The sequence below is a fragment of the Streptomyces krungchingensis genome, from assembly GCF_054729265.1.
The window spans coordinates 224903-1138065 of sequence record NZ_JBPUKY010000002.1 but is presented as its reverse complement, the minus strand read 5'-3'; the positions used below and the strand labels follow the sequence as shown (position 1 = coordinate 1138065).

The 913163-nt window shown below is 69.9% G+C and carries 804 protein-coding genes and 32 pseudogenes (1 of these 836 cut by a window edge); 424 read left to right on the top strand and 412 right to left on the bottom strand.

Annotated elements, in window-relative coordinates:
* The first annotated feature begins 11 nt into the window (after positions 1-11).
* Together ACSYGO_RS45835 and ACSYGO_RS45830 are read left to right on the top strand one after the other, a co-directional pair.
* Complete coding sequence (locus tag ACSYGO_RS45835; protein WP_460390398.1) at positions 12-227, top strand: hypothetical protein; 216 nt, start codon at positions 12-14, stop codon at positions 225-227.
* 692 nt (positions 228-919) lie between these two features.
* Positions 920-1201 (top strand): P-loop NTPase family protein, encoded by a 282-nt coding sequence (locus ACSYGO_RS45830; RefSeq protein WP_426678845.1) that lies wholly within the window; start codon positions 920-922, stop codon positions 1199-1201.
* Here the strand turns inward: ACSYGO_RS45830 and ACSYGO_RS45825 are convergent.
* From ACSYGO_RS45825 to ACSYGO_RS45755, 15 genes are all read right to left on the bottom strand, one after another.
* On the bottom strand, positions 1154-2206 hold the full coding sequence (locus ACSYGO_RS45825) for a phosphotriesterase family protein (RefSeq protein WP_432175597.1): 1053 nt from the start codon (positions 2204-2206) through the stop codon (positions 1154-1156). The genes ACSYGO_RS45830 and ACSYGO_RS45825 overlap by 48 nt on opposite strands.
* A 23-nt stretch (positions 2207-2229) precedes the next feature.
* Positions 2230-3006, bottom strand: a complete 777-nt coding sequence (locus tag ACSYGO_RS45820; protein ID WP_432175598.1) for an ABC transporter ATP-binding protein — start codon at positions 3004-3006, stop codon at positions 2230-2232.
* 10 nt (positions 3007-3016) lie between these two features.
* Positions 3017-3859: an ABC transporter permease gene (locus ACSYGO_RS45815; RefSeq protein WP_426678848.1), complete on the bottom strand. Its 843-nt coding sequence runs from the start codon at positions 3857-3859 to the stop codon at positions 3017-3019.
* Positions 3856-4881 carry an ABC transporter substrate-binding protein gene (locus ACSYGO_RS45810; protein ID WP_426678849.1) on the bottom strand — a complete coding sequence of 342 codons (1026 nt, stop codon included), beginning with the start codon at positions 4879-4881 and terminating at the stop codon, positions 3856-3858. Before ACSYGO_RS45810 ends, ACSYGO_RS45815 begins: the two co-directional genes overlap by 4 nt.
* Before the next feature lie 22 nt (positions 4882-4903).
* Entirely contained in the window at positions 4904-6109 is a 1206-nt protein-coding gene (locus ACSYGO_RS45805; protein WP_426678850.1) for an MFS transporter, read from the bottom strand.
* Positions 6110-6138: 29 nt separating this feature from the next.
* Complete coding sequence (locus ACSYGO_RS45800; protein WP_460390397.1) at positions 6139-7011, bottom strand: phosphoribosyltransferase; 873 nt, start codon at positions 7009-7011, stop codon at positions 6139-6141.
* Positions 7008-7346 (bottom strand): cupin domain-containing protein, encoded by a 339-nt coding sequence (locus ACSYGO_RS45795; RefSeq protein WP_426678852.1) that lies wholly within the window; start codon positions 7344-7346, stop codon positions 7008-7010. The genes ACSYGO_RS45800 and ACSYGO_RS45795 overlap by 4 nt, the downstream gene beginning before the upstream one ends.
* Entirely contained in the window at positions 7343-8587 is a 1245-nt protein-coding gene (locus ACSYGO_RS45790) for an aspartate aminotransferase family protein (protein WP_432175601.1), read from the bottom strand. The genes ACSYGO_RS45795 and ACSYGO_RS45790 overlap by 4 nt, the downstream gene beginning before the upstream one ends.
* A 12-nt stretch (positions 8588-8599) precedes the next feature.
* A complete protein-coding gene (hisD, locus tag ACSYGO_RS45785) occupies positions 8600-9901 on the bottom strand; it encodes a histidinol dehydrogenase (RefSeq protein WP_432187895.1) in 1302 nt (433 codons plus the stop codon).
* Positions 9898-11568 (bottom strand): thiamine pyrophosphate-binding protein, encoded by a 1671-nt coding sequence (locus ACSYGO_RS45780; RefSeq protein WP_460390396.1) that lies wholly within the window; start codon positions 11566-11568, stop codon positions 9898-9900. The genes hisD (ACSYGO_RS45785) and ACSYGO_RS45780 overlap by 4 nt, the downstream gene beginning before the upstream one ends.
* Complete coding sequence (locus ACSYGO_RS45775; protein ID WP_426678856.1) at positions 11565-12656, bottom strand: pyridoxal phosphate-dependent aminotransferase; 1092 nt, start codon at positions 12654-12656, stop codon at positions 11565-11567. Before ACSYGO_RS45775 ends, ACSYGO_RS45780 begins: the two co-directional genes overlap by 4 nt.
* Positions 12649-13950 (bottom strand): ATP-grasp domain-containing protein, encoded by a 1302-nt coding sequence (locus ACSYGO_RS45770; protein ID WP_432175604.1) that lies wholly within the window; start codon positions 13948-13950, stop codon positions 12649-12651. The genes ACSYGO_RS45775 and ACSYGO_RS45770 overlap by 8 nt, the downstream gene beginning before the upstream one ends.
* Positions 13947-15284 carry a histidinol dehydrogenase gene (gene hisD / locus ACSYGO_RS45765; protein ID WP_426678858.1) on the bottom strand — a complete coding sequence of 446 codons (1338 nt, stop codon included), beginning with the start codon at positions 15282-15284 and terminating at the stop codon, positions 13947-13949. The genes ACSYGO_RS45770 and hisD (ACSYGO_RS45765) overlap by 4 nt, the downstream gene beginning before the upstream one ends.
* A 513-nt stretch (positions 15285-15797) precedes the next feature.
* Positions 15798-16628, bottom strand: a complete 831-nt coding sequence (locus tag ACSYGO_RS45760; RefSeq protein ID WP_460390395.1) for an HAD family hydrolase — start codon at positions 16626-16628, stop codon at positions 15798-15800.
* The gene (locus ACSYGO_RS45755) at positions 16625-17794 is read right to left on the bottom strand and encodes a sulfotransferase family protein (protein WP_460390394.1); all 1170 of its coding nucleotides are present in this window, start codon (positions 17792-17794) and stop codon (positions 16625-16627) included. Before ACSYGO_RS45755 ends, ACSYGO_RS45760 begins: the two co-directional genes overlap by 4 nt.
* A gap of 466 nt (positions 17795-18260) precedes the next feature.
* Here ACSYGO_RS45755 and ACSYGO_RS45750 point away from each other — a divergent pair, with 466 nt between their 5' ends.
* A complete protein-coding gene (locus ACSYGO_RS45750; RefSeq protein ID WP_426678861.1) occupies positions 18261-18827 on the top strand; it encodes a TetR/AcrR family transcriptional regulator in 567 nt (188 codons plus the stop codon).
* Positions 18828-19446: 619 nt separating this feature from the next.
* Here ACSYGO_RS45750 and ACSYGO_RS45745 read toward each other — a convergent pair.
* Positions 19447-19845: an NPP1 family protein gene (locus tag ACSYGO_RS45745; RefSeq protein WP_460390393.1), complete on the bottom strand. Its 399-nt coding sequence runs from the start codon at positions 19843-19845 to the stop codon at positions 19447-19449.
* A gap of 425 nt (positions 19846-20270) precedes the next feature.
* Here ACSYGO_RS45745 and ACSYGO_RS45740 point away from each other — a divergent pair, with 425 nt between their 5' ends.
* The 14 genes from ACSYGO_RS45740 to ACSYGO_RS45675 all read left to right on the top strand — a co-directional run bounded on the left by ACSYGO_RS45740 (position 20271) and on the right by ACSYGO_RS45675 (position 34202).
* Positions 20271-20561 (top strand): hypothetical protein, encoded by a 291-nt coding sequence (locus ACSYGO_RS45740; protein WP_460390392.1) that lies wholly within the window; start codon positions 20271-20273, stop codon positions 20559-20561.
* A 289-nt stretch (positions 20562-20850) separates the two neighbouring features.
* Positions 20851-21879 carry a lytic transglycosylase domain-containing protein gene (locus ACSYGO_RS45735; protein WP_460390391.1) on the top strand — a complete coding sequence of 343 codons (1029 nt, stop codon included), beginning with the start codon at positions 20851-20853 and terminating at the stop codon, positions 21877-21879.
* 118 nt (positions 21880-21997) lie between these two features.
* Positions 21998-23056, top strand: a complete 1059-nt coding sequence (locus ACSYGO_RS45730; RefSeq protein WP_460390390.1) for an RNA polymerase sigma factor — start codon at positions 21998-22000, stop codon at positions 23054-23056.
* A gap of 107 nt (positions 23057-23163) precedes the next feature.
* On the top strand, positions 23164-24093 hold the full coding sequence (locus ACSYGO_RS45725; protein ID WP_460390389.1) for an ABC transporter ATP-binding protein: 930 nt from the start codon (positions 23164-23166) through the stop codon (positions 24091-24093).
* The gene (locus ACSYGO_RS45720; RefSeq protein ID WP_460390388.1) at positions 24090-24860 is read left to right on the top strand and encodes an MlaE family ABC transporter permease; all 771 of its coding nucleotides are present in this window, start codon (positions 24090-24092) and stop codon (positions 24858-24860) included. The genes ACSYGO_RS45725 and ACSYGO_RS45720 overlap by 4 nt, the downstream gene beginning before the upstream one ends.
* A 3-nt stretch (positions 24861-24863) precedes the next feature.
* Entirely contained in the window at positions 24864-25688 is an 825-nt protein-coding gene (locus ACSYGO_RS45715; RefSeq protein WP_426678869.1) for an MlaE family ABC transporter permease, read from the top strand.
* An 11-nt stretch (positions 25689-25699) separates the two neighbouring features.
* A complete protein-coding gene (locus tag ACSYGO_RS45710) occupies positions 25700-26956 on the top strand; it encodes an MCE family protein (RefSeq protein WP_460390387.1) in 1257 nt (418 codons plus the stop codon).
* Entirely contained in the window at positions 26953-27993 is a 1041-nt protein-coding gene (locus ACSYGO_RS45705; RefSeq protein ID WP_460390386.1) for an MCE family protein, read from the top strand. The genes ACSYGO_RS45710 and ACSYGO_RS45705 overlap by 4 nt, the downstream gene beginning before the upstream one ends.
* A gap of 233 nt (positions 27994-28226) precedes the next feature.
* A complete protein-coding gene (locus ACSYGO_RS45700) occupies positions 28227-29237 on the top strand; it encodes an MCE family protein (RefSeq protein WP_460390441.1) in 1011 nt (336 codons plus the stop codon).
* Entirely contained in the window at positions 29234-30343 is a 1110-nt protein-coding gene (locus ACSYGO_RS45695) for an MCE family protein (RefSeq protein WP_460390385.1), read from the top strand. The genes ACSYGO_RS45700 and ACSYGO_RS45695 overlap by 4 nt, the downstream gene beginning before the upstream one ends.
* Positions 30340-31614, top strand: coding sequence for an MCE family protein (locus ACSYGO_RS45690; protein ID WP_460390384.1), 1275 nt, complete (start codon positions 30340-30342; stop codon positions 31612-31614). Before ACSYGO_RS45695 ends, ACSYGO_RS45690 begins: the two co-directional genes overlap by 4 nt.
* Positions 31611-32924, top strand: a complete 1314-nt coding sequence (locus ACSYGO_RS45685) for an MCE family protein (RefSeq protein ID WP_460390383.1) — start codon at positions 31611-31613, stop codon at positions 32922-32924. Before ACSYGO_RS45690 ends, ACSYGO_RS45685 begins: the two co-directional genes overlap by 4 nt.
* A gap of 11 nt (positions 32925-32935) precedes the next feature.
* The gene (locus ACSYGO_RS45680) at positions 32936-33409 is read left to right on the top strand and encodes a hypothetical protein (RefSeq protein WP_460390382.1); all 474 of its coding nucleotides are present in this window, start codon (positions 32936-32938) and stop codon (positions 33407-33409) included.
* A gap of 34 nt (positions 33410-33443) precedes the next feature.
* Positions 33444-34202, top strand: a complete 759-nt coding sequence (locus ACSYGO_RS45675; protein WP_460390381.1) for a hypothetical protein — start codon at positions 33444-33446, stop codon at positions 34200-34202.
* A gap of 841 nt (positions 34203-35043) precedes the next feature.
* On the opposite strand, the gene ACSYGO_RS45670 is transcribed toward ACSYGO_RS45675, so the two are convergent.
* Together ACSYGO_RS45670 and ACSYGO_RS45665 are read right to left on the bottom strand one after the other, a co-directional pair.
* Positions 35044-35439, bottom strand: coding sequence for a hypothetical protein (locus ACSYGO_RS45670; protein ID WP_460390380.1), 396 nt, complete (start codon positions 35437-35439; stop codon positions 35044-35046).
* 313 nt (positions 35440-35752) lie between these two features.
* Positions 35753-37849, bottom strand: a complete 2097-nt coding sequence (locus ACSYGO_RS45665) for a HEAT repeat domain-containing protein (protein WP_460390379.1) — start codon at positions 37847-37849, stop codon at positions 35753-35755.
* 296 nt (positions 37850-38145) lie between these two features.
* Here ACSYGO_RS45665 and ACSYGO_RS45660 point away from each other — a divergent pair, with 296 nt between their 5' ends.
* On the top strand, positions 38146-38577 hold the full coding sequence (locus ACSYGO_RS45660; RefSeq protein ID WP_460390378.1) for a GNAT family N-acetyltransferase: 432 nt from the start codon (positions 38146-38148) through the stop codon (positions 38575-38577).
* Positions 38578-38729: 152 nt separating this feature from the next.
* Positions 38730-38885, top strand: a pseudogene (locus ACSYGO_RS45655) (glycosyltransferase family 2 protein); the annotation flags it as partial.
* Between the two features lie 320 nt (positions 38886-39205).
* Here the strand turns inward: ACSYGO_RS45655 and ACSYGO_RS45650 are convergent.
* The gene (locus ACSYGO_RS45650; RefSeq protein WP_460390377.1) at positions 39206-39706 is read right to left on the bottom strand and encodes a CAP domain-containing protein; all 501 of its coding nucleotides are present in this window, start codon (positions 39704-39706) and stop codon (positions 39206-39208) included.
* Between the two features lie 680 nt (positions 39707-40386).
* Between ACSYGO_RS45650 and ACSYGO_RS45645 the strand changes: the two genes are divergently transcribed.
* Positions 40387-40971, top strand: a complete 585-nt coding sequence (locus ACSYGO_RS45645) for a hypothetical protein (protein WP_460390376.1) — start codon at positions 40387-40389, stop codon at positions 40969-40971.
* Between the two features lie 269 nt (positions 40972-41240).
* Here ACSYGO_RS45645 and ACSYGO_RS45640 read toward each other — a convergent pair whose 3' ends face one another.
* Complete coding sequence (locus tag ACSYGO_RS45640) at positions 41241-41813, bottom strand: GNAT family N-acetyltransferase (protein WP_460390375.1); 573 nt, start codon at positions 41811-41813, stop codon at positions 41241-41243.
* Positions 41814-42304: 491 nt separating this feature from the next.
* Positions 42305-42787, bottom strand: coding sequence for a MarR family winged helix-turn-helix transcriptional regulator (locus ACSYGO_RS45635; protein ID WP_426679036.1), 483 nt, complete (start codon positions 42785-42787; stop codon positions 42305-42307).
* A 1011-nt stretch (positions 42788-43798) separates the two neighbouring features.
* Here ACSYGO_RS45635 and ACSYGO_RS45630 point away from each other — a divergent pair.
* Positions 43799-44221, top strand: coding sequence for a hypothetical protein (locus ACSYGO_RS45630; RefSeq protein ID WP_426678892.1), 423 nt, complete (start codon positions 43799-43801; stop codon positions 44219-44221).
* Between the two features lie 199 nt (positions 44222-44420).
* Here ACSYGO_RS45630 and ACSYGO_RS45625 read toward each other — a convergent pair whose 3' ends face one another.
* Both ACSYGO_RS45625 and ACSYGO_RS45620 read right to left on the bottom strand, forming a co-directional pair.
* On the bottom strand, positions 44421-44960 hold the full coding sequence (locus ACSYGO_RS45625; RefSeq protein ID WP_460390374.1) for a hypothetical protein: 540 nt from the start codon (positions 44958-44960) through the stop codon (positions 44421-44423).
* 1054 nt (positions 44961-46014) lie between these two features.
* Positions 46015-46782: an SDR family NAD(P)-dependent oxidoreductase gene (locus ACSYGO_RS45620; protein ID WP_460390373.1), complete on the bottom strand. Its 768-nt coding sequence runs from the start codon at positions 46780-46782 to the stop codon at positions 46015-46017.
* A gap of 131 nt (positions 46783-46913) precedes the next feature.
* Between ACSYGO_RS45620 and ACSYGO_RS45615 the strand changes: the two genes are divergently transcribed.
* Positions 46914-47585: a TetR family transcriptional regulator gene (locus ACSYGO_RS45615; protein WP_460390372.1), complete on the top strand. Its 672-nt coding sequence runs from the start codon at positions 46914-46916 to the stop codon at positions 47583-47585.
* A gap of 54 nt (positions 47586-47639) precedes the next feature.
* Here the strand turns inward: ACSYGO_RS45615 and ACSYGO_RS45610 are convergent, their stop codons facing one another.
* The 7 genes and pseudogenes from ACSYGO_RS45610 to ACSYGO_RS45580 form a co-directional block, all read right to left on the bottom strand.
* Complete coding sequence (locus ACSYGO_RS45610; protein WP_460390371.1) at positions 47640-47777, bottom strand: hypothetical protein; 138 nt, start codon at positions 47775-47777, stop codon at positions 47640-47642.
* Positions 47778-48065: 288 nt separating this feature from the next.
* Positions 48066-48860 carry an IS4 family transposase gene (locus ACSYGO_RS45605; RefSeq protein WP_460390370.1) on the bottom strand — a complete coding sequence of 265 codons (795 nt, stop codon included), beginning with the start codon at positions 48858-48860 and terminating at the stop codon, positions 48066-48068.
* 128 nt (positions 48861-48988) lie between these two features.
* Positions 48989-49165 (bottom strand): annotated as a pseudogene (locus tag ACSYGO_RS45600) (transposase domain-containing protein); the annotation flags it as partial.
* 368 nt (positions 49166-49533) lie between these two features.
* The gene (locus tag ACSYGO_RS45595) at positions 49534-49935 is read right to left on the bottom strand and encodes a tautomerase family protein (RefSeq protein ID WP_460390369.1); all 402 of its coding nucleotides are present in this window, start codon (positions 49933-49935) and stop codon (positions 49534-49536) included.
* 228 nt (positions 49936-50163) lie between these two features.
* Entirely contained in the window at positions 50164-50925 is a 762-nt protein-coding gene (locus tag ACSYGO_RS45590) for an SDR family oxidoreductase (RefSeq protein ID WP_460390368.1), read from the bottom strand.
* A 52-nt stretch (positions 50926-50977) separates the two neighbouring features.
* The gene (gene mdlC, locus ACSYGO_RS45585; RefSeq protein WP_460390367.1) at positions 50978-52597 is read right to left on the bottom strand and encodes a benzoylformate decarboxylase; all 1620 of its coding nucleotides are present in this window, start codon (positions 52595-52597) and stop codon (positions 50978-50980) included.
* A gap of 272 nt (positions 52598-52869) precedes the next feature.
* Complete coding sequence (locus tag ACSYGO_RS45580; RefSeq protein ID WP_426678901.1) at positions 52870-54030, bottom strand: alpha-hydroxy-acid oxidizing protein; 1161 nt, start codon at positions 54028-54030, stop codon at positions 52870-52872.
* A gap of 108 nt (positions 54031-54138) precedes the next feature.
* On the opposite strand from ACSYGO_RS45580, the gene ACSYGO_RS45575 reads away from it, so the two are divergent.
* A complete protein-coding gene (locus tag ACSYGO_RS45575; RefSeq protein ID WP_460390366.1) occupies positions 54139-55173 on the top strand; it encodes an Lrp/AsnC family transcriptional regulator in 1035 nt (344 codons plus the stop codon).
* Positions 55174-55749: 576 nt separating this feature from the next.
* Here ACSYGO_RS45575 and ACSYGO_RS45570 read toward each other — a convergent pair.
* A complete protein-coding gene (locus ACSYGO_RS45570; RefSeq protein ID WP_359504325.1) occupies positions 55750-56160 on the bottom strand; it encodes an organic hydroperoxide resistance protein in 411 nt (136 codons plus the stop codon).
* Positions 56161-56303: 143 nt separating this feature from the next.
* Between ACSYGO_RS45570 and ACSYGO_RS45565 the strand changes: the two genes are divergently transcribed.
* Positions 56304-57218, top strand: coding sequence for an AraC family transcriptional regulator (locus tag ACSYGO_RS45565; RefSeq protein WP_460390365.1), 915 nt, complete (start codon positions 56304-56306; stop codon positions 57216-57218).
* Positions 57219-57328: 110 nt separating this feature from the next.
* Here ACSYGO_RS45565 and ACSYGO_RS45560 read toward each other — a convergent pair whose 3' ends face one another.
* Entirely contained in the window at positions 57329-57550 is a 222-nt protein-coding gene (locus ACSYGO_RS45560) for a DUF7489 domain-containing protein (protein ID WP_460390364.1), read from the bottom strand.
* A 157-nt stretch (positions 57551-57707) separates the two neighbouring features.
* Here ACSYGO_RS45560 and ACSYGO_RS45555 point away from each other — a divergent pair, with 157 nt between their 5' ends.
* Positions 57708-58010 (top strand): ATP-binding protein, encoded by a 303-nt coding sequence (locus ACSYGO_RS45555; RefSeq protein ID WP_460390440.1) that lies wholly within the window; start codon positions 57708-57710, stop codon positions 58008-58010.
* Here ACSYGO_RS45555 and ACSYGO_RS45550 read toward each other — a convergent pair.
* From ACSYGO_RS45550 to ACSYGO_RS45540, 3 genes are all read right to left on the bottom strand, one after another.
* The gene (locus ACSYGO_RS45550; RefSeq protein WP_460390363.1) at positions 57988-58788 is read right to left on the bottom strand and encodes a phosphotransferase; all 801 of its coding nucleotides are present in this window, start codon (positions 58786-58788) and stop codon (positions 57988-57990) included. The two genes, ACSYGO_RS45555 and ACSYGO_RS45550, sit on opposite strands and share 23 nt — an antisense overlap.
* A 217-nt stretch (positions 58789-59005) precedes the next feature.
* Positions 59006-59158, bottom strand: coding sequence for a hypothetical protein (locus tag ACSYGO_RS45545; protein WP_460390362.1), 153 nt, complete (start codon positions 59156-59158; stop codon positions 59006-59008).
* A gap of 341 nt (positions 59159-59499) precedes the next feature.
* Complete coding sequence (locus ACSYGO_RS45540) at positions 59500-60297, bottom strand: LolA-like protein (protein ID WP_460390361.1); 798 nt, start codon at positions 60295-60297, stop codon at positions 59500-59502.
* 457 nt (positions 60298-60754) lie between these two features.
* Here ACSYGO_RS45540 and ACSYGO_RS45535 point away from each other — a divergent pair, with 457 nt between their 5' ends.
* Together ACSYGO_RS45535 and ACSYGO_RS45530 are read left to right on the top strand one after the other, a co-directional pair.
* Positions 60755-61093, top strand: a complete 339-nt coding sequence (locus tag ACSYGO_RS45535; RefSeq protein WP_432175630.1) for a helicase associated domain-containing protein — start codon at positions 60755-60757, stop codon at positions 61091-61093.
* A gap of 203 nt (positions 61094-61296) precedes the next feature.
* On the top strand, positions 61297-62010 hold the full coding sequence (locus ACSYGO_RS45530; RefSeq protein ID WP_460390359.1) for a hypothetical protein: 714 nt from the start codon (positions 61297-61299) through the stop codon (positions 62008-62010).
* Between the two features lie 322 nt (positions 62011-62332).
* Here the strand turns inward: ACSYGO_RS45530 and ACSYGO_RS45525 are convergent, their stop codons facing one another.
* Positions 62333-63031, bottom strand: coding sequence for a histidine phosphatase family protein (locus ACSYGO_RS45525; RefSeq protein ID WP_460390358.1), 699 nt, complete (start codon positions 63029-63031; stop codon positions 62333-62335).
* A 387-nt stretch (positions 63032-63418) separates the two neighbouring features.
* Between ACSYGO_RS45525 and ACSYGO_RS45520 the strand changes: the two genes are divergently transcribed.
* Both ACSYGO_RS45520 and ACSYGO_RS45515 read left to right on the top strand, forming a co-directional pair.
* A complete protein-coding gene (locus tag ACSYGO_RS45520; RefSeq protein ID WP_460390439.1) occupies positions 63419-63901 on the top strand; it encodes a MarR family winged helix-turn-helix transcriptional regulator in 483 nt (160 codons plus the stop codon).
* A gap of 396 nt (positions 63902-64297) precedes the next feature.
* Positions 64298-64792 carry a hypothetical protein gene (locus tag ACSYGO_RS45515; RefSeq protein ID WP_460390357.1) on the top strand — a complete coding sequence of 165 codons (495 nt, stop codon included), beginning with the start codon at positions 64298-64300 and terminating at the stop codon, positions 64790-64792.
* A gap of 610 nt (positions 64793-65402) precedes the next feature.
* Here ACSYGO_RS45515 and ACSYGO_RS45510 read toward each other — a convergent pair.
* Entirely contained in the window at positions 65403-65582 is a 180-nt protein-coding gene (locus tag ACSYGO_RS45510) for a hypothetical protein (protein ID WP_460390356.1), read from the bottom strand.
* A 433-nt stretch (positions 65583-66015) separates the two neighbouring features.
* Between ACSYGO_RS45510 and ACSYGO_RS45505 the strand changes: the two genes are divergently transcribed.
* Complete coding sequence (locus ACSYGO_RS45505) at positions 66016-67701, top strand: ribonuclease J (RefSeq protein ID WP_432175635.1); 1686 nt, start codon at positions 66016-66018, stop codon at positions 67699-67701.
* A gap of 213 nt (positions 67702-67914) precedes the next feature.
* Here the strand turns inward: ACSYGO_RS45505 and ACSYGO_RS45500 are convergent, their stop codons facing one another.
* Together ACSYGO_RS45500 and ACSYGO_RS45495 are read right to left on the bottom strand one after the other, a co-directional pair.
* Complete coding sequence (locus ACSYGO_RS45500) at positions 67915-68403, bottom strand: GNAT family N-acetyltransferase (RefSeq protein WP_426678914.1); 489 nt, start codon at positions 68401-68403, stop codon at positions 67915-67917.
* A 330-nt stretch (positions 68404-68733) separates the two neighbouring features.
* On the bottom strand, positions 68734-69303 hold the full coding sequence (locus ACSYGO_RS45495) for a TetR/AcrR family transcriptional regulator (RefSeq protein ID WP_460390355.1): 570 nt from the start codon (positions 69301-69303) through the stop codon (positions 68734-68736).
* Positions 69304-69471: 168 nt separating this feature from the next.
* Between ACSYGO_RS45495 and ACSYGO_RS45490 the strand changes: the two genes are divergently transcribed.
* Together ACSYGO_RS45490 and ACSYGO_RS45485 are read left to right on the top strand one after the other, a co-directional pair.
* Positions 69472-70500, top strand: a complete 1029-nt coding sequence (locus ACSYGO_RS45490; RefSeq protein ID WP_460390354.1) for an NAD-dependent epimerase/dehydratase family protein — start codon at positions 69472-69474, stop codon at positions 70498-70500.
* Between the two features lie 326 nt (positions 70501-70826).
* Positions 70827-71495, top strand: coding sequence for a Rossmann-fold NAD(P)-binding domain-containing protein (locus tag ACSYGO_RS45485; protein ID WP_460390353.1), 669 nt, complete (start codon positions 70827-70829; stop codon positions 71493-71495).
* A 397-nt stretch (positions 71496-71892) separates the two neighbouring features.
* On the opposite strand, the gene ACSYGO_RS45480 is transcribed toward ACSYGO_RS45485, so the two are convergent.
* A complete protein-coding gene (locus ACSYGO_RS45480; protein WP_460390352.1) occupies positions 71893-72819 on the bottom strand; it encodes a hypothetical protein in 927 nt (308 codons plus the stop codon).
* A 457-nt stretch (positions 72820-73276) separates the two neighbouring features.
* Here ACSYGO_RS45480 and ACSYGO_RS45475 point away from each other — a divergent pair, with 457 nt between their 5' ends.
* Positions 73277-73765 (top strand): hypothetical protein, encoded by a 489-nt coding sequence (locus tag ACSYGO_RS45475; protein WP_460390351.1) that lies wholly within the window; start codon positions 73277-73279, stop codon positions 73763-73765.
* A 339-nt stretch (positions 73766-74104) separates the two neighbouring features.
* On the opposite strand, the gene ACSYGO_RS45470 is transcribed toward ACSYGO_RS45475, so the two are convergent.
* Entirely contained in the window at positions 74105-75472 is a 1368-nt protein-coding gene (locus ACSYGO_RS45470; protein ID WP_460390437.1) for a cytochrome P450, read from the bottom strand.
* Positions 75473-76055: 583 nt separating this feature from the next.
* Positions 76056-79601, bottom strand: coding sequence for a tetratricopeptide repeat protein (locus tag ACSYGO_RS45465; protein WP_460390350.1), 3546 nt, complete (start codon positions 79599-79601; stop codon positions 76056-76058).
* A 126-nt stretch (positions 79602-79727) separates the two neighbouring features.
* Between ACSYGO_RS45465 and ACSYGO_RS45460 the strand changes: the two genes are divergently transcribed.
* A complete protein-coding gene (locus ACSYGO_RS45460; RefSeq protein WP_460390349.1) occupies positions 79728-79958 on the top strand; it encodes a hypothetical protein in 231 nt (76 codons plus the stop codon).
* Positions 79959-80329: 371 nt separating this feature from the next.
* On the opposite strand, the gene ACSYGO_RS45455 is transcribed toward ACSYGO_RS45460, so the two are convergent.
* Together ACSYGO_RS45455 and ACSYGO_RS45450 are read right to left on the bottom strand one after the other, a co-directional pair.
* Positions 80330-80761: a hypothetical protein gene (locus ACSYGO_RS45455; RefSeq protein WP_460390445.1), complete on the bottom strand. Its 432-nt coding sequence runs from the start codon at positions 80759-80761 to the stop codon at positions 80330-80332.
* 133 nt (positions 80762-80894) lie between these two features.
* Positions 80895-81125 (bottom strand): annotated as a pseudogene (locus ACSYGO_RS45450) (transposase family protein); the annotation flags it as partial.
* 46 nt (positions 81126-81171) lie between these two features.
* Between ACSYGO_RS45450 and ACSYGO_RS45445 the strand changes: the two are divergent.
* A complete protein-coding gene (locus tag ACSYGO_RS45445; RefSeq protein ID WP_460390348.1) occupies positions 81172-81639 on the top strand; it encodes a hypothetical protein in 468 nt (155 codons plus the stop codon).
* 235 nt (positions 81640-81874) lie between these two features.
* On the opposite strand, the gene ACSYGO_RS45440 is transcribed toward ACSYGO_RS45445, so the two are convergent.
* Entirely contained in the window at positions 81875-82348 is a 474-nt protein-coding gene (locus ACSYGO_RS45440; RefSeq protein ID WP_460390347.1) for a hypothetical protein, read from the bottom strand.
* 33 nt (positions 82349-82381) lie between these two features.
* Here ACSYGO_RS45440 and ACSYGO_RS45435 point away from each other — a divergent pair, with 33 nt between their 5' ends.
* On the top strand, positions 82382-82789 hold the full coding sequence (locus tag ACSYGO_RS45435) for a hypothetical protein (RefSeq protein WP_460390346.1): 408 nt from the start codon (positions 82382-82384) through the stop codon (positions 82787-82789).
* 343 nt (positions 82790-83132) lie between these two features.
* Here ACSYGO_RS45435 and ACSYGO_RS45430 read toward each other — a convergent pair whose 3' ends face one another.
* From ACSYGO_RS45430 to ACSYGO_RS45420, 3 genes and pseudogenes are all read right to left on the bottom strand, one after another.
* Complete coding sequence (locus ACSYGO_RS45430) at positions 83133-83801, bottom strand: hypothetical protein (RefSeq protein ID WP_426678925.1); 669 nt, start codon at positions 83799-83801, stop codon at positions 83133-83135.
* 72 nt (positions 83802-83873) lie between these two features.
* Positions 83874-84104 (bottom strand): annotated as a pseudogene (locus ACSYGO_RS45425) (transposase); the annotation flags it as partial.
* Positions 84105-84167: 63 nt separating this feature from the next.
* Positions 84168-84764, bottom strand: coding sequence for a DinB family protein (locus ACSYGO_RS45420; protein ID WP_460390345.1), 597 nt, complete (start codon positions 84762-84764; stop codon positions 84168-84170).
* Between the two features lie 339 nt (positions 84765-85103).
* Between ACSYGO_RS45420 and ACSYGO_RS45415 the strand changes: the two genes are divergently transcribed.
* The 7 genes and pseudogenes from ACSYGO_RS45415 to ACSYGO_RS45385 all read left to right on the top strand — a co-directional run.
* Positions 85104-86114, top strand: a complete 1011-nt coding sequence (locus tag ACSYGO_RS45415; protein WP_460390344.1) for a DUF6215 domain-containing protein — start codon at positions 85104-85106, stop codon at positions 86112-86114.
* Between the two features lie 629 nt (positions 86115-86743).
* Complete coding sequence (locus ACSYGO_RS45410) at positions 86744-88960, top strand: tetratricopeptide repeat protein (RefSeq protein ID WP_460390343.1); 2217 nt, start codon at positions 86744-86746, stop codon at positions 88958-88960.
* Positions 88961-89379: 419 nt separating this feature from the next.
* Entirely contained in the window at positions 89380-89928 is a 549-nt protein-coding gene (locus ACSYGO_RS45405) for a hypothetical protein (RefSeq protein WP_460390342.1), read from the top strand.
* 123 nt (positions 89929-90051) lie between these two features.
* Positions 90052-90360, top strand: a complete 309-nt coding sequence (locus tag ACSYGO_RS45400) for a transposase (RefSeq protein WP_426678930.1) — start codon at positions 90052-90054, stop codon at positions 90358-90360.
* A 212-nt stretch (positions 90361-90572) separates the two neighbouring features.
* Positions 90573-91031, top strand: a complete 459-nt coding sequence (locus tag ACSYGO_RS45395) for a DDE-type integrase/transposase/recombinase (protein WP_460390436.1) — start codon at positions 90573-90575, stop codon at positions 91029-91031.
* A pseudogene (locus ACSYGO_RS45390) lies at positions 91003-91161 on the top strand (IS30 family transposase); the annotation flags it as partial. The gene ACSYGO_RS45395 and the pseudogene ACSYGO_RS45390, both read left to right, overlap by 29 nt.
* A 7-nt stretch (positions 91162-91168) precedes the next feature.
* Positions 91169-91459, top strand: a pseudogene (locus tag ACSYGO_RS45385) (integrase core domain-containing protein); the annotation flags it as partial.
* 535 nt (positions 91460-91994) lie between these two features.
* Here the strand turns inward: ACSYGO_RS45385 and ACSYGO_RS45380 are convergent.
* Together ACSYGO_RS45380 and ACSYGO_RS45375 are read right to left on the bottom strand one after the other, a co-directional pair.
* A complete protein-coding gene (locus ACSYGO_RS45380; protein ID WP_426678931.1) occupies positions 91995-92672 on the bottom strand; it encodes an HhH-GDP family DNA glycosylase in 678 nt (225 codons plus the stop codon).
* Positions 92673-92957: 285 nt separating this feature from the next.
* Complete coding sequence (locus ACSYGO_RS45375) at positions 92958-93563, bottom strand: helix-turn-helix transcriptional regulator (RefSeq protein WP_460390341.1); 606 nt, start codon at positions 93561-93563, stop codon at positions 92958-92960.
* Between the two features lie 12 nt (positions 93564-93575).
* On the opposite strand from ACSYGO_RS45375, the pseudogene ACSYGO_RS45370 reads away from it, so the two are divergent.
* Positions 93576-94136: pseudogene (locus ACSYGO_RS45370) on the top strand (NrfD/PsrC family molybdoenzyme membrane anchor subunit); the annotation flags it as partial.
* A 253-nt stretch (positions 94137-94389) separates the two neighbouring features.
* Here ACSYGO_RS45370 and ACSYGO_RS45365 read toward each other — a convergent pair.
* Positions 94390-95232, bottom strand: coding sequence for a hypothetical protein (locus tag ACSYGO_RS45365; protein WP_460390340.1), 843 nt, complete (start codon positions 95230-95232; stop codon positions 94390-94392).
* A gap of 443 nt (positions 95233-95675) precedes the next feature.
* On the opposite strand from ACSYGO_RS45365, the gene ACSYGO_RS45360 reads away from it, so the two are divergent.
* Together ACSYGO_RS45360 and ACSYGO_RS45355 are read left to right on the top strand one after the other, a co-directional pair.
* On the top strand, positions 95676-96164 hold the full coding sequence (locus ACSYGO_RS45360; protein ID WP_460390339.1) for a hypothetical protein: 489 nt from the start codon (positions 95676-95678) through the stop codon (positions 96162-96164).
* Between the two features lie 251 nt (positions 96165-96415).
* On the top strand, positions 96416-98068 hold the full coding sequence (locus tag ACSYGO_RS45355) for a S8 family serine peptidase (protein ID WP_460390338.1): 1653 nt from the start codon (positions 96416-96418) through the stop codon (positions 98066-98068).
* A gap of 323 nt (positions 98069-98391) precedes the next feature.
* Here ACSYGO_RS45355 and ACSYGO_RS45350 read toward each other — a convergent pair whose 3' ends face one another.
* Both ACSYGO_RS45350 and ACSYGO_RS45345 read right to left on the bottom strand, forming a co-directional pair.
* A complete protein-coding gene (locus ACSYGO_RS45350; protein WP_460390337.1) occupies positions 98392-100092 on the bottom strand; it encodes an FG-GAP and VCBS repeat-containing protein in 1701 nt (566 codons plus the stop codon).
* 273 nt (positions 100093-100365) lie between these two features.
* Positions 100366-101565: a cysteine desulfurase-like protein gene (locus ACSYGO_RS45345; protein WP_426678937.1), complete on the bottom strand. Its 1200-nt coding sequence runs from the start codon at positions 101563-101565 to the stop codon at positions 100366-100368.
* Between the two features lie 108 nt (positions 101566-101673).
* On the opposite strand from ACSYGO_RS45345, the gene ACSYGO_RS45340 reads away from it, so the two are divergent.
* Positions 101674-102600, top strand: a complete 927-nt coding sequence (locus ACSYGO_RS45340) for a LysR family transcriptional regulator (RefSeq protein ID WP_460390335.1) — start codon at positions 101674-101676, stop codon at positions 102598-102600.
* Between the two features lie 550 nt (positions 102601-103150).
* On the opposite strand, the gene ACSYGO_RS45335 is transcribed toward ACSYGO_RS45340, so the two are convergent.
* The 10 genes and pseudogenes from ACSYGO_RS45335 to ACSYGO_RS45290 form a co-directional block, all read right to left on the bottom strand.
* Positions 103151-104020: an NAD-dependent epimerase/dehydratase family protein gene (locus tag ACSYGO_RS45335; protein ID WP_435221922.1), complete on the bottom strand. Its 870-nt coding sequence runs from the start codon at positions 104018-104020 to the stop codon at positions 103151-103153.
* 525 nt (positions 104021-104545) lie between these two features.
* Entirely contained in the window at positions 104546-104992 is a 447-nt protein-coding gene (locus ACSYGO_RS45330) for a luciferase domain-containing protein (RefSeq protein WP_426678941.1), read from the bottom strand.
* Positions 104993-105222: 230 nt separating this feature from the next.
* Positions 105223-109071 carry an amino acid adenylation domain-containing protein gene (locus ACSYGO_RS45325; protein ID WP_460390334.1) on the bottom strand — a complete coding sequence of 1283 codons (3849 nt, stop codon included), beginning with the start codon at positions 109069-109071 and terminating at the stop codon, positions 105223-105225.
* Between the two features lie 29 nt (positions 109072-109100).
* A complete protein-coding gene (locus tag ACSYGO_RS45320) occupies positions 109101-110027 on the bottom strand; it encodes an EamA family transporter (protein WP_432189815.1) in 927 nt (308 codons plus the stop codon).
* A 284-nt stretch (positions 110028-110311) separates the two neighbouring features.
* A complete protein-coding gene (locus ACSYGO_RS45315) occupies positions 110312-110845 on the bottom strand; it encodes a YybH family protein (protein ID WP_460390333.1) in 534 nt (177 codons plus the stop codon).
* 520 nt (positions 110846-111365) lie between these two features.
* Positions 111366-111971, bottom strand: a complete 606-nt coding sequence (locus ACSYGO_RS45310) for a hypothetical protein (protein WP_460390332.1) — start codon at positions 111969-111971, stop codon at positions 111366-111368.
* A gap of 26 nt (positions 111972-111997) precedes the next feature.
* Positions 111998-112228 (bottom strand): hypothetical protein, encoded by a 231-nt coding sequence (locus ACSYGO_RS45305; RefSeq protein ID WP_460390331.1) that lies wholly within the window; start codon positions 112226-112228, stop codon positions 111998-112000.
* Between the two features lie 860 nt (positions 112229-113088).
* Positions 113089-113418: a hypothetical protein gene (locus tag ACSYGO_RS45300; protein ID WP_460390330.1), complete on the bottom strand. Its 330-nt coding sequence runs from the start codon at positions 113416-113418 to the stop codon at positions 113089-113091.
* Between the two features lie 445 nt (positions 113419-113863).
* Positions 113864-114101 (bottom strand): annotated as a pseudogene (locus ACSYGO_RS45295) (helix-turn-helix domain-containing protein); the annotation flags it as partial.
* A 75-nt stretch (positions 114102-114176) separates the two neighbouring features.
* The gene (locus tag ACSYGO_RS45290; protein WP_460390329.1) at positions 114177-115070 is read right to left on the bottom strand and encodes a LysR family transcriptional regulator; all 894 of its coding nucleotides are present in this window, start codon (positions 115068-115070) and stop codon (positions 114177-114179) included.
* 378 nt (positions 115071-115448) lie between these two features.
* Here ACSYGO_RS45290 and ACSYGO_RS45285 point away from each other — a divergent pair, with 378 nt between their 5' ends.
* Both ACSYGO_RS45285 and ACSYGO_RS45280 read left to right on the top strand, forming a co-directional pair.
* A complete protein-coding gene (locus ACSYGO_RS45285; protein ID WP_460390328.1) occupies positions 115449-115955 on the top strand; it encodes a hypothetical protein in 507 nt (168 codons plus the stop codon).
* 233 nt (positions 115956-116188) lie between these two features.
* Positions 116189-116527 carry a hypothetical protein gene (locus ACSYGO_RS45280; RefSeq protein ID WP_460390327.1) on the top strand — a complete coding sequence of 113 codons (339 nt, stop codon included), beginning with the start codon at positions 116189-116191 and terminating at the stop codon, positions 116525-116527.
* Between the two features lie 119 nt (positions 116528-116646).
* On the opposite strand, the gene ACSYGO_RS45275 is transcribed toward ACSYGO_RS45280, so the two are convergent.
* The 4 genes from ACSYGO_RS45275 to ACSYGO_RS45260 form a co-directional block, all read right to left on the bottom strand.
* Positions 116647-117891, bottom strand: coding sequence for a vWA domain-containing protein (locus ACSYGO_RS45275; RefSeq protein ID WP_460390326.1), 1245 nt, complete (start codon positions 117889-117891; stop codon positions 116647-116649).
* Positions 117892-118034: 143 nt separating this feature from the next.
* On the bottom strand, positions 118035-119345 hold the full coding sequence (locus ACSYGO_RS45270; RefSeq protein WP_460390325.1) for an AAA family ATPase: 1311 nt from the start codon (positions 119343-119345) through the stop codon (positions 118035-118037).
* Positions 119346-119453: 108 nt separating this feature from the next.
* On the bottom strand, positions 119454-120974 hold the full coding sequence (locus tag ACSYGO_RS45265) for a hypothetical protein (RefSeq protein ID WP_460390324.1): 1521 nt from the start codon (positions 120972-120974) through the stop codon (positions 119454-119456).
* A gap of 351 nt (positions 120975-121325) precedes the next feature.
* Positions 121326-122177 (bottom strand): LysR family transcriptional regulator, encoded by an 852-nt coding sequence (locus tag ACSYGO_RS45260; protein WP_460390323.1) that lies wholly within the window; start codon positions 122175-122177, stop codon positions 121326-121328.
* 236 nt (positions 122178-122413) lie between these two features.
* On the opposite strand from ACSYGO_RS45260, the gene ACSYGO_RS45255 reads away from it, so the two are divergent.
* The 3 genes from ACSYGO_RS45255 (at position 122414) to ACSYGO_RS45245 (ending at position 125768) form a co-directional block, all read left to right on the top strand.
* On the top strand, positions 122414-123493 hold the full coding sequence (locus tag ACSYGO_RS45255; protein WP_460390322.1) for a Kelch repeat-containing protein: 1080 nt from the start codon (positions 122414-122416) through the stop codon (positions 123491-123493).
* A 443-nt stretch (positions 123494-123936) separates the two neighbouring features.
* Positions 123937-124476, top strand: coding sequence for an ArsR/SmtB family transcription factor (locus tag ACSYGO_RS45250; RefSeq protein WP_460390321.1), 540 nt, complete (start codon positions 123937-123939; stop codon positions 124474-124476).
* Positions 124473-125768 (top strand): MFS transporter, encoded by a 1296-nt coding sequence (locus tag ACSYGO_RS45245; protein ID WP_460390320.1) that lies wholly within the window; start codon positions 124473-124475, stop codon positions 125766-125768. The genes ACSYGO_RS45250 and ACSYGO_RS45245 overlap by 4 nt, the downstream gene beginning before the upstream one ends.
* A 653-nt stretch (positions 125769-126421) precedes the next feature.
* On the opposite strand, the gene ACSYGO_RS45240 is transcribed toward ACSYGO_RS45245, so the two are convergent.
* The 5 genes from ACSYGO_RS45240 to ACSYGO_RS45220 all read right to left on the bottom strand — a co-directional run bounded on the left by ACSYGO_RS45240 (position 126422) and on the right by ACSYGO_RS45220 (position 131779).
* Positions 126422-127315: a PhzF family phenazine biosynthesis isomerase gene (locus ACSYGO_RS45240; RefSeq protein WP_460390319.1), complete on the bottom strand. Its 894-nt coding sequence runs from the start codon at positions 127313-127315 to the stop codon at positions 126422-126424.
* Between the two features lie 453 nt (positions 127316-127768).
* A complete protein-coding gene (locus tag ACSYGO_RS45235; RefSeq protein WP_432173143.1) occupies positions 127769-128410 on the bottom strand; it encodes a response regulator in 642 nt (213 codons plus the stop codon).
* A complete protein-coding gene (locus ACSYGO_RS45230; RefSeq protein WP_460390318.1) occupies positions 128295-129953 on the bottom strand; it encodes a sensor histidine kinase in 1659 nt (552 codons plus the stop codon). The genes ACSYGO_RS45235 and ACSYGO_RS45230 overlap by 116 nt, the downstream gene beginning before the upstream one ends.
* Before the next feature lie 7 nt (positions 129954-129960).
* On the bottom strand, positions 129961-130296 hold the full coding sequence (locus ACSYGO_RS45225) for a response regulator (protein ID WP_426678959.1): 336 nt from the start codon (positions 130294-130296) through the stop codon (positions 129961-129963).
* A 100-nt stretch (positions 130297-130396) separates the two neighbouring features.
* On the bottom strand, positions 130397-131779 hold the full coding sequence (locus tag ACSYGO_RS45220) for a TRAP transporter substrate-binding protein (protein WP_460390317.1): 1383 nt from the start codon (positions 131777-131779) through the stop codon (positions 130397-130399).
* Between the two features lie 232 nt (positions 131780-132011).
* On the opposite strand from ACSYGO_RS45220, the gene ACSYGO_RS45215 reads away from it, so the two are divergent.
* Positions 132012-133739, top strand: coding sequence for a sensor histidine kinase (locus ACSYGO_RS45215; protein WP_460390316.1), 1728 nt, complete (start codon positions 132012-132014; stop codon positions 133737-133739).
* 307 nt (positions 133740-134046) lie between these two features.
* Here ACSYGO_RS45215 and ACSYGO_RS45210 read toward each other — a convergent pair whose 3' ends face one another.
* Positions 134047-134661: a TetR/AcrR family transcriptional regulator gene (locus tag ACSYGO_RS45210; RefSeq protein WP_426678963.1), complete on the bottom strand. Its 615-nt coding sequence runs from the start codon at positions 134659-134661 to the stop codon at positions 134047-134049.
* 45 nt (positions 134662-134706) lie between these two features.
* Here ACSYGO_RS45210 and ACSYGO_RS45205 point away from each other — a divergent pair, with 45 nt between their 5' ends.
* The gene (locus tag ACSYGO_RS45205; RefSeq protein WP_460390315.1) at positions 134707-136011 is read left to right on the top strand and encodes an MFS transporter; all 1305 of its coding nucleotides are present in this window, start codon (positions 134707-134709) and stop codon (positions 136009-136011) included.
* 326 nt (positions 136012-136337) lie between these two features.
* On the opposite strand, the gene ACSYGO_RS45200 is transcribed toward ACSYGO_RS45205, so the two are convergent.
* Complete coding sequence (locus ACSYGO_RS45200) at positions 136338-136811, bottom strand: macro domain-containing protein (protein ID WP_426678965.1); 474 nt, start codon at positions 136809-136811, stop codon at positions 136338-136340.
* Between the two features lie 406 nt (positions 136812-137217).
* Here ACSYGO_RS45200 and ACSYGO_RS45195 point away from each other — a divergent pair, with 406 nt between their 5' ends.
* Both ACSYGO_RS45195 and ACSYGO_RS45190 read left to right on the top strand, forming a co-directional pair.
* Positions 137218-137886: a hypothetical protein gene (locus ACSYGO_RS45195; protein ID WP_426678966.1), complete on the top strand. Its 669-nt coding sequence runs from the start codon at positions 137218-137220 to the stop codon at positions 137884-137886.
* 557 nt (positions 137887-138443) lie between these two features.
* Complete coding sequence (locus tag ACSYGO_RS45190; RefSeq protein WP_460390314.1) at positions 138444-139625, top strand: adenosylhomocysteinase; 1182 nt, start codon at positions 138444-138446, stop codon at positions 139623-139625.
* 294 nt (positions 139626-139919) lie between these two features.
* On the opposite strand, the gene ACSYGO_RS45185 is transcribed toward ACSYGO_RS45190, so the two are convergent.
* The gene (locus tag ACSYGO_RS45185; protein ID WP_432173082.1) at positions 139920-140543 is read right to left on the bottom strand and encodes a hypothetical protein; all 624 of its coding nucleotides are present in this window, start codon (positions 140541-140543) and stop codon (positions 139920-139922) included.
* 284 nt (positions 140544-140827) lie between these two features.
* Between ACSYGO_RS45185 and ACSYGO_RS45180 the strand changes: the two genes are divergently transcribed.
* The gene (locus ACSYGO_RS45180) at positions 140828-142039 is read left to right on the top strand and encodes an NAD(P)/FAD-dependent oxidoreductase (RefSeq protein ID WP_460390313.1); all 1212 of its coding nucleotides are present in this window, start codon (positions 140828-140830) and stop codon (positions 142037-142039) included.
* A gap of 29 nt (positions 142040-142068) precedes the next feature.
* Positions 142069-143025 (top strand): sigma-70 family RNA polymerase sigma factor, encoded by a 957-nt coding sequence (locus ACSYGO_RS45175; RefSeq protein WP_435229339.1) that lies wholly within the window; start codon positions 142069-142071, stop codon positions 143023-143025.
* 157 nt (positions 143026-143182) lie between these two features.
* Here ACSYGO_RS45175 and ACSYGO_RS45170 read toward each other — a convergent pair whose 3' ends face one another.
* The 3 genes from ACSYGO_RS45170 to ACSYGO_RS45160 all read right to left on the bottom strand — a co-directional run bounded on the left by ACSYGO_RS45170 (position 143183) and on the right by ACSYGO_RS45160 (position 145894).
* Complete coding sequence (locus tag ACSYGO_RS45170; RefSeq protein ID WP_460390435.1) at positions 143183-143686, bottom strand: hypothetical protein; 504 nt, start codon at positions 143684-143686, stop codon at positions 143183-143185.
* Between the two features lie 2 nt (positions 143687-143688).
* On the bottom strand, positions 143689-145005 hold the full coding sequence (locus ACSYGO_RS45165) for a molybdopterin-dependent oxidoreductase (protein ID WP_460390312.1): 1317 nt from the start codon (positions 145003-145005) through the stop codon (positions 143689-143691).
* 151 nt (positions 145006-145156) lie between these two features.
* On the bottom strand, positions 145157-145894 hold the full coding sequence (locus ACSYGO_RS45160; RefSeq protein WP_432188125.1) for a flavodoxin family protein: 738 nt from the start codon (positions 145892-145894) through the stop codon (positions 145157-145159).
* 177 nt (positions 145895-146071) lie between these two features.
* On the opposite strand from ACSYGO_RS45160, the gene ACSYGO_RS45155 reads away from it, so the two are divergent.
* A complete protein-coding gene (locus tag ACSYGO_RS45155; protein WP_426678974.1) occupies positions 146072-147763 on the top strand; it encodes an acetolactate synthase large subunit in 1692 nt (563 codons plus the stop codon).
* 172 nt (positions 147764-147935) lie between these two features.
* Here ACSYGO_RS45155 and ACSYGO_RS45150 read toward each other — a convergent pair whose 3' ends face one another.
* Both ACSYGO_RS45150 and ACSYGO_RS45145 read right to left on the bottom strand, forming a co-directional pair.
* Complete coding sequence (locus tag ACSYGO_RS45150; protein WP_435229349.1) at positions 147936-148412, bottom strand: SRPBCC family protein; 477 nt, start codon at positions 148410-148412, stop codon at positions 147936-147938.
* Positions 148409-148720, bottom strand: a complete 312-nt coding sequence (locus ACSYGO_RS45145) for an ArsR/SmtB family transcription factor (RefSeq protein WP_432173075.1) — start codon at positions 148718-148720, stop codon at positions 148409-148411. Before ACSYGO_RS45145 ends, ACSYGO_RS45150 begins: the two co-directional genes overlap by 4 nt.
* Positions 148721-148824: 104 nt before the next feature.
* Here ACSYGO_RS45145 and ACSYGO_RS45140 point away from each other — a divergent pair, with 104 nt between their 5' ends.
* The 3 genes from ACSYGO_RS45140 (at position 148825) to ACSYGO_RS45130 (ending at position 151631) form a co-directional block, all read left to right on the top strand.
* On the top strand, positions 148825-149241 hold the full coding sequence (locus ACSYGO_RS45140; RefSeq protein WP_460390311.1) for an SRPBCC family protein: 417 nt from the start codon (positions 148825-148827) through the stop codon (positions 149239-149241).
* Between the two features lie 9 nt (positions 149242-149250).
* A complete protein-coding gene (locus ACSYGO_RS45135) occupies positions 149251-149700 on the top strand; it encodes an SRPBCC family protein (RefSeq protein ID WP_426678978.1) in 450 nt (149 codons plus the stop codon).
* 836 nt (positions 149701-150536) lie between these two features.
* On the top strand, positions 150537-151631 hold the full coding sequence (locus ACSYGO_RS45130; RefSeq protein ID WP_460390310.1) for a PP2C family protein-serine/threonine phosphatase: 1095 nt from the start codon (positions 150537-150539) through the stop codon (positions 151629-151631).
* 276 nt (positions 151632-151907) lie between these two features.
* On the opposite strand, the gene ACSYGO_RS45125 is transcribed toward ACSYGO_RS45130, so the two are convergent.
* Together ACSYGO_RS45125 and ACSYGO_RS45120 are read right to left on the bottom strand one after the other, a co-directional pair.
* Positions 151908-152582, bottom strand: coding sequence for an NAD-dependent epimerase/dehydratase family protein (locus ACSYGO_RS45125; protein WP_460390309.1), 675 nt, complete (start codon positions 152580-152582; stop codon positions 151908-151910).
* A gap of 225 nt (positions 152583-152807) precedes the next feature.
* Entirely contained in the window at positions 152808-153641 is an 834-nt protein-coding gene (locus ACSYGO_RS45120) for an oxidoreductase (protein WP_432173069.1), read from the bottom strand.
* 198 nt (positions 153642-153839) lie between these two features.
* Here ACSYGO_RS45120 and ACSYGO_RS45115 point away from each other — a divergent pair, with 198 nt between their 5' ends.
* A complete protein-coding gene (locus ACSYGO_RS45115; protein WP_460390308.1) occupies positions 153840-154841 on the top strand; it encodes an AraC family transcriptional regulator in 1002 nt (333 codons plus the stop codon).
* Positions 154842-155045: 204 nt separating this feature from the next.
* On the opposite strand, the gene ACSYGO_RS45110 is transcribed toward ACSYGO_RS45115, so the two are convergent.
* On the bottom strand, positions 155046-156635 hold the full coding sequence (locus tag ACSYGO_RS45110; protein ID WP_460390307.1) for a hypothetical protein: 1590 nt from the start codon (positions 156633-156635) through the stop codon (positions 155046-155048).
* 475 nt (positions 156636-157110) lie between these two features.
* Positions 157111-157686, bottom strand: coding sequence for a hypothetical protein (locus ACSYGO_RS45105; protein WP_460390433.1), 576 nt, complete (start codon positions 157684-157686; stop codon positions 157111-157113).
* 424 nt (positions 157687-158110) lie between these two features.
* Between ACSYGO_RS45105 and ACSYGO_RS45100 the strand changes: the two genes are divergently transcribed.
* Complete coding sequence (locus ACSYGO_RS45100; protein ID WP_460390306.1) at positions 158111-159685, top strand: phosphodiester glycosidase family protein; 1575 nt, start codon at positions 158111-158113, stop codon at positions 159683-159685.
* Between the two features lie 204 nt (positions 159686-159889).
* Here the strand turns inward: ACSYGO_RS45100 and ACSYGO_RS45095 are convergent, their stop codons facing one another.
* Both ACSYGO_RS45095 and ACSYGO_RS45090 read right to left on the bottom strand, forming a co-directional pair.
* The gene (locus ACSYGO_RS45095) at positions 159890-160384 is read right to left on the bottom strand and encodes a DoxX family protein (RefSeq protein WP_460390305.1); all 495 of its coding nucleotides are present in this window, start codon (positions 160382-160384) and stop codon (positions 159890-159892) included.
* Positions 160385-160412: 28 nt separating this feature from the next.
* Positions 160413-160787 carry a VOC family protein gene (locus ACSYGO_RS45090; RefSeq protein ID WP_460390304.1) on the bottom strand — a complete coding sequence of 125 codons (375 nt, stop codon included), beginning with the start codon at positions 160785-160787 and terminating at the stop codon, positions 160413-160415.
* Positions 160788-160925: 138 nt separating this feature from the next.
* Here ACSYGO_RS45090 and ACSYGO_RS45085 point away from each other — a divergent pair, with 138 nt between their 5' ends.
* Positions 160926-161918: an Lrp/AsnC family transcriptional regulator gene (locus tag ACSYGO_RS45085; protein ID WP_460390303.1), complete on the top strand. Its 993-nt coding sequence runs from the start codon at positions 160926-160928 to the stop codon at positions 161916-161918.
* Between the two features lie 384 nt (positions 161919-162302).
* Here the strand turns inward: ACSYGO_RS45085 and ACSYGO_RS45080 are convergent, their stop codons facing one another.
* The 3 genes from ACSYGO_RS45080 to ACSYGO_RS45070 all read right to left on the bottom strand — a co-directional run bounded on the left by ACSYGO_RS45080 (position 162303) and on the right by ACSYGO_RS45070 (position 164988).
* Positions 162303-162536: a hypothetical protein gene (locus tag ACSYGO_RS45080; protein WP_460390302.1), complete on the bottom strand. Its 234-nt coding sequence runs from the start codon at positions 162534-162536 to the stop codon at positions 162303-162305.
* 505 nt (positions 162537-163041) lie between these two features.
* Positions 163042-164061: an aldo/keto reductase gene (locus ACSYGO_RS45075; RefSeq protein WP_460390301.1), complete on the bottom strand. Its 1020-nt coding sequence runs from the start codon at positions 164059-164061 to the stop codon at positions 163042-163044.
* A gap of 27 nt (positions 164062-164088) precedes the next feature.
* Positions 164089-164988, bottom strand: coding sequence for a helix-turn-helix transcriptional regulator (locus ACSYGO_RS45070; RefSeq protein WP_460390300.1), 900 nt, complete (start codon positions 164986-164988; stop codon positions 164089-164091).
* A gap of 304 nt (positions 164989-165292) precedes the next feature.
* On the opposite strand from ACSYGO_RS45070, the gene ACSYGO_RS45065 reads away from it, so the two are divergent.
* The 6 genes from ACSYGO_RS45065 to ACSYGO_RS45040 all read left to right on the top strand — a co-directional run bounded on the left by ACSYGO_RS45065 (position 165293) and on the right by ACSYGO_RS45040 (position 170483).
* Entirely contained in the window at positions 165293-165520 is a 228-nt protein-coding gene (locus ACSYGO_RS45065) for a hypothetical protein (RefSeq protein ID WP_460390299.1), read from the top strand.
* Positions 165517-166959 (top strand): MFS transporter, encoded by a 1443-nt coding sequence (locus ACSYGO_RS45060; RefSeq protein WP_460390298.1) that lies wholly within the window; start codon positions 165517-165519, stop codon positions 166957-166959. The genes ACSYGO_RS45065 and ACSYGO_RS45060 overlap by 4 nt, the downstream gene beginning before the upstream one ends.
* Positions 166959-167843, top strand: coding sequence for an aldo/keto reductase (locus ACSYGO_RS45055; RefSeq protein ID WP_460390297.1), 885 nt, complete (start codon positions 166959-166961; stop codon positions 167841-167843). The genes ACSYGO_RS45060 and ACSYGO_RS45055 overlap by 1 nt, the downstream gene beginning before the upstream one ends.
* 39 nt (positions 167844-167882) lie before the next feature.
* On the top strand, positions 167883-168950 hold the full coding sequence (locus ACSYGO_RS45050) for an NAD(P)-dependent alcohol dehydrogenase (RefSeq protein ID WP_460390296.1): 1068 nt from the start codon (positions 167883-167885) through the stop codon (positions 168948-168950).
* 136 nt (positions 168951-169086) lie between these two features.
* Complete coding sequence (locus ACSYGO_RS45045; RefSeq protein ID WP_460390295.1) at positions 169087-169458, top strand: DUF2255 family protein; 372 nt, start codon at positions 169087-169089, stop codon at positions 169456-169458.
* Positions 169459-169829: 371 nt separating this feature from the next.
* Positions 169830-170483, top strand: coding sequence for an LPXTG cell wall anchor domain-containing protein (locus tag ACSYGO_RS45040; protein ID WP_460390294.1), 654 nt, complete (start codon positions 169830-169832; stop codon positions 170481-170483).
* A gap of 182 nt (positions 170484-170665) precedes the next feature.
* Here ACSYGO_RS45040 and ACSYGO_RS45035 read toward each other — a convergent pair whose 3' ends face one another.
* Genes ACSYGO_RS45035 through ACSYGO_RS45025 form a run of 3 tightly spaced genes read right to left on the bottom strand, consistent with a single transcriptional unit; the run spans position 170666 to position 173498 of the window.
* Positions 170666-171205 (bottom strand): hypothetical protein, encoded by a 540-nt coding sequence (locus ACSYGO_RS45035; RefSeq protein WP_432173054.1) that lies wholly within the window; start codon positions 171203-171205, stop codon positions 170666-170668.
* Between the two features lie 11 nt (positions 171206-171216).
* A complete protein-coding gene (locus ACSYGO_RS45030; protein WP_460390293.1) occupies positions 171217-172812 on the bottom strand; it encodes an ATP-binding protein in 1596 nt (531 codons plus the stop codon).
* Positions 172809-173498 (bottom strand): response regulator, encoded by a 690-nt coding sequence (locus tag ACSYGO_RS45025; RefSeq protein ID WP_426678999.1) that lies wholly within the window; start codon positions 173496-173498, stop codon positions 172809-172811. Before ACSYGO_RS45025 ends, ACSYGO_RS45030 begins: the two co-directional genes overlap by 4 nt.
* 190 nt (positions 173499-173688) lie before the next feature.
* Between ACSYGO_RS45025 and ACSYGO_RS45020 the strand changes: the two genes are divergently transcribed.
* On the top strand, positions 173689-174579 hold the full coding sequence (locus tag ACSYGO_RS45020; protein ID WP_460390292.1) for a DUF3152 domain-containing protein: 891 nt from the start codon (positions 173689-173691) through the stop codon (positions 174577-174579).
* 196 nt (positions 174580-174775) lie between these two features.
* On the top strand, positions 174776-175360 hold the full coding sequence (locus ACSYGO_RS45015; protein ID WP_460390291.1) for a GNAT family N-acetyltransferase: 585 nt from the start codon (positions 174776-174778) through the stop codon (positions 175358-175360).
* Positions 175361-175496: 136 nt separating this feature from the next.
* Here ACSYGO_RS45015 and ACSYGO_RS45010 read toward each other — a convergent pair.
* A pseudogene (locus tag ACSYGO_RS45010) lies at positions 175497-176064 on the bottom strand (IS5 family transposase); the annotation flags it as partial.
* A 217-nt stretch (positions 176065-176281) separates the two neighbouring features.
* Here ACSYGO_RS45010 and ACSYGO_RS45005 point away from each other — a divergent pair.
* Both ACSYGO_RS45005 and ACSYGO_RS45000 read left to right on the top strand, forming a co-directional pair.
* Positions 176282-176881: a transglycosylase SLT domain-containing protein gene (locus ACSYGO_RS45005; protein ID WP_460390290.1), complete on the top strand. Its 600-nt coding sequence runs from the start codon at positions 176282-176284 to the stop codon at positions 176879-176881.
* 379 nt (positions 176882-177260) lie between these two features.
* Positions 177261-178445, top strand: coding sequence for a beta-ketoacyl-[acyl-carrier-protein] synthase family protein (locus ACSYGO_RS45000; RefSeq protein ID WP_460390289.1), 1185 nt, complete (start codon positions 177261-177263; stop codon positions 178443-178445).
* 49 nt (positions 178446-178494) lie between these two features.
* On the opposite strand, the gene ACSYGO_RS44995 is transcribed toward ACSYGO_RS45000, so the two are convergent.
* Complete coding sequence (locus ACSYGO_RS44995) at positions 178495-180672, bottom strand: SpoIIE family protein phosphatase (protein WP_460390288.1); 2178 nt, start codon at positions 180670-180672, stop codon at positions 178495-178497.
* A 700-nt stretch (positions 180673-181372) separates the two neighbouring features.
* Here ACSYGO_RS44995 and ACSYGO_RS44990 point away from each other — a divergent pair.
* From ACSYGO_RS44990 to ACSYGO_RS44965, 6 genes are all read left to right on the top strand, one after another.
* Positions 181373-182254, top strand: coding sequence for a calcium-binding protein (locus ACSYGO_RS44990; RefSeq protein WP_460390287.1), 882 nt, complete (start codon positions 181373-181375; stop codon positions 182252-182254).
* Between the two features lie 490 nt (positions 182255-182744).
* A complete protein-coding gene (locus tag ACSYGO_RS44985; RefSeq protein ID WP_460390286.1) occupies positions 182745-183728 on the top strand; it encodes a M48 family metalloprotease in 984 nt (327 codons plus the stop codon).
* A 40-nt stretch (positions 183729-183768) separates the two neighbouring features.
* Positions 183769-183906 (top strand): hypothetical protein, encoded by a 138-nt coding sequence (locus tag ACSYGO_RS44980; protein ID WP_460390285.1) that lies wholly within the window; start codon positions 183769-183771, stop codon positions 183904-183906.
* A gap of 129 nt (positions 183907-184035) precedes the next feature.
* Positions 184036-185034, top strand: coding sequence for an RNA polymerase subunit sigma-70 (locus ACSYGO_RS44975; RefSeq protein ID WP_460390283.1), 999 nt, complete (start codon positions 184036-184038; stop codon positions 185032-185034).
* 298 nt (positions 185035-185332) lie between these two features.
* Positions 185333-185788: a DUF6069 family protein gene (locus ACSYGO_RS44970; protein ID WP_460390282.1), complete on the top strand. Its 456-nt coding sequence runs from the start codon at positions 185333-185335 to the stop codon at positions 185786-185788.
* 312 nt (positions 185789-186100) lie between these two features.
* Complete coding sequence (locus ACSYGO_RS44965) at positions 186101-186655, top strand: hypothetical protein (RefSeq protein WP_460390281.1); 555 nt, start codon at positions 186101-186103, stop codon at positions 186653-186655.
* A 166-nt stretch (positions 186656-186821) separates the two neighbouring features.
* On the opposite strand, the pseudogene ACSYGO_RS44960 reads toward ACSYGO_RS44965, so the two are convergent.
* Positions 186822-187202 (bottom strand): annotated as a pseudogene (locus ACSYGO_RS44960) (SUKH-4 family immunity protein); the annotation flags it as partial.
* An 830-nt stretch (positions 187203-188032) separates the two neighbouring features.
* On the opposite strand from ACSYGO_RS44960, the gene ACSYGO_RS44955 reads away from it, so the two are divergent.
* Positions 188033-188191: a hypothetical protein gene (locus ACSYGO_RS44955; protein ID WP_435616292.1), complete on the top strand. Its 159-nt coding sequence runs from the start codon at positions 188033-188035 to the stop codon at positions 188189-188191.
* 454 nt (positions 188192-188645) lie between these two features.
* Here ACSYGO_RS44955 and ACSYGO_RS44950 read toward each other — a convergent pair whose 3' ends face one another.
* The gene (locus tag ACSYGO_RS44950) at positions 188646-189083 is read right to left on the bottom strand and encodes a hypothetical protein (RefSeq protein WP_426679010.1); all 438 of its coding nucleotides are present in this window, start codon (positions 189081-189083) and stop codon (positions 188646-188648) included.
* A 626-nt stretch (positions 189084-189709) separates the two neighbouring features.
* Entirely contained in the window at positions 189710-190384 is a 675-nt protein-coding gene (locus ACSYGO_RS44945; protein ID WP_460390280.1) for a hypothetical protein, read from the bottom strand.
* Positions 190385-190519: 135 nt separating this feature from the next.
* Between ACSYGO_RS44945 and ACSYGO_RS44940 the strand changes: the two genes are divergently transcribed.
* From ACSYGO_RS44940 to ACSYGO_RS44930, 3 genes are read left to right on the top strand one after another with little or no spacing between them, the layout of a single operon-like run.
* Positions 190520-190879 (top strand): response regulator, encoded by a 360-nt coding sequence (locus ACSYGO_RS44940; RefSeq protein WP_426679012.1) that lies wholly within the window; start codon positions 190520-190522, stop codon positions 190877-190879.
* A complete protein-coding gene (locus ACSYGO_RS44935) occupies positions 190876-192930 on the top strand; it encodes a sensor histidine kinase (RefSeq protein ID WP_460390279.1) in 2055 nt (684 codons plus the stop codon). The genes ACSYGO_RS44940 and ACSYGO_RS44935 overlap by 4 nt, the downstream gene beginning before the upstream one ends.
* Positions 192918-193565, top strand: coding sequence for a response regulator transcription factor (locus ACSYGO_RS44930; protein ID WP_432173037.1), 648 nt, complete (start codon positions 192918-192920; stop codon positions 193563-193565). Before ACSYGO_RS44935 ends, ACSYGO_RS44930 begins: the two co-directional genes overlap by 13 nt.
* Positions 193566-194018: 453 nt before the next feature.
* On the opposite strand, the gene ACSYGO_RS44925 is transcribed toward ACSYGO_RS44930, so the two are convergent.
* Complete coding sequence (locus ACSYGO_RS44925) at positions 194019-195260, bottom strand: choice-of-anchor Q domain-containing protein (protein WP_460390278.1); 1242 nt, start codon at positions 195258-195260, stop codon at positions 194019-194021.
* A gap of 86 nt (positions 195261-195346) precedes the next feature.
* On the opposite strand from ACSYGO_RS44925, the gene ACSYGO_RS44920 reads away from it, so the two are divergent.
* Positions 195347-196045: a TetR/AcrR family transcriptional regulator gene (locus tag ACSYGO_RS44920; protein WP_460390277.1), complete on the top strand. Its 699-nt coding sequence runs from the start codon at positions 195347-195349 to the stop codon at positions 196043-196045.
* A gap of 368 nt (positions 196046-196413) precedes the next feature.
* Here ACSYGO_RS44920 and ACSYGO_RS44915 read toward each other — a convergent pair whose 3' ends face one another.
* The 3 genes from ACSYGO_RS44915 to ACSYGO_RS44905 all read right to left on the bottom strand — a co-directional run bounded on the left by ACSYGO_RS44915 (position 196414) and on the right by ACSYGO_RS44905 (position 198505).
* Positions 196414-196860, bottom strand: coding sequence for a Fur family transcriptional regulator (locus ACSYGO_RS44915; protein WP_432173035.1), 447 nt, complete (start codon positions 196858-196860; stop codon positions 196414-196416).
* The gene (locus ACSYGO_RS44910; protein ID WP_460390276.1) at positions 196857-197321 is read right to left on the bottom strand and encodes an ATP-binding protein; all 465 of its coding nucleotides are present in this window, start codon (positions 197319-197321) and stop codon (positions 196857-196859) included. The genes ACSYGO_RS44915 and ACSYGO_RS44910 overlap by 4 nt, the downstream gene beginning before the upstream one ends.
* 710 nt (positions 197322-198031) lie before the next feature.
* On the bottom strand, positions 198032-198505 hold the full coding sequence (locus ACSYGO_RS44905) for a carboxymuconolactone decarboxylase family protein (RefSeq protein ID WP_426679019.1): 474 nt from the start codon (positions 198503-198505) through the stop codon (positions 198032-198034).
* Between the two features lie 553 nt (positions 198506-199058).
* Here ACSYGO_RS44905 and aceE point away from each other — a divergent pair.
* Entirely contained in the window at positions 199059-201746 is a 2688-nt protein-coding gene (aceE, locus tag ACSYGO_RS44900) for a pyruvate dehydrogenase (acetyl-transferring), homodimeric type (RefSeq protein ID WP_460390275.1), read from the top strand.
* Positions 201747-202205: 459 nt separating this feature from the next.
* Here the strand turns inward: aceE and ACSYGO_RS44895 are convergent, their stop codons facing one another.
* Entirely contained in the window at positions 202206-203417 is a 1212-nt protein-coding gene (locus tag ACSYGO_RS44895) for a serine hydrolase domain-containing protein (RefSeq protein WP_460390274.1), read from the bottom strand.
* 276 nt (positions 203418-203693) lie between these two features.
* Positions 203694-204491, bottom strand: a pseudogene (locus ACSYGO_RS44890) (PP2C family protein-serine/threonine phosphatase); the annotation flags it as partial.
* A gap of 491 nt (positions 204492-204982) precedes the next feature.
* Between ACSYGO_RS44890 and ACSYGO_RS44885 the strand changes: the two are divergent.
* Positions 204983-205582, top strand: a complete 600-nt coding sequence (locus ACSYGO_RS44885) for a YceI family protein (protein ID WP_432173031.1) — start codon at positions 204983-204985, stop codon at positions 205580-205582.
* Between the two features lie 89 nt (positions 205583-205671).
* On the top strand, positions 205672-205905 hold the full coding sequence (locus tag ACSYGO_RS44880; RefSeq protein ID WP_460390273.1) for a hypothetical protein: 234 nt from the start codon (positions 205672-205674) through the stop codon (positions 205903-205905).
* 216 nt (positions 205906-206121) lie between these two features.
* Here ACSYGO_RS44880 and ACSYGO_RS44875 read toward each other — a convergent pair whose 3' ends face one another.
* The gene (locus tag ACSYGO_RS44875) at positions 206122-207174 is read right to left on the bottom strand and encodes a right-handed parallel beta-helix repeat-containing protein (protein ID WP_460390272.1); all 1053 of its coding nucleotides are present in this window, start codon (positions 207172-207174) and stop codon (positions 206122-206124) included.
* A gap of 429 nt (positions 207175-207603) precedes the next feature.
* On the opposite strand from ACSYGO_RS44875, the gene ACSYGO_RS44870 reads away from it, so the two are divergent.
* From ACSYGO_RS44870 to ACSYGO_RS44855, 4 genes are all read left to right on the top strand, one after another.
* Positions 207604-208386, top strand: coding sequence for a gamma-glutamylcyclotransferase family protein (locus ACSYGO_RS44870; protein WP_460390271.1), 783 nt, complete (start codon positions 207604-207606; stop codon positions 208384-208386).
* A gap of 207 nt (positions 208387-208593) precedes the next feature.
* Positions 208594-209520 (top strand): sigma-70 family RNA polymerase sigma factor family protein, encoded by a 927-nt coding sequence (locus tag ACSYGO_RS44865; protein WP_426679026.1) that lies wholly within the window; start codon positions 208594-208596, stop codon positions 209518-209520.
* 321 nt (positions 209521-209841) lie between these two features.
* Positions 209842-210810 carry an RNA polymerase sigma-70 factor gene (locus ACSYGO_RS44860; protein WP_460390432.1) on the top strand — a complete coding sequence of 323 codons (969 nt, stop codon included), beginning with the start codon at positions 209842-209844 and terminating at the stop codon, positions 210808-210810.
* 175 nt (positions 210811-210985) lie between these two features.
* Positions 210986-211576 carry a hypothetical protein gene (locus ACSYGO_RS44855; RefSeq protein ID WP_460390270.1) on the top strand — a complete coding sequence of 197 codons (591 nt, stop codon included), beginning with the start codon at positions 210986-210988 and terminating at the stop codon, positions 211574-211576.
* Between the two features lie 290 nt (positions 211577-211866).
* On the opposite strand, the gene ACSYGO_RS44850 is transcribed toward ACSYGO_RS44855, so the two are convergent.
* Positions 211867-212211 (bottom strand): hypothetical protein, encoded by a 345-nt coding sequence (locus tag ACSYGO_RS44850; protein WP_460390269.1) that lies wholly within the window; start codon positions 212209-212211, stop codon positions 211867-211869.
* A 454-nt stretch (positions 212212-212665) separates the two neighbouring features.
* A pseudogene (locus tag ACSYGO_RS44845) lies at positions 212666-212800 on the bottom strand (transposase); the annotation flags it as partial.
* Positions 212801-213081: 281 nt separating this feature from the next.
* On the opposite strand from ACSYGO_RS44845, the gene ACSYGO_RS44840 reads away from it, so the two are divergent.
* On the top strand, positions 213082-213288 hold the full coding sequence (locus ACSYGO_RS44840) for a hypothetical protein (protein WP_460390268.1): 207 nt from the start codon (positions 213082-213084) through the stop codon (positions 213286-213288).
* 265 nt (positions 213289-213553) lie between these two features.
* Here ACSYGO_RS44840 and ACSYGO_RS44835 read toward each other — a convergent pair.
* Positions 213554-213769: pseudogene (locus ACSYGO_RS44835) on the bottom strand (helix-turn-helix domain-containing protein); the annotation flags it as partial.
* 267 nt (positions 213770-214036) lie between these two features.
* Here ACSYGO_RS44835 and ACSYGO_RS44830 point away from each other — a divergent pair.
* Complete coding sequence (locus ACSYGO_RS44830) at positions 214037-214621, top strand: hypothetical protein (RefSeq protein ID WP_426679030.1); 585 nt, start codon at positions 214037-214039, stop codon at positions 214619-214621.
* 92 nt (positions 214622-214713) lie between these two features.
* Here the strand turns inward: ACSYGO_RS44830 and ACSYGO_RS44825 are convergent.
* The 3 genes and pseudogenes from ACSYGO_RS44825 to ACSYGO_RS44815 form a co-directional block, all read right to left on the bottom strand.
* Positions 214714-214920: pseudogene (locus tag ACSYGO_RS44825) on the bottom strand (hypothetical protein); the annotation flags it as partial.
* A 126-nt stretch (positions 214921-215046) separates the two neighbouring features.
* On the bottom strand, positions 215047-216075 hold the full coding sequence (locus ACSYGO_RS44820) for a saccharopine dehydrogenase family protein (RefSeq protein WP_432173015.1): 1029 nt from the start codon (positions 216073-216075) through the stop codon (positions 215047-215049).
* Between the two features lie 164 nt (positions 216076-216239).
* On the bottom strand, positions 216240-216791 hold the full coding sequence (locus ACSYGO_RS44815; protein WP_460390267.1) for an SMI1/KNR4 family protein: 552 nt from the start codon (positions 216789-216791) through the stop codon (positions 216240-216242).
* A gap of 166 nt (positions 216792-216957) precedes the next feature.
* On the opposite strand from ACSYGO_RS44815, the gene ACSYGO_RS44810 reads away from it, so the two are divergent.
* Positions 216958-217410, top strand: coding sequence for a hypothetical protein (locus tag ACSYGO_RS44810; RefSeq protein WP_426679033.1), 453 nt, complete (start codon positions 216958-216960; stop codon positions 217408-217410).
* Here the strand turns inward: ACSYGO_RS44810 and tnpA are convergent.
* A pseudogene (gene tnpA / locus ACSYGO_RS44805) lies at positions 217370-217723 on the bottom strand (IS200/IS605 family transposase). The gene ACSYGO_RS44810 and the pseudogene tnpA overlap by 41 nt on opposite strands.
* 35 nt (positions 217724-217758) lie before the next feature.
* Here tnpA and ACSYGO_RS44800 point away from each other — a divergent pair.
* Complete coding sequence (locus ACSYGO_RS44800) at positions 217759-218973, top strand: RNA-guided endonuclease InsQ/TnpB family protein (protein WP_460390266.1); 1215 nt, start codon at positions 217759-217761, stop codon at positions 218971-218973.
* 470 nt (positions 218974-219443) lie between these two features.
* Here the strand turns inward: ACSYGO_RS44800 and ACSYGO_RS44795 are convergent, their stop codons facing one another.
* The 7 genes from ACSYGO_RS44795 to ACSYGO_RS44765 all read right to left on the bottom strand — a co-directional run bounded on the left by ACSYGO_RS44795 (position 219444) and on the right by ACSYGO_RS44765 (position 226344).
* Entirely contained in the window at positions 219444-220370 is a 927-nt protein-coding gene (locus tag ACSYGO_RS44795; RefSeq protein WP_460390265.1) for a YncE family protein, read from the bottom strand.
* A complete protein-coding gene (locus tag ACSYGO_RS44790; protein ID WP_460390264.1) occupies positions 220367-221356 on the bottom strand; it encodes a 3-hydroxyacyl-CoA dehydrogenase NAD-binding domain-containing protein in 990 nt (329 codons plus the stop codon). Before ACSYGO_RS44790 ends, ACSYGO_RS44795 begins: the two co-directional genes overlap by 4 nt.
* Positions 221357-221424: 68 nt before the next feature.
* Positions 221425-222207 carry a crotonase/enoyl-CoA hydratase family protein gene (locus ACSYGO_RS44785; RefSeq protein ID WP_460390263.1) on the bottom strand — a complete coding sequence of 261 codons (783 nt, stop codon included), beginning with the start codon at positions 222205-222207 and terminating at the stop codon, positions 221425-221427.
* Positions 222204-223436, bottom strand: a complete 1233-nt coding sequence (locus ACSYGO_RS44780; protein ID WP_460390262.1) for a CaiB/BaiF CoA transferase family protein — start codon at positions 223434-223436, stop codon at positions 222204-222206. Before ACSYGO_RS44780 ends, ACSYGO_RS44785 begins: the two co-directional genes overlap by 4 nt.
* A gap of 5 nt (positions 223437-223441) precedes the next feature.
* Positions 223442-224668 (bottom strand): acyl-CoA dehydrogenase family protein, encoded by a 1227-nt coding sequence (locus ACSYGO_RS44775; RefSeq protein WP_460390261.1) that lies wholly within the window; start codon positions 224666-224668, stop codon positions 223442-223444.
* A gap of 338 nt (positions 224669-225006) precedes the next feature.
* Positions 225007-225705: a GNAT family N-acetyltransferase gene (locus tag ACSYGO_RS44770; RefSeq protein ID WP_460390260.1), complete on the bottom strand. Its 699-nt coding sequence runs from the start codon at positions 225703-225705 to the stop codon at positions 225007-225009.
* Positions 225706-225975: 270 nt separating this feature from the next.
* Positions 225976-226344, bottom strand: a complete 369-nt coding sequence (locus ACSYGO_RS44765) for a VOC family protein (protein WP_426674855.1) — start codon at positions 226342-226344, stop codon at positions 225976-225978.
* Positions 226345-226878: 534 nt separating this feature from the next.
* Here ACSYGO_RS44765 and ACSYGO_RS44760 point away from each other — a divergent pair.
* Positions 226879-228525: an alkaline phosphatase D family protein gene (locus ACSYGO_RS44760; RefSeq protein WP_460390259.1), complete on the top strand. Its 1647-nt coding sequence runs from the start codon at positions 226879-226881 to the stop codon at positions 228523-228525.
* Positions 228526-228674: 149 nt separating this feature from the next.
* Here ACSYGO_RS44760 and ACSYGO_RS44755 read toward each other — a convergent pair whose 3' ends face one another.
* From ACSYGO_RS44755 to ACSYGO_RS44720, 8 genes are all read right to left on the bottom strand, one after another.
* Complete coding sequence (locus tag ACSYGO_RS44755) at positions 228675-230051, bottom strand: phosphomannomutase/phosphoglucomutase (RefSeq protein ID WP_460390258.1); 1377 nt, start codon at positions 230049-230051, stop codon at positions 228675-228677.
* Positions 230048-231694 (bottom strand): glycoside hydrolase family 13 protein, encoded by a 1647-nt coding sequence (locus ACSYGO_RS44750; protein WP_460390257.1) that lies wholly within the window; start codon positions 231692-231694, stop codon positions 230048-230050. The genes ACSYGO_RS44755 and ACSYGO_RS44750 overlap by 4 nt, the downstream gene beginning before the upstream one ends.
* Complete coding sequence (locus ACSYGO_RS44745; RefSeq protein ID WP_460390256.1) at positions 231691-232908, bottom strand: Gfo/Idh/MocA family protein; 1218 nt, start codon at positions 232906-232908, stop codon at positions 231691-231693. The genes ACSYGO_RS44750 and ACSYGO_RS44745 overlap by 4 nt, the downstream gene beginning before the upstream one ends.
* Complete coding sequence (locus ACSYGO_RS44740) at positions 232905-233921, bottom strand: glycoside hydrolase family 130 protein (RefSeq protein ID WP_426675380.1); 1017 nt, start codon at positions 233919-233921, stop codon at positions 232905-232907. The genes ACSYGO_RS44745 and ACSYGO_RS44740 overlap by 4 nt, the downstream gene beginning before the upstream one ends.
* Before the next feature lie 63 nt (positions 233922-233984).
* Complete coding sequence (locus ACSYGO_RS44735) at positions 233985-234878, bottom strand: carbohydrate ABC transporter permease (protein WP_460390255.1); 894 nt, start codon at positions 234876-234878, stop codon at positions 233985-233987.
* Position 234879: 1 nt separating this feature from the next.
* Positions 234880-235752, bottom strand: a complete 873-nt coding sequence (locus tag ACSYGO_RS44730) for a carbohydrate ABC transporter permease (protein ID WP_460390254.1) — start codon at positions 235750-235752, stop codon at positions 234880-234882.
* Between the two features lie 96 nt (positions 235753-235848).
* Positions 235849-237120 (bottom strand): extracellular solute-binding protein, encoded by a 1272-nt coding sequence (locus ACSYGO_RS44725; RefSeq protein ID WP_460390253.1) that lies wholly within the window; start codon positions 237118-237120, stop codon positions 235849-235851.
* Between the two features lie 100 nt (positions 237121-237220).
* A complete protein-coding gene (locus ACSYGO_RS44720; protein ID WP_435221194.1) occupies positions 237221-238249 on the bottom strand; it encodes a LacI family DNA-binding transcriptional regulator in 1029 nt (342 codons plus the stop codon).
* A gap of 591 nt (positions 238250-238840) precedes the next feature.
* On the opposite strand from ACSYGO_RS44720, the gene ACSYGO_RS44715 reads away from it, so the two are divergent.
* The gene (locus ACSYGO_RS44715) at positions 238841-239887 is read left to right on the top strand and encodes a LacI family DNA-binding transcriptional regulator (protein WP_460390252.1); all 1047 of its coding nucleotides are present in this window, start codon (positions 238841-238843) and stop codon (positions 239885-239887) included.
* Positions 239888-239975: 88 nt separating this feature from the next.
* Here ACSYGO_RS44715 and ACSYGO_RS44710 read toward each other — a convergent pair whose 3' ends face one another.
* The 5 genes from ACSYGO_RS44710 to ACSYGO_RS44690 form a co-directional block, all read right to left on the bottom strand.
* On the bottom strand, positions 239976-242216 hold the full coding sequence (locus ACSYGO_RS44710) for a glycosyl hydrolase family 65 protein (protein ID WP_460390251.1): 2241 nt from the start codon (positions 242214-242216) through the stop codon (positions 239976-239978).
* On the bottom strand, positions 242216-243100 hold the full coding sequence (locus ACSYGO_RS44705; RefSeq protein ID WP_460390250.1) for a carbohydrate ABC transporter permease: 885 nt from the start codon (positions 243098-243100) through the stop codon (positions 242216-242218). The genes ACSYGO_RS44710 and ACSYGO_RS44705 overlap by 1 nt, the downstream gene beginning before the upstream one ends.
* Positions 243097-244050, bottom strand: a complete 954-nt coding sequence (locus ACSYGO_RS44700) for a carbohydrate ABC transporter permease (protein WP_460390249.1) — start codon at positions 244048-244050, stop codon at positions 243097-243099. The genes ACSYGO_RS44705 and ACSYGO_RS44700 overlap by 4 nt, the downstream gene beginning before the upstream one ends.
* A 13-nt stretch (positions 244051-244063) precedes the next feature.
* A complete protein-coding gene (locus ACSYGO_RS44695; protein ID WP_460390248.1) occupies positions 244064-245443 on the bottom strand; it encodes an ABC transporter substrate-binding protein in 1380 nt (459 codons plus the stop codon).
* Between the two features lie 320 nt (positions 245444-245763).
* Positions 245764-247569 (bottom strand): SpoIIE family protein phosphatase, encoded by a 1806-nt coding sequence (locus ACSYGO_RS44690; RefSeq protein ID WP_460390247.1) that lies wholly within the window; start codon positions 247567-247569, stop codon positions 245764-245766.
* A 216-nt stretch (positions 247570-247785) separates the two neighbouring features.
* Here ACSYGO_RS44690 and ACSYGO_RS44685 point away from each other — a divergent pair, with 216 nt between their 5' ends.
* The 5 genes from ACSYGO_RS44685 to ACSYGO_RS44665 all read left to right on the top strand — a co-directional run bounded on the left by ACSYGO_RS44685 (position 247786) and on the right by ACSYGO_RS44665 (position 257378).
* Entirely contained in the window at positions 247786-252012 is a 4227-nt protein-coding gene (locus tag ACSYGO_RS44685) for a HAMP domain-containing protein (RefSeq protein ID WP_460390246.1), read from the top strand.
* The gene (locus ACSYGO_RS44680) at positions 252009-252725 is read left to right on the top strand and encodes a response regulator (RefSeq protein ID WP_432172991.1); all 717 of its coding nucleotides are present in this window, start codon (positions 252009-252011) and stop codon (positions 252723-252725) included. Before ACSYGO_RS44685 ends, ACSYGO_RS44680 begins: the two co-directional genes overlap by 4 nt.
* Positions 252726-253007: 282 nt before the next feature.
* A complete protein-coding gene (locus tag ACSYGO_RS44675; protein ID WP_460390245.1) occupies positions 253008-255485 on the top strand; it encodes a SpoIIE family protein phosphatase in 2478 nt (825 codons plus the stop codon).
* A 127-nt stretch (positions 255486-255612) separates the two neighbouring features.
* Complete coding sequence (locus tag ACSYGO_RS44670) at positions 255613-256368, top strand: SDR family NAD(P)-dependent oxidoreductase (RefSeq protein ID WP_460390244.1); 756 nt, start codon at positions 255613-255615, stop codon at positions 256366-256368.
* A gap of 140 nt (positions 256369-256508) precedes the next feature.
* Positions 256509-257378 carry an ABC transporter substrate-binding protein gene (locus ACSYGO_RS44665; protein ID WP_460390243.1) on the top strand — a complete coding sequence of 290 codons (870 nt, stop codon included), beginning with the start codon at positions 256509-256511 and terminating at the stop codon, positions 257376-257378.
* 67 nt (positions 257379-257445) lie between these two features.
* Here the strand turns inward: ACSYGO_RS44665 and ACSYGO_RS44660 are convergent, their stop codons facing one another.
* Positions 257446-258657: a glycoside hydrolase family 3 N-terminal domain-containing protein gene (locus tag ACSYGO_RS44660; RefSeq protein WP_460390242.1), complete on the bottom strand. Its 1212-nt coding sequence runs from the start codon at positions 258655-258657 to the stop codon at positions 257446-257448.
* Between the two features lie 395 nt (positions 258658-259052).
* On the opposite strand from ACSYGO_RS44660, the gene ACSYGO_RS44655 reads away from it, so the two are divergent.
* Positions 259053-259784 (top strand): dienelactone hydrolase family protein, encoded by a 732-nt coding sequence (locus tag ACSYGO_RS44655; protein WP_460390241.1) that lies wholly within the window; start codon positions 259053-259055, stop codon positions 259782-259784.
* Between the two features lie 148 nt (positions 259785-259932).
* Here ACSYGO_RS44655 and ACSYGO_RS44650 read toward each other — a convergent pair whose 3' ends face one another.
* Together ACSYGO_RS44650 and ACSYGO_RS44645 are read right to left on the bottom strand one after the other, a co-directional pair.
* Positions 259933-260280 (bottom strand): hypothetical protein, encoded by a 348-nt coding sequence (locus ACSYGO_RS44650; RefSeq protein WP_460390240.1) that lies wholly within the window; start codon positions 260278-260280, stop codon positions 259933-259935.
* A 132-nt stretch (positions 260281-260412) separates the two neighbouring features.
* Positions 260413-261060 carry a hypothetical protein gene (locus ACSYGO_RS44645; RefSeq protein ID WP_460390239.1) on the bottom strand — a complete coding sequence of 216 codons (648 nt, stop codon included), beginning with the start codon at positions 261058-261060 and terminating at the stop codon, positions 260413-260415.
* A gap of 358 nt (positions 261061-261418) precedes the next feature.
* Here ACSYGO_RS44645 and ACSYGO_RS44640 point away from each other — a divergent pair, with 358 nt between their 5' ends.
* A complete protein-coding gene (locus ACSYGO_RS44640; protein WP_460390238.1) occupies positions 261419-268426 on the top strand; it encodes a glycoside hydrolase domain-containing protein in 7008 nt (2335 codons plus the stop codon).
* A gap of 355 nt (positions 268427-268781) precedes the next feature.
* Here the strand turns inward: ACSYGO_RS44640 and ACSYGO_RS44635 are convergent, their stop codons facing one another.
* Together ACSYGO_RS44635 and ACSYGO_RS44630 are read right to left on the bottom strand one after the other, a co-directional pair.
* Positions 268782-269615, bottom strand: a complete 834-nt coding sequence (locus tag ACSYGO_RS44635) for a S1 RNA-binding domain-containing protein (RefSeq protein ID WP_460390237.1) — start codon at positions 269613-269615, stop codon at positions 268782-268784.
* Positions 269616-269720: 105 nt separating this feature from the next.
* Positions 269721-270305 carry a YrhB domain-containing protein gene (locus ACSYGO_RS44630; protein ID WP_460390236.1) on the bottom strand — a complete coding sequence of 195 codons (585 nt, stop codon included), beginning with the start codon at positions 270303-270305 and terminating at the stop codon, positions 269721-269723.
* Between the two features lie 281 nt (positions 270306-270586).
* Here ACSYGO_RS44630 and ACSYGO_RS44625 point away from each other — a divergent pair, with 281 nt between their 5' ends.
* Positions 270587-271216 (top strand): class I SAM-dependent methyltransferase, encoded by a 630-nt coding sequence (locus tag ACSYGO_RS44625; protein WP_435221166.1) that lies wholly within the window; start codon positions 270587-270589, stop codon positions 271214-271216.
* A 481-nt stretch (positions 271217-271697) separates the two neighbouring features.
* On the opposite strand, the gene ACSYGO_RS44620 is transcribed toward ACSYGO_RS44625, so the two are convergent.
* A complete protein-coding gene (locus ACSYGO_RS44620) occupies positions 271698-272030 on the bottom strand; it encodes a hypothetical protein (protein WP_426674883.1) in 333 nt (110 codons plus the stop codon).
* Positions 272031-272655: 625 nt separating this feature from the next.
* Between ACSYGO_RS44620 and ACSYGO_RS44615 the strand changes: the two genes are divergently transcribed.
* Positions 272656-272910, top strand: a complete 255-nt coding sequence (locus ACSYGO_RS44615; RefSeq protein WP_432172976.1) for a hypothetical protein — start codon at positions 272656-272658, stop codon at positions 272908-272910.
* Between the two features lie 69 nt (positions 272911-272979).
* Here the strand turns inward: ACSYGO_RS44615 and ACSYGO_RS44610 are convergent, their stop codons facing one another.
* Positions 272980-274578, bottom strand: coding sequence for a phytoene desaturase family protein (locus tag ACSYGO_RS44610; protein WP_460390235.1), 1599 nt, complete (start codon positions 274576-274578; stop codon positions 272980-272982).
* A gap of 158 nt (positions 274579-274736) precedes the next feature.
* On the opposite strand from ACSYGO_RS44610, the gene ACSYGO_RS44605 reads away from it, so the two are divergent.
* On the top strand, positions 274737-275309 hold the full coding sequence (locus tag ACSYGO_RS44605) for a MarR family winged helix-turn-helix transcriptional regulator (protein WP_426674886.1): 573 nt from the start codon (positions 274737-274739) through the stop codon (positions 275307-275309).
* Between the two features lie 49 nt (positions 275310-275358).
* Here ACSYGO_RS44605 and ACSYGO_RS44600 read toward each other — a convergent pair whose 3' ends face one another.
* Positions 275359-276060: a gamma-glutamyl-gamma-aminobutyrate hydrolase family protein gene (locus ACSYGO_RS44600; RefSeq protein ID WP_426674887.1), complete on the bottom strand. Its 702-nt coding sequence runs from the start codon at positions 276058-276060 to the stop codon at positions 275359-275361.
* Positions 276057-277547, bottom strand: a complete 1491-nt coding sequence (locus ACSYGO_RS44595; protein WP_460390234.1) for an aldehyde dehydrogenase — start codon at positions 277545-277547, stop codon at positions 276057-276059. The genes ACSYGO_RS44600 and ACSYGO_RS44595 overlap by 4 nt, the downstream gene beginning before the upstream one ends.
* A 113-nt stretch (positions 277548-277660) precedes the next feature.
* Between ACSYGO_RS44595 and ACSYGO_RS44590 the strand changes: the two genes are divergently transcribed.
* Positions 277661-278374, top strand: a complete 714-nt coding sequence (locus ACSYGO_RS44590; RefSeq protein WP_460390233.1) for a type 1 glutamine amidotransferase — start codon at positions 277661-277663, stop codon at positions 278372-278374.
* An 83-nt stretch (positions 278375-278457) separates the two neighbouring features.
* Here the strand turns inward: ACSYGO_RS44590 and ACSYGO_RS44585 are convergent, their stop codons facing one another.
* The 8 genes from ACSYGO_RS44585 to ACSYGO_RS44550 form a co-directional block, all read right to left on the bottom strand.
* Positions 278458-279936, bottom strand: a complete 1479-nt coding sequence (locus ACSYGO_RS44585) for an APC family permease (protein WP_460390232.1) — start codon at positions 279934-279936, stop codon at positions 278458-278460.
* A gap of 216 nt (positions 279937-280152) precedes the next feature.
* Positions 280153-280788 (bottom strand): TetR/AcrR family transcriptional regulator, encoded by a 636-nt coding sequence (locus tag ACSYGO_RS44580; protein ID WP_460390231.1) that lies wholly within the window; start codon positions 280786-280788, stop codon positions 280153-280155.
* Positions 280789-280868: 80 nt separating this feature from the next.
* A complete protein-coding gene (locus ACSYGO_RS44575) occupies positions 280869-281714 on the bottom strand; it encodes a fumarylacetoacetate hydrolase family protein (protein WP_460390230.1) in 846 nt (281 codons plus the stop codon).
* A gap of 10 nt (positions 281715-281724) precedes the next feature.
* Positions 281725-282666 carry a 3,4-dihydroxyphenylacetate 2,3-dioxygenase gene (locus ACSYGO_RS44570; RefSeq protein WP_435221149.1) on the bottom strand — a complete coding sequence of 314 codons (942 nt, stop codon included), beginning with the start codon at positions 282664-282666 and terminating at the stop codon, positions 281725-281727.
* A complete protein-coding gene (locus tag ACSYGO_RS44565) occupies positions 282659-284119 on the bottom strand; it encodes an aldehyde dehydrogenase (protein WP_460390229.1) in 1461 nt (486 codons plus the stop codon). The genes ACSYGO_RS44570 and ACSYGO_RS44565 overlap by 8 nt, the downstream gene beginning before the upstream one ends.
* A gap of 127 nt (positions 284120-284246) precedes the next feature.
* Positions 284247-285059: an acetoacetate decarboxylase family protein gene (locus ACSYGO_RS44560; protein ID WP_460390228.1), complete on the bottom strand. Its 813-nt coding sequence runs from the start codon at positions 285057-285059 to the stop codon at positions 284247-284249.
* A 13-nt stretch (positions 285060-285072) separates the two neighbouring features.
* The gene (locus ACSYGO_RS44555; RefSeq protein WP_460390227.1) at positions 285073-286293 is read right to left on the bottom strand and encodes an NAD(P)/FAD-dependent oxidoreductase; all 1221 of its coding nucleotides are present in this window, start codon (positions 286291-286293) and stop codon (positions 285073-285075) included.
* A 1-nt stretch (position 286294) separates the two neighbouring features.
* Positions 286295-286483 (bottom strand): ferredoxin, encoded by a 189-nt coding sequence (locus tag ACSYGO_RS44550; RefSeq protein WP_359498288.1) that lies wholly within the window; start codon positions 286481-286483, stop codon positions 286295-286297.
* Positions 286484-286796: 313 nt separating this feature from the next.
* Between ACSYGO_RS44550 and ACSYGO_RS44545 the strand changes: the two genes are divergently transcribed.
* Positions 286797-288152: a glutamine synthetase family protein gene (locus ACSYGO_RS44545; protein ID WP_426674897.1), complete on the top strand. Its 1356-nt coding sequence runs from the start codon at positions 286797-286799 to the stop codon at positions 288150-288152.
* A 56-nt stretch (positions 288153-288208) separates the two neighbouring features.
* Entirely contained in the window at positions 288209-289525 is a 1317-nt protein-coding gene (locus tag ACSYGO_RS44540) for a cytochrome P450 (RefSeq protein ID WP_460390226.1), read from the top strand.
* Between the two features lie 116 nt (positions 289526-289641).
* Here the strand turns inward: ACSYGO_RS44540 and ACSYGO_RS44535 are convergent, their stop codons facing one another.
* On the bottom strand, positions 289642-290475 hold the full coding sequence (locus tag ACSYGO_RS44535; protein WP_432172962.1) for a PIG-L family deacetylase: 834 nt from the start codon (positions 290473-290475) through the stop codon (positions 289642-289644).
* Between the two features lie 356 nt (positions 290476-290831).
* On the opposite strand from ACSYGO_RS44535, the gene ACSYGO_RS44530 reads away from it, so the two are divergent.
* Positions 290832-291398 (top strand): SMI1/KNR4 family protein, encoded by a 567-nt coding sequence (locus tag ACSYGO_RS44530; RefSeq protein WP_460390225.1) that lies wholly within the window; start codon positions 290832-290834, stop codon positions 291396-291398.
* A gap of 182 nt (positions 291399-291580) precedes the next feature.
* Here the strand turns inward: ACSYGO_RS44530 and ACSYGO_RS44525 are convergent, their stop codons facing one another.
* Together ACSYGO_RS44525 and chvE are read right to left on the bottom strand one after the other, a co-directional pair.
* Entirely contained in the window at positions 291581-292144 is a 564-nt protein-coding gene (locus ACSYGO_RS44525) for a dihydrofolate reductase family protein (RefSeq protein WP_460390224.1), read from the bottom strand.
* A gap of 348 nt (positions 292145-292492) precedes the next feature.
* Positions 292493-293581: a multiple monosaccharide ABC transporter substrate-binding protein gene (chvE, locus tag ACSYGO_RS44520; protein WP_426674902.1), complete on the bottom strand. Its 1089-nt coding sequence runs from the start codon at positions 293579-293581 to the stop codon at positions 292493-292495.
* A gap of 569 nt (positions 293582-294150) precedes the next feature.
* On the opposite strand from chvE, the gene ACSYGO_RS44515 reads away from it, so the two are divergent.
* Positions 294151-294429: a hypothetical protein gene (locus tag ACSYGO_RS44515; RefSeq protein WP_460390223.1), complete on the top strand. Its 279-nt coding sequence runs from the start codon at positions 294151-294153 to the stop codon at positions 294427-294429.
* Between the two features lie 60 nt (positions 294430-294489).
* On the opposite strand, the gene ACSYGO_RS44510 is transcribed toward ACSYGO_RS44515, so the two are convergent.
* Positions 294490-294762: a hypothetical protein gene (locus ACSYGO_RS44510; RefSeq protein WP_432172956.1), complete on the bottom strand. Its 273-nt coding sequence runs from the start codon at positions 294760-294762 to the stop codon at positions 294490-294492.
* A 384-nt stretch (positions 294763-295146) separates the two neighbouring features.
* On the opposite strand from ACSYGO_RS44510, the gene ACSYGO_RS44505 reads away from it, so the two are divergent.
* Complete coding sequence (locus ACSYGO_RS44505) at positions 295147-295578, top strand: DUF6193 family natural product biosynthesis protein (protein ID WP_460390222.1); 432 nt, start codon at positions 295147-295149, stop codon at positions 295576-295578.
* A gap of 59 nt (positions 295579-295637) precedes the next feature.
* Here the strand turns inward: ACSYGO_RS44505 and ACSYGO_RS44500 are convergent, their stop codons facing one another.
* The 4 genes from ACSYGO_RS44500 to ACSYGO_RS44485 all read right to left on the bottom strand — a co-directional run bounded on the left by ACSYGO_RS44500 (position 295638) and on the right by ACSYGO_RS44485 (position 299182).
* The gene (locus ACSYGO_RS44500; RefSeq protein WP_460390221.1) at positions 295638-296384 is read right to left on the bottom strand and encodes a phosphotransferase family protein; all 747 of its coding nucleotides are present in this window, start codon (positions 296382-296384) and stop codon (positions 295638-295640) included.
* A gap of 354 nt (positions 296385-296738) precedes the next feature.
* Complete coding sequence (locus ACSYGO_RS44495; protein WP_460390220.1) at positions 296739-297278, bottom strand: GNAT family N-acetyltransferase; 540 nt, start codon at positions 297276-297278, stop codon at positions 296739-296741.
* Positions 297279-297409: 131 nt separating this feature from the next.
* Positions 297410-298462, bottom strand: coding sequence for an amidohydrolase family protein (locus ACSYGO_RS44490; RefSeq protein ID WP_426674910.1), 1053 nt, complete (start codon positions 298460-298462; stop codon positions 297410-297412).
* An 87-nt stretch (positions 298463-298549) separates the two neighbouring features.
* The gene (locus ACSYGO_RS44485) at positions 298550-299182 is read right to left on the bottom strand and encodes a TetR/AcrR family transcriptional regulator (protein ID WP_460390219.1); all 633 of its coding nucleotides are present in this window, start codon (positions 299180-299182) and stop codon (positions 298550-298552) included.
* Positions 299183-299302: 120 nt separating this feature from the next.
* On the opposite strand from ACSYGO_RS44485, the gene ACSYGO_RS44480 reads away from it, so the two are divergent.
* The 6 genes from ACSYGO_RS44480 (at position 299303) to dmpG (ending at position 305703) form a co-directional block, all read left to right on the top strand.
* Complete coding sequence (locus tag ACSYGO_RS44480) at positions 299303-300907, top strand: bifunctional 3-(3-hydroxy-phenyl)propionate/3-hydroxycinnamic acid hydroxylase (protein WP_426674912.1); 1605 nt, start codon at positions 299303-299305, stop codon at positions 300905-300907.
* A 10-nt stretch (positions 300908-300917) separates the two neighbouring features.
* On the top strand, positions 300918-301790 hold the full coding sequence (locus ACSYGO_RS44475; protein WP_460390218.1) for an alpha/beta fold hydrolase: 873 nt from the start codon (positions 300918-300920) through the stop codon (positions 301788-301790).
* Positions 301787-302794 (top strand): VOC family protein, encoded by a 1008-nt coding sequence (locus ACSYGO_RS44470; RefSeq protein ID WP_426674914.1) that lies wholly within the window; start codon positions 301787-301789, stop codon positions 302792-302794. The genes ACSYGO_RS44475 and ACSYGO_RS44470 overlap by 4 nt, the downstream gene beginning before the upstream one ends.
* A 115-nt stretch (positions 302795-302909) precedes the next feature.
* Positions 302910-303746 carry a 2-keto-4-pentenoate hydratase gene (locus tag ACSYGO_RS44465; protein ID WP_426674915.1) on the top strand — a complete coding sequence of 279 codons (837 nt, stop codon included), beginning with the start codon at positions 302910-302912 and terminating at the stop codon, positions 303744-303746.
* A complete protein-coding gene (locus tag ACSYGO_RS44460; protein WP_426674916.1) occupies positions 303743-304690 on the top strand; it encodes an acetaldehyde dehydrogenase (acetylating) in 948 nt (315 codons plus the stop codon). The genes ACSYGO_RS44465 and ACSYGO_RS44460 overlap by 4 nt, the downstream gene beginning before the upstream one ends.
* Complete coding sequence (gene dmpG / locus ACSYGO_RS44455; protein ID WP_426674917.1) at positions 304687-305703, top strand: 4-hydroxy-2-oxovalerate aldolase; 1017 nt, start codon at positions 304687-304689, stop codon at positions 305701-305703. The genes ACSYGO_RS44460 and dmpG overlap by 4 nt, the downstream gene beginning before the upstream one ends.
* A gap of 149 nt (positions 305704-305852) precedes the next feature.
* Here dmpG and ACSYGO_RS44450 read toward each other — a convergent pair whose 3' ends face one another.
* Together ACSYGO_RS44450 and ACSYGO_RS44445 are read right to left on the bottom strand one after the other, a co-directional pair.
* Positions 305853-306629, bottom strand: coding sequence for a class I SAM-dependent methyltransferase (locus ACSYGO_RS44450; RefSeq protein WP_460390217.1), 777 nt, complete (start codon positions 306627-306629; stop codon positions 305853-305855).
* Between the two features lie 146 nt (positions 306630-306775).
* On the bottom strand, positions 306776-307180 hold the full coding sequence (locus tag ACSYGO_RS44445) for a hypothetical protein (protein WP_460390216.1): 405 nt from the start codon (positions 307178-307180) through the stop codon (positions 306776-306778).
* 248 nt (positions 307181-307428) lie between these two features.
* Here ACSYGO_RS44445 and coaD point away from each other — a divergent pair, with 248 nt between their 5' ends.
* From coaD to ACSYGO_RS44425, 4 genes and pseudogenes are all read left to right on the top strand, one after another.
* Complete coding sequence (gene coaD / locus ACSYGO_RS44440; RefSeq protein ID WP_460390215.1) at positions 307429-307905, top strand: pantetheine-phosphate adenylyltransferase; 477 nt, start codon at positions 307429-307431, stop codon at positions 307903-307905.
* A gap of 194 nt (positions 307906-308099) precedes the next feature.
* Positions 308100-308210 (top strand): annotated as a pseudogene (locus tag ACSYGO_RS44435) (DUF5959 family protein); the annotation flags it as partial.
* 331 nt (positions 308211-308541) lie between these two features.
* Positions 308542-309567, top strand: coding sequence for a nuclear transport factor 2 family protein (locus ACSYGO_RS44430; RefSeq protein WP_460390214.1), 1026 nt, complete (start codon positions 308542-308544; stop codon positions 309565-309567).
* A 254-nt stretch (positions 309568-309821) separates the two neighbouring features.
* The gene (locus ACSYGO_RS44425; RefSeq protein ID WP_460390213.1) at positions 309822-310787 is read left to right on the top strand and encodes a pirin family protein; all 966 of its coding nucleotides are present in this window, start codon (positions 309822-309824) and stop codon (positions 310785-310787) included.
* Positions 310788-310911: 124 nt separating this feature from the next.
* On the opposite strand, the gene ACSYGO_RS44420 is transcribed toward ACSYGO_RS44425, so the two are convergent.
* Together ACSYGO_RS44420 and tal are read right to left on the bottom strand one after the other, a co-directional pair.
* On the bottom strand, positions 310912-312801 hold the full coding sequence (locus ACSYGO_RS44420) for a BTAD domain-containing putative transcriptional regulator (RefSeq protein ID WP_460390212.1): 1890 nt from the start codon (positions 312799-312801) through the stop codon (positions 310912-310914).
* A gap of 146 nt (positions 312802-312947) precedes the next feature.
* The gene (gene tal / locus ACSYGO_RS44415) at positions 312948-314057 is read right to left on the bottom strand and encodes a transaldolase (RefSeq protein ID WP_460390211.1); all 1110 of its coding nucleotides are present in this window, start codon (positions 314055-314057) and stop codon (positions 312948-312950) included.
* Positions 314058-314652: 595 nt separating this feature from the next.
* On the opposite strand from tal, the gene ACSYGO_RS44410 reads away from it, so the two are divergent.
* From ACSYGO_RS44410 to ACSYGO_RS44385, 6 genes are all read left to right on the top strand, one after another.
* Entirely contained in the window at positions 314653-315909 is a 1257-nt protein-coding gene (locus tag ACSYGO_RS44410) for a YbfB/YjiJ family MFS transporter (protein WP_460390210.1), read from the top strand.
* A 30-nt stretch (positions 315910-315939) separates the two neighbouring features.
* Entirely contained in the window at positions 315940-316362 is a 423-nt protein-coding gene (locus ACSYGO_RS44405; RefSeq protein WP_460390209.1) for a universal stress protein, read from the top strand.
* Positions 316363-316490: 128 nt separating this feature from the next.
* Positions 316491-317153, top strand: coding sequence for a histidine phosphatase family protein (locus tag ACSYGO_RS44400; RefSeq protein WP_460390208.1), 663 nt, complete (start codon positions 316491-316493; stop codon positions 317151-317153).
* Between the two features lie 36 nt (positions 317154-317189).
* A complete protein-coding gene (locus ACSYGO_RS44395) occupies positions 317190-318182 on the top strand; it encodes an alpha/beta hydrolase (protein ID WP_426674928.1) in 993 nt (330 codons plus the stop codon).
* Positions 318182-319042 (top strand): patatin-like phospholipase family protein, encoded by an 861-nt coding sequence (locus ACSYGO_RS44390; RefSeq protein ID WP_460390206.1) that lies wholly within the window; start codon positions 318182-318184, stop codon positions 319040-319042. The genes ACSYGO_RS44395 and ACSYGO_RS44390 overlap by 1 nt, the downstream gene beginning before the upstream one ends.
* Before the next feature lie 73 nt (positions 319043-319115).
* Entirely contained in the window at positions 319116-319940 is an 825-nt protein-coding gene (locus tag ACSYGO_RS44385; RefSeq protein ID WP_432172669.1) for an MIP/aquaporin family protein, read from the top strand.
* 81 nt (positions 319941-320021) lie between these two features.
* Here ACSYGO_RS44385 and ACSYGO_RS44380 read toward each other — a convergent pair whose 3' ends face one another.
* Positions 320022-320579 (bottom strand): hypothetical protein, encoded by a 558-nt coding sequence (locus ACSYGO_RS44380; protein WP_460390205.1) that lies wholly within the window; start codon positions 320577-320579, stop codon positions 320022-320024.
* A 102-nt stretch (positions 320580-320681) separates the two neighbouring features.
* On the opposite strand from ACSYGO_RS44380, the gene ACSYGO_RS44375 reads away from it, so the two are divergent.
* On the top strand, positions 320682-321377 hold the full coding sequence (locus tag ACSYGO_RS44375) for a TetR/AcrR family transcriptional regulator (RefSeq protein ID WP_426674932.1): 696 nt from the start codon (positions 320682-320684) through the stop codon (positions 321375-321377).
* Positions 321378-321390: 13 nt separating this feature from the next.
* On the opposite strand, the pseudogene ACSYGO_RS44370 reads toward ACSYGO_RS44375, so the two are convergent.
* Positions 321391-322634 (bottom strand): annotated as a pseudogene (locus tag ACSYGO_RS44370) (RNA-guided endonuclease InsQ/TnpB family protein).
* A 27-nt stretch (positions 322635-322661) separates the two neighbouring features.
* On the opposite strand from ACSYGO_RS44370, the pseudogene ACSYGO_RS44365 reads away from it, so the two are divergent.
* Positions 322662-322972 (top strand): annotated as a pseudogene (locus ACSYGO_RS44365) (transposase).
* A 104-nt stretch (positions 322973-323076) separates the two neighbouring features.
* Here ACSYGO_RS44365 and ACSYGO_RS44360 read toward each other — a convergent pair.
* Positions 323077-323553 (bottom strand): hypothetical protein, encoded by a 477-nt coding sequence (locus ACSYGO_RS44360; protein WP_460390204.1) that lies wholly within the window; start codon positions 323551-323553, stop codon positions 323077-323079.
* A 289-nt stretch (positions 323554-323842) separates the two neighbouring features.
* Here ACSYGO_RS44360 and ACSYGO_RS44355 point away from each other — a divergent pair, with 289 nt between their 5' ends.
* On the top strand, positions 323843-324259 hold the full coding sequence (locus ACSYGO_RS44355; RefSeq protein WP_460390203.1) for an ATP-binding protein: 417 nt from the start codon (positions 323843-323845) through the stop codon (positions 324257-324259).
* 66 nt (positions 324260-324325) lie between these two features.
* Here the strand turns inward: ACSYGO_RS44355 and ACSYGO_RS44350 are convergent, their stop codons facing one another.
* Positions 324326-325447 carry a GlxA family transcriptional regulator gene (locus ACSYGO_RS44350; RefSeq protein WP_460390202.1) on the bottom strand — a complete coding sequence of 374 codons (1122 nt, stop codon included), beginning with the start codon at positions 325445-325447 and terminating at the stop codon, positions 324326-324328.
* Positions 325448-325926: 479 nt separating this feature from the next.
* On the opposite strand from ACSYGO_RS44350, the gene ACSYGO_RS44345 reads away from it, so the two are divergent.
* The 7 genes from ACSYGO_RS44345 to ACSYGO_RS44315 all read left to right on the top strand — a co-directional run bounded on the left by ACSYGO_RS44345 (position 325927) and on the right by ACSYGO_RS44315 (position 336071).
* Positions 325927-327159: a serine hydrolase domain-containing protein gene (locus ACSYGO_RS44345; protein ID WP_460390201.1), complete on the top strand. Its 1233-nt coding sequence runs from the start codon at positions 325927-325929 to the stop codon at positions 327157-327159.
* 331 nt (positions 327160-327490) lie between these two features.
* Entirely contained in the window at positions 327491-328723 is a 1233-nt protein-coding gene (locus ACSYGO_RS44340) for a serine hydrolase domain-containing protein (RefSeq protein WP_426674938.1), read from the top strand.
* A gap of 301 nt (positions 328724-329024) precedes the next feature.
* A complete protein-coding gene (locus ACSYGO_RS44335) occupies positions 329025-330623 on the top strand; it encodes an ABC transporter substrate-binding protein (protein ID WP_426674939.1) in 1599 nt (532 codons plus the stop codon).
* Positions 330624-330754: 131 nt separating this feature from the next.
* On the top strand, positions 330755-331681 hold the full coding sequence (locus ACSYGO_RS44330; RefSeq protein WP_426674940.1) for an ABC transporter permease: 927 nt from the start codon (positions 330755-330757) through the stop codon (positions 331679-331681).
* A 6-nt stretch (positions 331682-331687) separates the two neighbouring features.
* Positions 331688-333652: a dipeptide/oligopeptide/nickel ABC transporter permease/ATP-binding protein gene (locus ACSYGO_RS44325; protein ID WP_460390200.1), complete on the top strand. Its 1965-nt coding sequence runs from the start codon at positions 331688-331690 to the stop codon at positions 333650-333652.
* On the top strand, positions 333649-334689 hold the full coding sequence (locus ACSYGO_RS44320) for an ABC transporter ATP-binding protein (RefSeq protein ID WP_460390199.1): 1041 nt from the start codon (positions 333649-333651) through the stop codon (positions 334687-334689). The genes ACSYGO_RS44325 and ACSYGO_RS44320 overlap by 4 nt, the downstream gene beginning before the upstream one ends.
* Complete coding sequence (locus ACSYGO_RS44315) at positions 334686-336071, top strand: serine hydrolase domain-containing protein (RefSeq protein ID WP_460390198.1); 1386 nt, start codon at positions 334686-334688, stop codon at positions 336069-336071. Before ACSYGO_RS44320 ends, ACSYGO_RS44315 begins: the two co-directional genes overlap by 4 nt.
* 46 nt (positions 336072-336117) lie before the next feature.
* On the opposite strand, the gene ACSYGO_RS44310 is transcribed toward ACSYGO_RS44315, so the two are convergent.
* The gene (locus tag ACSYGO_RS44310; protein ID WP_460390197.1) at positions 336118-337242 is read right to left on the bottom strand and encodes a M20 family metallopeptidase; all 1125 of its coding nucleotides are present in this window, start codon (positions 337240-337242) and stop codon (positions 336118-336120) included.
* Entirely contained in the window at positions 337239-338837 is a 1599-nt protein-coding gene (locus tag ACSYGO_RS44305) for an N-acyl-D-amino-acid deacylase family protein (protein WP_460390196.1), read from the bottom strand. The genes ACSYGO_RS44310 and ACSYGO_RS44305 overlap by 4 nt, the downstream gene beginning before the upstream one ends.
* 161 nt (positions 338838-338998) lie before the next feature.
* Between ACSYGO_RS44305 and ACSYGO_RS44300 the strand changes: the two genes are divergently transcribed.
* Genes ACSYGO_RS44300 through menC form a run of 3 tightly spaced genes read left to right on the top strand, consistent with a single transcriptional unit; the run spans position 338999 to position 342704 of the window.
* Positions 338999-340654 (top strand): PucR family transcriptional regulator, encoded by a 1656-nt coding sequence (locus ACSYGO_RS44300; RefSeq protein ID WP_460390195.1) that lies wholly within the window; start codon positions 338999-339001, stop codon positions 340652-340654.
* Between the two features lie 47 nt (positions 340655-340701).
* Entirely contained in the window at positions 340702-341589 is an 888-nt protein-coding gene (locus tag ACSYGO_RS44295) for a GNAT family N-acetyltransferase (protein WP_460390194.1), read from the top strand.
* Positions 341586-342704, top strand: coding sequence for an o-succinylbenzoate synthase (menC, locus tag ACSYGO_RS44290; RefSeq protein ID WP_460390193.1), 1119 nt, complete (start codon positions 341586-341588; stop codon positions 342702-342704). The genes ACSYGO_RS44295 and menC overlap by 4 nt, the downstream gene beginning before the upstream one ends.
* Before the next feature lie 119 nt (positions 342705-342823).
* Here the strand turns inward: menC and ACSYGO_RS44285 are convergent, their stop codons facing one another.
* Positions 342824-343777 carry a serine hydrolase gene (locus ACSYGO_RS44285; protein WP_426674949.1) on the bottom strand — a complete coding sequence of 318 codons (954 nt, stop codon included), beginning with the start codon at positions 343775-343777 and terminating at the stop codon, positions 342824-342826.
* A gap of 24 nt (positions 343778-343801) precedes the next feature.
* Here ACSYGO_RS44285 and ACSYGO_RS44280 point away from each other — a divergent pair, with 24 nt between their 5' ends.
* The 4 genes from ACSYGO_RS44280 to ACSYGO_RS44265 all read left to right on the top strand — a co-directional run bounded on the left by ACSYGO_RS44280 (position 343802) and on the right by ACSYGO_RS44265 (position 347350).
* A complete protein-coding gene (locus tag ACSYGO_RS44280) occupies positions 343802-343984 on the top strand; it encodes a hypothetical protein (RefSeq protein WP_426674950.1) in 183 nt (60 codons plus the stop codon).
* A 419-nt stretch (positions 343985-344403) separates the two neighbouring features.
* The gene (locus ACSYGO_RS44275) at positions 344404-345192 is read left to right on the top strand and encodes an MIP/aquaporin family protein (RefSeq protein WP_460390192.1); all 789 of its coding nucleotides are present in this window, start codon (positions 344404-344406) and stop codon (positions 345190-345192) included.
* Between the two features lie 227 nt (positions 345193-345419).
* Positions 345420-346730 carry a YbfB/YjiJ family MFS transporter gene (locus ACSYGO_RS44270; protein WP_460390191.1) on the top strand — a complete coding sequence of 437 codons (1311 nt, stop codon included), beginning with the start codon at positions 345420-345422 and terminating at the stop codon, positions 346728-346730.
* 29 nt (positions 346731-346759) lie between these two features.
* Positions 346760-347350 (top strand): universal stress protein, encoded by a 591-nt coding sequence (locus ACSYGO_RS44265; RefSeq protein WP_426674953.1) that lies wholly within the window; start codon positions 346760-346762, stop codon positions 347348-347350.
* Positions 347351-347675: 325 nt separating this feature from the next.
* On the opposite strand, the gene ACSYGO_RS44260 is transcribed toward ACSYGO_RS44265, so the two are convergent.
* The 6 genes from ACSYGO_RS44260 to ACSYGO_RS44235 all read right to left on the bottom strand — a co-directional run bounded on the left by ACSYGO_RS44260 (position 347676) and on the right by ACSYGO_RS44235 (position 353166).
* Positions 347676-348314: an SMI1/KNR4 family protein gene (locus ACSYGO_RS44260; protein WP_460390190.1), complete on the bottom strand. Its 639-nt coding sequence runs from the start codon at positions 348312-348314 to the stop codon at positions 347676-347678.
* Between the two features lie 17 nt (positions 348315-348331).
* Complete coding sequence (locus ACSYGO_RS44255) at positions 348332-348805, bottom strand: STAS domain-containing protein (protein ID WP_426674955.1); 474 nt, start codon at positions 348803-348805, stop codon at positions 348332-348334.
* Positions 348806-348978: 173 nt separating this feature from the next.
* Positions 348979-349959, bottom strand: a complete 981-nt coding sequence (locus tag ACSYGO_RS44250; RefSeq protein ID WP_426674956.1) for a sensor histidine kinase — start codon at positions 349957-349959, stop codon at positions 348979-348981.
* A gap of 173 nt (positions 349960-350132) precedes the next feature.
* Positions 350133-351152 carry a GlxA family transcriptional regulator gene (locus ACSYGO_RS44245; RefSeq protein ID WP_426674957.1) on the bottom strand — a complete coding sequence of 340 codons (1020 nt, stop codon included), beginning with the start codon at positions 351150-351152 and terminating at the stop codon, positions 350133-350135.
* Positions 351153-351229: 77 nt separating this feature from the next.
* Entirely contained in the window at positions 351230-351901 is a 672-nt protein-coding gene (locus tag ACSYGO_RS44240) for a response regulator (protein WP_426674958.1), read from the bottom strand.
* Positions 351898-353166, bottom strand: a complete 1269-nt coding sequence (locus ACSYGO_RS44235) for a sensor histidine kinase (protein WP_426674959.1) — start codon at positions 353164-353166, stop codon at positions 351898-351900. The genes ACSYGO_RS44240 and ACSYGO_RS44235 overlap by 4 nt, the downstream gene beginning before the upstream one ends.
* A gap of 295 nt (positions 353167-353461) precedes the next feature.
* Here ACSYGO_RS44235 and ACSYGO_RS44230 point away from each other — a divergent pair, with 295 nt between their 5' ends.
* Positions 353462-354235, top strand: coding sequence for an ABC transporter ATP-binding protein (locus ACSYGO_RS44230; RefSeq protein ID WP_426674960.1), 774 nt, complete (start codon positions 353462-353464; stop codon positions 354233-354235).
* On the top strand, positions 354235-356808 hold the full coding sequence (locus ACSYGO_RS44225) for an FtsX-like permease family protein (RefSeq protein WP_426674961.1): 2574 nt from the start codon (positions 354235-354237) through the stop codon (positions 356806-356808). Before ACSYGO_RS44230 ends, ACSYGO_RS44225 begins: the two co-directional genes overlap by 1 nt.
* Before the next feature lie 542 nt (positions 356809-357350).
* On the opposite strand, the gene ACSYGO_RS44220 is transcribed toward ACSYGO_RS44225, so the two are convergent.
* Complete coding sequence (locus ACSYGO_RS44220; protein WP_460390187.1) at positions 357351-359606, bottom strand: MMPL family transporter; 2256 nt, start codon at positions 359604-359606, stop codon at positions 357351-357353.
* Between the two features lie 722 nt (positions 359607-360328).
* Here ACSYGO_RS44220 and ACSYGO_RS44215 point away from each other — a divergent pair.
* Positions 360329-360850 (top strand): hypothetical protein, encoded by a 522-nt coding sequence (locus ACSYGO_RS44215; RefSeq protein ID WP_460390186.1) that lies wholly within the window; start codon positions 360329-360331, stop codon positions 360848-360850.
* A gap of 234 nt (positions 360851-361084) precedes the next feature.
* Here the strand turns inward: ACSYGO_RS44215 and ACSYGO_RS44210 are convergent, their stop codons facing one another.
* A complete protein-coding gene (locus ACSYGO_RS44210; protein WP_426674964.1) occupies positions 361085-361444 on the bottom strand; it encodes a PH domain-containing protein in 360 nt (119 codons plus the stop codon).
* A gap of 472 nt (positions 361445-361916) precedes the next feature.
* Between ACSYGO_RS44210 and ACSYGO_RS44205 the strand changes: the two genes are divergently transcribed.
* Positions 361917-362501: a GNAT family N-acetyltransferase gene (locus ACSYGO_RS44205; protein ID WP_426674966.1), complete on the top strand. Its 585-nt coding sequence runs from the start codon at positions 361917-361919 to the stop codon at positions 362499-362501.
* Positions 362502-362597: 96 nt separating this feature from the next.
* Here ACSYGO_RS44205 and ACSYGO_RS44200 read toward each other — a convergent pair whose 3' ends face one another.
* Complete coding sequence (locus ACSYGO_RS44200) at positions 362598-363899, bottom strand: cytochrome P450 (protein ID WP_426674967.1); 1302 nt, start codon at positions 363897-363899, stop codon at positions 362598-362600.
* Between the two features lie 711 nt (positions 363900-364610).
* Between ACSYGO_RS44200 and ACSYGO_RS44195 the strand changes: the two genes are divergently transcribed.
* On the top strand, positions 364611-365777 hold the full coding sequence (locus ACSYGO_RS44195; RefSeq protein ID WP_460390185.1) for an alkaline phosphatase PhoX: 1167 nt from the start codon (positions 364611-364613) through the stop codon (positions 365775-365777).
* Positions 365778-365949: 172 nt separating this feature from the next.
* Here ACSYGO_RS44195 and ACSYGO_RS44190 read toward each other — a convergent pair whose 3' ends face one another.
* Entirely contained in the window at positions 365950-366588 is a 639-nt protein-coding gene (locus tag ACSYGO_RS44190) for an HD domain-containing protein (protein WP_432186497.1), read from the bottom strand.
* 106 nt (positions 366589-366694) lie between these two features.
* Here ACSYGO_RS44190 and ACSYGO_RS44185 point away from each other — a divergent pair, with 106 nt between their 5' ends.
* The gene (locus ACSYGO_RS44185) at positions 366695-367663 is read left to right on the top strand and encodes a GlxA family transcriptional regulator (protein ID WP_432186496.1); all 969 of its coding nucleotides are present in this window, start codon (positions 366695-366697) and stop codon (positions 367661-367663) included.
* A gap of 9 nt (positions 367664-367672) precedes the next feature.
* On the opposite strand, the gene ACSYGO_RS44180 is transcribed toward ACSYGO_RS44185, so the two are convergent.
* Both ACSYGO_RS44180 and ACSYGO_RS44175 read right to left on the bottom strand, forming a co-directional pair.
* Positions 367673-370267 (bottom strand): caspase, EACC1-associated type, encoded by a 2595-nt coding sequence (locus ACSYGO_RS44180; protein ID WP_426674971.1) that lies wholly within the window; start codon positions 370265-370267, stop codon positions 367673-367675.
* A 6-nt stretch (positions 370268-370273) separates the two neighbouring features.
* Entirely contained in the window at positions 370274-370654 is a 381-nt protein-coding gene (locus tag ACSYGO_RS44175; protein WP_426674972.1) for an effector-associated constant component EACC1, read from the bottom strand.
* A 188-nt stretch (positions 370655-370842) separates the two neighbouring features.
* On the opposite strand from ACSYGO_RS44175, the pseudogene ACSYGO_RS44170 reads away from it, so the two are divergent.
* Positions 370843-371126: pseudogene (locus ACSYGO_RS44170) on the top strand (S8 family serine peptidase); the annotation flags it as partial.
* 141 nt (positions 371127-371267) lie between these two features.
* On the opposite strand, the gene ACSYGO_RS44165 reads toward ACSYGO_RS44170, so the two are convergent.
* Positions 371268-372440: an epoxide hydrolase family protein gene (locus ACSYGO_RS44165; RefSeq protein WP_460390184.1), complete on the bottom strand. Its 1173-nt coding sequence runs from the start codon at positions 372438-372440 to the stop codon at positions 371268-371270.
* 103 nt (positions 372441-372543) lie between these two features.
* Here ACSYGO_RS44165 and ACSYGO_RS44160 point away from each other — a divergent pair, with 103 nt between their 5' ends.
* Positions 372544-373119: a CGNR zinc finger domain-containing protein gene (locus ACSYGO_RS44160; protein ID WP_460390183.1), complete on the top strand. Its 576-nt coding sequence runs from the start codon at positions 372544-372546 to the stop codon at positions 373117-373119.
* Positions 373120-373320: 201 nt separating this feature from the next.
* Entirely contained in the window at positions 373321-373929 is a 609-nt protein-coding gene (locus ACSYGO_RS44155; protein ID WP_460390431.1) for a flavin reductase family protein, read from the top strand.
* An 80-nt stretch (positions 373930-374009) separates the two neighbouring features.
* Here the strand turns inward: ACSYGO_RS44155 and ACSYGO_RS44150 are convergent, their stop codons facing one another.
* Together ACSYGO_RS44150 and ACSYGO_RS44145 are read right to left on the bottom strand one after the other, a co-directional pair.
* The gene (locus ACSYGO_RS44150; RefSeq protein WP_426674975.1) at positions 374010-374684 is read right to left on the bottom strand and encodes an ABC transporter ATP-binding protein; all 675 of its coding nucleotides are present in this window, start codon (positions 374682-374684) and stop codon (positions 374010-374012) included.
* Entirely contained in the window at positions 374681-375808 is a 1128-nt protein-coding gene (locus tag ACSYGO_RS44145) for an ABC transporter permease (protein WP_426675382.1), read from the bottom strand. Before ACSYGO_RS44145 ends, ACSYGO_RS44150 begins: the two co-directional genes overlap by 4 nt.
* A gap of 91 nt (positions 375809-375899) precedes the next feature.
* On the opposite strand from ACSYGO_RS44145, the gene ACSYGO_RS44140 reads away from it, so the two are divergent.
* Both ACSYGO_RS44140 and ACSYGO_RS44135 read left to right on the top strand, forming a co-directional pair.
* Positions 375900-376541 (top strand): TetR/AcrR family transcriptional regulator, encoded by a 642-nt coding sequence (locus ACSYGO_RS44140; protein WP_460390182.1) that lies wholly within the window; start codon positions 375900-375902, stop codon positions 376539-376541.
* A gap of 393 nt (positions 376542-376934) precedes the next feature.
* The gene (locus ACSYGO_RS44135) at positions 376935-377465 is read left to right on the top strand and encodes a hypothetical protein (RefSeq protein WP_460390181.1); all 531 of its coding nucleotides are present in this window, start codon (positions 376935-376937) and stop codon (positions 377463-377465) included.
* Between the two features lie 136 nt (positions 377466-377601).
* On the opposite strand, the gene ACSYGO_RS44130 is transcribed toward ACSYGO_RS44135, so the two are convergent.
* A complete protein-coding gene (locus ACSYGO_RS44130; RefSeq protein ID WP_460390180.1) occupies positions 377602-378183 on the bottom strand; it encodes a GNAT family N-acetyltransferase in 582 nt (193 codons plus the stop codon).
* 349 nt (positions 378184-378532) lie between these two features.
* On the opposite strand from ACSYGO_RS44130, the gene ACSYGO_RS44125 reads away from it, so the two are divergent.
* On the top strand, positions 378533-378940 hold the full coding sequence (locus tag ACSYGO_RS44125; RefSeq protein ID WP_460390179.1) for a DUF4259 domain-containing protein: 408 nt from the start codon (positions 378533-378535) through the stop codon (positions 378938-378940).
* Between the two features lie 51 nt (positions 378941-378991).
* Here the strand turns inward: ACSYGO_RS44125 and ACSYGO_RS44120 are convergent, their stop codons facing one another.
* Together ACSYGO_RS44120 and ACSYGO_RS44115 are read right to left on the bottom strand one after the other, a co-directional pair.
* On the bottom strand, positions 378992-379699 hold the full coding sequence (locus tag ACSYGO_RS44120; protein ID WP_460390430.1) for a response regulator: 708 nt from the start codon (positions 379697-379699) through the stop codon (positions 378992-378994).
* Positions 379684-381075, bottom strand: coding sequence for a sensor histidine kinase (locus ACSYGO_RS44115; RefSeq protein ID WP_460390178.1), 1392 nt, complete (start codon positions 381073-381075; stop codon positions 379684-379686). Before ACSYGO_RS44115 ends, ACSYGO_RS44120 begins: the two co-directional genes overlap by 16 nt.
* Before the next feature lie 221 nt (positions 381076-381296).
* Between ACSYGO_RS44115 and ACSYGO_RS44110 the strand changes: the two genes are divergently transcribed.
* The 3 genes from ACSYGO_RS44110 to ACSYGO_RS44100 all read left to right on the top strand — a co-directional run bounded on the left by ACSYGO_RS44110 (position 381297) and on the right by ACSYGO_RS44100 (position 385995).
* Positions 381297-381989: an ABC transporter ATP-binding protein gene (locus tag ACSYGO_RS44110; RefSeq protein WP_460390177.1), complete on the top strand. Its 693-nt coding sequence runs from the start codon at positions 381297-381299 to the stop codon at positions 381987-381989.
* Positions 381986-384409 (top strand): ABC transporter permease, encoded by a 2424-nt coding sequence (locus tag ACSYGO_RS44105; RefSeq protein ID WP_460390176.1) that lies wholly within the window; start codon positions 381986-381988, stop codon positions 384407-384409. The genes ACSYGO_RS44110 and ACSYGO_RS44105 overlap by 4 nt, the downstream gene beginning before the upstream one ends.
* A 482-nt stretch (positions 384410-384891) precedes the next feature.
* Positions 384892-385995 (top strand): glycoside hydrolase family 18 protein, encoded by a 1104-nt coding sequence (locus ACSYGO_RS44100; RefSeq protein WP_460390175.1) that lies wholly within the window; start codon positions 384892-384894, stop codon positions 385993-385995.
* Between the two features lie 186 nt (positions 385996-386181).
* Here the strand turns inward: ACSYGO_RS44100 and ACSYGO_RS44095 are convergent, their stop codons facing one another.
* Complete coding sequence (locus ACSYGO_RS44095; RefSeq protein ID WP_432172724.1) at positions 386182-386778, bottom strand: TetR/AcrR family transcriptional regulator; 597 nt, start codon at positions 386776-386778, stop codon at positions 386182-386184.
* A 52-nt stretch (positions 386779-386830) separates the two neighbouring features.
* On the opposite strand from ACSYGO_RS44095, the gene ACSYGO_RS44090 reads away from it, so the two are divergent.
* Entirely contained in the window at positions 386831-387808 is a 978-nt protein-coding gene (locus ACSYGO_RS44090) for a GNAT family N-acetyltransferase (protein WP_460390174.1), read from the top strand.
* A 74-nt stretch (positions 387809-387882) separates the two neighbouring features.
* Here the strand turns inward: ACSYGO_RS44090 and ACSYGO_RS44085 are convergent, their stop codons facing one another.
* Positions 387883-388302, bottom strand: coding sequence for a DUF2690 domain-containing protein (locus ACSYGO_RS44085; RefSeq protein ID WP_460390173.1), 420 nt, complete (start codon positions 388300-388302; stop codon positions 387883-387885).
* 470 nt (positions 388303-388772) lie between these two features.
* On the opposite strand from ACSYGO_RS44085, the gene ACSYGO_RS44080 reads away from it, so the two are divergent.
* Positions 388773-389870 carry an NAD(P)/FAD-dependent oxidoreductase gene (locus tag ACSYGO_RS44080; RefSeq protein WP_460390172.1) on the top strand — a complete coding sequence of 366 codons (1098 nt, stop codon included), beginning with the start codon at positions 388773-388775 and terminating at the stop codon, positions 389868-389870.
* Positions 389871-390029: 159 nt separating this feature from the next.
* Here the strand turns inward: ACSYGO_RS44080 and ACSYGO_RS44075 are convergent, their stop codons facing one another.
* Positions 390030-390581 (bottom strand): TetR/AcrR family transcriptional regulator, encoded by a 552-nt coding sequence (locus ACSYGO_RS44075; protein WP_432186481.1) that lies wholly within the window; start codon positions 390579-390581, stop codon positions 390030-390032.
* A gap of 119 nt (positions 390582-390700) precedes the next feature.
* On the opposite strand from ACSYGO_RS44075, the gene ACSYGO_RS44070 reads away from it, so the two are divergent.
* The 5 genes from ACSYGO_RS44070 (at position 390701) to ACSYGO_RS44050 (ending at position 395310) form a co-directional block, all read left to right on the top strand.
* The gene (locus ACSYGO_RS44070) at positions 390701-391750 is read left to right on the top strand and encodes an aldo/keto reductase (RefSeq protein WP_432172729.1); all 1050 of its coding nucleotides are present in this window, start codon (positions 390701-390703) and stop codon (positions 391748-391750) included.
* 145 nt (positions 391751-391895) lie between these two features.
* A complete protein-coding gene (locus tag ACSYGO_RS44065) occupies positions 391896-392480 on the top strand; it encodes a hypothetical protein (protein ID WP_460390170.1) in 585 nt (194 codons plus the stop codon).
* 409 nt (positions 392481-392889) lie between these two features.
* A complete protein-coding gene (locus ACSYGO_RS44060) occupies positions 392890-393519 on the top strand; it encodes an RNA polymerase sigma factor (protein WP_460390169.1) in 630 nt (209 codons plus the stop codon).
* A complete protein-coding gene (locus ACSYGO_RS44055) occupies positions 393519-394691 on the top strand; it encodes a CU044_5270 family protein (protein WP_460390168.1) in 1173 nt (390 codons plus the stop codon). The genes ACSYGO_RS44060 and ACSYGO_RS44055 overlap by 1 nt, the downstream gene beginning before the upstream one ends.
* 181 nt (positions 394692-394872) lie before the next feature.
* On the top strand, positions 394873-395310 hold the full coding sequence (locus ACSYGO_RS44050) for a hypothetical protein (protein WP_426674995.1): 438 nt from the start codon (positions 394873-394875) through the stop codon (positions 395308-395310).
* Positions 395311-395511: 201 nt separating this feature from the next.
* Here ACSYGO_RS44050 and ACSYGO_RS44045 read toward each other — a convergent pair whose 3' ends face one another.
* Entirely contained in the window at positions 395512-395934 is a 423-nt protein-coding gene (locus ACSYGO_RS44045) for a hypothetical protein (protein WP_426675384.1), read from the bottom strand.
* Positions 395935-396301: 367 nt separating this feature from the next.
* A complete protein-coding gene (locus ACSYGO_RS44040; protein WP_460390167.1) occupies positions 396302-397465 on the bottom strand; it encodes an NAD-dependent formate dehydrogenase in 1164 nt (387 codons plus the stop codon).
* 687 nt (positions 397466-398152) lie between these two features.
* Between ACSYGO_RS44040 and ACSYGO_RS44035 the strand changes: the two genes are divergently transcribed.
* From ACSYGO_RS44035 to ACSYGO_RS44020, 4 genes are all read left to right on the top strand, one after another.
* Positions 398153-398431, top strand: a complete 279-nt coding sequence (locus tag ACSYGO_RS44035) for an FmdB family zinc ribbon protein (protein WP_426674997.1) — start codon at positions 398153-398155, stop codon at positions 398429-398431.
* A gap of 191 nt (positions 398432-398622) precedes the next feature.
* Entirely contained in the window at positions 398623-399261 is a 639-nt protein-coding gene (locus ACSYGO_RS44030) for an AmiS/UreI family transporter (protein WP_426674998.1), read from the top strand.
* A 25-nt stretch (positions 399262-399286) separates the two neighbouring features.
* Entirely contained in the window at positions 399287-400534 is a 1248-nt protein-coding gene (fmdA, locus tag ACSYGO_RS44025; protein WP_435222091.1) for a formamidase, read from the top strand.
* A gap of 156 nt (positions 400535-400690) precedes the next feature.
* Entirely contained in the window at positions 400691-401389 is a 699-nt protein-coding gene (locus ACSYGO_RS44020; RefSeq protein WP_460390166.1) for a VOC family protein, read from the top strand.
* A gap of 9 nt (positions 401390-401398) precedes the next feature.
* Here the strand turns inward: ACSYGO_RS44020 and ACSYGO_RS44015 are convergent, their stop codons facing one another.
* From ACSYGO_RS44015 to ACSYGO_RS43995, 5 genes are all read right to left on the bottom strand, one after another.
* Positions 401399-402004 (bottom strand): alkaline shock response membrane anchor protein AmaP, encoded by a 606-nt coding sequence (locus ACSYGO_RS44015; RefSeq protein ID WP_460390165.1) that lies wholly within the window; start codon positions 402002-402004, stop codon positions 401399-401401.
* A gap of 19 nt (positions 402005-402023) precedes the next feature.
* A complete protein-coding gene (locus tag ACSYGO_RS44010; protein WP_460390164.1) occupies positions 402024-402659 on the bottom strand; it encodes a DUF6286 domain-containing protein in 636 nt (211 codons plus the stop codon).
* A 43-nt stretch (positions 402660-402702) separates the two neighbouring features.
* Complete coding sequence (locus ACSYGO_RS44005; protein WP_426675003.1) at positions 402703-402900, bottom strand: Asp23/Gls24 family envelope stress response protein; 198 nt, start codon at positions 402898-402900, stop codon at positions 402703-402705.
* Positions 402901-403109: 209 nt separating this feature from the next.
* Positions 403110-403301 carry a hypothetical protein gene (locus ACSYGO_RS44000; RefSeq protein WP_426675004.1) on the bottom strand — a complete coding sequence of 64 codons (192 nt, stop codon included), beginning with the start codon at positions 403299-403301 and terminating at the stop codon, positions 403110-403112.
* A 27-nt stretch (positions 403302-403328) separates the two neighbouring features.
* The gene (locus tag ACSYGO_RS43995; RefSeq protein ID WP_435222081.1) at positions 403329-403817 is read right to left on the bottom strand and encodes an Asp23/Gls24 family envelope stress response protein; all 489 of its coding nucleotides are present in this window, start codon (positions 403815-403817) and stop codon (positions 403329-403331) included.
* Positions 403818-403959: 142 nt separating this feature from the next.
* Between ACSYGO_RS43995 and ACSYGO_RS43990 the strand changes: the two genes are divergently transcribed.
* Complete coding sequence (locus ACSYGO_RS43990; RefSeq protein WP_426675006.1) at positions 403960-404601, top strand: RNA polymerase sigma factor; 642 nt, start codon at positions 403960-403962, stop codon at positions 404599-404601.
* Between the two features lie 215 nt (positions 404602-404816).
* Positions 404817-405257: a hypothetical protein gene (locus ACSYGO_RS43985; protein WP_426675007.1), complete on the top strand. Its 441-nt coding sequence runs from the start codon at positions 404817-404819 to the stop codon at positions 405255-405257.
* Here the strand turns inward: ACSYGO_RS43985 and ACSYGO_RS43980 are convergent.
* Positions 405241-406860, bottom strand: coding sequence for an amidohydrolase (locus ACSYGO_RS43980; protein ID WP_460390163.1), 1620 nt, complete (start codon positions 406858-406860; stop codon positions 405241-405243). The two genes, ACSYGO_RS43985 and ACSYGO_RS43980, sit on opposite strands and share 17 nt — an antisense overlap.
* Before the next feature lie 184 nt (positions 406861-407044).
* On the opposite strand from ACSYGO_RS43980, the gene ACSYGO_RS43975 reads away from it, so the two are divergent.
* The 6 genes from ACSYGO_RS43975 to ACSYGO_RS43950 all read left to right on the top strand — a co-directional run bounded on the left by ACSYGO_RS43975 (position 407045) and on the right by ACSYGO_RS43950 (position 412013).
* The gene (locus tag ACSYGO_RS43975) at positions 407045-408004 is read left to right on the top strand and encodes an Lrp/AsnC family transcriptional regulator (RefSeq protein ID WP_460390162.1); all 960 of its coding nucleotides are present in this window, start codon (positions 407045-407047) and stop codon (positions 408002-408004) included.
* 182 nt (positions 408005-408186) lie between these two features.
* Positions 408187-409290: a DNA alkylation repair protein gene (locus ACSYGO_RS43970; RefSeq protein WP_460390161.1), complete on the top strand. Its 1104-nt coding sequence runs from the start codon at positions 408187-408189 to the stop codon at positions 409288-409290.
* Between the two features lie 72 nt (positions 409291-409362).
* Positions 409363-409716, top strand: coding sequence for a hypothetical protein (locus tag ACSYGO_RS43965; RefSeq protein ID WP_426675011.1), 354 nt, complete (start codon positions 409363-409365; stop codon positions 409714-409716).
* Positions 409717-409822: 106 nt separating this feature from the next.
* A complete protein-coding gene (locus tag ACSYGO_RS43960) occupies positions 409823-410467 on the top strand; it encodes a dihydrofolate reductase family protein (RefSeq protein ID WP_460390160.1) in 645 nt (214 codons plus the stop codon).
* 299 nt (positions 410468-410766) lie between these two features.
* Positions 410767-411318, top strand: a complete 552-nt coding sequence (locus ACSYGO_RS43955; RefSeq protein WP_460390159.1) for an SMI1/KNR4 family protein — start codon at positions 410767-410769, stop codon at positions 411316-411318.
* A 140-nt stretch (positions 411319-411458) separates the two neighbouring features.
* Positions 411459-412013, top strand: a complete 555-nt coding sequence (locus ACSYGO_RS43950) for an NADPH-dependent FMN reductase (RefSeq protein WP_426675014.1) — start codon at positions 411459-411461, stop codon at positions 412011-412013.
* An 89-nt stretch (positions 412014-412102) separates the two neighbouring features.
* On the opposite strand, the gene ACSYGO_RS43945 is transcribed toward ACSYGO_RS43950, so the two are convergent.
* Together ACSYGO_RS43945 and ACSYGO_RS43940 are read right to left on the bottom strand one after the other, a co-directional pair.
* Complete coding sequence (locus ACSYGO_RS43945) at positions 412103-413275, bottom strand: FAD-dependent oxidoreductase (RefSeq protein WP_460390429.1); 1173 nt, start codon at positions 413273-413275, stop codon at positions 412103-412105.
* Positions 413276-413280: 5 nt separating this feature from the next.
* The gene (locus tag ACSYGO_RS43940) at positions 413281-414252 is read right to left on the bottom strand and encodes a Clp protease N-terminal domain-containing protein (RefSeq protein ID WP_460390158.1); all 972 of its coding nucleotides are present in this window, start codon (positions 414250-414252) and stop codon (positions 413281-413283) included.
* 68 nt (positions 414253-414320) lie between these two features.
* Between ACSYGO_RS43940 and ACSYGO_RS43935 the strand changes: the two genes are divergently transcribed.
* Complete coding sequence (locus tag ACSYGO_RS43935; protein WP_426675016.1) at positions 414321-414680, top strand: excisionase; 360 nt, start codon at positions 414321-414323, stop codon at positions 414678-414680.
* 626 nt (positions 414681-415306) lie between these two features.
* Positions 415307-415984, top strand: a complete 678-nt coding sequence (locus tag ACSYGO_RS43930; protein WP_460390157.1) for a DUF4232 domain-containing protein — start codon at positions 415307-415309, stop codon at positions 415982-415984.
* A 184-nt stretch (positions 415985-416168) separates the two neighbouring features.
* On the opposite strand, the gene ACSYGO_RS43925 is transcribed toward ACSYGO_RS43930, so the two are convergent.
* The 3 genes from ACSYGO_RS43925 to ACSYGO_RS43915 all read right to left on the bottom strand — a co-directional run bounded on the left by ACSYGO_RS43925 (position 416169) and on the right by ACSYGO_RS43915 (position 419497).
* A complete protein-coding gene (locus ACSYGO_RS43925) occupies positions 416169-417149 on the bottom strand; it encodes a threonine ammonia-lyase (protein WP_435222059.1) in 981 nt (326 codons plus the stop codon).
* A gap of 147 nt (positions 417150-417296) precedes the next feature.
* Positions 417297-418766 (bottom strand): sensor histidine kinase, encoded by a 1470-nt coding sequence (locus ACSYGO_RS43920; protein ID WP_460390156.1) that lies wholly within the window; start codon positions 418764-418766, stop codon positions 417297-417299.
* Positions 418763-419497, bottom strand: coding sequence for a response regulator transcription factor (locus ACSYGO_RS43915; protein WP_426675020.1), 735 nt, complete (start codon positions 419495-419497; stop codon positions 418763-418765). Before ACSYGO_RS43915 ends, ACSYGO_RS43920 begins: the two co-directional genes overlap by 4 nt.
* Before the next feature lie 128 nt (positions 419498-419625).
* On the opposite strand from ACSYGO_RS43915, the gene ACSYGO_RS43910 reads away from it, so the two are divergent.
* The 3 genes from ACSYGO_RS43910 (at position 419626) to ACSYGO_RS43900 (ending at position 422518) form a co-directional block, all read left to right on the top strand.
* Positions 419626-420996: a ferredoxin reductase family protein gene (locus tag ACSYGO_RS43910; RefSeq protein WP_460390155.1), complete on the top strand. Its 1371-nt coding sequence runs from the start codon at positions 419626-419628 to the stop codon at positions 420994-420996.
* An 8-nt stretch (positions 420997-421004) separates the two neighbouring features.
* Positions 421005-421457 (top strand): FMN-binding protein, encoded by a 453-nt coding sequence (locus ACSYGO_RS43905; protein ID WP_460390154.1) that lies wholly within the window; start codon positions 421005-421007, stop codon positions 421455-421457.
* A 77-nt stretch (positions 421458-421534) separates the two neighbouring features.
* Entirely contained in the window at positions 421535-422518 is a 984-nt protein-coding gene (locus ACSYGO_RS43900) for a tetratricopeptide repeat protein (protein WP_426675024.1), read from the top strand.
* Positions 422519-422628: 110 nt separating this feature from the next.
* Here the strand turns inward: ACSYGO_RS43900 and ACSYGO_RS43895 are convergent, their stop codons facing one another.
* Positions 422629-423057 carry a VOC family protein gene (locus ACSYGO_RS43895; RefSeq protein ID WP_460390153.1) on the bottom strand — a complete coding sequence of 143 codons (429 nt, stop codon included), beginning with the start codon at positions 423055-423057 and terminating at the stop codon, positions 422629-422631.
* 122 nt (positions 423058-423179) lie between these two features.
* On the opposite strand from ACSYGO_RS43895, the gene ACSYGO_RS43890 reads away from it, so the two are divergent.
* Positions 423180-424163 carry a phosphotransferase family protein gene (locus tag ACSYGO_RS43890; protein WP_460390152.1) on the top strand — a complete coding sequence of 328 codons (984 nt, stop codon included), beginning with the start codon at positions 423180-423182 and terminating at the stop codon, positions 424161-424163.
* 210 nt (positions 424164-424373) lie between these two features.
* On the top strand, positions 424374-424769 hold the full coding sequence (locus ACSYGO_RS43885) for a hypothetical protein (protein ID WP_460390151.1): 396 nt from the start codon (positions 424374-424376) through the stop codon (positions 424767-424769).
* 20 nt (positions 424770-424789) lie between these two features.
* Here the strand turns inward: ACSYGO_RS43885 and ACSYGO_RS43880 are convergent, their stop codons facing one another.
* Together ACSYGO_RS43880 and ACSYGO_RS43875 are read right to left on the bottom strand one after the other, a co-directional pair.
* On the bottom strand, positions 424790-425173 hold the full coding sequence (locus ACSYGO_RS43880; RefSeq protein WP_460390150.1) for a fic family toxin-antitoxin system, toxin component: 384 nt from the start codon (positions 425171-425173) through the stop codon (positions 424790-424792).
* Positions 425170-425454: a type II toxin -antitoxin system TacA 1-like antitoxin gene (locus tag ACSYGO_RS43875; RefSeq protein ID WP_028800134.1), complete on the bottom strand. Its 285-nt coding sequence runs from the start codon at positions 425452-425454 to the stop codon at positions 425170-425172. Before ACSYGO_RS43875 ends, ACSYGO_RS43880 begins: the two co-directional genes overlap by 4 nt.
* Before the next feature lie 664 nt (positions 425455-426118).
* On the opposite strand from ACSYGO_RS43875, the gene ACSYGO_RS43870 reads away from it, so the two are divergent.
* A complete protein-coding gene (locus ACSYGO_RS43870; protein WP_460390149.1) occupies positions 426119-428722 on the top strand; it encodes a carboxypeptidase regulatory-like domain-containing protein in 2604 nt (867 codons plus the stop codon).
* A gap of 145 nt (positions 428723-428867) precedes the next feature.
* Complete coding sequence (locus tag ACSYGO_RS43865) at positions 428868-429878, top strand: helix-turn-helix transcriptional regulator (protein WP_426675029.1); 1011 nt, start codon at positions 428868-428870, stop codon at positions 429876-429878.
* A gap of 339 nt (positions 429879-430217) precedes the next feature.
* Here ACSYGO_RS43865 and ACSYGO_RS43860 read toward each other — a convergent pair whose 3' ends face one another.
* On the bottom strand, positions 430218-431750 hold the full coding sequence (locus ACSYGO_RS43860; protein ID WP_460390148.1) for an SLAC1 family transporter: 1533 nt from the start codon (positions 431748-431750) through the stop codon (positions 430218-430220).
* Positions 431751-431936: 186 nt separating this feature from the next.
* Between ACSYGO_RS43860 and ACSYGO_RS43855 the strand changes: the two genes are divergently transcribed.
* The 4 genes from ACSYGO_RS43855 to ACSYGO_RS43840 all read left to right on the top strand — a co-directional run bounded on the left by ACSYGO_RS43855 (position 431937) and on the right by ACSYGO_RS43840 (position 435632).
* The gene (locus ACSYGO_RS43855; protein WP_426675031.1) at positions 431937-432353 is read left to right on the top strand and encodes an ester cyclase; all 417 of its coding nucleotides are present in this window, start codon (positions 431937-431939) and stop codon (positions 432351-432353) included.
* Positions 432354-432631: 278 nt separating this feature from the next.
* A complete protein-coding gene (locus ACSYGO_RS43850) occupies positions 432632-433192 on the top strand; it encodes a DUF3558 family protein (protein WP_426675032.1) in 561 nt (186 codons plus the stop codon).
* Positions 433193-433465: 273 nt separating this feature from the next.
* Positions 433466-434134: a hypothetical protein gene (locus ACSYGO_RS43845; protein WP_426675033.1), complete on the top strand. Its 669-nt coding sequence runs from the start codon at positions 433466-433468 to the stop codon at positions 434132-434134.
* A gap of 652 nt (positions 434135-434786) precedes the next feature.
* Positions 434787-435632: an alpha/beta fold hydrolase gene (locus ACSYGO_RS43840; protein ID WP_460390147.1), complete on the top strand. Its 846-nt coding sequence runs from the start codon at positions 434787-434789 to the stop codon at positions 435630-435632.
* 180 nt (positions 435633-435812) lie between these two features.
* Here the strand turns inward: ACSYGO_RS43840 and ACSYGO_RS43835 are convergent, their stop codons facing one another.
* From ACSYGO_RS43835 to ACSYGO_RS43815, 5 genes are all read right to left on the bottom strand, one after another.
* The gene (locus ACSYGO_RS43835) at positions 435813-436994 is read right to left on the bottom strand and encodes a hypothetical protein (protein WP_460390146.1); all 1182 of its coding nucleotides are present in this window, start codon (positions 436992-436994) and stop codon (positions 435813-435815) included.
* A 217-nt stretch (positions 436995-437211) separates the two neighbouring features.
* Positions 437212-437832: an Rv1733c family protein gene (locus ACSYGO_RS43830; protein ID WP_435222029.1), complete on the bottom strand. Its 621-nt coding sequence runs from the start codon at positions 437830-437832 to the stop codon at positions 437212-437214.
* Between the two features lie 232 nt (positions 437833-438064).
* Entirely contained in the window at positions 438065-438883 is an 819-nt protein-coding gene (locus ACSYGO_RS43825) for a rod shape-determining protein (protein WP_460390145.1), read from the bottom strand.
* Positions 438880-439254, bottom strand: coding sequence for a TraR/DksA family transcriptional regulator (locus ACSYGO_RS43820; protein WP_460390144.1), 375 nt, complete (start codon positions 439252-439254; stop codon positions 438880-438882). Before ACSYGO_RS43820 ends, ACSYGO_RS43825 begins: the two co-directional genes overlap by 4 nt.
* A gap of 46 nt (positions 439255-439300) precedes the next feature.
* Positions 439301-439612: a TraR/DksA family transcriptional regulator gene (locus ACSYGO_RS43815; RefSeq protein WP_426675039.1), complete on the bottom strand. Its 312-nt coding sequence runs from the start codon at positions 439610-439612 to the stop codon at positions 439301-439303.
* 354 nt (positions 439613-439966) lie between these two features.
* Between ACSYGO_RS43815 and ACSYGO_RS43810 the strand changes: the two genes are divergently transcribed.
* The 26 genes from ACSYGO_RS43810 (at position 439967) to ACSYGO_RS43685 (ending at position 473763) form a co-directional block, all read left to right on the top strand.
* Positions 439967-440968: a HAMP domain-containing sensor histidine kinase gene (locus tag ACSYGO_RS43810; protein WP_460390143.1), complete on the top strand. Its 1002-nt coding sequence runs from the start codon at positions 439967-439969 to the stop codon at positions 440966-440968.
* 2 nt (positions 440969-440970) lie between these two features.
* A complete protein-coding gene (locus ACSYGO_RS43805; RefSeq protein WP_460390142.1) occupies positions 440971-441654 on the top strand; it encodes a response regulator in 684 nt (227 codons plus the stop codon).
* A gap of 162 nt (positions 441655-441816) precedes the next feature.
* On the top strand, positions 441817-442224 hold the full coding sequence (locus ACSYGO_RS43800; protein WP_460390141.1) for a hypothetical protein: 408 nt from the start codon (positions 441817-441819) through the stop codon (positions 442222-442224).
* 74 nt (positions 442225-442298) lie between these two features.
* Positions 442299-444554, top strand: a complete 2256-nt coding sequence (gene secD, locus ACSYGO_RS43795) for a protein translocase subunit SecD (protein WP_460390140.1) — start codon at positions 442299-442301, stop codon at positions 444552-444554.
* A 242-nt stretch (positions 444555-444796) separates the two neighbouring features.
* On the top strand, positions 444797-445249 hold the full coding sequence (locus tag ACSYGO_RS43790; protein ID WP_426675043.1) for a VOC family protein: 453 nt from the start codon (positions 444797-444799) through the stop codon (positions 445247-445249).
* Positions 445250-446081: 832 nt separating this feature from the next.
* Positions 446082-447560 (top strand): sugar transferase, encoded by a 1479-nt coding sequence (locus ACSYGO_RS43785; RefSeq protein ID WP_426675044.1) that lies wholly within the window; start codon positions 446082-446084, stop codon positions 447558-447560.
* An 82-nt stretch (positions 447561-447642) separates the two neighbouring features.
* A complete protein-coding gene (locus ACSYGO_RS43780; protein ID WP_460390139.1) occupies positions 447643-448959 on the top strand; it encodes a nucleotide sugar dehydrogenase in 1317 nt (438 codons plus the stop codon).
* A complete protein-coding gene (locus ACSYGO_RS43775) occupies positions 448949-450214 on the top strand; it encodes a glycosyltransferase family 4 protein (protein WP_460390138.1) in 1266 nt (421 codons plus the stop codon). The genes ACSYGO_RS43780 and ACSYGO_RS43775 overlap by 11 nt, the downstream gene beginning before the upstream one ends.
* On the top strand, positions 450211-451611 hold the full coding sequence (locus ACSYGO_RS43770) for a Wzz/FepE/Etk N-terminal domain-containing protein (protein ID WP_426675047.1): 1401 nt from the start codon (positions 450211-450213) through the stop codon (positions 451609-451611). The genes ACSYGO_RS43775 and ACSYGO_RS43770 overlap by 4 nt, the downstream gene beginning before the upstream one ends.
* Positions 451608-453128, top strand: coding sequence for a Wzz/FepE/Etk N-terminal domain-containing protein (locus ACSYGO_RS43765; RefSeq protein WP_460390137.1), 1521 nt, complete (start codon positions 451608-451610; stop codon positions 453126-453128). The genes ACSYGO_RS43770 and ACSYGO_RS43765 overlap by 4 nt, the downstream gene beginning before the upstream one ends.
* A gap of 3 nt (positions 453129-453131) precedes the next feature.
* The gene (asnB, locus tag ACSYGO_RS43760; protein WP_426675049.1) at positions 453132-455060 is read left to right on the top strand and encodes an asparagine synthase (glutamine-hydrolyzing); all 1929 of its coding nucleotides are present in this window, start codon (positions 453132-453134) and stop codon (positions 455058-455060) included.
* A gap of 25 nt (positions 455061-455085) precedes the next feature.
* A complete protein-coding gene (locus ACSYGO_RS43755) occupies positions 455086-457269 on the top strand; it encodes a bi-domain-containing oxidoreductase (protein ID WP_432172779.1) in 2184 nt (727 codons plus the stop codon).
* Positions 457266-459224, top strand: coding sequence for a heparinase II/III family protein (locus ACSYGO_RS43750; protein ID WP_460390136.1), 1959 nt, complete (start codon positions 457266-457268; stop codon positions 459222-459224). The genes ACSYGO_RS43755 and ACSYGO_RS43750 overlap by 4 nt, the downstream gene beginning before the upstream one ends.
* Before the next feature lie 8 nt (positions 459225-459232).
* A complete protein-coding gene (locus tag ACSYGO_RS43745; RefSeq protein ID WP_460390135.1) occupies positions 459233-460753 on the top strand; it encodes a right-handed parallel beta-helix repeat-containing protein in 1521 nt (506 codons plus the stop codon).
* A gap of 1 nt (position 460754) precedes the next feature.
* Positions 460755-462059 carry an O-antigen ligase domain-containing protein gene (locus ACSYGO_RS43740; protein ID WP_460390134.1) on the top strand — a complete coding sequence of 435 codons (1305 nt, stop codon included), beginning with the start codon at positions 460755-460757 and terminating at the stop codon, positions 462057-462059.
* 2 nt (positions 462060-462061) lie between these two features.
* Entirely contained in the window at positions 462062-463303 is a 1242-nt protein-coding gene (locus ACSYGO_RS43735; protein ID WP_460390133.1) for a glycosyltransferase, read from the top strand.
* Entirely contained in the window at positions 463300-464535 is a 1236-nt protein-coding gene (locus ACSYGO_RS43730) for a class I SAM-dependent methyltransferase (RefSeq protein ID WP_432172784.1), read from the top strand. The genes ACSYGO_RS43735 and ACSYGO_RS43730 overlap by 4 nt, the downstream gene beginning before the upstream one ends.
* A complete protein-coding gene (locus tag ACSYGO_RS43725; protein WP_426675056.1) occupies positions 464532-465329 on the top strand; it encodes a glycosyltransferase family protein in 798 nt (265 codons plus the stop codon). The genes ACSYGO_RS43730 and ACSYGO_RS43725 overlap by 4 nt, the downstream gene beginning before the upstream one ends.
* The gene (locus ACSYGO_RS43720; protein WP_359497449.1) at positions 465326-465973 is read left to right on the top strand and encodes a PIG-L deacetylase family protein; all 648 of its coding nucleotides are present in this window, start codon (positions 465326-465328) and stop codon (positions 465971-465973) included. The genes ACSYGO_RS43725 and ACSYGO_RS43720 overlap by 4 nt, the downstream gene beginning before the upstream one ends.
* A gap of 3 nt (positions 465974-465976) precedes the next feature.
* Positions 465977-467002, top strand: coding sequence for an NAD-dependent epimerase/dehydratase family protein (locus tag ACSYGO_RS43715; RefSeq protein WP_460390132.1), 1026 nt, complete (start codon positions 465977-465979; stop codon positions 467000-467002).
* Positions 466990-468339 (top strand): DUF4910 domain-containing protein, encoded by a 1350-nt coding sequence (locus ACSYGO_RS43710; protein ID WP_460390131.1) that lies wholly within the window; start codon positions 466990-466992, stop codon positions 468337-468339. Before ACSYGO_RS43715 ends, ACSYGO_RS43710 begins: the two co-directional genes overlap by 13 nt.
* Positions 468340-468344: 5 nt before the next feature.
* Entirely contained in the window at positions 468345-469643 is a 1299-nt protein-coding gene (locus ACSYGO_RS43705) for an MATE family efflux transporter (protein ID WP_426675059.1), read from the top strand.
* Positions 469640-470587, top strand: coding sequence for a glycosyltransferase family 2 protein (locus tag ACSYGO_RS43700; RefSeq protein ID WP_426675060.1), 948 nt, complete (start codon positions 469640-469642; stop codon positions 470585-470587). The genes ACSYGO_RS43705 and ACSYGO_RS43700 overlap by 4 nt, the downstream gene beginning before the upstream one ends.
* Positions 470584-471882 carry a polysaccharide pyruvyl transferase family protein gene (locus tag ACSYGO_RS43695; RefSeq protein ID WP_460390130.1) on the top strand — a complete coding sequence of 433 codons (1299 nt, stop codon included), beginning with the start codon at positions 470584-470586 and terminating at the stop codon, positions 471880-471882. Before ACSYGO_RS43700 ends, ACSYGO_RS43695 begins: the two co-directional genes overlap by 4 nt.
* A complete protein-coding gene (locus tag ACSYGO_RS43690; protein WP_460390129.1) occupies positions 471879-472430 on the top strand; it encodes a dTDP-4-dehydrorhamnose 3,5-epimerase family protein in 552 nt (183 codons plus the stop codon). Before ACSYGO_RS43695 ends, ACSYGO_RS43690 begins: the two co-directional genes overlap by 4 nt.
* A gap of 7 nt (positions 472431-472437) precedes the next feature.
* Entirely contained in the window at positions 472438-473763 is a 1326-nt protein-coding gene (locus ACSYGO_RS43685; protein ID WP_432186432.1) for a glutamate-1-semialdehyde 2,1-aminomutase, read from the top strand.
* Between the two features lie 12 nt (positions 473764-473775).
* Here the strand turns inward: ACSYGO_RS43685 and ACSYGO_RS43680 are convergent, their stop codons facing one another.
* Positions 473776-474462: a phosphatase PAP2 family protein gene (locus ACSYGO_RS43680; RefSeq protein WP_435222001.1), complete on the bottom strand. Its 687-nt coding sequence runs from the start codon at positions 474460-474462 to the stop codon at positions 473776-473778.
* Between the two features lie 856 nt (positions 474463-475318).
* Here ACSYGO_RS43680 and ACSYGO_RS43675 point away from each other — a divergent pair.
* A complete protein-coding gene (locus ACSYGO_RS43675; RefSeq protein WP_432172791.1) occupies positions 475319-476476 on the top strand; it encodes a DUF3103 family protein in 1158 nt (385 codons plus the stop codon).
* Positions 476477-476659: 183 nt separating this feature from the next.
* On the opposite strand, the gene ACSYGO_RS43670 is transcribed toward ACSYGO_RS43675, so the two are convergent.
* A complete protein-coding gene (locus ACSYGO_RS43670) occupies positions 476660-477004 on the bottom strand; it encodes a hypothetical protein (protein WP_460390128.1) in 345 nt (114 codons plus the stop codon).
* A gap of 295 nt (positions 477005-477299) precedes the next feature.
* Here ACSYGO_RS43670 and ACSYGO_RS43665 point away from each other — a divergent pair, with 295 nt between their 5' ends.
* Both ACSYGO_RS43665 and ACSYGO_RS43660 read left to right on the top strand, forming a co-directional pair.
* A complete protein-coding gene (locus ACSYGO_RS43665) occupies positions 477300-478034 on the top strand; it encodes a hypothetical protein (RefSeq protein WP_460390127.1) in 735 nt (244 codons plus the stop codon).
* Positions 478035-478133: 99 nt separating this feature from the next.
* Positions 478134-479066, top strand: a complete 933-nt coding sequence (locus tag ACSYGO_RS43660) for a pyridoxamine 5'-phosphate oxidase family protein (protein ID WP_460390126.1) — start codon at positions 478134-478136, stop codon at positions 479064-479066.
* Between the two features lie 130 nt (positions 479067-479196).
* On the opposite strand, the gene ACSYGO_RS43655 is transcribed toward ACSYGO_RS43660, so the two are convergent.
* On the bottom strand, positions 479197-479445 hold the full coding sequence (locus tag ACSYGO_RS43655; protein ID WP_460390125.1) for a universal stress protein: 249 nt from the start codon (positions 479443-479445) through the stop codon (positions 479197-479199).
* Positions 479446-479576: 131 nt separating this feature from the next.
* On the opposite strand from ACSYGO_RS43655, the gene ACSYGO_RS43650 reads away from it, so the two are divergent.
* Complete coding sequence (locus tag ACSYGO_RS43650; RefSeq protein WP_460390124.1) at positions 479577-480578, top strand: Acg family FMN-binding oxidoreductase; 1002 nt, start codon at positions 479577-479579, stop codon at positions 480576-480578.
* Between the two features lie 112 nt (positions 480579-480690).
* Here the strand turns inward: ACSYGO_RS43650 and ACSYGO_RS43645 are convergent, their stop codons facing one another.
* The 3 genes from ACSYGO_RS43645 to ACSYGO_RS43635 all read right to left on the bottom strand — a co-directional run bounded on the left by ACSYGO_RS43645 (position 480691) and on the right by ACSYGO_RS43635 (position 490350).
* Positions 480691-480957, bottom strand: coding sequence for a hypothetical protein (locus ACSYGO_RS43645; protein ID WP_460390123.1), 267 nt, complete (start codon positions 480955-480957; stop codon positions 480691-480693).
* Between the two features lie 220 nt (positions 480958-481177).
* On the bottom strand, positions 481178-481705 hold the full coding sequence (locus ACSYGO_RS43640) for an SMI1/KNR4 family protein (RefSeq protein WP_460390122.1): 528 nt from the start codon (positions 481703-481705) through the stop codon (positions 481178-481180).
* Complete coding sequence (locus tag ACSYGO_RS43635; RefSeq protein ID WP_460390121.1) at positions 481702-490350, bottom strand: golvesin C-terminal-like domain-containing protein; 8649 nt, start codon at positions 490348-490350, stop codon at positions 481702-481704. Before ACSYGO_RS43635 ends, ACSYGO_RS43640 begins: the two co-directional genes overlap by 4 nt.
* Before the next feature lie 567 nt (positions 490351-490917).
* Here ACSYGO_RS43635 and ACSYGO_RS43630 point away from each other — a divergent pair.
* Both ACSYGO_RS43630 and ACSYGO_RS43625 read left to right on the top strand, forming a co-directional pair.
* On the top strand, positions 490918-491319 hold the full coding sequence (locus tag ACSYGO_RS43630; protein WP_460390120.1) for a hypothetical protein: 402 nt from the start codon (positions 490918-490920) through the stop codon (positions 491317-491319).
* Positions 491320-491644: 325 nt separating this feature from the next.
* Positions 491645-492130 (top strand): DUF1877 family protein, encoded by a 486-nt coding sequence (locus ACSYGO_RS43625; RefSeq protein ID WP_460390119.1) that lies wholly within the window; start codon positions 491645-491647, stop codon positions 492128-492130.
* A 105-nt stretch (positions 492131-492235) separates the two neighbouring features.
* Here the strand turns inward: ACSYGO_RS43625 and ACSYGO_RS43620 are convergent, their stop codons facing one another.
* A complete protein-coding gene (locus tag ACSYGO_RS43620; protein WP_460390118.1) occupies positions 492236-492847 on the bottom strand; it encodes a TOPRIM nucleotidyl transferase/hydrolase domain-containing protein in 612 nt (203 codons plus the stop codon).
* Positions 492848-493160: 313 nt separating this feature from the next.
* Between ACSYGO_RS43620 and ACSYGO_RS43615 the strand changes: the two genes are divergently transcribed.
* The gene (locus ACSYGO_RS43615; RefSeq protein ID WP_460390117.1) at positions 493161-493655 is read left to right on the top strand and encodes a pyridoxamine 5'-phosphate oxidase family protein; all 495 of its coding nucleotides are present in this window, start codon (positions 493161-493163) and stop codon (positions 493653-493655) included.
* 165 nt (positions 493656-493820) lie between these two features.
* Here ACSYGO_RS43615 and ACSYGO_RS43610 read toward each other — a convergent pair whose 3' ends face one another.
* The 3 genes from ACSYGO_RS43610 to ACSYGO_RS43600 all read right to left on the bottom strand — a co-directional run bounded on the left by ACSYGO_RS43610 (position 493821) and on the right by ACSYGO_RS43600 (position 496363).
* Positions 493821-494597 carry an ABC transporter permease gene (locus ACSYGO_RS43610; RefSeq protein ID WP_426675078.1) on the bottom strand — a complete coding sequence of 259 codons (777 nt, stop codon included), beginning with the start codon at positions 494595-494597 and terminating at the stop codon, positions 493821-493823.
* Positions 494594-495586 (bottom strand): ATP-binding cassette domain-containing protein, encoded by a 993-nt coding sequence (locus tag ACSYGO_RS43605; protein WP_460390116.1) that lies wholly within the window; start codon positions 495584-495586, stop codon positions 494594-494596. The genes ACSYGO_RS43610 and ACSYGO_RS43605 overlap by 4 nt, the downstream gene beginning before the upstream one ends.
* Positions 495587-495697: 111 nt before the next feature.
* Positions 495698-496363, bottom strand: coding sequence for a DUF4097 family beta strand repeat-containing protein (locus ACSYGO_RS43600; RefSeq protein WP_426675080.1), 666 nt, complete (start codon positions 496361-496363; stop codon positions 495698-495700).
* 248 nt (positions 496364-496611) lie between these two features.
* Between ACSYGO_RS43600 and ACSYGO_RS43595 the strand changes: the two genes are divergently transcribed.
* Together ACSYGO_RS43595 and ACSYGO_RS43590 are read left to right on the top strand one after the other, a co-directional pair.
* Complete coding sequence (locus ACSYGO_RS43595; RefSeq protein ID WP_426675081.1) at positions 496612-497361, top strand: GbsR/MarR family transcriptional regulator; 750 nt, start codon at positions 496612-496614, stop codon at positions 497359-497361.
* 360 nt (positions 497362-497721) lie between these two features.
* A complete protein-coding gene (locus ACSYGO_RS43590; RefSeq protein WP_460390115.1) occupies positions 497722-498834 on the top strand; it encodes an ABC transporter substrate-binding protein in 1113 nt (370 codons plus the stop codon).
* A gap of 99 nt (positions 498835-498933) precedes the next feature.
* On the opposite strand, the gene ACSYGO_RS43585 is transcribed toward ACSYGO_RS43590, so the two are convergent.
* Together ACSYGO_RS43585 and ACSYGO_RS43580 are read right to left on the bottom strand one after the other, a co-directional pair.
* Positions 498934-499743: a bestrophin-like domain gene (locus ACSYGO_RS43585; protein ID WP_426675083.1), complete on the bottom strand. Its 810-nt coding sequence runs from the start codon at positions 499741-499743 to the stop codon at positions 498934-498936.
* Positions 499744-500062: 319 nt separating this feature from the next.
* On the bottom strand, positions 500063-500881 hold the full coding sequence (locus ACSYGO_RS43580; protein WP_426675084.1) for a hypothetical protein: 819 nt from the start codon (positions 500879-500881) through the stop codon (positions 500063-500065).
* Between the two features lie 674 nt (positions 500882-501555).
* Here ACSYGO_RS43580 and ACSYGO_RS43575 point away from each other — a divergent pair.
* On the top strand, positions 501556-502395 hold the full coding sequence (locus ACSYGO_RS43575; protein WP_460390114.1) for an SCO2400 family protein: 840 nt from the start codon (positions 501556-501558) through the stop codon (positions 502393-502395).
* Positions 502396-502621: 226 nt separating this feature from the next.
* Here ACSYGO_RS43575 and ACSYGO_RS43570 read toward each other — a convergent pair whose 3' ends face one another.
* The 3 genes from ACSYGO_RS43570 to ACSYGO_RS43560 form a co-directional block, all read right to left on the bottom strand.
* Positions 502622-503641, bottom strand: a complete 1020-nt coding sequence (locus ACSYGO_RS43570; RefSeq protein ID WP_460390113.1) for a hypothetical protein — start codon at positions 503639-503641, stop codon at positions 502622-502624.
* Between the two features lie 270 nt (positions 503642-503911).
* Entirely contained in the window at positions 503912-505525 is a 1614-nt protein-coding gene (locus tag ACSYGO_RS43565) for a sodium/solute symporter (protein WP_426675087.1), read from the bottom strand.
* Positions 505522-505980 carry a DUF485 domain-containing protein gene (locus ACSYGO_RS43560; protein ID WP_426675088.1) on the bottom strand — a complete coding sequence of 153 codons (459 nt, stop codon included), beginning with the start codon at positions 505978-505980 and terminating at the stop codon, positions 505522-505524. Before ACSYGO_RS43560 ends, ACSYGO_RS43565 begins: the two co-directional genes overlap by 4 nt.
* A gap of 359 nt (positions 505981-506339) precedes the next feature.
* On the opposite strand from ACSYGO_RS43560, the gene ACSYGO_RS43555 reads away from it, so the two are divergent.
* Together ACSYGO_RS43555 and ACSYGO_RS43550 are read left to right on the top strand one after the other, a co-directional pair.
* Positions 506340-506570, top strand: a complete 231-nt coding sequence (locus ACSYGO_RS43555; protein WP_426675089.1) for a hypothetical protein — start codon at positions 506340-506342, stop codon at positions 506568-506570.
* A 212-nt stretch (positions 506571-506782) separates the two neighbouring features.
* The gene (locus ACSYGO_RS43550) at positions 506783-507151 is read left to right on the top strand and encodes a DUF488 domain-containing protein (RefSeq protein WP_426675090.1); all 369 of its coding nucleotides are present in this window, start codon (positions 506783-506785) and stop codon (positions 507149-507151) included.
* Between the two features lie 87 nt (positions 507152-507238).
* Here ACSYGO_RS43550 and ACSYGO_RS43545 read toward each other — a convergent pair whose 3' ends face one another.
* The 3 genes from ACSYGO_RS43545 to ACSYGO_RS43535 all read right to left on the bottom strand — a co-directional run bounded on the left by ACSYGO_RS43545 (position 507239) and on the right by ACSYGO_RS43535 (position 509801).
* A complete protein-coding gene (locus ACSYGO_RS43545; RefSeq protein ID WP_460390112.1) occupies positions 507239-508606 on the bottom strand; it encodes an outer membrane protein assembly factor BamB family protein in 1368 nt (455 codons plus the stop codon).
* Positions 508603-509154 (bottom strand): SigE family RNA polymerase sigma factor, encoded by a 552-nt coding sequence (locus tag ACSYGO_RS43540; protein ID WP_426675092.1) that lies wholly within the window; start codon positions 509152-509154, stop codon positions 508603-508605. The genes ACSYGO_RS43545 and ACSYGO_RS43540 overlap by 4 nt, the downstream gene beginning before the upstream one ends.
* Before the next feature lie 161 nt (positions 509155-509315).
* The gene (locus tag ACSYGO_RS43535) at positions 509316-509801 is read right to left on the bottom strand and encodes a hypothetical protein (protein ID WP_426675093.1); all 486 of its coding nucleotides are present in this window, start codon (positions 509799-509801) and stop codon (positions 509316-509318) included.
* Positions 509802-510170: 369 nt separating this feature from the next.
* Between ACSYGO_RS43535 and ACSYGO_RS43530 the strand changes: the two genes are divergently transcribed.
* The 3 genes from ACSYGO_RS43530 to ACSYGO_RS43520 all read left to right on the top strand — a co-directional run bounded on the left by ACSYGO_RS43530 (position 510171) and on the right by ACSYGO_RS43520 (position 512884).
* Positions 510171-511280 carry a DUF3500 domain-containing protein gene (locus ACSYGO_RS43530; protein WP_460390111.1) on the top strand — a complete coding sequence of 370 codons (1110 nt, stop codon included), beginning with the start codon at positions 510171-510173 and terminating at the stop codon, positions 511278-511280.
* Between the two features lie 172 nt (positions 511281-511452).
* Positions 511453-512289: a hypothetical protein gene (locus ACSYGO_RS43525; protein ID WP_460390110.1), complete on the top strand. Its 837-nt coding sequence runs from the start codon at positions 511453-511455 to the stop codon at positions 512287-512289.
* Between the two features lie 406 nt (positions 512290-512695).
* Positions 512696-512884 (top strand): hypothetical protein, encoded by a 189-nt coding sequence (locus tag ACSYGO_RS43520; RefSeq protein ID WP_426675096.1) that lies wholly within the window; start codon positions 512696-512698, stop codon positions 512882-512884.
* Between the two features lie 55 nt (positions 512885-512939).
* Here the strand turns inward: ACSYGO_RS43520 and ACSYGO_RS43515 are convergent, their stop codons facing one another.
* The gene (locus tag ACSYGO_RS43515; protein WP_460390109.1) at positions 512940-513845 is read right to left on the bottom strand and encodes an AraC family transcriptional regulator; all 906 of its coding nucleotides are present in this window, start codon (positions 513843-513845) and stop codon (positions 512940-512942) included.
* 185 nt (positions 513846-514030) lie between these two features.
* On the opposite strand from ACSYGO_RS43515, the gene ACSYGO_RS43510 reads away from it, so the two are divergent.
* The 6 genes from ACSYGO_RS43510 to ACSYGO_RS43485 all read left to right on the top strand — a co-directional run bounded on the left by ACSYGO_RS43510 (position 514031) and on the right by ACSYGO_RS43485 (position 520251).
* Positions 514031-515113, top strand: coding sequence for an aldo/keto reductase (locus tag ACSYGO_RS43510; protein WP_460390108.1), 1083 nt, complete (start codon positions 514031-514033; stop codon positions 515111-515113).
* Between the two features lie 204 nt (positions 515114-515317).
* On the top strand, positions 515318-516235 hold the full coding sequence (locus ACSYGO_RS43505) for an aminoglycoside phosphotransferase family protein (RefSeq protein ID WP_432172816.1): 918 nt from the start codon (positions 515318-515320) through the stop codon (positions 516233-516235).
* A gap of 112 nt (positions 516236-516347) precedes the next feature.
* Positions 516348-516866: a P-loop NTPase family protein gene (locus ACSYGO_RS43500; protein WP_460390107.1), complete on the top strand. Its 519-nt coding sequence runs from the start codon at positions 516348-516350 to the stop codon at positions 516864-516866.
* A gap of 133 nt (positions 516867-516999) precedes the next feature.
* A complete protein-coding gene (locus ACSYGO_RS43495; protein WP_460390428.1) occupies positions 517000-517566 on the top strand; it encodes a Chromate resistance protein ChrB in 567 nt (188 codons plus the stop codon).
* Between the two features lie 32 nt (positions 517567-517598).
* A complete protein-coding gene (locus ACSYGO_RS43490; protein ID WP_426675386.1) occupies positions 517599-518756 on the top strand; it encodes an MFS transporter in 1158 nt (385 codons plus the stop codon).
* Positions 518757-518946: 190 nt separating this feature from the next.
* Positions 518947-520251, top strand: coding sequence for an MFS transporter (locus ACSYGO_RS43485; RefSeq protein WP_460390105.1), 1305 nt, complete (start codon positions 518947-518949; stop codon positions 520249-520251).
* Between the two features lie 287 nt (positions 520252-520538).
* Here ACSYGO_RS43485 and ACSYGO_RS43480 read toward each other — a convergent pair whose 3' ends face one another.
* Positions 520539-522725, bottom strand: coding sequence for an FG-GAP repeat domain-containing protein (locus ACSYGO_RS43480; protein ID WP_435220885.1), 2187 nt, complete (start codon positions 522723-522725; stop codon positions 520539-520541).
* A gap of 462 nt (positions 522726-523187) precedes the next feature.
* Between ACSYGO_RS43480 and ACSYGO_RS43475 the strand changes: the two genes are divergently transcribed.
* A complete protein-coding gene (locus ACSYGO_RS43475) occupies positions 523188-523922 on the top strand; it encodes a hypothetical protein (RefSeq protein WP_460390104.1) in 735 nt (244 codons plus the stop codon).
* A gap of 406 nt (positions 523923-524328) precedes the next feature.
* Here ACSYGO_RS43475 and ACSYGO_RS43470 read toward each other — a convergent pair whose 3' ends face one another.
* Entirely contained in the window at positions 524329-524454 is a 126-nt protein-coding gene (locus tag ACSYGO_RS43470) for a hypothetical protein (protein WP_460390103.1), read from the bottom strand.
* A 132-nt stretch (positions 524455-524586) separates the two neighbouring features.
* Between ACSYGO_RS43470 and ACSYGO_RS43465 the strand changes: the two genes are divergently transcribed.
* The 3 genes from ACSYGO_RS43465 (at position 524587) to ACSYGO_RS43455 (ending at position 526781) form a co-directional block, all read left to right on the top strand.
* On the top strand, positions 524587-524997 hold the full coding sequence (locus ACSYGO_RS43465) for a DUF5959 family protein (RefSeq protein WP_432172823.1): 411 nt from the start codon (positions 524587-524589) through the stop codon (positions 524995-524997).
* Positions 524998-525276: 279 nt separating this feature from the next.
* On the top strand, positions 525277-525852 hold the full coding sequence (locus ACSYGO_RS43460) for a hypothetical protein (RefSeq protein WP_460390102.1): 576 nt from the start codon (positions 525277-525279) through the stop codon (positions 525850-525852).
* A gap of 134 nt (positions 525853-525986) precedes the next feature.
* On the top strand, positions 525987-526781 hold the full coding sequence (locus ACSYGO_RS43455) for a maleylpyruvate isomerase family mycothiol-dependent enzyme (protein ID WP_426675108.1): 795 nt from the start codon (positions 525987-525989) through the stop codon (positions 526779-526781).
* A gap of 38 nt (positions 526782-526819) precedes the next feature.
* Here the strand turns inward: ACSYGO_RS43455 and ACSYGO_RS43450 are convergent, their stop codons facing one another.
* The 6 genes from ACSYGO_RS43450 to ACSYGO_RS43425 form a co-directional block, all read right to left on the bottom strand.
* On the bottom strand, positions 526820-527992 hold the full coding sequence (locus tag ACSYGO_RS43450; RefSeq protein ID WP_460390101.1) for a CapA family protein: 1173 nt from the start codon (positions 527990-527992) through the stop codon (positions 526820-526822).
* A 248-nt stretch (positions 527993-528240) separates the two neighbouring features.
* Complete coding sequence (locus tag ACSYGO_RS43445) at positions 528241-529188, bottom strand: CU044_5270 family protein (protein WP_460390100.1); 948 nt, start codon at positions 529186-529188, stop codon at positions 528241-528243.
* A complete protein-coding gene (locus tag ACSYGO_RS43440) occupies positions 529185-529748 on the bottom strand; it encodes an RNA polymerase sigma factor (RefSeq protein WP_460390099.1) in 564 nt (187 codons plus the stop codon). The genes ACSYGO_RS43445 and ACSYGO_RS43440 overlap by 4 nt, the downstream gene beginning before the upstream one ends.
* Positions 529749-529982: 234 nt before the next feature.
* Complete coding sequence (locus ACSYGO_RS43435; protein ID WP_426675112.1) at positions 529983-530456, bottom strand: hypothetical protein; 474 nt, start codon at positions 530454-530456, stop codon at positions 529983-529985.
* A 168-nt stretch (positions 530457-530624) separates the two neighbouring features.
* On the bottom strand, positions 530625-531179 hold the full coding sequence (locus tag ACSYGO_RS43430) for a hypothetical protein (RefSeq protein ID WP_426675113.1): 555 nt from the start codon (positions 531177-531179) through the stop codon (positions 530625-530627).
* 221 nt (positions 531180-531400) lie between these two features.
* The gene (locus ACSYGO_RS43425; protein WP_460390098.1) at positions 531401-531991 is read right to left on the bottom strand and encodes a TIGR03086 family metal-binding protein; all 591 of its coding nucleotides are present in this window, start codon (positions 531989-531991) and stop codon (positions 531401-531403) included.
* 313 nt (positions 531992-532304) lie between these two features.
* Between ACSYGO_RS43425 and ACSYGO_RS43420 the strand changes: the two genes are divergently transcribed.
* The gene (locus ACSYGO_RS43420) at positions 532305-532610 is read left to right on the top strand and encodes a hypothetical protein (RefSeq protein ID WP_426675115.1); all 306 of its coding nucleotides are present in this window, start codon (positions 532305-532307) and stop codon (positions 532608-532610) included.
* A gap of 163 nt (positions 532611-532773) precedes the next feature.
* Here the strand turns inward: ACSYGO_RS43420 and ACSYGO_RS43415 are convergent, their stop codons facing one another.
* Both ACSYGO_RS43415 and ACSYGO_RS43410 read right to left on the bottom strand, forming a co-directional pair.
* The gene (locus ACSYGO_RS43415) at positions 532774-533538 is read right to left on the bottom strand and encodes a hypothetical protein (protein ID WP_460390097.1); all 765 of its coding nucleotides are present in this window, start codon (positions 533536-533538) and stop codon (positions 532774-532776) included.
* A 97-nt stretch (positions 533539-533635) separates the two neighbouring features.
* Complete coding sequence (locus ACSYGO_RS43410; protein WP_426675117.1) at positions 533636-534268, bottom strand: RNA polymerase sigma factor; 633 nt, start codon at positions 534266-534268, stop codon at positions 533636-533638.
* Between the two features lie 526 nt (positions 534269-534794).
* Between ACSYGO_RS43410 and ACSYGO_RS43405 the strand changes: the two genes are divergently transcribed.
* From ACSYGO_RS43405 to ACSYGO_RS43375, 7 genes are all read left to right on the top strand, one after another.
* Positions 534795-535289 carry a DUF1877 family protein gene (locus ACSYGO_RS43405; protein ID WP_426675118.1) on the top strand — a complete coding sequence of 165 codons (495 nt, stop codon included), beginning with the start codon at positions 534795-534797 and terminating at the stop codon, positions 535287-535289.
* Between the two features lie 1035 nt (positions 535290-536324).
* On the top strand, positions 536325-536798 hold the full coding sequence (locus tag ACSYGO_RS43400) for a VOC family protein (RefSeq protein WP_426675119.1): 474 nt from the start codon (positions 536325-536327) through the stop codon (positions 536796-536798).
* A gap of 269 nt (positions 536799-537067) precedes the next feature.
* Complete coding sequence (locus ACSYGO_RS43395; RefSeq protein ID WP_426675120.1) at positions 537068-538057, top strand: nitrilase-related carbon-nitrogen hydrolase; 990 nt, start codon at positions 537068-537070, stop codon at positions 538055-538057.
* 74 nt (positions 538058-538131) lie between these two features.
* Entirely contained in the window at positions 538132-538848 is a 717-nt protein-coding gene (locus tag ACSYGO_RS43390; RefSeq protein WP_460390096.1) for a hypothetical protein, read from the top strand.
* A 249-nt stretch (positions 538849-539097) separates the two neighbouring features.
* Positions 539098-539562 carry a DUF2199 domain-containing protein gene (locus tag ACSYGO_RS43385; RefSeq protein ID WP_460390427.1) on the top strand — a complete coding sequence of 155 codons (465 nt, stop codon included), beginning with the start codon at positions 539098-539100 and terminating at the stop codon, positions 539560-539562.
* Positions 539563-539838: 276 nt separating this feature from the next.
* A complete protein-coding gene (locus ACSYGO_RS43380) occupies positions 539839-540813 on the top strand; it encodes an aldo/keto reductase (RefSeq protein WP_432172832.1) in 975 nt (324 codons plus the stop codon).
* A 371-nt stretch (positions 540814-541184) separates the two neighbouring features.
* Positions 541185-541694, top strand: a complete 510-nt coding sequence (locus ACSYGO_RS43375; protein ID WP_460390426.1) for a DUF4265 domain-containing protein — start codon at positions 541185-541187, stop codon at positions 541692-541694.
* A 182-nt stretch (positions 541695-541876) separates the two neighbouring features.
* Here ACSYGO_RS43375 and ACSYGO_RS43370 read toward each other — a convergent pair whose 3' ends face one another.
* Positions 541877-542305, bottom strand: coding sequence for a hypothetical protein (locus tag ACSYGO_RS43370; protein ID WP_426675124.1), 429 nt, complete (start codon positions 542303-542305; stop codon positions 541877-541879).
* Positions 542306-542575: 270 nt separating this feature from the next.
* Here ACSYGO_RS43370 and ACSYGO_RS43365 point away from each other — a divergent pair, with 270 nt between their 5' ends.
* Complete coding sequence (locus ACSYGO_RS43365) at positions 542576-543697, top strand: CapA family protein (protein WP_426675125.1); 1122 nt, start codon at positions 542576-542578, stop codon at positions 543695-543697.
* A gap of 76 nt (positions 543698-543773) precedes the next feature.
* On the opposite strand, the gene ACSYGO_RS43360 is transcribed toward ACSYGO_RS43365, so the two are convergent.
* Positions 543774-544223, bottom strand: a complete 450-nt coding sequence (locus ACSYGO_RS43360) for an SHOCT domain-containing protein (protein ID WP_426675126.1) — start codon at positions 544221-544223, stop codon at positions 543774-543776.
* A gap of 380 nt (positions 544224-544603) precedes the next feature.
* Here ACSYGO_RS43360 and ACSYGO_RS43355 point away from each other — a divergent pair, with 380 nt between their 5' ends.
* The 3 genes and pseudogenes from ACSYGO_RS43355 (at position 544604) to ACSYGO_RS43345 (ending at position 546061) form a co-directional block, all read left to right on the top strand.
* Complete coding sequence (locus tag ACSYGO_RS43355) at positions 544604-545350, top strand: SAM-dependent methyltransferase (RefSeq protein ID WP_426675127.1); 747 nt, start codon at positions 544604-544606, stop codon at positions 545348-545350.
* A gap of 62 nt (positions 545351-545412) precedes the next feature.
* Positions 545413-545841, top strand: a pseudogene (locus ACSYGO_RS43350) (sigma-70 family RNA polymerase sigma factor family protein); the annotation flags it as partial.
* A 97-nt stretch (positions 545842-545938) separates the two neighbouring features.
* Complete coding sequence (locus ACSYGO_RS43345; RefSeq protein ID WP_460390095.1) at positions 545939-546061, top strand: hypothetical protein; 123 nt, start codon at positions 545939-545941, stop codon at positions 546059-546061.
* Positions 546062-546526: 465 nt separating this feature from the next.
* Here the strand turns inward: ACSYGO_RS43345 and ACSYGO_RS43340 are convergent, their stop codons facing one another.
* Positions 546527-547246, bottom strand: coding sequence for a TetR/AcrR family transcriptional regulator (locus tag ACSYGO_RS43340; RefSeq protein WP_460390094.1), 720 nt, complete (start codon positions 547244-547246; stop codon positions 546527-546529).
* Positions 547247-547388: 142 nt separating this feature from the next.
* On the opposite strand from ACSYGO_RS43340, the gene ACSYGO_RS43335 reads away from it, so the two are divergent.
* Entirely contained in the window at positions 547389-548519 is a 1131-nt protein-coding gene (locus tag ACSYGO_RS43335; protein WP_460390093.1) for an FAD-dependent oxidoreductase, read from the top strand.
* A gap of 33 nt (positions 548520-548552) precedes the next feature.
* Here the strand turns inward: ACSYGO_RS43335 and ACSYGO_RS43330 are convergent, their stop codons facing one another.
* From ACSYGO_RS43330 to ACSYGO_RS43320, 3 genes are all read right to left on the bottom strand, one after another.
* Positions 548553-549143, bottom strand: coding sequence for a GNAT family N-acetyltransferase (locus ACSYGO_RS43330; RefSeq protein WP_460390091.1), 591 nt, complete (start codon positions 549141-549143; stop codon positions 548553-548555).
* Positions 549144-549420: 277 nt separating this feature from the next.
* Positions 549421-550461 carry an NAD(P)-dependent alcohol dehydrogenase gene (locus ACSYGO_RS43325; protein ID WP_460390090.1) on the bottom strand — a complete coding sequence of 347 codons (1041 nt, stop codon included), beginning with the start codon at positions 550459-550461 and terminating at the stop codon, positions 549421-549423.
* Positions 550462-550743: 282 nt separating this feature from the next.
* Positions 550744-551220 carry a MarR family winged helix-turn-helix transcriptional regulator gene (locus ACSYGO_RS43320; RefSeq protein ID WP_426675132.1) on the bottom strand — a complete coding sequence of 159 codons (477 nt, stop codon included), beginning with the start codon at positions 551218-551220 and terminating at the stop codon, positions 550744-550746.
* Positions 551221-551281: 61 nt separating this feature from the next.
* Here ACSYGO_RS43320 and ACSYGO_RS43315 point away from each other — a divergent pair, with 61 nt between their 5' ends.
* Positions 551282-552124 carry an alpha/beta fold hydrolase gene (locus ACSYGO_RS43315; RefSeq protein ID WP_426675133.1) on the top strand — a complete coding sequence of 281 codons (843 nt, stop codon included), beginning with the start codon at positions 551282-551284 and terminating at the stop codon, positions 552122-552124.
* Between the two features lie 3 nt (positions 552125-552127).
* Here the strand turns inward: ACSYGO_RS43315 and ACSYGO_RS43310 are convergent, their stop codons facing one another.
* Both ACSYGO_RS43310 and ACSYGO_RS43305 read right to left on the bottom strand, forming a co-directional pair.
* Positions 552128-552640 (bottom strand): hypothetical protein, encoded by a 513-nt coding sequence (locus ACSYGO_RS43310; protein ID WP_432176511.1) that lies wholly within the window; start codon positions 552638-552640, stop codon positions 552128-552130.
* Between the two features lie 133 nt (positions 552641-552773).
* The gene (locus ACSYGO_RS43305) at positions 552774-553973 is read right to left on the bottom strand and encodes an erythromycin esterase family protein (protein ID WP_460390089.1); all 1200 of its coding nucleotides are present in this window, start codon (positions 553971-553973) and stop codon (positions 552774-552776) included.
* 58 nt (positions 553974-554031) lie between these two features.
* Between ACSYGO_RS43305 and ACSYGO_RS43300 the strand changes: the two genes are divergently transcribed.
* The gene (locus ACSYGO_RS43300; protein ID WP_460390088.1) at positions 554032-554796 is read left to right on the top strand and encodes a TioE family transcriptional regulator; all 765 of its coding nucleotides are present in this window, start codon (positions 554032-554034) and stop codon (positions 554794-554796) included.
* Between the two features lie 599 nt (positions 554797-555395).
* Here the strand turns inward: ACSYGO_RS43300 and ACSYGO_RS43295 are convergent.
* The 4 genes and pseudogenes from ACSYGO_RS43295 to ACSYGO_RS43280 form a co-directional block, all read right to left on the bottom strand.
* On the bottom strand, positions 555396-556403 hold the full coding sequence (locus ACSYGO_RS43295) for a DNA polymerase Y family protein (RefSeq protein ID WP_460390087.1): 1008 nt from the start codon (positions 556401-556403) through the stop codon (positions 555396-555398).
* 424 nt (positions 556404-556827) lie between these two features.
* A pseudogene (locus ACSYGO_RS43290) lies at positions 556828-556905 on the bottom strand (thiol reductase thioredoxin); the annotation flags it as partial.
* Positions 556905-557030 (bottom strand): annotated as a pseudogene (locus tag ACSYGO_RS43285) (thioredoxin-disulfide reductase); the annotation flags it as partial. The pseudogenes ACSYGO_RS43285 and ACSYGO_RS43290, both read right to left, overlap by 1 nt.
* Positions 557027-557440 carry an arsenate reductase ArsC gene (locus ACSYGO_RS43280; protein ID WP_426675138.1) on the bottom strand — a complete coding sequence of 138 codons (414 nt, stop codon included), beginning with the start codon at positions 557438-557440 and terminating at the stop codon, positions 557027-557029. The pseudogene ACSYGO_RS43285 and the gene ACSYGO_RS43280, both read right to left, overlap by 4 nt.
* A 102-nt stretch (positions 557441-557542) precedes the next feature.
* Between ACSYGO_RS43280 and ACSYGO_RS43275 the strand changes: the two genes are divergently transcribed.
* From ACSYGO_RS43275 to ACSYGO_RS43245, 7 genes and pseudogenes are all read left to right on the top strand, one after another.
* On the top strand, positions 557543-557857 hold the full coding sequence (locus tag ACSYGO_RS43275) for an ArsR/SmtB family transcription factor (RefSeq protein ID WP_426675139.1): 315 nt from the start codon (positions 557543-557545) through the stop codon (positions 557855-557857).
* A gap of 37 nt (positions 557858-557894) precedes the next feature.
* Positions 557895-558698 (top strand): aquaporin, encoded by an 804-nt coding sequence (locus ACSYGO_RS43270; protein WP_460390086.1) that lies wholly within the window; start codon positions 557895-557897, stop codon positions 558696-558698.
* Positions 558695-559753: an ArsO family NAD(P)H-dependent flavin-containing monooxygenase gene (locus tag ACSYGO_RS43265; RefSeq protein WP_460390085.1), complete on the top strand. Its 1059-nt coding sequence runs from the start codon at positions 558695-558697 to the stop codon at positions 559751-559753. The genes ACSYGO_RS43270 and ACSYGO_RS43265 overlap by 4 nt, the downstream gene beginning before the upstream one ends.
* Before the next feature lie 355 nt (positions 559754-560108).
* The gene (locus tag ACSYGO_RS43260; protein ID WP_432176504.1) at positions 560109-560444 is read left to right on the top strand and encodes a hypothetical protein; all 336 of its coding nucleotides are present in this window, start codon (positions 560109-560111) and stop codon (positions 560442-560444) included.
* The gene (locus ACSYGO_RS43255) at positions 560441-560887 is read left to right on the top strand and encodes a MerR family transcriptional regulator (protein WP_432186376.1); all 447 of its coding nucleotides are present in this window, start codon (positions 560441-560443) and stop codon (positions 560885-560887) included. The genes ACSYGO_RS43260 and ACSYGO_RS43255 overlap by 4 nt, the downstream gene beginning before the upstream one ends.
* Positions 560868-561182, top strand: coding sequence for a hypothetical protein (locus tag ACSYGO_RS43250; RefSeq protein ID WP_432176502.1), 315 nt, complete (start codon positions 560868-560870; stop codon positions 561180-561182). Before ACSYGO_RS43255 ends, ACSYGO_RS43250 begins: the two co-directional genes overlap by 20 nt.
* A gap of 11 nt (positions 561183-561193) precedes the next feature.
* Positions 561194-561376, top strand: a pseudogene (locus ACSYGO_RS43245) (YnfA family protein); the annotation flags it as partial.
* Here the strand turns inward: ACSYGO_RS43245 and ACSYGO_RS43240 are convergent.
* Both ACSYGO_RS43240 and ACSYGO_RS43235 read right to left on the bottom strand, forming a co-directional pair.
* On the bottom strand, positions 561369-561791 hold the full coding sequence (locus tag ACSYGO_RS43240) for a hypothetical protein (RefSeq protein ID WP_460390084.1): 423 nt from the start codon (positions 561789-561791) through the stop codon (positions 561369-561371). The pseudogene ACSYGO_RS43245 and the gene ACSYGO_RS43240 sit on opposite strands and share 8 nt — an antisense overlap.
* A 24-nt stretch (positions 561792-561815) precedes the next feature.
* Positions 561816-562181 (bottom strand): ArsR/SmtB family transcription factor, encoded by a 366-nt coding sequence (locus ACSYGO_RS43235; RefSeq protein ID WP_426675145.1) that lies wholly within the window; start codon positions 562179-562181, stop codon positions 561816-561818.
* A gap of 159 nt (positions 562182-562340) precedes the next feature.
* On the opposite strand from ACSYGO_RS43235, the gene ACSYGO_RS43230 reads away from it, so the two are divergent.
* The 3 genes and pseudogenes from ACSYGO_RS43230 to ACSYGO_RS43220 all read left to right on the top strand — a co-directional run.
* Positions 562341-563714, top strand: a complete 1374-nt coding sequence (locus ACSYGO_RS43230; RefSeq protein WP_460390425.1) for an NAD(P)-binding domain-containing protein — start codon at positions 562341-562343, stop codon at positions 563712-563714.
* A gap of 34 nt (positions 563715-563748) precedes the next feature.
* On the top strand, positions 563749-564210 hold the full coding sequence (locus ACSYGO_RS43225) for an ArsI/CadI family heavy metal resistance metalloenzyme (protein ID WP_432176498.1): 462 nt from the start codon (positions 563749-563751) through the stop codon (positions 564208-564210).
* A 2-nt stretch (positions 564211-564212) separates the two neighbouring features.
* Positions 564213-564661: pseudogene (locus ACSYGO_RS43220) on the top strand (MFS transporter); the annotation flags it as partial.
* Between the two features lie 13 nt (positions 564662-564674).
* Here ACSYGO_RS43220 and ACSYGO_RS43215 read toward each other — a convergent pair.
* Together ACSYGO_RS43215 and ACSYGO_RS43210 are read right to left on the bottom strand one after the other, a co-directional pair.
* A complete protein-coding gene (locus ACSYGO_RS43215) occupies positions 564675-566171 on the bottom strand; it encodes an IMP dehydrogenase (protein WP_460390082.1) in 1497 nt (498 codons plus the stop codon).
* A 321-nt stretch (positions 566172-566492) separates the two neighbouring features.
* Entirely contained in the window at positions 566493-567335 is an 843-nt protein-coding gene (locus ACSYGO_RS43210) for an endonuclease/exonuclease/phosphatase family protein (RefSeq protein ID WP_460390081.1), read from the bottom strand.
* 201 nt (positions 567336-567536) lie between these two features.
* Between ACSYGO_RS43210 and ACSYGO_RS43205 the strand changes: the two genes are divergently transcribed.
* Entirely contained in the window at positions 567537-568022 is a 486-nt protein-coding gene (locus ACSYGO_RS43205) for an SRPBCC family protein (RefSeq protein ID WP_460390080.1), read from the top strand.
* A 20-nt stretch (positions 568023-568042) separates the two neighbouring features.
* Here the strand turns inward: ACSYGO_RS43205 and ACSYGO_RS43200 are convergent, their stop codons facing one another.
* Complete coding sequence (locus ACSYGO_RS43200) at positions 568043-569293, bottom strand: MFS transporter (RefSeq protein ID WP_460390079.1); 1251 nt, start codon at positions 569291-569293, stop codon at positions 568043-568045.
* 160 nt (positions 569294-569453) lie between these two features.
* On the opposite strand from ACSYGO_RS43200, the gene ACSYGO_RS43195 reads away from it, so the two are divergent.
* The 3 genes from ACSYGO_RS43195 to ACSYGO_RS43185 all read left to right on the top strand — a co-directional run bounded on the left by ACSYGO_RS43195 (position 569454) and on the right by ACSYGO_RS43185 (position 572415).
* A complete protein-coding gene (locus ACSYGO_RS43195; RefSeq protein ID WP_460390078.1) occupies positions 569454-570389 on the top strand; it encodes a LysR family transcriptional regulator in 936 nt (311 codons plus the stop codon).
* Positions 570390-570606: 217 nt separating this feature from the next.
* A complete protein-coding gene (locus ACSYGO_RS43190; RefSeq protein WP_426675389.1) occupies positions 570607-571509 on the top strand; it encodes an EamA family transporter in 903 nt (300 codons plus the stop codon).
* Positions 571510-571668: 159 nt separating this feature from the next.
* A complete protein-coding gene (locus ACSYGO_RS43185) occupies positions 571669-572415 on the top strand; it encodes a hypothetical protein (protein WP_460390077.1) in 747 nt (248 codons plus the stop codon).
* A gap of 73 nt (positions 572416-572488) precedes the next feature.
* Here ACSYGO_RS43185 and ACSYGO_RS43180 read toward each other — a convergent pair whose 3' ends face one another.
* Complete coding sequence (locus tag ACSYGO_RS43180; protein ID WP_460390076.1) at positions 572489-572935, bottom strand: MarR family winged helix-turn-helix transcriptional regulator; 447 nt, start codon at positions 572933-572935, stop codon at positions 572489-572491.
* Positions 572936-573098: 163 nt separating this feature from the next.
* On the opposite strand from ACSYGO_RS43180, the gene ACSYGO_RS43175 reads away from it, so the two are divergent.
* Entirely contained in the window at positions 573099-573512 is a 414-nt protein-coding gene (locus ACSYGO_RS43175; RefSeq protein ID WP_460390075.1) for a DUF1398 family protein, read from the top strand.
* Positions 573513-573582: 70 nt separating this feature from the next.
* Here ACSYGO_RS43175 and ACSYGO_RS43170 read toward each other — a convergent pair whose 3' ends face one another.
* The gene (locus tag ACSYGO_RS43170) at positions 573583-574569 is read right to left on the bottom strand and encodes a sigma-70 family RNA polymerase sigma factor (RefSeq protein WP_460390074.1); all 987 of its coding nucleotides are present in this window, start codon (positions 574567-574569) and stop codon (positions 573583-573585) included.
* Between the two features lie 267 nt (positions 574570-574836).
* On the opposite strand from ACSYGO_RS43170, the gene ACSYGO_RS43165 reads away from it, so the two are divergent.
* Positions 574837-575277 (top strand): VOC family protein, encoded by a 441-nt coding sequence (locus tag ACSYGO_RS43165; RefSeq protein ID WP_460390073.1) that lies wholly within the window; start codon positions 574837-574839, stop codon positions 575275-575277.
* 217 nt (positions 575278-575494) lie between these two features.
* Complete coding sequence (locus ACSYGO_RS43160; protein WP_460390072.1) at positions 575495-575965, top strand: DUF6174 domain-containing protein; 471 nt, start codon at positions 575495-575497, stop codon at positions 575963-575965.
* 197 nt (positions 575966-576162) lie between these two features.
* Here the strand turns inward: ACSYGO_RS43160 and ACSYGO_RS43155 are convergent, their stop codons facing one another.
* Both ACSYGO_RS43155 and ACSYGO_RS43150 read right to left on the bottom strand, forming a co-directional pair.
* Positions 576163-577419, bottom strand: coding sequence for an LPXTG cell wall anchor domain-containing protein (locus tag ACSYGO_RS43155; protein WP_460390071.1), 1257 nt, complete (start codon positions 577417-577419; stop codon positions 576163-576165).
* A gap of 288 nt (positions 577420-577707) precedes the next feature.
* Positions 577708-578352, bottom strand: a complete 645-nt coding sequence (locus ACSYGO_RS43150) for a DsbA family oxidoreductase (RefSeq protein ID WP_426675160.1) — start codon at positions 578350-578352, stop codon at positions 577708-577710.
* Between the two features lie 310 nt (positions 578353-578662).
* Between ACSYGO_RS43150 and ACSYGO_RS43145 the strand changes: the two genes are divergently transcribed.
* The 3 genes from ACSYGO_RS43145 (at position 578663) to ACSYGO_RS43135 (ending at position 580884) form a co-directional block, all read left to right on the top strand.
* Entirely contained in the window at positions 578663-579976 is a 1314-nt protein-coding gene (locus ACSYGO_RS43145; RefSeq protein ID WP_460390070.1) for an MFS transporter, read from the top strand.
* Between the two features lie 28 nt (positions 579977-580004).
* The gene (locus ACSYGO_RS43140) at positions 580005-580637 is read left to right on the top strand and encodes a TetR/AcrR family transcriptional regulator (protein ID WP_426675162.1); all 633 of its coding nucleotides are present in this window, start codon (positions 580005-580007) and stop codon (positions 580635-580637) included.
* Between the two features lie 61 nt (positions 580638-580698).
* The gene (locus ACSYGO_RS43135) at positions 580699-580884 is read left to right on the top strand and encodes a hypothetical protein (RefSeq protein ID WP_460390069.1); all 186 of its coding nucleotides are present in this window, start codon (positions 580699-580701) and stop codon (positions 580882-580884) included.
* On the opposite strand, the gene ACSYGO_RS43130 is transcribed toward ACSYGO_RS43135, so the two are convergent.
* From ACSYGO_RS43130 to ACSYGO_RS43120, 3 genes are all read right to left on the bottom strand, one after another.
* On the bottom strand, positions 580874-582097 hold the full coding sequence (locus ACSYGO_RS43130) for a cytochrome P450 (protein WP_460390068.1): 1224 nt from the start codon (positions 582095-582097) through the stop codon (positions 580874-580876). The genes ACSYGO_RS43135 and ACSYGO_RS43130 overlap by 11 nt on opposite strands.
* A gap of 168 nt (positions 582098-582265) precedes the next feature.
* Positions 582266-583318: a DUF6745 domain-containing protein gene (locus tag ACSYGO_RS43125; protein ID WP_460390067.1), complete on the bottom strand. Its 1053-nt coding sequence runs from the start codon at positions 583316-583318 to the stop codon at positions 582266-582268.
* Between the two features lie 22 nt (positions 583319-583340).
* The gene (locus tag ACSYGO_RS43120) at positions 583341-583667 is read right to left on the bottom strand and encodes a hypothetical protein (protein WP_345654169.1); all 327 of its coding nucleotides are present in this window, start codon (positions 583665-583667) and stop codon (positions 583341-583343) included.
* Between the two features lie 170 nt (positions 583668-583837).
* On the opposite strand from ACSYGO_RS43120, the gene ACSYGO_RS43115 reads away from it, so the two are divergent.
* Genes ACSYGO_RS43115 through ACSYGO_RS43095 form a run of 5 tightly spaced genes read left to right on the top strand, consistent with a single transcriptional unit; the run spans position 583838 to position 588979 of the window.
* On the top strand, positions 583838-584797 hold the full coding sequence (locus tag ACSYGO_RS43115; RefSeq protein ID WP_460390066.1) for an STM4015 family protein: 960 nt from the start codon (positions 583838-583840) through the stop codon (positions 584795-584797).
* Positions 584798-584808: 11 nt separating this feature from the next.
* Positions 584809-585960, top strand: coding sequence for an STM4014 family protein (locus ACSYGO_RS43110; protein ID WP_460390065.1), 1152 nt, complete (start codon positions 584809-584811; stop codon positions 585958-585960).
* 7 nt (positions 585961-585967) lie between these two features.
* Positions 585968-586783, top strand: coding sequence for an STM4013/SEN3800 family hydrolase (locus ACSYGO_RS43105; protein ID WP_460390424.1), 816 nt, complete (start codon positions 585968-585970; stop codon positions 586781-586783).
* The gene (locus ACSYGO_RS43100; RefSeq protein ID WP_460390064.1) at positions 586780-588117 is read left to right on the top strand and encodes an STM4012 family radical SAM protein; all 1338 of its coding nucleotides are present in this window, start codon (positions 586780-586782) and stop codon (positions 588115-588117) included. The genes ACSYGO_RS43105 and ACSYGO_RS43100 overlap by 4 nt, the downstream gene beginning before the upstream one ends.
* Positions 588118-588127: 10 nt before the next feature.
* Positions 588128-588979 (top strand): STM4011 family radical SAM protein, encoded by an 852-nt coding sequence (locus tag ACSYGO_RS43095; protein ID WP_432176476.1) that lies wholly within the window; start codon positions 588128-588130, stop codon positions 588977-588979.
* 121 nt (positions 588980-589100) lie between these two features.
* Here the strand turns inward: ACSYGO_RS43095 and ACSYGO_RS43090 are convergent, their stop codons facing one another.
* From ACSYGO_RS43090 to ACSYGO_RS43075, 4 genes are all read right to left on the bottom strand, one after another.
* Positions 589101-589541: a DUF6896 domain-containing protein gene (locus ACSYGO_RS43090; protein ID WP_460390063.1), complete on the bottom strand. Its 441-nt coding sequence runs from the start codon at positions 589539-589541 to the stop codon at positions 589101-589103.
* Between the two features lie 71 nt (positions 589542-589612).
* Positions 589613-590533, bottom strand: coding sequence for a DUF5829 family protein (locus tag ACSYGO_RS43085; protein WP_460390423.1), 921 nt, complete (start codon positions 590531-590533; stop codon positions 589613-589615).
* Positions 590534-590731: 198 nt separating this feature from the next.
* Positions 590732-593152: a SpoIIE family protein phosphatase gene (locus tag ACSYGO_RS43080; protein WP_460390062.1), complete on the bottom strand. Its 2421-nt coding sequence runs from the start codon at positions 593150-593152 to the stop codon at positions 590732-590734.
* Between the two features lie 489 nt (positions 593153-593641).
* On the bottom strand, positions 593642-594091 hold the full coding sequence (locus ACSYGO_RS43075) for a hypothetical protein (protein WP_460390061.1): 450 nt from the start codon (positions 594089-594091) through the stop codon (positions 593642-593644).
* A 3320-nt stretch (positions 594092-597411) separates the two neighbouring features.
* Here ACSYGO_RS43075 and ACSYGO_RS43070 point away from each other — a divergent pair.
* A pseudogene (locus ACSYGO_RS43070) lies at positions 597412-598356 on the top strand (biotin/lipoyl-containing protein); the annotation flags it as partial.
* A 90-nt stretch (positions 598357-598446) separates the two neighbouring features.
* On the opposite strand, the gene ACSYGO_RS43065 reads toward ACSYGO_RS43070, so the two are convergent.
* The 5 genes from ACSYGO_RS43065 to ACSYGO_RS43045 all read right to left on the bottom strand — a co-directional run bounded on the left by ACSYGO_RS43065 (position 598447) and on the right by ACSYGO_RS43045 (position 603279).
* On the bottom strand, positions 598447-599004 hold the full coding sequence (locus tag ACSYGO_RS43065; protein WP_460390060.1) for a L,D-transpeptidase family protein: 558 nt from the start codon (positions 599002-599004) through the stop codon (positions 598447-598449).
* A gap of 581 nt (positions 599005-599585) precedes the next feature.
* Entirely contained in the window at positions 599586-600797 is a 1212-nt protein-coding gene (locus tag ACSYGO_RS43060) for a CU044_5270 family protein (RefSeq protein WP_460390059.1), read from the bottom strand.
* A complete protein-coding gene (locus ACSYGO_RS43055; RefSeq protein ID WP_426675175.1) occupies positions 600794-601342 on the bottom strand; it encodes an RNA polymerase sigma factor in 549 nt (182 codons plus the stop codon). Before ACSYGO_RS43055 ends, ACSYGO_RS43060 begins: the two co-directional genes overlap by 4 nt.
* A 392-nt stretch (positions 601343-601734) precedes the next feature.
* Positions 601735-602388, bottom strand: coding sequence for a mycothiol-dependent nitroreductase Rv2466c family protein (locus tag ACSYGO_RS43050; RefSeq protein ID WP_460390058.1), 654 nt, complete (start codon positions 602386-602388; stop codon positions 601735-601737).
* A 195-nt stretch (positions 602389-602583) separates the two neighbouring features.
* The gene (locus tag ACSYGO_RS43045; RefSeq protein WP_426675177.1) at positions 602584-603279 is read right to left on the bottom strand and encodes a type 1 glutamine amidotransferase domain-containing protein; all 696 of its coding nucleotides are present in this window, start codon (positions 603277-603279) and stop codon (positions 602584-602586) included.
* Positions 603280-603758: 479 nt separating this feature from the next.
* Here ACSYGO_RS43045 and ACSYGO_RS43040 point away from each other — a divergent pair, with 479 nt between their 5' ends.
* Together ACSYGO_RS43040 and ACSYGO_RS43035 are read left to right on the top strand one after the other, a co-directional pair.
* The gene (locus ACSYGO_RS43040) at positions 603759-604202 is read left to right on the top strand and encodes a VOC family protein (protein ID WP_426675391.1); all 444 of its coding nucleotides are present in this window, start codon (positions 603759-603761) and stop codon (positions 604200-604202) included.
* A gap of 99 nt (positions 604203-604301) precedes the next feature.
* Positions 604302-604502 (top strand): annotated as a pseudogene (locus ACSYGO_RS43035) (FAD-dependent oxidoreductase); the annotation flags it as partial.
* A 131-nt stretch (positions 604503-604633) separates the two neighbouring features.
* Here ACSYGO_RS43035 and ACSYGO_RS43030 read toward each other — a convergent pair.
* From ACSYGO_RS43030 to wrbA (ACSYGO_RS43020), 3 genes are all read right to left on the bottom strand, one after another.
* A complete protein-coding gene (locus ACSYGO_RS43030) occupies positions 604634-605476 on the bottom strand; it encodes a prephenate dehydratase (protein WP_460390057.1) in 843 nt (280 codons plus the stop codon).
* A 339-nt stretch (positions 605477-605815) separates the two neighbouring features.
* Positions 605816-606109, bottom strand: a complete 294-nt coding sequence (locus tag ACSYGO_RS43025) for a muconolactone Delta-isomerase family protein (protein ID WP_432175298.1) — start codon at positions 606107-606109, stop codon at positions 605816-605818.
* A gap of 175 nt (positions 606110-606284) precedes the next feature.
* Positions 606285-606899 (bottom strand): NAD(P)H:quinone oxidoreductase, encoded by a 615-nt coding sequence (gene wrbA / locus ACSYGO_RS43020; protein ID WP_460390056.1) that lies wholly within the window; start codon positions 606897-606899, stop codon positions 606285-606287.
* Positions 606900-607256: 357 nt separating this feature from the next.
* On the opposite strand from wrbA (ACSYGO_RS43020), the gene ACSYGO_RS43015 reads away from it, so the two are divergent.
* Entirely contained in the window at positions 607257-608273 is a 1017-nt protein-coding gene (locus ACSYGO_RS43015; RefSeq protein WP_432186350.1) for an alcohol dehydrogenase catalytic domain-containing protein, read from the top strand.
* Between the two features lie 60 nt (positions 608274-608333).
* On the opposite strand, the gene ACSYGO_RS43010 is transcribed toward ACSYGO_RS43015, so the two are convergent.
* Positions 608334-609365, bottom strand: coding sequence for an NAD(P)H-dependent flavin oxidoreductase (locus ACSYGO_RS43010; protein WP_460390055.1), 1032 nt, complete (start codon positions 609363-609365; stop codon positions 608334-608336).
* 195 nt (positions 609366-609560) lie between these two features.
* Between ACSYGO_RS43010 and ACSYGO_RS43005 the strand changes: the two genes are divergently transcribed.
* The 3 genes from ACSYGO_RS43005 (at position 609561) to ACSYGO_RS42995 (ending at position 613901) form a co-directional block, all read left to right on the top strand.
* On the top strand, positions 609561-610445 hold the full coding sequence (locus ACSYGO_RS43005; RefSeq protein WP_426675182.1) for a LysR family transcriptional regulator: 885 nt from the start codon (positions 609561-609563) through the stop codon (positions 610443-610445).
* 113 nt (positions 610446-610558) lie between these two features.
* Positions 610559-611365 carry an MBL fold metallo-hydrolase gene (locus tag ACSYGO_RS43000; protein WP_460390054.1) on the top strand — a complete coding sequence of 269 codons (807 nt, stop codon included), beginning with the start codon at positions 610559-610561 and terminating at the stop codon, positions 611363-611365.
* Between the two features lie 424 nt (positions 611366-611789).
* Positions 611790-613901 carry an AfsR/SARP family transcriptional regulator gene (locus ACSYGO_RS42995; RefSeq protein ID WP_460390053.1) on the top strand — a complete coding sequence of 704 codons (2112 nt, stop codon included), beginning with the start codon at positions 611790-611792 and terminating at the stop codon, positions 613899-613901.
* 95 nt (positions 613902-613996) lie between these two features.
* On the opposite strand, the gene ACSYGO_RS42990 is transcribed toward ACSYGO_RS42995, so the two are convergent.
* Complete coding sequence (locus ACSYGO_RS42990; RefSeq protein WP_432175220.1) at positions 613997-614518, bottom strand: sigma-70 family RNA polymerase sigma factor; 522 nt, start codon at positions 614516-614518, stop codon at positions 613997-613999.
* An 890-nt stretch (positions 614519-615408) separates the two neighbouring features.
* On the opposite strand from ACSYGO_RS42990, the gene tatA reads away from it, so the two are divergent.
* The 3 genes from tatA (at position 615409) to ACSYGO_RS42975 (ending at position 619647) form a co-directional block, all read left to right on the top strand.
* The gene (gene tatA, locus ACSYGO_RS42985) at positions 615409-615654 is read left to right on the top strand and encodes a Sec-independent protein translocase subunit TatA (RefSeq protein ID WP_432175221.1); all 246 of its coding nucleotides are present in this window, start codon (positions 615409-615411) and stop codon (positions 615652-615654) included.
* A 726-nt stretch (positions 615655-616380) separates the two neighbouring features.
* Positions 616381-618318 carry a multicopper oxidase family protein gene (locus tag ACSYGO_RS42980; protein WP_460390052.1) on the top strand — a complete coding sequence of 646 codons (1938 nt, stop codon included), beginning with the start codon at positions 616381-616383 and terminating at the stop codon, positions 618316-618318.
* Between the two features lie 648 nt (positions 618319-618966).
* Positions 618967-619647 (top strand): serine hydrolase, encoded by a 681-nt coding sequence (locus ACSYGO_RS42975; protein ID WP_460390051.1) that lies wholly within the window; start codon positions 618967-618969, stop codon positions 619645-619647.
* Between the two features lie 82 nt (positions 619648-619729).
* On the opposite strand, the gene ACSYGO_RS42970 is transcribed toward ACSYGO_RS42975, so the two are convergent.
* Positions 619730-620473: a TetR/AcrR family transcriptional regulator gene (locus ACSYGO_RS42970; RefSeq protein ID WP_460390050.1), complete on the bottom strand. Its 744-nt coding sequence runs from the start codon at positions 620471-620473 to the stop codon at positions 619730-619732.
* A 91-nt stretch (positions 620474-620564) separates the two neighbouring features.
* On the opposite strand from ACSYGO_RS42970, the gene ACSYGO_RS42965 reads away from it, so the two are divergent.
* Complete coding sequence (locus ACSYGO_RS42965) at positions 620565-622076, top strand: GMC family oxidoreductase (RefSeq protein ID WP_460390049.1); 1512 nt, start codon at positions 620565-620567, stop codon at positions 622074-622076.
* A gap of 133 nt (positions 622077-622209) precedes the next feature.
* Positions 622210-623487 (top strand): ATP-binding protein, encoded by a 1278-nt coding sequence (locus ACSYGO_RS42960; RefSeq protein WP_426675191.1) that lies wholly within the window; start codon positions 622210-622212, stop codon positions 623485-623487.
* Between the two features lie 3 nt (positions 623488-623490).
* Here ACSYGO_RS42960 and ACSYGO_RS42955 read toward each other — a convergent pair whose 3' ends face one another.
* Positions 623491-625005 carry a flavin-containing monooxygenase gene (locus ACSYGO_RS42955; RefSeq protein WP_460390048.1) on the bottom strand — a complete coding sequence of 505 codons (1515 nt, stop codon included), beginning with the start codon at positions 625003-625005 and terminating at the stop codon, positions 623491-623493.
* Between the two features lie 125 nt (positions 625006-625130).
* Here ACSYGO_RS42955 and ACSYGO_RS42950 point away from each other — a divergent pair, with 125 nt between their 5' ends.
* The gene (locus ACSYGO_RS42950) at positions 625131-626375 is read left to right on the top strand and encodes a PucR family transcriptional regulator (protein ID WP_460390047.1); all 1245 of its coding nucleotides are present in this window, start codon (positions 625131-625133) and stop codon (positions 626373-626375) included.
* Between the two features lie 447 nt (positions 626376-626822).
* Positions 626823-627341 (top strand): allene oxide cyclase barrel-like domain-containing protein, encoded by a 519-nt coding sequence (locus ACSYGO_RS42945; RefSeq protein WP_432175229.1) that lies wholly within the window; start codon positions 626823-626825, stop codon positions 627339-627341.
* Between the two features lie 360 nt (positions 627342-627701).
* On the opposite strand, the gene sigJ (ACSYGO_RS42940) is transcribed toward ACSYGO_RS42945, so the two are convergent.
* A complete protein-coding gene (sigJ, locus tag ACSYGO_RS42940; RefSeq protein WP_460390046.1) occupies positions 627702-628583 on the bottom strand; it encodes an RNA polymerase sigma factor SigJ in 882 nt (293 codons plus the stop codon).
* A gap of 653 nt (positions 628584-629236) precedes the next feature.
* Here sigJ (ACSYGO_RS42940) and ACSYGO_RS42935 point away from each other — a divergent pair.
* The 5 genes and pseudogenes from ACSYGO_RS42935 to ACSYGO_RS42915 form a co-directional block, all read left to right on the top strand.
* Positions 629237-630418, top strand: coding sequence for a metal-dependent hydrolase family protein (locus tag ACSYGO_RS42935; protein WP_426675196.1), 1182 nt, complete (start codon positions 629237-629239; stop codon positions 630416-630418).
* A gap of 198 nt (positions 630419-630616) precedes the next feature.
* The gene (locus ACSYGO_RS42930) at positions 630617-631321 is read left to right on the top strand and encodes a hemerythrin domain-containing protein (protein ID WP_460390045.1); all 705 of its coding nucleotides are present in this window, start codon (positions 630617-630619) and stop codon (positions 631319-631321) included.
* Positions 631318-632319, top strand: coding sequence for a pyridoxamine 5'-phosphate oxidase family protein (locus tag ACSYGO_RS42925; RefSeq protein WP_460390044.1), 1002 nt, complete (start codon positions 631318-631320; stop codon positions 632317-632319). The genes ACSYGO_RS42930 and ACSYGO_RS42925 overlap by 4 nt, the downstream gene beginning before the upstream one ends.
* Before the next feature lie 151 nt (positions 632320-632470).
* Complete coding sequence (locus tag ACSYGO_RS42920; protein ID WP_432186344.1) at positions 632471-632977, top strand: RrF2 family transcriptional regulator; 507 nt, start codon at positions 632471-632473, stop codon at positions 632975-632977.
* Between the two features lie 121 nt (positions 632978-633098).
* Positions 633099-633500 (top strand): annotated as a pseudogene (locus ACSYGO_RS42915) (alpha/beta fold hydrolase); the annotation flags it as partial.
* Here ACSYGO_RS42915 and ACSYGO_RS42910 read toward each other — a convergent pair.
* Entirely contained in the window at positions 633490-634980 is a 1491-nt protein-coding gene (locus tag ACSYGO_RS42910) for an esterase (RefSeq protein WP_460390043.1), read from the bottom strand. The pseudogene ACSYGO_RS42915 and the gene ACSYGO_RS42910 overlap by 11 nt on opposite strands.
* Positions 634981-635206: 226 nt before the next feature.
* On the opposite strand from ACSYGO_RS42910, the gene ACSYGO_RS42905 reads away from it, so the two are divergent.
* Both ACSYGO_RS42905 and ACSYGO_RS42900 read left to right on the top strand, forming a co-directional pair.
* Positions 635207-636349 carry a winged helix DNA-binding domain-containing protein gene (locus ACSYGO_RS42905; protein WP_460390042.1) on the top strand — a complete coding sequence of 381 codons (1143 nt, stop codon included), beginning with the start codon at positions 635207-635209 and terminating at the stop codon, positions 636347-636349.
* Between the two features lie 171 nt (positions 636350-636520).
* Positions 636521-637009: an excalibur calcium-binding domain-containing protein gene (locus ACSYGO_RS42900; protein WP_426675202.1), complete on the top strand. Its 489-nt coding sequence runs from the start codon at positions 636521-636523 to the stop codon at positions 637007-637009.
* A 177-nt stretch (positions 637010-637186) separates the two neighbouring features.
* Here the strand turns inward: ACSYGO_RS42900 and ACSYGO_RS42895 are convergent, their stop codons facing one another.
* The 3 genes from ACSYGO_RS42895 to ACSYGO_RS42885 all read right to left on the bottom strand — a co-directional run bounded on the left by ACSYGO_RS42895 (position 637187) and on the right by ACSYGO_RS42885 (position 639944).
* Positions 637187-637672, bottom strand: coding sequence for a lipocalin-like domain-containing protein (locus tag ACSYGO_RS42895; protein WP_432175238.1), 486 nt, complete (start codon positions 637670-637672; stop codon positions 637187-637189).
* 68 nt (positions 637673-637740) lie between these two features.
* Positions 637741-639318 carry an aldehyde dehydrogenase (NADP(+)) gene (locus tag ACSYGO_RS42890; protein WP_460390041.1) on the bottom strand — a complete coding sequence of 526 codons (1578 nt, stop codon included), beginning with the start codon at positions 639316-639318 and terminating at the stop codon, positions 637741-637743.
* Positions 639315-639944, bottom strand: coding sequence for a cysteine hydrolase family protein (locus ACSYGO_RS42885; RefSeq protein WP_432175240.1), 630 nt, complete (start codon positions 639942-639944; stop codon positions 639315-639317). The genes ACSYGO_RS42890 and ACSYGO_RS42885 overlap by 4 nt, the downstream gene beginning before the upstream one ends.
* Positions 639945-640084: 140 nt before the next feature.
* Between ACSYGO_RS42885 and ACSYGO_RS42880 the strand changes: the two genes are divergently transcribed.
* Positions 640085-640675, top strand: a complete 591-nt coding sequence (locus tag ACSYGO_RS42880; protein WP_426675206.1) for a TetR/AcrR family transcriptional regulator — start codon at positions 640085-640087, stop codon at positions 640673-640675.
* Between the two features lie 65 nt (positions 640676-640740).
* Here ACSYGO_RS42880 and secY read toward each other — a convergent pair whose 3' ends face one another.
* The gene (gene secY / locus ACSYGO_RS42875) at positions 640741-642051 is read right to left on the bottom strand and encodes a preprotein translocase subunit SecY (RefSeq protein ID WP_426675207.1); all 1311 of its coding nucleotides are present in this window, start codon (positions 642049-642051) and stop codon (positions 640741-640743) included.
* A gap of 373 nt (positions 642052-642424) precedes the next feature.
* Between secY and ACSYGO_RS42870 the strand changes: the two genes are divergently transcribed.
* Positions 642425-643558 (top strand): hypothetical protein, encoded by a 1134-nt coding sequence (locus ACSYGO_RS42870; RefSeq protein WP_460390040.1) that lies wholly within the window; start codon positions 642425-642427, stop codon positions 643556-643558.
* 53 nt (positions 643559-643611) lie between these two features.
* On the opposite strand, the gene ACSYGO_RS42865 is transcribed toward ACSYGO_RS42870, so the two are convergent.
* From ACSYGO_RS42865 to ACSYGO_RS42845, 5 genes are all read right to left on the bottom strand, one after another.
* A complete protein-coding gene (locus ACSYGO_RS42865) occupies positions 643612-644382 on the bottom strand; it encodes an SDR family NAD(P)-dependent oxidoreductase (protein WP_460390039.1) in 771 nt (256 codons plus the stop codon).
* Positions 644383-644717: 335 nt separating this feature from the next.
* Positions 644718-644906, bottom strand: coding sequence for a hypothetical protein (locus ACSYGO_RS42860; protein ID WP_460390038.1), 189 nt, complete (start codon positions 644904-644906; stop codon positions 644718-644720).
* A gap of 105 nt (positions 644907-645011) precedes the next feature.
* Positions 645012-647948, bottom strand: a complete 2937-nt coding sequence (locus tag ACSYGO_RS42855; RefSeq protein ID WP_460390037.1) for a hypothetical protein — start codon at positions 647946-647948, stop codon at positions 645012-645014.
* A gap of 2 nt (positions 647949-647950) precedes the next feature.
* On the bottom strand, positions 647951-649834 hold the full coding sequence (locus ACSYGO_RS42850) for an HSP90 family protein (RefSeq protein WP_460390036.1): 1884 nt from the start codon (positions 649832-649834) through the stop codon (positions 647951-647953).
* 157 nt (positions 649835-649991) lie between these two features.
* The gene (locus tag ACSYGO_RS42845) at positions 649992-650978 is read right to left on the bottom strand and encodes a hypothetical protein (RefSeq protein ID WP_460390035.1); all 987 of its coding nucleotides are present in this window, start codon (positions 650976-650978) and stop codon (positions 649992-649994) included.
* A gap of 168 nt (positions 650979-651146) precedes the next feature.
* Between ACSYGO_RS42845 and ACSYGO_RS42840 the strand changes: the two are divergent.
* Positions 651147-651389 (top strand): annotated as a pseudogene (locus tag ACSYGO_RS42840) (GNAT family N-acetyltransferase); the annotation flags it as partial.
* 172 nt (positions 651390-651561) lie between these two features.
* Here the strand turns inward: ACSYGO_RS42840 and ACSYGO_RS42835 are convergent.
* Positions 651562-652314 (bottom strand): SDR family oxidoreductase, encoded by a 753-nt coding sequence (locus ACSYGO_RS42835; protein ID WP_426675214.1) that lies wholly within the window; start codon positions 652312-652314, stop codon positions 651562-651564.
* A gap of 478 nt (positions 652315-652792) precedes the next feature.
* Here ACSYGO_RS42835 and ACSYGO_RS42830 point away from each other — a divergent pair, with 478 nt between their 5' ends.
* Positions 652793-653698, top strand: a complete 906-nt coding sequence (locus tag ACSYGO_RS42830; protein ID WP_460390034.1) for an NmrA family NAD(P)-binding protein — start codon at positions 652793-652795, stop codon at positions 653696-653698.
* Positions 653699-653745: 47 nt separating this feature from the next.
* Here the strand turns inward: ACSYGO_RS42830 and ACSYGO_RS42825 are convergent, their stop codons facing one another.
* The gene (locus tag ACSYGO_RS42825) at positions 653746-654831 is read right to left on the bottom strand and encodes a DUF5937 family protein (RefSeq protein WP_460390033.1); all 1086 of its coding nucleotides are present in this window, start codon (positions 654829-654831) and stop codon (positions 653746-653748) included.
* Positions 654832-654930: 99 nt separating this feature from the next.
* On the opposite strand from ACSYGO_RS42825, the gene ACSYGO_RS42820 reads away from it, so the two are divergent.
* Entirely contained in the window at positions 654931-656169 is a 1239-nt protein-coding gene (locus ACSYGO_RS42820) for an MFS transporter (protein WP_460390032.1), read from the top strand.
* Here the strand turns inward: ACSYGO_RS42820 and ACSYGO_RS42815 are convergent.
* The 3 genes from ACSYGO_RS42815 to ACSYGO_RS42805 all read right to left on the bottom strand — a co-directional run bounded on the left by ACSYGO_RS42815 (position 656149) and on the right by ACSYGO_RS42805 (position 658525).
* Positions 656149-656976, bottom strand: a complete 828-nt coding sequence (locus ACSYGO_RS42815) for a class II aldolase/adducin family protein (protein ID WP_426675218.1) — start codon at positions 656974-656976, stop codon at positions 656149-656151. The two genes, ACSYGO_RS42820 and ACSYGO_RS42815, sit on opposite strands and share 21 nt — an antisense overlap.
* 71 nt (positions 656977-657047) lie before the next feature.
* Positions 657048-657926 carry an alpha/beta fold hydrolase gene (locus ACSYGO_RS42810; protein WP_460390031.1) on the bottom strand — a complete coding sequence of 293 codons (879 nt, stop codon included), beginning with the start codon at positions 657924-657926 and terminating at the stop codon, positions 657048-657050.
* Positions 657923-658525 (bottom strand): TetR/AcrR family transcriptional regulator, encoded by a 603-nt coding sequence (locus tag ACSYGO_RS42805; protein ID WP_426675220.1) that lies wholly within the window; start codon positions 658523-658525, stop codon positions 657923-657925. Before ACSYGO_RS42805 ends, ACSYGO_RS42810 begins: the two co-directional genes overlap by 4 nt.
* A 307-nt stretch (positions 658526-658832) precedes the next feature.
* Between ACSYGO_RS42805 and ilvD the strand changes: the two genes are divergently transcribed.
* Complete coding sequence (gene ilvD, locus ACSYGO_RS42800) at positions 658833-660530, top strand: dihydroxy-acid dehydratase (protein WP_460390030.1); 1698 nt, start codon at positions 658833-658835, stop codon at positions 660528-660530.
* A gap of 43 nt (positions 660531-660573) precedes the next feature.
* On the opposite strand, the gene ACSYGO_RS42795 is transcribed toward ilvD, so the two are convergent.
* From ACSYGO_RS42795 to ACSYGO_RS42770, 6 genes are all read right to left on the bottom strand, one after another.
* On the bottom strand, positions 660574-660870 hold the full coding sequence (locus ACSYGO_RS42795) for a hypothetical protein (RefSeq protein WP_460390029.1): 297 nt from the start codon (positions 660868-660870) through the stop codon (positions 660574-660576).
* Positions 660871-660926: 56 nt separating this feature from the next.
* Entirely contained in the window at positions 660927-661589 is a 663-nt protein-coding gene (locus ACSYGO_RS42790) for a tetratricopeptide repeat protein (protein ID WP_460390028.1), read from the bottom strand.
* Between the two features lie 256 nt (positions 661590-661845).
* Complete coding sequence (locus ACSYGO_RS42785; RefSeq protein ID WP_435221039.1) at positions 661846-662394, bottom strand: DUF1062 domain-containing protein; 549 nt, start codon at positions 662392-662394, stop codon at positions 661846-661848.
* Between the two features lie 380 nt (positions 662395-662774).
* Complete coding sequence (locus tag ACSYGO_RS42780) at positions 662775-663134, bottom strand: hypothetical protein (RefSeq protein ID WP_460390027.1); 360 nt, start codon at positions 663132-663134, stop codon at positions 662775-662777.
* Between the two features lie 133 nt (positions 663135-663267).
* Entirely contained in the window at positions 663268-663459 is a 192-nt protein-coding gene (locus ACSYGO_RS42775; RefSeq protein ID WP_460390026.1) for a dehydrogenase, read from the bottom strand.
* A 29-nt stretch (positions 663460-663488) separates the two neighbouring features.
* Positions 663489-663950: a hypothetical protein gene (locus ACSYGO_RS42770; RefSeq protein ID WP_460390025.1), complete on the bottom strand. Its 462-nt coding sequence runs from the start codon at positions 663948-663950 to the stop codon at positions 663489-663491.
* A gap of 663 nt (positions 663951-664613) precedes the next feature.
* Between ACSYGO_RS42770 and ACSYGO_RS42765 the strand changes: the two genes are divergently transcribed.
* On the top strand, positions 664614-667424 hold the full coding sequence (locus tag ACSYGO_RS42765) for a Pls/PosA family non-ribosomal peptide synthetase (protein WP_460390024.1): 2811 nt from the start codon (positions 664614-664616) through the stop codon (positions 667422-667424).
* Positions 667425-667578: 154 nt separating this feature from the next.
* Here ACSYGO_RS42765 and ACSYGO_RS42760 read toward each other — a convergent pair whose 3' ends face one another.
* The gene (locus ACSYGO_RS42760) at positions 667579-668919 is read right to left on the bottom strand and encodes a DUF2254 domain-containing protein (protein ID WP_460390023.1); all 1341 of its coding nucleotides are present in this window, start codon (positions 668917-668919) and stop codon (positions 667579-667581) included.
* 443 nt (positions 668920-669362) lie between these two features.
* On the opposite strand from ACSYGO_RS42760, the gene ACSYGO_RS42755 reads away from it, so the two are divergent.
* Positions 669363-670727 carry an alkaline phosphatase gene (locus ACSYGO_RS42755; RefSeq protein WP_460390022.1) on the top strand — a complete coding sequence of 455 codons (1365 nt, stop codon included), beginning with the start codon at positions 669363-669365 and terminating at the stop codon, positions 670725-670727.
* Between the two features lie 171 nt (positions 670728-670898).
* A complete protein-coding gene (locus ACSYGO_RS42750; RefSeq protein WP_426675231.1) occupies positions 670899-671264 on the top strand; it encodes a peptidoglycan-binding domain-containing protein in 366 nt (121 codons plus the stop codon).
* 102 nt (positions 671265-671366) lie between these two features.
* On the opposite strand, the gene ACSYGO_RS42745 is transcribed toward ACSYGO_RS42750, so the two are convergent.
* On the bottom strand, positions 671367-672233 hold the full coding sequence (locus ACSYGO_RS42745; RefSeq protein ID WP_460390021.1) for a class I SAM-dependent methyltransferase: 867 nt from the start codon (positions 672231-672233) through the stop codon (positions 671367-671369).
* Between the two features lie 107 nt (positions 672234-672340).
* The gene (locus tag ACSYGO_RS42740) at positions 672341-672943 is read right to left on the bottom strand and encodes a helix-turn-helix domain-containing protein (RefSeq protein ID WP_432175262.1); all 603 of its coding nucleotides are present in this window, start codon (positions 672941-672943) and stop codon (positions 672341-672343) included.
* A 219-nt stretch (positions 672944-673162) separates the two neighbouring features.
* Here ACSYGO_RS42740 and ACSYGO_RS42735 point away from each other — a divergent pair, with 219 nt between their 5' ends.
* The gene (locus tag ACSYGO_RS42735; protein WP_460390020.1) at positions 673163-674767 is read left to right on the top strand and encodes an MFS transporter; all 1605 of its coding nucleotides are present in this window, start codon (positions 673163-673165) and stop codon (positions 674765-674767) included.
* Positions 674768-674825: 58 nt separating this feature from the next.
* On the opposite strand, the gene ACSYGO_RS42730 is transcribed toward ACSYGO_RS42735, so the two are convergent.
* Together ACSYGO_RS42730 and ACSYGO_RS42725 are read right to left on the bottom strand one after the other, a co-directional pair.
* Entirely contained in the window at positions 674826-675302 is a 477-nt protein-coding gene (locus ACSYGO_RS42730; protein ID WP_426675235.1) for a MarR family winged helix-turn-helix transcriptional regulator, read from the bottom strand.
* A gap of 136 nt (positions 675303-675438) precedes the next feature.
* Positions 675439-677757, bottom strand: a complete 2319-nt coding sequence (locus tag ACSYGO_RS42725; protein WP_460390019.1) for a SpoIIE family protein phosphatase — start codon at positions 677755-677757, stop codon at positions 675439-675441.
* A gap of 400 nt (positions 677758-678157) precedes the next feature.
* Between ACSYGO_RS42725 and ACSYGO_RS42720 the strand changes: the two genes are divergently transcribed.
* The 4 genes from ACSYGO_RS42720 (at position 678158) to ACSYGO_RS42705 (ending at position 683266) form a co-directional block, all read left to right on the top strand.
* Positions 678158-678631 carry a VOC family protein gene (locus ACSYGO_RS42720; protein WP_460390018.1) on the top strand — a complete coding sequence of 158 codons (474 nt, stop codon included), beginning with the start codon at positions 678158-678160 and terminating at the stop codon, positions 678629-678631.
* A gap of 60 nt (positions 678632-678691) precedes the next feature.
* Positions 678692-680122, top strand: a complete 1431-nt coding sequence (locus ACSYGO_RS42715; RefSeq protein WP_432175299.1) for a dihydrolipoyl dehydrogenase family protein — start codon at positions 678692-678694, stop codon at positions 680120-680122.
* A 220-nt stretch (positions 680123-680342) separates the two neighbouring features.
* Entirely contained in the window at positions 680343-681542 is a 1200-nt protein-coding gene (locus ACSYGO_RS42710) for an epoxide hydrolase family protein (RefSeq protein WP_460390017.1), read from the top strand.
* 284 nt (positions 681543-681826) lie between these two features.
* Entirely contained in the window at positions 681827-683266 is a 1440-nt protein-coding gene (locus ACSYGO_RS42705) for a dihydrolipoyl dehydrogenase family protein (protein WP_460390016.1), read from the top strand.
* 29 nt (positions 683267-683295) lie between these two features.
* Here ACSYGO_RS42705 and ACSYGO_RS42700 read toward each other — a convergent pair whose 3' ends face one another.
* Positions 683296-683784 carry a VOC family protein gene (locus ACSYGO_RS42700; RefSeq protein ID WP_460390015.1) on the bottom strand — a complete coding sequence of 163 codons (489 nt, stop codon included), beginning with the start codon at positions 683782-683784 and terminating at the stop codon, positions 683296-683298.
* Between the two features lie 388 nt (positions 683785-684172).
* On the opposite strand from ACSYGO_RS42700, the gene ACSYGO_RS42695 reads away from it, so the two are divergent.
* Positions 684173-685528 (top strand): mycothione reductase, encoded by a 1356-nt coding sequence (locus ACSYGO_RS42695; RefSeq protein ID WP_460390014.1) that lies wholly within the window; start codon positions 684173-684175, stop codon positions 685526-685528.
* A gap of 82 nt (positions 685529-685610) precedes the next feature.
* On the opposite strand, the gene ACSYGO_RS42690 is transcribed toward ACSYGO_RS42695, so the two are convergent.
* Complete coding sequence (locus ACSYGO_RS42690; RefSeq protein ID WP_432186323.1) at positions 685611-686195, bottom strand: hypothetical protein; 585 nt, start codon at positions 686193-686195, stop codon at positions 685611-685613.
* Positions 686196-686300: 105 nt separating this feature from the next.
* Here ACSYGO_RS42690 and ACSYGO_RS42685 point away from each other — a divergent pair, with 105 nt between their 5' ends.
* From ACSYGO_RS42685 to ACSYGO_RS42675, 3 genes are all read left to right on the top strand, one after another.
* Positions 686301-686768, top strand: a complete 468-nt coding sequence (locus ACSYGO_RS42685) for an SAM-dependent methyltransferase (RefSeq protein WP_460390013.1) — start codon at positions 686301-686303, stop codon at positions 686766-686768.
* A gap of 72 nt (positions 686769-686840) precedes the next feature.
* The gene (locus ACSYGO_RS42680; protein WP_460390012.1) at positions 686841-687614 is read left to right on the top strand and encodes a class I SAM-dependent methyltransferase; all 774 of its coding nucleotides are present in this window, start codon (positions 686841-686843) and stop codon (positions 687612-687614) included.
* 309 nt (positions 687615-687923) lie between these two features.
* Complete coding sequence (locus ACSYGO_RS42675; protein ID WP_435223184.1) at positions 687924-688928, top strand: helix-turn-helix domain-containing protein; 1005 nt, start codon at positions 687924-687926, stop codon at positions 688926-688928.
* Positions 688929-689054: 126 nt separating this feature from the next.
* Here the strand turns inward: ACSYGO_RS42675 and ACSYGO_RS42670 are convergent, their stop codons facing one another.
* Together ACSYGO_RS42670 and msrB are read right to left on the bottom strand one after the other, a co-directional pair.
* A complete protein-coding gene (locus ACSYGO_RS42670) occupies positions 689055-692726 on the bottom strand; it encodes a S8 family serine peptidase (protein ID WP_460390011.1) in 3672 nt (1223 codons plus the stop codon).
* A 322-nt stretch (positions 692727-693048) separates the two neighbouring features.
* Positions 693049-693456: a peptide-methionine (R)-S-oxide reductase MsrB gene (gene msrB / locus ACSYGO_RS42665; RefSeq protein ID WP_028799966.1), complete on the bottom strand. Its 408-nt coding sequence runs from the start codon at positions 693454-693456 to the stop codon at positions 693049-693051.
* Positions 693457-694070: 614 nt separating this feature from the next.
* Between msrB and ACSYGO_RS42660 the strand changes: the two genes are divergently transcribed.
* From ACSYGO_RS42660 to ACSYGO_RS42650, 3 genes are all read left to right on the top strand, one after another.
* Positions 694071-694568: a winged helix-turn-helix transcriptional regulator gene (locus ACSYGO_RS42660; protein WP_426675246.1), complete on the top strand. Its 498-nt coding sequence runs from the start codon at positions 694071-694073 to the stop codon at positions 694566-694568.
* Positions 694569-694831: 263 nt separating this feature from the next.
* Positions 694832-697633, top strand: a complete 2802-nt coding sequence (locus ACSYGO_RS42655) for a helix-turn-helix transcriptional regulator (RefSeq protein ID WP_460390010.1) — start codon at positions 694832-694834, stop codon at positions 697631-697633.
* 254 nt (positions 697634-697887) lie between these two features.
* Positions 697888-699093 (top strand): epoxide hydrolase family protein, encoded by a 1206-nt coding sequence (locus ACSYGO_RS42650; protein ID WP_426675248.1) that lies wholly within the window; start codon positions 697888-697890, stop codon positions 699091-699093.
* A gap of 269 nt (positions 699094-699362) precedes the next feature.
* Here ACSYGO_RS42650 and ACSYGO_RS42645 read toward each other — a convergent pair whose 3' ends face one another.
* The 4 genes from ACSYGO_RS42645 to ACSYGO_RS42630 form a co-directional block, all read right to left on the bottom strand.
* Positions 699363-701861 (bottom strand): SpoIIE family protein phosphatase, encoded by a 2499-nt coding sequence (locus ACSYGO_RS42645; protein ID WP_460390009.1) that lies wholly within the window; start codon positions 701859-701861, stop codon positions 699363-699365.
* Between the two features lie 237 nt (positions 701862-702098).
* Complete coding sequence (locus ACSYGO_RS42640; RefSeq protein ID WP_460390008.1) at positions 702099-702674, bottom strand: TetR/AcrR family transcriptional regulator; 576 nt, start codon at positions 702672-702674, stop codon at positions 702099-702101.
* A 127-nt stretch (positions 702675-702801) separates the two neighbouring features.
* Complete coding sequence (locus ACSYGO_RS42635) at positions 702802-705621, bottom strand: helix-turn-helix transcriptional regulator (RefSeq protein WP_426675251.1); 2820 nt, start codon at positions 705619-705621, stop codon at positions 702802-702804.
* A 267-nt stretch (positions 705622-705888) separates the two neighbouring features.
* Positions 705889-706500, bottom strand: coding sequence for an FMN-dependent NADH-azoreductase (locus ACSYGO_RS42630; protein WP_426675252.1), 612 nt, complete (start codon positions 706498-706500; stop codon positions 705889-705891).
* Between the two features lie 362 nt (positions 706501-706862).
* On the opposite strand from ACSYGO_RS42630, the gene ACSYGO_RS42625 reads away from it, so the two are divergent.
* Complete coding sequence (locus tag ACSYGO_RS42625; protein WP_460390007.1) at positions 706863-708077, top strand: ABC-2 transporter permease; 1215 nt, start codon at positions 706863-706865, stop codon at positions 708075-708077.
* A 36-nt stretch (positions 708078-708113) separates the two neighbouring features.
* Here the strand turns inward: ACSYGO_RS42625 and ACSYGO_RS42620 are convergent, their stop codons facing one another.
* Positions 708114-708779, bottom strand: a complete 666-nt coding sequence (locus ACSYGO_RS42620) for a nitroreductase (protein WP_460390422.1) — start codon at positions 708777-708779, stop codon at positions 708114-708116.
* A gap of 147 nt (positions 708780-708926) precedes the next feature.
* On the opposite strand from ACSYGO_RS42620, the gene ACSYGO_RS42615 reads away from it, so the two are divergent.
* Positions 708927-709577 carry an FMN-dependent NADH-azoreductase gene (locus ACSYGO_RS42615; RefSeq protein WP_426675254.1) on the top strand — a complete coding sequence of 217 codons (651 nt, stop codon included), beginning with the start codon at positions 708927-708929 and terminating at the stop codon, positions 709575-709577.
* Positions 709578-709797: 220 nt separating this feature from the next.
* On the opposite strand, the gene ACSYGO_RS42610 is transcribed toward ACSYGO_RS42615, so the two are convergent.
* The 4 genes from ACSYGO_RS42610 to ACSYGO_RS42595 form a co-directional block, all read right to left on the bottom strand.
* Positions 709798-710283 (bottom strand): MarR family winged helix-turn-helix transcriptional regulator, encoded by a 486-nt coding sequence (locus tag ACSYGO_RS42610; protein ID WP_426675255.1) that lies wholly within the window; start codon positions 710281-710283, stop codon positions 709798-709800.
* A 140-nt stretch (positions 710284-710423) separates the two neighbouring features.
* Positions 710424-712160 (bottom strand): PASTA domain-containing protein, encoded by a 1737-nt coding sequence (locus tag ACSYGO_RS42605; RefSeq protein ID WP_460390006.1) that lies wholly within the window; start codon positions 712158-712160, stop codon positions 710424-710426.
* Positions 712161-712459: 299 nt separating this feature from the next.
* A complete protein-coding gene (locus ACSYGO_RS42600; RefSeq protein WP_460390005.1) occupies positions 712460-712810 on the bottom strand; it encodes a hypothetical protein in 351 nt (116 codons plus the stop codon).
* Positions 712811-712894: 84 nt separating this feature from the next.
* The gene (locus tag ACSYGO_RS42595; protein ID WP_426675258.1) at positions 712895-713278 is read right to left on the bottom strand and encodes a WhiB family transcriptional regulator; all 384 of its coding nucleotides are present in this window, start codon (positions 713276-713278) and stop codon (positions 712895-712897) included.
* A 230-nt stretch (positions 713279-713508) separates the two neighbouring features.
* On the opposite strand from ACSYGO_RS42595, the gene ACSYGO_RS42590 reads away from it, so the two are divergent.
* The 10 genes from ACSYGO_RS42590 to ACSYGO_RS42545 all read left to right on the top strand — a co-directional run bounded on the left by ACSYGO_RS42590 (position 713509) and on the right by ACSYGO_RS42545 (position 724216).
* Positions 713509-714249, top strand: a complete 741-nt coding sequence (locus ACSYGO_RS42590; RefSeq protein ID WP_460390004.1) for a hypothetical protein — start codon at positions 713509-713511, stop codon at positions 714247-714249.
* A gap of 391 nt (positions 714250-714640) precedes the next feature.
* A complete protein-coding gene (locus ACSYGO_RS42585; protein ID WP_426675260.1) occupies positions 714641-715249 on the top strand; it encodes a helix-turn-helix domain-containing protein in 609 nt (202 codons plus the stop codon).
* Positions 715250-715352: 103 nt separating this feature from the next.
* Positions 715353-716654 (top strand): MFS transporter, encoded by a 1302-nt coding sequence (locus ACSYGO_RS42580; RefSeq protein ID WP_426675261.1) that lies wholly within the window; start codon positions 715353-715355, stop codon positions 716652-716654.
* 11 nt (positions 716655-716665) lie between these two features.
* The gene (locus ACSYGO_RS42575; protein WP_426675262.1) at positions 716666-718021 is read left to right on the top strand and encodes an FAD-dependent oxidoreductase; all 1356 of its coding nucleotides are present in this window, start codon (positions 716666-716668) and stop codon (positions 718019-718021) included.
* Positions 718018-719208: a CaiB/BaiF CoA transferase family protein gene (locus tag ACSYGO_RS42570; protein ID WP_426675263.1), complete on the top strand. Its 1191-nt coding sequence runs from the start codon at positions 718018-718020 to the stop codon at positions 719206-719208. Before ACSYGO_RS42575 ends, ACSYGO_RS42570 begins: the two co-directional genes overlap by 4 nt.
* Positions 719205-719990 (top strand): enoyl-CoA hydratase-related protein, encoded by a 786-nt coding sequence (locus ACSYGO_RS42565; RefSeq protein ID WP_432175290.1) that lies wholly within the window; start codon positions 719205-719207, stop codon positions 719988-719990. Before ACSYGO_RS42570 ends, ACSYGO_RS42565 begins: the two co-directional genes overlap by 4 nt.
* A 13-nt stretch (positions 719991-720003) precedes the next feature.
* Positions 720004-720897, top strand: a complete 894-nt coding sequence (locus ACSYGO_RS42560; protein ID WP_432175291.1) for a dihydrodipicolinate synthase family protein — start codon at positions 720004-720006, stop codon at positions 720895-720897.
* Entirely contained in the window at positions 720897-721670 is a 774-nt protein-coding gene (locus ACSYGO_RS42555) for an SDR family oxidoreductase (RefSeq protein WP_426675266.1), read from the top strand. The genes ACSYGO_RS42560 and ACSYGO_RS42555 overlap by 1 nt, the downstream gene beginning before the upstream one ends.
* Positions 721671-721701: 31 nt before the next feature.
* Positions 721702-723138, top strand: coding sequence for an aldehyde dehydrogenase family protein (locus ACSYGO_RS42550; protein WP_460390002.1), 1437 nt, complete (start codon positions 721702-721704; stop codon positions 723136-723138).
* Between the two features lie 436 nt (positions 723139-723574).
* Entirely contained in the window at positions 723575-724216 is a 642-nt protein-coding gene (locus ACSYGO_RS42545) for a hypothetical protein (RefSeq protein WP_460390001.1), read from the top strand.
* Between the two features lie 13 nt (positions 724217-724229).
* Here ACSYGO_RS42545 and ACSYGO_RS42540 read toward each other — a convergent pair whose 3' ends face one another.
* Both ACSYGO_RS42540 and ACSYGO_RS42535 read right to left on the bottom strand, forming a co-directional pair.
* Positions 724230-725426: an alanine--tRNA ligase-related protein gene (locus ACSYGO_RS42540; protein WP_460390000.1), complete on the bottom strand. Its 1197-nt coding sequence runs from the start codon at positions 725424-725426 to the stop codon at positions 724230-724232.
* Positions 725427-725754: 328 nt separating this feature from the next.
* Positions 725755-726330 carry a TetR/AcrR family transcriptional regulator gene (locus tag ACSYGO_RS42535; RefSeq protein ID WP_460389999.1) on the bottom strand — a complete coding sequence of 192 codons (576 nt, stop codon included), beginning with the start codon at positions 726328-726330 and terminating at the stop codon, positions 725755-725757.
* A gap of 76 nt (positions 726331-726406) precedes the next feature.
* Here ACSYGO_RS42535 and ACSYGO_RS42530 point away from each other — a divergent pair, with 76 nt between their 5' ends.
* Together ACSYGO_RS42530 and ACSYGO_RS42525 are read left to right on the top strand one after the other, a co-directional pair.
* The gene (locus ACSYGO_RS42530; RefSeq protein ID WP_460389998.1) at positions 726407-727369 is read left to right on the top strand and encodes an alpha/beta hydrolase; all 963 of its coding nucleotides are present in this window, start codon (positions 726407-726409) and stop codon (positions 727367-727369) included.
* A gap of 305 nt (positions 727370-727674) precedes the next feature.
* Complete coding sequence (locus ACSYGO_RS42525) at positions 727675-728319, top strand: DNA alkylation repair protein (RefSeq protein WP_460390421.1); 645 nt, start codon at positions 727675-727677, stop codon at positions 728317-728319.
* 148 nt (positions 728320-728467) lie between these two features.
* Here the strand turns inward: ACSYGO_RS42525 and ACSYGO_RS42520 are convergent, their stop codons facing one another.
* Positions 728468-728884, bottom strand: a complete 417-nt coding sequence (locus ACSYGO_RS42520; protein WP_435223141.1) for a hypothetical protein — start codon at positions 728882-728884, stop codon at positions 728468-728470.
* A 260-nt stretch (positions 728885-729144) separates the two neighbouring features.
* Here ACSYGO_RS42520 and ACSYGO_RS42515 point away from each other — a divergent pair, with 260 nt between their 5' ends.
* Together ACSYGO_RS42515 and ACSYGO_RS42510 are read left to right on the top strand one after the other, a co-directional pair.
* Complete coding sequence (locus tag ACSYGO_RS42515) at positions 729145-731337, top strand: PP2C family protein-serine/threonine phosphatase (RefSeq protein WP_460389997.1); 2193 nt, start codon at positions 729145-729147, stop codon at positions 731335-731337.
* 4 nt (positions 731338-731341) lie between these two features.
* Positions 731342-731704, top strand: coding sequence for a hypothetical protein (locus ACSYGO_RS42510; protein ID WP_435223139.1), 363 nt, complete (start codon positions 731342-731344; stop codon positions 731702-731704).
* A 156-nt stretch (positions 731705-731860) separates the two neighbouring features.
* Here the strand turns inward: ACSYGO_RS42510 and ACSYGO_RS42505 are convergent, their stop codons facing one another.
* Both ACSYGO_RS42505 and ACSYGO_RS42500 read right to left on the bottom strand, forming a co-directional pair.
* Positions 731861-732580: a DinB family protein gene (locus ACSYGO_RS42505; RefSeq protein ID WP_460389996.1), complete on the bottom strand. Its 720-nt coding sequence runs from the start codon at positions 732578-732580 to the stop codon at positions 731861-731863.
* Positions 732581-732808: 228 nt separating this feature from the next.
* The gene (locus tag ACSYGO_RS42500; RefSeq protein ID WP_426675276.1) at positions 732809-733768 is read right to left on the bottom strand and encodes an NAD(P)H-quinone oxidoreductase; all 960 of its coding nucleotides are present in this window, start codon (positions 733766-733768) and stop codon (positions 732809-732811) included.
* 358 nt (positions 733769-734126) lie between these two features.
* Here ACSYGO_RS42500 and ACSYGO_RS42495 point away from each other — a divergent pair, with 358 nt between their 5' ends.
* Positions 734127-734726, top strand: a complete 600-nt coding sequence (locus ACSYGO_RS42495) for a TetR/AcrR family transcriptional regulator (RefSeq protein WP_426675277.1) — start codon at positions 734127-734129, stop codon at positions 734724-734726.
* A 282-nt stretch (positions 734727-735008) separates the two neighbouring features.
* A complete protein-coding gene (locus ACSYGO_RS42490) occupies positions 735009-735656 on the top strand; it encodes a histidine phosphatase family protein (RefSeq protein WP_460389995.1) in 648 nt (215 codons plus the stop codon).
* A 46-nt stretch (positions 735657-735702) separates the two neighbouring features.
* Here the strand turns inward: ACSYGO_RS42490 and ACSYGO_RS42485 are convergent, their stop codons facing one another.
* On the bottom strand, positions 735703-736317 hold the full coding sequence (locus ACSYGO_RS42485; RefSeq protein WP_435223132.1) for a TetR/AcrR family transcriptional regulator: 615 nt from the start codon (positions 736315-736317) through the stop codon (positions 735703-735705).
* 95 nt (positions 736318-736412) lie between these two features.
* Between ACSYGO_RS42485 and ACSYGO_RS42480 the strand changes: the two genes are divergently transcribed.
* From ACSYGO_RS42480 to ACSYGO_RS42465, 4 genes are all read left to right on the top strand, one after another.
* The gene (locus tag ACSYGO_RS42480; RefSeq protein WP_432176760.1) at positions 736413-737675 is read left to right on the top strand and encodes an NADH:flavin oxidoreductase/NADH oxidase family protein; all 1263 of its coding nucleotides are present in this window, start codon (positions 736413-736415) and stop codon (positions 737673-737675) included.
* A 234-nt stretch (positions 737676-737909) separates the two neighbouring features.
* Positions 737910-738827: an acetoacetate decarboxylase family protein gene (locus ACSYGO_RS42475; protein WP_460389994.1), complete on the top strand. Its 918-nt coding sequence runs from the start codon at positions 737910-737912 to the stop codon at positions 738825-738827.
* Positions 738828-738838: 11 nt separating this feature from the next.
* Positions 738839-740437, top strand: a complete 1599-nt coding sequence (locus tag ACSYGO_RS42470; protein WP_460389993.1) for a succinic semialdehyde dehydrogenase — start codon at positions 738839-738841, stop codon at positions 740435-740437.
* A gap of 68 nt (positions 740438-740505) precedes the next feature.
* Positions 740506-741225, top strand: coding sequence for a type 1 glutamine amidotransferase domain-containing protein (locus tag ACSYGO_RS42465; RefSeq protein WP_460389992.1), 720 nt, complete (start codon positions 740506-740508; stop codon positions 741223-741225).
* Between the two features lie 142 nt (positions 741226-741367).
* Here the strand turns inward: ACSYGO_RS42465 and ACSYGO_RS42460 are convergent, their stop codons facing one another.
* The gene (locus tag ACSYGO_RS42460; protein ID WP_432176756.1) at positions 741368-741793 is read right to left on the bottom strand and encodes a DUF3592 domain-containing protein; all 426 of its coding nucleotides are present in this window, start codon (positions 741791-741793) and stop codon (positions 741368-741370) included.
* Positions 741794-742146: 353 nt separating this feature from the next.
* Between ACSYGO_RS42460 and ACSYGO_RS42455 the strand changes: the two genes are divergently transcribed.
* Both ACSYGO_RS42455 and ACSYGO_RS42450 read left to right on the top strand, forming a co-directional pair.
* A complete protein-coding gene (locus tag ACSYGO_RS42455) occupies positions 742147-742317 on the top strand; it encodes a hydrophobic protein (protein WP_432176755.1) in 171 nt (56 codons plus the stop codon).
* A gap of 222 nt (positions 742318-742539) precedes the next feature.
* Complete coding sequence (locus ACSYGO_RS42450) at positions 742540-742890, top strand: PRC-barrel domain-containing protein (RefSeq protein WP_426675285.1); 351 nt, start codon at positions 742540-742542, stop codon at positions 742888-742890.
* A gap of 102 nt (positions 742891-742992) precedes the next feature.
* Here the strand turns inward: ACSYGO_RS42450 and ACSYGO_RS42445 are convergent, their stop codons facing one another.
* Positions 742993-743799 carry a thioesterase family protein gene (locus ACSYGO_RS42445; RefSeq protein ID WP_460389991.1) on the bottom strand — a complete coding sequence of 269 codons (807 nt, stop codon included), beginning with the start codon at positions 743797-743799 and terminating at the stop codon, positions 742993-742995.
* Positions 743800-744120: 321 nt separating this feature from the next.
* Here ACSYGO_RS42445 and ACSYGO_RS42440 point away from each other — a divergent pair, with 321 nt between their 5' ends.
* The 3 genes from ACSYGO_RS42440 to ACSYGO_RS42430 all read left to right on the top strand — a co-directional run bounded on the left by ACSYGO_RS42440 (position 744121) and on the right by ACSYGO_RS42430 (position 746346).
* A complete protein-coding gene (locus ACSYGO_RS42440) occupies positions 744121-744558 on the top strand; it encodes an acyl-CoA thioesterase (RefSeq protein WP_426675287.1) in 438 nt (145 codons plus the stop codon).
* Positions 744559-744796: 238 nt separating this feature from the next.
* Positions 744797-745399: an LLM class flavin-dependent oxidoreductase gene (locus ACSYGO_RS42435; protein ID WP_426675288.1), complete on the top strand. Its 603-nt coding sequence runs from the start codon at positions 744797-744799 to the stop codon at positions 745397-745399.
* A 122-nt stretch (positions 745400-745521) separates the two neighbouring features.
* Positions 745522-746346 (top strand): DUF1684 domain-containing protein, encoded by an 825-nt coding sequence (locus ACSYGO_RS42430; protein ID WP_460389990.1) that lies wholly within the window; start codon positions 745522-745524, stop codon positions 746344-746346.
* 55 nt (positions 746347-746401) lie between these two features.
* Here ACSYGO_RS42430 and ACSYGO_RS42425 read toward each other — a convergent pair whose 3' ends face one another.
* The gene (locus tag ACSYGO_RS42425) at positions 746402-747211 is read right to left on the bottom strand and encodes a peptidoglycan DD-metalloendopeptidase family protein (RefSeq protein WP_426675290.1); all 810 of its coding nucleotides are present in this window, start codon (positions 747209-747211) and stop codon (positions 746402-746404) included.
* A gap of 445 nt (positions 747212-747656) precedes the next feature.
* On the opposite strand from ACSYGO_RS42425, the gene ACSYGO_RS42420 reads away from it, so the two are divergent.
* Both ACSYGO_RS42420 and ACSYGO_RS42415 read left to right on the top strand, forming a co-directional pair.
* A complete protein-coding gene (locus ACSYGO_RS42420; protein ID WP_460389989.1) occupies positions 747657-748244 on the top strand; it encodes a hypothetical protein in 588 nt (195 codons plus the stop codon).
* Positions 748238-749539, top strand: a complete 1302-nt coding sequence (locus tag ACSYGO_RS42415) for a hypothetical protein (protein ID WP_460389988.1) — start codon at positions 748238-748240, stop codon at positions 749537-749539. Before ACSYGO_RS42420 ends, ACSYGO_RS42415 begins: the two co-directional genes overlap by 7 nt.
* 24 nt (positions 749540-749563) lie before the next feature.
* Here the strand turns inward: ACSYGO_RS42415 and ACSYGO_RS42410 are convergent, their stop codons facing one another.
* The 9 genes from ACSYGO_RS42410 to ACSYGO_RS42370 form a co-directional block, all read right to left on the bottom strand.
* The gene (locus ACSYGO_RS42410) at positions 749564-750586 is read right to left on the bottom strand and encodes an ArsR/SmtB family transcription factor (RefSeq protein WP_435223119.1); all 1023 of its coding nucleotides are present in this window, start codon (positions 750584-750586) and stop codon (positions 749564-749566) included.
* 238 nt (positions 750587-750824) lie between these two features.
* Positions 750825-751175, bottom strand: a complete 351-nt coding sequence (locus tag ACSYGO_RS42405) for a hypothetical protein (protein WP_460389987.1) — start codon at positions 751173-751175, stop codon at positions 750825-750827.
* Between the two features lie 157 nt (positions 751176-751332).
* Entirely contained in the window at positions 751333-752028 is a 696-nt protein-coding gene (locus ACSYGO_RS42400) for a response regulator (RefSeq protein ID WP_426675295.1), read from the bottom strand.
* Positions 752000-753229, bottom strand: a complete 1230-nt coding sequence (locus ACSYGO_RS42395) for a sensor histidine kinase (protein ID WP_426675296.1) — start codon at positions 753227-753229, stop codon at positions 752000-752002. Before ACSYGO_RS42395 ends, ACSYGO_RS42400 begins: the two co-directional genes overlap by 29 nt.
* Positions 753230-753256: 27 nt before the next feature.
* Positions 753257-754525 (bottom strand): RNA polymerase sigma factor, encoded by a 1269-nt coding sequence (locus tag ACSYGO_RS42390; protein ID WP_460389986.1) that lies wholly within the window; start codon positions 754523-754525, stop codon positions 753257-753259.
* Positions 754522-754935, bottom strand: a complete 414-nt coding sequence (locus ACSYGO_RS42385; RefSeq protein WP_426675298.1) for a YciI family protein — start codon at positions 754933-754935, stop codon at positions 754522-754524. The genes ACSYGO_RS42390 and ACSYGO_RS42385 overlap by 4 nt, the downstream gene beginning before the upstream one ends.
* A gap of 102 nt (positions 754936-755037) precedes the next feature.
* Positions 755038-755334, bottom strand: coding sequence for a PadR family transcriptional regulator (locus tag ACSYGO_RS42380; protein WP_426675299.1), 297 nt, complete (start codon positions 755332-755334; stop codon positions 755038-755040).
* A 138-nt stretch (positions 755335-755472) separates the two neighbouring features.
* Positions 755473-756000 (bottom strand): GNAT family N-acetyltransferase, encoded by a 528-nt coding sequence (locus ACSYGO_RS42375; RefSeq protein ID WP_426675300.1) that lies wholly within the window; start codon positions 755998-756000, stop codon positions 755473-755475.
* Positions 756001-756131: 131 nt separating this feature from the next.
* Positions 756132-756617 carry a hypothetical protein gene (locus ACSYGO_RS42370; RefSeq protein WP_460389985.1) on the bottom strand — a complete coding sequence of 162 codons (486 nt, stop codon included), beginning with the start codon at positions 756615-756617 and terminating at the stop codon, positions 756132-756134.
* Positions 756618-756781: 164 nt separating this feature from the next.
* Between ACSYGO_RS42370 and ACSYGO_RS42365 the strand changes: the two genes are divergently transcribed.
* Positions 756782-757789 carry a CehA/McbA family metallohydrolase gene (locus ACSYGO_RS42365; RefSeq protein ID WP_460389984.1) on the top strand — a complete coding sequence of 336 codons (1008 nt, stop codon included), beginning with the start codon at positions 756782-756784 and terminating at the stop codon, positions 757787-757789.
* A 67-nt stretch (positions 757790-757856) separates the two neighbouring features.
* On the opposite strand, the gene ACSYGO_RS42360 is transcribed toward ACSYGO_RS42365, so the two are convergent.
* Positions 757857-759086 carry an MFS transporter gene (locus ACSYGO_RS42360; protein ID WP_435223106.1) on the bottom strand — a complete coding sequence of 410 codons (1230 nt, stop codon included), beginning with the start codon at positions 759084-759086 and terminating at the stop codon, positions 757857-757859.
* Positions 759087-759715: 629 nt separating this feature from the next.
* On the opposite strand from ACSYGO_RS42360, the gene ACSYGO_RS42355 reads away from it, so the two are divergent.
* Together ACSYGO_RS42355 and ACSYGO_RS42350 are read left to right on the top strand one after the other, a co-directional pair.
* Positions 759716-760321 (top strand): hypothetical protein, encoded by a 606-nt coding sequence (locus ACSYGO_RS42355; RefSeq protein WP_426675303.1) that lies wholly within the window; start codon positions 759716-759718, stop codon positions 760319-760321.
* 325 nt (positions 760322-760646) lie between these two features.
* A complete protein-coding gene (locus ACSYGO_RS42350; protein WP_460389983.1) occupies positions 760647-761513 on the top strand; it encodes an AraC family transcriptional regulator in 867 nt (288 codons plus the stop codon).
* 132 nt (positions 761514-761645) lie between these two features.
* Here ACSYGO_RS42350 and ACSYGO_RS42345 read toward each other — a convergent pair whose 3' ends face one another.
* Positions 761646-762485, bottom strand: a complete 840-nt coding sequence (locus tag ACSYGO_RS42345; protein ID WP_432176744.1) for an RNA polymerase sigma factor SigF — start codon at positions 762483-762485, stop codon at positions 761646-761648.
* A 210-nt stretch (positions 762486-762695) separates the two neighbouring features.
* Here ACSYGO_RS42345 and ACSYGO_RS42340 point away from each other — a divergent pair, with 210 nt between their 5' ends.
* A complete protein-coding gene (locus ACSYGO_RS42340) occupies positions 762696-762953 on the top strand; it encodes a hypothetical protein (RefSeq protein WP_426675306.1) in 258 nt (85 codons plus the stop codon).
* A gap of 104 nt (positions 762954-763057) precedes the next feature.
* Here ACSYGO_RS42340 and ACSYGO_RS42335 read toward each other — a convergent pair whose 3' ends face one another.
* Both ACSYGO_RS42335 and ACSYGO_RS42330 read right to left on the bottom strand, forming a co-directional pair.
* A complete protein-coding gene (locus ACSYGO_RS42335) occupies positions 763058-763957 on the bottom strand; it encodes a GNAT family N-acetyltransferase (protein ID WP_460389982.1) in 900 nt (299 codons plus the stop codon).
* A 240-nt stretch (positions 763958-764197) separates the two neighbouring features.
* A complete protein-coding gene (locus tag ACSYGO_RS42330) occupies positions 764198-764755 on the bottom strand; it encodes a 2'-5' RNA ligase family protein (protein WP_460389981.1) in 558 nt (185 codons plus the stop codon).
* An 874-nt stretch (positions 764756-765629) separates the two neighbouring features.
* On the opposite strand from ACSYGO_RS42330, the gene ACSYGO_RS42325 reads away from it, so the two are divergent.
* Together ACSYGO_RS42325 and ACSYGO_RS42320 are read left to right on the top strand one after the other, a co-directional pair.
* A complete protein-coding gene (locus ACSYGO_RS42325; RefSeq protein ID WP_460389980.1) occupies positions 765630-766394 on the top strand; it encodes an alpha/beta hydrolase in 765 nt (254 codons plus the stop codon).
* A gap of 158 nt (positions 766395-766552) precedes the next feature.
* Complete coding sequence (locus tag ACSYGO_RS42320; protein ID WP_426675310.1) at positions 766553-767209, top strand: DinB family protein; 657 nt, start codon at positions 766553-766555, stop codon at positions 767207-767209.
* A 79-nt stretch (positions 767210-767288) separates the two neighbouring features.
* Here the strand turns inward: ACSYGO_RS42320 and mgrA are convergent, their stop codons facing one another.
* On the bottom strand, positions 767289-768335 hold the full coding sequence (gene mgrA / locus ACSYGO_RS42315; RefSeq protein WP_460389979.1) for an L-glyceraldehyde 3-phosphate reductase: 1047 nt from the start codon (positions 768333-768335) through the stop codon (positions 767289-767291).
* A 322-nt stretch (positions 768336-768657) separates the two neighbouring features.
* Complete coding sequence (locus tag ACSYGO_RS42310) at positions 768658-768951, bottom strand: DUF1905 domain-containing protein (RefSeq protein WP_426675312.1); 294 nt, start codon at positions 768949-768951, stop codon at positions 768658-768660.
* 314 nt (positions 768952-769265) lie between these two features.
* Here ACSYGO_RS42310 and ACSYGO_RS42305 point away from each other — a divergent pair, with 314 nt between their 5' ends.
* Entirely contained in the window at positions 769266-769691 is a 426-nt protein-coding gene (locus tag ACSYGO_RS42305; RefSeq protein WP_432189546.1) for a pyridoxamine 5'-phosphate oxidase family protein, read from the top strand.
* 392 nt (positions 769692-770083) lie between these two features.
* Here the strand turns inward: ACSYGO_RS42305 and ACSYGO_RS42300 are convergent, their stop codons facing one another.
* Complete coding sequence (locus tag ACSYGO_RS42300) at positions 770084-770437, bottom strand: VOC family protein (RefSeq protein ID WP_426675314.1); 354 nt, start codon at positions 770435-770437, stop codon at positions 770084-770086.
* An 85-nt stretch (positions 770438-770522) separates the two neighbouring features.
* On the opposite strand from ACSYGO_RS42300, the gene ACSYGO_RS42295 reads away from it, so the two are divergent.
* The gene (locus ACSYGO_RS42295; protein ID WP_460387146.1) at positions 770523-771620 is read left to right on the top strand and encodes an IS630 family transposase; all 1098 of its coding nucleotides are present in this window, start codon (positions 770523-770525) and stop codon (positions 771618-771620) included.
* Here the strand turns inward: ACSYGO_RS42295 and ACSYGO_RS42290 are convergent.
* Positions 771617-773407: an RNA polymerase sigma factor gene (locus ACSYGO_RS42290; RefSeq protein WP_460389978.1), complete on the bottom strand. Its 1791-nt coding sequence runs from the start codon at positions 773405-773407 to the stop codon at positions 771617-771619. The genes ACSYGO_RS42295 and ACSYGO_RS42290 overlap by 4 nt on opposite strands.
* Positions 773408-773596: 189 nt before the next feature.
* Between ACSYGO_RS42290 and ACSYGO_RS42285 the strand changes: the two genes are divergently transcribed.
* A complete protein-coding gene (locus ACSYGO_RS42285; RefSeq protein ID WP_460389977.1) occupies positions 773597-774094 on the top strand; it encodes a hypothetical protein in 498 nt (165 codons plus the stop codon).
* Between the two features lie 202 nt (positions 774095-774296).
* Here ACSYGO_RS42285 and ACSYGO_RS42280 read toward each other — a convergent pair whose 3' ends face one another.
* The gene (locus tag ACSYGO_RS42280) at positions 774297-776978 is read right to left on the bottom strand and encodes a hypothetical protein (RefSeq protein ID WP_460389976.1); all 2682 of its coding nucleotides are present in this window, start codon (positions 776976-776978) and stop codon (positions 774297-774299) included.
* A 306-nt stretch (positions 776979-777284) separates the two neighbouring features.
* Between ACSYGO_RS42280 and ACSYGO_RS42275 the strand changes: the two genes are divergently transcribed.
* From ACSYGO_RS42275 to ACSYGO_RS42260, 4 genes are all read left to right on the top strand, one after another.
* Entirely contained in the window at positions 777285-777608 is a 324-nt protein-coding gene (locus tag ACSYGO_RS42275) for a CU044_2847 family protein (RefSeq protein WP_426675318.1), read from the top strand.
* Complete coding sequence (locus ACSYGO_RS42270) at positions 777605-781651, top strand: trypsin-like peptidase domain-containing protein (protein WP_460389975.1); 4047 nt, start codon at positions 777605-777607, stop codon at positions 781649-781651. Before ACSYGO_RS42275 ends, ACSYGO_RS42270 begins: the two co-directional genes overlap by 4 nt.
* A gap of 165 nt (positions 781652-781816) precedes the next feature.
* Positions 781817-783748, top strand: coding sequence for a heparinase II/III domain-containing protein (locus ACSYGO_RS42265; RefSeq protein ID WP_426675320.1), 1932 nt, complete (start codon positions 781817-781819; stop codon positions 783746-783748).
* 170 nt (positions 783749-783918) lie between these two features.
* Positions 783919-784098 carry a DUF6480 family protein gene (locus ACSYGO_RS42260; RefSeq protein WP_426675321.1) on the top strand — a complete coding sequence of 60 codons (180 nt, stop codon included), beginning with the start codon at positions 783919-783921 and terminating at the stop codon, positions 784096-784098.
* Positions 784099-784213: 115 nt separating this feature from the next.
* On the opposite strand, the gene ACSYGO_RS42255 is transcribed toward ACSYGO_RS42260, so the two are convergent.
* From ACSYGO_RS42255 to ACSYGO_RS42245, 3 genes and pseudogenes are all read right to left on the bottom strand, one after another.
* Complete coding sequence (locus ACSYGO_RS42255; RefSeq protein WP_460389974.1) at positions 784214-784561, bottom strand: hypothetical protein; 348 nt, start codon at positions 784559-784561, stop codon at positions 784214-784216.
* A complete protein-coding gene (locus ACSYGO_RS42250; RefSeq protein ID WP_460389973.1) occupies positions 784558-785172 on the bottom strand; it encodes an Asp23/Gls24 family envelope stress response protein in 615 nt (204 codons plus the stop codon). The genes ACSYGO_RS42255 and ACSYGO_RS42250 overlap by 4 nt, the downstream gene beginning before the upstream one ends.
* Positions 785169-785803, bottom strand: a pseudogene (locus ACSYGO_RS42245) (RNA polymerase sigma factor). The gene ACSYGO_RS42250 and the pseudogene ACSYGO_RS42245 overlap by 4 nt, the downstream one beginning before the upstream one ends.
* A gap of 180 nt (positions 785804-785983) precedes the next feature.
* Between ACSYGO_RS42245 and ACSYGO_RS42240 the strand changes: the two are divergent.
* The 5 genes from ACSYGO_RS42240 to ACSYGO_RS42220 all read left to right on the top strand — a co-directional run bounded on the left by ACSYGO_RS42240 (position 785984) and on the right by ACSYGO_RS42220 (position 789993).
* Positions 785984-787117 (top strand): DUF6286 domain-containing Asp23/Gls24 family envelope stress response protein, encoded by a 1134-nt coding sequence (locus ACSYGO_RS42240; RefSeq protein ID WP_460389972.1) that lies wholly within the window; start codon positions 785984-785986, stop codon positions 787115-787117.
* The gene (locus tag ACSYGO_RS42235; RefSeq protein WP_460389971.1) at positions 787117-787434 is read left to right on the top strand and encodes a hypothetical protein; all 318 of its coding nucleotides are present in this window, start codon (positions 787117-787119) and stop codon (positions 787432-787434) included. Before ACSYGO_RS42240 ends, ACSYGO_RS42235 begins: the two co-directional genes overlap by 1 nt.
* Positions 787424-788335 (top strand): YihY/virulence factor BrkB family protein, encoded by a 912-nt coding sequence (locus ACSYGO_RS42230; RefSeq protein WP_460389970.1) that lies wholly within the window; start codon positions 787424-787426, stop codon positions 788333-788335. The genes ACSYGO_RS42235 and ACSYGO_RS42230 overlap by 11 nt, the downstream gene beginning before the upstream one ends.
* A gap of 360 nt (positions 788336-788695) precedes the next feature.
* A complete protein-coding gene (locus ACSYGO_RS42225) occupies positions 788696-789193 on the top strand; it encodes a sortase (protein ID WP_426675327.1) in 498 nt (165 codons plus the stop codon).
* 107 nt (positions 789194-789300) lie between these two features.
* Positions 789301-789993: a class F sortase gene (locus tag ACSYGO_RS42220; RefSeq protein ID WP_426675328.1), complete on the top strand. Its 693-nt coding sequence runs from the start codon at positions 789301-789303 to the stop codon at positions 789991-789993.
* 84 nt (positions 789994-790077) lie between these two features.
* Here ACSYGO_RS42220 and ACSYGO_RS42215 read toward each other — a convergent pair whose 3' ends face one another.
* Both ACSYGO_RS42215 and ACSYGO_RS42210 read right to left on the bottom strand, forming a co-directional pair.
* Positions 790078-791001 carry an aminoglycoside phosphotransferase family protein gene (locus tag ACSYGO_RS42215; protein WP_460389969.1) on the bottom strand — a complete coding sequence of 308 codons (924 nt, stop codon included), beginning with the start codon at positions 790999-791001 and terminating at the stop codon, positions 790078-790080.
* Positions 791002-791314: 313 nt separating this feature from the next.
* The gene (locus ACSYGO_RS42210) at positions 791315-792796 is read right to left on the bottom strand and encodes an MFS transporter (protein ID WP_460389968.1); all 1482 of its coding nucleotides are present in this window, start codon (positions 792794-792796) and stop codon (positions 791315-791317) included.
* Between the two features lie 456 nt (positions 792797-793252).
* Here ACSYGO_RS42210 and ACSYGO_RS42205 point away from each other — a divergent pair, with 456 nt between their 5' ends.
* Positions 793253-794269 (top strand): GlxA family transcriptional regulator, encoded by a 1017-nt coding sequence (locus tag ACSYGO_RS42205; protein WP_460389967.1) that lies wholly within the window; start codon positions 793253-793255, stop codon positions 794267-794269.
* 198 nt (positions 794270-794467) lie between these two features.
* On the opposite strand, the gene ACSYGO_RS42200 is transcribed toward ACSYGO_RS42205, so the two are convergent.
* The 6 genes from ACSYGO_RS42200 to ACSYGO_RS42175 all read right to left on the bottom strand — a co-directional run bounded on the left by ACSYGO_RS42200 (position 794468) and on the right by ACSYGO_RS42175 (position 802117).
* Positions 794468-797194, bottom strand: coding sequence for a multifunctional oxoglutarate decarboxylase/oxoglutarate dehydrogenase thiamine pyrophosphate-binding subunit/dihydrolipoyllysine-residue succinyltransferase subunit (locus tag ACSYGO_RS42200; RefSeq protein WP_460389966.1), 2727 nt, complete (start codon positions 797192-797194; stop codon positions 794468-794470).
* Between the two features lie 397 nt (positions 797195-797591).
* Positions 797592-798671, bottom strand: coding sequence for a sensor histidine kinase (locus tag ACSYGO_RS42195; RefSeq protein ID WP_426675333.1), 1080 nt, complete (start codon positions 798669-798671; stop codon positions 797592-797594).
* A complete protein-coding gene (locus ACSYGO_RS42190) occupies positions 798664-799359 on the bottom strand; it encodes a response regulator transcription factor (RefSeq protein WP_426675334.1) in 696 nt (231 codons plus the stop codon). Before ACSYGO_RS42190 ends, ACSYGO_RS42195 begins: the two co-directional genes overlap by 8 nt.
* A 142-nt stretch (positions 799360-799501) precedes the next feature.
* Positions 799502-800212 carry a VanZ family protein gene (locus ACSYGO_RS42185; RefSeq protein ID WP_460389965.1) on the bottom strand — a complete coding sequence of 237 codons (711 nt, stop codon included), beginning with the start codon at positions 800210-800212 and terminating at the stop codon, positions 799502-799504.
* Between the two features lie 119 nt (positions 800213-800331).
* Entirely contained in the window at positions 800332-801423 is a 1092-nt protein-coding gene (locus ACSYGO_RS42180) for a TDT family transporter (RefSeq protein ID WP_460389964.1), read from the bottom strand.
* Positions 801424-801712: 289 nt separating this feature from the next.
* Positions 801713-802117, bottom strand: coding sequence for a hypothetical protein (locus tag ACSYGO_RS42175; RefSeq protein WP_460389963.1), 405 nt, complete (start codon positions 802115-802117; stop codon positions 801713-801715).
* Between the two features lie 231 nt (positions 802118-802348).
* Between ACSYGO_RS42175 and ACSYGO_RS42170 the strand changes: the two genes are divergently transcribed.
* Positions 802349-802792, top strand: a complete 444-nt coding sequence (locus tag ACSYGO_RS42170) for a universal stress protein (protein WP_460389962.1) — start codon at positions 802349-802351, stop codon at positions 802790-802792.
* A gap of 102 nt (positions 802793-802894) precedes the next feature.
* Here ACSYGO_RS42170 and ACSYGO_RS42165 read toward each other — a convergent pair whose 3' ends face one another.
* From ACSYGO_RS42165 to ACSYGO_RS42155, 3 genes are all read right to left on the bottom strand, one after another.
* Positions 802895-803185 (bottom strand): DUF3040 domain-containing protein, encoded by a 291-nt coding sequence (locus tag ACSYGO_RS42165; RefSeq protein WP_435226365.1) that lies wholly within the window; start codon positions 803183-803185, stop codon positions 802895-802897.
* 197 nt (positions 803186-803382) lie between these two features.
* The gene (locus ACSYGO_RS42160; RefSeq protein ID WP_460389961.1) at positions 803383-803994 is read right to left on the bottom strand and encodes a dihydrofolate reductase family protein; all 612 of its coding nucleotides are present in this window, start codon (positions 803992-803994) and stop codon (positions 803383-803385) included.
* 192 nt (positions 803995-804186) lie between these two features.
* Positions 804187-804885 carry an SDR family NAD(P)-dependent oxidoreductase gene (locus ACSYGO_RS42155; protein ID WP_435226369.1) on the bottom strand — a complete coding sequence of 233 codons (699 nt, stop codon included), beginning with the start codon at positions 804883-804885 and terminating at the stop codon, positions 804187-804189.
* 97 nt (positions 804886-804982) lie between these two features.
* Between ACSYGO_RS42155 and ACSYGO_RS42150 the strand changes: the two genes are divergently transcribed.
* Positions 804983-805855 carry a helix-turn-helix transcriptional regulator gene (locus tag ACSYGO_RS42150; protein WP_432189570.1) on the top strand — a complete coding sequence of 291 codons (873 nt, stop codon included), beginning with the start codon at positions 804983-804985 and terminating at the stop codon, positions 805853-805855.
* Positions 805856-806078: 223 nt separating this feature from the next.
* Here the strand turns inward: ACSYGO_RS42150 and ACSYGO_RS42145 are convergent, their stop codons facing one another.
* Entirely contained in the window at positions 806079-806264 is a 186-nt protein-coding gene (locus ACSYGO_RS42145; protein WP_426675342.1) for a hypothetical protein, read from the bottom strand.
* A gap of 232 nt (positions 806265-806496) precedes the next feature.
* On the opposite strand from ACSYGO_RS42145, the gene ACSYGO_RS42140 reads away from it, so the two are divergent.
* Entirely contained in the window at positions 806497-807648 is a 1152-nt protein-coding gene (locus ACSYGO_RS42140) for a glutathione-independent formaldehyde dehydrogenase (RefSeq protein WP_426675343.1), read from the top strand.
* A gap of 111 nt (positions 807649-807759) precedes the next feature.
* Here the strand turns inward: ACSYGO_RS42140 and ACSYGO_RS42135 are convergent, their stop codons facing one another.
* Entirely contained in the window at positions 807760-808353 is a 594-nt protein-coding gene (locus ACSYGO_RS42135; RefSeq protein ID WP_460389960.1) for a hypothetical protein, read from the bottom strand.
* A gap of 7 nt (positions 808354-808360) precedes the next feature.
* Positions 808361-809452, bottom strand: coding sequence for an IS630 family transposase (locus ACSYGO_RS42130; protein WP_460385335.1), 1092 nt, complete (start codon positions 809450-809452; stop codon positions 808361-808363).
* Positions 809453-809556: 104 nt separating this feature from the next.
* Here ACSYGO_RS42130 and ACSYGO_RS42125 point away from each other — a divergent pair.
* Positions 809557-810386 (top strand): annotated as a pseudogene (locus tag ACSYGO_RS42125) (IS5 family transposase).
* A 159-nt stretch (positions 810387-810545) separates the two neighbouring features.
* A complete protein-coding gene (locus tag ACSYGO_RS42120) occupies positions 810546-812003 on the top strand; it encodes an NF041680 family putative transposase (RefSeq protein ID WP_460389959.1) in 1458 nt (485 codons plus the stop codon).
* A gap of 211 nt (positions 812004-812214) precedes the next feature.
* Here the strand turns inward: ACSYGO_RS42120 and ACSYGO_RS42115 are convergent, their stop codons facing one another.
* Positions 812215-813171 carry an SDR family NAD(P)-dependent oxidoreductase gene (locus tag ACSYGO_RS42115; RefSeq protein ID WP_426675345.1) on the bottom strand — a complete coding sequence of 319 codons (957 nt, stop codon included), beginning with the start codon at positions 813169-813171 and terminating at the stop codon, positions 812215-812217.
* Between the two features lie 162 nt (positions 813172-813333).
* On the opposite strand from ACSYGO_RS42115, the gene ACSYGO_RS42110 reads away from it, so the two are divergent.
* Together ACSYGO_RS42110 and wrbA (ACSYGO_RS42105) are read left to right on the top strand one after the other, a co-directional pair.
* The gene (locus tag ACSYGO_RS42110) at positions 813334-813918 is read left to right on the top strand and encodes a TetR/AcrR family transcriptional regulator (protein WP_426675346.1); all 585 of its coding nucleotides are present in this window, start codon (positions 813334-813336) and stop codon (positions 813916-813918) included.
* Between the two features lie 181 nt (positions 813919-814099).
* Positions 814100-814708 (top strand): NAD(P)H:quinone oxidoreductase, encoded by a 609-nt coding sequence (gene wrbA / locus ACSYGO_RS42105; RefSeq protein WP_426675347.1) that lies wholly within the window; start codon positions 814100-814102, stop codon positions 814706-814708.
* 39 nt (positions 814709-814747) lie between these two features.
* Here the strand turns inward: wrbA (ACSYGO_RS42105) and ACSYGO_RS42100 are convergent, their stop codons facing one another.
* The gene (locus ACSYGO_RS42100; protein WP_426675348.1) at positions 814748-816037 is read right to left on the bottom strand and encodes a PAS domain S-box protein; all 1290 of its coding nucleotides are present in this window, start codon (positions 816035-816037) and stop codon (positions 814748-814750) included.
* Positions 816038-816397: 360 nt separating this feature from the next.
* Between ACSYGO_RS42100 and ACSYGO_RS42095 the strand changes: the two genes are divergently transcribed.
* From ACSYGO_RS42095 to ACSYGO_RS42085, 3 genes are read left to right on the top strand one after another with little or no spacing between them, the layout of a single operon-like run.
* A complete protein-coding gene (locus ACSYGO_RS42095) occupies positions 816398-817771 on the top strand; it encodes an ATP-grasp domain-containing protein (protein WP_426675349.1) in 1374 nt (457 codons plus the stop codon).
* Positions 817768-819780, top strand: coding sequence for a PEP/pyruvate-binding domain-containing protein (locus ACSYGO_RS42090; protein ID WP_460389958.1), 2013 nt, complete (start codon positions 817768-817770; stop codon positions 819778-819780). The genes ACSYGO_RS42095 and ACSYGO_RS42090 overlap by 4 nt, the downstream gene beginning before the upstream one ends.
* Before the next feature lie 8 nt (positions 819781-819788).
* Positions 819789-821126, top strand: coding sequence for an MFS transporter (locus tag ACSYGO_RS42085; protein ID WP_460389957.1), 1338 nt, complete (start codon positions 819789-819791; stop codon positions 821124-821126).
* A gap of 77 nt (positions 821127-821203) precedes the next feature.
* Here ACSYGO_RS42085 and ACSYGO_RS42080 read toward each other — a convergent pair whose 3' ends face one another.
* Positions 821204-821794, bottom strand: a complete 591-nt coding sequence (locus tag ACSYGO_RS42080; RefSeq protein WP_426675352.1) for a DUF4383 domain-containing protein — start codon at positions 821792-821794, stop codon at positions 821204-821206.
* Between the two features lie 82 nt (positions 821795-821876).
* Positions 821877-822374 carry a MarR family winged helix-turn-helix transcriptional regulator gene (locus ACSYGO_RS42075; RefSeq protein ID WP_426675353.1) on the bottom strand — a complete coding sequence of 166 codons (498 nt, stop codon included), beginning with the start codon at positions 822372-822374 and terminating at the stop codon, positions 821877-821879.
* A 73-nt stretch (positions 822375-822447) separates the two neighbouring features.
* Between ACSYGO_RS42075 and ACSYGO_RS42070 the strand changes: the two genes are divergently transcribed.
* Both ACSYGO_RS42070 and ACSYGO_RS42065 read left to right on the top strand, forming a co-directional pair.
* Positions 822448-824577: an MMPL family transporter gene (locus ACSYGO_RS42070; protein ID WP_460389956.1), complete on the top strand. Its 2130-nt coding sequence runs from the start codon at positions 822448-822450 to the stop codon at positions 824575-824577.
* 118 nt (positions 824578-824695) lie between these two features.
* A complete protein-coding gene (locus ACSYGO_RS42065) occupies positions 824696-826195 on the top strand; it encodes a cryptochrome/photolyase family protein (RefSeq protein WP_460389955.1) in 1500 nt (499 codons plus the stop codon).
* 110 nt (positions 826196-826305) lie between these two features.
* On the opposite strand, the gene ACSYGO_RS42060 is transcribed toward ACSYGO_RS42065, so the two are convergent.
* Entirely contained in the window at positions 826306-827097 is a 792-nt protein-coding gene (locus tag ACSYGO_RS42060; RefSeq protein WP_432176617.1) for an SDR family NAD(P)-dependent oxidoreductase, read from the bottom strand.
* Positions 827098-827373: 276 nt separating this feature from the next.
* On the opposite strand from ACSYGO_RS42060, the gene ACSYGO_RS42055 reads away from it, so the two are divergent.
* The 4 genes from ACSYGO_RS42055 to ACSYGO_RS42040 all read left to right on the top strand — a co-directional run bounded on the left by ACSYGO_RS42055 (position 827374) and on the right by ACSYGO_RS42040 (position 829560).
* The gene (locus tag ACSYGO_RS42055; RefSeq protein WP_426675357.1) at positions 827374-827976 is read left to right on the top strand and encodes a TetR/AcrR family transcriptional regulator; all 603 of its coding nucleotides are present in this window, start codon (positions 827374-827376) and stop codon (positions 827974-827976) included.
* An 82-nt stretch (positions 827977-828058) separates the two neighbouring features.
* Complete coding sequence (locus ACSYGO_RS42050; protein ID WP_426675358.1) at positions 828059-828505, top strand: hypothetical protein; 447 nt, start codon at positions 828059-828061, stop codon at positions 828503-828505.
* A gap of 51 nt (positions 828506-828556) precedes the next feature.
* Complete coding sequence (locus tag ACSYGO_RS42045) at positions 828557-829207, top strand: DUF7691 family protein (protein WP_426675359.1); 651 nt, start codon at positions 828557-828559, stop codon at positions 829205-829207.
* 128 nt (positions 829208-829335) lie between these two features.
* Entirely contained in the window at positions 829336-829560 is a 225-nt protein-coding gene (locus ACSYGO_RS42040; protein ID WP_426675360.1) for a twin-arginine translocase TatA/TatE family subunit, read from the top strand.
* 43 nt (positions 829561-829603) lie between these two features.
* Here the strand turns inward: ACSYGO_RS42040 and ACSYGO_RS42035 are convergent, their stop codons facing one another.
* From ACSYGO_RS42035 to ACSYGO_RS42025, 3 genes are all read right to left on the bottom strand, one after another.
* Positions 829604-830623, bottom strand: coding sequence for a hemolysin family protein (locus ACSYGO_RS42035; protein WP_435226396.1), 1020 nt, complete (start codon positions 830621-830623; stop codon positions 829604-829606).
* The gene (locus tag ACSYGO_RS42030; protein WP_460389954.1) at positions 830620-831963 is read right to left on the bottom strand and encodes a hemolysin family protein; all 1344 of its coding nucleotides are present in this window, start codon (positions 831961-831963) and stop codon (positions 830620-830622) included. The genes ACSYGO_RS42035 and ACSYGO_RS42030 overlap by 4 nt, the downstream gene beginning before the upstream one ends.
* A 276-nt stretch (positions 831964-832239) precedes the next feature.
* A complete protein-coding gene (locus ACSYGO_RS42025; RefSeq protein WP_028799890.1) occupies positions 832240-832815 on the bottom strand; it encodes a TerD family protein in 576 nt (191 codons plus the stop codon).
* 189 nt (positions 832816-833004) lie between these two features.
* On the opposite strand from ACSYGO_RS42025, the gene ACSYGO_RS42020 reads away from it, so the two are divergent.
* Together ACSYGO_RS42020 and ACSYGO_RS42015 are read left to right on the top strand one after the other, a co-directional pair.
* On the top strand, positions 833005-833439 hold the full coding sequence (locus ACSYGO_RS42020; protein ID WP_432176623.1) for a BlaI/MecI/CopY family transcriptional regulator: 435 nt from the start codon (positions 833005-833007) through the stop codon (positions 833437-833439).
* A 3-nt stretch (positions 833440-833442) separates the two neighbouring features.
* Positions 833443-834381: a M48 family metalloprotease gene (locus ACSYGO_RS42015; protein WP_460389953.1), complete on the top strand. Its 939-nt coding sequence runs from the start codon at positions 833443-833445 to the stop codon at positions 834379-834381.
* 74 nt (positions 834382-834455) lie between these two features.
* Here ACSYGO_RS42015 and ACSYGO_RS42010 read toward each other — a convergent pair.
* Both ACSYGO_RS42010 and ACSYGO_RS42005 read right to left on the bottom strand, forming a co-directional pair.
* Positions 834456-834674: pseudogene (locus ACSYGO_RS42010) on the bottom strand (TerB family tellurite resistance protein); the annotation flags it as partial.
* 151 nt (positions 834675-834825) lie between these two features.
* Positions 834826-835836, bottom strand: coding sequence for a sporulation protein (locus tag ACSYGO_RS42005; RefSeq protein WP_460389952.1), 1011 nt, complete (start codon positions 835834-835836; stop codon positions 834826-834828).
* 254 nt (positions 835837-836090) lie between these two features.
* On the opposite strand from ACSYGO_RS42005, the gene ACSYGO_RS42000 reads away from it, so the two are divergent.
* Positions 836091-836897, top strand: coding sequence for an SDR family oxidoreductase (locus ACSYGO_RS42000; protein ID WP_460389951.1), 807 nt, complete (start codon positions 836091-836093; stop codon positions 836895-836897).
* Between the two features lie 24 nt (positions 836898-836921).
* On the opposite strand, the gene ACSYGO_RS41995 is transcribed toward ACSYGO_RS42000, so the two are convergent.
* Positions 836922-837728, bottom strand: coding sequence for a sulfite exporter TauE/SafE family protein (locus ACSYGO_RS41995; RefSeq protein WP_460389949.1), 807 nt, complete (start codon positions 837726-837728; stop codon positions 836922-836924).
* Between the two features lie 101 nt (positions 837729-837829).
* On the opposite strand from ACSYGO_RS41995, the gene ACSYGO_RS41990 reads away from it, so the two are divergent.
* Complete coding sequence (locus tag ACSYGO_RS41990) at positions 837830-838615, top strand: AraC family transcriptional regulator (protein ID WP_426675368.1); 786 nt, start codon at positions 837830-837832, stop codon at positions 838613-838615.
* Between the two features lie 57 nt (positions 838616-838672).
* Here the strand turns inward: ACSYGO_RS41990 and ACSYGO_RS41985 are convergent, their stop codons facing one another.
* The 8 genes from ACSYGO_RS41985 to ACSYGO_RS41950 form a co-directional block, all read right to left on the bottom strand.
* The gene (locus ACSYGO_RS41985) at positions 838673-839356 is read right to left on the bottom strand and encodes a response regulator (RefSeq protein WP_426675369.1); all 684 of its coding nucleotides are present in this window, start codon (positions 839354-839356) and stop codon (positions 838673-838675) included.
* A 155-nt stretch (positions 839357-839511) separates the two neighbouring features.
* Entirely contained in the window at positions 839512-840219 is a 708-nt protein-coding gene (locus tag ACSYGO_RS41980; protein WP_460389947.1) for a potassium-transporting ATPase subunit C, read from the bottom strand.
* A gap of 5 nt (positions 840220-840224) precedes the next feature.
* Positions 840225-842324, bottom strand: a complete 2100-nt coding sequence (gene kdpB, locus ACSYGO_RS41975; RefSeq protein ID WP_460389946.1) for a potassium-transporting ATPase subunit KdpB — start codon at positions 842322-842324, stop codon at positions 840225-840227.
* 32 nt (positions 842325-842356) lie between these two features.
* Positions 842357-844018 (bottom strand): potassium-transporting ATPase subunit KdpA, encoded by a 1662-nt coding sequence (gene kdpA, locus ACSYGO_RS41970; RefSeq protein ID WP_460389945.1) that lies wholly within the window; start codon positions 844016-844018, stop codon positions 842357-842359.
* An 8-nt stretch (positions 844019-844026) separates the two neighbouring features.
* Entirely contained in the window at positions 844027-844116 is a 90-nt protein-coding gene (kdpF, locus tag ACSYGO_RS41965) for a K(+)-transporting ATPase subunit F (RefSeq protein ID WP_016434100.1), read from the bottom strand.
* A gap of 256 nt (positions 844117-844372) precedes the next feature.
* Positions 844373-846211 carry an APC family permease gene (locus tag ACSYGO_RS41960; RefSeq protein ID WP_432176631.1) on the bottom strand — a complete coding sequence of 613 codons (1839 nt, stop codon included), beginning with the start codon at positions 846209-846211 and terminating at the stop codon, positions 844373-844375.
* A 275-nt stretch (positions 846212-846486) separates the two neighbouring features.
* Complete coding sequence (locus ACSYGO_RS41955) at positions 846487-847317, bottom strand: DUF4118 domain-containing protein (RefSeq protein ID WP_460389944.1); 831 nt, start codon at positions 847315-847317, stop codon at positions 846487-846489.
* Positions 847317-849812, bottom strand: a complete 2496-nt coding sequence (locus ACSYGO_RS41950; protein ID WP_460389943.1) for a sensor histidine kinase — start codon at positions 849810-849812, stop codon at positions 847317-847319. The genes ACSYGO_RS41955 and ACSYGO_RS41950 overlap by 1 nt, the downstream gene beginning before the upstream one ends.
* A 234-nt stretch (positions 849813-850046) precedes the next feature.
* On the opposite strand from ACSYGO_RS41950, the gene ACSYGO_RS41945 reads away from it, so the two are divergent.
* Positions 850047-851621 carry a Na+/H+ antiporter gene (locus tag ACSYGO_RS41945; RefSeq protein ID WP_460389942.1) on the top strand — a complete coding sequence of 525 codons (1575 nt, stop codon included), beginning with the start codon at positions 850047-850049 and terminating at the stop codon, positions 851619-851621.
* 213 nt (positions 851622-851834) lie between these two features.
* Here ACSYGO_RS41945 and ACSYGO_RS41940 read toward each other — a convergent pair whose 3' ends face one another.
* Positions 851835-853247, bottom strand: coding sequence for a hypothetical protein (locus ACSYGO_RS41940; RefSeq protein WP_460389941.1), 1413 nt, complete (start codon positions 853245-853247; stop codon positions 851835-851837).
* Between the two features lie 681 nt (positions 853248-853928).
* On the opposite strand from ACSYGO_RS41940, the gene ACSYGO_RS41935 reads away from it, so the two are divergent.
* From ACSYGO_RS41935 to ACSYGO_RS41925, 3 genes and pseudogenes are all read left to right on the top strand, one after another.
* The gene (locus tag ACSYGO_RS41935) at positions 853929-854465 is read left to right on the top strand and encodes a hypothetical protein (protein WP_460390444.1); all 537 of its coding nucleotides are present in this window, start codon (positions 853929-853931) and stop codon (positions 854463-854465) included.
* A pseudogene (locus ACSYGO_RS41930) lies at positions 854372-855190 on the top strand (HAD-IC family P-type ATPase); the annotation flags it as partial. The gene ACSYGO_RS41935 and the pseudogene ACSYGO_RS41930, both read left to right, overlap by 94 nt.
* Positions 855191-855319: 129 nt before the next feature.
* On the top strand, positions 855320-855988 hold the full coding sequence (locus ACSYGO_RS41925) for a GNAT family N-acetyltransferase (RefSeq protein ID WP_460389940.1): 669 nt from the start codon (positions 855320-855322) through the stop codon (positions 855986-855988).
* Here the strand turns inward: ACSYGO_RS41925 and ACSYGO_RS41920 are convergent.
* From ACSYGO_RS41920 to ACSYGO_RS41910, 3 genes are all read right to left on the bottom strand, one after another.
* Positions 855915-856412 carry an iron chaperone gene (locus tag ACSYGO_RS41920; RefSeq protein WP_432176636.1) on the bottom strand — a complete coding sequence of 166 codons (498 nt, stop codon included), beginning with the start codon at positions 856410-856412 and terminating at the stop codon, positions 855915-855917. The two genes, ACSYGO_RS41925 and ACSYGO_RS41920, sit on opposite strands and share 74 nt — an antisense overlap.
* A gap of 213 nt (positions 856413-856625) precedes the next feature.
* Entirely contained in the window at positions 856626-857081 is a 456-nt protein-coding gene (locus ACSYGO_RS41915) for a carboxymuconolactone decarboxylase family protein (protein ID WP_435228941.1), read from the bottom strand.
* Positions 857082-857292: 211 nt separating this feature from the next.
* Positions 857293-857721 (bottom strand): ATP-binding protein, encoded by a 429-nt coding sequence (locus ACSYGO_RS41910; RefSeq protein WP_432189024.1) that lies wholly within the window; start codon positions 857719-857721, stop codon positions 857293-857295.
* A gap of 272 nt (positions 857722-857993) precedes the next feature.
* Here ACSYGO_RS41910 and ACSYGO_RS41905 point away from each other — a divergent pair, with 272 nt between their 5' ends.
* From ACSYGO_RS41905 to ACSYGO_RS41895, 3 genes are all read left to right on the top strand, one after another.
* The gene (locus ACSYGO_RS41905; protein ID WP_460389939.1) at positions 857994-858698 is read left to right on the top strand and encodes a GntR family transcriptional regulator; all 705 of its coding nucleotides are present in this window, start codon (positions 857994-857996) and stop codon (positions 858696-858698) included.
* A gap of 135 nt (positions 858699-858833) precedes the next feature.
* Positions 858834-860105 carry an amidohydrolase family protein gene (locus tag ACSYGO_RS41900; RefSeq protein WP_460389938.1) on the top strand — a complete coding sequence of 424 codons (1272 nt, stop codon included), beginning with the start codon at positions 858834-858836 and terminating at the stop codon, positions 860103-860105.
* Between the two features lie 50 nt (positions 860106-860155).
* Positions 860156-861445 carry an amidohydrolase gene (locus ACSYGO_RS41895; protein WP_460389937.1) on the top strand — a complete coding sequence of 430 codons (1290 nt, stop codon included), beginning with the start codon at positions 860156-860158 and terminating at the stop codon, positions 861443-861445.
* A gap of 153 nt (positions 861446-861598) precedes the next feature.
* Here ACSYGO_RS41895 and ACSYGO_RS41890 read toward each other — a convergent pair whose 3' ends face one another.
* The gene (locus ACSYGO_RS41890; protein ID WP_460389936.1) at positions 861599-865351 is read right to left on the bottom strand and encodes a S8 family serine peptidase; all 3753 of its coding nucleotides are present in this window, start codon (positions 865349-865351) and stop codon (positions 861599-861601) included.
* Between the two features lie 716 nt (positions 865352-866067).
* Here ACSYGO_RS41890 and ACSYGO_RS41885 point away from each other — a divergent pair.
* Entirely contained in the window at positions 866068-866526 is a 459-nt protein-coding gene (locus tag ACSYGO_RS41885; RefSeq protein ID WP_426676221.1) for a MarR family winged helix-turn-helix transcriptional regulator, read from the top strand.
* 277 nt (positions 866527-866803) lie between these two features.
* Here ACSYGO_RS41885 and ACSYGO_RS41880 read toward each other — a convergent pair whose 3' ends face one another.
* The 3 genes from ACSYGO_RS41880 to ACSYGO_RS41870 all read right to left on the bottom strand — a co-directional run bounded on the left by ACSYGO_RS41880 (position 866804) and on the right by ACSYGO_RS41870 (position 868837).
* Positions 866804-867439: a TetR/AcrR family transcriptional regulator gene (locus ACSYGO_RS41880; RefSeq protein WP_460389935.1), complete on the bottom strand. Its 636-nt coding sequence runs from the start codon at positions 867437-867439 to the stop codon at positions 866804-866806.
* A gap of 153 nt (positions 867440-867592) precedes the next feature.
* Positions 867593-867769, bottom strand: coding sequence for a hypothetical protein (locus ACSYGO_RS41875; protein WP_426676223.1), 177 nt, complete (start codon positions 867767-867769; stop codon positions 867593-867595).
* A 12-nt stretch (positions 867770-867781) separates the two neighbouring features.
* Positions 867782-868837, bottom strand: coding sequence for a hypothetical protein (locus ACSYGO_RS41870; RefSeq protein ID WP_426676224.1), 1056 nt, complete (start codon positions 868835-868837; stop codon positions 867782-867784).
* Between the two features lie 194 nt (positions 868838-869031).
* On the opposite strand from ACSYGO_RS41870, the gene ACSYGO_RS41865 reads away from it, so the two are divergent.
* Entirely contained in the window at positions 869032-869484 is a 453-nt protein-coding gene (locus ACSYGO_RS41865) for a MarR family winged helix-turn-helix transcriptional regulator (RefSeq protein WP_426676225.1), read from the top strand.
* Positions 869485-869779: 295 nt separating this feature from the next.
* Positions 869780-870352 carry a TetR/AcrR family transcriptional regulator gene (locus ACSYGO_RS41860; RefSeq protein WP_426676226.1) on the top strand — a complete coding sequence of 191 codons (573 nt, stop codon included), beginning with the start codon at positions 869780-869782 and terminating at the stop codon, positions 870350-870352.
* A gap of 87 nt (positions 870353-870439) precedes the next feature.
* Here the strand turns inward: ACSYGO_RS41860 and ACSYGO_RS41855 are convergent, their stop codons facing one another.
* Entirely contained in the window at positions 870440-871051 is a 612-nt protein-coding gene (locus ACSYGO_RS41855; RefSeq protein WP_426676227.1) for a TetR/AcrR family transcriptional regulator, read from the bottom strand.
* A 172-nt stretch (positions 871052-871223) separates the two neighbouring features.
* On the opposite strand from ACSYGO_RS41855, the gene ACSYGO_RS41850 reads away from it, so the two are divergent.
* Together ACSYGO_RS41850 and ACSYGO_RS41845 are read left to right on the top strand one after the other, a co-directional pair.
* Entirely contained in the window at positions 871224-871778 is a 555-nt protein-coding gene (locus ACSYGO_RS41850) for an ester cyclase (protein WP_460389934.1), read from the top strand.
* Positions 871779-871996: 218 nt separating this feature from the next.
* Positions 871997-872419, top strand: coding sequence for an organic hydroperoxide resistance protein (locus ACSYGO_RS41845; RefSeq protein ID WP_426676229.1), 423 nt, complete (start codon positions 871997-871999; stop codon positions 872417-872419).
* A 145-nt stretch (positions 872420-872564) separates the two neighbouring features.
* Here ACSYGO_RS41845 and ACSYGO_RS41840 read toward each other — a convergent pair whose 3' ends face one another.
* The 7 genes from ACSYGO_RS41840 to msrA form a co-directional block, all read right to left on the bottom strand.
* On the bottom strand, positions 872565-873308 hold the full coding sequence (locus ACSYGO_RS41840; protein WP_426676230.1) for a class I SAM-dependent methyltransferase: 744 nt from the start codon (positions 873306-873308) through the stop codon (positions 872565-872567).
* Between the two features lie 222 nt (positions 873309-873530).
* Positions 873531-874085: an NADPH-dependent FMN reductase gene (locus ACSYGO_RS41835; protein WP_460389933.1), complete on the bottom strand. Its 555-nt coding sequence runs from the start codon at positions 874083-874085 to the stop codon at positions 873531-873533.
* Positions 874086-874353: 268 nt separating this feature from the next.
* Positions 874354-874818, bottom strand: coding sequence for a MarR family winged helix-turn-helix transcriptional regulator (locus tag ACSYGO_RS41830; protein WP_426676232.1), 465 nt, complete (start codon positions 874816-874818; stop codon positions 874354-874356).
* Positions 874819-875096: 278 nt separating this feature from the next.
* The gene (locus ACSYGO_RS41825; RefSeq protein ID WP_426676233.1) at positions 875097-875759 is read right to left on the bottom strand and encodes a cytochrome b/b6 domain-containing protein; all 663 of its coding nucleotides are present in this window, start codon (positions 875757-875759) and stop codon (positions 875097-875099) included.
* On the bottom strand, positions 875704-876429 hold the full coding sequence (locus tag ACSYGO_RS41820; RefSeq protein WP_426676234.1) for a molybdopterin-dependent oxidoreductase: 726 nt from the start codon (positions 876427-876429) through the stop codon (positions 875704-875706). Before ACSYGO_RS41820 ends, ACSYGO_RS41825 begins: the two co-directional genes overlap by 56 nt.
* Before the next feature lie 388 nt (positions 876430-876817).
* A complete protein-coding gene (locus ACSYGO_RS41815) occupies positions 876818-877501 on the bottom strand; it encodes a helix-turn-helix transcriptional regulator (RefSeq protein WP_426676235.1) in 684 nt (227 codons plus the stop codon).
* A gap of 648 nt (positions 877502-878149) precedes the next feature.
* The gene (gene msrA / locus ACSYGO_RS41810) at positions 878150-878662 is read right to left on the bottom strand and encodes a peptide-methionine (S)-S-oxide reductase MsrA (protein ID WP_426676236.1); all 513 of its coding nucleotides are present in this window, start codon (positions 878660-878662) and stop codon (positions 878150-878152) included.
* Between the two features lie 528 nt (positions 878663-879190).
* Here msrA and ACSYGO_RS41805 point away from each other — a divergent pair.
* Both ACSYGO_RS41805 and ACSYGO_RS41800 read left to right on the top strand, forming a co-directional pair.
* Entirely contained in the window at positions 879191-880672 is a 1482-nt protein-coding gene (locus ACSYGO_RS41805) for a dihydrolipoyl dehydrogenase family protein (RefSeq protein ID WP_426676237.1), read from the top strand.
* Positions 880673-880758: 86 nt separating this feature from the next.
* Positions 880759-881328: an SUKH-4 family immunity protein gene (locus ACSYGO_RS41800; RefSeq protein WP_426676238.1), complete on the top strand. Its 570-nt coding sequence runs from the start codon at positions 880759-880761 to the stop codon at positions 881326-881328.
* Between the two features lie 50 nt (positions 881329-881378).
* Here ACSYGO_RS41800 and ACSYGO_RS41795 read toward each other — a convergent pair whose 3' ends face one another.
* Both ACSYGO_RS41795 and ACSYGO_RS41790 read right to left on the bottom strand, forming a co-directional pair.
* Positions 881379-882017, bottom strand: a complete 639-nt coding sequence (locus tag ACSYGO_RS41795) for a DUF1707 SHOCT-like domain-containing protein (protein ID WP_426676239.1) — start codon at positions 882015-882017, stop codon at positions 881379-881381.
* 122 nt (positions 882018-882139) lie between these two features.
* A complete protein-coding gene (locus ACSYGO_RS41790) occupies positions 882140-882667 on the bottom strand; it encodes a hypothetical protein (RefSeq protein WP_426676240.1) in 528 nt (175 codons plus the stop codon).
* A 612-nt stretch (positions 882668-883279) separates the two neighbouring features.
* On the opposite strand from ACSYGO_RS41790, the gene ACSYGO_RS41785 reads away from it, so the two are divergent.
* Both ACSYGO_RS41785 and ACSYGO_RS41780 read left to right on the top strand, forming a co-directional pair.
* On the top strand, positions 883280-883948 hold the full coding sequence (locus ACSYGO_RS41785) for a TetR/AcrR family transcriptional regulator (protein WP_426676241.1): 669 nt from the start codon (positions 883280-883282) through the stop codon (positions 883946-883948).
* A 53-nt stretch (positions 883949-884001) separates the two neighbouring features.
* A complete protein-coding gene (locus ACSYGO_RS41780; protein ID WP_426676242.1) occupies positions 884002-885504 on the top strand; it encodes an MFS transporter in 1503 nt (500 codons plus the stop codon).
* A gap of 136 nt (positions 885505-885640) precedes the next feature.
* On the opposite strand, the gene sigJ (ACSYGO_RS41775) is transcribed toward ACSYGO_RS41780, so the two are convergent.
* Both sigJ (ACSYGO_RS41775) and ACSYGO_RS41770 read right to left on the bottom strand, forming a co-directional pair.
* Entirely contained in the window at positions 885641-886609 is a 969-nt protein-coding gene (sigJ, locus tag ACSYGO_RS41775; RefSeq protein ID WP_426676243.1) for an RNA polymerase sigma factor SigJ, read from the bottom strand.
* Between the two features lie 173 nt (positions 886610-886782).
* Positions 886783-887784 carry a ketopantoate reductase family protein gene (locus tag ACSYGO_RS41770; RefSeq protein ID WP_426676244.1) on the bottom strand — a complete coding sequence of 334 codons (1002 nt, stop codon included), beginning with the start codon at positions 887782-887784 and terminating at the stop codon, positions 886783-886785.
* A gap of 99 nt (positions 887785-887883) precedes the next feature.
* On the opposite strand from ACSYGO_RS41770, the gene ACSYGO_RS41765 reads away from it, so the two are divergent.
* Positions 887884-888327 (top strand): cytidine deaminase, encoded by a 444-nt coding sequence (locus ACSYGO_RS41765; protein ID WP_426676245.1) that lies wholly within the window; start codon positions 887884-887886, stop codon positions 888325-888327.
* Between the two features lie 111 nt (positions 888328-888438).
* Here the strand turns inward: ACSYGO_RS41765 and ACSYGO_RS41760 are convergent, their stop codons facing one another.
* The 3 genes from ACSYGO_RS41760 to ACSYGO_RS41750 form a co-directional block, all read right to left on the bottom strand.
* The gene (locus ACSYGO_RS41760; protein ID WP_426676246.1) at positions 888439-889335 is read right to left on the bottom strand and encodes an RNA polymerase sigma-70 factor; all 897 of its coding nucleotides are present in this window, start codon (positions 889333-889335) and stop codon (positions 888439-888441) included.
* A 240-nt stretch (positions 889336-889575) separates the two neighbouring features.
* A complete protein-coding gene (locus ACSYGO_RS41755) occupies positions 889576-890766 on the bottom strand; it encodes an NAD(P)/FAD-dependent oxidoreductase (RefSeq protein WP_426676247.1) in 1191 nt (396 codons plus the stop codon).
* Between the two features lie 107 nt (positions 890767-890873).
* Entirely contained in the window at positions 890874-891260 is a 387-nt protein-coding gene (locus ACSYGO_RS41750) for a DoxX family protein (protein WP_426676248.1), read from the bottom strand.
* Between the two features lie 311 nt (positions 891261-891571).
* On the opposite strand from ACSYGO_RS41750, the gene ACSYGO_RS41745 reads away from it, so the two are divergent.
* Both ACSYGO_RS41745 and ACSYGO_RS41740 read left to right on the top strand, forming a co-directional pair.
* Positions 891572-892558, top strand: coding sequence for an asparaginase (locus tag ACSYGO_RS41745; RefSeq protein WP_426676249.1), 987 nt, complete (start codon positions 891572-891574; stop codon positions 892556-892558).
* Positions 892559-892654: 96 nt separating this feature from the next.
* On the top strand, positions 892655-893335 hold the full coding sequence (locus ACSYGO_RS41740; RefSeq protein ID WP_426676250.1) for a flavin reductase family protein: 681 nt from the start codon (positions 892655-892657) through the stop codon (positions 893333-893335).
* 95 nt (positions 893336-893430) lie between these two features.
* On the opposite strand, the gene ACSYGO_RS41735 is transcribed toward ACSYGO_RS41740, so the two are convergent.
* Positions 893431-894912: an MFS transporter gene (locus ACSYGO_RS41735; RefSeq protein ID WP_426676251.1), complete on the bottom strand. Its 1482-nt coding sequence runs from the start codon at positions 894910-894912 to the stop codon at positions 893431-893433.
* Positions 894913-895079: 167 nt separating this feature from the next.
* Here ACSYGO_RS41735 and ACSYGO_RS41730 point away from each other — a divergent pair, with 167 nt between their 5' ends.
* The 3 genes from ACSYGO_RS41730 (at position 895080) to ACSYGO_RS41720 (ending at position 898707) form a co-directional block, all read left to right on the top strand.
* Complete coding sequence (locus tag ACSYGO_RS41730; RefSeq protein ID WP_426676252.1) at positions 895080-896012, top strand: helix-turn-helix transcriptional regulator; 933 nt, start codon at positions 895080-895082, stop codon at positions 896010-896012.
* Between the two features lie 42 nt (positions 896013-896054).
* Complete coding sequence (locus ACSYGO_RS41725; RefSeq protein ID WP_460389932.1) at positions 896055-897611, top strand: hypothetical protein; 1557 nt, start codon at positions 896055-896057, stop codon at positions 897609-897611.
* Positions 897612-897924: 313 nt separating this feature from the next.
* Positions 897925-898707 carry an LmeA family phospholipid-binding protein gene (locus ACSYGO_RS41720; protein WP_460389931.1) on the top strand — a complete coding sequence of 261 codons (783 nt, stop codon included), beginning with the start codon at positions 897925-897927 and terminating at the stop codon, positions 898705-898707.
* 19 nt (positions 898708-898726) lie between these two features.
* On the opposite strand, the gene ACSYGO_RS41715 is transcribed toward ACSYGO_RS41720, so the two are convergent.
* A complete protein-coding gene (locus ACSYGO_RS41715) occupies positions 898727-900802 on the bottom strand; it encodes an ATP-binding SpoIIE family protein phosphatase (protein ID WP_460389930.1) in 2076 nt (691 codons plus the stop codon).
* A gap of 677 nt (positions 900803-901479) precedes the next feature.
* Between ACSYGO_RS41715 and ACSYGO_RS41710 the strand changes: the two genes are divergently transcribed.
* Positions 901480-901821, top strand: a complete 342-nt coding sequence (locus tag ACSYGO_RS41710; RefSeq protein WP_426676256.1) for a VOC family protein — start codon at positions 901480-901482, stop codon at positions 901819-901821.
* Positions 901822-901958: 137 nt separating this feature from the next.
* Entirely contained in the window at positions 901959-903353 is a 1395-nt protein-coding gene (locus ACSYGO_RS41705; protein ID WP_460389929.1) for a PhoX family protein, read from the top strand.
* Positions 903354-903453: 100 nt separating this feature from the next.
* Here ACSYGO_RS41705 and ACSYGO_RS41700 read toward each other — a convergent pair whose 3' ends face one another.
* Positions 903454-904191 (bottom strand): YoaK family protein, encoded by a 738-nt coding sequence (locus tag ACSYGO_RS41700; RefSeq protein WP_426676258.1) that lies wholly within the window; start codon positions 904189-904191, stop codon positions 903454-903456.
* A 191-nt stretch (positions 904192-904382) separates the two neighbouring features.
* Here ACSYGO_RS41700 and ACSYGO_RS41695 point away from each other — a divergent pair, with 191 nt between their 5' ends.
* The gene (locus tag ACSYGO_RS41695) at positions 904383-905060 is read left to right on the top strand and encodes an adenosylcobinamide amidohydrolase (protein ID WP_426676259.1); all 678 of its coding nucleotides are present in this window, start codon (positions 904383-904385) and stop codon (positions 905058-905060) included.
* Positions 905061-905142: 82 nt separating this feature from the next.
* Here ACSYGO_RS41695 and ACSYGO_RS41690 read toward each other — a convergent pair whose 3' ends face one another.
* On the bottom strand, positions 905143-906387 hold the full coding sequence (locus ACSYGO_RS41690) for an MFS transporter (RefSeq protein ID WP_426676260.1): 1245 nt from the start codon (positions 906385-906387) through the stop codon (positions 905143-905145).
* Between the two features lie 61 nt (positions 906388-906448).
* Between ACSYGO_RS41690 and ACSYGO_RS41685 the strand changes: the two genes are divergently transcribed.
* Positions 906449-906982 (top strand): MarR family winged helix-turn-helix transcriptional regulator, encoded by a 534-nt coding sequence (locus ACSYGO_RS41685; RefSeq protein ID WP_460389928.1) that lies wholly within the window; start codon positions 906449-906451, stop codon positions 906980-906982.
* A gap of 141 nt (positions 906983-907123) precedes the next feature.
* On the opposite strand, the gene ACSYGO_RS41680 is transcribed toward ACSYGO_RS41685, so the two are convergent.
* The 3 genes from ACSYGO_RS41680 to ACSYGO_RS41670 are packed head-to-tail and all read right to left on the bottom strand — an operon-like array spanning position 907124 to position 909996.
* Complete coding sequence (locus ACSYGO_RS41680) at positions 907124-907843, bottom strand: DUF6461 domain-containing protein (RefSeq protein ID WP_460389927.1); 720 nt, start codon at positions 907841-907843, stop codon at positions 907124-907126.
* 60 nt (positions 907844-907903) lie between these two features.
* A complete protein-coding gene (locus tag ACSYGO_RS41675; protein WP_460389926.1) occupies positions 907904-909178 on the bottom strand; it encodes an MFS transporter in 1275 nt (424 codons plus the stop codon).
* Positions 909179-909183: 5 nt separating this feature from the next.
* The gene (locus tag ACSYGO_RS41670) at positions 909184-909996 is read right to left on the bottom strand and encodes a GntR family transcriptional regulator (RefSeq protein WP_426676264.1); all 813 of its coding nucleotides are present in this window, start codon (positions 909994-909996) and stop codon (positions 909184-909186) included.
* Between the two features lie 369 nt (positions 909997-910365).
* Here ACSYGO_RS41670 and ACSYGO_RS41665 point away from each other — a divergent pair, with 369 nt between their 5' ends.
* On the top strand, positions 910366-911844 hold the full coding sequence (locus tag ACSYGO_RS41665; protein WP_426676265.1) for a glutamate-cysteine ligase family protein: 1479 nt from the start codon (positions 910366-910368) through the stop codon (positions 911842-911844).
* 104 nt (positions 911845-911948) lie between these two features.
* Positions 911949-913163, top strand: partial view of a TerD family protein gene (locus tag ACSYGO_RS41660; protein ID WP_460389925.1) — the 5' portion only. The gene runs 957 nt beyond the window's last position; 1215 of the gene's 2172 nt are visible here — the first part of the coding sequence; the start codon lies at positions 911949-911951; the stop codon falls past the right edge of the window.

The window sequence follows — 913163 nt, the reverse complement described above, 5'->3', positions numbered from 1 at the left end:
AGACAGCCACCATGACCGTTCTCCTCCTGCTGGCCCTGCTGATCGTGGCGGTCGTCGTCCGGCGAGCCATGGACAAGGCCAAGGACACCGACGTCACCGGCATCGTCCGGATCGCACTCGCCGCGATCGTCACACTGGTCCTCGCCTACGTGGCCATGAGCGTCGTACCGCCCGAGACTGTGCCTGACCTGCTCAACGCAGCCCTGCAGGCTCTGAAGACCGCCTGAGGGGCACAAGGCCGTTGCGCTGCCGCACCCAGGAGAGAGGGAAACCCGCGGTTGCGGTGGAGCTCCGGACGATACGTCGCAAGGGCCGGGGAGCAGTGCGACCGAGACACGCGCCACTCCTACGAGCACAGAGGACTGGGCTGATTGAACGGCATGGCCTGCGGATGGCAACAAACAGCACAGCTGCTGATCATCCCCACCAGAGCCGGTCATGTGTTGGCCGGCTCGTTGCTGAGACGTGAGGCGATCCATCCGGGCAGTGCCGCCACCGGTGCATCGTGTTCGCTGGTGGAGCACACGCCGCCAACGACAGAGCGCGGGCCGATGAGGTAGCCGCCGCTGCGCGCTGCCGGAGGCGTGGGTAGGGACGCCGACGACGGCGGGAGCAATCTCCAATTCGCGGTAGGCGACAGAGCCCGCGGTCCGGTTGATGCCGAACTATCTCGACGTCTTCGAGATCCTGGAGTCCGGTGCAGCCGGACTCCAGGATCCAACCGGCCCGAAGACGGCGGTCACCAAATCGATCTACTCCACAGCTCCAACACCCAGAGGGGTCCAGCCAAGGTGAGCCCAAAAGCCGCCACGGGATGATCTTGGTGAATCAGAGTGCAGCTCGACAGAGTCGTGCCAGCATTCCTGTACCCGCCCAGGGTTAGTTGATGCTGGTGTGTGCCTTCTTGTGGTGAACGCGGATGTTGGCGGGCCCACCACCAGCGCCCGGAGGCAGCGCCAAATCGTACCTGGCCCGCGAACTGGGGAAGATCCTCGACGCCCCGGTGACCCATCTGGACGCCGCCTTCGCCGAGTGGAACGCGCTGCCACTGGACGAGTTCGCCAAGCTTCAACGGAAGCTCGTTGCCAAGCCGGCCGAAGCCCTTCCGGTCGACTCCGCCGAACTCGCGGCAGTCCGACGTCAGCCGGAGAGTTCAGTGCACGTGGAGTTCGTCGCCGACCGGCCGGTCCAGCCCCAGTAACCGCATCGCGTTGCCCGCGAGCTGCTGCTGTATCACTTCCTGGCCGAGCCCCGCCTCACTCAGCCAGCCGGGCAGGTGGCGGGTCAGATGGCTGTACCCGACCCCTCCGTGGGCTGCCAATTGCGTGCGTGTGCACACATCGTGGGAGTGGGTCAGCCGATCGCCGTATCCGAGTTCCATGACCCGTAGGAGAGCCTGGACCCGCTCGGTGTCCTGGGGCATGCGGTCGGGTCCGTACTGGTCCTCGTCTCCCCAGATGTCGAAGGCGACGTAGCAGCCGCGTTCGAGGAGAGCGGCGAGCAGCGAGGTGTCCCCGGTGCCGCGCACGTCGAGGTGGCAGAGGCTGACCCGGGAAGGGTCGACGCCCTGCCGTTCCAGTGTGTCCAGCGCCGCAAGACCCTGCGGGTCCCACGGATGCAGATGGACGAAGATCGGTGCGCCGGTGCGCCGGTGCGCCTGGGCGGCGGCGATGAGCGCGGTGTTCTCGCGGGGTGTGATCGGACTGCCGGTTCCGATCTCGCCGATGACGCCGGCCGGAAAGTCGGGGTCGGTGAGGGCCTGGACCATGGCGTCCGCCAGGTGTTCGGCCGACGCGTCGTGCAGGGACGTCGGCCAGGAACCGTCGATGTAGGGGCCGCAGCCGGTGATGATGTCGACGCCGGCCCGCGCCGACACCTCGGCCAGCCGTTCGGGGTCTCGGCCGATGGTGTCCGGGGTGAGGTCGACGATCAAGGGCTGTGCGGACACCTCGGTGAGCAGGCCGAGTTCACGGACGGCGAGCTCCGTGTCGTCGAGGATGAGGTTGTCGGGGCAGGCGAACGGATTCTGGCGGATGAGCTCGACCGTGTCCGGCCCGACTCGCTGGTCCCTCAGCAGTTCGTGGCGCGGGTCGTCGGTGGCCAGCCAGCACCGCAGGTCGAGGAAGATGTGCTCGTGGGCGAGCACCGTGTCGTAGGACGCGGCCGGGCTCGTGCCGCGTACCGTGCGGGGACGCCAGGCGGGCATGATGCGCTTCTCCTCGCGGGCACTCAGGAGGCTCGGATGTCCGGGGCGGCATAGATCTCCTCGTAAGCCGCGTCGCAGGTTTCCTGGTAGCGCGCGTCGGAGGTGAGTTCGCGTCTGCGGGGACGGGGCAGGGCAACGGTGATGTCGCGCTGGACGCGTCCTGGGGTTCCGCCCATGACGAGTACCCGGTCCGAGAGGTAGACGGCCTCTTCGATGTCGTGTGTCACGAACAGTACGGTCAGGCGGTGCTCCTCCCACAGTCGGGTCAGTAGGTCCTGCATGACACGTCGGGTCAATGCATCGAGGGCGCCGAAGGGCTCGTCCATGAGGAGGACGTCGGGCCGGTAGGACAGGGCCCGGGCGATGGCGACGCGCTGCTGCATACCGCCGGAGAGCTGGTCGGGATACGCGTCGGCGCGAGCACCGAGGCCAACCTGGTCCAGCAGGGCCAGTGCCTCGGCCCGTCGCTCGCGGCGGGTCAGGGCCGGCTGGTCGCGGAGGGCGAACTCGACGTTCTGCGCGGCGGTCATCCAAGGGAAGAGGGTGTACTTCTGGAAGACCATGCCCCGATCCCGCCCCGGGCCCTGGACCCCTTTTCCGTCCAGGGTGACCGTTCCCGTGGTCGGCGGGACGAGGCCGGCGACGACGTTCAGCAACGTCGACTTGCCGCATCCGGAGGTGCCGACCAGGGAGACGAACTCGTTGCGGGCAATGCTGAGATCGAGCGGCGCCACCGCCGTGGTGTCGCCGTAGGCCACGGATATCTGACGCAGCTGAAGATGAGCGGTGCCGTCGGGCATGACTGGTCCTTTACTGGTTCAGCTCGGAAGGACGGAACAGCAGGATTCCCGCGCGCCGCAGAAGCTGGTCGGTAACGAGCCCGAGCAGACCGAGCACCAGGAGGTAGCCGATGATCGTTTCCGTGGACATGTAGCGCTGGGCGAGCGTGATGCGATAGCCAAGGCCCGAGGTCGCGGCGACGAGTTCGGCGACGACGAGCCAGGTCCACGCCCAGCCGAGGCTGACCCGCAGCGAGTCCCAGAGGCCGGGTGCGCCGGCGCGCAGCACGATGCGTCGCAGGATCTGCTGGCGAGAGAGCCCCAACGTGCGCCCCACGTCGATGAGTTCGCCCGGTACGCGGCGGACATTGTCCGTGAACAGCAGGACTTGCTGGAAGAAGGTTCCGATGAAAATGATCAGGAACTTCTGTCCGTCGTCCGTGCCCACCCACAGGACGGTCAGCGGCACGAAGGCCACGACGGGCATGTAGCGGATGAAGTCGACGACTGGTTCGACGAAGGCCGCCCACAGCGTGAAGCGGCCCATCAGTATGCCCAGGGGAAGCGCGAGAGCGGTGGCGAGCAGGAAACCGACCCCCACTCGATAGACCGACACGCCCAGGTCTTCCCAGAGTTCGCCGCTTGACGACAATGCCGACAGGCGTTCCAGTACGGCATCCGGGCCGGGGAGGAAGAGCCGGTCGACCCATCCCTGGGCTGTGACCAGCCACCACACGCCGAGCAGGATGAGGAAGGACACCACGGGAGCGCCCGCGGACACGGACGGGCGGGCCCGGCCCGCCCGCCGTGCGGCGGGCGGGCCGGACTTGCCGGGTGCGACGGTGGTGCGGTCCTGGTCCACGAGGTTGGTCATGACTGCTTCCCGCCCTGCAGGTACCGGTCATCGACCGCGGAGTCGGTGTCGACGTCGCCCTGCAACAGCCCCGCGTCCTTGGCCACCGTGGCGACCTCCGGGAGGGTGGAGGTGGCGTATTCGCCGCTCAGCTTCGTCTGGTTCTCCGCACGGCCGTAGTAATCAATGCCGTCGAACGCCGTCCTCAGGTCCTTCGGCTCGGCGCCGACGCCACGCGCCATGATGGTCCGGGACCCTTGCGGGTCCGACGTGTACGCGTCGATCGCGTCGTTCCACGTCTTGATGAGCGCGACGACCTGGCCCGGCTTCTCGGCAAGGACATCGGTGCGGACCACGAACACGTCCGAGATGAGTCCGGGGTTCTCGGCCGCCGAGTACACGGACCGGATGCCCGGCTTCTTCGCCTCAGCCGTGGAGATGTACGGCTCGTAGGTGACCGCTGCGTCGACACGTCCGGCGAGGAAGGCGCTGCCCGCGTCCGCGGCAGGCATGGGGACGCGTTTGATGTCGTCGATGTCCATACCGTTCTGGCGCAGTCCGTAGCGCAGCAGGATGTCGCTGGTGGTGCCCTCCTCGTAGGCGACCCGCTTGCCGCTGAGCGCCTTGATGCTCGACGTGCCGGCCTCGGTGAGTACGGCGTCGGCCTGCATGCTCACGTCCTCCAGCATCACGATCCTGATGTCGACGCCGGAGGCGATCAGATTGAGCGCGGTGTGCGAGGAGACGTTGGCGCCGTCTATCTTCCCGCTGGCCAGGGCGGCGTTGAGCTGGTCGTCGCCGGTGAAGTTGACCTGCTCGAATGCCGCGCGGTGCTGCTTGGCGTAGCCCTTCTCCTTGGCGATGTACCAAGGGGCGTAGCCGATCCACGGCTGCGTTCCCAGGCGGAAGGTCCCGGGCTCCGGGGTGGCGGGGATCGTCACCGGTCCGTCGGCGGCGTTGTCGCCGTCGCCGCCGCAACCGGTTGTCAGGACGAGCAGGACAGCGGCGATGAAGGTGCCGGCCCGGCGTGGGGTGAGGGGCATGGGGATGTCTCTCCAAAGAGGGTCAGGGGGCCACGGGTTGGCGCGCACCGCGGACCACCGAGGGGACGGCCGCACCGGCCAGGACCATCAGCACACCGAAGGCGAGCCAGCCGACGGCACCGAAACCGATGACGACCGTGGTGGCGGCTGCGGGGGTGAGTGCCGATCCCAGCTGGGAGGTCATGCTGAAGAAGCCCTGGTACTGGCCGTGCGCACCGTCGGGAGCCAGTTCGTACGACAGGGCCCAGGCGCCCGCGCTGTACAGGAGTTCGCCCAGTACGTGGACCGCGGTCCCGACGACGAGCAGGACCACCGCGACGCCCAGCGGCGCGTCCGCGGACCAGGCGAACAGCACACAGCAGGTCAGCAGGGCGAGGCCGGCCAGCCGCGAGGTGCGCGCCGCGCTGGCCGCGTCGGTGGCCCGTTTGCTGACCCGTACCTGGAACAGCACTACACCGAGCGTGTTGAGGACGAGCAGCACCGCATACAGCGAGGTGGGTGCCGTCGTGCGCTCACTGATCCAGAGCGGAAGGGCGACCGTGAGGAGCCCCACATTGAGGACGAGCGCGATATTGAGAAGGCCGACGGTGGCGTAGCGGCGGTCGGCGAAGACCGCCCACGGGGAGGACCGCGTATGGTCGCCGCCGGTGATCACGGGCAGCCGCAGCTGGACCAGGCCGCCGGCGGCGAACAGGATTCCGCAGCCGACGAGTCCGTGGGCCTGCAGGGACTGGTCGTGGTACGAGAGGAGGACACCGCCGACGAGCGCGCCGACGGCGATGCCCGCGTTCGTCACCGAGCGCAGATAGGCGCGGGCCTGGACGCGGTCGGCGCCCTCGGTGATCCCCGCGATCATGGCGCCGAACGCCGCACCGCCGGCGGACTCCGCCGAGGCGGCGAGCACGGCGACGGCGACGAAATACGCGAACCCGTCCGTGAACGCGAAGGCACAGGTGACCGCGCCTTGCAGAAGGAAGCAGTACGACGAGACCTCGCGCGGCCCGAGGACGTCGGCGAGGTGGCCCGCAGGCATGCTCACCGCCATGGCAGCCACCGCGGCGATGGTCAGGCCGATCCCCGCCAGGCGGACCGACATCCCCTCCGCGTGCGCGAAGTACAACACGCTCACCGTGTAGAAGACGCCGTGGCCCACCGCGCGTGTGAGCGTGGCGACGGCGAGTACGCGCATGGCGGCGGTGCGCGGCAGAACCTGAGCGGGAAATCGCACGATGCCCGTTCCTCTCGTACGACGTCTGGTCAGATCTGGGCGAGCAGGCCGAGGTCGGCCAGCAGGCCCCGGGTCCGCGTCCAGTGGGCCCTTGCCTCCTCCGCCCGGCTGCCGTGCAGGAAGGAGAGCCAGTCGCCGCCCGAGGCATACGAGGTGGAGGTGCCGTCCGCGAAGCGGACCGCGGTGTCCACCAAGAAGTCGCGGACGCAGAACAGGTCCGTGGCGTACGACATCGGATAGGTCTCCCCCGGGAGCAGGGTGCCGAAGTCGATGGCCCAGCCGTCCGCCTCGCGGCGCCGGCGCGTGAACTCGTTGCACACCAGCGTGACCACCGAACCGCTGGTCACGCCGGCCGCCTCAGCGACGGCGGTCAGCGTGCCGCCGGTCTGCACGCAGTCGTCGACGACGAGGACGCGCTCGCTGCTGCGCGGCACCGCGACGGTCAGGGGCGTGCCGTCCCTGTTCAGGACGTGGTGCTCGGAGAAGAAGGCGTCCGACGAGTCGGAAAGGATCTTGGCCGCGGGCACGTCGAGGCGTCCGGCGAACCGGTGGCCCTGTTCCTCGAGCTGGTCGGCGAAGCGCTTCCCGCCCGAGCCGATGACGACCGAGACGTCGTGTGCGGGCAGGGTAGGGGTCCGGGCCAGGAACTCGGCGAGCGCGTGCTCCCAGCTGATGAGCTCGACGGCGATGTGGTCGAGGTCGATGAGCCGGGCCACGGTCAGCACACAGCGGCGCACGGCTCCGACCGCCTCGGCGACCGCGTCCGCGCCGAGCTCCTGGGCTCGCGGCAGGACGGGGATCAGCCCGGTCAGGTCGTCGAGGAGGTAGACGTGGCGCAGCGGTGAGTCGCCCTGCGCGGTGGGGGCCGGCTGATGTTCCGTCATGGTGGTCGGGGCGCTCATGACTGCTCGGCTTCCTTCTCGTCCTCCAGGCGGAAGGCGGGCGAGTTCACGGCGAGCATGTGCACCACGGCGTCGCTGCGGTTGATGCTTCCGTGCGGCGTGTGCCGGGGGACGGGGATGACGTCGCCCTGGGTGACGGTGAACTTGTCGTCGCCCAGGTGCATCTCCAGTTCGCCCTTGAGGATGTAGAGGATCTCCTCACCGTCGTCGTGCACCACCGGCGTACGCACGGCTCCGGGCAGGATCTCCAGGAAGTCCATGGAGACCGTGCCGAGGTCGGCCAGGTTGCGCATCCACATGGTCTCGGTCAGCCAGACCTGCTGCTGCTCGCTCATGCGGCGGCACCCCGCAGACGGAGGGCGGCGTCCAGGGCCTTGGGGTAGGCGTCGGTCGTCCACTCCAGCGCCTCCTGGTCGTGGGCGGCGCTCACGAACCACTGCGACAGCCAGCTGGCGCGGGGGTTGGGCCGTAGATCGCCCTTGAAGATGTTGACGCCGCGGGCCTGGAGTTCCTGCACGAGGTACCCGTAGAGGATGGTGTCCGTGGCCAGCGCCTGGGCGTGGGTGCGGACCGGGGAGTCGGTGAAGAAGAACTGGAAGACGGAGGTGTCTCCCTGGCACACGGCGGGCACGCCCTTGCGCTCCAGTTCGGCCGCCATGAACTGCTGCAGCCGCGTGCCGTGTTCGGCGATCCGCTGGTACACCGGCTCGGTCTCCAGGACGTCGAGGACGGCGTGGGCGGCGGCGACAGAGATGGAGTTGGCGTCGTACGTGGCCGCCTGATAGGCGGTGCCGGTGGCCAGCGGCGCCATCGCCTCGGCAGTGCCGGCGCAGATGCCGATGGGGAAGCCGGCGCTGACGGCCTTGCTGTAGGTGACGAGGTCGGCGGTGACGCCGAAGCGCTCCTGGGCCCCACCCGGGGCGAGCCGGAATCCGGTGATGCACTCGTCGAAGATCAGCAGGGCACCGGCGCCGGTGGCCTGCTCGCGGAGGAAGGCGAGGAAGCCCTCGTCGGCCGGGACCGGGCCGGCGTGGCAGAGCATGGGTTCACACAGGATGGCCGCGAGCCGGTCACCGTGGCGGGCGATGACGTCCTGGACGGCCGTACGGTCGTTCCACTCGACGACGATCATCCGCTCGCCGGCGTCGTCCGGCAGGCCGCTGCCGTACTCCAGGTCGGGGACGAACCGGGAGATCTCCTCGGAGAACCAGCCGTGGTAGTGCCCCTCGAACTTCAGGACGAGTTGCCGACCGGTGGCGGCGCGGGCCGCGCGCAGCGCGCAGTGCACCGCTTCGCTTCCGCTGTTGACCAGGCGGATCGCGTCCTTGCCCGCGAGCTTGGTGATGCGCTCCGCCAGTCGGTACGCCTCGTGGGTGCGGTTGTCGCCCACGTTCACGGAACGGGCCGCCTGCTGCTGGACCGCGTCGACGACCTGGGGATGGCAGTGCCCGAGCAACTGGGAACAGTTGCCCAGGAGGTAGTCGGTCAGCTTGCCGGTGGCGGTGGTGAGCCAGGGGCCGGAGGCGGAGGTGATGTAGGTGTCGCTTTCGCTGAAGCGACCGGAGAGCAGATCCATGGAGAGGTTCCTTCAGTTGTCGGTCGGAACGGCGGCGGGGACGCGCAGGCGCTGGGAGTACGCGTGACGGGGGAACCCCTCGTAGGCCGCGAGTGGGTCGATGAGCTGAGAGAGGCGCTCTTGGGCGGGAGTGCCGATGCGGGAGATCACCAGGGTGCGGCGGAAGGTCTCTGCGGTGACGGCCGAGTGGGACCGTGCGGATCGCCCGGTGGGCAGGCAGCCGGGGGCGCCGGTCATGTAGGCGGCCGAGATGCCCGTGCGCTGGCCTACCTGGATCGCGGAGAACGCCGTGACGGACGGCAGGAGTTCCTCGGCCCGCTCGGCGGAGACGGCCAGCTGGATCTGTTCCCCGCCGAGGGTGTTGGCGGCGTGGACGGCGGCTGCCTCGTCCCGGCAGAGCACGGTAGTGCCGCACCGTTGCCAGATGGCCGTGGCCTCCGCGTCGGCCTCGATCTGCGTGGCAAACGCCTCGGCGACGTGCGGCTGCCAGGTGATGAGGACCAAGCGGGGGGCGTGCCCGTGCTCGGACTCGGTCAGCAGATCGGCCGCCAGCAGCCCTGGATCGGCCGTGTCGTCCGCGAGGACGGTGCAGTCGGTCGGGCCGAACTGCGGTCCCACGGCGATGCCGTGGAGCCCCGCGAGCTGCTGTGCCGCCACGACGTGCGGGCCCCCGGGCCCGACGATGAGCTCCGCGGCGGGCAGCGTGGGCACACCGAGCGCGATCGCGGCGAGCGTGGTGGGGCCGTTGGCGGCGATGAGGTGGTCGATCCCCGCGCTGCGGGCGATCCAGCAGGCGGCCGGGTCGGGCAGTCCGTCCCGCTCGGGCGGCAGCACGGCGGTGACGCGGTCCACCCCGGCCACCTTCGCCGCCATGGCGAGGCCCGCGAGGGTGGAGGGATAGCGTTCCTGTCCGCCCGGCACGTACAGGCACGTGCTGCTGACGGGACGGCGCTCGAGGCGGGTGGTGATCCCGTCGGCAACCGGTACCTCCGCAGCCGGCGCGAGGAACGCCTCATTGACCTGGCGGTGGGCGTCCATGCTGGCCCGCAGACTGGCGGCGAGTTCGGGAGCGACCTGTTCGGCGCGCTTGTCGACGATGTCGGCAGGGATGACGAGCGGCTCCTGGACGGTGACACCGTCGAAGCGTGCGGTGGCGTCGACGACCGCTGCCTCGCCCCGCTCGCGTACGTCGTCGTAGAGCTTCTGCAGGTCCTGGCGCACGGCCTCGGAGGCGAGTTCGGCGGCGGCGCCGAGGTCGGTCAGACGCTCGAGGAAATCCGGGTCGGTGTCCGTGAGGACGTCGAAAGCGGTCACGACTGGTAGGCCTCCGGGGCGGGACGAGGATCGATGAGGACGTCGAGGACGCTGGGCCCACCGGTGGCGCGGGCGACGCGCAGCGCGGCGTCGAGTTCGTCGGCGCTGCGGACCGTTTCGGCGTGCGCGCCCAGGGAGCGGGCCAGGAGCACATGGTCGGTGGGCGGCAGGTCGGCGGCGACGACCGGATGGCCTTCTCGTTCGAACCAGGCGCGTTGGGTGCCGAGGGTGCCGTTGTTGAAGATGACCCAGGTGATGTCGGCCTGTTCCGCGACGGCCGTGGAGATCTCCAGGGCGCCCATCATGAAGCCGCCGTCGCCGCACACGCAGATCACGCGTTCGCCTGGCTGCGCGTCGGCCCGGGCCAGCCACGCGCCGGCCGCTCCGGCGACGGCGTGGCCCATGGTGCCCAGCCCGCCGTTGATGATGAACCGGTTGTCGCCGCGGGTGCGCAGGTGGCGCTCGACCCAGTACGCGTTCTGGCCGATGTCGGCGACGACCGTGGTGCGCTGATCGAGATGGCGGTTGAGCGTCGCGCAGACGGTGACCGGGTGCAGGGCGCCGTCCGGACTCGCCTCGAACTCGTCGGGGAACCGCTCGCGCATGTCGGCGGCCCAGGCGAGGCCGCCGGCGGCGGCGTCCGCGGGGAGTGCGGCGAGCCGGCGTACGACATCCGCCGCGTCGCCCAGGATGCCCCGGCCGAAGTCGGCGTTGGCGTCGAGTTCGCGTCGGTCGTTATTGACCCGCACGACGCGGTCGCCGCGCAGGGTGTCGGGCCAGCCCGCGGTGGTGAGGTAGGTGAAGGCGACGCCGAGGGCGACGACCAGGTCCGCCTCGTGGTGGAAGGCCTCGTTCGCGGCGCGGGTGCCGAACACACCGACGGGACCCAGGATGCGCGGGTCGGTCTCGTCGAGCACCGACTTGGCGAGGAAGGTGCCGGCCACGGCCATGTCCCGGGACCGCGCCAGGGCCAGGGCATCGTCCAGGGCGCCGCTGCGTGCCACGCCGTTGCCGATCAGCAGCAGGGGCCGCTCGGCCCGTCGTACGGCCGCGTCGAGGGCCCGGAGGTCGTCGTCGGTGGCGCGTACGCATGCCGGGGCCGCCGAGGTCTCGGCCGGGGCGGGCACGCTCTGTTCGGGTACCAGGTCGAGCAGCAGGTCGCTGGGGATGTCGACGTGGACAGGCCCAGGGCGTCCTTCGGTCGCCAGGTGCAGGGCGGCGGTGAGGTCCGGGATCAGCTGCTCGACCGAGGTCGGCTGGAAGCTTCCCTTGGTGGTCGACGCGAACATCGCGCGGATGTCGGGCGTCCGGCCGATTCCGGTGCCCTCCTGGATGCCGTACCGGCCGAACTCGTGGGTCGCCGCCTGGGCGGTGAGGGCGATGACGGGAACGCTGTCCATGTAGGAGGCGGCGAGGCCGGTCAGCAGGTTGATGGCGCCGGGTCCTGAGGTCGCCAGACAGCAGCCGATTCCGCCGAGTCGGGCGTGCATGTCCGCCATGAACGCGGCGCCCTGCTCATGGCGGGTCAGGACGACGGGGATGCCGTGCTCGTTGGCCAACTCGTGGAACAGCGGGAGGATGCGCTGGCCGGGGATCCCGAACGCGCGTCGGATTCCTGCCTGGGCGAGGACGGAGGCGACAGCGGCCGCACCGGTCTGCTTGGTCACCGCACCCCCACAGGGGTGGTGAGCCGGCCGTGCACGTCCACGACGGCGGTGACGACCTGGGGCACCGTGTCGGGACGACACACACCGATGCGCACGTGCCGGTCGAAGCCGAGGGTCCGGCCGTCGCGCACCTGGATCCCGTGCTCCGACGCGAGCCGGGCCACGAACTCCTCGCGCTGCGGGCCGACTTCCGCCAGGACGAAGTTGGCCTGCGAGGGCACACAGGCGATGCCGTGCGTGGCCAGGCCCTCGGCCAGCAGGGTGCGGGAGCGCGTGGAGTCGCGCACGACGTGCCGCAGATGGTCCTGGTCCCGCAGAGCGGCCGTCGCCGCGGCGATGGCGACTCGGTTGACGTTGTAGGGCAGGACTGTGCGCAGCCGGGCCATGTTGTCGATGACGCGTGGGTTGCCGATCGCGTATCCGCAGCGCAGCCCTGCGAGGCCGTACGCCTTGGAGAAGGTGCGCAGCACCACGACGTTGTCGGTGTCCGGGACAAGGGCCAGCCCGGAGGCGAAGGCCTCGGGCGATGCGAACTCGCCGTATGCCTCGTCCAGGACCAGTACGCCGTTGCCCTCCACGGTGGCCTGGTGCAGGCGGCGTATCTCGTCGCTGTCCAGGGCGCGCCCGAGCGGGTTGTGCGGGTTGCAGACGATCGTGATGTCCGCGGTGCGGGCCTGGTCGGCCAGTGCGTCGAGGTCGGGTCCTGACTCGTCCAGCGGAACGAGCCGCGGCTTGAGGCCTGCGGTCTCGAAGGCGGCGGTGTAGCCGGCGAAGGTGCGCTCCGTGGTGACCCCGGTGCCGCCCGCGGCGCAGGTCGCCAGGACGGTGAGCAGAATCAGCTCGTCCGCGCCGTTGCCCACCAGGACCCAGTCGGCGGGAACCCCGTAGTGGTCGGCGATCGCACCGCGCAGCGGCTCGGTGTCGGAGTTCGGATAGTGGTTGATCCGCTCGACTTCGGCGCGGGCGGCGGCCAGGGCGTTGGGCGAGGCGCCGAACGGGCTCTCGCTCAGTGCCAGGCGCTCCACGCCCGCCGGATCGAGGGCGTGGGGGCCGGCTTTGAAGGGAACAAGACTCGGGAATTCACGCACGGGCTATGTGCTCCTGGGGGTTGGACGCGGGCAGGGGCGGCTCTTGTCGGGTGACGACCGCGCTGCTGAACCAGTCGCGCAGTTCCCGCAGTTGTGCGTCGAGTTCGTCGCCGGTGGGGGCGACGAGGACGGCGTCCGCCAGGCGGGCGGCGGTCCAGACGGTGGTGTCCGGGACCTTGTCGTCAGGGCCCACGAGGTAGCGGAAGTCCGTGACGCCCGGCTGTGCCAGCACCTCGTCCTCGGTGGGGCGGGACGTGAGCTTCCCGGGGTCTGCCGTCAGATAGGTCCAGGCGACCTCGTCCTCGCTCGCCGGACCCGGGGGCGTCACGTCGAGACCGGCGGCGATCTCGACACCGGCCCGGTAGAGGTCGACGCCGAACTTTCGCAGGACGGCCTCGTAGACCATGGCGCCGCCGAGCCGTGCTCCGCACTCGCCGAACACGAGTCGATCGGGCCCTTCCTGGTGGAAGGCCTCCAGGTGGAACACGCCCTCTTTCAGGCCCAGCACCTTTAGGCTGCGCTCGGCCAGATCGTGGCCCAGCTGGTAGGCCCACTTCTCGCGGTCGGGGTCCAGGCACCGGCTCCACAGCAGCGATCCGTGCCGGGTGTCGAGCGGGTTCACCCCGTACTCCGAGACGGCGAGGAACTGCAGTTCACCGCCCTGCACATAGCCGTCCAGGTGCCATTCCCGGCCGGCGACGAAGGTCTCGGCGATGAAGGTGCGGCGCCCGAGTACCTCCGGCGTCGCACGGTGGCCGCGCGCCTCGGTCTGCGCCCGCTCGACGTCGGCGACATCGCGGGTGAGTACGGTGATCGAGGTGCCCGCGCCCGCGATCGGCTTGAGCACGGTCGGGAAGCCGAACTCCGCCACCCGGGAGGGAACTTCGGGGTTGAGGATGTCCGGGATCTCGAGGTGGCCGGGAATGTCGAAGCCCGCCGCGGTCAGGTGGTCCTTTTGGAGCGCCTTGTCGCGGAAGCGGCACATGACCTCGGCGTCGGGCCCGCGGACGCCGAGGTGCTCGGCCACGAGCCCCGCGCAGGCCAGTGCCCACTCCTCCTGGGTGTGCACCGCGACGCACCCGGAGATGTCGAGTCGGGCCAGGGCCCGCAGCACGTGTTCGACACTGGCGAGTTGTTCCACCAGCATCGACTGGTCGGCTTCCGACGGGTCCACCAGGCCGCCATCCAGCTGGCCTGGCGGGTACAGCACGACGGTTCGCAGCCCGAGTTCACGGGCGATTCGGATGTAGGGAGCGCGCCATCCGAGAAGGAGGATGCTCGGCTTGGGGGTCACGATCCCTCCTGGCGGATCGTCACAGAAGCGGCGTGGGCGGGAAATCCCTCGTGTACGGCGAGAGCGGTCACAGTCGGCGCGAGTCGGGCGAACGCGGCGCGGTCCAGCGCTGCCACGGCGATGCGCTTGACGTAGGTCGCCGTGGTGACTCCGCTGGTGATGCGGGCGAATCCCGTCGTGGGCAGCGTGGCGGGGGTCCCGATCGCGAAGTTCGACGCGGCGAAGGTGGTCCACTGCCCGAGCAGGACGGTGCCGGCGTGCCGGACGAGCGGCAGCAGCGACTCGGGGTCCTGCACGGCCAGTTGGAGGTGCTCGGGCGCGTAGTCGTTGGCGATGTCCATGGCCTGGGACAGCGACGGCACCAGGACGATGCCCCCGTTGTCGTGGATGGCACTGCGCGTGTACTGGCGGCGCGGTTCGGGCAGCAGTGCCCCTTGCCGGGTCACTTCTTCGGCGGTCCGTGCCAGGACGGCCGCTTCCGTACCCAGGAGTACGGCGGAGGAATCCATGCCGTGCTCGGCCTCGTTGAGCAGATCGGCGGCCAGGAGCGCAGGGTCGGCCGTGCCGTCGCAGACGATCAGGGAGTCGCTGGGCCCGTAGCCGACCTCCACCAGGCAGCCGCTGCGCTGCACTTCACGCTGGGTGAGGGCGACGGCCGGACTGCCCGGGCCCACGATCTTGTCGACACGCGGGACAGTGTCGGTGCCGTACGCCAGCGCCGCGATGCCGGCAGGTCCGTTGACGCGGTAGACCTCGTCGATGCCGAGCTCCTGCGCGGCGACGAGGACCGCTGGGTCCACCTCGCCCGAGGTCCCGGCGATGGGTGGCACCGCGACGGCGATGCGCGGCACTCCCGCCACGACGGCGGGAGTGGCGATCTGCACCAGGACCGAGGGGAAGGAGCCCTTGCCGCAGGGGACGAAGAGTCCCACGCTGTCCAGCGGCCGGGCCGTGACGCCGAGCAGCGTCCCGTCCCCGCGCTCCTGCCAGGAGGCGTGCTCCAGTTCCCTCTCGCTAAAGGCTCTGACCTGGGCGATCGCGACGCGGATCGCCTCCGTCGTCGCCGGGTCCAGGGCGGCCTTGGCTGCCTCGAACTCGGCTGCGCTGATGCGGATCTGATCGGGCGACAGCTCGATGCGGTCGAACTGCTTCAACGCCTGCAGCAGAGCTGAGTCGCCCCGCGTACGGACATCCTCGATCAGCTGCTGGATACCGGCCAGCAAGCTGTCATCGGCGCCGGTATCGGCCGGGCGGGCAGGTCTGAACAGGCGCTCTCGCGCCTCGGTCGGGGCGGTGGCCCAGTCGAGGACGGGAACTGGTGGAAAGTCAGTCATCGAAGTCCCTTGATACGAACAAATGCCTTGAAAACGCGGAGCAGCATGACCATCACAGAGATGTCCGCCGCGTCTGTCGACAGATGAGTTCAGGCGCCATGAATCCCCCCGGAACGGCCACGTCGGACACTGACGGCACTCGCACTCGCCGCCTCATGGGGCCGCACGGGTGTGGGTGTGCGGCACGCAGGTGGGCGAGTTCTTCATCAGCTCGATCTTGCACGAGTGTTCATCAAACCAGATCGACTGTCAACGAGATTCCGGTGCAAGCGGAGCAGATCGACGAGGTCAGGGTCTCAGCTAGACCTCTGACCTGCGGGTTTATCGAAGTACTTTGAGGATGGAGTGGTCCATCCGGCGTGTTTGGGCATGGATGACGCCGCACGAAAGATTGAACATGTGCTCAAAATTCTGCTCCAGGATCAAGCAGGAGCGCCCTTCCCCCAGGCATGCGAAAGCACCCTTCCGCCGTGCGTGTCGCGCGGCGGAAGGGCCAGCGCTTCCCCAGGTGTCTCAGCCCGCGAGCAACCGCTCGAGCACGAGCGCGATCCCGTCCGCGTCATGTGACGCCGTGACCGCGTCCGCGACGGCCTTCAGCTCGCTGTGCGCGTTCTCCATGGCCACCCCGTATGCCGCCCACTCGAACATCGGGGTGTCGTTCGGCATGTCACCGAAGGCGATCGCTTCTGTGGCCCGCACCCCGAGCCGGTCCGCGGCCAACGCGAGCCCCGTCGCCTTGGTGAGGCCCAGCGGCAGCAGCTCCACGACCCCCTCGCCCGCCATCATCACCCCCACCAGGTCGCCGGCGACCCGCCGCGCCACCTCGGCGAGTTCGTCGTCGCCGAGCCGCACATGCTGGATGTAGACCTTGGTCAGCGGCGCCGCCCAGAAATCCGACGGCTCTTTCATGGCGACGTACGGCAGCGGGTGCGCCGTTTCCTCCCCCTCGCCGGGCTTGCGGTAGTCCGGCGCAGCGATCACCTCGCCGTCGAGCCCGTCCCGGCTCACGGCCAGGGCCAGGGGGCCGATCTCGGCCTCGATCTTCGACAGGGCCAGCTCGGCGACATCCCGGTCGAGCGTGACCGAGGTGATCAGCCTTTGTTCGCCCGCGTGGAAGACCTGCGCGCCCTGTCCGCACACCGCTATGCCCCGGTAGTCCAGATACTCGAGGATGGGCCGGGTCCACGGCACGGACCGCCCGGTGACCACGATGTGCGCCGCGCCCGCCTCCACGGCAGCGGCGAGGGCGGCGCGCGTACGGTCCGAGACGGTGTCGTCGGACTGCAGCAGCGTCCCGTCGAGATCGGTGGCGATCAGCCGATAAGGGAAGCCGCTGCGGCTCACCAGGCATGCCCGGCTGGATCCCCGGCCGCCACGTCCCGCAGATCCCGCACGATCGCCGCCTCGTCCGCGCAGAACCTGTCGAGTGAGTACCGGTGAACTCCGTACTTGTGCTGGTGGAATTCCTCGACGTACCCCCTGAGCCGATTCTCGATGTCGGCGGTGACGTCGAGTTTCAGGAACTCCAGGATCGAGCACGCAGTGGCGACCGGGTCGGCCGCAAGTGTGGTGTAGCTGATGTCCAGGGCTCGGCCGTCGAGCCGGTGCGCCTGCCGGAACTCCTGCTGGGCGACAAGCAACTGCTTGATCAGCGCGGCCAGTCGCGCGCCGTAGGTGTGAACCGACTGGTTCTCGTACGTCAGTTTGCGGACACTTTCGGTGAGACTGCAGAGCGAGCCGAGCACCTCGGCGGGATCCCGGTGGAGATAGATGAACCGCGCGTCGCCGTACACCTTGTTGATCGCGTCGAGATACAGCGCGTGGTAAGGGTCCTTGAGGACGAGGGTCCCCCCGGGACGTCGCCACAGGATGTGCTGGAGTTGCGACCGGTGGGACCGGAACGCCTGCTCCATGTCGGCGGACGCGAGCCACTGCGCGTACTCCGGCACGTCGAAACAGAACACGAAGAGGAAGCTGCGCAGCTCGTTCATGAGGAGCCAGGTGCACTCCTCCGGCCCCTCGGCGGCCTGCATATGAATGGAGCGGAAGCCCGGGGTCTTCTCATGCTGCACGTCCAGCCCTGCCCGGCACTTCCGGATGAGATCTTCCTCTTCCTCCCCCCTGGGAGTCGCCGGTGACTGGAGCTCCCAGAACAGGGGGGCGCGCAGGGCCGGGTGAAGGGCCAGCAGGTTGTGGAGCAGCGTGGTCCCGCTCCGGGGCAGTCCCAGAATGAAGATCGGTTCTTGGACGGCGGTCCGCTCGATGTCCGGGTGTATCCGGGCGTTCTCCGTGAGGTGCAGCCGATTTTCCAGGGCACCAAGAGGCATGCCGCGCGCGCACGTTCTGCCGTATGAGCTCAGGTCATCGACCGTCTTGTGCAGCGATTCGAGCAGGACTTCAAGCCCCTCCCCGAAGCCGGACTCACCGAAGTCGGACAGCCCGGTACTGTTGACCGCCTCCTCCATGAGCCGATCTTTGGTCAGCTGCCCCAGGATCCTTTCGTCACCCATGTTCCGCCTTCTCCCCCTTGTCCCCAGTCGCGCCGCGGCAACAAGCTGCCGCAGCACTGCATCCGGCAGAGCCCTCGACCTGACCGGGCGAATCGTCCCGCTCAAGATTTGATCTAGCGTTCATGAATTGCCAGTCGAGTGTCAAGGGTGATCCGCTGGCGGTGCGGGTACAGTGCACCAAAGTTGGCGCCAGATTAGGCCCTGACCTGGCGAGTCATGGCAACTTGAAGAGCCCGCGAGTCACTTCGGACACCCACCCCGGTCGTTCGTTGCATCGATCCGGGACTCCAAATTTGTTGAACATCTGTGCAGTATGGTGACTCATCGAAGAGCCTGATGTCAGGCAGGTGCCGGTATCCTGGCGCGGCGTCGATGCCTGGGGGTACGCCTGGTGACCCGTCGCTGTCGAGAGGAACCACTTATGTCACGTCGGGTTCGTTCAGAAGAACGCAAGAGGCAATTGGTCGTGGCGGCCGAGGAGTGCATCGCGGAGCTGGGGCTGTCCGCTCTCACCATCCGTGAAATCGCGGCCAGGGCCGGTATGTCGCCCGGCTCAGTGCTCTATCACTACCCGGAGACGGACGACCTGGTGTATGACGTGCACCGGGCGCTGGTCAACCGATACGTCGACCACCGCATGCAGGCCTTGTCGCGGGTGGTGGACCCGGCCCGGCGACTCATCCGGGCCTTCGAGTCGGGACTCCCTTCCGACCCCGACGATCAGATCTGCGGCATGCTGTACGAGTTGCACGGTCTCGCCGCGCGAAGCAAGCAGCACGCCGCGCTGATGACGTCGCTCTGGGACCGGGAGGTCATGCTCTACGAGAGCATCGTCGACAGCGGGCTGGCCGCCAAGGTGTTCCGTTCGGATCAGTCTGCGCGCGCTCTTGCGGAAGGCTTGTTGGCCATGGAAGACGGTCTTGGACTGCACATCGTCAGCCACAATGGCTCGGTTTCCGTGGCAGATGCGCTGAAGATGCTTGTCACCTCTGCCTCGGCGTGGCTGAAGATCGATCTCTCAAAGCATCTCTGATCTGACGGGTGGACCAGAGGCTCCGGAGGACCGGCGGCGAGGTCTATGACCGCGTCGACGTGGGAGTTTCCTGCCTGGAGAGCATGCGCCACCACTATCGACGCCGCGTTCTGGTGCGCCGAGGCTTCACAACCCGTTCCGCCACCGAATCCCCTGTCACCCGGGGCTCCACGCCACAGGACGACACTTCTCCCATCCAGAAACCTCATACAGGGAAGCCGACCGTCGCCCGAGCACGCTCGTGGGCCCGTGACAACAGCCACTCCGTTCCCGTCCGAGGACACCTCCGCGTCGACATCTGGATTGCCTGGCACGCGGCCCATCCGACCTGGTGGTCAGACCGAACGCCACAGAATCGGACACGGGGCCACCGCCGCAAGATGCGACCCCGGGTGATGGCGAAGATCGAGGAGTACGCCGCCAGCCGAGCCGATGTGATCCTGCTGGCCAACCGGCGCCAGACTCGCCGCTGGCTGCGGAAGGTGGCCGCCGAGCAACCCTGAACGGCCCACGCCCCAAAGCGGGGTGCGGCATGCCCGTGGCCGTGCACCGGGCTCCCCGTCCCGGCCGAGCACCGCAGCCGCGCCACTGCACCGGCTGCGGTCGTCCCACGTGCGGTTCATCTCGTCGCGGTCGAACGTCGGAACCCGCAGACTGTCGGCTTCCTCACCGTGTCCAGGTCGGACTGGTCAAGGCAATCCGCCGAACCGGACGTGTTGTTGTGGTCGAGGCCCTGGACGATGGTGCCGGCCGGCCCGATCGCCGGCACGTTGTAGCAGCTGTCCGTGTCGTAATCCAGGGCAGGCTGCCACTTCGCATCGTTGTCGGTGGCGTTCTGCGGCAGCGCCCGCGGCGGGTCGGGTTCGGCGGCACTCGCCTGCGAGGGCACGGCCAGCAGGCCGCACACGACCAGAACGATCGTGAGACCGGCGGCGATCAGACCGCTGAGCCGACGGCTGCCGCCTAGGGGAAAAAGTCGTAACCAGGAAATTCTCGGGACATGGGAACGGCCGGACATCCGGTGACGTCCCTTCTCGGAAGTGGATCGGGTCTCTTGGAGGTAATGGACCCGACCCATTTCTTCCAGTCGACCGACCACCCGTCAAGGCACCCCCTTCCGCCGGCTGTCTTCGAGGCCGAACACGCCGACGAGGTGGACCAGGAAGCCCAAGGTCCCGAGGGTGAACGACGCGCATCGACCACGAGACCGGCCAGCGGTAGCGGTTCTCCTCGAAGATCCTGGCCCCGTGGCGCCGCAAGTCTCGGTTGGTTCCCCAGACGGCGGTGCCCGGGGGCCTTCGAGGTGTCAGGCCGGCGCTTGGTGACGGCAGTTCTCGGCGTGGGCTGGCATCAGGCGGTTGCGTATCGTCGGGGCCGCCGAATGCGCGGAGGATGTTCTGCGCGCGGGCGGAGGCGGCAAGGGTGTTGCTCCTGCGCCAACGCATGCGTGCAGGGCTGCCTGAAGACGCGCGCGCCGAACTGCAGGCCCGGATCAGCCACGTCCTCGACGACGCCCGCTTCACCCGGGAAAGGCTGAGCGAAGGAATCCCGGTCGACGTGACAGGACACGTCCTCGCGGGCTCCGACTTCCCGGGAAACCTCGCCACACACCTCCGCGAGCACGGCATCCGCGACGCACCCATCACCCGCCGCCTGGAAGACGAAGCCCGGGCACTGATCCGATCCGCCGGCGGTGCCGTGGGAGGCGGCAGCGGATCATCATCAGCCCCCTGACCCTCATGGCGTGGGCGCCGGTGGCACGTCGCAGTGGGCACTGCCGGGACAAAGCGGGTGTCGCAGGTTCGAATCCTGCCGGGGGCACAGAACAAAGGGCCGGCTCAGGAGGAGTTTCCTCCAGGGCCGGCCCTTCGGCGTCCCAGGGGTCGTGACACGGGCGTGCTCCGCCCGACCGGTACCGATCTCCCGAAGAGGCGCCCGCCCGATCCCCGCGATTCCGTGCGACGGACCCGCCCTCCGGCCGCGTAGAGCAGACGACGGATTCACCCACGGAGGGGACTGCACAGTGATAGGGCGTGCACTCAAGGGGGCGGCGCTGAGGGGTGCCAGGGGTACGGCGGTCGCGGCGGCGGCGATGGCCGTGCTGACCGCGTCGCAGGCGCCGAGGGCGGTCTCGGCCGAGGCCGCGGAGGCCGCGCACAGGGCGGAACACGCCGAGCACGACCTCGGCGTGTCCGGCGGCACTCCGTACCGCACCGGTCTTCCCCCGCTGCGGACGCGGAAGAAGGGCTCGGCACGGGGAGTGACGGTCGGCGGCGCCCTGCCCGCGAGTGTGTTCGCCGCGTACCGGCGCGCCGAGGAGGAGCTGGCGCGCAGCGCGCCACGCTGCCGGCTGCGCTGGCAGTTGCTGGCCGCGATCGGCCAGGTGGAGTCCGGGCAGGCACGGAGCGGCCGAGTGACCCGGGACGGTACGACCGTGACGCCCATCCTCGGCCCGCGGCTGACCGGCGGCGCCTTCGCCGTCGTGGAGGACACCGACGGCGGCGCATACGACGGGGACGCGGCGTACGACCGCGCGATCGGCCCGATGCAGTTCATCCCGTCCACCTGGGCCCGCTGGGGAGCGGACGGCAACGGCGACGGACGCACGGACCCGAACAACGTCCACGACGCCGCGCTCGCCGCCGGCCGCTACCTGTGCGCGGGCGGCCGGGACCTGTCGAACCCCGCCGACCTGGACCGGGCGATCCTGGGCTACAACCACTCGGACGCCTATCTGCGCACCGTCAAGGCGTGGTACGCGTACTACCTGACCGGACACCGCGTGGTGCCGGACGCGTCCGGCGGATCCCGTTCGGACCGGCCGGAGCCGTCCCGCCCGAAGAGGCCGAAGCCCTCGTCGCCGAAGCCGTCGGACGATCGGAAGCCAGGCCCTGGTCCTTCGCGCACGTCGTCGACGCCGCCCACCTCACCCTCCACCGGCCCGTCCCCCAAGGCCGGCGTCCCGAAGGAGTCCGGCACGCCGCTGGTTCCCGTCCCCGGACCGACCCTCACGCTGTCCAGCGGCGGCGTACTGCCCGTGGCGGTCCGCTGACCACCGGCAACGGCTGGAACACGATGGGCGTCTCCCCCTCCACAACTGCCACTACCCGGCGGTAATGTCGCCACCCGCCGGAAGCACAGAACCGGCGGGTGAGTGCGAAGGGGCCCTCATGGCGACGGACATACCTGCGGACACAGCGGCCTCCGACGAGCGTTGGCAGCGCATGTGGAGCCATCGCGAGCAGTTGCTCAAGGTGGCCCGGCGGCGATCCATGAGCCAGGAGGACGCCGAGGACGCCGTGCACGAGGCGATACTGCGGGCCGCGGAGCGCCCGGACCTCGACGACGAGCGGCTCGGCGCCTGGCTGACGACGGTGACGATGCGCCTGTGCGTCGACCGGCACCGGCAGGTCAACCGCGAGGCCGAGGTGGGCAGCCGCCCCACACTCGTCGCGCCGGGCCCGGTCCCCGTCGAGGAGGCGGTGTGCGACCGGGCCGAGGCGAAGTGGCTGGCCGTGCGCAGCGGTGAGCTGCCCGCCCGGCAGGCGGAGGCGCTTCGGCTGAGGTCCGAGGATCTCGACGTGAGCCAGGTCGCGGTGCGGATGGGCCTCAGCTACCGGACCGTCGAGTCGCTGCTCGCCCGGGCCCGGCGGACGCTGCGCGCCTCGCTGGCCGGGACGCTCGGGCTGGTGCTGTTCCTGGTCGGGCGCGGGCGGCTGCGCGGGGGCGGCAATGCCCAGGCGGTCGTGGCCACCTCGACGGCGGTGACCCTGGCGGTGGCGGGATTCGTGCTGCCGTACGCGCTCGACGCGGGCGGAAACGGGACCGGTCCGACGCCGCGGCCGGCCGTGTCCAGCGACGCGCAGGTCCTGGGCAGCGAGGCCACGGGCCGGGGGCGCGCCCCCGGAACGCCCACCCCCTCGCCCCCGGCGCCCACGGCCTTGGGACAGACACCCTCGCCCACCGGCAGAACGTCCCTGCCGGTGCACGTGCCTTCCCTGCCGGTGCACGTGCCGTCCCTGCCGGACGTGCCCGCGTCCCCGCTCCCGGAGCTGTCGGCGCCGCAGATCCCACAGGTACCCGAGGTGCCGAAGGTGCCGGGCCTGACCACGAGGCCGGCCGCCTCGTCGGTCCCGTCGCTTCCCCCGGCCTCGGCCGTGCCGGCCGCTCCGCTCTCCGTCCCCGCCCCGAGGACGCTTTCGGGCACGCCGTCGCCGAAGCTGCCGTAGCCCCCGGACACGCGTCCGCAAAAAATCTTCGTCCGCCGCGACGGACGCCCCTCCCCTCCCCGTAGAGCAGATGTCGGAGCTGCTCCACAGGCGAAGGGTGTAACCGGATGGGTGTCGAGATCTGTGTGGAAGGGCTCACCAAGTCCTTCGGCCACCAGGTCATCTGGCAGGACGTCTCGCTGACGCTGCCCGCCGGGGAGGTCTCGGTGATGCTCGGCCCCTCGGGGACGGGCAAGTCGGTCTTCCTCAAGACGCTCGTGGGGCTGCTGAAGCCGGAGCGGGGCTCGGTGAAGGTCGCAGGCCAGGACATCACCCGCCTGCGCGAGCACGACCTGTACGAGGTCCGGAAGCTGTTCGGCGTGCTGTTCCAGGACGGCGCGCTGTTCGGCTCGATGAACCTCTACGACAACATCGCCTTCCCGCTGCGCGAGCACACCCGCAAGTCCGAGAGCGAGATCAAGCGGATCGTCCTCGAAAAGATGGACATGGTCGGGCTGATCGGCGCCGAGGGGAAACTGCCCGGCGAGATCTCCGGCGGTATGCGCAAGCGGGCCGGGCTCGCCCGGGCCCTGGTGCTCGACCCGGAGATCATCCTGTTCGACGAGCCGGACTCGGGCCTGGACCCGGTGCGCGTGGCCTACCTCAACCAGCTCATCGTCGACCTCAACGCACAGATCGACGCGACCTTCCTGATCGTCACCCACGACATCGCCTCGGCCCGCCAGGTCCCGGACAACATCGGGCTGCTGTTCCGGCGCGAGCTGGTGATGTTCGGGCCCCGCGAGGAACTGCTGGCCAGTGACGAGCCCGTCGTACGGCAGTTCCTGAACGGCCGGATGCAGGGGCCGATCGGCATGGCGGAGGAGAAGGACGCGGCCCAGGTCGAGCAGGAGTTGGCCCAGATCGACGAGGGCGGCCCGACCGACGCGCTGACTCCCCGCCTGCTCCCCGGCCCCGGCATCGCCCGCCCGCCGCGCTGGGAGGCGATCGCGAGACGCGAGTCAGAGCTGCACGGGACGGGGGTGACGAGCGCATGAGGCTCTCCCCTACGGGTGCGCTCCGGCACTCGGGCAACCTCTTCGCGATGGCTCTGGACGTCGTCCGGTCCCTGCCTCGACGACCTTTCCAGGCGAGGGAGTTCATCCAGCAGGCGTGGTTCGTCGCGAGCGTCACGATCCTGCCGACGGCTCTGGTCTCGATCCCCTTCGGGGCGGTCATCGCGCTGCAGATCGGCAGTCTGACCAGACAGTTGGGCGCGCAGTCCTTCTCCGGTGCCGCGTCCGTGCTCGCCGTGCTGCGGGAGGCCTCGCCGATCGTCACCGCGCTGCTGATCGCGGGCGCGGGTGGCACGGCGATCTGCGCCGACCTCGGGGCGCGCAAGATCCGGGACGAGATCGACGCGATGCAGGTGCTCGGCATCGACCCGATCCACCGGCTCGTCGTACCGCGGGTGCTGGCATCGATGGTCGTGGCCGTGCTGCTCAACGGCCTGGTCTCGGTGGTCGGTGTCGCGGGCGGCTACTTCTTCAACGTCGTCCTCCAGCACGGCACGCCCGGCGCCTACCTGGCGTCCTTCACCACCCTCGCCCAGCTGTCCGACCTGTGGGCGGCGGAGATCAAGGCGCTGGTGTTCGGAGCCATCGCGGCGATCGTCGCCTCGTACAAGGGGCTGACGGCGCGGGGCGGTCCGAAGGGCGTGGGCGATGCCGTCAACCAGTCCGTGGTGATCACCTTCATGTTGCTGTTCGTGACCAACTTCGTGATGACCGCCGTGTACTTCCAGATCGTCCCGCAGAGGGGGTAGCCGATGAGACCGCGAGACCTCCTCGATCGCCCCTTGCGCTCACTCGAAGAGCTGGGCTCCCAACTGTCCTTCTACGGACGCTCCTTGGCTTGGACGGGCCGCACCCTGCGCCGCTACAAGAAGGAGATCCTCCGGCTGCTCGCCGAGGTGAGCTTCGGACGCGGCGCGCTCGCCGTCGTCGGCGGCACGGTCGGCGTGATCGCGTTCCTGTCCTTCTTCACCGGCACCGAGGTCGGCCTCCAGGGCTACGCGGCCCTCAACCAGCTCGGCACCTCCAACTTCGTGGCGTTCCTGTCGGCGTACTTCAACACCCGGGAGATCGCCCCGCTGGTGGCCGGACTCGCCCTGTCCGCGACGGTCGGCGCCGGGTTCACCGCGCAGCTCGGTGCGATGCGGATCAGCGAGGAGACCGACGCGCTGGAGGTGATGGGCGTCCCGTCGCTGCCGTTCCTGGTGACGACGCGGATGATCGCCGGCTTCGTCGCGGTGATCCCGCTGTACGTGATCGGGCTGCTGTCCTCGTACCTGGCCGCCCGCACCATCACCACCGGCTACTACGGACAGTCGACCGGCACGTACGACCACTACTTCCACCAGTACCTGCCACCCGTCGACGTGTTCTGGTCCTTCGGCAAGGTGATCGTCTTCGCCCTGCTGATCATCCTGGTGCACTGCTACTACGGCTACCACGCGAGCGGCGGCCCGGCCGGTGTCGGCGTCGCGGTGGGCCGGGCGGTGCGGACCTCGATCGTCGCCATCAACGTCCTGGACTTCTTCCTCAGCCTCGCGATCTGGGGCGCCAACACGACCGTACGGATAGCGGGGTGAGGACGGTGCGCATGCACAGAACGAGACTCAGGCTGTACGGCATCGCGTTCCTCTCCGTGCTCGCGCTGCTGCTGTCGCTGGCCGTGGCCGTCTACAAGCAGGCGTTCACGCCGGTCGTGCGCATCACGCTGCAGGCCGACACCCTCGGCAACCAGCTCGATCCACGCGCCGACGTCAAGCTGCGCGGGCTGCTGGTCGGCGAGGTCCGGGAGGTGCACGCGGACGGGACGAAGGCCACGCTCGACATCGCGCTCAAGCCGCAGTACGTCGCGGACATCCCCTCGGACGTGCACGCGCGGCTGCTGCCCAAGACGCTGTTCGGCGAGAAGTACGTCGATCTCGTCGCTCCCGCCGGCGCGGCGCACGCGTCGGCTCGGCCCATCCGTGCGGGCGACGTCATCACCCAGGACCGCACGAAGGCCGGCATCGAGGTACAGCAGCTGATGAACGATCTGCTGCCGCTGCTGCGCACGGTCCGGCCGGGCGAACTCAACGCCACGCTCTCGGCGTTCGCCACCGCTCTGGAGGGCCGCGGCGACCGGATCGGCGACAACCTCGTCCGGGTCGAGGGCTATCTACGCCGCATCAACCCGCACATGCCCTCCCTCAAGAAGGACATCACGCGGTTCGCGGACGTCGCCGAGGTGTACGGCGACGCCGCGCCCGACCTGATGCGGATCCTGCGCAACACGGTCACCACCAGCCGAACCATCGTCGAGAAGAGGGACCGGTTGGCCTCGGCTCTGCGCGCGACCGCCTCCGTGGCGGGCACGGCGAACGACTTCCTGTCAGAGAACGGCGACCGGCTGATCACCCTGGGCCGGGTCTCCCGCCCCACGCTGGAGCTGTTCGCCCGCTACTCCCCGGAGTACCCGTGCCTGTTCCAGGGCCTCGTCCGGCAGGAGAAGGCCTCGGAAGACGCGTTCCGGGGCGGCGAGATGCGGATCACCCTGGAGGTCGTCCGGCCGCAGGGGGCGTACCGGCCCGGTGAGGAGCCGGTGTACGGCGAGCGGTCCGGCCCGAACTGCCGTGGCCTGCCGCATCCGCAGGTGCCCGGGCCGAAGCCCCACCTCGACGACGGCACGTCGGCCGGCGGTTCCGGCGGCGCACTCCCCGCAGGTGTCGACGTGTCCGGCACCCGGGCCGAGCAGCGGGCCGTCGGCTCGCTCGTGGCCCCCGTCATGGGCGTTCCCTCGGACCAGGTGCCGCCCGTGGCGACCCTGCTGTTCGGACCGCTCGCGCGCGGGACGGCGGTGAGTGTCGCATGAGCAGGTCAGGATCCCGGCAGATCGCCGCCCCGCTGGTCAAGTTCAGTCTCTTCGCGCTGGTCACGATCGCGGCGACGGCACTGCTCGCCGCCACCATCGTCAATGTCTCTTTCACCCCCAAGGACACCTATCACGCGGTGTTCACCGACGTCACCGGACTGGAGAGCGGCGACGACATCCGGGTGGCCGGAGTGCGGGTAGGGCAGGTCGAGGGCATCCGGATCAAGGACCGGACCCTGGCGGAGGTCACGTTCACCGTCAGCGCGGACCGGCCCCTGCTCGCCCGAACCCACGCGGTCGTCCGCTACCGCAACCTGGTCGGGCAGCGATACATCGCGCTCACCGAGGGCACGGGCGACGTCACCGCCCGGCTGCGGCCGGGCGGCACCATTCCGCTGTCCCGGACCCAGCCGGCGCTGGACCTCAACGCGCTGCTGAACGGCTTCAAGCCGCTGTTCGCCGCGCTCAGTCCGAGTGACGTCAACCAGCTCGCCACCGAGATCGTCCGGACCCTCCAGGGCGAGGGCGGCACGGTGAACAGCCTGCTCGCGCACACGGCCTCGCTCACCAGCACTCTCGCCGACCGCGACAAGCTGATCGGATCGGTGGTCGACAACCTCAACACCGTCCTGGAGACGCTCGACAAGCGCGGCTCCCGCTTCTCCGGGCTGCTCACGCAGCTGCGCCGGGTGGTCTCGGGGCTGTCCGCCGACCGCAGGCCCATCGGGGAGTCGCTGGTGAGCATCGGCGACCTCACGGACGTCACGTCGGGGCTGCTGAAGGACGCGCGTCCCCCGCTGAAGGACGACATCGCCGGGCTCGGCGATCTCACCGGAACGCTGAACAAGAACGAGAACACCGTGGAGGGCGTGCTGAAGCGGCTGCCGAACAAGCTCGAGAAGCTGACGGAGACCGCCTCGTACGGCTCGTGGTTCAACTTCTACCTCTGCGACTTCGACGGCCGGATCGTGCTGCCGAAGACCAAGCGGGTGATCACCCCGGAGCTGCACGTGGCACGGGCGAGGTGTGGTGGATGAGCGTGCGCATCAGGCGGCGCCCTGTCCGCCGTCCAGAGCCGCTGGTGAGGGTCCGGGTCCTGCCGCCCGAGCTGCCGAGACTTCCCAGGCTGCTGCCGAAGCGCAAGCCCCGACCCGAACCCCTCGTGAAGGTCCGGGTTCTGCCGCCCAAGCTGCCGAAACTCCCCAGGCTGCTGCCGAAGCGCAAACCCCGACCCGAACCCCTCGTGAAGGTCCGGGTTCTGCCGCCCAAGCTGCCCAGGATCCGGCTCGAGCGCCCGCGTCTGAAGCCCTTCCGCGAGCGCAACCCGGTCGTGGTCGGCGCCGTCGGCCTCACCGTCCTCGCGCTGCTCACCGTCGCCGCCTTCAACGCCGACCGTTTGCCGCTGATCGGCGGCGGCGACACCTACAGCGCGGCCTTCTCCGAGGCCGGCGGGCTCAAGCCCGGCGACGAGGTACGGATCGCCGGGGTCAAGGTCGGCAAGGTCGAGGGCGTCGACCTTGCCGGCGACCACGTCAAGGTGACCTTCAAAGTGAAGGGCCACCCGGCGTTCGGTACCGACACGGGTGCGTCGATCCGCGTCAAGACGATCCTCGGCGCGAAGTACCTGGCCCTGTACCCCAAGGGGCCCGGCCGGTTGAAGCCGGGAAGCGAGATCCCGCTCCGGCGGACCGTGTCGGCGTACGACGTCGTCCAGGCCTTCAGCGACCTGACGACCACCACCGAGGAGGTCGACACGGACCGGCTCGCGAAGGCACTGGACACGGTCTCCGTCACCTTCCAGGAATCCCCCGAGGAGGTGCGGGCGTCGATCAAGGGGCTGTCGCGGATCTCCCGGACCGTCGCCGCCCGTGACAAGGCGCTGCGCGGGCTCCTCGACCATGCCGACGGAGTCACCGAGGTGCTGGCCGGTCACACGAAGGACTTCTCGGCGCTGGTGAAGGACGGTGACGCCCTGTTCAAGGAGATCGGCAAGCGCCGCACGGCGATCCACAAGCTGCTCAAGAGCTCCGCACTGCTGGGCATCGAGCTGTCCGGCCTGGTCGACGACAACAGCAAGGAGATCGGGCCCGCACTGAAGAACCTCAACACCTTCCTGAAGATGCTCGAACGCAACCAGGCGAGCCTCGATCGCAGCGTCCGGCTCCTCGCCCCCTACGTACGGCTCTTCACCAACACCCTCGGCAACGGCCGCTGGTTCGACTCCTACGTCCAGAACCTGGTCGCCGCCCCGGTCACACCACGAACCGGAGGCACCCGATGACCCGCAGACTCCTGGGCCTGTTCACCGCGCTCGCGATCGTCGTCGGCCTCGCCGTCGTCCTGTGGCCGGGCCCCGGCCCCGTCCGCGTCACGGCGTACTTCCCGCGCACCGTCGGCATCTATCCCGGTTCCGACGTCCGCGTCCTCGGCGTCCGCATCGGCGAGGTCAGAAAGATCACGCCGGAGGGCGACCGGGTGCGGGTGGACCTGGAATACGACCAGGGCCGCAAGGTCCCCGCCGACGCACAGGCCGCCATCATCAACTCCTCGGTGGTCAGCGACCGTTACGTACAGCTGCTGCCGGTGTACCACAAGGGCGCGGTGCTGCGGGACGGAGACGTCATCCCCGAGTCCCGTACGGCCGTCCCCGTCGAGCTGGACCGGATCTTCGACAGCCTGCACACCACCTCCGAGGCGCTCGGCCCGAACGGTGCCGACAAGAAGGGCTCGCTGTCCCGGCTCCTCGGAGTGAGCGCGGACAACCTCCAGGGGCAGGGCGAGAACCTCAACCAGACGGTGGAGGACCTGTCCCAGGCGGTCACCACGCTGTCCGACGGGCGCGGCGACCTGTTCGAGACCGTGCGGAACCTTCAGGTGTTCACGGCCGCGCTGGCGGCGGACGACACCAGCGTGCGGTCGTTCAACACCGACCTCGCCGACGTCGCCGGGCAGCTCGCCGGGGAGCGCAAGGACCTCGCGGCCGCACTGAAGTACCTGGCCACCGCACTCGGCGACGTGTCCGGCTTCGTGAAGGGCAACAAGAAGGCGCTGACCTCGGACGTGAAGGGCCTGGCCAAGGTCACCAAGGTCCTCGTCACCCAACGGGACGCTCTGGAGGAGCTGTTGACCGTCGCCCCCTCGGGCCTGTCGAACCTGCAGAACGCCTACAACCCCGCCGCCGGCACCCTCGACACCCGCAACAACGCCCAAGCCCCGCAGGATCCGTCATCCCTTCTCTGCTCGATCCTGAAAACGACCGGCGACGACCACGACAACTGCGCCGGGCTCAAGAAGCTCTTCGACTCCCTGCCCAAGGTTCCGTCGGCCCCGGCGTCGGCGGGCACGGTCGACAAGACCCTCGGCGGAATTCTGGGGGCACCGGCATGAGCGTGCGGCACAAGGGGCGGGTGGCCGCCTGGACGGCGGTCGGCTCGCTGCTGCTGACCGGCTGCGAGTTCAACGGCTGGTACGACGTCCCGCTCCCCGGCGGCGCCGCCTCGGACGGTCACGCCTACCACGTCACCGCCGAGTTCCGGGACGTCCTGGACCTGGTGCCGCAGTCGGCGGTCAAGGTCAACAACGTCACCGTCGGCGCGGTCGAGAAGGTGGAACTGGACGGCTGGCACGCCCGCGTGCGGCTCAGGATCGCCGACTCGGTGAAGCTGCCCGGCAACGCGGTCGCCGATCTGAGGCAGACCAGCATGCTCGGCGAGAAGTACGTCGCCCTGTCCCGACCGGCCGGCACACGGCCCGTCGGACGGCTCCGCGACGGCGACCGCATCCCACTGTCCCGCAGCGGCCGCAACCCGGAGGTCGAGGAGGTGCTGTCGGCCCTGTCCGCGCTGCTCAACGGCGGCGGGGTGGCCCAACTGAAGACGATCACCGTCGAGTTGAACAAGGCCCTCGGCGGTCGCGAGGACCGGGTCAGGTCCCTGCTGAAGCAGCTCGACACCTTCCTCGGCGGCCTCGACGACCAGCGGGCGGAGATCGTGCGCGCGTTGAAGGGCGTCGACCGGCTCGCAAAGCGGCTGAAGAAGGAGAAGAAGACGATCGCCCTGGCCGTCGACACCATGCCGCCCGCTCTGAAGGCCGTCGCCGACCAGCGCAAGGACCTGACGAGGATGCTCACCGCTCTCTCCAGGCTCGGCAAGACCGGCACCAAGGTGGTGAACGCCTCCCACGACGACGCCGTCGCCAACCTGAAGAGACTCCGGCCCATCCTGCAGCAGCTGAACAAGGCCGGCGACGACCTGCCCAACTCCCTTGAACTCCTCACCACTTACCCGTTCCCGCGCAATGCTGCGGACGCCGTCAAGGGCGACTACGTCAACCTGAAGATCACCGCCGACCTCGACCTGGCGGAGCTCTACGCCGGCCTCGCCGGCAAGCCTGGCAAGGGCGGGAAGTCCCCGGCACCCGGGACACCGCGTCTTCCCGACGTCCCCACGCCCACCCCTCTCCCCTCCACCCCGACCCTGCCGGGCACCCCCGCCGTGCCTTCCGCGCCCGCCGTGCCCTCGACGCCCTCCGACGGCAGCACCCTGCTGTGCCCGCCGGTGTGCACCGCTGCTTACGGCACCGGACACGGCTCGCGTCGCCTCCCGCCGGGGGTCGATCCCGGCCTCGCCGAGCTGATGCTGAAGGGGATACTGCCGTGATCACACGTACGGTCAAGGCCCAGCTGCTCGCCTTCGCGACCGTCACCGCCCTCGGGGTGTCGTACGTCGGCGCTCGCTACACGGGCCTGGTGGACGACGTCCTGCACCGCGGTTACATCGTGCGCGCCGACTTCGCCGAGTCCGGGGGCGTCTTCCCCGGCGCCGAGGTCACCTACCGGGGGGTGCCGGTGGGCCGCGTGGGCGATCTGCAGCTGACCGGGTCCGGGGTCTCGGTGGCGCTGAAGATCGAGGACGGCGCCCCGAGGATCCCGGCCGACACGCTCGCGGTGGTCGCCGACCGTTCGGCGGTGGGCGAGCAGTACGTCGACCTCCAGCCACGGCGGTCGGGCGGGCCGTACCTCATGGACGGCAGCCCGATCCCGCGCAGCCGCACCCGGACCCCGCTGCCGGTCACCGACCTGGTCCTCAGCCTCGACCGGCTGGTCAACTCGGTCGGCAAGGACGATCTGCGGGTCACCGTCGACGAGCTGGGCAAGGCGTTCGCCGGCACCGGACCGAACCTGAGCCGGCTGGTCGACTCCGGCGACGCGCTGGTGGAGGCGGCATCCGAGTCGCTCCCCCAGACGGTCTCGCTGATCGAGGACTCGCGGAAGGTGCTCAAGACGCAGGCCGACCAGGGCTCGACCATCAAGTCGTTCTCCCGCGATCTTGCCGCGCTCACCGAACAGTTGAAGTCGAGCGACGGTGATCTGCGCCGACTGATCGGTACCACCGCGCCCGCCGCGCAGGAGATCGACTCCCTGCTGAAATCCACTCGGCCGCACGTGCCGGTCCTGCTGACCAACCTCATCAGCGGCGGCCAGATCACCGTGGCCCGGCTGCCCGGCGTCGAACAGGCCCTGGTCACGCTCCCGCTCACTGTCGCGGGCAGCTACACGGTCGTCCCCGGCGACGGCACCACCCACTTCGGGCTGACCGTGAACGCCGACGACCCTCCCGCGTGCACCCAGGGCTACGGCACCCAGCGGCGCGACCCCGCCGACACCGGCACGCGCCCTGCGAACACCGACGCCCACTGCACGGTGCCGCGCGGCAGCAAGACCTCAGTACGCGGAGCGCAGAACGCGCCCGGCGCGACGACCGGCCGGTACAGCGCCGACCAGGCCGCGTTCGTGGCCCCCTACGACCCGGAGACCGGCACCTCCCCCAAGCTCTCGACTGCGCTCGAGCAGGGAGGGACCCCCATCGGCCCGGGCGGAACGCCCGTCGAGATCGGCTCGACGGGCGGGGAACAGACCGTGTTCGGAAAGGAGTCGTGGCAATGGCTGCTCGTGGGACCGATGGTGTGAGAGGCGCACGCATGAGGCTGCTGTCGGCGGGGCTCGTCGCCGCGACCGTGCTGACGACCGTGCCGTGTGTCTGGCTGGGCCACAAGCTGTCCGACCAGCACGCGGCGGAACAGCGCCGTCAGGACATCCTGGCGGCGGCTCGCCAGTCGGCGCTGAGCTTCACCTCGCTCGACTACCGGCACTACGACCGGGACAGCGCCACCGTGCTGAAGGGCGCCACCGGCGAGTTCAAGAAGGAGTTCGCCGCACAGACCGCACAACTGACGAAGCTGGTTGCGCGGAACGAGTCGGTGTCCGAGGGACAGGTCCTGGAAGCGGGCGTCGTGCGGTCCGACGCACGCTCGGCCCGGGTCCTGGTCGTGGCCGACAGCAAGGTGACCAACACCGCCGCGCCCGAGGGCCAGGCGCGCACCTACCGGCTCCAGCTCGACCTCACGCGCGTGGCCGGCCGCTGGCTGACCTCCGACGTCGCGTTCGTGGGCTGACCCACCCGTGAGGCCATCGATGAGAAGAGACACCGTGGCGAACCCGACCTCCCGCACCCGCGGCACCGGCTCACCCGCCCGCCGCACCATGACCGCGGCCGCCCGCGCGGCAGCCAAGCGCGCCGGGCGGCCCGAGCGCCCCGAGCGCGGTGCCCGCCAGGAAGAGCAGCCTCCCTCGGGGCGCACCCTGCTCGTCGAGCCCCCGGCGAACGGCTGGGAGGACCCGCCGGAGCCCGAGTCACCCAAGTCGTTCGAGGAGGAGCCGGAGGACGACGCGCCCCCGCACGAGACCGGGCGGAAGGTGCTCACCGCGGTGCTGGGCGTCATCCTCGTGGCGGCCCTGGTCGCGACCGCCGTCGTCGGCTGGCAGTACCGGCAGGGGCGACAGGCGGAACAGGCCCGCGGCGAGGCCCTCGCGGCCGCGAGGAAGGCGGCGCCGGTCGTGCTGTCGTACGACTACCGGCACCTGGACCGGGACTTCTCCCGAGCCCGCGCCCTGCTGACCGGGCACTTCCGCGACCAGTACGGCAAGACCACGAAGGCAGTGGTCACGCCGACCGCGACGAAGTACCACGGCGTGGTGAAGGCGACCGTGGCCACACCCGCCGACGGCGGCACCCCGGCGGTCTCCGTCGTGTCGGCCACACCGGACCGGGCCGTCGTCCTGCTCTTCGTCAACCAGGTCACCCGGAGCACCCAGGCCCCGGAGCCCCGGCTGGACCTGAACCGGGTGCGTATGACGCTCACCCGCACCTCCGACGGCTGGAAGGTGAGCGGCGTCGACGCCCTCTGACCAGGCCTGCGAAGGGTCCCCCGAACAGAGGCCCTCCGTTGTCACCGAAGGCATTGGGCCGTTCGGAGGAGTTCGGGCAGCGAGACAGCCACGAATCTCCCTGACCGTCAGCTCCTGCTTTTCCTGCTCCCGGTGTGGGCCGCACCACCACCCTGACCACCACCGTCAGCAGCACGATCGGGCCGCTGCCGGCCCCGCGACACACAATTTAAATGCTCGCTGGGTTTCTCCATGTCGCCCCGGGCACCAGCCCCGGGCACCCGGGCGCCGCCGTCGACGCCCGCCGACCAGAAGGCGATCCGCCATGAACCTCAAGTCCCTGCTCCGGCCGATCCGCACCCAGGCCGCGTTGGCGGGCCAACGGGCGGAGGCGGCACGGGAGCCTACGCGGCCGTCAGCGCACAGCACTCGGCGTTGCTTCGCATGCACTACCTGCGTGACGGACTGGCCCGCATGGGCGCGGTCGTGGGCTCATCGACGCTGTGCACATCGAGGTCGGCCCACCGCTCTGAAGGCCACCGGTCAACTGCCGTCTGACCCTCGCGACGGCGCCGCCCCCTGCTTCACCATGGCAGTGGCCGGCCTCCCCAGCGACGAAGTCCGGGTCTGGAACGACATCAAGGCCGCCACGACCGAGGTCCTGCACCGCGACCGCAGCACGATCACCCACCATCGCACCGTGGACTGTGACCACCGCCCCGCCACGCCCTCCAGCACTCCGAACCCTTCGCACTGGCGCTGCGAGCCGCCAAGAACAGCCCCGACCCGCGCCACATCGTCAACCCGGGTGTCCCGCTCGACTGGCATGCCGGCGCCCGGAAAGCGAGCGCCGGACGCCTGATCAGGCGGAGGCGAAAGCCTCCTCGGGGACATCGTCGAGGACGAATCCGTTGTCGAGCCGGACGCGGACCGTGACGTGGAGCATCCGTCGCTGGTAGGCGACCCACTGCTCTTCCAAGGCCCCCACCTGCTCCTCCAGTTGCTTTCTGCTCGCCGGCGGCATCTGGTGGCCGAAGTCGCCCAGGAGCGACTTGAGGCGCAGGTACTCACGGACCTCGTGGCTCTGCTGCCGGTGATGCTCGTCCACACGCTCGACGGTGCCCTCGATGCCTGCTGCCAGGGCCACAGAGGCGGCGAAGGCACCCGTCTCCTGCTGGGGCTCACCGACTGGGGTCACCGACCCGGCCAACCGGAGATCCGCCGCCAGCCGCACCCGTTGGCCCACGTTCAGCGTCATCGATCCTTCGTCTTCCTCATCGGTCACCGGCGATCCGGTACACGTGGCGTCGCCAGGCGTACCGGACGGGACAGGATCATCCCACCCTCACCTCCGGCCCCGGAATCGGCCCCGGCACGATCGAAACCCTCACCGACCCCCGCCCGCACAACAACCGCACGACGGGCGAACAGACGCCTGAAGACGGTCTGCTGGACGGTGGCAAGAACGGCTCGGAGAGCGCCGATGCCGACGGTGAAACAACCTCTGTCTCGCCTCCGGTCGATCGACAATGCTCCTCACCCAGCCCATCTCGCACGCTGGGGGGTATTGGTCAGGTGAGGCGCGTCAGGATGGCGCGGCAGTTGTTCTGCAGTTCGTCATCGTTGGCGATGCTGTTGTAGCGGCCGCTGCGGCGGGGCAAGGTCAGCTCCCTCTGGATGCGGGGCAGGGCTGGTATGGCTGCCGGGCCCATACGGTTCAGGCACGCCAGGACGTGGTTGGAGGTGTACTCGTTCTTCTCCCAGGCCGCCAACAGTGCCGGCACGACGACACCGGCCTCGGCCTCACCTGCGATATCCCACAGGGCTGCCGCTACGTGGACGCGGGTCCACTCATAGCCGGCGTTCAGCATCTGCCGCAGACGTGGCACCACGGCCTCGGCGGGCCGGCCGATCCGGCCGAGGACATCGGCTGCTTCGTCATGATGATGGCTGTCGAGGAGGTCCTCAAGCAGTGGAACCGCGGTGGCCGGGTCGCGTTCGAGCTCCCACACAGCGGCCGCGGCAGCCGCACGCAGGTCCACGTCCTTTGCGCCGGTCAGCGGGCGAATCACCTCAAGGGCCGGTGCGGCCCGGGTACCGAACGAGGCGAGCGCCTGCAGGGCTGAGACGACAGTGCCCCATCGCTCGTGCCGAAGCGCGGTGCTGAGAGCGTCGGTGAGGTGGGGAACGGCGGCGGTTTCGCCGAGCGCGCCCAGGGCGGACATCAGCGCGTTGGTGCTCATGTCGGGCCACTGTCCCGAGTAGTCGGCCTCGGCGAGCCGTCTGTTCAGCCGGGGCACCAGGTCGGCTGCGGCCGGACGTAGATGCCTGGCCGCCTGTACGGCACGCCAGGCGTCGGTGCCGGTGTCCAGCGCCACCAGCAGGCTGGGCAGGGCCCGTACATCTCCGAGGCCGGCCAGCGCCATGACGGCTTCCTGGTGGGCGCGGCGCAGCAGGGGTTGCGGCGCCGCCCACATGTCGGGTCCCTGTGCGGTGACGTAAGCGGCCAGGGCTTCACGGGCCGGCTCGGAGACGGGCGAGAGGGATCCGAGGCTTTCGGCCGCAGCGGTGGAGGTGTACGGGTCCTCGGGGAGCAGACAGTGTGCGAGGAGGAGGACGAGGTCGGTGTGATCGCCCCTCCAGGAGGTGATCAGTTCCTGGGTCATACGGATCGCGTCGTAGCGGGTGGCCGTGTCCGGGCTGTTGAGCTGTTCGGTGAGCAGGGCCGTGCGTTCGGGCAGGCGTGCGTCCAGTACCCCGTGGAAGGCGCGCAGCAAGGACGTGGTGGGTGCGTGGACCCGGTTGTGTCGCTCGAGGTCGGCGAACGCCGCGGCCACCTGGGGCGGGACGGTCCCGACCGCCGTCGGCCCGGCATCGGCAGGGCAGACGCATGCTTCGGAGCCGCCCCGGTGCGCCGGGTCACCGGATTGCGGCGGCAGCGGTGGAGTGAGCTCGCGCAGCAGTCCGATCGCCGTGGTCACGGTTGCTTGGGCGATGTCCGCGGGGGCGCAGCGGGACCGGTGGACGAGGGCGGCGAGGCGGATGTCCGTGCTGCCTGCCGTCTCGTCGGCCAAGGTATCGAGCAACGCAGTGACGGCGGCTCGTGCGTCAGGCAGCCGCAGCGCCAGATCGGCCATCGTCTGAACGACCAACAGCCGCTCCGTGACCCCCTTCTCGCACGGCAGCCGGTCCTGCAGTATCCCGACCGCCTTGCCGGCGTCGTCCAGGAAGAGCCCGAGCCCCTGGATCCCCGCTCTGCGCACGCGCAGATCCGGATCCGAGGCGTAGGCGATGAAGGCGTCGCCGTGCTCGCGCATGAATGCGGCACTGTCCGCGCCGGCCGTCGACCCGGTCCCGTCCGGCGCGAAGTGGATGCCGTCGCTGCGGTCGAGGGCTTCGCGACCGATGCTGACCAGCAGTTCCACGATCGAGGCACGGTCCGGAGCCGTGGGGTCGTCGGCCATCTCGAACAGGAACGGCAGGCTGGCCGTCGTGCACGGATACACGTCCCCCTGATGGTGGGCCGCACCATAAAAGTCGTCGAAAGCCTTCTCCCGGGCCTCGGCGTCGGGCGAAGTCATCGCCCGCAGCCACAGGGGAACATCGCCGGCCGGGCCGTAGGCGTGGTTCATCGACGACCAGTCGATGCTCTGCAAGTCGTTGATCATGCGCGGCACTATGCCGCAGGGCACTGACATCGTGCCGTGCCTCGTCTGAGGTGCCCTTCGATGGCAGTGGGTCTCGCCTGCCCTGCGGGTCATCTGGAATGCGTGGCCGGCAGCACGCTTTAGCGCGAGCCGACCAATGGCCGGATACGGAACAATACGTCAAAGTTGCCTGTACGACTGGCCATGTGAAGCTACTGAGGACTGGCATGAGCACACACGATGGTGATCATTTCCCGCCCTCCGCCGCCCTGTTCGCTTCAGCTCACGGCCGTCCAGGACAAATGATCAGACGGGCCGTGGAAACCGATCTGCCGGACGTGCACCGGCTCGACCGAGAAGCGTTCACTGCCGACGCCTACCCCTACTTCGCCCTGCGCCAGTTCTTCGACGCGTGCGATGACCACATGCTGGTCGTCGACGACAACGGCACGCTCACTGGCTACATCATGGCCGCCGCCACGAAACGCGACGGCTCGTGCTGGCTACTGAGCCTGGGCGTCACACCGCACAAGCGCGGGCACGGTCTGGGACGGCTCCTCATGAGCGAATTGCTGCGCGCCCGCCGGGAAGAGGGCGTACGCAAGGCTCTGTCCGTGGTCGCTCCAGGCAACACCTCGGCCCTACATCTCTACAGATCCCTCGGCTTCACGATCGACCCCGACGAACTCCGCCCGGACTACTTCGGCCCGGGCGCTGACCGGCTCCCCATCAGCCTGCGCCTAGAGTGAGCCACCGCCCGTGTCAGGATCGCAGCTGGGGTGCATGAGTAATCCCCGTACGGGAGCGAGAGATCGACGCTGCCGACACCAAGGCAACGCCGGCAGCGTTCCTGGATGAGCTGACCGCTGCCGCGCAGCGCACCCGCACGGCATTCGACGGCACCTGGCGCTTCGACTTGGCGCGTGCCCTCATGGACCTCATCGCAGCTCTGGTCCCCGCGGGAGAGCGGCGGGACTCGCTGATGGTCCGGCCCTTCCTCATCACCCTGCTGCCCCAGTTCGGCCCCGTCTTCACGAAGGATGACGAGGAGATGCGAGGAACGGCTGCGCCTGCACCTCTCCCGCCTGGCCGGCCTGCCACGAGATCCTCACCGTTTCCGGTAGGCGAGAAGCCGCGCACTATAGTCCGGCTCGTCGTCGCCATCCGGCTCGTCGTCGCCGTCGGGCTCGTAATCCTCGGCCCGCGAGCGACGTGAAACGCCTGTTGCAGGAGCGCCTCCCGAACCGAGGTCTACCAGGCCGCGGTCAATGGAACCAACGAGACTCCTGTGCCGGTGGGTTGGAGACTTCGAACATCTCCCCCAACGGCACGGGAGCTTTGTGCGTTGCGATCCCTCACCTCGGGTTCCGGAACCGGTCAGGTGCCGAAGAGTTGGGTCCAGAGGTTGCCGGAGGCGCCGGCAAGTCCGGTCTGCTTCCACTTGCAGTTCAGGATGGCGGCCTTGTGAGGTGCGCTGCCCATCCAGCTGTCGAAGACCGCCTGCGAGGTGGAACCACCCTGGTGGATGTTCTCCTCGGTCGGTATGGACGGGCTGAAGCCGGCCTTTTCGACCCGCTGCGAGATGCTCGATCCGTCGGATCCGGTGTGCGAGAAGAAGTTGTTCTTGGCCATGTCCTCGCTGTGAGCCTGCGCGGCCGCGGTGAGCTGGCTGTTCATGCTCAGCGCCGAGCAACCGGCCTTCTCTCGTTCGGCGTTCTCCAGAGCCAGGATCTCGTTGGCGTTGGCCTGCAGCACGACGTTGGGCCCGGCAGGTGCGGCGGGGGCGGCGCTCGCGCCGGCTGCGGCGGGCAGCACGAGCAGGGGGATTGCGCACGCGGCAGCGCATGCACCGTGCAGTCGGTGAGTGAGGGCGCGCATAGCATTCCTTTCGTTCGTTCAACGTGTGCACCGGGAAACGCGGTGCGCGGTTGTCCGGCGCATACCTCGCGAAGGGTCGGTTCCGTCAGCGCCTCGGCCTCGGACAGCAAGCCGTGAGGTACGGACCGCCGCTGTTCTGGCAGTGGCGACGTTCGGCCGGTGGGGCAACGCTGCCGTCACGGTCGGTGGCTGGGACGCCGACGTGCCCGTTGAGGCACGCCCTCAGGCCCCTTCGGCCGCCCCGTTCGGCCAGCCCGGCAAGGAGGTGGCTCCAGGCCGATCACGGGAGCCTTCAGCGTCCGGCCCCGGTCGCTTTTGAGTCTGCCTGCCAGCCCATTTTAGCGCTGGGGGTATCGGATCTCCTGTCCAGGCAACCCACGGCAGGCGCTGCCCAGACGTACGCAGCGTGCTGAGCCGGGGTAGGCCGGCCGCAGCGAATCGGAGATCTGTCAGTCCTTCCGTTTCGTGCAGACCTTCTATGCAGCCGGCTCCTCGGGGTCGGAGGCGAACGGCGAGTACGTCTCCGCCGAGTTCCACGACACTGGGTCGCACTTCGGCATGCTGCGTGCGCGGCAGCCCGAAAGCATCGGGGCCTCAGAGCGTCTCGAGCTGGTGCCGCAGAGCGACGGCTGGTTCACGTTGCGGTACACGTTCAACGCTCAACGCTCAACGAGGGCGGTGTGACGAGCCAGTGCTGCGTCTCCGCTGAGATCGACAACACGGGTGGCGACGCGGGTCTGGTGAGGGCCCGTGTGTCCGCGTCCGAGATACCCGGTTCGTGGGAGCTGTTCAAGGTCAGGCAGATCGCGACCTCGGACACGCCGCCCGCTGCCTCGAGCACGCCCGCCCGCCGCGTCCACGCACTGACGTGGAATGTGTGCACCAACAACGACGCCTGCGCCATGTACTACACGTCGGTCGACCAGTTCACCGATGCGGTTGCACAGAAGGTCATCAACTCAGGCGCCGACATGGTCTACTTCGAGGAGTTCTGCGAGAAGCTGGCAAAGCCTCTGGAGCAGGAGATCGAAAGACGGCTCGACGGCGGGGCCGACACATGGGACGTGCGGTTCGCTCCGATCCAGTACGAGATCGGGAACACAGGGCAGTACGCGCAGAAGGCCCGTGCAAAGAACCGCGGCGCCTACGGAGTCGCCGTCGCCGTACCCGCCGAGAACGGCTGGTACCGGGCCGTCGAACTCGACTCCCCCAACGGCAAGGAGCGCAAACCGCACTCTGCGCCGCTGTGCCGTCCTGGGCAGTGATGGTCTGCACAGCCTACTTCAGCACCGGTGGTGCGAACTACGACGACCCGACGCGGGCCTATGAGGAACAGCAGGCGAAGACAGTGGCGGCGTCGGCCGGCGGGTATGCCGGATACCGGGGCGTCGTCGGCGGTGACCTGAACGCGACGCTCACGTCGGTAGTGAAGGACACAGCCAGGCAGGTACTGCAGCCCCTTTACGATTCCTACCGGGAGTGCGACGACCCGGCCAACCGCTCCACCCACGGGTTGATCAAGCTGGACTACATCTTAGCGAGCTGGAATTGGCGCAGTCGACGGCCGCCACTCTCGCCTGATCAACCCGAACACCCACGAGTCGGATACCTCGCCGTTCACGATGCAGTCTTCCCGTAGCGTCCCTTCACGCACGAATCCGATCTTCTCCAGGACCCGGGCAGATGCCACGTTGCGCGTATCGGTCTCAGCCTGGACGCGATTCAGGTCCAACGTGCCGAACGCCCACTGCAGCAATGCGTGCGCGGCCTCTGTCGCGTAGCCGTGGCCCCACGCCGCATCGTTGTAGCAGTAGCCCAGCGAGGCACTACGGAAGTCCGGATTCCACGAGTTCAGGGTGCACCAGCCGATGAACGCTCCGTCGCAGACACGATCCACGGCCAGCCGGGCCCCGGTGCCCTCCTTCTCCATCGCTCGGCAACGGGCGATGAACTGCTCGGCACGCTCGCGTTCGGTCCACGGTGAACTGTCCCAGTAGCGCAGCACATGGGCGTTGCTCTGCAGTGCGAAGAGGGGGTCCGCGTCAGCGTCGGTGAAGGGGCGCAGTCGCAGGCGAGCGGTGTGCAGTATCGGGGTGACCAACGTCATGCGCACCATCTTGCCTTCATGAGAGCGACCAGAGCACCGAATATCCGACCGGTCCAGTCCCCACGGCCAACGCACCACCGCCTACCGGCAGATCGTGCACAGCACGACTGCCCGACCAGCGCACCCGCGCCCCGGACATGAACAACACTCGCAGCCGCCTCGCCCGCCAAGGCTTCCTCACCCAAACCAGTTAAGGCCACTTGAAAACGGACTTAACGACCTCTCAGTATTCGCCAAGGCCCCGCAATGGCCCCACAGTTGATCGTGCCTGGGAACCTGCCATCGCCCGATTGCGGGAGCCGATGACACCGCACCCATCCCAACACACCACCAAGGACCGCGGAGGACCGTCGAGGGCCGCCTGGCCGCGCACCCGCCACCACAACGAAACTGCCGAGGATCCACGGAAGCGCAGAAGGGCAGAAGGGTGGCATGGCGAAGGGGCCACGGGAATACCCGTGGCCCCTGGCTGCCTGGTGGTGGCGGGTCGGTCAGGTGCAGAAGGAGTCGCTCCCCGGCGTCCTGACACTCTTGGAGGTCCTGACCCGGGCGAGGAGGCTGCGCAGGGTGGAGAGCTCGTCGGGGCTGAAGTCGGCGAAGAGTTCGTTCTCCACGGCGGTGATGGCGTCCTGGGCCCTGGCCAGGGCACGGCTGCCCTCGTCGGTGAGCGCCACGATGTGACGGCGCCGGTCGGCGGGATCGCGCCGGCGCTCGACGAGGTGGGTGTTCTCGAGGTCATTGAGGATCCCGCACAGGATGCTGGGGTCCACCTCCAGGACCTCGGCCATGCCCTTCTGGCTCATGTTGCCCGACTCGCCCAGCAGGACCAGCGTCGCGCCCTGGCGGGGCGTCAGCCCGCACAGCTTGAACGCGTGCTCCGTACGGGCATACGCGATAGCACCGTGCCGGGCAAGCAGAAAGCCCAGCCGACCAAGGGGCTCGGTCTCGACGATGCCGGTCAGATCCGCAGTCATTGTCACCCCACTCACCTTGCCTCGCAGCAAACCATCAGCCGAACAAAATCATCTATCAGCATCGATGATAGCAGGTACTCAACGGTGCGAGTCTGGCCCACGGCGAGGGACACAGCCGGGCAGGACCGGCACCGCGGCGAAGAACACGGCCAGCAGGACCGAGACCACGGCGGAGGACAGGGAGGCGTGACGGCGGCGCCGCCGCACCACCCCGGACTGCCCCGAACGGCCTCGTCTCCACCCGGCGACCGGAACCGGCCCACGAACCGCCAGCCCGGGCCGCTTCCCGCCAGGCCGTGACAACCTGAGCCCCCTCGGGCCCGCAGCCTTCCGCCACCGCGCCTCACGACCCCGAACCTCACGACCCCGACCACCGGCCGAGTGGGGCGGCCGGAGCGGACGCGAGCCGACAGCCTCCACAAAGACAGCAGGGGCTCAATGATGTAGGTCCGGTCCACAGCAAGGACACGACCGGCAGGCCCCGGGCCATAGCGACGGACAAGGGGGGCGTGACCGGCGATGCCGCCACGCAGTCCCGGACCACACCGCCCCGGACGGCCCGCTCCCTGACCGGCGACCGGAACCGGCCAGCAATCCGCCGCCCGGGCCGTTCGCCGCAAGGCTGGCCGCAGGGGCCTCGAGGCCCCCTCAGGCCCGCAGCCCTCCGCAACCGCCCCCTATGACCCCGACCGCCGGCAGGAAGGGGCGGCTGCGGCACTGCAGCGACGGGCGCGCTGCGCCCCTCCTCCACCGCGCTTCACGACCCCGACCGCCGGTGCGGGGCGGCCGGAGCGGACGCGAGCCGACAGCCTTCGCGGATCAGCGGCATCCCCGGGCAGCTTCGTTTCCGTGAGTCGACAGTCACACCCGCTCATTCATTGATGTCTCTCAACGATCTGATAGCGTCAACGCATGACGTTGCTCAGCCGTACCGGCCACGAGCCCCTCAGCCTGACGCGTCGATCGTTCACCGCCCGCGCAACAGAGCGGGCGAAGCAAGGAGACACCACCATGAAGAAGCTGACGACCCGCCTCGCCCTCGCCGCCGCCACCGTCACCATGACCGGCAGCGCCCTCCTCGCCGTCACCGGCACCGCCTCGGCAGCCACCCTGCCCGCGGACCAGCATGGCGCTCACCACACCGCCGTCGTCAGCGTGGCCCAGCACAGCAGCCTCTCCCGGATCAGCCAGGGATGGTCTCTCTCGGACGGACAGCGCCAGTGGCACGGCGAGCGGGACGCCTCGGGCTACACCTACTGGCGTACCGACGACCACGGCCCCCAGCTCCGCTACGACGGCCACCGCGTCTACCACCGCCACCACGGACAGTGGGTCGCCGTCGCCCAGGCCGACGAACGCGCCTACGCCTTCGACCGCTGGCACTTCGACCAGCTCTGGACCCTCTACGTCCTCGAAGACCCCTACGGCATCTGAGCCGGCTCGCTCCGCAGCGCACCCGAACAGACAAACCGAATCAGACAAACCGGTCAGAGAACATGATGAAGCAGTCGATCCGCACCCGCAGAGCCCTCCGCCGCCTCCGTCCGGTGACGGACTCCGGCCCCGGCCGCCACCGATGAGGGCCGTAGCACAGTGAACCGCACGCACGCCGCGCAGCGAACGACTAAGTTCGTCATACCTGGTGGCCACGGCCCCGTAGCGCCTGAGGATCTGTCAGGTCGCCAGTTAGATTGCCACCCCACATCACTCGGCGCCGTCCTACCAGTCGGTCAGGTCCACGAGGAGATCGCAGTGCGGGTCGTCCGGGGCTGGCCGATGGTACTGCTCCTCTCTCACGCGAGTGGGCAATGAGGCGATCAGAGCGGTGGGGCGTCTCGGCCAGACGGATGTCTACGCCGATGACGCCGGGGCGGTCGGGGCGCTGCACGTACAGGCGCAGCAGGCCCTCGCCGTGCATCAGAAAGCCGATCAAGAAGGGGTTCTCCTCGTCGCCGGGGTCGTACAGCGCGCGCAGGACGGTGAGCGCCCGGCCGTGTTCGGGCTCCGGCGCCGGGCTGATCTCTTCGGGGCGGAGGCGAACGAGCGTCATCCCCATGACCTCGTCGACATCGCTGCTGCTGTAGATCTGAGGACCAGTCAGGACGGTGCGGAGCAGGCCGGGGATGCAGTATGGGGCCACCGCGTCGTGGGGAATCTCGTACAGGAAGTCCATAGCGTGCTCGTCGCCCCCGGCGCGGACGGCGATCCGTACGACGCCAGGGGCCGGCAGGACACCGCGCAGACGGCAGTACTCGGCAACCGGTGCGTTCAGGTAGTACAGCGCAGACGGGTGACATCCGCCTGCTGCTCACGGTCTTCTGGATCAGTCACAGATGCATCCATGCGGGGCACTTGCTGTTCCGTTGGTTGTAGCAGAAGGCGTTGAGGACGCCGACCTTCCATCGCTCGCCGGCACCGTAGATCCTGTCCTTGGCGTTGCGGATGTCCTGGACGACGACGGTGAACTTGACCTGCCGCGGCCTGGGGACGCCCGTCTCGAATGCGACGCCGTCGCACTCCAGGCGCCCGTGGTGGTCGTCACGGTCGACGTTGCCGTGAACGGCTGCGGCAAGGGTAGAGCACGGCCCTCCGAGGCGGGACCGGCAGAGGCCGGCGGTAGTCCATTGACAAGATCGTCTGTCAGCGGGCGGCTTCCTGGCTCGTCAGCACCAGCAGTTTCCGCATCGGTCGCCCACTTTGGATTCGTGCGGACCTTGCCGAGGACGCGCCAGTTCCTCAGATGGGCGAAGCCGTGCTCGACCGGGGACCGACCGCGGCGAGTGCCTTGTGGTGCACTGCGGACACGGACTTGCTCATACGCCGCCGTGCGACCTCAGGTTCGGCAAGGCCCTGCGCATGGGCCATCGTGTACTGGTAGGCGTCGGCGCCGATCCGATCAGGAGCCGCAACGGAGTGTCCTCTCGGTCGGCGAGCTGCTGCCTGTGGGAGACCTTGGCCGGGTCGGAGGGCTCCGTGCCGGACGCGTTCCAGCGCATGGCGACGAAGCCGTCGCCGACCCGCTTCGAGCGGGAACAGGCGGGCCGGGCAGACCGCCGAACCGGGCCGGACGACCCCGCCGTTGCGACAGCCGATCGAGCTGGTGCCCGTGACCGAGGGGCTGTTGGTGCGGGTTCGCTGGTCGGGCCCGTCGCGGTGGGTGTCCACGACGGGCCTTGTCTTGTAACGCGGTTGGAGTGGTCGGCATGCGGGTGGCGCATGCGTGGGGGCTACTTCGCCTGGAAGCCACCGTCGATGTTGAGGACCGTGCCGGCGACGAAGGAGGACTCGTCGGACAGGAGCCAGTGGATGCCCGCGGCGATCTCCTGGGGCAGGCCCATGCGGCCGATCGGATGCATCGCGGTGATGGTGTCCTCGTCGTACTGACCGAGCGAGATGGCGTTAGCGATTATGTCGGTCTTGATCGCGCCGGGGGCGACCGCGTTCACGCGAACGCCCTGCGAGGAGTACTCCAGGCCCGCGGTCTTGGTCAGGCCGACGACCGCGTGCTTGGTGGCCGCGTACGGGCCGCTCCACGGGATGCCGTTGAGGCCGGCGATGGAAGCCAGGTTGACGATGGTGCCCCCATGGCCGTCGGCGAGCATCTCCTGGATCTCGCGCTGCAGGCACAGGAACAGGCCCATCACGTTCGTGGACAGCATCTGCTGGAACTTCACCGGGTCGGCGTCGGCGATCGCGGCGGTCTCGTGGGCCAGACCGGCGTTGTTGACCGCGTGGTCCAGGCGGCCGTAGTCGGCCAGGACCGAGTCGAACAGGGCCCTGATGCTCTCGGGCGAATCCATGTCCGCCACCACGAACGAGGCACTGCCGCCGTCCTTGGTCAGCTCCTCGACCGCCCGCGCACCCACGTCCGCACGCCGCCCGCTCAGGACGACATGCACGCCGTCCGCGACCAGCAGCCGCGCGGTCTCCTTACCGATACCCGTCGCACCGCCGGTGATGACTGCAACCTTCTTGTCACTCTTGTTGCTGCTCATGATGTGGATCTCCTCTAGGAATCGCTTACGCGTCCCGCCTCGGCCCCTTAACGGACCGACGGTCTCTTGAGAGAAAACGTAAGAGACCGTCGGTCTGATGTCAACAGACCGCCGGTCTGTAGAATGGGGTCATGACAACCTTTCAACGTGCTCGCAGCGATGAGCAGCGGGAGATCCGCCGCCAGGCGATCCTGGACACCACGGCCGCGATGCTCGACGAGATGCCGGTCGCCGAGGTCAGCCTCAACGAGCTGAGCCGACGCGTCGGCCTGGCCAAATCCAACGTGCTGCGCTACTTCGAATCGCGCGAGGCCATCCTGCTGGAGCTGCTGGACAGCGCGTGGAAACAGTGGACGGCCGAACTGCCCGACCGGCTCGCCGCCGGAATCGACCCCGACCACCCGGTGGGCCGGCGTGGCGACGCATTCGCGGCCGTGTTCACCCACTCCCTTGCCCAGCACCGGGTGCTGTGCGACCTGCTCAGCGCGCAGGCCGGTGTCCTGGAGCACAACGTGTCCGCGGAGGTCGCCGCCCGGTACAAGAAAGCGGCCATCGGCAATGTCGTCGCGCTGGCCGATCTGGCGCGCCAGTACCTGCCCGAACTGGGCGACGGGGCGGAACAGCTCAGCGCGCAGGTCTACATGGCGGCCGGCGCCGTCTGGACCCACGCCCGGCCCTCCCCCGGCATGCTCGCCGCCTACGACACGGACCCGTCCCTGGCCGCGCTACGCATGGACTTCACCTCCTCCCTGCAGGAGATGGTGGCGACCCTCATCGCCGGCACCCTCGCCCGTACGGCATAGGCGCCGGGAACCTCGGCCAGATCCGAGGCGGCAGTCCACCGACAAGAACATCGGTCAGCGGGCGACTTCCTCATCTGTCAGCACCAACAGAGCCCACACCAGCACGGTCACCCACCACAGACCCGCACGGACCTTGCCCAGGACCCTCCAGTTCTCCAGGCGGGCGAAGCCGTGCTCGACCGGGGCACACACTGCAGCCAACACCTTGCCGGACAGTTCCTGGCTGCAGGTCAGAGACCCGTTGCGGGCGGCCTAGGCGCAATGCCGTTGCTTTAGGGGCTTGTGGGTTGGGGTCTTGTGATGAGGACGGCTTGCGGGCCGGTGCGGGTCGGCTGGGGCCAGTCACGGTCTTCAGTTCGCTTGAGGTGGTAGTTGGACATCTTGCGTTTCACGACGCGGGCCTGGCTGCGGAGTCGTCTGACGGGCAGGAGCCGTTCCAGCAGGTCTCGCTCGAGCATCACCAGGACTCTGACCAGGAGCTCAGGGGGAAAAGCTGCCCGGCGTGACGGTCACACTGCGCCGGGCAGAGCGCAAGGTTTCAGTGAAGGAGATCCGGTCGGGGTCCAGGCCGCGAGTGGCTGCCGTTCTCAGCATGAGTTCGCGCAGAGCATGGTGGACCAGAAGATGCGCCCAGATCTGCTGCCGGATGCCCTCGGGTGTTTTGCTGCTGAGTACGACGCGTGCGCCTCGCTGATGGGTCTTGATCTCGGCGAAGACGGACTCGATCTCCCAGCGCTCGCGGTAGAGCGCCGCCAGTTGCCGGGCCGGATACCGTCGAGCGTCCAGCAGGGTGGTGACCAGGCGGTAGCCGTCAGATGCAGCCTCACCGACCCGGTCCTTGAGCTGGTAGGCCAGGACACGGACCACGACCGGCTCATTGCGGGCAGGACCGCTGCTCGCCCTCATCTGGGAGATCCATGACCCGTCACGGAACTGCTTGATCACCGGCAGAACGCGGTTGGCCGGCACCCGCCACAGCAGATCCGCACCGCTGGCGGTGAAGGCCTGCCACAGCGGGACTCCGAGGAACTCGCGGTCGGCCAGGACGAGATGGCCCGGGCCGGCCGAACGCGGCAGGCGGCCCACAAGTGTGACTTCGCCGGTGCGGCAGCCGGCCAGTTCCGCATCCAGCACCGCATGGCTGCCCACCTCCACCAAAGCGGCCATCCGCACCTGAGGAAACGCGCTCCTGCCCGACCCGCGGCCGCTGCCCGGACGCCCGAAGGCGGCCTCGTTGGCTTCCGTGTCCGCGACGTCCCAGCAGGTCCAGTCCACCGCCAGCAGCCGCAGCCCCGCCAGAACGCCCCGGGCGTCGCCTCGGTGGCCATCGGCTTGGCCGTCGTGGCGAACAGCACCCGCAAGGGCTCGGAGCCCAGCCGCTGCCGGGCCCGGAACAGCGAAGACTTCGCCGGCACGTGCCAGTCGCCCAGCAGCCCCTGGCCTCGCAGACCCTCCACCAGGTGACGCATCACTTCCAGACACGGAGCCGGAGAGAACAGCGCCAGCCCCAGCACGAAGTACACCACCAGCCGGGCGGGAAGCAGCCGTTTGCGCTGTTCAGCACACCCGCAAGCGGCCACCACCCGATCCACCAACCCTGGTGGATACACCCAGGTCAACAAGCCCAGACCCGATAAGTCAGACACACTCGCAGCCACCCGAACCACCCCCGGGACCCACCGCCAAGCAGACTACGCCCACGGCAAACGCAACGGCATTGCGCCTAGACCGCACCGGCGGTGTGTGACCATGTCCGGCGAGAACGTCATCAACAACCTTGGCCTTTCCAACTACCCAAGCGCGCTGCCGCCCTCTCCTCGGTCCGGCATAGGCCTGGCAAGGACGGCGGCCCGCAGGTCGGCAACTGCTGCCCCTTCGAGAGTGAGTCGCTGTCCGGCGGACTGGTGGATGGCCTCAGATATGGACAAGCACAAGACGCACACGCTTTTCAGCTCCCGGTCCGGCGCAACCACTCCTCTTCCTCACCTGGTTCGGGCAGCACGCGCCCACCCTCCACAGCGGACCGGGCAGGGCCGTCCTGCAGCACCACCATGGTCTGGCTCGCGTCCACGCCGGAGATCCGGGCGATCGCTGAGGACAGCTCCAAGGCCAGTCGCGTCGCTTCCTTCTGCGGATGGCCTCGCCGCACCCATCCAGTGAGGATCAGCGGCGTCGCCGGCTGCCCTCCCGCGAAGACACTGTCCGTCGGCAGCTCGGAGAAGACCACGTTGACGTAGGCCGGTGGCACGTGGTTGATGTCCACGTGAATCCGCGTGATCTCGGCTGCCAGCTGGGCCTTCACCTCACTGGTCAATGAACCCTGGGCCGCGGTACAGGTATAGACGGGCATGATGACTCCTCAACTGGGTGGGTGTCGCGGCTGACAGACGTCCGGGCCCTGAGCAAATAGTGATCGTTGACGTACCCCGCAGAAGATCCGTTTCGATCGGGTCAGCGCGCAAATTGTCGATCGTGCCCGGATCGGAAGGAACTCCTGGGATCTGCAACGCTGCGGAATGTGGCTCCAGACGCCCCTCGGTGTTCACACCGACGGTCGGAGAGTTCGCCGTGGCTTCCGTCAAAAACCTCTGCGTACGCCGCCGTCGATCGACAGCATCACCCCCGTGAGGTACGACGCGGCCGGCGACAGCAGGAAGGCGGCGCTGCGGCCGAACTCGTCCGGGGTTCCGTAACGGCGCAGGGGAACCCCGGCCGTGGCGCGCTCGCGGGCGGCGTCGGCGTCACCGTGCCGCGCGTCGAGTTCGCGTACCCGGTCGGTTTCGATGTGGGCGGGCACGAGGCCGACGACACGGATGCCTCTGGGGCCCAGCTCGTTCGCGAGGTTCTTTGCGTACCCGGCCAGGCCCGGCCGCAGGGCGTTGGAGATGGCGAGGCCAGGGATCGGCTCGTACACGGAGCTGGAGAGGACGAAGCCGATGACGCCTCCCTCACCCAGCTCCGCCGCGACGGCGCGGGACAGTCGCACCGCGCCGAGGAAGACCGACTCGAAGGCGGTGCGCCACTGGTCGTCGTCGATGGTGTCCGAGGTGCCTGCCGGGGGTCCGCCGACGCTGATGAGAACTCCGTCGAGCCGCTTGAAGGCATCGTGTGCCGCGGCGATCAGCCGATCCGGGGTGTCGGTGTCGGCGTTGTCGGCGACGACGCCGACTGCCTGCCCCGGGCCGCCGAGCTCCGCCTGTGCGGTGGCGACCGACTTCTCGTCGCGGCCGCTGACGACCACTCGCGCGCCGTCCGCCACCAGTTCGCGCGCGGCGGCCATGCCCAGCCCGCGGGTGCCGCCGGTGACTATGTAGACCCGGTCCTTCAGTCCGAAGTCCATGGTTGTTGTCCTCTCTCCGCTGTTCCTTCTTCGACCGTGCGATCCGCGCGGCCTACAACATCGCCTTCTGGGGCCGTGTGGCGACGACGATGACGGTGGTGGTGTCGGCGGTCAGGGCCGACTTGAACTCCCGCTCCAGGTCTTCGGTGGTCTCCACGTCGACCGCGCGGCATCCGAAGCCGCGGGCGACGGAGGCGATGTCGAGTCCGGGCAGCTCGAGCCCCGGCACGCCTGGGGTCTCCTCCAGCACGGCGAACGACTTGAGGATGGAGTACTCCTGGTTGCGCATGACGACGTACACGATCGGGAGGTCGTGCTGGGCTGCTGTGTAGATGGCCTGCACGGAGTACTGGAAGGAGCCGTCGCCGATCAGGCCGATCACTGGCCGTTCGACGCCCCTGTCCCGGTCGCCGAGGGCGACGCCCACGGCGGCAGGGGTGCCCCAGCCGATGCCTCCGCTGGCCGTGGCGAAGAACGATCCGCTGCGAGTGGTGGGGAGCCACTCGATCTGCTGCGCCATCGTGGAGGTCGACTCGTTGACGATGACCGCGTCGGACGGCCGGACCCGGCTCAGGGCGGCGTACACCTCTGGCGGGGTGAGCGGGGTGTTCGGCGCCTGCGGCAGCTCACGCGGGCGCGGCATCGGTTCCGGAGCCGTGCGCGCCGACCCCTCTGTGACCATGTCCAGGAGCAGCTCGATCGCTGTCGCGGGGTCGCCCAGGAGACTGTCACCCACGCGTGCCGCCGCGGCGACCGCCGGGTTGCCTGTGATCTGGAGGAGTTCGGTGCCGACGGGGAGGTAGTCGCCGGGCACGTAGGGGTAGTAGCGGAACACCTCGGCGCCGATCACGAGCACCAGGTCGTGTCCGGCCAGACGGTCGCTGATGGTCTTGACCGACATGCCGAGCGGGCCGACGAAGAGGGGGTGGTCCTCGGGGAAGGAGGCGCGGTCCAGAAGCGGAGCGCCGTAGACGGCCGCTTGTAGCTTCTCCGCCAGGGCCACGGCGGCGCTCCAGCCGCCGGCGCGGTCCACCTCCGGCCCGAAGACCAGCGCCGGACGACGGCTGGCCGAGATACGGTCGGCGAACGTGCGCAGTCGCGTGGTGTCGGGGGCGACGCGGTCGCTGACCGTCCGCACCTGGGTGAAGCCGGACAGGGGCCGCTTCCAATCGTCCATGGGAATCGACAGGTAGACAGGTCCTGTCGGCGGCTGCAGCGCCTCCGCATAGGCCCGCATGAAAGCTTCCGGGACGTCTTCGGCGCGGGCCGGCTCGTACGACCACTTCACCCACGGCTTCGGCAGTGTCGTGGCCTCCCGGTTGCCGAGGTACGGGTCGCCGATCACCAGTTCCCGGTGCTGCTGGCCTGAGGTGATGATCAGGGGTGTGTTGCCGTGGTAGGCGGCCACCAAGTTGCCCACCGCGTTGCCCATCCCGGCCGAGGAATGCAGGTTGACCAGTGCGGGCCGACCGGTCACCTGGGCGAAGGTGTCGGCCATCGCGATGACGGACGCTTCCTGCAGCGCCAGGACGTAGGTGAAGTCCTCGGGGAATTCCTGGAGGAAGGGCTGCTCGGTGGAGCCGGGATTGCCGAAGACTGTGGTCATCTGCAGGGTCCGCAGCAGGTCGTAGGTCACGCTGCGGACGGTGGACTGCTCAGTCATGGTTGCCATCGACTTTCTTGCTGGGGCTGGGCTTCCGGTTCAACGGGTCTGCCGGAGGGGTGCGCGCTTCTCCGTGAAGGGTCGAGTGCCGTCTTCGGTGTCGTGGGGATGCGGTGCGCCAGTCCGATCCTGCTGGACGAATAGGCACGTGTCGTGACATTTGGTCCGTTCGGTGATGCGCCTATCCGAGGGCTGGCCCGGTTGCCGAGGCGGGTGGACCATGGCCGGGTCATTCCGTGAGCGAGGACCGCCGCTGCGTCCCCCCGGCTGGACGGCGGCTGTCAGGTGAGACGGCGGAGGGCGTCCGGGGTGAGGTCGGCGAGGGTTGGGTAGCCGTCGACGGCCATGATCAGGTCTGCTTCGGCGAGCAGGGACCGCAGGACGTGTACGACCCCGGCCTCGCCACCGTAGGCGAGTCCGTAGGCGTAGGGGCGGCCGACGCCGACGGCGGTGGCGCCCAGGGCCATGGCCTTGATGATGTCGGCTCCCGTGCGGACACCGGAGTCGAACAGGACGGGCGTACCGTCGGCGGCCTGGACCACGCCGGGCAGGGCATCGAGCGCAGGGAGGCCGCCGTTGGCCTGGCGGCCGCCGTGGTTGGAGCAGTAGATGCCGTCCACGCCGCCGTCCTTGGCACGGCGGACGTCGTCGGGGTGGCAGATTCCCTTCAGGATCAGCGGCAGGTCGGTGATCGAGCGCAGCCAGGACAGGTCGTCCCAGGTCAGCGGGTTGCCGAAGATCCGCGCCCACTCGGCGACCGCAGCCGCCGGGTCGTCCTCCGGGCTGCGGGCGAGACGGGCCCGGAAGACGGGATCGCTGGTGTAGTTGGTCAGGCAGTGCCCGCGCAGCTGGGGGAAGTTGCTGACGGCGAGGTCGCGGGGGCGCCATCCGGTGATCCAGGTGTCCAGGGTGACCACGATGCCCCTGAACCCGGCCTTCTCGGCACGGTGGACCAGACTCTCTGCCAGCTCGCGGTCGGTGGGCGTGTAGAGCTGGAAGAAGCCCGGAGTGTCGCCGAACTCGGCGGCGACCTGCTCCAGCGGATCGACGGTCAGGGTGGAGGCGACCATCGGCACGCCGGTGAGGGCGGCGGCTCGGGCGGTGGCGAGATCGCCGTGGCCGTCCTGGGCGCACAGCCCGATCACGCCGACCGGGGACATGAACAGCGGCGAGGGCAGACGCATCCCGAACAGGTTGATGGACAGATCCCGGCTCGTGGCCCCCACCATCATCCGCGGGACGAGGCCCCAACGTTCGAACGCGCTGACATTGGCCCGCTGGGTGCGCTCGTCACCGGCTCCGGCCATGACGTAGGAGCGCACCGAGGCAGGCATCGCGGCCTGAGCCAGCGGTTCCAGCTCGTCGTAGGTCATCGGGAAGCGCGGCACCACCCCGCGCAACCCGTCCATGTAGATCTCGTCCTGATAATCGCCGTACGCCATGGTCCGGCCCTCCTTCACGCTCGCCAGGTGCGGGCCCTTGAAGTCCACAATGGGAGAGTGACGCGTGAAAGCCGCCAAACGCAGGAATCTGCCTGGCAGGGCAGGAGCATGCAGGATGATGCACCCGCGCTGCTGACCGAGGACGACCTGGCGCTGATCAATGCCCTGCAGTTGCAGCCGCGGGCCTCATGGACCGAACTCGGGCGCGCCCTGGAGGTCGACCCGGTTACCGCGTCCCGCCGCTTCGGCCGCCTGTCCGAGCAGGGCGCCGCCTGGGTGGGCTTCTCGCCCGGGCCACGCTTGTTCGAGCAGATCTGCGTTGCCTTCGTCGTGATCGACTGCGCTCCGGGAGCCACCGCCGAGGTCGCCCAGGCGCTGAGCGCCCACCCCCACATGCTCACGATCGAGCGTGCAGCCGCCGGTCACGACATCCTCGCCATCGTCGCCACCCGTGACCTGCCGGCCCTGTCCCGCTACACCCTGGACCTGCTCCCGCGCCTTCCCGGCATCACCGCTGTGGAGGCGCGGATCGTCACCCACATGTTCACCGAGGGAGGCCGGTGGCGTATCGCCGCCCTGGCCCCCGGCCAGCGGGCTCAGCTGACCGGCCCACCCGCGGCCCAGCCCCCTGCCGCCCCCGGCGAGATCACCCCCTTCGACCGGGCCCTCATCACCCGGCTCGCCCTCGACGGCCGCGCTCCTTACCAGAGCCTGGCAAGTGACCTCGGTGTCAGCCTCAACACCGCCAAACGCCGCACCGAACACCTCACTCGACGCGGCCTGCTGCGGTTCCGCTGCGATTTCGCCCGCCCGCTCGGCGGCTGGCCCGTCTCGGTCACCCTCTGGGCCAAGGTCCCACCCGCCGACCTCCCCGAGATCGGCCACGCCCTCATCCGCCTGCCCGAGACCCGCAACTGCGCCGCCGTCAGCGGCCCCCACAACCTCATCCTCCAGGCCAGCCTGCACTCCGTGAGCGACGTACTGCGCCTGGAAACCCAGCTGGCCTCCGCTCACCCGAGCCTCGACATCGTCGACCGCGTCATCACCCTGCGCCAGGACAAGCTGCTCGGACGCCTCCTGGACCCCCACGGCCGCTCCGTCGGCATCCTCGCGCCCGACCTCTGGGCGGAGCCGGAGATGTGACACACACGGTGCCCAAGGAGGCACAGCAGCACGGCGGACGAAGCAGGAAGGCGCGTGCCGTCGCGTCTTCGGCGGCCGGGAGATCGACAACGTGTGTATCGGGTCCATGTGCGGCATTGCGCCAGACTTCGGGAAGGCTTCCGGTGGTCCAGCGTCTTCACCCCACCGAGTCACTCGACGGCCGCACCTGGAGCACGGCGAAGTACGCGGTCATCGTGCCCTTGCTGCCGTGGCGCCAGGTGCCCTTCGCGGTAGGGGGCGGGCTCGGCAAGCACGAGAAGCTGAGCGACCAGCGCCGGGCAGAACTGAATGAGCTCGGCATGCGCTGGTATGCCTGTAGGGGGCCGGCGGGGATCGCTGCGCGGTGTTCTCCGTCCAACGCCCTGGAGGTGTCGGCGTACAGGCAAACGTGCACAGTCAGGTACGCCCGAGCGTGTACAGGGGTCTCGGTGCGAAATGAGCTGGTCTCAAAACCGACAGGCGTTGCCCCGTGCCGTGGGGCAACCGGGTAGGACAACGCCACCTGGATCGCGGACTCTTGCGGTTGCGGTCCAGGTGGCGTTCAGCGGGCGGCGGTTACTCGGCGAGCAGCTCGACCGGGATGTTGCCGCGCGTGGCGTTGGAGTACGGGCAAACCTGGTGGGTGGCCTCGATGAGCTCGCGACCGACCTCCCGGGGCAGGCTGTCAGGTAGCTTCGTACGCAGGCTGACTTCGAGCTGGAAGCCGCCCTGCCCGTTGGGGACGAGGCCGATCTCGGCGGTGACGGACATGCCCGAGACGTCGATCTTCTTCTTCTGCGCCACCAACTGCATGGAGGTGGCGAAGCATGCCGCATAGCCCGCCGCGAAGAGCTGCTCGGGGTTGGTGCCGTCGCCGGTGCCGCCCAACTCCTTCTGGAGGGCCAGCTCGACGTCCAACTTGCCGTCCGAACTGAAGGCGCGGCCGTCGCGGCCGGTCGCGGTCGCGGCGGCGGTGTACAGGCTCATGTCCTGCCCTTCTGGTAGACCGATCGGTCAATCTGTTTGGCGCACTCAGCGTATGGAGGTCAGGAGTCGCTCCCCCATGGCTCACCGTCTCCGTTTCATGTCCGATCGTCTTGTGTGCAGCGGCCTCGCGATACGATCTGGCGATGGACGTGCTCAGCGATGCGATCGGCGTCATGCGTACAGGGCGCCCGCATTCCACTGAAATCCGCAAGCACGCTCCGTGGGGAGTGCGGGCCGAGCCGTTCTCCGGGGCCGGCTTTCATGTGGTGCTGGAAGGGACATGCTGGCTGATCCCGCCCGTGGGCGCCGCGATCGCCCTGGGCGTGGGCGATGTGGTGTGCCTTCCGCACGGCTGCGGGCACGCGCTGGCCGACAGCCCGTCCACGCCCCTGACGGGCGCGCCCTCGGCCTCCCTGCGGGAGTTGGCGCCGAGCACCGACGCCGGCGAGGGAGCCACGACGGTCCTGCTGTGCGGCGCATACACGCTCGACCAGACCCGGCCACATCCCCTGTTCGAGGAACTGCCCGAGGTCATCCACCTTCCGGCACGTCTCGGCCACCGCACGCCGCTGCGTGCTGCCGTCAACCTGCTCGGCGACGAGATCGCCAACCGCGGCCACGGAAGCGAAGCGGTCGTGTCGGCCTTGCTGGACATCATGCTGCTGTACATCCTGCGGGCCTGGCTCGACGAGCAGACCGACGACGGCCCGGCCACCGGATGGGCCGCAACGCTGCGCGATCCGGCGATCACCGCAGCGCTGCGCCATATCCACCAGGAACCCGCCGGGCAGTGGACGGTCGAAGCGCTGGGCGCGAAAGCCGGACTGTCGCGCGCGGCCTTCTCCCGCCGGTTCACCTCGCTGGTCGGCACACCGCCCCTGGGCTATCTGACCTGGTGGCGGATGACCCTGGCGGCGCGACTGCTGCGCGACAGCGACAAGCCGGTACAGACCATCGCGCAGCGCACGGGATACGCCTCCGAATTCGCCTTCGCCAAAGCGTTCAAACGAGAGTACGGCTTGGCCCCCGGTCGGTACCGCCAGCAGTCACGGAGGTAGTCCGGTCAACACCTCGCCACGACGACGGCCTCCTGCTGGACGCCATCCTGAGAGCTGTGCCCGTGTCCCCGTACACCCTTGTGCACGTTGACCTTTACGCCGATAGAGGGTTACGCCTTGACTGGGCCGCTACCCGGCTCTTTTACGATGCGATCGCCGACCACGATCGACTTCCACAGCCCACGGTCGACGCGCACCTTCATGGACTGGCCGTCCGCACACCTCACCTTGACGAAGTGGTACATGTTCGCGCCGTCGAGCATGCCCCGCGACTTGTCCTCAACAATGCCTTCCCAGGCATCGTCTGGCCCTGGTTTGCGAGATGTGAACATGCCGCAAGCCTACGGACGTCGACCGGCCTGGTGCAGTGTCACGAGGCACACGTACTGCAGTACAGGTGTCACACAAGAAGCACGACAAATGTCCTGAGCAGCGCAACGACGGGCCGCACGGTGAACGCGCCGCAGGCGGCACGCAGGCCGGCACCGCATCGGATATGGCGACCTGGACAAGAAGGGGGCCAAACCGCTGTTCCAGATCGTCACCGAACGGGAGGAACGCAAGGCGACGGCGGTCGCTGTGAACTCCCCGTTCAACGAGTGGGACTCGATCTTCAAGGAGCCGCGGCCCCGCGCGGCCATCGCCGACCGGATCACCTTCCGTTGCACGCTGATCCAGACCGGCACCGGCTCCTGCCGGTTCCAGACCACCCAGGACGAACGCGGCACCAAAAGCACCCCAAGAGCTTGTCCTCGAACATCCGGTCCGGTCAGTGCAGCAGGGCAGCCGTGAACGTCTTGCGGTGGTCCACCAGCCAGGCCTGCATACGGTCCCAGCGGTCCCATCCACCACGCTCGGCCAGCGCCTGGAGATAGACGGGGTCGCCGTCGGCCACGCGGTGGGTGACGAAGGCCCGGCAGACCTCCGTGGCCTGCTCGATGACGCCGGGCAACTCGACGCGGTCCCCCGCCGAGAGGCCATAGCTGTCGGCAAGGATCCGCAGCCGTGCGGCCGCATCCAGCCCCGAAGGGTAGAAGGCAGCCGCGGATCCGGGATCGAGCATGGGCACCCAATAACGGGCCGTCATTGCGATGTCCCACAGGGGGCGGCCCGGAGCCGCCAGATCGAAATCGATCAGGGCAGCGGCACGGCCGTCGCGGAAGACGACGTTGTCCGGGCACACGTCGTTGTGACACAGCATCACTCCCCCCTCCGGATCCGCCAGGTCTCGGGGCCACTCGGCATCGGTGTCGACCGCGACAGCCGTGCCGCTCTCGTGCAGACGTCGCAGCAGGCTCCCCACCGATTCGAGGGCAGTCTTCGTCATCGCCCAGTCCGGAAACGGCGGCAGAGCCACATCTCCGGGAATGAAGGTCAGCTGCTCACGGCCATCCGCGGTAAGACCGACAGGGACCGGCGCCGCGTCGAAGCCGTGCTCCTTCAGCGCGAGGAGATAGGCATGCAGGGCGCGTGCGTTGCGCGGCGCCGGACGCTCAACCAACGCACCCCGGCGGAAGACCGCCCCCGCGTTCATCATCCCGCCGACCAGCGCCTCGTCGTCAGCCGTCATGAGCATCACGCTATCGCCAGATCGCCCCCGCGCGGCCCCAGCCGCGTGAGGGCACGTGCAGCAGGCGTCGACGGCGCGAGCGACATCGCCGCCGACGGTTTCGGCGCAACCAGCCGCCCGCGGGGTGAGGTGCGACGACGCACTCGGACTTCGCTGACTCCAGGGCTCCGTTGACGGCGGTGACGCAGAACTCGTAGTTCCAGGTGCCGGGGAAGAGCTACGCGATGCCACGGTGCGTGGTGTCGACGATGAACTCGTCGGCGGAGGACTGGCATCCGTCATTGATGTCGCGGACCCAGACGCGGTATCCGGCCGCCTTTGGGGAGCCCGACCAGGTGAGTTGCACCGTGGTGGGGTCGGTTGAGGTCACCTGGAGATCGCCGGGGGCGGGTACCCCGCCCGCCGTGGCCCAGCCCACTCCAGGAGCTCGCCGCCGAGGCCCGCGTCACGGCACGCAACGCCATCGACAAGCACGATCTGACCGAACTCACCACCAGGCGAGACACCCAGCACGCCGTCAGAGCAGCCGAAGGCCGCGTTGACCGCCTGGAGCGCGAACGTACACGAGCCACGGAACCGCGGGAGGTCGAGAGCGGCGAGCCGGCCCCGTCTGCCGCCCTCGCAGGTGCGCCCCCGGTCCCGGCGTTGAGCGCGGCTGGGGGCAGTGCTCCCGCGGCCGTCAGCGGGCGGGGGACGCCGCGATGTCTCACGTCAGCCTGCCATGAAGGCCAGGGCTCCCTTGGCCGGAGGAGCGATCGAGGTCGCAGACGGGGGTGTGGTGACTTCCACGGGTTCCCCGAAGTCGGACAGTTGAAGGCTGACGTGGGCGAAATGGTCGTCCATCTGGAAGTCAAGGCGGACCAGAGCGAGTCGCCCTTGCTTCACGTAGGCATCGACCGCTACCAGGGCGCCCTCGCGGTCCTGCCGGTATCCGCCGATCTCGCCACGGGTCTTCTCGGCTGTGCGCGAGATCAGAGCCTGGTATCCGAGCACGCCGCGGTAGCGGGTGGCGGCGCCCCCGAAGACGGGGTCCTTGCTGGACTTCGTGACCTCGGTGGTGGCTGCGATCTGGGCGAGCAGATGCTGGGGGTCGTTGAGCGGGGCGCGCAGGAGATGGTGGGACTCGGCTGTCGAGCGGTCGGTCACGAGCCATTGGTCTGTGCGGGTGCTGAGGTAGGCCTTGTCGCCTACGAATATCTGGTCGAGTTGTTCGCCTCCTGCCTGGACGAAAAGTCTCCCCCGGCCATGGGCGAGGTCGAAGGGGCCGTCAATGACGAGAACCGTTCGCTTTCCGTCGTCCTGGAGGACAAACGATTCGCTGATCGTCACGCTTGTACTGCGAGCAGCCTCAACGACAGAGCGGAACTCCTTGGCAGCGGCAGAGTCGGCGGCCGGCTTCGCGGAGGAGACGCTTCGGCGCTCGCTGCCGTCAGAGTCCGACGAGCAGCCGGCCGCGGTGAGGGCGGCGGCGAGGGTGACGGCTACGACAAGGGGGGTGGTGCGACGCATGGCTCCTCGGGCGTGGTCGGAGTTGGCGCCGGCGTGGGGGCAGCAGTTCAGGTCCAGGCTGGCACGGCGAGGGTGAGCGTACACGCGCACTCCGCGGGCGCGTTGGGATCTGGACGACGTCGCGCAGCGCCACGACCGCCGACGCGTGGGGACCGCCGCGCAGCCCCGATGGGCGCAGAACTTCTGGATACGCGCTTGGAACCCAGGACCTGCCGGCCCTCGCGGCCCGACTTTGGTCCGGGTTCGCACCGCGAAGAGTTCAGGGCCGTTGGAGCCCGGCGTGGGAGATCGGTTGGCAGCGTGCCTACCGGCCTCGCCCTCGCGCACGTGAAGGCCGGCGGCATCCTGCCCATGCAGACCGGCGAGGTGATCGTGCAGGGCAAGGACCTGGGAGCGCGGATCACCGCGCGGCGCGGGCTGGGATCGGCTGGTTGCGGCGCAGCAGTTCCTACTGGAGATGATCGGAGTCGAGCCCCCGGTCGAGGGCGAGTCGGTGGTGCCGGCGCGGCGCTCGCAGGATGAGCGGTGGGCCGTCATCCTCGCGGCCGCCCGCCAGTTCCACGCCCGCGAAAGCCATCTGATCGAGCCCCGCAAGCTCGTCGAACCGGTCGCGGGCGAGCCGGTCGAGCTCGGATCGTTCCTGGACAACGCCCACAGACGCGCCAGGAAGCTGAGCGACCAACGCCGGGCAGACCTGGATGAGTTGGGCATGCGGCGGGCTCTTCTGTTCCCAGGACGGGCTCGACGTAACGGAGGAGTGACGCTATTGCCGTCCGGCGCGCAGAAAGAATCATGAGCGTCATGGAAGTGATCCCCCGGGCTGGCGAGCGAGGTCTGGATCCCAGGTGTCCGGTTCCTGAGGATCGTTGTTCGCTGCTGCTGGCCGACGACCGCGGTCGGCCTGGCGGCGGCGCGACCGGGACGGTCTGCCGAGCGCAGGGACGTGGCTGAGTGTTCCGCGTTTCCCTGCGTTCCTGGTCGATCCTCGCCGTGCCTGTCGTGGGCCTGTTGGTGCTGACGTATTCCGCTGCAACGTCCGAGCCGCACGTCCGTGCGGAGTGGCAGGCGGCTGTCGAGCCTTTGCAGGATCGTCCGCTCCCGGGCGGCGGCACGGCCCAGCTCTCGAAGTGCGGGGTGGACGATCGGCCGCGGCCGGTACCGCGGGGCACGGGCGAGCGGAGTAAGGATCCGCAGCTGGTGCTCACGAGTTGGGACGCCTACGATCCGGGGCCGAAGTCGCCGGGCGGACCCCGCTTCACCGTGCACGCGGCCATCCGAACAAGCCACAGTCCCCTGTTCCTCGACGCACCGCTGGCCAAAGGCCGGGTCACGCTCGATCTCTACGGCCCGCACGGTGAGGGCGGCCGCGCCTCCGCCCGCGGACTCAGCGCGACTGTCGTGGACAGCAGCTACATGGGCAAGCCTGTCAAAAGCCCGGCGTCCGGCCGATTCCGCGTGGATCCGGGCAAGGAGTTGCTCCTGGACGTGGATCTCCCTGCCGGAGCTGTGTGTCCTGGCCGCAGCCTGCTCGACATCATCAAGTGCTCGCCTGAGGACACCAACGACTCCGCGGACTGCCCGGTGCTGACGCTCACCCTCGCCGACCCGGCGATCCGTGCGTACCGCGCCCAGACGACAGCCGACGGCGCCGCCGGCTCCCTCAGCGACCGGCTTGTCGCCGTTTCCCTGGAACCGGACACCTCCCAGGTGTGACCAACCCAAACGGGCGCCTCTTCCGGACTCCCATCAGCCCCTCACCATGCCCCTGGCAACGCAAAGCGCAGGTGATCTCGATCCGGCCGGGTCACCACCGGTGGCAGAAGACGCTACTGGTGACAAGGAGCGCGCCGATCCAGTGACAGCCACCGTGCCTCGTTGATACGAGATCAGCAGGTCGGGTGACCTGTTCAGCGACCTGTATCGCGCGTCGGTGCAGGCGGTGTGGTGAGTGGCTGTGGACGAAGCAGGAGCGCCCCTCGAATCGAGGGACGCCCCTGCTCCCGAACTTCGGCGGTCAGCCCAGTACGCGGAGGGCCTACCCGCAGCCGGCGAAGACCGTCCCTCGGAACGAATTTGACCGTTTCCCGCCGCCCGGGCGGGCCTCCGCACACCGATCACCATCGCCGCGTGCCGGCGTCGCTGAGGGCGTGAGGAACCGTCGCCGGCCCTCCTGGCCGGTGACGTGGCCGAGCCGGACGTCCCACTGGCCGCCTCGCCAGGTCAGAGAGACCGGGGACAGCGGCGGTACAGCCAGATGCCAGAAGGCTCGTGCCGGCAGGGCCAGAGCATGAACGAGCGCGGCCCGGACCACGGCCGCTTCCGTGACCGCCACCACATGGCCGGTCTCGGGCGCCTCGTGGTTCAGCCAGTGCGCTGTCCGGCGGCACAGCCGGCGCACCGACTCACCTCCGTGCGGCGCGGCATCCGGGTCGGTGAGCCAGGCACTGAACCCGTCGGGGTCGGCTGCGGCGACGTCATCGACGGTGCGACCGCACCACGTGCCCAGGTCGAGATCGCGCAGCGCAGGCTCGACCGCCGCCACCACACCGAAGGCATCCGCGGTCTGCGCACAGCGCACCGAAGGCGCCCGCACAGCCATCCCGTGCCGAGGAAGCACTGCTCCCCCGGCACCGGCCCCACGCACACCGCGCTCACCGAGCGGAGCGTCACCGAAGAGCCGGTCCACGGCGGCGTCACCGCCGGGCGCACTCACCAACGTCAGGCGGATCGTCATAAGACCAACCTCCTCCTGGCCCGGCGCAACGCCGTGACTCATGCGCTCCAGGATCAGCGAAAGCCCCCCGCCACAACATCCGCCAGGCGGCCGGAACACTCCCGCCGACCGGCCGGCCCGGCCCACCACCCGGCCGGACCCGGCACGAGCCACCCGTTGCGCCGCAACGCGTTACCCCGAGTAGCGACGGCCGATATCGCCGCGCACATCCGAACAGACCGCGGAAGGCCGCGGAGGGCCACCCGGCCCTGGCCCCGGCCCCGGCCCCGGCGAAGCGCGCCCCCGCCAGGGACCGACCTACACCATTGAGTCCCTGATACCATCTATGTCGATAGATGATTTTGTTGGGGTAATAGTTTGCTGAGAAGCAAGGTAAGTGGGGTGACAATGACTGCGGACCTGACCGGCACCGTCGAGGCCGAACCCCTCGAGCGGCTCGGCTTTCTGCTCGCCCGGCACGGCGCCATCGCCTACGCCCGCACGGAGCACGCCTTCAAGCTGTGCGGACTGACACCGCGCCAGGGCGCGACGCTGGTCCTGCTGGGCGAGTCGGGCCACATGAGCCAGAAGGGCATGGCCGAGGTCCTGGAGGTGGACCCCAGCATCCTGTGCGGGATCCTCAACGACCTCGAGAACACGCACCTCGTCGAGCGCCGGCGCGATCCCGCCGACCGGCGCCGTCACATCGTGGCGCTCACCGACGAGGGCAGCCGTGCCCTGGCCAGGGCCCAGGACGCCATCACCGCCGTGGAGAACGAACTCTTCGCCGACTTCACCCCCGACGAGCTCTCCACCCTGCGCAGCCTCCTCGCCCGGGTCAGGACCTCCAAGAGTGTCAGGACGCCGGGGAGCGACTCCTTCTGCACCTGACCGACCCGCCACCACCAGGCAGCCAGGGGCCACGGGCATACCCGTGGCCCCTTCGCCATGCCACCCCCTGCCACACATCCACGGCACCCCACGACAGCTTCGCTTCGGTGAGCCGACAGTTGCCGCGGATCCGCGACATCCCCGGCACCCACCGCACCCACCGCACCCACCGCAGCTTCGTTCGGCGAGCCGACAGTCTCCCGGATCCGCGGTACCCCGGGCGGCTTCGTTTCGGTGAGTCGACAGTCACACCCGCTCATTCATTGATGCCCATCAACGATCTGATAGCGTCAACGCATGACGTCGCTCGGCCGTACCGGCCACGAGCCCAACGGCCCAACACGTCGATCGTTCACCGCCCGCACCACACACCGGGCGAAGCAAGGAGACAGAACCATGAACAAGCTGACGACCCGCGTCGCCCTCGCCGCCGCCACCGTCACCATGACCGGCAGCGCCCTCCTCGCCGTCACCGGCACCGCCTCGGCAGCCACCCTGCCCGCCGCCCAGCACCACGCTCACCCCACCACCGCCGTCGTCACCGTCCCCGCCACGACACCCGCCCAGCCCGCCGCCCAGCACAGCGCTCACCCCGCCACCACCGTGGTCAACGTGACCCAGCACACCGGCCTCTCCCGCATCGGCCAGGGATGGTTCCTGTCCGACGGACAGCGTCAATGGCACGGCGAGCGGGACGCTTCGGGCTACTCCTACTGGCGCTCCGACGACAACGGCCACCAGCTCCGCTACGACGGCCACCGCGTCTACCACCGCCACCACGGACAGTGGGTCGCCGTCGCCCAGGCCGACGAACGCGCCTACGCCTTCGACCGCTGGCACTTCGACCAGCTCTGGACCGTCCGCGTCCTCGAAAACCCCTACGGCATCTGAGCAGGACCCGCTCCGAAGAACACCCGAACAGGAACCTTGATGAAGCAGCAGATCCGCGCCCTCAGGACCCTTCGCCGCCGTCGTCCGGTGACGGACCTCAGTGCCGGCCGGCATCGTGGGCAGCCAGCCGCCGAACGCCCCTCCGCCCTGGACGCACCCGCAAGCGGTCGCCACCGCCGCAGCCCGGCCCCCGCCCTCCCAGCGCACGCCTGACCGCCCTCGTATGAGCTGACCCCGCGAGGCCGAACACCCGACAAACCCCCGTCGCGTATCACGCACCCCCCAAGGGCATGCACCGCCGCCTCCACAGCGGGAGCCGCCCCGGCAGCGGTCATTCCGCCGCCCCCGCCCACAAACCACACCGCGGCGCCGCCGACCACGGCCGGCCTCCCGCAGCAGGCAGGCGTCATGACGCCACCGGCCCGCGCCGATGAGAGCCGTAAGCACCAGCGGCACCGCAGCGCCGAAGAGGCAGAGCGGCACATCGAAGCCGGCGCGCAGCAGGCCACAGTGGACGCAGGCGATAAAGGGCCACTTATCGAGGCGACGGCTGTCGACCGGCCACTCCACCGGCACAACGACAAGGTGGGCCGCCGGGCAACCGACTGCTCTACGGGACCGGCATGCCGAACAGCAGGACCGTCACCAGCACGGTCACCGGAATGACCAAGGCCACGGCCAGCCCGGCAACACAGCCCCAGACAGTCAGCCGAACACTGGTCCTCGCATCGTCATCGCTCTTCGGCACACCCACATCCAACAGTGACAAACACCAGCTCTCCACCCCCACGCGACTCCCCATGGAAAGCGCAGGCCACAGCCACTCCTTGACGACTGCGAACCGCACGGACGCCGCGCAGCGAACGGCACGCCTGCCATACCCGGCAGCCACCGCCCGATTACGCCCGAGGAACCGTCAAGGCAGGTTCGGCCTCGATACTTCGGCGCCGTGGGCGCATGCCCGGGCCGTCGGTTCGCCCTGTTCCTTCTGTGTGATCGCGGGCGGGGTGCTCAGCGCCCGCGCGACCCGCGAAGCCACCCCGGCACCTGCGGCGGTCGCTGTGGCTGCGGATGCGCTCCTTTCCGGGGGCCGGGGCAGCGGGCAGCGGAGACGGTTGCCGGCCTGAGCGCCAGTACGTCTCCGGCGTCGGGTCGCATCGAGCGCTCGTTGGATCACACAGGCAGTGGATCACTCTGTCCCGCTCTCCGGGTACCGTCAGGGTATGAGTCATCCGCACCCCGAGCTGAAGGCCGCACCGCCCCTTCCCGAAGGGGGGCTGCGGGTCATCGCCCTGGGCGGCCTCGGTGAGATCGGCCGCAACATGACCGTCTTCGAGCACGCGGGCAAGCTGCTCATCGTCGACTGCGGCGTACTGTTCCCCGAGGAGACCCAGCCCGGCGTGGACGTGATCCTGCCGGACTTCACCTCGATCCGGGACCGGCTGGACGACATCGTGGCCGTGGTACTCACCCACGGCCACGAGGACCACATCGGCGGCGTGCCGTACCTGCTGCGGGAGCGGTCCGACATTCCCGTCGTCGGCTCCAAGCTGACGCTGGCGTTCCTGGAGGCCAAGCTCAAGGAACACGGCATCCGGCCGCGCACGGTGCGGGTGCGGGAGGGTGACCGGCGTGGCTTCGGGCCCTTCGACTGCGAGTTCGTGGCGGTCAACCACTCCATCCCCGACAGCCTCGCCGTCGCGATCCGCACCCGGGCCGGGATGGTGCTGCACACCGGCGACTTCAAGATGGACCAGTTCCCTCTCGACGACCGCATCACCGATCTGCGCGCCTTCGCCCGCCTCGGCGAGGAGGGCGTGGACCTGTTCCTCACCGACTCCACGAACGCCGAAGTACCCGGCTTCACCACCTCCGAGCGAGAGCTGAACCCGGCGATCGAGCAGGTGATGCGCACCGCGCCGCGCCGGGTCATCGTCTCCAGCTTCGCCAGCCATGTGCACCGCATTCAGCAGGTCCTGGACGCCGCCCACCAGCACGGCCGCAAGGTCGCCTTCGTCGGCCGGTCGATGGTCCGCAACATGGGCATCGCCCGTGACCTGGGCTATCTGAAGGTCCCCTCCGGTCTGGTCGTGAGCACGAAGGAGCTGGAGAAGCTCCCGGACCACAAGATCACGCTGGTGTGCACCGGCTCGCAGGGCGAACCGATGGCCGCGCTGTCACGGATGGCCAACCGCGACCACGTGATCCGTATCGGCAAGGGCGACACCGTCCTACTCGCCAGCTCCCTCATCCCTGGCAACGAGAACGCCATCTACCGGGTGATCAACGGACTCACCCGGTGGGGCGCGCACGTGGTCCACAAGGGGAACTCCAAGGTGCACGTCTCCGGGCATGCCAGCGCCGGCGAACTCGTCTACTGCTACAACATCGTCAAACCCGTCAACGTCATGCCCGTGCACGGCGAATGGCGCCACCTGCGGGCCAACGCCGACCTCGCCATCCGTACCGGTGTCGACCCCGACCGGGTCGTCATCGCCGAGGACGGCGTCGTCGTCGACCTGGTCGACGGACGCGCGTCCATCACCGGCAAGGTCGCGGCCGGCAACGTCTACGTGGACGGCATGGAAGTCGGCGGCGCCACCGAAGCGTCCCTCAAGGACCGCCTCACCCTCGCCGCCGAAGGCGTGGTCACGGTGGTGGCGATCGTCGACGCGGACACCGGCGCCCTCGCCGAGGCCCCCGACTTCCTGGCGCGGGGCTTCGTCCACGACGACGCCACCTTCGAGCCGGTCATCCCCGTCATCGAGAAGACCCTCGCCACCGCAGCCGAGGAAGGCGTCGGGGACGCGCGCCAACTCGAACAACTCATCGCCCGCGCCGTGGCGAACTGGGCGTTCCGCACCTATCGCCGCAAGCCCCTCATCATCCCGGTCATCATCGACGCCTGAGCCATGGCCCGGCGGCACGGTCCCCGTTCCGGCCGCGGCCCCGCCCGCGACGGACTCCCCGGGCGGTGGCGCCGCGCGCCGCTTCCAGATCGTCGGCCTCGGGTGAGGGAGAGGCCGCCGACGCAGGCGATGCCCTCGCCGGGGCGGAGACGACGGCTCACATGGTGTGCGCCATGCAGGGGAAGCCGGTGCCCTGCGAACCGGCACACCGCGTCAGTCCGAAGGAATGCGAAACTCGAATTCGGGGCGGTCCCACGGGACCGCGGGCGGGTTCGCGAGGGCGGTCCCGATCCGTACGGCACCGACGCGGTGGTAGAAGTCCGCAGCGGGAAGGTGCGACACGACCATGACACGGTCGAGCCCGGCGGCACGGGCCTCGGATTGCATGTGCGCGACGAGCAGTCGTCCAATACCTCGTCCTTGCGCTTCGTCGGCGACGAACAGCAGGTCGAGCTCCGGTGGAGCGAGGACGAGCGAGTAGAACCCGAGGACCCGGCCTCCATGCTCGTCGGAGCCGACGGCTACGTAGGCGCGGTGGGCCTCGATGTAATCGGGACCGACCCGGTAGCCCGCGACTGCGGCTGCGTACTTGCCCTTGTAGGCGCCTGAGCCACGCACGAGCCGTGTGAGCCTTTTGGCATCCCGCGCGACGGCCCTCCGTATGGTGATCGGCTGACTGATCGGGGAAGTGAGTGAACTCATCCGGCGAGTATTTCGCACCGGGGGTGCCTTCGTTCGGAGGGGTCGGCTGCTCGGGCAGGCGTTCCTGCACCGCTCCCGGGAGCTCGTACCGAGTCGAGCAGCGGCCTGCCCATGTTCGGCAATGTCTTCGCAGGATCCACAGACAGCTCCCGGCCGACGGGGCGGGACGGACGGTCGTGCGGCAGCCGACCGATCGCTCTCGCTGGTCGAACCCGCCGCGATCGGCGGCTGCGCGACACATTGAGAGACCGCGCGTGACCGCCCTGTCGGGGGAAGCGGACGACAGGCCTGCCGGATTGCGGCTGGTGACGCTCCCCCGCCTCTGAGCGATCAAGGCGCGGGCTGACGCAGGCCGTCGATGATCAGGTCGAGAATCCGGGTCGCCTGCTTTTCGCCGCCGCGAGCCGGGTCGATGCGCCAGAGCACGCTCAGCTGGAGCAGGACATCCTCGGGGTCCAGGCCCGCCTTCAGGGAACCGTCGGCGGCGCCGGCTTCGAGCAGCAGGGCGAGGGAGCGCAGGAATGGCGCGTAGCTCTCGTCGTCCTGGCCATTGTTCGTTGCCGCGTGGATGATCTCGGCGAACTCGAACTTCAGCCGTCCGTAGTGCGCGATCTCCGTGAACCAGAGGCGCAGCGCGTCGACCGGAGGGTGGGCGTCGAGCAGGACCGGCGCGCGGTCGATGATCCGCTGCAGGTCGTTGCGGTACAGCTCCAGGATGAGCGCCTCGCGGGTCGGGAAGTGCCGGTACAGGGTGCCGATGCCGACGCCGGCCTGCTTGGCGATCCCGGTCAGTGAGGCCGTTCTGGACGCGGCGAGTGCTTCGCGGGCGACGGTCAGGATGCGCTCCCGGTTGCTGCGTGCGTCCTTCCGCGTCGGCTTCGCGGGCGATGCGGGTTCCACGGGTGTGCGACCTCTTCTTCTTGTCGATACGGGACCTGCGGCGGCTCTGGGACCGGTCGGCGGACGGGTCCGCAATTGCTAAACGGAGGCCCCTCCGTTACGTTGGGAGAGTTCCGGAGGGGACTCCGTTTCATTCTTCCACACCCCGCGCAACCCTGGAGGGCCATCATGTCCGAGCTTGTCCTGGTCACTGGCGGCACCGGCTACATCGGCGGCTGGTGCATCGCCGAACTGCTCCACCGCGGCTACCACGTGCGGACCACCGTGCGGTCCGTCGACCGCGAGAAGTCTGTCCTCGATGCCCTGTCCGGTGAGGTCGACCCCGCGGGCAGGCTGGACTTCGCGGTCGCCGATCTCACCTCCGACGACGGCTGGGATTGCGCCCTCAAGGGCGTCGACCGCGTTCTGCACGTCGCTTCTCCGCTCGGCGTCAACTCCGGCAAGGACCCGGACACCATGATCCGCGCGGCCCGCGACGGCACCCTGCGCGTCCTTCGTGCCGCGACGTCCGCCGGCGTCAAGCGGGTCGTCATGACCTCAGCGGCCAACGCCGCGAGCCCGTCCTCGTATGCCAGCGAGGGCATCACCGACGAGACGCTGTGGACCGACCCCGAGGACCCCACACTGATCTCCTACCGCCGCTCCAAGACCCTCGCCGAGCGCGCCGCCTGGGACTTCATGGCGGAGCAGGCCAGTGGCACCGAACTCACCACCGTGCTGCCCGGCGCGGTGTTCGGGCCGATCCTCACCAAGGACAACATCGGCTCCGTCGGCATCATCGCCCGCATGCTCTCCGGGAAGATGCCCGGCGTCCCCCGTATCGGCCTGGAGGTCGTCGACGTGCGGGATCTCGTCGACGTCCATCTGCGCGCGATGCAGTCGCCGGCCGCAGCGGGGCAGCGGTTCCTCGCCACGGGCGAGTTCATGTGGATGCGGGAGATGACCCAGATCCTGCGTGAGGACCTCGGGAACGTGGCCCGGCGCGTGTCGACCCGGCAGATCCCCGACACCGTCGTTCGTCTCCTCGCCCGATTCCGGGACCCCACGCTGCGAGAGATCACTCCCGCTCTGGGCCGCCGCAACCGGCACAGCACCGAAAAGGCGAGGACCCTGCTCGGCTGGCAGCCCCGCTCACCCCGCGAGACTGTCCTCGACTGCGCCGAGAGCCTTCTCGCCCACGGAGCTGTCACCGTGTGACCCCGGCCGGCCGGCGGAAACGCGGACCCCGGCCTCGTACGTCGGGGCGGGCCCGGCCCGGCCCGTTGCACCGTGGCGGTGCGCACCGAGGGCGACCCTGCGCAGGCGTGAGCGGCGCCGCGGGCCCCGGCGGTCGGGGTGAGCCCATGGTTCGAGCCATCGCCTCCGCCCGCGCCCCCGCAGGGCTCACCCCGGACACGGCGATCCGGTCCCCGGCACTCCACAGCGAACCGACATACGAAATCTGCGACTTGCAGTCCGTGAAGGACGTCTCGGACCGCAACTGCTCGGCGTCAACCTCACCAACGGACTTGGAAAAGCACCCAGTGAACGTTCTCCTTCTCGGCGCCACCGGCATGGTCGGCCACGGCATTCTCCACGCCTGCATCACCGACGTGTCCGTCCGCTCCGTCACCGTCGTCACCCGCCGCACGCCGGCCCTGACCCACCCCAAGGTGCGCGTACTCACTCATCAGGACTTCACCGATCTCACTCCGCTGCGCAGTGAACTCGCGGCGATCGACGCATGCCATTACGCGATCGGCACCTCTTCCACGGGCGTCACCGAAGCGGACTACACCCGCGTGACGCGCGACTACGCGCTCAGTGCGGCGCGCACTCTGGTGGAACTGGGCAATCGGCCCGCCTTCATCTACGTCTCCGGCCGCAGCGCCGACAGCAGTGAGAACGGCCCCGTGATGTGGGCCCGGGTCAAAGGATCGGCGGAGAACGCGCTCCGGGCGCTCCCGCTGCGCACACACATCCTGCGCCCGGGCTACATCCGGCCCCTCCACGGCGCCCGCCCCTGCTCCTCGGCAGCGCGGGCGTTCTACACGGCGACCGGCCCGCTCTACCCGGTGCTGCGCCGGATGTTTCCCGACTGGACCACGTCGACCGAGGCTGTCGGCCGCGCGGCCATCGCCCTCAGCCGACCCGGCATCCCCTACCCCAGCACTCTCACCAGCCGCGACATCAACAGGCTCGCCGGCATGTGACCCCCTCCCCCGCGCGTGCGCGGCCGCCGGACACTCCAGGAGATCTCGATGGATGAATGGCTGCGGAGCCTGCCCCCGACTCTCGTCTGTGTGAGTCTCGCTCTGACCATCGCGCTCCAGTACGTGTGCCTTCCTGCTCCCGGGGGCATCGCCATGACCACCGCCGCGCTCTTGACGGTCGACGGCCAGGTCCACCCCGCAGCCGCCGTCCTGGCGGCGGCAGCCGGCGCCGTCGCGGGCGGGGCGGCAGGTCACCGGATCGGCAACCGCGCGACACCGTCGCCTGCCGGGTCCCGCAGGTGCTCGGCCCGGGCGGTGCCGCCGTCAGTGTCGGGTGTGCGCCAGGGGCAGCTCGTGAGGTGCGGGGCGCCGCCATGTCGGCGGCGCCCCGCCGGGCTCAGCCGACGTGCAGGGTCAGGGCGGCGGTGTGGAGCTTGCCGCCGGTCTGGAACTGCAGGAACAGCCGCCAGTTGCCGGAGGTGGGCAGCTCGGCGTGGAAGGTCAGGGCCGGGCCGCCGTGGCCGCCGGTCACCTTGGTGGTCGGGTGGAGGTGGGCGAACGCTGCGTCGCCCTCGTGGAAGCCTGTCAGGTGGGCGTAGGTGTCCAGGTAGGGCTCGAGGTCGGTGACGGGCTTTCCTTCCTTGGCGACCGAGACGGTCATCGGGTGTGCCATGCCTGCCGTGGGCTCGCCCTTGACGGTGACGGTGTATCCGTCGACCTGCGTGACGGTGGCCGGTGCGGGCAGCGGGGTCTTCGCGAAGTCGCCGGGCACCGTGGCGGTGCGCGAGAGCACGAGGTCCTTGCCCTTGCCCGTGCCGGTGTTCGGGGTGAAGGACGCGAACATGCGCCAGGAGCCCGGAGCGAGGGAGGACAGGTTCGCGCTCCAGGTGCCGTCGGCGGCCATGGTCGGGTGGACATGCTGAAAACCGGTCAGGTCCGTGCGGATCGCGTAGAAGTGCATCCGCTTGGTCTGGTCGACACTGAAGTCGGTGACCGGCTTGCCGTCGGAGCCGGTCACCGTGAACCGATACGCGGCCTGGTTGCCGGACAGCGGCGCGGTGTCCTTCGGGGTGAGGCGGTAGCCGTCCTGGCTGTCGGACAGGCCGTTGCCGGACGCCATGTGGTCCATGCCAGGCATGTCGCTCATCGAAGGCGACGCGCTGGACGAGGACGCCGCGGAGGGCTTGCTGCCGTGGTCCATGCCCGGCATGGACGAAGTGTCGCCGGAGGAGCCGCAGGCGGCGAGGGGCAGCGCCAGAGCCGCTGCGACACCGATGGCGGCGAACGCGCGGCGGCGGGCGACGGGGCGGGAAGAGGAGATCATCGAAGGGGATCTTTCGGGGTGGGCGCACCACACCGGTGGCGCGCGGAGACGGGCAGGGCACGATGCCGGTACCGGCCGGTGGCCGGGCCTCGGCGCGTACCTGTCACGTCCGCGCGATGCACGCCTTGAGCAGGTGATCCCGTCCTCCATCCGGAGGCCCACGCAGACCGCCCCCGCCCGGTTCCCTGAGCCACGCGGGCGCCCACGGGGCCGCAACCGCGACGGCGGCAACCGTGAGAAGGCCGGGCGCCGACAAGGGAATCCGCTCATGGGCCAAGGTCGCCACGCACAGCGCACCGGGCGTCGCGGCGGTCTCGGCGGCCTGGAGGGCCGGGCCTGGATGATGCGTGCCGGGCGCGTGAGCCGTGGTCATCGGAGAGGCAGCGTGGCCGGCGGGCATCGGTGCCGGTGCGGGCATGGAGTCGTGGCAGCCCTCGGCGGCACTCGCCGGGGAGCCGTGCATGAGGAACAGACCGAACAGCACCGCGCACACGGCCAGCAGCCGGGCCATGCCCGGCCTGCCTGCATGTCCGCTGCCCACGTCCTGTCCCCTTCCTTCCTCACCGCCCGCGATCACTCATACCATCATACCGGGGTGGGGTATCAAGAGGCGGCAGCTCGCGAGCTCGCCGGGGGCGACGTCGTCGCGGACGTCCTTGGCCTGCGCGGCTTCGGTGTCGAGGTCACGCACGCGGGCGCTGATGAGGCCACGCACGAGCGCGTCCAGGTGCTGCTCGACGTGGGCGAGGCGCTCGCCCCGGTGTACCAGCGTTGCCAGCTCGGTGCGCTGGGACGCTCGTGGGCGATGTCTACGTATGCGCGGGGAACGGCTTCGGGTTGTTCGCACCCAGAGCTGCTTCTGGAACCGCTCCCCGCGGTACTGGATGCCGTGAAACTGACGCACCCCCCTGCCGGCGCAACGGATGGCTCACCGGCAGCCGCGTGAGAGGCCGGACGCACGCGAAGTCCCCGCGCCCGCGGCGCGGGGACTTCGTCGTCACTCCGGAGGATCGCAGGCACCAAGGCGCCTGCCCCCGATGTGGTCTACGAGTGCCTCTTCGACTTGGGCGCCCGGTTCGCGAAGGGCTTCCTCACCATCCTGCCGAAGGCGGGGCACCGTGCGACGGTGGGGGGGAAAGCGCGACGGGAACACGGGGATCCTTCAACTGCGCGGGGACACGATTGTCTTCCCGGTCCCGGAACCGGACATCCGTCCTCCTCAGCCCGTCGAGGCCGGAAATGATCTACGGCGTTCGTGCCCGTTCCTGGGCGTGTGGCCGGCTCGTCAGGGTGAACCGGCGGATGCCGTCTGCCGGTTGTCTTCGCGGCGGCGGGCGGTCATGTGCAGGGTGCTGGGCCGGACCGTGGCCCGGGCAACGGGTCGGATCTTCTGGCCGGGAGCCAGTTCGAGCCGCCACGCCCGTACGAGCGTGGCGATCGCCGTGGTGATCTCGGCCTGGGCGAACCGGTCGCCGATGCACTTGTGCTTACCTGCGCCGAAAGGCAGGAACGCTCCGTCAGGCAGGGCCGGTTGGCCGCCGTCCAGCCAGCGGTCCGGGTTGAACGCCAGCGGGTCCGGGAAGAGCGCCGGATCGCGGTGCAGGGCGTGCTGGCAGTAGGCGAGCTCCGTGCCGGCCGGGATCTCCCACTGGCCGATGCGGGTCTCCTGGAGGGTGCGGCGTGTGACCAGCCAGCCTGTGTGGTGCAGGCGGGTGGCCTCGGTGACGACCCGACCCAGGTAGGGCAGCTGCGTGAGGTCGTCAAAGGTGACCGGACGTTCGCCCAGGACCTCGTCGAGCTCGGTCTGGACGCGTTCGTCGATGTCGGGATGGCGGGCGAGCTCGTACAGCACCCAGGCCAGCACGGAGGCGGTGGTCTCGGTGCCGGCGACGGCGAGCGTGAGGATTTCGGAGCAGATCTGATGCGGTGTCAGCGGCTGCCCGGTCGCCTCGTCCTCGGCCTTGAGGAGCATGGAGAGCATGTCGCCGGTGTCGCGGCCTGAGGCCCGCAGCTGGTCGACCGCCTTGTTGATGGTGGCGCGTACGGCGTCCCGTGCTGCGGTGAAGCGCCGGTTGGCGGGCAGCGGGAGTTTCTCCGCCCAGTCCGGCAGCATGATGCGGGTGCCGACCCCGTTCATCACCACGGACAGGTCGTGGCGCAGCTGGTCGAAGGCCTGCGGTTCGATGGTGGAGGAGAACACGGTTGCGGCGAGCATGTCGAGGGAGAGCTTGACCATGGCCTCCCGCACGTCGAGGACCTGGCCGGGCGCCCAGCCCGCGATGGTGGTGGTGACTTGTTCGCGCATGAGGTCGACGTAGCGGGCGATCTCGGTGTGCCGGAAGGCGGGCTGCAACTGGCGCCGCTTGCGGACGTGTTCGGCGCCGGCAGCGGTAACGACGCTGTCGCCGAGGAGCTGGCCCATCTTCTCGAAGAAGCGGCCCTTGTCGAGTGTGGGGGCGACGTCGACCAGCATGGTGCGGATGAGGGCCGGATCGTTGATCACGACCGTGGGCTGCTGCGGCTGGAGCCGGATTTCGACGAGGGGCCCGTAGTTGCGCAGGGAAGCGATGAAAGCGAGGTTGTCGCGCATGAGCGGTATCGCGTGGCCGAGCAGCGGGAGGGATCCCGCTGCCTTGGGTATGGGGGGAGGCACTGCGGTAGTCACGGCGTTTGCTCTGTCCCTTCACAGTGATGGCGCCGTGATCGATTCCCATCTCCCTGACCAGGACAATCCCGCATTTCACGTGTTGATGATCACGCGGGAGGCGGGTTTGTCTTTGCTCGAGAGCCTTTGCAGGTACGGTAGTAGGCAAAAGAGAGCGCTGGCGTTGGCCGGAATCACCTCAGGGCGTAGCCGCCACCCCCCGCGGCTCGTTGTTGACGTGGCGCCGTCGAAGGCGCCGACACCCCAGACCCCGGAGACCGGCTGGAGGCACTGCATGCGCGGACCTTGCGTTCCAGACGGGCCGGCAGCCGGAAAGCCGGCTCCTCGGGACAGCCGCCGCCGTCAGCCCGCATGACAGCCACCTTCTGACGCCACGCACCCCGGAGATCGGCAGCAACACGACGGCTGGCCCGCCCGGTACGCCACTGCGGATCGGTCGCCGGCGCAGCCTTCCGCTCCCGTTCCTGATTCGTACTTGCAGGCGACTTCGGCACCGTGGCGTAGCCGACCGACGGGTCGCACAGGACGACGTGTTGCACGGCCGCTTGCGACCCTGCAGAGAGGGGAGCAGTCAAAGGCCGTGTGACGCCAGCGGACGCGGCGGGTGCAGGCGCTCGGGCAACAGGTCGAGGTGATGTCTGGCTTGCTCGGCGGCCGGGCTGTGGGGGAAGCGCTCGAGGATCTGCTGCCAGACGTCCCTGGCTCGGTCGAGGTCCTGGTGCCCGCGCCGGGACATCGACCGTGCCTCGAGGGCGGACGCGAGGTGGGCCCATTCTTGAGCGTTGCCGCCGGAATGCTCTACGGCGCTCTCCAGGAAACGGACGGCCTCACGGGGCCGGCCTTCGCGGTAGGCGACCCACCCGCGGGCGTCCTCGCACTTTGCAAGCCCGCCAGGGTCCAGGATGTGTGAAGCACTCTGCAGAGCACCGTCCGCCATCAGGCGTGCCTCATCGAGCTTGATGCCCTGCTCGGCGTAGAACATCGCAAGGCGTGCTGTGAGTGTGACCTGTACGACGCACAGCTCCTTCTCCTCGTCCTTGCCGCGCGACCTGGCCATTCGGGCGTAGCAGGCCTTCTGAGCCTCGAGCAGCTCCCGTTCCACCTCCGAGGGCTGTTCACATTGGGCCATGAGATGCGCGATGCGCTCGTGGTGCTGTGCTGCGTGTGGCTGTTCGGTGGTACCGCTGATGGCGCGCAGGGCGACGATGGCGTCGTCGGAACGGCCCAAAAGATCCAGCACGGTGGCGAGTTCCTCGTGCATCCGTGCGTCCAGATCCGTACTCAGCGAAGCCTCCCGTGTGGCTTTGCACAACTCCTCCCGGGCGTGTTCAAGAAGCCTTTCGCGCTGAGCGTTCTGCGAGGTGCCCGCCTGCTTGCGGTAGGTGACCGCCAGTTCGAGCCGGGCTCTGTCACGTTGCTCTCCGGCCGGCAGGAGCTCGACCAGCCTGACCAGCGTCTGCTCGGCGAGGTCGTACTGGGCCCGCTGGTCGCGATACAGACGGGCAAGTGTGAATCGTGGGTAGGCGTACAGGGGGGCCAGTTTCAGGGCGTCGCGGCAGTCACGTGCGGCATCGCCGATGCTGCCCTGACATGCGTACACCGCCGCCCGCCCTGCCATCGCACGCGCACGCGGAGACAGGTCCGGCTGTTCTGCGGACAGCTCCGCCAGCCGCTCCTGCCCCTGACGTCCGGTGCGGTAACGAGGGCGGACGGTCTTTGGTGATCTGTTGATGGCCCCGTCGTAGTGTCGGACAGCCCGTTGGTAGTTGTCCGAGGCCTCGTGCCGGTGCCCCGCATCGAGCTGGGAGTCGGCGAGAGCAGCGTAGGCGTCGGCCAGTTCCACGTACCACATCGGCGGCTTTTCCAGCTTCGACAGCGGCCTTCGCCTGACGGCCTTCTTGAGATGACGGACCGCCGCCTGCCACTGGCGCCGTTGTTCGTCGGAACGCTGGATCATCGACGCCAGCGATGCGTGGAGCAGGCCAATCTCCCGGTGAGCGAAGGAAACTTCCGGCCGGGACCCGCCGAGCTCGAGGCGCAACTTCTCGATTCTGACCAGTGACCTGCGCAAGCGTGTCTCGTCGGCTGTCTGCTGCGCCTCACGGGCGTCGGACCACGCTCGCGCCCAGCGCAGGGTAAAGCGATTCTCCCAGCCGGGGGTATCAGGGACACAGCCGTCCGTCGGTGGCCACTGCTCGTCGATGATCCGGCGGGCTTCCTCCCTGCCCGGTTCCAGCGCCAGGGCTTTGCCTGCGAGCGACCGGGCGGCACGTTCGTCGGGTATGACCAAAGCCAGCAGGAGCCAGGCCACGGCGTCGTCGGGGTCCCGGTGCACCGCCAGGGTGAACAGGTCGGTTGCCAGTTCCACGGTCTCGCTGTTGATCGCCGTGCCGGCTGCGAAGGCGCCGATGTCCTCGGCAGTGACGTGATGGTTCTGGGGGTCTCGTTGGAGGGCCTCCAGGTACGCGATCAGTGCGCCGCCCTCAACGCCGTGCTCCTCAAGCATGCGGCCCCTGAGTGCATGCAGTTCCGTGACATCAGGTGCCCAGCGGATCGCGTGGCAGATGCGGCTGTCCGCCGCTTCTACGAGACGTGACCGGACCGGGGCGTCGGTCATACATCGCGCCAGTTGGGACCAGCACTCCGACTCCAGGCTGACGACGTGGGCGATCCGCGCGGTGAGGGGCCGCACCGCAACCGTGTCCCCGTCACGGACCAGCCGTGTGGCCCGTTCGTCGACCAGCGCCTGTTCTGTGGTGCAGAAGCAGTCGAGTGCCTCCCCCACCTTGCCGATCGGGGACGGGCCATGTTCCGTGTACTGCTGCTGGTGCTCACCTTGCTTCAGCAGCGCCACGCCCAGCCAGTACGAGGCAAGCGCACCCTCCATGGGATGCGTGCGGGCAGGCTGCATGAGTGCGCTGCGAGCCTGCTGGACCGCCTGCTCCAGGAGGTCGGACCGCCGTTTCACATCGACGGCAGGATGGTCGGCCTGCTCGATGAAGGCCCTCGCCAATTGGATGCGCGCGGGAGCCATCGCCGGGTCAAGGGTGAGCGCCTTCTGCCACATGAGGGTCGGGCCGTCCCCCACTGCCCTCGACACCCGTAGACCGATGTCCTGACGGACGCGCCGCTGCTCGCGGTAGACCAGACCGAGGTTGTGGTACGCCGCGGAATATCCCGGACTGTGGGCAAGGGCCGCGCGGAAGTGGTCCTCGGCCTCATCGAGATACTGCAGAATGCCTTCTTGCTGAAAGCGCCGGTATCTGTCCAGGCCATCGACCAGCCGCTGGAAGCTTTCGACATCGGCACCCGACTCCGAGGCCCCGGGCCGTTCAAGTTCGATGCGGTGGGCCAACTCCCGAGCCAGGAGACCCTCGGCCTGGCCGGTTTGATCGTGGGTGCCCACCTCAGCTGACCACGTACGGCCACGCATCCCGGACTGGGTGGCGACGACCAGCCATACTCCGTCTGCCTGCACCAGCACCCCCTCCAGTGTTCCACTGAAGGCCCGCTCCAGCCATGTGAGCACGGTTCCGACCTGAAGTTTCAGGGGCCCCAGGGTGACCGTGCCGACCTCGGTCGGCTTGATGTCGCCTGACAGCCCGCTGGTCGCCACCCCCGACTTGAACGGCACCCGGGCTGACGACCGCCGCACCATCTCACCCCGCTGCGCGGCCGGGTTGAGCACGTCGGCGGACGTCATGAACGGCTCCTGCCGTACCAGTTCCGCGATCCGTTCGATCTCGCCGCCCAAGAGCTCGGTGAATCCCCCTGCGAGGCCGTCCGCCTTACCGGGGCTGTCTCCGCCGGCCAGGCATTTGAAGGGCAGGATCCGGACTGGCCGGGAGCCTCGCCGCGCAGCCACCAGCAGAATTGCAACGAGGCCAATGATGATCCAGACGGCATAGGGCATCCCCCGGAAGGGGGCGCCCCCTCGCATCACCGTCAGCACGATGAACCCCACGATGGCTACGGGGGTCCACCACAAGACGGGGTTGATGCTGCGCCACGCAGTCCACCAAAGTCTCAGGATCCGCCGCACTCGATGCGTGCCCTTCAAGGGCCTGGAGTCCGCGATGCGCTCCGTCTCCATCACGAGATGCTTGAGCGAGGGCATGGCCACGTGCCCCTCTTCCGGCGTCTGCTCTTCGCCTGCGCCCCTCCTCATTCCAGCCTGCGCCTGAAACTTTTGGGGAGCAATTCAGCGGGTGTCAGATATCTCCCGGTTTCGCTGGCATCTCGTATGACCAACATCAGCACCCGCGCACAGTCACATACAGATCCCCTCAGCGTCCTGGTGCAGCGAATCGACATCCTGCCGGACGGCTCAGGCCTCGCCAGCATCGGCTTCCTTGTACCCGACCTCGCCGGACCACACCAGCGCATCGGGACCGAAATTCTGATCGCTGAAGGCCCCAAGGTCGTTGAGCGGGCCGTCATCCGCGAACTGCTGCAACCCGAACATCCAGCCTGAAGCAATTGCGGATCAACCAAGATCACGATCTGCACCTGGAGTACTGGGCGGGCTTGAAGACCATCGTCACCGGCCGGCGGGCGTGGCCGTCGGCATGGCGTGAGGGGGCACGCCGGAGTGCCTCGGTTGGACGGTAGGGCGTGTCTGGCCGGTGCGGGTGTCGTTGACGGGGCAGCGCGCACAGCACCCCCCGGCAGTTGCGCGGTCTTGAGGGCCCGAGCCGCCTGCCCGGCTCGGGCCCTCACGGTTTCCGTCTGCGGAGGGGGTGGCCGGGTGGTCAGGCTGGTGGCCTGCGGTGTGGACGCGCGGAGCCACGACGGCAAGCAGCCGCTCCGTCGGCAGGCCTTGTCCTGCCCAGACCACGTGAGGAGCTACCACCGCGGCTGACTCTCCGCACTGTCGGTCGACAGGAGCCCCACCAGCGCCTCTACGGCGATCACCGCGTTCGACGTCGTGAATACGAGCACAGGATCCGGCTTCCGTAGCAGGAGTCCACTCCAGACCCGGAAGACAGGGCTGCCATCCGGCCCGCCCGTGTCGAAGGAGATACACCCCGCCAGCTCACTCACGTCATCCTGTCCGCCAGGCATCCAGAACGCAGGGCCGTCCACGAACCGGAGGAAGTTGTGACTGGTGAACGGATACCACTGACTCAGCGCGCTCGCCCGCGCGGCCAGCACCAACTCCTCTTCGACGGGAGGCACCCAGGAGTCAGTTCCTCGCGCCGACGCGTCAGCAGTCCGCGCGCATTCCTCCGTCCAGTCCCAAGCATCCGCCAGTGACCACGGGCTGTTCTCCCCCATACCTCGGAGTCTGGACCAACCAGTGGACCCGGGTAACCCCTTGGACCAGCTGTGCGGCGTCTGGGCCGTAGCAGCGCCCTGCGACGGGCAGTGGCGCACCGCTTGCGAAGCTGGAGCGCGAGCATCGGTTGCACACTCCGAACAGCGCGGCGAGTTGGCGCATGGTCAGATTCGCGGCCAGTACGCGGCGACCAGCAGAGTGCTCGGTCCTTCAGCGGCAGGCTCTCCGGCCGGCCCCTTCGGGCCGCGTCGCGCCCTCGCGCCGCAGCAGCGTCATCAGCTTGCCGAACTGCCGCATGCTGAGCCCAGTGAATGGGGCTTTCCAGATATCTCGGGGTGCTAATTGGTCACGTCGCACCCTCATGGCCCGTGGGTAGCCTGTCAGTCTGTTCGAACGGGATGGAGCCGCGGTGGATGTCGATGGACCGCATGCTGCGATCCAGCTCCCGGACGGGTCCTGGTGGGATTGGGACGTGGTCGCCTGGGGCGGCGGAGAGCTCAGGCTTGCCGCCGGCCATGACCTGGCCTACCACCACGGCCTGGAACTGGTCTTCGGCGATCCAGTCTTCGTCAACTGCCCGTCCGGCTTTCACGATCCCATCTTCCGGGCCCCATCGCCCGACGAGCTCCTGAGAATCGCTCGTCAGCTCGGCGGGAAGCCGCCCATAGTGGTCGCCTTCGAGGCCGACGCCGGCGGTCAGGAGCCGGTCTCGTGCCTCATCGCCGCAGAGCGGCTCGACGTCGTCCAGGAAACCGTCCTGCGGTACTGGCGCGAAGACGCAGGCCCCGATCAGCGCTTCGCTCCCTGGGTGCGGTCCCCCGGCCAGCAGACGGTCTCGGACCACGCCTTCGAACACAGTGAGCCCCCAGTTCCCTAGACCGGCAACGTTCTTTCCTGCCACGCCAAGTGACAGGGACTGGCCCCGCGCTGGAGGCCTACTTCCCGATCATCCATTCTTGCTCCGTCACATACACTTCGCCGACATCCGGGTGCCTCTTGCGGCGCCGCTCCGCCTGCCCGGCGTCGACCCTCGTCGACCTCCGCACTCGGCTGTGTCCCCTGGAGCGCGAGCTCGTCATGGCCATGCCCTTGGCCTTGGAGAGACCTGGCCGTCACGTGTCGTACTGGCCGTCACACGGAGCGGAAGACTCAAGGCCGTCGGGGTACAGCTCGGCCCAGTCATCTTCTCCTGCGCCCTCTGCGTGGCGTTCAGAGACCAAGCCGAAGAGCACGCCGTCAACGGTCAGTTGGAAGGGTCGGATCGCAATATCCCCATCCCTGAGCTGAGGAAGACTGTGGAGCAGCTGTGCCAGCCCAGCCTTCGCCCAAACCAACGCAGAGTCGTTCCCGTGTGGATGCCGCTGTTGCTCCGCCCATGTTCCAGCGCACCAAATGTTCGAGTGAATGTGCCGCGCCTGAGAGTCGAACTGATGGAGGACGGCATAGAGCCGCTTCTTGTCCTCCCACCCTTCCTCGAGGCTGAAGCCTTCTGGGAACGCGTAGGCGACCGAAGCAAGGAACTGGCCTTCTGCGTATCGGCCGATGGTCGCCGTCCGGTACTCAGGCGCAGCAACAGAGCACGTCATGGCGTCATGCCGGCCCGGCCGTAGGATCGCCGCATGCCTGTCGACGAACGCGTGACCCGGTCCTCATTTTCTGACCGTCTCCAGCGGATCTCTGCGCCCCGGCCGCTGTCCCTCCTTCCGGCCCGGATCTGGTCGGACGCACAATGGGAACGCATTCAGCGGGGCTACCGTTCCCGGGACATGGACGAGAAGTGGGACGTCTTCACCGAGGGCGACGTGGTCTTCTTGCACCGGAGCTGGACGGGCCATGGGTTCGTCGAAGCCACCTTTACTCCGATCGATGCCGGTGGCCGGCAGGTCGCCAAAGCCGTGGTGGAACGTGATCGGGACCGCTATCGCGGCAAGGACGACGACTACGACCCCCTCTGCTGGAACTGGTACTCAGTGCGATCGTACTCGCCGAGCCAGCGCAGGAACTCCGCTCCAAACTGGTGGAGTTGACCCGAAGGGCGGCGGGTACCACCGACGTTCCCGCCGGGATCGTGCAGCACAGCGCCCTGGGCCTGCGCTCGAGCTCGTAGTTTCCCGACCGCTGGTCATGTGGGCTGATCGCGGGACAGGCGCCGCACGACGGGATCGCGGTCGTCGGCAAGAATGCGGCCCGGACCAACCGACGTCGCCGTCGCCAACCGGTGACCCGGCTGCCGGTCTTCCCCGGGCGCCGCGCGGGCCAGCCGATCCGCCCCGACCGCTTTTCGCGCTCCTGGGCGAGGTCGGGGTCCCAGCGGCCGCCGCCCGCCGCGCCGCCATCCGACAACGCGCTATTGGGCAGACGGATCGGCTCTCAGTGGGCCTGCGGATAGCCGATTTCGGAGATGTCTTGGGCCAGCTCCGCCAGGGTGACCTCTGCGTTCAGCGACGACACGAGGTCCTGGTCCAATGGCCGCAAGGCATACAGGTCAGTCACCGCTTCCAGATCTACAGGGACCTCGTAATAGTCCTCGGCGAAGCGCTGGAACGCTTCGGGTGAGCGGTCGACCAGTAGTTGGAACAGACCCGTCGCCCCATCAGGGTCGGAATGGTTCGAGGGGAAGTCGATCGTCCCGTGGTGCCACTGATCGTCGGTCGCCTCCCGCCACAAGCAGGCCGTCACGACGGGCACGCCGTCCTCGTCGGTGAACGCCGGCTCCGCGGTGAAAGACTTGAAGACATCGGGAACGTCGTCGATCACCCCCGGCCAGGGCTCGCCATCGTGGCCGTACGGGGTCATCGGCGATTCGTGGCCGAAGCCACGGACAAAGACCCCGGCCGCGCAGAACACGATGGAGTACTCGTCTCCTGACCCGTTGCGCATCGAGGCCATCTCCTCGCCTTCGGCCCAAGCGGCGTTGAAGGAGTAGTACCGGCCTTCCCAGTCCGGGCTCAGGATCGCTTCCAGCATCGCCAGCGAGCGGCACAGGTCCCGAAGGTCAGCAATGGCGGGAAGCCGACGGGCTACGTCATAGACAGTCACGGGCTCATCCAACCGGATGCCTCCGACATCAGCCCCACCCCTGCCAGACGTCACGATCGGTCACTCATGACGCCGGAAGTCCCGCTGCCGCCGCCAGCACGTCATGCCTGAGCCGAAGCCGAGGTCTTGCGGCAGGTACTCCCGCTGGATCCCGGTGTGCAGCACGTAGCGAATTCCGCACGGCGCGGCACGGTCCGGCAGGGGCCTGCGCCCTGGGTACCGAAAGCGTCGCTCGCGCTCCGGCAGCAGAGGCTCAAGGCGGTCCCACAGTTCATCCGACACGATCCACGGCGACGTCCCCAATCCGATCCGAACGCTCAACTACCGGCCTGGACACGGCCTTCAGCGACGATCCATCTCATGGCGTCAGCTGCTGTGGGTCTTGATTGGTGCGGCCGATCTGGCGGCCGCCCGCTCGATCTTCGCGCAGTAGGCTGCACGGGCTTCCTCGTCGATCGGCTGCTCGTTTTCGGCGCGCACCCCGGTCCGGCCGTCGAGGCCCTCGCGCAGGATATCGGCGTGCCCGGCATGTCGGATGGACTCGCCGAGTACATGGACCATGACGGCGAACAGGTTCGTGTTGGGATAAGGCTCCGGCCACCACGGCACGTGGCCGGGGGCGTCGAGGGGAAGCTCGTTGATCGTCGCGTCCGAGTGTTCCCACGTGCGCCGGTAGAACCCGATGATCTGATCGCGGGTCTCGTCCTCATTCGCCCACAGATCGCTGCCGTCGGAGTCCTGCCACCGGCACAGCGGTTCCGGGGAAGGGCGGTCGAAGACCTCGCCGAAGTACCTGGCCTCGACGCTGGCCACGTGTTTGACCAGGCCGAGGATGTTGGTCCCGGTTGCTGTCAAAGGTCGGCGGGCGTCGTATTCGGACAAGCCGTCGAGTTTCCAGAGCAGCGCCTTGCGGTCCCGCCGCAGTCTCCCGTGCAGGGTGTCTTTCGCGAAGTCATCGATCATGCGGCATGAGCCTGCCATGGGCTGCTCGTGGTCTCAAGATCCCGTACGTGGTCCGCAACGACTGGCGGAGCCGAGGCCTGACCATGGCCGCCGCCCTGACCTGCTACAAGAAGCTCGCGAAACGTGCCACGTCAGACAACCTCGAGGTGTGCGAGCCCAAGGCAGTGGAGTTGTCCAGAACATCGGGCAGCTGTGGCTCATCCCTTGCACCCACTGTCGGCCCAATAGCCGACCTCGAGATCGTCACCATGGCGTCTCTTGCATCAACGGGCCCTGCTCGTGCCCGGAACTGTGGCTTCCATCACGGCGAATGCGATCTTGTCCTGGTGAGATCGCCGGGTGCTCGGTTTCCTCCTCCGTCTCCTGCCGTTCTGGCTCCGCGAGCCCCTGCTCATCGCGGTCGGGTCTGTTCTCGGCGTACGCATCATGTATCTCGCCGTTCGCGATCACGACCGGGTCGCGGCCGGTCTCGGCGTGGTGTTCCTCGTGTTCACCGCAATACGCGTCCACGCGGTGATCCGGGCCCTGCGCGCACGCCGGAACCCACGTCCGACAGCCTCCGAAGACGGGGCGGTAGTCGCCGCTGCCGCCCAGGCCCAGGTCGGGGCCCAGGCCGGAGCCGGGCCGCGTCCCGGCCCGGACCGTTCGGAGAAGGAGCACAACGCATGGGGCCAGGCCGTCGCGGCCGTGGCCGTGTTCGGGGCACTCGCGGCCACGCTGTGGGTAGCCCCACGCTTCATGCCGTCCAACGACAACGCCCCGCAGCCCGCCTCATGTTCGGGCGAGGCCCACGAGGAGCTTCCGAAGGCCTACAAGGACACGCCCCGGCCTGTAACCGGTGAAGAGCTGTGCAAGGCGCTCAACCGGCCAGACCTGGCCAAGCTCCTTGGAACGCCCGGAGAGGCCGCGACCACTGTTTCCAGCACCAACAACACCGCTCCTCTGACTGATGGGAAGGTCGCCCAACCGGAGGCCGAGATCACGTTCGACACATACACCGTGAACGTCTCGGCCACCTACAACGACCTGTCGACCGACCAGTACGTGAAGCTGATGAAGTTCGGGGACGAGAAGGACATCAAGACGCTTACGGTTCTCGGTCGGCCCGCGGTCCTCTCCTCGGATCACACCATGAAGCTCGAGATCAATCTCGGGAGTGGCGGATCCGGCGGGCCGGTCGAACAAGGCCCCCTGGCCAGGACGCTGTCCGTGGCCCTGGACCGTCATGACCGAGGCGGCTACTGCGACATCACCGTGTGGAGCACGTCTGGAGCCCTCCCGAACGACAGCGTTCTCCTCAACATCGCCGCTAAGGTTCTTCCGGGGATCCCCGAACGACCTGCCCGATGAGACGCCGAAAACATATCGGCGAAAACATCGACCCAGTCGCGCCGCCGACCAGCATGGAGCGCAGGTTCCAGTCCATGCGCGACGAGTTGTGCGGCCGATTCCCCGAGCACACACAGGGTGGGGTTCGTGCCCGCCGGGGTCATCGGCAAGACGGCGGGCCCGGGCGTGGCTCCGCCTCTGAGTCGGGCCGGGGCCCGCCGGGGCAGACGGTGGCAGGAAGCCCATAGCCGCGACAAATCACCCAGCCGGGAGGTCCGTGTTCGTCGTGCATCGCACGAGATCGGAAGGACAACAGCCAATAAGGCGTAGTTTTCCGATCAAGATCCGCCATTCTCGCTGCGGTGCCTTAGTCCCTCTACAGTTACTGTGTGGATCTGGTGACGGCACTCACCGTGGTTGGGACCCTCGCAGGTGTGATGAGTGTTGTGGTGGCTCTCGTCCAGGGCCGACAGTCACGCGATCCTGCGCTGGCAGGTGAGCCGGAACCTCCCCCAGCAATCACGGCGAGGCGCGACCCACCGTTGAGAGCGCCCGACGATTCCTCGCCATCAGCTTCGAACACGGCGCATGTCGCACAAGCTCTTCACCCTCCAACTGGACGACTAGGTCAGATCCGCGGTCGACATGACGTGCTGGAGTTGCTGGGGAGCCGACTGACCGCGCCGGACGGCCACTTCCAGGTGCTGGCCGGCATGGGAGGCGCAGGAAAGACAACGCTGGCCCTCGCATTGGCAGAGCGCGCAGAACGCCAAGGGCGCAGCGTGTGGTGGGTCTCTGCCACGGAAGAGCGGTCGCTGCTGGGCTCCCTCCTCGGGCTGGCTCTCAGCTTGGGTGCGTCGCCCGCGCATGTGGAGGAGGCCCGAGCCGGAGTTCGCAACGCGGCTGATGTTCTGTGGGAACGCCTGGAAACGGAGCGGGGCTGGCTGCTCGTCTTCGACAACGCCGACGACACTGACGTCCTGACGTTCGGTAATGCCTCTGCTCGGGACGGCAGCGGCTGGCTCCGCGCTACGCGGGCCGGCTTGATCGTTGTGACGAGCCGGGTCAGGAATCAGGAAGACTGGGGTCACCATGGTGTTCTGGTGCCAGTGCCCTGCCTGGACAGTGCGGTCGGTGCCCGTGTCCTTCAGGATCTCGCTCCGCACGCCGGAAGTCTGGGTGAGGCGCAGGCGCTTGCCGAACGTCTCGGCGGCTTACCGCTGGGCCTTCACCAAGCGGGAAGGTATCTGGGGTCACCCTTTGCATTGGATCGTACATTCACCTCATATATGGCAGCGCTTGACGATCGATTCCCTCTCCTCATGGGGCAGGCAACTGATCCCCGCTCGGGAGTGACGCAGACCTGGGAACTGTCCCTCGATTCCTTGGCGGCGCAGGACCGAGCCCATGCCCGACCGCTTCTGAGGACCCTGTCTTGCTTTGCCTCGTCCGTGGACATCGCTTCCCCTCTGCTGGACCTACAGGTACTCGGAGACGGTCTCGGCATGGCGGATATGTCAGTTCGGAACGGCCTGGAAGCGTTGCTGTCCGTGGGATTGCTCGAGTTGGGGGCAACACCCGACCTCGACGAAGTCGTCAGCGTCGCGGTGCACCCGTTGGTAGCGGCTGCCAGCCGCCAGCACCTGGACGTTCACGTCACAACAGCTGCCGCCCGTGCGCTGCGAGTTGCCACTGGCCGGCTGCGCTCGGACGCCCCCGAGGACTGGCCTGTCTGGCTACGGCTGTTGCCCCACGTTCGTTCCCTGCTGCGTCTTCCCCCGGCTGCACTGGACGACGGAGGCGTTGCTGCCATCGCGTGGGCCGTTGTCAGTAGTTGCTCAGCTTTGCGGTGGAGCGGGGCGTGGTCTGCACCAGAAGCGCTGACACGTGACGCCCTGTGCCAGGCGGAGTTTCTCGGTTCGCACCACGAGGCGGTCCTGTGTCTTCGATATCAGCAGGCCCTCGCCGCGCTGTATCAGGGACGCCTTGCCGAAGCGGAACCACAGCTGGACGACATCCTGACGACGCAACTGAGCACCTTGGGTCCGGATCACCCAGCCACGCTGGCTACACGTCATGAAACGGCACACCTGCTCGTAGAACAGGGGCGCCTGGCCGAGGCGGAGAGTGCCTGCCGCGATGTGCTGCGCGACCAGCTCAGAGTGCTGGGGGCTGAGCATCCGGAGACTCTGGCGACACGTCACTGGCTGCTGCGAGCCGTCGGCGAGCGAGGACGGTACGCAGAAGCCGAAGCGGGCTACCGCGACCTGCTACAGACGCGCAGCCGGTTGCTTGGTCCTGAGCATCCCTACACTCTGATGACCTATAACAACCTCGGCCTGCAGCTTGCCTATCAGAGGCGCTTCACAGAGGCAGAGCTCCTGTACACGGAACTGGTCGCAACCCGCCTGCGTGTCTTTGGCTCCCAGCACCCATACACCCTGCAAGCTCGCTCCAACCGTGCTTCAGTCCTGACAGAACTTGGCCGAGGACGGGAAGCAGAGGAGGAGCTGCGCAGCGTGCTGGAGACAGAACGCCGGGTGCTGGGGGCAGACCACGTCAACGCACTCGACGCTCGCTACGAACTTGCACGGGCGATGATCGCGCAGGGACGTCACCGGGAGGCAGAGGCAGAACTGCGGGCAGTTGTCGACGCCGAGAGCCGAGTGCTCGGGCCCGAACACCATCTCGTAGGAGACGCCCGCCTCGCACTGGGCAAGAACCTGGCCAGTCAGGGCCGGCGAGATGAGGCAATCGCAGAGCTGCGTGCTCTTGTGGACCTACAGACGCGCACCCTCGGTCCGGCAAATCCGAGAACGGTCGCAACACGTGAGTCTCTCAATGCCGCAGAAACAGGCGGCACGTGAGGTGCGCGGTCACACCTGGCTATGGCCTTGGGCTCTAATCTTGCGATCAGGCCCTCGCAGTCACGCTGTCGGAACTCGCTTGCGGAAAAGGTTCCGCCCCACCCGGACACGCCACAGGTCCGTCGGCCTATTGGCCGTTCTCTATCCGCTCGCGTGATCGGTAGCCCTCGAACAACACGCTCGTTCAGGTGAGTTGGTCGGTCCGGGGGCACGGAGGAAGAATCTCTTGGCAGCTCGCGGCTGTCGAGTCCAGCGAGAAGCAAGACCCCCCTCGTCGAAGTGTCGAGTGATCGTGGTGCCTCCACTCGCGGGGGCGGTGAACCAAAGGCTGACTTCGACCGGTCTGGTCGCGCTCCCTCTTCCCCGGCGCATCCCGAACGTGATCGGCCCGTGACCGACGGCTTCTATGATGGCAGCCCATGGGAATGCGTGTGCACAGACGCTGGGCCAGCACACTGGCGACGGCCGCGACCACAACACTGGCCGCATTCACGCTGGCCTCCTGCTCCCCGCCGGAGCGGGAACTCATCGGCATCCGCCCCACAGCGGAAAGCGGCGCCATCGCCTCGCTGCGGCCTTGCGGGGAAGACCGTGTGGCTTCCATTGAGGTACTGGGTTCGGTCATCCGCGACAACCCCGATGGCCCCGTGGAGGATCTCACGTCCTGGCGGGTGAGATCACCCCGGTCCGTCCAAGGCCCGGAGGAGATCCAGCTGTTTCACACGCCCGACGGCTGGATAGGCGACCCGACCCCGCTGGGTGACCAGCGGCTTGAAGTGACCCACGGCTACTCGGTCGACTTCATCGTGGCCTCTGGTGGCGTCGTCAGCTACCGCGGCGTTGTCTACTTCACCACAGCCGACCTGGCGCGACTGGAACGGGGCCAGGTCTGGGTTAGCGGCCGGCCCATGACTGTCGAGGAGTTCCAAAAGCACGCTGACCAGGAGTGCGACGACGGCTGGTTCTGAGATGACCAGCGCGCCCCTGCCTTCGATCCACTCGGTTGCCGTATCAAGGCAGATGGGTCTGCTGCACGATCGGGTGACATCTGAACTGGCTTGCCCTGTGGGGCGGGTGGGAAGGATGTCGCTGTGCCCAAGCCATATCCCGAGGAGTTCCGCGAGGACGTTGTGCGGGTCGCGAGGAACCGCGGCCCGGGTGTGACGGTCGAGCAGGTGGCCGCCGACTTCGGAGTCCACGCGATGACGCTGTGGAAATGGATGCGCCGCGCGGACATCGACGACGGGACCAGGCCCGGAACGACCAGCCAGGAGAGCGCGGAACTGCGGGAAGCGCGTCGGCGGATCAAGCTGCTGGAGCAGGAGAATGAGGTCCTGCGCCGGGCCGCGGCCTACCTGTCACAGGCACATCTGCCGGGAAAAGGATCTACCCGCTCGTGAAGGAGCTGGCCACGGGCGGAATCCCCGTCACGGTCACGTGCAGGGTCCTGAAGCTTGCCCGCCAGCCCTACTACCGTTGGCTGGAGCGGCCGGTGAGCGATGCCGAGTTCGAACAGGCCACACGCGCGAACGCGTTGTTCGACGCTCACCGCGAGGATCCGGAGTTCGGCTACCGGTTCCTGGCCGACGAAGCCCGCAGCGCGGGATCGGGCATGGCCGACCGGACCGCGTGGCGGATCTGCCGGGACAACCGCTGGTGGAGCGTGTTCGGCAAGAAGCGCGGCAGAACCAAGAAGGCCGGCCCGCCCGTGCACGACGACCTCGTCCGCCGTGACTTCACCGCGACCGGCCCGAACCGGCTGTGGCTCGCCGACATCACCGAACACGCCACCGGTGAAGGCAAGTTGTATCTCTGCGCGGTCAAGCACGTCTTCAGCAAGAGGATCGTCGGCTACTCGATTGACACGCGGATGAAGTCCCGTCTGGCCGTCGCAGCCCTGAACAACGCTGTTGCCCGACGCGGAGACGTCGACGGGTGCATCCTGCACAGCGATCGCGGATCGCAGGGCGGATTCAACTGGTCGTCGCAACACCTTGATCACGGAGGTGTGGGTTGGGACGACCGAGGAAGCCGATGCCGCAGGCACCGACCTGTCGCGCTGGTCCGCTGACGATCTCGAGGCCGTCGCTCACACGCTCAACAACCGGCCACGAAAGATCCTCGGGTGGCAGACACCCGCTGAAGTCTTCGAGGAACAACTACGCTCGCTTCAACACGCCGGTGTTGCATCGACCAGTTGAACTCGCCCAGTTCCGGTCCCGGAAGTTCGTCCGGGCGCTCGACCGGCACCGGATCACCGGTTCGATAGGGAGAGTCGGGACGGCAGGCGACAACGCCGCCATGGAGTCTTTCTTCAGTCTGCTGCAGAAGAACGTCCTCGACCGCCGATCGTGGGCCACCCGAGAGGAACTGCGGATCGCGATCGTGACCTGGATCGAGAGGACCTACCACCGGCGCCGCAGACAAGCCTCGCTCGGCCGGCTGACCCCCATCGAATTCGAGACCCTCATGACCACACCGGCCCTCCAGGTCGCGTGACCGAACCTGTCACCCAAACCTGCAGCAGACCCGAGTCCATGCTTCCACTCGAGTGGAGAGCCAGCAGGTCGCGAGACGGTCGCGTGCTGCTCGCGTCCGCGCATGGTTGGCATCGCCCTGAGTGGGGCGTGAAGGTCCGGCTCGTTCGTCTGCGCAAAGCCTTGCGCAGCTACTCTCGGCCGCTGGGTCGCTGCGGCGCTATTTTCGGGTTCGTCGTCGTCGGCCGCCAGCGCATCGGCATATTCACTGCGCAGCACGGTGTCGACCAAGATCGCCCGGCCTGGTCGACCGCCGCCCGATGGCGGTGGCTCGCTGGTACTGCGGGTCAATCCCGGCGGCGGATCACTCCGGCAGGGCGCCCCCTGCCTTCAAAAACACTCTGCCCCGGCCCGTCACCCCGTGTGTATGGCGCCTCGGTGAGCCCGGGAATTGCCCTGTCGCCAGACAGGGTACTGCCCGGCCTGTCCCGACTCCGCTGCCGAGGTGTCCGCAGCCTTCGCGGGTGCGGTCGATGGACGGCGCCATCGGCAGTTCGTCAGGCTCCGCTGGCGGCGGCGAGGACGTCGTCGGCCAGCGGCTTGTCGAGGGCCGCGTGAACCAGGCCGTCAGCCAACCGCGGCATTTCACGGCTAGTGACGAGGGTGCCCAGCTTCTCGGCCGAGGTCGGCAGTCCGAGCCGTCGAGCACCGTCCATGACCTTGCGGTCGACGTAGGGTGCGAACTCCGGCCACACGCCTTGCACAGCCCGTAGAAAGATGTCGGCCCCCGTAGGACCGATCCCGGGAATGTCCAACAGGGCCTCTTTCGGATCGGGTTCGTCGCGCAATCGGCGCAGGTCGCCGCCGTAGCGTTGCAGGAGTAGTTCGGCTCCATGGCCGAGCATGGTGGCGGTTCGCTCGTCGTGGCGTCGATAGCCGCCTTCTCCGAGTGCGCCGACTCGCTGTTGCCAGGATGCCCGCGCCATGGACCGGGCATCGCGCATTCCTGCGTCGAAGAGCGCATTGGCCGCTGCCACCGCGACGTCGGCTCTGATGCGGGCGCTGAGGAGTACGGCAAGCACGAGCGTCTGGTACAAGGGCGCCGGCGTGTTGCGCAGTCTGATGCCGGCCTGCGATGTATATGTGCGTTGCTGGCGGCCGAGCAGCGCGCGCACAACTGCTTTGTCTGTGGGACCGGCCGTCTTCCCGGACTTCCTGTCGGTCTTCGTAGTCATCGCCTGGTCACCCATTGAACGATTCAGTGATTCGCGCCGCTATATCCCCTCTACGCGTATTCAGGGCGAGTACCCCTACGCAGCTGGTCGACGCGTTCCCGGCTCGGCCGCGGAACGGAGCATCATGGGCGAAAACGGCACTCGAAGCGGGCCATCCGCGCATCGCTCTCTGCGACGCATTGTGGCCGATAACGGCTTGAGCGGGCTTCACGGACGGCCACCGCCGCCTCGGCCCGGCTCCGGCTGCAGCTCCCACTGCGCGCACGGCGCCCTTCGCCGGTCGACTCAGTCCCCGTGCAGCGTCTGGTGGGGAGCGCGCCGGTAGGCGTTCCGGTAGAGGGTGGCGAATCTGCCTGGATGGTGGAAGCCCCAGCGGTTGGCGATCTCGGTGACGGTGTCGCTTCCGCCAGGGTCGGCGGTCACCAGGTCGCGATGGGCTTGCACCAGCCGCACCCGACGGAGATGGGCGAGCGGGGTGGTGGCGAGGTGGCGTCTGAAGGCGTATTGCAGGGCGCGGGTGGTGACGTGGGCAGCCGCGGCGATCTCCGCGATGGTGATCGGCTGGTCGGCGTGGTTGTCCATGTAAGCGAGTGCCCGGCGCAGCATTGCCGGGTGGGCGTCCTGCCGGTCGGTTGCGGTGTCGTCGGTGAGCGCGGTATTGGGGTACGTGGCCAGAACGCTTGCTGCCAGGTGCTGGGTGGCCGTGGAGGTCAGCAGGGGCTGGTCGGCGATGGCCGGGTCCGCGAGGACGTGGTCACGCAGGTAGCGGATGGCGTGGGCCAGTTGTCGGGCGGCCGCGGGCGAGTGCGGGCGGTGCCCGGTCAGCCGGACCGGCCGGTAGAGCGGTCCGGTCGAGTCGGCCACCTGACTGAGCAGGGCGGGATCGAGCATCGTGATGTTGTAGCGGGCGTTGCAGATGCGTCCGGCGTAGGGCAGGTCGGGCGGACCGGGGCCGCCGCGCTGCTGGGCCCCGTGGTGGCGACGTACACCACGGGGCTGGCGGCCGACACCGCTGTGCCCGCCTGGCACGACGTCCATCGCGAACTGCCCTACCTCTTCGCCGCCTCGGCGACCGCCGCGGCGGCGGGCATGGCACTCGTGACCGGGCCGGCCCGGGAGAACGCCCCCGCGCGCTGCGCGGCCTGCCTTGCCGCGGTCGCGGATCTGGCCGTGTCGTCGGCCGCCGAACGGCGGCTGGGCATCGTCGCCGAGACGTGGAGACAGGGCCGGGCGGGCTACCTGCTCCGTGCCGCACGTGTCCTCACGGCCGGGAGCGCCCTCGCCGCCGTGCTCGGACGCCGCCACGAGGCCGCGGCGGTGGCCGGCCTCGCGCTGCTCGCCGGCTCGGTGTGCACCCGTCTCGGTGTGTTCGCCGCGGGCATCGCCTCCGCGCACGACCCCCGGTACACGGTGGTGCCCCAACGTGAACGGCGCAACGGACCAGGCGAGGCGCCCGACGCGTGAGCATCCACGGGCGCGGCGCACGTGACCACAAGAACGCGCGCGACAGTCAGCCCTGCCCCGAAATTCGGCGGGCCGTTCCTCCCGCGAGCCCCGTCCACGCCAGCCGCAGCTTGCAAACGCGGAGACTACGACGTGTCCCCTTGGAGACGTTCATGCCCCTCGCCGAACGGTCTCCGGGTGCCAAAGGTCCGCGCATTCAGGCAGATGCCCTACGCGTGGCGCAATTCCGGGCTGAACCAGTATGGAGAAGGCGTCACGGTGCATCGGGTCGGGACTCATAGCGCAGGCTGTGGAAACGACCGGTGTCCTCGCGCCCAGTAGGGTCGATACCGAGCACTCGTACCGCCGCGATCGCATACTGCTGTTCCCGCTCGTCCGCGAAGAGGCGTTGCGGATAAGTGCGGGAGGCGTCGACGGTGGTGCCCAGGCCGTGGGCGGCCAATGTCCGCACGATGGGGTCGTACGACACCGTCCGCAGCACAAACGCGCTGACCCACACCGGTCTCCGGGCACTGTCCAGCAGTGCCGCGAACGTTCGGGCAGTGACATAACTGCCTCCGCCTGTCAGTGTGATGAGGCCGACCTCGGAAAGCGCGCGCATCAGCCTGGGGCTGGGTGACGCCTGTTCCAGGTCGTCGCTGAAGGCGTCATCCAGGAGCCCCACCTCAACCGCATAGTGCCCCGCGGGTGCCGCGACATCCAGGCCGAACACCGGAACTGCGTCCGGTCGGCGCCGCTTGGCATAGAACTCCTTGTCGCGCGCGGCAAGTTCCGCCGACGACATCGCCTGACATGCAGGGGAGGTGTACCGCTCGTACAACTGCGCCAGCGTGACGTCGTGGTTGAGCAGCGCGGCATTGATCCCGTACGAGCAGCAGACGTCCAGCACTGCCGACTTGCGGGGGCGGCCGTCGTCGAAGGCGGCGCGTTCGGTTGCGACCTGCCGGAAGACCCGTTGGGCGTGGTGCGGGATCTCGTACTCCAACGGGGCCAGGCGCCCGAAGTACGCGCGAGGGTCCGGCCTGTCGTAGATGTCGTCGAACCGCGCCTTACCCTCCGCGGCGCCTTCGGTGCCGCCCGAGCACGACCTGCCCATGCCGTGCTCCTCCTCTCAGAACGCATCTGTACCTAGACCATGCCCCGCCACCTGCGCCCCGCGCTGCGTGCCACACAGGGAGGCGCACAGGTCCACCCGGTCGCCCGACATCGCTGATTGCAGAACAAGTCCGAGAGAGCGCATCGACGACTTCGGAGCTGCATGTGCGCGAGAGGCGGGCCGAGGACGGCACGAACGCCCGGAAGCACTGGAAACTCCGTTCAATGCCGAGACACATCCTGGACGGCGTCTACCGTCCGGGTGAGGCCACCACGCGAGATTGCTGCAGCTCAGGTGCCACACACCCTCTGGTTGAGATATGTCCCGAGAAGCGCTTTTCGTTCGAGGATGGTTTGCTGCGCATGGCGGCGGACCCGTTCTGACAGCGCACTTGGCTGAGCCGCCGTCTCACCCCTTCCCGTCACAGCTCAAGGAGGAGCTTGATGTCGGTCTACACCCCCCAGCAGTACGGTCAGCAGCTGCAGCAGCCGCACTGGCAGCAGTCCGGTCAGCAGCAGCCGCAGCCGTGGGCAGGCCAGCAGGGCTACGGACAGCAGCACTTCGGTCAGCCCGGCATCGGGCAGGGTCAGCAGCAGCTGCCGCTGCTGGTGACTGAGCTGTCGCTGCGCTGTGCGGCCGTGGCGGTCAACGCGATGGTCGAGCAGGTGCGCATGGACCCGCAGGTCATGATGGGCATCCAGGCGCCGGGCCAGATTCCTCCGCACGCCTGGAGCAGCGTGCTCACTGAGTGCGCCCGCCGCATCGCACCGGTCGTCCACAGCGCCCTGAACCAGATCACCCAGGGCCACTCCCCGTTCGGTCAGTACGGCCAGCAGTACGGCCAGCAGTACGGCCAGTTCCAGAACGGCCAGTCTCAGTACGGGCAGTCGCCGTACGGGCAGCACCTCGGTCAGATGCCGCTCGGCATGTGACCGGTTTCCCGGTCGGCCTGGGTGCTCGTCGCGGGCTGCCCCGGCCGGCCGGGCCGTCCGGGCGCGGCAATGGCGCGGTAGGTCCAACACAGGGTGATCGGTGAAGGCGGAACGTGATGAGTGAGCAGCAAGGCAGCGGCGGCACCGCGAAGGGACGCGGCGGCGCCAGGGGCGGCGGCAAGCCCGGTGCCGGACCGGAAGCCGGCAGGGCAAACAGACCGGGCGGGACGCAACATGGCGCAGAGCACGACATGGGGATGGCACACGCGGGGCACCCGGTTCGCGCCGGCTGGGGCCAGTACCTGGTGGCCCCCCGGTCGGCCTCCTGGCTGACCGCCGGCGTGCCACCCGTTGAGGCCTCGGCGCTGTTCACGCTGCTCGAGGAGGACCCGGAGGTGGAAGTGGTGGCGCAGGTGCACCCCACCCGCTCCCGCGGCCTGGAGGCGATGGCCGAGCCCCACCCCGTGTGCCCGCCGGTGGCCGTGGTGACGATGCCCCACGAGCGCGCCCGGGTGCTGGGCGCCAACCCTCAGGTGGTGGTCGAGGCCGACCAGCCGCTCGCCTACGCCCCGGCCCCCTCGGCTCGGCCGGCCGTCCCGGCTGTGGACCCGGCGATGGGGGTTACGCTCCAAGAGCCGTCGCGCGTCACGGTGTGGGTGACCTGTCGCGGTCAGGGCGTGCCGGACGCGCAGGTGTGGGCGACGGGCACCGGTTCGACGGCGTACGCGGTCACAGGTGCCGACGGCCGGGCGCAGCTCATGCTGCCAGCCGACATCCCAGCCACCGTCCGCTCCCTGTACGTACGCTCAGCGAGCGACCACTGGCCGGTGCACGTCGGCCGCCCGTTCCCCGACGAGGACGCTTTGTCCGGCACCGAGGTGGAGGTGGTGGTCCGCTCCCTGGCCGAGACCTTCGACGGCTTCCCGGACCAACCGCTCACCGGCTGGGGCTGGCACGCCATGCGCCTGCACGAGATCCCCCCGACCTACCGCGGCCACGGCGTCTCCGTGGCCCTGCTGGACTCGGGGGTGGACACCGCGCACCCGGACCTGAAAGACACCGTCCGCTCCGGCGCCGATTTCACCCCAGCCGCCGACAACGCAGGCTGGCGCACGGACGCCACCGGGCACGGCACCCGCTGCGCGGGCGTCATCGCCGCGGCCGACAACCGCACCGGGGTCACCGGAATCGCCGCGGACGCCACGGTGTACGCCCTCAAGCTGTTTCCCGGCGGCCGAGTCTCCGACCTGCTGCGCGCCATGGACTACTGCATCTCCCATGACATCGACGTGGCCCAGATCAACATCACCTATGACCAGCCCTCGCAGCTGGCAGCATGGAAGCTGATGGACGCACACGCGGCAGGCATCGCCGTCATCGCCCCAGCGGGCGACACCGCAGGTGCGCTGAGCCCGCTCGCCGCGCTGCCCACCGTGCTGGCCACGGGCGCGCTCTCGCACACCGGAACCTACCCGCCGGACAGCCCGGCGGCGTCCACCCAGCCTCCGTGGCCCGGTCCGTATCCGGCGCCCTTCACACCCACCGGGCCCGGCGTCGACCTCACCGCGCCCGGCACCGCGGTCGTCACAACAGCGCTCGGTGCCACCTACACGGTCGCTGAGGGTACCGCCGTCGCAGCGGCCCATCTCACCGGCCTTGCCGCGCTGTTGCTCGCACACCACGAGCATCTGCGTGCGACGCCGCACCCTCGCAGCGCTGCCCGCACCGAGCACCTGATGGACCTGCTCCGCGGTGCCAGCCGCCCGCTTCCCGTCACCGAGCCGCTCCGCGTCGGCGCCGGGTTGCCGGACGCCCCCACCGCGCTCGGTCTGAGCGCCTCGCCAGCAGCGATGTTCGACGCAGCAGCAGGCCCCATGACAACGGGCTACCCCTCCCCCAACTGAGCTGCGCTCCACACAGGGCCGTGGTCGGGTCCCGCCTCCGGAAGGCGCCCGGTCGCTGCCTCGGGACCATACGATCCGCACGCGCGCCGGCCAGCATCCCTCTGCTGGTCAGACCCGACGACGGCTTGGCGTGTAGGCGACGCGGTCGCGCCGTCGTCGGGTAGAGCTGAGAGCAACTCCCGCTCTTTAGGGCGGGGAGCGGAAGTCGATGATCCTCAACCCCTCAGCTCGCTCGGCGGCATTGCGGCCAGTTCAGAGACTTGATTCTCTAGAACTGGCCCTTTCGTAGGAACACGGCCGTGCCACGATGACGGATCACCCGGTCAGGAGTTGAAGTCCGCGCCCAGCGCGGAATTGAACTGTTTGGGGGCGCCCAGGGTGCTGGGCCCGATGACGAACGAGCCTTTCGGGGTCACCCCGCACGCCGTCGACGGAAACACCCAGACCGCGCCGCGAGCGCCGTGCGGGGTGCCATCCGGAGCGACCTCACCCCCAGCGAGCAGGTCGGCATGACCATCGCCGTCAGTGTCGAGGATCTTGGTCGCCGCCCCGAACGCGTCGGCGTCCTGAGCGACACCGGGCACACCCTTGGTGTCCTGGGTGAAAACCTGCGCGCCCTTTCCGGTCAGGCCGTGCGCGGTACCCCGCATCGTGAGGACACTGCCCGCACCGGATGCGCCGCCGACCTCCTTCTGAGGTATCCCGACGGACACGTCCGCATACCCGTCACCGTCGATGTCGCCCACGGAGACGCCGGATCCGAAGTACTCGGTCCCGCCCTCCTCGTCAGCTCCAGAATCCTCATGGGCGACGCCGGGTATCCCGGGACTGTCCTGGTTGAGCATCGTCATCTTCCAGACGTCGGGGCCGCTCTTGCCGCCCGGCACGAAGATGACCGCGCCACTCTTGAGATGCGGCAGACGGTGTTTCCTGGCGTACTCCTGCTCCTCCACCCCGCTGCCACCACTGTCAACGGACACGAACTCGAAGAAGGCGTTGGTGACGATGTCGGCGTAACCGTCACCGTTCACGTCCCCGAGAGCCACCGCGCTACCAGCATCCTGAGGACCGTGAATCCTGCCCAGGGCGACACCCGAGGTCAGGCCGTCATGGGTGCCCTTCCAGTAGAAGACGTCGCTTCGGCTCGTGCTCCCGCTCTCCGTCTCGCCCACTGACACCAGGTCGGCGATGCCGTCACCGTTCACGTCGCCGGTCGCCAGGTCCCTCATCCCAGCGTCGCGCGGACCCTTCACGTCGCGTACGCCACCGACTGGCGTACCGTCATGCCGGAACGGCCCGGACAGGATGCGCAGGTCGCCACCCCGAACTTCGGTTGCCACATCCGGCGCACCGTCGTCGTTGAAGTCCCCCGCCACAGTGAGCGAACCGACACCGTCGTGGGACGTGGCGCGGCTGGGCAGCGTGACCGAGCCGGACAGCCCGTGTCGGCCTCCCCAGATGACCGAGAGGGAACCCTGCCAGTAATAGCGGCGTAGATGTCCATCCTCGTAGCCGCCGCTGCCGTACGCCTCGTCGTGCCCGTTCTCGCGAGACCCGACGATCAGATCGGCGTACCCGTCCTGGTCGAGGTCCGCGGTGGTCACGGAACTGCCGTAGTAATCACCCAGTTCGCTGATCCCCGGCACCCCGGGCTTGTCCTGGTCGAAGATCTGCTTGGACGAGATCCGCAGACCGTGCGACGAGCCGTACACGACAGCCACATAGCCGGGCTTTCGATGGGCCTTCCTGCGACCGAGGTCGCCGTGCGGAACGGGAAAGGCGACATCGGAGTAGCCGTCGCCGTTGAAGTCGTCATGGAGCGGGCCACGGCGGTGCTTGCCGGCACCGGTTGAGGCATCCGGCGCGCCCTTCACACACCACCCGGCCGGAGACGCGCCGTACCCCTTGCCGTTGGCGCCGTGCCCGGTTTCACCGGGATCGGCACCCGTGCACGCCATCATGGACAGGCCGACCGCGAGGGTCAGCACCAGGCCACGGACGTGTGTGGTTCGGCGTGAGTTCATCGGCGTCCTCCATGTGCTGCGCATGCGTGCCCCGCAGCGCCCGTCACGTCTCCCGGTCAGCAGGCATCACCGGGTTGGCGGCCTTCTCAGAAGTACCGAACAGGGCGGGTCCACGGCCGCACAGATACGGTTCCTTTGTCCACCCTGCCAGACCAGCCGGCCGGGGAGCCCGTTGCCCGGCTGCACGTGATGATCTGTGGACGAAGACGTGGAGGTTCAGAGTCCGGCTCGTACACCGGTGGGCACCCACGAGCTGTGCCGGATCCGGCGAGTTCAGAGAAAGCCGGCGAGCCCGTCGAGGAAGCGGTCCACGTCGTCGCCGGTGTTGTAGGGGGCCAGGCCCGCGCGCAGGGCGGGGTCCTCGAGCTTGAGCGCGGTGAAGGGTTCGTAGGCGTAGAACGACCCGGCCGGTGCCACCACGCCGCGCGCCGCCAGATGTGCCTGGGCCTCGCAGGCGTCGCGGCCTTCGATGGACATCAAGACGGTCGGTGTGCGGTCGGGGGCCTTCGAGTGCAGGTCGATGGCGTCGCCCAGAGACTCCAGACCCTCCTGCAGTCGGGCGCGCAGCCTCAATTCGTGCTCGTGCAGGGACTCCAGGGAGCGGGTGAGGCGCTCCCTGCGCGAGGCTCCCGTGCCCGGGTCCAGCTCGGCGAGGAAGTCGACGGCGGCGGTGGCGCCCGCCAGGATCTCGTACGGCAGCGTGCCGAACTCGAAACGCTCCGGCACCGTGTCGGAGGACGGCACGAGCTTGTCCGGACGCAGGGTTTCGAGGAACTCGGGCGCCGCCGCGAGGACCCCGCAGTGCGGTCCGAGGAACTTGTACGGCGAGCAGACGAACACGTCGGCCCCGAGGGCGGGTACGTCCACGAGGTGGTGCGCGGCGTAGTGAACACCGTCCACGTACACCAGAGCGCCGACATCATGGGCGCGGTCGGCGATCCGGCGGACGGGCGGCTTGGTGCCCAGCACGTTGGAGGCCGCCGTGACCGCGACCAGCCGGGTCCGGGGAGTCAGGGCGTGCTCGTACGAGTCGAGGTCGAGCTCCGTGGTCGTCGGGTCGATCTCGATCCAGCGGACCATCACGCCGGCGCGCTCGGCGGCCTGGATCCAGGGGCGGACGTTGGCGTCGTGGTCGAGGCGACTGAGGACGATCTCGTCGCCCGCGTTCCAGGTCTTGGCCAGGTGGCGGGAGAAGTCGTAGGTGAGCTGAGTGGCGCTGCGTCCGTGGACGATGCCGTTCGAGGGCACGTTCAGCAGGTCGGCGTAGGCGGCGCGGAAGTCCGCGACGGCGTGCTCGGCGTTCAGCTCGGACGGGCTGCCGGTTCCCCGGTTGGACAGGGGGCCGGTCAGCGTCGCCGTGATGGCGTCGGCAACCGGGCGTGGGGTCTGCGTTCCGCCCGGACCGTCGAAGAAGGCGAGCCCGGTGGCGAGGGAGGGGAAGTGGGCTCGCAGGGCGGTGAGGTCGATGGCCATGGTCTCGGCTTTCTGTCGGACGGAGTGCCTGGCGTCGCGATGCCTCTACTCTGGCGTCGACGTCGCGACACGTAAAGCGATGGATCCCGAAGAGAAAGTTCATGAACCATGAAGTCTCAGCCGGATCTGAAGCTCCTGACCACCTTCCTCGCCGTCGTGCACCGGGGCTCGATGGCCGAGGCCGCGGCCGAGCTCGGCTACGTGCCCTCGGCGGTGTCCCAGCACATTGCCGCGCTCGAACGCGACATGGGCGTCGAACTGATCACCCGCCGCCCTGGCAGCCGACTGATCCTCACCGCGGCCGGCCGCTCCCTCGCCCAGGCGACCGAGACGCTCTTCGACGCGACGGCACGCTTCCAGGACGCCGCCCACGGCATCGCGAATCGCGAGATCGCCGAACTACGCGTCGGGACCTACCCGAGCGCAATGACCTACCTGCTCCCTCAGGTCCTGTCCACGCTCAGGGCTTGCCGCCCAGGTCCCCGGATCCGTCTCGTTGTCGTGGAGACGGACGAGGGCGTGCCGAGGGTGATGTCGGGGGACGTGGATCTGCTCGTCGCCTACCGTTACCTGCCCGAGGACCCGCCCGCTCCGTCCGACGCGTTGACGATCACCCTTTTGGGGCGCGAACCGCTGGTCCTGGTCACGGGTGCCGAGCCGGAGCGCCGAGGCCCAGTGGAGCTGTCCGAATGCCTGGAACGGGAATGGGTCTCGGGCCACGCTCACAACCCCGACCGGCGTCTGCTGCACCGCTGGGCCGGAGAGCTCGGGCTCGCGCCTCAAGTGACGCTGGAAACTGATGACTTGCACAGCATGCTTGCCATGATCCAGGCGGGCCTCGCGGTCGGCCTGATCCCAGCCACGCTCCTCGGAGCAGGTCACGACGCCGGAGTCGAGAGAGTGGTTCTGCCGCCCGGCGTCGCACCGCTTTACCGGGAGATCCTCGCCGTCAGCAGACCCGGTGCCCACTCCCCGCTCATCGATGAGCTGGTCACGCTCCTGGCCGGTGCCGTGGACGGACGTGATCCCAGGTGAGGGACCGCGCCTCCTTCATGCGTACGCCGCTGAGGAGTGACGGCACGAGGTAGGCGCACAGCCGCGGTGGCGTGCGGGTCGACGCAGCTTCGTGGCGATCTCGGGGACGGGCACCGGGACCACCGCGAGTATGGGCCCTGCTTCCAGGCCCGCCCGAGGGGAGACGACGACCACAACGGCCGCCACCCGTGAGGTGCACCCCAGATCGCCCCGGCGGCGGCCCTGTTGTCCCCGCGCCGCTCCACAGAAGTCCGATTCCGTCCGGCCGGAATGCCAGGGCCTCCTTGGAGGAAGCCGGTGGAGGCAATAGGTCCGTTCGTCCGCGACCCCCACTGCCGTACGTGGGGGTCGCGGACTTGCTGGAACAGCATCCGCGGCACGTCAGGTAGCCGGCGGCCGGAGCCAGCTGGAGCGTCGGCCTGACGACCGAACACCCTGAGACATCGCCGAGAGTGGAAGGCTCTGAGATCTCGCAGGGGTCAGACGGCAGGCCCGGAATTGCGATGGCCGTGTTCCCTTGCCGGCTCCTTGAGGCGTGTACGGCCCTTGCCTATCGGTAGGAGCCCTTGCTCAAGTCGGTGGCGGCGTCAGGTTGCTGCGGACGCCAGCCGAGCTGGTCCTGGGCCTTGCGGCCGTCGACGGACTGATCGAGGGCCAGGGCGTCGGCGAACGGCTCGCCGAGCTCGCCCCGGGCCTGGTCCAGGGGCCAGACCTGCACTTCCCCGTGCACACCGGCGGCCTCTGCGGCGGCGAGGGCCAGCTCCCGTACGGGGACGGCCGGTTGGCCGACGCCGTGCCAGATGCTTCCGGCGGGTGCGTCCGTTACCACCTTCCCGAACAGGTCGGCGAGGTCGTCGATGTGCACCATCGGCCACCGCACGTTCGGGTCCGCGACAACTCGTGGCGCGCCTTGCTTGCGCGCCCAGTCGACCATGAGTGCGGGGATGCCGCCGCCCCGCCCGTGGATGATGCCGGGGCGGAGCACGGTGGCCCGTACTCCGTGGTCGGCCGCGGCCAGGACGCGACGCTCGATCTCCGGTCGATATCCCACGATCGGGATCGGGTTGGTCGGGCTGCTCTCCTCGGCGGTCGCCTCCCCCGTTGCGCCCAGCACCCATACACCGCTGGTGTAGACGAAGGGCCGATCGGTGCCCCGCAGCGGCGCTGTCAGCGCGTCGATGGCGGCTGCGTCGACGGCGGCGTCTCCGGTCGGTGTGGCCGCGTTGATCACCGCGTCGATGTCGCGTGTCACCGCGGCGGTGAGTGAGTCGGGGTCGCGCAGGTCGCCGTGTCGCGCTGTGTAACGGCCCGGGTTCTCCGGTGTCCTGGTGAGCGCCACAACCTCATGCCCGGTGTCGGTCAGGTGCTCTGCCACCACCGAACCGAGGTAGCCCGTTGCTCCGATGAGCAGTATCCGCATGATGTTCCCTTTCTCGTTTGCTCGTTTCCGAAAGGCTCTGGCCGAGTTGGATACGTTCGCCAACAGCTGGCTCGGCGCCGGGATATGGCAGGTCGATGACGGCGCGTCAGGACCGTGTGACACTCATCCTGGTGGCGTGCTGGGCCGAGTTGCTTCATCTCGCCACGTGGCCGGTCGATGCCTTCGGCCGGATCACCGGAACCGAGTACGGTCCGCACTGGCCCGGTGGCGGTACGGGCATCAGGCCGGCGCCCGTCCCTGCCGGCGCATACGCAACCGCGCTCGACATACCACCCGATCACCACGCGCCCCCGTCGAGGCACGGAACCACAGCCAACGGCCCGATCTACGACTGAAGGCGTGGCCCGGACTGGCCGAAGAGTCGAAGTGCACTGAAAGCCCTCCTTCGTCGTCCCGCCCGACTGTAAGGGCGAGCCGCAGCCGGCACCCCCAGTGCAGGCCCAGCCGCACTGCACTCTTCAAGGTCGGCCCACCCGTGGCCGGCAGCAGTCGCGGCAGGCGGCACTACGGCAACTCGCCGACCGCGTAGGCGTAGGAGAGTTGAACCAGCTGCCAGATGACCTCGAGCTCGGCGCGGTCACGCGGGCCGTACACGAGGATGGTGTTCTGCTCAGGATGGCGCACGCCCCAGCCGAACTTCTCGATGTCGTCCTTGAGCGGTTCGGTCAGGGTCAGATGCAGACTGCCGTCGTGGTGGGGGTGGATGTGGCCCCACTCACGACCTGCCTGGAAAGCTTCCCGGGGTCCGGTGCCGATGCCCTCGGGGATGAAGAGCGACCGGGCGTGGGGAACTGAGACCAGCGTCGGCGCCATATAGACGAAGGGCAGCGCACGCATCCGCTCCCACAGTTCCTCCTGCAGCATCACGGGGGCGGTCTGCGAGCGCTGGCCGTGCGGGGCGGGGCCGACGACCTTGGGAGCAGGGCCGGAACGGGCGGGAAGATCGAGCAAGGCGACGCTCCTTGAGTGAGTGGGATGGATGGGTCCAAGAGGCCAGGCCCCCTGTCACGGGGCGGTGTCCTCCATCTGATCATTTCAGCGTGAAGTTCGTTGTGGAATCTGGCAGTTGGGTGGTGTGTCGGCGGGATCTACCGGCGGAACAGGTCGGCCGCAGTGGTGCGGCCGCCTGGCGGCGCCTTCGGGACCGGCCCGAAGGCGGTACCTCGTTCTGAAATGATCAGTCAGGCATGGAGACTGTCGCGAATGGCCGCCACCAGTTCGGCGATCCCTGCCTCGTGCAGCACGCTGTAGTGGTCGCCTTTCAGCGTCACCACGGCGGGCGCCTCGGCCGAGTAGCCCGAGCTCCCCTCGATGAAGGAGTAGTCGTCGCCGGTCGCCTTGAGGATGGTCACCGGCGCGTTCAGCCTCCGTTCGGACAGCTCGCGGAAGCTGTAGTCGAATTCGTAGGTCTCCCTCACGATGCGGGTGATCCGGCGGATCACCGGCTCGCCCAGGGTCGGCAGCAGCGCGTGCACGAAGGCTACGAAGGAGTCCTCGTCCCGGGTCACCTCCAGGCACCGCTCAAGCTCGGGGCCTGTGATGGTGCCGGCGAAGACGGAGAACAGGATGGTCACGTAGGCCGGGTTGCGGTAGGAGGACTCACGGCCGTACTCCTCACCGTCGGCCCGGCGGACCTTCGGGTTCCCCGGACAGATCAACAGCAGGTCCTCGACCTGCTCGCCCGCCTGCTCCAGCTGCCACGCCGACTCGAACGCCACCCGTGATCCGAAGGAGTAGCCCCACAGCAGGTACGGGCCCTTCGGCTGCACCTTCCGGATCTCCTCGACGTCGGCCGCCGCCATCTCCCGGATGGTCGGATACGGAACCTCGTGCTCGTTGATGCCATGCGCCTGCACGCCGTAGAAGGGCCGGCCGAGGTCCACCTCCTGGCCGAGCAGTCGGAGGTTCATCGGGTAGCCGCCCAGACCCGGCCAGGCGAACACGGGCCGTTCGGTCCCGCCGTTGTGCAGCAGGACAAGGCGCGAGGCACTCTCGTCTTCGCCGTCGCCATCGCTGTCGATCCGGGCGGCGAGATCGGCGAGCTTTGGAGCAGTGAACAGCACTTGGAGGGGCAGTTGGATGCCCTTCACCCTGTTGATCTCGTTGATGACGGCGACGGCGGTCAGCGAGTTGCCGCCGGAAGCGAAGAACTCGTCCTCCACCGACACCGTGTCGTACTTGAGCGCCTTGCCCCAGACACCGGCCAGCCACAGTTCGGTCTCCGTGCGGGGAGCGACGAACTCAGCGCCGGTGTTCGCTGTCTGCACCTGCTCGGAGGCGGCCAGCGCCTTGACGTCGACCTTGCCGTTGGCGGTCAGCGGAAGCGAGTCGAGCACCAGCACGCGGTTGGGGATCATGTAGTCGGGCAGGAGCTCCGCGAGTTCGTCGCGGACCATCTCCGCGGGGCCCTTCATGTGGACGGTGTCCTCGTACATGCCCTCGCTGCGGATCTGCTCGTCGCTGACCTTGCCGCCGAGGAAGAAGTACGACGGGCCGGTCTGGACCCCACGGGACTGGAGGATCTCGTCGAGACGCCGCGCCGCGGGCAGCGGGTTGCCGGTCTTCGAGCTGTAGCCCGAGGACATGAAGCCCAGCGCGAGGCCGTTGCGCTGCAGGTGGTGCAACTTCTTCCCGAGAACGATGTAGTGCAGCCACTCCTGCCCGGCCCGACTGACGGCACTGATTCCGAAGGCCGCGCGCTCGTAGACCTTCTGGTTGATGGCGATCACGTGCTTGCGCTGCACAAGGTCGGGTGAGAAGGGCTTCAGCTCGCCGTCGACGTAACGGTACTGACCGCCGGACAGGCCCTCGATGCGTCCCGGGTGCGCCTGAAGGTAGATCTCGACCGGGTCCTCCTGAAGTAGCCCGTCGTTCGAGCCGACTTCGAAGGTTCCCAGATAGTAGTCGTCGTCAGCGACGTCGAGCGCCTTCTTGACCGCGGGGTGGAACGACGAGGGGCGGATGCCGAGACCGTACTCGGGCAGGATCTCCTCGAAGACCCCCAGCATGTGGCCGGTCTCGAATTCCAGCACCTCCTGGATGTTGTTCTTGTAGACGGGCTCTATCGCCCGCTTCTTGCCGATGAAGTGGAGCTCCAGGTATTTGCCGGCGCCGGCCGTGGCCGGGCCGATGCGCACGAGGGTGTGGTCCAGCGGGTGGTAGTAATACATCCCGGCTTCCAGGCCGGCGACGCCGCCGGTCTCCAGATAGAGCTGCGTGGCGTAGAGGGCGCCGGGCGAGGCGTAGGAGTACTTGGGAAGAAGCCGCTCGCCGCTTTTGAAGGGGCCGAACCAGCGGAGGATCTTGCCGAGTTCAGCGGACGTGAGCTCATCGAGACCGCGCGAGTTGCCGCCCACCTGGCGCGGCGCCAGCAGTTCCAGCAGCTCGGCCCTCTCGACCTGTCCGCCGTCGTAGAAGCGGTAGGTCTTGCGGGCGAAGGTCTCGCGGCGCTGCCGCTCGGTCTCCTCGCGCCCGGGAAGCTCAAGTACGCTGCGCCCCTCCAGCTCGTCGGCGTCGCGCACACCGGCGTTGGACAGCTGAGCCTTCACCTGGAGCTTGCTGGCCTTGGACTGATGGTGGCCGCCGGCGTTGCCCTGATCCATCAGGGCGGCCTCTTTGGGATTGAGCTCGATGCAGGCCACCAGGTTCTGGAAGCCTGTCCGCGGATCGTCGGTGACGATGGCCGCCGCCCGCTTGACCCAGGTGTGCTCCTCGATCGCCAGGGAGATCTCGTCGAGCTCCACGCGGTATCCGCGGAGTTTGATCTGGTTGTCCACCCGGCCCGCGAACTGTATCGACCCGTCCTTGTTCCACTGCGCGAGGTCACCGGTGCGGTAGAGCCGTTCTGTCGGGATGAACGGCGAGGGGACGAACCGCTTCTGAGTCTCCTCCGCACGGTGCAGGTAGCCACGGGCCAGCTGGACGCCGCCGATGTAGAGCTCACCGGTCTCCTCGATGCCCACCGGTGCCCGGTTCTCGTCGAGTATGTAGCACTGGGTGTTGTCGACCGGCACACCTATCGGGATGGTGCCGGGACCGTCCTCGATGGCATCGGGATCGACCAGGTATGCGGTGGCGTTGATGGTGCACTCCGTCGGCCCGTACAGATTGACCAGCGATACGCGAGGCAGCTCGTCCGCGAGGGCGCGGGCGAGGTTGCGCGACAGTGCCTCGCCGCCGGAGAACACCCGTCGGAGCGAGGCGCAGAGGTGCAGGGAATCGGTGTCCAGCATCGCCTGTAGCAGCGTGGGCACGCACTGGAGCGTGGTGACCTCATGCCTGACGATCGTGCTGATCAGAGCCTGTGGATCACGGAAGATGCCGGGGGCACCCATCACGACGCGTCCACCGAGGGCCGGGGCGAGGATCTCCCACTGGGCTGCGTCGAAGCTCATCGGCGTCTTCTGCAGAATCGCGGTGTCGGCGCCCAGGTGGCCGCACTCCTCAAGCCAGCGCATCTGAGACATGACGCTGCGGTGCTCGATCATCACGCCTTTCGGCCGGCCCGTGCTGCCGGAGGTGTAGATGACGTAGGCGAGCGCATCCAGCGGTACCGGCTCCCGCTCCACGTCCGCGCAGCCGCCCTCCTCGCAGGTCTGCGAGTCGGCCAGGGTGATCACCCTGGTGCCCTGCGGGGCGAGTTCGGCAAGGTGGGAGACCAGATGGTCCTGAGTGACGACAACCCTGGTGCGGCTGTCCTCGAGCATGTATCGAAGCCGGTCGTCCGGATACTCCGGGGACAGCGGCAGATATGCGGCGCCTGCGAGCAGGACGCCCCAAGCCCCGATCATCAAGTCCAGTGAGGGCTCGACATATAGGCCGACGCAGTCGTCGATCCCGACTCCGTGCCTGTGCAAATAACAGGAGAGCCGGCCGGCTGCCTGGTCGAGCTCGCGATAGGTGAGTTCCTGGTCATCGAAGCTCACCGCGATTGCGTCAGGCTGCGTTTCGGCCTGCCGCTTGAACAGTTCCGGGAGGCACCTGCCCAGCCGGGGTTCTTGCCGGTGGGTCTTCAACGCAGTGGCGTTCAACGTCAGCTCCTTGGTGGCAGGTGAACCGTTCAGAGCGCTTTGGCGGCAGACGGTTCGGTAGTAGTTGGACTTTCGGTGGCCGGTGTCGGGGCGGCCCTCGGCGAGCGGAGCTGGGCCAGCATGACGGCGGTGATGACTGCGGCAGCGCCGGTCAACTGGAGTGCGGACAGGCTCTGATCGAGCACGATGTAGCCGAGGACGGTGGCGGACAGCGGGCTGCCGAAGCCCAGCATGGAGACGGCCAGTGCGGGCAGTCGGGCGATCCCGCGGAACCAGATGGCGTAGGCGAACAGTGCTCCGATGAGGCTGAGAAAGGCGAAACCGCCGATGTTGGTCCAGGTGAGGTGGTCGGGCAGGCCTTCGGCTGTCAGCGTGATGGGGGCCAGGACGAGTCCGCCGACGGTCAACTGCCAGCCGGTGAAGGTCAGTACGCCCACGCCTTCCGGGCGGCCCCAGTGTTTGGTGAGCACGACCCCTGTCGCCATGCTGATGGCGCCGGCCAGGCCGGCGAGGATGCCGATGGTGTCCATGCCCGCGGTGGGACGCAGGACCAGCAGCGCCACTCCCAGCATGCCGAGCGTGCAGAAGCCCACCTGGATGGTCCGGACGCGCTCCCTCAGCAGGGCCGCCCCCAGCAGCAGTACGATCATCGGCTGGGCTGCTATCACCAGTGCGGCGACGCCGCCGGGCAGGTGGTAGGCGGCGAGGAACAGCAGGTAGAAGAAGGCGCCGATGTTGAGCACGCCGAGGACGATGGCCCGCCACCACCACACGCCTCGCGGCAGAGACCGGCCGATCGCGAGGAGCACCAGTCCGGCGGGCAGTGCCCGAATGGTGGAGGCCAGCAGTGGCCGGTCCGCAGGCAGCCATTCCGTGGTGACCAGATAGGTGGAGCCCCAGATGGCCGGTGCGATTACGGTCAGGGCCGAGTCGGCGGCCAGTCGGCCGGCTTTCACCGCCGCATCCGTTCGTCGCCGTCCGGGACTGTGGTGGAGTCCGTGGAGATTGTGTTGAGCACGACGAATTCTCCGATTCAGGCGAAGGGAGGCGGACAAGGGATCACTGATCGTCGACGATGCTCGTTCGGTCCATCGCGTTCGATTCAGTCAATCGTTCTGTGAAATTCCTCGACCCCTACGGCAGGTCGCACTCGGGCCGCGCCCACGAAGTCGCCCGCGGTGAACTGAGCATGGTGAAGCATCGCTCGACCAGGCACGCGGCCGGGCGGGCCGGGCTCGGCTCAGAAGTGGCCCCAGCCGTTCGGCGGGGCGATCTTCCCATCGAGGATCTGGTTGTACTCGATGTTGCTGGAACAAAGCGTCGGGGTGGCGAACGTGAGGATGTTCGTCTCGATCAACGTGACCCACTGCATGGAGCCATCGGTCTCGGACGGGATCTGCATGGTCACCCAGATCTCGATGTCAGCCCGGTTTCCCGATATGAAGGGCCGGCCCTGAATGCCCGACATCCCGGCCTGAGAGGCCGTGACGCCCGTCCAGTATTCGTGTATCTCATCGCGACCACGAAACATCTGATCCGCCAGTCCCGGGACGGCCTGGTAGACGGCATCACGCGTGAAGAGCGAGGCGGCAAGGTCCGCGTCCTTGGTCTGCCATGCCTTCAGGTACCTGTCCATCCAGCGCGTCACGTCAGCCTCGCGGAGCTTGGAAGTCCCGGCCTGAGCCGGCGGCGCCGCGGCCACGGCGACCGCCGCGGGCAGGGTGGCGGCCAGTCCTACACGCAAAACCGAGCGTCGGTCGGGCATTGCAGGCATGTCGTGATACCTCCTGATGGATGATCAGCTCTCGGCGGCACGTCCGGGACGCCGCTCCGGTGGCCGCGTCAGATCTCGGCGCCGCCGGCGTCCGGGCTCGATAACTGCCCATTTCCAGAAGCTGATTCAGCGGATCGGGTACGTCGCGCCAGGCTAGGTCAGGGCCGTGCGGGCGTTGAAGACTGACATGAAACAGTACGAGCGGCGATTTTCCCGGACTAATTTCCGACCGCGACCGGCCTTCGTCGAGGCGACGCCAGAACGTGGAGCGAAACTGCCCGGCCGTCTACTCCCCCACCACTGCCTCACCGCCGGATTTGCCGTCCGCACCGACCCGACCGCGACCTGCGCCCGCGGCGGCTCGGCCACAGCGGATTCCAGGTGGTGCAGTCTCGACGGCATCGCAACCCGCGGCAAGCGTGACGGGTCGGTACGTCGACCTGCGACAAATCAGGGATGTCGGCGCGATTACCAATCAGCACCCCTGCTCAAGTTGCTTCGTGAGCAAGAGGTCGCGGGTTCAAATACCGCCACCCAACCCCGACTTACCCATGTCGTTGCCACATGCCCCATGCAGGCATGCCGCTCTGCCAAACTCTCGCACGGTGCCCATGGGATTGAGCAGGTGCTCGGCGGGATCACCCCCGAAGACGGCCCGGCCGTGCTCCGCCGCCACGAGCCGGAAGCCGAGCGTCCCCCAGCTGGGCGGCGGGTTCGTCCCACAGGTAGCGGAAGCACTCGAACGCCTCCCCGTTGAGCCATTGGCCTCGCCGACGAGGAAGGTACGGGGGCGCTCGGCCACGGCGGTCTGCAAAAGGCAGTCGAACTCGCTGGGGTGGCGCGGTGGCTCGCCAGCCATGTCGAGTGCGGTCAACCGCTCGTGGCACACTGCGCGGTCGGTGGGCCGGGCACGGAAGGTGATCGTGCGGACGTACTCGTGCGGTTCGCGTTCGTGCAGGCGGGCGTTGACGGCGAGGGGCCTGCCGACGCCTGCGCCGCCATCAATGCACATCATGGCCAGTGCGGTGACGGTGTCGGTGATGTTCTGCCGGGCGGTGAGCAGGGCGCGGGTGATGACCACGGATGCGTCGGGCAGATCGACGCAATGACAGCCGGCCGGGGTCACGGCGCGGCTCCGTCTTCGGCAGGATCTCAGGCCTGTGCCGGCAGGTCGTGGGAGCGGCTTCGGGCGGGTGGGGGCCGGCCGGGTGCGGTGCCGGTGGCAACGGCGGGCGGGATGAGGTCCGGCAGCGCCTGCTTCGAGGCGTCGGTGTGCTCGACGGCGGCCAGTTCACGCCCTGTTTGCGCAGAGGTGAAGGCTCCCAGCCGCTGGGGCGGCCCGGCCGCGGTGGCCGGGGCGAAGCGCAGCAGTTGGCAAGCCACCAGCGGATGGATCTGCGGCCTCGCCTGCCCGGCCGCAGCTGCACCGTTGCACGCAGCGGTTGGGGGCGCGGCACGGGCCGTTGGGGGACGCGCCTCTGAAGATCAGATATCCGCAACGCACTGACCTGAGAAAACGCGGACGCTGCATACACCCCGGGTGCATAGATCGTGGTCGCGGGCGGCGAGATGCGTGCACGTGGGTGAATAGATCGTTCCTTGAGAGGCGGCGACGCCCGAGGGAACGCGTCGGTCTGAGGGATCACGTCAAGGCGTGAGCCGCAAGAGGCCGAGGACTCGGGCCAACGGCCCTGAGACAGCACCGTTGTCGAGGTCAGCCCCGGTGCTGCCCTGGGTACCGCCCTGCGTGTTCCCGGAACCGGCACCCTGCGTGCCGCCCTGCGTGTTGCCGTTGCCGGCACCCTGCGTCCCGCCCTGAGTGTTGCCCGCGCCGTTCTGCGTGCCACCCTGCGTGTTACCCGTACCGATCTGAGTGCCGCCCTGCGTGTTACCCGTACCGATCTGAGTGCCGCCCTGGGAGTTGACGATCTGAATGTTGACGAGGGGAGGCTCGGGGTCATTGCGGGTTTCCGCGGATACTTGGCCGGCTGATACGCCTGCCAGTGCCGTCGCAGCGGCGAGAGTCAGGGTCGCGTAGATGCCGCACCGTCTCACAGCAGCCCTTTCTTACTGTAGGACAATGTCAGAAAACGTGGGGACCACGCTGTCGCACGAAGTGAGTCCCCCACTGCAGCGACACGGCGGTGTCACTCGGACAGGGCGCTGCCGAATTCACCTGGGCAGACATCGGCACCTCGCGGTGGTGCCGCGAGGTGCCGGCTTTCTCGGAGACGTTTGCGCGCTCAGCCGCCCTGGGTGCCGCCCTGTGTGTTGCCGGAGCCACCACCCTGCGTGCCGCCCTGGGTGTTTCCTGAGCCACCACCCTGCGTGCCGCCCTGCGTGTTCCCGGAGCCACCACCCTGCGTGCCGCCCTGCGTGTTCCCGGAACCGTCCTGCGTGCCGCCCTGTGTGCTGCCGGAACCGTCGTCCTGGGGGCTGTGCCCTGGTGCGAGGGAGATCGTGCCGTTCGGTAGAGGTGCCGCCGAGGCCGGGGTCCCCATGGTGACGAGTGCTCCCACCACGGCCGCCGATGCCATTGCCGTCGCAATCTGCTGCTTCTTGCGATTCCTCACAAGTTTTCCTCTCTCCCGCACGATACGTATCGATCATCTCGGAAAATAGGGGTCGGCGAGTGACCCCAGGGCAGGCAAGAGCCACCACTCGTGGTCGAGCGCGGCAATTGCAATGCTCCCCTCACGCCACGGTCGCGGCAACCCGAGTTGGGTTCGGAAAAGGGCTGTCACGGCGTCAAAAGGCCTCGGCCATTCCAGCCGCTCCCCCGATGAGCGCGCTCAGCAGCATCGCCACGTCTCGACGACGGCGATATCGTCCCGCGGCTCGCCTTTCCCCCAGTGAGGATGACCGTGCCCCCGCTGAGCTGTCAGTCCTCGGGGATTGAAGTTCTGGCGGTTGGGAGAGTCTGCCGAGGAGGGTGAGCAGTTCCTTGTGGTCCCTCGGAAGTCCCGCGCGCAGAGCGGCGTACTCGGCGCCTGGGCCGCTGGTGGCCATGAACTCGCATGATGACTCGATCGACGGCGGACTTCGAGATTCCGAACAACGGGCCGAGCTGCCGCATCGTCAAGTTCGTTCGCCAGTAAGCCGCGACCAGCAGAACCCGATCCTCCAGCGTCAGGCCCCAGGGCCTGCCTCGCCGATCCGCCTCCACTCCTTCGCGCCGCAGCTCGGTCACGAGTTGGACCAGGTTGCCCTTGATCCTGTCGTAGGCACCATCCCGGGCGACAGCCCTATGAGACACATGCGGGACAGCCCTTAGATCGGATGCCCTCTGAGCACGACTACAAATACCGGCCTGAACACTCCGAGGCGATGCTCATCCTCGCCAAATGAGGAACTCGTGCGCTATTGCGATCAGGGCACGTGCCGCCCGGCTGGGCGTGCGCTCGGACAGTATGGCCAGGGAGAACGGCCAGTCCAGGTCGGTGTCGTCGACGGTCAGCGTGGCGACGTCCTCCGCCTTGGCGAGGGCAGGCCGTGGCAAAAGCGCCACGCCGAGTCCGTGGCGGACGTAGGCCACGCCGGTGGGGACGTCGGTGATCTCGAGGGCGACGCAACGGGTCACGGAGGCGACGGCGAAGGCCTGATCCGCAACGGTCCGGATGCCATAGCTCACGGGGAAGTCGACGAAGTCCAGGCCAGCGAGTTCGGTGATCGGCACGGTGCGGCGTGTCGCGAGCGGATGGTCGGCAGGCACGACGAGGTCGAGCACCGAGGTGACGAGGTCGGTCAGCGTGATGCCCGTCGGGCGCGGTCCGGGCAGGGAGACGAAGGCGAGGTCGAGCCGCCGTTCGAGGAGGGCGTCGATCAGGCCCTGGGAGCCGGAGGCGGCGGCGCTGGTCTGTAGGAGCACACCGGGATGACGCCGGTGGAATTCACTGAGGAGCGCAGGAAAGTCGATCAGCCCCACCGTGGTCATCGTGCCCAGGCGCAGGGTGCCGCGCAGTCCTCCGCGCACCTCGGCCACCGCGTCCACGGCTTCCCGGGCAGCGTTGAGAGCAGCATGGGCGCGCGGGAGCAGGGCAGCACCGGCATCAGTGAGCACCACGCGCTTCGTGGTGCGTTCCAGCAGCGGCGCGCCGAGTTCTCGCTCGAGGTTCTTGATCGTGGTGGACACCGCGGACTGGACGACGTGCAGCCGTGCGGCGGCACGGGTGAAGTTCGCTTCCTCGGCGACGGCGACGAAGTGCTCGAGCTGGCGCAGTTCCACCCTCCCAGTATCCCTCGGAGACCCCCCCACTTATCTCTCAGTGAGATAAGTACAGTCTCTGACTTTCGTTGGACAGCGACCGTTTCGGTCAACGATTCTTTTCATCGGAGTACCTGCTCGAAGCAGGAATGCTTGCTTGCGGGCACATCGAAACAGAAGGACAAACGCGAGGTGACCGGCACAATCAAAAGGTGGTTGCGGTGGCGCCCTATATTCCCCGGCGGCATCTTCATATCTCTGATTCGAACGAGAATTTCATGTTCTGACGAGGCAATCCATAATCGGCCCAGGTGCGCCCCCTGGCGAATGCCACAACCTCCGTACGTCCCGAGCCCGGAAACACGCCAAACCAAATCCAGGAACGAGGAGACAACTGTCATGACCACACCGAACGAGTCCACCGGCAAGCTGAACAACCAGGCGTCGCACCTGGACTACTACCCAGAGTGGCTCGACAATCTCGCCGACAACGTCATCCTCCAGGGCAATTTCGCCAACGGTGAAGTGATCGGCAAGGAAAAGGTAGGGAAGCTGCTGAGCTTCGCTCGAAGCAACTACGCTTTCCAGGACTTCCGCTTCGTCGGCAAGCGCGGCGAGCTCTTCCTGGAGGACTACCGCTCCACCATCCGTGGCAGTGAGACCTACCGTCCGGGTGGAATCGAGATATACAACTTCGTCGTCGTGTACTTCAACGAGGCGGGTGAGACCAGTCAGTTGGTCATGAACCACCGGCCACAGTCAGCCGCCCTGCTTTTCTCGTCGTTGCTGGCAGAACACTTCGGCGACGAGTTCGGCTCGGACCTCTTCTACAAGGGCGATGTCAGCGATCGGCTGCTCGACCACGACCTGTCCCGCGGTCAGTGGCCCGCGTCGCAGCCCCAGTGAATGGCGACGGCCGGGCTGTCCGGGCAAGGACGGGCTGTAGCACCGGGGTGTTACAGCCCGTCGGCGAAGCCGACCACTCAAAGGGCGTAGGAGTCGGAGGCGACTCCCGATCCGCTCTGCCTTCATGAGGGCGCGGCGTGGCACCACCGCGGAACTGCTTCCTGGCCTACTCACGCTCGTCTGGGTAGCAGCACCCAGGCGGTACACACCGTCCGTCGCCTAGCCTTCGGACCATGAGTTCCGCACAGCAGATCGACCCGTTGGAAGAAGGGGCCCGCCCGCAGTTGACGGGCGCGTGGTCACTCGTGCTGGGCACCATTGCTGTCGCCGCGATCGGCTGTCCCCTGCTTCCGAAGTCCGTTCCGAGCCAACTCCGCTACCTCCCTGTCTACTTCATCCTGCCCCTGGGGATCTGGGCGGTCGTCTCAGGCGGTATCGCCCTGCGACGCATGCGCGGCGACGAGGGAGCCAGTCGTATCCGGGCTCGGGCGGGGATCACCCTTGGCACGGTGGCCATCGTGGCGGCGGTGGCTGTCATCGTCTGGGCGTGCTGGGCGCTGCGCGACATCTGAGAGTGGCGGTGCATGGGGTTCACGGTGGTGGGGACCCCCGCCCGGTGCCCGCATACGTCTTCGGGCGGACGGCCACGCGCCGCTCGTGACGGGCGGCGGTGCCGCGCCACGGTGCTGTCTCAGCCGATGGTGACGACACGCGCCCAGGGCGGCGGGCTGTCCGGGACGTAGTCGGGGTTCTCCTCGTCCACGGCACGCAAGGGGCGGGGGAAGAGACCGACGACGGTGTGGCAGGCCGGCTGCGCGGAGGGCCAGGGCGTCTGGCCGTCCGTGAGGGCGACGATCACGTCCGGGCGGGGCCGGGAGCGCAGCGCCCGCGCGAAACCGGAGCGCAGATCCGTTCCGCCGCCGCCGACCAGTGCGATGTTCTCCGCGCGGCAGAGCTGGACGGCGACCCCGGCCGCGGCGTCGCACGAGATCACCGAGACCAGGTCGCGCCGCCCGCCCACCGCCTGCGAGATCGCCGCCACCTCCAGCAGCGCGCTGCCCAGCTCGGCGTCGCTCACCGACCCGGAGGTGTCGATCACGACGGAGACCCGGGGCGGCGTACGGCGCAGGCTCGGGAGCACTACCCCGGGGACCCCGGCCGAGCGCCGGGACGGACGCCGGTAGCTGTGGTCCTCGCCCACCCCCGGCGCTCCCGCCGCCGAGCGGACCGCCGCCCCCAGCAACTGCCGCCACGGCTGCGGCGGATGGAACGCCTCGTCCGCCCACCGGCGCCACCCCTCGGGCGCGTCGCCCGGTCGGCCCTTGAGCCCCTCCGCGACCCGGAAACGGACCGCGTCCCGCTGCTGCCGGGTCAGCCCATGTGCCCCGTCGGGCCCCAGCTCCCACGGTCGGGCCTGCCCGTCGGCACCACTGCCGCAGTCCAGCCAGGCCAGTCCCGAGTCGAGCCCGGACATCGACGCCGTCCGCAGGTACTCCTCCATCAGCAGCCCGTCGGGCAGCCGCAGCAGCGACGGCAGCACCGCCCCGGCGGGCAGGGGCAGGCCGTCACCGTAGATGTCGTCGTTGATCTCGAAGTCGGCGGCGATGTTCCGTCGCAGCCTCTCCCATCTTTCGGCCCGGGCAACCTCCGTTTCGCTGCGCTCGCCCGGCCCGCGTTCCTCGTGCTCCCGGGCATACCGCTCGCCGCGTCCGTGGTGGTCCCGGAGCAGATGCGAGACCTCGTGCACCCAGACGCCCGCCAGTTCCTCCACCGGGGTGCGCGCCACGAAGCGCGGGGAGACGTAGCAGCGCCAGTGCGCGTCCACCGCCATCGTCGGTACCGACCGGTCCTCCACCACGTGCAGTGCGAAGAGCGCGCTGGCCAGGTAGGGGCGGACCTTCACCGCGTGCAGTCGGGCGGCCAGCAACTTATCCATGTCCAACGGGATTCCGGGCCGGTCGATCGGCTCGCCGGCGCCGGCCGGCGGTCCCGGCACGGTGGGCCGCACCGGGCGCGGCGGTGCGGGTGGGGACATCGGGCGCGGCAGGGGGCGCGGCGTCGTGCGCTTCGCGGCGCCCGTCATCGGGACGCCCCCGTCGTGTGCCCTGCGTCGGCCGCCGCTGCGGCCCGCACCACCGACCGGTCCGCCCGTCGGGCGAGACCGACCACTCCCGCCAGTCGCTCCACCGCCTCCGGCACCTCCCAGTCGTCGCGCCGCAGCGCGGCCAGCGCCGTCGCCGGGGCGACCAGCAGGTCCGGGGTGCCGGTCTCCAGCGCCCGGACCAGCACCGCCCAGCCCGCCTCCCACCGCTCCCGCTCCGGGCGCGCACCGACGGCGGCCACCACCGCTTCCAGCGTCGCCTGACGCAGGTCGCCGCGCACCGGCAGGTCTGCGGAGGCCGGATCGTCCAGCAGCGACTGCGGATCCGGCAGGTCCATCCGGTCCAGATGGGCGAGGAGTTCGAGTCCCGGCCCGTCCCCCACCGCGCCCCGCACCAGCAGTGCCAGCACCTCCCGGGAGACGGAAGCCGCCGTGCCGAAGGCCAGCAGGGTCAATGCGGCCTCCCAGCTCCGGGGCGAGGGCCAGGCACCGCCGCGCCGGGTCTCGGTGCTCGGCATCCGGTGGATCAGCGTCGGCCGGGCTTCGAGGAAGCCGCAGACGGCGCGCCGGGCGAAAGCCACCGCCTCCGGCAGCCGCTCCTGCACCAGCCGGGGCAGTTCCGCCCGGGGCCAGACCCCTCCCAGCCCGCGCACCACCACCTCCCGGTCGTGCACCCAGTACAGATGCACGAACCGGTTGGCCAGCGGCGGACTCAGCTCCCATCCGTCCGCCGCCGACGCGCGCGGATTGGCGGCGGCCACGATCCGTACGCCCGGCGGCAGTTGAAGAGCACCGACCTTGCGCTCCAGGACGACCCGCAGCAGTGCGGCCTGGACTGCGGGGGTGGCGGTGGAGAGTTCGTCCAGGAAGAGCAGCCCCCGCCCAGCGCGCACCAGGTCCACCGCCCACTGGGGCGGCGCCATCGGCACCCCCTGCACCGCAGGGTCGTCGCCCACGATGGGCAACCCGGAGAAGTCGGACGGTTCGTGGACGCTGGCGATCACGGTGGTCAGCGGCAGGTCGAGGGAGGTGGCGAGCTGTGTCAGGGCCGCGGTCTTGCCGATGCCCGGCTCGCCCCAGAGCAGCACGGGCAGGTCGGCCGCGACGGCGAGGGTGAGCGCTTCGAGCTGCTCGTCGGGGCGCGGCTCGGTCGTGGTCGTCCGCAGGAGGGTCAGGAGGTCGTCGGCGAGGGTGAGTTGGGTGCCGGTCGCGGATGTGTCGGCGGAGCTGGGTGCGGCCGCGCTGATGGCCGGGACCGTGGCGGGCAGAAGCGTACTGGAGGTCGTCATGGCATCACCTGGGTGCGATAAGGGGACGGGACGGCCCGTCCTGGATGGCGTGGGGTGTGCGGCGCGCAATGCGCGGCGCCGGAAAGTGACGTCGGTGGGGGCTGCCGGTCAGCGGTGCAGCCCGGTGCGGGGCCGGGCCCGGCTGCTGCGCTTGCGGCTCATGTCGTGTGGCGTACGACGGTTGAGCCGGGGACGGTGGTCCGCCTCCGAGTGCCCCGCACTCGAGGTCTTCCCGTCCCCGGCCGCACCGGCGGCGGGGTGTTCGGCGACCAGCCCCGAGCGGAAGAGTCCGTGGTCGATACGGCGGGTCGCGGCCGACTCCAGCTCCTGCCGGAGCGGTCCGTCGCGCAGGATCGCGCCGGGACCGAGCAATCTTTCGACCACGTCGAGCGCCCCGGTGACGTCACCGTGGGCGAGCCGCTCCCGGACCGCGGGGAGTTCCTCCGGGTTGCGGTGCACCGCGTCGATCGCCCGCAGGCACGGCAGCGCCGGCCCGCCGAGAGCCACCAGCAGTTCTTCCCTGCGCAGTTGGGTCGGCTCGTGATCGATCGCCGTCAGCACACCGTCCCGCAGCGCGATCCGGTGGATCTCGCCCCGGCATTCCACCCGGTGCGGATCGCCGGTTTGGGGAGCGGGGCCGGCCACCGGTGCCGTGCCGGAAGCTGCCACCGAGCCGGAGGCCTCCAGCGCCGCGGCGACGAGCGGATGCAGCCGCTCGGCCGGGACCAGCCCGGCCCGCAACAGCTCCAGGTCCGGAAGGACCCGGGCCGCCGCCTCCGGCAGCACCGGAAGCGCCGCGACCTCCTGCGGCGGCAGCGCTTCGCGCAGCGGCCGGAACGTCGGAGCATGGCTGTCGTCGGGGGCGACGAGTTCGAGCACCGTCCGGCTCCGCGCACCGAGGCGCACGGTGAACGCCCCGAGAGGGCGGCCCTCGGCCCGCAACAGCAACTCCGCCTCGGCGGCCCAACGTGCCACCGCCCAGGCGCCATCGTGGATGTCGGACCCGTCCACCCGACCTGGCAGGTCCGGCAGGACGCGCCGACTTGATGCGGGCGGTCGGGCGGTCGGCGGCACGGCCGGTACCCGGCCCGCACCACACCGCCGCGCCAGTTCGCCGCTCCGCCCGGAATCCCAGAGATGCCGGTGCAGGTCGAGCCGGAAACGCCGGTCGGGATGCGGGTGCGGATGATGCCCGTGGACACCGTCCCCGGGCCCCTCCCACAGGGCCAGGGACATCCGCTGTCCGGCGTCCGCCCAGGCCGGGGGTGTCCGCACCACCAGATGCAGCGGCGTGGTGCCGGAACTCGGGTAACAAGCCAGAGAGAGGGTCAGGCCGGGCCGGAGCCGCCCGTCGGGGGCGATCCGGGGCATGTGCCAGCGGAGCAGATCCGGGGCCAGGAGCCGCAGATCTCTACGCAGACGGGTGACCAGATCGGTGCCGTGGCGGTCGCGCACGGCGCGCAGATCGAGATCGACGTCGAGCCGGGCAGCGGCGCACGCCCCGGCCCAGTCGCCGACCGCACGCCGCGCGGTCGCAGTCTCGATCATGGACGGTGGCACGGCGTACTCACGCACGCGCTGCCACATCAACAAGCGGGCCGGAGCCTCGTTCGCGAAGTGATGTGCCATCAGCACTCACCTTGCGCGAACGATTCCCCCGTTCCGTAAGAGGAGAGATTCTTCATCGTCGGCATCGTAACCACCCCGACGACGATCTGTCAGGCCCATTCAGCCACGCATCGACCTTCACGGATGGCCAACACGTCCATTATTCGTGTCGCGGCGCGCCTTGCTCATGTTCGCCCCGGAGAGGGCGTCGCCATGCCCTTCGTCGAGACATGGTGCAGAGTTTGAGGATGCGCACCCGAGTCAGGGGCGCAATCCCACACATGCCCCCCTCCCCCACAACCAGGTGCACTCCGGGCTCCGTTGAACGCCTCGTCTGAACGTGCGCGCTGACGCCTCGCGTGCAGAGCCGCATCACTGGCGGAAGGCGGCGATGACGATGTCCACGAACGATCGGACGAGGGGGCTGGCGTCGCCTTTCGAGTGGGCCACGACCACCGGGCTCTGGGGCATGTCGAGCAGGGGAACCATGGCGAGCCCTGTGTCCGGTTCGTGATCCATCGGTGTCATCCCGACCGTGCCATTCCACAGCACGGCTTGCCTGCACTCGGTCACGGCCCGCACGAGCGGGCCTGAGCGTTGTCGTCCTCCGCTCCAGTAGGAGCGCCAATGGGTGTCGGTGGTGTCGGGAAAGCGGAACCAGCTTCGATCGTCGAGGTCCGCGAGCGTGAGGTGGGGGCGACCGGCCAGTGGGTCGTCGGCGCGCAGCAGGGCGGCCACGGGATCGCTGCGCAGTCGTGTGACGTGGAGTCCGGTTTCGTCGAACGGTCCGCGGGTGAGGGCGACGTCGACGCGTCCTGCGGCGAGCCCGCATGTGGGGTCGGTGAGGTCCGACTCCCGTACCCGGATTTCCACGTGAGGGTGGCGGCGACGGAACGCTTCCACGAGCCGGTGGTTGCCGGGGGCGATGCCATCGCCCAGCATGCCCACGGTCATGGTGACCGGCCCCGAGAGTGCGGCGATGCGTGCGCGGATGCGCTCGGCGGCCTCCAGCAGTGAGCGGGCATCGTCGACCAGGACGGCCCCGGCCGGAGTCAGTGTCACGCCGGCAGGGGTCCGGTCGAACAGCCTGGTCCCCAGGTCCGTTTCGAGGTTCTTGATGGCGCGGCTGAGCGGCGGCTGGCGCATGTGCAGGCGTGCTGCGGCACGGCCGAAATGCAGTTCCTCCGCGACGGCGAGGAAGTAGCGCAGCAGGCGCAGGTCCATTCCCCCACGATACCCGTTGGGTATCAGGGCTGCTGAAGAGGTCTTGGACAGGCGGTAGGGCCGGGCGGTGGAATCGAAGAGCCGCACGCCGGCTGTCCGCGCCCGTGTGCTGGACGGCGGATCCTCTTGTACCGCGTGCGGCAACGTCGATTGAGTCCTCGGCCGGCAGCCGAGCGGTGCGACGTCAAAAGGCGGGCGCCGCACTCGGCGCTTTCACGTACGAAGGATGTGTGGTCATGGAGTTCGACAAGCGGCGGCGCAGTGTCGTCAAATCCCTGGTGTCCGGCGGGGTTGCGGTGATGGGTGCATCCGCGATGCCGTGGTCGGCTGCCGCGCAGCCGCGGACACGGGCGGCACAGTCCACGCCCCGGGGGGTGTGGCGCGCGCGGGCTTCCCTCCCGGTCAAGCGGGCTGAGGTCGGGGTGGCCGCGCTCGGGGGGCGCATGTACGTCGTGGGCGGCACTGTGCAGCACGGCGACGCGGCCCCGGTGTGGGCGTCGACAGCGGTGCACAGCTACGACCCCCGACGGGATCAGTGGTCGAGCCGTGCCCCTTTGCCCAGGCCACTCACGCATGTCGCAGTGGCTGCGCTCGGCGGACGGCTGTACGCGTTCGGCGGGTTCACCGGCGCGGTGCACATGAACCCGCAGCCGGACGCCTATGTCTACGACCCGGGCGAGGACCGCTGGGACCGCCTGCCGGACATGCCGGTGGCGCTCGGATCGATCGGGGTGGCAGCCGTCGGCGGGCGGCTGCATCTGCTCGGAGGGCGGGACTCACATCGCATCGTCACCCCGGAGGGCTCGCCCGTCTCGCTGGGGTTCGGCACCGTGCGCACCCATCACGTCTTCGACCCCCGGCGCAACACCTACGTCGCAGCCCAGCCCTTGCCGGCCGATAGCCGGGATCATGCCGGCGTCGCGGTTCTCGGTGACCGCGTCCATGTCGTCGGCGGCCGCGTGGAGGACGTGGGCGACAACCTCACCCGCCACGACGTGTATGACATTCACCGTCGGCAGTGGACACAGGCTGCGCCCCTGCCCGTCGCCCGCTCTGCCGGAGCCGCGGTCGTCGTGAACGGAGGCATCGTGTACGCGGGCGGCGAATGCAGGCCTGGCAGCAGCACCGACACCTTTGACGACGTCACGGTCTACAACCCCCGCACCGACCGCTGGAGGGCGATCACGACACTGCCGGGCAATCGCCACGGGTTCGGCGCCGTCGAACTGGACGGCCGCGCCTATTTCGTCGCCGGTTCACCGAGCTGCGGAGGAGGAGCCAGTGCCGACACCCTCGAGCTGACTATGCGTTTGTGAGCTGATGCCACACCGGGCCCCCCGGCAAAGGCCTGATGAGGACCTGCCGAACAGGCAGTAGCTGCTACCACTTGAGCAGGGACAAGGGTGGCCGGCCTGGCGATGTCTTGCCGGACGCGGTACGACCTCTCCCTCACCGGGGTCGTGATTGGCGAGGCTTCGGGCAGACTGCGGTCCTCGGCCGCTGGAAAGAGATCACGTTCTCGAAGATTGCGGTCGTTGCTGCTGCCCTGGTTGCTCTGCCGCTCGCCACCACGCGACGAGTTGCGCGGCCGATTCCCCGAGCACACACAGGGTGGGGTTCGTGCCCGCCGGGGTCATCGCCGAGACCGGCGGGCCCGGGCGGTGGCCCAAACGAATCAACTCAGCAGTATCTGGGCTATCGATGGCGCAGGACTCAAAACCCCTTGCACAATGGTCAAGAATCGTTGACCATTGCTCGCATGCCTACCGACGATCTTCCCGAGACGTTCCACGTCACTACTGACGAGCAGCTGCGCGCCGTCTCCAACCTCACGCGTCACCGGATCATGGCCGTGCTCCGCTTCGAGCCGGCCACGATTACGCAGATCGCCGAGCGGGTTGGCCTGGCGAAGGGGAGTTCCAGCTATCACGTGCGGCTGCTGGAGCGGGCCGGCCTGGTGAAGGTGGTACGGACGCGGAAGGTGCGGGGGGTCACCGAGCGGTACTACGCGATGGCCGCGCGGGCGATCGTGCTGCCGGATCCGGGCGAGGGAGGGCCGGATGTGCTGATGCGCCATGCGGTGGCGGATCTGGAGGCGTCGCCGGCGGATGGCGCACGGCACGTTCGGATGGCTCATCTGCGGCTCACCGAGGAGCAGTTCGCAGAGCTGGGGGCGCGGTTGCAGGCTCTGGCGGACGAGTACCGGGAGCTGTCAGATCCGTCGCTGCCGGACGTGTCACTCGTCTTCGCACTGTTCCATCCGGCACCGCGCGAGCAGGCCGAGGGGGGCACCAAGTGACCTCAGACGTCAGGAAGTTGCCGACCGGATTCGGACGGTTGTGGACCGCGCAGACGATCTCCTCGCTCGGCGACGGGGTGACGCATGCCGCGCTTCCGCTGCTCGCGTTGACGTTGACGCGGGACCCGATGGCGCTCGCCGTCGTCACGGCCGCGGGGACGCTGCCGTGGCTGCTCTTCGGGGTGCTCGGCGGTGCGCTGGTGGACCGCTGGGACCGTCGGCACACGATGTGGGTCGCGGACACGGCACGTGCGGTGCTGCTCGCGATACCCGCGGCGGCGGCCATGCTCGACGTGCTGAGCATTCCGCTGCTTGCGGCCGTCGCCTTCCTGCTCGGCCTGGGCGGACTCTTCTTCGATACGGCCGCCACGGCCTATCTGCCGGATCTGCTCGGCCGCGACCCCGCACTCTTGGAGCGCGCCAACTCCCGCTTGCGTGGAGCCCAGACCGCCATGTCCGGCTTCGCGGGACCGCCTGCGGGCAGTGCCCTGCTCGCGCTCGGGCGGGCGGTTCCGCTGCTCGCCGACGCGGTGTCGTTCGCGCTCTCCGCACTGCTCGTACGTACGCTGCCCGCCATGCCCAGGCCCGTGCCGGAGGTCCGCGAGTCGCTGCTTCGGCAGGCGCGGGCCGGGGCCTCGTACGTCTTCCGGGACCGGGTGCTGCTCGGGCTGGCGCTTCGCCCGGCGGTCGGGAACGTCGCCTTCCTCGCTGTGGAGACCGTGCTCGCCCTCTTCGCGCACGACCGCCTCGGTATCGACACCTACGGTTTCGGCCTGCTCCTCACGGCGGAGGCCACCGGCGGTCTGCTCGGCGCCGGCATCGCCTCCTGCCTCGGCCGACGACTCGGCACCGGCGCCGCACTGACCTTCACGGCCACGGTCGAGGGCCTCGCCATCCTCGGGCTTGCCGCCGCCCCGAACCCGTACGTGGCCGGCCTGGCGCTCGCCGTCTGCGGCGCCGGCATGGGCGCCACCATGGTGCTCGCGCCCTCGCTCCGGCAAGCGATCGTCCCTGCCCACCTGATGGGCCGGGTCGCCTCCACCTCCCGCATGCTGGCCATGTGCGCCGCCCCCGTCGGGGCCTTCCTCGGCGGCTGGCTTGCCACCGCCTACGACATCCGCACCCCGCTCTACGCCGCCGCCGTCCTCCTCCTGGCGATGACGGCCGTCACCGCATCCATGACCAGCAACCGCCGGGTCGAAGCGGCGCTGCGTGCCGCCGCCCCGGCCGGCGGTCCACATCAATCGGCATCCAAGGATCTCGCCCAGGAAGGTGCACCCGACTTGTTGTGACGCCTGCCGCGAAGGCGTCACAACACGTCGGGTGCCATGCCCCCGCGGGGCGCGACGAGTGGCCAGGGCGGTCGGTTGTGCCGGCCGTCAGTCCTCGCCGTCCTCGGCGGCGTCCGGGTCCCGGAAGGGCGCAGCTCTGGCCGGCACCCCCGGCTTCGATGTTGAACAGGCAGCGGCCCAGGATGTTGATGGTGCCGGTCCTTGAGCGGGGCCAGACGGGTGACGTCATCGTCTTTGATGTCGTGGCCCTCGGCGCGAAGCCGGGCTACGGCGGCGTCCAGACAGTGGGTGTTTCACAGGACCACGGCGTTGAGGATCAGGCCGAGAGCCGCGAGCTGGTCCTATCCGAACCAGCCCAGCTCACTTGCCAGTTGTGACCTCCGCCAGTTTCCGCCACGGAAAGCACATGGTGGAGAAGTCGGAGGGCTTGCGCAGCCTTGGAGCACCGTGGTGGGGGCAGGCCGGGCGCCTACCCGAGCCCTGAGCCCAGACCACCGCTCGTCACGGTGAGCCGGCCGGCGTCCCGTAGCCGTCACCCCGACACCGTCGGGAGGCGAGCCTCGCCCCTTCGCCGTCCCGCAAGCGCACTCCGGTCGGTGTCCGTTCCTGCAGAACCGGCATTCGACGGTGTCTGTCCCTGTCCCCCGGCTCGCTCAGGCTTCTTCCTCCCCGGTGCTCTCGCCGGCACCCACGATCGCCACCGCGTGCCCGCTCACCCGCACGCGTGGGTCCGTGGTGGATGCCTCGACCCGGAGCAGGCTGGGCCGACCGAGATCCTCCCCCTGGTGGATGGTGAAGGCACCGGAGGGTGGGAGGGCGCCGAGGGCGCGCAGGTAGCCGCCGAAGGCGGCGGCCGCTGCGCCGGTGGCCGGATCCTCGACGACACCGCCGATCGGGAACGGGTCGCGGGCGTGGAAGAGCTCCTGGGTCTCACGCCAAACCAGCTGGAGCGTGGTCCAGCCGTGACGGTGCATCACCTCGGCCAGATCTTCGAAGTCGTAGTCGAGGGCCGCGAGACGCTCGCGGGTGGCCACGGCCAGCACCAGGTGCTCGTTTCCGGCGAAAGCAACGTGCGGCGGGAGTGCCGGGTCAAGGTCTTCCGGGGACCAGTGCAGGGCCGCAAGGGAGACTTTCACCTCCTCGTCGCTCGCCGGTCGGGAGCGCGTGGGGACGCTGGTGAGCGTCGCCGTCACGGAGCCTCCAGGCTGTGCAGAGGTGTCCAGGGTGATCTCACCCACCGGTGTGTCGAAGACGAGCGCGCCGGGGCCGATCCGCTCCGCCAGGGCCACCGCGGTGGCAACGGTTGCGTGGCCGCAGAAGGCGACCTCGGCGAGCGGGCTGAAGTAGCGCAGCCGGAACCGGCGCGCCGCATGGTCCCCAGCGGTGACGAACGCGGTCTCCGAGTAGCCGACTTCGGCGGCGGTCGCGAGCATGGCGGCATCGTCCAGTGCTGCCGCGTCGAGCACGACGCCGGCCGGGTTGCCACCGGCGGGGTCGGTGGTGAAGGCGGAGTAGCGCAGGATTTCGGGGCGCGTCTTCAGGCTCATGTCCCTACCGTGGCACTGCACAGACATCCATACAAACGATGGATACCAAGTGAATCCATCGATGCATTCGATGACGACCGCGATCGTGGGCAGCAACTGCGTTCCGCGCGGGAAATAGTGCGGCAGTCCCGTGGTGAGCGCGGCCGCTGTCGGGGCTGAAGCTCCTCGCGTGCACGGCCTGTTCCGACCGCGCCGCCGACCGTGGCCGGACGGCACGCGAAGCAATGACACCCGCGCCTGAAGGGCTGCGGTCAAGGCCGTGTCCTGCGTGGTCAGTTTGAGGAGTCGCTTGTGGCAGCAGAGCGCTGCGGCGAGTCCGAGAAGGGCTGGTAGTTGCGGGGACAGCGTTGATGACCGGGGGCTCAGCTCGTGGCGACCGACTGCCGCCGCGCCGGCACCGCGATGGCCCGGTGTCCTCGCCAACGCGTTGCCCGCACGGTGGCGGGACAGGGCTCAGCGTGCGGCCTGAAGGTACTTCAGGACGGCGAGCACACGTCGGTGGTCGTCCGGCGACTGATGCAGGTTCAGTTTCTGCAGGATCTGCCGGACATGGGCCTCCAGCGTCTTGGGACTCATGGACAGCGTTCCGGCGATGGCCACGTTCGAGCGCCCCTCGGCCATGAGTGCCAGGACCTCGAATTCCCTGGCGGTGAGGCCCGAGAGGGCGCCGGGATCGCGCGGCCGCCGCATGAGGGTGGTCACGATCGTGGGGTCGATGACGCACTCGCCCTCGACGACGCGGCGCAACGCGTCGACGAGGAGGGCGATGTCCGATACGCGTTCCTTCAGGAGATACCCCAGATGTTCGGGCGCGTCGCTGATCAGACGCATGGCGTAGTGCGTCTCGAGATACTGCGACAGGACGAGTACGCCCATGGTGGGGTCCAGGGATCGCAGTGTGCGGGCCGCGACCAGGCCCTCGTCCGTGTACGTCGGCGGCATCTTGATGTCCACGATCACGGCGTCGGGCTCCGCGGAGTCAAGCGCGCGCATCAGGGTGGTGGTGTTGTCGGCGGTCCCCACCACCTCGCAGCCGGCCTCCGCGAGCAGGCGTGCCAGGCCGTCGCGGATCAGCATCGAGTCGTCGGCGATCACGATCTTCATCGGATGTCCCCCGTTCGTGATCTTCATTCGATGCTGCTCCCTCGGCCGGGATCCTGGCTGTGAGCAGTGTCCCGCCCGCGGCTCCATCCCCGACAGTGATGCTGCCGCCCAAGGCCTCGACCCGGTCGGCGATCCCTCGCAGCCCCGAGCCGTTGCTGTCGGCGCCGCCTCGGCCGTCGTCGCTCACGCGCACCACGACGGTTCCCGCCTCAGCGACGACCTCCATGGTCGCCCTCGTGGCGGCCGCGTGCTTGGCGACGTTCGTCAGCGCCTCGGCGCACACGAAGTACGTGGCCGCTTCGATCGGAGGCGGCAGTCGGCCGACGTCGACCGACACCGAGACCGCCAGTCCCGCCCGGTCCGCGAGCAGTGGCAGTGCGGCGCCGAGGCCGCCGGCGGTGAGGCTGGGCGGCCTGACGCCCTGCGCGAACTGGGCGAGTTCGCGCTGGGCGGCGACCACCTCGGCCAGCACCTGCGGCAGCACGGCGCGGCCTTCCTCGTCCGTCTCCGCTTCAAGGGCGCGCAGATGTCGCAGTGCCTGGGCCAGATGGGTTTGCGCTCCTGTGGTCAATTCCGCTTCCAGCGCCCGCCGCTGGGCGTCCGCCGCCTCCACGATGCGGCGGCGCGCTGTGGCGAGCTCGGCCATGCGGGCTCGGACTTCCGCTCTCATTCGCGCGTTGGCGACGGTCAGGCGCAGCGCCGCGATGGCTCCGTGAAGCAGCTGCGGGTCGGACAGTACCGCGGGCTCGTGGATGAGTACCGCAATGGGCTCACCACCGTCCTCGACCACCGTCGTCACTCGCCCTGCGGCACCCTGGGCGATGTCGAGCGGCCGACCGGTTTCGTCGCAGTACGCCTGCCGGCCGGGCACCCGGTAGCCCAGGATCAGGCCGGGATCGCCCAACGCCCTTGCCAGTTGGCCTTGGAGCCCCTCGATGTCCGTGCGGCGGCCGAGCTGCGTGACCAGTTCGGCGACCGTGGCCTCGGTCCAGCGCCCGTACCGCAGATCCACCGTCAGCCAGATCACCACCAGGCAGACCGCAGTGTCGTAGACCAGCAGGACCGCGCGGTCCGCGCCCCACTCCAGCAGTACGTTGGCGCTGCCCAGGGCCAGAGCGGCGGCAAAGACCAGCGCTGCGGCCAGCGCGGAGCGCCCCGCCCTTCTGGCGGGGCCCGATGTCCGAGCGAAGACGTCGAGAGCGGCCGCGACAACGAGAGCCGACAGTCCCACGGTCAGCCAAGGCGCGGGGACGAAGCCCTCGTAGAGGGCCGCCCCGTAGCCGGCTAGGGCCACGCCCCTGGCGGGCCACCGGTGCAGCCGCCCGATCGGATAGGACAGATGCAGCTGGATCAGCGGGCCCCGGTGGAGGAAGACCAGGCCGGGAAACGCGCTGCCCAGAAACCAGCATGCCCCGGCCATCGCCATGAGCGGACCGACGCGGCTGCCTCGCCTGCCCGCCCAGGCCAGCGCACCCGCTCCGAGGAGCACCGCACCGACCGCGGTATCGGCCAGGAACAACATCCCGTCCGGCATGCCCTGTTCACCCCGCCAGCGCCAGCAGCGCGGTGCGCGACAGCTCGTCCTTGGGGAGGAATCCGCGGGCCGCACTGCGGTCGAGCCGCCCCGCATACACCGTGGCGTCGCGGCTGGACGTGAGGATGACCGCGGGCCGGTCCCGCCCACCCTCGGTCAGGCGCGCGCAGACGGCGAACCCGTCGATGTCGGGCAGCACGATGTCCAGCAGCACGATCTGGGGGTTCAGCCGCTCGGCCGCGGATACGGCCGACGCGCCGTCCGCGGCCTCCCCGACCACGTCGAAGCCTTCCGCCTCCAACAGTGCCCTGGCGAAGGCCCGGAAGCCTGCGTGATCGTCCACGATCAAAAGGGTCGGGGCGACCGTCTCATGGTGACCGTGCGGCGGACGGCGGCACATCAGGGCTGCCCCCGATGCGCCGCAGCGCCGCCGCGGGACCTGTTCAAGGGGTCACCGTCGTCCTGGCCCAAGGCTGCTTGGTGCCGCCGAAGGTCACGGCATACCCTCCGCAGTCCGTGCAGTCGCCGAAGTCGAAGGTGTCGAAGGTGAGCCGGTCGCCGCTGAGGCGGAAGGTGGCGTTGAACGTGAACAGTCCGTCGAGATGGATGCGGTCGCGGAACGCCTGGTAGGGCCACCGCTCGGTCTCGCCGTCCGGGTCGGTCTTGGTGAGGATGCCGTTGTCGAAGGACAGGGTCCACGTACCGTTCGGCGGACGTTCGGTCCAGGTCTCGTCCCCCGGCCAGTGCCGCCAGTCCGTGTCGGCCATCGTGCGCGTCCACGTCCCCTCGAGCGGGCCGGCCGTGGTGGACCTGCCGGAGCATGAGGCGGTGTCAGGGCCCACGCCGGTGGTCTCCTTGAGGTACTGGATCTGCTCGAGCCAGTCCGCCGTACGTGTGTTCTTGCGCAGCCCGGCATAGACCGGCTTCAGGGCCGCCTCCATGGCTTGGAGATCAGCGGTGGAGGCCGCGGGGAACTTCATCCCGAGCCTGCACAGGGTGGGCGCAGTCTCCCGGTCCTCGCTCCGGGAGACGTCGACGCCCTGCGTGAGCGTCTGCTCGATCGCTTCGGCGAGGACGGCCCGCTGCTGCCGGGAGAGTTTGTCGTGGGCGGTCTGGCCCATGACGACCACGAGGGCGCGCGGCCACAGGGCGACGTTGCCGGTGACGTACTTGGCATCGCGGTCATGATGCCGGCCGAGGACCGCGCCGAGTTGCATCTGAACGCCGCCGTAGGACGTGAGGTCGGTGCCAGCGGGCGCCGTGACGGCAGTCGCGCCCAGGGCCCGCAGGCTTGCGTCCATCAGGGCCGAATCCTGACTGACGATCTTCTCGCCCTTGAGTGCGTCCGGATTCACGAGGGGCGTGCGGGTACCCACCAGACGCGCCATGGGTCCAGGCAGGACACCGATGCCGACCACACCGGCCTTTCGAACTCCCCGGAGCATCTTCGCCGGAATGCCGGCTTCGAACACCTTCGCCTCCAGCTCGTAGCTGTCCACCAGCATGGGCGCCAGCAGTGCCTGGAAGTCCGTGATGCCGAGCCGGTCGAACGAGCGGGCGCCCACCCAGGCCATGTCGGCCTTGCCTTCGCGGATGTCGCCGAGTGTCGCGACGTCCGGCCGGGCCTCTCCTTCGCGCCACTCGTCCCGGAACTTGATCCTGATCGTCCCCTTGGACAGCCGCTCGACCCGCTTGGCCCAGGCCACCAACTGGGGCGGCTCCACGGCTCCGCCGGGGTTGGCGAGGGTGAGCACGGTGGCCTTGGCACCGGCGTGTCCCCCTGCCCGGTCCGTCGACGGGGCCGAGCACCCCGCCGCGATCAGCACTGCTCCCCCAACTGCCGCCGCAGCCAGCCACGTTCCTTGTTTCCGCCGTTTCACGGGGCACCTCCCATCGATGCCCCTGACGCTAGGGACGCCCCCAGGGCGGGACATCGGGGCTGTCCCTGCGAAAGGCCACCGCCAGAATCAGGGACAGCCCTCTGTCGAAACAAGGCCCGTCCCGGGACCATCGTGCCCACAGCGCAACGGAGCGAGTCGTCTGCCGGAGGCATGCCTGATGCCGATACGCCTGCTGCTGTTCGGGCTGGGGGCCGCTTTCAGCGTGGTCACCGTGGACATTGCGCGGGCGGAGCGGGGCTTCTCCACGGCCCTCACGACACCGCACGGCCTGACCGCCCTGCTGGGTGCCGGCTGGGCGCTGCTGATGTCTGCTCTGGCTCTCAACAGGCGGCTTTCCGACAGACGGACGGGAGTGCTGCTGTTTGTCGCGTCCTACGCCTGGTTTCTGTCGGAGTGGGACAACCCGGGCATGTCCTCGTCCGTCGTGTTCTCCCTCGGTCTCGTCCTCGACGCGGCATGCCCGGCAGCGGTGGCGCACGCGGTACTGGCCTACCCCGGCGGCCGCCTCGGGTCATGGCCCGCACGCACGCTCGCGGCGGCAGGCTACGCGATCGCCGTGGGCGTACAGGGTGTGGGCGCGGCCGCGTACTTCCGTCCTCAATCCCAAGGCTGCTCACCGTGCCCACGGAACTGGTGGGCCGTGGCCGACGTCCCGACTCGCGCACAGAGCATCGCGTCCTGGGGCGTGCAGGCGGGCACGGCCTGGCTCCTGGCGCTCATCGTCTTCCTCGTCTGCCGGCTGCTCACCTCCGGTGCGGCCGCACGCCGGTCCACCGGCCTGCCGACGCTGTGCGCCCTCGGCTACTTCACGGCCGTGGCCATCTTCTACCTCCACAGCCTCGACCGCGGCTTCCTCGGCTCCGACGGCCTTGACGGCCGACTGTGGCAGACGCAGGCCGGGGCACTGATCCTGCTGGCGGCCGGGTTGGCCGCGGAAGTGGTCCGCGCCCGGCTGAGGCACCGCGAGCTGACCCGAATGGTGATCAACCTCGGTGACACCGCCACGCCGAGCGGATTGCGCGACGCGATCGCCGAACGCCTCGCAGACCCGGACCTGCAGATCGCCTATCCGGTCGGGGCCGGCAACGATCACGTCGACGCGGCGGCCAACCCGGTCGCCCTGCCTCCGCCGCACGGCAGAACCGCCACCCCTCTGCACCGCGGCGACACCCACATCGCCACCCTGATTCACCGTCAAGGCCTGCTGGACGGCCCGGGTGCGACGGACGAGCTCATGTCCGGCACCCACATGACCCTGGAGCACGGCCGTCTCCACGCTGAATCTCTCGCCCAGCTCGCCGCCCTGCGCGCCTCGGGCGCCCGCATCGTCACCGCCGGCGACGAGGAAAGGCGCCGCCTGGAGCGCGACCTGCACGACGGCGCTCAGCAGCGCCTGGTGGGCCTGGCCCTGGGGCTGCGGCTGCTCCGCCTTCGATCGACGAAGGTGCCACGCCGGCTGGACCTGGCCGAGCAGGAGCTCGAACGGGCCATCGCCGAGCTCAGACGGCTGGCGCGGGGACTCCACCCCGTGTTGCTGAAGGAGGCCGGACTTGCCGTCGCCGTCGAAGCACTGGGCCAAACCCGAGACCTGCGCGTCGAGGCCGTCCCCCGCGTGCGCTTCCCCGATGTCCTGGAATCCACGGTGTACCTGATGGTGGCTCGGATGAGCGCGAACAGGCCAACAACGGTCCGCATCAGTGCCTGCGACGGGCAGCTGATCACACACTTGACGGTGGCAGGCGGAATGCCGGACCTCGCCGACGTGGCGGATCGGATCACCACGCTGGAAGGGGTGCTCACCTCTCGCACCGAACACGGTGAGACTTGGGTCACCGCCCAGCTTCCACTGCGCCGCCCGGGCCAAGTCGCCGTCTCCGGCCCCTGAGTTCAGTGCCGTGACTCCGTCGGTGATCTTGCCGGGGTAGTGTCGGCGGTCGTCGCCGGCTGGTGGCCGGACAGCCCGGGTGCGGGGCGGTGGGCGATGTCGAATCTTGCGGCGAGTCCATCGACCTGCGCAACAGGCGAAGGGCACTCCGCCCAGAACCGGGGGCGTCGACGTCCCAAGCTCACGCGCAATGTCGGCCTCGGCGAGACAGCGCACCCCGTACTCGCCCCGTGCGCTGATGAGTTGACCAGGATGTGCACGGGCAGCAGAGGACATCATGCGGAGGTCGTAGTTTCAGTGGCTGACCTCAACGCGAGCTGGTCGGTGGCGCGAAGAGGTATCGGTCCATCATGAGTGCTGCTTCGGCAAGGATTTCCGAGTCCCCCATGGGGTCATCGCGGAAGGCGAGATCAAGCAGGTTGCTTCCGACCTCGACAGCCAGTCGGCCCCGACGTCGCGACTCGTCAGTGTCCGGCAACGCGTACCCGCGGACGAGCGCCGCGTGCACCCGGTCGGCGATCTCCTCGTCGGACTGCTGGGTGTCGGCTCGCAGCGACGCGATGCGCGGCCCGTGGTACCAGATCCGGCGGTAGCCGGGCTCCTCGCGGAAGCGCTCGGCGTACGCGGCAACCAGCTTCTCCAGCAGGTCCTGCGAGCGTTCAGGCAGAGGCTCGGAGGTGACCCGCTCCGCGATCTGAACATCCAGCCGCAGCCAACTGCGCACCAGTGAGGCGACGATCGCTTCCTTGTCAGCGAAGTACCGGTACAGCACGCCGACCGAGACCCCCGCCTCGGCAGCAATCAACTTCGTTCCCAGATCGTCGTAGGAGGTCGTCTCCAACAGGGAAGCCGTCACCTCCAGGATGCGGGCGACCTTCTCCCGACTGCGTTGCTGCTGCGGTTTGTTCACCTGCTCAGCCATCGAACTCCTTGACATGGCCCCAAAATCCGAACCAGAGTCTAGTTCATGTTCTTACCCAGGGGCACCTCCCGATCGAAGCTCGGGCCGGACTTCCAGCGCATCTGGGCCTCGGTCACGGTCTCCAGCCTCGGCGACGGAATGCGCTTCGTCGCTCTGCCGCTCCTCGCGGCTCAGCTCACCTCCGACCCTCGCCAGGTCGCCTTCGTGTACGTGGCCGAGCAACTGCCCCTCCTGCTGTTCGGCCTCCTCTCGGGCGCCATCGCGGACCGCTTCGACCGTAGCCGTATCCTGTGGGCTGTCGATGCTGCCCGAACCGTGATCGTCGGGGCACTCGCCGTCGCGGTGGCGACGCACACGATGACAATCCTTGTACTGACCGGCACCGGATTCCTTCTCGGGCTCGGACAGACCCTCTACAACGGAGCCTGGTCAGGCATCGTGCCGTCGCTGGTCGCCTCCCCCGAGCTGACGCGCGCCAACGCCCGCCTGCAGTCCGGTTCTCTCATCACCGACACCCTCCTCGGCACCCCGCTGGGCGCGCTGCTCTTCGGCATCGCTGCCGCGCTTCCCTTCGCTGTTGACGCCGTCTCCTTCGCGATCGCTGCCGCATTGGCTCTGACACTGAACCGAGGTCTCCGGTCACACCCGCAGGCCGCACCGAACCCTTGGAGGACGTTGCTCGGTGACACGACTCAGGGGGTGCGCTGGCTCTGGCAGCAGCCATTGCTGCGTCGCCTCTGCCTGGCATCCGGGATCAGCAACCTCGTCGGCGGTGGCCTCATCGCCATTCTGGTGCTCTACGCCCGGCAGATCCTGGGCCTGACCAGTATCGGATTCGCCTTCTTGGTCGCTTCCTTCGCAATCGGAGGAGTAGCGGGGGCGATGGCGACCCCTCGGCTGTGCGCCCGATTCGGAACCTCGTGGGTCCTGCGGCTGACTGCCGCTGCCACTGCCGGGACCGCAGTCGCAGCCGGCGCGGCCTCCTCGGGCCTCATCGCCGGAGCGTGCATCGCCGCGTACGGAGCGGCGAACCTGACATGGAACGTGACAGCAGTGTCTGTCCGTCAGGCAATGGTGCCGACTCACTTACTGGGGCGCGTCGGCATGGCGTACCAGATGGTCATCGGCGCCGGCACCACGCTCGGCGCTGCTCTCGCGGGTCTCGAGGCCGACTCTTTCGGGCTTCGTGCCCCCTTCTACATCGGGAGCGCTCTGCTACTCGTCGCCAGCATGGTCAGTATGCGTTCCAACGGCACGTCCACGCCCCGCAAAGAGACAGCATTGACGGCCCATCGGCACCGACGACGCGCCGGAGATACACAAGCGACCGGACCGGAGAGCGACTCATGACCGTACAGCGAGAGGCGTCCACCCCTGCCGATCAGTAAATGACGGGGCCATACAGCGGGGAACACCGCCGGGTACGCACGGATGCGTACTCCCCCGCGAAGACAGCGATCAGATTCCACCGGCCGCCAGCCTCGGGGCTGCCCTTTCGTCTGCTGCTGCTTGGCCCTGATCTGAGACAGACGGTAGGACTCGACGCCGGTCTCGATGGGGTTGGGAGAGTGCTGTGGGAGGCGACCTTCAGCGCCGCGAAGGAGGGGGCGGACAGGATTCAGACGGCTCGACGGGCCTCGGCTCCGCCCCGCCTTCATGGCCGTCGGCCAGGATGCCTACCGGTCGTAGACGGTGACGTCGACGTCCTGCGCGCACAGCGTGGTGGTGATCAACGGCTCGATCCTTGCCCATGTACCGCCGGCCAACCCGCACCCGATCCGAGGCATGTGAACACTTGCGCCCAGCTCGACGGCATGGCCGGCCAGAGCGTCCAGGCAGCGCCTCACGGCGTCGTACCGTATCGGCGGGCCCCCGCTGCCTGTCCGTATCCCACGCTGACCGACCATGTTGGCCACCCATATGTCAGGCTTCACGCGCACCAGTTGGACGGCCCCGAGCCCAAAGTCGTTCCCACTGCGCCCCCGGTGCCAGGCCCGGTATGCGGCCTCCGGCTCGGGCCACCGTCGTGAAACGGCCAGCACGAAGCCCTTGCCCCAACCTCCGATGTCGTTGCACACGTGGGCGACCATCTTCGGCCCTTTGGCCTGCGGACTTGTTGCGTCCCCGGCGATGATCCTGAGCTGTTTCATGGGGCGAGATTAGAGCCACAGTAGGTCCCCCAAGGCGCAAATGCGCTACCCAGCGCAGCTGGTGTGCCGGTGATGTCGTCGAGTGGTGAGACAAGGCGGCGTTCCGCAGTGGCGAGTCGGGGCCGAGCAGTGGATCCACCGACCAAGGCAAGGACCGCTGCGGACGGCTGCGCTTCCGGCCTGGCGCAGGCCGGCACAAGCATCAGCACTCGCCATGAGGACGTAGGCCGTCACGGAAGTGCCGACAGGGCCTGGAAGATCCCCACCCCCTGCCAGGAGGTGGGACGGACCTGTTCGTTGAGATTCCCGACCCGTCCGTCGCCGTCACGCGCATCCCCGCTCGTGCGGTCCTGACCGGTACGGCACAATCGCGGTCAACTGGGAGCGCAACGGTGGGGGTGGAAACGTGGGGCGCTATGGCTCGCGAAGCCGACGTAAGGGCATACCGAACGAGCCGGCTCTCCTGGCTGCGGCTGCCGAGAACCCGGGGGGCAGCGTCGCCGAGATCGACCCGACGTATGTCGACGACCCGAACGGCTACGTACCTCCCGAGGCAATCCGCGGCGCGTGGTTGGTGGACAGCAGTGGCAAACTGACGGGTGAGTACCAGGAGAATCCCCGTCACGGGGTGCCACTGGACGACTTCAGCAAACTCACCGACCCTGATCACTGGCTCGGCTGGCTCGGCGACGATCCCGCGGCCGCCGTCCGGAAGGGCATCGAAGAGTCCTTGCGGGCCCAGGTGGCAGACGCAGTGGTCGAGTGGGTCAAGATCCTTGAAACGCCCCGATTTCTCACCGGTGGACGTCAACATTCTGAAAACGAACAGGTCATGTTGGTCACCCGCGCGGCACTCGCCGCGCCGTTTGCGTTGTCCGTGCGTACAACGCAGCACGGGCGTTCCATCCTCCTGGGGGTGTTCTCCTGGGCGGCGGTGAACCTCTCACCGTCCAAAGCCCGCAAGGACCGGCACTGGTTCGACCTGGGCGTCGGGCTGGACTGGGCCGGTGAACGGCTTCAACGGCGGATCTACGAGATTGACGGTGGCGACGCCACGGCCGCCGCCGAACGGTAAAGCGGCAACGCACTGCGTACCGGCGCTCAGAACGGATGCATGACGATCAGTGGCCTGAGCTGAGGGGGTTTCGCCGGCTGACGAGTCGGACGCGATGGACCTGCAGGAGATCACCAGGCAGGCCGGGCTGAACCGCACCATGGTCACGACGTACCTGTCTTGCCGTGGTTCCGGTCACGTCGACGAGGCGGGCCGTGAGCGGTCGGCCTCGGATGCGGGTGGTGGACGAGGCCACACCGCTGATCGACGCGATACTGCGGGCCGACACCCACCGCCATGGCCCCCGCCCAGGCGGCCATCCCGGTCTTGCCTCGCCGACATTATGCGTATAACTTCCGGGCAGGAGCAGTATGCGAGAAGCCCTGATCACACGGAGGAGGTTCCTGATGAGCGCATGCCAGGGGAGCCATCACCTGTGGATCTTCGGTGACCACTCCTTCCGCAGCGACTTCTACGGCTGACGAGCAGATCCACGTCCAAGGCACACGTGTGCCTTCGACTCCGGATCCATGGCACCTGACGTGCCATGTACGTCTCTTCAACCCAAGGAACTCGTCATGCCTGAGCTTTCCCCTGCCCGCTGCCCGATCCCGCACGACGGCATCCAGTGGGCCGCCCGCCACATGCCCATGCTGGCGCAGACCATGGAGACCCACGCGGCGGCATTCGCCGGCCGCCGGATCGGCATCTGCCTGCACATCGAACCCAAGACGGCGGTTCTCGTCGGCCACCTCGCCCAGGCGGGCGCCGAGATCACCCTCACCGGCTCCCCGGGCACCACCCAGGAAGACACGGCGGACGCGCTGCGCGACTACGGCATCGAGGTCGTCGGCCACCGCACCGACACCCTCGACCAGCACCGCAAGAACATCGCACAGGTCCTCGACGCGCGGCCCGATCTCATCCTCGACAACGGTGCCGACCTGATCGAAGGCGTCCTCGCCCGCGGCGCCCTGCCCGGGCTCGTAGGCGCCACGGAGGAGACCACCACCGGCGGCCTGCGCATCCGCTCCTGGGACAGGCAGCCGGACTTTCCTGTGATCGTCATCAACGACAGCCGCCTCAAGCTCATCGTCGAGAACGAGTTCGGCGTCGGCCAGAGCGTCGTCCAGGGCTTCATGAACGCCACCAACCTCATGATCCCCGGCGCCCACGCCACCGTCGTCGGCTATGGCCCCTGCGGACGCGGCGTCGCGGACACCCTGGCTCAACTCGGCGCCCGCGTCGCGGTTGCCGACACCGACCCCTACCGCGCCCTGGAAGCCGTGATGGCCGGTCACCAGGTCGGCGACCTCATGGACCTCCTCCCCCGCACCCAGCTCCTCTTCCTGGCCACCGGCCATCCGGGAGTCATCGGCGCCGCAGAGCTCGGCGCCTTGCGCCACGGCACGATCATCGCCGGTGTCGGACACATGCCCTGGGAACTGGACGCGAGCGCGCTCGCCGAGCACACGGCCGGAGTGCACAGCTCCGGCCCCAGTGGACAGGAACGCGCCGTGCACCGGCTGCACGACGGCCGCGAGATCGTGATCCTCGCGGACACGAAGATGATCAACCTGACCGCGGCCAAGGGCAATCCGATCCAGGCCATGGACCTCGGCCTCACCCTGCAGGCACGCAGCCTCGCCGCCATCGCCACCGGCCACGACCAACCACTCGCGACCGGGGCACAGGCCGTGCCCGCGTCCATCGACCGTCAAATCGCCGCCGACCTGGTCCACACACTGAGCCGCATCTGAGCACCGAACCCGGCTGACGGGCTCATGCGCCCGGTCGTCCCTGACGCATGAGCCCCCGCCGGACGAACTTGGACGCCAACGCTCACTCAGCCACAGCCGAACGCCCGCCCGGTCAGTATCCGTTGCACAGTCGTTCGATCTTCCGGTCGAGCCTTCCAGGCCGGCTTGGACAGCGTCACTGCCCCGGAGACGGACGCCGACGCGTTCGATTCCACCTTGCCGTCAGTTTCATTGACGGTGGCGGATAGCTGTCAAGATCGTTCCACGGAGCGGTCCGGGTGGTCGACTCCCCTTTCAGCTGCCGCTCAACGGAGACTCCCAGGTGGGATCGTGCCAGGATCTTCGCGTGAGGTGGGCAAGCAGGTGCTCCGCCGTGGTGGAGGCGGTGTGCTGCGGCGCGCCGACCGCGGTCAGGGCGGCGGCGAGCCTCGCCGGTGCCGCCTCGTCCAGGTCCAGGTCGGTGAGAAGGGGAAGGACGAGCAGGAGACGGGCGGCGGTGTCCTGGACGCCTTCGGCCATCGGGGACGGGTGGTCGGCGATGCGGACCAGTTCGTGCCACGTCAGCCCCATCCCCGCGAAATCTCCTTCCCAGCTGGCGATCTGCTGGGCGTAGGCCCTGCCTGGATGGGTGAGGAGGTAATCGGTGCCGTAGTCGCCGACCATGTTGCGGTAGATCACCACGACTCCGGGCCCCTCTTCGGCCGGCACCCGGAAGACCGGCCAGTGTTCGGGATCGAAGAGGACCTCGGACAAGGCATCGACATCGGCGCCGTCTTCGCCGAACCACTCCGGAACCGGACGCTCGGCACACGCCCCGTCACTGCACATCGCCAGCAGGTAGTTCGACCAGAAGCCCGGACGGGCCGGCAGCGATTCGCCCGCCACCAGCGGGCCGTCGTCGTATCCCTTGATCAGCACCCCCGGATCCTGTCACCAGCCACTGACACGGCCCGATCCGGGATCGGTGTGGGCGCCGCCCAGTTGCCGGGACTCAGATGGTGAGTGAGACCGGGTTCGGCGGCCAGGGGCTCGCAGGCGAGGACGAGGTCGCCGACGACCGGACGGTGGAAGCGTTCGACTCCTGTGCATCGTCGGGCGGCGTTCCTGCGGTCTGTGACCCGTGCCACATGTATTTCCTGTCAGGAATCGGGGCGCTGTTCCGCTCAAGTCACCGGGAGCAAGCGAACCGACAGGAGCGTCACATGAAGCACCGCATCGTCGTCCTCGGCGCCGGCTACGCCGGGTCCTACGTGGCCGGGACCCTGGCCCGCCGGCTGTCCCCGGCGGATACCGAGATCACCGTGGTCAACGCCGAGCCGGACTTCGTCCAGCGGCTGCGGCTGCACCAGCTCGCGGCCGGCCGGGAGATCGAGGCTCCGCAGCTCGCCGACGTCTTCGCGGGCACGGGGATACGGCTGTGCCTGGCCCGTGTCACCGCCGTGGACCCCGAGCGCCAGGTCGTCCACGTGGCCGACGGCGACGGCGAGCTCGGCTACGACACGCTTCTCTACGCACTCGGCAGCCACGGCGCCGACCACGGCGTCCCTGGCGTGGCCGAGCACGCCTTCGACGTCGCCGACCGGCCCTCCGCGCTTCGCCTGCGTGAGCATCTGGACGGCCTGAGCGGGCGGGGCGCAGGCGGACATGTGCGGGTCGTCGGAGACGGGCTGACCGGCATCGAGACCGCGACCGAGATCGCCGAAGCCCGGCCCGGCCTGTCGGTGACGCTGATCGCCCGCGGTGAGCTGGGCACCCGGCTGTCCGCCGGAGCCCGCCGCCATCTGCGCCAGGCCTGCGACCGGCTGGGCATGACCGTCCTGGAGCACACCAGCGTCGAAGCCGTCGAAGCGGCGCGGGTGCTGTGCGCCGACGGCACCGCCCTGGCGTCCGACGCGACCGTGTGGACGGCCGGGTTCGCGGTCGGCCCGATCGCCGCCATGAGCGGGCTCGAGGTCACCGAGAACGGCCGGATCGTCGTCGATCGCACCATGCGGTCGGTCTCGCACCCGAACGTCTACGCCGCCGGCGACAGCGTCTACGCCATCGGGGACAACGGCCGGCCGCTGCCGATGTCCTGCGCGTCGGCCGGCTACACCGGCATGCAGGCCACGACCGCGATCGTGGGATGTCTGACCGGCCGCGAGATCGTGAACACCAAGCTGGCCTACCTGGGCAATCACATCAGCCTCGGGCGGCGGGACGGGATCCTGCAGATGGTCGATGACGATGGGCAGGCAAAGCCGAAGTATGTGGGCGGTTGGAAGGCCGTGCGGATCAAGGCAGGCATCCTCAAGATGTCGCTGTGGGCCACCTCGCACCCGACGTTCGGCATGCCCAAGCGCAAGCGCCGCCTGGCCGCCGCGCCGGCCATGCCCGCCGTGCCGGATGCGTCCGCCGAGACGGCCGTCGCGTAGCCGAACAGCGTCCGTCTAAGGTGATCCGCGTGGACAGCACCGCCACTGATCGCTTCGACACCAGTCGGTTCGAGGCCAGCCGGAACCGGCTGGCCTCGCTGGCGTACCGGCTGCTTGGCTCCGCCGTCGAAGCCGAGGACGCCGTGCAGGACGCGTTCCTGCAGTGGCAGGCCGCCGACCGGCAGCGGATCAAAGTGCCGGAGGCATGGCTGACCAAGGTCGTCACCAATCTGTGCCTGGACCGGCTCCGCTCGGCACAGGCACGCCGCGAACGCGCCGTCGGCGCCTGGTTGCCCGAACCGCTCCTGGACGGCGACCCGATGCTCGGCCCGGCCGACACGTTCGAGCAGCGCGAATCCGTCTCCCTCGCCGTCCTGACTCTCATGGAACGCCTGTCACCCCTTGAGCGGGCCGTCTACGTCCTGCGCGAGGCGTTCTCCTACAGCCATGCCGAGATCGCCGAGATCCTCGACATGACCGAGTCCGCGAGCCAGCAGCACCTCCACCGGGCCCGGCACCGCGTCACCGGCACACGTCGCCGTAGCGGAGAAGGAGTCGACCCGGCATCCGCCCGCAGGATCGTCGAGGAATTCCTCGCCGCCGCCTCCTCGGGCCGCACCGAGCGGCTGGTGGCACTGCTCACCGACGACGCGACCGCGATCTCCGACGGCGCAGGCCTGACCGAGAAGCTGCTGCGGTTCGACACTGCGCAGCGCATCGCCGCCGTCGCCCGGGCCGGCTTCAAGCCCACACCTGCGAAACGGCGACTTGCCGGCGGCACGCCCGCCGTCCACTACGCGGTCGTCAACGGCGCTCCCGCCATGCTCTTCGTGCTCGGCGATCGGGTCACCGGTGCCGTGACGTTCGACATCGCTGGCGGCAAGATCGCAACCGTGCGCGGCATCGCCGCCCCTGCCCGTCTCGTCCGCCTCACCGAAGCCTGGCGGCAACACGGACCGGACACGCCACTCATCGCCCAGTGGTGACCCGACATGAGCTGCTGTGGGCTGCTTGTGCCGGCGGTGCGCGGGCATCCGGATCCAACCCCGTCGACCAGCCGCAGACGCACCGGTCCACGGCCGGGTCGCAGGTCCGGCGCATAGGGGTCCTGCTCGGTGCCGTACGGCTTGTCCTCGTCGACGGTCATGCTGTGGTGCCGTGACCTGTGGCGGGCAGGCCCTCGTCGCCGCGGTCGGCCCGCCGTGCGCGGCGAAGTCTGATCGCGAAGGCCACTGCGGAGGCGACGAAGAGCACGCCGGTGATCGCCAGCCATCGGCCGAGGTAGACGCTGTCGGAGAGCCCGGTGTCACCGGGGTAGGGGACGGCGAGCCGGAAGACGAGAGGGAACCAGACCAGCAGGAGCAGGCCGGACAGGAAGGCGGGGACGCGCAGGTAGTTGATCCACGCCACTGCTGGTCCGTCGGCGGTGCGATGACGCAGTACGGAGAGGGCAGACAGGTCGGCCAGCGAGTACAGGGGCAGCAGAATGAGGTCATGGAGGATGGCCGCGCCGACGAACCAGATCGCCACCTCCAGCGGCCTGACCGCGAAGAGGCGCACCATGGCATAGCCGGTGAGGGCGAACGAGGCGATCAGGACCAGCAGATGCAAAGGGCCTGAGCCGTACCAGCGGACGAATCGTGTCATGATCACGCCCTGAAGGTGAGTCGGTGGACCCACTTGGTGTTGTTCACGCCGGGGTTGGCCGGGACGATGACGCGGGCGGGGTAGCCGTGATCGAGCGAGAGGTCCGCGCCGTTGACGCGGAGGGCGAGCAACGCTCTGGAATCGCGGATCTGGTTGCCCCGTAGCACCACCTTGGTGAACGGGCCGTGCGGTTGGACGGATTCGACCAGGACGCTTCCGGCGTCGGTCATGCCGGCCAGGGCGGCGAGTTCGGCCAGCCGCACGCCGCTCCAGTTCTGGTCGTCGGTGGACCAGCCCTCCACGCAGGCGATCGGCAGCGCGGCGGCGTGGTGGGGCATCGTCAGAAGCTGCTCGCGTGTGAACACCTGCGGCGCTCCGCGTCCGTGCACCTCCAGCCGCCAGCTGGGGCCGACCATGGCGGGGGTGACGCCGACCTTCGCCGCCGTCTTGTTGATCTGGAAGCCGTTCGGGCCGCTGCCGGGGTCACGATTGTGTGGTGCGAGCAGCGCGGTGCCGCGCAGCCGGCCGCCGATGCTCTGTCCGGCGGTCACGGCGAGGAGGAGCAGCGATCCCGCGCCCACCGTGCCCAGCGCGCCGCGGCGGGTCATCGTCGGCCGAGCGGGGGCAGCTGCCACCAGGCCGTCGGGGTCCGGTGGTTCGGGCACGGTGTGGGCGAGGTCGGTGCGCAGCTCGGCGCTCAGACTGCGCGAGCGCAGGGCCCGTGTCATCAGGCCGAGTTTGAGGCACACGTGGACGACGAAGGCGGCGATGAACACCCAAGCGCCGTAGAAGTGCAGGCGATAGAAGGAGCCCGGGAAGACGTAGTAGAGCTGGATGTTGAGGATGCCGGTGACGAATTCGAAGATGACGCCGCCGACCAGCATCAGCAGGGACAGCCGCTCGAGTCCGTGAGCGACGGAGCGCACGGGCAGCCATGCGAAGAGCTTCGGGATGACCGACCACAGCTTGGCCAGCAGGACCGGGACGAGGATCACGCCCAACGTCACATGGACGCCTTGGATCAGCCGGTAGAGCCAGTACGGGTGCGTGGGCCAGCTGAAGAGGTAGAAGCCCAGGACGCCCTTGTCGGGAGTCTTGTCATTGAGGGGGCTCAGGCCGGGGTTGTAGGAGGCGTAGGACAGCAGTCCGGTGACGAACAGCAGCGGAATACAGATCAGGAGCACCAGTCCGAACACCGACGTCAGCCAGGGCCCGCGGATCGGACTGCGCCAGAATCCCGGCCGGAACGGCCCCGGGGGCGCGGGCACCTTGCTGACGCGCTGCGCCGCCGTACGGGTACGTGCGGCGGCCGACGTCACCGCGGCCGCCCCACCGGCCCGCACACGCCTCAGCTGCTCCCGTGCGCGCCTCAGCCGCTCTCGTGCGCGCCGCTCGTCCGGTCGCCGGCGCGCCGACCCACCGCGTGGGGCCGAGCCCGACGGCCGTCCGCCACTTGCCCTCGGCATCTCGCTACCGGTGCTCGGGGTTTTCGTAGTCGTGGCGGCAGCCGGCGTCCCAGGCGGTGCGCTGGTTGCCGTAGGCGGGGATGCCGCCGAGGTCCTTCAGCGCCCGTGCCAGGTGCAGCAGGTTCCAGGTCATGAAGGTGGTGTTGCGGTTGGTGAAGTCGTTCTCCGGGCCGCCCGAGCCGGGGTCGAGGTAGGAGGGGCCGGGACCGGCCTCGCCGATCCATCCGGCGTCGGCCTGGGGCGGGATGGTGTAGCCCAGGTGCTGGAGGCTGTAGAGGACGTTCATGGCGCAGTGTTTGACGCCGTCCTCGTTGCCGGTGATCAGGCAGCCGCCGACGCGGCCGTAGTAGGCGTACTGGCCGGCTTCGTTGAGCAGGCTGGAGCATGCGTAGAGGCGTTCGATCACCTGCTTCATCACGGAGCTGTTGTCGCCCAGCCAGATGGGGCCGGCCAGCACGAGGATGTCGGCTGCCAGGACCTGCTGGTAGAGGTCGGGCCAGGCGTCGGTCGCCCAGCCGTGCTCCCTCATGTCGGGCCACACGCCGGTGGCGATGTCGTGGTCCACCGCCCGTACGACGTCGACGTGCACTCCTTGTGCGTCCAGGATGGCGGTGCTGCTGTCGATCAGTCCCTCGGTGTTGCTCGTCTCCGGCGAGCGCTTCAGGGTGCAGTTGAACACTAGAGCACGTAGGTCGTCGTACCGGGCCGGCGGCGCGTCGGCAGCAGGCGACGAAGTAGTCACACGATCCTCCCGGAGCCCTGTCGCCGCACGGTGCGCGGCGACTCGTCCACTGCGCCCAGCCTGGAGGTCGACTGCGGCAGCCGCCACCACAACGCCTCCGAATGGCCCCGGCGTTCCGCGCCCCCGGTCGGCTGCCGACGAGTGGCCGGGACCGGTGGCCGTGCCTACGTTCGTCTCATGGGTACCGAGGGAGCGACCGAGTCGCAGGACATGGCAGCAGTCGAGGACGTCGCGCACCTCTTGGTGCGTTGTCTGCGGGCCGAGGGCGTGGAGTACGTTTTCGGGATCCCTGGTGAGGAGAACATCCGCTTCGTCGACGCGCTGAACGGCTCCGGGATCCGGTACATCCTGGTGCGGCACGAGCAGGCCGCCTCGTTCATGGCCGAGATCTACGGGCGGCTGACCGGGCGGGCGGGGGTGTGTTCGGCGACGCTGGGGCCCGGCGCGATCAATCTGTTGCTCGGTACCGCGGACGCCATGACCAACAGTGCGCCGATGGTGGCCCTGGCCGCACAGGGCTCCCTGCGCCGCCTCCACAAGGAGTCGCACCAGGTCATCGACCTGGTGTCGATGTTCGCCCCCGTCACTCAGTGGTCGGCCCGTATCGAGTGTCCGGACGCCGTGCCGGAGATGACGCGCAAGGCGTTCAAGACGGCGCAGAGCGAGCGACCCGGTGCCGTGTTCCTCGCGGTACCGGAGGACATCGAAGCGGAGCGGCCCGCCGAGCCGCTGGAGCCCTTGCAGATCGACGCGGTTCGGGCCGACGCGCCTTCGCCCTCCCAGATCGCACGGGCCGCCGAGGTGCTCGCGGCCGCCCGGCACCCCGTCGTGCTGGCGGGTCATGGTGCCGCGAGAGCGGGGGCTTCTGCCGCCCTGGTGCGGTTCGCCGAGCAGCTGAGCATCCCGGTCGCGACCACGTTCCACGGCAAGGGCGTCTTCCCCGACGACCACCCGAACGCCCTCGGCGCGGTCGGATTCATGCGCCACGACTACGGCAACTTCGGCTTCGACGCAGCCGACGCGCTGCTCTGCGTGGGCTACGAGATCCAGGAGTTCGACCCGGTCAAGATCAACCCGAACGGCGACAAGCGGATCGTGCACATCCACCGCTTCCCCGCCGAGGTGGACGCCCACTACCCGGCCACCGTGGGTGTCGTGGGCGACCCCTCACAGGCGCTGGACGCACTCGCGGCAGCACTGCCCGACGGACTCACCTACGACTCGGGAAGCAGCGAGAAGATCCGTGCGCTGCTCGACGAGGAGCTCCAGTACGGGCGCGACAGCGTCGCCTTCCCGCTGGTGCCCCAGCGGGTCGTGACCGACGTGCGTACCGCGTTGGACCGCCACGACATCGTGCTCGCCGATACCGGCGCCGGAAAGATGTGGATGTCCCGCCTCTATCCGACCTATGAACCGGACACCTGCCTGGTCTCGAACGGCCTGTCCACGATGGGGTTCGCGCTGCCGGGTGCTATCGCCGCGAAGCTGGCCCGGCCGGACCGGCGCGTCCTGGCGATGATGGGCGACGGCTCGTTCCTGATGAACTCCCAAGAACTGGAGACGGCCGTCCGTGAGCGCATCCCGCTGGTCGTCCTCGTCCTGGTCGACCAGGAATACGGCCTGATCACCTGGAAGATGGAACTAGAACTGGGCCGCCACAGCCACACCCGGTTCACCAACCCGGACCTGGTGGCCTATGCCGAGAGCTTCGGCGCGCGCGGCTACCGGGTCGAGGCTGCCGAGCAGCTTCTGCCGGTGCTGCGCCGCGCCCTCGACGACGACGGGGTCTCCGTGATCGCCTGCCCCGTCGACTACTCCGAGAACCTGCGTCTGACCGACAGACTGGGCGGTCTCCACGGCCCGTTCTGACCCCGGACCAGGGCCGGCCGACCTCCGGTGTCGCAGCCCGACCGCCAGCCGAGCCAGAGCCGGACGGATGGCGAGGATCGGGAGCGTAGCCGCGATGTCGGCCATGGGCCGGGTTCTGGGTGGCGACGTCGCGGTGTTCGGCTTCGCGCTGTCTCCGCCACCGTCTCCTGGATCAGTGCGCGGGCGGCTGCGGCTGCTCCATCCAGGCGTCCGGGCCGGGGTCGCCGCCCTCGGCGAGAACTGCCAGGCGGGTGACGTAGTGGCGCCAGCCCTCCTCGTGCGCCGCGCAGGCTTCCGGCGACGGAAGACCACTGTGGACCAGGCGGAGCAGGGTGCCGTCCGCGGTCGGTTCAAGGGTGATCTCCACCGTGGAGGAGCCGGGCGGGACGGGCATGGCGCCGCTCTCCCAGCCCCAGGTGAAGACGAGCCGCCTGGGCGGGTCCACGACGAGGAAGCGGCCGGAGGCGACGTTCTCCCCGCTGACGCGGGTTCGGTACGCGCCACCTGGTTCGAACGAGAACGTTCCGTCGGCGCCCATCCAGGACAGCCACTTCTCGCGGTCGGTGAAGAAGCCGAAGACGGTCTCGGGGCGGGCGGCGATGCGCCGTTCCAACGTGACGGTGTCCGTAGGGGACGCGGGGGTCGTCATGAGGGCCTCTCGTTCCGTTCGGCCTCTTCGGCGAGCCGGGCCAGAGTGTCGAGCTTCGTGCCCCACATGGTCTGGAGGTAGTCGGCGAGCGGTCCGAGCGCTTCCCGGTCGGCCCGGTAGAACCGCTTCGTCCCGTCCTTGCGCAGCGTAACGAGACCGGTGTCCCGCAGCACCTTGAGGTGCTGGGAGACAGCGCCGAAGGTGACCTCGAAGCGGGCGGCGATCTCACCCGCGGACAGCTCGTCCTCCCAGACCAGCCGCAGAATCTCGCGCCGCCTGGGTTCGGCGATCACCTGTACCGCGTCCATACCCCCGAATTTTAGTCCAGCCTGCAACTTGTCGTTCCGGCGTGTCTTATTTTAGTCTGCACTTAATTAACCGCACGGGGGCCCAGCACCACCAGGAGCACGCCATGACCTCGATCACCTACGACACCGACATCGCCACCGACCGGTCCACGGTCCTGGAAGCGCTCAACACCCACGACGGCCTGACCGGCTGGTGGACGAACGACGTCAACCGCAAGGAGGAAGTCCTGTACTTCAACTTCCCCGGCGTTCCCGAGCCCTTCCAGCTCCGCCGCGACCAGGCCGACGAGAACCGCGTCGTCTGGGTGAACGTCGGCACCTTCCCGCCCCACTGGGCCGGCACCACCATCACCTGGGACCTGACCGGCACTCCCGAGGGCACCCGGGTGGCGTTCGCCCACTCCGGCTTCCCGGAGGGCGAGCCGGAGATCCCGATGATCAGCGAAACCTGGGGCATCCTGATGACCCGGCTGAAGGACTACGCCGAGACCGGCAAGCCCAACCCCTTCTTCACCGTCTGAGAGCCCTCGATGAAGGTCGACGTCCTGACCGAAGCCGTGATCGCCGCCCCGTGCGAACGGGTCGCCGACTACGCGGCCGACCCCTCGCACGCGCCGGAGTGGTACGCCAACATCGCTTCCGTGGAATGGCGGACCCCGCCGCCGATGACGGTCGGCTCCAAGGTCGCGTTCATCGCCCGCTTCCTCGGCAGGCGTTTGGCCTACACGTACGAGATCACCGTGTACGAACCCCGACGGCGGCTGGTGATGCGGACGGCCGAGGGCCCCTTCCCCATGGAGACCACGTACACCTGGGAGCCGCACGGCGAGGCCGCGGACCACACCCGCATGACGCTGCGCAATCGTGGCGAACCCAGCGGATTCGCCTCCCTGGGCGCCACAGTGTTGGCGACCGCCATGCGCCGCGCGCAGCGCAAGGACCTCGCGGCCCTCAAGGCGCTGCTGGAGCAGCGAACGTGATCCCCGCCGGCGAGCGGGCGCCTCGAAGCCGGTGACTCAGGTCAATGGCGGCGGGTTCGGCGCACGACCGTCCGCTCCTCAGGTAGCCGTCGGCTCCCGCACCACGGGAGCGAGGACAGGCGCATGGGCGGCGTCGCCGGCCGAGCCCTCACGCTCCGGCAGCGAGCGAGGCCAGGATGTCGCCGCCGGCCAGGCTGCCATGGTGGGCCTGTGCCACCGCCTGGCCGACGGCAGTGCACATCTCGTCGCCTCTCGCGGGCTCGATGCGAAGGTCCCTGCCACGTCTTGACCGCACCTGCCGTGGCGGTGGCCGCGTGATGTGCCGCGGTCGCAGGGTACCCGTGGTGGACGAGGAGCCCATCCGGGTTCGCCGCTTGATCATGGAAGGGCGCCGCCCTATGCCTGATGGAGCCGACCGCGCGCCCAGCACCGTCCCCCACGCCGACCTGACGCGGGCTGCGGACTGCGAGGTGTGCAAGGGATGGGGAACGGTCGTCACCGACGACGGGCAACATGAGCTGTGCCCGGCCTGCCAGACCGGTGGGCGCTGAGCCGGTTCCGTCACGAATCCGCCCGCGCCCGCGCCCGGGAGCAGTGAGGGCATGACGTCGATGCCGGTCACACGGTGGGCCGGGGCCCAGCCGCGCGGCGGAGCCGGTTGGTGATCGCCAGTCCCCCATCCCAACCCTTCAAGCCGGGCGTGTGGCGTTCGGGTTACGACTACCGCGTTGTGGGCGAGCCGAAGAGCATTGCGGCAGGTCAGCCGGCGGGCGGTCTTAACCTGAGCTGAAAGGAAGACCGGTCGGCATTCGGAGCGATGCGTGGCGAGGGTGGGAGTGTGGCAGCGGCTGGGGAGGTGGAGGCGGCTGCTGCCGGCCGTTCTGCTGTTCGCGGCCGTCGTGATCGACTTCTTCACGCCACCCACTCTCAGCGCTGCGGCTCTCTACGCGGCGGCGATCCTGACGGCCGCTCCTTTGCTGTCCCTTCGCGGCACCATCGTCACCGGGGTGACCGCGTTCCTCCTCGACCTGGTGATGTTCGGGTACTTCGGCTACCACGGAAGTGCGACCGAGCTCAGCGAGCTGTCCATGGTCGCGACGGTTGCCGCGATCGCGGTCTTGCTCAATCGTCTTCTGTATCACCTGCAGACCCAGCTGCGGTCTGCGCGCGACATCGCCGTCGCCGTCCAGCGGGCCGTCCTACCGGATCCGCCGAAGGTGCTCGGTCCGCTGCGTTTCGCTGCGCGCTATGAGGCCGCTCAGAGCGACGCGCAGATCGGCGGGGACCTCTACACCGTGGTGGACACGCCGTTCGGCGTGCGCTGTGTGATCGGCGATGTGCGGGGCAAGGGGCTGGAAGCGGTCAGGGCGGTCGCGGCCGGCATCGGCACCTTTCGTGAGGCGGCCCTGCAGGAGCCCAGCCTGACCGGGCTGGTGGAACGGCTGGAGCGATCCGTCGCTGTGGAGGCCCAGCAGTCGGGGAACCTGACCGAGCTCGAAGGGTTCATCACGGGCGTGGTGGCGGAAGTCCCCCCGCATGGAGGCGAAGTCCGCCTGGTCAACCGCGGCCACCCGCCACCCGTGCTGTTCCTGGCAGACACCGTGCGATACGTCGAGCCCAGTGAGCCTGCATTGCCCCTGGGCATGGCCGCTCTGGCCACCAGCCCGGTGTGCGTCGATACGGTGACGTTCCCCGAAGGGGCCACCCTGCTCCTCTACACCGACGGACTCACGGAAGCTCGTGACGAGAACGGCGTCTTCTACGAACCTGTCGACAGGTTCGCCGCGTCTCGGTATGCCGGTCCGGATGCGCTCCTCGACGCCGTGCTGGCCGACGTTCACACGCACACCGGTGGCCGGAGAACCGACGACATGGCACTCCTGGCTATCACGCATACTCCCGACCACCGCGTTGACGTCGGCGTGAACTGATTCCCGTCCGGCACAGGCCTTGAGGACCCGGCCGGCGCAGGTGGCCACGGTCTTGTCCAGGGACCAGGTCCTGGCCGGTGCGGCCACTGACGACGACGCCGGGCAGCCGGCGGTCGATGGTCAGGAGCGCCCCCCATCAACCGGCTGCAGCGGACCGCTGTGCAGATGATGCAGGCCGAGGACGAGGAGAGGCCGGCAGGACAGGCCGCGGCCGTCGCAGCCGCGAGGGCGGGAGCCGACCTTCGGCGTAGAAGATCAGGGCGCGGGAACGGTGGGCTATCCCTTTGCGGTGGCGAGGTGGTTGATGTCGGGGTTGCGCAGGACGCTGGGAGCATTGCTGTCCGCCCCGGCTACCGCGAGCATGGCGCGGCCGACGGCGTCCGTGGTCGTGATGTGCCGGGGAAAGAGGCGCTTGAGCAGCGGGTGGATGACTGCGGTGGCCCGGTAGAGCCCGCGGTAGAGCGGGGTCCGGGAGACAGCGCCGTCGACCGGCTGGATGAAGCCGGGACGGAACATGTAGGCGGTCATGGGCAGTGCCTGCAGGTCGCTCTCGGTACGGCCCTTGACGCGGGCCCACATCTGACGGCTCCTTCCGGTGGGGTCGGTGCCCTCGCCGGAGACGTACACGAAGGTCAGGGTCGGGCTGACAGCGATCAGGGTGCGTGCGGCGGCCAGGGCGTAGTCGTAGGTGACGCGGGTGTACTCGGCCTCCGTGCGGCCGACGGCGGAGACGCCGAGGCAGTAGAAGCAGGCGTCCAGGCCGACGAGTTGGTCCTGGATCGCGGTGTAGTCGGTGAAGTCGGCGTGGACGATCTGTCGCAGCTTGGGGTGGGCCATGTCCAGGGGGCTTCGGACGACGGCGAGGACTTCGGTGACCGCGTCGTCCCGCAGGGAGGCGTGCAGGGCGCCGTGCCCGACCATTCCGGACGCTCCGAAGACGATGACTCGCACGAGTTCTCCTGGTGATGAGGGGTGTGCCCGGGGGCGCGTGTCGGTGGGAAGAGTGATCCTAGGTCGAGACGCGGCCATCGCCACGGTCCGGGCCACCCTGTGGGCCGCAGGGCCTGGCCGAGAGCGCGGCGAGGAAGCGGGACGCCCCTCTGGGCTCGTCCGCCATGGTCCGGAGGGGCGCCGGATCGCACACGCGGCCGCTCTTGGCGGCTCTTCCCCGGGGGATCAGCGGGGAAGGCCCATGGACCGGGACATCAGGGCGTCGAAGGCGCGGTCGGGGAGGAGGCGTCGTAGGCCGATGAGGGGGCGTGCGCCGAAGCCGGTGGCATAGCGGGGCTTGGGACGGCGGGCCGTGACGGCCTTGCCGATGGCGTCGGCGATGACGGTGGGCGGGGAGAGCCGCTTGGCCATGGTCTCGGAGCGCAGGGAGGCGGCGACGGCCTCGGCCTGGCCGGAGTAGGCACCCGCGGCGGACGACTTCTCCAGCTGGTCTGCGGCGATGGCGCCCCACTCGGTGGCGATGCCGCCGGGTTCGATGACGACGACGTCGATGCCGAAGGGCTTGACCTCGATGCGCAGGCAGTCGCTGAGGGCTTCGAGGGCGAACTTGGTGCCGTGGTACCAGCCGCCGAGCGGGGTGTAGATCTTCCCGCCCATCGAGGTGACGTTGACGACCGTCCCGCTGCGCTGGGCACGCATGTGAGGCAGGGTCATCTGGATCAGGCGGACGGCGCCGAAGACGTTGACGTCGAACTGGCGGCGGGCCTCGTCCTGCGAGACGTCCTCCAGGGCGCCGTACGAGCCGTAACCGGCGTTGTTGACCAGGACGTCGATGCGCCCGGTCTCGGAGATGACGCGGTCGACTCCGCTGCGCATGGAGTCGTCGTCGGTGACGTCCATCGCCAGCGGGCGCAGGCCGTGTTCGGCGAGTTGGTGCAGGCGGTCGGTGCGGCGGGCCGCTCCGTAGACGGTGTAGCCCAGGCTGATCAGCTTGAGGGCGGTCGCTTCGCCGATGCCGGAGGAGGCACCGGTCACGAGGGCGGTCTTGGTGGTGGTCATGGGAGTCCTCATCATGCTTCGTCGTGCCCACCGCTGCGGTGGTCCGTGGCTTCCACGCTAGGCGGACAACCCCGACGAAGAACTAGCGAATGACGCCTGTCTTCTTGCCGTTCACGCCACCGCGTTGTGGCGTCTTCTGCGTGTCCAATGGCGCATGCGGCATCCCCACCCCTGCATGCGGGGAACTACCCTGAAGGGATGGCATCAGAGCGGTTCACCCTGGACCCGGGTACCCGTGCGCTCCTGCACGACCTCGGGATCTCGCTCGCCCGTGTGCTGCGGCGGGCGCAGCTTCCGGCCGGCGTCTTCGCGCACGGTCCGGTCACGATGACGACCGAGGAGTACTACCGGTTCTGGGTCGCGCTGGACGCCGAGGCGGCAGATCCCGACCTGGCGGCGAGGATCGGGCGCACGCTGTCGGTCGAGGCGTTCAACCCGCCGATCTTCGCGGCACTGTGCAGTGCGAATCTGCGCACCGCGGCTGAGCGTATTGCCGAGTTCAAGCCGCTCATCGGCCCGGTGAACCTCGGCGTCACCGTCGACCACACCGGGCTGACGATCGCATTCCACTGGCCCGGGGGGCCTACGCCACCCCCGCTGCTGGTCGCCACCGAACTCGCGTTCTGGGCAGCACTGGCACGCATGGGCACGCGGCGCGAGGTGAACCCGACCCGCGTCGCCATGCGCCAGGCTCCGCAGCCTTCACCCGCGACGACCTCCTACTTCGGCACGCAGATCCGCGAGGGGAAGGCCGACGCCGTCACCTTCTCCGCCGAGGACGCCTCGCTGCCGTTCCTCACCGAGGACGAGTCCATGTGGAACTTCTTCGCACCAGAGCTGCGCCGCCGCCTGTCCGAACTCGAAGCGTCCGCCACCGCGGCCGATCGGGTGCGTGCCGCGCTCCACGAGTGCCTGCCCGCCGGTGAGAGTTCGATCAACGCCGTCGCCGGCCAGCTCATGCTCAGCCCCCGCACGCTCCAGCGACAACTTCAAGCAGAGGACACCAGCTACCAGGCCGTCCTCAGCGACACCAGGGAGAAGCTCGCCCGCCGCTACCTGGCAGACCGATCCCTCACCATCTCCCAGGTCGCCTACCTCCTCGCCTACGACGACACCAACTCCTTCTACCGGGCCTTCCGCCGCTGGACCGGACTCACTCCGGAAGCCGCACGCACCGGCGGCCGCCTCACCACTGCGTGAGCGCTGCACCGACGCTCGCCCCCCGGCGGCGGGGATCGCACACCGGTCACACTCCGGTCGGACCGGACCATGACCGTGCACCCGGTGGCTCGTCCGCCGCAGCCGGCCCGCCCCCTCACCCTTGGGTCGTCCGTCGAAGCCTCTTGAGGAGACCCATGCCGGCAGTCGGCACGTCGTAGTGGCGGGCGGTTTCTACCGACCCATTCAATCCGGGACCGAGCAGTCCAGGATCCGCCCGTCCACCGTCCCCACGACCAGCCGCCGTTGCTCCGCCCGGTACGCGGCGGACACCGGTGTGACCGGGTGGCCGTGCGCGCGCAGGGTGTGCCGGGATCGCACCTCACCCGTCGCCGTGTCCAGGGTCTCCACCTCACCGGTGACATACACGACGAACATCCTCCGCTCGTCCCCGTCGAGATCGGCGAGCGGCTTGTCGGTGCCGTACACCCAACGTGCCACTCCGTCCGGCAGCCGGCGGCTCACGACGTACGTGCCCTCCCGGGAGTCCGTATAGGTGGCGCCCCGTTCGTACGAACGGCCCGCGTGGACGAGGGTGTGTGTCAGCTCGACGGCGGGGCCGTACCAGGGCTGGAGTGCGGACGCCGGGTCCCAGCGCAAGGGGAAGAGGGCGCGCAGGGCGGCGGGGCCGTGGGCGCCTGGAGGATCGATCGCGTGGATCCACGGCGCGTCGTCGTCCGGGCCGGGGCCATCCACATACAGCAGACGTGTGCTGTGTTTGACGTGCAACGCCGGGGAGTTGGAGCGGCTGGGGGCGAGGTCGAGGCGTGCCGCCTCCTGGTGCGTGGGGGCGAGCAACTGCGCGGCGTGAGCGTCGCGGCCTTGCGGGCGCAGGGCGAGCCAGCCGTCGTCCGCGGCGCACAGTGCGGGGACCGACGGCACGTCCACGCAGTCCAGCACACCGCCGTCCGCCGTCGATATCCGCCGCACAGTGGTCGCGCGATCGACCAGTCGGCCCGTCGCCTCGTCGCGCCGGTAGCCCTGGTACGTCACCCACGCCGACTCCTCGTCCGAGGTCGCCGCGACCCGGACGCTCCCCTCCCCCTCCGGAGGAAGAACCCACCTCATCGCGCCCGACGGATCCCAGCATTCGAGGTCCGTGTGCCGCCCGGTGGCGAGCACCCGGCCGTCGGTCAGCACCGCCAGGTCCCGCACCTCCCCCCGCCGCCGCCAACGGCCATCCGTCAGCCGTGCGAGGGTGTCCTCCACACCCGGGTCGTAAAGGAGCCCGCTCTCGACCATCGGGTGGCGTGTGTCGTCGGGGTCGACCAGACCGGACGGAGCCGACAGCCAGTCGTCCACCGCGACGGCCAGCTCGAAGCCCTTGCGGAAGCCGCCGTCCTTGTCCTCCGGAGAGAGCAGCATCGCGAGCCTGCCGTCCTCCAGCCAGCGCAGGTGGCGCACTTGGCGGCTCTTGCTCAGCAGGTTCGTCACACGCCCGGTCTCCAGGTGCAGCAGGAGCAGCTGTCCCTGGAAGTCCCACGAGCCGTCGTAGCGGCCCGTGCCGACGGCGACGAGCGGCAGCTCTGGGTGCGGCTCGATGGCACATACGGAGTAGCGGGAGGCGACGACGTGGCGCGGACGAAGGGTCCCGGCCTCGTACACGCCGATCCGGTGGCCGAGCCAGTGGCCCGTACCGCGCCACATGACGTGCCCGAGGTCACCGGCCGCAATGACGCAGCCGTGACGTGTGTCGGCCACCGCCCACACGGGCCGGCCGATCTCGGCGAACGGCTGGTCCCCGAGTATCCGACAGACGGTCAACTCATCCGGCACGACAACCTCCCCCCAAGGTGGCGCACAGTCTGCCAGGCCCGGCGCTTTCCTGCGGTCTTCCGAGGGAATCGACTCATCCGCGTACGTGATCGGGAACGGATCCACGGGGCACGCGTGCCGAAGCGAGCCAGGGCGCGGACTCGCCTTGTCATCGACAGCCGACCACGGCCGCGTGCGGCTGCCCACCAATGGCTTGACGTCGCCGAGACCATGGTGCCGTTCTGCACGTTTCGGAGTACCCCACGGGCTCTCCGCACGGGCCTCGCATCGCGTTCGGCGTGCTACCGGCGATGTGCTTGTCGAGGTGCACCTGCCGATCGAAGGGACCGTTCCTGCCGCTACCGTTGCTGGAAGCCGTCGTGTTCGACCAGTGAGCCGTCCGGCCCTGTTGATCGCCCTGGCGAACCCGCCTCACTGGCGGCAGGCCGAGCTGTTCGGCTGCCGTGCTCCGGGTGGCTACCGGGTTCCGTAGGAGTCAGACCTGTACGAGGGCGTCGGGGTCGACGTCGCAGCGGTCCACCTCGGTGGCCAAGTCGTCGCCGCCGACCGGCACCTTTGCGGTCACCGTGCCCTTGGCGGGCACCTGGACCTCGTGGAAGAGAGCCTCTACCGTGCCGCCGTTGACGTCGAGGAAGGCGACGTGGACGTCGAACCGCATGGACTTGCTGTTGGGGTTGCTGACCTGGACGGTGGCGTACGGCGTTGTCGCGTCCGCGCACTTGATCAGGCGCACGGTTCCATTCTGCGGCGACTTCGTGTTGCCGGTCGCGGACGGCGACGGCGTGGAGCGGTGATGGGGCCGCCGCGTGTAGCCGCTGCCGCCCGACGAGGTGCCGTACACGTCGTCGTCATCGCTGTAGGTGGATCCGGAGCTCCCGCCCCCGGACGTCGACGAGTTCGACGAACTGTCGTGGTCCTGGGAGGAACTGCTGCATCCGCCCCCGCCGCTGCTGTGCCCCCGCGAGTGTCCGTGCCCCCGCCCGGTCGAGAACCCCGTCAGGGCCAGCACCACTATGCCCGAAACCGCCGCCAGCTTGATTCCCCGTTTCATCACGCCGGACACGTTACGCACCGCAGGGCGGGCGCCCCATACACGGCGTGGTTCTGTGGCAAGACCCCGACATCTGGACGACGTTGCCCAGAGAAGCGGCGTCGTGGTGCACCACGCCCTTGAGCCGATCCTCGCGCTCACGGAGGAGGAACCGGCAGGAGCGTAGGGGTATCTGCAGCGGAGCCCTGCTTGGTATCAAAGGCGTTGGCAACCCTGCCTGTTCAGGGCCGAGATCTCTGTCTGTTGTTTGCTGCCCTCTTTCCTGACCTTCACGTGCAGGAGCCACGGGCTTCGTAGCGGTTGTCTGGGATGGATCGCGCATACGGCCGCACGACAATGCCCCCACCGGCCATCATCGCGCCCCAGCTGTGAGGAAGTCATGGACCACAACGCCCTCGGCAGACCCGCCCGAGGTACCGCACGCATGCGCACAGGCATCGGCCTCGCTGCCGTACTCGCCGTCGCCGTCCCCTCCCTGATGCCGACCGCCGCCAAGGCCGAGCCCGGGATGCCCGCGTCGACCACGCAGTGGTCGACGGAGACACTCGCACCCGGCGTACAGGTACGTACCGGAACCATCCGGCACGCCGACGTCACGCACACCTGGACCGTCACCGTTCAGTCCCCGGGCATCAGCCGGCTGACCGGCGCCACGACGTGGTCCGACGTCAACACCAGGAGCTGGGCCGACACCACGGCGCAGAAGCTGCGCGACGCGGGTTTCCAGCCGCGTGTGGAGAGCGTCAGGTGGCCCGACTACTCCGACACCCCGCACGGAGTGATGGGGCTTCGGGTACGAGTCGGCTCCTTCTCCACCCAGGCCGCAGCCCAGTCCGCGGCGGCGGCGATCACCTCGGCAGGGTTCCACACCTCGGTCGCCTGGACCGGCTACGACATCCAGCAGCCCGCCGACCGGGAGAACGTGCATGTGGCGGTGATCGACCCACGCGTCTTCAACGGCACCGTCGAGGGTACGCACGACGGCAATGTCGCACAGCGGAAGACCACTTCGTCAGTCGCCGCCCGGCTCAATTCGCTGGTCGCCGTCAACGGCGGCTTCTTCGTGACTTCGGACGCCGACGGAGTCCAGGGCACCATGTCCGGCCTGGGCGCCTACGACGGCCAGTTGGAGTCGATGGCGGCCGGCTCGCGCGCCGCGCTGATCCTCGGTGACGGTGGCCGCCACATCCGTGTGGCTGATCTGACCACCACCGTCACCGCCCGGGCCGGAAACTCCACGTACCGGATCCAGGGCATCAACCGGGTGCCGGGACTGGTGCGCGACTGCGGTCGTCCCGGCGCCTCACCCAGTGACCTGCCCTGGCAGGACGTCACCTGCCGACTGACCGACGACCTGGTCCAGTTCACCACTGAGTTCGGTGCCGACCTGCCCACCGGGCCCGGTCTCCAGGCGGTGCTCGACGCATCCGGCCGGGTGGTCTCGGTCGGTGCGCGCGGCGGGCGGGTGCCGGCGGGCGGGCGCGTCCTGCAGGGCATCGGCGGTGCTGCCGACTGGCTGACCGCGAACGCCGCGCCCGGCAGTCGCATCCGTGTCGACGAGGTCATCCGCGACACCAGCGGTCGGCGCGTCGAACTCGACGGTGACGACTCCATCGTGAGTGCCGCCCCCACCCTCGTGCGGGACGGAGACATCGACATCGACGCTGCCGCCGAGGGAGTGGTCGACCCGCGGGACCTGTCCTTCGGATACGCCTGGGCCAACGTCCGCCAGCCGCGCACCATGGCGGGTGTGGACCGGAAGGGCCGGCTGATCCTGGCCACGGTCGACGGGCGCCAGACCGGTGGCAGCGAAGGCTTCACCCTCTACGAGGCGGCCGAGTTCATGCGCTCGCTCGGTGCCGTAGAGGCGTTGAACCTCGATGGCGGCGGCTCCACCACGATGGCCGTCCGCGGCACCCTCGGCAACAACCCCTCGGACGCGACCGGCGAACGCGCGGTCGGGGACACCGTGCAGGTGCTTCCGCCACACGCCGACTGACGACGGCCGCCGCCTGACTCCGTACCGCGCTCCGGGATCGACTGGGCGCGGTACGGCTGTCTCGCGTTGGCTCACCTTGATGAAGCCATCGGTCCGGTTTCGAGTTCCACGAGGACCTCCAGGGAGTTGAAGTGCTTCGAGTCGAGCGTTCGCCCAGAAGCCGTCCGAGGTCGTGGTGGGGGCGTCGCTCGTCCGTCGGTCCTTTCACACCCGCGATTCTGCAGGGGTGAGGTCGTTCTTCCAGGCATGGTCGGCGGGTCGCAAGGTGAGGACGAACACGGAGACGGTCGCGGTGACGAAGAGGACTTGCATGATGGTGCGGGGCACGAGCTCGTCCCACCAGGGCAGCGGCGTTCCGGAGAGGGCGAGCGCGACGTTCGCGGGGAACATGGCGATCAGCAGCAGGGTGAGCCCCGCCGCGGCGACGGTTGCGAGACGGCGGTGGTACATCGCCGCTGCGGCGCCCAGTTCGAGGATCCCGGTGACGGTGACGATGAGGTCCGGCAGCGGCAGCCACGTCGGGACCATGGCGATGAGCTCGGCTCGCATGCTGACGAAGTGCGCGATGCCGGTGAGTGTGAACATCGCGGCCACTCCGGCGCGGAGCGCTGTCTCGACACTTCTGGGATGCCGGATCCAGGACTTGTTCAGGACGATCACGCCGACGGTGACGCCGACGAGTGCGATGAGGGGTTCCACGCTGCTTCTTCCTCGGTGAGGTGTCGGCTCACAGCTGGGACTGTGAGCGGCGCATTTTCTGGGGATCGATCTCCTGGATCTGGACGACGACGCCGTCGGGGTCGGTGAGGCGGATGCTGCGGCCGAAGTCCTCGTCGCAGAGGGTGTGGTCGTAGCCGCGTGCGGCGAGTCGGGCGGACACATCTTCGAGGCGCTCATCGGTCGCGAAGCCGAGCTCGACCGTGCCGAGCGGCCGCCCCTTCGACACGGCGGCGTCGTGGATGCCGACCGCGCCGGCTGCGGCGTCGAGGTGCGCCCAGACCGGGACGCCGGCCTCGGGGCGATGGCTCAGGCCGAGTCCTTCGTAGAAGCGGCGGGACGCTTCCACGTCGGCGACGTATCGGATGGGCAGGACAGTCAGCATGAGCATCTCCTGGTGGCGTGTCCGTCCGGCGAAGCCGGATGAGCAGTGGACGGGTCGCGCACCAATCTGCTGCGCTCGCCGAGGAAACCCCATCAAGAACGCCACATGTGGTGGATGACGTCATTAGAGTCGCTGAATATGGCGGATCCAGTCAGTCTTGACGCGGACGACCGGCGGGTGCTGCACGCTCTGCAGCTCGACGGGCGGGCGTCGTTCGCGCGGATCGCGGCGGTGCTCGGCATGTCCGAGCGCGCGGTCGCGCGCCGCTACCACCGGCTGCGTTCCCGATTGGCGTTGCGCGTCATCGGCGTCACCCGCCCCAACCCGCTGGAGCAGGAGGAGTGGTTCCTGCGCATCACCGCGGCGAACGGTTCGGTCGACGCCGTCGCACGTGCGCTTGCCGACCGCGGCGACACCTCGTGGATCGCTTCGCTTGCCGGTGACGGAGGGCTCGGCTGCATCCTGCGGACATCCGCGGTGAAAGGCGACGGTGCCGGCGCTCTCGAGCTCTTCCGGCGCAGTGCCAGCATTGCGACGGTGACGGCCCAGCGGTTGCTCGCGCCGATCGCCGGGATCGGCGGGTGGCCCGGCCGTCTGGAGGCACTCTCCGCGAGCGAGCAGGAGGCAATGCGCCCGGATGTGCCCGAGCCAGGCGCAAGTGAGACGTCGTCCGGAGCCGCGCTGTCCGACGACGACGCGCAGCTCCTTCGCCTCCTCTCCGCCGACGGGCGCATGAGCATCGCCCGGCTTGCCCACGTGTCCGGCATCCCCGAGACGACCGTCCGCCGCCGCGTCACCGAGCTCACCGGTCGCGGCGTACTGATATTCGAGGTCGAAGTCGACCCGAAACTCTACGGACGACATCTCGACGTGATCTGCTGGATGGACGTACAACCCGCCGCGCTCGGCACCGTCGCGCGCGCCCTGAGCTCCCACGTCGAGGTCGCCTTCGCTTCGACTACCACGGGCACCACCGGCATCCTCGCGATCCTCGAGCTCGCCGACGTCGGCGACCTGCACCGATACCTCGCAGAAGGCATCGGCGCGCTCTCCGGCGTACACCGCGTCCATACGGAGATCATCGGGCGGTGGATCAAGCGGGCCGGGCCGCTCATCAGCCCGCGCGCCTGATCTCCTCGAGATTCACGGTGTGGTCACGCGCAGAGCGATTTCCTCCCCGACGTTCAGTCTCGCCGGGACCAGACCTCGGGCCCGCCGCCGTACCACTCGATGACCGACATCTCGGCCACATCAACCTCGTCAAAGCCTTCCCAGCCCTCACACTGCAGCAAGTGTGTCAGTCCGCTCAGACTGTGCACTGTGCCGAGGAGCACTTCGCCAACCCACACCTGGCGACCCTCGCCCCTCATGGGCGGGGAGACGATCACGGAAGGTTCTGTCGTACCCAGAGTCCGCCACCTGGCTTGCTCACGCTCAGCCAGCGTCTTTCTATGAGCCAGCTTCAGCGGATCCCTCTCCCGCCCTCCGCCTGGCTCCTTCATTACCCGGTCCCATTCACGAGCCGAGACGAGCCTGCAGCAGAGCTTTCCCTACCTCAGCACCCTTCTTGCTGTCGGCTTGGGCCTTGCGGAACAACTCTCCCAGTTCGGTGTCATCGTCACGGTCCGCATCCGCGATGAAAGTCTCCAGCCGCAGAGCGTTCTCGAGGCACGCCTCGACGTACCAGAGCAGGTTGTAGTCCTTGTCCTTCGTACCGGTAATGCCGCCGGTCTCCGTTGTACTCGTCATGTCCTATCACTCCCGCAGACCATGGCACTAAGGCCTACCTCAATCATTCCTCAATCATTCAGACGTCGCACGAGTGCCCATGCATGAGCCGGTCAACCGCATAAGGCCCCCGATCAGGGACGCGGTACGGCGGCCGCCACACTGCGCAGCCACCCTCGGAAGCTCGCCGTCCGGGCCAAGGCGTCGTCGACTTCTGAACTGGTCCGTCTGCCCTTCTTGGCCAGCCGCCCCCTCGAATCACAGACAGGGCCTGCGATCGCCGTGGCGCGGTCGGGGCCTCGATTGACCCGTCAACAACGTAGGAGCGTCTGAGGAGGGCCTGCGCCTTCTCGCCTCCAGGGCCGCGGACGCAGGGAGCCCTCGCCGGGCGGCCGCGCGAGAGAGGCTCCCTCCCCGCGGTGGCGTACCCGCAGCCCCGCAGGTGACGACGCCTCTTCCAGGGAGCCGGAGGTGGCAAGAAGGACGAGGTCATTCCTGAAGCGATCCGCTTCCGGACCCGATCGTGTCAGCGTCGCCGCTGGTCGGCCCGCAGTTCGAAGTCGCCGTAGCTGTTGTCGACGGGGTTGACCGTGACCCCAGGGGCGATGATCTCGTCGATGCGGTCGAGAACGTCGGCCGAAAGCGTGATGTCGGCGGCGGGCAGGAACGTCTCCAGCTGCTCCATGGTGCGCGGACCGATGATCGCCGAGGTGACGCCCGGGTGGTTGATGACGAAGGCGACGGCAAGCTCGATCAGAGTGAGGCCGGCCTTCTCCGCCAGGACGGCGAGCTGTTCGACGGCGTCGAGCTTGCGCTGGTTGGCGGGGGCGCTCATGTCGAAGCGGGCTTGGGGGCGCGCCGCGGAGGCGGGGCCCTCGGAGGCGTTCTTGCGGTAGCGGCCCGAGAGCCAGCCGCCGGAGAGCGGACTGTAGGTGAGCGTGCCCATGCCGTGCCGGCGCACGGTGGGGAGCACGTCCTCCTCGATGCCACGGACGAGGATCGAGTACGGCGGCTGCTCGGTCACGAACCGCTCCAGGTGCCGCTCCCGTGAGGTCCACTGAGCCTCGACGATCTGGGAGCCGGAGTAGGACGAGGAGCCGATGTAGCGGACCTTGCCGTGGCGCACGAGGTCGGTGAGGGCGCCGAGGGTCTCGGCCACGTCGGTGTCCGGGCTGGGACGGTGCACCTGGTAGAGGTCGATGTGGTCGGTGCCCAGGCGCCGCAGGGAGTTCTCGACCTCGCGGATGATCCAGCGCCGTGAGCCGCCTCGCTGGTTGGGGTCGTTCTGGTCCATCGGCATGAAGAACTTGGTGGCGAGGAAGACGTCGTCGCGGCGGTCCTTGAGCGCCTTGCCGACGATCTCTTCGGAGACGCCGGCGGAGTACACGTCAGCGGTGTCGATGAAGTTGATACCCGCGTCGAGGGCGCGGTGGATGATCCGCACCGAGTCTGCTTCGTCGTCGTTGCCCCAGGGGCCGAACATCATCGCGCCCAGGCACAGCGGGCTGACCTGGACGCCGGTGCGGCCGAGCGGTCGGTATTGCATGGAGTGGTTCTCCTCGATCGATGGTGGTCATTCGTTCCGGGAGGGCACGACGGTGCCGGTGCCCGCCCAGCTGGCGAGCAGGCCGAGTGCCTCCCGCTCCCGGGAATCCGGTTCGGGTGTGTAGAAGTTGAGGCGGAGGCCGGGGTCGGCCGGCAGATCCATCGCCTCGTAGGGCAGGGCGAGATCGCCGACCAGCGGGTGGTGCAGGCGCTTCACGCCGGAGCGGTGGAACTTCACGTCGTGGCGTGCCCACCGGCGGACGAAGTCACTGCTCCTCGTCGTCAGCTCTCCGATCAGATCGGTCAGCGCCTTGTCGTGCGGTGCCCGGCCCGTCTCGGTCCGCAGGAACGCCACCGCGTCGTCGGCGCCCTTCTCCCAGTCGACCCAGAAGTCCCTGCTCGCGGGGTCCAAGAACATGAAGCGAGCACTGTTGACCGGCCCGCGCTGGGCGAACAGGGGTGAGTCGAAGACGGGTGCGTACAGCGCGCGGCCCAGCCTGTTGGTGGCCAGGATGTCGAAGCGTGCGTTGCGGACGTACGCCGGTACGTCGGTCATGGAGTCGAGCAGCCGCACGATCGTGGGCCGCACCCGGGAGGCGGTCACCGTGGGCCGCTGACCCGAGGGAGTGGCCGCGCGGGCCAGGTCGTAGAGGTGGGTGCGCTCGGCCTCGTCGAGTTGCAGAGCGTGCGCGAGAGCTTCGAGGACCGAGTCGGAGGCTCCGCTGAGGTTTCCGCGTTCCAGCCGGACGTAGTAGTCCACGCTCATGCCCGCCAGCAGAGCGACCTCTTCGCGGCGCAGGCCCGCGACACGGCGCTTCCCGCCGAAGACCGGCAGCCCGGCCTGCTCCGGAGTGATCCGAGCGCGCCGGGTGCTCAGGAACTCGCGGACCTCGGCTGCCAGCATCTTCTTCTTGTCACTCTCAGTCATGGTCCGACCTCGGGAGCTTCGTGGGCGACGCGTCGGCGGGCGTGTCCTCGGACCGGTCGGCGTCGGACGTGGGGTGGGTCAAGGCTTCGGCGCGGGCGGCGAAGGGCACAGGGGTTCCTCTCGCTCGGGCGGTGTGGATCCGGCCCGCACCCTCACGGTAGGTGCGTCGGCGAACGCCTGCGAGGTACTGCCATTACCTGGAAAAGGAGTGACTCCCACCTGCGCGTCCGCCCGCGGTTGTCTGGAGAAGGCCAAGGACTGCGAGTCCTCGATGGGCCCGATGAAACCGACCTGAAGGAACAGCGTGCGCGTAGCACTCACGTACAAAGCCGGCGATGTCCGCGTCGGGCACGGCGTCGACCCGTATCTCAAGGAAGCGCAAGGCCCTGAAGGTGCTGGTGCGGCTGTGAGCAGGCAGCCTGTGATCAGCGTTATGGACGCCTCTGCGCGCATCGGCGGCGCGTCGTCCGCCACGAGGGCGATCACCGGAACCGACGGTGGGCCGCTGACGATGGGGCTGGTGACGCGATGACCACCACCGCACAGCGCGCGTCGGTACATGGGGCGGCGCGGCCCAGCGGGACGCCGGCCCACGCGACGCTGATCCTCGCGATCATCTGTGTCAGCTACTTCATGGTCATCCTCGACAACTCGATCGTCTTCACCGGGCTGCCGCAGATCCGCTCCGACATGGGATTCTCCGAGACCAGCCTGTCCTGGATCACCAACGCCTACGTCCTGGTCTTCGGCGGACTGCTGCTGCTGGGAGCCCGGGCCGGTGATCTGTTCGGACACCGCAGGGTGTTCCTGCTCTCCCTGGTCGTCTTCTCACTGACCTCGCTCCTGGTGGGCGCCGCGCAGACCCAGTGGTGGCTGATCGGCGCACGCGCGCTCCAGGGCATCGGGGCTGCGGTGCTGGCCCCGTCCGCGCTGTCCCTGCTGACGCGCAGCTTCGCCGAGGGCCGGGCCCGCAACCGGGCGATGGCCGCCTACAGCGCCGTCGCCGGTCTCGGCGCCGCGTTCGGCCTGGTCGTCGGGGGGCTGGTCGCCGATCTGATCTCGTGGCGGGCCGGGTTCTTCCTCAACGTGCCGGTCAGCGCCGTGATGGTGGTGCTGGCCCTGCGGTTCCTGCCCGAGACCGAACGTCGGCGAGGCCGCTTCGACATCGCCGGGGCGGTGTTGGCGACACTGGGTTCGACCGCACTGGTCCTCGGCATCGTGGACGCCGCCGACTTCGGCTGGACCGCTGTCTTGACCCTGGTTCCACTGGTGGCCGGCGTGGTGCTGCTCGGGTTGTTCGTCCGGGTGGAGCGGGGGGCCGCGCAGCCGATCGTGCCACTGCGGCTGTTCGCCGGCCGGGAGCGCTCCGGCGCCTACCTCGCCCGGATGCTCTACATGGGCGCGATGATGGGGTTCTTCTTCTTCACCGCGCAGTTCGTGCAGAGCGTCTACCACTGGACGCCACTGCAGGCCGGCCTCTCGTTCCTGCCGATGACGCTGGTCAACTTCGTCCTCGCCGTTCAGGTGCCCCGGCTGCTGGAACGGGTCGGCAGACCACTGGTACTGCTGACCGGGGTCGTCCTGACCACGCTGGGCATGGCGTGGCTCAGCCGCCTCGGCCTGCACACCCCCTACCTGACGGGCGTGGCCCTGCCCATGGTGCTCATCGGCGCCGGCCAAGGCCTGACGCTGGCCCCGCTGACCTCCAGCGGCGTCGACGGCGTCGCCCCCGCGGACGCGGGGGCCGGATCGGGCCTGGTCAACACCGTGCACCAGATCGGCAGCGCACTGAGCCTGAGCATCCTGACCGCCGTCGCCGCCTCCGTCTCCACCGGCCACGCGGCCGCAGACATCGCGGCCCGCTCGGGAACGGCCCTGACCGGCTCCGCCGTGCTGCTCGCGCTGGCGGTCGTGACCGTCGTCGCCCTCATCGTGCCCGCACGGGCCACTCACCTTGAAAGGTCCCTGTGATGCAGACCCTCACCCTCAACAACGGCGTCGAGATGCCCGCCCTGGGACTCGGCGTCTTCCAGACCCCGCCCGACGAGACCCGGACAGCCGTGAAGGCCGCGCTCGACCTCGGCTACCGGCACATCGACACCGCCGCCGCCTACGGCAACGAACGCGAGGTCGGCCAGGCCCTGCGCGACTCCGGAGTGCCGCGCGACGAGATCTTCATCGAGACGAAGATCTGGATCAGCGACTACGGGTACGACGAGACCCTGCACGGCTTCGACAAGAGCGCCGCCAAGCTCGGTGTCGACCGGATCGACCTGCTGATCCTGCACCAGGCCCTGCCGTCCGACTTCGACAAGACCCTCGCCGCCTACCGCGCCTTGGAAAAGCTCCTGGCCGACGGCAAGGTCCGCGCCATCGGCGTCAGCAACTTCATGGTCGACCACCTGACCACACTGCTCGACGCGGCCTCCGTCGTCCCGGCGGTCAACCAGCTGGAGATCCACCCCTACTTCCAGCAGCGCACCGTGCTCGACTTCGACGACCAGCACAACATCGTCAACCAGGCGTGGTCCCCCATCGGCGGGATCACCTTCTATCCGGGCTACGGCGAGGACCGAAAGAGCGTCCTCGAGGACCCGGCCGTCACTCGCATCGCCGAGGCGCACGGCAAGAGCCCCGCCCAGGTGCTGCTGCGCTGGGGACTCCAGCACGGCCGCTCGGTCATCCCCAAGTCCACCAAGCGCACCCGCATCGCCGAGAACATCGACGTCTTCGACTTCGAACTCACCCCAGACGAGCTCACCGCGCTGGACGCGCTGGAGACCGGCCGGCGCGGCGGCCCCGAACCCGAGCACGTCACCCTCGCCGCCTACGGCCGCGCCATCCCCGAAGCCTGACCCACCCGCTCGACCATCACCCTGCACAAAGGATTCACCGTGCCCACCACCGTCAAGGCGTTCGGCGCCCACGACGTGCGTCAGCCGCTCGGCCCCCTCACCGTCGAGCGTCGCGACGTCGGCCCCCACGACGTCAAGCTCGACATCCTGTACTGCGGCATCTGCCACTCCGACATGAACTTCGTCGGCGGCGAGTTCGGCCCGCTGCCCACCAGCCCACTCGTTCCCGGCCACGAGATCGTCGGACGGGTCACCGAGACCGGATCCGAGGTCACCCGCCACCAGGTCGGCGACCTCGTCGGCATCGGCTGCATGGTCAACTCCTGCCGCGCGTGCGAGAACTGCCGGGCCGGGCAGGAGCAGTACTGCCTCAACGGCCACACCCTGGTCTTCGGCAGCCCCGATCCGGCCGAGCCCGGCGCCCACACTCAAGGCGGCTACTCCGAGGCGATCGTCGCGCCCGAGGACTTCGTCGTCCGCGTTCCCGACAGCCTCGACCCGGCCGCCGCGGCGCCGCTGCTGTGCGCGGGCATCACCGTCTACGCGCCGCTCAAGCGCTACGGCGCCGCGCCGGGCACCAAAGTCGCAGTCGTCGGCCTCGGCGGCCTTGGCCACCTCGGCGTCAAGACGGCCAAGGCCATGGGCGCCGAGGTCACCGTCCTCTCACAGTCCGACCGCAAGCGCGGGGCCGCAGCCGCCCTCGGCGCCGACCACTACGCCGTCACCGGCGACGGGTCCACCTTCACCGACCTGGCCGACACCTTCGACATCATCCTCAACACCGTCAGCGCACCGGTGGCGCTGAAGGACTACCTGGGGATGCTGCGCCTGCACGGCACCATGGTCAGCGTCGGCGTGACCACACAGCCGATGCCCCTGGATGTCTTCCCCCTGTTGCAGAACGGCCGCGCCTACGCGGGCTCGCTGTTCGGCGGCATCGCCGAGACGCAGGAGATGCTCGACTTCGCCGCCGAGCACGGCGTGAGCGCCGACATCGAGCTGATCGGCGCCCAGGACATCAACACCGCCTACGAGCGGATCGTCGCCTCCGACGTCCGCTACCGGTTCGTCATCGACGGAGCGACCTTCGCCCAACTGAACGCTTGAGCAACCGTCCTGGGGGTGGTCTGCCCCAAAGCAGACCACCCCCAGGACGCCCGGCAGATGCGGCGAACACGGACGCCGACCCCGCACCCTCCTCCGATACCCACCCCGAGGCCCGTGACCAGCTGGAGGCACGACCATGACGCACTGGAACGACGCAGACCTGGCGAAGGTCGGCGCGGCGGAAGAGCTGGACCTGGAGTCCGAGCGCGCCGACGGCACCCTGCGCGACCCCGTGACCATGTGGGTCGTCCGCGCCGGCGACCACCTCTACGTCCGCTCGGTCAAGGGCACCGCCGGCCCCTGGTACCGGGGCACCCAGTCCCGCCACCAGGGCCGCATCGACGCCGGCGGCGTACGGCGGAACGTCACTTTTCACAAGGCCGATTCTGCAGAGCACGCGGCCGTTGACACCGCCTACAGGGAGAAGTACGGCCGGTACACGAGCATCGTCGAGCACGTACTGACCGACACCGCCCGCGAGTCCACCCTCCGCCTCGAATCTCGCTGACAGCGGCTCCTTCCCTCACATTCCCGGTCGGGGAAGGTCCGCTTGTGCGAGCCACTCTCATGTACGCCGCCCGGGACGGTGTCAGGGCGGACCCACAGGTGTGCTCGTCGATGAGCCACCCGCCCAGTAGGCATGGTCCTCGTCCAAGAGAGTCTGGCTGCGGGCGGCCTGGAACTCAGTGGTGCTGGCCGGGGGGGCAAATCGCGCTGCTCGCGACGGCCTTCGTGACGGTCCGAGGTTTCCGCCGACCTCCATCTCTGTGAAGGATCTGAGTGTTGCCTGTCCGTGATTGACCTGAAGTCAGTCCCGGCTGGAAGCTGAGCCGCCCCTCGGCACCTTCCCGTCCCTTCACGCAGATGGATTACTGCCTCATGCGAAACCTCACCCGCGTCGGCGCTCTGTCCGCCGTCGCCTCGGCCGCGGCCTTCTGTGTTCCGGCCACCGCCCACGCCACCGCTCCCGGTGACAACGGCACCGTCAAGATCCATGACGCCGGCACCGGCGAGGAACTGCGCAAGAACGAGCCGCACGTGTGCGAGTTCTACTTGGACGCGTTCGGCTTCGACAACGGCCAGCAGGTCGACTGGCACATCGAGGCCTGGGCCCCGACGGCCGCCGTCAAGGGCGAGACCGTGAAGTCCGGTGCGATCACGCTGGACGGCGAAGGTCACGGCCGTACGCAGGACATGACGCTGCCCGACGGGCACTACAAGCTGTTCTGGAACTTCGAGGGCGAGCACGGCTCGGCCAAGCACAAGGTGTTCTGGACGGACTGCGAGGACAAGGAGGAGGGCAGCGGCGCCTCGCCGTCGGCCTCGGCCTCGCCGGGCGACTCCACCACCGAGCCGGCCGCGAGCCCGTCCCCGTCCTCCGAGGTCGCCGCCTCGTCGTCGCCGTCTGCGCAGGGCAGCGAGGGCGACCTCGCCGAGACCGGTAGCGGCGCTCCGGTGGGCCTGCTGTCCGCGGCCGCAGCCGGGCTGCTGGCGGCGGGTGGCTACCTGGTGCTGCGCCGCCGTAAGGCCTGAGGGGCACTGTCTCCCTCCGACGAGCCGTGACCCCGCCGACCAGGCCGCTGCGCGCGGGCGTCCTCGACGAACAGGGTTGGCACGCCCTGGACGAGGCCGCCCGCGAGCCGGGGAGGGACACCGCGCGTGCACGCACGCTGCATTGAAGACGCTGCCGGAACCGGGGCCGTGCTCGGGCTCTTCTACGGCTGCCAAGGTTCGGGACACGAGTCGCCCGACTGTGTCCTCGACCATCCGTCCCCGAGCACATGGACGTTCGTGGATGCGAGGGCGCCGTCCCGATGCGCGCCCTTGGGCAGCGCGGCGAAAGATCCACTCACGTGGGCCACCGTGCACGCCAGCTGCAGCACGGCCGGATGACTGAGGGGAGCTACGTCATCGGGGAGCTTGATGGAAACGCCGTGGCCACTGCCGCCCGTAACGTCCGGTGCATTTGCCAGGCGAGGCAGCTGTGTGGTGGCGGTCACGGACTCGCCGTTCGTCGGTCCGTCGAACAGCTGGCCCAGCACGGTCCCGAGGTCTACGGGCTCGGCCATCTTGCGCGGATAGGCCTTGAGAGCACCGTCGTCCAGGAAATAGAGGGAAACGACGACCGGCACCGAGGGCTTCGACCCGGGGGACACGCCGCTCGCCGGTTCGCCGGCCTCGATGACGTCGGACGGGGGGACCCCGCACGCCGACAGCGTGAGCGCGGCCGCGAACCCGACCAACAGCCCCTTCACACGCGAACCCTTCACCAGGCACCTCCGACCGAGTCTTCGACGGCTGCGATGTCGCGGTGCAGAGGGAGTTCGATCGTGAACACTGCTCCGCCCCCGGGAAGGTTGGCGGCGCTGATGCGTCCGCCGTGCAGGTGCACGTTCTCGGCCGTGATGGCCAGGCCCAGTCCGCTGCTCTCGCTTCTGGTCCGTGTGGTGCTCGCCTTGTAGAAGCGCTCGAAGATGTGTGGCATGGCGTCCTCGGCGATGCCGGGTCCGTTGTCGGTCACCTCGATGACGGCCCACGCCGCATCCGGCCGCTCCTCTCTCACGTCCATGGCCAGCCGTACGGGCGGCGCGCCGTGCCGCAGCGCGTTGCCGACCAGGTTGGCCATCACCACGTCGAGACGGCGCGGGTCAACGGGCGCACGGAGCACGCCCGGTGGGGGCAGGCGGGTCTCCACTTGGCCCTGCCACCCCCGAGCGGCAAGGGTGCGCTGTGCGCATTCGGCCAGGTCGACGTCGTCGAGGCTGAGTTCGGCTGCCCCGGCGTCGAAGCGGGATATCTCCATCAGGTCGTTGACCAGGCCGCTCAGCCGATTGGTCCCCTCACTGATGAGCTGCAGTGCCTGGCCGGTGTCGCGGTTCAAGTCCGGCGCGTTCTCGTCCAGCACGTCGGTGACTGCGGACATCGCCGCCAGTGGTGTCCGCAGTTCGTGGGAGACGTCCGAGACGAAGCGGCGGGCCTGGGCTTCCAGGCGGCGCAACTCCGCGACCGAGTGCTCCAGGGCTGTCGCCATGTGGTTGAAGGATTGCGAGAGGTCGGCCAGTTCGTCGGAGCCGTTGACGGCCAGTCGGACGTCGAGGTGTCCCTCGGTCATCCGACGTGTTGCGCGGCGCAACGCCCGTACGGGGCGCAGTACGCCTCTTGCGGCCAGCAGTGCCAGTACGACGGCGAGGCCGAGTGCCACCAGGGTGGCGTGCTCGATGGCGCTGACCATCGCTTCGACATAGGCCTGTTCGGTGTTCTGCGGCACGACCAGGTACATCACGGTCCCTGAGAGCCTGGCCTGTGTGCCTTGGCCGTCGGTGTAGGTGATCGGCATTCCGACGACGAGGTAGGGGTGCCCGTCGGCGTTCACCCGCTGGAACACCGCGGCCCGTTTGGTGTCCACGGACCGGCGCAGTTCCGAGCTGATCTTGTCGAAGTCGGCGCTCGGCGCGGAGGCGCGGAGGCTGCCGTGCGTGGCCAGTACCTGTCGCCCGGGTGACTGGCTGGTGTGGAGGACCTGATTCACGGCTTTCTGCAGGTCGCTCTGGCTGGGTGTCGGGGGGACGCCGGCAACCACGGCGTCGACGCTGGTCCGGAACTGCCGGATGACCGAGTCCTGGCTCTGCTGCAGCACTCCCGTGCGCGCTTCCCGGAAGGCGACGGCTCCAGTGCTCAGGGCACTGGCTGCGGCGACCAGGACGAAGGCCACCACCAGGCGGGAGCGCAGGCCGCGCAGAGGCAGCGGGACTTTCGCGAGGACGGCCTTGTAGAGCCGCGTCAGCTTGGGGCGATCCCCGGCTGCGACCGCGTTGCGCTTGCGTACGAGCTTGCGTGCCCGTACGGATTCCTGGCGGCTCACGAGGGGCCGAAGCGGTAACCGAAGCCGCGCACGGTCTGGATGTATCGGGGATCTCCGCCCGGCTCGCCGAGCTTGCTGCGCAGTCGCTTCACGCAGGCGTCCACGAGCCGTATGTCTCCGTAGTAGCTGTGCTCCCAGACTGCTTCCAGCAGCTGCTGGCGACTGAACACCTGGCCGGGCGAGGCCGACAGGGTCAGCAGCAGTCGAAGCTCGGAGGGGGCGAGCGCGACGGGTCGGCCTCGGTGTGTCACCACGAGCCCGGCGCGGTCGATGGCCAGCTCACCGTGCGCTTCCGTCCTGGGGCGGACGGCGTCGGACACCGACGCGTCATGCCGGCGCAGCACGGCCCGTATGCGCGCGTCGAGCACCCGGGCCCGTACGGGCTTGACCACGTAGTCGTCCGCTCCGGCCTCCAGCCCCACGACGACATCGATGTCATCGCCCTTGGCGGTCACGATGATGATCGGGACCTGGTCGCGCTCCCTGATCCGCCGGCATACGTCGAGCCCGGACATGCCGGGCAGCATGAGGTCGAGTACGACGACGTCCGGGTGGGAGGGGTGAAGCTGCTCCAAACCCTCTTCACCCGTCTCTGCGGCGAAGACTTCATGCCCCTGGTGTCGCAGCCCCAGCTGGACGGCCGTACGGACATCAGGGTCGTCTTCGACAATAAGGACTCGCGGCACCTCGACAGTGTATGCAGATCCTGTGTGGTTGCTGACCTGCGAAGGAGCCCCTCCCGGGCGCTGTTACACAAGGGTCACATCGGCGTCTCGCCGGGCGGGCAACCCGCCGAACCGACCGAGCGCCGCTCGTTATCGTTCCGTGATTTTCCGAACTCATGACGATCATCTGACATGACCAGCTTGAGCTGCCATGCAATCGGCACGACACCAGGAACATCCATCGACCACTGACGGCGCCGTGGCCTCCCAGCGCGGCGTCGGTCACCGGTCCTCGCACCGCCGAGGCCGCCCGCGCCGCCACGGGCGCACGTATCTGGTCGGCGCACTGGTCGCCACGGGCCTGCTCGGCTCCGCCGCGTTCTTCCTGGACGGGCGAAGCGACGCGTCGAGCCGTGCGCCGCACCCACAGAGCGCGGCACCCGCCACTCCGACTCCCACTCCAAGCCCTCCCACCCACACCCCGACCCGGACCCCGACCCCCACCCCGACTCCTACGGAGATCGACGTCCCCTCAACGGGCTCCGGCACGTTCATCACCGCTCAGGCCCGCGGCGCGAGGGTCGGTCACGGTTCGCGTCCACTGCGGTACGTGGTGAAGGTCGAGACAGGCCTCGACATCTCACCGGCCCAATCCGCGGACGAGATCGCCGACATACTTGCCGCGCCCCGAGGCTGGACCCGCAACCCGGCCTACTCGTTCCAGTTGGTGAGCGCGGGACAGCCCCACGACCTCACGGTGACGATCGCGACTCCGGGAACCGCCGACGCGCTGTGCTGGGCGGGCATCCGACAGAACACCCAGGGCGAATACAACTGCGAGGTCCCCGGCGGAGTGGTGGTGAATCTCAAGCGCTGGGCCATGGGCTCGCCCACCTTCGACGGGCCGATCCATGATTACCGGGCGTTGATCATCAACCACGAGATGGGACATTTCCTCGGCCACGCGCACCGGACCTGCGCCGGCCCCGGTCAACTGGCCCCCGTGATGATGCAGCAGATCAAGGGCCTGCACGGATGCATCGCCAACGCCTGGCCCTACGACGAGGACGGTCACTTCGTCACCGGGCCGCGCGTGCAGTGAACCGGCGACGACCAGTCATGCCCTCGATGCCGGTGACGTCATCGCACGCGTGGCTTCGGTTCGGCTACGCGCTCCCCTCTTCACGGACTTGTAGGGTCTGTCCGGCCGATCACTTCTGCGAGGCTGTTGGATCGGACATTCCTCGCTCGTGCCGATGACCTTGACGTATGCGGTCACCCTCGGGTGATCATGACCTATGACCCGCGCTCTGTCGACGCCGCCCGTCATTCCCTCTGGCTCACTCGCCGACTCTCCTCAACCCGTGCTCCACGCGGCCCAAGACTTGCTGCTGCGTCCCTGGGAACAGGCCGACGCGCCAGTGTTCCTTTCCGCTTACCAGGACGATGAGATCCGGCGCTGGCACACGCGCCGACCCTCGAACGGGGGTCATGTCCAAGAATGGTTCGACGCCTATCGGCAGGATTGGCAACGCGAGAAGGGCGGCCACTGGGCGATCACCAGCAACGGCGGCGAGGTGCTCGGCCGGATCGCCCTGCGCGGACTGGACTTCGACGACGGAATCGCCAACGTCGCCTACTGGGTGCTTCCATCCGCGCGCGGCATCGGCGTGGCCTCCCATGCCCTCACGACGCTCAGTGTCTGGGCGTTGGACGAGATCCGCTTCAGCCGTCTGGAGCTGGACCACTCGACACGGAACCAAGCCTCGTGCGGGGTCGCCGCAAAATGCGGCTACGTCCTGGAAGGCACCAAGCGCAGCGCCGCCCTGCATGACGATGGCCGTCACGACATGCACCTGCACGCCCGTGTTGAGGGCCAGTGAGGCCGACCGATCATGTCGCAGCCAGATGCTGGCCTTGGTGGCGGCGTCGTGTGCGCCTGGGAGCTCACCCGCCAGGCTTCAGGGCCTGGCTGGAGGAAGCCGCGGGTCTTCTCTGCGATGGCTGCTTTGCTTCTCGCCGCTCTGCTCGCCGCATGTCGGGCCGCCTGCGCGGCCGGCCGACCACCCCCGCCACCGCCGGGATCTTGTCCAGCAACGGCAGCAACTGGGTGACGTCGTTGCGGTTTCCTCCGGGCAGCGACACCGCGAGCGGGATCCCTTGGCCGTCGGTGATGACGTGGTGCTTGCTGCCCGGGCGTGCGCGGTCGACCGGACTGGGTCCGCTTTTGGGCCCCGGCGGGCGGCCCGGACGTGGGAGGAATCGATCACCGCCCGGGACCAGTCCAGCTGGTTCTTCGACCGCAGCTTGTTCAGCAGCAATTGGTGCAGCTGGTCCCAGACGCCTGCCTCGTTCCAGGCTGCCAGGCGGCGCCAGCAGGTCATGCCCGAGCCGAAGCCGAGCTCCTGGGGGAGGTACTCCCACTGGATGGCGGTGTGCAGGACGAACAGGATGCGCACAGGGCCTGCCGGTCGGGCACTCGCGGCCGTCCTTGGACCTGCTTCGGAGGCGGTTCGGGCAGCAACGGCTCGATGAGCGACCACAGTTCGTCCGACACGATCCACGGCCGCGACTGACGCTTCCCCATGCCCCCATCAACGAGCGATCAAGCCGACAGTCACCTGATCAACCGCTTTTGTCAGAGCCAGTAAGCGGCCGCCAACCAGTCCAGCGGGCCCGCGGGGTGCACGGCGTGTGGCCAGGCCCTGGATTGAGGGCGGGCCGCGTGGGCACGTGCAGTACGAGATCGTGGACGGTTGGCCGTACAGGCGACGAGCGGTCGGCGGGAGAGCGGAGGGGTGGGGATGGTTGATCCATCGGCGGCGGTGCCGCGGCCGGAGTCTGATGCGCTGGACGATGGTGAGGCCCGGACGCCGCCGTTGCGGCCCGGTGGTTATGACCCGGCCCAGTACGCCGGGTGCGTGGTGCGCAGTGCGGAGGCGGCCGGTGTGTCGCCCCTGCTCGTGATGACGGTGTTGCACAACGAGGCGTACAAGCCGCACCACCCGCTGCTGGAGCGGTTGTGGCAGTGGTGGAAGCCCGGGGCGTCGTTCGGGGTGGCCAACATGCACCGTGCCACGTTCGAGCAGGTCCGGCGCAGGTACGGCCTGTCCCAGCGGTGGCACGATCTTCGTGACGACCCTGCTCTCGCCATCCATGCCGCGGCCCTTCATTTGAAGGACCTCGACCAAAATCTCCCCGAGCGGCACGTGCGCCGCCTCAGCCGCGATGAACTGCTGGCCCTGGGCTACAACGCGGGAGAACGCAACATGCTGGCGTTCGCCCGAGGCGTGCCGCCGGGACCCATGGCACGGTCGTACCTGCGCCGTTTTCGAACTCATCGGAGCCGAGCCACCGCGGCCCTGGCCAGGAGTGGTGGGCATCGCGACGCCGCAGAGGGATGAACACGGAGGCGCCGCATTGCAAGTGAGAGCTCTGTCTGCGACTTGAGGGTTTCGGTGCAGCATCTCTGCCTTCGTCGAATTCGCTCCTCTTGAGCGTTGGAAGTGCTTCCGGTGACCGTCCTGAGCAGCACTCCCCTGGCTTGCCTGCCGCTGCCGCGACTTCATGAGCCGTCTCCGCAGCCTTGGAAGTGGGCGGCATCGCGCTGACTGCCCCGGAACAGCCGCGCAGCCGGCCTTCATGAATTCCTCGTTCCGCTACGGCCCCTGTGCAGTCGGTGCGAAGTACAGTGCTAGTGCGGCGTCTTGACCCTGGTCTGCTGGATTTGGGCAGGTTTCGGCCGTTTCGCGCCGTCAAGTAGTGCGAAGAAAGGGGCGTGTTGTGGGCGCCTACCTGTGTCCTCCCGCCGTGATACACGGCGAACATGCCGTGGCGACCGACCAGATCCTTGCGGAGGTGCGCAGTCGGCACCCGCAAGCCCCGTGGCTGCCGCGGATCGACGGCATCGCCGCGAGTACGGGGATCTCCTCTCGCGGGTGGATGCTGCCGTTGCATACGGCTGTCGCCCCCAGCAGTGAGGGCGGCCTGCGAACTCCGGGCATCGGTCCGGCTCGTGAAGCACTGGCCCGTGGCGGGTTCAGCGACCGGCAGGTGGAGCGGGCGATCGCCGTCCTGGAGGCGATACCGGCGCGGCAGACGATCCAGGAGCGCACCGCGCCGGCCTGGGCGGCCGTGCAGACGTACGCGGAGCGCGCAGCCCGTGAGGCTCTCGGGATCGCCGGTCTGGACACCGCCGACGTCGACTGTCTGATCACCAGTCACTCCACCACCCCGGCCCTGCCGGGGCTGGACCTGTCCCTGCTCAACCGCCTTCCGCTGCGTGGCGACGTGCTGCTGCTGCCGGCCAGCCAATGGGCCTGCATCGCCGGGACCCGGTCGCTGGCGCTGGCGGCTGACCTGGTTGCCGTGGACCCCGACCGGGTGGTGTTGGTGGTGATTTCGGAGGCGCTGAGCACCACCTATCAGCCCGCCGACGACACGCTGGAATCCCTCATCGTCCGGTTGCTGTTCGCGGACACCGCCGTGGCCACGGTGGTCACGGGCCGCCCCAGGACGGAATCGATTCTGCTGCTGGACGCCACCTGGCACCACACCCTGCCCGGAACCTCGGACCTGCACCGGCTGGACACTCGGACCGACGGCACACACTTCGTGATGGACCGCCGTGGACCGCGCGCCGTGCAGGAGACGGTCACGGCGATGTGGGAGTGGCTGCGCCTGCGCCACCGGGACGACGAGCACCCCTGGCACCCCGAACTGCTGCTCGCCCACCCTGGTGGGACCCGGGTGATGGAGTACATGGAGGAGACGATGCCCGACGGGTGGCCGACGGGGCTTCTGGACTACAGCCGGGACAGCTACCGGACCGGCAACCGCGGCGGTGCGGCCGTGCTCGACATCCTGCGGCGCGCGTACGACGGCGGCCAGAAGTCAGGCAGTCGCACCGTGCTGTACGCGGCCGCGCCCGGGCTGACAGCCACGGCCGTGGAGGGCGAATGGCTCTGACGTCCCCCTCACGTGGTCGAAGCGCGCCACGCTCATCTCCGCAGGTGCGCTAACCGTCCAGTTCCGCCCAGACCGCCTTGCCGGTGTCGGTCCACCGCACTCCCCAGCGCGTGGTGACCTTGTGGACGACGTGCAGGCCGCGCCCGCTCTCGTCGAGTGCCCCGCTGCGGCGCAGCCGCGGTCGGCCGTTGCCGGTGTCGCCGACCTCGCATGTCAGGCGGCCGCCGGCGTACACCAGCCGCACCGAGATGGGCCCGGTGCCGAAGAGGACGGCGTTGGTGACCAGTTCGCTGATCACGAGCAGCGCGCTGTCCTGGGCGTGCTCACTGACATGCCATCGCCGCAGGAGAGAAAGGGCCAGCGTGCGGGCGCGTGCAGCGGTGTCGTCGCCGACGGGCAGCTGCCAGGTCGCGGTGTCCCGGCTGCGGCGGCCGGCCATCCGGGCGAGCAGCAGCGTCACGTCGTCGCGCACGCGCCCGTGCGGGGGCAGGTCGGCGACCATGCGACGCGCGGTCTGCTGCAGATCGTCCCAGGGATGCACCGCACGCACCATGTCGGTCAGACGATTGATGCCGTCGTCGATGGAGGCCTCCTGATGCTCCACCAGACCATCGGTGTAGAGGGCGAGAAGCGAGCCGGGCGGCGCGGTGAACTCCTGCACGTCGAACGGCTCCCGCACGGCGAACTCGGTTCCCAGACCCGGGTGAGGCTGCGTCGTGATCGTCACGGCGGACCCGTCGGGATGGACCAGGACCGGGGGCAGATGGCCCGCGTTGGACATCATGACCCGGTGGTCGATCGGATCGTAGACGACGATGCAGCACGTCGACCCCAGCGCGCTGTAGCCGGCCGCGAGGCCCGCGTCCGAGTCGTCCAGGAGCGTGACCGTCTCGTCCAGACGCTCCAGTACCTCCCCGGGGCCCAGTCCCGCCGACAGCAGTGCCCGGGCCTCCACGCTCAGCTGGCCCATGGCGGCCGTGGCCCCCAGCCCATGCCCTACGACGTCACCGATCACCAGGGCGGTCCGGTCGCACGGCAGCGGGAAGCTGTTCACCCAGTCACCGCCGACGCCCGCACTGTCAGGAGTGGTGGGCTGGTAGACGCTGGCGACCTCGATGGTGTCGCTGCCGGGCCGTGGTAGCAGCCGGCGCTGCAATGCCAGGACCTGGGCGTGCTCACGCTGATGCTGACGGGCCAGGTCCACGTGACGCGCGGTCTTGGCCACGAGTTCTTGCAGGTCGAGCAGTTCGCTGTCGCGGAAGAGGCGCTCCGGCCGCCGCCAGACTTCCGTCACTCCCAGCACGACGGGCCCCGCCATGCCTTCCGGCCCGTCCACGACCAGCGGTATGCACGCGACGCTCGCCGGTCGGTCACCCGGTACCAAGGCACGCGCCAACCGTGGATCGCTGAGTACCCGCTCGATCGCCTCGCGGTCGGGAATGACGATGGCCTGCGGCACGTCGTCGCGCGTGACGGCGCCGACCAGCAGACGGCTCGCTTCACGGGGAAGGTCGTCGCCGCGCGTCAGATATCCCTCCGGCCAGGCCCGGTCCGGCACCAGAGCCGCCCGCCTGAGCCGGATGCGTTCCTGCGCGTGCCCGGTGACGGCCTCGCCCGTCCACACGGCGAAGTCGAGGTCTACGGCGGCCACGTCCCCCCAGGCCAGCAGTGACTGGGCCAGGGACTGCGCGGTCTCGTCGATGTCCAGTGACGTCCCGATCGCGGTCGCGGAGGCGTAGAGGTGCAGTCGCTTGGCCATGGCGATCAGGGAGACCGTCAGACCTCCCCGCGGTGCCACGGCCGGCAGGATGCTCATCGAGACCACGAGCTCTGTCCCGTCGTCCCGCCGCAGGCGCTGGACCCGGGCGACGTGCGGCTCCTGTGTCTCGAGAACCTTCCGCAACCGCTGCGTGACCGTCGGTACGTCCCCGGGAGGCAACAGTTCGGCGAAATCGGCCTTCGGCGCGACGTGTACTCCCGCGAAAGGAGCGGCGTCCAAATTGCAGCTGGTGACTTTCAGGTCCCGGTCGAGGCTGACCGCCCCGAGGATCTGTTCCTGACCTCCGTTCTCCGGGCTCTCACCTGCGGGCCGACGGGCACCGGGGGCGCTCTGCATGGCGGCAGGACCCCTGGCCGCCGTGGATCCGGCCTCGCGGAGGTAGTCCGCCAGGGCACCGCTGACCATGTCGAACGGTGAAGCGGACGAAGCGGAGGGTGTGGAGTCCATGCAGGTCACTCAGCTCGCTGACTCCGGCACACGCCGGAGAGGCATTCCCGAGTCCGTGCGATAGGGCCCCGAGATCCTTTACCGCACACCTCCTGGATAGCACAAACGCCGTCCTCGCCGAAGGGGCGACGGAAAGGGGGGCACGTGCGGGCAGAGGCAAGGGAGCACGCAGTCACGGGCGCACACCCTGCGTCGCCGTATCCGCGGGCCGTGACAGCTCCACTGCACTCGGAGCAGTCGGCAGGCCGCGCTCCGACACAGCGGTGACGATGTCCAGGAGGCGGCACCTGGCCGGCTGCTCCAGCAGGCTGCCTGCCGACGACCGTGCACGGTTGTCCGGACAGGCACGGTTGCCCCGACAGGCACGGTTGTCCGGACAGGCACGGTTGCCCCGACAAGCACCTGGGAGATCTTGTACCTGGGTGGCGCGAGGACAGCGCCGGCTCCTTCTGCCTCGTGACGTCCGCGCCGCCGATGCCCGGTCACGCGTGAAGCAGTCTTTTCCCAGACCCATCTCCTGCTCGTCCATCGTCCGACTCCCGTGGCGAGTCACGGATTGTTTTCCCGCCCGACCGGGGGCAACGATCGGGCCGGTTCGGCAGTCGTAGGGAACGACACACATCAATCTCCTGTGCTCGCCACCAACTGCCTTTGCTTGCGGTGTGGTTGGCGGCAAGGCCCGTCATCCCCGGGAGGATTCATGAGCCGCTTCGCCGTACCGCCCAGCGACGGACAACGCGACGGGCACGACATCGCCCCGCCCAACACCGCCGCACGTGCCATACGGCGCAATCCCGTCGGTCGCGTCACAAGCCGCGGTGTCGTGGTGGGGGCCGTCGCCACTTTGCTGGCGGGGGTCGGCGCCTCGGCCGATGCCGCGTCCGGCACCGCGTCCGGCACCGTGCCCAGTGACCCCGTGGTCAGCGGCGCCACGGTCAACTCCGGACATGACGTCATCGTGGGTATCACACAGAACGTGCAGTTCCCGGTCACGGTCACCGGTGCGGACGACTCCGGTCTGTCCTTCGCCGATGTGGATCTGAAGGGGCCGCACGGCGGCTTCTACACCACCGATACGTTCTGCCAGACCGCGACCGCATGCACGACGGTGTTCACCGTCAACGCCCACCCGGCTCCGGGCAGCGACGACCCAGTGGACCTGGCCAACGCCAACGCGGGAACCTGGTCGGTCGACACCTTGGTCGACACCAACGACGGGGTTTCCGTTTTCGCCCGCGGCGTGGGGTCGTTCGGCCTCAAGCGTGCCGCGCGGCTCACCGTCAACGCCTCACCGGAACCGGTGGCGAAGGGCGCCCGTATCACCGTCACCGGCAAGCTCGTACGGGCCAACTGGGACACCTACCGGTATGCGGGATACACGGGCCAGGCCGTCAAACTGCAGTTCCGCCCGAAGGGCAGCAACACCTACACCACGGTGGCCACGGTGAACACCAACGGCACCGGCAACCTTCGCACCACGGTCAAGGCCGTCAAGGACGGCTACTGGCGGTGGAACTTCGCCGGCACCAACACCACCGGCCCGGCCAAGGCCACCGGCGACTACGTCGATGTGCGCCCCTGAGCCATCAAGCACCACCATGAACGACCGATGCGTCCCGGCCTTGGACGGGGCCGATTCCTGGGACCGCCGGATCGCCGGACTCCGGCAGTCCCAGGAGCGCCACTTACCGCTGCCTCTCCCAGCGTCAGGGCTTGGCAAAGGCCGGTGCCCAGGTGTTCCGGCGGGGGGTCGTACCGAACCATGATCGTCGTTCATGGACCATGATCAGGAGTCGGCATGCCCTCGATGCCGTCAGCGGCTGCCGGAACTGGACTCCCGCTTCAGCGTGTGGTGCCCCGCCTGCGACTGGAACGTCGACCCTCTGGCCGACAGCGGAGATTCGGGGCGTGCAGGAGCGCGCACGGAGGAGCGCCAAGAGCGGATATTGCGCCGGGTCTTGTCCCGGGGTACGCGAAAGGCTTGGTCCTGCCCGCCGTTGTGGGCGGCCTTTGTCCTCGCAACGGCGGTCAACCTGGTCACGGTCGCGTTGACGGTTGCGGGAGTGTGGCTCGTGGCGGCCGGAGCGAATTGGCTCCAGCGACTCGCGGGCGGTCTGGCGCTCGTCCTCGCACTGGTCCTGCGACCGCGTCCCGGAAAGATGCCGAAACACGCTGTGAACCGCAGCGCCGCACCCGTGCTCCACGCACTCGTCGACCGGGTCGCCGCCGTCACCGGAATCCGGCGGGTGGATGCGATCGCCGTGGACCAGGGCTACGGCTCCCGCTGCGTCCGGGTCGGGCTGCGTCGACGCCGCGTACTGGTACTCGGACTGCCTCTGTGGGAGGTCCTGACGGGCGATCAGCGCCTCGCCCTCCTCGGCCACGACCTGGGACGCAGCGCCGGGACCGGACTGAGCACGGCGTGGATCGAGACAGCGCTGGACGGGCTCTCCACCTGGGCCGACGTCGTGCGCTCCAGTCCCGAAGCCGACAAGGCACGTATGGAGGCACTGGACTCACACCTCTTCGACGCAGGGGCGACCGCAATGGGCCGCCAGAACAGTACTGCCAACATGGGGGCGGCACTCGCCGCGCCGCTCCAGGACGCACTGGCCCAGGGCGCCCTCCTGCTCCACCGACTGCTGAACCGGCTCAGCGAACAGTCCGGAGGGCTGACCGAATACCGGGCCGACGAAGCGGCCGCCCGTACCGCCTCCTCCGACTCGGCCGAGGAACTGCTCCGGGCCCTGCTCCTTCGAGAGACCGCCCTCGCCGCTCTCGCACGGACAGCTCGCGGCACCACCGACATATGGCCACAGCTACGCGACGCCGTGACATCGGTACCCGACATCGAACGAGAACGCCGCCTGCGCGTGTCCCGCCTCCGCGACAGCGGGACACCTCCCGTCCCTCTCCGCCTCCGCTACATCCGCGCACTGAACATCGAGCGGGCAGCGGTCGACGTGAGTGATGAGGAGACCCACGCCATCGAAGCGGAACTGGAGCCGACCCGCGCCCTCATCACCGCCGAACTGCGCAACGCAGCCAACTGCTGAAGCGTGCTGCAGAAGGCTGTGATCAGGGCATTTCCTTTGTATGGGTGCGGTGTTGAGGGCCGAGCGGGCGCTGCTGGTGGCCGAGTTGACCCTCCGCGACTTCCGGCAACGCGGCGACGGCCTCCACTACGCCGTCCAGACCGTCGCCCGCATGCACAACCTCGCTCTTGCCGCATGACCGCCCACGCCCAGACGCCCGCCTCACCCTGCGTGATCACAGCCTTCCGCAACACGCTCCAGTGATGAGTTTTCGCGCCCGCACCCGTCACACCTAGGACGGGACACGACGAGGCGGAAGGATGGCGCGATGAGTGCGGACACGCGGCTGGAGGAGCTGGGCGTGAGCGGGCTGGGCGAGGTCGACGAGCCGACGTTCTCGAGACTGGCGGAGCGGCATCGGCGGGAGCTGCACGTGCACTGCTACCGGATGCTCGGGTCGTTCGAGGACGCCGAGGACACCGTGCAGGAGACGTTCCTGCGTGCCTGGCGGCGGCGGGAGACCTTCGAGGGGCGGTCGACGTTCCGGGCCTGGCTGTACCGGATCGCCACCAACGCCTGCCTGGACCTGCTCGCCAGGTGCCGCCCGGAGCCTGCGACCGGCGGCGAGGTGCTGTGGCTGCAGCCCTACCCGGACCGGCTGCTCGACGAGCTGCCCGCCGGCAGCGCGGACGAGCCGGAGACCGTCGCCTTCGCGCGGGAGACGATCGAGCTGGCGTATCTGGTCGCAGTCCAGCACCTCGCGCCGCGCCCGCGGGCCGTGCTGATCCTGCGGGACGTGCTCGGCTGGCCGGCGAAGGAGGTCGCGGAGTTCCTCGGGGACTCCGTCAACTCCGTGAACAGCGCGCTGCAGCGGGCCCGCGCCGGCATGCGGGAGCACCTGCCCGCCGAGCGGCAGGACTGGAGCGGCGGCGCCCAGGACTCCGGGACGCGCGAGCTGGTACGTCGCTTCACCGACGCCAGCGTGGCCACGGACGTCGGCCGGCTCGCCGACATGCTCCGTGACGACGTCCGCTGCTCGATGCCGCCCACGCCGGGCCTGTCCCTGGGCCGCGACGCGGTGGTGACCGGGTGGGTCGAGGAAGGCTTCGAGGGCATGCAGGGACTGCGTGGCGTCCCCACGTCGGTGAACCGGCAGCCCGCCGTCGCCTTCTACCTCTGGAACGAGCGCGAGGGCGCCTACCTGCCGCTGACGATCGACGTCCTGCGCGTCACCGGCGGGGCGATCACCGAGATCGTCATCTTCCACGCCGACCAGTTCCCGCGGCTCGGGCTCCCGGAGCGCCTGCCGGCGGACGGCACGGAGTAGTGCCGGTGTGGAGGCTCGCACTGCGCGGTGGCGCTCGTGCCGCGGTGGTCGCGGCCCAATGGCGCGACGCGTTCGGCATCGTCACCCGCGGGCGAGTGCAACTGGAGCTGCGCGACGGCGAGCCCGGGCCAGTCCTCGGACGCGGCGCCGGGTTCTGGCTCCAGGGCACCGGCGTCCGCGCTCTGCGGAACCCCGGCCGTCGCACGGCGAGGGTGCACATCGTCACCCCCAAGGCCGGGACCGTGACATGCAAGTCAGCACACCCCGTAGGCCAGTTACCGAATGAAGGAGGAGCGACATGAACAGCATGAATGACAACGGGGTCGTCGCAGGCCCGGCATCGGGCCGGACCAGCCACGCCCACCGACTCCGCGGGCTCGTCGGCACCGGCTTCATTGCCACGCTCGCGGCGATGGTCGCCACCACCCTCGCCGCTGCGCTGGCCCAAGCCGTCGGTGTCGACTTCGAGGTCCCCGTTGGTGGCGAGACGATCCCCTTGCCCGGGTTCGCCGTGGTCACGGGCTTCTTCTCGGTCGTGGGCATCGTCATTGCCGCCGCGCTTCTTCGTTGGAGCGCTCGCCCCGCCGAGCGATTCGTCTGGACGGCGGTGTCGCTGACCGCGATCTCGCTGGCCCCGCCCCTCCTCTCCGGGGCAAACACCGCCACCACCACCGCCCTCCTCGGGCTGCACCTCGTCCCTGCGACGGTGATGATCCCGGCCCTGGCGCGGAGCCTCCGCGCGAGGGCCGATTGACGCTTCCGTAGGTCAGCCGCGCGTCGGCCGATTGGAAAGCTCCGTGCGGACTTGCCCTGCGGTGCCCGGCCGCTGGCTCGAAGACGTCGCACGACAGGAGTTGCCGCCCCGCGCGGGCTGTCCCAACCATGCCGTCGCCGTCACCATGTCAGCAGGGTGTTCCGATAGGGGGAGGCCATGCCAACGAGGAAGACTGTCGTCAACAGGCCCGGCCCGGGTGCCGGCCCGCAGGTCCGAGAACTGGACCGTGCCGCACTTGACCTATTGCGTGCGACTCGGCGGGCGGACCCTGACCTGCGCGAGGTAGTCCAGATGTTCCAGAAGGTAGGGCGCACGGTCGGCCTGCCTCAGCAGTTCGCCGTTCCTTCTTCCGGCCGGGCGCAGGAACTCATCCGCAGCTGTCGGGCTCTGGCGATCGATCTGCGTGCCAAGGCCTGGGACACGGTCGGTGTGGAGAGAATCTTCGCGCACAGCGGTGAACCGAACGGGGACAAGGTGCGGCAGACCTTCTCCGAGTCGGAACGTGCGCAGGCTGAGCGCGTGCTGGATTGCTACCGGGGCAGGACCTTCTTCGAAGCGGCTGTCTGGTGCCTGCTTCAGCTTGATCCCATCGACAAGTTCGTCCTTGGAGGCCTGGCGAGCGAACTCGGCCGTGCCGTTGCCGTACGTAACAGCGACAAGCTCAAAGAGCGGCTACGGGATGTCCAAAAGCACCTCGTCACTGTGGTTCCCGACGAGCTCGCCCCGGACCGTGAGGACCTGTCCGGCGAAGAGCTCAACCCACATCAAGCGGATCAGTTGCCCGACATCGACAGCGAGGGCAGGCTTCACCTGCGCGACCCGGAAGTGGGCGGAGGGCTGTTCTGAAAACCATGCCTGCCGCCCTGCCCGGTGCTTTCGCGGACACGGCCCGCGAGATCCCCTACACCATCCACATTGACCGTCTCGCCGAACAACACGGACGCCCCTCACCAGTGCACACAATCCTGTTCAGGTGAACTTCGGGTCCTGTTCGTCCCGCCGCAACCGCCACTACCTGCGGCGACGAGGAGACGTCCGTGTGGAGTTCCTGCACGGTCCCCTCGTCGGGGTCGAAGGCGTGCACCTTCCCGGATACGGGGTCGAGGGCGAGGTGCGCGTTCAGCAGCCAGCCGATGACGGGCCAGTCACCCATGCCGTCCACGGCGTCCTCGAAGTCTTCGATGTCAAGGACGTCCTGGACGAGGGGCAGCAGGCCGTCGTCCTCGTCGGGCTGACGCAGCAGGAGCGTCCCGGTGGGGACACCGACGCTCTGCAGGAGGCGGGCGCCCTCGGTGTCCGCGGCGGCAGGCGGGAAGGCGGTGGCGGGGATGGTCGCGAGCCGGTCCTCGCCGAAGATGTCGGCGAGTTCGCTGCGGGCGACGTCGAAAAGCACTGCCAGGGCTCCGGACTCCGCGGCGGCACGGGCGTCGTGGGACTCTTCGTGGACGGAAACGGTCACCACAACAGCGTTGCGGATCGAGTCGTGCTTCTGGCGACTCCGATTCCGCCCCGCGCGCTCTCCCGCACTCATGCAGGTTCCCACTTCCTCGTACGAGGCATCAAATGGATGGAGTTCCATATCTCCGACCGGCGAGCAGCACGACTCCCTGAGCGAACCCGCCCAAGGCCACCGGCGATTTCGTCGGTGTGCGCCCGCAGCCGTGCCGCCCGGGCGCGGCAAGCGCGGCGGGCCCCGAAGCTTCGGCCGCGTTCGTTGTCCATGTCCTGGGCGGCTCTGAAGCCGCGATCTTGGATCACCGGGTAGCACCATTCGTGCGGGGCGCGGTCGTCTGCGGGGCGATCATGAATGACCTTCTGGACGTGCCGTCGCTGCTTGTCATCACGAAGGCCGTTGCTGAGGTCAGTCAGGCTCGCGTCCTGACGTTGGCATCCGCGTTCGTTCACGACCTCCGGCGTGGCCCTCAAAACCACCTACGGCATTCCGTCAGGGGTTCCAAGTGAGCGTGCCCCTGATTCCGGCCGCTCTTGTGCTCGGCCCTTGGATCCCGGAAAGCCCCTCCACGGTCCTGTCAGGCCCTGGAGGGTACAGGCACGCCCTTCAGAACGAGGTCTTGTCCGTCAGGCGCAAAGAAGTCGTGCAGTGTGATCGTCAGATGCCGCGCCTGCGGGTTTCCGTCCCACACCACGTGCACAAGTTGCCTGTGCTGGTGCACCGGTGGGGTTCCGTTGTCACCGTTTTCGACGCGGTCCTCGAAAGGCACCGTGTCCAAGAGGGCGCCGGCGTCCCCGGCGCTGATCTGGTACTCCATGTGGGCGTGGTCGCCTGCGCTGCTGCGCTCGACGTCGGCGGTGATGGTCAAGGAAGGGCGCTTCTCGAACTGCCATGTGCTGGTGGTCCGCGTGACCGACTTCACCGTGTAGGTCCATCCGTATCCTGACACGCGCCACGGTGGCGGTCCCGAGGCGCGTACGGTGATCTGCTTCGGTGAGGTGTCCCCCGCGGGGTCCTCCCGGGCGGTCTGTGCGGGGTCCCCAGAGATGTGCCCTGAGACGGCCCCCGTGGCGCCGCCCAGGACGTTCTTCAAAGAGCCCATGCCGCCTGTCGCGGCCCAGATGACCGTGGCCATGACTATGCACAGTGTCACTGCCGTGAGCGCGATCGACCTGCCGGGCGGGGGAACGACGTCGTCTGACCGTCGGGACGGTGCCTTCGCGGGCGGCGTGACCCGGGACCGTTCGGGTGATGGTGGGGTGGGCGGTGCGGCGTATTCGTACCTGTGCTGGTGAAGCTGGCCGATGCTCAAGGCAGTGATGGCCGTGCCAGCGACGCTACCGGGCGGGCCGGCTGTGGGGCTTGGGGGTGCGCCGGGTGCGGTCAGCCCTGGTCCGTACCCGGCGTGCGAGGGTTTGGGGCGGGTCCGATCGTCACGTCCCCCATCGTCACCGCGGCCGCGGACCCGCCCTCGGCGCGGATGTGTACGTGGCCACCGACGGCCGGTCCGTCGCCCGACGCTGCCACCGCACGGTTGCCGAGAGCGGCAGCGGCCTGCAGGGCCCTCACCAGGTTCTCCAGGGCTGCGGCGAAGGCCGCGTCGTGCTCGGCGGCATCCCGCAAGGAGTCCGCCAAGCGCCGCCGGGTGTATGGCGAGGGCTCGCCCTGCCCCGCTGCGGCCTCCTCCTCTGCACGCAACAGTGCCGGGTCCTGTCCGAGCTTGGCACCGACCAGGTCGTGCAGCCGCTCCAACCCGACGTCCAGGCCCCGGTCGACCTCCGCGTCGGCCCGGTCCGCCACCCGCCGGGCCTTGCCTGCCAACCAGGCGATGACATATCCAGCCGCGATCTCCGCACCTGTCACCGCGACCACCCGCCCCGGCTGCCGACAGCATCCCGACGATGCACGCACACCCGCGCCGTTGCTCCCGATTGCGGCGCACAATGGATCCATTGCCGGGCTCCTGGACCGTCGCCGTGAGGCAGCGTCCGTCCGGTCGTCGCGGCCGCAAGCCCCGGCAGCTCAAGGCGGCGAGTCGTCACAGTCGGTAGGTCTCGGCCATGCAAGATCAGGGGCCACCGAAACCGTACCCCAGCATCACCGGCATGATCGTGGTCGCCCGCATCGAACAACACGGCACGCGGCCCGAGCGCAACAGGTGGGCAAACCGGCGGGCGACGGGTCGGGCTGGACGTCCATCGCGTGTGAGCGGCTGGCCGGTGAGCGGCCCGCGAAGTGCACACAGGGAACACCCCTTCTTTGAAGGTCATTCGGTCATGAACGGCGGTCGGAGCACGGGACCTCGGCACCTGGCCTCTCCCAGTGCCGTTTTGCGTTCCAGTCGGAGCTTCCTCTCAGGCAGCACCTCTGCAGCGCCGCCCGCGACGAATGAGCCGCGTCACGCCGGGCCGGCCGCCCCCTCCCCCGGCCGGCCCGGCGTGGTGCTGCTAGGCCGTGACGGTGGCGCGGCGCCCTCGCAGCAGTTGCTGCACCCCTACCGCGGCGGCCCACAGCGCGATGCCGATGGCGGTAGGGAAGAGCCCGTCGAGGCGGTCGGAGATCAGGATGGTTCCGGCGGCGAAGGCGTACCCCACCCCACCGACGACACCGGGAATTGCGACGACCACGTTGCCCAGGGACCGTGTGAGCGCTCCGGCCAGCGCGAGAGCCGCGATGGCAAGGCCGAACAAGGGAATGGCAATCGTGTCGACCACGACAAGGGTGTCGGTGAGCGGCGTGGCACCGCCATCAGCGAGGCGGTCGGTCTCGCCGGCGGCCAGCAGGTGCAACAGCAATGCCACCGAGGCCAGTGCCGCCCCCACCGCCGCGACCATGACCGCGTAACGCGCCGACGGTGCCCCTGCGGGCAGTCGGTGCCGTACGAGCGCGATCAGCGCGGCCGCGATGCATGCGGTGCCGGCCAGCATGAGTGCCTGCGACGGGTACCAGCCCCCGTCGTCGAACATGACCCGCAACCGTTCCTTGGCGCCGCCATCGGGCGCTTCGACCCTCGGGTGCATTCCGCCGCCGACGAGGAAGGCGGTGCCGCCGGCGAGCAGCAACCACCCGGTGATCGTCGCCTTGGCCCGGGCAACAGACGTGGGGGCTGGCGTAGTTGACATGGGACATCCTTCCGGCTGGACGAACGACTCCCGCAACCGTAGGAATTGCGGCGTGGACGTTCATCGAGGCCAGCCCTGGAGCTGATAAGGGTTAGCCCTCAGGCGGGGGCGGTGCGGATGTGCGAGCATTTGTGCATGCCCCGAAACGCCGTAATCGTGGACGACCACGCCGAGTTCAGGGCGCTGGCCGCCGAACTCGTGTCGGCGGCAGGGCTCGGGGTGGCGGCGTTGTGCCCGGACGGGCGAACCGCGCTCGAGGCCATCGCCGCTGTGCGTCCGCAGGTGGTGCTGTTGGACATCCAACTGCCGGATTTCAGTGGGTTGGACCTGATACCACGGATCATGAGCCTGAGTGAAGGCGTCTCCATCGTGTTGGTCTCCACACGCGACGCGGCGGACTACGGGCGGCGCGTGGCAGACAGCGGCGCCGCCGGGTTCATCCCCAAGGCGGAGTTGTCGGTGGTGACGCTCACCGAGGCCATCGGCAGACCATGACCGAGCCTCGTCGCCCCCGCATCGCGCCGTTGGGCCTCGGCCTGGTCTCCGGCGCTCTCGTTGCCGGCGGCTTCGCCTGCGGCGTCTTCGTGCCCAATCTCCACAACGGGCTGATCGCGGCGACGTTCACGGCTGTCGGAGTGTTCGTACTCGACCGGCGGCCGGGACATCGCGAGGGCTGGCTGTTCCTCTCGACCGGGGTCGCGCATGCGGTCATGTTCTTCTGCCGCCAGTACGCGGCCGGGTCCGCCGGCCCGGACGAGCCGAGCGCCGTGTGGCTCGGCTGGCTGGGCACCTGGCCGCTCGCATCGGTGCTGGCGCTGTTCGGGGTGACACTGCTCTGTTTTCCCCACGGTGCGCTGCCCTCGTCGCGGTGGCGGGTAGTGGTGGCAGCGATGGTGCCTGCGGCCGTCGTGCTGTCGCTGGCCTCGGCGTTGTGGCCGGTCGAGTACGGGGACAACGGGCTAGCCGTCGCGCACCCGTTTCGCCTCGCCGGGTATGAGACGGCACAACATGTGTGGAACGTACTGGGGCCCACGGCCTATCTGCTGTTCCAGCTGGTATGGGTGATCGGCGCCGTCGTGCGGCTCCGCCGCGCACGCGGCGACGAGGCCCGGCAGTTGCGCTGGGTCGCGTACGCCGTGGTCATGGGTGCGGTAGCCATGGGCGCGGGGCTTGTCGCGTTCCGTACCCCCGCGCTCGGGTTGCTGACGGTGCCGCTGGTGGCCGTCGCGGCCGCCGTCGCGATCGTCAAGTACCGGCTGTACGACATTGATCTGCTGATCAACAAGACAGTCGTGTACGGCGCGATGGCCGTCATCATCACATCGGTGTACGTGGCCGTCGTGGCGGGCATCGGACGGCTCATCGGCATCGGCGAGGCCCACGATCCATGGTTGCCGCTGGCGGCCACGGCTCTGGTCGCCGTCGTCTTCGAACGGGTGCGTCGTCGCGTCCAGACAGCCGCGGACCGGCTCGTGTACGGGCGCCGTCCCACGCCCTACGAGTCGCTGGCGCGGTTGTCCACCCACGTCAGCCGCGGCGGCCATGACTCCGATCTGTTCACCGGCCTCGCGTCGACCATAGCCGACGGCGTCGGTGCCGCAGAGGTCACTTTGTGGGTGGGCGCCGAGGCGGAACTCGTGACGGTGGCCACCTGGCCTCCGGCGGCCGTCCCCGCTACGTCCGTGGTCACCGCGCCGACCTCGCTCGCGGCGCTGGACGACGGCGGATGCACGCACGTGCGACCCATCGACAGCCGAGGCGCCGTGCGCGGCGCGGTGACGCTGACCAAGGCACGCGGCGAAGCACTGACCGTAGCCGAAGACCGGTTGCTGCAGGACCTGGTGGCACAGGCCGAACTCGTCCTCGACAACATAGGACTCGGCGAGGAACTGAGGCGCCGCCTGCACCAGATCGCGGCGCAGGCAGCCGAGCTGCAAGCGGCGGCACAACGTATCGTCGCGGCGCACGACGAGGGGCGCCGCCGTCTGGAACGCGACCTCCACGACGGCGCCCAGCAGCGCCTGGTCGTGCTCGCGCTCACCCTCCAAGCCATCGCCGCACAGACGCCACCCGACACGGCCCTCGCCCACGCGATCGAGGACGCCCGTCACCAGCTGACCCTCGCACTGGCGGAGCTGCGTGAACTCGCACGCGGCATCCACCCGGCCGTCCTCACCCGCGAAGGACTCGGCGCGGCCCTCGACGCCCTCGCCGAACGTTCACCGATCCCGGTCACCATCGACGTGCCCCTCGGCACGCGACTGCCGGGCGAGGTCGAGGCGACCGCCTACTTCATCGTCAGCGAGGCCCTGACCAACGCCACCAAACACTCGGGCGCCACGACCATCGCAGTCACCGGCCAGATCACCGACAGCAGACTGTGCGTGGAGGTGACCGACGACGGTCGGGGCGGCGCGAACGGACGGTGGGGCAGCGGACTGCAAGGCATCCGCGACCGCCTCGCCACGCTCAACGGCCGGCTGACGGTTCACAGCCCCGCCGACAACGGCACCCGACTCCGAGCGGAGATCCCATGCGCGTGGTAGTCGCTGACGATGCCGTCCTCTTCCGTGAGGGCGTGGCCCGCATCCTGGCTGAAGCCGGCTTCGACGTCACCGGCCAGGCCGGCGACGCCGCCGAACTGATGGCACTCGTACGACACGAACCACCCGCCGTCGCGGTCATCGACATCCGGATGCCCCCCGACCACCTGGACGAGGGAATGCAGGCCGCCATCCACCTCAGGCGCGCACACCCCGACGTCGGACTGCTGCTGCTTTCCCAGCACGTCGAAACGTCCTACGCCGTGCAACTGATGACCGAATTCGAATCCGGCGTCGGGTACCTGCTCAAAGACAGGGTGGCCGACCTGCAGACGTTCGCAAACGACGTGCGCCGGGTCGCCAACGGCGACTGCGTACTCGACCCCGAACTCGTCGCCCGCCTCCTCGGCCGCAAGCGCGTCCACGACCCGCTCACCGCACTCACCCAACGCGAGCGAGACGTCTTGGAACTCATGGCTCAGGGCCGCTCCAACCTCGCCCTGTCCGCAGAGCTGTTCTTGAGCCCCAAGACCGTCGAAGCCCATGTGCGGAGCATCTTCACCAAGCTCGACCTCCCCCAGGACGCGGCCGGCCACCGTCGCGTCCTCGCCGTCCTCGCATACCTCCGCGCTTGTTGAAAGGCTCGGTGTGTTCAAAGTCCGTTCGCTCCATCTGAGCGGCTTTTCGACGTTCCGCGGTACGAATGTCCCGCACGTTCTGCGCCTTTCAGTGGTCACGCAACGACTCAAGCAGGAAACTCGCGATAAAGCCGAGGACAAGCCTGATCAGGCGAAGCAGCGCGTCGACCATGCTGCCTGGCTGCCACGAAAAAGCCGTCGACGCCGCCTGCCGAAGCAGGATGCCTGTCCATGGGGATGCGGTGCCGGTGAGTCCGGACCGCGATCGGGGTATGGGCCGCGGCCTCTACCGCGTGCGAGGCGGACCGGTGCCGGACTCGCCGCCTTCTGGGGACACGACTTGCCGCGCGCTCGCCTCGCGGTAGGCGCTGCCTTTCATGACGGAGATGGGCTGCAAGCCTCAAAGGCACCGCGCGCAGAGCCTTTGAGGCTTGAGCAGGACGGAGGCGGGAGTCACTGCCGGTATTCGAAGGCTCCTATGTCACAGGCAGGCCCTTGCGGCCGACGGACGCCGCGCTGGTCAGCGGGCGGGCAGTCAGAGGCTGCATCCAGTGCGGGGCTGCCGGGGAGCAGTGCGACGGTGTCTGTGGGTCCGCCGTTCGCCCCCAAGGGTGCGAGGAGAGGATCGCGGCGAGGCAGGTCGCTCTGCGCCGTGAGATGGCAACTGTTGCCGCTGTCGAGGTTGTTGCCGCGGGACTCGATGGTGGCGAAGACGTTCTTGCAGTCGCTGCCGGCCCGGCCGACGCTGTTCTGGGCGACGATCGTGTTCCGCAACTCGAGGTGACCGAGTGGGAGGTTGATGGTGTCGGTGACCGACGAGGGCAGGCTGTCCAGGTAGGCGGGTGCAATATTGATCCCGCCGCCGCCGTCGGTGGCGGCGTTGCCGGTGATCGTGGAGCTGCGGATGTCCACCAGGCCGGTGCCGCGTATGTCGATGCCACCGCCGTATCCGGACAGGCTCCCCGGCCGGTCCCAGTCGTCGGTGACACGGTTGTCCGCGATCGTCGAATTGAGCACGGTGCCGGTGTCGTCGAAGCGGATGCCTCCGGCCTCACCTGCTGTGTTACGGCTTACGGTGCTGTCGACCAGTGTCAGGTGGGAGTCCGGGATGTTGAAGATGCCCCCTCCGTAGCCTGCCGTGTTCCCCGTTACCGTCACCCGGCGCAGCGTCATGTTCTTGCCGTTGGCGATGCCGCCTCCACCCGGGTCGGTGACCGGCACTTCCCGCTGCTTGGCCTCTCCTCCTGTGATGGTGAGGTCGGACAGCCAGGTGTCCGCCCCCATGCGGAAGACCCGGTCGATGTGGTCGGCGTCGATGACGGTGTCCCTCGCCCCCGCCCCTTGGACGGTGGTCGGCGCGGTGATGTTCAGGTCGCCCGTGGTCGGGTCGGCTGTGCGGCCGTTCAGCAGATCCGGATTGGGCGGGATCTCAAGCCGGTACCGCCCGGCGGGCAGCTGGATGGTACTGCCGGGCTGCGCGTTCGCGGCCATGACCGCCGCGCGCAGGGTGCAGGTTCCCTCGGCGGTGCGGCAGACGCCGTCGGACGCGTCCGCATCCACGGCGTCTGCCGTGGAGTCGACTTTGATGGTCGCGGGCACGGACGCGGCTTGTGCATGGGCTGGGGTGACGGCCAGGGGTCCTGCGAAGGCCGCCAGCGAGGCGGCCAGTGCCGAAAGTGCAGTCGGTTGTCTCATAGGGGTGCACTCCTACTTCCTGGTACAGGTGCCCGAGTAGTGAGAAACACTTGCGTCTATAACGTGTACCAGACTGTTTCTCACCTATGAGAGAGCCAATCCGGCCGCTGCTGCAGCCGAGCCTGACCGACCTTCCTCGCGGCCCGCACGGGCTCGCGAGGGAGCTTGTGACGGGCTCGCAGCGCCAGCGTCTGCTCTACGCGATGATCGTCGCGGTGGCCGACAAGGGCTACACCGCAGCAACGGTCGCTGACGTGACAGCGCGGGCGGGCGTGTCCCGCAAGACGTTCTACGAGCTGTTCACGGACAAGGAGGCATGCTTCATCGCCGCCGCGGACACGGGACGCGAGCTGATGATCAGACGACTTGAGGCGTCGTTCGCACGCTCATCGGCGCATTCACTCTCGCCCGTGGAGACGCTCCGCGCCTCGATCCGCGCCTTTCTCGGCCTGATCGCAGAAGAGCCCGACTTCGCCAAGGCATTCTTCCTGGAAACGGCGGCGGCCGGCGGTAAAGCTCGAGACCACCAGGACTCCTGCCGCTCATGGTTCGCCCGGACGATGCGCGCCTGGCATCGCAAGATTCCCGGTCACCGCCGTGTCCCACCCGAGACATACATGGCTGCGGCAGACGCCACGCACGAAGCTGTCTGCCGCTGTCTGCGCCAAGGCCGCATCGGCGACGTAACCGCCCTGGAGGAAGCAGTGCTCTACGTCTGTCTTGCCCTGATGGGCGTGGCCCAGGCTGCAGGAGCCGCCGAAGAGGCAGAAACGGGAGGAGGGTGAGCACCCCGTGCCTCCCCCAAGCCCGCTGAGACTCGCGTCCCAAGGCCGCTGAGGCTCGCGAGCGATCTGCGGCACGCACACGATCACTCGCACGCGCGCGCCGTGTGGCGGATCTCCATGAGGGTGAAGTCTGTGCCGCAGCAGGGGCGTTCGGCGCGCAAGGCGTCGCTCGTGAGGTGGTCCTCGACGCCGAGGGCGAACTGTTCGCCGATGCCCAGCAGCCCTGCACGGAGAGTTGGGCGCCCGGGAGGTTGCAGGACACATCGCGCTCGTCCGCTCCGCCGTCGTCGACCCGGATGGTGGTGCAGGTGTCGCCGGCCTGGTTGCCGTCCTGGCCGGAGAAGGCCCGATCCGATGCGCAGCCTGCGTCATGTTGGCGGCGCGGCCCGGCAGTCGGGGCACATGCCCCAGAAGGTCACCGCGGCCTCCTGGGTGTCGTAATCCTTTGGCAACCGCGGCTCCATGCACGGAGCCGCGCCCACTGAGCACTCCACATCACGGATGGCACCGCAGCTGCGGCACACGAAGTGATGGTGATTGTCGTGGCGTTCGGTCTCGTAGCGGGCCGGGTGACCGGGGAACTGTGTGCACCGGACGAGTCCGGCGTCCGTGAGGGCGCGCAGCACGTTGTAGGTGGCCTGCAGGGACAGGCGGCCCGTGATGCTCTGTACGCGCTCGCGCAGGGTTTCGGCGTCGAGGTGACTGCGCGACTCGGAGACGACCATCAGCATGGCCATGCGCGGGGCTGTCACTCGCATGCCTGCCGTGCGCAGTTGTTCGGCGGCCAGTGCCATGGGTTCGCCGGCGGTCGTCATGCCGCCATGCTCCTGCCGGCATTCAGGTCGCGCAGACCGATCTCGCCCGTCGTCGTCATTCCGTGGCCGTTGCCCGTGGCGCTGTCAGGTTTCTCCGTCGCTGCGGCGAGCTCGAACCATACGCCCTTGCCCACGAGCATGCGCTCCCATCCCCACCGCGCCGCCATCATCTCCACGAGTGCGAGGCCACGGCCGTTCTCGTCATCCAGGTCGGCGACGATCGGGCGCGGTGGCACGGGCGAGCCGTCGCTGACCAGGCAGCGCACCTCGGACGCCCACTCCAGGGTGAGGCTGAGAGGTCCGGCGGCATGACGCAGGGCGTTGCACACCAGCTCGCTCGTCAGCAGTTCGGCGGTGGGGACCAGTCGGGCAAGACCCCATTGAGGCAGCACCTCGCGTACCACTGTCCTGGCCAGGGCGCACGAGGTCGGCGACCACGGCAAGGGCCAGGGCCCGCCCATGATCGTGTCCTCACAGGCGGCAACCAGGGGTGCATTGCCTGCCGCAGTTCGAGCAGGTGCAGCGGAGCGCTGCGGGGCAGGGGGCACCTTGTCGGCGGTCGTTGTGATGGAGCGGGGATTCGTGCGGTCCATGGGGGCGTGCCTTCTGGGGACGGGTGGCGATCTCGTTTTCCACCATATGTCTCTTTTGGAGTCGGTCAAGTGTCTTGAGAAACCCAATTTTCGCTACGTATTCAAGTATCTAGTGATAGATCTATGTGAAAGGGTTCTTGTCGACTGAGATTGCCTAGGTTTAGTGGGCTCGCAGTGGTCTATTAAGCAGCAAAACAAAAGATGCAGGCAGAATTAGGCACTAGATCCTAAATAAGGGGCACCGCGTGAACGACACGTGATCGTGCAGCCAGGGCCGCGGGGCGCTCTCGCCCTGGAGGCAGAAGAATTCGTCCCGTGGCCGGGCGGTGCCCCTACGGGAACGGCCAAGCTGATGGGCCCGACGAACGCCCATGTGGAAGGCCGCCGCCACCCGCTCGATCGCGGTCGAGTATCCGCCCGGTGGCACCGGCATCGTCTCGGCCCGCCCCACGTGGCCGCTCCCCGCGCCACCGGCCGCACGGTTCTGTGCGGCCGGTGGCGTCGGAGTCCGTCCCCTGTCAGAGGTCGGGGCGACAGGAGCCGGACCGTGTGCATCCGGCCGAGCTGGACGTCCTGGTTCAGCCGAACATGCCGACCTTGTAGCTGCCGGCCGGCTGCTGGTTGATGATGTTGATGCGGTTGTAGGCGTTGATCACGGCGATCTGGGAGACCAGCGCGGCGAGTTGGTCCTCGTCGAAGTACTTGGCGACGTTCGCCCAGGCCTCATCGGTGACCCCACCGGCCGCGTCCGCGACGCGGGTACCCTGCTCGGTCAGCTCCAGCACGGCGCGCTCGGCCTCGGTGAAGACCGTCGCCTCCCGCCAGGCCGCGACCAGGTTGAGCCGGACCGAGGTCTCACCGGCGTGGGCGGCCTCCTTGGTGTGCATGTCGGTGCAGAAGCCGCAACCGTTGATCTGGCTGGCGCGGATCTCCACGAGATGCCGGATGGTGGCCGGCAGCGTCGAGTCCGACAGCGCCTTGCTGGCGGAGACGAGGTGCTTGAGCACCTTGGCCCCGAGGGAGTTGCCGTAGTAGTTGAGACGCGCATCCATAGGTTTCTCCCGTGAGAGTTGATGTGACGCAGTACTGACCGGACAGACCGGCGAGGTGTGACATCGCCGGGCTGTCCGGCTGGTCCGGGATGCCGAGGGCCGTATCGGGCAGGCCGTCCGGCGACGGGACAGGTTGGCTGCTCTGCCCCGACGGCCTGTCCTGCACCGCGCGCCGGACACTCGCATCGAAGAGGGCCGGTCCGGTCACCCCACGAGTGCGGGCGTCCTGTCCGGACGAACGCCCACATCGTCGGCGCCCGCTCGCCCGAGGGCAGGACGAGCGAGGCAGACCCGACGACCACATCCGCAGCGGAGTACCCGAGAAGCCGGGCGGCGCCGGCCCTGGGCACCGCGCGCGGCCCTCGCCCTCACCGCAGGTGTGACAGCGGTCTCCCGCGCAGACGTGTCACAACAGTGGCACGAGCCCTGTCGTAGGGAACGAGTGGCCGACTTCGCCCTCACCCATACCAAAGGGGACACCGGCCCGCCCTCCGCCCCATCCCCACCATCCCCGGCAGGCCCCATCCCCACCATCCCCGACAGGAAGACCGTCATGAGTGACCCGGTCCAGTCCGCAGAGGCCCCTGCGACGAGCGAGCTCGACCAGCTGCCCGACCGCGACGCCGAGGAGACCGCCGAATGGCAGGCCTCGCTCGACGCCGTCATGAAGAACGCAGGGCCGGAACGGACGGTGTTTCTGCTGCGACGCCTCCACGAGCACGCGGCCAGATCCGGACTGGTCCTGCCCCGGCTCCTCTCCTCGGACTACATCAACACGATCCCGGTGTCGGCGCAGCCGGCCTATCCCGGGGACCTCGCCATGGAGTCCCGGATCACCGCTCTGAACAGGTGGAATGCGGCAGCGATGGTGACCCGCGGATCGCACCTGGGTCTCGGCGGACATATCGCCACCTACGCTTCGGCGGCATGGCTCTATGAGATCGGGTTCCACCACTTCTTCCGCGGTAAGGACGAGGACGGCTCCGGCGATCAGCTGTTCGTCCAGGGCCATGCGTCGCCGGGCATCTACGCGCGCCTCTTTCTGGAAGGGCGCCTGCGCGAGGACCAGCTCGACGGTTTTCGGCGCGAGGCCGACGGCAACGGCCTTCCCTCCTATCCGCATCCCAGGCGGCTGCCGTGGTTGTGGGAGTTCCCGACCGTGTCGATGGGGCTCGGGCCGCTGGCCGCCATCTACCAGGCGAGGTTCAACCGCTATCTGCACGACCGGGGCATCAAGGACACATCACGGTCACGGGTTTGGGCCTTCCTCGGTGACGGGGAGATGGACGAGCCCGAATCGACGGCCGCGCTGACGCTCGCCGCTCGTGAGGGTCTGGACAACCTCACCTTCGTCATCAACTGCAACCTGCAGCGCCTGGACGGTCCGGTGCGGTCGAATTCCAAGATCGTCCAGGAACTCGAGGCCCGTTTCCGAGGAGCGGGCTGGCATGTGGTGAAGTCGCTGTGGGGCGAGGCCTGGGACTCCGTGCTGCAGCAGGACGTCTCCGGCGCCCTCGTCCATCGCCTCGGTGAGGTCCCCGACGCCCAGTTCCAGACGTACGCCGCGCGGGACGCGGCCTATGTACGCGAGCACTTCTTCACCGGTGACGCGCTCTCCGCCGTCGCCGCGGGGCTGAGCGACGCCCAGCTCACCGAGATGTTCACGAACTCGCGCGGGGGACACGAACCCCTGAAGGTCTACGCCGCCTACCGGGCCGCGGTCGAGCACCGGGGGGAGCCGACCGTGATCCTCGCCCAGACGGTGAAGGGACACACCCTGGGGCCGGACTTCGAGTCGCGCAACGCCAACCACCAGATGAAGAAGCTGACGACGGCGCAGTTCCGGCGTATGCGTGACGTGCTGGAGCTGCCCATCCCGGACAGCGCGCTGAGCGGGGACGTGGTGCCGTTCTGGCACCCTGGCGAGGATGCGCCGGAGGTGCGGTATCTGCGGGAGCGCCGCGCTGCTCTGGGAGGCTCCGTCCCGGTGCGCAGGGCCGTCGCCAAGCCCCTGCCACAGCCGCCGTCCCGGCCGTTCGAAGCCCTGCAGAAGGGCTCCGGCAAGCAGGAGATGGCCACCACCATGGCACTCGTCCGCCTGGTCAAGGATCTGATGCGCGACCCGGCGACGGGGCAGCGCTGGGTGCCCATCATCCCGGACGAGGCCCGTACGTTCGGCATGGAGTCCCTGTTCCCGACGGCCGGGATCTACTCGCACGACGGCCAGAACTACGCGCCCGTCGACGCGGATCAGCTCCTCTACTACCGGGAGGCCAAGACCGGCCAGCTCATCGACGAAGGCATCACCGAGGCCGGCTCCATGGCCGAGTTCACCGCAGCCGCGACCTCGTACGCCACACACGGTGAACCCATGATCCCCTTCTACATCTTCTACGCCATGTTCGGGTTCCAGCGCACCGGTGACCAGTTCTGGGCGCTGGCCGACCAGTTGGGGCGCGGCTTCGTCATCGGCGCGACGGCGGGCCGCACGACGATGACCGGCGAGGGGCTGCAGCACGCCGACGGGCATTCCCATCTGCTGTCGTCCACCAACCCGGCGGCGGTGAGCTACGACCCGGCCTTCGCGTACGAGATCGCGGTGATCGTCAGGGACGGGCTGAGGCGTATGTATGGCGAGGAGCCCGAGGACGTCTTCTACTACCTGACGGTCTACAACGAGCCGAAGTCCCAACCGCCCATGCCTGCGGGGCCGTCGGTCGAGGAGGGAATCCTGCGGGGCATCTACTGCTTCAAGCGGGCCGCCTCCCATGGTGCCGGGCCGGCCATCCAGCTGCTGGCGTCGGGAACGGCCATCCACTGGGCCTTGGAGGCCCAGGATCTCCTCGCGTCGCACTGGGGCGTGCACGCCGACGTGTGGTCGGTGACCTCATGGACGGAGCTGCGCCGCGACGCGCTGAGCGCTGACCGGGCGCGACTGCGGGGTGAGCGCCGCGATCCGTACGTGACGCGCGCGCTGTCGGGTGCGCGGGGCCCGGTCCTTGCCGTGAGCGACTGGATGCGGCAGGTGCCCGACCAGATCAGTCAGTGGGTCGAGCAGGACTACTCGTCCCTGGGGACGGACGGCTTCGGCCTGTCGGACACCCGGGACGCGGTGCGCCGCTACTTCCATGTGGACGCCGAGTCGATCGTGGTGGCGGCCCTGGACCGGCTGGCACGGACCGGGGCGATCGACGCGGAGACGGTCACGAAGGCTCGCGACCGCTACGGCTGGCGGGACTGATCCGCAGCCGCGTCGTCTTCGACATCCGGAGGGCCCTGCACCTGTGGCAGTGGCCCTCCTGCCCGCAGTGCCGCATCCTGGTCGATGACCTGGTCTTGGGTGTTCCGGCCGACGACGATCGCGCCGCATTGCTGCGCGCAGGGCCCGTACGGCGCCGCGCCCTGCGCGTCGACCTGCGCGTCGACGTCACACGGCTGCCGCGGCCCACCGATGTGGGGATTCGTAGGTCCCCCGCTGCGCAGGGGATCCCCCGTCAGCAACTGCAGGGCCCGTCCTCCGTGTCGACGACGGCGGAAGGCCGGAGCCCGCCGCTCACCATGGCCGCACAGCGGCGCGGAGCGTCTCAGGCGACGCGGGTACGACGGACACCGCGCCCCCGCTCACGGCCACAGGCCGGTGAGTGGGGGCGCGGCGGCGTGTGACGGGGATCCCGTCACGTGGGCCTCAGGGCGAGGCCGTTCAGTGGCGGGTCACTTGGGGAGCGATGTCCTCGGTGAATCCCTCGCCTGTGGTGGACGCGAACTTGGCGGCCTTGGCGGGGGCGGTGCCGCAGAACGCGGCCTCCAGCGTGCCGCCGAGGACGGTGTTGACGGTTCCGTTGTTGGAGGTGTTCGCCATCGACGTCATGCTGCGCTTGCCGTCAGCCGTGGTGAAGGCGTACGTGTAGTAGCCCTGGACGGTGCCCGTGTGGCCGTACACCGTCACGCCGCAGGAGAGCTTGCGGCCGCGCAGGCCGAGTCCGTAGGACTGGGTGCCGTCCGCGTTGACCGGAACCATGCTCATCATGTCCTGCAGCTGCGGCTTGGGCACGAGCCTGCCGGAGACGAGGGAGGAGAAGAACCGGTTCAGGTCGGCCGCGTTGGAGATGACCGCTCCGGCCGACTGCGCCCACGAGACGGTCTGCTCGGTGGAGTCCACCAGCGGCAGCGTGGTGTCGTCCTGGCGCAGGTAACCGCGTGCGTAGGAACCGGAGATGGTGGTCTGCGGGTGCACGTAGGCGGTGTGCTTCAGCTTCAGCGGCTCGAAGATGCGCTGCTGGTAGTGGGTGGCCATCGGCGAACCGGTGACGTGCTCGATGAGCTGGCCCAGCACCACGAAGTTGGTGTTGGAGTAGCTGTAGGCGGCCCCCGGCTCGTTGTTCACCTGGTGGGCCGTCGAACGGTCGATCAGCTCCTGGTAGGTGAACACCTTGTTCCGCACGGCCTCGAAGCCGGGAACGGTGGACGAGAACATCTCGTTGGTGTAGTCCCACAGACCACTGCGGTGGCTGAGCAGATGCCGCACGGTGATGCGGTCGTCCGGCAGCGGCTTCGGGAGATAGGTGTTCGCCGGCGCGTCGAGGTCGATGCGCCCTTCGGCGACCAGCTGCATGAGCACCACCGTGGTGAACGTCTTGCTGACGCTGCCGACCCGGAACCGGCGGTCGGCGTCCATCGCGGCGTGCGTGGCGGTGTCCGCCTGCCCCGACGTGATGCGATAGGTGGAGCTGCCCGCGTCGATACGGGTGAGGGCGCCGGGCGCGCCGCCGGCCATGGCCTGCTTCTGCACGGTGAGGACCGAGGCGACAGAAGGGGTGGGGAGGGACGAGGCTGCTGCGCTCGCCGGGGAAGCGGCCAGGGTGGCCAGGACGGCAGAGCCTGCGAGCACGACGCTCGCATTCTTGATGTGCATCGGAGTCTTTCTGGTCTGGAATCGGGCGGGGGGCGCCGTGGCCCGGTCCGATGGAGTCGACGACGGTCACTGGAGGAGAAACTGAGTGACCGTCATGCCGCGCCCCGGTATTCACACGGGGGCTGGCGATGGTGCGGCGCCACCGCCTGGGCGGCGCCGGATGCATCTTAATACTGTGACAGTGTTGCGCGAATCGGTGGTCATGTGCGCCGTCGATGCCCCGCTCGTTCGTCACACTGTCCTGGGGCGTCGGGGGCTCTTCGCACGGAGCGGAGGTCATCGCCGGCTCAGGCGGCGGTCGGGCACGGTTCCTGCGTTGCGCGTCGGCGTTGCTGTCAGCGGGTTCCACCCCAGATGGAGAACGGCCACGTCGTCTCCCAGGCCTCCGAAGGGAGCGGCCAGGGACGCGGCGGACGCGACCAGCGCGTCGATGAACTCCTGGGACGGCAGGTGCGCGTACTGCGTCGCCAGTCCCAGAAGGCCCTCCTCGCCGAGGCGTGCGGAGGCATCGGTCCTGCCCTCGAAGAGCCCGTCGGTGAACAGGACGATGCTGTCCAAGGGCGCGAGGTCGATCCAGGTCTCGGCCCAGTCGGTGCACCCGGGAAAGAGTCCGAGCGCGATCCCCGCCTGCGGTTCCACCCATCGGATGTCCTCGGAATGCCGTCGCAGGAGGAGGCCCGGGTGCCCCGCGCTCACCGCCCTGACGGACGTTCCTTCGGGAGGGAACACCAGCGACACGACCGTGGCATAGGTGTCGTCGTCGGCTCTCTCGTCGATCAGGATCCTTTCGAGGAGACCCAGTTGCTCCATCTGGGATGTGCCGCAGTGAACGGCCGTGCGCCAGGCCACCCGCAGGTGGACGGCGAGCGCCGCTTCGGCCGCTCCGTGCCCGGAAACGTCGCCGAGGATCACATGGACGGTCGAGTCCTCGGTCTGCACCACATCGAAGAAGTCGCCGCTCAGGAGTGCGTGGGACCGCCCCGGTTCGTAACGGGAAGCCACCGTGAAGTCGTCTCCGCGCAGCACCGGGGTGGGAAGGAGACTGCGCTCCAAGGAGACGCTTTCGCGTGCTACCCGCACGTCGGACTCCGTCTTCGCCGGCCTTCCGGCGCCGGACCAGCGGTCCGCACCGCCCCACTGCGTTCCGATTCTGCGCGGCCTGCGGTCAAGCGCACCCGACATACCCGCCCTCAATTCCTGTTCCGCCCTCCGTGGGCCGTACATCAGACAGCGGCGTCAGCGGATGTGTGACACAGGGTGGGGATCGGGTGCCCAGGGTCACATGTACGGCGTCCGCGCCCCCTGTCACAAACACCCGGGGCGTCCGGTCGTACTCAATGACCAACCAAGGCTTTCGGAGCAATCGTGTCTCTCAGCGAACGACAAATCTCCACCACGGTACTGGTGATCGGTACGGGGGCCTGCGGGCGGCGATCGAGCCGGCCGAGGCGGGCGTCCTGGCCGTCGGTGAGCGCCCCACCGCATCACCGCACAGGCGCCGCCTGCTACGCCCGGACGTCTCCGTCCCACCCCGACAGCCATCGCACAAAGGAAGCGGCCTCGCCATGCTCAGCAATCGCCACCGGAAGACCCGCTCCGGAACCAGCCCGTACGCGGCACTGGCCGGTGTGTACACCGTTGATCCGGTACACAGCAGGATCGGCTTCTCCGTCCGACACGCCATGATCACGAATGTGCGCGGGACGTTCGGCGCTTTCGAGGGACTCCTCCAGATCGACGGGGCGCGCCCCGCGCGGTCCAAGGCCTATCTGAGCGTCCAGACCGACAGCCTGGACACGGGCATGCGGGACCGGGACGCGCACCTCATGGGCCCCGACATCTTCGACTCCTCGACGTTTCCTCTGATGACCTTCCGGTCCACCGGACTCGTCCCCGTCGGTGACGACGGGTTCCGTATGTCCGGGGACCTCCGGATCAAGGATGTCGAGCTACCCGTCACCGTCGACCTCGCGTTCGGCGGGGCCGGCCGGGACCTCGACGGGAAGCGCCGGGTCGGGTTCGAGGGCACGGCCACCCTGCAGCGTTCCGACTGGGGGCTCACCTGGAACGCGGCGCTGGAGACAGGAGGCGTGCTCGTCGGAGACAAGGTGAGGCTGGACCTCGACATCTCGGCGGTGCAGGTGGGCCTGGCGACCGCTGCATGACGAGGGAACCCCCGCCGGCACATCGGACTCCCCCTGGGCGTCCGATGTAACCCCGGTGCTTTCAGGACTCTTCCGAGAGAGGACGTCTGATGACCATGGCATCCGAGAACCGGCCGGCCTTCACGGCCACGGTCGAGGCGCTGACCGCCAAGGCCACCGAGCTCGAGATCCGCGTCCACGAGCTTCACCGGGCGCTCGCCGATCTCAACATGCAGATGCAGGAGGTGTCCAACGCGCTGTGCCACGCCTCCCGTTCGGCGACGCCGTCCGACGACGCCATCGACGGCGAAGCCGACGACTTTCTCCCTGAAACGGCACCGTAATCAGAACGCGCCGCATGGGACGGGAGCGAACAGACGCTCGCCCCCTCTCCGGCTCGTGGGTGCCGTCGCGACTCAGCCGAACAGGTGGCAGGTTCCTCCGATCGGTCCCGCTGCGGCTCTTCCTCGTCACGCTCACCTCCGCGATGGCGGTGGCGCTCGTTCTGGACGTACGACGACCGTGGGGCCGAATCGATGCCGATGCCGATGCCGATGCCGTCAGGTCGTACAGCCGGGGACGCCGCCGGTGCAGTCGTCCGGGCGGTTGTCGCGCACCGCGGAGTCGTTCAGCGTCACCGTGCCGCCGCCGTTGGAGATGCCGCCGCCACTGTTCGCCGCCGTGTTGCGCTCCACTGTCGAGTCGTTCAGCTGCATCGTGCCCTGGTTGAAGATGCCGCCGCCGTCTGTGGCCGTGTTCTCGTCCACCGTGGACTGGTCGAGGGTCGTCGTGCCGGCGTTGTAGACGCCGCCGCCGCTGGCGTCAGCGGTGTTGTTGCGTACCGTGGACTTGTCGAGCCTCGCCGTGCCCTCGACGACGAAGATGCCGGCGGCGTAGGTGGCCGTGTTCTCGTCCACCGTGGAGTGGTTCAGCGCCAGCGTGCCCTTGCTGAAGATGCCGCCGCCGTTGGAAGCGGTGCCGTTGCCGGTTGTCGCGGTGTTGTTGTCCACCGTGGAGTTGTTCAGCGTCACCGTGCCGCCGTCGTTGTAGATGCCGCCGCCGCCGCTCACTGCCGTGCCGTCGAGGCCGCTTGCCGCGGTGTTGTTGCCCACCGTGGAGTCGTTGAGCGTCACCGTGCCGCCGTCGTTGTAGATGCCGCCGCCACCAGTGGTGCCGCTCGTCGCGGTGTTGAACCGAACCGTGCTGTGGTCCAACGTCACCGTGCTGTCGCCGGTGTTGGAGATGCCACCGCCCGCGACCGCGGTGCCGTCGGTGATGGTCAGGGAGGACAGCCGCACCCGGGCGGCGTCGGTCACTGTCACCGTGGAGCCGACGTGGTCGCCGTCGAGGACCGCGTGCCCCTGGCCGATCAGGGTCAGGTCGTGGGCGAGGGTGATGGGGCCGACGCAGGTCCCCTTCACCCGTAGCGTCGCCCCTGGCGCCGCACTGGTGATCGCGCGCTGCAGGGCTTGGGGGTCCTCCTTGCAGTTCACACCGGAGCCGTTCTTGTCGGCGGCCGCGGCGGGGCCCCCGAACGGGCCGAGCGCCCCCACGGTCGCCATGACCGCCGCCGCCCATCGCCGCCGGGCCGTCCCGACTGCTCGCATCCCCATCTGTGTCCTCCTGTTCGGCGCGCGGGCGCCCGGCGCTCGTCCTTGTGCAGGGAACCGGCCTGGATGCCCCGACTTCGGTGATGGTGCCCCTGGCGGGCGGGGGCCGCTCGCAGGCGGCCGTGGCGTCCGCCGAACAGCCGAAGCCAGCGACCGGCATGGCTCAGGAACGGTGCTCGGCGGACCCCGCGGGAGGTGCTGTCCGAGTGCCGACACGAGCTTCGTGACCACGAACCCGAAGGTGTTCAGTGCCGGCAACGCGCGTCGGAATCGACGTCGGTGAATGGTGCGGCCGATAGATTCCGACACACCTTGGATGCAGACACCCGCTCCACGTCGAGGGCGGCAGCGTCCTTGCCACAACGGGGCGGGGCGGCCTTGGCCTGGGATCCGAAAGAACACCTTTCCCTTTTGTGCAGCCTGGAGACACGAATGAACGTTGAGTTCGCCATCGAACGGCGCACAGCGATGCGCATGGGAGGGGCGGCGATGGCACTCGGGGCGGGCGGTTCGTTCGTGGCCGCCTGCAGGGGTACGGGCTCCTCGAAATCCCATCCGGCGGGAAAGCCTTTGCCGGCGCCCACGGGGAGCGACTTCATCTTCGGGTACGGTTCGCTGATCCAGCGAGCATCGCGAACATCGACCTGGGCCAAGGCGGTGGAAGCTGCACCGGTGGTGGTCCGGGGAATCAGCCGCGGCTGGTACGACAGGGTGGACACGGTCAGTTGGAGCCCTACGTACCTTGGGGCCGTCTCGAAGAAGGACGCCCGATGCAACGGCGTCATCTTCCCCGTCACCCCAGAGGAACTCAGGGACTACGCTCGGCGTGAATCCGGATACCGGCCCACACGGATCGCGTCACGTGACATCACCATGCTGGACGGCAGCACACGTCCGCCCGTCGGCACCGTATGGTATTTCGCCAACGTCACCCGACGTTATCCGAGCGAGCGATATCCCATCGTCCAGTCCTATGTGGACGTGTGCCTGGACGGCTGCCTGGAAAACGAGGATCGCTTTCCGGAAGCCCGAAAAGCCCAGTTCGCCAAAGAATTCATCAGAACCACGTCCGACTGGCGGGCGCCCTGGTACAACGACCGGATCTACCCCTGGCGACCTACGGTCCACGTCCCCCGGGCCGACACCATCGACACACTGATCCGTGACGAACTCGGCGGGGACCTCTTCGACCAGATCACCCTTCCCCGTAGGTGACCCGGTGTGGCGCACGGAGTGAGGACGGGTCGGCAAAGGTGTCACAACATCTGCGGCTGTCCGGTCTGTAGGGGTGAGCGCCCGAAGATGTGGCGCGACCATCTTGGCGACCAGGCGTCACGTCTGCTGAAGCCTTCCTGAACACCCTGGAGGGCGATCAGTGCGGCGGCTGCGTCAAGTGGTGCCGTGTGAGAGGGAGGATGCCGTATGGACCGTGCGGATGACGCGGTGCCGATCGTGGAGCTGCTCGACGAGCGGCGGCATCTGCTGGATGTGGCGCACGGGATGCTGGGCAGCAGCAGCGAGGCCGAGAGTGTGATCGACGAGACCTACCGGCGGTGGTACGAGCTGCCTCGCCCGGCGCGGGCACAGATTGCCGCGCCGCGTTCGTGGCTCGCACAGGTCGCCGGCGGCATCTGCCTGGCCAGGCTGTCCCTGCCCGGACCGGGGAAGAGCGGCACCCGGAACCATGGGGAGACGCGGGCGGGTGTAGAACGTCCCGACGGAAGGCGTCAGGAGTCGGCCGGCGAGGTTGTGCGTGGTGCGCTGTGCTCGCTGTCTCCGGCCGAGCGGGCGGCGTTCATCCTCAATGACGTCTTCGGCCGGGCGCCGGATCGGGCCGAGGGCGCCGGCATACAGTCGGAGCGCGCCTACCCGGCCGACCACGTACTGCGCAGCCTGGGAGCCCGACGCCCGCAGCGCACGGCACCGCACCAGCACGACACGGTGGCCCGTGTCTTCCGGCAGGCATGGCTGACGCAGGACGCGGCGCTCCTGACCTGCTTGCTGGCACCCGATGTGGCAGCGCTCTTCGACGGCGGCGGCAAGGTGCGGGCCCTGGTCACGCCCGTACACGGCAACCAGCAAGTCGCCCGCAGTCTGCTGTCACTGCTGCCCGGTTCCCCGCGCACCAGCCTGGACACCCGGTCCGTCAACGGACGGACCGGTCTCGTGGCGACCTGCGACCACCAGGTCGCCGCCGTCATCAGCCTCGACATCGCCGACCACCGCATCACCCACGTCTGGGCCACCCTCAACCCGGACAAACTCCGCCCCTGGAACCGGTCACGCACCCTTCCCGGCCTGCCGAAGGCAGGTGACGATGCCGCCGGGCACGAACAGAATGAGGCGTGAGACCATTGTTCACACGTTGGTGCACGGTGCGGCGAAAAGGTACGGGCAGTGCACGCGGCCGGACGATGAACATGGGATCGCACCCGCCACGACCTGCGGATACTGCTCCCGGGGGTAACCGCATGGAGATGGCGAAACCTGTCACATCACATGGACGGTTCCGGTCCAGAGATCAGATGCGATCGGAGCAGCCGTGACCACACGAGACCACAGCACCCGGGGCGGCCGGGCGACCGACGCCGTAGCGGGCCATCCCGCGGCGGCCGCATGACCACGCCGCTCCACCGCACCGACACCCCGAGGATGGGAGACAGCAGGACCATGCAACAGGAGACGCCCCGCTCGGAAAGCACGCTCGAAGAGGCCGTCTCCGTGTTCGTGGAGCTCCGTCCGCGTCTCTTCGGTATCGCATACCGTGTGCTGGGAAGCGCGGTCGAGGCAGAAGACGTGGTTCAGGAAGTGTGGCTGCGCTGGCAGAACACCGACCGTTCGACGGTGATCAGCCCTGTGGCGTTTCTGTCGAGTGCCACCACCCGGCTCGCCATCAACGTGGCTCAGTCCGCCCGTGTGCGCCGCGAGATCTACATCGGTCCATGGCTGCCCGAGCCCATCGACACGAGCACCGACCCCGAAGCGGGAGCCGAGCGGGCGGAGGCCCTCGAACTGGCGCTGCTTCTCCTGATGGAGACACTCAATCCCACCGAGCGCGCCGCGTACGTGCTCCGCGAGGCATTCGACTACGCCTACGCCGAGATAGCGGAGATCCTTCAACTCAGCCTGGTCAACGTGCGGAAGATCGTGAGCCGGGCCCGCCGGCATCTCTCGGCCGGCCGGCGAACCACCGTGGACACGGACGAACACCGCAGGCTTCTCGAAGCCTTCGTCGCGGCGGCGCAAACGGGAGATGTGGCCGCGCTCGAGGCCCTCCTCACGCCGGATGCCGTCAGTCTGTCCGACGGCAACGGCCTGCGAGGTGCCGCTCGCCTGCCCGTTCTCGGACGCTCCCGCGTGGCGAACCTGGCGACGGCCACCCAGCAGTTCTGGCGCGACACGGAGGTCCGCGCCGTGCAGGCCAATGGACGGCACGCCGTGGTGATCCACCGGGACGGCCGGCCCACGCTCTTCCTGACGATCGCGGCGTCGCACCAGGGCATTCACCAGCTGATGTGGGTGTTCAGCCCCAGCAAGATCGCCGCGTTCTTCAACTCGCCCTCGCGTTCCACGTCGGCACTCGGCACTCGGCCTCCACGTCGCCGCTCGGCACTCGGTGCTCTCAGGGACGCATCGTAGCCACGACGTGATCGCACCGACGGCACCGTGTTCCACGATGCTTGTTTGACCTGTGTTCCGGAGTGCACTCCTGCATATGATGGTTTGGGGGTACCCATCCCGGCGTTCCGGCCGAACAGCACCGCAAGGGGGTCGGCAGGGGCGTGACACGACGGGTCGAGGATGAGAGGAACACATGGTCTCCGGCACCCGCGCCGCGCACAACATTGAGATCACCGCTGAGAGTCTCCAGGAGGAACTGGCTCGCCTGGAGGTTCAGAAGCAGGCGCTGGAGAGGGAACTGGCCGCGGTCGTGGCGCACCTCGGCTCCGTCCAGCGGGCCCTCAGCGCGATCGAGGGCCTGATGCTCGCTGCGCCCGACTCGGTCCCCATGGGCGCTCCCCGTGCTGCGACTGCCGGCGTGGGACCGGCATCGGCGCTCGCGACGCCACAACCGGACCTGGCCTCCTCTGCGCCGCCCGATGACGCGCCGAAGAAAGCCGCACCGCGGATCCGGCAGCCCGAGAGCCGGCAGGACGCCAAGCGGCGTTCCGCCTCCGATGCCGCCGACGGACAGCGGAAGTACGGGGAGCTCACTGAGCAGATCCTCGAGTACTTCGGCACGGTCGGCCAGGCGGATGTGCGTGCGCGCGATGTGGCCGCGGCTCTCGGCCGCGATGTCGACAACGGGAGTATCAACGCGGTCCGGAGCACACTCGATCGCCTGGTCGGCACGTCGCGTATCCGCCGTACCGGCCGGGGGCTCTACGGCGCCACACGCTCCTAGCGTCCGGCGGACACTTCACCGACCGGCACGGAGACTCCCCACCGCCGCAACTCCTGCACCGCGAGCAATGTCCGGCCGCCGCCCGAGGTGCGGTGGCACCCGGGACGGGACATCTGCTCGGCTCCAGGCAGCAGGTGACAGCGCGCCCCGGAACTCTTCACGGGGGGACCGTGTGATGCCAGACCTGAAACGCTGTGTTCACCATCTCAAAATTTTGCTCCAGCCAGCACAGGCCCCTGCGTGCGGTGAACATGTTGTGTTTGCTGGTGACAGTGTTACGGCATGGAGGGTCAGCCGGCGGTGCCGACGAGCACCGCGATGCACAGGACGAAGATGACCGAGGTGATGAGGGTCGCGGCGCCGTACGCACCACGGCGTAGCCGCGCGTAGCGCTTGGCGTGGTGTTCTTCCACCGCAGTGATGTGGTCCGTGATGTGCTGCGTCATCTTCCGGCACATACAGATTTGCTCTTCCACGTACCACCACTCGATCTCGGCCTTCTGCGTCTCGCTCAGCCCGGCCACGCGTGCGGCGAACGCGGCAGCGCGGCAGTGGGCGGTACTGCGATGGGCTTCCCAGTACAGGAATCCTTCGATGTCGGTCAGGCCGCGTGCGGCCTCGTCGCTGGCGTCCACAGGGTCCTCACGGCGGGGAACGGGTCGTCGATGGGCGCAGCCGAAGCGCCCTCGCCGCGACAACACAGTGTGTACGGCCAAGGGCGTCCGCGCCATCATTCATGGATGGCGGAACTGCGTCGGTTCTGACCCCTCCCGGGGCAACCGGATCAATTCCGCAATTCAGCATATCCCGCTGGCGATTGCGGCAGCGGTCGGGGTCCCTGTGTGCGCTCGCCGGTCGTGTGACATGCAACTGCACATGTCACACGTTCACCTTAAGGGCTGGTTGGTGCCGGGTTCGGGATGACCTGGTGTGTTGTTGATTCGCTGAAAGACGGGGTGAGGGGGAAGGTGCTGGGTTCGCGGGTTTTGAGCTGGGGCTTCGTGTTCTGGCGGGGGATCGCGCGGGGTCGGTTGGGGCGGTGTTCGGGTCTAACGTGCCCTGACAAAGCCTCTGGACGTGGCGGCGGGTGATCAGGCAGACCGCGAGGCCGCGGAAGGCCTCGTGGATGTCGTCGCCTCGTTCCCAGCAGATCCGCAGGCGTCGGAAGCCGTGCAGCCAGGAGATCGTCCGCTCGACGCCCCAGCGGAAGGTGCCCGGGCCGGCGTCCAGCACTGGTCACTCACGCCGAGCCCACTCCTCGGCCGTCAACCCACCGCCATCGGCATACCTCACTTCCCGGCATGGCGCATCCCACGGGAGCCGTCACGACCCGACGTAACCCGCACCGTCAGAGATCTCCCAGGGCCTGTCTGACGGGTCGCGTTGCCGACCCCGCGCCCGACAAGCAATGTCACCCGAATGGCGCAACATGGCGTGCCACCCATATGGGTGAAGGTCAAGCTGGCTAATGCCCCAATTGAGGCAATCCGTGAAAGGGGAACCACATGCGCATTCGACGAATCCTCGCCGCCGTCATCACCACGGCAGCCCTCGCCGGACTCGGCCTCACAGGCGCCGCCACCGCCACCGCCAGCAGCGTCAGCAGCGTCACCCCGGGTGAGTGCACGGACGGCGGCGGAACGATCGATCGGTCGACGCCCGTGCTCCCGACCTGCAGGGGCGGTATGTACGACGGGCAGACAGTCGACTAAACCCCACTAGGGCCGTTTGCGATCGGCGCCCCGCAGCCACGCGCTGCGGGGCGCTCCCTCGCGAGCGCAGCCGGGAGAGTCGCAGGGACCGTGCCGACCCGTCGGGCACGCTGGGTCCGAGGCGGCCCGGAAGCACATGGCGGGTGGGAACTCCTCATCTCGGCTGCCAGCTCGCGGCTCGTCATGATGAGCGAAGGGGCGGATTGGCGCTCGCCTTCGAGGTCGCGCTTGCCCATGACGAACGCCTGTTCCGAGTCGCCCTCCCGCGCGCCCCGCCGGGACGTTTGGAGGCCAAAGCCTGCCGACCGCCCGAAGCCAACGCACGCCGCCGGCGGTTCGCCGACATCCGGGTCACCCTGAACCGCCGGGCCACCTCCCGGTCACTGACCCCCGCCGCGATCAGATCAGCGGCTTCGAACCGCACTTGCTCACGCCGAACCCGCTCCTCGGCCGTCAGCCCACCGCCATCGGCGTACCTCACTTCCCGCCATAGCGCATCCCACGGGAGCCGTCACGACCCGACGTCACCCGCACCGTCAGAGATCTCCAGACAGACCAAACGCCTGACAGCTCACTCGTTTGGCCCGCCCGCTGAGAACCCCCGACGAAACCGCCCCAGCTTCGTTCCGGGCGGCCGGGCGTCGCCAGCAGGTCATGCTTGAGCCGAAGCACGGAACAAGCCCGGGAGGCACGACTGCGCACTTGAATGCGGGCGACACCGGACAGGGCTCTGGCGCATGATCACCTCATGACGAATCCGGCTGCCTTCCGTGACCCGAGCAACTGGTCCGATGGCTACTACGAGCTGGCTATCCAGGTTGGATCAACCGATGATGCCCCGCTTCAGGCCGTCCTGAGTGCTCTGTGGTCTGCCGCAGACGTGCACGGGTGCTTCGGGCACAGTAACCGCGAACCGGAAGAGCAAGATCCCGTGCCGTGCACCGTTGGCTCCCTGGCCGAGTTCGGCCATCTTCACGGCCGGGTCCGTCTCCCGACGGGCCGAATGGTCGTGTGCGGTTGCGTGGCGATCCGCGGCGGTGACGAAAGCAGCGACTGGCTGGACTTCTACATTCCCGTGGGTGCACTGGACCACGCGGGTATCGCCTACTGGGACGGTCGGCCATTCTTCAGGTCCAACGAGCTGGACAGCTGGCTGGCTGCCATCGGGGCCGAGGCCTACAAGAGCGCCTCCTTCAGCCTGGGGGTTATCGGCTTTGAGGTCTCTGGTTGCGCCGACGCCTCGACACTGGCCGGAAAGTTGCCGCAGACACGAGATATCGGATACCTGCTTCCGCAGGGCGACGTACTGCACTATGGCGCCGCCAACACCTGAGCCTTGCTGTTCCGGGCGGGCATGAGGTTGCGGTAGCGGATGAGGGTACAAGCGATGCTCGTGAAGGCCAGAAGGTGATCCACCTGGCGGCCTCACCTGACAGTGCCGATCGCCTCGGCCGCGGCAGAAGCGTCGGCAGGCCTCGATCGCGAGGCCCTGCCGGGCAGGCCGGTGAGTGTCCGAGCGAGTGCCAGGGTGCTGAGGCCGAACATCAGAACTCCGAGAGGGACGTGCAGGGCCGCCATGTGTGCGATGCCCAGGACCACTTGTATCGAAGCGAGGGCGAGGAAGCCGATGGCGTAGAGAATGGAGGTTGCGGTACCGCCGACCAGGTCAAACCGTGACCACCATGCACACTGTCATCGCCAAGCCCCCCGGTGTGCGTGGTGTGTTCAGGGGCGGGACGGGACGGTGTCGGCTGCCCGCTAGGCCGGCAGTTGCACGCTGATGTGCGGGGCCAGTGCCTTGAGGAAGTCGACCGCGTCGAAGATCTCGCCCGCGGACGCGACTCCGACGGCTCGCGTCCGCCCGCTGAGGACTCGGTCGACGGCTTCGCCGACGAGCGGTGCGGTGACCGCGTAGATGTCCTGGCCGGTGGCTACGGCACGGCGTTCGATGCCGCCGGAGCGTACGACGGCATCGACGAGGAACGTCTGGTCGGACCGGCCGCCGGCGTCGACCGCAGTCGGTGCCGGGGTGTCGGGGTTCGACAGGTCACGGGCGGCTTCGGTCGTCATGTAGGTGCACACCTCGGCGATGTCGAGGTGGCTGGGCACGGTGATGACTTCGGCCATCGTGAACTCGCCGATGACCGGTCGCGTCCCCATCGGTTCGGGGAAGGGCCACTCCAGGCGGGGCTGGGCGTCGTCCCGGTACTCCAGCCGGCCTTGCGAGTAGCGCACGCGCCGGCCGTCGCGCCGTTCATGGGACACGGTGCCCGAGGCACGCGTCCCGGCGGTGGGGTGCCAACTGTTGAGCCCGAAGGCCACATGTGCCTCGTCGGCCGTGGTCCACTCCCCCATGGCGGCGGTGACGAGCAGGTCACCGAGGCCGCCGTAGAAGGCCATGGCGGGGACGATCACCGTCTGTGCGGCGCGTGCGCGGTCGGCGAAGTGCGCGAACGTGTCGCGGTTGGCCTCGACCTCGGCGGCGACATCGATGTACGGGATCGAGGCGCGCAGGGCCGCCTCGATCACCGGGCCGGCGGTCGAGGCGAAGGGGCCGGCGCAGTTGACGACGGCGGCAGTGCCCGCCAGCGCACGGTCGAGCGAGTCCGAATCATCGATGGATGCCGCTCGCGCCTCCAGCCCGGTCTCCGCGGCGTACTTCTCCAGCTTGACGGTGTCGCGGCCGGACAGGACCGGAACGAACCCGCGCTCGCGCAGCTCCGCCACGACGAACCGCCCGGTGTGCCCGTACGCACCGAACACCGCCACCTTCTGCACCGATCCCATGACCCGTCTCCTCGCTCCCGGCCGATCAACTGCACTCATCCTCGCCAGCCGGAAACCCGGGAACCAGTGTCTGGAACGACCTACGCCATACAATTCCGGACACGCCCACAAGCCCGATGAGAGGACACTGTCGTGTCCAGGGATGGGGAACAGCCGGCCTCCCGTCAGAGTGACCGGCCGTCGAGGGGGGCGTCGGAGCCGGCCTTGAACGTCGTGCCGAGGTCGTACTGCGCGATCCCGAAAGGTTGAAACTCGGCATCGGCGAGGACGCGGTAGAGGAACTCGGAGGTGGTCATGTCGTACCGGTGCCATGGGCCGCCGTCATGGGACCGTGCGAGAACGGGGTAATCGCCCGGCCGCTCGGCATCGATCAACCAGCAGTACTCGTCGGCCCATTCGGTGGAGCCCCACTCGACCAGCCCTTTGCCGCCCGGCCCGTAGGTCGTATAGGGATGGACGGCGGAGACGTCTCCGAACTTGCTGTCCTGCTCGACTGACAGGGCGACGCGCCACTGGGTCAGGAAGTCGAACGAGACGCCCTCGTCGCGCCCCAGGAAGTAGACGGAATCACTGAAGACGCCGCCGCTGAACGCCTCGTAGAGCTCCTTGTAGTCTGCCGGCAGAGGGACCCCCAGCTCTCCCTCGATCGCCGCCCACTCGACGGAGATCCCGAGCGGCTCCCACCCGGTCAGGTCGATCAGTCGCTGAACCCACATACGGCACACTTGTAGCACCGGTCTTCGTTCCGCTGTTCCTCACCCCCCTCGTGGCTCACACCAAGAGCGGCGCCGTTCTCGATTGCTGCCGCATGGCCGGCCAGTGCTGTGCTGGATGGTCGACCGTGTCTCGGCACTGGTGGCGCCGGGCCCGTAACCTGGTCGGATGCCCGATGACATCCTCGCTCTGTGGCCCCTGGCGTCCGCCTCCGAGACCGACTGGCTCGGCGAGCTCGCCCAGGACGACGGCCTCACTGGCTACGAGGCGCCCGGGCGGCCCGACGCCGCCTGGGTGCTCGGCGGCATGTATGAGCGCGGGGAAACCGCGGGGGATTCGGTCAACGACGCCCAGAGCCGGGACGAGCACCCCGGCCCGGGCTGGGAGCGGCTGCGCTGGACGGAACTGGCCGCCCGCATCGGCGATCCGGTCGTACCGCAGGGCCTGTACCCCTGCTTTCGCTGCTTCCCCTCAGCGAAAGAGGCGGCGATCCGGCCCCGCTCCATCCCTGATCTTGCGTGGGTATCCCCGGCTTCAGCCGGGGAGGGAAACGCATCTCAGGACTGCTCTGACCGGTCGTTCACAGCGGACGATTTTGCTGCTCGATGTACTGACGGATGACCGTGAGCGGTGCCTCGCCGCACGAGCCTGCGAAGGAGGAGCGGGACCAAAGCACTGAACCCATCCCGATCCGGTTGATGCGGCCGGTGTACTCGACCCGCAGGTAGCGGGAGCTGACGCCCTTGAGGCTGTTGATCAACTTCGACAGTGCGACCTTCGGCGGGTAGTGCACGAGCAGATGCACGTGGTCGGCCTCTCCGTTGAACTCCTTCACCTACACCTCGAACTTGTCGCAGACCTCCCGCATGATCTCCTCGCACCACTTCAGCATGTCGTCATCGAACACACCGCACCGGTACTTGGACCGTCGTATGGTCTTTGCAGTTGACCGGGAAGGGGGTGGGTCGGGTGATCCGTGCGTACAAGTTCCTCATGCGGCCCACCGCGGGCCAGCAAGCCGCGCTCGGCGAGATGCTGCGGGATCACTGCTCCCTGTACAACGCGGCCCTCCAGGAACGCCGTGACGCCTACCGGCACGTCAGCAAGACGACGGTCAGGTACGGGATGCAGTCCGCCCAGCTCAAGGACATCCGGGCGTTTGACGGTGAAGGTCAGGGGCGGTGGTCGTTCTCCTCGCAGCAGGCCACGCTTCGCCGTCTGGACAAGGCGTTCGCCGCGTTCTTCCGCCGGATCAAGTCCGGCGACACGCCGGGCTATCCGCGCTTTCGTGGGGTGAACTGGTTCGACACGGTGGACTTCCCCAAGGACGGCGACGGCTGCCGCTGGGACTCCACCCCGCACGACCCCACCACCCGCGTCCGGCTCCAAGGCGTCGGGCACGTCAAGGTCAACCAGCACCGGCCCGTGATCGGCAAGGTCAAGACCGTCTCGGTCAAGCGCGAGGGCCGCAAGTGGTTCGTCGTGCTGAGTGTCGAGCAGCCCCAGCCCGAGCCGATGCCCACGACGGGCTCGGTGGTTGGCATCGACATGGGGATCGCGTCGTTCTTCACCACCTCGGACGGTGAGCACGTCGCGAACCCGCGTCATGGCCGCACGGCCGCCGTCAAGCTGGAAGCCGCGCAGCAGGCCCTGGCCCGGTTCCCCCGGGTGGGCCGGGACAAGCGCACCGGCAACCACAAACGGGCTGTCCACAAGGTTGCCGACCTGCACCGCAAGGTCCGCCGCCAGCGTCTGGACCACGCGCACAAAAGGGCACTCGATCTGGTGCGGGAGTACGACTTCATTGCGCACGAAGACCTCAAGATCCGCAACATGATGAGGGTCCCCGCGCCGAAGCCGGATCCCGGACAGCCGGGCGGTTTCCTGCCCAACGGGGCCGGCGCGAAGGGCGGACTCAACCACTCGATCTCGGATGCCGGTTGGGGGGTGTTCTTGACGATCCTGCACGCCAAGGCTGAAGGCGCCGGACGGGAAGTGATCGCCTTGGACCCCCGCAACACCTCCCGGACCTGTCCCGAATGCGGGCACGTCAATGCGGAGAACCGGCCCACCCAGGAGAAGTTCCACTGCGTCGACTGCGGCCACCAAGGCCACGCCGACATAGTGGGCGCCCTGAACGTTCTGCGGGCCGGGCTGGTCCGTCGCGAAACCCAACCGGCATAGCGAGAAGCCCCCTCGATTATGAGGGGGAGGAGTCACTGAATGGCCCGCCGAGGGCAGCCTTGACAGGCCGACGTGGGACGAGCTGATCCGGTTCCTCACCGCGCACAGCCCCCAGGGAGCCGATACCGCCTGTCTGGCGTACTACAACCCGATCGTCACGCGGGACTTCGAAAGGGGACAGGTCCGCTCCGGCCGCCTGGGCGACGCCCAGTCCCTCTTCGACCACCCGGACATCCTGTACACCCCGTCCAACCTGTGGGCCGCGGACCGCTCCTGGGTCGTCTGCACCGACTACGACCTCTGGGGCACCAAGGTCTGTGGCCCCCGCCGGCTTGTCGAGGCGCTGCTCGCCGACCTCGAGATCGAAGCGATCCGCCTGCCCTGGACCAGCTGATGACGTGCCGGGTGTCGCGACACGCTGGATCCTTCCGGTCACGGCGCACCATAGGCCGACCTGAACTCACCGATTCTCAAGGGGAGTACGCGCTCCTTGCCCCTCTGGTTCCGGTCGGCAGTACGGCACGGGCGATGCCGGTGAGGTTGCCCTGCAGGACGAGGATCTCAATGCGGTTCGATCCGTCGAGGTCGGCCGCGTACACGTTCCCGGCCAGGTCGGTCACGTACATGCGGCCGCCGTCCGGATCGAGGGCGATACCGATGCCCTCCATCAGGTGGTCCAGGAGGATCTCGGCCGTTCGCCCCTCGTCCGAGGGGTCCATCGGCGCGCGGTTCACGGTGTTGCCTCGGGGCGGGTCCCCGCGATCGGTCCAGTACAGCATGCGTTCCGCGAGGTCGAGCTCCAGGTCGATCGGCTCCGGCAGTCCCTCGAACAGCACCTCGAGGTCGCCGCGTTCGGCCGCATTCTCCCCCGCGGGCAGGTCGATCCCGGCTCGTAGGATCCTCCCCAGCCCGGCGTCACTGGGGCCCTTCTGTGTCCAGTAGAGGTGTCCGCCGACAGGGTCGGCGGCGACTCCCACGCACCATTTGGTCTCGTCGCGGCGATCCTCCTCAGCGTCTCCCGTCTGCACGAGGGTCTCGACGTTCGAGCCGTCGAGGTCGCAGCGCATCACGCGCATGCCCTCGCGATCGCCCCAGTACAGCTTCCGGCCGGTGGTCTCGAAGTGGAGTTGCTTCGGCGTGTGTGTGACGCCGCTCGGGACGATGGTCGTGCGGTTGCCTCCGTCCAGGTCCACGCGTTCGATCGAGCCGTCGTTCTCCGGCGGGGAGCCCATGTTGGTCCAGTAGACGTGCCCGGCCACGACGTCGACGGCGACCCCGTCGGGGATCCTGCACCCGGTGACGACAAGCCGCTTGTCGGAGCCGTCGGGATGCACGGAGAACAGCCGGCCGCCGCTGCTGGCCTCGAGTACGAAGAGCGTTTCCTGACCCTGCGTCACGGTCCCTCCTTCTTATCGGGACCGGCTGCGGCACTCGACGGGCCGGACGGGTCGTGCTGGGCGCGCACGGCCAGCAGGGCCGAGAGCATCGCGTCGCGCCGAGCGGCCAGTTCGTCGACCGAGTGGCCGGCCGCCTCCTCCAGGACGCCGTCGACGATGCTCTCCTTCAGTTCGGGGGTGAACTCGGGGGTGCGCAGGTCCTGCCAGGACGCGGCCATGCGGGGCATGAGGGTGTCCATGAAGTGCTGGATGCCTCCCTCTCCCCCGCCGAGGTGCCACAGCAGATGGGGACCCATGACGCCCCATCGGAGACCCGGCCCCCAGGACACCGCGTCGTCGGAGTCCGCCACGTCGAGCACTCCTTCCTGGACCAGGTACACGACCTCGCGGTACAGCGCGGCCTGGATGCGGTTGGCGACGTGCCCGGGAAGCTCCTTCTTCAGGTGAATCGGCTTCTTGCCGATCGCCGCGTAGAACGACATGACGTCACGGATCGTCTGCGGCGCGGTCCTCGTCCCGCCGACCACCTCGACGAGCGGGACGATGTGCGGCGGGTTGAAGGGATGACCGATGACGGTGCGCTCGGGACGCCGGCACTCGGCCTGGATGACGCTCATCGTGATGCCCGACGAACTCGACGCGATGATCGCCTCCGGCGGCGTGGCGTCGTCGAGGTCGGCGAACAGCTTGACCTTGAGCTCCGGGCGCTCGGGTGCGTTCTCCTGGACGAAATCGGCGTCGGCGACGGCCTGGCGCATGTCCGTGGTGAAGCTCAATCGGTCGGGGGACGCTCCGGGTGCGAGCCCGATCGAGGCCGCCGCGTCCCAGGCCGCCGCCACGTACGACCGCAGGGCCGTCTCCGCGGTGGGGGCGGGGTCGGTCGCTGTGACGTCGAAGCCCCGGACGAGATAGTGCGTCGCCCATCCGGCACCGATCGTGCCGGTCCCGACGATCGCCACACGGTGGACGGGTGTGTGCGTATGCATGGCTGGTCACTGCTCCTGGACGTCGGACACGGACGGTGGGGCAGCGGAAGGTGGAGGCGTGTCCGGCGTCAGCGGCCGTGCCAGACGGGGCTGCGCTTCTCGGCGAACGCCCGTGCGCCTTCCCGCGCGTCCTCGCTGGAGAACAGCCCCCTCGTGATCTCGTCCTGGCGTGTGAAGGCGTCACTCTCGTTCAGGCCCTGCGTTTCCCGCAGGACTTCCTTGACGGCTGCCAGCGCCAGCGGTGCGTTCCGCGCGACGCGCTCCGCCAGTTGCCGGGCCCCGTCCAGCGCGGCGCCGGGTGGGGTCAGCTCGTTGACGAGCCCGTACTCCTTGCCTTCGGCGGCGGTCAGCGGCTCGCCCGTGAGCAGTACGCGCGCGGCGACGTGGTACGGAAGGCGGCGCGGGAGCCTGACCAGTCCGCCCGTTGCCGCCACGAGACCGCGCGTGACCTCGGGAAGCCCGAACCGGGCGTCCTCCGCGGCGACGATCAGATCGCAGGCGAGCACCATCTCGAATCCGCCGCCGAGCGCCCAGCCCTCGACCGCGGCGATCAACGGCTTGTGCACCGCCGTGCCGGTGAGCCCGCCGAATCCCCGGCCGGGGATCACCGGCAGCTCACCCTTGGCGAATGCCTTCAGGTCCATGCCGGCGCTGAACACCCCGCCCGCGCCCGTGAGTACGCCGACGGACAGCTCCGGGTCCCCGTCGAGCAGATCCACGGCCGCGGCGAGTTGTACCGCGACCTCGTGGTCGACGGCGTTCTTCTGGGCCGGGCGGTTGATGGTGATGGTCAGCACGCCGCTACGGCGCTCGTGGAGCACCATGTCGGACGCTGGGGACGCCGTGCTCATCGCGGTGTCTCCGCTTCCGTCGTGCCGGGGATCGCTCCCTTGGTGCGCAGCTCGGCGATCTCGGTGGGGCCGAATCCCAGCTCGGCGAGGATCTCGTCGTTGTGCTCGCCCAGGTCGGGTGCTCGCTTCGCGGGCGCCTTCGGCACCCCTCTGAGGTTGACCGGGCTGCTGATGGTTTCCTTCAGCCCGCTGACCCCTTCCAGCGGCACCACGATGTCGTTCGCGCGCAGCTGCGGGTCCTGCGCGGCCTCCTCCGGCGTCTGAATGAGGCTGTAGGTGACGCGTTCCCTGCCCAGGGCGTCCTTCCAGTGGGCGAAGGGCTGCGAGCGGAATTCGGAGTCGAGCAGCTCGCTCAGCGCGGCGGAGTTCTTGACGAAGCCCTCGACGCCCGCGAAACGGGGATCCTCGAGCAGTTCGGGGTGCCCGATGGCCCGCGTCAGTCCCGGCCAGTGCGAGGGTGAGGCGACCAGCATGAACCACTCGTCGTCCGCGGTCCGGTAGGGGTTGATCAGCGGGTTCGCGGGCGCGTTCCGGTCATGCAGCTGGAACGGTGTGCCGCCGGCGAGCGCGCCGGCGACGAGCGTTCCCGTGGCCCAGACGCCCATGGCGAGCAGCGACGTCCCGACGCTGGCCCCTTGCCCCGTCCGTTCGCGGCGGTAGAGGGCGGTCACGATCGCCGCGTAGATGGCGATCGCCGACATGTAGTCGCCGCTGCCCCAGACGGGCACCGTCGGTGGGGCTCCCGCGTCCCGGGTGGAGGCCAGCAGCCCGCTGCGCGACCAGGCGGCGGTCAGGTCGAAACCCGGCTGCCCGGCGTCGGGGCCGGTATCGCCGAAGCCGGTGATGTCGGCGTAGACGACCCTTGGATTCCAGCCCGCCACCTCGTCGTAGCCGAGGTGCAGCCTTTCGCGCGCGCCGTGCGGGAAGTTGGTGATCACCACGTCGGCCCACTGGACGAGACGTTTGAGGACCTCGGTGGCCGCCGGTGACTTCAGGTCGATCACCATGCCGCGCTTGTTGCGGTTGGCGAGGTGCCAGCTGTAGTTGGCCTGCGCCTGGGGGCTCGGCGGCACGGAGCTCAGCCTCCGTTGCGGGTCGCCCTGTCCCGGCGGTTCGATCTTGATGACGTCCGCTCCGAAGTCGGACAGCATGGTGGCCGCGGCCGGTGCGGCGATGAAGCTCGACACGTCCAGGACCTTCAGGCCGGTGAAGACGGATTCGGTGGTCATCGCCGTCACCTCACGAATGCGCTCAGGCCGTCGGTGACGGCGCGTCCGACGATGAGGGTCTGGATCTCCCGCGTGCCCTCGTACGAGTAGATGGCCTCGGCGTCGGCGACGAAGCGGCCGATGTTGTAGTCGAGGAGGATGCCGTTGCCGGCCAGCAGTTCGCGCGCCCATCCCACGGTCTCGCGCATTTGCGCCGTGCAGTAGGCCTTCGCCAGGGCGGACTGCTCGTCGCGGAACACCCCGGCGTCCTGCAACTGGGCCAGGCGCGTGACCATCCCGCACGATGCCGTGGCGTTGCCGAGCATTCTCACCAGCAGGTCCTGCACGAGCTGGAAGCTCCCGATCGGGCGCCCGAACTGTTCCCGCTCCATCGCGTACTGCAGGGCGATCTCGTAGGCGGCGAACATCATGCCCACCGCCTGCCACGCCACGCCGCTGCGGGTCTGGCGCAGGATCTTGGCGGTGTCCTTGAACGAGTTCGCGTTCTGCAGCCGGTTGGTCTCCGGTACACGGCAGCCGTCGAGCACGATGTCGGCGTTCTGCACGATCCGCAGCGCCATCTTCCGCTCGATCTTCGTGGCGGTGAACCCGGGTGTGTCCTTCTCGACGACGAAGCCCAGCACATGACGGGTCTCGGCATCGCGGGCCCAGATGACGACCAGGTCGGCGAAGGTCGCGTTGCCGATCCACCGCTTCGCGCCGTCGATGATCCATGCGTCGCCGTCGCGGCGCGCGGTCGTCGCCAGACCGCCGGCCACGTCGGAGCCGCCGTGCGGCTCGGTCAACCCGAAGGCGCCGATCTTCTCGAAGCGACTCATCGCCGGCAGCCATCGGCGCTTCTGCTCCTCCGAGCCGCAGGTGAGGATGGTGCCCATGGCCAAGCCCGTGTGCACGCCGAAGAACGTCGCCACCGACGCGTCGGCATGCGCGAGCTCCAACGCCAGGAGACCCGCGAAGAGGTTGCTCGGCCTGGATTCCTGCGAGTCAGGGTCGGCCCAGTTCAGGAGACCGAGTCCCCCGAAGCCCTCGACCAGCTGGAAGGGGAACTCGGCCCGGCCCCAGTAGTCGCCGATGATCGGGGCGACCTGCGTGCGGAGGAACTCACGGACGGACTCGATCTTCCCCCGCTCACTGTCCGACAGCAGCTCCTCGTAGGCGTAGAAGTCGGCAGGCATCAGCCCTTTGTCCAGGTAGGGACCGGACGGTGTCGGCAAAGCCGTGGTGCCGCTCATTGCAATCTCCCTCAAGCGGTGCGGGACGTGGCCCGGAGATCAGCGCCCGTCAGCGCTCTCGACGCTCGGCATTTCGGTTCTCGAGCGCGATTAAACGCGGCTGCAGGGGACGTCCCCCGGACCCGCACAGCCGAGGGGCGCTGTGTCGCCGCGGACCACCCGAGTGGCCCGTCGTCCCCGGCGCGGGAGAAGTGAGGCAGGACTGCGGAGACTGTCCGAGCGTCCTGTCGGTGGTGGCGCGCCGAAGCCACCGGCGGTGGCGACACGCCGGGGCGTCTTCCGCTCAGGTCCGAGCGACGGCTGATGGCGGAGGCAACGGCGGGGTGGCGGGCGGCTGGTCAGCCTGCCTTGTGGAGTTGGACCTGTTGCTCCGCGTCCATGAAACCGAGCGCCCGGTAGAGGCGGATGGCATCGTCGTCGGGGTCCGCGACGATGACGAGCTTGCGGATGTCTGCGGGGAGGCGCGCGTGCTGGGCCGCATGGCGGATGACGGCGGAAGCCAGACCTCGGCGACGGAAGTCAGGATGAGTCGCGACGTTCTGGAACCGCGCCAGTCCCGAGGCGTCGGCGAACAATCCGGCTCCGGCACACAGACGGTCCTCGACGAAGGCACCGGCCCAGCTTCCGTGACCGGCCTCGCACAGACTGCGGTAGCCGGCGACCTGTCGCTCGGCGAAGTGCCGACCATCGCTGTCCGACGGCAATCCGTAGCAGGCGAAGTGCAGTTCCAGTACCTGGCGCCACTCGTCGTCGCACGTCAGCAGACGGACGTCGGCTTGCGGGGCCGCACCGGATGACACGAGCCGGTCCGCTGTCAGTACCGTGTCGACTTCAGCGGTCACTCCGAGCGCCTGGTGCTCTGTCCTGTCTCCCACCGTGCCGGCGACGCCGTCCACGCCGAAAGCCCGGTACCTCGCCTCGGGGAACTCCGCCTCGAACGACGTCGACCATCGGGACGCGTCGCCTCGCTGAGGCGGAGACTCGAACAAAAGGAAGTTCCCCCAGTGAAAACCAGGGTTCGCCGGGGTGCGGACCACCAGATGTCTCCCGTGGTCGGTGACCACTGATCCACCCATCTCCAGCAACATCAGATCTGTGCGGAACCCGAGCGACGCAATCTTCACCCGGCTGAGCGTACAGCCGGTCTTCGCAAGGGAACTGGACTGGAGCGTCCTACGATCCGAGCACATCGTGCGACACCTCAAAGTGCGGGCCCAGAATCCGTGAACCCTCCTGGTCGAGGCCACTACCGGCAGAGGATCTCTACCGCAGGCAGCCCACGACCGGCACGAGCACCCGGGACAGCGTCACTGGGCCGGGATCGGCTGGGTGAGGTTCAGCGGGTTGCCGTCGGGGTCCTGGATGTGGGCGACACGCTGTCCCCACGGCATGTCGTTGGGGCCGCCGCGGACCGAGCCGCCCAGCGCCGTCACCCGGCCGAGCGTCTCATCGACGTCGTCGACGCCGATGCTGAGCAAGATCCGCGGTGCCTCCCCGGTCCCCGGTTTCGTCTTGGCCACCAGCCCGAGGTCGGTGTCGCCGATCCGCAGGCCGAGGTAGAAGGCCGGCCCTTCCTCCGGTACCCGGAAGATCTCCTCGGCGCCGAACAGTTTCGTGTAGAAGTCGAGCAGGACGTCCTGGTCGGCGGTCAGGATCACTGGCTGGATGGTGGACATGGCACTCCTGGCGAGATGAGAACGGTCGTGTCGCTGGGTAGACCGTTCGAGGACGGTGAACTCATCGGCAGGAACGCCCGATCTGGCTGCATCGTGACGACCTTCCTCTGGGGAAGCCGTCGGCCTTGCGGGCGTAGGCGAAGGTGAAGTCCTTGGCTCCGCGCCACTGCTCCCGGTGGCCGAGATGGACGTAGGTCTTCGAGTCCAGGACCAGGGTCAGTCGCTTGGGATGTCTGGTGCCGCCTCCAGGACGTACGCGGCCGTCTACATCCGAGGGTGCTTTGAACTGGCGCACCCATCTGCGTCCCGATGCTGAGCCCGCCCGGGGGTGGCGTCACGCCACCCTCGACTGCGCCTGACGGACATCGGACCGGCCGGCTTCGCCTGGCACCGCCTCCCCAACTGCTCAGCCCTGCGCCATACTTCGGCTGTCCCACGGCCAACCTGCGATCTCCTTGGGCAACTTCCCTCTCTTGGGGCACTGGGGCCGCCCACGCCTCGAGTCCACGGACTTCCCAGGGAGGGACTTCTTTCATGGCACCGAAGTCACAGCAGACACCGGCCGAAGGCCACGACGGTGAGATGCTCGCCGCTGCGCGGCATCTGAACCGCCGCCGTTTCCTCACCGTCACGGGCGCGGCCGCCGCACTCGCCTTCGCCACCAACCTGCCGGCTGCCGGTGCCGCTGCCGCCGCGGAGCTGGACGCCGGCAAGATCACCGAAAACCCCTTCACGATGGGCGTCGCCTCCGGCGACCCGCTGCCGTCCTCGGTCCTGCTCTGGACGCGACTGGCGCCCAGGCTGTTCGAGCCGGGCAACGGCCTGCCCGCCAAGAACGTGAAGGTGCGCTGGGAACTCGCGCACGATGACCGTTTCACCCGCATCGTGCGGCGCGGCACCGAGCTCGCCCACCCGGAGTTCAACCACGCCGTGCACGTCGAGGTGAAGGGGCTGGACGCGGACCGGGTGTACTTCTACCGTTTTCGCACCGGAGACTGGGTCAGCCCCGTCGGCCGTACCCGCACCGCGCCGGCGAACAACGCCAGGTCCAGCGAGATGCGCCTCGCGATCGTCTCCTGCCAGGCCTATCACGACGGCTACTTCACCCCGTACACGCACCTCGCGGGGGAGGACGTCGATGCCGTCTTCCACCTCGGCGACTACCTGTACGAGTACACCGTGACCGCCGTCGGCGGCAAGCGCGCCTACACGGACCGTCGTCTGCCCGCCCTGTTCAACCGCGAGACGGTCACGCTGGAGGACTACCGCCTGCGGTATGCCCTCTACAAGTCGGACCCCGACTTGATGGCCGCGCACGCCGCCCACCCGTTCGTCGTCACCTGGGACGACCACGAGACCGAGAACAACTACGCGGACGAGACCCCCGAGAACGACGTGCCGCCGGAGGAGTTCCTCGTCCGGCGGGCCGCCGCCTACCGCGCGTACTGGGAGAACCAGCCGCTGCGCCGGCCCCAGCGGCCCGACGGCCCGGACATGCGGCTCTACCGCCGCCTGCACTGGGGCCGCCTGGCCCAGTTCGACGTCCTCGACACGCGCCAGTACCGCACCGACCAGGCGTACGGCGACGGATGGAAGGCCCCGGGTCCCGAGTCCACCGCCGAGTCGATGACCCTGCCGGGTCTCCAGCAGGAGCGGTGGCTGATCGACGGCTGGAAGGCCTCCCGCGCGCAGTGGAACGTCGTGCCGCAGCAGGTGACCTTCTCCCGCCGCAACAACCCCGACGGCTCCGGCACGCTCAGCATGGACTCCTGGGACGGCTACCCGGCCTCCCGCGAGCGCATCCTGGCCGGGGCCGAGGCGGCGGGCGTGGAGAATCTCGTCGTGTTCACCGGTGACGTGCACGTGTCGTACGCGCTCGACATAAAGCGCGACGCCGGCGACCCCGATTCGCGCACCGTCGGCACCGAGTTCGTCACCACGTCGATCGCCAGCGGCGCCGACGGGGTGGCCCACCCCTCGAACCACGCCGCGTATCTCGCGCGCAACCCGCACATGAAGTACTACGACGGGCGCCGTGGTTATGTGAAGGTCACGCTCGACGCCGAGGCCGCGCGCGGCGACTACCGGTCCGTGGACTACGTCACCAAGCCGGACGCCCCGCTGGTCCAGGGCGCCTCTTTCGTCTCCGAGTCGGGCAACCCGGGTCTCACTCCGGCCTGACCCGCGCTCCAGGGCACGAAGCATCACCGGTCCCGGCCGTCGGCATCCCGGCGGCCGGGACCAGGCCCGCCGTACAGCGCGAGGCACGGAGCAGCAGACACATGTCCTCATCGCCCGGGCACGACGTGGCCCTGTCAGGCGTCGCCGTCTCAGCGGTGAACCAGTGTCAGGACCTCGTCCCGTACCCGGGTGAGTGTGTCCGTGTCCTCCGCCTCCACGTTGAGCCGGAGCATCGGTTCGGTGTTGGAGGGGCGCAGGTTGAACCACCAGTCGGCGGTGGAGATGGTCAGGCCGTCGAGCTCGTCGCTGGTCACTCCGGTGCGGGCGGTGAAGGCCTCGCGTACGGCCGCGATGGTGGACTTCTGGTCGTGGACGGTGCTGTTGATCTCCCCCGACGCCGCGTAGCGCTGGTAGCGGCGCACCAGGCGGGACAGGGGTTCCTGCTGCGTGCCGAGCGTGGCGATCACGTGCAGGGCGGCCAGCATGCCGGTGTCGGCGTTCCAGAAGTCGCGGAAGTAGTAGTGCGCCGAGTGCTCGCCGCCGAACACCGCGCCCGTGCGCGTCATCTCGGCCTTGATGAAGGAGTGGCCCACCCGTGTACGGACCGGTACTCCGCCGAGTTCGCGGACCACTTCGGGCACCGTCCGGGACGTGATCAGGTTGTGCAGGACGGTGCTTCCCGGGTGGGCGGCCAGCAGGCGGGCGGCGATCAGGGCGGTCACGGCGGAGGGGGCGACGGCCTCGCCGCGTTCGTCGACCACGAAGCAGCGGTCGGCGTCGCCGTCGAAGGCCAGGCCGAGGTCGGCATCGTTCTCGCGAACTGCGCGTTGCAGGTCGACGATGTTGGCCGGGTTCAGTGGGTTGGCCTCGTGGTTGGGGAAGGTCCCGTCGAGTTCGAAGTACAGGGGGACGATGTCCACCGGCACGTCGCGGAAGACGGCGGGCACGGTCAGGCCGCTCATGCCGTTGCCGGCGTCCACCACGATCTTGAGGGGGCGGACGGTGCGGACGTCGACGAGGCCCAGCAGGTGGGCCGCGTAGTCGGCGAGCATGTCGCGGCGGGTGACGGATCCGGTCGTGCGGCCCGGGGACGGGAGGGGCTCGCCGGCTGCCCAGGACTCCACGAGCGTACGGATGTCGCGCAGTCCCGTGTCCTGGCCGATCGGTGCCGCACCGGCCCGGCACATCTTGATGCCGTTGTAGCGGGCGGGGTTGTGGCTGGCGGTGAACATCGCGCCGGCCCGGTCGAGATGGCCGCTGGCGAAGTACAGCTCGTCCGTGGAGCACAGGCCGATCTCGATGACGTCGGCCCCCTGCCCGGCGGCACCCTGGGCGAAGGCTCGCGCCAGAGCGGGCGAGCTGGGGCGCATGTCGTGCCCGGTCACGATGGCGGTGGCGCCGGTCGTCTCGACGAAGGCGGCGCCGAACAGCCGGGCGAGGTCCTCGTCGAGCTGATCGGGGACGATGCCGCGGACGTCGTACGCCTTCACCAGTGAGGTCAGGTCGATGCCTGGTTCCTTGTTCACTGTTGGTGCTCCTTGTAGGTGATCCAGACCGCGGTGTCCTGGGGGACGGTACGGTCGTCGAGCGGTGCGCTGGACAGCAGTACCTGGGCGTGATCGTCCAGGGGGACGGGCCGCGGTCCGAAGTTGACCAGGCAGTGCAGTCCGGGCGCCCGTTGGAAGGCGAACCACTCGCCGTTCTCGGGGCCTTGGGTGCGCAGTGCGGTGTCGTGTGCGGGATGGGCGCGGCGCAGGCGCAGTGCTGCCCTGTACAGCGCGAGCATGGATTGTTCGTCCTCGTGCTGTGCCGCGACGGTGAGTTCCGCCCAGTCGGCGGGCTGGGGGAACCAGCAGTTCTCCGCTGCGGCGTCGCTGAAGTCGTACGGAGGGACGCTCCCCGCCCAGGGCAGCGGCACGCGGCAGCCGTCGCGTCCCCGTTGGAGGTGTTCGGAGCGTATCCACAGCGGGTCGCGGATCCGGTCGTCGGGGACGGGGGCCTGGGGCAGGCCCAGTTCCTCGCCCTGGTAGATGTACGCCGCGCCCGGCAAACCCAGCATCAGCAACGCCGCCGCACGGGCGCGTCGTCCGCCGAGCCGGCCGCCCCCGTAGCGGCTGACCGGACGGATGGCGTCGTGGCTGGAGAGCACCCAGGTGACGGGAGCGCCCACGGCCTGCATGGCGCGTGCGGACTGCTCGACGACCTCCCGCATCGTGGGTCCGTCCCAAGGGCATTCCAGGAAGGCGAAGTTGAACGTCTGCTGCATCTCTCCCGGGGCGACGTAGCGGGCCAGGCGTTCACGGTCGAAGATGCCGGCCTCGGCCACCATCACGCGCTCGGGCGGGGCCACCGCCCCGGCGGGGGCGGGGTGCCGGTCGAGCAGGGCGCGCCAGGCACGGAACAGGGGGTGCAGTTCGTCCTGGTCGTAGTAGGGCATCAGGTGGTTGCGGTGGACGTCCTGGTGCTGGCCGGGGCCGGCGTCGGGAAGGTCCTCGGCCTTGAACAGAGTGTGGGCGACGTCGACGCGGAAACCGTCGACACCGCGGTCGAGCCAGTGTCTGAGGATGCGCTCGAACTCGGCGACGACCTCGGTGTGGCGCCAGTCGAGGTCGGGCTGCTCCGGTGCGTGCAGGTGCAGGTACCACTGTCCGGGGCGGCCGTCCGCCTCGTCGATTCTGGTCCAGGCGGGGCCGCCGAACGCGGACTGCCAGTCGTTGGGGGCCAGTTCGCCCTTCTCGCCGCGGCCGTCCCGGAAGATGTAGCGCGTTCTGGCCGGGGCGCCGGGGCCGGAGGTGAGCGCGTCCTGGAACCAGGGATGCCGGTGGGAGGTGTGATTGGGGACGACGTCGACCAGGACCTTGATGCCCAGCGCGTGCGCCTTGGTCACCAGGGCGTCGAAGTCTGCGGGCGTCCCGAGGTCGGGCGCGACGCCGGTGTGGTCGCAGATGTCGTAGCCGCCGTCCGCCAGCGGCGAGGGGTAGAACGGGGTGATCCACACCGCATCGACGCCGAGGTCCGCCAGGTGGTCCAGGCGGGCGGTGGCTCCGGGAAGGTCGCCGGTGCCGTCGCCGTTGCCGTCGGCGAAGGCACGAGGGTGGATCTCGTAACAGACGGCCTCTCTCCACCACACAGGGCGGCCGTCGTCGTGGAGCAGGTCGGATGCCGTCATCCGGCGCCTCCGGCCGGGGCGGTGTCGACGAGGGCGACAATCCGGCCGCTCTGCGCGGACGTGGTGGCGGCCCGCGCCACGGCCACGGCCGTCAGTCCGGCGCGGGCGTCGGCCTGTGGTGTGCCGCCGTGTGCCGCGCAGTGCAGGAGGTCGGTCATGGCCGCCCGCACGCTCTCGGCGTACACGTGCGGTTTGCGGTCCTCGCCGCCCAGGTCGACGACGCAGTCGACCCGGTGCGGGACGCTGCGCGTGATCCCTCTGCCGCGGGCCGGGCGGGAGGAGCCGGCCTCGCGTGCGACGGTCACCGTGACGTGTTCCTCGCCGTGCGGGCGCAGGCCGGGAACCGCGAGGAGTTCGGCGGCCCGTGCGGGCAGCGCCTCCCAGCGGGCCGCGCCCGCCTCGTCGGTCCACGCGGTGAGTGTCGCGTACGTCGGTATCCAGCCGGTGAGCCGGGCTTCGGCGAAGCCGTAGTCCAGCCGCATCAGCTGCCGCTCGGCGCGGTGCGCGTGGGTGAAGGAGTGGGTGTGGGTGGCGACGGCGCCGCCGGGGTGGACGGCCGTGGCCACCACGATGTCCACCGGGCCGTCCTGGCGCCGCACCTCGGTGCCCTGTACTTGGAGCGGGCCGCTGCCCATCAGGGCGTTCGCGGCGTCGAAGAAGTGCACACCGTGCTCGACGTGGATGCCGCCGCTGTGCGCCGGGTCCCAGAACCAGTGGTCCGGGCCGAGGTCCTCGTCGGAGGCGTCGTTCTCGAAGGCGAACCGGCGCAGCGGGTCGAGCAGTTGTTCCTGCCCGAGCCGTTGGAGCAGCCGCAGAAGGGGGTTGTAGCGCAGCACATGGTCGACGACGAACACCCCTGGCGACCTACGGCTCACCGCCTCGACGCGCGCGGCGTCCTCGACGGTGAGCGCCATCGGCTTCTCGCAGAAGACGTGCTTGCCGGCCCGCAGGGCGGCCACCGCGCCGTCCGCGTGCGCGGCCGGCGGGGTGGCCAGGACGACCACGTCGACGTCGGGGAGGGCGGCGACATCCTCCACACGTGCGTGGGCGGTGGCGCCGTGGCGGGCGGCGAGTTCCTCGGCCCGGCCCCGGTCGGCGTCGGCGCACGCGATGACCCGAAGCGAGGGGATGTCGCGTATCGCCTCCAGCACGAACGAGCCGAAGGCGCCGCAGCCGACCAGCGCGACGCCGTGCCCCGCGGGGCCGGGGCTCACTGGGACCGGTCCAGGCGGGCCACGCCGATGTGCGCGTCGGCCATCCCGTAGAACACGTAACGCACGCCGTCGATCTCCTCGATCGCGGTGGGGAAGACCACGTTGGGGACGGTGCCGGAGCGCTCCTCCTCGGTCTCCGGGGCCATGAGCGGTTCTGCGGTGCGGGCGATGACACGGGCCGGGTCGGCGGGGTCGAGGATCATGGCGCCGGCCGCGTAGTTGACCGTCTGCACCTGGGCGAACGGGTCTTCGATCGTGCCGGAGACACCGTGGTGGATGAGCAGCCAGCCCTCGTCGACGCGGATGGGGGCCGGCCCGGCTCCGATCTTGAGGTCTTCCCAGGGGTGTTCCGACAGCGCGACCAGGCGGTGGTGGCGCGGGCGGGTCAGGGCGCTCAGGTCCTGCTTCACCTCGTCGACGGGCACGTAGGAGATCCAGATGCCGGGGCGCTCGTCGGTCACGCCGGCGGGCAGGTGCACACCCTCGCCCGGCCGGAACCAGCCGAGGTCCCACATCGGGCGGTGCAGCATGGCGTAGGAGAGCGCGCCGTCCGGGCCCGGCACGGGCTCGGGGAAGTGCACGACGTCCTTGTTGGGGAAGAGGTTGAGGTCGGTGTCCAGGTCGGGCTGGTAGGCGAACTGGATGGGGCCGAGGCGTTCCCAGTTGAGGAGGTCCTCGGAGACGGCGAGGGCGGGCTTGGGTCCGAGCGGGCCGTAGGCCACGTACGACATGACGTACCGGCCCAGATCCTCGATCCAGGTGGTGCGGGGGTCCTCGACACCGGCGTTGTTCTTGCCGCGCTCCCATCCGGCGTCGGGTGCGAGCACCACGCCGCGGCGCTCGACTCCGGTGGGGACACCGTCCTCGAGGGTGACTTCGGCGAGACCGACGCGGGAGACGTTGCCCTCGGAGACGAGTCGCGGCAGCAGGTGCAGCGTGCCGTCGGGGGTGCGGCCGGAGGCGGGGTTGAGCACGCCCTCGGCCTCGTTGGCCTCGCCGGGCAGCGGAGACATCACGACGCCGACGCGGGTGAGGGTGTAGGGAACAGAGGGGGTGGTGCTGTGGGACACGGAGGTTCAGCCCTTCGTTGCTGAGTCGATGTCGGTGGAGGTGAAGCGGCTCTGGAAAATCACGTACAGGGCGACGGCCGGTGCTGCGAGCACGCACGCGCCGGCGAGGATGGCGCCGAAGGGGTTGGCGGCGGCGGAGGCGACCGTGCTGATGTAGTTCGCCAGGGAGACCGCCAGGGGCTGCATGTCCTGCCGCTTGGTGACGAGGAACGGCCAGAGGAATTCATTCCAGGGCCCGGTGAAGCTGAGCAGGACGACCGACAGCAGGGCCGGCTTGCACAGCGGCAGCGCGATGCGGAACAGGATCTGCAGCTCGCCGGCGCCGTCGAGGCGGGCCGCCTCGAACAGGGCGGGCGGCAGTTGCAGGAAGAACTGCCGGAAGATGAAGACGGCACTCGTGTTGATCGCGAAAGGCAGGATCATGCCGAGGTAGGAGTCGGCGAGACCGTAGTCGCGGACGATCAGCACGTACAGCGGGATCAGCAGCAGTTGGAAGGGCACGACCTGGACCAGCAGCACCAGGGCGAAGGTCGAGCCGCGGCCGCGGAAGTGCAGCCGGGCCAGGGCGTAGCCCGCGAGCAGACCGAACACGGTGGTGCAGATGATGACCCCGCCGGTGAAGATGCCCGAGTTCACCAGGGAGCGTCCCAGCGAGATCGCCGAGTTGATCGCCGCGTAGTTGTGGAAGCTCAGGTTCGCCGGGTTCGGGAACGCGCCGGACGGGCTGGAGTCGGGCTCCTTCTGCAGGGAGCCGATGATCATGTAGTAGAAGGGGAAGAGGAAGGCGAAAGCGCCGATGAGCAGGGCGATCCGTGATCCGATCGACCGCGGGCGGGTTCGCGGGGTGTGCTGGGTGGGGCGTTGCTCGTCGAGGGGACGAGGCGCGCTGTCGGCGGTCATGTCAGTCCCTCTCCACGAGCCGTCGGTACACGAGCGAGATGGCGGTGACGAGGATGACCAGGATCACGCCGATGGCCGCCGCCTCGTCCGGGTGTCCCTGCTGCAGGCCCCGTTGGTACATCAGCAGCACGGGCGAGGTGGTCGCGCCGTCGGGTCCGCCGCCGCTGGTCAGCAGGTAGGGCTCGGTGAAAAGGTTGGCGCCGGTCACGGTGGCCAGGATCAGGACCAGGAGTGTGGCCGGGCGCACCGCCGGGACCGTGATGGAGCGGAAGGTGCGCAGGCGTCCGGCGCCGTCGATGGCCGCCGACTCGTAGAGCTCCTGGGGCACGTTCTGCAGCGCCGACAGGTACAGCACCACGAAGAAGCCCAGTTGTTTCCAGGCCACGAAGACGGCCACGAGCGGCATGGCGAGGTGTGAGTTCACCAGCCAGGACGGATGCGGCGCCAGCGATCCGAGTGCGTTGTTGACCAGGCCGTCGGAGTTGAACAGGAACATCCACACACCGACGACCGCGACACTGGCGGTGACGTAGGGGATGTAGTACGCCGTGCGGAAGAACGACCGGAAGGGCAGCTTCTTGTTCAGGGCGGTTGCCAGGACAAGGGCGGCGACCACGGTCAGTGGCACGTTGATGATTAGGAAGACGGCGATGTTGTAGAAGGAGCGCCAGACGGCGGGGTCGGTCAGCACCGTCGTGTAGTTGTCGAGTCCCACGAAGGGCCGGTCGACCTGGACGCCGGGGGCCGCGAAGAAGTAGTCGTGGAAGGACATCCACACGGCGAAGCCGAGGGGATACACGAAGATCGCGGCGAGATAGAGCACGTATGGGGAGACGAAGAGCATGCCGATGGGCTGGTGGCCGCCGAGCCGCAACCGCCAAGGCTGCCTGGGCCCCGGTTTCCTGCTCGCGGTCCCGGCGGCGTGCCGGGACCCGTGAGTGTCAGAGGCAGTGGAGGACATGGCGGGTGCTCACTGGCCTTCCGCGAGCTTGTCCACCTTGGCCGCGGCGCCCTTGAGCGCGGAGTCGAGGTCACCCTTGCCGAAGATGACGGCCTTGGTGTACGCGTCGCGGAACGTCTGCCACACCTCGACGGAGTTGGGGACGTTGGGTGCCTCGACGGTGTGCTCGGCCTGCTCGGCGAAGACCTCGTACTCCTTGTGCGAAGCGAAGTAGGACGGGTAGGCGGCCGCCAGGTCGGTACGCATCGGCATCTGGCCGGTCGCCTCGAGCAGCTTGCCGTCCTGCTCCTTGCCGGTGGCGAACTTCATGACGTCCCAGGCCGTCCCGCGGTTCTTGCAGGAGGTGTACATGCCGATGGACTTCTCGTCGCTGAAGGTGCCCTTGCCGGGGGTGCCCTCGGCGGTGGGCACCGGCACGGCACCCCAGTTGACCTTGTCGCCGTAGACGGAGACCGCCCACGGGCCCACGGTGGCCATGGCGGCCTTGCCGTCGGCGAAAGCGTCGCCGTTGTAGCTCTCCTTGGGCGCCAGGCCGTCGGCGTACATGGTCTTCCACATCTGGGCGGCCTTGATGCCGTCGGGCGAGGCGAACTGTGCCTTGCCGTCCTCGACCAGCTGCTTGCCGGTCTGCGCCGCGAACATCGGGTAGTAGTCGAACCAGGACTGGTAGAACTCCGACGTCGGAGCCGGCCAGATAGCGGCCTTGGCGGCCTTGCTGTCGACGAGCTTGTGCGACGTGGCGAGGAAGTCCTTGTAGCTGGACAGCTTGGGGTGCTTCGGGTCGAGCCCGGCCTTCTTGAACAGGTCCTTGTTGTAGAAGATCATCACCGGGTTGCTCTTCCACGGCATCTGGTAGTACTTGCCGTCCGGCGACGCGTACTGCGAGAGCCTGTCGCCGACCCGCTCCTGCAGGTACTTCTTGCCGTCGGGGAAGTCGTCGAGCGCCACGAGACCGCCCTGCTTCTGGAACCCGGGCACGGCGGCCGGGGCGGTGTTGAGGACCAGACACGGCGCGTTGCCGGCGGTGATCGCCGCTCCGATGACCTCCTCGGAGCTCTTGCCCGCGGGGATCTCCTGAGCGGTGACCTTCTCCTTGGGATGGGCGGCGTTCCAGTCCGCGACCATCTTCTTGCCCCACGCGACTTCCTGCGCGTTGTTGGAGTACCAGATCGTGATCGGACCGCGCGCGTCGTTGGAAGTGCTGGAGTCCGATCCCCCGCCGCCGCACGCGGAGAGGGCAAGGGCGGCCACGGGCAGCAGGGTGAGGAGGGCCTTCTTCATTGGAGGTTCCGTTTCTGGCTAAATGAATCTTGCGGTGCGGAACAGCCGGCGCCCGACCACCCCGTCCCGGGGGCAGAGCGAGTCCGGCCGTGCCGCTGGGTCATACGGCTTTGCGGTCCGGCACGGGTCCGGTCGAGCCGCGCACCACCAGGGCGGCCGGCTCCAGTTCCATGTCGGTGGTGGCGCCGGTCTCGATCAGCTCCACCAATGCCTGCGCGGACGCCCGGCCCCACGAGAACGGGTTCGCACGGCACGTGGTCAGCGGAGGACTGGTGTAGGAGGCCAGCGGTACATCGTCGAAGCCGACCACCGAGAGGTCTTCGGGCAGCCGCAGTCCGCTGTCCTGGGCGACCGCCATGCCGGCGGTGGCGGACAAGTCGTTGCCATACACGATGGCCGTCGGCGGGGTGGGCTGCTCGAGCAGCATGCGGGTGGCCCGTGCTCCGCCCTCGGCCGTGAAGCCCCCTGGCAGGAGCGGGCCCTCTCGCAGGCCTGCTTCGGCGAGTGCGTCCGCCCAGGCCTGGCGGCGGCGCCGGGCGTGCACGAACTCGTCGGGGCCGGCGACGTAGGCGATGTCCCGGTGCCCCAGGCCGACCAGATGCCGCACAGCGTCGCGCACGGCAGGGCGGTCGTCGAGGTTGATCGCCGGCAGGCCCGCGCCCGCTTCGACCGACCCGACCGCCACGGCCGGCAGGCCCAGCTCGGCCACGAGCGCCGGACGGGAGTCGTCGACGCGCAGGTCTGTGAGGAAGACACCGTCCACGCGCCGGTCGGACGAGAGCCTGTGATAGGTGTCGACTTCGCTTCCGGGACGACTCATCTGCAGCATCAGACCGTTGCCGGTCTCGGAGATGACTGCCTCGATGCCTGCCATGAAGGCCGGATAGAAGGGGTCCGTGCCGATGAGTTCGGGTTCGCGGGCGAGGACCAGGCCCACGGCGCGGGCTCGCCCGGTGGACAGTGCGCGTGCGCTTCGGCTCGGCGTCCATCCCAGTTCCCCGGCCGCGGAGCGGACACGCTCCTGCGTCTCCTGGGCCACGCCGGGACGATTGTTGAGGACGAAGGAAACGGTCGCGCGGGACACTCCGGCCAACTTCGCCACATCGGCGATGGTCGGACGACGGGACATGTGCGTACCGCTTTCTTCAGACGGGACTGTCACCACGCGCTCCCCGAACCCGACGGCCTGACACTCGTCGACCTCGACCGACGAGGTCTGCCTCAGGACCGCACGATGAGGCTGAGTCTCATCGGAGGAGAGCGGCGCACCGGCGTTTAAACCGGTTTGAATGGCTGCCCCGTAGCTTCAGTCCAAGAACCGCGAGAAGTCAATAGGTCGAGGGAAAGAATAGGGGATGCGTTATTTGTCGCTTTTGCCGTCGATGAGTTCTACTTCGTTCGGCCAGTGGACGGCGACATCGGCGCGAGCAGGGCCTGACCTTCACCGTTGTCCAGCGGTCGAACGTGCCGCGATCCCAGCCCATGGCTTTTGTCACACTTGAGGTGGCCCAGGATCGGATGGCTGCGGCCGCCGATGCTCGTCGGTCGTGGCGCCCCTCCCCCACTGTCCAGCCTCGACAGCCCGGGCTTGAACGATAAAATCGATCCGTCCGGCATGCGGGGCGCTGATCTCCGTTCATGCACATACGTAGGGGTCGAGCAGCGGGGGATGCACATGACGGCCGGTTCCCATGGCCCACGGCCGACTCCGGGACCGTCCGTGACCATCTCGGACGTCGCCGAGGCGGCCGGGGTGTCACGACAGACGGTGTCCAACGTGCTCAACGCGCCCGACCGGGTCCGCGCCGAGACGCGGGAGCGGGTCAATCGGGCCGTCTCCGACCTCGGTTACCACCCCAACCGGGCGGCACGCTCGCTCAGGGCCAGCTCGCCCCGCATGGTGGGGTGCAGGATCCTGCCGGTCCACGCGGAGACGGTGGCCTCCATCCAGGACCGCTTCCTTCACGCGCTCGCCGAGGCGGGCCAGGCGTGCGACCACCATGTGCTGCTGTTCACGGCGCCGAATGCCGATGAGGAGGTCGAGCGGTGCACGGCGCTCTGGCGCGCCGGGGCGGTGAGCGCCGTGGTGCTCTACGACGTCACTCCGCACGACCCGCGCCCACGGCAACTGGAGGCAGTCGGCGTCCCGTTCACCGCGTTCGGGCGTACGGCGACGTGTGCCGACGGCTACAGCTGGGCCGATGTCGACAACACGGCCGGCACGGCCTCCGCCGTCGATCACCTGGTCGCCGCCGGCCACCGGCGCATCGGATTCCTGGGCTGGCCCGAGGGCTCCAGTGTCGGCGACGCCCGGGCACACGGCTGGCTGGCGGCCATGGACCGGCACGGCCTGCTCGCCCAAAGCCATCGGCTCGACGTACGGGGCGACGACACCATGTCGAGCGGTACGCGGCTCATGGTGGAGCTCCTGGACCGGCCGGCGCGACCGACCGCTGTCGTCGCGGCGACCGACACCCTCGGAGTCGGCGCGCTGCACGCCGTGCGTCACCACGGCCTGCGCCCCGGCGAGGACGTCGCGGTGGTGGGATTCGACGACACCCCCGCCGCAGCGGCGATGGGCCTGTCGAGCGTCCGTCAGCCGATAGAGGAGGTCGGCCGGTTGATCATGGCGGAGCTGCTGCGGCTCATCGGCCGGAACGCGGACAAGGACGTCGACGGCGCTGCCGAGTCTCTGCACCGGCTGCTGGTTCCGGAGTTGGTCGTGCGCGCGAGTTCGGCGCCGCCGCGCGGCACACGCGGCGACTGACAGGGGGCCGCGCGCCTCCGCCTCCGCCTCCGCCTCTGCCTCTGCCTCTGCCTCTGCCTCTGCCTCTGCCTCTGCCTCTGCCCAACGGCTACCGGTCTGCCACAGGTGTGCGCGTAGCGAGCCTGACCTCTCCCCCGGCCGGGACGTGTCGGAGCCGTCCCGCGGCCTCCACCGGGAGCGCTTCGCCCATGTGCAGCCGCACCGTCGTAGCCTCGTGCCGGATGTCGATGTCGAAGACACGGCCCCGCCAGCGCAGCCGCCGCAGAGCGATGCCTTCCAGCGCGTCGGGCAGGATCGGTGCGAGGACGACCCGGTCCTCCCGCCAGCGCAGTCCCGAGTAACCGTGAAGGAACTCCTGCAGGAAGCCGCCGTGCCCGGTGAGGAAGGTGAAGGCTCCCCCGGTCCGGGTCTCGGCGAACTGCTCGAAGGGCGGACGGAGGAAGGGCTCGACACTGCGCCGGGTGTGCTCGAACGCCGCTTTGGCGTCGCCGAGTTCGGCGTAGACGATGGAGTGGACCGAGTCGGTCATCGACGGGCCGTCCTCGTGCGTACGGGGCACGTAGTACTCGAGGTCGGCCCGGGAGACCTCCGCCGGCTGCGGGTTCTCCCACGGGTAGGCGAGCATCACCACGTCCGCCTGTTTGATCTGTTGGCCCTCGTATCCGGTGAACTCCGGGTGGATGCCCAGGGCTTGATCGAACGGGACGACGATCCGGTCCGCGACGTCCGTCCAGCGCGCGTCGGCCGGCTGCCCCGACGTCTCTGCGGCCCGGGCGGCGAAGCGGAGTGCGGCCCGGGCAGCGACATTCGTGTAGACGGAGTCGTCGTGCGGCCCTTCCGCATACTCGTCCGGCGGAATCACCCCGTTGATGTGACAGCGGCCCTCGGCGTCGGCGGTGACCCGGCTCGTCCAGAAATCGGCGACCGCGCTCAGCACGGGCAGTCCCGACGTCCGCAGCCATCGCTCGTCGCCGGTGACCAGCCAGTGCTGCCAGAAGGCCAGCGCGACATCCGAGCTCACATGTTGTTCGAGACGGCCGCACGGCGCCCATACCGGTGTGTCCTCGTCGCCGGTGAGACCGCTCTCCCAGGGGAACCGGGCGCCCCTGTATCCGCCGTCGGCGGCGTAGGCGCGGGCCGCGTCGAGCCGCCGGACCCGGTAGTCCAGGACGCTCTCGGCGATCCGCGGGTGCTGGGCCAGGAGGCTCGGCAGGATCCAGGTTTCGGTGTCCCAGAAGACATGGCCGTTGTAACTGTCGCTGGACAGCCCGGCAGGTGAGAGCGACCACGGCGAGTCCTCGCGCACACTGGTCAGGAGGTAGAACTTCGAGGCCCTCACCTGGCGTTGCAGGCGGTCGTCGCCGCGGACGACGATGTCGCCCTGCCACTCCCGCGCCCAGGCCCGGCGGTTGTCGTCGGCGAGCCGGCCGTACCCCGCACGAGCGGCCTCGTCGGCGTGTGATCGGGCGGCGGCACACGGGTCGTCGGCGTCGTGCGAGGTCACGACGGACACGTATTTGGTGAAGCTGCAGGGGCGGCCCGGCAGCGCGCGCACCGTGACCGTCTGCGCCGCCGTCTCCTCCCCCGATGGACACGACGGCTCGGCACCGTCGGCGTGGAGCACGGAGACGACCGCGGCCACGATGCCGCTTCCCTCGGCCTCCGTGACGGTCCAGATCCGTCCCGCGTCCGATCCCTGCCGGGCAGGTGTCGTGCGGGAAGCCGCACGGTCGTCGAGGGTGTCGGTGACGACGAGTGTCCCCTCCCAGTGCGGGGTGAGCGTCACGGTCACGGCCGCGACGTAAGGCCGGGACCGGTCGGTGAGCACTTGATGGCGCACATCCGTGACGCGGCCCGCCGGCGAGGTCCAGCGGGCCTCCGTGGTGATCACTCCGGTACGCAGGTCGAGGGACTGCCGGTACCTCTCGATGCCGCGAGCGGCTCCGGCTTCCGGCCGTGCCACCGCTGCCCAGTCACCTCCGACAAGCTCCTCCGCCGTGGCGCGTACGGAGCTGAACGCGTCGTTGAACGAGCCGCTGCCGTCGCTCACATCGAGCGTCGTCCAGGCGGGCAGGGACGCTTTGCGGGACCATTCGCCGCCACGGCCGGTGTAGAAGCCGGCGACATGGAACTGGGTGCGCACGGGGGCCTCGGCGAAGCCGTTGCCGGACGCCGGCACCCGCGCGGCCAGCCGGCCGTTGCCGGTGAAGGCGGGGTGGTAGTCGGTCAGCGGATCGTCGGTGCTCAACACCCACTCGTCCGAGGTGGCGAACGCACCGCCGGCCGGGGCACCTGCCCGGGCCGGCTCTCCCGCCGTGTGGGCGTCCACTATTTCAGTCCTCCTGCCGTGAGACCGTCCACGATCCGCCGCTGGAAGAACAACACGGCGACGACGAGCGGCAGGGTCACCACGACGCCGGCCGCCATCTGTGTGCCGAACGGCTGGTCGTACCTGTACTGGCCGGTGAAGAGCGACACGATCACGTTGGCGGTCATCATGTGACGGTCATTCACCACGCTGACCGCGATGAGGAATTCGTTCCAGGCGCAGATGAAGACGAGGATCGCCGTGGTGAAGACGCCCGGTGCGGCGAGCGGGAGCACGACCTTGCGGAACGCCTGCGCGGGTGTGCACCCGTCGACCTGCGCGGCCTTCTCCAGCTCCGCGGGCATCTGGCGGAAGAACGCGGTGAGGTTCCAGACGGCCAGCGGCAGGGCGAAGCTCATGCTCGGGACGATCATCGCCTGATAGGTGTTGATCCAGCCGGCGTCCGTGAAGAGATCGAGCAGCGGCACCACCAGGATGATCGGCGGGAACATCGAGGCCGCGATGATCAGCGTCAGAATCAGTGTCTTGCCGCGGAACTGCAGCCGTGCCAGCGCGTATCCGGCGAAGATCGCGACGACCAGCGTGACGGCGGTGGTGACACCGGCCACGACCAGGCTGTTGACGAGGGCCCGGCCGAATCCGTTGCGCGCGTCGAAGGCCGCGGAGTAGTTGTCGAAGGAGACCGGTACGGGCAGCGGCGCGTTGGAGAACTGGTCGGCCGGTCTGCGCAGGCTGGAGACGACCATCCAGTAGAAGGGAGCCAGGCAGTAGGCCACGACCGTCGCGATACCGAGGCGGCGGGCCCAGGCCGTGCCGCGCCCGGAGCGCTTCGTGCCAGGCCGTACGGGCGCTGCCTGCCGAGGCCTGAAGATCGTCGTACTCATGTCTCGCTCCCGGTGCCCCGGCCGATCAGATCGGCTCCGAACAGCTTCACGAACGCGAGGGCGACCACGGCGACGTACAGGAACAGGACGGTCGCGTACGCGGCGGCGGTGCCGAAGCGCAGATTGGTCATCTCGTCGAAGGCGATCATCGAGAGCGTTTCGACCGAATCCTTTCGCGGCCCCACGAGGACGTACGGCAGGTCGAACATGCGCAGGACGTCCAGGAGGCGGAAGAGGACGGCGACCACGAGGGCCGGGCGGACCAGGGGCAGGGTGATCCGCCAGAAGACGCGCCACGCGGAGGCGCCGTCGACGCGGGCGGCCTCGTACAACTCGCCGGGGATGATCTGCAGTCCGGCGAGCACGAGCAGCCCGATGAACGGCGCGGTCTTCCAGGTGTCGGCGATGACCACGGAGAGCCAAGCCTGGAACCCGTCGCTGCTCCACAGCACTTGGGTGCCGAGGATCTCGTTGGCGACCCCTTGGCTGTTGAAGACCCACTTCCAGAGCATGCCGGAGATCGCGGTGGGGATGGCCCAGGGCACGAGGACCGCGGCGCGGACAAAGGCCCGGCCCCAGAAGGCCCGGTGCATCACCAGGGCCATGCAGACCCCGATCAGGACCTCGAGGGTGACCGAGGCCAGAGCGAACGACGTGGTGTTCCACCAGGGCCGCAGCAGCCGGTCGTCGGAGAAGACGGAGGTGTAGTTCCCGGCGCCGTAGGAAGTGGCGGTCACCTTGAAACCGGTGTGCGGGTCGATGGACTCGCTGGACACCTGGAAGGACAGCCGCAGGGCCGCCACCACGGGGTATCCGATGACCAGGACGAGGACCAGGAACGTCGGCGAGAGCAGGGCCACGGCCAGACCGGCCGTCCCGGCCCGGCGCGATGAGCGCACGGGCCGGGACGCCGCGGTCTTGCGCACCGGCGTCGGCGTCGTGACGGACACGTGGGCGGCCCGTCTACTTCGCAGCGATGGCGGCGGAGAGATTCTTCTGCATGTCGGCCAAGGCCTCGTCGACCGGCTTGGAGCCGCTCAGCGCGGCCGCCGCGCTCTCCTGGATGGCGGCCGTGGCATCGCCGTAGTGCACGACCACGGGCCGGGGCGTCGCCGTGTCCAGCGACTTCTTGAGTGTGGCCAGGTACGGGAACTGCTTGCGCAACGCCGGGTCGTCATAGAGGCCGGTGTAGGGCGGGGCCGCGGAGGTGACCTTGAGGTTGGTCCTGGCGTTGGCCTCATTGGAGAAGAATTTGATGAAGTCGAGAGCGGTCGCCTTGTTCTTGGCGAACTTGCTGATGGCCAGGTCGAGACCGCCGAGACTGGACTTGCCGGGGCCGTCGAGGCCGGGCAGCGCGGCGACGCCGAACTTCCCCGCCACCTTGCTCGACCCGTCCTTGGCATTCGCGAGAGACCACTGGTAGGGCCACTGCCGGTGGAAGAGGAGCTTGCCCGCCTGGAAGGCCCGGCGGCCGTCCTCCTCCTTGTAGGTGGAGGCCTGCTTGGGAATGGTGCCGTCCTTGAACCCGTCGGCGAGGAACTGCAGGCCCTTCTTCGCGGCCTCGGTGTCGACGGTGGCCTTGCCCTTGTCGTCGACGACGCTGCCGCCGGCGGAGGCCACGGCCTCGGAGAAGTTGACGGTCAGCCCCTCGTACTTGTCGAACTGCCCGGCGTAGCACTCGACGCCCTTGCCCTCCGGGAGCTTTTGCACCTTCACACAGTCCTGCTTCAACTCTGCCCAGGTGGTCGGCGGTTGGGCTCCGATCCGGTCGAGAAGGTCCTTGCGGTAGAAGAGCAGGCCCGCATTGGTGTTGAAGGGGACGGCGTACTGCTTGCCGAAGTACTCGCCGGTCTTCACGACGGCGGGGATCATCCTGTCGAGCGGGAACTCCTTGGCGGGGAGCTCGTCGATCCACTGGTTGGCCGCGAACTCGGCGACCCAGATCGGGTCGAGGTTGAGCACGCTGTAGGTGTCGGACTTGGTCTGAGCGTTCTGGATGAACTGCTGGCGCTGCTGATCGGCGCTCTCCGGCAGTTCGACGAGAGTGACCTTCTGATCGGGGTGCTGCTTGTTCCAGCGTTCGAGCTGGCCCTGCAACGTGCCCGTGGTGTCCTTACCGGTGGCCAAGGCGATCGGGCCGCGGTCCTGGGACTTCTCCGGCCCTCCGGAGTCCTTGTCGGAGGAGTCCGAGCCACCGCATCCGCTGAGCACCGAGGCGCACATCAGCGCCGCCACCACCGCGGCCGCCCGCCGCGCCGGCCTCGCGCCCGGGGGCTTCGGTCGGCCCAGTCCCGCGCCAACGGCTATCCGCGAAGACCCCACGGTGTCCTCCTCGTTGCTCACCGGCAGACGCGACGCTGCGTCGACCGGCTCATGGCAGCGGCCCTGCCAACGGCTGAATTTGATCGTTCAAGATGCCGTCGATGCGTCCTTCCGTCAACCCCTCCGGCAGCGACTGCACGCAATCTCTTCAGGCCGCCCTCACCAGGGAGTTGGGGTCGCAGCGGGTCGCGACGGGTGCCTCAGGGTGCAGAAATTTGAACGTTCATATCAGAGAGGCCCGGTGCGGGGCCGGCCGGAACCCTGGCGCAGTCCGGCCCCGCCCTCCGTCCATGCAGACCCGCACCGCATGCAGACTGCGCTGCAGAGACTCCCACGGCTGCTCAGCGAGCCGGTCGCTGCTCCCCGGTGCCGGCTTGTGCACCCGCCACGGGCAGCGCCTGCAGCACCAGGATCGAGAGATCGTCCTCGACAGGACTGGGACCGAAACAGTGCGCCGTCTGACGGATACGCTCGGCCACGGCTTTCGCGCCCAGGCCGGTGCACTCGCGGAGCACCGCGGACAGGCCGTCGCCGTCGTCCAGCTGCCGAAGACCCCTTCGGCGCTCGGTGACACCGTCGGTCACGCACAGTAGTGTCTCGCCCGGGGCGAGGCTGAAGGAGCGGGGCTGGAAATCAGCGCCGTTGTCGATGCCGAGCAGCATCTTGGGTTCCGCCGCGGCGACGACCGAGCCGTCGGTCAGGAGGCGCAGGGGCAACGGGTGTCCGGCACTGGCGATCGTGCAAAGGGGGCCTTCCGTGCCGGGGCCGAGCTGCAGTTCCCCGTACAGCATGCTGAAGAACCGTGGGCGGGCCTGTTCGCCGCCGCTCGCGACGGCTCCCGCGCTCTCCTCCACCATGGCCGTGTTCAGCCTCCGGAGCACCGACTCGACGCCGTGGCCCTCGCGTGCCAGCAGTCTGACCAGGTACCTCGCCAGACCGGTGACGGACATCGCCTCCGCGTCCTTGCCCTGCACGTCGCCGAGCAGGAAGCCCCAGCGGTCCGCGCCCATCGGGAACAGGTCGTAGAAGTCGCCACCGACCGTCTGACCCTCGCCGTGCGGCTCGTAGACGATCGCCGTCTCGACGCCCGGAATGCTGGCCAGGAATTTGGGCAGCTGATTGCGCTGGAGAGCACGGCTGATCGTCTTCTGCCGGGTGTAGCGGCGGGCGGTGATCAATGACTGCGCGATACGCCGCGCCACGTCCTGCACCACGTTCTCCAGGCTGGCGGTCATGCGGAGCTGCCCGGACCTGCCCAGGAGGAGAACGCCCTGGCAGGCGCCGTCCGCGACCAGGGGGAACGCCAGCGCTGAGCCCCGCGTACCCGCGTCGCCGGCGGTCTCCGGCCAGGGCCAGGGGGTGCTCGCCCTGCTGAGCACGGCGGGCGGCTGTTCTCTCTCCAGCTCGCGGCGCAGCGCGTCGATGCGCCACTCCTCGGCGTGCCAGACCTGGGACAGGCGCAGGCGGCCGCCCTCCACGGCCAGCCATACGCCGCACCAGTCGGCGAGCCGGGGCACCAGCAGCTGCCCTGCGAGCGCGGCGACCAGATCCTCGTCGAGCTGGCCCGCGAGAAGCTCACTCCCCTCGGCGAGGAAGGTGGGACCCGCCGGGTCGGGCCACTCGGCGATGCCCCCGTCACCGCCGCCGACCGATGCCGATGTGCCTGTCCCGGAGTCCTGCGGGACGCGCCTCGGCGACGCCGTGGGCCCGGGTGCCCCGCGCCGCTCCCGCCCCACGGCCTCCAGGCGGAACCACACCGACTTCTTGTCCTGGCCGTAGGTCACCCCCCATGACGTGGCCAGCGCGCCCACGATCCGCAGCCCGAGGCCCCGCCAGCCGGGCAGGTCCTCTTGGGCGCGCAGTGTCCGTGTGGGGTGGCGGTCGGCCACCTCGATGATCACGGCGACGGGGGCGTCCTCGCCGTCCGCCGGCACCGAGGAACCGGGCTCCTCGTGCGCGTCCGAACGGCTCCCGCCGCCCTCCATCGAGCAGACGACGTCGATGTCCGTACCGGCGTGCATGACGGCGTTGGTGGCCAGCTCGCTGACGAGCAGCTCGGCATCCCCTCTGACCTCGTCGAACTCCTGCGTGATCGCCTGGGACCCGGCCCCGACCACCGCGGCCTGCTCAGCGAGGGTCGTGTGCACGAACGCGCGCGCCTCGGAGGCCGCCCGCTCATTCGCCTGCAGCGTCGTCCGCGATACGCACCTGTCAGGTTGCGAGATCAGAACCGATCCAGAGGGCACAGTCGACCGTGGAGGCATGGCGATCATTCATGTCCTAAAGAGACCTTCATCACATATTTCCCTTACCGCCTATAGTGTGACGTATCTGCCCAGGTTGACGACAGGGGGTGGAGAACCATGGCGCTCGAACCGGTTTCGGCCGACGCGCGCATCACGGCCACGGACCCGCCCGAGGCCACGGAACTCGCTCCGTCCCCCACGCCCCCGGGCGAGGCATGGGTGCGCAGCAGCGACTTGCGTCCGGTGCTCACCGCTCTGCAATCACTGCGCGACGGCGACTTCACCGTCCGCGTCGACGGTGCGGAGGAGGGCGTCCTGGCGGAGGTGGCCGGCATCGTCAATCAGATCGCCGGGCGCAACGAGCATCTGGTCAGCGAACTGCAGCGGGTCCGCCGCGAGGTCGTACGGCACGGCAGGCTGGACGAGCGGCTCTCGGCGAGCCCTGGGCAGGGCTCGTGGGTGACAGGAGTGGACTCCGCGAACACCCTCCTCGAGGCCCTGGTGGCTCCGGTGTCGAACGCCACCCGCGTACTGGACGCGGTGGCGGTCGGGGAGCTGACGCAGCGCGTCGACCTGCACGACGGCAGCCGCGAGCTCCGGGGCGATCTACGGCGTCTGGCACGCTGTGTGAACCGCACGGTCGACCAGCTCTCCCTGTTCACCGGCGAGGTGACGCGGGTGGCGCGCGAGGTCGGCACCGAGGGCCGGCTGGGCGGCCGCGCCCATGTACGGGGCCTTTCCGGCGACTGGCGCCGGGTGATCGAGGCAGTCAACACGATGGCGTCCCGGCTCACGTCGCAGGTCCGGGACATCGCCGTCGTCACGACAGCGGTGGCACGCGGCGACCTCACCCAGCATGTGACGGTGGAGGCCACCGGTGAGGTGCTTGAACTGAAGCTCACCGTCAACACGATGGTCGACCAGCTGCGGGCGTTCGCCGACGAGGTCACCCGCGTGGCCCGCGAGGTCGGCACCGAAGGACAACTGGGCGGCCAGGCACACGTCGGGGACGTCTCCGGGGTCTGGCGGGACCTCACCGACAACGTCAACTTCATGGCCTCCAACCTCACCTCCCAGGTCCGCAACATCGCCCAGGTCACCACCGCCGTCGCCACCGGCGACCTGAGCCAGAAGATCACGGTGGACGCGAAGGGCGAGATCCTGGAACTGAAGTCGACGATCAACACCATGGTCGACCAACTCTCGGCGTTCGCCGACGAGGTCACCCGCGTCGCCCGCGAAGTCGGCACCGAAGGACAACTCGGCGGCCAGGCACACGTCCGCGGCGTCTCCGGAGTCTGGAAAGACCTCACCGACAACGTCAACTTCATGGCCTCCAACCTCACCTCCCAGGTCCGCAACATCGCCCAGGTGGCCACCGCCGTCGCCCAGGGCGATCTCGGAAAGACGATCACGGTGGAGGCGAAGGGCGAGATCCTGGAACTGAAGTCGACGATCAACACCATGGTCGACCAACTCTCCGCCTTCGCCGACGAGGTCACCCGCGTCGCCCGCGAAGTCGGCACCGAAGGACAACTCGGCGGCCAGGCACACGTCCGCGGCGTCTCCGGAGTCTGGAAAGACCTCACCGACAACGTCAACTTCATGGCGTCCAACCTCACCTCCCAGGTCCGCAACATCGCCCAGGTCACCACCGCTGTCGCCGACGGTGACCTCTCGAAGAAGATCACGGTGGACGCCCGCGGCGAGATCCTCGAGCTGAAAGACACCGTCAACACGATGGTCGACCAGCTACGGGCGTTCGCCGACGAGGTGACCCGCGTGGCCCGCGAGGTCGGCACCGAAGGACAACTGGGCGGGCGCGCCCAGGTCGGCGGCGTCTCCGGAGTCTGGAAGGACCTCACCGACAACGTGAACTTCATGGCGGACAACCTCACCTCGCAGGTCCGGAACATCGCCCAGGTGGCCACCGCCGTCGCCCAGGGCGACCTGTCCAAGAAGATCGACGTCGACGCACGCGGCGAGATCCTCGAACTCAAGACGACCATCAACACCATGGTCGACACGCTGTCCTCGTTCTCCGCCGAGGTCACGCGCGTGGCCCGCGAGGTCGGCAGCGAGGGCCAACTGGGCGGCCAGGCGCGGGTCGAGGGCGTCTACGGCACCTGGAAGCGGCTGACGACGAACGTCAACGAACTGGCCCTCAATCTGACCACGCAGGTACGCGCCATCGCCGAGGTCGCCAGCTCAGTGGCCCAGGGCGACCTCACCGGTTCGATCGCGGTCGAGGCCAGCGGCGAGGTCAACGAGCTCAAGAACAACGTCAATCTGATGGTCTCCACCCTCCGCGAAACCACCCGCGCCAAGGACTGGCTGGAGTCGAACCTCACCCGTATCGCCGGTCTCATGCAGGGGCACCGCGATCTGGTCGAGGTCGCGGACCTGATCCTGCGTGAGCTCACCCCACTGGTCAACGCCCAGTTCGGAGCGTTCTTCCTGGCGGAGGCCGGTGCCGAACCCGGCCGGGGCCTGCAGTTCATCGCCGATTACGGCAGCGCCGAAGGCCCGGGCGACAGCACACGCTCCGACACCAGGAAGCCGGTGCGGGGACTGATCTCCCAGGCCGCTCTGGAGAAGAAGCGCATCCTCGTCGACGCGGTTCCGCCGGGATACATCAGCATCGAGTCCGGGCTCGGCTCGGCGCCACCGACCAACATCGTCGTCCTGCCGATCCTGTTCGAGGGCGAGGCGCTCGGTGTCATCGAACTCGCCTCGTTCAGCAGGTTCAACGAGGTCCATCTGGCCTTCATCGACCAGTTCGTGAACACCATCGGCGTCTCGATCAACACGATTCTTTCCAACGCGCGCACCGAGGCCCTGCTCTCGGAGTCGCAGCGGCTCACCACGGAACTGCGGCGCTCCAACGCGGAGCTGGAGGACAAGGCCGCCCTGTTGGCCAGCTCGTCGCAGTACAAGTCGGAGTTCCTGGCCAACATGTCGCACGAGCTGCGCACCCCGCTGAACTCACTGTTGATCCTGGCCCGACTGCTGGCGGACAACCCCGACGGGCATCTCAACGAACAGGAGGTGGACTTCGCGGCCACCATTCACCGGTCCGGATCGGACCTGCTCCAGCTGATCAACGACATCCTGGACCTGTCGAAGATCGAAGCGGGCCGGATGGACGTCCACCCCAGGAAGCTGCCGCTGACCAAGCTGCTGAACTATGTGCATGCCATGTTCCGGCCGCTCGCGAGCGAGCGTGGACTGTCCTTCGACGTCACGATCGGGGACGGCGTGCCGAGCGAACTGCATTCCGACGAGCAGCGGCTCCAGCAGATTCTGCGGAACCTGCTGTCCAACGCGGTGAAGTTCACCTCGCAGGGCAGCGTGGAACTGCGGGTCGAGCGGGCAACGGGCCAGGAGATCGAGCGGGAGGGACTCCCGACGAGCGAGCCGATCCTCGCGTTCCGCGTCGAGGACACCGGCATCGGCATCCCGCGGGAGAAGCTGGCCGTCATCTTCGAGGCGTTCCAGCAGTCCGACGGCACCACCAGCCGCAAGTACGGCGGCACCGGGCTGGGACTCTCCATCAGCAGGGAGATCGCCGGCATGCTGGGCGGCCGGATCGTCGCCGACAGCGAACCCGGCGTCGGCTCCCGGTTCACGCTGTACGTGCCCGCGAGCCTCGGCGCGGAAGCAGCGCCCATGACCGAACCCCGGAAGCCCACGAGCCCGGCTGCGGAGACCAGGCCGCCCGTCCCCCTTCTGTCGGCCGGGCCGCTCGCCGCTCCCTCGACGGCACCGACGACGAGCGTCCCCGAGCTCCCCGTCGAAATGGCGGCAGCTGCCACCGGCCGGGACACGTCGAGCTGGCCGGAAACCACACGGCTCAAGGAGTGGATCACCGGTCGGCCACGCAAGGTGCTGGCCGGGCGCACCGTCCTCATCGTGGACGACGACATCCGTAACGTCTTCGCGCTCATGCATGTGCTCGGCCGGGTGGGCATCACCGCCAAGTACGCCGAGAACGGACGCGAAGGCCTCGAGATGCTGGACCGCGTTCCCGGCATCTCGCTGATTCTGATGGACATCATGATGCCCGAGATGGATGGGTACGAGACGATCGGCGCCGTGCGGCACTCCTCCCGCTTCGCCGATGTGCCGATCATCGCGCTGACCGCCAAGGCCATGCCGGGCGACCGGGAGAAGGCCCTCGAAGCGGGCGCTTCGGAGTACGTTCCGAAGCCCGTGGACGTGGACCACCTGCTGTCCGTGGCCTGCGATCTGCTCGACCCGCAGGGCCGCTCCGCGGATCCGCGTCCCGAGCAGGCTCAGGACGTCGCCGAAGACGACGCAGACCCGTCGAGGCAGGGGCCATGACCACACACCCGACCGAGAAGTGCAGCATCCTGATCGTCGACGACATCGACGAGAACCTGATCGCTCTCGAAGCCCTGCTCGGCCCGCTGGGCCAGAAACTGGTGCGCGCCCACTCCGGCGAGGAGGCGCTGAAAGCGATGCTGCGGCAGGACTTCGCCGTCGTGCTGCTCGACGTCCTGATGCCCGGCATGGACGGCTTCGAGACCGCCGCGAACATCAAGCGACTGGACCAGACCAAAGATGTGCCGGTCATCCTCCTGACCGGGGCCGAGGTCGAGGCGGACTATGCCTACCGCGGATATTCGATCGGTGTCGCGGACTTCCTCACGAAGCCGTTCGACCCGTGGCTGCTGCGTACCAAGGTCAGCATCTTCCTCGACCTGTACCGGAAGAACCGCCAGCTGATCGCCCAGGCGGAGCAGCTGCGCCGCCTCTTCTCCGAGGCCGGGACCACCACACCCCCCAAGGCCCTCACAGGGGCGTCCGAGGACGAGGCCACCCCCGAACGCCTCGAGGATCGACCGCCCTCACCGGAGACCGCGCCACGTGCCACGACTGCATGGCCCGAGGACCGGCTGGCGGAGATCGGCGAGCAGCTGGCACAGGTCGAACTCCTGCTGCGCGACACGAAGGGCTCAGAAGCCCCCACCCTCGCCGACCGCGTGGCCGAACTCGAACGAGCCGTCGGCGGTCTGCTCCTGCGACCCGAGTGACGGCAAGGGCCCTTCACTCGGGCCGGCCGTCCACCGGCGGGGCCCGCGCACGACCCACCGAGCGGGCGGCCCGCGACAGGGCTCGGGGGCGCCAAGGGGCCTTGCCGACGCGCGGCACGCATCACCGTGTCCCAGGGCCTGGGCCTCCCCGACCAGGCAGTTGGGCGACCTCCGGGTCGAGGACGCAGGGGTCTGGCGTTTGTGCTCCACCCGATGCGGGTCGATCCTTGAGACAGCGGGCGGGCCCGCCCGGCGACCGGGGTGGCGAAGGGCTGACGTGCCATGACCACACCATCGAGTGGTCCCGAGGCGGTCGGCCTCGGCGACGAGCAGAAGAGCTTCGAGACGGCCGCCGTCATGGTGGACAGGCGCGGGGTGGTGACCGGCTGGAGTCCGGAGGCCGAGCAGTTGCTCGGCTACAGCCCGCAGGAAGTGCTGGGGCTCTCGATCGACACACTGACGGCACAGGCCGAGGGACAGGAGCCCGCGGCGTGGCTCACGCAGCAACCGGCCTCCCAGTGTCGCCGCGACCTCACCTTCCGTCACCGTTACGGCCGCCTCCTGCGGGCCGCGGTGGTCCGCCACCGGCTTGCCGACACGGCCGCGGGTCCGGCATTCCTGTTGTTCCTCACGGATGCCGAGGACTCCAGAGCCCGGCAGACACAGCAGGCCTTGCTGCACGGCATCACGACGCAGTCCCCGGTGGGCATGACGATCTACGGCCCCGACCTGCGTGTGGCCTGGGCGAACGCCGCCGCCCGGCAGGAACTGCCCGGCCCGTTCACCGACTACCTGGGACGCAGTGAGGACGAGCTGTATCCGGGAAGCCAGGTCCTGTCCGCGCACTACCCCACCACGGTCACTCAGCTCATGAGCAGGGTGCTCAGCACCGGGCAGACGGTGGTGGGACTGCACTACCGGGGCCGCCCTCCCTCCGATCCGGACCATGAGCACGTGTGGTCGCTGTCTTACTACCGGCTGCAGGACGACGAGGGCCGCCCGCTGGGCGTGTGCGAGGAGTCGGTGGATGTCACCGACCTTCACCAGGCACAGCGGCGCCTGGCCCTGCTCAACGAGGCCAGCGTCCTGATCGGCAGCACGCTCGACCTCGACCGCACCGTCCAGGAACTGGCCGAGGTGCTGGTACCGCAGGTCGCCGACTTCGCCGCCATCGACCTGCTCGGCGACGTACTGGACGGCCGGGAGCCCGACGCCCGGTGCCCCGGCCGGAACGACGACATGCGCAGGGCGGTCCATCGTTCCGTACGCGAAGACCTGCCCGAAGCCGTCGTCACACCCGGCCAGCCGGTCGGCTACCCGGAAGGTTCCCCTCAGCGGCACTGCCTCGCCACTGGTCATCCCGTCCTCAACGCCGTCCTGGACCTGTCCAGCCCATGGATGCTTCAGGACGGCATGCGCAGCGCCCTCCTGCGCACCATCGGTATCCATTCACACCTGGTGGTTCCGCTGCGCGCGCGAGGGATCACCATGGGAGTCGCCACCCTCATGCGCTGGCGCACCCCGGAAGCCTTCGCCTCCGACGACCTGCTGCTCGTCGAGGAACTCGCCGCCCGCGCCGCCGTGTGCATCGACAACGCGCGCCGCTACACCCGCGAGCACCTGTCCGCGCTCACCCTGCAGCGCAGCCTCCTCCCGCACGAGCTGCAAGCCCACATGGGCGTCGAGGCCGCGTACCGCTACCTTCCCGCCGACACCGAGGCGGGGGTCGGCGGCGACTGGTTCGACGTCCTGCCCTTGTCCTGCGCCAGGGTGGGACTGGTCGTCGGAGACGTCGTCGGCCACGGCATCAACGCCGCGGCGACCATGGGACGGCTCCGCACCGCCGTCCACACACTGGCCGACATCGACCTGCCACCCGACGAGCTGCTCTCGCACCTCGACGACCTCGTCCAGCGCCTGGCCGAAGAGGCCGACGCGGCACACCCCACCGGAGTCGAGGGCGTGGTCGGCGCCAGCTGCCTGTACTGCATCTACGATCCGGTCACGCGCCGCGCCACCTGCGCCCGCGCCGGCCACCCGCCGCCCGCCCTCGCCCACCCGGACAAAGCGGTGGAGTTTCCCGACATCCCCGCAGGTCCCCCGCTGGGCCTCGGGGGCATGCCGTTCGAGTCGGCCGAGGTGGACGTCCCGGACGGCTGTGTCCTTGCCCTGTACACGGACGGCCTGTTCACAGCGGCCGACGGTGACGCGGACACCGGACTGGAGCGCATCAGCTTCGCTCTCGCCCACCCCGACCGGCCTCTGGAGGAAATCTGCGACACCATCGAGCGGTCCCTGCTGCCGGAGCGCTCGCCGGACGACGTCGCCTTCCTCGTCGCGCGGCCGCGTCCGATCGCCGCCGAGAACGTCGCCACCTTCAGCCTCCCGTTCGATCCCGCCTCGGTGGGACAGGCCCGCAAACTGACCAGCGACCGTTTGTCGCAGTGGCTGCTCGATGACCTGTCGTTCTCGGTGGAGCTGATCGTCAGCGAACTGGTCACCAACGCCATCCGGCACGCCCAGGCCCCCGTCGAGCTCCGCCTGATCCGGACCGAGAACAGGCTCATCTGCGCCGTCTCCGACCACAGCAGCACCTCCCCGCACATGCGACGGGCCAGGCTGGGAGACGAAGGAGGCAGAGGGCTGTTCCTCGTCGCCCAGTTCGCCCTGCGCTGGGGCACCCGCTCCACCGAGGACGGCAAGGTCATCTGGGCGGAACTGTCCCTTCCCCGGCCGGGCAGCGATCCGCCTCACCCGTGACCTGTACCTGAAGCCGCACGGCGTGCGTGCCGACGAGCCCCACACCCGGCGCACGGCGTGCGTGCCGACAAGCCCCACACCTGGCGCAGTCGGCGGGGGCCCGTGACGACGACGAGGAGGTGAGCCCATGACCGGGACGGACGGCAGGGTGGCCCTGGTGACAGGGGCCAGCAGTGGAATCGGTGCGGCCACCGCACGCGTTCTGGCCGAGCGAAGTCTGCGTGTGGTGGTCAACTACCTCAGCAGCAGCACGGCAGCCCTGGAGGTCGTGGCGGACATCGAGGCCGCCGGCGGTCAGGCCATGGCCGTGCAGGCCGACGTACGCGAAGTGTCGGCCGTCGACAGCATGGTCGAGCAGGTGCGGGCGGCGTGGGGCGGCGTCGACGTACTCGTGCACAACGCCCTCATCCCGTATGCCGTCAAGTCCTTCAACGACATGACGTGGGACGAACTGGGCGGCAAGCTCGACGCCGAGATGCACGCGGCGTTCGCGCTCACCAAAGCCGTCCTGCCCACGATGACCGCACAGGGCTGGGGACGCATCATCTATCTCGGCACCGGCCTCAGCCGCCGCCCCCGGCAAGGCATGATCGCACTCGGGACGGCCAAGGCCGCACTGGAGCAGTTCGCCCGCTACCTCGCCCAGGAACTGGGCCCGCAGGGCATCACGGTCAACGTCGTGGCGCCAGGACCGGTGGAGTCCCGCATCGCCAATAGCGTGCTCGACGACAGCACAAGGCAGCGACAGGTGGCAGCCACCCCCCTGGGCCGCCTGGCCCACCCGGCCGACGTCGCCCAAGCGGTCGCCTTCTACGCCGACGAGGACAACGCCTTCATGACCGGCACCACCGCCGCGGTCAACGGCGGCATGGCCATGTACTGACGCCTCGCCCCCACACACACGGGGCCCACCGTCCCCTTCCGGCCACACCATCCGGCGCACAGCCACCTCGGCTTCATGTACCGCGGTGTCCGTGGCCGCCTGGGGCGCCTGACCGATCACACGATCAAGGAAACCGATTCATGCACACGATCGATCTCGCCTACGTCGGGCGGGGCCTGCACGAGGAACTGGCCGCCTACATCGCCGACCAGGAGGACTTCTACGCCGACGAGGGCGTGCATGTCGCGCTGCGCGACGGCTGCACCTGGGACGAGGAACGGCTGCGCCACGGCGCGACCATCGGCCTCGGCCGGGCACTGCTGTCCCGGCTGACGGACGGCACCCCCTGGGTCGGACTCGGCGTCAACACCCACCGCCCCCTGTTCTGGTTCCTCGCCCGCCCCGGCCTGACCTCCCTCGCCGACCTGGCCGGCCGACGGCTGGCCGTGCATGCCCCACACACCGCACCCGGGTGCTTCACCCGGATCGTGCTGCGCAGGGCCGGCCTCGACCCGGACCGTGACATCCAGTCCATCGTCCGGTCGCCCGGCGACTACGGCATGGACCTGCGTCGGCTGCGCGACGGCGAGATCGACGCCGCACTGGTGGGCAGCACCATGGCGCCGGAGGCGGTGGCCGCCGAGTACGGCTGGCACGTGCTGGCCTGGATGGGGGACCACTTCCAGATCCCCACCGTGGGCCTGGCCGTCGACACCACCTACACCGCCCTGGACGACCCCGCGGTCCGGGCCGTCCTGCGGGCGCACCGCCGTGCCCTGAAGGTGATCCGCGACGACCCCGACACCACGGTGCGGTACATGCAGACGTTCCTCGGCGGACACACACCCGTCGAAGCCCGAGCGCACTACGACACCTTCGTCGCACCGCACTTCAGCACCGACGGCCAAGTCGACCTCGCGGTCGCCGACGCCGCGATCACCGCGGTCGCCGCCGAACTCGGCGTCTCCGCCGACTTCACCGCGGCCGAGTGCTATCGCACCGCCCCCTGAGCTCTGTCGCTTTGTGGGCAGACGCCGGCTTCGAGCGGATGCCCGAGGCAGCGGAGCGTCCGGGTCATCAGCAGGACAGCAAGCCTGCCTTCTGCTTGGCGTTCAGGATGCGATGGACGCTTGCGTCCACTTGCCCGCGGAAAGTCGCGCTCTGTGTCATGCGACTCTGCACTGCCTGGGTCATGGCCGGGATCAGGTTCGGTTCGACCGTGAGGACCAAGTCACCGCCGGCAGACAGGAACTTCACCGCCCGGTCGCCCGCGGGTACGGCCTTCACCGCCACCGCGTTGCCGAGATCGTCCGACACGACCACGCCCTTGAAGCCCAGAGTCTTGCGCAGCAGTCCCTGAATCACCGTCGACGAGAACGCGGCCCGGTTGTTCGCGTCGATCTTGCTGTAGGTGGCGGACGAGATCATCACGAACGGCGCCCCGGCCTTGATCCCGGACCCGAACGTCGTGATGCTCGAACTGTCCCGCGTTGTCACGGTATCCACGACGTTGGCCGTGGTGTCGGTGTTGTCCCGCACGCTGCCGAGCCCCGGAAAGTGCTTGAGCGTGGCCAACACTCCGGACTGGGCGGAGCCCGCAAGAAACGCGTCACTGTGGGGGGCCACAGTCGCAGCGGTGTGTCCGAACTCGCGGTCGTACCGGCCGATCGGGGCGTTGGCCGTGCCCAGGCTTTCCGGTACGACATCCGCGACGGGGGCCAGGTTCAGATTCACACCGGCCGCCTTGAGCTCCTCGGCCCATACGGCGGCTTCGCTGCGCAACTTCGACGTCGTCCAGCTTCCCTGTGTCAGGGCGCTGGGGATGGTCGAGAATCCGGGCCCGCTCAGCACCTGCACCTGTCCACCCTCCTGGTCCGTCGCCACCAGAAGGCCCACACGGTGCCCTGCCGCGCTGTCCGCCTTGACCTGCAGACCCTGGACGAGGGTGTTGGTCGCCGTGGTTCCGGCACTGCTCCGGCCGGCCAGGAACACCGAGCCGACGTGGTACTTGCGCATGAGGTCGATGCGCGTGCTGTCCGGAGCGGACGGCCTGACCGATCCCATGAAGAGCTGACCGACACGCTGCGGCACCGTCAGCGCCCTGAAGGTCCTGTCGGCACACGTGTTCGCCGCGAAGTGGTTGGGTGTCCCGGACGGGTCGATGATGGCGGCCTGCGAGATCTGCACGCTTCCCACTCCCGCCACGGCGAGCGACAGCGCCAGCGAGGAAGCGAACCAGACGGAACGCTTGGCGCTGAAGGGGTGGGCGAGCGACCGGTGCGATGCCATGAAGGGACTCCGAGTGTGCCTGCGACGGGCCGCTCGGCTCGTGAGCGGGTGGTCGGTTGCCGTAGGCATCGTATCAACGCGCGGGGATTTCACCGCTGGTACGCAAGGTCCTTGCTCGGAGGTTTTCACATGGCATTGCCGGCCTGCCTCGGCCGGCTCTCGGCAGCCGGTCTTGGAGAGTCACCGATTCCGAGATCGCCTGTCCGCGTCGCGCAGCAGGCGTCAACCGATGTGCATGTATGCGCAGTTGAGGGTCTGCATGGTAGCTTCACTGCGCCGTGCACCACTACGAGCTTCGGAGGTGAGACCGATCAACGCTAAGACAGGTCGGGGCTCCCTCTCTCGCATGGTCCAGGGAGTGCCCGCAGAAGGCATCCCGAAAGGCCAGAACGGCTATGCGCTTCAGCTCTGCGACGTCGAGTGACGGCGTCCGCGAACAGCTCTTCACCCTCGGCGAGATACCCGGTGTGCTCTGGACCCCGGAAGCCGCCGTCGGCACTCGGCCCCTCATCCTGATGGGACACGGCGGCGGCCAGCACAAGAAGGCTCCTGACATCCTGGCCCTCGCACACCCTTTGGTGGCCACCTACGGATTCGCGGTGGCGGCCGTGGACGTGCCCGGCCACGGCGACCGGCCCACGGATGAGACCTACGACCGGATCGCGACCGAGAACCAGGCGCGTGTGGCGGCCGGGGCAGAGTTGGCGCCGTTGTTGGCCGACTTCCAGGCACTCGTGGCGCGCCGGACCGTCCCGGAATGGCAGACAGTGCTGGATGCGCTTCAGCGACTCGACCACGTCGGCGCCGGCCCCGTCGGCTACTGGGGTGTGTCGCTGGGGTGTGGACTCGGCGTACCGTTCGTCGCCGCCGAACCCCGTGTACGCGCCGCGGTACTGGGACTCGGCGGAGCACTGGCATCAGCCGAGCCTGCCGGGCACATCACCGTTCCTGTGCGGTTCCTGCTGCAGTGGGACGACGAGCGGGTGCCGCGAGACCAAGGCCTGGCGCTGTTCGATGCCTTGGCCTCGGCCGACAAGACCCTGCACGCCAACCCGGGCAAGCACGGCGACGTTCCGGCCCATGAACTGGAGAGCACCCTTCAGTTCTTCGCCCGGCATCTCGGCTGATACCACCGGCCCCAGTCGATGACGTGCCGATCGGGACCAGGATCCCGATCGGCACGGTCAGCGCCCGAGGAAAGCAGCGCCTCCGCCACAAGGTGGAACGGATCCGCGCGACCCGTGCGCCCAGCCGCACTCAGCCGACGGACTCCTCTCAGACGTTGCGCTCCGCTGCGCGCTTTCGCGCCTCTTCGAGCGCTGCCGCCCAACGCCGGTTCACCTCATCGGGCCGTTGGTGCCCGCATTCGACGATATTGCCCGCCTGGTCGACGACCTCCGCGTAGCAGTCACCGGCCTCGATCCAGACGGCGACATTCTCGATTCCTGCGGACCGGTCGTCGTCGTCCACCCAAAAGACCACGGAGAACGCCAACTCATCGCCGCTGTAGTCGGATCGGACTCGGAACGTCTCGTCAGGCTTGAGCCATCGGTCCTCACCGAGTGGCTCGAGCCACATCGTGAGCCATCGTTTTGAATCGTTGCGGACCTCCATGACAGCCATGTCGGCACCCTATCCGCGTCTCACTGAACCTGCCCTTGACGTGCTCTTCAACGACCGCCCCCGCCCGACTCGCCCGCCGGCACCGATCACCACCCGCGCTTTATGCTCGTCATCTGGCTCAGGACGTGATCGCTAGTACCCGGTCGTCCGGAGCCACCGCAACGTTGTGACGATCTCTTCGCCGAAGTCCTCGCACAGCAGGAGCAACTCGCGACCGGCGTCGGAGTCGGACAGTCCTTCATGGGGGAGCGAGCGGAGGGCGTCGTCGCAGGCCGACTCGACGGCAGAGCTCCGAGCGGCCAGATAGCCCTGGCCACCGACCGTGTCCGCCAGGTCGGCAAGGTACTGGCGGTGGGCTTGCTCCCACGGGTGGGAGTGGAGCGAGCCCTCGACGAGGCCGTCGAGGTAGTTCGCCAGGCCGGATGTGGTCTCGACTACGCGCTCGACCTCGCCTGAGCGAGAGCTGTCGATCAACGCGCCGAAGGTCAGCAGGCTGTCGATGGTCTCCAACTGGACGAGCTCGATCGTGTCCGGGTCCACTTCGGATGCGAACAGTTGGGCCGTGCTCAACTCGGCGACGGCCTGCAGGTATGCCCGATCCGCCGCTTCACTGGGAGCCTGTGCTGCCAGGCGGAACAGCGACTCCAGTACGGATGGGTCGATACCCCACGCTTCGTCCAGTTCGAACGCGAGCAGCGGCGCACGCCATGGCCACAGGGCCAACGCAGCGGCCTGGCGCCGCTGGTCGGGCGACAGGGCCGCCAACCGCTCGTTTCGCACGCCCCGCGTCTACCCTTCCGGTCCGCCTTCTCTGCCTACCTGCTCCCCCGTCAGGCAGTGTAGGAGCCTCCGACGGATTGCGTGATCGGCAGGACAGCGCCTGACTGTCTCCCCTCCACCGCGCCTTCACGGCGTCCGGCACGCGTGTGCTGTTCGATCATTGTTCGTGCCCTGTACGCCTTTTCCGTGTGTCATGGCAGACGGTCGTGATCGCGGCGGGTGCAATCCGATGTTCGGGTGCGATGCTGGGGGTTCACTTCCGTCTCACTCTGGGTTGCACGCCCGGTGGCCCGAGCTGACAACGTTGTCACACCGGGGGCCGAACCGAGCGTGCGTAGAGCAACGCTGGAGAGGTTACGTGCCCATCAGATCTCATCCCCCTTTCCCCCGCGTGGTCCCTCTGAGAGCCGGCGTCCGGCGTCGCCGGCCCGTGCGCGCGGCCATCGCGGCGCTGCTCACCGGGGCGCTCGGCGTCGCCGCGCTGGCGGGTGGTGGCGCCGCCGTGGCAGTGCCCGTCGCAGCCGCGGCCGCGGGGTCCGGCGGGACGGACTACACGAAACTTGTCGACCCGTTCGTGTCGACCGCCGGCGATGACGGCAACGACCTGCCGGGCGCTCAGGCGCCGCACGGTCTGGCCAAGGTCAACCCGCTGACCACGCCGGACCGCAACCACACCGGGTACGACTACAACGAGGACCACATCGCCGGGTTCACCGCGACGAACCTCGACGGTGTCGGCGGCTCGGGAGGCGGTGGCGATCTGCTCGTCGTCCCGACCTCCGTGCAGTACGACAGGCGGCCCGCCCCCAGCACGTACGCCCACGCGTACAGCCACGACGACGAGACCGCGACGCCCGGCTACTACCAGGTGGGCCTCGGGGCCGTCTCGGGAACCTCGTCGTCCGTGCGGCAGGACTCCGGCACCGTCAAGGCCGAGATGACCGCGACGACGCGCACGGCGCTGCAGCGGTACAGCTTCCCCGCGGGGTCGAACCCCGAACTCGTCCTCGACCTCGCGAACAACTTCACCAGCCGTACCCGCTCGACCATGAAGGCGACGACGCTCCCGAACGGGACCACGTCGATCACCGGGCTCATCGCCGGGTCGTTCAACGGCGCCTCGTACAAGCTGTATTACGACGCCACCACGAACGTCCCGGTGACCTCCCTGAAGAGCTGGGGCAACGACGGCAAGCTGGGCGACGCGACCGCGCAGGACGGCAGCGACACCGGCGCCGTCCTCGGCTTCGACACGTCCCACGGGGACGACGTCGAACTGCGCATCACGCTGTCGCCGATCAGTGCGGAGCAGGCCGCGACCGACCAGCAGAGCGAGGTGGGTGACCTCACCTTCGACCAGGCACGCGCGCAGACGAAGGCGGAGTGGAACAGCGCGCTCGGCGCCGTCGCCGTGCGCTCCTCGGAGAAGTCCGACCCCGGGTCGACGCTCACCAAGGAGTTCTACACGCACCTGTACCGTATGTACGCGCTGCCGGTGAACGCCACCAGCACCAGTGGTACGTACCGTGGCGCCGACGGAGCGGTGCACAAGGCGAACGGCTTCACGTACTACGACGGCTGGTCCACCTGGGACGACTTCCGCAAGTACTCCGTCGAGGCGTACATCGACCCGGCCACCTACCGGGACATGGTGCAGTCGCTGATCGTGCTCTTCGCCGACGCGCGCGCCTCGGGCAAGAGCCTGGGCAGTCTCACCCACTCGGTTCCGACGGTGCGCTGGGAGCGTTCGGCCGTGCTGGTCGCCGACGCGCTGTCGAAGGGCTTCAAGAATTTCGACCGGCTCGACGAGGCGTACCCGGCGCTGCTGTCGTACTCCGGGTACTACACGGGAGCGCAGCTGCGGCAGGGATACGTCACCGGGGATCCCGGTACGACCGTCCAGCGCGGCTACGACCAGTGGGCGCTGTCCGTCATCGCCGACGCGCTGGGCAAGGACGCGGACGCGAAGAAGCTGCGTACCCAGTCGACCATGGCGATCGACAACCTCGTGAAGTCAGGCGCCTGGACGGCGTCCGACGGCACCAAGGTCGGTCTGCTCACCCCGCGCGCCGCGAACGGCGACTGGCAGAGCGCCGACTACGAGAAGTTCGAGGCGGCCGGCCTCTACCAGGGCACGCTGTGGCAGTACCACTGGTACGACGCGTACGACATGGGCGGCCTCATCAAGGCCATGGGCGGCGCGAAGGCCGGCAAGGCAGCGGTCAAGCACATGTTCGGCGAGGACTCCAGTGTCGACGACGGGTCGACCATGCTGCACTCCAACGCGAACGAGATCGACCTGCAGGCCCCGTACCTGTTCAACTACGTCGGTGAGCCGAGCCTGACGCAGAAGTGGGTGCGTGCCATCTACACCGGCACGACCTGGAACCGCTACATCGCGACGGGCTCGACGAACGAAGCCCCCAGCTCGGGCGGCCAGTTCACCCCGCCGGTCAAGACCCGGGTCTACAAGCTCTCCCCGAACGGCTTCCTGCCGACGATGGACAACGACGCCGGCACCATGTCGACCATGTTCGTCGGTGCCGCCCTGGGTCTGTTCCCGGTGACCGCCGGGTCCAGCCAGTTCCAGATCGGCAGCCCGTTCTTCGAGTCCACGACGATCACCTACGCCAACGGCTCCCGGTTCACGGTGAAGGCCGACGGCGTGTCGCCGAGCGCCTACTACGTGCAGAGCGCGACCCTCGACGGCAAGCGGTTCGACAACACGTGGCTCGACTACTCCCGGATCATCTCCGGCGGAACCCTGGACTTCACCATGGGTTCCAAGCCTTCCCAGTGGGGCGCCCACACCGAGCCCGCGTACTCGCTCGACACCGACTCCGGCGACACGGGTGACGGCGGCAGCGGAACGGGCAAGGGCGACACCGTCGTCTCCGCCCGTCCCGGCACCGTCGACACCGAGGGAGACGGCACGGTCGACGGCGCCGTGAAGCTCACGCTGTCCGGACCGGCGTCGTTCGCCGCCCGCAAGGGAACCAGCCTTACCAAGACCGGAGCGGCGACCGTTACCGGCCTGCCGGGCGGTGTCACGGCGGACCTCCGCGTCACCGGCTCGCGCACGGCGACGCTGTCACTCACCGGCACCGCAGAGGTCGACGCGCACATCGGCATCACGTTCGCCGACGCGGCATTCGCCCACGGCGTGCCGGCCTCGACGGTGCGCGGCACCGGGACATCCCCGACCGACCCGCTCGTCATCTCCGCCGCCGCGGTGCACCGCACAACCCTTCGCGCACTCGTCGACCAGGCGTCCCTGGTGCGCAGCGGCAACTACTCCGACGGCTCCTGGACGCTGTTCCGGGCGGCGCTCGAACGGGCCCGGACCGTCCTCGCGGACACCACCTGGGCGACGGGCACGATCATGGCCGCCGACGACGCGCTTCAGTCGGCCATCGACACGCTCACCATCGACGAGGGCGGCTACGCCGTCCTGCAGGCCGAGTCCCCCGACCAGAAGGAAGGCCCCAGCCTCACAAGCGAGAAGAACAACTCGGACGGCAATCTCGGTGGCGTCACCGAGGGTTCCTGGGAGCGGTTCACCAAGCTCGACTTCGGTGGGGTCACCCCGCGGACCATCTCGGTCCGTTACGCGAACTCGCAGGCGACCAACGCGAAGCCGAGCAGTGTCGACGTCCACGCCGGCGCTGCCGACGGGCCCCTCGTCGCCACCGTCCAGCTTCCCGGAACCGGCGGCTGGCAGTACTACAGCTCGGTGCAGGCGGCCGTCACCGACGCGGACGCCCTGCTGGACGCGTCCAGTGCGACGTTCGTGTTCCATGCGCCGGCCGGCCAGCAGTGGGTGTCGAACTTCGACTGGTACCAGTTCTCGCCGTACGAAAGCTCCACCACCCCCGCCACCACACTCGCCACGCTGACCGCGGTCAACAGCACCACGACCGGCGGTGGTTCGGCCCCGCTCAACCTCTCGAACGGCATCTTCGAGAACGTGACGAACGGCGCGTGGGCCGAATGGAAGGACACCGATCTGCGCGACGGCGCCGACACCGTCACCGTCCGCTATGACAAGCCCCAGTCGCGCGCGGCGTCGGACTCGCACATCGAACTGCACCTCGGTTCGAAGGACGGCCCGAAGACCGTGGACGTCCCCCTCGACTACAGCGGATCGGGCTGGGGAACCATCGCCACCACAAGCGTGCACCTCGACCCGAGCGTGTTCACCGGCGTCCAGGACGTGTACGCCGACTTCGTCTCCAGCACACAGTCGTCCTCCCAGCCCTACGTGGGGAACATCTACTCGCTGACCCTGACGCAGGACACCGACGCTCCCGTCGGCTTCGACGCCACCGCGTTCCGCTCGAACAGCGGCGGTGGGCTCAAGAGCGAGCCGGTCGGCTGGACCGGCGCGGGTTCCACCACCGACCTCGGCGGCACCTACAACGGAGCCTGGCTCAACTACGGGGACATCGACTTCGGCAGCTCCTCGAAGGGCACCGTCACGATCACCTACGTCAACAACTCCGCACGCTGCGGCACCGGTTCCGCCGTCCAGCTCTACCTCGACTCCTTCGATGCGGCCGACCCCGGCACGCCGTACGCGACCGTGCCGCTGCCGGTCACGGGAGCCGCGTGGTCGTCCGGAGGGACGACGAGCCTGACGCTGCCCAAGGCGATCACCGGCACGCACACCGTCTACCTGCGGCTGACGACGAACCCGGACTCCTCGCACCCGTACGTCGCGAACCTGGGCCGGATCACCTTCCACCACGTCGAGACGCCCGCCGTCACCGACAAGTCCGCCCTGCGCAAGGCGATCGAGCAGTACGAGGGGCTCTCCGCCGACGCGGCGCGCTACGACACGATCGACTTCGGTGTGTACCGGCGCGAACTCGCCGCCGCCCGCACCCTCGTCGACGCCGACGGCACGACCCAGCTCGAAGCCGACACACAGACCCGCAGCCTCACCCTCGCCGCCAAACAGCTGGTCCCGTTGCCGAGGCTGCGACTGGAGGACCTGGTCACGACCGCGTCGGCCCTCGATGACGCGCGCTACACGGACACGTCGTGGCAGGCGTTCACCAAGGCACTCACCGAGGCGAAGACCGCCCTGGTGACCGACACGACCACGGACGCGAGCCTGGCGGCACGGTACGACGCGCTCCAGCACGCCATGTCCGCACTCACCACGAAGCCCAGGACGGTGCCCGCCGCGCCCGACGCGGTGTCGGCGACGTCGTCCGGCACGAGTGTGACCGTCGCCTGGTCGGCGCCCAAGGACACCGGCGGCTCGCCGGTCACCGGCTACAAGGTCACCCTGGACGACGGCCACCAGGTCGAGATCCGCGATCCGAACAGCCGGAGCACGACGTTCACCTGGCTGCGGACGGGCAAGCCGTACACGGCGCGCGTCCGTGCGGTGAACGCCGTCGGCACCTCGCAGCCGAGCGCGGCCACGGCACCGGTGGTGACCGACGGTGGCACGCCGCAGAAGCCGACGGTCACGGGTGTGATCACCGACGGCGAACTGGTCCGCGTGACCTGGCGGCCGGCCGGAGACGGCGGGTTCCCGATCATCGGCTACACCGTGGCCCTCGGCGACGGCACCACGACGCACGTCTCCGCCACGACGCACACGGCGCTGCTCGCGGCCGCAGGCAAGGCGAAGGCACACACCGCGACCGTCACCGCCCTCACCCTGGCCGGAAGCTCGGACGGCTCCCCCGCGGCCACGTCGGCGCACACCTCAGCCGCAACCGCCTCCGCGGACGCCTCCGACCCGACCTACGTGCCGTCCCCCTTCCCGGACGACACGCTGAACGCGACCTACGCGTCGGACAAGTGGCCGGGGACCGGCGACGGGACCGACTACTTCTACGACCTGCTCAACGGCTTCGACGACCTCGACTCCGGCATCCTCGGCGCCAACACCAAGGTGTCCCAGGGCACTCCGCCGACCGCTGAGAACGACCAGATCGCCGTACGCATCAACAACGCGGCGACGCAGAAGGAGGTCGACCGGGCCGAGGTCGACGCGACGAACAGCTCCACCGTCACGATGGCCGACGGCCTCGGCTCCCGGCTCGGCCAGATCTACAGCGATGCCTTGAAGGGCGGCCAACTGCCCAAGACCAGCGCCCTGTTCTCCCGCGTCACGAAGAACCTCGACAAGGGCGACGCGGCGAAGAACCACTACGGCTACCTGCGCCCGTACGTACGACTCGGATTCGTCGGCGACGGCGGCCGCATCTACGAATCGCAGGACGGCTCGTACGGAAGCCTCACCACCAGCGGCTCGTACCCGAGCGGGCACACCTACGGCGGCTACGAGGCAGGCACCATCCTCGCCACGCTCCTGCCCGAACTCGCACCGTCGATCCTCGCGCGCACCTCGGAGTACGGGGACAACCGCATCGTCCTCGGGTTCCACTACCCGCTGGACGTCATGGGCGGCCGGATCTCCGGACAGGCAACCGTCGCACACCGGTGGGCGGACCCCGAGTTCGCAGACCTGCTGATGCAGGCCCACACCGAGATGGAGAACGTACTGCTCACGCAGTGCGAGCAGCAGGGATACGGCGACACCCTCGAGGCCTGCGAGGGTGACGCCTACGCCGGCCTGAGCAAGGCGCAGGACGTCGACCGGTACACGCGGCGCCTGACCTACGGATTCTCCCAGGTCGGCAGGGCCGGACAGGCTCTCAAGACGCCGTCCGACGCGGCGGCCCTGCTGATCACGTCCTTCCCGGACCTCACCGCAGAACAGCGCACCCAGATCCTGGAGCAGACCGCCACGGACTCCGGCTACCCGCTCGACCTCACCGCGGACGGTGAAGCGAGCTGGCAGCGGATCAACCTGGCGGCGGCGATGGCGGCCAAGGTGGTCGTGGGGGCCGACGGCTCGGTCACGGTGAAGAACTTCTCGGACGCCACCAAGGCCAGTGTCGCCGACGCCAAGGCGATCACCGTCGGAGGTGTCGCGATCGACGGGTTCGATCCGAACGTGTCCACGTACGTCGTCGACTGGCCGAAGAACAAGAGGATCCCGGCCGTCTCCGCCACGCCGGCCCAGTCCGGCGCTCGGGTCAAGGTCACCGACGGCAGTTCGGTCCTCTCGTCGAGCGGCTCCCGGTTCACCACCCGCACCATCGAGGTGACCTCGGCCAACGGTTCGGTCACCAGGACCTACACGGTCGGGTTCCAGCCCACGGACCGCGATGACCGGCCGGTCGCGGCCGGTGGCAACGGCGGTGACCACGACGCCGGAGCATCCGCCCTGTGGAACCCCGCAGGCGACGGAGCAGGCTCCGCCGACGGCACCGGACTCTGGTCGCCGGCGGCGGAGTGGGCGGATCCCCTGAGGACCCGTGGCGCCGACGGCACGCGGTGATCGCCGGACCAGCCGGGCGCCGTGGAGCGGCGCGAGATTCCTGCTGATCCTCGCGCGGCAACGCCGGTAACGGTCGGCCCCTCTGGACGAACCACACTGGTTCGTCCAGAGGGGCCGTCGTCGTCTGCTGCTCGGCCGTTGCCGACACCCGGCGCCTGGAGGAACTGTCTGAACTCGAAGCAGCCGAACCGGCCGTCGTCCGCGACCGCCTCCGCCAGGGACTCAGAACCCGGCACGACGAAGCCCGCGGCCGCCTCACCGACTCCGCTGAAGGTGCTGCTCCGGTGGAGTCCACCGACCTGATCCACCAGCAGCCATGCCGCCATCCGATGGCTGTGACGGTGACGTGGAGGTGTCACCGGGGGTCAGGTGACACCTGCCGTCGGGAGAGGGCCAGCCGGCGCCTCTCCCGGTCGACCTCCGTGACCACGACCGTCACCTCGTCGCCCACCTCTACGACATCCTCTGGAGTCGCCACCGGCGTCCAGGCGAGCTCCTCAAGATGGACCAGTCCCTCGATGCCGTCGGCGACCCGGACGAAGATGCCGAACGGGACCAGCTTGGTGACCTGTCCCCGCAGCGCTCGGCCGATCGCGACGCTGTCGGCGAATGCCTGGAAGGGGTCCGGCCGTGTCGCTCTCAGGGACAGTCTGGCCTCGCCGTTCCATGTGTCGAACCGGAGGAACTCGCACGAGACGCGCTGCCCCACCTGAACGACGTCCGAGACGGCTTCGATGGGCCGCCAGGACAGTTCGGGAATCGTGATGAACCCGACGCCGGGGAAGACCGGATGCTCAGGGCCCTCGTCCAGCGCCACGAACACACCGAACCGCTCGATGGCCGCGACCGTGCCGGAAAGCATCTCGCCGCGCTGACGTGCCTTCAGGAACGCCCACAGCTCGGGGTGCTCGGCAGCGGCCATCGACAGCCGGGCGTGGCCCTCGTCCGGATCAATGGCGATCACCTCGCCGGTGATCCGCCGGCCCACCTCCACGACCGCGGACTGATTCCAGCTCCAGGAGACGTCCAAAGGCCAGACGACCCCCAGCGGGCGTGCCGAGTATCCGTCCAGGGTGACCGTCACCCCCTGAGACCGCGTGACCTCTGCGACAGTCCCGCTGCAGAGGTCGCCGATGCGGATTCCTGCCAGGAACTCCCGAAAACCTTGATCCCCCGACGCCGCCCCCATACCGTCCACCCTCTCACGAAGAGCCGTGCGCCGGACCGGCGATGGTGAACTGCACGGGGCGAAGCGTTCGATGGCCCACGCTCGGCATGCCCCGTGGCATGCCAGTCATCCGTCAGTCCTCCACCCGGCTCGGATCGTCGCCCCGCTCAGAAGGGTCTCCACAGCAAGAGCCGGGTTGAGAGGATCCACGAGTTCCTCGGTGGCGACGGCCACGAGGTGCGCGGGTGCGTCACCGGCCAGCAACGCGTTCACGTACTCGATGGCTTCCGCAGGCGAGAGCACGGGAAGCCTCTGGCGCAGTGTCCGCACGGCGTGCATGCGCCTGCGCGCAGCGGCGACATCGCGTAGCGCATCGTGCAGGTCGTCCACTGCGGTGCGCACTGGCAGCCCGCGTATCCGGGCTCGGTAGTCGGCCTCCCACTCACCGGTCACCGCGGAGACGACGCCGATCTGGTGCAGTCCCCCGTCGACGCGGTCGACCAGGTACGGCCCATTGCCGGCCAACATGTACTCCGAGTTCCGCGTGCGTGCGAACTGCTCGGACTGCCAGGAGACGATCCACACCAGCTCGTGCTCTTCGACGTCGACCACGGCCATCCGCATCGCGTCCCCACTCACAGCCCGCCACCGCCGGTAGTCGCGCTCCAGCTGTTCATCGACAGTCCGAACGGCGGCTTCTCGCTCGATCACGTGTGCAGCATCCCCTACGGGCCGCTCTCTCGACCAGCGAATTCACACGGCCCGGCGCCACGTGCGAGGCGTCTGACGAACCTTCTTGCTCAGGACTACGACAGCCACGGAACACCTGCCCTGCGTCGGTGCCGCTCTCGCCCGCATGCGCCTCCTCCGAACCACTTGGGTTGTCCCGTGAACGGGCGACCGGACGGTCAGTCCCAAGGCGTGGGGATCGCTGCGGGGATGGGGAAGGGCCGCGAACTGCTGTGCGCGGCACGGATGTTAGCTTCTTTCCCGTGGCGGAACACCAGGACGAGACCAGGACGGCCTACGACGGTGTCGTCGAGCTCTATGCGTCGATGTTCGCCGACCGGCTGGAGACGCAGCCGTTCGCGCGGGCCATGGTCGGCACCTTCGCCGAGTTGGTGCGCGAGACGGGGAACCTGCGGGCCGCCGATGTCGGGTGCGGGCCCGGACATCTGACAGCCATGCTGCACGACTTGGGGCTGGACGCCTTCGGGCTCGACCTCTCCCCCGCCATGGTCGACCACGCTCGGCGGGCCCATCCGGCGCTGCGGTTCGACGAGGCGCGGATGGAAGCGCTGCCGGTCGAGGACCGCGCGCTCGGCGGAGTCCTGGCCCGCTACTCGATGATCCATACGCCGCCGGGCGAACTCCCCGCACTGCTCGCCGAGCAAGTGCGTGTCCTGGCACCAGGAGGCCTGCTCCTGGTCTCGCTCTTCGGGACCGAGGGACCGGAGCCGGTCCGCTTCGATCACAAGGTGGCGCCCGCCTACAGCTGGCCGGTGGACCGGTTCACCGAGTTGCTGGACGGGGCCGGGCTCGTCACGGTCGCGCGACTGCTCCACGACCCGGCCTCGGAGCGGGGCTTCCTGGACACCCACGTACTGGCCCGCCGACCCTAGAGCCTGTCTCTTTGACGGCAGGAGACCGCGCTCAGTCCAGGGTTCTTGAGCTCCGCTGCGATAGTTGCGCGGCAGCGTGACCCGTGCGAAAGGGGGTAGTTGGTGGTTGTTTGCACTCGATGCAACGCAGGCAAGGTGTCGGCGTTCCATCTGGTCAAAGACGGTCGCCGCCTGTGGGTATGCCACGAATGTGACGCCGCATGGTTCGGTATCGCCCCGCCCACGGTTTCTCCGGACGGCACGCTTTACCAGTTCGTCGACGCCTATGGAGGGCCGGGCACTCCCACGGACTGGGAGCAGATAGAGGCTGTTGGCGAGTGATCCGAAGCAATGGAGTTGGGCCCGGAGCAACTACTTTGGGGATCCACTATCGGCTTGGCGCGGCCACGTCCAGATGAGGATGGCGGCGAGGTGGAGTGCGCCCTGGTAGGCGATGGCGAGCTTGTCTGTTCGCATGGCCAGGCCTCGCCATCAGGTATGGCTAGTCACCCATGAACCACAAGTAGCTGCCCGGCGTCGCCGCACACGCTTCAAGGAGCTCCGCAAGGTCAAGCAGAGCGGCCTTCTGCTGGTCGTCAGTACACCCCTGTGTCAGGGCGACGACTTCCTGGCAGGCGACTTGAGCTTCCTGTTCGTTGAACAGCGTGTCACCGTACGGATCTACCCGGCCGAGCCTGCCCGAGCCATCCCGGTCGAGGGTGCTCAGCACCCTGGCCAACGCTTCACCGTGCTCGCAAGAGCCCCGCAGCAAGGTGTCCCGAGACGACCTCTTTCGCGTTGGTCGCCCAGAGTGCAGTTCCAGTTCAATCCCCATGACCCCTCCTTCGGCCTCGGACACCGAAGCTTCGCAGAGATCATTTGTCAAACACAGCCTGGCCTGGGACGGGCTCGCGCGGGCCATCGGCAGGGATGACGATCGTCTGAAGTCACGCGCCGGCCGGATCCACTCGCGCGAACCGGGGAATGGGCCGCGGATCGGTCCACAGCAGGCGAGGAGGAAGCACTCGATCATTGTGCCTCCAGGACGAATGGGGGCCAATGATCGACGTGATCGTCCTCGTCGGGCCCGGCTTGGCGCTTCTTCCGGATCTCCGCCCGCTGGTAACCTCTGCACGCGCTGACCAGCGCAGCCGTCCTGGAATCGATCCGGCGGCGCCGTTCTTCGAAAGAGTGACGTGATCAAGCGGGTGCACATGACCGCCGGAGTGGTTTTGGCGGCAGTCATGGTTTTGTCCGGATGTGGTGCTACTGAGTCGGGCAAAGCGAATTCCGCTCCGCAGTCTGCGTCAACAGCAAAGTCCGGCAGGGCGGTCGGCGCCGACTCCGGGTCGGGCACCGGTGAGAGCGGCGGCACGCAGCGGTCACGGCCGACCGACCGTTCCTCCCCCACGGCGTCCCCCTCCGCCACTCCCGCCCGGCCTCTGAAGGACGGCACCGCCGTGCTCGCACACTGCGCGGACACGGACGACCCGTACACGACGGTCGAGGTCAGGAATCCGAACGGGCGCCAGGGCCTCTTCGGCGTGAAAATCGGCTACAAGGACGCGCACGGCTCCACCATGAGCGAGTCCTACGACGAGGTGATGGTGTCCGCGAAGAGCAAAGCGAAGGTCCGGGTGGCCGCTGCCAGCGCGGGCCCCGTGGAGGCCATCGATCGCTGTGAGGTCAGTCCACGGGCCACTGCCGTACGGTGACGGCCCTCGGGGCTCATGAGGCTCGGTCGGACAGGACGCCGCTCCGCGGCGAACGGCTCTCCGAGACCCTCATAGGGTTCTTCGTCTGCGCGCGTCTCGAAGCACCTGTAGTGCCGCCAGCCGTCCGGAGGCCGCGTTGTTGCCCGCCCCGGGCCAGGTCACGGCGCCGGTGAGGTAGAGGCGGCGGACCGCTGTACGGTACCCGTTGTGTCCGCTGCCCAGCGGGCGGAACAGGAAGTTCTGCGGCAGGTGGTGGCTACCCCCAGCGCTGTCGCCGCCGACCAGGTTGGGGTTGGCCGATTCGAGGTCCTGCGGCGTGTGGACGGCCCGGCCGGCGATCCGGGAGGAGGCACCGGGTGCATAGCGCTCGAGCTTGGCCAGCACCCGATCCCCCATTGCTTCCGCGATCTCGGGCCACGCCGTTGCCTTGACGGTGCCCGCGGCGTCACCGCGGACAACAGCAGGCACGGTTCGTACCTGGATCCACGCGATGTGTTTTCCTGCGGGAGCGCGCGTCGGATCGATCGCCGTCGTCTGGCCGACCACCAGCAGCGGATCAGTCGGGAGGACCCCGGCCTGGGCCTCGGCGTAGGTCCGCGCGAGGTCGTCGACGTACGGTGCGACGTGCACGTATCCGAACTCGCCGAGGTCCTCGTCCCCGGTCCACGGCAGCGGGCCGTCGAGTGCGAGGTGCACCATCAGTGTGCCCGGGCCGTAGCGGAACGCGCGCGCTCTGCGCCGCACGTCGGAGGGGACCTGCTCCGGTTCGAGGAGTCGTTCGTACAGTGCGCCGGGACCCGTGTTGGCGATGACCGCACGGCGGGCATGCAGCACGGTGCCGTCCGCCGTCCGTACGCCGACCGCTCGCCCGCCTTCGCACAGCACCCGGTCCACCTCTACCCTGGTGTGAACTTCGCCGCCCTTCTCAGTGAGCAGAGCCGCGAGTGCCTCCGGTAGCCGTTGCGCGCCGCCTTCGACCACGGACATGCCGTTCTCCATGTCGGCGAACAGCTCGAGCAGCGGGAACATCGCCCCGCCGGCCACGTCGGGAGCGAAGTCGAGGTGCATGCCCCAGCAGGCGGCCATGGCCTGCGCCTCGCGGCTGGCGAACCAGGTCTCCCCCAGTTCCCGTGTGCTCATGAGGAGTGTTCGAGCGAGATCCAGAGCACCGCTCTTCCCCTGCTTGCGCAGCAGACGGACGACCTCGCGGGTGGCCGTCCACGACGGGAGCGCGGAGCCGTACAGTGCGAACAAGCAGGGGGCGTAGCGCTGGTAGACCGCGTACAGGCGGTCGAAGCCGTCGGCGTCCTCAGGGCTGTGCGCCGCGAGTGTGTCGATGGTCTTCGCGTGGTCCTGGTAGACCCGCAGGCTCCGACCGTCGGGGAAGACATTGGCGTACGGGGACGTGGTGACACGGAACTTGAGGCCCAGGCGCGTGAGGTCGGCCCCGAAGTCCGCGTAGGCGGCCGACCCCAGGAACAGGTTCTGGTTCGTCGAGTACAGGTCGTGCACGAAGCCCGGCAAGGTGACCTCGCCGCCGGCGATCGCGCCGCCCACGACGTCGTTACGCTCCAGAACGGTCACCGACCAGCCGGAGCGGGCGAGATACAGCGCCGCGACGAGGCCGTTGTGGCCACCGCCGACGACGATCGCGTCGTAAGTAGTCATCGTCCCAGTGCCAGATTACCAATGGAGCGGCCGCGACGCCCGGGCGTGACCGCCCGCTCCCGGTCGCCGCCGCGGGCCGCCGACTGCGGGAACGTACAATTTGGATCCGAACGACATTCGAGGTCCGACATGCCCTCGCGGCATCAAGGAGTGTGCCCGTGCCCGGCGAACGATCGATCACGCAGGCCGAGAAGCTGGCGGAGGCCAAGCTCGGCGGTATCCCGATCCACCGTGAGCAGATGGCCGTCGTGGCCAACATCTACCGTGCCGCCTCCGCGGTCCGGCAGCACCTGGAGAACTCCGTGCTGCGCGGCGCGGATCTGACCTGGACGGCGTTCGTCGTCCTGTGGGTGGTCTGGGTGTGGGGCGAGTCGGAGACCCGGCACGTCGCGGAGGAGGCGGGGATCTCCAAGGGGACGCTCACCGGGGTGTCGAGGACCTTGGAGAAGCGCGGGCTCGTGCAGCGGGCCGGTCACCCCACCGACGGCAGGCTGGTGCTGCTCAGCCTCACCGACGAGGGCGAGGAGCTGATGCAGCGGCTCTTCCCCGCGTTCAACCAGGAAGAGGCCTTCGTGGCCGGGCGGCTCAGCGACGACGAGTGCCGCGGCATCGCGCAGGGGCTGCGGCAGGTCGTGCTCCAGGTCGAGGAGAACGGGGAGGAGCGCCGGCTCTCCCTGCTCGACGGCGCTCCTCCGGCGCCGCGCCGCAGCGGACGCCGGGCACAGGCCTGAGCCGGACCGGGGCGGCCCCGGTCCGGCGACGGTTCGTGCGCGAGCCGGTTCAGCCCCGCTCGCCGGCGGCCCGCACGAGCGCGTCGAAGAGGCCCTGCTGGGCCGGGTCCTCGTGGGCGGTGTCCTCCGGGTGCCACTGCACCGCGGTGAACCATCCGCGGGCGCCCGGCAGTTCGAGGCCTTCCACGGTTCCGTCGGCCGCGCGTGCGGTGACCGTGAGTCCCGTGCCGGTGCGGCTGATCCGCTGGTGGTGGTAGCAGGACGCCTCCACCTTCTCCGCGCCCGTCGCCCGCTCCAGCAGGGTGCCGCGCCGGATCGCCACCGGGTGCACGAGGTGCCGGTGCTCGCTGTCCGGGCCGCCCATGTCCTGCTCCAGGGTGCCGCCGAGAGCGACGTCGACGACCTGGAGTCCGCGACAGATCGCCAGCAGGGGCACGCCCGAGTCGATGGCCTGCCGGGCGAGTTCGAGGTCGAAGTCGTCCTGGAGGTCGTCGACGTCGTAGACGCTGTCGTGGGTGTCGGTGGCGCCGTAGCGGTGCGGGGCGAGGTCCCCGCCGCCGGGGAGCAGGACGCCGTCGAAGCGGGCGAGACGTCCGGCCACGTCGTCGGGTGCGGGATGGATGCTCGCCGGTTCGCCGCCGGCCCGCCACACCGCCTCGATCAGCGCACGGGCGTTGACCTCGGCGGCGTAGCGCAGCGCGGAGGTGGTGGCGGCGAAGCGGGCGGGGATCGCGATCAGGGGACGGGTCACAGCTGGATCCAGGTGGTCTTCAGTTCGGTGTACTTCTCAAGGGCGTGTACGGACTTGTCGCGGCCGTTGCCGGACTGCTTCATGCCGCCGAAGGGGACGGTCAGGTCGCCCTCCTCGTAGCAGTTGACCCAGACCGTGCCGGCCTTCAGGGCCCGGGAGACCCGGTGGGCGGTGGACAGGTCCGAGGTCCACAGGCCGGCCGCGAGGCCGTACTCGGTGGCGTTGGCGAGGCGGACGGCCTCGTCCAGGTCGTCGAAGGTGAGGACGGACAGGACCGGGCCGAAGATCTCCTCGCGGGCCAGCCGCATGCCGGGGTCCACCTGGTCGAAGACGGTGGGCTGCAGGAAGCTGCCGCCGGTCTCGCCGGCCGTGCGGTCGCCGCCGGCGCGCAGGCGGGCGCCCTCCTCCAGGCCGGTGCCGATGTGGCCGAGGACCCGTACCAGATGGTTCTCGCCGACCATGGCGCCCATCTCGGTCGCCGGGTCGAGCGGGTCGCCGACCCTCAGCTCATGGGCCCGCCGCACGATCGCCTCGGTGACCTGTTCGGCGACCGAGGAGTGCACGAGCAGCCGGGACGGGGCGGTGCACATCTCGCCCTGGTTGAAGAAGATGCCCCAGGCGGCGGTGGCGGCGGCCTTCTCCAGGTCCGGGGCGTCGGGCAGCACGATGTTGGGCGACTTGCCGCCGAGTTCGAGCCAGACCCGCTTGAGGTTGGAGTCGGCGGAGTAGTGCAGGAAGTGGCGGCCGACGGCGGTGGAGCCGGTGAAGGCCAGGACGTCCACGCCGGGATGGAGACCGAGGGCGCGCCCGGCCACCGGCCCGTCGCCGTTCACCACGTTCAGCACGCCCGGCGGCAGTCCGGCCTCGGTGGCGATCCGGCCGAGCAGCAGGGCCGACAGGGGTGAGTTCTCCGACGGCTTCAGTACGACGGTGCAGCCCGCGGCGAGCGCCGGGGCTATCTTCCAACCGGCCAGCGTCAGGGGGAAGTTCCACGGCACGACCGCGCCGACGACGCCTGCCGGCTCCCGGGTGACCAGCGCGAGGGCGTCCGGGGCGGTGTGGGGCGACTCGTCGTGCAGCTTGTCGGCCAGCTGCCCGTACCAGCGGAATGTGGTGATCACGGCCCGCAGTTCGATGTCGTGGGCGTCCGTGATCGGCTTGCCCATCTCCAGGCTGACGGTCAACGCCAGCTCCGCGCGCCGCTCTTCGAGCAGATCGGCGATGCGCAGCAGCATCCGGCCGCGGTCGGCGGGGGCGAGCCGCGGCCAGGGTCCGGAGTCGAAGGCGCGGCGGGCGGCGGCCACGGCCGCGTCGACCTCGTGCGCGCCCCCGTCGGCGACCTGGGTCAGCACCTGGCCGTCACGGGGCGAGACGGCGGCGAAGACGGCCCCTCCCCCGCCCTCGTCGGCGCCGTCGATGTGATGCACGCCGGGCAGGTCCAGTGCCTTGGCTCGGCGCAGCCACTCCTCGTGGGTGATGTCCAGCATGCGGAACCTCCAGAGAGTTTATTTGATTCCAAACGATATGGTGTGAGCAGAGCCATCACAAGAGTTCACGGACCGCTGCGGCGGGTCCGCGAACCCCCGGAAAGGAGCCCGCCGTGCGCGCACTCGTCATCCAGCACGACCATGTGACCGACCCCGGTCCGGTCGGGGCGCGGCTCGTGGAGCGCGGCTACGACCTGACCGTCGTGACGGTCGTGCCCGAGCACCGCCACCACACTCCGCAGGTGACCTTCGACTTCCCCGCGGCCGACGGCTGGGACCTGATCGTGTCGCTCGGTGCCCCCTGGTCGGTCTACGACGAGACGGCCGTCGGCCCCTGGATCGGCGGCGAACTGGCCCTGCTGCGCAAGGCCCATCACCTCGGTGTCCCGGTGCTCGGTGTCTGCTTCGGTGCGCAGGCGCTGACCACCGCGCTCGGGGGTTCGGTCGAGACGTCGCCGCGCGCGGAGATCGGCTGGGTGGAGGTCGGCACCGACGATCCCTCGCTGATCGGCCCCGGCCCCTGGTTCCAGTGGCACTACGACCGCTGCCTGCTGCCGCCCGGGGCCGAGGAGCTGGCCCGCAACGCGGTGTGCGCACAGGCGTTCCGGCTGGGACGCAGCCTGGGCGTGCAGTTCCATCCGGAGATCACCGCCACGACGGTGCGCCGGTATCTCGAGAACGGCGGCACGGAGCAGTGCCTGCGGCACGGCGTGGACCCGGGCGAACTGCTCGCCCGGACCGAGGCGTTGGAGCGGGCGGGCCGGGCGAACGCCCGCCGCCTGGTCGACGCGTTCCTCGACCGGGTGGCGGGCGGGACTGCCGGCTGACGCGTTCCTCGCGGCGGAGTGGGCCGGTCCGGGCCCGACGAGCGGGAACCCGGACCGGCCGCACCGCGGGGGCAGCGGCGTACTCAGGCGGCCTCGGCGGCCCGGGCGGACTCCACCCGCGTCCTGTTGCGCGTCACGTGGTCCGCGACGACGCCGAGGACCAGGACCACCGGCACCATGAGGCCGAGCCAGGTGGCCGTGCCCGAGTCGCCGCCGATGAGGGTCGTGAAGTTGGCGAGGATCAGCCAGATCGCGCCGGCGATGCCGAGCGCGCCCAGCACGGGGGCGATCAGGGTGTTCCAGGGGCGGGTGTCCAGCCTCTCGCGGCGGAAGAACGCGACCACGGACACGGAGGTCAGGAAGTACAGGAGCATGATCGCCAGCACGGCGACTCCACTGAACCACGAGAACAGGGTCAGCACCGGGTCCTTGCCCAGCAGGGCGAACGGCATGACGAGCAGCACGGCGACCACGGACTGCACCACGCCGGCCGTCCACGGGGAGTGGCGCTTGTTGAGCCTGCACAGCCCGCGGGGCAGCAGGCCGTCGCGGCCGAGCGAGAACAGATAGCGGTTGGCGGAGTTGTGGAAAGCGAGGATGCCGGCGAAGAGGGACGTCGCCAGCAGGATCGGCAGGACATCGCCCACCCAGCCACCGAACTGCGCGGTGATCGGCGCGAAGACCCATCCGGAGGCGTCACCGCCACCCAGCGCCTTGCCGGCGTCGGCGGTGGCCTGCGAGGCGCCGTGGGCGGAGACCAGCATCCACGAGGTGAAGGCGAAGAAGCCGCTGATCACGACGACGGACAGATAGGTGGCCCGGGGCACGGTCTTGCGCGGCTCGCGCGCCTCCTCGCCGTAGATGGCGGTGGCCTCGAAGCCGAACATCGACGCCACGGCGAACATCAGCGCCACGCCGGGTGCACCTTGGAGCGCGGCACTGGGCGAGAAGCTGCCGGTGAAGTCCAGCCCCTGGGGGCCGCCGCCCTTGAAAAAGGTGACCAGGGCGAAGACGAACAGGATGCTGAACTCCGCCAGCACGAACACGGCCAGCAGCTTGGCACCCATCTCGATCCCGGCGGCGCCGAGGACCTGGACGATCGCCATGGTCACCAGGACGAAGACCCACCATGCGATGTGCACGTGGGCGTACTGCTGGACCAGGCCGCTGACGATATTGCCGTACAGCCCGTACATCGCGGCCTGGATCGCACAGTAGGCGAAGAGCGCGACACCGGCGCTGCCCGAGCCGACGCGGCGGCCGAGCCCCTTGCCGATGTAGGTGTAGAAGGCGCCGGCGTCCACGACATGCCGCCCCATGGCGACGAAGCCGACGGAGAACAGCAGGACGACGAGGCCGGCCACGACATACGCGGAGGGCACTCCCGCGCCGTTGCCGATGGCGACGGCGATCGGCACGGCCCCGGCGATGCCGGTCAGCGGTGCCTGCGCGGAGAGAACGAAGAAGAGGATGCCCAGCACACCGAGCGAGTTGGGTTTGAGCCGGCCTGTCGCGGAGTCGTCCTGCATCGTCTGACTCCTCTGGACCGTTTGACTGTCCACGCGGATCACCTGCCTGGGGACGTGGAAGGAGGATTGTTTAGAGCCAAACGAGTTGCCTCATACTGGGCCCGAACTATCCAGATGACAAGGGGGTCGGGCGATGTTTTTTGCCGTGGCGGCAGGAGCCACCCCGAGCACAGCCGCACGGACGGGAAACGCCGAAAGGCCCCGGACGCGAAACGTCCGGGGCCCTGCACCGGGCAGCACCTCAGATGGTCACGAGCTGCCTCTGTCGCCGGGGCCGTCGCCCTCGCCGTCGGCGTGGAGGAGCCGCAGCAGGGACCGCAGCTCCTCCAGGGCGGCGACGATGACCTCGGGCTCGCCGAGGACGAGCTGGTGCAGTACGAGACCGTCCAGGGCGGCGAAGACCAGCCGGGTCAGCGCCTCGTCCGCGCCGGCCGGCAGCATGCGGCTCAACTCGCGCTGTGTGGCGTCGAAGTACTCGTCGTACAGCTCGCGCAGCGGTACCAGCAGCTCCGGCCTGCGGCGCGCCTCCAGCAGGAGCTCGTACTGGAAGGCCTGGAGGTCGGGGTCCGCCGTGACCATCTCGGACACCCCGGCCGCGAAGTCCGCGACCTTGCCGGTGCCCGGTTCGAGCGCGCTGGTGGTCAGCGAGGTGCGGATCGTGTGGGCGAGGGTCGCCTCGATCAGCGCGTCGCGCGAGCCGAAGTGGTGCACGACGAGGCCATGAGTGACCCCGGCCTCCTCCGCGACGGCCCGGTAGGTGAGCTTGCGCAGGCCGCCGCGGGCCACCACCCGGACCGCGGCGTTGAGCAGCGCCTCGCGGCCCTCGCCGTAGTGCAGGCGCTTGCGTGGCTTCCGGCTCTGGGGCGCGTCGGCGGACTCGGTCATGCGAGCGACCCTACCTGCGCGGACCGTCGCACCCGGCCGCTCGGTCGCCGGGTCGCTGCGAAGCCGTCTCGCGGCCGGGGTCACCGCCGGGGTGGGCGGATGCCCCGGAACTCCCAGTCGCCGCCGAGCGCGGTGGACAGCACCTCCTCGGACTCGGTGGGCTGAGCACCGACGTCGGTACGGATGGCGGTGGGGCCGGTGACGATGCGGTTGGTGAGCCGGCCCAGGCCCTCGACCTCGACCTCGACGACGTCGCCGGGCCGGACCGGGCGGGAGTTGGCCGGGGTGCCGGACAGCAGCACGTCGCCGGGGTGAAGGGTGATGGTGCGGGCGATGTCGGCGACGAGGTAGTGCATGTCCCACTGCATCTCGTCGGTCGAACCGTCCTGCACCACCTCGCCGTTGACGTACGTCCGCAGGCTCTTGCCGTGGAAGTCCCAGTCGGTGACCAGGCCCGGGCCGAGCGGGCAGAGGGTGTCGGAGCCCTTCACGCGGAGCATGGAACCGGCATCGGTGTCGCGGAAGTCGTGCAGGCCGTAGTCGTTGGCGACGGTGTAGCCCGCGATGTACTCCCCCGCCTCGGCCGGGGAGATGTTCCGCGCGCTCCTCCCGATGACGATGGCGACCTCGCCCTCGTAGTTGAGCCACTTGCAGCCCTCGGGGCGGACGACGGCGCCCTTGTGGGAGTTGAGGGCCGAGGTCGGCTTGTGGAAGTAGGTCGGGGTGTCCGGCAGGCCGATCTGGAACTCGTCCACGCGGCTGCGGTGGTTGAGGTGGACGGCGATCACCTTGGAGGGCACGACCGGCGGCAGGTGCTGGGCCTCCTCGGTCTTGACGCGACGGCCGTCCCCGGCGACGAGTTCGTCCCCGTCGGCGGTGACCTGGACGGCGGCGCCGTCGAGGAGGATGCGGCGGTATTCGGGCATGACAGCCTTCCTAGAAGCGACGATGCGGGTTGTGGGGCACGGCGGGCAGGGATGCGGACGCTTCCGTGCCGGTCCAGCCGCCGGCCGGGCGGTCGAACCAGAGGTGGACCTGGCCGGTGCCGATGGAGTTCTCGTACTCGCCGTACTGCCGGGCCTTGGCCGTGCAGGCCTGCTCGCCGAGGGCGCCGGCCATCATCAGGTAGTGGAAGAACTTCGCCTCGGGCCTGTACTTCCAGAACTCGTCCATGGTGTCGAGGACCTTGTCGTGACGGCCGTCCTTGAACCAGGCGATCCGCTCGTGGTCCGCCTCGCGGGCCTCGGGCGTGAAGATGTGGGCGGTGTCGCTGGACTCGTGGTCGCGCAGCTCGCGCAGCGGCCAGAAGGTGTGCGAGAGGGCGCCGGAGGCGATGAGCAGGACGCGGCGGCCGGGGGTGGCGGCGATGCCGTCGGCGAGCGCCCGGCCGAGCCGCAGATGGTCCTCCATGTCGCCGGTCTGGCAGACGCCGATGGTCACCCACCGCTTGTCCGGGAGTCCCTCGCCGAGGAACTTCCAGAGGTTGATGGTGGCGTAGTAGATCGGCAGGTGGTCGTCCTCGATCGCGGTGATCCAGGTGCCGTGCTTGTCCGCGAACTTCTCGATGTTCTGGGCGAGTTCGGGATCGCCCGGGAAGTCGTACGGCATCCGGCACATGCCGCGCGGCAGCTCCTCGGAGGTGAAGAGCCCGGCCCGGCGCTGCTGTGCGGTGACGACGAACTCGACGGTGGTCGCCCAGTGGGAGTCGAGGACCACGACGGTGTCGTAGTCGTCCCGCTCGAAGACGTCCTTGCGCAACTGCTCGAGGCCGGTGACGAGGGTGATCTCCTTGCCCTCGTTCAGCTCCAGCCGGACGGCCTCGGGCAGCACGATGGTGGGGACATGGGCCAGCAGGCCGGCCCCGACGATCTCACCCATGGTCCTTCCATCCCTTCGGGGCGGTGACGGTGTTCTTCAGGTCGCAGTAGAAGTCGAAGCTCCAGTTGCCGCCCTCGCGCCCGACGCCGGAGTGGCGGGAGCCGCCGAAGGGTGCCTGGAGGTCGCGTACGAAGAAGCAGTTGACCCAGACGGTGCCCGCGACGAGCTGTGCGGCGACGCGCCCGGCGCGCTCCTTGTCGCCGGTGGCGACGGTGGCTGCGAGCCCGAAGCGGGTGTCGTTGGCGAGGCCTACGGCCTCGTCCTCGGTGGTGAAGGTCTGGAGGGTCAGGACGGGGCCGAAGACCTCCTCCTGGACGATCTCGCTGTCCTGCGCCACGTCGGTGAGCAGGGTCGGCGCGTAGTACTGGCCGTCCTTGCGGTGCCCGCCGATGACGGCGCGGGCGCCGGCCGCGATCGCCCGCTGCACGAAGCCGTCGATCTTCTCCAGCTGGCGGGGGTGGATGTTGGGGCCGATGTCGGTGGCCTCGTCGCGCGGGTCGCCCTGCACGATGCCGGCCGCCTTCTGGGTGAAGCGCCGGGTGAACTCCTCGGCGATCGGCTCCTCGACCAGGATGCGGGTGGCGGCCAGGCAGACCTGTCCGGCGTTGTCGTACTGCTCCACCGCGAGGTCGACGGCGAGGTCGAGGTCGGCGTCGGCGAACACCAGCAGCGGGGACTTGCCGCCGAGTTCGAGGCTGAGCGGGGTGAGGTTGGCGGCCGCGGACGCCGAGATGCGCTTGGCCGTGGGCACCGAGCCGGTGAAGCTGATGCGGCGCACGTCCGGGTCCGAGGTGAGGGCGTCGCCGATCTCGGAGCCGTAGCCCTGGACGATGTTGAGCACACCGGCGGGCAGCCCGGCCTCGGCGGTGATGTCCGCCAGCAGCGAGGCGGTCAGCGGGGTCCACTCGGCGGGCTTGAGCACCACGGTGTTGCCGGCCGCGAGGGCCGGGGCGATCTTCCAGGTCGAGAGCATCAGCGGGGCGTTCCACGGTGTGATGAGCACGCTGGGTCCGGCCGGGTCCCAGTCGACGTGGTTGGTGTGCCCGCGGGTGTCGAAGTCCTCGTGCTCCAGCGTCAGCAGCCAATCGGCGAAGAAGCGGAAGTTGTGCGCGACGCGCGGCATGACGCCCCGGCGGTGCGAACGCAGCAGGGCGCCGTTGTCGGTGGTCTCGACGATGGCGAGCTCTTCGATCCGCTTCTCGACGCCGTCGGCGACGGCGTGCAGGAGGCGGGCGCGTTCGGCGCGGGAGGTGGCGGCCCAGGCCGGGAAGGCGGCCTTCGCGGCGGCGACGGCGGCCGCGGCCTCCGTGGCGGTGCCGCGGGCGATCTCACCGATCACGCTGCCGTCGATCGGCGAGACATCGGTGAAGGTGCCGGCGGAGGCGACGCGCTCGCCGCCGATCCAGTGCCGGGTGTCGACGGACACTCCGGCGACAGTGATCTTGTCAGTCATGAGTACGGCTCCTGTCGAACGAAGGGGTGAGTGCAGCCCCCTTTAGGGGCGCGGGGCTGTGACTGATATGCGGCTACCGCCGCGTGGGCGCGACCAGCCACGAACCACCCGCAGCCGATCACCGGCCTCACCCCGCAGACGCTTCCGACGTGCCGGACTCCAGCAGACGGCCGCCGTCCCAGACCACCCCGACCTGGCGGTAGTACGCGGCGATCGGCTCACGGATCTCCAGCCGAGCCAACTCCTCGATGGGCGCCTCGAACAGCTCCAGCTCGGCGTCGCCGACCCACGGCTGCCCGCCCTCGAAGGACGCGGCGCCGGACTCGATCAACTCGTCCAGGGCGAGCCCCTTGCCCTTCTCGATCGAGGGCAGCCAGCGGTGGTGGGCCATGGGGTGGCCGTTGACGAAGCCGTTCGTCTGCGAGGGCTCCCGCAGCGTCACCACGGCCTGCGCGAGACGCCGGTCGGCGGCGGCGAGGGTCGCACCGAACCGCGCGCCCGCCTCGATCCGCGGAGCGGGCCCGTACGGGTGCGGGCGCGTCTGGTGGATGGAGCCGAGCTTCTTCGGATAGCCCTGGTGCAGCCCGCGCGCGATCGCGAAGTCCTTGTCGACCCAGATGTACACGCAGCGGGTGTAGGTCTGCCCCTTGTACTTGCAGCGGACGACCGCGAAGGCCTCCTTGTACTGGGAGAGCACGGGGTCCAGCAGCTCGTCGCCGGCGGCGGAGCAGGACTGCCAGTCGGCCCAGATGAGCGCGACCGCGCCCGGGTCCTCGTCGGCCAACTCCAGCGGTTCGGGCAGCAGTTCACGCACCCGCGCGGGGTCGGTGCGGTACTCGACGGTGAGCAGGTCGCCCGAGTAGCGCCACGGCGGGGACGGGATCAGCGACGAGGCGCCCGTCGCCGTCTTGGGGTGGAAGTAACCACGGACAGCAGACATGAGGGAGGGTTCCTTATGCGGTGAGGGACGCGGTGAGAGCGGGCTGCTTCAGGAGCTGGGCGCGGTAGCGGGCAGCTCCCATGGCGGCGGCCTGGCCGCCGAGCGCGACGACGCCGACGAGACGGCCGTCGCAGTGGTAGCCGACGAGGACGTCGCCTTCCGGGTCGCCGTCGAGGATCCGTACGTCGTCCTTGCCGAGGACCGGGGCCCCGAAGGACTGCAGCCGGAACTCGTGCTGGTCGCTCCAGAAGGTGGGCAGTGGCGCGAAGGGCGTCAACTCACCATCTTTGCCGGTGAGATGGGCGACGAGCGCCTTCGCAGCATGCTTGGCCGTGTCGGTGGGGATCGACCAGTGCTCGACGCGGCGGGGCACGCCGTCGTAGCGGGCGTTGGGGAAGCGGGCGACGTCGCCGACCGCGACGACCTCGGGCCGTCCACCGACCCGCAGCTGCTCGCAGGTGAGCACGCCGTCGCTGAGGTCGAGGCCGTTGCCCTGAAGCCACTCGACGTTGGCGACGGAGCCGACCGACTCCACGACCACGTCGGCGGGCAGCACGGTGCCGTCGCCGAGGACGACGCCGGTGACGCGGTCCTCGCCCTCGAACCCGGCGACTCCCGCCCCGAGTTCGAAGCGCACCCCGCGCTCCTCGTGCCGCTTGAGCAGGGCCTGGCCGAGCAGTTCGCCGAGCGGTCCCACCATGGGCAGGGGCAGCGGGTCGACGACGGTGACCTCGCGGACGCCGAGTCCCACGGCGGTGGCCGCGACCTCGCAGCCGATGAATCCGGCGCCGACCACGACGACGCGGGCGCCGGGGCGGGTCAGCTCCTCGCGCAGGCCCTGGGCGTCGGCGAGGGTGCGGACGGTGTGCCGGCCGGTGAGCGGGCCTGGGCAGCGCAGCCGCCGGGGCCGCATGCCGGTGGCGACGACCAGTCCGTCGTAGGAGAGCCGCGTGCCGTCGTCGAGCGCGACCGTGCGCTCGTCGAGCCGGGCCTCGACGACCTTCGCGCCGAGCAGCCACTCCACATCGGCCGCGGCGGCCTTCGGGGTGAAGGCCAGCGACTCGAAGGGAGCCTTGCCGGCCAGGACCTCCTTGGACAGCGGAGGCCGGTTGTAGGGCATGTGGGGCTCGTCGCCCACGACCGTGATCGCCCCGGACCAGCCGGCCGTGCGCAACTGCTCGGCGGCCCGGAGGCCACCCATCGAGGCGCCGGCGACCACGATACGGCCGCTCATGTCAGGCCTCGATCCGGATGGCCTGCAGCGGGCACACGTCCGCGGCCTCTTCGACCTCGTCGCGCAGCGCGTCGTCCGGGTCGGACACGTATGCCAGGTGGCCGGCCTCGTCCATCGAGAAGACGTCGGGGGCCGCGAAGACGCACTGGCCGTGGTCCTGGCACTTGTTCATGTCGACGACGACCTTCATGGCGGTCCTCCTGAGGGTGAGGGCGTCGGGCAGTGGAGGGGAAAGGGGGGCCCGACCCGGATGGGACGGGCCCCTCAGCCACAGGGGACGGATTCCGCGGAAGCCGCCTCCCTGACTCGTTTGGCTTCAAACAACATAGGAACCCTCGGGACCCTGGTCAATACCTGTCCAGATGGATAAATTCTTTGGAGCACCCTCTTGCGGGGCGGCGACTCCCTCCATACCGTTCGGGTTCAAACGAATAGCTCCGGGATGCGTCCGTAGGCCCGGAGTACGCCTGGGAGTCCCCCACTCTTCCGCCAAGGAGACACTGGTGAGCGCATCCGACACCCCAGACATCCGCCGGCACATGGAGCGGCTCGCCGCCGAGGGCGTCGACGTGGTCAGGGTGGTCTACCCCGATCTGATCGGCACCGACCGCGCCCGCGACGTCCTGCTGGACCATCTTCCGGCGGCCTGCGACCACGGCCTCGCCTTCTGCCGGGCCGTCTACCACACCAGCCCGCAGGGCGATGTGGCCGCCGTCGCGGGCGGTCTGGACGCCGGACTGCCGGACGTGACCGTGCGCCCCGATCTGTCCACCCTGGCCGTCCTGCCCTGGGAGCCCGGCGTCGCCGCCTGTCTGGGCGAGGTCACCGACCCGGCGACCGGGGCACCGGCGCCCGAGTCGCCCCGCGACCTGCTGCGCACGGTCCTGGCCCGGGCCACCGAGCAGGGGCTGCGCCCCGTCGTCGGCCCCGAGCTGGAGTACTTCCTGCTGGAGCCCGCCCCGGACACACCCACCGGCTGGCGCCGCTCGCCGGAGACCACCGGCTCCGTCTACACCGCGGGGCTGCGCGCCGACCCCGGCAACCACCTGCTGCGCACCCTGCGCCATCTGCGCGACCTGAGGCTCGGCGTGATCACCGGCAACCACGAGTTCGACGGTGGACAGTACGAGATCAATCTGACCCACTCCACCGCCCTGGACGCCGCCGACCGTGCCTTCCGCTTCAAGGCGGCCGTGAAGGAACTGGCCCGCCAGGAAGGCAACTTGGCCACCTTCATGGCCAAGCCCTTCAGCGACGCGGGCGGCTCCGGCTTCCATCTGCATCTCTCCTGCGACGACGCCGAGGACCGCAACGCCTTCGACGACCCGGCGGGCTCCTACGGCCTCTCCGCCACCGCACGGCACGCCGTGGCCGGCATCCTCGCCCACGCCCCCGCGCTCGCGGCGCTGGCCAACCCGACCGTGAACTCGTACAAACGCTTCGGTCCCGACACCCTCGCTCCCTGGCTGATCGACTGGGGGCTCGACAACCGCAGCGCCATGGTCCGCATCCCGCCGGAGCGCGGCAGCGGAGCCCGGCTGGAGCTTCGGCTCGGCGACGCCAGCGCCAACCCGTACCTGCTGATCGCGGGCACGATCGCGGCCGCCCTGCTCGGTGTCCAGGCCGGCGAGGAACCGCCGGCTCCCCTGGAGGGCTACGGCTACGACACGTCCCGCTCCGCCCTGCTCCCGCAGACCCTGTCCGCCGCGCTCGACGCGCTGGAGGCGGACACCGCCCTGACCGAGGTGATCGGCAAGGCCTTCACCTCCTCCTTCCTCACCTACAAGCGCGACGAACTCGCACGCTTCGGCCGGCATGTCACGGACTGGGAGTTCACCGAGTACGCCTACCACCTGTAAGCGGCGACGACCCCCGGCTCCGCCGCCCCGAAACCTCGCTCAGGAGATCCACCACCATGACCAGCCCCACCGTTCCCGCCGTCCCCACCACCCGCGCCGAGCTGCGCGCCGCCCTCGCCGAGCCCCTGCCCATCGAGCAGGTGGACCTCGCCGACCTCGACAACTTCGCCGACGGCATCACCCCGTGGCGGATGTTCCACACCCTGCGCCACGAGGACCCGGTGCACTGGCAGCCCGAGGACGCGCCCAACTCCGGCTTCTGGTCGGTGACCCGGCACGCGGACATCGCCACCGTCGACCGCGACCCGGAGACCTTCACCTCCACGAAGTTCGTCAACCTGGAGGAGGTCGACGAGGACCAGATCAAGAAGCGCGCCTCCATCCTGGAGATGGACGGAGTCCGCCACCGCGCGCTGCGCAGCGTGATCCAGCGCCAGTTCGGCGCGAGCGTCATCAACAGCTACAGCGACTTCCTGCGCGGCCTGACCGCGAAGACGCTGGACGCGGCGCTTGCCAAGGGCAGCTTCGACTTCGTGGCCGACGTGTCCGCGGACTTCCCCATCAACGTCCTCGCCCGTCTGCTGGACGTCCCCTCCGAGGACAACCAGCAGCTCATCGACTGGGGCAACCGCATCATCGGCAACACCGACCCCGACTACGCGGACGTGCTGCTGCACAGCGAGGAGAGCGAGAAGTACCGCGACCTGCCCTTCCGCTCCCCGGCGTCGATCGAGGTCTTCGAGTACGGCCGCGAGCTGGCGCGTCAGCGGCGCGGCGGCGACGGCACGGACCTGGTCTCGAAGCTGGTCAACACCATGCCGCGCGACGGAGTGCCGCTGTCCGCGCAGGACTTCGACAACTACTTCCTGCTCCTGGTGGTGGCCGGCAACGAGACCACCCGCCACACCATCACCCATTCCATGCTGGCCCTGCTCCAGCACCCCGAGCAGCTGGCCCGCCTCAAGGACGACCCGTCCCTGATCCCCACGGCGGTCGAGGAGTTCCTGCGCTGGGCCTCCCCCGTCTACCACTTCCGCCGCACCGCGACCCGCGACGTCGAACTCGGCGGCAAGCAGGTCAAGGAGGGCGACAAGGTCGTCATGTGGTACGCCTCCGGCAACCGCGACGAGCAGGTCTTCGGCAACCCCTACGACTTCGACGTCGCCCGCGAGAACAACGACCACGTCACCTTCGGCAAGGGCAGCCCGCACCTGTGCCTGGGCAATCTGCTCGCGCGCACCGAGGTCCGCATCATGTTCGAGGAGCTCATCCCACGCATCGCGGACATCCGCCTGGCCGGCGACGTCCCGCGCGTCCGCTCCAACTTCGTCAACGGCATCAAGAAGCTGCCGGTGGAGGTGACGCTCGCCTGACCTGGGAGCAGTCCCCTCGCTCCGGTCCGGGACCACTCCCAGGCTCGGACCAGGTCCTCCGGGCTCACCTGACGATTCCCGCCCGCCCGGCGACGCCGGGAATCGTCAGGCACGCCTCAGCGCAGTCCGGCGAAGAGGTCGTGTTCGGGCACCGCCGCGCCCGTGGTGTCCTGAACACGTACGAAGGTCTCGACGCCCATCAGCTCTGTGAACCTCTCCTGGCCCATCCGGAGGAAGAAGATGTTCTCGCCCTGGCTGGCGTGCGCCGCCAGCGCGTCGAACTTCTGGCCACCGAACGCGGTGGTGTCGACCCAGGTGGTGATCTCCTCGTCGGGGAGTCCGATCTCGGCGATCGCGGCGGCCTCAGCGGGATCCGGCTCCTGACCGTCCCCACCGAACTCGCGCATGACCTCGCCGAACCGCTGCATCATCGAGCGTGGCGCCGTCGTCCAGTAGACCTTCGGCGTCACCTCGGTCATCGCCAGTGCCGCCGTCGTGATGCGGTTGGCCTGGATGTGGTCGGGGTGGCCATAAAAGCCGTTCTCGTCATAGGTGACGACCACATCGGGCTGGTAGAGCCGCAAAAGTTCCGCAAGTCGGGCAGCGCCCTCCTCCACGGGCGTCCGCCAGAACGATCCGGGGGCGTCATTGGCCGGCCAGCCCATCATCCCGGAGTCGGCGTAGTCCAGCATCTCCAGATGACTGATCTTCAGGACTTCGCAGCTGGCCTCGAGTTCTTGACGCCGCATCGAAGCGACCGCCGCCGGATCGTGCCCAGGCTCACCCGGCTTGACACCACCCGGTCCGTCACCGCAACCGCCGTCGGTACACGTCACAAGGACCGTGCGAATGCCCTCGGCCGCGTACCGGGCAAGGACACCTCCTGTGCCAGTTGCCTCGTCGTCGGGGTGGGCGTGTACCGCCATGAGCGTCAAGGGCCGGTCGTTCATGAAGCATTCCTCCTGCGTGAAAAGGCCGGACCTCGGTCCGAGCCTGGGGCGAGCGTATGAGCACTTGCCCCTCGACATATCAATTGATTACCGGCGCATCGCTGCCCGGAGGGCGCCTGGATCACGTCGGGACGGCCTGATGGCCTCTGTGTTCTCCGTCCGTGCGGCGCCGGTCCCCTGCCTCTGCAACAGTGCCGACCGGCCGGGCTGTTCCCGCCGTCGGCGATCAAGATCAGGCCAGTGCCACACGGCGAACCGCTGTCGGACGGCCCATGTTCGGCGTTCGGGGAGCCCCTCATCGCGGCAGTACACCGCCCCGTCCCGTGAACACCCTCGGTTCCAGTAACGTCTGTTCGATGATCGTCCTCGATGCCCTGGTTCGACTTTGCCCGCCGCCCGTCGAACCGCCGCCCTCGGTGGACTGGGCGCAGACCGAGCGTGCCCTGGGTACGGCTCTGCCCGCCGACTACAAGCAGCTCGTCGAGACATTCGGCGACGGCATCTTCGACGACACGATCTGGCTCCTCGTCCCCGGCTCCGCCTACAGCGACTGCGACCTGCACGCGCAGACGACGGAACGGGACGAGATCCTGGCCGACCTGTGGAAAATCGGCGAGGACAAGCCCGCGGGCCTGCTGGAGGCGGGGGCGCGGGTCCTGCCATGGGCATTCGAGGAAGGCACGGGGGCGTTCCTGTACTGGCTGGCGCGGCCCGGCCAACAGCCCGACGAATGGACCGTGCTCTACAACGAGGGGCGCGGCCCACTGTGGGAGCACCACGCCATGGGATGCCTGGCCTTCCTGCTGGCGGTGCTGACAGGAACGGCGGAGACGGAGTACTTCGGCTATCTCCACGAAGTGCTGAAGCCGACGGAGCACCGCTTCGCGACGGCCGCCCAGACGCTTGGCACATCCCGGCGCTGAGGCCGTCGAGCTCTCACCGCCGGCACCCAGCGACATCTCCGTACGACCACATGGTCAACTGACGGTCTGCAGCCGCATGAACGGCCGCGGCCCGCCTCCCCCCTGTGCCGACCCCCTGCGCGCCCGGCCCCGACAACACCTGCCGTCATCCGGACTGTCGGGCGGACGCGCCGTGGCGATGGCTAGCGCGTCACGCGGTAGCGGAGACCGACGATTCTTGAGCTGAAGGTGCGGGTCTCGACGAGTTCGAGATCCACCCGGCGCTCGTGCCGGGGAAAGAACGGAATGCCCCCGCCGACCAGCACCGGACAGACCCTGGCCCGGTACTCGTCGATCAGACCCGACGCGTCCGCCTCGGCGGCGAGCGTCGCACCGCCGATCGCGATGTCGCCCTCCCCCGGCTCGGCTCGCAACCGCTCGATCTCCTCCGCCAGGCCGCCGGAAGCCAGGCGGGCATTGCCCTGCACCGCCGACAGCGTGCTGGAGAAGACCACCTTGGGAAGCGCCTTCCAGAGCGCGGCCCACTCAAGCCGCGCGTCGTCGAGCGAAGGATCCTCGTCGGCCGTCTCCCAATACAGCATCGTCTCGTACAGCCGTCGCCCCAACAGGTGAACGCCGACCTCCCGGATCTCCTCGATCCAGGAGCGAAATGTCTCCTCGTCGGGCCCCGTCCAGTCGAACTCGCCGTCCGGCCCGACGATGTAGCCGTCAAGTGAGACGTTCATCGAGTAGGTCACGCTGCGCATCACAAACCCTCCTCGCCAACAGGTTCGACAGTAAGACCGCCGGACACCGCAGAACTCATCGCGGCTCGCGGTATGCCCTGAGATCTCCCCTCTCCGCGCGAAGAACGTCGCGAAGGGCAGCACTCTTTCAGAGCATGGCCTGGTTGGGTCGGCGAGACACGACAGGAACAAACGGTGCCCCCGCGGTCGCACCGCCGTGCGCGCCCCCTCGCGGAAGTCCTGGCCCACGCACTGAGCGACGGCGGCCGCCAGGTCGAAGTCGAACACCCTCACCGCCACCTGCCGCGTGTGACCACCACGCACGACGGCAGGTGACATCTCGCCTGTCTACGCCGGCCGGCGGGTGCGCTACTTGAGGTCGCCGTCGGTGTAGTAGCCGCTCGCGACCAGCACGCTCCGATAGTTGGTCTTGTCGACGCCCTCCGGCTGGAGCAGATACGCGGGGACGACCTTGGAACCGTTGTTGTAGGTGCTGGTGTCGTTCACGTTCGGCTCCCGGCCGTGGAGCAGGTCGTCGGCCATCGCCGCGGCCACCTCCGCCAGGTGCCGGAGGTCCTTGTAGACGGTCTGCGACTGCCGGCCCGCGATGATGGACTTGACCGAGGCCAGCTCCGCGTCCTGACCGGTGACGACCGGGAGGGGCTTGGCGGCGGAGCCGTAGCCGTCCGACTCGAACGCGGCCAGGACACCGATGGAGATGCCGTCGTACGGCGACAGCACGGCGTCGACCCTGCTTCCGGCGTACGACTCGTCGAGGATGCGGGCCATACGCTTGCGCGCGGTGACGCCGTCCCATCGCAGGGTGGTGACCTCGTCGAGTTTCGTCTGCCCGGACCGGACGACCAGCAGCTTCTTGTCCAGGTACGGCTGAAGGAGCTGCATCGCTCCGTCGAAGAAGTACTTGGTGTTGTTGTCGTCCTTGGACCCCGCGAACAGCTCGATGTTGAACGGGCCCTTGCCGTCCTCGATGCCGAGCTTCTCGATGATGTAGCGGGCCTGGAGCCGGCCGACCTGTTCGTTGTCGAAGGAGGCGTAGTAGTCGACGTTCTTCGTGCCGAGGATGAGCCGGTCGTAGGAGATCACCGGTATCTCCGCGTCGGCGGCCTTCTGGAGCACCTCTCTCAGCGACCTGTTGTCGATGGCCGCGACGATGAGGGCGTCGACGTGCTGGTCGATCAGATCCTGGATCTGCTCGACCTGCTGCGCCGGGTCGTCGTCCCCGTAGACCAGCCGCGTCTTGTACCCGTTGCCCTTCAGGTCCCTGACGATGGTGTTGCCGTCCGTGATCCAGCGCTCGGACGCCCGGGTGGGCATGGCGATGCCTACGGTGTCGCCCTTCGCGGAGTCCTCCGGATCGCTCTTGCCGCAAGCCGACAGGGCGAGGGACACGGAGGTGGCCCCGGCGACGACCAGGAAGACGGTTCTTCGGTTGTGCACGGTGATCGTTCCTTGTTCTTCTCGTCGTTGAGAAAACTGACAGACAATCAGGGCGGGTTTCGGTGTGCGGGGTGGGAGGGGGCGGTAGGTGTGCACACGGGTTCAAAGCCAGTCGGCCGTACCCGTGTCTCCGGCCCTGATCCTGAAGTTGCGGCACAGACCGTTCTCCGGCGCCGCCCCCAGGCGGGACCTCGACCAGGGCGGCATGCGCGTGTCGGGCGGCTCGGCAGCCTCACCCGTCCGTAGGCCTGCCGGGTTCGTCAGGATCTTGGTGCACTGCACTGCGGGAGCCGGCCTCTATTCACGTCAATTGCCTTGCTACACCGAGCTGTTGCTCAATAAATGTTCGAAATTTCGTCACACGTTCGAATCGTTGGCGTGACCTTAGGAGTCCGGGTGCAGGGTGTCAACTACGGTGGCAGGCAGCAGGTTTCGAACGCGATGAAGGGCCCCTTCACCCTCCGTCCACCAGTCGCTCACGCCGCTCGAAGTCGCTTACGCCGCTCGAGTCGGCCGAACCGCCCCAGCACCGACGATAGTCTGCGGACCCATCTCAGGGAGACAGTTCAGTGAGCTTCGACGCAGAACGATCAGCGCGCATCGCAGCCATGCAAGAAACCGCACGACCCGTCTGGGAAGCAACCGGCAACACGGACGCACTTCAGCAGTTCCTCAAAGACAACGGGTGCCACGGCGTGGAAGCCGTGTTCGTGACCATGGGACTCTTGAACTGCGGCCTTGCCGAAGCTCAGCGAGCCTTCTTCAACGCCCCGTGCCGCGACGCCGAACGCCGGTTCCACAACCACGCACTGGACCTTCTCGAAGAGGCCGCCGACACCTACGCCTGACAACACCGGCGACAGACACAGCCCGTGGACTCGGCCGTGCAGACTCCACGGATCTCATCTTCACTCTGCCGGAGGCATTTCCCGACGCCCCCGGACATAACCCAGGCCGATGAGCACCAGACCACTCAGCCCGATGACGGTCCGGACCCCAAAGGGCACCAACTGTGCCGTCGCGAGTGTCGCCGCCAGCAGCAAGGCTCCAGCACCCCATAGGCCCGGTCGACTCACCTTCCCGCGCAGCCAGGGAAACGCGATACGCCCAGTAGCCATGGCCAGCACACCTGCCACGCCTATCATCAGCGCCATCACGTCGCCGACCACAACAGCCACCATCAACACGGCCCTCCCCCACCTTCCCCAAGCCACCCGTCGGCATGATCCCAGTGCTCACGGAGGGACCACCAAGCCGAGACCCGGCATTTTCTGACCCCACCTCGATCGGCTCAACCAGCCTCATGACACACGCGACGACGACACAGACGCCCGTGTCTGCGGCTCTGAGGTCGTACCCCGCAGATTGCGTCATCACCCCAGCACCACGAACCTGACAGGGCCGTCGTGCCCTCCCCTTGCCCGATCGAGCGGCGGCGGAAGGGGCGCAGCGGGAGCCCTGGGGATCCTCTCGAAATCACGCCGGTGAGCATCTCGCCGGCCATCGCGCTACGGTGCAACGCTCGCGGGTAGCGTGCCGGTGGCGGATCAGAAGGGGCGGGCAGCTTGGACGCGGAGAGCGAGACCGACGACTCGATCCAGGCTGCCTGGGACTTTCGGGCACGTGCGGCCCAAGCCTGGGATGAGCGGTCCCGAACCTCCACCACTACATGGGTTCCACCCATCCTGGCGGCCCTGGTCGACAGGGCGCGGAACAACGCGCTGGGACGGTTCTACCCGTACACCAGCCACACAGCGCTTGCGTTCAGCACCGGACCACGTCACTGGCTTGGCGAGGGTGAGGTTCTGCCGGTGGCCATCGAACTCGTTCCTGAAGGCCTCTATGTCGTGCGTACCCGCTCAGCCGGCGCGGTGCTCGAAACGGCCGACGCCGATGAAGCTGTGGCCGAAGCGGAGCGGCTGGTCGAGCGTCTGATGGAGGACGGCCAGGCCCCGACTCGGGCCGTCTTGGGGCAGTCCGACGGCGACCGACGATGACGGGAGCGCGACCACTCGACGCGTCAGAACGCATTCGTAGCAGTCGGGCCCGCGCAGCCTCACATCCGGGATCTCAGCACGTCGACCTCACAGCCCGGCGCGAACGGGTCGAAGCCGTGCTCGATCAGCCAGCGAACCACCAGCAGGCTTCGCAACGACCACCACGCGTGGATCACGTCGAGGTCGACGTCGGTGCCATAGCCGGCGATGACGTCGCCGAGGTGCTCCTCGTGTCCGAGCGTGAAGGTGGCGAGGTCGTACAGGGCATCGCCCTGGCCCGCCTCGGACCAGTCGATGATGCCGGTGATCTCGTCGCCGTCGACGAAGACGTGCGCGATCTGCAGGTCGCCGTGCGTGAACGCCGGAGTCCACGGCCGGAGCGCGGCCTCGGCGACCTGGCGGTTGCGGGTGACCAGGTCGGCGGGCAGGACGCCGTTCGTCACGAGCAACTCGCACTCGTCGTCGAGTTCCGCCGCCAGCACGACAATGCTCCGGCCGGCCCGGCCGGGCCTGGGCGGCAGCGGCGCGTCGTGCAGCTTGCGGATGGCGGCGCCCGCCGCGGCCCACGCCGTCGGCGACCCGGTCGACGGCCCGCCGAGGCGACCGAGCGTCGCCCCCGGGAGCGCGGCGATCGCGAGCACGGGCGGCTTGCGCCACAGGACCTCCGGGGTCGGGACCGGCGCCAGGGCCATCACCTCGACCTCCACGTCGATGCGCGCCTGATCGGAGTCCACCTTCAGGAACACGTCGCCGACGCGTAGAGTCGCACGCTCGGCATGGGCGACGACGACTTCGACCTCATCCATGGGCGACCAGTATCCCGGGTCGAATCGCCGACGTCGCCGGGTTTGTCGCGTGCGATGACGCGGCTGACCGCGTCCCGCTACCCGGCGACCTCGTGCACGACACCGCCCTCGCGCGGGAACGCATCGACACGTGGCTGCGCGACAACGCCCCTGCAAGCCACGCCTCCCTGCCCGGACCGGCTGGCGTGGACGAACTGCGCACGGCACAGGCGCAGACCGGCCGCTCCCTTCCGGACGAGTTGGCCGACTCGCTCGGATGTCGTAACGGATCGGGCGATTTCGTGCTGCCCGTCTGCCACCGGTTCAGCGACCTGCACCTGATCGCGAAGGACTATCGGCGGTTCCGTCACGACCTCAACCGGACGGCGCGACCGGGGACCGCATGCCGAGCCACTGCTCGGCGCCCCAAGCCTCGAAGCGCTCCACCTCGATGAACCCCAGCTTCGCCGCGAGGCGCATCGAGCCGGTGTTGGCGGTCTGAGTGGTGAGCACCACCGGTTCGCCGGGCAGGGCGTCGGCGAACCAGCCGAGTGCCGCCGCGCACGCCTCGGTGGCGTACCCGCATCCCCACGCCGTCGGCAGGAACAGGTAGCCGAGATCGGCTTTGCCCGCGGCAGCCGGGCGACTGTGCCCGGTTGCCCTCCTGAGCAGGATCTGGCCGATCATCGCCCCGTCGAGATCGACGACGAAGCTCCCGGGCCACCGCTCCGGCACCTCAGGCGTCTCGCGCTCGAGCTCGTCACGCGGTCGGGGGCCGCCGAGGTAGGTGTGCACCTCGGGCGAGGCGAGCAGCTCGATGAACGCCGCACGGTCCCGGGTCCCGGGCTCACGGAGCACCAGCCTCTCGGTCCTGATCGGCTCCGGCGGCCAGGCCAGGGGTCCCAGATCTTCCATCCGCGCACGCTAACAGGTGGTCAAACCAACCGGACACGAAACGCTTGGCTTCCCCCCGCCCGCGGGGGCGGCAAGCCGTGCCTGAAAGGTGCGACTCAACGGCTACCGGCCGGCGCTCCCGCCGCCCGCAGTCACTGGGCCCGGGACTGGACCAGTTTGAAGACCATCCGGGCCGCGGCCCGCTGGGCGTCATGGCGCAACTTGGCGTGCAGGGGCGTTCGTGGCGTGGGAGCTGTGCCTGAGCCTGACGCGAGTCGGGGGAAGAGGGCTTCGGCGTTGGTGCGGTTGACGGCGTGCAGGGTGTCGGTGTCGACGGTCGTGTCGAGGCCGGCGGCGAAGTACTGGCCGGCGGGGGTCGGGGCGAAGGGCCAGTCACTGCCGAAGAGGACGTGGCCGGGGCGGGCGAAGGCGAGGAGGGTGGGCAGCGCGGCCGGGCTGGAGGACAGGGCGGTGTCGAAGTAGAAGGAGCGGAAGTCGTCGAGCACGTCCAGAGGGCTGCGGCCCGTCTCGCCCGCCAGGGTCACGGCCATGCGGTGGGAGGTGTAGGGGACGAAACCGCCGGCGTGGCTGAGGATGAACCGGATCCGTGGGTAGGTGCGCACGATCCCGTTGCGTACGAGGAGGTAGGCGGCGCGGGTCGTGTCCAGGAGGAAGTCCGCGGCGAACGGGGGGATGCCGTCGACGGGTGGAGCCGGCAGCTCGGCCGGGTGGACGAGGACGATGGCGCCGCGCTCGTCGAGCGTGCTCCAGAGTTTGTCCTGTCCGAGTGTGCCGAGGTAGGTGCCCCGGTTGTTGGCGAGGAGGGTCACTCCGTCGGCGCGCAGGTGGTCCAGCGCCCGTGCGGCCTCTTCGGCGGCGGCTTCGGCGTCGGGCATGGGCAGTACGGCGAAGTGGCCGAAGCGGTCCGGGTGTTCACCCGACAGGTCGGCGCAGAAGTCGTTCAGGCGTCGTGCCAGCGTGGCGGCCTTGCCTGGGTCGGTGAGGAAACCGACGCCGGGAGTGGAGACGGACAGCAGGGCCGTGCGGGTGTCCAGGAGATCCATCAGCTCCAGCGCGGACTCGGGCGTCCACTCGGGCAGGGCCCTGCCTCCTGCCTCGCCGATGCCGGCCTCGGCCAGTTCCTCACGGTAGAAGGCGGGGATGAGGTGCTGGTGGACGTCTATGCGGTGCGCCGGAGGGGTCATGAAGCGGCCTTTCACGCGTGAACGGGTGGCGGTGACGGCAGGTACGGCCGCGGCGGGCGGGCTGTCGGGCGCCGGGTACGGTCCCGGTCACAGGGGTTTGCCTTCCGACGCGCGCTGGGCGGCTTCGTAGAGCATCCGGGCCAGGAGCTGGAAGAGCGCGACGAGATCGACGTCGTCTCCGGCGATCTCCCGCTGGACGAACAATCCGTCGGCTGCGGCGACCGCATACGTCGTGAGTGTGTCCAGCGTCCTGTCGTCCAGGTCGGGGAAGAAGCTGCGGCATATCTCGACGAGCTTGCGCTTGGCGGTGTCCCGCACCTGCACGAACATCGCCCTCGCCCGGGGTTCTTCCGGACGTCTTTCCAGGGCGAGCATGAGTCCCAGCCGCAGGAAGTCGGGTGCGCTGATGAGGGACTCGGCGACGGTCGCCGCCATCGCGGCAACCCTCTCCTGTGCGGTGCCCGTTTCCTCTGCGGGCAGTTCGAGGGCGGTGAGCCAGGTGTCGAAGCTGCGCTCGATGACGGCCGCGATCAGGTCGTCCTTGTCCTTGAAGTGCCAGTAGATGGAACTGGCGGGCAGCCCGCACTTCGCGCTGACGGCCGCGATGGACGTCCCCTCGTAGCCGCGTTCGCCCGCGATCTCGGCGGCGGCATCGATGATGCGCTGCCGTGATTCGACGCCGTTCGCCCTCATCTTGCGCCCGGCCTGAGGCTTGGTCATCGCTCTCCCCTTCTCGTTCACCAGCCCTTGACCGTACCTGCCGTCAACCTTACCGTAGCGACCACTCCAATTGGAACGATCGCTACGGCAAGAGTCGTGGGCGGGACGGCGAGGTGAACGGTGGGACCACGAACCCCCGACAACGGGGACGACGTCTACGACGTGGCGGTGATCGGATACGGGCCCACCGGTGTCACCGCGGCCAACCTCCTGGGCAAGGCGGGCCTGAAGACCGTGGTCCTCGATCGGGACGCCGAGGTGTTCTCCCGGGCTCGCGCCATCTCCACCGACGAGGAGGTCGTGAGGATCTGGCAGCGGGTGGGGCTGGCCGACCGTCTCGTGCAGGACATGCTCACCGAGCGGCCCGTGGACTTCGTCGACGCGGGCGGTCGGCCGTTCATCACCGCGGTCCCGAGGCCGCGCGGACACGGGCATCCGCCGCAGATGTTCATCTACCAGCCCGCCCTGGAGCAGGTACTGCGCCAGGGCGTCGGCAGATACCCAGGCGTCGAGATCCTGCTCGGACACGAGTGCCTGCGTGTGAGACAGGACGACGACGGCGTGGAACTGACCGTCCTGGACGTGGAGAGCGAAGCGGTCCGCAGGCTGAGGGCCACCTATGTGATCGCCGCCGACGGCGGCTCCAGCCTGACCCGGGCGCAGCTCAACATCGGCTACGAGGGCCGCACGTACGAGGACCGGTGGGTGGTCATCGACACGAAGATGCTCAAGCCGTGGCCCGACCACGACAGACTGCGGTTCCACTGCGACCCCGGGCGTCCCGCCGTCGACTGCCCGACGCCACTCGGCCATCACCGCTGGGAGTTCCCGATCCTGCCCGGCGACGACGAGAAGGAGCTGACCACCGAGGACGCCGTCCACCGGCTCGTCGCGCGGTACGGCATCGGACGCGACAGCGTGCAGGTGCTGCGCGCCACCGTCTACAGCCACCACGTGCGCTTCGCCTCCCGCTTCCGCGTCGGACGTGTCTTCCTCGCTGGGGACGCGGCGCACGCGATGCCCCCGTGGATCGGGCAGGGCATGGCCGCCGGTGTCCGCGACGTGGCCAACCTGTGCTGGAAGCTGGAGGCAGTCCTCCGCGGACAGCTTCCCGAGAGCGTCCTCGACAGCTACGAAGCCGAGCGCAAGCCCCACGTCAAGGAGGTCACCCGCCGCGCCGTGTTCGTCGGCCGCATCATCACCGAGCGCCGCGCGGCGGTCGCCCGCGTGCGCAACGCGGCCGGACGCGTGGTGAACCGGATGCCAGGGCTTGCCGGCCGGATCCAGGACGCCCACTGGATCCCGGTGGCCCACTACGACGCCGGCCTGCAGGCCGGTCCCCGCACCAGGGCGACCGGCAGCCAGGTCCCGCAGCCCTGCGTCACCGCCGCGGACGGCACCCGGGTCCGTCTCGACGACGCGCTGGCCGGGCGGTGGCTGCTGCTGCACGCCGGGTCCCGCACGCCGCAACCCGCCTGGGACCGCCTCGGCGTACCCTCCCTCACCGTCCTGCCCACAGGGTCCGAGCCCGCCCAGGGCGCCCTCGTCGACGCCGACGCGGTGCTGCTGGCCTGGATGGCCGCCCGCCGCGTGTCCGTCCTGGCCCTGCGCCCGGACGCCTACGTCTACACCGCCGCCCCCGCCGGCCGGCCCCTTCCACCGCCACCGGCCGGCTTCACGCCCGCTCGGGCGGCGGCTCACCCGACCGCGACTCCCACCCAGTGAGGAATCCGTCATGACCTCGACCACCACACCGCCCGAGCTGCGGGAGACGACCTACGACGTCGCCGGACGGAAGATCTTCGCCGCGGAGACCGGCGACGGACCGCCCGTACTCCTGCTGCACGGCGGCGGCCCCGGCGCCTCCGGCGTCTCCAACTACCGGTGCAACATAGGGGAATTGGCAAAGGAGTACCGGGTCATCGTCCCCGACCTGCCCGGCTACGGCCGCAGCACCAAAGGCATCGACAGCGCGGACCCCTTCGGCTTCCTCGCCGACCACATCCGTGGCCTGCTCGACGAACTCGGCCTGCATAAGGCCCACTTGGTCGGCAACTCCTACGGAGGCGCCTGCGCCCTCCGGCTCGCCCTGGACACCCCCGATCGCGTGGACCGCATGATGCTGATGGGCCCCGGCGGCATCGGCACCACACGCGCCCTGCCCACCCCCGGCCTCAACAGCCTCCTGAACTACTACACCGGGCAGGGGCCCTCGCGGCTGAAACTGGAGAAGTTCATCCGCCACTATCTCGTCTTCAACGCCGCCGAAATCCCCGACTCGGCCGTCGACGAGCGCTACCGGGCCAGCATCGACCCCGAGGTCGTCGCATCCCCGCCCCTGCAGCGCCCCTCCGGCCCCAACGCGCTGCGGACGCTGTGGAAGATGGACTTCACCCGCGATGCACGCCTGGACCGCCTCCCCGTGCCCACCCTCGTGCTGTGGGGCGCGAACGACAAGGTCAACCGCCCCTCGGGAGGGCGGACGCTGGCCGCGCGCATGCCCAACTGCGACCTGTACGTGGCCGCCAACACCGGCCACTGGGTCCAGTTCGAGCGCGCCGCCCTCTTCAACCGGATCTGCGCGGACTTCCTGGCAGGCCGCCGATGACCACCACCGCGTCCGTCTTCGGCGCCGTCCACCTCGGCTACATCGTCATCGAGACCGAACGCTTCACCGACTGGCGGCGCTTCGGCACCGACGCCATCGGCATGCACCACGACGGCCTCGGCCCCGACCTGATGCGCTTCCGCCTCGACGACCAGGAATGCCGCTTCCTCGTCCGCCGCGGAAGCGCCGAGGACGTGGTCGCCACCGGCTGGCACATCGACGACCACACCGCCTTCGAGCAGATCGAGGCCCGCATCCGCACCCACGGCGTCCCTCTGCAGCAGGGGAGCGACGAGGAAGCCGCCCTGCGCGGAGTCGAACGCCTGCTGCGCTTCGCCGGGCCCAAGGGCATCACCCAGGAGATCTACACCACCCCACGCCGATCGCCCGAGCCGCTGCGGATGCTGGCCTCCGGCTTCGTCACCGGCGACTCCGGCATGGGCCACATCGCCCTGACCTCCACCAAACCGGCCCGGATCCGCGGCTACTTCAACACCGTCTTCGACGCCCGTCTGACCGACTGCATCGAGGAGACCATCAGCGGCGTCCGGCTGAAGATCCGCTTCCTGCGGGTCGACGAGCGCCACCACTCCGTCGCCGTCGCCGCCACCCGCGGCCTGCCCCTGGACCCCGTCCGCACCCGGGTGCAGCACCTCAACATCCAGGCCGCCACCCTCGACGACGTCGCCCAGAGCTACCAGCGCGTCCACGAACTCGGCTTCGACATGGCCCTGTCCGTCGGCCAACACACCAACGACCGTGAGCTGTCCTACTACGCCCGCACCCCCTCCGGCTTCGAATGGGAGGTCGGCTGGAACCCCCTGGTCATCGACGAGACCACCTGGGAGCCCAGCACCCTGGAGGGCATCAGCGTCTGGGGGCACCTGCCCGTCGGCCAGACGATCACCGACAAGCTCGCCCAGTTCCGCGTCGGTGCCCGCTCCCTGTCCCGCAACGAGGACACCGTTCCCGCCCTGAGCGGAGCCGGCATCCCCGACGAGTGACCCGCCGGCACAGCCGCGCCACCGCGCGACGCCGGACCGCCTTCCCACGCCCTGCACTTTGCGAAGGAACCCCGCATATGCACCACACCCCCGCCCGCCGCGCCAGGAGGCCCCAGTGAGCACCGCGACCGCAGCGGTCGACGGCGCCGTGACCAAGGTCGCCGCCGTCCTCGACGAGGCCGCTCGCACCAGGACCCCCTGCCCGCCCGTCCGCTCCCTGCTGCCCGCAGGTGACATCGACACCGCCTACGCCGTCCAGCGCCTCCACGTGAGCCGGGCCGTGGCCGCCGGCCGACGCCCGGTCGGCCGCAAGATCGGTCTCACCTCCCCCGCCGTACAGAAGCAACTCGGCGTCGAACAGCCCGACTTCGGGGTGCTCTTCGCCGACATGGCGGTGCCCGAGGGCCGGCCTGTGGAGGCCGGACGGCTGCTCCAGCCGAAGGTGGAGGCCGAGGTCGCCCTCGTGCTCGGAACGGACCTGCCCCACCGCGCCCCGACGGTAGCGGACCTGCTGCGCGCCACCGCGTTCGCGCTGCCGGCGCTGGAGATCGTCGACAGCCGGGTGGCCGGCTGGGACATCGACATCGTGGACACGGTCGCGGACAACGCCTCCTGCGGGCTGTTCGTCCTGGGCGGCACCCCGACGCCGCTGGACCGCGTCGACCTGCGCGCCGTCCGCATGACCCTCACCCGCGACGACGAGACGGTCTCCGAAGGCACGGGCGCCGACTGCCTCGGATCGCCGCTGACCGCCGCACTCTGGCTCGCCGCCACCCTCGCCGACCGCGGTGACCCGCTGCGCGCCGGTGACATCCTGCTCACCGGAGCGCTCGGCCCGATGGCCGTCGCCACCGCTGGGGACGAATTCACCGCCCGCATCGAAGGGCTCGGCACGGTCAGCACCTCTTTCGCCACCGGCGCCGCGGACACCGGGGAAGGACGCAGCGCATGACCACCAAGGCCGCCGTCATCGGCTCCGGCAACATCGGCACCGACCTGATGATCAAAATCCTGCGACTGTCGCAGTCGCTGGAGGTCGCCGCCATGGCCGGCATCGACCCGGACTCCGACGGCCTCACCCGCGCCCGCCGCCTCAAGGTCGCCACCACCCATCAGGGCGTGGACGGCCTGATCAGCCTGGACGAGTTCGCCGACGTCTCCATCGTCTTCGACGCCACCTCGGCGGGAGCCCACCGCCACAACAACGACGTGCTCCAGGCCACCGGCCGCACCGTGATCGACCTGACCCCAGCAGCACTCGGCCCGTACGTGGTCCCGCCCGTCAACGGCGACGCCCACCTCGACGCCCCCAACGTCAACATGGTCACCTGCGGCGGACAGGCCACCATCCCCGTCGTCGCGGCCGTCGCCGCCGTCACCCCCGTCCACTACGGCGAGATCGTCGCCTCGATCTCCTCCCGCTCGGCCGGACCCGGCACCCGCGCCAACATCGACGAGTTCACCGAGACCACCTCCGCGGCGATCGAGAGGGTCGGCGGCGCCACCCGCGGCAAGGCCATCATCGTGCTCAACCCGGCCGAACCCCCGCTGATCATGCGGGACACCGTGCACTGCCTGGTCGGCGGCTGCGACGAGGCCGCGGTCACCGCCTCCGTCGACGAGATGGCCGCCCGCGTACAGACCTACGTACCCGGCTACCGGCTCAAGCAGAAGGTGCAGTTCGACCGCGTGGGCTCCGACGATCCGCTGAGGTCGCTGCTGCCGAAGGCTTCCCGGTCAGGCGACGCCGCGAAGGTGTCGGTGTTCCTCGAGGTGGAGGGTGCCGCACACTACCTGCCCGCCTACGCCGGCAATCTCGACATCATGACCTCGGCGGCGCTGCGCACCGCGGAACGCATGGCAGCCCACCGCGCCACGGAGGTGGCATCCCGATGACCTCGCTGTACGTACAGGACGTGACCCTCAGGGACGGCATGCACGCCGTCCGCCACCGTTACAGCGTCGAGCAGGCCGGCACCATCGCCGCCGCCCTGGATGCCGCCGGAGTCGCCGCGATCGAGATCGCCCACGGCGATGGCCTGTCCGGCTCGAGCATCACCTACGGCGTCGGCGCGCACACCGACTGGGAGTGGATCGAGGCGGTCGTCGGGGCCGTGACGCACGCCGTTCCGACCACACTCCTCCTGCCGGGCATCGGGACACTGCCCGACCTGCGCCAGGCTCAGTCTCTGGGCATCCGCTCGGTCCGAGTCGCCACCCACTGCACCGAGGCCGACATCTCCGCCCAGCACATCGACGCCGCCCGAAGCCTCGGCATGGACGTGGCCGGATTCCTGATGATGTCCCACATGGCCGAACCGGCAGAACTGGCCCGGCAGGCCAAGCTGATGGAGTCCTACGGAGCCCAGTGCGTGTACGTCACCGACTCAGGTGGCCGACTGACCATGGACGGTGTGCGTGACCGACTTCGCGCCTACCGGGACGAGCTTTCGCCGGACACGGAAGTAGGCATGCACGCTCACCACAATCTCGGTCTGGGTGTGGCCAACTCAGTCGTCGCCGTGGAGAACGGTGTCACCCGCGTCGATGCCTCCCTCGCGGGCCAAGGCGCCGGCGCCGGCAACTGCCCCCTGGAAGCCTTCGTCGCTGTTGCCGACCTGATGGGCTGGCAGCACGGCTGCGACCTGTTCCCCCTGATGGACGCCGCCGACGACCTCGTCCGCCCGCTGCAGGACCGTGAGGTACGCGTCGATCGCGAGACTCTCACCCTGGGCTACGCCGGCGTGTACTCCAGCTTCCTCCGCCACGCCGAGGCCGCCGCCCGCCGCCACGGCGTCGACACCCGAGAAGTCCTCGTCGAGGTCGGCAGGCGCGGACTGGTCGGTGGTCAGGAAGACATGATCACGGATATCGCACTTGACCTTGCCAGGGTGCGGACGCATGCCTGAACGCGGTGCATCGACGGCTCTCACCGACTGCAATGGGATGGCCCGGCGGCATGGCACCGCCTGGCCCTGTTCCACCAGCAGGACATGCTGCCCGAAGTAGCGGCACTCCCCCGCTTGGACCGAACGGCACCGCCGGACCCTGGATACGCCTAATTCCCGGCGCGAGCCATGAGGAGCGGCTGGAAGAAGCCGGTCTCCTGGGGGAGCCGCCACTCGGGGTCGACGAACCTGGCCTCGGCTGCGAGGGTCGCCAGCCGGTCCCGGCCGAGGGCCCAGTAGGTGGTCCGGCGGACCTGCACGCGCCATTCTCCGCCCGTCGGGAGGAGTTGGAAGTGTTCCAGGTCGTAGTGCTCACCGTCGTCGTGCCAGTGCCACAGCTGGAAGGTGACGGTTCGCTCCTCGCCGTCGGCGCCATCGGCGTGCCCGTGAACTTGTGGAGGCATCGAAGCGGGGCGCTCGCGTCGCAGATCGTCGTAGGGACGTGTGCTGACCAGCAGCAGGCCGCCGGGACGCAGCACGCGACGCATCTCGGCCAGGGCAGCGTGCACATCCTGCTCTGTCAGCAGGTGAGGCAGCGCGTTGTCAGCGCAGACGACAGCGTCGAACCGGCCGTCGGCAAACGGCAGATACCGCATGTCGGCCACAGCCGTGCACAGGCTCAGGTTCCGGCGGCCGGCCTCGCGGGCGGCGCGGGCGGCGGCTCTGGGGCTGAGGTCGGTCCCCGTGACACGGTGCCCGTGCAGCGCCAACCCGATGGCCTGCGTGCCGATCCCGCAGGAGCAGTCGAGCACCTGCGCGTGCTCCATACCGATCAGGGCGTCCAGAGCCTCGCCCTGCCGGCGAGTGCTCGCGTCCCAGTCCGGGTAGATCAGGTGGTAGTCGTCTGCCAGTTCGTCGTAGAAGCGCGCCACCGATGTCTCGGGCATGGCGCGAGATTATCGTGCTTGATTCCGCGTGGGCAGTCGCTACCTGCTCGGGCTTCCTCCATGCCTACAACTACCGTCGCTGCCACGCAGCAACCGGGGATGGCTCACTAGGATGCGGAGTTGGGGGATACGCTGCGCACAGGACCTCAAGGAAGCATGTCGCCGCGGTTCACGCAGTTGTACGAGCCGTCGTCATTGCGCCCCACGCTGTCGTACGACCAGCAGTGAAGCGCCGGTGCGAGCGTCCACATCCGAAGTGCCATGAGCGCGCCGACGCAGGCGACGGCCGCCCAGCCCGCAGAGGACCGCCATCCGGAGAGCGCCAGTCCACCGAGGGTCACCAATGCTGCGAACCCCAGCGTGTAGACGGCCAACGGCCCCATGTTCTCCCGCAGCCCGGGAAAGGACTCCATCTCGATGGTCGCCCCGAAACTGATCAACACCACGAGCACGGCACACGCGAAGACGAGGGCGGCTGTGCAGCCACGCGCTGCACGTGCGTACGGCCCGGGCCTGTACTCGCCCTGCTCCACCGGCTGTTCCTCGTTCACGGCTGTACCTCGTCTTCGGGTGAGCCGTGATCGTAACGGGACGACAGAGCGAGACAAGAGACGGTTGGGCGTACCGACCCAAGATGCTTCAGGACCCCGAGTGTGTCCGATGTGGCCGTGATCCGTGTGTGACGACGTTGCGGTTGTCCCGTCCTACTGGACCTTCTCCCTGTCACGCTTGATCTTGGTGGTTTGGCTGCCCTGGAACTTCACTACCGGCGGGCGGCCACTTGTTACTCTTTCGGATCATGCGAGCCCTCTTCCCAGGATCCTTCGACCCGGTCACTCAAGGGCACCAGGACGTACTCCGGCGCGCTGCCCTCCTGTTCGACGAGGTCGTCGTGTGCGTGATGTTCAATTCGAGCAAGACCGGGCGCTTCCCCATCACGGAACGGGTGGACCGGCTCCGCGGGGCAGCAACCGGCTTGAGCAACGTCACGGTCGACTCCCACACCGGCGGCCTGCTCGTCGACTACTGCCGCCGAGTCGGAATCGACGTCGTCATCCGCGGAGTCCGCGGTGTTCGTGACCTGGACTACGAAATGCCGATGGCCCGCATGAACCACGAACTGGCCGGAGTCGAAACGCTGTTCATCGCTGCCGACCCCACCCTGGCCCACATTTCCTCCACCCTCGTCACCGCGACGAGTCAACAGGACCGCGTCCCGAACGACGATGCGAGCGAGCTTCTTCCGGCGGGTGGGGGCGGCAGCGAGAGTTCCTGAGGCGGGATGTCGGATGCACCCCTGACGGGACGAGGATCCTCTGGTACTCGCAGATCAGGGGTAGCTATGTGACGACATCGTTCCGAGGGAGCTCATCTTCCTCGCCGATGACGAGGGAAACAGCGTCACCGTCAACGTTCCGACGCAGCGGCGAGCATGACTGCCCCGAGGCGGTCGTATAGGACGAGTCGGGATCCATGGTCACCGTGCGCGTGCCGATCGCCTTGCCGGACGACTGGATCGCCGACCACCGACGGCGTCTGCACCGGGTGATGAATCACTGGGTTCCGATGCTGTCGGAGTAGGGGGCCAAGCCGTCGCCGGCACATGAGTGTGCATCCGCGGGCACGGCTTGTCGACAACTCTGCCGAATGCCCGGCCCCGCAATGGCAGCGTGGTGCAAGCCTGGTGCAAAAGCCGCGGGGACGCTGTAGTCCGGGGTCACTTCGGTATGGCCGGTGTCAGGCGACGCCTGCGATTCCGGGCCGGCCGAAGTGATGTGCGCCTGCCTTCACGGCACGAGACAGCGCCCCCCTCCTTTCAAGGTTTGATCAGTCACATCACTGCGGCTGCTGCCGGACCGGGTTCAGGACAGAGCCCACCACCTTGGGTTCGCACAGCTGCGAGGAGTTCGAGATGCGCAAACTCTCATCACTGTCCATGGCCACCGCCCTCGTTGCCGTAGTAGGTGCGGCGGTCTTCGCCGCACCGGCCGGAGCGGCGACCACGCCGCGCGGGACCACACTCGCCGACGGTTCCGCAGGGGCATCCGAGCATGCCTCGCAGGACACGATGAAGCTCATTCAGGGCTTCTACGCCGCCTTCGCCAAGGGAGACATTCCCGACGCGCAGAAGTTCGTGACCGACGACTTCATCATGCACGTGCCGGGGAAGGGCCTCAACGCCGGGGAGTACTGGGGCAAGGAGGGCCTTCGCGAGTTCATGGGCCACATCCTCGGCTACAACGGCGGCACCTTCGAACTGAAGGTGCCGCACTTCGCGGTGAACGGCGACACCGCGTTCACCCGTGAGGTCGTCACGCTCAACCGGAAGAAGGATCCGGCGAAGATCTGGACGCTGCGCTTCACCATGCAGTACAAGATCAAGGACGGCCGGGTCTCGGAGGCATGGACCATGCCCGAGGAGCAGGAGGCCTACGACGCCTACTGGACACCGTCGCTCGACACGCCCCGCGGCACACCGGCCTCCGCCCGGCCGGCTCCGTCCCTGCCCGACGGGGCGCACGCCGTCTCCCCCAAGAACACCGGCTTCCTGAACACCTTCTACAACACGTTCTGGAGCGGGGACCTCGACGGGATCCACCGCATGGTCTCGGACGACGTCGAAGTGCGCATCCCCGGACACTCCGACATCTCCGGCGTCTACAAGGGATGGGAGGGCTTCCTCACCTTCCGTGAGCGCGTGATGGCCACCGTCGGCAGCCGGTACAAGCTGGATGTGTCCGCGATGGCGGGCGACAGCGCCGGGGGCTTCGCGCGCGAGTTCATCCGGATGAACCGCCCCTGGGATCCAGAGGTCAAGTCGATCGACGTGACCATGTACTACACCATCCGCCACGGAAAGATCGTGAAGATGGAGGACGTTCCGGTGGACACCAATGCCTGGCAGGACTTCTTCACGAACCCGCACAAGGGAAAGTAGCCCCACACCGTGCAGCGTCCGGGTCCGAGTCCGGGTCCGAGTCCGGCAACACGGTTGCCGGACCCGGACGTTGACGGCCGAAGGGGCTTGCCGCAACGGGTGCACATGACACGGCCGACCGCCGGCGGCCACGCCCTTGGACGCCGCCCGCCCGCCTGCCGGCGTTCTGCCTGGCAGAGCTGCGCAAGTCCCCTCTTCCAGCAAGACGTCGTCGCTTTGGACGTCGTCCGCACCGTACATACGAAGGATCCGCTATGCCCGCCGTAACCGTCGAGGATCTCCTGGTCCTCCCCCGCCTCCCGCACCCTGAAGCGACCGCCGCCGACCGGCCCGTCCGCCGCGTGGTCACCGCGCCCCAGCAGCGGGAGGGGGCCGGTTTCATGGTGCGCCGCCCGTTCCCGAGCGCTGCTCTGCCCGACGCGGACCCCTTCTTGCTGCTCGACCACGTCGGTGAGACCGTCTACCAGCCCTACGAGGCCAAGGGCGCCCCCTGGCACCCGCACCGCGGATTCGAAACGGTCACCTACGTCATCGACGGCACCGTGGTGCACCACGATTCCAACGGTGGCGGAGGGGTGATATCGGATGGGGACACGCAGTGGATGACCGCAGGGTCGGGGATCCTGCACGACGAAGTCCCCAGCGAGGAGGTCCTGGCCAAGGGCGGCCTCAGTCACGGCATCCAGCTGTGGGTGAACCTGCCCCGCACTCGCAAGTGGGCGCAGCCGCGCTACCAGGACGTCCGGGCGGACAGACTCCGGCTGCTCACCTCCGATGACGGCGGGGCGCTGGTACGACTGATCGCCGGTGGTCTCGGCGGCTACCAGGGACCGGGCATGACCTACACCCCGATCGTCTATGCGCACGCGAGTCTGCTTCCCCAGGCGCGGTTGCGGACGGGGTGGGATCCACAATTCAGCGCGATGGTCTACGTCCTGCAGGGAGCGGGGAGCGTGGGCCCGGACAGGCGCCCCGTGAGGGAGGGGCAACTGGCGGTGTTCGGTGCAGGCGATGTCCTCACTGTGCAGGCGGGAGACCATCAGCGCGGCCGCACCGGCCGCTTCGAGGTGCTGCTGCTGGGCGGCGTGCCTCTGAGGGAACCGATCGCCCGCTACGGCCCGTTCGTGATGAACACCGAGGCGGAGATCCGGCAAGCCGTCGAGGACTATCAGCAGGGCAGGATGGGGCACATTCCCGCGGCCCACCTGGGAACGTCGTAGGGGTGTGGCAGGGAGGCGATGTTCACTGCGCCGGGGCCGACGCGGGCGCCGTCGTTCGGTGCGGGCCCGGCAGCGCCCGCCGGGGGTGAGGGAACGGCGGGCGCTGCAGGGGGTGTTGTCGCCGTCAGCGGGAGCGGACGTAGGCGGTGAGGCCGGCGCGCAAGGGGGCGGGCACCGCTCGATACAGGGCTATGTGGAGCAGTTCGCCGACGAAGGTGAGAGCGTCGCCGTCGGCTGTCAGGAGGCCGACGCGGAGGGCTTGTTCGACCTGCTGGGCTGTTCTCCAGCCGTCGGTGCCCGCCGCTTTGAGCAACTGCTCGAAGCGAAAGGTGGCGCCGATGAGGGCCGCGGTGCGCAGCAGGTGCGTCATCGGCTCCCCGACGTGGTGGACCAGGTCGTGCGCGGCGTTGATCAGGGTGTCGGGCAGGTGGTCCGGGTCGTCCAGGGGTGCGCCCTCGCGAGCGGCTTTCAGCGCGGCCAGGACCAGAGCGGGGCGGCCGGCGGTGAGCTGGTGGACCCGCTGGGCTGCCTGTGGCACGTCATGGCGGGCGGCCAGCTCGGCGACGGTGTGGGTTCCCAGCGGTTCAAGGGGCAGCTGGGTGGAGTGGGGCAGATGCCGTGCGATGCGGTCGGCGCCGTCCTCCCGCGTGCCGAGGACCACCATGATCCGTTGGCCGGCGGCGTCCTGGGAGAGGTGATGGAGGGTTTCCAGGGTGCGTGCGTCCGCGCAGTGGGCGTCGTCGACGGCCAGCAGCACGGGGTGGTCGGTGGAGAGTCTGCGCAGGAAGATGGCGGCTGCGTCGGTGTGTCCGTGTGCCGGGAACCTGGCGTGCTCGTCGCCCTGGCGGGCGGGCCCGGTGAGCGCGTCGGTGTGTGGGATGACGGCCTGCAGCCGGTCGGCGATGCCGTCGGCCGCGTGGGTGACCTCCTCAGGCCGGGCGGTGCGGCAGAAGTCCTCGATGGCCTGCTCAAGTATGGGGGTTTCCAGGAGGCGTTCGGGCCCGGGGCAGCGTGCGGCAAGGACGGTGGCGCCGTGGTGGTGGACGTGGCGGCGCAGTGCGGACAGCAGGGCGGAGGTGCCGGCTCCGGCCCCGCCGCGCACCACGACGGTGGTGGGGTGCCCGGCGAGCGTCTGCCGCCACCCTGCCTGCAGTTGGTCGAGTTCTTCGTCCCGGCCGGTGAGGTGCTGGTGGGGTGCGTCGGCCTCTGCTGCGGACCGCGGGTGCGCGGGGGTGGGGGTCGGCCGGCCCTGGAGGATGGCGCCGTGCAGGGCCTCGGTGCGCGGGTCGGGGTCGGTACCCAACTCGGTGCGCAGGGTGCGGCGCAGCCGGCTGAAGGTGTGCAGGGCGGCGCCGGCCGAACCGAGACGGTACTGAGCGGCCATCAGGGCGCGCCATGCCGGCTCGTCGTAGGGGTCGTCGTGTGCGGCTGCCGAGGCCAGGTTCGCGGCCTGCCGGTGGTCGTGCAGGTGTTCCGCGGCCCGCCAGGCGGCCTCGCGTGCACGGCGCAACAGACTCTGCAGCGTCCGGTCGAGGTCCGCGCTCCAGCCGGCGGGCTGGAACTCCTCGACCGCGCGGCCCGCACCGAGCAGGCCCAGTGCCCGGCGGGCGGCGACATCCGCGAACGCGGGTTCACCGGCGCTTAGGTGGCGCTCGGCCGCCCGGGTCAGGCGGGCCGCCTCATCCACGTCGACCTGCCAGCCCGTGGTGTTGAGCCGATATCCGGAACCTGCGCGCTCCAGGCAGGTGCCGAGCACTTTGCGTAGCCGGCTGACGAGCGAGGCGACCGTCTGCGTGGCGGTGAGCGGGGCGCGGTCGGGCCAGAGCGTCTCGATGATGGTGTCCTTGCTGACGACCCGATTGCGGTGGACGGCCAGCAACGCGAACAGCAGTACCGCGCGTCCCTTGGGGAGGCTCGGCGGGTTGTCGGATGGTGCCCCCGTCAACTCCAGTGGCCCGATGAGCCGCAGGTGGACGGGGTCTCCCAGGACGAGTGAGTTCGTGCAGGACGGCATGCGGGTGGTGCTCTTTCGTGGTGCGGGGCAATGACTGGCATCCAGCCTCGCCGCACCGCGCTCCTGCCCGCCAGCGGCCGGCGGGACGACAACCCCTCGGTTTCGGCCCGTGCCCTCGCCGAGCGCGCTGCAGGTGGGCGGGCGTTTCAGGACCGGGTTTGCAGCGCGCCGTGGACCACGGCGCGCAGGGCCGTGAAGGAGTCGGCGAAGCGCTCCAGTCCTTCCTTCTCGAGGGCGGCCATGATGTCGTCGTAGGCGATGCCGACGGCCTGGAGCCGGCGCAGGACCTCGGCGGAGTCCTGGTAGGTGCCGCGCACGTCCTGGGGTGGAAAGGCGGCGTGATCTGCGACCGCGTCGAGCGTGTTGCGGGGCATGGTGGTGATGGTCCCCGGTGCGAGCAGTCCGGTCACATAGCGGGTGTCGCCGTAGTGGGGGTTCTTGGTGGCGGTGGAGGCCCACAGGGGTCGCTGCGGGCGGGCGCCCGCGGCGTGCAGGCGCTGCCAGCGCCGTGTGGAGAACTCCTTTTCGTACAGGTGGTAGGCCAAGCGGGCGTTGGCGAGTGCGGCCCGCCCCTGCAGGGCCGCCTGGGTGGGGCCGCCCTGTTGGGCGAGGCGGGCGTCGACGGCGGTGTCGACGCGGGAGACGAAGAAGGAAGCGACCGAGGCGATCGGGGCAAGGGGGTGTCCCTGCGCACGGGCACGCTCCAGTCCTTCGAAGTAGGCGTGGATGACCTCGCGGTAGCGGCGCAGGCTGAAGAGCAGCGTCATGTTGACGCTGATCCCTTCGGCGAGCAGCAGGGTCAAAGCGCGCACCCCTTCCACCGTGGCCGGCACTTTGATCAGGACGTTGGGCCGGTCGACGAGCCGGTGCAGCCGGCGTGCCTCGGTGAGTGTGGTGACGCTGTCATGGGCCACCAGTGGGGAGACTTCCACGGACACATACCCTTCGATGCCGTCGGAGGCTTCGTAGGTGGGGCGCAGCAGGTCACAGGCCTGCCGCACATCGTGTGCCGTCAGGGCCCGCAGCGCCTCGTCCACGTCCGCGCCTGCGCGCCGCAGTTCCTCCAGTTGCCCGCGGTAGGGACCGCTGCCGTCACCGATGGCCGCTTGGAAGATCGTGGGGTTGCTGGTGATGCCGGTGACTTTCCCGGCGTGGATGAGTGAGTGCAGTGCGCCCGACTCCAGGTCGCGCCGGTTGAGATCGTCCAGCCACACGGCGACGTCGTGCGCGGCGAGTTGGGCGAGGGGGTCGCTCATGGGTGTCGTTCTTTCGTTCCGGGGCCTGCGTGCCGCAGGCCATCTGGGTGTGCGGTGAGCCTGGAGGGCGGCGTTGCAGCCGAATTGCACTGCGCGGCCGGGCGGGCGGGGCGCCGGCCGGGCGGGCGGGGCGCCGGCCGTGCAAGGGCGGTGCAAGGCGCCGCGCCAGTGTGGGCAGCGCGTCTTCGCCCCGCCGGACTCGTCCTGGCTTCCGGCCGCTGACACCCCGTCGGTACCGGGAGGCGGAAACGTCCTGTACCGGCGGCCGTGGCCTGATCCGTGGGCCACACGGCCGTGCGCGCGGACATGCCGCCGGCCGGGGCGCGGGGTGACCCCGCACAACCACCCGTCCCGGGCGGCCCGGTGCCCTCGCGGGAGAGGACCGCCCGGCCGCCCGGGGCTGTGGACGGAACGCACAGACGGGTTGCGCGATGGCCCGATCCGTGGGGAGTGCGGCCCAGAGGCCGGACATGGCGGACCGCACAGCACGGGTTGAAGGTCCGTGAAGGCGCTGATCAGGCGCCGTGATCCTGACATCCGGATCGTTCGAGAAAGGCCCTGTGATGATCGACTCGACTGCCTGGGAGCGTGTGCGATGACCGCCTCATCGTCTCTGGCCGCCAAGCAGCGGCCGGAGTTTCTGGTTGCGTTGGCGTTGGCGGCGGGCCCGGTGGTGGCGCTGGGCTTCACCCGGTTCGCCTATGCGCTGCTGCTGCCGGCCATGCGCGAGAAGCTGCACTGGAGTTATGCGGCGGCCGGCGGGATGAACACCGCCAACGCGCTGGGCTACATCATCGGAGCCGCCACCGCGGCCTGGTGGTCGCGCCGCTTCGGCTCCGCGAAGGCGTTCGTGTGGGGCATCGTCATCAGTGCTCTCACCCTGCTCGCCTCCGGGGCGACCGACAACTTCGCCGGCCTGACCGTCCTGCGGTTCATCGGCGGCCTGAGCACCGCGGTGACCTTCGTGGTCGGCTCGGCACTCGCCTCCCGCGTCCACAGCGGCGGCCAACAGGCCCGCTCGGCCTCCCTGGTCGGGATGTACATGGCCGGCGTCGGTATCGGCGTGGTGCTCTCCGGCGTGGTCGTGCCCACGGCGCTCACGGCCTGGGGCGCGTCCGGCTGGCAGGCCGGGTGGCTGCTGATGGGGCTGCTCGCCCTCCTCGCCATCGGACCCGCCGCCTGGGCCGCACGCAAGGTACCCGAGCAGGCCACCAGCAGTGCCACCCACAGCGGCCGCACCGGTCTCAAGCCGCTGACGCCCCTCTTCGTCTGGTACGTGCTGTTCGGCGCCGGCTACGTGTCCTACATGACCTTCGTCATCGCCCTGCTGCACGGCCAAGGCATGAAGGTCTGGGGCACCGCCACGTTCTTCATCGTGCTGGGCGCAGCCTCCGCAGCGGCGACGCTGCTGGTGTGGGGCCGGGTGATCGGCCGACTGCGCGGCGGCACGGCGCCCGCGCTGGTCTCGGCCGTCGTGCTGGTCGGCGTACTGCCGGTGCTGCTGTGGCACGGGATGGGCGCCGCGATCGCCTCGGCGATCATCTTCGGCGGCTCGTTCATGGCCGGGCCCACCGCCGTGACCGTCCTGGCCCGCCGGATGCTGCCCGCGCACGCCTGGACCTTGGGCATCGCCCTGCTGACGGTCGCCTTCAGCGTCGGCCAGGCAGTCGGCCCCCTGATCTCCGGCCTGCTGTCCGACTCCTCCGGAGGCATTGCCAAGGGCCTGTGGCTGTCCGTCGTACTGCTCGCCGTCTCCGCCGCCGTCGCCCTCGTCCAGCGCGAACGGACGGCAGAGCACCCACACCGGGAAACGACGCCTGCCGCCCCCGCCCCGAGCGCCGTCCAGCGCTGACCCCACCCCCCCTCAAGGAGCACGACCCCCATGTTTCACCGCATCCTGGTCGCCGTCGACGGCAGCCCCGCCTCGCACAGCGCGATCCGCACCACGGCCGAAGTGGCCCTCCTGACCGGCGCACAGGTCCGTGTGCTGCACATCGACACCTCCGAGGTGGTGTACGACACCGTCGTCGGCCTGGAGGACGACTCCACCGCCCACCTGGTCCTGGACACGGCCGTGACAACCCTGCGGCAGGCCGGCGTCCAAGCCGACGGCGAACTGCTGGACGGCCTGGTCTCCGATGTGGCGCAAGCCGTGCGGGAAGCCGCCGAGGGCTTCGACGCCGACCTGATCGTCGTCAGCCCGCACCACCGCAGTCGTCTCGCCAGCTGGTTCTCCCCCAGCGTCAGCATCTCGATCGCCCACAACAGCCGCACCGCAGTGCTCCTGGCCCCCGGGCAGGTCTGAGATGCCCCACCGCACGGTGCAGCTCGAACAACCAGTCGTCGCTGCCGCCGGCTCCTGACGAACAACGCGGTCCCGGCACCCCTCGGCCCTCCCGGGCCGGCAGGCGCCGGGGCCGCGAGAAAGGCATCATGGCAGTGCCCCAGCAACAGATCATTCTCGTACGGCATGCGGAGACGGCCTGGAACCGCTCCCGCCGCTACTACACCGGGCAGGACGATCCCGACCTGACCGCCGCGGGCAGGCGCGAGGCCGGTTTGCTCCTGCCGCATCTCGAGGCCTACCAGGACGCCCACGTGCTGTGCAGTCCAGCACTGCGAGCCCGCCGCACCGCACAACTGGCGGGCCTGACCGCGGACATCGACCCCGGCCTGCGGGAGTGGAGCTACCGGCTTCCCGACGGCCACACCGTGGACGAGCGCTGCCGAAGCGGACCGTGCCGCCACGACATCTGGGACGACGCCCTGCACACAGAAGCGTGCACGGGCGAATGCCTGCCGGAGGTGGCCGCCCGGGCGGACCTTGTGCTCGACTGTGCCCGCCGCCTCACCGCCGGCGGCAGGCCCGTCGTCCTCGTCTCGCACGGCAACCTCATCCGGCTGATGACCGCCCGCTGGCTCGGCCTGTCCGCCGCGGCCGGGGCACACCTGGCGCTGCGCACCGCCTCCATAGGACGCCTGGCCCGGTACGACGGGCGTCCCAGTCTGCTGGGCTGGAACTTCAGCCCGTCCTTCGACGACCGGCTGCTCGCCCGCCCGCCGGCGGCCGCCGACGCCCCACGGCATCGTCCCTGAACCCCGCTCCCCTGGCCTCGTCTCCTGGAGGATTCGTTGGACACCCACCCGCCCGTACACCTCGATCCGCATGCCGAGTGCTTCCTGGCGCAGCTGGCCGCGGCCGACGCGCCGCCGCTGGAAAGCCAGTCACCCATCGAGGCCCGGGCCGACGCCCTGGCGGCCCAGCGCGCCGCCCAGGCGGTGCTCAAGCCCGTCCACATCCACGAGCAGCACCTGCCCGTAGGGCCCAGCGGCACGGTGCTGGTGCGGATCGTGCGGCCGGAAGGTTCCTCGGGCGTACTGCCGGCCGTGATGTACTGCCACGGCGGCGGCTGGGTGCTGGGTGACCGCTTCTCCTACGACCGCACCACCCGCGACCTGGCCCACGCCGGCGGCGTGGCCGTGGTGTTCGTGGAGTACACCCGCTCACCGGAGGCCCGTCATCCTGTCGCGCTCGAAGAGGTCTACGCGGCCACCGCCTGGATCGCCGAGCACGGGCGGGAACTGGGCCTGGACGGGTCTCGGCTGGCGGTCGCCGGGGACAGCGCGGGCGGCAATCTGGCCACCGCCGCCGCCCTGCTGGCCAAGCGCCGGGGCGGCCCTCACCTGCTGCAGCAGGTTCTCTTCTACCCCGCGCTGGACGCCGGTTTCGACACGCCGTCCTATGAACAGTTCGCCGAAGGCTTCTTCCTCACCCGCGCGCAGATGCGATGGTTCTGGGACCACTACGCGCCCGACGGCTCGGTGCGCACCGAACCGACCGCCGCACCGCTGCGGGCCACGACTGAGGAGTTGGCCGGGATGCCGCCGGCCCTGGTGATCACGGCCGAGGCGGACGTGCTGCGTGACGAGGGCGAGGCGTATGCCCGCCAGCTCACGCAGGCAGGTGTCCCCGTGGTCGCGGTCCGCTACCTGGGGGCGGTCCATTCGTTCACCGCGCAGGACGCGCTGGCGGCCTCTCCGCTCGCCGAGGCGGCGATCAACCAGGCCGGACAGGCACTGCGTCACGCTCTGGCAGCGCCCCGAGCCGAGACGGGGGGTCGCTGATGTCGACGGCCCTGGTGCTCGGCGGAGGCGGCGTGACGGGGATCGCCTGGGAGCTGGGAGTGCTCCAGGCGCTGCAGGAAGCGGGGGTGGACCTCACGGGCGCCGACCTGGTGGTCGGCACCTCGGCCGGATCGGTCGTGGCCGTCCAGGCCACCAGCGGAGTCAGCCTTCATCACCTCCTCGCCGACCAGCTGGCGCCCGCCGGCACCTCACAGGAGGTGAAGGCCGTCTTCGACCCGCAGCAGGCGGCGGCCGCCCTCACCAAGCTGATCGAGGGCGCCCACGACGAGCGGGAGACCAGGGCCCGGATCGGTGCCATGGCCCTTGCGGCACACACCGTCTCGGAGGCCGAACGGATGCGGATCATCCAGGCCCGGCTGCCGGTCGACACCTGGCCCGCCCGCCGGCTGCTCATCACCGCGGTGGACGCGCACACGGGCGAACTTGCCGTGTGGGACGGCACCTCGGGCATCCCACTGACATCCGCCGTGGCGGCCAGCTGCGCCGTGCCCTGCATCTGGCCGCCCGCCACCGTCGCCGGACGCCGCTACGTCGACGGCAGCGTCCGCTCCACGACCAACGCCGACCTCGCCCTGGGCCACGACGTGGTGGTCGTCCTCGCGCCCGACACCGGCCCCGGCCTCAACCCCGCATCTCAGGGACTGGCCGGTGAGATGCCGCTGCTGCACGCGCACAGCCAGGTCCTGGTCATCACACCTGACGACGCCGCACTCGACGCGATCGGCCCCAATCCGCTGGACCCCGCCCGGCGGCCCGCCGCCGCCCACCACGGTCAGCGACAGGGACAGGCGCTGACCGGCACTGTGCGAAAGGTCTGGCCCGCTACTACCGCCGGATAGCCGCACGCGATGACCGGCCGGCCGTCGCCGGTCTGCCTACCCGTGCAACCGCCCTGCGACGTACCGTCGAAAGGTGCTCCGGGAAGAAGCCACCGGCTCCGCCGCCACGCCTTCGGACCGCCGCCCTCGGTATGGGCTTGCCGACGCGGCCTGGGAGTTCGTACTGACTTCCGTCCTGCTGTACTGCGTGGTCACCGCCGCCCGCTGGCTGACATCACCGGACTCGCCGCTCGCTGTGAACAGCACGCGCGCGGCGACAGCGATGGTGGGGGTGGTGGTCGGCGTCCTCCTCGTGGTGCTGATCATCTCCCCGCCGGGGCGCTGCTCCGGCGCCCACATGAACCCTGCGATCAGCGTCGCGCTGTGGCTGATGGGTGCCTTCCCCGGGCGCTACGTGCCCGCCTACGCCGCCGCGCAGCTGGCGGGCTCGGTGGCGGGCACCGCGCTGGGGCGGCTGTGCTGGGGCCCGGTGGTCTCCCGGCCCTCGCTGCGCTATGCCGCCGTGCACCCCGGCCCAGGGTGGAGCACGGCCGCGCTCGTGGTGACGGAAGCCGGCTGCCTCATCCTCGTGGTCGTGATGGTGGGGTTCTTCCTGGCCCGCCCGTCCATCAGCCGCTGGCTCCCCTACGCCGTCGGCACGGCGACGGCCCTGATCATCACCGTGCTGGGGCAACTGAGTGGAGGCTCGGCGAACCCGGCACGCCAGCTGGGTCCCGCGCTGCTGTCCGGCGGCACCCGACTGCTGTGGGTCTACCTGGCCGCCCCGCTGGTCGGCGCATCGATCGGGGCCGCGGTCCACTGCCTGTTCCAGCGCCGCCTGGGCGCGCCCGCACCGTGCACCTACCGGCTGTGCGGGAACGACGCCGCCCTGCGACGTCGGGCCCGACAAGTGGCCTGAGGCACGTACGCGACGGTCGGTCGTCCCGGTCCTCAACGTTCGCGATCATCCTGCGGATCGTTCGCTTCGGCCGCGGCGACCTCAGCTCCTGGGGGTCGAGCGGGACAGGCGGATCGCCGAGACGAGGAAGAAGATCCCGCCGAGCGTGGCGTAGCCGGCGAGGCTGGTCAGAGAGGGGTCGTCCTCTGTGGCGCTCCGGATGAAGTTCCCGCCGGCGAGGACGGAGATGCCGCCGCTGAGGATCATGGCCCACTGGCCGCCCATCGGTCGGCGCGCTATGCCCACGAGGAGCTGGATGAGGCCGGAGACGACCGCCCACGCGCCCCAGACGCGCAGCACGTCGGCGACGCCCGAGGTGCTTGCGACCGCGACGCCGACGGCGGCGAGCACGCTGACGGCCATGTTGGCGTAGAGGCCCTTGACCGGCCCGGTGTCGCGCGCCGACCTGGCGTCGACGACGGCCGCGGCCACGTCGAAGGCGGGATAGAGGACCAGCAGCAGCTTGGCCCCGACGGTGAGCTCGGAGCCGAACAGCAGCAGGAGCCCGGCCCACGCGGCGGCGAAGACGAAGCGGATGACGTACAGCCGGCGCAGGGCGGGCGTGGCGCCGATGGACTCGGCAGTGGCGGTGGATGCCATGGGGTTCTCCAGTGACTTCGAGATAGAGAGAACGATCTTTCTTGTCTGCAGCCTGGCACAGCCCATCCCGCGAAAACAAGAGAGAGCGTTCTACCCGCTAGGATGGGTGGCATGACAAAGACGGAAGCCGGCACAGGCACCGGCAGGCGAGTCTCCGAGGCCCGGGAACGGCTCCTGAGGACCGCCGGGCAGCTCTTCTACGCGGAGGGCATCCACACGGTGGGCGTCGACCGTCTGGTCGCCGAGTCGAAGGTCACCAACGCCACCTTCTACCGGCACTTCCGCAGCAAAGAAGACCTTGCCGTCGCCTACATCGGAAGCGTCGACCAGGCGATCCGCACCCAGATCGACTCCCTGACGGCAGCGGACGTGCCGGCCGACGGCATCCTGCGGGGCATCGGTGCATCCCTGGTCGAGCAGATCCGCTCGCCCGGTTACCGGGGATGCGCCTTCCTCAACGCGGCAGCGGAATTCCCCGATCCCGACCACCCGGTCCACCGTGCCGTCGTGCAGCACCGCGCATGGTTCCTTCAGACAATCACCGGACTGTTCGCCCAGATCACGGCCGCAGAGGCCGAGCACGCCGGGCGGCATTTCGCCATGCTCCGCGACGGTGCGATGAGCGCCGGCTACCTCGGCGACCCCGTCCTGGCCGGCGAGACCTTGCTGCGCGGCATCGATGGACTGCTGAGGATCCACACCGCCCGCGGGCTCGACGAACGCGCCTCCGCACCCGGCCAGCCCTCCTCGGCGGCCACGACGGTCTCCGGCATCGAGTGCTCGCCGCCCAGCGCTTGACGTGCTCCCTGACCTAAAGTCCAGGGATTCCGGCTTGGCCCGTCCGGCCCTTCCGGGGGCCTCCTGCTTCGCCGCGCTGTGCGGGCACGTGTGCCCGTCTTACCGGCGCTCCACAGGCGTTTGACGTCTCCGCCCGTCCGGCGGCGACGCTTCGGCGTCCTTCGAACAGGACATTGCGGGCTGCGTTGTGGTCGCGGTCATGCACGATGCCGCACTCGCCGCACGCCCACTCCCGCACATGCAGGGGCTTGCGGCCGTCCCGGAATCCGCAGGCCGAGCAGACCTGGGAGGACGGGAAGACGCGGTCCACCTTGGTGAAGGTGCGGCCGTGCTTGGTCGCCTTGTACTGGAGCATGCCGACGAACGCGGACCATCCCGCGTCGTGCACGGACTTGGCCAGCCGGGTACGTCCGAGGCCGAACACCGCGAGGTCTTCCACGTACACCGCTTGATTGTCGCGGAGATCTGTGTGGAAGCCTTGTGGTGGAAGTCCCGGCGCCGGTCCGCCACACGTGCGTGCCGGCGTGCGACCTTGATGCGCGCCTTGGCCCGGTTCCTGGATCCCTTGACCTTGCGGGACAGCTCCCGCTGAAGGCGCCTGAGCTTCTTCTCTGCCCGGCGCAGAAAGCGGGGGCTGTCGATCTTGCGGCCGTCGGACAGGACGGCGAAGGCGGACAGGCCGAGGTCGATACCGCACTCCGTCGCCACCTTCGGGAGGGTGTCCGGCTCGGTGTCGACGACGAAGCTGAGGAAATATCGGCCGCAGCTGTCCTTGGTGACGGTCAGGGACGTAGGCGCGGCCGGTAGTGGACGGGACCACTTGACCTTGAGGTCGCCGACCTTGGCCACATACACCGTGCCGTTGCCCTTCAGAGAGAAGGCGTTGGTGTTGAGGCGGATCGACTGCCGACTGTCCTTCTTCGACTTGTAGCGCGGCGGCCCGACCGTACGGCCCTGCCGCTTGCCCGTAACCGAGTCGAAGAAGTTCTTGAACGCGGTGTCCAGGTCACGCAGGGACTGTTGCAGGACGACCGCCGACACGTCGGCAAGCCAGGCGCGCTCGGCGGTGCGCTTGGCCTCAGTGATGCGAAGCCTGGACAGCTCAGCCGACTTCACATACGGCAACCCGGCCGCGTGCGCTTCCTTCCGGTCGCGCAAGCAGTCGTTCCACACCACACGCGCGCACCCGAACGCACTGGCCAGCGCACGGCGCTGCGAGGCGTCCGGGTAGGCCCGGTAGTTGTAGCGGAGCTGCACGCCCACGACCCTAGTGCGATTGGTCTCATGGAAGGGCAGAACGACTACAAGCGTGGAAGGCATGTTGTTTCGGTGATGCATGTGCACTTGGTCATCGTGACCAGGTACCAGCGCAAAGCCTTCGACGACGAGATGCTGACACGCTGCGTAGAGACCATGCGCAAGGTCTGCGAGGACTTCAAAGCGGAACTGGAAGGAGATCAACGACGAACGCAATCACGTCCCCATCGTGCGGCGGAGCACCGTTGACGATCGTCCGCCATTACAACGAGCAGCAGGAACGTCCGCTCCGAAGTGCACGTCAGAGCAGCCCTAAGATGCATTCCTCCCCGGCGTGAACACTGGGGCTTTCTGCAAAAGTCCCTGTAACCGCAGGTCGGGGCGCGACCGGCCGCGTTGAGCGCCGAGCGGACCGAGGCGCGATCTACTGCCGGTGCGGGCGTCAGTCCCATGCGTTGAAGAGCACTCCGCCCAATGTTGAGATGCCGTAGGAGCGAATTGCGCGCCACTCGCCCTCGGTCAGGACCGAGGTGTCGACGTCCGAGAGCGGCAGAGTGAGCCGGCCGCGATCGAGCACTACGAAACCCAGGTCGGCGAAGGCACAGGCCCACGGTGGCGGTGCGAGGAACTCCTCGGTGTACCAGTCCCGGTGTTCCTGAGCGAAGGCGATCCAGGGGTGGTGGGCGTGACACAGGATGACGTACTCGCCGATGTCCTCGACGACCGTCGCGGTGTGGAACGTACGCGGGTACGTCTGGTCCTCCATCTCGCCCACATGACCTTTGGCCGCCCGGGCGGCCGCATACAGCGCTGCGCGGAACGTCCGCCGGTCGGTTTCCGGCAGCGGCCCGTCCTTCGGCTGGAAGAAGCCCGTGGCGCCTCGCGGCAGTGTGAACGCTGCGTCCTTGTCTACGGCCATGTGGCTCATTCTGCCGAGGAGGCCGAGCTCGGCTTCGGCCGTTCTCCCCCGACCCGGCGAAGTCAGGGCCGAAAGCGTGGGAAGCGGGTCCGAAAGCACGGCCATGCCCGCGCAGGCGTACCTGGTTTTCCTCTGTGTACCGGCGGACCCCCCCGCCGCACCGGCACCCTCGGAGATCGCCATGCTGTCCCGTCCGCACTGTCCCCACCCCGCAGTTGCCCAGACCGTATGGGCCGCGGACGCCCCACACCGGATGACGCCACCTGCGACAAGTGCCGCTCGGACGGCTGTGCTGGCGCTGCCCGCCGAGCCGGCCAGCGTGGGCGTCGCCCGTCACTGGACCACCGACCTGCTCGCCCGGTGGGGAGTGAGTGCGGACGACCTCGACGCGGCCGCACTGGTCATCAGCGAACTGGCCGCCAACACCGTCCGTTACGGTCACTCGGAGATGACCGTCCGCCTCCTCCAGCGGGCGGACCGGCTGTACCTGTGTGTGACGGACTCCGGAGGTCCTTTGGCGGCCCACCGTCTTGTCATCCCGCAGGAGTTGGCCGAGCACGGTCGCGGCCTGGCCATCGTCGAGGCACTGGCCGAGAGGATCGAGGTCACCCGCGAGCCGGAGGGATGGCGTGTGGGTGCGGTGCTGCGTGTGACGACGGCCGGGAACCCGACGGCGCGACCCGCCGCCGGCGTGGTCGGACGGTAAGCGCCCGAGGTGGCACCACGCTCCCGCGGAAACTCCTCCCCCTGCCGCCTCGATCAGCACCAACGGTCAACGACCCGTGGCGCGCTCGGCGCCGGGTGCCGCCGGTGTCTCCCGGTCGCCGGGGAGTGAGGTGCCGCCGAACGGCCGGCAGCCGGGATCGGTGGGGTGGGAGGAGGTCATGGGACCGTCCGGCTGCGTGCTGCGGAAGCGTGCGCGGTAGGCACCGGGAGTGATGCCCAGCTCGCGCTGAAAGGCGCGGCGGAGCGTTTCCGCCGAGCCCAGTCCGCTCCTGCGGGCAACCATGTCCAAGGGGTCGGTGCCCGATTCGAGCATGCTCTGCGCCGCCTCCAGGCGGATCTGCTCGACGAACCGGGCGGCCGTGGTACCGGTCTCCTGGCGGATCAGTCGGGTGAGGTGGCGCACGCTCACCCCCGCGCGCGCTGCCAGCGCAGGCAGCTTGTGGTCCGCCTGGGGAACGGCCGTCACGGCGTCCAGCACCGCGCGCACGCCGGCGCTGCGGCAATACCGTGCGCGCAGCCGGACACTGAACTGGGACTGACCGCCCGGCCGGGCCATGAAGACCACCAGGTCCTTCGCCGCGGCACGCGCCACCTCCGGGCCCAGGTCCTCCTCCACCAGCGACAGCGTGAGGTCGATGCCCGCCGTCACGCCCGCCGAGGTGATGATCCGTCCGTCACGGATGAACAACGCATCACGGTCCACACGCACCGACGGGAAGCGGGCGGCCAACTGGTCGGCCTGCCGCCAGTGAGTGGTCACACGGCACCCGTCGAGCAGTCCCGCGGCCGCCAGCGGGAAGGCGCCCGCGCACAGGGAGGCCACCCGACCGGCCGAGCGCGCCAGCCGCGTCAACTCCCCGATCAGCCCGTGGTCTTCCACCGGCACGTGCCAGTTGGGGCTGCCGGGAACCATGAGCGTCCCGATCCGCCCCGGCCACTCCTCAAGCCTCCCATCGGCCGCAAGCCGCAACCCGGACGTGGTTCGCACCTCCTTGCCGCCGGGAGAGAGCGCAACAACCCGGTAGCGGCCGCCATGGTCGTTGGCGGCCGCCAGGACGTCCAGCGGCCCGGTGACGTCCAGCGCCTGCACCCCGTCGTAGAGAACCATCACGACGAGGTGGGTACGGGGACGCCTGTCCGCGTCGGCCTGGCGGTTCGAGCTGATCACGACTGCCAGAGTCAGGCCAGGCCTCACGGCGGGGCAAGGACCGAAATCCCTCGCATCCGGCCATCGCCCACAGGACGGCCCGGACGGGGCCGGGCCGGGAGCCTGCGGATATCGGGCGGTCGTCGACCCCTGCCCGCCCCGCACTCACGACGCGAGCACAGCTCGGACAGCCGCCGGACGGCTCACCGGTGCGGGCCGGCTCCTCGCGAGCCTTGTCTCCGCCGGTCAGGGCTGGTGCCTGCCGCTTCCTCGCCCTGGGCTGCCGCCTGCGGGTGGCGGGGCCGGGATACCCGGCGTACCTGCACCGCCGTGGGTGGGTGCCCTGCCGGTCTCGTCCGGCAGGCGCAGCCGCACCCCGCCTTCCCCCGCGAGGCGGAGCCCGAGGGTGCTCCAAGGGACGGACGTCTTTCGCCCCGGCGGCATCAAGGCTGGTGACGCACCCATGCCCCTGCGTCACCCTCCTTCCTCCTGGAGCCCCCATGACCCGTGACACCGCCACCCCTTCGCGTCCGACACGCCGTCGCGGCAGGTGGATGGCCGCCTTCCTGTGCGCCGCAAGCGTGGCGGGAGCCGTCCTCGGCCCCAGTGCCACGGCGCTCGCCGGGCGCCACGGCTCGACGGCCTCCGCCGTATCGGTCCGCCACACGGCGCCGACTCACCCTCGGGCCGCCGAGCGCGCCGTCCGACAGGCCGTCCGCCAGCTGACCAGGGCGGGACTGCCCGGGGCGATCGCTCTCGTCCGGGACCACGGCCGCACCGCGACCGCCGCGGCCGGCTACGCCGATGTGGCCGCCCAGCGGCCCATGGCCAGCTCCGACCATCTGCGCATCGGCAGCAACACGAAGGTGTTCACCGCCACCGTGGTGCTGCAGCTGGTGGCCGAGCACCGGCTGAGACTGGACGACACCGTGCGGCATCTGTTGCCCGGCATCATCCACGGCGGCGACCGCATCACCGTGCGCCAGCTGCTCAACCACACCAGCGGGCTCCCCGCCTTCGAACAGGACCCGGCCTCGATGGCTCCCTACCTGCGGGGGGACGCCGGATACTACTGGGCGCCGCGCAAGCTGGTGGCCCTGGCGAACAGCCATGCACGGCTGTTCGCACCCGGCACGAAGTTCTCCTACTCCAACACCAACTACTTCTTGCTCGGGCTGATCATCGAAAAGGTCACCCACCACTCCTACGAGCAGGAACTCAACCGCCGCATCATCACCCCTCTCGGACTGCATGACACCCGGCTCCCCATCCGTACTCTGAAGATCCAAAACCCGGCCGCGCACGGATACATGCTGGGCCGGCCAGGCCACGCACCTCGGGACATCACCTTCGGCATCAGCCCCTCCACCACCTGGGCGGCAGGCGCGCTGACCTCGACCGTCAACGACCTGGCCCGCTTCGACAAGGCCTTGCTCACCGGCAGGCTCCTGCCCAAGGCTCAGCTGGCGGAGATGACCAAGGCCGGCCCCTTCACGGTGGATCCGGCCGATCGGACCAAGGGTTACGGTCTCGGCCTGGAGAAGCTGACGCTGTGCGGCGTCACCATGTGGGGTCACACCGGGAATGTCCTGGGCACCCAGACCAATGCCTTCACCAGCGCCGACGGCTCCCGTCAGCTGGTGCTGGCCACCAACGCCGACCCGGACACGTGGAGCGCCGGCCAGATCTCCGCCTGGCTCACCGCCTCACGCACGACCCTTTGCGTCCCGTAGGGCGCTCGGCTCGAAGAGCCGGATCGGCCCCTTCTCGCAGGAGAGGCTGCGCGGCGGCCGGGCCGTGGCGTCGGCACCATCCCCCCGCCGCAGCCGCAGCCGCAGCCGCAAGGACGATGCACCCCAGGTGCCCCGGCCCGCATCGGGTCGGGGCACCTCGCCGTGAAAGACCGGGCGGACGGCCGGGGATGAGAGCGGCGCTGTCTCCTCCCTGCGGCGGAGGGAGGAAACCGCCCGTGAGACAGAGGAAAGGCCCGCCGGGCGAAACCACGATGGAGACCGAAGCCGGACGGGCCGCAAGGGGCCCGCCCGCACGTCGAAAGGGCGCAGCATGCCTCACAGTTCATCGACCGGCGACCGCGTTCGGCCCGTCACCCGGCGTCGCACGCTCGCCGTGATCGGGGCGGCACTGGCCGCCGGCACGGTGGTGGCGACCGGTGCGGGGGTCCAGGCCTTCACCGGCGATCCCTCCCCGGCGCACAAGACCCACTCGAGGCAACCGGTGATGCGGACGCTGACGCCGCAGGTCCGTGCTCAGCTCGACCGCGCCGTCCAGCACGTCCTGAGGACCACGCACACGCCCGGCGTGACGGTGGGCCTGTGGGCGCCGGGCAAGGGCAGCTACGTCAGGGCTTTCGGCACCGCCGACAAGGCGACGAAGCAGCCGATGTCCCCCGGGTTCAACATGCGCATCGGCAGCGTCACCAAGACCTTCACGGTCACCGCGCTGCTGCGCCTGGTCGACCAGAGGCAGGTGAGCCTGGACGATCCGATCTCCAAGTACGTTCGCGGCGTCCCGAACGGCCGTCACATCACGCTGCGTCACCTCGCCGAGATGCGCAGCGGCCTGTTCAACGCCCTGAACGACGAGGACTTCGCCAAGACCTTCCTGGTCGACACCAGCCGCACATTCACCGACAAGGAGCTGCTGGCCTACGCCTTCAAGCACCCGGTCGCCTTCCCCGCGGGCAGCCAGTACCAGTACAGCAACACCAACACCATCCTCTTGTCGATGGTCGTGGAAAAGGTGACCGGGCAGCCCTTCGACCGCTACCTGACCCGGCATGTGCTCAAGCCGGCCCACCTGAAGCACACCTTCATGCCCAAGGGCGCCGAATTCCCCGCCCCTCACGCCCACGGGTACACCGACCAGGCGTCGAACGACGGCTCCGTCACGGACGCGACGAACTGGGCTCCGCCGGGCGGCGCGTCGGGGGTGATGATCTCCGACCTGCACGATCTGCGGTCCTGGGCGTCCACCCTTGCCGAGGGGACCCTGCTGTCCAGGGCGACCCAGACCGAACGGCTGAAGATGCTGCCGACGGGCCGGGACGGCCTGCGTTACGGCCTCGGAATATTCGACAACCACGGGTGGATCGGGCACAACGGCTCGCTGCCCGGCTATCAGACGGTGATGGTCCATCTGCCCAAGGCGAAGGCCACGCTCGTGGTGCACACCACCAGCGACATCAACGTCAAGGGCAAGTCGCTGACCACGAAGTTCGCCAAGGCGGTCACCGACATCGTGACGCCGAAGAACGTCTACGACATCCCCACCTCCTAGCCGGTGTCTCACGGCCTCCGGTGATGTGCCCGGCCCGCGACGGCGGGCCCGGGCACACCCTTGATCGTCACGCCGGATCGGGCTCCACGGCGCGAGTGCCGTCGACGCCGTCCGCCCGGGGACCGAGGTGCCCCGGCGGGGCCGAAGGCAACCACCCGAGCCACCGCCCGCGGATCCGGTTGGGGTCCTGCGACGAATGCGACGTGCCCATCTGGTGCTCAGCGACGAAGACGGCCGAGGTGTGCCGGCTGGATGCTCCTCCGCATCCCTCACCGCCACGGTGTGCTGCTGGAGGCTTCTCATGAGACTGCACGGATCCAAGACGGCGACGTTGTGTGTGATCGCGCTCGCCGCCACGGCCTGCGCCACAGGGGCCTCGGGCCCGGGCGCCGGGAAACAGGGCGCCTATGTCCGCAACGGCACCTTCACGTCGACCCTGTCGCAGGACCCGGGCAAGCTCGACCCGTACCACACCGTTGTCGCCGCGGCCAACAACCTCCTGTCCTTCGCCTATGACCCGCTGGTCACCCTGGACGACAAGGGAAACCCGATCCCAGGCATCACGACCAAGTGGGATGTCACCCCCTCATCGGTCACCCTGACCCTCCGCAAGGGCGTCACGTGCTCCGACGGCTCAGCGGTGACCCCGAGCGTCGTCAGCAAGGACCTGGACTATCTCAAGGACCCCAAGGCCTCCTCGCCGCTGCTCGGCATCGTGCTGCCGGGCCCGGACTTCACCACCAAGGCCGACGACTCCGCGGGCACCGTCACGATCACCACCGGCAAACCGGACGGCCTGCTGCTCCAGTCACTGGCCGCCTTCTACGTGGTGTGCGGCAGCGGCACGGCCGACCCCACCGCACTCTCCAGGACCACCAGTGGATCGGGTCCGTACAAGCTCACCGAGGCCGTCCCCGGGGACCACTACACGCTGGTCCGCCGCGACGAGTACACCTGGGGGCCCGGCGGCGCGAGGATCGATGTGCCCGGAGCCCCGCAGAAGATCGTCCTGAAGATCGTCAACAATGACACCACCGCGGCCAACCTCCTCACCAGTGGCACCCTCAACGGCGCCATCGTCAACGGCCCCGACCGGGAGCGGCTGGCGGGCAGCATGAAGGAGTACCGCTTCGAGGACGGCGGGACGTTGGCGGTGTTCAACCAACACCCGGGTCATCCCGGTGCCGACGTCGTGGTCCGCAAGGCGCTCACACAGGCCCTGGACCGCAAACAGATCGCGGATGTGCTCACCGACCGGCAGGGCAAGGTCGGTAACACCACGATGGGTGTGCCGCCGCAGATCTGCGACGACTCCGACGCCGCGGCGGGCATCCCCGCGTCGGACCAGGCGGCGGCCGCGGCCGCGCTGGACGAGGCGGGCTGGCGCGAGGGCGCCGACGGGATCAGGTCGAAGGGCGGCAAGCGCCTGAGACTGACCGCGATGTACTCCTCCGACCGTCCGAACGCGTCGGCGGGCATGGAGCTGTTCTCGGCCGCGTGGAAGAAGCTCGGAGTCGACGTCAAGGTGAAGAGCCTGAACTCGGCCGCCTTCCTCAAGGCGGTCTTCCAGAGTGACAACTGGGACGTCGCTCCGGAGATCAATCTGGCCACCCAGCTGCCGTCACAGAGCGTCAGCTTCTTCTCGGGCCCCGGCGCCCCCGAGGGATCCAACTTCGCGGGCATCCACAACACCGCCTACGAGCGGTTGGTCGCCCAGGCGGTGCAGACCCCCGGCCGGCCCGGCTGCCGGCTGTGGACCGAGGCCGAGAAGGCGCTCTTCGCCCGAGCCGACGTCGTGCCGATCGCCCAGCGGTACGTCAGCTACTTCGGGCGTGGCGCGACGTTCGAGATCTCCGGCGAGATGCCGCTCCCGACCAGCATCCGGCTGCGCGCCAACTGAGGAGACATCACCCCATGGCTCAGCCATCCCCGGGCCCCGTGACGGTCCCGCGCGACGGTTCCCGGGCATGCGTCGCAGGCGCGGGGCGCCAGGGGGAGGACGTCCGGCGGTCCTCCCCCTGGACAGGGTTCTTGATCCGACGGGCGGTACGCCTGGCGATCTCGCTCTTCGTGGTCGTCACGGCCTCGTTCCTGCTCGTCCACCTCGTCCCCGGGGATCCGGTGCGCGCCGCTCTGGGCGCCACGGCCGACCCCGCTGTGGTGGCGGCCCGCCGAGCCGAACTCGGCCTGGACGAGCCCTTGCTGACGCAGTACCTGAACTACCTGGGGGGCGTCTTCAGCGGACACCTCGGTACCTCGCTCACGAGCGGCGATCCGGTGTCGTCGGTCATCTCCACCCGGCTGCCGGCGACCGCGGAGCTGGCAGGACTGGCGTTCCTGCTCACCGCGCTGGTTGCCGTCCCGGTCGGCATGTGGGTGGCCGTGGCGACGCACGGCGGGCGCCGCCGCGGCACCGATCTCGCCTTCACCAGCGTGACCGGGATCTGCACCACCGTCCCCGACTTCCTGATCGGCGTGGGCCTGGTCTTCGTCTTCGCGGTGACCCTCCCTTGGCTGCCACCCGCCGGCGCCGACACACCCGCCTCCTACCTTCTGCCCGCGCTCGCTCTGGCACTCGGTCCCAGCTGCCAGCTCGCCCGCATCATCCGCACCGAGACCACCCGTGTCCTCGGTCAGGACCACCTGCGGGTCGCCCGCAGCAAGCGCCTCCCCGCACGCCTGCTCTACCTGCGCCACGCTCTGCCCAATGTCCTCACCGCGGGGCTCACCGTCGGCGGCATCCTGTTCGCCTCGCTGGTCGGTGGCAGCGTCCTGGTCGAGAACGTCTTCGCCTGGCCAGGGCTCGGCAGCACCGTGGTGGGCGCGATCGTCGCCCAGGACTACCCGCTGGTGCAGGCGATCGTCCTGCTCCTGGGGGCAGTGGTGCTGGTGGTCAACGTCATCGTCGATCTGGCCCTCGGTCTGCTCGACCCCCGCTCGACCCTCACGAGGAGCTGAGGAACGGTGACCAAGCAAAGCAGCCGGTACGTCTCCCGGATCGGTCCCACAGGGATGATGGGCGCACTCGGCCTGCTTCTCCTGCTCTTCCTTGCGGCCTGTGGCCCCGTGATCTGGGGCGCCGACGCCTCGCACCTGGATGTAGCCGCGGCCCAGCAGGGACCCTCCGCGCGGCACCTGCTCGGCACCGACAGTCTGGGCCGGGACATGTTCGCCCGTGTGATGTCGGCGGCCCGTCTTTCCCTGATCCTCGCGGTACTGGCGACCGCCCTGGGTTCGGCGGCCGGCGTGCTGCTCGGCGCGTTCCCCACCGTCCTCGGCCGCCGCGGCCGCCGGGCGTGGGAGTCGGCGATGAACACCGCGATCGCGTTCCCCGCACTGCTGTTGGCGTTGTGCGTCGCGACCGTGGCCGGTGTCGGGGCGAAAGGGGCGGTTCTGGCCCTCGGTATCGCGACCGCACCGAATTACGCGCGCCTGACCTACACCCTCGCCTCGTCGGTGTCCGGTTCGGACTACGTCTCCGCCGCACGGCTGCTCGGCGTGTCCCGGTCACGCCTGATGCTGCGTCATGTCCTGCCCAATATCGCGGAACCGCTGATCGTGACCACGACCCTGCAGGTCGGTGGCATGCTCATCGCCCTGTCCGGGCTGAGCTTCCTCGGGCTGGGCGTCCAGCCGCCCTCCTACGACTGGGGCCGACTGCTCAGCGAGAACCTCAACCGCATCTACACCGCCCCCGCCGCGGCCCTCGGGCCCGGCGTCGCCATCGTCGTCGCCGGCCTGGTCTTCAATGCCCTCGGCGAGACCGCGGCGGCCCTCGTCCGCGACGACGCGGCCGCCTCCGCCCGGGACGCCCGTCCGCGCCGGTTCGGTGGGGCACGGCGCCGCACCGCCGCGCGCCCGCCGCAGGCGGGGACTGCCGGGCAGAAGACGGCCGTGCCCGGGGCCGATGCCGACGCGTACGCCCTGCGCGTGCACGACCTCGATGTCATCTTTCCCGGCCCGGCGGGGCCGGTGCACACCGTCCGGAGTGTCACCCTGGACGTCCGGCGCGGTGAGGCGGTCGGCATCGTCGGCGAGTCGGGCAGCGGCAAGACGCTCACGGCCATGGCGATCGCCGGGCTCGTGCCGGAGCCGGGCCAGGTCACCGCCTGCCGGATCGAGATCGCCGGACGGGCCCCCGGGACATTGCGCGCACTCGAGCGGCGCAGGCTGCTGGGTTCGACGACCGCCGTGGTCTTCCAGGACCCGCTGAGCTCGTTCAACCCCGCACTGAGGATGGGACGTCAGCTCACCGAGGCCAGCGAGGTCCATCTCGGTCTGCCGCACGCGGAGGCGGCACGGCTCGCACAGGACCGGCTGAACCAGGTACGTGTGCCCAGCCCCGCCATCAGGATGGCCCAGTACCCGCACGAGTTGTCCGGCGGCATGCGACAGCGCGCCATGATCGCCATGGGGCTGATGGGGAGACCCGAACTGATCATCGCCGACGAGCCGACCACCGCGCTCGACGTGACTGTGCAGGAACAGATCGTGCGACTCCTGGGCAGGATCAACGAGGACACCGGAGCGGCGGTCCTGATGATCTCGCACGACATCTCGGTCGTGACCGCGCTGTGCCGGCGGGTGGTGGTGATGTACGCGGGCCGGATCGTCGAGGACACCGGCGTCGGCTCGCTGCTCGACGGCCCTGCCCATCCCTACACCGAGGCGCTCCTGGCGGCCGTGCCCCACATGGGCAGCGACCGGGATCAGCCGCTGGCCACCATCCCCGGTCGGCCCCCGCGGTCCCTCGACCTGCCGCCCGGCTGCGCCTTCGCACCGCGCTGCCGGTTCGCGTCGGACCAGTGCCGCCGTGAGCAGCCGCCGTTGGAGTTCCGGGACGGGCGGCGGGTCGCCTGCTGGCATCCGCGTCCTCCGTCTCCGGCGGACCGTACCGATACGACTACCACCAAGGCGGGACCGGCATGACCGGATTGCGGATCGAGGGACTGACGGTACGGTTCGGGCGGGGTCGCCGAGCCATGACGGCGGTCGACGGCGTAAGTCTCACCGTGCCCCCGGGAAAGATCGTCAGCCTGGTGGGTGAGTCGGGCTCGGGCAAGTCGACCGTCGCCCGCGCCGTCGTGGGACTCGTTCCCGTCACCGCGGGCCAAGTCCTGCTGGACGACGAGGACATCGCCTCGGACGCGGCCCGCCGACGACGGATCCAGATGGTCTTCCAGGACCCGTACGCCTCGCTCAATCCGCGGATGACGGTCGGGGCGGCGCTGGACGAGGCTCTGCGGGCCCGCGCCGGTACGTACCCGACGCGCGAGCAGCGCGGCCAGGAGCTCGGCAGGCTGCTGGATCTGGTCGCGCTGTCCCCGGAGCACGCGGATGTACTCCCCAGGCGCCTGTCCGGGGGCCAGCGGCAGCGGGTGGCGCTCGCGCGGTCGCTCGCGGCGCGCCCCGACGTCATCATCGCCGACGAGATCACCAGTGCCCTCGACGTCTCCGTGCAGGGCGCGGTACTCAACCTCGTCCGCGACATCCAGGCCCACTCCGGCACCTCGATGCTGTTCATCTCGCACAACCTCGAAGTGGTCCGGTACGTCAGCGACTTCATCGCCGTGATGTACCTGGGCCGCATCGTGGAGGCCGCGCCCAGGGAGGAGCTCCTCGCCCGGCCCCGCCACCCCTACACACGGGCCCTGCTGGCAGCCGTGCCCCGGCTGGGCCGGTCCTGGCACGAGATCGACGCACCGTCCGGGGACCTGGACGCCCCCGATCCTCATCACCCTCCCCAGGGCTGCCGTTTCCACCCCCGCTGCGCCGTCGGGCCGCGCGCGGACGCCTCCCGTTCGGTGTGCCTGACCCTGGACCCACAGCTCGGCGCCGCCGGGCGGCCCCACCGGGCCGCCTGCCACTTCGCCGAAGAACCCGACCGCCCGTCGAACGGTGGGCGCGCCTTGCCCGCCGCGCTGGCCACCACCGATGAATTGACCGCTACGAAGGAGCAACGTTGACACTGGACCAGGCAGAACTGGGACGACGACTCGAAGAGCTCGCACGTGAGTACCGCGTGCCCGGCGCATCCCTGGCCGTCCACGCGGGTGGCCGGACCGTTCTCGCGGCGACGGGCGTGCTCAACCGGGGTACGGGAGTGGAGGCCACGACCGACTCGCTGTTCCAGATCGGTTCCATCACCAAGACGCTGACCACCACCCTTGTGATGCAACTGGTGGACGAGGGGCTGCTCGATCTCGACGAGCCGGTGGTGAAGGTGCTGCCGGAGTTCAAGGTGGCCGACCCGAACGTGACCGCGTCGGTGACGACGCGCCACCTGCTCACCCACACCAGCGGCATCCAGGGCGACGTCTTCACGGACGTCGGCCGCGGGGACGACGTGCTGGAGCGGTTCGTCGCCCGGTGCGCGGATCTCGGCCAGTCGCACCCCATCGGTGCCACCCAGTCGTACTGCAACACCGGCTTCGGCGTCGCCGGCCGGGTCATCGAGGTGCTCACCGGCAAACTGTGGGACACCGCCCTGCGCGAGCGTCTCCTCGCTCCCCTGGGCATGGACCGCACCTTCACCCTGCCCGAGGACGTGCTGCGCTTCCGGGCGGCGATGGGGCACCTTCCGGTGCCGGACGGCGGAGCCGACGACTGGCCGCGACCCGCGCCGCGCTGGGACGTCCCACGCTCGGCCGGACCGGCGGGCATCGTCGTCGGCACCGCCGAGGACCTCGTCGCCTTCGCGCGAATGCACCTCGCCGACGGCACGGCCACGGACGGCACCCGTGTGCTGTCGGCCGCTTCCGCACGCATGATGCGCGAGCCGCAGGTGGCGGTACCGGACCGCTGGACCATCGCCGACCACTGGGGTCTGGGCTGGTTCCTGCCGACCTGGGAGGGTCGTGCCCTGTACGGGCACGACGGCGGCACCATCGGCCAGAGCGCCTTCCTGCGTGTCCTCCCCGACCGGGACGTCGTCATCGTCCTGCTCACCAACGGCGGACGCACCCGTGAACTCTTCCGGGCGGTCGCGAACGAGGTGCTCCCCGAGACCGCCGGCCTGCGCGTGCCCGAGCCGCCGCAGCCACCCGCGGCGCCCATCCCTGTGGATCTCGCCGACTGGTACGGGAGCTACGAGCGGCACCACGTACGCATGGACCTCGCTCCGGGCGAGGACGGCACGCCGGAACTCACCGTGACCGTCACCGAGGGACTGGCCGGCCTCGATGAGCCACCGCACCGACTGCCGCTGACCGCCGTCGATCCGGACGCCGGCCTCTTCGTCACCCGGGAACAGGACTTCGCCGCGTGGACGCCCGTCGTTCTCCACACCCTGGGCGACGGCTCCCGCTACATCCACTTCGGTGGTCGCGCCACGCCGAGGACCGGATGAGCGCGCAGCTCCTGTGCCGGTTCCCGAGCCCGAGTCGGACAGTTGCTCAGCCGCTGCCGAGCAGCCGTCCGATGAGCGCCGTCAGGAGCGCCGACCGCTGCGGCATCGCGGACAGGTCGGCGTACTCGCCCGGGGCGTGGGCATGATCCCCGACCGCGCCCAGCCCGTCCAGGGTGGGCACCCCGAGCCCGGCGGTGAAGTTGCCGTCCGAGCCGCCGCCGACCGCGACACCGCGCAGGGGGGCCAGCCCCAGCGCCCGGGCTTCCTGCGCGGCCGCGGCGAACAGGTCCGCCGAATGCGAGGCCTCCAGCGCGTACCGGTTGACGCCACCGTCCAGTTCCAGGGCGGCGCCGGCGACCACGGGCTCCAGATCGCGCAGATCGGCGTCCACCCGTGCCAGCTCGGCCGCCGTCCATGCCCGCACGTCCACCCGCACCGAGGCCTGCTCGGGAACCGTGTTCATGGAGGAGCCGCCCGACAGCACGGTCGGAGTCACACTGGTGCCTGCGGTGGAGTCGCCCAGCGCGGCGATGCGCAGCACCTGGTGCGCGACCTCCACGGTCGCGTTGATGCCCTTCTCCGGCTCGAGTCCCGCGTGCGCCGCCCGCCCGCGGACGTCCAGCCGGTAGGTGCCGATGCCCTTGCGTGCGGTCTTCAGCGCCCCGGCCGCGCTCGGTTCCGGCACGAGCACGGCCCGGCAGCCGCGGGCGGTGTCCTCGATCAGCTTCCGCGAGGACGGGGCGCCGATCTCCTCGTCGCTGGTGAGCAGGACGGCCACGCCGTCCGACGACGGCAGCAGCCGCAGGGCCGCGAACATCTGCACGATGCCGGCCTTCATGTCGAAGACACCGGGGCCGGTCGCCAGATCACCGTCCACCGTGAACGGCCATCCGGCGAGCGTGCCGGTCGGCCACACCGTGTCGAAGTGGCCCAGTACCAGCACGTCGCCGGTACCCGAACCCGGCCACAGCAGATGAGGCCGGCCCCCCAGCTCCAGCCGCCTGGGCGCGCTTCCCAGCGCCTGCGTGCCGAGTTCCGCGACCAGGTCTGCACACGAGTGCAGGGCCGGCAGATCCGAGGAGAAGGACTCCTGCTCCACCAACCCGGCCAGCTCCGCCCGCATCCGTGGCGCCTGTGACGCGGCAGCGGCGAGCAATGAGGCATGCTTCATCCCGCCACCGCCGCTCCGGCGGCTCGCTCGCCATGGCCCGCACGCAGCACGCGACCTCGTCGCTCACCGGTGAACTCCCCGGAGTCCACCACGACATCCCCCGCCAGCACCACGTACGGGATGCCCGTCGGCCTGACGTCGGGCACGGCGTAGGTGCCGTCATGGCCGACCGTCTCCGGGTCGATGACGCAGAGGTCGGCGATGGCACCGGGCCCCACCCAACCCCGTGCGGCGAGACCGAACTGGGCGGCGGTCGCCGAGGTCGCCTTGCGGACCGCCTCCGGCCAGTCCATCACTGCCTCTTCCCGCACGTAGCGGCCGAGGAAGCGGGGGAAGCAGCCCCAGGTGCGCGGATGATCCAGCCCGGTGGGCATGCCATTGTCCGAACCGATGCCGATGAGCGGATCGGCCATCATCGTCCGCATGTCCGACTCGGCCATCATGGTCGGCACGATCATCGCGTTCACATCGGCCGTGATCAGCGAGCAGAGAGCCTCCCACGCGTCGCCCCCACCACTGGCCTCTTCCAGGGTCCGACCGGCGACTCCGGTGTCTCTGTGACGGTTGATCAGTACGTCGGCGGGCGTCACCTGGCGCCAGAGCCCCGCCGCCATCGCCCGTGCCGGGTCCTCGGCCCTGGCGCGCAGCCGAGCCCGCTCGGCGGGGTCTGCCATCCGGGCCAGCAGCGCCTCGGCGCCTCCGGCGAGCGCCTCGGGGGGCAGCATCGCGTGGAGCATGGTGCCTCCGGCGAGGTACGGGTACAGGTCGCCGCGGACGTCCACGCCGCCTACCCGTGCCGCGCGCAGCTTCCCCAGCAGCATCGAGGACTTGCCGTGGTTGGGCCGGCCGGCCGCCTTGCAGTGGGAGATCTGCACCGGGATGCGTGCTCGCCGGCCGATCTCGATCGCCTCGTCCAGGGCGGCCTCAAGAGCGTCGCTCTCGTCCCGCATATGGGTCGCGTACGGGCGTCCCCACCGGTGGGCGACCTTGCCCAGTGCCACCAGTTCCTCGATGTCGGCATACGCCCCCGGTGTGTAGATCAGACCGGTGGAGAAGCCGACGGCTCCCGCGGCGAATGCCTCGTCCGCCAGCGTGCACATGGCTGCCAGCGCCTCGGGGGCCAGCTGCCGCCGCATACCGTTGGCGGTCAGCCGCAGCGTGTGGTGCCCGACCATCACGGCCAGGTGGTTCGTGGGGCCGGCGGCCTCGATGTCGTCGAGGTACGCGCCGAAGGAGCGCGCCGTGTACGCGGCCCCGGCGGCGAGGTCGCCGAACAACGCCTGGGCCTCCTGCGCGGCCGCGTCGTCCATCGGGGCGGCGGAGTAGCCGCAGTTCCCGGCGATCTCGGTCGTCACACCCTGGAGCAGCTTGAAGGGCTGTGGATCGGACATCATCGGGACCATGTCCGAGTGGCTGTGGGGGTCGATGAACCCCGGCGCGACAGCCATCCCCGCAACGTCGATCTCTCGCCGGGCGGGCCCCAGGTCGCGGCCGACCGCCATCACCCGGTCGCCCGTCACGGCGACGTCCGCCCGCACTCCAGGGGAACCCAGGCCGTCGTGGACGGTGCCCCCGCGCAACTTCAGCTCGTACACGCCATGTCTCCTCACTGTGGTTGCCTGCGCAGGCAGTCTCGTCGCAGGCCCGCACCCTCACCTCGTCCTCCGCGACCAATCCGGTGCGTCGATCATGTGCCCCCGCACATGTCCCCGCCGGGGGCGGCGTGCGATCGTAAGCGGCATTGGAAGGACGGAACGTGACAATTCCTTACGCACATCCCTCCCTTGCGCGGATAGTCGACCTGCTCGGGACATCCGCCGCCCGCCTGCTCGCCGCGCCGGCGGGGTGTGACAACCCGGTGACCGGGCACAGCGTCCTGGACGTCACCGAGGAGGAGGGGCCGGCCCACCGAGGGGCGATCCTGCTGGCCGTCGGTATGCGTCCCGACGCCGCGGCCCTCCTCGACGCGCTGCCCGCGCTCGGCCGGGCAGGCGCCGCGGCGATCGCTCTCAAGACCCGCGGGGCGGACACCGGCCCGTTGGTGGAGGCCGCCACCGCCGCGGGAGTCGCTGTGCTCGCCGTCGCCGACGTCATCCCCTGGCGGCACGTCGACGCGCTGCTGGCCGCCGCCGCGGGCAACTCCGGGCAGGACGCGCCGGGATTTCCCTCGGCCGCCGCGGTCGGCGACCTGTTCGCCCTGGCCAACGCCGTGGCGGCGACGGTGGGCGGCGCCATCACCGTCGAGGACCCCCAGCAGCGAGTCCTCGCCTACTCCAACCTCCCCGGCCAGCCGATCGACGACGCACGCCGCGACACCATCCTCGGGCGCCAGGTACCCCTGGACGACCACTACATGCGGATCTACCGGCGGCTGTGGCGCGCCCCGGGTGCCATCCGGATCGGCGACGCCTCGCCACTGGCCCGTCTCGCGGTGGCGGTCCGGGCGGGTTCCGAACTCCTCGGCTCCATCTGGGCGGTGGAGTCCGGCACCCCGTTCTCTCCCGAGGCCGAGCGGGCACTCGCGGAAGCCGCCGGGGTGGCCGCGCTCCATCTGCTCAGACTGCGCCGCGCCACGGAGCTGGAACGCCGGGCCCGCGGCGAACTGCTCCGCTCCCTGCTCGCCGGCAAGACCCCCTCCGCGGTCCGGTTCGGCACCGAATCCGGCCGGATGAGCGTGCTCGCCCTCGAACTGCCTTCCTCCTCCGGCACTCCGGCCAACGTCCTCGGGCTGCAGGTCGCAGACCTGGTGACCGCCTGCGCCGAGACGTTGACCTCCGCCGCCTCCTGTGTGGTCGAGGGGCAGGTCGTCTACGCCCTGCTCCCCCTTCCGGAGGACGTGCCGCAGGCACGGGTGGCGTCATTGGCGGAGACCGTCATCACCCGCTCCGAGGAATCGCTGCACACCCGGCTGCGGGCCGGCATCGGATCCGCGGTGGCGGACTTCGCGGACGTACCGCGCTCCCGCCAAGAGGCGGACCGAGTCCTGGCGGTGCTCGCCGCCGAAACACACCGCGCCCACGTCGCTTCCATAGAGGACGTGCGCTGCCAGGCGATCCTGCTGGAACTCGAAGAGACCATCGCCGACAACCCGCGGATCCAACTCGCCTCCGTCACCGCCATGCTGAACCACGATGCCGAGAAGGGGACCCGGTACGCGGAGACCCTCCTCGCGTACCTAGACGCCTTCGGTGACACCACCGTCGCGGCGGACCGCCTGCACATCCACCAGAACACCTTCCGGTACCGCATACGCCGAGTCGGGGAGCTGTTCGGCGTGGACCTGGGGAACGCGGACGAACGCCTCGTGCTCTGGCTGCAGTTGCGGCTGATGGTCGCCGAGGGAAGAGCGGCACCGACCACCGCCGCAGGCCTCCACGTCGTCGGCCCCCACCAAGTCCCCGGCCGGGATTGATCTGCTGCGACGAAGCACTTCCCCGCGGTTGCAAACAGAGTGAGGGGGTGGCTACTTCACCCTCGGCCGCCCTCACGGGCGCCGCACCCGACGCGCCGGACCGGGCGGCGGCCGCCGCGACGGCCGCCCAGGCCCGTGCCGGCGTCGATGTGCGCGAACTCACCGACATCCCCGCGCTGAGAGGCGCGGCCCTCCTGTTCGCGGACGTCTGGAACACCGACCGACCCCCGATCAACACCGACGTCCTGCGGGCACTCGCCCACGCCGGCAACTACGTGGTGGGCGCCTTCGACGGCGACGAACTTCTCGGCGCCTCCGTCGCCTTCCTCGGTCTCCGCGACCGGCCGACCCTGCACTCCCACATCAGCGGCGTCCACGCCGGCGCACAGGGCCGCAGCATCGGTTTCGCGCTCAAGCTCCACCAGCGCGCCTGGGCGGCCCGCCGTGGGATCGAGAGCGTGACCTGGACCTTCGACCCGCTGATACGGCGCAACGCCTATTTCAACCTGGTCAAACTCGGTGCCCGGGCGACCGAGTACCTGACGGACTTCTACGGCGACATGACCGACGGAATCAACGCAGGCCAGCAGAGCGACCGGCTCCACCTCACCTGGCCGCTGCTCGCCCCCCACGTCGTCGATCTGCTCGACGGCATGCCGAGCGCCCGGGCCGCGGAACCGGATGCCACCCAGGCCGAACCGCGGCTGGTGCGGGGTCCGGACGGCGGCCCCGAACCACGCCCCACCGACGCCGAAGCCCAGCTGTGCTGGATCCCCCCGGACATCGAGGCCGTGCGCCGCGTGGATCCCGCCGGTGCCGCGCAGTGGCGGCTCGCGCTGCGCACCGCCCTCACCGGCGCCCTCGCCGAGGGCTACGAAATCCGGACCTGCACCCGGTCCGGGCACTACCTACTGACTCGGAGGAACCCGTCGTGAAGATCACCGGATGCGAACTGCGGCGCGTACGGCTGCCGCTCGTCGAACCGTTCCGCACCTCGTTCGGCACCGCGCACGCCCGCGAGTTGCTGCTGCTGCGCATGGTCACCCCCGACGCGGAAGGCTGGGGCGAATGCGTGGCGATGAGCGACCCGCTGTACTCGGCCGAGTACTGCGACGGTGCCGAGCACGTCGTCAAGCACTTCCTCCTGCCCAGGCTCGCGGCGGTTCCCGAGGTGACGGCCGCCCATGTCGCGCCGCTGCTCGCACCGGTCAAGGACCATCGCATGGCGAAGGCGGCCGTGGAGATGGCCGTTCTCGACGCCGAACTGCGCGCCGCCGGCATGTCCTTCGCCTGCTACCTGGGCGCGGTGCACGACAAGGTCCCGGCTGGTGTCTCGGTCGGAATCATGGACTCGACCGACCGGTTGCTCGACGCCGTGGCCGGCTACCTGGACGCCGGGTACCTGCGCATCAAGCTGAAGATCCAGCCCGGCTGGGACGTGGAACCCGTCCAGGTCGTGCGGGAGCGCTTCGGCGACGAACTGCTGCTCCAAGTGGACGCCAACACCGCGTACACCGTCGCCGACGCACCCAGGCTCGCCCAACTGGACCCGTTCGGCCTGCTGTTGATCGAGCAGCCACTGGCCGAGGACGACGTGCGCGGCCATGCCGAACTGGCCAAGCGCATCCGCACGCCCGTCTGCCTGGACGAGTCGATCACCTCGGCGCGCGCCGCGGCCGACGCGCTGGCCATCGGGGCCTGCTCCATCGTCAACATCAAGCCCGGTCGCGTCGGCGGCTACCTGGAGGCCCGGCGCATCCACGACGTCTGCGCCGCCATGGGGGTCCCGGTGTGGTGCGGGGGCATGCTCGAGACAGGGATCGGCAGGGCCGCCAACGTGGCGCTCGCCGCGCTTCCCGGTTTCGTCCTGCCGGGCGACACGTCGGCCTCGGCGCGTTACTACGGCCAGGACGTCACCGCGCCCTTCGTCCTGTCCGACGGGCACCTGCGGGTGCCTGACGCACCCGGTCTCGGTGTCGAGGTCCAGCCCGACGTGCTGGAGGAGGTCACGGTCTCGCGCGAGTACGTAAACCTGGAGTCCCTGCGGTAGGCCCGGGAACGCGGGCCCGAAAGCCGCCGGCAGCCGCATCCAGGAGGTCCGGCTGCCGACGGTGCTCGCTACGGGTGGGGGTGCGACCACACCCGGGCGTCGAGCGACGCCTCGGGAGGTCAGCCGGTCGGCCGCGCCGCCCGGATGCAGTCGACGGCGGCGCGGGCCACGGTGCCGATGACGGCGTCGGCCGGAGGGTTCACGTACGCCGGCGAGTCGGGGCAGGTGAAGACGGCGACGGCGTACCGGCCGCCGTCCGGGTACTCCACCACGCCGACCTCGTTGCGGACGAAGGGCAGGGTCCCGGTCTTGCCCGCGACGGCCACCCTGTCGTCCGGGAAACCGCTGCGCAGCCGGTGCGGCCAGACCTGCAGTCCGAGGATGCGGCGCATCGCCGCGCAGGCCTCGGGCGACGCCGCCCGGTCCCGCCAGATCATCGAGAGGAGGGTGGTGATCGAGCGGGCTGTCCCACGGGTGGCGGTCGGGATGTGCAGCACGCGGGAGGCGCGCAGCCGCGCGATTTGCGTATCACTCAGGTCGAGAACGTCGGCGCCGCCGAGTTCTTCGTCGAACGCGTCGTAGAGGTCCCGGCACGTTCCTTCCAGCCGGACCTCCTTCAGCCCCAGGCCGCTCATCCTGGCGTTGACGGCGTCGAGGCCGAGCAGGTCGCACAGGACGTCCGTCGCCGCGTTGTCGCTGACGCTCATCATCCAGTAGGCCAGGTCGCGCAGAGAGACGTCGACCGGGTCGAGCATGACCGACAACCCGGTCGGCCCGGGCGACCGGCCGGTCGCCCGGACCTGCACGCGGCTGGTCACGTCGAGAGTCCCCTCGTCGGACCGGGCGTACAGCTCGACCAACGCCGGGATCTTGCAGACACTGGCCAGGACCACCGGGTCGTCCGCCCCGTACTCGAACTGCACACCGCTGTCGATGTCGACGGCGTGGACGAAGCCGCCGGATCCGGCCGCCGCGAACGCCTCGGCGACGGTGCGCCGGACCTGCTCCGGTTCGGCCTGTGCTCTGTCGCTCCCGCCGGGCGGGCTGCCGACCGTCGTGCTGCTCTCCTCCATGGCCGTGACCCCTTCCAGGATGTCGTGTCAACTCCGAAGCGCCCCACCCATGTCGTCCGTACCGGCAACGAGCAGAAGGAGGGCGCGGGAGCAGCATGGGCACTGAGGGAGGGCCGCGTCTTCGTCGACGGCGACAAGGTCGGCAGTCGCGATGCGGTGGGCCGGCCCATGGCGCCAGAGGCATCCGGCGGGGCAGGTGGGAAGTGAGGGCAGTGTGGATCCGGCCGTGTGCGCGAGGTGCGGTGCGGACGGTCGGTGGCGACAACCCGAAGGGGCGTGTTGCCCCCACCACTCTTCAGGCAGATACAAGGCGGCGCCACTGGTTCCCGTGGTGACGTGATGCAGCGGCTGCCGGGCCCTTGGTCCGGACCCGAGGCATTGAACGGCGGCGCGCCGTCGGGGCACGACCGCCCTCGTCGTACTCACCGGGCCCGCGGGTGAGAACGCACTCAGCCAGAGGGCGGCTGACGCCGGTGGGCCCGGGCACGGCCGCCCGTGCAAGGCGTGTGCAAGAACTCCTCGGAACCTGGTCGACGGGTCTTCCGACCGGGCCGTCAGGGAAACCTCATGAGCGGCCCGGCCCGGTCGGAACACCCGTACCCATGCTGCCGATCCGAAGGACCTCCGTGAGTACGAGCGATGCGCGCCGCGGTCCTCGGCCCGAGTTCAGCGAGTTCGCCGCCACGGCGATCCTGCTGTTCGTGATGGTCACGCTGGTCCGAGTGGTCTACGGCACGGACAGTCCGGTGGCACAGGCGGTTCCCTGGGCGGAGGGCAGGCTCGCGATCGACGCTCTGGTGAGCGGTGGCACCGTCGGCCTGCTGGTCGCCTCTCCCCTCGGGCGGCGCTCCGGCGGCCACCTCAACCCGGCCGTCTCACTGGCCTTCTGGCTGCTGGGCGCACTTCCCGGGCGTGCTGCGATCGCCTACGTCGTGGCCCAACTCGCGGGGTCCGCGGCCGGCGTGGCGGCAGGACGGCTGCTGTGGGGTGAGGACGCGGCGACGCCTGCGGTGGGCTATGCCACGGTCAGGGCGGCCGACGGTGTGCCCTGGACAGTGGTCTTCGCCGCCGAGGCCGGGGCCACGGCCGTGATGCTCGCCGCCGTGGTCTTCGTCGCGTCCCGGCCCCGGCCGGTCCTCCCGGTGCCCGTGGTTGCGGCCGGTGCCGTCGCCGGCCTGATCATGCTGGTGGGCCAGGGGGCCGGCGGCAGCTTCAATCCGGCCCGGCAGTTCGGTCCGGAACTGTTCGCCGGGGACTTCACGTGGCTGTGGGTCTATCTGACGGCACCGCTCGTCGGAGCAGGGATCTTCGCCCTGGTGCGGTCCCGGGTGCGGACGGCACCTCCGCTCCCCTGCCCACTGTGCGAGCGGCACTCGTGCCACGCCCCGGTCCGCCCGACGGCGGCGCGGTCGTAGCCGCGTCCCCGCGCCGGCCCTCGCGGCCGATAGCCGGAGCCGAGGGTTCCATGTCCCCGCACCAGCAGCCGCTATCGATGGCCGACTCCGAGGGTTCCATGGCCCGTCGACCGGCCATCGGCTCCCACGACGGGGCGGTTGACACCGGGCGTACGCACCAAGGACCAGCTCCGGTCCGGGGGTGCGAACGGTCCGAACGCCCGAACGTCCGAGGAAGGCCTACTGCGATGTCCGACTCGACTGCTCTGAATCTGCGTGAGCCCGCGACGACCTCCGCCTCCACCCCGGTGGCGAAGTCTCGTCCGGAGTTCCTGATCGCGCTGGGCCTGGCCGCCGGTCCGGTGGTCGCGCTGGGCTTCACCCGGTTCGCCTACGCACTCCTGCTGCCCGCCATGCGCGAGAAGCTGCACTGGAGCTACGCCTCCGCGGGCGGCATGAACACCGCCAACGCCCTGGGCTACATCATCGGCGCCGCCACCGCGGCGTGGTGGTCCCGTCGCTTCGGCGCCCGGGCCGTGTTCCTGTGGTCCATGGTGATCAGCGCCGTGGCCCTGCTGGCCTCGGCGTCCACCGGGGACCTCGCCGGACTGGCCGTCCTGCGGTTCGTCGGCGGTCTGAGCACAGCGATCACCTTCGTGGTCGGCTCGGCGCTCGCCTCCCGCGTCCACAACGGTGGCCACCAGTCCCGCTCCGCGGCACTGGTGGGCGTCTACATGACAGGCGTGGGCATCGGTGTGGTCCTCTCCGGCGTCGTGGTTCCCGCGGCTCTCACGGCCTGGGGCGTCTCAGGCTGGCAGGCAGGATGGCTGCTGATGGGCGTACTCGCGCTCGTCGCCGTCGGTCCTGCCGTCTGGGCCTCGCGCCACGTGTCCGAGGCGACCGGCACGGCGGCCGCCCAGCGCGGGAAGGCCGGCCTGAAGAAGCTCGCACCGACCTTCGTCTGGTACGTCCTGTTCGGCGCAGGCTACGTCTCGTACATGACCTTCGTCATCGCCCTGCTGCACAGCCAGGGCATGAAGACCTGGGGTACTGCGACGTTCTTCATCGTGCTGGGCGCCGCCTCCGCGGTCGCGACCCTGCTGGTGTGGGGCCGGCTCATCGGTCGGCTGCGCGGCGGCGCGGCTCCGGCGCTGGTGTCCGTCGTCGTCCTGGTCGGTGTGCTGCCGGTGCTGCTGTGGCACGGCACGGTCGCCGCGATCGTCTCGGCGGTCGTCTTCGGCGGTTCGTTCATGGCCGGGCCCACCGCCGTCACGGTGCTCGCCCGCCGGATGCTGCCCCAGCACGCCTGGACCTCGGGCATCGCGCTGCTGACCGTCGCCTTCAGTGTCGGCCAGGCGGTCGGCCCGCTGATCTCCGGCCTGCTGTCGGACTCCTCCGGCGGTATCGCCAAGGGCCTGTGGCTCTCCGTGGTCCTGCTGGCCGTGTCCGCCGGTGTCGCCCTCGTCCAGCGCGAGCGTGGTACCGCCGAGCACCGGCACGAGGACGCGCCGACCTCCCTCCTCCTCGTTCCCGCCGACCGGTCCGCCGTAGAGCGCTGACCGGTCCGCAGATCCAAGGAGTTCCCACCATGTTCCACCGCATCCTGGTCGCCGTGGACGGCACCGCTGCAGGCCACGGTGCCGTCGAGGCCACCGCCGAACTCGCTTCGCTGACCGGCGCGACCGTACGGTTCCTGCACATCGACACCTCCGACGTGGTCTACGACACCGTGGTCGAGCTGGAGGACGACCGGACCGCGCACCGGACCTTGCGGGACGCCGTCTCGGCCCTGCAGCAGGCGAGTGTCGAGGCGGAGCGCGAACTGCTCGACGGGCTCGTGTCCGACGTGGCACCGGCCATCGAGGAGGCGGCGCAGCGCTTCGACGCCGACCCTGATCGTCGTCAGCCCGCACCACCGTGGCCGTCTCGCGTCCTGGCTCGCGCCGAGCGTCAGCGACGCCATGGCCCGCTCCAGCGGGACCGCCGTGCTCCTCGCTCCTCGAAGGACCTGACATGCCCTCCCGCGATGTGCTGGTCACCGAGCGGGCGGGCATCGCCCGCTCGGTCGCCGTCGGCCCGCACCGGATCACTGCGGACGAGCCGGTCCCGATGGGCGGCGACGCCGGGCCGAACCCCTTCGAGTTCGTCCTCACCGGCCTGGGGACGTGTACCTCGATGACCCTGCGGATGTACGCGGACCGCCATGGGTGACCGCTGCGCGACGTCCGGGTACGGCTGCGGTTCGACGGTCCGGCCGTCGTGCGGAAGATCTTCCTGGACGGGGACCTCGACGCCGAGCAGCGACGCCGGCTCATGTCAGTGGCCGAGCGCTGTCCCGTCCACCGGGTGCTGAGCCCGGCCGTGCCGATCACCACCGTGTCCGCCGAGATCGGGGGGGCAGACCCCCGAATCGGCGGACACCGTGCAGAGGTAGTGGCAGGCGGTCCGTTGCTCCCCCAGGGGGCGCCCCGTCCGCACGTCCTGGGAAGGCGACGCGCACGATGTCAGGGCCAGTCCTCGGTGACGGGGTACATGTGGGCGTACGGATCCGGCTCGCCTGTGGAAGGATCCAGACCGGCCCTGAGCCGTCGATGTTGCTCTCGCCGGCTGACGAACGTGTCAGTCCGCTTCCAGAGCGACTCGTCGCCGAGTGGGCAGGCGTCGAACTGGCCCAGCATCATGCGGGTGATGAACTGGACCATGGTGCAGTCGAACAGGGCCCATGGCGACTCGCCCCACGAGTGGTGCCGGCGCCAGGCTATGACAGGCCACTTGTCCGGATCTGGATCGTTCATCAGCCAAGCCATCTCGTTGGCGTTCATTCCAGAACCCCAGGGCAGGACGGCATCGGCACCCAGCGTCACGCCTGGGACTCCAGCGTCCTCGCCCCAGAGTCCACGCAGACCGTCCGTCATGCCTCCGATGTGGCACCCTTCCCACCCGCGCACGTCACTCGGGAGCGGGGGCAGAATGACGAGCTCTCCGATATCGCCCACGCCGTACGTGTCCAGCAGAGCCTTGTAGTCACTCGGCAACTTGGCGCCGAGCGCACCTTCGGCCGCAGCCCAGTCGATCTGCTCGCCCCCGGCGAAGTCCGCCGGCACGAGATCGAGGAGTACGGCGACATCGGGATGCATACCCATGGTGAAGCCCCTTGAGGTCAGTGGTCAGCAACCTTAGTTGCGTGGGCTGACACCTCGTCCGCGCGGTGTGGGCGGACGTCCGCGTCGCCGAGCAGCCGCTCCGCCAGCCCGGTGAGCATGACGACACGGCGCACCGCGGCACTCGCCGGTGCCACGCGGAAATCCCGTCCCTGCCGGTGGCAGATCGCTTGCGCGTCCGCCAGCGGACGGATTCCTGCCGCGTCGATGAAGTCAAGTCCGGCCGCGTCCACCGTGATGCATCCGGGCTGCCCGACGCACAGTGCCAGTACGGACATCAGGGCGGGAGCCCCGGCGATGTCGAGTTCGCCCTCGAGCCGGACGAGGGCACCGCTGCTGCCGCTCGACACGGTGATCCGCAAATGGTCCGGGATCTGGACCGGGACCGGAGACGACTTTCCGTGCACCGAGTGTGAGGGGTGCGGAAAGGCCGGGAGCAGGCCGGGGAAAGTGTCGATGGCGGTGGGGCGCACGAATAACCTCTGGGTAGGTCGGCATGTTGGGCGGCGCTCTCGGGTGTGGCCGCGCACCTGTCCCAGCCTCCTTGCTCTCCGACCGGCGGGCATCGGCCGCTCCGCTGATTCACCGGTTCCCTCGCGAGGATGAGGGCGGTTCAGCGCCTCCGCCGCAGTGTGCTGCCGCGCCGTCATCCCATGCCGACGCAGTCCCCCAGAGGAAGCAGCGCACGGACGACGAAACCTCCTTCGGGTCGTGGGCCGGCATGCAGGGTGCCGCCCACTGCGGCGACGCGCTCGCGCATCCCCGCCAGACCGTGCCCGCCGCCGACCGGCAGTGCGGTCCTCTCGCCGCCGGCGGGCCGTCCGTCGTCGCGCACGGTCACCGTCAACGCCTCGTCCTCCCAGCAGAGGGCAACGGTCACGCGGGGGAACCCTGCGTGCTTGAGGCTGTTGGTCAAGGCCTCCTGCACTGTCCGATAGGCGGTGAGCCCGGTTTCCGCCGACACCGGACGCGGTGTGCCGGCCGAAGTCCACTCCACGCGCAGCCCGGCCTCACGTACGGCGCCCAGCAGACAAGGGATGTCCGCGATGCCGGGTTCCCCTGTCTCCTCCCGTCCCGAACTCTCCTCGGCACGAAGAACATTCAGCAGGCGGCGAAGTTCGACAACGGTGGACCGGCCTGTCTCCTCGATGGTGTCGTGCAGCGCACGGATCTTTCCGGAGTCGCGCTCCCGGACCCGCCGCGCGGCGGCGGCCTGGATCACGATGAGGCTGACGTTGTGGGCCACGATGTCGTGCAGCTCTCGGGCGATCCGGGCGCGCTCCTGCGTGACGGCCGTGTGCGTCCTCGCCCGCAGCTCCCGTTCCGCGGCGGCGTACGCGAGCGTCCCCGCCGTCGTGGCCCGGCGCACCCGCAGTGGACATCCTGTGGCCCATCCGATCGCCGCCGCACCCAAAGCCGTAACGATCAGGCCCAGAGACGTGGTGGCGCCTCCGAGCGGTCGAGACAGCAGGAGCACGGCGGCAGCGCCCGTCAGGGACAGGGCGAGCAGTGCGGCGACGATGGGGGCGGGCACGCGCCACCGTGCGAGCGCGGGTCGGTCACTGGTCGCGTCTGTGACAGCGTCGTTCCTGGAGTCGGCCGTGGGGTCCGCCATGGAGTCGGTCATGGTGACGGTTCCTTCCCGCGCCGGAGCTTGTCCCGGTCGAATTCCGGGCAACGTGTCGCACCGCTCGGCGCTGTTCGGGAAAAGCCACGGCGAACCCTGCACATTTCCGGACAGAAGCTCCTCTACCGGATCGGAGGCAATCACGGCCGGATCCGCGTGGCCGTACCCGACCGTCAGCCTCCGGCTCCGGTCATGCGCTCCACAGTGTGGGCGCTGCGTGTGGTGCGGAACCGCGCACGGTAGGCACCAGGGGTGACACCGAGTCCGCGCTGGAATGCGCGGCGCAAGGTCTCCTCGGAACCGAAGCCGGAGCGCCGGGCGACGACGTCGAGAGGGTCGCTACCGGACTCGAGCAGCGCCTGGGCCGCCTCGATCCTGATCTGCTCCACGAAATGAGTGGCGGTCGTGCCGAGTTCACTGCGGAAGAGGCGGGTGAGCTGGCGCACGCTCACTCCCGTCCGACGGGCCAGGGCGTCCAGACTGTGGTCACCGGCCGGGTCGGCGGTGACCGCGTCCAGAGCCGCCCGCAGCGTCTCGTGCCGGGGCTGCCGCGCCGCTTGCCGGACGCTGAACTGGGACTGCCCTCCGGGGCGCGCCATGAAGACGACGAGATACTTCGCCGCCGCTCGGGCCACCACGGGCCCGAAGTCCTCCTCGACGAGAGACAGGGTGAGATCGATGCCGGAGGTGACGCCTGCCGACGTGATGGTCTTGCCGTCCCGGACGAAGATCGAATCGCGATCGACGTCGATCGCGGGGAAGCGTTCCGCGAGTTCCGCCGCCAGGCACCAGTGCGTGGCCGCCCGGCGTCCGTCGAGCGCTCCGGTGGCGGCGAGCGGGAACGCGCCGGCACACACCGAAGCGACCCTGCGGGAGGGCCGCAGCAGGCGGCCGATCCCGGCGATGAGTTCACGATCGGCCACAGCCGCACGCCAGTCGAACCGCCCGGGGACGATCAGCGTGCCGATCCGGCCGGAGACCTCTTCGAGGGCCGTGTCCGCGACGAGCCGGGCCCCGGCCGTGGTGTGCACATCCCTGCCACGGCAGGAGGCGGTGAGCAGCCGGTAGTCGGCCCCGTGATCGTTGGCCGAGGCGTACACCTCCAGGGGGCCGGTGACGTCCAGCAGCTGGACCCCGTCGAAGAGCACCATCACCACCGGGTGCGGACGACGCCGTCCCGTCCGACCTTCCATGACCACAGCCTCCGCCCGCTGCCTCCTCGGGGCAAGGCGGGCACGGCTGCCGCAGTAGGGCGTGCCGTCGCCTGCCTTCAGGAACCAGCCGCCGGGCGTGCCAGGCCGGTGTCGTAGGCGAGGATCACCGCCTGTACCCGGTCGCGCAGTTGGTATTTGTCGAGGATGTGCGCGACGTGCGTTTTCACGGTGGCCTCAGTGACGTGCAGTTCCCGGGCGACCTCGGCGTTCGACAACCCCCGGCTCAGTGCGCGCAGCACGTCCAGTTCACGGGCGGTCAGCGCGTCGAGGCTCGGCGGAACGGCGGGCGGGGACTGGTCGGCGAGGCGCGAGAAGCGGTCCAGGAGTCTGCGGGTGACCCGTGGGGAGATCACCGCGTCGCCCCGGGCGACCGTGCGGATCGCCTCCACCAGGGAATCGGCGGGACCGTCCTTGACGAGGAAGCCGCTCGCCCCCGCCCGCAGAGCGTCGTGAACGTGCTCGTCGAGGTCGAATGTCGTGAGCATGATGATGTGGCTGGCTGAACCTGATTCGACGATGAGCCGGGTCGCCTCGACACCGTCCAGCCGCGGCATGCGGATGTCCATCAGCACGACGTCGGGCTGAAGCGTACGTGTGTCTTCGACGCCGGCCTGTCCGTCCCCTGCCTCCCCTACGACGATCATGTCGGGTTCGGCTTCGAGGATCAGCCGGAAGCCGGTCCGGATCATGGGCTGATCGTCGACCAGAAGCACGCGGATGGCGGTCATGGGGCCTGTTCTCCTTCAGTCGTGCCACAGTCACCCTCGGCGGGCACCGGAACGGTGGCGTGAACACAGAATCCGCCGCCGGGACTCGGCCCGACGTGCAAGGCACCGCCGACGGCGGCGATGCGTTCCCGCATGCCCACCAGTCCGTGGCCGGCGCCTTTGACCGCCACTCTGGGCGTCGGCAGGGTGTTGCCCGGTCGCCGGCCCTCGTCGCACACACGTACAGTCAGCGAGCTGTCCGGCCCCCAGTCCAGGCTGAGGCGCGCGCGGGTGTGCCCCGCGTGCCGGAGCGTGTTGGTCAGCGCTTCCTGGGCGACACGGTAGACGGCGAGCTCGGAACCGGCCGGCAACTGCGCCGGCTCGCCCCGGGACGTGAAGTCGATGTCGAGCCCGGCCGTGCGCACCGACTCCACCAGCCGGGGAATCTCCTGGAGCGTCGGCTGCGGCAGCTGCCGGCTCGGGGCGCCGTCCTCGTTCTCGTCCGCCCGCAGGACGTGCAGCAGCTGGCGCAGCTCTCCCACGGCCGCCCGGCCGGTCTGTTCGATGACATGGTGCAGCTCATGGGTCTTGGCGCCGTCCCGGTCCTGCACCCGGTCCGCGGCGATGGTCTGCACGACCATGAGGCTGACGTTGTGGGCGACGATGTCGTGGAGTTCACGGGCGATACGAGCACGCTCCTGAGCCACGGCGGCGCGGGCGTTCGCATGCTGTTCCCGCTCCAGAGCGGCGGCTTTCTGCACCGCGTCCTGGGCCAGCGCCTTGCGGGCCCCGGAGAGCCTGCCCAGCGCCCAGGCCGCGACCAGCAGGATCATCATGGTGGCGGCGTTCGCCGTGCGGAAGCCGGGCTCCATCAGCGCCTCGGCGACGGCGACGGCGGGGATCACGGCCGTGACGACGATCGTGGCGACGCGGCGCGCGGACCGCACGGCGGTCAAGAAGACGACAGCGGCCACGCCCAGGTGGGGAACCCCGATCGAGGTGCCCGCGGGTCCCACCAGCGGAGGAAAGTAGTGGCAGGCCTGAAGGGCTGCCACAGCTGCGACAACGGTCAGCAGCACGGGCAGCGGGCACTTGCGGTGGACAGCCAGCGGGAGCCCCGACAGCAGCGCCAGCACCAGCCGCCACGAGTCGGGGTCTGTCAACGGCGCCCCGGCCGGAGGCTGCTCCGGGACGGCCAGTACCCCGACCGTGACCAGCAGGGCCAGGACCATGTCGACGACAGCCTGCGGCACTCGGCGCCGCGCCATCGAGTCGAGATAGGTCATGTATGTCACCGTAGACGCGCTTCGTGCCCACGCCCTCTGCCACGAGAGCGAGCCCTGAGCGGCCCCCTCGTCCTTGTGGCTGTCATCCCGGATGAGGAGGGCCACCGCTGTCAGCGGCGGCGCTGACCTGCGAGTCCTCCGCCCACCGGCCGATGTCCGCGCGACGGCTCGCTCCGTCGGCGGATCCGCCGTGTCCCCGCCTCGGCCGAGGAATCGGCGATCCGTCCGGCATCCACTGGAAGAGCGGTCCCGCCCGGCGCCCGACCGCCTCCCGACCGGATGAGGAGACGACCACATGAACGGCTGGAAGCGGCAGCTGCACAAGACCACGGGCGGCACCGCCACCGCGGTTCGGCTGCACGAAGTGACCAAGCGGTACGGGAAGGGCCCGCAGGCGGTCCTGGCCCTGGACCGGGTCAGCGCGGACATCACACGCGGCACCTTCACCGCGATCATGGGACCCTCCGGGTCCGGCAAGAGCACCTTCCTGCACTGCGCGGCCGGGCTCGACCGGCCCACCAGCGGCTCGGTGCGGCTGGGTGCCACGGAACTCGCCCGGCTCAAAGAAGCGTCGCTGACGCGGCTGCGCCGCAGCAGCGTGGGGTTCGTCTTCCAGGCCTTCAACCTCGTGCCGTCGCTCACCGTGGAGCAGAACATCACGCTGCCGCTGCGGCTCCAGGGCCGCAGGGCCGATCGGGACTGGTTCGGGGAAATAGTCGGCAGAGTGGGTCTGGCCGACCGAATGCGTCATGTGCCCTCGCAGCTGTCCGGCGGTCAGCAGCAGCGTGTCGCGATCGCCCGCGCCCTGGTGAACCGCCCGGAGGTGATCTTCGCCGACGAACCGACGGGCAGCCTGGACCCCGACACCGCGAACGACATCCTCGGACTGCTGCGCCAGGCCGTCACGGACCTGCACCAGACCGTGGTGATGGTGACCCATGACCCGGCCGCAGCGGCCCACGCCGATCGGGCGGTGTTCCTGGCGAACGGACGCATCGCGTCCGGCATGACCTCCCCGACCGTGGAGCGCGTCAAGGCCGCCATCGCCGGGCTGCGCGGGGCCGCCTGATGCTGCGCCTGGCTCTGCGGACCCTGAAGGCGCGCAAGGGTGGCTTCGTGGGTACCTTCGTGGCCCTCCTCCTGGGCTCCGCCGTCCTCAGCGTGTGCGGCGTTCTCCTTGAGTCGGGGCTGCGTGCGTCCCAGCCACCCGAGAGATACGCGGCCGCGGACGTCGTCGTCGCCGGCCACCAGCAGGCCAAGAGTTCGGGCGGCACCCGGGGGTCGACGGCCGCCCTGCCACAGCCGCTCGTCGAACGCGTGCCCGTGCCGACGGACGTCGAAGGTCGTATCACCGCGGTGGACGGTGTCGCCGACGTAGTCGCCGACATCGGCGTGCCGGCGCAGGTCATCGGCCCGAGCGGAGGCCCACTGCCAGGCGCTCACGGCGTCCCGTCCACGGGGCACAACTGGTCCAGCACCCGCATGGGCACCTACCGCCTCGTCCATGGCCGCGCGCCGACCGGACATCACGAGGTGGTGCTCGACGCGGGTCTCGCCGCGCGAGCCCGGGCGACGGTCGGCGACTCCGTGTCGCTGACGACCGGGTCGGCCCCCGAACGGCTCCGCGTCACGGGGGTGGTCGCCCTTCCAGGAAGCCCGTCGCCACGCCGGTCGGTGGTCTTCTTCTCGGACGAGCTGACCCGCCACATGGCGGCGCGAGACGGTGCCGTCGACGCCCTCGGTGTCCTGGCGGTTCCCGGAACCGACACGAGGAAGCTGGCCCGGGACGTCGCACAAGCGCTCGAAGAGCCGGGACTCGACGTACGCACGGGTGACGGCCGGGGCGAGGCCGAGTTCCTCGACGTGGCCGCATCAGGCTCCACACTGCTCCTCCTGGCGTCGGCGGTCGCCGGGAACGTACTGCTGGTGAACGTCTTCGTCGTCGCGAGCACCATGTCGCTGGCCGTCTCACAGCGACGGCGCGAGACGGCACTCCTGCGCGCGCTTGGGGCCACCCCGGGCCAGGTGCGCCGCATGCTCACGGCGGAAGCCCTGACGGTGTCCCTCCTCGGCGGAGCGCTCGGCTGGCCACTGGGAGTGGCGCTCACAGGCGCGTTGAAGGACCGGTTGGCCGGCTACGGTCTCGTCCCGGCCGATTTCCAGCCGTCGATCGGGCCGCTGCCCGCGGCGGGCGCCGTGCTGACCGCCGTACTCACCGCCTATACGGCCGCCCGCGTCACGGCCCGTCGCGCGAACCGGATCAGACCGACCGAGGCACTCGGCGAAGCCGCCGACGAACGCACAGCACCCGGCCGGGGACGCCTGATCACCGGATTCCTCCTCGCGCTGGCGGTGGTCGGCATGTTCGCCACGGGCCTGACGCAGCAGGGTGACATCACCGTTCTGACGGGGCTCGCCAATTCCCTCGTGCTCGTGACCGTGATCACCGTCGCCGTTCTGGGCCCGCTGCTGTCCCGGCCGGCGATGCGCGTGCTGGGACCCCTGCTGCGTACGTCCCGGGTCACCGGGTACCTGGCCGCGGCCAACCACACCGCACACCCACGCCGCCTCGCCGCCGCGGTCACTCCGCTGATCCTCGCCGTGTCCTTCGCCGCGACGGTGGTCTTCGCCCAGACCACCGTCCAGCGTGCCTCCGACGACCAGACGCACCAGGGCCTCAGGGCCGACCACGTCCTTTCGGCAGCGGGAGGCCTGGCTCCGGGCGTCGCCGCGGAGATCCGCGGTCTGAAACAGGTGCGGCACGCGACCGGCGTGGTCACATCCACCGTCGTCGGCTCGGCCGGCACCGACGGGGACGGCCGCGAACAACTGGTGTCCCTCAGCGCTCAGGGCGTGGAACCCCAACGTCTGGACGACGTCTTGGACCTGAAGCCCTCGCGAGGCAGCCTGACGCGTCTCGGGGCGGACTCTGTGGCACTCAGCGCCGACACGGCGTCCCAACTGGGTCGCGGGCCCGGCGACACCGTGCGTCTGCGCCTGGGGGACGGATCTCCGGTCACCGCGACGGTCGTGGCCGTCTACGAACGCGGCCTGGGATTCGCGGACGTCACCTTCGAGCACCGCACGCTGCTCGCCCACACGACTTCACGTCTGGACACGTCCGTCCTCATCCGCACGGCGCCGGGCGCGGTGGGCACCGAAGCGGCGCTGAAGGAGATCGTCCGGCGTCATCCCGGCACGGTGCTGCAGGACCGGGCAACCATGGGACCGCACCGACAGCAAGAGGCCAACGCCTGGGTCAACTACCTGCTGGCCGGCCTGATCCTGGCGTACGCCGGGGTGACGGTCGCGACCACGCAGGCGATGAACACCACTGCCCGGCACAGGGAGTTCGCTGTGCTCCGGCTGGCGGGCACGACGCCGGCCCAGGTGATGCGGATGATGCGCTGGGAGAGCCTGGCAGTGGTCATGGCCGGGGTGGGCGGCGGCTTCCTGGCCTCGGCGCCGGCGCTCGTCCTGGTCTCCCTGGCCGTGACCGGCAGTCCCTGGCCGACCGTTCCACCCCTCGTCTGTCTGGCGATCGCGGGAACCACCGCGGCGCTCGCGGCGCTGGCGGCCCTGGTTCCGGCACGGGTCCTGCTGCGCACGCGTCCGGTCGAGGCGATCGGCGCCAAGCAGTAACGCTCAGCGGCCACGGCTCGGCGGTGGACAAGCTCCCCGCCGAGCCGTGGCCGACGCATGTGGTCAGGGGCAGGCAGCGGACATCGGCCGCGAGACTCTCTCGCGCAGCCCCGCCGCAGGAATCACGTCGAAGGCCTGTCAGAAGCGATTCCGCACGCCTCACCAGCCGCAATCCCCGCGCCTGGTACCGGATCCGACGAACCGCAGCCGAGGCCACGCCCCCCGTAGGTCCGCGGCGACCGGGACTACAGGCCGGGCATGTCCTGTGCACGTTTGCTCCTCCTTCGTCGTGGACACTGCGGACGGCTCTACGGCGCAGTGGCTTTGGGTCGCACCTCACCCGTGTCGGCCGCGCACCCCGGTGAGGTCGGCTGTGCAAGCAAGCCGAGGTCGGTTGTGCAACAGCAAGAGGGCGCAGGACGACGGAATCCAGGCCCGGCCAAGTGACGACGGAACCGTGCGCGGCGGCCACCTCCAACAGTGGAGCCCGGCTCCCTCGATGAGGGAGCCGGGCTTGGTCACCAGATGCCGTACGGCTTGTGTCACCTGCGGACGGACTCGTCGTAGCGGCTCTGTTCCGGAAGGCAGGCCACCACCGTGGGACCGGCGCCTTCACTTGCCCCGTGCAGCTTGCGGCCCTCGACGTCGACATCGGGCAGAACCCTGCGCAGCCACCTCGGCAGCCACCAGGCCGCCTCGCCGAGGAGGGCCAGCACAGCGGGCACGATCGCCATGCGGACGACGAAGGCGTCCAGGAGTACGGCGACCGCGAGTCCGAGACCGATCATCTTGACCGAATCCTCGCCCGACATGATGAAACTGCCGAAGACCACCGTCATGATCACCGCCGCGGCGGTCACCACCCGCCCGCCGTGGTGGAATCCGGCGACGATCGCCTGGCGTGCTGTCTGCCCCGCCGCATGAGCCTCGCGCATCCGCGTGACCAGGAAGACCTCGTAGTCCATGGCGAGACCGAAGACGATGCCCACCATGAAGATCGGCATGGTGCTCGCGATGGGCCCGGTCTGCTCCACCCCCAGGGCGTCGGCCAGCCAGCCCCACTGGAAGACGGCGACGACAGTGCCGAGTGCGGCCCCGATGGACAGGAGGAACCCGAGGGCTGCCTTGAGCGGGACCAGTACGGACCGGAACACCAGCATCAACAGCAGGAACGCCAGGCCGACCGTGATGCCCAGGTAGGGCAGCAGGGCCCCGTTGATCTTCGTGGAGAAGTCGACCTTCATGCCCGTCTGCCCCGTGACGAGGACCGGGGCACCCGTGGAGTCGCTCAACTCCGTTCCCACGTCGCGGATTCGGTGCACCAGGTTCTCGGTCTTGGCGCTGCCCGGCTTGGTGCTCGGCACGACCGTGATCACCGCGGTGTCGTGGGCCGGGTTGAAGGTGGCCCTGCCTACGGTGGCCACACCGTCCAGGGCCCGCACCGTGGACCTGACCTCCCGTGCCGCCGCGTCGGCATGATGGCCGCGGTGGGCGTCGACGACCACCGTCAGGGGGCCGTTGACTCCGGGTCCGAATCCATCGGAGATCAGGTCGTAGGCCTTGCGCTGCGTGCTGGCGGCCGGCATGGCTCCCTCGTCGGGCAGGCCGAGCTTGAGGGAAGCGGCCGGTACGGCGAGAGCGCCGAGGCCGATGACCGATGCGACCAGCACCGCTACCGGCCGCCGCAGCACGAACCTCGCCCAGCGGGCGCCGACGGTCGACCGACCGACCGCCTGCTTCGTCGGTGCCCGGTGGCCCGCCTGCTGCGCCAGTGCCCGCCGGCCCCGGCGGCCGACTATCCGCTTGCCCGCGATCGCCATTAGTGCCGGGAGCAGGGTGAGTGCGACGATCACGGCGAGGGCGACCGTGCCGGCCGCCGCCAGACCCATCTTCGTCAGCACCGGGATACCGACCACGGACAGGGCCGCCAAGGCGATCACCACGGTGAGGCCGGCGAACACGACCGCCGAGCCGGCTGTTCCCGTGGCACGGCCGGCGGCCTCCTCCCGGTCCCGACCTTCGGCCAGTTCGGTCCGGTAGCGAGTGACGATGAACAACGCGTAGTCGATGCCGACCGCCAGGCCCAGCATCATCGCCAGGGTGGAGGTGGTGTCGCCGAGATCGAGGGTGTGGGCGAGCGCGCCGATCGTGGAGACGCCGATCCCCACGCCCAGCAGCGCGGTGAGCAAGGGGAGACCGGCCGCCACCAGCGACCCGAAGGTGAGAACCAGGACGACCGCGGCGATCGCGATACCTACGACCTCTGCCCCCGAGTCCTCGTCGTCCTGCTGCACGGCGCTGCCACCCACCTCGACGGTCAGGCCATCGGTACGGGCCTTTTGCACCGTGCTCAGCAGCGCCTCCTTGGCCGCCTCACTCAGAGTGGCCGCACCGACCCTGTATGTGACGGGCGCAAAAGCGGTGGACCGGTCCTCACTCACGGTTCCGGCTCGGAACGGGTCGGCGACACCCGCCACTTGGGGGGAACTCCTCTTGACCGCGGCAAGGGTCTTCTCGATGGCCACCCGGGTGTCTCGTTCGGTGACCCTGTGGCCGTCCGGTGCCTTGAAGACCACACGGGCCGTCGCGCCGTCGGCCCTGGCATCGGGAAAGCGTTCCTTGAGCAGATCGACGGCCCGCTGGGCCTCTGTCCCGGGCATGGAGAACGAGCTCGGGGTGGGGGGCGTCGCCACGGACGCCCCGAGGCCACCCAGGACGAGAAGTGCGACCCAGGCCACGACCACGCCGTACCGGTGCCGGAAGGCGAATCTGCCCACTCTGTAGAGAAATGTAGCCACGCGGCTCTGCTCCGCTCGCAGTCGATGTGCTCAGGAAGGGGAAATGCCCGCTGGTCAGGGCACTCGTTCAGTCTTGGGCGCCTGGTCACCCAGTCCTTCCGCACTCACGACGAACTTCGGACTCAGCCTCAGGAATGAGCTGCCTTCGAGGTCATCCACCAGGCCGACACGGTCCCCGGCCACCGATGGTCGGCGGAACGCTCGCTCAAGCCCGGACGGCACTGCACAGACGCCATCCGTCTGCCATCGTCTGAGTCACATGCCCCACCCCATGGAGAGGGAACGCGGGATCGAACGCCTGACACGGTGGCCTACAGGGCGCGGCGCGGGTCTGGGTGCCCGGCTGCCCGCATATGGATACGGCCGTACAAATCGGCCCGACCGGGGGGATGTTGCTGCCTCTGACGGTCGGGAGCGAGTGGTGCGTGATGTCAACTCCGGGGCGCGCCGAACCTCTTGGCGATCAGTTGGCCGCCTGCTTTACTTCGCGCATGATCGCGGCGCTCTCCTGAGTCAGCGTGTTTGTCGAGATGATCCGGCATACAAGCCCCCCACGGACTTGTCGAGCGCCCCGGTTCCCGACATCAACAGCCGACACCGGCAGGCGTGAACAGCGGCGGTCGACGCTGAACTCCAGCGGATGGAAGGCCGAGGCACAAGCTGGGTTGGCCGGGGTCGGCATGGCAATGACAGGGAGGGATGCGGGTGTGATGGTTCAGGACATGAGAAGGAGTTTCACGCTGCACAGCGGAATCGCGGTCGGGCTGAGCGTCGTCCTGCTGTCGTTCGTCTCGCTCACCTGGCTGCCAGGGCCGTCGCCGGTCGACGGCACATGGTGGCCCGTGCCGGCGATCGTGCTGGCCTTTGTGCTCCTGGCGACCGCCCTCTACCCCGTGATCCAGAACGAACCGAGCACCCAGCGCGGAGAGTTCAAGTACCTGCCCAACCGGGTCAAGGCAGTGGTCTGGCTGCTGATCGCCCTGAGCGTCGCGATGATCGTCCTCACCGCGGCGGTCGGGCACGGGAGATTCCAGTCGCCCACGGTCGAGGGCGGCCGGTACTTCTCTTACGATCAATCCACCTCGCCCCGGGTCAAGGTGGAGCTCTCGCGGAGTCAATACGAGGCCTCCACCGAAAGCCAGCAACGCCTCATGCTCTCGATCGCGAGTCTGATGTCCGCCATAGCCGGCGGTGTCGTTCTGGGGAACAGAGGACTGCGCCCACAAGACGCCGTGTCCGGGTGATCGCCCCAGGACTCGATCACACGCCGTGCAGGTTCGGACAGGCGGCGTCGGCCGGCGCTGCTCAAGGACATCCGAGATGGCGGCCGCAGATCAGGGCCGCCGGTTTCCGGCTGTGGCTCGACTGACATCACCGTTTACCGGCGTGCTCAGCCCCGTTCGTCCTCGACCGTGCCGAAAGCGACGGGGAACGACTCCCCTCGCCGCGGGTGGTGCGGGCCGTCTGCTTCGCCGGCCTCACAGCATCGGGCCGTGCACGTCGGCCTCGCCGGCCGCGCTGAGGCCCGTGTGCTCACAGATCACGCTCTCCACGGCGTCCGGATCGTCCGGGGTGATGAACGGACGCACGCCCCGGCCGATGTCGAGGATGAGTCCAATGCTCTTTTCGGGCCGTTGCGGATCCAGGCTCGCCCAGTACAGCGGGTTCGCGGTCCCCCAGATGCGGCCCCTTCCCGTGAAGGCGCTCATCGCGACGCGGCGGACCGAGCGGATGGTCGCGTAGGGGATGCGCTTCGTCCCCCAGGGGAAGTAGTAGCCGCGGATCCGAAGGGCCTCGGGCGTGCATTCGATCCAGCGGTCCTGGTATGTGCGAGGCATGGGAAATCTTCTCCAGTCACAGGGCGCAATTGGTTGGTGCGAGCAAGCCGCGTGCTCTGCGGAAACCCGTGTCTCAAGTAGTGCGCGGCCGACGCCTGGTGTCATGACACGGCAGTTCGTGGCTTGACACCCGCACGGTCGCTCCCCTGGCTTCGGGAGACAGCCGCGCGATCACAGGTCTGCGGCCCGCTCACTGCCCTACAGCACATGGCTCGTCGAACTGACATCACCAGCTGACGTCAGCCATGGTGAACGGCAGCGACAAGGACTGGAGCCGCAGGCGACCGCCGGCACCCGTGCTCGGCGATCGCACGGCACAGCGATCGAACTCCTGACGCCGGGGCAGTTGCAGCAGCACCCCGCCCACGCTCTCCGATGCCACAGGATCTGGAGGAGCTGCAAAAGACCGCACCCATACGGCGAGACGGAGCACGGCCGGCAACGTCTGCCCCGGCGTGCCTCTCAGCCTCGCGTGCACCGCGACGTGCTGCAATGGGGCATGGCATCGTCCTGGACTGGTAGACGGGTGCGCCTACGCGCCATCGAACCCGATGACTGGGCGGCGTTCGCGCGCTTCGCCGACGAGGACGGGCGGCGCGGGAGTCGGCTGGATCTACCGCGGTCCGCCGAGAGTTACCGCGCTTGGGCGAAGGAGCAAGCCGTTGCCACGTGCGATGACGACCGCTTTCGGCTGGCCGTCGAAACGACGGACATGGGAGAGCTGGTCGGCACGATCGGCTCACATCGCACCGGCACTCGTTCAGGCTGGTTCGAGTTCGATGTCACGATCGGCGTCGACCACCGGCGCAAGGGTTACGCGGCGGAAGCCCTCGTGCTGTTGTTGCGCTTCATGTTCGCCGAGCGGCGCTATCACAAATGCCTGGCGGTGATCTTGGCCCACAACGAAGCCTCACTGGCGCTCACTCGTCGGCTCGGCTTCACCGAAGAGGGTCGTTTGCGGGAACACGTCTTCTTCGCCGGCCGGCACCACGACCTCGTCATGATGGGCATGCTCGCCGACGAGTTCGGTCGGCGACACTCGATGAGCGAATCGTGAGTCGGTCGTCCGAGCGTGTGCGGAACGGCAATCGAACTCGATCCATGTTCGCCGTTCGCGGGTAGGGGCCGCCCGTCTCAGACAGCAGAACTGCCCTCAACTGCGCGAAGTGGCACGCAGGCGCAAGCCGGCAGGTGTGAGACCTACGAAGGTGGTGACCTGGAAGCTGGGTTCCGGTCCGGGCGGCTCGCTCAAGTGGTGACGGCGGGCGGTGTGCGCGGTCAGAAGTGTCAGCATCGCCATGGCCAGAGCGACTCCCTCGCAGCCGTGCGGTCCGGTACCGAAGGCGAGGAAGGCTCCGGGTTTCTCCGGCGAGCCCGAATCGTCGAGCCAGCGCTCGGGGTGGAACCGGTCCGGCTCGGAGTGCTCCCGTGCGTCGCGGTGGGCGGTGTAAGGGCAGACGAGCACAGTGGAACCGGCGTCGATGGTGTAGCCGGCGAGCTCAGTCTCCCGCGTGGCGCGCCGGGTCAGCAGCCAGCTCGGGGGGTGCAGTCGGAGCACCTCGCGTACCACTGCCTGGGTGTACTGGAGGCTCTCGAGGTGGGTGTTGGTCGTCGCGGCCGGGTCCTCGGGCAGCAAGGCGGCTTCGGCCGCGACGCGGTCCGCTGCCTGGGGGTGCCGGGCCAGGTAGAGCAGGATCCATCCGGCTGCCCGGGAAGGTGTCTCGAAGGTGGCGACGGTGATTCCGGGCAGCGTGTCGAGGACGGCTTCTTCCGACAGGAGGCCGTAGTGGGACGTGGGGCGGAGCATCTGTCCCAGCAGGTCGTCGCCGAGCCGCCCCGATGCACGGCGCCGGCGGACGATGGGCCGCAAGGCGTTCGTGAAGGCGACTTGCTGCCGTGTGCGGAACCGCCGTGCCGGTGTGGGGATCCAGCGCGGCAACACCCAGCGCGAGGGGCGTACGAGTCTCTCCCGGGCCAGGAAGAGCTGTGAGGCGAAGGGCAGCAGGGTGGGGGCGTCCTCGGAGAAGAGGTAGTGCACGCCGATCTCCGCCAAGGTGTGCCTGACCAGGGGCAGGATCTCGACGTCCTGGCCCGTGGGCCACTGGTCGGCGCATCGAGCGGCACCGGGCGCGATCTCGCCGATCCGGGCTGCAACCGCGTGCGCGCGCAGCCCGCGCATGCGGGCGGCGTGGGCGTGTGCGCGTTCCTCATGCGTCGGTGCTTGGCTCGACCCCTTCAACGGCGGGAAGAGGGGTGAGGGTGCCTTGGGGAACTCCTCCGCGCGGCGCAGCACCTCTTCACAGGGCTCGGCCGCAGCGGCTACGTAGACACCCGGCTCCAGCTGCCAGACGTCCCCGCACTCGTCAGCGCCACGTCGCGCCATGGCCAGCCGGTCGCGGCTCCACGCCGCGAAACCGCCTTCGGGCAACCGCGGCGGCTCGTTCGTTCGGCCCATGTGATGGCCCCTGGCTGTCGTACCTGTCCAGGCCGATGTCGTCGGTGGCGTGGCTGGGAGTCGGCGGGCGCCCGGAGGCTCCCGCCGGCAGTGTGGTCAGGCCGAGTCGGCGCCGGCGTACGCGTCCCATTCGTGTTCGCCGTACGCACCGTAGTGGCGGGCGAAGGACAGCTTCCCGAGCAGCTTGGCGATCATGATGTACTCCTCTCGCCTGTTTGAGATCTGCCCGCTGAGGGTTGACTGATGAAGCTCCCATCAGCATTAAATGCCACGTGTTCCATGGTGCCACATCTGTCAATTCGACCTACTCATACTTTCAGTCGCACGCATGGATACAAGGCGTGTGCTTTCGAGCCCACCGCCCGCGGCGGTGTTGCCGATGCACCGGGGATCGTGCAAGTGGACGCGCCTGATGGTATGGGGCACCGGTCCGCGCCATGGGCGAAAGTCACCGTGAAGAGCAGAACTCATAGTTCAATGCCGAACGTTCAAATTTCGACCATGGATGGTCGGGAGTTCGCGGCGAAATCATATGCGGTTCATTTGGTGACGTTCAGGCGCTCTTTGCGCGATATTTACTCATCGGTTAGCCGCAAAGAATTGGTCAAGGATGTGTCAACGTCCGCTGTCCTGGGGCTCTACGTTTCTCTGTGACCAGTCGGCGACGCTCAACCAGTCATCTTTCGCCCTTCCTCGGAGAAGGAGATATTCGTGGAACGTCGCAACTTCCTGCGCGGTGCGGTGATCGGTACCTCTGCCGCCGTCTTCGGCGGCACCCTCATGCACGGCGCCGCCTACGCGGCCCCCGCCCAGAACGGCACCAGCCCCTACGGTGACCTGCTGGCCGCCGACGCCAACGGGATCATGCTGCCGGCCGGCTTCACCAGCCGCGTCATCGCCCGCTCCTCCCAGACCGTCTCCGGCACCTCGTACACCTGGCACAACGCCCCTGACGGCGGGGCCTGTTACGCGGGCGGGTCGGGCTGGATCTACGTCTCCAACTCGGAGATCAACCCCTCCGGCGGCGCGAGCGCGGTTAAGTTCTCGGCCACGGGCGCGATCACGGGCGCGTACCGCATCCTCTCGGGCACCCGCCAGAACTGTGCGGGCGGCAAGACCCCGTGGAACACCTGGCTGTCCTGCGAGGAGGTGTCCCTCGGCTACGTCTACGAAACCGACCCGTGGGGCACGAACGCGGCGGTGCAGCGTGCGGCGATGGGCCGCTTCAAGCACGAGGCGGCGGCGGCCGACCCGGTGCGCAAGGTGATCTACCTGACCGAGGACGAGACGAACGGCCGCTTCTACCGCTTCGTCCCGACGACCTGGGGCGACCTGTCCGCCGGCACGCTCCAGGTGATGGTCGCGGGCAGTGCCACGAGCGGCTCCTTCACCTGGGCCAACGTCCCCGACCCGGACGGCTCCCCCACCGCCACCCGCTCCCAGGTCTCCGGGTCCAAGTCCTTCAACGGCGGCGAAGGCTGCCACTACGCGAACGACACGGTCTGGTTCACGACCAAGGGCGACAACCGTCTGTGGCAGCTCAACCTCGCGTCGAACACCTACGAGCTGGCCTACGACGACAGCCTGGTCACCAACGGCGCAGCACCGCTGACCGGCGTGGACAACGTCACCGGCAGCTCTTCCGGCGACCTGTTCGTCGCCGAGGACGGCGGCAACATGGAGATCTGCATCATCACCCCCGACGACATCGTCGCGCCGTTCCTGCGGATCACCGGCCAGTCCGGCTCGGAAGTCACCGGCCCGGCATTCTCCCCCGACGGCACGCGCCTGTACTTCTCCAGCCAGCGGGGCACCACCGGCAGCTCTTCCGGAGGCATCACCTACGAAGTGACGGGCCCGTTCCGCGCAACCGCCTGATCGCCGCTTGACGGTCGGGGCGGTGGCGAGGCTCCGCCCCGACCACCACCGGTGTGGCACCGCCGATGTTTCTCTGCACTGGCGGAAGCCGTCGGCCGCACCAACGTGCTGACCTGGCCGTTCCTACGGTGTGCCGACACGCGCGCGCGGCGCCTTCAGCACGCGCAGCCCTCTATTCGGGCCACTCGGAGTTCTTGATGACCTCCACGAAGTCGCCGCGTACGAAGCCGGGGGAAAAGTGGGCCAGCACGTCGGCCTTGACGTTGCCGAACGTCGTCTCGGCGCGATCCTTGATGCCCTCGGTGAAGGCGGCGAGGATCCGGTTCTTGAAATCCGGGCGGGGGTGGGCCGCGACGACGGCCGTGCGTTGTTCGTCGGAGATGGCGTGGTAGCCGATGCCCAGGACGTCCACTTCCACGCCACGGGTGACCAGGGCCACTTCGGGCGCCATGTGCAAGGGGATCTCCGGGGTGGTGTGCAGGGCTATGGCCGTCCAGACCCGCTCGGCCGGCTCGCCGGTGATGCCGTGGGCATGCAGGAAGCGGCGGGCCTCGTCGGCACCGTCGATCTCGAAACGCTGGTCGGTACGGCGGAAGCGCTCGGTCAGTCCCAGGTCGTGGAACATCGCGCCCACGTACAGCAGCTCGGGATCAAAGCGCAGCCCCTGTTCCCGGCCGCGGAGCGCCCCGAACAGAAACACCCGTCGCGAGTGGTCGAACAGCAGTGGCGAGGCGACATCCCGTACCAGCTCGGTCGCCTCCCGCGTCAGCACACTGTCCGGAATCTGCACGCTCGCAATCGATTCACCCATGATGATCGCCCTTCTCTCTGCTCCACATCACTGACCTCCTACAGATTCGTCGCGTGCCGTAGCCTGATGCCATGTCCTTCCTGCCACACATCCCACACATTCAGACATGACACTCCGTGTCGCCTTCTTGGTGTTCGACGGTGTGACCCTCCTCGACGTCAGCGGTCCCTCGGAGGTGCTGCATCAGGCGGGACGCCTCGGCCACCCCTACACACCGGTACTGGTCTCCCCCGGCGGCGGCGACGTCACGACCGCGTCGGGGTTGGCGCTCGCCCGGACCGTGGCGGCGGCCGATGTCGGGCCGGTCCACACGCTCGTGGTCGCCGGAGCCGACCTGCTCGCCGAGCAACCCCCGGGAGAGGAGCTGCTGGAGGCGGCCGCCACCCTCGCCGAAGGGACTCCTCGGGTCGCGTCGGTGTGCAGCGGCGCATTCGTCCTCGCCGAGCTGGGCCTGCTCGACGGGCGCAGGGCGACCACGCACTGGCGGCATGCCAAGACGCTCGCCCGCCGCTACCCCCGGGTCCATGTCGAGCCTGACGCCCTCCACATCCGGGACGGCCGGTACGTCACCTCCGCGGGCATCAGCGCGGGCATCGATCTGGCCCTCGCACTGGTCGAGGACGACCACGGAGCGGACGTGGCCCGGGAGGCCGCCCGCGAACTCGTCGTCTTCATGCAGCGGCCGGGCGGGCAGTCGCAGTTCTCCACGGCTCTGGCGACCCCACCGGCCCGCAGCGACCTGCTGGGCTCGCTGACCGCGTCCGTACTCGCCGACCCGGCCGCCGACCACAGCCTGCCCGCCATGGCCGCGTCCGCCGCCGTCAGCACCCGGCACCTGACCCGGCTGTTCCAGACCGAACTGAACACCACACCCGCACGCTGGGTCGAGCGCGTCCGCCTCGACCGCGCGCAGCAGCTTCTGCTCGACGGGCACAGCGTGACCTCGGCCGCACTGCACAGCGGGCTCGGCAGCGACGAGAGCCTTCGCCGCACCTTCGCCCGCCACCTGGGCACCACCCCGACCGAATTCCGCAGACGCTTCACCACCACGCGCCCGCAGGGTTCGCCGCAGTGATGTCGACCGCTACTCAGGATTCGGGGGCTCGGACGGTAGCTGCCCCCCGGGGACGAGGTCGCGGAGGGACTGCCATTGGGAAGAGCGAACGAGGGCAGCGGCCCGAGCGGCAGTGGAGCGGTTCACGGTGGTCGAGCACGATCGGCCGGTGAAGGCAGTCTTTGAGCCGGCAACGCGGAGTTCCTTGCCTTCGACATTGAGGATCCCGTTGGCGTCGATGTCGAAGGTCACTTCGACCAGTGGTGTGCCCTTGGGGTGGCGTGGCAGGCCGGTGAGTTCGAGGACGGCGAGTGATCTGTTCCTCGAGGTTTCCTCCCACTCGCCTTCAAGGATGTGGAGGACGATCGACGTCTGGTTCTTCACTTGGGTGAAGAAGAGCTCGCTGCGCTTCGTCGGGATGGTGGTGTTGCGCTCGATTATCTTCGTCATGCCTCCGCCGGAAGTCTCCACGCCGAGTGAGGCCGAGTAGGCATCGAGGAGAAGTGTGTCCAAGACGCCTCCGGTGAGGATGCCGCTCTGGAGGGCGGCTCCCGTGACGATTCCCTCCGGAATCAGGCCGCGGTAGGGCTGTTTACCGTTCATGATCCGGCTGACCAGCTCACCGATTGCGGGCATTCGGGTGGCACCGCCGGTCAGGATCACCTGATTCAGATCGGACTGCTCGACGTCGTAGGCGTCGCGGATGGCCTGTTCCACTGGTTCCCGGCAGCGTTCCAGCAGGTCCTGCGTCATGGACTCGAACTCTTGGCGGGTCAGGGTCTCTTCGACGTGCAGCGGCGAACCTGCAGAGGCGGCAAGGTAGGGCAGCGTGATGGTCGTGGCGCTCGCCGACGACAGTTCGATCTTCGCCGCCTCGGCCGCCGCTTGGAGTCGCTGCATCGCCTCGACGTTCTGGCCGAGGCCCACCCCGTACTGGTCCCACACCCGGCGCAGGAGATGCTGGACGATGCGCCGGTCCCAGTCGTCACCGCCGAGGTGGTTGTCGCCCGCGTGCGCCTTCACCTCGACGACTCCGTCACCGACCTCGATGAGCGATACGTCCAGGGTGCCGCCGCCGAGGTCGAAGATGAGGACGATGGCGTCTTCCTCGCGGTTCAGGCCGTACGTGACAGCCGCTGCCGTCGGCTCGTTGATGACTCGCAGCGCGCGGATCCCGGCTCGGCCGGCGGCCTCCACGAGTGCAGCCCGCTGGTCCAGGTCGAAATTCGCCGGAACCGTGAGCACGGCTCCGTACAGCGGCCCGCCGACAAATGCCTCCGCGTCCTCCCGCAACCGCCGCAGGATGTGTTCGGCCACGTCCTCGGCCGTCAGGCGGACCGTGCCCCGGGTGATGCTCCAGTCCGTGCCCAGCTTCAGTTTCGCCGACCGGATCGTGTAGTCGGGGTTGGTGATTGCCTGGCGCTTGGCGGGGGTGCCCACCAGAATGTCGCCCGCCTCGGTGATGGCCACCAGGCTGGGGGTGGAGAGGGCACCCTCCGCGTTGGGGATCAGTCGGACGTCCTCGCCCGCGAACAGGGCGATCGCCGAGTTCGTCGTACCGAAATCGATGCCCACCACCGGGCCGTACCTGGAGGCACCGACGGGCGGGCGGGGTGCGGCCGGACGGGGTGCGCGGGCCGTGGGGATCTCGCCCATGCCCCGGTCGTGCCACAACTGTCTTGCCCTACGGGCCACTTCACGGTCCGCGTCGGCAATCAGGCCGAGGAGCGAAGCGCGAGCCGCGTCCCGGGTGGGCTCGCGAACGCTGCCCAGAAGTTGCTCGACCAGGTGGAGGGAGCCGATGCGTTTCCATGCCTGGGGGTCCAGGGCCGCCGCTCTCATCTCGGCCAGGCGGTCGACGTCCACATGGCGGGGACTGCGCGCCAGGTAGATCGTGCCTTGGGCGCTGTCCACGCTGAGGGTGGGGGTCTGGCCGGCGATGCGCCGGCGTACCTGCTCGTGAACGTAGTCGTAGAGCTCCTCGACGGAGACGAAGCCGTCGCCGTCCAGGTCGGCGGAGCCGTCTCGCAGGCCGCCCACCACCGCCGAGGTGAACACGGACGGCTGGGCGGGGGCACGGCTGTGGCGGACGTCGCGCTCGCCCTCATAGGCGTACTGGAGAGCCGTCGAGGCGGTCAGGACCACCCGGCCGTTGCCCGCGAACGGCTCGGCCACGTCCACCGTGGGCGGGCCCGAGTCTCGGCGCAGGGCGTTCATCGGGAATGCGCCGCTGTAACAGCAGTCCAGGAGGACGACGATGCGGCGGGAACGGCTCGCGCCCATCCAGTCGCCGAGGACCTCCGCGGGGACGGCTGTCGCGCGGAGGTAGTCGAGCTCGCTGTCCCGCATGATGAAGTGCAGGCGGCCCCTCGTGTCCTTCCAGCCGTGCAGGGACATATGGAGCAGGAGCAGGTCGTCACGGGCGGCTTTGGTGAAGAAGGATTCCAGGGCGCGCATGGCGGGGCGCTGGGGCACGTCGACGAGTGTCTCGACCTCGAAGCCGCCGATGTCAGGGGCGCCGAGTACCTGCGCGAGTGCGGCCGCGTCCGCAGTGGCCGCCGGGAGCGTGGCGAAGTGCTGGTCGTCGTATGTGCTGTTGGCGATGATCAGGGCGCGGCTCACCACGGCGGGTCACTCCCCGTGGCGGCGCAGGAACTCTTCCAGGGCGCGGTGCTGCACCTCGTCACTCGCCCCGGTCAGCTCGATCTCGTCCTCACCGATTTTCAGGCGGACGCTGCCCGAGCGGCGCCGGTTCAGCCAGTCCTGGACAACGGCGGCGAGCACCGGGAGCAGCGCGCCGCTGCCGCCCAGGCCAATGAGGAGTGCGCCCAGCTGCACGACTTCCGTGGAGCGGCTGCCCGGCGGAGGCGGGCCTTGCGTCACCCGGTCGATGCCGTCGAGGTCGAGCTCGCTCAACTCTGCCATCAAATGCTGGAGTTGCTCCTCGGCGTACTCGTCGTCGCCGTCGTCCGTGTCGAGTACGAGCACGACCGGCATCGTCCTGTCCCCCATGACGCCACCCCCGTTCACCCACGCGTCGTGGGAACTCTAGCGACGCCAGGCCCAGTGGGGGGACTGCTCCGGAAGGATCCGATGGTCGAAGCGTGGACAGGCGCACGCTCTGCACCTTGCGGTTCGGACTCCTGTGCAGGGCGAGCACGACCGGGCAGCGCATGGTGAGCTTCCCGCCGGGGGTGATGAACGCACGGGCGAGCCACTCCAACTATGGCTCCCGGGTGGACCTCTTCGCCCCGGCTCCGGCATCACGGCGGCCTGGAACACCTCGGACTCGGCCACGTACACGGGCAACGGCACCTCGTTCGCCGCCCCGCACGTCTCCCGGGCTGCCGCCCTCTGCCTGACGGCCCACCCGGGTGCCTCCCCCGCGACCGTGGGCAGCGCGCTGGTCGACGGCGCGACCAGTGAAGTCCTCGGTGGTGTGGGGTCGGGTTCGCCGAACACGCTGCTGAAACTCGTCCCGTAGACCGTGCCGCCGGCTGCGGGCATTGGCTTGCGGCGCCGGACGACAAAACGGGCTCCGGTCTCGATGAACTCGGTCTGGAAGCCGTCGGGCAACGCCTTGAGCCGGATCAGACGGTGGTCAAGTACCGGCACCCGGCCGCGTTCACCGATGAGCAGCCAGCACGGCCGCGAGGCCCTCTTGCAGATCTTTGACGAAATACTCGGGAACCTCCAGCGACGGGAAATGTCCCCCGCGTTCGGGCGACTTCCATCGGACGATCTGCCGGTACCGCTCCTGTGCCCAGGGACGCGGACACTTCTCGATGTCGCGGGGGTACATGCTGATTGCCGACGGAACGTCGACCCGAAGTTCCGGGTCCAGCGAGTTGTGGCTTTCGTAGTAGATACGGGCCGCGGATGCGCCGGACCGCGTCAGCCAGTACAGGGTGACGTCGTCAAGAATCCTGTCTCTGGACATCGTCTCGAAGGGGCTGTCCTCGGTGTCCGACCACTCGGCGAACTTGTCGAGGATCCAGGCGAGAAGCCCGACCGGTGAGTCGACGAGCGAGTAGCCGATGGTCTGCGGCCGGGTGGCCTGCTGCTTCGCGTACGCCGCGCGGTGGCGCCAGAAATCGTGCGTCTCTTCGGCCCACTTGCGCTCGACCGCTGTCAGCCCGTCCGTTGTCAACCCGGGCGGCGCCTCCGCGAACAAGGTGTGGATGCCGAGAACATGCGCCGGGAACCGGCCGGCGAGAACCGTGGTGATATTGCCTCCCCAGTCGCCACCGTGGGCCACGAACGTGCTGTAGCCGAGCCGTCCCATCAGCTCCACCCATGCGGCCGCGATCTTCTCGGTTCCCCACCCGGTGGTGGCCGGCTTGTCGCTGTAACCAAAGCCTGGAAGAGACGGGGCCACGACGTGGAACGCCGGCGCGCTTGCGTCCTTCGGATCTGCCAACTCGTCCACCACATCGACGAACTCGGCAATGCTGCCCGGCCAGCCGTGCGTCAAGATCAGAGGAGTGGCATCTGCGCGCGCGGATCGGCGGTGCAGGAAGTGGATTCCCAGATCATCGATGGTGGTGCGGTACTGGCCGATCCGATTGAGGCGCGCTTCGAACGACCGCCAGTCGTACCCGGTGCGCCAGTAGTTCACGACATCGACGAGGTCGGCGAGAGGAACGCCCTGCTCCCATCGCCGAGGGTCGGGCGCGGGGCGATGGACCGTCTCAGTCTCCGGTAGTCGCGCCGCGGCCAGTCGCGCGCGCAGATCGTCGAGGTCAGCGTCAGTTGCGTGGGCTTCAAATGCTTGTACGTCGCTGGTTGGACGGGGCATGAGACCTCCTGACCGTCGTGTCACCGGCTGCGACCTGTCGCGAACCGGCTAAGACGGTTCTAGCAGTTCTCCGAGCCACGCCGCAACCGGCTAAGGTGGTTCCATGCGTGCTGGATTCCCTGACTTCCGCCTCGGTGCCGTGCTGGCGACCAGCTTCACGGGGACTCTGTCGGAGCGTCATGGCGAGGCCGTGGAGCGCATTCCCACGCCGCAGCGACTCGTCGACTGGCTGGCAGTGAACGGCCTCACCGTGGACTCCTGCACCACTGCCCAGCTCGACCTCGCCCGGGAACTGAGGGAGTCGATTCACGCCGCCGCGACAGCGGCCGCGATCCAGGACGCTCTCCCCGCATCCGCTGTCCACGTCATCAATGACTGCAGCGCAAAGGGGCGAGCCTCAGCGATCCTGACGCCCGAGGGCAAGCGGCAATGGCGTCTCGGCTCGGCTTCCTGCGTGGAAGATGCCCTCGGCGTGATCGCCGCCGACGCCATCAGCATCCTCGCAGGCGAACGAGACGGAAAATTGGCCTTGTGCGCATCACCGACCTGCCAAGCCGCCTTCTTCGACACCAGTCAGAGCCGCACCCGCAAATGGTGTGACATGAACACATGCGGGAACCGTCAGAAGAAAGCGCGCTTCAATGCCAACCAGCGCAAAAACCCTGGATCAGAGGGCTGATCATTACCCTCGGTGCACCCAGTGGACCCCACGCCTGCGAGACCCCGGTCACTCGGCTGGCGTTTCGTCAGGTCCAAGCCGGCTCGCCGTCCGGCCGTAGCCCGTCTGGGCGTCCGCGAGGCGGGTGGTGGGATTCGCGAAGAGTCCGGGCCCGCCGCGTCGCGGACCAAGCACAGCATGACCGGTTCGATACTGATCCGCATGCGCGTCGAATACGACCCTGAGGCCATGGACAGGGCAGTCTTCTACAGGTTTCTGACGTCCGTCGTCGTTCCTCGCCCCATCGCCTGGGTCTCCACGATCACCTCGGACGGAAGCACTGAGAACCTCGCCCCGCACTCCTTCTTCAGTATCGCCAGCACCGACCCCCCGATCGTCCAGTTCACCTCGATCGGGCGTAAGGACTCCCTGCGCAATGTGGAGGACACCGGGGAGTTCGTCGTCAATTTCTCGTCCGAGCCGCTACTGGACCTGATCAACGCCACCGCCATCGACTTTCCCCGGTCAGTCAGCGAATTCGACACCGCCGGCATCCAGCGCGAAGCCAGCAGGTGCGTGCGGCCACCCAGGGTGGCCGCATCTCATGTGGTCCTGGAGTGCCGCTCGCACACCACCTTGCGGATGGGCAACTCCACCCTCGTCTTCGGACGCGTGGTCCATGCCGCGGCGGATAAGGACTACCTCGCCGACGACCGCCCCAGCAGCAACCTACTGCGCCCGCTCACGAAGCTCGGCGGCGACGAGTGGGGCACCCTGGGCGAGGTCATCCACCTCAGGCGAATCCCTTACGAGGAGCCCGACTCCAAGTGACCTCGCCGCCGCGGTGCCCGCTCATCACGGGAACCGTGGCGCGCAGCCGTACCGGGTGGTTCGCGCAGGGGCCCTGCCGTTCAGGCAGTGGCTGCGCGGGCGTGGTCCAGCATGTCCATGGTGGTGTCGGCAGCCTCGACGACGACCGGGTCATGGGTGGCGACGACGGTGACGCAGCCCCGTTCGTGTGTGGTGCGGGCGATGAGCAGGATGAGGTCGTCGGCGCGGGTGCGGTCGACGGCGGCGGTCGGTTCGTCGACGAGGAGGAGTTCGGGCCGGGTGAGCAGGGCGCGTGCCAGGGCCACGCGTTGGCGTTCGCCGCCGGAGAGCTGGTCGGGGCGGTGGCCAAGCCGATGGTCGAGTCCGACCTCGGCGAGCAGTTCGCGGGCCTGACTGCGCAGGGTGCGGGGTTTGTGTCCGGCCAGGGAGGCGGCGGCGAGGAGCTGTTCCTCGGTGGTGAGACCGGACAGCAGGTTTCCGCTCTGGAACATGTAGCCGATGCGGGTGCGGCGGGCGTGGGCGCGTTCCCGGTCCGTGAGGGCGGCCAGGTCGGTGTCGTTGAGGAGCGCCTGTCCCCGGTCCGGGCGGAGCAGCGCGCCGGCGACGGCCAGAAGGGTGGACTTGCCGGAGCCGGAGGGACCGACGAGGGCGGTGAGGGCGCCCTGCTCGAAGGAGGCGGTCAGACCTTCGAGGGCGCTGGTGCGGGATTCGCCGCGGCCGAGGGTGACGGTGATGTCTTTCAGGTGGAGGGTCATCGTGCGGCTCCCAGCATGGTCATCGGATCGACGGTGGTGACACGCCGCAGGGTGAGGGCGGCCCCTGCGAGGCCGACCAGGACCACGGCGGCCATGGTCGTGGTGAGGGTGGAAGCGGGCAGGCTGAAGGGCACCTGCTCACCGACGAGGAGGCCGACGGCGGCGGCGAGTGCGGCTCCGACGGCAGTGCCGGCGGCGACGACCACGGCGGCCTGGGCGAGGGTGTGGCCGAGGAGGCGGCGCCGGGATGCGCCCATGGCGCGGAGCAGGGCGAGTTCCGGTGTGCGCTGGACGGTCCAGATGGCGAAGAAGGCGCCGACGACGAGCGGGGCGATGAGGAAAAGGAACGACTGGATGGAGGTCATGGTCAGGCGCTCTCCCTTGTAACCGGGCGCGGCGGCGAAGGCGTCTTCGAGCGGGACGGTCGCGGTGCCGTGGCGGCGGTCGGCCTCGGCGAGCGCCTTGTCACCGAGATCGGCATGGGCCTTGAGAGCCATCGCGCTGTACTGGGCGGGGAGGTCTGCGGACGTGGCGTGTGCGCCGGGGGTGGTGAAGCGGACCTGGCGCCAGGTGTCGGTGGTCATGTAGGCGACCGGCACGTGGCCGTAGGAGGACCGGCCCGTGGTGCCGATGACCTTGAGGTCGATGCCGAGCCGGTCGATGGTCAGACTGTCGCCGATGCGTACGCCGTCGTTCACGAGCTGGCGGGAGACGACGACGCCCTGGGGCGTGGCCGTGTCCAGGCGGTGGCCGTCCTCGGCGCCGGGGTCGGTGAAGGCTCCGGGGGCCACACCGAGGGCGGCGAGGTCGACCTCGACATCGCGGTCGGTGGTTCCGCGGGTGATGGCAACGCCGAGAGGCGTGGCCTCGATGTCCTTCTCCTTCGTCCAGCCGGTGGCGGTGCGCTGGTCGATCAGGCCGCGCGCGAACTGGTCCGACTTGGTGCCTTCGGCGAAGGCGACGTGGGTGGCGTGCAGTCCGCGCAGAGCGGAGACGGTGTCGTCACCGAGGCCGGTGGTGAAACCGGAGACGATCCCGACGAGCGCGGCGACGAGGACGACGACGCTCCCCATCAGCAGAAAGCGGCCTCTGGCCGCTTTGAGTTCCAGCAGGGCGAGGTACACGGGCACTCTCCAAAGATAGGGACAAGGCGTCCCCAAAAATAGATGATGGCGACGCAGCGTCCCTAAGTGGGGTGGGTTCTAGACTGACCGGGTGCCCAAGATCAAGGCCGCCTCAGTCGCCGATCACCGCGCCCAGCAGCGCGCCACCCTTCTCGACGCGGCATACGAGCTCCTTGCCGAGGGCGATGCGGCCGAAGTGACGTTCGCGGCGGTCGCCCGCCGTACCGGGCTGGCCCGCAACAGCGTCTACAAGTACTTCGCCAACCGCAGCGAGCTGCTGACCGAGGTGGTGCGGCAGGCCGCGCCACGCTGGACCGAGCGCATCCAGGCCGCCCTCGCCGCCGCCGGCGACACCCCCGAAAGACGCGTCGCCGCCTATGTCACGGTGCAGCTGGAGATGGTGCGCGACGGCGAGCACCGCATCGCCCGTGCCACCGCCGACACCCAGGACGCCGCAGCCCTGCGAGCAGGCGCCGACGCGGCGCACCGCGCCCTGCTCGACCCGCTCGTGGACGCCCTGCGCGACCTCGGCGACGACACCCCCCTGCGCACCGCCCGGCTGCTGCAGGGATTCGTCAACGCCGCCACCACAGCGCTGGAAGCAGGAGACGACTACGCCGCGGTCACGGATCGCGCGGTACGACTGACCGTCGCCGCCCTCGCAGGCATCACGACCCATCCGTTGCCCGGTGAGCCGAGAGACGACGGGCCCCCGTCCACCCGACGTCTCTGATGCGCCCTGGGACTTGAACGCCAGGCATCGACGCCCACTGCCACACAGGCTTCCGGGGTCCCGCCAGGCAGCGTCGAGCCCCGTCCGGACCCGGCGCCGCCCCGTACGTTCAGCGGTGGCGCGGAGGCGCCTGTGTCGTGCACGTCAGCGGCTCGTCGGTCGGTACCAGCCGCTCGACCGATCCCGGCCGCCCGTGCGTCACCTGCGGGTGGACCAGGACACCCGTAGGCCTACCGGACCGCGAACACCGCGCGCCGTCCGCGGCGCGGTGGAGCGAAAGGAGACAACAACGAGTGCGCAACGGGTCGGTAGCGAGGCTATGGTCCGCCGTCGATCGCTCCCTACCATTCGGGGACAGGGGGCTCACACGCGCCTCCGTGCAGGGGGATGGACATGGGGTCGATCACTTCACGGCCGGTGTACCGGCGCGTCGTCGCCGTCCTCGCCGTCGGCGTGGCCCTGGCCGCGACCTCGGGGTGCACGGTTCCCGTCGATGCCGTGGCCGGCATCTCGGTGACCGACGACGGCCATCTGCTCGGAGTCATGATGGTCTGCGGACATCAGATCGACGGCGCGGCCCTCTACGTGGACGATGCCGACGCCGACAAGACGGTGACGGTCGGCTCATGGACCGCCGACCACCCCCTCCGGGCCGGTCTCACCACTTGGACCCTCGAGGCTCCTGCCGCCGGCTGGACCGCGACCAGATCTCTGCGCCCGCTCGCCACCAGGACCACGTACGCGCTCTATGGCTGGACCAAGGACAACTCGTGGTCGTCGGGCAACGTCACCTTCACCCTGGCCGACCGGGACCGGCTCACTCCGGGGAAGGTCCGCTACGACAAGATCTCGGACAACGGCGACGAAACTCCAGTGACCGTGTCCCTGGCGGAGTTCAAAGCGAAGGCCTGCCGACACGTGTGACGCCGTCGCGCGCTCGGCCGGGCCGAGTCACTCCCGATGCCGGAAGGCACGCGCTCGACTCGCCCCGCATCACGCGAATGCTGCGGGAGCTGATCGATCGGGAGATGTGGTGGACGAGCACGAACTAAGCGCGCTCCTACGATTCCACACGGCAGTTGGAGGCACCGTCCACGGCCCTGTGTGTCATCCAGCGGATGCTGATCTCTCGACCGTTCGGCAGGGTGAAGCGAGGTGGGCCGTCACTCGCCACGAAGCCGGCTCTCTCCAGGGTTCGGGCCGACGCCACGTTCGTCACTTCGTGGCGTGCCTTGACGGTCTGGAACCCGAAGTGAGTGTGCGCGAACAGCGCGGCCGCGCCGAACAGTTCGGCGCCCAGCCCCAGACCGCGGGCATGGCGGGCGAGTACGCCGCCGATCTCCCCGGTGTCTGTGGACAGCAGCAGGTCTGCCGCGTATCTGCCGTCGTCAAGGCGTACGCCTATGAGCCGCTCGAACGGCCCGGCGGGAGGTTCGAAGGGGTCGGTCATCAAGCGACGCGGGAGCCCGGACGGGAATGACGTGTCGGTGTCGCCCGGACACACCTCGCACAGGGCCTCGCGAGCTTCCTCGTTGACGATGATGTGCTCGGTACCCCATCCAAGCCATCGCTGAGCCTCGAAATCCGAGCAGATCGCCCAGGCAGCAGCATGGTCGAGCATGGTCTGCGGGCTGTAGAACATCAGGTGCTCGGTGCGGAGGGTGTGCCGCCCTTGCCTGCACACACCGGGCTGAGGGAGCTTGGGCAGCATCGCCGTCTGCCCGCGCCGCTTCCATGACCAGACCATGTGTCCTTCCCAGAGATGCGCGGCCAAGTCGGCCGGAGTCGGTTCGGCGGATTCTAGTTCGACGTTTCTGGTGTTCACCGCTGGGTTGGGTGTTCATCGCGGACAGAGCTGGAGGGCATGGCTGCACACAACCGGCAGTGCAGGAAGATGCGGTGCCGGACGCTTCACTCCGGTCTGGACCGTACGGCCGCTGTCAGTGGCCTCTGTCAGGATTCCTCGGTCGGCACCATGATCGGGAGGAACTATGGGCACTTGGGACGTGGGCCCCTTCGACAACGACACCGCAGCGGACTTCTGCGGCGACCTCGACGAGGCAGTCGCGGGCCAGCGCGAGGGCATCGTACGCGGCGCTTTCACACGGGTGATCGACACTACGGACTACCTCGAAGCGCCCGACTCAGATGTGGCCGTGGCCGCAGCAGCCCTCGTCGCGGCGCAATGTCCCGGCGGTGAGCCCGCCGATCCCGTGTATGGGCCGGATGAGCCCCTTCCTGACCTCACTGGCCTGCGCGATCTCGCCTTCCGGGCCCTGCACCGCGTCATGACCGAGCCGTCCGAACTGATGGAGCTCTGGGCCGAGTCCGACGGCGGCCCCTGGCGTGCGAACATCCGCCACCTGCAGAGGGTGCTCCGGCCGCAGCAACTCGTATGAGAGTGCACGTCGACGCCACGTCAGCTGCGCGACCCGGCCGCCGCCGGGCCGTCAGCCCGTGCCGAGCGGGCCTTGTGGGGAGATCAGGCCGCTCTCGTAGGCGAGTACGACGGCCTGGACCCGGTCCCTCAGATCGAGCTTCGACAGGATGCGGCCGACGTGTGTCTTGACCGTGGTCGGGCTGAGGCAGAGGCGGTCCGCGAGTTCGGCGTTGCTGAGGCCGGTGGCCAGCAGACGCAGCACTTCCAGTTCGCGCGGGGTCAGCCCGGACAGATCGGAGTGGATGCCGACCCGCGGGGACTCCTGGCGGTGGGCGAAGCGCTCGATCAGCCTGCGGGTGATCGTGGGTGCGAGCAGGGCGTCGCCGGAGCGCACGAGGCGCACGGCGGCCACCAGGTGTTCAGGGGTGACGTCCTTGAGCAGGAAGCCACTCGCTCCGGCGGTGAGCGCCGCGTACACGTAGTGGTCGAGGTCGTAGGTGGTGAGGATGATGACCTGGGTGCCTTCGGATCCGTCGGGGCCGCTGCCGAGAATGCGTCGGGTCGCCTCGATGCCGTCCATCCGCGGCATCCGGATGTCCATGAGGACGACGTCGGGCCGCGTGCGCCGGACGGCGTCGACCGCCTCGGCGCCGTCCGCGGCCTCGGCCGTCACCTCGATGCCGTCGGCGGCGAGGATCATGCCGAAGCCCGTACGGACCAGGGCCTGGTCGTCCGCGATGACGGCGCGCAGGGCGGGCGCGTTCACACCGCCTCCCAGGGGATTCGGGCCGTGACCCGGTAACCGCCGGTGAGCGTCGGTCCGGCGGTGAGCTCGCCGCCGTAGAGCGTGAGCCGTTCGCGCAGCCCGATCAGTCCGCGGCCGTTGCCGTCCACGGGTGGCGAGTCCCGGACGGCTCCGGTGTCGGTGACCTCGATCTCCAGCCAGGAGCCGGCGAAGCCGATCGCCACGGTCGCGCCGGCGCCCGCCGCGTGCTTGATCGTGTTGGTGAGTGCCTCCTGGACGACGCGGTAGGCCGTGAGTTCCACTCCGGGTGGCAGCGGTCCGGCAGGCAGCGACACCGTCAGGTCCACCGGTGTCCCGGCGGCCCGTACTCTTTCGGCGAGGGCGTCGAGTTGTCCGAGGCCGGGTTGTGGTTCCAGGCCGTCCGTGGGGGTGTCGGCGCCCGTGTCCGGGCTCGCGAGCAGGCCCATCACATGGCGGAGTTCGGCCATGGCGGCCCGGCCTCCGGCCTCCACCGCCAGCAGTGCCTGCTTGGACCGCTCCGGGGCCGCGTCCATCACCTTGCGCGCCGCGCCCGCCTGAATGACCATCACGCTCACATTGTGGGTGACGACGTCGTGGAGTTCGGCGGCTATCCGGGCGCGCTCCTCCTCGACGGCCCGGCGCATGGCCTTCTCCTGGGCCTGTTGCAGGTCCGTGAAACGCTTGCGGCTGGCCTCCAGGCGCAGGCGCCCGAACCGGACGAGACTGGCCAGCACCCCGACGACCAGGAGCACGACGGCGGGGCTGGACCAGCCGGGGAGTATGGGGTCCGAATCCCGGAAGGCGACACCCGCCAGCACGGCGGCGACGATCAGCGCGGCCATCGCCCGTGTCCGGTAGCGGCTGTGCGCGACGGCTCCGTACGCGCCGATGCTGCAGGTCAGTACGTTGATCCAGGAGACGCCGTCGCCGATGGCCAGTGCGGCGGCGGCGACCACCCCGAACGCGAGCAGCGGATACCTGCGCCGGGCCACGAGCGGCAGCGCCGACAGCACGACCAGGACCCACGGCGCGGAGCGCTCCGGTTCGTGCACGGCTCCTGGACGGGGAATGGCCGGTACGGACGGGACGGCCGGCGGGGACGGGATCAGGCCGCGGTTCTCGGTGACGGCCTTGGAGCTGATGCGCACCGGCCCGTCACCTGGATAGCGCGCGGCGACGATCAGCGCGACGACGGTCAGCACGACCGCCAGCACCACGTCCACGCGCACCGCCCGCCGCGACAGCGGGGCGGGCTCCCCCTCCGCCCGCATCGCGCCGCGGACGTGTGCCCACCACGTGCCCGGCCGCAGCACGTCGCCGGCCCGCTCTCGCCAAGTGCCCGCCCACGACGCGTCGCGCGGCCGCCCGTACGGATCCTCCTGCTCCATCCGCACATTGTGTGGCCCCACGGCATGCCTCCGCGTCCACCTGCGCGACCGGCGCACCTGTCCGCCAGGAGTACTCCTCGAGGATGACCCCCCGGCCGGGTCCTCCGCGGGAAGGGCCGCATGTCGGTGCCACGGCCGACGCGCCGCTGCGGCGTCCGCCCGTACGTTCACCGAGCCCGCATCGGGCATCGACTTCCCGACCACGAAGGACGGACCCATCCATGACTCACGTGATCGAACTGGAGGGCGTGGCCAAGCGGTACGGCGGCGCCGACGCCGCGGCGCTCGGGCCGGTCGACCTCACGGTGGCCGAGGGTGAGGCCCTCGCCGTGACGGGTCCGTCGGGCAGCGGCAAGTCCACGCTGCTCAACCTCGTCGCCGGACTGGACCGGCCGACCGAGGGCGCGGTGACCGTGGCCGGGCAGCGCATCGACCGGCTGAGCGAGCACGCGCTGGCCCGGTTCCGCCGCGAACGGATCGGCATGGTCTTCCAGTTCTTCAATCTGCTCGACGACCTCACCGTGGCCGACAACATCCGGCTTCCCGCCCAGCTGACCGGGACCGCCCGGCGGGCGGCGGCATCCCGTGCCGGGGAGCTGATGGAGGTGCTGGGCATCCAGAAGCACGCCCGCGCCTACCCGGGACGGCTGTCCGGCGGCGAACGCCAACGGGTCGCGGTGGCACGGGCGTTGGTGAACCGGCCCGCTCTGCTGCTCGCCGACGAACCGACGGGCGCGCTGGACACCGCCTCGGGGCAGGAAGTGCGTGAGCTGCTCGTCGACCTGCACCGTGGCGGCCAGACCGTCGTCCTCGTCACGCACGACCTGGAGCTGGCCCGCGCGTGCGCGCGGCGCACGATCCATCTCGTCGACGGCCGCGTCGCGGTCGACACGCACGCGGAGGCCGTCCGATGAGCCGGTTCGGCAGCGGCGCCCTGGGGCGGGTCGTGCGTTCAGGGGTCGGCAGACGACGCGTCCAGACGCTGGTGATCGCCGTGGCCACGATGATGGCGGTGGCCTCGGCCGTGGTCGCCGGATCCCTGATGGTCGCCACGAACGCTCCCTTCGACCATGCCTTCGCGCGGCAGCACGGGGCGCATCTCACCGCGGAGTTCGACCCGGACCGGGTGAGCGCGGCACAGCTGGCGAGCACCCGCCGCCTGGAGGGGGTCACGGCGAGCGCGGGGCCGTTCCCGTCCACGACGATCAGACCGGTGGGCCCGGACGGTGGACATCTTCCCGCGCTGACGCTGGTCGGACGGCCCGGCCCGGGAAAGAACGTGGACGAACTGGACCTGAAGTCGGGCCGGTGGGCCCGCAAGCCCGGCGAGATCGTGTTGTCCGCCGAGTTCTCCGGCCAGTTCCTCAAACTCGGTTCGACACTGAGGAGTTCCGACGCAGCAGGCGCGCGGTCGCTGACCGTCGTCGGTTTCGCGCTGTCGGCCGGCGGCAGCGCCGAGGTCTGGGCGACCCCCGCCCAGGTCAGGTCCCTGGCGACCGGGGACAAGGGCCTCACCAGTCAGATGCTCTACCGCTTCGACTCCGCGGGGACGAAGGCCCAGATCGCGGACGACCGCGAGAAGCTCACCGCCGCCCTGCCCAAGGGGGCGCTGGTCGGTGCCCAGTCGTGGCTGGACACCAAGCGCGCCGCCGATCAGGGTGCGGCGGCGACGATCCCCTTCCTGTTCGCCTTCGGCGTGCTCGGCATCGTCATGTCGGTGATCATCGTCGGCAGCGTGATCAGCGGCGCGGTCGGCACGAGCCTGCGCCGGATCGGCATCCTCAAGGCCATCGGATTCACCCCGGGCGAGGTCGTACGGGCCTACGTGGCCCAGGCGTTGATCCCCGCCGCGGCCGGCATCGCGCTGGGGGTCGTCCTCGGCAACCTGCTGGCCGTGCCGCTGCTGGCCGACACCGAGTCCGTGTACGGAACGGTCTCGCTCTCGGTGGCCTGGTGGGTGGATGTCGTGGTGCCCGCCTGTGCGCTGCTCGTGGTCGGGATCGCGGCGCTGGTGCCCGCGTTGCGGGCCGGGAGGCTGCGTACAGTCGAGGCGATCGCCGTCGGCAGGGCGCCGCGCACCGCGCGCGGTCAGTGGGCGCATCGCGCGGCCGGTCGGCTCCCGCTGCCCAGGCCGGTGACATACGGCCTCGCCAGCCCCTTCGCCCACCCCGTGCGCGCCCTCGCGATGGTGCTGGCGGTGACCTTCGGAACGGTGGCCGCGACGTTCGCGGTGGGACTGACGCAGTCCCTCAACGCCGTGGCCGGCGCGCAGGATCCCGAGAACCGCGCCGATGTCACCGCCATCAGCGGCGGACCCGACTCGGGCCCCGGGCCGCGCCCGGTGAAGCAGAAGCCGAAGCCGCCCGCGGCCGGCTCCGAGCGCGCGCCCGCCGCCGCGGGGGCGAACCAGGGGCAGTCGTCGGCCGACCCGGACAAGGTGCGTGCCGCGATCGCCGCGCAGCCCGGCACCGCCTCGTACTACGGCACGGCGATGGGGGACGCGAGGGTGTCCGGGGTCTCCGGCACCGTCCGCGCCATGCTCTACCAGGGTGATTCCCGCCCGGGCAGCTACGAGATGATCCACGGGCACTGGCTCTCCGGGCGGGGCCAGGTCGTGGTGCCCACCCGCTTCCTGGAGCGGACGGGCACCAGGATCGGCGAGACCGTGCGGGTGACGTTCGAGAAGGAGACCGTGAGCCTGCGGATCGTCGGCGAGGCATTCGACACGTCGGACGACGGCATGCGGGTCCACGCGGATCTCGACAGCTTCGCCAAGGCGCAGCCGGAGGTCTTCCACATCGAGGTCGAGCCGGGGATCTCCCCCGCCGACTACGCGCAAAAGCTCAGCCAGGCGGTCGAGCCACTGGGCGGTGACGCCTTCGCCGAGTCCTCCCCGGAGGGGGAGAACATGATCGTGCTCCTGGAGGCGATGGCCGCGCTGCTCACCTTGATGCTGGTCTCCGTGGCGGGCCTCGGAGTGCTCAACTCCGTCGTCCTCGACACCCGCGAGCGCGTCCACGACCTGGGCGTGTGCAAGGCGCTCGGCATGTCACCGCGCCAGACGGTGGGGCTCGTACTCGCCTCGGTGGCCGGGATCGGTGTCGTCGGCGGGCTGATCGGCGTCCCGGCCGGGTTCGCGCTGCACGGCTACGTGCTGCCGGTCATGGGAGAAGCCGCGGGCACCGGCCTGCCGCCCTCGGTCCTCGATGTGTACGACCTCCCGCAACTGCTGCTGCTCGGCCTGGCCGGCGTGCTCGTCGCCCTGCTGGGCGCGACGGTCCCGGCGGGATGGGCCGCCAAGGTCCGCACGGCCACAGCGCTGCGCACCGAGTGACCGGCGGGCGCGGCGCGACTCCAGGCGTCGCAGCACTCGGATTCGCGGCTTCGCAGGCGGCCGCCGAGGACCGAGGCAGCGCGCCCCGAGCTGCCGCCGAGCCGGCCGCTGCCTGCGTCCTGGCGCCCGAGCAGACCGAAGGCCCCTCCTCTCTGGACCTGGAGTCGGTCCGCAAGAACATCGCCGAGGGCGAGGCGGGCGTACCGCTCACCCTCCGCGTGAGCAGGTTGCCCTTGCCCTTGCCCGGCTCGCTCATGGCCCCTCCCCGGCTGAAGTCCAGCCCGCCGCCGGTACCTCGAGACCATGAGGAGGAGGCAGGAGCGCAGCCTGCGAGACGGTGTGGTGATGAGCCGTTCATAGGGCCTTATGGCGGTGGTTTTCCTGCATGAAAGTGAGCAACGCGCGTCGTGCCGATCCTGCGCACCCCTCTGCGAACAGAATCTCCCCGATCAAGAACGTCTTCGCAGAAGGGTCAGGTAGTGATGAAGCGGATCGGGCGACGTGCTGCGGCTGGACTGGCAGCGTTCGTACTCCTGGGTGTCGGCTCCGCCGGCGCGGTGGCCGCGGACGACCCGCACCCCAGCGGTTCCGCCCTGATCGTCAACACGGGCGACCACAACAACATCGCCGGCCGGGACCTCATCGTCGGGAACAACAACACCGTCGGCACTGGCCACACCATCACGCAGGGCAGCCTGCCGACGACCCCTCCCCCGTCGGCAACCCGCCACGTGGTCGCCTTTTACCAGACCGGCACCACAACGGGAGACCCCGGCCAGCCCTATGTCTCCCCCGCCCCTCTGGCCGGGCAGGCTGACGTGGTCGAGGTCGCCGCGTTCCACCTCAACGATCCCGCGCAGTACCCCATCCTGACCCTCAACAGCGACGCCCCCTCCGCCGCGAAGTACGCCCCCATGTGGCGCGACGTCGCCGCGCTGCAGGCCAAGGGCCTCAAGGCGACCGCGCTCCTCGGAGGCGCCGCGCCCGGCACCTACGCCCGCCTCGACCAGAACTTCGACCTGTACTACCCGCCCATCCGCGACGCGCTGAGGACCTACAAGCTGGACGGCATCGACCTCGACGTCGAAGAACCGTTCACCGAGGCCACCGCGGAACGGCTGATCAACCAGCTGCGCGCCGACTTCGGGCCGAGCTTCCTCATCACCCTCGCCCCGGTGCCCACGGACCTCTCCGACGCCAACGGCAGCAACTTGCCGCAACTCGACTACCGAACCCTGGAGAACAACGTCGGCACCAAGATCAACTGGTACAACGCCCAGTTCTACTGCAGCAACGGGAGCCTCGCCGACACCAGCGACTACGACGCGATCATCCAGAACAACTTCCCCGCATCCAAGGTCGTCGCCGCCGCCATCACCAACTCCGACCTCGACTGCGCCGGCTACGTCCCGATGCCGACCCTCCAGACGACCCTGCGCACCCTGGCCAGCAAGTACCCCGCGTTCGCCGGTACGGCAGGCTGGGAGTACGCCCTCTCCGCCGACGTCGACGAGCCCGGATGCCCGACCGGCCCCGCCAACTGGTACTGCGCGGTACGCCACTCCTTCGCCGCCCACACTCCCTGAACCTCGTTCCGCCCCACACGGCCCGCAGGAACCGGGTTCTGGTACCGGCCTCGCCCGCCGGCCACCTCCGCCGCGGGCCTGGACGGGCGACATCAGCGCGAATTCGGGGGATTCACTTGGCCGGCAGTGGAAGGAGACGACCCTGCCCGACAGCCGACACCCCTGGGTCGCCGCCCGTCTCGGCTGTCATCGGGGCAACGCGGTCGAGGCGAGGAAGTCGTCGAGCATCGTGATCTGTAGGTCCTCGGGAAACCGGTCGGGGTCGAAGAGGGCCTGCACGACCAGTCCGTGCGTGAAGGCGACGGCGGCGGCCGCGAGTTGCTCCGGGTCGGCGGTCGGGGGGAGTTCACCGAGATCACGTGCGGCTTCGAAGTGCGGGCGGATCGTGGAGCGCAGCCGGGTGTAGCGGTCGGCCTGTTGCGTGGACAGCTCGCCGTCGGCGAGAGAGAGGTCCCAGGAGCTGACCCAGATGCGGTTGCGGGCGATGTCTCCCGGCGTCAGCGGCAGGATGTCCAGGAGCATGGCGCGTACCGTGGCGAGGCCCGCGCCGGGACGCGCGCGGCGGGGCCTGTCGGCGGTGCGCTGCTCCAGCAGGTCCAAGGCGTGCGTGATCAGGGCCCGTTTGGTCGGGAAGTAGTGCATGAGCATCCCGGTCGAGACACCCATCGCGGTGGCGACGGCACGCAGGGTCAGCCCGCCGAACCCTTTGTCGGCGAGGACGTGCCATACCGCCTCGGATACGTCTTTGCGACGGGCTTCACGGTCTCCGGGCGCGGGCGGCATGGTGCTAGCTTACGTACCGAACGCTTGTTACGCACCTGGAGAAGGGGCTCCCATGTTCATCCTGCCGCTCGGCGCCCATGCCCAGCTCCGTCCCCTGGAGCCCTGGCAGGCGCAGGAGTTCCTCGCCCATGTCGATCGCGCCCGGGTCACGGTGGACCCGTGGATCCCCTGGGCGACGTTCAGTACCGACCTCGAATCGGCCACGGCCACCCTGCAGCGCTACGCCGACCGCCTGGCCACGGACACCGGCCGGATCTACGGGATATGGCTGGACGGCGACCTGGTCGGCGGCGTCATGTTCACCCGATTCGACAGCGCCGCCGGCGTCTGCGAGATCGGCTGCTGGCTGGAGCAGGCCGGGGAGGGGCGAGGCCTGGTGACCCGCGCCTGCCGGATCCTGATCGACTGGGCCTTCCGGGAACGCGGAATGAGCCGCGTCGAATGGTGGGCGGCGGCAGGCAACACCCGCAGCACCGACGTCGCACGCCGGTTGGGCATGACCCGCGACGGCGTGCTGCGCCGGCGCTATCCGCATCAAGGTGTGCGGCAGGACAGCGAGGTCTGGTCGGTCCTTTCCGACGAATGGCCGTCCGTCGAGGAGGAGTCCCGGTCCGCTGTCCTGGCCGAACTCGACCGGCTGATGGGCGTGTTCATCGGCGCGTTCACCAACACCAGCGACCGCCACCCCGACCTCGACGTCATCCGCGACGTCTTCATCCCACAGGGAAGGATCATCGCGAACGTCGGGGACGAACCAGTGATCTACGACCTCGACGCGTTCATCGAGCCCCGACAGAAGATGCTCACCGACGGGACGCTGACCGAGTTCTCGGAATGGGAGACCTCCGAGCGGACCGAGATCTTCGGATCGATCGCGCACCGGTTCAGCGAATACCGCAAATCCGGCTACCGGCACGGCAAGCGGTTCGAGGGCGGGGGCTGCAAGACCACTCAGTTCCTCCGGACTCCGTCAGGATGGAAGATATCCTCGCTGGCCTGGGACGACGAGCCCATCACCGTCGCCGAATGACCGGTCTCGCATTCACCCTGACCGGGTGGCCGTCCCGGGGAGACGGGCGTCCGTCAGCCGAGCGGAGCCGGGCCTCAACGGCCCGGCGAGGCCGGCGAGGCCGGCGAGATGGAAGGTTCGGGAGGCGGGGTGAGCCGTATCGTGCCGCCTGGTTCGGTGCAACCGTGCGCACCGGACGTGAGGACGGTACAGGCCTTCGCGTCGGACGGCGTGTCGGCCGCGACCATGGGGCTGTAGACATCGGTGTCATAGTGCACCGTGTCCTGCCGGGTGGCGCCTTTCGCGGCGACGACCCGTGCGATGTCGCCCACACCGCCCCAACTGATGCGTGCCCAGGCGGCCTTGCAGGCATCGCTGTAGCGCAGCTCGACGTAGACGCCCTGGACCTTGGTGAGGGCGGAGGTCCAGGGGTCGCCGCATCCCTCCGCCTTGGGAGGGTGAGGACAGTTCCGTAGGTCCGCAGCGCGTGCACGACCGTGCTGAAGCGGTCGCACCTCTCCCGGTAGGGGTCCTGCCCCTGACAGGCGTGACCACGGCAGCCCACTCCCGCAGAACCTGCGTCCGACGACCGCAGCGGCCACGGCCACGTCGGTGCGCCCGGCGGTGCCCCACGCGGCACGGGCGGTCCGCCGGGGCCGCCGGTCCAGGGGTGGACGAGGGCCAGAACGGTGAACAGGGCGCTGACCCCGATGACGACACCGACAGCCACCCTTCTTCGGTTGACGACAGCGGCGGCCGCCGTCCCGAGACCGCCGCCGGGGGGAGGGATGCAATCACCTCGGCCAGACAGTGCCCCGATCTCCGTGTCGGCGTAGAAGAGTTGTCGGCGTCGCCCGACGAAGACCCCGTGCCGTCGCCTTCGCCGTAGGCGTACTCTGCTTGGCAGTGGGTGCCGGGGTCCGAGAACATCGACGATGATCAGTGACCGGGGGCGATCATGAGCGTCGGGTCCGCACAGCGGCCTATGCGTGTTGCCGTCATCGGAGTGGGCGTCCTCGGAGCCTGTGTGGGCTGGAACTTGTCGCGGTACGGGGCCGATGTGGTCTTCATCGACGCGGGCGAGCCGGGTGAAGGGGTCACCAACTGGTCCTTCTCGTGGGTCAACGCCAGTAACAAGACCGCGCGCAGGTCCTACTTCGACCTGAACGTTGCGGGCATGGCGGCCCACCGTGAGCTTGCGGAGACCATCGGACCGGACTCGTGGTGGCATCCCGGCGGCCACCTGCGCTGGGCCGACGATCCCGCGGCGGAGGCGAAGTTCCTGAAGACAGCCGAGCTGCTGGCCAGTTGGGACTACAGGGTCGAGGTGCGCACGGGGGACGAGGTGCGCCGTCGCCTCGAACCTGCTCTCGGCGTACCCGGCAAGACTCCGGTCCTGTTCTACCCCGACGAAGCGTGGGTGCACGGCCGGCATCTCGTCGGCCGCCTGGTCGGCCGAGCCGTCGAGTCCGGTGCCGGACGCCGGTCCGGCACGGCGGTCCGCGACATCGGCATCGCCACCGATGGGACCGTCCGGACAGTGACTCTGTCGGACGGGAGCCGTATCGACGTCGACGCCGTCGTGAACGCAGCCGGACCCGGCGCCTCCCAGGTCGCCGGGCTCGTCACACGGCACCTGCCGATGCGCCGCGAACCCGGCGCCATCACCCGGATCCACTGCGCTCAGGTGCCGGTTCACCGGGCCATGCACGCGCCCCACATCGAGATCCGTCCCGACGGAGATACGTCGATGGTCCTCCACAGCCGCGAAATCGACGCACTCATCGACGCAGGTGAAGAGCCTGCGGAACTCGCACGACTGCTCCACGAATCGGCGCAGCGTGTCATTCCGGAACTCGGCGACTCCCGCATCGCACAGACACGGGTAGCCTACCGGCCCATCCCGGCCGACGGATTCCCCTCGGTGGGAGCGTTGCCTTCTGTACCCGGCTACTACGAGGCGGTTTCCCACAGCGGCATCACGCTCGGGCCGGTGATCGGCCGGCTGCTGGCTTCGGAGATCCTCACCGGGAAGAGGGCCGAGATGCTTGCGGACTTCCGCCCGGAGCGGTTTTCCCCGTGACAGCGTTCCTGTCCCGGCCGCCCGAGAAGAGGATGACCCGCACACGCCACACCGACGGTCGCTCAGGACCTCGGCCCTGATCTCGCCACCGATGCACCGCATGCAGCGCATGCACCGCATGCACTCGATGGAACAGGACCGCAATCGGTGTGCGGCGCCCTACGGCCGGAAGCCGTCGATCGCCAGCTCCATCAGGCGGCCGGCCTGGGCGATGCCCTCCGGACTGTTCGGCGTACGCCACAGGCAGCTCAAGAGCATGACGACGTCGACCGGGTCGATGCCGGGGCGCACCTCACCGGCCTGCTCGCAGGCGTCGAGGAGCTGTCGGACGGCGGCGGTCACCGGGGGCCAGGAGGCGCTGATGACTTCCTCGGCCGCGGCGGAGTGCAGTGCTTCTCCCAGGCCGTGCTTGATGCGCACATAGCCGGTGAGGAGGGTGAACCACTCCCGCAGCGCGTCCAACGGAGTGTGCGTGGCGAGCACCTCCGTCACGGAGCCGACGAGGCGGCCGATGTCGTGCCGGTAGACCTCGAGGATCAGTGCCTCACGGGTGGGGAAGTGCCGATAGAGCGTGCCGGGGCCGACGCCCGCGCGCTTGGCGATCGAGTTCAGCGAGGCGTCCGGGGACTCGGCGAGCACGTCGTGGGCGACGGTGAGGATCACCTCCCGGTTCTTCAGCGCGTCAGCGCGCTGCGGCGCGGCCTCGGGCATGGCTCCTCCTACCTGCGGACAGTCGCCCGCTTGCGATCCGGAGAGGTCTCCGTTAACGTCGCGAGCGTCATTCGGAGAGTTCTCCGGTTGTTCCGTTCTCCCATTGTAGGAGCCCTTCCGTGCGCTACATCAAGCTCGGTCGCACCGGCCTCGACGTCTCCCCCGTCGCCATCGGCGCCATGACCTACGGCGAACCCGACCGCGGCCACCCCGTCTGGTCCCTGGACGAAGAGGCCAGCCGCCCACTGATCAAGCACGCCCTCGAGGCGGGCATCAACTTCTTCGACACCGCGAACATGTACTCCTACGGCTCGAGCGAGGAGATCCTGGGACGCGCCCTGAGGGATTTCGCGAACCGTGACGACGTCGTCATCACCACCAAGATCCGCCACGCCATGCGCCCCGGCAGCCCGAACGGCGGCGGCCTGTCCCGCAAGGCGATCATGGCCGAGATCGACAACAGCCTGCGCCGCCTGGGCACCGACCACGTGGACGTCTACATGATCCACCGCCTCGACAACGAGACGCCGCTGGAGGAGACGCTGGAGGCCCTCAACGACGTGGTGAAGGCCGGCAAGGCCCGCTACCTCGGCGCCTCCTCCATGCACGCCTGGCAGTTCGCCAAGGCGCTCCACCTCCAGGAGCGCCACGGCTGGGCCCGCTTCGTCACGATGCAGAACCACTACAACCTCCTCGCCCGCGAAGAAGAGCGAGAGATGCTCCCGCTCTGCGCCGACGAGGGCGTCGCCACCATGGTGTGGAGCCCGCTCGCGCGCGGCCGCCTCGCCCGCCCCGCCGACCAGGCGAACACCACCCGGCGCGCCTCCACCGACGGCGCTTACGCCGACATGCTCTACAAGGCCGACGCGGACAGCGACCAGAAGATCCTCGACGAGGTCGGCGCGATCGCCGACGCGCACGGCGTCACCCGAGCCCAGGTCGCCCTCGCCTGGCTGCGCCGCAACCCCGTCGTTGCCGCCCCGCTGGTCGGCGCGCGGACGATCCAGCAGATCGACGACGCCGTCGCCTCCCTCGACCTCGACCTCACCGACGAAGAAGCCCTCCGCCTGGAAGCCCCCTACACCCCCCGCCACGATTTCCAGGGCATCTCCGACGAACGCGAAATGGAGCGCATCAAGGCCGGCATCCCCGGCTACGCCAACGTCTGACCCACACCGGCCGCGCCGGGACGTTCGTCCAGGCGCGGCGCGGGTCCAGGATTGCGCGCTGCCCCACGGATTCGACGTTTGCCCCACACTGACTTCCTGCACCTGCATGCTGGTGCAGGCGCCGACAGAAACGGGGGGGCGTTCAGTGGAAGCAAGCACAACCCGCAGCGTGGCGCGTGCGCGGACGGGAGCGGCTCTGGCGGTCGCGGTCCTTCTGCTGCCCTTCGGCGGCTACGGACTGGCCCGGATCGGGGCAGTCCCGGAAAGCACACCGATCTTTCTCGGTCTGCTGACCGGGATCGGCGGCTTCGTCATGCTCCCCACGCTGTGCGAGGAACGCGCCCCGTTTCGACACACGTCGTCACGTCTGACCGCGCACACCCTGACCGGCGAACGGTCCGTCGACCTGAACCGGATCGCCGGCGTACGACTGCTGACGACCTTTTCGTACGGCAGGACGTACCGCACCCTGGTGGTGCGCGACAGCCATGGTGTCCGCCTGGGCGTCACGACCGAGAGAAGCCGCAGGAAGCTTCGCCGAGCGATCGAGAAGGCGGATGCCAACTCCGCGCACGGTGTCCCGGGACCCCGGGTGAGCCGTGCGGCCCGGACATACCTGGGCCTCGCTCCCCAGCGAGGGCTCATGGCTCACACGGTCCTCGCCTTTCTGCTCGTGACGGTGTCCGCGACCCTGTACGTGATCGTCGCGGTCCGACTCGGCGGACAGTGAGGCATTCCCCGCGAGGAACAACCCGCCACCCCGCCTGGCCGTCGGCCTTGCCGGATCGAAGGCTCGACTCGGCGTCCACGGCCGACCAGTTGCGCGTACTAGCGCTGAAGAAGCGCGGCCGCGGAAGAGGCTGGACCGGTCACGGACGGTGATCGACTCCTGCCGCGTGCGGGCGCCCCGCGCCTGGGCAACTTCCGCTGGGGTCACGTCCGACGCCGTCCCGAGGAGCCCCCAGCTGCGCCGGCGTGACCTCGCAGGTCAGCTGCAGGCCTCGGCTTCGCCAAGTTCTCATGGGGCACAACTGCACTCTTCGCGACCGGAGTTGCACCGCATTTCCCACAACCCACCGCTGTGACCTGAGTCACGGCGATCTCGGGGAACCCGACGGCACGCACGGACAGGATCAGACGTGGAACTTTCCCTGCGCGCCCGGCTGCGCTCCGGTGATCCGGAGGCCTTCGGGTCGATATTCGACGAACATGCCCGGGCCGTGCACCGGTACGCGGTCCGGGTCACCGGGAACTGGGCGACGGCCGAGGACGTGGTGTCGCTGACCTTTCTGGAGGCATGGCGGCTGCGCGAGACGGTACGGCCCGAAGGCGACGGCCTGCTGCCCTGGTTGCTGGGCATCGCCACCAATGTGCTGCGCAACACCACGCGGGCCGCTCGCCGCTATCAGGCCGCCCTCAGCCGTGTCCCGCCGCACGACACATCGCCGGACTTCGCGGACGAGATCGTCGAGCGGATGGAGGACGCCGGTCGACTGGCCGCAGCGCAACGGGCCCTGCGGCGGCTGCGCCGAAGCGAGCGGGAGGTGTTCGCGCTGTGCGTGTGGGCGGACCTCGACTACGCGGCGGCGGCCGAGGCGCTGGACGTACCGATCGGCACGATCCGCTCCCGACTGTCCCGCGCCCGGCGCCGGTTGCGGCAATTGACGGACGCGGAACTCGCCTCCGACACGACGGAACCGGCGGCCCGTCCCGGACAGCAACAGGGTGGCCGCGAGATCGCGGCCCGGTCGATCCAGGAGCAGAACTGATGAAAGCCAAGACGCCTCACGACGAGGGCTTCGACGCCACAGAGTCCGCTGAGCGCGCGGACGCGGCCCGGCTGCTGCCGGTCCCGGCCGCCCGGGATCTGCCCGGTGACCGCCTGCGCGTCCTCAAGGAGCACCTGATGAGCGAGGTCCGTCAGACCGTACCCGTGGCCGGCCCGGAGGCCGTCGCCGCGGACGCCGTCGCGGCACGGAGACGTCGAAGGAGGCGCTGGGTGCAGGTCGTCGCCCCGCTTGCCGCGGCCGCCGTAGCGGCTGTGGTGCTCACCGCCGGCGTCGACCACAGCCGGCACGCCGACACCGCGCGGCCGGCTCCGTCCAAGGCGTCGATGCTCCTGGAGAATGCCGCAGCCGTGGTCTCCCGCGACCCGGCCGTCAAGGTCGGCCACCACCAGTACGTGTACATCCGCAGCGTGTCCGCCGGAAGGGACAATCCCCTCCAGGCGAAGTGGACGGACAAGCACGGCCAGGTGCACAAGAAGTACTCCAAAGTCGCTGGAAAACTTACGGAGTTGCAGACCCTCCGGGAGTGGATTCCCTGGTCGCGGAGCCAGGGCGGCGCCCAGGCGTACGGCGACGAGGCCCCCGAACGCTTCGCGTTCCCCGGCCCCGGGGAGGGGACGGTCGGAGGACCCGGGCACACGCAGAGCCCCTTCGAGGACCTGGCCGCCCTTCCGCGCGATCCGGCCGCGGCGCTTCGGGCCATCGAGGCCGACTGGCGCAGGCAGATGGACAACGCGGAGAACACCAAGGGGAACACGCGCCCCGGGGTGAGCATGCCGTGGGTCTTCGAGTATCTCGGTGGCATGCTCCAGGAGTCCGTGGACCCGCAGACCACGGCGTTCCTCTACCGTGTCGCCGCCCAGATCCCCGGCACCACGGTGATCCCCGACGCGGTGGACGCCGTGGGCCGGCACGGTGTCGCGATCACTCTGGACGGTCAGGCCGAGGACCGGCAGGAGTGGATCTTCGACAAGTCCACGTACGCCTTCCTCGGCTTCCGCGATGTCACGAAGGAGGACACGGTGATCGGCAAGGCCGGCAGCGTGATCCAGACCACCGCGGTACTCCAGCGCGCCGTGGTGGACCGTGTGGGCGAGGAACCGCACAAGAGGCCCATGGTCAGTGACGGGAGCTGTGCGTTGCCCAGGTGCTGAGGACACGTCGGCGATGTGACATCCTGCAGCCGTGGGCAACTCTCAGGCATATCCCCTCTTCAGAGGCCCCAGTGCGATGGAAGCGTACGCAGTGGCTCAGCGTCTGCGGGCGTTGATGTCACGGTCGAGGCCCACTGTGCGTCTGGCGGCCGAGCTGCAGAGAGTCGAGGACGTATGGCCCATGGTGCGGGTGTTGCCGGACGAACTGTACGAGGCCGAGGGCGTACTGTTCGATCCTGAGCGGTTGAGTCATCGATTCCGGGCGGACACGTTGCCGACAGCCAGTGGAGAGCTTGAGGCGCTGCTTCCGATCTTCGTGGACGTCGAAGTGCCGGCGGATGGAATGGAGCGGCCCTTTGTTCACGCCCTCGGCACCGGGCCGGCCACCATCGAATGGCCCGGCGTCTGGCCGGACGTTCCTGAACTCGGCCTCCGGGCGAACTTGCAGTACGAGGGGGTGCAGGCCGTGTTCAACAGTGATGACGCGGAGTGGGAGCGCCCTGCTGGAGACCACACGGTCTTTGTCCACATGACCAAGTTCGGCGATCTCCCCCGAGCGCAGTGGCTGGCGGATCGGGTCGGTGCGCGCGTACTGGGGGATCCGGTGGTCGGCTGGTGAGCGGCTCAGGAGTCCACCACGCCATGCGGGTCATCGCCCGATGCGGGGCGACGGCTCGCGGAGATGCGCTCGGCGAAGGTACGCAGCCGTTCACCGTCGGGGACAACGCGGTGGCTCAGCGTACGTACCTGAAATGACTCACCCGCATGAACGAGAGGACTTCTCGCCATGCGGGTGGTGCTTCGCGACGGACCTACTCGGTCAGAGCTTTCCGCCGATCTCGCATGCCTGGCACGGCGGCCGGCCGCAGGTGCACTGCGTGATGGCCTCGAGGACATCACGGTCGTGGTAGAGGCACTCGTCCTTGCAGGTATGGCGCGGGATGAATCCCGCCGGGATCTCACCGGGCCACGGCTCGTGACCGTCCCTGCAGCGGACGAACCGCTCGGGGTCGTTGGAGTGCAGGTCGTGCATGCTCGACCGCGCCTCGTCCTCCAGCTCCCGCACGCGCTCCACCAGGCTCTTCAGCTCGGCGGCGATGCTGGAGTACCGGTCGGCGCCGGTCCGAACATGTGCGGCCCGCAGCGCCATGGCTGCGTTGCCCAGAAATCGGCCGGCATCCTGAAGATCGGTCACGTGATGCATCTGAATGCCGTTCACGCCCCGTACCCACACGGCGTCCATGCTGCTCACTGATCCACCTTCCCGGCATTTGCCTTGGTCAACTTGCGAAACAGTATGCGCGGCGTCAGCGCCTCCGCATAGGAAAATCTGTCTATTAAGCACGCTAAAGGTCCCGATCGCTCATCGCTAGCAGATTCGGAGTGAATCGGGTCACGACAGGCATGGACGCTGATCAGGCATGACACAGCCGAAGACCCATTGCCCCACGCATGGATCTTCGGCTGAATCTTCCAATGGATCTTCTGTTGTTTTCTTGTCCACTGTCCGTCGGCTGTTACCGGCCGGAATTATTGGATTGCCGACAGTCAGGCGCGGGACGAAATGTCACCGTCGTCCGCGGCGACCGTGCCGCTCCGGCTCATACGCGCTATCCGGCGACCGTGTAGGAGCGTGCTCCCGTTCCGGCAAGCCCTCCGCCGTCGACGATCAGGTACTCCGGGCGGATGGGGCGCCCGGCGAACCAGCATTCCAGGATCTCGCGGGTGCCGGCCGCGTACCGGGCCTGCGCCGAGAGAGTCGAACCGGATACGTGCGGGGTCATCGCCTCGAACGGCATGGTGCGCCAAGGATGATCGGGCGGTGGCGGCTGCGGGTACCAGACGTCGCCCGCGTAGCCGGCCAGCTGACCGCTCTCGAGGGCCGCCACCACGGCGTCCCGGTCGACGATCAGCGCGCGTGCGGTGTTGACGATGTACGAACCGCGCCTCATGACACCGATCATGTCTTCGTCGAAGAGGTTCTGCGTCTGCGGATGCAGCGGTGCGTGGATCGACAGCACATCGACCGAGGCGGCCAGCGAACGCGCGTCAGGATGCCAGATCAGCCCGAGTTCCTCCTCGACCTCCCGGGGCAGCCGGTGCACGTCGGAGTAGTGCAGGTTCACCTCGAAGGGCTTGAGGCGGCGCAGTACCGCCTGGCCGATGCGGCCGGAGCCGAGGACCCCGACGTCCATGCCTTCGAGGTCGTAGTTGCGCGAGACGCTGTCGGCGATGTTCCAGCCCTTCTTGCCGGTCACCCAGTCGTGGGCGGGCATGAAGTTGTGCACCAGGATGAGGATCTGCATGACGGCGTGCTCGGACACGCTGACGCTGTTGCTGAAGGTCACCTCCGCCACCGTCATGCCGTGGGCGATCGCGCTGGGCAGGTCGACATGGTCCGACCCGATCCCCGCGGTGATCGCGAGTTTGAGCCGGGGAGCGGAGGCGATCCGCTCGGCGGTCAGATAGGCGGGCCAGAAGGGCTGCGAGATGACCACATCGCTGTCGGGCAGCTCGCGGTCCAAAGTGGAGTCGGGTGGTTCCTTGTCACTGGTGACGACATAGGTGTCGCCGCGGTCTTCCAGGAACCTGCGCAGTCCCAGTTCTCCCGAGACGCTGCCGAGGAGCTGCCCCGGAGTGAAATCCAGGCCTTGTGGGGTCGGCGTCGTCTGACCGCCCGGATAGCCGGTGATGGTCGGGATCCGGTCGCGGGCGTAGTCCGGAGGATAACCGTCCACGGGGTCGGGATAGAGCACCGCAAGGATCTTTGCCATGGTCGTCCTCCATCGGTGGTTCCGTTGTTCCGGAGAAACCGGTCGGGTACCGATGATCTTCAATTTTAATTGAGTCGACGGCGGTGCTGCAATCCCCGGAGCTCGATAGGAAGGCGGGCCAATGGATAAGGATGCAGCCCGCGTTCCGGGGGTGCGGCCCCTTACGCACCGGGGCTGGCTCCGCACCGTCTGCGCGACCTCACCACCTTCGCGACGTGGACGCTCGACACCGGTTGCCGCCCGTGCCACGACCACCGTTGTCGTGCGCCGGTAGTCCGTCACGAGCCCACCTACGAGCTCTGCTGCCGGGCTGCCGGTCCCGCGCAGCAGCCGAAACTGCGGCCGTTGCTGCTGGGTGACGACGAGCGTGCTGCGCCGGATCCGACGGGCGAACTCCGCTCATGCGCTGCCGTGACGCGCACGGACGGCGCTCCTGCCGGCTCAACGACCCCGCCCCAGCAGCATCTCTCGCTTTGAGAGCTCGTCAGGCCACCGTGCGCAGCGAAGCAATTACAGCCGATCGAGGGCCGGAAGCCGATCAGGCTTGCGGATAGCCCTCCCTGACTTGACACGCGGAATTACGAGACGAATCCTTGAAGTTAGGAATCATGCTGTGGCATACGCCCGTCCGGGCGCGCCGCAACACATCAGGGTTGGCTGGCGTCCACCGAAATCCGGAGGCTGCTGATGGCCACCTACGAATATCTATGCAGCCGTTGCGGGCCGTTCGATGTGAAGCTGGAGATCGGGACGGCTCCCCAAGGTTACGGTTGCCCTGTTTGCGCCGCCATCGCGAGACGCGTGTATTCCTCGCCCGGCCTCTCGCTGACCTCGAAGACGGTCGCCGCCCTCCATGTGCAGGAGGAGCAGGCGCGCGAGGCCCCGGCCGTAGTCTCCGAAGTGCCGCCACGCAAGAGGGTGCCACGGCGCCCTCACCCCGCACTCTCGCGGTTGCCGCGTCCCTGAGGGCGGTGGTGGACAAGGCAGAACGTCTCGCACGACATCGAAACGACGTCGTCCCGTAGTGGTGCGCAGAATGCGGAATCACGCCATGCGGGCTCACTGCTGAGGCACATTCGCGGCAGCTCATCTGCAGCCCGCAATCCAACAACTACGCGATTCCGCCCCGCCCACGCGGACCTAGGAGGTGCGTCCCCGTGGGAAACGTGGGACTGCTCTTTGTCGGCGCGGTGCTCTTCATGAACGGGTTGCTGCTCCTCGGGAAGGTGGATGCCCGATCGGGAGCGGTGTTCAACCTCTTCGTAGGCGCACTGCAGGTACTGACACCGACCTACCTCATCTTCACCGCGAACAACGACAGCATGAAGATCCTGGCTGCGTCCGGCATCTTCCTGTTCGGCTTCACCTACCTCTACGTAGGTATTGGCCTGCTGATCGGTCTCGACAGCAGCGGTGTCGGCTACTACTCGCTGTTCGTGGCGATTGTCGCCCTGGGGTACTCGTACGTCAGTTTCCATCTCTTCAAGGACTATCCCTTCGGGGTCATCTGGCTCTACTGGGCCTTCCTGTGGTTCCTGTTCTTCTTGCTGCTCGGTCTCAAGATGGACAGCCTCAAGGTCTATACCGGTTGGGTCACGGCGATCGAAGGCTGGGTCACCGGCGTGATCCCGGCGGGCCTGCTGCTCTCCGGCTACTGGAAGCACCCCGACGAGACCGCCATCGCACTGGGCGCCTTCGGCGTGGTCGTGTTCGCGGCCCTGTGGCCGCTCACCCGGAAGACGCCCCGCGTCACCTCTCCCGCCCCGCCGGCCGGAAGCGTGGGCGCACCGACGTGACCGGATCAAAGAATGAGGAGTTGCCATGCCTGAAATTCTCTTCAGCGTGGACCACACGAAGTCGATGCGGGACCAGGACGTGCCCGGTCACAACAGGTGGCACCCGGACGTCCCGACCGTCGCCATGGTGAAGCCAGGAGCAGAGTTCCGTCTGGAGTGCCGCGACTGGACCGACTGCCAGGTCGGGAACAACGACACCGCGAACGACGTACGCGACATCGACCTGACCATCCCCCACATGCTCAGCGGCCCGATAGGCGTGGAGGGTGCCGAACCCGGCGACCTGCTCGTCGTCGACATCCTCGACCTCGGCCCCGTGCCGCAGCAGACCGGGGACGCGGCAGGACAGGGCTGGGGCTATACCGGCATCTTCGCCAAGGCCAACGGCGGAGGCTTCCTGACCGACTACTTCCCGGACGCCTACAAGGCGGTATGGGACTTCCACGGGCAGCGGGCCGTCTCCCGCCACCTTCCCGGGATCAGCTTCACCGGAATCACCCACCCCGGGTTGTTCGGAACCGCCCCGTCCGCCGAGATGCTCGCCCGCTGGAACGCCCGCGAGAAGGCACTGATCGACACGGACCCCAACCGTGTCCCGCCCCTCGCCGTACCGCCGGACGCCACCAACGCCCTTGCCGGCACGGCCACCGGAGATCTCGCGCAGCGCATCTGCGCGGAAGGCGCGCGCACGGTGCCGGCCCGTGAGAACGGAGGCAACCACGACATCAAGAACTTCACCCGGGGATCGAGAGTCTTCTACCCCGTGCACGTCAAGGACGCCAAGCTCTCCGGAGGCGACCTGCACTTCAGCCAGGGCGACGGAGAGATCACCTTCTGCGGCGCCATCGAGATGGGCGGCTTCATCGACTTCCACGTCGACCTGATCAAGGGCGGCATGGAGACGTACGGCATCTCCACCAACCCCGTGTTCATCCCGGGCAACGTCGAGCCGAGGTACACGGAGTTCCTCACGTTCATCGGAATCTCCGTGGACCATGACACGGACACGAACTACTACCTCGACGCGACGCTGGCCTACCGCCGGGCCTGCCTCAACGCCGTCGAGTACTTCAAGAAGTTCGGCTACAGCGGAGAGCAGGCGTACCTGCTGCTCGGCTCCTCGCCGATAGAGGGACGTATCAGCGGCATCGTCGACATCCCCAACGCCTGCTGCTCGCTCTACGTACCCACCGCCATGTTCGACTTCGACGTCCGGCCGACCGCCGCAGGCCCGATGAAGGCCGACCGCGGGCAGGCCGCGTTGACGAGCTGAACCGGACAACGAGGGGTGCGCGAAGGCACAGCTGCCGATCGGCACAGGGGCGTCACCGATACCTTCGGTGGCGCCTCATCTCTGGCGCTGGACGAGTACTTCCGAAGTACGGGTTGGTCGAAGGGAGTTGTCGGACCTGAACGCTACGTTGGGCGCATGACCTATGCAGAGGGCAGGATCGAGCGTGTCAGGCCGCGGCAGTTCCACGAGACCGTCGGTCTGGAGGACTGGCGTGTCCTGGGCGAGGGGGCGTGCGCGTACTACCGCACCGGGTCGTTCACGGTCGGCGCCCGGTTCGTGCAGGCGATCAGCGAGTTGCCGGGCGTGGGGGACGGGCACCCGGACGTCGACCTGCGGCACGAGGGTGTGACCATACGGCTGATCACGGTCACGGACGACTACTACGGGCTCACCGAGCGGCACATCGAGCTGGCCCGGCAGATCTCGGCAGTGGCGCGCGCACTGGACATCCCGGCTGACCCGTCCGCCGTGCAGACCGTCCAAGTCACTGTCGACGCCCTCGCCGGTCCCGGCGTGGTGCCCTTCTGGCGTGCCCTGCTCGGGTATCAGGACCGCGCGAACAGCGGCGAGGACCTGATCGACCCTCACCGGCGCGGGGCACCGTTCTATTTCCAGCACATGGACGCACCACGTCCGCAGCGCAACCGGGTCCACGTCGACGTCTGGGTGCCGTACGACCAGGCCGAGGCTCGGATCGCCGCGGCGCTCGCTGCCGGCGGCCGCCTGGTGAACGATGCCGACGCGCCGTCGAACTGGGTGCTGGCCGACTCCGAGGGGAATGAGGCTTGTGTCGGCGTGGCCGGCCGGCCCGGGCCGGACGACAGCCAGGCGTGAACCACTCGTCTAGCGGACGCGGCGCGCCTTGTGGCTGCCGACGTCGAGACGTGCCCGGGCAGGCAGGTGGGTCACTCCGGTGCAGTCGCGTGCGTGCGCGACCGGGCCCAGACACAGCGCCCGCAGGGCGGAGCCGGGTGTGCCGTGCTCGGTCAGTGTGAGGGCCACGTGGAGGCGCGGGTGCGCCGGTCGTCCGCCGATGTGGGCGTTCGCGTGCTCGACGTCGGTCAGGGCACGTGTTTCGGTGGTGATCGCGTGGCTGAGGGCGCCGGCTCGCAGTTCGACGTCGTCGGGTGGAGGCGTGCCGCCCAGGTCCACCGAATCGGGGCGGTAGCGGCGCAGTTGGGCGAGCAGCCAGAGGAGGGCCAGGACGACGGTCAGGGCGAGGCCGGCGATGACAGCGGGCCACCACCAGCCCTGGTCGCTCCAGCGGGTGCGGTCGGCCCTGCTGAGCAGGACGTCGTGGGGCATGGCCAACGGCCAGCCGGCGGGCGGTGCCAGGTGGAGCCGGCGGTAGAGGTCCAGGCCGGCGGCCAGGACCAGCAGGCCGCCACCGAGCAGCACCAGGCCGCTGACGGTCAGGAGGAGACGGTTGAGTGTGGATCGGCCGTTCATGGCACGCTTCCTGGGTGGCTCAACGGGTGGGTCGACGGGTGCGGACCGCCAGCCGCGGCGTGCGCGCCAGAGCGAGCTGACGGCACTCTTCGTGCAACGCCTGGACGAGTTCTCCGCGGACGGTCTCCGGATCGCGGAAGCGGACGTCCGCACGGGCGATGACGCGATGGCGGCCGACCCGGACACGGGCTCGGCTGACACCTGGGACCCGCAACGCCGCGTCCCGCAGCAGCAGTTCGGCGCCCCGCCGGTTCAGCCACGCCCCCACCTCCGCGCAACCTTCAGGCGTCCGTAGCGGCAGCAGCCGTCGCATGCCGGGTGTGAAGGCGAGGACGAGCAGCCACAGACCGAGCACCGCGGCGACGGCGCCACCGATCAGCAGCCAAGGGTCGTCCACCGGCCGGGTGGCCAACTCGTCGGCGAGGCGGGTGCGCCACGCCCCGCCAGGCCGTCCGGCGCGCACCGCGATCACGTCGTACAGAAGCGCCGCCGTGACGCAGAGCGTCACCACGGCGACCAGCGCGGCCGGGACACGGCGCGGCGACCACAGGCGCGGCGACCTCGTACCCCCGTCGTCGGGCGGCAAGGGCTGCGTCTCGGGAGCGTGCCGGCCCGGCCGTTCGGTGGCACCAGCCCCTTGGGCGTCGGGTGTCATGGCGACCCTCCTTTGCCGGTTCTGCGGCGATCGGACGGCGGCGTCACCGGACGCGGCCCGGCCGATCGGCGGTGGCCAGCCGTCTGATGATCAACGTGACGTCGCTGACGTCCAGGCCGGTCAACTGGGCCACCCGGTCTGCTACTTCGCGTTGCAGGTGCCGACAGGCGTCCGCGATGTCCGTGGGGTACGGAAGGTCCACCGACAGCGCGAGGTGCGCCGTCCCCTCGTGCGTCCTCACGCGCACACCAGGCGCGGCCAGATCCGTGAGCGGCTCTCGCGGGCCGCCGAGCCGGTGCAGTTCCGTCCTCGCGACACGAGCGGCGATGCGGGCCACGACCCGATCCGGTATCACCGTCGCGCCACGCTCGGCAGGCGGCGGGGGCCGGCGGGCGTCGGGCGCGCACTCGCCCTGCCCGTGCTCCGGAGAGCCGGCGGCCGGGGTGGCGCTCACCCTTGCCGCCGGGTGGACATGTCTCGTTGCCGCCGGGTGAACACGTCCATGTCGCCCTGCAGGACGAGACCGACGACCAGGCCCACCGCGCCCAGGGCGGCCACCAGGAGGAAGGCCCAGAAGCCGCCGAAGTAGCCGGCGAAACCCAGTGACATTCCGGCCGCCAGACCCACTGTTGCCGTATTCATCGCTCACTCACCTGTCCCACCGTCGGGTCATTGGACGCGCCCCTGAGCCGGCTCGCTCTCTTCTTCCTCGTCGGGAAGCTTCACGTCGTCGATGACGAGGTTGACCTCGACGACCTCCAGGCCGGTCATGCGTTCCACGGCGGAGATGACGTTGACGCGGACCTCGGCTGCCACCTCGACGATGGAGTAGCCGTACTCCACGACGACATCGAGGTCCACAGCGGCCTGGCTTTCGCCCACCTCGACCTTCACGCCGCGGCTGACGCCGCCGGTCCCCCCGCCGGGGACGCGTTCGCGCATGGCGCCGATGGCGCGGGCCATGCCCGCACCGAGGTTGTGGATCCCGGGCACTTCGCGGGCCGCCATCCCCGCGATCTTGGCCACGACGCCGTCGGCGATGGTCGTTCTCCCCCGTGTCTCGGGTGAGGTGCCGGCGCCGGTGGGCCCCTTCAGCATGGTCGCGGCCCCACGGGAGCCGCCCTGACCCGTGGAGGGCCGGTCGGTGGTGTCCGTCATGACAGTCGCCTCGATCCATCGCTGCGGGCACCGGCACAGCGCCCGTCACATGGTTGGACACACCTGCCGGACAAATCGTCACGAACTCGAATCACATTCCTCAACACGGGAACACGTAACACCGCCAGGAGGAGGTGCCGTCGTGACACACAACGCCAGCGCCTCCCCGCGCCGAACCCATGTCCCCGCCGGTCGCGGACCACGCCCACAGCCCTCTCCCCCGAGCCCGGCCGACCGGCTGCCCGGCACGCCGGACGACATCCTGGCGACCCGGGCCGGCGAAGGCGACGAAGAGGCCTTCGCCACTTTGGTACGCCGCCACAGCCGCCCCTTGCTCGCCATGGCCTTCCACACCCTCGGCAACGCCCAGGACGCCGAGGACGCCGTACAGGACGCATTCATCAGCGCCTGGAGGCGCCTGCCCGAATTCCGTCACGCCTCGGCCTTCAGCACCTGGATGTACCGCATCACCGTCAACCGCTGCCTCAACTCCCTGCGCCACCGGCCGGCCCCGGTTCCGCTTGACTCGGTGGCCACACTCGCCGCCCCCGGCATGCGCAGCTCTCCCGTCCGGTCAGCCGAACAGGACGCACTCACCGACGCACTGGCCCACGCGCTCGGCGCCCTGGAACCGCAGCAGCGGCTCTGCTGGATCCTGCGGGAACTGCACGGACTGTCCTACGCACAGATCGCCCAGGTGACCGGCGCCACCGAGCAGACGGTCCGCGGGAGACTGTTCCGGGCGCGTCGATCGCTGAAGGAGGCGCTGAGCTCATGGCGCTAGGCGACCGTCCCTCTCAGCCTCCGGAACCCGCTCGTGGGCCAGGGCCGCCGCACGGCACGCCCCGCGACGAGATCAGCCGGCACGCCGACGACATACTCACCTGTGGGCGACGCCTCAGCCGCGCCTGGGAGCACGCCCGCGACAGCGGCGCGCCCACCGACCCTCATCCGCCCGAGTGTCCCCACTGCCACGCCGCCGTCCAAGGACTGGCCGCGTTGAACACGGCGACGACGGCCCTGCGACAGCGCACGCCTCCGAGCACGCAGCACCTCATCGCCCGCGTCATGGACCTCGTCCGGCAGGAGGTTCGGCCGGGGCCGGTGCTCCCGCTGAACGACCCCACACACGGCCCGCAGATCACCGAGCACACCGCCGCCGCCGTGCTACGACGCGCGGCGGACGCGATACCGGGTGTCACCGCGGCGAGCTGTCGCATCAGGCGAACCGACACCGACGTGGGCGTTCGGGTGAGCATCACTCTTTCCGCGGGCCTGGACCGCCCTCTGCCCGAAACGGCCGAACGGGTGCGCCGCTCGCTGATGGACGCCGCCGAGCAGACCCTGGGGCTGGCGGTGACAGCGGTCGACTGCACGGTGATCGACGTGCAGCCCTCTGCGGCACCGGTTGCAGGCCCTGCTCTCAACCCGCGCCGGTGAACGTCACGAGGGTTCCGCCGACGAAGGTGTGCGTGGGGTCGAGGTCGCGCAGCACGTCGCCGCGGCAGTGGGCGGGGTCCTGGTCCCAGACCGTGAGGTCGGCCAGCCGGCCGGGGGCGAGGGCGCCGCGCAGGTGTTCCTCGCCGTTGAGGAGGGCGGCCTGCGTGGTGTGCAGGGCGAGCGCTTCGTCGTAGCTGATGGCGTACTCGGGGCCCTTGACGCCGATCACGGTCTGGCGGGTGGTCATGCCCCACACCGAACGCATGGCGCCGAACTGGCCGACGGGGAAGTCTGATCCGGCACTGACCTGGGCGCCGAGATCGATCCAGCCACGCGCCGGGAAGATGCGGGAAACGCGCTCCGGGCCCCAGAAGCCTTCCTCGACCTCGGCGGTGTCGTGCAGCAGGGGCTGCTGGATGGTGACCGGGATGCCCAACGCGACGGCGCGGGACCGCTGTACGGCGTCGGCCAGACCGCCGTGCTCCATCACCAGCGTGCCGGCCGGCAGGCCGGGGTTGCGCTCAAGGACGCGTTCGTACACGTCCAGGAGAACGCGCACGGCGCGGTCGCCGTAGGCGTGGGTGCCGACCCGCCAGCCCCGCCGGACAACGGCCTCGACCGCCTCGACCAGCGCGTCCGGCTCCCAGATCAGGGTTCCGGAGAAGGTGTGGTCGCACACGTACGGCTCCTCGGTGGCACCCGCTTCGAGCCCGCCGTCCAGGCCGAACTTCACGCCCCACACTCCTAGCCACGGATCGGAGGTGTGGCGCCATTCCTCCATGGCGTCGAGCCGCTCCCGCACCTGGGCGGTGCTGGTCAGGCCGAGCGCCGAGATCAGGGCCCGCACGCGGGTGCTCAGCGCACCGGCCTCGCGGGCGGCCTGCAGCACCCGGTAGTCCTCCGGGGTGACCATGCAGTCCCGCACGGTGCCGATGCCCGTGGCGGCGTACTGGCCGCTGGCGGAGCGCAGTCCGTCGATGCGGCGGCCCAGGTCCGGGGAGGGCAGCAGGCGCTCCACCAGGGGCAGGGCGTTGTCGATCAGCCGGCCATTGAGGCGGCCGTCATCGCCACGGCCGATCACACCACCCGGCGGTACGGGCGTGTCCTCGGTGATGTTCGCCAGGCGGAGCGCGTAGGTGTTGGCGACGTCGTTGTGGCCGCCGCGCTTGACGAGGACCGGGTGTCGGTCGGTGGCCTGGTCGAGTTCCGTCGCTGTGGGCATCCGGCGTTCGGCCAGGTTGAGTTCCTGCCAGTTGGTGGTGGTGCGGATCCACTCGCCGGCCGGGGTGGTCCTGGCCCGTTGCCGGATCAGGTCCAAGAACTCGGCAATCGTGCGGGCCTGGTGGACCGGCACGTCGTGGGCACTGTGACCGGCAAGGATCAGGTGCGTATGGGTGTCGTCGAACGCGGGCAGCACCGTGGCGGCCGGCAGGTCGTACACCGTGGTGCGCGCACTCTCCATGTCGTCCAGTCCGTTCGGGTCCGAGGACACCGCCGCGATACGGTCGCCCCGCACCGCCAGCGCCCGCTGCGGGCCCTGCCCGGGCACCAGTGTGTGCACCGCACCGGCCCTGATCAGCACATCGGCGTCGCCGTCAGTCATTGCCTTCTCCCGTCGCATCACTCCCCTGCCGTCCGCAGGGGCACGCCTGTGCCGCGGACAGCAGGATCGCTTTCTCCACCACGTCCATCGGCGAGATCGTTGTACTGCGCCCGAGCCGACTTACGTACATCCAGCAGCCCCTGTCGCAGGAAACACGTCAGAAGGGAGCCGTATGATGCAGATCATGCGCCAGACGCTGGACAGTACGGATCGCAGGATCGCGGCCGCTCTGCTTGCCTCGCCGCGCGCCTCCTGGCGCGACCTGGGGCGGAGCCTGAACCTGTCCGAGCGCACGGTCGTACGCCGTGTCACGCCCCTGTACGCCGACGGAACCCTGCGCGCGACGGCGGTACCCAACCCGGCGTGCTTCCCTCACCTCGTCCCCGTCGCCCTGCGCATCCGCTGCCGGCCCGACAAGATCCGTCAGGTCGCCCAGGCGCTGGCCCGCCGCACCGACACGGTCTGGGTCGACATCCTCGGCGGCGGCGACGAGATCTCCGCCGTCTTCTTCCTCGACGGCCCCGAAGCCCGCAACACCCTCCTGCTGCGCGACCTGCCGGCCACATCCGCCGTCGGCTCCTGGACCGCCCACACCCTGCTGCGGGTGTTTCCCACCGCGTTCCGCTGGACCGCCGGCCTCCTCACCCCCGACGAGCTGGAACAGCTCGCCCCCGCCCCGACAGCTCCCACCGCACCGCCCGCTCCGCTCGACATCGACACCGCGCTGCTCACGACGCTGAGTGAGGACGGGCGCGCCACCTACACCGACCTGGCGCGGCGCGCCGGCACCACCGCGCTCACCGCCCGCCGACGGCTGGACGCACTGGTACGCGGCGGGGTCCTGCGCCTGGCGACCGAGGTCGATCTCGCGCTCCTCGGCGCCGGCACCGAGGCCCTGCTCTGGATCGCCGTGCGGCCCGGCGCTCTCCAGGAAGCCGCACAAACGCTCAGCGCCCACCCGCACGTCCGGTTCTGCGCCGCAACCGCCGGCCCGGCGAACCTGGTGGTCGCCGTCGCCGCGGCGAACCTGGACGCCTTGTACACCTTCCTCACCGACGCGGTCGGCTCCCTGGACGGCGTCACCGCCATCGACACCACCCCGCTGCTGGCGACCGTCAAACGCACGGGCCTGGTCCGACGCTGACGGCGCACCGCTGTTGCCGCACGCTCGGGGTCGCGGGCAGCGTTCATGCGTCCGGCTTCGCCCACGCCGCAGCGGGCCGCACGTGGGTCGGGCCCGATCCCGACAGCAGCAAGGCAACCGGCACCTACCTGGGCCGGAATGAAGGCCTGTCATCATGTGAACCCGAATCGAAGGGAATCCCTGTGCCCACCGCGGATGAATTGCTGGGCCCCGGCGTTGTGGCCGATCTGGCCGACTGTCTGGTCGGCGCCGGAGCCTCCCGGATGGCCGCCGCGGTCCGTGACTGCGCCCCGGCCTTGAAAGGCCTGGCTCTACGACAGCGCAGCGACGTGCTGCGTGACGCGATACTCGCCTGCGGACCCGAAGACCCCGATGCCTTGGAAGCCGTCGTGCGGAAGGCTCTGCTCGACCCACGTTTCACCGGCTGGATGATCTGGCCGGTGACCGAGGCCGTCGCCGCCGTGGCCTCGGCAAAGCGCGACGGCACGGCCTTCGAGGATGCCCTGGGCCTGCTGGCGGACCTCACTCCGAGGCTGACCGCCGAGTTCGCCGTCCGGCGCTTGCTCAACGCCGACCTGGACCGGGCTCTGGCCGTCATCGGGACGTGGACGAAACACCCGGACGACCATGTGCGCCGCTTGGCCAGTGAAGGGACGCGTCCCCGACTGCCCTGGGCGGTACGGGTTCCGGAGATCCTGGCACGCCCTGAAGCGACCTTGGCGATCCTGAACGCGCTCTACAGGGATCCCTCCGAGTATGTACGCCGGTCTGTCGCCAACCACGTCAACGACATCAGCCACGCCCAGGTGGACCTGGCCGTCGACACGGTCAGGCAATGGTCGGCGGCCCCCGATGCCCACACTCCGCGCCTGGTACGCCGCGCACTGCGCACAGCGGTCAAGCAGGGTGATCGGCGGGCATTGGCCTTGCTGGGATTCGAATCGGCCACTGACCTGGTGGTCGACGGACCGGTGGTGTCCGAGACCGCCGTTGCCGTAGGCGGAGAACTGCGGTTCGGCTTCACCTTGGAGAACCAGGGCGAAGAGCCGCTCCAGCTGGTCATCGACTATGTCATCCACTACCGAAAGGCCAACGGCACCACAGCGCCGAAGGTCTACAAGCTGACCACCCGAACCCTCCAGCCGGGCGAACGCTGTGAGCACACCGCCGTCCGGTCCTTCAAACCGATCAGCACCCGCACGTTCCATTCCGGAGCTCACGCCGTCGAACTGCAGGTCAATGGAGAACCACGAGGCAAGGCGTCCTTCGACGTGGTCACCGCCTGACACAACAGTGACCCGCCAGCCGTCCGGAGCGACTTCGTGATCGTGTCAGTGGCGCCCCCTACCGTGGCGGGCATGGGATATGACGTGCACATCACCAGGCGTACGCCCTGGTGGGCGGACGAGGGCGAGCGGATCACGACGCAGGAGTGGTCGGCGGCGGTCGCTGCCGACTCCGACCTGGAGATGGTTCAGGTGGCCCGGGCTTCGCCACGCGGCGAGGACGCGGTGTTGGAGTACCGGCACGCGTGGCTGGCGCAGATGGTCACTCACCCCGAACTGGACACTGCCGGCGCCTGGTTGGACTGGCGAGACGGCCGGATCGTGGTGAAGAACCCCGATGAGCTGCTTCTCGAGAAGATGCGAGAGATCGCTTCGGCGCTGGGGGCGCGCGTCCAGGGCGACGACGAGGAGTACTACGACGAGTGAACGCCGGTGGCCTGCGCAGGAACAGCCGGGCCGTCCCAGCGATGAGTCTTCCGGCGCCCGCAGGTCTACATTGCGACCGAGACGATCAACTCATCAGGGGTACGCCATGGGTCTCATCCACATCGAACTGTTCGCCACCCTGGACCTCGTCGGACAGGCACCCGGCGGCCCCGACGAGGACCCGGTGGGGTTCCCGTTCGGCGGCTGGCAGGCGCCGCTGCTGAACGAGGTCACCGGGGCGCAGATCAGTGCCGCGTACGAGGGTACGGACGCCCTCCTGCTCGGCCGGCGGACGTATGACATCTTCGCCGCCTACTGGCCTCACCAGGAGGGCGGCAAGGGCAACGAGATCGCCACGCTCTTCAACAGCGTCCCGAAGTACGTGGCCTCCCGCGGCACGGTCGACCTCTCGTGGGCCGGGTCCACGCAGCTCGGCCCGGATCTGGCCGCCGCGGTGCGCGAGATCCGTGACCGGCACGAGCACGTGAAGGTGGTTGGGAGCCTGGACCTGGTGCAGACCCTCCTGCGCGAGAAGCTCTTCAATCGTCTCGACCTCTGGGTGCACCCGATCATGCTCGGGGTCGGGAAGAAGGTGTTCGACGGCGGCGTGGTGCCCACGAACGTCACCCTCCTCGAACCGCCGGTGGCCGGTCCGCAAGGCACCGTGTACCTGCGCTACGGACTCGCCGAAGGGACGCCCGCCACAGGGGACATGACCGCGCCCGACCACGGTGCCGGACGCAATGACTGAAGCCTCCCCGCACCGGGCTCCATGTTCTTGGCGGTGAATCCGCGAAAGGCCACGGAGGCACGGCGCGAAGTGTCCGGCGACGACTGGGCGGGCCGACGTTCACCCGTCCTGGGGTGGTGACGATCGTGCGGGGTGCTGCCTGGGCCCCGTCCCGGGGGTGGGGCGGGGCTGTCACGCGGTTCACTACGACAGGAGGAGGAGCTCCGACCTCGGCCCCAGGCACGAAGCCCGCGTACAGAGCCGGCAGGTGGCGCCCCCGGCGCCGGAGGTCTGTCGGTGCGGGGTGCTATGTATTCCGCATGAATGTTGATCACGCAGACCATGCTGACCTCGCTGCGCTCCGGGCGGCTTTCGCTGTCGATGACCATGGGCGGTCGGCGTGCGGCTGGGAGGCAGTCCATGCCTTCGAGGCGGAGCACGGGATTGTGCTGCCCGAGCCGTATCGGACCTTCGTCGCCGAGATATCGGACGGGGCGTCGTCCGGGCCGCCGTCCTACGGACTGCTGCCGCTGGTGGGATCGCCTGCCGACTTGGCCGCTGACGAGGACCGCGACCTGAGCAAGGCGTTCCCCTTGACGCAGCCTTGGATGTGGGAGGACGACGAGGAGCCGCCCGAGGATGCCGACCTCGACCCGGTCTACAACCACGGCTCGGTCGTGCTGGGCACCGACGGGTGCGGTCTGTACTGGCACTTGGTCGTCTCGGGACCGCACCGGGGCCACATCTGGATGATCTGCGACATCGGCGCCGCTCCCTTCGGAGCAGAGTTCGGGTCCACCACCGCTGAACCCGGCTTCGCCGGCTGGGTCCGCCACTGGGCCGCCGACAAGACCTGGTACGACGCTGCGTGATCCGAGGAGTGCAACACCGCTTGCGGCTCGTCTCGTCCCCTTGACTCACGACCGGGCCGCGCGGTCGCGCCTCACCTCACCTCGCCTCGCCTCGCCTGGCCTCGAACGTCATACCTGTGGCGAGGAAGTAGGTTGAGCGGATGACGACGCTGCCGGTGATTCTTCTCCTCTCGGGGAGTCTGCGAGCCCTCTCCACCAACGAGACCGTGCTGCGCACGGCGAAGGCCGTGGCGCCGTCCGCGGGAGTGCGTGCAATCCGGTACGCGGGGTTGGCGACGCTTCCGCACTTCAATCCCGATGACGACGCCGACCCGCTGCCGGCGCCCGTGACCGGGCTCCGGGCAGCGATCGAACAGGCGGCCGGAATTCTGATCTGCACCCCGGAGTATGCAGGCACACTGCCGGGCTCCTTCAAGAACCTGCTGGACTGGACCGTCGGCGGCACCGAGATCAGCGACAAGCCGGTCGCCTGGGTCAACGCGGCCGCCCCGGGGCGTGGTCGGGGGGCCGAGGCCACGCTGAGGACGGTACTGGGCTACACCGGCGCCGACATCGTGGAGTCGGCCTGTGTGCAGATGCCGGTGGACCGGGGGACGGTCGGCGAGGACGGGCTCATCACCGACCACGCGATCCGTCGGCAACTCGGCGAGGTGCTCGCCCTGTTGGCGACATCCGGTGAGCGGGCAGCCCATTGAACTCGGCGCAGCGGCCCTCCGCCCTGCGCCCCCGCAGGTCGGCTCGGCTTCCGCCCGGGCACCGAGACCCGTGTCGTATTCGTTTGCCTTCAGTCGGGTTGGAAGAACGCGAGCATTCTCCGGCCGGCGTCGGGCGACGCCAGGATCTCCTGGACGTGCGCGGACTGCCGGCCGGCGACGCCGGTGCGTTCGAACATCTCGCGTTCGTATTGCCTGACGGCGGCGGGAAAGTCGTGCGGGTGCGCGGCCAGCGCGAGGCCGAGCAGGGCGCCGTCGAGCAGCGCCATGTTGGCGCCCTGCCCCACCGGCGGCATCAGGTGCGCGGCGTCGCCGAGCAGTGTGACGCCTGCTCGCGACGGCCAGGTCAGGCCCACCGGGAGCGTGGTGATCGACCGCGGCACGACCGTGTCGTCGCAGGCCGCGATCAGCGCGGTGAACCGTGGGTCCCAGCCGGCGAAGAGGTCGATCAGCCGCACCCTGGCGGCGGCCGGGTCACCGAACGGGATCCCGCTGGTCGCGAACCAGTCCGCTGCGGTGTCGTGGAAGCTGAGGTAGATCCGTACGCGGCCGTCGCCGTTGCGCTGCGCCGACAGGGACTGTCCGTTGCCGAGCGCCCAGTAGTTGCCGCGTCCGACCATCGCCGCGAGGTCGGGGTGGGTGCGGTCGATGTCGGGAATGCCGAGCTCGACGACGTTCTGGCCGGTGTGGGTCGGCCGGGCGTCGGTGAGCAGCGCGCGGACCCGGGAGTCCGCGCCGTCGGCTCCGACCAGCAGGTCGTACGTCGCACTGCTGCCGTCGGCGAAGTGCAGCAGGCCGTCGTCCGCGGATGCGATCGTGTGCCCCCAGCGCACCGCGTGTTCGGGGAGAGAGTCCAGCAGCACGTTGCGCAGATCGGCACGGTCGACCTCAGGTCGCTCGAGCGGGGCGTCGTCGGGCGTGTCCTCCTGGAGCAGCAGGGTGCCGTCCGGTTCGAGAAGCCGCAGGTCCTGGCCTGCGCGACGGGCGATCGCATGGAACTGGTCGATCAGGCCGGCCTCGCGCATCGCCCGCTGCCCGGTCCCGGAGTGCAGATCGAGCATGCCTCCCTGACCGCGCGCGTCGCGCGACGCTTCACGTTCGTACACGACGGCGTCGATGCCGTGCAGGTGCAGCACACGGGCCAGGGCCAGGCCGCCCAGGCCCGCTCCGACGATGGTGACGGTCGCGCTCGTCGTGCCCGCGTCCGCGACTGTCTCACCGTCAGATCCCGGCCCGCTGATCAGCCGGTTCACCGGCGGAGCCGGGGCGCGAGCACCGAACGCACGGCCTTGGCCATCTTGCTCGTGGCAGAGCCGTCGTCTTCTTCGGTCTCCGGCTCCAGCACGCGTTGGATCTGCAGCAGCAGCTGGTTGGCCGACCGCCAGAGCGGAACGAACATGCCGGCGACCGGCCCGACGCCCTGGATCGGGCCGCCGGACAGCTCGGTGACCTGCTTGGCGATCGTGACCGTTGCCGGGTCCCGCAGGATCAGGTGCACCTCGTCGTCGACCACCCGGATCTCCATCTTGCGGGCGGCGGCCTCCTCCGGGTTCGCGTCCGTGGTGGTCTCCGGATCCAGTTCGTCGATCTTGGCGGCGACCGCGTCCGGGTCGACCCCGAGTTCGCGCAGCGCCCTGGCCGCCATGCTGTTCTCCGCCCGCAGCATCGCCTCCAGCAGGTGATGGCTGCCGACCGGAGCGCCACCGGCCAGGGCGCCGGCGGTGGTCATCATGTCCTCGGTGGCGGGTGTGCCGGCCGGCCATGGGCCGGCCGCGGCGTCCTGTGATCCCTCCAGCGCTGCCAGCACCGCGGCACGGATCTTGCTGATCGGATCGATCCGTTCGGCCAGCACCTTCGCTCCGACGCCGTCACCTTCCCTGACCAGGGCGAGCAGGATGTGTTCCGTGCCGATGTCGTTGTGGTGCAGCTGCTGCGCCTCGCGCAGGGCGAGTTCCAGCGTCCTCTTCGCGGGCGCCGCGAACGGGATGTGGCCGCTCAGCGCTCCCGTGCCGGGCCCGACCGCCGCGGCGACATCGGCCTGTGCCGTCTCCTTGTCGTACCCGAGCCGGTGCAGAACTTTCGCGGCCTTGCTGTCCGGCACGTCGAGCAGCCCCAACAGGATGTGCTCCGTGCCGATCTGATGGTGCTTGAGCAGCCTCGCCTGCTCCTGGGCCGCGACGACCGACCGGCGGGCCTTCACCGTGAACCGTTCAAAAGTCATGCTTCCATGCTCCCAACCGTGTCAATACGCTGCTATTGATAGGGTCACCGTGCTGAAGGGAGGGTGTGATGGAGACACCGTCGGACTGGGAGGACCGGCTCGCGCGCTGGCAGAACGAGCTGGAGCTGTTCGAGCAGTTGGACGACACTCCGTGGGTCACGCTGGCCAAGGCGGAAGCGGAGACCGGCGTTTCCCGCTCGGCCCTGCGGTCCTGGTACCGCAACGGCGAGATCCAGTCCCGGCTGGTGGACGGCCCGAACGGGCCGCAGCGCCTGGTCCGGCTGGACGCGGTGGTCGAGCGCGCCGCCGCGTCACCGCGTATTCAGCGCAGGGCGGAGCGAGAAGTCAGTCTGGAAGCCCAGGTCACCCTGCTTCGGCACCGGGTCGACCAGCTCGAACTGCGGCTGGCGGCACTGGAAAAGAAGTGACCGGCGCGAGCAGCGCCGTGCCGTCGAGCCTGACTGTGCCCCCACTCCCCTGCGGCGACTGAGCAGTTGGACCAGGTGGACAGCTGACGTCCGTGCCGGGGCGAGGCCGTCGTATGCCTTCGTCGGCAGCCGCTCAAGGCGCCGTGGGGAGGCGGTCGCCGTCGGCACGTCCCGACCGCACGGCCCCAGTGAGCGCCGAGGGCTCTGTCGACGACCGGGGCCGCCTCGACACGGGCCGCCCCGCTCAGCACGGATCGCTTGTTCGAGGTCAAGGTCCGCCGGGTCACGGGTCTGTCCCAGCGGGGGGCGGCCGCGGGCAGGTGTGGGAACGGTGGCGGGAGACGGTGTCACGGCCCGTCGGCGGCGTGCCCCGGCGCGCCGTGTTCGGGCCCCGTTTCCCGCGCCGGACCGCGGCAGGGGAAGCGTCCGCGAGGCCGGATGCAGGGACAGGGGCGGCAGGGGTGTTCCCGGTGGTGGTGCGCGTTGCGGCTGGCTCGGCGTGTAACAGGGATGTATTACGGGGTGGTTGGGCGGAACGGTTCACCGGGACGGGCGGCTCTTGGTGATCAGAAACGCTCGCTCGCACCGAGCGGCCGGAACCCCCCATCGATACTGAGGAAGAACCGATGCGCGTTCACAAGCTCACCTTCGCCGCCCTGGCCGTTGCCGCGAGTCTCTCGCTCACGGCCTGCCAGAACGACAAGGACGGCACCGCACGGCGCGAACGGTCCACCGGGTCCAGCTCGTCTTCCTCGGCCGGCGGCTCGGGCTCGGGCAGTTCGGATCAGGACAGCGGGAAGGATTCCGCCGGGAAGGACTCCGCCGGGAAGAGCTCCGGCGAGCAGGGCACGACCGCCGGGACCGGCTCCAACGGGAACGGCAAGGTCGCCAAGTGCCGCACCGACGAGCTGGAGATCACGGCGAAGGACGACACCATCGACGGCGACCCCGACGGCACGGTCGCGGTGCAGATGACGAACCGCGGGGGCCGGGACTGCGCGATCTCCGGGTACGCGGGCGTCGACCTGAAGACCAGCGCGGGGTCGCTGTCCGCGAAGCGCACCGGTGAGCCGGCCGACCCGACCGTCCTCAAGGACGGGGCGTCGACGGCCTTCGGCATCAACTACCCGATCAACACGTCGGGGGGCTCCGGCGTACGCGTCACAGGGCTGCTGGTGACCCCGCCGGACGAGACGAAGACGGTCACCCTCGACTGGCCGGGCGCCGGCACACTGCCCGTCACGGACAGCCCCGACTCCCCGGTGAAGGTCGGCCCGATCGGAAGCGCCGGCCAGGGCGGCTGAGTACTCGTCGCACGGGCCCGTGGACGGACGTCGGACTGTGGCGCACCCACACGGTGGGGTCGACAGGGACCGCGTGGTCGTGCGCGGTGTCGCAATCGGTGGGCCAGCAACCATCAGGGGCGGTGCACAGCCCGTCCGGGTGCGTCGACGCGATGTCGTGGGCTGTCCCCACGCGGAGCGACGGTCACGACCTGTGGTGGCCGGCCGCGCCGACCCAGCGACGGTAGGCGTCCACGTCCACGTTGCTGCCACACACGATGGTGACGATGTGCCGGCCGGCGAAGCGGTCACGGTCTTCGAGGACCGCCGCGATACCGAGTGCGGCCGACGGTTCGACGACGAGGCCGGCGTGGTCGAGGAGCATCCGCATGCCGGCGGTGATCGACTTCTCCTGGACCAGGACGGCGTCGTCGGCGGTGAGGAGGAGGTCGTCCAGGACGGCCGGGATGGGGTGTCGGCCGGCGACACCGTCGGCGATGGTGTCCGTCGAGTCGGTGCTGACGACGCGCCTTCGGCGCCACGAGAGTGTCATCGCCGGTGCGCCCTGCGGCTGGACGCAGATCACCTCGACTCCGGGCGCCAAGGCCTTCATCACATGCCCCACGCCGGTGGCCAGCGCCCCGCCACCCAGAGCGATCAGGACCGTGTCGAACGACGGCATGGCCTCCACCAGTTCCAGGCCGATGGTCGCCGCGCCCTCGCAGGTCTCGATGTCCAGGCTGTCCTCGACGAGACGGATGCCGTCGCGCTGCGCGACGGCCGCCGCCCGTTCGCGAGCCAACTCGTGGTCGCCGTCCACCAGTTCCAGCCTGGCACCCAAGGCACGGATGCGATCGAGCTTGGCCACCGTCGCGAATCGGGATGCCACGACGGTCACATCGAGCCCGCGGCCGCGACCGGACCACGCGAGGGCCTGGCCCAGGTTGCCGGCGCTGGCGCACACCGCGGCTCGTGAGCCGCGGTCGGCGAGCAGGCTCGCCACCACCTCGGTGCCGCGGGCCTTGAAGCTGCGGACCGGGTTGGCCGTTTCGAGCTTGATGCTCACGGCACACCCGAGGTGCGGCTCCAGTGCCTCGCAGCGGTACAGCGGGGTGTCGAGAAAGATCGGGTCGATCACCCGGCGGGCCGAGCGGATCCGAGCGGTGTCGAGGCGCGTCTCCAGCACGACAGGGCAGCATAGCGCCGCCCGCCCGGGCCCGGGCTGATCCCGGTGCTCTGAGGGTGCGCTGGTGGCGGGAAGAGCGGAACGCACGGGGAACGACGGCCGATGAACTCATGTCCGCACGCATGCAGATGGGGGCTCTCCGCCGCGCTAGTCGGAGCCGGCTCCGTGACGTGGCAGACGCAGGGTGAACGTGGTCGCGCCCGGTTCGCTCGCCACCGTGACGGTGCCGCCATGGGCGGCGGCGACCGCGGCGACGATGGACAGGCCGAGTCCCGTACCGCCCCCATCGCCGCCGCGTGGGCCGTCGCCGTGCACGAACCGTTCGAAGAGGTGCTCGCGCAGAGCAGGTGGAATGCCGGACCCGTCGTCGGTGACGGTGACCACGGCAGAGTCGTCGGCCGCTGCCAGGCCCGTGGTGACCTTGGTGCCCGGCGGTGTGTGCAGGCGGGCGTTGGCGAGGAGGTTGGCGAGGATCTGCTGGAGGCGGTGGGCATCGCCGGTCACGGTGACGAGTTCCTCGGGCAGTTCCAGTGCCCAGTGGTGTCCGGGTCCGGCGGCGCGGGCGTCGGTGACGGCGTCCAGGAGGAGCCTGGTCAGATCGACCGGCTCGTGTGCCAGGGGGCGGCCCGCGTCGAGACGGGCGAGCAGCAGCAGGTCGTCGACCATGGCGCCCATCCGGCCCGACTCGGCGGCGATGCGTTCCAGGGCGCGGGTCACCTCGGGTGGCACGGGTCCTGGGTGCAGCAGGGCGAGTTCGGCGTGGCCGCGTACCGAGGCGACGGGGGTGCGCAGTTCGTGGCTGGCGTCCGCGGAGAAGCTGCGCAGCCGTTCCTCGCTGCGCTGACGCTGGGTCAGGGCGTTCTCGACGTGGCCGAGCATGCGGTTGAACGCGAGCGTGACCTGGTCGACCTCCGTGCTGCGCGGGCGGGTGTCGGGGGCCCGTGCGGGCAGGGTCACTTCGCCGCTGGCCAGCGGGAGTTCGCTGACGTGCGTGGCGGTGCCGGCGATGCGGCTGAGCGGGCGCAGCGACCAGCGCACCCAGAGGGCGCCCGCGATGCCCGCACCGGCCAGTGCCAGGCCGAAGACGCTGCCGGCGACGAGTTCGAGACGGTGTACGGCGGCCTCGACGGGCTCCAGCGGCAGGCCGGTGATCAGGACGTCGCCGTCGCGCCCCGGCCAGGCCATCACCCGGTAGTCGCCCGGCGTGGACAGCTCGACGCTGTGGCCGTGCCCGTCGGTGGGCACGTCCGCCAGTGCCTGGGTGTCGCCGCTGCTGAGGTCGACGGTGACCAGGTAGGTCGTGTCGCTGCCCGGGCGCACCACGGCGGCGTTGGTGACGTGGCCGTCGACGAGGCGGACTCCCAGGGTGCCCGTGGTCTGGCGTCGGGTGTCGCCGTGCTCGTCGCCGTCGTGGTCGTCGCGGCCCGTGCCCGGGTGTTCCAGGCTCGCCGCGAAGACGCTGCCGGTGGCGGAGAGCTGCTGGTCGAGGCGGGCGGTGAGGAAGCCGTTCAGTTCCAGGACCGCGGCGATGCCGACGGCGGCGCACCCGACGGCGAGCAGGACCAGGAGCCCCGCGGTGAACCGGGCCCGCAGCGTGTGCAGGCGGGGCCGCCTCACCGGCCGCCCGCCGGTTTGAGGACGTAACCGGCGCCGCGCACCGTGTGGATCATGGGTTCGCGGCCCACGTCGATCTTCTTGCGCAGATAGGAGATGTACAGCTCCACGACATGGGCCTGGCCGCCGAAGTCGTAGGACCAGACGAGGTCGAGCAGCTGCGTCTTGCTCAGGACGCGGCGCGGGTGGCGCATGAGGCAGCGCAGGAGCTGGAACTCGGTGGGTGACAGCTCGACGAGGTCGCCGCCGCGGGTCACTTCGTGCGCGTCCTCGTCCATCTCCAGGTCGCCGACGACGAGGAGGGATGCCGCGGCCCGTTCCCTGGTCATGCCGGCGCGGCGCAGCAGACCGCGCAGCCGGGCCACCAGCTCGCCGAGGCTGAACGGCTTGGTGACGTAGTCGTCGCCGCCCGCCGTGATGCCGGCGATGCGGTCCTCGACGGTGTCGCGGGCGGTGAGGAAGAGCACGCACACATGGGGCTGCTCCGCGCGCAGCTCGCGGAGCACGGAGAGGCCGTCGCGGTCGGGCAGCATGATGTCGAGGACGACCGCGTCCGGCTGGAACTCGTGGGCCTCGTGCACGGCGGCCCGGGCAGTGGCGGCGGAGCGTACGTCCCAGCCCTCGTAGCGCAGCGCGCCGGTGACGACCTCGGCGAGGTCGGGTTCGTCGTCGACGACGAGGACGCGTACGGGTGTGCCGTCGGGGCGGGTCAGGGCGGCTGGGCGTGGGTTCATGGCTCGTCCAGCATCTCTCGGTCCGCTGTGAGTTTCCTCTGAGCGTGCCGCTCACGGTCCCGGTTCAGAGCCCGCTCAGAGATTGCCGCACCACAGTGGGCAGCCCGGACACCCGTGAGGAGCCGCCGATGGCCGCCGCAACCCACAGCCCGCCGCCCGTGCGGCACCGCGCGCCGCAGCGGGCGGGCCGCCGGTCGCCCGCCGTGCCGCTGCTCGCCGCGGCCTGGGCCGGCGGCATCGCGGTACTCGCCCTGTGGTGGCGGGACACCGCCTCCGTGGTCGGCGCGGACGGCTGGCTGACCGGCGCGGGCCGGATCACCGGGCTGCTGTGCGGGTACATGTGCGCTCTCCTCGTCGCCCTGATGGCGCGGGTGCCGTGGCTGGAGAACGGAGTGGGCAGCGACCGCACCGCTCGCTGGCACGCATCGGCAGGACGCTGGACGGTCGGCCTCCTCATCGGCCACATCGTGCTGGTCACCCTCGGCTACGCGGCGCAGGCGCACACCGACCCGGTCACCGAGTTCACCACGGTGGTGTTCGACCTGCCGGAGATGCTGAAAGGCACGGCGGGTGCCGCGGTCCTGCTCGCCGTCGGCTGCACCTCGGTGCGTGCGGTGCGCCGCCGGATGCGCTACGAGACCTGGTACTACCTGCACCTGTCGACCTACGGTGCCGTCTTCCTCGCCTTCTCCCACCAGCTCGCGCTCGGCGCCGACTTCGTGGGCAGCGCAGCGGCCCGTACCGCCTGGTACGCGCTGTACGTCTCGGTCGCCTGCCTGGTCCTCTGGTTCCGGGTGCTGATGCCGGTGCGGCTCAACACACGTCACCGGGTGCGCGTGGAGACCGTCGTACGAGAGGCACCCGAGGTGTACTCGGTGTGGTTGCGCGGCCGCCGCCTGGACCGGCTCGACGTCAGGCCGGGTCAGTTCCTGCGCTGGCGGTTCCTGTCGCCCGGCATGTGGCACGCCTCGCACCCGTACTCGCTCTCCGCCCTTCCCCGTGACGGATGGCTGAGGATCACCGTCAAGGCACTCGGAGATCACAGCGCGGCCGTCGCCACGCTGCGCCGCGGCACCCGGGTGTGGGCGGAAGGCCCGTACGGCGCGCTGACCGCCGAGCGCCGCAGGCAGGACAAGGTCCTGCTCATCGCCGGCGGCACCGGCATCACCCCGCTGCGTACGCTCTTCGAGACGCTGCCCGCGGCCCCCGGCGGGCTCACCCTGCTCTACCGGGGCCGGACGGCCGAGGAGTTGGCACTGCGCCACGAGCTGGAGCAGATCGCCGCCGCGCGCGGGGCCCGCCTGGTCTACGCCCTCAACGCTCCGGACGGGCGCCGCGCCCCGATCACCGCGGACCGGCTACGGGCCCTGCTGCCCGACCTCGCCCGGCACGACGTGTACCTGTGCGGCCCGCGCGGTCTGTCCCTCGCCGCGTACGACGCCCTGCGCGCGGCCGGCGTACCGGCCTCACGCATCCACTACGAGTCCTTCGAACTGTGAGCCCTGCCATGCGCGTCCACTCCGTCCGACGCACGGTTCTCACCTGCGTCGCCACCGTCACCGTGACGGTGCTCGCCCTGTCCCTCAAGCCTCACCACGTGGACCACGTCGCCGCCCCGTCCGCCGTCACGCCCTCCACCGCCCCCTCGGCGGACGGCTCCGGATCCGGTTCCTCCTCGGGCCCGCGCACGGTCAGCGGCTCGACGGTCCAGACTCGCTACGGCCCCGTCCAGGTGCAACTCACGCTCGACGGCTCGAAGATCACCGCGGCACGAGCTCTTCAGGCACCCGACGGCGATCCGCGCAGTCAGCAGATCAACTCCACGGCGATACCCACCCTCATACAGGAAACCCTGGACGCGCAGAGCGTCCACATCGACACGGTGTCCGGGGCGACCTACACCAGCGAGGGCTACATCTCCTCGCTGCAGAACGCATTGGACCAGGCAGCACATGGCTGAGGACAAGATCACGGCGTCGCGTCCGGCGATGCCGGGGGCGCGCCGACGGAGGGCCGGAGCCGGGATACCCTCTGACGATGTCGAATCGGGCGGTAGCAGGTGGAGTAGGTCTCGCGCGGGTGCTGGCGCACTGCGGCGGCAGCCCCGAGGCGGCCGTGCACTATCTGGCGGGTGCCATCGCCTCCGCGCCCGAGAACCCCGAACCCTATACGGTTCTCGCCGAGTTGTGGCGGGACAGACCGTCGGAGCTGGCCGAGGTCGTTCGGGATGCCGACTCCTTGAAGACGGTGCTGGCGCAGTCGTACGTCAGTTTCCTCCAGGGCGACATGGACACCGCGGCGCTGGCGATCGGATCGGTCACCGGTGCGCGACCCGACATCCCCTGGACCAAAGCTCCCTGGTTCGGCGATGGACGATTTCTCGATGTGGTGAGTGCCGACGCCGTGGCCGAGGCCGCAATGCGGACGATGGACTACGGCCATGATCTGGACACCGACAGCATGCGGGAACGGTTCCGGCCCTGGTTCGAAGCCATCGACATCGTCTCCGCCCGCCGGCCGTCGCCGGATGCGCTGGCCAAGATGGCGATCCTGCTACGGGCATGCGGTCTCACCGACGAGTCGCTCGCCCTCTGCGACCGGGCGGACTCCGTCGAGCGGGTCATGCTGACGGAAGTCGTGCGAGCGGGAACATGGCGCAAGCTGGGCGATCCTGAACGGGCCGTGGCGGCGTTCGAGCGCGCTCTTGCCCTGGACCCGGCCAACTGGTCGCTCCATCTCGACTTGGCCGACGTGCATGCCGAACAGGGCGACTTCGCCTCCGCGGTCCGGCTGATCGAGCAGGGGATGACGTACGAGCCGGAGGAGCTCTCGCTGCGCGCGGCGGGGGCTGCCTACCGCGCACGGCTCACCGGCTCGCCTGCCGACCTCAGCGAACTCATAGGGCTGACACCGAATCTGCCGAACGACTCGTACCGCAGTCTGCTGATCGATTTCGCATGCGCGGGCCCCGACCTGCCGGCCGAACTCGTGGCCGAGGCCCGCCGCATCCAGGGCAGTTGAGGCTCCGCTCCGCCGTGAACGCGGCCGGCCCCGTGCGAGACGAGCAGCCCCGTACGAGACCAGAGATGTCCGAGGGAGGCGGCTCGCCAGATCTCCGGCTCGGAGAAGGCTCAGTCGATACAGAACTCGTTGCCCTCGATGTCCTGCATCGGGATGCACGAGTCTGTGCCGTCATACAGGGTTTGCACGTGGACCGCGCCGAGCGGGACCAGTCGCGCGCATTCGGCCTCAAGCGCGGCGAGACGCTCCTTGCCCACGAGACCGGTACCGACCCGCACATCAAGATGCACCCGGTTCTTGGCGCCCTTCCCCTCAGGGACGCGCTGGAAGTACAGTCGCGGACCCACTCCTGAGGGATCTACGCAGGCGAACCATGAATCGCGCTGCTCGGGTGGCTGCGAGCGCTTGAAATCGTCCCAAGTGGCAAACCCCTCCGGCGGCGGCGGTACGACGTACCCCAACACCTCGCACCAGAAGCGAGCGAGGCGCTCGGGTTCCGCGCAGTCGAAGGTGACTTGGAACTTCCTGATCGCTGACATCGGCGCACGATAGCAGGGGAACTCTGCCGCTCATACGGAGATCAGTTGTGGGGAATGGTCGCCACGAGGGGTGGGTGGGGTGGCCCGGTGTGTCCGTCGCGGACGGTGGATAGCCTGCTTCCATGGCTACGGGCGAGGGGGCCGAGCACATCGGTGCCGATCTTGAGGACCAGGGCTGGGGCGCGACGCGTGCCTGGGTGGAGAAAACGCTGTCCGAGGCGGAACGCATCGAGGAAGTCACGCGGTTGCGTGGCGGATGGACGTCGGAGATGCGCCGTCTGGACATCCGCGGGCCGGGCGGTCGACGCTCGCTGGTCCTGCGGTCGTTCGTCGACCCCTTCTTCGTTCGGCACGCGGAGGGCCTGCTGACCCGCGAGGCAGCCGTTCTGCGCCTGCTCGGCGGCACGGATGTGCCCGCGGCCGGGCTTGTGGCCGTGGACGCACTGGCGCAGTACTGCGATCACCCCTCCTTGCTGATGTCCCTGTTGCCCGGGACCGTGCGCCTGGGCGACGAGGGGGCCGATCGGCGCGCCGCATTGATGGCCCGTCAATTGCTGCGCATTCACCGGCTGCCGGTGACTGCCGAGGCACGGCCTCGCACGTATCAGGCGTGGACCTCTCCCGAGCGCGTGAGGCCGCCCAAGGACACCGATCAGCCCGAGTTGTGGCAACGGGCCGTGGAAATGATCCGCCGCGAGCCCCCGGAGTACCGGGCCTGCTTCCTGCACCGTGACTTCCATCCCGGCAATGTCCTCTTCACGGGCGACGGCGACGGTCTGCGGATCAGCGGCGTCGTCGACTGGGTGGAGACCTCCTGGGGGCCGGCCGACCTCGACGTGGCCCACTGCTCGACGGCCCTGGCTCTGCTGCACGGGGTTTCCGAGGGCATGCGCTTCGCCGACCGCTACCTCGCGGTGGGAGGGACGCTGGCCGAAGCGGGCGCCGCCCATCTCTACTGGCGGCTGTTGGACGCCTTGGCCTTCGCTCCCGACGCCGAGAAGGTCGCCGTCCCCTGGCGCGAGGTGGGCCGTGCCGATCTGGCCCCCGCCCTGCTGGCCAGGCGCCTGGAGGAATACCTCCAGGCCCTTTTCGACCGCTACGCCTGAAGCCGGACCGGCGGCCTGTGAGCAGGAGGCCCGGCCGACGGCCTTGCCCTGCTGCGAGTTGTGGCCGACTGCGGTCACGCTCACCGGTACGCCCTTTGGCACACTGTCCCCGTTCATGAACAGGCGTGGGGTGGGGGCGTGGCAGTGGCAGAGGGCCAACAGCGGCCGACACGATGGCGTCGTCCCGCGGCACTCGTTTCTTTGGTCGCTGTGCTCGTCGCCGGTGTCGCATGGCGTCTCATCGACCGGTATCAGGCGCAGCCCCGGTTCGCCGTCCTCTCCTCCCGCTCCTCACTCCTCGGAACCTGGGATGTGAAGGACGGCATCACCGGGCAGGTCGAGTTTGCCGCCGACGGGCGCTTCTCCGCGGTCGGACTGCCGGTCGACGGGTCGCCGGACAGCGGGTTCAGCGGTGCCGGACGTTGGTCGCTCGATGAGCGTGGCGGGTCAGTGAGTCTCACGCCGGAACGTCCTCCGTCGGGCATGAGCCCGGACGCCGGCTTGGCAGTCGTTCGTGCCGACGGCCGAGTGCAGCTATGTGTCACCTCCGGTTCGCCGGGCGTCTTGTGCGACTTTCTGCTGCGGCACAGGGCAGCATCGCAGTGACGCGGTAGCGGCCTTCGGCGTCAGGTCGCTGCCCAGCCCCGGAGTTGACGGGCGATGCGGGCGACACCGAGTGCACCCGAGGCCGCGTCCCGTACGAGGGCGACGGCCGCCTTGGGCGGATAGTCGAGGTGTTGTTCGTTGAGCAGGAGGTACGCCTCGGTGGCATGCCAGGTGAAGGCCTCGTTGGAGTGCTCCAGGCAGGGCAGTCTCGCCAGGGTCTGCAGGAGGGCGGCCGCCTTCAGATGGAGGGAGCCGTAGATGTCGCGTTCCATCGCGCGGGCGTTGACGCGGGCGACGGCGGCATAGAGCGGCCCCAGATCGTCGACCTGGGGATCGCCTTCGAGCAGCTCGGCGGCGTGGAGGAGGAAGGAGACGTCGAGCGGGTGCGGTTCGGGCACGGTCACGCGGCGTGCCCTCGCCCCTGCTCATGTCCTTCGAGTTCCTGCCGTGCCTCGCGTTCGGCGGCTCGCTGCTTCGGATCGGGGTCCAGGCCGCCGGGTTCCGCGGCGAAAGCGGCGCCGCTGCGGGCCATCGACTCCCTGAACCCTTCCAGGAAGCGCTGCTCCACCGCGGTCGCCCGTGCGTAGGCGGCGGACAGGATGTACTCCTGCATGCTGACACCCTCCTGCCGCGCGGCGGCCGCGATCGCGGCTCGCTGCTCGGGGTCGGGGAAGCGCAGGTTCATCGCCTTCGGCTCTCCAGACATGGCCCTCATGGTACCAGCGGTACCACATCGCCTCCAGCAGTCGCCTCGATATCGCCGCACGGGCTCGGAATGCATCGTGTCGACAATGCGCGATCCCCCTCCGAATACAAGCCCTGAATTTCGCTCGGACCGCGACACGGGTCGAGACGAAAGAAATCCGGTTTCACCCGGAAGCGCATCAGTCGAATCATTAGGAGCATCAGCGAGCAGCATGCGGACCGGAGTAATACTGCAGCCGTCCGGACGCCGCGACAATGGCGCGGGCACGTGACATTCGCGCGACTGCACAAGTGGGAAGACCGAGCCCGTGACCATGCCCCCAGAGCTCCAGAGATCCACCTATAAGCCACTAACTTGCTTATAAACTCGCGATGTTGACGCACTGAGCCGTGCTCGCACGCGGGCCGAGCCCGACTGCCCCGGCCCGCTCGCCCCGGCGGCCCGGAACGGGAAAACTCCCGTCGTGCCCCCTTTTTCCGGCCAGTGAGTTCCTGGACCCGCACCCGTAACAGCGAATTCATTGACAGCCACCTGTCGGCGACAGCTAATAGAGCGCTGCGCATCGATGTATGCGCGCTCCATGCCACCGGCCTTTTCTTCAAGGCCACGTCATGACGGGTGATACGTGAAAATATCCAAGAGCGTGAGAAGCGGGCCGCCCGCTTCTCACGTCCTGCGCCGCGCCACTGCGTCCCTGGGCATCGCCGCCGTGGTCCTGCTCGGTGTCCAGCCCACCGCCCAGGCGGCAGGCGTCGACCCGAGCCCGGCCACAACCTCGACGAGGCTGCGCACGACCGACACCGCCGACGCGCCCGACACCGACCTCGTACCCGTCTGCGGCACCCCGGCCAAGGGGCACGCGGCCTGCTACGCCATGCGTTCGGCCGACCCTGCTCCGGCGGCACGCCCGAGCGCGGCGCTGCCACCCGCGGGGCTCGGACCGCAAGACATCCAGAGCGCCTACAACCTGCCCGCCGACGGCGGGGCCGGTCAGACGATCGCCATCGTCGACGCCTACGACAACCCGAACGCCGAGGCGGACCTCGCCGTCTACCGCGCCCAGTATGGGCTGCCGCCCTGCACCACCGCCAACGGCTGCTTCACCAAGGTCGACCAGCGCGGCGGCACCGACTATCCCAGGCCGAACGAGCTCTGGGCCGGTGAGATCGCCCTCGACCTCCAGATGGTGTCGGCCGCGGCGCCACAGGCGCACATCCTCCTCGTGGAGACCGACAACGACGGGCTCGACCGTCTCGCCGCCGGCGTCGACAGAGCCGTCGCCATGGGCGCCAAGTCCGTCTCCAACTCCTACGGCAGGCAGGGCGACCTCGACAGCGACCAGCCGACCTACGGCGCCTCGTACGACCACCCCGGCGTCGCGGTGGTCGCCGCGAGCGGCGACTACGGCTACGGGGTCTCCTTCCCCGCGAACCTGTCCACGGTGACCGCGGTCGGCGGCACGAACCTGGTCGCCGACCCCGGCAGCCCCCGCGGCTGGTCCGAGACCGTCTGGAAGCGTGACGCCTACGGACCGGGCTCGGGCTGCGCGACCCACCAGGCCAAGCCCGCCTTCCAGACGGACACCGGCTGCGCCGGACGCAGCGTCGCCGACGTCTCGGCCGTCGCTGACAACGTTGCCGTCTACTCCACCTACGGCTCGGCAGGCACGGGCTGGCAGCGCTACGGCGGTACGAGTGTCGCCACCCCCGTGATCGCAGCCGTCTACGCCCTGGCGGGCTCCCCGCGACCCGGCACCTACCCCAACTCCTACCCCTACGCGGCCGGCGGCGCGGGTCTGAACGACATCACCAGCGGGTCGAACGGCACCTGCGACACCGCGTACCTGTGCACGGCGGGCTCCGGCTACGACGGTCCCACCGGCCTCGGCACGCCCGGCGGCCTGGCCGCCTTCCGCAGCGGCCCGAGCGGCACCCTCTCCGGCGTCGTGAAGGACGCGTCGACCGGCAAGCCGGTCGCCGGGGCCACCGTCGGGGCGGGCTCCGACGTCGCCACGACTCTTCAGGACGGCACCTACACCCTGAACCTGCCCGCCGGCCGGGTCGACGGTCTGACCGTGACACGCTTCGGGTACCGGACCACCGCACCGCTGAGTGTGGACATCGCCGACGGTCAGACCGTGACGCACGACTTCACGCTCCGGCCGACACCGCGCGTCCACGTCCGCGGGACGGTGAAGGACGGCTCGGGTCACGGCTGGCCGCTCTACGCCCGGCTCTCCGTCCAAGGCTCACCCGAGGCCCCGGCGTGGACCGACCCGGTGACGGGTGAGTACGACATCGCACTGCCCAAGGGAGCGGACTACAAGCTGGACGTCACCGCCGCCCTCCCCGGCTACGAACCCCTCACCCGCTCGGTCACGGTGAAGAGCACAGCCGTGACCGCCGACTTGGCCTTGACCGCCGACCCGGACGCGGCCACCGCCGCCGGCTACACGCCGCGCCGCACCGACCACGCCGAGGCGTTCGACTCGGCGGCCCACGCACCTGCCGGATGGTCCGTGTCCAACGCCGAGGGCACCAGCAACGGCTGGCAGTTCGACGATCCGATCCAGCGCGGGAACACCACCGGCGGCAGCGGTTCCTTCGCCGTGGTGGAGAGCGACCAGGGACCGTTCGGACCGCACCAGAACAGCGAACTGATCAGCCCCGCCTACGACCTGTCGACCGCTCAGTCCGCAGAACTCAGCTTCAGGACCGCCTACACGGCCAACCTCACCCAGCAGCACATGACGGTGGACGCCAGCACGGACGGCGGCACCAGCTGGGAGAACGTGTGGGCCGGCCCGAAGGTGAGCGACACCGTCGGCCACCTGACGGTCCGTGTACCGCTGCGGCAGTTCGCCGGAAAGCCGTCCGTGCGACTGCGCTTCCACTTCGTCGCGGACTGGGGGTACTACTGGGCGATCGACGACGTGACCGTCCAGGCCCGCTCCCTGCAAGCAGTTCCGGGCGGCCTGGCTGTCGGTACGGTGCGGACCGCGGGCACCGGATCCGGGCTGGTCGGCGCCGGCGTCGTCGACACCTCCGCCCCGGACCGCCAGGCGATCACCGCCGCCACACCGGAGGACCCGGCCATCGGTGACGGTCTCTACATCCTGTTCCTGGCCCGCCCCGGCCGGCACACTCTGCGTGCCTCCGCGCCCGATCACGCGACACTCACGCGCACGACGGCAGTGCGCGCCGACCAGGTCACCTGGAAGGACTTCAGACTGGTGCACCGCGGCTAGCAGCGCACCAGAAGACGAGCGGTGCGGCGCCCATCAGTGCCGCACCGCTCCGGACCCGGCGCGCGACGATCTACGATCGAGCCCGGTCGAGCAAGATCCGACTCGGGTGCGGCCCGAGTCCCTGCGCGTGGGAGTGTCACACCGGATGGACCTCACGTCGGACGGCGACTGGGCGGGAATCGGGCTGAGCATGCTCGAAGGGCGGGTGCTGGAGCAGCTGGTGGGCCTGCCGCCGACCGACGCGACCGCGGTGGCCGAGGCCGCCGGGATATCTCCGCCCGAGGCCGAACAGGCGCTGCAGCGCCTGGAGAAGGTCTCGTTGGCGATACGCACCGGCGATGGGCCGGCACGCTGGGCGGCGAGCCCGCCCCGCTCGTCGGTCGGAGCGCTGCTCGCACGCCGGCGGTCCGAACTGGCCCGTGCCGAAGACTTGGCGGAACGCCTGTACGCGGCGTACGAAGCGGCCTCGGGTCCACGGTCCGCGCATCTGGTGGAGGTGCTGGAGGACGGGCAGGAGGTGTCGGCGCGCTACGCCCGACTCCTCCGGGACAGCCGGGACGAGGTCCTGCACCTGGCGAAACCGCCGTACGTCACGGCCCCCGAAGGGTCCGGCCAGGAGATCGCCGTGGGATCCGGCGTGCGTCTTCGCTCGGTGTACGAGACGGACGGATTCACCGATGCGCTGTCGCTGGAGACGGCAATCCGGGGAACGGCCGGTGGAGGGGAACTGCGCCTGGCGTCGCACCTGCCGACAAAGCTGGTGGTCTTCGACCGGACCACGGCGCTGCTGCCGACGCGCTTCGACCGGCCGGCGGCGGGTTCGCTGGTGGTCCACTCCCCCGCCCTGGTGACGGCACTGGCCACGCTGTTCGAGACGGTGTGGGAGCATGCGACGCCCGCTTCGCTCGACACCCGGATCGACCGGCCGGTACCGGACAGCCCCTCTCCGGGAGCACAGATCGACGAGCGAACCCATGAGATCCTCCAGCTGATGGCGACCGGCATGAAGGACCACTCCATCGCACGGGCTCTGGGGATCAGCCGCCGCACCGTACAGAAACACGTCAGCGACGCGGGCAGTGCCCTCGGGGCGCAGACGCGCTTCCAGATCGGGCTGCTCGCGGCAGAGCGCGGGTGGCTCGAACGGCGGCCCTGAGGCGCGGGTCAGGGTCGTCGAGGCCCCTGCCCCGTTCGCTCAGCGGTGGCGCATCCCCGCTGGGTTCGAGCGACAGCACATGGAGGGCGTGCGAAACCGCCCCGTGGCCGCGCGACAGGGTGAGAGCCCGGCCCGGCAGGCTTGGACCTTCACTCACCTGGCCGCGCTGGCGTGGGGGCAGGCACGGCAGTGGGGCATCTTGGTCGAGTGGCGGTCCGGGCGCTTACCCGAGCACTGAGCCCCCGGGCCGCCCGAACCTCAGCCGCCTTCAGGGAGCGGAGGTGGCTGGCGGCCGGATGGCTCTTCAGACGGATCAGGCCGGTGTCTTCGGCGCTGTGCCTAGGGCAGCGTCCGAGACGAAGCCGCGCTCTCCGAACGGGAGGTTCGCCCGGTATCCGTAGCGGATACATGCCCGGTCGTGCGGCGGGGCCGGAGCTTGGCAGCCGTCATGGCGGCGAACACCACCACCCAGACCGCTGCGGCGACCCAGACTTCCCAGCGGCCCACGCTGGTCATCCACGAGGTTCCGGTCGCGCGTCCCAGTTCGTGCGTGGTGACCGCGTACATACCGATCGGGAAGACGAGGTTCCACCAGCCGAGTTCGTAGCGCAGCGGAACCCGGCGCAGCACGTGCCGCCATGCGCCCAGGGCAAGCAGGAGCGGGATCAGCCAGCTGGAGAACGACCACAGAACGACGGACGACCCGACGACGAGCGGACGCGACAGCAACGTGCTGCCCGGCGGAAGCGCAAGCAGCCGTACTCCGGCGAGCACGGCGATCGCCGCCGCCCCCATGAAGATCCACACCGACGTCATGAGGCCTTCCGGCTGTACCGGCCGCACGAGCAGTCTGGCCAGCACAAGTGCAGCGGTCAGCAGGTACTGCACCAGCCCGATGGCCCAGCACACCACTGCCAGCACGATCAGGACGTCGCCCCCGGTCACCCGGGCCAGCGAGGCGGCCGCGACCGCCACCGACTCCGATCCCACTGCCCACAGGAACCACGTGCCGTTCACCTGGTCGATCGACGGGCCCCGTTGCGAGGTGGTGATGAGCGCGAGTGGAATGCCGTAGTCCAGCAGCAGCCACCCCAGCGTCCCGAACGCCAGGAACGCCCAGGCCACTGCGGTGTGGCCGTCCGGCACCAGGCGCGCGGCCAGCACGTTGGAGGAGATGGCCAGGGTGAGGAAGGCGAAGGCACGCGGCCCGAGGAGATCCGCGACGAATCGTCGGCGATGGCGCAGCAGCCGCCGGCCGTAGGCGGGCACCAGCACCACGAAGCCGATCAGGGCCACCCAGAGCAGTGCGGCCGAGGCGGTACCGGCGCCGTTGACGTACAGGGCCGTGGAGACGATGCCGGTGCCCATGACGAACGCGAGTGCGCCCGCGTTGAGGTCAGCTATGGCAGTGGAGACGGCTGTCCGGTATCCGGGTTGTCGGAGGCCGTCATCGGTGCGTTCGGGCTCGGCCGGGCCGGCAGTGGGGCGCCGCGGATCACCGTGGTCGGGACCGGTGAGCCACTCGGCCAGGACCGTGGCATGGCTGTGATCCATGTCCTGGGTGGCGGTGAGCAGGATGAGGCTGCGATGTTCGGCCAGGTCTCGCAGCCGGGCAGCCGCCTGCCGGTGCGCTTGATCGCCCAGTTCGGTGAGATAGCGGCGACGGAACTCACCGAACTGCCGTGGGTTGTGGCTGTACCAGCGCTGCAGCCCGGCGGACGGGGCGACATCCGGCAACCACTCGTCGAAGGGAGCGCCTCGCCGGGAAGTGTCCTCCGGCAAGACCCGGTCGACCAGCACCCACTCGCCGGCCTCGCCGTCCCCGGACAGGGTGCGCTCGTCGATTCTGCGGCAGATGATCTGCTTGGCCATGACGTAGCCTCCGGCCGCTCTCGCAGTACATGCATTTTAGAGGAATGCGCATTCCGTCGGCTTTCGGAGGGTCTGCCTCCTAGACATGCCGGGGGCGATCGACCGATGTACGGTCGATGTACGGCGTAGGCGCGGACCTCGCGGCCGACGATCAGGCCGGTGCCCCAGACGCGCCCGGGAGTACCCATGGCTCAGCAAGCGAACATCGCCGCACAGACCGCTTTCGCACAAGCCGTCGTCACCGGCAATCTGGACACCCTCGACGAGGTCGTCGCCCCCGATTCGGTCGACCACGATCCCGCCCCGGGGCAGGCCCAAGGGCCCGACGGGTACAAGGCCATGTTCGGCGAACTACGGACAGCCTTCCCCGACTTGCACGTGGAGGTCGAGCATCTGCTGGCCACCGACGACGAGTTGGCGTTCGCCTACACGATCACCGGGACACATCTGGGCCCGCTCAGGGGGCAGCCGGCGACCGGCAAGAAGGTGAACTACCGGGGCATGCAGATCAGCCGCTTCGACAGCGACGGGAAGCTCGTCGAGCGCTGGGGCAGCAGCGACGAACTCGGCATGCTGCGTCAACTCGGCCTGGCCGAGGTATGACCTGGCCGCTGCTCCGCCCCCTTCCGCCGACCGTCCATGACCACGACGCGCCCCGGCCATACCGCCGGATCAAGGCGGGGTTCTGGCCGGATTTGTCGCGCAGGTTGTAGAGATCTGCGGCGGTCTACGGCGCCGTGAACGGTTTCTGGTGAGAGCAGTGAGAGCCTGGCTCCGGCGAGGGAGCGTCGGTACTGCGCCGCACACCGTGCGTCCGGTGGGGCGTGAGACCGACGGAACCTCCCTTCGGTACGATCCGGACCACAGTGGAATCACGGGGGATGACCATGCGACGTGTGGCGATGACGGCCACGATCCTGGCCTGCGTGCTCGGGCTCGCGGCCTGCGGCGACAGCGACGGTGACAAGGGCACGGGCGGACCGGGCAACGGCGCCGGCGGGAGCTCGGCCGCGCAGGGCGGAAGTACCGGCAAGGGCAAGACGGGTACACCGCTCGCGGACGTCGATCCGTGCACCCTGCTGAAGCCCGCCGATGTACCGCAGCTCAGTCAGGACAACTACGCACAGCCCACGAAGCTGTCCATCCCGGGCAAACCGACGTGCAGCGGTTACGACTTCGCGGTCGAGATCAACGACGGCGGCTCGGACGTCCACGACATGGAGTTCAACAGCTCGCGGGCCAAAGCACTGCCCGACATCAGCGGTCACAAGGCCGTGATGACGCAGACCACGACCGGTTCGGCGAGGGACTGCGCGGTCTCCCTCGACGTCACCGCGCAGGAATACGTCCGCGTCACCGTCACGGCAGGCGACAACCCCACGCAGACGTGCGACATCGCCAAGAAGGCCGCAGAGGTCGTGGCGGGCAGGCTGTCCTCCTGACACGGAGGCCACGCCTCTCGACACCGATCGCGTCGTACTCGGCCGGCCGACGCAGGACGAGCGGCTCCACCCCGAGATCGTCCTGCGATTCCACGGACTGTGCCTGGTCCAGCACGAAGCCAGGGGCGACCGGTTCCGTGGCCGATGCGCTCCCGGTTGGCGGGCGGCCGGGGTGATCGGGTATGTGTACCGGACGGCTGTACGGACGGGGGGAGTTGACCATGGTGGTGCGACGGTGGCGGCCTGCGGTGCCTCATCAGGCGGGGGCCTTTCATGCCTGACTCTCGGCGGTCCCGGCGTCGGCGCGTGGTCTCCGAACTGCGGGCGCAGGGCCGGTACGGGCCCGAACTGCGTGACGTGCTGCCGGTGTTCGCCGGCCTCGGCCTGTCCGTGCTCGGGGCGGTCCTGGGGTTCGTCTGGCTCTACCGCACGCAGGGCGTCGCCTGGTTCGCGCTCGCTCTCGTCGTGGCCGCGGTCGGCGGGAGCGCAGGGCTGCGACTGCGCCGGGGAGTCGTCCGCCGGCGCGGTGGCCGCTACACCGCGGCGGAGCTGGCCGACCTCGACGACCAGGGCCTGATGGTGGCGGCTACGCGCATGTTGCGGCGTGACGGCTATCAGGTGGTCGACCTGACCGCGCGGAAGGGGCGGCCGCGTCTGTACGCCCACGATGCGCAGGGCCGCGAACTCGACGTCGCGTTCCGCCCCGTATCGACGCCGGGTGGGGACGAGACCATCAGCGGGCCCGCTCCGCTGCGAGAGACGGGCCGCCCCGGCACCGGCCACCCGACCAGCATCGTCGTCCATCGCGGCGACTTCAGCCGCGCGGACGTGCTGTGGGCGTCCCGTCAGGACGGCGTCCACCTCCTCGACGGCCACCGGCTGCAGCGCTGGGCCGCGGGGCGGTCGTTGGACGAACTGGGGCTCGCACCGCAGGTGCGGTAGGGCCGGGCCGTTGACGCAAGTCGGCGGGTGGCCGTCGTCGATACGCGCCCGCCGGCCGCTCTCGCCGGTCCACAGGCGGCCCGGACGTCGGGCCTGATGCGATCGCCTGCGCACCCGCCGACGTCTGGTGATGGCCGCAGCCGCAGGTGCGGGCGTATTCCCGCACCCGGACACGCGTGTGGCCCGGCCGGTACGGCCGGCCGGGCCACAGACGAAGACACGGTCGTGAAGGGCGGTCGCCTACGCGGCGAAAGGCACTGCAGGGCTTCAGCCGAACGATCTTCCCTGCAGGCAATAGGTGAGGCCCGGGGACACTGTCCCCTTCACGACCACACTCCTCACAACAGCCGGGACCGGGCAGGCATTCCCGCCCACGAGCACGCGGTGCATGACGCGGGTTTCGGTGTCGAGTTCTCCCGCAGCAGCCGATGCGGGTCCTGACGCGCCTCGCCCGACCCGCAAGCCCCACCGCACAAAACAACCACGCACCATCGCCGGTGGCCTGCACGACGGGTTCAAGATTCCAAGTACTCGATTAAATTGCGCACAATCTAAATGCTCGCTAGGTTTCTCCATGTCGCCCCGGGCACCAGCCCAGAGCGGCAGAACGAGGCGCTGCCGTCAACGCCCGCCGATCAGAAGGAGATCCGCCATGAACCTCAAGTCCCTGCTCCGGCCGATCCGCACCCAGGCCGCCCTGGCGGGCTCCCTCGCCGCCCTGGCCGCCCTGTCCCTGGCGGCCTCCACCTCGGCGAGCGCCGCCGAGAGCGGGCACCACCCGGCCGGCCCGAAGCCCACCGTCGTGCTGGTCCACGGCGCGTTCGCGGACTCCTCCAGCTGGAACGGCGTCATCAAGCGCCTCGAGCACGCGGGCTATCCGGTCATCGCCCCGGCCAACCCGCTGCGCACTCTGGCCGGTGACGCCGCCTACCTGCACAGCGTCCTCAAGAGCGTCGACGGCCCGATCGTGCTCGTCGGCCACTCCTACGGCGGCGCCGTCATCAGCGAGGCCGCCGCCGACACGCCCGCGGTCAAGGCGCTCGTCTACATCGCGGCCTTCGCCCCGGACAAGGGCGAGAGCGCGCTGGAACTGTCCGGCAAGTACCCGGGCAGCACCCTGGGCGAGAACCTCAACCCGGTGCCCTTCCCCCTCGCCGACGGCACCACCGGCACCGACCTGTACATCAAGACCGAGAAGTTCCACGACCAGTTCGCCGCCGACGTGCCCACCGCGCAGACCGACCTGATGGCCGCCACCCAGCGGCCGGTGGCCGCCTCAGCTCTCGAGGAGGAGGCGACCGAAGCCACCTGGAAGACCATCCCCTCCTGGTACCTCGTCGCCACCCAGGACAAGAACATCCCGCCGGCCGCACAGCGCTTCATGGCCGAGCGCGCGCACTCCCGCACCGTCGAGATCAACGCCTCCCACGCCGTCTCCGTCTCCCGCCCCGAAGCCGTCGCCGACCTGATCCAGCAGGCCGCCGCCACGGCCCGCTGACACCAGCCCCCGGACAATCCCCTGCGCCGGCGCGCACCGTCGGCAACTCCCCGGCATCAGAGGGCTGGTACGGCAAACTCCCCGAACGTTTCGAAGCCCCGGACCGCATGAGGTCCGGGGCTTCGTCACGTGAAAGACTGCCCGCAGTCAGAAGCTGGACCGGACAAGTGTCACGGGCCGTCAGGTGGCTTGATCGGCAAGCGTGTTGATGTCGATGACGGCGCGCTGCAGGTCGTCCTGCGGCCGGTGGCCCAGGTCGTCGACCGCCACGATGTTCATATGGCGGGCCAGTTCGGGCGATCGCCACTGCGTCTGCAGCTTGGTGACCAGCTGGGTGTTGAGGCCGTTCGCGAGGTGCATGAGGTAGTTGTCCCGTACGGAGGCCGGGAAGAAGGGTGACAGCAGCCGGATCATGAACAGTTGAGGTATCTGCAGATCCGGCTGGACGATGCTCGACAGGACGAAGAGGCGCCCTTGGTCCGCGCCGGGGTCGCGTGCGAGGGCCTTCTCGTTGAGCGTCAGCGTCTGGTCGTAGATCTGCTGGGGCGGGCTTCCGCTGAAGAAGGACTTGAGGATCTCCCACCAGGACGGGTTTCCCGTCGGGTAGCTGCCGCGGTCGGAGATGCTGTCCGCGTGCCAGGCCCAGGGCTGGTCGACCGCCGCTGAGGAGTCGATGAGCACGACGTTCTTCCCGGCCTTCACGAAGTCGCCGTAGGGAGAGGTCGCGGACAGTTCTGTCCGGGTCGCGACCCGGGAACCGAACAGGTCGCGCAGCCTCGTGATCGGCTCCCCCGCGTCGACGCCCGCAGGAACGGCGGACGACACACTGATGACGACCACCTCCGAGGGGTGCTCGTCGATCCAGCGCTTGACCGAGGCCGCCTCACCCGAGGGACCGTCGAAGAACAGTCCTCCCAACGGGGCGCCGTGGAAGGTCCTCCACTGCCCGCCCTCCTTGCACAGCCGCAGATCGAGATAGCGGGCGCCCTCGTCGAGCTGGCCGGTGAGGCTGCTGCTCTGGGCTCGGGAGATGCTGGCCGCCAGCCGTGGGTCGAGCGAGGCGGCGTTGTAGGACCAGCCGCTGGTGCACAGGCCCGGGTCGGCCGGGATGCTCCAACTGCCGGAGTCGTGACTGCCGGGCATCGCGATCCCGTTCAGCGGCCGGTCGTCGAGATGACTGTGCATCTCGCCCATCCACCGCGACAGGTCCACCGTCGCCGCCGAGGCCCGGCCCGGCGGCGCGGCCGCCGCCTGCGCCGGTCCGCCACCGATCGCCAGTGCCGTCGCGACAAGGAGCAGAGCGACCAGAGCGGCCGCCGAACGCCGTAAGCCGTTGCCGTCCGTTGCACGTCTCGTCTTCATACGCCCTCCTTGGGGGAAGAGGCCGAGGTCGGGCACCGAGGGTAGACGGCGATCCACGACAGGCCCAGACACTCTCCGCGTCAATCGGGTGTGTGCCTGAACAGGCGGCTGCCGAGGGTCATGTGGGCCGTCCGGCTCCGCTCGATCACCGGTCCAGCCACGCAAGGAACGCAGGACGGGGCAACTCGGGCAGGGGTGGACGCCCGGTGGGTCGGGGCTATCGCGATGTCGCCCAGCGCGGTGCTGTCTCCGCCCAGGCCGTGTCCCATGCGGCGAGGTTGCGACGGTGGAGGATGCGGGTGGCGATGCCGTAGGCGGCGGCCGCGGTGGCGTGCACGCCGAGTGCGGCGACGATGCCCGAACTCATGGCGCGGCCGCGGATCTGACCGGGGCTCAGGGGCGGGTCGGTGACCTTTCCGTCGGTGTCGGCCCAGATGCGGACGGTGCTGCCCTTGGACAGTGCCGGCTGGACGTCGGTCGTGGCGGTGCGGGTGCGTCCCTCGGGATCGGTGAAGCGGACCTTGGCCGGGTACCGGGCCTCCTTGGCTTCGGCGGAGCCGGGTTCGGGGTGGCGGGGGACGTCTTCGAGGAGGACGGCGGTGGTCTGGTGGCGGGTCTGGGCCTGGTGCTGGGCGGTGCGGGCGTAGTGACGGTAGGCGGCGTCGCCGCCCAGGAACATGGCGGCCGGGGCGGCTGCCGGCGCGGCCAGGAGAAGGCTCAGACCGATCCATGCCCGGACCTGGTCGCTGCGGCGGCGCAAGGGATTGCGCCGCCGGCGCCACGGCACGACCCGCGGAAGCTCCTGCGGAGGGGGCGGTGAGGGTGTGCGGCGGGGCATGTGTCCTCCTTCCGGCGGTGGACGCACCGGATGCGGGGTGCCGCGGACATCGGGGACGGGGGCGCGGCCTGGGGGGTTTCGTTTGGATCAGGTCGGATCAGGCCGCGGCGTCCGGTGCGGTGCGTCGCACGGCGGAGGACCACCCGCGTACTGGACGTACTCGGGTGGTCCGACAACGCGGCGAGGCGCCGCGCCGGGCGTCGCTGACCCGGGCTAATCCAAACGAAACCCTCTAGAAGGGGCGGACAGTGGGAGGGAAGGAGACGGAAACGGAGGGGTGGCCGCAGGCGGCTTGCAGAAGCTTGGCGGCGCCGCGGACGGCCGCGGTGTGCGGGGCCGGGACCACGCGCGACGGCACGTGCAGCCGCGCGGTGAGGTGATCGGTGATGTCGGGGCGCAGGGCCCCTCCGCCGGCGAGGAGGATGCCGCGGTGGAGGGCGTCGAAGGTGAGGGAGGTGCGGTCCTGGCGGAGCATCTCGGCCAGCATCGACGCCACCGCCTCGGCGAGCTGCTCGGGCGTGGTCGACGCGTCCAGGTCGCTGGTGCCCAGGGCGGTGCGGCGCGCGTCGGTGATGGCGCCGTCGTCCAGAAGCACCGCTTCGGTGAGGTGGGCGCCGATGTCCACCACCATCCGCGGACAGGACAGGTCCGCACCGGCCGCCACGGCGACGGCCCGGGCGCTGGGCACGGTCAGGACGCTGCGCGGCATCAGTACGTCGACCGCGGTGCGGGCCTGGGTGCGGTAGGCGACGCCGTCCAGGACGGGAGTGGTGACGATGACCATGGGGCGGGTGAAGCGGGGCAGGCGGTGTGCGAGCAGCCGCTGCAGCATTCGGGCGCACCCCGGGGTGTCGATGATGGTGCCGCGTTGAATGGGCACCGCGCCGGTGCCGGGGAAGGTCACGGTGGGCACGTCGACGACGACACCTCTGCCCGCGATCCAGGCGCGGGTGCGGGCGCTGCCCATGTCCAGGGCTATGCCGCAGCACCGCCGGGCGATCGGCCACGGCCGGTGCGGGGCGGCGGCGTGCGGGTGGGACGTGCCGGTCATGGGATGGCCTCCTTGACCTGCTGGCAACGGGCGCAGTAGCGGGCCTGCGGCACGATCAGCAGCCGTTCCCGGTCGATGGGGCGTCGACACAGGTGGCAGGTGCCGTACGTGCCGTCGTCCATGCGGGCAAGAGCCGCTTCGACGTCGGCGAGGACCATGTGGGCGGAGGCGGCGAGCTTGATGTGAACCTCGATCTGGGAGGCGGCCCGCTGCTGGAGCCGGTCCTCGGTGCGGGAGGTGACCGGTCCGGAGAGCTGCTGCACCTGCTCCTGGCGGAACAGGCGCTGCTCGCGCAGGTTCTCGCGCAGGGTGGCAAGGTCGTCGGCCGACAACCGTGCCGTGCTCTGGCTGATGGTCTGGTGGTTCACCACTTCACCCCTTTGAGGGCATGGCGCGGGAGAGCGAAAGGAGCGACGGTCAGGTGGTGCGGCGTTGGCAGGCGACGCAGAAGCGGGTGTACGGGAGGATCTCCAGTCGTTCCGCGGGGATGGGCTTGGCGCAGCCCAGACAGGTTCCGTAGGTGCCGTTCGCGATGCGGGCGAAGGCCCCCTCGATCTCTTTCAGGGCCCGCTGCATCGCGGCCTTCTGCTCGGACAGCAGGTAGTCGTCCGAGGTCTGTCCGGTCACGTCGAGGGCCTGCAATTGCGCCAGCCGGGAGTTGCGGGCGTGTTCCAGGCGCTGTCGTGCCTCGTGCAGGTGGGGTTCGGCCCGGGTGACATCGAGGGACATCGTCGATCCTGTTCTCGAGGACTTGCCACTGGCGCGCTGCGGCGCGGGTGGGTGCCGGACGGCGAACTGCCCGGTGGCTGTGCCCGGGCCGCCTGCCGACTGGCTTCTGGTGGCTTCCACCCTGGCCGCGCCGACGACGGATACCTATCGGGCGCGGACCCCATTTGCGGCGGCCCGCGGGATGCATGCGGCACCGTCGTGGGTGGTGCGCGGCGGGGGAAATGGGGTCCGGGCCCCATCGACGGGGCGCTCGGGACGGGGCAGGCTGTCCTGAAGATCACTTCGGGCGCCCGACAGCGTGCATGCGGCGGGCTGCATAGTGGAGGTGAAGCGAGAAGGGGAGGCGTAGGACCGGTGTCGTTGTTCTGGCGGATGTTCGCACTCAACGCCGTGGTGCTGGGTACAGCCACGGCGCTGCTGCTGTGGGCTCCGGTGACGGTCTCCGTGCCGGTTCTGCTCACCGAGGCGGTCATTCTGGTCGGCGGTCTGGCCGTCATGCTGGTCGCCAACGCCGCGTTGCTGCGGCTGGGTCTGGCCCCTTTGGACCGGCTCACCCATCTGATGACCACCGTGGACCTGCTGCGTCCGGGCCAGCGCCTGCCCGCCTCCGGCGGCGGCGAGGTGGCCCAGGTGATCCGCGCGTTCAACGCGATGCTGGAGCGGCTGGAACACGAGAGGGCCACCAGCAGTGCCCGGGCGCTGCTGGCCCAGGAGGCCGAACGCCGCCGCATCGCCCAGGAACTGCACGACGAGGTCGGCCAGAGCATGACCGCGATTCTGCTGGGCCTCAAGCGCGCGGCGGACGACGCTCCCGCGCCGCTGCGCGAGGAGCTGCAGGAGATGCAGGAGATCACCCGGGAGAGCCTGGACGAGGTCCGTCGCCTGGTGCGCCGGCTGCGGCCCGGCGTGCTGGACGATCTGGGTCTGGTCAGCGCTCTGACCTCGCTCACCGAGGACTTCGCCACCCACACCGGGCTGCAGGTCACCCGCCGTTTCTCCGCCGACCTTCCGGCCCTCGCGCCGGAGACGGAACTGGTGCTGTACCGCGTCGCCCAGGAGTCCTTGACCAATGTGGCCCGCCACGCCGACGGCCAGCGGGTCACCGTGGCCCTGTGCCACACGGACGACACTGTGGTGCTGACGGTCACCGACGACGGCTCCGGTATCCAGGCCCCCCGCGAGGGCGCCGGCATCCGCGGCATGCGCGAGCGCACCCTGCTCATCGGGGGCAGCCTCGAGATCGCCCCGGCGCCCGGCACGAGCACGAGCACGAGCACCGGCACGGGCACGAGCACCAGCGCGGGCACCGGCACCCGGATCCGGCTCACCGCGCCCGTACCCAGGAAGCAGCCCTGACCATGCCCGACACGACCATGACCCCCAGGACGGGAACGGGCACGATCCGCATCCTCCTCGCCGACGACCACGCCCTGGTCCGCCGCGGTGTGCGGCTCATCCTCGACCAGGAACCGGACCTCGAAGTGGTCGCCGAGGCCGGTGACGGCGCCGAGGCCGTCGGACTGGCCCGCACCCACGACGTCGACCTGGCCGTGCTCGACATCGCCATGCCCCGTATGACCGGCCTGCAGGCCGCCCGCGAACTGGCCGCCCTCAAGCCGGATCTGCGGATCCTGATGCTCACCATGCACGACAACGAGCAGTACTTCTTCCAGGCCCTGAAGGCCGGAGCCAGCGGCTACGTGCTGAAGTCCGTCGCCGACCGGGACCTGGTCGCCGCCTGCCGTGCCGCGATGCGGGACGAGCCCTTCCTGTATCCCGGCGCGGTCACCGCCCTGATCCGCAACTACCTCGACAGGGCCCGCCACGGCGAGGAGACCCCCGAGCAGATCCTCACCCCCCGCGAGGAGGAGGTCCTCAAGCTGGTGGCCGAGGGGCACTCCTCGAAGGAGATCGCCGAGCTGCTGTTCATCAGCGTCAAGACCGTCCAACGGCACCGTGCCAACCTGCTGCAGAAACTCCGTCTGCGCGACCGTCTGGAACTCACCCGCTACGCCATCCGCGCCGGACTGATCGAGCCCTGATCTCCTTGCCGGGCTCGGCCTGATCGAGCCCTGATCGCCCTTCCGGTCCGGGCCTGATCGAGCGCCGATCGCTCCACCGGTTCCGGCCCGCGGCCGCCTGCTCCCGAACGGAACACCCCAGCCCGGCCGACACCCGCACGCCACGAGGAAAGGGGACGGGGCATGCACCACGCTGCGCGCGTCGCCCACGGCACGAGGAGCGCTCCGCACCCCGCCGTCGCCGTACTGGCGGCCCTCATCCTGACGCTGCTCGTCGCGCTCGGCCTCGCCGGGCCCGCCACGACGGGCGGCCCGGAGGCCGGTGTGGTGGCAGCGGGCCACCACCTCGACACCGGGTCGCGCGCCGACGAAGGATGCGACACCCTCTGCGCCGTCCGGGCGGCAACCCGTCAAGAGCCGCACCGCGAGCACCCTGCTCCGCGCTGCCACCTCGCCGTCCGCCCCCAGGGCACGGACCTCGCCCCACCCGGCTCCGCGCGGTTCCCGACGCCGAATCGGCGCATTCCCTCCCCTCAGCCTCACAGGCTCCATGACCGTGGGCGGGCACCTCCCGCGGCCTCCGGCATCTGACACCCCTTCTCCCTCATCTCGACAGCACCCGGCCGCGCCCGCGCGGCCCCGGTGCGCCTGCCGGAGGCCCCGCGTTGAACCGCTCCCTGCGCGTGAGGGCGCTGCTCGCCCTCGCCGTGATCGCCCTGTCCCTGTACGTCGCCGTCACCGTGCCGGTCCGCCTCGGACTGGACCTGCGCGGCGGCACACAGATCGTGCTGCAGACCCGCTCCTCCCCCACCACCGAAGCCGACCGCGCGGCCACCGACCGCACCCTGGAGGTGCTGCGCGGCCGCATCGACGCACTCGGCGTCGCCGAACCCAGCCTCGTCCGCTCGGGCGAGAACCGGATCATCGCCGAACTGCCCGGTGTGCAGGACCCGAAGAAGGCCGCCGACGTCCTGGGCCGTACCGCGCAGCTCACCTTCCACCCGGTGCTCGGCACCGGCGACGGCGCGGACGACACCTCCCGGCCCCTGCCGAAGCGGCCCCGGGAAAGCGTCCTGCCCGACGAGTCCGGCACGCCGCTGCGCCTCAGCGCCGCGGCCCTGACCGGCGCACACGTCAAGGAGGCCGCCGCCCGCTTCGACCAACAGGGCGGCGCCGGATGGCACGTCACCGTCGATTTCGAGCGCGCCGGCCGCGACGGCTGGGCCCGCCTGACCGGCGAGGCCGCCTGCCACCCGGCGGGCGACCCGACACGGCGGGTGGCCATCGTCCTCGACGGCAAGGTCATCTCCTCACCCCAGGTCGACCCGTCCGTCGCCTGCCGGACCGGCATCCGTGACGGCGCCACACAGATCACTGGGTCCTTCGGCCCCGAGGAGGCCCGCGAGCTGTCCCTGCTGATCAACGGCGGGGCTCTGCCCGTGCCGGTCGAGACCGTCGAACAGCGCACCGTCGGCCCGACCCTGGGCGCGCAGGCCATCGCGGCCAGCGCCTGGGCGGCGGCCATCGGCACCGTCCTGACCGCGCTGTTCATGATCGTCGTCTACCGGCTGATGGGGGTGCTGGCCGCCGTCGCCCTGGCCTGCTACGGCCTCATCTCCTACGCCGCTCTCGCCGCGCTCGGCGCCACCCTGACCCTGCCGGGCCTGGCCGGTTTCGTCCTGGCGATCGGCATGGCCGTGGATGCCAACGTGCTGGTCTTCGAACGGGCCCGCGAGGAATACGCGACCCGCCGTCGCCCCAGTACCCGCTCGGCGCTGGCGGCCGGGTTCCGCAACGCCTTCAGCGCGATCGCCGACTCCAACATCACCACGCTGATCGCCGCCGCACTGCTGTTCTTCCTCGCCTCCGGGCCCGTGCGGGGCTTCGGCGTCACCCTGGGCATCGGCGTGCTCGCCTCCATGTTCAGCGGCCTGGTGATCACCCGCGTACTCGCCGAGTACGCCACCGGCCGCCCCGGGGTCCGCCGACGCCCCCGTGTCACCGGCATCGCCACCACGGGCGCCGTCCGCGACCGCCTCACCCGCCGCAGCCCCCGCCTGATGCGTCACCCCCGCCGCTGGCTGGCCGCGTCCGCCGCCGTACTCGTCCTGGCCGCCTCGGGCATCGCGGTGCGCGGCGTCGGCCTCGGTGTGGAGTTCACCGGTGGCCGCCTCATCGAGTACGCCACGACTAGCCCCGTCGATCCGGACAGGGCCCGAACCGCGCTCGCGGAGGCCGGATTTCCCCGCGCCGTCGTCCAGTCCTCCGGCGACACCGGCCTGACCGTGCGCACCGATCCGCTGACCGACGCGGAGGAGGCCGAAGTCACGGGCACCGTGCGCGAACTCGCCGACGGGGCGGACAAGGTTCGTGACGAGCTCATCGGGCCCAGCCTCGGCCAGGAGCTGCGGCGCGGCGCGCTGATCGCACTCGCCGTGGCCCTCGGAGGGCAGCTCGTGTATCTCGCGGCGCGCTTCCGCTGGCTGTTCGGCACCGCCGCGGTCGCGGCCCTCGCGCACGACGTGGTGATCCTCGTCGGCGTCTTCGCCTGGCTCGGCAAGCCTGTCGACGGGGTGTTCATGGCTGCCCTGCTCACCGTCATCGGTTACTCGGTCAACGACTCCGTGGTCCTCTTCGACCGCGTAAGGGAACTGGTCCGCAGGTCCCCCAAGGCGCCGCTGCCCGGCATCGCGGACCAGGCGATCCTGCAGACCCTGCCCCGCACCGTGAACACCGGCATGGGCGCCGCCTTCATCCTCACCGCCCTGACCCTGCTCGGCGGGTCCTCACTCACCGACTTCGCGCTGGCGCTCCTCATCGGTCTCGCGATCGGCACGTACTCCTCCGTCTTCACCGCCACTCCCGTGGCCGTGGAACTCCACCGGCGGGGCGACCGGGCTCGCGCACTCCGCCGGCCCTGACCCGACCGGCGGATCCGCCCGTCGGCCCGGCCCCGGCCCGGTGGCACGCAGGAAGGCCACCGGGCCCCACCGGGCATGCCGGGCCGTGGGAGGGCTGGTTCACCGGTGACCCGCGCGGCCACCGGGACTCGAACGTCGGCGCCCCGACACGGCCGGCTCCCCTCGCGGCCGTGTTCCTCCGTGCCCACAGACCCCTATCAGCCACTATGAGTGGAAACATCCTTTTCACCTGGAGGTTCCGCATGCGACATGACGGTTTCCCCGCCCCGGACACCGGGCTGCTCGTGACTCACTTCCTGACGGTGACCGACGTGGCGCGATCCCGCGCCTTCTACACCGACGTTCTCGGCGGCGAGGTGGTACTCGAGGAGAACCCCTGCACCATCAAGCTCGCCAACGGATGGATCATCATGAACCCCGGCGGCGGCCCCACACCGGACAAGCCGGACGTCACCCTGCGCCCGCCCACCGACCCGAACACGGTCAGCTGCTTCCTCAACCTCCGCGTCGCCGACATCGAGGCATGCCACCGGGAGTGGAGCGCCAAGGGGGCCGAATTCCTCACGCCCCCCATCGATCGCAAGGCCGAGCTGCGGTGCTACTTGCGCGACCCGGACGGCTATCTCATCGAAGTCGGGCAGGCCACCGGCATGCTGCGCGGCGTCTACGCCGACCCGCCCGCCGGCACGAGCTAGACCCTTGGACGGCTCCGGGCGGTCAGGCCGATGCGCTCGCACACTGATCAAGGCCCAACTCCGGTGCAGACAGCGACTGGTGGACGGTACGTACGTGCGCCGGTGTGTGCGCCGGTAGCTGCGCCGACACGAGCCCTTGTGCGCCGTTCCCACCAACAGAGCGCACAGCGGCGAGAGTTCGTCCATTCCGGGCACCCGCAGCGACACGTCGGCACGCACGAACACCGGTAAGCGGTTGCCGAATCGGGCGCCCGAAAGGCCCACCGCAGCGCGGTGATCAGCGCCGTATCCAGGCCGGACGCGCCGCTGGAGCACCCGGTGGCGTGAAGGCGCCCATGGGCCGTGGCCGATCAGTGGATGCGGCACCAAATCTTGAGCACAATTTCCACACATCCCTCTCTTCATACTGGCCCCGATGGTCTAGATTGACCGTGCTTCAGCTGTTCGGACACGAGGCGACCAGTAAGGATCTATAGGTCCAGCGCCATGGGAAGCGGGCAGTCCGCGTCCCTGGCGCCGACGTGGGGGTGATCAGTTCTCGGAGCCCGGGAGGGGCCTTGGGTGCGGGGAGCACCCGAGGAGGCGATGGGTTCCGGCGCCTCAGGAGTCCGACAGGGTGTTCAAGTCTGCTGCCGCCAGAGCGGGTTGACCCAGCAGCGCTGAAACAGCCGGGATGTCGTGCGCGAGGGGCGAGGCCTCCCCGGGGGGAGGAACAGCGCGGCGCGGGAGGCGGGGGCCTCCCGGGGGTGGAACAACGGGAGGCGGGGGCCTCCCGAGGGAGAGGAACAGTGTTAGGCGAACACGTCGAACCACTGGGGACCTGGGGGGTTCTGTGCGGCAAGGGGGACTAGTCAGCCCGTTTCCGTCGGCGCGCGAGCGTCTGACGAACGGCGCCAGCAGACAGCCCGCGATCGAATGGGAGCAGCGGTACCGGCGTGCCGTGATGACCAGCGATACCGCGGCCACCGCCTTCGTCGTGGCGGCGATCGGCAAGTTCTTCGGGGCCCGGGACGCGGCCAACTGGCACGAGAAGTGGGGAATCCTCGCGTTCTGCACCGAGCTGCTGGTGCTGGGATCGCTCGCGGTGAGCCGGTCATGGGCTCCGGCCGTACTCGGCCAGGGCGCCGAGGAGTTCCGCCGTCTCGGACGCTCACTGTTCACGGCGACCGTCGTCCTGGCGCTCGGCGGGATCGCCCTCACTTCGCGCAACATCAAGCTCTGGATCTTCGTCGCGATCCCCGCCATCGCGCTCGTCACCATGACCGCGCGGTATCTGCTGCGCCTCTGGCTGCACAAACAGCGCAAGGAAGGGCGGTGCCTGCGGCCGGTGCTCGCGGCCGGGAGCCCCGCCACCCTGCACGACCTGATCACCCGGACCCGCAAGTTCCCGCACCTCGGCTGGCGGGTGGAGGCGGTGTGCACGACGGACGGACTCGCTCCCGACGGTGACCAGATCGACGGAGTACCCGTCGTCGGGCACCTGGCGGACGTCGCGGGCCACGTCCACCGCGACGGCTACCGCGTCGTCGCGGTCACACCGGACCCGCACTGGTCACCCGACCGGCTGCAACGGCTGGCCTGGAACCTCGAAGGCAGCGACGCCGAGATGGTCGTGGCCCCCGTGCTGATGGAAGTGGCCGGCCCGCGGCTGCACATCGACGCGGTGCTCGGAATCCCGCTGCTGCGGGTCAGCATGCCGACCTTCACCGGGGGCCGCCGGGCGGTCAAGGCCCTCGTCGACCGAATGGGCGCAGCGATCCTGCTGCTGCTGTTCGCACCGCTGATGGTGTTCGTCGGGCTGCTCGTGCTGGCGGACAGCCGGGGCGGAGTGTTCTACCGCCAGAGACGCGTCGGCAAGGACGGCCGCGAGTTCACGATTCTCAAGTTCCGCACCATGGTCGCCGGTGCCGACCGCGCCCGTGCCGAGCTCGCCGACCGCAACGAGGGCGCGGGCCTGCTGTTCAAGCTCCGCAGGGATCCGCGGGTGACCCGGGTGGGGGCGGTGCTGCGCCGGTACTCGATCGACGAGCTCCCGCAGCTCTTCAACGTACTCACCGGATCGATGTCGCTCGTCGGTCCGCGGCCTCCGTTACCGGAGGAGTCCGCCGCATACGGCCCGGACATCCGGCGTCGCCTGCTGGTCAAGCCCGGCCTCACCGGCCTGTGGCAGATCAGCGGACGCAGCGACCTGTCGTGGGAGGAGGCGGTCCGGCTGGACCTGCGGTACGTGGAGGACTGGTCGCTCGCCCTGGACACGGTGATCTTGTGGAAGACGCTGCGTGCGGTGCTCTACGGGCAGGGGGCGTACTGATGCGTGGGGGTCAGCAGGGGCTTCGCACTGCCGACGCAGGGATCGCAGGCCGGGAGGGCCTGCCTGGGGGGAGGAACGAGTCGTGAGAGTCAGCGTTTTCGGGCTCGGCTACGTGGGCTGTGTGTCGGCCGCGTGCCTGGCCAGCATGGGCCACGAGGTCATCGGGGTGGACGTCAACCAGGTGAAGGTCGACCTGGTCAACGACGGCAAGGCCCCGGTGGTCGAGGAACGGATCGGCGAGCTCATCGCCGACGTCGTACGGACCGGAGCATTACGCGCCACCGCCGACGTCCGCGAGGCCGTCATGAACAGCGAGGTGTCGCTGGTCTGCGTGGGCACGCCGTCGGAGCCCAACGGCAGCCTGTGCACCACGTACTTGGAGCGGGTCACCGAGCAGATCGGCGCCGCGCTGGCCGAGCGGGGTGGTCGGCACACCGTCGTGTTCCGCAGCACCATGCTGCCGGGCACCTGCCTGAACCTGCTGGTACCGATCCTGGAGAAGTACGTCGGCGGCACCGCCGGCGTGGACATCGGGGTCGCGGTCAATCCGGAGTTCCTGCGCGAGGGCACGAGCGTGCGGGACTTCTTCGACCCGCCCAAGACCGTCGTCGGCGAGCTCGACGCGGCAAGCGGCGATGCGGTGCTGGCCCTGTACGACGGCCTGCCCGGCGAGGTGTTCCGGGTGCCGATCCCGACGGCCGAGGCGATCAAGTACGCGGACAACGCGTTCCACGGCCTCAAGATCGGCTTCGCGAACGAACTGGGTGCGGTGTGCCAGGCACTCGGCGTGGACTCGCACCAGGTGATGGACGTCTTCCTGGCCGACCGCAAGCTGAACATCAGCCCCGCCTACCTGCGGCCCGGCTTCGCCTTCGGTGGCTCCTGCCTGCCCAAGGACCTGCGCAGCCTGGTCCACGCGGCACAGCGGGCCGACGTCTCCGTGCCCATCCTCTCCCACGTGCTGCCCTCCAACTCCGACCATCTGCAGCGCGCGGTGGAGCTGGTCGAGCGCGCCGGCAAGCGCCGGGTGGGCCTGTTCGGACTGTCCTTCAAGCCCGGCACCGACGACCTCCGCGAGAGCCCGCTCGTCGAGCTGGCGGAAAGGCTCTTCGGCAAGGGGTACGACCTCAAGATCTACGACGCCAATGTGAGCCTCTCCCGGCTCCTCGGCGCGAACCGCGAGTACATCGAGAGCCGGCTGCCGCACCTCGCGCAGCTGCTCGCGGACTCCGTCGACGAGGTGCTCGAGCACGCCGAGGTGTGCCTGGTCGGGACCCGGGATCCGGCCGTGCTCTCGGTACTGCCGCACGGCGACAGCCCGGTGATCGTCGATCTCATCCACCTTCCCGACGCCGAGGCGCGTCAGGCCGAACCGGGGTACATGGGCCTTGCTTGGTAACACGACCAGTGGCGACCGGCAGGACCGGCGCGCACTGATCCTGGTGGAGAACCTGTCGGTGCCCTTCGACCGGCGGGTGTGGCAGGAATGCACGACACTGCGCGACGCCGGCTGGACGGTGCACGTCATCTGTCCTCAGGGAAGCAAGCGGGACACGGAGCCGGAGGCCGAGATCGACGGGGTGCGCATCCACCGCTACCCGTTGCGCGCGGCCACCGGAGGGCCGGCCGGCTATCTCCAGGAGTACGGCACGGCGTTGTGGCACACGCTCCGGCTGGCCCGCAAGGTCGGCCCGGTCGACGTGGTCCACGCCTGCAATCCGCCCGACCTGCTGTTCCTGCCGGCGCTGTGGCTGAAGCGGCGTGGCGCGCGGTTCGTCTTCGACCAGCACGACCTCGTACCCGAGTTGTATCTTTCCCGGTTCGACCGCGGCAAGGATCTGCTCTACCGCGCCGTGTGCGCACTGGAACGGCGGACCTACCGGGCCGCGGACGTCGTGCTCGCCACGAACGAGAGTTACCGGGACGTCGCGCTGCGCCGCGGCGGCAAGCGGCCGGCGGACGTCTTCGTGGTGCGCAGCGCGCCCGACATCGAGCGGTTCCACCCGGTGCCGCCCGAGCCGGAGTTGAAGCGCGGCAAGCCCCATCTGCTGTGCTACCTGGGGGTCATGGGCCCGCAGGACGGTGTCGACTACGCCTTGCGGGCCCTCGCGAAGCTGCGCGACGAGGTCGGGCGGACCGACTGGCACGCGGTGTTCGTCGGCGCCGGCGACGCCTTCGACGCGATGGTGGAGCTGTCCCGGAAGCTCGGGCTCGCGGAGCAGGTGCAGTTCACCGGGCGCATCCCGGACGCCGACCTGGTGCGCTACCTGTCGACCGCGGACGTGTGCCTCTCCCCCGACCCGCACAATCCGCTCAACGACGTGTCGACCATGAACAAGGTCCTGGAATACATGGTGATGGGCCGGCCCATCGTCTCGTTCGAGCTCCGTGAGGCGCGCGTCTCCGCCGGTGACGCCGCCGTCTACGCGCCCGCCAACGACGAGGCCGAGTTCGCCCGGCTCATCGCGCTGCTGCTGGACGATCCGGAGAAGCGGGCCCTGATGGGCAAGATCGGCCAGGAGCGGATCAGCGGGCCGCTCTCCTGGCGGAACTCCCAGCGCTCGCTGCTCGCCGCCTACACCGCCGCCTGCCGTGACGACGCTCTGGTGCCGTCGACGGGCCCCGACCGCGCAGGGCGGAGGCCGCACCGTTGAACGACGACACGATACGCCTGGTCACGATCGGGCGGATTATCCGTCGGCGCTGGCGTCTTCTCACCATCCTCGCCGTGGTGGGTGCGCTCGTCGGATACGGCACCTCCTTGCTGTTTCCTCCGCGATACACGACGTCGGCATCGGTACTGCTGCCGGGGGCGTGGGAGGAGCGCGAGCTGCTGACGCAGACGGAGATCGCAACCAGTTCGGTGGTGCTCGACCACGCGGCCGACACCCTCCACTGGAGCGGTGTCAGCGGCGGCGATCTGCGGGATCGGGTCAGCGCCAAAGCGGCCGACGGGAACATCATCAAGATCTCGGGCACGGCCGACACCCCGGAGCGCGCGCAGCAGCTCTCCGACCAGGTGGCCCAGCAGTTCGTCACCTTCGCCGCGCGGCTGGTGGACGACAACACCGACCCCGAAGAGGCGGCGCAGCTCGAGGAACTCCAGCAGATGGTGGTGCAGACCAGCCGCCGCATCACCGATCTGGCCGATTCGGCCGATCCGGGGCAGACCGTGGAGAGCGTGCAGACCCGCACCGAGCTCGAGAAGCTGCGCACCTCGCTGCAGGAGGCCATCACCAAGCTGGACCAGGCCGACCCGGCTTCCAACAAGGCCAACATGGTCGTCATGGGGACGGCGGCCCGGCCGACCGGCGAGGCACCGCCGACGAGGACCCAGCTCATCGTCGGTGGGGCGCTGCTGTTCTTCCTGCTCGCGGTCATCGGCCATCTCACCGCCGCACGGATGAGTCGCCGACTGCGCACCCAACCGGAGATCGCCGCCGCGCTGGGCTCGGCGCTGCTGGGTACCGTCGACGTACCCGGTGAACGGACCGCGCACCGACCGGAGGACCGTGGCCCGTGGGCCCGGATGCGCCGGCTGCTGGGCGTCGACGTCCGGTGGGACGTACCGGCCCCGCGGACGTCCGGCGACGAGGCCAGCAGGCAGATCCGCTACCGGCGGGTGTGCGCCCGCCTCCGGGACGAACTGCCGGCTCCCCGACGGCTGCTGGTGGTCGTCCCGGACGGCGACGAGATCGCCCGCCGGGCCGCCGGGCAGCTCGTCTCCGTGGCCGAGAGCGATCCTTCCCTCAGCTCCTCGAACGGGGAATACCCCATGATGCTGCGGGTGGTGGGGGTTTCGGTGTCCCAGCCGATGGTGCCGGACCGCGGCGACGAGTCCGGTGCCCTGGTCGTGCTCAGCGCGGGCAGCTGGACCGCAGGGGAGCTCGCCGGCATCGCCGACGCGTGTGCGGACGCCGAGCACGAGGTCGTCGGCGTCGTCCTCGCCGGCCTGGTCCAGGCCCGTCCGACGCGGTCCGCCGGACGTCCTCGGGATGCCGCCACGCCGGTGCTCGCGGTTGGGTACGACGCGAAGGGAAGTTCAGGGTGACGACGAGTACGACTTCGGAGTCGTCGGCCGCAGCTCCACTGCTCGATCTGCAGGCACTGGTGGTGGCGGTGCGCAGGCGGCGCCGCTTCTGGTGCTCCGTAGGGCTGCTGGGGCTGCTCGTGGGCGGGGCGTCGGCGGTGCTGATGCCGCCGTCGCCGACCGCGGTGACCAAGGTGCTGGTCGCGCATCAGGAGGACCAGCCGAACGACCCCGGAACGCTGATCCGCACCGACGTGGCGCTGCTGCAGACCACACGGATCGCCGACAAGGCCCTGCGATCCCTCGACTCCCGTGAAAAGCCCGAGGACTTCATGCGGGACTACGGGGCCGTCGGCTTGACCAACAACCTGATGCAGATCACTGTCACGGCCGACAGCGACGCGGAAGCGGTGGCGCGCGCCAAGGCGCTGGCCGACGCGTTCGTGGCGGACCATGTCCGGCGGATACAGGCAGCCGCGGACGCCGAGTCCAAGGCCCTGCTCGACCAGCGTGACCGGATGCGGAACGAACTCGCCAAGGTCAACAAGTCGATCGGTGACGCATCGCCGGACAGCGGGCCGAAGGCGTCGGCGAACCTGGAGTCGCTCTTCGCCCGCCGGGCCGAACTCACCTCGCGGATCACCGATTTCGGCCAGCGCGCCGAGGAGGCACGCATCGGCACGCCCCAACTCGTCGCGGGCACACAGGTCGTGGACGCGCCGCGCGCGGTACGGCACTCTCTGCCCAGGACCGCTGCCACCAACGCCGCGATCGGGCTCGTCCTCGGGCTCGTCCTGGGGCTCGCGGTGGCCGCGGTCGGCACGGTGGTGGCGGACCGCCCCGTGCTGCGCCGGGACATCGCGGCGAACCTCGGCGCCTCGGTCATCTCGGAACTGCCCCGCCGCTCGGGCAGGTTGTGGCGGCGCCGACGGATCCGGGCGGCACGCGAACGGCTCACCACGTCCCTGGCCCGCACCGTCCGCGGCTCCGCGGATCCGGTGTCGCTGCTGGAACTGGGCTGTGCGCGCAGCACGAGCGTGATCGCCCTGGACCTCGCCAGAGCACTGGCGGCGGACGGGCCCGTGGTCGTCATCGACGGTCTCCCCGGCCCGCAGCTCGCGAGGCGCCGTCCGAGACCGGGAGACCCGACCGTGGTCGGCGGCGAGCGTGCCGCGGCCCTGTCGCCTCAAGAACTCCGGGTCGGTGTCGGCTCGGTGGCGCCCGGCACGGCGTGGACCGACCTCCAGTATCTCGGCACGCAGACCGTGCTCGTCGTGCGTGCCGGACACGGCAGCGCCGCATGGCTGCACACCGTGGCACGGCAGCTCGCGGACCAGTCCATTGCGGTGATCGGTGTGGTGCTGATCGACCCCGATCCGCGTGACCGGACCGACGGCACGCTGTGGGACGGGCTGCACACCGCGCTGCGCGGCCAGAACGAGCGGCTGGCCCGGCAGAACGGGACCGGCCGACGGCGGGCCGAGCGGCTGCCGATGTGGGCCACACGGGGCCCGGACAGCGACCAGGAGGCGCGCTAGCACATGTGTGGCATCGCAGGCACATACCGATGGCCGGACGGGAAGGTCGTGGCCGACCGGCTCACCGACACCCTCGCCCATCGCGGTCCGGACGGAGCGGGCCGATACAGCCACCCCGCCGGTGACGGCGAAGTGCACCTCGGGCACCGCCGGCTGGCCATCATCGACCTGTCCGAGACCGGCGCCCAGCCCATGGTCTCCGGCGGCCTCGTCCTGACGTACAACGGCGAGCTGTACAACGCACCCGAGCTGCGCGCCGAGTTGTCGGCGTCCGGGGTGCGCTTCCGCGGTACCTCCGACACCGAGGTGCTCCTCGAGGCCTGGCGGCGCTGGGGCACCGAGTGTCTGCCCCGGCTGCGCGGCATGTTCGCGTTCGGGATCTTCGACGAGCGCACCGGTGAACTGGTGCTCGCCCGCGACCAGCTCGGCATCAAGCCGCTGTTCCTGCTCCGGCGCGGCGAGGGCCTGGTGTTCGCCTCCGAGCTCAAGGCGCTCGCCGCCGCGACCGGCGGAGCGCTGGAGGTGGACCCCGCGGCACTGGTCGCCTCGCTGCTCTACTACTGGGTGCCGGACTCCCGCTGCGCGTATCGCGAGGCGGAGAAGCTGCCACCGGGGAGCTGGATCCGGTTCCGTCCCGACGGCGGGGTGGAGCGCGGCCGGTACTGGAACCTGAAGGACGTCGCCGCCGAGGGCCGGGACCGGGCCCGGGCCGGTGAACTGCCGGACCTGGCCGCGATCGTCGAGGAGTCGACCCGGCGCCACCTGCTCTCCGACGTACCCGTGGCGACCTTTCTCTCCGGCGGCCTCGACTCCAGCTGGCTGACCGCCCTCGCGGCCCGCCACCGACCCGGGATCTCCGCGTACACGATCGGATTCCGTGCCGAGGACGCCAGGTTCGAGGCGATGCCGGACGACCTGCGCTACGCCCGGCAGGTGGCCGAGCGGTTCGGCGTCGATCTGCACGAGATCGAGATCGCCCCGAACGTGCTCGACCTGCTGCCGCGGATGACGTACCACCTGGACGAGCCGATCGGCGACCCCGCCGCCATCAACACGTTCCTGATCTGCTCGGCCGCCCGGGAGGCCGGGGTCAAGGTGATGCTCTCGGGAATGGGGGCCGACGAGCTGTTCGCCGGTTACCGCAAGCACCTGGCCAACCTGATCGCGCTGCGCTACCAGCGCATCCCGCGGCCGCTGCGGCGCGGCCTGTCCGCGACGGTGGACCGGCTGCCGGTCGCCTCGGCCCGCCGGGGGTACCGGTCGGTGCGCTTCGCGAAGCGGTTCCTGTCCTTCGCCGATCTGCCGGAGGAGACCGCGTTCCGGCGCAGCTACACCATGTACGACCAGGACGAGCTGCTCGCCCTGGTCGACCCGGACCTGGCCGGGACGGTGGACGACGTGCTCACCGAGCACGCGGACGTCTACCAGGACAACGACCTCGACGACTTCGTCAACCGCATGTGCCTGGGCGACGCCCGGATGTTCCTGCCGGGCCTCAACCTCACGTACACGGACCGTTCCAGCATGGCCGCGTCGACCGAGGTGCGGGTGCCGTACGTCGACGTCGAGGTGGTCAGGGCGGCGTTCGCCGTGCCCGGTGATCGCAAGATCGTCGGAAGGCAGGGCAAGGCCGTCCTCAAGAAGGCGGCCACCTCGATCCTGCCCCAGGAGATCGTGTACCGGCCCAAGGGCCTGTTCAGCGCACCGCTGCGGGCCTGGATGAGCCGGGACCTGGCACCGCTGGTGCGCGAGGTCGTCAACGACGGTGTGCTCGTCAACTCGGGGCTCCTGCGCCGCGACGCGCTCGCCCGGATGGTCGCCGAGGACGCCGCCGGGCAGCGGGACTTCTCCAAGCATCTGTGGCACGTGCTGACGCTCGAGTACTGGTATCGCGACGCGACCTCTGGCTCCGGCCAGAGCCAAGCGGCTTGACAGCGTGGAAACAAGAGGAGCTCGGGTGAAACAGGTTGTTCAGAACTACAAGAGCGGCGAGCTGGCGGTGCTCGACGTGCCGGTGCCGGGGTGCAAGCCGGGCGGTGTGCTGGTCCGCACCGCCTTCTCGCTGATCTCCACCGGGACCGAGCTCATGAAGGTGTCCGAGGCCGGCATGTCGATGCTGGGCAAGGCCCGCTCCCGGCCGGACCAGGTGGCCAAGGTCATGCAGAGCGTGGCCACCAACGGGGTGCCCGCCACCTATCGCAAGGTGATGGGCAAGCTGGACTCGTACACGCCGCTGGGCTACTCGCTGTGCGGTGTGGTCGAGCAGGTCGGCCCCGGGATCGACGACGTGAAGGTCGGCGACCTCGTGGCATGCGCCGGAAACGAGCACGCGCTGCACGCCGAGCTGAACTGGGTGCCGAAGAACCTCTACGCCCCCGTGCCGGACGGCCTCGCGCCGCGGCACGCTGCCTTCGGCACCGTCGGGTCGATCGCGTTGCAGGGTGTCCGCCAGGGCGAGTCACGGCTCGGTGAAGTGGCGCTCGTCATCGGCCTCGGGCTGATCGGGCAGCTGGTCGTACAGCTCCTTGCCGCGTCGGGAGTCCGCGTCGTCGGGGTCGACCCCGACCCGGCGCGCTGCGAGCTCGCCGAAAGCCTGGGCGCGGCGGCCTGCGGCGATCCCTCGTCCGCGGCCGTCGAGGCCGCCGTCGCCGAACTCACCGACGGTCACGGCGTGGACCAGGTGTACCTGGCCGCCGGCGGCGGCAGCAACCAGCCCGTCGAGCTGGCCGCCCGGCTCTGCAGGGACCGCGGCCGCGTCGTCGACATCGGCAAGTGCCGCCTGGACCTGCCGTGGAACGCCTACTACGAGAAGGAGCTCGACGTCCGCTTCTCCCGCAGCTACGGGCCCGGGCGCTACGACCCGGAGTACGAGCTGGAGGGACGGGACTACCCGATCGGCTACGTGAGGTGGACCGAGCGCCGCAACCTGGCGTGCTTCCTCGACCTCGTCGCCCGCGGCCGCGTCGACGTGGAGCCCCTGGTCACCCACATCGCCGACTTCGACGACGCGGTCGAGACGTACCAGCGTCTGAAGGACGGTGACCTGAAGGCCGTGGCCGTGCTGTTCCGGTACCCGGAACACGCTGCCGAGGCCAAGGCCCCGGCGGTGGCCGTGCCCGCGGTGAAGCGAGGCAGCACCGAAGTGTCCACCCCGACGCGGGCCGCCAGGACGCCGGTGCGCCTCGCGTTCGTCGGCGCGGGCAACTACGCGACGTCGATGCTGCTGCCGCACCTGGCACAGCGCGAGGGCGTCGAGCTGTCGACCGTCGTCACCACGACGGCGCTGTCCGCGGCCAACGCGCAGCGCAAGTTCGGCTTCGCCGAGGCGACCACCGATCTCGACGCCGTGCTCGGTGACAAGTCCATCGACGCGGTGTTCGTGGTCACCCGCCACAGCTCGCACGCCGAACTGACCCGGAAGGCGCTGCTGGCCGGCAAAACGGTGTTCGTGGAGAAGCCGTTGGCGCTCACCGAGGACGAACTGGCCGGCGTGCTCGCCGCGGTGGAGGAGTCCGGCAACGACCGGCTGCAGGTGGGCTTCAACCGCCGGTTCGCGCCGCTGCTCCAGGAGGCCAGGAAGCGTTTCGGCGCCCGGACCGGTCCGGCGAGCCTGCGCTACCTCGTCAACGCGGGGCAGCTGACCCACGGCAGCTGGTACCTGCAACAGGGCACCGAGGGGTCGCGGTTCGCCGGCGAGGGCGGGCACTTCATCGACACGGCGAGCTGGCTGCTCGACGCCGATCCGGTCTCGGTGTACGCGGTCGCCCCGTCCGGCAACGAGGACCTTCAGGTCGTCCTGCGCTACCCGGACGGGTCCACCGCCACCATCAGCTACGTCACCACCGGCGCGCCGGGCTTCCCCAAGGAGACGCTGGACCTGGTCGCGGACGGCAAGGTGCTGCGGCTCGACGACTTCGTCCGTGCCTCGGTGTACGCCCGCAAGCGGTGGGTCAGTTCACGGCTGCCCAAGGCCCGGGACAAGGGCCAGTCCGCCGAACTGGCCGCGTTCGTCAAGGCGGTGCGGACCGGCGGTCCGATGCCGGTGCCGCTGGAGTCGCTGGTCGCCACCACGTCGGCCACCCTCGCCGTACAGGCCGGCCTGGCCGGCGGCGCGCCCGTGACGCTGGCGAGCGCCCGATGACCATGAGCGCGGGCTGGTACCTGCGGCGGCTGTCCCGGATGGGACCGCGGGAGGTCGCCGGCCGGGTGGGCGACGTGGCGCGCAGGCGCCGGTGGCGGTCGGCGCCGCCGGACCGCCCGAGCGTGACCGGCGCCCGCTTCACCGCGGTCCTGCCCGCGGGGACGATCGCCGCGGTGCCGCCGGACGCCGCGAAACGCCTCGTCGCCGAGGCGGACCGGCTGATGGACGGGCACGGCGAGTTCTTCGGGGTGGACCGCGAGGACCTGGCCGCCCCGGACTGGTCGTACGACCCGAAGACCGGGCGCCGGGCTCCGCAGGTCTACGCCTTCGACGTGCCGTACCGCGACGAGAACACGGTCGGGGACATCAAGCAGATCTGGGAGCCGTCCCGCCACCAGTACCTCACCGTGCTCGCCGCCGCGTACGCGGTCACCGGGGACGAGCGGTACGCCGAGCGGGTGGCCGAGCACCTGCGGTCGTGGTGGGCGGCCAACCCACCGCTGCGCGGCGTGCACTGGGTCAGCGGCATCGAGCTGGGCATCCGGCTGTTGTCCTGGGTGTGGATCCGCCGGCTGCTGGACGGCTGGCCGGGCGCGGCCGACCTGTTCGAGGCCAACCCGGTGGCGCTGGACCAGATCTGGCACCACCAGCGCTGGCTGGCCGCCTTCCCCAGCCGTGGGTCCTCGGCGAACAACCACGTCATCGCCGAGGCCGCCGGGCAGTTCGCCGCGGCCTGCGCGTTCGGATGGTTCCCCTCCTCGGCGCGTTGGCGGGCCGACGCGCTGCGCTCGCTGGACCGGAATCTGCGGGCCAACACCTTCGGCTCCGGCCTCAACCGGGAGCTGGCCACCGAGTACCACGGACTGGTGCTGGAGCTCGCCCTGGCCGCGGTCGCCGAGGCGGACGTGGCGGGTGTGCAGGTACCCGCGACGGTCCGGCTGGTGCTGCTGCGGATGACGGACGCGCTCGCGGCCGTCGTGGACAACCGGCTGCGGCCGCCGCGTCAGGGGGACGCGGACGACGGGCACGGCCTGATCCTGGACGGCGCGGGCACGGACCGCTGGGCCTCGCTGCTGGCCACGGGAGACGCCGTGTTCGGCCGGCTCGACTGGTGGCCGGTGGTGACCGGCACCGATGTGCGCACCCCGCTGCTGGCCGCGCTCGTCCGACCGTACCCGGGAAACGGAACCGCACGGGCCGTGTCCCGCCCGGAAAGCCGGCCGACCCGTTTCGCCGACGCCGGTATGACCGTCCTGCGTGGTCCGGAGGAGATCTGGGTCCGCTGCGACGGTGGCCCGCACGGTTTCCTGTCCATCGCCGCGCACGCCCACGCGGACGCGCTGTCCGTGGAGGTCCGGCACGACGGGGTCGACGTGCTCGCCGACCCGGGGACGTTCTGCTACCACGGGCAGCCCGAGTGGCGGCAGTACTTCCGCTCCACGCTCGGCCACAACACCCTGGAGCTGGACGGCACGGACCAGTCCGTCTCCGGCGGCCCGTTCCTGTGGACCCGGCATGCCCGCACCCGCGTCCTGACCGCCGAGACATCCGGTGAAGGTGTGGCCCGCTGGTGCGCCGAGCACGACGGCTACCAGCCTTCCGTGCACCGTCGCCGGGTGGAACTGACGGCCGAGACCCGGGAACTGAGGGTGGTCGACGAGGTGCGCGGCCCGCACCGGGCCGTGCGGCTGGCGTTCCATCTCGGCCCGGCGATCACCGCGGAACTGACGGGCAACCGGGCAGTGCTCAGCTGGAATCGGGACGGCGAGGACCGCTCCGCGGTGCTCGACCTGCCCGAGCAGCTGAGCTGGCGGGCGCATCGCGGCGAGACCGACCCTCCGCTGGGCTGGTACTCCGCCGGTTTCGGGCGCAAGGAACCCACCACGACCCTGGTCGGCACCGGCTCCGCCGACGGCGCGGAGGGCTTCACCACCGTGCTCGGGTTCCGCGGCTAGGGGGGCGCGTGGGGATCAAGAGGCGGCACTGGGCGTTGGCGGCGGCACCGCTGGCGCTGGCCCTGCTGGCGGCGACCGGCTGTGAGAGCGGCTCCAGCGCCCGGTCGAAGCCGGCTGCTGCGCCGCCCACGCCCGTGGCCAGGGTGTGTGCCAAGCCCGCGGCCGGGCCGACGAAGGCACCGGCCGGCGCGGTGACCGTCGACCCCAAGGTGGTCGGTGACCTGGCGGCGAAGACCAAGAGCAACCCCCCGAACACCACGTTCTGGCTTCGCCCGGGCAAGCACAGGCTCGACCCGGACCGCTACGCCCAGGTCATCCCGAAAAAGGGGAACCGCTACCTCGGTGCGCCGGGCGCGGTGCTCGACGGCCGGAAGAAGAACCAGTACGCGTTCGGCGGCACCGCCCGCGACGTCACGATCGACCACCTGACCGTGCAGCGTTTCGTGGCGCCGCCCGACGAGGGTGTGGTCAACCACGACTCGGCCGACGGGTGGGTGATCGAGCACACGACGATCCAGCGCAACTCCGGCGCCGGACTGATGGCCGGTGACCGCCAGCAGGTCCGCGCCAGCTGCCTGCGCGACAACGGCCAGTACGGCATGAACGCGTACAAGGCCAACGGCCGTATCAGCGACCTGGTGGTCGAGGACAACGAGATCGTGGGCAACAACACCGACGACTGGGAGCGGCGGCGCAAGGGCTGCGGCTGCACCGGAGGCATCAAGTTCTGGGCCGTCGACGGCGCCGACGTACGTGGCAACTGGGTGCACGACAACCGCGGACCCGGGTTGTGGGCGGACACCAACAACAACGACTTCCGCATCGAGAAGAACGTGCTCGAAGCCAACGACGGCGCCGCGCTGATCTACGAGACCAGCTACAACGCGGTCATCCGGAACAACACGATCCGGCGGAACAACTGGGTCGAGGGCCGTAAGGAGGCCGATCGCGGCGACACCTTCCCGTACGCGACCATCTACCTGTCCGAGTCCGGCGGCGAACCACGGGTCCGAGCCCGCACCAGCAAGATCGAGATCTACCGGAACGTGCTGGAGAACAACTGGTCCGGGATCACCCTGTGGGAGAACGCCGACCGGTTCTGCAACAGTCCGGCCAACACCTCGTCCGGCGACTGCACCTTGCTGGTGCGCGACACCGACCGCTGCGCGAAGCCGGCCATCGCCACCGCACCGCTCTACGCCGACTGCCGGTGGAAGACCCAGCGGGTGGACATCCACGACAACCGCTTCGTGCTGGACAAGTCCGTCGTCCAGTGCATGGTGAAGTGCGACCGGATGGCGGTGCTGGCCAACTACGGCACCTATCCGGACTGGTCGCCCTACCAGGGCAAGCGGGTGGCTGACGCGATCACCACCGAGCAGCACAACCGCTGGCACGACAACGTCTACCTCGGACCCTGGAAGTTCGTCGCCCACGACCCGAGCCGGGTGCTCGACTTCGGGCAGTGGCAGGGCGCGCCCTACCGGCAGGACGCGGGCAGCACCCTCGACCCACAGGCCGGTGGTTGAGATGGCCGGAGATCTGCGGCGCGAGGCGCTGCCGGACCAAGCGAGTGCGGCGGGCACGCGGCCCGGCGCCGAACCGCGCCCTGCCGGCACACCGAGGATCGTCGGAATCGTCTGGGGGCTGCTGATCCTCAACACGCTCGGCTCCGCCGGGGCGAAGACCATCGTCCCGCTCCCCCGCTCCCTCATCCAGATGGTCACGATGGGCGCGCTGGTCGCCGCGTTCACGCTGGCGCTCGCGGTCAATCTCCGGCTGAGCATCCGGCCCAGCGCGTTCGTGTTCCTGCTCACCCTGCTGCTGATACCGAGCGTGATCTCCAGCGCGAACCTGGAGTCCGGGTTCGGCGCGCTGTTCCGCTGCGCCCGGCTGGCTCTCTTCATCGGCACACTGTGGCTGCTCAGCCGCTGGTGGGACGGCGGCCTGACGTTCGTCCGGCACCACATCCGGATGTACTTGGCGGTACTCGCGTCGGTGGCGGCCGGCCTGGTCGCCTCACCGGGCGCGGCCCTGCCCGACCTCTACGGCGGGCGGCTGGTCGGCGCGTTGTGGCCGCTCACCCCGCCGCAGATCGGACAGTACGCCGCGGTGATCATCGGGCTGACCGTGCTGCTCCTGCTGGGCCGCCGGACCGACCGGACCAGCGCGGCGGTGGTCATCGTGCCGTCACTCGTCCTGCTCGCGCTGACCCATACCCGGACGGCCACGCTCGGCCTGCTCATCGGGCTGGCGCTGGCGATCGGCTCGCTCGTCCTGACCAGCGCCGCCGCGCGCCGGTTCTTCGCCTGGGCGGTGCTGTGCGTCACGGTGGCCGCGGTGGGGTTCGCCTCCGCGCTGCAGACGTGGTTCCTGCGCGGACAGAGCCAGGAGAACTTCTCCAGCCTCACCGGCCGGGCCAAGGTCTGGCACGCCCTGCTGGCGGCACCCCGGACCACCACGGAGTACCTGTTCGGCGCCGGCCTGGGCGACAAGTCGTTCGGCGGGCTGCCGATCGACAACAGCTGGCTGGCCGTCTACAACGAGCAGGGCATGACCGGCGTCGCCCTGGTGGCGGCGATCATCGTCGTGCTGGGCGGCGTCGCGTTGCTGCGGCCGCCGTCGCTGTCGAGGGCCTGCGCGATCTTCCTGATCAGCTACTGCGCGATCGCGTCGTACACCGAGGCCGGGCTGGGCGATGCCTCGCCGTATCTGCTGCATCTGGCGGTGGCCGCCTCGCTGTTGGCGGCACCTGCCGCGACCGCTCCCCTGTCCACGCCCGAAGTCCCTCGCCGACGCGTCACGCGATGGACCCGACGATCGGAGGTGTCCTGAGCATGCACGTTCTCGTGGTGCACAACCGCTACGCCTCGGCACAGCCGAGCGGGGAGAACAAGGTCGTCGACCAGGAGGTGGCGCTGCTGCGCGGGGCCGGCCACCAGGTCGGGGTGTTCGAGCGGCGCAGTGACGACATCGGCGCCCGGTCCCTGCTGGGCAAGGCGGCGTTACCGCTGCTGGTGCCGTGGAACCCGGCGGTGCGCACGGAGCTCGCCGCCCGGCTGCGCACCGAGCGGCCCGACGTGGTGCACATCCACAACGTCTTCCCGCTCCTGTCGCCCGCGGTGCTGGCCGCCTGCGCCGACGCCGGCGTGCCCGCCGTCGCCACGCTGCACAACTACACCCAGATCTGCCCGCCCGGCACGCTGCAACGGGACGGCCGGCCGTGCACCGAGTGCGTCGGGTCCACGCCGCTGCCCGCCGTCCGGCACGGCTGCTACCGGAACTCCCGCCTCGCGACGGTGCCGCTCGCGGTCAGCATGTCGGTCAACCGGCGGCGCTGGTGGTCCGGCGTGGAGCGGTTCTTCTGCATCTCCGCGGCGCAGCGTGACGTCCTGGTGCGGGCCGGCATGCCGGCCGAGCGGCTGGCGGTGAAGCACAACTTCGTGCCCGAACCGGGCGCCCTCCGCGAGGGCGATGGCGAGCATCTGCTCTATCTCGGCCGGCTCGCGGAGGCCAAGGGCGTGCGGCTGCTCATGGCCGCGTGGGACGAGATCGCCGCCGACGGAGGTCTGGGCGTGCCGCTCGTGATCGCCGGCACCGGGCCGCTGGAGGGTGAGGTCGCCGACTGGGCGGCGGGCCGGGACGACGTGCGCTACGTCGGCCTGTACGACACGGCGGAGTGCCGGAAGGCCATCGCGCGGTCGGTCGCCGTGGTGGCCCCCTCGACGTGGCTGGAGGCGTTCGGCCTGGTGGTCGTGGAGGCGATGGCGGCGGGGGTCCCGGTCGTCGCCGCCGGTCACGGTGCCTTCGTCGAACTGGTCGAGGACGGGGCGACCGGGCTGCTGCACCGCCCGGGCGAGCCCGGCTCGCTCGTGTCCTGCATACGCCGGATCGCGGGCGACCAGGCCCGCAACCGGGAGATGGGCCAGGCGGCCCGGCGCCGTTACGAGCAGGGCTTCAGCCCGGCCGTCGGCCTCGAACGCCTGGTGGATGAGTACCGCACCGCGATCGCGGGTCGGTCAGCACTGGCTCACGGCGGGGACACCCGCGCGAGCAGGGGGGATGGGGACAGTAGATGACACGATGCCGACTCTGCGGCTCGGAAGCGATGGCGAGCGTCGTCGACCTCGGGGCGACGCCGCCGTGTGAGAGCTTTCTCGCCGCGGACCAACTGGACAAGCCGGAACCGGCGTACCCGCTGCACCTGCGGGTCTGCACCGACTGCTGGCTGGCTCAGATACCTCCGCTGATCACGCCGGAGGAGACCTTCAGCGAGTACGCGTACTTCTCCTCCTACTCGACCTCCTGGGTGGAGCACGCGCGCACGTTCGTCACCGACGCCGTACAGCGGTTGGGACTCGGCACCGACGCCTTCGTGGTCGAGGTCGCGAGCAACGACGGGTACCTGCTGAAGCACGTGGTGGACCGGGGGATCCGCTGCCTGGGCATCGAGCCCTCGGTGAACGTCGGCGCCACGGCGCGGGACGCGGGTGTGCCCACGCTCACCGAGTTCCTCTCCCCGGACACCGGCTCGGCCGTCCGCGCCGAACACGGCCCGGCGGACCTGGTCGTGGCCAACAACGTGTACGCGCACATCCCCGACGTGGTCGGGTTCACCCAGGGGCTGCGCGCCCTGGTCGCCGACGACGGCTGGGTCTCCATCGAGGTGCAGCACCTGCTGACCCTGATCGAGGAGAACCAGTACGACACGATCTACCACGAGCACTTCCAGTACTACACGGTCGCGTCCGCGATCCGGGCGCTGGCGAGCGGCGGACTCTCCCTCGTGGACGTCGAGTTGCTGCCCACGCACGGCGGCTCCATCCGGCTGTGGGCCCGGCCGGCCGAGGTGGCCGGCGAACCCGGCGATCGGGTGGCCGAGGTCCTTGACCGGGAGAAGGCCGCCGGGCTGCAGGAGCTGTCCGGGTACACCGAGTTCTCCGCCCGTGTGGCGAAGGTGCGCCGGGACCTCCTGCGGTTCCTCATCGACGCGGCCGAGCGCGGCGAGACGGTCGTCGGCTACGGCGCCCCGGGCAAGGGCAACACCCTGCTCAACCATTGCGGCATCCGGCCCGACCTGCTCTCCTACACGGTCGACCGCAACCCCTACAAGCACGGCAGGTTCACCCCGGGCACCCGCATCCCGATCCTGTCGCCCGACCGGATAGCCGCCGACAAGCCGGACTACGTCCTCGTCCTGCCCTGGAACCTGCGGGCCGAGCTGGTCGAGCAGCTGTCCTTCGTGCACGACTGGGGCGGCCGGCTCGTCTTCCCCATTCCGGAACTGAGCATTGTCGAGGTCAAGGCATGAAGGTCGTACTGTTCTGCGGCGGCTACGGCATGCGCATGCGCAACGGAGCCTCCGACGACGTGCCCAAGCCGATGGCGATGGTCGGCCCGCGGCCGCTGATCTGGCACGTCATGCGCTACTACGCGCACTTCGGGCACACGGAGTTCATCCTGTGCCTCGGGTACGGGGCCAACCACATCAAGGACTTCTTCCTCAACTACGAGGAGACGGCGTCCAACGATTTCGTACTGCGGGGCGGGCAGACCGAGTTGCTGTCCACCGACATCGCGTCCTGGACGATCACGTTCGCGCAGACCGGCATCGAATCGCCGATCGGTGAGCGGCTGCGCCGGGTGCGGCACCACCTGGACGGTGACGAGATGTTCCTCGCCAACTACGCCGACGTGCTCACCGATGCCCCGCTGCCGGAGATGATCGACCGGTTCGCGCAGCGCGACGCCGGTGCGTCGATGATGGTGGTGCCGCCGCAGTCCTCGTTCCACTGCGTGGACCTGGGTGAGGACGGCCTGGTGGGGGGCATCACCGCGGTGAGCGACATGCCGCTGTGGGAGAACGGCGGCTACTTCGTGCTCCGCCAGGAGGTCTTCGACCACATCCCGGAGAACGGAGACCTGGTCGCCGACGGCTGTGCCCAACTGGCCAAGCGCGGACGGCTGGTGGCGCACCAGCACCGCGGCTTCTGGAAGCCGACCGACACCGTGAAGGAGCGGGCCGCGCTCGACGACGCCTACGCCCGCGGCGACCGACCGTGGGCCGTGTGGGAGCGGGACGGCGCCGCTGTGGGGACCGCGTGATCCGGCTCGGGGCCGAGCGCCTGGACCGGATCGTCGCGGTGGGCGCGCACTGCGACGACATCGCCATCGGCGCCGGCGGCACGCTGCTGACGCTGTGCCTCGCGCGCCCGGGCATCCGCGTCGACGTGCTGGTGCTCTCCGGCGGGGGCAGCGAGCGGGAGCAGGAGGAGCAGGCCGCGCTTGCCGCCTTCTGCCCCGGCGCCGACCTGCGGCTGACCGTGCACAAGCTTCCCGACGGCCGGCTGCCCGCGCACTGGGACGAGGCCAAGGCCGCGGTCGAGGAGCTGCGCGCGGGGACGGAGCCGGATCTCGTGCTGGCTCCGCGCACCGACGACGCGCACCAGGACCACCGCGGTCTGGCGAAGCTGATGACCACCGCGTTCCGCGACCACCTGGTGCTCGGCTACGAGATCGTCAAGTGGGACGGCGATCTCGGCCGTCCGACGGTGTACCAGCAGCTGTCGCCGGAGATCGCCGAACAGAAGGTGCGGCTGCTCCAAGAGCACTACCCCTCGCAGCAACACCGGCCCTGGTACGACCGCGAGGCCTTCCTCGGACTGGCCCGGATCCGCGGCATCGAAAGCAACGCGCGCTACGCCGAGGCGTTCGCCGTCACCAAACTCACTCTCAACCTGGGGGAATGAACCTTGCGCGTACTGCTCACCGGACACCAGGGCTACCTGGGCACCGTGATGGCCCCCGTCCTCGCGGCCGCCGGGCACGAGGTCGTCGGCCTGGACGCCGGACTGTTCGCCGACTGCGTCCTCGGCCCGACGCCCGCGGACCCGTCGGGGCACCGGGTGGACCTGCGCGACGTCACGGCCGAACACGTGGCCGGGGTGGACGCCGTGATCCACCTGGCCGCGCTGTCCAACGACCCGCTCGGATCGCTGGCGCCGGAACTCACCTACGACATCAACCACCACGCGTCCGTACGCCTTGCCCGACTGGCCCGTGACGCCGGAGTGCGGCGCTTCCTGTACGCGTCGACCTGCTCGGTCTACGGAGCCGCCGGCGGCGACGACCTGGTGGCCGAGGATGCCCCGCTGCGCCCGGTGACGCCGTACGCGGAGTCCAAGGTGCGGGTGGAGGACGATCTGCACGCGCTGGCCGACGGCGACTTCAGCCCGGTGTACATGCGCAACGCCACCGCCTTCGGCTACTCCCCCCGGCTGCGCGCCGACATCGTGCTGAACAACCTGGTGGGCCACGCGCTCCTGTCCGGCGAGGTGCTGGTCCTCTCGGACGGCACGCCCTGGCGCCCGCTGGTGCACGCCGCCGACATCGCGCGGGCCTTCACGGCCGCGCTGGCCGCGCCGCGGGAAGCGGTGCACGACCGGGCGTTCAACATCGGCAGCGAGATCAACAACGTCACGGTCGCCGAGATCGCCGAGCAGGTCGCCGAGGCGGTGTCCGGCGCGAAGGTGGTGATCACCGGGGAGAACGGTGCCGATCCGCGGTCGTACCGGGTGGACTTCTCCCGGTTCCGCACGGCCATCCCCGGCTTCGACTGCGAGTGGACGGTGAAGCAGGGCGCGCTCGAACTCGCCGATGCCTACCGCAATCACGGGCTGACCCGGGAGGACTTCGAGCGACGCTTCACCCGGCTGGCCGTGCTGCGCGCGGCGTCCGACGCCGGCACCGTCGACGACACCCTGCGGTGGCGCCCGTGACCACGCCCGGCGAGGAGATGTACGCCCTGGTGGAGCGGATGTACCCGCTGTGCCGGAGCATCACCGGCGACGGTGTGCGCGCCACGCTGGACATCGTCGGCGAGCACATCCCGCTCCAGGTGCACGAGGTGCCGACCGGGACCCAGGTGCTCGACTGGACGGTGCCGCAGGAGTGGAACATCCGGGACGCGTACATCGCCGACTCGTCCGGCCACCGGGTCGTCGACTTCGCCGCGTCCAGTCTCCATGTGCTCGGCTACAGCGTGCCGGTGTCGGCGACCATGCCGCTGGACGAACTGCGCGGACACCTGTACACCCTGCCGGACCAGCCGACCTGGGTGCCGTACCGCACCAGCTACTACAAGCCGCAATGGGGCTTCTGCCTGGCCCAGGAGACCCTGGACGCGCTGCCGGACGGCGAGTACGAGGTGTGCATCGACTCCACACTCGCGGACGGCCACCTCACCTACGCCGAGCACGTGGTCCCCGGGCAGGTGGCCGACGAGGTGATCGTCTCCAGCCATGTCTGCCACCCGTCGCTGGCCAACGACAACCTGGCCGGCATCGCCGTGGCGACGTACCTGGCGCGCGCGCTGGCGGAGCAAACCCCGTACTACACCTACCGGTTCATCTTCGCGCCCGGCACCGTCGGAGCGATCACCTGGCTGGCCCGCAACGCGGAGCGGGTGAATGGGGTATCCCCTGCTCCGGGGGCCCCTCCCGGCCGAAGGCCGGGGGAGGAGCCGAGAGCTGGGGGAAGGGTCGAGCACGGCCTGGTGCTGGCCTGCGCGGGCGACTCGGGCAGCCTGACGTACAAGCAGAGCAGGCGCGGCGACGCGGAGATCGACCGGGTGATGGAGCATGTGCTGCGCACCTCCGAACGCCCGCACAGGGTCAAGGAGTTCACGCCGTACGGCTACGACGAGCGGCAGTACTGCTCGCCCGGCTTCGATCTCGGTGTGGGCTCGCTCAGCCGGACCCCGTACGCCGGGTACCCCGAGTACCACACCTCGGCGGACAACCTGGACTTCGTCTCCCCGGAGGCGATGGCGGACACGCTCGCCGTCTGCCGCGAGGCGTTCGCCGTCCTGGACCGCAACCGGCGGTACGTCAACCTCAGTCCCTACGGCGAACCGCAGCTGGGCCGACGCGGGTTGTACGACTCTCTCGGCGGCCGGAGCGACGCGAAGCAGACCGAGATGGCCATGCTCTGGGTGCTCAACCTCTCCGACGGCGAGCACAGTCTGCTGGACGTCGCGGAGCGGTCCGGGCTGCCGTTCGACACTGTCGCCGCGGCGGCCGACGCGCTGCACGGCGCCGAACTGATCAAGGCGTGACGCCGATGACCACCGAGGGGGAGAATCCGCCGACGACGGCGCCACCGGCCGGGTCCGCCAAGCGGGCCCTCGTCGGCCGGCTGTCCTGGGGGCTGGCCGACCAGGCGGCCTCCAGCATCAGCAACTTCGCGGTGGGCATCTATGTGGCCCGCTCGCTGGGGGTGACCGCGTTCGGCGTGTTCAGCCTCGCCTGGGTGACGTACGGCGTGGTGCTCAACGTCTCCCGCGGGCTGGCCACCGATCCGCTCACGGTGCGCTTCAGCGGCCCGCCGGGCGCGGCCTGGCGCGGGGCGGTGGGCCGCTCGACGGGTACCGCCCTCGTCGTCGGCGCCGTCCTCGGCGCGGTGTGTCTGGTGGCGGGGCTCGGCCTCGGCGGCCGCGTCGGCCCCGCGTTCGCCGCGCTCGGTGTCATGCTGCCGGGGCTGCTGCTCCAGGACGCCTGGCGGTACTCGTTCTTCGCCGCGGGCACCGGGCGGAAGGCGTTCCTCAACGATGTCGTGTGGGGTGTCGCGCTCGTCCCGGCCATGGTGGTGGCCGCCCGCGTCGGCACCGTCGCCGCCTTCGTGCTCGCCTGGGGCGCGTCCGCCACGGTGGCGGCGGGCTACGGCTACGTCCAGTCCGGCATCCGGCCCCGGATGACCGAGGCGCGCGGGTGGCTGCGCGAGCAGCGCGATCTCGGCTACCGGTACCTGGTCGAGAACGTCAGCCTCAGTGGCGCGAGCCAGTTGCGGGCGTACGGGCTCGGCGTGATCGTCGGGGTCGGCGCGGTGGGCGCGGTGCGCGGCGCCGAGCTGCTGCTCGGCCCGTTCCTGGCCGTACTCATGGGCCTTTCGCTGGTCACCGTCCCGGAGGCGGCACGCGTACTGCGCCAGGCCCCGCATCAACTGGGCAGGTTCTGCCTGCTCCTCGGCACAGGGCAGGCCGTCGGCGCGCTGCTCTGGGGCTCGGCGCTGCTGCTGATGCCCGGCCGGCTCGGCGAGATGGTGCTCGGCGACGTCTGGCACTCCGCCTCTCAGCTCATCGTGCCGATCAGCCTCGGCGTCGCCGGCGCGGGCCTCGGCACCGGCGCGGCGGCCGGGCTGCGCGCGCTCGGCGCGGCACGGCGCAGCCTGCGCTGCCAGTTGTTCGCCTCCGCCTGCTACGTCGGCGGCGGACTCGGCGGCGCGGCCGCCGGCGGCGCGGTCGGCTCGGCCTGGGGCGTCGCCGCCGCGACCGTCAGCGGCTCGGCCGTGTGGTGGCTGCAACTGCGGTCCGCCCTGCGCGAGCACGCTCAAGAACCGATCCCCGAAGTGAGGACGTCATGACCGCGCAACCCAGGCTGAGCATCGGCCTGCCCGTGTACAACGGCGAGGAGTACCTGGCCGAGTCGCTCGACGCCCTGCTCGGCCAGACCTACGAGGACTTCGAGCTGGTCATCTCGGACAACGCCTCGGCCGACGGGACCGAGGACATCTGCCGCCGGTACGCCGCGAAGGACTCGCGCATCCGCTACATCCGGCTGCCCCGGAACATCGGCGCGACACCGAACCACAACCATGTGCTCGCCGAGTCCCGCGGCGAACTGTTCAAGTGGGCGTCGCACGACGACCTGTACGGCCGGGATCTGCTGCGGGTGTGCGTGGAGGCGCTGGACGAGCGGCCGGAGATGATCCTCGCGCACACCGGCCAGGCGGTCATCGACGGCGACGGCAAGGTGAAGGTCCCCTACGAGTACACGCTCGCCACCGAGTCGCCGCACGCGCCGGAGCGCTTCCGCAGTCTGCTGTTCGAGCCCGGCGGCGACGACTTCTACGGAGTCATGCGGACCGACATGCTGCGCCGGGTCAAGCCGATGGACAGCTACCACCACGCGGACCGCACGTACGTCGCCGAGATCACCCTGCACGGGCCCTTCCACCAGGTACCCGAGCTGCTCTACTTCCGCCGCGACCACCCCACCCGCGCGGAGCGGGCGAACCCGTCCAAGCGCTCCCGGTGCGTCAACCTGGACCCGCGCCGGGCCGGCTTGCTGCACCCGACGCCCCGGCTGCTCGCCGAGTACGTGTGGGGCTTCGCCTCGGCGATCCGGCGGGCGCCGCTGTCCGCGGCCGACCGCCGCGCGTGCTTCCGCCACCTGGCCTCGTGGATGACCAGCCGGGTCCGGCCGGGCGCCGGCGAGCGGGTCGAGGACCGCGCCCCGGTCGACCCGGACCGGCTCACCGTCTCCGTCGACGCCCTCGTCGCCGGTCGCGAGGGGAGGCAGGCATGACGTCCGCGGACAGACCTCCGGTGCGCGTCGGTGTGTTCGGCCTGCTCGGCTCCGGCAACCTCGGCAACGACGGGTCGCTGGAGGCCGTTCTCGGGTATCTGAGACACCGGCACCCGGACGCGGCCGTGGACGCGCTGTGCGGCGGGCCCGAGGCCGTCACGGCCCGGTTCGGGATCCCCGCCACGCGGCTGCACTGGTACCGCGGGGAGTACCGGACCGCGTCGCGCGCGGGCGCGATCGCGGGGAAGGGTCTGGGCAAACTCGTCGACGTGTTCCGCACCGCCGCCTGGGTGCGGAAGCACGACGTGGTGATCGTGCCGGGCATGGGCGTCCTGGAGGCCACGCTGCCGCTGCGGCCGTGGGGCTTCCCGTACGCGCTGTTCCTGCTCTGCGCGAGCGGCCGGCTGCTGCGCACCCGGGTCGCGCTGGTCAGCGTCGGGGCGGCCGAGATCCGCAACCGGCCGACCCGCGCCCTGGTGCGCTGGTCGGGACGGCTTGCCGCGTACCGGTCCTACCGGGACGACCAGTCCCGTGACGCGATGCGGGCGATGGGCGTGGACACCGCGCGCGACAAGGTCTACCCGGACCTCGCGTTCTCCCTGCCCGCCCCGCGGTCCCCCGAGCTCTCGGCTTCTCCCCCGGCCTTCGGCCGGGAGGTGCCCCCAGAGCAGGGAGGTACCCCCATCGAGCCCTCCGGTGCGCCGGGCCCGGTGTGCGTCGGTGTCATGGACTTCCACGGGGGCAACGACGACCGCGCCCGTGCCGAGGAGATCTACCGGCGCTATCTCGACGGGACGATCCGGTTCGTACGCACGCTGGCCGAGGAGGGCAGACCGGTCCGGCTGCTCACCGGCGACACCTGTGACACGTCGGTGGTCGCCGCGATCCTCGACGCGGTGGACTCGCCGCTGGTCACCGCGGCAGAGCCGGCCTCGCTCGCCGACCTGATGAACGAGATGGCCGCCGCCGACACCGTGGTGGCGGTCCGCTACCACAACCTGATCTGCGCGCTGAAGACCGGCACACCGGCGCTCGCGCTCAGCTATGCGGCGAAGAGCGACGCGCTCATGGAGCGGATGGGTCTCGGTGCGTACTGCCACCCGGCGCGCGAGGTCGACGACGACCGACTGCTCGAACAGTTCCGGGCGTTGGAGAAGCGATCGGCGGCACTGCGGCAGGTCCTCTCCGAGAGCAACCAGGCCGCCGCGCGGCAACTGGACGACCAGTTCGACGAGTTGACCGCGACCCTGTTCCCGGCGACCGACCACGCCCACGCCCAGCGGGAGACCCGATGAAAGCGACCGAAGTACCGGCGATCGCCGGCGCGTACCTGTTCGAGCCGACGCCGTACGCCGACGAACGTGGCTTCTTCTGCCGCACCTTCGACGCCGACGTGGTCCGCTCGGTGGGCCTCGACCCGGACGCCTTCATCCAGGACAGCGTGTCCCGCTCGGTCCGGGGCGTGCTGCGCGGCCTGCACCTGCGCTCCGGCGCCGGCGAGGCCAAGCTGGTGCGGTGCTCGTACGGGACGATCTTCGACGTCGTCGTGGACCTGCGGGCGGACTCTCCGACGTACCGCAATGTGGCCTCCTTCGAACTGTCCGGCGAGACGCAGGTGTCCCTGTACATCCCGGCGAGGTGCGCGCACGGCTTCCAGGCGCTGACCGAGACCGCTGACACCTCGTACCGGATCGACCGCCCGCACGATCCGGCCGAGGACGTGACGATCGCGTTCGACGACCCCGAACTCGCCATTCCCTGGCCGCTGCCGGCCACGTCGATGTCCCCACGGGACCGGGAGGCGCCGAGCCTCGCCGAGGTCCTGAAGCACAGAGAAAGTTGAGGTCCCCGTGGACACCGAAGAGCTTCACCTGCCCTTGTCGCGGACAGCCAACGAGCGGCTGCACGCCATGATCCCCGGGGGCGCGCACACCTACGCCAAGGGCGACGACCAGTATCCCGAGAACCTGGCCCCGGTCATCAGCCACGGCAGCGGTGCCCACGTGTGGGACGTCGACGGCAACCGGTACATCGAGTACGGCTCCGGGCTGCGGTCGGTCAGCCTCGGCCACGCGCACCCGCGCGTGATCGAGGCGGTACGGCGCGAGCTCGACCGCGGGAGCAACTTCGTCCGGCCGTCCATCGTGGAGGTCGAGGCCGCGGAACGCTTCCTGGCCACGGTGCCGACCGCCGAGATGGTGAAGTTCGCGAAGAACGGCTCCGACGCCACCACCGCCGCGGTGCGCCTGGCCCGCGCCGCCACCGGGCGCCCGCGGGTGGCCCTCTGCGCCGACCACCCGTTCTTCTCCGTCGACGACTGGTTCATCGGCACGACGCCGATGTCCGCCGGCATTCCGGCGGAGACCAACGACCTCACCGTGACATTTCCCTACGGGGACCTGGCCGCCACGGAGGAGCTGCTCACCCGGCACCAGGACGAGGTCGCCTGTCTGATCCTCGAACCCGCCACCCACACCGAGCCGCCACCCGGGTACCTCACCGGCCTGCGCGAGCTGGCCGACCGGCACGGCTGCGTCCTGATCTTCGACGAGATGATCACCGGTCTCCGCTGGTCCGAGGCGGGCGCCCAGGGCCTGTACGGCGTCGTGCCCGACCTCTCCACGTTCGGCAAGGCGCTGGGCAACGGATTCGCCGTCTCCGCGCTGGCCGGGCGTCGCGAGCTGATGGAGCGGGGCGGGCTGCGTCACTCCGGCGATCGGGTCTTCCTGCTGTCCACCACGCACGGTGCGGAGACGCACTCCCTGGCGGCCGCTATGGCCGTGCTCACCACCTACGTCGAAGAGGGCGTCACCGCGCGGCTGCATGCCCTCGGCGAGCGACTCGCCGCCGGTGTCCGCGAAGCGGCGGCCACCATGGGCGTCGGCGAGCACGTCGTCGTCCGGGGCCGGGCCAGCAACCTGGTCTTCGCCACTCTCGACGAGAACGGGCAGCCGTCGCAGGAGTACCGCACCTTGTTCCTGCGCCGGCTCCTCGCGGGCGGGGTGCTGGCGCCGTCGTTCGTGGTGAGCAGCGCGCTCGACGACGCGGACATCGACCACACCGTCGACGTGGTGGCCCAGGCCTGTGCGGTGTACCGGAAGGCACTGGACGCCGCCGACCCCACCCCCTGGCTGGCGGGACGACCGGTGAAGCCCGTGTTCCGCCGCTCGGCGTGACGTGACGTGCCGTCAGTGACGTTCCCGCCGACCGGCGTCGGCCCGCCGGTCGGCCCGCCGGTCGGCCGTCCTGTCGACCAGCCACGCGGTCGCCGGCATCACCGCCAGCGCGGTGCACCAGCCACCGAGGACGTCGGTCGGGTAGTGCGCGCCCAGGGCGACCTGGGCCCAGCCCATGGCGGCGCCGGCGACCAGCGCCGCGCCGAGCACGAGTGACGTGCCGGCCGTCCCGCCGAGGCCGAGCCGGTCGGTCGCGAGCAGTGCCACCACGAAGGCGAGTGCGGTGGCGAAGGCGGTGTGCCCGCTCGGATAGGACAGGTTGCCGTCGCCGTGGATGGTGCGTCCCACCAGGGACTTGAGCAGCGTCGCCGTCCCCACGGTCAGGGCGGCGCCGCAGACGACGAGCACCGCCGCGCGCGGACGCCGAAGCAGCAGGCAGCCCGTCACGGCGGCCACGACCAGCATCGCCGCGCCCACCGGCTCCCCCAAGAAGTCCAGGGCCAGCGCGACGTACCGCCACGGCGGCCGTACGCTGTCCGCCGTCGGCCGGACGACCCATCTGTCCACCCTGCCGGGTTGGCTGTGCCCGGCGTACAGGACCCCGATCACGGCGACCACCAGCGCGGCGAGGGCCGCCATGAGCCCGAGCCGTCCGCGCAGCGATGGGGGCAGCACCGCGGGCGCCGGCCGGCCGGTCACACGCTCACCGTGCCCGGTCGGCCTGCGGTGCTCCGCCGTGATCGGCAGACGGTGTTCCGGATCCTGACCACTGGACGCAAGGTGAGGGGGCGTCCCTTCGTCCGACCGGTGGGCAACCATGAATCCGCGGCCTCCTGTTTCCCCTGTTCCAGGCGGCGATCGAGCCGCGTACCCCGCTCACGACCGAGACGGGGAAAGGTCCGCACACCGTCGCGGACCGGCCGCCGGATGCGACGCGCCTCCCCCGCCCGTCGGGGCCGATGCCATGTCACCCACCGCTGCCGCGATGCCGCGCCCCCGCGAACTGCCTGCTGCCGCCCGCCGACACGGCCGGGATCGTCAGCTGTACGGGCGGCGCGCGGCCGAGCCGAGCAGATGTGCCGGCACATCAAGCGCGAACTGAGCCGGGCCGACCCCCAGGCCCGCTCCGGCCAAGTGGTCCAACGCCACCGGCGCCGGCCGCCGTCGCCTTCTGCCGGTGCCAACTCCCCACCTACGGGCCCCCCGTCGTGTCCGACTCGGCCTGCCCGGGAGCCATCAGCCTGTGCAGCCCCGAACTCGCCGTCCTGTCCGTCACCCTGGTCAAGGGCATCGGAATCAGTGTCCGCTTGCCACCCTAACCAACAATGCGGTCGCGGCAAGCGGCCCTCGAAAAGTCCGCGTGGGCCGTCCGGCGCCCGCGCACCCGTCTCCTCGCATCTGACGACCACTCAGTAGGAACGTCCGCCGGCCCTCTTGCTTGAAGTGTCATGCACCCGCCATCCTGGCTCCGGGAATCTACTCGCATAGATTCCCTTGCTCCCTCGCTCGTCTGACTCCGTCACCGTCAGCACCCGCTCCTTGGGAGGATCCTCAAGTGAGACCTCGTCAGCCGCGGCGCCACAGCGCCGCCGCCATCGTGGCGTCCCTGCTCGCCCTGTCCGCCGGCCAGACCGTCGCCGCGTCACCCGCAGCCTCGGCCCCCGCCGCTCCGGCCTCCACCACCACCGTGGCCACCGCCCAGGACCAGGCCGCTCGTTCCATAGCCCGCTCGCTCTCGGACACCGCCTGGCGCACCCGCGTCCAGCACGCCGCACTCGCGACCGACGAAGTGCCCATCACGGCACTGGCCGGCCGGAGCGACAGCAACCTGCAGTCCGTGCTGGCCCGCACGGACCGCCGGATCGCCGCGGCCAAGGGCCTTGATTCCGGCGTCGGTTCGCTGCTGCGGCTGCGCCTCGGGAACCACACCATGCGCGGCGCGCTGTCCGCCGGCAAAGCGCCCTGGGTGGCCCCCGCCGCCAGTGACGACGACGCCACCACGGTCGTCGCCTACGACAGCCGAGGCCATGCGCACACACTCGATGCCCGTCACGCGCCCGACCGCCCTGTCTATGTCGTCGACATAGACAGTTCCAAGGCGCTGGCCGCCGGCCTCGATGTTCTCAACCAGCAGCTGCACCGCTACGGCGTGGCCTCCAGCGCATCCGCATCGGTTCCCGAGTCGGGCACGGCCAAAAAGGCACAGACTCAGGCGGCCGCCGGGGGCTTCTGGACCACCCGCATCACCGCGGTGGAACTCTCGGACGACGAGGAACCCTGGGTCAAGGGCGACGCCGAGATCTACACGCTGGTCACCGGCTTCGGGCAGGACGGCACCGTACGCGTCGACCCCGTGGACATGCCGTACCTCGACAATGACGGCACCGTCTACCGGCCCGGCCAGATCCTGGTCAACTGGTCGAACTACAAGTACAACCTGGCCGACGCCGTGATGATGGAAGAGGACGGCAGCACCAACTACCGCGACCTCGCCAAGGCCATCGCCACCGTCCTGCTCACCGTCACCGACCAGGGGACCTACATTCCCCTCGTCAACGCGATCTTGGACGCCATCCCGAACGACTGGTGGACGGACGATCCCGACTACGTCGACTCCTGGTACACCCTCGCCCGCACCGACAACGGCACCCGGTACGGCGCTCGAGGCAACGGCTGGATGACCGTGGAACCGTACTTCGTCCAGGAGAACTGAGCCGAGCACACGCCGCTCGCAGTGCATCACCCCGACACGCGTGAGAACGGCTTCCTGATTCTTCATCAGGTGCGGTCGCGCGTCGGGGTGGTGCGCTGCGCGCACTTTCCACGACATCCCGGCGACACATCATGAACCCCTTCAGAACGGGGGAACGTGCAAGTGGGCGACGCCGAGCGGTGATCAACTCGCCGAGCTGCCGCGGGTCCGGTCCGCTGAACGGCCCACTCCAGGCCGCGCATTCGAGGAAGGCTCCTGGCCCAGATCGAGCAGCCGTGTCGCCCCCGAGCCGGTGGCCTTACGCCAGGCCGATTCGCTCGCCGTCCTCAGCACGGGCCAAGACCGCGCGAAAGTGTCGTTGCGAGCCTGTACGGGGAAGCGACGGAAGGCGGCGGCGACGTCGTCCTCGGTCTCGCCGTATGGAGGTTCGGCGAACGCTTCGGCGTAGACCGGCTTGAACGCGTCCGCGGCCCGCACTGCGGCCGCCCCGTCCATGCGCTGTGTCGCGATGATTCCTTGCCGCGCCATGTGGCCCCCCTCGGAGGGTCACGCAAACGCGCTCGCCGTGCACTCGCGGCCGCTGAAACTCCCGGATCCCTCCCACCAGGTCCGCCTTCGGATCCGTTCCCGTCGGTCGCGGGGCGTCGGTGCGGTCCCTTCACTTCGTGTCGTCGATGGACCGCTCAGCAAGGCCGATCGGCGCACGGCAGGGACCGGACGGCCCCTGGTCGGATCATCCCGGCCGGCGACACGCTGGAGGTGACAAGCCCGCGTCCGCCGGGTCCGGCGGACGCAGCCGGAACGGGCAGGAAAGGTGAGGATCATGCTCACTACGCGCAGGCGGACCGCTGCCGCACTGGCGGCCCTGGCGCTGACCGGCACACTGGCCGCCGGAAGTGCGGCAGGCCAGAGCAACACCAGCAGCACACCCCTGAGCCCGGTTGCCGCCCAGCCCCGGCCTTCCGACAGCGATTGCCCGGGACCGGGCGCTTCGGACGACGACAGGGACACGTGGGGTCCGGGCATGATGGGCAGCGACTGCTGGTGGGGGCCGGGCATGATGGGCGGGCCGTACTGGGTTCGTGGTGACGGCATGCCGGTGAAGAGTCTGGACCAGGCGCGCCGTCACGCCGACGCCTTCGCGGACCGGCTCGGTCTGCGCGTCGGCGAGGTCATGCAGTTCTCGAGGAACTTCTACGCCGAACTGGAGACGCCGACCGGAAAGCCGGCCACCGAGATCCTCGTCGACCCGGCCGACGGCGACACCGGGATCGAGTACGGGCCGGCGATGATGTGGAACACCGACTACGGCATGCATCCCCGCGGTCAGACCCAGAACCGGATCTCCCCCGACCGGGCCCGCGACCTCGCACAGCGGTGGCTGCGCAACCAGGGCAGCCATCTGACCACCGGCGAGGCCGAGGCCTTCCCCGGCTACTACACCCTGCACACGCTGCGATCGGGGAAGATCGACAGCATGCTGTCGATCAATGCCTCCACAGGCGCCGTGTGGGACCACACCTGGCACGGCACCTACATCGCCACCAGCGAGCACTGACAGGCGCCGGATCACCGCAGCATCCTTCCCAGGCCATGCGGAGGCACGCCATGCGTGGCACGTTGGATGGAGCACCGTTCTGAGGAAGGGACGGCGATCATGCGAGCACACCTCGGCGATCAACTCGTGGTCGAAAGCCCGGGCACCGGCGCGAGCAGGCGCGACGGCGAGATTGTCGGGCTCCACCATGAGGACGGAACCCCTCCCTACGACGTGCACTGGTCGGACACGGACGAGGTGACGCTCGTCTTTCCCGGTCCCGACGCCCACATCCGGCACCTCGACCACGGGTCAGAAGGAAGCACGGACGAACCTGCCCGGCCGAGTGCGGACGAGGCACGTCAGCAGGCGGACAGCGGACCCGGCATGCCCGGGCCCGAAGCGGCATCCCACGCGGGTGACATCGGACGTCGCATCGCCGCCGAACGCCGCCGCCAGGGACTGACCCAGGCAGAGGCAGCAAGACGCGCCAGCATGGCACCGCAGTACCTGGCCTACCTCGAAGAGCGATCGGCCGCCCCGAGCCTGGCAGCTCTCATCCGCCTCGCCGCAGCGCTGGGTACTTCCGTCGACGCTCTGCGCGGCGGCGGTGTCGATCTGCCCCCCGGCCAGGGCCAGGCGCTCCTCACCCCTCAGCTGCAGGACCTCGGCCCGGACGAGTGCCGTGCCCGGCTCTCCACGCATGGCCTGGGACGCGTCGCGGTGTCGACGCCGGACGGGCCAGGGGTCTTTCCGGTGAACTACGAGGTGGTCGACGACACCATCGCCTTCCGGACCGCGCCCGACTCGGCCCCCGCCGCGGCCGTGGGAACGGACGTCGCCTTCGAGGTCGATCATGTGGATGAGGCGATGAGCCTGGGCTGGAGCGTGCTCGCCGTCGGACCCGCCCGGGTGGTCACCGAGCCCGACGAGATACGACGGCTTGTCGACCACGCCCACAGCACTCCATGGGCGGGAGGCGACCGCGACATGTGGGTGTCGATCAGGCCCACACGCCTCACGGGGCGCCGGATCAGCCCCTCCGCCCGGTGAAGAGAGCGGCGCTGCCGCCCCTCACCGCAGGTCACCGCGAGGATTCCGGGGGCGGGTCCTTGGCGGAGTCCATCCAGGCTGGAGCACGGATCCTGACCGCCATCGCGGCGGCAGGCGTCTCCTGGGGAGATCAGCCACCCTCGCTGTGAGGGCCACGACACGCAACCATCGCCACGGAGCACCGCGCATGATGCAGCACCGCATGAGCCACGTGTCCCAGTGGCGCACCGATCGCGTGAGCCGGCCGACGGGCACCGACCACGAGCAGATCCGCGTGTCCGGACGCGTCGACCAGAGCACCGGCCGTGGACGGCGCTCGTGCCGCAGCCGATGGGGAGAACGGGACCAATGGCCCACCCCATTGCTCCCCTCGACCCATGACGGACCGGGAGAAGACAGCCGATCGTGAAACTGAGGCTCCGAATCGACGACGGGCCCGTGGAACACTGGAAGAGACGCGAGTCGCCCTTCCGTGAACGGCCTATCGGCCCCAGAAGGGAGGAAGATCCGGTGTCGGTTCAAGCACTTGACCTGCAGAGTGTGACGGCTCTGGTCGAAGACGCCACAGCCGCGCCATCCATGCACAATGCGCAGCCGTGGAGATTCCGCTTCCACCGCGACGACCGCACCTTCCAGGTGCGCTCGGATCTGGAGCGGGCGCTGCCTCGTGCCGACCCGTCCAACCGCGCTCTCCACCTGGGCTGTGCGGCAGCCCTGTTCAACCTGCGCGTCGCCGCCGCCCACGCGGGTTGGGGGGCGGCCACCGAATTGCTGCCCGACGCAGCCGACCCGCAACTGCTCGCGGTGATGCGGCTGACCAGCCCCCCGTCCCCGGGGCACGGCGTGGAGAACGACCTCGCCCTGCTCCATCCGGCGATCCGTCGCCGCCACACCAGTCGTCACCCGTTCTCGGACGAGGAGATACCCCAGCCGATCAAGGACGCTCTGAGCGCCGCCGCCCTGTTGGAGGGAGCACGGCTGATGTTCCCCGACGCATGGCATGTGCAGACGCTCCTGGATCTGGTCGACGATGCCGAAGGGCGCGATGCCGCGGACCCCGCCGCCTCCGAGGAACTGAAACGCTGGGTCCGCGTCGGTGCCGAATCAGCAGAAACCGCGGGTGACGGCGTACCGGACTACGCCTTTGGCCCTCGCAAGTGGCGCGGCAAGGCGCCCGTACGGGACTTCGCCGCCGGAGTGTCCGTACCCGGCCGCGAGACCGCCACATTCGAGAGCGTTCCCCAGGTCGCCGTGCTCGGCACCACGGACGACGGCCCGCGGGACTGGATGGTGGCGGGCCAGGCGATGGAGCGCGTCCTGCTCCAGGCCACCCTCGACGGGCTGGCCACCTCGCTCACCTCCCAGGCCCTTGAGTGGCCCGAACTCCGCTGGACCGCACGCTCCCCGGAGTCGGCCATGGGCTTCGTACAGATCGTCTTCCGCCTCGGCTACGGCCCCTCGGGGCCGAGGACGCCGCGGCGGCCGGTGAACGAGGTCCTCGACATCGAATGAGACGCTTCACGCTGGATCCACATCCAACGCGCCCTGCCGTCGTGGAACGACTCCCAGGCGGTGACAACGCGTCACGGCACCCTGCTCCCGACATGAGCAGAGGACGCACAGATCAGTCTCCCGTCATTCCCCAGAAGACCCACTCCACCTGATTCCCCTGCGAGTCGTACACCGGGGCGCAACAGCCGGAGCCGCGGAACATCGGAGGAAGATCCGACGCCGATGTCTTGTACGCACGTTCGACGACATCGCGTGTCGGCTTCTCCTCGCCGAAGTACTCGAGCACTTCCTGAGGAAGGACCATGCCCATGGTGCCGTCCTCCTCGTCATCGACGTCGTCCGTCTCGATCACGCGGTCCACGTCGATGTGCTCCGACATCGTGGCCGACGCCCACCACCGCAGCCCTCGCCCACAACCACCAGATCGGGAGAAGTGGCTACTTACCCAAACCCGGCGAGCTGTACCTCGGGCACACCCTCGGACTCGCGGCCGGCGCGACTGCTCGACGTCGATCCGTCTCGCGACTGACGTAATACGCCAACCGGCCCACGGGATCGATTCCCGTGGGCCGGTTTCCATCTACAGCTCGGCGCCTACGTCAATCAGCTTCGATCACGGGCGTTGTACCTGGGAAGTCCGGCGGCAGACCGTCCGGTGGTACAGCGCCGGTGACCAAACCGGCCAGGTATTCCGTCAAGGTTCCCTTGAATTCGCACCAGTCGTCGTTGTGACCGCTGACGAGAATCGTCCAGGACTGCGGGTTCGTCTCGTTCGTGCGCCAGAAGAAGACGTCCCCGTCGCAGGAGTCGCCCCACGGGACGAGACCACCCGGCTCCGGATAGGGCACGTAGCCGTGCGACATATCGGAATCCCGGAGGCTGGACAGGTCCCTGAGCAGCCCTCTCATTCCCGAGACGAAATGAGCTTCCTCGCCGGGGCTCGGGATGTGGAGTCCGAGGAATTCGTCGACCGTGAAAGGCGGGTATGCCTCGACGAGCTCGACGAAGTCCTCGGGGAAAACGATGCCTGTCTCTTCCGTGAGGAAGTTCCAGTCAATTCCCCTGGGTTCGTCCGTCCGGATCTCGAGCAGCGCCGGCAGCGCTTCCTCTAGTTGTCGAAGACTCAACAGGTCACCTGGCTTCCGGGTCTGTTCTGAACTTGCACCGAGAAAAGTACCCCATTCGGTGTCGTCGCCGTCATGCTGATGCCGGTGGGGATGTTCTCTCGACCGTCACCGTACTGCAACTGCCCTGAGTACAGCACTGGTTGGCCGGCTTCGAGGGCGGTGGCCATCCTGTTTTCGCACCGCTTCATTCCGGGGTCGTTCATCTCCCGGAAACCGGTGAAGATGTTCTCGCGCACCCAGGCGCCGTTGAACCGGTCACCGATGATGTGAGATCGATTGAAGATCCAGGCACGATCCCTGTCGCGCTTGCCGACGTAGCCGGGCGGGTTCCAGGTTCCCTGCCGATTTCCCCGAGAGTTCGGGGGTTTCAGATCCTGCGGGCAGATCAGTGCTGTGGCGCCGGTTGGCGCACCGTCCACGAGCGGCTGATAATTGTAGCGCTCGCTTCGAGGCTGGTTGCACGCACCGTTCTGGGTGTCGGGGAGCAGGGGCGGCCGCTGTGCGCTGCGGTCGATCTCCACCCACTGGGTCTTCTTTTCGTCGTCCCCGAAGACCTGGTCCGCGATCCAGTCGACGGCCATGTCCGTGGGGCTTTCGAATCCGGCGAGGTTGGCCACCACGCTGACGCCCGTGCTGAGCAGATTTCGCTTGCCGGCGGCCTTGAATCCGAACTTGAAGAATCCCTTGACGCCGCTGCCGGTGGCTTCCTTGAAGGTGGAGGTCGCCGTGCTTTCGATGGTGTCGATAAGACCGCCGAAGGACAGATGGCCGTCCATCTCCACCGCGGACGTCGGGTTGCCGCCCGCGAACGCGTATCGGTTCCCGGTGTAGGGGTCGCAGCCGAGGTTCATGTCGGCGAGTGCGCCGGTGTACATGTCCCGGGTGGTGAAGCGGTTCAGACCCGGGTCGTAGTCGCGGAAGCCCATGTCGTAGGTTCCGGAACGCGCGTCCCACCGCTTGGCATTGAAGCGGTAGGCGTTGTACGCCTCCTTGGTGGGGTCGGCGGTGTCGGGCTTGTCTATGCCCGTGAACTCGTCCTTGTCGTCCGAGCCGTAGGCCGTGTAGCCGTAGGTCGCCTTCGTGTCGCCGTTCTTGTCGGTGACCGTTTCGACGTCGGTGTGGCCGTTGTAGCCGTAGTAGCCGTCCTCCGTCGTCCCGTCGGTGTTGTGCTTGACCTGTGAGAGGCGCTCGCCCCATGGGCTGTACTGGTACGACTTGGACAGCGTGCCTTCGGTCTTCTCATCCAGAACCTCGTCGGACAGGCCCAGGTACTCGAAGTCGGTGGTCTTGCCGTCGGTGGTCGTGGATGCGGTGCGGTCCAAGGGGTCGAAGGTGTACTTGGTCGACTTGAGCGCGCCGGTGTCGTCGGCTTTCTGGGAGTCCACGACGTGGTCGAAACCGTCGTAGACGCTTCGCTCCACTACCTTGCCGCCGGCCGTGACCGTCTCCTGGCGGCCATAGGGGTCGTAAGTGTAGTTCGCCGTCGTGCTGCCCGTGGTGGCGGACTGCAGTCGGTTGCGGTCGTATTCGTAGGTGCTGGTGGTTCCTTCGATCGTTTGGCTGATGACGTTGGCGTTGTCGTCGTGGATGTAGGTCTCGGTGCCTGCTCCGTTGCCGGTCTTGACCGACTTGGCGAGCCGGTCGACCGGGTCATAGGTGTAGTCCACCGTCGAAGAGAGGTAGGCCGAGTGGTTGTCGGCGTTCATCTTCTTCGCGACGTCCTGTGCCTTGTTCCCGTTCGGGTCGTAGGCGTAGGTGTGGGAGGCGACGAGCGCCCCGTCCGCCTTCTGCTCCGTGGTCGACTTCAGGGAACCGTCGAGGTAGTAGCCGTAGTCGACGGTGTTGGTGTTCGCCTTGGTCTCGCGCAGGGCCTGGCCGCGGTCGGTGTAGGTGTAGGACGTGACCTTGGGCGAGGCATCCGTGGACGATTTACCGACCGACACCGTCTTGACCAACTCGCGCAGGTCGTACGTGTACTTGGAGAACTGGTCAGGGTGTGTGACCGTGCTCTGCTGGCCGTTGGCGTCGTAGGTGAAGGAGGTGGACTTCTTCTCCTGACCCGAGAGCGACTCGGTCACCCTCTCCACCTGATTGAGTCCGGTGTAAGCGACCATGTAGGCGTCGATCTTCGCGGTGGACGAGGTGTCGTCGATGGACGTCATGTTGCCGTTGACGTCGTAGTCGTAGACGAAGGACTTCTTCTCCGTGTCCGCCGGGTCACCAGAGATGTCCCGCACCAGTTTCACACCGTCGGCGACGACGATACCGCTGCTGTTCTGGTCCAGCTTCAGCTTGGTGTCCTCGCCCTGCTTCAGGCTGAAGGAGCCGAGCGAGACCCAGGCGCCGGTGTTCGCCGTCTGATCCTTGGTCACCGCAGGCTCAGTCGTCGTGCCGTGCGTCAGCGTGTACTTCGCCGCCCCGGCAGCACCGGTGACCTTCGGGTACTTCACGTACGCCGTGTAGGTGCCGTCCCGCGGGATGTTGAGCGTCCAGGAGAAAGCGTCAGTGCCCGTACCGGCCGTGTGGGTGCGATGGTCGTAGCCCTGCTGGCCGGTGATGTCTCCCTTCGACCAGGTACCGGTGAACGATGTGTTCTGCACGTCGGAGTTGTCGGAGAGGACGACCGACTTGCCGGCGGGCACACCGTCGTCGGACTTCGACTTCAGCGCCCCGTCGGGGTAGTACGACCAGGACATGGTCCGGTCGGAGGAACCGCCGGCGGAGGACAACGTCCGGTTGGTCTGCTTGCCCAGGTTGTCGTAGTCGTACGTAGTGACGATGTCCCACGAATCCGTGGACTTCTTCGTCCAGCCATTGTCGAAGTACGCAAACGTCGTGTCGTTGCGTACGGTCTCGCCCTCCGAAGGCGGCAGCGACGATTTGGCGACCCGACCGACCTCGTCGTAGTCGGTGCGCGTGTAGACGTTCGGATCGTTGTAGCGTGCGTCCGCCGGATCGTAGGGCTGGAACTGCTTGACGGGTCGATTCAGCGCGTCGTACTCGGTGCGCTGGGTGAAGTCGTCGGCGGTGGCCGTCGCCGTACCACGGGGCGTGATCACCTTCGTGAGGTTGCCGCCCTGGTCGTACTCGAACTGCGTCTTGCGGTAGGTGATCGACGTCGTGCCCGAGTACGGAACCCGGGCCTCCTTGCGCATGCCTCGCTCGTCGTAGTCGGTGTACGAGACGTTGTTCTCGGCATCCTTGGCCTGGACGACGAGGGAGTCCTTGTCGTAGGTCCGCGACGACGTATTGCCGGCAGCGTCCGTCACAGCAGTGACACGGTGATTCAGGTCGTAGTCGGTCTTGGTCGTGTAGTCGTCGGGATCCGTGGTGGCGTTCTTCTTCGGGTCGACGACTTTGAGGGCGTTGCCCACGTTGTCGTACGCGTAGGAGATCTTGTCACCCGAGGCGTTCGTCACGGATGTGAGCTGGTAGATCTCGTCGTAGTTGTTGGTGGTGACGTAGTCGGTCGCGTCCGACGTCGTCAGGGTGCCCTTGGGCTCCGTCGTCGTCTTGAGGTTGCCGACCTTGTCGTAGCCGTACTCGGTCCTGCGCGGGTCCGTCTGGTTGTTGGCCGGTGCTGTTGCCGAGATGAGCTGGTCCCCGTCGTCGTACACGGCCGTGGAGACCGCACCGTTGGGGGCGCTCGACTTCGTGATGTTGTCGTTCTCGTCATACACCGGTGCCGGCGTCGTGATCAGCACGCCGGCTGCCTGATCCTTCGGCACGGTGTTGACCAGCGGGCGCCCGAACGTGTCGTACGTCTGCGTGGTCTTCTTGTCGAGCGCGTCGGTGACCTGCGTGACCTGGCCGCGTTCGTCGTAGACGTACGTCGTCGAGTGGTTGAGCGCATCGGTGATGGTGGCCGGGTAGCCGGTCGGGCCGAAGTCGCTGTTCGTCGTCGGATTGCCGTTGGCGTCGGTCGACTTGGTCAACTGGCCGTAGGAGTTGTACTCGTACGACGTCGTGTAGTCCCCGGCCGTCGCTGTCGCGACACCCTTCGGGTCCGTGACCGTCTTCAGGTTCCCGAACGAGTCGTAGCCGAACTGCCAGGCGCGGCCTGCCGGCGAGGTCTTGCGGAACAGGTCGGCCGAGAACCCGTCGGCGCGGGTCTGGTACTCGAACGTGGACGCGTTGGCCGGGTAGGTGCCGGGGGCACAGTCCGAGGAGGGCGGGACGCCCGACTTGTTGTTCTCCGCGTCGCGCGACCAGAGCGGGTAGCCCGTCTTCTGGTCGTAGCAGTAGGCGGTCTTCGCCCCGTTGTCCTCCTCCAGGTATGTGACGTTGTTGTCCGCGTCCCAGCTCATCTTCGTGGTCTGGGACTTGGCGTTGGTCGTCTGGACCGGGCGGCCGAAGTCGTCCGTCACGTACTTCGTCGCATGCGACTCCGCGTCGGTGACGGTCGTGTCGGTGAACTTGGTGTTCGTGGTGTCCGCCGCGTAAGCGAAGCCCGTGTCGGAGCCCAGACGATCGGTGATCGTCTTCGTCCACCAGTGGTACTTCGGGTCGTCACCGGCCTTCGGCTCGTAGTACACGAACGACGTCGCGTGGCCACGCGGATCGGTGGCCTTGACGAGTTTGACGTTCTTGTTGCCCTGGGTGGCGTCGTAGGTGAACTTGAAGGTCTTCGGCTGGGACGAGCCGTCGCCGTCGGTGAACTGACCGAGCAGGCCCTTCGTCGTGTAGAAGAAGGAGATCTTGCGGCCGGAGATGTCCGTCATGGACTTCACGTGGTCGTAGATCTTCGAGTTGGTCAGGTTGGTGTCGCTGACCTTGGCGCCCGTGTCGTCGATGTAGTCGTACGACGCGTCGCCCTTCTCGTAGTAGTCGACCGTCAGGGACTGACGGGAGGCCGGGTCGGTGATGTACGTGAGGAACTTGGTCGGCTTGTTGTTGGACTTGCGTTCCTCGTACGTGTACGTCTGCGTGTTGCCGTTCTTGTCGACCGTGGACGTCAGGTAGCCGTCGCAGCCGAACAGGAACCGCGTGCCGTCGGGGCGCAGCAGAGTCCACGCGTCCGGCACCGGGTCCTTGTCCGGGGTGCAGTCCAGGCCGGGCTTGGCGGTGATCCGGTAGTGGACGCCTGCGGGGGCCTTCCAACTACCGTCCGCCTGCTTGGTGAAGACGTGGGTGGTGCCGTCACCGTCGGGGAGTCGTATCTCCGTGGGGTTGGGGTTGGGGTGGAAGTCCAGCGGCGCGCCGAGACGGATCGGGCCGGCCGCCTGGCCGGACCAGCCCGCACCGAGCACGGTGTCGGAGGTGTCGAGCGAGTTGTACGCGAACCGAGCGAACGTCGTCAGTCCGCGACCTGGGTTACTGAACGCGTTGTACGACCACACGCCGTTGCCGGAGGACACGTTGTTCATCACCGTCGAACCGGCGCCCGTGTTCTTGCCCGTGTACGAGTAGAACTTCTCCAGGCCGAGCGCGTTGGACGTCGGGTCCTCGACCGCCACGTTCTGCTTCAGGGACGGGATGCCGCCGGTGCCCGCGGACAGCCAGCTGCCGTCGGAGACCTTCTTGACGTCCCAGCCCAGCACGTAGTCCGTGCGCTTGTTGCCCTCATCGGAGTTGATGGGCGTCTTGACCTGCGCGTGGATCGTGGCCGACTGGCCGGGCGACAGCGCCGGTATCGCCGTGGACGCCTGGTTGCCACCGGTCGTCACGTCCGTGCCGTCGGGGAGCTTCCAGGTGTACGACATCACGCGCTCGCCCGCCGCCCAGGCGGCGTTCGTGGTGTTGGTGACCGTCATGTCCACCGTGTAGGTGGAGTTGGGGGTCATTCGGGCCGGGGTCTGCGGCGCGTAGTACGTGTCCTCCGTGGTGGAGTCCACGTAGATCACGCGCAGCAGCGGGCCGAGCTGCGGGTCGGGGGCCTCCGACGACAGGAACAGCGAGCGCTCCTGCGGACCGGTGGCGGACTCGTCCTTCAGCTTGACCAGGGCGCCCTTGTTGGACGTGGGCGTCTTGATCCAGCCCTGGGTGAGCGACGTGGCGTCCCACCAGTGGCGGCCCACCTCCGAGACCTGCGCGATCGTGTCGGAGACGGTGCCGGAGAAATCGCCACCCGCCGCGGTCCATGGCGTGCTGGTGGTCGCGTTGTTCCAGGTGGCCTGCGTCTCCGTGAAGTCCCGGTTCAGACCGTGGAGTTCGTAGATCGCGCCGTTGGTGTCGGTGGTTGTCTCCGCGCCCCACATGAACAGACGCGACTCGAGCACGGTGGCCGTCGTCGGGATGCTCGACGTGGTGAACTTCATCGCCGCACGGGCCTTGCCGTACGTGGTGGAGTTGTTGCCGACCTCCAGCCACTTCTGGCCGACGCCGAAGGAGGCGATGGTGTCCTCGTTCGTGGTGGGCTGCCCGGACGCCAGGGTCGTGTCCGTCACCCCGGACGTGCCCTGGATCAGCCGCATGGTGCGGCCCGCCTTCGGCACACCGACGATGCGGGTGGGCGAGCCGATCAGCTGGCCGTTCTGGGTCTTCACCGCGATCTGGTAGTAGTACGACCGGCCGATCTCCTCCGAGGAGGAGTCCGGGGTCGGGGTCGCGGTGGTGTCCGTGTACGCCGTCGTCGTCTTGCCGACCGGCGCCACCAGGGTCGCGGCGGACGGCGTGAACGTCTGCTGCGTGGAGCGGTGCAGCTGGTACTCGACGATGTCCAGGCCGGTATCGCCCGAGGTGTTCGCGTACGCCTTCCAGCTCAGCTCCGGGCCGGTGGAGTGCACGACGGTCGGCGAGTTCAGGGTGGTGCCGACCTTGCCGTAGGTCACCGTCAGGCGGGGAATGGTGGCCGTCTCGCCGCCGTAGTCGCCGTCACCGGACTCATAACGCGGGCCGCCGGTGGGGGCGGTGGCCGACTCGTCGGTCGCCTTGAGCACGAAGCCGTTGTTGACCGAGGCGCCGTCCAGCCACTGCTGGACGGTGTCGGTCACCGGGAACTTGTGCCACTGGTTGTACTCGCCGACGTTCTTCACGATGGACGCCGGGTTGGTGAACCGGACCGCGTCCGCGATCACCGCCGTGGTCGAGGACGCCGGGCCGTCGCCGAGCACGACCTTGCCGGCGGTTCCCTTGGCGAAGTCGATCTGCGAGCCGCCGTTCAGCGCGGCCCAGACTCCGTTGGTGCCCGACTGCTGGTTCACCGTGTACGTCGCGGTGCCGTCCTTGGAGGTCACCGTGTAGGGAGCGTTGGTCGCCCGGTCGGTGGCCGCCACATAGTGCGCCTCGACCTTGTAGGTGCCCGCTTCCTTGATGTCCGGCTGCCAGGTGTAGGTGTCACCGGCGACCGTGTCCTTGTTGGCCCGGTAGTCGGCGCCGATGCCGTACTGCGCCAGCGACGAGGTGGAGGCGGGCCAGTTGCCGACCGCGGCCGTGGTGCCCGCGTCGCCGTCGTCCACCTGGACGCTGGTGCCGGACAGTTCGCCCACCAGCGAGCTGGTGTTGGTCCAGTTCGCCGTCGTCTCGTTCCACGCGCCGGTCGCCCGGTACGCGCCGATGGTGACATCGTTGGCGTTGGTGGTGTGCGCCTGGTCGAAGTACATCTCCAGGCGGGCCGAGTCGATCTTCGTGCCCGAGGGGATCTCGTTCAGCGGGAACTTGACCAGCGAGCGGGAGATGCCTGTGTCGGTCTTGCCCGCCGAGAGCTTCCAGGTGGTGTTGAAGTTCGTCGACGCCTGGTCCGAGAGGACCATCGTGTCCTGGGAGTCCGTCGGCGAGGGCGCGATGGTGATCGTCGGGTCGATGACGACGGGGTACTGCCGCTCCTTGGCCGCCAGCCACTTGGTGTCCGGCGTGACCGTCAGCTTCCAGGACTTGCCGTCCCGGGTGAGCTTCTGCGTGACCTTGGTGCTGTAGGTCTCACCGAAGACGGACTTGTCCGCCTTCTTCGCGTCCGTCATGTAGGGCGCGGGGATCACCATGACCGGCGTGTGCGGCAGCTCGCCGTACAGCGCGATCGAGCCGTCCTTGCGGGCCTTCGGCACAAGACCGTCGGTTTCCAGGGTGAAGGTGAACTTCACCGGGCCGGACGGGCGTTCCGTGAGGGTGACGTTCTCCTTCACCCGGCCCGGTCCGACACCGTACTCAAGGTCCGCACCCTTCAGGGCGTCCTTGTAGGTGACCGTGGAGCCCTTGGCGGTCGGCTTGAGCGAATCGCCTGCACCCTGGAGTCCGAGGGTGACCGAGCGGCCGTCCGGCGAACGGAACCGGACGAGCCGGTCCGTGTCCGAACCGAACCAGCTCTGGCCCTCGTTCGAGGTGTTGGCGAACTCGAAACCCTTGGACTTCGACGTGTGAACGGCGGTGTCGATCGGCTTCCACGACTTCTTCCGACCCTGTGCGGATCGATAGGAGGTCGGTACGGCCGACAGTTCCGCCTGGACGCGGCCGTCCGACATCTGCCAGAAGCGTGCGCTGGACGTGCGGCGGCCCGTGAGCTCCCGGACCCTCACGGCCTTCGGGGCAGTCCTGCCCTTCGGCAGCTTCTGCCGGTCGGCCACGTCGAGTTCGTCGTGGGACGGAGGTTTGTCGAGCTTTCCGCCATCGTCGTCCCCGAACCACCCCTTGAGGGTGTCGACGATTCCCTTGTCGTCGTCCTTGCCTGATGCGGGTGCGGCATAGGCGAATTGTGGTAGCGCGGTACTCACGACCGCGGACACCACAAGACAGGAGATCACTCTCCCGTATCGGACTTTCACGTCCAATGCCCTCTCTATTGCGGCGCGCTCCCTTTCCGGCTTTTCGTGCGCGCACGGCGCGCAAGGCGAATGAGGGCACGCCGAACCGCCAACCGGGGTGGTTCCCGGCCGGTCATGTGCGTACTGACTTTCTGTTGCCTCGTCAGCCACCTTTGTGGCAGGCGGAGTTCTAACCAGAAGGACGAGTTCATGTCAACGGAGGCGACAATGCGGACAGCTGTCCCGATGTCGACCAAGTTCGGCGAACCGGGCGGTCGATTGGTCTGATTTTTCCGGCCGTTGGATCGAGTCGTACTCCGTGAGGTATAACCAGCCGGTCCGTCAGCCGCCCGCATTCGTACCGGGAATGCGCGCCGATCCGAAAGCGGGAGCTCCATGCCATCGATACAGAGGCCGGACGACGCAGAAGCCACGAAAGGCAGTGCTGCGCCGGAGAGTTCCGACGAAAGCGCGCCGGAACCGCGAGTGGATAAGGGCTCTAGCGGCACGGACCGCCGCGGAATTGCCGTCGGCGCTGTGCTTCTCGCCGCCTGTGCCGGACTCGTCGCCTACGGCGTGCTCGACACCACCGAGAAGCCGATCCCTCGGACACCGACCGCCGCGGTGACGTACGAGATCGAGGGCAAGGGCACGGCCGACATCACGTACCAGGCGCGAAGCGAGTCCGGGGATGCCGTGGTGGCCCACGACATCACGCTGCCGTGGAAGAAGACCGTGAACGTCCCGCTCGGCAAGGCACCCCTCGTGACCATCACCCTCGGGGAACAGGGCGGGCGGGCCAGCTGCCAACTCGCCGTTCGTGGCCGGCACGTCCAGACCGCCACCGCCTTCGGCAGGTTCGGACGCGCCACCTGCCAGGGAGAACTGCCGTCGCCGGAGTCGTCGGACGCCTCCACGGTCGGTGAGAAGAGCAACTGATGGGACCCGCGGGGCGTGCCGTGGGCCGCGTCGCACTCGCCACTGCCGTGGTACTCAGCGCGATAGCCCTGTCCACACGCACCGGGACGACCGCCCCACACCCCGCGATTCCCGGGGACGGCCCGCGCTCCGTGCCGCTGCCCTCCCCGTCTCCGCCTGGGCGTGGCCACAGCCAGGCCCACGCCCAGCTCGGCGAGGGCGTGTTTCGAAAGAGTCCTGCCGGATGCCGCGAGTCGCTGTCGACGGCACGTGCTGTCAGTGCGCTCGAGCAGGTTCTGTCCGTTCGGCCCGACAGGTGGGTCGTTGAGTTGAGGGATTCGTCGTCATGAGCATCTACCTGCACTTTCGTGCCGTGGCTGAGTCCGAGATCCGGGATGACCACACCTGGCTCGCCGCGTTCATGTCTGAGGCGTGGGAAAACGACATCGACGAGTACGCAGCGGGCATCGCCCACTCGATCAACAAGGACTGGGACGCTGTCAACAACCTCTACGCCGCCGCTGATCCCCTCTGTACAGACGCCGACGAGCCCTGGAATTTGCCGATCTACGGCGGCCGCCCGGTACCCCACAGCGCTGACGCCGACCCCTCCGATCCTCCGCTGATGCTTCTGGAGCCGCCCGGGGTGTCACAGGCCGCGCGATTCCTTACGACTGTCTCTTTCGACGAGCTGTGGAACGTCGTCGACGCACGGTTCAGTGCCCTCGGCCGGACCAAGCAGGAACACCTCGAACACCACAGGAACCTCAAAGAGTTCTACGGGCAGGCGGCTTCGGCAGGCCACGCCGTGGTCAAAGCGGTTTGGGCCTGAGACGTGGCCACGTGCTGATCACAGCCATTCGTTGATGGCCGCGACCAGCACGGTCGCCTCGTACCCGACGGCGCGTTTGTCGGGCCGGCTTGCGGACACAGCCCGTCACAGGCCGGCGAAAAGGCCGTCCAGCGGAGCCGGCACCTGGTCGGGGCCGAGGGCTTCGACCAACAGACGGCCGTAACGGATCTTGCGCCCCTTCTTCGTGCCCATGAAGCGCCGCAACTGCTGGTGCCGGGGACGGCCGTGCTGGGCGGGCTGCTGGAGGAACGTCTGCCAGGCGCGCAGTTCGTCCTCGGCCTGGATGATCTGCTCGATACGCGCCGAGCCCAGCGCGCGGATGAGCTCGTCCTCCAGATCCGCCGTGCAGACGAAGACACCGGAGTGCGGCGCCGAGTTGAAGGCTCGGTCGAAGAAGGGCCTCTCCCGCTCGTCGCACAGCCCTGTCAGGCGCAGGCCAAGACCGGACGGCCCCAGGATCTGCGCGTAGCGGCCGACGCTCATCGCACCGCCCATCGCCACCACGCACACCCCCTCGGCCGCCAGGTCACGGCTCCGCCCCGCGGCCAGCGCTTCCACGGCCGCGAGGTCGCTCAGCCCCTCCAGCAACACCGCCGTATGCGCTCCCAAGAGCTCGGCCAGCTCTCTCGCCAACCGGTCGGAGCCACCGCCCGCCCACCTTGCGACCTCGCTCCGGAACCTGCCCATGTCGACCATGCCTGGCAGTCTGCTCCGTCCACCGGCCATAGCGCACGCGAGATTCGCCTGAGCGGCCACACAGGCGGACACATGAGGATCGGGCTTCGAGGAATCGAAGCCCACCGTCTCAGCCGGTCCGCCTGGCGACGCAGCCACCAGGCACGATCACGAGCCGGCCATCACCGGAGACAAGTGTGACTGAACTTCCGCCGGCCACTCCGAGCACCGAAGTTGCTCGCCCCGGGTCAAAAGTCGCGCGGCTCATCGGTCGCTGGGAGTAGGTCCTGCGCCTCAGGCGCGCTTCGCGCCTGCCTGGCTAGGGTCGGTCCTCATGGAGACCGAGGGAATCGTTTGCCGCCAGACGCCGGAGCGTGTGCGCGACACTCTGGGGCGGCTCGTCACCGAGCGGGATGTGTGGATGTCGACGGCTCACCCTGATCACGGGCCGCACCAGCTGCCTCTGTGGTTCCTGTGGGACGGGCGAGCGGTGTGGATGTGCACCAGCGCCACTTCCGTGACTGCGCGGAACGTACGCAAAGAGCCGCGCGTGCGCCTCGCGCTGCCGGACACCTTCGACGTGGTGCTCCTCCAGGGCGAGGCGGAGTGCTTCCCCGACGAGAAGGTGCCCGAAGGCGCGGCGGAAGCGTTCGCCGGCAAGTTCGGGTGGGATCCACGCGTGGAAGAGGGTTCCTTTCTGTATGTACGAGTCGTCCCGAGGACCGTGCGTGCTTGGCGCGGCGTGCCGGAACTGCGCGGGAGGGTCATCATGCGCGACGGGAGGTGGCTGGATCAGCGGCCGCCCATTGGGCTGCCGAGCCGTGCCTGACGACGCACCGTCTCACAAGACGGCAGGTGGCCCGGGCCCGCCCCTCGTACGCAGAGCGGCGGCGTACTCCGGCGCGGGTGCCGGTGTACGCCGCCTTCGGTGCAGGGTGCGGAGTGCGAGGTGGGACGAGACGGAGTGCGGGGGTCGCCCGCGTCGTCATGGCGGCTACTTCGGGTCGCGGTCGAACTGTGCCTTGGACCAGCGATATCCGAGGGCGGTCAGGGCGAGGCACCAGCCGATGGCGATCCAGCCGTTGTTGCCGATCTCGGTTCCGAGGAGGAGTCCGCGCAGGGTCTCGATGGCGGGGGTGAAGGGCTGGTACTCGGCGATCGGCTGGAACCAGCCCGGCATCGAGTCGAGAGGCACGAAGGCGCTGGAGATCAGCGGCAGCAGGATCAGCGGCATGGCGTTGTTGCTGGCCGCTTCGGCGTTGGGGCTGGACAGGCCCATGCCGACCGCGATCCACGTGAACGCGAGGGCGACCAGGGCGAGCAGTCCGAACGCCGCCAGCCACTCCAGGACAGTCGCGTCGGTGGAGCGGAAGCCCATCGCGACGCCGACCGCGCCGACCAGGACCACACTGATGATCGCCTGCAGCACGCTGCCGGCGACGTGGCCGAACAGCACGGAGCTGCGGTGGATGGCCATGGTGCGGAAGCGGGCGATGATCCCCTCGTTCATGTCGGTCGAGACCGAGACGGCGGTGCCGATGGTGGTGGAGCCGATGGTCATCAACAGGATGCCGGGAACGAGGTAGGCGATGTAGGCGGTCCGGCCCTGCCCGCCGCTCATGGTGTTGCCGAAGATGTAGACGAACAGCAGCAACAGCATGACCGGGGTGAGCAGCAGGTTCAAAGTGAGCGACGGGTAGCGGCGCGCGTGCAGCAGGTTGCGGCGCAGCATCGTGGCCGAGTCACGCACGGCGAGGGACACAGAGCTCATCGGACAGCCTCCTTGGACTGGGCGGACTGGGCGGACTGGGCGGACTGGGCAGGGATGTTCGTGTCGCCGGTGAGGGCGAAGAACACGTCGTCGAGGTCGGGGGTGTGCACGGTCAGCTCGTCCGCCTCGATGCCGGCCGCGTCCAGGCGGTCGAGGAGGGAGCGCAGTGCGCGCTGGCTGCCGTCGCTGGGGATCTGCAGTGCAAGAGCGTCGTCGTCGTGGGCAGCGGCGTCACCCAGTGCGGTAGCGGCGTTCCGGTAGGCGGCCGGGTCGGTGAAGCGGAGTTTCACGTGCCCGCCGGGCACGATCCGCTTGAGCTCCTCGGCACTGCCCTCGGCAGCGATCTTCCCGTTGCTCAACACCGCGATCCGGTCCGCGAGTTCATCGGCCTCCTCCAGGTACTGGGTGGTGAGGAAGACGGTCACGCCGCCGGTGACCAGCTCGCGGATGATCTGCCACATGTTGTGCCGTGAGCGGGGGTCGAGGCCGGTGGTCGGCTCGTCGAGGAAGATGATCCGCGGACTGCCCACCAGGGTCATGGCGATGTCCAGGCGCCGCTTCATACCGCCGGAATAGGTCGAGGCGGGCTTCTGCGCTGCCTCCACCAGGTCGAAGCGCTCCAGCAGTTCGGCAGTGACCCGCCGTCCCTCCTCCTTGGACAGGTGGTGCAGGTCCGCCATGAGGAGCATGTTCTCCTCCCCCGTGATCAGCCCGTCGACGGCGGAGAACTGCCCGGTGACACCGATCGCCCCGCGGACGGCCTGCGCGTCGGTGGCCAAGTCATGCCCACCGACTCGCAGTTCGCCGGAACCGGAGTCGGGGGTGATGAGGGTGGAGAGGATCTTGACGGCAGTGGTCTTGCCGGCGCCGTTCGGGCCGAGCAGAGCGAACACGGACCCGGCCGGGACGGCCAGGTCGATGCCGTCGAGTACGGTCCTGTCGCCATAGGACTTGCGCAGCCCGTTCGCCGCGATGGCCAAGCTGGTCATGAACAGTGCTCCTTCAAAGAGGTTGATACGAGCGGCGATACCGCCGTGGGGCAGAAGCCGCGGTCCGTGATGCCGCTGCGGGACACGGACCGCGGGGAACGCCCCGGGCCTTCAGAGGCTGCGGGCGGTGATGTCACCGTGGGTGGTGGTCGCCTTGATGGCCAGGGCCGGGGTGCCGTCGTTCTTCAGCGTGTTGTCGACACGGCCGTAACCGGTCCCGGCGTCCAGGGAGGCGGAGACACCGCGGGCGGCGCCGACGGCGATGTCGCCTTTCTGCGTGGTCAGGGTGAGCGTGCCGCGCACGGCCTCGGTGACGGTCACGTCGCCCTTCTGGGTGCTGATCTCCGCCGAGCCGTTGAGGCGGCCGACCGTGATGTCGGCGTCCAGGCCGACCAGTTCGGCACTGTCGGCCTCATCGAGCTTGACCGTGCCGCTCGCACCGTCGAAGGACACGTCGCCGAGGCGTCCCACGCCCCGCAGTTCGGCGGCGGCCGTCTTCGCCTCGATCCGGGAACCGGTCGGCAGCTGAACGGTCACCTCGACGGAACCGGACGTGCCGAGGATCCGATTGTTGGCCGCCGGGGCCTCGACGCGCAGGACACCGTCGTCGTAGGTGATCCGGATCTGTTCGGCGGCCTTCACGTCACGGCCCTTGGAGGCATCCGCGGGCAGGACCTCCACCGTGGTGTCGGCGCGGTCGGCCGCGATCAGCTGGATACGTCCGGCGGGGATGGCGAGCACGGCCTGGACGGGGGCGGGGGTGGCGAACTTCTGCATGACGTAGCTCCTTTGTCTGCCGGCGCGGACCCTCGCGGCCCGTCGTTTCCGACAACGGAAAAGCTACGTTGCATTCACTACTCCGACAACCATGTTGTTGCGTCAACTCACCATAGCCGCAGGTCGATGCGTAAATTTTGTTGCAATGGTCTCGCGACTAACGCAACACCCCCTCAGTGAACCCGTTGCAATGAATGGAAAGTGAACGCTATGGTGTAAGCACACGCAGTGAACGAAGGAGAGTGCGCATGCCGGGAGGCAGACTCACCCAGCCCGAACGCCAGCAGATCGCGCTGGGGCTGGCCGACGGCCTGGCCTACGCCGAGATCGCCCGCCGCCTCGAGCGCCCGACCTCGACCATCACCCGTGAAGTCATGCGCAACGGCGGCCCCAACGCCTACCGCGCGGACATCGCCCACCGCGCCACCGAACACCGCGCCCACCGCCGCAAGCCGGCCACCCCTCGCAGCCCGAGGACGCCTCAACAGCCCTACGGGCGCGACGCCGAGGCGGTGCGTGAGTACCAGGAGGTGTTCACCACCGTGATAATGGCCTCCGGCGCTCCCACCATGATGGCCCGGGTGATGGCCTGCCTCACCCTCACCGACTCCGGCAGCCTCACCGCCGCCGAACTCGCCGCGCACCTGCAGGTGAGCCCCGCCTCCATCTCCAAAGCCATCACATTCCTCGAAGGCCAGGGCCTGGTACGCCGCGAGACGGGCGAGGGACGCCGCGAACGCTACGTCGTCGACGACGACATCTGGTACCAGTCCATGATCGCCAGCGCCCACTCCACGGCCCAACTCGCGGAAACCTCACGCCAAGGCGTCCCCGTCCTCGGCACCGGCACCCCCGCAGCCATTCGCCTCGAGAACATCGCCCGCTTCCTCGACTTCGTCTCCGAAAGCATCACCCGGGCCGCCGAACAAGCCCGCGACGTCCTTCACACCAAAGCCCCGACAACCAACCCCGAGACCGACCCCGACAGCACCACCTGAACGCACCCGCGAACCGCCGGCGTGTCACGCCCGCCGGCTGCATCGCGGTTCGCACCAGGTGAGGGGCCGGCCGAGGAGAGGGGACGTCTCCCCGCGGACCGCGGAAGGCCGGCCCGGGCGATCACGGCGTGCTCCCCTGCCGTGGCCCGGACCTCGGCGGCGACAAGGGGGAGCACGAGCCCGGCAGTTCAGCGAACTCATAATCGGTTGCCTGAGGGCGATGGCGGCGGATGCAATGTCCGGTGTGATCACCCAGGTGTGCCCGCCACGGCGAGACGGGATGAACGCGTACAACCGGGCTCTGCCACCCTGTGCCCCGGGCACACCGCAACCGCACCGCCACACGGAAGACGCCCCCGCATGAATACGCCGCCCTCGCCGCCCGGAGCGGAGCAGCCCGCCGGATCATCCATCCGGATCGGCGCTCTTGTTCCGCTGACCCGGCCCGGCTGGGTCGAAGCCGGCCACCACCTGCTCGCCGGACTCGAACTGGCCGTCAGCCACGTCAATGACACCGGCGGGATCGCCGGGAGACCGCTCGATCTCGTGGTCCGGGACACCGCGGCCGATCCTCAGAAGGCCGCGGCTGCCGTCGACGAACTGGCCCGCCTGGGCGTGGCCGCCGTGGTGGGCGAGTACCACAGTGTCGTCGCACGATCCGCTGCCGCCAGGGCCGACGCCCTCGGGCTGCCGTTCCTGTGCGCGTCCGCCGTTCTCGACACGCTCACCGACCGGCCCACGCCATGGGTCGCGCGCCTCGCCCCGGCGCAGTCCCGCAGCTGGCAGGTCTACGCGGACTTCCTCCTCGGCGCGGGCCACAGCCACATCGCCGTAGCAGCCGATCCGAGCGTCTACTGGGCATCCGGGGCTCGCATTCTGCGGGGCCACCTCGCTCCGCACGGTGGCACCGTCACCGAGTTCGACATGCGCGTTCTCACCCCCACCGCCCTGTGCGACGCGCTCGTCGACCATCGCGCGACCGCCCTCCTTCTCCTGGTCGGCCACCCGGAACCGGCCGTGCCGATCGTCAAGTCCGTCCGCCGCGACAAGCGCCTCGCCGACATCATGATCGGTGCTCCCGCCGGGCAACCCGAGTTCGCCGAGTGGGTGGCGCTGCTGGGCGACGACAGCACCGCCGTCCCGTTCCTGCGCTACCTGCCGGAGCGGCTCAGCCCACTCGGCACACAAGTGGAGGCGACCTTGCGCGCGCGACTGGCAGGAGCACCTTCCTTCGTCGCCTTCGAGGGATACGACACCGTCACCGTCCTCGCCGATGTCCTGCGCTCCCACGGCACGGACCGGGCACGGATTGCCGGATCCTGGCCGCACATCAGCGTCGAAGGCACCCGCGGCCGGATCCAGTTCACCCGCACGCCGGGCATCAGCGTCTGGCAATGGGCTTGGCCGCCCGTCCAGGTCGTCGACCGGGATCCGGCACAACCCGACCGCTTCCGCATCCTCCACACCGGCTGAACGGGCAGGACGGACCTCGCGACGACCGCCGGCGCCATCGGGGCCCGCCGGCCTCACCGACCGCCGGTGAGGCTGCGGCCGTGGCGTCGCGCCGGCCGCCTACCGCGCGCCGCCGAAGAAGCCGGACCTCAGGTCCGTGATCACGGCATCCAGCGGATGCCCGCTGGCGATGAACGCGCCGCTCCACGGCGCGCTGAGAGCGAAGAGCAACGCCAGGCTCAGCCCGACCACGCTCGCCACACCCACGATGAGCAGCGACGTCCGCAGACTGCTGCGGAAAACCAGCGCGCCTGAGTTCACGATCAAGGCCAGCCCGCTGACCACGAGGGTGACCACGTAGAGCGCGGGAACGTCACGCGAAGCAGCGGCCACGCGGGCGCGCCGACTGCTCGTGACACCGTCCAGGGAGACCACCAGCTCCGTTCCTGCCGTGGTTCCCACTTCGGGTCGCGCCGCCTCGGTGCGTACGGTCCGCTCCAGTTGTGCGATCGCGCGAGCGGTGGCCACGTCGTCACCGGACGCCGCGGCTGCTCCTTTCCATTCCCTTTCACGCGAGATCTTCAAGTAGTCCGCCAGGGCCGCATGGATCGGCTCCGACTGGACCCGCGGACTTGTCGCCGCCCAGGCCAGCCGGGACGACGCGGCCGCCTCGTCGCTCACCAGCCCCTCTGCTGTGCGCAAGTAGGTGGCCTCGCTGGCGAGCGACAGTGCCGCGAAGATCGCGAAAGCGGCACCGAGAGTGGGCATCAAAGGCATGACGATCGGCGGTACCCGATCCCGCTCCGCCTCCGGTACCAGTGCCCGCACGCCGACTCGCGCCCCGGCCGCGACCATCAGGGCGAGGACGAGCCCGCCCACCACGAGCACCACCGCCGGCAGCGACGTCAACCAGTTCACCACATCACCCACAGCACGCATTCCACGAGCAGCCCACAGCGGCTGCGGCGACATGTCGGCCCCCGCGCCCCGAAGCGCTCCGCCGGTCGTTTCTGAACGAACACTCCATGATCAGGCCGAACAGCTGCGGTGCTCCCGATGCCGGGCACGACATCCCGCCGCAATGACCGAACAGCCCAATACCGCGCAGCGAAGAGGCTGCACCGACGTCGACTTCCAAGTTGCACGACCACGAGAAAGGGGGTGAAGGCCTTCACAGGCCTTCACCCCTCGCCAGGAGTCTCACGATCCGGTCGTCACCAACCAGTCCGGACCGTCAGCGGATGGTCGGTCACTCGCCACCACCGCCATCGCCGCCCGAGTCGCCACCGGAGTCGCCGCCGCCGTCATCGCTGCCACCGGAGTCGCCGCCGCCGTCGTCACTGCCACCCATGTCGCCGCCGCCGTCATCACTGCCACCCGAGTCGGCAGCCTCGTCCGCACCTACGTCCGTGCCCGCATCGGTACCCGTGTCAGCGCTCTCATCCGTGCCGGTGTCCGTGCCGGTGTCCGTCCCCGTGTCGGTCCCCGTGTCCGTACCGTTCGGGTCCGTGTCGGTCCCGTTGGGGTCCGTGTTCGGGTCGGTGTTCGTACCGTTCGGGTCCGTGTCGGTCCCGTTGGGGTCCGTGTTCGGGTCGGTGTTCGTACCGTTCGGGTCGGTGGTCGTGCCGTTCGGGTCTGTTTCCTTGTTCTCGTCCTTCCCCCGGGGGTCCTTGTTCTCGTCCTTCCCCTGGGAGTCCTTGTCCTTCCAGTGGTCCTTGTGGTCCTTCCAGTGGTCCTTGTCCTTCCAATGGTCCTTGTGGTCCTTGTGGTCCTTCCAGTGGTCCTTGTGGTGACCCCAGTGGTGGTCCTTCCAGTAGTCCTTGTGGTGGCCACCCTTCCAGTGGCCCTTGCACTTGTAGTTCTTGTGGTGCTTGTAGCACTTGTAATTCTTGTCCTTGTGTCCGCCGACGAGAGCCGCCACCGATGCCTCGGACGCGGGGGCGGCCATCGCGGACGTGGCCGGGAGGATCACGCCGCCGGCGATCACCACGGACGAGGCCACCACCGTGGCGAGACTCAGCCGACGCTTGGGACGGATAGTGCCGTGCTTTCGGATCACGCGCTTCATTGCTTTTCCCTCTGCTGATCGAAAGGAGATTTTTCGGAATGTGGTGCCTCGTTCTCTTTCCGGTGTTTCCGGCGAGGCCCGCACTTCAAGTAGGCGGGAATCGTCCAGAAAGGTCACGCTCCGGGAACTCGGGGCTTGACCCAGCCGAGAACAACGCCTATGAGCGCTGGAGAGGGCGCCCGGACAGGACCGATCCACCCTGCAAAAACGGCGCCTCGATCAGCCTTCAGCCCCAGCAACGGCGCTCGACTCAACCCCAGGTGCCGTCCCGGTCACGGAGCGGAATCCTGCGTGCGCGGCGACGGTCCACCCCGCACCGGCCCGGAATTCAGCCGCGCATCCGGCGTTCGGCCCTCGAGTGAGGATTTCTTTTCTGCATGAGGCGGGCATCGAAATCGGCGGTCCATCGAACCGCCCGCACGACAGCAGCGGTGCCACTGCGAGTGGTCGGCCGCAGCGGCTGGGGGCGTTGTCGTGGGCGAATCTGCGTAGATCCGTCCCGCTGTCCCCTCCTGGCGCAAGGAACCCACGCAGGAGCATCACACAGGCTGCACACAGCGTCTCGAAAGGCCCGTTAGCGTGACTGATCGCTCGATCCCCTGTGCACATGTGACCAGGCCGTGGCCCGCGCGGGCCGCAAGCGCAGTCGACCCAGGAAGACCGGAAAACCACATATGGATTACTGCTCCTCGTGCCGTCGGCACCTCAACGGTGCCCTGGTGTGTCCCGGGTGCGGCGCCTACGCCCCGGACATCGCACCGCGCACCGCCGACGGCCGCATCCGACTGGCCCCGGCGGGGACGGGCGTCGCACCGGCTCCGACGGCCCACCGGGCCGACACGGGCCCCGGCACGAGCGCCGGCACGTGGTACGACAGCCCCTCGGACGACGAGGTCCCGTACGCCGGGGCCTCCGAGGCCGAGAGCATGCCGCCCATGCAGCAGGGGCGGGCGGCGCGGCGTCGCCAGTTGGCTCGCTGGAAGAAGAACAAGCGCCGGGCGGCGGTCGCAAGCGCCGTCGCGCTCGTCGGAGGCGGTCTGACCATCGCCGCCATGGACCGGCACTCCACCGACCGGACGCAGGCGGCCGCAGCGCCGGAAGACCCGACCATGGACGTCGCGCAGGAGCAGCCGTCCGGGCAGAGCCGTCCGGCATCCACGCCGGCACCCGAACAGGACACCCGCCGCTCCTCTGCCACCCCTTCCCCGGCGCAACCGACGGCGACCAACGCCCCACGGCAGCAGTCCCTGTCGGCCACGCCCCGAGCGACGCTGCCGGTCGTCCGGTCGGACAAGACCGCGTCGGCCCGCACGGCCACGGCATCGACGCCACAGCCGCAGAGCACCGCTCCGGCGGCCGACACCAGCGCACCTGCGGACCCCAGCACGACGACGGAGCAGTCGTCCGAGCCCGCGACCGCCCACGACACGGACTCGTCCGCCTCGCAGAGCAACCCCGCCCTGATATCGACATCGCCGAGCGAGATCTGCGTGCTCGTGGTGTGCCTCGGCTGAGGCTTCCGACCCGACCGCGAGGTGTGAGCACGCAGAGGCGGCATCATCACGGTGACCACCTCCGGCGTGGCCGGACTCTTCCCGCCGTCCACCGCAGGCCCGTCCCGGCGGGGAGGGTCCCACCCCCACGCCCGCTCCCTCCGGTGCACGGGGGCGCGACTTCTGGCGCCGGACCGCCGGACCGCCCTTCTTCCGCCTGCCAAGAGCGACGAGAGAATGGCTCGTGCTACTTGAGCGCCTCGTAGCGGTCGGCGAGCGAGTGGAACGCTTCCTTCGGTTCCCAGGGCATGTCGGGGTAGGTGCGCGTGTCCAGGGGGTAGCCGCTCTTCTCGTCGAGGATCTTGACGATGCCGTAGGAGGCGAGGTCGGGGTCCGGGCCGTTCACTCGGTGGGGCGTGCCGTAGCCGGCGAAGGTGAACCAGAAGACGGAGTCGACTCCTGCGTCCTCGAAGACGGGCATGAGGTCGTCGAGATGGCGGACCTGTTCACCCTCGTCGCGCAGGAGGTCCGGCTTGGGGGTGACGCCGTCCGGTTCCATGGCCACGTACCAGCCCGCGCCGCCGTAGTCACCCGCTCCGCGGAAGGTGCAACAGCCGACTTCGGTGATAGCGACGGGTTTGCCATGGGTGAACTCTTTGCGCAGGTCGTCGCGGTAGGTGGCGGCGTTGCGCAGGCTTCGGAAGGCGTCCAGGCCGACGATGTCGAACGGGCCCCAGTCCACGCCGTCCAAGGGGCATGAGGCGTAGCTGAGCCGGCCGGCGAAGCGGGGGCGGACGGTGCGCACGACGTCATTGAGGAAGGCGTTGACCTTGCCGGGGACGGGCTTCAGGGCGGCTTCGCGGTCAGGGCCGGCCAGGACCGGAATGCGGTCGTCGAAGGTGTCGCCGGGCAGGTATCCGCGGGCGAACAGGCTCAGTTCGCAGCCGGTGACGAGGACGACGTCAGCGCCGTCGCGGCGCAGGCGTTCGGCTCGCTCGGCGCAGTCGGCGAAGAAGGGCAGCATCTGCTGGTCGGTCATCTCGCAGGGGAAGGGGGAGAACCAGACCTCGAGCCCGGCGGCCGACGCATGGCGCGCGGCGGTCTCGATCCTGTCCGGGTCCCCACCGGTGATGCGGATCGCGGTGCAGTGCAGGTCCTGGGCGATGACCCGCATGTCGCGCTCGACGATGTCGGCGTCGAAGTCAGGTCGCGAGGTGTCGCCGTTCGGAAAGGTGCCCGTGTCGTAGTGGATTCCCTTGCCTCGCATGCGGTGTGCCTCCGGGAGGTAGTCAGTCGGTCGCTCGGCAACGCGATCGTCGAGTCTCCAGCGACGTGAGAGTCAAGCCCGGTGACGCTCGACCGCGGGAATCCGCTCACCATGTCCGTGGCCACGGTTCTGCTGCTCATCACGATGTTCAGGCGGTGGGCGGGACGAAACTCCGGTCGGCACCAGGCGACCGGCGTCCCGACCGGCGCCGTGCCCTGCGCCGAACCGGTACGCACATCGCCTGGTGCCGCACACCGCACCCGTTGTGCCTCATGGCCCCTTGCGCACCGCACCCGCCAGGATCCAGCCTTCGACGGCTTCGTACTGTCGCCTTTGCTCCTCTGCCTTGCGCCGGCCGGAGAGGACAGTCCCCAGCCATCCGTAGGCGAAGCCCAGCGGGACGGACGCGATCCCTGTCGTGGTGAAGGGGAACCAGTTGAAATCGGCGTCGGGGAAGGAAGCGAAGTGGGAGCCGGAGACCAGATTGGTGCCGGCCATCAGGACGATGGTGGTGACCGTGCCTCCGATGAGGGTGGCCATGAGGCCCAGGCGTGTGTACCGGCGCCAGAACAGGCTGTAGACCAGGGCCGGTGCCAGTGCGGAGGCACTGATGGAGGCTGCGAGCAGAGCCAGCGGTTGAAGGTTGTGGTGCTGGACGAGGGTGGCCAGCAGGATGGTGGGGATGCCCACGGCCACGGCGGACACCCGGGCGTACGTCATCTCCCGTTGCGGGGTCGTCGTCCTCGTCCTCCGGCCCGCGAGTACGTCGTGTGCAAGGGAGTTGGCGCAGGCCAGGATCATCCCGGCGACCGAGGCGAGAAGCGTCAGGAAGAGCGCGGCCGTGACCGTGGTGAAGAGGAAGGTCTCGACGTTCGACACGTCCGTCCCGAAGGCGGCCCGTGAGCCCAGGAGATACGCCGTCCTGCCCGTCGGGTCGGCGCCCGCGATCGCCGCACGGCCGACCAGCGCCGTCGCTCCGAAGCCGATGACCGTGATGATGAGCACGAAGATCGCCACGCAGGTCACCGCCCAGGACATCGACCGGCGCACCTGGCGAGCGCTGTTCGCGGTGTACATGCGCATGGTGACGTGCGGAAGGCAGGCCCCGCCGAGGACGACGGTGAGCTGCGAACTGATCATGTCGAGCCGAGGATATTTCCCGTCGGCGAACTCGAACCCCGAGTGCAGGAAGGCGTCTCCCACGCCGCTGCGCCGTGCCGCCACGGAGAACAGCGCGCCCAGGTCCCAGTCGAAGCGTCGCAGCAGCAGTACGGCGACGACGGCGCCGGAGCCGAGCAGCATCACGATCTTCATGATCTGGATGAGAGCCGTGCCCTTCATGCCGCCGATCGCCGCATAGCTGATCATCATCGCGCCGATGCCGATGATGCAGCCCGTCTTCATCGAGTCGCTGGAGAACCCCAGGATGAACGCCAGCAGATCGCCCGTGCCTGCGAGTTGGATCAGCATCATCGGCACCAACGCCGCGATCGTCACCGCGCACGCGGCGATGCGCACCGCGCGTCCTGGCATCCGCCGCGCGAGCGCGTCGCCCATGGTGAACCGGCCGGCGTTGCGCAGTGGTTCGGCCAGCAGGAACATCAACAGCATCAGGGAGAGCGCGGTGCTCAACGCCAGGACGACACCGTCGTATCCGAACAGCGCGATGACGCCACCCGTGGACAGGACCGTCGCCGCGGAGATGTAGTCCCCGGCGATGGCGAGGCCGTTGCGCATCGGCGACAGCGACCCGTACCCCGTGTAGAACTCGTCGAGATCGTCGCGGTCGGGGCCGGTCATCACACACAGCAGCAGCGTGATCGTAGCGATCGTGGTGAACGCGACCAGCGACATGGCCTGCGCCGAACTGCTGAACCCCGTCATCGCACGGCCTCCCTGCCGGTTCCCTGTGCCGACTGACGGCGGATCCGGTCGGCGATCGGGTCGACACTCCGCCGCGCGGTGTACTCGTACAGGCCGATCGCCAGGCAGGTCACGGGGACTTGGATCAACCCGAGCAGCAGCCCCGTGGTGAGTCCGCCCGAAACGGTGGCCGTCGTCAGCGACGGCGTGAACGCAGACAGGAGCAGGAAGAGCGTGAAGTACCCGAGCGCCGTGAAGGTCGCCACGCGCCGCTGCCAGCGGTACGCGCCGCGCAGGAGGCCGAGGTCACTGTGCCGGCCCTGTGGCCGGTCGAGCCGGACCTGGTGTCTCTCGAACTCCGGATGGGCTTGCGACTCCTGCCTGGGATAAGCGGTGTACGAGGGTGATGAAGCGTATGACGAGTCGTGCGGCGGCGGCCGATGGCCTGGTTGGTACTCGGGGGACGAGAACGTCATCCCGTGCTCCTTGCGTGGCTCAGGGCCCATGCGGACCGCAGGGAGGGGGGTGGCGACGTACGCTACTCATAGGTATGCGAAGCACGGAAGACTTTCGGCAGACTGAATGGTCGGTATGCCGTTCCGTGATGAAGAGGGGCGCCGGGGAGCCCATCTCGCCCGCAATGGGGCCGGTATGCCCCCCATTCCGGAAGTGCGGCCGATCGCCCTCCCGTTCACCATCGCAGCCACCGCCGACCGACCCGCACACGCCCGGCCGGCCCGCCCTTCAGGGGCAGGAGAGTCCCGGCTATATTGAACACGTTCAAATACGATGACGCCGGCGCGATCGGGCGCCGCATACCGCATGGGGGAGAAGCATGGGATGCCTGACGGCAGCGGTGCGCGCCCTGGGCGTCGTGGTCCTGACGTGGTTGGTGCTCGTCGTTCTCGTGCTCCTGCCCGGACTCCTGCCGGCCGGGTGGCAGTACTACATCTACTCGCCCGCGAGCGTCGGTCTGTGGATGCTCTGCATGGTGGTGGCGCCATTCCTGGCCTGCTTCGCCCTGTGGGGTTGGATCCGTGACGGGCGGCGGGCGAGCAGCCGGTGACGACGGCCCTGAACGCCCGCACCGCTCCGGTGTCGGGCCAGGCACACTCGGCGGACCGGTAGACGGGCGAGAAGCTCGTGAACCGCCCGCCAGGCCCCTCCCCCGTGGCTGAAGACGGTGACCGCGGGCTCGCGCGCCACCTGCCCGCGGCATGGGTTTTCATGGAGGAAGGGTCTCGACCACCGTTGCCGACCGATCCGGAGGGCTGTGTCATGGCCGGACAGATCATCTATCGCAGAGTGTACGAGTCGCCCTCACCCGAGGACGGCAAGCGTGTGCTCGTCGACCGTCTGTGGCCACGCGGTGTGAGCAAGACGGCCGCACACCTGGACGAGTGGCTCAAGGAAGCCGCACCGTCCACCGACCTGCGTCACTGGTACCACCACGACCCTGAACGCTTCGCCGAGTTCCGCCGTCGCTACATCGCCGAACTCGGCGACCCCGAGCACGAGCGGGCCGTACAGGAACTCCGGGATCTGGCAGCCCACGACACGGTCACGCTCCTGACCGCCACCAAGGACGCCGACCACAGCGAAGCCGCCGTCCTCGCCGAGTGGCTCAACGAGAACGAGCACCACTGAGCAAAGGTGCAGACGGCGCGCCGCGGCCGCGCGGGAGGCCGGTCGTGCTGCCGGTCCCCGCGCGGCCTTGCTTCCGGCTGCCTCTGCCTATGAACCCGCCTTGGGCAGAACGGGCTTGATGTGGAAGAGCTGGCCGCCGACCTGGCCGATGAGACCGTGTGCGTGGACCATCAGCTCCGGAGCGATGCCTGCTGTCACCGGGCTCTTCGGCAGCTCCACCTGGCCGCGCCAGCGCACCGCGCCACTGTCCAGGTCGAGGCCCACCAGGTGCCCGGTCGGATCGAGGTAGTAGGCCACCCTGCTGCTGAGATCCACCGCGGCGGCGGAGGCCAGTTCCCGCATTTCGGGGTTGCCTGCCTCCTTGCGCAGTGTCAGCCCGAGCTCGCGTGACCACAGCCGCTTGCCGTTCTCGGCCGAGTAGGCGACGACGCTGTCGTGCCTGCCGGACGCCAGGATGATGCCGTCCGTGACCACGCCCATCGGCATGCCGGCGACCCAGTACTGCGCCACCTTGCCCGACCCGAGGTCGACGCGGATCAAAGTGGCGGGCCCGGACACACCGAAGGACTGCTGCCCGCCGGCCGTGGCGCCTAGCAGCACGGCATCCTTGTCCGTGCCGATGAAGGCCGCCGGGCCCTCGACGGTCGCCACCGTCTGCGGCTTGCCGGTCGCCGGGTCCAACCGTACGACGGTGCTCTGCTGCGGAGCCTTCTCACTGTCCGGCGAGCACACCAGGTACGGGACGCCACCGACCGCGGTCCGGTCGCAATCGGCCTTCTTCCAGGAGTGCGTCCACAGCGTCCGACCCGTCCTGCCGTCCAGGGCGGCCACGCTCTTGAACGTCGGGGAGTTGGCGAGGACCTTGCCGTCGAACAGCACGGCATCGGACCGGTCACGACTGTCGTCGGCCAGCTCGTGCTTCCACAGGACCCGCCGGCTGCCGATGTCGAGGGCGACGAGGTCGGTGCCGGCTCTGGACGCGCCAGGAGCGTGGTCGGCGTAGGTGTACAGGATGCCGTCACGGACCCCGGGCAGCGATCCGGCCGGTGCGCTGCCGCCGTTGGCGTCCTTGGCCTTCTGCTGCCACTCGACCTTTCCGGTACGGGCGTTGACGCCGATGCCGTCGTACGAGGCCCCGCGGCAGTAGACGGCACCAGGGCCGGTGGTGCAGGCGTCCCAGGATTCGGCGGGCAAGGCGGTCTGCCACACCAGGGTGCTCTGCTTGCTCACCCGCGAAGCCGGCCGCTGCGCCCCGTCGTCGCCCGCGCCGGTGGCGAAGGCCGCGCCGAAGGCGATGCCGGTGAGGGCGAGCGCCGCGCCGGCGGTGCGCACGAGGACGCGCCGTCGGCGGCGGCGCACGAGGCGGTCGGCGATGCCCGCGGGAGCGTTGGGGTTGTCGGGGGTCCAGCTGTGCAGGACGTCCCGGATCGCGTGGTCCAGCTGGTCGGCGTTCATGTGTGGGCTCCCTTCGGCAGGTTGGGGCTCGGGGCCGCGACTGCGGCCTGAGCGGGGGCGGCCAACTCCGGTGCGAGACTGCGCAGCCGGGCCAGCGACCGATGGGTGGTGCTGCGCACGGTCCCCACCGAGCAACCGAGGACGCCCGCCACTTCCGTCTCGGACAGGTCCTCGAAATAGCGCAGCACCAGCATCGTGCGCTGCCGTGGGGTCAACCGCGCGAGCGCCCGGCCCACGGTGATCCGCAGGTCGGCGGCGGCCGTGCCGTCGGCAACGCCCTGGTCCTCCGGCAGCGCGGCGAACGTGGCCTCGCGGTGCGGGCGACGCAGCCGCCAGCGGCTGATCTGCTGCCGGTACATCACCTTGCGTACATAACCCTCCGGGTCGTCGACATGCCGCCATCGGCCCAGCGCCTTCATCAGCGCGGTCTGCACCAGATCCTCGGCCTCGTGCCGGTCGCCGCCGGTCAGCAGATTCGCCAGCCGTAGCAGGGCGCTCCACCGGGCATCGACGAAGTCCTCGAATCTCTCATGGTCCTGCGGGTCCATCAGCCCTCCCGTTGTCCAACGCTCACAAGGACGCGCGGACCCCGGACGATCTATGCCTGGCGTTGCCGGCTTCTTCCGTCAGATCGTGCTCGCCTCGCTTGCCATCCTGTCGTGCGTCCCCCAGGAGCGGACGGGCAACGGCAAGCCGGCCGCCGAATCGATCAGGGCCGGAGCAGACTCCGACGTGAGTTGGGTGGGACGCTTGCGACAACTGCCGCGTAGTCTTCGAGAATCTGCAGCAGGTGAGGGAGAGGAACCAGCTCACGTTCGCGCCGCACGAACGGACCGATGGCCTCCCACGTGCGGACGACTCTGTTGTTGAGCGTCGTCAAGTAGCGGTCGTCGATGATGCCCAGCCGCTTGAGAATCACGAAGTTGTGCAGGAAGAAGGCCACGTCGTAGAGGGCCTCCTGGGCCTCTGCGGGCAGGCCGGAGATGCCATGATCAGGATCGTGTTCGACCCCGAGCCGCTGAATGACGTACCTATGGTGTTGGTGGAACGTCGGTGACCGGAAGTTGTCGAGCAACGCCAGGTATGCCGGAAGGTAGTTGGCGCGCTTCATGGATGACACCTGCTGGAAGGCGAAGTAGGTCGAACTCAACAGCGCCAGCACGGACAGGCCGATCGCCACAGTATTGAGAAGCACCGATTCATCCCCTCGCCCGGGAACCCGTACACCGATAGACAGAGCGTGCCGGATGCCGGTTCCCCGCCCCGGCCCTGGACTCGCCATGGCCCCCCGCCGGCTGCGGCGCTTCCGGCCCGGATGAGCGGCTCTGGCCCGTGGTGGCCACAGCAGTGTCCATCGGCACCTGCACCCGGGACGGCGGAGGCGAATGCCGACATCCGCTGAAGTCGGAGAAGGCCGGGATCCGGCGACAGCACCGCGTGAGCGACTCCTTTCGCTCTATGGTGATATAGGACGTTTCGAGGACTTGGAGTACGTGTGGTCAGTGACGGCGGACGTGCAGAACCCGATGCCATGACCCGTGCTCGTGAGAGAGCGGCGAGTTCCATGGCAGGCGCCGCCACCGCTTGGCTGAGCGCCCTGGACGACGATCAGTTGTCCCTCGGCGCGTACGCCTCCCCGCTCGACCCGGCAGCGGAAGCGGAGCGGCTGCGGTGGTTCTACACCCCCACGGAACACGGCGGACTCGCCATCCGTGACCAGGACCCCCATCAGCAAAGGCTGGCCCTGCAGTTGGTGGCCACCGGGCTGTCGCCCGCGGGCTACGCCACCGTCGCCATGGTGATGGGCCTGGAGAACGTCTTGGACCAGCTCGAGGAATGGGGGTCCTGCCTGGGCCGCAAGCGTGGACGCGACCCCGGCCTCTACTGGCTCAGGCTCTTCGGACGCCCTGGCGACCCGGTCTGGGCCTGGCGGTTGGGGGGCCACCACATCTCCCTGAACAATCTGATCGTCGCCGACCGACTCGTTGCGACGACACCCTGTTTCATGGGCGCCGACCCGGCCACGACCGAGCTCCTGGGGAGCACTCTGCGCCCTCTCCAGGGTGTCGAAGACACAGCGGGCAGACTCGTCCGGACGCTCGACGCATGCCAGTTACGGCAAGCACTGCTCCACCGCTCGGCAGTGTCCGACATCGTCTCCGGCAATCGGTCGCAAGTCCACGACGGAGACAGGATGATGCACATGCAGGATCTGTGGCGACGCCCGTTCGCAGACGCCTCGATGGACGACCTGGTCGACGACATCGACCGCCGGGCGGAAGCGAGCAGCGGGTACACGGAAGCCGACCATGCGCGCGTGGCAATCACGTTCCCCGCCAAGGGCGTCAGCGTCCGCGACATGAACGATGCGCAACGTCAGCTGCTGCGGCAACTGCTCAGCCGGTACACCGGGCGAGCCCCGTACGACCTCGCCGCAGCACACGACGCCTACTACGCCCTCGACTCTGCGCTCGACGAGCTGCACTTCGCCTGGGCGGGCAGTACCGCCGAGGGTGAACCGCACTACTACCGAGTCCAAGGCCCCAGCATCCTCGTCGAATACAACAACACCCAGCGGAACGGCAACCATGCCCACTCGGTCTGGCGCGACCCGCGCTCGGACTTCGGCCTGACCGAGCTGGCCGAACACAGAGAACGCCGTCTCCCCCGTTGACCGCACCATCAGAGTCCCCTTCTTCACGCCACTGTCGGCCGCACGCTGGGCGAGAGCTTCAGCCGCCGTGGCCCGTGAGCGATCACATCGATCGGCAAATCAATGGCCCGTGCACGAGTCGCTGGGGGCCCATGGCCAGCCATGCACATGTCGCCAGCTAACATCCGGAGCCATGGCGAAGCGGGGGTGGCGGCCGAGTGTCGCGATGGCGGTGGCAGTGCTGGCGGCGACCTGCGCGTCGGGCCCAGAACCCCAGGAGGTCGTCCGCACAACGGCGGACCTCGGCCCGCTGCCGGCCGACCGCTACAACTACACCTCGCAGGACTATCAGCGGTCCCAGCGGGCCTCGGCACTGCTGATCCGGCAGTGCATGGCAGACCATGGCCATCCCGGATTCCCGCTCGACCCCCGCTACCCCCATGACCCCATCCTCGCCACAGCGGTCAGCACCGACTACGGGGTCCTCGATGCCGACACCGCTCGCCACTGGGGTTACGGCTGGGACCCGGCCGAGCACCCGGACTCCCGGCCGAAGGGCCGTCGCATGACAGCCGCGGAGTATGCCGACTGGCCCGCCTGCAACGCCGAGGCGAACAAACACCTGATGCGCGGCATCGACCTCAAGCAGGACTGGCTCTACGCCGACACGCGCGCCATCGAGGTCGACAAGGCCGTGAAACGCGATCCGCGCCTGCGCAAGGCTTGGGACGTGTGGTCCCGCTGCATGGCAGACAGAGGATTCGCCCGCTACTCGGACCCCGTCGCGGCATACACGGACGGCGCCTGGCAACGGGCGAGCGACGGCAACACCCGGCACACGCAGCGGGAAAGGGCCACAGCCGTCGCGGACGTCACCTGCAAGCGCCGCCACCACACCGCTGAACTCTGGCACTCCGTACGCGCGCAGAAGCAAGCCGCGGACATCACACTCCACCACGACCGCTACATCGCGTCACTGCGGGCACTGCGCATCTATCGGGCCAACATCAGCGTGGTTCTGACCAGCTGAACCAGCGCCACCGGGTCGATCCCGCTGTTCCTCGCATACTCCGGTGAACCTCGTCCAGGCCGACCAGCCGGATGAGCCACACATGCCGCCTCATACAACGGCATGCCTCGGCTGCCCCTGCCCGCAACGGCCGACGTGTAGACGGCAATCCGGGTGCGCCTGCCGAGTCCGAAACCGTCACGACGCGCGCGAGGAGATGACACAGTGCCAGGCGGGCGGAACGAGCGCGCAGCCGCGGAGGGGACAGGGGACGAGCGACCCAGGCAGTGGTGGATGCAACCATCAGCTTCCAAGAGCAGTTGGAGAGGCTGGCCGAAGCCATGTTCGGCCCCCAGCTGGACAGCCTGGGCCTCGGCCGTCGCTGCGCGAGCAGAGCATCGAGGAACTCGAGGCGAGCCTGGAGCGCGTGAACGACGCGATGGCGCATCCCGAGTCGTTCGGTGTCCTCCACGCGAAGCTGAGTGCCGAAGCCGGCCTGATCATCACCCAGAGCGGCTCCGAAGGGCACATAACCCTGGGGATCATGCCGCCCCTGTTGCGGCGCAAGAGACTGCGTCCCCGGGCGCTCCGTGCCGGCATGTCGCGCAGGTGCTGACCGTCGGGGGCGACCAAGCGTGGTCCGGAAGACAACACTCCCGGGTGCTCCGCTCCTACCCCGCCGGTAGCACCGCGCTCTGCAGTCTGGCCGCATCCTGGCCCGGTGGCGCGCCGAACATGCGCTTGTACTCGCGGCTGAACTGGGACGGACTGTCGTAGCCGACGGCGTGCCCGATCGCGGCGATGTCGTGTGGGTTGGCGATGAGCTGGATGCGGGCCTCCTGGAGGCGGAGCTGCTTCTGGTACTGCAGCGGGCTCATGGCCGTGACCGCCCGGAAGTGCCGATTGAGCGAGGAGACGCTCAGCCCCACCTCCGCCGCGAGGTCATCGATCCGAATGATCTCGGCGTAGCGCGCCTGGAGCCGGCGGATGGCGCGGGCCACGAGAGAGAGCCGGCTGTCGGCGAGACCGATCTGCCGGACGATCGCCGACTGGGGGCCGGTCAGCAGTCGCCAGTGGATCTCGCGCTCGATCGCGGGGGCGAGGACGCGTTGGTCGACGGGATTGCCGACGAGGCGCAGGCGTCGGACGACCGCATCGATCAGTTCGTCGCCGGCGTCGCTCGTGGCCATGGCCACGCCCGTGTCCGCGGTCCTCGTTCTCCCTGTGTCGGCGACGGTGCCGGCGTCGAGCAGGAGTTGTGCGATCACCGCAGGCTTGAGGGGAAGCCCGAAGGCGAGGAAGGGCTCGGCCGTGTCGGCGTATGTGATCTGTGAGGTCAGAGGGAGGTCGAGCGTGACCACCAGGTACTGGCCGGCACGGTAGTCGAAGATCCTCTCCCCGAGGACGGACCGCTTCGCCCCCTGGGCGATCAAGGCCATGCAGGGCTCCGTGATCATGCCGAGCGGCTCTGTCACACGGTCGGTGGCGAGCACCTGCACCCCGTCGATCCATTCCGGCGGGGCGTTGCGCCGCGCGAGTCGGCTGATCTGCGCGACCAGTTCGTCGAGCTTGTCCACCGCGCCATCCAACCACGCGGCCGCACCCGGACGGAACACGATTCCGGCGAACCTGAGCGGATCGTGCATCGACGTGAGCGCATTGATCTAGGGCCGCGACGAGGTCGGTGGTCGGATGGAGGCATCCGGCGGCGAGGCAGATCCGCCCCGCCGATTCCTCTGGGACGACATATCGGAGTCGCATCATGTCGCTTGATTCGTACGTCACGCTCGGCCACTCGGGGCTGAGGATCAGTCCGTTCACCCTCGGCACCATGACCTTCGGCGAGGATCACGGCTGGGGAACCAGCCCCGCGGAGTCGAAGGACATTCTCGCGGCCTATCTGGAGCGCGGCGGCAACTCCGTCGACACGGCCAACATCTACACCAACGGACACTCCGAGAAGATCATCGGCGACTATTTCGCGGGGAAGAGTTCGCTGCGCGACCGTGTCGTGATCGGCACGAAGTTCTTCGGGAACCTGTACGAGAAGGACCCCAACGGCGGCGGGGCCGGTCGCAAGGGGATCGTGCAACAGCTGGAGAACTCACTGCGGCGACTGCGGACGGAGTACGTCGACATCTACTGGCTGCACAACTTCGATCCCGTGACGCCCGTCGAGGAGACGATGCGGACGCTGGACGACCTGGTGGCCAGTGGCAAGGTCCGCTACATCGGCTTCTCCGACGTGCCGGCCTGGAGGACTGCCGAGGCGGCCAGCCTGGCACAGTTTCGGGGCTGGTCCCCCATCGTCGGGCTTCAACTGGAGTACTCCCTCCTGGAGCGCTCCTCGGAGGGTGAGCTGATTCCGCTGGCCCAGGCCAAGGGCATGGGGGTGCTGCCGTGGAGCCCGCTCAAGAGCGGCTTCCTGTCCGGCAAGTACTCCAGCGCCGGTACGGGACCGGTCGACACCGCCCGCTCGGCTCTGGTCGGTACTCCGAGCGCCGGCGACTACGTCGTCATCGACGCGCTCAACGACGTCGCCGCCGAGGTCGGCGCCAGCCCGGCCGCGGTCGCGCTGAGCTGGGTGAACAACCGCCCCGGCATCACGTCGACCCTGGTGGGGGCCCGACGGCTCGCGCAACTGGAGACCAACCTCGACGCCCTCGCCGTCACCCTCACCGATGCACAGCGCGCGACCCTCGACGAGGTCTCCGCTCCCACCCTCGACTTCCCCGCCGAGAACAACAGGACCCTCGCTGCGATGCTCGCCTTCGCCGGCGCCACCGTCGACGGCCGGGACACCGTCGTCTCCCCTCTCCTCCAGGCCAGCCCCACTCGCTACTGACCGTCAACGAAACACGGAAAGGACCTTTGAGACGTCCGGGTCCTGGAGGGGGCGAGGTCCAGCTGCCGTTGCGCGTGTGCGGGACGACCGGGATCAGGGCAACCAGGGGCCTTGGTCACCATCGCCGGGCACGCGTTCGACGCCGGAACTCGACACAGGCCCCCGGAACTCCGACAGACCGCCGCTCGACTAGCGTTGCGCCGCATGACGGCCACGGAGATCGACATCACTGAGGACCTGATCCGGGACCTGCTGCGCGAACAGCATCCCGACCTGGCGGACCGACCGCTGAAGCTGGGAGCGCTCGGCTGGGACAATCAGGTGTGGCGGCTCGGCGACGACCTCGCCGTCCGACTGCCCTGGGCGACGCAGACCGCGGACGCGCTGCTGCGCAAGGAACATGCCTGGCTGCCCCTCCTCGCCCCGCACCTGCCTCTGCAGATCCCCGTCCCGCAGCGCCTCGGTGAGCCCTCCGAACGGTTCCCACGGCCGTGGCTCGTCACCACCTGGGTCCCGGGCGAGCCCGCCGACCGTGCTCCCGCCACGCGCGCCGCGGAGGCAGCCGTCGGCCTGGCCGCCTTCCTGACCGCTCTTCACCGCCCCGCCCCCGACACGGCGCCGACCGGCCGGGACCGCGGTGGCCCGCCGGCCGACACCGCCGAACACTTCGCCCGAGGGCTCGCCTCGGCCACCGAACTGGGGCTGATCCGCGACCCGGACGCCGTCCGCGCGGTCTGGGAGGACGCCGCCGCCGCACCCGAGTGGACAGGCCCACGTCTCTGGCTCCACGGCGACCTGCATCCGGCCAACATCCTGACGACGAACGGCACCTTCTCGGGTGTGATCGATTTCGGCGACCTCTTCGCCGGCGACCCGGCCTTCGACCTGGCCGCCGCCTGGATCCTGCTGCCGGACGGGGCCGTCGGCCTCTTCCACGAGACCTACCGGCCGACCCCGGATGCCGCCACCCTGCGCCGCGCCCGCGGCCATGCGGTGATGCGCGCCCTCGCCCTCCTGCACATCGGGGACGCCGGCGTGCACGGCCGCCCAGGAGGCAAGCCCACCTGGGGCCCACCCGCGCTCGCCGCACTGCAACGCCTCACCGCATCGGTCCACCAGTGATCAAGCACCTCGGCAGGCGGTCGTAGGGGCTGCCCAAGAGGTGGCGTCGCCGGGCGAGTTGTGGTGGCAGGACAGGAGCCCGCTGTCAGAACACCGGGGATAGGGTGTGCCCGTGGAACGGATCTTGGTGGTCGGCGTCACCGGTGCGGGCAAATCCACGCTCGCTCAAGCCCTGAGCGGTCAACTGGGCGTGCCGTACCACGAGATGGACGCCCTATACTTCAACGGCCCCGACTGGACCGTCAACGACAAGCTGATCGACGACGTATCAAGGATCGCCGCCGAGCACCGCTGGATCATCGACTCACTCGGTTATCCGGAGGTTCGCGATCTGCTCTGGGGCAGGGCCGACACGGTGATCTGGCTGGACTACCCCAGACACGTCGTGATGCCTCGTGTCCTGCGCCGCTCCTTCCGGCGAACGGCCACACGGGAGGTCCTCTTCGGCGGCAACAGGGAAACCTGGACGGACTGGCTGAGCCGGGAGCACCCCGTCCGGTGGGCCTGGTCCCAACACGCGCCCCGGCAGCGCGAGATCGAGCACCGCGTCCGCGACCCCCGCTTCGCCCCGCTCGACACGCTGCGCTTCAGCCATCCCCGCCACACCAGAGCCTGGCTGGCGTCCCTCTGACCCGGTAGGCAGTACCTTCGCGCGACCCCACCTTCACACGAGCGGTCCGGACCTGCTCACCTGCACCGCGCGCCCGTCGGCAGAGCTCCCTCACTCGTTCGCCACAACGGCACATGTAACAGCTGCTACATTTCTGGCTGTGTCGAACGAAGAAGCGGCGAGCCGCTGGATCGTCCTCGTGATCAAACTGCCGGCCGAGCCCTCCCGGCACCGGGTCGCGGTCTGGCGGGAGCTGCGCAAGGCCGGTGCGCTCTCCCTCGGCCAGGGAATCTGGGCCGTCCCGGACGTGCCCGTGTTCACCGACGGCATCGAGCGGGTGATCACGCTCACCGAGCAGGCGGGCGGACAGACCGTGACGTTGAACGCCTCCGGACGCAGCGAGGAGGACGCGGCCCGCTTCCAGGCGCTGTTCACCGCAGCCCGCTCCGAGGACTGGCAGGAGTTCCTGGCCGACTGCGGCAAGTTCGAACAGGAACTGGCCAAGGAGATCCGCACGGCCAAGTTCACCCTGGCCGAGCTGGAGGAAGAGGAACAGTCGCTGGAGCGGCTGCGGCGCTGGCACCGCGACCTGACCGCGCGCGACGTGTTCGGCGCCCCGGAGGCAGCCGAGGCCGGCGAGCGGCTCAAGCAGTGCGCCGGGGCGTGCGAGGACTACGCGGAGCGGGTCTTCGCCGCCCTGCACCGCACCCCGCAGGAGTAGCGGTGACCGCGCAGACGGCCCCGGCCCGGCAGATGTGGCCGTTGTACGCGGCCGGGTTCACCACCGCTTTCGGCGCGCACGGCATCGCCGCCAGCCTCGGCGGCGCCGATGACGCGGTCACCTCCCTGCTCGTCCTCGGCGGCCTGCTCGCCCTCTACGACGGTGCCGAGGTGCTCCTCAAGCCCGTCTTCGGCACCTTGGCCGACAAGATCGGTGCCCGCCCGATCCTGCTCGGCGGGCTGGTCGCCTTCGCCGCCGCCTCCGCGCTGTACGTCGTCGCGGACAGCCCCGGCTGGCTGTGGGCCGCCCGCCTCGGGCAGGGCGCCGCGGCCTCCGCCTTCTCACCGTCCGCGTCCGCGCTCGTCGCCCGGCTCAACCCGGCCGCCAAACACGGCCGTGCCTTCGGGAGTTACGGCTTCTACAAGTCCATCGGCTACACCCTCGGACCGCTGCTCGGCGGTGTCCTGGTGTGGGCCGGCGGGCTGCGTCTGCTGTTCGCCGTCCTCACCGTCCTCGGCGCGGCGGTCGCCGTCTGGGCCGCGGTCGCCGTTCCCGTCGTGCCGCCGCTGCCCAAGGCCCGGCAGACGGTGCTGGACCTGGCCCGGCGGTTGGCCGAGCCGGCCTTCCTCGCCCCGACCGCCGCGCTCGCCGCGGCGACTGCGGCCCTGTCGGTCGGGGTCGGCTTCCTGCCGGTCTCCGGTCGCACCGCCGGACTGGGCACGGTCGCCACGGGTGCCGCGGTGTCACTGCTCGCCGCCTGTTCGGCCGTCTCTCAGCCACGTGCCGGGCGCGCCCTCGACGACGGGCGGCTCAGCACGCGCGGCGGTCTGGCGGCCGGTCTGCTGGTCACCGCGGCAGGGCTGGCCTGCGCGATGCTGCCGGGCCTGACCGGCCTCCTCCTCGGCGCCACCCTCATCGGTGTCGGTACGGGCCTGATCACCCCGCTCGGTTTCGCCGCGCTCGCCTCGTCGACCCCGCAGGAGCGTCTGGGCCAGACCATGGGCTCCGCCGAACTCGGCCGTGAACTCGGCGACGCGGGCGGACCCTTGCTCGTCGCCGCCGTCGCCTCGCTCGCCACGCTCACCTACGGCTTCGGCGTGCTGGCCGCCCTGACCGGGATGGGCTCGGTACTCGCGTTCGCACACCGTCGCGCGGCACCCGACGTACCCGGGACCAAGCCCGACCAGTAGGCCTCCCCGCGCCCCACTTCAGGCAGCGGCGGTCGCCGTGTGCAGCAGGGCACCTGTCGCCGGCTTCCCGCACAGCGTCCTCGCCGGGGCGAGAGGCCAGGACATGTCGGGGAGAACCGGGAGCACCAGGTCCGCGTGTTGATGATCAGCGGTACAGTCCTGGCCGCGATCTGAGAACGGAGTTGGCGCTGTGACGGAAGTGGCGAAGGATCTGCAGGATGCCGGGTCGGAGACCGATGCTCCGAGCCTATGGCGTCAGCGGGACTTCCTGCTGCTGTGGAGCGGTCAGACGGTCAGTGAGATGGGCTCGGCGGTCACCCAGGTCGCTCTGCCGCTGCTCGCCGTCGTCGTGCTCAAGGCGAGCACGTTCCAGGTCGGACTGCTGACCGCGGCCACCACGCTGGCGTTCGCGTTGATCGCGTTGCCTGCGGGTGCGCTGGTGGACGGCGCCGCCAAGCGTTCCGTCATGATCGCCTGCAATCTGCTGCGTCTGGTACTCATCGGTTCGGTTCCGGTGGCGGCCGCGTTCGACGTCCTGACGATGGCGCAGTTGTACGTGGTCGCGGTGGCGGCGGGTGTGTGCTCGGTGTTCTTCGACGTCTCGTACCAGAGCTATGTGCCGTCACTCATACCCGCCGAACACCTGATGAGCGCCAACGGCAAACTGGGGACCACCCAGGCGTTCGCGCAGCTCGGGGGACCGAGTCTGGGCGGCGGGCTGATCGGATTGTTCGGCGCCGCGGGGGCGATGGTGGCCGACGCGGTCTCCTACGCTGTGTCGGCCCTGTCGATCACCGGGATCAGGAGTCGGGAGGTGCCGCCGCCGGCCCGGTCGGCGGACGAGACGCTGCGGCGCCGGATCGCCGAGGGGCTCAAGTTCGTGTTCGGGCACGGCATTCTGCGCAAGGTCGTGGCGTGCACGGGCACCGCGAATCTCTTCAGCGGCATGAGTTCGGCGCTGGCGATGGTCTTCCTCATCCGGGTGCTGCACGTGCGTCCCGCGCTGACCGGGCTGGTCATGGCGGGCGCGGCCATCGGCGGGATCGCCGGAGGAGTGTTCGCCGGCCGGCTCGCCAAGAAGATCGGCTCGGCGCAGATCATCTGGGTGTCGATGCTGGTCTTCAGCGCACCGCAGGTCATCGCCGCGGCGGCTTGGCAGGGTTGGGGAGTGCTGCTGTTCCCGCTGGGCTGGGGCATCGCGTACTTCGCCGGAATGGTCTACAACGTCGCCCAGCTCAGCTACCGGCAATCGGTGACACCGCCCGAGATGATGGGCCGGATGAACGCGGCGGTCCGCTGGGTCGTGTGGGGCACGCTGCCGGTCGGCGGCGTCCTCGGCGGAGCACTCGGCACACTGATCGGGGTGCGGCCCGCACTCTGGCTGGCGTTCATCGGTTCCTGGGCGGCCGGCTGGTTCGTGTTCTGCTCGCCGCTGCGCCACATGCGCGATGTTCCCTCTCCCGCGCCCACGTCCGCACCCGATACCGCAAGTTGACGCGCGGGCGGCCGGGCCGGCCTCGAAGGAATCGAGGAACTCCCGCAGAAGGCACCGGTGTTGGCCTCGGCCGCCCCGAGGCCGCATGTGCGCCGCCCGCGCGGACCGGCGGGGCGCGGGGCCGCCGGTGAGTGGTCGGTGGCCAGTTCGCCGCTGAGTCTGCCGTGCAGGTGATCGCGTCTCATCGAACCGGGTCGAGGTGGTCCGCGGACCCGCCGGAACCGGTCGAAGGCGGCCACTCGGGACCCGGTGGTCCCAAGTGGCCGCCGAACGCCGGAACAACGTCGTCAGGAGATGCGGATGCCCGACCAGTTCGTGGACTTGCCGACCTGCGACCGGTTGCTGAAGCCGCCCTGGCCGTTGCCCCGGTTCAGCCACGCGTGGCCGTCCTTGTCGAGCGAGATCAGGTCGGCCCGGCCGTCGCCGGACAGGTCGAGTCCGCCGACCACGTCCTTGTAGGACGTGCCCCAGTCCTTGAAGACCAGCGCACGGGGCTTGAAGGTGCCGGCGCCGGTCCCGTTGAAGCGCCACAGCTCGTTCGACGCGTCGATGGCCAGCAGGTCGTTCTTGCCGTCGCCATTGAGGTCCCCGGCGGCGATCAGCCTCTTATAACCGCCGAAGCCGGATCCGGCGAGGGTGCGGGCCTTGAAGCCGCCCGCGCCGTTGTTCGCGTACACGTAGAGCTTGCCGGTGGAGGCGGACCGGGTCATCAGGTCGGCCCGGCCGTCGCCCGTCAGGTCGCCGGGCGAGACGACCGCGTCGTAGCCGCTCCAGTCGGAGGAGACCTTGACGTGGGACGACTGCTGGTCGGGCACCCCGCCGCAGATCGTCGGGTAGACGCGGGCCTCGCCCTGCGGGGACCGGACGAACACGTCGTTGCAGCCGTCGCCGTCGAGGTCGCCGAACGGCAGCACCAGCGTGCCCGTCGGCCAGCTGCTCGCGCGCTGTCCCGCGGACAGCTTCGTCATGTCGCCGGCGTACACCTTCAGGCCGCTGCTGTCCCGGCCGAACAGATCAGCTTTGCCGTCGTCCGTGTAGTCACGCCACTTGGGCAGCGTGCGGCTCGAGGTGGTGGCCTGGTAGACGCCGCCCAGGGCGATGCCGTTCGTCTCGGTCAGCTTGTACTCGTCCCACACCACGACGGGGCGGCCGAGCGCGTCGGCGGCCACCTGGGGCGCGCCGGTGGACTGGGCGCTCGTCGCGCTCAGCCGACGCGCGGCGGACCAGGTGCCGCCCTTGAAGACGGCGGCCATCGCGTATTCCTGGCCCGAGTAGCCCTCCCGCCACGTCACCGTGACCGTGCCGCCCGAGGTGGCCACCGCACCGACCGCACGCACCTTCTTGTGCGTGGAGAAGGTCTGCGTGTACGACTGCCAGACGCCGGTGGCGGCCGAACGCACCGCGTACCAGGGGCCGGTCGAGTAGCCGGGCCCGCCGGCGACGAAGAGGTCGCCGTTGGGCAGGTGGACGGGCGCCGACATTCCGTACGTGCTGCCGTAGGTGGCGACGGACCGCGGAGTGCTCCACTGCGTGGCGCCCGCGGAACGGCGCGTGTGCATGAGGTGCGCGAGGTCGTCGTAGAACACGTCGAAGCCGCCCTGCGGAGCGGCGAACACCTTCGGGCGCGCCAAGTCCACACCCGGGACGGGGAAGTTCTGGACCGCGGTCCAGGCGGTCGCGCCGGGGGCCTTCTCCAGGGCGACGACGGCCTTGCTCGACTGCCATTGCCACACCAGCAGGGCGGTGCCGTCCTTGGCGACGGCGAGGTCCATGCTCGAGATGTCCCGGCTGCCGGACGGCGGCTGCTCGTTGAGGTCGGCCGGAGCGGTCCATGCGGCTTGGGGGCCGGTCTTCTCGGCAGCCTTCACGACGCCGGAGACCGACCACACGGCGACCAGCCGACCGTCGGGGGTCGCGGCGAGGTGGTGGTAGCCCTTCTCGGGGACCGCGGCGACGTACTCGGGCTCGGAGAAGGCGGTCGCGCCGGGTGCGAGGGTGGCGACCTTCAGCCAGTAGTTGTTGTGGTCGTCGGCGCGCTTGGCCCGCCAGGCCAGGCGCACCGAGCCGTCGCCGAGCGAGACCAGCTCGGTGTTGTACCCGCCGGCGTCCGGCCAGGTCTGCGGGGCGAGCCAGCCGGTGCTGCCGGCGGGCCGGATCCTGGTGGAACGGGACAGCGCGTCGCCGGTGAGGGAGACGAGGGCACCGTTCCCCGCCGAGACCAGGGCGTTCAGTCCGCCCGAGGCGGAGCCGGGGTTCGGGTTCTGGGTGTGCAGGGTGCGGGTGCCCCATGGGCCCGGTGCACGCGTGTCCACCGCGGTCGCGGCCGTACCGACGGCGGTCGCGGCCGTACCGACGGCCTCGGCGCTGGTGCCGGTGGCCGCGGCGGTGGTGTGCGCGGCGGCCGGGGCCGCGGCCCCCAGGGCGAGAACGGGAGTGAGCGCGATGCCGAGCACAGCGCGGGACTGCGAAGTCATAGGAATGCCCCCCCGGGCAGAACGCATCCGGTGACACGGAATCGCCGGACTGTTCGAACACGTCAGGCGAAGCGTATATCAACCAAGATCGTCCCGCGTGGGAGGTTTCCCCGCCTCCTCGGAGGAGTCCGTCCGACCAGTCGGCACGGACCGCGGAAAGGGCCTGGAATCGGGCTGGGCGAGGTCCGGTAGAGTCGCGCTCTTCGGGCTGCTCGGCTCCCGGAGTCCCAGAGGCGACTGCCGATGAATCTCCGTCCCAAGACTGCTGGTTCCGATGCCGCGATCCACGAGGTGTGGCGGCTTCGCACTGCTGACGCCCTCCGGGGGCTACGAGCCCTGTGGTGGAGTGTCGGGCCCGCCGGGGAGCTCACGGTCCTGCTGGTCCACCGGCGACATCTCGATCACACGCGTCGCGTCAAGGGGTGGATCAGGTGGAAGCCGCAGGTCCCGTTCCCGGGTGAGTTGGTCACTGTCACAGGACAGGAGGAGCGGCGCATCCTGGTGAAGGACATCCGGATCCGGCCCGGCCACCTGGCCCTGCTCCCGGATGCCCGATTCCTCCTCGTGGGCAGCCGTACGTTCCGGAACAGGACGGAGGACCACTGGGCGCCCAACGCTGTGGTGTTCTCCCCGTCAGGTACGCCTGAGGCCGAGTTCTGCGTCGGTGACGACATTCCCGCCCTGGTCACCGACGTCACCGGTGGCATCTGGACGGCCTACGGCGACGAGGGGATCTACGGCGGCCACCCCGAGTCAGGAGCCGGCCTCGCGGGGTGGAACACCCAGGGCCGGGCCTCCTGGGCTCCCGAGGGTCGGCTGCCCGACCACCCGCTGGAAGGCTGCACCGCCGCGTCCGAGGGCGAACAGGTGTGGCTCGTCTGGTACTCCGGCAGCAGCGAAGGCGGCACCTTCCTGACCCGGATCACTCCGTCCACGGGCGACGTTGTGAGCTGCCCGAGCCCCGTCCCCGGCCCGGACGGATTCGCGGTCCGCGGCAACAGGGCCGTACTCACCCGCCGAGATCACAACAAGCGGTCGGTCGAGCTCGTGCGTGCCGAACTCGACGGCACCACCTGGGCAGTGACCAGCCGCCGTCGGCTGCGAGTGCCGGGTCGAGTCGTCAAGCACTGCGGCCAGGGCCGCGACGGTTCCCTCTGGCTCCGCGCAGGCAATACATGGCTCCGCATAGAGGTATGAACACGCCCCACCGATGTCCCGGGGGTCCGGCCGCCGTGCCCGTCGTGGTGCACGGCGGGGTTCCCTGCCACCCCGGCGGACTTGGGTCACGGCACGGGGCCGATTGCGCTGACGCCTCGGCCACTCCGTCAGTCGGCTTCGACGGCGGGTGTCGGACCCGGAAAATCCGGCGGCAGGCCATCCGGTGGTACGGCCCCCGTGACCAGACCGGCCAGGTACTCCGTCAAGGTTCCGTCGAATGCGCACCAGTCGTCGTTGTGACCGCTGACGAGAACCGTCCAGGACTGCGGGTTCGTTCCGTTCGCATGCCAGAAGAAGACAACTGGAGCAGCGCCGGCAGCGCCTCCTCCAGTTGTCTGAGGCTCAACTGGTCACCTGCCCTCCGTGGTTGGGTCCCAAAGGTCCTTCAGGAGTAGATCGCGTTGACCACCGCGTCTCCCCATGCGGCCGCCGCGGCATAGACGTCGGACAAGGAGGTCAGTACGTCGACGAGATGGGCGGCGAATCGCTCCGAGATCTCCCCTCCGTGCACGTCGGCGAGTACGTCGAGGCGTGCAACCCCCGCCGGCCTGGCGGAACACCCCCGGGCCCACGTCGTCGCTGTCGGACCCTGCCCGTATCGTGCACGGAAACTCCGGACGCAGGACCGACGAAGGGGAGTGGGATGGACGAGTGGGTCCCGGTCGACCTGATACATCTGTCCGACGGACAAGGCGTCTCCCTCGTCCTGCGCGCGGTCGAGCCCCACGAGCCCCGAAGCGCCCGCGTTCGAGCCGAATGCCTGATCACCACGGATTTCATGAACGCCCGCTTGGAGACCAACATCTGGCTTGATCACCTCGAAGCGTGGGAGGAAGCGCTGAGACGCCTCGGCGCGGGTGAAGACGCCGGCTGGCCGCAAGGAACCCGGGGCCTGGAGCTGTACTTTCACCCACACGAAAGCGGCTGGCTCTCCATCTCGGTCCATGATCCCGACAGGTTGACGGTGGGACTGGGACTTGAGCCGGCACCTGAGTGGATCGATGAGCACGGGGCACACCTTCAGCGTCTACGTGACGTCTGCGGCGAGTCCTGACGGCGCCCAGGGACGGGATCACCAGGTCAGGCCGTACGCTGCCCTCCGCGCAATGTGATGATCCAGGGGTGGGCGGTGAAGAACGCCGTATATCGAAGATGTGCAACTGGTGCAGCGGCTCTGGCCCTGGCCCTCGGGCCGACCGGGTGCGGCAGCGCGGAGCACAAGAGCTCCGCCGCGTCCCAAGTACCGGGCAGGGCAACCAGTGAGGCGAGCGGCACTGCCCAGAAGAAGGCGGCGCCAAGAGTCCTGACGCAGGACCAACTGGAACGGGCCGTCGTGGATGAGCGCGATCTCCCGGGGCTCTCCAGCAGCAAGATAGGCGTGGGGACGGACGGTGTCGGCGACGGCGTCATCAAGGCCCTCCGCGACAGCGACACACACCCGGCGACCTGCGCGCCGGTCAGCGATGCCGTCGACGGCGGCAGCCGTTACACGCCGGTCGGCAGCGTGGTGCGCATCGCGGGGAACAAGGACGGCATGGCCACGCTCTCCATGGCGTCCTATCGCGCACAGGATGCCGTGCGCGTGGTCGACGACCTCCGCGCGGCGCTGAAGACCTGCAATGCCTTCACTGTCGGACCGATGAGGGTCGCCTCCAACGACGTGCGGGCCACCGATGATCCACCCCAGGGTGACGACGCAGTGGCCTTCCGGCTCACCCATCTCATGGAAACCCCTGAGGAGGAGACCCCCCTCGAAGTGCCCGCGGCATTCGTCGTCATCCGCTCGGGCACCACAGTGGCGGTCTTCAAGGCCATTGAGGACCGGGATCACACACTCCCGAAGGTCCCCACAGGTCTCGTGTCCGCTCAGTCGAAGGTCCTCAGCACCGGCACGCACGGCGCCCCGTAGAGGACTCCTGCCGCCGAGGCCGCGCGGCCACCCGCCGCCGCGGCTCCGGCCCCGAGCTCAGCCGCGGCCCCGGCCCCGGCCCCGGCCGCAAAAATCCCATGCCGGTCGGCGGACGTCGGTGATAGACCTCCGACGTGGAAAAGCATCTTGAACTCCCTGTTCTGCTGCGGCTGATCGACGAACGGTCGATCGCGTTCCGCGCCGCGGTCGCCGCCGCACCCAGCCTCGATGTGCGGGTGCCGACCTGCCCCGAGTGGTCGCTGCTGGATCTGGTGCGACACCTCGGTGGGGTGCAGCGCCGGTGGGCCACGATAGTCATCGCCGGTCCGGCTGCCGCTCCCCCGGCCGGGTCCGAGTCGGAGGTCGCCGCGGCCGCGCCTTCGGAACGCGAGGCTCTGCTGGCCTGGTCGGCCGCCTCGACACGGCAGTTGCTGGACGCGCTGCGCGAGGCCGGCCCGGATCGTGGGTGCTGGACGTGGTGGGGTCCGTCGGAGTCGCCGCAGACCTCCGGTGCCGTGGCCCGGCATCAGGTCCAGGAGGCCGCAGTTCACGCCTACGACGCCCAGATCACTCGCGGTGCCCCGCAGCCGCTGCCGGGCGAGGCGGCGCTCGACGGTGTCCATGAGTTCCTGGCCACCTCCTGCGCATGGTCGGCCCCCTGGCCGCACAAGCCCGCTGCGATAGATTTCCACGCCACCGAGGGCCGCTCCTGGCGTCTCTCGCTCTCCGTCGACGGTGCACGGACCACCTCTCTGCCCACGCCCGGCACCACTGCCGACGAGGGTCCGGACGCGGCCGTCGCCTCCCTGCGGGGCACGGCCAGTGAGCTCGTCCTCGTCCTGTACGACCGCATCCCGATCGACTCCCTGCAACTCCACGGCGACCGAGCCCAGTTCGACCTGCTCTACGCCTGGGATCCGGAAGGTTAGGCCGCTCGCTGCGACAAGCCACCGTCCACGACGCCCGACTACGGGTGCCGGATGGTCCCGTCCTCCGAGATGTGGGCGGCGTTCGGGCCGAAGTCCTCCTCCGACACGCTGGAGACGAGGTCGATGGCCTCGCCTCCCGGCTCAGGTGTGCCGGGCTCGACGATCCGGGTCGGGCGCAGGCGCCCGGACTCGTAGGTGCCGTCGGCGCGGAGGCTGACTTGGAGCACGCCGCTGGTGGAGAGGTTGCCGCCGAGGCCGAGCACCTTGTAGCCGGAGAAATTGCCGAGGCTGTAGGCGATCAGCCGGTTCTTGTAGAACTCCATTCCCCGCATCACGTGCGGGCCGCTGCCCACGACGAGGTCGGCGCCGGCGTCGATCACCGCACGGCTGAAGCGGTAGCTGTCGCCGCGGTCCTCGCCGAGGAAGTACTCGGTGCCGGGCTCCACATGGGTGCGGTCCGAGCCCTCCGCGCCGGCGTGCATCATGACGACCACGATGTCCGCCATCGTCGCGGCCCGGGCGGTGAGCCGCTTCGCGGCGGGGATGTCCGTGAGGTCGCTCGCCCCGCGGTCGGGAGCGAACCCGACCAGCGCGACCCGGATTCCGTGTACCCGCTGGATGGTGATCTGGCCCAGGCGCCCGGTGTACGGCAGGTTCACGGAGCGCAGGGCGGCGAACGTCTGGCGCCGCCCCTCCGCCCCGAAGTCGTCGATGTGGTTGTTCGCCGTGTTCATGACCGTGAACCCGGCCTTCTTGATCCACCGGGCGTAGGACGGCGGGGCGTGGAAGGCGAAACAGTTCGAGCCACCGATGTCGTCGCATTTGCTGGTGCCGCCCGTGGTGAGTGTGCTCTCCAGGTTTCCGAGCACGACATCGCCGGCGAGCAGGTCGTCGACGGAGTCGAAGAACGAGGCGCCGTCGTCCGGCGGCAGGTCGTCCGGCAGCGTGCCCATCACGATGTCCCCCACGGCGGTGACCCGCACGTTGCCTGTCGGGCGCGGTGCCGCCGGTGCACCGGAGCGCGTGGTCCCGGTCGCCCGCAGAGCGGTCGGGGCGGAGCTGACGGAGGCTGAGGCCTTGGAGCCGACGGAGGCAGCGCCCTCGGAACCTACGGACGCAGCACCCTCGGAGCCGCCGCGGAACACGCAGGCCGCGACGACCGCCACTCCGGTCCCGACCAGACAGAGGGCGAACAGGCGGTGACGGCGCACCGCCTTCTCCCGCTCGCACCGCCGCTGAGACCCTTGACCGCCGGACATGATCATCGGCTCATGCTACGAAGCGGTCACCCACTCGTCACGCAGGGTCATCCACCGGCGTGTTCCCGAATCCGCTCTCGTTCGCGCGTGCCGCCATCCGCACCGCCTCACGGCACCGGCAGTGTGTGAACGCCGTGGCCGTGCGACGGGCGGAGCGGGAGCCGCCGGCGGCCTGCCCGGCGGCTCCCGTGGTGGGCGGCTCAGCGAACGGTGTCGGCCGGCCCGGCATACAGGTAGGTGTCCCGCTGCACGATGTGGCCCGCGTCGCCTTCCTCCACGTAGTTCAGCTCGAGGAGCTGCGCGTCGGACGGCCTCACGATCCAGTTCGGACTGTGGGCGCTGTGCGGAAAGTTCTTGGACCACTTCCAGGAGATCTCGGTGCCGGTCCGGCCGGCTCCGTCCTTCACATGTTCGGTCACCACCGCGCCGGGGGTGCCCGCCAGTACGCGGAAGAGCGCGGCACGCAGTCGTGGTGAGGCGGGAGAGCCGGTCAGAAGTTCGCCCGACTGCCGGACGGTCTGCTCCGCGGCGGCCGACCCCTCGGCGCCGGCGGACAGCACGCGGCGCAGTGCGTCCGGCCGGGTGGGAAGCTTGTCCAGACTGTCCCAGCCGACCTGACGGTTGCCGACACGCCAGGTGGTGCCCCCCGGGGGAGCCTTCTTGGTGACGGTGCGACCGTTCTGGGTCTTGATGACGAGTTCGGTGCGGCTCAGATAGGTGTCGTCGGTGTGGGCCTTGTCGCCCTGCACAGCGCTCTTCACTGTGGTCTTCCAGTAGGGCGCGTTGCTCGCGCTCCCCGAAGCGGCCCGGTCGGCCAGAGTGTTGAACAGTTCGGCAGCCGATGCACCGGCTGCCGGCGGCTCGCCGCCGATGCCGACCACCGGGAGGACGGCCGCGCCCACCGCGACGGCGGCAACCGCGGCGGCACCGGCGAGGAGGCGACGCCTGCCGAAGCGGTGCATCACCAGGGTGGTGGACGTGGCGGTGGCGGGTACGGCGGTCTCGGATTCCTCCGCGATCGCCTTGCGGACGAGTGCGTGGGCCGTCGCCAGCACCGTGGGGTCTGGGGCGTCGACCCGGCCGGCGTCCTTGAGAGCCGTGGCGCCCGGGAAGTCGAGTAGGTCGGTGTGCTGGTCCTTGTGCGTCATGCGAAATCCCCCGTCAGGTTCGTGAGGGTGGTGTCGGAGAGTCCGTCACGCAGTCGGGCGCGGGCCCGGTGCAGACGCGAACGGGCGGTGCCCGCGGGTATGCCGACGACGGCGGCGGCCTCGGTCGGCGTCAGCTGCTCCCAGGCCACGAGCAGGAGCAACTCGCGCTCCTGGTCGGGAAGTCCGGCGAGCGCGCCGCGCAGTTCCGTCCCCACCGCGGCGGCGTCCAGGCGCTGGTCGACCGCCTGCCACGGGTCCCCCACCGAGGTCTCGTACGGCGGCAGGGGGCCGCCTGCCGCGCGGGACACGGCCTGCCAGTGACGGGCCAGTACGTTCCTGGCGACGCCGAACAGCCAGCCTCTGGCGGGGCCGCGCGCGATGTCGTAGGTGTGGCGGGTGGCGTAGGCCTGGAGCCACACCTCGGAGAGCAGGTCGTCCGCGGCCGTCGGCGCGCGGCGCACGAGGTAGCCGTGCAGGGCAGCGGAATGCCGATCGACCAGGGGTTCGAATGCTGCCGGCTCGCGGACGGCGCGAACCAGCAGATCCTCGTCCGGATCCATGGAATCTCCTGTCCGAGCCCGCCGGGTGGCGGCCTCATCCTGTACTTGCACAGGAGCGCCGCGAGCGTTCGCAACGGCCACACGACGGTACGTCCGGCCCTGCCGGTAAGGCAGCAGCTCTGCGAGTACGGTCGCGGCCGGGCCAGGAAACGCGATCAGCCGAACAGGGGAATACCGCGCACGCCCACCGCCACACACAGCCTCATCGTGGTCCTGTGCGCAGACGGACCGCTCTCAACGCAGGTGGTCGCGCACGACATCGAGGAACGTCCGCCGACTCGGACTGATACATGCCCAGACCTTTTCGTCCTGCGGCTGCCCCGGATCATCGGGGCCCTCTCGGATCACGTTCTGAACGGCGAAGGCGAGTCGACGTGCCGCCTCATTGACCTCGGGCGCGCAGAGCATGTGGATCGTCTTCTGGGCCACCCACATCCGGTCCACGGTCTGCCGTGCCCGTGTCTGCCACTGCTCGTCGCCCAGGTGGTGCTGATAGTGGTCGACGGCGACCCGTTCCGCTTCCTGCACCGTCGACAGGAACTCGACGAGGTGGGTCAGGCGTTCGCTCCGGCGGGCTTCGGCGCACTCACGAACGCTTCGCCGTGCCTCGGCCCGCTCGGATGCCCGTCCCAACGAGTATTGAGCCAACCACGACACGAGCCCGCCCAGCACAACCCCGATGAGCGGAGCCAGCGTTGTCCCTGTCATTCCTGGACGATGGCATCGGAATGGCCGATGTCGTGGTTCCTGCAGAGAATTCAGGACACCGCTCTTCTTACCGTGTAGGGGACTTGTTCGCCGTGCCGATGTCGAGACTTCTACGGGCGAGTGACAGACGAGGGGCCGGCCGGGCGCCGACAGCCGCCCCATGGCATCTCAGATCTTCCCGGTGACCACTCGGACGCGATGGCCCAGCGCCTGTGCGAACGCGGCTGTGAACTGCGGGTGCAGGGGCGGCCAGTCGTCGAACTCGAAGCCCAGGTGGGCGAAGGCGAAGCAGTCGCCGGTCCACTCCCAGTCGGGAAGCGGCGTGCGCCGGGCGCAGGCCGGGCAGTCGAGGTCGGCGGCTCCCGTGGTGTACCAGGTGTCGATGGCCGCGCCGGGCCAGTCAGCGGCGACGCTGCGGCAGTGCGGGCAGATCGCGGAGGAGGGATCCCCCTGGCCGGCGAAGAAGACCGTGCGCCCCGTGACGACCCGCACTTCGTCGCCGGGCTCCTCCTCCAACTCCTTGATCCGGGCACGCCAGTCCCAGGAGACCAGGTCGACGGCCTGCCGCCAGCGCGGCCCCGCCAGATGCACCACGCCGTCCCGCCACGGCACCGGGCGGATGAAGCCCTCCGACTCCAACCAGTCCCTGCCTCGGCCACCCCACGCAACCGCCTCCGGCGCCGAGGCGTCCAGGTCGACGACGGTCTGCCGATACGTCCCCATGGCCGCTCCCCCTCTCACGGTGCACTCGACCTCATGACCTCATGACCTCATGACCTCATGACGTCAGGCATCAGGCATCAGGTGTCAGGCGTCAAGTGACCCAATGATCACATCGACGAACCGATGCTGCCGACGGGCTGGGGGAACCGCCCGGGATGGTTCAGGCGTTCTGACCTCGGCGGTTGCGACCCGCAGGTCCACACGGGGCTGCTTGCGCCCTTTCAGCGGCGCTTCCATGACGGGTCACGGCCCGCCAGTCCCAGAGCGCGGTCGAAGAGCGGTGCGGTCGGCGGCACGCTGACCTCAGGGCCGAACACCCCGTACTCTCTTGCCATCTCGGCCTTGCCCGCGATGTCCTCGTACAGCGCCGCCGCGAGTTCGTCGTCCACGTTCAGCTTCTGCCCGGTGGCCACCGCCAGGTCCCAGCCGTGCAGCAGCCACTCTCCCAGCACGATCCCACCGACGAAGCGGGCCGGCATCCGCCCGCTCCCGGTCAGCGCCGTCTCGCCGGCCCACGCCTCCGGTGCGCTCCAGACGGCGGCGGTCTCCGCCGACCTGGCGGCATACGCCTCGGCCCAGTTCGGCTCCACGGTGAAGTCATGCCCCTCCGCCACGTCGTTCGGTGCCTGCGGCGACTGCTTCAGCGCCGCGGCGTGGCCCCGCACTCCGGTGAAGTAGATCAGGTGATTCAGGAGGGCACCGACCTTCAGCTCCGGACACGGAGTGTGCCCGTCGAACGCGTCGGGCCCGATCCCGCGGACGATGTCCACCGCCGCTTCGGAGGCTCGGGCCATCACAGATCTCGTCTCCACGTCGTCCCTTTCCCCGGTCGTCGTCCGGCACAGTAGACCGGACGACGGTGACGGCTATTGAACAAACGCGACAGCGGGCCGTTCTCGATCCGCGCACCGCGGCTGAGCGGTTCAGGATCGACCGCGAGCCGGCCCGGTCAACTGCCCTCGTTCGTGGACGGGGACACCGTACGTGTGCGTGCCCGACCGCCGGGGAACGGCGGTGAGTGTTCCCGGAACGCTCACCGTGCCGCCGGGCCGGCCCCACCCGCATGAGCGATCTTCCGAGCCTGAGCTCTTCCGCCATGCGTCGATCCCCTGACAGAATCGCCTCATGGCCGACCGAGCCCGGCCCGATGAGCCGACCCCTGAGCAGATCCGCCGATCGTGGCCGGCGACCGTGTCCGCACTGCCCGTAGGCACCCGCATCACTGGTCAGGTCGTCGACCGTCGGCCCTTCGGAGTCTTCCTTCGCATCGACGACGTGCCCCATGCGCTCGGATTGGCAGACATCGGTTCCATGCCGCCCGGTGCGAGCCTTCCAGCGCTGGGAGCCCGGATCAGTGGCGTGGTCGTCTGGCACGCCGATCACAACCACCAGGTGAGGATCAGACTCAGCGAGTGGCTCGCTCACGACTGAATCGGCCCGTCGGTGAGCCTGGCCCCGGTTGGGGTGCCGCGGCAGCGCCGTACCGCAACCCCACACTTTTCGTTCGGTAGCGTCCGAAACACCTGAGAAGCAGTGTCGCGCGGGCTCGGCCCACACCAGGTCACCGACCAGTGGCGGCCGAGGAGCACAGGAGCTATTTGTGCGTACTGCTGCCCGTGCCGTCGTTCGCCTTGCCGCTTCCGCTGTTCTTCCCGGCACCGGCGGGGTCGTCGGCGGAGTTCCCGGTGTTGCCCGCGGTGCCCTTTCCAGGGCTTGTCGCGCCCTCGCTGGTCTTGCCCGCTGTGCCCGGTGCCTTCGACGCCTGCGCACGAGCCAACTGCTCGGCGCAGTATGCGGCGACCTTGTCCGCGCCGCCCGCGGCCGTGACGAGTCGCTGCCAGGCCGTCGAGTTCAACGCATGGCCACGGCCGACGACCTGCTGGTAGGCGCGACAGTGGGCCTCGGTGTCCTGCGCGGTGTCCGGCCTGTCCGCCTGTCCGGAGGTACCGGAGTTCTTGTCCGGCACGGAGGATGCCCCCGTGGGGGGCTTGCTCGCCTGGTTGTCACCGGTCCCGTGCGACGGTGAGCCGACCGAGCCGACGGCCGTGACCGCCACCCCTCCCAGGCTGAGGCCGGCGAACAGCACGGCGAGCGTCGTCCTGACGGGGCGTCCGGCACGCGGCTCCTTGCCGACGCCCCAGTCGTCCCGGCGCCGCGTACGCGCCGTAAGGGCACCCGCGTCCCGGGCGGCTCGGAACGCGGTCACAGCCCGCTGCTCCGCTTCCTGGTCCACGCCACCACGCAAGGCCGTGGCCAGCGCCGTCTCCAGCCCGGGACCGAACCCTTCGCCCCCGGGTCCGGTCAGGGAGCCGCCAGGGTGCACCCATCGACGGCCTTCGCCCGCCAGTCGTTCACCCATGTCCGCTTCCGTCCTGTCCGATCTGTTCTGCCCGGTCGGTCCGTCCGACTCTCCGAGCCTGTTCGACTGTGTGTACGACTGCCGTAGTCGCATTCGTTCATTTCGACTCCCCCAGCGTCTGGGAAGCCACATCCGTCACACCTTCATCTGCGGCGCCTTCGAGTCCGAGCCGTTGAGCGAGGCGTTTCAGGCCCCGGTACGCGGCCGTGCGCACCGCGCCGGGACGTTTGCCCAGTACGCGCGCGGCCGCGGGACCGTCCAGGCCGACGACGACACGCAGCAGTACGGCCTCGGCCTGGTCCTGCGGCAGTTCGCGGACCAACTCCAGGGCGCGCGCGGTGGACAGCGACTCCAAGGCCTGGTCATGAGTGGAGTGCGGGCTGGGCAGGTCCAGCACATTCGCCTCGATCATCCCGGACCGGGGCCGCACCTTGAGCCGGCGCAGATGGTCCAGGGCTCGGTGCCGGGCGATGGTCGCAGTCCAGCCGCGGAAGCCTGCCCCGTCGCCCGTGAACCGTCCCAGGTCGCGCGCGATCTCCAGCCAGGCGTCGGACGCCACGTCCTCCGCGTCGTCGCCGACGAATCCGCGCAGATAGCCGAGCAGCCCTGGTTGCACGATCCGGTAGGCGACCGCGAACGCCGTCTCGTCCCCGTCCTGAGCCCGCGCCACCGCCGCGCCCAATTCCCCGTCCTGCGCCTCTGCGCGGCGGGGTTGTCGTGCCTGGCCCAAGACTGTCCTCGTTCGTACCGGGTTCCTGGCGGATCCTGGCCGTCCGACGCGCTACGAGCGCGACGGCGGCCTCACGGTGACCAGCGCACGTCGCCACGGAAGTGTCACCACGTACCGGGTGCTCCAACGGTTCGCGTATCGAGTCTTCGAGCGGCTCCGCCTCGGCCGGGTGACGTTTCGCGCCGACCGTGCGCTGTGAGGGTGCCGGGGCCGCACCAGGCTGCCGGGGCGGACACCGCCCCGGCGACATACCACTGCCCAGGCCTCTCTCCTCACCGCTCTTGACTCCCCCCGAGAGCCGGGCGAGGAGGGAGCCGGAGGCGGCCGGACCTCACCCTCCCTCGGGTCGAGGTCCGGCCGCCTCACCCATGCGCAACGCATCGACCACGGCCGATCCGTCGGCGACGGTACGAGACGCCGATGACCGGCGCATGATGCCGCCTCGTGCCCACCGCGGTCGGCTGTCCCGGAAGGGGCCGGGCAGGGACGGAGTGACGCTTCCGGGCTCCCATGCGCTCCTTGTGCGATGAGTACCTACTTCCATCTGCGAGCGGTGCCGCCTCCGGCACTGCGCAACAGCGTGAGCTGGCTGGAGCGACTGTTCAATGACGACTGGGAGGCAGTCCTGCACCGCGTCGGCCGGCGCCGTGAGGAGGTCCTGGACCAGCGCTACCTGGACCAGGAGCTCCTGTACACGGCTGCTCCCCCGCATCCCGCGAAGGACGGGCCCGGGGCCCAAGTGGTGCTCGGCGGCCGTCCCGTGTTCCACCCCGGTCGGCGCAAGCAGCCGTTCCTGGTGCTGACGGCCGCCCAGGCAGACCGGGTGGCCAGATATCTGACGGTGTCCGACTTCGACGCACTGTGGGGCAGCGCCCGCGACGAACTGCTGCCGCGCTACGGCGGGGTGAGCGCCGAGCCCGAGACACGGAACGCCTTCGAGGTGGCCCACCAGGAGCTGACGGCGTTCTACGCACAGACCGCCGAGCACGGAGAGGCAGTGGTGAAGTGTCTGCCGGTCTGACGCATCGGGATGCGGCGTGAACCAGGAAGCCAAGCCGCGCTGAGATCGAAGTGTCAGGGGCGGCCTGACACACCTGAGGGCACGGCCGAGTGAGCCGCAGTGGGGTCCTGTTCCCTGACGAGGCCGTCCACGCGTTCCAGCACGGCGCAGCCGGCCGACTCGCGGGCGGCGCCCGTGCTCGCCGGTGTCGGCGGCCACCGCACGGCCGCGCCTTCGGCATCGGCATCGGACCTGTCAGGGAGGCGTTTCGAGGGCGCGGAGGGAGCGTTCCGCGATCCACCAGCGGGCCGAGGTTCGGTATCGGGGACGTGTCAGGCGTTCCCCGGGCCATGGACAATGCAGTGCGTGCCCCAACTCCCCACCCCCACCTGCGAATCGTATGCAGCGCTCGGCCGTTGGTCATGCATCGACCCGGCCGACCACGTCGCGGACACCCCTGCGTCACGGAGCCGAACCACGCCGGTTGCGAACTGCCATGGGTCGGCAGATCTGAAGACGGTCGACGGTACCGAGTTCGCGGCGTCGACGCCGACGCACCTCCACGCGGAGCACGACCGCCTTCCGGCCGCGGCCTCATCGCCAGGACCGCGACGCACCGGCGCCACAGCACGTCGGCCGGGCATGCCGCCGTCGCAGCAATAGGCGCACCGAACTGCCTGCCACCGAGCATCCACGTCGCGTCGACCGAGCCGAGACCGCCCCGCAGCGGCTGATCCGAGAGCTCGATCACACAATAGGAGCACCTACTCGTAACGTGTCATAATTCCATGACGCACGCCGCTCACCTGCGGCGACAGGAAACGGAGGGCCTTGCACCCTGGCCATTAGGAGCATATGCTCCTATCTAGCCAGTGAGGGTTCGCGGATCGACTCAAGCTCTTTCGGCGACACCCGCGGGTGCACCCCGCCGACACCCCGAGGAGTCTCACCGTCCGTGATTCGATGCGCACGGACCGTCGGCCCGTATCCGCAGACCTCTCCCCCCACAGGTCCCGCACGACACGCGGGACGCGAGCAATGAAGGCAATCAACGAAATGAACATGAAACTCGAGCTCTTCGTCCTGCCCGTCTCGGACGTCGACCGCGCCAGGGCCTTCTACGAGAAGGCGGGTTTCAGGCTCGACCTCGCCAAGGACGTCACCGAGGACTTCCGGGCCGTCCACCTGACGCCGCCCGGGTCCGAGGCCTCGATCCTCTTCGGCAAGGGCCTCACCACCGCCGCGCCGGGTTCGGCCCAGGGCCTCTACCTCATCGTCACGGACATCGAGGAGGCCCGCGCCGAGCTCGTCGGCCGGGGCATAGCGGTGAGCGAGGTGTTCCACGACGACAAGGGCATCTTCTTCCACGGACACGACGGCGGAGAAGTCGTCCACGACAGCCCGGGCCAGGAGCGGCTCGCAGGGCCGCACCCCGAGCGGGCCAGCTACGGCTCCTACGCCACCTTCAGCGACCCCGACGGCAACGGCTGGGTCCTCCAGGAGATCACCCAGCGGTTCCCCGGCCGCTGACGACGCCCATCCCTGGGGGCCCGCGACTCGACCGCGGGCCCCCAGGGGTCCCGGCTCGTCCGTCTGCAGGGCCCATCGGTCCGGCGACCGGCGCGCTCCGACTGCGACTCCACGCCGCGGAGGCTTCGCCCGTACTCCGCGGCCGGCCCACGCCTCGTACCGCCTCGCTGCGGCCCTCCCACGTACGCCCCGTCCGCAGAAGCCGACAACAGCGCCGCCGCGCGCCCCATGCACCACACACCACACCCCCGACCGGAAGGCATCCACTCATGACCGTCGTTCGAGCCGCTGCAGTACAGATCAGCCCCGTGCTCTACAGCCGCGCCGGCACCATCGCGAAAGTCGTGCGGAAGATCCACGATCTGGGCGAGCAGGGTGTCCAGTTCGCGGTCTTCCCCGAGACCGTCGTCCCCTATTACCCCTACTTCTCCTTCGTGCAGCCGCCCTACATGGCGGCCACAGAGCATCTGCGTCTGATGGAGGAGGCGGTGACCGTACCGTCCGCCGACACCGATGCGATCGCCGAAGCCGCCCGGGCAGCACGGATGGTCGTCTCGATCGGCGTCAACGAGCGCGATGGCAGCACCCTGTACAACACGCAGCTGCTGTTCGACGCGGACGGCACGCTGATCCAGCGTCGCCGCAAGATCACGCCGACCTATCACGAACAGATGGTCTGGGGCCGGGGCGACGGCTCGGGCCTGCAGGCGGTGGACAGCGCCGTCGGCCGCATCGGGCAGCTCGCGTGCTGGGAGCACTACCTGCCGCTGGCGCGATACGCCCTGATCGCCGACGGCGAGCAGATCCACGCCGCGATGTATCCCGGATCCTTCGGCGGCCAGCTGTTCGCCGACCAGATCGAGGTCAACATCCGCCAGCACGCACTGGAGTCGGCGTGCTTCGTGGTCAATGCCACCGCCTGGCTCGACGCCGACCAGCAGGAGCAGATCGCCGCGGACACCGGTGGGCCCGTCGCCGCGATCTCCGGTGGCTTCTTCACCGCCATCGTCGACCCGCAGGGCCGCATCGTCGGCGAGCCGCTCACGTCCGGCGAGGGCGAGGTCGTCGCCGACCTGGACCTCGCACAGATCGACCTGCGCAAGCGCCTGATGGACTCGCGCGGCCACTACAGCCGTCCGGAACTGCTCAGCCTCCACATCGACCGCACCTCGGCGCCTCACGTCCACGAGCGCGGCACCCAGGTTCCGGGACGCCTCGCCCGCGCGGCCACGGAGGCCGGCGAGCCCGAGGCCCAGTAGCGCGGTCCCACCGGCACGCGCGGGCGGATCGCTTCGGTGACCCCACCCGACCGAGGATCAAGGAGAGTCATGCCATGGATGATCTGGTCACGACGGTCATCGAGGCGCACGGCGGTCTGGCCCGCTACAACCGGTTCAGCTCGGCCACGGTGCACTTCCGCCTCGGCGGTTCGCTGTGGCGGTTGAAGGGGCAGGAAGGGACCTTGAGTCAGGGGACCGTTCGGCTCAGCCTGCTCCGGCAGTACGCCAGCCACCACCCCTTCACCGCCGCCGGTTTGTGGACCTCCGTCACCGCCCGGCGGGTGGCCGTGGAAACGGTCGGCTGCGAGGTGACGGCCGAGCGCTTCGACCCACGCGCCTCGTTCCCGAGCGACGCACACGCCGCCTGGGACGATCTGCAGCTCGCCTACTTCACCGGGTATGCCATGTGGACGTATCTGACGTCCCCGTTCACCTTCGGCTCCCCAGGGTTCAGGAGCGTGGAACTGCCTCCCGTCGTCGAGGAAGGAGAGATCTGGAGGCGCCTGGAGGTCACGTTCCCGGAACACATCGCGACACATTGCCGCCGGCAGGTGTTCTTCTTCGACTCGGACGGCCTGCTGCGCAGACACGACTACACACCCGAAGTCGTCAACGCGGGTCCCGCCGCGCACTATCCCTCCGCGTACGAGGAGTTCGACGGGATCATGGTCCCGACCCGGCGCCGCGTCTACCGGCTCGGAGCGGACGGAACGGTGTTCCGAGAGCAGAAACTCGTCACCATCGACATCGACAGCGTCCTGTTCAACTGAGCCGACAGCGGCAGCGGCAGCGGCAGCGCTCGAACGACGAGACACCAACGCACCGGCGCGCCGGAGACCGGCAGTTGGGGTGGACGCGATCGGCGCGGCCGACGGCAACCGTCACGCACACCGGTGCGCGCGCACCGGGGCAGCCGTCCCCCCGAAGCGGCGGCAGAGCCGGTCATTAGGCTCCACGTCATGACCCTTGATCTCGGATTCACCTGCTCGTGCTGCGGAGCGCGCCACCCGGAGCTGCCGATGAACTACACGGCCGAGGCACCGGCCGTGTGGGACCCGGCTTTCGCCGACGCCGACGACTGCCTGCTCTCGTCGGACCAGTGTGTGATCCACGGGCAGCACTACTTCGTCAAGGGCCTGATCGAGATACCGGTCATCGGCGGCGACGAGGTGTTCTCCTGGGGCGTCTGGGTCTCCCTGAGCCGTGAGAGCTTCTCCCGCGCCGCGGACCTGTGGGACACGCCCGGTCGGGAGGACGAGAAGCCGTACTTCGGCTGGCTCACCACCTACCTGCCCATGTACGCGCCGACTTCTCTCTACTTGAAGACCAACGTCCATACCCGCCCGGTCGGCGAGCGCTTCTCCGTCGAGCTCGAGCCCACCGACCATCCCCTCGCCGTCGAGCAGCGGACGGGCATCACCTTGGACTGCGTTCGTGAGATCGCCGCAGCTGTCCTCCACCCCGCGAGCGACGACCAGTCTTGAGCGCGGACACACGGGTTTCGCCGGCGCCCGTCGGACTGAGCCGCAGGGCACGGCACTTCGTCGAAGTGCACGGGCCGGGTCAGGCCTCCTCGGGTCGCACGGACGTGGGGTGGGAGTTCGGGCCTATCAGGTGCGAGAAAGCCGGTCCCGGCGCAGCCCCTTACAGCCTTTGATCCTTGCTGCCCCGCAGCCTACGGTCTAGGTAGTCGACCGGTCGGTTGAGTCACGGTGCCGGTCGCTGTTCCCCTCTGATCCCGTACGAAGGCAGATCACAGCATGCGCAAGACCACCCTGGGTACCCACGGACCGCAGGTCGGCGTCATCGGCCTGGGCGCCATGGGGATGAGCTTCGCCTACGACATGGCCGCCCCACGCGACGAAGCCACCTCAGTCTCCGTGATCCACCAGGCACTCGACCTGGGGATGACCTTGATCGACACTGCCGATGTCTACGGCCCGTACACCAACGAGGAGCTCCTCGGCCGGGCTCTGGCCGACCGCCGCGACCGTGCGGTGATCGCCACCAAGGTCGGCATGGAGTGCATCGACCCGACCGGCGGCCCTGGCGGTGCCCCGCTGGTCAAGCCCAATGGACGACCCGAGCACGTGCGCGCGGCGATCGACGCCAGCCTGCGCCGCCTGCAGACCGACCACGTCGAGCTCTATCAGCTGCATCGCGTCGACCCTGAGGTCCCCATCGAGGAGACCTGGGGCGCCCTGGCCGAGGCCGTCACGGCCGGCAAGGCCCGCCACCTCGGCCTGTCCGAGGTCAGCGTCGAGCAGATCAAGCGGGCCCAGGCCGTGCACCCGGTCGCCACCGTGCAGTCCGAGTTCTCCCTCTGGACGCGCGACGTCCAGGCCGAGGTCCTGCCTTACTGCATCGAGCACGGCATCGGCCTCCTGCCCTACTCGCCGCTGGGCCGCGGCTTCCTCGTCGGACGCTTCGCCTCCTTCGACGAACTGCCGAAGAATGACCAGCGGCGGCGCCTGCCGCGCTTCCAGCAGGACAACCTGCGCGCCAACCTCGACATCACGACGAAGGTCCGTGAGGTCGCCGACCGGATCGGCGCCACCCCCGCGCAGGTCGCCCTCGCGTGGCTCACCGCCCAGGGTCCGCACGTCGTGCCCATCCCCGGCACGAAGACGCCGAAGTACCTCGCCGACAACGCGGGCGCCGCGGACGTCCAGCTGTCCCCGGCCGATCTCGACGACCTCGACGCCCTCCCGACTCCCGTCGGCGCCCGGTACTGACTCTCTCACCCCGGCGTCACCTGGCGACGACCGGCGATGCCCGCGGGGCGCGGATGACACGCCGCGCCCCGCGGTGCCGCTACCGGGCGAGCCGCATGCCTCGCGCCCGTCCTGGCGGGCCACTTCGACACTCGGCGCCGGGGCCTGAGAGAACGCCTCTTCCGTAGGAGGCCAAGGCTGCGCTCACGGCTCCGCCCGCGGACCCCCGACGGCGAATACATGAAGCCACCAACTGCTGAGCTCTGGAGGGCCGGACAGCGCGCCGGGTCGCACCGGGTACTCCGTGACGCCGACCTCTGAGCGTGTGCGATCCAAGGAACGGCCCCGAGTTGGTGGCAGCGAGAGGGGCGACCGGCTCGGCCCCGCTGCGGATGTCCGTGGTCGATTCGCGGATGATGGTCGCCATGCAGAAGGCTGCCGAGAAGATCAAGGTCTGGTTCCGGTTCGTCCCGCGCGTGGGCTGGCTCCCGCAGGACACGGAGGGTCTGTGGGCGACGAGACTCAGCACCGACACGGCCTCGGTACAGAACGCCCCGTTCCTCCAGGACGGAGTGGCTGAAGGCGACGTCGTACGGTTCCGGACCGACTCCGACGGACTGCACTGGGCCACCGGACGGGTCAGTTCCGGCGGCAACTGCACGATCCGCGTCGTACCCGTCCCCACCGGCCCGCTCGGGCGCAGCCCTCAGGCGGTACACCAGCGCTTTTCAGCGTTCCGTCTCGGCGGCGAGGTCTTCAGCAAGGAGTTTCCCATGGTGGCTTTGACCGCACCGGTCGGCGCCGACTTCGCCGGGATCAAGGCGCTCCTGACACAGGGGCAAGAGCAGGGGTGGTGGCACTACGAGGTCGGCTGCGGCACCGACGAGTGGTGGAATGCCTGACCCTGCCGTAGGGAAGCGCTGTTGGCCCTGCTCGGCGATCGGGACGGAGGCAGCGACTGACCCGTCCGCGACCGCGCGTCGTACTTCAGGACACAGCGGGCCGGGCGGCCGCCGCATGGTGGGGCACGCCGGCCGGCCACCCGGAGCATCGTGGTCGGCCGGCCCGACGAACCCGTTGCTGCTCAGCAGTTGACAGGGGGGTTGCCGGAGGCGACTCGGCAGAAGTCGACCCCGAGTCCGCCGTCCACGGTGCCGGCGTTCGGGCCGACGAAGACGGAGTCGCCGTCGGCGCCGCCGAGGATCCTGCCGTTCCCCGTGGTACCGGCGTTGGCCGTGATGAAGTCACTGCCGGTGCCGCCGTCGACGGTGCCGGCGACGAGGCCGTTGATGACGATGGAGTCGCTCCCGCCCAAGCCCTCGACCCTGTCGCCCACGGCGAGGGCGCCGCAGCGGATGTAGTCGGAGCCGGCAGTACCACTGACGGTCGTACCCGACACGGGACGGCCGTTGACCGTACATGAGGTCAGGGCTTGTGCAGGAGTCGCGGTCAGGACGAGGGGGGCGGCCACGAGGGCGGCGGCGCACAGCGTGCGCATCGCGTGTCTGATCATGCAGCGAGTGGTTCACGGTGACTTCATGATCGCAATTCTGCACCGTCGGTAACACTGCCGTCCGGGGGCGGTCCGCCGCCCGTACGGGCGGCGGAGGCTACTGGATCCCGCCCCGGGAGCGGACCGCAGTAGCTGTGGTGTTGGGCTGACCTGCCCCCAGCGCTCCATGAGCGGTGCGAGCTGCCGGGAGCCGTCCGCACACCTTCGCGCCCTACCCGTGGGACCGCGGGGACCTTTTGGATGCCGTCCGTCGAGGTCTAGCGTGGACACATGGGCGGCGGGACCTTGACGCTGTTTCTGTGCGGCGATGTCATGCTCGGGCGCGGCGTCGATCAGATCCTCGCGCATCCGAGCGATCCGCAGCTGCGGGAGGGATACGTCGGGGACGCGCGCTCCTATGTGCGGATGGCGGAGTCGGTGCACGGTCCGATCCCTGCGCCCGTTCCGTGTTCCTGGCCCTGGGGCGAGGCACTGCGCCTCCTGGACGAGAGCGCTCCGGCGGTCCGGATCGTGAATCTCGAGACGTCCGTCACGCGCAGCGACACCTTCCTCCCCGACAAGGCGATCCACTACCGGATGCACCCGGCGAACCTGCCCGCCCTCGCGGTGGCCCGGCCCGACGTCTGCGTCCTCTCCAACAACCATGTGCTGGACTTCGGCCGCGAGGGGCTGGAGGAGACGCTGGCCGCGTTGGCCCTCGCGGGACTGCCCGCGGCGGGGGCGGGGCGGACCGACGAGGAGGCGTACGCGCCCGTGGCGGTACCGGTCACGGGTGGGGGGCGGGTGCTGGTGTTCGCCCTCGGGGCCTGCTCCAGCGGTGTCCCGTCCGACTGGGCCGCGGCACCGGATCGTTCCGGGGTGGCTCATCTGCCGGAGCTGTCGGCGTCCGCGGCCGCCGATGTGGTTCGGCAGGTGCGGTCCGCGAAGCGGGCGGGCGACATCGTGGTCGTGTCCGTGCACTGGGGCTCGAACTGGGGATACGGCGTGCCGCGGGACCAGGTGCGCTTCGCCCGTGCCCTGGTGGACGGCGGCGTCGACGTCGTCCACGGCCATTCCTCGCACCACCCCCGCCCCATCGAGGTGTACCGGGACCGGCTGATCCTGTACGGCTGCGGTGACTTCGTGGACGACTACGAGGGCATCGACGGCTACGAGGAGTACCGCGACGACCTGCGGATCGCCTACCTCGTCACGGTGGCCGCCGACAATGGACGGCTGACCCGCCTGCGCCTGTTGCCCCTGCAGTCCCGCCGCATGCGTCTCGAGCTCCCGTCCGGCGCCGATCGCGCCTGGTTGTGCGCCACGCTCGACCGGATCAGTGACGGCGTACGCATCACCGAGGAACCCGACGGCTCCCTCGCGGTCACCCACTCCGCCACGCAACCGGCCTGAACCGACGGACGGGACCGGTGGCCGCGGCCGGCGGGGAACCCGGCCGGCCACGGCCTCGATCAGTATCGTCTGCTGATCAGCGAGGGCTGGGTGTGCCGACCCGGGCGGCATCCCCCGTGGGGCTGCTGCCGCTCAGGACCAGCGCCTTGGCCTGTTGGAACTCTTCCGGTGTGATGTCGCCACGGGTGCGCATCTCGGCGAGCTTCGCGAGTTCGTCTGCACTGCTGGTCCCGCCGCTCGCTGTCTCACGGACGTAGGAGTCGAACATCTGCTTCTGCGCCCGGGCGTGTTCGACGTCCCTGCGCCCCATGTCCTTGCCGCGGGCGATGAGGTAGACGAAGACGCCGAGGAACGGCAGCACGATCACGAACACGAGCCAGCCGGCCTTGCCCCATCCGCCCAGGGTGTCGTCACGAAAGATGTCGAAGACGACCTTGAAGAGCAGGAAGAACCACATGACCCACAGGAAGAACCAGAGCATGGTCCAGAAGGCGCTCAGCAGCGGATAGTCGTTCGCCAGGTACATCTGCGTGGTCCCTTCTTCTCCCGCCCGGGCTTCACCCGGATGGCGTTCTGAGCCCACGCTGCACCCGAAGAGAGCGTTCGGCCTCACACGATCCGGGTGATTCCTGCGGCCGGTCCCCGGGGCCCGGCCGGGCAAGCGACCACCGGGGAGGAAGGACGGCGCGCATCGGGCGGGTCTGCGGGGCAGGGTCGAACACGGAGAGTCACGGACGGGCGAAAAGCGATGGACACAGGTACTCGTGCGTCCTAGCCTCACCGTGGTTCGAAGGTCCCCACATCCGGATGAGGTGCGTTTGATGACGGTCCAGGCAACGGCGGCCGGCTTCGACAGGCCGTCCCTCGCGCACGTCATGACCTCATCGGACGTAAGGACCTCATCCAGTGGATCTTCCACGTAGCTTCACCATCCGCGAGCGCAGCCATCGCATCCACAACCCGTTCACCGGCGAGAAGCTGGCTGCTCTGGGGCAGGCCCTGAGCTTGGCCCCCGAGACGCGTGTGCTCGACCTCGCCAGTGGTTCGGGCGAGATGCTGTGCACCTGGGCCCGCGACCACCGTGTCGTCGGGACCGGAGTGGACATCAGCACCGAGTTCACGGCCAGGGCTCGCGCCCGGGCAGCAGAACTCGGCGTCGCAGGTCGGGTGGACTTCGTCCACGGCGACGCGTCCGGCCACGTAGCGGACGCACCTGTCGACCTGGCCGCGTGCATCGGCGCCACCTGGATCGGCGACGGACTGGTCGGCACCATCGAGCTGCTGCGTCGCAGCCTCCGCTCCGGTGGCATGTTGCTGATCGGCGAGCCGTACTGGCGTCAGGAGCCGCCGGACCAGACCACCGTCGACGCATGCCACGCCGGCACCAAGGACGACTTCCGACTGCTTCCCGAACTGATCGAACAGTTCGGTGAACTGGGCTACGACGTCGTCGAAATGGTGCTCGCGGACCAGGACAGCTGGGATCGGTACCGGGCTGCGCAGTGGCTGAACATCCGACGCTGGCTCGACCAGAATCCCGGCGACGAACTGGCCGCCGAGATGAGAAACGAGCTCTCCCGGGAGCCGGCCCGCTACGCCAGGTACGAGCGCGAGTACCTCGGTTGGGGAGTCTTCGCACTCATGGCCGTCTGACGTTCGCGTCGAGGTCGGGTCCGGGAGCGTGCTCCCGGACCCGACCTTCCCGTCAACTGCCCACCGGCGCGACCAAGATGCTCGCGTCCCGCGCCCGCAGAAAGGCGCGGGTGACGGAGCGGGCGCCGGTTGCGGGGCCGGAGCAGCGCAAGGTGGTCCAGGCGTTCCTGGCGGCCGCCCGCCGCGGCGACTTCGAGGCGTTGCTGCAGGTGCTCGATCCCGAGGTGAGGCTGACCGTCGACACCGCGGACGGAGTGGTCGTCAGGCTCGGCGCCACCACGGTCGCCGCCGGAGCGCAACTGGCGGGCGGCGGGGCCGCAGGCGGGCGGGCGGTACTCGTCAACGGTCGTCCTGGAGTGCTTTCCTGGCGCGAGGACGGCACTCCGCTCTCGGTCCTCGTGTTCACCGTCGTCGGCGGCCGGATCACCGACATCGCGGTCGTGATCGACCCGGGCGCGCTCGCGCTGATGGACCTCCCGGATCCGGCATGACCCGCCACGACCCGCCGTCGCCGCCCGCCACGTCATCGCCGCGGGCAAGGGCAACTCCGACCCTTCGGTGGCTCCAGGCGTGACGGGGGTGGGGCGAATGGCAGACGACCAGCCGTCGTACCTGTTCAGCGGCGCGTCGATGGGTGCAGTCGGCTGCCGCTACGCGACCTTGTCCGACGAGCGGGGCGGCACGGGTCCCCGGCACCACTGTGATGGCTGAGCAAAGTGGGGTACGCGGCCCTGCATGACAGCAACGGCCGAACTTCCTGAGCGCTCGTCGGCGGTGCGGGGTCTGCGCCGCATTCGCGTCCTCTATGCGGGAGGGACCGTCTTGTGGGCGGTCACTGCCGCGTACGCGGGATGGACGCACCCCGGGACCCGGCAGATGTGGGTGTCCCTTCTCCTTCTTGCAGTCTTCGCCGGCCTCTTGGTCACGACGTCCATCTGCCTGCGCAAGCCCGTGCCCTCCCGGCCGGTCCCGGCTCGCAGCCGCCCGGTGCGTCAGCACTCGACCGCAACCGCCCGCCACGCCGGGGCCTAGCGCGCCGGCCGTAGAGGGTGCCCGCCCGCACTCAGCAGTAGGTGAAAGGGCGAGCGGCGACTGCGCTGTCGCGGCAGGCCCAGAGTGGGCCGGGGAGGCCACGCCGGACGGCATCACCCCCGGAAGCGCGCTGGCGGTGCGGGGTCAGTCGGCCGACAGCGGGCGAGCGGTGGCTCCGCCAGTTCCGGTAGCTCCGGTGATTCCGGTGATTCCGGTGAGAATGAGGTCGATGCCGGCCAGGAACTCTTCCTCGTCGTCGTGCTTGCGGAGTTGGCCGGCGACGTTTCGGGTGAACGCGTACTGATCGGCGTCGAGTTCTGCCCATTCCGTCGCGACGGCGTCGAGGAAGTCGGACCGGTCCGTGTCGGGTCGGACCGCTCGGACGTTCGCCGCGTTCTGGCCCGCCACTCCGAGGATGTAGTTCAGCAGCGCGGACGCCGCGGTGAACTGGGCGGCTTCGGGCACTCGGAGTGCCTGGACCTGGCGTCCGATGTGCTCGAAGACCCGCAGCATCGGCGACTGCCACGGTGTGCGGGCGAACTGCGTGCCGACCCACGGGTGGGCGTCGATCGCTTCGAACACGCCGAGCGCGAGGGCGCGGATCGCTTCCTGCGGGCCCGCGTCGGCGTCATGGCCGGTGATCGTGGTGTCCACGACGGCATCGGTGGCGGCGGCCAGCAGTTCGGCCTTGCCGGCGACATGCCAGTAGATCGCCCCTGGTCCGGTCGCGAGGCGCTCGGCCAGCGCACGGAACGTGAGGCCGCTCTCGCCCACCGTGTCGAGCAGTTCGACGGCGGCGCTGACGATGCGCTCGCGCGAGAGCGGTTCCTGCCGTCGTTCGGGGCGACGCGTCCTGGTTGCCATACGGTCATTCTAGCCATCCTGGAACATCGTTCCAGCTTGACAATGCCTGGAACGTCATTCCACCCTGGGTTCGCTGGAACGGCGTTCCAGCGGTGACCTGCCGGGTGTCCGCCCAGCGGTCCGCGCTCAGGAAGGAACCACCATGACGACTGTCACGATCATCGGCGCCGGGCTCGGCGGCCTCACGCTCGCCCGCGTCCTGCATGTCCACGGAATCCCGTCCACGGTCTACGAGGCGGAACCCTCCCCGACGGCGCGCACGCAGGGCGGGATGCTCGACATCCACGACCACACCGGTCAGCCGGCTCTCCAGGCGGCGGGCCTGATCGACGCGTTCCGCGGCATCGTCCTGGAGGTCCGCCAGGCCATGCGGGTGCTCGACCGCGACGGGACCGTCCTGCTCGACGAACCGGACGACGGCACGGGTGGCCGTCCCGAGGTGCAGCGCGGCGAGCTGCGGCGGATCCTGCTCGACTCGCTCCCGGCCGGCACCGTCCGGTGGGGGCACAAGGTCGGTGGTGTCCGCGCCCTTGGCGGGGGGCGTCACGAGGTGACCTTCTCCGACGGCGCCACCGTCGAAACGAGTCTGCTGGTCGGCGCGGACGGCGCGTGGTCCCGGGTCCGGCCGCTGCTCTCCGACGCGACACCCGAGTACATCGGCAGGTCGTTCGTCGAGACCTACCTGTTCGACGGCGACACCCGGCACCCGGCCGCCGCGAAAGCGGTCGGTGGCGGTTCATTGTTCGCGCTCGCGCCGGGCAAGGGGATCCAGGCCCACCGGGAGAGCGGCGGGACGCTCCACACCTACGTGGCGCTCTCCGAGCCGCAGGAGTGGTTCGCCCGTATCGACTTCACCGATTCCGCCGCGGCGACCGCGCGGATCGCGCGGGAATTCGAGGGTTGGGCACCGGAGGTCACCGCGCTGATCACCGAAAGCGACACCGCTCCGGTCCTGCGCGCTCTCCACGCCCTGCCGGTCGAGCACCGGTGGGAGCGGGTGGCGGGGGTGACGCTGCTCGGCGATGCCGCGCACCTCTCGGCTCCGAACGGCGAGGGCGCCAACCTGGCCATGTACGACGGTGCCGAACTCGGCAAGGCCATCGCCGCACACCCCGACGACGCCGAGGCGGCGCTCACCGCGTACGAGCAGGCCCTGTTCCCCCGCAGCGCCGCGGCCGCCGCCGAAGGCACCGACCTCCACGAGCTCCTCTTCGGCGACCATGCGCCCCACAGCCTGGTCTCCATGCTCACGGAGCACGCGCAGCCCCGCTGAGGCACTCGGCCACCTGGCTTCAGATACCCCCTGTCAGAACCGCGACGTTCCCTCGTGGCAGTGGGAGGCCCCTTCCACTGCCGTATGCCGCAGCCAGCGAGCGTCTATCTCACGGCCGTCCGGCAGGGTGAAGCGAGGCGGGCCGTCGTCCGCCACGAATCCGGCGCTCGTCAGCGCCCGCGCGGATGCCGCGTTCGCCGCTTCGTGAGCTGCCTGGACGCTCGGCAGCCCCATGTGGGTGTGAGCGAACAGTGCAGCCGACCGGAACAGCTCGGCTCCCAGGCCCAGACCGCGGGCGTGCGGAGCCAGTGCTCCGCCGATCTCCCCGGTATCGGTGGAGAGCTGCAGGGTCGCCGCGTATCTTCCGTCGTCGAGGCGCACACCTATGAGCCGCTGCGTCTGGTCCGCGGGAGGCTCGAAGGGTTCGGTCAACAGGCGGCGCGGGAGCAGGGACGGGAAGCACATGTCGGCGTCCCCGGGACGCAGCTCGGTCAGGGCCTCACGGATGTGGTCGTCGGCTATGACCTGGTCGGGACCCCAGCCGAGCCATCGCTGCGCCTCGGGGTCCGAGCACACGGCCCAGGAAGCGGCGCGATCCAGCATGGTCTGCGGTGTGTAGAACATCAGGTGTTCCGTGTGCAGGGTGTGCCGTCGGCGCCTGCACACACCGGGCCGAGGGAGCTTGGGCCTCGACCGCCGGCGCCGCTTCAATGACCAGACCATGCGCCCTTCCCGAAGGCCCGCGGCCAGGTCGGCCGGATCGCTTGTGTCGGAGTCTCGTCATGCGTTGCGACAGCTACAGCGGCGGCAGCGGCAGCGGCAGCGGCAGCGGCAGCGGCAGCGAGCATAGGAGCAGTGCGCAGCTCGGGCCGGGGCGCCGCGCTGCACACTCACGTGACGGTCACAAGGTCGCGGTGTCGATCACGAACCGGTACCGGACGTCGCTGTTGGCGACCCGCTCGTACGCCTCGTTGATCTGGCCGGCCTCGATCAGCTCGATCTCGGCGCCCAGTTGGTGATCGGCGCAGAAGTCGAGCATCTCCTGGGTCTCTTGGATGCCGCCGATGTTGGAGCTGGTCAGGCTGCGGCGGTTGCCGAAGATCGAGGCGAGAGAGACCTGCACCTCTTCTTCGGGGATGCCGACGTTCACCAGGGCTCCGCCCGTCCGCAGGAGGGAGAGGAAGGCCGCGTAGTCGAGCGGCACCGAGACCGTGTTGATGATGATGTCGAACGAGCCGACGAGGTCGGTGAACGTCTTCGCGTCGGCGGTCGCGTAGTAGTGGTCGGCACCCAGGCGCAGGCCGTCGTCCTTCTTGCGAAGGGACTGCGACAGCACGGTCACCTCCGCGCCGAGGGCATGCGCGATCTTGACGCCCATGTGCCCGAGCCCCCCGAAGCCCACGACAGCGACCCTCTTGCCGGGGCCCGCGTTCCAGTACTTCAGCGGGGAGTAGGTGGTGATGCCGGCACACAGCAACGGGGCGGCCACGTCCAGAGGCAGGCCGTCGGGGATGCGCAGGACGTAGTTCTCGTCGACCACGATCTTCTGGGAGTAGCCGCCGTACGTCGGCTGTCCGTCCTTGCCGATCGCGTTGTACGTCCAGGTCGGTTGCTCGAGGCAGTACTGCTCCAGTCCCGCCTTGCAGTTCTCGCATCTGCGGCAGGAGTCGACCATGCATCCCACGCCGACCCGGTCGCCCACGGTGAACCGGGTCACCTTGGTGCCGACTTCCGACACCACGCCGGTGATCTCGTGGCCGGGGACCATGGGGAAGATGCCGTCGCCCCAGCCCTCTCGGACCTGGTGGATGTCCGAGTGGCAGATACCGCAGAATTCGATGTCGATCAGGACGTCGGATTCGCCGAGCGGGCGGCGCTCGATGGTGGTGCGCTCCAGGGGAGCCTTGCCTACGGGTGCAGCGTATGCGGTGACGGTGGTCATACCGGGAGCCTTCGCGCGTGGGGTGGGGCCGACCGTCCAGCCGGACGATTGGCGATTCTGCGGACTGCACGGCGAGCCGGGCTGCACACAGGGGATCCGCCGCGCTGGGCGCGTCCCGCCTGATGGTCACCCGGCCTTCGGTCAGCCATGGGCTTGATTGACACCATTCGTCATTCTCGCGACATCGGTCGGAAAACGCTCGCCGAGCCGGCACTCCCCCGCTGCCTCGCCCCTCCCCGCAGGTGTGTCTCTGGGCGAAGAGCCACCGGACCGGACAGGGGCCTAACTGTTGATGTCGACGTCGTCGAAAAGTGTGAGCATCCGGCTGAGCACTCGGACGCAGGTGTCCACATCTGCAGTGGTGAGATCGTCCGCCGCCTCTCGCAGCAGCGCGTGTTCCCGGGCGACGACTGCCTGGATCGTCGTGCCACCGCTGTCGGTCAGCCGGATCAGCGAGGATCGCGCATGCGCCGGGTTCGGCACGGCCTCCACCAGACCGCTCGCCGCCGCGTCGTTGACCATCCGCTGGACGAACTGGCGGCTGATCGACTGCGCTCGGCCCATTTGGGGAACCGTCATCGGCCCGTGCTCGCGCAGGAGATCGAGCACCGCGCGCACTCCCACCGACAGGTCCTGCCCCGCGGCGTCCTGTTCGATCTTCCGTTGAACACGCCGGTAGAGCGGTCCGATCAGAGCGAAGATCTCCATCAGCCGCGGCCCCGCCTCGTCGGGCGACAGTGGGCGTTCTTCATCACTCACACGCCGATGATAAATGACAATCCAGTTGTCATCCAGCCGGGTTTATGACAACTTGGTTGTCATGACTTCAGCTTCCGACCTCCGCTTCTTCGCGTCCTCCGACGGTGAGCTCGCCTACCGCGACACCGGCGGCACCGGCCTGCCCGTCGTACTGCTGCACGCGGGTTTCGTCGACCACACCATGTTCGACGAGCAAGTCCCGGCGCTCTCGCGGGAGTTCCGCGTGATCGCACCGGACGCCCGCGGCCACGGACGGTCCGCCAACGCGAGCCGCCCGTTCCGGCAGGCCGACGATCTCGCCGAGCTGCTGCACCACCTGGACACCGGTCCCGCCGTCCTCGTCGGTGTCTCCATGGGGGCGGTGCTCGCCGTGGCGACCGCACTGGAACACCCCGAGCTGGTCCGGGCCCTGGTCATCTCCGGCGGCGGCACGAACGAGTACGAGTTCACCGAGTCCTGGTCCAAGGAATTCCAGAACGCCCAGTTCAACGCCCTGGCCACCGGTGACATCGCGGCCTGGCACGATGCGAGCGACGCCTGGGCGCACGGCCCCGAGCGCCCGCGGGACGCGGTCAGGCCCGAGGTCTACACGCGCCTTCGCGAGATGCGTCAGCGAACCATCGGCAAGCACACGCTCGGCGAACCCGATCACCACATCCCGGTCAAGGACCTGCGCACCCGGGCCGGCCACATCACCGTCCCCGTGCTCGCCCTCAACGGCGCACAAGACGCACCCGAACTCCGTGCCATGGCCGATTCGATAGCCCTCACGGCACCACGAGGCCGGACGTCCGCGATCGACGACGCCGCGCACTTCCCCAACCTCGACCGCCCCGACGAGTACACCCGGATCGTCACCGACTTCCTCAACGGACTGGACCAGGAACTGTCCGTCCGCCCCTGAGCGTCAGGAGCCCGATGGGAGTGTCCGCCAGCGTGGGGCCTCGTCATCGGGGACATCCGGGGACGCGAAGTGGAAAGGCACCCCGAGGTGTTGAGCCAGGGCCCGCCCCGCGCCGGCGGCGACGGTGCCCGGCGCAGCAGCGCCGGCACGGTGATACACGGTTGCCAAGTGGCCTTCCCCGGAGGGGCCGTTCAGGACGGCGACCAGGACCACGAACCAGTCGTGGACGGTGTCGCCGTCCCAGACGGCCTCGATGGCGGCCACCCGGCCCGGGAGGGCTTCCGCTCGGGCTGCGAGTGAGGAGACGTCGAGCGCGTCAGGCGGCCGGCGTCGCACCCGGTCCCCCAAAGCCTGGTAGCGCGCGTGGACCACCTGTTCCGCCTCGAAGAGGCCCACCCCCAGCGGGCGCAGCGCTTCCAACACGGCCTTGACCGCACTGATTCGGCGGTCGCACAGCACGTTCGCGTCGACCTCCCTGCGGGTGCGTTCCTCCAGGTAGGGCCACCACCCGCTCACCGGGCCACCCGAGTGGGGTCAGTGAAGTGCGCCATGGGCCGAACGTACCTCAGCGGCGAGACCGCCGGCCGGGATCGCCTCCCGCGGATACGAGGCACCCCGGCAGGCCTGCCTGCAGCCGGCAGCGCCAGTTCTACGGGACGTCCTTGACGAACACGATCCCGTCGTTCCCCGCCAGATGGGCCGGGTCGAGTGGGGCATAGCCGAAGTAGGGGGACACACGAGGGGCGGGTCGGCTGTCGCCGAGGCCGGTGGCGAGCCGGGGGGCGTCGACGAGGTAGCGGTCTTCTGGGAGCGCGTACAGGAGACCTTCGACGGTGTCCGGCGGCGGGGTGTCCACTCCCTGGTGCCGGATCGTGCCGAGAGCCGTGGCGAGGAAGGCGTACCTCTCGCCCAGGCGGGCGCCGGCGAGAGCGCCGGCGCTCCACCACTGCAGCGGGCGACCGTTCATCCGCATGGTGCTCTTGTCCCGCTGGAGGTGGCCGTTGTGGGCGTACACCAGTGCCGGGGCCCGCCGGGCAATGGCGAGGAGGCTGTCGGCCATCATCGAGTCACGCAGACCCACCAGCCGCGTCATGCGGCCGGGTGAGCTGTCGGCCATCCAGTAGTGGTAGCGCAGCAGGCCCATGGCGGTACGCGCGTAGAGGCGTGCCCGCTCACGGTCCTGCGGCGACGAGACGGCCATCAGGTGCGGTGTGTGCTCATCGAGCAGCGCCACCAAGTCGTCCGCGTACAGCCGCAGTTCCTTGGCCTCGGCCGACTGCCCCACGGACCGGTCCGGTTCCGTCATCGCGGCGGGATCGGTCCACCGGTCGTCGGGGCCGAGCAGGCGGTCGAGCGTGTCCGCGGTGCACGGGAGCAGGTCCGCGTCCACCCGGGCGGCGAGGTAGTCGTGGAGTGCGGTGAGAGCCTGGCGGGGGCCGGCGGCCTCGGTCATCTCCAGCGGGCCGTCGATCCCGGCGAAGTGGACGTGTTCGGATGCGGGCCGGACGTCGTTGTACGCGCGCATCCAGCGCACCAGCTCGCGATTGGGCTCGGAGGTGTTGAACCAGGTGTGGCTGAAGCCGCGCTCCATGACGTCGTCGAGGCTGCCGATTCCCGAGGTGACGTAGTCGTCCACGATCAGGCCCTTGATGCAGTCGCTCTCGATGGCGATCGTCCGGTAGCCCTCCTGCTCGACGAGTTGCCGGAACAGTTCGTTGCGCAGTTCGAGGAGCGTGTCCTCGCCATGGGTGGGCTCCCCGAGGGCGAGCAGCCGCGGTCGGGCCGGGAACAGCTTCATGACGGCGGCGGCGTCGACGGCATGGGCGGTGTCCGTGATGTCGATGTCCATGCCTTCAACGCTATCGTTGAACCTTCGGTTGAAACTTTTTCATGACATCGGCAGGAGCATGGGGCGAAACCCTCAAAACGACAGACACCTCAGGCCGATCGACCTGGCCCGCGCGCACGGCCTGTCCACGCAGGCCGTCAGGAACTACGAGCTGGCCGGCATCCTTCCGGTCGCCGATCGCACACCCCACGGCTATCGCACCTACACCTCGCTGCACGCCGGGGCCCTGCGCGCGTTCCTCGCCCTGGTGCCCGGCCACGGACACCGGACGGCCACGGCGATCATGCGGGCGGTGAACGAGGGATCGACTGAGGAGGCGTTCCGCCTCATCGACGAGAGCCACGCCCTGCTCCTCGACGACCGTCGAACCCTCCAGGCCGTGGAGGGCGCCCTGCGTGACCTGGCGCCCATCACCACGTCCGAAGCCGGCGTGGGCTCCGAGCCGGCCGTGCTGTCCGGGTCCGGGTCCGGGTCCGGCGGCACGTTCATCGGGCCGCTGGCCGGGAAGCTCGGTATCCGCCCGGCGACGCTGCGCAAATGGGAGCTCGCAGGACTGGTGAACCCGCGGCGCGACCCGCAGACCGGCTATCGCGTGTACGACGAGGCGGACGTCAGGGACGCACGGCTGGCCCACCAACTCCGCCGGGGTGGCTACCTGTTGGAACAGATTGCCCCGCTCATCGCACAGGTGCGGGCGGCCGGCGGGCTGGAGCCGCTCGGAGCCGCACTGTGCGACTGGCGTGACCGGCTGTCCGCCCGCGGGCGGGCGATGCTGGCCGGGGCCGCCGAGTTGGAGGCGTACCTGCGCGAGCGATCTGCATGACGTCCGAGAGCGCGTCGGCCGTGGGCTCATCTGCCGGCGGCGGCTCCGGGATGCGAGCGCAGGAGTTCGTGTCCGGGTCGTTGGTAGTCTCCGCCTCCACGACGACGGGAGACGGAACATGGAAGCGGGGCCGCCGAGTGCTCCAGGACGCTGGTCCGGAGGAGTTCTGTTCGGCGTCCTTTTCGGGGGTCTGACCTCGGTGGTCTCCGTCGTCACCGTCGGGCGCGTGTGGGCTGCGTGCGACGTCGGTGTCAACTCCGCTGCCGACAGCATGACGTTGGTCTTCCTCGCCCCTCTCATATGGCTCGCGGCAGCCGTTCCGTGGGTCGTGTTGCACGGCACGCTGGGAAGGCGTCACCCGCGTGCGGCACTGGCCGCGGGGATCGTCTTCACCGTGTGGTTCACATGGTTCCTGGTGACGTGGCTCGGCACGGCGGACTCGTATCCTGACGCGTCGTGCCCGGGGAACGTGCCCTCCTGGTGGCCCGGTTTCATCCCTGCCTGACCGCGCGTCCCACGCTGGGATCAATCTTTTGTCTCCGCCGTGAGCCGGTCGGCCCCTGTTTACGAACCCGGTGCTGCCGACGCTCATTCAGGAGTCATGAGGCGCGGCGGTAGACGGCCGCGGGCCCGATGACACCGGCGCCGAACTTGTCGCGGACCCGGTCGATGGCGGTTTCGGCGACCAGGCGGGCCTCGCGCCCCGCGTCGAGACTGATCTGCTCGGCGACCTGGTCGGCGGCGATCAGATCCTCGGCCTTCAGGGCGAGTCCGGTCAGGCGGCCGCGTTGCAGGCCGGCGGCGTCCATCAGCTGGTAGGCGAGATGGCGCAGGTCGTCGTCGTGTGCGGACGGCTCGCGCAGACGCCGGGTCTTCTCCCAGGTGCTTCGACCGGCGAACTTGAGGGTCAGGGTCAGGGCGCGGGCGGCCTGATCGCGACCGCGGAGCCGGGAGCCCAGTTGCACCACCAGATCGAGCAGGGCGGCACGCACCGTGGCGCCGTCCAGGGTGTGCCGGTCGAACGAGCAGCGCACGGCAGCCGTCGGGGGCAGGGCGCGCGGGACGACAGAGCGGGGGTCGATTCCGCGGGCCCGGTCGGTGGCGAGGCGGCCGGCCTTTCCGCCGAGCAGGCGCTGCACGGTGGCCGGCGGGATCGCGGCGAGCAGGCCCACCGAGTGGATGCCGTAGTCGATCAGGACGGCCGCCTGCCGGGGGCCGATGCCGTGCAGGGCTTCGACCGGCAGGCGCGCGAGCCAGCCGGTGACCTGTTCGGCATCGACGGCGAGGACGCCGCCGGGGCCCGGCACCTGGGCGGAGGCGGTCGCGGCGACCGTGACGGTGGGGCCGATGCCGACCCGGACGTCGACGCCGAGGCGGGCGATCGCCCTCACGCGGAGCACCTCTGCCAGGCGGCGTGCGGTGGCGCCGTGATAGCGCAGCGCCCCGCGCAGGTCCACCAGAGCCGCGGTGGGCGGCAGCGCCTGAACCACCGGTGAGAGCTCCGCCAGCAACTCCAGCACCTGACGGTAGGTGTCCTCCGGCAGCCGGTCGGGGCAACGCACATGCATCACTACACCCTGCCGGTCCTCCGTCGACCGCGTCGTCATCTCGCGCTCACCTCCCCCCACACGATATCGAACATGAATTCGAACACGCGAGTGGGAAGGTCAGTGATCACGACTGTGACGGAGCACGACACCTTGCGAGGGGAGCACGACACCTTGCGAGCGAGTGCCCGGTGACTCTCCGTACGGCGGCTCGGAGAAGCGAACCACCACGATGGAGGGCACTTACGATTTCCACTTGCCACCAAGATCACTCGGTGTCCCCGGCTCGAAATGACTGCTAAGTGCTCGCGCGCGGAGTCGGGGCCAGGGCTGCGAGCTGGGCGGCGAACCCGAGGCGAACACCTGCCGGCATCGATCTTCGGGCAGGGGGAGAACCTGGTGCTGCCCCCTGTCGTGGGCAGACGGCCCCCTCTACTCGTCGACCTCGATCGCGCCCTTCTCCCCCGAGCTTGGCTCCGGCGTCGGCCCAGAATGCGACGAGGACCGGCTCGTCGCTGCCGCGGACGTCCTGTTCGAAGGAGTCCTCGGTGACGTTCTTCAGCCGGCGGTGACCGAGCCCTCGAAGACCAGCGGCTTCAGCGAGGCACGGGCGGTGTAGAGGGCGGCGGTATATCCGGCGGGGCCGGAGCCGATGATGACGTTGCGGACGTCCGACTCCGCACTCATGCCTGGGGCTCCGGCGCGATCTCCTTGATCAGGCCCTCGATCAGCACCTTGATCTCGTCGCGGATCGGACGCACGGCCTCGACGCCCTGGCCCGCCGGGTCCTCCAGCTCCCAGTCCAGGTAGCGCTTGCCCGGGAAGACGGGGCAGGTGTCGCCGCAGCCCATGGTGATGCAGACGTCCGACTCCTTGACCGCGTCCACGGTGAGCATCTTCGGTACCTCGGCGGATATGTCGATGCCGACCTCGCGCATGGCCTCGACGGCAGCCGGGTTGACGCCGGCACCCGGGTTGGAGCCGGCGGAACGGACCTCGACGCGGTCCCCGGCCAGGTGCGTCAGCCACGCGGCGGCCATCTGGGAACGGCCGGCGTTGTGGACACAGACGAAGAGCACGGAGGGCTTGTCGGACATGAGAGATCTCTCTTGTTCTCGCGACTGTCTCGCGTAAAGGCGGGTCCTGAATACATCAGTACCCGATGGTGTCAGCTACCACTGATGTGAAATTATCAGTCCATGATGACATCAGTCGACACTGATCTGATGCGGGTTCTCGCCGACCCGCTCAGGCTCCAGATCGTCACCCTGCTCGCCAGGGAGACGCTCTGCAGCACGCACCTGATCGAGGAGACGGGAGCCAAGCAGACCAACCTCTCCAATCACCTGAAGGTGCTGCGTGAGGCCGGGGTCGTGGAGACCGAGCCGTGCGGCCGGTTCACCTACTTCCGGCTCAGGCCCGACGTCATCGCCTCCCTCGCGGGCCAGTTCGCCGACCTGGCGGAGACCGCGCGCGCCACTGCCGAGAACAACATCAAGCGGTCCTGTCCCTGATCCCCGCCCCCGCGGCCACCTGCACCGAGGAGTCCTGTTGACCGCCACCGAGGCCACCGAGCGCGACGACGCCGAAGGCAGCGCCACAGCCTCTCCCGGGCCCGTGCCGCAGCCCGCACCGGGCGCCACTCCGCCCCCGACTCCCCCGCTGACCGCCCGGGCGGCTGCCGAACTCGTCGGGACCGCGGCGCTGGTCGCGATCGTCGTCGGCTCCGGCATCCAGGCCACCGAGCTGACCAAGGACGTCGGTCTGCAACTGCTGGCCAACTCCACCGCGACCGTCTTCGGCCTCGGCGTCCTGATCCTTCTGCTGGGCCCGGTGTCCGGCGCGCACTTCAACCCGGCCGTCACCCTGACGGAGTGGTGGACGGCCCGCCGCGGCGGCGCCGGAGTCACCTCCCGGGAAGTGCTCGTCTACGTACCCGCTCAGATCGTCGGTGCGATCGCGGGCGCGGTACTCGCGGACGCGATGTTCGGCGAACCGCTGGTGAAGTGGTCCACGCACGACCGCTCGGCAGGCCACCTGCTGCTCGGCGAGGTCGTGGCCACCGCCGGGCTGATCCTGCTGATCTTCGGCCTGGCCCGCACCGACCGACTGCGCTTCGCCCCCGTGGCCGTGGCCTCCTACATCGGCGCCGCCTACTGGTTCACCTCCTCCACTTCCTTCGCCAACCCGGCGGTCACGATCGGCCGCGCCTTCACCGACACCTTCGCCGGCATCGCACCCGGCTCGGTTCCCGGGTTCATCGGCATGCAGATCATCGGCGCCGTGCTGGGGCTGGCGCTGGTGGCGCTCATCTTCACCTCCGGCCGGAGCAAGGCCGAGCAGCCCGCCGGATGACGCTGACCACGCAGGTCGTAGTGATCGGCGGCGGCCAGGCCGGGCTCGCCGCCGGGTACCACCTGCGCCGACTGGGCATCGAGTTCGTCATCCTCGATGCCCAGACCGCACCGGGCGGCGCCTGGCAGCACACCTGGGACTCGCTGCACCTGTTCTCCCCGGCCGCGTTCTCCTCGCTGCCGGGGTGGCTCATGCCCGCGCAGAGTGGCGAGGAGTATCCGGACGCGGGGCATGTCGTGTCGTATCTGCGCGACTACGAGAAACGCTATGACCTGCCCGTCCAGCGGCCGGTGCGGGTCGTCGGCGTACACCGGGAGGGCCGGCTCCTGCGGGTGGAGAGCGACTGTGGAACCTGGCATGCGCAAGCGGTCGTCAGCGCGACGGGCACATGGTGGCGGCCCTTCCTGCCCGCCGTGCCCGGACGCCGGGACTTCGGCGGCGATCAGATGCACACCGTCGACTACCGATCACCCGAGGAGATCGCGGGACGTCGCGTGATCGTGGTCGGCGGCGGCAACTCCGGCGCGCAGATCGCCGTCGACCTCGCGTACGACACCGAGCTGACCTGGGTCACCCAGCGCCCTCCGCGTTTCCTGGCCGACGACATCGACGGTCGAGCGCTGTTCGACGCGGCCACCGCCCGCCGCCGCGCCCTCGACGAGGGCCGTACGGATGCGGGCGGCGTTGCCTCGCTCGGCGACATCGTCGCCGTCCCGCCCGTACGCGAGGCCCGCGACCGCGGTCTGCTCAAGGCAACCCCGATGTTCCGCCGGGTGATCCCCGGCGGCGTCGAGTGGGCCGACGGCACCCGCGCCGAGGCCGACGCCATCATCTGGTGCACCGGCTTCCGCCCCGCGCTCTCTCACCTGGCGCCACTCCGACTCCGCGGCCAACGCGGCCGTATCGCCACGTCCGGTACCCGCGCGACGGATGAACCGCGCCTGCACCTGCTCGGCTACGGCGACTGGACCGGTCCGGCCTCCGCCACTCTCATCGGCGTCGGTCGCCCCTCGCGTGAGGCGGCACGCGCGATCGCTGAAGTCCTCCGCGGCTGAGGCCCGTAAGCGACGCGTCGGGGCCGTCAGACAGCGTGCGGAGGACCTCGCGCACCCGGGAGGCGACGTTCGCGGGCAGCGGCGCGTAGTGAATGCCGGGAAGGCTCCGCTGCCCGACATCCCCCGCGGCGTAGGTCAGGAACGACGGGCCGCCCACCAGCGGCAGATCGACTGTCCGGGACATCGCCCAGGAGATCGCTGAACTGCTCGGACAGCTGCCTCGATACTCATCGCGCCGCCCGGCTCCGGTGGCAGCCGGCGCTGATCCGTCGACGGACTTGCAACCGGTACCTAGGTACAGGTTTACCGTCGGGAGTGTCCTCGCCATGGGGACACGATGACGGGAGTGAGTGCGATGAGTGATCTTGCGTGGGTGCCGCGGTCCTGCGCGCTGCCCACCGAGCAGCGGCCTTTGCGGGTCGCGGAGTGGGATGCGCTGTTCTCCGAGCGGCTGAGGTCTCTGTCGCGTCCCGAGCCGCTTCACCTGTGTCTTGATCTGGCGGGCGGGCCCGGCGTCGAGGAGCGGGTCCGGGACTTGGTGGAGCGCGAGAGCGGCTGCTGCTCGTTCTTCGCTTTCACGACCACCCCCGGCGACGATCTGGTCCAACTGGTGATCTCGGTCGACCAGTCGCACGCCGCGGTGCTGGACGCTCTCGCCTCCCGGGCTGCTGTCGCTGGGGAGCAGGGATGAGCGCGGGCCTGCGCAGCGGTCAGGTTGCCGAGGCGGCTGGGGTGAACATCCAGACGCTGCGTTACTACGAGCGGCGCGGTCTGCTCGCCGAGCCACAACGGAGCAGCGGCGGTCACCGTCTCTACGGCGAGGATGCGGTCACTGCGCTGCGGGTGATCAAGGCAGCTCAACGGCTCGGGTTCACGTTGGAGGAGGTCGCCGAGCTGCTGGAGGCCGGCGGGCACCGTCACGGTCGGCCGGTGGCAGGGCTGCAGGAGCGCGCCGCAGCCAAGCTCGCCGAGGTCGAAGCGAAGATCGCCGACCTGACCACCATCCGCACGACCCTGGTCGCCGCCGTTGATGCGGGCTGCGACGACCTGACCGTCTGCGCCTCCAGTTCCTGCTGCCCCATCCCCTTCACCGACCTGGCCGAGGAGAACCGTCATGCCGGAGCCTGCTGCTGACTCCCGCCCGCACAAGGCATCCACGGCGCTCGGGGGCCTGGCTGCCCTGGCCTGTGTGGCCTGCTGTGCGCTGCCCGTCCTGATCACGGCGGGCGTCGTCGGTGCGGGCGCCGGAGCGATCGTCGGCTGGTTGCCTGCCGTCGCCGTCGTCCTGGCCGTGCTCGCCGCCGGAACGTGGTGGCTCGGACAGCGTCGCCGTACTTGCTCCTGCTCGCCCAAGAATGCAGGGGAGAGTGCATGCGGCTGCAAGGCGTCCGATGATCCGCTGAAGATCACCGGCGCGGGCCGCCGGTAGGGTCCGCCGGCATGACCGCTGCTCGTTCCATCGCCCTGATCGTCGTCGCCGGCCTCTTCGAGATCGGCGGTGCCTGACTGGTGTGACAGGGCATCCACGAGCACAAGGGCTGGGCCTGGATCGGCGCAGGCATCATCGCCCTCGGCCTCTACGGAGTGGTGGCGACGTCGCAAGGGTCAGAGAGAATCACTCGTGACGGGCAAGCTTGACCGCGGAGACAAGCAGGATCACGGCCAGTGCGGGGATGAGTACCAGGTCTGAGAAGACTCCGAGGAGCAGTCCGCCCAGGAGGGCGCCTGCGATCGAGCCTCCGGCCATGACCATGGTGAAGCGGAGGTTGACGCCCAGCACCGCGAAGCTGCCGTCGGCAAAGGTTCGACCGGCTCCGTGCGGCAACCGTCCGAAGATCCGCAGCAGGACCAGGAGGGGCCGGATCAGGATGTACCCGAAGAGCATGTGGAACAGCAGTTGTTCGTTGGTCCAGCGGGTGCCGTCGGTCGGCCGGCGCAGGTCGGCCTCGGCGGCGTGGTCGAGGAGTTGATGGAACGCCGCACGGGCGCGCTCCATCTCCTCGTGGACCGCCTCGCGGTCCACAGCGGACTCGCTCACCGAACCCTCCTCGCTCGAGCGTGTTCAGCCCATGGTGCCGAGCATCTGCCCCATCGCGGCGACCACCGACGGCTCCACCCGGTAGTAGACCCACGTGCCGCGCCGTTCGGAGCTGAGCAACCCGGCTTCCTTGAGCTTCTTCAGGTGGTGGGAGACGGTCGGCTGGGAGACCCCGACGTCGGAGATGTCGCACACGCACGCCTCGCCGCCCTCGTGCGAGGCGACGAGTGAGAACAGCCGCAGCCGCACGGGGTCACCGAGCGCCTTGAACATCGCAGCGGTCCGCTCGGCTTCCTCGGCCGTCAGGGCGCGCTCGGTGAGCGGTGGGCAGCACGGTTCCACGGCCTGGTCGGCGGGCTCCGTCAGCGGCAACAGCTCCGTATTCGACATACATCTATGTTGACATACATCAAACCAGCCTGGCGAGGGCCGGAACAGTCACCCAGACGCGGGTGAATTAGATAGATGTCTATGTTGACGTTCGTCGAATCAGATGCCATGCTGGCCGCGCAAGTCATCGACGGATGTCGAAATAACGAGGAGTCGACCGTGAACGCGCCTGTCACCACCGATCTGCCCGTCGTCGTGATCGGAGCCGGCCCGGCCGGACTCGCCGCTGCCGCCCACCTGGTCGACCGCGGTCTCACCCCGCTGGTCCTGGAAGCCGGTCCCGCCGCCGGAGCGGCAGTGCGCGCATGGGCGCACTGCCGGCTGTTCTCCACCTGGGGCGAGGTCACCGATCCGGCCGCGGAGAAGCTGCTGGCCCCCACGGGGTGGGTGAAGCCGGATGTCACCACCTACCCCTCGGGCGGCGACTGGGCGGAGAAGTACCTCCAGCCGCTGGCCGACGTCCTCGGCGAGCAGGTGCGCTACGGCTCCACCGTCACCGGAGTCTCCCGGGCGGGCCGCGACCGGATCGTGGACGCCGACCGCGAAGCCCAGCCGTTCGTCGTCCACGTCACCCGCGCCGACGGCCGTGAGGAGCGGCTGTCCGCCCGAGCGGTGATCGACGCCTCAGGCACCTGGACCACCCCGAGCCCGGCGGGCGCGAGCGGCCTTCCGGCCCTCGGTGAGAAGGCCGCGGCCGACCGGGTCACGTACCGCGTGCCGGACCTCAAGAACCCGGCCGTACGTGCCCGGTACGCGGGCAAGCGCACCGCGGTCATCGGCTCCGGCGCCTCCGCCTTCACCGCGCTCGCTCACCTCGCCGACCTGGCCAAGTCCGACGACGGCGTCGACACCAAGGGCGTGTGGATCCTGCGCCGGGGCATCTCCGGCTCCACCTTCGGCGGGGGCGCCGCCGACCAACTCCCCGCTCGCGGCGCCCTCGGGCTCGCAGCGAAGGCCGCCGTCGACGACGGTCACGCCGACGCGGTCACCGGCTTCCGCACCGACGTCATCGAGCGCGACACCGACGGCCGCCTGGTGCTCGTCGGCGAAGACGGACGCCGCATCGACCCGGTCGACGAAGTCGTCGTCCTCACCGGATTCCGCCCCGACCTGTCCTTCCTCTCCGAGATCCGCCTCGGCCTCGACGAACGCCTGCAGGCGCCCACCGAGCTGGCCCCGCTCATCGACCCCAACCAGCACTCGTGCGGAACGGTCTACCCGCACGGCGTCAACGAGCTGTCCCACCCGGAGAAGGACGTCTACCTCGTCGGCATGAAGTCCTACGGCCGCGCCCCCACATTCCTGGCGATGACCGGCTACGAGCAGGTCCGCTCGATCGCCGCCGCCCTCGCGGGCGACCAGGAGGCCGCCGAGCGGGTCGAGCTGACCCTGCCCGAGACCGGAGTCTGCGGCGGCGCCGGCCTCTTCGACGACCCCGCCGCCGCGCAGGACAGCAACGGCGGAGGCTGCTGCGCGGCCCCGGCCACGCTCCAGATCGGCATCGGCGCTCCGGCCCCGTCCGGCGGCTGCTGACACCACCCCGTCCACCACCAGCAGGAGGCACGCCATGTCCCGCGTACAGCTCGCCCTCCGCGTCCCCGACCTCGCCGCGTCCATCGCCTTCTACAGCAAGCTCTTCGGTACCGAGCCCGCCAAACTCCGCGACGGCTACGCCAACTTCGCCATCGCCGAACCCCCGCTCAAGCTCGTCCTGATCGAAGGTGCCGCAGGCGAGGACACCCGCATGGACCACCTCGGCGTCGAGGTGGAGACGACCGAAGCGGTGCAGGGCGCCACCGCCCGCCTGCTCGAAGCCGGCCTGGCCACCGATGTGGAGAACGACACCACCTGCTGCTACGCCGTCCAGGACAAGGTCTGGGTCCACGGCCCAGGGCAGGAACCCTGGGAGGTCTACGTCGTGAAGGCCGACGCCGACACCCTCACCAAGCAACAGGGCAGCACCTGCTGCACCGGCCCGACCGAGGACGCGCCGGACGAGACGACGGCATCATCAGCAAGCTGCTGCTGACGTTGAGGGCCAACCTTCAGACCAGCGGGTCCGCGACCGGAGCCGGGGACCGGTCGCGACCCCGCGCAGCCCTGCCCGCCTTGTACGCCACCCAGATCACCAGCTGGGGCATCGTCTCGTCTACTACTCCTTCCCTGTGCTTCTCCCCCACTTGACGGCGGACACCGGCTGGTCGCGGGCTGCCACGACCGCAGTGTTCTCCGCTGCTCTGCTCACTTCGGCTCTCGCGGGCATACCGGTCGGTCGCATCCTCGACCGTCGAGGACTTCGCGCCGTCATGACCAACGGCTCGCTGCTCGCGGTCGCGTCGGTCCTGCTCATCGCCGTGGCCCCGAATTTCTACGTCTTCGCGGCCGGCTGGCTGATGGCCGGAGCGGCCATGGCGGCCACGTTCTACCAACCCGCGTTCGCCGCACTCACGCGCTGGTGGGGCCCCGTCAGACCGCGAGCCCCCCGGCAACCTGTCAGGAGACCGTCGCCGGGGCTTCCCGCACGGTGACGTTGGCGTGGCTCTCCTGGAAGCTCTGGTCCGAGACGAGGGTCAGCCGGGCCGTGGACTGGAACTCCGGCAGAGTGGTGGAGCCGCAGGACACCATCGTGGCCTTGAGCTTGGCGATGGTCAGGGCGAGCCCTTCGTTGAGGTCGCCCGCATAGGGGACATGGCCGTCCACGCCTTCCTCGAAGACCAGCCCCTGGCCTCCCTGGCCGTAGCGCTGCCAGTTGCGGGCCCGGTTCGAACCCTCGCCCCAGTACTCCTTCACGAAGCCGTCGCGCGTGGGCAGCTTCGCGCCGGCCGCCTGGTCGAAGCGCGCGAAGTACCTCCCCATCATGACGAAGTCGGCTCCCATCGCGAGTGCCAGGGAGACGTGGTAGTCGTGCACCAGCCCGCCGTCGGAACAGATCGGCACGTACTCGCCGGTGCGCTCGCGGAAGGCGTCCCGGGCCTCCGCGACGTCCAGCACGGCGCTGGCCTGGCCGCGGCCGATGCCCTTCTGGTCCCGGGTGATGCAGATGGAGCCGCCGCCCACTCCGACCTTGACGAAGTCCGCCCCCGCCTCGGCGAGGAAGGAGAAGGCCTCGCCGTCGACCACGTTGCCGCCGCCGACCGGGACCTCCGGATAGTGCTTCTTCACCCAGGTCAGAGCCTTCGCCTGCCAGTCGCTGTAGCCGTCGGACGAGTCGAAGCACAGCACGTCCACACCCGCCTCCAGCAGGGCGGGGACGCGCTCCTGGTAGTCGTGGGTGTTGATACCCGCGCCCACGCGCAGACGCTTGGCACCGTCCACGACCTGGTTCGGGAAACGCTTGTTGTCCGCGTAGTCGGAACGGAACACCAGATGCTGCAGGTGGCCCTCGGCGTCCAGCACCGGGAGGCAGTCCAGCCGCTCGTCCCACAACCGCGCGTTGGCCTCGGACAGCGTGATGTCGGGCCCGGCGGGCGCCAGGTCGGCGACAGCGGTCATGCGTCCGCTGACCGGGCCGTCCAGGTCGTGGCGCTGGGGGTGGAAGTCCCGGGAGGTCACCAGGCCGAGCAGGCGGCCGGTGGCCGTCCCGTCGTGGGTGACCGCGGCGGTGCTGTGGCCGGTGCGGCGCATGACGTCGACCAGGACGCCCAGGCTGTCGCCGGGACGGACGTTCGTGTCGCTGGGGACGAATCCGGCCTTGAAGTTCTTCACCTGGCGGACCGCCGCGGCCTGGTCCGGGATCGGCTGGTTGTGGTGCAGGAAGCTGAGACCGCCGTTGCGCGCGAGCGCGATCGCCAACTCGGGTGTACTGACAGCCTGCATGATCGCGGACGTGAACGGGGACCGCAGCTCGATCGCCGACGCCTCGCCCGCGATGTGCCGTACCAGGGGCGCGCGCAGATCGACCGTCGCGACCGAGCAGTCGGTCCGGGTCCGGTTCGGCAGGAGCAGAAACTCGTTGAACGTCCGTGAGACCTCGGCGATGATCTGTGCCACTCGTTCCTCCTGGCCCGTCGGCCGGGGCCCGACTGCCCCCGCCGTGAGGATCGCCCCCGTGTCCCAGGGCCGGGGCAGGCAGAGATCGGCACGGCAGCCGTGGAGATGCCACCGACTGCGGCCTAGCCCTGACCGGCCCGTGGATCGAACGGGGTGCGGTCGTGACCCCGCACCCTATCGATCAACGCGGCTGCCGCACGAATCGTGAACCCTCACCGGTCGCCAACACCCCCGGTCGGGTGCGTCAGTTCCTCGGTCCCGGCCGACTTGGCCCCGGCCCTGGCTCCGGCTCCGGAGTACTGGAGACGCCGCCGACGACGGCTAGGTCGCGCCCAGGTCGGCGTACAGCAGATGGTGGTCCGAGTACGGGCTGGGATGCACACGGCGGGCGAGCGGGGCGATGCCTCGAAGGAAGACGTAGTCGAACTTGCTGTACCAGTCGGTGGTCGGCTCGCAGGCGCCGGCGGCCGAGGGACGGCACTGGGGGTCCGCGTCCGCGGCCAGCGGCCACATCCGGCTGAGTTCGGGGGCGTCCGGCACGGAATTGAAGTCACCGAGAACGATCGCGCGGTCATGCCGGGCGACTGCCGCGGCGAGTACGCCGATCTGGTCCGCTCGGACTGCCTCTTGACGCCGCTGGGCGAGGTGGGTGTTGAAGACGCGGACGGAACGGCCGCTCACCGTGGTGGTGACCGCCATGTACCCACGGTCCTCGGATCCGCCGTCGGGGTATTCGACGGTCACGCGGTCCGTCATCGGCGCCGCCGAGAGGATCGCCTGACCGAAGCCCCCGGGGCGCCACGGCCATCCTCCGCAGCGGCCCCAATTGCGGAGAACCGACCCGTACTCGACGTGGTACACGAGCCCGTAGAAGTTCTCCAGGTACTCCCGGATCTTCTCGACGTCACGCACGCAGGCTTCCTGCAGGCCGACGACCTGCGGCGCATACGTGGCGATCTCCATGGCGCGGCCGAGGTTCTGCCCGCTTCGATTGCAGGGATTGCAGATGTTCCACGTCATGACCCGGTTCGGTACGACGTCCGTGGCGGCGCCGGCGGGCAGCGGCTTGGCGACGGGGGCACCGCTCGGTGCGCTGGGGCCGAGGAGCAGCAGGCAGAGAGCGGCCACGGCGCCCGCGAGCAACCGCGTGCCCCTTCCGAGCATCGTCGCCTCCCCAGAGTTGATGCCCAGGGCATCACATGGCGTCTCCGCCAACGAGGGTATGTCACGGGCGGTCGACGGCAGGAGCGCTGCCTGTCGCGCACGACCGATGAGTTCCGCCTCGCTGAGTCGTCTGCATGTCGGGAACGTCCTCCTTCCGCGCCTGCGGAAGCCCGAGACGAGATGACCAGGAGCGTGGACACCATGAGCGAGGAACACGTCAGCGCCACCCTGACTGTCGCCGTGCCGGCCGCGAGCGTGTTCGCGGTGCTGGCGGACCCGACGACCCATTCCGCGATCGACGGCACCGGCTGGGTCCAGGAATCCGCCGAACGGACGTCGCTCACCGAGGTGGGACAGATCTTCCGGATGGACATGTACCACGCCGACCATCCGGACGGTGACTACCAGGTGGCCAACAAGGTCCAGGTATTCGACCCGCCGCGCGCCATCGGCTGGCTGACCGGGGTGGAGAAGGACGACGGTCGCCTGGAGTTCGGCGGCTGGATGTGGCGTTACGACCTTGCGCCGCTCGGTCCGTCCGCGACCGAGGTCACGCTCACCTACGACTGGTCGGCGGTGCCGCAGTCCATCCGGGAGTACCTCCGGTTCCCGCCGTTCGGCCCTGACCATCTCCCCGGCTCGCTGCAGCACCTGGCCGAGCTTGCGGCCCCGCCGTGCCGGGCGTGACACACGAGCACGAGACCTCGTCAGGTGCGACTCGGCGCCGACTTCGGCTCCGGCTCCGGGTGTTGCGCCGACGCGCGTCGCGGGAGCAGCAGCGGGGTTGCCAGCAGGAGCACCCCCGCCAGGCCGATCGCCGTGCGCGGGCCGAGCAGACCGCCCAGCACACCCCAGAGCGCCGTCAGGAGCGCGGTCGAGGCTTTGGTCGTCACCGCCCAGGCGGTCAGTGTGCGGGCGACGCGGTCGGTCGCGGTGCGTTCGAGACGGAAGGTGGTGTACACGGGGTTGAAGACCCCGCAGCAGAAGATGAGCCCGAGTTCGACGCCCATCACCAGGAGCAGCCCTCCGGTGCCCGGCCCCAGGAAGGCCAGGCCGATGGGCCAGATCGCGCGCAGTGCCCCGGCGAGGACCAGGACCTGGCGCCGGCCGAAGCGGGTGACGAGCGGCCGGGCCAGCCGCGAGCCGAGCAGCCCGCCGATCGCGGGCGCGGCGAAGGCGAGGCCGTACTGCCACGGTGCGAACCCGAGCCGGCCGAGCATCAGGACGGCCAGCAGCGGCTGGGTGGCCATCACCAGGCCGTTGAACAAGGCGGTGTTGAAGAACAGCGGACGCAGTGTCGCGTCGGCGAGGATGTAGCGCCAGCCGTCCAGCAGGTCCCCGGCCCGCATACGCGCGGCCTCCCCGCGCTCGGGCCGCGGCTCGTGCCCGCCCGTCGCACGGATGCCCAGGGCCGAGAGCAGATAGCTGGCCGCGTCGGCCACCACCGTCGCCACCGGGCCGAGGAGCCCGATCGCCGCGCCGCCCAGCGGCGGTCCGATGATCGTGGTCGTCCAGGCCGTCGACTCGAAGCGGGCGTTGGCGACGAGCAGGTCCTCGGCCGGCAGCAGCGTCTTCAGGTACGCGCCGGAGGCCGCGCGGAACGCGATGTCGGCCGCGGCGACGACGACCGAGACGACCAGGAGTTGAAGGAAGGTGAGAACGCCGAGCGCGAACGCGGCGGGGATCGTCAGGAGCGCCGCGCAGCGGATCAGGTCCGTCGCGATCAGCACCTCCCGCTTGCGGCGGAACTCGATCCAGGGGCCGAGCGGCAAAGCCACGACCGCCCCGACCGCCGCTCCCACGGAGGAGAGCGCGGCGACCTCGGCCGGTCCGGAGTCCAGCACCCGGATGGCGATCAGCGGGAACGCGCCGAAGGCGAGCCAAGTGCCGAGCGCGCTGGTCCCGTACGCTCCCCAGAGCCAGCCGAACGGCCGCCCCAGCCGGTGTCCGCTCCTCATGCCCGACACCCCTCGCCACTCATCCGCACGGTCGACCCGCGATCCGTGATCCACACAACCGATCCGCGATCGGAAGCATCAAAGCGAGCGCCATGACCAGGGGTCAAACAACCAAGGAGCCGATCGCCACAACCAATGGTTGTGACCGTAGAGTGTCGGCATGGACCTCGACACCGTCCGGACCTTCGTCACCGCCGCGGACGCGGGACGGTTCCAGGAGGCCGCCGCCGAGCTGGCGGTCAGCCAACAGGCCGTCTCCAAGCGCATCGCCGCGCTGGAGCGCGACCTCGGTGTGCGGCTGTTCACCCGCACACCGCGCGGGGCCGAGCTCACCATCGACGGGCAGGCGTTCCTGCCCCACGCGCGCGAGCTGCTGCGCGTCGCCGAGCGCGCCGTCGCGTCCGTGCGCACCGGCCGCCGTCCGCTGCGCGTCGACGTGATCGCCTCGCGCGGTGCGGCGTCGGGCCTGATGCGCGGCTTCCACCGCGCGTACCCCGAGGTCGAGCTCGACGTGGTGATGCTCCTCGACATCGAGACGGCCGTCACCGCCATCAGGTCCGGTGCGATCGACGCCTCCTTCCGCGCCGTCGCCGCGCCCGACCGGCCTCTCCCCGAGGACATCGAGTGCGTCCGGGTGCTCGACGAGCCGCTCCAGCTCCTCACCGGTCCCGCCCACGCACTGGCGTCCGCCCGGTCGGTGACCCTCGCCCAGCTCGCCGGACACCGGATCTGGATGCCCGGCATCGTCCCCGGCAGCGAATGGGCCGCCTACTACGACGATCTCGTCGCCGCGTTCGGCCTCACCATCGAGGCGACCGGCCCGAACTTCGGTTCCGACGCGCTCCTCGACACCATCGCCGACACCCCGGCCCTGGCGACCTTCATGGGCGGGCAGACCCGCCTCGTCTGGCCCGCCGGCCACGGCCTGCGCCGTATTCCGGTCACCGACCCGACACCCGTCTATCCGCACTCCCTCCTCTGGCACCGCGACAACCCCCACCCGGCATTGGCCACGCTCCGCGCCCACCTCGCCGCCACCACGGCCGACCACGACGCCGCCGGCACCTGGACGCCGAGCTGGGTCATTCCGCGCTGAGCAGCGTCGCCGCAGCTCAGAAAGCCCGGACAGCGACCACGTCGACGGGTTGCGGCGGTTTCCAGGTGGCCTGTGCGTCAACGGAGGTGGGGGGTAAGGGCATTTCAGTCGGCGCCCAGCCCCCGGGTGCTCCCGTGAAAATCCCGGCCCCCGGGTGCTCCCGTGAAAATGACGTGCCGTGCGGCGGCCGTTCGTCGACAATCCACGCGTGGCCACCATGAATGTCGCCAGGACTGAACGCGGCCCGTCGCGCCGTTCCTCACTGACCGCACGGGCCGGAAGCTCCTTCGGCACGATCCCGCCGACGGCGCTGGTGCTGCTGGGCATCGTCAGTGTCCAGGTGGGCTCGGCCTTGGCCAAGCACCTGTTCAGTGAAGTGGGCAGCTTCGGGACAGTCGCGTTGCGGTTGTTCTTCGCGGCGGCGGTACTGCTGCTGTTGTGGCGGCCGTCGCTGCGTATGAGCCGTCGCACGTGGACCGTGGTGCTCGGCTACGGCGTGACGCTCGGCTTGATGAACCTCTGCTTCTACCTGGCGCTGGCACGGATCCCGCTGGGGATCGCGGTGACCGTCGAGTTCCTCGGGCCGCTGGCGGTGGCTCTGGCCGGGTCGAGGCGATGGCTGGACGCCTTCTGGGCCGTGCTCGCGGCGGGCGGTGTGGTGCTGCTGATGGAAGGACGCGGCGACCTCGACCTCGCCGGTCTGCTGTTCGCCCTCGCCGCGGGAACCTGCTGGGGTCTGTACATCCTGGTCGGCGCGGCGCTGGGCCGCCACACCACGGAAGGCAATGGCCTGGCTCTGGGGATGGCCGTGGCGGCGCTGGTGGCTGTGCCGTTCGGCGTGGCCGACAGCGGAACGGCGCTGGCTCAGCCGTGGGTCCTGATCGCGGGGCTCGGCGTGGCCCTGTTGTCGTCGGTGATCCCGTACTCGCTGGACCTGGAAGCACTGCGCAAGATCCCACCGCGCGTGTTCGGCATCCTGATGAGCCTCGAACCGGCGATGGCAGCTCTCATCGGCCTCGTCGTCCTCCAGGAGTCGCTGCACTGGTCGCAGTGGATCGCGGTGCTGTGCGTGGTGGCCGCGTCGGCAGGCGCCGCCCGCGGCGGCCGCCAGGACGCCTGACCGCCGGGGACGGAAGATCTGGACCGGGACGTACGGCCGCCGTCGGCGGCCATCGGGACGGCGATGGCGCGCCACGACCTGCAAGAATCGCGGGCGGGCACGACGATCGCCCCGCCATCGCGTACCCCGTCGTGCCCGGTGCGAGTCAGGAGAGAGCCCATGACCGGCGTGCACGGAGAACCGGGCACAGCATCGAGCCCCCTCCCCCTGCCCACGCGCGCTCTCGCCCTGGAGTCCGGGCGAGCCCGGCAGCACCTCGCCTCGGACGAGTGGCGCCTCTCCTCACCGGACGCCGAAGCGGTGGCGGCTGTCCTCGCCCGCCTCACCGCCCCGCTCCCCGCCCGGCGCGGCACGGCGGAGCGGATCCGGGCGACGGACCGGGACAGAAGACTTCAACGCATACTCCGGACGGCCGTCCATCACCTCGACGCCGGTGCCGTCAGCCCGCCCGCCGCGGCCCTCCTGGCCGCCGTCGCCCGCGCCTTGTCGCCTTGGCACGCTGCCCCGAATCCACCGGTTGCCGCCGCGGCCCCGAGGTACGGACCCGTGCCGGGGACGCCGGAAGGCGCTGTGCCGCCGACCGAGGCAGGCGAGGCCCTGTTCCCCGAGCTGACCTCACTGTTCACCGCCCTCGTCGCGACGAGGGCGCCCGGCACTGTCCCGCTCACACCACCGGTGGAGCCCTGGCAGGCCCGGTACACGGGGAGGTTCCGTCACTGCACCAGACCTGCGACCGGGGTCTGGGCAGCCGACACCGTCGCCTGCCCGGAGTGCGGAGGCAAGGACGGTCCGTGGACGGTGACTTGCGACTGGCGTCGAGTCACGCTGGGCTGCCCCTGCGGCACGGTGAACCATCGGCACGGCCTCGCCTTCTCCGAGATGTGGCTCGTGCTGCCGGAGAGCTGACGGACCATGTACGCCGGGGTCGCCCCCCGCCGCGGCCCCTCGTCGTGGCGACGGATCGTGGTCTCGGCGTCGGCTACCGCTTGCCCGCCGTCCCCTCATGACGGTCGAGCTCGGTGAGCAGTCGACGCAGCGACGCCCTGGTGGCGTGGATCTCCTGCTCGGGGATGGCCGCGAAGAGCGTGCGATGCAACTGCTCGCTTCGGGCGGTGACCCGGGCGAGCGTGTCCGTGCCTGCCGGCGTCAGGGTCAGCAGGGGGGAGCCGCGATGCTCCGGATTCGGGACGTAGGCGGCCAGCCGGAGTTCCACGAGGTCGTTGGCGACGCGCTGGATGTTCTGACGGCTGACACCGAGGCGCCGGGCGGCCTGGGGGACGGTGAGCGGTTCTTCGGACACGGCGCTCAGGACCTGCCAGCGGGCTTGGGTGAGCCCCTCCGCACCGGCGGTCTGCTCGCCCAGTCGGCGCAGGGCTCCGGCGGCCTCGTACACGTCGGCGATCAGCAGTGCCGCCTCATCGGGCATCGCACACTCCTCCCTTTGACAACACATTGCCAGTCAGACAACATGTTGTCATTGTATCCGATCGGCGCGCCGGGCGAGTGGGCAGACACATGCCTCCCGGCACTGAGTCCGGCAGGCGTGTCGTGCCGACCGCCGTTCCCCATCCCCGAAAGGCCGAAGAACCATGACCACAGCGATCCCCAACCTGCAAGCCGCTCTGGAGCGGGCGGCCGCCATCCGTCCCGAGGTCGGCGGGTTCCCCTACCTCGCCGAGTCGCTCCGTCAGGCAGGCGTCCTCCGCTGCACGATGGCCGTGCCGTCCCACGCGATGCTCTATCTGACCGACGCCGGTCCCATCGCCGTCCAGGGCGAACCGCTGATCACCGGGATGGCGGACGTCGCACCGTTCGACCGGCAGGCCCTGGTCGCCGCGCTGCGCGCCGACCAGGCGGGCGAGACCGCCTTCCCCGAGTTCCTCCAGGGCTGCTGGCAGGCCGGAGTCGCCTGGTACGACGTCGACCTGGGCGCGCGCACGTGCACCTACTACGGCGCCGACGGCGACAGCTACACCGAGAGCTACCCCGCGGTCGAGATCTGACCGTGCGTCCTTGGCCCCCGCACCGACACCGCCGGGGGCGTGGGTGGAAGGACTCCAGCCGTACTGGCGATCAGGCCGGGGCGGCGAGATGGCTGTCCTCGGGCAGACGGTCCGGGAGGCCGAAGACCGGGAAGAGGCGTCCGGTGTCGCGGAAGGCCGCGATGCCCGTGATGCGGTCGCCGGAGAACTCGAGGACCTGAAGAGCCCACGGCACGTAGCCCGTTCCGTCCGGGGCGGGGCGGTACTGGCCGAAGGCCGGACCGTCGTTCGCCACGGTGGGGACGAGGCGGGAGCCGCGGCAGTCGACGGCCGGACCGGTCAGCCACGCCTGGATGTCGGAGACTCCGCGCATCCATTTCCCGTACGGCGGCAGGCACATGGTGGCGTCCACATGGAGGAGCATGCTCAACTCTTCCATGTCATACCGGGTAAAGGCCTCGGCGTACCGCTGGGCCAGCACCCGGCGAACGGCGTCGGACGGCTCGGGCGCCGGGTCGGCCGCGGAGTGCCGGCGCGCGGACAGGGTCGAACGGGCCCGCTGCAGGGCACTGTTGGCCGAGGCGACGCTGGAGCCGTGCAGATCGGCGACCTCGCGGGCCGAGAAGCCCAGCACGTCCCGCAGGATCAGGGTCGCCCGCTGCCTGGGCGGCAGGTACTGGAGCGCCGCGACGAACGCCAGCCGCACCGACTCGCCCGCCGCCACGGCCGTCTCCGGATCTCCGCCCGGACAGGGCTCGATCCACAGGGCGGCGTCCTCCAGGGTCCCCGGCGGAGTTGCCCCGTCCGCCGGACCGGCCAAATCCATCGGCAGGGCCCGCCGGTTGCCGGACGCCAGGGCGTCCAGACACACGTTCGTGGCGATCCGGTACACCCACGACCGCAGCGACGACCGCCCCTCGAACCGCTCGATGCCCCGCCACGCCCGTACCAGCGTCTCCTGCACGGCGTCCTCGGCCTCGGCATACGCCCCCAGCATCCGATAGCAGTAGCCGGTCAGTTCACCCCGGTACGCATCGAGCCCCTCCGGCGTCGCGTCTGCCGCCCCGGTGTCCCCCACGCCCCACTCCTTTCGAAGAGAAGTCCCAGGCCGCCGGCCTGGTTCCTCGCCACTGATATCAGTCGCCTCGTCGACGCGCGGTTGCGGCTCCTACGTGTGATGTGGGCCATGGACGCGTGGGACGCCAGGTCCGGTGCCGACATGACGAGTACTGCCGCTCAGGAAACTTCTCGAAGAAGGTGTGGCAGCGATGTCGAGAACGGCCTGGCGGCTCCGTCCCAGGGGCAGATGCGGCCACCATGGCCTTGCCCACCGAGGAGACCCACCATGACGATCCAGCGGATGGACAACGTCCTCATCGTTGTCGCCGACCTAGACGCCGTCATCGCCTTCTTCGTCGAACTCGGCATGGAGCTGGACGGCAGGATGCGGCTCGAGGAGCGTTGGGTGGAGCGCGTCATCGGGGTCGACGACGTCCGGCAGGAGATCGCCATGCTGCGGACCCCGGACGGCCACGGCCGGATCGAACTCGCGATGTTCCACACGCCGGAGGCGATCAGCGCCGAGCCGAAGGACGCGCCGGCGAACACGCTGGGCATCCGTCGCGTCATGTTCGCCGTCGACGACATCGACGACGTCATCGCCCGCCTGCGCACCCACGGCGCCGAACTCGTGGGCGAGGTCGCGCAGTTCGAGGACATCTATCGCCTCTGCTACGTCCGCGGCCCCGAGGGCATCGTCGTCGGACTGGCCGAACAGCTCAACTGACGGCCGTTGAAGGGGCGTACGGCCGCAGAGGCGACCGGACATCGGTGTCGGTCGAATCGATGTCGATGAGCGGGGCGCACGGCTTGCGGCAACAACTCCGGCCCGGACGGGTGGCTGTCGACGGTGTCGGCCGAGTCCGCCGTGCGCGGCGCGGCCGGCGCGAACGTTCGGCGCTGTGGCCGCGTCATAGAGGCGGACCACCGCGAAGGAGGACTATATGACCGTCCACCGACCCCGACCACGCACCTCGCTGCCCGTCGTCGTACTCACCGGCGCACTGGTGTGGTCGGCCTCGGCCTGTGGCGACGACGCTCTCACGGGCTCGGCCCGGCAGGAGAGCACATTGAACACCTGGAAGGAACCGTCGTCCTACAGCTACACGCTGGAGTCGAGCGCGGGCGAGCGCTCCCTGATCGGAACGTTCCGGATCACGGTGCGGGACGGGAAGGTGTCCGAGGCCGTGGGTCTCGACGACAGCGGACGCCGCGTGGTGAAGGGCATGCCCGACGAGGTGCCGACCATCGGCGCCCTGCTCGAGCAGGTGGACCGGGCCCGACGCGACCACGCCGACACGGCCGAGGTGGCGTACGCGGCGGACGGTCACCCCGCGCGGATCTCCCTCGACCCGGACGAGAACGCCATCGACGACGAAGCCCGCTACGTCATCAGCGCGTACCGCCCGGCCTGAGCCGACGTGAGCCGCGCCTGCCGCGGCCCGCGCGGTTGCCGTGGGGCCCGCACGGCTTCCGTGGCCCGAGTGCCTGCCGTAGAAGCCGATGCCGCACCCCGTACCCGCTGAGACCGGACCCTGCCGGGGGCTCCGGCAGGGCCCGGTCTCAAGGGCGGGGCGTCGTCAGGCCCGCGGCCTCACGGGGCAGGGCGTCGTCAGGAGGACTTGGCGGTCGCGCGGCGGCGGCGTACGGCCAGGACCAGGCCGCCGCCGAGGGCGGCGGTGGCAGCCGCGGCGGCGGCGATGAGCGGAGTGCCGTCGGAGCCGGTGCTCGCCAGGTTGCCGTCGACGGAACCAGTGGTGGAGCCCCCAACGGTCGAGGCGCCGGTCGAGGTGGAGCCGGTGCTGCCCGTACCGCCCCCGCCCGAGCCGCCGGTGGACTGGCCCTCGTGGTGGTTGCCGCCGCCTGTGGTGGAGCCTCCGTCGGTCGAACCGCCGCCGGTGGAGGAACCGCCGACGGTGGCGGGGTCCTCCTCGTTGTCGGTGGGGATGGCGACGCGGATCGTGTCCTTGTCGTTGGCGGGGTTCTTGTCGAAGAACGGGTGGATGTCGTAGGCGGAGGTCGCCTTCACCCAGCCGGTGGTCGTCCGCGCGTCGTCGTCGATGCTGAGCATGAACGTGAACAAGAGCTCCTCGCCGACGTCCATGGTGTAGTCGGCGGGCCAGCAGACGTAGGTGGACTTGCCCGGCGTGCCCCCGGGGTCGGTCGGGCCGTCGATCCCGAACGGAGCGCATTCCTTGGGGACTTCGGTGGCGACGGTGTCCTTGGGGATCCGGACCATGAGCGCCGTCTGGTCGTCGCTCTCCTGGTTCTGGATCCAGCCGGGGCCGTCGTTGCGGAGCCTGACGGTGATGGACTGGCTGTTGCCCGCGAGGGCTTCGGTGTCCTCACCGATGGCGACGAGGTCGGCCGAGCTGTCGGCGGTCAGGGTCAGCCGTCGGTGACTGTCGCCGAACCCTTCGCCCGGCTCCTCGCCGGTGGCCGAGGTGCCGTACTGGACGGCCTCCATCAACGCGTTGGGCAACGCCTTGAACCGCACCGGAGTCTCGATGGAAGCGCCCGGCTCGATGACGGTGTCGAGCTCGCACAGGGCCTGCCTGACCTGGTCCTGGACGGTCGAGTAGGTGCAGCCCTCGACCTCCTCGGGGAAGTCCAGCCCTCGCGTCAGCCGGACCCGGAACGTGACGCCGTCCGCGGCCGCCGTGCCCTTGTTGGTGATGACGACGGACTTGTCGTACACCTCACCGGGCTTGGGCGAGGTACGCGGCAGGCTCGAGATCACCAGTGAGGGCTCGCCCTCCTCGGCGTGCGCCGGGGAAGCGGCGACCGCGGGAGCGACCGCGGCGATCGCGGCAGCGGCCACGCAGGCCGCGGACACGCGGAGGTGCGAGGTGCGAATGTGCTGGCGCACGGATGGGTCTCCTCGTCGAAACAGGAAGCAAGGCGACCGGAGGTTCGCCGTCCGGTCACGTCTTGGACACCTGGAAGGCCTCAAGGGTTGTGCCGCTGTTCGGGGAGACGGCGAGGAGGGGCCGGGGCAAGGGCAGGATCACGGAGGGCGTGGCGTTGGCGAGCGGGGAGCTCCGCACGATCGCGCGCGGCGACAAGCGTCGAGACCCCAGGTCGGCGGCAGTCCAGCCGGTCGGGCTGCCGCCGAGCCCTGGAGGTGTCGGGGCTTCCGCCTCTATCGGCGTCGCCTTCAGGCCGCCGGTCGATCCGCCCAGGCCTGTTCCAGCGCTCGGGTGAACCCCTCCGGCGCCTGGACACCGCTCACCCCGTAGCGCCGGTTCAGCACGAAGAAGGGCACGCCGGTGGCGCCCAGTTCGGCCGCCAGTCGCTCGTCGGCCCGGACCTCCGCGGCGAACGCGTCCGGATTCTCCAGTACTTCCCGCGCCTCCGCGGCGTCGAGCCCCGCCTCGACGGCCAGACTGTGCTGAGTCCGCCTGTCGTAGACCGAGCGCTCCTCAGCGAAGTTCGCCCGGAAGGCGAGGTCCGTCAACTCGGCCTGCCGGCCACGCGTCTTGGCGAAGTGGGCGAGCCGGTGCAGGTCGAAGGTGTTCCCGAAGACACGGCCGCCGATGCGGTACCCCAGTCCGACCTCGCGCGCCATGGCCGCGGCCTGCTCCTCCCGGGCCACCTGCTGCTCACGGGTGCGCCCGTACTGTGCGGCTACCGCGTCGATGATCGGTACGTCACCGCCCGAGGCCTCGGGGTTCAGTTCGAAGGAACGGTGGACGACCTCCACCTGGTCCCGGTGGGCGAAGGCCGCGAGCCCCCGATCGAAGCGAGCCCTGCCGACGTAGCACCAGGGGCAGGCGATATCGGTCCATATTTCGACACGCATCTTCAACATCTCCTTGCTTGTGAGCGGCGACGCTCTGCGATCAGGCGCTTTCCCACCGAGACGGCCCGGTTGGCCGGTTCCAATATAGACGACCGACCGTCTACATGAGTGGCCCCGTGTCGCGGGCGCAACACCACTCCCCCGCGACACGCGAGGAACGGCCGGGAATAGCGACTCCCCACCCACTGTTGCCGGAGTGATTAGACAGGTCTGTCTAGTGTCTGGGTGAGAGCCCATGCACGAGTCCCGAAAGTGATCCATGAGCTCTGTATCCACAGCCAAAGCCGGTACCCCCGCGAGCCGCCCGGCCGTGACCACTCCCGCGCACGCCGGCGCGAGGAAGCCGCTGCTCGGGCCGCTGGCCTCCGTCGGCCTGCTGGCCTCGATCCTCGTGTCACTCCTGGCCGCGTCGAGCGCGCCGACACCGCTCTACGCGATCTACCAGCAGCACTGGGGCTTCTCCCCCATCACCGTGACCGTCGTCTTCGGCGTCTACGCCGTAGCCGTGCTGGCCTCCCTCCTGGTCTTCGGCAAGATCTCCGACCACGTGGGCCGACGGCCGGTCCTCCTGGCGGCGCTGCTGGGACAGGCCCTCGCGATGGTCGTGTTCCTCACCGCCACCGGGGTGGGAGGACTGCTGGCCGCCCGCATCGTCCAGGGCCTGAGCACCGGAGCAGCGGTCGGCGCGATCGGCGCCGGGATGCTCGACATCGACCCACGCCGCGGCGGCTTCCTGAATTCCTTCGCCCCGGCGATCGGGACCGCCAGTGGCGCCCTGGTGTCCGGTGTGATCGTCCAGTACCTGCCCGCGCCCACGCACCTCGTCTACGTCGTGTTGCTCGCGGTCTTCGTCCTGCAGGCCCTGGCCGTACTCGCGCTGCGCGAGTCGGTGAGCCGGAAGCCGGGCGCGCTGGCGAGCATGGCGCCCGAGATCAAGCTGCCCGCGGCCGCGCGCACCCCGGTGGCCATCGCCGCCCCTGTGCTGTTCGCGGTGTGGGCACTGACCGGTCTGTACGCCGCACTGGGACCGGCCATCGCGAGGACTCTGGAGCACTCCGACTCCGTGGTGTGGGGCGGGCTGCCCCTGTTCGTGCTCGCCGGCTCCGCGGCGCTGGCCGTGGTGTTCCTGCGCCGGACCGCGACGCAGACGGTCATGCTGATCGGCATCGGCACGCTGGTCGCCGGAGTGACGATCACCTTGGCGTCCATCGCCTCAGGTGCGGGTGGCGTGGTCCACGTGGCCGGGTTCTTCCTGGGCGGCGCGATCTCCGGCTTCGGCTTCGGCAGTGGCTTCCAGGGAGGCATCCGCATGGTGATGCCTCAGGTCGCTCCCCACGAGCGGGCCGGCGTGCTGTCCCTCCTGTATGTCGTGTGCTACCTGGGTCTGGGTGTTCCCGCAGTCATCGGCGGCATACTGGTCGTGCACGGCGGCGGGCTCGTACAGACCGCCCGGGAGTACGGAGCCGCGGTCATCGCGCTGGCGCTCATGGCCCTGACCGGACTCGTGGTCAGCGGCCGTCGCGCGGAGCGGGTCTCAGTGGTCCGGTCCCACCCCGAACCCCGCGCAGTCGTGTCCGCCGCGCAGAGCCCGTGTGTGGCGGACGTCGCCGCACGGGCAGAGTGAACCGGGCCGTCCGAAACGGGTGAGACGAGTGGCTACCAGGACCGTGCAGAAGGCGTCCGCGCGACAGCGCCTGCTCGACGCAGCCAACGAACTCTTCTACAGCGAAGGCATACAGACCGTCGGCATCGACCGTGTCATCGAGCACGCCGGGGTCGCCAAGGCATCTCTCTACAACACCTTTCGGAGCAAAGAGGGACTGGTCTGCGCCTATCTCGATCTGCGCAGCACGCGCATTCAGGAGCGGATCACGCGGACGCTGGCCCGCTGCCGGACCCCGCGCGAGCGGCTGCTGGGAATCTTCGACGCCCAGGGTGAGGCGTTCGCCGAACCCGGATACCGCGGCTGTGCCTTCATGCGGGCCACGGCCGAGGCCCCGGACGACGGCTCCGTCACCCGCGTCGCCGAGGCCCACCGGGTGTGGCTGCGCGGCCTGTTCACCGAACTGGCCGCCGAGTCCGGCTATGCCGATCCCGAGTCCCTCGCCCGCCAACTGCACTGTCTCTACGACGGTGCCGCCCACTCCGCGCGCATGGACCGTGATCTCTCGGCCGCCGCCACCGCTCGCGCCGCTGCGTCGGTCCTCCTCGACGCGGCACCTCTCGCCGAGACCGCCGCGTCCGAAGGGCTCCTCACCGGCGGGCCCGCCGAACCAACGGCGTGAGCAGGGCGACCGAACCAACGGCGTGAGCAGGGCGGCCGAACCGACCGCGTGAGCAGGGCGGTTGCCCTCGCGCAGGCTGATCGGTGACACCGCGCAGAAGCGGCGCGACGACCGGCGACCCCGCAGCCCGCAGCCCGCAGCCCGCAGCCCGCAGCCGATGCTCACCGACCGCCGGAGAACACCCGCGTCCGGCGAGCACACGGCCGACCGCTGCGTTGCCTGCCGGCTCGGCGAACTCAAGCAGTGACCGGTGTGAAACGCACCGGCAGTGCCTTGGGGCCGCGGGTGAACACTCCGTGCTCGACCGGGTCGAAGCCGTCGGCGAGGCGGAGGTCGGGCATGGTGTCCAGCAGCTGGTTCACCCCCACCTCGACCTCCGCCTTGGCCAGCAGCGCACCGACGCAGAAGTGCCGGCCGAGCGCGAAGGCGAGGTGGTCGGCGGCGGCCGAGAACGCCGAGGTCGTGGTGAGGTCGTCGCGATGGATGTCGAACCGGTCCGGATCACGGTAGCGCTGCTCGTCGCGGTTGGCGGCGCCGATGAGACACGTGACGGTGGCGCCGGCCGGGACGGTGCCGCCGGTGACCTGGACCTCGGTCGCCGACTGCCGCATGATCATGTGAACGGGCGGGGTGTAACGGAGGGTCTCCGCGAAGGCGGCCGGGATCAGGCTCCTGTCGTCGCGGACCGCCGCCAGCTGCTCGGGATGGAGCAGCAGGTTCGCCATGATGCCGGCGATCGCCTTGTCGGTGGTCTCTCCGCCTGCGGCCAGCAGCAGGCTGCAGAAAGCCTTGATGTTCTCGTCGCTCATGCGCACACCGTCCACCTCGGCGGCGCAGAGCGTGGACAGCAGGTCCTCACCCAGGTTGTCGCGTCGTTCGCGGATGATCGGGATCATGTACTCGGCGAATTCCACGCGGGTGCGCTCGCCCGCGGCGGCCACTTCGGGGTCGCCGGAGAGGTTGCCGAGGAAGGCGATGACGGCCGTGTACCAGCCGTGGAACCGTGCGTGGTCGGCCTTGTCCAGACCCAGCATGTCCGCGATGACGTTGACGGGCAGGCGGGTCGCGTAGTCGCCGACGATGTCGGCGGATCCGGAGTGCCGGAAGGTGTCGATGAGTTCACGCGAGTTGCGCTCGATGACGGGCAGGAACTTCTCCTGCAGGTCGCTGCCGCGGAACGCGGGGGCGACGAGGGCTCGCCGTACCGCGTGTTCACGCCCGCTGAGCTGCAGGATCGTCTTGCCGTGGACCGGTTCGAGTTGCCAGTTGTAGTTGTCGGTGGTGAACTCGGCCTGCTTGTCCTTGAAGACGCGTTCGACGTCCTCGTAGCGGGAGATGATGTAGCTCTGGGTGGCCTCGTGCCAGATCAGGGGCTCTTTCTCCCGCATCACCGCGTAGGCCGGGTAGGGATCGGCGGCGAACTCGGGCGAGAGGATGTCGGGGAGCTGCTGGGCGGACACGGGACTCCTCGGATAGGTGACTGACCGTCAGCGACCAGGCTAGTGATCTTCGGAGGTAGCAAACAGGCCTGTGCTGACGGAAGTTCAACGCGCCCCGGCTGACGCAGAAGACTGCCGTCGGCGGACCGCGGCACGGCCGCAGCGCCGTCTGCCGCCGACGCCCCTGTCTCAGGTCTCCCGCACCGGCGCGTACACCTCGGCGTCCAGTCCGAACGTCCAGGCGACTCCGGCCTTCGCCGTGCGGGTCGACGGCGGTACCCGCAGCCAGTACGTGCGCCGGGTGCCGTCCGGCTCCGGGGTGGAGTTGAGTACCTCGACCATCACGACGGGTTCGTCGTCGACCAGGTCGATGCGCCACAGCGTGCCCGTCTCGTCCTGGTGCACGGGCCGGGCGCCCGAGTCGGCGAGATAGCGGTCGTAGCCGTAGTACTCCAGCATCACGCGCCGCAGTTCGGCGTTCTCCTCGGAGCGGATCCGCTCCGGTGTGAGCGTGGACAGTTCGGCGAGGAAGTCCGCCGGTACGGGCATGCCGCGCCAGGCGTACAGGGCGAAGCCGTCGGGGTAGGCGAGCGCCGGACCGTCCCCGTGGTCGAGGCGCCCCGCCTCGTCGCGGTGCAGGGCCACCGGCCGCTCCGACAGGACCGCGACGCGGGCGAACGGCCACCACCAGCCGGCGCTGCGGCAGATCGCGGCCAACGCGTCGAGCGGGCCGTCCGCGGCGGGGAACGCGGCGAGCCAGGGCGCGTCGTGCTGTCCGAGCACGGCGTCCAGGAGGAGCAGCCGGACCTCCGCGGCCTCCTTGCCCGTGTCCCGCCCGACCAGCTCCTCGATGACGCCGGCGCGGATCCGGTCCACGAGGGACTGAGTGGAGTCCCACAGCCGGCCGCCGGTCGCCGCCCAGTGCGCGGACCAGCCCGCGGCCCCCAACTCGGCGTGCAGCCTGCGTCTCTCCAGCGCCCACGGAACGCTGCGCACCGCGTCCCGCACGCTCGGCCCCCGGTCCGCCAGCTCCCTGACGAGGGTGACCGCCTCCCGCGGCGAGCCCACCCACACCACACGCTCCGGCTCCGCGAGTCCCGCCAGCCGGTAGGCCCGCCGGACGCCGTCCTCGGCTGCCGCGCGATCGGCGGGCCCGGTCGCGCAGGCCCACGCGCGCCACCGGCCCAGCCCGTCCGGGGAGATGCTCTCCGCCACGGTCTCTTCGATGTCCGTCCTGGTCATGTGCCCCTCCACCGTCCGCAGTTCAGTCCGCCACGATCCGGACGGATCCGGGCACGTACTCCCGTTGCCGGATCACCCGGTACCAGCCCTTGGGCAGGGCGATCACCGCGTGCTCCTCGTGCACGACCCGGCCGCCCTGGGGAAGGTGCAGCAGCAGCGGCCCGAACGGTCCCGGCTCACGCACCAACTCGCCCGGCCCGACCACCGCGTGGGCATGCCCCGTGACCTCGCCCAGCGCCAGGACGAGCCGGCCCCGGCCGTCGCGCTGCTCCCTGGGGGCGTGCGCCACGTGCGCCGGCACCGCCCCCTCCGTCACCGGCACGATCAGCACGTCTCCCTGTCGGTACATGGCTGTCCCCTCACCGCCGGGTGCACCGCGCACCGGCCTCATGACCACGACCGTAGGGGCCACCACTGACAACGCCCCGAACCCCGCCCCGCCGACCGGTGTTGTCAGTGCCTGTTGGTAGAACTGCGGACATCACAGACCGCACACCCTTTCTCCTCGGGAGCAGCCGCATGACCATCGGTGACCACCTCGACTCCCTGTATCGGCTGCCCGCGCACACCTTTCCGGGTCCGGACGGGCGCACGGACGACCTCCCCGAGCCGGACTCCGTCGCCTGGCGCATCACCAGTGACGTGTACGACGCCGACGAGGACTGGCCGGAGGCGTTCACTCGTTTCTGCGCCGTCGTCGACACCACTCGAGTGCGCGCGCTGATCGTCGGGGCCTGGCAGGAGGCCTACGACTCCGACCCCTCCCCCGTCATCGAGGCCCTGCTCGCCGTCCGGGACCGCTTCCCCGCGCTGCGTGCCCTGTTCCTCGGCGACATGGTGATGGAGGAGTGCGAGATCTCCTGGATCCACCAGACCGACGTCACCCCGCTCCTCGCCGGGTTCCCCGCCCTGGAGGAGTTCGGTGTGCGCGGCGGGTCGGGGCTGGTCTTCACCGCGATGAGCCACGACGCACTGCGCAAACTGGTCGTGGAGACCGGCGGGTTGCCCGTCCAGGTGGTGCGCGGCATCGGCGCGAGTGATCTGCCCGCCCTGGAGCACCTCGACCTGTGGCTCGGCACGCCGGACTACGGCGGCGACAGCGAGGCCGCCGATCTGGAGCCGATCCTGTCCGGTGCCCGGCTGCCGCGCCTGCGTCATCTGGCCCTGCGCAACAGCGAGATGCAGGAAGCGGTCGCCGCGGCCGTGGCCGCCGCGCCGGTCGTGGACCGCCTCGATGTGCTGGACTTGTCCATGGGTGTGCTGACCGACGAGGGCGCCGCCGCGCTCCTGGGCGGCCAGCCGCTCACCCACCTGAAGAAGCTCGACCTCCACCATCACTACCTCAGCAAGCCCGTCGAGGACCGTGTGCGACTGACTCTGGAGCCTGCGGGCGTCGAGGTCGACCTCGACCGCGACGACGCGGAGGAGGACACGGAGGACGACGGCACGGTCTGGCGCTACGTCGCCGTGGGCGAGTGAACGCCTCTTCCATGGTTCGACCGGTGTTCGGCGACGGTCCGCGGTTCGCCGTGGTCGGCAATCCCGAGAACCGCCGGGTGTCCCTGTTCGCGGACGCGGTGCGCGCGGCCGGCCTGCCCGGCCCGCGCGTCGTCGCCTGGACGGACGTCCTGCACGAGGGGGGAGCCGGCTTCGCCGCCGACGAGATCGTGCGGATCGACTCCCCCGGCGAGAATCCCGAGGTCGACCGGCTGTTGCGGGGCGCTTCGGATCCCACCCGGGTCGAGGGGTCGGCGCGCTGGTACCACGGGTTCATGGCCGCGCTGCGGACGCTGCGCGGCGGTGTCCGGCTCGACGACGCCGACGATCTCGCGGTGCTGTTCGACAAGCGGGCCTGTCACACCGTGCTCGACGCGGCGGGGGTCCCCGTCCCCGCCTCGCCGACCTCGGGCGCGGACGGCCTGCCGGTGCGCGGCTGGGACGATGTGCGGGCGCTGATGCGCGAGCACCGCATGTCCCGGCTGTTCGTCAAGCCCGCTCACGGGTCGTCGGCGTCCGGAGTTCTCGCCGTCGAGACGGGTGGCGGCGGCCGGATCAGGGCCACCACGTCCGTCGAACTGGCCCCGGGCGGCGCTCTCCACAACACCCTCAGGGTGCGCCGCTACGACAGCGAGCGGGACATCGCCGTCATCGTCGACGCGCTCGCGCCCGACGGGCTGCATCTCGAACGGTGGGTGCCCAAGGCCTCCCAGCTGGGCCGCGCCGCCGACCTGCGCGTGGTCGTCGTGGCCGGACGGGCCACGCACGCCGTGGTCCGCACCAGCCGTACGCCGCTGACCAATCTGCATCTCGGGGGCAGCCGAGGCGACCTCGACACCGCCCGTCAGGCCGTGGCGGCGGCGGGCGCCCGCTGGGCCGACGTGCTGGACGTGTGCGAGCGCGCCGCGTCCTGCTTCCCCCGCACCCTGTGTGTCGGCGTGGACCTGCTGCCGGCCGTGGGCTGGCGCAGGACCTTCGTCGGCGAGGTCAATGCCTTCGGCGACCTGCTGCCGCGGCTGACGGGCCTGCCGGGCAGTGGCGCCGAAGGCCTGGACACCTATGCGGCGCAGGTGGCGGCCGCCCTGCGAGGTCCCGCCCGGCCCGGCTCGCTCCACCCGTACAGAACAGGAACACCCCATGCCTGAGCCCGACATGAACGAGGTCGTCGGCCACCACGACATCCTCCTGGTCACCCTCGACACGCTGCGCCACGACGTGGCCGTCGAGCTGGCGGCCGAGGGCCGCATCCCCCATCTCGCCCGCCATCTGCCCGGCGGCCGCTGGGAAAGGCGTCACGCGCCGGGCAGCTTCACCTACGCCTCGCACCAGGCGATCTTCGCGGGTTTCCTGCCCACCCCGGCCGAACCGGGGCCGCACCCGAGGCTGTTCGCGGCGAGCTTCGCCGGCAGTGAGACCACCGCCGCCGGCACGTTCGTCCACGACACCCCCGATTTCGTCTCCGGGCTGGCCGAGGCGGGCTACCACACCGTCTGCATCGGAGGCGTGGGCTTCTTCAACAAGCACGGCCCGCTCGGGACCGTACTGCCCGGCCTCTTCCAAGAGGCCCACTGGAAGACGGAGTTCGGTGTCACCTCGCCGCACTCCTTCGAGAACCAGGTCGCCCGCGCCGAACAGGTCGTCGCCGCGCTCCCCGCCGAGCAGCGGCTGTTCCTCTTCGTCAATGTCTCCGCCCTGCACCAGCCCAACTGGTTCCATCTGCCCGGCGCGACCCGCGAGGCCGGTGACAGCCGCGAGACGCACGCCGCCGCGCTGGAGTACGTCGACCGGCACATCGGCCGGCTCTTCGCCGCCGCGAGCTCCCGGCGCCGCTGCTTCGCGATCGTCTGCTCCGACCACGGCACCGCCTACGGCGACGACGGCTACACCGGTCACCGCCTCGGCCACGAGTGCGTGTGGACCGTGCCGTACGCCCACTTCTTTCTCGACCCCGCCGAGGCCGTCCGATGACCACCGCCCAGCTCACCAGCCCGTACCAGCACTACGTGTACGCCTATCCGCACAAGACCGCCTACCGCAGACTGCCCGACCGGCCCGCGCTGCGCTCCCTGTGGGCGACGGAGGACAAGAGCGCCCTCTCCCTGTATCTGCACATCCCGTTCTGCGAGGTCCGCTGCGGGTTCTGCAACCTCTTCACCCGCATCGGCGCCCCCGAGGGCCTGACCGGCGCCTACCTGGACGCTCTTGAGCGGCAGGCGGGTGCCGTGCGCGAGGCGCTCGGCGACACCGACCCGGTGCGTTTCGCCACCGCCGCCTTCGGCGGGGGCACCCCGACCTTCCTCACCGCGGCCGAGCTGGAACGCCTCTGCGACATCGCGGAGCACCGCATGGGCGCGGACCTGCGCGCCATCCCGCTGTCCGTCGAGGCCTCACCCGCCACGGCCACGGCCGACCGCCTCGCCGTGCTGGCGGGGCGCGGCACCACCCGGCTCAGTCTCGGCATCCAGAGCTTCGTCGACTCCGAGGCCAGGGCCGCCGTACGCCCGCAGCGCCGCGCCGACGTCGAGGCCGCGCTCGCCCGGATCCGGGACACCCGCATCCCGGTCCTCAACATCGACCTCATCTACGGCATCGACGGCCAGACCGAGCAGACCTGGCTCCGTTCCCTCGACGCCGCCCTCGCCTGGCAGCCCGAGGAGCTGTACCTCTACCCCCTCTACGTCCGCCCCCTGACCGGCCTCGACCGTCACCGCGCCGGACCCGGGCCCGACCCGGCCTGGGACGCACAGCGACTGCACCTGTACCGGACGGGCCGCGACCACCTCCTCGCGCGGGGCTACACCCAGCAGTCGATGCGGATGTTCCGGCGGGCCGACGCCCCGCAGCAGGGTGCTGACGACTACGCGTGCCAGACCGACGGCATGATCGGCCTGGGCTACGGCGCCCGCTCGTACACGGCCGGTCTGCACTACTCCTTCGACTACGCGGTCGGGATGCACGAGATCCGCGGGATCATCGACGACTACGTGACCACGTCCGACTTCGGCCGTGCCGAGGTCGGTTACCGCATGGACGCGCACGAGGCGCGCCGGCGTCATCTCCTCCAGTCCCTCCTCCAGGCCGAGGGCCTGCCCGTCGACGACTACCGCGCGCGTTTCGGGAACGGCCCCTTCGACGACTTCGGTGCGGAACTCCAGCGCCTCGTCGACCGCGGCTGGCTGGCCGACACGCACGCCACGTGGCTGCGGCTCACTCCGGAGGGACTCGCCCACTCCGACGCCATCGGCCCCGAGCTGTTCTCCCCCGCCGTCCGGTCCGCCATGGCCGCGTACGAGAGGAAGTGACCGGCCCGCCATGGATCTGACCGTCCTGTACCGTGGCCCGCTCGCCTCCTGCGACTACGACTGCCCCTACTGCCCGTTCGCCAAGCGCCGCGACTCGACCGCCCAACTCCGTGCCGACCGGGCCGCCTTGGAGCGCTTCGCGCAGTGGGCCGCGCAGAGCGAGGACCAGTTGTCGCTGCTCTTCACGCCGTGGGGCGAGGGCCTGGTGCGCTCCTGGTACCGGCGCACCCTCACGGAACTGTCCCGCCTGCCGCACATCCGCCGGGTCGCCATCCAGACCAACCTCAGCTGCCGCACCGACTGGCTCGCGGAAGCCGACCGGGACACCCTCGCCCTGTGGTGCACGTACCACCCGGGCCAGACACCCTACGACCGCTTCCTCGCCAAGTGCCGCGACCTCGCGGAGCGCGGTGTGCGCTTCAGCGTCGGTGTCGTGGGCCTGCCCGAGCACCTGGAGGCGGCCCGTCGGCTGCGCGCCGACCTGCCCGGCCACGTCTATCTGTGGATCAACGCGGCCGAGGGACACACCTATCAAGATGCCGAGGCCGACGAATGGACCGCGCTCGATCCCCTCTTCCCGTACAGCCGCCACCCGCACACCAGCGCCGGACTGCCCTGCCGCACGGGCGAGTCGGTGATCTCGGTCGACGGTGACGGTACCGTCCGCCGCTGCCATTTCGTCCGCGCCGAACTGGGCAACCTGTACGACGGTTCGTACCGCGCCGCCCTGCTCCCCCGCCCGTGCCCGCTCGCGGTCTGCGACTGCCACATCGGCTACGTCCACCTGGAGACGCTGCCGCTGTACGACGTGTTCGCCGGCGGGGTGCTGGAGCGGGTGCCGGCCGTGCTTCCCGGGCAGTGACCTGCCCGCGCCGTGACGGTCACGGCGCGGGCGGGTGACGGCGCCCCCTCGTCCAGGGCGCAGTCCTCGGGCAGTCCATCAGCACCTTTCGGAGACAGTCGGCAGCAATCCGACGCTGGTGTCAGGCGGGGGCCTCGGCTTCAGCCACACCGAACCACCCTGGCCGCACCTCGACCAGCGGCGGTTGCAGCGAGTCCACTGCGGACCGCAGGTCCTGATCCGTGGTCCGAATCGGTTCCGGCAGGCTCTGTGCGTGACGTCGCAGCCGCCACAGATCGAAGATCGCCCTCCCGTCGGCCGCGAAGTCGACGTCGACCTCCGTGCCATCTCCGGTGATGAAGCGGCAACCTGCTCCGTGGACCTTGTAAAAGTAGGGGCCGACTCGACCACTCCGGGCGAGCCGGTGCGTGCGGATCAGCCCGGTCACGTCTGCCAGTTGCTCAAGCGGGGGGATCGCCTCCCGCATGGCCTCGTCGATCGCATGGAGAGCGGCGAGGTAGCCGAGGACGAGATCACGCGCCGTCGTCGGCTGCGGTCCTCGCGCACCCGAAGCCCGTTCCATACCGCCCGGCCTCCCGCATACATGGTCGAAAGGATGGGGTGCGCCCCCGTTGGCGCGGCGCACCCCACTGTCTACCGGGTGCCGTTGTCGGCGAACGTCCACACGGCGCGGCTGCCGGGGCCGACCGTGAGGGTCGACCGGCCGATCCGCTCGACATGCCGGCCCTTCACCGGCCGGTTGAGTGACATGTCGACCCGCTGCAATCCTGCTTGGTCGCGCGGGACGGAGTCGAACCGAATCGTGGTGCCGCCACGTTCGGCGACGACGCCGCCGCCCGGTACGGTCCGGACGGCGAATCCGCCGGCCCGCAGCAGGGGCACCGTGTCGGCGAGGTCGCCCTCGGTGACCGCGAGGCTGACGGAGGTCACGTCTCGCATCAGGTGGGTGCGGTAGTCGTCGGAGAGGTAGCGCTCCCGGCCGACGTCACCGGGAGAGGTCGCCGGCTCGGTGTTGCTGCGAGGGTCGGCGAAGTACTCCGGCCGGTACTCCATCGCCCAGGCTCCGAAAGCGTCGTACCGGGTGGCGGTGAGGATGGCGTCGAACCACGGCACGGGCACACCGTCTCCGAAGTCCCGTGTCTGGAGGAATTCGACGGGGTCGGCGACACCTTCGTCCTTCAACCGCTCGGTGACCGTCGCCAGATCGTCCGCTCGTTCGGTCGAGAGGCCCAGCCCGGCGGAGCCGAGGGTGCCGTCCTGGCCGGCGAGGTCACCGACTCCGAACAGTTCCAGATAGGTCTCACGGCCCATCAGATAGCGGCCGGTCCACGTCTGTCCGCCGGTACCGGTCGTGGTGCGGACCTGAAAGTTCGCGAAGTCCCGCAGGTAGTCGGAGTGCTCGATGGCGTCGGCGGTCTCCCGGTCGAGGACTCCGTAGGAGTGGTTGTAGAACAACAGCTGCCGATCGTACGAGGACCGGCTCCCCTCCGCCTGTGCGGTCCCCACACCAGCCCCGAGCGCTCCGGTGAAGGCGACAGCGAGCACGGTGATCATCCGTAATATCCGGTGAAACAGCATGTGCGGGATCGTAGGACGGGGACGACGCGGTTGCTGTTCCTTTTGACCCAGGCCGAAATGCTTGACACCGGGTGATGGCCACCGGCGCAGAAGTGGCAGTCGCCAGGCCCGTCGCCGACACACCCCCAAGCCCACACCGATGGTTCTTTTCGCGCAGGTCGTGGCAGTCGCGGGTCATGAGGGCGGCAAAGGCTGCTCCGTCCAGACGGTCTTGCCGTCGTGGCTGTAGCGGGTGCCCCACCGCTCCGTGAGCTGTGCGACCAGGAAGAGCCCGCGTCCGCCCTCGTCCGTGATGTGGGCCCTTCGGAGGTGGGGGGAAGTGTGGCTGGAGTCGGACACCTCGCAGATCAGGCACTGCGCACGGATGAGGCGCAGGGTGACGGGGCCGGCCGCGTACCGATAGGCGTTGGTGACGAGCTCGCTGGCGACCAGTTCGGTGGTGAAGGCCAGTTCCGTCAGCCCCCATTCGGTCAGTTTCCCGGTGGTCAGTTCCCTGGCGCGGGCAGCGGCGGTCGCTTCCAGGGGGAGCTGCCACGAGGCGACATCCTCTGGCGGGAGCACCCGGGTACGGGCGATGAGCAGCGCGATGTCGTCGCTGGGGACGTGTCCGACGGGCAGCAACCCTTCGACCACGGCCTGGCAGATACGGTCCATGGGGTCGGTCGGGCGGGCGAGACATGCGCGCAGATTCTCCAGCGCGGCGTCGATGTCACCGCTGCGCGCCTCCAGGAGGCCGTTGGTGTAGAGCGTGAGCAGGCTTCCCTCGGGGAGGTCGTGGTCACACGTTTCGAACGGCAGTCCTCCCAGGCCGAGCGGCGGGCCCGCGGGCACGTCGAGCATGGTCACCTGGCCGTCCGGGGTGGACAGCAGTGGCGGTGGGTGGCCGGCCCGTGCCAGAGAGCAGTGCCTGGAGACCGGGTCGTAGACCGCGTAGAGACAGGTGGCCCCGACCACCTGCTCCACCGCCGACGGGATGCCGTCGGCGTTCGCCTCCAGTTCGGCGGCCAGCACACCGACCAGATCGTCCAGCCGGGCAATGACCTCGTCCGGTTCCAGGTCGAGGCTGGCCAGGGTGCGCACGGCGGCGCGCAGGCGTCCCATCAGGGCCGCGGCGTGGATCCCGTGGCCGACCACGTCTCCCACGACGAGGGCGACACGGGCCCCTGACAACGGGATCACGTCGAACCAGTCACCGCCGATGCCCGGTTCACCGCTCGCCGGCAGGTATCGGCAGGCCACCTCGACGGCCGGCAGGTCGGATGCCGCGCTCGGCAGCAGACTGCGCTGCAGAGTCAGAGCGGTGCTCTGCTGCTGGGTGAATCGGCGCGCGTTGTCGATGCAGACGGCGGCGCGCGAGGAGAACTCCTGGGCCACCGCGGCATCGTCATCCTCGAAAGGCTCCGAATGGCGAGCTCGCCACAGGCTCACCACGCCCAGCGCGAGGCCGCGCGCCACCAGGGGCACCACGATCAGTGAATGAACGCCGAGACCCAGGGCGACCTCGATCCGTCGCCGGTCCATGGAGTACCACTCGGGGCGGAGGGACAGCAGTCGTTCCAGAATCGTGCGGCGCTCGGCCAGGCACCGCGCCTGCGGAGAATCCGGAAGGAGCGGGACCGCCTCGCCCTCCTGGAACGGGATCCGGTGCTCCGGCGGCGCGAGGGCCACCCGGAACAGCGGACCTCCCACACTCCGGGGCGGTTCGTCACCGACTGTCACCGGTTTCAGAAGGTCCACCGAGCAGTAGTCGGCCAATCCGTCGACGGCCACCTCGGCCAGCTCCCGGGCCGTCTTTGTCACGTCCAGCGAGGTTCCGATCCGGGCACTCGCCTCGTTCAGGAGCGTGAGTCTGCGTCGGGCCTGGTAGCGCTGAGTCACGTCCTCGATCGTCTCGGCCACACCGAGAACCCGGCCCGAGGAGTCTTCCATCCGGAACGCCGAGACGGACACCATCCGTTCTCGACCCGGATCATGCCGCGTCCGGGCCGACTGCTCCGTGAAGATCCACGGCTCGCCGGTCTCCAGGACCTGTCGTACCCGCTCCTCGGCCGGACCTGCGTCCTCGTCGACCATGAATTCGCGGGGGCGACGGCCCACCGGCGCCTCGACCGGCACGCCGCTCGCCTTGGCGATCGCACGGTTGACCCGAATCACTCTGTTGTCCGGGCCGTAGGTGACCAGACCGATCGGGGACCGACGGTAGAGGCCGTCCAGCAGCGCACGGTCCCGTTGCCAGGCGATGACCTCCGCGGCAGGGGCACCGACCATGATCCACTCCCGAGAGTCCCCGTCGCGGGTGATCGCACGGGCCCGAAAGCCCATCTCCACACGGTGTCCGTCGCGGTGCCGGAGGGGCAGGACTCCGAACCAGCCCCCCGTCCTCATGGCGTTCACGACGGCCGACCGCGCAACATGCAGGTCACGGGCGTCGACCAGGAGGTCCTTCCACGCGTGTCCGATCACTTCCTTGGCCGTATAACCCAGCAGCTCCTGGGCACGTACGCTCCAGCCGACCACGGTGCCCTGATCGTCGAGCACCGCCGAGGCGCCATGCCCGAGGGCGAACGGATCCTCCGGGCTCTCGCTGAAAAGCATGGACGGCGTCCCCATAACCACCACCTTGCCTACGTGATTCCGATGTTCCTCCCCTCGGTCTCCGTCCGCGACTCTCCCGTCCTGTCGGTCGGCGACTCGGCGCGAGTGGCATGGCGACGCTCAGCGCGTGTACGAAGCCCCGAGCGCTTCTGCCGCATGGTCTCGGGCGAGCAACGTCGCGCCTCCGCTGGGCGGTGTTGACGACCGTGCATGCGTAAGGTGCATGCCATGCCGAGGCAGGCTCGCGGCCGTCGCCCGGACGACTTCCCGTACCCGTTTCTCCCTGAGATCGACGGCCTCCTCCATGGGGCTACGAGTTCAGCGGCGATGAAAACTTCTTCCTACTGCGCGGCCCCGCCCCCGGCCCTTGGAAGGTTGTGACTGCAGTGCCTGGGGTCAGCCGCACGACGTTCGACGGCCCGTCCGTCAGCTTCGCCGTGGCGTCCACGGCCGTCGACCACTACCCCACCTGCAGCAGCGGCTCCGTCGTCACCGGCTGAGAGACAAGGCGTCGGCCTTCACCTGGCCCTCCACCTGATGGGGTGAACCGGCGTCCCGCCACCGTTCCACGTCCGTCGTGCCGCGCGGTGCGGTCCTCGCGTCCAGGCCCGAGAGCATCAGGCTTCGGGTTCCCGAGCGCACACCCACCGACCACTTCTCGGTGGAGGTGCTGCGCAGGGTGTAGCGCCGTCCCGGCTCTCCGACGGCATCCATGTTCTCCGTACGTGTGGTCACTTGCCAGTACGTGCCGTCGGCCGCCGAGGTCTCCGCCGCCTGCGCCACACCGAGCAGTTCCATACGGTCGTTCAGCGTCGCGGGCGCGCTCGACGGCGGACGCGTACCGGCCGGAGCACTGATCGGCTCTGCCGCTCGTCCGGACTGCGACGCCGCTCCCAGCGCGATCAACACGTCTGGGCTGCCCGTCTCCCCGGCGGGCATGGGCTGGGCACCGGCGTGCGCGGGGTCTCCGAACGGGGATGAGGCGCTGTCTGTACGTCAGGTGCGTTATCGAGCATGCTGTATTCCCCTGATCGGCAGCATTCGCCCCTTGTGCGGAGCACGGTCGGCAGGCGAATCGAGAGGTGTCCTCCGGATCGGCAGCCGGCGTCGAGTCTGCTTCCGTCACTGGGGGCCGTGTAAGGGAACGGTGGGACGCGGTGGGGACGTCACCCGATGAGGAACAGCGTGGGGAGATCGAGCTCAGGAACGTGGGACGGGCGCCGACCGAACTGGACACCCCAGTGCCTCAAGAGTCCCGGAGGCTTGCGGAACTGCTCAGGGTCCTGATGTTCGGTCCCTTACGGGAGCACGGGTTCGGGTATCGGGAGATCAGCGGTGCTCTGGGCAACGGCTACAGCCCAGCGACCGTCTCTGCAGTCTCGCGTGCGTCGAGGCTGCCCTCCTTCGTCGAACTGACTCGCCTGATCGCTCTGGCCGAGGAGAAGACCGGCCGCAAGCTCAGCCCTGCTCGGCAGCAGGAGTTGCAGATCGCCCACCTGAAGGCGTTGGAGGCCGACGGATCGCACCTGCCGGAGCTGTTCATGGCCGAGAACGCCTGCCAGGCCTACCAGGTGGAGTGCGCGCGTGCCCAGTCCGCCGAGGGGCATGCGAAGGACGAGCTCCTGCAGGCACACCGTCTGATAGGCAGGGCCAACCGAGCTGAGGCCAGGGCTGTGTCGGTGCTCGCCCGGTCGCAGCAGAACCGGGATCGCCAGGCCTCACGTCTGGCTGAGACCCAAAAGATCCTCCAGAGGGTGCAGGACGATCTGGCCACGCAGAAGGCGGTGTTGGGCCACGAAATTCTAAGGCTTCGCAACGCGTGCGCCCGGGCACGAACGCGGCGACAACAGGCCGAGAAGAATGCGGCAACCGCTCAACGAAAGCTCGCCCACGCACGGGAGAGGCTTCTCCAGGAGGTCGCGGACCGGGAGGCCGTAGCAGAGGAACTGGCTGTGGTGTCAGCGACGCTCCAACAGGTGCGCAAGGAACGAGATGTTCTCAAAGAGGCCGAGGAACTGCGTGGCAGAGAGGCGTCCGTTCTTGCCGATGCCGATGCTGCGGTGCGCAAGGCTGAACGGGATCTGTCTCAGGAGCAGGTACTGATCGGGGCAGAAGGCTCGGTGGGTGGGCCGGAGCCAGTTCAGGAGGACGAGGAAGTACAGAGCGATCGACTGTTGCAGGCGGCGCTGTTCGCGCCGGAGGCCGAGTTGGCTGACCTGCTCGCCGAGCTGGCCGAGGACGGGGATGACGATGCCGCGGCGTTCGTCCTGTCGACGGCGGCCGCTCGGCCCGGCAGCGAGGTCGCAGCACTGATCCAGATTCTTGGTGAGGCCGGCTACTGGCCGCACAGGAACCAGTTGTTCCAACACGCTGCGCAGCAGCCGGCCGAGGCAGTGGCGGAACTGCTGCGTGTGCTGGAGCGAGCAGATGCTCCCACCGAGATGGGGCTGCTCTTCGATGCGGCTGCGCTGGCTGACGTGGCCAGCCTGCTGCACCATCTGTTCGAGGTCGAGCAGCGGGTCTATGCCGCGCGTCTGCTGGACGCCGCTGTCCGCCGGCGCTCCGCGGCCGACGTCGCGGGCCTGCTGCTCATGCTGGATCAGGAAGGCCGACACCAGGAGGCAGACGGTCTGATCAAGGACGCGGCTACGTATCGCACCCCCCGCGACATTCTGCGATTGATCGACCACGCCGCTGCGATGGACATTGCCGAGCGTTACATCCGTGTGGCGATCGAGACTGCGGCTCAGCGGACCCCCAAGGCAGTGGTGACGCTCTCGCATGCCTTGGTCAGCGCCGGCAAGGGTTCGCTTGCAGCCGGGCTTCTCGGACATACAGCCGGTGGCCCGTTGGAGGCTGTGGCCGAGACTGCCGCGCTGATCGCCTCGGACCATCCGCACGGTGAAGAAGTCGGCTGGCTGCTGGTTCCCTTCGTGCAGCAGCGCCCTGAGCAGCTGTGGCAGATGGTAAGCCATGTCGCCACGCGCTCCCCTGCCGTGACAGCGGCTCTGTTGAAGGAGATCGGTTCCAGCACTTCCCCGGACCTGCTCGTCGAGTTGGTTCTGCGGACCGCGGATTTTCTGCCGCTGGCGATGGCGGGGCAGGATGAGGAAGCAGTCGACATCGTGCTGGGCCACGCAGCGCTGCGTCCGACCGATCAGGTTCTCAGCCTGGTGCATCTCCTGTCGGAGCATCGTCGGGACCTGGCCGACGCCCTGGTCAGGCAGGTCGCACGAATCCCCACCGAATCCGCCGTAGGAGTCATCGCCGGACTCCTCGGCGACGACTCCGAGGCCCCCGCGGTACTCGCACTGGTGGCCACCGGCTCGCTGTGTCTGCGGGACCTCCTCACCCTCGCGAGGGGTCTGTACGAGACTGGCCATCGCGGCCGTGCCACAAGCCTCCTGCGCCGGGCGGGAACTCGTTCCTCCTTCTCTGCCTCCGAAGTCGCTCTGGTCTTTCATCCGCCCCTCCCGGGCTGGATGGCGCTGGCACTGCTGGAAGGCGCGGCCACTCGGCACGACGACCTCGTGACGGATCTGGTGGTGGAGTTCTACCGCCACGGACTCCACCCGTACGTACAGATGCTGCTGTGCGCCACATCGACGGAGGCCGGCACGGTAGTGCCGCTGGCCGTGAGTCTTTGGGATCACGACCTGTTTCAGGACGCCTTCTGGCTCGTGGGCCGCTTCGCGGAAACAGCGTCAGCCGACGAGCTGGCTCTCGCCTTCTCGCTGGCCTCCGACCCGCTGATCAGTGAACTGATTCTCCAGGTCGTGCAGGGGCCGGGCGGGCGTGGTGGTCGGCTTGTAGAGGCTCTTTCCCGACGCCAGTTGGTACACGCGGCTCTGGCGGTACTGAGCGAGGGCCGGCGTGAGCCCGGTTCCTGGGCGCACGCCTGTTCCGCCGTTCTTGAAAGGTTCGGAAGAAGTCGACAGGCTCAATGGCTGGCCATGCAGCGTGACGATCTCGCCGATGGGTACCCACCGGCGGAGACGGCTCAAGAAGCCGCATGGGCATTCAGTCACTTTCGTAGCGCCGGGCAAGAGACTCTGGCTGAGGAGATCCTCCTCGCCACCGTGAAAGGTGCAGGAGATCTGCGCCCTCATCACATTCTCCAATGGCTCCCCGAAGACGACACGGAAAGCGTCCGGGAGATCTTCCTCGCCCGTCTGCCTGATCTCAGCGACGCCGACAGATCTTTGCTGCGCCATGCAGGGCTGCGCGGCTGGCCGGTAGTTGATCCGACCGTAACGCTCGTGACCCTTCCGGCGCTGGGTGAGAGCGTGACCGAAGGCACCGTCACCCGCTGGCTCAAAGCCGAAGGCGACCGAGTCGAAGCGGACGAGCCCCTGCTCGAAGTATCGACCGACAAGGTCGACACCGAGATCCCCGCACCCGAAAGCGGCATCCTCGCCGACATCATCGTCGGCGAAGACGAAACCGTCGAGGTCGGAGGACGCCTCTGCAGCATCCGCACCACCGTTCACGCCACCTCGGACGTCTTCATCGAGGACATAGACCTTCCTGAGGAACGGCCAGAGCGCCGCTCCGAACGAGCTACTCCGACGGCACCCCCGCGCACCGGGAAGGACGACGGTCGCCCGAATCCTCCGGACACGGTCTTCGCTCATCTTCCGGCACTGGGCGAGAGCGTGACCGAAGGCACCGTCACCCGCTGGCTCAAAGCCGAAGGCGACCGAGTCGAAGCGGACGAGCCCCTACTCGAAGTCTCGACCGACAAGGTCGACACCGAGATCCCCGCACCCGAAAGCGGCATCCTCGCCGACATCATCGTCGGCGAAGACGAAACCGTCGAGGTCGGAGGACGCCTCTGCAGCATCCGCACCGGCCCCCGAGCCGGGGACACCGACAGCCCTCAGGACTCCCCCGACGGCCGTTTTGACCAGCCTGCGTCGAAGCCCACCGACGGCCGCAAGACGAGACCGGCGAAGGACACCACTGCCCGCTTCACCGACGCCATCTTCGTGACCCTCCCATCGCTGGGTGAAGCCGTGACGGAAGGTACTGTCACCCGGTGGCTCAAAGCCGAAGGCGAAGTGGTCGAATTCGACGAGCCCCTTCTCGAGGTGTCGACGGACAAGGTCGACACGGAAATACCGGCACCCGCCAGCGGCATCCTCGCAAGGATCATCGTCGGTGAAGACGAAACCGTCGAGGTCGGAGAACGTCTGTGCAGCATCATCACGACGAGCTGAGTACGACAGCTGTCGCGACGACATGATGAAGTGCAGGGCATGGCCTGAAGCAACTCACCAGCACGTGAGACGAGCTCACCGGCCGAGGGACAAGGCGTCCCCCATGACGATCACCGGATGCCGTGCGGGCTCGAGCGCACGCAACAGCGCTCGCATGGTGTTCCTTCGCAGGCTCACGCATCCGTGCGTGGGGCCGCCGTGGTCGACGTGCAGCCATATGTAGCCGCCCTTTCCCGCGCCTTGCGGGTGGGTCCCGTCGAGGGGTGATGTTCCGGTCCTGCGGTTGTAGTTGATGGCGACGACATAGTCGAAAGTGCCCGCGAGTGACTCGCCCCGGAACCCCGTGCCGCCGGCGGTGAAGGCCGCCGAGTGGTGGTACGGCAGCTTGGTGCCGGGATCGGCGAGCCGCCCGCCGGCGTCGGTGAGGGAGAACACGCCGATGGGCGAGTGGAGATCGTCGACGTGGTGGTCCTCCGTCCAGCCCCTCAGGGCGTTGTGGGCCGGCCAGGTGGGCCCCTGCTCCCAGCCCGCGCCCGTGCGCTCGTACAGCACCGCCTGCGCGGTGGAGGAGTTCTTGGCCTCTCCGGTGACGAGGACGACCTGACGTGTGTCGGCCGGGATCTTCGCCAGCATGTGCGGGCCAAGACCTGGCAGCTGCGCGGGGACGGAAGCGACGGGGGTTGCGCCTCTCCCGGCCGTGCGCGGAGGCAAGGGGTGTCTCGTGCCGGGATCGGCCGGAGCGCCATGTGCTTCGAGCGCCGCGGGCCGGACGGCATCGACTGTTCCGGCGCCCGAGCATCCGGCGAGGTTGACCGACAGCGCCAGGACGGTGCCGGGTATCAGCAGGCGGTACGGGCGCCGGCCGTCTCGGCTGGTGGCCGGGTGCTCGTCGAGCGGCGCGAGGAGGGCAGCCCGCCGGGACGTATGGTGCGTGGATGACGTCATGATCCTCAACCTGGATGAAGCATGTGAGTGGGTGGTCCGGCTGCGCCCGGTCGCGTCCATCAGCCCTGACCAGTGCGCCTGTTGCCCGAGCGCGCCTGGGCAGCGACGTGCCCTGCCCACCAAGCGGAACGAAAACGCCGTCGCCCAGTGCGTCGCGGGGTGCGGGCTCGCAGCATCGGGGGCGGCCGGCGCGAGCGCGACTTCCGCTCCGTCGACTGGCGTTGGGAAAAGCCAGGTCAATGACCTGGTACACGTGTCTGGTTCGCGAGTCAGCCTTCCTTGGCATGCGCCGGCACGGTGATCTGCCGGTCGGCCCACTCCATCTGGGTGGTCGCCTGGTAGTGCACCGTCGTGCCGGACTTCAGCCCCGCGTCCCGTGCGACGGCCGATGGTTCGACGAGCACACTCTCATCGGACAGCAGGGCACCGGTGGTGGGGTCCACCACCAGTCGCTGCTCCACGTCGCCCAGTACCGTCGCTGCCCTCACGGGGAGGCTGATGGCCACGCCCGAGCGCCCCAGGGGGTCGGTGGCGGGGCCCTCGACACGGATGTCCGGCAGGTCTGCCAGCACGCGGTAGGCGGCGGCCCGGGTACCCGGTTTGACCGGCATGGTGATGAGGTTGGCGATCTGACGCAGCATCCAGGCGGTACGTCCGTCCGCGCCACCGTCCTGCCCGTACAACCGCACCAGTTCCTGGCGCAGCTTGCCGGTGTCGGTGGGCAGTGCGCGCAGGTCGTGGTACGACACGTTCTTCGGGCCGAGGGCGTAGATCTTGTTGCCCACGTTGGTGTGCAGGACCGTCGGTCGGCTGCTTCCGACGGTGAAACGCACCGTGGACCGGCTGTCGGCCTTCACCTGGCCCTCCACCTGATGGGGTGAACCGGCGTCCCGCCACCGTTCCATGTCCGCCGTGCCGCGCGGTGCGGTCCTCGCGTCCAGGCCCGAGAGCATCAGGCTTCGGGTTCCCGAGCGCACACCCACCGACCACTTCTCGGTGGAGGTGCTGCGCAGGGTGTAGCGCCGTCCGGGCTCGCCGACGGCATCCATGTTCTCCGTACGTGTGGTCACTTGCCAGTACGTGCCGTCGGCCGCCGAGGTCTCCGCCGCCTGCGCCACACCGAGCAGTTCCAGACGGTCGTTCAGCGTCGCGGGTGCACTCGACGGCGGACGCGTACCGGCCGGAGCACTGGTGGTGTCGCCCGCGTCCTGGCGGACGAGAACGCTGAGCACGACCGCGGACACCGCGACGGTCGCCACTGCCCCGAGCGGCAGGAGCCGGGGGCGCAGTCGGGCCGGGGACGCCGCCGACGTGTCGACAGGGCTCTGCCGCGATTCGGCTGTGATGTGCGCCAAGTCCTCTTGCTGCCGTGCCGAGTTGGCCAGCAGGTTCGGGTCCAGCTCGGCGGGCCGGGCTGCCGCGAGCGTCTTCATGACGTCCTGTCGACGTGCGACTCGCGCGTCGGTCTTCCTTGCCTTCACGTGAGTACTCCCTCGGTGTCGGTGTGGCGCACGGGTCGGGCGGGCGGTGCGGACACGGCATCCATCGCCCGTTCCAGTCGGCGGCGGGCCCGGTGCAGCCGGACGGTGAAGGTCGCGGTGGTGCAGCCGAGGACTCGTGCGGCGTCCTTCGCGCTCAGTCCGTGCCAGGCGATCAGCGTCAGCAGCTCGCGGTCCGCGTCGGACAGACTCGCCAGCGCCTGGAGTGCTGCCTCGCGGTCGGCCAGGTCCGTGGCGACGTCCGTCTCCTCGTCCCGGCCGGCCATGGCGATGCGCTGTGCCTCCTGGGAGGCGAGGGCGTACTGGTGGCTGTCCCGACGGCGCAGCTCGCGCACCAGATTGCGGGCCACGCCCAGCAGCCAGGGCAGCGCAGGGTGCGGGAGTTCTCCCCTTCGTCTCCAGGCCACGGTGAACGTCTCGCTGGTGATGTCCTCACCGACATGACGTCCCACCTGGCTCGTGGCGTAGGCGAGGACGCGTGGATAGCACTCCTCGTACACGTCCCGGAAGCGTTGAGCTTGGGTCACGCGCCGTCTCCTTGTGTCGGCTCTTTCATCAGGTAATGCGCGTGACGGCCGGGTTATTACAGGCTGGGTGAACGAACTTGTTCGATGCTCCGCGGCTGTCGGAGCCGGGGCCGGCCGACAGGTAGGAGGGAGTACGACGGTCTCGGCATGGCACCCCGATAGCGCCGACGGCATCCAGGCGGCCCGCGACCGAGCAGTCGCGCTGCACCAGGGGCGAGACCCTCGCTCAGGGCGGCGCGTTGTGGCGCGTTGGGGCGCGTTGGGGCGCGGCCAAGTAGATAGGCACTTACTGGACCTGTCAACTAAATGCACGGCATCACGCGGCCCGTCGATCCGGCATGACGAGCCTTGCGGCCACCGGCGGCCGCGGGAAGCCGCGGCCGCGCACAACCTCAGCTGAAGTCGGGCGCGCTGCCGCGTGTGCGCTTGATCTCGTAGAAGCTCGGCGTGGACGCGACGGCGAGCACGCCGTCCCACAGGCGGGCGGCGTCCTCTCCCTTCGGGGCGGGATTCACGACCGGGCCGAAGAAGGCGAAGGGGTCACCGCCGGCGCCCGGAGCGGGAACGCCGATGATCGGGCTGCCGACGTCCTGGCCGACCAGGGTGATACCCCTTCGGTGGGAGGCCCGCAGTTCGTCGTCGCAGTGGTCCGTGTCGCCGGCGTCGGCCAGGTCCACGGGCAGGCCGACCTCCCGCAGGGCGGCTTCCAGCGTGGCCCGGTTCACGGGCTCCTGCCGCAGGTGGTATCTCGTGCCGAGTGCGCTGTAGAGGGGTCCGAGCACCTCGGGACCGTGCTTGAGGGCGGCAGCTGTCAGAACACGCACAGGCGCCCAGGCCTCGCCCATCAATACCCGGATACGCTCGGGCAGTTCGTCCAGACGGTTCTCGTTCAGAACCGACAGGCTCATGACGTGCCAGGACACCTCGACGGGTCGGATCCTGACGACCTCTTCCATCCAGCGGGAGGTCAGCCATGTCCACGGGCACACCGGGTCGAACCAGAAGTCGACGAGGGTCGGGGACACGGGTGAGAACGTTGCGGACACGGAACACTCCAATTGCCGCTATATACAAGGGCGTTGGCGGGCGAGTTCCGCCGACGGCGGTCAGCCGTCGGCGGTAGGGGCAGCGCGAACGCCCGTGCCGGGCTCAGGAAGGAATCCCGCACACCGGTGTGAGTCTCGCTCGCGCCAAGCCGTGCGCCCAGCCCCTGGGCCGAACGTCGCGAGGACGCCGTACCCTCACTTGAGGATCGTCAGCAGCCGGTCTGCCAGGATCGCGGCCGAGTGGGGGTTCTGGCCGGTGATGAGGTTGCGGTCCTCCACCATGTACGGCTCCCAGATCGGACCGCGGCTGTAGTCCACGCCGACCTTCTCCTTCAGATCGGTCTCCAGCAGCCATGTCGACCTGGACGCCAGTCCGACGGCCTCTTCTTCTTCGTTGGTGAAGCCTGTGACCCGGTAGCCCTTGAAGGGCGACTCGCCATGGATCCTGGTGGCGAGCATCGCCGCCGGAGCATGGCACACGATCGCCAGCGGCTTTCCGGAGGCGAGCTGCTCGGTCAGGATCCTCCCCGCGTCGGCGTCGAACGCCAGATCCGACATCGGTCCGTGCCCGCCGGGCAAATACACCGCGTCGTAGTCCTCGAGTCGGACATCCGACAGCTTGATGGGCCGCCGCATCACCTCGGCGGACCGGATGATGGCCTCCAGTTCGAGGGCCCCCTCCTCCCCGCCGGCCATCGAGGGACGCAGGCTCATCATGTCGACGTTCGGGATCACGCCGTCCGGCGTCGCGACCACCACTTCATGGCCCGCTTCCGTGACCGCCTTGTACGGAGCAGCGAACTCCTCGGCCCAGTAACCGGTCGCGTACCTCGTGCCGTCCTTCAGCACCCAGTACCGCGCCCCGGTCATGACGAAAAGTATCTTCGCCATCAGACCACCGCCTCCTCATCCCCAATTGACATTCCTGGGACGACCCGATTGACGTTTCTGGTACGAATAGAACGCATTCCAGCCTAGGTACGACTTCAACAAGGCGCACGCGGGCCAGTGCCGCGCGTCCCGCCCCGACCCGGCTCGGCTCACCCCGGCTCGGCGACGTCCCGTAAGGCGCCCCAGAACCCCCTTGCGCGAGCGGCGTGAGCGGCGCGACGACCTCGCGGCCGAGTCGCGAGCAGCGGGGCGACGCCGGCCATCGTCCGCATCCGGCCCCAGTACCTACTGCGCACCCCTCATCGCTGACGCACCGATGTCATCGCTGACACACCGGCACCGACCAGGCATGCGATATTCGCGTCACCGGTTTGACAGGTGACGCCAACGGCTGTCACGATCTCACCAGTTCAACCGGTGACGCCGCGTCGTGCGACACCGCCACGCGCAAGACCCCGACCGTGAAGGTGAAGGCGACCATGGATCTCAAGCTCGAAGTCGTTGTGCTGCCCGTCTCCGATGTCGACCGGGCCAAGAACTTCTACGAGAAGGCGGGATTCCGCCTGGACGTCGACTACGTCGCCGACGACACCTACCGCGTGGTGCATCTGACACCTCCCGGCTCGCAGTGCTCAATCCTCTTCGGCACTGGAGTCACCACGGCCGCACCGGGTTCGGTGCAGGGCCTGCACCTCGTCGTCTCGGACATCGAGGCCGCCCATGCCGAACTCGTCGGCCGCGGCGTCGAGATGGGCGAGATCTTCCACGACGCGGGCGGGGTGTTCCACCGCGGCACCGAAGAGGGACGAGTCAGCGGCCCGCAGCCGGAGCGCGCCAGCTACAGCTCGTTCGCAGCCTTCAGCGACCCGGACGGCAACGGGTGGGTGCTGCAGGAGGTCACGACCAGGCTTCCCGGCAGGTGACGACGAGTCCGCCCGTCGGACGAGTCTGACGAAGCACCGACCCCGGCCGCCCCGCCTCGACGGGGCGGCCGAAGTGTCCCTGGAGTGACAGGAGTAGTGATGAACGACGCCTTCCGCACGTACGACGTGGTGGTCATCGGCGCGGGACCGGTCGGCGAGAACGTGGCCGACCGGGCCCGTGCCGCCGGGCTCAGCACGGTGATCGTGGAACGTGAACTGCTGGGCGGCGAATGCTCGTTCCGGTCGACCGCCACGGCCCTCACGGCGGCGACGCGATCACGGTTGGCACAGGCGTTCGCCACGTGTGTCACCACCGCCGCCAAGACGACAGCGACCACGCACCACACGCGGGCGGCCACCCCCGTCCCGCCGCGCGGGGTGGTGCGGCGGGAGCTCGTCACCGTGCACACGGGTCTGCCGGCTCATGTGGTTCACGGTCGGTCACTCAGCCGGTGCGGGTGCGCGTGATACACGCCGAGGATGCGCACCTCGGACGAGAAGAAGCGCAGCTCCTGCACGGCGAGGTCGACCCGGGACTCGTCGGGGTGCCCCTCGATCTCGGCATAGAACCGGCTGGCGTTCAGCCCGGCGCCCATCTGGTAGCTCTCGATCTTGGTGAGGTTGACGCCACTGCTGGCGAAGCCGCCCAGCGCCTTGTACAACGCGCTGGGGATGTTCCGCACGGAGAAGAACAGACTCGTCATCGTCGGCCGGTCCGAGACGGGGACCGGTTCGGCTTCCCGGGAGAGGACGACGAACCGTGTGGTGTTGTCGGGGTCGTCCTCGACTCCGGACCGCAGCACGTCGAGGCCGAACAGCCGGGCCGCGGCGGGCGGAGCGAGCGCCGCGTGCCGGTGGTCGCCCAGTTCCGCCACCTCACGTGCCGCCCCCGCCGTGTCGTCACTCACCCGGGTGCGCCAGCCGCCCTCACGCAGCACCTTCCGGCACTGCCCCAGCGCGTGCACATGGCTGCGTACGCACTCCACCTGATCGAGCGACGTGCCGGGCACACCCATCAGGTCGAAACGGATGGGAAGGAAGTACTCCGCCACGATGAACAGCCCTGACTCCGGCAGCAGATGGTGCACGTCGGCGACGCGTCCGGCCGCGGAGTTGTCGACCGGAATCACCGCGACGTCGGCGGAGCCGAGGGTGACCGCGTCGAGGGCCTGCTCGAAACCGGTGCAGGCCAGTTCGGCACCTTCGGGATACAACGCCCGTGCGGCGGTCGACGAGTTGGAGCCAGGTTCACCCTGATACGCGACGGTGGTCACCGTGTTGAGCCTTCCGTGTGGCGGACGTTGCTGTGGGGCGGCAGGAACTCCACCGCGAACCGTATGCACAGGAGTATCGATGCCGAGTGCGCGATCGGACGCGCCGCGGGCATGTCGCGCCGCCTGCACGGCCGAAAGGCACCCGAGCCTCCCCGCTTGGCAGTGCACAGGACACCACACGTCACCGAAGCGCCGGAGCACGACACCGGCAGTTGCCGCACGGGACGCCGGGCGGGCGCCGCGCTCCGGCTTCCGCGTCAAAGGTTCCTCAACTCGCAGAGGTCACACCGCATCGCCGCTCGGAAGCAGGCATCGCCACCCCTGAACGGGACGGGCGAATCAACCGACCCGGCCCGGGTCGTTGGGGTGCGACTGCAGAGGAGTGACCACCGCGGTCATCCAGGGCCACAGCGGCAGGCTGCCGAGCACCTTCTCGCGCAGCACCGCCTCGTCGTCGGCGCTCCACACCCCGACGCTGCGGAGCTCGCCGACCGGACGCCACAGCCGGAACAGGTGCCCCTGGGCGGCAAGTTCCTTGGCCCGTACGGCTTCGGCGGCGCGGCGCCTGTCGACCTCCGCCGGGTCGGTGCCCTCGGGCACGGTCGTGGTCAGCTCGACCAGGAACTCTTTCATGCTCTCTTCCTCCATGCTCTCTTCCTCTCCCGGATCCACCGCGCGAGCGTCGCGGACCCAGTGCGCGAACGAAGCTTCCGCCGCCAGGCGTCGCCGGACGGCGCAGTGCGGACATCTGGCGGAGGGGGCACCTTCGAGGCCCCCTCCGCCCGGACGCCGGCCGGTGCCGCGGACGTCAGGCGGCCGCGGCCTTGAGGGCGCCGGCGACCTTGACCACTCGCTCGGCCTGGATACGGGCGGCTGCACGCGCGACGTCGTCCACCGGCTTGGTGCCCTGGCCGTCGACGTGAGAGGTGCCGTACGGGTTGCCGTCGACGAACTTCTGCGGGTCGGTGAAACCGGGCGTGACGGTGAGCCCGCCGAAGTGGTGGATCGAGGTGTAGAGGGAGAGCAGGGTCCCCTCCTGGCCGGCGTGCGCCGTGGCGCTGGAGACGAAGCCGCTGTAGACCTTGTCGGCCAGCTTGCCCTCGGCCCACAGGCCGCCCAACGTGTCGATGAACTGCTTCAGCTGGGCGGAGACGTTGCCGAAGCGGGTCGGCGTTCCGAACAGTACGGCGTCGGCCCACTCGATGTCCTCGGGAGTGGCCACGAGTACATCCGCGGTGGCCGCGTGATGGGCTGCCCAGGCGGGGTTGGAGTCGATGGCCGCCTGAGGCGCGAGCTCCGCGACCTTCAGGAGACGAACCTCGGCGCCGGCCTTGACGCCCGCGTCGTGGAGTTCCTTGGCGATCTCCCCGATGGTGCCGGTGGAGGAGTAGTAGACGATGGCGAGCTTTACGGGAGAGGCCACGAGAGCGCTCCGTTCTGGGAAGTAACAGGACAGGCGGCTGACTAGCCGACCGGTCGCCAAAGGTAGACGACCGGTCTAGTAGCGTCAAACCGTCTGGCTATGGAGCCTGACACACACCCCATGACGGGCTGTTCGGGCGCCGAGCGGGCCACCCATGCCAGGTGGCGTCACGCATCGCTACGGACCTGCACCGACGCGCCACCGCGCGCCCCGCGGCCACGAAGTCGCCGGCAGTTGCTACCCTGGTTTAAGACGACCGGTCATTTAGACGGTTCAGTGCCCACGCGGTGCGCCGCGCGAGCGCCGACCCCCGGGACCGCCCCCGCCCCAAGAACAGCGCAACACTCAGGAGCAGTCATGACCACATACCGGGCCTTCGAGGCCACCGGAGTCCACAATCTGCAGTTGGTCGAGCGCGAACTGACCGCCCCCGCACCGGGACAGGTACGCCTGCGGGTGGAGACCTGCGGCATCTGCCACACCGACGTCCTGGCCGTGGAGGGCCTGCGCAGCGACCCCTCGAGCCCCATCGTTCCGGGACATGAGATCGTCGGTGTCATCGATGCCGTCGGCACCGGCGTCACCGCGTGGCGGCCCGGCGACCGAGTCGGCGTCGGCTTCCTCAACGGGCAGTGCTGGGAGTGCGAGCCGTGCCGCCGCGGTGACTTCGTGAACTGCCTGAATCAGCAGCAGACAGGGACCACGATCGACGGCGGATACGCGGAAGTGGCCTACGCCCGGGCCAGTGGGCTGGTGCGCGTCCCCGAGGGCATCTCGGCGATCGACGCCGCTCCGCTGCTGTGCGCCGGCCTGACCACCTTCATCGCCCTCCAGCAGGGCCCCACCAGGGCCGGTGCCTTGGTGGCCGTGCAAGGCATCGGCGGTCTGGGACACCTGGCCCTCCAGTACGCGCGCAGCCTCGGCTACCGTGTCGCCGCCGTGGCCCGGGGCGCGGAGAAGGAGGCGTACGCCCGGCAGTTGGGCGCCGATGAGTACATCGACAGCACCAGCACCGACCCCGGAGCGGCATTGAGCGCCCTCGGCGGCGCCTCCGTCATCGTCGCCACGGCGTCCAGCGGCGCCTCCATGAACCCGCTGGTCCGCGGCCTCGCACCGAACGGCAGGCTCGTCGTGGTCGGTGCCGCGCCCGACCCGCTGACCGTCTCCACCCCCGAGCTGATCTTCGGCACGCATTCCATCGTCGGCAGCCTGACCGGTTCGTCCATCGAGAACGAGGACAACCTGGCGTTCAGCCTCGCCCACGACATCCGTCCCAGCGTCGAGGTCATGCCGTTCACCCAGGCACGGGAGGCGTACGAGCGCATGCTGTCGGGCCAGGCCCGATTCCGGGTCGTGCTCGACATGGCGGCCTGAGGCATCGGCGGTGCAGGTGGGGATCCGTCGCTCCTGCACCGCCGTGCGGGCGCGTCACCCTCACAGCTGACCGGCGAGCCGCTGCAGTGTCTGTGCCGTGCCTTCCTCTCTCGCCTGGCGGTATCCCGTGCCGGCCCACAGATGGATGAGCCGGGTGTCGCCCGCCGCGGTGGCGGCCTTGCGCAGTGGCGCGGTGAGGTGGTGCAGGGCCGGGTAGCCGGCCGGCGCCACCGAGTCGTAGCGGTCCGTGAAGTGGTTGCGCAGAGCACGGGCCGGTCGGCCGGTGAAGGCGCGGGTCAGGACGGTGGTGTCGAAGGCTGGGTCCGCCAGGGCCTCCTTGTGGGGCAAGGACGCACCGCTCTCTTCCGTGCGCAGGAGGAGGGTGCCGACCATCGTGGCGTCCGCGCCCGCGCGCAGGGCTGCCGTCACGTCTGCGGGGGTGGCGATGCCTCCGGCCGCGAGGAGCGGGAGTGCGGTGCTTCGCCGGACGTTCGCGACCAGCTCGGGCAGCGGGACGTCGTCGAGGGGGCGGCCGGGGGTGAGCGTGGCCGAATGCCCGCCGGCCGCGGCACCCTGCACGATCAGCCCGTCGGCTCCCGCCTCCGCCGCCTGGCGGGCCTCGTCCACCGATGTGACGCTCTGCAGCACGGCCGTGCCGGACCGGCGCACCGCCTTGATGACGTCGGGGTCCGGAATGCCGAAGGTGAAGGAGACCCACGGGACGTCGCTCCCGATCACCAGGTCCACCTTCTCCTCCCAGGCGTCGTCGTCCTCCACGGGAGTTCCGTCGTTCAGGTTCAGCCCGTATCGGTCGGCTTCCGGCTGCAACGTCTGCGCGTACGTGCGATGACTCCCGGGCGACACGGGCACCGGACTGGGAGTGAACAGGTTGACCCCGAAGGGGACGCCGTCCGCCTGGACGGCGCGTATCTGGCCGGCGAGTGCCGGTGCCGTCCTGTAGCCGCCGGCCAGGAAACCCAGACTGCCCGCACCCGCGGCCGCAGTGACCATGTCGGGAGTGCTCGGTCCGCCGGCCATCGGCGCGGCCAGCACCGGCAGCTCGACGCCGATGTCCGAAAGCAATGAGCTCATCGCCGGCTTCTCCTCTGCTCCATCGGGACGGGACAGGCCGTCCCCGGCTCACGTGTCGCCGAAGGCGCCACAGCCGTCCGCGAGGGCCCCGGGTCGTACGTGTGACGCACACACGTGACGTTAGACAGCGCGAGAGGCCTTGTGAAATGCCGATTAGGCTGGGTCCATGCGCGACAGGCATCGATCCACCGAGGGGTGACCGAGGTCGTGGATGTCGAACTGCGTCACCTACGGGCATTCGCCGCTGTGGCACGCGCCCACTCCTTCTCCGGCGCCGCCCAGGAGCTGTTGATCACGCAGCCGGCCCTCAGTCGCACGATCGCCCAGCTGGAGGGCGCACTGAGCGTCCGCCTGCTGGACCGCACCTCACGGCAGGTCGAACTGACCGACGCCGGGGCCGAGTTCCTGGTGCATGTGGAGCGTGTCCTCGCCACCTTCGAGCAGGCCCTGGAAGCCGCACGCCGCATGGTCACACTCCGGCTCGGCTTCAGCTGGCTGCTGCCGGATCCCTGGGCGCAGCAGACCGTGGACAGCTTCGAGGCGGCCACCGGCGCGTCCGTCACCCTGACCCGCACCGACGATCCCGTGCAGGCCCTGCGCCAGAGTGCCGTCGATGTCGCGCTGGTCCGTGGCGACATGCCCCTGCCCCGACCCATAAAGGTCGTTCACCTGTACGACGAACCACGCATCGCCGTATGTGCCAGGCAATGCGCGCTCGCCGAACGCGGCCGGTTGGACTGGACCGAGGTCCAGCAGTGGCCCCTGGTCGTCAACACGGTCAGCGGGACGACCGGCCCCGGATCCTGGCCGGCGGAACAGCGCCCGAAGAGGATCGTGAAGACCGCCAATTACGACGAGTGGGTGGAGACGGTGGCCGCCAACCGAGGCATAGGCATCGTTCCCGAAGTGGCGCGACGTCGCACCAGGCACCCGGCCCTCCGTTTCGTGCCCCTGACCAACGCGCCTCCGGTGACGGTCGGCCTCGCCCATCTGTCGAACGGCCCCCGCACGCTCATTCGCCGTTTCCTGGAAGCGGGTGTCGCGGCGGCACACACCGGGACGACGGCCACGCGCGAGTGACCAGCGTCGATGTCCGCACGGCATGGATGCCTCACCGAAGGCATTTCCCCGGCTCCGAACGGATCATTAACGTGAATGCGTCCACAGCGATGGAACGCTCAGCGAAGGTGGCAATGACGAACAGAGAGCTGTCCCGGCAGGACTGTGCGGTCACCGTGCTCGGCGGCCCCACTGCCGTGATCGACATCGGCGGCCTGCGCCTCGTCAGCGATCCGACGTTCGACGAACCCGGTCCGCACGGGTACCTGACCAAGACAGCGGGACCGGCTGTCGACGAGAACGCCCTGGGCTCCGTCGACGTGGTGCTGGTCAGCCATGACCAGCACCCGGACAACCTCGACGAGCGGGGGCGGGCGTTCGCCGTAGCGGCCCCTCTGGTCCTGGCGGGCCCGCTCTCCGCTGCGCGGCTCGGCGAACGGGCCGTCGGTCTGGCCCCCTGGACGAGCCACCCTGTCCCACGCCCGGACGGCCGCGGCGACCTCACCGTCCTCGCGGTCCCGGCGGTGCACGGACCCGAAGACGGAGAGCGTGACGCCGACGGCAACGTCAACTGCGAGGTCACCGGGTTCGTCCTGTCCGGCCAGGGCCTTCCCACGCTCTACATCAGCGGCGACAACGCCTCCATCCGCACGGTGGCGGAGGTCTCCCGCCGGGTCCCTGACATCGGTGCCGCGCTGCTCCACGCCGGAGCGGCCCGCGTGCCGGCGAAGTTCGACGGACGGCCGCTGTCCATGGACAGCCGTCGTGCCGCCGCGGCGGCAGCCGTGCTGGACGCGGACGTCGTGGTCCCCGCCCACTACGACGGCTGGACCCACTTCTCCGAAGGGCGCGCCGACCTGGAGCTCGCCTTTCACGAAGCCGGACTGTCGTCGCTCCTGCGCAGCGCCCCGCACGGTTCCTGGGTGGCTCTGCGCCCCTGACGCGGAACCGGAGAAGACCGCGGGGCACATTCCGCCACTCTCCTCATTGACGAGGAAACCAACGCAGAATCTACTTGACTCGCCAATTAGTATGATGCCCGTACCGAGATGTCCCGGAGAGCGACCACACGCCGGCACCCACTGCTGCCCCTTTCTCCACCGTATCGACTTCTTCACCGCATCGACGCACATCGGCGTGCGCCGGTCGTGCGGCACTCTGAAGCCGGCCCGTCGTGACACCCGCTCGCGGCATCGGGGCCCTGCGACGGGCCGTGGCTGCCGCGATCTCCGGCGGACGTGACTGCACCGGTCAAGGCCTCGCGCGTGCCTGGTCGTTCGTGCCACGGAGCCGCTCTTCCCGGTCGTGACCATGGCGGTCCACGCACAAGACAGCACAGTGAGACGTGAGGAATGACGGCGGAACATGGATGCGACAGTGCGGTACTCCATCCTCGGCACCGTGCGCGCGCTTCGCGGTGACACCGAAGTCGACTTCGGCCCTCCGAAGAGGCTCTCCCTGCTCTCCCTGCTGTTGCTGCGCGCGCCCGGTCCCGTCTCACTGAGCGACGCCGTGGACGTCCTGTGGGACGACGAACCACCCGCCAGTGCCGTCAATGTGGTGCACCGGCACATCGGTGCCCTCCGCAGGATCCTCGAGCCGGGTCTGCACAGCAGGACCGACGCCGCGCACCTGTCCCGCGCCGCCGACGGCTACCGTCTCCAGGTCGACCCGTCGACCTCCGACCTCCTGCGCTTTCGTGACCTCCGCGCGCAGGCACAACTCGCCCTCAAAGACGGCGACGCCGCGCGGGCCGCCCAGGTCCTCGCCGAGGCCCTTGCCCTCTGGCGCAGTCCCGTGGTCGCCGAAGGCACCTCCGTCGCCCGGCACCCGGTGTTCACTTCCGTCGGGCACGAATATGTGGCGACGGTCAAAGAGGCCGCCGATGTCGTACTGGCCTCGGCTCCGACACTGACGGAGGACGTACTCGCAGCCCTGCGGCGTGCCGTGGAACGTCACCCGTTCGACGAGGCCCTCCACGCGCGGATCATCTCCGTCCTGGCCGCCACCGGTCGACGGGCCGAAGCCCTGCGGCAGTTCGAGGCCGTGCGCCATACTCTGGCCGACGAGCTCGGCGTCGAGCCCGGACCCGGCCTGAGAGCCGCCCGGCAGCGCCTCGAACACAGCGCGCTCTCCAGAGCCACGGGCAGGCCCACGGACCGGGCAGACGCGGTCGGGACACCGGCTCATCTGCCGCCCGAATCCGTGTCGTTCGCCGGCCGCCAGGAGGCATTGAAACGGTGCCTGGAGCTTCTGCCGCGAGAAAGCGGCAACGAGTCCGCCGCTTCCACCGTCGTCCTGTGCGGGATGGCGGGCGTCGGGAAGACGACCCTGTCCGTGCACTGGGCCCACACCGTCGCCGACCGCTTCCCCGACGGACAGGTCTACGTCGACCTCCAGGGGTACCACTCCTCGCACCCACCGCTCGACCCGGCCCGGGCCATGAGGACGGTGCTCGACGCACTGGACGTCGGCCGGAGCGGGACCAGCGACGACACGGCACTCGACTCCGTCTACCGACGGGCACTGGCCGGACGCCGACTGCTGATCGTCCTGGACGACGCCCGTGACTGCGAACAGGTCCGCCCGCTGCTGCCCACTGCGCCGGGATGTCTCGCGATCGTCGCCAGCCGTCGGCGACTGGAGGGTCTGGCCGTCACCCACGACGCGCACATCCTCACGCTCGAACCGATGACGGTGCCGGAGGGACTCCAACTCCTCGAACGACGCCTGGGCCCGGAGAGGATCAGGACCGAACACGGCTCGGCCGAGGAGATCGTCGAACTGTGCGGCGGGCTCCCGCTGGCACTGGCCGTGGCCGGCACACGAGCCTTGTCACGGCCGGGGTTCTCTCTCGCCGCGCTCGCGTCCCAACTGCGGGGCAGCCTGGTCGCCCTGTCGAGCCAGGACGCCTCCACGGATGTCCGCAGCACGTTCCGGCGTTCCTACGAAGGGCTCACCGCCGGGGCGGCGACGCTCCTGCGCCTGCTCGCTCTTCACCCCTCGCGTGACATCACGCTGAATGCCGCCGCCAGTCTGGCCGGAACAGACCTGCGTACGACGATGGAGGGCATGGCCGAGTTGGTCGATCACCATCTGCTCGTCGAGCCGGCCCCGGAGCGGTACACCTGCCACCATCTGCTCCGCGCCTGGGCGGCGGAGCTGAGCGTGACGCTCGACGCGGCCGGCGTGCGGTCCCAGGCGCGTGCGCGGATGTTCGAGCACTACCTGTACAGCGCTGATGCCGCGAACGCCCTGCTCGCGCCGGAACGCAGTACGGTGATCCTGCCGCCGCCGCGGCCCGGAGTCCGGCCGGAGACGTTCTACGGACGCGCCGACGCCGCCGAGTGGATCACCGCCGAACGGAAGCTCCTGCCCGCCCTCGTCCAGGGGACGAGCTCTTCCCGCCGGCGCGAGACGCTCCGGCAACAACTCACCTGCCCGCTCGACATGTCGCCGCGCCCGGGAGGCCGTTGAGGCCCAGCACCGCATGGCGGACGACCGAAGGGCTCGGCCTGTTCTGTGGTTCGAGGTGGCACGGAACTCCCAGCCGCGCGACGTGTCGCGTCGATTCAGGCGACCGCGTCGACGTGGAGCGCCCTACGGAGTTTGCGCAGGGCGTTGTGCTGACGGGATTTCACGGTTCCCGCAGGTATCCCGAGGATGGCGGCCGTCTCCTTGATGGTGCGGTCGCACAGATAGAGGTGGACCAGAACCGCCCGGTGTTCCGGCGACAGCCGCCCCAGCGTGGGACGGGCAACCATGGCGTGGTGCACCGCCTCGATGTGATCGGTGCCCGCCGAGGGTTCGCTGTATGTGCCTCCCACAACCTCCCTGCGCGTATGCGGTTTTCTCACCCAGTCCACGATCAGGTGACGGGTGACGGTGAACAGCCACCCTTTCACCGAGCCTTCCATCCCGAGGAGTCGGTCCATGTTCCGCCATGCCCGGATGATCGTCTCCTGCACGACGTCCTCGGCGAGCGCACGGTCGCCCAGCATCCTCTCCGCATACGCGACAAGCCCGTTCCGATGCTCTCTCATGATGAGCCCGAGCAGTTCCGGACAAGTCGTTTCCGTGGGGGGCGTAGCCATCGTCTTCTGAGCCGTCCTGGTTCGCTGTCACAACGGCGGAGGCCGGATGCAGCCTCTGCACGCGCACTGTAGGCACGGGCGGGTGTCCGAAAACTGCCGCTTTTGTGACGTCGGCGAGGTGCGCCGAGTCCCTGGTGTGTCGCCGCACGCAGTCATGCTCAGGATCAAGACCGGTAGGAGGGCGAGGAGCATACCCCTCGGGCCGCTCGGCAGAAGACCCTGCGCACAGCGGGCGACGAACACCGGGCGGCGCGGTGAACATGTGACCCACAGCGGCCACCGGTTCGTGTTTCTTGCGAGGAAAGCGTCGGCGCCGCAGCGCTCGTGCGCTGGACATGTCCACCGGCGACGGAGCCTTTGGTCAAGCGTGCCCGACGACTGGAGCACCGTGTCGAGTTCGATCGCCGCTCCCGCTTCCGGGGGCCGAGGTCGACCAACACCCGCGGTCGGCGGATGCCGGGCTCCGGGCGCGCCCCCTGACCAGCGCGCCGAGCCACCGCGCCCGTTCATCCCAACGTCCCGGGCGAGAGCGCGATGGCCGGTGCGGTCGAGCGGAGCCTGTCCCGTCACGCGTCGCATCGGTGGCAGTCCGCCGGTGGGCCGGGTGACACCCGCGTACATGGGCTGACCGTCGGCAGTGCACGGAGGACGCGCCCGTGTTCGGGCAGACCGTGAACATCTTGGCCCTGTCCACTCGTGTTGTCTGTGTCGGGTCTGTTCGGTCGGCGGAGCGGCTGCGGAAGTTCCGTGGCCGCTCCGCCGGAGGGGCCTTCTCGACGTCACACCATGTGATCGGTGCCCAGGGCTCCGTTGCAGGGCAGGGCAGACCGCCCGCCCTCATGAGGTGCTCTGACTCCGTGCGTGTACATGCACTCAGACAGGAATCGCCCATGTTCGGAAAACTCGGAGCGCCCGAGATCGTGCTGCTCCTCGTCGTGATCGTCCTCCTCTTCGGCGCAGGACGACTTCCCGATGTCGCCCGTTCCCTCGGACAGTCGTTGCGGATCATCAAGCGTGAGACCTCGACCCTGCGCGAGACAGAGCCGGCCGACACGACGAGCTCTGCCCGGACCGCTCCCGGCCTACGGCTCGTGCCCGACGACGCACGGGCGGGCGCCGACACAGGCGACCGCTGACCGACACATGTGCGGGCCGAGGGGAAGGGAGGTGTCGCCCTCATGCGCCCCGTCGGCCGGTGCGATGTGCAAATGAGGCGATGTGCGAGTGGGGCCATGCGCGAGTGGGGCGATGTGACCGCTCAGGTGGCCAACGTATGAACGAGCGACCTCCACCGAGTGGACTACCACCGGCCGCGTCGCCGGAACACGCGTACGACCCACACGACTTCCGCACGATGTTTGCACAGTCAAGTTTCTTATGATCTACTTCTCTGGCCAGAGTGAAGCACGGGAATGTCACACCACCCCGAGGTCACGACTGCCGACGCCGGTCCGATGGACCTGCGCAGCCGGATCCGGTCACCCCCTTCACCACCTCCCAGTCAACCGGCCCGCATCGCATGACGGGGTGCAGGCTTGAACCGGTGGCTCCAGTCGATCCTGTGAGATCCGGTCATGCCGCCACCCGGCAAGGGCCGTGGGAGGGCCCACGCGTCTCTTCCGCCGTCGCCACGAGCCAGAACGGCGGGTCGGGACAACAGGCGAGGACGGAAACCCTGTGGGCGGGTCGACCACCTCGCGGAACTCTTCTCTCCGCACAAGGCGCCTCTTCCGCGTCCCGTGCGTCGCCGAACCACACCCTTGAGGCCTCGACGGTCTCGGAGAGGTGCGTTCGTGCGCCTCAACCTCCGAGTTAGGACGAAGAATCACATGACAGGCACGACCAGGCGGTCCCTTTTGGGCATGGCAGGCTTCACCACAGCCGCCGTCGCCGTGGCCGGTACCGGAATCCTCAAGGCGAACGGAGCCGAGGACGGCAAGGTGCTCACCGCCGGCGTCATCGACGGCGTGAGCAAGCCGGCGTTCTCGACGCTGGCTCCCTTCACGGATCCGCTGCGCATACCTCCGACCCTGCGCCCCGCGGGCAAGGGCGTCACCGAGATCGATCTCGTCGAGGCAACGCTGCGCCTGCACTCCCAGATGCCCGCCACCCGCCTGTGGACGTACGAGGGACACTTCCCCGGCCCGACCATCGAGGCACGCCGGGGACACAAGTTCCGGGTCGCGTGGAGCAACAAGCTGACGGGCACCACCCCCGTCAAGGCGGTCTGGGTCCATCCCGAAGGCCCTGGACCAGGCCTGCTGCCCTACAACCGTCCGGGATCCGAGGGCTCGTTCCCGCGACCCGAGGTCGACAAGCTCACCGCCTGGACGACGGTGCACCTGCACGGCGGACACCAGAACGCCCTCAACGACGGTGCGGCCGAGTACGGAGTCGGGCCCGGCAGCGCGCAGTTGGCCGAGTACGCGAACGACCAGGCAGCAGCGCACCTCTTCTACCACGACCACGCCATGGCGGTCACCGCACTCAACGTGACGGCCGGCCTGATCGGCAACTACCTCGTCCGCGACAAGGAAGAGTCCCGGCTCGACCTGCCGCACGGCGACTACGAGGTTCCCCTGACCATTCAGGACGCCAACTTCGACACCGACGCCCAGGGGCGCCTGAACGGGCAGATCCTCTACAAGAGGATCATCGGCGGACACGACGCTCCCGAGCCCGGCACCCTGCCGCCGGCGCTGGCCACCCTCAGCCCGTTCACCATGGTCAACGGTGTGGTCTGGCCGTTCCTCGACGTGGAGGCGCGGGCCTACCGCTTCCGCGTGGTGAACGTCTCGGACGCTCGTGTCTACCGGCTTGTCGTGGTCGACGAGGAGACCGGCAAGGCCGTGCCGGGCGCGATGAAGCTGATCGGAACGGATCTGGGCCTGCTGGGCAAGCCGCACACGATAGAAGAGGCCGTGACGCTCTCCCCCGCGGAGCGCGCCGACATCGTGATCGACTTCGCCGCATTCCCCGGCAAGCGGCTGAAGCTCGTCAACTCCATCCCGGGCCAGCAGCCCGGAGCGGCCCTTCCCGACTTCATGATCCCCTTCCCCGAAGTCATGCAGTTCCGTGTCGGCAAGAAGCGGCACCCTCGCCAGTCCGTTCCGACAACGTTGTCAAGCTCCTTCCGCAACCTCAAGGCCGAGGACGTCCCCTCGGACGCCACCGAGCGCTTCGTCCTGCTGACCTTCGACAAGACCGGAGCGATGCCTCAACTCTGGGAGATGCAGGAGGTGCCGGGGGACACGACGTCCGAGGACGGCGTCGTTCAGATCGAGATGTCGGGCAAGACCCGGACCCTGCGCCGTACCGGTGCCATGTTCGAGGACACGACCACCTTCTTCGCCGCGTCCGGCACATGGGAGAAGTGGCACTTCGTCAGCGTCGGACCGCCGGAGGTGCCGATCTACCATCCGATGCACATCCACCTGATGAACTTCCAGGTGATCGACCGCCGTTCCGCGGACGGGTCGGGGATGGACCCCGCCGCGGGACGGACGACGAAGCCGATCACCCTCGGCGGGACGGTGCCCGTCGCTCCCGAGGAGTCCGGCTGGAAGGACACCATCACCGTGAACGCCAACACCCTCGTCACGGTGGCCGGACGTCTCGCGAAGCAGACCGGCAAGGTGATGTACCACTGCCACATCCTGTCCCACGAGGACGAGGGGATGATGCGACCCTTCGTGATCATGCCCGCGGCCGTCCACGAGATCCACGCCATGTCGATGGACATGAACGGATCCATGGGCATGCGGCACAAGAAGGGCAGTCACTCCGGCATGAAGATGTGACGCCGGTCCGGCACTGCCGCGTGCGTGGCCCGCATCGCGGCTGAGCCTCCGCTCGGCGGCCACGGTCGCGGGTACGGCGCCGCCGGGTTCGTCCCCGCACCCGTCTCCGGACCGGTGCGGGGCCGGACGGGCACCGCAGGATGTCCTCTCCCCGCATCGGGGGCCGCGGCGCCGCGGCGCACCCCGACACGGTCGACCCGAATCCCGCTCGGCAGCATGCCGAAGAGGCCTGCACTCGACGCCCTTCCAGCCCCTTCCACGGCCGTCCGTGGCACCCGACCGCCGCGGACCCTTTCGTCCACCCACTCAGGCGCCATCGACGGTGCAAGGAGATGACCACGCATGTCGGATTCGCACCCGAACGACATCGAGACCGGACGTGCGATCCCGGCCGGTCACCGCCCGACCCGGACCGAAGTACGGCGGCTCAGACGGGTCAAGAGGCGACGTCTGACAGGGGCGGCGGCCGCCGGCGCCGTCCTGGCAGGCGCCGCCGCCTTGTGCACGGCACGCTGGCCGAGCCCCTCGGACGGGGGCACACCGACAGCCCCCACCGGACAAGCAACGGCGTCCGCTCCCGCCCCGCCCGGGTCTGTGGACCTCGCGTCGGCGCTGGCTCCTGTCACGTCCCATCTCGGCACCGGCACCATGTCGGTCGCACTCCTGGACCCGCAGAGCAACAGATGGGCCGAGTACGGCAGGGGCATCTTCGACACCGCCAGCATCGTCAAGGTGGACATACTCTCCACACTGCTGCTCCAGGCCCAGGACGCGGGGCGGGACTTGACCGCCCGGGAGCGCAGCCTCACGACCGCCATGATCGAGAACAGTGACAACGACGCGACCAGCGCGCTCTGGTCGGCCATCGGCAGAGCATCGGCACTCGACAAGGCCAACACGCGTCTCGGCCTACGCGAGACCACGGGGGGCGAAGGCACCGTCTGGGGCCTCACCCAGACCACCGCACTCGATCAGGTCCGCTTGCTGGCCGCCGTGTTCGGTGACAGATCGCCGCTCCGTTCCGCGGCACGGGCCTACATCCAGCACTTGATGTACCACGTCGCGCCGAATCAGGACTGGGGCGTGTCCGTGGCAGCGGATCCGGGACGGCCCACCGCCCTCAAGAACGGCTGGTTGCAGAGGAGTCAGAGCAGCAAGTGGGACATCAACAGCATCGGCCGGATAGTGAAGGACGGCAGGGTCTTCTATCTGGCCGTCCTGCTGAACGGCAGCAGCACCCAGGAGATCGGCATCAGCCTGGTGGAAAAGGCGGCGCGCTCCGCGGCCGAGGCGCTCGCCAGGACACTGGCCGCAGGAGTCACCTCTTGATCGGCGCTCGGCCTGAGGCGGACGGCCCCCTCCGTCCCAACGGCGCGGGCCGGCGACCGGAGAAGGCCATCTGTGGTGTTCGTCAGCCAGTGGCCTGCGGGACGTCGGCGAGGCGGTTGAGCAGCTCCTGCAGGAGCAGCTTCTCCCCTGGGCTGAGGGGCAGTTCCCCTGCTTCGGCCAGCACGGCACGCAGTCCCATGGCCGCGGTGGCCGGACCGGCGTCCTTCGTCGTGGGCGGGGAATCCGCCGGCGGCGCGGTGATGGCGTCGAAGACGAGGTCGCGTGTCACGACGGCCGTGTCCAGATCACGGGCCTCGGGGGGTGTGCTGTTCATCGTGGAGACCACGCCCACGCCCGCGGCGTGCATGACGGCCGTGGCCCGCTCGACGCTCATGCGCAGCCGGCCGGCCGCGGCGACGCGGGTCATCATGCGCTGCAGTTCCGCGACGGCCTCGCGGCCGGCGCGCGACAGGTGACCGGAGCGCGCCTGCCCGAAGACCAGGACGTAGTAAGCCGGTTGCGTCAGCCCGAACTCGATGTGCAGGTCCCAGGCGAGGCGAAGGTCCGCGACCGGGTCGTCGCTCTGCGGAATGCGGCTCTTGGCCTGGAGATACGTTTCGAAGCCGTGTTCGCCCACGGCCTCCAGCAGGCCGTCCTTGTCCCCGAAGAGCCGGAAGATCGTCGGCGGGAACACACCGGCACGCGTCGCCACGGCGCGGGTGGACATGGCGTCCAGCCCTTCCTGTTCCAGCACATCGGCGGCGGCGAGGACGATCTTGCGTCGAAGCGTCGCCGCCGTCCGGCCGTCCACCACATCAGCAGTCATGAATCAACGGTATCAAAACCGGTGAATCACCGATTCGAACCAGTGTTACGCTCAAATCGCTTCCACCGATTCAGACAGGGATGGAACCGCCATGTCATCACAGCCTGTGTACGACTACATACTCGTGGGCGCCGGAACCGCGGGGTGCGTGCTCGCCGCCCGGCTGACGCAGGACGAGAACGCCCGCGTCCTCCTCCTGGAGGCCGGTTCGTCCACGCTCCCCGACGCGGTCGCCCAGCCGCCGGCGTGGCCCTCGCTGGCCGCCTCGGAGGCCGGCTGGGGTGACATGACCGTGGCGCAGCGCGCCTCCGGCGCCCCGGTGGCGCTTCCGCGGGGCAAGGGCCTGGGCGGCTCCACCGCGATCAACGCCATGGTGTTCGCTCGCGGCCACCACACCAGCTACGACAGCTGGAGCGAGCACGGCGCCAAAGGCTGGACGTACGACGACCTGCTGCCCTACTTCCAGCGCAGCGAGACCGCCGTCTGCGGCGGCGTCGGCCGCGGGACGAACGGACCGCTGTTCGTCGGCCCGGCCGCCGAGCCGAACGAGGTCCTGCTCGCCTGCCTCGACGCGGCGGTCGAATCCGGGCACCGCCGGGCCTTCGACATCAGCGGCGGCCGAGAAGAGGGCTTCGCCCCGGTGGACCTCAACATCGTCGGCGGACGCCGCCAGAGTGCCGCCGACGCGTATCTCACCCCGGTACGCAACCGCCCCAACCTGGACGTCGTCACCGACGCCGTCGTACACCGTCTGCTCTTCGACGGCACTCGCTGCACCGGCGTGGAGTACGGCGCACGGGGCCGCGTCCGCACCGCGACGACGACCGGTGAAGTGGTGCTCACCGCCGGGACGATCGGATCGGCGCAGCTGTTGCTGCGCTCCGGCATCGGCCCCGAGAAGGACCTCCGACAGGCACAGGTCGACGTCCTCCACACACTTCCCGGCGTCGGGCAGAACCTGCACGACCACCCGCGGGCCAACCTCGTCTTCCACGCACAACGCCCGGTGCCCATGGCGCGCAACAACCACGGCGAGATCCTGGGCCTGCTGCGCAGCACACCGGAGGCGGACGGACCGGACCTGCAGATCATCTTCATCGACATACCGGTTCCCAACCCCATAGCCCCCGTGGCGAACGGCTTCACCATCGGTGTCTCCCCCATGCGCCCGGCCAGCCGCGGCACACTGCGCATCACCTCGGCCGACCCCTACGCACCACCCGTGATCGACCCCAACTACTTCTCTGCGGAACAGGATGTCCGGACCGTGCTGTCCGGCATCACGACAGCGCGCAGGATCGCCTGGTCCTCCGCCCTCGCCGAATGGGGAATCGAGGAGGTCAGCCCGGGGCTCGACGCCGTGGACGCGGAGTCGATCAGCGACTACGCCCGCAGGAACTTCGGGTCCTACTGCCACCCGGTGGGCACCTGCATGATGGGAGAGGACGAGATGTCCGTCGTCGACTCGGCGCTGCGCGTCCGCGGACTCGACGGCCTGCGCGTCGCCGACGCCTCCGTCATCCCCTCCATCCCGTCCAACAACACGAACGCCACGGTGTACGCGATCGCCGAGCGAGCGGCCGATCTCCTGCACGACGCCTGACACCGCGCACCGGCGGCGGACCGGACTCGCTTCCCGAAGCGTGGCGGCGTCGAGGCGACACTTGTCCGTTCGTCACTCGGCGCCGCCACGGGGAGAATGGGATGCGAGCCCCCACCCGAGTGAGGTGGTGACGATGCCCGTATGGCATCTGCGCGACTATCACGACGACGACCTCGATCAGGCCATCCAGATCTGGGACCAGAGCCGCCGGACCGACGAGGACCGGGTGTTTCCGGTCTCCGAGGTCATGGCGGCCGCCAAGGCGGGCCAGACGGCGGTGGTCGCGGTGGTCGGCGACGAACTGGTGGGCATGGCCGTCGCGCAGGCCTCCGGCAAGCGTGGGTGGATTCTCCTGGTGGCACTGGCCTCGCGCTGGCGTGAACGGGGCATCGGCAGTGCCCTGCTCGCCGAGCTGGAACGACGACTGCGGGCGATGGGCGTACGCCACATCAGTGCGCTGCTGCCCGCCCACGCCGCGGGGACGAGAGCTCTGGAGAACTGCGGATACCAGTCCCGTGACGGTCTCACCTACTACGAGAAACTCGAACCGCCCGGCACCGTCAATGCCGGCGTCCTCGATGCGCTCGGCGGCCGTATGCTGCCCGACGGACTCTGGGGCACCATGGCCGGCATGGAGCGGGAGAAACAAGTCGTCGAACGACGTGTGGTGCTCCCGCTGACCGAACCGGCACTGGCGGACCGTTACGGCGTCGTCCCACCCAAGGCGATCATTCTCTTCGGGCCACCCGGCACCGGAAAGACCAGCTTCGCCAAGGCGGTGGCGTCACGGCTGGGCTGGCCGTTCGTCGAACTGTTCCCTTCCCGGCTCGCCGCCGACACCAGCGAAGGACTCGCCGCGGCACTGCGTGAGGCGTTCGCCGACCTGGCGGAACTGGACTCGGTGGTGCTCTTCATCGACGAGGTGGAGGAGATCGCCGGCGTGCGGTCGGGCAAGGCGGTCGATCCCGGTCACGGCGTCACCAACGAACTGCTCAAACTCATCCCTGTCTTCCGAGAACAGGACGCGCGGCTGCTGGCCTGCGCCACCAACTCCGTTCGCTCACTGGACGCGGCGTTCCTGCGGCCCGGCCGGTTCGACTACGTCATCCCGATCGGCCCACCGGACCAGGTCGCGCGTGAGGCCATCTGGAGCCGCTATCTGATGGCCTCGTCCGATGAGGTCGACCTCGGCCAACTGGTCGAGGCCAGCGAGATGTTCACACCGGCCGACATCGAGTTCGCCTCCCGCAAGGGAGCTCAGGCGGCGTTCGAGCGGGAGGTCACACATCGCCAGGGCCGACCGGCGACCACCGAGGACTACATGACCGCCATCGCCGACACACGGCCGACGCTCACGGCACAGGCGATCCAGGAGTTCACCGAGGACATCGAGAAGTACAGCCGGCTGTGAGCGTCAGCGGCCCGCGGCCGGCGCCGTGGCGCGGGATGCCTCGATCCGTGAGAAGTGCAGTTCGGGATCGACGACACTGTCGGCGCGCAGCAGTTTGACGTCCGAGTGGTAGTCCATCGACGTCAGCCACGGCATCCGGTCGCCCTGCCGGGGCAGTTGGTGGACCGCGCGCCGGATGTAGCCGGCGGCGAAGTCGAGGAAAGGCCGGGTCTCCATCGCCGGATCGGCCACTTCGGGGCGGCAGATGTCGTGGCCGGCCGCGTCCATGTGGGCCAGCAGTCGGCAGAAGTGCTCACACAGCAGACCGACCTTCAGCGTCCAGGAACTGTTGGTGTAGCCGATCGAGAAGGCCAGGTTGGGAATCCCGGAGAGCATCATGCCCTTGTAGGCGACGGTGTCGGGCAGGCGGATCTCCTCGCCGTCGACGGTGACCGCGATGCCGCCGAACGCCTGCACGTTCAGTCCGGTCGCGGTGACGACGACATCGGCCTCGAGTTCCCGGCCGGATTCAAGCCGTACTCCGTCCTCGGTGAACGTGGTGATCCGGTCGGTGACGACGGAGGCCTTTCCGGCGGCGATGGCCTTGAACAGATCCCCGTCGGGTACGGCGCACAGGCGCTGGTCCCAGGGGTCGTACGGCGGGTTGAAGTGTTCGTCGAGCGGATAACCGTCGGGCAGCTGCTTCGCGTTGGCCCACCGGATGAGCCGGCGTGCGGCCTTCGGGTGGCGCCGGCAGAAGGACCAGACGAAACGCTGCTGGGCGATGTTCTTGCGCCGGGTCAACGCGTAGCCCCGTTCGGGCCCGAGGTACTTCTTCAAGGCGTTGGCGATCACGTCCTTCTTCGGTACCGGCAGGATGTACGACGGGGTCCGCTGCAGCATCGTCACGTGCGCGGCGGTGTCGGCCATCGCCGGCAGCAGTGTGACCGCGGTGGCGCCGCTGCCGATCACCACGACCCGCTTGCCGGCGTAGTCCAGGTCCTCGGGCCACTGCTGCGGGTGCACGATGGGGCCGCGGAAGCGCTCCCGACCCTCGAAGTGCGGGGTGAACCCCTCGTCGTAGCGGTAGTACCCGCCGGCGCAGAACAGCCAGGCACACGTCAGGGTCGTCCGCTCGCCGGTGTCGGCGCGCTCGATGTGCACCGTCCACCGTGCCTGGCCGGTCGACCAGGACACCGAGAGCACCTTGTGGTGGTAACGGATGTGGCTGTCCAGGCCGTTCTCGGTGGCGGTCTCGCGCAGATACGTCAGGATCCGTGGCGCGGAGGCGATGGATTCCTCGTCGCGCCACGGCTTGAACTCATAGCCGAAGGTGTGCAGGTCCGAGTCGGACCGGATGCCCGGATAGCGGAACAGGTCCCAGGTACCGCCGGAGGCGGCCCGCGCCTCCAGGATCGCGAAGGTCTTCGAGGGCAGTTCGGTCTTCAGATAGCGACCGGCCCCGATACCGGAGATCCCGGCGCCGATGATCAGGACGTCGAGATGCTCGACGGCGGGCGAAGCTGAGGCAGCAGACATGGGCGACGACTCCAGACGACGAGGTGCGGCCCGACCATGGTGAAGCCCGGGCGACCGAGCGGCCAGTCGCGAACTGCACCAGATGGACCCTCCTGCGGTGCACTGTGCACCGCTAGTGTCGTCGCATGCCGCTGTGGAACCCGCCGTCACCCCAGGTACGGGAACTGATGCGCCAGGGCGCCGAGATCGCGCTGAATCCCAGGCCCGAGTGGCTCGCCGAACTCGACGCGGCCACGCTCTCCGGTCAGGCGCAGCAGGTCGCCGCGGATCCGGTGCTCGCCGCCGGGACACGGCGGACCAATCGGTCCAACCTGCTGTTCTGGGCAGCCTGCAACGTTCGCGCCCCTGGCGAACCGGTGCCTGCGAACGACGGCGACGCCCCCTTGGCCATCGCCCGCGACCTGGTGCGACGCGGCCTCGACGAATCCGCGCTCGACTCCTACCGGGTGGGTCAGAGTGTCGCCGTGCGGATGTGGACACAGATCGCCTGCTCGCTCACCACCGACACCGAGGAACTGCGCGAGCTGCTCGACGTGTCACTCCGGTCCATCTCCGCCTTCGTCGACGACACCGTCGCCGCCATCGCCGCACGCATGCACGTCGAGCGCGGCGAGCTCACCCGGGGCACCCATGCCGAGCGCCGCGAGATCGTGACCCTGCTGCTGGACGGCGCGCCGATCACCCAGCAGCGCGCCCAGGCACGACTGGGCTATGCCCTGGAGCCGACGCACACCGCAGCCGTCGTCTGGGCCGACGATCCCGCGGCCGATCTCCATCAACTCGACCGCGCCGCGGACGCCCTCGCCGCCGCGGCCGGTCAGACGCCGCCGCTGAGCGTCCTCGCCAGTGCCGCGACCCGCTGGGTGTGGGTCCACGGCCGTCCCGACGCGGACCATGTGCGGGACGCCCTGGCCGGCCTGCCCGCCGTACGCATCGCGCTCGGCTCGCCCGCTCCGGGCGTCGACGGCTTCCGCCGCAGTCATCTCGACGCGCTCACCACGCAGCAGATGCTGGCCCGCCTGTCGTCCGTTCAGCGCCTGGCCTCGTACGACGAGGTCGAACTCGTCGCGCTCCTCACCCAGGACCCCGAACACGCCGACCGCTTCGTCAACCGCATCCTCGGCGACCTGGCAACGGCACCGGCCGACATCACCGACACGGTACGGGTCTTCATCGCCGAACAGTGCAACGCCTCCCGGGCCGCGACCCGCCTCTTCACCCACCGCAACACCCTGCTCCGGCGTCTCGCCCGCGCCGACCGGTTGCTGCCGCGCCCGCTCGCCGGGCACACCCTCGAAGTGGCGGCCGCTCTCGAAGTCCTCCAGTGGCACGGACGAGACGCGCGCAACCAGTCGGGAGCGTCGGGCTGAGCCGCTGCTCTTCGGCAACGGCTCGCCACACCTGTGGAACCGTGGCGCCGCCTGCACTACACTTAGGAGCACATACTCCTATATACTCATCGACAAGGGTGGATATTCCGGTCCGGGTCTCCCTGGGCTCCACCTCCGGCGGTCGGTCCGACGCCACGCCTCGGTGCGCACGACCACGCCCGGTCACCCCGAAATCCTCTTGAGCACTTACTCACACCGTCCGGGCGCGAGGCTTCACACATCACATCGAGCCTCGTTTCCCGTAGGACGGTTCGGAGGCCTGAATCAATGCGTCACCTGTTTGACAGGTGACGAATGCTTATGAAACTGTCGAAGCATCTACCCGAACAAGGGCTGTTTCGCGAGTCGGCCGAAGCGCCCCTATCCATCGGGACCCGATAGTGCATTCTGTCGCTATCGCATCTATTCACCACTGAACGGAGACGCATGATGCAGAACATTCTCAAGACCAAGAAGGGGCGTTACCTGAGTGCGGCCGCCGGTGTGGCCACGGCACTCGCCGGCGGCCTCACTCTGGCGCCCTGGGCCTCGGCGGACACACCGACTTCCATCAGCGCTCCCGCGGCGAAGCACAGGGCCGAGACCTTCGAGCTGGTCGGCAAGCAGACCGCGAGCGCGGAAATAGATCTGGGCCAGAAGGGCGCCAGTATCGGCGACCAGAACGTCGTCCACGAAGACCTCTATCGCGACGGCAAGAAGGTCGGCGATCACAGCGCGATCTGCACCATCACCCGCGTCAATCCGACGGCGCTCCAGTGCCTGGGCACCTTCTCCCTGCCTGAGGGACAGTTCGCCGGACAGGCGCTGCTGCACCTGCCCGCCCCGTCCTACGTCGACGTCGGCATCACCGGCGGATCGGGCAAGTACAGCAATGCCTCGGGCTTCATTCGCACCATTCCCGCCGGAGTCACGGAGAGGCACTTCACCGTACATTTGAACGGTTGATTGCGGAAGAACCAGCAGCAAAGGCCGGATCTCCGGGAGCCGATCCGGCTGCGGTAACCGTCTGGGACCGGCCTGCCATCTCCCGTTGCCATTGGGTGAACCGGCGGGCCGGTAAGCCGGAATGGGGGTGTCTTTCGCGGGCGCAGCCAGCCCTCGAAGGCGAGATTTTTCACCTTATTGATGAGTCAAGGTCACCACCATTTGAACAGGTGATGACGAACATCGTGTGGCTTGCCCCGAGACGTCAGCCCGCACCATGCCGGGCCGACTGCCGTCGATGACCTCCCATGCCCGGCAGATACGGCTGAACAGGCGCAAGTCCCATACCAGCGCGGACGAGCAGATGTGCGGCGCGAGGTGTCACACGTGCGCGAGCTTCTCCGGGTTGAGGACCCTGCGGTAGGCGGCGATCAGGCCGTCCTTGATCTCCAGCGTGTCCACGGAGACGACCCTCCCGTCCCGACGCAGCAGGAGCGCTGATTCGCCTCCGACCTCGACGACCTCGATGCTGTCCGGGCGCCACCGGCGCCCCACTCGTACCATCACCATGGCGATGCGCGCGCCGCCGTGGATGGACTTGCGCGCCGCGGCGAGCTTGCCGCCACCGTCGCTGACAAAGACGGCATCGGGGTGCAGGAGGCGAACCAGCCCGGCCATGTCCCCCGCTTCGTAGGCATTGCGGAACGTGGTGACCAGGCGCTCGCGCTCCGACCGGGAAGCACGTGGCGTGCACTGCCTTGCCGCGGCCACCTTCCGCCGTGCTCGTGAGGCGAGTTGGCGGGCGGCCGCCGCAGAGGCGCCCAGCACATCGGCGATCTGGCTGAACTCCAGACCGAAAACATCGTGGAGGATGAACGCCACACGCTCCGACGGCTTCAGTTCCTCCATCACCAGCAGCATCGCCGACCCGACGGATTCGTCCACCAGCACCGGCTCCGAAGCGTCCGGCCCCGTCAGCAACGGCTCCGGCAACCACGGCCCGACATAGGTTTCCCTGCGGACGCGGGCCGACTTGAGGATGTCGTACGACCGTCGCGCGGCCACCGTGAGCAGCCACGCCCGGAGGTCACGGACGTCGCGCAGGTCCGCTGTGGCTGCCCGCAGCCATACGTCCTGGGCCACGTCCTCGGCATCGGCCACGCTGCCGAGCAAGCGGTACGCCGCCCCGAAGACGGCGGGCCGATGCGTTTCCCACTCCTCCTCCAGCACCCCACGCTGCCTGGGCACATGCATCCCGTCCATCGACGCAGCCTCCTCCGCTCTCGCCGATGCTCGGGTGAGCCCTCATGCACCGCGAGTGCAAATCTAGATATTTTTTATCCAGAATCTTGGGAACAAAATGTCCGCACCTCACACCCTTCGGCGACCCGTGCGAACTCTTCGCGCCACACCCGGTACTCAGCGCGGCGCGATGAATCGTGGGTCGCGATCCCGGCACCCGAGGGCGGGAGGGCTGCCTGTCGGGCGCGGAGAAGTCTCCACGCTTGATGTTCTGCACCTTACCAGGTTAGGAGTACATGCTCGTAACTGAAGGACGGCACGGGCACAGCGGGCCGGAACCAGGCCCCCTTCTCCCGGTGATCAACGGTGGCCGCGGCAGCCTCCGCTCTGGCCCGACCGGCGAGACCACGATCTACGACTGGACCGTCACCGGCCGAAACGCCGCAGGTCGGGGCTGTCACACCTGGGCAGGCCACCTCGTCTACCTGACGCGAGTCGAACCCCGCTGACGGGCCCGCGACCGGACCTTCGACGTGGGGTGTGCATGCCCCGGGTCCTTACGGAGCAAAGGCGCATGTCGGCGGGTCGGCCAGGCCGGTGCAGCCGCGGATCTCCACCGCCCGGTACCGGCCGGAGCACCGCGTGACACACGCTTTCCGATGGGAGATATGCCGATGAATTCCTTTGCCCTCCATGCCGGTTCGATGTTCGACGGATTCAGTCTGTCGGGCCCCTCCACTGTGTACGTGTCGGGGGACCGCATTGTGCGCGTGGACCGCACCGGGGCGCTGCCCACCGACGGCAGCCAGGTCATCGACCTCGGCCGCTCGGCCTGTCTGATGCCCGGCCTCATCGACACCCACGTCCACCTTGCCTTCGACGCCGGCCCGGACCCCGTGACGTCCTTGGCCTCGGCCTCCGTCAGCGAGTTGCTGGTACACATGCGGGCTGCGGCCCGGTCCGCACTGCTGGCCGGGGTCACCACCGTGCGCGACCTCGGTGACCCCGGCTATCTCTCGCTGACCCTCGTGGAGGAGATGTCCGGGCACCCGGAGCTGGGCCCGGAAATCCTGGCTGCCGGACCTCCGCTGACCACGCAGGGCGGCCACTGCCACTTCTTCGGCGGTGAGGTCGAGGGCGCCGAAGCGCTTCGTGCGGCCGTCCGCGAGCGCCACACCCGCGGCTGCGCCGTCATCAAGATCATGGCCAGCGGCGGCCATATGACACCCGATTCGGTGGCACCGCACGCGTCGCAGTACGGCTTGGCGGACCTGCGTGTCGTCGTGGACGAAGCACACCGCCTCGGGCTGCCGGTGGCTGCCCATGCTCACGGCATTCAGGCCATCAGGGACGCCGTCGAAGCGGGCGTCGACAGCTTGGAGCACGTCTCCTTCCTCTCCGCCGACGGCATCGCTCCCGACCCCGACCTCATCGACACCATCGTGAGGAAGGGAACCTTCGTCAGCCTGACGCTGGGTCTGGACCCAGCCGTGGACCTGCAGATGTCCGAGGCCAAGGCGGAGTTCGTCCATGCCCTCTGGGACATCTACAGCAGCCTGCACAAGTACGGCGCCAACGTCGTCATCGGCTCGGACGCCGGTATCGGGCCCGTGAAGCCTCACAACGTACTCCCCCACGGCGTGGCCGACCTGGCCCGGCTCGGCGTCGCGCCGCTGGACGCGCTCATTTCCATGACCAGCTCGGCGGCCCGCCTGTGTCGTGTGGAGGGCCGCAAGGGCCGGATCACCGCCGGTGCCGACGCCGACATCCTGGTCGTCTCCGGCAACCCCGCGGACGACCCTGCCGCAATTCTTGACGTACAGGCAGTCTTCCGCGCCGGAATCCGCGTGCGGTGAGCCGACGTCGGTGTCGCCCGCGGCCAGGTCGAAGGGAACCGGTCCTTTGGTGACCCGCAACCCGACCCGGCGGCCGACACGGACTTCGTATCCGGCCTGTGGACTTTCGGCGGGCCACAGCGACCCGGTCGAGGGCACCGGCATGGCCGTGCACCTTTCTACCGCCCACAACACGTAGATGAAGGACGGATATTCAGCATGACAGACCTTCCTGATGAGCCCATCGCGGTCCTCGAGACCCGACTTGCCCACGACGTCCACCGCGTCGCCACCGCCCTGCTGGCGGAGGCGGCGGTTCGCCCATCGGTGCCACTGAGCGCGCTGGCACAGCTGCGCGACTTCCTCGTGGTGAACCTGCGCCATCACCACGAGAGCGAGGATGAGAACCTGTGGCCGCGGATCGTCACGGCGGCGCCGGACACCGCGCTCGCGCTTGACGAGCTGAGCGGGGACCATGAGCGACTGGACGAGGCGCTCGACCGGCTCGCCGCCGTCGCGGTGAGCGACGGCGGGGCCGACGACAGGCCCGGCGAATCGGCCGGTTCGGGAGCCGGTCGGGTTGGAGGCAGCACGGGTGACGCAGTCCGGGACGCGCTCCACCAAGCAGCCGTCGCGGTACGCGACACGGTGCACGGCCACCTGACCCATGAGGAGCCGATCCTCTTCCCCGCGCTGCGCGACCACATCAGTCCGGCGGAATGGGCGGAATTCTCGCAGCAGGTGATCGCCACCACGCCGCCCGTGGCCGGGCATCTCATGATCGGATTCCTCCACGAGGTGGGTACGCCCGCGGAGGTCGAGCTCATGCTCGCGGCCCTGGCGGAGCCGGTCCGCCCGCTCATCCCCGCGATGCGCCACCAGGCGGCCGAAGACCTGCGGATCCTGCGCGGGACCGGCTCGTGACCCCGGCCCCCGTCAGGTGGCCGGACGCGGCGGATCGCGCCATCAGGGGCGACCTCACCGTCGCGGCCGCATACATCACCCCGGCCGGGGGCGCCGTGGTCACCAGCGTCTCTCCGGTAGGCCTCGGAGACCGGGAGGCGGGCCGCGTCGGCTTCACCACCTCGCTCGGCTTCCCGAAGAAGCTGGAGCACATCCTGCGGAACCCGCACGTGTCGCTCGCCTACCACACGCGGGAGCACGGCTTTGCCGCGACCAGCCACTACGTACTCGCGCAGGGCACCGCGTCGGTCGACTTGCGACCGTCACCGCGGCGCCTCGCGGAACTGCGGCTGGCCTCAGAGCCGTTCTTCGGGGAGACCAAGCGCGGGCCGATCTGGGACTGGCTGTTGCGCGAGTATCACCAAGAACGCGTCTTTGTCGACGTCGACATCCAGCGTGTCGCTGTCTGGCCCGACCTGACGGCCCGCGACACAGTTGCGGTCACGGGTGCTGACTGGCCGGAGATGCCGACCGGGCAGAAGCCGCCGAAGAACGGTACGGATCCGCGCGTCGACGTCTCCGCGGTCGCCCGCCAGATCCGCAAACTGCCACACCGGGTTCTGGCCTACCAGGGCGCGGACGGCCTTCCTGTCATCGTCCCGGTGGCGGTCGGTGGGTACGACGACACTGGGCTGCACCTCGACGTACCGCCGGGACTGCTGCCGCCGGGCGGGCGAAGGGCCGGTTTCCTCGCCCACGCCTTCCAACCGCAGTGCGTCGGACTCGGCATGCGAACCCTCACCGGCTGGCTGACCGTCACCGATGAAGGGGCCCGTTACGCTCCCCACACATCCAAGGGCCTGGCCGCGCCACCGTACAAGGCCCTTCTGACCGTTTCGAACGGCCTGCTGGCCAAGCACGGGCTGTGGCGCGCCCGTCGCGACGGCACCGCCGAACGCCTGCAGCAACTCACCGCAGGTGCCGTTGGTTCCGGCTCCGAGCCGCCCGACGTTCCGTAGAGGTGACACGCTCGATACGGCTCCCGGCGGGTGAACTCGCCGGGAGCCCCGGGCCAGGACCGACGTCGCAGCGTCGCCCGCCTCGGAATCCAACTGCCGAGGGTGCGGCGGCGCACCCCGCCAAAGGCCGTCGGGCTTTGCCGCGCGCTAAATGGATGTCTACTATCCAGATATGCGGACTGGTAAGGGTGTCGAGTGGGCCGTGCACACGCTGCTCAACCTGGCGTGGCTGGGCGACGGGGAGCCGGTTTCGACCGCCCAACTGGCCGCTGGTCATGACTTGTCGGCGTCCTATCTGAACAAGCAGTTGCAACAGCTGGTCAAGGCCGGGCTGCTCGAGTCGGTGCCGGGCGCGCGGGGCGGATTTCGGCTGGCCCTGCCGCTCGAGGCGGTGTCCATGCTGGACGTGGTGCTGGCCATCGAGGGAGACGAGCCCCTGTTCCGCTGTGCCGAGATCCGCCGGTGCGGCAGCATCGGGGAGCAGGTACCGGAGAGCGGCTTCAGTCGGCCGTGCGCGGTGAACAACGCCATGGCTCAGGCCGAGACGGCCTGGCGCAGGGCGCTGGCCGAGCAGTGTCTCGCCGATGTGCAGGCGACGGCTGTGGCACACACACCGGCCTTGGCGTCGTACGTGAAGCGCGGCATGGGGCACGACTGAACCCACGTCCGCACTGTGTGACCGCGCGTGTCATCCCCCGTCCTGTTCACGTCGGAGCACGGCGGGCCTGCGATCACCGTCCGGCGCAGTGACGCCGGCGACCGCCTCCACGTCCAGGCGGATGCCGGAGGGCTTCGGCTCGGTCTCCACCGCTCCCGGGCTACCGCCGGGGTTCCGAAAGACGTTCACCAGCCGGTTCGTCCGGGCCGGTGGCCTGCGTCAGCACGTCGTCATCGGAGGTGACGGCCCGCCTCTGCTGCTGGTGCACGGCTGGCCGCAGAACTGGTACGCGTGGCGCATGCTGATGCCGGCGCTGGCCCGGCACTACACGGTCATCGCTGTCGACCGGCGCGGTATCGGCCTGACCGAGAAGCCCAAGTCCGGTTACGACACCCGAACCCTCGCCAACGACCTGGTCGCGCCGATGGACACGCTCGGCCACCGGCGTTTCGCAGTGGTCGGCCACGACACCGGAATGATCATCAGCTACGCACTGGCCGCGGACCATCCGCTCATTCGTCCATCGCCGTGCCGAAGCGCGCGTCGGTGCCCGGCGCGGCCAGGGAAGCGCCGCCGTAGGACCACGATCCGCGGGTCACGATGCCGGTGGCCGCTGCGGGGAGGAGCCAGACCACGCCGTCGGCGGTGTTCTCGCCGGGTGCCGCTGCCAGCAGTTCGCAGCGGCCGTCGCCGTTCGTGTCCACGGACCTGACCTGCCCGCCGAAGCGGTCGCCTTTCTCCACCGTGCCCGGTACGCCCGCGGAATTCTGGTGGAAGGACGCCGCACCGGTCGCGGTCAGCCCGCGGGCCGAGCCCCTGAGCACCACCACGGCGCCCGCGTCCCGCACGGTTCCGATGTCCTCGCCGGGTGTACCGACGGCCAGGTCGGCGTAGCCGTCGCCGTCGACGTCGGCCAGGGACACATCGGCGCCGAATCCGTCGCCGAGTTCGCCGGTGCCCGGCACACCGGCGGTGTACTGGGCCCACACCTGTGCCGGGGTGCCGAGTTCGTCGACGTCCTCGAACCCGCCGGCGCTTCCCAGGTACACGAGGACGGTTCCGCCGGTGAGCGGCTCGTAGACGTCCTCGAGGCGGTCGGGCCTGCCGAACACGAGATCGTCGTACCCGTCGTTGTCGATGTCCCCCGAGGCGGTGGCCGGACCGCCGGGCAGGTCACGTGTGTAGGTCAAACCCGTGGCCCCGCCGGCGTACACGGCCGCGCGTCCCGTCCCGTCCTCCTCCAGGCTGCGGCCGGACACGACCAGTTCGGCGTAGCCGTCGTCGTCGTAGTCGCCCGTGGTCAGCGACGCCGGCTGGATCTTGTCGCCTCCCGGGGCGCCGGTGGTGTCGAGGCGGCCCGTCGTCTTCAGGGCTCCGGCGCCATGGGTGAACAGGGTCGCGCCCTGCCGGTCGGCGACGGCGAGCACGTCGCCGGGCGTGGCTCCGGTGAGCCGTGCCGCCGCGACGGCCAGCCCGAACGCGGCGCCGGTCTCGGGTACGGCTGCCCCGAAGGTGACACTGCGGGTCGCACCCAGTCCGTTCCGGGAACCGAACAGGACGGTCACGCGGCCCGCGCCCTTCACCGTGCCGACGTCCTCGCCCGGCGCGGCCGCGATCGCGTCGTCGTAGCCGTCGGCGTCGAGGTCGCCGGTCGCCACGGCGGTGCCGAAGCCGTCGCCGGCCTCCGCGGTGCCGGGGACACCGGGGGTGTTCTGGCCGAAGACGGCGGTACGCGCCTTGCGTGTGCCGGTGGCGGTCCCTGCGCCGTGCGCGGAGCCGTACTGGACGGTGACGTAGCCGGCGTTCTTGTGGGTGCCGTCGGTGCCGGTGGGCGCCCCGATCAGGACGTCGTCGTAGCCGTCGCCGTCGAAGTCGCTGTTGCGGTCGACGGCGTGCGTGCCGCCTGGTGTTCCCGCGACGGCACCGGGAGCCGCGGTGACGGCCGCCCCGGTCAGTATCAGGAAGGAAGCGGCGGCGACGACCGCGGAGTGCCTCTGCGTCATGGTGTGTTGTCCCTGAGGTCGCTCATGTGTTGCCTGCGACGGGTTGGACCTGCGAGAGCCGGCAACAGTTGTAACCCCCCGTAGGTCAGTGCCAGTTCGAGTCCTGCGTCGAGCAACGCGGCGGCGCCCCCGCCGACATGTGCCGCGCGGCGAGGCACGACCGCTGCGCGCGGCGGTCTCCTGGAGCACAGGAGCCGGGGCGCGGTGTGAGGCAGAATCCTTCCCTGTGACGATCAGCGCGCGCGAACTCAACCGAGCGACCCTCAGCCGCCAACTGCTCCTCGAACGCCAGCCGTTGACCGTCGCGGACGGTCTACGGCGCGTGGTCGCGCTCCAGGCACAGCACCCGGCCTCGCCCTACCTCGCACTGTGGAACCGGCTCACCGGATTTGCCGCCGCCGACCTCGATGCCGCTTTCACCGGGCGTTCGGTGGTCAAAGCGACCCTGATGCGGATCACCCTGCACGCCGTGCACGCCGAGGACTACCCGGCCCTTCGTGCCGCGATGCAGCCCACGCTGTACGCCTCCCGGCTCGGCTTCCGCTTCGCCGCCGCGGGGCTGACCCCGGCGGACGCCGACGAGCTGGTGCCGGAGCTGCTCGCCTTTGCCGACAGGCCGCGCACCTCGGCCGAGATGCAGGCGTGGATCGAGAAGCGGCTCGGTGCCGAGAAGAACGAGAAGAAGGAGGGGGCGTGGTGGGGGCTGAAGGCGTACGCGCCGATGCATCATGCCCCGACGGATGCGCTGTGGTCGTTCGGTCACCGGCCGTCCTTCGTCGCGGCGGGTACGGGGCCCGCCCTCACCGGACGGGCGATGCCGCCGCACGCGCTGGAGGCCCTGATCGTGCGCTACCTGGCGGGGTTCGGGCCCGCGTCGGTGGCGGACGTCGCACAGTTCGCCATGGTCCAGCGGGCGGCCGTCCGCGAGGCGCTGCGCACCCTGGACGGATCCGTCGAGCAACTCCAAGGTCCGGACGGCAGCGCGCTGTTCGACCTCCCGGGTGCCTCCAGGCCACCCGCCGCGACCCCCGCCCCGCCCCGGCTCATGGCGATGTGGGACAGCGTTCTGCTGGCCTACGCCGACCGCAGCCGGGTGATACCCCCTGCGTACCGCCCCTTGGTGATCCGCCGGAACGGCGACGTACTGCCCACCCTGCTGGTGGACGGCCACGTCGCGGGCGTGTGGCGCCCGTTGGACGGCGGCATCGAGGCCACCGCCTTCCACCCCCTGTCCCCCACCGTCTGGGACGGGCTCACCGCGGAGGCCGAGTCCTTGACGAAATTCCTCGGCGAACGCGAAACGGCGGTGTACAGCCGCTACCACCACTGGTGGTCGAAACTCCCCGAGGCCGAGACGCGGCTGCTGTGAACACCTGCCTGCCAAGCGGACGTCGACGGCACACACTCCGCGAGTAGCGAACAGGTCAGACTACGACCGGCCGAGCGGCCGGTCGCCGACGAGTGACCGATCTGCGCATTCCCCCCACACCGTACGACCCGGCGCACTACCGTCATCCCACTCGAACCACCTGGGGGGACCATGACCAATCCATACACCACGCCCCAACCGCCCGACGCGCCACCGCCCGCTGCACCCCCGACCGGCAGGGCCGCCCCTCGCTGGGCGCGGAAGCGCTACGTGCTGCCGGCGCTCGCCCTCGCCTTCTTCATCGGCATCGCCGCCGGAGCCGGTGATCCCAAGAAGGACGACGCCAAGCCTGCCTCGGCCAAGCCCCGGCCCACCGTCACCGTCACGGCGACCGCCACCGAGACCGCCGACCCCGAACCGGCACCCACGGTCACGGAGACCCGCAAGGTGAAGGTCAAGGTCACCGTCACCGCGCAGGCACAGGCCGATGGGGCGACGACCGGCGGCGGTGACGGCGGCGGAAGCAGCGACGACAGCAGCGTGTACTACGCCAACTGCACCGAAGCCCGTGCCGCCGGAGCCGCGCCCATCCACCGTGGTGAACCCGGCTACGCCCCTCACCTCGACCGTGACGGCGACGGGATCGGCTGCGACAGCTGACCGTGCCCATCAGTGCCTTCAGGGCGGATGTGGCCCGGGCGGGACCGGGAGGACTTCTCGCCTCGGCCGGGTGAGCCCGCGGGCGCCTGCCGTTGCAGCAACTGCTCTGAACGGCGAGACACGGCCGACAGACGGTGCGGCGGCGGTGGCCGGCCGGATGCGGGGCGGCCACCCAGGTCAGGCCGGTCTGATCCAGGTGAGTTCGGCCGTGCGCTCCGCGCCCCACAGTCGGGTGGGAGTGGCGAGGCCCAGTCGGAGGAGGGGTCCGTCGAAGCTCACCGTGCGCGCCTGGGTCCGTCCGATCCAGTTCGGGAAGAGGCTGGTGGTGACGTGGTGCTCCACGGTGGTGGGGCCGGTGACGTCGAACGGTCCGCCGTAGGCGACGTATCCGATCGCTGCCCGGGCCAGTTCGTCGGTCGCCGCGTCCTCGAGACGTGCCGACTCCAGGGGCGGGCGGTCGCCGCGGCCCAGTTGGGCGGACATGTATCCCTCGGGTGTGTAGAGGATCAGCCCGTACGGGGTGGGCCCCAGGGGCTGTACGACATCGCCGTCGGCGCTCGTGGCGGTGTAGGACACGAGGTGCCATGCGCCGAGCAGTTTCCCGCGCACCTCTTCCCGTGCCTCGCGTTCCTTCTCCTCGTCGGCCTGGTCCTCGACGGTCATGACGGGGCTCCTTTCGTTTCACGTGAGTGGCCGGGCCTCGCTCGGATGGCGAGGCCCGTGACGGCGGGTCAGTTCCGGCTGAGTTCGCCGTCGACAACTCGCCACAGCTGCTGCGGGTTGGCTGCGCGCAGCGGCTCGGGGAGCAGGTCGTCGGGGAAGTTCTGGTAGGTGACCGGACGGACGAACCTCTCGATCGCGCCCATGCCCACTGAGGTGAAACGGCTGTCGGAGGTGGCCGGGAACGGGCCGCCGTGGGTGGAGGCGTAGGAGACCTCCTGCGGGATCGAGAAGGCGTTGAACACGATCCGGCCGGTGCGGCGCTCCAGGATCGGCAGGAGCTGCTCGGCGGCGGCACGGTCGGCGGCCTCGGCGTGCAGCGTGGCCGAAAGCTGTCCGCGGAACGCGCGGGCCGCTTCGAGGAGTTGATCCGGACCGGTCAGCCTCACGAGCAGGACGGCCGGGCCGAAGACCTCCTCTCGCAGGGCGGGTTCGGCCAGCAGCCGCTCCCCGGTGACCTCGTACAGCAGGGACTGCCCGTCGCCCGCGTTCTCCGGAGCCTGGCCCGCGGCGATCCGGGTGGCACCGTCGTCGTCCATACGTCGCACGTTGCGGACGTAGGCGTCGTGGATGCCGGGTGTCAGCATGGTGCGTGCGGCGGCCTTCTCCACCTCGGCGCGCGCCGCGTCCCGCAGTTCCCCGAAGCCGGGGCCGTCGACGGCGAGGAGGACGGCCGGCTTCAGACAGGCCTGTCCGACGTTGTACATGGCGCGCTGGGCCAGGCCGGCGCCGATCTCGGCGCCGCGGGCCGCCAGGGCGGCTGGCAGGACGAAGGTCGGGTTGACGCTGGTCATCTCGGTGAACACGGGGATGGGATCGGGGCGCTGCTGGGCGCGCCGGTAGAGGGCCATGCCGCCGGCCTCGGAGCCGGTGAAGGTGACGGCCCGGACCAGGGGGTGATCCACGAGGGCCTCGCCGATCTCGTTGCCCGCCCCGCGGACGAGGGAGAAGACGCCTTCGTGGAGTCCCGCCTCGGCGACGGCCTGCTGGATGACGCGGCCCTCGATCTCCGAGGCACCGGGGTGCGCGTTGTGCGCCTTGACGACGACGGGGCAGCCGGCGGCGAGGGCGGAGGCGGTGTCGCCGCCGGCGACCGAGTAGGAGATCGGGAAGTTGCTCGCGCCGAAGACCACCACGGGTCCGAGGGCCACCTTCTGCAGCCGGTGGTCCTGGCGCGGTGTGGGCTGCCGGTCCGGCTGTGCGGGGTCGATGGTCGCCTGGAGGAAGCGGCCCTGCCGGACGACGGTGGCGAACTTGCGGAAGACGCCGGCCGTCCGTATGGCCTCGCCCTCGAACTGCGCTGCGGGCAGGCCCGTCTCCAGGGCGAGGCGTGCGGCGAGATCGTCCTTGGCCGCCTCCAGCTTGTCCGCGATCAGGTCGAGGAACGCGGCCCGCCGGGCCGGCCCGGTGCGGCTGTAACTGTCGAAGGCCTCGTCGGCCAGGCGGACCGCGCGGTCGACCTCGGCCGGCCCCCCGAACGCGAACTCGGGTTCGACGAGTTCGCCGGTGGCGGGGTCGAGCGCCTTCATGGTCCCCGTGGTGGCGGGCACCTGTGCCGCTCCGATCAGCAGGTCTCCGGTCAGCGTCATGCGCGCGCTCCCTCGAATGCGGTGGTGAGTTCGTCCGTGGTGGTGATGGCGTGGGCGTAGGTGGGGCCGTTGAGCTCGTGCGCGGCGTGCATCATCGCGGGGAGGAACGCCGCGGTGGCGTCGCGCACCAGGGTCACGTGGTAGCCGAGTTCCATGGCGAAGCGGCCGGTGGACTCGATGCAGGTGTTCGCCAGCAGGCCGACGATCACGACATGGGTGATCCCGTGCTGCTTGAGCTGGAAGTCGAGGTCGGTGTTGGCGAAGCCGCTCTGCGCCCAGTGCTCCTGGACGACGACGTCGCCCGGCTGCGGCTGGAAGTCGGCGTGGAACTCCCCGCCCCAGGTCCCGCGGGCGAAGCTGTGGCGCTCCATGATCCCGAGCTGGGTGGGGTTGGGGTGATCCCACGTCTCGTAGTCACCCGGCTCCCAGCGGCGGTGCGGGACGAACAGCACGCGTATGCCGGTCCCGCGTGCGGAGGCGACCACTGAGCGCAGGTGCGCGAGCAGTCCCACCTCCTCGGCGACGGGTTCCAGGCGCGGCCAGATCGTGCCGCCCTCGGACAGGAAGTCGTTGAAGGGGTCGACCAGGAGGACGGCCGTGTGGTCGGGGTCGTAGGTCTGAGGCACGGTTTCCGCTCCAATCTGGATGTTTCTCGTCATCCAGAAAGAAGATTACGTCCGTCATCCAGAAAGTCAAAGGTGTATGATTTTCATCATCCAGTTGCGCGGCGATCCGACCCCGCCGCCCTACGGAAGGCAGGACGGACATGGGCCACTCGCAGGCGGAGAAGGCGGCGACGCGTGCACGGGTGCTGCGCCTCGCGTCACGCAAGATCCGCGCCGAGGGCGTCACCCGTCCCGGCGTCGCGGACCTCATGAACGAGGCCGGGCTGACGCACGGCGGCTTCTACAAGCACTTCGACTCACGCGACGATCTGATCGCGCAGGCGGCCGCCGTCGCCCTGGCCGAGGGCACGGCGAAGATGGAGCGCGCCGCACACAAGAACGATCAGGACGCGCGAGCGGGTCTCATCGACGCCTACCTCGCGAAGCAGCACCGCGACGCGCCCGGCACGGGCTGTGCGCTCGTCTCCCTCGGTGCCTCCGCGGGCCGCGGCGACCAGCACTTCAAGGAGGCCTACGAGCAGCAGGTGGGCACATACCTGGACCTCATCGCCGGCTTGGACGACGACGCCGAGGACGCCCGGGCCGAGGCGATGCTCACCCTCAGCGCCCTGGTCGGCGCCGTGCTCATGTCCCGGGCCGTGGCCGACAAGGACTTCTCCGACGAGCTGCTGGAGACCGTCGCGGAGCGACTGAAGCAGCAGGGGTCACCGGCCTCGGCCGGCCACGCCTGAGGCACGCACACGGGAACGCTCGGTCGGGCCACGCCGGGAATGCCGGCCCCACGGGCGGCCGGCCGTCAGCGCAGGAAGCCCTCGTAGCTGTGCTGCTCGATCTGGCTGTTGATCTGTTTGACCGTCTCCAGACCGACACTCACGATGATCAGAAGGCTTGTGCCGGTCAGCTGATTGGCGCCGCCGAAACTTGCGAACGCCACGGTGGGCACCAGCGCGATCAGTCCCAGATACAGCGACCCGGGCCAGGTCAGCCGGTTGAGTACGTAGTTCAGGTACTCGGCCGTGGGCCGTCCTGCCCTGATGCCCGGAATGAACCCGCCGGCCTCTTTGATGTTCCCCGCCACTTCCTCGGGATTGAAAGTGATCGCCACGTAGAAGAAGGCGAAGAACACGATCAGCAGGAAGTAGGCGGCCACGTAGTACGGATGGTCCCCCTTGACGAAGTTGCGTGTGATCCACGTCGCCCAGCCCGAGGTCGAGTGCGAGAACTGGGCGATCAGGGCGGGGACGTACAGGATGGACGAGGCGAAGATGACCGGGACCACGCCGGCCTGGTTCACCTTCAGCGGGATGTAGGTGGCCGTTCCACCGTAGGACTTGCGGCCCACCATCCGCTTGGCGTACTGGACCGGGACACGTCGCTGGGCCTGTTCCACGAAGACGACCAGGCCGACCATGGCGAGACCCACGAGGACGACAGCGCCGAACCCGAGCCACCCGTCGGCGATCTCGCCTTGCTGCTTCACGGCCCACAGCGCGGCCGGGAGAGTGGAGGCGATCGAGATGAAGATGAGCAGCGACATCCCGTTGCCGACCCCCCGCTCGGAGACCAGCTCTCCGAGCCACATCACGCAGGCGGTGCCCGCGGTGATCGTGAGGACCATCACCACGGTCGTGAGAATCGAGGTGTCCGGCACGATGCTCCCCGCCGTCGGACAGCCGGGGAACAACGCGCCGCTGCGGGCGGTGGCGACGAGGCCGGTGCCCTGGAGGACGGCGAGGGCGACCGTCAGATAGCGGGTGTACTGGGTGATCTTCCCCTGCCCGGCCGCGCCCTCCTTCTTCAGCGACTCCAGCCTCGGAATGACCGCGGTCAGCAACTGCAAAATAATGCTCGCGGTGATGTAGGGCAGGATCCCCAGGGCGAAGACCGTGATCTGCAGCAGCGCCCCGCCGCTGAACATGTTCACCAGGCCCAGCAGGCCGCCACTGCCCGATGCCGCCGCGTTCACGCAGCTCTGCACGTTCTTGTAGGAGATCCCCGGCACGGGAACATGCGAGCCGATGCGGTACAGAACGATGACACCCAGCGTGAAGGCGAGCTTTTTCCGCAGGTCGGGGGTTTTGAACACCTGGATGAACGCGCTGGACAACGGTTCCTCCTTCGCCCCGCGCAGCTGCACGGTGGCGCGGAAACGCACTTGTGAAGGGCGTGCGGAAGCGGCGTGTGGTCAAAGGTGACATGACGTCGCGAAGGCGCTGCGACGAGCACCATTTTCGAATGGCCCGATCAGCTCAGCAACCGGACGGGGTGCGGCCGAGTCGTCCGGCGTCCCGGAGATGCGGCCGAAACCGTGCTGTGCTCCCGAGGCCTGCGGCCGGCCGCCCGGATCCGCTGCTCGACCAAGCTCCCGACGGCGCCCGGCCGCACCCCCGTCACCGTGTGGACGACAGGGACCCGGGTGGTGTGCGCGTGGGCCTGATCCGCGCCGCAGCGCTCCCCCGGCCCCGTGTGAGGATGTGGCCATGGCGTGGCTGAGGAGACGCGGACAGTGGCCGGTCGGGCTCGTCGCCGTGGCGAGTGCGGCGCTGGCGCTGAGCGCGTGCGGCCAGGACGGCTCCGACGACGGCGCCTCCGGGGGCCGCGAGGCGAGGTACAAGCGCGTCATCGAGGATCCTCACCCACGCCCCGCCGACGTCATCGAGGCGGCCGGCGCACCCACCGCCGTGGTCCGCGCGGACGACGGCTCGCTGCTCCTGACCTACGACGCCGGCAATGTCGAGGACGACGAGGGGCCGGCCGCCACCGCCTGGCGCATCGTCGGCCCCGACGGCCGTACGGTCGCCGAGCACGCGGAACACGGGGACGCGGAGGCGGTGCCGGCCGCGTTCAAAGGGGTGCCCGGGGGCTTCGTGCGGGTGCCGCAGGAGGGGGCCGAGGGTGCGTACGCCCTCGACGTGCACGGCAAGCGGCACAAGGTCACCGTCAGTGGGACTCCGCTGCGCACCCGCCCCGGCGACATCCTGCTCGCCGAGCGTGAGCCGGCCCTCGTCTATCGCCCCGCCACGCACACCGTGGCGCCCCCGGCCCGACTGCCGGACGACGCCGTCCGCCTCGCCGTCGACGAGCGGGGCACCGCCTGGAGCCTGGACCAGCCCCTGGCCGAAGGCACCGACCGTGTCGTACGGCAGCGCGACGGCCGCACCCTCGGCTCCACAGCCGTCCCGAGGCCGTACGCGGGCGGTGTCCTCGCCGCACGCGGTGGCGCCGCCGCGTTGTCCCTCACCCGGGACGACGGCGTGCGCGGCCTGTTGGTGACGACGGACGGCGGCGGGCACTGGCGGACGGTCCTCGACGGCCGCATTCCGTGGACGGATCTGAAGGGTGGCCCGGAGTCGCTGATCCTGGAGGTGCTCGCGGACGGGCGGCTGCTCGTCGGCGAGGAAGGCGGCCGCTACTGGCTCGCCGACGACCGCACCGACCGCGCCTTCCACGAGCTGAAGACGCCGGCGGGATTCACCTCGCTCACCGTCGACGGCACGATGCTCTACGGCATCGCGGACGCCACGACGGCGACGTACGACCTGGTGAGCGGCGAAGGGCTGTGGACCTCTCACGACGGCGGACGCGAGTGGCGGCGCTACGAGCAGCGCGGCTGAGGGACGCATTCTGAACACTGAGCCTTCGCCGACCCGTGCCGGTGGGGCATCGATCAGGTCAGTTCCAGGCCACCGTCGATCGTCAGTACCTGCCCCGTGATCTGCGTGGCCCGAGGATCAGCGAGGCGCAGAATCCAGGTGGCGACGTCCGCGGGGTCGCCGAGGCGGCCCGTGGGGATCTGCCCGCGCTCAGCGGCACGCAGCTCCGTGATGGCTCCCTCGGACAGTCCCGCCGCCGCCAGGACGTCGGTCTCGGTGGGCCCAGGGGCGATGGCGTTCACCCGGACCCCTTCACCGGCGAGTTCGAGCGCCCAGCTTCGGGTCAGCTGTTCCAAGGCGCTCTTGGTGGCGGCGTAGTGCGCCGCGCCCGCAAGAGGGCGGTGCCCGTAGGTGCTGGACACGTTCACGATGGAGCCGGAGGTCTCACGCAGGTACGGCAGGGCCGCGTGGGCGAGCAGGCTGGGCGCCGTCACGTTGAGCTCGAACAGGTTGCTGATCACTGCTCGGTCGGTCTCTGCCAGGGGCATGATGGCGGCGGCACCGGCGTTGTTCACCAGCAGGTCCAGCCGGCCCCACCGCTGCGCGGCGGTGCTGACCACTGTGTCGGCGGCGCCGTCCCCGCGGATGTCGAGGGCAAGGATCTCGATACCGGGATGCTTCCCGGCGGTCTCTTCGAGGGCGTCCTTGCGGCGGCCCACGCCCAGGACGTGCGCCCCCGCTTCGGCCAGGGCCACCGCCGTCGCCCTCCCGATACCGGATCCCGCACCGGTGACGACGGCGACGCGGTCCGCGAAGGGCAGGGTGGAGGAGCTCAGGTTGTGCATGGTGTTCCTTACGATCGTCGGGTGCGGCGAACCGGTGACACGGCGGCGAGCGACTCCGCGGACGGGCTGAAGGCCGGCCCGGACCTCACCCCGGTCCCGGCACTCGTCCGGGCCTCGCCGGTTCGATTCGCACACCTTGACAGGGCAGCCCGACGAAATGTGACATCCCGATGCCGTCGCCACGGTGGGCCGCCTGGGGCAGCGGCGCGGGTGAGGTGGGTACGACCGTCTCGGCGTCGATGCGTGGTGCGTGCGCCGCTGGGCGGCGCTCCCTTTGGTCGAGCACGACCTGATGATCTGCGCGAGTGAAGCGGGCGGCGCCGCAGGGTGCGCTCCTACGTCCGTGTCTCTTCCCCGAACAGCAACGCCTCCGGCGCCCAGCGCCACAGGGCCCGCTCGCAGGCGTAGTGGCAGAGGGTGATGTCGATGAACTCGCGGTCGCCACCGACGGGGCGGAGTTCCAGGACGAAGGTCTTGCCCCACCTGCCCGGTGGCGATGTGTAGACGCCCCCGAACGCCTTCATCCGTCTACGGATGCCGACCCCGTCCAGCGGCAGCCGCCGCACCCGGTGAGCACGGGGCACCCCGGTGCCGGCGCGATTCGGCGCGCCGGCACCGGTGGTGCCACATCACTTCTCGTCGCGCAGCCGGGCCGCCAACGAGGTCAGGGCCTCGGTCGCCTCGGTGTGTCCCAGGCCGGTCAGCCGGGAGACGGCCGCGTCGAGACGGGTGAGAGCCGGGGCGGGCCGCTTCAGGTAGAGGCCCTCCACGGCACCCGCGAGGCGGACGCACTCGGCCCACTCCTCGGCGTGGTCCTGGTCCGGTCCCGGTTCGCCGAGCAGGGCGAAGGTCTTCTCCAGCGCGGCCAGGGAGTCCTCGTACGCGCCGGCGTAGGCGTGGACCCGCCCGTGTTCGTACGCCAGGGCCGTGTCCAGGGAGCGGCCGTGGGCCTCGTACTCGGCGGCGCGGGCCTCGTCGGCGATCCGGCCGGCGTCGGCGAGGTGGGCGAGGGCCTCGGCGAGGCCCTCGGGGCCCTGCTGCTGGGCCTGGAGACGGGCGAGTTCACGCAGGCAGTTGCTGAGCTGCTCGTAGCGCGGGGCCCGCGCGTGGGCGGCGAGTGCCTGGCCCGCGGCCTCGCGGGCCCGGTCGAACTCGCCGGACTTGCCCAGGAGTACGGCCGTCTCCCCGGCGATCATGGCGTGGCTCCCGGGATCGTCGTCCCAGCCGGCCGACTCGGCGGCGAGGGCGACGAGTTCCGCCGTGGCGGCCTTGAGGTCGTCCCCCGCGTTCAGTGCGCGGGCGCGTGTCAGGCGCAGCTGGGCGACGAGCCGGTCGTCCATTTCGCCTGCGGCGACGTCCGGTTCGACCAGGACGGAGTCGAGCAGAGCGATGCAGTCCTCGACACGGCCCAGGTCCAGGCTGAGCTGGGCCGCGTTGCTGTAGGTGCAGAACGCGTCGGTCCGGCTGCCGCGGCGAAGGTCCAGTTCCGCCGAGCGGGTCAGGTACCGCAGCGCCTCGTCGGGGCGGCCCAGGTGCATGCAGGCCTCGGCGAGATCACCGTGGAGGCGGGCGGTGTCGACCGCGTCGGCCGGCCAGTCGGCGGCCAGTCGAACGGCCTCGGCGAGGTCCGCGTGAGCGGCCTGCGCGTCCTGGAGACCGAGCTGGAACCGGCCACGCAGTCCCAGCGTGCGGGGCAGGTGCCAGGCGGGTCCGTGCGCCTTCAGATCGTCGAGGAGGCTGTCGATCTCGGTGACCGCGGTGGGCAGTTCGCCCGAGAGGGCGTGCGTGCTGGCCCGCAGCAGCCGGGCGCCGGAGATCTGGGGGACGACGTCGTGCCGGGTGGCGAAGTCGTGCAGCAGGTCCACCTCGGCGAAGACCGGGGCGATGTGCTCCTCGCTCCGCGACGCCTGGAGGCGCAGGCCGAGGACGGTCGCCCGCAGCCGCAGCAGGCGGGCCTCCTGGTACGGGGTGAGACCGGGCGTCTCCTCGTGCAGGCGGACCATGGACGCGTGGGCGGCGCCCAGCGCGGCGGTCTTCGCCTCGGCCGCATCGCCGTCCTCCGCAGGCATGCCGGCGGCGGCGAGCAGGGCGCCGGCCCGGGCGAGCGCGGCGCGCCCCGGCGCTCCGGCGTCGTCGTACAGGCCCGCGGCCTCCTCGTAGAGGGCGGCGGCGTCGGCGAACTCGTCCTTCTCGCCCGCCCGGCCCGCCTCGTCGGCCAGCAGATCCGCCCGCAGTTGTACGAGCGGGCCCACGGCCGGGTCGTCGGGGTGGGTGTAGTCGCGGGCCGCGACGAGGGTGTGCAGCCGCGCCCAGCAGGCCTGGGCGTCCGGATGCCCCTGCTCGTCCAACGCCCTTGCCCGGAGGATGAGTTCGGGCAGCGACTCGGGGACCGCGGCGGTCCGGCGAGCGGCCGGCACGGCGACCGGGGCGGCGGCCGGACCCACCTCGTCGAGGCTGCGGGTGCGCAGGGTCAGTTCCAGGGCGTCCAGGAGAGGGGCACGGTCGAGGCGGACCCTGCGGCGTTCGGTGTGGGCCGCGGTTCCGTTGCGGGCGTCGAAGCGGGCGGCGAGGTCGTCGGCACGGCCGCGTACCTCGGCGCGCAGGCTCGCCACCGTCCACGTGCGGCCCGCGTAACCGGCGGCGGGCAGTTCGCCGTGGCCGAGCAGTTCCACACGCTGGAGGAGGACCTCCACGCCGGTGAGGAAGTCGAACTGGCCCAGCGGCGAGTCCACTTCGTCGAACAGGTTGCGGTTCTCGGAGAGCAGTTCCAGACCGCGCGCCTCGTTGCCGGTCAGCGCGCAGAACTCCAGGTGCCGGCCGACCTCTCCGGCCATCGAGGGGTTGCGGCGGCAGGCGCGGTACCCGGCGAGATGCAGCTCCCGGGCCGCGTCGGCGCCGCCCGTGCGCAGCAGCGGAAGCAGCGCGTACGAGATGGAGCGCGCGGGCTCCTCCTGGCAGGAGTCCTTCCCGGCGAGGACGGGCTCCCAGGTGCGCAGCGCCCGTTCGTCGTCGCCCGCCGTGAGGTGGTGCAGGGCGCGTTCGCAGATCTCGCAGGCCTCGCAGTCGCTGAGCCGGCTGCGGCTGCGGCCGGCCCACAGTTCGTAGGCGAGGGCGGTGTCCTCATCGACGTGGGCGGCCAGTTGGTACGCCTGGCCGTAGTACGGCTGGAGGTCGAGGCCGGCCTTCATGTACCGGTCGCGCATCTCCGTCTGCCACTGGCGCAGGCTGGACAGCGGCACCTCCGGCAGGGCGCGCAGGGCGTTGGCCACCCACTTGAAACGCCAGAACAGCATGTGCCGCAGGCGCTCGTCGAAGACGTCGGGCTGCTCGTCGAAGAGGTTCAGCAGCCGTGCGAAGACGACGGGCGACTTCCGGGGTTCGGCGCCGTAGGTGTAGGCCTCCTGGAGTTCCAGGAGCGCGTACGCGAGCGGCTCCGGCTCCCCGAACTGCTCGGCGGCGTCGACGAGTTCCTCGGCCGTGACGGTGCGGGTGCGTCCGTAGGGGCGACGGTCGTTCTCGCTCAGGGCCTGGAAGAGCTCGTCGGTGGTCTGGGGTGCGGTCGGCATCGTCAGATGTCCTTGCGGAGGGCGTGGGCGAGGAGGTCGAGGAAGGAGCGGTTGATGAGGCTCGATTCGGCGGGCCGCAGCGGACGCCGGGACAGCATCGCGGCCTGCCCGTAGAGGGCTTCGGCACTGGTGCGGGCCAGTTCGGGCTCGTCGATGGTGACGGCGGTGCGGACCAGCGGGTTGAGCTGGTTGAGGATCAGCTGGGCGCGCGGGGCTTCCTGGCGCAGGGCGCCGAGGATGTCGCCCCACAGGCCGCCCTCCTGCTCGCGGGCGAGCTGCGAGCGGGTGCGCTCGTGCCGGGCCTCGCGGCTGTCGACGAGGAGTGCGGGCGCGGACGCGGGCTGGAAGGAGCGCAGCGCGACGTCGCAGTCGAAGACGGCGAGGGCGTCGCGGGCCAGCGAGAGGTAGGCCGTGGCGGCCAGTTCCGTCTCCCGGTCGACCGGGTCGAGGTGGGCGGTGAGGGTCGCCGGGTCGAGGTCGGCGACGTTGTTCTCGGGCCTGATCTCGGGCAGCCGGTGGACCAGTTCGCGGTCGTAGGTGTAGCCGCCGTTGACGACGCCGAGACCGGCGGCCGAGGCGATCGCGGCGACCTGCCGGAACTCCTCGACGCTCGACGTCACGAGCACGGTGCGGTGGGTACGCGCGAACTCGTCGAGGGTGGCGTGCCCGTCGGTGGTCTCGAACGGCAGCCAGGGCAGCAGCATCCGCAGGATCTCGTCGTCGTGCACCGCGAGCGACTTCACGGCCAGGTGGTGGACCTGGAGGAAGCGGGCGAGCAGGTCCGGGTCGCTGGCGGCGGCCCGGGCGATCCACGCGCGCAGCCGCTCGGCGAGGGCGTCGCGGACCGCGGCGAGGGTGTCGTCCTCGTACAGGGCTTCGCGGGACGCCGTCGGGCGCAGGCTCTCGGCGTCGACGACGCAGCGGACGAAGAACGCCCACTCGGGCAGGATCTCCTCGGCCTGCTCGGACAGCAGCATGCCCTTGACGTGCACGCGATGGCCGTGGCGGCGCCCGGCCGGCACCGCCTCGGGCAGCACGCACGCGATGCCCTTCAAGCCGACGGCCGGCAGGTCCAGCTCGATGGTGCCGAGCGGTGTGAAGCCGAAGACGTCCTCGCCGTACGCGGCCAGGGCCCGGGAGCGGGCTCCCGGCGTGGCGTACGTACGGGTCCAAGGCGCCGGCTCGGGGTTGACGGACGCGCCCGGGCCGCCCGTGCCGTCGTCGAAGGTCACCGGGTGGCGCAGCAGGGAGCCGAAGTGCCGGGCCAGCGCGTGCACCTGGGTCGGCCGGGTCCACTCCCCCGCGTCGGCCCTCGGGGTGAGTGTGACGGTGGTGCCGGGCCGGGGGCGGGCGGAGGCGGGCAGGGTGCGGACGGTGTAGCTGCCGTCGCCGCGTCCGCGCCACTCCACGGCGGGTGCGTCGGGGGTGCGGGCGGAGCGGCTCAGGACGTGGATCTCGTCCGCGACCAGGAAGCAGGAGAGCAGGCCGATCCCGAACTGGCCGATGAAGTCGCCGCGTTGTTCGGCGATCTTCCCCCAGCCCCGGATGGGCTCGTCCGCGGGGACCCCCGTGGCGCGCTTGCTGCTGCGGCCGATCGTGGCGAGGAAGGTGTGCACGTCGGCCTCGGTGAGACCGACGCCGTCGTCCTCGACACGTACCACCGAACCGTCGGCGTACAGGCGGATGCCGTAGGCGTCGGTGGGTGCGGCCGGTTCGAGGCCGTGCCGGGCGGTCAGCGCGTCCACCGCGTTCTGCAGGAGTTCACGCAGGTAGACGCGGGGGCTGGAGTAGAGGTGGTGGGAGAGGAGATCGACGAGGCCGCGCAGATCCACTTGGAAGGTGCGGTCGGCGCCGACCCGGTTCGCGGCGGTGTCGGGCAGAGTCATCGGAGAGTCCTGGGAGGGCGACGAGGGGACGGGCGGGGCCGGCGCGGCGAGCGCTGAGGCGCGGCGGCGGCGGCGGTGGCGGTGGCGGTGGCGGGCGAAACCGGGGGCGAGGCTCAGGCGTGCCGCCGGTGGCGGGCGGATCCGGGGCGGCGAGCGTTCAGGCGCGCCGGTGGTGACGGGCGAACTGCTTCTCGGGCTCCGCGAAGTAGGTCCAGGGCCACTTGGTGTAGGCGCCGTCGAGGGTCAGGAAGACACGCCGGACGGTGTGACGCTCGCCGGACAATGCCAGGGCCATGGCGAACATGTTGAAGTCGTGCTGCCAGCCCGGCCGACGTACATAGGCGGGGTGGAGGATGCTGCGGTCGGCCGCGTCGCGCAACTCCGCCTGGATCTCAGGGGTTTCCAGGCAGTCTCCGCGGTCCGACTCGACCCAGTCCTCGATGTGCGCCATGGCGATGACGCAGCCGAGGCGATGCCCGAGCGGGGCACGGGCGAACGCGTCGCGGGCGAACGCCAGGGCCTGGCCGGGCTCGCCGCTCCAACGGGGCTGCAACTGCGACACCCACTCGACATGGGTCTCCAGGTCCAGCGGGTCGCGACGCAGGGCGGCGTCGAGCCGGGTCTCGTTGACGACCGGCCCCAGCGACATACCGCGCCCGGAGGTCAGCAGGCGGCGCCAGGGTGTGACCCAGTCCGGCCGCAGCTCGGCGGCCTCGAGGAGCTGTTCCTCGGCGATCCGGAGCCGCTCGTGGAAGACCCGCCACTGCTCCTGCGAGACGTTCACGGCGCGCGCGGAGGTGCGCGCCTCCCAGCCCCAGTTGATGTGGCGCGTCCCGGATATCAGCAGGGCCGTCGCGCGGTGTTCCTTGTCCTCCTCGACGGCCCGGCCGATCCAGTCCTGCACACCGTCCAAGTCGGCCAGTTCACCGAGGACTTGGTGATCGCGTCCGAGGTCGAAGGGGACCAGCGCCGCCTTGACCGCTTCCCAGTCACCGGCGTCCGCCGCCTCCACCAGCGTCAGCACCCGCCTGTCGCCGAGCGCGCGCAGCGCGTACATGCCGCCTTTCTGCCTGCGCGGGACGGGCAGGGCGTGCGGATCCGCCTCCGGTCTCTCCCCACCCTTGCCGAACAGCTTGCCCAACATGCAGCGCCCTCCCCAGGTCCCGCGTGATCTTCGGGTGCAGCATAAGCGGTCCCACCGACACCGCTTCCACAGGGTTTTCACCGGGGCTTCATGAGCCCCGCTCCCCCGTCCCCCCGCTTCCTCGGGCCCCCTCCACGTCGCTCCTTCATCCCCCGTCGTGTCGGCCCCGACGGCGACGGGCTCGTCGCCGAGAGCGCCTGGGTGGTGGGGACTCCGTGGCAGGGCAGCGGCATCGCCATCGAAGCAGTACCAGGACTCGTCGACTGGCTCGCCGGCCGTCCGGTCCGCGGCGTCATCGCCCACATCCACCCCGCCCACCGGGCCTCGGCCGCCGTCGCCGCTGCCGCGGGGCTCACACCCACGGCCGACCGGCACGACGGTGAGGTCCGGTGGCACCGGCACATCGGGTGATGACAACGCCGCGTCGTCACGGCGCAAGGAACACGGCGCCAGGGCACGGCGCAGGCGGCACGGAGCCGAGGCATCGCGGCGCCACGACGTCACAGCGCAGCCACGTCACAGCGCAGCCACGTCACTGCGCAGGCGCGTCACGGCACTCCGGCTTCACGGCGCCGCGGTGAGGCTACTGCGGCCCAGCCAGCCACTCGTCGAAGGTGGTGGGCGCGATGCGGGCGCCGTCGCCCGGCAGGAGGACGTCTCCGGCCATCTCCGTACCGAAGATCGATGACCACGTCGGCACGAGCTCGACCCTGTGTCCGCGCGCGTCGTTGGTGCGCCGGGCCATGTCCACCAGGTCCTGCGGTTCCGGGCCGGCGACATCGCGGTAGTGGCCCTGTGGTGTGCCGGTGGCGATCTCGGCGAGGATGTCGGCCACGTCCGAGGGGGCGATCGGCTGCACGAGCAACGGTGCGATCGGGGCGACACCGTCCTGTTCGGTCCAACTCACCACCGTCGCGGCGAAGTCGTGGAACTGTGTGAAAGGAACGACGGTCCAGGGCACCGGGCCGTCGGCCACGAGGCGCTCCTGCTCCCGCTTGCCCGCGTAGTGCGCGTTGCCCTCGATGCGACGGACGCCGACGATCGTGACCAGCACGTGGTGACGGACACCGGCCCGCGCCTCGGCGGTGAGCAGGTTCCGGGTGGTGGTGGCGAAGAACGCCACGGTCTCGTCCCGGTCGGTCGCCTCGTGGCTCGTGGCGTCCACGACCGCGTCGACGCCGGTCAGGGCGGCATCGAGACCGTCACCCGTCGTCAGGTCCACACCGAGCGAGCGGCTGATGCGCACGACGTCGTGTCCGGCCCGTTCCAGAGCCGCGGCGGTGCGGGCGCCGATGTTCCCCGTCGCTCCGGCGACGGCGACGCGCAGGGCGGGCATGGTGGTCCCTTCTGTACCGCTCGTTCTGCCGTCCCGCCTCGCTCCCCCCGCTGTCGGAGTCAGCGGAGGTGAGCTGCCGCGGGGTTGCGCCCTTTCAGCGTCGCCCTCGGCGGCCACGACCGCATCCCGGCAGCCGCCGGCGTCACCGCGGTCACCTCGTCCGGCTCGGTCGGGTGGTCGCCGCTCCGGTCGGCCGCCCCGGCCGACCGATCGGGCGTACGCTCGAAGGGCGCCGGAGTCGTCAGGTGCGGCAACCCGGCAGCCGCAGGCGCATGCGTCACGTCTCACGCGGTCGCTTTCGTCCCCGCGGGTGCGCTTCCCGGCCCTCTCGTGGCACGTGCGGACGTACCCGCCGACCGGTGACGACCGCCCGTTCCGTGCGCGGACGCAAGGCCGGGCGCGGGCGCGGCGCGGAGGCAGGCACGCGAAGACGCATACGAATGCGGTGCGGTCCGGTCCCGGAGAAGGAGGCAGACCCATGGCTGCCAGACACCTCGCCCTCATCACCGGCGCGGGCGACGTGGGGCGAAATGTCGTCGAGAGGCTGCGCTCGCAGGACGTACCGGTGCGGGTCATGGTCCGCCGGGACGACGAACGTGCCGCGCAGTTGCGTGCGCTCGGTGCGGAGGTCGTGCTCGGCGACCTCACACGACCGGACACCGTCGCGGCCGCCCTGGAAGGCACCCGGAGCATGTACTTCGCCATGCCCGTGTCGCCCGACCACCTTCTCGCGGCGACCGTCGTGGCGAGTGTCGCGCGCGAATACGACAAGCTGGACGCCCTCATCGACATGTCACAGATGACCGTGTCGCAGATGACCTCCACCAGCACCACGGAGTCCCGCCAGCAGCGGCTGCACTGGCTGGCCGAGCAGGTGTTCAACTGGTCGGGTCTGCCCGTGGTCCACGTGCGGCCCACGGCCTTCCTGGACAACCCGCTGTTCACCACGCTCACAGCCCGGACGATCCGCAGGAACGGCACCATCGAGCTGCCGTTCGGAACCGGACGCACTTCGCCGATCGCCGTGGACGACGTCGCCAGGGTGATCGCGACCGTGCTGAGTGACCCCGGCCCTCACGTGGGGCACGTCTACGAACTGACCGGACCACGGACGGTCGACATGACGGAGATGGCCGACGCCTTCTCGAAGGCGCTGGGCCGGCCGGTCTCCTACGTGGACGTCCCTCTCGACCGGTGGCGCGAGGAGGTGCTCTCCACGATCGACCTGCCGTCGCACGTCGAGGAGCACATCGTCACCATGTGCCGCCTCCATCACCAGAACCGGTACGACCGGGCCTCCGACGACGTCGAGCGCCTCACCGGTGCCCCGGCGCAGACGATCGAGGAGTTCGTGGCAGCACGCAAGGACTTCTACCTGGGCTGACGCCCTCCTCGGGGAACTCGGCTCGGCTCCCTGCAGCCGGAAGCCGCTCAGCGCAGTACGGCCGCCAGCAGGTCGGACCCCAGCGCCGCCACATCCGGCAGATCGAGGGCGTAGCGAACATAACGCCCGTGCCGCCGGGACGTGAGCAGGCCCGCGCGGCGCAGGACGGCGAGGTGGCGGGAGACCTCAGGGGGTGAGAGTTCCCAGGCGTGGGCCAGTTCGCCGGTGGTGTGGGGGCCGCGGGCCAGGGTGCGCAGCAGTCTCAGCCGTACGGGATGCGCGAGGGCCTCCAGCCGCAGCGTGACCGTTTCCAGCGACACCGGTTGCGACGGACGCGGCCCGGCCACGGGGTACTGCACCACCGGCTGCCACCCCGGCGCGTGCACCACCACCAGGTGCGGGCTGCCGAAGACGCTGGGGATGAAGCTCACGCCGGTGCCGGAGGCGGAGGTCGCCTTGTCCTGCAGCTTGTCCACGACGATGCAGTCGCCGTCCGACGCCAGGGTGACCGCGTCCGACACCGATGCGAGCGCCGCGCCGATGCCCTGGCGCTTCACCAGGTCGTTCTTCACCCGCAGGTCGGTGGCCAGTTGTACGGCGACATCCTTCCAGGCGGCGTCGAAGAAGGCCTCGGCGCACTGTTCGAGGGTGTGACGCACCCGCGCCCGCACGGCCGCGGGGTCCGCGAGCAACCGTTCCGCGAAGGCTTCTTGGCGCGGGCCGCGGGCCTGGGCGAGGTCCAGGGCCCGTTCGCGAGCGGTCGCGTCGGTGAGTGGCGACGCCGCGCTGAAGGGGACCCGGTTGCTGCCGCATGTGCTGACGAGCGCGGCGGTCACGTACGTCTCGTCGTCGATCCGGTCCACGTCGTCCAACTCCTCGGCGAGGGTCGGCCGTGGCCGGGCGGGGATCAGGAAGTCGGCCTGTGAAGAACGCCAGAGGAACTCCGCCTCCCTGAGCCGTTCGGCCAACTCCGGCCGCAGCCCGGACCAGACGTCCCCGGCCCAGCCGGCGAGCTGCGGATGGTGCCCGGGTTCGGCCAGCACGTGCAGCATGGCGGTCAGCTCGGCGAGCGGGGACGCGGCGAACCGCAGTCGCTCGGACGGCAGGCCGCTGATGTCGATCCTCAACGTCATCCCCTCATCCTCGCTGCTCGGACGGCCGACGACCGCGTCGATTGACGCTGTCCGTCAACCGACGTGACCGGACCGACGTCCGAACCCACCGTGGGCGCCATGACAACCACCATCAAGATCCGGCAGCGCGCCCTCGTCCGGGCCTCCGGAGGCCCGCGCTATGCCGTCGCCCTGGCCGTGGACGCGCTCGGCACTGGCCTGCTGCGGCCCTTTCTGCTGCTCTACGGGGTGACGGTGCTCAGGCTGTCGGCGCCTGCCACCGGCATCGCCATGACAGCAGGTGTCGTCGTGGGTCTGGGGTGCATGCCCGTGGTGGGGCGATGGCTGGACCGGGGCGCACGCAGCACGGTCGTGGCGGCGTCGATGCTGGTGCGGGTGCTGGGTGTGGTGCTGCTGCTGGCCGCCCCTGCGGGGCATGTCTGGCTGTTCACGGCCGCTGCGCTCGTCCTCGGTATCGGCGACCAGGCTTGGCCGGCCGCCCATGCGGCTCTCGTGGCCACGGTCTCCCACGGCCGCGAACGCGACGCCGCTCTCGCGGCAGGCCGCGCCCTGCGCAACGCCGGCCTGGGCGCGGGCGCGCTTCTCGCCATCGCATGCCTGACGGGCGGCACCAGCGCGCTGCGGACGCTGGCAGCCGTCACCGGGCTCGCCTATGTCGCCGCGGCGGCCTTGGTGTGGTCGGTCCATCTGCGCGCGCATCCGGCCGGCGCCCCGGACCCTGGCAGGGCCGACGGGCCCGCACCTCGGATGCGCGCGCTGCTGGCCGCCAACGTGGTCTACGTCTTCTGCCTCAACGTCCCCGAGATCGCGCTCCCTCTGGTCCTGGTGACACAGTTGCACGCGTCCCCGATGTGGTCGGCGGCCATCTTCGTGGCCAACACGGTCCTGGTGGTCACCCTGCAGGTTCCGGTCACCGTCCTGCTGTCCCGCTTCGCGCGGCAGACCGTGCTGGCCCTCGCCGGCGTGGTGCTGGCCGTGTCCTACCTCGGCTTCCTCGCGGCCACCTCACTGGGACACGGCTGGGCTGCCCCGGCCGTCGCCGCGGTGTCCGTGCTCTGCACCGTCGGCGAGATCATCTATGCCGGCAGCGCCACCGCGCTCGTCACCGCCCTCGCCCCGCCCCACGTCCTGGGACGCGCCCTCGCCCGCTTCCAGGTCTCCACGGGCTTCGGCCTCGCCGTCTCCCCGGCGGTCATCACCGCTCTCGCGCCGCACGGCTCGGCCGCCCTCTGGGGCAGCCTCGCCGCCGCGACACTCGTGTCCGCCTCCGCCCTTGCCGCCGAGCAGGCCCGTGGCGGGCCTGCCCGCGGTGCGGTCTCAGTCGAACAAGTCGGGTGAGGAGGCGGTGATCTGGTCCCACAGCGGACGGAACTGGAACCAGCCCGCGAGCGGTCCGCCGATCTGCTTGCGGACCAGCGCGGCGGTGTCGTGGTCGATCTCGATCGGTGAGCCGGCCGCCATCGCCAGCAGCTGGGCCTGGCACGAGCGTTCCATGGTGATGAACCACCACGCCGCGGCGGCGACCGACTGGCCGACGGTCAGCAGGCCGTGGTTCTGCAGGATCACGGCCTTCGCCGAGCCCAGCGCCTCGCCGATGCGACGCCCTTCCTCGGAGTCGTTCACGACCCCGCGGTAGTCGCTGTAGATGCCCTGGTCCTCGTAGAAGGCGCAGGCGTCCTGCGTGAGGGGTGCCAGCGGTGTGCCGAGCGCCGAGAAGGCCTTTCCGTGGAGGGAGTGCGCGTGTGCGGCCGCGACGGCGTCGGGGCGGGCCTTGTGGACCTCGGCGTGAATGCAGAACGCGGCACGGTTCACCGGGCGCCTGCCGTGCAGCAGGTTGCCCTCGTGGTCGACGCGGATCAGGTCGGAGACCTTGATCTGGTTGAAGCTCATGCCGAAGGGGTTCACCCAGAACGTGTCGGGGAATTCGGGGTCGCGGGCGGTGATGTGACCGGCGACGCCCTCGGAGAATCCCAGCTTTCCGAACACCCGGAAGGCGGCGGCGAGTTCCTGCTTGCGCACCTCCCGTTCCTCCTCGACCGAGAGGTTCATGGGCGGGAGCGGGAGATCGAAGTCGTCGGGGATCGGGCCGACGTTGGCGCGGATCAGGTCCAGGATCTCGGGTGCGTAGGGCTGGGCGGTTGCCATGGGATTCGTTCCTCTCGGTGTACGGAGCCGTGGTGGGGTCGTGAGCGCGCCCGCGTCGACGCCTGCGTGGCCTATTCGCTCTTTCCGGTGGCGAGGATCAGGGACGCGACGCGTTGTGGTGCTTCCAGCGGGGGCCAGTGTCCGACGTCCGTCAGGGCGTGGAGCGCCGCGTCCGGCATCCGTTGGGCGATCCGCTCCGCCATGTGGGCACCCGAAATGGGGTCGCGCAGGCCCCAGATGAACGTCTTGGGCAGATCGCTGGTCTCCATGGCGTCCACCCAGCGGTCACGGTGGGTGATGCGGTCGGTGATGTAGCGAATCAGCAGGTGGGAGTTCAGGTGGCCGTCGCCGCGGCTGACGCTCTTCCATATGTCCGCCATGTCGGTGGCGGCGTCGTAGCCCTCGGCGAAGGTCGGTGCGAGGGCGGCTGCCATGAGCTCGGCGTTGAGCGACGCGCTGATCTGGGGGCCGAGTTCGGGGTCGAGCAGGGCCGACTGGGCCGGCTCCGGGCGGTGGAGCTCCGGGTAGATGCCGCCGTTGAGCATGGTGAGGCTCGTGATCCCGGTCGTCGACGAGCGGTCGGCAACGCGCGCGAGCAGTTCCTGGGCGACGGTGGTGCCGAAGTCGTGTGCCACGAGTCGTGTGGACGTCACTGCCTCGTGTTGCCACAACGCGGCCACCAGGTCGGCCTGTTCGTGGATCGAGTAGTCGTGACCGGCCGGCTTCTCGCTCGCGCCGAAGCCCAGGAAGTCCGGTATGAGGAGGGTGTGGTGCGCGGCGAGTGCCGGGACGACCCGCGCCCAGTCGTACGACGAACTGGGGAAGCCGTGGAGCAGGGTCACCACGGGGCCACGGCCGATCCGGCGGACGAACACCTCGCGCCGCACTCCCGCGACGGTGAGCGGCACCAGATCGCCGTCGGCCCACCACTTCTCGATGCCGGTCGTCATCGGAGCCCCCCGAACAGTGCGGGGAGGAAGCGGCGTTCCAGCTCTCCGTGCGGGAGGGCGGTCGGTTCCACCAGGCTCTGCGCCAGTCCGCCTTCCCGGACGGCGACGACGAAACGCAGCACCATGTCCATATCCGTCTCGTCCACGCCGTTCGGATCGCTCGTGAGGAGTGGCGCGACCAGTTCCTTGATCTCCGCCCGCATCGCCGCGTCGTGGCGGGCGAGTGCTTCGGCGGCCTCAGGGTTCCGGATGGCGTAGAGGGTGAACTCGGTGGAGATGAGGAACCAGGTCCGTGTCTCCTCGTCCACGACGCTCGCCAGCTCGATGAAGGTGGTGACCGGGTGCTCGGACACGACGGCCTGGTCCATCGCCTCGCCGAGCTGCTTGAGGACGACCTCGGAGCGCCGGGTGAACAGTGCGAGGAAGAGCTCGTCCTTGGAGGCGTAGTTCGAGTAGAACGCGCCTGAGGTGTATCCGGCCCGCGCGCACAGCTCCGAGATCGACACCCCGTGGAAGCCGTGCTCCGCGAAGGCCTGTTCCGCCGCGTCGAGCAGCCGTTCGTTCGTCTCCAGCCGTCTCTTGGTCACGCGCTTCGCCATGCGTCCACCCTGTTCTCGTCGTGCCGAACACCCTTGTCGGATAGAGGTTCCTATCCGATAGAGATCTCTATCCGATAGGCGAACCTATCGAGTGCGATGGTGCGCCACAAGACCCTCGACAGATGTCCGTGCGCCCCACGCACCCCACGGACACCGGCGCTGGAGTCGAGGGGGAGGCAACGGCGCGACTGCCGGGCCGACGGCCGGTCAGAGCCATGCGGATGCATTTCGTCCGACTGGCTGGCCTCGGCGCTTCGTGCCGTGGCCGGCCTGCGGCAGGCTGTCGGAGGAGCTGACGCCGAGGAGGATGGTGACCGTCGTGCCCGAGCAGGCGATCGACCGCAAGCCACACAGCAGAGACGTGACCGACGGCATCGAGCGGACGGCCGCACGGGCGATGCTGCGTGCCGTGGGCATGACGGACGAGGACTTCGGCAAACCGCAGATCGGTATCGCCTCGTCGTGGAACGAGATCACACCCTGCAATCTGTCCCTGGCACGTCTGGCCCGAGCCGCGAAGACGGGTGTGCGCGATGCCGCGGGCTTCCCGCTCGAGTTCGGCACCATCTCGGTCTCGGACGGCATCTCGATGGGGCACGAAGGCATGCGCGCCTCGCTGGTCAGCCGGGAGGTCATCGCGGACTCGGTGGAGACGGTGATGTTCGCCGAGCGCCTGGACGGCGCGGTGCTGCTGGCCGGGTGCGACAAGTCACTGCCGGGGATGCTCATGGCCGCCGCCCGCCTGGACGTGGCGGCCGTCTTCGTCTACGCGGGCTCCACCCTGCCCGGACACTGGCAAGGCCGGGACCTGACGATCATCGACGCCTTCGAGGGAGTCGGTGCCTGTGCGCGCGGAAAGATCAGCCGTGCGGACCTGGACGCGATCGAACGGCACGCGTGCCCCGGAGAGGGGGCCTGCGGCGGGATGTTCACCGCCAACACCATGGCCAGCGCGGCCGAGGCCCTGGGGATGTCGATTCCGGGCAGCGCGTCGCCGCCCGCCCCTGATCCCCGCCGCGACGAACTGGCGCACGCCTCGGGCCAGGCCGTCGTGAAACTGATCGACGCAGGCATCACCACACGACGGATCCTGACGCGCGAGGCCTTCGAGAACGCCGTCACCGTGCTCATGGCGCTCGGCGGGTCGACCAACGCCGTACTCCACCTCCTGGCCATCGCCCATGAGGCAGGTGTCGATCTGGCCCTCGACGACTTCAACCGGATCGCCGACCGCACTCCGCTCGTGGCGGACATGAAGCCCTTCGGCCGGTACGTGATGGCCGACCTCGACCGCATCGGCGGCATTCCGGTCGTCATGAAGGCCCTGCTCGACGCCGGCCTGCTGCACGGCGACTGCCTGACCGTCACCGGCAGCCCCCTCGCCCAGAACCTGGCGGCCCTCGACCCACCGGCCCCCGACGGAAAGGTCATTCGCCCACTGGACGATCCGCTGCACGCTACCGGCGGACTGACCATCCTGCACGGCTCGCTGGCTCCCGAGGGAGCGGTCGTCAAGAGCGCCGGTTTCGACGCGCATGCCTTCGAGGGCACCGCCCGGGTCTTCGACGGCGAACAAGGCGCGATGGACGCCCTGACGGCCGGAGAACTGCGCCCCGGTGACGTCGTCGTCATCCGCTACGAGGGGCCCAAGGGCGGCCCCGGTATGCGGGAGATGCTCGCCGTCACCGGCGCGATCAAGGGAGCCGGCCTCGGCAAGGACGTCCTCCTGCTCACCGACGGCCGCTTCTCCGGCGGCACCACGGGCCTGTGCGTGGGACACGTCGCACCGGAGGCCGCCGCCACGGGACCGATCGCGCTCGTCCGCGACGGCGACCGCATCCGCCTCGACATGCCCGCCCGTCGCCTCGACCTCCTTGTCGACGACGAGGAACTGGAGCGACGCCGCGGCCTCTGGCAGCCGCCGACGCCGCGCTACACCACCGGCGTCCTCGGCAAGTACGCCCGACTCGTCGGCTCCCCCGCACGCGGCGCCATCTGCCACTAGGGGGCCGGCAGCCGGACGAGCCGCCACGGCAACCGCTCCTCGATCAGGGGGAACTTCGGCGATCGCGCATGGGCGCCCGATCCAGCACCTCGACGTACTTGATCCTGCCGTGCACGACGTCCAGGACCAGCATGCCTTCCGAGGGCAGCAGCGGCACACACCGATGACCGTCGCCGTACGGCTGCCCCTTCGGATGGACCGCCGTGCGGAAGCTCTGGCAGAAGTCGTCGCCGCAGTCGCACATGGCGACCAGACGAAGATCCCACGCGCAGATCGCCAGATCGCCTTCCCCATCAATCTCCAGAAGGGTGATCAACTCGGCGATGAGATCCGGGAACACGTCGCGGACGAGGGGGTGGTCGAGCGTGATGTCGGCATGGTCAGCCGGAAGGCCGCTCAGTGAGTCGGCCCCTCTGCGCGGATGTTCGTGTGGGCCTGCGCGATCCACCCCGACACGGCCTTGGCGCCGCATGCTTCGGCGACCGACTGGGCGTCGTCGAGGTGGTGAAGCGCCGCCGATCGGTCGCCGGTCTCGGCCGCGAGGTAGGCCAACGCCACCAGACCGGCGGCTTCTCCGGGACCGAAACCGATCTCCCGGCGCAGTGCGACCGATTCGGTCAACCGGTCACGCGCCTGGTCGAACCGGCCCGCGTCCTTGTCGGCGAAGCCGAGATGGCGTACCGCGTACGACATCGTCATCCGGTCGTCGACGGACTTCGCCAGCGCGTACGACCGCTCGAAGTACGGCCTGCCGACGGCGCCGTCGCCCCTCACGACCTGATGCCAGCAACCGATCCAGAACAACGCGTCCGCCTCCCCCGACGCGTTCGCGAGACGCCGGTACAACTCCGCCGCGCGCTCGAACAACGCCAGTTCCTGGCTGTTCTCTTCGCGGTCGTCCAGGAAGCGGACGTGCAGTATCTTTCCCCGCGCCATGGCAAGCGGTGCCTCGATCGCGTCGAGCGCGTCGTCGGACCGGTCCAGCGCGGACGTGTCCCCGCCGAACATCGCGGCTTCGAAGTCCTCTTGCGCGCGTTCGATCCAGTCCTGCTCTCGCATGCCGTACCCCTCCCCGTCGGACGACTCGTGCGCTGAGGCTATGCGGCACGGCCGACGGAAGCTCGCTGTTTTCCGGCTCGACTCTCCAGCGCGGCGTCGTCCAACTCGGTTCTGTCCGGGGAGCGTTCCCGCAGCGAGCGGTCATGAAGGCCGACCGGCTCTTGGCTCACTGGACGTCGCGGCCGGAGCGCCCCTGCACGGGACCACGGGCCTGTCCGACGGATCCTGCCGGACAGGCCCCTGGTCCCGACGAGGCTCAGCGTTTGAGCGTGAAGGTGAAGTCGCCGGACAGTCTGCCGCTCAGCCGCACCGCCGAGACGAGCTTGCCGTCCTTGATCAGCCTCTCGACCTCGGCCCGCGAAAGACCGCAGCCTTCAGCGATCAGTCGCGCCGGCCGGACGGGGATCGGCGCCGCGAAGCGGACCGATATGTCGATCACCTCACGGTCCAGGTGATCCGATCCGCCCGTGTCGAGGCGCCAGGCGTTGTCCCAGTCGAGGGCGACGCGGTTGCGGCGCCGAACGTCCGGGTCCTGGAGCAACTCCGCTGCCAGGGCAGGGTCGTTCCCATGCAGTCGGTCCAGCAGTTCAGGCCGTACGGAGCGCACGTTCATCCGCTCCAGGACCGTGAGCTTCGCCGTTTCCCCGCACGCCGTGCAGAGCACGAGGAGCCAGGCGTCGATGAGCTTGTGGTGGGCGTTGACGCGAAATTTCCCGTCGGCCCGGAAGCGCTCGGACGCGCAGACGTGACAACGACGGAGAACGAGCGGCAGGCAGGTGGGCATGACCACCCAGCTATTGAGCACAGAAGTACACCGGTTTCAGTGAGAAGTCCGCAGCAAGAAGCAGCGCGGCGCACAAGGGCGACGCGCGACGAATCAGCGCTTGAGAGGTCTCACAGGGTGTACAACGGCAGGCCCTTCACCAGACGACGCGGTCCGGCAGCACGGTAGTGGGGCACTGTGGCCCTGCTCCACCGGTTTTCGCCGGGCCGACCGTCGTCCAAGATCAGGACAGCGGACGTCCGGTGCACGAAGAGCGGCGCCCGGCCGCCGCCAAGGGACCGTAGCCGGTCGCACAACGGAGCGCCGTACCACCCTGTGCGCGGCGGTTCCGTCCTGATCCGTCACTCTCGTCGGCCCAGGACCGTCGGCAGCCCGGCGAAGAGGCCGAACCGACGACATGTTCAGTCCCCGGCAAGGACGTCGGCCAGACTCGCCACGGGACGGCCGAACATCGCGGTCAGCACTCGCCCCTGACGCCTGGTCAGCGGCGCCAGGGAGATCACCGCGTCAGCGTTGGTCCGCTCACAGAGCACGACCGCCTCGCGAACCTTCCCGTAGCTCAAAAGGGTGCGAGAGGAGTACGGCAGAGCCATCTTCCGGGCCCCGCCGGCCGAGACGCCACGCCGTTGCACGACCCGTCCGACGACCCGAGCGCCACGCCTCGTCATCTCCTCCGCCGCCGCATCCATCAACGCCGCGAAGTCCTTCTGCTTGCCGGAGAAATAGCCGACGATCACGACATCGGCCCCGTCGACCGCCAAGGACGGAGCCGGGTCCTGGTGCCTGGCCCCCACCGGCCCCGAGCGACGAGCCGGACGCCGGTCACGCCTTCTGCTCTGCTGCATGGCGACAGGCTAGGTGTGCTGCCACCTGCGGCCACAGATGTTGTGGTCGTCAGTCGTCGAGCAGATCCGGATACGGGCACGGCTCCAGTGGTTCGTACGGGCGGTCGGCCCACTTCCACCAGACGTGCTGGTTCGAGCAGCCCCAGATCAGGCGACATGTGCGTCGGCCGTCGTCCTCACGTCGGCACAGGAGGAAGGGCCCGGCCTTCAACTGTCCGTTGCACACAGGGCAGATGGGCATCCCAGCGGTTTCCATGCTTCGTCCCGGGGTCAGATGCCGCCCCTGGCATCACGTCGTGCGGACTCTTCGGACGTGGCCCGGACTTCTCGGCGGTGACGCCACCAGTCGGTCACCGAGCCCGTCTCGTGGCGCCGGTGTGGCGGTACCAGGACCTTCGGCCAGTTGAACCAGGCGATCGTGGCGTGCAGCGCCAGCAACGGGAGCGAGCCCAGAACGAAGCATGTGCCGATCACGTCGACCGCGGGGCCCGCGCCCGCGGCGGCCGCTCCGGCGGCGACGAGGCCGAGCGTCATGAACACCACCCAGCCCGCGAGGGCGACGACGCCGCGTTCGTGCCCCTCGATGACCGACGGGTTCGTCGAGTACCGGTACATGGCCACATCGGGCGCCCGGTCCGAGTCGGTCCAGTGAAGCCACGCCACCCGTACGGAGAACACGCTCACCGCAACCATGAAGACGATGACGAAGATCCCGAAACTGACGTCCGCCACAGCCCCTCCCCGTGTCAGCACTGACGTGACGTCCCAGTATCCGCGCGGCATCGCGAAGGTTCCCCGGTCGGGACCACAGGGAATTCGGTGGATGAGGACGGCCGGCGTACCCGCGCCCGTCTCGAGCTGCCAGGTCCGCATCAAGATCCGCTTTCGAAGTGTGGCCATACGATTCCTCACCGTGATCGGGAAGCCGCATGCCCCTGCCCTGTGCGCCGGCACCTGGCCAGGGCCACGTCCGGTGCCGGCCAACGGATCCGATCGGTCAGCCACATGGCCACAGCGCCCCCGCCGGTCGGCGGGGGCGCTGTGGCCATGTGGCGGGTGGTTGAAGCGACGATCTTTTCCGCAACCTTGAATCATGGGACAGGGCTCAGCTCGGGGCCACGTCGTCCGCGTCGCCGGCCTCGGACGACCCTCTTTCCCGTACGTGGACGGCCGGCCCGGTTCTCGCACACGCCACCCTGGACCTCCGCAGCGGGGACCCGCGGCTGCCACCCGTGCCGACCGGCCGGCCGGCGGTCCGACGGCGCCGTCCCGGCCGAGCGTGCGCGCCGGCTCCTGGACACGATCCGTCACCGCCCGATCCCTCACCGTCCAGAGCCCGAGAACGTTCGTATGCAGCTCCCACAGGACACCGACCTGACAGGAGGCGATGGGCAGATGCGCTCAGAAACCCCAGCCGCAAGGACGCGTGATCCAGCGGCCGGTACCGAAGGGCAATTGGCCGACGTCCTGGCCGGGGTCCTGGGTACCGAGCGGGTACCGGTGGACGGCGACTTCTTCCGCGAACTGGGCGCCGACTCCATGGTGATGGCCCAATTCTGCGCCCGCGTACGCAAACGCGACGACCTTCCCACCGTCTCGATGAAGGACATCTACCAGCACCCCTCGATACGAGGCCTGGCCGCCGCCTTCACGGACAACGCCCCGGCACAGGCGCCCACTGCCCCCGACAGGACGGCCGGGTCCCCGGCGGACGCGCCCACCGCCGACACCGAAAGCCGACTGGCCGACATCCTCGCCGGCGTCCTCGGCACCGAACACGTACCCGTGGACGGCGACTTCTTCCGCGAACTGGGCGCCGACTCCATGGTGATGGCCCAATTCTGCGCCCGCGTACGCAAACGCGACGACCTGCCCACCGTCTCGATGAAGGACATCTACCGGCATTCGACGATCCGAGCCCTGGCGGCCGCGTTCACCGACTCTGCGGGGCCCGTCCTGGCACCGGCAGCCGCGCGGGCGACGGCGCGGGTTTCCTCGCCCGCCCTGGCGGAGCCCGGCGTCGCATCCGAAGAGGCACCCCGACCACCGGCGCGCCCGTGGCAGCACGCGTTCTGCGGGACCGTACAGCTCCTGGCCTTCCTGGTGTTCACCTCCGTCGGCGCCACGATAACCGTCATCGGCTACGAATGGACCGTGGCAGGCGCGGGCACGGCCGACGTCTACCTGCGGGCGGTCCTCTGCAGTGCGGTGCTCTTCCTCGGTGTCTGCGCGCTGCCCATCGCCGCCAAGTGGATGCTCGTCGGCCGCTTCTCCCCGCGGAAGATCCCCATATGGAGCGCCGCATACTTCCGCTTCTGGTGCGTCAAGTCCCTCATCCGCACCAGTCCGGTGCGTCTGTTCACCGGGTCACCGCTCTATTCGCTGTATCTCAGGGCGCTCGGTGCCCGCATCGGGAAAGGCGTCACCATCCTGACTCGTACCGCGCCCGTCTGCACCGACCTGCTGTCCATCGGTGACGGCACGGTCATCCGCAAGGACGCGCTGATGTCCTGCTACCGGGCGGACGAGGGCTGGATCGAGACGGATCACGTCACGCTCGGCAGGAATGTGACGATCGCCGAGCAGGCGGTCATCGACATCAGGACATCGATGGGTGACGACTCCCAACTGGGTCACGCCTCCTCCCTGCACTCCGGGCAGTCGATCCCGGCCGGTCAGTCGTGGCACGGCACGCCGGCGCAGCCGACGACGACCGACTTCCGGGCCGTCGAGCCCGCCGCGTGCAGCACCCGCCGCAGGGTGCTCTACAGCCTGTCCCAGTTGCTCGCCATCGTGCTGGTGTATCTGCCCTTGACGCTGGCCGGTGTGAGCGTCGTGCTCCTGGCGGTGCCCCAGCTGAACGCCGTGTTCAACCCGGGGCCGCTGGCCTTCACCCACCCCGCGTTCTACGTCGAGGCATTCGTCGCGTCCCTGGTGGCCTTCTTCGGCGGCATCGTGGTGGGCCTGCTGGTGGTGAGCACGGTCCCCCGGTTGCTCAGCCTCGCGATCGAACCCGGCAGGACGTACCCGCTCTACGGCATCCACCACAGCCTCCAGCGCGCGATCACACGGCTGACCAACGTCAAGTTCTTCACCACGCTGTTCGGTGACAGTTCCGCGATCGTGCACTACCTGCGAGGCGTCGGATACGACCTGTGCCAGGTCCAGCAGACCGGGTCGAACTTCGGCTCGCTCGTCAAGCACGACATCCCTCAGCTGAGCACGGTCGGCAGAGGCACGATGATCGCCGACGGACTGTCCATCATCAACGTCGACTTCTCCAGCTCGTCGTTCCGTCTCACCCCCACCTTCATCGGGCCGAGAAACTTCCTCGGCAACCGCATCGTCTACCCCCCACGCGGCCGGACCGGCGAGAACTGCCTGCTGGCGACGAAGGTGATGGTTCCCATCGACGGGCCGCGGCGCGAAGGCCTGGGACTGCTCGGCTCACCCAGCTTCGAGATCCCCCGCTCGGTGATGCGAGATGCCCGCTTCGACCATCTGGCCCACGGTGACGAGCTGCGCCGTCGCCTCGCCCGCAAGAACAGGCACAACACGGTCACCGCGAGCATGCACCTGCTGGTGCGCTGGTTCCACTTCTTCGTGCTCACCCTGATCACCATGACCGCGGTCGAGCTCTACCACAGCATCGGCGTGGCGTCCTTCGTGCTCGCCTCCCTGCTCACCTGGGTATTCACCATCGTCTACTTCACGCTGGTCGAGCGGATCGTGATACACGTCCAACCGGTGAAGCCGCTGTACTGCTCGATCTACGACCCCGACTTCTGGCGGCACGAACGCTTCTGGAAGCTCTCGTCGCACCAGTACATGCACGCGTTCAACGGCACACCGTTCAAACCCTTGGTCTGGCGCCTGCTCGGTGTCCGGATGGGCCACCGGGTCTTCGACGACGGCTGCATCCTCACCGAACGCACCCTCGTCCGGATCGGGGACGACTGCACACTCAACCTCAACGCCGTCATTCAGTGCCACTCGCAGGAGGACGGTGCCTTCAAGTGCGATCGCGTCTCGATCGGTGCGGGCGTGACCCTGGGTGTGAACACCTTGGTCCACTACGGCACCACGATCGGCGACCGGGCATGGCTGGACGCCGACACCTTCCTGATGAAGGGTGAGGAAGTCCCGCCTCGGGCACGGTGGGAGGGGAATCCGGCGCGAGAGGCAGCTGCGGCCGGCAAGCTGTAGCCAAGCCGACCGCAGCTGACCTCCGGTCCCCCAGGCCCGTGCAGCTCGACGATCCACGGTGTGCACTCCGCCGTCGCATCGCGTCGGATCGTGCCCGAGCCCGGCGACACGCTGTGTGTCGCCGAGTGTCCAGGCCCTGCCTGTGGCCTGCCCCTCACGGGCGTGGTGGCTCCTGAGGACGCTTGCCGGGGGCGCGGGTGGCCGACCGGTTCTCGGCCACCTGCCGGTGCACGGCTTCGGCCTCCGCGTGCACCAGGGCCAGATCGACCGGCTGGGCCACCTTTCCTTCGGCGTCGGTGACGGCGATCCGGGTCTGCTCCTCGATCGCCGTGCACCGCTCGGCGTCGTCGGCGACGACCACCGCGCAGGTGCGCAACAGCCGGAGCAGGGCGTGGACGACGGTCGGTTCACCGGCCCCGTACCGTCGGATCAGCCCGCACATCACGGCGAGGTACTCCGGGAAACGCCGTCCTGGAATGATCACGACGGCCCCGCCGTCGTCCCGGACGACATGGTGTCCCAGCGGCCGGCGCGCCAGCGCGCTGAAGATCACTGACAGGTGGTCGATCGCCTGGACGGCCGTGTACGGATCGTTGACCGCCGGGGACAGCGCCTTGCACGCGACGTCGACGAGCTGTCGGATTCCGAACGCGGCGTCCTGTTCCAGGGTGCGCTCGAAGCCGATGCGGACACCCATGTCCAGCGCCCGCGTGAACGTCTCCGGGGCCGGGGCGGCATCACCCGGTGAGCCGCGCCAGATCCACCCCAGCGGCGTTCCGGCGACGACGTGTTCGCCGACCCGATGCCTCAGCCGCAGGGACACCTCTTGCTCGGCTGCGGCCGACAGCAGCAGGTCGGGACACACGGTCTGGACGTACCCGGAGCGCTGGGAGACGACCGGCACGGCCCACTCCGGTACGGCGGGGACTTCCGCGCCGCCCATGAACACCCTGTCGCGGATCACCCGGACGGTGTTCTGCTGCACCCCGCTCATGATCGCGTCGACCTGGATGGAATGGACGAGATGGTCGGCGAAGAACACCAGCAGGCCGAGGCTGACGAACAGCAGGACGAGCGCGCCGCTCACCGCGAACCGGGGGAAGTCCGCGGAGCGGCTCCCGCCCGAGACACCGACGGTGTACAGACCGGCCGCGCTGTAGGCGAAGGTGGCCACGAAGACGCTGAGCACGATCTGATTGGGCCGGTCGCGCAGAAAGTTGCGCAGCAGCCGGGGCGAGAACTGGGTGGACGACAACTGCAGTGCGACCACGGTCAGGCCCAGCAGCAGCGCGATGACCGTCACCATCGTCCCGGTGATCCCGATCAGCAACGTCCGTGCGTCGTCGGCGGTGCCCTGGAAGGCCAGTGGCGACGCCGAACCGGTCTTGACGAGGGACAACAGTGCGCCGGCGACCAGCGCGCCCAGCACGGACAGTGTGGGAAGCACCCACAAGGACCCGCGCGCGTACTCCGCCAGCGCATCGCGTCGGATCATGTCCAACCCCCGTCCGTCGATGCTTGCCGGCCCTGGCCGGCGCAGGACGGGTCTCCCCTGCCCCGTGCGGTCGGCACGAGCACGGTCTGGCATGTTCCAGTCTCCGGCACATGACCGTCCCGGCGGCGCCGCAGACCGACCATCCGGGTGGTCTCCCCCGACGGTGCCAACCCTGTTCGGCCGCCACCGGGCAGACGTGTGCAGGATTCCGTTGCTGCGCTCGCCCGTGCGGGGCGCCCGGCCGGGTGAACGTCTCAGCCCCGTCGCGTGCGGAGGGCGGCGGGCGGCCCGCACTCGTGCGGCCCGGGCATCCCATACGCGTCATGTTCCTGATACATCGGCACGACCGACCGTTTGCCTCTCCTTGGCCAACACCTGGTGGTCTGGGACACGTTGGTCACGTCAACGCGTCCGGACTCCGGACGCTTCAAGGAGTCGTATCCATGCTCAGACCCACCCGCCGTCATCTGACCGTCGCCACGGCGCTGGTCGCCGCCACCACGGCCGCCGTGGCCGTCACGACCGCCGCCGGCGCCTTCGACAGTGCCCAGCAGGCGAAGGACACGATCAAGGGCGGGAAGGCGAAGAACGTCATCCTGCTCATCGGTGACGGCATGGGCGACTCGGAGATCACCCTCGCCCGCGACTACACCGTCGGCGCCAACGGCCGCCTGAACATGGACAGGTTCCCGCTCACCGGCGCCTACACCACGTACGCGGTGCACGCCGACGGCACCCCGGACTATGTCACCGACTCCGCCGCGAGCGGCACCGGATGGGCGACGGGTGTGAAGACGGTCAACGGCCGTATCTCCAAGACGCCCGGCACGGACAAGGCGGTCCGGACGATTCTCGAGTCGGCCCAGAAGAGCGGCTACGTCACGGGCAGCGTCACCACCTCCGAGCTCACCGACGCCACCCCGGCCGTGCTCGCCTCCCACGTCACGGACCGCTCCTGCCAGGGTCCGGCCGACATGGCCAAGTGCCCCGCCGACACCATCACGTCCGGCGGGCCCGGTTCGATCGCCGAGCAGTCCGTCGACCACAAGGTCGACGTCCTCATCGGCGGCGGCAAGCAGCGTTTCGACCAGACGGTCACCGCGGGGAAGTACAAGGGCCTGACCGTCACCCAGCAGGCGCAGAAGCTCGGCTACCAGGTCGTCACCGACAGCGCGGGTCTGAAGGGCGCGAAGGCCGACAAGCCCGTACTGGGCCTGCTCGCGTCCGGCAACGTGCCCACCGAGTGGACCGGCAGGACCGCGGCCGCCGGCGGCACCGACCCGCAGCGCTGCGTCACGTCCAACCCGAACCGCCCCTCCACCACTCCCAGCCTCGCGGACTCCGCCACCAAGGCCATCCAGCTCCTTGAGGCCAAGCAGCAGCAGAAGCACTCCAAGCGGGGCTTCTTCCTGCAGATCGAGGGCGCCTCGATCGACAAGCAGGACCACGCGGCCGACCCCTGCGGCCAGATCGGCGAGACCGTGGCCTTCGACCGCGCGGTGAAGGTGGCCCGCGCGTACGCGGCCAAGCACCCCGACACCCTCGTCGTCACCACCGCCGACCACGGACACACCAGCCAGATCGTCCCGCTGGAGGCCACTCCCCCCGGCCTGTCCTCGACGCTCGTCACCGACGAGGGTCAGCAGCTGAAGGTCAACTACTCGACCAACACCCCGGGCCAGTCCCAGGAGCACACCGGCACCCAGGTCCGCATCGCCGCGCAGGGGCCGCAGGCATACCGCGTCCTCGGCGTCACCAACCAGACCGACCTGTTCACGACGCTCCGCGAGGCCCTGCGCCTGCGCTGACCCCCTGGGCAGAGGGGTGGGAGACCGGTTTCCGGTCTCCCACCCGCCCGGGTTCCGGTGCTGTCGCGACGGCACCGCTCGCGAGCCTCGTCGAGGCTGCGCGAAAATGGAAATACCCTCAGCTTTCGGGTGCCGCGTGTCCCAACGACGGGCCGGACCGGAAGGAGCGGTATGAGAGGCAGCAGGTGGGTCACCCTGGGCACGACGCTGTGCGCGGCCGCAGCACTCGGGCTGGCCCTGCCCCATGGTGCCGTGGCCGCCCCCGCCGACTGCTCCTACACACCGTCGACGTATCGGCCCACGCTCACGTACGGGGACACCGGTCCGGCCGTGGAGCAGGCACAGTGCCTGAGCAATGTGTGGGGTGGCGAGCCGCCGAAGCTGGCCCTCGACGGGGTCTTCGACTCCGCCATGGTGAAGAAGATCGAATGGATCCAGGGCTGCCACGGCCTGCCGCCGAGCGGTGTCATCGAGGGCCGCACCTGGCATGTGCTCTACCGGCCCGCCCTGGACTGTTACGACCCCTACAAGGGCTGAAGCTCCCTCCGCCGCGATCGACAGTCACGACGCCGTCAGCCACGACACGCCTTCGCGCCGCTGCGCCGTCCGACGTGTCGGCACCCCCGGGGTGACCGGGGTTCAGTCGCGGCGCGCGGCCCAGACGGCGCGCTCGGTGCGCACCGCGAGGTCGTCGCGGCGCAGGATGCTCCGGTCGCCGTCGATGTCGAGCAGCCGGTCGAGTGCGGCAAGGTCCTCGGCTTCGAGGTCCTCGGCGACACTGCCCCGGATCCGTCGCAGTCCGGCGAGGGCGTACGCGCCGACCGCCTCGTTGCGGGAGCCGTCGATGCTCACGGTGAGGGTCCGCTCGGCGTCCAGGGCGAATCCGGCGGCGACGAGCATCCCTCCCCAGTCGGCACCGCGGTGGGTCACATGCCCGGCGTGCCGCCGGCCGCTCGCGGCGTGGCAGCGTTCTTCCAGGCCGGGCCGGTCCTCCGGGGCGCCCTCGGGCAGGAAGCGCGGGAAGCCGGCCAGTTCGACGACGGTGAACAGGCCGCCGGGCGCGAGGATGTCGTGGACCTTGCGCAGTGCGCGGTCGGGGTGCGCCATGTGATGCATCGAGGCCGAGGCCCACACCAGGTCCGGCGTGCCGAGGTCGGGCCAGTCGGCGCCGTCGAGGTCGGCCCGGACCGTGCGCACGTGTTCCTCCACACCGAGCGTGCGTGCCTTGTCGCGCAGCCGTTGGAGGTGTTCCGCCGAGGAGTCGACGGCGGTGACGTGTGCGGTGGGGAAACGGTCGAGGAGGGCGAAGGTGCCGGCTCCTGTCCCGCAGCCCAGATCCACGATCCGGCCGGGGGTTGTCCGAAGCGGCAGCCAGTCGATGACGGCGGCGATGTGCTCGGAGAGGACTTCCGCGTCCAGGTCGAGGATGTCCGCCTGACCGTCGGCGTCGTGCTGGTGTCGAGGGGCGTGCTGGGTGCCATGGTGGGGTGCGTGTGCGTGGGGCATGTCGTCACGCTAGGACCCGCCTGCGCTTTCGGCACGGCTGCTTCCCGCTTCCGCAAGGAGGTGGCCGCCCGGGGTGCCGAACGCGCAAGTCTTCGGGTCGGGCGACGTCACATGCGGGAGCGGTCCGCGTCCGTGTCGCGTTCGGCGCGCTGGTGGCCGCGGCGGGCGTCGCGGTCGAAGATCCCCAGGATCTCGCAGGGCCCGCCCTCGGCGCCGATCGCGTGCGGCAGCATCGTCGGGAACTCCGCGGCCTGGTTGGTCTCGACGCGGATGCGGCGGTGCCCCAGCAGGAGGATCGCGGTGCCCGACAGGACGACGAGCCATTCCCGGCCCGGGTGGGCGCGCATACGTGCGGGGTTGTCGGGGGGCGGCTCGGTCATCCGCTGACGTACGACGGTGATGCCGGGGTCGCCTTTGACGGGCCAGCGCATCAGCCCGTGAGCGCCGTCGATCATCGGGCTGACGACGACGTCGTCGGAGGCCGTCTCGACGAGCTGGTCCAAGGTGGTGTCGAGGGCGCGGGCGAGGGTGACGAGGCTGTCCAGGGCGAGTCGGCGCCGGCCGTTCTCGATACGGCTGAGCGTGGACGGGCTGAGCTTGGCGCGGTTGGCCAGCTCTTCCAGGGACCAGCCCTGAGCCACGCGCAGGGCGCGGATGCGTTTGCGTACCAGGCTGTCCAGCTCGCCGTCGTCTTGCGTCATGGGCAACATCGTATGCCTTGGCCGCAAGGCGCGGTTAGCGTCGGACTCGGACGGACCCGGGTCGACTCGGGTCACGCCGCATACGCCGCGGCCGCACGGCACCACCGTCCGACGTCCGCGGACGAGGTGCCACGCGCCGTGCGCCGCCCGCCCGCAACCCGACTCCTGCCGCTCCCGGCGACCGGATGCGCTCCGGCGCCGTGTCCGGCATGCCCTCGAAAGGAATTCATGACCACGAACCCGTCCGCGCAGGCGGCGACCGCCGCGCGCGGTGGCCTCCACGGTGACGGCGCGCCGAGTGCGCGTCAGCTGCGCTCCGTCCTGATCGCCGTGTGCGTCGCATTGATGGCCGTCATCGCCTCGGTGTCCGGGCTGAACGTCGCCCAGGCCGACCTGGCCGTCGCGTTCGACGCCTCGCAGAGCACCGTCCTGTGGATCATCAACATCTACACACTCACCCTGGCCGCACTGCTGCTCCCGCTCGGTTCCCTCGGCGACCGGCTGGGCCGCAAACCCATGCTGATCGCGGGCCTGACCGTCTTCGGCCTGGCCAGTGTCGTCGGGGGCCTGGCCCCATCGGCCGAGGTCATGGTCGCCGCACGCCTGCTCAGCGGCGTGGGCGCGGCGATGATCATGCCCATCACTCTCGCCGTGATCACCTCCACCTTTCCCGCGGAGGAGCGCGGACGGGCGATCGGCGTATGGACCGGCGTCGCCGGAGGCGGCGGCATTCTCGGCATGTTCCTCTCCGCGGCGCTCGTGGACGTGGCGAGCTGGCGGTGGCTCTTCGTCCTGCCCGTCGTGCTGATCGTCGTGGCGCTCGTCATGGCGTTGCGCTCGGTCCCCAACTCCCGTGAGACATCGGGCCACTCCTTCGACACGGTCGGTGCGCTGACCTCCGTCGTCGCCGTGGTCGGCCTCATCTTCGCCCTGCAGGCGGGCCCCGAACGCGGCTGGAGCGCGCCCGCCACCGTGACCGGCCTCGTCGTCGGTCTTCTCGCCGCCGTCTGCTTCGTGGTCCGGGAGCTGCGCCGCCGGGACGCCTCCTTGCTGGACGTGCGTCTCTTCCGCGAGCGCGGCCTGGCCGGCGGCTCGATCACGCTGCTGGCGGTCTTCGGGGTGCAGGCCGGGATCTTCGTGGTCCTCTTCCCGTTCCTCCAGGCCGTCCTCGGCTGGTCGGCGCTGCTGTCCACGCTCGCGCTGATGCCGATGGCCGTCCTCATGATGGCGGCCTCCGGCCTCGCCCCGAAGCTGGCGGAGCGCGTCGGTCCTCGTACAGCCATGGCCACGGGCATCCTGCTCGCGGGCGCCGGGCTGGCGCTCATGGCCGCCGTCGTCTCCGTCGACGGCGGCTATCTGTCCGTGCTCCCGGGCATGCTCGCCATGGGTGCCGGCATGGGCTTGTCGATGACACCGTCGACGGAGGCCATCACCATGTCCCTGCCCCGTGACCGCCAAGGCGTCGCGTCCGCGCTCAACGACGTCACGCGTGAGTTCGGCACCGCGCTGGGTGTCGCCCTGCTCGGGGCGCTCCTGTCGGCCGGGTACCGCGGCGCCATCGACGACAGGCTCGACGGCCTCCCCCAGGGCAGCGCCGACACGGCCCGCGATGGAGTCGCCAACGCCATGCAGGCCGCGCAGAGTGAAGGCCCGCAGGCTCGGCAACTGGTCCACGCCGCACAGCAGTCGTTCGTCGAGGGCTGGCAGCACGCCATGTGGGCGGGCGTCGCCGTCATGGGTGCCCTGTTCCTCTACGTCCTCGCCCGCGGACCGCGGAGGAACGCGCAGGCACCCGGCAAGCACACGGAAGCCGTCGACACGGTCGCCGTCTGAGTCGGCTGCGGGGAGGAAGGTGGCGGGCCGTGGACGCGCCCGCCACCACGGGACGCCGTCAGTCGGCTTCGGAGATGTTGGTGCGCAGCCTCTCCAGGAGGGCCTTCGCGTCCTTGGTCTCCGTCTCGGTGAAAGCGACGGCCTCACCGATGGCGGCCGGAACGACGCGGGCGCGTTCGCGCAGTGCGCTGCCCTCCTCGGTGAGGGTGATCTGCACGGAACGCTCGTCGTCCACCTGGCGCTCACGCCGGATCAGTCCGTGCGCCTGGAGACGCTTCAGCAGCGGAGTCAGAGTGCCGTAGTCGAGCTCCAGGAGTGCTCCCAGCCGCTTGATCGGGAGAGCGCCGTGCTGCCAGAGCACCAGCATGACCAGGTACTGGGGGTACGTGAGGCCGAACTGCTCCAGCAAGGGGCGGTAGCGATTCGTGAGCGCCCGCTGCGCCGCGTAGAGCGCGAAGCACAACTGGTCCTCGAGAAGGAGACTGGCTTCGTCCGCCTGGCCAGCGAGCCGCTGAGCAGTGTCGGTGTCGTTCATCACGACCCCTCTCTCGTGCCGGGTTGCGTGGTAAAGGATCCTACCTCACGAGGTCAATTGACACAATTAAATTGTGCACTCTTTAAATGGGGTCACGTTCAAGACCCTCGTTCCGAGCCGGCGCACACGAAGGCGCTCAAGCCGGCCTCACGGTTCCGGTGGGCTGCTCCGCCCAGACGGTCTTGCCCTGATCGGCGTACCGGGTGCCCCATTGCTCGGTGAGGCTCGCGATGATGAAGAGCCCTCGGCCCGACTCGTCGACGGTGCGGGCGTGCTTGACGTGCGGACCGGCGGGCGCGGCATCGCTGACTTCGCAGGTCAGCATCTGGTCCAGGATCAGGCGGAGTTGCAGGGGAGGAGCGCCGTAGCGGGTCGCGTTGCCGACGAGTTCGCTGACGACGAGTTCGTTGGTGAACGCCGTTTCGTCGTCCAGGCCCCAGACTTCGAGCTGTCGGCGGGCGGCTCTGCGGGCGATCGGTGCGGCTTCGGGGCCCGCCGGCAGGCCGCGGGTCATCACCCGCTCACCGGGCAGCATCCTGGTGCGGGCGAGCAGCAGCAGGGTCTCTCCCGTGCGGCCGCGGCGCGTGTAGGCATGTGCGATGCCGTCGCGCGCGCCGGACAGGGGGCTGTCGCCGACGTCGTCCAGGAGGGGGCGCAGCACACCTGTGGGCGCCATGACCTCCTCCGCCAGGGCGGTCGTACCCATCGCGAGCGTGCTTCCCTCGGGCAGGGAGACGGTGGTCGCGGGGAAGGGAGCGGTGTCCACGGCGGCCAGCGGTGGCCCGGGAGGGACGGGGAGGGTGGACGAAGTGCCGTCCGGGAGGATCAGGACGGGTTCCGGCAGTCCGGCACGGGCGATGGTGCAGGTGAGCTCGACCGGGTCGTAGATCGCGATGGCGCAGTCGGCGGTGAGCGGCTCATGGATCAGGGGGTCCATGGGCGGCAGCGCGGCGCGTGCGGCGACGAGGCGGGCCGTGGTGTCGCTGAGCCGGGCCAGGAGTTCGTCGGGCTGCAGGTCCAGAGCGGCGAGCGTGTGGACGGCTGTCCTGAGCAGCCCCATCGTGATGGCCGCGGGGACGCCTTCTCCGGCCACTTCGCCGACGACGAGGGCGGTCCGCGCGCCGGGCAGCGCGATGACGTCGGACCACGCGCCACCGCCTTCCTCGCCGGGAACGTGCAGGGAGGCGAGTTCCACGGTGGGCCGGTCGGGCAAATCCCAGGGAAGGATCTTGCGCTGCACACTGGACGTGATGATCCATTCGCGCATGAACAGGCGTGCCCTTTCGATGCAGGGTGCCGCGTGGGCGCACACGGCAGACGCCACGGCGAGGTCGTCCTGCGCGAAGGGGTCTTCAGGATCGCTGCGACAGAAGGTGACCATGCCGAGAATCCGGTCGTCCATCACCAGCGGCGCCACGATCAGTGAACGCGCCTCGGCCTCCTCGACGAGAAAGGCCCGCACAGGGTCGCCGGCCGGCCAGGGGCGATCGGTGTCGACCTGTACGAGCCGGGGCCGGAGGTCCGAGAGGACGTGTGAGAACGGGGTACCCGTGGGCAGCGGGTGCACGGTTCCGGCCTGGGATGCGGGGCGAGGCCCATGGACGGCCGCCTGACGCAGCAGCACACCCGGTCCGACCGGCACCGCGGGAGGCGCCTCGCCACGGACCGCGCTGTCCACCATCTCGACGACCGCGGTGTCCGCGAAGGCAGGCACCACGGCCTCGGCGAGTTCCTGGCAGACATCGCCGAGGTTCAGCCGGTGCCCCATGGTGGTGCGGACGGCATCCATGAGCGCCCGGGACCGGAGTGCGCATTCCCGTTCGGTGACGTCGGCAGTCGATGTCACCAGTCCGAGGACTGCGCCGCTCGGGTCTTCGAGACGCAGGAAGGAAACGGAGAGGACGCGGCGGCCGAGCCGGGCTGACCTCACGGCACTGCGGACGAGCCGGTTCACCACCGGCACACCGGTTTCGAGAACTCCGCGCGCCACCGCGGCCTCCTCCTCGGGGGCGGCGAAACCGCACACCTCGACGAAGGGCTCCCCGAGCGGAGGCCCGGTCGGTGCGTCACGCCTCGGTGTGTCACGTCGCGGGACCGCCGGGCCGCTCACACGCACCATGCGCAGCTGATCGTCGAAGACACGGAGCCCATCGGGGGAATGCGCGAAGAGCGCCCGCACGACCGCGGCGTCCCGCGCCGTCGCCCCGCTCCCCGCCGCGAGCACCCGCCACACCACGGAGTCGCCCTGGAGGGTGGGGCTGACCAGCAGGGCCCCCGGGTCCGGACATCCTTCGCGGAGCTGCCCGTCGTCGGTGCGGAGCCTGCGCATGAGCGCTTTCGCGGACTGGCCGACCGCCTCCGCCGCGGACCACCCGAACAGTTCTTCGGCCGACGGCTCCCACGCGGCCACCCGCCCGTCCTCGTCGACGAGGAGAAGCACGTTGTCGTAGGTCATGTGAAAGCACCTCCGTGCCGCTCGCGGGTCCGCCCGCCCGCCACACGCGAGATCGACCGAGTCCGCTTCTACCAGGGCTTTCCTCAGCACTTTAGTTGCTGAGCCGCCCTCGTGAGGGGTCGAGAGGCCCCGCGCGGAGCCGACCTCAGGACAGCTGCGCAACTCGGTCATACCGGACGATCAAGATACCTATGTCACATTTTCCTTTGCCACGATTATCTTGTGCACGAGCTAAACGCGCCGTAGGTTTCCTGTCATGGATCGACCCCAGGGCCGACCAACCCCCACCCGGGACCCCCGCCACAGCGGCCTCCGGGACCGCGGACACCGCTCAGCCGGCCACTGCCGCGGACAACAAGACCGAATCGGTCGCCCCCCACCAAAGGATCAAGGACCCCTCATGGACCTGAAACTCGAAATGATCGTGCTGCCCGTCTCCGACGTGGACCGGGCCAAGGCCTTCTACGAGCAGCTGGGCTTCCGCCTGGACGTCGACTACACCGCCACCGACGACTTCCGCGCCGTCCACCTCACGCCGAGCGGCTCGGAGTGCTCGATCATCTTCGGCGAGGGCATGACCACCGCCGCCCCCGGCTCCGCCCAGGGCCTGTACCTGATCGTGTCCGACATCGCCGAGGCCCACGCCGATCTCACCGCCCGGGGCATCGAGGTCAGCGACGTCTTCCACGACGCCGGCGGACTCCTCCACCACGGCCACCACGCCGGTGACGTCACCCACGACGGCGAGGGCCAGGAGCGCCTGTCCGGCCTGCACCCCGAACGCGCCTCCTACGGCTGCTACCTGACCTTCAGCGACCCCGACGGCAACGGCTGGGTCCTGCAGGAGGTCAAGACCCGCCTCCCCGGACGCTGACCACCCGACCGGCAGCACAACGGCACACCCAGGCGACAAGCACTGATGAACGGAACCATGATGAACGAGAACGCCCGTACCTACGATGTGATCGTCATCGGCGCAGGGCCGGTCGGCGAGAACGTGGCCGAACGCACCCGCGCGGCGGGGCTCAGCACCGTGATCGTGGAGCGTGAACTGCTCGGCGGCGAATGCTCGTTCTGGGCATGCGACCCCAGCAAGGCGCTGCTGCGTCCCGTCGTGGCGCGTGCCGACGCCCGCCGCGTACCCGGGCTGAGCCATGCCGTGGCCGGGCCGCTGGACGTGGAGGCCGTCCTCGCCCACCGCGACAAGATGTCTTCGTACTGGAAGGACGACGACCAGGTCGACTGGCTGGAATCGGTGTCGGTCGATCTCGTACGCGGCCACGGGCGGCTCGACGGGCCGCGCAAGGTCAGCGTGCGCACACCCGAAGGCGACACGGTCAGGCTCACGGCGCGGTACGCGGTGGCCGTCTCCACGGGCACCAGCGCGGCCCTTCCCGGCATTCCCGGGCTGGAGAACGTGCGGCCCTGGACGAGCCGGGAAGCGACCAGTTCCGACCGTGTACCCGCCCGTCTGGTCGTGGTGGGCGGCGGCGTCGTGGCCGTCGAGATGGCCACCGTCTGGCAGGCGCTCGGCTCGCAGGTGACCATGCTGGTTCTCGAGGACGGGCTGCTGCAGCGGATGGAGCCGTTCGCCGGTGAACTGGTCACCGACGGGCTGCGCGAAGCCGGCGTCGACATCCGGTTCGGGACGTCCGCCGCTTCGGTGGGGCGTGAGAACGGCGAGGTGCGCGTCTCCCTCGCGGACGGCGGCGAACTGGTCGCCGACGAGATCCTCTTCGCGACCGGACGAGCGCCGCGGACCTGGGACCTGGGTCTGGAGACCATCGGCCTCACCCCCGGCGACTGGCTGAAGGTGGACGACACCTTCCGAGTGACCGACGTCGCCGACGGCTGGTTCTACGCCGTCGGCGACGTCAACCAACGAGCCCTGCTGACCCACCAGGGCAAGTACCAGGCCCGCGTCGCCGGCACCGTCATCGGCGCCCGGGCCAAGGGAGAACAGGTCGACGACGCCCCCTGGGGCGCTCATGTCGCGACGGCCGACCGGACGGCCGTACCCCAGGTCGTCTTCACCCACCCCGAAGTCGCATCCGTCGGTCTGACCACACGTGAGGCCGAACGGAGCGGCCGCCGGATCAAGGTGGTGGACTACGACCTCTCCCACGTCGCGGGCGCCCATCAGTACGCCGACGGCTACCGCGGTCAGGCGCGCATGCTCATCGACCTCGACCGCGACACCGTCGCGGGAGTCACCTTCGCCGGCCCCGGTGTCGGCGAGCTCCTGCACTCGGCCACCGTCGCCGTCGCGGGCGAAGTGCCGATCGACAGGCTGTGGCACGCCGTCCCGGCCTTCCCCACGATCAGCGAGGTCTGGCTGAGGCTGCTGGAGACCCACCGTGGATGACAGCAGGTGCGTCGACATCGCGGCACTCGCCCCTGAGCGACCGGTCCAACGGACGTCATCACTGCATGGGCCGTGATCCGCCGCCCACACGGCGGCGGCCGACACGGCCCGCCCGGCAGGACCGAACCGGGCCGCTCGCCCCCACCGAAACACCCCCGTGCCATCACCCCTGCCACCGCACACACCCATCCCGACAAGCAAGAGACCAAGGAAGATCAAGATGTCTGTCACCCCTGAGAACACGACGATCCGACCCTTCACCTTCGAGGTCACCGACGCGGAGCTGGAGGACCTCCGTTCGCGCGTCAAGGCGGCGCGCTTCCCAGAGAAGGAGACGGTGTCGGACCAGTCGCAGGGAACGCAGCTGGCGACCATCCAGGAGCTGGCCCGGTACTGGGCCGAGGAGTACGACTGGCGCAAGGTCGAGGCGAAGCTGAAGGCGGTACCCCACTTCATCACCGAGATCGACGGTCTGGACATCCACTTCATCCACGTCCGCTCGAAGCACGAGAACGCCCTGCCCGTGATCATCACGCACGGCTGGCCGGGCTCGGTCGTCGAGCAGCTCAAGCTGATCGAGCCGCTCACCGACCCCACCGCTCACGGCGGCAGGGCCGAGGACGCCTTCCACGTCGTCATCCCGTCCATGCCGGGCTACGGCTTCTCCGGCAAGCCGACGTCCAAGGGCTGGAGCCCTGAGCGCATCGCCCGCGCCTGGGCCGAGCTGATGCGGCGTCTGGGCTACACCGAGTACGTCGCGCAGGGCGGCGACTGGGGTGCCGTCGTGACCGACCTGCTCGGCGTGCACGAGCCCGAGGGACTGCTCGGCATCCACACCAACATGCCCGGCATCTTCCCCCCGGCCGTCGAGCAGGCCATCGCCGTCGGCAACCCGCTGCCCGCCGGTACCGTCCTCGCCGACGAGGACGAGAAGAAGGCGGTCGAGCAGCTGGACTTCGTCTACCGGCACGTCTACTACGCCTACATGATGGCCTCGCGTCCGCAGTCGCTGACCGGCCTGGCGGACTCCCCCGTCGGCCTGGCGGCCTTCCTCCTGGACCACGACGCGGCCAGCCTGGCCCTGATCACGCGGGCGTTCGAGGGCGTGCCCGAGGGCCTGTCCCGCGACGACGTCCTGGACAACATCACCCTGTTCTGGCTGACCAACACGGCGATCTCCGCCGCCCGCCTCTACGCCGAGAACACCACCCCGTTCTTCGGCGCCAAGGGCGTCAAGCTCCCCGTCGCCGTCAGCGTCTTCCCCGACGAGCTCTACGCGGCTCCCAAAAGCTGGGCCGAGCAGGCGTACCCGAACCTCGTCCACTACAACAAGCTTCCCAAGGGCGGCCACTTCGCCGCCTGGGAGCAGCCGGAACTCCTCGTGAAGGAGATGCGCGACGGGTTCCGCAGCCTGCGGTAGTCCCCTCGCCCAGGGGCCGGCGCAGGCCCTGCCACCGACAGGGCGGCGGGACGGCGACGCCGTGAGCCATCCAGCCGCCCCTCTCTTTGCACCCGTCCGCCGCGTCCATGTGCCGGGGGCCTGACGTGCCCGCCGACGAGGCCGGGCTGCCTCGCGGAACCCGAGTCGTGGCTTGTCGCTCAAGAGGTGTGACACCTCGCGCGCCTCGACGGCCGACGTCGGGGTTGTGTCTAGGGTTGCGCTGCCGGGCCTTCGCGGGGGTCGGCGAAGACACAGGAGCAGCCATGAACGACACCTCTCGCACGTATGACGTCGTCGTGATCGGGGCAGGCCCCGTCGGCGAGAACGTCGCCGACAGGACCCGGGCCGCGGGGCTCAGTACGGTCATCGTCGAGAAGGAGTTGCTCGGCGGTGAGTGTTCGTTCTGGGCATGCGAACCGAGCAAGGCGCTGCTCCGGCCGGTACTGGCACGCGCGGATGCCCGCCGTGTGCCGGGACTGAAACGCGCGGTCGAGGGACCACTGGACGTGCCCGCCGTCTTCGCGCACCGCGACGACATGGTCAACCACTGGCACGACGAAGACCAGGTCGAATGGCTGAACTCCGTCTCCGTCGACCTCGTGCGGGGCCACGGCCGCCTCGACGGACCACGCCAGGTGGTGGTGACCACTCCTGAGGGCGGAACGGTGCGGCTCGACGCCCGTCACGCGGTCGCCGTGTGTACGGGTACGCGTACCGCGCTGCCGGACCTTCCCCGTCTGGACGACATCCGGCACTGGACCAACCGCGAGGCGACCGGCGCCGATGCCGTCCCGCGTCGTCTGGCGGTAGTCGGCGGAGGGGTCGTGGCCGTCGAAATGGCCACCGCCTGGCGTGCGCTCGGTTCCGAGGTGACGATGCTGGTCCGTGGCGACTGCCTGCTGACGCGGATGGAACCCTTCGCCGGCGAGATGGTCGCGGAGACCCTGCGCGAGCACGGCGTCGACCTGCGCTTCGGGGTCTCCGTCACGTCCGTCGCACGGGAGGAAGGACCTGACGGCGCGGTGCGCATCGGGCTGTCGGACGGCGGGCAACTGGACGCGGACGAGATCCTGTTCGCCACCGGCCGGACACCGCAGACCGACGACATCGGTCTGGAGACCATCGGCCTGACTCCCGGCGGATGGCTGACCATCGACGACACCTTCCGCGTCACCGCCGTCGAGGACGGCTGGCTCTACGCGGTCGGCGATGTCAACCATCGGGCTCTGATGACGCATCAAGGCAAGTACCAGGCGCGCATCGCCGGTCCGGTGATCGGCGCGCGTGCCCATGGCGAACCGATCGACACCCAGAGGTGGGGTCCGCACATCGCGACCGCGGACAGCGCCGCGGTACCCCAAGTGGTCTTCACCGACCCGGAGGTCGCCTCCGTCGGCCTGACCGCACGCGAGGCGGAGAACGCCGGAATGCGCGTCAAGGTCGTGGACCACGACTTCCGCGGCGTCGCCGGGGCGCACCAGTACGCCGTGGGGTATCGGGGCAAGGCCCGCATGGTGATCGACCTGGACCGGGGTACGGTCGTCGGGGTCACTTTCGTCGGTCCCGGCATCGCCGAAATGCTGTATTCGGCAACCGTCGTGGTGGCCGGCGAGGTCCCCGTCGAGCGGCTGTGGCACGCCGTCCCCGCGTTCCCGACGATCAGCGAGGTGTGGCTGAGGCTGCTCGAAGCCCATCGAGGCTGAGCACCGTCGAGGCTGAGCACCGAGTTCCGTCAGCGGCCGGGGAGCCGCTCCTTGACCTCCTGCAGGAGCCACCCGTTGCCGTCCGGGTCGCTGAACGAGGCGTACGTGGCGTAGCTCCGCCCGTCCGGTGCGGGACCGTGCACACGTACCTGCGCACCCGTGTCGTAGGTGTTGTGGTAGGCCTCGCTCACGTCCACACCTCTTCCGAGGAGGTCGGCGCGGGCTTGCTCGATGTCCTGGACCACCAGGTAGAGACCATGCGCGGAGCCTGGCGCCGCGGGGGTGACGCCGCGGCCGAAGTGGATCGAGCATTCCGATCCGGGCGGCGTCAGTTGCACGATCCTGAACTCCGGCCCGGCTTCGTAGTCCGCGTCGAGTCGCCATCCCAGCCCTTGATAGAAGCGCAGGGCTCGGTCGACGTCGGCGACAGGGAGGGCCGCGACCTCGAACCTCATCGTCGTCGCGGGCGTGCCGACACCGCTCGCCGCGGCTTCCTGCCCGGCTTGTGAGGTGCTCATCCCCGCCTCCTCGGCCGCGTGTCCGCCCAGGGCGTGGCCCGCGGACGGCCGTGCTGAGGCAGCACACCCGAATCCTGTCCGAGCCGCCCGCACCGCCCGTACGACAATTCTGGCTCAGCCGACAGGAAAGTTCAGCCGGAGCCCTCCGGCCCCGCCAGGGGAATCAGCCGGCGGAGCGGTCGAGGACGGACACCCAGGCGATGCGAGCCGTCGCAATCCGTGACGCCGTGTCGCGGAACATCCCTTCGGCAGGGCGAGGCAGGTCGCGCCGGCGAGCCCATCTGGTGGTGAGAACAGGGCCGTACAGCCAGAATTGAGATCAAAGAGGCAATGAGCTCATGACCCTGCGCCGCAAGGTCACTGTCTCGTCGACGGAAGGTGGACGGGCATGCGGCACTACGATCTCGTCATCCTCGGGACGGGCAGCGGCAACATGCTGCTCAACGAAAAATTCGATCACCTTCGCACCGCGATCGTGGAGCCGAACCGCTTCGGCGGCACCTGTCTCAACCGCGGCTGCATACCCAGCAAGATGTTCGTCATCACCGCCGACGCGGTCGAGGAGGCACACGCCGCGACGCGTCTGGGAGTCCACGCGAGTGTCGAGCCGGTCAATTGGAAAGCCATCCGCGACCGGGTGTTCGACCACATCGATCCACTGCACGAAAGTGCCGTCACCTACCGCAGGAAGAAGGGAATCGACGTCTACACCGAGCCAGGACGCTTCGTCGCGCCGAAGGTGCTGCAGGTGGGAGACGAGCAGATCACCGCGGACACCTTCGTCGTCGCAGTCGGGTCGCGTCCCGTCATACCCGACATCCCCGGTTTCGACACCGTGGACTACCACACCTCCGACACCATCATGCGGATCGACGAGGTGCCGCCGTCCATGGTCGTGCTCGGCGGCGGTTTCATCGCAGCGGAGTTCAGCCACGTGTTCAGCGCTTTCGGGACGGACGTCACGATCCTGCAGCGCGGCCCACGCCTGCTGATGGCGGAGGACGAACAGGTGTCGGCCCGCTTCACCGAGCTGGCGTCCCGGCGTCACCGTGTGCTGCTGGACGCGAAGGCCACGTCCGTCGCACCGTCCGAGAGCGGGGTGCAGGTCACGGTGACATGCCCTGACGGCACCCATGCCGTCGAGGCCGCCATGCTGCTGGTCTGTGTGGGCCGCAGGCCCAACACCGATCGACTGGACGCCGCCGCCGGCGGGCTCGAACTCGACGAGCACGGTCACATCGTCACGGACACCACCTACCGCACGTCAGTGGACGGTGTCTGGGGACTCGGCGATGCGGTGAACCACTTTCAGCTCAAGCACATGGCGAACGCCGAGTCGCGCGTCGTGCAACACAACATCCTCCATCCCGAGGACCTCCGTACGCTCTCCAACAAGCTCGCTCCGCACGCGGTGTTCACCAACCCGCAGATCGCGAGCGTCGGTCTGACCGAGCAGGAAGCGCGTCGCCGCAAGCAGGAGTATCTGGTGAGCGTCCGCGACTATTCGGCGACCGCGTACGGCTGGGCGCTGGAGGACACGACCAGCTTCGCCAAAGTCCTCGCGAATCCCGTCGATCGCACGATCCTCGGTGCGCACATCATCGGCCCCCAGGCCGCCACGCTCATCCAGCCGCTGCTCCAGGCGATGATGCTGGGATCGACGGTGGACCAGGTCGCCCGGGACGTGCTCTACATCCACCCCGCCCTGACCGAAGTGGTCGAACAGGCCTTGCTGGACCTGTAGGCGAGCAGACCGGCACCGGGCGAGCCGTCCGGGATCTCCGCCCGCCGCCCGCCGCCCGCCGCCCGCCGCTCTGCCCAGGGGGTCAGTGCAGGAAGGAGGACCAGAACGGGATCGGAGCGTACTGATCGTCGTCGGGCGTGGTGAGCACGGGGCCACCGAACTCGTTGCGGAAGTAGTCGATCAGATCGACGCCGTAGTAGATGATGTCCGTCTGGTACATCGACAGCACGGGTGTACCTGTGCGGTCCGGGTCCGCCAGCAGATACCGGTGCGAGTAGACCGGCGCCATCACCGGGACCTCGGCCAGGTGCGTGCGGGCGACCTCCAGGGCGTCCTGAACGTCCGCGGGGCGCGGATCCCAGTCCTCGTGCCAGAAGTCGTTGCACTCGACGTCGAACAGCACACCTTCCACCGGCCAGGCCAGCCGCTCCGCCAGGTCCTCCGCGTCGCCGTCCCGCCAGTCGGGCCAGCCACGGCCCCCGGTCGGCAGCCCGGCACCCAGGAACGTCCGGTGTTCCGGGGCGAAACGGAACCCCCAGCGCTCCTCGACACCGTCGAGTTCCCGCTCGCTCATGCCTCGCTTGATCTCGAACCTGGTGCGGAGCCTGCCGAGCAACGCCTGCGCACCTTCAGGCGTCAAGGGGTTCTCCGGGCTGATCGACGTCATGCGGGCGAACGTAGGGCACACAGGGTGCCGAGGCACGTGGTTTTCCCCACGGCGGCGTCGATCTCCTCGATGCCGGGAGGGATGCGGAGGGGATAGCCTCTGGCCATGCCGAGCTTCGAGATCACACCGATAGGTACGGTCCGGAACGACAGGACGGACGTCCAGCACACGGACAACTGGGGTGCCGTCCGCAGCACGATCACCATCGACGAGCGTTTCGGCGAGGCCTGCCTCCAGGGCCTGGAGGGCTTCTCCCACGTGGAAGTCCTCTTCGTCTTCGACCAGTTCGAGGAACTCGACGACTATCGCGAGCCCCGCCCCTACCGAGGCCGCTCGGACCTCCCGCCCGTCGGCGTCTTCGCCGGCCGCGGCCCCCGCAGACCGAACCGCATCGGCGTGACGTCCTGCGTCATCGAGTCCGTCCACGGCCGGGAACTGACGGTGGTGGGCCTCGACGCGGTCTCGGGCACTCCGGTCATCGACCTGAAGCCGACGATGGAGGAGTTCCGCCCCGTGGACGTCAAGCAGCCGGAATGGGTCAGTGACCTGATGTCGGAGTACTTCCAGCCGTAGGACGTGCCGGCACGGGTGACCGCTCAGGGCCAGGGCCTGTCCTGCGGATCATGTGCCCCATAGGGTGCGACGATGGAACGCACAACCGACGTACCCGAGAACCTCGTTCAGTCTGCGGAGCAGGACCGGGCGAACGACTACGACGGCTTCGCCGAGGCGTACTCGGCGGAGAACGAGGACAACCTCGTGAACGCCTACTACGAGCGGCCCGCGATGGTGGCCCTCGCGGGAGACGTGACGGGACGTCGGATCCTGGACGCCGGCTGCGGCTCGGGCCCTCTGTCCGCCGCACTGCGCGAGCGCGGTGCGGTCGTCACCGGCATCGACGCCAGCGCCGGGATGCTGGCGCTGGCCAGACGGCGGCTCGGTGACGACGCGGACCTGCATGTGGTCGATCTGAGCGACCCGCTGCCGTTCGCCGACGGCGCCTTCGACGACGTGGTCGCGTCGCTGGTGCTGCACTACCTGGAGGACTGGGGGCCGACGCTGGCCGAGCTGAGGCGGGTGCTCAGGCCCGGCGGCCGACTGATCGCGTCGGTGGACCACCCCTTCGTGGCCTACACGTTCCAGGATCCTCGGCCCGACTACTTCGCGACCACGAGCTACACGTTCGACTGGACGCTCGACGGGAAGCCCTTCCCGATGAGGCTCTGGCGCAAGCCCCTGCACGCGATGACGGACGCCTTCACCGCCGCCGGATTCCGTCTTTCGGTCATCAGTGAGCCGCAGCCCGACCCGGCCGCCCGTGAGCTGTTCCCCGACGGCTTCCACGACCTCTCGACCAGGACGACGTTCCTGTTCTTCGTCGTCGAGGTACCGCCGTCGGCCACCGGCGCGGACGGCTAGCCGGTCGCCGGCCGTGAGGGTGTCGTGGTGTGATGCCTCGTCGATTTTTACTTGCAAATCGCAAGTAACACTGTCAAGGTGGACGCCGCCACTTGCACATCACAAGTGTCGAGTGAGAGAGATCCGTGACTGCGCGCACAGCGCGGTCGCCCGGCGGGCTGCCGCAAGGGGACGACCCACGGGGAGGAGCGCCCGCCACCGAGTGGGAGTGCCCCCGCAAGCGATCAGGTCTGTCGGCGGTCATAGAGTCCAACATGGGACGCCGGTCTTCCATGCCGCACGTCCGGCCAAGGATGGGAGAAAGACGCGATGTTGAAGGCGGTGGGAATTTCGGCCCACGAAGCCGACGTGTACCGCACTCTTGTCACCACCGTCACGGCATCGGCGGAGGAGATATCAGCGACGACGGGCGCCGAATTTGCCGTGGTGCAACGGCTTCTCGCGGCACTGGCCGAGAAGGGGCTCGCCCGGGCGGTGGAGGGCCGGCCGGGCCGGTTCGCCGCCAACCCTCCCGAGCCCGCCCTGCTGCCGCGGCTCGAGCGGCGCACCAGCGACCTCGAAAAGGCGCGCCTCGCCGTCACGGACCTGACGGAGGCCTATCGTCGCCACGCCTGGGCGCGGGGCCCGGTCGAGATGATCGAGACGATCACCGGTGCCGAGGCGCTGCGCCAGCGGCTGCGTCAGCTCCAGGAGGGTGCCCGCGACGAGCTGCTGTGGTTCTGCAAGGCGCAGCACGTCGCGATGCCGTCGGGGACGAACCAGGCCGAGTTCGAGGCCCTGGCCCGCGGCATCAGGTACCAAGTCCTGTACGAGCAGGCATTCTTCAACGACCCCGACGCCGTTGACAACGTAGTCAGAGCCGTCCGCGTCGGCGAGGAGGCACGTGCCGTGCCCGCGCTGCCGCTCCGGATGGCGATCGCGGACCGGACCGTGGCCATCTGCCCCCTGGCGCCGGCCGGCTCCGTCGCGGACCCGGACGATGTCACGGCCCTGGTGATCCGCGGGAGCAGTCTGCTGGATGCGCTCATCGCCCTCTTCGAGCGTTACTGGGAGGCAGGGACCCCGTTGCGGGTGACGTCGGAGGGCCGGATCGGCGAAGCCGGGGAGGCGGCGCCCGACTCGGCCTCGCCCGCGCCGGAGGACCGGCATGTGCTGTCCCTGATGATCGCCGGCTTCACCGACGAATCGATCGCCACACGTCTGGGTGTCAGCAAGCGGACCGTTCAGCGGCGCATCCAGAGCCTGCTGAACCTCGCCGGGGTCGCGACCCGGATACAGCTCGGCTGGCATGCCGCACGCCGTGACTGGCTCTGACCCCCGGCCGGCGGGGCGAGCCCGAGAAGGTGCGGTCGGCGCCCCACGCCGACCGCACCGTCCAGGCGGTGCCGTGCTGCCTCCCCACAAGGCGATCACGTCACCCACACCGCCTGGAGCCCTCGGCTACCTCACGCCGAACGCGCGAACCACCGTCTGCTCCACCTTGTTGCCCGCGCCGTCCCAGGCCTCGGCGCGCAGGGACACGAAGCCGGAGCGGGAGGTCAGGCCGCGGCCGAGACGCACCTCGTAGGTGCCGTCGCGGTGGAGCGAGGCCGGGACGGAGGTCCAGTGCCGACCGTCGTCGGTCGATGCCCAGACCCGCATGCCCTTGACCTGCTCGCCGGTCCAGCCGTCCTGGTGACGAGCCGTCACCCGCAAGGTCGTCGACGACGAACGCTTCACCTGGTTGCGGGTGTCGACCGGGGCGTCGTAGTCAAGAAGCAGCAGTGGCAGCAGTTGCTCCTGGCCCGACGCCGGCGGTGCGGAGCGGAACGACCAGGAGGTGTCGGTCCTCGTCGAGAAGGTCCAGGCGGGCGAGTCGCGGAACGTCTCCAGCTGGAGCCGGTAGTCGGCCTCCCCCTTCCCGGCCGGGAAGTCGCCCCACGGTCGGGCCTGGTCGGCCACCTGCGTGCCGTCGCGGTACAGGCGCGTACGCACCTGATCGGTCTCGTCGTCGCCGGCGAAGCCGTAGTGGTGGCTCTCACCGTCGCTCATCTCCGCGAGCCGCAGGGCGATGGTGTCGCCCTGGCGTACCGAGCGGAATCCGGGGTTGCCGGCCGGGGCGGTCGGGCGGACCACCGATCCGTACCAGTTCTCGCGCAGGTGCTGGCCGGCCGAGTATCGGTGCAGGCCGCCCGTCATTCCTCCGCTGACCGAGCCTTCGGTGTCCCACGGGAGCTTGTGGGCCATTCTCTCCAGCCACACGGTGTCCCCGGCGCTGATCGTCTCGACCCGGGTCAAGGGCAGCTTCACCAGGGACCGGTTGTCGAGCGCGAACGACGTGTCCTGCCAGGGGCGCCACGCGAACCGCTGTTCGATCGTCCATGCCTCGGTTCCGGGCCGGTGGTAACGGGATTCGACCGTCGCGGTGTCGGACGCGTTCACCGTGTAGGTCAGGCGGTCCGGTACGGCGCCCTTCTCGGTCAGCGTCAGATCGTAGAGGTACGGGCTGGCCGACGTGCCGGACAGGTCCAGCGTGGCCGACTGGTGCTTCTGCCGCTTCAGCCAGGCCAGGAGGTCTTCACCCTGCTGCTGCGGGAGGTGCATGGTGGTCATCGGGTCGCGTTCGCCGGTCGGGTCCCACCGGGACCACACCGGGATGGGGAACTCGTTGATGATCACCAATGCCGCGGCCCCGGTCTTGGCCACAGCGGCCATCTGGTCCGGGAACCCGCCGGACGTGTGCATCAGCACCGCCTTGCCCCGCAGGTCTCGGCCCGCCAGTGAGTCCGGCTCGACGTAGACCAGGGGCAGCCGGCGTGTGCCGTCGACGGCGGGCGAGTGGTGGAACAGCACGGGCGTGAGTTCCGGAGTGTGCTTGCCCGGGACGTGAACCTGCAGTCGGGGAGCCACCATCCGCCAGCGCGAGTAGAACTCGAAGGTTCCGTTCTTGACGGGTGTGGTGGGTGTGGCGGAGACGGTGCGGACGGAGTCGAAGTCGATCGTCGTGGTGGAGATCTTCCGGGTTCCGACGGCCCGGTAGGAGCCGAAGTGGATCATTCCCTGCTGTTCCGACGCCTTGGGCGTGCGGACCTGGATGGGGCTCGCCGTTCTGGCGTCGAGCGTGATCTCCTTGTCGGAATCGAGCTTCAGCTCGGGCCTCAGTACCTCGGTGTACTGGTAGCCCTTGACCTCGGTCCGCGACACCAGCGCCTTGAAGAAGTACGTGTCTTCGGGAAGCGTGACCCGGGCGACTGTGCCGTCCGCTCCGGGAACGGCGTAGCCCAGCGTGTCGAACCGGTAGTCGGAGCCGTAGAGCTCCAGCGACGGGACCACTGCGGGATTGCCGTCACGGTCGACGAAGCGCATCGTCAGCGTGCGCATCGCGCCCCGCACCGTCACGGCGAGAGCGGTGTGCACGGCTGGTGTTCCGTCGTCCGGAGTCGCCGTGACGTAACCCGACCAGCGGCCCCGCTCCAGATCCGCGGCGTGTGCCTCGATCGGGACCTGCGCGGTCTCGCCCGGCTCGACGGTGACCGTCGGCGCACCTGTGGTGATCGCGTCGGCCGGCGCCGGTGATCCGTCGGCCTGCGTCATCCGGAGCGACAGTGTGAGCCGGACCGGCTTCGCGGAGACGTTCGTGTACGCCGCTGTACGAGTCGTCGTGCCGTTGTCGGGCCCGAGCACACCGAGGTCCATTGCCCCGGTGGCGACCACGGTCCGCGCGAAGGCCCCGGCGACGTCCACACGGCCGCCGCCCTGCTCGTCCACGCTCTGGTTCGCGATCACCTTCGACGAACCGACCAGCGCGTTCTTGATGTCCTGGGGCTTCCACTTGGGGTGGCTCTGCGCGAGAAGAGCTGCCGCGCCGGCGACATGCGGAGTCGCCATCGACGTTCCCGACGCCGAGGTGTAGAGGTCGTTCTCCGGGGTGCCCATCCGGGTGCCCGCGGCGCGCGCGGCGACGATGTCGACACCTGGCGCCGTCAGTTCGGGCTTGACGCTGTCGGCCTCACCCACGGGGCCGCGGCTGGAGAAGCCGGCCAGGTCGTCGTTGCGGTCGACGGCGCCGACGGTGAGGGCGCTCGGGGCGACGCCGGGCGAGCCGACCGTTCCCAGGCCTGGGCCTTCGTTTCCGGCCGCCACGACGAACAGGGTGCCGGTCTCGTCGGTCAGGTGATCCACCGCCGTCACGAGCGGGTCGTCGTCTTCGGCCGCGGGGCCGCCGAGGCTCATGTTGACGACTCGGGCGCCCGAGTGGGCGGCCCACTCCATGCCGGCCAGGACGTTGGAGTACGCGCCGGAGCCGGAGTCGTCCAGCACCTTGCCGATCAGCAGTTCGGCGTCGGGTGCGACGCCCTTGCGGGTGCCGTTCGCACCCGCGCCCGATCCCGCGATGGTCGCCGCCACATGGGTGCCGTGTCCGACGGCGTCGCGGGTGCTGTCGCTCGTGCTGAAGTTGTGTGTCTCGCCGACGCGTCCCGCGAGATCGGGGTGGGTGGCATCGACGCCCGTGTCCAGCACGGCGACCTTGACGCCCTTGCCGGTGACCCCGGTCTTCCAGACTTCCGGGGCGCCGATCTGCGGCACGCTGTGGTCCAGCGACACCCGTACCTTGCGGTCGAGCCAGATCTTCTCCAGACCTCCGGCCAGACGGGAGGCGGAGGGGCTCTTCTGCGTCTCGCGGCGGTCGCGCGTGGCCTGCCCGCGTGAGGTCTTGTCCGCCGTCCCTGTGACGGTGTCCCAGAACGTGTTCAGGTCGCCCTTGGCAGCGGTGACCGCCACACCGTCGATGCTGTCGAGCACCCGTCGGCGCTCCGCGCCCGCGGGCGCCTTCTGCGCCGAGAGGCGGGTCGCCGAGCCGTATCGCAGGAGCAGCGGCAGCTTCTTGGCGTGGGAGTCGTCGTATCCCTGCGCGATCAGGTCCGTCACATTGAAGAGTGCGGGGTCCAACCGCCCGGAGGACAGGTAGGGAATGGCGCTGTGAGGTGTGACGTACACCCGACCGTCGACCTCACGGGTGCTGAACCCGCCGCTGTCGCCTTCTGTCGCGGGCTGCACCGTGGCCACCTGCCGGCCGTCCGCGTACCGGGTCACCGTGACGCGGTCTCCCGTGATCAGTGTGACCGCGTGCACGGACGGACGCAGGGCACCCGGAGCCCGTTCCGATCCAGGGACACTCCGGCCGACGCCGGGTGCGGCCGCGCCCATGAGGACCGCCGCGACGGTTGCCACGGCCACCGAGCGGTACTGCGGCGCACGGGCAACACGCCGCCACGGTCTGCTTATTGATCTCATGGGGGCAAAGCGTGGCGGGTAGCAGGCGGCCGGTCAGCAGCTGGGCCTGTCGGACCCGCGCCAAGTCACCTTTGCGCCAGGGGCTCTGAAGGTGCGGGAACCGGCACCGAACCGGTGCCGGTCGGCCCGCACCCTCAGGGCTGTCAGCTCTCGTCGACCGTCAGCTCTCGTCGGCTGTCAGACGCAGCGAGATGCTGTTGATGCAGTAGCGCTGATCGGTCGGCGTGGGAAAACCCTCTCCCTCGAAGACGTGCCCGAGGTGCGATCCGCAGCGAGCGCACCGCACTTCGGTCTGCACCACGCCGTACGACCGGTCTTCGGCCAGCTCGACCGCATCGCTGTCCTTCGGGTCGTAGAAGGAGGGCCAGCCACAGCCGGAGTCGAACTTCTCCGCGGAGGTGAAGAGTTCGGCGCCACAGGCCCGACAGGAGTAGACGCCTCGCGTCTTGGTGTCGGTGTACTCGCCGGTGAAGGGCATCTCCGTGGCGGCCCGGCGCAACACCTTGTACTCGTCGGGAGCCAGCTCGGCACGCCACTGCTCGTCCGACTTTTCGACGTCATACGACATGAAACTCGACCTCATCCATTCGGTAGCGAGAAACGGAGGGGAAAAGGGATTCACCTCGCGGCAAATGGCTCTGCAGGGATTCCGTCGAATGACCCGATGCAGGCTCGTGGCTGAGCCGGGGACGGCGCCTTTTCACGCACGTATGTCCTTGAACCGTGACGCGACCTGCGGTGTTCCCGCCGTGTTGCCGTCATGGCGTGTGCTGAATCACAACCGCCGGACTCGGCGACGTGATGACGACGCGACAGGGAGAGTCGGCTTGCCGGAAAAGGAAGCCTGCCCGGAAAACCCCACCCGGGCCGCCGTCCGACGCCTCCCTGCCGGCAGATTCGTGGACAGCTCACGGCGCAAGCGTCCGTGGCCGTTCACGGGGGTCTTCGCGATGCGTTCAGTGCACCCCATGTCTACGCGCTTGCAAATCACAAGTAACACTGTCAAGGTAGGCATGTCACTTGCACATCGCAAGTGACTGGAGCGAGAGACCGAGAGCAAGCCGATCTGAGCCCGATGGAACCACCCGACCTCACGGGACACGGATCGCAGGTGATTCCAGCCCCGCCGAGCACGTCCCTCATACTTTTCGATTGCAAGCAACATGTGTCCGGGAGGCTTCCATGAAGCGCCGAGAGCTGGTCCACTCGCCCTGCCCCATCGACCGCTCGCTGTCCGAGGTCGGTGACACCTGGACACTTCAGATCCTGCGTGACGCCATGCATGGCGTCACGCGGTTCACGGACTTCAACAAGCGCATCGGGCTCGCCTCCAACATCCTCACCGCGCGCCTGCAGAAGCTCGTGACGGTCGGGATCTTCGAGATCCACGAATCGGCACTCGGCAACTCCCACGAGTACGTGCTGACCGACAAGGGGCGCGACCTGCACATCGTGCTCTCAGCACTGCGTCAGTGGGGCGAACGGCACTTGTTCGAGGACGACGAGGTGATGACCCGCGTGGTCGACGCCCGCACGGGCCAGGCACCCCGCCGCCTGGAGCTCACCGCGGAGGACGGCAGCGTCCTGTCTCCCGACGACATGCTCCTCGTACGGTCCCGCGCGGCCGAACCGCTGGCCGATGCCGTACCCGTCGACACTCCTCGTCGGCACACGACGTGAACCGGCCGACTCGTCCATCGCGTCCGGCCGGCACGTCGACGGACGACTCGTCGCTCTGACGCCCACGCCACCGCACGGCAACGGCCTCGTGGCATGCGACCGCATGCACGCCCCACACAGCTTCGGCGTGTCCACACGCACGAGCACGCGCCGTCCCTTCTTGCGCTCCGAGCGTTGCACGGCGTCCGCACCCCATACCGAGAAGGCCACCTGCGACGCACTGTTCGGCGAGCGCCGGCTGGCGCCCATGACTGGAGCACACGGTGATCAGTAGTCCCCACTCGGAGCAGAGCAGAGCCGATGCCTTGGTCGGCCGCGACAACGACCTGCACCAGATCCGCGATCTGGTGAGGCTCGGGACCGGAGGCGGAGCGCTGCTGCTTTCGGGAGACGCTGGCGTGGGCAAGACAGAAATGCTGAATGCCCTGGCCGAGTCCGCCCGCGCGCAGGGGGCTCAGGTTCTGCCGGCCGCCGGCGCGGAGTTCGAGGCCAACTGCAGCTACTCGAGCCTGCACCAGATCCTCTTTCCCCTCCAGGACGCGATGGCCGACCTGGACACACCGTTCCGTGACGCCCTGCACGTCGCGCTCGGTTTCGACAGCGGACCCCCGCTGGAGCGCCTCGTCGTTTCCAACGCCGTACTGCTGTTGCTGCGAGCCGTCGCCGCCCGCGCGCCGCTCCTTGTGGTCGTGGACGATGCCCCGTGGCTCGACCGGGAGAGCGCTGCCGTACTGGGCTTCGTCGCGCGGCGCGTGACGGGCACCGGCGTGAGCCTGCTCGCAGCGTCACGCACCGAGTCCCGGAGCCTGCTCACCGGTGGCGCCCTGCCCGAATACAGGCTGCAGCCCCTGGACGAAGCATCGGCGGCCCAACTGGTCGGCGCGCGGTTCCCGAACCTCGTGGCCAGTGCGCGCCGACGCCTGCTGGCCGTGGCGAGCGGCAACCCGCTGGCCCTTCTCGAACTGCCGACAGCACTCCCCGCGATGCACACCCCCGCCGCCGAGGCAGTTCCCGCTGTACTGCCGCTCAGTCGGCGTCTGGAAATGGTCTTCGGCTCCCGGATCGCTGCGCTCCCCCGCGCGTCACAGCGTCTCCTGCTGATGGCCGCACTGGAGGGCACCGGCGATCTCGGTGTGCTGCAGGCGGCCTCACGCCACACAGACGACGGATACGGCTTGGACGACCTGGCCTCGGCCGAGCACGACCAGCTGGTGCACATCGACGAAGAGGCCAGGCGACTGCGCTTCCGTCATCCGCTCATCCGTTCCGCTGTCGTGGAACGCTCCGCGAGCAGTGAACGACGTGCCGTGCACGCAGCGCTCGCCCACGTCCTGGCCGGCCGGCCCGAGCGGCGGGCCTGGCATCTGGGCGAGGCCACGGTGGAACCGAACGAGGAGGTGGCAACCCTGCTGGAGGATGCGGCGCGCATCACCCTGCGCCGTGGCGACGCGGTGGGCGGGATGCGGACTCTGATCCGGTCGGCAGACCTCACTCCGCACGGGTCCGACCGCGGCCGCCGGCTCGCCGAAGCCGCCTACATCGGGGCGGAATCCACTGGTGCCCTCTCCAGCGCACAACAGCTCCTCGACGACGCCAGGCACACACCGTCGGACCCTGCGAGCGCCCTCCACACGGCTGCGGCCACCGCGCTCCTCATCCTCAACCGCGACGGCGACATCGACACCGCCCACCGCTTGCTGGTCTGCGCCATCGAGGCCGGAGTCCATGGTCATGAGGCGTGCGACAAGGCACTCGGAGACGCCCTTCACACACTGGCCCTGGTCTGCTTCTTCGGCGCACGCCCGGAACTGTGGCAGCCGTATCACAAGGCACTGGAACAGCTGAGACCCCAGGCACCTCTCATTCTCTCGGCGTTGGGCAAGGCAGTCGCGGACCCGGCCCGCACCGCCCTCGCGGCGCATGAGGAACTCGACGCGCTCGTCGGGGACTTGACCGGCACGACCGACCCCGTTCGGATCACGCGCACCGGTGCGGTCGCGGTTTACCTGGACCGGCTCAGCGACGTCCGCGAGGCCGCATGGCGAGTAGTGCGCATGGGGCGTGACGGCGGCCCGGCCCGGCGCTACCTGTCCGCGCTGATCCACCTGTGCCTGGACAGCTATCTCACCGGGCTGTGGGACGAAGCGGCCCGACTGGCGGACGAGGGTGTCCGGCTGTGCGAAGCCCACGCCTACAGCGGCTTCTCCTGGTATTTCCTCTACGTGCAGGCCATGCTCGCAGCCGCACGCGGAACCGCCGACCAGGCCGAAGCGGCAGCAGAACGGATCATCCGCTGGGCCGTGCCCCGCGGAGCGTTGAGCGCCGCGCACTACGGGTATCACGCTGCCGCTCTCGCGGCCCTGGGACGTGGTGACTTCCCCCTCGCCTACCAGCACACCAACTCCGTCAGCCCGGCGGGGAGCCTTCCCTCGCACGTGCCTCACGCGTTGTGGGTGACGATGGACCTCGTGGAGGCGGCCGTCAGGACCGACCGTCATGCAGAGGCGGCCGCCCACGTCCGTGCCATGCGACAGGCCGGCGTGGCAGCGATTTCTTCACGGCACGCCCTGCTCATGGAGGCCGCTGCCGCTCTGTGCACCGCGGACGACGACGACGCTCTGCGGATGTTCGCCCGCGCACTCGCCGTTTCCGGCGCCGAGCGCTGGCCGTTCGACTACGCGCGCGTCCAACTCGCCTATGGCGAACGGCTGCGCCGCGTCAGAGCAACAGCCCAGTCCCGGGCTCCACTCAGCACCGCACTCTCCATTTTCGAGCATCTCGGGGCACGGCCCTGGACTGCCCGTGCCGAGGCCGAACTTCGGGCTGCTGGGCAGGGCAAGCGGCCGACCGGATTTCCGAAGGAGCATTCCCTTACCGCGCAGGAGCTGGAGATCGCCCGGCTGGCAGCCTCCGGACTGACCAACAAACAGGTGGCGGAACGATTGTTCATCTCACACAGGACCGTCGGCGCCCACCTCTATCAGGTCTACCCCAAGCTCGGCATCACGTCCCGCGCCATGCTGAGAGACGCCCTGGAATCCCGGTCCCTCATGAGAGACCGATAGCCCAAGGACTCGGCCGACCCCGTCACGTGACCTAGGGAGACCGACTTCTCCCCCGGGAATGGAGGTCATGTGACCGATTACCGGTGCGACAGGCCAGATACATCATGAGATGGCGCCGGGAAACAGGGTTGTCCTCACGACTCTGTGCCACCCGCCCGGAAAGACCAGAGGTCATTCCGGGCGATGAGACGTGCGAGGCCGGCGCGGAAAGCATCTGTCACCCGCCCGACCCTTCGGGCGCCATGGAGAAACACATGACTGTCACTTCCGGCAAGACGGCGATCCGGCCGTTCACCTTCGAGTTCTCCGACGAGGAGCTCGAGGAGCTGCGTCGGCGTATCAGGGACACGCGATGGCCTGAGAAGGAGACCATCTCCGACCAGTCGCAGGGCACGCCGCTCGAAACACTCCGGGAAGTCGCCCGGTACTGGGCGGAGGAGTACGACTGGCGCAAGGTCGAGGCGAAGCTGAAGGCACTGCCCCACTTCATCACCGAGATCGACGGTCTCGACATCCACTTCATCCACGTCCGCTCCCGGCACGAGGATGCGCTGCCGCTCATCGTCACGCACGGCTGGCCCGGTTCGGTCATCGAGCAGCTGAAGATCATCGAGCCCCTCACCGACCCCACCGCTCACGGCGGAGACGCGTCCGACGCGTTCCACCTGGTGGTTCCGTCCATGCCCGGCTACGGCTTCTCCGGCAAGCCGGCAGAGTCCGGCTGGAACCCCACGCGGATGGCAAGGGCATGGGCAGAACTCATGAAGCGCCTGGGGTATTCGAGGTACGCGGCGCAGGGCGGCGACTGGGGAGCGATCGTCACAGACGTCATGGCTGCCCAGGAGCCAGAAGGCTTGATCGGCATCCACACCAACATGGCCAACGCGGTACCGGCCGACGTCATGGCCGCCATCGAGGGCGGCGCCCCGCTGCCCTCCGGCGTGTCGCTCACTCCCGAGGAGCACAAGGCCGTCGAGCAGTTGCGATCTGCGTACGCGGACGTCCCTTACGCCTTCCAGATGGGCACTGCCCCGCAGACACTGGTCGGGCTCGTCGACTCGCCGGTGGGTCTCGCCGCCTTCATGCTCGACCACGACTGGCAGAGCCTGGAGATGATCTCCCGGTCCTTCGCGCATCACCCTGAGGGGCTGACGCGCGACGACGTCCTGGACAACATCACGCTCTTCTGGCTGACCAGGTCGGCGGTCTCCGCAGCGCGTCTGTACTGGGAGAACGCTCAGGCCGGAATCTCGTTCTTCGGCGCCAAGGGAGTCAAGCTCCCCACCGCGGTCAGCGTCTTCCCCACGGAGATGTACACGCCCCCACGCAGCTGGGCCGAGAAGGCCTACTCGAACCTCATCCACTACAACAAGGTTCCCAAGGGTGGACATTTCGCCGCCTGGGAGCAGCCGGAGTCGTTCGTCGATGAGGTCCGCACGGGCCTCCGCCCGCTGCGCTGACGGCCGAACGCGCAGGAGCCTGGGTTCCTGATCCGCCGACAAGAGCCGAGCAGTGCCCAGTCCTTGCCTCAAGGTGCTTCAGCTTGAGTCGATGACAAGAGCGACGCGCATACGGTGCCCGGATCTGCCGGGCACCGTATCGTCATGACCGGCTCCCTCCCCTGTCCGCGAAGACGTGACCGCCCGGATGCAGTCGAGGGTGTCCGTCGCGGCAGGCCCCGACAGCCGAACACGCCGTAGGGCAGCGACGGGTAAAGGCGTCCGCCCGGTCAGCACGCGGTATCGACCGTCGGCACGGACGACCGGAGACCGGCCCCGGCGGGAAGCTCCTGTTCGGCCCAGACGACCTTGCCGCCCGACACCGGGCGGGAGCCCCACCTGCGGGCCAGCTGGGCGACCAGGAAGAGGCCGCGGCCGTTCTCGTCCATGGTGTGTGCGCGACGCGGACGCGGGGAGCAGACGTCGGTGTCGAACACTTCGCAGGTCAGCACCTGGTGTCGGATCAGGCGCAGACCGATGGGGCCGGTCCTGTGACGGACGGCGTTGGTGACCAGTTCGCTGACGATCAGCTTCGTGGACTCCTCCAGACCTTCCAGGCCCCACACCTTCAGCTGGTCCGCTGCCAGGGTCCGGGCGTTGCGGGCGGCGGTCTGTTCACTGGGCAGCTCCCAGGAGGCGACCTGGGCCGGATCGAGTGAGCGCGTCCGGACCAGGAGCAGAGTGACGTCGTCGCAGGGCGCCTGCCCCGGGAAGCACTGCGTCGCTTCGGCGCAGAGCTCCTCCAGCGTGCGGTCCGGCTGTGACAGGACGGCGCCCAGACGGTGCATGCCCTCTTCGATGTCCCGGTCTCGGGTCTCGATCAGGCCATCGGTGTACAGGGCGAGGAGACTTCCTTCGGGCAGTTCCACCTCCACGGCCTCGAAGGGGTCCCCCAGCCCGATGCCCAGCGGGGCCCCGGCAGGCAGGTCGGGGAAGGTGACATGGCCCTGCGGGTCGACGATCGCGGGCAGGGGATGCCCGGCCCGCGCCATGGTGCAGCGGTGGCTGGCCGGGTCGTAGACCGCGTACAGGCAGGTCGCGCCCACGACCGCCGGGGCCCCGTCCGGGGCGTCGTCCTCACCGGCCAGGCGCTGGACCGTGTCATCGAGGTGGGCGAGCAGCTCGTCCGGGGGCAGATCCATGTCGGCGAGGGTGTGCACCGCGGTACGGAGCCGGCCCATCGTCGCGGCGGCGTGGAGACCGTGCCCGACCACGTCACCGACGACCAGGCCCACCCGGGCGCCGGACAGCGGGATCACGTCGAACCAGTCGCCTCCCACGCCGTGGTCCATGTCGGCGGGCAGGTAGCGGGAGGCCACGTCGACCGCCGTGCCGCCCCTCAGCTTGTGCGGCAGCAGATGGCGCTGCAGTGCGAGGGCCGCACAGTGCTCACGAGCGTACTGACGGGCGTTCTCCAGCGACTGCGCGGCGCGGCTGACGAGCTCCTCGGCCAGGAGCAGATCGACCTCCTGGAAAGGCGCCGGGTTCTCGGTGCGGACGAACAGCATCACGCCGAGCAGTGCGCGCCGGACACGGATGGGTACGGCCATGATCGAATGGACGCCGTTGTCATGGATCCGTTGCGCCAGTAGCGGCGCCTGGTCGAGCCACGTGCCCGAGGCGGTGTCCAGGACCGACTCCAGGCGGGACCTCCCGGTCCGCAGGACCTCGGTGAACGGTGAGGCGGGCGGCATCAGGACCGGCTCACCGCGCGCCGCGGAGGATTCCGGCACGCCCTGGTGGATCGAGGCGAGACCGCCCCGCCGGAAGACGGGAAGGTGCTTGCCCTTCGGACCGTGAGGCGCCGGGGGCCCTTCGCCGAACGCAACTGTCTGCTCCAGGTCGACGGCGGCGTAGTCCGCCAGCAGAGGCACGGCGAGCTCGGCCAGCGCCTGACTGGTCTGCATCACGTCCAGCGTGCTGCCGAGGCGCGTGCACGCCTCGCCGAGGGTGGCGAGGCACTCGCGCGCCCGCCGGCTCTCGACGACGTCGGCACTGATGACGCATCCCCCCAGAGCCTGTCCGTCGGCGCCCTGGATGCACTGGAACGAGACCGCGAACGGGTGCTCCCGATGTGGTCCCGTGGGCAGCCACGTCCGGTACTCGTGGACCAGGGTGGTACCGCTCTCCAGTACCTGCCGCATCACCGCTTCCAGCGCTTCGGCCTTGGGGCCGGGCAGCGCATCGGTGATCCGGCGTCCGAGCCGCCGGTCATGGGAAAGGCCGTCGTGGCTCTGCATCACGTCGTTCACCGCGGTGCAAAGCAATTGCGGGTCCCGTATGACGATGCCGACCGGCGCGCGGGCGAGCAGCAGTCCCCTGACCGATCCGTTCATCGGGTCCCCGGACCGTTCGCCGAAGTCGGCCAAGGACGCGAGCCACCATGGTCTTCCGTCGCGCTTCTCCAGCTTCGACATCCGCAGGCTGACGTCGAGCACGCGCCCGTCCCGGTGGCGCACCGCCGTCGCGCCCGACCAGCCGTTCTCGGCACGACACCGCTCGACGAACGCCGATGTCGTCGGCGCTGCCCCGAAGGACGGCAGTACGAGGGCGGCCGACTGTCCCACGACGTCCCTCGCGGCGTAGCCGACGAGCTGTTCGGCGGCCTGCGTCCATCCGACGACCGTGCCGTGGTCGTCGAGCAGCGCGACCGCGGTGTCGGATATCTCGGACGCACTCATCTGCTTACCGAGTGTCACCGAGTCGAGGTTCGTCATGGTCATGGTCATCGCAGCGATTCCTTGCATGGCTGGGCGAGGTGGGGTACGGGATGCCATTTGCCCGTTTTGCGTGATTGACCGACCAAGCTCCTGCTTTGTGACGGCACCGAGGCCATTCACGGAGTGAGCCGGGTCACGCCGGCGGCCGACCCTCGACCCGCCCCCGCGCCCGCGCCCGCGCCCGCGCCCGCGCCCGCGCGGAGACCGGACATACGTCCGCCTGCCCAGTCCAGGACGCTCGGCGCATCAGTCCAGGACGCTCAGCGCATGGGAGACCGCGCTCTCGAGAAAGGCCCGGTCGGCGCGCGCCTTGCCCATCACCCGCAGGCCTTGGACGAAAGTCGTCAGGAACCGGGCCAGCCCCGCGGTGTCCTTGTCCGCGGGCAGGTCGCCACACGCCTGCGCCCGCTCCAATGCGCCGGCGATGGTGCCCTCGACCAGACGCAGCGTCGCCGTGGCCCTGTCCGTCGTGGCCGGATCGGCGGGCCGCTCGGTGACGGCATTGACCAGGAAGCAGCCCCGGCTCGGATCGTGGACGTCCGCCTCGACCATGGCGATGAGCGCCGCCCGCAGTGCGGAGCGCACGTCCGGGGCCGACTCCAGCTCCGCGATCAGCGCCCCGGCGTAGGCCGAGCAGTAGCGTTCGAGAGCGCGGGCGTACAGCTGCTCCTTGGAGCCGAACGCCGCGTAGAGGCTGCCGCTGCCGATGCCCAGTTCTGCGGTGAGGTCCTGCAGGGAGGTCGCGGCATAGCCGCGGCCCCAGAACAGGTCCATGGCCCGCCCGAGCGCCTGGTCGACATCGAACTCCCGGCTCCTTGCCATGACCGGCACGGTAGGAGTTCTGGATTGCATGAGCAAGAACAGGACACTGTGCCGAGAGGTGCCGCGTGCCGAAGCAGCCAGGTCGAGGGAGAGCGCCCCATGGGGGCTGCGCTCCCTTCGGCCGGCGTCACTCCTGCTGGGGCGGTGCCTGAGAGGACGTGTGCGCCGAGGCGATGCGGGTCAGTTCCACCCTGGTGTTCACATCGAGTTTGGCGAAGACATGACGCAGGTGTGAGTTCACGGTGTGCGGAGACAGATGCAGCCGGTCGGCGACAGCCCGGTTGGTCAGTCCGTCGGTCACCAGCTGGACGACACGCAGTTCGGAGGTGGTCAGGCTCTCCCAGCCCGATGACGCCACTGCCGTCCGGCGTCGGTGAGACTCGGAACGGAGGCCAACCTGGTCCAGTCGTGCCTGCAGACGTCGCACGTCTCCCGTGGCCTTGCAGGCGGCCGCCCGGGTCAGGGCCCGCTGGAGGGATGCGGTCGCTTCCCCCGGCCGGCCCTCGTCGAGGGCGCGGCCGGCCATCGCCTCCTCGGCGTCGGCCGCGGCGAGTGGCCGCTGGGTCAGCTCATGTCCCCTCGCCGCCTGCTCCAACGCTTCGGGGTCGGCCTGCAACAAGCCGCGGACATGTGTGACCGAGGCGGCCACCGCGCGGTCGAACACATCCCGCGGAGACAAGTGCTCCAGAGTCGCCAGAAGGGCCTCGGCCCGGGACCGGTCGTTCGCGCGCAGCGCCACGGAGGCGAGTTGCGGCCACAGCCCGGGAGGGAGCGTCAACAGGTCTGCCGCGGCGTCCTGTTCGTAGAAGCGGGCGCCTTCGCGCACAGCGCCCGTCGGGTGCCCCTGCGCTGCGAGAAGCAGACTGCGGGCGCACACCGTCCAGGGGTCGGGCCGTGGCGCCGCGCCCGCGGTGATCCCGTCCGCGGCGGCGAGGCGTCTCGCGGCGCGGCTCAGGTCGCCCTGCCGGAGCGCCACCAGGGCGAGCACCGCGTGGGCGGTGCGGTCGGCGGTGTCGAGTTCCAGTTCCTCCGTGACCGTGAGAGCGGCCTCCGCCTCGGCTTCCGCGTCTCCGAGTTCGCCTCGTTCCAGGAGCAGGCAGGCGCGTCGGGTGTGCCATGCGGAAAGGGACCACACGGCACCGGAAGCCTCCGCCTGCGTCTGCCCTTCGCGCAGCAGCGTCTCCGCGTCCGTCAGCCGCTCGGTCGAGGTCAGTACGGTGGCGAGCCACAGTCCCGGCAAGCGCAACGGCCGCAATGCAACGCCAGGGGCCGCGTGCCCCGCGCGCTCGACGGCCGCTTCCGCGAGATCGACCGCTCGGGCGATCCGGCCGCGCAGCAGTGCGGTGTGGGACTGGAAGAGCATGGCGCCGGCGACGACGGCCGGATCAGGATCCTCGTAGGCGGCGTCCACCAGGTCGCGTCCGATGGCTTCCGCGGTGTCGGTCTCCCCCAGGAAGGCATGCGCGGTGCCCTTGGTCTTGAGCAGGGCCAATCGCAGGCCGGCCGGCACATCGGGCAGCGTCAGTGCCCGGTCCAGCTGGTCCAGGGCTGCCGGGTGGCGTCCCGCCGCCAAGTGGATCTCCGCGACGGTCAGCCGCAGGGGGGCCTCGTCGGCCGGAGTGACCGCGAGCGCGAGGGCCTCGTCCGCGAGGGCCAGGGCTTCCCGCGTACGCCGGGCGGCGCGGAGCGTCTGTACGGCCTCGATGAGTGTCCGGGTCCGTCGGGGATCCGATCTCGGTGTCAACCCGACTGCTCCCAGGGCGAGTTCGACAGCAGTGTCCGGTGCGGCGCCGACCATGACCTGAGCGGCGTCGCGCAGGATGCGAGCGGCCGCGACGTCCCCTGGCGCGGCACCCGCCAGTACGTGGCGCACCACGTCTTCAGGTTGTCGGCCGAGGGCCAGCAGGGTGTCGGCGGCTTCCCGGTGCATGGCTCTGCGCAGGGGCAGGGGCATCCCGTCGTGGACGGCCCGGCGCACGAGATCGTGGCGGAACGCGAGCCTGGGCCCGGCCTCGATGAGCATGCCGCCGCGCAGCAGTTCCTGCGCGGGTCGTAGAAGCCGTCCCACGCCTCGCCCGAGCAGCCGAGCCACGTCGAACAGCTCGAAGTCGACGCCGAGCACGGCGGCCGCGTGGAGCAGGTCGGTCCTGTCCGGCGGCATGTGTTCAAGACGTCGCGCGACGACCTCGGGCAGGCTCGGCACGGCTTCGGCAGCCGATGCGGCGAGCGAGGCCTTGCCGCCCGATACGGAGCACCGGCCCTCCGCGACGGCCGCGCGGAGGAGTTCGGTGAGGAGGAAGGGGTTTCCCCCGGCTGTGGCGAGCAGACCGGCGAAGCTGTCGTCCACGGGCGCGTGGAGCACGTCACCGGCCAGGTCGGCCGCCGCGCTGTCCGGGAGAGCGCCCAGGGTCAGGACCACGGTGTCGGGATCGTCCTTCGGCTGTGCGACGGCGAGTCGCGACGTCGGCCCGCCGGCGAGGATCCAGGCCACCGGGGAACCGGTCAGCCGCCGTGGCAGTGTGCGCAGCGCGGCCAGGGTCGCCGAATCGGCCCAGTGGACGTCGTCCACGAGCACCGCCACCGGGGTGTGCCCGGCCCGTCGTTCGAGCTCTTGTGCCAGCGACTCCAGCACTTGGTGGCGGAGCATCGGGTCGGTCGCGTCGCAGGCTGTCCTGTCGGCACCGTCCCGGTCGGCGCCGAGGCGATGCAGCAGGGAGAGCAACGGTGCCAGGACCCGATAACTGTCCTGCTCGTCGGCCCGGGTCTCCGTCACGTCGAAGCCGGCGGCCGTGGCCAGCGACGCCGCCTCGGCGAGCAGCCGGGTCTTGCCCAGTCCGGAGGCGCCCTCCACGTACAGCACGCGGGTACGTCCGTGGGCGACGCCGTCCAGCACATCCCGCACGCGGGTGAGCTCGGTGTCCCTCCCCCGCAACGGCTGGTCGGACAACGGCTTCTCCGTTCCACGACTACTTCGCTCAACACTGCAGCGTGACCGGCGCAGGGGCAACGCACACACGTGCTGTGCACCCGCCGCCCCCTGCGGTCCCGACCCGCCCGGGCATCACACGATCATGCGATGCACAGGGGGGACACACGGTGCGGCCGGCCCGGCTTCGTCACCCGGACCTCGCGCGGCGCGGCGGCCGATGAAGGCGCTCAGCGGGAGCAGCGCTCTCTCGGCCGTCACGCCGGCGGGCCTCCCGTGTCCGGCGGCTCAGAGAACCTCGAGCGAGGCGGTGATGGCACGACCGGCCTCGACCAGCCCCGCTTCGATCTGTGCGCGGCCCGGTCCGTTGACCGAGAGGAATTCCACGTCGGTGATGCCGATGAAGCCGAGGACACCCCGCAGATAGGGGGCGTGGTGGTCCAGGGCGGCGAACGCAGGATCGGTGAAGTCGCTGCCGGATGCGCGGACGACCACGGCCTTCTTGCCGGCGAGCAGGCCACGCGGGCCGTTCTCGTCATAGGCGAAGGTGCGGCCGGCCATGCAGATCTGGTCGATCCAGGCCTTGAAGGCGGCGGGAACGCTGAAGTTGTACATCGGTACCCCGAGCACCAGCACGTCCGCGGCCTCGACCTCGGCGATGAGCGTCGCGGCCGCGTCGACGGCGGCGCTGGTCCGCGGGGTGTGGTGCTCGGCCGGGCCGAAGACACCGGTGACCCAGTCCGCGGAGACGAGGTCCGGTACGTCCTCGGTGACGTCCCGATAGGCCACGGTGCCCTCGGGGTGCTTGCGCCGCCAGGCCGCGACGTACTGAGCGCCGATCCGCCGGGTGAGGGAGTCGGCACCGCGCGAACTGGAGTCGATGTGGAGCAGGTGAGGCATGGGTCTCTTCCCAACATTCAGGATTGATCATTCCACAATGAGGATGCGGAGATGCGCTGCCTGTGCGAGCACAGAGAGCAGGGGATCGTCGCCGGGTGCACACCGCGACAGCGGCCGCAGGCTCCGGGAGTCAGGGAGCGGCGCTCGACCGCGCCCTCCACATCTCAATGTACATGAATAAGTTGAACTCTCAACCATCTATTCCGGACGGCGCAGATCGCGTCCGGGGAGAGGCCGGGGAATGTCCGGGCCGAAATGGCATGAACGAGTGATGCCGGGACCGGCGCCGACCTTCGATGCTGTGACGAACTGCCCGGACCACCGTCCGCCGCCCGGGCCGTCGACGCTTTCGAAGGAAGTCAGTGCACCACGAGATCATCAGCGACAACACGGCCGCGGGAGGACACGAGCCCGGCACGCGCCATCGGCACCGTGCGGCGATCCCGACCGATGCCGCGCCGAACAAGCCCGGCCTCACCGGCTCGGCGGCCGTCCTCAAACCCGTCATCACAGTGCTCACCGTGGGTCTGGCGTTCGTCAGTGTCTTCCTCGCCGCCTTCCACACACCCACGGCCCACCGACTGCCCATCGCCGTGGTGGCGTCCGACAAGAACGCCGCCTTGTTCGACGTGAGACTGCAGCGGACGGCGCCCGACGCCTTCCAGGTGGAGCGCTATCCCGGCGAGACCGCGGCCAGGTCGGCCGTCGAGCACCGCAAGGTCTATGCGGCCTACGTGCAGACGGGTTCCGTGCCACAGCTTCTGTACGCGGGTGCGAACGGAGTCGCGGTCCAGGCGCTGGTGGCGCCTCTCGGCCACCCCCAGCCCGGTGCGGGCGGCCCGAAGGCCCATGTGGAGGACATCGTCCCGCTCGCCCCGGGAGACAGCCGGGGGCTTTCGGTGTTCTACGCCTCCTTCGGCCTGGTCCTCGCGGGCTTTCTCTTCGGCCAGATGACCTACCAGGTGGCGCCGCGCCTTCCGTTCACCCAGCGCATGGGCAGCCTCACGCTCTTCGCCGTGGCCGGCGGGCTGGCCACGGCCCTCGTCGCAGGGGCGGCCTTCGGCGCCATCCCCGGACCCGTCCTGGGAATCGCGGGCATCGTCACCCTGATGTCGGGCGCCGTGGCGGCGGGAACCGTCCTGCTGATCCGCCTCTTCGGACCGCTCGGCGTCCCTCTGGGATCGATCTTCATGCTCGTGATGGGCAACGCGACCAGCGGCGGAGTCCTGCCGCCGTCGTTCCTGCCCGGCTGGCTGCAACCACTGGCCTCGGTGATGCCGCCCGGCGTCGGTGTGCGAGCACTCAACGGCCTGGCGTACTTCCACAACGACGGCGTCGAGAGCGGGCTGATCATCCTCGCGGCCTGGGTCCTGCTCTGCGCGGCGGCCATTCTCGGTCTGGACAGGCTCGCCGCCTCCCCCGCGATCCTCCACGTCGCCCACCGGGGACGCCCCGACCACGCCATCGGAACACACCGGGCAACGCCTCACCCACCGACCCTCCCGGCAGCGTCGGACGGGACGCCGGCGGCGGCCTTCCTCGCCGAGCGGTCCGCCGGCAGCAGGCCTGTCGACTGAGGGCGGGCGGTGTCAGGAGCCTGAGGCCGGCCGGTGTCAGAAGCCGACGAGGGTGACCGTCTCGTCGAGCGGCGCCCGGCCGGTACGGGCGTGCTCCACCGCGCGGTCCTCGAACCCGATCGACATGCCGCAGAAGAGCATGAGCCCGTCCGGCGGCGACAGGACCTCCGCGACGGTCCTGTGGAACTTCGCCCACGCCATCTGCGGGCAGCTGTGCAGCCCCTCGGCGCGGAGCAGCAGCATGACGGTCTGCAGATACATGCCGACGTCGGACCACTGGGGCCGCCCCAGGTCACGGTCGATGTAGCAGAACAGAGCGGCGGGTGCACCGAAGCACTCCCAGTTCGCCGCGGCGGCCCGCTGACGCGCCTCCAGGTCCTCGCGCGCAATGCCCAGCGCGCCGTAGCGCTGCTCACCGAAGGCGGATCGGCGCTCACGGTACGGGGATTTCAGCGCGGGCGGGTACTGCTCGTACTCCGGCTCGTCCCAGGGGTCCCCTGCGGCCAGCCGTTCGCCGGAGCGCTTCTTGAGTTCCGCCAGCGGCGCGCCCGTGAGGACGTACGCATGCCAGGGCTGGAGGTTCGATCCGGACGGCGCCCAGGCCGCGGCGGACAGCACGCGCTCCAGCATCTCCTTCGGGACGGGCTGGTCCGCGAATCCGCGCACGGCCCGTCGGCTCATGACTGCCTCGTAGACGTCCATTAACCCGCGCTCCTCGGTCACCGTGACCACCTCTCCACCTCATGCTCGACTGTATTGTTCGCAACGGTATCATTCAATACTATCTTTGACGAGCACGCGTCTCCGCCCCGGGACACCGCCTCGGGCGACATTCATCTGGAGAAGGTCATGACCACGCTGTTGCACATCGACTCGTCCGTATTTCCCGGCGAGGCCTCCTCGTCCCGCTCGGTGGCGGCCGCCTTCCGCAGGACCTGGGAGGAGCAGCACCCGGAGGGCACGGTGATCTACCGCGATGTCGCCGCCAACCCCGTACCGCACATCACCGCCGCCGCCTGGTCCGCCGGCTCCGCCGCCCCGGTGGAGCGCAGCCCGGAGCAGTCCGCGGCGTTCGCCGCACGCCTGGAGCTCATCGAGGAACTGGAGCAGGCGGACGCCGTCCTGATCGGCGCCCCCATGTACAACTACGCGATCCCGTCGACGCTCAAGGCATGGCTGGACAATGTGATCCTGCCGGGCCGCACCTCGGGCGAGCACCCCTCCGCCCAGGGCACCCCGGTCGTCGTCGTCGCAAGCCGCGGCGGCTCCTACGCACCGGGCACCCCTCGCGAGGGTTACGAGTTCGTACAGAACTACCTGGAGGCAGTCCTCGAGGGCAGCCTCGGCCTGGAACTCGACTTCATCGTCCCTGAACTCACCATGGCCCCCCGCAATCCGGCCATGTCCGAACTGATCCCCCTGTACGAGGCCTCCCGCAAGCGCGCCTTCGAGGACGCGGGCGCCAAGGCCAAGGAACTCGCCGAGCGCATCGCCGCCTGACGCCCGGACCACCGACGCCGCGTGATGCCTCGCTCCACGACATCACACGGCGTCGTCGTCGCCCGGGCCCTCTTCGAGAGCGGGAACAGACACTCCGCCCCCGTCCGCGGCCGGTGCAGGCGCATGGACACTGCGGCCCCACTCCTCAACGCCGTGTTCGCCAGGACATATTCATGAGACGAGGTGCCCCCGGGCGGCAGGCAAGGGTTCCCGGCCGCGATCAGGCCTGACCACCCGCGGGATAGGCGAAGCGGGTCAGCAGATCCGTCAGCTGCCCGGCCTCGCCGGGCTTCAGGTCGGCGATCAGACGGTCGGCCAGCGGCGCCGCCGCCACATGAGCCGCGTCGAAGAGCTCGACGCCCTGAGGCGTGATCTCCACCGCCCGCGCCCGCCGGTCCCCCGGGACGGCCTTGCGTACGGCGAGCCCCTTACGCTCCAGGTCGTCGACGATCCGCATGATTCCCGCCTTGTCCGAGCCGGTCGCCGCCACCAGGTCCCGCTGCACCGTGGGCCCTCGGTCGACCAGCACGATCAGCACGGCAAAGTGCCGCAACTCGATGCCGAGCGGCCGAAGCGCCTCCGTCATCACCGTGGCCGCGCGCCAGTGCGCCTGCCGCAGAAGCAGGCCGAGAGCGAAAGGCGAGGTGTCCCCGGGACGGTCGGTCGCACGCGATGAAACGGTCTTGTGAGGCACTTCGGCGGTCATGCGGCCACATTACAGCCGTCTATTCACTCGATACGTTCTCGTTCGACACCAAATGCGCCCGTGTCCGCTGCTCGCCGCGCGCCCCGACCCCACGAGCGACCACGCGACGGAGCCCGGCCCCGGAGTGCGGGGACTTCATGTCAGCTGGAGTCGTAGCCCCAACGCGCCCGGCCGTCCTTGCCCATGTAGCACTTCGCGGGGCGTCCGTCGGCAGTGGTCGCGGTGGCGCCCACGGGAGAGCAGTACTGCCCGAACCGGATGCCGGACTGGCTGCCGGAACCGCCCGTCGTTCCGCCTGACGTGCTGGAGGAGCCACCACCGGTCGAGCCACCACCGGTCGTGCCACCACCGGTCGCGCCACCGCTGCCGGACGAGCCGCCGCTCGTGCCGCCTCCCGTCGTGGAGCCGCCCGCAGTGGAGTCGTGGGACGGCTCGGGGCGGGGCTTCGGCTTCGGTTTCGGCTTGGGTTTCGGTTCGGGCTTCGGTGTCGGTTCGGGGCTCGGCCGGGTGCAGGGGGCATCGGGGTCGATCAGCCACAGGCCGACCTGAGTCGAGACCAGGACCTCGGTGCCGGGCTCCGGTTGCTGGCGGCACACCTGCCACTGGTCGAGGTCGTGGGAGCCGTTGTCCAGGCGCTTGCCGGTGTACGCGTGCCGCATCGCCGGGTGATCGAGGTCGAGGGCCTCCAGGGCACGGTCGGCTTCATCGAGGCTCTTGCCGACGAGGTCCGGCATGGCGACTCGGCGCGGGCCCAGGAGGTGTGTCGGGCACACCTCCTGCTTCGGCACCGCGTAGAGCGTCAGCGTGCGCACGGACGGGCGGACCGTTTCCTCTCGCGAGGGCGTCTGGAAGCAGACCCGCCAGCCGGACCCGGTGTTCTTCACCGGCCGGAAGGCGGAGGAGGCATCGGCCACCGACACCTTCAGCCATGCGTGCGCCCGGGCGTCCGCGACGGCCGTGGTGACGGAGGCTCCGCTGAAGTCGGGCACGGCCCGTGCGGTGTCCGCCCCGGCCCGAGCCGGGTCGTCGTGTCCGTTCGAGACCGAGCTCAGTCCTGCGACGAGCGTGCCGGCCACGACCGCGGCCAGGAGAACGGGGTGCCTGCGCAGCCAAGTGACCGAGCGCGCTTTGCTGTTGGAACGCACGGGAGCGTCGGCGGGCAGGACTTGCCCTACAGCTTCGAGGAGTTCGCCCTTGGGGTCGATCTTCGATCCGTGCAGTCTGCGCACCGTGCCGTCGACGACGATGTCGACGCGGTCGAGAAGGCCGTGGGCACGGCGCTGGATCCGCAGGGGCTTCGGCGCCCGGGACGCCTTGGGCGTCAGGAGAGGGCGAAGAAGGATGAGTCCGCGGTCGGTGAGCGCCGCATAGCCCCAGCCGCAGTGGTAGAGCGACCGCACGACTTCGTCCGGTTCGAGTTCCGCCAGCAGCACCTTCTTGTGGTCGTCCGGCAGCGAGATGTTCTCGTCGGCGGCGGCCGTGGCGGTGCGGGGATCGGCGGCGAGAGAGCCGGGCACCAGTTCTCCGGCGTGCTGGACGAGTTCGCCGGACGCATCGAGCTGCGAGCCCCACACCGTGATGCGTCGCCCCGTCACGGACAGGTCCACACGTCGCTGCGCCCCGTACGCTGTGCGCAGGATCGTCAGGGGCCTCGGAACCCGCGTCGGCGCGTCCCCGCCGAGCAGGACGAGTGCCTTCTCGGTGAGCGCCGCGTACCCCAGTCCTTGGTGGTAGAGCGCCAGCACCGTCTCGCCGGCTCGCAGGGTGTGCAGCAGAGCCTCCGCCTTGCGGAGGGGAAGCGCGACGGTCTCGCGGGCCGCGACGTCGGCGGTACGCGGATCGTTGCGCAGGAGGCGCTGCGCGGCAGTTGGGGACATACGCGGAGGATAACGGCCACGATTCCTCGCTCGGGCTCCGGCCCAGGAACCGCTGCAAGGCTGTGACCAGCGACGATGATGTGTGCAGCATCGTCCTTCGGTTGCCCGGCCGGAGGCGTCGGGACACGTGCGCCCCGCCGCACCGACTGCGTACGCCAATTCCCGTACGCGCAGCTCTGGTTGGTGGCCGAGTGAGGGGCGGACCGTGCGCTCCGTCGGCAGGCGCCGGCTTCCGGGCCGTACCGAAGTGCGGCAGGGCTGACTACGGCGGCGGCGATGTCACGCCCTGTCGGCAGCGGTCAGCCGGCGGGCCGGAACCGGAGCGCCGACCAGGTGTCGTCGATGGACACCTGCCGCACAGGTCGCACGCCCCGCTCGGCGAGCAGGGCGGCCAGGGAGTCACGATTGAGGTCCGTGCCCAGTCGCCCGCCTTTCGGATAGGCCACCCAGGCCAGCGCGTCACGCCGCGCGGCGGCCAGCGCCGCCCCGGCATCCGCCCCGTCGAGGTCGCCTGCCATGGTCACGAAGGCGAGCACCGCGTCGGCCGTGGCTGCGCCCTCCGCACCCTGCCCTTCGACGTCCAGCTGGACATCACCGGGCTTGCCCAGCACGACGACGCTCTGACCGGGCTTGATTTGCAGCTTGTTCATCACAGACACCCGCTGATCCTGTCACCCCGGCCGCGGCCACGCTCGTCGGCGAAGCCCTGCGATCCGCCCTTGTGTGCCGGGACGTCAACTCGCCCTGGTCCGAGCGGGCACGGCGCCCTGTGTGTGCTCGTGTTCCCACCGCGCCGTCTCCAGAAGATGCCGCCAGGAGGAGACCATGGGGCGGCGGCGCAGCAGTGCGCGGCGCTCCCGCTCGGTCGTGCCTCCCCACACGCCGTGCTCTATGCGCTGATCCAGCGCATAGGCAAGGCATTCGGTGCGCACGGTGCAGCCGTTGCACAGCGCCTTGGCGCGGTGTTGTGCGGCGCCCTCGACGAACAGATCGTCGGGGTCGGCCGTCCGGCACAGTCCCCGTTCACCCCAGTCAGTGCCTCTGCCCGCCATCGTCGGATGCCGTCCTCTCCCCTGTTCGCCCCCGCGAGTCGTCCCCCGACCCCGGGCGGCAGGCATATGACACTACGCCGTTCGAGCGTGATCCGAACTCCTGGCGTACGTCACCACACCTTTGGGTGAGCGGGACTTGCCGCCGGTGAGCAGCAGCGCTATGCGGCGCTCCGCCGTCGCGGGAACGCCTGCGCCGTCGACGACGCGGCTGGGTCGAGGCACCGGAGTACCAGCTCAGAGGCAGGTGAGTACCCGTACTCATGTGGGCGATGAACGGCATCCTGCATGGTGCGTTCATGCGATCCATGTCTCTCCAGAAGCCCGTGCTGATGACCGCCCTCGGCTGCCTGGTCCTGTCCGGGTGCGGCACGCTCGACGCGTCCGCCGACCGGACCCCCGCGGGAAGCGCCGTCTCCGCGACGGCGCGGCGGGACGCCCTGTCGGACAGCGGCGATCCGGAGATCCGGTTCCTCGCGGTGCTGGCCCGCGTCATGGACACGTGCGCCCCTGACTCCCCCGACGGCATCGACGACGTACCCGAGCCGGAGGATCTGGCGGGTGCGGAGGAGTCGTCGACACCGAGATACGGGCCGGGCGAGACCCCGCCCGGGACTCCGAACGAGGCGGGCGACATACCTGTTCCCGTGGATGATCCCGCCCCCGCGACGACGAGCCCGGACCCCACCAGGCGCGGACCGGTCAAGGAAGTGCCCCTGACCGGCATCGACACGTGCATGGGCAAGGAGCACGCGCAGCGCGTCCGTGAGGCGTTCGGGAAGACGAGGACGACCGGTTACGAGGCGATGCGCGAGAAGCTGATGGGCCTGGACTACCCGGCGTCGCGGATCCACCGGATGCCGGACCGTGCGGGCGCGCCCCGGGTGAGGCTGGACCTGCGCATGATGGGCAACCAGTTGGCGTTGGAGGTCACCCTGACCGACGGCGGGGCGATCGCCGAGCCGTTCGGGGCACCGGAGACCGAGGACGTGAACGTGGCGGAGGTGCGGCGGGAAGCCGACGACCGCCAGCTGTATTGATCACGAGCGTCGTTGACACCGGCGGGGCTTGATCATGGCGAAGACTTCCGGCGGGGTGGAGGTGTCGAGTCTTCAGCGGTATCGACTCCGTCAGCCGCCCGACCGTTCCCGGCGTCGCCCGGACCTTGGCCGATTCCTGACGCCATTCCCCGACTCGCCACGCTTTCAACGGCATCGACTCCGCCACGCGCCCGACCCTCACCGCCGCCCCGGCTCGCGCCGGGGCGGCTTCCGCGTCTTCGGGCCGCACCCTCCTGGCCTGCGCATTCCTCCCCGCGCCGGGCCGGACTCGCGCCCGGCGTCACGGAGATGAACATCAGGGGCTTGTTTTCATCATCCTGAAGGTCTTCAATATGTCGCAGGACACAGCCCCCAGGGACAGGTGGAGACCGTGAACGACACCGACGCACCGATGCCGGACGGCCGGCCGGATCTCGATGTACTGGTCGCCACGGTCGGCCTCCAGATCAAGGCCCTGCGCAAGCAGGCCGATCTGACCCTGGACGAACTCAGCCGCCGGTCCGGCATCAGTACCGGACTGATCAGCCAGGTCGAGCGAGGGAAGGGCAACCCCTCCTTCACCAGCCTGGTACAGATCGCCCACGGTCTGGACGTCCCGATCGGGCGGCTGTTCCATCTCGCGGACCAGGTCAGCCCCGTCGTCCGTGCCCACGAGCGCCGCAGCCTGGACTTCCACGGCTCGGACCCCGCTGACGGCGACCGCTACGAACTGCTCACCCCATCGCTCAACGGCGCCCTCGAGGTCCTCTGGGTGGTCACCCAACCGGGCCACGACACCAGCGCCAGCCCCTTCCGGCACAACGGCGAGGAGTTCGGCATCGTCCTCTCCGGCGTGAAGGACGTCTATCTCGACGGCGTCCGTCACCGGCTCGAAGCGGGCGATTCCATCACGTACTCCTCCAGTACGCCGCACTGGTACGTCAACCCCGGCGACGAGCCCGCCACTTCGATCTGGGTCATCACTCCGCCCAGCTGGTAGGCACAGGCCTCGCGCCGTTCCGTCCCCAACGCCCCGGCCGTCGGCCCGGGCGCCGGTACCGCACGGCCTCGTTCCGTGCGCCTCCCCCATGAGGTGCCCCACCATGGCATCACTCATCGACAGATCCTCTGTCGCCACCGGAAACTCCCTCTCCCACCGCCGCGCCCTGCTGGCCCTCGGCGGCGGCAACGCCATCGAGTGGTACGACTGGATGGTCTACGGGCTGCTGGCCTCCTACATCGGCCCGCTCTACTTCCCCTCGGGCAGCTCCGTCTCCGAGACCATGTCCGCGCTCGCCGTCTTCGCCGTCGGCTTCGCCGCCCGGCCGCTCGGCGCGATCATCTTCGGAACCCTCGCCGACCGGATCGGCCGACGGTCCGTCATGCTCTTCTCCATCGGCTCGATGGTGCTGTCCAGCCTGGTCATCGCCCTCCTGCCCAGCCATGCGAGCATCGGCGTCTGGGCCGGCGTCATCCTGCTGGCCAGCCGCATCCTGCAGGGACTCTCCACCGGCATCGAGGCCCCCCTCAACTCCGCCTACATCGTGGAGCTGGCCCCCGAGGGCAAGACCGCCCGGTTCGGCACCGTCATCAGCATCTACGTCCAGGCCGGCATCGTCGGCGCGTCACTGGTCTGCTTCCTCACCACCTCGGTGATCGCTCCCGATGCCATGGCCTCCTGGGGCTGGCGCATCCCGTTCGCGGTCGGCGCCGTCGGCGGCCTGGTCTTCCTCTGGCTGCGCCGCGCCCTGCCGGAGACCCTGCACGGCCAGGAGGACAAGCCGGCCGAACCGGCCCGGGTGGGCCAGGTCTGGGCCGAGGTCTGGCAGCACCGGCTCGCGCTGCTGGCGATCGTCTTCGTGGTGGCCGGCGCCCAGGCGCTCAACTACACCTGGGCCACCGGACTGCCCAACCTGGCACGCTCCGCCTACCTGGAGGACCCGGACACCGTCTTCCTCGTCTCCACCATCGCCGGGATCTGCGTGGCCGCGCTCTACCCCCTGGTCGGCCGGCTCGCCGACCGCAACCGGATCTCCCGCACCTTCATCGCCTCCCGGCTCGCCGTGGTGCCGCTGATCTTCATCGTGCTCGCCTACCAGCGCCCCGGCATGGCCGTGTTCACCGTGGTGATGCTGGTCGGCGCCCCGCTGCTGGCCTTCACCATGGGCCTGTACAACACCGTCGCCGCCACCTTGATGCCGACCAGCTGCCGGGTCACCGGCGTCGGCCTCGGCTACGCGATCGGTGTGGCCGGCTTCGGCGGCACCGCCCCCTATCTCCTGCTGTGGCTCCAGGACATCGGCGCCGCCTGGGCGTTCCCCGTCTACGGCGCGGTCCTGTGCCTGCTCAGCGTCCTGCTCTACGTGCTCGTCCTCCGTCGCGGCGCCGTCCGCGTCGGGAGCTGAAAGGAACTCAGATGCCCCAGACCGTCTCTCTCGACGCCGTCGAGGCACCCGTGGTCCGGCGATCCGACGTCGTCGTGGTCGGCGGTGGACCGGCCGGCGTCAGCGCGGCCGTGGCCGCCGCCCGCGCCGGGGCCGACGTGACCCTGCTGGAGCGCTACTCGGCCCTCGGCGGCCTGGCCTCCGGCGGCATGGTTCTGGTCCTCGACGACATGATCAACGGGAACGAGATCACCGTCACCGGCGTCGTCGACGAGTACGTCGAACGCATGGCCAAGCTCGGTCTCGCCGTCTACCCGCCGGCCGAGGACCGCCGCTCCTCCCCCGAGATGTGGGCCAAGTGGGGCCGGTGGGGCGCCTTCGACTTCCACTCCCACACCAACCCCAAGCCGGTCTGCTACGCCGTCGCCTTCGACCCCGACGGCTGGAAGCGGGTCTCCAACGACCTGGTCCGCGAGAGCGGGGTCAACCTGCGGCTGCACAGCTGGTTCTCCCGGCCCGTGGTCCAGGACGGCGCGGTGAAGGGCGTGGTCTGCGAGACCAAGTCCGGGCCGCAGGCGGTGATGGGTGACGTGGTGATCGACACCACCGGGGACATCGACGTGGCCTCCCGGGCCGGCGCCTCCTACGCCCAGGACAACTACCTGGTCACGCTGGTCTTCCGGCTCGGCGGGGTGGACACCGCGACCGCCGAGCGCTTCGAGCAGGAGAACCCGCGCGAGGCCCGCGCCATCAACCGCAAGATCAAGCGGATGCTGGGCGGCGCCTGGGAACTGTGGTGGCTCAAGACGCCCGTCCCCGGCGTGGTCTGGTGCAACTGCCCGCACATGACCGGCTTCGACGGCACCGACCCGGTCTCCCTCACCGAGGCAGAGTTCGAGGCCCGGACCCGGATCGGCGCCGTCCTCGACCACATCAAGACCGACCTGCCCGGCTTCGAGAACGCCTATCTGCTCGACGTGGCCGAACAGATGGGCGTGCGACAGACCCGGCTGCTCCAGGGCGAGTACGTGGTCACCAAGGAGGACGTCACCTCCCGCCGTCACTTCGCCGACAGCGTCTCCCGCGGCCGCGACTACTACACCCCGTACCGGGCCCTGCTGCCGCGCGACGTCGACCAGTTGCTGGTCGCCGGCCGGCACTACTCCGCGACGCCCGAGGCACAGCGGATCTCCCGGGAGATCCCGCCGTGCATGGCCATGGGCCAGGCCGCCGGCATCGCCGCCGCCACCGCGGTGGAGCAGGGAGTCCTGGTCCGGGACGTCGACCCGGCCGTCATCCAGCGCCGGATGCGCGAGCAGGGCGCCGACCCCGGTGACGTCCCCGCGGAGAACGCGACCATCGACCAGATCGAGGAGGCCGTGGCATGACCACCGCCGCACAGCCGCTGACCGGCATCACCGTCATCGACTTCACACAGGTCTTCATGGGGCCGTCCTGCACCCAGCTGCTGGGCGACTACGGGGCCGACGTGATCAAGGTGGAGCGGCCGGGCACGGGCGACATATCCCGGACCTCGATCCCGGACCCGGCCGGCCTGGACAACCCCATCTTCCTGTCGATCAACCGCAACAAGCGCAGCATCGCCATCGACACCCGCACCGAGGAGGGCCGCCAGGCCGTCCAGGAGCTGGTCCGCACCGCCGACGTCGTGGTGAGCAACTTCCGGGCCGGCGTGATGGAACGGCTCGGCCTCGGCCACGAGGCGCTGCGTGCCGTCAACCCGAGGATCATCTGGGCCTCCGGCACCGGCTTCGGCACCGAGGGCCCGTACGCCCACAAGGGCGGGCAGGACGCCATCGCCCAGGCGTACAGCGGGGTGATGTGGCGCCGGGTCTCCGACGACGACCCGGTCACCCTCTACCCGACCACGCTGGCCGACTACACCACCGGCATGCACCTGCTCCAGGGCATCCTGCTGGCCCTGCTGCACCGCGACCGCACCGGCGAGGGACAGAAGGTGGAGGTGTCGATGTACGACTCGATGCTCCACATGCAGATGCAGGAGGCCTGCCAGCAGCTCAACCGCGGGTCCGAGATCAACTGGGCCGCGATGCCGCTCACCGGGGTGTTCCGCACCACCGACGGCGCGCTGATCATGGTCGGCGGATTCAAGGCGAACCCGCTGCACCACATCAGCCGCGCCCTCGAACTCGACGAGGACCTGGGCGAGCGCGCCGAGTTCGCCACCCTCGACCTGCAGTTCGCGCACCGTCCCGAACTCCAGCGGATCTTCGCCGAGGCGGTGGCCGGGAATTCCACCGAGTACTGGGTGAAACGGCTCGAGGAGGAGGACATCCTGTGCGCCCCGGTGCGCAGCCTGGAGCAGACGCTCGACGACGAGCAGACCGCGGTCAACAGGATGATCGTCGAGATGGACCACCCGGTCGCCGGCCGGATCCGGGCCCTCAACGCACCGCTCCACCTGTCCGCCGCGCCCGCCGAGGTCCGCCGGGTGCCACCGCGGCTCGGCGAACACGGCGCCGAGGTGCTCGGCGAACTCGGCTACAGCGCCGAGCAGATCGAACTCCTCCGCGAGAAGGGGGTCCTGCGATGACCGACGAGGTCCGCTACGTGCGGGACGGGCACATCGCCCGGGTCACCATCGACCGTCCCGCCGTGCTCAACGCGGTGGACGTGAAGACCAATGTGCGGCTCAACGAGATCTGGGCCGAGATCGAGGGCGACCCCGGGGTGCGGGCGGTGGTCGTCACCGGCGCCGGAGAGCGGTCGTTCTGCGTGGGCGCCGACATGTCCGCCGACGCGGTCGACAAGACCGGCCTGGAGTACTGGGCCGGTCTCGACCCCAACGGGTTCGGCGGCCTCAGCCTGCGCACGACCCTGGACGTGCCGGTCATCGCCCGGGTCAACGGCTACGCCCTCGGCGGCGGCATGGAGATGGTCCTCGGCTGCGACATCGTCGTCGCCGCCGACCACGCACGGTTCGGTCTCACCGAGCCCCGGGTCGGCCGGATCCCGCTGGACGGCGGGGTCTTCCAGCTGGTCCGCCGGCTGCCGCACACGCAGGCCATGGGCCTGCTGCTCACCGGCCGCCGCGCCTCCGCCGCCGAACTGCAGGCGATGGGCCTGGTCAACGAGGTGGTCCCGGCCGAGCAGTTGGACGAGGCCGTCGACCGCTGGGTCGCCGACGTCCTCGCCTGCGCCCCCACCTCACTGCGCGCCATCAAGCAGATGGTCCAGCGCGGCGCGGGACTGTCCCCGCAGGACGCGCACAAGCTCCGTACCCCGGCGCTGATGGCGGCGCTCGACAGTGAGGACGCGAAGGAGGGCGTACTCGCCTTCCAGCAGAAGCGGCCGCCGGTCTGGCCCGGACGATGAAGGGAGCCCACTGATGCCCGAAAAGCTCGCACCCGGAGTGTGGGGCGTCGTCGCCACGCCCTTCCTCGGATCCGCCCTGGAGGTGGACGAGACCGGACTGGCCCGGCTGGTCGAGCACTACGAACGGATCGGCACCACCGGTCTGACCGTCCTCGGGGTCTTCGGCGAGGCCGCCCGGCTCTCCACCGAGGAGCGGCGGACGGTGCTGGAGACGGTGGTCGACACCGTCGGCCTGCCGCTGGTCGTCGGGGTCACCGGCCTCGCCACCGCACCGGTGCTGGAGGAGGCTCGACTGGTCCGCGAGGTGGTCGGAGAGCGCCTCGCCGGACTGATGGTGCAGGTCAACTCGCCGGATCCTCAGGTGGTCGCCACCCACCTCAACGCCGTGCACGAGGTCACCGGCGCCGGGATCGTGGTCCAGGACTACCCGGAGACCAGCCGGGTCACCATCCGCACCGCCGACCTGGTCCGCGCCGTCCGCGCGGTCCCGGCCACGGTCGCGGTGAAGGCCGAGGCGCCGCCCACCCCGGCGGCCGTCGCCCGGCTCACCGCCGAACTGGACGTCCCGGTCTTCGGCGGCCTCGGCGGGCTGGGCCTGCTCGACGAACTGGCGGCGGGCGCGGCCGGGGCGATGACCGGGTTCTCCTGCCCCGAGGGCCTGATCGCCTGCGTCGAGGCCTGGCGCGTCGGCGGCTACGAAGCGGCGCGCGAGGCCTATCTCCCGTATCTGCCGCTGGTCAACTTCGAGGCGCAGGCCGGGATCGGCCTGGCACTGCGCAAGGAGGCCGTCCGGCGGCGCGGCCTGATCATGGAGTCGGGAGTGCGGCCACCGGCCCCCCAACTGCCCGAGGCCCTGGTCCCGCAGTTGGAACGCCACCTGGACGCGCTGCCCAAGGAGGTGCGCTGATGGACCTCGGCATCCATGGCCGCGTCGCCGTGGTCGCGGCCTCCACCGGCGGCCTGGGACGGGCGGTCGCCGAAGCGCTGGCCGCCGAGGGCGCCTCGGTCGTGGTGGCCGGCAGGCGCGGCGACCTCGCGAAGGAGATCGCCGCCGAACTGCCCGACGCGGTCGGCGTCCAGGTCGACCTCACCGACCCGGACGGTCCGCGCGTGCTGGTCGAGGCCGCCCGGGAGGCGTACGGCGATCCCGACATCATGGTCCTCAACGGCCCCGGTCCGCGGCCCGGCACCGCCACCGGCCTGGACACCGGAGACCTCGCGACGGCGGTGGACTCGCTGCTGCTGACCCAACAGCGGCTGGTGGCCCTGACGTTGCCCGCGATGCGCCGGCGCGGCTGGGGCCGCATCCTGGCCGTCGGCTCCAGCGGGATCGCCGAGCCGCTGCCGGGGCTCGTCCTGTCCAACGCCGGACGGGCCGCCCTCGCCGCGTATCTGAAGACCCTGGCAGGCGAGGTGGCGGCCGACGGAGTCACCGTCAACCTCCTGCTGCCGGGCCGTATCGCGACGGACCGGGTGGCGGCACTGGACGCCGCGCGGGCCGAGCGTGAACAACGCCCCGTCGCCGAGGTCGAGGCCGCCTCGCGGGCCACGATCCCCGCCGGACGGTACGGCACCCCCGCCGAGTTCGGCGCGGCCGCCGCCTTCCTGTGCGGCTCCCCCGCCTCGTACGTCACCGGGACCGCGCTGAGCTGCGACGGCGGCCTGCTCCGGAGCCTGTGAACTCCCCGACTTCCTCAAGGAATCCGCACCCATGAGTACTGTGCACGTCCCCAATCTGATCGGCGGCGAGGAGATCGCCGGCGACGGCCTGGAGCGCTACAACCCGGCGCGTCCCGCCGAGTTGGTCGCCGTGGCCCCGGTCTCCGGCGCCGAGGTCGTCGACGCCGCCGTGGCGGCGGCCGCCGCGGCCCAGCCGGGATGGGCGGCACTGCCCGCCCCGGCCCGCGGCGCGATCCTGATGGACGCGGCCGAGATCCTGCGCGGCCGCCACGAGGAGGCCGCCCGCGACCTGGTCCGGGAGGAGGGCAAGACGCTGGCCGAGGCGCGCGGCGAGGTCCGGCGGGCCATCGACGTGCTGCGCTTCTTCGGCTCCGAGGGCTGGCGGCTCGGCGGGCAGATGCTGCCCAGCTCGTTCGCCGACACGATGGTCCACACCCGCCGGGAACCGGTCGGGGTGGTGGGGCTGATCACCCCGTGGAACTTCCCGATCGCCATCCCCGCCTGGAAGCTGGCGCCCGCGCTGATCGCCGGCAACGCCGTGGTGCTCAAGCCCGCGGAGCTCACCCCGCTCTCCACCCGCCACCTCACCGAGGCCCTGGTCCGGGCCGGGCTGCCCGCCGGGGTGCTCAACGTGGTGCACGGCACCGGCGCGGTGGCCGGCGAGACGCTGGTGCGCGACCCCCGGGTGGCGGCGGTCTCCTTCACCGGCTCCACCGCGGTCGGCATGCGCATCGAGCGCACCGTGCAGGAGCGCCGCGGCCGGGTGCAGGTCGAGATGGGCGGCAAGAACGCCCTGGTGGTACTGGACGACGCCGACGTGGAGCAGGCCGCGCAGATCGCCGCGGCCGGCGGCTTCGGCCTGACCGGCCAGGCCTGCACCGCCTCGTCCCGGGTGATCTGCACACCGGGTGTGTACGACGACTTCGTGGCCGCGCTCGCCAAGGAGGCAGCCCGCTGCCGTCCCGGCGACGGCTTGGCCGACGGCACCGTGATGGGGCCGGTGGTGAGCGAGCCGCAGCTCGGCACGATCACCACCGCGATCGAGCGGGCCAGGGCCGAGGGCGCGACCGTCGCCGCGGGCGGCGAGGCCCCCGACGGGCTGATGCTCGCCCCGACCGTGCTCACCGGCCTGAGCCGGGACAGCGCGGCGGTCCGCGAGGAGATCTTCGGCCCGGTCGTCGCGGTGTTGCCCGCGGAGGATCTGGACGACGCGATCGACGTGGTCAACGACTCCCGCTACGGCCTCGCCGCGGGCATCTGCACCCGTAGCCTGTCCGCGGCGCAACGCTTCGCGGCAGCCGTCCGCGTGGGCGTCGTCAAGGTCAACCGCCCGACCACCGGGCTGGATCTCAACGTCCCGTTCGGCGGTGTCGGCGACTCCTCCAGCAACACCTTCCGCGAGCAGGGCGCGGTCGCGGTGGACTTCTACACCTGGTCCAAGTCGGTCTATCTGGGCTGGGAAGGCTAAGGGCTGTCCCGTGATCCCCGGCGGGCGCACGACGACAGCTACGGCACCTCGCCGCGTCGGAGGGTCGCCCGCATACGCCCAGGATGAGGACGACCGCCCCCTGCCTTCGGCGGGGGACCCCCACCGCCTTGCGATGCACCGCATCCGACGCCGCGCGCTGATCCACCGGAGATCACGGGACAGCCCTCAGTTCGGGACAGCGCAGGCGCAGGTGGCGGCCGGCACTCGCCGGTCGCCCCAGCCTCGTCGCGGTGCCCACTGACGACCGATTCGCGGACGCCTCGGCCCCGTCGGCGGCGTCACGGCCGGTGACCGGGTGCCGCAAGGTGACAGCACTGCGGGGCGAGCAGGCGTGCCGCGCAGTGATTGCGGGCGAGTAGACGTTCGGCGCAGGAACCGCGTTGCGGAGCGGGTGGACGTGCCGCACACTCTGCGCGTGATCGTTCTGCAGCCCGTCCTGGAGGTCCACGCCCCCGACGGATTCGCCCTGTGGCCCTTCGACGGGACCCGGCCGTATGCCTTCCTCCCGCTCAGCGGCGGGCTCGCTCCTGCCGAGGTGGGCACCGCGGTGATGAGCATCGCCGACTGCAACAACGTCGAACCGGAGGACGACGGCCGCCCGCCTCGGCCCGCCGATCCCCTCGGGGGCTTCCTGCACGGCCTGCTCACCATGGACGACCTCTTCGCGTCCGGCGGTCTGCGGATCACGGACACCGCGACGGGCGTCACGCTGTTGCCGGGCTGCTGCAACGGGCTGGACGAGCGGCGCGACTGGCGCGAGGTGCTCGACGGCGACGGCTGGGCCTCCTTCGGTCACGACCCCTCGCCGCTCGCCGAACGTGACGGCGACACCGTCCGGTTGACCGTCGACGCCGAGGACGAGAGCAGCCCGGTGATCGAGGTGTCCGTCGGCGACCTGCGCCGTCTGCTCGCCGGGGCGGAGCGCGACCTGGACGACTTCCTCCGGCTCGCCGCCGGTTGGGTCGCGCTGCACCTTCCCGGCCACGCCTCCTCCGTGATCTCCGCGCTCGGTCGCGCTCTCGACCTGCCCGTGCCTACGGGACCGTCGGCCCCGTAGGCCTCGCCTCGGGTCAGCTCCGTCCGAACTCGCCCGACGGCCAGGGCTGTTGGCGCAGGCTCATCACCAGATCACGGGGCAGGCCGTGGGTGTCGTGCAGGTAGTGGAAGTCCTGCTCTCCCAAGGGCCGTTGGAAGCGGGTGCGGGCGAGCACGCTGCGGCCGCGCTCCAGGAGACGGCCGAACCGGCGCTCCTCCTCCAGCAACAGGCGGCGCACTTCGCCGGGTTCCACGTCCTGGTGGAAGTGGTCCAGGGTGTGCGACACCAGCTCGAGCGGCAGGTCTCCGAGGCTGCGCGTCGTGTCGTCCCGCCAGAGGGTGGTGAGGACCCGTCGGACCAGGCGGCGCAGGACGTAGCCCCGCCCTGTGTTGGACGGGCGCACCCCGTCGCCGATGACGACGACGGCCGAGCGCAGGTGGTCGTGGACGAGGCGGAGCGACGGTTCGTCCAGTGGCCACAGGCCCGGGACGAGACGGCGCCAGGGGTCGAAGACGTCGCACTCGAACACCGACGACTTGCCCTGGAGCAGCGAGGCCAGTCGCTCGAGGCCGAGCCCGGTGTCGATGTTGGGCTGCGGGAGCGGCACGAGGAGACCGTCCTCGCGCCGGCTGTGACGCATCATCACGTGGTTCCACACCTCCACCCACCGGTCGTCCTGGGTCGGCGTCGACTCGGGCGGTGTGTCACCGGTCCACACGAAGATCTCCGAGTCGGGCCCGCACGGGCCCACGGGCCCGTTGGACCACCAGTTGTCCTCCACGGTGAGCTCCACGGGAACGCCGAGGTCCTGCCACAGGCGCAGGGAAGCGGTGTCCGGTCCGACCTGGTCGTCGCCGCCGAAGACGGTGGCGTACAGCAGGCCGGGGTCCATCCCCAGCCCCTCCGTGAGCAGCCGGTATCCCCAGTCGAGGCTCGACGGGCCGTCGTAGTCGCCCAGCGACCAGGTTCCGAGCATCTCGAAGACGGTCAGATGGGTGGCGTCGCCGATCTCGTCGAGGTCCGTGGTGCGCAGACAGCGCTGCACATTGACCAGCCGTCTGCCCAGCGGATGAGGGCGGCCCTCCAGATAGGGGGTGAGGGGATGCATGCCGGCGGTGGTGAACAGCACCGGGTCGCCGGGCGGTGGCAGCAGCGTCGAGCCGGTGATCCGGCGATGCCCGCGCTCCTCGAAGTACTCGACGAAGGTACGGACGATCTGTTCCGTGTTCATGGTGTGACTCCTGTGCGTCGCAGCGGGAAGGCACCGGACCACGGGACCGCGAGGGTCGTCACGCCGGGTCGGGAACGTAACGGCGCAGGAGCGCCAGGGAACCACCGACGGTCCGTGTCCGGTCGCCGGTGGGAGAGAGAAGGTCAGGCGGCGGCAACCGGCGAGCTGGTCGCTCGCGCGGTCGCGGTGATGGTTCGGCCGATGACGTTCATGCGGATGACGGTAACGCGCCCATGTCCGCGAGGCATCCGAATATCCCCGCCCCGGCTGTCGACGTCGGCCTGAGCCCGCCTTTCGGGGCAGGCTCGGGCGGGTGATCGCGCTGCCGCTACGGCCGGCTGGAACCGTCGGTGAACCGCGGCAGAACCATCTCGACCAGTGCGTCGACGTCGGCGTCGACCATCGGTTCGCCGGTCATGCCCATCCGGTGGAGCAGGGTTCCCACGACGACGTCGATGAAGAACAGGACGCGGTTCTCCGGTTCGCCCAGGGCGTCCTGGAGCTGGAGCCGGTACGGATCCTGCAACCGCGCGGACAGGATCTCGCGCAGGGCCGGGTCGCTGACGGCGTCGCTGAACACGCCCGCGAACGCGTCGCCCACGCCTGGCTCGCCGATCTTCCCCGCGACCCATCGGATGCTCGACGACATGATCTCGGCCCGGCTGGTGCCCTCCAGCGGCGCCGGGCCGAAGGCGTCCAGGAGGCAGTCCACGATCAGTGCGCCCTTCGTCGGCCAGCGCCGGTAGACCGTCGACTTGGCGACGCCGGCCGCGGCGGCGATGCGTTCGACGGTCGCGCGGGCGTAGCCGAGTTCGTGGACGGTGCTGAGCGTGGCGGCGAAGACCACGGCGTGGACGCCGGAGCGCGGTCGGCCGGGCGGTCTGGCGGATGTGGTCGAAGCCATACCCACACGATAGCTGTTTTCGCTACCTTAGGTTTCGATACCTCAGGTCGCGAAACTCTCTGGACGAGGAGAAGACATGAGCGAGATCAGTGCTGTCCAGCGTCCGCCGGAGCCGGACTGGCTGGCCATGACGGCCGAGGAGCTGGCCGTCTACCGCGAGGCGGAGAACCGCGTACGGGCCTCCAGCGCGGCGCGGACGATCACCGGGAATCCGGATCCCGGCGCCGAAATCCACTGGCAGCAGGCCGTGTTGCCCGGCCGCGGGCTCCCGGTCCGGGTGTACCGGCCGGTCTCCGGGCGGGACGGGGAAGACGCCGCCCGGACGCAACTGCCGCTCGTGGTCCATGTACACGGAGGGGGTTTCGTGGGGACGGCGGTGCAGAGCGACTGGGTGAACAGCCGGCTCGCCACCCGGCTGCCCGCACTCGTCGTCTCGGTCGAGCACCGCCTCCTCGACCCGGACACCCCGCTGTCGGCAGCCGTCGACGACGGCTGGGAGGTGCTCCGGCACGTGGTGCGGCACGCGGCGGAGTGGGGCGTCGACCCGGCGCGGACCGCCGTCCTCGGCGAGAGCTGCGGCGGGCTGATCTGCGCCCTCGCCGCGCTGCGGGCAAGGGACGCGGGCCTGGCCCTCCAGGCACAGGTCCTCGTCAATCCCGCCGTCGACGTGACCGACACGATGCTCGACCACGCCTCGGTCACCGAGCACGCCCGCACCCCGACGCTGGCCGTGCCCCAACTGCAGCTGTTCCAGCGGCTCGCCGTGCCGACGGGAGCGGACCCTCGCGCGCTCTCGCCGCTGTACGCCGACGACCTGAGCGGGCTCGCCCCGTCGCTGGTGGTGGTGCCGACCCACGACCCGATCGCGGATCACGGCCGCCGCTACGCGGAACGACTGCAGGCGGCAGGGTCACCCATGCGGCTCTCCGAACTCCCCGGTGTGGGGCACGCGTTCCTCAGCATGCCGGGCGTGGTGCCGCAGGCCGAGGCCGCGTGCGCGGAGATCCTCGAGTTCCTCCGGGGCTTGCTCACCGCATGACGCGTCGGGAGAGACTCGCCGAGCATGCCTCCGACGGGTCCGGCCGGCTCCGCGGATGACGGGCGGACGGCCACGGCGGCCACGACCCCGGACGCGGCAGGCCCGGACGCTGCCCGCACCGATGAGGGAGCGCGGCGCGGCGGTTCCTGAGCGCCGCCACGACGCCGCGGAGGGGGCCGCCGGGTACGCGGCGGCCCCCTCCGCGGGCAGTGGAGTGTCCGAGCCGCGTCCGATCCTGCGTAGGCTGCCTCTCGCACGGAAGAGAACAGGAGGCTGAGGTGACCGAGACGACGCTGGCCGAGGTCATGGCCGAGCTGAGCGAGCTTGAGGACCCGAAGACGCGCGCGGTGAACGAGAAGCACGGTGACGATCACGGTGTGAACCTCAGCAAGCTGCGCGCGCTCGCGAAGCGGCTGAAGACGCAGCAGGACCTCGCGCGCCGGCTCTGGGAGACGGGCGACACCGCGGCGCGACTGCTGGCGCTCCTGATCTGCCGCCCGAAGGCGTTCGAGCGTGATGAGCTCGATGCCATGCTGCGCGCGGCGCGCACCCCCAAAGTGCACGACTGGCTCGTGAACTACGTGGTGAAGAAGAACCCGCACGCCGAGGAGCTGCGCCTGGCCTGGACGGCCGATCCGGATCCGGTGGTCGCGAGTGCGGGCTGGGCGCTGACGACCGAGCGTGTGGCGAAGAAGCCCGAGGGCCTCGACCTCGTAGGACTGCTCGACGTCATCGAGGCGGAGATGAAGGACGCCCCGGACCGGCTGCAGTGGGCGATGAACCACTGTCTGGCCCAGATCGGGATCGAGCACGCCGAGTACCGCGCCCGTGCCGTCGACATCGGTGAGCGCCTGGAGGTGCTCAAGGACTACCCGACCTCCCCCGGCTGCACGTCTCCGTTCGCGCCCGTCTGGATCGGCGAGATGGTGCGCCGGCGGGGCGACAAGTAGGAACGGTCGAGCGCACCGGCACGCCGGGCACGAGAGAGAGCCGGACTCGAAGCCCGCGATGTCCGGCCTCTCCACGGGGTGTCGACCGTCGTCCCGCGCGCGATCCGTCGCGCCTCGACCTCGGCGACAGCGGGCCGCACCGCACACCTCAGGTCCAGGTGGTGACCCACTCCAGCATGTGGTCGTAGCTGTCCCAGATGATCCCGCCGGTGGGCGTGCCCTTCCAGTCACCGAGCAGGCAGCGGAGCGTCACATGGTGGTCCTCGGCGAAGTCGAGGTCGACGTCGCGGGTCGTGCCGTTGCCGTTGCTGTTCCAGTAGTAGTAGGTCCCGTACCCGTCCACGGTCAGCTCCGCGACGGCTGAGTGACCGTCGGCGTCCCGGTCCTTGACGATGAGGTGCTCGCCATAGGGCTGGAACTCGCAGTAACCACCCTTGTGCCACGTCTGGTCCACGTAGATCCCCGCGACGGGGTCGTCGGCCTGGGCCGAGGACGCGGCGAATCCGACTGCGGTGCAGGCGGCCAGAACGGTGGCGGCGACTCTGGCGATCAGGCGCACAGGCACTTCCCTTTCGTCAATCCTTGGCATGCATCCCTCAACATCATCATACGTATTACGCACCCCGCGAAACATCAACTTCCCCAAGGAGAGGGCGACTTGGTCGCCCGACGCCGCCCATGAGGGTCTTCGAGTCGGTTGCGCAACACTGATCATGAATGTTCAAGGTCTTGCATAGCGGGGCGCTTGTGGGCTTCTCTCCCGTTCCCTCTCACACAGGATCTAACGTCGTGCTTCTGAGAGGTCCGGCAGTGGGAGGCACCGTCATGACCATTCCCTCTGATGCACTGGACCGCGTACGGGCGGCGCTCCGCCAGGTCTGCAGTCCCTGGGAGACCTCGGCCGCACTGGCCGGCTCGTGTGCCTGGCTGGGGGTGGTGGGCTGGGCGTTGATGCTGGCGCAGGACGACAGCGCCCACCTGTTCCCGTGCGGTATCAGCGGGCTTCCTTCGGTGTGGGAGCCCCCGCTGCGCCCCCTGGCACGGTCCGGGAGCTGGCCGATCTGTCTGGCCGCGCTGGGTCACGTCTGGACGGGGCACGGCCTCGAACGCCCCTACCCGCTCCCGGAGGCCGACGCACCGGCGGCGGCAGCGGCACTCCCCCTGCGCAAGTCGCTCGGCGCCCTCGTGGTCCTGCGCCCGGGACCGACACCGTTCACACACGGAGAGCAAACGTTTTTGTCCGCTGTCGCCCATGAGGTCGCAACCGTCCTGGCCGACCTGCCGAGCCCCGGACAGCCCGACGTCCTCCCGCAACTGCGCGAGGTCGAACGCGGCGCCTTCACCCTCGACCTCACCGGACAGGACATCACCTGCGACCGTGTCTTCGCCACCATCCACGGACTTCCCGGACCGGGCCGGCATCCGCTGTCGGCGGCCCTGGCGGCGCTGCCGCAGGCGGATCTGCCGCAGGCCGAGCGCCTCCTGCAGCAGTTGCGGCAGGTGCCCGGCACCTATGAAGTCATCTACCGCGTCGTCGGCTTCGACGGGCTGCACGTCATGCAAGCCCGCTGCTCCCGCAGTACGGAGGTGCTCGACCGGGTGGTACTCACCGGCCATGTCACCGACATCACCCGGGATGCCGACAATGCCGCGTGGCGCGAGGAGCGCATGCACCGGCAGATCCGCAGCGCGGAGCAGATGCGCGCACTCGCCTCCGCCTGCGCCTCGGCCGGCAGCACCAGCGAACTGGCCGCGGCCACCTGCGACGTACTGGCCGTCTTCGGCGCCGACGCCATCGTGCTGGCCGAGGCCGCCGACCAGCACTTGCACCTACTGACCAGCCACGGACAGCAGCCGCACCACCTGGAGATGCTCCGCACCCTCGAACTGAGCGCGAGCGCGCCCCTCACCGACGCACTGCGCGAGCACCGAGCCGTGTTCATCGCCTCCCACGACGAACTCGTGGCGGCCTACCCCCACTTCGCCGACGTGTCGCCCCGCCTGGACCGGCAGGCCTGGGCCGCACTGCCGATCCCGCTGTCCGCGCCGGACGCCCGCCCCGCCGCCTGTCTGCTGTCCTTCACCCGGCCCCACGCGTTCACCGCCGAGGACCACGCGCTGCTCATCGCGGCCGCCGGACTGCTCGGACGCGCCCTGGACCGCTGCCGCGCCTGGGACACCGAGCACGCACGCGCCGTGGAGCTGCAGAAGGGCCTGCTTCCCACCGCGCTGCCCCACCTGACGGGCATCGAGCTGGCCGCCTCCTACCTCCCCGCCGCGGCGGGCGCCCACGCCGGGGGCGACTGGTACGACGCCTACACCACCAGCAGCGGCCGGCTCCTGCTCGGCATCGGCGACATCGAGGGACACGACACCCAGGCCGCCTCGTTGATGGGCCGGCTGCGCACCGCCATCCGCGCCTACGCGGCCCTCACCGAGGACCCGGCCGAGCTGCTGCGCCACACCAACCGCCTGCTGACGGAGGACAACGACAACGATCCTGAGCGTGCTCGCACCGCCACGTGCTGTCTGATCCTCCTCGACCCCGCGACCGGCGACCTGAGATGCGCCTCGGCCGGGCACCCCAGCCCGCTCCTCCACTCCCCCAGCAGCGGATCCCACGAACTCATCACCGGTGTCGGTCTCCCCCTCGGCATCTTCGCCGAGGGCACCTACCGCGCCACCCCGCACCGGCTTCCCGAGAACACCCAACTCCTGCTGCACACCGACGGACTCACCGACCGGCCCGGCACCGATCCGGCCGAGGCCCACGACCTTCTCGACGAAGCCCTGGAACAGGCGGCGTCGCTCCCCGCCGAGGCAGCCCTGCGGCACATCACCTCACACTGCCTGGCGGGCGCCCGTCCCGTCGACGACTGCGGCGCGCTCCTGGTCCGCCGCCACGACACCTCCCGGGCGGACGGCCACGGCAGCCCGGGCAGGAGCGGCGCCACCGAGCGCCCGCGCGGCGCCGGGCCGGCTTCGTACGGAGCCCGAGGCACCGGTCGGATACGGTGACTCGATGACCGGGAATCTGCCGTCCGACGTGGCCGACGTCCTGGCTGTCGTCCTGGACTCGGACAACCCGGTCCATGCCGCGCTCCGCCGGCAGATTCCCCACCTCAGTGTGCGCGAGCGCTGCTCCTGCGGCTGCGGTACCGCCTACTTCGACCTCGACCCCGGCGCGGTGATGCCCGCCCCCATCGGCCCCGGTACGGTCGTGGCGGCCGAAGCGCAGCTCGTCACCGGGACCGGCGAGTGCCCCGGCGAGGTCCTGGCCTTCGCCCAGGGCGGCTACCTGTCATGGCTGGAAGTCTGCTCATGGAGCGACGACGTCGACGTGACACTGGACTCCGCGCGTCAGTGGCTGCGGCCACGCCCTTGATCCGCACCGCGTCAGTGGCTGAAGCCACGCCCTTGATCCGCACCGGCCGGCGTCGGGACGGTCCGCGGCTCGGCGCCACGTCGGCCGTGCCGCAGCGACGCCGCGCCGCGCCCGGCAGCGACCGTGCCGGGGAGACGTCGGGAACTCGGCCCCGCCCTAACCGGCAGTGCCGAATCGGGTCCGCCACAAATCGCGGAGCAACGCGATCTCGGCCATGTGGTGGATGAGTTCGAGGTTGGCCCCCGACAGCACGTCGGCGTACGGATCGTCGGGGTCGGAGCCGTACGGGTACTGCGAGAACCCGACGGTGTCGAGCTGCTCGTCGGTGACGGTGGCGACGCTGTCGCGCCAGCGGTCGAGCAGCGTCCAGAACCGATCGAGCGCCACGGCGGCCGAGGGCGTGAAGTCGACGAGCAGTTTCGGATCCTGCCGCCGTTCGCCGAAGGTCCACTCCCAGCCGCCCGCGAAGCCGTAGTGCAGGTGCCCCAGCCGCCAGGCGATGGTCGTCATCGGCGTCCTGTCGGGCTCCGGCTCACCGGTGTGGGCGAGGATCTGCTCGACCCGCTCGACACTCACGCTCCAGTCGTCGGCGATCTTGGCGACGGTCATGCCGCCGGCCGCCTGCCGGGCGACCTCCGCGTACTCGTTGGCCGGTATGTCCGGGGCGCCCAGATCCAGCACCCACTCGCCCGGCCCGAACGCCCTCGGAGTGGTCGCCTCACCCCGCCGCCGGATCGACCAGCAATCGGGCACCGGCTCCCACAGGTACTCCTCGTCGCCGAGCCCGGTCAGCCGAACCTGTGCCATCTCCCTGGCACGGTCGAACTGGTCGAGCAGCAGGCCCAGTCGATCGGTCCGTGCACCCTCGGACTGCATGCCTGGCTCCCCTTCGCCCTCGTGTCCCCGTCTCGCCCCGCTCAGGCGGAAGTTAGCGGCTCGGCGCGGCAGGACGCGACCCATTTCCCCGCCCACGAAACGACGCGGCACCGCACCACGCGATCGGACCCGACCGGTGTCCCTGACACGGAGGCGGGGGCCGCTCGCCATCGGCAACGGCAGACCGGGGCTGTCCCAGCCGGCCGGATCACGGCCGTCCCCTGCGCTTCAGTCGTTCACCAGCAGGATCTTCCCCGTGTGCTGCCCGGCCTCCATGAGCCGGTGCGCCTCGGCGGCCTCGGCCATGGGCAGGGTCCGGTCGACCACCAGCTGCACGACACCGTTCTCGATCATCGGCCAGACGTTGTTCTGCACGTCCGCCACGATGGCGGCCTTCGCCCGCGCCGACCGGGTGCGCAGGGTCGTGCCGTGCACGGAAGCGCGCTTGAACACCAGCTCGGCGAGGTTGAGTCGGCCCTCCAGCCCGTCCTGCAGACCGATGACGACCAGGCGGCCGTCGTGGGCCAGGGAACGGACGTTCCGTTCGAGGTACTGGCCTCCGATGACGTCGAGGACGACGTCGTAGGGGCCGTGTTCGGTGAAGTCCTGCGTGCGGTAGTCGATCGTCACGTCGGCGCCCAATTCCCGCGCACGGGCGGCCTTCTCTGCGCTGCCCACGGTGGTGACGACGCGGGCTCCCAGTGCCTTCGCGATCTGGATGGCCATGGTGCCGACACCTCCGGCCCCGCCGTGCACGAGGAGGGTCTCGCCCTCCTCGAGTCGCGCAGTCATCACGATGTTGGACCACACGGTGGCCGCCGCTTCGGGCAGGCCCGCCGCCTCGACCAGACCGATCCCCTTGGGCACCGTCAGCAACTGCCCCGCGGGGACGGCGACCTTCTGCGCATAGCCGCCGCCCGTCAGCAGGGCACAGACCTCGTCGCCCACCTGCCGGCCGGTGACCCCCTGGCCGAGGGCGCTGATGCGGCCCGAGACCTCCAGACCCGGATACGGCGAGGTGCCGGGCGGCAGCGGGTAGAGCCCCCAACGCTGCATGACGTCGGCCCGGTTCAGGGCGCCGGCCACGACGTCGATGACGACTTCCCCGGCGGCGGGCGACGGGTCTTCGACCTCGGTCCACTCCAGGACCTCGGGTCCGCCGGGTTCCTTGATCGACACAGCCTTCATGACACTTCCGTTCACAGGGTTGAGGTGAGGGGTCCCATCGACGTCCGGGCCGCTGGGTGCGCGTAGTTCGCCGTGGCCGGGGGCGGGGCTGAGCGTGCGCAGCGTGTCGCCGCGCTTGACGTCGGCAGAGGAGCCGCATGACGGCCGGGCCCGAACACCCAATGTTTACACCACATACATTAGCACGAGAGTAAGCAGTGTCAACATCGGGGTCCGGCTCCGCCCGCGGTGGTCGACCTGAACCCCCACCAGGCCCCCCGCAAGGGATCTCAGGCGCAGCCGTCCCGCCAGGGGGACGACAGCAGCTGGGCGGCGATCAGCCTTGTCGAGCATTGCTCAACAAGCTAGGGTCCCCGGCATGACCGCGAAGTCCGCCCCCGCTCGCGCTCGACTGCGCCCCGACGAACGCCGGACCCAGCTGATCGGCATCGGACTGCGCCTGCTCACCACTCGCCCGATCCACGACCTCTCGATCGACGAGGTGGCCGCCGAGGCGGGCATCTCGCGCGGGCTGCTCTTCCACTACTTCCCGACCAAGCGGGACTACTACGTGGCGGTGGTGCAGGCGGCGGCACGCCGACTGCTGCTGCACGCCGAGGCGCCGAAAGAGGGCTCGCCGACAGAGCGTGTGCACGGGATCGTGGACGGCTTCGTGTCGTTCGTGCAGCGCCGCAAGGCCAACTACGTGGCCGTGGTACGGGCCGGTGCGGGCGGCGACGAACTGGTGCGGGAGGTCTTCGAGGAGAACCGCCGCACGCTCACCGACCGCGTCCTGGAGGCCGCGGGCGTGGACGACCCCACACCGCTGCACACACTGGCCGTGCGCGGCTGGCTGGCCATGGCCGAGGAGACCGCCATCAGCGCCACCGACGAGGTCGTCACCACGGCCGATCTGGTCGACCTGCTCGTGAGCAGCCTCGCGCAGGTCATGGAGCAGTTCACCTCCGGACGTCACTGACCTGTGCCGGCCGGGAGCCCGGCCGGACGTCCGCCCCGATCACCGACCATCGCTCGACAGAAGGGGACGCACATGAGCCGCCCGCCGCCGACCCGCCCTGCCACGAGGTCTTCGACCCGTTCCGGCTCGCTGTGATCGCCCAGCAGATCTCCTGCGGCCACCACCACGAGCACACTCGGGCGATCCGCCGCCTCACACCCGGATCGCCGCCAACCGCCTTGACCGACACAGCCGTTCGGTCATCCGCCGCACCGGCGGAAGCCGACGGCCGGGAGTACCGCCATGCCGCTCATCTGTCTCGTCCGCCACGGTCAGGCGTCCTTCGCCGCCGAGGACTACGACGTCCTGTCCGACCTCGGGCGCACCCAGGCAGCCGCCGTCGGCCAAGAGCTCGCCCGCCGCGGCCTGCGCGATCCGCACCTCGTGTCGGGCACCCTCACCCGCCAGCGCGACACGGCGCAACTCCTCGCGGAGGCAGCCGGGTTCAAGGAGCCGGTGCGCAACGACCCGCGCTGGAACGAGTTCGACCATGTCGCCCTGCTGGCCCGCTACGCGCCGTCACCCCAGGACGCCCACTCCGTGCAGGAGTTGCTCGATCACGCACTGCTGGCATGGATGGCGGACCCCGCGGCGGCCGGCGACCAGGGCTGGGCCGCCTTCGCCGAGGGCGCCGCGGCCGCCCTGGACGAGGTGTCCGCCGCGCTCGGCCGGGGCCGCGACGCGGTGGTCGTCACCTCGGGCGGCCTCCTCGCCGCGCTCGTCGGCAGCCTGTTGTCCGTGCCGCCCGAGGGAGTCGTCGCCCTCAACCGCGTGACCGTCAACGCCTCCGTCACCACCCTCGCGGTCGGCGGATCCGGCACCAGTCTCCTCACCTTCAACGACCACGCCCACTTCGCCGGCGACCGGCGCCCCCTGCTGACGTACCGCTGAGCCGGTCCGCCGTCGGCCGCCCGCCGGACCGTCCCCCTGCGGCTTCCTAGGCCTTCGCCGGCTCGGCGGACGGCGTCCGCGAAGCCGCCGGGGACACGGTGAACAGTGCGTGGACCGCGGCGCCCACCTGGTCGGCGACCACCTCCGGGGTGGAGGAATCGAGCTTGCCGTCGAGGTGCAGGAACGCGAGTCCGTGGACGAGGGCCCACACGGTGGTCGACAGCACGTCCGGGTCGGCTCCCGGGAAGGCGCCCCGGACGATCCCGCGGACGTATTCCGAGATGGCGGCGGTCGCGGCGACCCGGTCCTCGTTGGTCGGGTCGCAGGGCTCGGCGAACATCACCCGGAACAGCGCCGGGTGCTCGAGCGCGAACCGGACGTAGGCGACCGCGACCGCGGCGAGGTCGTCGGGGGTCGTCGGCGAGGGGTGCACGGCGGCCAGTTGCACGGCGAGTTCGCGATAGCCCTGCGCCGCGACCGCGGAGACGAGCGCGTCCCGGTCCGGGTAGTGGCGGTAGGGGGCGGTCGCCGACACTCCGGCCCGCCGCGCGACCGCCCGCAGGGACAGCCCGGCACTGCCGTCCTCCTCCAGCAGCTCCCGAGCGGCACGCAGGCAGGCGGCTCGCAGGTCGCCGTGATGGTACGCACCCGCTTGCGGCATAGGTCACACTCCCTCATGTTTGCAGCGCTCACATCGTTCGGCTAATGTGAGCGGCGTACACATTGTATGCGATCGAGAGGGAGAGGGGAACTCGGATGACCCGCGAGCTGTTCTCGCCGCTGCCCCTGCGCTCCGGGCAGGTGCTGGGGAACCGGATTGCGAAGGCGGCCATGGAGGAGAACCTGGCCGGCGACGGCCAGGTGCCCGACCGGCAGCTGACCGGGCTCTACCGGCGCTGGACCGCCGGCGGCACCGGACTGCTGATCACCGGCAACGTCATGGTGCACGCCGAGGCGCTGACCGGCCCCGCCGGAGTGGTGCTCGACCACGCCGCGCCGCTGAAGCCGTTCACCGACTGGGCCAGGGCCGGCAAGGCCGGAGGCGCGGCGATGTGGATGCAGATCAACCACCCCGGACGCCAGATCCAGGCCGACATGCCCGGCGTCGTGTGGGGCCCGTCCGCGGTGGGCGTCGACCTGGGCAAGCACAGCAGCCGCTTCGGCCGTCCCGTCGCCATGACCCCCGAGCAGATCGAGGCCACCGTCACCCGCTTCGCGGTCACGGCCCACCGCGCCGAGAAGGCCGGCTTCGACGGTGTGGAGGTCCACGCCGCGCACGGCTACCTGCTGTCCCAGTTCCTGTCACCGCTGGTCAATCAGCGCACCGACGCGTGGGGCGGGCCGCTGGAGAACCGGGCCCGGATGCTGCTGGACGTCGTCCGCGCCGTCCGCGCCGCCGTCTCACCGTCCTTCGCCGTCGCGGTGAAGCTCAACTCCGCCGACTTCCAGCGCGGCGGGTTCGACGCCGACGACGCACGGCAGGTCATCGGCATGCTCGAACCGCTCGGCGTCGACCTGGTCGAACTGTCCGGCGGCAGCTACGAGAGCCCCGCGATGACCGGCCGTCGCGCCGACTCACGCACCCAGGCCCGCGAGGCCTATTTCCTGGATCTGGCGAAGGACCTGGTCAGGAGCAGCCCGCTTCCGCTCATGCTCACCGGCGGCATCACCCGGCGCGAGACCGCCGAGAAGGTGCTCGACAGCGGAGTGGCACTCGTGGGGATGGGCACCGCCCTGGCCGTCACCCCGGACCTGCCGAACCGCTGGCGCCAGGACCGCGAGGCCGATCGGCAGATGCGGCCCGTGACATGGTCCGACAAGGCCCTCGCCTCGGCCGCGAGCATGGCCCAGGTCCGCCACCAGATGCGCCGCATTGCCCGCGGCGGCGACCCCAGGCCCGGCACCCACCCGGCGTTCGCCCTGGTCTCCGAGCAGCGCCATCAGCGACGGGCCCTGCGCCGCTACCGGGCCTGGCTGCCCACCTCGGGAGACACCGCCGCGGCGAGCCGGCCCGCGTAGCCCGCACCCCGGCCGGCGCCCGCACCCCGGCCGCAGCGCCGGCCCGGACAGCGGCACCGCCTTCGCCCCTGACGGGCACCCCTGCCGAAGCGGTCTCGTCGCCACTCTCGACCGAACAGATCCGTCGAGCTCGTCGACGGATGACACCCACCCCTTGTTGACGGTGCTTACATCGGGGCCTAGGCTTGCCTCAATGTAAGCACTGCTCACATATGATCCACGGGAGCTACGCCCATGCCAACGCCCCAGCAGGACACAGCAGAGGTCGACCTGGGCGGCCGTACGGTCACCGTCCCGAAGGGCGGCCTGTACGACCGGTACCGGATGGACACCGACCTCGACGAAGTCGCCCGCAACCCTCGCGTCAGCGGTGTGGACTTCTTCCGCCGACTGCCCAAGACCAAGGTCGACTCTCCGATCGGTGCCACCCTCACCCCGAACTTCTACTACCGCATCTCGACCGCCCGGATCACGATGCTCGCCCGTTCCCGCGCGATCCGTTCCCGCCTGCCCGGGGAACTGGCGCCACTGGAGGTCGCGCCGGGCCTCGGGCTCATCTCGGTCATGTTCTTCCGCTACGACGTGTGCGACATCGACTTCTACACCGAAGCCGCCGTCGGGATCGCCGTGAAGCCGGCACGGCACGGCCGGCTCGGCTTCTTCGACCTCGTCGCCGGTCTCAAGAACGAACACCTCGACTCCTACGTGCTGTCCCTGCCCGTGAGCACCGAGATCGCCCAGGTCCGCGGCCATGACGGCTACGGATTCCCCAAGTGGGTCACCGCGCTCGACGTCGACATCGACGCCGCCCGGACGACCGCACACGTGGCCAACGACGCCGGCGGGACCGACCTGTCGCTGCTGGCCACCACACCCGCCCAGACCGCCTACCCGAGCGGGAAGCGTGTCTCGAGCCTCACTTCGTACACATCGATCGACGGCGCGTGGCACTCGACGCTGAGCCAGACCAACATGCTGTCGGCCGGGACGACGCGTTCGGCGCGCGGCATCGCCCTTCAGGTCGGAGAGGGCCGCATGGCCGACGACCTGCGGTCCCTCAACCCGATCAGGACCCTTCAGTTCGACGTGGTGACCGAAGGCCAACTCGCCCTGCACATGCCGGTCCCGACCTCCGTACAGAGCCGGATCTGAGGAGCCCTGCCATGGCCACCGACCACGCCGTCCCGTCCGCCTCCGCCCGCGGCTCCGTCCTGCCCGCCTCCCTGACCTCGGCCCGGATCGGGCGGCTGGCAGCGCGAGTCGTGGCCGCGGCGGACGCGGCCCGCGTCACCACCAACGCCCCGTACACCGGCGCCCCGCTGGCCGACCTGCCGGTCTCGACACCCGGGGACGTCGAGGACGCCTTCGCACGCGCCCGCATCGCCCAGAAGGCCTGGGCCGCGACATCGCTGGGCCGGCGCAAGAAGATCATGCTGCGCTTCCACGACCTGGTGCTCGCCCGCAAGGACGAGGTCCTGGATCTGATGCAGGCCGAGAGCGGGAAGACACGCCGCGACGCGTTCCTCGAAGTGACCGACACCGCCATCACTTCCCGGTACTACGCGCGCAGCGCCGCCGGGTTCCTGGAGCCCAAGCGGCGTCGCGGCGCGATCCCGCTGCTGACCCACACCACCGAGCTGCGCCATCCCAAGGGCGTCGTCGCGATCGTCTCGCCCTGGAACTACCCGCTGAGCATGGCCGCCGGGGACGCCATTCCGGCACTGATGGCCGGCAACGCGGTCGTGCAGAAGCCCGACACCCAGACCGCGCTCACCGCGTTGTGGGCACTCGATCTGATGCACGAGGCCGGTCTCCCCGCCGGTGTGTGGCAGATGGTGGTCGGCAGGGGCAGCTCCATCGGCGGCGCGCTGATGGACAACGCCGACTACATGATGTTCACCGGCTCCACCGCCAGCGGGCGCAAGATCGCCCGCGACGCCGGCGAACGCCTCATCGGCGCGTCCCTCGAACTCGGCGGCAAGAACGCCATGCTCGTCCTCGACGACGCCGACATCGAGAAGGCCGCCGACGGTGCCGTCGCCGCGTGCTTCCCCTCGACCGGCCAGCTCTGCGTCTCCGTCGAGCGCCTGTACGTCGACGAGGCCGTCCACGACCGGTTCGTCGCCGCGTTCGTCGCCCGTACGAAGCACCTCAAGATCGGTGCCTCGTACGACTACAGCAAAGACGTCGGCTGCCTCACCAACCCCTCCCAACTGGAGACCGTCACCGCACACGTCGACGACGCGGTCGCCAAGGGCGCGACCGTCCTCGCGGGCGGCAGGGCCCGGCCCGACCTGGGGCCGCTGTTCTACGAACCGACCGTTCTCGCCGACGTCACCCCCGACATGACGCTGTGCGAGCAGGAGACGTTCGGCCCCGTCGTGTCGATCTACCCCTTCCGCGACGTCGACGAGGCGATCGCCCGGGCCAACGCCACGCCGTACGGCCTCAACGGCAGCGTCTGGTCCCGCAACGGAGCCCGGGGACGAGCCGTCGCCGCCCGTCTGCACGCCGGCACCGTCAACGTCAACGAGGCCTTCGCAGCCGCCTGGGGAAGCATCGACGCGCCGATGGGCGGCATGGGCGACTCGGGACTCGGCCGTCGTCACGGCGCCGACGGCATCCTCAAGTACACGGAACCGCAGACCGTCGCACACCAGCGCGTCCAAGGGTTCACCCCGCCGGCGCGCGTCTCGCCGGAGACCTGGGCTGCCCTCCTGTCCACCGCGCTGAAGGCTCTCAAGGCCGCCGGCGTTCGCTGAGGCGCAGATGTGGCGTCGAGCCCATGAGCCAGGTGCCGGAACCGTCACCGCAGAAGGAAGAGATGGAAATGACCAAGGCCCTCTTCGTCGTGTCCGCGGCAGATCGCTGGACGCTGAACGACGGAACCGCCCACCCCTCAGGGTTCTGGGGTGAGGAACTGGCGATGCCGCACAAGATCTTCACCGAGGCGGGGTGGGAGATCACGATCGCCACTCCGGGCGGCAGGGCGCCGACACTGGACCGGCTGAGCATGTCCCGTACGGCCGGTCTGCCCTCCAAGCTGCGGGAGGTCTCCCGGTACCTGGACGCGATCCGGAGCGAGCTCAACAGCCCCCGGGAGCTGGCGAAGACCGATCCTGACGAGTTCGACGTGGTGTTCTACCCCGGTGGACACGGCCCGATGGAGGATCTGGCGGTCGACCCGGTCTCCGGCGCCCTGCTCAGCCGGGTACTGCGCTCCGGCAAGCCGCTGGCCCTGCTGTGCCATGCGCCGGCCGCCGCGCTGGCGGCCAGGGACGCCGACGGCTCGTGGCCGTTCGCCGGCTACCGGATGACGGGCCTGTCCAACACCGAGGAGAAGCTCAACAGCTTCGGCCGCAAGGCTCCGTGGCTGCTGGAGGACCGTCTGCGCGAGGGCGGAGCGGATTACGTCAAGGCACGTCTTCCGCTGTTCCCGTTCGTGGTCGTCGACCGGAACCTGTACACCGGGCAGAACCCCGCGTCCTCCGAACGGCTCGCCAAGCGGCTCGTGTCGGATCTGAGCACGACGGCACGCCGGACGCCTTGATCCGCAGGTTTGTTGCGCGGAACACCGCCGGACGGCAGACGGTCGGCCGGCTCCAGCACCAGCGGCTCGTCCGCGACCTCAGCGATCCACGTCAACAGCACCTCGGCAGTATCCCGGAGAGGGTCGTACCGTGGCGTTGCGATCAGAGAGTGAGCAGCCGGACGAGCAGCACCACCGACGTGCCCGCGGTGAACACCGATCCCAGCACGGTGAACACCAGGTCGACCGCTGCTGTGTCCCAGCCCTGGATCGCGAAACGGCGGGGATCGGTCGGGTCGTATCGGACCATGACGACGGCCCCCACGCCGAAGCCGGCCCGGACGGACCCGCGGCCGAGCCGGGACGAGTACGCGCACTCGCGGCCGTCGCCGGTCGTCCAGGCCGCGACCGGGTGGTAGAACGTGCCGCCTTCGTCGTTCCGCCTGACATCGTGGCGGACGATCCGGCCCTCCACGGTGACCCCCATACGACGCAGCATGCCGGCACGGCGGAGTCCGTACACGCCGAAGCCGAGGAAGAGCACGCCGATCGTCAGCGGGATGAGAGAGAAGAGCCATTCGCGTTCCATGTGTTCTGCGACGCGTCCGTGAGGTTGCCGGTTGCGCGTGACCTGGCCGTGGCAACCCACCTCACACCGACCTTCGCACTCGGCTGCCCCGGGACCGACCGGGTCGGGATACGTCCCGACCACCCAACTGCGTTCAGAACGACCGGTGTTCACGGCGACAGGACCGGGGTGATTCGGCCGTCCCGGCCGAAACGCGGGGGCCTCTCTGCGACCCCGTCACCCTTTTCGGCATCTTCAAACCGGGAATCTGACACGCGGCGACTTTCGCCGTGCCGGACTCCGTCGAAATCCATGAGATCCGCAGGAGTGGAGAGCTTTCCGCAGGGCACACGTGGGCTCGGAGGTTGATAACAATGGTTCCTGTTCTTCTCGTTCTTCTGCTTGCCCTGATCCTTTTCGGTGCCGGTTTCGCGCTCAAAGCCCTGTGGTGGATCGCTGTCGTCGTGCTGATCGTGTGGCTCCTCGGCTTCGTGGTCCGTCCTGCGGGCAGTGGCGGCAAGCGGGGTCGCTGGTACCGCTGGTAGGCGGGCCGGAGCGGCGTTCACCGGGACGGGTGGGCCCCGACGCCGAGGCGTCGGGGCCCACCCGTCTTTCGGCCATCCATATTCTTCGCGACACGACGGTGTGAGGTGCGAATCGAGGGGCACTCGCCCGCCCGAGAAAACGTCACCGAATTCGATGACGTCCATGACGACTCCGCGGCCCGACTGCGGCGGAGCGAAGAATTTCGATGAGGGAGCCGTTTTATGAGTGACAACATCTGGGGCTACCAGCCGACCACCGGCCACGTCCCCGGCACCGACCTGATCGGATACAAGGTCGAGGCCACCGACGGCAGTATCGGAAAGGTCGACAAGCACTCGGACGACGTCAACTCCTCGTACCTCGTCGTCGACACCGGCGTATGGATCTTCGGCAAGCACGTCCTGCTGCCCGCCGGCACCGTGAGGACGGTCGACCGGGCCGAGCGCAAGATCTATGTCGACCTCACGAAGGAGCAGATCAAGGACTCCCCCGAGTTCGACAAGGACAAGCACGTCGGCGACGCCGGCTACCACGAGCAGGTCGGCGGCTACTACCAGAACTACCGCGCCTGACCGCGAAGAACCGACCAGGGTGGGGCCCGCCGGAGACGCTCCGACGGGCCTCCCTTCTGGCCGACCTGGCCGTCACCACCGGCGAGGCCAGGGGCCGAAGGGTCAGCCCCGACCGCTCACGAACAGGCTCTGCACACTGCGGCCGATCGCACCGCGGGTGTCATGCAGCGCGGCCTCGGCCATCCCGATTCCGTCGGCGTCGATCTCGGTACGTGCGTCGAGGCACACCCACTCGCCCAGGGGATACCGGTGCAGGTGCACGGTCAGATCGGGGTTGATGAACACATGCGTACCGAAGTCCAGGACGTTGCTCAGCCCGTTGCCCGAGTCGGCCGCCACGAGTACCCGGTCCGACGGCAGAGTCTTCTCCCCCGCCACCAAGGGAACCCGCATCCGCATCCAGCACGTGGCCGGTCCGGGCTCGAGGAAGGCGCCCGCCGCGAAGCGGCATTCCATCCCCGTGTGATAGCCGACGTCCCACGGCACGGGAAAGAACGGCTCCGAGCGTGACTCGTCGGGCGACGGTACGGCAGCGACCTCGTCCGTCGCCGGTACGGAACCGGGGTCGGTCCGGATGCGCAGCGCCCTCGCCCGCATCACCTCGTCGCCCGACTCGGCCGTCAGCGCGGCCTCGACGAACTCCACGCTGCGGCCCTCCTTGATCACGCGGGTGGTCACGGACAGCGGGCGCAGCGGCACCGGGCGAGGGATCTCGAAGGTGATGCGGGCAAGACGCATGTCCTCACGAGCGCCGGGGCGCACCTGCACGGCGCGGCCCAGGAGAGCGGCGGGCGGCCCGGCGTGCTGGGAGTGCTCGTCCCAGGGTCCCCGGGTGTACGCGGTGGGTACGAAACGCTCCTCCGCCACCTGTTCGAAGAACGCCTCGGCATCGCTGACCTGGCCGACCACGGTTCCCGCCCTCTCCGGCCGCTGAGGCCCGTCCGATCACCGGTGGATCAGCCACTCGGGGTGCCAGCTAAACAACACCGTGAAGCTTGGTCAACACCCGGCCTACGGCTGTCCGCACCGTGCGGGCCCTGCGTGACGACGCACGGCGCACGGCGGCCCGGCATTGCTACGTCGCACCGGCCGCAGACCGTGTCGCAGGTCACACAACCCCTTTCAGTTAACGTTGACTAACCTGGCCTGGCGGCCCGGCTCCGCCGCCCCGCCCGGAGGGCACCGGGCTCGCCGCGGCAGCGACGCGTACCGCACGAAGGGACGAGCACGGTGGCCACCGACATGGAAGTGACGTATCAAGGCACGGTGTACCCGTGGCACTGCGACCACATGGGACACATGAACGTCATGTGGTACGTCGGGAAGTTCGACGAGGCCACCTGGTCCCTCTTCGCCCGCATGGGCATCACGCCCGACTACCTGCGAGAGCAGGAGCGCGGCATGGTCGCGGTGGACCAGCGCATCTCCTACCGGCAGGAGGCCCTCGCCGGAGATGTGGTGGTCGTCCGCTCCGCGCTGTTGGAGGCCCGCAGCAAGGTGATCCGCTTCTGTCACCGGATGGAGAACGCGACGACGGGCGACACCCTGGCGATCACCGTGCTGACCGGCGTCCACCTCGACAGGGCGACGCGACGCTCCTGTCCGCTGCCCGACGAGCAACTCGCCCGCGCCAAGGCCATGGTCACCGAGTTCGACCCCGGCATCTGACCGCGGACCGCCGTGGCCGGAGCTCGTGGAGTCGGCCTCGGACACCGGCCGACTCGGCGTGGTCCGCCGACGGCGCCGAACGAGCTCAGGGGCGACGTCCCGGGCGAGTCCGGCGTCAGCGGTGTCCGCAGAGCCGTCCGGAGGAGCCTTCGGAGAGCCGTCCGCGTACACACGACTGACAAGAAGCTGTCACACACGGACCGGAATGCCGGTTCGGACGTGGACGGTTTTCACTGGCATGACTGTAGGAGTAGCGCTCAACGCATCCGGCGCGGAGACCCAGGTCGACGCCTGCGTGCGGCTGGCCGAGGAGGCCGCGGCGGCCGGCCTCCGGTCGGCCTGGTTCGGGCAGACCCTCGGCGCGGACTCACCTCAACTCGCCGCCGTCGTCGGGTGCGAGGCCCCCGGACTCCATGTGGGCACCTCCGCGATCCCCGTCTTCGGCCGGCATCCCCTGCTCGTCTCCAGCCAGGCCCAGACCGCCCAGGGGGCCACGCACGGCCGCTACCACCTCGGTCTCGCCCTGGGCACCAAGCTCCTGACCGAGGGTGGTTTCGGGCCGCCCTTCGAACGGCCCGTCGCGCGCCTGCGTGAATTCCTCATCGCCCTGAGCCAGTTGACGCAGACCGGTACGGCCGACTTCCACGGTGAACTGCTCACCCTCTCCGGCGGCCGACGGGCCTCCGACGTGGCCGTGATCGGTGACGAGAAGGCCGTCACGGACGAGGTACGGCGCCACCGGGACGCCGGGGCCACGGAGGTGGTGTTCTCGGGCTCGGAGTTCGCCGGAGAGGCGAACCGGAAACGCACCTGGGCACTCCTCGGCGAACTGGCCGGGTGAGGGAACACCCGTACCGGATGCCCCGGCGGGCCGGACGGACGGCGGTACGCCGCCGGCGATTCCCCAGGCACAAGACACGTACACCATTGCGGGGCCGATCCCCGTGCGACGAAGGAGTATTGATGACCACTCAGGTGCCCTCGGCGGATCTCCAGGCCTTCACCGAGGACTGGCTGCACTGGTACCGGACACAGGAAGAGCGGCTCGCCGACCCGCACGGATTCCTCGCGATCACCGGACTGTACTGGCTCGACGACCGCCCGCAGCGCTTCCCGGACGCCCCGGGCACGTGGCGGACGGGCTCCGACGGCGTCACCGTGGCCCTCGACGAGGGCGAGGAACTGGTCGTGGGGGGAACCCCGGTGCGCGGGGAGCACCACTTCGGTGAGCTCCCCGAACGCGGTGGCGTCGACGCCGTGTGGGGGAAGGCCGTGATCGAAGTGGCCGAGCGCGGCGGAAACGACATCGTGCGTCCCCGGCACCCCGACGCACCGCTGCGGACCGCCTTCGCCGGGACGCCCGCCTACGCACCGGATCCGCGCTGGGCGTTGACGGGCCGCTACGTCGCGTTCGACGAGCCGCTGCCGACCCGGGTGGGCGGCGCGGTCGAGGGACTGGAGCACGTGTACGACGCGCCGGGCCGGATCGAGTTCGAACTGGACGGCCGTTCCCTGTCCCTGACCGCCTTCCCCGGTCACGCTCCGGGCAGCCTGTCGGTGCTGTTCACCGACGCGACCTCCGGGGTCACCACGTACGCCGCCAATCGCGTCCTCGGCGTCGGGCCGCCCGCCGCGGACGGGACGGTCGTGCTGGACTTCAACCGCGCGGCGAACCTTCCGTGCGCCTACACGGACCTGGCGACCTGCCCGCTGCCGCCGGCGGAGAACCGGCTGCCGGTGCCGATCGAGGCCGGTCTGAAGATCCCCCGCGAGCGGGGCGGCGCCTGAGCACACGCGAACCGCCGGGCGGCGGGCCCACGGGCCCGCCGCCGCCGTGCGATGCTCAGCAGAGGGGCACTCCGGGGAGCTGGGCCGCCGGGTTGTCGATGTAGATGTTGCTGATGAAGCCGTTCTGGTCGCGCAGCTTGCTCCACCAATTGTTGGTGTAGCCCTCGGCGTTGACCGTGTCGCCCTGCTTCTGGCACAGGACGCGGACGCTGGTGGGCCCGGCGAGGGTGGTGACCACCGGCGAGCTCAGATGGGCGTCGCTGCGCACGCGCACGCCGCTGCCCCAGGTCATGAAGGGTGTGCCGGCGCCGCCGCACCCGTTGTCGCTGGTGAGGAAGTACTGGTTGTAGCTTCCGGGGTAGGCGAGCGCGGCGCCGTTGATGCGGATGTCCTGGCCGACTCCGTTGTAGAGCTGCTCGTAGTGGATGTGCGGGCCGGTGGAGTTGCCGGTGCTCCCGGTCGTGCCGATCTGCTGGCCCTGTTCGACGTGGGCGCCGTCCGCGACGGAGAACGCCGACAGGTGGAAGTAGTAGGTGCGCCAGCCGCCGCCGTGTTCGACGGACAGGTAGTTGCCCGCGCCGTTCGCTTCGTAGTGGCGGTACGCGGTGCCGGTGGCCGAGGCGAGGACGGGTGTGCCGTTCGTGGTGCCGCCGTCGGCGCGGACGAAGTCCAGGGCGCGGCGGACCTCTCCCGAGTGATGGCTGTAGGTCCACTTCTGGCCGCAGGGATAGGGGGCCTTGAAGTCGGGCGCCGCCAGGGCCGTTCCACCGGTCGCGGCGCCGGCCGGGTGGACCGGCCCGAGCAGGAGTCCGGCCAGGGCCAGGAAGGTGGTGACGGCCGCGGTCCACAGGCGTCTGAGGGGCATGCGCGAGTCGCTCCTTCGAGTGGGGGGAGAGCGGAGGGGGCTCGATGTCCGGACGGACGGCGGATCGCGGCACAAGGTAGGAGCGGTTCGGCACTCAGGACAAGGCACCGGCCGGGTCTTTCGCTCACCATGCAATGTCTTGCACACGACAAGTCCAGCCGTCCATCATGCAGCCGGGACAAGGCCAACACCCGTGCGATCAGGGCTGGTTGGCGTTCGGCAGGCGGAGCGGACGAGAGGCGTGGGCGTACCTGCGCGCCGAGGCACGCGATCCGGCCGGCCGGGCTCCGGCCTGCCCCAGCTCATGGGTCGGGCCCTCGCCCCGATCCGCCCGCTCCTCCCCCGGCCTGCGACCGTGTGCTCCGGCGCCCGCGCGGCGACGGCCGAGTTCGCCCCCAAGCACGGCACTTCATCCGACTCGGGCGTCGGAGACAGGGCACCCCACATGTCCTCCCCACCACGTGTCAGACGCACGCGCGCGCTGTTCGGCCTGGGCCCGGCCGCCGTCCTGACCACGACCGGGCAGTCGGCCACCGCCGCTCCCGCTCCCGCTCCCTCGCCCTCGCCCTCGCCCTCGCCCTCGCCCTCGCCCTCGCCCTCGCCCTCGCACGACACCTCCGCCAATGGGGCGTTCGCACGAGCGGCGGCCGCGTACGACGTACCCCGCGTTCTGCTCGTCGCCGTCGGCTACGCGGAGATCCACCTCGACGGCCACACCGACCCCGGTCCGCACGGGGACCGGGCGTACCACATGAACCTGGTCCCCGGCGAGGGCGACAGCGGCACCACACCCTTCCCCACGTGGGGCAGCGATGTGAGTGTCCGTCAGCAGCCGACCACCGCCTCGACCCGCGTGGCCACGCTCCCCGGACCCACGACCGTACGCGTCAAGTGCCAGGTCCACGGCCGGCTCGTCGACTACCAGGGCTACGGCAACGACGTCTGGTCCTCCCTGCCCGACCTCGGCGGCTGCATCTCCGACATCTTCATCGACATCGACGACGCCTGGCTCCCGGGAGTATTCACATGCTGACCTCTCACCCGCGGCACGAGGGCCCCGCCGCGCGCCGCAGATCGCTTCCCGTCCGCACACTGAGCGGCGCCGCGTGCCTGCTCGCCCTCGCCACCGGGTCGGGAACCGCGCCCGCCGCGGAAGCCGCCACCGCACCCGCCGCGTCGTCCGCCGTGTCGTGGCACCCGGACCTGTCACGGCCCGGCACCGACGACGTCAATGTGCTCCGCAGCGCCAACGCGCTGCGCGTGGAGGACCGTTCGCTCGGTCCGGCGTCGCTGGAACGGCACGGCGGCTACGCGTCCGCCGTGCTGGACGAGCACCACCTGGACCGGCCGGTGGACCGGATCACCGCGGACGTCGACGCGGCCGTGCCGAGCGGGGCCGGCATGGTGGTCGACGTGCGGGGCCGCACCGCCGACGGCACCTGGACGGAGTGGCGGGAAGTGGCCGCCGACGCGCCGGCCCGGCTGCCGCGGGCGGTCGACGACGTGCAGGCCCGGCTGACCCTGTGGACGGGCAAGGCCGGCGCCACACCGACCGTACGCGGCCTGACCCTGTCGGCGGACAGCGCCGGCACGGCGTCGTCGCAGCCGGCGCAGCCCGCGGCCGCGGCCGCGGCCTTCTCGTCCCGCGTGTACGCCACGCGCGAGGGTCTGGTCGGCGGGACCACCGCCAACGGCCATGTCATACGCAGCAACGACCACTTCGTGGCCCTCCCCTCGCGCCGCGCCCTGTCGCCCAACGGCAGCGGCCAGTACTCGGTGCAGGTGTGCGGCCCGGTCCGCTGCGAGACCGCGCCGGTGTGGGACGTCGGCCCCTGGAACACGCACGACGACTACTGGAACACGTCCGCGCAGCGCGAGCAGTGGAAGGATCTCGCGCGGGGCCTGCCCGAGGCCCAGGCCGCCTACCAGAACGGCTACAACGGGGGTCGCGACGAGTTCGGCCGACAGGTCGCCAACCCGGCCGGCATCGATCTGGCCGACGGGACCTTCTACAACATCGGTCTCAACGACAACGGCTGGGTGACCGTCACCTACTTGTGGACCGACGGTGGCGGCGACACCAAGTCCTTCCCGACCTGGGGTACGGACGTCAGCATCCGGCAGCAGGCGACCACCGCCTCGACGCGCGTGGCCACGCTCTCCGGACCCACGACCGTACGCGTCAGGTGCCAGGTCCACGGCCAGCTCGTCAACTACCAGGGCTACAGCAACGACGCCTGGTCCTACCTGCCGGACTACGGCGGCTACATCTCCAACATCTTCATCGACGTCAGCGACGCCTGGCTCCCCGGCGTCCCCACCTGCTGACGACACCTCGCGCAGAACTGCCGGTCAACCGGGGGCGGCCGACGTGTCAGGGGCCGCCCCCTCCAGCAGGGCCCGTCCCAACGGCGTCCGGTGGTGCAGCACCCGATTCCCCTCGCGGCGGGTCGAGACAAGTCCCGCCTCGCGCAGCACCGCCGCGTGACGGCTCGCCGTCGACGGCGCGAGCCGAAGCGCCACGGCCACCTCGGTCGTCGTCATCGGCGTCCGGAGCAGATCGAGCAACTGGGCCCGGGAGGCGCCGATCAGATGGGCCACCGACAGCGTCGCCGCTCCCGCGCGCGACCGGGGCAGCCAGCCGGGATCCGGATGCAGCGGATGCACCAGCACCGGGGGCAGCGCCTCGTCCACCAGGGCCAGCGGTGTCCGCACACAGAAGAAGCTCGGGACCAACGTGAGGGGCCTGCCGCCGAGTTGAAGCGACCGGACCTCCGGGTAGGGGGTGGTGAGCCGTGTTCCGCGCAGGTGCCACCCGGGTAACTCGGCGTAGCTCGCCAGCAGTCCCTCGGCGCCGCCGCCCAGCGCCGCCTCGGCCCGCCGGGCGCGATCGTCGGCGACCCGCGCCCTGATCGCCGCCGCGTACGGGGCCACCGCGACGGCGTGATAGCGACGCAGTGTGGTGCCGAGCCAGTGCAGGGCACCGACGTCGCCGGTGGCCACCCAGCGCACACTGCGCGGCAGGGGTCCGCGCAGATCCCGGCACAGGCGCGTCAGTTCGGCGGCCAGCCTGCGTCTCGGTGTCGACAGCACGCGGTCGACGCTCTCCTCCAGACCTGTGTCACCGCGGCCCGGAGTGAGGAAGTCGGGGAAGTACCCCGTGGGCGGGCACAACGGCATCAACGCCCGGACGTCGTCGGCGAGTCCCGTGCGGTGCAGGGCTCCCCGCACCTCGCGCCGCCATGTGTCGTAGGCCAGCGACTCCTGCCGGTTCTGCAGGAGTTGCAGGCTCAGTGCCGCCTCCCAGAGCGGGTCCGCCCCGCGGGCGACCCGCACTCGGCCCAAGGCCCCGCCACCGAAGTCCACTTGAAGCACGGAGCTCGCACCCCCTCGGCGGAACCGCGGCGGTCGCGGAACCCGCCGTCACTCTAGTGACCCGCCCTCCGGACCGGCCCGGAACTCGGCATCGGCACCGACCACGCGCACCGTCGGGACGGTGCTGGTCGAGAGCGCGGAGCCCGGCCGGGAACGGGACGGTGGCCAGGTGCCGGCCGCGACGTGACGATCGCGGCGTACGCGTCCCGTGGCCGCTGCGGAGCGGGGGCTCCCGCGGTCAGCGCCCGACGCGCTGCGTCCTGCTGACCCATTCGGCCAGCGTGAGCTCGCCCGCGAGAGCCGTACGCTCCGGGCTGCGCCGACGCGGTGGCACGTGGACGGGCGGGTCGTCCTGACCGCCGTGGGCGAGGACGTCGCGGAGCAGGGCCAGGTGGGGCGCTGCCGGTGCGGCGGCGACGTGGTCCTGGCGCCGGGCCTCGCAGGACGTGCGCTCGGCCAGTGCGCCCGCTCGCGGAGCGATGCCGCAGACGCGGGCCCCGGTCATGAATCCGGAGGGTCCGGAGGGGGACAGACGCCTGTTGGTGGGCGTGCCGCTGTGGTTCCTGTTCCTGCAGTGGGCCTGGTTCATGGTGAAACCTCCGTTCAGGGTTCCACCTTGGCTCATGGACCGTGTGCTCCGCGTCGTCCCCGCGCAGCGACTTCTCCCTACCGCTGCCGTAGTAGGCGTCCGGCCGGTCTACCACCGCGGCAGAAGTGCGGGCACCACGACGGGCCCGCGGCCGCGGTCAGGCATCGACCGGCGTCTGCACCGAGCCGGGCACCGGACTGACCAGTCCGCACTGATAGGCGATCACCACGAGCTGGGCCCGGTCCCGGGCCGCCAGTTTCGTCATGGCCCGGTTCACGTGGGTCTTGGCCGTCAGCGGGCTCACGAACAAGTGCTGGGCGATCTCCTCGTTGGAGAGGCCCTGCGCGACGAGTCTCGTGACATCGCTCTCGCGGGGTGTCAGACACTCCAGCCGTTCGTGCACGGCTGCCGGGGAGGACTGCGGCTGCGCGAGGAAGCGGGTGATCAGCGCTCGCGTCGCCGAGGGAGACAGCAGTGCCTCACCGGCCGCGACCGTACGGACCGCGTCGAGGAGCTCCTCGGGGCTCGCCCCCTTGCCGAGAAACCCGCTCGCACCCGCGCGCAGCGCCTCCGCGACGTGCTCGTCCTCCTCGAACGTGGTCAGAACGAGCACTTTCACACTGTCGAGGCCCTCGGACTCGCTGATGAGCCGGGTCGCCTCCAGGCCGTCCATCTCGGGCATGCGGATGTCCATCAGGACGACGTCCGGGCGCTCCGCCACGGCCAGTTCCACTGCCTCGTGGCCGTTGGACGCCTCCCCCACGGTCTCCATGTCCTCCGTGGCGTCGAACAGCATCCTGAACGTGCCCCGCAGCAGGGCTTGGTCATCGGCAAGCAGTACGCGAATCGTCATGGTCCTCTCTCCGGTCCCGTGCCTGGCCTGCCCGCAACGGCAGTTCCGCCGTCACGCTGAACCCGCCCTCGGGGCGCGGACCCGCGTACAGCCTTCCGCCCACCGTGGCCGCCCGCTCCCGCATGCCGATCAGCCCGTGCCCGGGGCCCGCGTAGACCTGCGTGGGACCGGCGGCCCCGTCGTCCTCGATGGCGATGGTCAGCCGTTCACGGTGGTAGTGCAGGAAGAGCCTCGCACGGCCCGCCCCGGCGTGCTTGTGCACATTGGTCAGGGACTCCTGGACGATGCGGTACGCGACCAGGTCGACAGCCGGTTCGAGCGGCTCCGCCGTCCCGGACCGGACCTGGCTCACCGCGAGCCCCGCGCGTTCGAACGACGCCAGCAGAGCCGGAACCTCGGCCAGCCCCGGCATGGGGCCGCGCGGCGCCACGGGATCGCCGGACTGCCGTAGCAGGCCCACCGTCACCCTCAGCTCGTCGAGCACGGAACGGCTGGTGTCCCGGATGTCCTCCAGGGCCCTCAGGATCTGTTCCGGCCGCTGCTCCACGAGGTGGACGGCCACGCCTGCCCGTGCGTTGATCAGGGCGATGTGGTGGGTGACGATGTCGTGCAGCTCGCGGGCGATGCGGACCCGTTCGGCCGCCACCCGCTGCCGGGCCTCCTGCTCACGGGTGCGCTCCGCGTGCTCCGCACGCTCCTCGACCGCAGCGACATAGGCGCGGCGGGAGCGCACTCCGTCCCCGATGGCGGCGGGCAGTGCCGTCCAGGCCAGCATGGCCACCTTGTCGGGCTCGAGCCACGCGCTGGAGGCGAACATCGTGTCGGTCCCCACCAGCACGGCGGCCGCCGCGGCGGCCGACAGCCAGGCACTGCGCCGGTCGGTCCGCACGGCCATGTTGTAGACGGACACCAGCACCGGGCTCACCACCAGGGGGCTGTCCCGGAAACCCAGACTTTGGAAGAGCGCCCCGCAGCACACGGTGACGACCAGTACGCCGACCGGGTGACGTCGCCGCCACAGCAACGCCCCGCAGCCCACGGTCGCCAGTACGACGGCGGACCACCGTAACGAGAACAGGCGCTGGTGCGGCTCGATGGAGGCGGCCACCACGGAGAGCACGAGCAGCACGGCCACGGCCGCGAAGTTCGCCGCTCGAACCCGGGCTCGTCCTCCCCGTCTCCAGCCGTTGATCACCGCCATGTGACAACGGTAGGGGCGACGGACCGATCAGGCATCGGGACGCGTGCCCGCGTCCGGTCCCAGCCCGGCCGTCCGCAGCTGCAGGTAGCGGCGCTCGGGCACACTGAGCGTGGCCGAGGCCGCCGCCTGATACGCGGCCCGGGCGCCTTCGACGTCCCCGGCCCGTTCCAGGAGGTGTGCCCGGACGGCCTCCATCCGGTGGGTGCCGGACAGGGTGCCCTCCGACTCCAGCTCGGCCAGTCGGTCCAGGCCCGCCCGCGGGCCGTGCACCATGGCCACGGCGACGACGCGGTTGAGCTCGACCACCGGGCCGGGCGCCAGGCGTGCCAGGAGGTCGTACAGCGCCAGGATCTGTGGCCAGTCGGTGTCCTCGGCGGTGGGCGCCTCGTCGTGGACCGCGGCGATGGCTGCCTGCAACTGGTACGGGCCGAGGGCGGTGGTGGTGAGGGCCTGGGACACGAGTGCGACGCCCTCGTCGATGGCCTCGTGGTTCCAGCGGCCGCGGTCCTGTTCCGTCAGCGGGACGAGTTCGCCGCCCGGTCCGGTACGGGCCGCCCGGCGGGCGTCGGTGAGCAGCATCAGTGCGAGCAGGCCGGTCACTTCGCCGTCCTTCGGCAGCAGACGGTGCACCGTGCGCGTCAGCCGGATCGCCTCGGCGGAGAGCTCGGCGCGATGGAGCGACGTGCCGGAGGTGGCGGTGTGGCCCTCGTTGTAGATCAGGTAGAGGACCTGGAGCACGGCGCTCATACGGTGCGGCAGATCGGTGGGCTCCGGTGGCCGGAAGCGTCCGCCGGCGTCCTTGACGGTCTTCTTGGCACGGCTGATCCGCTGGCCCATGGTGGTTTCCGGGACCAGGAAGGCACGGGCGATCTCCGCCGTGGTCAGGCCTCCGACGGCACGCAGCGTCAGCGCGATCTGGGACGGTCTGCTCAGCGCCGGATGACAGCACAGGAAGAGCAGGAGGAGGGTGTCGTCCTCGGACGCGACGCGGGATGCGTCGAGGGGCGGAGCATGGAGGTCGTCGCACGGTGTGAGCGCCGCCGCGGTCTCCTCGCGGCGCCGCCGCGCCTCCTCGCTGCGCAGCTGGTCGGTCAGCCGGCGCGATGCCACCCGGATCAGCCAGCCGCGCGGATTGTCCGGCACGCCTTCCCCGGACCACTGCTGCGCCGCCGCGAGCAGCGCCTCCTGTACGGCGTCCTCCGCCGCGTCGAAATGGCCGTACCGGCGGACGAGTGCGCCGAGGACCTGCGGCGCGTTGTCGCGCAGCAGGTCCTCCGTCGCGTCGGGCGAACTCACGCTCCAGTGGGCGCTTCCATGATCGGCCGGATCACCACGTCGCTCGGGGCCGCTCCCTCGGGCACCGGGCAGGCGTGCACGCGCTTGGCGATCTCGGTGACCCGCTCGATGCCGGCGCAGTCCAGTACCCAGTAGCCGGCGAGCACCTCCTTGGTCTCGCCGAACGGGCCGTCCGAGACGACCGGCGCCCCGTCGGCGCCCGAGGTGATCACGACCGCCTGCCGGGGCTCCGACAGTCCTTGGCCGTCGACCATCTCGCCGGACTCGATGAGCTCCTTGTTGAGGGTCTCCATGTACTGGAACATGGCGCCCAGCTCCGCCTGCGTCCAGGCCGGGTGCCCAGGGCTGGCCTTGCCGTTCATCGACTCGTAGTCGGCCTGATTGCCGTAGATCATGACCAGGTACTTCATCGGACTCTCCTCATGCATCGGCGGGGCATCCCGGTGGGGGCGCCTCTCGCAGGAGACGTCGGAGCTCGTCCGCCGTTCTCGACACGTGCCCGCAGATTTTTTTCAGCGGCCACGCCCGGGCACTTCCCTGGCTCCGCGGACGCGCGCGAGGGCAGTGCGGGCCTGCACCGTGCCGTCCTGTGTGATGCGGTAGGTGCGGCGACGCGGACGTCCGGCCGTGTCGTGCACGGCCGGGTCCTCCCCCCTGCTGTCCACCCGGCCGACCTGCTCCAGCCGGGCAAGGATCGGATGGATCGTGCCGCACGGGAGCCCCGCCGACTCGCACAGCTCCAGGCCTGACCGCTGCTCGGCCGGGTCCTCCAGCAGAGCCCGCAGCACCTGTCGGGTCTGAAGGGTCATGCGCGGCATACCCATACTCGTACGCTACAGAGTCCGTACGGAGGCTGCCCAGAGGACGCAGCGGTGCACCGGTGCCGCCCGAATGCCTTCGTTGCCGTGGGCGTGCCGGGCTTCTTGCCCCCGCGAGCGGGACGTCGGCTACGCCTTGAGAGCGACGTCGTCCCGGAGTATGGAGTACATGACCATGTCCCGCCAGGCGCCGCCGCGGAAGCAGGCCCCGCGCAGGACCCCTTCGCGGCTGAAGCCGGCCGATTCCAGTGCCCGCTGCTCCGCGACGTTCGCGAGTTCCGTGCTCGCCTCGACCCGGTTGACCTGAGTGTGGGCGAACAGGTACTCGGCAAGCTCGCGTTGGGCGCGCTTGCCGAATCCCTTGCCCCTCTCGGCGGTCAGCAGCGCTATGCCGATGTTCCAGCACGTCGAGGCCGGCCCCTGCAGGACCTGGCGCCACTGCACCTCACCGACGAAGCGGTCGTCACCCGCGACGATGGCGAGACGCCCGCCGCCCGCGGTGATGAAACCCTGCTCGGCCCACATCCGGCGCAGCTGGCCGGTGTTGCGATAGCCGAAGAACCCGAGCTCCCCCGCCTCCGAAGGGTCCTCGTAGAGACGCTCCAGCAGGGCGAGATCACGTTCGGCAACGGGGCGGAGATACACGGGTTCGGCCATGGCGTCAGACTAGCCAGCGGTCTGCAGTGCTCAGCAGGGGGGACCCGGCGGCGACCAAAGGCACCACGACGCCGGAGGCAGGTCGAGCTGCGATCGCATGGGCATCGCCGGCCAGGCACCCACGACCGCGATCACCCGGCCATCGGCTCCACCAGGAGGACGACTCGATCGGCCTCGACATCGAAGCCGAGCACGGGATTTCCGTGGTCGCCTTCCGGGTCCATCAGGACCGGCCTGCCCACGCGTTGCCCGATCTCGCGCAAGAAGCCGCAGAACACGTCGAGTCGCTCCTGGCCCTGCAACTCCCGTAGATCGACGTCGAAGTCGATGACCCTGTCGTCGAGAAATCTGAAGATCGCCAGGACTTGGGCCGTCGGCCAGACCCGCAGTTCCGGGCACTCGGCGTCCGCTGTTCGGGACAGCACGGTCTCCGCCCGAGGTACCGGCAGCACTGTGTCCCCTTCGGAGTACCGGCACTTCCACCCCCTCGCCTCGAGGAGGTCGAGCACCGCCTGCCAGTCCTCCACCGAACAATCCGGAACACGCACGTCGGGCAGCGCCCCCATCAGATCGGGGTCGAAAAGACGGCTCACGTCGTCCCACAGAAGATCAGCCACCCCGCCATGGTGTCCGGCTTCCCGATCCGACGCAGCTCCGTTTCCCATGGCCGAAGGCGCAGGGAATCCCGCACATCGGCGACCACGGCCTTCTCGCGGCGTGGTTCCGTCGGCGCGAGGCGGCGGGCAACGTGATGGTTCACGTGAAAGTGAAGGGGACTCCAGTGTGGTCTTCAAACCGGCAATCGCTCAGGCGGTCTTCTTCGGGTCCTCGGGGGCACGGACATGGCTGGTACCGGGGTGACTGCCATGTGCACTCGGTGTCCTCCAGCGGTGGCGAGCTGACGCCGGCCGAGCTGGTGGCCGATGCGCGGTCCGCGGGACTCGACTTCCTCGCGGCCACCGAGCACAACACCGTCGAGACCCATGGCTCCTGGGCACAGCACGCCGACGACGACCTGCTGGTGATTCTGGGCCAGGAAGTCGTCACCCGGTCCGGCCACTGGCTCGCTCTGGGGGTCCGCCCAGAGAAGGGAGTCGACTGGCAGTACGGCGCGGAGGACGACGTGGTCGATCAACACCTGGACGAGGTTCGTCGGGCCGGTGGACTCTGTGTCGCGGCCCACCCTTATGCGCCGTACCCGTCGGGCACGTTCGAGTACTCGTACCAGGGCTTCGACGTGGTGGAGGTGTGGAACGGGCAGTGGACTTCCGACCTGCCCTGGCAGGCGGACAACGAGGCGGCCTTGGCCCAGTGGCACCGCATGCTTGTGGCGGACATCGGCCAGGGACGGTGGATGCCTGCGGTGGGCAACAGCGACACCCACCTGAAGGGCCAACTCGGCAGCCCGCACACCGTGGTACGGGCCGACGAGCTGAGCGTCGACGCGGTCCTCGCCGGCATCCGTGCCGGCCGCAGCTGGGTCGCCGCGTCGGAGGCCGTCAGGCTGTCGTTCGCGGTCGCCGCCGGTGCCCGCGGCGCCGGGATCGGTGAGCGGTTGCAGACCGGAGATAAGCCTGCCGTGGTGCGGGTCGACGTAGTCGGCGTACCGCACGGCACCGTCAGCCTGCACACCGAGCAGGGAGAGGTGTGCCGCGCATCCCTGCGCGGCGCGGGATCGCGCACCGCGGAGTGGCGTATAGACGCTCAGGAATCGGCGTTCGTCCGCGCTGAGATCCGCGACGGGGAGGGCCGCATGGCGGCGCTCACGAACCCGATCGTCCTCGGGTGAGCGACGGTCGGCGCGTCCGCCACCGCGACGGCCGCCGGCCCGCCCCGCAAGCCGGCGGCCCCAGGCGCTATCCCCGGTCCCCCGGCACCGCCGTGACGTGTCCGGCCTGCGTCGAGGTCTCCGCGGCGGACGCCGTGACCACCTTGGAGCGTCGGCCGTCCCGGTCCATGAGGCCTCCGGTGAAGGCGAGACCGAGGCCGGCCACGGCCAGTGCCGCGCCGACCAGGTTGGGCGAGGCCCAGCCCCAGCCTGCCGAGATGGCCAGGCCGCCGAGCCAGGCGCCGCCCGCGTTGGCCAGGTTGAAGGCGGAGTGGTTGGAGGCCGCCGCCATCGTCGGAGCGTCCTTCGCCTTGGCCATGAGCAGCATCTGGACCGGCGTGGTGATGAGGGCGCCCATCGCACCGATGAAGGTGATCGTCACCAGAGCCGGCACGGTGCTGTGCACGGCGAAGTAGAAGACCACCAGTCCCGCGGCGAGCAGCGCCAGCCCGGCGTACAGCGTCGGTCGCAGTGCACGGTCCGTGAGGGGGCCCGCGACGAGCGTGCCGAGCGTCATGCCGACGCCGTAGAGCGCGAGGACCAGCGTGGTCGAGGAGTCGGAGATGCCCGTCAGGTGCGTCAGCATGGGCACGAGGTAGCTGTAGACGGCGAAGAATCCGCCGAAGCCGACGACGGCCGTGCCCAGGCCGATCGCGACCTGCCGGTTGTTCATCGCCCGCAGCTCGTGCTTGATCCCGGACTGCCGGCCGCGAGGCTGGTGCGGAACGAAGACGGCCAGCGCGGCGAGAGCAACGAGGCCGATGACGGCGACCGCGTAGTAGGCGGACCGCCAGCCCAGCTGCTGCCCGAGAGCGGTGCCGGCCGGGACGCCGACGATGTTCGCGATGGTGAGTCCGAGGAACATCTTCGACACGGCACGCGCGGCCCGTTCGGGGGCGACCAGCCGCGAGGCGACCACGGCGCCCACACCGAACAGCGCTCCGTGCGGCAGACCCGCCAGGAATCGTGCGGCGAACAGCAGCCCGAAGTTGGGGGCGAGCGCGGACGCGGTGTTGCCGATGACGAACAACCCGGACAAAAGGAGCAGAAGTCGCTTGTGGGGTATGCGCGCACCGATGCCCGTCAGCACGGGGGCGCCGACCACGACGCCGAGGGCATAGGCCGAGACGAGGTTGCCGGCGTGCGGCACGGACACACCGACCCCGTCGGCGATCTGGGGCAACAGCCCCATCGTGGCGAACTCGGTCGTGCCGATGCCGAACGCGACAACGGCCAGGGCGAGCAGGGCCAGTGGCATGGTGCAGTAGAGCCTTTCGAAGACAGCGGTCCAGGGGTGAGGAAGCCGGAGGACGGCGAGATCGTCTCCGGTCTTCCGCGGCCAGTCGCGCTGAGCTCCATTGCCCGGCGCGCCCTCAGAACAGGGCAAGCCCAGGACAATTACAGCAGCCGAAAGATGCCGCGCATTCCAAGATCCAGCCGCACGGTGTCGTGAACTGCGTCATGCCTCATCGGGCCGCTCCCGTCGAGCCCGCTCGCACCGCTGTCCCCGCGACCCGAGCGGCGGGGCCGGAACCGGTTCACCTACGGCCTCCCGTAGCGGGGCGGCAGGTGCGAACACCGCCGTGCGCCGGTCCGGCTGCGTATGCCCCTGCTGTCCGCCCAGCTCCCTCAAGCAGTGGCAGACGCCCCGCGGGGCGGACAGCGCCCGAGCCTGCCGGCCCTCGGTCGGGCTGCGGATCACCCCGTCCGTGCGGGAGGCACGGCCCCGGCCCGGCAACACGTCGAAGGCGTTTACCCCCGCAGCCCCGTGGAAGAGTCCAGTGCCACGTACGGTCAAGCGATCGGCCGACCCTGCCATGACGAGTGCTGCACCTCACCCGGGTGGAGCCGGCCTCTTCGACGCCCTCGCCGGAACAGGAGTACGCCATGCGCCTCTACGCCCAGACACCAGCGCGTCGAATCCGTCAGGTGCTCGCGGACCTGATCGCCGTGGCGCTGATCGCGCTCGCGGTGAAGTTCGCCCTCGTCGTCCGTGACGCGATCATGTTGCTGGCCGAGCCGGGTCGGAAGGCGGAGAGCGCGGGCGACAGCCTCGCCTCCGGTCTCGGTGACGCCGGCGACGCGGCCTCGAAAGTGCCGCTCGTCGGAGACTCCCTGAAGAAGCCGCTCGAGGCCGCCGCGGGCGCCGGCACCAATCTCTCCGACGCCGGACAGTCGCTGCAGGACACCGTGGGCCACGTGGCCAACCTGACCGCACTCGCCCTGATCGTCCTCCCCGTGGCCTTCGTCCTGGTGCTGTGGCTTCCTCCGCGGCTGCTCTGGATCCGGCGCAGCACCACCACCCGACGCCTCCTCGACGCCCCCGGAGGCGCCGACCTCCTCGCCCTGCGGGCACTCACCGGACCGCTGCGCAGTCTCAAGGCGGTTCCCTCCCCGCCCGGCGGCCTCGCCGACGCCTGGCGTCGCGGGGACGAGCAGGCCATCGCCGACCTGTCCGAGGTCACCCTCAGGCGGGCGGGTCTGCGTCCCTGACCGGTCCGGAGTGGGCTCGCGCCGCTGTCCGGCCGCCTTCCACCGGCGAGGCACCGTCGCCGGTCGTCTCCACCGCCGAGGTCGTCTCCGGTCCTGTCCACCGCCGAGGTCGTCGCCGGTGCTGTCCACCGGCAAGGTCGTCGCCGGCCCTCTCCGCTTGCGCGCTGTCGTCGCCCAGGGCGTCCTGACCGACACCTGGACAGACGGTGGATGACGGACGCGCAGGGGCGGGCCCCGCACCCGATCCGAACGGGCAGAGAATGTCGGGTCCGGCAGGACGCGCGCTGCCTAGCGTGGTGATCACCGAAGAGGAAGGAGACCGGGCGTGCTGGATCGGCTCAACCAGACGATGGAGCACATCGAGGACCGTCTCGACCAGTCCATCGACGTGGCCGTGTTGGCGCACATCGCCGTCACCTCGGAGTATCACCTGCGTCGGATGTTCTCCGCGCTCGCGGGCATGCCCTTGTCGGAGTACGTCCGGCGTCGTCGGCTCACCGTCGCGGGCGCCGAGGTGCTCGCCGGGAACCGGACGCTGCTGGAGATCGCGGTGCGGTACGGCTACGGCTCGGGCGAGGCGTTCGCGCGGGCGTTTCGCGCCATGCACGGCGTCGGCCCCGGCGAGGCCCGGCGCACCGGTTGCGCGCTCGTCTCGCAGCCCCGGCTCACCTTCCGCCTCACCGTCGAAGGGAGCAGCAGCATGCGTTATCGCGTCGTGGACAGGCCGGACTTCACCGTCGTCGGCCTGAAGGCCCGGGTGCCACTGGTGCACGCAGGGCCGAACCAGGCCATCATCGACTTCGTCCGCGGGATCGAACCGCGGTCCCGGGAACTCCTGGAGAAGCTGTCCGACCAGGAGCCGCACGGCATCGTCGCGGTCTGTGACGACCTGGACCCGAGTCGAGCCGAAGGCACCGAACTCGACTACTACCAGGGGGTGATCACGTCGTCGGCAGCGCCGGACGGCATGAGTGTCCTGCCCGTCGGGGCCGGCACCTGGGCCGTCTTCACCATCTCGGGACCGGTGCCGCAGGCCATTCAGGAGCTGTGGCGGGACGTGTTCACGGAGTGGTTCCCGTCCACCCCTTACCGCAGCCGCCCCGGGCCTGAGATCCTCCGCACCCGCCTGTCTCCGGGTGGCACCGAGGCCGATGCCGAACTGTGGCTTCCGGTGGAGCGGGAGCAGGGCTGATCAGAGCGTCGGCCGCGGAGGGGCCGGGCTCCGTGTGCTGGGGCCGACCCGGTCGACCGAACGGGTCGGCCCCAGCACACGACCGCCGACGGGACACAGAATCGCTCGACGGTCGAGGCGGACCCGCGTGCGTCACTGGGTGGTGAGCATCCCTTGGCGCAGCTTGGAGAGCGTGCGGGACAGCAGCCGGGAGACGTGCATCTGGGAGACGCCGAGGTGTTCGCCGATCTGGGCCTGGGTGAGTTCGTCGACGAACCGCATGTGAATGATGCGGCGTTCCCGCTCGTCCAGTTCGCCGATCAGAGGCGCCAGGGCGTGGAAGTCCTCGACGAGTTCGAGGGCGTTGTCCTCGGTGCCGATGAAGTCGGCCAGGGCGGTCTCGCCGTCCTGACTCGTGCTGATGGCGGCGTCGAGGGAGGAGGAGTTGTAGCCGTTGGAGGCGAGGCGGGCCTCGTTGACCTCTTCCTCGCTCAGGCACATCAGCTGGGACAGTTCCCTGACGGTCGGGGTACGGCCCAGTCGGCTGCGCAGTTCCTCGGTGGCCCTGGCGAGCTGGACCCTGGCCTCCTGCAGACGGCGGGGCACATGCACGGCCCAGGAGGTGTCGCGGAAGAACCGCTTGATCTCGCCGACGATGTAGGGCACGGCGAAGGAGGTGAACTCGACCTCGCGGGTGAGCTCGAACCGGTCGATGGCCTTGATCAGTCCGATGGTGCCGACCTGGACGATGTCCTCCATCTCCTCCGGGCCACGGCTGCGGAAACGGGCCGCGGCGTAGCGGACCAGGGAGATGTTCATCTCGATCAGCGTGTTGCGTGCGTACTGGTGTTCCGGTGTGCCCTCTTCGAGCGTGGCGAGCCGGTCGAAGAACTGCCGCGACATGTCCCGTGCGTCGCGCGGGGCGACCTGCGACGGGTCGGCGATCTCCGGCAGCCCGGCCGTCCGTGCGTCCACCGTCTTCGTCACCGTCATCTCAAGCCCTCCCACTGCATCGTGCCCCGCAATGACGGCTGACAGCAGCCGACGAAGGAGCGCGTACCCCCATCGGCGGCCCGCATGCCCAGGACGTCCGAGTCGGCCTGTTCGCACCACCCGTGCGGCGGCCTGCTCGCCCCGTCCTTGCGCGACCCACCGGGTGTGCCTGTCCCGCGGTCTGCTGGACAGGCACTTAAATACAGAAGCATGACTACAGAGCCGCAGCGCTTCACCGTCCTGCTGGTCCCCGAGTACATCGAGGGCGCGGACCGTGTTTCCGCACAGGACGCAGCCGTGCGATCGGCCGTCGTCGAGGCGACCGGCGAGACGGGTGAGACGGGCTACCCCCGCTATGCCGGAGAAGGGATCGTGGCCGACATCGATCCCCGTACGCGTACGGTCGAGGCGGTGCTCGTCGACGGTGCGGAGCTGGACTACGGGCTCAACGCCGCGGTCGCTCCGTAGTCGTTCGTGCCCTCCCGAGGCTGCCCGGGCCGGCAGTCCACGGGGCACCGGCAAGCGGTCCGGCCCGCCCTCGGACCGGACCCCTCACCGTGTGCTGTCCCTGGCTAGGCCGACTGGCCCGCGGGGTGGAAGTTGATGCGTTCACGGACGACGGGGAAGCCGGCCTTGGCGAAGTTCGCGGCCATGGGGAAGTTGCCGTGGTCCGTCGCTCCGCTGACCACCTCCGCGCCCTCCTTCACGAGGAAGTGGGTGCACTCCGCGAGGAGGTCGTACGCGTAGCCGTGTCCGCGGTGTTCCGGGACGACTCCGATGAACCCGATGGTCGGGCCGGAGGGGTTGTGGGCCGGGATGTGGATGCCGGCCAGGTCGCCCTCCGGCGTGTGCGCGACCTGCCACCACTCCCGAGGGGAGGGGCACCAGTGGAAGAAGTCGATTTCCTCCTGCGCTGCCCGGTCGACGCCGCCCTCCTCGATGGCCCTGAGCGCGTGGGCGTCCAAGGTGACGGAGTGGATGCGGCGCAACGCGTCGAAGAACACGGTGTCGTCGGGTTCGGCGCTGAACCGCAGGCGTCCGGGCCGCTCGGGCAGGCCTCGCTCCGGGGTCCAGCGGTACAGGTAGCGTTCCACCAGGAGTTCGTACCCGGCGGCTCGTGCGGCGGCGAAGCGTGCCTCGCCGGCGGCGCGCAGGTCGGGCTTGTCCCGCCAGCCGCCGGGCAGGTTGATCTCGAGTTCGACCTGCCAGGGCGCGGAGCGCAGGAGTTCGACCCCCGCCTCCTCTTCGCCCTCGGCCACATCGAACCAGTTGATGTTCACGGGCTCCGAGTCGTCGGGGCCGCCCCACCACGCGCCGCGTGCGACGACCTCGCCGTCGCGCAGGGCGACACGCTTCCAGTCGGGGCGGAACCGGGTGCGCCGGTGGCCTTCACGGGCGCCCAGCGGGTCGGGGAGTGCGTCGAAGAGATGGGCGTCGCTCGCGGAAAGCGCGCGGATGACCAGATCGGTCATGGAAATTCCTCCGGGATACAGGCTGCTGGAGCGCTCCCGGTCAGAACTGACGAACCACGCCGGGACAGCGGAGATGGGAGCGCTGGAAAGGTGTGAACTGCACGGCACTCGCCTCCTTCCGTCCGTCTGTGGGCGTGAGGCCACACAGTACGTGATCTTCCACGGCTCCGTCCATGGTTTTCCGCGGCCCTCGGAAGCAGGAGTTCGCGGGATGGCCGCGAGGCCTGCCGAGATCACGAACTACGGCTGGGGCACCGGGCGTCCCTGAAGAGGGAACGAAGCCCGTAGCCGCCACCGCACTCCGTCGTGGACCATGAGGTCGACCGCCGATACGCAGGCGGTGACCGGCAATCGGCCGCGGAGGTCGGTCCCGACCTCCGCGAGGACGGTGGCGTCCTGCCCTTGGGCGACGGTCAGGTGGGGAACCACGTCGTCGAACTGCCCGCCGTACGGCGGAGCCTCGGGCCAGCGATCCGCGATCGCCTCGGTGAGCCGGCGGAAGGGGGCCTCAGGTTCGGGCGCGAGGTACAGGATCCCCGGGAACCCTCCGCAACGCGCGAACCGGACCTCGAACGGCCGATGCCGCCCGATCACTTCGCCCAGGGCGGTGTGGGTGTCACGGTCGATGCGCCGCTCGTCGAGAAACGGGAAGAGCACGGTGACATGGGCCGGGACGCCCTCACCCGCTGAAGGGTCCAGCCGTTCACGCCATGCTCGGACAGCGGGTTCCGCTTCCGGGATCCTCACGACCAGTCCCGTCTGCCCCGCCTGCAACGCGCCCGAGCCATCGTCCGTCATCGCACCTGTGTATCAACAGGTCGTGGAGGAAGGCGATCGAATAGCGCCGTGCGCGGCAGCACGGGATGCTCGCGACCTCACCTCCCCGCCGGGCCTGAGCCCGCGGAAGTGGGGCCAACTCCTGGGCCGTCGGGCCCGGTCGGCGGGTGGCGGCACTGTCGAGGTCGGCCTTCCCGACGGGACCTCCCGCACGCTCGGGGATCCCGATCCCGATGCCCGGCTGTCCGAACTGCTGGGCCGTCAGGGGCGTCGGCTCGTCACATCGCCGTCGAGCGGACGGAAGGGCCCGGACGGTCGGCTGAATTGCGACCCGAAGGAGCCGTCCACGCCTCGTCGACCAGCCGGACAGCGGCCAGGAGCGCAGAGATCTGAGCTCGGGCGTGCACCGCCGCCGCGTGGTAGGTAGCGATCCCGTCCACCGGACCGGCCTCCGCGGACCTTCCGTCCCCTGCCATGCCGTGCACTGCACCACCATCCCGCGCCACTTCTCGGATTGCCCTCAGCATGCCGCTCACCGAGCCGCAGACGCGGATCCCGGACCCGTGTGTCGGCCTGCTCTTCTCACCGTGCGCCGAGCAGCCATCCCTGCCGGCCGTCGCGACCCGCGCCGGTCAGGAACGCGAACTCGCCCTGGGCCGGGGCTTCGCGGGGCTCTTGCCGCGTCGGACGTGTTGCGGGAAGGGCGGGAAAAGGGTTGGTCGAGCCGACGACCGAGCTGATAGCTTCCGGTCGACTGTGACCCCGCCCGAGGAGGTGAGACCCATGAACGCTGGATCCGTATGGGTGCTCCCCCTCGCCGTCACGGTCGGGCGATCGACATAGGTGTCGCCGGGAGTGCCCCGTCAACGAAGGCACTTCCGAAAGGCAACACCCCATGCATTCTGTGCACTTCACCGCGGAGAACACATCGAACGGTGTCGTCGAGCGCGACTTCACCGTGGGCGGTGTCCCCGGCGTGGTCTGGTCGCCCGCGTCCGGCGCCGAGCGTGCGCCCCTGGTGCTCATGGGCCACGGCGGCGGCACGCACAAGAAGTGGCCGGCCATGACGGGCCGTGCCCACCTCCTCGTGACCGGCTGCGGCTTCCATGTCGCCTGCATCGACGCGCCCGGGCACGGCGGCCGGCCGCGCACGGCGTACGACGAGCAGGAGATCGCCGCGCTGTACCGGGCGAGGGAAGCGGGAGAGCCGGAAGGCCCGATCGTCGTCCGTTACAACGCCCGACTGGCAGAGCGTGCCGTGCCCGAGTGGCGGGCGACTCTCGACGCCCTGCAGGAACTTCCGGAGATCGGCCCCGATGGGCCGGTCGGCTACTTCGGCCTGAACATGGGCACCGCGATCGGGGTGCCGCTGACGGCGATCGAACCCAGGATCACCGCCGCGGTGTTCGGTCTCCACTGGCCCGATGCCCTGGCCGCATCGGCGAAACAGATCACCGTCCCGATCGAATTCATGCTCCAGTGGGACGACGAGCACATCCCGCGCGCGTCCGGTCTGGCGCTGTTCGACGCCTTCGCCTCGACGGAGAAGACGTTGCACGCCAACGCGGGCCGGCACAAGGAGCTGCCTCGGTTCGAGTCCGACAGCGCGGTCCGGTTCTTCGCCCGGCACTTCGGGCGGGCGGGCACCTCACCCGCCTGACCTGAGCGGTATCGGCGTCCGGCCGGCGAACCGGGCGCCGATACCGCGCCGGGTCTGCCCGAACCGGTTCCTGTCGCCTTCCCCCGCCGCTACGAGGCGAGCGGGACCAGTGATCAAAGGAGGAGCTTGGTTCCCCCCGGTCGCGGTACGGTCCCGCCATGTCCCGATCAGCCGAGACCGGCCCCTCCCAGTCCCCCGTCACCGCGGACGACCTCGACCTCGCCGTACGGCTCGCCGTGGCGGTCCTTCGCCGGGCGCCGGCGACGGCGTGGGAGGGCAAGGCCGGTTCGCTGGAGTGGGACTGCTGGGAAACGGTCGAGCACCTCAGCGACGACCTCTTCGCCTACGCCGCACAACTGGGGCTCAGGACACCGCCCTTGGACCGTGAGGTTCCGTTCGTGTGGGAGAGCCGACGGCCCGGCGGTCCGGCGAACGCCATCCACGCGGACCGGAACGCCGGCCCCGACGGTCTGTTGCAGGTCCTGGAGGCGAGCGGCGCACTGTTGATCGCCATGGCCCGTACGGCGCCCCCGCAGACCCGCGCCCACCATGTCTTCGGCGTATCGGACCCGGAGGGCTTCGCCGCGATGGGCATCGTGGAGACCCTGGTCCACACGCACGACCTGGCGCAGGGGCTCGGCCTCGCGTGGAACCCGCCGGCCGAACTGTGCTCACGGGTACTGGCCCGGCTGTTTCCCGACGCACCGTCGTCCACGGACCCGTGGCCCACCCTGTTGTGGGCCACCGGACGTGCCGAACTGCCCGGGCGTCCGCGCCTGACCACTTGGCGATGGGACGGCACGGTCCGGGCGTAGGAGGCCGTGCTGTCTCCGATCGCCCGACGCACGGCGCCGGACGACCGGCCCGACCCGCGTCGGCCGCAGCGAGCCGGGGTCAGCTCAAGGTGCCGGTCCGGGCTTGCTGCCACAGGTCGACGCCGCCCTCGACCGTCGCCTGCTTGTCGATCTCCGCGAGCTCGTCGGCGGTGAAGGACAGGTTGGTGAGAGCCGCGATGTTCTGTTCCAGCTGCTCGGTGCGGGAGGCACCGATGACGAGGGAGGTGACGCGGTCGTCGCGCAAGGCCCATGCCAGTGCCATCTGAGCGAGGGTCTGGCCACGGCGGGCGGCCATGTCGTTCAGCGCGCGCAGTCGCTGAAGGGTGTCGTCGTTGAGCCAGCCGGTGTCGAAGGACTTGTCCTGGGCCGCGCGGGAGTCCTCGGGGATGCCGTCGAGGTAGCGGCCGGTGAGCAGGCCCTGGGCCAGGGCGGTGAAGCCGATGACGCCGAATCCCTCGTCGGCCGCGGCGTCGAGGAGCCCGTCGGTCTCGATCCACCGGTTGAGCATGCTGTACGACGGCTGGTGGATGAGCAGCGGGGTGCCGAGGTCGCGGAGGATGGCCGCGGCCTGCCGGGTGCGCTCGGCGTCGTAGGAGGAGATGCCGACGTACAGCGCCTTGCCCTGTCGTACCGCACTGTCCAGAGCCGTCATGGTCTCCTCCAGCGGGGTGGAGGCGTCCAGGCGGTGGGAGTAGAAGATGTCGACGTAGTCGAGGCCCATCCGCTTGAGGGACTGGTCCAGCGAGGCGAGCACGTATTTGCGCGACCCGCCGCCCTGGCCGTACGGGCCGGGCCACATGTCCCATCCGGCCTTGGTGGAGACGATCAGCTCGTCCCGGTAGGGGGCGAGGTCCTGTCGCATGAGCTTGCCGAAGTTGAGCTCGGCGGCTCCGTACGGCGGGCCGTAGTTGTTCGCGAGGTCGTGGTGGGTGATGCCGAGGTCGAAGGCGCGCAGGGCGATCTGCCGCTGGGTCTCGAACGGCTTGTCGTCACCGAAGTTGTGCCAGTAGCCCAGCGACAGGACGGGAAGGTCCAGTCCGGAACGGCCGGTGCGCCGGTAGAGCATGCTGCCGTCGTAGCGGTCGGGGGCCGCGACGTGGTTCATGAGGTTCTCCGTGATGAGGTCGTTGCGGGGAGGTGCCCCGGTGGGGATCGCTTCATCAACGGTGCGGGCAGCGGCCTGGGAAGTCCAACAGAGAGAACTTGTGGGATTGAGTGCTCCTGCTTCTCAATGACGACTGCTCCGGGCTGCGACCACTGCGTCGCGTCACCTCGCGGTCAATCCGAGCTTCGAGGGGCCGGGCACCCTCGCGATCCTCGACCGCGTCCACCGCGGTGTCGCGGTGTCCCGGTGAACCCGACGCCGACCTGCTCGCCCCCGGTCTCCTCCAGCGGTCGGCCCCGTGGCGGCACCGGTGCCCGGTCGGTCAGGGCTGGAGGCGGACGGACATCTTCACGGTCACGTCGTCGCCCGCCGTCAGGCCACCCGGCTTGCGCACGGCGACCTTGAGCGGCAGCAGGTAGCCGCCGTCCTTCGGGAACAGGGACGTCTGGAAGGCGACCTCGCCGATCCGGGCCTCGACCGGGATCACGCCCCAGCCGTACGTGGCCATCGCGGCCACCTCGCGGATGTCTGCGGACTCGTCGTCGGGCACGGGGACGAAGTAGTACGGCGACGGCCCACGCCACTCGATCACTCGGCCGGAAAAGGCGAACTCCATGAGGCCAGTCTGCTTCCCCAAGGACGTTCAGGTCACGCGATCAGTGACGGAGGCTGTGTCGCGGCGGATTCTCCCGCACCTTTGTCGAGCCGTCGACTCATCGACTTCCCGGTGCGCGGAGCCCCTCAGTGCTCGACCATCGCGCAGGTGGGTGAGGCCTTGCCCTTGTCCGTCTTCACGACGGACTTGCTGCCGCTGAGGCCATCGACGTCGATCCGCTCCGACATGTCGACCTGCCAGGCCGTCCCGGGCGCCGCTCACGTGCCCCCTGCTGCGGCGGACCCGTTGTCAGTGGCCGGGCGTACGGTCGGCGTATGGCTCTTTCACGGGATGAACGGGAAGCCTTTCTGGCCGAGCCCCACGTGGCCGCGTTGGGTGTCGCGTCCGGCGACGGCCACGGACCGCTGGTCGTGCCGATCTGGTACGCCTACGAGCCGGGCGGCCAGCCGTGGATCCTGACCGGCGCGGACTCCCTGAAGATGAGGCTGATCAGAACGGCCGGCCGCTTCAGCCTGCTGGTCCAGCGCACCGAGCCGACACCTCGGTACGTCTCGGTCGAAGGGCCGGTCGTCGAAGTGTCCGAGGGAAGCGGTGCCCTCCATCGCGACCTGGCGGCCCGCTATCTCTCGGGGGAGGCACTCGACCGGTACTCGGCATGGGCGGAGACAGAACTCGCCGATCATGTCGTGGTCCGCATGCGGCCGGAGCGCTGGTTCACCGCCGATCTGGGCGCGGTCTGACCCGAGGAGACCGCCTCCTCGGACGGCGTGTCTCTCCGCGCCGCCGTGCGCAGGGGTTCCTCCTGCGGCCCGATGCCGGCCATCCTCAGCACGCCCGCCTGTGCGCGCGGCTTCTGTACGGCCATGACCACGCCGTCCACGCCGAGCAGACCCACACGCCTGGGTTGCCGTGCTTCGGTCGGCGGCAAAGGGCTCTCGCCGGCCATGCCCTGGAACGCGATCCGCGGTCACACGGCCCCACGTCGTGGCCGTCCGGGACGCCTGGGACCACTTCACCTCGTTCGTCGAAGTCACCGGGAACGAGGTGAAGCCGGCCGCCCTCAACTACTCATGTTTCACCGCGCTGCGGTCACCCGGTTCGCCGCACCATCGGCCCGACCCGGGCGTCAGCCCTACTGGCGCCGCTGGCCGAGGACACAGAACTCGTTGCCTTCGGGGTCCGCCAATACGACCCACGATTGTTCGCCCTGGCCGATGTCGACGTGCTGGGCGCCATGAGCCACCAGTCGAGCCACCTCGGCGTCCTGGTCGTCGGGCCTGAAGTCGAGATGGAGTCGGCTCTTGGCCTTCTTGCTCTCCTCCAGGCGGACGAACTCCAACCCCGGCAGGCGATCCGGCTCCTGCCGGATCTCGAACTCGTCATCGGAGGAGTGGACCACGACCCAGCCAAGAGCCTCGGCCCACCACTGTCCCAAGGCCACCGGGTCTTCCGCGTGCACGATTACCTGTTCCCATTCCAAGGTCATCTTCCGAGCCTAGGCCCGCCGGCGCTTCGAGAACCAGACACCTCTTGAATGGAGCTAGTGACCTGAGTCGTAGATTCGTCGTTGGTTGGGTGTGAGTCGTCCTGGACCGAAGATTCCGCCGTTGTCTGTGACCGATGCCCAGCGGGCTGTGCTTGAGGGGTGGGTGCGTCGGCGTTCGACAGCTCAGGCTCTGGCCCAGAGGTCCCGGATCGTGCTGGAGTGCGCCGAGGGTCATTCGATCGCGGAGGTGTCGCGCCGGCTGGGGGTCGCGGCGGACACGGTCCGCACCTGGCGACGGCGGTTCCTCGACCGTGGCCTGGAGGGCCTGCACGACGAGCCGCGTCCCGGCGTCCCGCGGAAGATCACCGACGCGGATGTCGAGCGGGTGATCGTCAAGACTCTCGAAGAGACGCCGAAGAACGCGACGCACTGGTCGACCCGGTCGATGGCAGCGGCGACCGGGATGTCGCAGTCGGCGATCTCCCGGATCTGGCGGGCGTTCGCCCTGGCCCCGCACCGCTCACAGACGTTCAAGCTGTCCACGGACCCGCTGTTCATCGACAAGGTCCGCGACGTGGTCGGTCTCTATCTGGACCCGCCGGAGAAGGCCCTGGTCCTCTGTGTGGACGAGAAGTCGCAGATCCAGGCCCTGGACCGGTCCCAGCCGGTCCTGCCGATGATGCCCGGTGTTCCCGAACGCCGCAGCCACGACTACATCCGCGCCGGTACCACCACTCTGTTCGCGGCCCTGGAGGTGGCGACCGGCAAGGTCATCGGCTCCCTCCACCGCCGCCACCGGGCCGCCGAGTTCAAGAAGTTCCTCACCAAGCTCGACAGGGAAGTACCTGCCGGGCTTCAGGTGCACCTGATCCTCGACAACTACGCGACCCACAAGACGCCCGGCATCAAGAAGTGGCTGCTGGCCCACCCGCGGTTCCACCTCCACTTCACGCCGACCAGCGCGTCCTGGCTGAACCTGGTGGAACGGTGGTTCGGCGAGCTCACACAGAAGAAGCTCAAGCGCGGCGTACACCGCTCCGTCCAGGCCCTCGAACGCGACATCCGGGCCTGGCTCGCCGACTGGAACGACCACCCCAAGCCTTTCGTCTGGACGAAGACAGCCGACGAGATCCTCGACAAACTCGCCGCCTACTGCCACCGAATCTCTGACTCAGGTCACTAGCTCTGTCCGCCCCATTGCGGGCTCGGTGCCTTCGGGTCGGTGGCGGTGATCGGCTTGCCGTCGGCCCAGCCCCGGTAGGTGAGGGTGAAGGTGTCGACGGGCTTCTCACCGGTGTAGCCGTCGGTGCGCGTGACGGGGATGTCGAGAGTGAAGGACTTCGGCAGATGTCGGGAGTCGGTGGTCAGCACGAAGGTGGCCGTCCGGGTCGGAGAGGTCTTCAGGTACGGCCGGTAGAAGGCTCCTACGCTCGGATCGGCGGCCAGGTCCTTCAGGGCGGCGGTGCCTCGAAGTTCGTGCCCGCCGCCCTGCACGCCCTTGTCCTGGAATCCGGATGCCTTCGTGATGAGCGCCGCCAAGTCCGCGGGCTGGGCGAGCCATTGGGCCTCCAGGGCGTTGCGCACGGAGATGTCGCTGGCGGCCGGGGTGGCGGAGACGATCTTGGTGGGTCCGTAGGCGTCGGCACCCGTGGCACCTGGTGTGTTGTCGGGGGTGACGTAGGCCCGCTCACCGATCAGCACGATGTCCGGAGGATTCCAGGCGTGGCCCTCGCCGTAGTCGTACAGCACATGCGTCGCGGCCCTGACCGGTTTCCGGCTCATGTCGAGACGGCCCTGCCCGATGAAGAAGTCCGGGTCGCCGGGCGGCCGGGCGTTGATGTCGAAGGCCACCAGCTTCTGGTCGAGCATCGCCGAGACGATCGAGGAGGCGGTCGTGGACCGCTGGTCCGCGTCGGCCTGCGGGTCCGTGCCCGCGGTGACGGACCTGATCGCCAGCACGGCGAGGACGGCGGCCGCACCGAGCGCCGCGCTCGTCCGGACGACCCGTTTCCTGACCGTCCCGCTCTTCCCCGGTGGCCGACCGTCGGGAGGCCCGGGTGGCGCCGAGGGCGGCTGGGGTGAGCGGGCGGTCGTGTCGGCGGCGTACGCGACTTCCTGGAGGGCGAGTTCGACGCGCTCGCGGAGGGCGGTGGCGAGGACGACCGGGATGGCGACCGGCGCGGCCTGCCAGATGAGTCGCTGCTGAGTGGTGCGGCAGAGGGTGCAGTTGCCGCAGGTCCGGCAGGTGCTGTAGTGCTCGACCACACGCTCGGCGAGGGCCGCGGTGTAGCCGGGGCCGTGCTGCCGCTCGTGGTCCGCCAGCAGTTCGCGCAGTGCGGCGCAGCGGGTGCCGCCCTCGCGGACGAGCAGCAGGACGTGAAACCGGTTCGCCACCAACTTGTCGAGTTTCGTGCACTGTTTGCTGACGGCGTTGGGGTCCTGGCCCTTGCGTGCGGCGATCTCCCGTCCCGTCAGCCCGCCGAGGTTCCGCAGCCGGTAGAGGTCCCGCTGCTCGTCGTCGAGGCTCTTGAACACCGTCTCCAGCATCCGGTGGACCTGTTCGAGGCGGAGGAGGTCGTGGCCCGCCTCGATGACACGTTCACGCTCCTTCAACTCCTCGACGGTGCTGCCGGACAGGCCGGGTCGCTCCTTGCGGCCCCGCGACCAGAACTTCAGCACACGACGCCTGGCGACCTCGATCAACCAGGCCTCCAGCCTGTGCGGCGGGCCCAGCGACGTGTGCTGGTCGAAGTAGCGGAAGGCGTCGACGAACGTGTCCTGGACGATGTCGAGGGCGTCATCGGCGTCCACCCGGCCGGCGACGAAGCTCAGCACGGCGGGGCGATGACGCGCGGCGATCACGGCATAGACATCGGCCCGTGCGATCAGGGCGGGGCCCTGCCCCAGAAGCCGGAGGAGTCCCTCGTCCGTCTCGTCGGCAAGTGCGCGGGAGGAGACCGGCTCAGTCATCGCCGCCCCCGTGAGCTGCGGACATCGGCAACCGGAGAAGTTCTCGAAAAATCTTGGCGCGGAGCCGGGAAAAATCCGCCGGACCCGGCCTGACCCTCCGTACGGCCCCGAGCCCGAGGAGGCACCCATGATCCGTACAGCAGGGCGTTCCACGCCCGGCCGTCCCGTCGAGGCCCGCGGGTGGTCGCGATGAACTCTTTCTCCCCCGCGCCCGCGGCGGCCGAAGGCACGTCGCTCACGGACCTGAGTGCCTCGTACGGATTGCGTGGTCTCATGCTCGCGGCCCTCATCATGGCCGTGGTCCGCCTCGGCGGACACATCGTGGGTGCGGTGTCCGCGCGGGCGCTCGCGCCCTCGCAGCGCCAGTTGCGCTGGCTGCTCAAGCACGGCCACGTCACCGGGCAGTTGACGGCCCGGCAGGCGGTCGAGCTGACGCAGGCGACGCACGCGCAGGAGATGCGGGTCCGGCAGGCGGACCCGTCGAACGTGCAGCCGCCGACGCACCAGGATTCCGGCGCGGCGACGCCGGGCACGGCCGTGCCCGAGGCGACACCCGCGGAATCCGGCGGAGCAACGCCGGACACTGCCCCGCCCGAGGCGACGCCCGGTGCCGACGGCGGTCCCACCATGCCCCGGGTCGAAGCCACAGGCCTGTTCTCCCGCAGTAGAGACACAACGGGTCCCTGACAGCAGTCGTCCCCCGCGCCCATGCCCCTCCCCCACCGTCACGGTGCGCCCGTCCAGCACTTCATGCTAGGGAGGATCACCTCATACCAGGGCCACTTCGGCGAATCGCCCGCCTTCATCGGCGGGCGAGGTCGGGCCCGGGCGAGGTCCGCGACCGGCTCGTCGCCGCGTGTCCGGGCGCCGTCGTACGGGACAGGGCAGGTCAGCCCTCGGGACCGCCGAAGATCCCTCCCCCGTTGGCCCCGTTCGCCCCGCCGGCGCCATTGACACCGGTCGGGTCGTCGGAAGGGCTTGCGGTGTCCGACGGGGTCGCCTGCCCCGTGCCTCCGGACAGCAGGCCCCCGATCGATCCGTTCGAGCCGCTGGAGCCGCCGGACGTCGTGTCCTGCGTCGCCGAGGACCTGCCGGCCGACGGGGGCGGCGTCGTCGTCGGGGACTGCACGACCTTGCGTGCGAGGACGAAGCTGGCTCCTACATGGTCGGCACCGGACAGGGAGGCTTCCGCGAGGTAGGCGGTGTGGGGAGCCGCGGTGCCCTCCTCGCAGTCCTTTCCCGTGGCTTGGCGGTTCCAATGGAAGTCGACGGTGACGGGCCGGGTGCGGGAGAGCTCCAGCCAGCGGGGACCCGAGTGCCCGTCGGCGCAGGCGGACGACTTCCAGAGCGCGGCGCCCTGATCCGCCGGGGTGAGCGTGAGAAGTGCGCCTGCGCGGCTGGCGTTCACCCGGCAGGGCACCTCCTCCGCGTCTTTGGCGGCGGCCACCGTCAACGTCAGGTGTGGGTTCCGGTCGGTGTAGGTGTTGCGCTCGGAAGCCAGTCGGAGGGAGTACACGGAACCCGCGCAGGCCGGCAGTTTCATGATCGATCCGGTGTTGACGGGCTGGTCGCCGATGTCGGCGACGGTGTCCCTGGCCGGGTGGGGCGGCAGGCTCGGGGTCGTCTTCGCCCCGGGCGACGCGCCCGTCCTGGGTGATTCACGACCGGCCACCAGCGGGGTGTCCCGGCCCCAGGACCACCACACCAGGGCGGGCAGACCCACGAAGAGCACGACGGCTGCGGCGACCAGCAGCGCGACCCTCGCGACGCGGCTCGGGTCCCAGTGCGGATCCGTCGTGAACGGCGAGTTCGCGAGGCGACGGCTCCGGCGCTGCTCGGGGCGGCTTCGTGAGGGGAGTGCCGCCGATTCCGCCGATTCCGCCGGTTCCGCCCGGCTTGTCGTCCGAGCCTCGCGCCGGGCACGGGCCGTCGCGTCCTCGGCGGGATCCCTCCTGCCTGCCGAAACCCTTCCGCCGCCCTCCGAGCCAGGGCCTCCGACCTGTCCACCTTCGTCGCCGCTCCGCGTACCCGGACCGCCACCCTGTTCGCCTTCCCCGCCCCTCCGCGTACCCGTACCGCCGTCCTGTCCGCCTTCGTCGCCCCTCCGCGAACCCGGACCGCCGTCCTGTCCACCTGGGTCGCCGCCCTGCGGGGCTGGGCCGTCGCCTTGTCCGCCGTGGTCGCCGCCGCCCCGCGCACTCGGGCTGCCGTCCGGTCCGGGTGGGGCGTGCGCCCCCGCGCCGACACCCGTGGCGGAGGCCGTCGCGCCACCGCGATCAGGGGGTGCGGCATCCGCCTCGGGGACCGGGGACGGCGATTCGGGCGCCGCGGCGATCAGCGCGAGCCCGCCGAGGTCCTGGTCGCCCTGCATCGCGGCCAGTGCCTGCGACAGGACGTCCTGGGCATCGGCCTCCACCGCCCGTTCCCTCATCGTCTGCACCAGATCCGCGTCCGCGCGCACCACGCGCTGCTGGACGTCGCGCAACTCCGTCCGGGCCTGGCGCAGTTCCCCTTCCAGGTGGGCGATCGCGTCCATGGCCTGCGCGTGGTGGAGTTCCGCGTCGTGCAGGGCATGCTGCGAGGCGGCCGCTTCGGCGAGTCGGCGAGCTTCGCTCGCGGCTGCTTCCTGTCGCGCCTTGGCGGCGTCGGCCCGGCTGAGGTCGGCCCGATCCTGTGCCCGGGATGCGGTTCGGCGGGCGGAACGGCGTTCGTGCTCCAGGTCCTCGCGAGCGTTCTGGGCGTCCTGGACGGCCCGGGCGAGGTCCTCCTCGGCCCGGGACAGCCGCTCCAGCAGGAGAGCCTGACGTTCCTGCCACTCCTCACGGTCCGCGACGGATTCCTCTTGCACGGCCACGGCTTGCTCGCGCAGACCCTCATACGCGTCCTTGAGCCGGTCGAGGCGGTCCACGGCTGCTTCCCAGTGGAGCCTGGTCCGCTGTTCCTCCGCCCGGGCACGTTCAGTGGAGCGGGTGCCGGTCTCCAGTTCCTTGTGCGCGGCCGCGAGAGCACGGTGCACACCGAGGAGTTTCAGACTGGCACGGGTGAGGCCGAGGAGAGCTCGGCCCTGCTCGGCCTCCAGTACGTCCACCTGACGGCGCAGCACCGCCGCTTCCGTGCGGGCCGCGTCGCGTTCGTCGATGACGTCGTAGGCCTCCGCGACATCGGGACGGCGGCTGCGCAGAGCCGGCCGGTACAGCCGCCACAGGGTCTCGGCCGATTCCCGGCTCGGCTGCGGGCAGCGGTCCCCGAGCAACCGGAGCAGATCGAGCACCACGTCCCGGGTGGGGACCAGCCGTCCCGACACCATCCGCCGCACCGACATCTCGTCGCGCCCCGATCGCACACTCTGCAGCCGGTCCGCGCCCGCCTTGCCCAACCTCCGCTGCCGCTCCCGCATTCCGGGGGCGCGTTCCGTCAGCCAGGCGGCGACCTGTGCGAGCGTCAGCGGATCGTCGCCGCTCAGCAACGGCACCATCACGGTGCCGCGAAACACCCTCACCCAGCTGTCGACCGACGGCGTCAGACCGCTGCTGACCGGCTCCAACGGCTCCCCCGGACCTACCACGTTCATTCCCCCTGGGCCTACCACCGGGTCGCGTCACGCACCCGTCCCGCGGTCCGGACGGCTGGTCACCGATCCCCTGATACCGGACGCAGGTGCCCACCATGCCCGTTCCACCCCATACTTCGCAGGCCAATGCCCCAGCCGGACTCGTCCGACGGCCGCCGAGGTCCGGCCCGGTTCCGGGACAAGTGAGGGACGCGCCGGGGCATTTGGCGGCAGCGACGGCATGCGGAAGATCAACGAACACGGCACGGCCAGGACACGCAACGACTAGGCTGGCGCCGTCCGTTGGAGCGACAATCGGGGGCTGACGTGGCGCAGGCCGTGGCGTACGAGTTGGACGATTCCACCGTGGTGCGATTCGAGCTGGAACCGTCGGAGGAGTGGCGTCAGGTCAGTTCGGACGACGTGGTGGCCCGGGTGCGGGACGCGGTCCGTCCGGCCGTGGACGCGGCACGTACGGTGCTGGAGCGGGTGACCGAACTGAAGCCGGGCGAGGTCGAGGTGAAGTTCGGCGTCAAGGTCTCCGGCACGGCGAACTGGATCGTGGCGAAGGCCGCGACCGACGCCCACTTCGAGATCACCCTCACCTGGACACCCAACCGAGCGACGGGCGAGGACTCGACCCCTGCATGACCGAGTCTCCGGCCGGTGATGTGCGTCCGGCCTCCGACGAGTGGATCGTGGCCGTACATGTGGGCGGCATGGACCGTGCGCCGTCCGGCACGGGCGTACTCATCGACTCCCGGCGGGTGCTGACATGTGCTCACGTCGTCTGCACCAAGGGCCTGCCCGTACCGGAGGTGTGGGCGGCCTTCCCGATGGCCGACGAACTGGAACGGCGCCATGTGCGCGTGCAGGAGATCATCGCCCCCGCGCCCGCCGTGCAGCAGGTGCACGACGTGGCCGTCCTCGTCCTGGAGGACGAGGTTCCCGCCGGCATCGCGGCACCGCTGCGCGACCCGCGCGGCAGCGCCCTGCTGACCGAGCCGTGGTGGGCGTTCGGCTTTCCCGACGGCGCCCTGGGCAATTCCGCCGACGGCCGCGTGGGCGAGAAGATCGGCTACGGCTGGGTGCGGCTCGACACCGCGTCCCAGTACCCCGTCCTGCCCGGCTTCAGCGGAGCTCCCGTCTGGTCGCCCGGCTTCCAGGCCGTCGTGGGCATCGTCGGCCAGGCCGAGTCCCGTACGGGCAACGCGCGGGCCCTGACGCTGTGGGAGGCCGGGCGCGCCCTGCCCGGCCAGAAGCTGGACGAGCTGACCACGTGGACGACGAAGGCTGCCGGTGAGGCGGCGGCCAACGCGTGGGGCTGGTCGCTGACCGGTGACGTCGAGGCCGGCCGGCACTGGCGGCCGCGGGCCCGCGGAGTGAGCACGGACGCCGAACCCGGCTACCGCTTCAGCGGCCGCACCGCCGCCCTGTCCCGCATCGTCGAATGGCTCACCTCACCGGTGGCCGCGCGCAAGGCCCTGGTCGTCACGGGACAGCCCGGCGCCGGCAAGTCGGCCGTCCTGGGCCGCATCGTCACCACCGCCGACGCGGAGATCGCCGCTCTCCTGCCGAGCCACGACACCGCCGTACGCGCCCCTCTCGGCACCGTCGCCTGCGCGGTCCATGTGAAGGGCAAGACCGCCCTGGACGTCGCCCACGAGATCGCCCGGGCCGCCTCGGCGGCGCTGCCCGACACCCCGCACGACCTCGATCGCCACCTGCGCGACGCGCTGACCGAACACGAGCGCCACGACTTCAACGTCGTCATCGACGCCCTCGACGAAGCGATCACTCCCGCGCACGTCCGGCAGATCGTCCGGGACATCGTCCTGCCCCTGGTGGAGAACTGCGCGGATCTCGGCGTACGTGTCGTCGTGGGCAGCCGCCGCCGCGACGACGAGGGCGACATCCTGCCCGCCTTCTCCCGCGCCGCCGACGTCGTCGACCTGGACACCCCCGCGTTCTTCGACGCGGACGACCTCGCCGCCTACGCACTGGTCACGCTGCAGCTGCGCGGGAACGAGCGTCCCGACAACCCGTACAACGACAGCGACGTCGCCCTGCCGCTCGCCCGCGCCGTCGCCGAGCGTGCGCGCAGCAACTTCCTCATCGCCGGCCTCACCGCCCGCACCCACGGGATGCACGACCAGTCCCCCGCCCGTCCCGCCGACCTCGCCGCCCGGGCGGTCCCCAGCGTCGAGAGCGCACTCCACGACTATCTGCGCCCCCTGCCGCCCGTCGGCGCCATCTCGGCGACCGACCTGCTCACCGCTCTCGCCTATGCCGAAGCTCCCGGCCTGACGCCGCTTCTGTGGCGCACGGCGGTCACCGCCCTGACCGGCTCCTCACCGACCGAGCAGGACCTGGTCGGCTTCGCTCGCACCGCCGCCGCGAATTTCCTCATCGAGACGAGCAACTCCGCTTCCCACGAAGGCACTTACCGCCTCTTTCACCAAGCACTCAACGACACCCTGCTCGCGGCGCGCGCCAGACATCGTGACACCGCAGCCGACGAGAACGCCCTCACGCGCGCGTTCCTCGCGCTCGGTCGTGAACTCACCTGGGCCAACGCACCCGCGTACCTCTTGCGTGCTCTGCCCGGCCACGCACTGCGCGGTGGCGCCACCGACGTCCTCCTCGCCGACGACACCTACCCCCTGTACGCCGACCTCCGCCGCCTCATCCCCGCCGCCGCGCATGCCACGACCTCCCAAGGCCGAGGAAGAGCACGGCTGCTGCGGCTGACACCCCGCGCCATCGCCGCCCCACCCGAGCAACGCATCGCCTTCCTCAGCGTCACCGAAGCGCAGGAGGAACTCGGCGGCACGTACACCTCGATGCCGGAGACGGCGCCCTACCGGGCCGTCTGGGCCTCGGTGGCGCCGGAGACGGTGGAAGTGGCGCTCGCGGGTCATGGCAACGTCATCACGGCGCTGACGGCAGTGGATCTGGGCGGGAAGGCGCACCTCGTCTCCACCGGGAACGACGCCACTGTCCGGATCTGGGATCCCCTCACCGGCGAGGAGGTCCGTCAGCTCACGGGCCACGACGAGGCCATCTATGACGCGTGCGTCGTCCATCTCGGCACCGACCTGCTCGCCGTCGCCAGCCGCGACCGGGTCGCCGTCTGGGACCCCACCACCGGCAGGACGGTGCGCCAACTCGCCGAAGACATCAATCTGATCGAGGCCTTGTGCACCATCACCCTCGACGGCCGGCCCCACCTGGCCGCCGGCGGCTACGGAGGTACCGTCCACGTCTGGGACCCCACCACCGGCGAAGAGACGCACCGACGCTCGGACGACGACATGGTCCAGGCGATGTGCGCCATCACCCTGGACGACCGACCCCACCTCGCCACGTGCGGCTTCGACGGCGTCGTCCACATCTGGGACCCCGCCACCGGTGAAGAGAACCACCACCAAGTCACCGGCGACGACGCGATCGAAGCCATGTGCACCATCACTCTCGACGGCCGGCCCCACCTCGCCGTCGCCGGAGGGGACAGTGTGCGCATCTGGGACCCCGCCACCGGCGAGGAGACCCACCAACTCACCGGGCACAGTGCCCAGGTGCAGGCGGTGTGCACCATCACGCTGAACGACCGCACCTACCTCGCCACCGCCAGCGCGGACACGACCGTCCGCCTCTGGGACCCCGTCAGCGGCGAAGAGGCGGGCCATCTGGGCAGCCACGCCTACGGAGTTCAGGCGGCCTGCGCTCTGGTCGTCGGCGACCGCACCCTCCTCGCCACCGGCGGATACGACAACACCGTCCGGATCTGGGACCCCTCGGGCCGGACCACGGAGCGGCCGGTGAACCGGATCGCCGGTGTGCAGGCATTGGACCTCGTCGAAGAACAGGCCCTCCTCGTCTCCGCCGGCGAGGACAACACCGTGCGAATCCTGGACCCCGGCTCCGGGACGGAGATGCGTCAGCTCGCCGGTCACGGCGGCGAGGTGCGGGCGATGAGCACCTTCGTCCTCGACAGCGCTCCACGCCTCGCCACCGCCGACGCGGACCGGGTCCGCATCTGGGACCCCACTACCGGCGAAGCGGCCGGCGAACTCGTCGGCGACGACACCATCGAGGCCATGTGCACGATCGCCCTCGACGGCCGGCCTCATCTCGCCGTCGCCGCCGCGGGCAGCATCCGAGTCCGGGAACCCGTCACCGGCGAGGAGACCCATCACGTCACGGGCAACGACTCCGGGGTCCAGGCGATGTGCACGCTCACCCTCGACGACCGGCCTCACCTGGCCGCGGCCTGCGAGAACAGCGTCAGCGTCTGGGACTTGACCACCGGCGAAGAGACCCACCGGCTCACCGGGCACACGGCGCAGGTCCAGGCGATTTGCGCCGTCACCCTCGACAACCGTCCCCTGCTCGCCTCCGGCGGTTACGACAACAGCGTCCACATCTGGGACCCGGCGACCGGCGAAGCGCTGCACCAGCTCACCGGGCACACCGACTGGATCCGCGCGGTCAGCACGTTCACCCTCGGCGACCGCAAGTTCCTTGCCACGGCAGGTGACGACGCCACGGTTCGTATCTGGGACCCCCGCGCCGGCCTGCAAGCAGCGGTGATCCCGGTCCGTCACCCGGTGACCGCCCTGAAACAGGCGGGTGAGCTGCTCGTCGTCGGCTTCGCCACCCGCGGCATCATGGGCCTGGCCGTCACCCTGTGATGCCGACACCGGCGGGGCACGAGGCCTCGGCTGGCCGACGACGGCCTGTCGGCGCGGCGCGGACGCGCTCGGCCCGGTCCGAGACCGTCCCCTCGCGCCACGGGGTGGGATCTTGGCAACCGGTGCTTCACGATGCGTCCGAGAGGTCCCCGCAAGGAGCCGTCGATGTCTCACCCCGTGCCGCATCCGGACCGAGCCCCCGAACGGCTCCGCGACCTGCTGCCGGGTGCCGAGTGGGCTGCCGCGGCACCCCGTCCCGGCGCCTGGCGGCCGCTGCCGACCGCGAGTGACCGGGCGTTCTGGGACGCGGCGCCGGCCGCCGCCCGCAGGGCGCTCGCCGTGTCCGTCGACGCGGCGCCGGCCCGGCCCTGGACCGTCCTGCCCGCCACCGGCTTCCTCGCCTACCGGCGGACCGGGGACCGGCAGACCTTCGAACAGGTCTACTTCGCCCGCCGCACCCGCCTCGCCGCCGCCGCGGTGGCCGCCGCCCTGCACGGGCCGCGGCCCGACCTGCTCGACGAGGTGGTGGACGGAGTGTGGCTCCTGTGCGACGAGGCGGGCTGGTGCCTGCCCGCGCACGAGCAGAGCGGTGACGCGCACGGCCCGCTGCCCGACCCCGGGCGGCCCACCCTCGACCTCTTCACGGCGGAGACCGGCGGGCTGCTCGCCTGGCTGGACGTGCTCCTCGGCGACGCGCTCGACACGCACGCCCCGCTGGTCGGGGAACGGCTCCGCCGCACCGTACGCGAACGTGTCGTCGCGCCCTTCCTCGACCGGGACGACTGGTGGTGGCTCGGGCTGCACGGCGAGTCCCTCAACAACTGGACCACCTGGATCGTCTCCCACGTCCTGCCCTGCGCCTACGTGTGCGCCACCGACACGGCGACGACGGCCGCGGTCACCGAGCGGGCGGTCGGTGTCCTGGACCGCTATCTGGACTGCTGCCCGCCCGACGGTGCCTGCGACGAGGGCATCGCCTACTGGCGGCGCTCCGCGGCCTCCCTCTTCGAGTCCCTGGAGACCCTCTCCGGCGCCTGCGCGCCCGCCCTCGGCGGCACCGCCCCCGACGTGTTCGCCCTGCCGCTCGTCCGCGCGCTGGCCCGCTATCCGCTGGCCGCGCACATCGCGGGTGACCGCTACGTCAACTTCGCCGACGGACCGGCACGGCAGCCCGCCACCGACGCCGCACTGCTGCACCGCTACGGCCGCCGCACCGGCGACGCCGACCTGCAACGGCACGCGGCCGCCATGCGTGCGGGCGGCGACCTGCTGCGCTTCGACCGCAGCCCCGACATGTCGCTGCACCGGGTGCTCGCCGAGCTGGCCGACAGCCACTGGCATGCGGCGACAGCAGACGGTTTCCCGCTGCCCGCGCACACCGTGCTCCCCGGTGTCCAGGTCGTCACCGCCCGTCAGCGCGCCGGCAGCACCGACGGCTTCCACCTCGCCGCCAAGGGCGGCCACAACGGCGAACCGCACAACCACAACGACGTGGGCACCTTCATCGCCGCGCTCGACGGCACCCCGCTGCTCGTCGACGCGGGCGTGGAGACCTACTCCCGCGCCACGTTCGGCCCGGAGCGCTACACCATCTGGACCATGCGCAGCTCCTGGCACAACGCCCCCGAGATCGACGGCCACGAACAGCGGCCCGGACGTGAGCACGCGGCCCGCGACGTCGAGGTCTACGCCGACGAGCACACCGCCGGCCTCTCCCTGGAGCTCGCCGCCACCTGGGACGACGCGGTGCCCGTGCGCAGCTGGCGGCGGGCGGTCCGGCTCGACCGGCGCACCGAACGGATCACCGTCGACGACTCCTGGGACCTGGAGCGCCCCGCCCGCGAAGTCGTCCTCAACCTGATGACCCCGCACACCGTGACCGAGGTGCCCGGCGGCCTCCTGATCGGCGACGGACCGGCCCGCGCACGGCTCGACTTCGGCGGTACGGCGTTCACGGTGGGGCTCGTCGAACGGCTGCTGGAGGACGCGCGCATGACCCTGTCGTGGGGGCCCGTGCTGCGCCGTATCCGCCTGACCCACCCCCGTCCCGGCAGCGCCGGCTCCGTCCGGCTGACGCTGAGCCGGCACTCCGGTTGACCGGCTGGGCGCGGACCCACGTTTTCGAGGACGCTGCGGGTGCATCCAGTGGGGCGGAATTGGGCAAAACTAGGTGAAAGGGGCCGTCGGCGAGCCCGGCCGGCGAGTGACCGAACCGGCCGCCGGGCCGACGCTCGCGGCTCACGTACCCCTCGATGAAGGGAGCAGACATGACCCACCCACTGACTCCCCCAGGTGAAACACCTCCTGCGGAGGGCTCGATCGCGGAGGCACATCAGGAACGTCCGGACGGTGATGTCTGGGACCACCCGTACTTCTGGCTCGGCTTGATCGTCCTCGGATCCGTAGTCATCGCCGGTTACTTCGTGATGCGCATCCTCGATCTGTAGTTCCACATCGCAGGTCCACATCGCAGGTCCCGATCTGCAGATCCCGATCTGCAGGTCCGCAAAGGCGCTGCCCGCCCGCGGACGTCGTCCCGGCGCCGGTCCGGTCGCGGCCGTGTCAGACCAGGCCCGTCACGGTCACGGTGACGTGTGCCGGGGCGGGCTCCGCGGGGAAGAGCGAGGCCAGACGGTCCTGGACGGCGGCCCGGGTGGCCCGGGCGACGTCCACGCTCCGGGCGTCCCCTCGCGCCACGAGTTCGATCTCGACGTGCCAGGGGTCGGCTCGGCCAGGGCGGTCCATCCGCACGCCCGCGGGCCTGGCGCCCTTGGCACCCGGTCCGGCGGCGGACAGCGCGGAGCGCAGGAGGCCGGTGATGCCCGGCTCGAGGAAGGCCACGCCCGGGACGTTCTGCACGGTCTCGGCGATGTCCTCGGTCAGCGTCGCATGCACGGCGTGGTCGCTCATCGCTCACGCCCCGCCTCACCCCGGGGTTCGTCGATCAGATCGGTGATACGGATGTCCACGGCCGCCGTCCGCAACCCCAGGCGGTCGTCCGCCGCCTCGCGCACCCGGCGACGTACCTGCTCGGCCACTTCCGGCAGCGGGTCCGTGGCGGGTGCGTGCACCTCCAGACGGACGACGACGCCCGACGGGTCCATGTCCGTGCCGGGCAGGATCCGGCACGAGCCCGCCCGTACCCCGGGGACGGTCTCGGCCGCCGCGCGCAGGGTCCGCGCGGCGGCCACTTCCATGATCCACAAGTCTTCGGCGGGCTCGCCCAGGGAGATCGGGCGTCCGGGGCGCAGCTCCATGTGGACGACATCCATCACGCGCCGGGTGAGTGTCGAGGGGTCGTAGCCCGCGGTGGTCGCGGTCTCCTCGCGCAGCTCGTCCACCGCGGACTCCAGTCGTTCGAGTTCGCTCACGGCCTGCCCGCAGTGCGGGCAGGACCGGCGGTGCGGGTCGTCGGCCTGCTGTTCCCAGGCGTCCCACACCTCGAACAGCGTTCGTCCACAGGGCAGTTCGTCGTCACCGGGGCCGGTCGGCCGCTCGGGCGGGTCCGTGTGGGTGGTCATCGCCAGGCCCCCAAAGCTTGTGTCAGGCGGCGCCGTGCGCGGAAGACGCGGGCGCGGACGGCGTCCTGCGAGATGCCGACCGTGTCCGCGATGAATGCGTAGGACTGGCCGTCCAATTCTCTCAGCACCCAGCAGGAGCGTTGTTCCGGGGACAGCAGGCCGAGTGCCTGGCGCACGTCCCGCAGCGCGTCGCGGCCCTCGGTGATCCGGGCCGGGGAGACGCTGTGGTCTCCGGGGCGGGCACTTCTCCGGCGTCCTCCAGGTCGGCCAGGGGTTTGCGTGCCCGCAGCATGTTCAGGCATCGGTTGGTCACGATCCGGTAGATCCACGTACCGAAGGCCGCCCGGCCGTGGAATTGGGGCAGGCGCCGCCAGGCACTGACGAACGCGTCCTGCACCGCGTCCTCCGCCTCCGCCCGGTCGCCGAGCAGCCGGGTCGCGAGCCGCACCAGCGACGGTGCGTGCCCGCGCACCGGTACGGCGAAGGACTCCTCGTCGTCCTCCGCCGCCCGGACCGCCAGCAGGGCGTCGTCCGCCTCGCTGTCCGCCTCCGGCTGTGCGGTCCGTCTGGGGGCCGCCGCCACCGGCCGGCTCCTTCCTGCCGTCCTGCACGTTGGACACCGCGACGCCATGTCCTGTGACGCAGCACTTCCCGCGCGTTCGCCGGACGAACGTGGAATCCGGCCGCAACGGTGTGTCGCGACGGCGCGCCGACCGGTCGTGTCCCGCGGGGCGCCGGGCTCACCGGGGCACGCGGAATCCGCGAATTGCCGGGTACAGGACCTGCGGGACGCCTACGACCGGAGCCGCCGATGACCACCGCCGCACAACGAGGCAGCATCACCGTCTCGGACAAGGCGGTCCGCAGGATCGCCGAACGGGCCGCCACCGAGGCGCTGCCCGCCCACCGCCTCCCGGCGGCCCGGGGCTCGGCCACCGTGCGCGGACGCCAGGCGGAGGTGGCGCTCGCCGTCACCCTGCCGTACCCGGTCCCTCTCGCCCGCACGGTGCGTCACGTCCAGGAACACGTCGCAGGGCGTACCCGACAGCTGACCGGGCTGGACGTCCCCACCCCACGCGTCACCGTCACCGCCCTCAGCCCGGTACGGGCCACCCCGGCGGCCGTGTCCCTGGTGAAGGGGCCCGCCACTGCCGCCGACCGATCCGCCGTCGACCCATCCGCCGTCGGCCGGACTCCCCGCCGCTGGTGGTCGCCGCGGCGGCTGCCGACCGCGGTGATCACCCTGTCGGCCGCGCTGTCCTGCGGCGCGCTCGCGGTCGACCTGATCCCGGTGCACACCGGGCACCAGCCGCCCTCGGACTGGCGCACGAGCGCCCTGGACCGGCTGTCGCGGCACGGGCCGGCCGACGCGGGTGCCGCGGGCGCCGGGGGCGCGCTGCTCGGTCTGTGGCTGCTCACCATGGCCGTCGCGCCGGGGCACCGCAATCTCCTCACGATGACCGCCCCCGCCCCACGCCGGCACCTGGCGGTGGACCGTTCCGCCGTGGCAGCCCTGGTGCGGAACGCGGCGAGCGACACACAGGGAATCGGTGGGGTGAAAGTGCGGGTCGGACGCCGGAGCGTCACGGTACGGGCCGGACTCGCGTTCGGCGACAGCGCTCGCGCACAGGCCGACGTCACGTCGGCGGCCCGCCGGGTCCTGACGTCATGTGCCCTGCGCCGCACACCTCGACCACGTGTCCGCGTCCGGCCGGAAGCGGTTTGGACACCGCCGGAGACAGGGAAACTCACGGCGGCGCCCGCGGACACCGGACGACCGCCGACCGCCGGCGCCCGGACCGCGACCAGTAGCGGAAAGGACGTCCGTACCGCGGCCGGCACCGGAACGGATGTCCGGACCGCGGCTGCCGGAACGGATGTCCGTTCCGCGGCGCCTACCGAAGGAGACGTCCGGACCGCGGCCACTACCGGAGGGAACGTGTGATGGAACGTCGGCACTCCGCCCTCGACCGGACCGTGCTCGCGCTCGTCGGGCTCGTCCTCCTCCTCGGCGGCACCTGGCTCGCGCTGACGGACGGGTCACTCGCCTCCCGGTTGCCGTCCTGGTGGCCCGCTCCCCCGCCGGGGTCGGTGTTCCCGGACAGGCAGCGGCTCGCCGAGCTGCGTACCGAGGGCTGGTGGACTCCCATCGTCATCGCCGGGGCCGTCGTGTCCGAGGCCGAGGCCGCCACCGCGCCCTGCACCGTCCACACTCGTGTCCGCTTCAGCCACCGACCGCACCGGGTGCCACATGTCCGCTGAACCCCAGGCCGGGAACGGCGGCAGGACCCGTTCACTGACCCAGCCCCTCGGGAGCCTCCGGGTACCCGCCACGTGGTGGCCCGCCTTGCGGCGCACCCCGGTGTCGATGTGGCGCGACGACATCTCCGACTACGCCGCGGCCCTGACCTACTACGCCATCCTGGCCGTACTGCCCGCCCTGTTGGTCACCGTCATCGCGTTCGGCCTGATCAGTCCGGGCACGGCCGAGGACTTCATCGCCCATGTCACCGCCTACGCCCCGGCCCAGTCGGGAACCGAGCTCCACGACGTGCTGGCCAGGATGCTGCGGAACGACTCGACCACATGGACGCTGCTGTGCACCGGCACGTTGAGCGCCCTGTGGTCCGCCTCCAGCTACCTCGCGGTGTGCCGCCGCGCCCTTCACCGCATGCACCGGGTGGCGGACCGGCGCTCGCCCTGGCGCAAGGCTCACCGCATCGTGGTGACCGCGCTCGCCCTGCTCGGCCTGCTCGTCGTCAGCGCCCTCGTCCTGCTGATGACCGGCCCCGTCGCCGAACAGGCCGGCCGCTATCTGGGATTCGACGCCACGTTCGCCTGGGCGTGGGGCCTGCTGCGCTGGCCGCTCCTGCTCTGCCTCGTGGCGCTCCTGGTCGTCGTCGTCTTCCACACCGGACCGGCACCGGCGCGCCGCCGGACGCGCAGCCTGCCCGGCGGCATCCTGGCCGCCGCACTCTGGCTCACCGTCTCCGCCGGCTTCGCCCTGTACGCCTCCGTCCTGAGCGCCTACAGCAGGCTGTACGGCTCGCTCACGGGCGTCGTGGTCTTCCTCATCTGGCTGTGGCTGTCCAACCTCGCCCTGCTGGCCGGCGCCCAGTTCACCGCCGAACTCGACGAGGCGTCAGCCGAGCTCCGCACATGACGTGATGACGGTGTGTCGTCCACCCCACGCCGACGTCCGTCGTCCACCACCGACCGACGTATGTCGTTCACCACCGGCCGACGTGTGCCGGTCCGCACCCGGCCGCCGGGTCGCGGCGTGCGGACACCGCGTCGGTCGTTAGCCCATCCGCTCTCCCTTGGTGATTCCTCCCCCTGCCCGGGTCTCCGCTCCGTCGACCTGCATGAATGCGCATGCGGGAAGAGTCACTGCACCTGCCCGGGTGATGCCTCCGCCGCTGCCTCCTGTTGCGGAGCTGACGGAGTGTCGGTTGCCTCGACGGTGGAGCAGAACAGGGGCGCCGCGCAGTCAGGCCGGCCGCTGCTCCGTTGGAGGATTCCCTTGCGAAACAAACACGTTGGCGTAGGTATCGGCCTGGTCATCGGCATGCTGGCCCTGCAGGGTCCGGCCGCGTTCGCGTCCGGTGACTCGGATCTCGACATCCGCTCGGGCGATGCCTCCCCGGGCTCCACGGTCACGGTCACCACCACGGCCTGCGGCCCGGACGTGGACTACGGCAAAGGTGAGTCGGAGGCAGGCGGGTCGTTCCACATGTTCGAAGGCGACCGCAAGGGCGAGCTCACCGGCGAGTTCCAGATCCCTGAAGGGCAGGACCTCGACACCGACACCGACACCGTGACCGTGAAGTGCCCGCCACGGACCAAGCTCACCGACACGTACGAGATCGCCGGCCGGGCCCCGGACGGCGCCATCGAGGCCGGCTTCGGAGACGCCCAGGACACCGACACCCAATTCGCCGTGGGTGGTGCGCTGCTCGCCGCGGCCGCCGCCGGAGGCCTCATCAGGATGCGCCGCCGCGCGCACGGCGAGCGGAACTGACAACCGGCCCCGCCACACCGGCCCGGCACCGTTCGCACGCCGGAGGCCGGACGACGAACACCACCCGACCGCAGGCAAGAGGCTCAACCGCGAGGGAATCCCGGCACATGGCAAGCGCGTCCCCCCGCAGGCTCGTCCCACCGGTCCCCCCTGTCAGGTATCTCGCCGCGGCCGTCGTGACGGGCAGCGCCCTGATGATCGGCGCGATGTTCGACAGCGAGCCACCGCGGCCCTCGGCCGGGCAGGCGTTCTCGGCGCCCCCTGCGGGCATGCCCGGCCGTACCGCTCCGGCAACGCTCCTGCCCGTCCAGCCGCTGCCGCCCGCGAAGCCGGTCCGGCTGCGCATCCCCGCCATCGACGTGAACGCCCCCATGACGAAGCTGGGCCTCGACAAGGCGGGGGCGCTCAAGCCCCCGCCCGCCGGGAACCCCAACCTGGTCGGCTGGTACGGCAGAGGCACGGCACCGGGCTCGACGGGCACCGCCGTGACCGCGGGACATGTCGACATGCGCAATGGCAGCCCGGGCGTCTTCTACGATCTCGGCGCCCTGTCCAAGGGCGACACGATCGAGATCAGCCGGGCGGACCGGCGCACGGCCGTCTTCACCGTCGACGCCGTGGAGATCTACGAGAAGAGGAAGTTCCCCAGCAAGAAGGTGTACGGCAGCTCCGGCCTGCCCGAGCTGAGGGTGATCACCTGCGGCGGATACGCCAGGAGAAGCGGCTACCAGAGCAACGTCGTGGTCTACGCGACGCTGACCGCGGTGAAACAGCCGAACGGCCGCTTCCTGGCGGGTTAGGCGCCCCGTTTCCCGGCGGGGCGGGCGGCCCGTTGTCCCGGCAGGACGGGCGACCGGTCACCGGGCGTCCGAGCTCTTCCCCTCTCAGCCGACGAGAGCCGCGGTGATCTGGCGGGTGGTCTGCGCGGCGACCCGGGGATCGACGGCGGCGTACGAGGTGTAGGCGTTCAGGCCGGTCGCCAGGGCCCAGCCGCGGCCCCGGGTCCAGGTCGCCTCGTCCACGCCGAGCGCGCTACGGAAGACCGCCCGGCTCGCGGCCGACATCAGGGTGAAGGCGATGGTCAGGTCGCAGGCCGGGTCGCCCCTGCCGAGCCCGCCGAAGTCGATGACCGCGCTGAGGCGGCCGTCGACGGTGAGCAGATTGCCCGTGTGGAAGTCGCCGTGGAACCAGACGGGAGGCCGATCCCACCCGGGGGCACGCAGCGCCGCGTCCCACAGCGCCGTCATGGCGTCGACGTCGAAGGCACCCTCGACGCGCGCGATGGCGGCCCGCGTCGCGCGGTCCCGGTCGGCCAGCGATCCGCCGGTGAGGTCCTGACCGCCGTGTCCCGCCGGAATGTCCCGGGGCGCGAACCGCTGAAGGGCGGTCAGGAACCCGGCCAGGGCCACGGCGGCCTCGTGCGAGTCGGCCAGTGCGTCGACGGTCGCCACCTCGCCGTCGAGCCAACGGGACACCGCCCAGGGCCAGGGGTATCCGAAGGCGGGCCGGCCCACTCCCACCGGTTCCGGGACGGCCAGCGGAAGGTGCGGGGCGAGCCGGGGCAGCCACGTCGACTCCTTCTGGGCCTGCCTGATGGCTCCCGCGTGGCGCGGCAGCCGGACGGACAGGTCATCGCCCATCCGGTAGATCACATGGTCCGAACCGGCCGGGTCCAGCAGTGTCAGGGGCAGCTCGGCCCACTGCGGGAACTGCGCGTCCACCAAGCGCCCGACCAGCGAGACATCGAACCCGGGGCGGGACTCCGCGGTTCCGGGACACGACTCCGCGGCCCTTCCGTCGGTCGCCAAGCACAGCTCCTGCCGTCGGCCCACCTCGCACGGCGGGCGATCGAGCCCATCCCAGCGCGCCGCGTCCTCGCGTGTCGACCGAATTCCTCGGCGCCCACGGCCACTCGGGCGGCGCGTCGGCAGCAGACACGGGTGCCGGGCGCCTCGTGACGGCTCGTCGCGGCCGGCGCGGTCGCGTCCTTCGGTCCGCCGGGCCACTGGGCCACCGGGCCACCGGGCCACCGGGCCACCGGGCCACCATGGACTCGTACGAGTCGGTCGGCCTCGCCCCGGCGAGGCCGACCGACCGTATCGCCTCAGCCCCGGCGCGCGGTCAGGCCGCCGCCGTGCCGGGTATGCGCTCGCGCACCATCCCGTACAGGACGACCGACACGGCCATCACGCCCGCCGCCGTGAAGACGCCCGGGGCCCAACTGCCGGTCGTGTCACGCAGGACACCGCTGACGACCGGGCTCGCCACCGCACCGATCTCGGCCACCAGGTTGAACAGGCCGAAGAGCGAACCGCGGTGTTCCTCGGCGGCCAGGTCGCCCAGGATGCTGTGGACGATCGGCTGGAGCGCGTTGAAGAAGAGACCGGAGCAGAACAGGATCAGGCCGAGCAGCAGCAGGGACGGCTCACCGTCACCGAGCAGGCTCACCCCGAACGCCACCGCGAGGACGGTGTGCACCGCCGCGCAGATGACGGCGAGCGGCTTGCGGCCCTTGCCCGCACGGACACGCCAGTCGGCGATCCAGCCGCCCACGGGGAATCCGAGGATGCCCGCGCCGGCGTTGAACGCCGCGGTCAGCGCCGCCGCGCCGAGGCTGCTGTGCGCACTCTCCGCGACGATCTGCACCGACCAGAAGGAGAAGAACCACAGGTTCCACATCACCGCGACGAAGGAGAGGCAGATCAGCCACACATCGCGGCCCAGGAGTTGAGCCGAGCGCCCGGTACGCACGATGCCCCGGATCACCAGCGTCACCATGACCAGGAAGAGAACCCCTGAACCGACCGCCGTGAGCCAGTCCGGCCAGCCGAACTCGTCCGCGAGCAGGAACAGCGCGACGATCGCCACGGCCGCGGGCACCGAGTACGCGACCAGGCGCAGTGCGGGCGGGCCCAGCCGGAGCGGTCGGTCGCCGCGCGCCCGGAAGTACGCCCAGGTCGCGGCCGCGACCAGGAGCGAGACGACGCCGAAGACGAACAGCGGCATGCGCCAGGCGCCGCCGCCCATCCCCCAGGCGCCGCCCCAGTCGATGAGGTGCGGGGTGGCGACGATGCCCACGGTCAGACCGATCGACAGGCCCGACAGCACCACGCCGAGACCGATCGTGCGGCGCGTCGGCGGTGTGTGCGCGATGACGAGAACGCGGTCGTTGGAGTAGAAGACGCCCTCGCCGAGACCGGTGAGCACTCGGGCCACGACGAACCCGATCAGTCCGCCGGTGACGCCGGAGACAAGAGTCAGCAGGCCCGCCCAGAGCAGGGAGACGACGAGCATCTCGCGGTGGCCGTAGCGGTCGCCGAGGCGGCCTCCCGCGTACTGGGTGAGCATGTATCCGGTGAAGAACATCGAGCCGATGAGACCGCCGAGCGTCGCCGGGTTGGCGGCGTCGCCGATGAAACCGGCCTTGTTCTCGATCATCCACGAGATGACCGGTCCGGTGACCGTACGGTCCGCGTAGCTGATCAGCCAGCCGGCGAGAAGGAAGCCCCACAGATGGGTGTGGTGACCGGTGAACACCGGACGGTCCCCGGCGCGTGGGGCGGACGCGTCGGTGGAGCGGGTGGGTGCGGCAAACTCCGTCATGCGTCTCCCTTGACGCCGAACCGAACGAGTGGAAAGCGCTTGCTAAGATCGCAGCAGCGCTCTCGGAGGTCAACCGTTGACTTCTTCGAAGAACGGCGCTTTCATGCAGGTCACCTCCGGTCGGCGAGTGTCCGTGGCACCGTCGGGCCCCCTTGCGATCCATCGTGTGCCGCACCAGCCCTGGGAGGCCGTGCCTCCCAGCTGGTAGTCAGCCGGTCGTGGCTTCCGCAGGGGGCGGGGCGCATGCTGAGCACACGGAAATCCGACGAACAGCGGCCCGGGGCAGGGCATGACCTGACCTGACCCTCGCCTGCGCAGGAAACGCGCGGACCAAGTCCTCAACGGCCGTTGCGACCCCCGCTCTTGAGGCACGTGACCGCGGCCTGCCGTCGAGCACACTGTGGGCGGCGCCCCGTCGGTCCAGTGTCCGCAGCGCGCACGGCCCGGAGGCATCTGATGAAGCGCAGGAACCCGGGGGCGGGTCCGCTCACCGTGACCGTCCTCGTCTTCCCCGGAGTGCGGTTGCTCGATGTGACCGGCCCCGTCGAAGTGTTCACGACGGCCAACGAGTTCGGGGCCCGCTATCGGGTGCGGATCGTGTCCGAGGACGGCGCGGAGGTGATCACCTCCGCGGGAACACGCCTGGGCGCCGACCTCTCCGTCAGCGATGCGGGTGAGCCGTCCGACGTCCTGGTGGTCCCGGGCGGCCCGGAATGGGAAACGCTGATCAAGGACGACACCCTCCTGGATGCCCTCCGGCAACTGAACGAGAAGAGCCGCTGTACGGCATCGGTGTGCACCGGAGCGTTCCTGCTCGCCGCGGCCGGACTTCTGAACGGCCGTCGCGCCGTGACCCATTGGCGCCATTCACAGCAACTGGCCGCACGCTACCCGTCGGTGCGGGTCCGACCGGATGCCATCTTCGTGCGGGACGGACAGATGATGACGTCCGCAGGTGTCAGCGCCGGTATCGACCTGTCCTTGTCGCTCGTCGAAGAGCACTACGGTGCGGAGGTCGCCCGCTCGGTCGCCAAGGACATGGTCGTCTTCATGCAACGTCCGGGCGGCCAGTCCCAGTTCAGTGTTCACTCCCAGGTGTCACACGTGCACCATGAGATGCTCCGCGGACTGCTGGACGCCGTCACCGCGAACCCCGGAGCCAACCACACGGTGGCGGCCATGGCCCGTAGGGCGGGCATCAGCGTCCGGCACGTGACGCGGCTCTTCCACGAAGAGGTGGGAACCACTCCGGCCCGGTACGTGGAGCAAGTCCGGCTGGAGGCCGCCCAGATGCTGCTGGAGACGAGCGACGACGCTTTGCCGGTGGTGGCACGTCGCACCGGATTCGGCTCGCCCGAGTCACTCCGCAGGGCCTTCGTGCGGCATCTGGGTGTGACGCCCGGTGCCTTCCGGTCCACCTTCCGGACGACCGGTGCGGGTGCGAAGGATCCGGTGGCCGCGACGACGTCGTGAGCGCGGTGCGACCGGTCGACGCTCCGTCGACGTGGTCGGGCGACGCTCGGTCGACGTGGTCGGGCGGTCACTTGCCTTCCGCCCCGATGACAGGTCCACCCGCCTGGAGAACGTCGGCATCTCGTGTCGACCGATCCCCACCGCGGCGCAGCCGTCGATGCGTGCCGCGCCGCTTCGCCCCCGAGGCGGGCGGCGCGGTCAGCGGAAGGCCGACACCACGAGATCCCGCTGTTCGCCGGCGTGCCGTCCCGCGGACCCCACGGCGGGGGCTGCCGCCGACGGTCGGCTGACGCAATCGACGGGACGGCTCGTCGACCGCCGCACACGGGGCCACACGAAGGTCCACGCCCCTTGGTTCTCCGGCTCCTCCTGGACCCAACGCACCTCGGCCTCGGCGGGGAAGCGGGCGAGTTCCGCGGTGAACTCCTCCTCGGGGAACGGGTAGAGACGCTCCAGGCGCACGATCGCGGTGTCCCGCCGACCGGACTCGCGCCGGTGTGCGTCCAGGTCGTGGAAGACCTTGCCCGAGCACACCAGCACACGCCGGATCGCGGCGGGGACCGCCGTCCGGTCCGGCACGACCGGACGGAACGTGCCCCTGGTGAACTCCGTCAGCCCGGAGGTGGCCGCCTTCGACCGCAGCATCGACTTCGGGGTGAAGACGATCAGTGGCCTTCTGTGCCCGCCGAGCGCCTGTTGCCTGAGCAGATGGAAGTAGTTGCCCGGCAGGGAGGGCATGGCGACCGTCATGTTCTCCTGTGCGCACAACTGGAGGAACCGCTCGATCCTGGCGGAGGAGTGGTCGGGCCCTTGCCCTTCCAAGCCGTGCGGGAGCAACAGCGTCACCCCGGAGCGCTGCCCCCACTTCTGTTCGGATGCGGAGATGTACTCGTCGATGACCGTCTGGGCCCCATTGGCGAAGTCGCCGAACTGGGCCTCCCACAGCACCAGTGCCTCGGGTCTCGCCAGTGCGTACCCGTACTCGAAGGCCAGCGCCGCCAGTTCGGACAGCATCGAGTCGTAGGGCGCGAAGTCGGCTGCCTGCGTGCCGAGTTGGTTCAGCGGTGTGTGCTCCGTGCCGGTGTGCCGGTCGGTGAGCACGGCGTGCCGTTGACCGAACGTGCCGCGGCGGGAATCCTGCCCGGCCAGCCGCACCGGAATGCCGTCCAGCAACAGGGAACCGACGGCCAGCGATTCGGCGGTGGCCCAGTCGATCGCGTCCGCGTCCAGCATCGCGGCGCGCTTCTGGAGCTGCGGAAGGACGCGCAGGTGCACGGTGAAGTCTCCCGGCAGAGCCGTCTGGGAGGCGATGACGTGCCGGGCGGCCGTCTCCGTGATCGCGGTCGCCCGCGCAGCCGGGGAGAGGGGCACGCCCCGGGTGTCCGCGGCGTCCACGGGCTTCCGTGGACGAGGCACCGCCTGCGCCCGCGCCTCGGCGAAGGCCCGGTCGAGGTGCCCCCGGAAGTCCCGCAAGGCGCCTTCCACCTGTCGCTCCCCGATGTCCCCTCGGCGGAGCAACTCCTCGGCGTACAGCGCGCGCACCGAAGGCCTGGCGTCGATGCGGTCGTACATCGCGGGCTGCGTGATGGACGGGTCGTCGACCTCGCTGTGGCCATGACGCCGGTAGCACAGCAGGTCGACGACGACGTCCTTGTGGAACGCCGTACGAAAGTCGAAGGCGAGGCGTGCGACCCGGAGCACGGCCTCGGGGTCGTCCCCGTTGACGTGGAAGACCGGGGCCCCGGCCGACCGAGCGACGTCGGTGGCGTGGGTGCCCGAACGCCCCGCGGTGGGTGAGGTCGTGAAGCCGATCTGATTGTTGATGACGATGTGGACCGTTCCGCCGGTGCGGTAGCCGGGGAGCTGCGACATGTTCAGCGTCTCGGACACCACGCCCTGTCCGGCGAAAGCGGCGTCGCCGTGGACGACGATCGGCAGCACGGGGAAGGATTCACTCCGGTCCGCGGCCCGGTCCTGCCTGGCCCGCACCACTCCCTGGACCACCGGTCCCACGATCTCCAGGTGCGAGGGGTTCGCCACGACGGAGACGGCGATGGCGCCGCCGTCCAGGGCACGGTAGGTCCCCTCCGCGCCGAGGTGGTACTTCACATCGCCGGATCCCGGGACCGGGACGCCGCCCGCCGCAGCATCCTCGAACTCACGGAAGATCTCCGCATACGGCTTGCCGACGATGTTGGCCAGAACGTTGAGCCGGCCCCGGTGGGCCATTCCGATGACCGCCTCCCCCACTCCCTGCCTGATGGAACGGAGCAGCAGGGCGTCGAGCAGCACGATCGCCGACTCGCCGCCCTCGAGCGAATACCGTTTCTGCCCCACGTACTTGGTCTGCAGGAACGTCTCGAAGGACTCGGCCGCGCCCAGTCGGTAGAGGATGTGCAGTTGTTCGGCCACGTCCGGCCGGGGCTGGGGCGATTCGAGCCGCCGCTGGACCCAGTGGCGTTCCTGGGAGCTGTGGATGTGCATGTACTCGGTGCCGACGGTCCGGCAGTAGGAGTCCTGCAGAACCTCCAGCACCCGGCGGAGAGTCATGCTGTCCTGTCCGGCGAATCCGTCGACCACGAACTCCTCCGGCAGGTCTTCGTCCCGGAGTCCGAATGCCGCGATGTCGAGCTCAGGGTGAGCGACCGCCCGCGCCGCCATGAGCGGGTTCGTGTCGGCCGCCAGGTGTCCGCGGGCCCGATACGCGGCGATGAGCGCGGCGACGCGGACGGCTCCGGCCGCCGCGCCGTCGGCGCTGTCCTGCGCGTTCGTCGCGGCCTTGGGCGGCTCCCGGCGGGCCGCCGGGATCGGGGAGGAGAAGAAGTCCCTCCAGGTCCTGTCGACCGATCCGGGATCGCGCAGGTACCGCTCGTACTGTTCGTCCACGATCCATTCGTTGATACCGAATTCCGGTCCGTGCAGCACTGGCTCACCAGCGCATGGTTGCGATGCCACGGTGTGGATCGCCTTCTTTCCTCTTCGAGAACGAGCTGGGGCGATCACGCCCGGAGGTCCCGGCGGTCACTTGTCGTGCACGGGGGCTTCGCTTCCGCCGCTCGTCTGCCGCGGACTCGACCCGTCCGGTTCGTGTCGCGTCTCCGACGCTAGGGCTCCACTGGAGCCGGGAGAGATAGCCAGGAATGCCACGAAAGCGTCACTTCAGGACATGGCGGCAACAGGACGGTTTCCTGATGGAAGGCTGTCACCGGGCACTTTCTCCCATACCCCCGCCTCATGGACCACCCGCACGCCGACGTCACACGTGCACGGACAGGACCAGGCACGACGGCGAACGACCGGCTCGACCGCTCGGGGACGATGCCTACGGTGTGCCGGGGAGCCGGACCGTGACGAGGAGACCGCCGTCGGGGCGGGGGGCGAGGTCGAGGGTCCCGTCGTGGGCGCGGGCGACGCTGTGCACGATGGCCAGGCCGAGGCCGACGCCGGCGTGCTCGTCGGTGCGTGCGCGTTCCGTTCCGCGCTGGAAGGGTTCGGTGAGGGTCGGTACGAGTTCCGGTGGCAGCCGCGTACCCGTGTTCTCGACCCGCAGCACGCTCGTGTCGCCGTACGCCTCGGTGTGGACCGTCACGGTGCCGCCGGAGGGGAGGTTGTGGACGATGGCGTTCTGTACGAGGTTCGTCACCATCCGCAGCAGGAGTTCCGCGGAGCCACTGGTGCGGGCCGCCCCGCCGGTGACGTCGAGCGTGATCCGGCGCTGTTCGGCGAGGGGAAGCAGCGTTTCGGCGGCTTCTTCGGCGAGGAGGGAGAGGTCGACGCTCGCGCGGGTGAACTGCCCTCGGTCGCCGCGGCTGAGCAGCAGGAGTGCCTCGGTGAGGTCGATCGCCCGCGTATTGACGGCGTGCAGGCGTTCGATGAGTTCGCCCCGGTCCCGTGTCGGGTCCTTGCGGGCCACGTCGAGGAGCGTCCGCGAGATCGCGAGCGGGGTGCGCAGTTCGTGGGAGGCGTTCGCGGCGAACCTGCGCTGCTCCGCGACGTGCGACTCGAGTCGGTCGAGCATCGTGTCGAACGCGTCGGAGAGTTCCCGGAATTCGTCCTGGCGGCCCTTCATGCGGATCCGGTGGGACAGCGACCCTCCCCCGGCCAGCCGTGCCGCATCCGTGATCTGTGTGAGCGGCGTGAGCATCCGGCCGGCCAGGATCCACCCCCCGACGAGGCCGAACACGAGCAGGAAGGCCATCGCCAGGGCCGCGGCGGGGGCGAAGGTGCGGACGAGGAGGTAGCGGTTGGGCGAGATACCGAGAAGCCCCTTGGGGTTGTCGGGTACGTAGCGCAGCAGGAACACCCACACCACGGCCAGCAGGAGCGCGCCGGCGACGGCGAGGAACCCGGCGTAGCTGAGGGTGAGCTTCAGTCGGACGCTGAGTCCTGGGCGTCTATGCATGCGTGCTGCCCGGGCGGGCGCCGTCGGGGCGGGTGTCGATGCGGTAGCCGACACCGGGCACTGTGGCGATGATCCATGGTTCGCCGAGCCGTTTGCGCAGTGCGGACACGGTGATGCGCACGGCGTTGGTGAGGGGGTCGGCGTTCTCGTCCCAGGCGCGTTCCAGCAGTTCTTCGGCGCTGACGACCCCGCCCTCGGCGGCGACGAGGACTTCGAGCACGGCGAACTGTTTGCGGGTGAGCGCGACGTAGCGTCCGTCGCGGAAGACCTCCCGGCGGAAGGGGTCGAGCCGGAGGCCCGCGATCTCGCGGACCGGGGGCCGGGCGTGCGCGCGTCGGCGGTCGAGCGCCCGCAGCCGCATGACCAGCTCTCGGAGGTCGAACGGTTTGGTGAGGTAGTCGTCGGCGCCGAGTTCGAACCCGGAAGCCTTGTCGTCGATCCGGTCGGCGGCGGTGAGCATGAGGATCGGGATGCCGCTGCCGGAGGCGACGATGCGCCGGGCGACCTCGTCCCCGGAGGGGCCGGGGATGTCACGGTCGAGGACCGCGAGGTCGTAGGAGTTGACGCCGAGCAGTTCCAGGGCGGAGTCGCCGTCGCCGGCGATGTCGGCGGCGATCGCCTCCAGCCGCAGACCGTCACGGACGGCTTCGGCCAGGTAGGGCTCGTCCTCCACGATCAGTACGCGCATGTCCGAAGCCTAAGCAGGACGGCATATCGCCGACGTATGCGTGGGCCTGTGCACACCGGGCACAGGCCCTCGCATGTGTCAGCCTGCGCACGCCGGGCACAGGCCCTCGTATGTGTCGGCCTGTGCACACCGCACACGCGGCTCAGCCCGCCGGCGCCGGCGCGGGGCGGGGCCGGTCCGCCGGCGCTCCCGTCGTGGTGCGCCACCAGCGGCGCGAGGCCAGCGCGGCCAGCAGGGCACCGGCGGCGTTGACCAGTACGTCGTCCACGGAGGACACCCGGTCCAGGCGCAGGGCGTACTGTGCGGTTTCGACCAGGACCGAGCAGCCTGCCCCGAGCGCCAGGATCCGCGGCACGGATGCGAGCGCCGCGAACCGCATCGGGGCGAAGAACCCCAGCGCCGCGAAGATCAGCAGGTTGCCCGCGATCCCGAGCGGCCCCATCGTGATCAGGTCCCGCAGCGGGACCAGGCTCACCCGGGCGGGGGCCGAGCCAGGCGCGGCGCCCGGCATCATCGTCAGCCATACGAGCGGCACCGTCCCGTGGACCATTCCCACCTCGGCCGCCGACGCGCGCCACGCCCACTCCGACGGGACGCCGTCGGCTCGCCGGCGACGCGCCAGAGCCCACACCACCAGCGCCGCCAACGGCAACGCAACCAGCGTCATGAGCACCACGCCGTTGAACGTGTCGAAACAGCCGTGCCACCGCCCGGCCCTGCACATGGGAGCGGACATCATGAGCGGCCGCCGCACGACGAACACGGCGCTCGCCGAGCCCAGGACCGCCAGGCCGAGGAGCACGACCCTTCGCGTGCGGCGGGGCGGTGCCGGTGAGGATGCGTCGTTGTTCACGCCCCCATTGGAGACGCAGGGCCGTTGCGGTGGCGTATGCGATTTTCGATACGCCCGCGATACACGCAACTTCCGGCATCGAGGAACTGGCCCATGCCGCCGGTGAGTTGGTCCCGACGCTAGGCAGGTCGGCGGGTCATGTGCCTGGCGGCGTGACGGAGGGAGTGGACCACGACGACTCCCCAGGCGGCGACCAGCAGCCCGTAGAGCGCGACGGCCGGCGAGACGAACAGCAGCGAACCCGTGCGCCCCGCGAGGGTACTGGTGGCCGTCACACAGGCGCCGACCGGAAAGATGAAGGACCACCAAGTGGGCGCGAAGGGCAGCCCGGCCCGGATCGTCCGTGCGGTCAGCCCTGTGGCGAGTGCCAGCCACAGCATGGCGAAGCCCCACACCACCACTCCGCCCAGCAGGGCCAAGACCCCGGCACCGCGCGCGTAGGGCGCGTGCAGCGCGCTCGGAGCCACCGCGGCCAGCGCGCCGAGCGCCGTCACCGACTGGCCCAGCGCGCCCAGGCCGATCCACACCGTGGGCACCACCGCTCCCGTGGGCACCTCGTGGTGCACCAGGCGGCCGTAGATCATGGCCAGCACCAGCAGTGCCGCGACGAAGCCGAGTCCGAGCATCGCGTAACAGCCCAGCAGCAGGGCGAGGCGCGGCTGTCCGGCCGGTGCGTGGGGAACGAGCAGCGCACCGGTCGCGGCGGAGACCATCGGCGGCACCACCGGCATCAGCCAGCCGCCGAACGCCGCGTCGGGCGCGAAGCGGTGCCGGGTGACCATCAGGTAGGGCACGGTGCAGGCTGCGGCAAGACCGAGCACGGTACCGAGCGACCACAGCACCCAGTCCACGGCCAGCGCCGCGCCGGCCCCGATCAGCGGAGGGCCCAGCAGCAGCGTCCCGGAGCCCACGGTGAGGAGCGCCATGGGTGGTGCACCGAAGAACTGGGCCGTCACCGGATCAGCGGCGTGCACCCGCAGCGCCCGCTGGCCGAGGTAGCGCACCGTCAGCAGGATCAGCAGCAGCGCGGCGCCCAGCCAGACCACCGTGGCCGCGGTCCGCAGGCCGTGGAAGCCCCGCGGGAGGGTGACCGCCGCGTTGGCGACGATGCCGGTGCCCATCACTGCGGCGAACCAACTGGGGCCGAATGCCGGACGCGTCGTTCTGTTCACCGTCGGCGGCGAAAGGCGGGCGGACGAGGAGGAATTCATGATCCGGACCCTATGGTCGGGTTCGGGCCGCCCTGCCGATCATGTCCTGTTGTGAGGGGCCCGGAGCACATATCGAGCGACTGCCGCGGCCGAGTCGGGCCGTCGCGCCGCCCGGTCGAGTCGGCGAGCGACGTCGCTCGTGTGTCCGGCGGGGTGCGCGAGGTCGAGGACCGCTGGAGGGACTCCGGCCGGTCACCGCCCGCGCTCCCGGACGACGGCTTCAGGACCCGCCTCGGCGGAGACCGCACCGGACCGTCCGGGCGGTCGCCGAAAGCCGGCGCTGCGGACCTCAGGCTCCGGCGCTCCGACCGTCGTGGTGGAAAGAAGCGATCAGGGAGGCGACCAGCGCGGTGACCACGAGGCTCCCCACCATGACCATGCCCACGCCGACCATGAACAGGCCGCTGGAGTCGTCCGACCAGTCGACGTAGGCGGCAACGGTCAGACCGATCGTCGTGCCGAGCACCGCGGCCGCGACATGACTCCGGGACGCGGCCCAGTACACCGGTGCCAGCAGAGTCAGCACCAGTCCGATCACCTGCCACGCCTCGTAAGGGCCGGTCGTGCTCCCGTCGGGCCGCACGTCCTGGTGCTGGTCCCAGCCCAGCCATGCGGCCCACAGGGCCAGCGTCACCCCGGCCGACACGACGACGGGTATCAGGTGGTTGAGGGATTTCATCAGTCCTTCGCGCATGGCCCCAGCCTTCCGGCCCGCCCCTGCACCGACCAGAGCGCATGTACTCAGCTCCACCCGAGTACGTGCGCCGTGGTTCCTCCCTCCGATGGTAGGCACCGCGTCCGGGAAGCCGGGTGGATCTTGCCCTGTCGGACGCCCTGCTGTGGCGCCGCCGGCCGGAGTCACGCAGCGTGAGAGGGGGTGGGCCGACGAATCGTGGAGTCATGGGGGACGTGAGAGGTGGAACGCATGAGCGGGGAAGTCTCGGGGCCGCGGATCGTGGTCGGCGTGGACGGATCATCGTCGTCGCACGCGGCGCTGCGCTGGGCCGTGCGCTATGCCGGTCTCGTGGGCGGGACCGTGGACGCGGTCGGCGCCTGGGAACTCTCAGGGATGTACAACTGGTCGGCACCGGTCGTCGACACGGATTTCGACGAGGCGGAGGCCCGTGAGGAACTCGCCGGGGATCTGCGGGACGCCCTCGGCGCGGACGCGGCCGCCTCGGTCCGGGCACTGCTGGTCCGCGGCAACGCGGCCGACGTACTGCTGCGGGCTGCCGAAGGGGCAGAGGTGCTGGTGGTGGGCAGCCGGGGCCGGGGCGGGTTCACGCGCGCCCTGCTGGGATCGGTGAGCCAGCACGTCGCGCAGCACGCGACCTGCCCGGTCGTCATCGTGCGTACGGAGAGTTCGTGAAGCAGGGACCGCGCGTCCGGACAGGTCGTGAGGCACGGACCGCCCGGTCGTCCCGCACCGTCGGCGGCACCTGTCCGGTCACAGGCTGTGTCGCCCGTCCGGTCACAGGCTGCGTCGGCCGGACGAGGCGAACAGCCACGTAGCCGCCAGCAGCAGAGTGACCGCCCACACCGCGGCGAACGCCACGGTGACCAGTGTCTGGGACGTCGCCATGCCCGTGATCATGAGGGACAGCGACAGGAGGCAGAGCAGGCCCAGGCTGCGGCCCGAGCCGATCCCCCGCAGCACGTGCCTCCGGCCGGCGGCGAGCCGGCGCATCCCCAGGTCGATCGCCTCGTCCTGCCGCAGCAGCCGTTCCAGCCGTGCGAGTACGCGACGCTCATGTTCCGACAACGATGACTTCTCCATGAACCCCGTGCACCTCTCAGAAGACCGGCGGTCCGTTCGCCGATCCGCAGGGTTCGAGTCCCCCATTTCGTCGGCCCCATGCGATGTGCGCGCCCAGGACCGGGCCCGGGTCGTTCCGGACGGCGTGGGGCGACTGCCCGGTGGGGCACGCGGGCAGCCTCCCCGCCCGGCACCGGCGCGTGCTAGGCCTCGGCGCCGTACGTCCCGAACTCCGGCAGTCCCGTCGCTTCGAAGGTGTGCACCGACAGCCCGCCCGATGTCGTCCGATGGCCGACGAGCCGCAGACCGGCCGGTGCGCCTCCGTCGGGGAACAGGCGTCGGCCCTGGCCCACGACGACAGGGGCGATCACCAGGCGCAGTGTGTCGATCAGACCGGCGGCCAGCAGGGACTGGGCCAGCCGCGCGCTCCCGTGGACCTGCAGTTCCCGCCCGGGCCGCCGCTTCAGCTCGGCGACCTGGGCCGGGATGTCGCCGGCCAGGATCGTGGTCGGGTTCCACTCGGCCTCGGTCAGGCTGTGGGAGGCCACGTACTTCGGCAGACCGTTCAGCACGGCGGCGAAGGGATGGCCGGTCATCTTCGGCCAGTCCCGGGCGAAGTTCTGGTACGTACGGCGGCCGAACAGGAACGCGTCCGCCTCGCCGAGCCAGCTGCCCGCCAGCCGCTCGAAGTCCTCGTCCAGGTGCGGCACGAACCAGCCGCCCCGCCCGAAGCCGTCACTGGTGTCCTCGTCCGGGGATCCGGGCCCCTGCGAGACACCGTCGAGCGTCAGGAACTCCTGCACGACCAGCTTCATCGCCCACCACTCCCTCGGACGTCGACGTCCGGTTCGGCCTCTTCGACGAAAGGGGCGCAATCGTCCCCGCTCTTGAGACGCTACGGCGACCGGAAACTCATCGGTACGGACGCGGCCGAGGACGGTGACCCGCGCCTCTGCTTCGCCCCTTCCGGATGAGAGTGGCGTGCTCGGCGGGTCGGGCCTGCCGGGTCAGGACCAGTCGATCGGGCCGGTGCGGTCGATGAAGCGTCCCGAACCGGCGCCGGGGCCCTCGGTGGCGAGACGGACGATCGCGTCGGTGCCCTCGGCAAGGGTCTGGGGGCCGCTGTGACCGTTGAGATCGGTTGCCGTGTAGCCGGGATCGGCGGCGTTGACGCGGATGTCCTTGAGCGCCTTGGCGTACTGCGTGGTCAGCATGGTGAGGGCCGCCTTGGAGGCGGTGTACAGGGGTGCGACGACGGAGGACTCGGCGCGCGACGGGTCGTGGGTGAGGGCGAGCGATCCCATGCCGCTGCTGACGTTGACGACGACCGGGTCCGGGGACCGGCGCAGCAGCGGGAGGAAGGCGGTGGTCGTCCGGATCACGCCGAAGACGTTGACGTCGAAGACGCCCAGCGCGTCCGCGCCGGTCAGGTCGCCGGGATCGCCGTGCGGACCGTGGACGCCGGCGTTGTTGATCAGGACGTCGACCACGCCTTCGCGCGCGGCGACGTCGGCCGCCGCGGCGGCGACCGACGCGTCGTCGGTGACATCGATGCGGACGTGGCGCGCGCCGAGCGTGGCGGCCGCCTCCGCGCCCCGTTCCAGGTCGCGGGCTCCGATGATCACGGTGTGGCCGAGTGCGACGAGGCGGCGGGCGGTCTCGTGGCCGAGCCCCTTGTTGGCTCCGGTGATGAACGTGGTGGTCATGCGTCGATCGTCCCCAGCACGCGGGTGCCCCGCCAGGGACGCTCCGACCGTAGGAACGGCAGTACCACGGTCTTCGGAGGTGGGGCAGGATGGACGGATGGCGACGAACGAGGGGGCTGGACTGGGCGCGACGATCCGCGCCTGGCGGGAGCGGCTGTCCCCGGCCGCCGTGGGCCTGCCGACGGGCCGGACGCGCCGAGCGGCCGGGCTGCGTCGCGAAGAACTCGCCGAACGAGCCGGTCTGTCCGTCGACTACGTGGTGCGCCTGGAGCAGGGGCGGGCCACGGCGCCCTCGGCCCAGGTCGTCGCCTCCCTCGCGCGCGCACTGCGCCTGACCGCCGCCGAGCGTGAGCATCTCCACCGCATGGCCGGGCTGGTGCCGCCGGGCGACGAGCCGGTCCCCGACCGCATCCCGCCGGGCGTCCACCGCGTGCTGAACCGGCTCGGAGACGTCGCGGTCGCCGTGTTCGCCGCGGACTGGCAGATGATCTGGTGGAACCCGGGGTGGGCGGCTCTCGTCGGCGATCCGTCGGCCACGCCGCCCGAGCGGCGCAACTTCGCCCGTGAGCGGTTTCCGGTCGGTCCGGACGCCGGGCGTGTCTCGTCGTGGCCGGTGCTCGTGGAGAACCAGGACGGTTCGGACCTCGCCATCGTGTCCGACCTGCGCCGGGCGACCGGTCGCTTTCCGTACGACGCGCGCCTGGCGGAGCTGATCCGCGTGCTGACCGAGGGCAACGCGACCTTTGCCCGGCTGTGGTCGAGCGGTGCGGTGGCCGCGCACCGCGAGGACCGCAAGACGATCGAGCATCCGCGGGTCGGGCCCGTCGACGTGGACTGCGACGTGCTGACGGACGGCGATTCGGAACTCAAGATCGTGATCTTGACCGCACAGCCCGGCAGCGCGGACGAGACCAAGCTGAAGCTGGTCATGGCCGACGGTCTCGACAGCGCACCCGCGCCCATCGTCTGAGCGCGGTTCCCGTCCGCGTCGCGAACGCTCCGCCAACTGGTCCGGCCGCCAAGCGATCCGGTCGCGCGGAGGGCTCAACTTCGGCTTCGGGCACGGCAGTCGCAGAGGCGCCACGTCACGGGCTCAGCTCATGCAAGGCGCTCGGAAGCTCATGTCAGGCACGCGACGCGGGGCGAAGTCGCGGACGGGCTCCGCCACTTCGACCGCCTCGGAGGGGCCGCCGTCAGCGGTCGACGATGTCCTCGCGGCCCTCGGCGAACTCCCACCAGGCCAGCGGAAGCCAGTCGCCGCCCACGAAGGCGTCGACGGACGAGCCACGGCCGGTGATGGCCACGGGCGTCCCCGGCGGATATGTGGTGCCCGACAGGCCGGGCACGGGGACGAGCAGGGTCCCGGATCGCTGAGTCACTTCTCTCGTCCTCCCATTCGGCACGAGGTTCGGCGCGAGGTTGAAATCGGCACTTCCTTCCTCTCGAAGATAGCTGGCTTGTCTCATCCTCCCTATAGGGGGAGCATGAGAGTTGGGTCACGCGAGGCGAACGGCCGCGAGAGTTTCTACGGCCCGTTCGCACAGAGCTACGTTCCGTTGACGGCCGTTTGCCTCCAGCAGCGAGCACGCATCGTTTATTGGAGGTGTCGGCATGAAGGCTGTCGTCTACAAGGGACCGTTCGAAGTAGCGGTGGAAGAGGTCGAGAAGCCTCGGATCCAGCACCCGAACGAGGTCATCGTACGAGTGACGTCCACCGCGATATGCGGCTCTGACCTGCACATGTACGAGGGTCGCACCGCCGCCGAACCGGGCATCGTCTTCGGTCACGAGAACATGGGAATCGTCGAGGAACTCGGCGACGGCGTCACGTCCCTGAAGAAGGGCGACCGTGTGGTCATGCCTTTCAATGTGGCCTGCGGATTCTGCAAGAACTGTGTGGCCGATTACACCGGATTCTGCCTCACCGTGAATCCGGGCTTCGCCGGTGGCGCGTACGGATATGTGGCCATGGGGCCGTGGCCCGGAGGACAGGCGGAATATGTGCGCGTACCCTACGCCGACTTCAACTGCCTGAAGCTGCCGGAAGGCACGGAGAATGAAAAAGATTTCATTCTCCTCGCGGACATCTTCCCGACCGGCTACCACGGCAACGAGCTCGCCCAGGTCTCTCCGGGCGAGAGCGTCGTGGTGTACGGCGGCGGGCCCGTCGGTCTCATGGCCGCCTACTCGGCCATGCTGCGGGGCGCGTCGAAGGTGTTCGTCGTCGACCGTGTCCTCGAACGGCTCCAGAAGGCCGAGGAGATCGGCGCGATCCCGATCAACTTCGCCGAGGGCAACCCGGTGGAGCAGATCAAGGAGCACACCAACGGTGAGGGCACGGACAAGGGCATCGACGCGGTCGGTTATCAGGCCATGGCGAGGCCCGAGGGCGCGGAAGAGACCCGCGAGGAGCCCGCGGCCGTCCTGAACTCGATCATCGAGACGGTCCGGCCGACCGGAGCGCTCGGCATACCCGGGCTCTACGTGCCGTCCGACCCGGGCGCGCCGGACGAGCAGTCCAAGCGCGGCCGTCTCATGGTCGCGGTCGGCAAGCTCTTCGAGAAGGGTCTGCGTCTGGGCACCGGGCAGTGCAACGTGAAGCGCTACAACCGGCAGCTGCGCGACCTCATCATCTCGGGGCGCGCGCGGCCGAGCTTCGTCGTCTCGCACGAGATGCCGCTGGACCAGGCACCCACGGCGTACGACAAGTTCGACAAGCGCATCGAGGGCTACACCAAGGTGGTTCTGCACCCGGGGCAGTAGCTCGTAGGTGACGGCCGCCCGCCGGCCCGGGTCGGACCCGGTGCCGGCGGGCGTCGGCTGTGCGGTGTGCCGCGACGCAGGGCGCCGGCCCGGTCGAGCGCCGGCCGCCGGTCACTTCCGGGGCTCGGGCACCGCCCACTGGACCGGATCGCGGCCTTCGGGGCCGTAGACGATCCGGTCGGGCCGGGTTCCCTTCTCCACGCTGAACGTGATCTTTCCTCGCAGGCACGTACCGGGTCTTACGAGGTCGCCGTCGACCGGGTACTCCGGCCCGGGCACTCCCGCTCCGCTGATCAAGGGCGCGGCGACGCGGGTGCCGTCGGGGAAACCGAGCTGCCACGGCTGCTGGGCGACCAGGACGTTCGTGCTGTCCTCGTCGGCGCAGACCTTGACGTCGAGCACGGCCCACACGGGGTGCGGGAAGTGGGAGACCTCGTCGCCCAGGTGAACGCCCTCGGCGGGCTGGGTGTAGCCGACGACGGTGGTGGTGCCGCTGATGTGGCTGCCGTCGAGGTCGGTGTCGGACCAGTGGTGGTCCGACCCGAGTCGCAGGGCGGAGCCCTTGGCGGTGGCGGACGCCGTGGGCGTGCCACCGGCCTTGGCGGCCGTCGTGGGCTGCTGCCCGTCGTCGCTTCCGGTGCCGGCGCAGGCAGTGGTCGTCGCTGCGACGAGCAGGGTGGCGCAGGCGGCTCTGCGGATGTTCACGATCCCCCTAGTGTCCTGAGTCGGGAATTCGCTTCAGATATCCGGCGAGGCGTTCAAGGATCTCGTCTGCGGTCTTCGTCCAGACGAAGGGTTTCGGTTCTTCGTTCCAAGTCTTGATCCAGTTGCGGATGTCGCGTTCCAGGGTCTGGACGTTCCTGTGGACGCCTCGCCGTATCTGTTTGTCCGTCAGTAGCGCGAACCACCGCTCGACCTGGTTGAGCCAGGAGGAGCTGGTGGGTGTGAAGTGCACATGAAAGCGGGGGTGTGCGGTCAGCCATCGCTGGATGGCCGGGGTCTTGTGCGTCGAGGCGTTGTCGCAGATCAGATGCACGTCCAGGTCTGCGGGCACCTCCTTGTCGATCCGGACGAGGAACTTCTTGAACTCCACGGCCCGGTGCCGGCGATGGATCTGCCCGATCACCTCGCCGGTGGCGGTATTGAGCGCCGCGAACAGTGTGGTGACGCCGCCGCGCACGTAGTCGTGAGTACGGCGTTCTGGCATGCCCGGCATCATCGGCAGCACCGGAGCTGACCGGTCCAGGGCCTGGATCTGTGTCTTCTCGTCCACGCACAGCACCAGCGCGTGCTCGGGCGGGGCGAGATACAGGCCGACCACATCGCGGACCTTCTCGATGAACTGCGGATCCTTCGAGAGCTTGAAGGTGTCCACCAGGTGCGGCTTGAGGCCGAAGGTCCGCCAGATACGTGTGACGGCCGACTGGGAGAGGCCCACTTCCTTGGCCATCGACCGCGTCGACCAGTGTGTGGCGTCCTTCGGCGTGGTCTCCAGTGTCTTGACGACCACTTCTTCCACCTGGGCGTCGGTGATCTTCCGGGGCCCACCTGGGCGTGGCTCGTCGGTCAGGCCCTCAAGCCGGTCCCGCACAAAGCGGGCCCGCCACCTGCTCACCGTGTGCTCCTCGACGCCGAGCAGAGCGGCAACGTCTCTGTTCGAGGCACCAGTTGCGCACTCCAGCACGATCCGGCACCGCAGGGCCAGAGCCTGCGAAGAAGTCCGACGCCTGGCCCAGCGGCTCAACGTCTCACGCTCGTCATCGGTCAGCACCAGCTCGGCCTTCGGCCGTCCCGTCCTCGCCACCCGGCCATCATGCCGAACCCACCCAGACTTACGCAGCGAATTCCCAACTCAGGACACTAGGGCGTGTCTTCAAATGATCTTGGATGGTGGATCATGGTCGGGTGATACGTCGCCATGAACTGTCGGATGCCGAATGGGAGTTCGTCCGACCGCTGCTGCCCGCATCCTTGCGGGGGCGGAGGCGGTTGGACGACCGAAGGGTCCTCAACGGGATCGTGTGGAAGTTCCGCACCGGGACGGCCTGGCGGGATGTGCCCGAGCGATACGGGTCGTGGGCCACGCTGCACACCCGTTTCCGTCGGTGGGCGGCGGACGGCACTTTCGAGCGGATGCTGCGGGCCGCCCAGGCGCGGGCGGACGCGGCTGGGGACATCGAATGGCTGGTGTCGGTCGACTCGACCGTCGTCCGCGCCCACCAGCATGCCGCCGGGGCTCGAAAAGGGGGGTCCGCAGCCCGGGCCTCGGACGCTCCCGTGGCGGCCTGACCAGCAAAATCCACCTCGCCTGCGACAGTGTTGGACGCCCGCTCGCCTTCACCCTCACGGGCGGCAACACCAACGACTGCACCCAGTTCACCGCCGTGATGGAAGCGATCCGGGTGCCCCGCATCGGCCCGGGACGGCCCCGCGTGCGGCCCGCCCATGTCCTGGGCGACAAGGGCTACAGCTCCCGGGCCATCCGCACCTGGCTCAGGCGGCGCGGCATCGCCCACACCATTCCCGAGCGGGCCGACCAGGTCCGCAACAGGCTGCGACGCGGCAGCCGAGGCGGGCGCCCGCCGGCCTTCGACAAGCAGCTCTACAAGAGTCGCAACGTGGTGGAACGGTGCTTCAACCGCCTGAAGCAGTGGCGCGGCATCGCTACCCGGTACGAAAAGACCGCCGAGTCCTACCAGGCAGCCGTCACCCTCGCATCGCTCCTGATGTGGGCGTGACATTTGACGACAACTCCTAGCTTGATCTTTAACGCTCGATGTCGAATGGTGCGTCGAACTTGATCACTCGGTTCGGTAACCGCCGTACGCAGAAGCGGCCTTCGGCTGAACATGTGTTCCGACCAAGGAACACACACGTCCAGCACGAAGGCCGTGAAGATGAGTCTGCTGCATCACAACGCCCGATCGGAGGCATTGGCACAACTGTCATGCTTCCGGGGCGAGTTCTACGCCTGTCTGACCGCTCGTTCGGACACGTTGTTCGAGCTGGCTGATGCCGTTCTGTGCGGCGACGGGCCGGTGAGATCGCTGGCCGAGCTGTCACTGGTGGGTGAACACCGCCGCGGCCATGGAGGGCTCTACGCGGCAGTGGCTCGTGGACGCATCGATGCCGGCGGGCTGCGACGGGCACTGGCCGCAGTGCCACTGCCGCGGGCTGCCGACGGCCGGCTGGTCCTGGCTGTCGATGTCACCTGCTGGCTGCGGCCCGACGCCCACACCTCACCGGAACGCATCCTGTGCCACACCTACGGCCGGGGCAAGGACCAGCACATCCCGGTCCCCGGCTGGCCCTATTCGATCATCTGCGCGCTCGAGCCGGGCCGCAGCTCATGGACCGCACCGCTGGACGCACTGCGTCTGAGGCCCGGGGACGACACCGCCACGGTCACCGCCCGGCAGTTGCGCGATCTGCTTCAGCGACTGATCACCGCAGGGCAGTGGCAGACGGGCGACCCGGACATCCTCATCGTCGCGGACGCCGGATACGACGCACCCCGCCTCGGCTTCCTCCTGAGTGACCTGCCGGTGAAGGTGCTGGCCAGGATGCGCTCCGACCGCGTCCTGCGCAGGGCTGTCCCACCGCGGCTCCCACACACCCAGGGCCGACCGCCGCGGCACGGCGGCGAGTTCGTCTTCGGGCAGCCTGACACCTGGGGCACCGCGGACACCGAAACGGTTACCGACACACGTCTCTACGGCACCGCCAGGGCCCGTTCCTGGAACCGACTCCACCCCAAACTGACCCACCGCTCTTCCTGGGCAGCCGCCGACGGCACCCTCCCCATCGTCGAAGGGACGGTGATCCGCCTGGACATCGGCCACCTGCCCAGCGGAGCAACCCCGAAGCCGGTCTGGCTGTGGTGGTCAGGCACCGACGCCACCCCGGCGGACGCCGACCGTCTCTGGCAGGCATACCTGCGACGCTTCGACATCGAGCACACCTTCCGCCTGTTCAAGCAGACCCTCGGCTGGACCTCCCCGAAGATCCGCAGCCCCGAGGCGGCCGACCGATGGACATGGCTGATCCTCGCCGGCTACACCCAACTGCGGCTCGCCCGAACGCTGGCAGCCGACCTACGTCGGCCCTGGGAGCAGCCGACCCCGCCGGACAGACTCACCCCCGCCCGAGTCCGCCGCGACTTTCGGCACATCCGCCCCAAGACCAGCTGCCCAGCCCAAGCACCGAAACCCTCCCATCCAGGCCCCGGACGACCTCCAGGCAGAAAGAACACCCGGCCCACACCCCGCCACGACGTGCACACACCCCGCAAAACACCGGCGACGAAGCCGCGGACGAAGAAGCCAACCACCCCACGACCCCGCCGCACAGGTTAAAGATCAAGCTAGGACATGTGTGCTGAGAGGCATCATGCGACGACCGGATCTTGATGAGGGCCGGTGTGCCCGTTTTGTGATGTGCCGGAGGCAGAGAACTCCGATCCGGAGGATGTAGTGGTCCGGATGGGCCGTTGCGGGCCGGGGCGTCGTGGTCCGGATCCGGTGACCGGACGACGACCCCTCACGGGTCGGGTCGGGTCGGGCGGTGTCAGCGAGGCGTCGCGGTGGCGAGCATCGCGACGGAGGCCTGCCACAGGCGGTCCGCGCTCCGGACGTCCAGGGCATGTGCGGCGACTCCGCGGCGCACTCCGGGCCGATACGGTCCGGCCTCGTTGCAGTCCTCGAAGTAGCGGCCGGTCACCCGCTCGGTCAGCGGTGAGGCGGCGAGCAGTACCGAGGTCGCGGCGCCCTGCTCGATGTTCTTCCAGGAGACGTCGGCGCTGGTGGCCTCGAACGAGCTCGGGCTGTTGGAGATGTCCCCGATGTGGCGGCCGAGCCGGGTGGTGGTGATGCGGCCGGGGTTGAGGGCGTTGACGGTGATCAGGTCGGGCGCCCAGCGACGGCTCGCCTCGACGGCGAACAGGACGTTGGCGGTCTTGGACTGGCTGTAGGCCGCCCACGGGTCGTAGGGGTGCCGCTCGAAGTTGATGTCGTCGAAGAGCACGTCGCCGTTGACGTGACCGACCGAGCTGACGGCGACCACGCGCGCCCCGCGGGCCGCCGAAAGGGCGCCGTGCAGGCCGGTGGCGAGGGCGAAGTGGCCGAGGTGATTGGTGGCGAACTGGAGCTCCCAGCCCTCCTTCGTCCGCTGGAGCGGCGGAGCCATCACCCCGGCGTTGAGGACCAGGATGTGCAGGGGCCCGCGCCAGGCTTCCGCGAAGGCGCGCACCGAGGCCGGGTCGGCGAGGTCGAGCGTCGCGGCGCGTACCGCCCCCGAGCCGTCGGCCGGAGCGATCTCCTCCACCGCCCGCGTGCCCGCGGCCGGGTCGCGGACGCCGATGGTGACCTCGGAGCCGGCGGCGGCCAGGGCGCGCGCGGTCTCGCGTCCGATGCCGGAGGCTCCCCCGGTGACGACGGCGCGCAGGCCGGTGAGATCGACGCCGGCGAGCACCTCGGCGGCGGTCGTCTCCGCTCCGAACGGGGTGGTGACGAGCTGGTCGGTCATGACGTTCTCCATGAGGGCGAGGGCAGCGGCCGGGGCGTGCGCGGCCGGTGGCACGAAGGCATGAGGCCGCCGTACTCTGATATCCGGAACTGGTTCCGCTTCGCCCTCGACAGTAAGCGGAACTGGTTCCGCTTACAAGCGAAGCCGAGAAGGGAGTCGGAATTGACCGGCAACGAGGGGGACGCGGCACGGCCGGGCAGGGCCCTGCGCGCCGACGCGCGACGCAACGAGGACCGGCTGCTGGAGGCGGCCGCGGCCGCCTTCGCGCAAGAGGGAGCGGGCGCCTCGGTCAAGGACATCGCCCGCCGCGCCGGAGTCGGCGTCGGCACGCTCTACCGCCGCTTCCCCTCCAAGGAACTGCTGATCGAGGCCGTCTACCGGCACGAGGTCCAGCGCCTGTGCGAGGCGGCACCGGAACTGGCGGCCACCCGGCCTCCGTCGGACGCGCTGCGGACCTGGATGGAGCGCTTCATCGACTTCATGTCCGCCAAGCAGGGCATGGCCGACGCGCTGCGCGTGGTGCTGACGGACGACAACGAGAAGCTGCAGACCCGCGCCCTGCTCGCCGAGGCCCTCGACCACCTGCTCACCCCGGCCAGGGCACAGTCGGTGGTGCGGCCGGAGGTCGACGCCCGGGACGTCCTCATGGCCCTCGGCGGGATCACGCTCATCGCCGCCGGCGAGGAGCAGCGCGACCTGGCGACCCGGCTCATCGGGCTGCTCCTGCACGGCGTCGTGACGAGCTGACCCGACGGGGCGGCCGCCGGGCGCGACCGGCCCGCGGCTGCCTTCGGCACCGGGCCTCACATTCCGAGGGGCTGTGTCGTCGGTCTGCTGGAGGTCGGCTTCGAGGCGGACCTCACCCGGGCACCCACGCGTGGATCCCGCCCGCGGCCGCCGATGGAACCAGCGAAGGAAGAATCCGTCCATGGAACCCGTGAACGTCGCAGTCATCTACTACAGCTCGACCGGCAGCGTGCACGCGCTGGCGCAGGCCGCGGCCGAGGGCGCCGAGAAGGCAGGCGCCCGGGTGCGGCTGCGCAAGGTCGCCGAGACGGCCCCGCCGGAGGCGATCGCCGCCAACCCGGCCTGGGGCCGGCACGCGCAGGACACGGCGGACGTCGCCGAGGCCGCGCACGACGACTTGATCTGGGCCGACGCCGTCCTGTTCGGCACTCCCGCCCGCTTCGGCAACCCCTCGAGTCAGCTCAGGGCGTTCATCGACACCACCGGCCCCTTGTGGTTCACGGGCAAGCTCACCGACAAGGTGTACTCGGCCTTCACCGCGAGCAACACGGCCCACGGCGGACAGGAGTCGACCCTTCTGGCGCTGGCGAACACCTTCTACCACTGGGGCGGCATCATCGTGCCTCCCGGCTACACCGATCCCATTCAGTTCCAGTCGGGCAACCCGTACGGCACCTCCCACGTGGCGGCCGACGGCCTGCCCGGCGACGTGGCCCTGCAAGCGGCGCGCCACCAGGCCCGGCGCACCGTCGACACGGCGGCACTTCTCAAGGCCGGCCGCGCCGCCTAAGGGCTGTCCCCGGCCGCCCAGGGGGCGAACGGCCGCCGCTCAGGCCGGGCTGAGCGGGTGGGGCGCCGTGGCGGAGCGGGGCGGCCAGGTCTGCGGGGAGAGGATGCCGAGGACGTAGGCGCGGGCGACCAGTGCCGGTCGGGTCGCGGCGCCCAGCAACTCGCGCAGCCTGCTGAGGTGGTAGTCCACGGTCTGCCGTGACAAGTGGAGCGCACCCGCGATGTCGGCGTTGCTCCGCCCGGCGGCCAGCAGGGCGAGTATCCGCACCTGGGCGGCCGTGAGCGACGCGTGTTCCTCGTACCGCAGTCCCAGATGTGTGACGACGGCCCATACGCCGGGCCCGGGTCCGGCGGCGCGGCGGACCGTGGTGAGGTGCACACGGGCTCTGCGCAGGAAGCCGTCTCCGTCGACGAGGACGGCGCAGACGCGCGCGCTGCGCCGTCGGCCGTCGACCAGGTCACCCCAGATGCGGTGCAGCACGGCCCGCTCCGGGGTGTCGGCCAGCAGACGATCTGCGGACCGACCGATCAGTTCGGAGAGGCGAACGCCCAGTAACTCGGCCATGGCGGCGCTCGCTTCACCCACCCGCCCCTCGGCGGACATCCGGACGCACGCCAGTCCGCTGTGGTCGCGCAGGGCCCGCAGGTCCTCCTCCGCCCGTCGCCGTTGTTCCAGGGTCTGGGTGTAGTCGGTGATGTCGACGTAGATCCCCGCCACGCACCGGCGTTCGTCCCAGCGGACGGGGAAGCGGTAGCCCGCGGCCTGCCCGGAGGAGCCGTCGGGCCGCCGATAGGCCAGGGTGTGCCGTACGGGCTTGCCGCCGGTCAGGACGTCCTGGTCGAGGCCGAAGAAGCGGGCTGCGTCGTCGGGTCGGTCGACGTCGGCGAGGTGACGGCCGATCATGGCGTCGCGGGTGGTGCCGTACAGGTGGGCGTAGGCGTGATTGACCCACAGATAACGGCCGGTCGGGTCACGGACGAACGCCGCGGCGGGCGTGAGGTCGGCGAACGAGGCGTACGGGTCCGGCTCGTCGGAGCGGCCGCCCACTTCGACGGCCACTCCCCTGCTGACGCGCCGACGCGCGCCGCCCCGGCAGTCGGGCCAGTTCACGTCGAAGGTCCGGCCTTCGAAGCACGCCTGGTACGGGCCGTCGCCCGATGGTCGGGCCGGGTCGCCGAGTTCCGCCGAGAGGGCCTCCAGAAAACGGTGTGCGGTGCGCTCGTCGTCGAACGCGCCGCCACCGCTGTCGACCACTCTCAGTCCACCGTCGGCCTCCCACCAGGACACCGGCAGGGGCGCGAGAAGCGACTTGAAATCGGCCTCGTCCACGGCCCAACTCCTTCAACGTTCGACCACATTACTTTGAGTGACACCACATGCGTATCCCGTGTGCATGCCAAGCATGCCGGGTGGGCTCGGACGGCTCGGCGGCGCACCCCTCTACCCGGAACGGGCACTAACGCATCACGGAACCTTCACACGCCGTCAACCGCCGTCACGAGTACGGCATTTGCCTGAGGGGTTCGCGCTCTCCGGGGCCCAGGACGCGCACACGGGCTGCTTCGCTTGAAGGAGCGCACACGGACCGCGGACGGCGGTCGTCGTAGCGGCGCGGGCGCACCCACGGCCGCCGTGCCGGCGGACGGCGCGCCCGCGCCGGTTCCCCGGAAACAGAGGAGTTGGGTATTCGTGAGCAAGGTGCTGTACGTGCACGCCAAGGGCGGCCCTCCGGTGGGCTACGCCCTGACGCGGGTGGCCGCGCGGTCCGCGGTGCACCTGCTGGCACTCAGCGAACTGCCCGTCACCGTCGCGGCTGACGCCGGGCGGATGTGCGCCTCGGTCGTCACCCGGGCGGACGCCGACCGGGGCGACCTGGTGGACCTCATCGCGGACCGTGCCCGCGAGGTGGGAGCGGACGCCGTCGTCACCTTCTCCGAGTACGCGGTGGTCGCGGTCGCCGAAGCGGCTCGGCGCCTCGGCCTGAAGGGAGCCGGCGCCGCCGCGGAACTCGCCCGGGACAAGCGCCTGATGCGTGCCGCCTGGGAGCGCCACGGCGTGCCGCAGCCCCGGTTCCGTGCCGTTCGCACCGCCGCCGAACTCGACGCGGCCGCACACCAGTTGTCGTATCCGCTGCTCCTCAAGGCGGCCTGGAGCGCCGGTTCGACCGCGCACCAGATCATCACGACGCCCGGCGGTGTCCGGCAGGCGTGGCAGCGGTCGCGCGCGGTCATGGCGCAGTCGGCGACGCTCGGGTTCGCCGAGCTTCATGTGGCCGGTGCCGGCGAGGACTTCATCGTCGAGGAGATCGTCACCGGGTGTGCCGAGGAGTGGTTCGACGGCGCCGGTTGGGGCGACTACGTCAGCGTCGAGGGCGTCGTCGTCGACGGCGTCTTCCGGCCGGTCTGTCTGAGCGGCCGGATGCCGACGGTCGCGCCGTTCACCGAGCGCGCCGGCATCACCCCGGCCGCTCTCGGTGCCGAGGCCCAGGAACGCGTCGTCGCCCTCGCCCGCGGCGCCGTGGAGGCCCTGGGGCTGGAGAACTGCGGCACCCACACCGAGATCAAGCTGGGGGCGGACGGCCGCATGTGGGTCATCGAGACGGCAGCGCGCTTCGGCGGAGCGATGACCGTGCCGCAGATCGAGGAGGTCTTCGGGCTCGACCTGGTCGGCATGTTCACCGACCAACTGCTCGACAGGGCACCCGCCTGGCCCGCGCGGGCGCTGTCGCCCGCCGATGCCGAGGGCGCCGCCGGCTCCCTGGTGGTGCTCGCGGTCGACGGCGACGGCGAGCCCTGGGGGCGCCGGCACGTGTGGGACGCGGCCGCGGTCGTCCGTTCCGCGCCGCTGGGCACCGGGAGCACGCTGTCCGTCGTCGCCGAGAGCTCCCTGCCGGACGGCACCACCGTGCCGGTCTACGACCCCGCCGCCGGGGCCAACACCATGGCCGGACTGTGCCTGTTGTCGGCCGAGGTCCCGCAGGCCGTCGTCCGGGACTTCACCGCCCTCGTGGACGCGCTGCCGCACATCCTGCCCGCCGACGCCACCGAGGGGGTCACGGCATGACCCTCGCACTGGACGACGCCGAGACGCCAGGGGCGTCAGGGGACCGTACGGTCGTCGGCGCCAACCTGTCGCTGCCCCTGTTCCGGGCCCTGTCCGGGACGCTGGCCGGGCACCCGTACCTGAAGGTCGTGGTGGACCGTGCCGAGCACACCTGGCACCTGCTCGACACCCGGGTGCACCCCTTCCACGTCAACTACACAGCGACCCGGATCCTCGGTCTGACGCTCGACGAACTCGACACGGACCTCGACGCGTTCAACACCTCCGTCTACATGGACCCGGAGCGCCGCTTCCTCCTCGGCGTGCTGTCGCTGCACACCGACGAACGGGCCGAGGACCCCGAACGCCCCTTCCTGGTGCTGGAGACGACCGAGGCGGACACCATGCACGGTGCCCTGCTGGAGGAGTTCTACCGCTATGTTCGCGGCCGGGTCGACGGACGGCTGCCGCTGCTGCTGAAGCCCGCCAACCACGGGCAGGAACACGAACTGGCGTCGGTGAGCGAGGCCGTCGTGCCGCGCATCCTCAGCCACGAACTGTTCGGCCATCGCACCCGCACCTGCCTCAACCCGGGCGAGGCCGAGGGCAGGCTGCGCTACTTCCGCACCACGAAGGAGTACGAGGCCGCCGCCGCGGAGCTCGGCTGGTCCGACATCGTCGCCATGGCGTGCCTGCCCGACGACGTGCCCCGCGTCGCCGGATTCATCAACACGGCGCCCATCACCCCGCTGTCGCACACCAACGTCCTGGCCTCGGGCTGGCGCATCCCGAACGCCATCGTCCGCGACCTCGACACCCTTGTGGGGCAGGACGGCCTGGACGACGCGTGGGTGCGCTACCGCGTCGCCGAGGAGACGATCACCCTGGAGCGGCTGGCGGGCGCGCCGGTCCTGCACAAGCCCGCCTGGCACCAGCAGCGCATCCGCGTGGAGACTCCCCTGCTGGAGGAGGCGCCGGTGCTGGCGCTGCACCGGCTGCGCCGGGCCGACCGGGACAGCTACGGCACCAAGGCCGCCAACCTGGGGGAACTGCACCACGTACTGGACAGCCGCACCGCCGACCTGACCACCTTCTACGCGCGTCCGCGTCCCCCGCGTGCCGACCTGCTGACGCATCTGGCCACCCGTCTCGGTGAGCCGTGGGCGAGTCCGGAACGCCTGCGCGCCGCGGCGGTGGAGCGGGTGGCGGACACGGTGCGGGCACCGGAGGGCGTCGCCCTGCCGTTCCGTCTGCACCACCTGTTCCTCACCTCGTCGCCCGCCCTGCAACAGGGCATCGGCAAGCTGAAGATGGCCCTGGAACTCGAGGCGTTCGACGTGCTCGACCCGCTGTGCCTGCACCTCCAGCATCTGGTGCGCGGCACTGCGATGCCCGACGAGGTGGCACGGGCGGTCACCGGCGCCGTGCCGGGCCTGCTGGCCGACGGCCGCCGGCTCGTGGTCCGTTCGTCCTCCAACGCGGAGGATCTGCCGGGCTTCTCCGCCGCCGGCATCTACGACTCGGTGACCACCGTGCGCGGCACGGACCAGCTCATGGACGCCGTCCGTCAGGTGTGGGCCTCCCTGCTGTCGCCCCGCAGTGTGCGCCTGCGTCACCAGGTGGGCATCTCGCTGGACGACACCTACATGGGCGTGATCATCCAGGAGTACCTGCCGGCCGACCTCGGTGGCGTCCTGGTGACCTGCAACCCGACCCGCCGCGAGGACTTCCGCAACGTCTACCTCAACTGCACACCCGGGTCGCCGGAACGGGTGGTCGACGGCACGGTCCTGCCGCAGCAGTACCTCTACAACACCGTCGAGGGCGGCGGACGCACGGTCGACATCGGTTCCGCGGGCGTGGACCTCCCGCCGACCACCCGGGCGGCGCTGGCCGAACTCGCCCTGGCAGGACGGCTGTTGCAGTCCCACTTCAGCCAGGAGGACCCGGACGACGCGCTGGACGTCGAGTGGCTGATGACTGCCGACGGGACGTTCCGGCTGGTCCAGATCCGCCCGTACTCCCGGTGAGGCGCCGCATGCCGAAACCGTGGGCACGTCCGCGGGGGCCCGCCCTGCCCGCCGCCGCCCGGCGCATCATCCGCCTGAACAACGGGTTCCAGCTGCTGTTCAACCTGCTGTGGTGGATGCCCGTGTTCTACGCCTACCAGCGGGACGCCGGCCTCTCCGAGGACCAGATCTTCGGCATCCAGAGCATCTACTACGTCGCGTTCTGCCTCTTCGAGATCCCGACCGGTGCCGTGGCCGACCGCATCGGCGCCCGCAACTGTCTGCGTGCGGGCGCGGTGGTGATGACGGCGGCGAACCTGACGCCGGTGCTGGCCCCTTCGTACTCGGGCTTCCTCGTGCACTTCCTCGCCATCGCTGCGGGACGCTCGCTCACCTCGGGCGCGGCGAGCGCCTACCTGTACGACGGACTGCGCGCCGAGGGGGCGGACGCCCACTACCTCAGGGCGGAGGGCACGGCTCGTGCGCTCGGCCTCGCCGCCAAGGTGCTGTGCTGGCCGCTCGTCGGGCCGCTGATGCTGCTGTTTCCGCAGGCGCCCTACATACTCAGCGCGGCGAGTGCCGCCGGGTCTCTCGGCTGCGCCCTGGCCCTGCCGCGTCTCGCCCCGCACGGCGAGGTCTCCGTACCGGTTCCGCGCAAGCGGCGACGCGGGGGCTTCCTGCACGACACGCGTGCCGCCCTGGGCGTGCTGCGGGCCTCGCCCTGGCTGGTCCTGCTGATGGTGCAGGGCGTGGCGGTCTTCACCCTGTCGCGCATCTGTCAGGTCAATCTGTTCCAGCCGGTGCTGCTCGACCACGGCATCGGGGAGAGCACGCACGGCAGTGTGCTCGCGGCGATGACGGTCGCCGAGGCGGTCGCCTCGGCCCGCCCGCAGTGGCTGAGCCGCAGGCTGTCACCGGTGTCGTGGGTGTCGCTGCTGAGTGTGCTGCTCGCCGCGGTCCTCGCGGGCCTCGCCCTGGGCGGTCCCTGGACCGTGGTCGCCCTGCTGTGCGCGTTCGCCGCCGTCACCGGGTTCGTCTATCCGGTGCAGCGCAAGCTCATCAACGACGCCATCCCGGCGGGCGCGCCGCGGGCCACGCTGTTGTCGGTGGAGAGCATCGTGGACCGCGGGGTGTGCGCGCTGGCCGCGGTCGCGGCGGGCGCGTACCTGGCGGCGGGCCGTCTGGACGCGCTGTTGTGGCACAGCGCCGTGATCACGTGCGTGCTGGTGCCGGTGCTCCACCTGGCGCTGGGCCGTCTGCGTCGCACGCCCCCACGCGCCGGGGACGGTACGGGCGACGCGGCCCCTCGTCCCCCGGACGAGCCGGTTCCGCTGCCCGTCGACGAGGGCGCGGCGCCCCGCGCGTGAGCCGGTGGCCACCGGTGCCCGATCCCGGTGGCCACCCCCGCGCTCCGTGCTGGTGGTCGTCCCGTGTGAGGTGCGTGTCACCCCGGCGTCCGACGCCGGCCCGTTCCGCCGACTGCCGTCGCGCCGGGCAGCGCCCGCACCCCGCGTTCCGTGGCCGGGAGGGCGGCTGCCGCCTGCGCATGGGCCGTCCGCCGTTCCCGCTCGGCCTGTCGGGGGTGCCTGCTCTGCCAGTAGGGGTTGTCGTGCGAGAGCTTGCTGGAGACCCGGCCGTACATGCCGAACGTCGCGATGACCAGGCCCATCACGAAGCTGAAGAGCACGTTGGTCATGCCGAAGCCGAGGACGTTGGCGGGCTTGTCCAGCACGAAGACGTGGGCGAAGCCGCTCAGGACGAACAGGGCGCCCACCACCATGTTGAGGGTGGAGGCGAAGTTGCCGCCGATCACGGCTCCCACGAGCAGCGCCACACCCACCACCGTGGAGATGACGCTGAGCGCGACGTTGGTGGTCATGCCCGCGATCGTGTGACCCGCCGTGGCGAAGGGGCTGAGGGCGTCGGCGAAACCGAGGCCCGCGAAGGTGAGCAGGACCAGTCCGCAGAAGCCGGCGCCGTACCGATAGACGGTCGCCAGGTGGTGGTCGACGGGGAGCTCATCTTGTAGCTTCATGACCACGTTTCGCGCGGTATGGACGAAATGGATGCGGTTTCGCACCACTTGCGGCTGACCGATGCGCGCGCCACTCGATGGGCTAGCCGGAGCCCTGCCGCAGATGGACGAGCTCTCGGTTCATCTCGGCGAGGAACCGGACGACCACCGCCAGTTCCTCGGGGGTGAAGCGCTCGCGCGCCGCTCCCGTGCTGCGGGCCAGGGGCTGGAAGTAGTCCCTGGCGATCTCCCTGGCCGCCTCCGCGTAGTGCAGATGGACCACGCGACGGTCGTCGACCGCGCGGACCCGCCGGATGTGTCCGGCCTTCTCCAGCCGGTCGATGCAGGCGGTGACCGCTCCGGACGTCAGGTTGAGCCGCTCGCGCAGCCTGCCGGGCGTGATGGGCCCCTCGTCGGCGTCGGCATCCAGGATCGCGATCAGGGCCTGCACGTCGGTGAGATGAAGCCCCTGCGCCTGAGCGAACTCCTGGGCGATGCGATTGAACTCGCCGTTCATCCGGCGCAAGAGGACGGCGAAGGACTGCAACCCTGTCGGGTCGTCTCCGGGAAGAGAGGGCGATGGCACGCCGGAACCGCTCATGCCCTCAGTATAGGATCACTCAATCATTGAGATACTTGATGAGTGACTTACTTCCCTAAGGCTTGAGATGCTGATGAGAACCGCACCGCGTTCGGCCCGCTGGCTCGTACCCCTCGCTCTGCTGTTCGTCTGGCTGGCCGTGGGCGGCACGCTCGGCCCCTACGCGGGCAAGCTCGGCGAGGTCGCGACCAACGACCAGGCGGCCTTCCTGCCGCAGAGCGCCGAGTCCACCAAGGTCCTCAAGGCCCGTGAGGCCTTCGACCAGTCCGAGACGCTGCCCGCCGTCGTGGTCTGGACGGCGGACGGGAGCCCGACGACCGAGGCCCAGCAGGCAGCCGCCACCGAGGCCGTCGCCGCTCTCGCCTCGGACACGGGGGTCGCCGGCCGGCCCTCGCCCGCCCTGGTCTCCGACGACGGCAAGGCCCTTCAGGCGGTCGTCCAGCTCGAGCCCGACCTGGGCGACAGACTGCCCGCGGTGCTCGACAAGGTGCGGGCGGCGGCCGGGAGCGTGCCCGGCACCGAGGCACAGATCGCCGGCCCCGCGGCGAGCCAGGCCGACCTGTCGGACGCGTTCGCCGGTATCGACGGGCTGTTGCTGGGTGTGGCCCTCGGCGCCGTGCTGCTGATCCTGCTGCTCGTCTACCGCAGCGTCCTGCTGCCGTTCGTGATCATCCTCGGTTCCGTGTTCGCCCTGGGACTCGCGTGCGCCGTCGTCTACGCGCTGGCGGACCGGGACGTGGTCCGGGTGGACGGCCAGGTGCAGGGCATCCTCTCCATCCTGGTCATCGGCGCCGCCACCGACTACGCGCTGCTGCTGGCGGCCCGCTTCCGCGAGGAACTCGCCGTACGGGGCGACCGTGCCGCGGCCGCAATGGCGGCGGTACGCCGCTCGTTCGGTGCGATCACCGCCAGTGCCGCCACCGTGGCGCTCGGCCTGCTGGCCCTGCTCGCGAGCGACCTCACGAACAACCGCTCCCTCGGGCCGGTCGGCGCCATCGGCATCGTGTGCGCCGTGCTCTGCACCCTCACCTTCCTGCCCGCCGTACTCGCCCTTCTGGGCCGGACCGCGTACTGGCCCTCCAAGCCCAAGGCGTCGGACGCGTCCGTCGAAGGGCACGGGGTGTGGCGCCGTGTCGCCGCGCGGGTGAACGCGAGGCCGCGTCGGACCTGGGTGGTCACCGCACTCGTCCTCGCCGCCTTCGCGGCCTTCTCCCCCGCGCTGACCGCCAAGGGCGTGCCGCTCGACGAGATCTTCGTGAACGACGCGCCCTCCGTCGCCGCCCAGGAGACGCTCGGCGAGCACTTCCCCGGCGGTTCGGGCAACCCGGCCGTCATCATCGCCGACGCCGACCGTGCCGCCGAGGTGACGGCCGCCGCGAAGGACACCGAGGGCGTGGCGTCGGCCGGGGCGGTCTCCGCGTCGGGACGGCCCGGCGCCGGTACCCCTAAGGTCGTCGACGGGCGTGTGCGCATCGACGCCACCCTGAAGGCGGCGGCGGACGGCGACGCGGCCAAGGAGACCGTCGAGCGGCTGCGTGCGAAAGTGCACGCGGTGTCCGGGGCCGACGCGCTGGTCGGCGGTTACACCGCCCAGCAGTTGGACACCCAGCAGACCGCCGCCCGCGACCGTACGGTGATCGTGCCCGTCGTCCTCGGCATCATCCTGCTGATCCTCGTCCTGCTCCTGCGCTCACTGCTCGTACCCGTCCTGCTGGTCGCGACCGTCGCGCTCAACTTCCTTGCCACGCTGGGGGTGTCGGCGCTCGTCTTCGGGCATCTCCTCGGGTTCAGCGGCACGGACGCGTCGGTACCGCTGTACGGCTTCGTGTTCCTGGTCGCCCTCGGCGTCGACTACAACATCTTCCTGATGTCACGGGTACGGGAGGAGGCGCTCGTGCACGGCACCCGGCAGGGTGTGCTGCGCGGGCTGACCACCACCGGAGGCGTGATCACCTCGGCCGGAGTGGTGCTCGCCGCCACCTTCGCGGCGTTGATGGTCATCCCCCTGGCCTTCCTCGTGCAGATCGCGTTCATCGTCGCCTTCGGCGTCCTGCTCGACACGCTCGTGGTGCGCTCGCTCCTGGTCCCCGCGCTGATGATCGACATCGGACCCCGGGCGTGGTGGCCCAGCGCCCTGGCCCGCCGCGCCGCCGGACCCGTGACCGGGGCGAAGCAGCCGGAGGGCTCCGCCACCGCCGCCTGAACGGGCGGTTCCGGGCGGGTCGCGCATCCGCCGCCGGCGCGGTGTGTGAAGTGGTCGGGCGCGTACGGGTGCCGCCGGTCCGGACTGGTCCGCGGCCGGGACCGACGAAGGGATGCTCATGCACTGGCTTTTCGGCGATCAGCTCGGACCGCACTTCCTGCGCCCTTCCCCGGACAGTGGTCTCACCCGCGACGCACCGCTGCTGATGATCGAGGCCCGGTCGGTGTTCCGGCGCCGCCGCTTCCACCGGGCCAAGGCGCACCTGGTGCTCTCCGCCATGCGCCACCGGGCGGCGGAACTCGGCGACCGGGTCACGTACGTCCGCGCCGACACCTACCGGGAAGGACTGGAGAAGGCGGCGGGCGGCGCCCCGGTGACCGTCCATCACCCGACCTCGTACGCCGCCGTACGGCTGGTGCGCTCCCTGCCTCACGTCGCCATGGGGCCTCCGCGCGGGTTCCTGGTGCCCTTGGAGGACTTCGCGGCGTGGGCGGACGGGCACGGCGGCCGGCGGCTGCGCCAGGAGGACTTCTACCGGTGGGTGCGGCAGGGGCACGAGCTGCTGATGGACGGCGACAGCCCGGCCGGCGGCCGCTGGAACTACGACCACGACAACCGTGAGCCGCCGCCCCGGAAGACGTCCGCCCTGCCCGTGCCCGCCCCCTACCGGCCGCGCGAGGACGAGATCGACGACGAGGTCCGCCACGACCTCGACCGCTGGGAGAGCGACGGTGACGTGTCCTTCGTGGGACGGGACGGCCCGCGGCTCTTCCCCGCGACCCGTGCCGAGGCCCGGGAGGCGCTGCGGCGTTTCGTCGACCGGCGGCTCGGCACCTTCGGCCCGTACGAGGACGCCATGCTCGCCGCCGACCCCGTCATGAGCCACAGCCTGCTGTCCTCGTCCCTCAATCTCGGTCTGCTCGACCCCGGCGAGTGCGTGGACCGCGCCGAAGCGGCATGGCGGGAGGGCCGGGCACCGCTGAACAGCGTCGAGGGCTTCGTCCGGCAGATCGCCGGCTGGCGCGAGTACGTCTGGCAGCTGTACTGGTACTTCGGCGAGGAGTACCGGCACTCCAACGAACTGCGGCACACCGCACCGGTGCCCGGCTGGTGGGACGACCTGGACGCGGACGACATCCGCGCGCGCTGTCTGCACACGGTCCTGTCCCAGGTGCGCGACACGGGATGGACCCACCACATCCCGCGCCTGATGATCCTCGGCAGTTACGCGCTCCAGCACGGCTGGGACCCGGCCGCCGTCACGGACTGGTTCCGCCGGAGCTTCGTGGACGGCTACGACTGGGTCATGGTGCCCAACGTCGTCGGCATGTCCCAGTACGCCGACGGCGGCCGCATGACCACCAAGCCGTACACGTCCGGCGGCGCCTACGTGAACCGCATGAGCGACCTGTGCGGGCCCTGCGCCCACCGCCCCGGGGACCGCACCGGGGCACACGCCTGCCCCTACACCGCGGGCTACTGGAACTTCCTCGACCGGCACCGCTCCAGACTCGAACACAACCACCGCACCGCGCAGGCGGTCAGAGGCCTCGACCGCCTGCCCGACCTCGACGAGGTCCGCCACCAGGAACAGGCCCGCGGGGACTCACCGCCGTAGCCGGGCCGAGCCGCGACGTCGCCGGGCCGTTCACGGGCCGGCGACGGCCGTCGGCCGCCTCCGTGACCGGTGGGCCCTGCTGCGGTGCGGCAGCAGGGCCCCTCCGTGGCTCAGCGGCTGGCCCGCTGGGCGGTCACGATCGTGTCCATCGTCTGTTCCGCCCCCACGAGCCGCTGCACACGCTCGGAGAAGCCCGGGAACTGCGAGGCGACCCTGGTCAGGAACTTCAGCTCGACCGGGGCGACGTTGATCTCGGCGACGTCGCGCTCGATCGCCCGCATCACGCCCTTGACGACCCGCTCCGGAGAGACGGTGCGGGCGCCGCCCGGCGCCGACGCTCCCGTCTTCGCGAACATGCCCAGGTCGCGCACGAAGCCCGGCTGGACGATCGAGACGCCCACTCCGGTCCCGTGCAGATCCTGGCGGAAGGACAGCGAGAAGCCCCGCAGACCGAACTTCGTCGCGGTGTACATCGACGAGGACTTGGTGGCCGCCACCCCCGACAGCGAGCCGACGAAGCAGATGTGGCCGCGGCCGCCGGCGACCATGGCGGGAGCGAGCAACCGCGCGAGCACGGCGGGGGTGCGCAGGTTCACCGCGATCGCCCGGTCGATCTGCGCGGGCGTGTAGTCGAGCACGTCGCCGCTGGAGGGCAGCGCCGCGTTGGCGATGAGGATGTCCGTGCCGGCGGCCTCCTCCGCGAGGCGCTGCACGTCGTCGGCGTCGGCGAGGTCGGCCAGGATCGTGCGGGCGCCGTAGCGTTCCGCGAGGGGTTCCAGTGCCTCCCGACGTCGGCCGGTGAGGACGAGGTCCGCCCCACGACGGGACAGTTCGGCGACGAGCGCCCCGCCGATGCCTCCGGTGCCACCAGTAAGCAGAACAGTTGCCCCAGCAATGCGCACGACTACCCTCCGGTCTTGTTCGTTCGAACGAACAATAGAGACGGTGGGGGGCCGTGTCCACCGTCGTCCCCCGGGAAGAGGTCCGGCCGGGACGGTCGTTGAGTGGCGGGTCGGCCGTCGGCGGCACCGCTGCGTCGGCACGGCCGCGTCGACCCGGCCCCGTCACCCCGGGAACGCGGCGCGGCGGGCGGGGCCGGCAGCGGACGACGACCCGCGCCCGGCCCCGCGCGGCACACCCCGCCGACCGCCGTCGGCACTGGTGGAACAATGAGTGGCATGCCGAACGCCGCCCTCGCCGCCCCGACGCGTCAGCGCATCATCACCGCCGTCCTGAAGATCATCGGCGCGGACGGTCTCTCGGCGCTCACCAACCGGCGCATCGCCAAGGAAGCGGGCGTCTCGCTCGGTTCGGTCACCTACCACTTCGAGACCCAGCACGAACTGCTGAGGGAAAGCCTGCTGCACTTCGTGCGCGAAGAGGCCCGGCACTTCACCGAGCTGGCCGACCAGTGCCAGACCGACGGCATCGACATCGAGGAAGCGGCGCAGCTCGCCGGCCAGGTGGCGTGCAGCGCGGCGCTCGACAGCGCCCATCTCGCACCCTTCGAGCTCTACCTGCACGCCGGGCGCGACGAGCGGCTGCGCGAGGCGGCGGCGGAGGCGTTCCGGGCGTACGACCGGCTCGCGACCCGGATCCTGACCGCGCTGGACGTCCCGGACGCCGAACGCCTGGCGTCCACGACGGTCGCGCTCGTGATGGGTCTGCAACTGCGACGCCTGGCGACGGGCAGTCCGGCGGACGACCTGGTCGACGCCCTCCTGCTGCTCGCACGCGGGGCTGTCGCCCGCCCCGCCGAGCAGGACGGCGGCCGGAACTGAGCGCCGTACCGCCGGAGTCCGGCGGGTCCTGCGCGCCACGGACACCCGGCGCCGCAATCCGGCAGGACTGTAGCCTTCCCGAATGAGTGACCAGCTGTTGGCCGAGGCCCACCGGTTCCTGGACTGGGCGCGGGAGCAGGGCGCCGATCTGGACGGCACCGACGGGAGCGTCTGGTTCGTCCAAGGGGCGCTCGAATCGATGGCCGGGGAGCCGGACGAGGAGCCGTCGCTGCGGGTGGTCAAGTGCCTGGCCTACTCGGTGTACCTGGCGGAACTGCTCGCGGACACGTGTCGCGGTGTCCGCCGTGTCGTCGACGGCGAGGGCATGAACCTGCGCGCGGTGCTCGCCGTCCGCGAGGACGGGGTCGTGCAGTTCCCCCTGTCGTGGGTGCGGAGCTGTGTCGACGACCCGCGCGCCGACAACATCGGCTTCAAGTTCGCCGGGGCCCTGAGGGACTTCGGCGAGGAAGCGCGCGCATCGGACATGTACGCGCAGGTGACGGAGTACACGGAGTTCCAAGGCCGTTGAGGGCGCGGCCCGCCTCGGCGGTCGTCAGTGGCGCTTGGCACGATGGCTGTCATGAGTCACAACATCGCGTACTCCACCGCGGACAAGGCCGACGTCCTGGCCTACCTGGGCAGCAAGGGCAATCTGACGGCGGACCAGAGCCGCCGACTCGACGGGATGCGGGGGGACGCCCGGACTCATCAGGACGACCTGGACCGTCAAGGGGTCGACTGGGGCCTCTCCGTCCCCGACGCCCTCGACCATCTCATAGCGGGGCACACCGACTCGGACGCCGAGTGCGCGGGAAACGCGTACAACTCCGCTCTGCAGCACATCATCGACCACAACGCGTCCGACCCGGCCCAGCTGGGCACCTACTCGAAGCCCTCGACGTTCTTCGGCCTGGTGGACGACGAGTTGCGCCGGCTCGGTGTGCCCGCCGACCTGCTCCCGCACGGATTCCTGTACGGCGGCCCGCCCGACGACTTCCCGTTCGTCCCGCACTCCGTGGACGGCTATCCGGCGATCGGCCATCTGCCGCTGGCCGACACGAAGCGCGCCGCCGGCGCCTACCGCGCCGTCCTCGACCGCCTCGACCCGGACTTCCGGTACGACGTCCAAGAGCTCATCGAGAAGCTCGAGTTCGAGCACGAGGAGTGGGAGTACGCCATCAAGAACATCGACTGGTACACGCAGGACACGCTCTTCTTCAAGCTCACCTGAGCGTCCACCACCGCGAGGGGCCTGCGAGCCGCGGCACTGCCCGCCCGACACTTCTACAGCACTGTAGATTGTGACGTGGGGGCGGCAGACGTACCGGCCCCGTCCGTCACCGGGAGAGAGTAGATCTGATGTTCGGCTTGAGTGAACTGGCCCTGATCCTCATCGTCGTCATCGTGGTCCTCGGCATCAAGAAGCTGCCCGAGCTGACGCGTTCGGCCGGGAAGGCGGCCCGGATCTTCAAGAGCGAGTCCAAGGCGCTGAAGGCGCAGGACTCCCCCGAGGCGTCGCCGGGTTCGGGGCGGGTCGTCCCGGGCACGGTCGTCGAGCCCGACGATCCGTCCGCGCGTTCCTGACAAGCCGACGGTCGGCCGCATCGCCCGATGCGGCCGACCCCGCTCAGGCCGTCTGCGGCTGAAGGAAACGGGCCAGCAGGTCGTCCAGGCTCACCATCCCGGTGAGCCGCCCGGACTCGTCGCGGACCACGGCCAGTGAGGCCCGGCGCCGGCGCAGCAGCTCGATCGCGTCGCCGACCGTGGTCTCCTCGCCCAGTTCGGGGACCGGACGGGCCAGGCCTCTGGCGCTCGTGGCGCGGCCCCGGGCGCGGGCGACCAGGGCGTCGCGGGCGTGGACGGAGCCGAGGACGACGCCGTCCTCGTGGACGAGGAGCCGGGTGCGGTCGCTGTCGGCGGCGACCCGCAGGATCTCGGCGATGTCGGCCCCGCCGTCGACCGAGGTGATGTCCGCTGCCGGGACGCGGAGTTCACGGACCGGGGTCTCGGGCTCGGTGAGCGAGCGCGTCAGCAGCTCGGAATCGGTCTCACTGATCAGGCCCAGCCGCTCGGACTCCTCGACCAGACGGGTGAGCTGTTCCCGGTTGTGGACCGAGACCGCCTCGCCGCGCGGGGTGACCCGGCACAGCCGCACCAGAGCGTCACTGATCCGGTTGAGCAGGGCGATCAGCGGGCGTACCGCCTTCACCAGCGTCCGGAAGGGCGGGGCGAGGAGCATCGCGGAGCGCTCCGGGTGGGCGATGGCCCAGGACTTGGGGGCCATCTCGCCGACCACCATGTGCAGGAACACCACGACGACCATGGCGACGGCGAACGCGACGCCGTAGCTGAGGGCGCTGGGCAGGCCCAGGTCGTGGAGCAGGGGGTCCAGCTCGTGGGAGATCGCGGGCTTGGACACCGAGCCCAGCCCCAGGGTGCAGATGGTGATGCCGAGTTGGGCGCCGGCGAGCATCAGCGACAGCTCGCGGATACCGGCCAGGGCCGCCTTGGCGCCGCGCTGCCCGCCGGCAGCGGCCTTCTCCACGCGGTGCCGTTTGGCGGCCACGAGCGCGAACTCGGCGGCCACGAAGAAGCCGCTGCCGATCAGCAGCAGGACGGTGACGAAGAGCGCCATCGGGAAGCTCATGCCTGCTCCTCCTCGTGGTCGGCCGCGGGCAGTCGCTCCAGGCGGACCCGCTCGGGCACGTGCCGGTCCAGGGTGCGTACGTCGATGACGGCGCGGCCGCCGTCGGGCAGTTCGACGGTCAGCCGGTCCCCGACGGCCGGGAAGCGGCCGAGCCGGTCCACGACGAGTCCGGCCACCGTGTCGTAGTCGTGTTCCTCGGGGAGTTCGATGCCGGTGGCCTCCGCGACCTCGTCGAGGCGGCGGCCGGCGTCCACCAGCCAGCCGCCGGCATCGGCGGTGGCGAGCTCCGTGACCGTGTCGGACTCGTCGGCGATGTCACCGATCAGTTCCTCGGCGATGTCCTCGTAGGTGACGACGCCCGCCACTCCGCCGTGCTCGTCGAGGACGACCGCGAACTCGTCGTCGTGCTCCCGCATCCGCTCGACAGCGTCGGGCAGCGGAAGGACGTCGGGCAGCAGCAGCGGCCGCCGGGCGAGAGTGCCGGCGGTGGTGGCGGTGAGCGCCCCGGCGGGCAGGCGCATCAGCTCGCGCACGCCCAGTACGCCGGTGACGTCGTCGGGGTGGTCGCCGAACACGGGGTAGTTGGAGTGCCCGTGCTTGGCGATGAGGTCGACCGCTTCGGCGGCGGAGGCGTCCTTGCGGACGAAGACGGAGTCCGCCCGCGGGACCATCACCGTATCGAGCGTGCGCTCGGAGAACTCGAGGGCGTGGTCCAGCAGGGCTGCGGTGTCCTTGGGCAGCTCCCCCTGCTCGTGGGACTCGCCGATCAGGTGGCCGAGTTCCTCCAGGGTCGCGCCGTGGTGCAGTTCCTCGACCGGCTCGATGCCGACCCTGCGCAGGAGCCCGTTCGCCGCGCCGTCGAAGATGCGGACGACCGGGCCTACGACCTTCAGGTACGCCAGAGTGGAGGCGGCCAGCGTTTTGGCCAGCCGCTCGGGGACGGCGATCGCGAGATTCTTCGGGGCCAGCTCGCCCAGCACCATCTGCACCACCGTGGCGCCCACGAAGGCGAGGACGACGGAGATGCCGCTGACGGCCGCGTCGGGGATGCCGAGGCCGGACAGCGCGGGTGCGAGCAGGGCGGACACGGACGGCTCGGCGATGAAACCGACGACCAGACCGGTCACGGTGATGCCGAGCTGCGCGCCGGACAGCATGAACGACAGCCGCTCCAGCACCTTCAGGGCGCGGGCGGCTCCGCTGTCGCCGGCCTCGGCCTCACGGGCGAGGGCGAGCCGGTCGGCGGAGACGTAGGCGAATTCCTGGGCGACGAAATAGCCGGTGCCGGCGGTCAGGACGAGGACGGCCAGCAGGCCCAGCAGGGCTTGCGCGACACTCATCGAACACCACCCCGTCGTGTGCCGCGATCATGCTCTCCGTGGCGGGATGGTCGGGGACTGTGCCCCGAGGGGTCCGTCGATCTGGCGGACAAGGGGTGGCTCCTCGTACTCGGTGTGTATGCGGAACAACGATCGTGGCCCCCTGCACGTTCCCGGTCACTGTCCCCCGCGCCCCGACACGGAACCCGCCGCCCGCATGCGATCGGGTGACCATGCGGACGGCGGGAGGTGTGTGACCGTCGTCGTGTGGGACGACGGTACGGGGCAGGACCGCCGTCAGACGTTGACGCCGAAGTCGGAGGCGATCCCGGACAGGCCGGAGGCGTAGCCCTGGCCGACGGCGCGGAACTTCCACTCGGCGCCGTGCCGGTAGAGCTCGCCGAAGACCATCGCGGTCTCGGTCGAGGCGTCCTCGGACAGGTCGTAGCGGGCGATCTCCTGGCCGCCGGCCTGGTTGACGATCCGTATGAACGCGTTGCGGACCTGGCCGAAGCTCTGGCCGCGGTTCTCGGCGTCGTGGATCGAGACGGGGAACACGATCTTGTCGACCTCGGCCGGTACGCCGACGAGGTTCACCTTGATCGATTCGTCGTCGCCCTCGCCCTCACCGGTGAGGTTGTCGCCGGTGTGCTCGACCGAGCCGTCCGGGCTCTTGAGGTTGTTGTAGAAGACGAAGTGCTGGTCGGAGAGGACCTTCCCGGAGGCGTCCAGCAGCAGGGCCGAGGCGTCGAGGTCGTAGTCGGTGCCCGTGGTCGTCCGCACGTCCCAGCCGAGTCCGACGAGGACGGCGCTCAGGCCGGGCGCCTCCTTGCTGAGTGAGACGTTGCCGCCCTTGGACAGGGAAACTCCCATTGCTGCTCTCCTCCGTTGAACCGCCGTCCGCCGCGCTCGGCGGACCCGGCGGGGCTGGTCGTCCGGGGTCCGAATCTACAACAATGTAGAAGTTGCTGGGAGGGTGAACCCCTGTATCTCACTACGCTGGAGCGGCTGTTGAGCCGTTCACGCGGAAGAGCGCGGTTCACGGCTGGACAGGGAGGCAGAGTGGGGACGCAGGACAAGAGCGGCGGTCCGGGACCGGACGCGCCCGCTCGTCGGCGCGGCCAGGGCGAGCTGGAAGCGCAGGTGCTGGCCGCTCTGCGCCGGTCGCCCGAGCCGGTGACCGCCGGCTGGGTGCGGGAGCGCCTCGGCGGTGTCCTCGCCTACACCACCGTCATCACGATCCTGACGCGGCTCCAGGCGAAGGGCTTGGTCACCCGGAAGCGGGCGGGCCGGTCCTTCGCGTGGAGCGCGGCCACGGACGAGGCCGGGCTCGCCGCCCACCGGATGCGCCGCGTCCTGGACCGTGAGGCCGACCGCGAGGCGGTCCTGGCGAGCTTCGTCTGCGGCCTGCCCCAGCAGGACGAGGAACTGCTGCGCAGGCTGCTCCAGGAGACCGGCGGCCACGACCCCCAGCGCGCCGAGGGCCGGGAGAACTGACCCGTGGGCATGTTCGTCTTCCTCCCCCTCGTGCTGCCCCTGACCGCCTGGCCCATCGCGCGCCTGGCCGAACACCGCCTGCACCCGCGCCTGGCGACCTGCCTGCTGTCCGCCGTCGCCGCCGTCCTGAGCCTGTGCAGCAGCCTGTGTCTCGGCCTGCTGGCGATCGTCGGAACCGCACAACTGCCCGGCAATCCACTGCCGGACGCCTGGGCCGATCCGGAAGTGCGGGCGGCCGTGCCGCACGACGAGGTGATCGGCAAGGGCGCGGTGGTCGCCCTCGTCGTCGCCGCCGCGGCCTGCACGGCGCTGCTCCGGCGCCATCGCCGGGTACGCCGCCGCGGACTGCGCGCGCTGCGCGGACTGCGCGCGACCCAAGTCGCCGTCCTCCGGGACGATATGCCGTACGCCCACGCCCTCCCCGGACGTGCCGGTACCGCCCGGATCCTGGTCTCCACCGGCATGCTGGCCGGTCTCACCTCCCGTGAGCGGCGCGTCCTGTTCGCCCACGAGCGGGCCCACCTCACCGGCCGGCACCACCGCCATCTGCTGCTCGCCGGGCTCGCGGCCCGCGCCAACCCCTTCCTGCGGCCGCTGCGGACGGCCGTCGCCTACACCGTGGAGCGCTGGGCGGACGAGGAGGCGGCCGCAGCGGTCGGCGACCGGCGGACCACCGCCCGCGCGATCGCCAGGGCCGCCCTCATCTCCCGTCCCGCGCCCGCCTCCACGCTCGCCGCCGTCGCGGCCGTGCCGGGGCCCGTGCCGCGCCGGGTCGCCGCGCTGCTCGGCCCGGCCCCGGCCGCCCGCGCCTGGCCGCCCATGTTCACGACCGTGGGCATGGCGGCCTGGACCGCGGCGGCCGGCGCCGTCCTGTCCGCCATGTCCTCGGCGAACTCCGCGGTGACGATGTTCCTGATCCTCAAGGCGGCGACCCCGCTCTGAGGACTGTCCCGTGATGCCCGGCGGCTGATCCACCGGGCATCACGGGAAAGCCGTCAGGGCCGCGCCCGCCCGGATCAGAGGTCGAACTCGTGCGGCGGCAGGTCGAGGGTGAAGCGCGCCTCCCGTACGACGGCCTGCTCGGTCTTGTCGAAGTCGCCGTCGGCGCCGCCGATGACGATGCCGATCTGGACGACGGCGCGCGCCTCGGCGGGCTTCTTCTTCGCCTTGGCGATCTCCTGCAGCAAGCCGACCTTGCCGAAGGCGAAGTCGGCGGTCAGCTTGTTCAGGTTGTCGGCCTCCGCAGGAATCGTCACGACGAGATCGGGGCCCGGCCGGTCGGGCGAGGTCGCCGGTTCGCCGCGCCGGGCCCGGACCGAGAACCGAGCGCCCCCTGAGAGCGCCGGCCGTCTCCCCTACGCCCGGCGCCCTCCTCTCCCGGGCTTCTCAGCCTTCGTCCTCGTCACCCTCGAAGAAGTCACCGATCTCGTCGACCACCTCGGCCGCGACCATGCCGCCGACGACACCGACGGCGAGACCGGCCGCACCGGCCGCGACCGCCGTGCCGATGCCGGGGCCGGAGCGGTGGCCGTCATCGTGGTGGTCGCCGTGCCCGCCGTGGCCGTACGCGTCCGCGTGCCCGTACGGGTCGCCGTGTCCGTAGGCCGCGTGGGAGCCGTACGCGGACCGGTGCTCGACCAACTGCCGGATCCAGCCGTCGACCTCGGTGTTCCAGTCCCGGCCGTGCACGTCCTGGTGGCCGACGGTGAAGCGGGTCAGTGCGTCGTGGCCGCCGGAGAAGCCGCCTCCGCGTTTGTCGGCCTCCAGCACGACCTCCAGGCCGCCCGCACCGGCGAGAAAGGTCACCTCGATCTCACTGACGGCATGCGCGTACTGCGGCGCGGGCGAGAGTTCGATCTCCTGGTAGAAGGGCAACTGCTGCCCCGTACCGCCGATACGGCCGTATTCGAGGTCCGCGGACGTGAAGCCGAAGCCGAGCTGCCCGAGGGCCTCCAGGATCGCCTCCTGGACCGGCAGCGGGCGGACGGCGAGCGGATCGAGGTCGCCCTTGTCCCTGGCACCGGCCACCGCCAGCTCGGTGCGCACACCGAGCACGATGCCCAGGGGCTGCCCGTACAGCTCGGTGACCGGCGTCTCCCACGGCAGCGTCACACTGAACGGAACGCTTCGGTGCTCCTCCTCACCGAGCCGGAAACCGCCGCCGACCGTGAAGCGCTCGAAGGCGACGAAGCCCTCGCTCTCGCCCTCCTCGTGCTCGGCCTCGACCCGGGCGACGAGTTCCAGGACGAGGTGCTCGATGTCCACGGCCGTGCCGCCGCCCCGCAGTTGCACCCGCCCGGACAGCGTCCCGCCCGGCGGCACGGCGCCGCCGTCCAGAACCGTGTCCACCGAGGGACCGCCCACGCCGAGGGCCCCGAGCAGCTGTTTGAACACCATGTCGGTGTCGCTCCTTCACTGGTCGCACTGGTTGATCGACGGCCCGGCGCACCTGCGCCGGCCGACGTCGGCAGAACTACCCCGCTCGGTAAAGAAGTTCCCATGCCGCGCCGTACGGGTGACACCGTGCGGTGTCGGCGCCGTCCACGCGAGCTGCCGGCCCCGGATGCGGGCTCCCGGGTCGGTCTGGCTGCAACTCCCCGTCACGAAAAGCCGGTTGCCAAGCCGCTGCCGGTCGTGGACGATCTCGGACCGTGACGATCGACAGCGCCCAGGACGACAGCGAACGTGATCGGGCCCGCTCCTCCACCCGCCCGCTCGCCCTGGTCACCGGGGTGGGGCGGACGGTCGGCATCGGCGCGGGCATCGCGAAACGCCTGGCGGTCTCCGGCTGGGACGTGGCCTTCACCTACTGGACCCCCTACGACGAGCGCATGACGTGGGGCAGCGAGCCCGGAGCGGCCGGGGCGATCACCGACATGCTCACCGAACACGGTGCGGCCACCACGGCGGTCGAGGCGGACCTCGCCGACCCGGACACTCCGGCCCGCGTCTTCGACGAGGTCGAACGCGCTCTGGGCGGCGTCACCGCCCTGGTGATGTGTCACTGCGAATCGGTCGACTCCGGTCTGCTGGACACGACCGTCGAGAGCTTCGACCGGCATTTCGCGGTCAATGCCCGCGCCGCCTGGCTGCTGATCCGCGAGTACGGCCGACGGTTCGCCGCGGTCCCGGGCAGCGGACGGATCATCAGCCTCACCAGCGACCACACCGCGGGCAACCTCCCCTACGGCGCGAGCAAGGGCGCCCTGGACCGCATCACGCTGGCCGCCGCGCGCGAGTTCGCCCACCTCGGGGTCACCGCCAATGTCATCAACCCCGGTCCGGTGGACACCGGCTGGATGGGTGACGACATCCGCAAGGACGTGCTCGACCACACACCGCTCAACCGCCTCGGCACACCGCGCGACACCGCGCACCTCGTGGACTTCCTCTGCTCACCGCAGGGGCAGTGGATCAACGGCCAGCTGCTGATGAGCAACGGCGGACTCGCCCCCTAGATCCGCCTCCCGCGGTGCGCTTCGTCAGAGTCCCACGGCCGTCATCACCACCAGGACGACGACGAGAAGGACCACGTAGGCGGCGGAGTGGACGCGGTCCGGGACACGGTCGGCGACCCGCCTCGCGAGAGCGACGGCGGGCAACGAGCCGAGGAGCAGGTCGCCGCCCGCCGCGAGGTCGACATAACCGATCCGGCCGGTGCCGGCCGGCCCGGTGGGGGCGAGGGCGTAGACGACTGCCCCAGCCAGCGCGACGGGCACGCTGAGGGGGTTGGCCATGGCGGTCGCCTCGGCCATGGGGAGGCCCCTGCGGCGCAGCAGAGGGACGGTCATGACGCTGCCGCCCACACCCAGGCCGGCGGCGACCATGCCGATGCCGACGCCGCCGAAGGTGGTCGTCCCCCTGCCCAGGGGCTGGGGGCGCGGTCGGCGCTTCACGGACAGGAACCCCTTGCGCATCAGGCTGTCGATGACGCTCACCAGGAGATAGGCGGCGAAGAGCAGCCGCAGCGCCGTGCCGCCGATCAGGGTCGCCAGGAAGGATCCGGCGGCGGCGCCGATCGCGATGAACGCCGCCAGCGGCCAGACGTACGCCCGGCGCAGTCGGCCCTGCCGCCACTGGGCCAGCGTCGCCACAGCGGCGTTCACGACCATCACGGCGGCCGAGGTCGCCACCGCGACGTGCATGGCGTCCTTTCCGGAAGGCGCCGTGACGGCCACGACGCCGTAGACGACGGGGACCGTGACGAAGCCGCCGCCGAAGCCGAAGAGCACCGTCGTGATGCCGGTCAGGCACCCGAAGAACAGGAGAGCAAGGAACGAAGTGAGCACGCGCAGGACGCTAGTGATCACGACGTGTGGCGGGCAATCGATGACTCGCCCACTTCCTACGCGCAGCGGACACCGTGCTCGGCACCTCGTAGTCTCCTGGCATGCGCAATGTTCCGGTCGCGGCGGTGGACGGCCTCGACCGTGCCGTACTGGCCATCGGCACCGACTATCCCCATGACCACCTGCTCCCCCGGCACGAGCACCGCCGCGCCCAAGTGCTGTACGCGGCCACCGGCGTCATGCGGGTCGAGACGGCGGACGGCAGCTGGACGATCCCCACCGCCCGCGCGGTGCTCATCCCGCCCATGACCGGGCATCAGGTCACGATGACGGGGGTCAGCACCCGCAGTCTCTACATCGAGCCGGCCGCGGTGCCGTGGTTCCCGGCCCGCTGCCAGGCGGTCGATGTCTCCGCACTGCTGCGGGAACTGCTCCTGGCGGCGGTCGAGATGAAACCGCGCTATGCCGAGCACAGCCGTGACGCGGCGCTCGCCGCGCTCGTCCTCCACGAACTCAAGAACCTCACCCCGCTCCCCCTCGACGTGCCGATGCCGTCCGATCCGCGGCTGCGCACCTTGTGCGAGGCGTTCCTGCGGAAGCCGGACATCCACGACCCGCCCGCACGCTGGTGCGCGGCGCTCGGCGTGAGCGAGCGGACCCTGGCCCGCCTGTTCCGGCGCGGCACCGGCCTCAGCTACTCGCAGTGGCGGCAACGCGCCTGCGTCCTGCACTCGCTGCACCACCTGACCGCGGGCATGCCCGTCACCCGCGTCGCCGCCCTGCTCGGCTACGACAACCCCGCCGCCTACACGGCCGCGTTCGGGAAGCTTCTGGGGCACCCGCCTTCGGCGTACCGGAGCCCCGGCACGGGAACCGGCATCGCGTAGGTCCTGCCCACGCCGGGTGCCGCGCCGACGTGGATCCGGAGCCCGCCGCCTGCTGTGTCACCCTTCGAAGCGATAGCCCATGCCGGGCTCGGTGATCAGGTAGCGGGGATGCGAGGGGTCCGTCTCGAGCTTGCGGCGGAGCTGGGCCATGTAGACGCGCAGGTAGTTGGTCTTGTTGCTCTGGGAGACACCCCAGACCTCCTTCAGGAGGTGCTTCTGCGTCACGAGCCGGCCGGGGTTGGTCACCAGGATCTCCAGCAGGTGCCATTCGGTCGGCGTCAGCCGCACGTCCCGGCCGTCCCTCACGACCTTCTTGGCCAGGAGGTCGAGCGTGAAGTCGGGTGTCTCGACGAGGGTCGTCCCGGGGGCGAGCGGTGCGTCCTCGGTGCGGCGGACCGCGGCGCGCAGCCGCGCCAGCAACTCGTCCATGCTGAACGGCTTGGTCACGTAGTCGTCCGCGCCCGCGTCGAGCGCGGCGACCTTCTCGTCGGACGCCTGGCGCGCGGACAGCACCACGACGGGCACGCGGGTCCAGCCGCGCAGCGCCTTGATGACGTCCGTGCCGTCCATGTCGGGCAGGCCGAGGTCGAGCAGGACGACGTCGGGCTGACGGGCGGCCGCGAGTCGCAGGGCGGTGGCGCCGTCCGGGGCGGCGTCCACGCCGTACTTGCGTGCCTGAAGGTTGATCACGAGGGCCCGTACGAGCTGCGGGTCGTCCTCCACCACGAGCACCCGGGTCATGGGTGTGCGCCTTTCCGGTCGTACGTCGGGCCGAGGTGTGTCGACCGTGTGGCGATCGACGCCTTGGGTTGCGGAGGTCGACGTCATGGCCGCGGGAGCCGGCGGAACCGGGAGGTGTCCCGGCCGCCGACTCCCGTGCCTGTCGTCCAACCCCATCAGTGCTTGGCCACGAGGTCCTTGAGTGCGATGTTGAGCTCGAGGACGTTCACGCGGGGCTCGCCGATGAAGCCGAGGGCCCGGCCGTCGGTGTGCTCCGCGACCAGCTTCTCCACCTGGTTGACGGGCAGTCCGTTCTTGACGGCGATCCGGTGGACCTGGAGCTCCGCGTACTTCGGGGAGATGTTCGGGTCGAGGCCGGAGCCGGAGGAGGTGACCGCGTCGGCAGGCACCTCGGACGGGGTGACCGTGTAGCCGGGCACCGAGTTGTCCTTGACGACCGCGTCCCGGGCGCCGAGCACCTGGGCGCAGAGCGAGCCCTCCTCGGACTTCGCGGTGCACTTGCCGTCCACGGCGCCGCTGTCGGCGGCCAGGTTGGTGGCACCGGACAGCAGCAGCTTGTACTGGGTGTTGATGCTGTTGGAGCCGAGGCCGTTGGCCGGGCGGCCCTGGAACCACTTCAGGTCGGCCTCGGGGGTGTCCTGTCCCTTCTTCAGCGGTAGGTTGTACGACTGCCCGATCAGGGACGAGCCGACGACCTTGCCGTCCGCCTTGATCTCCGAGCCGTTCGCCTTGTTGTTGAACAGGCCCTGGGCGATGCCGGTGACGACCAGCGGGTAGATCACGCCCGTCACCAGGGTCAGCACGAGGAGGGCACGCAGGCCCGCCCCGAACAGCCGGACCGTGTTGGATACCGAGTTGTTCATGGCGATCAGCCGATTCCGGGGATGAGGGAGATGAGCAGGTCGATGATCTTGATGCCGACGAAGGGGGCGATCAGTCCGCCGATGCCGTAGATCGCGAGGTTCCTGCGGAGCATCCGGTCGGCGCTGACCGGCTTGTACTGCACGCCCTTCAGGGAGAGCGGTACGAGCGCGATGATGATCAGCGCGTTGAAGATGACCGCGGACAGGATCGCGGAGTCGGGCGAGGACAAGTCCATGATGTTGAGCTTGTTCAGGCCCGGGTAGACCGCCGCGAACAGCGCCGGGATGATCGCGAAGTACTTCGCGACGTCGTTGGCGATGGAGAACGTCGTCAGCGCGCCACGCGTGATCAGCAACTGCTTGCCGATCTCGACGATCTCGATGAGCTTCGTCGGGTTCGAGTCGAGGTCGACCATGTTGCCGGCCTCCTTGGCGGCCGACGTGCCCGTGTTCATGGCCACGCCCACGTCCGCCTGTGCGAGGGCCGGGGCGTCGTTGGTGCCGTCACCGGTCATCGCGACGAGCTTGCCGCCCGCCTGCTCCCGCTTGATGAGGGCCATCTTGTCCTCGGGAGTGGCCTCCGCGAGGAAGTCGTCGACGCCCGCCTCCTCGGCGATCGCCTTCGCGGTCAGCGGGTTGTCGCCCGTGATCATGACCGTCTTGATGCCCATGCGGCGCAGTTCCTCGAACCGCTCCCGCATGCCCTCCTTGACGACGTCCTTGAGGTGGATGACACCGAGGATCCGGGCTCCGTCGGCGTCCTCGACCGCGACGAGCAGCGGGGTGCCACCCGCCTCGGAGATGCGGGTGGCGACCTGGTCCGCGTCCTGGGCGACGGTGCCGCCCTGTTCCTTGACCCAGGCGACGACCGAACCGGCCGCACCCTTGCGGATCTTCTTGCCGTCCACGTCCACACCGGACATACGGGTCTGGGCGGTGAAGGCGATCCAGTCGGCGTGCGCCAGTTCGCCCTGGTGCCGCTCGCGCAGCCCGTACTTCTCCTTCGCCAGCACGACGATGGAACGGCCCTCGGGCGTCTCGTCGGCGAGGGAGGAGAGCTGGGCGGCGTCCGCGACCTCGGCCTGGGTGGTGCCGCCGACCGGCACGAACTCGGAGGCCTGCCGGTTGCCGAGGGTGATGGTGCCCGTCTTGTCGAGCAGCAGTGTGGAGACGTCGCCGGCGGCCTCGACGGCACGGCCCGACATGGCCAGCACATTGCGCTGGACCAGGCGGTCCATGCCCGCGATGCCGATCGCGGACAGCAGTGCGCCGATGGTGGTCGGGATGAGGCAGACCAGCAGGGCGACCAGCACGACCATCGTGAGGTGGGTGCCCGCGTAGTCCGCGAACGGCGGCAGCGTGGCGCAGGCGAGGAGGAAGACGATCGTCAGCGAGGCGAGCAGGATGTTCAGCGCGATCTCGTTGGGCGTCTTCTGCCGGGCGGCGCCCTCGACCAGGCTGATCATGCGGTCGATGAAGGTCTCGCCCGGCTTCGTCGTGATCTTGACGACGATCCGGTCGGACAGCACCTTCGTCCCGCCCGTGACCGCGCTGCGGTCACCGCCGGACTCACGGATCACCGGAGCCGACTCGCCGGTGATCGCCGACTCGTCGACCGACGCGACGCCCTCGACGACGTCACCGTCGCCGGGGATGATGTCGCCGGCCTCGCAGACGACCAGGTCACCGATCTTCAGCTCGGTACCGGGCACCCGCTCCTCGGAGCTCCCGACGAGTCGCCGTGCCACCGTGTCCGTCTTGGCCTTGCGCAGGGTGTCGGCCTGTGCCTTGCCACGGCCCTCGGCGACCGCCTCCGCCAGGTTGGCGAAGACGACGGTCAGCCACAGCCAGGCGCTGATGGTCCAGCCGAACCAGTCGCCCGGGTCCTTGAAGGAGAAGGCCGTGGTGAGCACGGATCCGATCCACACCACGAACATCACGGGCGACTTGACCATCACCCGCGGGTCGAGCTTGCGGAACGCGTCCGGAAGGGACTTGATCAGCTGCTTGGGGTCGAACAGGCCCGCGCCGACACGTCCTTCGGCAGGCTTGTGTCCGGTGGGGACGTCGCTGTGCGGCGCCCGGGTCGGAGTGGCTGTGGACATCGAGTCCTCTTGGTTTTCTGTACGGGTGGTCATCACGCCAGCCCCTCGGCGAGCGGACCCAGCGCCAGCGCCGGGAAGTAGGTCAGACCGGTGATGATCAGGATCGCGCCGACCAGCAGGCCGGTGAACAGCGGCTTCTCGGTGCGCAGGGTGCCCGCGGTCACCGGTACCGGCTTCTGTCCGGCGAGCGAGCCGGCCAGCGCCAGGACGAACACCATCGGCAGGAAGCGGCCGAGGAGCATCGCGAGTCCGGTCATGGTGTTGAACCAGTCGGTGTTCGCGTTCAGGCCCGCGAAGGCCGAGCCGTTGTTGTTCGCCGCGGAGGTGAAGGCGTACAGGACTTCGGAGAATCCGTGCGCGCCCGAGTTGAGCATCGAGTTCGGCGGGGTCGGCAGCGCCATCGAGGCCGCGGAGAAGACGAGCACCAGCGCCGGGGTGATCAGGATGTAGACGGCCGCCAGCTTGATCTCGCGCGAGCCGATCTTCTTGCCCAGGTACTCGGGGGTGCGGCCGACCATCAGACCGGCGATGAACACCGCGATGATCGCCATGATCAGCATGCCGTAGAGGCCGGAGCCGGTACCACCGGGCGCGATCTCGCCGAGCATCATGCTCAGCATCGTGATCCCGCCGCCCAGGCCGGTGAAGGACGAGTGGAAGGAGTCCACGGCGCCCGTCGAGGTGAGGGTGGTCGCCACCGCGAAGATCGACGAACCGCCGACGCCGAAGCGGACCTCCTTGCCCTCCATCGCCCCGCCCGCCGCCTGGAGCGCCGGGCCGTGGTGGGCGAACTCGGTCCACATCATCAGGGCGGTGAAACCGAGCCAGATGGTGCCCATCGTGGCGAGGATCGCGTAGCCCTGCTTCACCGAGCCGACCATGATGCCGAAGGTGCGCGTCAGGGCGAACGGGATGAGCAGGATCAGGAAGATCTCGAAGAGGTTCGTGAACGGGGTGGGGTTCTCGAAGGGGTGGGCGCTGTTGGCGTTGAAGTAGCCGCCTCCGTTGGTGCCCAGCTCCTTGATGGCCTCCTGGGAGGCGACGGCGCCGCCGTTCCACTGCTGCGAGCCGCCCATGAACTGGCCGACCTCGTGGATGCCGGAGAAGTTCTGGATCGCGCCGCAGGCGACCAGCACGAGCGCGGCGATCGCCGCGATCGGCACCAGGACGCGGACGGTGCCGCGCACCAGATCGGCCCAGAAGTTGCCGATCTCGCCGGTGCGGGACCGGGCGAAGCCGCGCACCAGGGCGACCGCGACGGCGATGCCGACGGCGGCGGAGACGAAGTTCTGCACGGCCAGACCGGCGGTCTGCACGACGTGACCCATGGTCTGTTCGCCGTAGTACGACTGCCAGTTGGTGTTGGTCACGAAGGAGACGGCGGTGTTGAACGACTGTGCCGGGTTGACCGCTTCGAAGCCGAGCGAGCCGGGCAGGACGCCCTGCAGGCGCTGGAGCAGGTAGAGGAAGAGGACACCGGCCGCGGAGAAGGCCAGGACGCCGCGCAGGTAGGCGGGCCAGCGCATCTCCGTGTCGGGGTCGGCACCGATGCCCTTGTAGATCCACTTCTCGACGCGCAGGTGCTTGTCGGAGGTGTAGACCCGGGCCATGTAGTTGCCCATGGGGACGTAGACCAGTGCCAGCGCTCCTATGAGCGCGAGCAGCTGGAGAACGGAGGCGAGTAGGGGACCCATGACGTGTCTCAGAACCTCTCCGGGAAGATCAGGGCGAGGACGAGATAGCCCAGCAGGGCGACGGCCACGACCAGGCCGACGATGTTCTCGGCGGTCACAGCTTCGTCACCCCCTTGGCGACGAGGGCCACCAGCGCGAAGACCGCGATCGTGGTGACGACGAAGGCCAGATCGGCCATCGTGAGCTCCTGGAGTGAGGTTCGGTTGGAACGGACGTTTAGAGGAAAGCGCCTCTGTGGCCGGATTTGGCCGCCGTTGACGTCTCCCTTACGGCGGGAGCCACGCCTTTGACGGGACCCTTACGGCCTTTGATCCGGACGGGTGAGCAGGTGGCCCTGACGATCGGAGGCCCTGCTCACAGCCGGAAGCGCAGCCGGCAGATCACCGCGTCCGTCTCCCGTCGCACGGCGTGTGCGACGAGAGCGCCCCGCTGGTTCTGCAGCAGCCGCTGCCACAGCCGCTCCGGCTCGGCCTCAGGGATGAGCACGGTGACCCGGGTGCCCGGCTCGCGGGCGGCCGTCTCGCGCACGTACGCGGCTATGGGCCGGCCCAGCGTGCGGCGTTCGCAGGGCAGCCGGACCAGCGGTACGCCGGGGTCCCACTGAGCCCACGCCCGCTCCAGGGCGTGCAGCTGGGCGCGGTCCTCCTGGTCCGGGTAGCACACGGTCACCGCACGGACCTCGTCGCCGAGGGAGGTGGCCGCGGTCAGGGCCTCCGAGGTCAGCCGGGACAGGGACGACACGGGGACGATCACCAGTGACCGTTCGCGGTGCGGTGCCTCGGGGACACGGCCCAGCCCCAGCCGCTCGCCGATCCGGCCGTAGGCGCGGTGCACGGTCTCGAAGGCGGCCACGAGCAGTGGCAGGGCGATCACGATCAGCCAGGCGCCCTCGGTGAACTTGCTCGCGGTGACGACGACGGCCGCGACACCGGTCAGGACCGCGCCGCAGCCGTTGAGCAGCGTCTTGCCCCGCCAGCCCCGGCCGCGTTCGATCCTCCAGTGCCTGACCATGCCCACCTGGGCGATGGTGAAGCCGACGAACACCCCGATCGCGAACAGCGGCACGAGGGTGTTGGTGTCGCCGCCGGAGAAGACCAGCAGCGCGGCCGAGACGAGGGCCAGGGCCAGCACACCGTGCCGGTGTACCTGGCGGTCCGCCTTGAGGGCGAAGACGTGCGGCAGGTGGTTGTCACGGGCCAGCAGCTTCAGCAGGACCGGCAGCCCGCCGAACGAGGTGTTCGCGGACAGCGCCAGCAGGATCATCGTCGCGAACTGGATGACGTAGAAGGCCCCGTTGTGGCCGAGTGAGGCGTCCGCCAGCTGCGCGAGGACGGTGACGCCCTCGACCGGCTGGAGGTGGAAGCGGCCGATCAGCACCGACAGGCCGATGAGCATCACACCGAGTACGGCGCCGAGGGCGACCTCCGCGCGCTGGGCTCGCCTGACCCGCGGCACGCGAAAGGAGGGGACGGCGTTGGCGATGGCCTCCACGCCGGTCAGCGCGGCGCACCCGGAGGCGAAGGCCTTCAGCAGGAGCAGGGCTCCCACGGTGGTGGCGTTGTCCGCAAGGACCGAGGCATGCCCGGCGGCGGTCGCCGTGCTCGCGGGGTGGGAGCGGAAGAGGCCCACGACGATCAACACGAAGATCGAGCCGACGAACACGACGGTCGGGACGATGAAGGCCCTCGCGGACTCGACGATCCCCCGCAGGTTGACGCCCGTGACCAGCGCGAGGACCGCCAGGCACAGCCACAGCCGGTCGTCGTACAGGGCGGGGAACGCCGAGGTCAGGGCGGCCACGCCCGCGGTGACGGCGACGGCGACGTTGAGCACGTAGTCCAGTACCAGGGACGCGGCGGCCACCAGGCTCGTCCGGACCCCCAGGTGTGTCCTGGCCACCGCGTAGGAGCCGCCGCCGTCCGGGAAGGCCGCGATGACCTGCCGGTACGACGCCACGAGCACCGCCAGCAGCCCGGCGATGGCCAGGGTGACGGGCATCGTGAAGCCCAGTCCGTGGGCTCCCGCCGCGGCGAGGACGAGGACGATGGCTTCGGGCCCGTACGCCACCGACGCCATCGCGTCGAGTGACAGCGCGGCCAGGCCGGTCACGGCGGTCAGCCGGTGCCGCTCACCGGTGTCCGGTGGTTCCTCGCCGGCGGGGACGGCATCCGGCTCGGTGGTCACAAGGGACATGGGCGCGTGCTCCTTCTTCCTCGGCCGCGCACGAGGACTGAGGCGTGCGCGAGTGCACCCAGGTTCTGTCCGCCTTCCGCCACCTCCGGCGGATCCTTGCGCCTTCTTCGCGCGCGTCCGGCCGACCTTGACACGACCTTGACGCGCGTGTGACGTGGGCTACCTCCGGTGGCGCTGTCCGGACGCCGTGGCCGCAGTCAGAGGCAAGGATCCGTAGAACGTCCATCAGGCCTGCGTCAAAGCGGGCCGGGTCCCTGTCGCCGGGCCCGGCGCCGTCACACGTGGACGGGTCCGGACGTGTCCAGCGCGGCACCCGTCTGGTCGGCCAGGGTGACCGCCACCAGGCGGGCCTGGAGCGGGGGCACGTCGCCGAGGCCCGGGGTGAGCATGAAGCGGCCCAGGTAGTGGCCGTTGCCGTAGGCACGCAGCTCGATCTCGCCCTCGGGCCAGCCGACCGCGTCCACGTCCCAGGAGCGCCTGCCCACCGTGACGCTGCCGTCGCCGTGCAGGCGCGGTGGCTGCCCCATCAGGGTGCCGTACTCGAAGCGGCAGGCACGCAGCCCGAGCAGCTCGGTGATCTCCCGGCGGACGTGATCGACCACGGTGTCCGGGGAGTTGGCCGACTTCGCGAGGTCCGCGGTCCGGTGGATGCGGGACAGGTGCTCCGCGTCGGTGACCGTGATGACCTCCAAGCGCCGGGAGCGCGCGGCGAGTTGGGACACGATGGCACCGACGGCCAGCAGCAGGACAGCCGTCTCCACGTCTCCCGAGGCGGTGATGTCGAACGTCTGGTACGGCCGGGTGAGGAAGAAGTCGAACCAGGCCGCCGCGGACAGCGCGGCCACCACGCCCGCCGTACGGCTGCCCAGCACGGCCACCGCGACGACCACGACCACGAGGACGAGTGCCGCGTTGGTGTGCGACAGGCTCGCACGCAGCGGCACCAGTGCGAGGGCCACCAGGAACGGGCCTGCCACCGCCGCCGTCAGGGCGAGCCGGTCCCGCAGCGCCCAGGGCCGGGGCGCTGTCCGGGTCGCTCCCGCGCGACGCAGGGCACGGGTCGGTCCCGCGCGATGCGGCTTCGATGTGCCGGTCAGAGTGCTCATCACGCACCTCCTGCGATCTGTTCGGTCGGTCGGGTATCGACGGTCCCGGCGGCGAACGGCAGCGACACGACCATCGTCAGACCGCCGCCCGGGGTGTCCTCCGGGGTGAGGGTTCCGTTCATCGCCTCGGTCAGGCCCCGCGCGAGCGCGAGTCCGAGGCCGAGTCCGGTGCTGTTGTCGGTGTCGCCGAGCCGCTGGAAGGGTTCGAAGAGGCGGTCCCGGCCGTCGGCGGGCAGCCCGGGCCCGCGGTCCACGACCCGCAGCTCCACCCGTCCCGCCAGGGCGCTGGCGGTGACCAGCACCTTCCTGCCAGGCGGGGTGTGACGGGCGGCGTTGCCGACCAGGTTGGCGATCACCCGTTCCAGCAGCGGCGGATCGGCCAGTACCTCCGGAATCTCCTCCACCTTCGCCACCTGGACCGCGGGGACGTCGGCGAGCGCCATGGGCAGCACCTCCTCCAGGGTGGTGGCCCGGAGGTTCAGCGTGAGGGCGCCCGCCTCCAGGCGGCTGAGGTCGAGGAGGTTGTCGACCAGGCGGTTGAGCTTGGCCATGGACTCGTCGGCGGTGGCGAGGAGTTCGTCGCGGTCCTCCGGGGAGAAAGCGACATCTCGGCTCCGCAGCGAGGTGACCGCGGCCCACCCGGCGGCCAACGGGGTGCGCAGGTCGTGGCCGACGGCGCGCAGCAGCGCCGTGCGCAGCCGGTCGGCCGCCCGTACCGGTTCGACCTCCGCGGCCGCTTCGGCGAGCCGGGCACGCTCGACCGCGGAGCCGACGTGTGCGGCGAAGGCGGCCAGTACCCGTCGCTCGGACGAGGACAGGGTGCGGCCGGACAGGGCCAGGTAGGCGCCGGGGCCCGCGGGAACGACCGTCGTCCCGGCCGCGTCGGGCGGCTCGTCCGTCAGATCCGCCGACTCCATACCGAAGGTCTCGCGGGTCCGCTCCAGCAGGGCCGGGATGGTCGCCTCCCCGCGCACGATGCTGCCGGCCAGGGAGGACATGGTCTCCGCCTCGGCCGTGGCGCGGGCGGAACGGCGTGACAGCCGCAGCGACCGGTCCACGACGGCGGCCACCACGGCGGCCACGACGACGAACACCGCCAGGGCCACGAGCGCGTTCGGATTGTTCAGGGTGAAGGCGCCGGTGGGCGGTATGAACCAGTAGTTCAGCAGCAGGGACGCCGTCACCGACGCGATCACCGCCGAGACGACCCCGCCTATGCACGCCACGCCCACCACGGTGAGCAGGAACAGCAGAGCCTCGCTGGTCAGGTTCAGCGTCCCGCGCAACTGGGCGAGGACGACGGTGAGGAGGAGCGGCAGGACCAGTCCCGCGACCGGGCCGGCGATCATGCGGGCCGTGGACAGAGTGCGGCGCCTGGACGGGAGGAGCGTGCCGCGCCCGGCCCGCTCATGAGTGACCCGGTGAACGTCGATGTCGCCGGACAGCTCGGTGACCGTCTCCCCCGTACCCGGTCCGGTCAGGAACCGTGCGAGCCGGCCACGGCGGCTGGTGCCCAGGACGAGCTGTGTGGCGTTCTCGGCGCGGGCGAAGTCCACCAGGGCGGTGGCCACGTCGTCGCCGACGACCGAGTGGTAGCTGCCTCCGAGGTCCTCCACGAGGCGGCGCTGCCGGGCGAGCGAGGCGTGCGAGACCCCGGCGGCCAGGCCGTCGCTGCGGGCCACGTGCACGGCGAGCAGGTCGCCGCCCGCCGAGCGGTCCGCGATGCGGGCGGCCCGCCGTACGAGGGTGTCGCCCTCCGGGCCGCCGGTCAGCGCCACGACTACCCGTTCCCGGGTCTCCCACACGCGGCCTATGCCGTGCTGGGAGCGGTACTCCTGAAGGGCTTCGTCCACCCGGTCGGCCACCCACAGCAGGGCCAGCTCACGCAGCGCCGTCAGATTGCCGGGGCGGAAGTAGTTCGCGAGGGCCGCGTCGATCTTCTCTGGCGCGTAGATGTTGCCGTGCGCCATGCGACGGCGCAGCCCCTCCGGGGGCATGTCCACCAGCTCGATCTGCCAGGCACGGCGCACCACTTCGTCCGGCACGGTCTCGTGCTGCGGCACACCGGTGATCTTCTCGACCACGTCGTTCAGGGATTCCAGGTGCTGGATGTTCAGCGCGGTGATGACATCGACGCCGGAGTCGAGCAGGATCTGGATGTCCTGCCAGCGCTTGGGGTTGCGGCCGCCTCCGGGGATGTTGCTGTGGGCGAACTCGTCGACGATCGCGACCTGCGGCCGACGTTCGAGGACCGCCGCGAGGTCCATCTCCTCGAACTGTCCGCCGCGGTAGGTGCACGACGTCCTGGGGAGGATCTCCAGACCGTCGAGCATCGCCTGCGTGCGGTGGCGTCCGTGGCACTCGGCGAAACCCACCACCACATCGGCGCCGCGCGCGGCACGGCGCCGCCCCTCGTCGAGCATCCGGTAGGTCTTGCCGACCCCGGGTGCAGCCCCGAGGTAGACCTTCAGTCGTCCGGGCCGTACGTCACTCATCGCCGTCGACGCGCTCCGTTCACGTGTCCGACACCCCTGTGCCGAAGGGTTCCTCCTCCCAAGGAAGCCGCGTCGCGGGGCGATCGGCCGGGCCGTTAGCGCTTCCTTGGCGGCGGCCGGGGCGACCTTGACACTGTCTTGACGTGACCTGGCCCGATAGGGTGAGAGCAGGTGTGCCGGGAAGTCTGGTCGGCCGGGGGCCAGGGTGGCTTCCGCAAGCCCCAGGGGGACGGCATGCGCAGCGTCGGTACAGTTCTCGCCCTCGTGGTCCTCGCCACGCTGGTGGCCACGTTCGCGAGGCGGCGGCGCATTCCCGCCCCCTCGCTGCTCGTCGTGGCCGGCCTCGCGGTGGCTCTGCTGCCGGGCACCCCTGAGATCCGCATCAGCCCGGAGATCATCGGTCTGGTCGTGCTGCCGCCGCTGCTGTACGCGAGCGCGGAGGACATGCCCTGGCGGGAACTGCGCGCGGTGTGGAAACCGGTCGGGGTACTCGCGATCGGCCTCGTGCTCGCCTCGGCGGCCGCCGTCGCCGCGGTGGCCGTCCTGGTGACGCCGTTGTCGTGGCAGATGGCGTTCGTCCTGGGCGCGGTGCTGGCCAGTACCGACCCGGTGGCGGTGACCGCGCTGGGCCGCAGGCTCGCGCTGCCGCCCCGGGTCCAGGTCCTCGTCCAGGCGGAGAGCCTCTTCAACGACGCCACCTCCCTGGTCCTCGTGCGGGTGGCCGCGGAGATCGCCGTCGCGTCCGCGGCTGCCGACTGGGGCACGGCGAGCGGCGAGTTCCTGCTGCTCGCCGGCGGCGGCACCCTGATCGGCGCCGCGGTGGCGGGAGTGATCGCCCTGATCCGCCGGCGCACCGAGGACCCGGTCCTGGAGACGGTGATCGCCCTGGTCACGCCGTACGCCGCCTACGTCCTGGCGGAGGCCGCGCACACGTCCGGGGTGACCTCCTGCGTGGTGGCCGGGGTGGTCCTCGGCGGCCGCGGCGACCGGCTCACCAACGCCCGCATACGCCTTCAGCTGCACGCCGTGTACGGCACGGTCGTGTTCCTCCTGGAGAGCGTCGTCTTCAGCCTCATCGGGCTGGCGCTGCCCTCCCAGGTGCAGGCGCTGGCCGACGGCGACCGGGCGTGGCCGCTGTACGCGCTCGCGGTCGCCGCGACACTCGTCGCCGTACGACTGCTGTGGCTGGCGCCGTTGTCCGCGGTCGTCCAGCGCAAGGGCGGCCTCGGCCAGGTGAACTGGCGGGTGCCGATGGTGCTGACCTGGGCGGGCACCCGCGGGGTGATGCCGCTGGCCGCGGCGCTGTCCGTCCCGGAGCTCACGGCGGGCGGCGCGCCGCTCGCCGACCGCCCGCTGGTGCTGGTCCTGACCACGTCGGTCGTGGTGGTCACCCTCGTCGTGCAGGGCTTCACCCTCGCCCCGGTCGTGCGCCGTTCCGGCATCGCGCTGGAGCCGGCGCACACCGCGCGCGAGGAGGCCGACGCCCGCTTCCACCTGGCCCGCGCCGGGCTGGACCGGCTGGAGGAACTCGCGGAGCTGGAGGTCGTGCCCGACGTCGTCCTGGACCGGCTGCGCCGGGGTCTGACCGCCCGGCTCGACGACGCCCGCGACCGCCTGGCCGAGGGGGACGGCGACGCGACCGCGACCGAGTCCGCCGACCGCGTCTACCACCAGCTGCGCCGCGACCTGATCGGTGTCGAGACCGGTGAACTCCAGCGCCTGTACGACGCACACACGATCGGCGACACCACGCGTCGCCGGCTCCAGCGGGCCCTGGACCTGGAGGAGGCCCGGCTGACGGACGCCTAGGGAAGAATCGTCCCGGAGCGCCGCCCGAGGGCTGTCCCGTGATCCCTGGTGGATCGGCGCGCGGCGTCGGATGCGGTGCGTCGCAAGGCGGTGGGGGTCCCCCGCCGAAGGCAGGGGGCGGTCGTCCTCGTACCGGGCGTATGCGGGCGGTCCGACAACACGGCGAGGTGCGGCAGCTGTCGTCGTGCGCCCGCCGGGATCACGGGACAGCCCTCAGCGGAACTCGCCGAACCGGGGCCGCAGTCCGAGCAGGGTCAGCAGCGCGGCGATGACCGGCAGTCCGCCCGTCCAGGGCAGCGGACCGCTCACCGCCGAGCGGCCCTGGTGCACGGACAGCGTGAAGTGGGCGCGGTTGATGCCCGCGACCTGGTCCAGCGCGGCCATCCACGCACCGAAGTGCGCGTTGGAGGTGCCCGGCTCCCAGCCCATGCAGAATTCCGTCGCCTCGCGCTCCTCGCCCGCCGCCAGGAGTGAGCGGACCTTCCGGTCGTCGCGCTGGTAGACGGCGTACGCGTCCACCATCCGCTCGGCCGCGGGCCGCTCGCCGGGGAAGGTGATGTTGTCGAGTTCGCGGCGGAACTCGCCGGTGAAGCGCACATCGTCATGGTCGGCGCGGTACGCCTGCCAGGTGGTGGCGAGTTCCTTGTCGTAGGTCGTCAGGGTCGAGCCGTCCATGCCGTACAGCTGCTGGGACTTGGCGAGGAAGGAGTCCTGGTACTGCGGGCGGCGCTCCGGGTCGAGCAGATAGCGGCTCTCGTCGGCGTTGGCGTCGTAGGCGACGGCGCGGGCCCGGGAGAGGGCGACGACGGAGTCGAAGGCGTCGTGGCGGGCCACCCGCAGGTGGTCGGAGGTGGCGGACAGCATCCTGCCTCCGAGGACCACGGCGAGCAGCGCGCACACGGTCGCCGCCAGTACGCCCGGGTTGACGATCCGCCGGAACCGGCGGGCCAGATACCACTGCAGGACACCGAGAACGGCCAGCAGGGCCACGCCGAGCGCGACGACGGTGGCGAGCTGTGCGCCCAGGGTGGAGCGGGCCGAGGTGTAGGTGTCTTCGAAGGCCGCGTCGTTCGACGACACCAAGGAACGTGCGGCGGGCAGGAGTTCTCCGCGCAGCAGGTCCGTCGCCCGGCGGTGGTCGCCGAGGGCGGCCGCCTTGCCGCCGCGCCGCCCGTCGTTCTCCAGGGCGCGGCCGATCAGCTCCTGGTACTCGGCGAAGCCGTCGGTCAGCGACTCCACGGTCTTCTCGTCGGCCCTGCCGCCCTGCGCGGCGACCGCGAGGGCCCGCAGGTCGTGCCCGATGTCGCGCCGGGCGTCGCCGTAGAGTGCGACGGCCTTGTCGTACGGCGTCTTCAGGCGTCCCCTGCCCGCGTCACCGCTGGACAGCAGGATGTTGGCGGCCTGGGCGTCCATGTCGTTCAGAGCCAGGTCGAGATCGGCGGCGCTGGTGGTGCGTGGCGCGTCGCGCTCGGCCACGCTGTTCCAGGTGCCCAGGGCCGTGATCCCGGCGATCACCATGAGCACGGCCAGGGCGCCGGCGAGCAGGACCGTGGCCGCGCGCAGAAGGCGCAGCCGCGCGGGCACGGATGCCCGGTAGCGGCGGCGCAGAGCGGCCCGCGCGGCCACGGCCTGCCGGCAAAGGCGCTGCCCCGGACCTGGTCCGCCCGTCCGCGGACTCCCCCTCCTGCGTGGTCCGGGAGCGCCCCCGGGCGGGGCGGCCTCATGTGCCCGTGGCGGTGCGCCCCCCTCGGTCCGAGGACCCTGCGCTGTGCCAACCGTGAGAGTCACGGCCCCTCCCAGGTCACGCCACGGACGGTCGCCCGCCCCCCGATGCCGATCAGTCTGCGACTGGATCCGGCCACGGGCGGCGCGTGTTGATGCGCCCCTGACGGCACGCCAGGTTTGTTTGACGGGTCCTTGACGGCCGCTGGGACGGATGCGTATGAGAGGCGCAAATTCCGTGCTGCGCGGGGCCGTTCACGGGCCGGCCGACGCTAGATTCCATGTCGGCCACCGGTGGGGCCGCGGGCGTCAACGGCCCCACCGGTTCCGCGAGCGGTGCTCCGAGCCGGCGGACGGTGTCCTGGCGCGAGTCCGCGCCTACGGGCACCGGCGGCGGCGCCCAGCCGTCGTTGCGTGCCGGGCACCGCGGCCGTCGGCCGGTGCCGTGCCCGATCTCGCGCGGCGGCGCGGGCGGCGCTTCCGACCGCCCGGCCCTCGGGCCATATCACCCGTCCACCCGGCCGGCTGCCGGCACGCCCCGCTGCGTGAGCGCGGCCGGCGGTCCCGTCGAGCCACGAAGGTCGCATGCATCCCGCAGCCCCCGAGCAGGCCCCGCCGTCCCGTGCCGAGCGCTCCGCCCGTTCCGGGCAGGGCGGCGGACGGGGACGACGCCGTGCCCCGAGCGGGCTGTTCGAGCCCGCCCAGCTCGTCCGTTCCTTCCCCGAGTCGCTCCGCAAGCTGCATCCACGGACGCTGGCCAGAAATCCCGTGCTGTTCGTGGTGTCCGTCGGAGCCGCGCTGACCACCGTGTCCGCGCTGCTCCACCCGGCGGTCTTCACCTGGGTGATCAGCGCCTGGCTGTGGCTGACCGTCGTCTTCGCGAATCTGGCCGAGGCGGTCGCCGAGGGCCGCGGCAAAGCACAGGCGGAATCGCTGCGCAGGGCCCGTACCGACACCGTGGCCCTGCGGCTCATGCACTGGCGCTACGGGACCGACCTGGCGTCCGTGGCGGCCGTGGCCCGGCGGAAGCGCGCCTGTACGCCGACGCCGTGGCCGCGGGCGGAGGAACACCGCTCCTGGTGGCGGTGCACGACTGGGACGGCCCCAGGGTGCTCGGACTGATCCACCTCAAGGACGTGGTCAAGGACGGTATCCGGGAACGCTTCGCCGAACTGCGCCGCATGGGCCTCCGCACCGTGATGATCAACGGTGACAATCCGCTCACCGCGCGGGCGATCGCCGAAGAGGCCGGGGTGGACGACTACTTGGCCGAAGCCACCCCGGAGGACAAGCTCGCGCTGATCCGGCGGGAGCAGGAGGGCGGGAAGCAGGTGGCGATGACGGGCGACGGCACGAACGACGCGCCCGCCCTGGCCCAGGCGGACGTAGGCGTGGCCATGAACACGGGGACGTCGGCGGCGAAGGAGGCCGGCAACATGGTCGACCTCGACTCCAACCCGACCAAGCTCATCGAGATCGTCGAGATCGGCAAACAACTCCTCATCACCCGCCGGGCGTTGACGACCTTCTCCGTCACGAACGACGTCGCGAAGTACTTCGCGATCATCCCGGCGATGTTCGCGGGAGCGTACCCGGGCCTCGCCTCGCTGAACGTGATGGGCCTGCACAGCCCGACTTCCGCGATCACCTCGGCCATCGTCTTCAACGCCCTGATCATCGTGGCGTTGATCCCGCTGGCTCTGCGCGGCGTGCGCTACACACCGTCCTCGGCACACGATCTGCTGCGCCGCAATCTGCTCGTCTACGGGCTCGGCGGGCTCGTCCTGGCCTTCGTGGGCATCAAGGTGATCGACCTGCTGATCTCACGGATGCCCGGACTCGGCTGAGCCGCGTCCGGCGTGCCGTGGCCTCGCCCATCTCGACAGGTGCCCCGGCGAGGCGGCCACACCCGCACGACGCGGGCTTCTCCCGGGCCTGTGCCCGGTCCACCGTCTGCACTCCCCTGCGAGGCAATCATGATCGAGATCTCACCTCCGGACCTCCGGGCGCTCGCTCGCTGGTTTCCCACCGGTCTCCCCGGCACCGCCACGATCGCCGAGCACGTGCTCGGCACGGACGTCGGCCGCTGGTGGGCCGACCGGCCCGTCCAGCCGCGCACGATCGCCGTGTCCTGCGCCGGTCACGTCGCGCTGCGCGGCAGTGCGGAGGAGCTCACACCGGACGTCCTCGCCTCGCTGGCGGGCAACCGCGTCGAGGCTCCACCCCGTTTCCTGCCCGCCCTCGGCGCCGCGTTCGACCGGCTCACCCCGTGGGAACGCATGATCTGGACGCTCCAGGCCGCACCGCAGCCTTCCGCGGTCCCCCGCGCGGTGACCGTACGGCGCATGGAGCCGGCCGACGTCGACGCCTTGCGCGCCCTCGGCCCGGACGCGTCCTGGCTGTCGGCGAGCTGGGGCGGTCCGCGCGGCTTCGTGACCTCCGGACATGCCTGGGCCGCGGTGGCGCGCACCGGCCGCATCCTCTCGATGGCGTGCAGACGATCTCACCCCGCTGCTGCTGTCCCGGCGGGCCGGCCTGCATCCGGCCGCCGGCCCGCCCTGCCGGGTCCGGTCAGGGCTGCCGGTGCCCCTGGTTCACCGCCTGCTGCACGAGCGCGCCGATCCTCGCCTCGTCGGCGGCGGTGAGCTCCCTCAGGGCGTAGGAGGTCGGCCACATGGCGCCTTCGTCGAGGTGCGCCTTGTCGCTGAAGCCCAGCGTCGCGTACCGGGCCTTGAACTTCTCCGCGCTCTGGAAGAAGCAGACGACCTTGCCGTCGACGGCGTACGCGGGCATTCCGTACCACAGCTTCGGCGCGAGGTCCGGCGCGCTCGCCTTGACGACGGCGTGGATCCGTTCGGCCATGACCCGGTCCGACTCCTGCATCTCCGCGATCTTCGCCAGCACCGCGGCCTCGTCCTCCGCCGCCTTCTCCGCACGCGGTCCACGACGCGCGGACGTCCTCACCTCCCGGGCACGCTCCTTCATCGCGGCCCGCTCCTCGTCCGTGAAGCGCTCGGACGTCGTGTCGGTCGCGGTGGTGCTCCTGGCAGGCTTCTGCACGGCCTTCATGACGGATCCTCCTGTTGGTCTGTGGAACTGCGGGTGCGTGGGTCTGCGGATCTGCGCGTCTGCGGATGTGCGCGTCTGCCCGTCTGCGCATCTGTGGATCTGCGGGTACTTCCGCTCGCGCGACGGCTCATGTGCCGGTGACGGAGCGGTGCTTGCGGCCTGCGGGGCGTCCCGGGCGGCGGATGTGTGTCCGCCGCCCGGGTCCGGGCCGGTTCATCCCCAGGCGCCGGCGATCTGGCGGGTGGTGGCGTTGAGCCGGTTGAAGAGGTTGGTGACGCCGATCATCAGGATGATCGAGGCGAGTTGCTTCTCGTCGAAGTAGCTCGCCGCCGCGTCCCAGATCTCGTCGCCGACCGCGTCGGGGCGGTCCGCCAGCCGCGTCGCGGCCTCCGCCAGTGCGAGCGCCGCCCGCTCCTCCTCGCTGAAGTACGGGGTCTCGCGCCAGGCCACGACCGTGGCCAGCCGCTCGTCGCTCACCCCCGCCTTGCGGGCCGTCTTCGCACCGCCGTCCACACAGGCACTGCACCCGTTGATCTGGCTGACCCGCAGATGCACCAGCTCCAGCGTCTGCGCGTCCACCCCGCCGCTGTGCGCGGCCTTCAGGAGCGCCTGGATCGGCTGCATCGCGTCGGACAGGACGACGGCCGGGTTCTGCATACGAGACTGCATCTCAACTCTCCCTCTGGCGGTGGCGCCCCGTTCCCTCGGGGCGTGACTCCATAACAGCCCGACCGGCACGCAATGACGACGCCGGTGGGACACCGTGGGACAGCCGAAACACCCCTCACCTGGGGAGACTTGGCCCGGAGGACTTCTGCGGGAGTGGGACGGGCACGCTCGATCGGGGCGGCGAGCAGCAACGCAGCTGTCGCCCCAGCCGTCAGCGATCGCCCTCGTCGACGCCCTGCCGCCCCGGACCGGACGGGCGGAAGCACGCGGTCACGGTCTTGCCGTGCCGTTGGCAGGTCGTGCCCAAGTCGTCGGCCAGGGCGCGCACGATGCCCACTCCGCGCCCCGACGTCTCGCCCGGCTCCGGATCACGTTGTCGGGGCAGGGTGGGGTCCTCGTCGTGGACGCTCACGTGGAGGCATTCGCCGTCCCAGGTGAGCACGAGACTCGCGTCGCTGTGGGCATGGATGTGGGCGTTGGTGAGCAGCTCGGAGACGGCCAGGACCACCGCGTCCGCCGTGTCCGGTTCGTCCGCCGTCCAGGGCAGGGAAGCGAGATGGTCGCGTGTCCACTGCCGTCCGGCCCGCACCCCCTGCGCCACGGGGAACGAGTGTGCCCAGCCCATCGCCTTGACTGCCACGTCACTCCCCTTGTCCTCCCCGTGCCGCCGCCGGCACGGCTTCATCTCCGCACAGGGCACGTGTACCCGGTGTCCGCGGCGGCAGACGTCCCCGTCGCGACGCGGCCTCGCCCCTCGCCCCTCGTCCGGAGCCACGGGATCTGCGCCGTACCCGCGGATGCCGCGGCGGCCCGGGGTACGTGGGACACCCTGTCGGGCAGCGGCCTGCGACGGGTGCCCCGGACGGTGGTCATATCCTCGCCCGGGGCACGACGAGTGAAGGACGGTTGCAGGTGACGGGCAGTGACGCGGCAAGAGGACAGGGGCGTGCCTCGCTGAGCGCGCAGGCGCGCGAGGAGGTGCGCCTGCGCATCGTCGACCGCCGTTACCCGATGGGCGCGCGCCTCGTGGAGCGCGAGGTGGCCGAGGAGCTGCGCATGTCCCGCGTGCCCGTGCGCGAGGCACTGCGCGCGCTCGTCGCCGAGGGCCTGCTCGAACTGATGCCGCACAGCGGCGTGCGGGTGCGCAGTCTGGAACGGGCCGATGTGCGCTATCTGTACGAGGTGTGGGAGCCGCTCGCCGTACAGGCGTCGCGGCTCGCCGCCCGTGCCGTCGCCGGGTGCGGGGACGGCACGGAGCCGCCCGGTCTTTCCGCGCTGCGGGAGTCCCTAGAACGGGCCGAACAGGCGGCCGCGGTGGACGAGGGGCCCCGCGAGGTCGCCGAGCACACGGCCTTCCACGACGGGATCGTGGCGCTGAGCGGCAATCCGCTGCTGGGCCGCACGATGGAACAGCTCAGCTGGCAGTTGCAGCTGCTGTTCGGACTGCGTGAGGAGCCGGCGCACATGCGGGCCCAGCACGCGGAGATCTTCCGGCACATCGCGGCGGGCGACGAAGAGGCGGCCGCCGCGAGCACGCTCCTGCATGTGCGGGACAGTCGCGCGGTGGCGCTGAAATCTCTCTTCGGCGACACCACTTTGTATACCAGAAGCCAGTAAGTGCGCTGAGATCATCGATCCGAATACTACATAAACCTTGATTTCGCCTGCTCTCTTCGCGTGCGATCTTGTGGAGGACTCCGCCTTGGTATACAAACAGTCGGACCCGTAGCCCTCCTCGCCCCAAGGAGTCCCATGTGCGTCGAGCCCGCTCCGCCCCCGCCCGGCCGACTGACCCGCCGCGGTGTGCTCGCCGCCTCCGCCGCGCTCGCGGGCACGGCGACCGCGCTGGCCTCCGGCACGGCGACCGCCGTCGGCCCGGCCCGCCGTCCGGCCCGCGCCGGTGACCTGGTCGTCGAGGGCGGCACGCTCCTCGACCCGGCGACCGGCGACGTCACCGAGGACGCGATCGTCGTGATCCGGGACGGCGTGGTGCGTGCCGCGGGTCCCCGCGACCCGGTCGACGTGCCGGCCGACACCCCGCGTCTGGACGCGCACGGCCGGTGGGTGCTGCCCGGTCTGATCGACGCCCACATCCACCTCAACACCGCCGCCGAGGCCCGCGACGCCGTCCGCCAGGGCGCCACCAGTGCGCGCAGCGGCTCCACGAACTTCTACCAGGACATCGCCGTAAGGGAGTTGGCCCGCCAGGCGCCGCAGCACGCGCCCCGTCTGAAGGCCGCCGGCGTCTTCGTGACGCCGGACCTCGGCGACACCGTCCTCGCCGACCCGGACCTCACTCCGCTGGCCCGCCTCAAGGACGGTGTGCGGTCCGCGGAGGCACTGCGCCGTGTCGTCTCGGTGAACCTGGCGCGCGGCGTCGACGTCGTCAAGACACGAGTCAACGAGCGTGCGGGACTGGCCGACCAGGACCCGCTCACCCAGGTCTACTCGCACGCGCAGCTGTCCGAGGTGGTGGCCGCGGCCCGGCGTGGCGGCAAGAGCGTGCTGTGCCACAGCTACAGCGAGAAGGGCTGCCACGACGCGGTCACGGCGGGCATCCGTTCGCTGGAGCACGGCGTGTTCGTCGGCGAACGCACCCTGCACGAAATGCGGCGCAGGGGAACGTACTTCACCCCCACGCTCACCGCCATCGCCGGCCTCGCCGAGGCGTCGGACCCCGTGCTGGCCGAGCGCGGCCGGACCTTCCTGCCGGTCCTCCAGCGGGCCGTCCTCGCGGCACACGAGCTCGGCGTTCCGCTCGCCGCCGGCACCGACTCCTCCGGCGGCAGCATCGATCCCATCGGCCGGGAGGTCGAGTTGATGCGCGCGGCCGGTCTGCCGGCGCTCGACGCGATCCGCACCGCGACGACCGGAGCCGCCCAGCTGCTGGGCCTGGACGGCACGGCGGGCCGCCTCGCACGCGGCTTCGCGGGTGACGTCGTGCTGTTGTCCGGGGACCCGCTCGCCGACGTCTCCGTCCTCAAGTCGCCCCTGCGCGTGGTGCGTTCGGGTGTCGCCCTGTGACTTCCTCCTCCCCCTCCCCCGGTACGTCCCCAGATCAAGGAGAACTCGGCATGACTCCTCCCCTGTCCCGGCGCGGCGTCCTCGCGGGCGCGGCCTCGCTCGGCGGCACCGCGCTCACCGCGACGGCCGCGCAGGCAGAACCCCGGGAGGCCCAGCACCCCAAGAAGGCCGTGGTCTTCCGCAACGTACGTCCCCTCGGCGCGAAGCACGCCGTGGACCTGACCGTCGTCGACGGGCGGATATCGGACGCCCCCGCGCCGAAGGGCGCCAAGGTGGTGGACGGCGGCGGCCGTATCGCGCTGCCCTCGCTCGTGGACGCGCACATCCACCCCGACAAGACGAGCAGGGGCGGGAGTTGGGTCTCCCGCAAGCCGGCCGGCAGCATCGCCGAGTACTGCGAGCAGGACGTCGAGCTCTACCACGCGCAGCGCCGGCCGGTGGGCGAGCGCGCCTACGGTCTGATGGCCCACGCGGTGACGCGCGGCACCCGGGCGATGCGGGCGCACGCCGACGTGGCACCGGCGTACGGACTGGCCGGCGTCGAAGGAGTGGCCGAGGCACGGGACCGCCTCGCCGACGCCCTCGACGTGCAGATCGTGGCCTTCCCCCAGCACGGGGTGATCCGTACCCCCGGCACGGCGAAGCTGCTGGAGGAGGCGGCGCGCGGCGGCGCCGTCGACATGATCGGCGGCATCGACCCGATCAGCTTCGACCACGCGCTCGACGAGCAGCTCGACCTGGTCTTCCGTCTCGCGGACCGCTACGGCGTCGGCATCGACATCCACCTCCACGACCGCGACGAGAAGGGCACGCGGGTCCTGCGCGGGATCATCGACCGGACCCGGGCCCTGTCCCTGCGCGGGAAGGTGACGGTCAGTCATGTCTTCTGCCTGCCGTTCCTCGGTGCGTCGGAACTCGACGCGACGGCAGCGGATCTGGCCGACCTGGACATCGCCCTGACGACGGTCGCCCCGAACGAGTCCCTGGTCCTGCCCATCACCAGGCTCAAGGAACACGGTGTGCGGGTCGGTCTGGGCTCGGACGGCGTCCGCGACTCCTGGAGCCCGTTCGGCGACGCCGACATGCTGCACCGGGCGCACATCCTCGGCTGGGTCACCGACGTCCGTCTCGACGACGAACTGACCTCCTGCTACACGGTGGGCGCCCATGGCGGCGCCGATGTGATGGGCCTGCCGCACGCCGACTTCGCGCCGGGAGCCCCCGCGGACTTCGTCCTGGTGCGCGGCGAGTGCATCCCTCAGGTCGTGGTGGACATGCCGCAGCGCGACATGGTGGTCCATGGCGGTCAAGTGGTCGCCAGAAACGGCGAGTTGGTGTAGTCGGACGATCGTCGACATGGCTGTGGCGTCCTCTTGACCTCCCTGTGTGTTCTGTCTTCGGCACGGGCCGGGGTCTGTGCGGGACACTCGGGGCGGGACCGCTCGACGCGGTCCCGCCCCTCGCCGGTCAGGGGGTACCGACCGGGGTGGCCATCACTTCAGGCCGAAGGCCCGGGTGATCCGCTGCTTGACGGTGTTGCCCTGGGTGTCGCTCGCGCTGGTGCGCAGCGTCACGAACCGCGCCTTGGCGGGTGCGTTCAGCTCGGTGCACCAGCCCCGGTCGGTGTGACGCAGCGTCGCGTGCTGCCAGCTGGAGCCGTCGTCGTAGGAGATGTCCACGCTCACGGTCTTGATGGTGTCGGAGCCGGGGGCTCCGGCGAGGTGTGAGGGCGTGACGGTGATGTCGCTGCGGCGGCCGCTCCTGCCGGTGGCGTCCATGCCGGAGACCGCGTAGTCGAGCTGGATCAGCGGGAGGACGTCGACGGTGTCGGCGGCGGTCTCACCGGAGGTGAAGCCCCATTCGGTGCTGGTGGTGGTGGAGTAGTCGTTCGTCCAGCCGCCCCGCGCGTTGTCGGACACCAGACGGTAGCGCAGCTTCTCGGGGGCCAGGACGAGGGGGAATCGCGGGCTGCCGATGGTGTTGGTGTCCGAGGCCCTGATCAGGGTGTCGCCCTGGTAGATCTTCACCCTGTCCTCGACCTCCGGGTTGCCGAAGGTGGTGCCGGCGCGTCCGGGTTCCGAGTCACTCCAGCCCGGGATCGTCGCCCCCACCGTGTTGCCCGAGCGCAGCGGCATGTAGTGGCTGTTCATTCGCGGCCGCTGGATCGGCCCGAAGTACTCCACGTGGGAGGTCGTTCCGCGCGGGTAGCGCTTGAAGGCGTCGTTGGTGATCTGGAGCTGGCGGTTGACTGTGGCCTCCTCGTGCCAGACCGTGCCGGCGGACACCCAGTCCGTGCGCTTCCCCTGGGCCGGGGTGGGCAGCAGGACGGGCATGTAGTCGTCGTGCCAGACGGCGACACGGGTCTCCATGGCCCGGGCCTGGTGGTTGTTGCGGAAGGAGACCTCGACCCGGTTCAGGTCGGCGCGCCGCGGGCGGTAGGTGGGGTCCGCGGGGACGCCGCTCTGATGGTCCGCGATGTCGTAGAGGTACCCGGTGGTCGGGTTCGACGTGACCCGCAGTGTGGTCCTGTGCTGCTTGATACGGGCGATCAGGTCGTCGCCCTCGTCCGCGGTGAGCGTGGCCACCGTCAGGGGAGCGGGAATCTCCGTGTCGGAGTAGGAGTCGTCCCTCCACGGAGCCAGGCGTCCGTCACCGTCGTTGACCACCAGCAGCACACTGGCGCCGGCCTCGGCCGCGTTGTCGGCCTGCTCTTCGAGTGCCACGGAGTCGTTGCGCCGGACCACGACGGTCCTGCCCTTGGCGTCGAGACCGCGGTAGGCGTCGGTACCGCCCTCCCCTGCGAAGACGGCGTCGTAGGTGTGTCGGCCCTTCTTGAGGGGGACATGTGCGCGCCGGACGCGCAGGTCGTCGTAGGTGTGCTTCCCGGCGGCGATGGTCAGCGCGGGCTGCTCCAGACGGGCGGCGACACCGAACTCGTAGGTGCCCTTGGTGACTTCCTCGCTGGGCAGGACCCAGGAGCTGTCGTAGGACTGGTCCGGCACGTACTCGCTGCGGTAGGCGTGCGTGTCGTCGAAGTACCGGTAGAAGTCGAGTCGGGTCAGGGCCGGGGTGGTCGCCTGAGGAGTCCGGACAGTCACCTGTCTGGCCTTGGAGGCGTCCAGGTCGACCGTGACGTCCTTGTCGAGGACGACCTCGGGACGCGTCAGGACGGCCATGCCCTTGGAGTGCGGTCCGTGAACGCCCTCGACGTCGGCCACCAGCTCGACCGCGTACGTGCCTCCGGGCAGGGTCACGGTGCCCGTACCGGAGTCGTCCAGCACCAGAGGCAGCGCGAAGCGTTCGCCCGTCACCCACACGGCGCCGCCCATGGGGCGACCGCTGCGGTCCTTGCCGTTGACCGTGATCGTGTGGCGCGCACCCATCTTGTAGGCGCCGGTGATGGTGTGGGCGACGAGCGCGCCGGACCCGTCGGTGGCGAGGATCTGCCCCGAGGTGACCGTGTCGGCCTTCACCAGGTCGAAGTCGGTGATCAGGTCGACCGTGCCGGTGCCGTCGGGCGGAAGGGTGATCTGCCGGGCGGACAGCGTGAACGCGCCGGTGGCCGCGCCGGGAGCCCGGACGTCCAGGTCGAGGGTGACGGGACGGTCCCCGGTGTTGGTGTACGTCACCTTCTTCTCGGTCTTCCCGCTCGTGCCGCCGGCCGGTGTCGACGCGTCGCGGTAGCCGCCGAAGACACTGCCGGAGGCGAACACGGTGCCCTTCACGGCGGCGGCGGCGTCCAGGCGACCGCTGCCCGCCTCGTACGGGGTGTAGTCAGGCGTCGCCTTGGTGGTGCTGACCAGCCCGTCCTTGAGCTGCTTCCCGCTCCAGCCCGGGTGCGCCCGGGCCAGCAGCGCGGCGGCACCGGCGACGTGCGGGGTGGCCATGGAGGTCCCGCTCATCGTCTGGTACGAGCCGGTGCCCTCCGAGGAGTACTGGGAGCGGGCCGCGAGGACGTCGACACCCGGCGCGGTCAGTTCGGGCTTCAGACCTGCGTCGCCCTGGCGCGGTCCGGTGCCGGAGAAGTCGGCGAGCCGGTCGGAGCCGTCCACCGCGCCGACCGACAGCGCGGCATCGGCGACGCTCGGTGTCGAGACGGTGTACTTCCCGCTGTTGCCGGCCGCGATCGTGAACAGCGCACCGGTCTCGGCGCTGAGCGCGTCGACCGCCTGGCTCATCGGGTCGTGCCCGTCCGTCGGGCCGGCCCCGAGGCTCATGCTGATGACCTTGGCATGCTGCTCGCGGGCGGCCCATTCCATGCCGGCGAGCACCCAGGACTCCTGGCCGCTGCCGTCGTCGTCGAGGACCTTGCCGATGTGCAGGCGCGCGCCCGGCGCGACGCCCCGCTCCTTGCCGTCGGAGGCCGCGCCGGTGCCGGCGATGGTCGAGGCCACGTGGGTGCCGTGGCCATTGCGGTCCTCGACGTCCTGGTCCGGCACGAAGCTCGTGCTCTCGCTCACCTGCCCGACGAGGTCCGGATGGCGGGTGTCGACGCCCGTGTCCAGCACGGCCACGTCCACGCCCTGGCCGGTGTTGCCGCCGGCCCACGCCTCGGGCGCCCCGATCTGCGCGGTCGTGTCGGACAGGTCGGCCTTGACCTTCCCGTCCAGCCAGACCTTCGCGATACCGCTGCTCATTCGTGGCTTCGCCGCGGTGCTCCGGCCGCCGGCCGACGCGCTCCCCCCGGTGAGGGCCGACCAGAAAGCGCCCGCCTCGGTCCGCTGCTGCGACAGCGCCGCGCCCTGGATGCTGTTCAGTGCGCGGGTCCTGGTGGCGCCGGTGGGCACAGCCGCCGCACGCGCACGGACGGCCGCGTCGGTGTACGTGACGATCAGGGGCAGCGTGCTGCGCTGCGCGTCCCCGTACCCGTCCGCCAGCAGTCCGGTGACGTTGAAGAGCTCCTTGTCCAGTTGCCCGGCGGCGAGGTACGGCACCGCCGTGTCGGGATACACGTAGGTGTCCTTGCCGACCTCGTGGACGGCGAATCCGGTGCGCCGGCCGTCCGGCCCCTTCACGGACCGGGTGACCTTGCCGTCGGCTGCGGTGTTCACCGTCACCTTGTCACCGGTCACCAAGGTGACGGTCTGTGAGGTGGGCTGACGTGTTGCCGCGTTGCCGGCCAGGGTTCGGTCGGTCGGGACGGTCCGCGGAGTGCCCGAGGCGGACACGAGAGGCGGCGCGGTCAGCATGGCCAGCGCGAGGGCGGCGGCTGCGAGCCCCTGCTTGCGAGTGGGTATGGATGACATGCAGTTCCTTGAGTCGACGGGACTGGAACGCTCTCTGCGTGACACGACGTCACAGCTGCGACGGGACCGGGCACATGACCGGCGACCGCCGGCGACCGATCGCCACCGACCCACGGACGGCGACCGGCTGCCGGCGGCAGATGGCCACGGCCCGCGCGGCGGGCCTGCTCCCCGCGGATGCGTCGCGACGCACCGCGCGCTGCCGCCCGCTGCGGAGACCCACCTTGAACTCCTCCGGCGCGCACGTCGGCACTTTCGCCTGTCCAACCTGCGACAAGTCACCTCTGCGTCAGCTCTGTTGGACACGAAACAGGGTCGTGCGACCGCTCGGACCCAGGGGGCCGGGCCGGTGTCGCCCCGCTGCCGTCGTCCGGGCCGGTGCGGTCGTCCTGGGCGATCCGCGCCGTCCGCGCACCCTCCGCCACGGCTCCGCCCGGGATCGTCGCGACGCCGGCGTCCGCACGGTCCGCCCGCACCGCGGAGGCGGACCGTGCGGGAGCGGCCGAGTCTCAGCCCCGCGTTCCTACGCATCCCCGGACCGGGGCCCGGCGAGGACCCCTGCCCAAAGATCCCGGCGGATCACGGACCGGTCGCTCTCGGTGGCCCGGCCCGCCCCCACACGCTCATCGATCACCGGCCGGACGGGCCCCTCCCGGCATGATCGACCCGTCGAAGCCACGGGATCCGCCTCCGGTCCGGCCACTTACACTGAGCCCATGGCAAAGGCGACGACGATCGAGCCCCTCAACCCCGACGAGGAGGCATTCCTCCGGGCTCTCGGGAGGGTCATGGCGCTCCTGCCCCGGGTCGTCGACGCCGACATGCTGGCGGAGCAGGAGATCTCCGGCACGGAATACATGGTGCTGGTCCATCTCTCCGAGGCCCCGGACAACCAGATGCGCATGAGCGAGCTGGCCACCGCCTGCGGGCTCTCGCTCAGCGGCATGACCAGGGTGGTGAACCGACTGGAGAGCCAGTCGCTGGTCATGCGGGTGAAGTCGCCCGAGGACGGACGGGCACTGCTCGCCGTCCTGACGAGCCCCGGATGGACACGGCTGAAGCAGGCGTGGCCCACGAACCTCGCCAGTGTCCGGCGACACGTCTTCTCCCACCTGGAAGGGTGCGACGTGGCCGCCGCCGCGAAGGTACTGAGGCGCATCGCGCCCGATCACTGACGTACATACGCGTACGCCGGCCGTCCGACGCCCAACGCCCCGCGCGGCTCAGAGCGCCCCGTGCCTCACACATGGCGCACGGTCGCGCGCGCCGGCCAGCCACTGCGGGCATCAGTGCGTCGATTCTCCCAACGGGCCTTCTTCCAGCTTGAGTTCACTCGCGCGACAGGCCCTCCCCCGCCCACCGCGCGTCCGCCGCCAGTCCCGTGCCATGGCTCCGCCGCCACCCGTGGCGCTCTGCGTCGGACCGATCACACGTGTCGGCGGGACACCCTCGTCACAAGTCGCCCATGGTGGCAGCCACTCCGGGCAGTACGGAGCGGGCCGGGGCCCGCATGCCGTCCAGGAACAGCTGGAGGTGCCGGTGCACGAAACGGTCGATGCCCTGGCAGGCGGTGCCGGGCAGCGGCCGGGTGAGCTGGCTGAGCGCGATCATCAGGTCACCGAACTCGACGTCGGGGCGCAGCTGTCCGGCCTCGCGGGCACGCGCCATCAGCACCGTGACGAGGTCGGTGAAGCGACCGCGTGCGGCGATGAGTTCGGGCTGGTTGTGGTCGAAACCCTCGGAGAACAACAGGCAGAGGGCGCCGATCCGTTCGTCGGCGGCGAAGTGCACGAAGCCGCTGAGCGTCTCGAAGGCGTCGCCGCCCTCGGCGAGCGCCCGCTCGACCCACTCCGAGGTGCGGTCCATCACCGCGCAGACGACCTCGCGGGCGAGGGCGTCGCGGTCGGGGAAGTTGCGGTACACCGTGGCGTTGCCGACACCTGCGCGGCGCGCGATCTCGTCGAACGGCACCCCGGAACCGGACTCGACGAACATCTCGCGGGCGGCGGCGACGATCCGCTCCCGGTTGCGCAGGGCATCGGCGCGCGGCCGGGCCACTCGACGCGCCACGGGCGTGGTGGTGTTCATGTCGCGCTCCTCGGCATCGCTGCAAGTCGGCGCCCAGAAGTCGGTGCCTGGACGGACGGTATGCGATCCGGCGCGCACTCCCTCATCCGGCCCCCGGCAGAACACTCGCGGGCCGACGACCGAGCGACGATCGTCCGGCCGGGGCGCTGCGGCTCACAGACACCACCGGACGAGCCACTCGTCGGCGGAGTACCCGTCCTTCGCGGGATCCGGAGCCCCGGCGGGCCGCTCTTCGACCATCTCCTCGACACGGATGCGCCTGGGCAGCTCGCCGAAGCGGGCACGGCGCGCCGTCTCGGCGGGATCGCTGCTCTGCCGCGTGGGTTCCATTGCGGTGTCTCCTCAAGAGGTCGTCGCGGTGCCGACGGTGCGTCGACGGGTCATGCGGGGACGCAACGCGAGCAGGATCGCGGCGACACCGGCCCAGAGGGCGAGGGTGATCACGGGCACTGCCGCGTGGGAGCCGTTGAAGTAGCTCAGGTCGGTGATGGTGCGGACGGCCGCGCCGGGAGGCAGCAGCGCGGAGACGGCGTGGGCCGCGGAGGGCAGCAGGTCGGCGCCGACACTGGCGCCGCTCGTGGCGTTGCCCACGGTGAGGAGCAGCAGGGTGGAGACGGGCACGCCGATCGGACCGAGGTAGGTTCCGAGAAGCTTGGTGGTGAAGGCGGCCGCCGCCGCCAGCAGGGTGAGCGTGGCTGTCAGCGGGACGAGCGGGGCCGGCACGGCACCCATGACGGGTCCCGCGATGACCGCGGCGACGGTACCGATGGCGAGCGACGCGCCGCCCAGCAGCCAGAACCGATGCCGCAGGTGAAGGACGTTCGCCAGGACCAGTGCGTTCGAGCCGAGGACGAAGCCGGCCAGGGTCACGCCGAACGCCATGTAGAAGCCGGCCAGCCCGCGTGCGTCGAACCGGGTCAGGGGCACGACATCATCGGTGACGACGTGCCGGCCCGCTCCATGGGCGTAGGCGCCGACGAGGCTCTTCACCGCGGAGGTGGTGGACGTTCCCGCGGCTCCGGCGATCTCCAGACGCAGACGGTCCGGGCCGTCGGCGCTGAGCGCGGCGACGACGTCATGACGCTGCACGGCGTCGCGCGCCGCCGGTGCGTCGGCCATCGGGTGCACGTCGACGGTGTCACCGAGGGCCTGCCGTATCTCGTGCGAGAGGCCGGGTCCGGCGACGGCGAGAGGGACACGATGGGGCTGGGGATCACGTTGCAGGCCGACGTAGCAGCTGACGAAGGCGGCCACCACGACCAGGGCGATGAGCGCCGGCTGAAGCCAGGCTCTGACCGGCGGCCGGCCTGCGGCCCGGTGGGACCGTGCCGTGGGGGTCTCGGCGGCGGCGTACGAGGTCGGCTCACGCGCGGGAGCGGATCCGGGGGACGTTTCCATGAGGATGCTTTCTTATGAGGGCGGGGCTCGCGGGGCGATCCGGATGACACGGCGATATAAATAGGAGCATATGCTCCTAATAACTGGATGGCAAGGCCGCCCACCCTCCAGGGGGCGACACCCGGCGAGCGACGAGCCTGTCGCAATTATGAGTATCTCCTCGTATCATGGACGGGAGAGCTTCGGAGGAGATCATGAACACCGCACCAGTGAACCCCGGCGACTTGTGCAACAACCTGGCCCTGCGGAAGGCCGCCCGCTACCTCGGCGCGACCTACGACAAGGCCCTGGCCCCCACCGGTCTTCGCGCGACGCAGTTCAGCATCCTGCAACGGCTCGCCACAGAGGGGGAGATGACGATCACCACCCTCGCCGAGGTGATCGCCATGGACCGCACGACCATGGCCTCCAATCTGAAGCCACTCGCCCGTGAGGGCCTCGTGACCGTCGAGACGTCGGCGGCCGACCGGCGCGCACGGATCGCCGCCATCACGCCGGACGGCCTGGACCGCATGAAGACGGCACTGCCGCTGTGGCGAGCCGTACAGAAGCAGTTCGAGGAGAGCTTCGGCACGGACGAGGCGGCCCGGCTGCGCGACGCCCTCGAAGCAGTCCGCGACACCGGATTCGAGCCCTGGGCCGAGTAGCCGACAACCATCCCGGGGGCGCCCGGACGATGTGCTTCGGCCACCCCGCCCCGACCCGGCCACGACCCGCTCGGCCGAACCGCACGTCCTCGATGTCGATGGTGACGAGTTCGATGCCCTTCAGCACCACTCCGTCCTCACCGAGCGGGTGCACACGCCGCTGATGCATGTGACCGGTCGTCTTACTTCAAGCGATGACGAGCGAAGCGGCGCGGGCGACGCATTCAGGTCACCCGACGGCCCAGTGGTAGCCTCTAAGACGATCGCCCACTTTGAGTGACCGGGAGGCTTGCCGATGGCCAGGCCGAGTCTGCGCGAGAACCTCATCGCAGCCGCCGTCGAACAGTTCCACGGCCGCGGCTATGCGGCGACGGGCGTGAAGGACATCACCGATGCGGCCGGCGCCCCCAAGGGGTCTTTCTACAATCACTTCAAGAGCAAGGAGGCCCTGGCGGTCGTCGCTCTTGAGCGGTACGGGGCGACCCGCGGGCTGGACAGCCTGCTCGACCCCGCGGTGCCACCTCTGACGAGGCTGCGGCGGCACTTCGAGTTCCTGCGCGACGAGAACATCGAGGCCGATTTCAGTCGCGGCTGCCTGGTCGGGGATCTCGCGGTCGAGGTCGCCGACCACAGCGAGGCCCTGCGCGCGTCGACCCGCAAGAGCTTCGAAGCCTGGGCCGAAGCGCTCGCACACGCCATCGCGGACGCTCAGAGGGCCGGTGATGTGTCCAAGGCCCTCGACTCCTCCACCCTGGCCGGCTTCGTCCTCGCCTCGTGGGAGGGAGCGTTGATCTCGGCCCGCACGGAACGCTCGGCCAAGCCGTTCGAGACGTTCTTCACCATCGTGTTCGGCGTGATCCTTCGCTGACGGGACCCCCCTCCCGGGGCGTCCGATCCGCCAACGCCCGCCGACAGGCGTGACGTTCGACGCCTGCGCCTGCGCCTGCGCCCGACGCTAGAGCAGCGTCGTGACGGCGGTCCGCCGCAGGAATCCCTCGGCCCGTTCCCAGGACCAGCCGTTCTCGACCACCAGGGTGCGCCAGCCGGTCGGTCCGAACCAGAACCAGAGCAGGTCGGCCGTCTCCTCCACCGGACACGACGGCGGCGACGGCAGCGTGTGCAGATGACGGGCGACGCACCGCAACGCGTCGCGATAGGCGGCAGTGGCGCGCGCCCAGAGGGCTTCGCCGTTCTCGTGGACGGGAAGCGCCTTGCGGATCGCCTCGTGGACGGTGAACTGCCCCTCGTTGCCCCTGCGGGTACCGAGAGCCAGCGCTTCGAGCACCGCCTCACCCGTCTCCAGAGCGAGCATCTTCCGCACCGACCGCTCGTAGTCGGACGCGACGACACCCTCATCCACGATCCTGTCGAGAATGTCGCCCTTGCTGCCGACGCTGGCGAAGACGGTCTTCGAGGCGACGCCCGCCGCCGAGGCGATGTCCGCCACGGTGACTCGGCCGTACCCGCGCTCGGCGAACAGGTCGGTGGCGCACTGCAGGATCAGCGCGCGCGTCTGGGCGGCGGCCTGCTCGCGCAGGGGGGAGACGTAGGCGCGCTTGGGAGACATGCCGTCATCGTATCCACGTCGATCCATCACATGGTTTCCCTATTCATTAGGCTATGTATAACCTCAATATCGTCGACCTCGGAGACCATCCGGACCGCCCGCTCGGGCGGTCGGTCCGAGCGCGATGCCGCAGACCAGCGCTCCACAGACGAAAGGCACAGCCGTCATGGGAATGGACGCCACAGCCCTGGCCCACGGGCTCTTCCGGATCCTCGAGTCGGGGGATCCGGACCTGGCCACCGAAGTGGTGCACGCGGACTTCCACAACCGCGAATCAGCCGTCTCCCCCACGGCTTGCGCGATCCCCGGCCCGGCCGGTGTTCTCGCTTCGGGCGCCTGGATGCGCTCCGCCTTCAGCGACCTGCGCTTCCCCGTCCTGGGCGTCGCGCACAACGACGACGAGGTCTGGGTGCGCCTGCGGATGCAGGGCCGCCACACGGGCGCGTTCGTCCTCTTCCGCGACGGGAACCTCGACCGCGCCGTACCTCCCACCGGGGAGGAGATCGACTTCGAGCAGATCCACGTCCTGGGCCTGCGCGACGGCAAGGTCGTCCGACACGAAGCCGTGCGCGACGACATGACCATGCTCGGCCAGCTCGGCGTCTTCCCACCGGCTCCGGGCACCGCGCTGTCCATACTCGCCTGGCGGGCGACAGGACGCGCGACTCGCGCGGCGGCTCAGGCCTCGGCGCGGGCAGCCGAGGCGGCGGCGGCAGTGAAGCCCTGAACGGGGGCGGGCGGCAGGGCAGAAGCGTCCCGTCGCCCGCCTCTCACCACTCCCCCGGATCCACGCACATTGTGACGCCCTTCACACGTCACCTGTTTGACCAGTGACGCAATGTCGGTCACCATTTGAACAGGTGACGTCGAGGCGCGCTCCCTTCCGGGAACGTCTCGACGGCACCGGACAGGTCACACCGTTCCCCACTTTCAAGAGGGCATGTAATGACGCAGAGCTACACCGCCGTTGTGGACGTCACCGGAGAGGGCCGCAACGGCGGCCGGGTCAAGTCCAGCGACGGCCTGCTCGAAACCACGCTGGCCTACCCCAAGGAGCTCGGTGGGTCCGGCACCGCCACCAACCCCGAGCAGCTCTTCGCCGCGGGCTGGGGCGCGTGTTTCCTGGGCGCCGTCCGCAAGGCCGCGGCCGACCGCAAGGTGAGGCTGGCCGACACGAACATCAGCACCGAGATCACCCTGAACGAGGTCGACGGCTCCTTCGGCCTCGCGGCCACCCTCAACCTCGAACTCGGCGGCGTCGACCAGGACATGGCCACGGAACTCGCCCACGCGGCCCACCAGATCTGCCCCTACTCCAAGGCCACCCGCGGCAACATACCGGTGACCATCAACGCCACCGCCGTCTGACACCGTCTCGGAAGCGGCCTCCGAGGCCGCCCTTCCGCCCGGACGGGCATGCCCCACGCCTCACCCCCGGCGTGGGGCATGTTGCTGTACAGGGCCTGCCGTTCGGTCCGGTCGACGTCGCACGGCTCACCGCTCGACGGCGGAGTCAGAGGTCCGCCACCAGGAGCCGGTAGCCGACATCGATGCTGTCGAGTGTGAGCAGGTCGGCGTGACGGCCGTGCCAACGGCCGGTCGCCAGGTCCTCGTCGAGCCGGGCCAGGCCCGGGGCGAGGACGTCTTCTCCCGCCTGGGCGAACATGGAGATTCCGGCGCGCACTTGTGGGTCGAGGTAGGCGTGGGGGCGGCGCCAGTACGCCGCGCCGAACCCGTCCGTGCAGTCGTGCGGGACGAGCACCTGCTCCCGGCGCGCGCCGCCGAGCAGAGCGAGAAGCCGGTCGATCGGTACGGCGCGGACGTCGTCGAGGGCGACAGCGTGCGGGAGGTACTCGCGTACGAGCCAGAACCGCTCGCGGAAGACCGGTTGGTCCCAGGTCAGGATGACGATGCGGCGGCGGGCGACCCGGCGGAGTTCCGCGATGCCGGCTTCGAGGTCGGTCCAGTGATGGACGGTCAGCACGGCCAGGACGGCATCGACGGCGTCGTCGCGCAGCGGGAGCCGTTCGGCGACCGCGCACACGGCGGGCGCGGAACCGGGCGTGCGCTGGGCGAGCATGACGTGACTGGGCTCGACGGCGAGAACCGTCCGGGGTGGCTCGTAGGAGCCTGTGCCCGCGCCCACGTTGACCACGTCCGCGGCGTCGCCGAGCGCGGCGAGGATCTGTGCGGCGATCCGAGGATCGGGTCGCCGGGTCCGGCCGTACGTCACTCCGAGCGTGTCATAGATGGCCATGTCCCTCAGTATGCGGACGGACCGGCATCGCGGGAGCGGTTCGTGCAGGGACCGCCGTCGCCGTCGTTCGGGTGCGGCGCCGAGGCCGCCGTGGGCACGATGCCCGGTCCCGGCGTCGGAGGCGGACCGCACCGCCTGTGACGCACCCGCCCGTGGAACGACAGGGTGGTGGACGGTCACCCACCGCGACCGTCCACCACCCGGCTTGTGTGCCCCGACCCGCTAGCGGAGGTGCCGGAGCGCGTTGGACCAGTTCAGGAGCTGGTCCAGCATCGTGTTGAGGCCGTCGAGGTGAATGTCGCCGGGCCGGAACACGCTGAAGTTCTCGAAGTCGGTGAACAGCGACAGCGCGACCTGGGAGCGCACGTCGGCCATCTGCAGTTCGCCCGCGACCAGGCGCAGGTGTTCCACTGCGCGGGTGCCGCCGGTCGAGCCGTAACTGACGAATCCGACCGCCTTGTTGTTCCACTCGGCATAGAGGAAGTCGATGGCGTTCTTCAGTACACCGGACGTGGAGTGGTTGTACTCGGGGGTCACGATGACGAAGCCGTCGAAGGAACTGATCTTGTCCGCCCACTCCCTGGTGTGCGGCTGGCTGTACTGCCCCAGGGAGGGCGGCATCGCCTCGTCCAGGTGGGGCAGCTTGTAGTCGAGCAGGTCAACTATTTCGAATTCGGCGTCGGTGCGCTGAGAAGCGATCGCGTGAACCCAGTTGGCGACGGCTTCGCCATTGCGGCCCGGCCGGGTGCTGCCGATGATGATACCGATGCTTGTCATGACACAGATCCTTCATTTCGCGAGTGACAAACCCTGGCGATTGGTTGACGAGTCAAGCACAACATGTTTGACGCAGCAAGTACATCCCGGACCAGTGAGACGTACGTCTCCGCCGGAGGACGGTCTTGCGGGGGACTCCGATGCCGTCCACGTTGAAAAATTCGCGCCGGCAGTTGCCGACGGCGTGTTCCCGGTGGGCCGGGCAGCGCCTCCCGGCACCTGACGCCCGCGTGCGGCGTCCGGGCGCGGCGCGGAAGGTGAACCTGCCTCAGGTGGCGATGCGTTGAAGAGCGGCGCCGAGCGTCTTGAGGTCCATCCCCTTGAGGTGGTCGAGGAAGTGGCGACGTACGGAAGCGAGATTGGTCGGCCACGCCTCCTGCAACCGGGCGAGACCGAGGTCCGTGAGCGCCGCGTTCCAGCCCCTGCCGTCCTCCTCGCACTTGACCCGCCTGACGAACCCTTGGTTCTCCATCCGGCTCACGATGCGAGTCATTCCGCTCAGGGACATCTCGCAGGCGACCGAAAGATCGCTCATCCTCAGGCGCCGGTACGGAGCCTCGGAGAGATGCATCATCGTCAGGTACTCGATGAGAGAGAGCCGCTGCTCCCGGACCATGTCGGCGTCCATGGCCCGGGGCAGGCTGTACATGACGCGACTGAGCGCCCGGATGACGGTCTCTTCGTCCGGAGAGAGGGGCTCCACCGCCTCCGGGGACCGTGTGACGTCTGACATGACGCGCAGCTTACTTGCACAGCGAAGGAACTTGAATGGGAAATGTCGTCGTTCTTTCGCAATCGGCACTCCGAAATTCCGGCACACACCTCGAGGCGGCGACTTCCCCGCCCGCTTCCCCGAGCCGGCACTGCTCGTCCCGTCACCCGGACGACGCAGGCAGGCAGGGACCGGCTCGACGGTGCCGTCGCGGTGCCATCGCATGAAGCAGTCGCACGCAATGGGTGACGGTGGGCGGTCCTACGGAAACGCCGAAGCGAACGCCCATTGCGATCGGGCTACTTCTCCTCCCCCGGCCATTTGGAGTGATGCCGCATCACCCATTCGCGGCGGACGTGGCCGGTGCGCATTCCCAGCCTGGCTTCCGGGTCCTGATACGCCTTCCTCATATGAGCGATCAGGACAAAGGTGATGCCCCACGCCAGGCAGTCGTGCACGAAAATCGCGCTGGTGCGGGAAATGAACGGGAGCCATCCCGTGAACCACATCAACAGGCCGGTCGCCATCATCACCACGACAGCACCGGCGATCCAGCCCGCATAGATCTTCTGACCGGCATTGAATTTGCCGGCCGGACGCGCACTCGGCGACGTGAGCCGTCTCCGGGCCGCGCGCAGCCACTGCCGGTCGTAGGGCGCGAACCGGTTGAGGCGACGCAGGTCGGCGCGGAAGGCGGGTGAGAGCAGGCCGAGGAGCGAGGGAACCGGCAGCAGGATGCCCGACCATTTGTGGACGGTGATCATGAGGTAGCGCCGCCCGACCAACTGGGCGACGGGCCCCAGATACAGGCACGCCGCAGTCACCAGGCACACCAGCATCAGCCATCCCGTGGCACGGTGCACGAGCCGCTCGGCACCGGTGAACCGCTGGACCCTGCCGGCCGGTTCAGGACGCCGCGTCGCCGCGTCGGTCGGCTCCGTCGAGCCAGCCGTCGACCGCATATCCGCGCTCCTCCCAGTATCCGGGCACAACTTTGTCGGTGACCGAGACCCCGGACAGCCACTTGGCCGACTTGTAGAAATACATGGGGGCCACATAGAGGCGGACAGGGCCGCCGTGCTCATGGGTCATCGGCTTGTCCTGCATGTCCAGGGCGACCAGGACGTCGTCGCGTCGCGCCTGCTCCAGGGTGAGACTCTCGGTGTACGCGCCGTCGAAGCACGTGAAGCGAACGGCCTTGCCCTCAGGGTGGACTCCGGCGGCTTCCAGGAGGTCCCAGAGCCGCACTCCCGAGAAGGGCGTGCTGTCCACACGCCAGCCGTCGGTGCACAGCACGTCGTGGACGATCCGCTTCTGCGGGAGCGCGCGAAGGTCCGGGAGCGTGTAGGTCCTCGGCCGGTCGACCAGCCCGCCGATCCGCAACTCGTAGTTGGTCGCGTCCTTGCGCGGCACGGAACCGACGACGCTGTAGTACCGGAATCCACCGGGATTCGGCAGCAGGCCCGACAGCCCCGTCGAGTCGACCTGCGAAGCAGCGCTCAGGACTCTCTCCCAGCCGCTCTGCAGATAGGGAGCGGCGGCAAGTCCCGCACCGCCCGCAGCCATCATGCCCAGCATCGCCCGCCGCCCCACGGGAGTGCCTCCGGTCGAGGTCTTCGACCGCTTTGCCATGTTCACCAGTCCTTCGGCGTTGTGGGGATCTCGGCGGACCACCGCGCGACGCCGGGGACGCCGACGCGGCGGTCGGCATGCGGTGTCGGCACCGGCACGGCCTACGCCCCCGAGTCGTCACCTGTCGAACAGGTGGCTCTGATGGTGGCAAAGAGCTCGTCACCTGTCAAACAGGTGACGTGATGAGTGAAGCCAGTGTGGGTGCACGCTCCGAGCGGCCCGGACCGATACAAGACGACCGATCGTCTTGTTCAGCGTAACCGAGCCCTGGCGTTCAGGGCGGGGAGCCGAGTGGGACATCCCCCTGCGGGGGCGACCACGGGACCGCGCGCCGAGGGTCCACTCGCGCCCGCGCCGGACCAAGACGCCGGCCGCCTCGAGGGCCGGACTAGGACGCCACCCTGAGAGGGGACACGTCGGCCAGGGGCGGCATCACCACGGTTCCGGGCTCGACCAGGCCGCTCTCGTAGGCGAAGGCGATCAGCTGACCCCGGTCACGCGCACCGACCTTGCTCAGCATGCGGCTGATGTGCGTCTTGACCGTGAGGGGGCTGAGCCGGAGGGCGCCGGCGAGAGCCGCACTGTCGTATCCCCCTGCCAGCAACTGGAGCACCTGCAGTTCTCGGGGCGTGAACGTCGTCTCGACGACGGGGCGTACGTCACCGTTCCTCGGCGGGCAGGCCGACTGGGCGCTGTCCAGGGTGACCGTGAAACCGCCGGCCAGGACCGTCTCCACGGCATCGACCAGTTGCCGAGCGGTGGCGTGGGCGCCGAGGAGGCCCGTCGCGCCCGCCCGCAGGGCCGCGTCGACGTCCTGGCCGCCCTCCGCGCCGAACACCACGACGCGGGCTCTGGCGGCGACCGAGTGAACGAGTCGGGCGAACTCGTCGTAGCGGCCGTGGATCGAGCGGTCGAGGACGACGACGTCAGGTTCGTGATCATCCAGGAGTAGAAGCAGCTCGTCGGCGTCGCCGGCTTCTCCGAGGACCTCACAGCCGGAGAGCCGCCCCACGACGGTGGAGAGCGCCGCACGCACGAGTCTCGGACCACCGGCGAGCATGACCGTGCTCATGGGCACCTCTTCTCCCACTCGGGGCTCGGGCGTGAACGGCCGGGACGGCACAGGGGTGGCGTTCGGCACACCGCCCGCGCCGCCGGCCAGGGAGATGTGTCCGGAAGTGGCTCGCACCGCTCGCACCGCTACGCGGCAGCGACGACGGCGCGACGGTGCCTGCCGTTCCCGGGAAGCCCGCAATCGGGCAGGCTCTCGGATGCCGCCCGCCCTCGGTGGCGCCCGTTCACCGGGTCGTCGAGCTTCGAGGGCCACACCACGGCGTCCGCCGGGGTTTCGGCTTGCGCCCCGTTCACAGCGGTCGCTCCACCGCGTCCCACAGGGGCGATTCCAGTCTTGCTCATGGCGATCTTCCTCCGTCCCGAGGCATGTAATTTCTTCTTCAACTACATGCTCGCGAGAGAAGTAGACACGAATATACTTGACGCGTCAAGTATCGCCACGCTGATGTCCACGCCATGCCGTCGAGCGCGTCACCAGGCCCGGCGTACGAGCCTGGCGACGTGGACGTGGAGGAGTCCGCCCCTACCGGGGCCGCGCGCACACGAGGGCGTCGGGCCCGGCCGGAGCCCCGTGCGCATGGATCAGCCGGCCCTGCCGGAGTATCCGCAGGGCCGAACTCCTGCCCGCTGGGCCGCTTTCGCGCGGTCAGCCCTCCGCGCGGGCGGGCAGCCGCCACCCCGGACGCGGGAAGTGGCAGGTGTATCCGTCCGGGTACCGCTCCAGGTAGTCCTGGTGCTCGGGCTCGGCCTCCCAGAAGGGGCCGACCGGCTCCACCTCGGTGACGACCTTGCCGGGCCACAGCCCGGAGGCGTCCACGTCCGCGATGGTGTCCTCGGCGATCCGCTTCTGCTCGTCGTCCACGTAGTAGATCGCCGAACGGTAGCTCAGACCGATGTCGTTGCCCTGGCGGTTCTTGGTGCTCGGGTCGTGGATCTGGAAGAAGAGCTCCAGGATCTGACGGTAGTCGGTCTTCTCGGGGTCGAAGAGGATCTCGATGGCCTCCGCGTGCGTGCCGTGGTTGCGGTACGTCGCGTTGGGCACGTCACCCCCGGTGTATCCGACCCGGGTCGCCGTGACGCCCGGGTGCCGGCGGATCAGGTCCTGCATCCCCCAGAAACAGCCTCCCGCCAGCACGGCCCTCTGCGTCTGCGCTGCCATTTCGGCCCCTCCAATATCTGTCGTACCCATCACCGGGGCCGCTCGGCTCGTACACCGCCGACGGCCCCTGGCCTCTCGGCTTCATCAGCGCATTCGGGCCCTCAGCAATTCCTTGCCCGGCCGTGAGGCCGCGGACACCCACCCGTGTTCCGCGCACCGACGCGCGATGTGACGCACCGCGACCGCACGAGGACCATCCGTGACCGCCAGTCCGCGATCCCGCGGCGCCCGGCCAGTGCGCGGCAGCCCAGCCATGTGCGAGAGCGGGCGCCCCGCGGTGAGCGGCGAAAGGGCTCTGGGTGCCGCCCATGTGCTGCAGCAGTATCGTGAAGACGTCTTTCCGCCGCGACATCTCCGCCGCCCGAGTGCGAGAGCGGATACGCGACGGCTGTGGAGTCCCGCCCCTTCGGAGCCGGTCGGTTCCGCGCGCCTTCCCCGCATCACGGGCCGGGCGGTGCGGCCGCGGACGGTTCCGGCGGGTGAACGCCGGGCACGGGCCCCCGCACACCAGCGATGGGAGACTCACGGATGACCGCCAGTGTGGACCCGGACCGTTCCGCGTGGGACGTCGTCGTTCTCGGTGGCGCCGCGGCCGGCGAGAACGCGGCGCAGTACGCGAGCCAGTTCTCCGGCCTGTCGTCGGTCCTCGTGGAGGACAGCCTGGTCGGGGGCGAATGCTCCTACTGGGCCTGCATGCCCAGCAAGGCGCTCCTGCGGCCGGTCGAAGTGGTGGACGCGGCCGCGCATCTGCCGGGAGTGTCGGCCGGACTGGAGGCCGCCGAAGTACTCGCTCTGCGGGACCGTGTGGTCAACCATCGCGACGACACCTCGCAGATCTCCTGGGCGCTGAGCACCGGTATCGACGTCGTGCGCGGTTACGGACGGCTGACCGGTGAACGGACCCTCGTCGTGACTCACCCCGACGGTTCGACCCGGACCGTGACGGCCGAGCACGCCGTGGTCGTCGACACCGGGTCCCGTCCGTCCGTTCCGGACGTGCCGGGATTGCGGGCCGCCCTTCCCTGGACGTCGCGGGACGTGACCTCGATGGAGGAAGTACCCCGTCGCGTGGTCATCCTGGGCGGAGGCGTCGTCGCCTGCGAGGCGGCCACCTGGCTGCGCGGACTCGGGGTCGACGAGGTGTCGCTCGTGTACCGCGACACACACCTGCTGGCCCGTCAGGAACCCTTCGCGGGAACACTGGTCGCCCAGACGTTGCGGGACAGCGGTGTGCGGCTGTACCCGGAACACAACCTGGCCCAGGTCAAGCGCGCCGACCCCCGTGACACGGGGCACGGGCACGTGCACGGCGGAGAAGTCAGCGTGACGCTGGACGACGGGACGACCGTGGTCGCCGACGAGATCGTCGTGGCGACCGGCCGGATCCCGAACACCGACGACATCGGGCTGGAGACCGTCGGACTGCGTCCCGGCGGATACATCGGTGTCGACGACCAGCAGTGCGTCGAGGGTGTGAGCGGGAACTGGCTGTACGCCATCGGCGACGTGTGCGGCCGTGCGCTGCTGACGCACATGGGCAAGTACCAGGCCCGTATCGCGGGTGAGGCCATCGCCGCGCGCGCACGCGGGTCCTCCGCGGAACTGCCCTCGTCGGCCGCCGGACACGTCGGGCTGCCGCAGGTCGTCTTCACCGATCCCGAGGTGGGCAGCGCCGGAATGACCGAACAGCAGGCGCGCGACGCCGGCAAGGACGTGGAGATCGTGGAGTACGACCTTGCCGCCCTCGCCGGAACCTACGTCCTGCGCCCGGACTACCGGGGCCGCGCCAAACTGGTCGTCGACCGCGCCGACGACGTGGTGTTGGGGGCCACGTTTGTCGGTACGGGCATCGCCGAGCTGGTGCACTCGGCGACCACGGCGATCGTGGGCCGGATTCCGCTCTCCACCCTGTGGCATGTCGTACCGAGCTATCCGACCGTCAGCGAGATCTGGCTCCGGCTTCTGGAGACCCTCCGCGCGCAGCGGCACCAGGACGACGAACGGAAGTGAACTCGGCGCACACCACCGGGGCTCGGTCTCCCGGACCGCGTGCTGGGTCTGTCGCGGTGGGACGGCACGTGAAAGGGTGGCTGCCCATGAGTCCCCTGGTCGGCCGCGAGGCGATGGAGTCGGTGTACGGGTCCGGGGAGTTGGTGACTCTGGACGAGTCGGCACTCACGCCCGTCGGTCATGAGCCCACCCGTGCGTTCCTGCGCGATGTCGGCCTGCCCTCGTGGATGGGCTGGTTCCAGATGGACCGCCGTCTGGAGGAAGGGGACATACGTGTCGGCGGTGAGGCATGGCGGAACGTCGCGCGCCGCTACCCCAGTTGCACGTCGGACATGTCCTCCTGGCTCGCCCTGGGCGGCATCGCCCTCGACGACGTCGCCGTCGACACCGTCACGGGGGTCGTCCACTGCATCCCGGAGAACGGGTCCCCGCACCGGCTCAACAGCGGGGTCGACGAACTGGCCTTCTTCCTCCTGGCGTTGGAACGGGAGCGCCCTCAGTACGACCCCGAGTCCGACACCGTCGAGGTCGATCCGGAGGGAGCCGCCGAGCGGCTGCTCCGTCTGATGCGGGACGCCGAACCCGGTGTGATGGAGAATCCCGACTGCTGCTGGTTCTCCGTCCTCGGGCATGTCCGCGACCTGCTGCAGGTCTGACCGTCGGTCGCGGATACGAGCGGACCCGCGTCGACACGCCGCCGGGGCGATCAGCGGCCGGTACTGCCCGGCGGCCGGCGACGCAGCCACTCGGAGAGCGTCCGTCGCCGCGGCCGGGCGACGATGTCTCCGCCGCGGGACCGTCCTGTCAGTCGCACCCGCAGGCCCACGGGAGTGTCGTGGCCGGACGCGGACCGGATCTTGACGTCGCCGCTGCCGCGTTCCAGGCCGTCGGCGTCGACTTCGATCCCCGGCCCGGTCACCAGCGTCAGGTTTCCACCGATGCGCAGGTCGACATCGATGTCCAGGGTTCTGTGGGTGATCACGGCATGGGTGAAGTCGAGCTTCGCGTCGCCGAACATGAGGCGGACCTCCATGCGGCGCGGCACCAGCCAGCGGCCGGTGCGGGTGACGTCGCCGAAACGCTGGTCGATCCGGACCAGCTCTCCGGGCTGCGGCGGCATGCCTTCCGAGGGCAGGTCGGCGGTCAGCCGGGCCAGGTCGCCGGTGGTGCGGGCCGCCAACGCGGCGTCCAGGCGCTCGTCCAGTTCGGTGGCGGTGATCCGCCCGTCGCCCGCGGCGATCTGAAGGATCTCCACGACCTGGTCACGCTCCCGGTCGGATGCGCGCAGTTCGGGGGTCGTGTGATGCCCCGCAGAGTCGTCGCCCGGTCCGAGTGCACCCGTCATGCCCGCATTCTGGTGGACGTGCCGGAGTCCCGCAACGGTGGCGATCTCCACCGGAAGAACGCGCCGGACAACGGCCCCCGGGCCCGGCCGTCGCGCGTCGGCCGGGCCCGGGGGTGTCACGTTCAGCAGCGCTTGGACGTCGAGGCCTGCCCGGCCACCGGGTCGCCAGGGGCGCGCAGGGTGCCGATCGCCGAAGTGCACTCGCTCACCGTGGCGGCGGGGTAGGACCAGAACTCCTGCTGGTTGGTGGCGTTCCACCAGTCCTGGCCGACGACCTGGTCGCGCGAGTAGCTGTAGACGCCGGTGCTGACGTCGTAGTCCTTGATCTTGTCGCGGAAGCTCTGCCACACCCACACGTAGCCGTAGTTGCGCTTGCAGGTGGGCGAGTAGAACTGCTTGACGGAGGCGACGTGGGCTCCCGCGCGGTTGATGTAGGCGGTGGCACCGATCTGGTACGCGTCGGAACACACGCCGGCGGCCTGTGCCTTGACGCTGAGCGGGTTGCCGGCCTCGGACGGGGCGGCGGAACGGGCGGTCAGGCTCTGCTTGCCGGGCGACGGGGCCGGGCCCGTACCGGCGACGGCCGAGGCCGCGGGGATCAGAGCGGCGGCCGACGCCGCCGCCACGACCAGGATTCTGCGAGCGCGCATGAGAAAGCTCCCCCTTGCTCTGGGTGTGTGACTTCACGGGTGCCGATGGGGCACGCCGGACAGCGAACAGGGCAGGGCAAACCACCGCGAAACATCGCCTAACCCTGTGAAGAGCACTGTCCTCGCGTATCGGTCATCAAGTCAGACGGCCCGAGGTGCCGGATGGTTGTAGCGCAGACCACAACTGCTGCTCGCGAAGCCGTAGTTGCAGGCCTGAGGGCTCCCACCGGCGAAGCAGCCGGCCGAGTCGCGCCGGACGGACCACGCGGACGGGCCACCCGGACGGGCTCGGCCCCGGGTGCGCCGCCGAACGTATCGACGGCAGGCCGACGCACATCATCGCCCGCCGACGGACACCGTCAGGCGGTGCGCGGCACCCGGCGGACGGTGCGCGGCACCCGCCGGACGGTGCGCGGCACTCGACGGACGGGCGGGCCCCGACGATGGCGAACCGCCGATCCGCGGCGCAAACGCGGGCGATGCGGAGGCCCCCGGCGCTTTCTCCTCTCACTTGCCCGCCACGACTGGATATTCATCAGTCGCCGAATATTCTGGACCGCAGGCGGAGGAAATTCCTCCGCCTGCGACAAGGGGCGAGGAGGTGGGCAGGCGGTGCGCGTCGACGCCCAGCTCAACCGGGACAAGATCATTCAGGCGGCACGGCTGATCTTCGTGCACGAGGGCCCTGACGCGCCGCTGGAGAAGATCGCTCGCCGTGCGGGCGTCGGGATCGCCACCCTCTACCGGCGCTTTCCCAGCCGCGAGGACCTGGTCATGGCCGTCGCGACGGACACCTTGCGGAGTCTGCACACGGCGGTCCGCTCGGCCGCCGAGGAGCAGCCCGACGCGTTCGGGGCCCTGCGTGTGTTCATGCACGCGGCTCTGGAGCTGAAGGTGGGCGCGATCATGCCGTCGCTGCTCGACCGGATCGACGTCGAGGACATCATCGAGCGCTCCGGAGATGCCCTCGTCCACGTCTCCGAGCTGCTTCAGGCGGCCCAGGCGGCCGACGAGGTGCGGGCCGACGTCCTGCCCGGTGACGTCATCTTCATGGTCGTACGGCTGACCCGTCCCCTGCCCGGCCGGGCGGTCGCGGAGGACGCCGCGCTCGCCCACCGCCAGCTGGAGATCTATCTCGACGGTCTGCGGTCCCCCGGGGCCTCGCCACGCCATGGCGGTCTTCCCGGACCCGCGATCGGTTCCGCGTGGTTCCGCCGCATCCGGGCCCGCATGGCGGGCGCGGCGTCCTCGGCGGCGCGCAAGGCGACGCGCGCCGCCTGACCCCCTGCCGCCCCCTGGCACACCCTTTCCCTGTATTCGAAGGTGAGTTCGTCATGTCTTCCGCCCCCCGACCCGTCGAGGCACGCACCCCGGAGCCGACTCCCAGGGACAACCCTCGGCGTTGGCTGGGCCTGGTGTTCATCGGTCTGGCCCAATTGATGATCGTCCTGGACATCACCGTCGTGAACATCGCCCTGCCGTCCGCCCAGCAGGACCTCGGCATCTCCGCGGGCGACCGCCAGTGGGTCATCACCGCCTACACCCTCGCCTTCGGCAGCCTGCTCCTGCTGGGAGGCCGGATCGCCGACTACACCGGACGCAAACGCGCCTTCCTCATCGGCCTGATCGGCTTCGCCTGCGCCTCCGCCCTGGGCGGTGCCGCCACCGGCTTCACCCTGCTGCTGGCCGCCCGAGCACTGCAGGGGGCCTTCGCGGCACTGCTCGCTCCGGCCGCGCTGTCCCTGCTCAGCGTCAGCTTCACCGAGAGCCGTGAGCGCGCCAAGGCCTTCGGCGTCTACGGTGCGATCGCGGCGGGCGGCAGCGCCATCGGGCTCCTGCTCGGCGGTCTGCTCACCGAGTACCTCGACTGGCGCTGGTGCCTGTACGTGAACGTGCCCATCGCCGTGATCGCCGCCTGCGGCTGGTCCGTGCTCCCCACGGACCGGCGCGCCACCGCACGGACGCGGCTCGACCTTCCCGGTGCCCTGCTCGCCACCTCGGGCCTCGTCGCCGTCGTGTACGGGTGCAGCAAGGCGGAGTCCGACGGGTGGGACTCCCCCCTCGTCATGGCACTACTGACCTCCGGTGTCTGCCTCCTCGTGGGCTTCGTCCTCTTCGAGGCCCGTTCCCCTCGTCCGCTGCTGCCGCTGCGGGTGGTCACGGACCGGACCCGGGCCAGTGCCTATCTGGCGGTCGCGCTGGCCGTGATCGGCATGTTCGGGATGTTCCTCTTCCTCACCTACTACATGCAGGTCGTCAAGGACTACTCCGCGGTCGTGACCGGCGTCGCGTTCCTTCCGCTCACCGCGGGCGTCCTGGTGTCCGCGGGCGGCATCGCCTCCCGGCTGCTCCCCCGTGTCCCGCCACGCGCCCTGGTCGTCCCGGGGCTGCTGCTCGCCGCCGTGGGCACCGGTTGGCTCATTCCCCTGGAGGCCGACACCTCCTACGCGACCGGCGTTCTGCCCGCCGAGATCATCGTCGGCCTCGGCATGGGCCTGGTGATGGCCCCGGCGATGAACTACGCGACGCACGGTGTGCGTCCGGAGGACTCCGGTGTCGCCTCCGCCATGGCGAACACGTCCCAGCAGATCGGTGCGTCCATCGGCACGGCGCTGCTCAACACCATCGCCATCGAGGCGAGTTCGGACTACCTCGCGGGCCGTCGGCACACTCCGGACGTCCTGCGGGACGCGCTGGTCGAGGGATTCTCGACGGCCTACTCGGTGGCCACCGTCATCCTCGTCGCGGCGGCCCTCGTCATCGCGGTCCTGATGAACGCACCCCGGCCGGCCACCGTCGGCGAAGCCGGCAGGGAGCCGGCCCCGCACATGGGCTGACCTTCCGTCCCACGGCCCGGACCTCACACGTCGCGCGCCGTCCGGCCGGCCGTCGGGACTCGGCGGCCGGCCGGACGGCCTTCATACGGTGGGCGGACTGCCGGCCGGCCGTTGTCACCCCGGCAGTGGTCAGTGGTCACTCGTCACCGGTCGACGTGTCCCGTCCCCGCCCCTCCGCCGTCCACGGACGGAGCTTCTCGGGGTTGCGTACCACCCAGATGTGCTTGATCCGGTCGCCGACGACCTCGAAGGCGTACACCGCGACGGTGACGCCGTCGTACTGGGCCACCAGGCCGGGCCGGCCGTTGACGGTGCGTTCCAGGAACGTCAGGGCAGGTGTCCTGGCCAGGAGGTCGACCAGGTAGCGGGCGATCCGATCGCCGCCGTCGATCGGCTGGAGCCTCGCGCTCGCCAGGCCGCCGCCGTCGGCGACGGTCGTGGCGTCCGGGTCGAGGAGGGTGACGAGGGCCTTGATGTCCTTCGCCTCCCATGCCTGTTTGAAGCCCCTGACGAGGGCGGCGTGCTCGGTGGCCGGTCCCGCGGGAGTGTGCGAGGCGCGGACGCGGCGGCGGGCCGAGGAGGCCAGCTGCCGGCAGGCCACCGGAGTACGGCCCACGATCTCGGCCACTTCGGCGAAGGAGTAGCGGAAGACGTCGTGCAGGACGAACGCGACGCGCTCGGCCGGGGTCATCGATTCGAGCACGACGAGGAAGGCCATGGTGACCGACTCGTCGAGGGTGACCCGGTCCGCCGGGTCGGCCGTCGTGCCGCCCGACGGCCCGACCGTCCACTCAGTGCGTGCCGGCAGCGGCTCGGGGATCCATTCGCCCACGTAGCGCTCGCGGCGCGCCCGCGCGGAGCCGAGCACGTCCAGGCAGATGCGGCTGGCGACCGTCGTCAGCCAGCCGCCGACCGACTCGATGGCGTCCCGCTGCCGCTGGGGCAGGGCGTACCAGCGTGCGTACGTCTCCTGTACGACGTCTTCGGCCTCGGCCAGCGAGCCGAGCATCCGGTACGCCAGATTGATCAGCCGGCGCCGCTCGCTCATGATCGCGTCCAGGCTCGGGTCGGCCCGGCCGTCTCCTGGCTCGGACGGGGTGCTCATGGTGCGGTCAGCTCCCTTGGTCGCATCTGCCCTCACCGGTCCGACGACGCAGCGCACCGAAAGGTGAGGCCGACCGGGCACGGCGGCCCGCGCCCGATGCAGATGTGTGCCGAGTACCCCGGCGGATCCCGCCCGACGCGCGGTCACTGTGTGCCGGACGCGCTTCGGCGCGCTCAGTGCCGCGCCGCCTCCACCAGGCCGGTCAGCTCGGCCACCGTCATCGAGCCGGCCGCGCGGCGCTCCCGGGCGAAGGTGTCCGCGGCCCGCTGGAGCACCTCGTTCACCGGGGTGGGAGTGCCGTGCAGGCGGCCGAGCAGGACGATCTCGCCGTTCAGGAAGTCGGCCTCGATGGTGCCCGTCCCGCGGCTCAGCGACTGCCATGAGGACCCGCCGCGCGGGGAAGCGTCCGCGGGCTCGAAGCGGAGCCTGGACCGCACCTCGGCCGCCTCCGCGTCGGTCACGGTCTCCACGCCCGCGGCGGCCAGGACCGTACGGCCCTCCGCCCGGGCCGCGCGGCACACGGCGCGGGCCTCCTCCCCGGTCACCGGGCCCGTGAGGGCCTCGACCGCGTTCGCGAGATTGCCGAGGAGTTTGCCGTACTTCCACCGCATGACGTCGTCGACGACGGGTGCGTCGAAGTGCGACTTCTCCAGGGCCGCCGAGATGCTCCGCACGGTCTCGTCCCTGCCGGAGGGGAAGCGCCCCAGGTGCAGGACACCGGTGACCGGGGCGGACACCGCCGTGACCGACCCCGGCTCGACGTGGGTCGCCGGCAGCCAGACACACATCCCGTAGACACGGCGGAAGCGGCGCAGCGCGAGGCGTTCGCTCTCGACGCCGTTCTGGGCGCACACCAGCGGCAGCCTCTCGCCTGCCGTGCCTCCGCCCGCCACCGGCCGCGGAGCCCAGGCGTCCAGGGCGGCGGTGCTGTCCTGCGTCTTCACGGCGAGCATCAGGACGTCGTCCTCGCGCAGGTGCCCGAGCTCTTCGGGATGCCTGACGACGGGCAGTCGGTGGGTGTGCGGCCCCTCCGCGGTCGTGAGCCGCAAACCGTGGTCGCGCAGGGCCTCGTGGTGCGCTCCCCGCGCCACGAGGACCACCTCGTGCCCTGCCTCGGCCAGCCGGCCGCCCAGCGCACCGCCCACGGCTCCGGCCCCGATGATGATGTAGCGCATGCGTCAAGCCTCGCACACGGCCCCGCGCCGGGGCCGCGGTGAGCTGAGCACGGGTTCTCAACTCCGGTGGCCGACAAGGGATGTGCCAGACTCCGGCCCATGGGCCTTGATCAAGAACTCGTGGACGCCGCCGTCGACCTCATGGACCGGCGCCGGCCGTCGGGCGAGCCGGGCGGTGCGGCGGCCGTACGGCTGGCCGACGGCGGCATCCTGACCAGTGTCGGACTCGACAACCTGCACGCTTCGGTGGCCCTCTGCCAGGAGACGGGCGCCTTCATCCAGGCGTACACACAGGACCGTGCCGTCGTCGCCTCGGTCTGTGTGAGCCGGGATCTGGAGCGGGACAGGGTGCTGATCCTCCCGCCATGTGGTGTCTGCCAGGAGCGACTTGCGCTGTGGGGGCCGGCCGTGGAGGTCGCGGTCCCGCGGGAGGACGATCCGGCCGCCTGGACGGCACGGACCCTCGCGGAGGTGAACCCCTACTACTGGGGGCGGCAGTTCGCCGACGGCGCATGGCCCTCGGTGGAGCAGCACACCGAGTGAGGACCACGTCGTGCTCACGTCCGCCGGGGTCCTCGGCACCGCTGATCGAGGGGTCTCCTCGAAGCCGCGATCAGCGGTGCCGGACACCGGGGCCCGTTGCGGCGACGGTGGTCAGCGCCGGGTGAGCCGGGTCTCGGAGGCGACGCGGGTCAGCTTCTCCGGGTTGCGGACGTAGTAGATGCCGGTGACGCGGGCGTCCTCGACACGGACCGTCATGACCCCGTCCATCTCGCCGTCCAGGTGGAGGACGAGGGCCGGGTTGCCGTTGAAGACGGTCGTGACACTGGTGATCTCGGCCTCGGCCTTGCCGGCTCCGCCGATGATGAAGCGGGCGACCTTGCTGGAGCCGACGACCGGTCGCACCGCGGCCTGCTTGACTCCGCCGCCGTCGCTCAGCAGGACGACATCGGGGGCGAGGACGTCGAGCAGTCCCTGCAACTCACCGGTGTCGAGGGCACGTTGGAACGACTCCAGAACCGCCCGGGTCTCACTCGCGGAGACCACCTCGCGCGGTCGGCGGGCCTCGACGTGCCGGCGGGCGCGGTGCGCGATCTGACGGACGGCGGTCGGGCTCTTGTCTACCGCGGCCGCGATCTCGTCGTAGCTGACGTCGAAGGCCTCGCGCAGCACGAACACGGCGCGCTCCGTGGGCGACAGGGTCTCCAGGACGAGCATCATCGCCATCGACACGCTCTCGGCGAGCTCCACGTCCTCGGCCACGTCCGGTGCGGTGAGCACCGGTTCGGGCAGCCACGGGCCGACGTAGGCCTCCTTGCGGCGCGTCATCGTGCGCAGCCGGTTGAGCGCCTGCCGGGTCGTGACGCGGACCAGGTAGGCGCGTTGGTCGCGCACCTCCGCCAGGTCGACCTTGACCCACCGCATCCAGGTCTCCTGGAGGACGTCCTCGGCGTCGGCCGCCGACCCGAGCATCTCGTACGCGACGGTGAAGAGCAGGTTGCGGTGGGCGACGAACGCCTCGGTCGCCGGGTCGGTGGCCTGGTCGCTCATGTCTCGACTCTTCTCCTTCGCTGCCGGCACTGGTGGCCGATGATCTTCAAGAGTGCACCCACAGTACGGGCGGCCGCGCCTCCGGCCACCCGTTCCCTGTGATCCGTCCGTCCTCGCGTGTGCGGCCGGGCTCGCGACCGGTCCTGCGGCGGCGCCCACCATGAAAACGCCGCCCCACTACGGGAGTTCGTGGAGACGGTGGCCAGGAGCCCCCGTCGACGGCCGCCGGGCGTCGCCCGTTCAGCGGGCGACCGGAGTCTCGTCGCGAAGCGCCCGCAGCGCCTGCTCGCGCGTGTCGTCCTTGGCCCAGGCCCAGCTGAGCGAACCGGGCTTGTGCGCCTCGTCGACCAGCTGCTTGACGGTGCCCCAGCACACGAGCTGCTTGAGCTTCGCACCGGCGCGTCCGCCGACGTGGACCCGCATCGCGGTGTCGTTCCGGTGGGCGAACTGGAAGATGCCGCCTCGACGTCCCAGGCTGATGCACTGGCCGACGAAGCCGAGCGCGATGGGTTCGGGGCGCTCGCCCGCGATCCGGTGGAGCACGGTGTCGGCGGCGTGCGCGCCCAAGGGGCCCGCGGCCTGGCAGCTCATCCGGAACGGCAGGTCCGACGGGGCCGCCGAGTCCCCGCCCGCGACGATCCGCTCGTCGTCCACGCTCGTCAGCGTCTCGTCCGTGAGCAGGCGGCCCGCGGCATCGGTGCTCAGCCCGCTGCGCGCGGCCAGGTCCGGAACGCCGAACCCGACGGTCCAGACGGTGACGTCGCTCGGCAGTTCGCGGCCGTCGGCGAGCCGCACGACGTCGTGGGTCACGCCCGTCACCTTCGTACCGGGACCGTCGAGCACGGTCACACCGAGTCGGGCGAGCCGCCCGGCGACCGAGCGTCGCCCGCGCGGGTGCAGGTAGGGGCCGAGCGCCCCGCCGCACACGAGGGTCACGGCGCGCCCCTCCTCGGCCAGCTCGGCGGCGGTCTCGATGCCGCTGGGGCCGGCGCCGACCACGGTCACCGCGGCCGTCGCGGGCGCCGCGGCGAGGACCGACCGCAGCCGTTCCGCCTCTTCGAGACCGCCGAGCGGGTAGGCGTGCTCGGCCGCTCCGGGTACGCGCGGGGCGGCGCTGCCGCTGCCCACCGCGTAGACGAGGTAGTCGTAGTGGACCGTGCCACCGGTCGCCAGCGCCACGCTGCGCCCGGCCGCGTCGATGCGTGCCACGGTGTCGACCACGAGCCGGACACCCTTGCCCAGCACCTTCGTGTACTCGACGACGGCGTCGTCGGATCCGGCCACGAGCTGGTGCAGGCGGATGCGCTCGACGAAGGCGGGGCGCGGGTTGATCAGGGTCACCGTCACGTCCGCGCGCCGTGTCAGGCGATTGGCGGCCATGACACCGGCGTAGCCTCCGCCGATCACGACCACTTCGGTGTTCTCGTTCATCGTCTCTCCTTGGTCTCAGGGGTCCGGCCTCAAGACACCGCGCGGTCGGCCGCTGTGACAGCCCGTGACGCGGATCACTCCGAGGGTGGGGTCGATGGATCTGCCGGTCAGGCGGTGAAGGACTCGGGGCCGAAGCGCCCCCACGCGATGAAGGCCGCGAGGGCGAGGTAGGCCGTGTTCAGGGCGACGAACCTGTCGAGGCCGCCGTGGCGGAAGTGCGTCATCATCGCGCCGATCATCAGCAGGACCCAGCAGACTGCCGTCACGGGCACCAGAACCGGTGCGATGTCGACCACGGCGGGGAGTATCAGGCCGACCGCGGCGGCGAGTTCGAGGAATCCGAGTCTCCGGACGAAGCCGGCGCCGGCGTCCGCAGTCCATTCGCCGCCGGGCGCCTCGGCCAGTCTTTCCTTGGGCACGAACACCTTGGTGATGCCGCCGGCCAGGGCGACGACGGCGAGCAGTCCGGTGGCGATCCACAGCGCGAGGTTCATGAGGTGCTCCTTCGTGTCCGGTGTCCGGCGCTCCGCACGGGCCGGCCGTTTCCATGGGTGCGCCCTCAAGACACCGCGCGGTCGACCGCTGTGACAGCACGTGACGCGGATCACTCCGCCGGCGGGGGATCCCGTACGGAAGGGACGTGGGCGTCCGTCACGAGGCCGCCGCCCATCGGACGTCACGGGAGCCGCGGGTACGCTCACGCAGGCCGGAGCCGCGCCTTCGCCCCTGATTGCGCGAGATCCGGGAGCAAGGGCGTCGGCCTGCGAGCGCGCGCCGGTCGATCCGTCGTGAGAAGCCGTCGCGCATGGACGAGTGGAGTCGCGAGATGGCAGGCAGCGTCACCGTATTCACCCTCGGCGGAACGATCTCCGCCGCCGGCGGGGGTGTCGGCCGGCTGACCGGCGCCGAGGTCCTGGCACAGCTCGCGCCGTCCCCCGACGTCGATGTGCGCCTCCACGACTTCCGGAGGATCCCGAGCTCGAACCTCACCGTGGACGACCTCGCCGAACTCGCCGCGCTGATCGACTCGGCGGGGGCCGCGGGCTCCGGCGCGGTCGTGGTGCAGGGGACGGACACCATCGAGGAGTCCGCGTTCCTGCTGGACCTGGTGTGCGCGCAGCACCGTCCCGTGGTGGTCACCGGCGCGATGCGGCGTCCCGACCTGCCGGGCGCGGACGGCCCGGCTAACCTGGCCGGCGCCATCGCCGTCGCGGGCGACAGCGGATGCCGGGGCCTCGGTGCGCTCGTGGTCCTCGCCGACGAGATCCATGCGGCGCGGCACGTCCGCAAGACCCACACCACGTCCGTCGCCACCTTCGCATCGCCCGGGGCGGGTCCCCTCGGTTCGGTGGTCGAGGGCCGGCCGCGCGTCCTGTTGCGGCCGCCCGCCCCTCTCGTCGATCGCCCGCTGCGGCTGCTCCGCGCGGCGCGGGTCGCGCTGCTCACGGTGTCGCTGGGCGACCGCGGGGAACTCCTCGATGCGATCGACGACCGGTTCGACGGCCTCGTCGTGGCGGCGTTCGGCGCGGGGCACCTTCCCGAGTGGTTCGTGGAGCCTCTGGAGCGGCTCGCCGCTCGCATACCCATCGTCCTCGCCTCGCGCACCGGCGCCGGCGCGCTACTGAGCCGCACCTACAGCGGCCCGGGCTCCGAGCACGACCTGCTCGGCCGGGGACTGCTCTCGGCGGGGCCCCTCGACGCGCCGAAGGCCCGCCTGCTGCTCCAGGCGCTGCTGTCCGACGGCGCGGACCTCGCGCGCATCCGCCGTACGTTCGCGGCTCTCGTCGCCTGATCTCCCCCCGGATCGCGGGTCCGCTTCCGCGGCGCCGGAAGCGTGCCCGCGACACTTCGGCGAGGGCCGAACCTTCGGGTGCCTACATTGGCGGTCATGAGCCGGAACCAAGCGATCCTGTCCCGCACGGGTCACCGTCCGAGCGGCCATGGTGAGCGCATCACCGTCGAGCCGCGCATTCTCTACTTCGGTACGCCTGTCGTGCTGCTGTCCACCGAGAACGAGGACGGCTCGTTCAATCTCGCGCCGATGTCCTCCGCCTGGGCCCTGGGGCAGGTCGTCGTCCTCGGCCTCGGGGTCTCGGGGCAGACGGCCCACAACCTGCTGTCCAGGCCGGACTTGGTGATCAGTCTCCCCGCTCCGCACCAGTGGCGGGCCGTCGAGCGGCTGGCTCCGCTGAGCGGGCGCGACCCGCTGCCCGAGGAGAAGAAGGCGGCCTTCCGCTTCGAGCGCGACAAGTTCGGCGCCGCGGGGCTGCATCCCGCACCGTCCGAGGCGGTCCGTCCGCCCCGCGTCGCCGAGTGCCCGCTGCAACTGGAGGCCCGCGCCGTGCGGGTACGGCGCGACGCGGGCGGCGACTTCCTGATCGTGGAGGCGCAGGTCCTCACCGTGCACGCCGACCCGGACCTGGTCGTCCCCGGCACACAGCACATCGACCCGGCGGCGTGGAGCCCCCTCGTGTACAACTTCCGTCACTACTTCGGGCTGGGCGACGAGCTGGGGCATTCGTTCCGCTCGGACACACCGCACCCGCCGGGATCCTCCGGCATCCGCTGATCGTGCGGCATCACCGCGTCCCGTGAGGCCCGAGGCCCGCCGCGCCCCAGGACTCCCCAAGTCCCTTGCCCAGCGGTCGAAGAGGGACCGGGCGCTCATACCCGCGCCCTCTCCCGCTCCGTCGTGCGCAGGGTCAGGGCGAGCAGGAGGGCGGCGAGGACGCATGCCGCGGCGTTCACGGTCAGCGCGACGCTCACGCCGCTCAGTACGGCGTGGGCGTCCTGGACGTCGAAGCTGTCGATCCGGGCGGTGGCCACGGCCGACATGATCGGGATGCCCATGGTGATGCCGATCTGCTGGCTCATCGTGGCCAACCCGTTGGCCAGGCCCTGTTCTTCGTCGGGGAGGCCGGAGGTGGCCGTGACCATGAATCCGACGATGACCACCAGGTTGGCGACGCCTCCCGCGAACGTCGTGGCCAGCAGGACGTAGATCCACCCCGACCCGGCACCGAGGAAGACGAGCGGGACGGTGGCCGCGGCCTGGACGAGGAACCCGGCCACGAGGGCGTTCCTGGTACCGACGGTTCCGATGACCTTGGGGCCGATGATTCCGCCGGCGACCGTGCCGAGGCCGAGTACGGCGAAGGACAGACCCGAGGCGAGGGGCGAGTAGCCGAGGACCTCCTGCAGGTAGAGCGTCAGCAGGAAGACGACCGACGTCTCGGTGGCGAAGGCCAGCAGGCCGGCGACGTTGCCCCAGCGCACGCTCCGTCGGCGCAGGACCCGTACGGGGACCAGTGGTTGCGCCACGCGCTGTTCGACGAACCGGAACAGGACGAGCAGCACGGCTCCGGCGAGCAGCGGTCCGTAGGCCTGGGGGCTTGCCCAGGACCGTTGTCCGGCCTGGGTGAGCCCGTACACGACGGACAGCAGGGCGAGGGTGACGACGACGGCTCCGGGAACATCCAGTGCGGGACGGCGTTCGGGCCGGCTCTCGGACAGGACGGCGGGGGCGAGGACGAGTACCAGGACGGCCACCGCGACATTGATGAAGAACGCCCAGCGCCAGCTCAGGAGGTCGGTCAGCACGCCGCCGAGGATGGCGCCGGTGGTGAAGCCGGCCGCCATCAACGCGCCGTTCAGCCCAAGGGCCTTGTCACGGACCGGACCTTCCGGGAAGGACGTGGTCAGCAGGGACAGGGCCGCCGGTGTGACGGCCGCCGTCGCCAGCCCCTGGGCGACTCGTGCCGCGATCAGCACCCACGGCGTACCGGCCGTCCCTCCGGCCAGGGACGAGACGCCGAGCACGGCGATGCCCACCAGGAACAGCCGGCGCCGGCCGAACAGGTCGGCGACACGGCCGAAGAGCAGGGTGAATCCGGCGGCGCACAAGGAGAAGGCGGTCGCGATCCACTGGAGGCCGGCGAGCGACAGCCCCACGTCGGCGCCGATGGCGGGCAGCGCGACATTGAGGATCGAGAAGTCGACGGCGAGAGTGAAGCTCGCCGTCAGGAGCACCGCCAGGATCAGGCGCTCGCGGCCGGTGACGGCCGGCCGGGGCGGTGACACCTCTCCCACGGCACCGCGTACGGTCACGTCGTCGCCACCGAGGGTCTTCCCGCTCGGGTTCGTCATGGCGCACAACTCCTTCCATGAATGGGTCCGGCGACCGGAGAGTCGCTCGGCACCCGACTCTGGAAGAAGCCCACGACCGCTGCCACGCCCTGATCGACCGACCCCTGGGCTGCCTGGCACTCACAGGGGCAGGCACACCGGCGCACGGACCCGGCACCATGGACGGCATGAACGAGGCGGATGTGTCAGCTGTGGGCGCTCTCGGTGACTTCCTGCGCAGCCGGCGGGCCCGGCTGAGCCCCGAGGCCGCGGGAATCGTGTCGTACGGTGCCCGTCGTGTGCCGGGGCTCCGGCGGGAGGAACTCGCCCAGCTCGCCGGTATCAGCGCGACGTACTACACGCGGCTGGAACAGGGGCAGAGCACCAACGCGTCGGAGTCGGTCGTCGACGCGATCGCCCGCGCGCTGGGCCTGGACGAGGACGAGCGCACCCATCTGCACGACCTGGCGAAGCCGGCTCCCCGCGTGCGGCGGCGTCCGTCACGTCCGGAGGCGGCGCGGGCGAGCACGGTCCGGTTGATCGACGCGATGACGGACGTTCCCGCGGTCGTCATGGGACGTCGCACCGAGGTGCTGGCCTGGAACAGGCTCGGACACGCCCTGCTGGCCGGGCACTACGACTTCACCGCCCCGAGCCGTCCAGCAGACCGGCCCAACATGACGCGGATGCTCTTCCTCGACTGCCACACCCGCGAGCTGTACGCACGCTGGGACGAGGAGGCCGCTCGTGCCGTCGCGTCGCTGCGCCTGGTGGCCGGCCGGTTCCGCGAGGACCGGGCACTGGCCGAGCTCGTGGGCGAACTGACCCTGGGGAGTGACGAGTTCGCCGCTCTATGGTCCGCGCAACCGGTGCTCGACTGTCTGTCCGGCGCCAAGCACTTCCGTCACCCCGAGGTGGGCGATCTGGAGCTCGGGTTCGAGATGCTCCACCTCGCGCAGGACACGGGACAGCGCATCCTCACCTTCACGGCGGCCCCCGGAACGGGCTCCGAAGCCGCGCTGCGGCTGCTCGCCGCGCGCACGGCGCCCGCCCGGACGACAAGTCCCGCAATCGCCCACGACGCACCCTCTGTCGCCACGAACCGACTGACCGTACCCTGACAAGTCATAGAACTTCAGGCGTGATCGACCGGGGGAGCCGTCATGTCCTGGAACCACGACGACGCACGTGACGATTTCGTCGTTCCACCGATGCCGGCCGCTCCGCCGCCCGCACCCGCGGACCCCTGGCGGGCCGTCGCGGTGGGGTTGCTGAACCTCTGCGGGCTCGGCGTCGGATACGCCCTGGTGCGCCGCTGGGGGCTGATGGCCGCGTGCTGGACCGCGACGGCGATCCTGCTCGTGGTGGCCCTGCCCGCGGACCCGGACGGGGTCCCCGGCGCGGTGGTCGTCCTCTACCTCGGCTTCCTGGTGCTCGCGGCCGCGCACGGTGCGCGCGTGGGGCTGCGGACCCGCCTGTCGTGGCCGCCGAACGCGCTGGTCGCCGCCGCGCTGGGCATCGTGCTGCTGGCCGTCCCGGCGGGTGGCGCGGTCCTGTACGACGGGGCGCGTGACGAAGCCGTCGAGCAGATGCTGCTGGACCGGCTCGACCGGGCGGACGAGTTGGTCAAGGCCTCCGGGAAGCAGCCCTTCCGGACGGCCGAGGCCGACTACCGCCGGGCCCTGGCGGTCTACGACGGGCTGCGCGACGACCATCCGGGGTCGCGGGCGGCCCGACGGGTCCCCGCCCGGCTCCAGGTCTACTACGCCACCGTCGCCTCGCCCTACGAGGAGGAGGACTACTGCGACGCCGTACCGCCGCTCGAGTACCTCCGCACCGTCCCCCGCACGATCGGTGAGAAGGACCTCGGAGACCTGGCGGGCTGGCCCGACGACCGGCTCGCCACGTCGCTCTACGAATGCGCGGCGGACTCGCTCGACGGCGGAGCCGCCACCTGGACCACGCAGTTCGGGGAGCTGCTGTCGACGTTCCCGAAGTCCGAGCAGGCCGGGAAGGTCGAGCCCGCCGTGAGGTCCGCGGTCGACAAGGCGGTGAAGTCGGTGGGCGGCGACGAGCCCTGCGCGGCCGTCGAGCGCCTGAAGGGTCTCTCCGGACAGGTCCGCGGGCTGCCCGGCGAGCAGGCGGGCCTCGCCGACGCGCTCGGCAAGGACGCCGACCGGGCGGACAAGAGCGCGAGTTCGGGTACGTACACCTGCGGTGTGGACCAGTACAAGGACGGCAGCTTCAGCGAGGCCCTCACCACGATGAACAAGTTCGTCAAGGACAACCCGCACCACAAGAACCGGGCGCGCGCCAAGAAGACAGCCATCGCCGCGGAGGTCGCCGAGACGGTGCCCGCGGCCGGCAAGCGCCTGCCGACCATGGCGTCGGGCGGCAGCATCACCGTCACGGTCAAGAACGACAGCCCGGACGACATCACGGTCCTGTACACGGGACCGGTGACCGGCAGCCTCACCCTCAAGGCCTGCGGCAGCTGCACCTCGTACTCCCTCGGCAGCACCCTGGGGATCGGCTTCGAACCGTGCAGCGACAGTGGCAAGCACTATCCGCAGCGGACCATCCGGCTGCCCGTCGGCACCACCTACTTCGTGCACAAGGCCCGGACCGGGGTGGGAAGGACCCCGGCCTCCGACACCGCCAAGTTGTCGGCGGGCTACACGTACACCGAGTGCGCCTACACGACGAGCTTCGGCTACTGAGGCGCCCCGGCTCCCGCACGGCTCCGGTCGCGGTGTCACAGGGCTGCGCCCGGAGCGTCACCGCTCGCCTCACCTCATAGTTCGAGCAAGGTACGCGCCGCACGTGCTCCAGCGCCGCGCCCCCGTCTCCGGCACCCCCCGCTGAACACCGACGTCCGACGCCCTCGTGTCTGCACAGCGATGTGCAGAACACGGGTAGTGAATTGCTCATCAGTGTGCAAGTATCGGACCGCCCTCGCCCGCCGACCGGACGGCGGACATGTCCAGCACAGGCGCCTCAGGCAACGCACGCCGCGGGCGCGTCAGGAGCACCATGCGCCCGTCGCGGTACGTCCAGGAGCCCACCCGAGACGCGCCGTACGGCGACGCCGCCGTGCGGGTGAGACCGCGGGCTCCGCGGAGACGGCGGCAGGTCGTGGCCGGCACGGCGCTCCTTGCGCTGCTGGCCGGCGGCGTCGCGGCCGACCGGGTCGCCGCGGCCCGCGCGCAGAGCCGGACGGCCGAGGCCTTCCAGGACGGCATGGGGACTCCGGAGCGGCCCACGGTGCACGTCAGCGGCTTCCCCGTACTGACGCAGCTCGCCGAGGGCAGTCTTCGGCACGTCGACATCACCGCCCACGACATACCCGCCCGCGGCACCTCTCGGCCGCTGCCGGTGACGAGGCTGTCCGTCGGCCTCGACGGCCTGAGGACCTCGGGCCCCGCCGACGAGGCCCGCGCGCGCAGCGTGACGGCGAGCGCCTTCCTGTCCTACGAGGACCTGTCGGACGCCCTCGGCCTGGACCTCTCACCCGGAGACGCGCCGGGCCGGATCGACGCGACGGCCGGTCTGCCGCTGGTCGGCGACATCGCCGTGAGTACGGCCGTCTCGGCGGCCGGCGGCAACCGCATCGCCTTCACGGACGTCCGCGTCACGCGCGGCCACCTGATCCCACCCGCGAAAGCACTGCTCGACCAGGCACTCGCGGAGCCCGTCCCCCTCCGGAACATCCCCGACGGACTGCGCCTCCGGTCGGTCACCACCACTGACGAGGGGATCACTGCCCGGTTCACCGGAAAGGCGGTGACCTTCCGCCCGGACTCCACGACCGCGTGAGCGGCCCGGCCGTTCGAAGCTATTCGAAGGCGTGCAACGGGAACTCGGTGGACGCGGCCAGCTCGGCCCAGACCGTCTTGCCACGCCGGGCGTGACGAGTCCCCCACTGCTCGGCGAGCTGGGCGACCAGCAGCAGGCCCCGCCCGCCCTCGTCGAAGGTCCGTGCCCGGCGCAGATGCGGTGTGGTGCTGCCGGCGTCGGACACCTCGCACAAGAGTGTGCCGTCATGGATCAGGCGCAGCCTGATCGGGGGCAGGCCGTAGCGGATCGCGTTGGTGACCAGTTCGCTGACCACCAGCTCGGTGGTGAAGTCGAGCTCCTCCAGCCCCCACTCCCGCAACTGCCGGGACACCTCCGAACGGGCCCGCGCGACCACCGCGGGGTCGGCCTCCAGGTCCCAGGAGGCGACCCGGTCGGCCCCCAGGACATGGGTGCGCGCGAGAAGCAGGGCGACGTCGTCGTCGGGCCGGTCGGGCAGCAGGGCTTCGAGCACTCTGTCGCAGATGCTCTCCAGGAAGGGATCCGGCTCCACGAGCGTCCGCCGCAGCGTGGCCAGTCCCCCGTCCGCGTCGTGGTCGCGGCCCTCGATCAGACCGTCGGTGTACAGGGCGATCAGGCTGCCTTCGGGCAGCTCGACCTCCAGGGTCTCGAACGGCAGGCCACCCAGTCCGAGCGGCGGGCCGGGCGGCAGGTCCAGCACGTCCGCCTTCCCGTCACGGATCACCACCGCCGGCGGCACGTGCCCCGCGCGGGCAAGGGTGCAGCGGCGGGCGACCGGGTCGTAGACCGCGTACAGACAGGTCGCCCCGATGTCGCCCTCGGTCTCCTCGGCGTCCGGGTCGGTGGAGGCTTCGGCGGACAGATGGAGCACGACGTCGTCGAGATGGGTGAGGAGCTCGTCGGGCGGCAGGTCGATGTGCGCCAGAGTGCGTACGGCCGTGCGCAGCCGCCCCATGGTGGCGGCCGCGCGGATGCCGTGGCCGACCACGTCGCCCACCACGAGGGCCACCCGGGCACCGGACAGCGGGATGACGTCGTACCAGTCGCCGCCCACCCCGGCCTCGGAGCCGGCCGGCAGGTAGCGGTAGGCGACCTCCGCCGCCGACTGCTGAGGCGCGTGGCGCGGGAGCAGACTGCGCTGGAGGGTGAGGGCGGTCGCGCGGGCGTTCGTGTAGCGGCGGGCGTTGTCGACGGCGATCGCGGCCCTGGCCGCGATCTCCTGGGCCAGGAGCAGGTCCTCGTCGTCGTAGCAGACGGGATTGCTGTACCGGAAGAACTCGGCGACGCCCAGGATGGCGCCCCGCGCCTTCAGCGGCACCACCAGCGTCGAGTGGAACCGCCGGGGGTCACCCGGCCGGTCCATGTGGTGCCGGCAGGGGCGCCCGGTGGCGAGGGCGTAGGCCGTCGGCGATCCGTCCGGGCAGGTGTGGTGCTGCGGCGGCGCGACGCCCGACCGGTGCCCGGCCCTGGTGACCGGGCCCTCCGCGGTCCGGCGCAGCTCCGGCGGGCCCGGCGGCACGGTGTCCTGCCCGCTGAGCGCTGCGTCGAGCAGGTCGACGGTGACGAGGTCGGCGAAGCGCCTCGTGGCGAAGTCCGCCAGTTCCTGCGTGGTGCGGGCGATGTCGAGCGTGGTCCCGATGCGCATGCTCGCCTCGTTCACCATGGTCAGCCGCCACCGCAGCCGACGGTCCCGCTCCTGCTGGAACGCCGCGGCGCCCTGCTCCGCCGCGCGGTCCACGTAGGTCGTCGACAGCTCGACCAGCTGGCGCGCAGCCGCGGCGACCAGCACCGGATCGCCGGTGAGCCGGGGGATCTCGGCGAGCAGCCTGTCGTTGACGATCCGCTGCCCCAGCCGGAGGGCCCGCAGTGTCGTGCTGAGGGGCATGCCGTAGCGGGCCATCCGGCGCGCCCGCTCCGCGTCGGCGGCCGGCGGTTCGAGGCGGCTCGGCTCGACGCAGGTCTCCAGGGCGAACAACGAGGCGCGGACGTGGTCGACGATGTTCGCCGAGACCATCCGCGCCACCTCCGGGTCTTCCCACAACGCGGGAAGTTCGCTCCGCAGGCATTGCTCCACGTCGGCTGTCAGCTCGTCCACCTTTGATCCGAGCTCGTGCGCCGCACGTGACAGAAGGCCGTCGGCCGGGGGCTCCACACTGACGACGGTACGCCGGTCGCCCGGATATCTCCGACCGGCGTCCGCCCCTCCGGCGTCGGCGGCCACCACATGATCAAGGCCCTGTGCCCGCCGGAGACCGCCCACGGCGCGCTGCCACGCTCGTTCGCACGTGCGCACTCCGGCGGTGGGTGGGTGGGTCGGGTCCGTGCCGGTGATCCGCCCGTTGCAGCCGTTGTGCGGGGCGGTGCTGGTAGGACCTCGGTGGGTGGGTGGCGCCGTCCGCAACGGGCATTTGATTCACCGGCACGGCCCCTTCCGTGGGAGGGGCCGTGCCGGTGCGTGGGGCATTCCGTGAGAGGGCGGGTGCGGGTACACGGTCCCTTCCGTGGGAGGGCGGGTGCGCGGCTGGGGGCGCGTGGGCCCTTCTGTGGGAGGGCGCGTGTGGGTGCATCCCCGTGGATGCCGGGCTGTGGCCGCACGGACGTGGTGCAGGTTCTCGTCCGTGCGCGGCACTCCGGCCGGCCCCGGAGCAGATGTCCCCGCGCCCGCGGGCCTCGCGCCGAGCCCGGCCGGACGCTCGTGACACGGCGTCGCGGCACATGACGGGCGGCGATCGACACGGCGTGCGACCGTGCGGCCGGAACTACTATGGCGTCATGTCCGTCGAACTGTTCGCAGGCATCTCGGTCAACGACTACGAATCGGCGCTCACCTGGTACGGGCGGCTGCTCGGCTTCCCGCCGACACTGATCCCGAACGACCGGGAAGCCGTGTGGGAGCTGGCGGAACACCGCTACGTGTACATCGAGCTGCGGCCCGGACACGCCGGCCACGCCATGCACACGCTGTTCGTCGACGACCTCGACACCCGCGTCGCCGGGATCTCCGAGCGCGGTCTCGAACCCATGAACCGCGAGACCTACGCCAACGGCGTCCGCAAGGTCACGTACCGGGATCCCGACGGGAACGAGATCGGGTTCGGCGGAGCCCCGGTCTGACACGTGCGTGCCCGTGCGTCCCCCGGCCGGCCGGTGGGCCACGAGTGGCAGGTATGACGCGAGTGGTTCCGGCAGCTCCGGCCACGTGATACACACAAGCGGGTCACACTCCTGTCCGCCAGCAGGAAGGTTGCCCCATGCCCGAAAACGGCCGCACGGCGACACGACGTCAAGTCTTCGCCCGCACCGCCGCGTTGAGCGCGTCGATCGCCTTCGCCGGTAACCTCTCCGAACTCTTCGCGGGCACCGCCGCCGCGCAGAGCCTCGGCCACCGCGGCTACGGCCCGCTCATCCCCGATCCGAACGGCCTGCTCGACCTGCCGAAAGGATTCCGCTACCGGGTCCTGTCCCGCGAAGGAGACCAGCTCCGCTCCGGCGAGGGCCCGGTGCCCAGCAATCACGACGGCATGGCCGCGTTCGCCGCACGTCCCGGCGACCGTCACGGCCGCGTCCATCTGGTCCGCAACCACGAGAACCGCGTCACCGCGACGATCCCGGTCCCGACCGTCGAGGGCCTCACGTACGACCCGATGGGCAAGGGCGGTTGTACGTCCCTGACGCTGGACCGGCACGGAGAGGTGCTCGCGGAGCGCGTCGCCATCGCCGGCACGGCCGTCAACTGCGCGGGTGGGCCCACGCCTTGGGGCACCTGGCTGACCTGTGAGGAGACCGAGGACCAGGCCGGCACCAACGGCTACACCAAGGACCACGGCTTCATCTTCGAGGTCGACCCAACGGATCCGCACCGCACCGGAGCCGTGCCGCTCACCGCGATGGGCCGCTTCCAGCACGAGGCGATCGCCGTCGACCCGAAGCGGGGCATCGTCTACGAGACGGAGGACGCGTTCCTCAAGCCGTTCGGCCTCTTCTACCGCTTCCTGCCCGACAAGCCGCACGGCGGCACGGGTTCCCTGCGGGCGGGAGGACGGCTCCAGGCGATGCGGGTGCCCGGCGTACCGGACCTCTCCTCCATCCAGGAGCCGGGCGCGGCCTTCGACGGCATCGAGTGGGTGGACGTACCGGACCCGCTGGCCGCCCAGACGCCCGTCCGCCTCCAGGACTTCGGCCCGAAGGGCATCACGCACGCGCAGAAGCTCGAGGGCTGCTACTGGGGCGGCTCGTGCGTGTACTTCGTCTCCTCCTTCGCCCGCAGCGCGGACGGCTCGGCCGCCGACCACTACGGCCAGATCTGGCGCTACGACCCGACGGCCCGCCGCCTCACCCTCGTGATCGTCTTCGGGCCCGGCACCGATGTGCAGCTCCCCGGCGAGTCCCCCGACAACATCTGTCTCGCCCCGAGCGGCGGGCTCATGGTCTGCGAGGACGGCAACGGCGCGCAGCACGTCTTCGGGGTGACGCGACACGGCGAGGTGTACGCCATGGCGCGGGGCGCCCAGAACATCGGCACCCCGCAGGCGCCGGAATGGGGCGAGTTCGCGGGCGTCACGTTCTCGCCGGACGGCGCGACGATGTACGTGAACTGCTACACGCCCGGGACGACCTTCGCGGTCACGGGGCCCTGGCGCGGCTAGGTTCACGTCCGCCTGATCCCGCATCCGCTGCCGCCCGCCACCGAGGTCGTCGCCGTGACGATCGCGGTGGCGGGCGGCGGCGTATTCCCGTGCGGCGGGCTCAGCCGACGAGCTCGGACGCGAGCAGGCGATAGCGCGGGAGAAGGACGTAGAGCAAGGCGATGACGAGGACGGCCGCCGCGATGACGAGCAGTGCCCGGCCTGTCCCCCAGGGCGTCATGAGCGTGCCGAGCACTCCGCCGACGAAGATGCCGGCGACGGTCGCGACGAAACGGAGACGCGTCATGTGCCGGTGCGGGGTCGCGGGTGCCGGTGCCGCGAAGTCGAGGATGAGGCGGACCAGCGACATCTGGATGAGCAGCGTCGGCATGCCGGGGACGGCCGCACGCACGGCGGTGTCCGCGCGCAGGCCCATGGTGAAGGCCACGATGACGATGACGAGCATGTCCGGGTGCGCGGTGAGTGACCCGTAGCCGTGGCGCCACAGCGCTGCCGCGCCGGCGAGCGCGAGGAGTGCCCCTTCGACGACGAGAGCCACGGCGAACCAGTGCCGGTGGCGGGCGACGAGCCTGCTCGTGCCCAGGCCTCCGACCGCGGCCCCCAGCGCGAAGGCGATCAGGGCGAAGGCCGGGCGGGCCACCGGCAGCTGTCCCGCCTCGGCGACGGCGAAGGCCAGGAACAGCAGGTTTCCCGTGGCGAGCGCGGTGAAGACGTGTCCCATCGTCAGGAAGCTGACCGCGTCGACGGCTCCGGCCAGGACGGTGAGCGTCGCCATGACGACGACCTGCTGACGTTCGCGTCGGTCGCCCGACTCCGGTGGTACGGATTCTTCGCGCATGGGGTCAGTCTCGGCACGGCGGCTCCTCATCGGCGGGTGCCGGGGCCGACACGCGACCGACGTGCCGCCAATGGACGTCCAGTGGGGGACGCCGACGACCGGGACCTCCGAGGGGGCCCTGTGCTGCCGGAGCGGCACGGGGGTGTCCGGGTACGATCACCCGGTCCCCGTACCACTAGGAGTTCCGCCCGGTGACCGCCGTCGTTCCGCCTCCCCGTACCGCCACCGGTCTGCGGGCCGTGCAGCAGCTCGACCGGGTCGAGGACGGCGAGCGGCTGCACGCCCTCCTGTGGCGGGCGGGCGCCGGCTGGCGGATGATCAGCAGCGCCGTGCTCGGCGGAGGCATCGGGGAGCGGGCCTGGGTCCTCAACGCCCAGGTCTCCCACGGCTACCGGCGCACCGACCCCGAACGGCACCTCGCCGACCTGGCCCGTGAGGCGGGCGTGCACGGCCCGGGAGTCGGTCTGATGACGGCGGCCGACGTCACCGGCCACGGCCGCGCGTACGACGGTGGCGCCGAGGCGGTCGCCACCGCCGGACTCGGGGTCCGCGGGTGGGCCGCCTCCCCCGCCGAGGGCACGCCGGTGCCCGACCGGCCGGGCACGATCAACATCGTGGTGGCGCTGCCGGTACCGCTCACCGACGCCGCGCTGGTCAACGCCGTGGCGACGGCCACCGAAGCCAAGGTGCAGGCCCTTCTCGACGCCGGCTACGACTGCTCCGGCACCCCCACCGACGCCGTCTGCGTCGCCGCGCGCGTCGCCCGCCCCGGCGAGGAGGTCCACTCCTTCGCTGGGCCGCGTTCCCTGTGGGGCGCCCGCCTCGCCCGAGCCGTCCACGGCGCCGTGCGCACCGCGGCCGCGCCCTGACCCCCACGGCCCACCGTCCGGTGCCCGCACGGCAGTTGCCGACGCGGGAGCGTACGGGGCGCCTCGCCCCGCCGGGGTGTGCTCAGGCGTCCTTCCGTTCGAGCCGGCGTACGTCGGGCAAGAGGGTCGAGAGCAGCGCGGACCCGCCCATGACGGCGGCGACCACGACCAGCCAGCCGTGCAGGCCGACGGCGGTGGCGATCGGGCCGGTGAGCAGGAGGCCGACCGGGCGGGCCACGAACGAGCCCACCATGTCGAAGGAGTAGACCCGGGCCAGCTTCTCCTCGGGGACGTTCTCCTGGATCGACAACTGCCAGAACACGTCGAAGATCTGGAGCCCGAACCCGTGGACGAACGCGCCGGCCAGCACGAGCGCCAGGGTCGGGTGGAGGGCCATCGCCAGGGGGAACGCCGCGGTGAGCGAGAGCAGCAGGGTTCCGGTGAGGAGCGCGCGGCGCGGCCGCCAGCGCAGGCAGACGAGTCCGCCGACGACGAAGCCGACCATCATGGCACCCATCGAGAAACCCCAGGCGGAGCGGCCGATGTCCTCGCCGACCACGATCGGCCCGAGCACGGACTGCGCGCCGCCGAAGAAGAGGTGGTAGAGCAGCGCCTGCGCGAGCAGCAGGACCAGCCACCGGTGGCGCAGCACCTCGCGGAGCCCTTCTCCCAGGTCCGCGAGGATCGCGCCGCGCTCGCCCGCGGCGCGCGTCTGGGGGACGGTCAGCCGGGAGAAGCAGAACGCCGCCACCGCGAAGGTGGCCGCGTCGACCGCTATCGCCCACCCCGCGCCGACGGCCGCGACCAGGACTCCGCCGACGGCGAAGCCGATCACCTGGGCCGAGGTCTGCAACAGCGAGCGCAGCGCGACGGCCGGGCCGAGCAGTGTCTCGGGCACGGTGGCACGGGTCATCGCCGACGACGAGGGCTGGGCCAGTGCGCCGAGACATCCGTTGACCGCGCCGATCACCGCGAGCAGGGGCACCGTGGCCCACCCGCCGATCACCAGCACGGCGACGAGCCCCTGTGTGAGCACGCAGGCGGCCGAGGAGCCCTCCAGCATCAGCTGTCGCTTCACCCGGTCGCCCAGCACCCCGCCGAACAGGGCGGTCACGACCTCCGCGGCCGCGTACGCCGCGACCACGATGCCCAGTTGGGCCGCCGAGCCGCCCAGGTCGAGCACCGCGAAGGCGAGCGCGATCGGCGTGATGGCGTTGCCGAGGGCGCTGGTGGCGGTGCCGGTGACCAGCAGACGGAAGTTGGAGTGCCGCAGCGGCGTGAACCGCCCGACGGCGTCCGACGGGGCTGCGGCGGTGGTGGTGGACATGCCGCGGAGATTACTTCGGTGGCGAATTATTCGTCAACGTAATATTCGCTAGAGTAGGACCATGGCCGACAAGGAGCCCCAGGACTGGACCGACCGACACGTCGCCCGGTGGCGCGACCACTGGATCGACGTGGGGTTCGAGGACGACGTCGAGGCGATCGTGACCCGCTGCCAGCGGCTGGTCAGGCACTGGAAGCTGGCCTCGCAGGCGGCGCTGTCCGAACTCGGTCTCCAGGAGCACGAGTACGTCACCCTGCACATGCTGATGATCCAGGACACCCCGGGCCGTGCCAGCCCGACGCGGCTGGCCGAGGACCTCGGCATCAGCAACGCCGGGATGACCGGACGGATCGACGCGCTGGAGAAGGCGGGCTGGATCCGGCGCAAGCCCTCACCGGACGACCGGCGCCGCGTCGAGATCGAGGTGACCGAGGCCGGCGTGGACCTGTGGCGCAGGGCGATGCACGGGCGCGGACGGTCCGAGGACGAGGTGGTGCACGTCCTCGACGCCGGCGAACGGGCCACCCTGGCCGCGCTGTTGAAGAAGATGACGCTCAGCGTCGAGACGGCGGGCGGGGACTCCGCCGACGACTGAGCCGCCGCCGGGGCGGTCCCCCGCGTGGTCCGTCTCCCGTCTCTGCACGCCGCCTGCTTCGGCGACCGTGTGCTCGCCCGCCCGGCGGTCGACGACCGGCTCAGCGCTGATCCCGACGTCACCCGGCGGTCGACCACCGGCTCACAGCTGATCCCGGCGTATCTCGACGTAGGTCCGCTTCCCGTGCGCGTCCGTGATGTCGACGACGACCTTCTCCCACTCCTCGGCGGGCTGCTCGGGCACCTCGCCCGTCCGGTACGCGGCCTCCGCCAGCAGCGCCTCGGTCACCCGGACTCCGGTCAGGCGCTCGGCCAGTGCGAACACCCCCGCCTTGCGGTCCGCGCCGGGCGCCTCGTCGGCGGCCGGGTCGAGCCCGACCTCCCGCATCACACGGTTCAGCTGGTCCGGGGTACTCCCCGTCCTGGCCGAGGGCCATTCGAACGTGGTGCGCAGTTCCCCGTCCTCGTACCAGTGGAAGAAGTGCAGCGGTTTCCCGCCATTGCTGGAGTGGGAGACCACTCGGGTCCCGGCGGACAGGGTCTCCATGAAGCCGGGCGATCCCAGATCGCCGCCGAGCACCAGGACGAGGGTCCAGTCCCCTCCCTCACCCGGGAGGGTGCACGCTCCCGCGAGAACGCACTCCTCCCAGCCGTCGGACTCGTCGAAGAGCTCCTGATGCCGCTCGATCAGAGTGGCGAGCCCGCGGCACGCGCCCTGCGGTTCGGCCCTCGCCGCGGTCAGCACCTCCTCCGGCGGCACTCCCCGCACCAGGACCAAGGTGTACCCGGTCTCCAGCGCGTACCTGAACAGCGAGGAAGAGGAGCGTATCCAGCCGTAGTCGGCTGCGGTGGCTGCGGTCATGCAGAGCATCCTGCCGGAGACCGCCGACAGTGCGGAGCCCAGCGCGTGGAGGGCGGCACGTCACCGGTCTCCGCGGCGACCGGCCGGGCGTACCGGAACGGCTTCGGGCAGCTCGCGCAGCGTACGCAGCGGCGAGAGAAAACACGGGAGCATGCTCAGGGTCATACCCACGGCGCCGATACAGAGCGTGGCCCTCGCTCCGAACACCGCGCCCGAGACTCCGCCCAGGACCCCGCCCAGCGGAAGGCCGCCCCACGACACGAACCGGGCTGTCGCGCTCATCCGGCCCAGGAGCCGATCCGGGGTGAGTCCCTGCTGGAGGCTCGACTGAGCCACCACCCGGACCACTCCGCCCAGCGAGAGAGCCGCGAGTCCTGCCGCCGCCACGCACAGGCTCCAGCCAGGACGCGCCAGGGGCATGAGGGCCGTCAGCGGACAAGTGACCAGCGGCGCCAGCCAGATGACCGGCCCCTGTCCGACCCGTTCGGAGAGCCTGGTGGCCAGCAGTGCACCCAGCAGCGCACCGCATCCCATGCCCGACAGAACGAGCCCGATCCCGTACGACCCGAGGCCGATCTCCCGCTCCAGGAAGACCAGCAGCATGGCCTGGTACATGACCAGGAAGAGGTTGAAGACCGCGTCCCCCGGAATGGTGGCGCGCAGCACGGGATGCCTGAGGACGAACCTCAGTCCCTCCTTGATGTCCCGGCGCAGAGGCGGGTGTTCGCTCGCCTCCGGCTTCCGTTCGCCCTTGCGGATACCGATCGCGAGGAGCCCCGACGCGGCCATTCCGGCGGAACTCGCCAGAAGCGTCGCGGGCGCGCCCACCAGGCCGACCAGCGGGCCCGCCAGCGTCGGCCCGCTGATACTGGTCACCGAACGTACCGCCGAGAGCTTCGAGTTGCCCTCCACGAGTCGGTCGCGCCCCACCAGGTGCGGCAGGTAGCTGACGTACGCCACGTCGAAGAACACCGTGAGCACGCCGTGCACCAGGGCCACCGCGTACAGCCACCAGATCGTCAGGAGACCCGCCCACCACGCCGTCGGTACCGTCAGCAGGACCAGCGCCCTCACGAGATCGGTGCCGACCATCACCGAGCGTTTGCGCATGCGGTCCACCCAGGCGCCCGCCGGGAGCCCGACCAGGAGCGAGCCCGCCGTGGTCGTGGCGGTGAGCAGTCCGACCCGGAACTCGTCGGCGTGCAGGGCCACGATCGCGACCAGCGGCAACGCCAGGAAGATGATGCGATCGCCCAGCTGGCCGAGCGCGGTGGCGGCGAACAGCCGCCCGAAGTCCGGATCGCGCAGGAGTCCACCACCGGCGGGGGACGACACGGGGATCACCTGCCGTCGTTCGGTGTCGGCTGCGGGAAGTGGCCGCGCGGCTCAGCCAGTTGGCGCCGGTCGATCCCGAACTCGTAGGCCACCTCCCGTCGGGCGTCCGGAATGACCATGTCGGCTGTTTCCACGGGGCGTCCGCCTGTGTCGTAGAGGGTCCGCTCGATCCGGAGCACCAGGTCCCCGACGCCGATCCCCAGGAGGTTCGCCTGCTCCTGAGTGGCCCGGGCCGGGCGCGGCACCTCGACCACGGTCTCGACCTCCACGCCGATGGAGCGCATCCGCGCCACCACCCCCTTGCCCGCGAGGGGGCCCATCTCGGGCAGCACGACCGGCGTTCCGCCCGTGATCGCCATCGGTTCCCAGGAGTCGGAGAGCTGGACGGGGTGGCCGTCGGCGAGGAACTCGTAGTGCGTGCGGACGCAGAGACCGCCGGTGCCGATGGCGAGCCGCTCGGCGATCGCCTCGGGGGCGGGAACACGCACCTGGCTGTGCGCGTCCCAGGCGCCGGCCCTGCCCCGCTCCTCCACGCCTGCGACGGTGGGTGTGCCGCCGCGTCGTTCGCGGTGTCGCGAACGCACCATCAGCACACGTTCGCGCGGCACGCACACGAAGGTGCCCGAGCCCGCGCGTCCTTCGAGGAGGCCTTTGACGATCAAGTGGTCCACGGCCCGCTGCGTGACGTTGCGCCCGACGCCGTACTCCTCGGCGAGCCGCGCCCGGGACGGCAGTCGCTCCCCGGCCTCCCACTCCCCCGCGAGAATCCGCGCGCTCAGCGCGTCGGCCACTGCAAGGTACGGCGCGTCTCTGGGCATGTGCGACTCTCCGCTGCTCGGCTGGGCCACACCTGGGCGTTCCAGGCGGCGTTGGAAAGCTACTGCACCGCGTGAAAGCTACTGGAGCAGCAATACGCAGGGCGCTCGGGCGGCTACGGGGCGACCGGCCGACGGCTTGATCGAATGCGGGAAGGGCCACCCTGAGCTGGGACGATGCGGCCCGCACCGGCCTGTGCGGATCTCGGCGGCCCTCAGGTGCGCTCGGAGCCGTGCGTCCTCGGGCCGCGCGCCCGCCCCCGGCGGCGGGGCCGCGCCCGACGGCGATCCCCGTCTCGCCTGGTCGGGGTCGGCCGGTGGTGCGACGCTGGAAAGGAGAGGTGTCCGAGGAGGGGGAAGCCGGGAGGGCCGATGGGACGGGACGTCCCGGCGCTGGTCTTCACCCGCGAGGACCGCCGCCGGTACCGGATCAAGATGCACGAGTGCCTCGACGCGTTCGCGCAGATGCTGCGCGATGAACGGTTCGAGTCCGAGCGTCCCCAGGTCGGACTGGAGATCGAACTGAACCTGGTCGACGACACGGCGGAACCGGCGATGCGCAACAGCGACGTGCTCGAAGCGATCACCGATCCCGCCTGGTCCACCGAGCTGGGCCGCTTCAACCTGGAGATCAACGTGCCGCCCCGCCGTCTGACGGCGGGCGGCCCCGACGCCTGGGAGTCCGAGATCCGCGACGCGCTGAACCACGCGGACGAACGGGCCAAGTCGGTCGGCACGAACCTGATCATGGTCGGGATCCTTCCCACGCTGAGGGAGCAGGACGTCGGCGAGGCCGCCCTGTCGGAGAACCCCCGCTACCGGCTGATCAACGACCAGGTCTTCGCGGCCCGCGGCGAGGACCTGCTGATCGAGGTGGACGGAGTCGACCGGCTGCGGACCTACTCGGACACGATCACTCCGGAGGCGGCGTGCACCAGCACCCAGTTCCATCTCCAGGTGTCCCCCGAGGAGTTCGCCGACTACTGGAACGCGGCGCAGGCCATCGCCGGGGTCCAGGTCGCGGTGGCGGCCAACTCGCCGTTCCTGCTGGGCAAGGAACTGTGGCACGAGACCCGCATCCCGCTGTTCGAGCAGGCCACCGACACCCGCCCGCAGGAGATCAAGGTGCAAGGGGTGCGCCCCCGGGTGTGGTTCGGCGAGCGCTGGATCAACAGCGTCTTCGACCTCTTCGAGGAGAACCTGCGCTACTTCCCGGCGTTGTTGCCCCTGTGCGACGAGCAGGACCCCGCACAGACGCTGGACCGCGGCGACGTCCCCGAACTGGCGGAACTCACCCTGCACAACGGCACGATCTACCGCTGGAACCGGCCCGTCTACGCCGTCTCCCACGACATCCCGCACGTGCGGGTGGAGAACCGTGTCCTGCCCGCCGGCCCGACCGTCGCGGACACCCTCGCCAACGGCGCCTTCTACTACGGGCTCACCCGCGCCCTGGTCGAGGAGGACCGGCCGGTGTGGTCGCGGATGTCCTTCTCGGCCGCCGAGGACAATCTGCACACGGCGGCGCGGCACGGCATCGACGCACGGCTGTACTGGCCGGGGATGGGCGAGGTTCCGGTCCCCGAGCTCGTCCTGCGGCGTCTGCTGCCACTGGCGCACCGGGGGCTGGAGCACTCCGGCATGGACGAGACCTGGCGCGAGCCGCTGCTCGGCATCATCGAGCAGCGGTGCGTCGCCGGCCGCAACGGAGCGGTCTGGCAGAAGGAGATGTGCCACCGCATCGAGGCGTCCGCCCGTTCGGGCCGGCATGAGGCGCTGCGCCGGATGACGCAGATGTACATCGAGTACATGCACCTCAACGCCCCGGTCCACACCTGGCCCGTCGACTGACGCAGGGCGCCCCGGACAGACCGGCTGAGCCGGAGCCCGCCGAGCCGGTGTCACACCCGAAAACCCCGGTGCGCCGGCTCACACGCCTCTGCGAACATGCCCGGATGGCCCTGAGTCCTGAGTCGCTGGTCATCCGGCACACCCACCGCATCCCTTCCCCGACAGGTCCCACCGGGGAAGGCGCCGTCGCGGCACGGCAGTTCGACGCCGCCCTGCTGTCCGTGGGCTTCAAACTCTCGGCGGACCTGCTGGCACACCTGTCGGAACAGTCCGTGGGCACCGTGGTCGACACCGCCGTACGCACACTCGGCACCGTCCGCGAAATGGTCGGCGACCACGTACGGCACAACGTCTACTTCATCGACTTCCCGGCCAACGTGCCGGACACCTTCGACTTCTGGATGCGGTGTGTCGCCGAGGCGCTGGACGACGACACCTCACGTGCGGGCACCGTCGCCCAGCTCCGGGACGGTGTGCTGAACCTGCTCACCCTGCCGTCGTACGGCACCTACCGGCACGCGTACGAGGAGATGCTCGCCGCCCACGACGAGCTGATCGCCGCGGCCGGTGACCGCGTGACCGTGCTGCACCTGGGCGCCGGCCTGGACGACGAGGTCACCGCCCTGTACCTGGCGCTGGCGGGCAGCACCACACCGCTGAACGACGACGACCTCGGCGACCTGCGCACCCTGGCCGAAATCTGCGCCGACGGCCCGCAGCCCGAGGCGATCCCGGTCCGGGAGAACCGTGCCGTCGTCAACCGGGCCCGCCTCGGCGTCGGTGCCGATCTGCTCCTGGACACCGTCACGGACGTGCTCCGCCTGGCCTGCGCCCTGTCGGACGGCGACGTGACCCTGCGGGAACCGACCCGCTTCAGGGGACTGTCCCGCCCCGTCCGGCGCGCCCTGCTCGCCGGACTCGACTCCGTCGTCGCGGCGGCGCCCGCCAAGCTCGCCGACGTCCACGCGCATCGCGAGGCCTTCAAGCGCCTCGGCGAGCGCCTCCATCCGCACGCGTACCCGCGCCTGCCGTACGCAGCCGAGGTGTTCGCCGTCGCGCGGGGCGAGAAGGAGGCGCGGTCCTTCGACAGTCATGTCGAGGAACTGCTCGGCATGAACGACGTTCCGGGGGCGACCCGGTTGCTGAAGTCCGCCCCGGGCAAGCTGTTCCGCGCCCTGGACCGCCTGCTGCGCCTCGCCCTCACCCAGGAGGAGCGCGAGGCCGTCGTGGCCGCGGCGGAAGAAGTCGTCCCGCTGGTCTCCGGACGGGTCGTGCTGTCGGTGCGCGAGCACTTCCACCACCGTGCCGGGGACACCGGC

Bases quoted from the DNA above. Each gene is read 5' to 3' on its own strand.
- ACSYGO_RS42475 (WP_460389994.1), top strand. From the start codon at position 737,910: ATGCCAACGCCCCAGCAGGACACAGCAGAGGTCGACCTGGGCGGCCGT.
- ACSYGO_RS43095 (WP_432176476.1), top strand. From the start codon at position 588,128: ATGGATCTGACCGTCCTGTACCGTGGCCCGCTCGCCTCCTGCGACTAC.
- ACSYGO_RS41920 (WP_432176636.1), bottom strand. From the start codon at position 856,412: ATGAAGGCCGTGCAGAAGCCTGCCAGGAGCACCACCGCGACCGACACG.
- ACSYGO_RS45200 (WP_426678965.1), bottom strand. From the start codon at position 136,811: ATGAAACAGCTCAGGATCATCGCCGGGGACGCAACAAGTCCGCAGGCC.
- ACSYGO_RS42510 (WP_435223139.1), top strand. From the start codon at position 731,342: ATGACCGGGAATCTGCCGTCCGACGTGGCCGACGTCCTGGCTGTCGTC.
- ACSYGO_RS43605 (WP_460390116.1), bottom strand. From the start codon at position 495,586: ATGACCAGCTTGGCCATCGCGGCGAACGGGCTGCGCAAGTCCTATGGC.
- ACSYGO_RS42615 (WP_426675254.1), top strand. From the start codon at position 708,927: ATGACCACGCTGTTGCACATCGACTCGTCCGTATTTCCCGGCGAGGCC.
- ACSYGO_RS43540 (WP_426675092.1), bottom strand. From the start codon at position 509,154: ATGGACCCGCAGGACCATGAGAGATTCGAGGACTTCGTCGATGCCCGG.
- ACSYGO_RS44810 (WP_426679033.1), top strand. From the start codon at position 216,958: ATGCCCGATGACATCCTCGCTCTGTGGCCCCTGGCGTCCGCCTCCGAG.
- tatA (WP_432175221.1), top strand. From the start codon at position 615,409: ATGTTCGGAAAACTCGGAGCGCCCGAGATCGTGCTGCTCCTCGTCGTG.
- ACSYGO_RS45740 (WP_460390392.1), top strand. From the start codon at position 20,271: ATGCGTGCAGGGCTGCCTGAAGACGCGCGCGCCGAACTGCAGGCCCGG.
- ACSYGO_RS41955 (WP_460389944.1), bottom strand. From the start codon at position 847,317: ATGAGCACTCTGACCGGCACATCGAAGCCGCATCGCGCGGGACCGACC.
- ACSYGO_RS42820 (WP_460390032.1), top strand. From the start codon at position 654,931: ATGACAACCACCATCAAGATCCGGCAGCGCGCCCTCGTCCGGGCCTCC.
- ACSYGO_RS42320 (WP_426675310.1), top strand. From the start codon at position 766,553: ATGTCCCGATCAGCCGAGACCGGCCCCTCCCAGTCCCCCGTCACCGCG.
- ACSYGO_RS41805 (WP_426676237.1), top strand. From the start codon at position 879,191: ATGACCGCCAGTGTGGACCCGGACCGTTCCGCGTGGGACGTCGTCGTT.
- ACSYGO_RS42260 (WP_426675321.1), top strand. From the start codon at position 783,919: ATGACCCACCCACTGACTCCCCCAGGTGAAACACCTCCTGCGGAGGGC.
- ACSYGO_RS42025 (WP_028799890.1), bottom strand. From the start codon at position 832,815: ATGGGAGTTTCCCTGTCCAAGGGCGGCAACGTCTCACTCAGCAAGGAG.
- ACSYGO_RS44450 (WP_460390217.1), bottom strand. From the start codon at position 306,629: ATGCCCGAGACATCGGTGGCGCGCTTCTACGACGAACTGGCAGACGAC.
- tal (WP_460390211.1), bottom strand. From the start codon at position 314,057: ATGAGCGACCCCCTCGCCCAACTCGCCGCGCACGACGTCGCCGTGTGG.
- ACSYGO_RS45490 (WP_460390354.1), top strand. From the start codon at position 69,472: ATGTCCGAGCTTGTCCTGGTCACTGGCGGCACCGGCTACATCGGCGGC.
- ACSYGO_RS42300 (WP_426675314.1), bottom strand. From the start codon at position 770,437: ATGACCTTGGAATGGGAACAGGTAATCGTGCACGCGGAAGACCCGGTG.
- ACSYGO_RS42920 (WP_432186344.1), top strand. From the start codon at position 632,471: ATGGATGTCTACTATCCAGATATGCGGACTGGTAAGGGTGTCGAGTGG.
- mgrA (WP_460389979.1), bottom strand. From the start codon at position 768,335: ATGAACCACGTCGCGGCCCCCGACCGCTACGACGGCAGCATGCTCTAC.
- ACSYGO_RS43300 (WP_460390088.1), top strand. From the start codon at position 554,032: ATGGGGCGAAACCCTCAAAACGACAGACACCTCAGGCCGATCGACCTG.
- ACSYGO_RS43995 (WP_435222081.1), bottom strand. From the start codon at position 403,817: ATGACGGACACCACCGACCGGCCCTCCACGGGTCAGGGCGGCTCCCGT.
- ACSYGO_RS44115 (WP_460390178.1), bottom strand. From the start codon at position 381,075: ATGGAGCAGGAGGATCCGTACGGGCGGCCGCGCGACGCGTCGTGGGCG.
- ACSYGO_RS44135 (WP_460390181.1), top strand. From the start codon at position 376,935: ATGGGGTCGATCACTTCACGGCCGGTGTACCGGCGCGTCGTCGCCGTC.
- ACSYGO_RS44610 (WP_460390235.1), bottom strand. From the start codon at position 274,578: ATGACTACTTACGACGCGATCGTCGTCGGCGGTGGCCACAACGGCCTC.
- ACSYGO_RS42385 (WP_426675298.1), bottom strand. From the start codon at position 754,935: ATGAAGTACCTGGTCATGATCTACGGCAATCAGGCCGACTACGAGTCG.
- ACSYGO_RS43200 (WP_460390079.1), bottom strand. From the start codon at position 569,293: ATGAGGAGCGGACACCGGCTGGGGCGGCCGTTCGGCTGGCTCTGGGGA.
- ACSYGO_RS44525 (WP_460390224.1), bottom strand. From the start codon at position 292,144: ATGCGCAGCGTGACCTACTCGATGAACGTCTCACTTGACGGCTACATC.
- ACSYGO_RS45505 (WP_432175635.1), top strand. From the start codon at position 66,016: ATGAGTCATCCGCACCCCGAGCTGAAGGCCGCACCGCCCCTTCCCGAA.
- ACSYGO_RS42340 (WP_426675306.1), top strand. From the start codon at position 762,696: ATGACTACAGAGCCGCAGCGCTTCACCGTCCTGCTGGTCCCCGAGTAC.
- ACSYGO_RS42195 (WP_426675333.1), bottom strand. From the start codon at position 798,671: ATGCATAGACGCCCAGGACTCAGCGTCCGACTGAAGCTCACCCTCAGC.
- ACSYGO_RS44670 (WP_460390244.1), top strand. From the start codon at position 255,613: ATGACCGGGACGGACGGCAGGGTGGCCCTGGTGACAGGGGCCAGCAGT.
- ACSYGO_RS44915 (WP_432173035.1), bottom strand. From the start codon at position 196,860: ATGACGACCGCCGGCGAACCCATGGCACTGGCCGCCGAACAACTGCGC.
- ACSYGO_RS44160 (WP_460390183.1), top strand. From the start codon at position 372,544: ATGCGTGCTGGATTCCCTGACTTCCGCCTCGGTGCCGTGCTGGCGACC.
- ACSYGO_RS44015 (WP_460390165.1), bottom strand. From the start codon at position 402,004: ATGAACGGCCGATCCACACTCAACCGTCTCCTCCTGACCGTCAGCGGC.
- ACSYGO_RS44265 (WP_426674953.1), top strand. From the start codon at position 346,760: ATGTTCCACCGCATCCTGGTCGCCGTGGACGGCACCGCTGCAGGCCAC.
- ACSYGO_RS42375 (WP_426675300.1), bottom strand. From the start codon at position 756,000: ATGGCCGAACCCGTGTATCTCCGCCCCGTTGCCGAACGTGATCTCGCC.
- ACSYGO_RS43195 (WP_460390078.1), top strand. From the start codon at position 569,454: ATGGACCTCGACACCGTCCGGACCTTCGTCACCGCCGCGGACGCGGGA.
- ACSYGO_RS41850 (WP_460389934.1), top strand. From the start codon at position 871,224: ATGGACGCCACAGCCCTGGCCCACGGGCTCTTCCGGATCCTCGAGTCG.
- ACSYGO_RS45350 (WP_460390337.1), bottom strand. From the start codon at position 100,092: ATGAACTCACGCCGAACCACACACGTCCGTGGCCTGGTGCTGACCCTC.
- ACSYGO_RS43420 (WP_426675115.1), top strand. From the start codon at position 532,305: ATGGCCGACCGAGCCCGGCCCGATGAGCCGACCCCTGAGCAGATCCGC.
- ACSYGO_RS43895 (WP_460390153.1), bottom strand. From the start codon at position 423,057: ATGTCAGCGATCAGGAAGTTCCAAGTCACCTTCGACTGCGCGGAACCC.
- ACSYGO_RS44425 (WP_460390213.1), top strand. From the start codon at position 309,822: ATGCCCGCCGTAACCGTCGAGGATCTCCTGGTCCTCCCCCGCCTCCCG.
- ACSYGO_RS45435 (WP_460390346.1), top strand. From the start codon at position 82,382: ATGCCTGTCGACGAACGCGTGACCCGGTCCTCATTTTCTGACCGTCTC.
- ACSYGO_RS43445 (WP_460390100.1), bottom strand. From the start codon at position 529,188: ATGACGCACAAGGACCAGCACACCGACCTACTCGACTTCCCGGGCGCC.
- msrA (WP_426676236.1), bottom strand. From the start codon at position 878,662: ATGGCAGCGCAGACGCAGAGGGCCGTGCTGGCGGGAGGCTGTTTCTGG.
- ACSYGO_RS41710 (WP_426676256.1), top strand. From the start codon at position 901,480: ATGTCCGTCGAACTGTTCGCAGGCATCTCGGTCAACGACTACGAATCG.
- ACSYGO_RS43265 (WP_460390085.1), top strand. From the start codon at position 558,695: ATGACGCTGACCACGCAGGTCGTAGTGATCGGCGGCGGCCAGGCCGGG.
- ACSYGO_RS42190 (WP_426675334.1), bottom strand. From the start codon at position 799,359: ATGCGCGTACTGATCGTGGAGGACGAGCCCTACCTGGCCGAAGCCGTC.
- ACSYGO_RS42270 (WP_460389975.1), top strand. From the start codon at position 777,605: ATGACCGAGTCTCCGGCCGGTGATGTGCGTCCGGCCTCCGACGAGTGG.
- ACSYGO_RS45085 (WP_460390303.1), top strand. From the start codon at position 160,926: ATGGCGGATCCAGTCAGTCTTGACGCGGACGACCGGCGGGTGCTGCAC.
- ACSYGO_RS41860 (WP_426676226.1), top strand. From the start codon at position 869,780: ATGGCCAGGCCGAGTCTGCGCGAGAACCTCATCGCAGCCGCCGTCGAA.
- ACSYGO_RS45810 (WP_426678849.1), bottom strand. From the start codon at position 4,881: ATGCCCCTCACCCCACGCCGGGCCGGCACCTTCATCGCCGCTGTCCTG.
- wrbA (WP_426675347.1), top strand. From the start codon at position 814,100: ATGGAACCCGTGAACGTCGCAGTCATCTACTACAGCTCGACCGGCAGC.
- ACSYGO_RS44165 (WP_460390184.1), bottom strand. From the start codon at position 372,440: ATGCCCCGTCCAACCAGCGACGTACAAGCATTTGAAGCCCACGCAACT.
- ACSYGO_RS44650 (WP_460390240.1), bottom strand. From the start codon at position 260,280: ATGGCTGTCATGGAGGTCCGCAACGATTCAAAACGATGGCTCACGATG.
- ACSYGO_RS42405 (WP_460389987.1), bottom strand. From the start codon at position 751,175: ATGAACCAGGCCCACTGCAGGAACAGGAACCACAGCGGCACGCCCACC.
- ACSYGO_RS44685 (WP_460390246.1), top strand. From the start codon at position 247,786: ATGGCGCTCGAACCGGTTTCGGCCGACGCGCGCATCACGGCCACGGAC.
- ACSYGO_RS43645 (WP_460390123.1), bottom strand. From the start codon at position 480,957: ATGTCGGAGCACATCGACGTGGACCGCGTGATCGAGACGGACGACGTC.
- ACSYGO_RS45820 (WP_432175598.1), bottom strand. From the start codon at position 3,006: ATGCCCGACGGCACCGCTCATCTTCAGCTGCGTCAGATATCCGTGGCC.
- ACSYGO_RS45150 (WP_435229349.1), bottom strand. From the start codon at position 148,412: ATGACGACCCCCGCGTCCCCTACGGACACCGTCACGTTGGAACGGCGC.
- ACSYGO_RS43370 (WP_426675124.1), bottom strand. From the start codon at position 542,305: ATGATCAGACACGCGATGCGCACGCTGTGCGCCGCCGCCCTCGTGGCC.
- ACSYGO_RS44570 (WP_435221149.1), bottom strand. From the start codon at position 282,666: ATGGGTGAGATCGTCGGGGCCGGCCTGCTGGCCCATGTCCCCACCATC.
- ACSYGO_RS44055 (WP_460390168.1), top strand. From the start codon at position 393,519: ATGAAAGCCAAGACGCCTCACGACGAGGGCTTCGACGCCACAGAGTCC.
- ACSYGO_RS42560 (WP_432175291.1), top strand. From the start codon at position 720,004: ATGCCCGAAAAGCTCGCACCCGGAGTGTGGGGCGTCGTCGCCACGCCC.
- ACSYGO_RS45405 (WP_460390342.1), top strand. From the start codon at position 89,380: ATGGGAATGCGTGTGCACAGACGCTGGGCCAGCACACTGGCGACGGCC.
- ACSYGO_RS45665 (WP_460390379.1), bottom strand. From the start codon at position 37,849: ATGATCAACGACTTGCAGAGCATCGACTGGTCGTCGATGAACCACGCC.
- ACSYGO_RS43690 (WP_460390129.1), top strand. From the start codon at position 471,879: ATGAAAGCGACCGAAGTACCGGCGATCGCCGGCGCGTACCTGTTCGAG.
- ACSYGO_RS43835 (WP_460390146.1), bottom strand. From the start codon at position 436,994: ATGAAGACGAGACGTGCAACGGACGGCAACGGCTTACGGCGTTCGGCG.
- ACSYGO_RS44400 (WP_460390208.1), top strand. From the start codon at position 316,491: ATGGCAGTGCCCCAGCAACAGATCATTCTCGTACGGCATGCGGAGACG.
- ACSYGO_RS42865 (WP_460390039.1), bottom strand. From the start codon at position 644,382: ATGCACAACCTGAGCTCCTCCACCCTGCCCTTCGCGGACCGCGTCGCC.
- ACSYGO_RS42400 (WP_426675295.1), bottom strand. From the start codon at position 752,028: ATGACGATTCGCGTACTGCTTGCCGATGACCAAGCCCTGCTGCGGGGC.
- ACSYGO_RS44200 (WP_426674967.1), bottom strand. From the start codon at position 363,899: ATGGGCCGAACGAACGAGCCGCCGCGGTTGCCCGAAGGCGGTTTCGCG.
- ACSYGO_RS44155 (WP_460390431.1), top strand. From the start codon at position 373,321: ATGCGCGTCGAATACGACCCTGAGGCCATGGACAGGGCAGTCTTCTAC.
- ACSYGO_RS44830 (WP_426679030.1), top strand. From the start codon at position 214,037: ATGACGAATCCGGCTGCCTTCCGTGACCCGAGCAACTGGTCCGATGGC.
- ACSYGO_RS42220 (WP_426675328.1), top strand. From the start codon at position 789,301: ATGGCAAGCGCGTCCCCCCGCAGGCTCGTCCCACCGGTCCCCCCTGTC.
- ACSYGO_RS43090 (WP_460390063.1), bottom strand. From the start codon at position 589,541: ATGGAACGGGCTTCGGGTGCGCGAGGACCGCAGCCGACGACGGCGCGT.
- ACSYGO_RS45725 (WP_460390389.1), top strand. From the start codon at position 23,164: ATGGGTGTCGAGATCTGTGTGGAAGGGCTCACCAAGTCCTTCGGCCAC.
- ACSYGO_RS42610 (WP_426675255.1), bottom strand. From the start codon at position 710,283: ATGACCGCCGAAGTGCCTCACAAGACCGTTTCATCGCGTGCGACCGAC.
- ACSYGO_RS43305 (WP_460390089.1), bottom strand. From the start codon at position 553,973: ATGGACATCGACATCACGGACACCGCCCATGCCGTCGACGCCGCCGCC.
- ACSYGO_RS42305 (WP_432189546.1), top strand. From the start codon at position 769,266: ATGGCTCTTTCACGGGATGAACGGGAAGCCTTTCTGGCCGAGCCCCAC.
- ACSYGO_RS44575 (WP_460390230.1), bottom strand. From the start codon at position 281,714: ATGCCCGAATACCGCCGCATCCTCCTCGACGGCGCCGCCGTCCAGGTC.
- ACSYGO_RS43940 (WP_460390158.1), bottom strand. From the start codon at position 414,252: ATGACTTTTGAACGGTTCACGGTGAAGGCCCGCCGGTCGGTCGTCGCG.
- ACSYGO_RS42855 (WP_460390037.1), bottom strand. From the start codon at position 647,948: ATGCCGACCGCACCCCAGACCACCGACGAGCTCTTCCAGGCCCTGAGC.
- ACSYGO_RS45015 (WP_460390291.1), top strand. From the start codon at position 174,776: ATGACCCGCGCTCTGTCGACGCCGCCCGTCATTCCCTCTGGCTCACTC.
- ACSYGO_RS43980 (WP_460390163.1), bottom strand. From the start codon at position 406,860: ATGACTGACGGCGACGCCGATGTGCTGATCAGGGCCGGTGCGGTGCAC.
- ACSYGO_RS41845 (WP_426676229.1), top strand. From the start codon at position 871,997: ATGACGCAGAGCTACACCGCCGTTGTGGACGTCACCGGAGAGGGCCGC.
- ACSYGO_RS44750 (WP_460390257.1), bottom strand. From the start codon at position 231,694: ATGACGGCATCCGACCTGCTCCACGACGACGGCCGCCCTGTGTGGTGG.
- ACSYGO_RS45720 (WP_460390388.1), top strand. From the start codon at position 24,090: ATGAGGCTCTCCCCTACGGGTGCGCTCCGGCACTCGGGCAACCTCTTC.
- ACSYGO_RS44535 (WP_432172962.1), bottom strand. From the start codon at position 290,475: ATGAACGACCGGCCCTTGACGCTCATGGCGGTACACGCCCACCCCGAC.
- ACSYGO_RS43335 (WP_460390093.1), top strand. From the start codon at position 547,389: ATGACGACTGTCACGATCATCGGCGCCGGGCTCGGCGGCCTCACGCTC.
- ACSYGO_RS42790 (WP_460390028.1), bottom strand. From the start codon at position 661,589: ATGCGAGAGCAGGACTGGATCGAACGCGCGCAAGAGGACTTCGAAGCC.
- ACSYGO_RS42645 (WP_460390009.1), bottom strand. From the start codon at position 701,861: ATGACCATGACCATGACGAACCTCGACTCGGTGACACTCGGTAAGCAG.
- ACSYGO_RS43950 (WP_426675014.1), top strand. From the start codon at position 411,459: ATGACGACGCTGCCGGTGATTCTTCTCCTCTCGGGGAGTCTGCGAGCC.
- ACSYGO_RS44495 (WP_460390220.1), bottom strand. From the start codon at position 297,278: ATGGAAGATCTGGGACCCCTGGCCTGGCCGCCGGAGCCGATCAGGACC.
- ACSYGO_RS42570 (WP_426675263.1), top strand. From the start codon at position 718,018: ATGACCACCGCCGCACAGCCGCTGACCGGCATCACCGTCATCGACTTC.
- ACSYGO_RS44905 (WP_426679019.1), bottom strand. From the start codon at position 198,505: ATGGATGCGCGTCTCAACTACTACGGCAACTCCCTCGGGGCCAAGGTG.
- ACSYGO_RS45270 (WP_460390325.1), bottom strand. From the start codon at position 119,345: ATGACGACCTCCAGTACGCTTCTGCCCGCCACGGTCCCGGCCATCAGC.
- ACSYGO_RS42065 (WP_460389955.1), top strand. From the start codon at position 824,696: ATGCACTGGCTTTTCGGCGATCAGCTCGGACCGCACTTCCTGCGCCCT.
- ACSYGO_RS45830 (WP_426678845.1), top strand. From the start codon at position 920: ATGTTGGCGGGCCCACCACCAGCGCCCGGAGGCAGCGCCAAATCGTAC.
- ACSYGO_RS43150 (WP_426675160.1), bottom strand. From the start codon at position 578,352: ATGCGTGTCGAAATATGGACCGATATCGCCTGCCCCTGGTGCTACGTC.
- ACSYGO_RS43385 (WP_460390427.1), top strand. From the start codon at position 539,098: ATGAACTACACGGCCGAGGCACCGGCCGTGTGGGACCCGGCTTTCGCC.
- ACSYGO_RS43435 (WP_426675112.1), bottom strand. From the start codon at position 530,456: ATGACAGGGACAACGCTGGCTCCGCTCATCGGGGTTGTGCTGGGCGGG.
- ACSYGO_RS43530 (WP_460390111.1), top strand. From the start codon at position 510,171: ATGGCAGGCGCCGCCACCGCTTGGCTGAGCGCCCTGGACGACGATCAG.
- ACSYGO_RS44980 (WP_460390285.1), top strand. From the start codon at position 183,769: ATGGGTGCGGTGTTGAGGGCCGAGCGGGCGCTGCTGGTGGCCGAGTTG.
- ACSYGO_RS45380 (WP_426678931.1), bottom strand. From the start codon at position 92,672: ATGACTACGAAGACCGACAGGAAGTCCGGGAAGACGGCCGGTCCCACA.
- ACSYGO_RS42505 (WP_460389996.1), bottom strand. From the start codon at position 732,580: ATGCAGTCCGAGGGTGCACGGACCGATCGACTGGGCCTGCTGCTCGAC.
- ACSYGO_RS45250 (WP_460390321.1), top strand. From the start codon at position 123,937: ATGCCTACCGACGATCTTCCCGAGACGTTCCACGTCACTACTGACGAG.
- sigJ (WP_460390046.1), bottom strand. From the start codon at position 628,583: ATGGACGGGATGCATGTGCCCAGGCAGCGTGGGGTGCTGGAGGAGGAG.
- ACSYGO_RS42715 (WP_432175299.1), top strand. From the start codon at position 678,692: ATGAACGAGAACGCCCGTACCTACGATGTGATCGTCATCGGCGCAGGG.
- ACSYGO_RS41895 (WP_460389937.1), top strand. From the start codon at position 860,156: ATGACTCCTCCCCTGTCCCGGCGCGGCGTCCTCGCGGGCGCGGCCTCG.
- ACSYGO_RS42730 (WP_426675235.1), bottom strand. From the start codon at position 675,302: ATGAACGACACCGACACTGCTCAGCGGCTCGCTGGCCAGGCGGACGAA.
- ACSYGO_RS44485 (WP_460390219.1), bottom strand. From the start codon at position 299,182: ATGACCAAGCCTCAGGCCGGGCGCAAGATGAGGGCGAACGGCGTCGAA.
- ACSYGO_RS42325 (WP_460389980.1), top strand. From the start codon at position 765,630: ATGCATTCTGTGCACTTCACCGCGGAGAACACATCGAACGGTGTCGTC.
- ACSYGO_RS42355 (WP_426675303.1), top strand. From the start codon at position 759,716: ATGCGCCTCTACGCCCAGACACCAGCGCGTCGAATCCGTCAGGTGCTC.
- ACSYGO_RS42605 (WP_460390006.1), bottom strand. From the start codon at position 712,160: ATGTCCCCAACTGCCGCGCAGCGCCTCCTGCGCAACGATCCGCGTACC.
- ACSYGO_RS42170 (WP_460389962.1), top strand. From the start codon at position 802,349: ATGAGCGGGGAAGTCTCGGGGCCGCGGATCGTGGTCGGCGTGGACGGA.
- ACSYGO_RS45375 (WP_460390341.1), bottom strand. From the start codon at position 93,563: ATGCTCGATCCCGCCCTGCTCAGTCAGGTGGCCGACTCGACCGGACCG.
- ACSYGO_RS43465 (WP_432172823.1), top strand. From the start codon at position 524,587: ATGGACGAGTGGGTCCCGGTCGACCTGATACATCTGTCCGACGGACAA.
- ACSYGO_RS43860 (WP_460390148.1), bottom strand. From the start codon at position 431,750: ATGGCCAAGCAGATCATCTGCCGCAGAATCGACGAGCGCACCCTGTCC.
- ACSYGO_RS42240 (WP_460389972.1), top strand. From the start codon at position 785,984: ATGACCACCGCCGCACAACGAGGCAGCATCACCGTCTCGGACAAGGCG.
- ACSYGO_RS42030 (WP_460389954.1), bottom strand. From the start codon at position 831,963: ATGAGTGTCGCGCAAGCCCTGCTGGGCCTGCTGGCCGTCCTCGTCCTG.
- ACSYGO_RS43015 (WP_432186350.1), top strand. From the start codon at position 607,257: ATGACCACATACCGGGCCTTCGAGGCCACCGGAGTCCACAATCTGCAG.
- ACSYGO_RS43400 (WP_426675119.1), top strand. From the start codon at position 536,325: ATGAACATGAAACTCGAGCTCTTCGTCCTGCCCGTCTCGGACGTCGAC.
- ACSYGO_RS44820 (WP_432173015.1), bottom strand. From the start codon at position 216,075: ATGGGATCGGTGCAGAAGGTGGCGGTGTTCGGTGCGTACGGGCACACC.
- ACSYGO_RS45280 (WP_460390327.1), top strand. From the start codon at position 116,189: ATGAGTTCCGCACAGCAGATCGACCCGTTGGAAGAAGGGGCCCGCCCG.
- ACSYGO_RS45575 (WP_460390366.1), top strand. From the start codon at position 54,139: ATGCAGGATGATGCACCCGCGCTGCTGACCGAGGACGACCTGGCGCTG.
- ACSYGO_RS42080 (WP_426675352.1), bottom strand. From the start codon at position 821,794: ATGAAGCTACAAGATGAGCTCCCCGTCGACCACCACCTGGCGACCGTC.
- ACSYGO_RS44500 (WP_460390221.1), bottom strand. From the start codon at position 296,384: ATGGATGAGGTCGAAGTCGTCGTCGCCCATGCCGAGCGTGCGACTCTA.
- ACSYGO_RS44270 (WP_460390191.1), top strand. From the start codon at position 345,420: ATGTCCGACTCGACTGCTCTGAATCTGCGTGAGCCCGCGACGACCTCC.
- ACSYGO_RS41885 (WP_426676221.1), top strand. From the start codon at position 866,068: ATGGCAAAGGCGACGACGATCGAGCCCCTCAACCCCGACGAGGAGGCA.
- ACSYGO_RS43000 (WP_460390054.1), top strand. From the start codon at position 610,559: ATGACGAACAGAGAGCTGTCCCGGCAGGACTGTGCGGTCACCGTGCTC.
- ACSYGO_RS42035 (WP_435226396.1), bottom strand. From the start codon at position 830,623: ATGAGCTTCCCGATGGCGCTCTTCGTCACCGTCCTGCTGCTGATCGGC.
- ACSYGO_RS45315 (WP_460390333.1), bottom strand. From the start codon at position 110,845: ATGCCTGCAATGCCCGACCGACGCTCGGTTTTGCGTGTAGGACTGGCC.
- ACSYGO_RS42705 (WP_460390016.1), top strand. From the start codon at position 681,827: ATGAACGACACCTCTCGCACGTATGACGTCGTCGTGATCGGGGCAGGC.
- ACSYGO_RS41740 (WP_426676250.1), top strand. From the start codon at position 892,655: ATGAGCCGGAACCAAGCGATCCTGTCCCGCACGGGTCACCGTCCGAGC.
- ACSYGO_RS45480 (WP_460390352.1), bottom strand. From the start codon at position 72,819: ATGATCTCCTCTTCCCGCCCCGTCGCCCGCCGCCGCGCGTTCGCCGCC.
- ACSYGO_RS42530 (WP_460389998.1), top strand. From the start codon at position 726,407: ATGAGCGAGATCAGTGCTGTCCAGCGTCCGCCGGAGCCGGACTGGCTG.
- ACSYGO_RS44725 (WP_460390253.1), bottom strand. From the start codon at position 237,120: ATGAAGAAGGCCCTCCTCACCCTGCTGCCCGTGGCCGCCCTTGCCCTC.
- ACSYGO_RS43075 (WP_460390061.1), bottom strand. From the start codon at position 594,091: ATGCCCGCCGGGGAGACGGGCAGCCCAGACGTGTTGATCGCGCTGGGA.
- ACSYGO_RS45355 (WP_460390338.1), top strand. From the start codon at position 96,416: ATGGGGATGGCACACGCGGGGCACCCGGTTCGCGCCGGCTGGGGCCAG.
- ACSYGO_RS45365 (WP_460390340.1), bottom strand. From the start codon at position 95,232: ATGGGCAGGTCGTGCTCGGGCGGCACCGAAGGCGCCGCGGAGGGTAAG.
- ACSYGO_RS41725 (WP_460389932.1), top strand. From the start codon at position 896,055: ATGTCCTGGAACCACGACGACGCACGTGACGATTTCGTCGTTCCACCG.
- ACSYGO_RS45590 (WP_460390368.1), bottom strand. From the start codon at position 50,925: ATGGACTTCGGACTGAAGGACCGGGTCTACATAGTCACCGGCGGCACC.
- ACSYGO_RS43010 (WP_460390055.1), bottom strand. From the start codon at position 609,365: ATGAGCTCATTGCTTTCGGACATCGGCGTCGAGCTGCCGGTGCTGGCC.
- ACSYGO_RS45715 (WP_426678869.1), top strand. From the start codon at position 24,864: ATGAGACCGCGAGACCTCCTCGATCGCCCCTTGCGCTCACTCGAAGAG.
- ACSYGO_RS42045 (WP_426675359.1), top strand. From the start codon at position 828,557: ATGAGTCACAACATCGCGTACTCCACCGCGGACAAGGCCGACGTCCTG.
- ACSYGO_RS45210 (WP_426678963.1), bottom strand. From the start codon at position 134,661: ATGGCTGAGCAGGTGAACAAACCGCAGCAGCAACGCAGTCGGGAGAAG.
- ACSYGO_RS44225 (WP_426674961.1), top strand. From the start codon at position 354,235: ATGCTGCGCCTGGCTCTGCGGACCCTGAAGGCGCGCAAGGGTGGCTTC.
- ACSYGO_RS44080 (WP_460390172.1), top strand. From the start codon at position 388,773: ATGCGTGTTGCCGTCATCGGAGTGGGCGTCCTCGGAGCCTGTGTGGGC.
- ACSYGO_RS44765 (WP_426674855.1), bottom strand. From the start codon at position 226,344: ATGTCCACCATCCAGCCAGTGATCCTGACCGCCGACCAGGACGTCCTG.
- ACSYGO_RS44470 (WP_426674914.1), top strand. From the start codon at position 301,787: ATGACCACCACCGCGTCCGTCTTCGGCGCCGTCCACCTCGGCTACATC.
- ACSYGO_RS43910 (WP_460390155.1), top strand. From the start codon at position 419,626: ATGGCCGCCGCAACCCACAGCCCGCCGCCCGTGCGGCACCGCGCGCCG.
- ACSYGO_RS44870 (WP_460390271.1), top strand. From the start codon at position 207,604: ATGAACGTTGAGTTCGCCATCGAACGGCGCACAGCGATGCGCATGGGA.
- ACSYGO_RS43815 (WP_426675039.1), bottom strand. From the start codon at position 439,612: ATGTCCCTCGATGTCACCCGGGCCGAACCCCACCTGCACGAGGCACGA.
- ACSYGO_RS43365 (WP_426675125.1), top strand. From the start codon at position 542,576: ATGGGCGGCGGGACCTTGACGCTGTTTCTGTGCGGCGATGTCATGCTC.
- ACSYGO_RS44740 (WP_426675380.1), bottom strand. From the start codon at position 233,921: ATGTCTCCGCTGCCCGGCGAGGCCAACGAGGCCGAGGGCGTGCTCAAC.
- ACSYGO_RS43855 (WP_426675031.1), top strand. From the start codon at position 431,937: ATGGCTCAGCAAGCGAACATCGCCGCACAGACCGCTTTCGCACAAGCC.
- ACSYGO_RS42740 (WP_432175262.1), bottom strand. From the start codon at position 672,943: ATGTTGCCCATGACGCAAGACGACGGCGAGCTGGACAGCCTGGTACGC.
- ACSYGO_RS44780 (WP_460390262.1), bottom strand. From the start codon at position 223,436: ATGACCACCGAATCCGTCTTCACCGGCCTGAAGGTCCTGGACGTGTCG.
- ACSYGO_RS44920 (WP_460390277.1), top strand. From the start codon at position 195,347: ATGAGAGAGCCAATCCGGCCGCTGCTGCAGCCGAGCCTGACCGACCTT.
- ACSYGO_RS45560 (WP_460390364.1), bottom strand. From the start codon at position 57,550: ATGTTCACATCTCGCAAACCAGGGCCAGACGATGCCTGGGAAGGCATT.
- ACSYGO_RS42760 (WP_460390023.1), bottom strand. From the start codon at position 668,919: ATGATCCGACGCGATGCGCTGGCGGAGTACGCGCGCGGGTCCTTGTGG.
- ACSYGO_RS43110 (WP_460390065.1), top strand. From the start codon at position 584,809: ATGGTTCGACCGGTGTTCGGCGACGGTCCGCGGTTCGCCGTGGTCGGC.
- ACSYGO_RS44035 (WP_426674997.1), top strand. From the start codon at position 398,153: ATGGCCACCTACGAATATCTATGCAGCCGTTGCGGGCCGTTCGATGTG.
- ACSYGO_RS42345 (WP_432176744.1), bottom strand. From the start codon at position 762,485: ATGACGGTGACGAAGACGGTGGACGCACGGACGGCCGGGCTGCCGGAG.
- ACSYGO_RS45170 (WP_460390435.1), bottom strand. From the start codon at position 143,686: ATGACACGATTCGTCCGCTGGTACGGCTCAGGCCCTTTGCATCTGCTG.
- ACSYGO_RS45180 (WP_460390313.1), top strand. From the start codon at position 140,828: ATGAAGCACCGCATCGTCGTCCTCGGCGCCGGCTACGCCGGGTCCTAC.
- ACSYGO_RS43375 (WP_460390426.1), top strand. From the start codon at position 541,185: ATGTCCGTGGTCGATTCGCGGATGATGGTCGCCATGCAGAAGGCTGCC.
- ACSYGO_RS44540 (WP_460390226.1), top strand. From the start codon at position 288,209: ATGACCAGCCCCACCGTTCCCGCCGTCCCCACCACCCGCGCCGAGCTG.
- ACSYGO_RS42660 (WP_426675246.1), top strand. From the start codon at position 694,071: ATGAAGCGCCGAGAGCTGGTCCACTCGCCCTGCCCCATCGACCGCTCG.
- ACSYGO_RS44635 (WP_460390237.1), bottom strand. From the start codon at position 269,615: ATGGGGGCGGCGTCGGGGGATCAAGGTTTTCGGGAGTTCCTGGCAGGA.
- ACSYGO_RS43185 (WP_460390077.1), top strand. From the start codon at position 571,669: ATGACCGGCGTGCACGGAGAACCGGGCACAGCATCGAGCCCCCTCCCC.
- ACSYGO_RS43125 (WP_460390067.1), bottom strand. From the start codon at position 583,318: ATGACCAGGACGGACATCGAAGAGACCGTGGCGGAGAGCATCTCCCCG.
- ACSYGO_RS45255 (WP_460390322.1), top strand. From the start codon at position 122,414: ATGGAGTTCGACAAGCGGCGGCGCAGTGTCGTCAAATCCCTGGTGTCC.
- ACSYGO_RS44675 (WP_460390245.1), top strand. From the start codon at position 253,008: ATGACCACACCATCGAGTGGTCCCGAGGCGGTCGGCCTCGGCGACGAG.
- ACSYGO_RS44230 (WP_426674960.1), top strand. From the start codon at position 353,462: ATGAACGGCTGGAAGCGGCAGCTGCACAAGACCACGGGCGGCACCGCC.
- ACSYGO_RS45285 (WP_460390328.1), top strand. From the start codon at position 115,449: ATGACCACACCGAACGAGTCCACCGGCAAGCTGAACAACCAGGCGTCG.
- ACSYGO_RS43670 (WP_460390128.1), bottom strand. From the start codon at position 477,004: ATGGCGCGGCAAGGAATCATCGCGACACAGCGCATGGACGGGGCGGCC.
- ACSYGO_RS41680 (WP_460389927.1), bottom strand. From the start codon at position 907,843: ATGACCGCAGCCACCGCAGCCGACTACGGCTGGATACGCTCCTCTTCC.
- ACSYGO_RS44245 (WP_426674957.1), bottom strand. From the start codon at position 351,152: ATGGAAGGTCGGACGGGACGGCGTCGTCCGCACCCGGTGGTGATGGTG.
- ACSYGO_RS44875 (WP_460390272.1), bottom strand. From the start codon at position 207,174: ATGGGGATGCGAGCAGTCGGGACGGCCCGGCGGCGATGGGCGGCGGCG.
- ACSYGO_RS43625 (WP_460390119.1), top strand. From the start codon at position 491,645: ATGAGCATCTACCTGCACTTTCGTGCCGTGGCTGAGTCCGAGATCCGG.
- ACSYGO_RS45080 (WP_460390302.1), bottom strand. From the start codon at position 162,536: ATGACGAGTACAACGGAGACCGGCGGCATTACCGGTACGAAGGACAAG.
- ACSYGO_RS42470 (WP_460389993.1), top strand. From the start codon at position 738,839: ATGGCCACCGACCACGCCGTCCCGTCCGCCTCCGCCCGCGGCTCCGTC.
- ACSYGO_RS42580 (WP_426675261.1), top strand. From the start codon at position 715,353: ATGGCATCACTCATCGACAGATCCTCTGTCGCCACCGGAAACTCCCTC.
- ACSYGO_RS42250 (WP_460389973.1), bottom strand. From the start codon at position 785,172: ATGACCACCCACACGGACCCGCCCGAGCGGCCGACCGGCCCCGGTGAC.
- ACSYGO_RS45155 (WP_426678974.1), top strand. From the start codon at position 146,072: ATGGGTACCGAGGGAGCGACCGAGTCGCAGGACATGGCAGCAGTCGAG.
- ACSYGO_RS44930 (WP_432173037.1), top strand. From the start codon at position 192,918: ATGCGCGTGGTAGTCGCTGACGATGCCGTCCTCTTCCGTGAGGGCGTG.
- ACSYGO_RS42450 (WP_426675285.1), top strand. From the start codon at position 742,540: ATGAGTGACAACATCTGGGGCTACCAGCCGACCACCGGCCACGTCCCC.
- ACSYGO_RS43610 (WP_426675078.1), bottom strand. From the start codon at position 494,597: ATGAGCTCTGTGTCCCTCGCCGTGCGTGACTCGGCCACGATGCTGCGC.
- ACSYGO_RS45690 (WP_460390384.1), top strand. From the start codon at position 30,340: ATGAGCGTGCGGCACAAGGGGCGGGTGGCCGCCTGGACGGCGGTCGGC.
- ACSYGO_RS44150 (WP_426674975.1), bottom strand. From the start codon at position 374,684: ATGACCCTCCACCTGAAAGACATCACCGTCACCCTCGGCCGCGGCGAA.
- ACSYGO_RS41915 (WP_435228941.1), bottom strand. From the start codon at position 857,081: ATGCAGTCTCGTATGCAGAACCCGGCCGTCGTCCTGTCCGACGCGATG.
- ACSYGO_RS43255 (WP_432186376.1), top strand. From the start codon at position 560,441: ATGAGCGCGGGCCTGCGCAGCGGTCAGGTTGCCGAGGCGGCTGGGGTG.
- ACSYGO_RS42490 (WP_460389995.1), top strand. From the start codon at position 735,009: ATGCCGCTCATCTGTCTCGTCCGCCACGGTCAGGCGTCCTTCGCCGCC.
- ACSYGO_RS45680 (WP_460390382.1), top strand. From the start codon at position 32,936: ATGAGGCTGCTGTCGGCGGGGCTCGTCGCCGCGACCGTGCTGACGACC.
- ACSYGO_RS42965 (WP_460390049.1), top strand. From the start codon at position 620,565: ATGTCATCACAGCCTGTGTACGACTACATACTCGTGGGCGCCGGAACC.
- ACSYGO_RS44560 (WP_460390228.1), bottom strand. From the start codon at position 285,059: ATGTCTGCTGTCCGTGGTTACTTCCACCCCAAGACGGCGACGGGCGCC.
- ACSYGO_RS41925 (WP_460389940.1), top strand. From the start codon at position 855,320: ATGATCGAGATCTCACCTCCGGACCTCCGGGCGCTCGCTCGCTGGTTT.
- ACSYGO_RS44940 (WP_426679012.1), top strand. From the start codon at position 190,520: ATGCCCCGAAACGCCGTAATCGTGGACGACCACGCCGAGTTCAGGGCG.
- ACSYGO_RS43735 (WP_460390133.1), top strand. From the start codon at position 462,062: ATGCACGTTCTCGTGGTGCACAACCGCTACGCCTCGGCACAGCCGAGC.
- ACSYGO_RS42555 (WP_426675266.1), top strand. From the start codon at position 720,897: ATGGACCTCGGCATCCATGGCCGCGTCGCCGTGGTCGCGGCCTCCACC.
- ACSYGO_RS45670 (WP_460390380.1), bottom strand. From the start codon at position 35,439: ATGACGCTGAACGTGGGCCAACGGGTGCGGCTGGCGGCGGATCTCCGG.
- ACSYGO_RS44975 (WP_460390283.1), top strand. From the start codon at position 184,036: ATGAGTGCGGACACGCGGCTGGAGGAGCTGGGCGTGAGCGGGCTGGGC.
- ACSYGO_RS42335 (WP_460389982.1), bottom strand. From the start codon at position 763,957: ATGACCGATCTGGTCATCCGCGCGCTTTCCGCGAGCGACGCCCATCTC.
- ACSYGO_RS41690 (WP_426676260.1), bottom strand. From the start codon at position 906,387: ATGTCCACCACCACCGCCGCAGCCCCGTCGGACGCCGTCGGGCGGTTC.
- ACSYGO_RS43660 (WP_460390126.1), top strand. From the start codon at position 478,134: ATGCGAGCACACCTCGGCGATCAACTCGTGGTCGAAAGCCCGGGCACC.
- ACSYGO_RS41765 (WP_426676245.1), top strand. From the start codon at position 887,884: ATGGGCCTTGATCAAGAACTCGTGGACGCCGCCGTCGACCTCATGGAC.
- ACSYGO_RS44260 (WP_460390190.1), bottom strand. From the start codon at position 348,314: ATGGGTATGCATCCCGATGTCGCCGTACTCCTCGATCTCGTGCCGGCG.
- ACSYGO_RS43695 (WP_460390130.1), top strand. From the start codon at position 470,584: ATGACGTCCGCGGACAGACCTCCGGTGCGCGTCGGTGTGTTCGGCCTG.
- ACSYGO_RS44285 (WP_426674949.1), bottom strand. From the start codon at position 343,777: ATGGAGGAGAGCAGCACGACGGTCGGCAGCCCGCCCGGCGGGAGCGAC.
- ACSYGO_RS44095 (WP_432172724.1), bottom strand. From the start codon at position 386,778: ATGCCGCCCGCGCCCGGAGACCGTGAAGCCCGTCGCAAAGACGTATCC.
- ACSYGO_RS42815 (WP_426675218.1), bottom strand. From the start codon at position 656,976: ATGGCAACCGCCCAGCCCTACGCACCCGAGATCCTGGACCTGATCCGC.
- ACSYGO_RS45240 (WP_460390319.1), bottom strand. From the start codon at position 127,315: ATGAGCCTGAAGACGCGCCCCGAAATCCTGCGCTACTCCGCCTTCACC.
- ACSYGO_RS45800 (WP_460390397.1), bottom strand. From the start codon at position 7,011: ATGAGCGCCCCGACCACCATGACGGAACATCAGCCGGCCCCCACCGCG.
- ACSYGO_RS45520 (WP_460390439.1), top strand. From the start codon at position 63,419: ATGACTGCGGACCTGACCGGCACCGTCGAGGCCGAACCCCTCGAGCGG.
- ACSYGO_RS44105 (WP_460390176.1), top strand. From the start codon at position 381,986: ATGAGCCGGTTCGGCAGCGGCGCCCTGGGGCGGGTCGTGCGTTCAGGG.
- ACSYGO_RS44530 (WP_460390225.1), top strand. From the start codon at position 290,832: ATGATCGTCCTCGATGCCCTGGTTCGACTTTGCCCGCCGCCCGTCGAA.
- ACSYGO_RS41750 (WP_426676248.1), bottom strand. From the start codon at position 891,260: ATGAACCTCGCGCTGTGGATCGCCACCGGACTGCTCGCCGTCGTCGCC.
- ACSYGO_RS42600 (WP_460390005.1), bottom strand. From the start codon at position 712,810: ATGAACAAGCTGCAAATCAAGCCCGGTCAGAGCGTCGTCGTGCTGGGC.
- msrB (WP_028799966.1), bottom strand. From the start codon at position 693,456: ATGTCGTATGACGTCGAAAAGTCGGACGAGCAGTGGCGTGCCGAGCTG.
- ACSYGO_RS45205 (WP_460390315.1), top strand. From the start codon at position 134,707: ATGTTCTTACCCAGGGGCACCTCCCGATCGAAGCTCGGGCCGGACTTC.
- ACSYGO_RS42140 (WP_426675343.1), top strand. From the start codon at position 806,497: ATGAAGGCTGTCGTCTACAAGGGACCGTTCGAAGTAGCGGTGGAAGAG.
- ACSYGO_RS45635 (WP_426679036.1), bottom strand. From the start codon at position 42,787: ATGACTGCGGATCTGACCGGCATCGTCGAGACCGAGCCCCTTGGTCGG.
- ACSYGO_RS43205 (WP_460390080.1), top strand. From the start codon at position 567,537: ATGAGCGAGGAACACGTCAGCGCCACCCTGACTGTCGCCGTGCCGGCC.
- ACSYGO_RS42575 (WP_426675262.1), top strand. From the start codon at position 716,666: ATGCCCCAGACCGTCTCTCTCGACGCCGTCGAGGCACCCGTGGTCCGG.
- ACSYGO_RS42850 (WP_460390036.1), bottom strand. From the start codon at position 649,834: ATGACTCTGCCCGACACCGCCGCGAACCGGGTCGGCGCCGACCGCACC.
- ACSYGO_RS44970 (WP_460390282.1), top strand. From the start codon at position 185,333: ATGAACAGCATGAATGACAACGGGGTCGTCGCAGGCCCGGCATCGGGC.
- ACSYGO_RS45570 (WP_359504325.1), bottom strand. From the start codon at position 56,160: ATGAGCCTGTACACCGCCGCCGCGACCGCGACCGGCCGCGACGGCCGC.
- ACSYGO_RS42710 (WP_460390017.1), top strand. From the start codon at position 680,343: ATGTCTGTCACCCCTGAGAACACGACGATCCGACCCTTCACCTTCGAG.
- ACSYGO_RS43100 (WP_460390064.1), top strand. From the start codon at position 586,780: ATGACCACCGCCCAGCTCACCAGCCCGTACCAGCACTACGTGTACGCC.
- ACSYGO_RS43105 (WP_460390424.1), top strand. From the start codon at position 585,968: ATGAACGAGGTCGTCGGCCACCACGACATCCTCCTGGTCACCCTCGAC.
- ACSYGO_RS42980 (WP_460390052.1), top strand. From the start codon at position 616,381: ATGGCAGGCTTCACCACAGCCGCCGTCGCCGTGGCCGGTACCGGAATC.
- ACSYGO_RS41890 (WP_460389936.1), bottom strand. From the start codon at position 865,351: ATGTCATCCATACCCACTCGCAAGCAGGGGCTCGCAGCCGCCGCCCTC.
- ACSYGO_RS41990 (WP_426675368.1), top strand. From the start codon at position 837,830: ATGCGCAATGTTCCGGTCGCGGCGGTGGACGGCCTCGACCGTGCCGTA.
- ACSYGO_RS44620 (WP_426674883.1), bottom strand. From the start codon at position 272,030: ATGGGGATTGAACTGGAACTGCACTCTGGGCGACCAACGCGAAAGAGG.
- ACSYGO_RS42265 (WP_426675320.1), top strand. From the start codon at position 781,817: ATGTCTCACCCCGTGCCGCATCCGGACCGAGCCCCCGAACGGCTCCGC.
- ACSYGO_RS42455 (WP_432176755.1), top strand. From the start codon at position 742,147: ATGGTTCCTGTTCTTCTCGTTCTTCTGCTTGCCCTGATCCTTTTCGGT.
- ACSYGO_RS44185 (WP_432186496.1), top strand. From the start codon at position 366,695: ATGACACTCCGTGTCGCCTTCTTGGTGTTCGACGGTGTGACCCTCCTC.
- ACSYGO_RS42895 (WP_432175238.1), bottom strand. From the start codon at position 637,672: ATGACCGTCGAGGACCAGGCCGACGAGGAGAAGGAACGCGAGGCACGG.
- ACSYGO_RS44660 (WP_460390242.1), bottom strand. From the start codon at position 258,657: ATGGCATCGCACCGGTCGCTCGCCCACCCCTTCAGCGCCAAGCGTTCC.
- ACSYGO_RS45625 (WP_460390374.1), bottom strand. From the start codon at position 44,960: ATGGACTTCCTGTACGAGATTCCCCACGACGCGGTGGCCCCATACTGC.
- ACSYGO_RS41855 (WP_426676227.1), bottom strand. From the start codon at position 871,051: ATGTCTCCCAAGCGCGCCTACGTCTCCCCCCTGCGCGAGCAGGCCGCC.
- ACSYGO_RS41770 (WP_426676244.1), bottom strand. From the start codon at position 887,784: ATGCGCTACATCATCATCGGGGCCGGAGCCGTGGGCGGTGCGCTGGGC.
- ACSYGO_RS43165 (WP_460390073.1), top strand. From the start codon at position 574,837: ATGACGATCCAGCGGATGGACAACGTCCTCATCGTTGTCGCCGACCTA.
- ACSYGO_RS43550 (WP_426675090.1), top strand. From the start codon at position 506,783: ATGGCCGGACAGATCATCTATCGCAGAGTGTACGAGTCGCCCTCACCC.
- ACSYGO_RS44935 (WP_460390279.1), top strand. From the start codon at position 190,876: ATGACCGAGCCTCGTCGCCCCCGCATCGCGCCGTTGGGCCTCGGCCTG.
- ACSYGO_RS42415 (WP_460389988.1), top strand. From the start codon at position 748,238: ATGCTGACCTCTCACCCGCGGCACGAGGGCCCCGCCGCGCGCCGCAGA.
- ACSYGO_RS43545 (WP_460390112.1), bottom strand. From the start codon at position 508,606: ATGAACGCCGACCAGCTGGACCACGCGATCCGGGACGTCCTGCACAGC.
- ACSYGO_RS44910 (WP_460390276.1), bottom strand. From the start codon at position 197,321: ATGGGCGGGCCCTGGCCCTTGCCGTGGTCGCCGACCTCGTGCGCCCTG.
- ACSYGO_RS43505 (WP_432172816.1), top strand. From the start codon at position 515,318: ATGACGGCCACGGAGATCGACATCACTGAGGACCTGATCCGGGACCTG.
- ACSYGO_RS43405 (WP_426675118.1), top strand. From the start codon at position 534,795: ATGAGTACCTACTTCCATCTGCGAGCGGTGCCGCCTCCGGCACTGCGC.
- ACSYGO_RS42155 (WP_435226369.1), bottom strand. From the start codon at position 804,885: ATGACCACCACGTTCATCACCGGAGCCAACAAGGGGCTCGGCCACGAG.
- ACSYGO_RS45040 (WP_460390294.1), top strand. From the start codon at position 169,830: ATGCGAAACCTCACCCGCGTCGGCGCTCTGTCCGCCGTCGCCTCGGCC.
- ACSYGO_RS44965 (WP_460390281.1), top strand. From the start codon at position 186,101: ATGTTCCAGAAGGTAGGGCGCACGGTCGGCCTGCCTCAGCAGTTCGCC.
- ACSYGO_RS44565 (WP_460390229.1), bottom strand. From the start codon at position 284,119: ATGACTGACAAGATCACTGTCGCCGGAGTGTCCGTCGACACCCGGCAC.
- ACSYGO_RS44995 (WP_460390288.1), bottom strand. From the start codon at position 180,672: ATGGACTCCACACCCTCCGCTTCGTCCGCTTCACCGTTCGACATGGTC.
- ACSYGO_RS42280 (WP_460389976.1), bottom strand. From the start codon at position 776,978: ATGAACGTGGTAGGTCCGGGGGAGCCGTTGGAGCCGGTCAGCAGCGGT.
- ACSYGO_RS41980 (WP_460389947.1), bottom strand. From the start codon at position 840,219: ATGAACAACTCGGTATCCAACACGGTCCGGCTGTTCGGGGCGGGCCTG.
- ACSYGO_RS42675 (WP_435223184.1), top strand. From the start codon at position 687,924: ATGTTGAAGGCGGTGGGAATTTCGGCCCACGAAGCCGACGTGTACCGC.
- ACSYGO_RS41800 (WP_426676238.1), top strand. From the start codon at position 880,759: ATGAGTCCCCTGGTCGGCCGCGAGGCGATGGAGTCGGTGTACGGGTCC.
- ACSYGO_RS41825 (WP_426676233.1), bottom strand. From the start codon at position 875,759: ATGCGGTCGACGGCTGGCTCGACGGAGCCGACCGACGCGGCGACGCGG.
- ACSYGO_RS42090 (WP_460389958.1), top strand. From the start codon at position 817,768: ATGACCCTCGCACTGGACGACGCCGAGACGCCAGGGGCGTCAGGGGAC.
- ACSYGO_RS43225 (WP_432176498.1), top strand. From the start codon at position 563,749: ATGTCCCGCGTACAGCTCGCCCTCCGCGTCCCCGACCTCGCCGCGTCC.
- ACSYGO_RS41700 (WP_426676258.1), bottom strand. From the start codon at position 904,191: ATGCGCGAAGAATCCGTACCACCGGAGTCGGGCGACCGACGCGAACGT.
- ACSYGO_RS42775 (WP_460390026.1), bottom strand. From the start codon at position 663,459: ATGCCCATCTGCCCTGTGTGCAACGGACAGTTGAAGGCCGGGCCCTTC.
- ACSYGO_RS44580 (WP_460390231.1), bottom strand. From the start codon at position 280,788: ATGACCGAGTCCGCCGACGCGCCCCAGAGCCGGAAGCCACGCAAGCGC.
- ACSYGO_RS45090 (WP_460390304.1), bottom strand. From the start codon at position 160,787: ATGCTGACTGTCCTGCCCATCCGATACGTCGCCGACGTGGAAGCGTCC.
- ACSYGO_RS42565 (WP_432175290.1), top strand. From the start codon at position 719,205: ATGACCGACGAGGTCCGCTACGTGCGGGACGGGCACATCGCCCGGGTC.
- ACSYGO_RS44680 (WP_432172991.1), top strand. From the start codon at position 252,009: ATGACCACACACCCGACCGAGAAGTGCAGCATCCTGATCGTCGACGAC.
- ACSYGO_RS41685 (WP_460389928.1), top strand. From the start codon at position 906,449: ATGGCCGACAAGGAGCCCCAGGACTGGACCGACCGACACGTCGCCCGG.
- ACSYGO_RS42255 (WP_460389974.1), bottom strand. From the start codon at position 784,561: ATGAGCGACCACGCCGTGCATGCGACGCTGACCGAGGACATCGCCGAG.
- ACSYGO_RS41870 (WP_426676224.1), bottom strand. From the start codon at position 868,837: ATGGAAACGTCCCCCGGATCCGCTCCCGCGCGTGAGCCGACCTCGTAC.
- ACSYGO_RS43905 (WP_460390154.1), top strand. From the start codon at position 421,005: ATGCGCGTCCACTCCGTCCGACGCACGGTTCTCACCTGCGTCGCCACC.
- ACSYGO_RS42955 (WP_460390048.1), bottom strand. From the start codon at position 625,005: ATGTCTGCTGCCTCAGCTTCGCCCGCCGTCGAGCATCTCGACGTCCTG.
- ACSYGO_RS42495 (WP_426675277.1), top strand. From the start codon at position 734,127: ATGACCGCGAAGTCCGCCCCCGCTCGCGCTCGACTGCGCCCCGACGAA.
- ACSYGO_RS45705 (WP_460390386.1), top strand. From the start codon at position 26,953: ATGAGCAGGTCAGGATCCCGGCAGATCGCCGCCCCGCTGGTCAAGTTC.
- ACSYGO_RS42330 (WP_460389981.1), bottom strand. From the start codon at position 764,755: ATGACGGACGATGGCTCGGGCGCGTTGCAGGCGGGGCAGACGGGACTG.
- ACSYGO_RS44895 (WP_460390274.1), bottom strand. From the start codon at position 203,417: ATGCACATCAAGAATGCGAGCGTCGTGCTCGCAGGCTCTGCCGTCCTG.
- ACSYGO_RS42430 (WP_460389990.1), top strand. From the start codon at position 745,522: ATGACCACTCAGGTGCCCTCGGCGGATCTCCAGGCCTTCACCGAGGAC.
- ACSYGO_RS44460 (WP_426674916.1), top strand. From the start codon at position 303,743: ATGACCACCAAGGCCGCCGTCATCGGCTCCGGCAACATCGGCACCGAC.
- ACSYGO_RS45465 (WP_460390350.1), bottom strand. From the start codon at position 79,601: ATGCCCTCGCTCAAGCATCTCGTGATGGAGACGGAGCGCATCGCGGAC.
- ACSYGO_RS43555 (WP_426675089.1), top strand. From the start codon at position 506,340: ATGGGATGCCTGACGGCAGCGGTGCGCGCCCTGGGCGTCGTGGTCCTG.
- ACSYGO_RS43620 (WP_460390118.1), bottom strand. From the start codon at position 492,847: ATGGTCGACATGGGCAGGTTCCGGAGCGAGGTCGCAAGGTGGGCGGGC.
- ACSYGO_RS45565 (WP_460390365.1), top strand. From the start codon at position 56,304: ATGGACGTGCTCAGCGATGCGATCGGCGTCATGCGTACAGGGCGCCCG.
- ACSYGO_RS44720 (WP_435221194.1), bottom strand. From the start codon at position 238,249: ATGTCCCGTCGTCCGACCATCGCCGATGTGGCGAAGTTGGCCGGAGTG.
- ACSYGO_RS42910 (WP_460390043.1), bottom strand. From the start codon at position 634,980: ATGACGCAGAGGCACTCCGCGGTCGTCGCCGCCGCTTCCTTCCTGATA.
- ACSYGO_RS43260 (WP_432176504.1), top strand. From the start codon at position 560,109: ATGAGTGATCTTGCGTGGGTGCCGCGGTCCTGCGCGCTGCCCACCGAG.
- ACSYGO_RS42950 (WP_460390047.1), top strand. From the start codon at position 625,131: ATGCCGCTGTGGAACCCGCCGTCACCCCAGGTACGGGAACTGATGCGC.
- ACSYGO_RS41735 (WP_426676251.1), bottom strand. From the start codon at position 894,912: ATGACGAACCCGAGCGGGAAGACCCTCGGTGGCGACGACGTGACCGTA.
- mdlC (WP_460390367.1), bottom strand. From the start codon at position 52,597: ATGGCAACCATGACTGAGCAGTCCACCGTCCGCAGCGTGACCTACGAC.
- ACSYGO_RS42175 (WP_460389963.1), bottom strand. From the start codon at position 802,117: ATGCGCGAAGGACTGATGAAATCCCTCAACCACCTGATACCCGTCGTC.
- ACSYGO_RS42595 (WP_426675258.1), bottom strand. From the start codon at position 713,278: ATGCCTGCCGCCCGGGGTCGGGGGACGACTCGCGGGGGCGAACAGGGG.
- ACSYGO_RS41960 (WP_432176631.1), bottom strand. From the start codon at position 846,211: ATGTCCCTTGTGACCACCGAGCCGGATGCCGTCCCCGCCGGCGAGGAA.
- ACSYGO_RS41865 (WP_426676225.1), top strand. From the start codon at position 869,032: ATGAACACCGCACCAGTGAACCCCGGCGACTTGTGCAACAACCTGGCC.
- ACSYGO_RS44235 (WP_426674959.1), bottom strand. From the start codon at position 353,166: ATGACCTATCTCGACTCGATGGCGCGGCGCCGAGTGCCGCAGGCTGTC.
- ACSYGO_RS44865 (WP_426679026.1), top strand. From the start codon at position 208,594: ATGGACCGTGCGGATGACGCGGTGCCGATCGTGGAGCTGCTCGACGAG.
- ACSYGO_RS45215 (WP_460390316.1), top strand. From the start codon at position 132,012: ATGCCGATACGCCTGCTGCTGTTCGGGCTGGGGGCCGCTTTCAGCGTG.
- ACSYGO_RS42205 (WP_460389967.1), top strand. From the start codon at position 793,253: ATGAAGCGCAGGAACCCGGGGGCGGGTCCGCTCACCGTGACCGTCCTC.
- ACSYGO_RS45535 (WP_432175630.1), top strand. From the start codon at position 60,755: ATGATCGGAGTCGAGCCCCCGGTCGAGGGCGAGTCGGTGGTGCCGGCG.
- ACSYGO_RS44090 (WP_460390174.1), top strand. From the start codon at position 386,831: ATGTTCATCCTGCCGCTCGGCGCCCATGCCCAGCTCCGTCCCCTGGAG.
- ACSYGO_RS41795 (WP_426676239.1), bottom strand. From the start codon at position 882,017: ATGACGGGTGCACTCGGACCGGGCGACGACTCTGCGGGGCATCACACG.
- ACSYGO_RS44735 (WP_460390255.1), bottom strand. From the start codon at position 234,878: ATGACCGCCGACAGCGCGCCTCGTCCCCTCGACGAGCAACGCCCCACC.
- ACSYGO_RS43025 (WP_432175298.1), bottom strand. From the start codon at position 606,109: ATGAAAGAGTTCCTGGTCGAGCTGACCACGACCGTGCCCGAGGGCACC.
- ACSYGO_RS43975 (WP_460390162.1), top strand. From the start codon at position 407,045: ATGCGCCAGACGCTGGACAGTACGGATCGCAGGATCGCGGCCGCTCTG.
- ACSYGO_RS44110 (WP_460390177.1), top strand. From the start codon at position 381,297: ATGACTCACGTGATCGAACTGGAGGGCGTGGCCAAGCGGTACGGCGGC.
- ACSYGO_RS42695 (WP_460390014.1), top strand. From the start codon at position 684,173: ATGCGGCACTACGATCTCGTCATCCTCGGGACGGGCAGCGGCAACATG.
- coaD (WP_460390215.1), top strand. From the start codon at position 307,429: ATGCGAGCCCTCTTCCCAGGATCCTTCGACCCGGTCACTCAAGGGCAC.
- ACSYGO_RS42990 (WP_432175220.1), bottom strand. From the start codon at position 614,518: ATGGCTACGCCCCCCACGGAAACGACTTGTCCGGAACTGCTCGGGCTC.
- ACSYGO_RS45275 (WP_460390326.1), bottom strand. From the start codon at position 117,891: ATGGATAAGTTGCTGGCCGCCCGACTGCACGCGGTGAAGGTCCGCCCC.
- ACSYGO_RS42935 (WP_426675196.1), top strand. From the start codon at position 629,237: ATGAATTCCTTTGCCCTCCATGCCGGTTCGATGTTCGACGGATTCAGT.
- ACSYGO_RS44100 (WP_460390175.1), top strand. From the start codon at position 384,892: ATGAAGCGGATCGGGCGACGTGCTGCGGCTGGACTGGCAGCGTTCGTA.
- ACSYGO_RS43395 (WP_426675120.1), top strand. From the start codon at position 537,068: ATGACCGTCGTTCGAGCCGCTGCAGTACAGATCAGCCCCGTGCTCTAC.
- ACSYGO_RS44475 (WP_460390218.1), top strand. From the start codon at position 300,918: ATGACCTCGACCACCACACCGCCCGAGCTGCGGGAGACGACCTACGAC.
- ACSYGO_RS43875 (WP_028800134.1), bottom strand. From the start codon at position 425,454: ATGAACCTGCGCTTCCCCGACCCCGAGCAGCGAGCCGCGATCGCGGCC.
- ACSYGO_RS44490 (WP_426674910.1), bottom strand. From the start codon at position 298,462: ATGACCCCTCCGGCGCACCGCATAGACGTCCACCAGCACCTCATCCCC.
- ACSYGO_RS44885 (WP_432173031.1), top strand. From the start codon at position 204,983: ATGCTCAGCAATCGCCACCGGAAGACCCGCTCCGGAACCAGCCCGTAC.
- ACSYGO_RS44250 (WP_426674956.1), bottom strand. From the start codon at position 349,959: ATGACCGACTCCATGGCGGACCCCACGGCCGACTCCAGGAACGACGCT.
- ACSYGO_RS45395 (WP_460390436.1), top strand. From the start codon at position 90,573: ATGGCCGACCGGACCGCGTGGCGGATCTGCCGGGACAACCGCTGGTGG.
- ACSYGO_RS43750 (WP_460390136.1), top strand. From the start codon at position 457,266: ATGACCATGAGCGCGGGCTGGTACCTGCGGCGGCTGTCCCGGATGGGA.
- ACSYGO_RS44210 (WP_426674964.1), bottom strand. From the start codon at position 361,444: ATGCCTCGCACATACCAGGACCGCTGGATCGAATGCACGCCCGAGGCC.
- ACSYGO_RS43480 (WP_435220885.1), bottom strand. From the start codon at position 522,725: ATGACTTCGCAGTCCCGCGCTGTGCTCGGCATCGCGCTCACTCCCGTT.
- ACSYGO_RS43890 (WP_460390152.1), top strand. From the start codon at position 423,180: ATGGCTACGGGCGAGGGGGCCGAGCACATCGGTGCCGATCTTGAGGAC.
- ACSYGO_RS44815 (WP_460390267.1), bottom strand. From the start codon at position 216,791: ATGTGGGTTCAGCGACTGATCGACCTGACCGGGTGGGAGCCGCTCGGG.
- ACSYGO_RS42900 (WP_426675202.1), top strand. From the start codon at position 636,521: ATGACCAATCCATACACCACGCCCCAACCGCCCGACGCGCCACCGCCC.
- ACSYGO_RS43390 (WP_460390096.1), top strand. From the start codon at position 538,132: ATGGATGATCTGGTCACGACGGTCATCGAGGCGCACGGCGGTCTGGCC.
- ACSYGO_RS44125 (WP_460390179.1), top strand. From the start codon at position 378,533: ATGGGCACTTGGGACGTGGGCCCCTTCGACAACGACACCGCAGCGGAC.
- ACSYGO_RS44010 (WP_460390164.1), bottom strand. From the start codon at position 402,659: ATGACACCCGACGCCCAAGGGGCTGGTGCCACCGAACGGCCGGGCCGG.
- ACSYGO_RS44945 (WP_460390280.1), bottom strand. From the start codon at position 190,384: ATGTCAACTACGCCAGCCCCCACGTCTGTTGCCCGGGCCAAGGCGACG.
- ACSYGO_RS45755 (WP_460390394.1), bottom strand. From the start codon at position 17,794: ATGGGTGACGAAAGGATCCTGGGGCAGCTGACCAAAGATCGGCTCATG.
- ACSYGO_RS45815 (WP_426678848.1), bottom strand. From the start codon at position 3,859: ATGACCAACCTCGTGGACCAGGACCGCACCACCGTCGCACCCGGCAAG.
- ACSYGO_RS42805 (WP_426675220.1), bottom strand. From the start codon at position 658,525: ATGGCGAAGCGCGTGACCAAGAGACGGCTGGAGACGAACGAACGGCTG.
- ACSYGO_RS42765 (WP_460390024.1), top strand. From the start codon at position 664,614: ATGCGCTCAGAAACCCCAGCCGCAAGGACGCGTGATCCAGCGGCCGGT.
- ACSYGO_RS43965 (WP_426675011.1), top strand. From the start codon at position 409,363: ATGGGATATGACGTGCACATCACCAGGCGTACGCCCTGGTGGGCGGAC.
- ACSYGO_RS44320 (WP_460390199.1), top strand. From the start codon at position 333,649: ATGACCGGATTGCGGATCGAGGGACTGACGGTACGGTTCGGGCGGGGT.
- ACSYGO_RS42860 (WP_460390038.1), bottom strand. From the start codon at position 644,906: ATGAAGGCGTTCGGGGGCGTCTACACATCGCCACCGGGCAGGTGGGGC.
- ACSYGO_RS44880 (WP_460390273.1), top strand. From the start codon at position 205,672: ATGACCATGGCATCCGAGAACCGGCCGGCCTTCACGGCCACGGTCGAG.
- ACSYGO_RS44380 (WP_460390205.1), bottom strand. From the start codon at position 320,579: ATGGCATCCACCGCCACTGCCGAGTCCATCGGCGCCACGCCCGCCCTG.
- ACSYGO_RS42210 (WP_460389968.1), bottom strand. From the start codon at position 792,796: ATGACGGAGTTTGCCGCACCCACCCGCTCCACCGACGCGTCCGCCCCA.
- ACSYGO_RS45115 (WP_460390308.1), top strand. From the start codon at position 153,840: ATGGCATCAGAGCGGTTCACCCTGGACCCGGGTACCCGTGCGCTCCTG.
- ACSYGO_RS41815 (WP_426676235.1), bottom strand. From the start codon at position 877,501: ATGAGCACGGTCATGCTCGCCGGTGGTCCGAGACTCGTGCGTGCGGCG.
- kdpA (WP_460389945.1), bottom strand. From the start codon at position 844,018: ATGGGTCCCCTACTCGCCTCCGTTCTCCAGCTGCTCGCGCTCATAGGA.
- ACSYGO_RS42550 (WP_460390002.1), top strand. From the start codon at position 721,702: ATGAGTACTGTGCACGTCCCCAATCTGATCGGCGGCGAGGAGATCGCC.
- ACSYGO_RS43600 (WP_426675080.1), bottom strand. From the start codon at position 496,363: ATGCAGAAGTTCGCCACCCCCGCCCCCGTCCAGGCCGTGCTCGCCATC.
- ACSYGO_RS43930 (WP_460390157.1), top strand. From the start codon at position 415,307: ATGCGCGTTCACAAGCTCACCTTCGCCGCCCTGGCCGTTGCCGCGAGT.
- ACSYGO_RS43115 (WP_460390066.1), top strand. From the start codon at position 583,838: ATGACCATCGGTGACCACCTCGACTCCCTGTATCGGCTGCCCGCGCAC.
- ACSYGO_RS44000 (WP_426675004.1), bottom strand. From the start codon at position 403,301: ATGAATACGGCAACAGTGGGTCTGGCGGCCGGAATGTCACTGGGTTTC.
- ACSYGO_RS43045 (WP_426675177.1), bottom strand. From the start codon at position 603,279: ATGGCGAAGATACTTTTCGTCATGACCGGGGCGCGGTACTGGGTGCTG.
- ACSYGO_RS41720 (WP_460389931.1), top strand. From the start codon at position 897,925: ATGCGCCCGTCGCGGTACGTCCAGGAGCCCACCCGAGACGCGCCGTAC.
- ACSYGO_RS45055 (WP_460390297.1), top strand. From the start codon at position 166,959: ATGCAGACCCTCACCCTCAACAACGGCGTCGAGATGCCCGCCCTGGGA.
- ACSYGO_RS44375 (WP_426674932.1), top strand. From the start codon at position 320,682: ATGGGTGGCATGACAAAGACGGAAGCCGGCACAGGCACCGGCAGGCGA.
- ACSYGO_RS44045 (WP_426675384.1), bottom strand. From the start codon at position 395,934: ATGGACGCCGTGTGGGTACGGGGCGTGAACGGCATTCAGATGCATCAC.
- ACSYGO_RS41665 (WP_426676265.1), top strand. From the start codon at position 910,366: ATGGGACGGGACGTCCCGGCGCTGGTCTTCACCCGCGAGGACCGCCGC.
- ACSYGO_RS41880 (WP_460389935.1), bottom strand. From the start codon at position 867,439: ATGAACACCACCACGCCCGTGGCGCGTCGAGTGGCCCGGCCGCGCGCC.
- ACSYGO_RS41790 (WP_426676240.1), bottom strand. From the start codon at position 882,667: ATGCGCGCTCGCAGAATCCTGGTCGTGGCGGCGGCGTCGGCCGCCGCT.
- hisD (WP_426678858.1), bottom strand. From the start codon at position 15,284: ATGACTGACTTTCCACCAGTTCCCGTCCTCGACTGGGCCACCGCCCCG.
- ACSYGO_RS45335 (WP_435221922.1), bottom strand. From the start codon at position 104,020: ATGCGGATACTGCTCATCGGAGCAACGGGCTACCTCGGTTCGGTGGTG.
- ACSYGO_RS44335 (WP_426674939.1), top strand. From the start codon at position 329,025: ATGAGACTGCACGGATCCAAGACGGCGACGTTGTGTGTGATCGCGCTC.
- ACSYGO_RS43190 (WP_426675389.1), top strand. From the start codon at position 570,607: ATGAATGTCGCCAGGACTGAACGCGGCCCGTCGCGCCGTTCCTCACTG.
- ACSYGO_RS41985 (WP_426675369.1), bottom strand. From the start codon at position 839,356: ATGACCCGGGTGCTCGTGGTGGAGGACGACCCGCAGCTCGTACGGGCC.
- ACSYGO_RS42120 (WP_460389959.1), top strand. From the start codon at position 810,546: ATGAGTCTGCTGCATCACAACGCCCGATCGGAGGCATTGGCACAACTG.
- ACSYGO_RS42620 (WP_460390422.1), bottom strand. From the start codon at position 708,779: ATGGACGTCTACGAGGCAGTCATGAGCCGACGGGCCGTGCGCGGATTC.
- ACSYGO_RS45455 (WP_460390445.1), bottom strand. From the start codon at position 80,761: ATGGGGGAGAACAGCCCGTGGTCACTGGCGGATGCTTGGGACTGGACG.
- ACSYGO_RS45595 (WP_460390369.1), bottom strand. From the start codon at position 49,935: ATGCCCGTCTATACCTGTACCGCGGCCCAGGGTTCATTGACCAGTGAG.
- ACSYGO_RS45695 (WP_460390385.1), top strand. From the start codon at position 29,234: ATGACCCGCAGACTCCTGGGCCTGTTCACCGCGCTCGCGATCGTCGTC.
- ACSYGO_RS42465 (WP_460389992.1), top strand. From the start codon at position 740,506: ATGACCAAGGCCCTCTTCGTCGTGTCCGCGGCAGATCGCTGGACGCTG.
- ACSYGO_RS43210 (WP_460390081.1), bottom strand. From the start codon at position 567,335: ATGCTCGGAAGGGGCACGCGGTTGCTCGCGGGCGCCGTGGCCGCTCTC.
- ACSYGO_RS43570 (WP_460390113.1), bottom strand. From the start codon at position 503,641: ATGCGAGGCAAGGGAATCCACTACGACACGGGCACCTTTCCGAACGGC.
- ACSYGO_RS43085 (WP_460390423.1), bottom strand. From the start codon at position 590,533: ATGATCACCGTGCTCGCTGTCGCCTTCACCGGAGCGCTCGGGGCTGGT.
- ACSYGO_RS43250 (WP_432176502.1), top strand. From the start codon at position 560,868: ATGCCGGAGCCTGCTGCTGACTCCCGCCCGCACAAGGCATCCACGGCG.
- ACSYGO_RS41755 (WP_426676247.1), bottom strand. From the start codon at position 890,766: ATGAACGAGAACACCGAAGTGGTCGTGATCGGCGGAGGCTACGCCGGT.
- dmpG (WP_426674917.1), top strand. From the start codon at position 304,687: ATGACCTCGCTGTACGTACAGGACGTGACCCTCAGGGACGGCATGCAC.
- ACSYGO_RS42640 (WP_460390008.1), bottom strand. From the start codon at position 702,674: ATGGCAAGGAGCCGGGAGTTCGATGTCGACCAGGCGCTCGGGCGGGCC.
- ACSYGO_RS43590 (WP_460390115.1), top strand. From the start codon at position 497,722: ATGAATACGCCGCCCTCGCCGCCCGGAGCGGAGCAGCCCGCCGGATCA.
- ACSYGO_RS45420 (WP_460390345.1), bottom strand. From the start codon at position 84,764: ATGATCGATGACTTCGCGAAAGACACCCTGCACGGGAGACTGCGGCGG.
- ACSYGO_RS42880 (WP_426675206.1), top strand. From the start codon at position 640,085: ATGGGCCACTCGCAGGCGGAGAAGGCGGCGACGCGTGCACGGGTGCTG.
- ACSYGO_RS41780 (WP_426676242.1), top strand. From the start codon at position 884,002: ATGTCTTCCGCCCCCCGACCCGTCGAGGCACGCACCCCGGAGCCGACT.
- ACSYGO_RS42380 (WP_426675299.1), bottom strand. From the start codon at position 755,334: ATGACCCTTCAGACCCGACAGGTGCTGCGGGCTCTGCTGGAGGACCCG.
- ACSYGO_RS45060 (WP_460390298.1), top strand. From the start codon at position 165,517: ATGACCACCACCGCACAGCGCGCGTCGGTACATGGGGCGGCGCGGCCC.
- ACSYGO_RS44785 (WP_460390263.1), bottom strand. From the start codon at position 222,207: ATGAGCACGGCGTCCCCAGCGTCCGACATGGTGCTCCACGAGCGCCGT.
- ACSYGO_RS44310 (WP_460390197.1), bottom strand. From the start codon at position 337,242: ATGAAGCATGCCTCATTGCTCGCCGCTGCCGCGTCACAGGCGCCACGG.
- ACSYGO_RS44595 (WP_460390234.1), bottom strand. From the start codon at position 277,547: ATGCTGGACATCACCCACGAGGAGTGGCTGCGCCGAGCCAAGGCACTG.
- ACSYGO_RS44555 (WP_460390227.1), bottom strand. From the start codon at position 286,293: ATGAGCGGCCGTATCGTGGTCGCCGGCGCCTCGATGGGTGGCCTCCGG.
- ACSYGO_RS43830 (WP_435222029.1), bottom strand. From the start codon at position 437,832: ATGCCCCGCCGCACACCCTCACCGCCCCCTCCGCAGGAGCTTCCGCGG.
- ACSYGO_RS42005 (WP_460389952.1), bottom strand. From the start codon at position 835,836: ATGGTGTTCAAACAGCTGCTCGGGGCCCTCGGCGTGGGCGGTCCCTCG.
- ACSYGO_RS42535 (WP_460389999.1), bottom strand. From the start codon at position 726,330: ATGGCTTCGACCACATCCGCCAGACCGCCCGGCCGACCGCGCTCCGGC.
- ACSYGO_RS45070 (WP_460390300.1), bottom strand. From the start codon at position 164,988: ATGACTGAGAGTGACAAGAAGAAGATGCTGGCAGCCGAGGTCCGCGAG.
- ACSYGO_RS43510 (WP_460390108.1), top strand. From the start codon at position 514,031: ATGTCGCTTGATTCGTACGTCACGCTCGGCCACTCGGGGCTGAGGATC.
- ACSYGO_RS45525 (WP_460390358.1), bottom strand. From the start codon at position 63,031: ATGACGATCCGCCTGACGTTGGTGAGTGCGCCCGGCGGTGACGCCGCC.
- ACSYGO_RS42150 (WP_432189570.1), top strand. From the start codon at position 804,983: ATGGCGACGAACGAGGGGGCTGGACTGGGCGCGACGATCCGCGCCTGG.
- ACSYGO_RS42235 (WP_460389971.1), top strand. From the start codon at position 787,117: ATGGAACGTCGGCACTCCGCCCTCGACCGGACCGTGCTCGCGCTCGTC.
- ACSYGO_RS42590 (WP_460390004.1), top strand. From the start codon at position 713,509: ATGCGATCCATGTCTCTCCAGAAGCCCGTGCTGATGACCGCCCTCGGC.
- ACSYGO_RS45835 (WP_460390398.1), top strand. From the start codon at position 12: ATGACCGTTCTCCTCCTGCTGGCCCTGCTGATCGTGGCGGTCGTCGTC.
- ACSYGO_RS43845 (WP_426675033.1), top strand. From the start codon at position 433,466: ATGCCTGACTCTCGGCGGTCCCGGCGTCGGCGCGTGGTCTCCGAACTG.
- ACSYGO_RS43415 (WP_460390097.1), bottom strand. From the start codon at position 533,538: ATGGGTGAACGACTGGCGGGCGAAGGCCGTCGATGGGTGCACCCTGGC.
- ACSYGO_RS43900 (WP_426675024.1), top strand. From the start codon at position 421,535: ATGTCGAATCGGGCGGTAGCAGGTGGAGTAGGTCTCGCGCGGGTGCTG.
- ACSYGO_RS45440 (WP_460390347.1), bottom strand. From the start codon at position 82,348: ATGACGTGCTCTGTTGCTGCGCCTGAGTACCGGACGGCGACCATCGGC.
- ACSYGO_RS45020 (WP_460390292.1), top strand. From the start codon at position 173,689: ATGCAATCGGCACGACACCAGGAACATCCATCGACCACTGACGGCGCC.
- ACSYGO_RS42690 (WP_432186323.1), bottom strand. From the start codon at position 686,195: ATGACGTCGATCAGCCCGGAGAACCCCTTGACGCCTGAAGGTGCGCAG.
- ACSYGO_RS42650 (WP_426675248.1), top strand. From the start codon at position 697,888: ATGACTGTCACTTCCGGCAAGACGGCGATCCGGCCGTTCACCTTCGAG.
- ACSYGO_RS42685 (WP_460390013.1), top strand. From the start codon at position 686,301: ATGCCGAGCTTCGAGATCACACCGATAGGTACGGTCCGGAACGACAGG.
- ACSYGO_RS43340 (WP_460390094.1), bottom strand. From the start codon at position 547,246: ATGGCAACCAGGACGCGTCGCCCCGAACGACGGCAGGAACCGCTCTCG.
- ACSYGO_RS43360 (WP_426675126.1), bottom strand. From the start codon at position 544,223: ATGTACCTGGCGAACGACTATCCGCTGCTGAGCGCCTTCTGGACCATG.
- ACSYGO_RS42825 (WP_460390033.1), bottom strand. From the start codon at position 654,831: ATGACGTTGAGGATCGACATCAGCGGCCTGCCGTCCGAGCGACTGCGG.
- ACSYGO_RS41875 (WP_426676223.1), bottom strand. From the start codon at position 867,769: ATGGAACCCACGCGGCAGAGCAGCGATCCCGCCGAGACGGCGCGCCGT.
- ACSYGO_RS42870 (WP_460390040.1), top strand. From the start codon at position 642,425: ATGGCGTGGCTGAGGAGACGCGGACAGTGGCCGGTCGGGCTCGTCGCC.
- ACSYGO_RS43850 (WP_426675032.1), top strand. From the start codon at position 432,632: ATGACCATGCGACGTGTGGCGATGACGGCCACGATCCTGGCCTGCGTG.
- ACSYGO_RS45500 (WP_426678914.1), bottom strand. From the start codon at position 68,403: ATGAGTTCACTCACTTCCCCGATCAGTCAGCCGATCACCATACGGAGG.
- ACSYGO_RS45795 (WP_426678852.1), bottom strand. From the start codon at position 7,346: ATGAGCGAGCAGCAGCAGGTCTGGCTGACCGAGACCATGTGGATGCGC.
- ACSYGO_RS45075 (WP_460390301.1), bottom strand. From the start codon at position 164,061: ATGCAATACCGACCGCTCGGCCGCACCGGCGTCCAGGTCAGCCCGCTG.
- ACSYGO_RS41745 (WP_426676249.1), top strand. From the start codon at position 891,572: ATGGACGAGTGGAGTCGCGAGATGGCAGGCAGCGTCACCGTATTCACC.
- ACSYGO_RS45100 (WP_460390306.1), top strand. From the start codon at position 158,111: ATGCGCACAGGCATCGGCCTCGCTGCCGTACTCGCCGTCGCCGTCCCC.
- ACSYGO_RS44075 (WP_432186481.1), bottom strand. From the start codon at position 390,581: ATGCCCGAGGCCGCGCCGCAGCGCGCTGACGCGCTGAAGAACCGGGAG.
- ACSYGO_RS43330 (WP_460390091.1), bottom strand. From the start codon at position 549,143: ATGTTCTACACACCGCAGACCATGCTGGATCGCGCCGCTTCCTGGGCC.
- ACSYGO_RS42995 (WP_460390053.1), top strand. From the start codon at position 611,790: ATGGATGCGACAGTGCGGTACTCCATCCTCGGCACCGTGCGCGCGCTT.
- ACSYGO_RS43865 (WP_426675029.1), top strand. From the start codon at position 428,868: ATGGACCTCACGTCGGACGGCGACTGGGCGGGAATCGGGCTGAGCATG.
- ACSYGO_RS43960 (WP_460390160.1), top strand. From the start codon at position 409,823: ATGGGTCTCATCCACATCGAACTGTTCGCCACCCTGGACCTCGTCGGA.
- ACSYGO_RS43560 (WP_426675088.1), bottom strand. From the start codon at position 505,980: ATGACGTTCTCGTCCCCCGAGTACCAACCAGGCCATCGGCCGCCGCCG.
- ACSYGO_RS43280 (WP_426675138.1), bottom strand. From the start codon at position 557,440: ATGTCCGACAAGCCCTCCGTGCTCTTCGTCTGTGTCCACAACGCCGGC.
- ACSYGO_RS45630 (WP_426678892.1), top strand. From the start codon at position 43,799: ATGAAGAAGCTGACGACCCGCCTCGCCCTCGCCGCCGCCACCGTCACC.
- ACSYGO_RS42115 (WP_426675345.1), bottom strand. From the start codon at position 813,171: ATGACCGACCAGCTCGTCACCACCCCGTTCGGAGCGGAGACGACCGCC.
- ACSYGO_RS41760 (WP_426676246.1), bottom strand. From the start codon at position 889,335: ATGAGCGACCAGGCCACCGACCCGGCGACCGAGGCGTTCGTCGCCCAC.
- ACSYGO_RS44840 (WP_460390268.1), top strand. From the start codon at position 213,082: ATGCGCATTCGACGAATCCTCGCCGCCGTCATCACCACGGCAGCCCTC.
- ACSYGO_RS42970 (WP_460390050.1), bottom strand. From the start codon at position 620,473: ATGACTGCTGATGTGGTGGACGGCCGGACGGCGGCGACGCTTCGACGC.
- ACSYGO_RS43440 (WP_460390099.1), bottom strand. From the start codon at position 529,748: ATGGATCCGGACGAGGATCTGCTGGTTCGCGCCGTCCGCGAGCCGGCA.
- ACSYGO_RS42485 (WP_435223132.1), bottom strand. From the start codon at position 736,317: ATGCCGCAAGCGGGTGCGTACCATCACGGCGACCTGCGAGCCGCCTGC.
- ACSYGO_RS42310 (WP_426675312.1), bottom strand. From the start codon at position 768,951: ATGGAGTTCGCCTTTTCCGGCCGAGTGATCGAGTGGCGTGGGCCGTCG.
- ACSYGO_RS43325 (WP_460390090.1), bottom strand. From the start codon at position 550,461: ATGACCACCGTCACCGCATACGCTGCACCCGTAGGCAAGGCTCCCCTG.
- ACSYGO_RS42720 (WP_460390018.1), top strand. From the start codon at position 678,158: ATGGACCTGAAACTCGAAATGATCGTGCTGCCCGTCTCCGACGTGGAC.
- ACSYGO_RS44215 (WP_460390186.1), top strand. From the start codon at position 360,329: ATGAGAAGGAGTTTCACGCTGCACAGCGGAATCGCGGTCGGGCTGAGC.
- ACSYGO_RS44430 (WP_460390214.1), top strand. From the start codon at position 308,542: ATGCGCAAACTCTCATCACTGTCCATGGCCACCGCCCTCGTTGCCGTA.
- ACSYGO_RS45140 (WP_460390311.1), top strand. From the start codon at position 148,825: ATGACCTCGATCACCTACGACACCGACATCGCCACCGACCGGTCCACG.
- ACSYGO_RS42680 (WP_460390012.1), top strand. From the start codon at position 686,841: ATGGAACGCACAACCGACGTACCCGAGAACCTCGTTCAGTCTGCGGAG.
- ACSYGO_RS43235 (WP_426675145.1), bottom strand. From the start codon at position 562,181: ATGTCGAATACGGAGCTGTTGCCGCTGACGGAGCCCGCCGACCAGGCC.
- ACSYGO_RS42525 (WP_460390421.1), top strand. From the start codon at position 727,675: ATGGCCGAGCTGAGCGAGCTTGAGGACCCGAAGACGCGCGCGGTGAAC.
- ACSYGO_RS44020 (WP_460390166.1), top strand. From the start codon at position 400,691: ATGACCTATGCAGAGGGCAGGATCGAGCGTGTCAGGCCGCGGCAGTTC.
- ACSYGO_RS45135 (WP_426678978.1), top strand. From the start codon at position 149,251: ATGAAGGTCGACGTCCTGACCGAAGCCGTGATCGCCGCCCCGTGCGAA.
- ACSYGO_RS42040 (WP_426675360.1), top strand. From the start codon at position 829,336: ATGTTCGGCTTGAGTGAACTGGCCCTGATCCTCATCGTCGTCATCGTG.
- ACSYGO_RS42290 (WP_460389978.1), bottom strand. From the start codon at position 773,407: ATGACTGAGCCGGTCTCCTCCCGCGCACTTGCCGACGAGACGGACGAG.
- ACSYGO_RS44175 (WP_426674972.1), bottom strand. From the start codon at position 370,654: ATGGGGGACAGGACGATGCCGGTCGTGCTCGTACTCGACACGGACGAC.
- ACSYGO_RS43740 (WP_460390134.1), top strand. From the start codon at position 460,755: ATGGCCGGAGATCTGCGGCGCGAGGCGCTGCCGGACCAAGCGAGTGCG.
- ACSYGO_RS43160 (WP_460390072.1), top strand. From the start codon at position 575,495: ATGACCGTCCACCGACCCCGACCACGCACCTCGCTGCCCGTCGTCGTA.
- ACSYGO_RS43655 (WP_460390125.1), bottom strand. From the start codon at position 479,445: ATGGGTCGAGGGGAGCAATGGGGTGGGCCATTGGTCCCGTTCTCCCCA.
- ACSYGO_RS45230 (WP_460390318.1), bottom strand. From the start codon at position 129,953: ATGCCGGACGGGATGTTGTTCCTGGCCGATACCGCGGTCGGTGCGGTG.
- ACSYGO_RS42285 (WP_460389977.1), top strand. From the start codon at position 773,597: ATGAACTCTTTCTCCCCCGCGCCCGCGGCGGCCGAAGGCACGTCGCTC.
- ACSYGO_RS42930 (WP_460390045.1), top strand. From the start codon at position 630,617: ATGACAGACCTTCCTGATGAGCCCATCGCGGTCCTCGAGACCCGACTT.
- ACSYGO_RS42960 (WP_426675191.1), top strand. From the start codon at position 622,210: ATGCCCGTATGGCATCTGCGCGACTATCACGACGACGACCTCGATCAG.
- ACSYGO_RS43615 (WP_460390117.1), top strand. From the start codon at position 493,161: ATGGAGACCGAGGGAATCGTTTGCCGCCAGACGCCGGAGCGTGTGCGC.
- ACSYGO_RS43955 (WP_460390159.1), top strand. From the start codon at position 410,767: ATGAATGTTGATCACGCAGACCATGCTGACCTCGCTGCGCTCCGGGCG.
- ACSYGO_RS45190 (WP_460390314.1), top strand. From the start codon at position 138,444: ATGCCTGAGCTTTCCCCTGCCCGCTGCCCGATCCCGCACGACGGCATC.
- ACSYGO_RS43080 (WP_460390062.1), bottom strand. From the start codon at position 593,152: ATGCTTTTCAGCGAGAGCCCGGAGGATCCGTTCGCCCTCGGGCATGGC.
- ACSYGO_RS42500 (WP_426675276.1), bottom strand. From the start codon at position 733,768: ATGAAGGCTGTGTCGATCAAGGAACCCGGCGGACCCGAGGTCCTGGAG.
- ACSYGO_RS45345 (WP_426678937.1), bottom strand. From the start codon at position 101,565: ATGGCCATCGACCTCACCGCCCTGCGAGCCCACTTCCCCTCCCTCGCC.
- ACSYGO_RS42420 (WP_460389989.1), top strand. From the start codon at position 747,657: ATGTCCTCCCCACCACGTGTCAGACGCACGCGCGCGCTGTTCGGCCTG.
- ACSYGO_RS45045 (WP_460390295.1), top strand. From the start codon at position 169,087: ATGACGCACTGGAACGACGCAGACCTGGCGAAGGTCGGCGCGGCGGAA.
- ACSYGO_RS42810 (WP_460390031.1), bottom strand. From the start codon at position 657,926: ATGACGACCGGCATCGAGAAGTGGTGGGCCGACGGCGATCTGGTGCCG.
- ACSYGO_RS44550 (WP_359498288.1), bottom strand. From the start codon at position 286,483: ATGAAGGTCGTCGTCGACATGAACAAGTGCCAGGACCACGGCCAGTGC.
- ACSYGO_RS43120 (WP_345654169.1), bottom strand. From the start codon at position 583,667: ATGTACCGACAGGGAGACGTGCTGATCGTGCCGGTGACGGAGGGGGCG.
- ACSYGO_RS44360 (WP_460390204.1), bottom strand. From the start codon at position 323,553: ATGGCCGTAGACAAGGACGCAGCGTTCACACTGCCGCGAGGCGCCACG.
- ACSYGO_RS45790 (WP_432175601.1), bottom strand. From the start codon at position 8,587: ATGGATCTGCTCTCCGGTCGCTTCAGCGAAAGCGACACCTACATCACC.
- ACSYGO_RS41935 (WP_460390444.1), top strand. From the start codon at position 853,929: ATGCATCCCGCAGCCCCCGAGCAGGCCCCGCCGTCCCGTGCCGAGCGC.
- ACSYGO_RS43665 (WP_460390127.1), top strand. From the start codon at position 477,300: ATGCTCACTACGCGCAGGCGGACCGCTGCCGCACTGGCGGCCCTGGCG.
- ACSYGO_RS45650 (WP_460390377.1), bottom strand. From the start codon at position 39,706: ATGCGCGCCCTCACTCACCGACTGCACGGTGCATGCGCTGCCGCGTGC.
- ACSYGO_RS41670 (WP_426676264.1), bottom strand. From the start codon at position 909,996: ATGCCCAGAGACGCGCCGTACCTTGCAGTGGCCGACGCGCTGAGCGCG.
- ACSYGO_RS44990 (WP_460390287.1), top strand. From the start codon at position 181,373: ATGAGCCGCTTCGCCGTACCGCCCAGCGACGGACAACGCGACGGGCAC.
- ACSYGO_RS44760 (WP_460390259.1), top strand. From the start codon at position 226,879: ATGGCACCGAAGTCACAGCAGACACCGGCCGAAGGCCACGACGGTGAG.
- ACSYGO_RS42725 (WP_460390019.1), bottom strand. From the start codon at position 677,757: ATGACCTACGACAACGTGCTTCTCCTCGTCGACGAGGACGGGCGGGTG.
- ACSYGO_RS42890 (WP_460390041.1), bottom strand. From the start codon at position 639,318: ATGACGCTGACCGGAGACCTGCTGATCGGAGCGGCACAGGTGCCCGCC.
- ACSYGO_RS43315 (WP_426675133.1), top strand. From the start codon at position 551,282: ATGACTTCAGCTTCCGACCTCCGCTTCTTCGCGTCCTCCGACGGTGAG.
- ACSYGO_RS45265 (WP_460390324.1), bottom strand. From the start codon at position 120,974: ATGGCACATCACTTCGCGAACGAGGCTCCGGCCCGCTTGTTGATGTGG.
- ACSYGO_RS41835 (WP_460389933.1), bottom strand. From the start codon at position 874,085: ATGACAAGCATCGGTATCATCATCGGCAGCACCCGGCCGGGCCGCAAT.
- ACSYGO_RS42700 (WP_460390015.1), bottom strand. From the start codon at position 683,784: ATGAGCACCTCACAAGCCGGGCAGGAAGCCGCGGCGAGCGGTGTCGGC.
- ACSYGO_RS42070 (WP_460389956.1), top strand. From the start codon at position 822,448: ATGAGAACCGCACCGCGTTCGGCCCGCTGGCTCGTACCCCTCGCTCTG.
- ACSYGO_RS45710 (WP_460390387.1), top strand. From the start codon at position 25,700: ATGCACAGAACGAGACTCAGGCTGTACGGCATCGCGTTCCTCTCCGTG.
- ACSYGO_RS43805 (WP_460390142.1), top strand. From the start codon at position 440,971: ATGCCCGACACGACCATGACCCCCAGGACGGGAACGGGCACGATCCGC.
- ACSYGO_RS42460 (WP_432176756.1), bottom strand. From the start codon at position 741,793: ATGGAACGCGAATGGCTCTTCTCTCTCATCCCGCTGACGATCGGCGTG.
- ACSYGO_RS45105 (WP_460390433.1), bottom strand. From the start codon at position 157,686: ATGAAACGGGGAATCAAGCTGGCGGCGGTTTCGGGCATAGTGGTGCTG.
- ACSYGO_RS45550 (WP_460390363.1), bottom strand. From the start codon at position 58,788: ATGACGGCTGACGACGAGGCGCTGGTCGGCGGGATGATGAACGCGGGG.
- ACSYGO_RS44855 (WP_460390270.1), top strand. From the start codon at position 210,986: ATGGTCTCCGGCACCCGCGCCGCGCACAACATTGAGATCACCGCTGAG.
- ACSYGO_RS45460 (WP_460390349.1), top strand. From the start codon at position 79,728: ATGACCAACATCAGCACCCGCGCACAGTCACATACAGATCCCCTCAGC.
- ACSYGO_RS45540 (WP_460390361.1), bottom strand. From the start codon at position 60,297: ATGCGTCGCACCACCCCCCTTGTCGTAGCCGTCACCCTCGCCGCCGCC.
- ACSYGO_RS43180 (WP_460390076.1), bottom strand. From the start codon at position 572,935: ATGCCCGATGAGGCGGCACTGCTGATCGCCGACGTGTACGAGGCCGCC.
- sigJ (WP_426676243.1), bottom strand. From the start codon at position 886,609: ATGAGCACCCCGTCCGAGCCAGGAGACGGCCGGGCCGACCCGAGCCTG.
- ACSYGO_RS44240 (WP_426674958.1), bottom strand. From the start codon at position 351,901: ATGACCGCCATCCGCGTGCTTCTGGTCGACGATCAGCCCATGATCCGG.
- ACSYGO_RS45615 (WP_460390372.1), top strand. From the start codon at position 46,914: ATGACAACCTTTCAACGTGCTCGCAGCGATGAGCAGCGGGAGATCCGC.
- ACSYGO_RS45620 (WP_460390373.1), bottom strand. From the start codon at position 46,782: ATGAGCAGCAACAAGAGTGACAAGAAGGTTGCAGTCATCACCGGCGGT.
- ACSYGO_RS43430 (WP_426675113.1), bottom strand. From the start codon at position 531,179: ATGGGGACGTATCGGCAGACCGTCGTCGACCTGGACGCCTCGGCGCCG.
- ACSYGO_RS42630 (WP_426675252.1), bottom strand. From the start codon at position 706,500: ATGCCTCACCTGCTCCACATCGACTCCAGTTCGCGCGGTGCCGACTCC.
- ACSYGO_RS44775 (WP_460390261.1), bottom strand. From the start codon at position 224,668: ATGAGCGGCACCACGGCTTTGCCGACACCGTCCGGTCCCTACCTGGAC.
- ACSYGO_RS41950 (WP_460389943.1), bottom strand. From the start codon at position 849,812: ATGAGTGACGTACGGCCCGGACGACTGAAGGTCTACCTCGGGGCTGCA.
- ACSYGO_RS44925 (WP_460390278.1), bottom strand. From the start codon at position 195,260: ATGAGACAACCGACTGCACTTTCGGCACTGGCCGCCTCGCTGGCGGCC.
- ACSYGO_RS44040 (WP_460390167.1), bottom strand. From the start codon at position 397,465: ATGGCAAAGATCCTTGCGGTGCTCTATCCCGACCCCGTGGACGGTTAT.
- asnB (WP_426675049.1), top strand. From the start codon at position 453,132: ATGTGTGGCATCGCAGGCACATACCGATGGCCGGACGGGAAGGTCGTG.
- ACSYGO_RS44050 (WP_426674995.1), top strand. From the start codon at position 394,873: ATGGTGCGGGTGTTGCCGGACGAACTGTACGAGGCCGAGGGCGTACTG.
- ACSYGO_RS44510 (WP_432172956.1), bottom strand. From the start codon at position 294,762: ATGGTGGCTGTTGTGGTCGGCGACGTGATGGCGCTGATGATAGGCGTG.
- ACSYGO_RS43825 (WP_460390145.1), bottom strand. From the start codon at position 438,883: ATGACCGGCACGTCCCACCCGCACGCCGCCGCCCCGCACCGGCCGTGG.
- ACSYGO_RS42480 (WP_432176760.1), top strand. From the start codon at position 736,413: ATGACCCGCGAGCTGTTCTCGCCGCTGCCCCTGCGCTCCGGGCAGGTG.
- ACSYGO_RS41820 (WP_426676234.1), bottom strand. From the start codon at position 876,429: ATGGCAAAGCGGTCGAAGACCTCGACCGGAGGCACTCCCGTGGGGCGG.
- ACSYGO_RS42055 (WP_426675357.1), top strand. From the start codon at position 827,374: ATGCCGAACGCCGCCCTCGCCGCCCCGACGCGTCAGCGCATCATCACC.
- ACSYGO_RS44190 (WP_432186497.1), bottom strand. From the start codon at position 366,588: ATGGGTGAATCGATTGCGAGCGTGCAGATTCCGGACAGTGTGCTGACG.
- ACSYGO_RS41900 (WP_460389938.1), top strand. From the start codon at position 858,834: ATGTGCGTCGAGCCCGCTCCGCCCCCGCCCGGCCGACTGACCCGCCGC.
- ACSYGO_RS44345 (WP_460390201.1), top strand. From the start codon at position 325,927: ATGACCCGTGACACCGCCACCCCTTCGCGTCCGACACGCCGTCGCGGC.
- ACSYGO_RS42515 (WP_460389997.1), top strand. From the start codon at position 729,145: ATGACCATTCCCTCTGATGCACTGGACCGCGTACGGGCGGCGCTCCGC.
- ACSYGO_RS43935 (WP_426675016.1), top strand. From the start codon at position 414,321: ATGGAGACACCGTCGGACTGGGAGGACCGGCTCGCGCGCTGGCAGAAC.
- ACSYGO_RS41730 (WP_426676252.1), top strand. From the start codon at position 895,080: ATGAACGAGGCGGATGTGTCAGCTGTGGGCGCTCTCGGTGACTTCCTG.
- ACSYGO_RS42425 (WP_426675290.1), bottom strand. From the start codon at position 747,211: ATGCCCCTCAGACGCCTGTGGACCGCGGCCGTCACCACCTTCCTGGCC.
- aceE (WP_460390275.1), top strand. From the start codon at position 199,059: ATGAGTGACCCGGTCCAGTCCGCAGAGGCCCCTGCGACGAGCGAGCTC.
- ACSYGO_RS43725 (WP_426675056.1), top strand. From the start codon at position 464,532: ATGAAGGTCGTACTGTTCTGCGGCGGCTACGGCATGCGCATGCGCAAC.
- ACSYGO_RS42435 (WP_426675288.1), top strand. From the start codon at position 744,797: ATGACTGTAGGAGTAGCGCTCAACGCATCCGGCGCGGAGACCCAGGTC.
- ACSYGO_RS42085 (WP_460389957.1), top strand. From the start codon at position 819,789: ATGCCGAAACCGTGGGCACGTCCGCGGGGGCCCGCCCTGCCCGCCGCC.
- ACSYGO_RS44790 (WP_460390264.1), bottom strand. From the start codon at position 221,356: ATGCATACGCACACACCCGTCCACCGTGTGGCGATCGTCGGGACCGGC.
- ACSYGO_RS45730 (WP_460390390.1), top strand. From the start codon at position 21,998: ATGGCGACGGACATACCTGCGGACACAGCGGCCTCCGACGAGCGTTGG.
- ACSYGO_RS42975 (WP_460390051.1), top strand. From the start codon at position 618,967: ATGTCGGTCGCACTCCTGGACCCGCAGAGCAACAGATGGGCCGAGTAC.
- ACSYGO_RS42735 (WP_460390020.1), top strand. From the start codon at position 673,163: ATGACCACGAACCCGTCCGCGCAGGCGGCGACCGCCGCGCGCGGTGGC.
- ACSYGO_RS44340 (WP_426674938.1), top strand. From the start codon at position 327,491: ATGCCTCACAGTTCATCGACCGGCGACCGCGTTCGGCCCGTCACCCGG.
- ACSYGO_RS44405 (WP_460390209.1), top strand. From the start codon at position 315,940: ATGTTTCACCGCATCCTGGTCGCCGTCGACGGCAGCCCCGCCTCGCAC.
- ACSYGO_RS45825 (WP_432175597.1), bottom strand. From the start codon at position 2,206: ATGCCCGCCTGGCGTCCCCGCACGGTACGCGGCACGAGCCCGGCCGCG.
- ACSYGO_RS43525 (WP_460390110.1), top strand. From the start codon at position 511,453: ATGGCGAAGCGGGGGTGGCGGCCGAGTGTCGCGATGGCGGTGGCAGTG.
- ACSYGO_RS42050 (WP_426675358.1), top strand. From the start codon at position 828,059: ATGAGTGACCAGCTGTTGGCCGAGGCCCACCGGTTCCTGGACTGGGCG.
- ACSYGO_RS42945 (WP_432175229.1), top strand. From the start codon at position 626,823: ATGATGCAGAACATTCTCAAGACCAAGAAGGGGCGTTACCTGAGTGCG.
- ACSYGO_RS42360 (WP_435223106.1), bottom strand. From the start codon at position 759,086: ATGCCACTGGCCCTGCTCGCCCTGGCCGTTGTCGCGTTCGGCATCGGC.
- ACSYGO_RS45145 (WP_432173075.1), bottom strand. From the start codon at position 148,720: ATGGACGCGGTACAGGTGATCGCCGAACCCAGGCGGCGCGAGATTCTG.
- ACSYGO_RS43565 (WP_426675087.1), bottom strand. From the start codon at position 505,525: ATGACGGGGTTCAGCAGTTCGGCGCAGGCCATGTCGCTGGTCGCGTTC.
- ACSYGO_RS42230 (WP_460389970.1), top strand. From the start codon at position 787,424: ATGTCCGCTGAACCCCAGGCCGGGAACGGCGGCAGGACCCGTTCACTG.
- ACSYGO_RS45260 (WP_460390323.1), bottom strand. From the start codon at position 122,177: ATGGACCTGCGCCTGCTGCGCTACTTCCTCGCCGTCGCGGAGGAACTG.
- ACSYGO_RS42755 (WP_460390022.1), top strand. From the start codon at position 669,363: ATGCTCAGACCCACCCGCCGTCATCTGACCGTCGCCACGGCGCTGGTC.
- ACSYGO_RS43490 (WP_426675386.1), top strand. From the start codon at position 517,599: ATGTGGCCGTTGTACGCGGCCGGGTTCACCACCGCTTTCGGCGCGCAC.
- ilvD (WP_460390030.1), top strand. From the start codon at position 658,833: ATGGTGACCGTCGTGCCCGAGCAGGCGATCGACCGCAAGCCACACAGC.
- ACSYGO_RS43345 (WP_460390095.1), top strand. From the start codon at position 545,939: ATGGCAGACGACCAGCCGTCGTACCTGTTCAGCGGCGCGTCGATGGGT.
- ACSYGO_RS44420 (WP_460390212.1), bottom strand. From the start codon at position 312,801: ATGCCGTCCTGCACGAACTCACTCGTCCTGGGAGACCCCGTCCACCTG.
- ACSYGO_RS43580 (WP_426675084.1), bottom strand. From the start codon at position 500,881: ATGAAGCGCGTGATCCGAAAGCACGGCACTATCCGTCCCAAGCGTCGG.
- ACSYGO_RS43275 (WP_426675139.1), top strand. From the start codon at position 557,543: ATGATGACATCAGTCGACACTGATCTGATGCGGGTTCTCGCCGACCCG.
- ACSYGO_RS42750 (WP_426675231.1), top strand. From the start codon at position 670,899: ATGAGAGGCAGCAGGTGGGTCACCCTGGGCACGACGCTGTGCGCGGCC.
- ACSYGO_RS44410 (WP_460390210.1), top strand. From the start codon at position 314,653: ATGACCGCCTCATCGTCTCTGGCCGCCAAGCAGCGGCCGGAGTTTCTG.
- ACSYGO_RS43730 (WP_432172784.1), top strand. From the start codon at position 463,300: ATGACACGATGCCGACTCTGCGGCTCGGAAGCGATGGCGAGCGTCGTC.
- ACSYGO_RS44705 (WP_460390250.1), bottom strand. From the start codon at position 243,100: ATGAGTACGACGATCTTCAGGCCTCGGCAGGCAGCGCCCGTACGGCCT.
- ACSYGO_RS41945 (WP_460389942.1), top strand. From the start codon at position 850,047: ATGCGCAGCGTCGGTACAGTTCTCGCCCTCGTGGTCCTCGCCACGCTG.
- ACSYGO_RS42160 (WP_460389961.1), bottom strand. From the start codon at position 803,994: ATGAAGCTGGTCGTGCAGGAGTTCCTGACGCTCGACGGTGTCTCGCAG.
- ACSYGO_RS43175 (WP_460390075.1), top strand. From the start codon at position 573,099: ATGACCACAGCGATCCCCAACCTGCAAGCCGCTCTGGAGCGGGCGGCC.
- ACSYGO_RS42395 (WP_426675296.1), bottom strand. From the start codon at position 753,229: ATGGCGGTGATCAACGGCTGGAGACGGGGAGGACGAGCCCGGGTTCGA.
- ACSYGO_RS43840 (WP_460390147.1), top strand. From the start codon at position 434,787: ATGAACCTCAAGTCCCTGCTCCGGCCGATCCGCACCCAGGCCGCCCTG.
- ACSYGO_RS45340 (WP_460390335.1), top strand. From the start codon at position 101,674: ATGAAGTCTCAGCCGGATCTGAAGCTCCTGACCACCTTCCTCGCCGTC.
- ACSYGO_RS45745 (WP_460390393.1), bottom strand. From the start codon at position 19,845: ATGTCCGGCCGTTCCCATGTCCCGAGAATTTCCTGGTTACGACTTTTT.
- fmdA (WP_435222091.1), top strand. From the start codon at position 399,287: ATGCCTGAAATTCTCTTCAGCGTGGACCACACGAAGTCGATGCGGGAC.
- kdpB (WP_460389946.1), bottom strand. From the start codon at position 842,324: ATGTCCACAGCCACTCCGACCCGGGCGCCGCACAGCGACGTCCCCACC.
- ACSYGO_RS42540 (WP_460390000.1), bottom strand. From the start codon at position 725,426: ATGAACACGGAACAGATCGTCCGTACCTTCGTCGAGTACTTCGAGGAG.
- ACSYGO_RS43700 (WP_426675060.1), top strand. From the start codon at position 469,640: ATGACCGCGCAACCCAGGCTGAGCATCGGCCTGCCCGTGTACAACGGC.
- ACSYGO_RS42180 (WP_460389964.1), bottom strand. From the start codon at position 801,423: ATGAATTCCTCCTCGTCCGCCCGCCTTTCGCCGCCGACGGTGAACAGA.
- ACSYGO_RS43065 (WP_460390060.1), bottom strand. From the start codon at position 599,004: ATGCTGGCGAAGATCCCGGCCGACACACGTCAGGTCGTCCTCGTCACC.
- ACSYGO_RS43295 (WP_460390087.1), bottom strand. From the start codon at position 556,403: ATGACGACGCGGTCGACGGAGGACCGGCAGGGTGTAGTGATGCATGTG.
- ACSYGO_RS43595 (WP_426675081.1), top strand. From the start codon at position 496,612: ATGCCGGGAGGCAGACTCACCCAGCCCGAACGCCAGCAGATCGCGCTG.
- ACSYGO_RS44390 (WP_460390206.1), top strand. From the start codon at position 318,182: ATGTCGACGGCCCTGGTGCTCGGCGGAGGCGGCGTGACGGGGATCGCC.
- ACSYGO_RS42830 (WP_460390034.1), top strand. From the start codon at position 652,793: ATGGCTGCCAGACACCTCGCCCTCATCACCGGCGCGGGCGACGTGGGG.
- ACSYGO_RS42845 (WP_460390035.1), bottom strand. From the start codon at position 650,978: ATGTTGGGCAAGCTGTTCGGCAAGGGTGGGGAGAGACCGGAGGCGGAT.
- ACSYGO_RS45120 (WP_432173069.1), bottom strand. From the start codon at position 153,641: ATGACCACCACCAAGACCGCCCTCGTGACCGGTGCCTCCTCCGGCATC.
- ACSYGO_RS42745 (WP_460390021.1), bottom strand. From the start codon at position 672,233: ATGCCCCACGCACACGCACCCCACCATGGCACCCAGCACGCCCCTCGA.
- ACSYGO_RS43790 (WP_426675043.1), top strand. From the start codon at position 444,797: ATGCGACATGACGGTTTCCCCGCCCCGGACACCGGGCTGCTCGTGACT.
- ACSYGO_RS41705 (WP_460389929.1), top strand. From the start codon at position 901,959: ATGCCCGAAAACGGCCGCACGGCGACACGACGTCAAGTCTTCGCCCGC.
- ACSYGO_RS43915 (WP_426675020.1), bottom strand. From the start codon at position 419,497: ATGAACCCACGCCCAGCCGCCCTGACCCGCCCCGACGGCACACCCGTA.
- ACSYGO_RS42835 (WP_426675214.1), bottom strand. From the start codon at position 652,314: ATGCCCGCCCTGCGCGTCGCCGTCGCCGGAGCGACGGGGAACATCGGC.
- ACSYGO_RS44130 (WP_460390180.1), bottom strand. From the start codon at position 378,183: ATGTTCTACAGCCCGCAGACCATGCTCGACCATGCTGCTGCCTGGGCG.
- ACSYGO_RS43380 (WP_432172832.1), top strand. From the start codon at position 539,839: ATGCGCAAGACCACCCTGGGTACCCACGGACCGCAGGTCGGCGTCATC.
- ACSYGO_RS44665 (WP_460390243.1), top strand. From the start codon at position 256,509: ATGCACACGATCGATCTCGCCTACGTCGGGCGGGGCCTGCACGAGGAA.
- ACSYGO_RS41840 (WP_426676230.1), bottom strand. From the start codon at position 873,308: ATGGCCATCTATGACACGCTCGGAGTGACGTACGGCCGGACCCGGCGA.
- ACSYGO_RS45005 (WP_460390290.1), top strand. From the start codon at position 176,282: ATGGTTGATCCATCGGCGGCGGTGCCGCGGCCGGAGTCTGATGCGCTG.
- ACSYGO_RS41830 (WP_426676232.1), bottom strand. From the start codon at position 874,818: ATGTCAGACGTCACACGGTCCCCGGAGGCGGTGGAGCCCCTCTCTCCG.
- ACSYGO_RS45515 (WP_460390357.1), top strand. From the start codon at position 64,298: ATGAACAAGCTGACGACCCGCGTCGCCCTCGCCGCCGCCACCGTCACC.
- ACSYGO_RS43705 (WP_426675059.1), top strand. From the start codon at position 468,345: ATGACCACCGAGGGGGAGAATCCGCCGACGACGGCGCCACCGGCCGGG.
- ACSYGO_RS43575 (WP_460390114.1), top strand. From the start codon at position 501,556: ATGGATTACTGCTCCTCGTGCCGTCGGCACCTCAACGGTGCCCTGGTG.
- ACSYGO_RS45640 (WP_460390375.1), bottom strand. From the start codon at position 41,813: ATGACGTTGGTCACCCCGATACTGCACACCGCTCGCCTGCGACTGCGC.
- ACSYGO_RS43040 (WP_426675391.1), top strand. From the start codon at position 603,759: ATGGATCTCAAGCTCGAAGTCGTTGTGCTGCCCGTCTCCGATGTCGAC.
- ACSYGO_RS45360 (WP_460390339.1), top strand. From the start codon at position 95,676: ATGTCGGTCTACACCCCCCAGCAGTACGGTCAGCAGCTGCAGCAGCCG.
- ACSYGO_RS43800 (WP_460390141.1), top strand. From the start codon at position 441,817: ATGCACCACGCTGCGCGCGTCGCCCACGGCACGAGGAGCGCTCCGCAC.
- ACSYGO_RS45580 (WP_426678901.1), bottom strand. From the start codon at position 54,030: ATGGCGTACGGCGATTATCAGGACGAGATCTACATGGACGGGTTGCGC.
- ACSYGO_RS44655 (WP_460390241.1), top strand. From the start codon at position 259,053: ATGCGCTTCAGCTCTGCGACGTCGAGTGACGGCGTCCGCGAACAGCTC.
- ACSYGO_RS44860 (WP_460390432.1), top strand. From the start codon at position 209,842: ATGCAACAGGAGACGCCCCGCTCGGAAAGCACGCTCGAAGAGGCCGTC.
- ACSYGO_RS42075 (WP_426675353.1), bottom strand. From the start codon at position 822,374: ATGAGCGGTTCCGGCGTGCCATCGCCCTCTCTTCCCGGAGACGACCCG.